Source organism: Halomonas elongata DSM 2581 (assembly GCF_000196875.2).
In the GTDB taxonomy this organism is placed as follows: Bacteria; Pseudomonadota; Gammaproteobacteria; order Pseudomonadales; family Halomonadaceae; genus Halomonas; species Halomonas elongata.
The window spans coordinates 793303-1696067 of sequence record NC_014532.2; the positions used below are offsets into that span (position 1 = coordinate 793303).

The 902765-nt window shown below is 63.6% G+C and carries 851 protein-coding genes, 22 tRNA genes, 3 rRNA genes, 2 other RNA genes, 1 pseudogene and 2 riboswitches (2 of these 881 only partly in view); of the genes and pseudogenes, 548 read left to right on the top strand and 331 right to left on the bottom strand.

Annotated elements, in window-relative coordinates:
- Nucleotides 1–147: the beginning of an ADP compounds hydrolase NudE gene (gene nudE / locus HELO_RS03640; RefSeq protein WP_013331437.1), read on the bottom strand. 438 nt of this gene lie to the left of the window's left edge; 147 of the gene's 585 nt are visible here — the first part of the coding sequence; it begins with the start codon at nt 145–147; the stop codon falls past the left edge of the window.
- A gap of 104 nt (nt 148–251) precedes the next feature.
- On the opposite strand from nudE, the gene yrfG reads away from it, so the two are divergent.
- From yrfG to rsd, 9 genes are all read left to right on the top strand, one after another.
- Nucleotides 252–932, top strand: coding sequence for a GMP/IMP nucleotidase (gene yrfG / locus HELO_RS03645; RefSeq protein ID WP_041601887.1), 681 nt, complete (start codon nt 252–254; stop codon nt 930–932).
- On the top strand, nt 925–1314 hold the full coding sequence (locus HELO_RS03650) for an RNA-binding S4 domain-containing protein (RefSeq protein WP_013331439.1): 390 nt from the start codon (nt 925–927) through the stop codon (nt 1312–1314). Before yrfG ends, HELO_RS03650 begins: the two co-directional genes overlap by 8 nt.
- A gap of 108 nt (nt 1315–1422) precedes the next feature.
- A complete protein-coding gene (hslO, locus tag HELO_RS03655) occupies nt 1423–2298 on the top strand; it encodes an Hsp33 family molecular chaperone HslO (RefSeq protein WP_013331440.1) in 876 nt (291 codons plus the stop codon).
- A 257-nt stretch (nt 2299–2555) separates the two neighbouring features.
- Nucleotides 2556–4136, top strand: coding sequence for a phosphoenolpyruvate carboxykinase (locus tag HELO_RS03660; protein WP_013331441.1), 1581 nt, complete (start codon nt 2556–2558; stop codon nt 4134–4136).
- 136 nt (nt 4137–4272) lie between these two features.
- Nucleotides 4273–4770, top strand: a complete 498-nt coding sequence (msrB, locus tag HELO_RS03665; protein ID WP_013331442.1) for a peptide-methionine (R)-S-oxide reductase MsrB — start codon at nt 4273–4275, stop codon at nt 4768–4770.
- A 100-nt stretch (nt 4771–4870) separates the two neighbouring features.
- The gene (locus HELO_RS03670; RefSeq protein ID WP_013331443.1) at nt 4871–7225 is read left to right on the top strand and encodes a Tex family protein; all 2355 of its coding nucleotides are present in this window, start codon (nt 4871–4873) and stop codon (nt 7223–7225) included.
- 184 nt (nt 7226–7409) lie between these two features.
- Complete coding sequence (gene gshA, locus HELO_RS03675; RefSeq protein WP_013331444.1) at nt 7410–9041, top strand: glutamate--cysteine ligase; 1632 nt, start codon at nt 7410–7412, stop codon at nt 9039–9041.
- The gene (locus HELO_RS03680; protein WP_013331445.1) at nt 9038–9589 is read left to right on the top strand and encodes a disulfide bond formation protein B; all 552 of its coding nucleotides are present in this window, start codon (nt 9038–9040) and stop codon (nt 9587–9589) included. The genes gshA and HELO_RS03680 overlap by 4 nt, the downstream gene beginning before the upstream one ends.
- Before the next feature lie 63 nt (nt 9590–9652).
- A complete protein-coding gene (gene rsd / locus HELO_RS03685; RefSeq protein WP_013331446.1) occupies nt 9653–10168 on the top strand; it encodes a sigma D regulator in 516 nt (171 codons plus the stop codon).
- A gap of 152 nt (nt 10169–10320) precedes the next feature.
- Here rsd and HELO_RS03690 read toward each other — a convergent pair whose 3' ends face one another.
- Both HELO_RS03690 and HELO_RS03695 read right to left on the bottom strand, forming a co-directional pair.
- Nucleotides 10321–13389 carry an efflux RND transporter permease subunit gene (locus HELO_RS03690; protein ID WP_013331447.1) on the bottom strand — a complete coding sequence of 1023 codons (3069 nt, stop codon included), beginning with the start codon at nt 13387–13389 and terminating at the stop codon, nt 10321–10323.
- Nucleotide 13390: 1 nt separating this feature from the next.
- A complete protein-coding gene (locus tag HELO_RS03695) occupies nt 13391–14497 on the bottom strand; it encodes an efflux RND transporter periplasmic adaptor subunit (RefSeq protein WP_013331448.1) in 1107 nt (368 codons plus the stop codon).
- Nucleotides 14498–14984: 487 nt separating this feature from the next.
- Here HELO_RS03695 and HELO_RS03700 point away from each other — a divergent pair, with 487 nt between their 5' ends.
- Nucleotides 14985–15959: a malate dehydrogenase gene (locus tag HELO_RS03700; RefSeq protein WP_013331449.1), complete on the top strand. Its 975-nt coding sequence runs from the start codon at nt 14985–14987 to the stop codon at nt 15957–15959.
- Nucleotides 15960–16257: 298 nt separating this feature from the next.
- Here HELO_RS03700 and HELO_RS03705 read toward each other — a convergent pair whose 3' ends face one another.
- On the bottom strand, nt 16258–16914 hold the full coding sequence (locus HELO_RS03705) for a histidinol-phosphatase (protein WP_013331450.1): 657 nt from the start codon (nt 16912–16914) through the stop codon (nt 16258–16260).
- A 160-nt stretch (nt 16915–17074) separates the two neighbouring features.
- Here HELO_RS03705 and HELO_RS03710 point away from each other — a divergent pair, with 160 nt between their 5' ends.
- The gene (locus HELO_RS03710; RefSeq protein WP_013331451.1) at nt 17075–17569 is read left to right on the top strand and encodes an RNA pyrophosphohydrolase; all 495 of its coding nucleotides are present in this window, start codon (nt 17075–17077) and stop codon (nt 17567–17569) included.
- Nucleotides 17570–17646: 77 nt separating this feature from the next.
- Nucleotides 17647–19908 carry a phosphoenolpyruvate--protein phosphotransferase gene (gene ptsP, locus HELO_RS03715; protein ID WP_013331452.1) on the top strand — a complete coding sequence of 754 codons (2262 nt, stop codon included), beginning with the start codon at nt 17647–17649 and terminating at the stop codon, nt 19906–19908.
- A 27-nt stretch (nt 19909–19935) separates the two neighbouring features.
- On the opposite strand, the gene HELO_RS03720 is transcribed toward ptsP, so the two are convergent.
- Nucleotides 19936–20700, bottom strand: coding sequence for an NRDE family protein (locus tag HELO_RS03720; RefSeq protein WP_041601889.1), 765 nt, complete (start codon nt 20698–20700; stop codon nt 19936–19938).
- 107 nt (nt 20701–20807) lie between these two features.
- Between HELO_RS03720 and HELO_RS03725 the strand changes: the two genes are divergently transcribed.
- The 9 genes from HELO_RS03725 to HELO_RS03765 all read left to right on the top strand — a co-directional run bounded on the left by HELO_RS03725 (nt 20808) and on the right by HELO_RS03765 (nt 31257).
- Entirely contained in the window at nt 20808–21896 is a 1089-nt protein-coding gene (locus HELO_RS03725; protein WP_013331454.1) for a response regulator, read from the top strand.
- A complete protein-coding gene (locus HELO_RS03730; RefSeq protein WP_013331455.1) occupies nt 21896–22690 on the top strand; it encodes a sulfite exporter TauE/SafE family protein in 795 nt (264 codons plus the stop codon). The genes HELO_RS03725 and HELO_RS03730 overlap by 1 nt, the downstream gene beginning before the upstream one ends.
- Before the next feature lie 114 nt (nt 22691–22804).
- Nucleotides 22805–23584 (top strand): prolipoprotein diacylglyceryl transferase, encoded by a 780-nt coding sequence (lgt, locus tag HELO_RS03735; protein WP_013331456.1) that lies wholly within the window; start codon nt 22805–22807, stop codon nt 23582–23584.
- Between the two features lie 277 nt (nt 23585–23861).
- Complete coding sequence (locus HELO_RS03740) at nt 23862–24716, top strand: thymidylate synthase (protein WP_013331457.1); 855 nt, start codon at nt 23862–23864, stop codon at nt 24714–24716.
- Entirely contained in the window at nt 24713–25252 is a 540-nt protein-coding gene (locus HELO_RS03745) for a dihydrofolate reductase (RefSeq protein ID WP_013331458.1), read from the top strand. The genes HELO_RS03740 and HELO_RS03745 overlap by 4 nt, the downstream gene beginning before the upstream one ends.
- Before the next feature lie 65 nt (nt 25253–25317).
- The gene (locus HELO_RS03750) at nt 25318–26400 is read left to right on the top strand and encodes a ProQ/FINO family protein (RefSeq protein ID WP_223248559.1); all 1083 of its coding nucleotides are present in this window, start codon (nt 25318–25320) and stop codon (nt 26398–26400) included.
- Nucleotides 26401–26801: 401 nt separating this feature from the next.
- Nucleotides 26802–27902 carry a porin gene (locus HELO_RS03755; RefSeq protein WP_013331460.1) on the top strand — a complete coding sequence of 367 codons (1101 nt, stop codon included), beginning with the start codon at nt 26802–26804 and terminating at the stop codon, nt 27900–27902.
- Nucleotides 27903–28002: 100 nt separating this feature from the next.
- Nucleotides 28003–29046: a hypothetical protein gene (locus HELO_RS03760; RefSeq protein ID WP_041601891.1), complete on the top strand. Its 1044-nt coding sequence runs from the start codon at nt 28003–28005 to the stop codon at nt 29044–29046.
- Between the two features lie 228 nt (nt 29047–29274).
- Nucleotides 29275–31257, top strand: a complete 1983-nt coding sequence (locus tag HELO_RS03765) for a sensor domain-containing diguanylate cyclase (RefSeq protein WP_232519615.1) — start codon at nt 29275–29277, stop codon at nt 31255–31257.
- 4 nt (nt 31258–31261) lie between these two features.
- On the opposite strand, the gene HELO_RS03770 is transcribed toward HELO_RS03765, so the two are convergent.
- Nucleotides 31262–31338: transfer RNA gene (locus tag HELO_RS03770), tRNA-Arg, on the bottom strand.
- A gap of 104 nt (nt 31339–31442) precedes the next feature.
- On the opposite strand from HELO_RS03770, the gene HELO_RS03775 reads away from it, so the two are divergent.
- Complete coding sequence (locus tag HELO_RS03775) at nt 31443–32267, top strand: methyltransferase domain-containing protein (RefSeq protein ID WP_013331463.1); 825 nt, start codon at nt 31443–31445, stop codon at nt 32265–32267.
- Nucleotides 32264–33253: a class I SAM-dependent methyltransferase gene (locus tag HELO_RS03780; protein WP_013331464.1), complete on the top strand. Its 990-nt coding sequence runs from the start codon at nt 32264–32266 to the stop codon at nt 33251–33253. The genes HELO_RS03775 and HELO_RS03780 overlap by 4 nt, the downstream gene beginning before the upstream one ends.
- Before the next feature lie 3 nt (nt 33254–33256).
- Here HELO_RS03780 and greB read toward each other — a convergent pair whose 3' ends face one another.
- The gene (greB, locus tag HELO_RS03785) at nt 33257–33796 is read right to left on the bottom strand and encodes a transcription elongation factor GreB (RefSeq protein WP_082995232.1); all 540 of its coding nucleotides are present in this window, start codon (nt 33794–33796) and stop codon (nt 33257–33259) included.
- Nucleotides 33797–33972: 176 nt separating this feature from the next.
- Between greB and HELO_RS03790 the strand changes: the two genes are divergently transcribed.
- From HELO_RS03790 to cysN (HELO_RS03820), 7 genes are all read left to right on the top strand, one after another.
- Nucleotides 33973–34608 (top strand): TRAP transporter TatT component family protein, encoded by a 636-nt coding sequence (locus tag HELO_RS03790; RefSeq protein ID WP_013331466.1) that lies wholly within the window; start codon nt 33973–33975, stop codon nt 34606–34608.
- Nucleotides 34609–34687: 79 nt separating this feature from the next.
- Nucleotides 34688–35335 (top strand): NUDIX domain-containing protein, encoded by a 648-nt coding sequence (locus HELO_RS03795; protein ID WP_041601892.1) that lies wholly within the window; start codon nt 34688–34690, stop codon nt 35333–35335.
- Nucleotide 35336: 1 nt separating this feature from the next.
- The gene (locus HELO_RS03800) at nt 35337–35783 is read left to right on the top strand and encodes a DUF1249 domain-containing protein (protein ID WP_013331468.1); all 447 of its coding nucleotides are present in this window, start codon (nt 35337–35339) and stop codon (nt 35781–35783) included.
- Nucleotides 35783–36514, top strand: a complete 732-nt coding sequence (locus HELO_RS03805) for a metallophosphoesterase (protein ID WP_041601893.1) — start codon at nt 35783–35785, stop codon at nt 36512–36514. The genes HELO_RS03800 and HELO_RS03805 overlap by 1 nt, the downstream gene beginning before the upstream one ends.
- A 168-nt stretch (nt 36515–36682) precedes the next feature.
- Nucleotides 36683–37654, top strand: coding sequence for a sulfate adenylyltransferase subunit CysD (cysD, locus tag HELO_RS03810; protein ID WP_082995185.1), 972 nt, complete (start codon nt 36683–36685; stop codon nt 37652–37654).
- 5 nt (nt 37655–37659) lie between these two features.
- Entirely contained in the window at nt 37660–37902 is a 243-nt protein-coding gene (locus tag HELO_RS03815; protein ID WP_109637604.1) for a four helix bundle protein, read from the top strand.
- Between the two features lie 48 nt (nt 37903–37950).
- On the top strand, nt 37951–39378 hold the full coding sequence (gene cysN / locus HELO_RS03820; protein WP_013331471.1) for a sulfate adenylyltransferase subunit CysN: 1428 nt from the start codon (nt 37951–37953) through the stop codon (nt 39376–39378).
- Between the two features lie 112 nt (nt 39379–39490).
- Here cysN (HELO_RS03820) and cmoB read toward each other — a convergent pair whose 3' ends face one another.
- Together cmoB and cmoA are read right to left on the bottom strand one after the other, a co-directional pair.
- Nucleotides 39491–40498 carry a tRNA 5-methoxyuridine(34)/uridine 5-oxyacetic acid(34) synthase CmoB gene (gene cmoB / locus HELO_RS03825; protein WP_013331472.1) on the bottom strand — a complete coding sequence of 336 codons (1008 nt, stop codon included), beginning with the start codon at nt 40496–40498 and terminating at the stop codon, nt 39491–39493.
- A 2-nt stretch (nt 40499–40500) separates the two neighbouring features.
- The gene (cmoA, locus tag HELO_RS03830) at nt 40501–41244 is read right to left on the bottom strand and encodes a carboxy-S-adenosyl-L-methionine synthase CmoA (protein WP_013331473.1); all 744 of its coding nucleotides are present in this window, start codon (nt 41242–41244) and stop codon (nt 40501–40503) included.
- Nucleotides 41245–41330: 86 nt separating this feature from the next.
- Between cmoA and pgi the strand changes: the two genes are divergently transcribed.
- The 9 genes from pgi to leuA all read left to right on the top strand — a co-directional run bounded on the left by pgi (nt 41331) and on the right by leuA (nt 53776).
- On the top strand, nt 41331–43016 hold the full coding sequence (pgi, locus tag HELO_RS03835; RefSeq protein ID WP_013331474.1) for a glucose-6-phosphate isomerase: 1686 nt from the start codon (nt 41331–41333) through the stop codon (nt 43014–43016).
- Nucleotides 43017–43069: 53 nt separating this feature from the next.
- Entirely contained in the window at nt 43070–43696 is a 627-nt protein-coding gene (locus HELO_RS03840) for a YqiA/YcfP family alpha/beta fold hydrolase (RefSeq protein ID WP_049786187.1), read from the top strand.
- A gap of 106 nt (nt 43697–43802) precedes the next feature.
- Nucleotides 43803–45683, top strand: a complete 1881-nt coding sequence (parE, locus tag HELO_RS03845; RefSeq protein WP_013331476.1) for a DNA topoisomerase IV subunit B — start codon at nt 43803–43805, stop codon at nt 45681–45683.
- A gap of 167 nt (nt 45684–45850) precedes the next feature.
- Nucleotides 45851–48109, top strand: coding sequence for a DNA topoisomerase IV subunit A (gene parC, locus HELO_RS03850; RefSeq protein WP_013331477.1), 2259 nt, complete (start codon nt 45851–45853; stop codon nt 48107–48109).
- Between the two features lie 93 nt (nt 48110–48202).
- Nucleotides 48203–49414, top strand: a complete 1212-nt coding sequence (serB, locus tag HELO_RS03855; protein ID WP_013331478.1) for a phosphoserine phosphatase SerB — start codon at nt 48203–48205, stop codon at nt 49412–49414.
- A 10-nt stretch (nt 49415–49424) separates the two neighbouring features.
- A complete protein-coding gene (locus HELO_RS03860) occupies nt 49425–50285 on the top strand; it encodes an ion transporter (protein WP_013331479.1) in 861 nt (286 codons plus the stop codon).
- An 80-nt stretch (nt 50286–50365) separates the two neighbouring features.
- Complete coding sequence (locus HELO_RS03865; RefSeq protein WP_013331480.1) at nt 50366–51409, top strand: M4 family metallopeptidase; 1044 nt, start codon at nt 50366–50368, stop codon at nt 51407–51409.
- Nucleotides 51406–51762 carry a protealysin inhibitor emfourin gene (locus HELO_RS03870; RefSeq protein ID WP_013331481.1) on the top strand — a complete coding sequence of 119 codons (357 nt, stop codon included), beginning with the start codon at nt 51406–51408 and terminating at the stop codon, nt 51760–51762. Before HELO_RS03865 ends, HELO_RS03870 begins: the two co-directional genes overlap by 4 nt.
- Nucleotides 51763–52069: 307 nt before the next feature.
- On the top strand, nt 52070–53776 hold the full coding sequence (gene leuA, locus HELO_RS03875; protein WP_013331482.1) for a 2-isopropylmalate synthase: 1707 nt from the start codon (nt 52070–52072) through the stop codon (nt 53774–53776).
- Between the two features lie 107 nt (nt 53777–53883).
- Here leuA and epmB read toward each other — a convergent pair whose 3' ends face one another.
- Nucleotides 53884–54900, bottom strand: a complete 1017-nt coding sequence (gene epmB, locus HELO_RS03880; protein WP_041601894.1) for an EF-P beta-lysylation protein EpmB — start codon at nt 54898–54900, stop codon at nt 53884–53886.
- A 108-nt stretch (nt 54901–55008) separates the two neighbouring features.
- Here epmB and efp point away from each other — a divergent pair, with 108 nt between their 5' ends.
- Both efp and epmA read left to right on the top strand, forming a co-directional pair.
- Nucleotides 55009–55575, top strand: a complete 567-nt coding sequence (efp, locus tag HELO_RS03885; protein WP_041601895.1) for an elongation factor P — start codon at nt 55009–55011, stop codon at nt 55573–55575.
- A gap of 198 nt (nt 55576–55773) precedes the next feature.
- Nucleotides 55774–56748: an EF-P lysine aminoacylase EpmA gene (epmA, locus tag HELO_RS03890; RefSeq protein ID WP_013331484.1), complete on the top strand. Its 975-nt coding sequence runs from the start codon at nt 55774–55776 to the stop codon at nt 56746–56748.
- On the opposite strand, the gene asd (HELO_RS03895) is transcribed toward epmA, so the two are convergent.
- The 3 genes from asd (HELO_RS03895) to rsgA form a co-directional block, all read right to left on the bottom strand.
- On the bottom strand, nt 56749–57636 hold the full coding sequence (gene asd / locus HELO_RS03895; RefSeq protein ID WP_013331485.1) for an archaetidylserine decarboxylase: 888 nt from the start codon (nt 57634–57636) through the stop codon (nt 56749–56751).
- Between the two features lie 107 nt (nt 57637–57743).
- Complete coding sequence (locus tag HELO_RS03900) at nt 57744–58574, bottom strand: sulfurtransferase (RefSeq protein WP_013331486.1); 831 nt, start codon at nt 58572–58574, stop codon at nt 57744–57746.
- A 14-nt stretch (nt 58575–58588) separates the two neighbouring features.
- Entirely contained in the window at nt 58589–59650 is a 1062-nt protein-coding gene (gene rsgA / locus HELO_RS03905) for a small ribosomal subunit biogenesis GTPase RsgA (protein ID WP_013331487.1), read from the bottom strand.
- 87 nt (nt 59651–59737) lie between these two features.
- On the opposite strand from rsgA, the gene orn reads away from it, so the two are divergent.
- The gene (gene orn, locus HELO_RS03910) at nt 59738–60331 is read left to right on the top strand and encodes an oligoribonuclease (protein WP_013331488.1); all 594 of its coding nucleotides are present in this window, start codon (nt 59738–59740) and stop codon (nt 60329–60331) included.
- A 54-nt stretch (nt 60332–60385) separates the two neighbouring features.
- Here orn and HELO_RS03915 read toward each other — a convergent pair whose 3' ends face one another.
- On the bottom strand, nt 60386–61186 hold the full coding sequence (locus HELO_RS03915) for an SIMPL domain-containing protein (RefSeq protein ID WP_041601897.1): 801 nt from the start codon (nt 61184–61186) through the stop codon (nt 60386–60388).
- Between the two features lie 192 nt (nt 61187–61378).
- Between HELO_RS03915 and HELO_RS03920 the strand changes: the two genes are divergently transcribed.
- Complete coding sequence (locus tag HELO_RS03920) at nt 61379–62494, top strand: AI-2E family transporter (RefSeq protein ID WP_013331490.1); 1116 nt, start codon at nt 61379–61381, stop codon at nt 62492–62494.
- Nucleotides 62495–62562: 68 nt separating this feature from the next.
- Here HELO_RS03920 and trxA read toward each other — a convergent pair whose 3' ends face one another.
- Nucleotides 62563–62886, bottom strand: coding sequence for a thioredoxin (gene trxA / locus HELO_RS03925; protein WP_013331491.1), 324 nt, complete (start codon nt 62884–62886; stop codon nt 62563–62565).
- A gap of 235 nt (nt 62887–63121) precedes the next feature.
- Between trxA and cysB the strand changes: the two genes are divergently transcribed.
- Nucleotides 63122–64093: an HTH-type transcriptional regulator CysB gene (cysB, locus tag HELO_RS03930; protein ID WP_013331492.1), complete on the top strand. Its 972-nt coding sequence runs from the start codon at nt 63122–63124 to the stop codon at nt 64091–64093.
- Nucleotides 64094–64174: 81 nt separating this feature from the next.
- Here the strand turns inward: cysB and HELO_RS03935 are convergent, their stop codons facing one another.
- Together HELO_RS03935 and pabB are read right to left on the bottom strand one after the other, a co-directional pair.
- Complete coding sequence (locus tag HELO_RS03935) at nt 64175–64795, bottom strand: phosphoadenosine phosphosulfate reductase domain-containing protein (RefSeq protein WP_013331493.1); 621 nt, start codon at nt 64793–64795, stop codon at nt 64175–64177.
- Between the two features lie 119 nt (nt 64796–64914).
- The gene (gene pabB / locus HELO_RS03940) at nt 64915–66267 is read right to left on the bottom strand and encodes an aminodeoxychorismate synthase component I (RefSeq protein ID WP_013331494.1); all 1353 of its coding nucleotides are present in this window, start codon (nt 66265–66267) and stop codon (nt 64915–64917) included.
- Between the two features lie 229 nt (nt 66268–66496).
- Between pabB and HELO_RS03945 the strand changes: the two genes are divergently transcribed.
- From HELO_RS03945 to rlmM, 11 genes are all read left to right on the top strand, one after another.
- Nucleotides 66497–67228, top strand: coding sequence for a GntR family transcriptional regulator (locus HELO_RS03945; protein ID WP_013331495.1), 732 nt, complete (start codon nt 66497–66499; stop codon nt 67226–67228).
- An 11-nt stretch (nt 67229–67239) separates the two neighbouring features.
- Nucleotides 67240–68130: a methylisocitrate lyase gene (gene prpB / locus HELO_RS03950; RefSeq protein WP_013331496.1), complete on the top strand. Its 891-nt coding sequence runs from the start codon at nt 67240–67242 to the stop codon at nt 68128–68130.
- A 56-nt stretch (nt 68131–68186) separates the two neighbouring features.
- Nucleotides 68187–69314 carry a bifunctional 2-methylcitrate synthase/citrate synthase gene (gene prpC, locus HELO_RS03955; RefSeq protein ID WP_013331497.1) on the top strand — a complete coding sequence of 376 codons (1128 nt, stop codon included), beginning with the start codon at nt 68187–68189 and terminating at the stop codon, nt 69312–69314.
- A gap of 98 nt (nt 69315–69412) precedes the next feature.
- Nucleotides 69413–70897 carry a 2-methylcitrate dehydratase gene (gene prpD / locus HELO_RS03960; RefSeq protein WP_041602394.1) on the top strand — a complete coding sequence of 495 codons (1485 nt, stop codon included), beginning with the start codon at nt 69413–69415 and terminating at the stop codon, nt 70895–70897.
- 589 nt (nt 70898–71486) lie between these two features.
- Nucleotides 71487–73024: ribosomal RNA gene (locus HELO_RS03965) — 16S ribosomal RNA — on the top strand.
- A 196-nt stretch (nt 73025–73220) separates the two neighbouring features.
- A tRNA-Ile gene (locus HELO_RS03970) sits at nt 73221–73297 on the top strand.
- Between the two features lie 109 nt (nt 73298–73406).
- Nucleotides 73407–73482, top strand: a tRNA-Ala gene (locus HELO_RS03975).
- Between the two features lie 205 nt (nt 73483–73687).
- Nucleotides 73688–76576, top strand: a 23S ribosomal RNA gene (locus tag HELO_RS03980).
- 83 nt (nt 76577–76659) lie between these two features.
- A 5S ribosomal RNA gene (gene rrf, locus HELO_RS03985) occupies nt 76660–76774 on the top strand.
- The 16S, 23S and 5S rRNA genes sit together here with 2 tRNA genes alongside, the layout of an rRNA operon.
- A 207-nt stretch (nt 76775–76981) precedes the next feature.
- Nucleotides 76982–78562, top strand: a complete 1581-nt coding sequence (locus HELO_RS03990; protein WP_041601898.1) for a BCCT family transporter — start codon at nt 76982–76984, stop codon at nt 78560–78562.
- Nucleotides 78563–78697: 135 nt separating this feature from the next.
- On the top strand, nt 78698–79768 hold the full coding sequence (rlmM, locus tag HELO_RS03995; RefSeq protein ID WP_174208837.1) for a 23S rRNA (cytidine(2498)-2'-O)-methyltransferase RlmM: 1071 nt from the start codon (nt 78698–78700) through the stop codon (nt 79766–79768).
- 28 nt (nt 79769–79796) lie between these two features.
- Here the strand turns inward: rlmM and HELO_RS04000 are convergent, their stop codons facing one another.
- Complete coding sequence (locus tag HELO_RS04000) at nt 79797–80084, bottom strand: antibiotic biosynthesis monooxygenase family protein (protein WP_013331501.1); 288 nt, start codon at nt 80082–80084, stop codon at nt 79797–79799.
- Nucleotides 80085–80128: 44 nt separating this feature from the next.
- Here HELO_RS04000 and tusA point away from each other — a divergent pair, with 44 nt between their 5' ends.
- Complete coding sequence (gene tusA, locus HELO_RS04005; RefSeq protein ID WP_013331502.1) at nt 80129–80386, top strand: sulfurtransferase TusA; 258 nt, start codon at nt 80129–80131, stop codon at nt 80384–80386.
- Between the two features lie 175 nt (nt 80387–80561).
- Here the strand turns inward: tusA and HELO_RS04010 are convergent, their stop codons facing one another.
- The 3 genes from HELO_RS04010 to HELO_RS04020 form a co-directional block, all read right to left on the bottom strand.
- Nucleotides 80562–81269 carry a hypothetical protein gene (locus HELO_RS04010; protein ID WP_013331503.1) on the bottom strand — a complete coding sequence of 236 codons (708 nt, stop codon included), beginning with the start codon at nt 81267–81269 and terminating at the stop codon, nt 80562–80564.
- A 137-nt stretch (nt 81270–81406) separates the two neighbouring features.
- Nucleotides 81407–82390: a DUF3080 family protein gene (locus tag HELO_RS04015; protein WP_041601899.1), complete on the bottom strand. Its 984-nt coding sequence runs from the start codon at nt 82388–82390 to the stop codon at nt 81407–81409.
- A 31-nt stretch (nt 82391–82421) separates the two neighbouring features.
- Nucleotides 82422–83873: an MATE family efflux transporter gene (locus tag HELO_RS04020; protein ID WP_013331505.1), complete on the bottom strand. Its 1452-nt coding sequence runs from the start codon at nt 83871–83873 to the stop codon at nt 82422–82424.
- Nucleotides 83874–84024: 151 nt separating this feature from the next.
- Between HELO_RS04020 and HELO_RS04025 the strand changes: the two genes are divergently transcribed.
- A complete protein-coding gene (locus HELO_RS04025) occupies nt 84025–84576 on the top strand; it encodes an elongation factor P hydroxylase (protein WP_013331506.1) in 552 nt (183 codons plus the stop codon).
- Between the two features lie 6 nt (nt 84577–84582).
- On the opposite strand, the gene HELO_RS04030 is transcribed toward HELO_RS04025, so the two are convergent.
- Nucleotides 84583–85062, bottom strand: a complete 480-nt coding sequence (locus tag HELO_RS04030) for a hypothetical protein (protein WP_013331507.1) — start codon at nt 85060–85062, stop codon at nt 84583–84585.
- Nucleotides 85063–85064: 2 nt separating this feature from the next.
- The gene (locus HELO_RS04035; protein ID WP_013331508.1) at nt 85065–85952 is read right to left on the bottom strand and encodes a TatD family hydrolase; all 888 of its coding nucleotides are present in this window, start codon (nt 85950–85952) and stop codon (nt 85065–85067) included.
- Between the two features lie 114 nt (nt 85953–86066).
- On the opposite strand from HELO_RS04035, the gene HELO_RS04040 reads away from it, so the two are divergent.
- A complete protein-coding gene (locus HELO_RS04040) occupies nt 86067–88010 on the top strand; it encodes an ATP-binding cassette domain-containing protein (RefSeq protein WP_013331509.1) in 1944 nt (647 codons plus the stop codon).
- Between the two features lie 231 nt (nt 88011–88241).
- On the opposite strand, the gene HELO_RS04045 is transcribed toward HELO_RS04040, so the two are convergent.
- Entirely contained in the window at nt 88242–88703 is a 462-nt protein-coding gene (locus HELO_RS04045) for a universal stress protein (RefSeq protein WP_013331510.1), read from the bottom strand.
- A 149-nt stretch (nt 88704–88852) separates the two neighbouring features.
- On the opposite strand from HELO_RS04045, the gene HELO_RS04050 reads away from it, so the two are divergent.
- A complete protein-coding gene (locus tag HELO_RS04050; protein ID WP_013331511.1) occupies nt 88853–89401 on the top strand; it encodes a hypothetical protein in 549 nt (182 codons plus the stop codon).
- A 4-nt stretch (nt 89402–89405) separates the two neighbouring features.
- On the opposite strand, the gene slyA is transcribed toward HELO_RS04050, so the two are convergent.
- Together slyA and HELO_RS04060 are read right to left on the bottom strand one after the other, a co-directional pair.
- Nucleotides 89406–89846 (bottom strand): transcriptional regulator SlyA, encoded by a 441-nt coding sequence (slyA, locus tag HELO_RS04055; RefSeq protein ID WP_013331512.1) that lies wholly within the window; start codon nt 89844–89846, stop codon nt 89406–89408.
- Nucleotides 89847–89921: 75 nt separating this feature from the next.
- Nucleotides 89922–91160 (bottom strand): DUF5924 family protein, encoded by a 1239-nt coding sequence (locus HELO_RS04060; RefSeq protein ID WP_013331513.1) that lies wholly within the window; start codon nt 91158–91160, stop codon nt 89922–89924.
- 139 nt (nt 91161–91299) lie between these two features.
- Here HELO_RS04060 and fadB point away from each other — a divergent pair, with 139 nt between their 5' ends.
- Nucleotides 91300–93483, top strand: a complete 2184-nt coding sequence (gene fadB, locus HELO_RS04065; RefSeq protein ID WP_013331514.1) for a fatty acid oxidation complex subunit alpha FadB — start codon at nt 91300–91302, stop codon at nt 93481–93483.
- 57 nt (nt 93484–93540) lie between these two features.
- Nucleotides 93541–94719 (top strand): acetyl-CoA C-acyltransferase FadA, encoded by a 1179-nt coding sequence (gene fadA / locus HELO_RS04070; protein WP_013331515.1) that lies wholly within the window; start codon nt 93541–93543, stop codon nt 94717–94719.
- Nucleotides 94720–94820: 101 nt separating this feature from the next.
- Here fadA and HELO_RS04075 read toward each other — a convergent pair whose 3' ends face one another.
- Complete coding sequence (locus tag HELO_RS04075) at nt 94821–95282, bottom strand: flavodoxin family protein (protein ID WP_013331516.1); 462 nt, start codon at nt 95280–95282, stop codon at nt 94821–94823.
- 151 nt (nt 95283–95433) lie between these two features.
- On the opposite strand from HELO_RS04075, the gene HELO_RS04080 reads away from it, so the two are divergent.
- The 4 genes from HELO_RS04080 to HELO_RS04095 all read left to right on the top strand — a co-directional run bounded on the left by HELO_RS04080 (nt 95434) and on the right by HELO_RS04095 (nt 98033).
- Nucleotides 95434–95910 (top strand): YbhB/YbcL family Raf kinase inhibitor-like protein, encoded by a 477-nt coding sequence (locus HELO_RS04080; RefSeq protein ID WP_013331517.1) that lies wholly within the window; start codon nt 95434–95436, stop codon nt 95908–95910.
- Nucleotides 95911–95946: 36 nt separating this feature from the next.
- The gene (gene rloA3 / locus HELO_RS04085) at nt 95947–96519 is read left to right on the top strand and encodes a retropepsin-like aspartic peptidase RloA3 (protein ID WP_013331518.1); all 573 of its coding nucleotides are present in this window, start codon (nt 95947–95949) and stop codon (nt 96517–96519) included.
- Between the two features lie 41 nt (nt 96520–96560).
- The gene (locus HELO_RS04090; RefSeq protein ID WP_013331519.1) at nt 96561–96926 is read left to right on the top strand and encodes a thiol-disulfide oxidoreductase DCC family protein; all 366 of its coding nucleotides are present in this window, start codon (nt 96561–96563) and stop codon (nt 96924–96926) included.
- A gap of 165 nt (nt 96927–97091) precedes the next feature.
- Complete coding sequence (locus HELO_RS04095) at nt 97092–98033, top strand: LysR family transcriptional regulator (RefSeq protein WP_013331520.1); 942 nt, start codon at nt 97092–97094, stop codon at nt 98031–98033.
- On the opposite strand, the gene HELO_RS04100 is transcribed toward HELO_RS04095, so the two are convergent.
- Both HELO_RS04100 and HELO_RS04105 read right to left on the bottom strand, forming a co-directional pair.
- On the bottom strand, nt 98023–99051 hold the full coding sequence (locus HELO_RS04100; protein ID WP_013331521.1) for an aldo/keto reductase: 1029 nt from the start codon (nt 99049–99051) through the stop codon (nt 98023–98025). The two genes, HELO_RS04095 and HELO_RS04100, sit on opposite strands and share 11 nt — an antisense overlap.
- A gap of 124 nt (nt 99052–99175) precedes the next feature.
- Nucleotides 99176–100447 carry an MFS transporter gene (locus HELO_RS04105; RefSeq protein ID WP_223248586.1) on the bottom strand — a complete coding sequence of 424 codons (1272 nt, stop codon included), beginning with the start codon at nt 100445–100447 and terminating at the stop codon, nt 99176–99178.
- A 42-nt stretch (nt 100448–100489) separates the two neighbouring features.
- Here HELO_RS04105 and soxR point away from each other — a divergent pair, with 42 nt between their 5' ends.
- Complete coding sequence (gene soxR, locus HELO_RS04110; RefSeq protein WP_041601900.1) at nt 100490–100975, top strand: redox-sensitive transcriptional activator SoxR; 486 nt, start codon at nt 100490–100492, stop codon at nt 100973–100975.
- A 15-nt stretch (nt 100976–100990) separates the two neighbouring features.
- On the opposite strand, the gene HELO_RS04115 is transcribed toward soxR, so the two are convergent.
- Entirely contained in the window at nt 100991–101572 is a 582-nt protein-coding gene (locus HELO_RS04115) for an NADPH-dependent FMN reductase (protein ID WP_013331524.1), read from the bottom strand.
- 178 nt (nt 101573–101750) lie between these two features.
- On the bottom strand, nt 101751–103214 hold the full coding sequence (locus tag HELO_RS04120; RefSeq protein ID WP_013331525.1) for an alanine/glycine:cation symporter family protein: 1464 nt from the start codon (nt 103212–103214) through the stop codon (nt 101751–101753).
- A 230-nt stretch (nt 103215–103444) separates the two neighbouring features.
- Between HELO_RS04120 and HELO_RS04125 the strand changes: the two genes are divergently transcribed.
- From HELO_RS04125 to HELO_RS04135, 3 genes are all read left to right on the top strand, one after another.
- Complete coding sequence (locus tag HELO_RS04125) at nt 103445–103903, top strand: nucleoside deaminase (protein WP_013331526.1); 459 nt, start codon at nt 103445–103447, stop codon at nt 103901–103903.
- Between the two features lie 57 nt (nt 103904–103960).
- Complete coding sequence (locus HELO_RS04130) at nt 103961–104278, top strand: antibiotic biosynthesis monooxygenase family protein (protein ID WP_013331527.1); 318 nt, start codon at nt 103961–103963, stop codon at nt 104276–104278.
- A 74-nt stretch (nt 104279–104352) separates the two neighbouring features.
- Nucleotides 104353–104691, top strand: coding sequence for a zinc ribbon domain-containing protein YjdM (locus tag HELO_RS04135; protein WP_013331528.1), 339 nt, complete (start codon nt 104353–104355; stop codon nt 104689–104691).
- A gap of 268 nt (nt 104692–104959) precedes the next feature.
- On the opposite strand, the gene ftrA is transcribed toward HELO_RS04135, so the two are convergent.
- Nucleotides 104960–105991, bottom strand: coding sequence for a transcriptional regulator FtrA (ftrA, locus tag HELO_RS04140; protein ID WP_109637331.1), 1032 nt, complete (start codon nt 105989–105991; stop codon nt 104960–104962).
- A gap of 59 nt (nt 105992–106050) precedes the next feature.
- On the opposite strand from ftrA, the gene HELO_RS04145 reads away from it, so the two are divergent.
- Nucleotides 106051–106467, top strand: coding sequence for a rhodanese-like domain-containing protein (locus tag HELO_RS04145; protein ID WP_109637332.1), 417 nt, complete (start codon nt 106051–106053; stop codon nt 106465–106467).
- The gene (locus tag HELO_RS04150; RefSeq protein WP_157953390.1) at nt 106464–106976 is read left to right on the top strand and encodes a GNAT family N-acetyltransferase; all 513 of its coding nucleotides are present in this window, start codon (nt 106464–106466) and stop codon (nt 106974–106976) included. The genes HELO_RS04145 and HELO_RS04150 overlap by 4 nt, the downstream gene beginning before the upstream one ends.
- A 13-nt stretch (nt 106977–106989) precedes the next feature.
- Here the strand turns inward: HELO_RS04150 and HELO_RS04155 are convergent, their stop codons facing one another.
- Both HELO_RS04155 and HELO_RS04160 read right to left on the bottom strand, forming a co-directional pair.
- Nucleotides 106990–107892, bottom strand: coding sequence for a complex I NDUFA9 subunit family protein (locus HELO_RS04155; protein ID WP_041602400.1), 903 nt, complete (start codon nt 107890–107892; stop codon nt 106990–106992).
- 21 nt (nt 107893–107913) lie between these two features.
- Nucleotides 107914–108915, bottom strand: coding sequence for an NADP-dependent oxidoreductase (locus tag HELO_RS04160; protein ID WP_013331530.1), 1002 nt, complete (start codon nt 108913–108915; stop codon nt 107914–107916).
- Nucleotides 108916–109103: 188 nt separating this feature from the next.
- Between HELO_RS04160 and HELO_RS04165 the strand changes: the two genes are divergently transcribed.
- The 7 genes from HELO_RS04165 (at nt 109104) to HELO_RS04195 (ending at nt 115729) form a co-directional block, all read left to right on the top strand.
- Nucleotides 109104–109901, top strand: a complete 798-nt coding sequence (locus HELO_RS04165; protein WP_013331531.1) for a FadR/GntR family transcriptional regulator — start codon at nt 109104–109106, stop codon at nt 109899–109901.
- Nucleotides 109898–110917 (top strand): TRAP transporter substrate-binding protein, encoded by a 1020-nt coding sequence (locus HELO_RS04170; RefSeq protein ID WP_013331532.1) that lies wholly within the window; start codon nt 109898–109900, stop codon nt 110915–110917. Before HELO_RS04165 ends, HELO_RS04170 begins: the two co-directional genes overlap by 4 nt.
- Before the next feature lie 89 nt (nt 110918–111006).
- Nucleotides 111007–111603 (top strand): TRAP transporter small permease subunit, encoded by a 597-nt coding sequence (locus HELO_RS04175; protein ID WP_013331533.1) that lies wholly within the window; start codon nt 111007–111009, stop codon nt 111601–111603.
- On the top strand, nt 111603–112907 hold the full coding sequence (locus HELO_RS04180) for a TRAP transporter large permease (RefSeq protein ID WP_013331534.1): 1305 nt from the start codon (nt 111603–111605) through the stop codon (nt 112905–112907). Before HELO_RS04175 ends, HELO_RS04180 begins: the two co-directional genes overlap by 1 nt.
- Before the next feature lie 104 nt (nt 112908–113011).
- Nucleotides 113012–114160 (top strand): galactonate dehydratase, encoded by a 1149-nt coding sequence (dgoD, locus tag HELO_RS04185; RefSeq protein ID WP_013331535.1) that lies wholly within the window; start codon nt 113012–113014, stop codon nt 114158–114160.
- 13 nt (nt 114161–114173) lie between these two features.
- Entirely contained in the window at nt 114174–114827 is a 654-nt protein-coding gene (locus tag HELO_RS04190; protein WP_013331536.1) for a 2-dehydro-3-deoxy-6-phosphogalactonate aldolase, read from the top strand.
- Nucleotides 114824–115729: a 2-dehydro-3-deoxygalactonokinase gene (locus HELO_RS04195; RefSeq protein WP_013331537.1), complete on the top strand. Its 906-nt coding sequence runs from the start codon at nt 114824–114826 to the stop codon at nt 115727–115729. The genes HELO_RS04190 and HELO_RS04195 overlap by 4 nt, the downstream gene beginning before the upstream one ends.
- Nucleotides 115730–115847: 118 nt before the next feature.
- Here HELO_RS04195 and HELO_RS04200 read toward each other — a convergent pair whose 3' ends face one another.
- Nucleotides 115848–116366 (bottom strand): gluconokinase, encoded by a 519-nt coding sequence (locus HELO_RS04200; protein WP_013331538.1) that lies wholly within the window; start codon nt 116364–116366, stop codon nt 115848–115850.
- A gap of 299 nt (nt 116367–116665) precedes the next feature.
- Here HELO_RS04200 and HELO_RS04205 point away from each other — a divergent pair, with 299 nt between their 5' ends.
- From HELO_RS04205 to HELO_RS04235, 7 genes are all read left to right on the top strand, one after another.
- A complete protein-coding gene (locus HELO_RS04205) occupies nt 116666–117127 on the top strand; it encodes an SUF system Fe-S cluster assembly regulator (protein WP_041601902.1) in 462 nt (153 codons plus the stop codon).
- A 70-nt stretch (nt 117128–117197) separates the two neighbouring features.
- On the top strand, nt 117198–118640 hold the full coding sequence (sufB, locus tag HELO_RS04210) for a Fe-S cluster assembly protein SufB (protein WP_013331540.1): 1443 nt from the start codon (nt 117198–117200) through the stop codon (nt 118638–118640).
- 160 nt (nt 118641–118800) lie between these two features.
- Nucleotides 118801–119553: a Fe-S cluster assembly ATPase SufC gene (gene sufC, locus HELO_RS04215; RefSeq protein WP_013331541.1), complete on the top strand. Its 753-nt coding sequence runs from the start codon at nt 118801–118803 to the stop codon at nt 119551–119553.
- Nucleotides 119550–120896, top strand: a complete 1347-nt coding sequence (sufD, locus tag HELO_RS04220) for a Fe-S cluster assembly protein SufD (RefSeq protein WP_013331542.1) — start codon at nt 119550–119552, stop codon at nt 120894–120896. Before sufC ends, sufD begins: the two co-directional genes overlap by 4 nt.
- A gap of 3 nt (nt 120897–120899) precedes the next feature.
- Nucleotides 120900–122141, top strand: a complete 1242-nt coding sequence (locus tag HELO_RS04225; RefSeq protein WP_013331543.1) for an aminotransferase class V-fold PLP-dependent enzyme — start codon at nt 120900–120902, stop codon at nt 122139–122141.
- Nucleotides 122142–122159: 18 nt separating this feature from the next.
- Nucleotides 122160–122732, top strand: coding sequence for a putative Fe-S cluster assembly protein SufT (gene sufT, locus HELO_RS04230; RefSeq protein WP_013331544.1), 573 nt, complete (start codon nt 122160–122162; stop codon nt 122730–122732).
- 89 nt (nt 122733–122821) lie between these two features.
- On the top strand, nt 122822–123583 hold the full coding sequence (locus HELO_RS04235; RefSeq protein WP_013331545.1) for a SanA/YdcF family protein: 762 nt from the start codon (nt 122822–122824) through the stop codon (nt 123581–123583).
- Here HELO_RS04235 and HELO_RS04240 read toward each other — a convergent pair.
- The 4 genes from HELO_RS04240 to HELO_RS04255 form a co-directional block, all read right to left on the bottom strand.
- Complete coding sequence (locus HELO_RS04240; protein WP_013331546.1) at nt 123504–123950, bottom strand: hypothetical protein; 447 nt, start codon at nt 123948–123950, stop codon at nt 123504–123506. The genes HELO_RS04235 and HELO_RS04240 overlap by 80 nt on opposite strands.
- Nucleotides 123951–124038: 88 nt before the next feature.
- Nucleotides 124039–124947, bottom strand: coding sequence for a 30S ribosomal protein S6--L-glutamate ligase (rimK, locus tag HELO_RS04245; RefSeq protein WP_041601903.1), 909 nt, complete (start codon nt 124945–124947; stop codon nt 124039–124041).
- Nucleotides 124948–124987: 40 nt separating this feature from the next.
- Nucleotides 124988–125425, bottom strand: coding sequence for an ATP-dependent zinc protease family protein (locus HELO_RS04250; protein ID WP_013331548.1), 438 nt, complete (start codon nt 125423–125425; stop codon nt 124988–124990).
- 22 nt (nt 125426–125447) lie between these two features.
- Nucleotides 125448–126473 carry a DUF3549 family protein gene (locus tag HELO_RS04255; RefSeq protein ID WP_013331549.1) on the bottom strand — a complete coding sequence of 342 codons (1026 nt, stop codon included), beginning with the start codon at nt 126471–126473 and terminating at the stop codon, nt 125448–125450.
- A 335-nt stretch (nt 126474–126808) separates the two neighbouring features.
- Here HELO_RS04255 and HELO_RS04260 point away from each other — a divergent pair, with 335 nt between their 5' ends.
- The 5 genes from HELO_RS04260 to HELO_RS04280 all read left to right on the top strand — a co-directional run bounded on the left by HELO_RS04260 (nt 126809) and on the right by HELO_RS04280 (nt 129998).
- Entirely contained in the window at nt 126809–127585 is a 777-nt protein-coding gene (locus HELO_RS04260) for an amino acid ABC transporter substrate-binding protein (protein WP_013331550.1), read from the top strand.
- Between the two features lie 18 nt (nt 127586–127603).
- The gene (locus HELO_RS04265; protein ID WP_013331551.1) at nt 127604–128278 is read left to right on the top strand and encodes an amino acid ABC transporter permease; all 675 of its coding nucleotides are present in this window, start codon (nt 127604–127606) and stop codon (nt 128276–128278) included.
- Nucleotides 128275–129033 (top strand): amino acid ABC transporter ATP-binding protein, encoded by a 759-nt coding sequence (locus HELO_RS04270; protein ID WP_013331552.1) that lies wholly within the window; start codon nt 128275–128277, stop codon nt 129031–129033. Before HELO_RS04265 ends, HELO_RS04270 begins: the two co-directional genes overlap by 4 nt.
- Nucleotides 129034–129101: 68 nt before the next feature.
- Nucleotides 129102–129434, top strand: coding sequence for a YqcC family protein (locus HELO_RS04275; protein WP_013331553.1), 333 nt, complete (start codon nt 129102–129104; stop codon nt 129432–129434).
- Nucleotides 129435–129497: 63 nt separating this feature from the next.
- On the top strand, nt 129498–129998 hold the full coding sequence (locus tag HELO_RS04280) for a gamma-glutamylcyclotransferase family protein (RefSeq protein WP_013331554.1): 501 nt from the start codon (nt 129498–129500) through the stop codon (nt 129996–129998).
- A gap of 152 nt (nt 129999–130150) precedes the next feature.
- On the opposite strand, the gene HELO_RS04285 is transcribed toward HELO_RS04280, so the two are convergent.
- Nucleotides 130151–130744, bottom strand: coding sequence for an OmpW/AlkL family protein (locus tag HELO_RS04285; RefSeq protein WP_013331555.1), 594 nt, complete (start codon nt 130742–130744; stop codon nt 130151–130153).
- Between the two features lie 279 nt (nt 130745–131023).
- On the opposite strand from HELO_RS04285, the gene HELO_RS04290 reads away from it, so the two are divergent.
- Nucleotides 131024–131317 carry a hypothetical protein gene (locus HELO_RS04290; RefSeq protein ID WP_013331556.1) on the top strand — a complete coding sequence of 98 codons (294 nt, stop codon included), beginning with the start codon at nt 131024–131026 and terminating at the stop codon, nt 131315–131317.
- Between the two features lie 102 nt (nt 131318–131419).
- On the opposite strand, the gene putP is transcribed toward HELO_RS04290, so the two are convergent.
- The gene (gene putP, locus HELO_RS04295; RefSeq protein ID WP_013331557.1) at nt 131420–132910 is read right to left on the bottom strand and encodes a sodium/proline symporter PutP; all 1491 of its coding nucleotides are present in this window, start codon (nt 132908–132910) and stop codon (nt 131420–131422) included.
- Between the two features lie 460 nt (nt 132911–133370).
- Here putP and HELO_RS19090 point away from each other — a divergent pair, with 460 nt between their 5' ends.
- The gene (locus HELO_RS19090; protein WP_146747550.1) at nt 133371–133682 is read left to right on the top strand and encodes a hypothetical protein; all 312 of its coding nucleotides are present in this window, start codon (nt 133371–133373) and stop codon (nt 133680–133682) included.
- Here the strand turns inward: HELO_RS19090 and putA are convergent.
- The 5 genes from putA to HELO_RS04325 form a co-directional block, all read right to left on the bottom strand.
- Nucleotides 133656–136847: a bifunctional proline dehydrogenase/L-glutamate gamma-semialdehyde dehydrogenase PutA gene (putA, locus tag HELO_RS04305; protein ID WP_013331558.1), complete on the bottom strand. Its 3192-nt coding sequence runs from the start codon at nt 136845–136847 to the stop codon at nt 133656–133658. The two genes, HELO_RS19090 and putA, sit on opposite strands and share 27 nt — an antisense overlap.
- A gap of 187 nt (nt 136848–137034) precedes the next feature.
- Nucleotides 137035–137835, bottom strand: coding sequence for a helix-turn-helix domain-containing protein (locus tag HELO_RS04310; protein ID WP_013331559.1), 801 nt, complete (start codon nt 137833–137835; stop codon nt 137035–137037).
- A 66-nt stretch (nt 137836–137901) separates the two neighbouring features.
- Nucleotides 137902–138273: a hypothetical protein gene (locus tag HELO_RS04315; protein WP_013331560.1), complete on the bottom strand. Its 372-nt coding sequence runs from the start codon at nt 138271–138273 to the stop codon at nt 137902–137904.
- A 41-nt stretch (nt 138274–138314) separates the two neighbouring features.
- Nucleotides 138315–138388 (bottom strand) — tRNA-Gly (locus tag HELO_RS04320).
- A gap of 277 nt (nt 138389–138665) precedes the next feature.
- Nucleotides 138666–139073 carry a CBS domain-containing protein gene (locus HELO_RS04325; protein WP_041601905.1) on the bottom strand — a complete coding sequence of 136 codons (408 nt, stop codon included), beginning with the start codon at nt 139071–139073 and terminating at the stop codon, nt 138666–138668.
- Nucleotides 139074–139310: 237 nt separating this feature from the next.
- On the opposite strand from HELO_RS04325, the gene HELO_RS04330 reads away from it, so the two are divergent.
- The 9 genes from HELO_RS04330 to HELO_RS04370 all read left to right on the top strand — a co-directional run bounded on the left by HELO_RS04330 (nt 139311) and on the right by HELO_RS04370 (nt 146665).
- Entirely contained in the window at nt 139311–139901 is a 591-nt protein-coding gene (locus tag HELO_RS04330) for a YqaE/Pmp3 family membrane protein (protein WP_041601906.1), read from the top strand.
- Nucleotides 139902–140006: 105 nt separating this feature from the next.
- A complete protein-coding gene (locus HELO_RS04335) occupies nt 140007–140873 on the top strand; it encodes a carboxylate/amino acid/amine transporter (RefSeq protein ID WP_013331562.1) in 867 nt (288 codons plus the stop codon).
- A 68-nt stretch (nt 140874–140941) separates the two neighbouring features.
- Nucleotides 140942–141823, top strand: a complete 882-nt coding sequence (locus tag HELO_RS04340) for an NAD(+) kinase (RefSeq protein ID WP_013331563.1) — start codon at nt 140942–140944, stop codon at nt 141821–141823.
- 1 nt (nt 141824) lies between these two features.
- The gene (locus HELO_RS04345) at nt 141825–142829 is read left to right on the top strand and encodes a metallophosphoesterase (RefSeq protein WP_013331564.1); all 1005 of its coding nucleotides are present in this window, start codon (nt 141825–141827) and stop codon (nt 142827–142829) included.
- Between the two features lie 177 nt (nt 142830–143006).
- Nucleotides 143007–143858 carry a rhomboid family intramembrane serine protease gene (locus HELO_RS04350; RefSeq protein WP_013331565.1) on the top strand — a complete coding sequence of 284 codons (852 nt, stop codon included), beginning with the start codon at nt 143007–143009 and terminating at the stop codon, nt 143856–143858.
- A gap of 27 nt (nt 143859–143885) precedes the next feature.
- On the top strand, nt 143886–144170 hold the full coding sequence (locus tag HELO_RS04355) for a YeaC family protein (protein ID WP_041601907.1): 285 nt from the start codon (nt 143886–143888) through the stop codon (nt 144168–144170).
- A gap of 28 nt (nt 144171–144198) precedes the next feature.
- Nucleotides 144199–144999 (top strand): DUF2797 domain-containing protein, encoded by an 801-nt coding sequence (locus tag HELO_RS04360; protein WP_049786281.1) that lies wholly within the window; start codon nt 144199–144201, stop codon nt 144997–144999.
- Nucleotides 145000–145054: 55 nt separating this feature from the next.
- Nucleotides 145055–145741, top strand: a complete 687-nt coding sequence (locus HELO_RS04365) for a glutathione S-transferase family protein (protein WP_013331567.1) — start codon at nt 145055–145057, stop codon at nt 145739–145741.
- A 30-nt stretch (nt 145742–145771) separates the two neighbouring features.
- Nucleotides 145772–146665: a hypothetical protein gene (locus HELO_RS04370; RefSeq protein ID WP_013331568.1), complete on the top strand. Its 894-nt coding sequence runs from the start codon at nt 145772–145774 to the stop codon at nt 146663–146665.
- Nucleotides 146666–146713: 48 nt separating this feature from the next.
- Here the strand turns inward: HELO_RS04370 and HELO_RS04375 are convergent, their stop codons facing one another.
- Nucleotides 146714–147790, bottom strand: coding sequence for a PA0069 family radical SAM protein (locus tag HELO_RS04375; protein WP_013331569.1), 1077 nt, complete (start codon nt 147788–147790; stop codon nt 146714–146716).
- 155 nt (nt 147791–147945) lie between these two features.
- On the opposite strand from HELO_RS04375, the gene HELO_RS04380 reads away from it, so the two are divergent.
- The 12 genes from HELO_RS04380 to HELO_RS04435 all read left to right on the top strand — a co-directional run bounded on the left by HELO_RS04380 (nt 147946) and on the right by HELO_RS04435 (nt 159870).
- Nucleotides 147946–149556: a glucan biosynthesis protein gene (locus HELO_RS04380; protein WP_041601909.1), complete on the top strand. Its 1611-nt coding sequence runs from the start codon at nt 147946–147948 to the stop codon at nt 149554–149556.
- Nucleotides 149557–149637: 81 nt separating this feature from the next.
- On the top strand, nt 149638–150696 hold the full coding sequence (gene cobT, locus HELO_RS04385) for a nicotinate-nucleotide--dimethylbenzimidazole phosphoribosyltransferase (RefSeq protein WP_049786190.1): 1059 nt from the start codon (nt 149638–149640) through the stop codon (nt 150694–150696).
- The gene (cbiB, locus tag HELO_RS04390) at nt 150683–151666 is read left to right on the top strand and encodes an adenosylcobinamide-phosphate synthase CbiB (RefSeq protein ID WP_041602402.1); all 984 of its coding nucleotides are present in this window, start codon (nt 150683–150685) and stop codon (nt 151664–151666) included. Before cobT ends, cbiB begins: the two co-directional genes overlap by 14 nt.
- Complete coding sequence (gene cobD / locus HELO_RS04395; protein WP_013331573.1) at nt 151663–152748, top strand: threonine-phosphate decarboxylase CobD; 1086 nt, start codon at nt 151663–151665, stop codon at nt 152746–152748. Before cbiB ends, cobD begins: the two co-directional genes overlap by 4 nt.
- Nucleotides 152745–153281: a bifunctional adenosylcobinamide kinase/adenosylcobinamide-phosphate guanylyltransferase gene (locus HELO_RS04400; RefSeq protein ID WP_013331574.1), complete on the top strand. Its 537-nt coding sequence runs from the start codon at nt 152745–152747 to the stop codon at nt 153279–153281. The genes cobD and HELO_RS04400 overlap by 4 nt, the downstream gene beginning before the upstream one ends.
- A complete protein-coding gene (gene cobS / locus HELO_RS04405) occupies nt 153278–154036 on the top strand; it encodes an adenosylcobinamide-GDP ribazoletransferase (RefSeq protein ID WP_013331575.1) in 759 nt (252 codons plus the stop codon). The genes HELO_RS04400 and cobS overlap by 4 nt, the downstream gene beginning before the upstream one ends.
- Nucleotides 153988–154626 carry a histidine phosphatase family protein gene (locus HELO_RS04410; protein WP_013331576.1) on the top strand — a complete coding sequence of 213 codons (639 nt, stop codon included), beginning with the start codon at nt 153988–153990 and terminating at the stop codon, nt 154624–154626. Before cobS ends, HELO_RS04410 begins: the two co-directional genes overlap by 49 nt.
- Nucleotides 154578–155021, top strand: a complete 444-nt coding sequence (locus tag HELO_RS04415) for a bifunctional adenosylcobinamide kinase/adenosylcobinamide-phosphate guanylyltransferase (protein ID WP_013331577.1) — start codon at nt 154578–154580, stop codon at nt 155019–155021. Before HELO_RS04410 ends, HELO_RS04415 begins: the two co-directional genes overlap by 49 nt.
- Nucleotides 155022–155041: 20 nt before the next feature.
- A riboswitch (cobalamin riboswitch) is annotated at nt 155042–155261 on the top strand.
- A gap of 122 nt (nt 155262–155383) precedes the next feature.
- A complete protein-coding gene (locus HELO_RS04420; RefSeq protein ID WP_013331578.1) occupies nt 155384–157207 on the top strand; it encodes a TonB-dependent receptor domain-containing protein in 1824 nt (607 codons plus the stop codon).
- A 29-nt stretch (nt 157208–157236) separates the two neighbouring features.
- Entirely contained in the window at nt 157237–158118 is an 882-nt protein-coding gene (locus tag HELO_RS04425) for a cobalamin-binding protein (protein ID WP_013331579.1), read from the top strand.
- Complete coding sequence (locus HELO_RS04430; protein ID WP_013331580.1) at nt 158105–159103, top strand: FecCD family ABC transporter permease; 999 nt, start codon at nt 158105–158107, stop codon at nt 159101–159103. The genes HELO_RS04425 and HELO_RS04430 overlap by 14 nt, the downstream gene beginning before the upstream one ends.
- Complete coding sequence (locus HELO_RS04435; RefSeq protein ID WP_013331581.1) at nt 159103–159870, top strand: ABC transporter ATP-binding protein; 768 nt, start codon at nt 159103–159105, stop codon at nt 159868–159870. Before HELO_RS04430 ends, HELO_RS04435 begins: the two co-directional genes overlap by 1 nt.
- Before the next feature lie 25 nt (nt 159871–159895).
- Here HELO_RS04435 and HELO_RS04440 read toward each other — a convergent pair whose 3' ends face one another.
- The 3 genes from HELO_RS04440 to HELO_RS04450 are packed head-to-tail and all read right to left on the bottom strand — an operon-like array spanning nt 159896 to nt 162737.
- Entirely contained in the window at nt 159896–160660 is a 765-nt protein-coding gene (locus tag HELO_RS04440) for an ABC transporter ATP-binding protein (RefSeq protein ID WP_013331582.1), read from the bottom strand.
- Nucleotides 160657–161724 (bottom strand): FecCD family ABC transporter permease, encoded by a 1068-nt coding sequence (locus HELO_RS04445; protein ID WP_013331583.1) that lies wholly within the window; start codon nt 161722–161724, stop codon nt 160657–160659. Before HELO_RS04445 ends, HELO_RS04440 begins: the two co-directional genes overlap by 4 nt.
- A complete protein-coding gene (locus HELO_RS04450) occupies nt 161721–162737 on the bottom strand; it encodes an ABC transporter substrate-binding protein (RefSeq protein ID WP_013331584.1) in 1017 nt (338 codons plus the stop codon). The genes HELO_RS04445 and HELO_RS04450 overlap by 4 nt, the downstream gene beginning before the upstream one ends.
- A gap of 345 nt (nt 162738–163082) precedes the next feature.
- Nucleotides 163083–163291, top strand: a riboswitch (cobalamin riboswitch).
- A gap of 124 nt (nt 163292–163415) precedes the next feature.
- On the opposite strand from HELO_RS04450, the gene HELO_RS04455 reads away from it, so the two are divergent.
- Genes HELO_RS04455 through cobJ form a run of 8 tightly spaced genes read left to right on the top strand, consistent with a single transcriptional unit; the run spans nt 163416 to nt 174824 of the window.
- Nucleotides 163416–165155: an AAA family ATPase gene (locus tag HELO_RS04455; protein WP_013331585.1), complete on the top strand. Its 1740-nt coding sequence runs from the start codon at nt 163416–163418 to the stop codon at nt 165153–165155.
- The gene (locus HELO_RS04460) at nt 165152–166525 is read left to right on the top strand and encodes a cobyrinate a,c-diamide synthase (RefSeq protein WP_013331586.1); all 1374 of its coding nucleotides are present in this window, start codon (nt 165152–165154) and stop codon (nt 166523–166525) included. The genes HELO_RS04455 and HELO_RS04460 overlap by 4 nt, the downstream gene beginning before the upstream one ends.
- Nucleotides 166522–167634 carry a cobalamin biosynthesis protein CobW gene (gene cobW, locus HELO_RS04465; protein ID WP_013331587.1) on the top strand — a complete coding sequence of 371 codons (1113 nt, stop codon included), beginning with the start codon at nt 166522–166524 and terminating at the stop codon, nt 167632–167634. The genes HELO_RS04460 and cobW overlap by 4 nt, the downstream gene beginning before the upstream one ends.
- Nucleotides 167634–171503 (top strand): cobaltochelatase subunit CobN, encoded by a 3870-nt coding sequence (gene cobN / locus HELO_RS04470; protein WP_041601910.1) that lies wholly within the window; start codon nt 167634–167636, stop codon nt 171501–171503. The genes cobW and cobN overlap by 1 nt, the downstream gene beginning before the upstream one ends.
- A gap of 49 nt (nt 171504–171552) precedes the next feature.
- A complete protein-coding gene (locus HELO_RS04475; RefSeq protein ID WP_232519618.1) occupies nt 171553–172677 on the top strand; it encodes a cobalamin biosynthesis protein CobG in 1125 nt (374 codons plus the stop codon).
- Nucleotides 172661–173290 (top strand): precorrin-8X methylmutase, encoded by a 630-nt coding sequence (locus tag HELO_RS04480; RefSeq protein WP_013331590.1) that lies wholly within the window; start codon nt 172661–172663, stop codon nt 173288–173290. The genes HELO_RS04475 and HELO_RS04480 overlap by 17 nt, the downstream gene beginning before the upstream one ends.
- Complete coding sequence (locus tag HELO_RS04485; protein ID WP_013331591.1) at nt 173287–174012, top strand: precorrin-2 C(20)-methyltransferase; 726 nt, start codon at nt 173287–173289, stop codon at nt 174010–174012. The genes HELO_RS04480 and HELO_RS04485 overlap by 4 nt, the downstream gene beginning before the upstream one ends.
- Nucleotides 174009–174824, top strand: coding sequence for a precorrin-3B C(17)-methyltransferase (cobJ, locus tag HELO_RS04490; RefSeq protein WP_013331592.1), 816 nt, complete (start codon nt 174009–174011; stop codon nt 174822–174824). Before HELO_RS04485 ends, cobJ begins: the two co-directional genes overlap by 4 nt.
- A 44-nt stretch (nt 174825–174868) precedes the next feature.
- Here the strand turns inward: cobJ and HELO_RS04495 are convergent, their stop codons facing one another.
- The gene (locus HELO_RS04495) at nt 174869–175612 is read right to left on the bottom strand and encodes a cobalt-precorrin-6A reductase (RefSeq protein WP_013331593.1); all 744 of its coding nucleotides are present in this window, start codon (nt 175610–175612) and stop codon (nt 174869–174871) included.
- 1 nt (nt 175613) lies between these two features.
- Here HELO_RS04495 and HELO_RS04500 point away from each other — a divergent pair, with 1 nt between their 5' ends.
- Genes HELO_RS04500 through HELO_RS04535 form a run of 8 tightly spaced genes read left to right on the top strand, consistent with a single transcriptional unit; the run spans nt 175614 to nt 182424 of the window.
- Nucleotides 175614–176837 (top strand): bifunctional cobalt-precorrin-7 (C(5))-methyltransferase/cobalt-precorrin-6B (C(15))-methyltransferase, encoded by a 1224-nt coding sequence (locus HELO_RS04500; protein ID WP_041601911.1) that lies wholly within the window; start codon nt 175614–175616, stop codon nt 176835–176837.
- Nucleotides 176834–177217, top strand: coding sequence for a cobalamin biosynthesis protein (locus HELO_RS04505; RefSeq protein WP_013331595.1), 384 nt, complete (start codon nt 176834–176836; stop codon nt 177215–177217). The genes HELO_RS04500 and HELO_RS04505 overlap by 4 nt, the downstream gene beginning before the upstream one ends.
- On the top strand, nt 177214–178014 hold the full coding sequence (cobM, locus tag HELO_RS04510; RefSeq protein ID WP_013331596.1) for a precorrin-4 C(11)-methyltransferase: 801 nt from the start codon (nt 177214–177216) through the stop codon (nt 178012–178014). The genes HELO_RS04505 and cobM overlap by 4 nt, the downstream gene beginning before the upstream one ends.
- Nucleotides 178011–178790 (top strand): precorrin-6A synthase (deacetylating), encoded by a 780-nt coding sequence (gene cobF / locus HELO_RS04515; RefSeq protein ID WP_013331597.1) that lies wholly within the window; start codon nt 178011–178013, stop codon nt 178788–178790. The genes cobM and cobF overlap by 4 nt, the downstream gene beginning before the upstream one ends.
- Before the next feature lie 29 nt (nt 178791–178819).
- A complete protein-coding gene (gene cobO, locus HELO_RS04520) occupies nt 178820–179425 on the top strand; it encodes a cob(I)yrinic acid a,c-diamide adenosyltransferase (protein WP_013331598.1) in 606 nt (201 codons plus the stop codon).
- On the top strand, nt 179422–180129 hold the full coding sequence (gene bluB, locus HELO_RS04525) for a 5,6-dimethylbenzimidazole synthase (protein WP_013331599.1): 708 nt from the start codon (nt 179422–179424) through the stop codon (nt 180127–180129). Before cobO ends, bluB begins: the two co-directional genes overlap by 4 nt.
- Nucleotides 180129–181577 (top strand): cobyric acid synthase, encoded by a 1449-nt coding sequence (locus HELO_RS04530; protein WP_013331600.1) that lies wholly within the window; start codon nt 180129–180131, stop codon nt 181575–181577. Before bluB ends, HELO_RS04530 begins: the two co-directional genes overlap by 1 nt.
- A gap of 46 nt (nt 181578–181623) precedes the next feature.
- The gene (locus HELO_RS04535) at nt 181624–182424 is read left to right on the top strand and encodes a YiiX/YebB-like N1pC/P60 family cysteine hydrolase (RefSeq protein ID WP_013331601.1); all 801 of its coding nucleotides are present in this window, start codon (nt 181624–181626) and stop codon (nt 182422–182424) included.
- Here HELO_RS04535 and HELO_RS04540 read toward each other — a convergent pair.
- The 5 genes from HELO_RS04540 to ugpB all read right to left on the bottom strand — a co-directional run bounded on the left by HELO_RS04540 (nt 182372) and on the right by ugpB (nt 187368).
- Nucleotides 182372–183133: a glycerophosphoryl diester phosphodiesterase gene (locus HELO_RS04540; RefSeq protein WP_013331602.1), complete on the bottom strand. Its 762-nt coding sequence runs from the start codon at nt 183131–183133 to the stop codon at nt 182372–182374. The two genes, HELO_RS04535 and HELO_RS04540, sit on opposite strands and share 53 nt — an antisense overlap.
- Nucleotides 183100–184215: a sn-glycerol-3-phosphate import ATP-binding protein UgpC gene (locus HELO_RS04545; protein WP_013331603.1), complete on the bottom strand. Its 1116-nt coding sequence runs from the start codon at nt 184213–184215 to the stop codon at nt 183100–183102. Before HELO_RS04545 ends, HELO_RS04540 begins: the two co-directional genes overlap by 34 nt.
- A 28-nt stretch (nt 184216–184243) precedes the next feature.
- The gene (gene ugpE, locus HELO_RS04550) at nt 184244–185089 is read right to left on the bottom strand and encodes a sn-glycerol-3-phosphate ABC transporter permease UgpE (protein ID WP_013331604.1); all 846 of its coding nucleotides are present in this window, start codon (nt 185087–185089) and stop codon (nt 184244–184246) included.
- 18 nt (nt 185090–185107) lie between these two features.
- The gene (gene ugpA, locus HELO_RS04555) at nt 185108–185983 is read right to left on the bottom strand and encodes a sn-glycerol-3-phosphate ABC transporter permease UgpA (protein WP_109637607.1); all 876 of its coding nucleotides are present in this window, start codon (nt 185981–185983) and stop codon (nt 185108–185110) included.
- 68 nt (nt 185984–186051) lie between these two features.
- The gene (gene ugpB, locus HELO_RS04560; protein WP_013331606.1) at nt 186052–187368 is read right to left on the bottom strand and encodes a sn-glycerol-3-phosphate ABC transporter substrate-binding protein UgpB; all 1317 of its coding nucleotides are present in this window, start codon (nt 187366–187368) and stop codon (nt 186052–186054) included.
- A gap of 427 nt (nt 187369–187795) precedes the next feature.
- On the opposite strand from ugpB, the gene HELO_RS04565 reads away from it, so the two are divergent.
- Complete coding sequence (locus HELO_RS04565; protein ID WP_013331607.1) at nt 187796–188368, top strand: hypothetical protein; 573 nt, start codon at nt 187796–187798, stop codon at nt 188366–188368.
- 66 nt (nt 188369–188434) lie between these two features.
- Here HELO_RS04565 and azu read toward each other — a convergent pair whose 3' ends face one another.
- A complete protein-coding gene (azu, locus tag HELO_RS04570; RefSeq protein ID WP_013331608.1) occupies nt 188435–188902 on the bottom strand; it encodes an azurin in 468 nt (155 codons plus the stop codon).
- 188 nt (nt 188903–189090) lie between these two features.
- Between azu and HELO_RS04575 the strand changes: the two genes are divergently transcribed.
- On the top strand, nt 189091–190068 hold the full coding sequence (locus HELO_RS04575) for an NADPH:quinone reductase (protein WP_013331609.1): 978 nt from the start codon (nt 189091–189093) through the stop codon (nt 190066–190068).
- 33 nt (nt 190069–190101) lie between these two features.
- On the opposite strand, the gene HELO_RS04580 is transcribed toward HELO_RS04575, so the two are convergent.
- The gene (locus HELO_RS04580) at nt 190102–191007 is read right to left on the bottom strand and encodes a MurR/RpiR family transcriptional regulator (protein ID WP_013331610.1); all 906 of its coding nucleotides are present in this window, start codon (nt 191005–191007) and stop codon (nt 190102–190104) included.
- Nucleotides 191008–191165: 158 nt separating this feature from the next.
- On the opposite strand from HELO_RS04580, the gene HELO_RS04585 reads away from it, so the two are divergent.
- The 3 genes from HELO_RS04585 (at nt 191166) to HELO_RS04595 (ending at nt 194970) form a co-directional block, all read left to right on the top strand.
- Nucleotides 191166–192494, top strand: a complete 1329-nt coding sequence (locus HELO_RS04585) for an aspartate aminotransferase family protein (protein WP_013331611.1) — start codon at nt 191166–191168, stop codon at nt 192492–192494.
- A gap of 12 nt (nt 192495–192506) precedes the next feature.
- A complete protein-coding gene (locus HELO_RS04590) occupies nt 192507–193076 on the top strand; it encodes a carboxymuconolactone decarboxylase family protein (protein WP_013331612.1) in 570 nt (189 codons plus the stop codon).
- Nucleotides 193077–193170: 94 nt separating this feature from the next.
- Nucleotides 193171–194970 carry an SLC13 family permease gene (locus tag HELO_RS04595; RefSeq protein ID WP_013331613.1) on the top strand — a complete coding sequence of 600 codons (1800 nt, stop codon included), beginning with the start codon at nt 193171–193173 and terminating at the stop codon, nt 194968–194970.
- Nucleotides 194971–195043: 73 nt separating this feature from the next.
- On the opposite strand, the gene HELO_RS04600 is transcribed toward HELO_RS04595, so the two are convergent.
- The 4 genes from HELO_RS04600 to betI all read right to left on the bottom strand — a co-directional run bounded on the left by HELO_RS04600 (nt 195044) and on the right by betI (nt 201673).
- Complete coding sequence (locus HELO_RS04600) at nt 195044–197491, bottom strand: acyl-CoA dehydrogenase (protein WP_013331614.1); 2448 nt, start codon at nt 197489–197491, stop codon at nt 195044–195046.
- A gap of 200 nt (nt 197492–197691) precedes the next feature.
- A complete protein-coding gene (gene betA / locus HELO_RS04605) occupies nt 197692–199383 on the bottom strand; it encodes a choline dehydrogenase (protein WP_013331615.1) in 1692 nt (563 codons plus the stop codon).
- Between the two features lie 176 nt (nt 199384–199559).
- Nucleotides 199560–201029, bottom strand: coding sequence for a betaine-aldehyde dehydrogenase (gene betB / locus HELO_RS04610; protein ID WP_013331616.1), 1470 nt, complete (start codon nt 201027–201029; stop codon nt 199560–199562).
- Nucleotides 201030–201040: 11 nt separating this feature from the next.
- Nucleotides 201041–201673, bottom strand: coding sequence for a transcriptional regulator BetI (gene betI, locus HELO_RS04615; protein WP_013331617.1), 633 nt, complete (start codon nt 201671–201673; stop codon nt 201041–201043).
- A 207-nt stretch (nt 201674–201880) separates the two neighbouring features.
- On the opposite strand from betI, the gene HELO_RS04620 reads away from it, so the two are divergent.
- The 5 genes from HELO_RS04620 (at nt 201881) to HELO_RS04640 (ending at nt 203438) form a co-directional block, all read left to right on the top strand.
- A complete protein-coding gene (locus HELO_RS04620; RefSeq protein WP_013331618.1) occupies nt 201881–202825 on the top strand; it encodes a choline ABC transporter substrate-binding protein in 945 nt (314 codons plus the stop codon).
- Nucleotides 202826–202897: 72 nt separating this feature from the next.
- Nucleotides 202898–202974 (top strand) — tRNA-Met (locus HELO_RS04625).
- A 133-nt stretch (nt 202975–203107) separates the two neighbouring features.
- Nucleotides 203108–203183, top strand: a tRNA-Asn gene (locus tag HELO_RS04630).
- Between the two features lie 60 nt (nt 203184–203243).
- Nucleotides 203244–203319 (top strand) — tRNA-Asn (locus tag HELO_RS04635).
- Between the two features lie 43 nt (nt 203320–203362).
- Nucleotides 203363–203438 (top strand) — tRNA-Asn (locus HELO_RS04640).
- A gap of 441 nt (nt 203439–203879) precedes the next feature.
- Here the strand turns inward: HELO_RS04640 and HELO_RS04645 are convergent.
- The 7 genes from HELO_RS04645 to HELO_RS04675 form a co-directional block, all read right to left on the bottom strand.
- Entirely contained in the window at nt 203880–204296 is a 417-nt protein-coding gene (locus HELO_RS04645; protein WP_157953391.1) for a hypothetical protein, read from the bottom strand.
- A 109-nt stretch (nt 204297–204405) separates the two neighbouring features.
- The gene (locus tag HELO_RS04650) at nt 204406–205176 is read right to left on the bottom strand and encodes a copper resistance protein B (RefSeq protein ID WP_013331619.1); all 771 of its coding nucleotides are present in this window, start codon (nt 205174–205176) and stop codon (nt 204406–204408) included.
- Between the two features lie 17 nt (nt 205177–205193).
- The gene (locus HELO_RS04655) at nt 205194–206936 is read right to left on the bottom strand and encodes a copper resistance system multicopper oxidase (RefSeq protein ID WP_013331620.1); all 1743 of its coding nucleotides are present in this window, start codon (nt 206934–206936) and stop codon (nt 205194–205196) included.
- A 74-nt stretch (nt 206937–207010) separates the two neighbouring features.
- A complete protein-coding gene (locus HELO_RS04660; RefSeq protein WP_041601915.1) occupies nt 207011–208348 on the bottom strand; it encodes an ATP-binding protein in 1338 nt (445 codons plus the stop codon).
- A complete protein-coding gene (locus tag HELO_RS04665; RefSeq protein WP_013331622.1) occupies nt 208317–208982 on the bottom strand; it encodes a response regulator in 666 nt (221 codons plus the stop codon). Before HELO_RS04665 ends, HELO_RS04660 begins: the two co-directional genes overlap by 32 nt.
- A gap of 3 nt (nt 208983–208985) precedes the next feature.
- A complete protein-coding gene (locus tag HELO_RS04670) occupies nt 208986–209480 on the bottom strand; it encodes a cupredoxin domain-containing protein (protein WP_013331623.1) in 495 nt (164 codons plus the stop codon).
- A gap of 133 nt (nt 209481–209613) precedes the next feature.
- Complete coding sequence (locus HELO_RS04675; protein ID WP_013331624.1) at nt 209614–210828, bottom strand: MFS transporter; 1215 nt, start codon at nt 210826–210828, stop codon at nt 209614–209616.
- A 122-nt stretch (nt 210829–210950) separates the two neighbouring features.
- Here HELO_RS04675 and HELO_RS04680 point away from each other — a divergent pair, with 122 nt between their 5' ends.
- Nucleotides 210951–211784, top strand: coding sequence for a helix-turn-helix transcriptional regulator (locus HELO_RS04680; RefSeq protein ID WP_013331625.1), 834 nt, complete (start codon nt 210951–210953; stop codon nt 211782–211784).
- Between the two features lie 117 nt (nt 211785–211901).
- Here HELO_RS04680 and HELO_RS04685 read toward each other — a convergent pair whose 3' ends face one another.
- Both HELO_RS04685 and HELO_RS04690 read right to left on the bottom strand, forming a co-directional pair.
- Nucleotides 211902–212345, bottom strand: coding sequence for a hypothetical protein (locus tag HELO_RS04685; protein WP_041602410.1), 444 nt, complete (start codon nt 212343–212345; stop codon nt 211902–211904).
- Nucleotides 212346–212559: 214 nt separating this feature from the next.
- Nucleotides 212560–213456 (bottom strand): DMT family transporter, encoded by an 897-nt coding sequence (locus tag HELO_RS04690; RefSeq protein ID WP_013331626.1) that lies wholly within the window; start codon nt 213454–213456, stop codon nt 212560–212562.
- 735 nt (nt 213457–214191) lie between these two features.
- On the opposite strand from HELO_RS04690, the gene HELO_RS04695 reads away from it, so the two are divergent.
- Nucleotides 214192–214569: a hypothetical protein gene (locus tag HELO_RS04695; RefSeq protein ID WP_041601916.1), complete on the top strand. Its 378-nt coding sequence runs from the start codon at nt 214192–214194 to the stop codon at nt 214567–214569.
- A 184-nt stretch (nt 214570–214753) separates the two neighbouring features.
- On the opposite strand, the gene HELO_RS04700 is transcribed toward HELO_RS04695, so the two are convergent.
- Nucleotides 214754–215503 carry a class I SAM-dependent methyltransferase gene (locus HELO_RS04700; protein WP_041601917.1) on the bottom strand — a complete coding sequence of 250 codons (750 nt, stop codon included), beginning with the start codon at nt 215501–215503 and terminating at the stop codon, nt 214754–214756.
- Between the two features lie 355 nt (nt 215504–215858).
- Here HELO_RS04700 and HELO_RS04705 point away from each other — a divergent pair, with 355 nt between their 5' ends.
- On the top strand, nt 215859–216083 hold the full coding sequence (locus HELO_RS04705; RefSeq protein ID WP_157953393.1) for a hypothetical protein: 225 nt from the start codon (nt 215859–215861) through the stop codon (nt 216081–216083).
- Nucleotides 216084–216307: 224 nt separating this feature from the next.
- Nucleotides 216308–216682 (top strand): hypothetical protein, encoded by a 375-nt coding sequence (locus HELO_RS04710; protein ID WP_041601919.1) that lies wholly within the window; start codon nt 216308–216310, stop codon nt 216680–216682.
- A gap of 618 nt (nt 216683–217300) precedes the next feature.
- Here the strand turns inward: HELO_RS04710 and HELO_RS04720 are convergent.
- Both HELO_RS04720 and HELO_RS04725 read right to left on the bottom strand, forming a co-directional pair.
- Nucleotides 217301–218575 (bottom strand): SGNH/GDSL hydrolase family protein, encoded by a 1275-nt coding sequence (locus HELO_RS04720; protein WP_013331627.1) that lies wholly within the window; start codon nt 218573–218575, stop codon nt 217301–217303.
- A 217-nt stretch (nt 218576–218792) separates the two neighbouring features.
- On the bottom strand, nt 218793–220937 hold the full coding sequence (locus HELO_RS04725; protein WP_041601921.1) for a carboxy terminal-processing peptidase: 2145 nt from the start codon (nt 220935–220937) through the stop codon (nt 218793–218795).
- 139 nt (nt 220938–221076) lie between these two features.
- Between HELO_RS04725 and HELO_RS04730 the strand changes: the two genes are divergently transcribed.
- Nucleotides 221077–222372 carry a M18 family aminopeptidase gene (locus HELO_RS04730; RefSeq protein WP_013331629.1) on the top strand — a complete coding sequence of 432 codons (1296 nt, stop codon included), beginning with the start codon at nt 221077–221079 and terminating at the stop codon, nt 222370–222372.
- Nucleotides 222373–222454: 82 nt separating this feature from the next.
- Here the strand turns inward: HELO_RS04730 and HELO_RS04735 are convergent.
- The 9 genes from HELO_RS04735 to HELO_RS04775 all read right to left on the bottom strand — a co-directional run bounded on the left by HELO_RS04735 (nt 222455) and on the right by HELO_RS04775 (nt 229718).
- Nucleotides 222455–222531 (bottom strand) — tRNA-Met (locus tag HELO_RS04735).
- A gap of 55 nt (nt 222532–222586) precedes the next feature.
- Nucleotides 222587–223678: a redox-regulated ATPase YchF gene (gene ychF, locus HELO_RS04740; protein WP_013331630.1), complete on the bottom strand. Its 1092-nt coding sequence runs from the start codon at nt 223676–223678 to the stop codon at nt 222587–222589.
- A gap of 162 nt (nt 223679–223840) precedes the next feature.
- The gene (gene pth / locus HELO_RS04745; protein WP_013331631.1) at nt 223841–224440 is read right to left on the bottom strand and encodes an aminoacyl-tRNA hydrolase; all 600 of its coding nucleotides are present in this window, start codon (nt 224438–224440) and stop codon (nt 223841–223843) included.
- Between the two features lie 164 nt (nt 224441–224604).
- Nucleotides 224605–225258 (bottom strand): 50S ribosomal protein L25/general stress protein Ctc, encoded by a 654-nt coding sequence (locus HELO_RS04750; RefSeq protein ID WP_013331632.1) that lies wholly within the window; start codon nt 225256–225258, stop codon nt 224605–224607.
- 113 nt (nt 225259–225371) lie between these two features.
- Complete coding sequence (locus HELO_RS04755; protein ID WP_013331633.1) at nt 225372–226313, bottom strand: ribose-phosphate pyrophosphokinase; 942 nt, start codon at nt 226311–226313, stop codon at nt 225372–225374.
- Nucleotides 226314–226376: 63 nt separating this feature from the next.
- A tRNA-Gln gene (locus tag HELO_RS04760) sits at nt 226377–226451 on the bottom strand.
- A 36-nt stretch (nt 226452–226487) separates the two neighbouring features.
- A complete protein-coding gene (ispE, locus tag HELO_RS04765; protein ID WP_013331634.1) occupies nt 226488–227345 on the bottom strand; it encodes a 4-(cytidine 5'-diphospho)-2-C-methyl-D-erythritol kinase in 858 nt (285 codons plus the stop codon).
- The gene (gene lolB / locus HELO_RS04770) at nt 227338–227961 is read right to left on the bottom strand and encodes a lipoprotein insertase outer membrane protein LolB (RefSeq protein ID WP_013331635.1); all 624 of its coding nucleotides are present in this window, start codon (nt 227959–227961) and stop codon (nt 227338–227340) included. The genes ispE and lolB overlap by 8 nt, the downstream gene beginning before the upstream one ends.
- 38 nt (nt 227962–227999) lie before the next feature.
- Nucleotides 228000–229718, bottom strand: a complete 1719-nt coding sequence (locus tag HELO_RS04775; RefSeq protein WP_013331636.1) for a tetratricopeptide repeat protein — start codon at nt 229716–229718, stop codon at nt 228000–228002.
- Nucleotides 229719–229935: 217 nt separating this feature from the next.
- Here HELO_RS04775 and hemA point away from each other — a divergent pair, with 217 nt between their 5' ends.
- From hemA to HELO_RS04845, 14 genes are all read left to right on the top strand, one after another.
- Nucleotides 229936–231204 carry a glutamyl-tRNA reductase gene (gene hemA, locus HELO_RS04780; RefSeq protein WP_041601923.1) on the top strand — a complete coding sequence of 423 codons (1269 nt, stop codon included), beginning with the start codon at nt 229936–229938 and terminating at the stop codon, nt 231202–231204.
- 9 nt (nt 231205–231213) lie between these two features.
- Entirely contained in the window at nt 231214–232305 is a 1092-nt protein-coding gene (prfA, locus tag HELO_RS04785; protein ID WP_013331638.1) for a peptide chain release factor 1, read from the top strand.
- Nucleotides 232305–233153: a peptide chain release factor N(5)-glutamine methyltransferase gene (gene prmC / locus HELO_RS04790; RefSeq protein WP_013331639.1), complete on the top strand. Its 849-nt coding sequence runs from the start codon at nt 232305–232307 to the stop codon at nt 233151–233153. Before prfA ends, prmC begins: the two co-directional genes overlap by 1 nt.
- Before the next feature lie 176 nt (nt 233154–233329).
- Complete coding sequence (locus HELO_RS04795; RefSeq protein ID WP_013331640.1) at nt 233330–233830, top strand: Lrp/AsnC ligand binding domain-containing protein; 501 nt, start codon at nt 233330–233332, stop codon at nt 233828–233830.
- A gap of 5 nt (nt 233831–233835) precedes the next feature.
- A complete protein-coding gene (locus HELO_RS04800) occupies nt 233836–234582 on the top strand; it encodes a HesA/MoeB/ThiF family protein (protein WP_013331641.1) in 747 nt (248 codons plus the stop codon).
- A 405-nt stretch (nt 234583–234987) separates the two neighbouring features.
- Nucleotides 234988–236280 carry an NAD(P)/FAD-dependent oxidoreductase gene (locus HELO_RS04805; protein ID WP_013331642.1) on the top strand — a complete coding sequence of 431 codons (1293 nt, stop codon included), beginning with the start codon at nt 234988–234990 and terminating at the stop codon, nt 236278–236280.
- A 33-nt stretch (nt 236281–236313) separates the two neighbouring features.
- Complete coding sequence (locus HELO_RS04810; protein WP_013331643.1) at nt 236314–237456, top strand: ABC transporter ATP-binding protein; 1143 nt, start codon at nt 236314–236316, stop codon at nt 237454–237456.
- A gap of 10 nt (nt 237457–237466) precedes the next feature.
- Complete coding sequence (locus tag HELO_RS04815; RefSeq protein ID WP_013331644.1) at nt 237467–238387, top strand: ABC transporter permease; 921 nt, start codon at nt 237467–237469, stop codon at nt 238385–238387.
- Nucleotides 238384–239181, top strand: a complete 798-nt coding sequence (locus tag HELO_RS04820; RefSeq protein WP_013331645.1) for an ABC transporter permease — start codon at nt 238384–238386, stop codon at nt 239179–239181. Before HELO_RS04815 ends, HELO_RS04820 begins: the two co-directional genes overlap by 4 nt.
- Before the next feature lie 37 nt (nt 239182–239218).
- Nucleotides 239219–240283 carry an ABC transporter substrate-binding protein gene (locus HELO_RS04825; RefSeq protein WP_013331646.1) on the top strand — a complete coding sequence of 355 codons (1065 nt, stop codon included), beginning with the start codon at nt 239219–239221 and terminating at the stop codon, nt 240281–240283.
- A 137-nt stretch (nt 240284–240420) separates the two neighbouring features.
- Entirely contained in the window at nt 240421–241788 is a 1368-nt protein-coding gene (locus HELO_RS04830) for a glutamine synthetase family protein (protein ID WP_013331647.1), read from the top strand.
- A gap of 100 nt (nt 241789–241888) precedes the next feature.
- Nucleotides 241889–242947: a polyamine ABC transporter substrate-binding protein gene (locus tag HELO_RS04835; RefSeq protein WP_013331648.1), complete on the top strand. Its 1059-nt coding sequence runs from the start codon at nt 241889–241891 to the stop codon at nt 242945–242947.
- Nucleotides 242948–243187: 240 nt separating this feature from the next.
- Nucleotides 243188–244480, top strand: coding sequence for an NAD(P)/FAD-dependent oxidoreductase (locus HELO_RS04840; RefSeq protein WP_013331649.1), 1293 nt, complete (start codon nt 243188–243190; stop codon nt 244478–244480).
- Between the two features lie 187 nt (nt 244481–244667).
- Nucleotides 244668–245231: a glycine zipper 2TM domain-containing protein gene (locus HELO_RS04845; RefSeq protein ID WP_013331650.1), complete on the top strand. Its 564-nt coding sequence runs from the start codon at nt 244668–244670 to the stop codon at nt 245229–245231.
- 55 nt (nt 245232–245286) lie between these two features.
- On the opposite strand, the gene HELO_RS04850 is transcribed toward HELO_RS04845, so the two are convergent.
- The 5 genes from HELO_RS04850 to HELO_RS04870 are packed head-to-tail and all read right to left on the bottom strand — an operon-like array spanning nt 245287 to nt 251278.
- Nucleotides 245287–245517 (bottom strand): formate dehydrogenase subunit delta, encoded by a 231-nt coding sequence (locus HELO_RS04850; protein WP_013331651.1) that lies wholly within the window; start codon nt 245515–245517, stop codon nt 245287–245289.
- Between the two features lie 10 nt (nt 245518–245527).
- Complete coding sequence (gene fdhD / locus HELO_RS04855; RefSeq protein ID WP_013331652.1) at nt 245528–246355, bottom strand: formate dehydrogenase accessory sulfurtransferase FdhD; 828 nt, start codon at nt 246353–246355, stop codon at nt 245528–245530.
- Nucleotides 246352–249234 (bottom strand): formate dehydrogenase subunit alpha, encoded by a 2883-nt coding sequence (gene fdhF / locus HELO_RS04860; protein ID WP_013331653.1) that lies wholly within the window; start codon nt 249232–249234, stop codon nt 246352–246354. The genes fdhD and fdhF overlap by 4 nt, the downstream gene beginning before the upstream one ends.
- 20 nt (nt 249235–249254) lie before the next feature.
- Nucleotides 249255–250787: a formate dehydrogenase beta subunit gene (locus HELO_RS04865; RefSeq protein WP_013331654.1), complete on the bottom strand. Its 1533-nt coding sequence runs from the start codon at nt 250785–250787 to the stop codon at nt 249255–249257.
- Complete coding sequence (locus HELO_RS04870; protein WP_013331655.1) at nt 250787–251278, bottom strand: formate dehydrogenase subunit gamma; 492 nt, start codon at nt 251276–251278, stop codon at nt 250787–250789. The genes HELO_RS04865 and HELO_RS04870 overlap by 1 nt, the downstream gene beginning before the upstream one ends.
- 127 nt (nt 251279–251405) lie before the next feature.
- Here HELO_RS04870 and HELO_RS04875 point away from each other — a divergent pair, with 127 nt between their 5' ends.
- Entirely contained in the window at nt 251406–252467 is a 1062-nt protein-coding gene (locus HELO_RS04875) for a substrate-binding domain-containing protein (RefSeq protein WP_013331656.1), read from the top strand.
- 36 nt (nt 252468–252503) lie between these two features.
- Here HELO_RS04875 and HELO_RS04880 read toward each other — a convergent pair whose 3' ends face one another.
- Both HELO_RS04880 and HELO_RS04885 read right to left on the bottom strand, forming a co-directional pair.
- On the bottom strand, nt 252504–253988 hold the full coding sequence (locus HELO_RS04880; RefSeq protein WP_013331657.1) for a Na+/H+ antiporter NhaC family protein: 1485 nt from the start codon (nt 253986–253988) through the stop codon (nt 252504–252506).
- 183 nt (nt 253989–254171) lie between these two features.
- Nucleotides 254172–255548: a glutamine synthetase family protein gene (locus tag HELO_RS04885; protein ID WP_013331658.1), complete on the bottom strand. Its 1377-nt coding sequence runs from the start codon at nt 255546–255548 to the stop codon at nt 254172–254174.
- Nucleotides 255549–255805: 257 nt separating this feature from the next.
- Between HELO_RS04885 and HELO_RS04890 the strand changes: the two genes are divergently transcribed.
- Genes HELO_RS04890 through HELO_RS04900 form a run of 3 tightly spaced genes read left to right on the top strand, consistent with a single transcriptional unit; the run spans nt 255806 to nt 259535 of the window.
- A complete protein-coding gene (locus HELO_RS04890; protein WP_013331659.1) occupies nt 255806–256573 on the top strand; it encodes a gamma-glutamyl-gamma-aminobutyrate hydrolase family protein in 768 nt (255 codons plus the stop codon).
- Nucleotides 256574–256599: 26 nt separating this feature from the next.
- On the top strand, nt 256600–257985 hold the full coding sequence (locus tag HELO_RS04895; protein ID WP_013331660.1) for an aspartate aminotransferase family protein: 1386 nt from the start codon (nt 256600–256602) through the stop codon (nt 257983–257985).
- Nucleotides 257982–259535, top strand: a complete 1554-nt coding sequence (locus HELO_RS04900) for an aldehyde dehydrogenase (RefSeq protein ID WP_109637341.1) — start codon at nt 257982–257984, stop codon at nt 259533–259535. Before HELO_RS04895 ends, HELO_RS04900 begins: the two co-directional genes overlap by 4 nt.
- Nucleotides 259536–259665: 130 nt before the next feature.
- Here the strand turns inward: HELO_RS04900 and HELO_RS04905 are convergent, their stop codons facing one another.
- From HELO_RS04905 to gatC, 4 genes are read right to left on the bottom strand one after another with little or no spacing between them, the layout of a single operon-like run.
- On the bottom strand, nt 259666–260217 hold the full coding sequence (locus tag HELO_RS04905; RefSeq protein ID WP_041602413.1) for a cupin domain-containing protein: 552 nt from the start codon (nt 260215–260217) through the stop codon (nt 259666–259668).
- 22 nt (nt 260218–260239) lie between these two features.
- The gene (gene gatB, locus HELO_RS04910) at nt 260240–261694 is read right to left on the bottom strand and encodes an Asp-tRNA(Asn)/Glu-tRNA(Gln) amidotransferase subunit GatB (RefSeq protein ID WP_013331663.1); all 1455 of its coding nucleotides are present in this window, start codon (nt 261692–261694) and stop codon (nt 260240–260242) included.
- Nucleotides 261694–263154: an Asp-tRNA(Asn)/Glu-tRNA(Gln) amidotransferase subunit GatA gene (gene gatA, locus HELO_RS04915; protein WP_013331664.1), complete on the bottom strand. Its 1461-nt coding sequence runs from the start codon at nt 263152–263154 to the stop codon at nt 261694–261696. The genes gatB and gatA overlap by 1 nt, the downstream gene beginning before the upstream one ends.
- 45 nt (nt 263155–263199) lie before the next feature.
- On the bottom strand, nt 263200–263487 hold the full coding sequence (gene gatC / locus HELO_RS04920; RefSeq protein WP_013331665.1) for an Asp-tRNA(Asn)/Glu-tRNA(Gln) amidotransferase subunit GatC: 288 nt from the start codon (nt 263485–263487) through the stop codon (nt 263200–263202).
- A 171-nt stretch (nt 263488–263658) separates the two neighbouring features.
- On the opposite strand from gatC, the gene HELO_RS04925 reads away from it, so the two are divergent.
- The 7 genes from HELO_RS04925 to tldD all read left to right on the top strand — a co-directional run bounded on the left by HELO_RS04925 (nt 263659) and on the right by tldD (nt 273615).
- Nucleotides 263659–264696 (top strand): rod shape-determining protein, encoded by a 1038-nt coding sequence (locus tag HELO_RS04925; protein ID WP_013331666.1) that lies wholly within the window; start codon nt 263659–263661, stop codon nt 264694–264696.
- A 58-nt stretch (nt 264697–264754) separates the two neighbouring features.
- Nucleotides 264755–265645 carry a rod shape-determining protein MreC gene (mreC, locus tag HELO_RS04930; RefSeq protein WP_013331667.1) on the top strand — a complete coding sequence of 297 codons (891 nt, stop codon included), beginning with the start codon at nt 264755–264757 and terminating at the stop codon, nt 265643–265645.
- Nucleotides 265646–266137, top strand: a complete 492-nt coding sequence (gene mreD, locus HELO_RS04935; protein WP_013331668.1) for a rod shape-determining protein MreD — start codon at nt 265646–265648, stop codon at nt 266135–266137.
- 11 nt (nt 266138–266148) lie between these two features.
- On the top strand, nt 266149–266745 hold the full coding sequence (locus HELO_RS04940) for a Maf family protein (protein ID WP_013331669.1): 597 nt from the start codon (nt 266149–266151) through the stop codon (nt 266743–266745).
- A 73-nt stretch (nt 266746–266818) separates the two neighbouring features.
- Nucleotides 266819–268282 (top strand): ribonuclease G, encoded by a 1464-nt coding sequence (gene rng / locus HELO_RS04945; RefSeq protein WP_013331670.1) that lies wholly within the window; start codon nt 266819–266821, stop codon nt 268280–268282.
- A gap of 3 nt (nt 268283–268285) precedes the next feature.
- Nucleotides 268286–272164 carry a YhdP family protein gene (locus HELO_RS04950; RefSeq protein WP_013331671.1) on the top strand — a complete coding sequence of 1293 codons (3879 nt, stop codon included), beginning with the start codon at nt 268286–268288 and terminating at the stop codon, nt 272162–272164.
- Nucleotides 272161–273615 (top strand): metalloprotease TldD, encoded by a 1455-nt coding sequence (gene tldD, locus HELO_RS04955; protein WP_041601926.1) that lies wholly within the window; start codon nt 272161–272163, stop codon nt 273613–273615. Before HELO_RS04950 ends, tldD begins: the two co-directional genes overlap by 4 nt.
- 129 nt (nt 273616–273744) lie before the next feature.
- Here the strand turns inward: tldD and yjgA are convergent, their stop codons facing one another.
- A complete protein-coding gene (yjgA, locus tag HELO_RS04960; RefSeq protein ID WP_013331673.1) occupies nt 273745–274251 on the bottom strand; it encodes a ribosome biogenesis factor YjgA in 507 nt (168 codons plus the stop codon).
- Nucleotides 274252–274396: 145 nt separating this feature from the next.
- Here yjgA and pmbA point away from each other — a divergent pair, with 145 nt between their 5' ends.
- Nucleotides 274397–275737, top strand: a complete 1341-nt coding sequence (pmbA, locus tag HELO_RS04965; protein ID WP_013331674.1) for a metalloprotease PmbA — start codon at nt 274397–274399, stop codon at nt 275735–275737.
- Between the two features lie 127 nt (nt 275738–275864).
- Here the strand turns inward: pmbA and HELO_RS04970 are convergent, their stop codons facing one another.
- From HELO_RS04970 to HELO_RS05020, 11 genes are all read right to left on the bottom strand, one after another.
- On the bottom strand, nt 275865–276134 hold the full coding sequence (locus tag HELO_RS04970) for an HPr family phosphocarrier protein (protein ID WP_013331675.1): 270 nt from the start codon (nt 276132–276134) through the stop codon (nt 275865–275867).
- A gap of 4 nt (nt 276135–276138) precedes the next feature.
- Nucleotides 276139–277062, bottom strand: a complete 924-nt coding sequence (gene rapZ, locus HELO_RS04975; RefSeq protein ID WP_013331676.1) for an RNase adapter RapZ — start codon at nt 277060–277062, stop codon at nt 276139–276141.
- A gap of 48 nt (nt 277063–277110) precedes the next feature.
- Nucleotides 277111–277590, bottom strand: coding sequence for a PTS sugar transporter subunit IIA (locus tag HELO_RS04980; RefSeq protein WP_013331677.1), 480 nt, complete (start codon nt 277588–277590; stop codon nt 277111–277113).
- 6 nt (nt 277591–277596) lie between these two features.
- Entirely contained in the window at nt 277597–277908 is a 312-nt protein-coding gene (hpf, locus tag HELO_RS04985; RefSeq protein ID WP_013331678.1) for a ribosome hibernation-promoting factor, HPF/YfiA family, read from the bottom strand.
- Nucleotides 277909–278008: 100 nt separating this feature from the next.
- Nucleotides 278009–279430, bottom strand: a complete 1422-nt coding sequence (locus tag HELO_RS04990) for an RNA polymerase factor sigma-54 (RefSeq protein WP_013331679.1) — start codon at nt 279428–279430, stop codon at nt 278009–278011.
- 205 nt (nt 279431–279635) lie between these two features.
- Complete coding sequence (lptB, locus tag HELO_RS04995) at nt 279636–280361, bottom strand: LPS export ABC transporter ATP-binding protein (protein WP_013331680.1); 726 nt, start codon at nt 280359–280361, stop codon at nt 279636–279638.
- Nucleotides 280358–280888 (bottom strand): lipopolysaccharide transport periplasmic protein LptA, encoded by a 531-nt coding sequence (gene lptA, locus HELO_RS05000; RefSeq protein ID WP_013331681.1) that lies wholly within the window; start codon nt 280886–280888, stop codon nt 280358–280360. Before lptA ends, lptB begins: the two co-directional genes overlap by 4 nt.
- The gene (gene lptC, locus HELO_RS05005; RefSeq protein WP_013331682.1) at nt 280885–281469 is read right to left on the bottom strand and encodes an LPS export ABC transporter periplasmic protein LptC; all 585 of its coding nucleotides are present in this window, start codon (nt 281467–281469) and stop codon (nt 280885–280887) included. The genes lptA and lptC overlap by 4 nt, the downstream gene beginning before the upstream one ends.
- Before the next feature lie 4 nt (nt 281470–281473).
- Nucleotides 281474–282031 carry a KdsC family phosphatase gene (locus HELO_RS05010; protein WP_013331683.1) on the bottom strand — a complete coding sequence of 186 codons (558 nt, stop codon included), beginning with the start codon at nt 282029–282031 and terminating at the stop codon, nt 281474–281476.
- 15 nt (nt 282032–282046) lie between these two features.
- A complete protein-coding gene (locus HELO_RS05015) occupies nt 282047–283033 on the bottom strand; it encodes a KpsF/GutQ family sugar-phosphate isomerase (RefSeq protein WP_013331684.1) in 987 nt (328 codons plus the stop codon).
- A 38-nt stretch (nt 283034–283071) separates the two neighbouring features.
- Nucleotides 283072–284025, bottom strand: a complete 954-nt coding sequence (locus HELO_RS05020) for a calcium/sodium antiporter (RefSeq protein WP_041601927.1) — start codon at nt 284023–284025, stop codon at nt 283072–283074.
- 141 nt (nt 284026–284166) lie between these two features.
- Here HELO_RS05020 and HELO_RS05025 point away from each other — a divergent pair, with 141 nt between their 5' ends.
- The 9 genes from HELO_RS05025 to hisD all read left to right on the top strand — a co-directional run bounded on the left by HELO_RS05025 (nt 284167) and on the right by hisD (nt 290932).
- Complete coding sequence (locus HELO_RS05025; RefSeq protein ID WP_041602414.1) at nt 284167–284979, top strand: ATP-binding cassette domain-containing protein; 813 nt, start codon at nt 284167–284169, stop codon at nt 284977–284979.
- Complete coding sequence (mlaE, locus tag HELO_RS05030) at nt 284976–285758, top strand: lipid asymmetry maintenance ABC transporter permease subunit MlaE (protein ID WP_013331686.1); 783 nt, start codon at nt 284976–284978, stop codon at nt 285756–285758. Before HELO_RS05025 ends, mlaE begins: the two co-directional genes overlap by 4 nt.
- 16 nt (nt 285759–285774) lie before the next feature.
- Nucleotides 285775–286239 (top strand): outer membrane lipid asymmetry maintenance protein MlaD, encoded by a 465-nt coding sequence (gene mlaD / locus HELO_RS05035; RefSeq protein ID WP_013331687.1) that lies wholly within the window; start codon nt 285775–285777, stop codon nt 286237–286239.
- 2 nt (nt 286240–286241) lie between these two features.
- Complete coding sequence (locus HELO_RS05040) at nt 286242–286898, top strand: MlaC/ttg2D family ABC transporter substrate-binding protein (protein WP_013331688.1); 657 nt, start codon at nt 286242–286244, stop codon at nt 286896–286898.
- Nucleotides 286895–287239, top strand: a complete 345-nt coding sequence (locus tag HELO_RS05045) for an STAS domain-containing protein (protein WP_013331689.1) — start codon at nt 286895–286897, stop codon at nt 287237–287239. The genes HELO_RS05040 and HELO_RS05045 overlap by 4 nt, the downstream gene beginning before the upstream one ends.
- 127 nt (nt 287240–287366) lie before the next feature.
- Nucleotides 287367–287621, top strand: a complete 255-nt coding sequence (locus HELO_RS05050; RefSeq protein ID WP_013331690.1) for a BolA family protein — start codon at nt 287367–287369, stop codon at nt 287619–287621.
- 14 nt (nt 287622–287635) lie between these two features.
- A complete protein-coding gene (murA, locus tag HELO_RS05055; protein ID WP_013331691.1) occupies nt 287636–288898 on the top strand; it encodes a UDP-N-acetylglucosamine 1-carboxyvinyltransferase in 1263 nt (420 codons plus the stop codon).
- Nucleotides 288899–288917: 19 nt separating this feature from the next.
- Complete coding sequence (hisG, locus tag HELO_RS05060) at nt 288918–289571, top strand: ATP phosphoribosyltransferase (RefSeq protein ID WP_013331692.1); 654 nt, start codon at nt 288918–288920, stop codon at nt 289569–289571.
- A 38-nt stretch (nt 289572–289609) separates the two neighbouring features.
- Nucleotides 289610–290932 (top strand): histidinol dehydrogenase, encoded by a 1323-nt coding sequence (gene hisD / locus HELO_RS05065; protein ID WP_013331693.1) that lies wholly within the window; start codon nt 289610–289612, stop codon nt 290930–290932.
- Nucleotides 290933–291015: 83 nt separating this feature from the next.
- Here hisD and HELO_RS05070 read toward each other — a convergent pair whose 3' ends face one another.
- Nucleotides 291016–292269, bottom strand: a complete 1254-nt coding sequence (locus tag HELO_RS05070) for a Do family serine endopeptidase (protein WP_013331694.1) — start codon at nt 292267–292269, stop codon at nt 291016–291018.
- Nucleotides 292270–292365: 96 nt separating this feature from the next.
- On the opposite strand from HELO_RS05070, the gene HELO_RS05075 reads away from it, so the two are divergent.
- A complete protein-coding gene (locus HELO_RS05075) occupies nt 292366–293127 on the top strand; it encodes a Nif3-like dinuclear metal center hexameric protein (protein ID WP_013331695.1) in 762 nt (253 codons plus the stop codon).
- Nucleotides 293128–293172: 45 nt separating this feature from the next.
- Here the strand turns inward: HELO_RS05075 and HELO_RS05080 are convergent, their stop codons facing one another.
- A complete protein-coding gene (locus HELO_RS05080; protein WP_041601928.1) occupies nt 293173–293604 on the bottom strand; it encodes a YhcB family protein in 432 nt (143 codons plus the stop codon).
- 179 nt (nt 293605–293783) lie between these two features.
- On the opposite strand from HELO_RS05080, the gene zapE reads away from it, so the two are divergent.
- From zapE to HELO_RS05120, 8 genes are all read left to right on the top strand, one after another.
- Entirely contained in the window at nt 293784–294968 is a 1185-nt protein-coding gene (gene zapE / locus HELO_RS05085; protein ID WP_041601929.1) for a cell division protein ZapE, read from the top strand.
- A gap of 299 nt (nt 294969–295267) precedes the next feature.
- Nucleotides 295268–295696, top strand: coding sequence for a 50S ribosomal protein L13 (gene rplM, locus HELO_RS05090; RefSeq protein WP_013331697.1), 429 nt, complete (start codon nt 295268–295270; stop codon nt 295694–295696).
- Nucleotides 295697–295709: 13 nt separating this feature from the next.
- The gene (gene rpsI / locus HELO_RS05095) at nt 295710–296099 is read left to right on the top strand and encodes a 30S ribosomal protein S9 (protein WP_013331698.1); all 390 of its coding nucleotides are present in this window, start codon (nt 295710–295712) and stop codon (nt 296097–296099) included.
- A 315-nt stretch (nt 296100–296414) separates the two neighbouring features.
- Nucleotides 296415–297020, top strand: coding sequence for a ubiquinol-cytochrome c reductase iron-sulfur subunit (gene petA, locus HELO_RS05100; RefSeq protein WP_013331699.1), 606 nt, complete (start codon nt 296415–296417; stop codon nt 297018–297020).
- Nucleotides 297020–298279, top strand: coding sequence for a cytochrome b (locus HELO_RS05105; protein ID WP_013331700.1), 1260 nt, complete (start codon nt 297020–297022; stop codon nt 298277–298279). The genes petA and HELO_RS05105 overlap by 1 nt, the downstream gene beginning before the upstream one ends.
- Nucleotides 298279–299025, top strand: coding sequence for a cytochrome c1 (locus HELO_RS05110; RefSeq protein ID WP_013331701.1), 747 nt, complete (start codon nt 298279–298281; stop codon nt 299023–299025). The genes HELO_RS05105 and HELO_RS05110 overlap by 1 nt, the downstream gene beginning before the upstream one ends.
- A gap of 95 nt (nt 299026–299120) precedes the next feature.
- Nucleotides 299121–299747: a stringent starvation protein SspA gene (gene sspA / locus HELO_RS05115; protein ID WP_013331702.1), complete on the top strand. Its 627-nt coding sequence runs from the start codon at nt 299121–299123 to the stop codon at nt 299745–299747.
- 43 nt (nt 299748–299790) lie between these two features.
- A complete protein-coding gene (locus HELO_RS05120) occupies nt 299791–300270 on the top strand; it encodes a ClpXP protease specificity-enhancing factor (protein WP_013331703.1) in 480 nt (159 codons plus the stop codon).
- 102 nt (nt 300271–300372) lie between these two features.
- Here HELO_RS05120 and HELO_RS05125 read toward each other — a convergent pair whose 3' ends face one another.
- Genes HELO_RS05125 through HELO_RS05140 form a run of 4 tightly spaced genes read right to left on the bottom strand, consistent with a single transcriptional unit; the run spans nt 300373 to nt 303663 of the window.
- Complete coding sequence (locus HELO_RS05125; protein WP_013331704.1) at nt 300373–300933, bottom strand: BON domain-containing protein; 561 nt, start codon at nt 300931–300933, stop codon at nt 300373–300375.
- Between the two features lie 5 nt (nt 300934–300938).
- The gene (locus tag HELO_RS05130) at nt 300939–301532 is read right to left on the bottom strand and encodes a phosphoheptose isomerase (RefSeq protein ID WP_013331705.1); all 594 of its coding nucleotides are present in this window, start codon (nt 301530–301532) and stop codon (nt 300939–300941) included.
- A gap of 21 nt (nt 301533–301553) precedes the next feature.
- Nucleotides 301554–301919: a YraN family protein gene (locus tag HELO_RS05135; RefSeq protein WP_013331706.1), complete on the bottom strand. Its 366-nt coding sequence runs from the start codon at nt 301917–301919 to the stop codon at nt 301554–301556.
- A complete protein-coding gene (locus HELO_RS05140) occupies nt 301906–303663 on the bottom strand; it encodes a penicillin-binding protein activator (RefSeq protein WP_013331707.1) in 1758 nt (585 codons plus the stop codon). Before HELO_RS05140 ends, HELO_RS05135 begins: the two co-directional genes overlap by 14 nt.
- A 48-nt stretch (nt 303664–303711) precedes the next feature.
- Between HELO_RS05140 and rsmI the strand changes: the two genes are divergently transcribed.
- The 17 genes from rsmI to lpxC all read left to right on the top strand — a co-directional run bounded on the left by rsmI (nt 303712) and on the right by lpxC (nt 322601).
- Entirely contained in the window at nt 303712–304569 is an 858-nt protein-coding gene (gene rsmI / locus HELO_RS05145) for a 16S rRNA (cytidine(1402)-2'-O)-methyltransferase (protein ID WP_013331708.1), read from the top strand.
- A gap of 33 nt (nt 304570–304602) precedes the next feature.
- Nucleotides 304603–304965, top strand: an RNA gene (gene rnpB / locus HELO_RS05150) — RNase P RNA component class A.
- 66 nt (nt 304966–305031) lie between these two features.
- Nucleotides 305032–305988 carry a 16S rRNA (cytosine(1402)-N(4))-methyltransferase RsmH gene (gene rsmH, locus HELO_RS05155; RefSeq protein WP_013331709.1) on the top strand — a complete coding sequence of 319 codons (957 nt, stop codon included), beginning with the start codon at nt 305032–305034 and terminating at the stop codon, nt 305986–305988.
- Nucleotides 305989–305998: 10 nt separating this feature from the next.
- Nucleotides 305999–306331, top strand: coding sequence for a cell division protein FtsL (ftsL, locus tag HELO_RS05160; protein WP_013331710.1), 333 nt, complete (start codon nt 305999–306001; stop codon nt 306329–306331).
- Nucleotides 306328–308049 (top strand): peptidoglycan D,D-transpeptidase FtsI family protein, encoded by a 1722-nt coding sequence (locus tag HELO_RS05165; protein WP_013331711.1) that lies wholly within the window; start codon nt 306328–306330, stop codon nt 308047–308049. Before ftsL ends, HELO_RS05165 begins: the two co-directional genes overlap by 4 nt.
- 30 nt (nt 308050–308079) lie before the next feature.
- Nucleotides 308080–309591: a UDP-N-acetylmuramoyl-L-alanyl-D-glutamate--2,6-diaminopimelate ligase gene (locus HELO_RS05170; RefSeq protein ID WP_013331712.1), complete on the top strand. Its 1512-nt coding sequence runs from the start codon at nt 308080–308082 to the stop codon at nt 309589–309591.
- Nucleotides 309588–310955: a UDP-N-acetylmuramoyl-tripeptide--D-alanyl-D-alanine ligase gene (locus HELO_RS05175; RefSeq protein ID WP_013331713.1), complete on the top strand. Its 1368-nt coding sequence runs from the start codon at nt 309588–309590 to the stop codon at nt 310953–310955. Before HELO_RS05170 ends, HELO_RS05175 begins: the two co-directional genes overlap by 4 nt.
- A gap of 8 nt (nt 310956–310963) precedes the next feature.
- On the top strand, nt 310964–312046 hold the full coding sequence (gene mraY, locus HELO_RS05180; RefSeq protein ID WP_013331714.1) for a phospho-N-acetylmuramoyl-pentapeptide-transferase: 1083 nt from the start codon (nt 310964–310966) through the stop codon (nt 312044–312046).
- 47 nt (nt 312047–312093) lie between these two features.
- The gene (gene murD, locus HELO_RS05185; RefSeq protein WP_109637345.1) at nt 312094–313482 is read left to right on the top strand and encodes a UDP-N-acetylmuramoyl-L-alanine--D-glutamate ligase; all 1389 of its coding nucleotides are present in this window, start codon (nt 312094–312096) and stop codon (nt 313480–313482) included.
- The gene (gene ftsW / locus HELO_RS05190; RefSeq protein ID WP_013331717.1) at nt 313479–314669 is read left to right on the top strand and encodes a putative lipid II flippase FtsW; all 1191 of its coding nucleotides are present in this window, start codon (nt 313479–313481) and stop codon (nt 314667–314669) included. Before murD ends, ftsW begins: the two co-directional genes overlap by 4 nt.
- Nucleotides 314666–315751, top strand: a complete 1086-nt coding sequence (murG, locus tag HELO_RS05195) for an undecaprenyldiphospho-muramoylpentapeptide beta-N-acetylglucosaminyltransferase (RefSeq protein WP_013331718.1) — start codon at nt 314666–314668, stop codon at nt 315749–315751. Before ftsW ends, murG begins: the two co-directional genes overlap by 4 nt.
- 61 nt (nt 315752–315812) lie before the next feature.
- The gene (gene murC, locus HELO_RS05200) at nt 315813–317225 is read left to right on the top strand and encodes a UDP-N-acetylmuramate--L-alanine ligase (protein WP_049786192.1); all 1413 of its coding nucleotides are present in this window, start codon (nt 315813–315815) and stop codon (nt 317223–317225) included.
- Complete coding sequence (locus HELO_RS05205; RefSeq protein ID WP_013331720.1) at nt 317222–318139, top strand: D-alanine--D-alanine ligase; 918 nt, start codon at nt 317222–317224, stop codon at nt 318137–318139. Before murC ends, HELO_RS05205 begins: the two co-directional genes overlap by 4 nt.
- A 1-nt stretch (nt 318140) precedes the next feature.
- Nucleotides 318141–318866, top strand: a complete 726-nt coding sequence (locus HELO_RS05210) for a cell division protein FtsQ/DivIB (protein ID WP_013331721.1) — start codon at nt 318141–318143, stop codon at nt 318864–318866.
- Between the two features lie 198 nt (nt 318867–319064).
- Nucleotides 319065–320354, top strand: a complete 1290-nt coding sequence (gene ftsA, locus HELO_RS05215; protein ID WP_013331722.1) for a cell division protein FtsA — start codon at nt 319065–319067, stop codon at nt 320352–320354.
- 34 nt (nt 320355–320388) lie between these two features.
- Nucleotides 320389–321576: a cell division protein FtsZ gene (gene ftsZ, locus HELO_RS05220; protein WP_013331723.1), complete on the top strand. Its 1188-nt coding sequence runs from the start codon at nt 320389–320391 to the stop codon at nt 321574–321576.
- Nucleotides 321577–321689: 113 nt separating this feature from the next.
- Nucleotides 321690–322601, top strand: coding sequence for a UDP-3-O-acyl-N-acetylglucosamine deacetylase (lpxC, locus tag HELO_RS05225; protein ID WP_013331724.1), 912 nt, complete (start codon nt 321690–321692; stop codon nt 322599–322601).
- An 87-nt stretch (nt 322602–322688) separates the two neighbouring features.
- Here the strand turns inward: lpxC and HELO_RS05230 are convergent, their stop codons facing one another.
- A complete protein-coding gene (locus HELO_RS05230) occupies nt 322689–323108 on the bottom strand; it encodes a DUF721 domain-containing protein (protein ID WP_232519619.1) in 420 nt (139 codons plus the stop codon).
- A 145-nt stretch (nt 323109–323253) separates the two neighbouring features.
- On the opposite strand from HELO_RS05230, the gene HELO_RS05235 reads away from it, so the two are divergent.
- The 4 genes from HELO_RS05235 (at nt 323254) to HELO_RS05250 (ending at nt 328735) form a co-directional block, all read left to right on the top strand.
- The gene (locus HELO_RS05235) at nt 323254–323619 is read left to right on the top strand and encodes a hypothetical protein (protein ID WP_013331726.1); all 366 of its coding nucleotides are present in this window, start codon (nt 323254–323256) and stop codon (nt 323617–323619) included.
- 60 nt (nt 323620–323679) lie between these two features.
- Nucleotides 323680–326403 (top strand): preprotein translocase subunit SecA, encoded by a 2724-nt coding sequence (secA, locus tag HELO_RS05240; protein WP_013331727.1) that lies wholly within the window; start codon nt 323680–323682, stop codon nt 326401–326403.
- Between the two features lie 63 nt (nt 326404–326466).
- Entirely contained in the window at nt 326467–327696 is a 1230-nt protein-coding gene (argJ, locus tag HELO_RS05245) for a bifunctional glutamate N-acetyltransferase/amino-acid acetyltransferase ArgJ (protein WP_013331728.1), read from the top strand.
- 91 nt (nt 327697–327787) lie between these two features.
- Nucleotides 327788–328735, top strand: coding sequence for a Nudix family hydrolase (locus tag HELO_RS05250; protein ID WP_013331729.1), 948 nt, complete (start codon nt 327788–327790; stop codon nt 328733–328735).
- A 160-nt stretch (nt 328736–328895) separates the two neighbouring features.
- On the opposite strand, the gene HELO_RS05255 is transcribed toward HELO_RS05250, so the two are convergent.
- Complete coding sequence (locus HELO_RS05255; protein ID WP_013331730.1) at nt 328896–329798, bottom strand: carbon-nitrogen hydrolase; 903 nt, start codon at nt 329796–329798, stop codon at nt 328896–328898.
- On the bottom strand, nt 329795–330853 hold the full coding sequence (locus HELO_RS05260) for an agmatine deiminase family protein (RefSeq protein ID WP_013331731.1): 1059 nt from the start codon (nt 330851–330853) through the stop codon (nt 329795–329797). The genes HELO_RS05255 and HELO_RS05260 overlap by 4 nt, the downstream gene beginning before the upstream one ends.
- A gap of 145 nt (nt 330854–330998) precedes the next feature.
- Here HELO_RS05260 and HELO_RS05265 point away from each other — a divergent pair, with 145 nt between their 5' ends.
- Both HELO_RS05265 and HELO_RS05270 read left to right on the top strand, forming a co-directional pair.
- Nucleotides 330999–332240 (top strand): lipoprotein-releasing ABC transporter permease subunit, encoded by a 1242-nt coding sequence (locus HELO_RS05265; protein ID WP_013331732.1) that lies wholly within the window; start codon nt 330999–331001, stop codon nt 332238–332240.
- The gene (locus HELO_RS05270) at nt 332233–332958 is read left to right on the top strand and encodes an ABC transporter ATP-binding protein (RefSeq protein ID WP_013331733.1); all 726 of its coding nucleotides are present in this window, start codon (nt 332233–332235) and stop codon (nt 332956–332958) included. The genes HELO_RS05265 and HELO_RS05270 overlap by 8 nt, the downstream gene beginning before the upstream one ends.
- On the opposite strand, the gene HELO_RS05275 is transcribed toward HELO_RS05270, so the two are convergent.
- Entirely contained in the window at nt 332864–333523 is a 660-nt protein-coding gene (locus HELO_RS05275; protein WP_013331734.1) for a DUF2062 domain-containing protein, read from the bottom strand. The genes HELO_RS05270 and HELO_RS05275 overlap by 95 nt on opposite strands.
- A 121-nt stretch (nt 333524–333644) precedes the next feature.
- Between HELO_RS05275 and HELO_RS05280 the strand changes: the two genes are divergently transcribed.
- From HELO_RS05280 to murB, 7 genes are all read left to right on the top strand, one after another.
- Complete coding sequence (locus HELO_RS05280) at nt 333645–335984, top strand: DNA internalization-related competence protein ComEC/Rec2 (RefSeq protein ID WP_013331735.1); 2340 nt, start codon at nt 333645–333647, stop codon at nt 335982–335984.
- Nucleotides 335984–337726 carry a lipid A export permease/ATP-binding protein MsbA gene (gene msbA, locus HELO_RS05285; protein ID WP_041602417.1) on the top strand — a complete coding sequence of 581 codons (1743 nt, stop codon included), beginning with the start codon at nt 335984–335986 and terminating at the stop codon, nt 337724–337726. Before HELO_RS05280 ends, msbA begins: the two co-directional genes overlap by 1 nt.
- Nucleotides 337723–338715: a tetraacyldisaccharide 4'-kinase gene (lpxK, locus tag HELO_RS05290; RefSeq protein WP_013331737.1), complete on the top strand. Its 993-nt coding sequence runs from the start codon at nt 337723–337725 to the stop codon at nt 338713–338715. Before msbA ends, lpxK begins: the two co-directional genes overlap by 4 nt.
- Before the next feature lie 194 nt (nt 338716–338909).
- Complete coding sequence (locus HELO_RS05295) at nt 338910–339119, top strand: Trm112 family protein (RefSeq protein WP_013331738.1); 210 nt, start codon at nt 338910–338912, stop codon at nt 339117–339119.
- Between the two features lie 9 nt (nt 339120–339128).
- Nucleotides 339129–339902 carry a 3-deoxy-manno-octulosonate cytidylyltransferase gene (gene kdsB, locus HELO_RS05300; RefSeq protein WP_013331739.1) on the top strand — a complete coding sequence of 258 codons (774 nt, stop codon included), beginning with the start codon at nt 339129–339131 and terminating at the stop codon, nt 339900–339902.
- Nucleotides 339899–340378, top strand: coding sequence for a low molecular weight protein-tyrosine-phosphatase (locus HELO_RS05305; protein WP_082995176.1), 480 nt, complete (start codon nt 339899–339901; stop codon nt 340376–340378). Before kdsB ends, HELO_RS05305 begins: the two co-directional genes overlap by 4 nt.
- A complete protein-coding gene (gene murB, locus HELO_RS05310) occupies nt 340369–341400 on the top strand; it encodes a UDP-N-acetylmuramate dehydrogenase (RefSeq protein ID WP_405514844.1) in 1032 nt (343 codons plus the stop codon). The genes HELO_RS05305 and murB overlap by 10 nt, the downstream gene beginning before the upstream one ends.
- Nucleotides 341401–341456: 56 nt before the next feature.
- Here the strand turns inward: murB and HELO_RS05315 are convergent, their stop codons facing one another.
- Nucleotides 341457–342419 carry a LysR substrate-binding domain-containing protein gene (locus tag HELO_RS05315; RefSeq protein ID WP_013331741.1) on the bottom strand — a complete coding sequence of 321 codons (963 nt, stop codon included), beginning with the start codon at nt 342417–342419 and terminating at the stop codon, nt 341457–341459.
- Between the two features lie 122 nt (nt 342420–342541).
- Between HELO_RS05315 and HELO_RS05320 the strand changes: the two genes are divergently transcribed.
- From HELO_RS05320 to HELO_RS05330, 3 genes are all read left to right on the top strand, one after another.
- Nucleotides 342542–343411, top strand: a complete 870-nt coding sequence (locus HELO_RS05320; RefSeq protein WP_013331742.1) for a pirin family protein — start codon at nt 342542–342544, stop codon at nt 343409–343411.
- Nucleotides 343412–343486: 75 nt separating this feature from the next.
- On the top strand, nt 343487–344110 hold the full coding sequence (ycaC, locus tag HELO_RS05325) for an isochorismate family cysteine hydrolase YcaC (protein WP_013331743.1): 624 nt from the start codon (nt 343487–343489) through the stop codon (nt 344108–344110).
- Between the two features lie 60 nt (nt 344111–344170).
- On the top strand, nt 344171–345112 hold the full coding sequence (locus HELO_RS05330) for a pirin family protein (protein WP_013331744.1): 942 nt from the start codon (nt 344171–344173) through the stop codon (nt 345110–345112).
- 87 nt (nt 345113–345199) lie between these two features.
- On the opposite strand, the gene rne is transcribed toward HELO_RS05330, so the two are convergent.
- A complete protein-coding gene (rne, locus tag HELO_RS05335) occupies nt 345200–348739 on the bottom strand; it encodes a ribonuclease E (RefSeq protein ID WP_013331745.1) in 3540 nt (1179 codons plus the stop codon).
- Nucleotides 348740–349464: 725 nt separating this feature from the next.
- On the opposite strand from rne, the gene HELO_RS05340 reads away from it, so the two are divergent.
- The 3 genes from HELO_RS05340 to sppA are packed head-to-tail and all read left to right on the top strand — an operon-like array spanning nt 349465 to nt 352197.
- A complete protein-coding gene (locus HELO_RS05340; RefSeq protein ID WP_013331746.1) occupies nt 349465–350412 on the top strand; it encodes an RluA family pseudouridine synthase in 948 nt (315 codons plus the stop codon).
- A 12-nt stretch (nt 350413–350424) separates the two neighbouring features.
- The gene (locus HELO_RS05345) at nt 350425–351075 is read left to right on the top strand and encodes an HAD family hydrolase (protein WP_013331747.1); all 651 of its coding nucleotides are present in this window, start codon (nt 350425–350427) and stop codon (nt 351073–351075) included.
- A gap of 36 nt (nt 351076–351111) precedes the next feature.
- On the top strand, nt 351112–352197 hold the full coding sequence (gene sppA, locus HELO_RS05350) for a signal peptide peptidase SppA (RefSeq protein ID WP_013331748.1): 1086 nt from the start codon (nt 351112–351114) through the stop codon (nt 352195–352197).
- A 121-nt stretch (nt 352198–352318) separates the two neighbouring features.
- Here the strand turns inward: sppA and HELO_RS05355 are convergent, their stop codons facing one another.
- A complete protein-coding gene (locus HELO_RS05355) occupies nt 352319–352900 on the bottom strand; it encodes a Maf family protein (RefSeq protein ID WP_013331749.1) in 582 nt (193 codons plus the stop codon).
- A gap of 111 nt (nt 352901–353011) precedes the next feature.
- On the opposite strand from HELO_RS05355, the gene HELO_RS05360 reads away from it, so the two are divergent.
- From HELO_RS05360 to HELO_RS05430, 15 genes are all read left to right on the top strand, one after another.
- Nucleotides 353012–353539: a YceD family protein gene (locus HELO_RS05360; protein WP_013331750.1), complete on the top strand. Its 528-nt coding sequence runs from the start codon at nt 353012–353014 to the stop codon at nt 353537–353539.
- Nucleotides 353540–353571: 32 nt separating this feature from the next.
- Nucleotides 353572–353742: a 50S ribosomal protein L32 gene (gene rpmF / locus HELO_RS05365; RefSeq protein WP_013331751.1), complete on the top strand. Its 171-nt coding sequence runs from the start codon at nt 353572–353574 to the stop codon at nt 353740–353742.
- Between the two features lie 37 nt (nt 353743–353779).
- Nucleotides 353780–354904, top strand: coding sequence for a phosphate acyltransferase PlsX (plsX, locus tag HELO_RS05370; RefSeq protein ID WP_013331752.1), 1125 nt, complete (start codon nt 353780–353782; stop codon nt 354902–354904).
- 5 nt (nt 354905–354909) lie between these two features.
- Nucleotides 354910–355881, top strand: coding sequence for an ACP S-malonyltransferase (gene fabD / locus HELO_RS05375; protein ID WP_013331753.1), 972 nt, complete (start codon nt 354910–354912; stop codon nt 355879–355881).
- Nucleotides 355882–355912: 31 nt separating this feature from the next.
- On the top strand, nt 355913–356656 hold the full coding sequence (fabG, locus tag HELO_RS05380; protein ID WP_013331754.1) for a 3-oxoacyl-ACP reductase FabG: 744 nt from the start codon (nt 355913–355915) through the stop codon (nt 356654–356656).
- Between the two features lie 124 nt (nt 356657–356780).
- The gene (acpP, locus tag HELO_RS05385) at nt 356781–357014 is read left to right on the top strand and encodes an acyl carrier protein (protein WP_013331755.1); all 234 of its coding nucleotides are present in this window, start codon (nt 356781–356783) and stop codon (nt 357012–357014) included.
- Nucleotides 357015–357252: 238 nt separating this feature from the next.
- A complete protein-coding gene (gene fabF / locus HELO_RS05390; protein WP_013331756.1) occupies nt 357253–358491 on the top strand; it encodes a beta-ketoacyl-ACP synthase II in 1239 nt (412 codons plus the stop codon).
- A 17-nt stretch (nt 358492–358508) separates the two neighbouring features.
- Complete coding sequence (gene pabC / locus HELO_RS05395; protein WP_013331757.1) at nt 358509–359351, top strand: aminodeoxychorismate lyase; 843 nt, start codon at nt 358509–358511, stop codon at nt 359349–359351.
- Nucleotides 359348–360352, top strand: a complete 1005-nt coding sequence (mltG, locus tag HELO_RS05400; RefSeq protein ID WP_013331758.1) for an endolytic transglycosylase MltG — start codon at nt 359348–359350, stop codon at nt 360350–360352. The genes pabC and mltG overlap by 4 nt, the downstream gene beginning before the upstream one ends.
- Nucleotides 360353–360370: 18 nt before the next feature.
- A complete protein-coding gene (gene tmk / locus HELO_RS05405) occupies nt 360371–361024 on the top strand; it encodes a dTMP kinase (RefSeq protein ID WP_013331759.1) in 654 nt (217 codons plus the stop codon).
- Entirely contained in the window at nt 361021–362010 is a 990-nt protein-coding gene (locus HELO_RS05410; RefSeq protein WP_013331760.1) for a DNA polymerase III subunit delta', read from the top strand. Before tmk ends, HELO_RS05410 begins: the two co-directional genes overlap by 4 nt.
- A gap of 56 nt (nt 362011–362066) precedes the next feature.
- A complete protein-coding gene (locus HELO_RS05415; protein WP_013331761.1) occupies nt 362067–362894 on the top strand; it encodes a TatD family hydrolase in 828 nt (275 codons plus the stop codon).
- Between the two features lie 44 nt (nt 362895–362938).
- Nucleotides 362939–363499 carry a DUF1285 domain-containing protein gene (locus tag HELO_RS05420; protein WP_041601933.1) on the top strand — a complete coding sequence of 187 codons (561 nt, stop codon included), beginning with the start codon at nt 362939–362941 and terminating at the stop codon, nt 363497–363499.
- Nucleotides 363490–365688 (top strand): ATP-dependent helicase, encoded by a 2199-nt coding sequence (locus HELO_RS05425; protein ID WP_013331762.1) that lies wholly within the window; start codon nt 363490–363492, stop codon nt 365686–365688. Before HELO_RS05420 ends, HELO_RS05425 begins: the two co-directional genes overlap by 10 nt.
- Nucleotides 365685–366509, top strand: a complete 825-nt coding sequence (locus HELO_RS05430) for a sulfurtransferase (RefSeq protein ID WP_013331763.1) — start codon at nt 365685–365687, stop codon at nt 366507–366509. Before HELO_RS05425 ends, HELO_RS05430 begins: the two co-directional genes overlap by 4 nt.
- A 17-nt stretch (nt 366510–366526) precedes the next feature.
- On the opposite strand, the gene HELO_RS05435 is transcribed toward HELO_RS05430, so the two are convergent.
- Entirely contained in the window at nt 366527–367297 is a 771-nt protein-coding gene (locus HELO_RS05435; protein WP_013331764.1) for a MipA/OmpV family protein, read from the bottom strand.
- A gap of 228 nt (nt 367298–367525) precedes the next feature.
- Nucleotides 367526–367807 carry a hypothetical protein gene (locus HELO_RS05440; protein WP_013331766.1) on the bottom strand — a complete coding sequence of 94 codons (282 nt, stop codon included), beginning with the start codon at nt 367805–367807 and terminating at the stop codon, nt 367526–367528.
- Between the two features lie 116 nt (nt 367808–367923).
- Between HELO_RS05440 and pdxB the strand changes: the two genes are divergently transcribed.
- Nucleotides 367924–369063 carry a 4-phosphoerythronate dehydrogenase PdxB gene (pdxB, locus tag HELO_RS05445; protein ID WP_013331767.1) on the top strand — a complete coding sequence of 380 codons (1140 nt, stop codon included), beginning with the start codon at nt 367924–367926 and terminating at the stop codon, nt 369061–369063.
- Between the two features lie 87 nt (nt 369064–369150).
- Here the strand turns inward: pdxB and htpX are convergent, their stop codons facing one another.
- From htpX to msrB (HELO_RS05465), 4 genes are all read right to left on the bottom strand, one after another.
- Complete coding sequence (gene htpX, locus HELO_RS05450; RefSeq protein ID WP_013331768.1) at nt 369151–370050, bottom strand: protease HtpX; 900 nt, start codon at nt 370048–370050, stop codon at nt 369151–369153.
- A gap of 126 nt (nt 370051–370176) precedes the next feature.
- Nucleotides 370177–371406, bottom strand: a complete 1230-nt coding sequence (locus tag HELO_RS05455; protein WP_013331769.1) for a pyridoxal phosphate-dependent aminotransferase — start codon at nt 371404–371406, stop codon at nt 370177–370179.
- 63 nt (nt 371407–371469) lie between these two features.
- The gene (ylqF, locus tag HELO_RS05460; RefSeq protein WP_013331770.1) at nt 371470–372420 is read right to left on the bottom strand and encodes a ribosome biogenesis GTPase YlqF; all 951 of its coding nucleotides are present in this window, start codon (nt 372418–372420) and stop codon (nt 371470–371472) included.
- Nucleotides 372421–372506: 86 nt separating this feature from the next.
- Nucleotides 372507–372908 carry a peptide-methionine (R)-S-oxide reductase MsrB gene (gene msrB, locus HELO_RS05465; RefSeq protein WP_041601934.1) on the bottom strand — a complete coding sequence of 134 codons (402 nt, stop codon included), beginning with the start codon at nt 372906–372908 and terminating at the stop codon, nt 372507–372509.
- A 166-nt stretch (nt 372909–373074) separates the two neighbouring features.
- Here msrB (HELO_RS05465) and HELO_RS05470 point away from each other — a divergent pair.
- The 13 genes from HELO_RS05470 (at nt 373075) to HELO_RS05530 (ending at nt 379248) form a co-directional block, all read left to right on the top strand.
- Nucleotides 373075–373150: transfer RNA gene (locus HELO_RS05470), tRNA-Glu, on the top strand.
- Between the two features lie 24 nt (nt 373151–373174).
- Nucleotides 373175–373249: transfer RNA gene (locus tag HELO_RS05475), tRNA-Gly, on the top strand.
- 4 nt (nt 373250–373253) lie between these two features.
- Nucleotides 373254–373329 (top strand) — tRNA-Glu (locus HELO_RS05480).
- A 27-nt stretch (nt 373330–373356) separates the two neighbouring features.
- Nucleotides 373357–373431, top strand: a tRNA-Gly gene (locus HELO_RS05485).
- Nucleotides 373432–373455: 24 nt separating this feature from the next.
- Nucleotides 373456–373531 (top strand) — tRNA-Glu (locus HELO_RS05490).
- Between the two features lie 27 nt (nt 373532–373558).
- Nucleotides 373559–373633, top strand: a tRNA-Gly gene (locus HELO_RS05495).
- A 417-nt stretch (nt 373634–374050) separates the two neighbouring features.
- Nucleotides 374051–375007, top strand: coding sequence for an ABC transporter ATP-binding protein (locus tag HELO_RS05500; RefSeq protein ID WP_013331772.1), 957 nt, complete (start codon nt 374051–374053; stop codon nt 375005–375007).
- Nucleotides 375004–375777 (top strand): ABC transporter permease, encoded by a 774-nt coding sequence (locus tag HELO_RS05505; RefSeq protein ID WP_013331773.1) that lies wholly within the window; start codon nt 375004–375006, stop codon nt 375775–375777. Before HELO_RS05500 ends, HELO_RS05505 begins: the two co-directional genes overlap by 4 nt.
- Nucleotides 375778–375780: 3 nt before the next feature.
- Nucleotides 375781–376617 (top strand): NADPH-dependent 7-cyano-7-deazaguanine reductase QueF, encoded by an 837-nt coding sequence (queF, locus tag HELO_RS05510; RefSeq protein ID WP_013331774.1) that lies wholly within the window; start codon nt 375781–375783, stop codon nt 376615–376617.
- 116 nt (nt 376618–376733) lie between these two features.
- Nucleotides 376734–377294 carry a nitroreductase family protein gene (locus tag HELO_RS05515; protein ID WP_013331775.1) on the top strand — a complete coding sequence of 187 codons (561 nt, stop codon included), beginning with the start codon at nt 376734–376736 and terminating at the stop codon, nt 377292–377294.
- Nucleotides 377291–377806 carry a YiiD C-terminal domain-containing protein gene (locus tag HELO_RS05520; RefSeq protein WP_041601935.1) on the top strand — a complete coding sequence of 172 codons (516 nt, stop codon included), beginning with the start codon at nt 377291–377293 and terminating at the stop codon, nt 377804–377806. Before HELO_RS05515 ends, HELO_RS05520 begins: the two co-directional genes overlap by 4 nt.
- A gap of 136 nt (nt 377807–377942) precedes the next feature.
- Nucleotides 377943–378030 (top strand) — tRNA-Ser (locus HELO_RS05525).
- A 318-nt stretch (nt 378031–378348) separates the two neighbouring features.
- A complete protein-coding gene (locus HELO_RS05530; RefSeq protein ID WP_013331776.1) occupies nt 378349–379248 on the top strand; it encodes a cation diffusion facilitator family transporter in 900 nt (299 codons plus the stop codon).
- Between the two features lie 121 nt (nt 379249–379369).
- Here HELO_RS05530 and HELO_RS05535 read toward each other — a convergent pair whose 3' ends face one another.
- The 3 genes from HELO_RS05535 to HELO_RS05545 form a co-directional block, all read right to left on the bottom strand.
- Complete coding sequence (locus HELO_RS05535; protein WP_013331777.1) at nt 379370–380959, bottom strand: ABC-F family ATPase; 1590 nt, start codon at nt 380957–380959, stop codon at nt 379370–379372.
- Between the two features lie 160 nt (nt 380960–381119).
- On the bottom strand, nt 381120–382391 hold the full coding sequence (locus HELO_RS05540) for a Y-family DNA polymerase (protein WP_013331778.1): 1272 nt from the start codon (nt 382389–382391) through the stop codon (nt 381120–381122).
- Nucleotides 382388–382816, bottom strand: coding sequence for a LexA family protein (locus HELO_RS05545; protein WP_013331779.1), 429 nt, complete (start codon nt 382814–382816; stop codon nt 382388–382390). Before HELO_RS05545 ends, HELO_RS05540 begins: the two co-directional genes overlap by 4 nt.
- A gap of 570 nt (nt 382817–383386) precedes the next feature.
- Here HELO_RS05545 and HELO_RS05550 point away from each other — a divergent pair.
- Nucleotides 383387–384634, top strand: a complete 1248-nt coding sequence (locus tag HELO_RS05550) for a M20/M25/M40 family metallo-hydrolase (protein WP_013331780.1) — start codon at nt 383387–383389, stop codon at nt 384632–384634.
- Nucleotides 384635–384746: 112 nt separating this feature from the next.
- Here HELO_RS05550 and HELO_RS05555 read toward each other — a convergent pair whose 3' ends face one another.
- Genes HELO_RS05555 through HELO_RS05565 form a run of 3 tightly spaced genes read right to left on the bottom strand, consistent with a single transcriptional unit; the run spans nt 384747 to nt 387474 of the window.
- Nucleotides 384747–385277: a chromate transporter gene (locus HELO_RS05555; protein ID WP_013331781.1), complete on the bottom strand. Its 531-nt coding sequence runs from the start codon at nt 385275–385277 to the stop codon at nt 384747–384749.
- Nucleotides 385274–385840, bottom strand: a complete 567-nt coding sequence (locus tag HELO_RS05560; protein WP_013331782.1) for a chromate transporter — start codon at nt 385838–385840, stop codon at nt 385274–385276. Before HELO_RS05560 ends, HELO_RS05555 begins: the two co-directional genes overlap by 4 nt.
- A gap of 2 nt (nt 385841–385842) precedes the next feature.
- A complete protein-coding gene (locus HELO_RS05565) occupies nt 385843–387474 on the bottom strand; it encodes a gamma-glutamyltransferase family protein (RefSeq protein ID WP_013331783.1) in 1632 nt (543 codons plus the stop codon).
- 127 nt (nt 387475–387601) lie between these two features.
- Between HELO_RS05565 and HELO_RS05570 the strand changes: the two genes are divergently transcribed.
- A complete protein-coding gene (locus HELO_RS05570; RefSeq protein ID WP_013331784.1) occupies nt 387602–388285 on the top strand; it encodes a GntR family transcriptional regulator in 684 nt (227 codons plus the stop codon).
- A gap of 18 nt (nt 388286–388303) precedes the next feature.
- Here HELO_RS05570 and HELO_RS05575 read toward each other — a convergent pair whose 3' ends face one another.
- Entirely contained in the window at nt 388304–388711 is a 408-nt protein-coding gene (locus HELO_RS05575; protein ID WP_065240827.1) for a SpoIIAA family protein, read from the bottom strand.
- A 285-nt stretch (nt 388712–388996) separates the two neighbouring features.
- Between HELO_RS05575 and zigA the strand changes: the two genes are divergently transcribed.
- The 3 genes from zigA (at nt 388997) to HELO_RS05590 (ending at nt 391791) form a co-directional block, all read left to right on the top strand.
- Entirely contained in the window at nt 388997–390235 is a 1239-nt protein-coding gene (gene zigA / locus HELO_RS05580; RefSeq protein ID WP_013331786.1) for a zinc metallochaperone GTPase ZigA, read from the top strand.
- Nucleotides 390232–391131: a GTP cyclohydrolase FolE2 gene (gene folE2 / locus HELO_RS05585; protein ID WP_013331787.1), complete on the top strand. Its 900-nt coding sequence runs from the start codon at nt 390232–390234 to the stop codon at nt 391129–391131. Before zigA ends, folE2 begins: the two co-directional genes overlap by 4 nt.
- Nucleotides 391132–391377: 246 nt before the next feature.
- Entirely contained in the window at nt 391378–391791 is a 414-nt protein-coding gene (locus HELO_RS05590; protein WP_013331788.1) for a VOC family protein, read from the top strand.
- 9 nt (nt 391792–391800) lie between these two features.
- On the opposite strand, the gene HELO_RS05595 is transcribed toward HELO_RS05590, so the two are convergent.
- The 5 genes from HELO_RS05595 to HELO_RS05615 form a co-directional block, all read right to left on the bottom strand.
- Complete coding sequence (locus HELO_RS05595) at nt 391801–393105, bottom strand: TRAP transporter large permease (protein WP_013331789.1); 1305 nt, start codon at nt 393103–393105, stop codon at nt 391801–391803.
- Entirely contained in the window at nt 393106–393657 is a 552-nt protein-coding gene (locus HELO_RS05600; RefSeq protein ID WP_013331790.1) for a TRAP transporter small permease, read from the bottom strand.
- Nucleotides 393654–394679 (bottom strand): TRAP transporter substrate-binding protein, encoded by a 1026-nt coding sequence (locus HELO_RS05605; protein WP_013331791.1) that lies wholly within the window; start codon nt 394677–394679, stop codon nt 393654–393656. The genes HELO_RS05600 and HELO_RS05605 overlap by 4 nt, the downstream gene beginning before the upstream one ends.
- Nucleotides 394680–394836: 157 nt before the next feature.
- Nucleotides 394837–397959 carry an efflux RND transporter permease subunit gene (locus HELO_RS05610; protein WP_013331792.1) on the bottom strand — a complete coding sequence of 1041 codons (3123 nt, stop codon included), beginning with the start codon at nt 397957–397959 and terminating at the stop codon, nt 394837–394839.
- On the bottom strand, nt 397959–399071 hold the full coding sequence (locus HELO_RS05615) for an efflux RND transporter periplasmic adaptor subunit (protein WP_041601936.1): 1113 nt from the start codon (nt 399069–399071) through the stop codon (nt 397959–397961). The genes HELO_RS05610 and HELO_RS05615 overlap by 1 nt, the downstream gene beginning before the upstream one ends.
- A 251-nt stretch (nt 399072–399322) precedes the next feature.
- On the opposite strand from HELO_RS05615, the gene HELO_RS05620 reads away from it, so the two are divergent.
- A complete protein-coding gene (locus HELO_RS05620; protein ID WP_013331794.1) occupies nt 399323–400498 on the top strand; it encodes a BaiN/RdsA family NAD(P)/FAD-dependent oxidoreductase in 1176 nt (391 codons plus the stop codon).
- Between the two features lie 110 nt (nt 400499–400608).
- On the top strand, nt 400609–401580 hold the full coding sequence (locus HELO_RS05625) for a CHAD domain-containing protein (protein ID WP_013331795.1): 972 nt from the start codon (nt 400609–400611) through the stop codon (nt 401578–401580).
- Here HELO_RS05625 and HELO_RS05630 read toward each other — a convergent pair.
- The 5 genes from HELO_RS05630 to HELO_RS05650 all read right to left on the bottom strand — a co-directional run bounded on the left by HELO_RS05630 (nt 401572) and on the right by HELO_RS05650 (nt 404561).
- Complete coding sequence (locus tag HELO_RS05630) at nt 401572–402306, bottom strand: ParA family protein (RefSeq protein ID WP_013331796.1); 735 nt, start codon at nt 402304–402306, stop codon at nt 401572–401574. The genes HELO_RS05625 and HELO_RS05630 overlap by 9 nt on opposite strands.
- Nucleotides 402307–402442: 136 nt before the next feature.
- Nucleotides 402443–402739, bottom strand: coding sequence for a YqjK-like family protein (locus HELO_RS05635; RefSeq protein ID WP_013331797.1), 297 nt, complete (start codon nt 402737–402739; stop codon nt 402443–402445).
- On the bottom strand, nt 402723–403121 hold the full coding sequence (locus tag HELO_RS05640) for a phage holin family protein (RefSeq protein WP_013331798.1): 399 nt from the start codon (nt 403119–403121) through the stop codon (nt 402723–402725). Before HELO_RS05640 ends, HELO_RS05635 begins: the two co-directional genes overlap by 17 nt.
- Nucleotides 403121–403453: a DUF883 family protein gene (locus HELO_RS05645; RefSeq protein WP_013331799.1), complete on the bottom strand. Its 333-nt coding sequence runs from the start codon at nt 403451–403453 to the stop codon at nt 403121–403123. Before HELO_RS05645 ends, HELO_RS05640 begins: the two co-directional genes overlap by 1 nt.
- 76 nt (nt 403454–403529) lie before the next feature.
- The gene (locus HELO_RS05650) at nt 403530–404561 is read right to left on the bottom strand and encodes a phospholipase A (RefSeq protein ID WP_013331800.1); all 1032 of its coding nucleotides are present in this window, start codon (nt 404559–404561) and stop codon (nt 403530–403532) included.
- Between the two features lie 41 nt (nt 404562–404602).
- On the opposite strand from HELO_RS05650, the gene mscK reads away from it, so the two are divergent.
- Complete coding sequence (mscK, locus tag HELO_RS05655) at nt 404603–408124, top strand: mechanosensitive channel MscK (protein WP_013331801.1); 3522 nt, start codon at nt 404603–404605, stop codon at nt 408122–408124.
- A 160-nt stretch (nt 408125–408284) separates the two neighbouring features.
- On the opposite strand, the gene HELO_RS05660 is transcribed toward mscK, so the two are convergent.
- Nucleotides 408285–408518 (bottom strand): hypothetical protein, encoded by a 234-nt coding sequence (locus tag HELO_RS05660; RefSeq protein WP_041601937.1) that lies wholly within the window; start codon nt 408516–408518, stop codon nt 408285–408287.
- 661 nt (nt 408519–409179) lie between these two features.
- Here HELO_RS05660 and HELO_RS05665 point away from each other — a divergent pair.
- A complete protein-coding gene (locus HELO_RS05665) occupies nt 409180–410469 on the top strand; it encodes an HlyD family secretion protein (protein WP_013331802.1) in 1290 nt (429 codons plus the stop codon).
- Nucleotides 410466–412586, top strand: coding sequence for a peptidase domain-containing ABC transporter (locus tag HELO_RS05670; protein ID WP_013331803.1), 2121 nt, complete (start codon nt 410466–410468; stop codon nt 412584–412586). Before HELO_RS05665 ends, HELO_RS05670 begins: the two co-directional genes overlap by 4 nt.
- A 10-nt stretch (nt 412587–412596) precedes the next feature.
- Here the strand turns inward: HELO_RS05670 and HELO_RS05675 are convergent, their stop codons facing one another.
- Nucleotides 412597–413352, bottom strand: a complete 756-nt coding sequence (locus tag HELO_RS05675; protein WP_013331804.1) for a TlyA family RNA methyltransferase — start codon at nt 413350–413352, stop codon at nt 412597–412599.
- Nucleotides 413353–413418: 66 nt separating this feature from the next.
- Here HELO_RS05675 and HELO_RS05680 point away from each other — a divergent pair, with 66 nt between their 5' ends.
- Nucleotides 413419–414471 (top strand): AbrB family transcriptional regulator, encoded by a 1053-nt coding sequence (locus tag HELO_RS05680; RefSeq protein ID WP_013331805.1) that lies wholly within the window; start codon nt 413419–413421, stop codon nt 414469–414471.
- Here the strand turns inward: HELO_RS05680 and HELO_RS05685 are convergent.
- Together HELO_RS05685 and HELO_RS05690 are read right to left on the bottom strand one after the other, a co-directional pair.
- Entirely contained in the window at nt 414462–416510 is a 2049-nt protein-coding gene (locus HELO_RS05685; RefSeq protein WP_013331806.1) for a hypothetical protein, read from the bottom strand. The genes HELO_RS05680 and HELO_RS05685 overlap by 10 nt on opposite strands.
- Nucleotides 416511–416549: 39 nt before the next feature.
- Nucleotides 416550–417773 carry an ATP-grasp domain-containing protein gene (locus HELO_RS05690; protein WP_013331807.1) on the bottom strand — a complete coding sequence of 408 codons (1224 nt, stop codon included), beginning with the start codon at nt 417771–417773 and terminating at the stop codon, nt 416550–416552.
- Nucleotides 417774–418002: 229 nt separating this feature from the next.
- Between HELO_RS05690 and ffs the strand changes: the two genes are divergently transcribed.
- The 3 genes from ffs to HELO_RS05705 all read left to right on the top strand — a co-directional run bounded on the left by ffs (nt 418003) and on the right by HELO_RS05705 (nt 420083).
- An RNA gene (gene ffs, locus HELO_RS05695) (signal recognition particle sRNA small type) lies at nt 418003–418099 on the top strand.
- A gap of 189 nt (nt 418100–418288) precedes the next feature.
- Nucleotides 418289–418999 (top strand): tellurite resistance TerB family protein, encoded by a 711-nt coding sequence (locus HELO_RS05700; RefSeq protein WP_013331808.1) that lies wholly within the window; start codon nt 418289–418291, stop codon nt 418997–418999.
- Nucleotides 419000–419042: 43 nt separating this feature from the next.
- Nucleotides 419043–420083: a histone deacetylase family protein gene (locus HELO_RS05705; protein ID WP_013331809.1), complete on the top strand. Its 1041-nt coding sequence runs from the start codon at nt 419043–419045 to the stop codon at nt 420081–420083.
- A gap of 31 nt (nt 420084–420114) precedes the next feature.
- On the opposite strand, the gene HELO_RS05710 is transcribed toward HELO_RS05705, so the two are convergent.
- Nucleotides 420115–421146 (bottom strand): sodium:calcium antiporter, encoded by a 1032-nt coding sequence (locus tag HELO_RS05710; RefSeq protein WP_013331810.1) that lies wholly within the window; start codon nt 421144–421146, stop codon nt 420115–420117.
- A 218-nt stretch (nt 421147–421364) separates the two neighbouring features.
- Between HELO_RS05710 and dnaX the strand changes: the two genes are divergently transcribed.
- The 9 genes from dnaX (at nt 421365) to modC (ending at nt 429322) form a co-directional block, all read left to right on the top strand.
- Nucleotides 421365–423419 (top strand): DNA polymerase III subunit gamma/tau, encoded by a 2055-nt coding sequence (dnaX, locus tag HELO_RS05715; RefSeq protein ID WP_013331811.1) that lies wholly within the window; start codon nt 421365–421367, stop codon nt 423417–423419.
- An 88-nt stretch (nt 423420–423507) separates the two neighbouring features.
- Entirely contained in the window at nt 423508–423834 is a 327-nt protein-coding gene (locus HELO_RS05720; protein ID WP_041601939.1) for a YbaB/EbfC family nucleoid-associated protein, read from the top strand.
- A gap of 190 nt (nt 423835–424024) precedes the next feature.
- On the top strand, nt 424025–424630 hold the full coding sequence (gene recR / locus HELO_RS05725) for a recombination mediator RecR (protein WP_013331813.1): 606 nt from the start codon (nt 424025–424027) through the stop codon (nt 424628–424630).
- A 25-nt stretch (nt 424631–424655) separates the two neighbouring features.
- Nucleotides 424656–425789 (top strand): ribonuclease D, encoded by a 1134-nt coding sequence (gene rnd, locus HELO_RS05730; RefSeq protein ID WP_041601940.1) that lies wholly within the window; start codon nt 424656–424658, stop codon nt 425787–425789.
- Complete coding sequence (locus tag HELO_RS05735) at nt 425786–426088, top strand: YcgL domain-containing protein (protein ID WP_013331815.1); 303 nt, start codon at nt 425786–425788, stop codon at nt 426086–426088. Before rnd ends, HELO_RS05735 begins: the two co-directional genes overlap by 4 nt.
- Before the next feature lie 138 nt (nt 426089–426226).
- Nucleotides 426227–426673, top strand: a complete 447-nt coding sequence (locus HELO_RS05740) for a YcgN family cysteine cluster protein (protein ID WP_013331816.1) — start codon at nt 426227–426229, stop codon at nt 426671–426673.
- Nucleotides 426674–426692: 19 nt separating this feature from the next.
- A complete protein-coding gene (gene modA / locus HELO_RS05745; protein WP_013331817.1) occupies nt 426693–427466 on the top strand; it encodes a molybdate ABC transporter substrate-binding protein in 774 nt (257 codons plus the stop codon).
- Between the two features lie 69 nt (nt 427467–427535).
- On the top strand, nt 427536–428231 hold the full coding sequence (modB, locus tag HELO_RS05750; RefSeq protein ID WP_013331818.1) for a molybdate ABC transporter permease subunit: 696 nt from the start codon (nt 427536–427538) through the stop codon (nt 428229–428231).
- Nucleotides 428228–429322, top strand: a complete 1095-nt coding sequence (gene modC / locus HELO_RS05755) for a molybdenum ABC transporter ATP-binding protein (RefSeq protein ID WP_013331819.1) — start codon at nt 428228–428230, stop codon at nt 429320–429322. The genes modB and modC overlap by 4 nt, the downstream gene beginning before the upstream one ends.
- Before the next feature lie 175 nt (nt 429323–429497).
- Here modC and HELO_RS05760 read toward each other — a convergent pair whose 3' ends face one another.
- Nucleotides 429498–431585, bottom strand: a complete 2088-nt coding sequence (locus tag HELO_RS05760) for a S9 family peptidase (protein WP_013331820.1) — start codon at nt 431583–431585, stop codon at nt 429498–429500.
- An 82-nt stretch (nt 431586–431667) separates the two neighbouring features.
- On the opposite strand from HELO_RS05760, the gene HELO_RS05765 reads away from it, so the two are divergent.
- The 4 genes from HELO_RS05765 to HELO_RS05780 all read left to right on the top strand — a co-directional run bounded on the left by HELO_RS05765 (nt 431668) and on the right by HELO_RS05780 (nt 434712).
- Nucleotides 431668–432117, top strand: coding sequence for a hypothetical protein (locus HELO_RS05765; protein ID WP_013331821.1), 450 nt, complete (start codon nt 431668–431670; stop codon nt 432115–432117).
- A 9-nt stretch (nt 432118–432126) separates the two neighbouring features.
- Nucleotides 432127–433965: a vWA domain-containing protein gene (locus HELO_RS05770; RefSeq protein ID WP_013331822.1), complete on the top strand. Its 1839-nt coding sequence runs from the start codon at nt 432127–432129 to the stop codon at nt 433963–433965.
- Between the two features lie 169 nt (nt 433966–434134).
- Nucleotides 434135–434353 carry a hypothetical protein gene (locus HELO_RS05775; RefSeq protein ID WP_013331823.1) on the top strand — a complete coding sequence of 73 codons (219 nt, stop codon included), beginning with the start codon at nt 434135–434137 and terminating at the stop codon, nt 434351–434353.
- The gene (locus HELO_RS05780; protein WP_013331824.1) at nt 434353–434712 is read left to right on the top strand and encodes a DUF2493 domain-containing protein; all 360 of its coding nucleotides are present in this window, start codon (nt 434353–434355) and stop codon (nt 434710–434712) included. The genes HELO_RS05775 and HELO_RS05780 overlap by 1 nt, the downstream gene beginning before the upstream one ends.
- Before the next feature lie 441 nt (nt 434713–435153).
- Here the strand turns inward: HELO_RS05780 and HELO_RS05790 are convergent, their stop codons facing one another.
- From HELO_RS05790 to HELO_RS05815, 6 genes are read right to left on the bottom strand one after another with little or no spacing between them, the layout of a single operon-like run.
- Nucleotides 435154–435576, bottom strand: a complete 423-nt coding sequence (locus HELO_RS05790) for a hypothetical protein (protein WP_013331825.1) — start codon at nt 435574–435576, stop codon at nt 435154–435156.
- Nucleotides 435573–437012 carry a phage head spike fiber domain-containing protein gene (locus HELO_RS05795; protein ID WP_013331826.1) on the bottom strand — a complete coding sequence of 480 codons (1440 nt, stop codon included), beginning with the start codon at nt 437010–437012 and terminating at the stop codon, nt 435573–435575. Before HELO_RS05795 ends, HELO_RS05790 begins: the two co-directional genes overlap by 4 nt.
- 3 nt (nt 437013–437015) lie before the next feature.
- Nucleotides 437016–437213: a hypothetical protein gene (locus HELO_RS05800; RefSeq protein ID WP_013331827.1), complete on the bottom strand. Its 198-nt coding sequence runs from the start codon at nt 437211–437213 to the stop codon at nt 437016–437018.
- A 48-nt stretch (nt 437214–437261) separates the two neighbouring features.
- Entirely contained in the window at nt 437262–443666 is a 6405-nt protein-coding gene (locus HELO_RS05805) for a host specificity factor TipJ family phage tail protein (protein ID WP_013331828.1), read from the bottom strand.
- Nucleotides 443626–444039 (bottom strand): C40 family peptidase, encoded by a 414-nt coding sequence (locus HELO_RS05810; RefSeq protein WP_013331829.1) that lies wholly within the window; start codon nt 444037–444039, stop codon nt 443626–443628. The genes HELO_RS05805 and HELO_RS05810 overlap by 41 nt, the downstream gene beginning before the upstream one ends.
- On the bottom strand, nt 444036–444521 hold the full coding sequence (locus HELO_RS05815; RefSeq protein WP_013331830.1) for a DUF1833 family protein: 486 nt from the start codon (nt 444519–444521) through the stop codon (nt 444036–444038). Before HELO_RS05815 ends, HELO_RS05810 begins: the two co-directional genes overlap by 4 nt.
- 150 nt (nt 444522–444671) lie before the next feature.
- Here HELO_RS05815 and aroQ point away from each other — a divergent pair, with 150 nt between their 5' ends.
- Nucleotides 444672–445265 carry a gamma subclass chorismate mutase AroQ gene (gene aroQ / locus HELO_RS05820; protein ID WP_013331831.1) on the top strand — a complete coding sequence of 198 codons (594 nt, stop codon included), beginning with the start codon at nt 444672–444674 and terminating at the stop codon, nt 445263–445265.
- Between the two features lie 8 nt (nt 445266–445273).
- Here aroQ and HELO_RS05825 read toward each other — a convergent pair whose 3' ends face one another.
- The 3 genes from HELO_RS05825 to HELO_RS05835 form a co-directional block, all read right to left on the bottom strand.
- The gene (locus HELO_RS05825; RefSeq protein WP_013331832.1) at nt 445274–445636 is read right to left on the bottom strand and encodes a hypothetical protein; all 363 of its coding nucleotides are present in this window, start codon (nt 445634–445636) and stop codon (nt 445274–445276) included.
- A gap of 9 nt (nt 445637–445645) precedes the next feature.
- Nucleotides 445646–448156: a phage tail tape measure protein gene (locus tag HELO_RS05830; RefSeq protein WP_013331833.1), complete on the bottom strand. Its 2511-nt coding sequence runs from the start codon at nt 448154–448156 to the stop codon at nt 445646–445648.
- A gap of 88 nt (nt 448157–448244) precedes the next feature.
- Complete coding sequence (locus tag HELO_RS05835) at nt 448245–448538, bottom strand: hypothetical protein (RefSeq protein ID WP_041601943.1); 294 nt, start codon at nt 448536–448538, stop codon at nt 448245–448247.
- A gap of 148 nt (nt 448539–448686) precedes the next feature.
- On the opposite strand from HELO_RS05835, the gene HELO_RS05840 reads away from it, so the two are divergent.
- On the top strand, nt 448687–448974 hold the full coding sequence (locus HELO_RS05840; protein ID WP_013331834.1) for a type II toxin-antitoxin system HigB family toxin: 288 nt from the start codon (nt 448687–448689) through the stop codon (nt 448972–448974).
- 3 nt (nt 448975–448977) lie between these two features.
- Nucleotides 448978–449406 (top strand): helix-turn-helix domain-containing protein, encoded by a 429-nt coding sequence (locus HELO_RS05845; RefSeq protein WP_013331835.1) that lies wholly within the window; start codon nt 448978–448980, stop codon nt 449404–449406.
- 73 nt (nt 449407–449479) lie between these two features.
- On the opposite strand, the gene HELO_RS05850 is transcribed toward HELO_RS05845, so the two are convergent.
- The 32 genes from HELO_RS05850 to HELO_RS06000 all read right to left on the bottom strand — a co-directional run bounded on the left by HELO_RS05850 (nt 449480) and on the right by HELO_RS06000 (nt 468323).
- Nucleotides 449480–449668, bottom strand: a complete 189-nt coding sequence (locus tag HELO_RS05850) for a hypothetical protein (protein ID WP_013331836.1) — start codon at nt 449666–449668, stop codon at nt 449480–449482.
- A gap of 107 nt (nt 449669–449775) precedes the next feature.
- Nucleotides 449776–450246 carry a hypothetical protein gene (locus HELO_RS05855; RefSeq protein ID WP_013331837.1) on the bottom strand — a complete coding sequence of 157 codons (471 nt, stop codon included), beginning with the start codon at nt 450244–450246 and terminating at the stop codon, nt 449776–449778.
- 9 nt (nt 450247–450255) lie between these two features.
- Nucleotides 450256–451191, bottom strand: coding sequence for a phage tail tube protein (locus HELO_RS05860; RefSeq protein ID WP_013331838.1), 936 nt, complete (start codon nt 451189–451191; stop codon nt 450256–450258).
- Between the two features lie 74 nt (nt 451192–451265).
- The gene (locus HELO_RS05865) at nt 451266–451643 is read right to left on the bottom strand and encodes a DUF4128 domain-containing protein (protein WP_013331839.1); all 378 of its coding nucleotides are present in this window, start codon (nt 451641–451643) and stop codon (nt 451266–451268) included.
- Nucleotides 451640–452029 carry a hypothetical protein gene (locus tag HELO_RS05870; protein ID WP_013331840.1) on the bottom strand — a complete coding sequence of 130 codons (390 nt, stop codon included), beginning with the start codon at nt 452027–452029 and terminating at the stop codon, nt 451640–451642. Before HELO_RS05870 ends, HELO_RS05865 begins: the two co-directional genes overlap by 4 nt.
- A 1-nt stretch (nt 452030) precedes the next feature.
- Nucleotides 452031–452411, bottom strand: a complete 381-nt coding sequence (locus HELO_RS05875) for a hypothetical protein (protein WP_013331841.1) — start codon at nt 452409–452411, stop codon at nt 452031–452033.
- A complete protein-coding gene (locus tag HELO_RS05880) occupies nt 452398–452802 on the bottom strand; it encodes a hypothetical protein (protein WP_013331842.1) in 405 nt (134 codons plus the stop codon). The genes HELO_RS05875 and HELO_RS05880 overlap by 14 nt, the downstream gene beginning before the upstream one ends.
- Before the next feature lie 39 nt (nt 452803–452841).
- Nucleotides 452842–453075 (bottom strand): hypothetical protein, encoded by a 234-nt coding sequence (locus HELO_RS05885; RefSeq protein WP_013331843.1) that lies wholly within the window; start codon nt 453073–453075, stop codon nt 452842–452844.
- 2 nt (nt 453076–453077) lie between these two features.
- Nucleotides 453078–454043, bottom strand: coding sequence for a DUF2184 domain-containing protein (locus HELO_RS05890; protein ID WP_013331844.1), 966 nt, complete (start codon nt 454041–454043; stop codon nt 453078–453080).
- Nucleotides 454044–454055: 12 nt separating this feature from the next.
- On the bottom strand, nt 454056–454469 hold the full coding sequence (locus tag HELO_RS05895; protein WP_198410726.1) for a structural cement protein Gp24: 414 nt from the start codon (nt 454467–454469) through the stop codon (nt 454056–454058).
- A gap of 8 nt (nt 454470–454477) precedes the next feature.
- On the bottom strand, nt 454478–455584 hold the full coding sequence (locus HELO_RS05900; RefSeq protein ID WP_013331846.1) for a DUF2213 domain-containing protein: 1107 nt from the start codon (nt 455582–455584) through the stop codon (nt 454478–454480).
- Nucleotides 455581–456417: a phage minor head protein gene (locus HELO_RS05905; RefSeq protein ID WP_013331847.1), complete on the bottom strand. Its 837-nt coding sequence runs from the start codon at nt 456415–456417 to the stop codon at nt 455581–455583. Before HELO_RS05905 ends, HELO_RS05900 begins: the two co-directional genes overlap by 4 nt.
- A complete protein-coding gene (locus HELO_RS05910; RefSeq protein WP_013331848.1) occupies nt 456410–457654 on the bottom strand; it encodes a phage portal protein in 1245 nt (414 codons plus the stop codon). Before HELO_RS05910 ends, HELO_RS05905 begins: the two co-directional genes overlap by 8 nt.
- Nucleotides 457655–457662: 8 nt before the next feature.
- Nucleotides 457663–459258 carry a hypothetical protein gene (locus tag HELO_RS05915; RefSeq protein WP_013331849.1) on the bottom strand — a complete coding sequence of 532 codons (1596 nt, stop codon included), beginning with the start codon at nt 459256–459258 and terminating at the stop codon, nt 457663–457665.
- Nucleotides 459258–459848: a terminase small subunit gene (locus tag HELO_RS05920; protein WP_013331850.1), complete on the bottom strand. Its 591-nt coding sequence runs from the start codon at nt 459846–459848 to the stop codon at nt 459258–459260. The genes HELO_RS05915 and HELO_RS05920 overlap by 1 nt, the downstream gene beginning before the upstream one ends.
- Before the next feature lie 629 nt (nt 459849–460477).
- Nucleotides 460478–460717: a hypothetical protein gene (locus HELO_RS05925; protein ID WP_041601944.1), complete on the bottom strand. Its 240-nt coding sequence runs from the start codon at nt 460715–460717 to the stop codon at nt 460478–460480.
- Nucleotides 460718–460727: 10 nt separating this feature from the next.
- Nucleotides 460728–461042, bottom strand: coding sequence for a hypothetical protein (locus tag HELO_RS05930; RefSeq protein WP_157953394.1), 315 nt, complete (start codon nt 461040–461042; stop codon nt 460728–460730).
- Nucleotides 461039–461614 (bottom strand): glycoside hydrolase family 108 protein, encoded by a 576-nt coding sequence (locus HELO_RS05935; protein ID WP_041601946.1) that lies wholly within the window; start codon nt 461612–461614, stop codon nt 461039–461041. The genes HELO_RS05930 and HELO_RS05935 overlap by 4 nt, the downstream gene beginning before the upstream one ends.
- A 309-nt stretch (nt 461615–461923) precedes the next feature.
- Nucleotides 461924–462553 carry a hypothetical protein gene (locus tag HELO_RS05940; RefSeq protein ID WP_013331852.1) on the bottom strand — a complete coding sequence of 210 codons (630 nt, stop codon included), beginning with the start codon at nt 462551–462553 and terminating at the stop codon, nt 461924–461926.
- Nucleotides 462546–462710, bottom strand: coding sequence for a hypothetical protein (locus HELO_RS05945; protein ID WP_157953395.1), 165 nt, complete (start codon nt 462708–462710; stop codon nt 462546–462548). The genes HELO_RS05940 and HELO_RS05945 overlap by 8 nt, the downstream gene beginning before the upstream one ends.
- Before the next feature lie 14 nt (nt 462711–462724).
- Nucleotides 462725–463120, bottom strand: coding sequence for a putative PDDEXK endonuclease (locus HELO_RS05950; protein WP_013331853.1), 396 nt, complete (start codon nt 463118–463120; stop codon nt 462725–462727).
- Nucleotides 463120–463554, bottom strand: coding sequence for a DUF968 domain-containing protein (locus tag HELO_RS05955; protein ID WP_013331854.1), 435 nt, complete (start codon nt 463552–463554; stop codon nt 463120–463122). The genes HELO_RS05950 and HELO_RS05955 overlap by 1 nt, the downstream gene beginning before the upstream one ends.
- Nucleotides 463551–463748, bottom strand: a complete 198-nt coding sequence (locus HELO_RS19095; protein WP_041601948.1) for a hypothetical protein — start codon at nt 463746–463748, stop codon at nt 463551–463553. The genes HELO_RS05955 and HELO_RS19095 overlap by 4 nt, the downstream gene beginning before the upstream one ends.
- Complete coding sequence (locus tag HELO_RS05960; protein ID WP_013331855.1) at nt 463745–464251, bottom strand: hypothetical protein; 507 nt, start codon at nt 464249–464251, stop codon at nt 463745–463747. The genes HELO_RS19095 and HELO_RS05960 overlap by 4 nt, the downstream gene beginning before the upstream one ends.
- Complete coding sequence (locus HELO_RS05965; protein ID WP_041601949.1) at nt 464248–464592, bottom strand: hypothetical protein; 345 nt, start codon at nt 464590–464592, stop codon at nt 464248–464250. Before HELO_RS05965 ends, HELO_RS05960 begins: the two co-directional genes overlap by 4 nt.
- Nucleotides 464589–464798, bottom strand: coding sequence for an RNA polymerase sigma factor sigma-70 region 4 domain-containing protein (locus HELO_RS05970; protein ID WP_013331856.1), 210 nt, complete (start codon nt 464796–464798; stop codon nt 464589–464591). The genes HELO_RS05965 and HELO_RS05970 overlap by 4 nt, the downstream gene beginning before the upstream one ends.
- Nucleotides 464795–465058 (bottom strand): hypothetical protein, encoded by a 264-nt coding sequence (locus HELO_RS05975; protein WP_041601950.1) that lies wholly within the window; start codon nt 465056–465058, stop codon nt 464795–464797. The genes HELO_RS05970 and HELO_RS05975 overlap by 4 nt, the downstream gene beginning before the upstream one ends.
- On the bottom strand, nt 465055–465789 hold the full coding sequence (locus HELO_RS05980; RefSeq protein WP_013331857.1) for a hypothetical protein: 735 nt from the start codon (nt 465787–465789) through the stop codon (nt 465055–465057). Before HELO_RS05980 ends, HELO_RS05975 begins: the two co-directional genes overlap by 4 nt.
- 3 nt (nt 465790–465792) lie before the next feature.
- Complete coding sequence (locus HELO_RS05985; protein ID WP_013331858.1) at nt 465793–466743, bottom strand: helix-turn-helix domain-containing protein; 951 nt, start codon at nt 466741–466743, stop codon at nt 465793–465795.
- A complete protein-coding gene (locus HELO_RS05990; protein WP_109637350.1) occupies nt 466740–467633 on the bottom strand; it encodes a BRO-N domain-containing protein in 894 nt (297 codons plus the stop codon). The genes HELO_RS05985 and HELO_RS05990 overlap by 4 nt, the downstream gene beginning before the upstream one ends.
- Nucleotides 467602–468060: a phage regulatory CII family protein gene (locus HELO_RS05995; protein ID WP_013331860.1), complete on the bottom strand. Its 459-nt coding sequence runs from the start codon at nt 468058–468060 to the stop codon at nt 467602–467604. Before HELO_RS05995 ends, HELO_RS05990 begins: the two co-directional genes overlap by 32 nt.
- A gap of 65 nt (nt 468061–468125) precedes the next feature.
- On the bottom strand, nt 468126–468323 hold the full coding sequence (locus HELO_RS06000; protein WP_041601951.1) for a helix-turn-helix domain-containing protein: 198 nt from the start codon (nt 468321–468323) through the stop codon (nt 468126–468128).
- Between the two features lie 108 nt (nt 468324–468431).
- Here HELO_RS06000 and HELO_RS06005 point away from each other — a divergent pair, with 108 nt between their 5' ends.
- From HELO_RS06005 to HELO_RS06015, 4 genes are all read left to right on the top strand, one after another.
- Complete coding sequence (locus tag HELO_RS06005; protein WP_162301210.1) at nt 468432–469124, top strand: S24 family peptidase; 693 nt, start codon at nt 468432–468434, stop codon at nt 469122–469124.
- Nucleotides 469125–469196: 72 nt separating this feature from the next.
- Nucleotides 469197–469925 (top strand): zeta toxin family protein, encoded by a 729-nt coding sequence (locus HELO_RS06010; protein WP_174208840.1) that lies wholly within the window; start codon nt 469197–469199, stop codon nt 469923–469925.
- A 5-nt stretch (nt 469926–469930) separates the two neighbouring features.
- Nucleotides 469931–470104 (top strand): hypothetical protein, encoded by a 174-nt coding sequence (locus tag HELO_RS19290; protein WP_174208841.1) that lies wholly within the window; start codon nt 469931–469933, stop codon nt 470102–470104.
- A 1049-nt stretch (nt 470105–471153) separates the two neighbouring features.
- A complete protein-coding gene (locus tag HELO_RS06015; RefSeq protein ID WP_041601952.1) occupies nt 471154–471546 on the top strand; it encodes a hypothetical protein in 393 nt (130 codons plus the stop codon).
- On the opposite strand, the gene HELO_RS06020 is transcribed toward HELO_RS06015, so the two are convergent.
- On the bottom strand, nt 471543–471824 hold the full coding sequence (locus HELO_RS06020; RefSeq protein ID WP_041601953.1) for a hypothetical protein: 282 nt from the start codon (nt 471822–471824) through the stop codon (nt 471543–471545). The two genes, HELO_RS06015 and HELO_RS06020, sit on opposite strands and share 4 nt — an antisense overlap.
- A gap of 249 nt (nt 471825–472073) precedes the next feature.
- Between HELO_RS06020 and HELO_RS06025 the strand changes: the two genes are divergently transcribed.
- From HELO_RS06025 to HELO_RS19105, 10 genes are all read left to right on the top strand, one after another.
- Complete coding sequence (locus HELO_RS06025; protein WP_049786195.1) at nt 472074–472289, top strand: hypothetical protein; 216 nt, start codon at nt 472074–472076, stop codon at nt 472287–472289.
- A gap of 11 nt (nt 472290–472300) precedes the next feature.
- Nucleotides 472301–472456, top strand: a complete 156-nt coding sequence (locus tag HELO_RS19100) for a hypothetical protein (RefSeq protein WP_157953397.1) — start codon at nt 472301–472303, stop codon at nt 472454–472456.
- Between the two features lie 286 nt (nt 472457–472742).
- Nucleotides 472743–472952: a hypothetical protein gene (locus tag HELO_RS06035; protein ID WP_041601955.1), complete on the top strand. Its 210-nt coding sequence runs from the start codon at nt 472743–472745 to the stop codon at nt 472950–472952.
- Between the two features lie 4 nt (nt 472953–472956).
- A complete protein-coding gene (locus HELO_RS06040) occupies nt 472957–473157 on the top strand; it encodes a hypothetical protein (RefSeq protein ID WP_013331862.1) in 201 nt (66 codons plus the stop codon).
- The gene (locus HELO_RS06045) at nt 473154–473483 is read left to right on the top strand and encodes a hypothetical protein (RefSeq protein WP_041601956.1); all 330 of its coding nucleotides are present in this window, start codon (nt 473154–473156) and stop codon (nt 473481–473483) included. Before HELO_RS06040 ends, HELO_RS06045 begins: the two co-directional genes overlap by 4 nt.
- Before the next feature lie 214 nt (nt 473484–473697).
- On the top strand, nt 473698–474483 hold the full coding sequence (locus HELO_RS06050) for a Rad52/Rad22 family DNA repair protein (protein ID WP_013331863.1): 786 nt from the start codon (nt 473698–473700) through the stop codon (nt 474481–474483).
- Nucleotides 474476–475360, top strand: coding sequence for a hypothetical protein (locus HELO_RS06055; protein ID WP_013331864.1), 885 nt, complete (start codon nt 474476–474478; stop codon nt 475358–475360). The genes HELO_RS06050 and HELO_RS06055 overlap by 8 nt, the downstream gene beginning before the upstream one ends.
- Nucleotides 475361–475399: 39 nt before the next feature.
- Nucleotides 475400–476335, top strand: coding sequence for a recombination-associated protein RdgC (locus tag HELO_RS06060; RefSeq protein ID WP_013331865.1), 936 nt, complete (start codon nt 475400–475402; stop codon nt 476333–476335).
- Nucleotides 476336–476343: 8 nt separating this feature from the next.
- Nucleotides 476344–476853: a single-stranded DNA-binding protein gene (ssb, locus tag HELO_RS06065; RefSeq protein WP_013331866.1), complete on the top strand. Its 510-nt coding sequence runs from the start codon at nt 476344–476346 to the stop codon at nt 476851–476853.
- Nucleotides 476854–477173: 320 nt separating this feature from the next.
- Nucleotides 477174–477764: a hypothetical protein gene (locus HELO_RS19105; protein WP_157953398.1), complete on the top strand. Its 591-nt coding sequence runs from the start codon at nt 477174–477176 to the stop codon at nt 477762–477764.
- A 107-nt stretch (nt 477765–477871) separates the two neighbouring features.
- Here HELO_RS19105 and HELO_RS06070 read toward each other — a convergent pair whose 3' ends face one another.
- Entirely contained in the window at nt 477872–478171 is a 300-nt protein-coding gene (locus HELO_RS06070) for a hypothetical protein (RefSeq protein WP_041601957.1), read from the bottom strand.
- A 112-nt stretch (nt 478172–478283) separates the two neighbouring features.
- Here HELO_RS06070 and HELO_RS06075 point away from each other — a divergent pair, with 112 nt between their 5' ends.
- The 16 genes from HELO_RS06075 to HELO_RS06150 all read left to right on the top strand — a co-directional run bounded on the left by HELO_RS06075 (nt 478284) and on the right by HELO_RS06150 (nt 494295).
- Nucleotides 478284–479855 (top strand): DNA cytosine methyltransferase, encoded by a 1572-nt coding sequence (locus HELO_RS06075; protein WP_013331867.1) that lies wholly within the window; start codon nt 478284–478286, stop codon nt 479853–479855.
- A complete protein-coding gene (locus tag HELO_RS06080; RefSeq protein WP_041601958.1) occupies nt 479852–480127 on the top strand; it encodes a hypothetical protein in 276 nt (91 codons plus the stop codon). The genes HELO_RS06075 and HELO_RS06080 overlap by 4 nt, the downstream gene beginning before the upstream one ends.
- Complete coding sequence (locus tag HELO_RS06085) at nt 480124–480588, top strand: hypothetical protein (protein WP_013331868.1); 465 nt, start codon at nt 480124–480126, stop codon at nt 480586–480588. Before HELO_RS06080 ends, HELO_RS06085 begins: the two co-directional genes overlap by 4 nt.
- Before the next feature lie 70 nt (nt 480589–480658).
- Nucleotides 480659–481054, top strand: a complete 396-nt coding sequence (locus HELO_RS06090; RefSeq protein WP_013331869.1) for a hypothetical protein — start codon at nt 480659–480661, stop codon at nt 481052–481054.
- Nucleotides 481047–481214 (top strand): hypothetical protein, encoded by a 168-nt coding sequence (locus tag HELO_RS19110; protein WP_157953399.1) that lies wholly within the window; start codon nt 481047–481049, stop codon nt 481212–481214. Before HELO_RS06090 ends, HELO_RS19110 begins: the two co-directional genes overlap by 8 nt.
- Before the next feature lie 172 nt (nt 481215–481386).
- Nucleotides 481387–481932: an HD domain-containing protein gene (locus tag HELO_RS06100; protein WP_013331870.1), complete on the top strand. Its 546-nt coding sequence runs from the start codon at nt 481387–481389 to the stop codon at nt 481930–481932.
- 63 nt (nt 481933–481995) lie between these two features.
- Nucleotides 481996–482538: an HNH endonuclease gene (locus HELO_RS06105; protein WP_013331871.1), complete on the top strand. Its 543-nt coding sequence runs from the start codon at nt 481996–481998 to the stop codon at nt 482536–482538.
- Nucleotides 482539–482554: 16 nt separating this feature from the next.
- Nucleotides 482555–482779 carry a DUF4224 domain-containing protein gene (locus HELO_RS06110; protein ID WP_041601960.1) on the top strand — a complete coding sequence of 75 codons (225 nt, stop codon included), beginning with the start codon at nt 482555–482557 and terminating at the stop codon, nt 482777–482779.
- On the top strand, nt 482776–483786 hold the full coding sequence (locus tag HELO_RS06115) for a tyrosine-type recombinase/integrase (RefSeq protein WP_013331872.1): 1011 nt from the start codon (nt 482776–482778) through the stop codon (nt 483784–483786). Before HELO_RS06110 ends, HELO_RS06115 begins: the two co-directional genes overlap by 4 nt.
- An 85-nt stretch (nt 483787–483871) precedes the next feature.
- Nucleotides 483872–484654, top strand: a complete 783-nt coding sequence (locus HELO_RS06120; RefSeq protein WP_013331873.1) for a class II glutamine amidotransferase — start codon at nt 483872–483874, stop codon at nt 484652–484654.
- Nucleotides 484655–484753: 99 nt separating this feature from the next.
- Nucleotides 484754–486424, top strand: coding sequence for an AMP-binding protein (locus HELO_RS06125; RefSeq protein ID WP_013331874.1), 1671 nt, complete (start codon nt 484754–484756; stop codon nt 486422–486424).
- 151 nt (nt 486425–486575) lie between these two features.
- Entirely contained in the window at nt 486576–490613 is a 4038-nt protein-coding gene (hrpA, locus tag HELO_RS06130; RefSeq protein WP_013331875.1) for an ATP-dependent RNA helicase HrpA, read from the top strand.
- Between the two features lie 34 nt (nt 490614–490647).
- Nucleotides 490648–491769, top strand: a complete 1122-nt coding sequence (locus HELO_RS06135; RefSeq protein WP_013331876.1) for a beta-ketoacyl-ACP synthase III — start codon at nt 490648–490650, stop codon at nt 491767–491769.
- A gap of 44 nt (nt 491770–491813) precedes the next feature.
- Nucleotides 491814–492593 carry an MlaA family lipoprotein gene (locus HELO_RS06140; RefSeq protein ID WP_041601961.1) on the top strand — a complete coding sequence of 260 codons (780 nt, stop codon included), beginning with the start codon at nt 491814–491816 and terminating at the stop codon, nt 492591–492593.
- 12 nt (nt 492594–492605) lie between these two features.
- Complete coding sequence (locus HELO_RS06145; protein WP_013331878.1) at nt 492606–493799, top strand: PP2C family protein-serine/threonine phosphatase; 1194 nt, start codon at nt 492606–492608, stop codon at nt 493797–493799.
- Nucleotides 493786–494295: an STAS domain-containing protein gene (locus tag HELO_RS06150; RefSeq protein ID WP_013331879.1), complete on the top strand. Its 510-nt coding sequence runs from the start codon at nt 493786–493788 to the stop codon at nt 494293–494295. Before HELO_RS06145 ends, HELO_RS06150 begins: the two co-directional genes overlap by 14 nt.
- A 73-nt stretch (nt 494296–494368) precedes the next feature.
- Here HELO_RS06150 and tal read toward each other — a convergent pair whose 3' ends face one another.
- Complete coding sequence (gene tal, locus HELO_RS06155; protein ID WP_013331880.1) at nt 494369–495307, bottom strand: transaldolase; 939 nt, start codon at nt 495305–495307, stop codon at nt 494369–494371.
- 162 nt (nt 495308–495469) lie between these two features.
- On the opposite strand from tal, the gene HELO_RS06160 reads away from it, so the two are divergent.
- The 9 genes from HELO_RS06160 to HELO_RS06200 all read left to right on the top strand — a co-directional run bounded on the left by HELO_RS06160 (nt 495470) and on the right by HELO_RS06200 (nt 504693).
- Nucleotides 495470–496675, top strand: a complete 1206-nt coding sequence (locus HELO_RS06160; protein WP_013331881.1) for a multidrug effflux MFS transporter — start codon at nt 495470–495472, stop codon at nt 496673–496675.
- Between the two features lie 118 nt (nt 496676–496793).
- Nucleotides 496794–497819 (top strand): PstS family phosphate ABC transporter substrate-binding protein, encoded by a 1026-nt coding sequence (locus HELO_RS06165; RefSeq protein ID WP_013331882.1) that lies wholly within the window; start codon nt 496794–496796, stop codon nt 497817–497819.
- A 100-nt stretch (nt 497820–497919) separates the two neighbouring features.
- Nucleotides 497920–499176, top strand: coding sequence for a phosphate ABC transporter permease subunit PstC (gene pstC, locus HELO_RS06170; RefSeq protein ID WP_013331883.1), 1257 nt, complete (start codon nt 497920–497922; stop codon nt 499174–499176).
- Nucleotides 499177–499194: 18 nt separating this feature from the next.
- Nucleotides 499195–500361 carry a phosphate ABC transporter permease PstA gene (gene pstA / locus HELO_RS06175; protein WP_013331884.1) on the top strand — a complete coding sequence of 389 codons (1167 nt, stop codon included), beginning with the start codon at nt 499195–499197 and terminating at the stop codon, nt 500359–500361.
- Nucleotides 500362–500426: 65 nt separating this feature from the next.
- Entirely contained in the window at nt 500427–501236 is an 810-nt protein-coding gene (gene pstB, locus HELO_RS06180; protein WP_225884393.1) for a phosphate ABC transporter ATP-binding protein PstB, read from the top strand.
- Between the two features lie 364 nt (nt 501237–501600).
- Nucleotides 501601–502023: an arsenate reductase ArsC gene (locus HELO_RS06185; protein ID WP_013331886.1), complete on the top strand. Its 423-nt coding sequence runs from the start codon at nt 501601–501603 to the stop codon at nt 502021–502023.
- Between the two features lie 38 nt (nt 502024–502061).
- A complete protein-coding gene (locus HELO_RS06190; RefSeq protein WP_013331887.1) occupies nt 502062–503093 on the top strand; it encodes an ArsJ-associated glyceraldehyde-3-phosphate dehydrogenase in 1032 nt (343 codons plus the stop codon).
- Entirely contained in the window at nt 503086–504315 is a 1230-nt protein-coding gene (gene arsJ / locus HELO_RS06195; RefSeq protein ID WP_013331888.1) for an organoarsenical effux MFS transporter ArsJ, read from the top strand. Before HELO_RS06190 ends, arsJ begins: the two co-directional genes overlap by 8 nt.
- 18 nt (nt 504316–504333) lie before the next feature.
- Complete coding sequence (locus HELO_RS06200) at nt 504334–504693, top strand: metalloregulator ArsR/SmtB family transcription factor (protein WP_013331889.1); 360 nt, start codon at nt 504334–504336, stop codon at nt 504691–504693.
- Between the two features lie 33 nt (nt 504694–504726).
- Here HELO_RS06200 and phnE (HELO_RS06205) read toward each other — a convergent pair whose 3' ends face one another.
- From phnE (HELO_RS06205) to phnD, 4 genes are all read right to left on the bottom strand, one after another.
- Nucleotides 504727–505560 carry a phosphonate ABC transporter, permease protein PhnE gene (gene phnE, locus HELO_RS06205; RefSeq protein WP_013331890.1) on the bottom strand — a complete coding sequence of 278 codons (834 nt, stop codon included), beginning with the start codon at nt 505558–505560 and terminating at the stop codon, nt 504727–504729.
- Complete coding sequence (gene phnE, locus HELO_RS06210; protein ID WP_013331891.1) at nt 505557–506366, bottom strand: phosphonate ABC transporter, permease protein PhnE; 810 nt, start codon at nt 506364–506366, stop codon at nt 505557–505559. The genes phnE (HELO_RS06205) and phnE (HELO_RS06210) overlap by 4 nt, the downstream gene beginning before the upstream one ends.
- Nucleotides 506363–507199, bottom strand: coding sequence for a phosphonate ABC transporter ATP-binding protein (gene phnC, locus HELO_RS06215; RefSeq protein ID WP_013331892.1), 837 nt, complete (start codon nt 507197–507199; stop codon nt 506363–506365). The genes phnE (HELO_RS06210) and phnC overlap by 4 nt, the downstream gene beginning before the upstream one ends.
- Before the next feature lie 76 nt (nt 507200–507275).
- Nucleotides 507276–508238 carry a phosphate/phosphite/phosphonate ABC transporter substrate-binding protein gene (gene phnD, locus HELO_RS06220; RefSeq protein WP_013331893.1) on the bottom strand — a complete coding sequence of 321 codons (963 nt, stop codon included), beginning with the start codon at nt 508236–508238 and terminating at the stop codon, nt 507276–507278.
- 255 nt (nt 508239–508493) lie between these two features.
- Between phnD and HELO_RS06225 the strand changes: the two genes are divergently transcribed.
- Together HELO_RS06225 and HELO_RS06230 are read left to right on the top strand one after the other, a co-directional pair.
- Nucleotides 508494–509114 (top strand): ABC transporter ATP-binding protein, encoded by a 621-nt coding sequence (locus tag HELO_RS06225; RefSeq protein ID WP_109637355.1) that lies wholly within the window; start codon nt 508494–508496, stop codon nt 509112–509114.
- Complete coding sequence (locus tag HELO_RS06230) at nt 509105–509908, top strand: ABC transporter permease (RefSeq protein WP_013331895.1); 804 nt, start codon at nt 509105–509107, stop codon at nt 509906–509908. Before HELO_RS06225 ends, HELO_RS06230 begins: the two co-directional genes overlap by 10 nt.
- A gap of 23 nt (nt 509909–509931) precedes the next feature.
- On the opposite strand, the gene HELO_RS06235 is transcribed toward HELO_RS06230, so the two are convergent.
- Nucleotides 509932–511119, bottom strand: coding sequence for an acetyl-CoA C-acyltransferase (locus tag HELO_RS06235; protein WP_013331896.1), 1188 nt, complete (start codon nt 511117–511119; stop codon nt 509932–509934).
- Nucleotides 511120–511248: 129 nt separating this feature from the next.
- On the opposite strand from HELO_RS06235, the gene HELO_RS06240 reads away from it, so the two are divergent.
- The 7 genes from HELO_RS06240 (at nt 511249) to HELO_RS06270 (ending at nt 520042) form a co-directional block, all read left to right on the top strand.
- Nucleotides 511249–511818, top strand: coding sequence for a TetR/AcrR family transcriptional regulator (locus tag HELO_RS06240; protein ID WP_041601962.1), 570 nt, complete (start codon nt 511249–511251; stop codon nt 511816–511818).
- Nucleotides 511819–511992: 174 nt separating this feature from the next.
- Nucleotides 511993–513657 (top strand): AMP-binding protein, encoded by a 1665-nt coding sequence (locus HELO_RS06245; RefSeq protein ID WP_013331898.1) that lies wholly within the window; start codon nt 511993–511995, stop codon nt 513655–513657.
- Nucleotides 513658–513673: 16 nt separating this feature from the next.
- The gene (locus HELO_RS06250) at nt 513674–514453 is read left to right on the top strand and encodes an SDR family NAD(P)-dependent oxidoreductase (protein WP_013331899.1); all 780 of its coding nucleotides are present in this window, start codon (nt 513674–513676) and stop codon (nt 514451–514453) included.
- Between the two features lie 218 nt (nt 514454–514671).
- Nucleotides 514672–516483, top strand: a complete 1812-nt coding sequence (locus tag HELO_RS06255) for an acyl-CoA dehydrogenase C-terminal domain-containing protein (RefSeq protein WP_013331900.1) — start codon at nt 514672–514674, stop codon at nt 516481–516483.
- Between the two features lie 297 nt (nt 516484–516780).
- Complete coding sequence (locus HELO_RS06260; RefSeq protein WP_013331901.1) at nt 516781–517209, top strand: VOC family protein; 429 nt, start codon at nt 516781–516783, stop codon at nt 517207–517209.
- Between the two features lie 98 nt (nt 517210–517307).
- Nucleotides 517308–517766, top strand: a complete 459-nt coding sequence (locus HELO_RS06265) for a (2Fe-2S)-binding protein (RefSeq protein WP_013331902.1) — start codon at nt 517308–517310, stop codon at nt 517764–517766.
- A gap of 11 nt (nt 517767–517777) precedes the next feature.
- The gene (locus tag HELO_RS06270) at nt 517778–520042 is read left to right on the top strand and encodes a xanthine dehydrogenase family protein molybdopterin-binding subunit (protein ID WP_013331903.1); all 2265 of its coding nucleotides are present in this window, start codon (nt 517778–517780) and stop codon (nt 520040–520042) included.
- A gap of 53 nt (nt 520043–520095) precedes the next feature.
- Here HELO_RS06270 and HELO_RS06275 read toward each other — a convergent pair whose 3' ends face one another.
- On the bottom strand, nt 520096–520890 hold the full coding sequence (locus tag HELO_RS06275) for an SDR family NAD(P)-dependent oxidoreductase (RefSeq protein ID WP_013331904.1): 795 nt from the start codon (nt 520888–520890) through the stop codon (nt 520096–520098).
- A 160-nt stretch (nt 520891–521050) separates the two neighbouring features.
- Between HELO_RS06275 and HELO_RS06280 the strand changes: the two genes are divergently transcribed.
- The 9 genes from HELO_RS06280 to HELO_RS06320 all read left to right on the top strand — a co-directional run bounded on the left by HELO_RS06280 (nt 521051) and on the right by HELO_RS06320 (nt 529486).
- Complete coding sequence (locus HELO_RS06280) at nt 521051–521596, top strand: GNAT family N-acetyltransferase (RefSeq protein WP_013331905.1); 546 nt, start codon at nt 521051–521053, stop codon at nt 521594–521596.
- Nucleotides 521583–522155: a GNAT family N-acetyltransferase gene (locus HELO_RS06285; RefSeq protein ID WP_065240804.1), complete on the top strand. Its 573-nt coding sequence runs from the start codon at nt 521583–521585 to the stop codon at nt 522153–522155. Before HELO_RS06280 ends, HELO_RS06285 begins: the two co-directional genes overlap by 14 nt.
- A 46-nt stretch (nt 522156–522201) precedes the next feature.
- A complete protein-coding gene (locus HELO_RS06290) occupies nt 522202–522678 on the top strand; it encodes a DUF523 domain-containing protein (RefSeq protein ID WP_013331907.1) in 477 nt (158 codons plus the stop codon).
- Nucleotides 522679–523412: 734 nt separating this feature from the next.
- Nucleotides 523413–523979 (top strand): Csu type fimbrial protein, encoded by a 567-nt coding sequence (locus HELO_RS06295; RefSeq protein WP_109637358.1) that lies wholly within the window; start codon nt 523413–523415, stop codon nt 523977–523979.
- An 84-nt stretch (nt 523980–524063) separates the two neighbouring features.
- Nucleotides 524064–524612 (top strand): Csu type fimbrial protein, encoded by a 549-nt coding sequence (locus HELO_RS06300; protein WP_109637360.1) that lies wholly within the window; start codon nt 524064–524066, stop codon nt 524610–524612.
- Nucleotides 524609–525163 carry a Csu type fimbrial protein gene (locus HELO_RS06305; RefSeq protein ID WP_082995165.1) on the top strand — a complete coding sequence of 185 codons (555 nt, stop codon included), beginning with the start codon at nt 524609–524611 and terminating at the stop codon, nt 525161–525163. Before HELO_RS06300 ends, HELO_RS06305 begins: the two co-directional genes overlap by 4 nt.
- A 3-nt stretch (nt 525164–525166) precedes the next feature.
- A complete protein-coding gene (locus HELO_RS06310; protein ID WP_198410727.1) occupies nt 525167–525919 on the top strand; it encodes a fimbrial biogenesis chaperone in 753 nt (250 codons plus the stop codon).
- Nucleotides 525920–526063: 144 nt separating this feature from the next.
- Entirely contained in the window at nt 526064–528451 is a 2388-nt protein-coding gene (locus HELO_RS06315) for a fimbria/pilus outer membrane usher protein (protein WP_157953400.1), read from the top strand.
- A gap of 15 nt (nt 528452–528466) precedes the next feature.
- On the top strand, nt 528467–529486 hold the full coding sequence (locus HELO_RS06320) for a Csu type fimbrial protein (protein WP_109637364.1): 1020 nt from the start codon (nt 528467–528469) through the stop codon (nt 529484–529486).
- 50 nt (nt 529487–529536) lie between these two features.
- Here HELO_RS06320 and HELO_RS06325 read toward each other — a convergent pair whose 3' ends face one another.
- The 5 genes from HELO_RS06325 to HELO_RS06345 form a co-directional block, all read right to left on the bottom strand.
- The gene (locus HELO_RS06325; RefSeq protein WP_013331908.1) at nt 529537–529914 is read right to left on the bottom strand and encodes a VOC family protein; all 378 of its coding nucleotides are present in this window, start codon (nt 529912–529914) and stop codon (nt 529537–529539) included.
- Between the two features lie 122 nt (nt 529915–530036).
- Nucleotides 530037–530585, bottom strand: coding sequence for a thioredoxin family protein (locus tag HELO_RS06330; RefSeq protein WP_013331909.1), 549 nt, complete (start codon nt 530583–530585; stop codon nt 530037–530039).
- Between the two features lie 169 nt (nt 530586–530754).
- Nucleotides 530755–531057 carry a winged helix-turn-helix domain-containing protein gene (locus tag HELO_RS06335; protein ID WP_013331910.1) on the bottom strand — a complete coding sequence of 101 codons (303 nt, stop codon included), beginning with the start codon at nt 531055–531057 and terminating at the stop codon, nt 530755–530757.
- Nucleotides 531058–531090: 33 nt separating this feature from the next.
- Nucleotides 531091–532392: an adenosylmethionine--8-amino-7-oxononanoate transaminase gene (bioA, locus tag HELO_RS06340; RefSeq protein ID WP_013331911.1), complete on the bottom strand. Its 1302-nt coding sequence runs from the start codon at nt 532390–532392 to the stop codon at nt 531091–531093.
- Between the two features lie 104 nt (nt 532393–532496).
- Nucleotides 532497–532961: an Lrp/AsnC family transcriptional regulator gene (locus HELO_RS06345; RefSeq protein ID WP_013331912.1), complete on the bottom strand. Its 465-nt coding sequence runs from the start codon at nt 532959–532961 to the stop codon at nt 532497–532499.
- Between the two features lie 118 nt (nt 532962–533079).
- Between HELO_RS06345 and HELO_RS06350 the strand changes: the two genes are divergently transcribed.
- The gene (locus HELO_RS06350) at nt 533080–534036 is read left to right on the top strand and encodes a nucleoside recognition domain-containing protein (RefSeq protein ID WP_013331913.1); all 957 of its coding nucleotides are present in this window, start codon (nt 533080–533082) and stop codon (nt 534034–534036) included.
- 122 nt (nt 534037–534158) lie between these two features.
- On the opposite strand, the gene HELO_RS06355 is transcribed toward HELO_RS06350, so the two are convergent.
- From HELO_RS06355 to HELO_RS06390, 7 genes are all read right to left on the bottom strand, one after another.
- The gene (locus tag HELO_RS06355; protein WP_013331914.1) at nt 534159–534461 is read right to left on the bottom strand and encodes a hypothetical protein; all 303 of its coding nucleotides are present in this window, start codon (nt 534459–534461) and stop codon (nt 534159–534161) included.
- Nucleotides 534462–534714: 253 nt separating this feature from the next.
- Nucleotides 534715–535041, bottom strand: coding sequence for a hypothetical protein (locus HELO_RS06360; protein ID WP_013331915.1), 327 nt, complete (start codon nt 535039–535041; stop codon nt 534715–534717).
- 192 nt (nt 535042–535233) lie between these two features.
- Nucleotides 535234–535902 (bottom strand): dihydrofolate reductase family protein, encoded by a 669-nt coding sequence (locus HELO_RS06365; RefSeq protein WP_041601963.1) that lies wholly within the window; start codon nt 535900–535902, stop codon nt 535234–535236.
- 819 nt (nt 535903–536721) lie between these two features.
- Nucleotides 536722–537087, bottom strand: a complete 366-nt coding sequence (locus HELO_RS06375) for a hypothetical protein (RefSeq protein ID WP_013331917.1) — start codon at nt 537085–537087, stop codon at nt 536722–536724.
- 118 nt (nt 537088–537205) lie between these two features.
- A complete protein-coding gene (locus HELO_RS06380; RefSeq protein WP_013331918.1) occupies nt 537206–537625 on the bottom strand; it encodes a DUF7282 domain-containing protein in 420 nt (139 codons plus the stop codon).
- Nucleotides 537626–537735: 110 nt separating this feature from the next.
- Nucleotides 537736–538482, bottom strand: coding sequence for an anti-sigma factor (locus HELO_RS06385; RefSeq protein WP_013331919.1), 747 nt, complete (start codon nt 538480–538482; stop codon nt 537736–537738).
- A complete protein-coding gene (locus HELO_RS06390) occupies nt 538479–539081 on the bottom strand; it encodes a sigma-70 family RNA polymerase sigma factor (protein WP_013331920.1) in 603 nt (200 codons plus the stop codon). The genes HELO_RS06385 and HELO_RS06390 overlap by 4 nt, the downstream gene beginning before the upstream one ends.
- A gap of 723 nt (nt 539082–539804) precedes the next feature.
- On the opposite strand from HELO_RS06390, the gene HELO_RS06395 reads away from it, so the two are divergent.
- Nucleotides 539805–540866, top strand: coding sequence for a helix-hairpin-helix domain-containing protein (locus tag HELO_RS06395; RefSeq protein ID WP_041601966.1), 1062 nt, complete (start codon nt 539805–539807; stop codon nt 540864–540866).
- Nucleotides 540867–541092: 226 nt separating this feature from the next.
- On the opposite strand, the gene HELO_RS06400 is transcribed toward HELO_RS06395, so the two are convergent.
- Nucleotides 541093–541539, bottom strand: a complete 447-nt coding sequence (locus HELO_RS06400) for a universal stress protein (protein ID WP_041601967.1) — start codon at nt 541537–541539, stop codon at nt 541093–541095.
- A gap of 732 nt (nt 541540–542271) precedes the next feature.
- On the opposite strand from HELO_RS06400, the gene HELO_RS19115 reads away from it, so the two are divergent.
- Nucleotides 542272–542964: a hypothetical protein gene (locus HELO_RS19115; protein WP_157953401.1), complete on the top strand. Its 693-nt coding sequence runs from the start codon at nt 542272–542274 to the stop codon at nt 542962–542964.
- Nucleotides 542965–543318: 354 nt separating this feature from the next.
- Here HELO_RS19115 and HELO_RS06405 read toward each other — a convergent pair.
- The 6 genes from HELO_RS06405 to bioB form a co-directional block, all read right to left on the bottom strand.
- Nucleotides 543319–543403 (bottom strand) — tRNA-Leu (locus HELO_RS06405).
- Nucleotides 543404–543448: 45 nt separating this feature from the next.
- A complete protein-coding gene (bioD, locus tag HELO_RS06410; protein ID WP_013331922.1) occupies nt 543449–544162 on the bottom strand; it encodes a dethiobiotin synthase in 714 nt (237 codons plus the stop codon).
- A 1-nt stretch (nt 544163) separates the two neighbouring features.
- Entirely contained in the window at nt 544164–544973 is an 810-nt protein-coding gene (locus tag HELO_RS06415; protein ID WP_013331923.1) for a methyltransferase domain-containing protein, read from the bottom strand.
- Nucleotides 544970–545704 carry an alpha/beta fold hydrolase gene (locus tag HELO_RS06420; protein WP_013331924.1) on the bottom strand — a complete coding sequence of 245 codons (735 nt, stop codon included), beginning with the start codon at nt 545702–545704 and terminating at the stop codon, nt 544970–544972. The genes HELO_RS06415 and HELO_RS06420 overlap by 4 nt, the downstream gene beginning before the upstream one ends.
- Nucleotides 545701–546861 carry an 8-amino-7-oxononanoate synthase gene (gene bioF, locus HELO_RS06425; protein WP_013331925.1) on the bottom strand — a complete coding sequence of 387 codons (1161 nt, stop codon included), beginning with the start codon at nt 546859–546861 and terminating at the stop codon, nt 545701–545703. The genes HELO_RS06420 and bioF overlap by 4 nt, the downstream gene beginning before the upstream one ends.
- Before the next feature lie 3 nt (nt 546862–546864).
- Nucleotides 546865–547977: a biotin synthase BioB gene (bioB, locus tag HELO_RS06430; RefSeq protein WP_013331926.1), complete on the bottom strand. Its 1113-nt coding sequence runs from the start codon at nt 547975–547977 to the stop codon at nt 546865–546867.
- Nucleotides 547978–548049: 72 nt separating this feature from the next.
- Between bioB and HELO_RS06435 the strand changes: the two genes are divergently transcribed.
- The 5 genes from HELO_RS06435 (at nt 548050) to HELO_RS06455 (ending at nt 552653) form a co-directional block, all read left to right on the top strand.
- On the top strand, nt 548050–548754 hold the full coding sequence (locus HELO_RS06435; protein WP_232519622.1) for a ComF family protein: 705 nt from the start codon (nt 548050–548052) through the stop codon (nt 548752–548754).
- A gap of 181 nt (nt 548755–548935) precedes the next feature.
- Nucleotides 548936–549922: a serine/threonine protein kinase gene (locus tag HELO_RS06440; protein ID WP_013331928.1), complete on the top strand. Its 987-nt coding sequence runs from the start codon at nt 548936–548938 to the stop codon at nt 549920–549922.
- A 179-nt stretch (nt 549923–550101) separates the two neighbouring features.
- Nucleotides 550102–550659 (top strand): GTP cyclohydrolase I FolE, encoded by a 558-nt coding sequence (gene folE, locus HELO_RS06445; RefSeq protein ID WP_013331929.1) that lies wholly within the window; start codon nt 550102–550104, stop codon nt 550657–550659.
- 9 nt (nt 550660–550668) lie between these two features.
- Nucleotides 550669–551079: a dihydroneopterin triphosphate 2'-epimerase gene (gene folX, locus HELO_RS06450; RefSeq protein ID WP_013331930.1), complete on the top strand. Its 411-nt coding sequence runs from the start codon at nt 550669–550671 to the stop codon at nt 551077–551079.
- Nucleotides 551080–551180: 101 nt separating this feature from the next.
- On the top strand, nt 551181–552653 hold the full coding sequence (locus HELO_RS06455; protein WP_013331931.1) for an NAD-dependent succinate-semialdehyde dehydrogenase: 1473 nt from the start codon (nt 551181–551183) through the stop codon (nt 552651–552653).
- Between the two features lie 235 nt (nt 552654–552888).
- Here the strand turns inward: HELO_RS06455 and purH are convergent, their stop codons facing one another.
- The 7 genes from purH to dsbD all read right to left on the bottom strand — a co-directional run bounded on the left by purH (nt 552889) and on the right by dsbD (nt 560899).
- Nucleotides 552889–554469 carry a bifunctional phosphoribosylaminoimidazolecarboxamide formyltransferase/IMP cyclohydrolase gene (gene purH, locus HELO_RS06460; protein ID WP_013331932.1) on the bottom strand — a complete coding sequence of 527 codons (1581 nt, stop codon included), beginning with the start codon at nt 554467–554469 and terminating at the stop codon, nt 552889–552891.
- 70 nt (nt 554470–554539) lie between these two features.
- The gene (gene fis, locus HELO_RS06465) at nt 554540–554869 is read right to left on the bottom strand and encodes a DNA-binding transcriptional regulator Fis (protein ID WP_013331933.1); all 330 of its coding nucleotides are present in this window, start codon (nt 554867–554869) and stop codon (nt 554540–554542) included.
- Nucleotides 554866–555924: a tRNA dihydrouridine synthase DusB gene (gene dusB / locus HELO_RS06470; RefSeq protein ID WP_109637366.1), complete on the bottom strand. Its 1059-nt coding sequence runs from the start codon at nt 555922–555924 to the stop codon at nt 554866–554868. Before dusB ends, fis begins: the two co-directional genes overlap by 4 nt.
- A gap of 66 nt (nt 555925–555990) precedes the next feature.
- A complete protein-coding gene (prmA, locus tag HELO_RS06475) occupies nt 555991–556905 on the bottom strand; it encodes a 50S ribosomal protein L11 methyltransferase (protein ID WP_013331935.1) in 915 nt (304 codons plus the stop codon).
- Nucleotides 556906–557003: 98 nt separating this feature from the next.
- Nucleotides 557004–558344: an acetyl-CoA carboxylase biotin carboxylase subunit gene (gene accC, locus HELO_RS06480; RefSeq protein ID WP_013331936.1), complete on the bottom strand. Its 1341-nt coding sequence runs from the start codon at nt 558342–558344 to the stop codon at nt 557004–557006.
- A gap of 28 nt (nt 558345–558372) precedes the next feature.
- On the bottom strand, nt 558373–558840 hold the full coding sequence (accB, locus tag HELO_RS06485; RefSeq protein WP_013331937.1) for an acetyl-CoA carboxylase biotin carboxyl carrier protein: 468 nt from the start codon (nt 558838–558840) through the stop codon (nt 558373–558375).
- Nucleotides 558841–559039: 199 nt separating this feature from the next.
- On the bottom strand, nt 559040–560899 hold the full coding sequence (gene dsbD, locus HELO_RS06490) for a protein-disulfide reductase DsbD (RefSeq protein WP_109637367.1): 1860 nt from the start codon (nt 560897–560899) through the stop codon (nt 559040–559042).
- A 188-nt stretch (nt 560900–561087) separates the two neighbouring features.
- On the opposite strand from dsbD, the gene HELO_RS06495 reads away from it, so the two are divergent.
- Entirely contained in the window at nt 561088–562122 is a 1035-nt protein-coding gene (locus HELO_RS06495; protein WP_013331939.1) for a DUF2333 family protein, read from the top strand.
- Nucleotides 562123–562199: 77 nt separating this feature from the next.
- Here the strand turns inward: HELO_RS06495 and ppa are convergent, their stop codons facing one another.
- Nucleotides 562200–562730: an inorganic diphosphatase gene (gene ppa, locus HELO_RS06500; RefSeq protein WP_013331940.1), complete on the bottom strand. Its 531-nt coding sequence runs from the start codon at nt 562728–562730 to the stop codon at nt 562200–562202.
- A 213-nt stretch (nt 562731–562943) separates the two neighbouring features.
- Between ppa and HELO_RS06505 the strand changes: the two genes are divergently transcribed.
- A complete protein-coding gene (locus HELO_RS06505; protein ID WP_013331941.1) occupies nt 562944–564668 on the top strand; it encodes a bifunctional protein-serine/threonine kinase/phosphatase in 1725 nt (574 codons plus the stop codon).
- Between the two features lie 145 nt (nt 564669–564813).
- Here the strand turns inward: HELO_RS06505 and HELO_RS06510 are convergent, their stop codons facing one another.
- Entirely contained in the window at nt 564814–566073 is a 1260-nt protein-coding gene (locus HELO_RS06510; RefSeq protein ID WP_013331942.1) for a 6-phosphofructokinase, read from the bottom strand.
- Between the two features lie 219 nt (nt 566074–566292).
- Between HELO_RS06510 and mpl the strand changes: the two genes are divergently transcribed.
- The 3 genes from mpl to HELO_RS06525 all read left to right on the top strand — a co-directional run bounded on the left by mpl (nt 566293) and on the right by HELO_RS06525 (nt 568962).
- On the top strand, nt 566293–567663 hold the full coding sequence (gene mpl / locus HELO_RS06515) for a UDP-N-acetylmuramate:L-alanyl-gamma-D-glutamyl-meso-diaminopimelate ligase (RefSeq protein ID WP_013331943.1): 1371 nt from the start codon (nt 566293–566295) through the stop codon (nt 567661–567663).
- Nucleotides 567653–568273 (top strand): flavin prenyltransferase UbiX, encoded by a 621-nt coding sequence (locus HELO_RS06520; RefSeq protein ID WP_013331944.1) that lies wholly within the window; start codon nt 567653–567655, stop codon nt 568271–568273. Before mpl ends, HELO_RS06520 begins: the two co-directional genes overlap by 11 nt.
- A gap of 65 nt (nt 568274–568338) precedes the next feature.
- The gene (locus HELO_RS06525; protein WP_013331945.1) at nt 568339–568962 is read left to right on the top strand and encodes a LysE family translocator; all 624 of its coding nucleotides are present in this window, start codon (nt 568339–568341) and stop codon (nt 568960–568962) included.
- A 211-nt stretch (nt 568963–569173) separates the two neighbouring features.
- Here HELO_RS06525 and HELO_RS06530 read toward each other — a convergent pair whose 3' ends face one another.
- The 3 genes from HELO_RS06530 to HELO_RS06540 are packed head-to-tail and all read right to left on the bottom strand — an operon-like array spanning nt 569174 to nt 572389.
- On the bottom strand, nt 569174–570577 hold the full coding sequence (locus HELO_RS06530; protein ID WP_013331946.1) for a bifunctional DedA family/phosphatase PAP2 family protein: 1404 nt from the start codon (nt 570575–570577) through the stop codon (nt 569174–569176).
- On the bottom strand, nt 570574–571527 hold the full coding sequence (locus HELO_RS06535; protein ID WP_013331947.1) for a diguanylate cyclase domain-containing protein: 954 nt from the start codon (nt 571525–571527) through the stop codon (nt 570574–570576). The genes HELO_RS06530 and HELO_RS06535 overlap by 4 nt, the downstream gene beginning before the upstream one ends.
- Nucleotides 571520–572389, bottom strand: coding sequence for a hypothetical protein (locus HELO_RS06540; protein ID WP_013331948.1), 870 nt, complete (start codon nt 572387–572389; stop codon nt 571520–571522). Before HELO_RS06540 ends, HELO_RS06535 begins: the two co-directional genes overlap by 8 nt.
- Before the next feature lie 88 nt (nt 572390–572477).
- Between HELO_RS06540 and HELO_RS06545 the strand changes: the two genes are divergently transcribed.
- The 11 genes from HELO_RS06545 (at nt 572478) to lipB (ending at nt 582846) form a co-directional block, all read left to right on the top strand.
- Nucleotides 572478–573779: a glutamate-5-semialdehyde dehydrogenase gene (locus HELO_RS06545; RefSeq protein ID WP_013331949.1), complete on the top strand. Its 1302-nt coding sequence runs from the start codon at nt 572478–572480 to the stop codon at nt 573777–573779.
- Complete coding sequence (gene nadD, locus HELO_RS06550) at nt 573760–574449, top strand: nicotinate-nucleotide adenylyltransferase (RefSeq protein WP_013331950.1); 690 nt, start codon at nt 573760–573762, stop codon at nt 574447–574449. Before HELO_RS06545 ends, nadD begins: the two co-directional genes overlap by 20 nt.
- A gap of 131 nt (nt 574450–574580) precedes the next feature.
- Nucleotides 574581–574952 (top strand): ribosome silencing factor, encoded by a 372-nt coding sequence (gene rsfS / locus HELO_RS06555; RefSeq protein WP_041602454.1) that lies wholly within the window; start codon nt 574581–574583, stop codon nt 574950–574952.
- A complete protein-coding gene (gene rlmH, locus HELO_RS06560; protein WP_013331952.1) occupies nt 574949–575416 on the top strand; it encodes a 23S rRNA (pseudouridine(1915)-N(3))-methyltransferase RlmH in 468 nt (155 codons plus the stop codon). Before rsfS ends, rlmH begins: the two co-directional genes overlap by 4 nt.
- 34 nt (nt 575417–575450) lie before the next feature.
- Nucleotides 575451–577343, top strand: a complete 1893-nt coding sequence (gene mrdA / locus HELO_RS06565) for a penicillin-binding protein 2 (protein WP_013331953.1) — start codon at nt 575451–575453, stop codon at nt 577341–577343.
- A gap of 1 nt (nt 577344) precedes the next feature.
- Nucleotides 577345–578505 carry a rod shape-determining protein RodA gene (rodA, locus tag HELO_RS06570; protein ID WP_013331954.1) on the top strand — a complete coding sequence of 387 codons (1161 nt, stop codon included), beginning with the start codon at nt 577345–577347 and terminating at the stop codon, nt 578503–578505.
- 43 nt (nt 578506–578548) lie between these two features.
- On the top strand, nt 578549–579604 hold the full coding sequence (gene mltB / locus HELO_RS06575) for a lytic murein transglycosylase B (RefSeq protein ID WP_013331955.1): 1056 nt from the start codon (nt 578549–578551) through the stop codon (nt 579602–579604).
- The gene (locus HELO_RS06580) at nt 579601–580509 is read left to right on the top strand and encodes a septal ring lytic transglycosylase RlpA family protein (RefSeq protein WP_013331956.1); all 909 of its coding nucleotides are present in this window, start codon (nt 579601–579603) and stop codon (nt 580507–580509) included. Before mltB ends, HELO_RS06580 begins: the two co-directional genes overlap by 4 nt.
- Nucleotides 580510–580562: 53 nt before the next feature.
- A complete protein-coding gene (locus tag HELO_RS06585) occupies nt 580563–581798 on the top strand; it encodes a D-alanyl-D-alanine carboxypeptidase family protein (protein WP_223248512.1) in 1236 nt (411 codons plus the stop codon).
- Nucleotides 581799–581896: 98 nt separating this feature from the next.
- Nucleotides 581897–582211 carry an HP0495 family protein gene (locus HELO_RS06590; protein WP_013331958.1) on the top strand — a complete coding sequence of 105 codons (315 nt, stop codon included), beginning with the start codon at nt 581897–581899 and terminating at the stop codon, nt 582209–582211.
- A 2-nt stretch (nt 582212–582213) separates the two neighbouring features.
- Nucleotides 582214–582846 carry a lipoyl(octanoyl) transferase LipB gene (gene lipB, locus HELO_RS06595; RefSeq protein WP_013331959.1) on the top strand — a complete coding sequence of 211 codons (633 nt, stop codon included), beginning with the start codon at nt 582214–582216 and terminating at the stop codon, nt 582844–582846.
- Between the two features lie 95 nt (nt 582847–582941).
- On the opposite strand, the gene lipA is transcribed toward lipB, so the two are convergent.
- Both lipA and HELO_RS06605 read right to left on the bottom strand, forming a co-directional pair.
- Nucleotides 582942–584000, bottom strand: a complete 1059-nt coding sequence (gene lipA, locus HELO_RS06600) for a lipoyl synthase (protein ID WP_013331960.1) — start codon at nt 583998–584000, stop codon at nt 582942–582944.
- A 153-nt stretch (nt 584001–584153) separates the two neighbouring features.
- On the bottom strand, nt 584154–585143 hold the full coding sequence (locus tag HELO_RS06605) for a LysR family transcriptional regulator (protein ID WP_041601970.1): 990 nt from the start codon (nt 585141–585143) through the stop codon (nt 584154–584156).
- A 94-nt stretch (nt 585144–585237) separates the two neighbouring features.
- Here HELO_RS06605 and HELO_RS06610 point away from each other — a divergent pair, with 94 nt between their 5' ends.
- From HELO_RS06610 to HELO_RS06635, 6 genes are all read left to right on the top strand, one after another.
- Nucleotides 585238–586137, top strand: a complete 900-nt coding sequence (locus HELO_RS06610; protein WP_013331962.1) for an ATP-binding protein — start codon at nt 585238–585240, stop codon at nt 586135–586137.
- A 108-nt stretch (nt 586138–586245) separates the two neighbouring features.
- Nucleotides 586246–588489 (top strand): DUF3141 domain-containing protein, encoded by a 2244-nt coding sequence (locus tag HELO_RS06615; protein ID WP_013331963.1) that lies wholly within the window; start codon nt 586246–586248, stop codon nt 588487–588489.
- 235 nt (nt 588490–588724) lie between these two features.
- Nucleotides 588725–591361, top strand: a complete 2637-nt coding sequence (topA, locus tag HELO_RS06620) for a type I DNA topoisomerase (RefSeq protein WP_013331964.1) — start codon at nt 588725–588727, stop codon at nt 591359–591361.
- Nucleotides 591358–591831 carry a DUF6586 family protein gene (locus tag HELO_RS06625; RefSeq protein ID WP_013331965.1) on the top strand — a complete coding sequence of 158 codons (474 nt, stop codon included), beginning with the start codon at nt 591358–591360 and terminating at the stop codon, nt 591829–591831. The genes topA and HELO_RS06625 overlap by 4 nt, the downstream gene beginning before the upstream one ends.
- A gap of 140 nt (nt 591832–591971) precedes the next feature.
- Nucleotides 591972–592616 carry a L,D-transpeptidase family protein gene (locus HELO_RS06630; RefSeq protein ID WP_013331966.1) on the top strand — a complete coding sequence of 215 codons (645 nt, stop codon included), beginning with the start codon at nt 591972–591974 and terminating at the stop codon, nt 592614–592616.
- Nucleotides 592617–592812: 196 nt separating this feature from the next.
- Nucleotides 592813–593076 carry an Lpp/OprI family alanine-zipper lipoprotein gene (locus HELO_RS06635; RefSeq protein ID WP_013331967.1) on the top strand — a complete coding sequence of 88 codons (264 nt, stop codon included), beginning with the start codon at nt 592813–592815 and terminating at the stop codon, nt 593074–593076.
- Between the two features lie 126 nt (nt 593077–593202).
- Here HELO_RS06635 and HELO_RS06640 read toward each other — a convergent pair whose 3' ends face one another.
- Complete coding sequence (locus HELO_RS06640; protein ID WP_232519623.1) at nt 593203–594264, bottom strand: L,D-transpeptidase family protein; 1062 nt, start codon at nt 594262–594264, stop codon at nt 593203–593205.
- 125 nt (nt 594265–594389) lie between these two features.
- Nucleotides 594390–597836, bottom strand: coding sequence for a transcription-repair coupling factor (gene mfd / locus HELO_RS06645; protein WP_013331969.1), 3447 nt, complete (start codon nt 597834–597836; stop codon nt 594390–594392).
- 181 nt (nt 597837–598017) lie between these two features.
- Between mfd and HELO_RS06650 the strand changes: the two genes are divergently transcribed.
- From HELO_RS06650 to nqrM, 8 genes are all read left to right on the top strand, one after another.
- Nucleotides 598018–599478 (top strand): glyceraldehyde-3-phosphate dehydrogenase, encoded by a 1461-nt coding sequence (locus HELO_RS06650; RefSeq protein WP_013331970.1) that lies wholly within the window; start codon nt 598018–598020, stop codon nt 599476–599478.
- A gap of 293 nt (nt 599479–599771) precedes the next feature.
- The gene (locus HELO_RS06655; protein ID WP_013331971.1) at nt 599772–601121 is read left to right on the top strand and encodes a Na(+)-translocating NADH-quinone reductase subunit A; all 1350 of its coding nucleotides are present in this window, start codon (nt 599772–599774) and stop codon (nt 601119–601121) included.
- Nucleotides 601121–602344, top strand: coding sequence for an NADH:ubiquinone reductase (Na(+)-transporting) subunit B (locus HELO_RS06660; RefSeq protein ID WP_013331972.1), 1224 nt, complete (start codon nt 601121–601123; stop codon nt 602342–602344). Before HELO_RS06655 ends, HELO_RS06660 begins: the two co-directional genes overlap by 1 nt.
- A complete protein-coding gene (locus tag HELO_RS06665) occupies nt 602344–603156 on the top strand; it encodes a Na(+)-translocating NADH-quinone reductase subunit C (protein WP_013331973.1) in 813 nt (270 codons plus the stop codon). Before HELO_RS06660 ends, HELO_RS06665 begins: the two co-directional genes overlap by 1 nt.
- Nucleotides 603157–603158: 2 nt before the next feature.
- Complete coding sequence (locus HELO_RS06670) at nt 603159–603827, top strand: NADH:ubiquinone reductase (Na(+)-transporting) subunit D (RefSeq protein ID WP_013331974.1); 669 nt, start codon at nt 603159–603161, stop codon at nt 603825–603827.
- 1 nt (nt 603828) lies between these two features.
- Nucleotides 603829–604446 (top strand): NADH:ubiquinone reductase (Na(+)-transporting) subunit E, encoded by a 618-nt coding sequence (gene nqrE, locus HELO_RS06675; protein ID WP_013331975.1) that lies wholly within the window; start codon nt 603829–603831, stop codon nt 604444–604446.
- Between the two features lie 69 nt (nt 604447–604515).
- Entirely contained in the window at nt 604516–605748 is a 1233-nt protein-coding gene (gene nqrF / locus HELO_RS06680) for an NADH:ubiquinone reductase (Na(+)-transporting) subunit F (protein WP_013331976.1), read from the top strand.
- 174 nt (nt 605749–605922) lie between these two features.
- The gene (gene nqrM / locus HELO_RS06685; RefSeq protein ID WP_013331977.1) at nt 605923–606177 is read left to right on the top strand and encodes a (Na+)-NQR maturation NqrM; all 255 of its coding nucleotides are present in this window, start codon (nt 605923–605925) and stop codon (nt 606175–606177) included.
- 91 nt (nt 606178–606268) lie between these two features.
- On the opposite strand, the gene HELO_RS06690 is transcribed toward nqrM, so the two are convergent.
- The 6 genes from HELO_RS06690 to leuS all read right to left on the bottom strand — a co-directional run bounded on the left by HELO_RS06690 (nt 606269) and on the right by leuS (nt 612379).
- Nucleotides 606269–606703, bottom strand: coding sequence for a DUF488 domain-containing protein (locus tag HELO_RS06690; RefSeq protein WP_013331978.1), 435 nt, complete (start codon nt 606701–606703; stop codon nt 606269–606271).
- Nucleotides 606700–607671, bottom strand: a complete 972-nt coding sequence (locus tag HELO_RS06695) for a PA2778 family cysteine peptidase (protein ID WP_013331979.1) — start codon at nt 607669–607671, stop codon at nt 606700–606702. Before HELO_RS06695 ends, HELO_RS06690 begins: the two co-directional genes overlap by 4 nt.
- A gap of 16 nt (nt 607672–607687) precedes the next feature.
- Entirely contained in the window at nt 607688–608077 is a 390-nt protein-coding gene (locus HELO_RS06700) for a PA2779 family protein (protein ID WP_013331980.1), read from the bottom strand.
- A 137-nt stretch (nt 608078–608214) separates the two neighbouring features.
- Nucleotides 608215–609273, bottom strand: a complete 1059-nt coding sequence (gene holA, locus HELO_RS06705) for a DNA polymerase III subunit delta (RefSeq protein ID WP_013331981.1) — start codon at nt 609271–609273, stop codon at nt 608215–608217.
- Between the two features lie 10 nt (nt 609274–609283).
- Nucleotides 609284–609775, bottom strand: coding sequence for an LPS-assembly lipoprotein LptE (locus HELO_RS06710; RefSeq protein ID WP_013331982.1), 492 nt, complete (start codon nt 609773–609775; stop codon nt 609284–609286).
- Nucleotides 609776–609796: 21 nt separating this feature from the next.
- On the bottom strand, nt 609797–612379 hold the full coding sequence (gene leuS, locus HELO_RS06715; RefSeq protein WP_013331983.1) for a leucine--tRNA ligase: 2583 nt from the start codon (nt 612377–612379) through the stop codon (nt 609797–609799).
- Between the two features lie 219 nt (nt 612380–612598).
- Here leuS and HELO_RS06720 point away from each other — a divergent pair, with 219 nt between their 5' ends.
- Nucleotides 612599–613120: a zinc ribbon-containing protein gene (locus HELO_RS06720; RefSeq protein ID WP_041601971.1), complete on the top strand. Its 522-nt coding sequence runs from the start codon at nt 612599–612601 to the stop codon at nt 613118–613120.
- Nucleotides 613121–613123: 3 nt separating this feature from the next.
- Here HELO_RS06720 and HELO_RS06725 read toward each other — a convergent pair whose 3' ends face one another.
- The gene (locus tag HELO_RS06725; RefSeq protein ID WP_013331985.1) at nt 613124–614464 is read right to left on the bottom strand and encodes a hypothetical protein; all 1341 of its coding nucleotides are present in this window, start codon (nt 614462–614464) and stop codon (nt 613124–613126) included.
- Between the two features lie 286 nt (nt 614465–614750).
- Here HELO_RS06725 and HELO_RS06730 point away from each other — a divergent pair, with 286 nt between their 5' ends.
- Nucleotides 614751–616046: a hypothetical protein gene (locus tag HELO_RS06730; protein ID WP_013331986.1), complete on the top strand. Its 1296-nt coding sequence runs from the start codon at nt 614751–614753 to the stop codon at nt 616044–616046.
- Nucleotides 616047–616169: 123 nt separating this feature from the next.
- Here HELO_RS06730 and HELO_RS06735 read toward each other — a convergent pair whose 3' ends face one another.
- On the bottom strand, nt 616170–617066 hold the full coding sequence (locus HELO_RS06735) for a LysR family transcriptional regulator (protein ID WP_013331987.1): 897 nt from the start codon (nt 617064–617066) through the stop codon (nt 616170–616172).
- Nucleotides 617067–617386: 320 nt separating this feature from the next.
- On the opposite strand from HELO_RS06735, the gene leuC reads away from it, so the two are divergent.
- From leuC to HELO_RS06815, 16 genes are all read left to right on the top strand, one after another.
- The gene (gene leuC / locus HELO_RS06740; protein ID WP_041601972.1) at nt 617387–618826 is read left to right on the top strand and encodes a 3-isopropylmalate dehydratase large subunit; all 1440 of its coding nucleotides are present in this window, start codon (nt 617387–617389) and stop codon (nt 618824–618826) included.
- Nucleotides 618827–618828: 2 nt separating this feature from the next.
- Nucleotides 618829–619473, top strand: coding sequence for a 3-isopropylmalate dehydratase small subunit (leuD, locus tag HELO_RS06745; RefSeq protein WP_013331989.1), 645 nt, complete (start codon nt 618829–618831; stop codon nt 619471–619473).
- A gap of 199 nt (nt 619474–619672) precedes the next feature.
- Nucleotides 619673–620752: a 3-isopropylmalate dehydrogenase gene (gene leuB, locus HELO_RS06750; protein WP_041601973.1), complete on the top strand. Its 1080-nt coding sequence runs from the start codon at nt 619673–619675 to the stop codon at nt 620750–620752.
- Between the two features lie 104 nt (nt 620753–620856).
- Nucleotides 620857–621969 carry an aspartate-semialdehyde dehydrogenase gene (gene asd / locus HELO_RS06755; protein ID WP_013331991.1) on the top strand — a complete coding sequence of 371 codons (1113 nt, stop codon included), beginning with the start codon at nt 620857–620859 and terminating at the stop codon, nt 621967–621969.
- 202 nt (nt 621970–622171) lie between these two features.
- Nucleotides 622172–623104, top strand: a complete 933-nt coding sequence (gene truA, locus HELO_RS06760; RefSeq protein ID WP_041601974.1) for a tRNA pseudouridine(38-40) synthase TruA — start codon at nt 622172–622174, stop codon at nt 623102–623104.
- The gene (locus HELO_RS06765; protein ID WP_013331993.1) at nt 623097–623738 is read left to right on the top strand and encodes a phosphoribosylanthranilate isomerase; all 642 of its coding nucleotides are present in this window, start codon (nt 623097–623099) and stop codon (nt 623736–623738) included. The genes truA and HELO_RS06765 overlap by 8 nt, the downstream gene beginning before the upstream one ends.
- Before the next feature lie 51 nt (nt 623739–623789).
- Nucleotides 623790–625004, top strand: coding sequence for a tryptophan synthase subunit beta (gene trpB, locus HELO_RS06770; protein WP_013331994.1), 1215 nt, complete (start codon nt 623790–623792; stop codon nt 625002–625004).
- Between the two features lie 9 nt (nt 625005–625013).
- Nucleotides 625014–625817: a tryptophan synthase subunit alpha gene (gene trpA / locus HELO_RS06775; RefSeq protein ID WP_013331995.1), complete on the top strand. Its 804-nt coding sequence runs from the start codon at nt 625014–625016 to the stop codon at nt 625815–625817.
- A gap of 161 nt (nt 625818–625978) precedes the next feature.
- Nucleotides 625979–627019 (top strand): acetyl-CoA carboxylase, carboxyltransferase subunit beta, encoded by a 1041-nt coding sequence (accD, locus tag HELO_RS06780; protein WP_013331996.1) that lies wholly within the window; start codon nt 625979–625981, stop codon nt 627017–627019.
- Between the two features lie 10 nt (nt 627020–627029).
- Nucleotides 627030–628337, top strand: coding sequence for a bifunctional tetrahydrofolate synthase/dihydrofolate synthase (folC, locus tag HELO_RS06785; protein WP_041601976.1), 1308 nt, complete (start codon nt 627030–627032; stop codon nt 628335–628337).
- Nucleotides 628334–629035, top strand: a complete 702-nt coding sequence (locus tag HELO_RS06790) for an SPOR domain-containing protein (RefSeq protein WP_013331998.1) — start codon at nt 628334–628336, stop codon at nt 629033–629035. Before folC ends, HELO_RS06790 begins: the two co-directional genes overlap by 4 nt.
- A gap of 5 nt (nt 629036–629040) precedes the next feature.
- Nucleotides 629041–629634 (top strand): CvpA family protein, encoded by a 594-nt coding sequence (locus tag HELO_RS06795; RefSeq protein WP_013331999.1) that lies wholly within the window; start codon nt 629041–629043, stop codon nt 629632–629634.
- Nucleotides 629635–629693: 59 nt separating this feature from the next.
- Entirely contained in the window at nt 629694–631211 is a 1518-nt protein-coding gene (gene purF / locus HELO_RS06800) for an amidophosphoribosyltransferase (protein ID WP_013332000.1), read from the top strand.
- A gap of 10 nt (nt 631212–631221) precedes the next feature.
- On the top strand, nt 631222–632418 hold the full coding sequence (locus HELO_RS06805) for an O-succinylhomoserine sulfhydrylase (RefSeq protein WP_013332001.1): 1197 nt from the start codon (nt 631222–631224) through the stop codon (nt 632416–632418).
- A gap of 301 nt (nt 632419–632719) precedes the next feature.
- Nucleotides 632720–633274, top strand: coding sequence for a cytochrome b (locus HELO_RS06810; RefSeq protein WP_013332002.1), 555 nt, complete (start codon nt 632720–632722; stop codon nt 633272–633274).
- 24 nt (nt 633275–633298) lie between these two features.
- Complete coding sequence (locus HELO_RS06815) at nt 633299–633883, top strand: YceI family protein (protein ID WP_013332003.1); 585 nt, start codon at nt 633299–633301, stop codon at nt 633881–633883.
- Nucleotides 633884–634026: 143 nt separating this feature from the next.
- On the opposite strand, the gene HELO_RS06820 is transcribed toward HELO_RS06815, so the two are convergent.
- The gene (locus HELO_RS06820) at nt 634027–634818 is read right to left on the bottom strand and encodes a 2OG-Fe dioxygenase family protein (RefSeq protein WP_013332004.1); all 792 of its coding nucleotides are present in this window, start codon (nt 634816–634818) and stop codon (nt 634027–634029) included.
- 350 nt (nt 634819–635168) lie between these two features.
- Here HELO_RS06820 and HELO_RS06825 point away from each other — a divergent pair, with 350 nt between their 5' ends.
- From HELO_RS06825 to HELO_RS06835, 3 genes are all read left to right on the top strand, one after another.
- On the top strand, nt 635169–636932 hold the full coding sequence (locus HELO_RS06825) for a putative bifunctional diguanylate cyclase/phosphodiesterase (protein WP_232519624.1): 1764 nt from the start codon (nt 635169–635171) through the stop codon (nt 636930–636932).
- Nucleotides 636933–637033: 101 nt separating this feature from the next.
- On the top strand, nt 637034–638350 hold the full coding sequence (locus tag HELO_RS06830; protein WP_041601977.1) for an MATE family efflux transporter: 1317 nt from the start codon (nt 637034–637036) through the stop codon (nt 638348–638350).
- 198 nt (nt 638351–638548) lie between these two features.
- Nucleotides 638549–639808, top strand: coding sequence for a D-amino acid dehydrogenase (locus HELO_RS06835; protein ID WP_013332007.1), 1260 nt, complete (start codon nt 638549–638551; stop codon nt 639806–639808).
- A 107-nt stretch (nt 639809–639915) separates the two neighbouring features.
- Here HELO_RS06835 and HELO_RS06840 read toward each other — a convergent pair whose 3' ends face one another.
- Genes HELO_RS06840 through phhA form a run of 3 tightly spaced genes read right to left on the bottom strand, consistent with a single transcriptional unit; the run spans nt 639916 to nt 642321 of the window.
- Nucleotides 639916–641103: an amino acid aminotransferase gene (locus HELO_RS06840; protein WP_013332008.1), complete on the bottom strand. Its 1188-nt coding sequence runs from the start codon at nt 641101–641103 to the stop codon at nt 639916–639918.
- Nucleotides 641104–641442 carry a 4a-hydroxytetrahydrobiopterin dehydratase gene (locus HELO_RS06845; RefSeq protein ID WP_013332009.1) on the bottom strand — a complete coding sequence of 113 codons (339 nt, stop codon included), beginning with the start codon at nt 641440–641442 and terminating at the stop codon, nt 641104–641106.
- Nucleotides 641443–641490: 48 nt separating this feature from the next.
- The gene (gene phhA, locus HELO_RS06850) at nt 641491–642321 is read right to left on the bottom strand and encodes a phenylalanine 4-monooxygenase (protein ID WP_013332010.1); all 831 of its coding nucleotides are present in this window, start codon (nt 642319–642321) and stop codon (nt 641491–641493) included.
- Nucleotides 642322–642606: 285 nt separating this feature from the next.
- Here phhA and HELO_RS06855 point away from each other — a divergent pair, with 285 nt between their 5' ends.
- Both HELO_RS06855 and HELO_RS06860 read left to right on the top strand, forming a co-directional pair.
- On the top strand, nt 642607–644172 hold the full coding sequence (locus tag HELO_RS06855; protein ID WP_041601978.1) for a sigma-54-dependent transcriptional regulator: 1566 nt from the start codon (nt 642607–642609) through the stop codon (nt 644170–644172).
- Entirely contained in the window at nt 644169–644783 is a 615-nt protein-coding gene (locus HELO_RS06860; protein ID WP_013332012.1) for a hypothetical protein, read from the top strand. Before HELO_RS06855 ends, HELO_RS06860 begins: the two co-directional genes overlap by 4 nt.
- A gap of 4 nt (nt 644784–644787) precedes the next feature.
- On the opposite strand, the gene HELO_RS06865 is transcribed toward HELO_RS06860, so the two are convergent.
- Genes HELO_RS06865 through cfa form a run of 3 tightly spaced genes read right to left on the bottom strand, consistent with a single transcriptional unit; the run spans nt 644788 to nt 646445 of the window.
- On the bottom strand, nt 644788–645015 hold the full coding sequence (locus tag HELO_RS06865; protein WP_041601979.1) for a class I SAM-dependent methyltransferase: 228 nt from the start codon (nt 645013–645015) through the stop codon (nt 644788–644790).
- Nucleotides 645016–645040: 25 nt separating this feature from the next.
- On the bottom strand, nt 645041–645319 hold the full coding sequence (locus HELO_RS06870) for a class I SAM-dependent methyltransferase (protein WP_013332014.1): 279 nt from the start codon (nt 645317–645319) through the stop codon (nt 645041–645043).
- Nucleotides 645294–646445 carry a cyclopropane fatty acyl phospholipid synthase gene (cfa, locus tag HELO_RS06875; protein ID WP_013332015.1) on the bottom strand — a complete coding sequence of 384 codons (1152 nt, stop codon included), beginning with the start codon at nt 646443–646445 and terminating at the stop codon, nt 645294–645296. Before cfa ends, HELO_RS06870 begins: the two co-directional genes overlap by 26 nt.
- Before the next feature lie 165 nt (nt 646446–646610).
- On the opposite strand from cfa, the gene HELO_RS06880 reads away from it, so the two are divergent.
- The 5 genes from HELO_RS06880 to HELO_RS06900 all read left to right on the top strand — a co-directional run bounded on the left by HELO_RS06880 (nt 646611) and on the right by HELO_RS06900 (nt 651422).
- On the top strand, nt 646611–646919 hold the full coding sequence (locus HELO_RS06880; RefSeq protein ID WP_013332016.1) for an MTH1187 family thiamine-binding protein: 309 nt from the start codon (nt 646611–646613) through the stop codon (nt 646917–646919).
- A 242-nt stretch (nt 646920–647161) separates the two neighbouring features.
- On the top strand, nt 647162–648262 hold the full coding sequence (gene hppD / locus HELO_RS06885) for a 4-hydroxyphenylpyruvate dioxygenase (RefSeq protein WP_013332017.1): 1101 nt from the start codon (nt 647162–647164) through the stop codon (nt 648260–648262).
- A 188-nt stretch (nt 648263–648450) separates the two neighbouring features.
- A complete protein-coding gene (locus tag HELO_RS06890; protein ID WP_013332018.1) occupies nt 648451–649911 on the top strand; it encodes a sodium-dependent transporter in 1461 nt (486 codons plus the stop codon).
- 166 nt (nt 649912–650077) lie between these two features.
- Nucleotides 650078–650947 carry a uroporphyrinogen-III C-methyltransferase gene (gene cobA, locus HELO_RS06895; RefSeq protein ID WP_013332019.1) on the top strand — a complete coding sequence of 290 codons (870 nt, stop codon included), beginning with the start codon at nt 650078–650080 and terminating at the stop codon, nt 650945–650947.
- A 157-nt stretch (nt 650948–651104) separates the two neighbouring features.
- Nucleotides 651105–651422: a septal ring lytic transglycosylase RlpA family protein gene (locus HELO_RS06900; RefSeq protein ID WP_405514849.1), complete on the top strand. Its 318-nt coding sequence runs from the start codon at nt 651105–651107 to the stop codon at nt 651420–651422.
- Nucleotides 651423–651649: 227 nt separating this feature from the next.
- Here HELO_RS06900 and HELO_RS06905 read toward each other — a convergent pair whose 3' ends face one another.
- The 4 genes from HELO_RS06905 to HELO_RS06920 are packed head-to-tail and all read right to left on the bottom strand — an operon-like array spanning nt 651650 to nt 655339.
- Nucleotides 651650–652714, bottom strand: a complete 1065-nt coding sequence (locus HELO_RS06905; RefSeq protein WP_041601981.1) for an ABC transporter substrate-binding protein — start codon at nt 652712–652714, stop codon at nt 651650–651652.
- Entirely contained in the window at nt 652711–654084 is a 1374-nt protein-coding gene (locus HELO_RS06910) for a sensor histidine kinase N-terminal domain-containing protein (protein WP_013332021.1), read from the bottom strand. The genes HELO_RS06905 and HELO_RS06910 overlap by 4 nt, the downstream gene beginning before the upstream one ends.
- A complete protein-coding gene (locus HELO_RS06915) occupies nt 654081–654743 on the bottom strand; it encodes a response regulator transcription factor (RefSeq protein WP_013332022.1) in 663 nt (220 codons plus the stop codon). The genes HELO_RS06910 and HELO_RS06915 overlap by 4 nt, the downstream gene beginning before the upstream one ends.
- The gene (locus tag HELO_RS06920; RefSeq protein WP_013332023.1) at nt 654740–655339 is read right to left on the bottom strand and encodes a helix-turn-helix domain-containing protein; all 600 of its coding nucleotides are present in this window, start codon (nt 655337–655339) and stop codon (nt 654740–654742) included. The genes HELO_RS06915 and HELO_RS06920 overlap by 4 nt, the downstream gene beginning before the upstream one ends.
- 185 nt (nt 655340–655524) lie before the next feature.
- Here HELO_RS06920 and HELO_RS06925 point away from each other — a divergent pair, with 185 nt between their 5' ends.
- From HELO_RS06925 to HELO_RS07005, 17 genes are all read left to right on the top strand, one after another.
- A complete protein-coding gene (locus tag HELO_RS06925) occupies nt 655525–656511 on the top strand; it encodes a Bug family tripartite tricarboxylate transporter substrate binding protein (RefSeq protein ID WP_013332024.1) in 987 nt (328 codons plus the stop codon).
- A complete protein-coding gene (locus tag HELO_RS06930) occupies nt 656511–656963 on the top strand; it encodes a tripartite tricarboxylate transporter TctB family protein (RefSeq protein WP_013332025.1) in 453 nt (150 codons plus the stop codon). The genes HELO_RS06925 and HELO_RS06930 overlap by 1 nt, the downstream gene beginning before the upstream one ends.
- The gene (locus tag HELO_RS06935) at nt 656963–658489 is read left to right on the top strand and encodes a tripartite tricarboxylate transporter permease (protein ID WP_013332026.1); all 1527 of its coding nucleotides are present in this window, start codon (nt 656963–656965) and stop codon (nt 658487–658489) included. Before HELO_RS06930 ends, HELO_RS06935 begins: the two co-directional genes overlap by 1 nt.
- A 331-nt stretch (nt 658490–658820) precedes the next feature.
- Entirely contained in the window at nt 658821–660140 is a 1320-nt protein-coding gene (urtA, locus tag HELO_RS06940; RefSeq protein ID WP_013332027.1) for an urea ABC transporter substrate-binding protein, read from the top strand.
- A 185-nt stretch (nt 660141–660325) separates the two neighbouring features.
- The gene (urtB, locus tag HELO_RS06945; RefSeq protein ID WP_013332028.1) at nt 660326–661927 is read left to right on the top strand and encodes an urea ABC transporter permease subunit UrtB; all 1602 of its coding nucleotides are present in this window, start codon (nt 660326–660328) and stop codon (nt 661925–661927) included.
- 6 nt (nt 661928–661933) lie between these two features.
- The gene (gene urtC / locus HELO_RS06950; protein ID WP_013332029.1) at nt 661934–663058 is read left to right on the top strand and encodes an urea ABC transporter permease subunit UrtC; all 1125 of its coding nucleotides are present in this window, start codon (nt 661934–661936) and stop codon (nt 663056–663058) included.
- Complete coding sequence (gene urtD, locus HELO_RS06955) at nt 663055–663894, top strand: urea ABC transporter ATP-binding protein UrtD (RefSeq protein ID WP_013332030.1); 840 nt, start codon at nt 663055–663057, stop codon at nt 663892–663894. The genes urtC and urtD overlap by 4 nt, the downstream gene beginning before the upstream one ends.
- Nucleotides 663894–664592 carry an urea ABC transporter ATP-binding subunit UrtE gene (gene urtE, locus HELO_RS06960; protein WP_013332031.1) on the top strand — a complete coding sequence of 233 codons (699 nt, stop codon included), beginning with the start codon at nt 663894–663896 and terminating at the stop codon, nt 664590–664592. Before urtD ends, urtE begins: the two co-directional genes overlap by 1 nt.
- A gap of 315 nt (nt 664593–664907) precedes the next feature.
- Nucleotides 664908–665798: an urease accessory protein UreD gene (locus tag HELO_RS06965; RefSeq protein WP_013332032.1), complete on the top strand. Its 891-nt coding sequence runs from the start codon at nt 664908–664910 to the stop codon at nt 665796–665798.
- A gap of 193 nt (nt 665799–665991) precedes the next feature.
- Nucleotides 665992–666294, top strand: coding sequence for an urease subunit gamma (locus HELO_RS06970; protein WP_013332033.1), 303 nt, complete (start codon nt 665992–665994; stop codon nt 666292–666294).
- Nucleotides 666295–666318: 24 nt separating this feature from the next.
- Complete coding sequence (locus HELO_RS06975) at nt 666319–666651, top strand: urease subunit beta (RefSeq protein ID WP_013332034.1); 333 nt, start codon at nt 666319–666321, stop codon at nt 666649–666651.
- The gene (ureC, locus tag HELO_RS06980) at nt 666648–668375 is read left to right on the top strand and encodes an urease subunit alpha (protein ID WP_013332035.1); all 1728 of its coding nucleotides are present in this window, start codon (nt 666648–666650) and stop codon (nt 668373–668375) included. The genes HELO_RS06975 and ureC overlap by 4 nt, the downstream gene beginning before the upstream one ends.
- A gap of 50 nt (nt 668376–668425) precedes the next feature.
- Nucleotides 668426–668899, top strand: coding sequence for an urease accessory protein UreE (ureE, locus tag HELO_RS06985; protein ID WP_013332036.1), 474 nt, complete (start codon nt 668426–668428; stop codon nt 668897–668899).
- Nucleotides 668889–669578 (top strand): urease accessory protein UreF, encoded by a 690-nt coding sequence (locus tag HELO_RS06990; RefSeq protein ID WP_013332037.1) that lies wholly within the window; start codon nt 668889–668891, stop codon nt 669576–669578. The genes ureE and HELO_RS06990 overlap by 11 nt, the downstream gene beginning before the upstream one ends.
- Nucleotides 669579–669831: 253 nt before the next feature.
- Nucleotides 669832–670458: an urease accessory protein UreG gene (gene ureG, locus HELO_RS06995; RefSeq protein WP_013332038.1), complete on the top strand. Its 627-nt coding sequence runs from the start codon at nt 669832–669834 to the stop codon at nt 670456–670458.
- A gap of 40 nt (nt 670459–670498) precedes the next feature.
- Nucleotides 670499–671089, top strand: coding sequence for a HupE/UreJ family protein (locus HELO_RS07000; RefSeq protein ID WP_013332039.1), 591 nt, complete (start codon nt 670499–670501; stop codon nt 671087–671089).
- 96 nt (nt 671090–671185) lie between these two features.
- Nucleotides 671186–672658, top strand: a complete 1473-nt coding sequence (locus tag HELO_RS07005; RefSeq protein ID WP_013332040.1) for a phospholipase D-like domain-containing protein — start codon at nt 671186–671188, stop codon at nt 672656–672658.
- A gap of 15 nt (nt 672659–672673) precedes the next feature.
- Here the strand turns inward: HELO_RS07005 and HELO_RS07010 are convergent, their stop codons facing one another.
- On the bottom strand, nt 672674–673603 hold the full coding sequence (locus tag HELO_RS07010) for a YihY/virulence factor BrkB family protein (protein ID WP_013332041.1): 930 nt from the start codon (nt 673601–673603) through the stop codon (nt 672674–672676).
- A 222-nt stretch (nt 673604–673825) separates the two neighbouring features.
- Between HELO_RS07010 and HELO_RS07015 the strand changes: the two genes are divergently transcribed.
- From HELO_RS07015 to dcd, 3 genes are all read left to right on the top strand, one after another.
- Nucleotides 673826–674845 (top strand): coiled-coil domain-containing protein, encoded by a 1020-nt coding sequence (locus tag HELO_RS07015; RefSeq protein WP_013332042.1) that lies wholly within the window; start codon nt 673826–673828, stop codon nt 674843–674845.
- 167 nt (nt 674846–675012) lie between these two features.
- Entirely contained in the window at nt 675013–675816 is an 804-nt protein-coding gene (gene apbC / locus HELO_RS07020; RefSeq protein WP_174208852.1) for an iron-sulfur cluster carrier protein ApbC, read from the top strand.
- Nucleotides 675817–675895: 79 nt separating this feature from the next.
- Nucleotides 675896–676462, top strand: coding sequence for a dCTP deaminase (gene dcd, locus HELO_RS07025; protein ID WP_041601982.1), 567 nt, complete (start codon nt 675896–675898; stop codon nt 676460–676462).
- 84 nt (nt 676463–676546) lie between these two features.
- On the opposite strand, the gene HELO_RS07030 is transcribed toward dcd, so the two are convergent.
- Nucleotides 676547–676906 carry an MmcQ/YjbR family DNA-binding protein gene (locus HELO_RS07030; protein WP_013332045.1) on the bottom strand — a complete coding sequence of 120 codons (360 nt, stop codon included), beginning with the start codon at nt 676904–676906 and terminating at the stop codon, nt 676547–676549.
- A 245-nt stretch (nt 676907–677151) separates the two neighbouring features.
- On the opposite strand from HELO_RS07030, the gene HELO_RS07035 reads away from it, so the two are divergent.
- Nucleotides 677152–679101 carry an autotransporter outer membrane beta-barrel domain-containing protein gene (locus HELO_RS07035; protein ID WP_013332046.1) on the top strand — a complete coding sequence of 650 codons (1950 nt, stop codon included), beginning with the start codon at nt 677152–677154 and terminating at the stop codon, nt 679099–679101.
- Between the two features lie 51 nt (nt 679102–679152).
- Here HELO_RS07035 and purN read toward each other — a convergent pair whose 3' ends face one another.
- Both purN and purM read right to left on the bottom strand, forming a co-directional pair.
- A complete protein-coding gene (purN, locus tag HELO_RS07040; protein ID WP_013332047.1) occupies nt 679153–679887 on the bottom strand; it encodes a phosphoribosylglycinamide formyltransferase in 735 nt (244 codons plus the stop codon).
- Complete coding sequence (gene purM / locus HELO_RS07045) at nt 679884–680957, bottom strand: phosphoribosylformylglycinamidine cyclo-ligase (protein ID WP_013332048.1); 1074 nt, start codon at nt 680955–680957, stop codon at nt 679884–679886. The genes purN and purM overlap by 4 nt, the downstream gene beginning before the upstream one ends.
- Before the next feature lie 157 nt (nt 680958–681114).
- On the opposite strand from purM, the gene HELO_RS07050 reads away from it, so the two are divergent.
- The gene (locus HELO_RS07050) at nt 681115–682194 is read left to right on the top strand and encodes an AI-2E family transporter (RefSeq protein ID WP_013332049.1); all 1080 of its coding nucleotides are present in this window, start codon (nt 681115–681117) and stop codon (nt 682192–682194) included.
- On the top strand, nt 682191–682892 hold the full coding sequence (hda, locus tag HELO_RS07055; RefSeq protein ID WP_013332050.1) for a DnaA regulatory inactivator Hda: 702 nt from the start codon (nt 682191–682193) through the stop codon (nt 682890–682892). The genes HELO_RS07050 and hda overlap by 4 nt, the downstream gene beginning before the upstream one ends.
- Nucleotides 682893–682938: 46 nt before the next feature.
- Here the strand turns inward: hda and ehuB are convergent, their stop codons facing one another.
- The 3 genes from ehuB to HELO_RS07070 form a co-directional block, all read right to left on the bottom strand.
- Nucleotides 682939–683838: an ectoine/hydroxyectoine ABC transporter substrate-binding protein EhuB gene (gene ehuB / locus HELO_RS07060; protein ID WP_013332051.1), complete on the bottom strand. Its 900-nt coding sequence runs from the start codon at nt 683836–683838 to the stop codon at nt 682939–682941.
- A 158-nt stretch (nt 683839–683996) separates the two neighbouring features.
- A complete protein-coding gene (locus HELO_RS07065; RefSeq protein WP_013332052.1) occupies nt 683997–684536 on the bottom strand; it encodes a hypothetical protein in 540 nt (179 codons plus the stop codon).
- Nucleotides 684537–684637: 101 nt separating this feature from the next.
- The gene (locus HELO_RS07070; protein ID WP_013332053.1) at nt 684638–685012 is read right to left on the bottom strand and encodes a phasin family protein; all 375 of its coding nucleotides are present in this window, start codon (nt 685010–685012) and stop codon (nt 684638–684640) included.
- 265 nt (nt 685013–685277) lie between these two features.
- Between HELO_RS07070 and HELO_RS07075 the strand changes: the two genes are divergently transcribed.
- Entirely contained in the window at nt 685278–686657 is a 1380-nt protein-coding gene (locus HELO_RS07075; protein WP_013332054.1) for a class II fumarate hydratase, read from the top strand.
- Between the two features lie 251 nt (nt 686658–686908).
- On the opposite strand, the gene HELO_RS07080 is transcribed toward HELO_RS07075, so the two are convergent.
- The 3 genes from HELO_RS07080 to HELO_RS07090 form a co-directional block, all read right to left on the bottom strand.
- Nucleotides 686909–687481 carry a hypothetical protein gene (locus tag HELO_RS07080; protein ID WP_013332055.1) on the bottom strand — a complete coding sequence of 191 codons (573 nt, stop codon included), beginning with the start codon at nt 687479–687481 and terminating at the stop codon, nt 686909–686911.
- 90 nt (nt 687482–687571) lie between these two features.
- Complete coding sequence (locus HELO_RS07085; RefSeq protein ID WP_013332056.1) at nt 687572–688480, bottom strand: ketopantoate reductase family protein; 909 nt, start codon at nt 688478–688480, stop codon at nt 687572–687574.
- Nucleotides 688477–690420, bottom strand: coding sequence for a DNA topoisomerase III (locus tag HELO_RS07090; protein WP_013332057.1), 1944 nt, complete (start codon nt 690418–690420; stop codon nt 688477–688479). Before HELO_RS07090 ends, HELO_RS07085 begins: the two co-directional genes overlap by 4 nt.
- Nucleotides 690421–690531: 111 nt before the next feature.
- Here HELO_RS07090 and HELO_RS07095 point away from each other — a divergent pair, with 111 nt between their 5' ends.
- On the top strand, nt 690532–691776 hold the full coding sequence (locus tag HELO_RS07095; protein ID WP_013332058.1) for an ABC1 kinase family protein: 1245 nt from the start codon (nt 690532–690534) through the stop codon (nt 691774–691776).
- 64 nt (nt 691777–691840) lie between these two features.
- Complete coding sequence (locus HELO_RS07100; protein ID WP_013332059.1) at nt 691841–693670, top strand: YecA family protein; 1830 nt, start codon at nt 691841–691843, stop codon at nt 693668–693670.
- 6 nt (nt 693671–693676) lie between these two features.
- On the opposite strand, the gene HELO_RS07105 is transcribed toward HELO_RS07100, so the two are convergent.
- Nucleotides 693677–695038 (bottom strand): AmpG family muropeptide MFS transporter, encoded by a 1362-nt coding sequence (locus tag HELO_RS07105; protein WP_013332060.1) that lies wholly within the window; start codon nt 695036–695038, stop codon nt 693677–693679.
- Between the two features lie 159 nt (nt 695039–695197).
- Between HELO_RS07105 and rfaH the strand changes: the two genes are divergently transcribed.
- The 13 genes and pseudogenes from rfaH to HELO_RS07170 all read left to right on the top strand — a co-directional run bounded on the left by rfaH (nt 695198) and on the right by HELO_RS07170 (nt 704673).
- The gene (rfaH, locus tag HELO_RS07110) at nt 695198–695740 is read left to right on the top strand and encodes a transcription/translation regulatory transformer protein RfaH (protein ID WP_013332061.1); all 543 of its coding nucleotides are present in this window, start codon (nt 695198–695200) and stop codon (nt 695738–695740) included.
- Between the two features lie 67 nt (nt 695741–695807).
- Nucleotides 695808–696314: an FKBP-type peptidyl-prolyl cis-trans isomerase gene (locus HELO_RS07115; RefSeq protein ID WP_013332062.1), complete on the top strand. Its 507-nt coding sequence runs from the start codon at nt 695808–695810 to the stop codon at nt 696312–696314.
- A 514-nt stretch (nt 696315–696828) separates the two neighbouring features.
- Complete coding sequence (locus HELO_RS07120; RefSeq protein ID WP_157953402.1) at nt 696829–697554, top strand: abortive infection system antitoxin AbiGi family protein; 726 nt, start codon at nt 696829–696831, stop codon at nt 697552–697554.
- An 89-nt stretch (nt 697555–697643) separates the two neighbouring features.
- Entirely contained in the window at nt 697644–698381 is a 738-nt protein-coding gene (locus HELO_RS19335; protein WP_109637372.1) for a DUF4145 domain-containing protein, read from the top strand.
- Nucleotides 698382–698554: 173 nt separating this feature from the next.
- Nucleotides 698555–699292, top strand: a pseudogene (locus HELO_RS07130) (trypsin-like peptidase domain-containing protein); the annotation flags it as partial.
- Between the two features lie 98 nt (nt 699293–699390).
- Nucleotides 699391–700290 (top strand): nucleotidyltransferase domain-containing protein, encoded by a 900-nt coding sequence (locus tag HELO_RS07135; protein ID WP_109637376.1) that lies wholly within the window; start codon nt 699391–699393, stop codon nt 700288–700290.
- A complete protein-coding gene (locus HELO_RS07140) occupies nt 700290–700922 on the top strand; it encodes a Cap15 family cyclic dinucleotide receptor domain-containing protein (protein WP_041601983.1) in 633 nt (210 codons plus the stop codon). Before HELO_RS07135 ends, HELO_RS07140 begins: the two co-directional genes overlap by 1 nt.
- 82 nt (nt 700923–701004) lie before the next feature.
- Nucleotides 701005–701547, top strand: a complete 543-nt coding sequence (locus HELO_RS07145; RefSeq protein ID WP_049786201.1) for a hypothetical protein — start codon at nt 701005–701007, stop codon at nt 701545–701547.
- A gap of 84 nt (nt 701548–701631) precedes the next feature.
- On the top strand, nt 701632–702165 hold the full coding sequence (locus HELO_RS07150) for a hypothetical protein (RefSeq protein WP_041601984.1): 534 nt from the start codon (nt 701632–701634) through the stop codon (nt 702163–702165).
- A gap of 162 nt (nt 702166–702327) precedes the next feature.
- Complete coding sequence (locus HELO_RS07155) at nt 702328–702660, top strand: GNAT family N-acetyltransferase (RefSeq protein ID WP_157953403.1); 333 nt, start codon at nt 702328–702330, stop codon at nt 702658–702660.
- Nucleotides 702661–702816: 156 nt separating this feature from the next.
- Nucleotides 702817–703533, top strand: a complete 717-nt coding sequence (locus HELO_RS07160; protein ID WP_041601985.1) for an aminoglycoside nucleotidyltransferase ANT9 — start codon at nt 702817–702819, stop codon at nt 703531–703533.
- 103 nt (nt 703534–703636) lie between these two features.
- The gene (locus HELO_RS07165; protein ID WP_109637379.1) at nt 703637–704203 is read left to right on the top strand and encodes a GNAT family N-acetyltransferase; all 567 of its coding nucleotides are present in this window, start codon (nt 703637–703639) and stop codon (nt 704201–704203) included.
- 62 nt (nt 704204–704265) lie between these two features.
- Nucleotides 704266–704673, top strand: a complete 408-nt coding sequence (locus tag HELO_RS07170) for a cytidine deaminase (protein ID WP_109637381.1) — start codon at nt 704266–704268, stop codon at nt 704671–704673.
- Between the two features lie 149 nt (nt 704674–704822).
- Here the strand turns inward: HELO_RS07170 and HELO_RS07175 are convergent, their stop codons facing one another.
- The 4 genes from HELO_RS07175 to HELO_RS07190 form a co-directional block, all read right to left on the bottom strand.
- Nucleotides 704823–706544, bottom strand: coding sequence for a proline--tRNA ligase (locus HELO_RS07175; RefSeq protein WP_013332063.1), 1722 nt, complete (start codon nt 706542–706544; stop codon nt 704823–704825).
- Nucleotides 706545–706656: 112 nt separating this feature from the next.
- Nucleotides 706657–707559 (bottom strand): carbon-nitrogen hydrolase family protein, encoded by a 903-nt coding sequence (locus HELO_RS07180; RefSeq protein WP_013332064.1) that lies wholly within the window; start codon nt 707557–707559, stop codon nt 706657–706659.
- Nucleotides 707556–708152: a GNAT family N-acetyltransferase gene (locus HELO_RS07185; protein ID WP_013332065.1), complete on the bottom strand. Its 597-nt coding sequence runs from the start codon at nt 708150–708152 to the stop codon at nt 707556–707558. The genes HELO_RS07180 and HELO_RS07185 overlap by 4 nt, the downstream gene beginning before the upstream one ends.
- A gap of 133 nt (nt 708153–708285) precedes the next feature.
- On the bottom strand, nt 708286–709479 hold the full coding sequence (locus HELO_RS07190) for a benzoate/H(+) symporter BenE family transporter (RefSeq protein ID WP_013332066.1): 1194 nt from the start codon (nt 709477–709479) through the stop codon (nt 708286–708288).
- Nucleotides 709480–709786: 307 nt separating this feature from the next.
- On the opposite strand from HELO_RS07190, the gene HELO_RS07195 reads away from it, so the two are divergent.
- Nucleotides 709787–710362, top strand: coding sequence for a helix-turn-helix domain-containing protein (locus HELO_RS07195; protein WP_013332067.1), 576 nt, complete (start codon nt 709787–709789; stop codon nt 710360–710362).
- Here HELO_RS07195 and HELO_RS07200 read toward each other — a convergent pair.
- The 6 genes from HELO_RS07200 to HELO_RS07225 form a co-directional block, all read right to left on the bottom strand.
- Nucleotides 710352–711236, bottom strand: a complete 885-nt coding sequence (locus HELO_RS07200; protein ID WP_013332068.1) for an N-acetylmuramoyl-L-alanine amidase — start codon at nt 711234–711236, stop codon at nt 710352–710354. The two genes, HELO_RS07195 and HELO_RS07200, sit on opposite strands and share 11 nt — an antisense overlap.
- A 7-nt stretch (nt 711237–711243) precedes the next feature.
- Nucleotides 711244–711987, bottom strand: coding sequence for a DUF3307 domain-containing protein (locus HELO_RS07205; RefSeq protein WP_013332069.1), 744 nt, complete (start codon nt 711985–711987; stop codon nt 711244–711246).
- Complete coding sequence (locus HELO_RS07210; protein ID WP_013332070.1) at nt 711984–712625, bottom strand: hypothetical protein; 642 nt, start codon at nt 712623–712625, stop codon at nt 711984–711986. The genes HELO_RS07205 and HELO_RS07210 overlap by 4 nt, the downstream gene beginning before the upstream one ends.
- Before the next feature lie 98 nt (nt 712626–712723).
- Nucleotides 712724–713902, bottom strand: a complete 1179-nt coding sequence (locus HELO_RS07215; RefSeq protein WP_013332071.1) for a vWA domain-containing protein — start codon at nt 713900–713902, stop codon at nt 712724–712726.
- 6 nt (nt 713903–713908) lie between these two features.
- Nucleotides 713909–714754, bottom strand: coding sequence for an AAA family ATPase (locus tag HELO_RS07220; RefSeq protein ID WP_013332072.1), 846 nt, complete (start codon nt 714752–714754; stop codon nt 713909–713911).
- A 68-nt stretch (nt 714755–714822) separates the two neighbouring features.
- Nucleotides 714823–715704 (bottom strand): NAD(P)-dependent oxidoreductase, encoded by an 882-nt coding sequence (locus HELO_RS07225; RefSeq protein ID WP_013332073.1) that lies wholly within the window; start codon nt 715702–715704, stop codon nt 714823–714825.
- Nucleotides 715705–716190: 486 nt separating this feature from the next.
- On the opposite strand from HELO_RS07225, the gene HELO_RS07230 reads away from it, so the two are divergent.
- Nucleotides 716191–716829 carry a LysE family translocator gene (locus tag HELO_RS07230; RefSeq protein WP_041601986.1) on the top strand — a complete coding sequence of 213 codons (639 nt, stop codon included), beginning with the start codon at nt 716191–716193 and terminating at the stop codon, nt 716827–716829.
- A gap of 193 nt (nt 716830–717022) precedes the next feature.
- Here the strand turns inward: HELO_RS07230 and yejK are convergent, their stop codons facing one another.
- The 3 genes from yejK to HELO_RS07245 form a co-directional block, all read right to left on the bottom strand.
- Nucleotides 717023–718018, bottom strand: a complete 996-nt coding sequence (gene yejK / locus HELO_RS07235; RefSeq protein ID WP_013332075.1) for a nucleoid-associated protein YejK — start codon at nt 718016–718018, stop codon at nt 717023–717025.
- A 102-nt stretch (nt 718019–718120) separates the two neighbouring features.
- A complete protein-coding gene (locus HELO_RS07240; protein WP_013332076.1) occupies nt 718121–718882 on the bottom strand; it encodes an ABC transporter permease in 762 nt (253 codons plus the stop codon).
- Nucleotides 718879–719829 (bottom strand): ABC transporter ATP-binding protein, encoded by a 951-nt coding sequence (locus HELO_RS07245; RefSeq protein ID WP_013332077.1) that lies wholly within the window; start codon nt 719827–719829, stop codon nt 718879–718881. Before HELO_RS07245 ends, HELO_RS07240 begins: the two co-directional genes overlap by 4 nt.
- Nucleotides 719830–720093: 264 nt before the next feature.
- Here HELO_RS07245 and HELO_RS07250 point away from each other — a divergent pair, with 264 nt between their 5' ends.
- On the top strand, nt 720094–720567 hold the full coding sequence (locus HELO_RS07250) for a GFA family protein (RefSeq protein WP_013332078.1): 474 nt from the start codon (nt 720094–720096) through the stop codon (nt 720565–720567).
- A gap of 45 nt (nt 720568–720612) precedes the next feature.
- On the opposite strand, the gene nhaD is transcribed toward HELO_RS07250, so the two are convergent.
- Nucleotides 720613–722100: a sodium:proton antiporter NhaD gene (nhaD, locus tag HELO_RS07255; protein WP_013332079.1), complete on the bottom strand. Its 1488-nt coding sequence runs from the start codon at nt 722098–722100 to the stop codon at nt 720613–720615.
- Nucleotides 722101–722315: 215 nt separating this feature from the next.
- On the opposite strand from nhaD, the gene HELO_RS07260 reads away from it, so the two are divergent.
- Both HELO_RS07260 and HELO_RS07265 read left to right on the top strand, forming a co-directional pair.
- Nucleotides 722316–723137 carry an AraC family transcriptional regulator gene (locus HELO_RS07260; RefSeq protein ID WP_013332080.1) on the top strand — a complete coding sequence of 274 codons (822 nt, stop codon included), beginning with the start codon at nt 722316–722318 and terminating at the stop codon, nt 723135–723137.
- A 51-nt stretch (nt 723138–723188) separates the two neighbouring features.
- Nucleotides 723189–723647, top strand: coding sequence for a carboxymuconolactone decarboxylase family protein (locus tag HELO_RS07265; RefSeq protein WP_013332081.1), 459 nt, complete (start codon nt 723189–723191; stop codon nt 723645–723647).
- Here the strand turns inward: HELO_RS07265 and HELO_RS07270 are convergent.
- Nucleotides 723644–724522, bottom strand: a complete 879-nt coding sequence (locus HELO_RS07270) for a ChaN family lipoprotein (RefSeq protein WP_041601987.1) — start codon at nt 724520–724522, stop codon at nt 723644–723646. The two genes, HELO_RS07265 and HELO_RS07270, sit on opposite strands and share 4 nt — an antisense overlap.
- Nucleotides 724523–724710: 188 nt before the next feature.
- On the opposite strand from HELO_RS07270, the gene HELO_RS07275 reads away from it, so the two are divergent.
- Nucleotides 724711–725907 carry a methyltransferase gene (locus HELO_RS07275; protein ID WP_013332083.1) on the top strand — a complete coding sequence of 399 codons (1197 nt, stop codon included), beginning with the start codon at nt 724711–724713 and terminating at the stop codon, nt 725905–725907.
- 45 nt (nt 725908–725952) lie between these two features.
- Here the strand turns inward: HELO_RS07275 and HELO_RS07280 are convergent, their stop codons facing one another.
- On the bottom strand, nt 725953–726423 hold the full coding sequence (locus tag HELO_RS07280) for an aminoacyl-tRNA deacylase (protein WP_013332084.1): 471 nt from the start codon (nt 726421–726423) through the stop codon (nt 725953–725955).
- Nucleotides 726424–726665: 242 nt separating this feature from the next.
- Here HELO_RS07280 and HELO_RS07285 point away from each other — a divergent pair, with 242 nt between their 5' ends.
- Entirely contained in the window at nt 726666–728006 is a 1341-nt protein-coding gene (locus HELO_RS07285; protein ID WP_013332085.1) for a UDP-glucose dehydrogenase family protein, read from the top strand.
- A 95-nt stretch (nt 728007–728101) separates the two neighbouring features.
- On the opposite strand, the gene HELO_RS07290 is transcribed toward HELO_RS07285, so the two are convergent.
- On the bottom strand, nt 728102–729214 hold the full coding sequence (locus HELO_RS07290) for a pyridoxal phosphate-dependent aminotransferase (protein ID WP_013332086.1): 1113 nt from the start codon (nt 729212–729214) through the stop codon (nt 728102–728104).
- A 40-nt stretch (nt 729215–729254) separates the two neighbouring features.
- Entirely contained in the window at nt 729255–730691 is a 1437-nt protein-coding gene (locus tag HELO_RS07295) for an FAD-binding oxidoreductase (RefSeq protein ID WP_013332087.1), read from the bottom strand.
- A 173-nt stretch (nt 730692–730864) separates the two neighbouring features.
- On the opposite strand from HELO_RS07295, the gene HELO_RS07300 reads away from it, so the two are divergent.
- Entirely contained in the window at nt 730865–731431 is a 567-nt protein-coding gene (locus tag HELO_RS07300; RefSeq protein WP_013332088.1) for an AAA family ATPase, read from the top strand.
- A gap of 9 nt (nt 731432–731440) precedes the next feature.
- Here HELO_RS07300 and HELO_RS07305 read toward each other — a convergent pair whose 3' ends face one another.
- Nucleotides 731441–732049 carry a TetR/AcrR family transcriptional regulator gene (locus tag HELO_RS07305; protein ID WP_013332089.1) on the bottom strand — a complete coding sequence of 203 codons (609 nt, stop codon included), beginning with the start codon at nt 732047–732049 and terminating at the stop codon, nt 731441–731443.
- Between the two features lie 137 nt (nt 732050–732186).
- On the opposite strand from HELO_RS07305, the gene HELO_RS07310 reads away from it, so the two are divergent.
- From HELO_RS07310 to HELO_RS07325, 4 genes are all read left to right on the top strand, one after another.
- Nucleotides 732187–732927 (top strand): SDR family NAD(P)-dependent oxidoreductase, encoded by a 741-nt coding sequence (locus tag HELO_RS07310; RefSeq protein WP_013332090.1) that lies wholly within the window; start codon nt 732187–732189, stop codon nt 732925–732927.
- Entirely contained in the window at nt 732924–733337 is a 414-nt protein-coding gene (locus tag HELO_RS07315) for a nuclear transport factor 2 family protein (protein ID WP_013332091.1), read from the top strand. The genes HELO_RS07310 and HELO_RS07315 overlap by 4 nt, the downstream gene beginning before the upstream one ends.
- A gap of 178 nt (nt 733338–733515) precedes the next feature.
- Nucleotides 733516–733977: a tellurite resistance TerB family protein gene (locus HELO_RS07320; RefSeq protein WP_013332092.1), complete on the top strand. Its 462-nt coding sequence runs from the start codon at nt 733516–733518 to the stop codon at nt 733975–733977.
- A 103-nt stretch (nt 733978–734080) separates the two neighbouring features.
- Complete coding sequence (locus tag HELO_RS07325) at nt 734081–735322, top strand: NAD(P)/FAD-dependent oxidoreductase (RefSeq protein ID WP_013332093.1); 1242 nt, start codon at nt 734081–734083, stop codon at nt 735320–735322.
- 24 nt (nt 735323–735346) lie between these two features.
- On the opposite strand, the gene HELO_RS07330 is transcribed toward HELO_RS07325, so the two are convergent.
- A complete protein-coding gene (locus HELO_RS07330) occupies nt 735347–735772 on the bottom strand; it encodes a hypothetical protein (protein ID WP_013332094.1) in 426 nt (141 codons plus the stop codon).
- Between the two features lie 147 nt (nt 735773–735919).
- Here HELO_RS07330 and pyrC point away from each other — a divergent pair, with 147 nt between their 5' ends.
- The gene (gene pyrC / locus HELO_RS07335) at nt 735920–736954 is read left to right on the top strand and encodes a dihydroorotase (RefSeq protein ID WP_109637382.1); all 1035 of its coding nucleotides are present in this window, start codon (nt 735920–735922) and stop codon (nt 736952–736954) included.
- 57 nt (nt 736955–737011) lie between these two features.
- Here pyrC and mtnN read toward each other — a convergent pair whose 3' ends face one another.
- From mtnN to folD, 3 genes are all read right to left on the bottom strand, one after another.
- Entirely contained in the window at nt 737012–737752 is a 741-nt protein-coding gene (mtnN, locus tag HELO_RS07340) for a 5'-methylthioadenosine/S-adenosylhomocysteine nucleosidase (RefSeq protein WP_013332097.1), read from the bottom strand.
- An 88-nt stretch (nt 737753–737840) separates the two neighbouring features.
- Complete coding sequence (locus HELO_RS07345; RefSeq protein ID WP_174208843.1) at nt 737841–738305, bottom strand: S-ribosylhomocysteine lyase; 465 nt, start codon at nt 738303–738305, stop codon at nt 737841–737843.
- Nucleotides 738306–738378: 73 nt separating this feature from the next.
- Entirely contained in the window at nt 738379–739239 is an 861-nt protein-coding gene (folD, locus tag HELO_RS07350; RefSeq protein WP_013332100.1) for a bifunctional methylenetetrahydrofolate dehydrogenase/methenyltetrahydrofolate cyclohydrolase FolD, read from the bottom strand.
- A 170-nt stretch (nt 739240–739409) separates the two neighbouring features.
- Between folD and HELO_RS07355 the strand changes: the two genes are divergently transcribed.
- From HELO_RS07355 to HELO_RS07415, 13 genes are all read left to right on the top strand, one after another.
- A tRNA-Pro gene (locus HELO_RS07355) sits at nt 739410–739486 on the top strand.
- 68 nt (nt 739487–739554) lie between these two features.
- A tRNA-Arg gene (locus HELO_RS07360) sits at nt 739555–739631 on the top strand.
- Between the two features lie 53 nt (nt 739632–739684).
- Nucleotides 739685–739759 (top strand) — tRNA-His (locus tag HELO_RS07365).
- A 23-nt stretch (nt 739760–739782) separates the two neighbouring features.
- Nucleotides 739783–739857 (top strand) — tRNA-His (locus HELO_RS07370).
- 256 nt (nt 739858–740113) lie between these two features.
- Complete coding sequence (gene tig / locus HELO_RS07375; protein ID WP_013332101.1) at nt 740114–741469, top strand: trigger factor; 1356 nt, start codon at nt 740114–740116, stop codon at nt 741467–741469.
- Nucleotides 741470–741554: 85 nt separating this feature from the next.
- On the top strand, nt 741555–742175 hold the full coding sequence (gene clpP / locus HELO_RS07380; RefSeq protein ID WP_013332102.1) for an ATP-dependent Clp endopeptidase proteolytic subunit ClpP: 621 nt from the start codon (nt 741555–741557) through the stop codon (nt 742173–742175).
- A 76-nt stretch (nt 742176–742251) separates the two neighbouring features.
- The gene (gene clpX, locus HELO_RS07385) at nt 742252–743529 is read left to right on the top strand and encodes an ATP-dependent Clp protease ATP-binding subunit ClpX (RefSeq protein WP_013332103.1); all 1278 of its coding nucleotides are present in this window, start codon (nt 742252–742254) and stop codon (nt 743527–743529) included.
- 168 nt (nt 743530–743697) lie between these two features.
- Nucleotides 743698–746106, top strand: coding sequence for an endopeptidase La (gene lon / locus HELO_RS07390; RefSeq protein ID WP_013332104.1), 2409 nt, complete (start codon nt 743698–743700; stop codon nt 746104–746106).
- A gap of 177 nt (nt 746107–746283) precedes the next feature.
- Complete coding sequence (locus tag HELO_RS07395) at nt 746284–746556, top strand: HU family DNA-binding protein (RefSeq protein WP_013332105.1); 273 nt, start codon at nt 746284–746286, stop codon at nt 746554–746556.
- A gap of 195 nt (nt 746557–746751) precedes the next feature.
- Nucleotides 746752–748575, top strand: a complete 1824-nt coding sequence (locus tag HELO_RS07400; protein ID WP_013332106.1) for a SurA N-terminal domain-containing protein — start codon at nt 746752–746754, stop codon at nt 748573–748575.
- A 216-nt stretch (nt 748576–748791) separates the two neighbouring features.
- Nucleotides 748792–749820 (top strand): CobW family GTP-binding protein, encoded by a 1029-nt coding sequence (locus tag HELO_RS07405; protein ID WP_041601988.1) that lies wholly within the window; start codon nt 748792–748794, stop codon nt 749818–749820.
- Between the two features lie 109 nt (nt 749821–749929).
- Complete coding sequence (locus HELO_RS07410; RefSeq protein WP_013332108.1) at nt 749930–750400, top strand: methylenetetrahydrofolate reductase C-terminal domain-containing protein; 471 nt, start codon at nt 749930–749932, stop codon at nt 750398–750400.
- On the top strand, nt 750387–751451 hold the full coding sequence (locus tag HELO_RS07415) for a methylenetetrahydrofolate reductase (RefSeq protein WP_013332109.1): 1065 nt from the start codon (nt 750387–750389) through the stop codon (nt 751449–751451). Before HELO_RS07410 ends, HELO_RS07415 begins: the two co-directional genes overlap by 14 nt.
- 3 nt (nt 751452–751454) lie before the next feature.
- On the opposite strand, the gene HELO_RS07420 is transcribed toward HELO_RS07415, so the two are convergent.
- The gene (locus HELO_RS07420; RefSeq protein ID WP_013332110.1) at nt 751455–752219 is read right to left on the bottom strand and encodes a UDP-2,3-diacylglucosamine diphosphatase; all 765 of its coding nucleotides are present in this window, start codon (nt 752217–752219) and stop codon (nt 751455–751457) included.
- A gap of 71 nt (nt 752220–752290) precedes the next feature.
- Nucleotides 752291–752794: a peptidylprolyl isomerase gene (locus HELO_RS07425; RefSeq protein WP_013332111.1), complete on the bottom strand. Its 504-nt coding sequence runs from the start codon at nt 752792–752794 to the stop codon at nt 752291–752293.
- Between the two features lie 143 nt (nt 752795–752937).
- Here HELO_RS07425 and HELO_RS07430 point away from each other — a divergent pair, with 143 nt between their 5' ends.
- Both HELO_RS07430 and cysS read left to right on the top strand, forming a co-directional pair.
- Nucleotides 752938–754614: a glutamine--tRNA ligase/YqeY domain fusion protein gene (locus HELO_RS07430; protein ID WP_013332112.1), complete on the top strand. Its 1677-nt coding sequence runs from the start codon at nt 752938–752940 to the stop codon at nt 754612–754614.
- A 1-nt stretch (nt 754615) separates the two neighbouring features.
- Entirely contained in the window at nt 754616–756019 is a 1404-nt protein-coding gene (gene cysS, locus HELO_RS07435; protein WP_013332113.1) for a cysteine--tRNA ligase, read from the top strand.
- Nucleotides 756020–756153: 134 nt separating this feature from the next.
- Here the strand turns inward: cysS and HELO_RS07440 are convergent, their stop codons facing one another.
- The 4 genes from HELO_RS07440 to HELO_RS07455 form a co-directional block, all read right to left on the bottom strand.
- A complete protein-coding gene (locus HELO_RS07440; RefSeq protein ID WP_041601989.1) occupies nt 756154–756372 on the bottom strand; it encodes a hypothetical protein in 219 nt (72 codons plus the stop codon).
- A 40-nt stretch (nt 756373–756412) separates the two neighbouring features.
- Nucleotides 756413–756679 (bottom strand): hypothetical protein, encoded by a 267-nt coding sequence (locus HELO_RS07445; RefSeq protein WP_013332114.1) that lies wholly within the window; start codon nt 756677–756679, stop codon nt 756413–756415.
- Between the two features lie 200 nt (nt 756680–756879).
- Nucleotides 756880–757503, bottom strand: a complete 624-nt coding sequence (locus HELO_RS07450; RefSeq protein WP_013332115.1) for a TetR/AcrR family transcriptional regulator — start codon at nt 757501–757503, stop codon at nt 756880–756882.
- Between the two features lie 3 nt (nt 757504–757506).
- Nucleotides 757507–758382, bottom strand: coding sequence for a dimethylarginine dimethylaminohydrolase family protein (locus HELO_RS07455; protein WP_013332116.1), 876 nt, complete (start codon nt 758380–758382; stop codon nt 757507–757509).
- A 100-nt stretch (nt 758383–758482) separates the two neighbouring features.
- Here HELO_RS07455 and HELO_RS07460 point away from each other — a divergent pair, with 100 nt between their 5' ends.
- From HELO_RS07460 to HELO_RS07475, 4 genes are read left to right on the top strand one after another with little or no spacing between them, the layout of a single operon-like run.
- The gene (locus HELO_RS07460; RefSeq protein ID WP_013332117.1) at nt 758483–759298 is read left to right on the top strand and encodes an ABC transporter ATP-binding protein; all 816 of its coding nucleotides are present in this window, start codon (nt 758483–758485) and stop codon (nt 759296–759298) included.
- Nucleotides 759295–760068, top strand: a complete 774-nt coding sequence (locus HELO_RS07465) for a transporter substrate-binding domain-containing protein (RefSeq protein WP_013332118.1) — start codon at nt 759295–759297, stop codon at nt 760066–760068. The genes HELO_RS07460 and HELO_RS07465 overlap by 4 nt, the downstream gene beginning before the upstream one ends.
- A 42-nt stretch (nt 760069–760110) precedes the next feature.
- Nucleotides 760111–760833, top strand: coding sequence for an ABC transporter permease (locus tag HELO_RS07470; protein ID WP_013332119.1), 723 nt, complete (start codon nt 760111–760113; stop codon nt 760831–760833).
- On the top strand, nt 760826–761605 hold the full coding sequence (locus HELO_RS07475) for an ABC transporter permease (RefSeq protein WP_013332120.1): 780 nt from the start codon (nt 760826–760828) through the stop codon (nt 761603–761605). The genes HELO_RS07470 and HELO_RS07475 overlap by 8 nt, the downstream gene beginning before the upstream one ends.
- A gap of 22 nt (nt 761606–761627) precedes the next feature.
- Here HELO_RS07475 and HELO_RS07480 read toward each other — a convergent pair whose 3' ends face one another.
- A complete protein-coding gene (locus tag HELO_RS07480; RefSeq protein WP_013332121.1) occupies nt 761628–762602 on the bottom strand; it encodes a DUF1853 family protein in 975 nt (324 codons plus the stop codon).
- A gap of 94 nt (nt 762603–762696) precedes the next feature.
- Between HELO_RS07480 and osmF the strand changes: the two genes are divergently transcribed.
- The 16 genes from osmF (at nt 762697) to HELO_RS07560 (ending at nt 782766) form a co-directional block, all read left to right on the top strand.
- Entirely contained in the window at nt 762697–763626 is a 930-nt protein-coding gene (gene osmF, locus HELO_RS07485; protein WP_013332122.1) for a glycine betaine ABC transporter substrate-binding protein OsmF, read from the top strand.
- Between the two features lie 8 nt (nt 763627–763634).
- Entirely contained in the window at nt 763635–764801 is a 1167-nt protein-coding gene (locus tag HELO_RS07490; RefSeq protein WP_013332123.1) for an ABC transporter permease, read from the top strand.
- Complete coding sequence (locus tag HELO_RS07495) at nt 764798–765754, top strand: ABC transporter ATP-binding protein (RefSeq protein ID WP_013332124.1); 957 nt, start codon at nt 764798–764800, stop codon at nt 765752–765754. Before HELO_RS07490 ends, HELO_RS07495 begins: the two co-directional genes overlap by 4 nt.
- Complete coding sequence (locus tag HELO_RS07500) at nt 765751–766494, top strand: ABC transporter permease (protein WP_013332125.1); 744 nt, start codon at nt 765751–765753, stop codon at nt 766492–766494. Before HELO_RS07495 ends, HELO_RS07500 begins: the two co-directional genes overlap by 4 nt.
- A 287-nt stretch (nt 766495–766781) precedes the next feature.
- Nucleotides 766782–768005 carry a thiamine pyrophosphate-dependent dehydrogenase E1 component subunit alpha gene (locus HELO_RS07505; protein WP_013332126.1) on the top strand — a complete coding sequence of 408 codons (1224 nt, stop codon included), beginning with the start codon at nt 766782–766784 and terminating at the stop codon, nt 768003–768005.
- A gap of 1 nt (nt 768006) precedes the next feature.
- A complete protein-coding gene (locus HELO_RS07510) occupies nt 768007–768984 on the top strand; it encodes an alpha-ketoacid dehydrogenase subunit beta (RefSeq protein ID WP_013332127.1) in 978 nt (325 codons plus the stop codon).
- 184 nt (nt 768985–769168) lie between these two features.
- Nucleotides 769169–770785: a dihydrolipoyllysine-residue acetyltransferase gene (locus HELO_RS07515; protein WP_013332128.1), complete on the top strand. Its 1617-nt coding sequence runs from the start codon at nt 769169–769171 to the stop codon at nt 770783–770785.
- A 95-nt stretch (nt 770786–770880) separates the two neighbouring features.
- Nucleotides 770881–771186, top strand: coding sequence for a HigA family addiction module antitoxin (locus tag HELO_RS07520; RefSeq protein ID WP_013332129.1), 306 nt, complete (start codon nt 770881–770883; stop codon nt 771184–771186).
- Between the two features lie 22 nt (nt 771187–771208).
- Nucleotides 771209–773065: a protein kinase domain-containing protein gene (locus tag HELO_RS07525; protein WP_041601992.1), complete on the top strand. Its 1857-nt coding sequence runs from the start codon at nt 771209–771211 to the stop codon at nt 773063–773065.
- A 94-nt stretch (nt 773066–773159) separates the two neighbouring features.
- Entirely contained in the window at nt 773160–774569 is a 1410-nt protein-coding gene (locus HELO_RS07530; protein WP_013332131.1) for an NAD(P)/FAD-dependent oxidoreductase, read from the top strand.
- A gap of 144 nt (nt 774570–774713) precedes the next feature.
- Nucleotides 774714–778394, top strand: a complete 3681-nt coding sequence (locus HELO_RS07535) for an ATP-binding protein (RefSeq protein ID WP_013332132.1) — start codon at nt 774714–774716, stop codon at nt 778392–778394.
- Nucleotides 778391–779017, top strand: a complete 627-nt coding sequence (locus HELO_RS07540; RefSeq protein ID WP_013332133.1) for a condensin complex protein MksE — start codon at nt 778391–778393, stop codon at nt 779015–779017. The genes HELO_RS07535 and HELO_RS07540 overlap by 4 nt, the downstream gene beginning before the upstream one ends.
- Nucleotides 779014–780255: a hypothetical protein gene (locus HELO_RS07545; RefSeq protein ID WP_013332134.1), complete on the top strand. Its 1242-nt coding sequence runs from the start codon at nt 779014–779016 to the stop codon at nt 780253–780255. Before HELO_RS07540 ends, HELO_RS07545 begins: the two co-directional genes overlap by 4 nt.
- Nucleotides 780256–780332: 77 nt before the next feature.
- Nucleotides 780333–781118, top strand: a complete 786-nt coding sequence (locus HELO_RS07550; RefSeq protein WP_013332135.1) for a 5-oxoprolinase subunit PxpA — start codon at nt 780333–780335, stop codon at nt 781116–781118.
- Nucleotides 781115–781831: a 5-oxoprolinase subunit B family protein gene (locus HELO_RS07555; protein WP_013332136.1), complete on the top strand. Its 717-nt coding sequence runs from the start codon at nt 781115–781117 to the stop codon at nt 781829–781831. Before HELO_RS07550 ends, HELO_RS07555 begins: the two co-directional genes overlap by 4 nt.
- On the top strand, nt 781828–782766 hold the full coding sequence (locus HELO_RS07560; protein ID WP_013332137.1) for a 5-oxoprolinase subunit C family protein: 939 nt from the start codon (nt 781828–781830) through the stop codon (nt 782764–782766). The genes HELO_RS07555 and HELO_RS07560 overlap by 4 nt, the downstream gene beginning before the upstream one ends.
- A gap of 147 nt (nt 782767–782913) precedes the next feature.
- On the opposite strand, the gene HELO_RS07565 is transcribed toward HELO_RS07560, so the two are convergent.
- From HELO_RS07565 to HELO_RS07575, 3 genes are all read right to left on the bottom strand, one after another.
- The gene (locus HELO_RS07565) at nt 782914–783129 is read right to left on the bottom strand and encodes a ribbon-helix-helix protein, CopG family (RefSeq protein ID WP_013332138.1); all 216 of its coding nucleotides are present in this window, start codon (nt 783127–783129) and stop codon (nt 782914–782916) included.
- Between the two features lie 80 nt (nt 783130–783209).
- A complete protein-coding gene (gene csiR / locus HELO_RS07570) occupies nt 783210–783896 on the bottom strand; it encodes a DNA-binding transcriptional regulator CsiR (protein ID WP_013332139.1) in 687 nt (228 codons plus the stop codon).
- A gap of 204 nt (nt 783897–784100) precedes the next feature.
- Nucleotides 784101–785639, bottom strand: coding sequence for an alkaline phosphatase D family protein (locus HELO_RS07575; RefSeq protein ID WP_013332140.1), 1539 nt, complete (start codon nt 785637–785639; stop codon nt 784101–784103).
- A gap of 470 nt (nt 785640–786109) precedes the next feature.
- On the opposite strand from HELO_RS07575, the gene HELO_RS07580 reads away from it, so the two are divergent.
- The 27 genes from HELO_RS07580 to HELO_RS07700 all read left to right on the top strand — a co-directional run bounded on the left by HELO_RS07580 (nt 786110) and on the right by HELO_RS07700 (nt 817039).
- Nucleotides 786110–787873: an SLC13 family permease gene (locus HELO_RS07580; protein WP_013332141.1), complete on the top strand. Its 1764-nt coding sequence runs from the start codon at nt 786110–786112 to the stop codon at nt 787871–787873.
- A 166-nt stretch (nt 787874–788039) separates the two neighbouring features.
- Nucleotides 788040–788843, top strand: coding sequence for a 3'(2'),5'-bisphosphate nucleotidase CysQ (gene cysQ / locus HELO_RS07585; RefSeq protein WP_013332142.1), 804 nt, complete (start codon nt 788040–788042; stop codon nt 788841–788843).
- 106 nt (nt 788844–788949) lie between these two features.
- Complete coding sequence (gene cysD / locus HELO_RS07590) at nt 788950–789873, top strand: sulfate adenylyltransferase subunit CysD (RefSeq protein WP_013332143.1); 924 nt, start codon at nt 788950–788952, stop codon at nt 789871–789873.
- Between the two features lie 110 nt (nt 789874–789983).
- The gene (locus tag HELO_RS07595; RefSeq protein ID WP_013332144.1) at nt 789984–790337 is read left to right on the top strand and encodes a four helix bundle protein; all 354 of its coding nucleotides are present in this window, start codon (nt 789984–789986) and stop codon (nt 790335–790337) included.
- Nucleotides 790338–790387: 50 nt separating this feature from the next.
- Nucleotides 790388–792301, top strand: a complete 1914-nt coding sequence (gene cysN, locus HELO_RS07600) for a sulfate adenylyltransferase subunit CysN (protein ID WP_013332145.1) — start codon at nt 790388–790390, stop codon at nt 792299–792301.
- Between the two features lie 190 nt (nt 792302–792491).
- A complete protein-coding gene (locus HELO_RS07605; protein ID WP_013332146.1) occupies nt 792492–792932 on the top strand; it encodes a DVU3141 family protein in 441 nt (146 codons plus the stop codon).
- Nucleotides 792929–794707 carry a polysaccharide biosynthesis/export family protein gene (locus HELO_RS07610; RefSeq protein ID WP_013332147.1) on the top strand — a complete coding sequence of 593 codons (1779 nt, stop codon included), beginning with the start codon at nt 792929–792931 and terminating at the stop codon, nt 794705–794707. The genes HELO_RS07605 and HELO_RS07610 overlap by 4 nt, the downstream gene beginning before the upstream one ends.
- Nucleotides 794708–794770: 63 nt before the next feature.
- Nucleotides 794771–795583 (top strand): ABC transporter permease, encoded by an 813-nt coding sequence (locus HELO_RS07615; RefSeq protein WP_013332148.1) that lies wholly within the window; start codon nt 794771–794773, stop codon nt 795581–795583.
- 66 nt (nt 795584–795649) lie between these two features.
- Entirely contained in the window at nt 795650–796705 is a 1056-nt protein-coding gene (locus HELO_RS07620) for an ABC transporter ATP-binding protein (RefSeq protein ID WP_013332149.1), read from the top strand.
- 58 nt (nt 796706–796763) lie between these two features.
- Nucleotides 796764–797846 (top strand): chain-length determining protein, encoded by a 1083-nt coding sequence (locus HELO_RS07625; protein WP_013332150.1) that lies wholly within the window; start codon nt 796764–796766, stop codon nt 797844–797846.
- Between the two features lie 156 nt (nt 797847–798002).
- A complete protein-coding gene (locus HELO_RS07630; RefSeq protein WP_013332151.1) occupies nt 798003–798947 on the top strand; it encodes a glycosyltransferase in 945 nt (314 codons plus the stop codon).
- Nucleotides 798947–799810: a beta-1,6-N-acetylglucosaminyltransferase gene (locus HELO_RS07635; RefSeq protein ID WP_109637390.1), complete on the top strand. Its 864-nt coding sequence runs from the start codon at nt 798947–798949 to the stop codon at nt 799808–799810. The genes HELO_RS07630 and HELO_RS07635 overlap by 1 nt, the downstream gene beginning before the upstream one ends.
- Entirely contained in the window at nt 799807–800868 is a 1062-nt protein-coding gene (gene rfbB / locus HELO_RS07640; RefSeq protein WP_013332152.1) for a dTDP-glucose 4,6-dehydratase, read from the top strand. The genes HELO_RS07635 and rfbB overlap by 4 nt, the downstream gene beginning before the upstream one ends.
- Before the next feature lie 47 nt (nt 800869–800915).
- The gene (rfbA, locus tag HELO_RS07645) at nt 800916–801809 is read left to right on the top strand and encodes a glucose-1-phosphate thymidylyltransferase RfbA (RefSeq protein ID WP_013332153.1); all 894 of its coding nucleotides are present in this window, start codon (nt 800916–800918) and stop codon (nt 801807–801809) included.
- Nucleotides 801810–801865: 56 nt separating this feature from the next.
- The gene (locus HELO_RS07650; RefSeq protein ID WP_041601996.1) at nt 801866–802963 is read left to right on the top strand and encodes a DegT/DnrJ/EryC1/StrS family aminotransferase; all 1098 of its coding nucleotides are present in this window, start codon (nt 801866–801868) and stop codon (nt 802961–802963) included.
- A complete protein-coding gene (locus HELO_RS07655) occupies nt 802960–803652 on the top strand; it encodes a WbqC family protein (RefSeq protein ID WP_198410728.1) in 693 nt (230 codons plus the stop codon). Before HELO_RS07650 ends, HELO_RS07655 begins: the two co-directional genes overlap by 4 nt.
- Nucleotides 803653–804642, top strand: coding sequence for a sulfotransferase (locus tag HELO_RS07660; protein WP_109637391.1), 990 nt, complete (start codon nt 803653–803655; stop codon nt 804640–804642).
- Between the two features lie 68 nt (nt 804643–804710).
- The gene (locus tag HELO_RS19120; protein WP_157953404.1) at nt 804711–806378 is read left to right on the top strand and encodes a hypothetical protein; all 1668 of its coding nucleotides are present in this window, start codon (nt 804711–804713) and stop codon (nt 806376–806378) included.
- 175 nt (nt 806379–806553) lie between these two features.
- Nucleotides 806554–807162, top strand: coding sequence for a sulfotransferase family 2 domain-containing protein (locus HELO_RS07665; protein ID WP_109637393.1), 609 nt, complete (start codon nt 806554–806556; stop codon nt 807160–807162).
- A gap of 39 nt (nt 807163–807201) precedes the next feature.
- On the top strand, nt 807202–808134 hold the full coding sequence (locus HELO_RS19125) for a hypothetical protein (RefSeq protein ID WP_157953405.1): 933 nt from the start codon (nt 807202–807204) through the stop codon (nt 808132–808134).
- 4 nt (nt 808135–808138) lie between these two features.
- Nucleotides 808139–808954, top strand: a complete 816-nt coding sequence (locus tag HELO_RS19130; protein ID WP_157953406.1) for a hypothetical protein — start codon at nt 808139–808141, stop codon at nt 808952–808954.
- A 115-nt stretch (nt 808955–809069) separates the two neighbouring features.
- Complete coding sequence (locus HELO_RS07675; protein WP_157953407.1) at nt 809070–809993, top strand: glycosyltransferase family 2 protein; 924 nt, start codon at nt 809070–809072, stop codon at nt 809991–809993.
- Nucleotides 809994–809997: 4 nt separating this feature from the next.
- Nucleotides 809998–812109 carry a beta-1,6-N-acetylglucosaminyltransferase gene (locus tag HELO_RS07680; RefSeq protein ID WP_041601998.1) on the top strand — a complete coding sequence of 704 codons (2112 nt, stop codon included), beginning with the start codon at nt 809998–810000 and terminating at the stop codon, nt 812107–812109.
- A gap of 59 nt (nt 812110–812168) precedes the next feature.
- Entirely contained in the window at nt 812169–813167 is a 999-nt protein-coding gene (gene galE, locus HELO_RS07685; RefSeq protein WP_013332154.1) for a UDP-glucose 4-epimerase GalE, read from the top strand.
- A gap of 90 nt (nt 813168–813257) precedes the next feature.
- Nucleotides 813258–815258: a capsular polysaccharide biosynthesis protein gene (locus tag HELO_RS07690; protein WP_013332155.1), complete on the top strand. Its 2001-nt coding sequence runs from the start codon at nt 813258–813260 to the stop codon at nt 815256–815258.
- 64 nt (nt 815259–815322) lie between these two features.
- Complete coding sequence (locus HELO_RS07695; RefSeq protein ID WP_013332156.1) at nt 815323–816348, top strand: phytanoyl-CoA dioxygenase family protein; 1026 nt, start codon at nt 815323–815325, stop codon at nt 816346–816348.
- A gap of 46 nt (nt 816349–816394) precedes the next feature.
- Nucleotides 816395–817039: a hypothetical protein gene (locus HELO_RS07700; RefSeq protein WP_049786203.1), complete on the top strand. Its 645-nt coding sequence runs from the start codon at nt 816395–816397 to the stop codon at nt 817037–817039.
- A gap of 130 nt (nt 817040–817169) precedes the next feature.
- On the opposite strand, the gene HELO_RS07705 is transcribed toward HELO_RS07700, so the two are convergent.
- The gene (locus HELO_RS07705) at nt 817170–819542 is read right to left on the bottom strand and encodes a glycosyltransferase (protein WP_013332158.1); all 2373 of its coding nucleotides are present in this window, start codon (nt 819540–819542) and stop codon (nt 817170–817172) included.
- Between the two features lie 230 nt (nt 819543–819772).
- Nucleotides 819773–820996: a Hint domain-containing protein gene (locus tag HELO_RS07710; protein ID WP_013332159.1), complete on the bottom strand. Its 1224-nt coding sequence runs from the start codon at nt 820994–820996 to the stop codon at nt 819773–819775.
- Nucleotides 820997–821831: 835 nt separating this feature from the next.
- Between HELO_RS07710 and HELO_RS19295 the strand changes: the two genes are divergently transcribed.
- Nucleotides 821832–822002: a hypothetical protein gene (locus HELO_RS19295; RefSeq protein ID WP_174208844.1), complete on the top strand. Its 171-nt coding sequence runs from the start codon at nt 821832–821834 to the stop codon at nt 822000–822002.
- 383 nt (nt 822003–822385) lie between these two features.
- Here HELO_RS19295 and HELO_RS07720 read toward each other — a convergent pair whose 3' ends face one another.
- The 10 genes from HELO_RS07720 to HELO_RS19340 all read right to left on the bottom strand — a co-directional run bounded on the left by HELO_RS07720 (nt 822386) and on the right by HELO_RS19340 (nt 842337).
- Nucleotides 822386–822961 carry a manganese efflux pump MntP gene (locus tag HELO_RS07720; RefSeq protein WP_013332160.1) on the bottom strand — a complete coding sequence of 192 codons (576 nt, stop codon included), beginning with the start codon at nt 822959–822961 and terminating at the stop codon, nt 822386–822388.
- Between the two features lie 227 nt (nt 822962–823188).
- Nucleotides 823189–824097 (bottom strand): LysR substrate-binding domain-containing protein, encoded by a 909-nt coding sequence (locus HELO_RS07725; protein ID WP_013332161.1) that lies wholly within the window; start codon nt 824095–824097, stop codon nt 823189–823191.
- 65 nt (nt 824098–824162) lie between these two features.
- Entirely contained in the window at nt 824163–826181 is a 2019-nt protein-coding gene (locus HELO_RS07730) for a CocE/NonD family hydrolase (RefSeq protein ID WP_041602000.1), read from the bottom strand.
- A complete protein-coding gene (locus HELO_RS07735; RefSeq protein WP_041602001.1) occupies nt 826178–827743 on the bottom strand; it encodes a BCCT family transporter in 1566 nt (521 codons plus the stop codon). The genes HELO_RS07730 and HELO_RS07735 overlap by 4 nt, the downstream gene beginning before the upstream one ends.
- A 215-nt stretch (nt 827744–827958) precedes the next feature.
- The gene (locus HELO_RS07740; protein WP_013332163.1) at nt 827959–829290 is read right to left on the bottom strand and encodes an aminotransferase class I/II-fold pyridoxal phosphate-dependent enzyme; all 1332 of its coding nucleotides are present in this window, start codon (nt 829288–829290) and stop codon (nt 827959–827961) included.
- Nucleotides 829287–836741: a type I polyketide synthase gene (locus HELO_RS07745; protein WP_041602002.1), complete on the bottom strand. Its 7455-nt coding sequence runs from the start codon at nt 836739–836741 to the stop codon at nt 829287–829289. The genes HELO_RS07740 and HELO_RS07745 overlap by 4 nt, the downstream gene beginning before the upstream one ends.
- On the bottom strand, nt 836738–838312 hold the full coding sequence (locus HELO_RS07750) for an LTA synthase family protein (protein ID WP_013332164.1): 1575 nt from the start codon (nt 838310–838312) through the stop codon (nt 836738–836740). Before HELO_RS07750 ends, HELO_RS07745 begins: the two co-directional genes overlap by 4 nt.
- A complete protein-coding gene (locus tag HELO_RS07755; RefSeq protein ID WP_013332165.1) occupies nt 838309–839073 on the bottom strand; it encodes an SDR family NAD(P)-dependent oxidoreductase in 765 nt (254 codons plus the stop codon). The genes HELO_RS07750 and HELO_RS07755 overlap by 4 nt, the downstream gene beginning before the upstream one ends.
- A complete protein-coding gene (locus tag HELO_RS07760) occupies nt 839070–840308 on the bottom strand; it encodes a capsule biosynthesis protein (RefSeq protein ID WP_041602003.1) in 1239 nt (412 codons plus the stop codon). Before HELO_RS07760 ends, HELO_RS07755 begins: the two co-directional genes overlap by 4 nt.
- Nucleotide 840309: 1 nt before the next feature.
- Nucleotides 840310–842337, bottom strand: a complete 2028-nt coding sequence (locus HELO_RS19340; RefSeq protein ID WP_041602004.1) for a capsular polysaccharide biosynthesis protein — start codon at nt 842335–842337, stop codon at nt 840310–840312.
- A 394-nt stretch (nt 842338–842731) separates the two neighbouring features.
- Here HELO_RS19340 and hemP point away from each other — a divergent pair, with 394 nt between their 5' ends.
- From hemP to HELO_RS07800, 7 genes are all read left to right on the top strand, one after another.
- Complete coding sequence (gene hemP, locus HELO_RS07770) at nt 842732–842902, top strand: hemin uptake protein HemP (RefSeq protein WP_013332168.1); 171 nt, start codon at nt 842732–842734, stop codon at nt 842900–842902.
- 113 nt (nt 842903–843015) lie between these two features.
- Nucleotides 843016–845025, top strand: a complete 2010-nt coding sequence (locus HELO_RS07775; RefSeq protein WP_013332169.1) for a TonB-dependent receptor domain-containing protein — start codon at nt 843016–843018, stop codon at nt 845023–845025.
- Between the two features lie 17 nt (nt 845026–845042).
- Nucleotides 845043–846101, top strand: coding sequence for a heme degradation protein (locus tag HELO_RS07780; protein ID WP_013332170.1), 1059 nt, complete (start codon nt 845043–845045; stop codon nt 846099–846101).
- Nucleotides 846098–846991, top strand: a complete 894-nt coding sequence (locus tag HELO_RS07785; RefSeq protein WP_013332171.1) for a heme/hemin ABC transporter substrate-binding protein — start codon at nt 846098–846100, stop codon at nt 846989–846991. Before HELO_RS07780 ends, HELO_RS07785 begins: the two co-directional genes overlap by 4 nt.
- Nucleotides 846982–848022 (top strand): FecCD family ABC transporter permease, encoded by a 1041-nt coding sequence (locus tag HELO_RS07790; protein WP_232519627.1) that lies wholly within the window; start codon nt 846982–846984, stop codon nt 848020–848022. Before HELO_RS07785 ends, HELO_RS07790 begins: the two co-directional genes overlap by 10 nt.
- Entirely contained in the window at nt 848016–848774 is a 759-nt protein-coding gene (locus HELO_RS07795) for an ATP-binding cassette domain-containing protein (RefSeq protein ID WP_013332173.1), read from the top strand. Before HELO_RS07790 ends, HELO_RS07795 begins: the two co-directional genes overlap by 7 nt.
- A 285-nt stretch (nt 848775–849059) precedes the next feature.
- Nucleotides 849060–849899 carry a glycosyltransferase family 32 protein gene (locus HELO_RS07800; protein WP_013332174.1) on the top strand — a complete coding sequence of 280 codons (840 nt, stop codon included), beginning with the start codon at nt 849060–849062 and terminating at the stop codon, nt 849897–849899.
- 71 nt (nt 849900–849970) lie between these two features.
- Here the strand turns inward: HELO_RS07800 and HELO_RS19135 are convergent, their stop codons facing one another.
- Nucleotides 849971–850474 (bottom strand): hypothetical protein, encoded by a 504-nt coding sequence (locus tag HELO_RS19135; RefSeq protein ID WP_013332175.1) that lies wholly within the window; start codon nt 850472–850474, stop codon nt 849971–849973.
- Nucleotides 850475–850628: 154 nt separating this feature from the next.
- On the opposite strand from HELO_RS19135, the gene HELO_RS07810 reads away from it, so the two are divergent.
- Entirely contained in the window at nt 850629–852218 is a 1590-nt protein-coding gene (locus HELO_RS07810) for a peptide chain release factor 3 (RefSeq protein ID WP_013332176.1), read from the top strand.
- Between the two features lie 143 nt (nt 852219–852361).
- Here HELO_RS07810 and HELO_RS07815 read toward each other — a convergent pair whose 3' ends face one another.
- Both HELO_RS07815 and HELO_RS07820 read right to left on the bottom strand, forming a co-directional pair.
- Complete coding sequence (locus HELO_RS07815) at nt 852362–854044, bottom strand: AMP-binding protein (RefSeq protein WP_013332177.1); 1683 nt, start codon at nt 854042–854044, stop codon at nt 852362–852364.
- 185 nt (nt 854045–854229) lie between these two features.
- The gene (locus tag HELO_RS07820; protein WP_013332178.1) at nt 854230–854688 is read right to left on the bottom strand and encodes a MerR family transcriptional regulator; all 459 of its coding nucleotides are present in this window, start codon (nt 854686–854688) and stop codon (nt 854230–854232) included.
- 210 nt (nt 854689–854898) lie between these two features.
- On the opposite strand from HELO_RS07820, the gene HELO_RS07825 reads away from it, so the two are divergent.
- From HELO_RS07825 to HELO_RS07845, 5 genes are all read left to right on the top strand, one after another.
- Nucleotides 854899–856065 (top strand): acyl-CoA dehydrogenase family protein, encoded by a 1167-nt coding sequence (locus HELO_RS07825; protein ID WP_013332179.1) that lies wholly within the window; start codon nt 854899–854901, stop codon nt 856063–856065.
- A gap of 21 nt (nt 856066–856086) precedes the next feature.
- Nucleotides 856087–857220, top strand: coding sequence for an enoyl-CoA hydratase/isomerase family protein (locus HELO_RS07830; RefSeq protein WP_013332180.1), 1134 nt, complete (start codon nt 856087–856089; stop codon nt 857218–857220).
- 130 nt (nt 857221–857350) lie between these two features.
- The gene (gene mmsB, locus HELO_RS07835; protein ID WP_013332181.1) at nt 857351–858253 is read left to right on the top strand and encodes a 3-hydroxyisobutyrate dehydrogenase; all 903 of its coding nucleotides are present in this window, start codon (nt 857351–857353) and stop codon (nt 858251–858253) included.
- Between the two features lie 94 nt (nt 858254–858347).
- Complete coding sequence (locus HELO_RS07840; RefSeq protein ID WP_013332182.1) at nt 858348–859529, top strand: acyl-CoA dehydrogenase; 1182 nt, start codon at nt 858348–858350, stop codon at nt 859527–859529.
- 52 nt (nt 859530–859581) lie between these two features.
- Nucleotides 859582–860787, top strand: a complete 1206-nt coding sequence (locus HELO_RS07845; protein WP_013332183.1) for a CaiB/BaiF CoA transferase family protein — start codon at nt 859582–859584, stop codon at nt 860785–860787.
- A 32-nt stretch (nt 860788–860819) separates the two neighbouring features.
- On the opposite strand, the gene HELO_RS07850 is transcribed toward HELO_RS07845, so the two are convergent.
- The 5 genes from HELO_RS07850 to ppsR all read right to left on the bottom strand — a co-directional run bounded on the left by HELO_RS07850 (nt 860820) and on the right by ppsR (nt 866874).
- Nucleotides 860820–861911, bottom strand: a complete 1092-nt coding sequence (locus HELO_RS07850; RefSeq protein WP_013332184.1) for a DUF1513 domain-containing protein — start codon at nt 861909–861911, stop codon at nt 860820–860822.
- A 4-nt stretch (nt 861912–861915) separates the two neighbouring features.
- Entirely contained in the window at nt 861916–862938 is a 1023-nt protein-coding gene (locus HELO_RS07855; protein ID WP_013332185.1) for an imelysin family protein, read from the bottom strand.
- Nucleotides 862939–862949: 11 nt separating this feature from the next.
- Nucleotides 862950–864359: a di-heme oxidoreductase family protein gene (locus tag HELO_RS07860; protein WP_013332186.1), complete on the bottom strand. Its 1410-nt coding sequence runs from the start codon at nt 864357–864359 to the stop codon at nt 862950–862952.
- 109 nt (nt 864360–864468) lie between these two features.
- A complete protein-coding gene (locus tag HELO_RS07865) occupies nt 864469–865752 on the bottom strand; it encodes an imelysin family protein (protein ID WP_013332187.1) in 1284 nt (427 codons plus the stop codon).
- A 288-nt stretch (nt 865753–866040) separates the two neighbouring features.
- On the bottom strand, nt 866041–866874 hold the full coding sequence (ppsR, locus tag HELO_RS07870; RefSeq protein ID WP_041602479.1) for a posphoenolpyruvate synthetase regulatory kinase/phosphorylase PpsR: 834 nt from the start codon (nt 866872–866874) through the stop codon (nt 866041–866043).
- A 227-nt stretch (nt 866875–867101) separates the two neighbouring features.
- On the opposite strand from ppsR, the gene ppsA reads away from it, so the two are divergent.
- Together ppsA and HELO_RS07880 are read left to right on the top strand one after the other, a co-directional pair.
- Nucleotides 867102–869474, top strand: coding sequence for a phosphoenolpyruvate synthase (ppsA, locus tag HELO_RS07875; protein WP_013332189.1), 2373 nt, complete (start codon nt 867102–867104; stop codon nt 869472–869474).
- A gap of 149 nt (nt 869475–869623) precedes the next feature.
- The gene (locus tag HELO_RS07880) at nt 869624–870088 is read left to right on the top strand and encodes a hypothetical protein (protein ID WP_013332190.1); all 465 of its coding nucleotides are present in this window, start codon (nt 869624–869626) and stop codon (nt 870086–870088) included.
- Nucleotides 870089–870215: 127 nt separating this feature from the next.
- Here the strand turns inward: HELO_RS07880 and HELO_RS07885 are convergent, their stop codons facing one another.
- The 3 genes from HELO_RS07885 to acnB form a co-directional block, all read right to left on the bottom strand.
- Nucleotides 870216–872090, bottom strand: a complete 1875-nt coding sequence (locus HELO_RS07885; protein WP_013332191.1) for a glycerophosphodiester phosphodiesterase — start codon at nt 872088–872090, stop codon at nt 870216–870218.
- A 70-nt stretch (nt 872091–872160) separates the two neighbouring features.
- A complete protein-coding gene (gene rraA, locus HELO_RS07890; protein WP_013332192.1) occupies nt 872161–872646 on the bottom strand; it encodes a ribonuclease E activity regulator RraA in 486 nt (161 codons plus the stop codon).
- Nucleotides 872647–872894: 248 nt separating this feature from the next.
- Nucleotides 872895–875498: a bifunctional aconitate hydratase 2/2-methylisocitrate dehydratase gene (gene acnB / locus HELO_RS07895; RefSeq protein ID WP_013332193.1), complete on the bottom strand. Its 2604-nt coding sequence runs from the start codon at nt 875496–875498 to the stop codon at nt 872895–872897.
- 257 nt (nt 875499–875755) lie between these two features.
- Between acnB and HELO_RS07900 the strand changes: the two genes are divergently transcribed.
- Genes HELO_RS07900 through HELO_RS07910 form a run of 3 tightly spaced genes read left to right on the top strand, consistent with a single transcriptional unit; the run spans nt 875756 to nt 880786 of the window.
- The gene (locus HELO_RS07900) at nt 875756–876202 is read left to right on the top strand and encodes a DUF1289 domain-containing protein (protein ID WP_013332194.1); all 447 of its coding nucleotides are present in this window, start codon (nt 875756–875758) and stop codon (nt 876200–876202) included.
- A gap of 17 nt (nt 876203–876219) precedes the next feature.
- Nucleotides 876220–876846: a tRNA-(ms[2]io[6]A)-hydroxylase gene (gene miaE / locus HELO_RS07905; protein WP_013332195.1), complete on the top strand. Its 627-nt coding sequence runs from the start codon at nt 876220–876222 to the stop codon at nt 876844–876846.
- Between the two features lie 34 nt (nt 876847–876880).
- Nucleotides 876881–880786 carry an AAA family ATPase gene (locus tag HELO_RS07910; RefSeq protein ID WP_013332196.1) on the top strand — a complete coding sequence of 1302 codons (3906 nt, stop codon included), beginning with the start codon at nt 876881–876883 and terminating at the stop codon, nt 880784–880786.
- A gap of 157 nt (nt 880787–880943) precedes the next feature.
- Here HELO_RS07910 and HELO_RS07915 read toward each other — a convergent pair whose 3' ends face one another.
- From HELO_RS07915 to queC, 4 genes are read right to left on the bottom strand one after another with little or no spacing between them, the layout of a single operon-like run.
- The gene (locus HELO_RS07915) at nt 880944–881213 is read right to left on the bottom strand and encodes a zinc/iron-chelating domain-containing protein (RefSeq protein WP_013332197.1); all 270 of its coding nucleotides are present in this window, start codon (nt 881211–881213) and stop codon (nt 880944–880946) included.
- Nucleotides 881210–882055 (bottom strand): 6-carboxytetrahydropterin synthase, encoded by an 846-nt coding sequence (locus HELO_RS07920; RefSeq protein WP_013332198.1) that lies wholly within the window; start codon nt 882053–882055, stop codon nt 881210–881212. Before HELO_RS07920 ends, HELO_RS07915 begins: the two co-directional genes overlap by 4 nt.
- Nucleotides 882055–882699, bottom strand: coding sequence for a 7-carboxy-7-deazaguanine synthase (gene queE / locus HELO_RS07925; RefSeq protein WP_013332199.1), 645 nt, complete (start codon nt 882697–882699; stop codon nt 882055–882057). The genes HELO_RS07920 and queE overlap by 1 nt, the downstream gene beginning before the upstream one ends.
- Complete coding sequence (gene queC / locus HELO_RS07930) at nt 882692–883408, bottom strand: 7-cyano-7-deazaguanine synthase QueC (protein WP_041602006.1); 717 nt, start codon at nt 883406–883408, stop codon at nt 882692–882694. The genes queE and queC overlap by 8 nt, the downstream gene beginning before the upstream one ends.
- Before the next feature lie 363 nt (nt 883409–883771).
- On the opposite strand from queC, the gene trhP reads away from it, so the two are divergent.
- On the top strand, nt 883772–885184 hold the full coding sequence (gene trhP, locus HELO_RS07935) for a prephenate-dependent tRNA uridine(34) hydroxylase TrhP (RefSeq protein WP_013332201.1): 1413 nt from the start codon (nt 883772–883774) through the stop codon (nt 885182–885184).
- A 402-nt stretch (nt 885185–885586) separates the two neighbouring features.
- Entirely contained in the window at nt 885587–885997 is a 411-nt protein-coding gene (locus HELO_RS07940) for an SRPBCC family protein (protein ID WP_013332202.1), read from the top strand.
- A gap of 58 nt (nt 885998–886055) precedes the next feature.
- Here HELO_RS07940 and HELO_RS07945 read toward each other — a convergent pair whose 3' ends face one another.
- The 8 genes from HELO_RS07945 to HELO_RS07980 all read right to left on the bottom strand — a co-directional run bounded on the left by HELO_RS07945 (nt 886056) and on the right by HELO_RS07980 (nt 894328).
- Entirely contained in the window at nt 886056–886289 is a 234-nt protein-coding gene (locus HELO_RS07945) for a DUF2789 domain-containing protein (RefSeq protein ID WP_013332203.1), read from the bottom strand.
- Nucleotides 886290–886354: 65 nt separating this feature from the next.
- Nucleotides 886355–887422 (bottom strand): asparaginase, encoded by a 1068-nt coding sequence (locus tag HELO_RS07950; RefSeq protein ID WP_013332204.1) that lies wholly within the window; start codon nt 887420–887422, stop codon nt 886355–886357.
- A gap of 43 nt (nt 887423–887465) precedes the next feature.
- On the bottom strand, nt 887466–888635 hold the full coding sequence (locus HELO_RS07955) for an MFS transporter (protein WP_013332205.1): 1170 nt from the start codon (nt 888633–888635) through the stop codon (nt 887466–887468).
- A 70-nt stretch (nt 888636–888705) separates the two neighbouring features.
- Nucleotides 888706–889206: a hypothetical protein gene (locus tag HELO_RS07960; protein ID WP_013332206.1), complete on the bottom strand. Its 501-nt coding sequence runs from the start codon at nt 889204–889206 to the stop codon at nt 888706–888708.
- Nucleotides 889207–889295: 89 nt separating this feature from the next.
- Nucleotides 889296–890597: a DEAD/DEAH box helicase gene (locus HELO_RS07965; protein ID WP_013332207.1), complete on the bottom strand. Its 1302-nt coding sequence runs from the start codon at nt 890595–890597 to the stop codon at nt 889296–889298.
- A gap of 143 nt (nt 890598–890740) precedes the next feature.
- Nucleotides 890741–891331: a PqiC family protein gene (locus HELO_RS07970; RefSeq protein ID WP_013332208.1), complete on the bottom strand. Its 591-nt coding sequence runs from the start codon at nt 891329–891331 to the stop codon at nt 890741–890743.
- A complete protein-coding gene (gene pqiB, locus HELO_RS07975) occupies nt 891328–893004 on the bottom strand; it encodes an intermembrane transport protein PqiB (RefSeq protein ID WP_013332209.1) in 1677 nt (558 codons plus the stop codon). Before pqiB ends, HELO_RS07970 begins: the two co-directional genes overlap by 4 nt.
- A gap of 16 nt (nt 893005–893020) precedes the next feature.
- Nucleotides 893021–894328 carry a paraquat-inducible protein A gene (locus HELO_RS07980; RefSeq protein WP_041602007.1) on the bottom strand — a complete coding sequence of 436 codons (1308 nt, stop codon included), beginning with the start codon at nt 894326–894328 and terminating at the stop codon, nt 893021–893023.
- A gap of 140 nt (nt 894329–894468) precedes the next feature.
- Here HELO_RS07980 and HELO_RS07985 point away from each other — a divergent pair, with 140 nt between their 5' ends.
- The 7 genes from HELO_RS07985 to HELO_RS08015 form a co-directional block, all read left to right on the top strand.
- Nucleotides 894469–895452 (top strand): calcium/sodium antiporter, encoded by a 984-nt coding sequence (locus tag HELO_RS07985; RefSeq protein ID WP_013332211.1) that lies wholly within the window; start codon nt 894469–894471, stop codon nt 895450–895452.
- A gap of 211 nt (nt 895453–895663) precedes the next feature.
- Nucleotides 895664–897076: a cytochrome ubiquinol oxidase subunit I gene (locus tag HELO_RS07990; RefSeq protein ID WP_013332212.1), complete on the top strand. Its 1413-nt coding sequence runs from the start codon at nt 895664–895666 to the stop codon at nt 897074–897076.
- 3 nt (nt 897077–897079) lie between these two features.
- Nucleotides 897080–898084, top strand: coding sequence for a cytochrome d ubiquinol oxidase subunit II (gene cydB / locus HELO_RS07995; RefSeq protein WP_013332213.1), 1005 nt, complete (start codon nt 897080–897082; stop codon nt 898082–898084).
- A gap of 13 nt (nt 898085–898097) precedes the next feature.
- The gene (cydD, locus tag HELO_RS08000) at nt 898098–899777 is read left to right on the top strand and encodes a thiol reductant ABC exporter subunit CydD (protein WP_041602008.1); all 1680 of its coding nucleotides are present in this window, start codon (nt 898098–898100) and stop codon (nt 899775–899777) included.
- Nucleotides 899770–901515, top strand: coding sequence for a thiol reductant ABC exporter subunit CydC (gene cydC / locus HELO_RS08005; protein ID WP_109637403.1), 1746 nt, complete (start codon nt 899770–899772; stop codon nt 901513–901515). The genes cydD and cydC overlap by 8 nt, the downstream gene beginning before the upstream one ends.
- Nucleotides 901516–901540: 25 nt before the next feature.
- Nucleotides 901541–902536 carry an adenosine deaminase gene (locus HELO_RS08010; protein WP_013332216.1) on the top strand — a complete coding sequence of 332 codons (996 nt, stop codon included), beginning with the start codon at nt 901541–901543 and terminating at the stop codon, nt 902534–902536.
- 173 nt (nt 902537–902709) lie between these two features.
- Nucleotides 902710–902765, top strand: the 5' portion of a protein-coding gene (locus tag HELO_RS08015; RefSeq protein ID WP_013332217.1) for a formate--tetrahydrofolate ligase. 1699 nt of this gene lie beyond the right edge of the window; 56 of the gene's 1755 nt are visible here — the first part of the coding sequence; its start codon is at nt 902710–902712; its stop codon lies off the right edge, out of view.

Here is a 902765-nt window from a genome sequence, read left to right on the forward strand (position 1 = left end):
GCCGCCCCTGACATTGCCACCCAGCCGCTCGAAGGTCCGCTCGGCGCCATTGGCGAAGCGCAGTTCCATCTCCTCGATATTGAACAGGCGGCTCGTGGCGATGCTGCGTCGTGACAGGACATGCGGTTTAGCGTACTGGTCGGCCATGGGGGCTCCGGTCGGTGGGGCGTCGAATGCGTCGTGGATGTCGATTGGTTACACTAGCACGTCTATCATCCGCGAGACGCCACCGCGCCACCCATGAGGAGCCCATGATCGACTGGCGTGCCATTGATACCGTCCTGCTGGACATGGACGGCACACTGCTGGACCTGCATTTCGACAGCCACTTCTGGCTCGAGCACCTGCCTCGGCGCTACGTGGAGCTGCATCGGCTCGACGAAGCCACCCAGGAGGAGATTCGCGCGCGCATCATCCGCGAGCAGGGCACCCTGGACTGGTACAGCCTGGCCTATTGGCGCCGCGAGCTGGGCGTCGACGTCCTGGCGCTCAAGCGCGAGGTCCAGCATCTGATCGGCCTGCGTGGCGATGCCCTGGATTTCCTGACCTGGCTCAAGCAGGCCCACCCCCGGGTGGTCCTGGCGACCAATGCCGACCGCGAGAGCCTGGCGTTGAAGCTGCCGCTGACCGGTCTCGAAGACTATCTGGATGCCATCGTTTCCTCCGCCGATCTGGGCGTGCCCAAGGAGGAACAGGGATTCTGGTTCGCCCTCCAGGAAACCGAGCCCTTCGACCCGGCCCGCACTCTGTTCATCGACGACAACCCTTCGGTGCTGGAGAGCGCTCGCGAGTTCGGTATCCGCCATCTGCTGGGCATCCGACAGCCCGATAGCCAGCGACCGGCTCGGGAGCTCGAGTCCTTCGTCGCCCTGGACCGGTTCGCGGCGCTGTTGCCCGAGGATCTGCCACCCCGCGGAGGTCGCCATGAGTGATGTCAGGCTCGACAAATGGTTATGGGCGGCGCGTTTCTTCAAGACGCGGGCGCTCGCCAAGAAGGCCATCGAAGGCGGCAAGGTGCACTACAACGGAGGTCGCGCCAAGACTAGCAAGAACGTCGAAATCGGTGCGCTGATCCGTGTGCCGCAGGGATGGGACTTCTGGGAGGTCGAGGTGGTGGCCTTGTCGGATCAGCGGCGCGGCGCCCCGGAAGCCCGCGAGCTTTATCGCGAGACCGCGGAAAGCGAGGTCCGGCGCGCGAAGGAGGCCGAGAATCGCCGACAGGCCAACCAGGCCATGCAACACCCCTTCAAGCGGCCCGACAAGCGACAGCGGCGCGATATCAAGCGCTTCATGCGAGAGCAGGGCGGGGAATGAAGGCAGAAAGAAGAAGGAAGAGATAAGAGGGAAGTCATCAGGAGAACCCGCATCTTCCTTCTTCCTGCTTATCTCTTGCTTCTCATCATTTATCTTCAGGCAGTATTCATGACCGATCAGATACAGCGTTTTCTCTTCGACAACACCAATGTGCGTGGCGAAGTCGTCTCTCTCGAGAAGGCTTATGCCGAGGTCCTCGAGCGGCACGATTATCCGCCTGCGGTCACCCGGCAGCTCGGCGAGCTGCTGGCCGCCGTGGCACTGCTGACCGAAACCGTCAAGCTCGACGGCACCATGAGCATCGAGGTGCGAGGCAAGGGGGCCTTGTCGTTGCTGATGGCCGAGTCGAATCCCGGTGGTGAGCTGCGTGCCATCGCCCAGCTGGATGAAGACGCGGCGATCCCCGATGATGATGCCGGTTTTACCGAGCTTTTCGGCGAAGGGCAGATCACCATCACCCTGGATCCCCGTGAAGGGCGCCGTTATCAGGGCATCGTCACCCTGGAGCGGGACAGCCTGGCCGGATGTCTGGAAGATTACTTCAGCCGCTCCGAGCAGTTGCCCACGCGACTCTGGCTGGCCGCCGACGCGCAGCGCTCCGCGGGATTGTTGCTGCAGCGCCTGCCCGACGAATCCTTGAACCAGGACGAAGACGCCTGGGACCGCATGGTGCAACTGGCTGCCACCCTGACCGCCGACGAGCTGCTGTCGCTGGAGCAGCATGACCTGCTGCATCGCTTGTTCCACGAAGAGCAGGTCCGGGTGTTCGAGCCCAAGGCCCTGCATTTCGGCTGCAGCTGTTCCCGCGAGCGCATCGCCGGCGCCCTGCTGAGCCTGGGCGAGGAAGAACTGCGTGACATCCTGGCCGAGCAGGGCGGGATCGCCACCCAGTGCCATTTCTGCCATACCCGCTACCAGTTCACCGTCGCCGAAGTCGAAGCAATGCTCGACGACCCGGACGGGCCACCGCCGACGGTTCACTGAGCTGGCCTGGAAAGAGACGGCTGGTCTGGATCTTGGGGTTATCGGTCCTGATGTAGTAGTAAAACTACAAGAACGTCGGGCAACGTCGGCGTTTCCCGGCGGCCGGGTTTTTGCCATAATGCGCGCCACTCATCCTCATTACGGATGTCGCCGAACACGAGACGGGTAACCGCATGCGGCGTTCGCGGGATGGGCAGACACGCGTCAAGGACGCCCGGCAAACGAGAGAGAATTGGCCGCAAGGCCCAGGAATCGACATGACCACGACTCAAGCCGTTTCACAGGCTGCCAGTGCGCAGTCCGCCACCGCCCACGTCAACCTCAGCAGCGCCGAGTTGATCGAGCGTGCCGTGGCCAATGGCGAAGGCCGTCTGGCAGCCAATGGCGCACTGGTGGTGAATACCGGTCAACGTACCGGCCGCTCGCCCAAGGATCGTTTCATCGTCGAAGAGCCGTCCACTAGCGGCCAGATCGACTGGGGTAGCGTCAACCAACCGTTCGACGCCGATAGCTTCGATGCCCTGTGGGGGCGTGTCGAGGCCTATCTGCACGCCGACGAACACTATGTGTCCGAACTGCACGTGGGCAGCGACCCGGTCCACTATCTGCCGGTTCGCGTGACCACCGAAACGGCCTGGCACAACTTGTTCGGCCGTACCATGTTCGTGCGCCCCGAGCCCTATAATCCGTCGGCCAAGGATGAGTGGACCATTCTCAACGCGCCTTTCTTCGAGTGCGACCCGGCGCGTGACGGCACAAATTCCGATGGCTGCGTGATCATCAACTTCGCCGCGCGCCGTGTGCTGATCGCCGGCATGCGCTATGCCGGCGAGATGAAGAAGGCCATGTTCTCGGTACAGAACTTCCTGCTGCCGGCGTCCGACGTGCTGCCCATGCACTGCAGCGCCAATGTCGGCGAGGATGGCGAGACCACCCTGTTCTTCGGCCTCTCCGGCACCGGCAAGACCACCCTGTCCGCCGATCCGTCGCGTTTCCTGATCGGTGACGACGAGCACGGCTGGGGCGTGGGTACCGTCTTCAACATCGAAGGTGGATGCTATGCCAAGTGCATCGACCTCTCCGAGAAGAACGAGCCGGTGATCTGGAACGCCATCAAGTTCGGCACCGTGCTCGAGAACGTGGTCCTCGATGACCGTCGCCAGCCGGATTACGCCGACGACAGCCTGACCCAGAATTCGCGTGCCGCCTATCCGCTCGAGCACGTCGAGAAGCGCGTGGTCGAGAACCGTGCCGGCGAGCCCAATGCCATCGTCTTTTTGACCTGCGACATGAGCGGCGTGCTGCCGCCGGTCTCGGTGCTTTCCAAGGAAGCGGCGGCCTATCACTTCCTGTCCGGTTACACCGCCAAGGTGGGCTCTACCGAGATGGGCTCCTCCGAGGGCCTGGCGGCCACCTTCTCCACCTGCTTTGGTGCCCCCTTCTTCCCGCGTCCGGCCCGTGAGTACGCCGACCTGCTGATCAAGCGCGTGGCCGAGAAGGACGCCCAGGTCTATCTGGTCAACACCGGCTGGACCGGCGGCGCCTATGGCGAGGGCGGGGCGAGGTTCTCTATTCCCACCACCCGCGCCATCATTCATGCCATCCAGTCCGGCTTGCTGCGTGATGTGGAGACCAAGCGCATCGAAGGCCTGAACCTGGATGTGCCGACCGCCGTACCGGGCGTCGAATCCCGTCTGCTCGATCCGCGCGAGACCTGGTCCGACCAGGCGGCCTATGACCGCCACCTCAAGGAGCTGGCCGCCAAGTTCGTCGAGAACTTCAAGAAGTTCGACGGTATCAGCGAGGCGATCGTCAAGGCTGGCCCCAGCCTCGACTGAGCCTGCCGAGGGCGACAACTGAACACCGCTGCTTGCGGAGAGTCGAAAGCGGAGAGGGCCGTCCCTCTCCGCTTTTTTTATCTCACCTGGGGCAGCAGGGCCCTTGCGGATCACGTCCTGAAAGAGGAGTCGTGCCATGCAACGTCGTCATTTCCTTGGTCTGTTGGGGCTCGGTGGCTTGTCCGGTCTGGCGCCGAGCCTGGCCAATGCGCGTCCCAAACCGGATCTGTCCCCGGCGCCGGGCCTCGAGACGCTCGAACTCAGCGAGGCCGAATGGCGGGAAAGGCTAACCGAGGAACGGTTCGAGATACTGCGGAAGGGGGGCACCGAACCGGCCTTTTCGAGTCCGCTGGACAAGGAGACCCGAAAGGGCGTCTATCATTGCGCCGGTTGCGATCTGCCGTTGTTCGAAAGCGCCATGAAATATGATTCCGGTACCGGCTGGCCGAGTTTCTTCACGCATATCGAGGGGCATCTGCTCACTGAACTCGACCTGGTGCTGCTGATACCGCGCACCGAGTATCATTGTGCCCGCTGTGGCGGCCATCAGGGCCATCTCTTCGATGACGGTCCCGAGCCGACCGGATTGCGCTGGTGCAACAACGGGCTGGCGTTGCGCTTCGTGCCGGCGTAGGAAGTCGGCGCCAGTCCGCCGCCGCATATCTCGTCTGCCGTCGGCGCCGGGCTTGTGATACCTTGTCGCGATCATCTGGACCTGGATTGCCAAGGATTTCATGGACGCACAAGCCAAGATCATCGATCGTCTCGCCGAGGAGCTCGGCGTTCGCGCGCCCCAGGTGGCGGCTACCGTGGAACTGCTCGACGGCGGTGCCACCGTTCCCTTCATTGCCCGTTACCGCAAGGAAGCCACCGGCGGGCTGGACGATACCCAACTGCGTTCCCTGGAAGAGCGGCTGGGTTATCTGCGCGAACTGGAAGAGCGCCGCGAGTCGGTACTGGCCAGCATCGACGAGCAAGGCAAGCTCACCGAGGCGCTGGCCGCGAGCATCCGTGCCGCCGATACCAAGCAGCGCCTGGAAGACCTCTATCTGCCGTATCGCAAGAAGCGTCGCACCAAGGCGCAGATCGCGCGCGAGGCGGGCCTGGAGCCGCTGGCCGATGCGTTGCTGGCCGACCCGACCCTGTCGCCCGAGGAGCAGGCCGCCGGCTATCTGCGCGCGGCAGACGGCGATATTCCGGCCATCGAGGATGCCAAGTCGGCGCTGGACGGCGCCAAGCAGATTCTCATGGAGCGGTTCGCCGAGGAGCCCGAGCTGGTCGGCCAACTGCGCGAGCGCCTGTGGAACGAAGGCGTGCTCAGTGCCCGGCTGATCGACGGCAAGGAACGCGAGGGTGCCAAGTTCGCCGATTACTTCGAGCATGACGAGGCCATCGCCAAGGTGCCTTCGCACCGCGCTCTGGCGATGTTCCGCGGACGCAACGAGGGCGTGCTGTCGCTGGTCATCCGCCTGCCGGGCGAGGACGAGGCCGCCGTGCATCCGGCGCAGGTGGCCATCGCCAGGCACTTCGAGATTCAGGACCAGGGGCGTGCCGCCGACCGTTGGCTCGCCGAAGTGGTGCGCTGGACCTGGCGGGTCAAGCTCTACACCCACCTCGAGACCGAGCTGATGGGCCGCCTGCGCGAACGCGCCGAAGCCGAGGCCATCGGTGTCTTCGCCGCCAATCTCAAGGATTTGCTGCTGGCGGCGCCGGCCGGTGCCAAGGCGACGCTGGCCATTGATCCCGGGCTGCGTACCGGTTGCAAGGTGGCAGTGGTCAGCGCCACCGGCCAGTTCCTGGGCCAGTCGACCATCTTCCCCCATGCGCCGCGTCATCAGTGGAACGAGTCGCTGGCCGAGCTGGCCCGACTGGTGGAGGCTCATGATGTGGCCCTGATCGCCGTGGGCAACGGTACCGCCAGCCGCGAGACCGACAAGCTGGCGGGCGAGCTGGTCAAGGCCATGGCCGGGACGCGTCGCCTCTCCAAGGTGATGGTCAGCGAGGCCGGCGCCTCGGTCTATTCGGCGTCGGAGTATGCCTCCCGCGAACTGCCGGATCTCGACGTGACCGTGCGCGGCGCGGTGTCGATCGCCCGCCGCCTGCAGGATCCGCTGGCCGAGCTGGTCAAGATCGAGCCCAAGTCCATCGGCGTCGGCCAGTACCAGCACGATGTCTCCCAGGTTCAGCTTTCGCGCAGCCTGGAGGCGGTGATCGAGGATTGCGTCAATGCCGTGGGCGTGGATCTCAATACCGCTTCCTCGGCCCTGCTGTCGCGGGTGGCCGGCCTCAATGCCGGCCTCGCCGAGAACATCGTCGCCCGCCGCGACGCCGAAGGCGCCTTCCGTTCGCGTCGCCAACTGCTGGATGTCAGCCGTCTCGGCCCCAAGACCTTCGAGCAGTGCGCCGGCTTTCTTCGCATCATGGATGGCGACAATCCGCTGGACGCCAGTGCGGTCCACCCCGAGGCCTACCCGCTGGTGGAGCGTATCGCCTCGCGCAGCGGTCGCGATCTGGCCGGGCTGATCGGTGACAGCACGACCCTCAAGTCGCTCAAGGCTGCCGAGTTCGCCGACGAGCGCTTCGGCGTGCCCACCGTCAACGATATCCTCAAGGAACTGGACAAGCCCGGCCGCGATCCGCGTCCCGAATTCCGGGCCGCCGAGTTCCGCGAAGGTGTGGAGACGCTCAAGGACCTGGAGCCCGGCATGGTGCTGGAAGGCAGCGTGACCAACGTCACCCACTTCGGTGCTTTCGTCGATATCGGCGTCCATCAGGACGGTCTGGTACATATCTCGGCGTTGTCCAACAAGTTCGTCGAGGATCCCCGTTCGGTGGTCAAGGCCGGTGACATCGTCAAGGTCAAGGTCATGAACGTGGACCTCGAACGCTCGCGTATCGGACTCTCCATGCGTCTCGACGATCAGCCCGGCGAGGCCGAGGGCGATCGGCCTGGCAAGGGGGGCGAGTCGCGTGGGCGTGGCAAGGCACCCCGCAAGGGAGGCGGCAAGACGAAGGGGCAAGGTGGCCAGGGAGAGGGCCAGCTCGGCGCCCTGGGGGCAGCATTGCTCAAGGCCAAGCGTGATGGCTAGCAGGCCGAACGGCGAGCGACGAACCCCGAGGCTCGTGGCTCGCCGCTCGAATCCCGCGGCCCATTACCTTGAATCGCCGTTTTTCGGCGCCATAATCTGGAATTCTATGGGTGCCTCGGTACCCGACCGATAACCGGGAAGCCGGTCGTTCGCCCGGCCGGCTGCCACGACATGGGGTGTCATCTTGTCCGAATCGCTCTCCACCCTCATCGAAAGACTCAGCGGGCCGGCCAGCCAGGGGCGTTTCGGACGCCTGCGCCGTGGCATCGAAAAAGAGGGGCTACGCGTCGACGCCGACGGTCGCATTGCCCAGACGCCGCATCCCGCCGAGCTTGGCTCGAAGCTGACGCACCCGCATGTCACCACGGATTATTCCGAGGCGCTGCTCGAGTACATCACGCCGGTCTACAGTCGGCCCGAGGATGCCCTGGCGTTCCTCGCCGACCTGCATCGGTTCAGCTATCGTCGTCTGGACAACGAGTTCATCTGGCCGGCCAGCATGCCGGCCCGGCTCGACGGCAACGAGAGCATTCCCATCGCCGACTACGGCCGCTCCAACGTGGGCAGGATGAAGCATGTCTACCGCAAGGGGCTGGATGTGCGTTATGGGCGCATCATGCAGGCCATTGCCGGTGTTCACTACAATGTTTCCCTGCCGGACGACTTCTGGTCGCTGCTCAAGAGCCTGGATGGCGATGAGCAGGCCTCCATGCAGGACTTCCGTTCGTCGCGCTACTTCGATCTGATCCGCAATTTCCGTCGTCACAGCTGGCTGTTGCTCTACCTGTTCGGTGCCTCGCCGGCGGTGGATCGCAGTTTTCTACCCGACGGGCGCGTGCCGGAAGGCTTGCAGCCCCACGGTGAGCAAACACTGGTGTCGCCCTACGCGACCAGCCTGCGCATGTCCGATCTGGGTTACCAGAACAAGGTGCAGGAACAGCTCAAGATCTGTTTCAACTCGCTGTCCAACTACGTCAACACTCTGCGTCACGCCATCTCGACCCCCTGGCCCGACTATGGCGCGCTCGGCGTGAAGGGTGACGGCGAAGATGACTGGCGACAGCTCAATGCCAACATCCTGCAGATCGAGAACGAATATTACAGCGACATCCGCCCCAAGCGCGTCGCGCGGCACGACGAGACGCCGAGCCAGGCGCTGGAAGCGCGGGGTGTCGAATATATCGAAGTGCGTTGTCTCGATCTCGATCCCTTCGATCCGCTGGGCTTCGATGCGACTCGCAGCCGCTTCGTCGACACCTTCCTGATGTGGTGCCTGCTTTCGGAAAGCCCCTGGATCACCGACGAGGAATGCGAGCATCTCGACGACAATCGCCGGTTGGTGGTGTCGCGGGGGCGTGACCCCGAGCTGCGCCTGGACCATCACGGTCGCAAGCGTTCCATCGCCGACTGGGGGCATGAAATCTTCGCCGAGCTGCGCGAAGTCGCCACCCTGCTCGATCGCCTGGAGGAGGGCGCGCCGCATGCCGAGGCCCTGGCCGAATTGACGCCCTGGCTCGATGATCCGTCGCTGACCCCTTCCGGCCGTCTGCTGCACCGTCTGGAGACGCAGGGCGAGGAGTTCGTCGATGCCATCATGGCAATGGCCCGGGAGCAGGCCGAGCGGTTGCGCAACGAACCCATCGGGCCGGCCCGCTCGGCGCTCTTCGACCAGTTGGTGGACACTTCCCATCAACAGCAGGGTGATATCGAGGCGGCGGAAAGCGAGAGCTTCGCCGACTTCCTGGCCGATTACTTCGAGCGGGCCCGGGAGTCCCGGGCCCTGACACCACTGCGGGCCGCGGGAGGCCAGTCATGATCATGGAGCTCGAGAACTGGAGCGTGCGCCGCTGGAGCCTGGCGGGGCTGGCCTTCTGCGTGCTGATGATGGCCGTGGCACTGGGGCTGGAGCATGGCGCGGGCCTGGAACCCTGTCCGTTGTGCATCTTCCAGCGGGTGGCGGTGATCGCCGCTGGCGTGGTGTTCGCGATTGCCGCCTTGCATGACCCGAAGGGACGTGCCGGTGCGGCGATCTACGGACTGCTGGGCGTGGTCGCGGTCGGTACCGGTATCGGTCTGGCCGGTCGCCACCTGTGGCTGCAGTCGTTGCCGGCGGATCAGGTGCCGAGCTGTGGCCCGGGGCTGGACTACATGATGGAGATCCTGCCGCTGCGCGAGGTGCTGGCCACGGTGCTGACCGGTTCCGGCGAGTGCGCCGAGATCAGTGCGAGTCTGCTGGGGCTCTCATTGCCCGGCTGGACGTTGATTGGATTCGTAGTGCTGATGCTGGCACCGCTGGGGCTTCTGGCCAGGTCGCTGCGTCGCGATCATGGCTATCGTTGGCAGGGGGTGCCTGGCCGGGATTGACAGTGCCCCCGGCAGGGGTGAGTCTGTTGCTCAGGGTCGGCGGTCCATTCAAGGGAGACACCCATGCTGGAAGACTGCAAGAATGCGCAGGAACGCTGGGGTGGCGTTCACCAACTGATCGATCGTTGGCTCGCCGAGCGGCGGGCGTTGCTGACGAATTTTCGTGAGCTGCAGGATGCCTGCGACGCCGATCTGGAAGCCCTGAACAAGGCGCGCATCGATGCCTTCAGCGAACTGTTGATGGATTACATCAGTGCCGGCCACTTCGAGGTCTATCCTCAACTGCGTGCCGAGGCCGAGGCATTCGACGACAACGCCGCCCTGGCGTTGGCGGATAGCCTGCTGCAACGTCTCGACATGTCCACCGAGCTGGTGCTGGCCTTCGATGAAGACTATGCCAGCGCCACTCGCTGCGAATACCACATGGCCCGCCTGCCCGCCTGGCTCGACCGACTGCAGAAGGGGCTCACCGAGCGTTTCTCCCTGGAAGACCGGCTGATCGGTCGTCTGCACGCCGCCCATGCCCCCGACGCTGCCAGCGCCGAACTTCACGCCGGCACCTCCTCCCCGGGAGTGTGATCTGCTGAAGAACGCCCCGGGCTTCGCCCGGAGCTATAAGCTGTAAGTTTTAAGAAAAAACCTGCTCTTTGGCCTGTCGGGTGGCAGCATCCTGGCTTACGGCTTACGGCTTACGGCTTACGGCTTACGGCTTACGGCTTACGGCTTACGGTTTACGGTTTACGGTTCGTTCTCTTGCCTGGTCCGAGCACCAGCATGCAGGGCGTCAGCAGTAGCGTCAGTCCTGTGGCGAAGGTCAGGCCGCCGGCGATGGCGCTGGAGAGCTGGCCCCACCATTGGGTCGAGGGGGCACCGAGGCCGAGCCGGGGGGCAAAGAGGTCGACGTTGATCTCGAGCACCATCGGCATCAGGCCGAGTACCGTGGTCACGGCGGTGAGCAATACCGGTCGCAGGCGCAGTCCGCCCGCCTGGAGTGCGGCCTCGCTCGGCGACAGGCCCTCGGCCCGCAATTGGTTGAAGGTGTCGATCAGCACGATGTTGTTGTTCACCACGATGCCGGCCAGGGCGATGATGCCCATCCCCACCATGACAATGCCGAAGGGCTGTCCATTGACCAGCAGGCCGAGCAGCACGCCGGCGGTGGAGAAGATGATGGCCGAGAGCACCAGCAGCGTCTGGTAGAGGCTGTTGAACTGCGTGACCAGGATCAGTGCCATCAGGCAGACGGCGACCAGAAAGGCGGTCATCAGGAACGTCATGGCTTCCTGCTGATCTTCCTGCTCTCCGGCGACCTGGACGCTGACGCCGTCGGGCAGTTCCTCCATGGCGTCGGTCAGGGCGCGAAGGCGCTCGTCGGGGCTTTCGCCCTCCGTGACGTCGGCTTCCAGGGTGATGGCGCGACGGCCATCGATGCGGTGCAGGGTACTGACCTTGGGGGCCGGCTCGATGCTGACGAAGTTCGAGATCGGTACCTGGCCGCGCGATGTGTTCAGCGTCAGTCGGTCGAGTTGATCCAGGGTGCGTGAATCCTCCGGCAGGCGGACGCGAATATCGACCTCGTCATCGACCCCGGCGGGGCGATAACTGGCCACCTGCAGGCCGTTGGTGAGCAATTGCACGGCGCTGCCGATGGTGGTCACATCGGTGCCGAAGCGCGCGGCGGCTTCGCGATCGACCCTGACACGCCACTCCACGCCGGGCAGGCTGCGGTCGTCCTCGATGTCGCGGAAGCCGCCGAGTTCGTTCATGGTCCGGCGCAGCGATGCCACGGCGCGTTCGGCCTGCTCGGTCGTGGTGGCCCCGACCTCCAGCACGATGGGCTTGCCGGCGGCCGGTCCTTGCTCCTGTTCGCGGAATTCCAGCTCGATCCCCGGGATATCGGCCGTGCGCTCGGCCATGTCGGCGAGGATGTCACTGGCAGGCCGTCGTTCGTGCCAGTCGGTCAACTGGAACTGCAGGACGCCGATGACATCGGCGCCGAGCTGCTGATTGCCGGTGGCGAAGGAGCGGGCATAGAGGGCCTGGATCTCGCTCATGTCGGTGAGACGTGCCTCGACCCGTTGGACGATGGCGTCGTTCTCCCGGGCGGAGAAGTCGCCCCGGGAATGAACGAGGATCTGGGCGCTGTCGGGCTCCACGCTGGGGAAGAATTCCACGCCGTGATTGAAGCGGGCGTAGGCGGTGTAGGTCAGTGCCATCAACAACAGGGCGACCAGCAGGGTAAGGCCTGGCCGGGTCAGTAGCCGGGCCAGCAGGGTGCGATACAGGCGACCGCCGTAAGTGATCAGCTCGGTATCGCTCAAGGCCCGGCCGCTGCGGGCGCCGAACACGCCGCCCAGGGTAGGCAGGAAGACCAGGGCCATGGCCAGGGAGGCCAGCAGGCAGAGAATGACCGTGGCCGGCAGGTATTTCATGAACTCGCCCACCACGCCGGGCCAGAACAGCAAGGGGACGAAGACCGCCAGGGTCGTGGCCGTGGAGGCGATGACCGGCCAGCTCATGCGGCTGGCGGCATTGATCCAGGCGTCATGGGGCGCCTGGCCCTGACGCAGGTGACGGTCGGCCAGCTCGCTGACGACGATGGCACCGTCGACCAGCATGCCGGCGACCAGGATCAGGGCGAACAGCACCACCATGTTGAGGGTGAAGCCGATCGCCCAGATCAACAGAATGCCGGTGAGAAAGGCGCCGGGGATGGTCAGCCCCACCATCAGGGCAGGGCGCAGCCCCATGGCGGCGAGAATGACGATCAGCACCAGCACCACTGCGGTGAGGACGTTGTTGAGCAGTTCCGACAGCAACGACTCGACCATCTCGGACTGGTCCATGATGGTGGTGACCTTGAGGCCCTCCGGCAGCAGGCCGTCGGCCTCGTCGAACAGCTCGTTCACCGATTCGATGGTGGCGATGATGTTGGCGCCGGCACGCTTGGCGACCTCCAGCACCAGGGCCGGTTGGCCGTCGATGCGGGCGAAGCCCTGAGGATCCTTGAAGGTGGGGTGAATCCAGCCGACATCGCCGAAGGTCACCACCCGGTCGCCGTCGACCTTGACCGGCATCTTCATCACGTCCTCGAGCTTTTCGATCACGCCGGGCACCTTGAGCGCCAGGCGACCGGCGCCGGTATCCAGGCTGCCCGCCGCCACGAGCCGGTTGTTGCGACTCACGCGGTTGAACAGGGTCTCGAAATCGACGCCATAGCTGTCCAGCACCAGCGGGTCGACGACGATTTCCAGCAGGTTTTCCCGGTCGCCGCCGATGTCGACCTCGAGGACCTCGGGAATGCCTTCGATCTCTTCCTTCAGTCGGCGTGCCACGGCCACGCGACGGCTTTCCTCGATGGGCCCTGACAGGCCGATGGAGAGCACCGGGAAGAGCCCGACGTTGACCTCGACGACCCGGGGTTCCTCGGCCTCGTCGGGCAGGTCGGCCTTGGCGATGTCGACTTGCTCGCGCACGTCGGTGAGGGCCTGGGCGGGATCGAAGCCGGCGTCGAATTCCAGGTTCAGGGAGGCGTGACCTTCTCCGGCCTGGGCGGTCAGCTTGCTCAGGCCCTCGATGCTGCGCAGTTCCTGCTCCATGGGGCGGACCAGCAGACGTTCGGCGTCTTCCGGGCTGACGCCTTCCAGTGTCATCGAGACGTAGATGATCGGAATGGGAATGTCCGGATTGGCTTCCTTGGGGATCGCCTGCCAGGCGCCCAGCCCCGCCAGCAACAGGGCGATCAGCAGCAGCAGGGTGGTCCGCGAGCGGTCCAGGGCGGCCGAGATCAGAGTGCGCATGTCAGGGGCGCTCCATGTCGGCCGCGGTCTCGGTTTCGTCGGCGGGCACCGGCGTGACGACATCGCCGGGATCGACGAAACCGCCGCCCAGGGTGATCAGGCGAATCTGCTCGGGCAGCCCCGTGACGCGGGCCTCCTGGTCGTTGCTGCTGACCAGCTCGACGGTGTCGCGGACCACTCGATCCTGGCGATCCAGGTGCTTGACCGCCAGTTGGCCCTGCTCGTCGAGCTCCAGCAGGGCCGACGACAGGCGATGCACGCGACGTGATGGAAGCGTCAGCTCGACGGTGGCGCTGGCACCGGCCAGGCGTCGGTGCTCGGGGTTGTCCAGCGTGACCTCGATGGCGAAGCTGCGCGTGGCCTCGTCGGCGCGACTGGCGACATGGTCGAGTTCACCCTCGAGGGTCGAGCCATCGAGCAGACGTATCCGAGCGGGCAGGCCGGGTTCCAGCGACAGGGCCTTGCGCTGGGGGACCCAGGCCTTGGCGGTGAGCCGTGAATCGTCGACCAGCCGCCCCCAGGTCTCTCCGACCTGCAGCAGCTCGCCCGGGTCGACGTCGATCCGATCCAGTACGCCGGGGAAGGGCGCCTGGGTGCGCGTGTCGTCCAACTGGCGGCGCAGGTCGGCGAGTTCGGCGGCGGCGGCGCTCACCGCGCTCTGGCGACGCAGGAACTCGGGATTGGAGATGAGCTCGCGGTCGCGCAACCCACGGGCACCGGACAGCTCGGCGCGAGCCAGGGCCAATTCCGCCTCGGCCTGTTCCAGGCGCTCGGGCAGGGCGTCTTGTTCGAGCCTCAGCAACTCGTCGCCGCGCTCGACGCGCCCGCCCTGCGGAACCGGAAGTGCTTCCACCCGGCCGGACAGTCGGGCGCGCAGCTCGAGTTCGTGATATGCCTCGAGGTGGCCCTGTACCACGAGTGTTGGTGCATAGGGCTCGGCATGATGCGTCTCGACCTCGACGCGAGGCGGGGGAGGCGCTTCGGACTCCGCTGCCGATGGCGGTTCATCGCGGAAGCTCGAAATGTCGCCGAAAGCGAGCCATAGCAACAGGGCCAGGCCGAGCGCGATGGCCAGCAGGATAGAAGTAGAGGGGCGTCGGCGTGGCATTCGGACCTTCCCTGGTGGGTCACGTAACTGTATGAGCGGAGAATGAAATCCCCACAGCATAGCGGAAGCAGGAGAAGAATTCTGTCGCGGTGGAGGTGCCTAGGCCTTGTCTGAAAAGTCGGCGAGCGAAGGTTAGGGCTAGGCCCGTTCCCGACGGGCCATCGCATTTCCCACATCCATGTGGGTCACAAGGCGAAAATTTGCGACAAATCGCTAGGATTGGCGATTTGGGCAGCCCTGCTGCTCGAAGAGCGAGTGACAGGGATGTCACGAGTCAAAATTCGGAGTTTACAAGGAGTAAATGAGCATTTGAGCGGATTTTCAACGTCGTATAATCGAGCGTAGGCACTTGTCGGACAGTGCCTAGTCTCAGGTCGAATTGAGTTTTGTGCACTGCAGGCATACCATTTCCTCGGTTCGAATCCCGGCCGAGGCGGGTCACTGGCCCGTCTGGCTCATCCTCACGGCGATAACCGAAGGAGCCACGATGAAAGACCCCGTCCGTATAGCCATTACCGGTGCCGCAGGTCAGATCAGCTATTCCCTGGCGTTCCGCATCGCGTCCGGCGACATGCTGGGCAAGGACCAGCCGGTCATCCTGCAGCTGCTCGAGATCCCGCCGGCCATGGACGCCCTCAATGGCGTGGTGATGGAGCTCAACGACTGTGCCTTCCCGCTGGTGCAGGACATCGTTGCCTCCGACGATCCCAATGTCGCCTTCAAGGATGCCGATTTTGCCCTGCTGGTCGGTGCCCGTCCGCGCGGTCCAGGCATGGAGCGCAAGGATCTGCTCGAGGCCAATGCGGCCATCTTCTCCGTGCAGGGCAAGGCGCTGAACGACCATGCCAGCCGCGATGTGCGTGTACTGGTGGTGGGCAACCCGGCCAACACCAATGCCCTGATCGCCTCCTGCAACGCGCCCGACCTGGACGCCGGCCAGTTCACGGCAATGATGCGCCTGGACCACAACCGCGCCAAGACCCAGCTGGCCCAGAAAGTCGGCAAGCATGTCACCGATGTCGAGTCGATGATCGTCTGGGGCAACCACAGTGCCACCCAGTATCCGGATCTGGCGCATTGCAAGGTGGATGGCAAGCCGGCGCTCGAACTGGTCGACCAGGCCTGGTACGAGAACGACTTCATCCCCACCGTGCAGCAGCGCGGCGCCGCCATCATCAAGGCGCGCGGTGCATCTTCCGCCGCTTCCGCAGCCTCCGCGGCGATCGATCACATGCGTGACTGGGCGCTGGGCAGCGACGGCATCGTCAGCATGGGAATCCCCGCCGATGGCAGCTACGGCATCGAGCCGGGCATCATGTATTCCTACCCGGTCGTCTGCAAGAACGGCCAGTACGAGATCGTCCAGGACCTGGAGATCGGCGACTTCAGCCGCGAGCGCATGAACGCCACCGAGCAGGAGCTGCGTGAGGAGCGGGATGCCGTCGAGCATCTGCTTGGCTAAGGGACGCCCTGATTTATTGCTGCGCTCGGTATCCTGGCCACCGGCGGTACTCAAAATCCTCATTTACGCTCGTGTAAACTGCGGTTTTTCTGTTCCGGCGGCGGCCAGCCTCTCGTCGCTCGCGATATAAATCAGCACATCCCTGGTGGTTTACAGAACGGCATTGGCAAGAAGCGAAAAACCCCGAAGGTTGCGGCCTTCGGGGTTTTTTCTTGTGACGTCTTTCTGCAAGGCGCAAAGCGCCGTTCTTGCGGCTTACAGCTTCTCGCTTGCAGCGCTGATCCGGGAGTCGCCCGGTTCAGTCTCGCAGGCTGATGATTCGCCAGCCGCGCGCTTCGGCGGTCTCGCGCAGGGTCGCGTCCGGGTCCACGGCCACGGGGTGGTCGACCTTTTCCAGCAGCGGCAGGTCGTTGTGGGAGTCGCTGTAGAACCAGGCGTCGTCCAGGGTTTCCTCGCGATCCGCCAGCCATGCGTCGAGGCGCTCGACCTTGCCTTCCCGGTAGCTCGGGATCCCGCTGACCCGACCGGTATAGCGGCCGTCGATCATCTCGGGCTCCACGGCGATCAAGTCGTCGATCCCCAGTCGCTTGGCGATCGGGCCGGTGATGAAACGATTGGTGGCGGTAATGATCAACAGGGTGTCGCCACGTGTCCGGTGGCGGGCCACCAGTTCCTCGCCGCGGGGCAGGATGCTGGGCTCGATCTTGCTGGCCATGAATTGCTGGTGCCAGGCCGCCAATTGTTCCGGCGTGTTGTCGGCCAGCGGCTTGAGGGCCACTTCCAGGAAGGCGTGCATGTCGAGGGTGCCGGCCTCGTAGTCGGCCATGAAGCGGTCGTTGGCCTGTTTGTAGGCGACCGGGTCCACGGCGCCCTGTTCGAGCAGGAACTCGCCCCAGGCATGGTCGCTGTCGATCGAGAGCAAGGTGTTGTCCAGGTCGAAGATGGCGAGGCTCACGGCATTCCTCTTGGTGGTCGGGAGATGGTCGGGGGAGAGGCGGAGCCGCCGATTATGTCAGACGTCAGAGGCGGATTCGAGCATGGCAATTCGCCGTATTGAACCCTTTCACGCGCTTGTGGAAGAATGACTTCAATACTGGATTCATAAGGTGAAGCCCGTGATCGACGCAGACGGCTTTCGCCCCAACGTTGGAATCATCATTACCAACGACCGAGGGCAGCTGCTATGGGCGCGTCGGGTTGGGCAGAATGCGTGGCAGTTTCCCCAGGGAGGCATCAAGTCGAACGAGACACCGCAACAGGCTCTGTTTCGCGAGTTGCACGAGGAAATCGGCCTCACGGCCGACGACGTCGAGGTGCTTGGCTGTACCCGGGGATGGCTTCGCTATCGCTTGCCGCGACGCATGGTGCGAACACACTGCCGGCCGGTGTGCATCGGACAGAAGCAAAAGTGGTTCCTGCTGCGGATCCGCTGTCGGGATAACCGGATCTGCATGGATAGCGGTCCGGCCAAGCCAGAGTTCGATGGCTGGCGCTGGGTCAGCTACTGGTATCCCCTGGGGCAGGTCGTGCCCTTCAAGCGCGAGGTCTATCGTCGTGCATTGCGCGAGCTGTCGCCCAGAGCGCAGCGCCTGGCTCTCGAACGCAGCTGACGATCCCAGACGAGCCGAGGGTGCCCTCGGTGCCATACTCCGCGAGGCGAGAGACAACAATGGAGAGAAGGACGCCGATGCTCGAGGTGTTGCGCCGCATCATCCTTGAGGTCAATGGGGCTCGCAACCTGGACGCGGCCCTGTCGACCATGGTGCGCCGTATCCGCAAGGCCATGCGTACCGACGTGTGTTCCTTCTACCTCTTCGACGCCGACCTCGATCGGCTGGTGCTGATGGAAACCATCGGCCTGCGCACCCAGGCAGTGGGTCAGGTGACCTTGCCGGTGGGCGAGGGCTTGGTGGGGCTCGTGGCCAAGCGCGAGGAGCCGTTGAATCTCGAGGATGCCCAATCCCACGCCCATTTCCGCTATTTCGAGGCCACCGGCGAGGAGCGCTATTCGAGCTTTCTCGGTGTCCCGATCATTCATCAACGGCGCATGCTGGGCGTGCTGGTCGTGCAGCAATCCGAGAAGCGCCGCTACGACGAGGCCGATGAAGCCTTCCTGGTCACCATGGCGGCTCAGCTTGCCGGCGTGCTGGCCCATGCCCTGGCCACCGGCAGCCTGAGTCGACCGACCCTGCCGGGCGGGCAGGCGACCTTTACCGGGGTGGCGGCCTCGCCGGGCATGGCTATCGGTGAAGCCGTGGTGATCGCGCCACCGGCGGATCTCAATAGCGTGCCGGATCTGATCCCCACCGATGTGGACTACGAGATCGAGCGCCTGAAGGAAGCCATCGGCAAGGTCCGCGACGAGATTCGCTCTGCCGGGGAGCGACTGGCCAATCGCATTTCCTCCCAGGAGCTGGCGCTGTTCGATGTCTATCAGCAGATGCTTGGCGAGGCGGCGCTTTCCCAGGAGGTGGTCAAGCGGATTCGCGAGGGGCAATGGGCCCCGGGGGCGCTGGCCGATGTGGTGCGGCGTCATGTCCAGTACCTGGAACGCGTGGATGACGATTACCTGCGCGAGCGGGCCGCCGACGTTCGTGACCTCGGGCGCCGCGTGCTGGCGCACCTGCAGGAGGGCACCAGCGCGACGCCGGATGTCTACCCCGAGAACACTGTCCTGGTCGGCGACGAGATCAGTGTCGCCATGCTCGGCGAGGTGCCGCGGGATCGGCTGGCCGGCCTGGTGTCGGTACGTGGCTCGAGCACTTCCCATGTGGCCATCGTGGCGCGCGCCATGGGAATTCCCACGGTACTGGGCATGGTCGATCTGCCGTTGCCTCGGCTCAATGGTGCCCGAGTGGTACTGGACGGGCATCGTGGTCGCTTGTTCGTGCGTCCCAGCGAGGAGCTGGAAAGCCGCTATCAGAGCATGATCGACGAGGAGCAGGCGCTGTCCGAAGTGCTCGAGCATGAGCAGGATCAGCCGAGCCGCACGCCCGATGGGCATGACATGCCGCTGATGGTCAACACCGGCCTGGCGGTGGATGCGGTGGCGTCGCTGAAGGCTCGCATCGGTGGCGTGGGGCTGTACCGTACCGAAGTGCCCTTCATGATCACCGAGCGTTTCCCGGGGGAACAGGAGCAGACGCGGCTGTACCGCGAGCAGCTCGAGGGATTCGCACCCCTGCCGGTGGTGATGAGGACGCTGGATATCGGCGGCGACAAGGACCTGCCCTATTTCCCCATCGATGAGGCCAACCCCTTCCTGGGATGGCGGGGCATCCGGGTGACCCTGGATCATCCGGAAGTCCTGATGGTGCAGTTGCGGGCGATGTTGCGTGCCTCCCAGGGGCTCGACAATCTCCAGGTCCTGTTGCCGATGGTGACCAATGTCAGCGAGGTCGACGACGCCTTGCGGTTACTGGAGCGCGCCATCAGCGAACTCGGCGAGGAGGGCGTGTCGGTGGCCAGGCCCAGGGTCGGCGTGATGATCGAGGTGCCGGCCACGCTCTATCAGCTCGAAGCACTGGCCAGACGCGTCGACTTCTTCTCGGTGGGCAGCAACGACCTGACCCAGTACCTGCTGGCGGTCGATCGCAACAACCCACGGGTGGCGGAGCTCTATGATGCTTGCCACCCTGCCGTGCTGTCCGCCCTGTCGCGGCTGGCGGTGGAGTCCCGGGAGCTAGGGGTGCCGGCGTCGGTGTGCGGTGAGCTGGCCGGTGATCCGGCGGGCGCGCTGCTGCTGATGGGCATGGGCTTCGAGGCGCTTTCGATGAACGCGCCCAGCCTGCCCAAGGTGAGAGCCGCCGTCAGGCGGGTGTCTCTGGAGGCGGCGCAGCAGCTGGTCGAGGACACCCTGCTCCTGGACTGCCCCCTGGCGGTGCGTCGTCATCTGGACGACCGCATGGGAGAGTGGCAACTGGGTCACCTGCTGCCGCCGAAAGATTGAATTGACGCGGCGCTCACGGGCCGTGATTCATGGTGTCCGAGAGAGCCGGCTTTCTCCCAGCGCGATGCCCTGTGGGCCGAAGCGCCGCTCGCCGATGTCGAAACGACCGTTGCTGTGCCATTCGAGCCAGGTGGTGGCTCGCGTGCCGTAGTCGCTGCCGATGATGAAAGGCGCCGATAGGCGTCGCTCCAGTTCGAGCTCCACACCGGTGTCGGGGAGTCGATCGTCGCTCGCCTGGCGGGTGTCGGCAAAGGCGGCCAGGGCATCCTCGGGCCATCGGGCGCGCAGGCTGGCGGCGAGCCCTTGGCGCGCGCCGAGCAGTTTGGGCCAGGGCGTGTCGAGGGTGGCGTTGGACAGCCCGTGCAACCCCGGGGCGACAGCGGCCAGGGTGAGGGTGTCCCGGCCTCGATGCAGGTGCCAGAGGCGTTGCCCGTCGCCTGCCAGCAGGTTGAAGCCGGCATAGCGGAAGGCGTCTCCCTCGGCCAGGCTGGCGAGCCAGCCCGACAGGTCGTCACACTCCAGGGCAGTGCGTACCAGGGCGCCGCGACTGGGAGCGTCTGCCGCCGCTTCGAGGCGAGGGTCGCGCACGTTGGTCACGGCGGCGAAGCGGCCATTCTCGTGCATCGCCAGCCAGCCCCCGCCGGCAGCCAGGTCGCGACCGCCGATGATCTTGGGGGCGTCTTCCCAGGCACCGAGCGCTGCTGTCGGACGGGCGTGAAATTCGTCGCGGTTGGCCACCAGGCGTAGTGGCACCGTGCTCGAGGGACGGAAGTCGAAGGCGATCAGGCACATGGCCGTGAGCGTAACCCGCCCACGGCGTGCTGGAAAGCGCAGCCATGACAGGGGCGTTTTCCCGGCGTACACTCCTTCCTCATCATCGACCCGTCACAGGGATGATCATGCGAGTCGAAGCACGCAAGGAACGCTTCTGGTCACGGCTGGTTACCCCCATTCTCTGGCCGGTACTGATCGCCCAGCTGCTGCTGCTGGCGGTGGGCCTGATCTACTGGTGGCTGATGCCATCCCAGTCCTCCTGGAGCATGGCCTTCTGGCTGCTGCTGGCACTGCTGCTGGGAGGCGGTCTCAATGTGGCCGTCTTCCTGATGCTGTTGAAACAGCGTCTGCGTCGCTGCGAGCACGACATCGAGACGCGTCTCGCCAACCTGGCCGATTGCCTGGTGCGCCATGCCGATTCCACCGTCGTGCCCCACGATACGTCGCGTTCGCCGGTGACGCGACTCGATGACATGGTGGCGGCCGTCGAGGGGCTGATCGAGCAGTGGCAGCAGGACATGACCCGGACTCGCCAGTCGGAGCGTCACCTGGCCGAAGAACTGCAGTCGCAGCGCGGCCGGGTGGAGCGCCTGGAGGCCGAACGTGAGCGAGCCAGGGAGGCCTCGCGACTCAAGTCCGATTATCTTGCCCATTTGCAACAGACGTTGATGCCATCCTTGACGGCGCTGGAGGAGACGCTGGACGACGGCGCCCGGCGCTCGGAGGCCGTCGAGACCTTGCGTGAACAATTGGCCGATGCCCTGGCGTTGCTGGAAACGCTCGATGAGTCGCCTTCCCCTCAGGGCGAGGCGAGTGCCCGGGTGCTGATCGTCGATGATGGACCGGTCAATCTGATGCTGGCGCGGCAGGTGCTGGAGCGCCAGGGGCTCGAGGTCGTCACCGCGTCGAGCGGGGCGGAGGCCCTGCAGCGGCTGGGAGAGATGTCGGTCGACCTGATCTTCATGGATATCTTCATGGCCGACATGGATGGCGTCGAGACATGCCGTCTCTGGCGTGAAAGGGAAGCCGCAATGCCGGAACGCTCGCGCAGCGTGGTGGTGGCGTTGACCGCCAATACCGGAGAGGCCGACCGTCAGCGTTTCGAACAGGCCGGGATGGACGACTATCTGGCCAAGCCCTATCGCCCGCAGGACCTGCTGGAAACCGTACGCCACTGGCTGCCCGGCGCACTGGCGGAAGATGGGGATCGGTAGTGAGCATCCTGGCATTGTGGCTTGGCTATCTGGCGCTGGGCGGTATCGCGGGCACGCTGGCGGGACTGTTCGGTATCGGCGGGGGGCTGATCATCGTGCCGGCCCTGGTGTTCGCCTTCGACCTGCAGGGCGTGGCGCCCGAGGTCAGCATGCATCTCGCGGTGGGAACCTCTCTGGCGACCATCGTGGTGACCGGGGCCTCCTCGGCCTGGGGGCATTATCGGCGGGGGAGCGTGCATTGGGCATGGTTCCTGGCCTTGTTGCCCGGTCTGATGCTGGGTGCCATTGCCGGCGTGTTCGTGGCCGGCAATCTGTCGGGCGGTCTGCTCGGCATGTTGTTCGGCATCTTCATGCTGCTGGTGGCGGCCCGGATGCTGCTGGGCCTGCGTCCCAGGCCCGGTGGCCTGGCGCCCGGGCGGAGTGCCATGATGCTGGCCGGCGGCGTGATCGGTGCGGTATCGGCGCTTTTCGGTATCGGCGGGGGAACCTTGAGCGTGCCCTGGCTGTCTCGAAGCGGGGCGACGATGACCCAGGCGGTAGGGACGTCCTCTGTCTGTGGGCTGCCGATCGCCCTGTTCGGCACGGCGACGTTCATCGTCGTGGGCTGGCAGGCCCCGGGATTGCCACCGGGGGCGCTCGGTTATGTCATGTGGCCAGCTTTTCTCGGCATCGTGCTGGCGAGTGTGCCCTGCGCGCGTCTCGGCGTCTGGCTGGCGCATCGTCTGCCCGCCCGGCTGCTGCGCCTGGCCTTTGCCGTCCTGTTGACGGGGGTCGGGTTGAAGTTTCTTTTATAGCTATAAGTCATAAGCTGTAAGTTTTAAGAAACCCCTTTCCGTTGGCCTGCTTGGTGGCAGCATTCCGGCTTACGGCTTCTGTCTCCCGTCTTTCTCTTTTTTTCCGAGGATTCCATGCTGACTTATCCCTCCATCGACCCCGTTGCTGTTTCCCTGGGGCCTTTCCAGGTGCATTGGTATGGCCTGATGTACGTGATCGGTTTCATCGCGGCCTGGTGGCTGGGGAGGCAGCGCGCCGAGCGCATCGGACTGACGCGAGACGATGTGGGGGATCTGTTGTTCTATGGCGCGCTCGGGGTGGTGCTGGGCGGTCGCCTGGGCTATGCGCTCTTCTACGGTTTGGACCAATGGCTGGCCGATCCGCTCTGGATTCTGCGTGTCTGGGATGGCGGCATGAGCTTCCATGGCGGGTTGCTCGGTGTGCTGCTGGCATCCTGGATCTTTGCTCGTCGCAAGGGGCTGGCCTTCTTCACATTGACCGATTTCGTCGCCCCTCTGGTGCCCATCGGCCTGGGAGCCGGGCGTATCGGCAACTTCATCAACCATGAACTGCCCGGTCGCCTGACCGATCTGCCCTGGGGCATGCCCTTTCCGGGAATGGGCCCCGAGCCGCGTCATCCTTCGTCGCTCTACGAGGCGCTGCTGGAAGGGCTGGTGCTGTTCGTCGTGATGTGGTGGGTATCGGCCCAACCACGCCGGCGTGGCTTTGTGTCGGGGCTCTTTCTGGTGCTCTACGGCGTGTTCCGTTTCGCGGTCGAGTTCGTGCGGCGCCCGGACCCACAGCTTGGCTTCATCGCCTTCGACTGGCTGACCATGGGCATGCTGCTGTCGCTGCCGATGATACTCGCGGGCCTGCTGCTGATGGGATGGTCGCGTCGCCAGCCGACGCCTTGAACCGGGCTTCGCCCGGAGCTGTAAGCTTTAAGCTGGAAGCAACCCCTTGACCCCATGACGCTGGAATTCATGCTCAGGTTTAAGCCTGACGAGGGGTGTCGGGGTCAAGCCGAAGAGGAGGTCCGACGCCAGGAAGGGCGTCGGTAGCGTACAGGTAGGTATTTACAGCGCCTCCTCGGAGGCTTGTCGACGATTTGGCCCGAGTGATACCCGCATCTGCGATAGCCTTGGGTTCATACTGTCTTCCGGCTTACGACGACGTTGGCCTCTGTGTAGAATGAGTGTCCCATTTCCCTGCTGCGACGATGCCGTGACAGCCGATACACTCCCTCCATTGGAACAGCCCTATCTCGACCTGATGCGCACCGTGCTCGAGCACGGTGTCGAGCGTGATGACCGTACCGGCGTGGGTACCCGCTCGCTGTTCGGCCATCAGATGCGCTTCGATCTCTCGCGAGGCTTTCCGCTGATCACCACCAAGAAGCTGCACCTGCGCTCGATCATTCATGAGTTGTTGTGGTTCCTGGCCGGTGACACCAACATCGCCTACCTCAAGGAAAACGGGGTGAGGATCTGGGACGAGTGGGCCGACGAGAACGGTGACCTGGGGCCGGTGTACGGCTATCAGTGGCGTAGCTGGCCGGATCCGCGAGGCGGCCACGTGGACCAGATCGCCGGCCTGCTCGAGCAGCTGCGGCGCAACCCTCAGTCGCGGCGGCTGATCGTGTCGGCCTGGAACCCCGCCCTGGTCGATGAAATGGCGCTGCCACCTTGTCACTGCCTGTTCCAGTTCTACGTGGCCGAAGGGCGCCTGTCCTGCCAGCTCTATCAGCGCAGCGCCGATATCTTCCTCGGGGTACCCTTCAACATCGCCAGCTATGCGCTGCTGACGCGGATGATCGCCCAGGTGGCTGGCCTGGAACCGGGGGATTTCGTGCATACCTTCGGCGATGCCCATCTGTATCTCAATCATCTCGAGCAGGCCGAGCTTCAACTGACACGGACACCCAGGCCCGCGCCGCGGCTGACGCTCGACCCGAGCGTCGATGACCTCTTCGCCTTCCGCTTCGAGCATATCGCCATCGAGGATTATGACCCGCATCCCCATATCAAGGCGGAGGTGGCCGTATGATCGATACGACCCTGGTGCCGGTGGCGATGATCGCCGCCATGTCGAGCAATCGGGTGATCGGCGTTGACAACCAGTTGCCCTGGTACCTGCCCGAGGATCTCAAGTTCTTCAAGCACATGACCCAGGCCAAGCCGCTGGTGATGGGGCGCAAGACCTTCGAATCGATCGGCCGGCCGTTACCCGGCCGGCTCAATATCGTGGTCACTCGAGATACTGGCTTTCAGCCCGAGGGCGTGAAGGTCTGCCATGATCTGGCTTCGGCACTGACACTGGCGGATCAGCAGGCGACCATCGATGGGGTCGACGAGATCATGGTGATGGGCGGTGCCCAGATCTATGCCCAGGCGCTGGCGCATGCCAGTCGGCTCTATCTCACCGAGGTGGCGGTCGAGCTGGACGGCGACGCGCATTTCCCGGCACTGGACATGGCGGAATGGGAGGAACTGCAGCGTGTGCCCGGCTCGCCCGGCGAAGGGCAGCCGGCCTATGATTTCGTGTCGTATCGACGTCGGGGTTTGCCAGAGACAGACGACTGACACAGACTGTCAGGATGACGCCGGCGCGCCGCTTGCCGTCGCCCGGCGTTTTCGGGAAGGCGCACTTGGAGGATCAGGACTTGATCGAGGAACGCTCAACGCGCCTGATGGTGGCGCTAGAGGGGCGCGCCGAGACCTTGCTGGAAGCGCTGCGGGAGGCTCGCGTTCAGCGAGAGGCGATGTCCTCAAGGCTCGACGAGCTGGAACGTCAGCGGCAGTCGCTGGAGGCGCGCAACGCCGAACTGGCGGCCGAGGCCCGGGAAGGTGGCGCCGAGCGCGAGTCGTTGGAACGGCGCGTGGCAGAACTGGAGCGACGCCTGGCCGACGCCGAGGCATCCTGCCTGGAACTGCTCGAGGAGAACCGCGAACTCGACGAACAGAATCGCGAGCTCGAGGCCCATAACCGCCATCTGAGGGAAGATCGCGAGGTGCCGGCCGAAGGGGAGACCGCTTCGGTCTTCTCGCGGCGCGGGCGGCCCGCGCAGGGGCTTTCGGCTCTGATCGGGCATCGTCATCGGGACAGCGAAACGCCGGCTGACGAGCCCGCTTCAGGGGAGTCCCCGGCGACCGGGCCCGCCGAGGCGACACCGGCCGCTGATACGGCGGAAGCGTCGGGGCGGCAGGACGAGTTGCCGAGCATTGACGAGGCGCCATCTCCCCAGGCGCTGCTCGAGCAGTGGTACCAACGTTACCCGAATGCCTTCTTCAAGGGGCACACGCGGCCGCTCCAGGTCGGGATCCACGAGGCGCTCGCCGAGCACGAGCCCTGGCCCGAAAAGCTGGTGCGGCGTGCGCTCGCCTGCTACGTGAACCTGCCACGTTATCTCAAGGCCGTGCGCGAGGGTGCCGAGCGCATCGACCTGAACGGCGCGCCCGCAGGGGAAGTCGACGCGGGTGCTGCCGAACATGCCCGCAAGAAACTCGATCGGCTGCAGTCCGGGCGTCGCAAGGGCGCGAAGCCTGCCCGTCGCAGACCACCTGCGAAAGGGCCGCGTGGCGAGGATGCAGCAAGCGACGCTCGGCAGGAGGAACGGAGTCAGCAGGTATCGGCCCCGCAAAAGGAGGCCGGCGGACGTGACGACGAGCCCGCCGATAGTCGCCTGCAGCGCAAGCTGGGGGAGCTGGTGGCGCGTCATAACCCGCGTTGAGTGCGTGCATGAGGCTTATTTCACCTTTCGATTGACTTGAAAGCGTCATATCAGCGGTGCATGATGAGCCGGACCATGCCGATGGGGCGAACCGCAAGGGCAGTCCCGGTAGCGACGGCAGGCCCGTCGAGACGGTGTCCGGCTGTCATCATGGGGCAAGGTGCGGTAACTTGGCTGCGCAATGAAGGAAAACAGTGTTTTTTCTTGTTGCGCTATCGAGATTCCCGGTATAGAGTTGCCCCTGCGAGCATTGGATTATAACAAGGCTTGGCCGTGGTCTGGCTCACGCTGCCACCTTCCGGGAGGGAGTAGAGCAGCAACGAGGACCGGCACCTGACAGGCAAGCCGGCTGCTAGAGCAGCAACGATCGAAACAGCAAGCTAGTCATAAGGAAGATTGCAATGAAAAAGACACTGTTAGCGACTGCCATCGCCGGTGCCATGGCTGCCTCCGGCGCCCAGGCTGCCACCGTCTATAACCAGGACGGCACCAAGCTCGACATCTACGGTAACGTCCAGATCGGTTTCCGTAACATCGAGGCCGAGAACGACAACGGCAATATCGAAACTCAGAACGACGTCTTCGATAATGGCTCCACCATCGGCTTCGCTGCCGAGCATGTCATCTATGATGGCCTGACCGGCTACATGAAGATCGAATTCGACGACTTCAAAGCCGACGAGATGAAGACGGCCGGTCGTGATGCCGGTGATACCGCTTATGTCGGCCTGAAGGGCAACTTCGGTGACGTCAAGCTGGGCTCCTACGATACTCTGATGGATGACTGGATCCAGGATCCCATCACCAACAACGAGTATTTCGACGTCAGCGACACCAGCGGTAGCGGTTCCTCTGTCGTTGCTGTCGGTGGCGAGGTCGAGACCGATCAGCTGACCTATGTCTCTCCGTCTTTCAATGGCCTGGAGCTGGCCATCGGCACCCAGTACAAGGGTGACATGGAAGAAGAGAACGTCACCAGCCGTGGTAACGCTTCCGTCTTCGGTGGCGCCAAGTACACCGCCGGCAACTTCTCCGTGGCCGCCACGTACGACAACCTCGATAACTACGAGGTGACGCAGACTGGCGTGGACAACAAGCAGGAGTTCGGTGATCGCTATGGCGTGACTGGTCAGTACCAGTGGAACAGCCTGCGCGTCGCGCTCAAGTACGAGCGTTTCGATTCCGATCTCGATAATGTCGATTCGGTCAACTTCTATGGCCTGGGTGCCCGCTATGGCTACGGCTATGGTGACATCTACGGCGCCTACCAGTACGTCGACGTCGGTGGTGACACCTTCGGCAATGTCGTTGACGATGCGACCAGCGGCGATTCCCCGAGCGATACCGCTTCGGATCGTGGCGATGACACCTACAACGAGTTCATCATCGGCGGTACCTACAACATCTCCGATGCCATGTACACTTGGGTCGAAGCTGCCTTCTACGATCGTGAAGACGACGAAGGCGACGGTGTTGCTGCCGGTGTGACCTACATGTTCTAAACCCCGGCTGCAGGGTAACCTGCCCGAAGGGTTGCAAAACGAAAGCCGATCCCCCGGGGTCGGCTTTTTTCATTGGCGAGAATGATGCAAGCGAGGTTCCATGAAACAGCCGATCGTAACTGCGGGTTTGCTGGCCCTGGGGTTGAGCCTTGTGGCTGTGCCGGTGGTAGCCAGCGAGACGCAGGACAGGTTCCGGGAATCGGGAAAAGGCATGGATCTGACCGGCTTTTTCCAGGCGGAGACCGATGCCTATAGCCGTAGCTTCCTGTTCGGTGGCGTCAACGAGCACGACTTTACCGTGGAACAGGCCGGCACCTATCGGTTCACCAGTGATGTGACCGGAGGGTATTCCAACGACTACCGTATCGCCGCGGTGCTGCTGGACAGCCAGGGTCGGGAGCTGGCGCGTTCCCAGGCACAGGGGCACAACGGTGGTCTGCAACTCCAGACAGAGCTGGAGCCCGGCGACTATGTGCTGCGCGTCGAGGCTCAGCGCCCTGGTACCCGAGGCAAGGCCGGTGATGCCTACTCCATCAAGGTGGCGGGGCTGGATGAGCGGGGACAGCGTATCGAGAACGCCGTCGATGATGGCGGTAATATTCAGTTCGTCGGCGAGAACCGCAAAGGGGGCAGGTCGGTATTCGTGCGTGGCGACGATGCCGTGGCCACGGTTCGTGCCGGCAATGACGGCGCGGCGAGCGGTGCCGCGGCAGCGACCGGTGCGGCAGCAGGGGCCGCTGCTGCTGGTGCGCAGGAGCATGACGAAGCGACGCCCGAGACTGCCGAGACACAACAGGAAGCATCCGAGCAGGAAGGCTTCGAGACCATCGTCACCGATGTGAAGATCCGTGCCCGGGGCGAGGTGCTGACCTTCGATGTCGCCGAGCGCGGCACGATTGCCATCACCACTTCCACCTATCCGGCTGGTTTCGAGGATACCTATCGGATCACCCTGGATGTGCTGGATGACTCCGGCCGTGTCGTGGCCGAAGGCGCCGGGGCAGGCTTCGATGGCGATGTCGACATGCAGACCGTGCTCGAGCCGGGGCGCTATAGCATTCGGGTGCAGGGTCAGAAGTTCGGCTCGGCACATTCCGGCGTCAACAACTACGAGTTGAAGGTGGAGCAGCTCGACCGGCGCTGATCGACGGCCAGGGCCCCGGACGGACGTCCACCGGAGTCGTGCATCGGTACTCCGATCCAGGAACGGGGCCAGGTTTCCCGGTACGTCTTGACTTGGCACTGCATGGGAGAAGGTGACGGCCTGCCGGCCTGATGGGTTGCCAGCCCGTTGGACGGCAGGTGGCGAACGATCTGTCATGCTATCTGCCTGGCATGCCCGAGAAGGCCCTTGTCGTTGAGAGGAGGTGAGGTGCCGACGCGATTCTCCCGTTACCTTCACGGAGCCTTGTCACTCACAGGACGGCTGCTGCTGGGCTTGTTCGTGACCTGGGGAGTGGTCGTGGCCTTGCTGCTGGGCCTTGGCTGGCGTTCCGGCGAGACGCTGGTCGGTGAGTCCAGTCGTACCCACTTGCGCTATGAAGTTCGGCTGATCGCCGATGAGCTGGCCCAGCAGGTGGATTCGCGGCTGTCGGCGCTGGAACGCCTGGCGGCCCGATTGGATGAGGCAGACTCCGAGGGTGGGGGGCGCGATACCCTGCGCCGGAGCGATGCGCTCCTCGAATGGTTCGATGGCCTGGTAGTCATCGATGCCGAGGGGCGTGTCGTCTCCGACTGGCCGAAGCTCGATCGTCGGGTTGGGCTGAATATCGGGGACCGTGAATACTTCCAGCATGTCAGGGCCTTCAAGCGACCGCATGTCAGCGAGCCTTTCCATGGACGGGCCAGTGATGTTCCTCTGGTGATGTTCATGGTGCCTCGCCTGGATGAGAGCGGCGCCTTTCGGGGATTGGTGGGCGGTATCGTCAAGGTCCACGGAGGGGGGCTCTTCAACCGCTTGAATCGCATTCGTCTGGGAGCTCAGGGCGGCGCCGTCGTCGTCACGTCATCCGGCCAGGTCCTTTATCATTCCGATGATTCGCTGGTACTCGATACCGTTCCTGACCCACAGGACAATCCATGGGTGAATCTGGCGCTGTATGGCTGGGAAGGCGAAGCGCTGGGCACCATGTTCGGCGGTGATATGGCCTATCAGGCGTATCGCCAGATATGGCCAGCGAACTGGATCGTCGGCGTCATCCTGCCCAGGTCACAGGTCATGGCGCCTCTGAGGGAGTGGGTGAGCCGGCTGGGTTGGTGGGCGTTACTGGTTGCCAGCCTGTTGATACCGGTCATGGGATGGCTGGTCTGGTTGGCATTGCGGCCGCTCTATCGGCTGGAGACGCAGATTGATGAAGTCGGGCGTGGGCTGCGCTCCCGAGTGGCCCTGACGACACGGATGCAGGAACTGCAGCGTGTGGCGCGAACCTTCAATCGGGTAGAGGTGGAGCGAGAGCACGCGATTTCCCGGCTGCAGGAGCGCCAGGCCTTTCTGGACGCCACGCTGTCCTCGTCGCCGGTCGGTATCTTCGTGACCGATCGCGACGGCGAGGTAACCTACGTCAATCCGGCTCTTGTCGAGCTGAGCGGTCATGATGCGGAGGATCATCTGCCCTTGACATGGAGAGAGCGCATCCATGTCGATGACCGGCAGTCGGTGCTGGACCTCTGGCAATACAGCCTGGATAGCGGTGACGATTTTCTCCAGCAGTATCGTTTCCATCGCCGGGATGGCGAGATGCTCTGGTTCGAAGTGCATGCCAGGCGGGTCGTTTCCGGCGATACCCACCTCGGTTTCGTGGGCACGGTGAAGGATATCACCGAGCGGCGCGAGGAAGAGGCGCTGCGCCAATGGGAGGCGGAACATGACCCGCTGACCGGCCTGCTCAATCGTCGCGGCCTGGAGCGTCGTCTGGAAGAGGCGCTAGCCGACTGGCGCAAGACTGGTACGCCTTCGGTACTGCTGATCTTCGACCTGGACCGTTTCAAGCCGATCAATGACCTCGGTGGCCATGCCCTGGGTGACGAGATGCTGTGCCAGGTCGCTCGGGCACTCTCGCGGACGGTGCGTCGCAGCGATCATACCGCTCGCCAGGGTGGTGACGAATTCGCGGTGTTGTTGCCGAGTTGTACCTTCGAGCGGGCGCAGGATATTGCCGAATCGCTTCGCGAGACGATTCGCGAACTGCAAGTCGTCCATGGGGGCCGGGTATTCAGCGTGACCCTGAGCCTGGGCGTGACCTGCTTCGAGCGTGGCGATCAGCGCATCGAAAGTGTGATGCAACGGGCAGATGCCGCCAGCTATCGCGCCAAGCGCATGGGACGCGATCGAGTGGTCATGCATGGGGAAGCGTGAAGGATGGCGCCCTCTACAGGATTCGAACCTGTGACCTGCCGCTTAGGAGGCGGCTGCTCTATCCTGCTGAGCTAAGAGGGCGGGGCTGGCTCAAAACGGGCCATAGTATAAGCGCCTGACCGGGCAAGATAAACCCGAGGTGCCCATGAGTTGTCCGGCATTTCCGGTTAAAATATCTTTCTCTCATGCAAACGACGGGAACGACCGCTATCGCGACACATCTCTCGCCGGATGGCGACCGCTATTTCGATGGCATGGCCGACAAGTTCGCCGACAGCCTCTACGGCAAGGCGCGCGGTGAGCTGCGTTTGGACCTGCTCGATCGCCTGTTGCCCGAGATGCTCGCGCTCGATGGTCAACCAGCCCTCGATGTCGGCGGTGGCCTTGGCCAGCTTTCCGGTTGGCTGGCGGAGCGCGGACATGAGGTGACGCTATGCGAGCCCGCCGATGACATGCTCCGACGAGCACGCGAGTCGCTTGCCGGTACCTCGGTGACAGCGTTGCCGTTGCCGCTCCAGGCATTGCCCGAACGACTGCCCGGTCCCTGGCCATTGATTACCTGTCATGCCGTGCTTGAGTGGATGGCCGACCCGCGCGCCGCTCTCGCCACTCTGGCGCGCCTGCTGGCACCGCAGGGGCAGCTGTCGTTGATGGTCTTCAATCATGACGCCCTGCGTTTCTCCAATGTGGTCAAGGGCAATCTCGACCGTGTGCTGGCCGACCGGCTGGCCGGCCAGGGGCGCCGCAAGCGGCTGACGCCCATCTCGCCGTTGCGTCATGACGAGATCCTCGCCTGGGCCGGGGAGAATGGCCTGGCCGTCACGCATTGCGCCGGAGTGCGGGTCTTTCATGATTACCTGCAGGATCCTCCGGCCGACGACGAGCAATACCGCAAGCTGCTCGAACTCGAGTGGCGTTACAGTCGCCGCGAGCCGTACTGGCGGCTGGGCCGTTATTTGCTCTATACCCTGCGCGCCCTTCCTGACAATGCCGAGGAAACGCTTCGATGAGTGCCGAAACGCCTGTCTGCCAACTGCTCGAACGCCAGTCGACCGATTATCGCGGCTGGCTGTGGGTGGCGCCGCCCCGGGACCGCTGGCTGGAAGAGGGGGAAGGTCATCTGCTGTCCGCCGATCAGACGCTGCTCTCGGCATGGCGCGAGGGCGGCAGGGGGGCCAGCTCTCCCTTCGCGATGGACGAACTGGCACCGGAGGGCGTGGTGCTGTTCTGGCCCAAGGCACACGCCCAGGGTGAATGGTGGCTGCTGTGGCTGTGCGCTCGGCTGGCGCCGGGAACGCCGCTTCACGTCGTCGGCGAGAACCAGGGCGGCATCAAGCGCGTGCTCAAAGTGCTGGCCGCGCTGGGGCTCGGGTGTCGCAAGGTCGACAGCGCACGGCGCTGCAGCCTGTTCGCCTCACGGCTGGATCGGGTCGATATCGATCCGGATGCCGCCTGGACGAGCTTCGAGGCCGAGGGGCTGACGCTGGTCAGTCATCCCGGCGTGTTCGGTCACGGCAAGCTGGATGACGGGACTCGATTGTTGCTGGCACAACTGGCGTCATCTCTGCCGAATCAGGGCTCAGTGCTGGACATGGGATGCGGCGACGGGATCATCGCCGCCTGGCTGGCGCGGCGCGGGCTCGCGGTGACGGCGGCGGACGTCAATGGCTTCGCGGTGGAGGCGACCCGGCGGACCCTGGCGACGAATGGCCTGGAAGGAGAAGTGTTTCACAGCGATGTCTATGCCGGCCTGCCCCAGACGCGTTTCGATGCCATCGTCAGCAACCCGCCGTTCCATCAGGAACGTGCCGTCGACTATGGTCCCGCCGGGCGGCTGATCGCCGGAGCCCCCGAGCGTCTCGAGCCGGGTGGCCAGCTCGTGATGGTCGCCAATGCCTTCCTGCCGTATCCGGATCTGCTGGAGCGCGCCTTCGGTGGCTTCGAGATACTCGCCGACGACCGTCGTTTCCGGGTTTATCGAGCGGTGAAACGCTGAGCTTCAAGCCTGAGGATCGCGATAGTCGATCTCGGTGATCAGATAGGTCGTCTCGCCGCCGGGGGCGGCTACCGTGGCTTCGTCGTCGAGCCCCTTGCCGAGCAGGGCCTTGGCAAGCGGGGCATCGACGCTGATCCAGTGCTTGCCGGTGTCGGTCTCGTCGTGTCCGACGATGCGCAGCCGTAGCTCCTCGCCGTTCTCGTCCTCCAGAGTGACGAAGGCACCGAAGAAGACCCGATCGGTATCCGCCGGCAGGCGGTCGACGATCTGCAACTCGTCCAGTCGCTTGGTCAGGTAGCGGATGCGCGCGATGACCCGGTTGAGTTCCTTCTTGTTGTAGGTGTAGTCGGCGTTTTCGCTGCGGTCGCCGAGAGCGGCGGCTTCGCCCACCTTGGTGGACAGGGCGGGGCGCTTGACCCGCGACAGGTGATCGAGGATGCCGCGCAGGCGCTCGGCCCCCTCGGCGGTGATCAGGTTGCTCTTGGGCTCCTGGCGCGGGTCCTTGGCGGGATCGCGCCAACGGGTCATGTTGCGGCCTTTCATGAATCGCGCCTCTTGCTCGTCGAAGGCCGCAACATACGCCATGGGCCCGTCGGCAGGCAATCGGTCCGATGGATGGAAAACCGCCTGTGGGACGATTCGGGTGGAGACTTAATCAAACGTTCGTTACATTTCGAGAGGAAAGGTCATTCCGATAACCACAACCCGAGGAAGCCGCCATGTCGAGACGTCATCTGCTTGCCACCGTTCTGTGCCTGGGGCTGGGCATCGCACCGGTCGTTCAGGCCTGGGAGAACGAAATCTTCTCGCTGCGCAATCGCTGGGAGAACATCACCACCGCCATGGACGAGACGCGCCGCGCCGATGCCTTGTCGTCGTTGGCCGGGGAGGCCGGGGCGCTTGCCGAGGCGAATCCCGACACCAGTGAGGTGCTGGTCTGGCAGGGCATCATCCTGGCTTCTCTGGCCCGGGAAGTCGGCGGGCTGGATGCGCTGGGGCCGGCCAAGGATGCGCGCCGGGTGCTGGAGCGCGCCATCGAGATCGACCCGCAAGGGTATCACGGTTCCGCCTATGTCACTCTCGGTGCGCTGTACGATCGGGCGCCGGGCTGGCCGGTGGCCTTCGGCGATGACGACACCGCCGAGCGGATGTTCCAGCGTGCCCTGGAGATTCGCCCCGAGGGCATCGATGTCCATTACTATTACGCTGCCTTTCTGGCGGACGAAGGGCGCGACGCCGAGGCTCTGGAGCACGCGCGCCGTGCCATGGAAGGTCAGGCTCGCGAAGGCCGGCAGGCATCCGACGAGGTGCTGCGTCGTCAGGCGAAGGACATGGTCGAGCGCCTGGAGGATTAGGCGGGCGTTGGTGATGGTCCCATTGTGAACGCGCTCCGGGACCACGATAATGGGGCTTTCGCGAACACCGGAGGTCCGCATGTCGGAGACCGATGCCGCCGATTCCTCCCATCGGCCGGCCGGCGCCGATTTCGGCGGCGGCGATGTGGAGTTGATCGAGCGACGCTGTCTGCAGGAGGGGTTCTTTCGTCTGGACGAGCTGCACCTGCGCCATCGCCTCTTCGAGGGCGGCTGGAGTGCGCCCATGACCCGCGAGGTGCATCATCGCCATGACGCCGTGGGCGTGTTGCTCTACGATGTGGAACGAGATGCCGTGGTCCTGGTGGAGCAGTTTCGCGCCGGGGCCATCGACGATCCCGTCTCGCCGTGGAAGCTCGAAATCGTCGCCGGCCTGGTGGAGCGCGGGGAGAGCGCCGCCGAGGTGGCGCGCCGCGAAGCCATGGAGGAGGCGGGCTGTCCGGTCGGCGAACTGGTCGAGCTGCATACCTACTATCCCAGCCCCGGTGCCTGCGATGAACGGGTGTCGCTGTTCTGCGGCCTGATCGACAGCCGCGGTCTGGGAGGCGTCCACGGTCTCGCCGAGGAGAACGAGGACATTCGCGTGCATGTGCTATCGTTCGCTCGTGCCTGGGAACTCCTGAGGGACGGGCGACTCGACAATGCCATGTGTCTGATCGCCTTCCATTGGCTGGCCGCGGAGCGGGCCTCACTGAGAGCAAGGAGGTAGCGTGTCGAGAAGCGCCTATGTCACCGACTTGAAAGGCCTCCAGGGCGAGTGCACCGCCAACTATGTGCGCCTGACCCGCCTGCTGGGCGATCTGGAGGCCGGCGAGTCCCGTGAGGTGGAGCTGGTCAACCATGGCCGGCGCCTCGGTGTACTGTGCCTCAAGCTCCAGGAGCGGGCGCCCTATACCAGCATCGTGCGGGTCTCCCAGCGGGGCGTTCTCGACTCGGTACTGGAGACGCCGCGCATGCGCGTCCACCTCTATCACGACGTGCGCATGGCCGAGGTGACCGACTTCCAGCGTCAGCGGCATTTCGATGGTCGCTATCGCTATCCCAATTCCCGCATGCATCAGCCCGACGAGAAGCTCCAGCTCAATCGCTTTCTCGGCGAATGGCTGGATCACGGTCTGGCGCACGGCCATTCTATCGACCTGCCCGAATTGCCTTGATGCGACTGATCCAGATTACCGACTGCCACCTGCACGCCGATCCGGCAGCCCGCTCCCGCACCGGAGTTCCTCATCGCCAGTTCGTCCGCGTGGTAGAGGAGGCCGCCTCCTGGCGTCCTGACATGGTGCTGGTCACCGGCGATGTCAGCCAGGATGAGACGGCGGCCTCCTATGCGTTGGCCGAGCGAGAGTTGGCCCGGCTCGACTGTCCCTGGTCCTGGTTGCCCGGCAACCATGACGAACCAGCCCGGATGGCCGAGTGCCGCCCCTTCGATGAGAGCGTGGACCTGGGGCAGCGGCGCCTGTTGCTGCTCGATACCCAGGTTCCCGGTCAGACCCATGGCGCCCTAGGGGCGGCGCGTCTCGAGGCACTGGCGGAGCGCCTGGCGGAGGACGAGCGGCCGACCCTGGTTGCCATGCACCATCCGCCGGTCAGCGTCGGCTCTCGTTGGGTGGATGCGTTGGGGCTGGTCGATGCCGAGGCATTCTGGGAGGTGCTGGCAACGCACGAGCGGGTCGAGGCGATCCTGTGCGGCCATATCCACCAGGCGTTCGAATGTCGCCGGGCAACGCCCCATGGCGAGGTCGCTATCTATGCCTGCCCGGCCACGTCCGACCAGTTCCTGCCCGGCGCCGAGACGTTCGCCGTGGATGCGGCGGCCTTGCCGGGGTTCCGGGTGTTCGATCTGGGCGATGCCTTGAGCACTCGGGTGGAGCGGGTGGCGCTCTGATATCTTTTTAAAGAATAAAAAGATAGATATTAATTCTTTCACGTTATTTGTGGTGGCGCGATAAGCTGGCCCGCATGATGCGTCTTCCTCCCAGGGCAACGCTGAAAATCGACGAGCGTTGTGAGGCGCAAGCCGTGTTTCCCCAATTCATGCGAGGTAGTCGGGCCCATGACCAGTCTTGATGCCCCCACACACCAGCGTACCCCTCGGACCGATGAGCATGCCTCGGGGCTGACGCCGCGCCGGATGACTCACCTGCAGCAGCTCGAGGCCGAGTCGATCCATATCATCCGCGAGGTGGCCGCCGAGTTCTCCAATCCGGTGATGCTCTACTCCATCGGCAAGGACTCCTCGGTGATGCTGCACCTGGCGCGCAAGGCCTTCTACCCCGGACCGCCGCCGTTCCCCTTGCTGCACGTCAACACCACCTGGAAATTCCGCGAGATGATCGAGTTCCGCGATCGCATGGCGGCGGAATCCGGCATGGAGCTGATCGAGCACATCAACCAGGAAGGCGTCGAAGCGGGTATCAACCCCTTCGATCATGGCTCGAGCGGTTACACCGACGTGATGAAGACCCAGTCGCTCAAGCAGGCGCTGGACAAGTACGGCTTCGATGCCGCCTTCGGCGGCGCGCGGCGCGACGAGGAGGCCACCCGGGCCAAGGAGCGGGTCTTCTCCTTCCGCGACAAGCACCATCGCTGGGATCCCAAGAACCAGCGTCCCGAGCTGTGGAACCTCTACAACGCCCGGGTCAACAAGGGCGAATCCATTCGCGCCTTTCCGCTCTCCAACTGGACCGAGCTGGACATCTGGCAGTACATCTACCTGGAGTCGATTCCCATCGTCCCGCTGTATCACGCCGCCCCGCGTCCGGTGGTGGAGCGCGATGGCATGCTGGTGATGGTCGATGACGACCGCATGCCACTGGAGCCCGGCGAGGTGCCCGAAGAGAAGTGGGTGCGCTTCCGTACCCTGGGCTGCTATCCGCTGACCGGTGCCGTGGAGTCCAAGGCGGCCACCCTGCCCGAGATCATCCAGGAAATGTTGCTGACCCGGACCTCGGAGCGCAGCGGCCGCGCCATCGACCACGACCAGGCCGGCTCCATGGAGAAGAAGAAGCGGGAAGGGTACTTCTAACGCGCCTGCGGCGCGTTAGAAAGACGGAAGAAGGAAGTTGTAAGACGAAACCTTCCGTCAACGACCGTATCAAGTTTCTTTTTATGGCCAAGGGCTCAAGTGCCGAACTCGGAACACAGATCTATATCGGCATGGAGATTGGCTACATCGAACGTGAGAAGGGGTGTCTCTGGGTAGCCGAGACCAAGGAAATTGCTGCCATGCTGGCAGGGCTGATTCGCAAGCAGCCTGACTTCAGCGCAGATTGATGGGTTTCTTCCCTCTTTCCTCTTCTCTCTTATTTCTCGGGATGCGTTATGTCACACCAATCCAGCTTGATTGCCGATAATATCGAGCAGTACCTGCACGAACACGAGAACAAGGACCTGCTGCGCTTCATCACCTGCGGCAGTGTCGATGACGGCAAGTCGACCCTGATCGGTCGCTTGCTGCACGATTCCAAGATGATCTTCGACGATCAACTGGCGGCGATCACCCAGGCGTCGAAGACCAGCGGGACCACCGGTGACGAGGTGGATCTGGCGTTGCTGGTGGATGGCCTGCAGTCGGAGCGGGAGCAGGGCATCACCATCGATGTCGCCTACCGCTTCTTCTCGACCGACAAGCGCAAGTTCATCATCGCCGATACTCCGGGGCATGAGCAGTACACGCGCAACATGGCCACCGGCGCTTCGACGGCGGGGCTGGCGGTGATCCTGATTGACGCCCGCCACGGCGTGCAGACCCAGACCCGGCGGCACAGCTTCATCGCCGATCTGCTCGGCATTCGCCATCTGGTCATCGCGGTCAACAAGATGGACCTGGTCGACTACAGCGAGGCGCGCTTCGAGGAGATCGTCGCCGAGTACCGCGAGTTTGCCGAGCAGCTCGGTGCCGAGGATATCCACTTCGTGCCGATGTCGGCCTTGAAGGGCGACAACGTGGTCAACAAGAGCGAGACGATGCCCTGGTATGACGGGCCGGCGTTGCTCGGACTGCTCGAGACCATCGAAGTGCGCCACGATCAGAACCTGCGCGATCTTCGCCTGCCGATCCAGTACGTCAATCGGCCCAACCTGGACTTCCGTGGTTATGCCGGCACCCTGGAGTCGGGCATCCTGCGCCCTGGCCAGGCCGTGCGCGTGCTGCCCTCCGGCAAGCGCTCCAGGGTCGAGCGTATCGTCACCTTCGATGGCGATCTCGAGACCGCCTGGCCGGGGCAGGCGATCACCGTGACCCTGGAGGACGAGATCGACATCTCGCGTGGTGATTGGCTCGTCGCCGAAGATGCCGAGGTCGCGCGTGCCAACGCCTTCGAGGCCGACATCGTGTGGATGCACGAGCAGCCGCTGGAGCCGGGTCGGCAGGTCGACATTCGTCTCTCCGGGCGTTCCGTGTCGGGGCGGGTCGAGGCTATCGATTACCAGGTCGACGTCAACACCCTGGCCCATCATCCGGCCGAGCGGCTCGAGCTCAATGCCATCGCACGCTGCCGGGTGGCGTTGACCGAAGATATCACCCTGGATGACTACGCCGTCAGTCCGGGTACGGGCAGCTTCATCGTCATCGACCGCCTGTCCAACGTCACCATGGGAGCCGGCATGATTCGCGGCGCGGCCGAGGCGGCGGAAGGCGGGCCGGGCGAGGTCGACTGGGCGAATTTCGAAGTCGAGCTCAATGCCCTGGTGCGCAAGTACTTTCCGCATTGGGAGGCCAAGGACATCAGTCAACTGATGAGCCGTTGAGCATCCGCGCTGCTTCCTGAGCGAGAAGCGGGAGCAGCGCCGGTCGAAAGCAAGGAGGCCCCGCCGCGTGACACGCGGCGGGGCCTCGTCGTTTTAGCGTAGCGTGGATGGCTCAGGCCGGTCGGTTGGCGATCACCACGGCGCGGCGTGGCGCCGGATAGCCCTCACGGGTGCGGGTCGTGTCCTCGGGGTCGAGGAAGTCGGCCAGGGACTGAAAGGTCATCCAGTCGGTGGCGCGCTGCTCGTCGAGGCTGGTATCGGCCTCGTCCACCACGCGGGCGTTCTCGAAGCCGCAACGCTCGAGCCAGCCGACCAGTGCCGCGGAGGACGGCAGGAAGTAGACATTGGGCATGGCGGCGTAGCGCTCGCCCGGCAGCAGCACCGTGGTGTCGTCGCCGCGTACTACCAGGGTTTCCAGCACCAGTTCTCCGCCCGGCCGCAAGGCGGCCTTGAGTTGCAGCAGATGCTCGAGCGGCGAGGGGCGGTGATAGAGCACGCCCATGGAGAAGACGGTGTCGAAGGCGGCCAGTTCGTCGGGAACGTCCTCGATGCCCACCGGCAGAAACTGGGTGCGACCGTTGTCGGCATCGCCGACGAAGTGACGCACGGCCTGGAACTGCCAGAAGAAGCGTGGCGAAGGGTCGATCACCAGCGTGAAGGCAGCACCGGCGCCGCTCATGCGCCAGGCGTGATAGCCGTTGCCGCCGCCCACGTCGAGTACCCGGCGTCCTTGCAATGGCGAAAGGTGAGGGGCGACGCGCTGCCACTTCCAGTCGGAGCGCCACTCGGTGTCGATGGTCACGCCACCCAGCCGGTAAGGCCCCTTGCGCCAGGGCGCCAACGCACGCAGCAGGTTCTCGCACTGGCGTCGCCGGGCGTCGTCCAGTTCGCATTCGACCGTCACGCTGTCGGCATCCAGCCGGACCCGGCGCGGTTCGGGCAATGGCGGCAGTTTGGCCACGGCCTTCTCCCAGGCCTTCAGGTCGCCGTATCGCTTGGGATCGAGCCCCCGGGCGAGCTGCTCGGGTAGTCGTGCCAGCCAGGCGTCGAAGCCCCGGCGGGTGAAGGCCTGGTCGAGAAAGGCCTGATAAAGAGGGCGATGAACGTCGGGGATGCTCAACGTCAGGCCTCCTTGAAGGCGATCAGTGACGCGAAGTTCAAGTACTGGAACCAGGTCAGCGAGCGACTGAAACCGGCGCGTGCGAGCCGGGCATGGTGAGCCGTCAGGGTGTCCGGCACCAGGACGTTCTCCAGGGCCGTGCGCTTCTGGCTGATCTCCAGCTCGCTGTAGCCGTTGGCGCGCTTGAAATCGTGATAGCGTTCGACCAGCCAGGCGTTGTCCTGCTCGTCGTCGGCGACGATCTTCTCGGACAGAATCAGCACACCGCCGGGCTCCAGGGCCTCGAAGAGGCGGGCCACCACGGCGTCGCGATCCGTCGGATCGAGAAACTGCAGGGTGAAGTTGAGCAGGATCATGCCCGAGGCGTCATAAGCCTGGTGGCGGATGTCGCCCTCGATCACCGTCATGTCGTGCCCGGGGCATTCCTCTTTCAGGGTCTGGCGGGCGCGTTCGACCATCGTCGGCGAGAGGTCGATGCCGGTGTAGCGAAAGGCGTCCACCGGTAACTGGCCGGCCAGCGCCAGGCCTGCGGCGCCGAGCGAACAGCCCAGGTCATAGACATGACCGCCATGGCGCAGGTGGCGGCGGGCCAGGGGGCCGAGCATGGCGAGTATCTGGCCGTACCCCGGTACCGAGCGACGGATCATGTCGGGAAAGCAGGCCACCACTCGCTCGTCGAAGGAGAAACTCGCCACCCGGTCCAGGGGTGTCGAAAAGATGGCGTCACGGTAAGATGCGTCACTCATGGGCAGGTTGAAGCGTTGGGCTGGAAGCCCGCCATTCTACGCTTCCCTGCCCCGGGCTGCACGAAAGGATCACCAGGAGGGAATCCATGAGCCAACCCCCCGTCGAACAGCGGAGTGCCTGGCGCGCCCTGGCCGAGCATGCTGATGACATGGGCCGGCGGCACCTGCGCGAGCTCTTTGCCGAGCATCAGGGGCGCTTCGCCGCTTTCAGTCGACAGGCCGCCGGCCTGACACTCGATCTTTCCAAACAGCGCTGGGACGAGAATACCCTTGCGCTGCTGCTGAATCTGGCCCGCGATGCGGGGGTGCCGGATGCCATCCGTGGATTGCTGGCCGGCGAGCGGCTCAACCTCAGCGAGAATCGGCCGGCGCTGCATACGGCCTTGCGCCTGCCGGCCGATGCCCGGCTCGAGGTGGAGGGCGAGGATCTGGTGCCCTCGGTGCACTCGACCCTGGATCGCATGGCGGCCATGGTCGAGCGTTTCCACGCGGGCCAGTGGCGTGGTGTCACCGGCAAGCCCATCCGCGATGTGGTCAACCTGGGGGTCGGTGGCTCGGATCTCGGCCCCTTGATGGTCACCCACGCCCTGGCCGACTATCGGCCGGAGGGCATCCATCGCATCGATGTGCACTTCGCCTCGACCATGGACGGCTCGCAACTCGCCGACTATCTGACGCGGCTCAACCCCGAGACGACGCTTTTCGTGCTGTCCTCGAAGTCCTTCACCACCATCGACACCCTGACCAATGCCCGCACCGCAAGGGACTGGCTGAAGGCCAGGCTGCTCGGCGGTGACCGGCAGGAGGGCGTCGACGAAGCGCTGGTGATGCGTCAGCACTTCATCGGCGTCTCGGCCAGCCCCGACAAGATGCGCGAGTGGGGCATCGCTGACGAGCACCAGCTCGAGTTCTGGGAGTGGGTCGGCGGACGCTACTCGCTGTGGGGAGCCATCGGCCTGCCGATCGCCCTGGCGGTGGGGATGGCGAATTTCCGTGAATTACTGGCCGGCGCCCACAACATGGACCGCCACTTCAGCGAGGCCGAACTGGGCGACAACCTGCCCGTGCTGCTGGCGTTGGCGGGCATCTGGAACGTCAACTTCCTGGATATTCGGGCGCATTCCATCCTGCCCTATGACGGACGCCTGGAATACTTCGCCGCCTATCTCGAGCAGCTGGAGATGGAATCCAACGGCAAGTCGGTGAATCATGACGGCGAGCCGGTGGGCTATTCCACCTGCCCGGTGCTCTGGGGGCAACTCGGCCCCAACGCCCAGCATGCCTTCTATCAGTTGCTGCATCAGGGTACGCAGTCCGTAGAGTGCGACTTCATCGCGCCCCGGGTGCGCTACGATGACGTGGCCGATCCCGCCACCCGCGATCACCTGATGAGCCAGCATCGCCTGACACTGGCCAACTGCTTCGCCCAGTCCCGGGCCTTGATGCTGGGCGATGCGGCGCTCGAGGACGAAGGGCCGCGTCCCGGCCACAAGCGCTATGCCGGCAACCAGCCTTCCAGTACCCTGCTGCTGGATCGCCTGACGCCGCGTACCCTGGGAGCTCTGGTCGCCCTGTACGAGCACAAGGTCTTCGTGCAGGCGACCATCTGGGACATCAATCCCTTCGACCAGTGGGGTGTGGAACTCGGCAAGACACTGGCCGGCGAGACGCGGCGCATCCTCGAACACCAGGCCGGGCTCGAGGGCATGGACGATTCCACGCGCGGTCTCATCGAGGCCGTCTGGGAGGCCGAGTCGCGAGAGTCGAGTTGAGGGCCGATATTGATCGGTATGATGATGCTGGCCATATATACAGGGGTTCGGGTATGCTGAGTGCCATGCGATCGCCGATGCCTGCCAGTGGCGTACTCTATCTGCATGGTTTCAACAGCGGCAGTGCCTCGCCGAAGGCGGCACTGATGCGCGCGGCCTGCGAGCGACTGTCGCTGCCCTGTGCGACGCCCCAGTTGCCGCACCGGCCGGATCAGGCGCTGGCGGTAGCCGAGGCATGCCTCGAAGAGCTGGGCACGGCCCCCATGGTGGTGGGCAGCTCGATGGGCGGTTTCCTGGCGACCCTGGTCGCCGAGCGCCACGACCTGCCGGCCGCCCTGATCAATCCGGCCGTGACGCCGGCCCGCCTGGTGACGTCCTGGATCGGCGAGACCTTCGTCAATCCGTACAGCGGCGAGCGTTTCCGGATCGAAGAGTCGCATCGCCGGGCCCTGGAGGCCCTTGCTCCCGAGCGGGTCGAGCCACGGCGCTATCTGCTGCTGCTGGGCACGGCCGACGAAACGCTGGACGCTCGGGATGCCTGGGCCTTCTACCGGGGCGCGGCAAGCATCCTGCATCCGCGAGGAGACCATGGGTTCGCCGCCCTGGCCGATTACCTGCCGGCGATTCTGGCCCACGGCGGCCATGCCCTGCCGGTCGGGGCGGTGGCGATGCAGCGTTGAGTGGTGGCGTCGCGCCATGAGGCATCATGGCGAGTCAAGCATTCACGGAAGGGACGAGCCCGCGTCCAGGAGACAATCGAATGACCGTAACCAGTCTGGGTGACGCATGACACAGTACAGCGCCAGTTCGATCGAGGTGCTTGCCGGGCTCGAGCCCGTGCGCAAGCGCCCCGGCATGTACACCGACACTTCCCGGCCCAACCATCTGATCCAGGAAGTCATCGACAACAGTGTCGACGAGGCGCTGGGCGGCCATGCCAAGGCGATCGCCGTACGCCTGTTCGAGGACGGCGGCGTCGAGGTCAGCGACGATGGTCGCGGCATGCCCATCGACATTCATCCCGAGCACGGTGTCTCCGGGATCGAACTGATCATGACCAAGCTGCACGCCGGCGGAAAGTTCTCGGCGTCCAGTTACCGCTTTTCCGGGGGGTTGCACGGCGTCGGTGTCTCGGTGGTCAATGCCCTGTCCCGTCGCCTCGAGGTGGAAGTGCTCAAGGATGGCAGTCGCCATCACATGGCCTTCGAGCATGGCGAGCGAGCCTCCGACCTGACGGTGATCGGTTCTGCCGCCAAGCGTGCCACGGGCACGCTGGTACGCTTCTGGCCCGAAGCGAGCTATTTCGACTCGCCGAAGCTGTCGCTGACCCGGCTCAAGCATTTGCTGCGGGCCAAGGCAGTGCTCTGCCCGGGGCTCCAGGTGACGCTCGTCGAGGCCGATGGCACCGAGAGTGTATGGCAGTTCGAGGATGGCCTGCGCGACTATCTCGCCCAGGCCACCGATGGTTACGAGGTACTGCCGGCCTCGCCCTTCGTGGGTCACTTCGCCGATGAAGAACAGGCGGTGGACTGGGCCATCCAGTGGCTTCCCGAAGGCGGCGAGCCGTTGCTCGAGAGCTACGTCAACCTGATCCCCACGCCACTGGGCGGAACGCACGTGAACGGTCTGCGATCCGGCATGCTGGAGGCGCTGCGTGAATTCTGCGAATACCGCAGCCTGCTGCCGCGCGGGGTGAAGCTGACCGCCGAAGACCTCTGGGAAAGGGTTTCCTATGTGTTGTCGGTGAAGATGCTGGAACCGCAGTTCGCCGGCCAGACCAAGGAACGCCTGTCGTCGCGCACCGTGGCCGGCTTCGTGTCCGGGGTGGTCAAGGATGCCTTCTCGCTGTGGCTCAACCATCACGTCGATCAGGGCGAGGCGCTCGCCGAGTTGGTGATCAGCGCCGCCCAGCGACGCCAGAAGAGCGCCAAGAAGGTGGCGCGCAAGAAGGTCACCTCCGGTCCGGCGTTGCCCGGCAAGTTGGCCGATTGCAGTGGCCAGGACCCCGCGAGCAGCGAACTCTTCCTGGTCGAGGGTGACAGCGCCGGAGGCAGCGCCAAGCAGGCGCGCCAGCGCGAGACCCAGGCGATCCTGCCGCTGCGCGGCAAGATCCTCAATACCTGGGAAGTCGAGGCCCACGACATCTACGGCTCCCAGGAAGTCCACGACATCGCCGTGGCCATCGGCATGGAGCCGGGCAGCGATGACCTCTCCAAACTGCGCTATCACAAGATCTGCATCCTCGCCGATGCCGACTCCGACGGCCTGCACATCGCGACCCTGCTGTGCGCGCTCTTCGTGCGTCATTTCCCGGCGCTGGTCGATGCCGGTCACGTCTTCGTGGCGATGCCGCCGCTGTATCGCATCGACCTCGGCAAGGAAGTCTTCTACGCCCTGGACGAGAGCGAGAAGGCCGCCATCCTGCGTCGCCTCGAGGGCAAGCGCGGCACGCCCAACGTCCAGCGCTTCAAGGGCCTCGGCGAGATGAGCCCGCTGCAACTGCGTGAAACCACCATGGCGGCCGAGACCCGGCGGCTGGTGCAACTGACCCGCGAAGTCGGCGACGGCACCCTGGAGATGATGGACATGCTGCTGGCCAAGAAGCGTGCCTCCGACCGCAAGAGCTGGCTGGAAGACTACGGCAACCTCGCGGAGATCGAAGTCTGACCCGGCTTCGCCGGGAGCTATAAGCTTTAAGCCGTAAGCTGTAGGAAAAACCGCGGCAGTCATGGGGTGACTTACAGCTTAAATCTTACGGCTTACAGCTCATCACAGAGGGTGAAGAGGGCGCAGTCCCCTGATGATTCCACAAGTGTGAACAAGGCCACCGTGCTATGAGTATGGATATCCAGGTGGCGGAGGGCGACGTCGAGCGCTTGTCCCTTCGCGAGTATACCGAGAAGGCGTATCTCGATTATTCGATGTACGTCATCCTCGACCGTGCCTTGCCGCATATCGGCGATGGCATGAAGCCGGTGCAGCGGCGCATCGTCTATGCCATGCGCGAGCTGGCGCTCAGCGCCAATGCCAAGTACAAGAAGTCGGCGCGTACCGTCGGTGACGTGCTGGGCAAGTTCCATCCGCATGGCGACAGCGCCTGCTACGAGGCCATGGTGCTGATGGCGCAGTCCTTCAGCTATCGCTACCCGCTGGTGGACGGTCAGGGCAACTGGGGCAGCCCCGATGACCCCAAGTCCTTCGCCGCCATGCGCTATACCGAGGCGCGGTTGTCGAAGTTCGCCGAGGTACTGCTCAGCGAACTCGGCCAGGGCACCGTCGACTGGGCCCCCAACTTCGACGGCACCATGAACGAACCGGTGGTGCTGCCCGCGCGCCTGCCCCATGTGCTGCTCAACGGCGGTACCGGTATCGCCGTGGGTATGGCCACCGACATCCCGCCGCACAACGTGGGCGAGGTCGTCGAAGCCACCTGTCATCTGCTGCGTCAGCCCGAGGCGACCACCGCCGAGCTGATGGCCCATCTGCCCGGGCCGGATTTCCCCTCCGCGGCCGAGATCATCACGCCGGCATCCGACCTGCGCAAGATCTACGAGAATGGCCGGGGCTCGGTGAAGGTGCGGGCCCGCTTCGTGCGCGAAGAGGGCAATGTGGTGATCACCGCCTTGCCGTACCAGGTGAGTGGCGCCAAGGTGCTGGAGCAGATCGCCGCCCAGATGCAGGCCAAGAAGCTGCCGATGGTCGCCGACCTGCGTGACGAGTCCACCCACGAGGAGCCGACGCGCCTGGTGATCGAACCGCGCTCCAACCGCGTGGATGTCGAGTCGCTGATGGCGCACCTGTTCGCCACCACCGATCTCGAGAAGAATATCCGCGTCAACATGAACGTGATCGGCCTGGACGGCCGGCCCCGTGTGCTGTCGCTGGCCGGACTGCTCAGCGAATGGCTGGATTTCCGGCGCAGCACGGTGCGGCGGCGTCTCGAGCATCGGCTCGGCAAGGTGGAAGACCGACTGCACATCCTCGAGGGGTTGCTGGCCGCCTACCTCAATATCGACGAGGTGATTCGCATCATCCGCGAGGAGGATGAACCCAAGCCCGCGCTGATGGAGGCCTTCGGGCTCAGCGAACGTCAGGCCGAGGCGATCCTCGAGTTGCGCCTGCGCCACCTGGCCAAGCTCGAAGAGATGAAGATCCGCGGCGAGCAGGACGAACTGGAGGAAGAACGCAAGCGCCTGAAGGAGTTGCTCGGCAACGAGGCGGCGCTGACCGATCTGATCGAGCGCGAACTGCGTGCCGCCGGCGAGGAATACGGCGATCCGCGTCGTGCGCCGATAGTCGAGCGCGAGGAAGCCCGCGCCCTGTCCGAGGTCGAGCTCGTCGGCGCCGATCCCGTCACCGTCGTGCTCTCCGAAAAGGGCTGGATCCGTAGCGCCAAGGGGCACGACATCGATCCCGCCGGGCTCTCCTACAAGGCCGGCGACCGCTTCGCGCTGGCCGCCAGGGGCAAGACCAACCAACCGCTGGTGCTGCTCGACGACACCGGGCGTGCCTATACCCTGACCGCCCATAACCTGCCCAGTGCGCGCAGCCAGGGGGAGCCGGTCACCGGCCGGGTCAATGTGGCGGCCGGCGCCCACATGGCCGGCGTGATGCTGGGGCCACCCACCACGCGTTACCTGCTGGCGTCGGACGGTGGCTATGGTTTCATCGCGCCGCTCGAAGCGCTGACCGGCAAGAGCAAGTCGGGCAAGGGCGTACTCTCGGTGCCCAAGGGCTGCAACGTGCTGGCGCCGTTGATGGTGCCCGAAGGGGAGGGGATCAGCGTGGCGGCGGTGTCCAACGAAGGCCGCCTGCTGGTCTTCCCGCTCGACCAGTTGCCCGAGATGGCCAAGGGCAAGGGCAACAAGATGATCGACATTCCCGGCGCCCGCGCTGCCCGTCGCGAGGAATTCCTGCGTGACCTGACGTTGCTGGGCCCCGGACAGGCCCTGGTGGTGCAGGCCGGCAAGCGCAAGCTGACGCTCAAGGCCGGCGATCTGGACTACTATCGAGGCGACCGTGGTCGTCGTGGCAGCAAGCTGCCGAGGGGACTGCAGAAAGTCGACCGGCTCGCCCCTGACGGGGAGCTGTAAGCTGCGAGCCGGAAGCTGTAAGAAAAACCGGCCGATGATTGGGTGACTTAGAGCTTATAGCTTACGGCTTACAGCTCATATTTTGAGGTTGTCATGACACGACGAGTTTTGATTCGCGCGACCGGCAGTGCCCGCCCCGGTCAACTGGCGGGCCTGGGGCGCGCCCTGGCGACCAGCGGTGCCCGACTGCTGGATATCAACCAGAGCGTGACTTTCGGGATCGTTTCCCTGGAGGCACTGGTGGGGCTGGAGCGCGAGGCCGATCTCGAAGGCGCGCTGTCGGCGGCGGGTGACGAGCTCGGGCTGGCTGTCCAGGCAATCCAGGTCAGCGCCGAGGACTATCACCGCTGGACCCTGCAGGCCGGCCAGCCGCGCCTGATCATGACACTGCTGGCACCGCACCTGCCCGCCGGGATCCTGGCCGAGGTCGGCGCCTTGACCGCCGAGCAGGGGCTGACCGTGGAACTGATCCACCGGCTTTCCGGGCGCGAGCCACTGGATGGCGAGGTGCCGGAGCATGGTGCCTGTGTCGAGTGCTGGCTGCGTGGCGACGAGGTGGATATCGAGACGCTGCGCGAGAAGGCCCTGGCGCTGGGTGCGGCGCACGGTATCGATATTGCCCTGCAGGAGGATTCGATCTGGCGCCGTCATCGCCGTCTGGTGTGCTTCGACATGGATTCGACCCTGATCCAGACTGAGGTGATCGACGAGCTGGCGCGTCGCCATGGTGTCTTCGAGGAGGTGGCAGAGGTCACCGAGCGAGCCATGCGCGGCGAGCTGGATTTCCAGCAGAGCTTTCGCGAGCGCATGGCCAAGCTCAAGGGCCTCGATGAATCGGTGCTCGCCGAGATCGCCGAGCAGTTGCCCCTGATGGATGGTGTGGAGCGCCTGATGCGTCATCTCAAGCGACTCGGCTATCGCACGGCCATCCTGTCCGGCGGTTTCACCTACTTCGCCGAATACCTGCAGCAACGCCTCGGTTTCGACGAGATACATGCCAACGAGCTGGTGATCGAGAACGGCAAGGTGACCGGCGAGGTCCGCGAGCCGATCGTCGACGCCGAGCGCAAGGCACAACTGTTGCGTGAAATCGCCGAGCGGGAAGGGCTCGCCATGGAGCAGACCATCGCCGTGGGCGATGGCGCCAATGACCTCAGGATGCTGGCTGCCGCCGGTCTGGGCATCGCCTTTCGGGCCAAGCCGCTGGTGCGGCAGCAGGCCAGTCAGAGCATCTCCACGCTCGGCCTCGATGCCGTGCTCTACCTGATCGGATATCGGCAGGTGGACCTGGAGGAAAAAGGGTGAGAGGAGCGGCGTGAATACGCAGTTATTGACCTGGCGCGACCGCTTCGAACGTATCCGCGCCAACAAGATCTTCGAGACGGTGGTCATTGCCATCATCATCGTCTCGGCCCTGCTGATCGGCGCCAAAACCTACGAGGAAACCAGCCGCTTTCACTATTGGCTGCTGGCGCTGGACATGGCGGTCACGGTGTTCTTCCTAGTGGAGATCCTGATTCGCATGGCGGCGGAGAAACGCCTGCGTGACTTCTTCAAGCAGGGCTGGAATGTCTTTGATTTTCTGATCGTCACGGCGAGCCTGATTCCGGTGGGTGAGTCGGACATGGTCCTGCTGGCGCGATTGCTGAGGATCTTCCGCGTATTGCGGCTGGTCTCGATGATTCCCGAGCTGCGCATGCTGATGGCCGCGCTGGTCAAGTCGATACCACGCATGGGCTATGTGGCGTTGTTGATGTTCATCATCTTCTATATCTACGCCGCGATAGGCAGTTTCCTGTTTGCCGATGTCGACGATTATCTCTGGGGCAATATCGCCGTTGCCATGCTGACATTGTTTCGCATCGCGACCTTCGAGGACTGGACCGATATCATGTATGCCACCCAGGAAGACTTCTCCTGGAGCTGGCTGTATTACCTGACGTTCATCTTCCTCACCGCCTTCATTTTCCTGAACATGATGATCGGCATCGTGCTGGATGTGATGCAGAAGGAAAGTATGGCGATCGAGCTGGAAAGTGGCGAGGGAGAGGCCGCCGAGATACAGGGCCTGCGGGGCGATGTGCGCGAATTGCGCGAACAGGTGACGAGACTGGAGAGCTTGCTGATCCAGCAGAATGAGGCCTCGTCATCCAGAAGGCTGACGGACGAATCCTGACGATTCAGGGAACGGATCCAGCCGGGTGACCCTCCAAGGGTCACTGATCATGCCCGGATGGACTGCCAAGGAGGACGTGCATGAAGACTGACCAGCAGCTGCCGATTCGCCCCTTCTTACCGCCTTACCTGCTCGAGCGCATCGCCGGTTCGAGCGATGCCCGACGGCGCGATCGCGCCTACCGCACGCTTCATGATGACCAGGGGTTGCGTGCCAGGGCCGGCACTGCCGAACTGCCGGAAGGCAGTTCGCGACGCGGTGAGCCCGTGCGTCATGTCCACTCCGCCGGTCATGCCCGCGAGCTGCCGGGCGAGCGGGTGCGCAGCGAGGGCCAACCGGCCAGTGGCGACCCCGCCGTCGACGAGGCCTACGAAGGCCTGGGCGCGACTTATCGGCTCTACTGGGACGTGTTCCAGCGTCATTCTCTGGACGACCGCGGCATGGCGCTGCTGGCCACCGTGCATTATGGCCAGGAATACGAGAACGCCTTCTGGGACGGCCGGCAGATGGTGTTCGGTGATGGGGATGGGGAGCTCTTCAAGCGTTTCACCATCTCGCTGGATATCATCGCCCATGAGCTGACCCATGGCGTGATCCAGCACGAGGCCGCGCTGGTCTACGCGGATCAGGCCGGGGCCCTCAATGAGTCCCTGGCGGACGTCTTCGGTAGCTTGGTCAAGCAGTATCGGCGGGGCCAGGACGTCGAGAGCGCCGACTGGCTGATCGGCGCCGATCTGTTCACCGAACGGGTCGAGGGGCGTGCGCTGCGTTCCATGGCTGCGCCGGGCACCGCCTATGACGATCCGCTCCTGGGGCGTGATCCGCAGCCAGGCCACATGCGGGATTTCGTCGACACCCGTGACGACAACGGCGGTGTGCACATCAACTCGGGTATTCCCAATCGGGCCTTCCACCTCGCTGCCATGGCGCTGGGCGGGAATGCCTGGGAAGCAGCAGGGCCTGTCTGGTACGACACTCTCGTCGACGAGCGCCTGGCCCGGGATAGCGACTTCGTCGCCTTTGCCGAACTGACCCTGGACAATGCCGAGCGGCGTTTCGGCGCCGATGGCCACGTTGTACAGGCGGTGCGTGAGGCCTGGCGCGAGGTGGGGGTACTGTCGTGAACGCCAAGGACGCCGCTCCACGCCTGACGGCCACCAGTGTGCTGCGGCTGAGTCGTGAAGGTGGCGTGGCGCATATGCCGGGCCTGGCCAGGCCGCGTCGGATTCGCTGCGACCGTTGCAGCGAGGCGCAGCGCGCCGAACTTCAGGCCCTGCTGGATGAGGCGGTGAGATACGGCGAGTGCCAGGCACCGGGGACCGATCGGCGCATCTTGCATCTGGGCGTGGAAGAGGGCGACGAGATGCCGATCTGGACCCTGAGTGTCGCCGAGGACTCCGTACCCGAGACCTTGCTGCGCTGGTGGCGTCTTGCCGTCGAGGATGCGTTTTCGTCGGATGACGGCGACCCTGCTTGACACGGGCCTCGAGTCCTGATTCTCTAGAGGCATGAACACGACATCGTACAACCTCGTTCTCGACCTACGACTACTAGCCCGCCGCTGAGCGCGCCGGGCGACGGCGCTTGCGTCGCCCATTCGTAAGTCGATAACGAGGTTGTTCCATGTCCACTGTCATCACCAATGCCGACATCGCCGTTTTTCGTGACGCCATCATTGGTCGTCGGCGCGAAGCGCGAACCGAATTTCCCGACGCCCCGTCTGCCTTCCGGCAGGCGGGGCGTCGTCGTTTGTCACCAGCCACTGCCCCAGGGAGAACGCCGTCATGATGCTCGATAACCCCTCCACCAAGTACCGCCCCTTCGTGGCCGTCGATCTGCCGGACCGGCAGTGGCCCAACCGGCGCATCGAGACGCCACCCCAGTGGTGCGCCGTCGATCTGCGCGACGGCAATCAGGCGCTCATCGATCCGATGGATCAGGAGCGCAAGCAGCGCTTCTTCGACCTGCTGGTGAAGATCGGCTTCAAGCAGATCGAGGTGGGCTTTCCCTCGGCGTCGCAGACCGACTTCGACTTCGTGCGTTCGTTGATCGAGGACGACAAAGTTCCGGACGACGTCACCATCCAGGTGCTGACCCAGGCGCGCCCGCATCTCATCGATCGCACCTTCGAGGCTCTGAAGGGCGCCAAGAACGCCATCGTCCACGTCTACAATGCCACCGACCCGGTGTTCCGCCGCGTGGTATTCAACGTCGACAAGGCCGAGTGCATCCAGATCGCCGTGGACGCCACGACACGCATCCGCGAGCACATGGCGGCGGCACCGGAGACCAACTGGACCTTCCAGTACTCTCCGGAACTGTTCTCCACCACCGAGATGGATTTCGCGGTGCAGATCGTCGACAAGGTCAGCGAGACGTTCGGCCCCACCGTCGAGGCGCCGATGATCGTCAACCTGCCGGCCACCGTGGAGTGCGCGACCCCCAACAACTATGCCGACCAGATCGAATGGTTCTGCCGCCACGTCGCTCAGCGCGATTGCCTGATCGTCAGTGTTCACCCGCACAACGACCGGGGGACCGGCGTCGCCGCGGCCGAGCTTGCCGTGATGGCCGGTGCCGACCGTGTCGAGGGCTGCCTGTTCGGTAACGGCGAGCGCACCGGCAATGTCGACCTCGTCACCCTGGCCATGAACCTCTATACCCAGGGCGTTCACCCGGGGCTCGATTTCTCCAACATCACGCCGATCATGCGTGAGGTGGAATACTGCAACCAGCTGCCGGTGCATCCGCGTCATCCCTATGTCGGCGACCTGGTGTTCACCGCCTTCTCCGGCTCCCACCAGGACGCCATCAAGAAGGGCATGGCGGCACGTCGCGAGGACCCCGATGGCGTCTGGGCGGTGCCCTATCTGCCCATCGATCCGCTGGACGTCGGGCGCAGCTATGAGGCGGTGATTCGCGTCAACAGCCAGTCCGGCAAGGGCGGTGTGTCCTATCTGCTGGAACAGGAGCACGGCATCGAGCTGCCGCGTCGGCTGTCCATCGAATTCAGCCAGGTGGTCCAGGAAGTCGCCGACCGGCTGGGCCGCGAGATCACGTCCGAGATGATCTATCAGGCCTTCCGCGACGAGTACCTGGAGAAGGACCGGCCCTTCGCCCTGGCCAGCCATCGCATGTCCTCGGAGCCCGACAGCCCGGTGGTGAATCTCGAGGCGACCATCGAGGAAGATGGAGCCCGGCGGACCATCCAGGGGCAGGGCAACGGCCCGCTGGCCGCCTTCATCAAGTCGCTGGCCGCCGAAGGGCATGACGTGGAAATCATCGATTACCACGAACATTCCCGGGGGCAGGGGGCCGACGCCGAGGCGATCGCCTATGTCGAGGTACGCATCAACGGCGAGGCCGTATTCGGGGTCGGCACCGATGAAAGCATCACCAGCGCCTCGATCAAGGGCGTGCTGAGCGCCATCAACCGGCAACTCTCCACCGAAGCGCCAGCGCCCAACGTCACCGCCGAAACCCTGGCCTGACCCGGCTGCGCCGGGCTCAGGCCAGCGGTAAGCTTTAAGCTGTAAGTCAAAACCCCCAAGGTATCGCCTGGGGGTTTTCTTATCGCTTACGGCTTACAGCTTATAGCTTAGATCGGCGTCTTGCTGGCTTCTCCGGGGATTTCCCGTACCAGCGTCGGCATCAGAAAGCCGGGCAGTTCGCGACGCATCGCGTCGACCAGCGTTCTCGCCGTGTCGTCGTCGATCTCGAAATGGGCGGCGCCGTCGACCGGATCCAGCACGTGCAGGTAGTAGGGCAGCACATCGGCCTCGAACAGCCGTTCGGAGAGGGCCGTCAGGGTGTCGACGTCGTCGTTGATGCCGGCCAGCAGCACGCTTTGGTTGAGCAGGGTCACGCCGGCGTCGCGCAGTCGACGGCAGGCGTCGATCACCGCTTCGTCGATCTCGTTGGGATGGTTGATGTGCAGAACCACAACCTTCTGCAGTCGTGTGCGGCCCAGCCAGTCGAGCAGGGCGCCGTCGATGCGGTCGGGGATCACCACCGGCAGGCGGGTGTGGATGCGCAGTCGCTTGAGGTGGGGGATTGCCTCGAGTTGTTCCACCAGCCAGCCGAGCTGGCGATCGTTGGCCGCCAACGGGTCGCCGCCGGAGAGAATGGCTTCGCGGATCGAAGCGTCGCCGCGCAGGTAGTCCAGGGTGTCGGCCCACTGGGCGCGGGATGGGGCATTCTCGTCGTAAGGGAAATGCCGGCGAAAGCAGTAGCGACAGTTGATCGCACAGGCGGGACTGGCGATCAACAGCACGCGTCCGGCGTACTTGTGGATCAGGCCGCGCCTGGGCGTATGTTCGCGCTCTTCCAGCGGGTCGGTGACGAAGCCCGGTGTCGAGTGGCTTTCCTCGTCCAGGGGCAGTACCTGTCGCAGCAGGGGGTCGTGTGGGTCGCCCGGGCGGATACGTGCCAGGTAGGCCTCCGGTACGCGCACTTCGAACAGCGCGTGGCCGGTTTCGGCGCCGGGCCACCAGCGCTTCTCCAGCCCCAGGCGACGGCACAGCTCGCGAGGGTCGCGAATGGCACCACTGAGCTGGGTCTGCCATGAGCCCGCCGTGGTGGAGCACTGCAAAGAAAGGGGGCTTCGGGTTATCATGCGCGACACCAGTCGATACGTGCGAGGGTCTGGCCCTCGAAACATGTTTCTTGCTTGCGCGCGCCCTCGACCTCGGTCGGCGGCGCGCTCGAATATGGGTAAAACATCATGGCGAACTATTCTACCAACGAATTCAAGGGCGGTCTGAAGGTCATGCTGGATGGCGATCCCTGCGCCATCCTCGAGAACGACTACGTCAAGCCGGGCAAGGGCCAGGCCTTCAATCGGGTCAAGCTGCGCAACCTGATGACCGGTCGTGTCTGGGAGCGCACTTTCAAGTCCGGCGAATCCCTGGAAGGTGCCGATGTTCTCGAGCTGGACATGGAATACCTGTATACCGACGGGGAGATGTGGTACTTCATGCTCAATGACGGCTCCTTCGAGCAGTACCCGGTGGAGAAGAAGGCCCTGGGCGACACCGAGAAGTGGCTCAAGGAGCAGGTGGTCTACACCGTCACGCTGTGGAACGACAATGTCATCAACGTCACGCCGCCGAACTTCATCGAGCTCGAGGTGACCGAGACCGATCCCGGCCTCAAGGGTGACACGGCCCAGGGGGGCTCCAAGCCGGCCACGCTTTCCTCCGGCGCCGTGGTGCGCGTGCCCCTGTTCATCAACGAGGGCGAGGTGTTGAAGGTGGATACCCGTACCGGCGAATACGTTTCCCGCGCGTGATGAAGGGCCCTTCCTGCGCTCGCTCATACGACGTTGAATCCCGGGACGGCTTGCTCATTTAGCGCTGCTAAACTCCGCCACCTTACCCGGGGTTCGCCTTGTCTGAGCTTCGCTCGGAGAGGGCGCTAGCCAGGAAAATCTTGTCCACGAGGCCACATTCTTGCGGGTGTGGCCTTTATCGTATCTGGGGGAAGTTTGATGGCAACTGACTGGCGGCCCTCGGCGGAGATCGCGACCCTGCGTGAGCGGGCTCGGTTGATCGGCGAGGTGCGTGCCTTCTTTGCCGAGCATGGCGTGCTGGAGGTGGAAACGCCGGTGCTTGGCCATGGTGGCAGCACGGACGTGCACTTGGCGTCGTTGTCCTGTGTGGCGACCACGCCGGAAGGGCGTGAACGCCTGTGGTTGCAGACCTCGCCGGAGTTCCACATGAAGCGACTCCTGGCGGCGGGCAGTGGCCCTATCTTCCAGTTGGCGAGGAGTTTTCGCGATGGCGAAGTGGGGGCACGACACAATCTCGAGTTCACCATGCTGGAGTGGTATCGCCCCGGATTCGGCCTGGATGAGCTGATCGAGGAAACGACACGCCTGATCCGGCGAGTGTTGCCCGATGATCCCGGTCCCGTGCGTCTCCGCCGCTATCGCGAGTTGTTTCGGCATCGGCTCGGGCTCGATCCCTTCACCGAATCCCTGGGCGGGCTGCGTCGCCTGGCGGAGGCTCAGGGCGGTTTGTCGATGGATGAGGCCGCTCGGGATGAGTGTCTCGACCTGCTGATGAGCCTGGTCATCGAACCCGACCTGGGTCATGAGGGGCTCGATGTGGTGATCGATTACCCGGCCGACCAGGCAGCGCTGGCGCGTCGGCACCGCGACCCGGAGGATGGCCAGTGGGTGGCCTCGCGCTTCGAAGTCTATTGTCGGGGGCTCGAACTGGCCAATGGCTATGACGAACTCACCGATGCCGAGGAGCAGCGGGCACGCTTCGAGGCCGACCAGGCCGCGCGCCGGAGCGCGGGGCTGCCCGAGGTGGACAGCGACGCGCGGCTGGTGGCGGCGTTGGCCTCGGGCATGCCCGAAGGCAGTGGTGTGGCGCTCGGCCTCGATCGATTGATCCAGCTGGCGCTGGGCAAGACGAGTGTGGCCGAGGTGATGGCGTTTGCCACACCAAAGGCTTAGCTAGACCTGACCTTCGCTCTCCGATTTTTCAGACGACAACGCCTGGGCGGGCCTGGAAAGGTCGCCCAGACGTTCTCCCATCTGCACCTTGCGTTCCAGTTCCCCGGGAACGAAATCGACCGGTTCGGCGAAGGCCATCACCACGGTGGAGCCGAGCTTGAAGCGACCCATTTCCTCGCCTTTCTCCAGATGCACCGGGGTGTCGAAGCGGATGCGCTGAACGCCGCTTCGGGGCAGGGGGGTGATCTGGCCGGCCCAGACGGTCTCGATGCCGGCGACGATCATGGCGCCGACCAGCACCAGGGCCATGGGGCCGTGTTCGGTGTCGAAATGGCAGACCAGGCGTTCGTTGCGGGCGAACAGCTGGGGGACGTGCCGCGTGGTGGCGGCGTTCACCGAGAACAGTCGGCCAGGCACATAGGTCATCTCGCGCAATGTACCGGTCAGCGGCATGTGTACGCGGTGATAGTCGCGAGGGGAAAGATAGACGGTGGCGAAGCTGCCGCCGTGGAAACGGGATGCGGCATCGTCGTCGCCGCCGAGCAATTCGCTGACGGTGAATTCATGCCCCTTGGCCTGGATCAGTCGCCCCGATTCGATAGCGCCGAATCGGGACAGGGTGCCATCGGCGGGCGAGACCAGCCCCTCGCTGAGCGGGCGGGTGCCTTCCTTCAAGGGGCGGGTGAAGAAGTCGTTGAAGCTGGCATAGGCGCTCGGATCCGGCTGACGAGCCTCGTTCATGTCGACGCCAAAGCGACGGATGAAGGCGCGGATGGCGAGATCCTTGATCCAGGGTACCCGGCAGTCGGCGAGGCGGCCCACCAGGCGCGACAGGGCATGGTGGGGCAGGGGGTACTGGATCAGGGCAAAGAGCTTGGCGGGTGTCACGAAGGGGGCATCCCTCTAAGAATATCGGTGGATCCGAGCCGTAAGCTATGGGCTTTGAGCGACAAGAAAACCCGCTGCCCCGGCCAGGCCGGTGGCAGCTTCTTGGCTTACGGCTTTTCTATCGGCGTATCGTCGCGATTGCCCCACTCCTTCCAGGAGCCGGCGTAGCCGCGCATATTGAACCCCAACGCCTTGCCGACCAGCCAGGTGAAGCCGCTGCGGTGGTGGCTCTGGCAGTGGGTGGCGATTTCCATGTCGGGGGTCAGGCCAAGGGCTTCCAGCTCGGTGATCAATTCCGCGTAGTCGCGAATGCGTAGCTGGCGCTCCTTGTCCATGGCGTCGGTCCAGTCGAGATTGACCGCGCCGGGGATATGGCCGAGGCGCTTGTTGTCACCCTTGGTGCCCAGATATTCCTCTCGGCTGCGCGCGTCCCAGACCGCAAAGCCCGGCTCGCCCAGTCGTTCGGCGATCTCGTGACGGTCGATGGCAGCCTCGGGCTGTAGGATCTCGGCCTCATAGTCGCTCGGAGTCGGTGTGCGTGACTCGGTCGATACCGGCTGGCCGGCGGCCCGCCAGGCATGAATGCCGCCATTGAGGTAGGAATAGCGGGTGTGGCCGAGCAGCTCCAGGGTCCACAGCAGGCGGCCCGCCCAGCCGCCGCCTTCGTCATCGTAGGCGACCACGTGGGTATCCCGGGTCAGGCCGAGGTCCGAGAACAGGCGCGACAGTGCTTCCTCCGAGGGCAACTCGTTGGGGACGTCGCCTTCACCGCGCAGCAGACGGCGATGATCCAGGTAAACGGCGCCGGGTACATGCCCTTGTTGATGGCTTTCGGCCTTCAGGGGCACGTCGACGATCAGCAGCTCCGGCGCGTCGAGGTGCTCGGCGAGGCGTTCGGGTTCGACGATCAACGGCAAGAGGTTGTCTTCGGAGCTCATGGCGTTCTCCTGGCTCAGTTTTCTTCGAGACTATCGACGATATGCCGATAGCTGGCAAACCGGTCGGCATGAATCTCGCCACGTTCGACGGCGCCGAGCAGGGCACAGCCTGGTTCGGCGCGGTGGCGACAATCGCGGAAGCGGCAATGCCCCAGGTAGTCGCGAAATTCGATGAAACCGTCGGCGACCTGGTCGGCATTCAGGTGTGTCAGCCCGAATTCGCGGATTCCCGGGGAATCGATCAGCTCGCCGCCGCTGTCTTCCTCGCCCGGGGGGGCATCCGGCGCATTGTCGGCAGTGGAGGACGGGAGCCGGTAGAGCCGCGCCGTGGTAGTAGTATGGGTGCCCTTGCGGCTGTCCGCCGAGAGGGCACCGATGCGCAGGTCTTCATCGGGCAGCAGGCGGTCGATGAGCGAGGACTTGCCCACGCCGCTCTGGCCGACGAACACCGAGGTGCGACCCTTCAATTGACGGTGCAGGGCATCGAGTCCGCTGCTGGTGGCCGTGGTGGTGGTCACCACCGGGTAACCAAGAGCGGCATAGCGCTCCAGCAGGGTGCGCAGCTCTCCGCCCTCGTCGGGCAGCAGGTCGACCTTGTTGAGCACCAGTACCGGCGCAATGCCGGTGGCCTCGGCGGCGACCAGGTAGCGGTCGATGAGGTTGGGATGGGGCTCGGGTTCCACGGCGAAGACGATCAGAATCTGATCGATGCCGGCCGCCACGGGCTTGAGGCGGCCGCGTGCATCGGGGCGTTCCAGCACATTGTCGCGCGGCTGACGGGCGACGACCACGCCGCTGCCATCCTGGCCGGCTCGCCAGACCACCCAGTCGCCGGTGACCAGCCCTTCGAGGTTGGCACGCAGATGACAGCGTACCGTGTCACCGCCGTCCTGCGGGGCAACCTCCAGGCTACGGCCGAAATGGGCGATCACTCGGCCGGGCTGTTCGGGGCCGTATTCGCCGGCGGCCAGTCGCTCGGTATCGCGACCGTCGCGTTGTTCGGCGCGTCTGGCGCGTTCGGCCTGAATCTTCTCGATGCGCCAGCGCTGCTGGCGGCTCAACTTGCGTTTGCTCATGGTGGCCCGAAGGTCGGTACAATAGCGGCATTGTACTCACCAACGGGCCCGGCTGTCGCCAGCCGGCCGTCCAGCGAGGAGCCCCCCATGGCTGCAACGAACGAAACGCAAGATCCCCGCGCCCAGCGCCTGGTATGGATCGATCTGGAAATGACGGGGCTCGATCCCGAACGTGAGCGCATCATCGAGGTGGCTACCCTGATCACCGATGCCGACCTGAACGTGGTGGCCGAGGGGCCGGTGCTTGCTGTCCATCAGCCCGATGCGTTGCTCGAGGCCATGGATGACTGGAACCAGAAGACCCATGGCGGCTCGGGGCTGACCGAGCGGGTGCGTGCCAGCGCCATCGATACCGCCGAGGCCGAGCGGCGCACCCTGGCATTTCTCCACGAGCACGTGGCCCCCGGAACGTCGCCCATGTGCGGCAACAGCGTGCATCAGGATCGACGCTTCCTGGAGCGGGAGATGCCCGAGCTGCTGGCCTTCTTCCACTATCGCAATCTCGATGTCTCCACGCTCAAGGAGCTGGCCAAGCGCTGGAATCCGGGGGCGCTCGTCGGCTTCAGCAAGCGCAACGTGCATCTGGCGATGGACGACATCAAGGAATCCATCGCCGAACTGGCGCATTATCGCCGTACCTTCCTGCGCCTGGATGACGAAGACAGCGACGAGGAAGAGTGACGCTCAGGCGGGATGGGCAAGCCCCTGAAGGGCTTGCCCAGCATCCTTGATTGCTTATTGCTCGGACTGGGCGGGTTCGATGGCCCAGCTGACATTGACCATGGCGTCGAGCGTGATGGTGCCGGGGCGGTATTCCGCGTTGGAGCCGGCGCTTTCAGGGGCGGCATCGGCACTCATGGCCATCATGCGCGGTTGGAACACCGGGGCGTGATTTTCGCTCACGTTGATGACCGGCCCCAGGGTCATGTCCAGGGTCCGAGCCATCAGCTCGGCCTTGTGACGTGCCTTTTCCAGTGCCTTGGTCAGCACTTCGTCGGCGGCCTGTTCGCGGTCGGAGAGGTCGTAGGTGACGCCGTCCAGGGCGTTGACGCCGGCTTCGGTGAGCGCATCGAGCATCATCGGCAGATCGTCGAGATCGCTGATCTCGATCTGGAAGGGGCGTTCCAGGCGGGTCCGTACCAGCGGAGTCGGTTCCGACTCGCCATCGCTCTTGCCTTGCAGGGATTCGGGCTGCACACGCAGTGACCCCGCGCTGATGGCGTCACGCTCCAGACCGGCGTCTTCCAGAGTCTGGATCAAGGTGGCGGCGCGCTCCTCGAGGCGTTGACGTGCCTTGGCGAGTGCCTCGGAATCGGTCCGGGTATCCTCGCGTTGGGCGACGGCGGGTGTGCGTTCCCACAGTCGTGCATTCAGGGTGGCCTCGTCAGGCACGACCTGAAGCTCGGCCTGGGCCTGGACGTCCAGCCGGTTGCGCGGCGAGTCCTGCTGCTGTGCGGCGGCCAGCATGGGGGTGGCGAGCAGCAGAGCGGACAACAGGGCGCCCGGCAGCAGCGGGCGGCGACGAACGAGAGTCATGGCGCTTTCCTTTTCGCGGTTGAAGACGGTGCTTGGAGTCATCGGGAGGTCCAGGGTTCCCGAGACCTCATCGATATCCCGGAGTTGCGCATTTGCTGCACGATCCGGCGCCGTTCATGGGCCGGGTACGTTGTGCCCCGGAATGGCAGGCGGCATCATGAGCACTCCTATCATTGGTGGAGTATGGCGGGCATGTCGCGACCCGACGACGATTTCGAGCGAAGCATACCCCTCAACCTGACGCTGGCGCTGGCTGCACTCGTGATCATCATCGCGGGCATGCGGGTCGGGGCGGGCCTGCTGGTGCCCTTGTTGTTGTCGCTGTTCATAGCGGTGGTCTGCACCGCGCCCGTGCAATGGCTGCACCGCCTGGGGCTGGGCCAGCGCCTGGCGGTCTGGCTGACCCTGATAGTGATCGGTGGTTTCATCTCGCTTTTGGGGATTCTGCTGGTCAACAGCTTCGGTACCTTCGTCGAGGCGTTGCCGGGTATCGAGGAGAAACTCTACCAGTATTATCTCGGTATCCTGGAAGGCCTGGCCAATCTGGGGCTGGCCATCGACACCGGCTGGCTTTCCGATCTGTTCGATGCCGACAAGTTTGGCGACTGGATCCCGGCGCTGCTCGGTCAGGTGGGCAACCTGATGATGCAGAGCGTGGTGGTGGCCTTGCTGGTCATGTTCCTGCTTTTCGAGACGCTTAACTTTCGCGACAAGTTATCGCGGGCCCTCGCCAATCCGGCACCGAGCCTGCGTCGCTTTCAGGAATTCAGCATGACCCTGAAGCGTTATCTGGCGGTCAAGACCCTGGTGAGCTTGGCCACCGGAGCCTTGATCTGGGTGGCCTGCCAGCTGGTGGGCGTGGAATTTCCGCTGCTCTGGGCGGTGCTGGCGTTCGCGCTCAATTACATTCCCAACATCGGTTCGGCGATCGCCGCGGTGCCACCGGTCTTGCTGCTGCTGGTGTCGCCCGATGGAGGGCTGTTCAAGGCGTTGATCCTCAGCGGCGCCTATCTGGGCGTCAACTTCGTGCTCGGTAATCTCATCGAACCCAGGGTGATGGGGCGGGCGCTGGGCTTGTCGACCTTCGTGGCCTTCCTGTCGCTGGTGGTCTGGGGCTGGGTTTTCGGTGTGGTGGGCATGCTGTTGTCGGTGGTGCTGACGATGACGCTCAAGATCGCGCTGGACAGCCATCCGCAGACGAGGTGGATCGCGCACTTGCTGGGGCCGGGCACAGGGCCCATAGAAAAGGCCGATCGACCGCCCTCCGAGCGTGATGATGACGACAAGCGGGAAGAAGAGAAAACCTGAGTGGCAGTCTCAACGAAAGCGCCCCGGGCACAGGCCCGGGGCGCGTCACCAAGTCGACTCGGTATCGATCAGGCGTTCTGATCGATGAACTGAGTCAACTGTGACTTGGACTGGGCACCGACCAGGGAGGCGACCTTGGCGCCGGACTTGAACAGCATCACGGTGGGCACACCACGCACGCCCTGCTCGGCGGCGATCTCCGGCGCGTCGTCCACATTGATGCTTACGATCTTGAGGTTGCCTTCGCGTTCCTCGGCGACCTCGTCGACCACCGGTGCCATGACCTTGCAGGGGCCGCACCAGGGAGCCCAGAACTTCAGCAGGACCGGGATCTCGGCATTGAGGACTTCCTGCTCGAAGTTGGCGTTGGTGACATCGACGTTATTGGCCATGGGATTCTCCAGTTACTACGTTGCGCGGCATCGCGCGGAAGATCAGGCATGCAAGCATGCTGGTCGGTCGATGGTAGCGGTCGACCGGGATGCTGGCAAATCCGCGTGCGACCTTGGACGCATGCCGCGTCGTTCGGGTGACGATGTTCATGATATGCTATAAAGTAATCACGAACGAATTTTTTATGTCGCAATGGACTTTTGATGATGTCGCGGCACGCAAGGGAGGAGGGCCATGAAGCTCCAGCAATTGAGATATATCTGGGAAGTCTCGCGTCATAATCTCAATGTCTCGGCAACCGCTCAGAGTCTTTATACCTCGCAGCCCGGCATTTCCAAACAGATTCGTCTGCTGGAGGATGAACTGGGTGTCGAGATATTTGCACGCAGCGGCAAGCATCTGACCCGCGTCACGCCTGCCGGCGAGTCGATCATCGAACTGGCCGGCCAGGTGCTGCGACTGACCGACAACATCAAGCATGTCTCCCAGGAGCATAGTGATGAACGGCGCGGCAGCATGGCCATTGCGACGACTCATACCCAGGCGCGTTACGCCCTGCCGCCGGTGATTCGCGAGTTCACCAACCGTTACCCGGATGTGGCACTGCACATGCAGCAGGGCACGCCTCGCCAGATTGCCCAGATGGTCAGTGACGGCCAGGCCGATTTCGCGATCTGCACCGAGTCGCTGGACCTGTTCAACGATCTGGTACTGCTGCCCTGTTATCGCTGGAATCGCTGCGTGCTGGTGCCGCGAGGCCACCCCCTGGCGGATGTCGAACCCCTGACCCTGGAAGCCCTGGCCGAGCAGCCGCTGGTGACCTATGTCTTCGGCTTTACCGGACGTTCGCAGCTCGACGACGCCTTCCGCTCCAAGGGGCTCTCGCCCAATGTGGTGTTGACCGCCGCCGACTCGGATGTGATCAAGACCTATGTGCGCCTGGGCATGGGAGTGGGCATCGTCGCCCACATGGCCGTCGATCCGGAGGAGGATGACGACCTGGTGGCGCTGGATGCCAGTCATCTGTTCGCCAGTTCGACCACCAAGATCGGCATTCGGCGCGGCACCTTCATGCGCGGCTACATGTACGATTTTCTCAAGGGCTTTGCCGGGCATCTGGAGCGGGATCTGGTGGAAGCTGCCCTGGAGGCCGGGCCGCGCCACGAGGAGGCCCTGTTTCGGGATATCGAGTTGCCGGTACGCTAATCGTCCGGCGTCCCCGGCAAAATGCACAAGCCCGTCCATCTGGACGGGCTTGTGCATTGGTGAGGGCCGGCAAGCCGAAGCTCAGTGCTGCAGGTGCAGCCCGCACTCGCGCTTTTCCTCGACCTTGGTGGGGTCGAAGTAGTCGAACTCGTTGGGCAGGTCGTGGGCCTGCAGATACTGGTACATGTCGCGTGCCGTCCAGTGCAGCAACGGGGCGATCTTGAGCAGGCCATCGGCGTTGCGCGTCACCGGTTCCATGCGGGCACGTTCCGGCGTGTCCTCGGCGCGCAGTGCGGTGAACCAGACATCCGGCGCCATTTCGCGCAGCGCACGATTGAAGGGCTCGAGCTTGACCTCCTCGGTGAAGGCCGCATGACGCGGGTCATCGATACCCGGTGTGAGGCCCTCGACGGCTTCGCGATGAGCCCGTGAGCGCTTCGGCAGATAGGTGATCAGGTTGAGGCCGAGGCGCTTGACGAGCGTGTCGGCGAAGCGATAGGTGGCCTCGGTGTTGTAGCCATGATCCATCCACACGATGGGGGTATCCGGCCGCTGGCGCGCCACCATGTGCAGTATGACGGCCTCGAAGGGGCGGAAGTTGGTGGTGCAGATGGGCCGGCTGCCCTGATCGAGGGCCCAGCGAATCAGGGCCTCGGGGTCGTTGCCAAGATCACGGTTGATGACGTCGAGTTGCGGCTCCATAGGGAAGCTCCCGGATGGTGATGTTCAATCTGGATGCCACACTAGCAGAGCCGTGACGGGCTTCCCCAATACCGATTCATTGGATGTTTATTCCTTAAGAGATTAAGGGCGCCGTTTTCTTATTCCTTGGCGTGTTGTTCATCCGATGTCGTCAGGGCTTCCATCAAGTGCCGGATCTTGTCCAGGGTCTCGGTGTATTCCTCCTCGCCTCGCGAGTCGGCCACCAGGCCGCCGCCTCCCCAGAGGTGCAATGTTCCCCTATCGGCCACGGCGGTACGAATGGCGATCGAGGTGTCCATGCGTCCACGCACGTCGACATAGCCCAGGCTGCCGCAGTAGGTGCTGCGGGCCGAGGGCTCCAGTTCGTCGATGATCTGCATGGCGCGCACCTTGGGTGCGCCGGTAATGGAACCGCCGGGGAAAGCGGCGGCCAGGAGCTCGAGTGGCGAGCGTTCCACGTCCAGCTCACCGGTGACCACACTGACCAGATGGTGAACGTTGGCATAGCTCTCCAGTGCACAGAGCTGCGGCACGCGGACGCTGCCGGGGTGGCAGACCCGCCCCAGGTCGTTGCGCAGCAGGTCGACGATCATCACGTTTTCGGCCCGATCCTTGACGCTGCCGGTGAGCGCTTCGGCGAGGGCCCGGTCTTCCGTCTCCGTGCGACCGCGCGGACGGGTGCCCTTGATCGGCCGGGTTTCCACATGGCCGTCGGCGCAATGCAGGAAGCGTTCCGGCGAGAGCGACAGGATACCTTGATCGTCCCAGGCGATGAAGCCGGCGAAGGGAGTGGGCGTGGCACGCCGCAGGCGGAGGTAGGCGTGCCAGAGGTCGCCGCTGTAGGGAGCGCTGAAACGCTGGGCGAGATTGATCTGGTAGCAGTCGCCTGCGCGAATGTAACGCTGTACGGCCTCGAAACGCGCCAGATAGTCCTCGCGGCTTTGCTCGGGCTGGAAAGGGCCGGTCAAGCGGAAGGGGGCAGTCGTGGGCGAGGAAGCATCCAGCCATGCCAGTACCTGGTCGCGTCGAGGGGCGCTGGCCACCAGCCAGGCCTCGCGGCGGTGATGATCCTGGATGATGGCCCAGTCATAGAGGCCGACACGGCTGTCCGGCAGGTCGGCCACCGTCGCGGCGCTACCGCGAATCGGCTCGAGCCGATGCCCCAGGTCGTAGTTCCAGTAGCCGATCAGCCCGCCCAGGAAGGGCAGGTCGCTGTCGGGGACTTCGTGGGGAAGGCGTTCCAGCAGGGCCTTCTGTGCCGCGAAGGGCGCCATCCGCTCATCGGCCGAGTCCCGGTGCTGTGTCTCGAAGGTTTCCAGCGGGTCGCTCGAGAGAATGTCGTAGCGTCCTCCCGGGGCCTCGGGGCGGCCACTGTCGAGCAGCACGGCTCCCGGCCGATGGCGCAGGGCTGCAAAGGTCTCCAGGGGAGAGCTCCGGTACGGCAGTGGAGTGATCTCGAGTGGTGATGTCATGGGACGCGCCTTGCCTCATCAAGGCGCCATATTCTAGGCGCCTCGATGCCGTTTGTCCCTGCCGCGCCGGAGTCTCCGATCAACGCAACCCTTCCATTGTCGACATCCATCAGGAGAAGGGGAGTGTTGTCTACAACCAAAGGGGGAGGGTGTTCCCTTCGAGCGCGTATTGACCCGATAATGGGGGCTGGCTACAGTGCTTCCATTCACTTTATTGTCGACAATCATCATGAACAACGCCCTATCCGGAACGGCCAACACTCCCGAGGTTCGCACCCTGGCGGAACGGGTCTTTCAGCAGCTGCAGGATGCCATCGTGAGGGGCGAGCTGGCGCCGGGCAGCAAGATCACCGAACCCGGCCTGTCGCAGGCCTACGGCATTTCCCGCGGTCCCCTGAGGGAGGCCATGCGGCGCCTGGAGGCCCATCGCCTGATCGAGCGGGTGCCGCACGTCGGCGCCCGGGTGGTGAAGCTGTCGATCAAGGAGTTGCTGGAGCTCTTCGACGTTCGCGAGGCCCTCGAAAGCATGGCGGCGCGCCTGGCTGCCGAGCACATGAATGCCGAGGAGATCGCCGGGCTGCGCGAGGTGCTGGCCGTGCACGAGCGGCAGTCGGACCTGCGTCGCGGGGAGGCCTACTACCAGCGCGAGGGCGACCTGGATTTTCATTATCGCATCGTCCAGGGCAGCCACAATCGCATGCTGATGGGGCTGTTGTGCGATGACCTCTACTATCTGGTGCGCATGTATCGCACCCAGTTCAGCGCCAGCGGCACGCGGCCCCAGCGAGCCTTCGTCGAACATCATCGCATCGTCGATGCCATCGAGGCCGGAGATGCCGAGCTCGCCGAGTTGCTGATGCGCCGTCACGTCAGCGCGTCCCGGGAAAATGTCGTTGACCGCTATGCCGCTGCCCTGAATCAGGCCGGGGAAGCGCCCGAACTGGAAACGCCCGAGTCATAATGGAGACCGCCATGACGCAATCAACGCCCGGCGCCCGCTTCCGCGCCGCCCTGGATGCCAACCGGCCGCTGCCCGTCGTCGGAACCATCAACGCCTACTCGGCAATGATGGCCGAGCGAGTCGGCCACCAGGCGATCTACCTGTCCGGTGGCGGTGTGGCCAACGCCTCCTTCGGTCTGCCCGATCTCGGCATGACGACCATGAACGATGTGGTCGAGGATGCCCATCGCATCTGCGGCGCCACTGACCTGCCGCTGCTGGTGGATATCGATACCGGCTGGGGAGGCGCCTTCAATATCTCGCGCACCGTCAAGGAGATGCAGCGTGCCGGCGTGGCCGCCGTGCATCTCGAGGATCAGGTGGCCCAGAAGCGCTGTGGCCACCGTCCCAACAAGGCCATCGTCTCCCAGCAGGAGATGGTCGACCGCATCAAGGCGGCGGCGGATGCACGGATCGATCCAGCGTTCTACCTGATTGCTCGCACCGATGCCTTCCAGAAGGAAGGGCTGGATGCGGCCATCGAGCGTGCCAATGCCTGCATCGAGGCGGGCGCCGATGCCATCTTCGCCGAAGCGGTGCATACCCTGGAGGATTACCGCGCCTTCTGTGAACGCGTCGATGCGCCGATCCTGGCCAACATCACCGAGTTCGGCGCGACGCCGCTGTTCTCCCAGCAGGAACTGGCCGAAGTGGGCTGTCGGATCGTGCTGTATCCGCTCTCCGCCTTCCGTGCCATGAATGCCGCGGCGCTCAATGTTTATCGGAGCATTCTCGACAACGGGCACCAGCGCGACGTGGTGGACCAGATGCAGACCCGGGAGGAACTCTACGACTTCCTCAATTATCACGATTTCGAACGCAAGCTCGATGCCCTGTTCGCCGGCCAGGACGGCAATGCGTAGACGGCAATGAGTCAGCAGGGCGTTCACCTAACGAGCCCATCACGAGGAGACATGACATGGCAGACAAACCGATTGGTGGCGCCGGCCTGCGTGGCCAGAGCGCCGGTTCCACGGCGCTATGTACCGTTGGCAAGTCCGGTTCCGGCTTGACCTATCGCGGCTTCGATATCAAGGAGCTGGCCGACAAGGCGCGTTTCGAGGAGGTGGCCTATCTGTTGTTGAAGGGCAAGTTGCCCAACCAGGCTGAACTCGATGCCTATGTCGCCAAGCTCCAGGGGTTGAGGGGGTTGCCCGCGGCGCTCAAGACCGTGCTCGAGCAGATTCCGGCCGACGCCCACCCGATGGACGTGATGCGCACCGGCGCTTCCATGCTTGGCAACCTGGAAACCGAGGAGAGCTTCGATCAGGAACAGGACATCGCCGATCGCCTGCTCGCCGTGCTGCCCTCGATCATCTGTTACTGGTATCGCTATTCCCATGACGGGGTGCGTATCGAGACCGAGACCGACGATGTGTCGGTGGGTGGCCACTTCCTGCACATGCTGCGTGACGAGCCGGCCTCTGAACTGCATGCCCGGGTCATGAACGTTTCGCTGATTCTCTATGCCGAGCATGAGTTCAACGCCTCGACCTTCACCGCTCGGGTCTGTGCCTCAACGCTTTCCGACATGCACTCCTGCGTGACCGGGGCCATCGGTTCGTTGCGCGGCCCGCTCCACGGTGGCGCCAACGAGGCGGCCATGGCGATGATCGAGAACTGGCAGTCGGCCGACGAAGCCGAACGTGAACTGCTCGGCATGCTGGAGCGCAAGGAGAAGGTCATGGGCTTCGGGCACGCCATCTATCGCGAGTCCGACCCGCGTAACGCCATCATCAAGCACTGGTCGAGTCGGCTCGCCGAGGACGTGGGCGACACCGTTCTCTATCCGGTTTCCGAGCGTGTCGAAGAAGTCATGTGGCGTGAGAAGAAGCTGTTCTGCAATGCCGACTTCTTCCATGCCAGTGCTTACCACTTCATGGATATCCCGACCAAGCTGTTCACGCCGATCTTCGTCTGCTCGCGGGTTACCGGCTGGTGCGCCCATGTCTTCGAGCAACGCGAGAACAACCGCATCATTCGTCCGAGCGCCGACTATACCGGCCCCGAGAAGAGCGAGTGGGTGCCGATCGAACAGCGCGACTGATCGTCCCGCCTTTCATCGACTACCCGGTCATCGCCACCGTGCGTCTCGACGGTGGCGATGTCAGCCCCGATCCCTTTCAAGATGAGGAAACCGTCTCAATGAGCCAGACCGTCGAAAGCAACGTCCGCCCGGACTATGACGTCGAGCTGCGCAAGATCGCCGATTATGTGCTCGACTATCGCATCGACAGCGACGAGGCGCTGGATACGGCGCGCAATTGCCTGATGGATACCCTGGGCTGCGGGTTGCTGGCGCTTCGCTTCCCGGAGTGCACCAAGCACCTGGGGCCACTGGTCGAAGGGACGATGGTGCCGCATGGCGCCCGTGTACCGGGCACATCCTTCCGACTGGATCCGGTCAAGGCCGCCTGGGATATCGGTGCCATCATCCGCTGGCTGGACTACAACGATACCTGGTTGGCCGCCGAGTGGGGGCATCCCTCCGATAACCTGGGGGGCATCCTGGCGGTGGCCGATCACCTGTCCCAGAAGCGGGTCGCCGAGGGCGAAGCGCCGCTGACCGTGCGCGATGTGCTCGAGGCCATGATCATGGCGCACGAGATTCAGGGCATCCTGGCCCTGGACAACTCCTTCAACCGCGTCGGTCTCGATCACGTGGTGCTGGTCAAGGTGGCCTCCACCGCCGTGACCGCCAAGATGATGGGCGCCGACCGCGAGCAGTTGTTGTCCGCGCTTTCTCATGCCTGGGCCGACGGCCAGAGCCTGCGGACCTATCGTCATGCGCCCAATGCCGGCTCGCGCAAGAGCTGGGCGGCGGGGGATGCGACCTCGAGGGGCGTGCGGCTGGCCGATATCGCCCTGCGCGGCGAGATGGGCATCCCCGGGGTGCTGAGTGCGCCACAATGGGGCTTCTATGATGTGTCCTTCAGTCATTCCAACAAGGACCTGTCGCTCAAGCCACTGGAAGAGCGCAAGTTCACCTTCCAGCGGGATTTCGGCACCTACACCATGGAGAATGTGCTGTTCAAGATCTCCTTCCCTGCCGAATTCCATTCCCAGACGGCCTGCGAGGCCGCCGTCACGCTGCATCCGCAGGTCAAGGATCGCCTGGACGAGATCGACCGGATCGTGCTGACGACTCATGATTCGGCGATTCGCATCATTTCCAAGTCCGGTGAACTCGCCAATCCCGCCGATCGCGATCATTGCCTGCAATACATGACGGCAGTGCCGCTCATCTTCGGCAACCTGGTGGCCGAGCATTACGAGGATGACTTCCATGCCGCCAACCCGATAATCGACGAGCTGCGCGACAAGATGGAGGTCGTCGAGGACGAGCGCTATTCCCGCGACTACTACGATCCCGAGCGTCGTTCCATTGCCAATGCCATCCAGGTGTTCTTCAAGGACGGCAGCGCCACCGACAAGGTCGAGGTCGAATACCCGATCGGCCATCGCCGCCGCCGCGCCGAAGGTATCCCGGTGCTGGAAGAGAAGTTCAAGCGCAATCTGGCGACCCGTTTCCCGGGTGGGCGTTGCGAGGCAATCATGTCGCTGTGCAAGGATCAGTCACGGCTCGAGGCAACACCGGTCCACAAGTTCGTTGACCTGTTCGTGATCTGACGTCTGCTTCACTACTCGACCGCCATGAGGGCGGTCGAGTGGGGCAACCAGGACGTGGCACGACGGCTGCGACGAGCTTTCCATGGAAGGCTTGGCGAAGCTGGACTATATTTTCTGTCGGCAGGGCTTGCATCGCCGGCCTGATATCCGTAAAGTACGCATCCGCTGCCGGCGACGGGCAACGTTGCAGGCGGTAAAGGGTGGCAGAAGCGCCTGTTTTTCTTAGGTTTTTTCGAATCGCTTCGAAATTCGCCGGTTGACAGGAACGCCGATTTCGGTAAAATGCTCGCCACTCGCTACCGAGCTCACAGAGAGCTCAGTTCGGAGTCGCCTCAACGAGGTTTGCGTCGCTCTCGGCAAGATCGAGCTTGACGCCAGACGCCGAATCGGTAGAATACGCCTTCCTCACGAGGCGCTGCGCCACGGGCCAGCAACGTGAGATGCTCTTTAACAATCGATCAGGTAATTCATGTGGGCGCTTGTCGGGATGTCGGTGACCAGTCACCGAAAATCAAGACAAGCGACTCGTCAAACGAGACGTTTGAATCTTGAACCAGGTTTGGTTCCGCCTAAGGAACTATCAGACTTTCAACTGAAGAGTTTGATCATGGCTCAGATTGAACGCTGGCGGCAGGCCTAACACATGCAAGTCGAGCGGAAACGATCCTAGCTTGCTAGGAGGCGTCGAGCGGCGGACGGGTGAGTAATGCATAGGAATCTGCCCGGTAGTGGGGGATAACTTGAGGAAACTCAAGCTAATACCGCATACGCCCTACGGGGGAAAGCAGGGGCTCTTCGGACCTTGCGCTATCGGATGAGCTTATGTCGGATTAGCTGGTTGGTGAGGTAACGGCTCACCAAGGCGACGATCCGTAGCTGGTCTGAGAGGATGATCAGCCACATCGGGACTGAGACACGGCCCGAACTCCTACGGGAGGCAGCAGTGGGGAATATTGGACAATGGGGGCAACCCTGATCCAGCCATGCCGCGTGTGTGAAGAAGGCCCTCGGGTTGTAAAGCACTTTCAGCGAGGAAGAATGCTTGTCGGTTAATACCCGGCAAGGGAGACATCACTCGCAGAAGAAGCACCGGCTAACTCCGTGCCAGCAGCCGCGGTAATACGGAGGGTGCGAGCGTTAATCGGAATTACTGGGCGTAAAGCGTGCGTAGGCGGCTTGATAAGCCGGTTGTGAAAGCCCCGGGCTCAACCTGGGAACGGCATCCGGAACTGTTAGGCTAGAGTGCAGGAGAGGAAGGTAGAATTCCCGGTGTAGCGGTGAAATGCGTAGAGATCGGGAGGAATACCAGTGGCGAAGGCGGCCTTCTGGACTGACACTGACGCTGAGGTACGAAAGCGTGGGTAGCAAACAGGATTAGATACCCTGGTAGTCCACGCCGTAAACGATGTCGACTAGCCGTTGGGGTCCTCGAGACCTTTGTGGCGCAGTTAACGCACTAAGTCGACCGCCTGGGGAGTACGGCCGCAAGGTTAAAACTCAAATGAATTGACGGGGGCCCGCACAAGCGGTGGAGCATGTGGTTTAATTCGATGCAACGCGAAGAACCTTACCTACCCTTGACATCGTGCGAACTTTCCAGAGATGGATTGGTGCCTTCGGGAGCGCACAGACAGGTGCTGCATGGCTGTCGTCAGCTCGTGTTGTGAAATGTTGGGTTAAGTCCCGTAACGAGCGCAACCCTTGTCCCTATTTGCCAGCGATTCGGTCGGGAACTCTAGGGAGACTGCCGGTGACAAACCGGAGGAAGGTGGGGACGACGTCAAGTCATCATGGCCCTTACGGGTAGGGCTACACACGTGCTACAATGGCCGGTACAATGGGTTGCAAAGCGGCGACGTGGAGCTAATCTCATAAAGCCGGTCTCAGTCCGGATCGGAGTCTGCAACTCGACTCCGTGAAGTCGGAATCGCTAGTAATCGTGCATCAGAATGGCACGGTGAATACGTTCCCGGGCCTTGTACACACCGCCCGTCACACCATGGGAGTGGACTGCACCAGAAGTGGTTAGCCTAACTTCGGAGGGCGATCACCACGGTGTGGTTCATGACTGGGGTGAAGTCGTAACAAGGTAGCCGTAGGGGAACCTGCGGCTGGATCACCTCCTTAATCGACGACGTCACCGGCACTCGGCAAGTGCTCACAATGAATTACCTGATCGGCCAGAGCAAAGACTGTTTGGGTAGAGACCCAGCGTGACCCTAGGGTATTCGCTCAGTTGGTGAGAGCGCACCCCCTGACCTTTGTGGAAAGGAGGGTGAGGTCGGCAAGCCGACCGTGTTCCGTCAATGAGAGGATAGGTGTTGGGTCTGTAGCTCAGTTGGTTAGAGCGCACCCCTGATAAGGGTGAGGTCGGCAGTTCAAGTCTGCCCAGACCCACCAATTTTATCCAGTTCTGCGTTATTTTGTGACTTGCCTAGCAGGCTAGGCGATGCCACAAAATGCCTTGACCTGAATAAAATTCTCCATGTCACGTATGACGGGCATCAGAGGGGCCTTAGCTCAGCTGGGAGAGCGCCTGCCTTGCACGCAGGAGGTCACCGGTTCGATCCCGGTAGGCTCCACCACCCCGACAGTTGATGTGACAAGACCAGTCGCAAGTTTGTAGAAGGAAAGGTTTCTACTGACTTCCGACTGTTCTTCGAACAGTCGCTCTTTAACAATGTAATCCTGCTGACAGTTCCTTTCGAAAGAAAGGACATATGAGATACGTCTCAAGCGTATCCGGCAATTGTCGTTGAGTCATCGCGACCAGACTCCTTCGGGTTATATGGTCAAGCGATGAAGCGCACACGGTGGATGCCTAGGCAGCCAGAGGCGATGAAGGACGTGGAAGCCTGCGATAAGGCTCGGCGAGGTGGCAAACAACCTGCGACCCGGGCATTTCCGAATGGGGAAACCCACCCATCGTAAGATGGGTATCGTTGACTGAATCCATAGGTCAACGAGGCGAACCGGGGGAACTGAAACATCTCAGTACCCCGAGGAACAGAAATCAACCGAGATTCCCCCAGTAGCGGCGAGCGACCGGGGACCAGCCCTTAAGCAGGTGACTGATTAGGCGAACGAGCTGGGAAGCTCGACGATACAGGGTGATAGTCCCGTAGCCGAAAATCTGATCCTGTGAAATCGAGTAGGTCGGGGCACGTGAAACCTTGACTGAAGACGGGGGGACCATCCTCCAAGGCTAAATACTCCTGGCTGACCGATAGTGAACCAGTACCGTGAGGGAAAGGCGAAAAGAACCCCGGAGAGGGGAGTGAAATAGATCCTGAAACCGTGTGCGTACAAGCAGTGGGAGCGGGCTAGTCCCGTGACCGCGTACCTTTTGTATAATGGGTCAGCGACTTATTTTCAGTGGCGAGCTTAACCGATTAGGGGAGGCGTAGAGAAATCGAGTCTTAACTGGGCGACCAGTCGCTGGAAATAGACCCGAAACCGGGCGATCTATCCATGAGCAGGTTGAAGGTTGAGTAACATCAACTGGAGGACCGAACCAGGATCTGTTGAAAAAGATTTGGATGACTTGTGGATCGGAGTGAAAGGCTAATCAAGCCCGGAGATAGCTGGTTCTCCTCGAAAGCTATTTAGGTAGCGCCTCACGTATCACCGCCGGGGGTAGAGCACTGTTTCGGCTAGGGGGCCATCCCGGCTTACCAACCCGAGGCAAACTCCGAATACCGGTGAGTGCGAGCGTGGGAGACACACAGCGGGTGCTAACGTCCGTTGTGAAAAGGGAAACAACCCAGACCGTCAGCTAAGGTCCCGAAATCCTGGTTAAGTGGGAAACGATGTGGGAAGGCTTAGACAGCTAGGAGGTTGGCTTAGAAGCAGCCATCCTTTAAAGAAAGCGTAATAGCTCACTAGTCGAGTCGGCCTGCGCGGAAGATGTAACGGGGCTCAAACCAGGTACCGAAGCTACGGGTTCATCCTCTGGATGAGCGGTAGAGGAGCGTCGTGTACGCCGATGAAGGTGAGTCGAAAGGCTTGCTGGAGGTATCACGAGTGCGAATGCTGACATGAGTAACGATAAGGGGAGTGAAAAACTCCCCCGCCGGAAGACCAAGGGTTTCTGTTCGACGCTAATCGGAGCAGAGTGAGTCGGCCCCTAAGGCGAGGCCGAAAGGCGTAGTCGATGGGAAACGGGTCAATATTCCCGTACCTCACTGTATTGCGATGGGGGGACGAAGAAGGCTAGGTGAGCCAGGCGTTGGTTGTCCTGGTGAAAGTCAGTAGGCTGGGGAATCAGGCAAATCCGGTTCCCCAAGGCCGAGAGACGAGACGAACAGACTACGGTCTGGAAATCATTGATGCCACGCTTCCAGGAAAAGCCTCTAAGCTTCAGATACAGTGGGACCGTACCCCAAACCGACACAGGTGGTCAGGGTGAGAATCCCAAGGCGCTTGAGAGAACTCGGGTGAAGGAACTAGGCAAAATGGTGCCGTAACTTCGGGAGAAGGCACGCCGCGTTAGTGTGAAGGTCCTCGCGACCGGAGCACGAGGCGGTCGAAGATACCAGGTGGCTGCAACTGTTTATTAAAAACACAGTACTCTGCAAACGCGTAAGCGGACGTATAGGGTATGACGCCTGCCCGGTGCCGGAAGGTTAATTGATGGTGTTAGCTTCGGCGAAGCTCCTGATCGAAGCCCCGGTAAACGGCGGCCGTAACTATAACGGTCCTAAGGTAGCGAAATTCCTTGTCGGGTAAGTTCCGACCTGCACGAATGGCGTAATGATGGCCACGCTGTCTCCACCCGAGACTCAGTGAAATTGAAATCGCCGTGAAGATGCGGTGTACCCGCGGCTAGACGGAAAGACCCCGTGAACCTTTACTACAGCTTCACACTGGACGCTGATGTTGCTTGTGTAGGATAGCTGGGAGGCTTTGAAACGGTAGCGCTAGCTATCGTGGAGCCGACCTTGAAATACCAGCCTGGCATCATTGGCGTTCTAACTCTGGTCCGTTATCCGGATCGAGGACCGTGTGTGGTGGGTAGTTTGACTGGGGCGGTCTCCTCCCAAAGCGTAACGGAGGAGCACGAAGGTACCCTCAGCACGGTCGGAAATCGTGCAATGAGTGCAAGAGCATAAGGGTGCTTAACTGCGAGACAGACACGTCGAGCAGATACGAAAGTAGGTTCTAGTGATCCGGTGGTTCTGTATGGAAGGGCCATCGCTCAACGGATAAAAGGTACTCCGGGGATAACAGGCTGATACCGCCCAAGAGTTCACATCGACGGCGGTGTTTGGCACCTCGATGTCGGCTCATCACATCCTGGGGCTGAAGTCGGTCCCAAGGGTATGGCTGTTCGCCATTTAAAGTGGTACGCGAGCTGGGTTTAGAACGTCGTGAGACAGTTCGGTCCCTATCTGCCGTGGGCGTTGGAGATTTGAGAAGTGCTGCTCCTAGTACGAGAGGACCGGAGTGGACGACCCTCTGGTGTACCGGTTGTCACGCCCGTGGCATTGCCGGGTAGCTAAGGTCGGACGGGATAACCGCTGAAAGCATCTAAGCGGGAAGCCCCCTTCAAGATGAGATCTCCCCGAGGCCTCGAGCCTCCTGAAGGGTCCAGCAAGACGAGCTGGTTGATAGGCCGGATGTGGAAGCGCTGCAAGGCGTTGAGCTGACCGGTACTAATGGCCCGTGAGGCTTGACCATATAACACCCAAGGAGTCTGGATGACAGACGACGCCGGGTACGCGAGAGACGTATCGTCAGCAGGATTGCATTGATGTTTTTCGCCTGACGACCATAGCGAGCGGGCACCACCTGAACCCATGCCGAACTCAGCAGTGAAACCGCTCAGCGCCGATGGTAGTGTGGGAGTTCCCATGCGAGAGTAGGTCATCGTCAGGCATCTATCCCGAGAAAACCCCGGCTTCACGCGAAGTCGGGGTTTTTTCATATAGGGCTCGTTTTTCCCTTCCGATCTTTTCTCTTTTCCCATATCCGCTGCCGGCCGGCCATAGCGTGTTCGGCAGTGGCGCCATATTCATCCGTCCCGGCTGAATGACACTCTCGCCCGTAAAAGGAGGCAGGTCCGCTGAGGCCAGGCCATCACGCATGAGCAATACGCAGACAAACGACGACATTCGCGCCAGCCGTGGGCTTGGCGATCCACTGGTATTTGCCCTGAGTGTGGGCTTCATACTGGCATTCATCGCCCTGTCCCTGTATGACCTCGACATGGTGGCGGGGGGCATCGCCTCCGGCTTCGCCTGGACCGCCAAGACCCTGGGGACATATTTCCAGCTGCTGTTGCTGCTGACCTTCCTGGTTGCCATGGGACTGGTATTCACGCCGGCAGCAAGCGCCAGGGTCGGAAATCTCGAGCGCCCCGAGCTGAGTACCTTCAAGTGGCTCTCGATCATCATGTGCACCCTGTTGGCGGGAGGTGGCGTCTTTTTCGCTGCCGGTGAGCCGGTCTATCATTTCATCGTGACGCCGCCGGCCTTCGACACCGAAGCAGGAACGACGGAGGCGATCGCCGGGGCTCTGGCGCAGTCCTTCATGCACTGGGGATTTCTGGGCTGGGCGGTGCTGGGCTCCTTGACCGCAGTGGTGCTGGCCCGGGCCCATTACGACGAAGGACATCCCTTGCAGCCGCGTACTCTGCTGATGCCGGTACTGGGCAAGCGCCTGGTGAGCGGCTGGCTGGGAAGTGTCATCGACGCCTTGTGCGTGATCGCCGTGGTGGCCGGTACGGTGGGACCGATCGGCTTTCTCGCCACCCAGGTCAGCTTCGGGCTGCATGAGCTCCTCGGCCTGCCGGGAGGCTATGGTACGCAGTTGGTCGTCCTGGCGGTATTGGGGGCTATCTATGTCACCTCGGCCGTCACCGGGATCCACCGAGGCATCCAGATTCTCAGTTGTTTCAATGTTTTCCTGGCCTTGGCCATTGCCGCAGTGATCTTCATCTTCGGGCCGACACTGTTTCTGGTCGATGCTTACACCCAGGGCTTCGGGGAATATCTCTCTTCGTTCTTCACCATGGCGACCATGACCTCGCAGACGGCGCCTGCTTGGTGGATGCAGTGGTGGACGGTGTTCTTCTTTTCCTGGTTCATCGGATACGGCCCCTTGATGGCGATCTTCGTGGCGCGCATTTCCCGCGGGCGGACCATTCGCCAGATGATCCTGGCCGTCGCGGTCATGGCGCCGATCGCCACGACCATCTGGTTTACCCTGATGGGCGGCTCAGGCATCCATTATCAGTTGACCGGCGCCGTCGAGCTCACCGAGGCGTTGAAGGACTTCCAGTTCGATGTGGCGACCCTGACCGTGGCCCAGGCCCTGCCTGGCGGTACCCTGATGGCCCTGGCCGTACTGGTGCTGACGACGATCTTCGTTGCCACCACGGGCGACTCGATGAGTTACGCCATTTCGGTGGTTGGTTCCGGGCATGATGAGCCCAGTGCGCTGATTCGTGCCTTCTGGGGCATCATCATGGCGCTGATGGCGGCGATCCTGCTGCGCATGGGAGCGGGGCAGATCGGTGCGCTCCAGCAGTTCATCGTGATTACCGCCATCCCGGTATCGCTGGTGCTGTTGCCGTCACTGTGGACGGGGCCTCAGGCGGCTCGTGCCATGGCGCTGGAGCAGGGAGTGATCGGCGATAACCGTCGACCGCATCCGGCTCGCTGACGTTCGCGGCGAACGTCGTCCCGTCAGGGCTCGGCCTGCTAAGATGACGGCCTTGCGGACACGCTGCCCGGATAGTGGCGGCGTTTCCATGCCGGTCGGGCAGGTAGGAAGGTTGTGATCAGAGGAGTTCCGTCGTTGAAGATCGTCCCCAATGAGCTGCTGCTCTATTGTCGTCCCGGTTTCGAGACCGATCTGGCGTCGGAGCTGTTGGAAAAGGCGGCTCTGTCCGGCATCAGTGGTGCTCCACGCTTCGAGCGTGGCGGTGGCCATGTACGCTTCGAGGTGACCGACGGGCGCCCCGCCAATGACTTGCACCGTGCCCTGCCGCTCGCGTCACTGGTCTTCGCGCGACAGAGTCTGGTGGCTTTTCCTCCGTTGACTCTGGATCGCTCGGATCGTCTGAATGCCATCATCGCGCAGGCCCGGGACAGCGGCTGGAGCTGCGAGGAGCTCTGGCAGGAAACGCCGGACACCAACGAGGCCAAGGCGCTGGCAGGGCTGATCAAATCGCTCAAGCGCCCCCTTGAGGCGCAGTTGCGCAAGGCGGGCGTGCTGCGTCGCAAGGCGGGAGGCCGGCGTCTGCACCTGTTGTGGAGCGAGGGTGACCGGGTACAGCTGGGCATGAGTTTTCCCGGCAATCGCAGTGAGCAGCTCGGTGGCATTCGTCGGCTGCGTTCGCCTTCCAGGGCACCAAGCCGCTCGACGCTCAAGCTCGAAGAGGCCTGGCACGAGTTCGTGCCGGCCGAGCAGTGGTCGGCCAGGTTGAGCGACGGTATGCAGGCGGCCGATCTCGGTGCCGCCCCGGGCGGCTGGACCTGGCAACTGGTCCAGCGGGGCATGCAGGTCTTCGCCATCGACAATGGACCGATGGACCGTGATCTGATGGCCACCGGGCTGGTGGAACATCTGCGCGAGGATGGTTTCGTCTGGACGCCGCCGGCCCGCCTGGACTGGCTGGTCTGCGACATCGTCGACAAGCCGTCCCGGGTGATCACCATGGTCGAGCGCTGGCTCACGCGACGCTGGTGTCGCGAGGCGGTATTCAATCTCAAGTTACCGATGAAGCGTCGTTGGGAAGCGGTTTCGCAGGGGCTGTCGCGCCTGGCGGATTCCCTGGAGCGTGCCGGGGTGAGGGCCGAAATCGCGTGCCGCCACCTCTACCATGATAGGGAAGAGGTGACGGTGCATGTGCGGCTGCTCGATTGAGAAGGAGTTGAAGGAGCCGGTTGTCGAGTCAGTAGCTGGGCTCGTAGATGCGGATGCGTTCTTCTTCGGTCAGTAGGGGCTGCAGGCGTTGCATGGCCCTGGCGCGATGTTCGCTGTTGGCCCACTCTTTCCAGGCGCGCAGGTCTCGCCATTTGGTGATCACCAGGCGTCGGTCGCTGTGCCCCTTCTCGACGAGGGTCTCGCCGCTGACGAAGCCGGATGCACCAAGCGACTGGCGAATGGCCTCGCGGGCGGCTTCCTCGTATTCTTCTTCGAGTCCGGGCATGATATGACGCTCGATAATGACCTTGATCATCCAGCTACTCCCTATGCTTGTTCTTCGACACGATGAGGTTATCGATGGTTGATTCTGCGGATTCCTTGCCGAGTTGTCATGCCGAACTGGACACTACGGGCCTCTACTGCCCGGAACCGATCATGTTGATGCACAACAAGGTGCGTGACATGCAGGCAGGGGAAGTCCTCAAGGTGATCGCCAGCGATCCGGCGACCACCCGGGACGTTCCCAAGTTCTGCGGCTTCCTCGGTCATGACCTGTTGCATCAGTGCGAACAAGAAGGGCATTACCTCTATTTCATCCGTCTCGGTCATTCATGACGGTGTGACCCCGTTCGCGTAATCCCGGCTTCCATAGGTCTTGAACGAAAAGTCGACGAGCGAAGGTGAGGCAAGGCGAAATCGGTCGAGAAAGCGCAGTTTACAAGGGTAAATGAGCATTTTTAGATCGATTTCAACACCGCATCACCGAGTGCAGGCACTTTTCATACAGACCTTAGTCGTCTTGCTGATGGTCCGGCATCACCATCAAAGCCAGAGCCTCCAGGGTCGCGGGATCCTCCCGGCGAATGCGGTTGGCGATCTGTCGCTGGAAGAAATAGACCACGCGGTGGCGGCTGTGTCCGGTATACAGGCAAGGGTCGCCGGGCAGGATCGGCGTGGAGTCGATCAACTGCTCGTCGGCGAGCAGGGCTTCCACGACGCCGTCGCTGTACAGCCGCCAGCCGAAGACCTGCTTCAACTGCCAGGGGGCGTCGCTGTCGTCCATGCACAGCGCATGGGTGCCCTGGGTCTCGGGGAGCTGCTGGATCAGTGTCGGCTCGCTGGTCACCTCATACTCGAAGTAGGCCGCGGCCTGTTCGAGCTCGAACACCTTGTGGTCCGGTGCTTCCTCGAACAGTTCCTCGGTCTCCGGGTCGCGATAACCGATGAAGTGGCCATGCTCAGGGTCATTGAGGTGATGGCAGGGAGTGAGACTTTCCATCCACGGCACCAGGCCGACGACATGGCCGTCTTCCCGGAGCCCCCAGGCGAGCAGGGGCATGCCGTAGTAGGCGTCGGGCTCGGAGGGCAGCTGGTAGACCATTTCCAGACCATCGAGCTCCGGCGAGAGGCGGATCAGGCGTCGCCTGGCCTCCTGGCGTTGGCGCATGGCGTCCAGGTCGATGACCTGGGCGGGGCGCGGTGACAGCGGGATACCCATGAAGTCCCTCCTGCTGCTGCGTGGTCTCGTCATTGGCCTTGGAGGGGACCGTGGTGCCCCCAGGCCGGTCGGCAGCGCACAACGTCACTGTTCTTCCATCAATAGCACAGAGTGATGACCCCGTTAAGTCCCGGCGTTCATCGGCAGCGTTCGCTCAGTCGTTGGCGGAGTGCTTGATGTCGCTGTCGAGCGGCGACCATCGCCGACCAGGGCGCGTCCGGATTGTCCAGGGAAAGCCAACGCTGGCGATAGGCGGCGACGGCCGGCGGAGGGTCCAGCGGGTGGGCATCGAGAAGGTCGCGAATGGCCCTCAACCAGCGGGCCGACTGCTCCTCGAGTCGTGTCAGCCAGCGATTCAAGGATGTCATGTCAGGCAGTTGGTCGGGGGCGTTGCAGTCCTCGGCACGAGCCAGTGCCGTCTCGAGCAGTGCGGAAGCCTCCGTCAGGCGTTGTTCGGCCAGCAGCAGAGCGCGCAGCAGTTCCGCCGTCAGCGGGCGCTGACGCAGCGTGTTCAGGTGACGCTCTAGGGTTGCGGAGTCCGTCGTCCAGTTCGGGTCGAGCTGGTGCAGCGCCGCCTCGCGCAGGTAGGCGAGGGCAGGCAGTTGTTCATCCACCGCGGACAGGGCATCCGGGGGCAGCGGCGAGCTGGCCCGTGAAAAACTGTCGGCCCATTCACTCGAGTCGAAGAGCGCATTCCAGCTGGCACGGGGCAGGCGCTCGGTCTTGAGTTGCGTCAGCCGAGCCAGGCGCTGGCGGTCGTCGGCATCGAGGGACTCGGGGACTTCCGTGTGCCAGCAGGCGCTGAGGCGCCGCCAGAGTTCGAGCTCGTAGAGCCAGCGTTGGCTGGGGGCCGCCACGCGGCCCAACTGGTTGTTGCGATTGGCCACCAGGTTGCCGATATGACAGCCGCGCAGTGCATAGACATCGAGCAGGCCCTGGCGCATGTCCGGGAGGGGAAAACGCCGCGCCTGGCGCTCCGGAAAGGCACCGATGTTGTCCGGGGTGGTGGGCTCCGGCGGTGACAGCGCCAGTGCGGAGGCGAGGCGTTGCTGATAAGCCTGCAAGCGCCGTTCGGCCTCGCCATCGCTGCAGCCGGCGAGCCAGCCGCTCAGCAGCAACACGAGGGCGAGTCGCCACCACCGTGGGCCGTGTTCAGTCGGTATCGGGAATCGCTTCATCGCCACGTGCCACCGCCTTGCTGCGCCGTCTCAGACGTTCTCCCAGCAGGATGGCGGCCACCGTCAGGCCGGCGATCAGGCCGGTCCAGTAGCCATGCACGCCCATGGGCGCCACGGCATCGAACAGCCCGTATACGCCCAGCCAGTGGCCGCCGCCGAGCCCTACCAGCCAATAGGCCAGCATGGTGATCAGCATGATCACGCGGGTGTCCTTGTAGCCGCGCAGGGCGCCGGCGAGGCTGACCTGCAGGGAGTCGGACACCTGATAGATCATGGCCAGGCCGATCAGCGACAGTGTCAGTTGCTGGACCGCGGTGTCGTGTGTATAGAGCTCGATCACGGGAACCGCCGTCAGCCACAGTATCAGGCTGTTGAGCAAGGCCACCACCAGGGCGATCAGGATACCGTTCCAGGCGACCAGACGAGCGAGGTCGGGCCTTGCCTGGCCGAGGGTGTTGCCGACCCTGACCGTGAGTGCCATGCCCAGCGACAAGGGGAGCATGAACAGCAGGCCGGTGTAATTGAGCGCCACCTGGTGTGCGGCCACGGTCACTTCGCCGAGGCTGGCGACGAACAGAGCGATCAGCGTGAACAGCGTAACCTCGACGAAGATCGCCACGCCGATGGGGACCCCGATATGGAGCAGCTCGCCGATCAGGCGCCAGCGTGGCGGTGATGGCTCACGCCACAGCTCGACGTCACCATAGGCCCGGCTGCGACGCGTGTAGGCGGCCATGCTCAGGCCCATGACCCACATGGAAAGCGCGGTGGCGATGCCGCAGCCCATGGCGCCCAGCGCGGGCAGTGCCTGCAGGGGGGCGGGCAGCCCATCGCCCAGCAGGGCCGTGAGGCCCTCGCCGCCGTAGATCAGGACATAGTTGCTGGGAATGTTGACGGCCAGCCCGATCAGGCTGATCCACAGCGCCGGGCGCGTATGGTTCATGCCGTCGGAGAAGGCGCGCAGGGACTGGAAGATCGCCACGCCGGGCATGCCGAAGCCGACCGCCGCCAGGTAGCCGGCCGAGCGCTGGGCGACTTCGTCGGGTACATCCATCGCCGCGAAGATCGGCATCACCGCCGTCCACAGCAGAACGGCCGAGAGGATCCCCAGGGCGAGGCCGATCCACAGGGCCTGGTGTACCTGTATACGGATGTCCGCTCGACGCTGGGCGCCAAGCAGGTGTGCGACGACCGGCGTCAGTCCCATCAGGGTACCGGTCATGAACAGCATAAGCGGCATCCACAGGCTGGAGCCCACCGAGACCGCTGCCAGGTCGGTAGCGCTGAGACGGCCCGTCATCATCACGTCCACGACGCTCATGCCGGCCTGGGCGAGCTGGGCGCCGCAGATGGGCAGGGCGAGACGGATCAGCGGGCCGGTGTCGCGGCGTGACACCTCGAACAAATCGGTGATGAATCGAGCCACGGCTCATGCTCCATGCGAATGACGAGAAGCCCCGGGCGTCATGCATGCGGGGAACGCTCTAGTCTATCAGCGAATGGCGGTTTTCGCCCCTGGCGGCGGCTCGATATACTACGTCTTCGCCATGCCGATCAGTCACTGTTCTGGAGTCCGTGTGACACACCGTCTCGACGATGTCATCGCCTTGTTCGACGGCCTGTTCATGTCGAGCCACCGTACCCGCCTGGTGCGCGGCGACGACGAACCGATCTATCTGCCGGCCGATGCCTCGACCCCCTGGCATCGGGTGGTCTTTGCCCATGGCTTCTATGCCAGCGCCCTGCACGAGATCAGCCACTGGTGCATCGCCGGCGCACGTCGACGCCAGTGGGAAGATTACGGCTACTGGTATCAGCCCGATGGCCGGGATGCCGGCCAGCAGCGCGAGTTCGAGTCGGTGGAGGTGGCGCCCCAGGCCCTGGAGTTGCTGTTTTCCCGGGCCTGCGGACTGCGGTTCAACGTCAGCGTCGACAACCTTGGCGGCGAAGCGGAGGTCGATCGTGACGCCTTCCGGTCGCGGGTCGAGGCACGAGCTGCACGTTATGAGGCGGAAGGGTTGCCGCGTCGCGCCGAGGCCTTTCGCACTGCACTGGCAGCCTTCTATGGTGAGGATGCCTCGCTCGAGGAGGCGCTGGCCGCGGGGCGCGAGGCGCCCGAGCCGGCGTGAGAGGCGTCAGGTGTCCTCGTTGATTCTCAGGTGCAGGGCGAGCATCACCTGGATTTCCTCCTCGGGCCGCATCGGCTCGAGTCCCAGTTCTCCGAACATGTCCCCTCTGGCGCGAGCCCATTCTCCCGGCGCCAGGCCGTTGTAAAGGCTGTCGGCGGGGGCCAGCTCGACGAACGGATCGAGTCCATAGGTCTCGAAGAGGCGTGACAGGGCGGCCTCGTCGTCGCCGACTCCGGCGGTGTAGAGCGTGGCGTTGAAGTGATCGGTCTCCAGCTCGCGGATCACGTCCAGGGGGCTCACGCCCATGCTGTTGAGTTCTTCCAGGCTGTAATCGCCCAGCGAGACCAGTTCGTCCTCGAGCCAGTCGTTGTCCGGCTGGATCAGAGTGTGCTTGACGCGGCCATCCGGCAGGGTCCAGGCGATGGAGAGCGGCAGGTCCCCGTCGTTGCCGGTCTCGATCGCAATGAAAGCGGGCAGCTCATCCATGGTCAGTTTCCCTCCTCGAGGGCAGGGTGGTTGTCGTCCGCCGCATCGAGCCGGAAGAAGCGACGAGCGGTTGCGGTGGTGGCCCTGGCCAGTTCGGCTTCGGTCAGGCCTCGCCAGTGAGCGATCTCGCGCACGATCCACGGCAGCAGTGCCGGCTCGTGGCGTCTGCCCTTGAGTTTGGCAGGTAAATTGCGCGGCAGCAGGTAAGGGCAGTCGGTTTCCACCATCAGGCGTTCCAGGGGAATGTCGCCGACCAGCTCGCGCAGGTGATGGCCGCGGCGCTCGTCGCACAGCCAGCCGGTCAGGCCGATGTGCAGGTCCAGATCGAGATAGCCGTGCAGCGTGCGACGCTCCCCGGTGAAGCAGTGCACCACCGCCTGGGAAATATCGTCGCGCCAAGCGTGCAGGATGTCGTGCAGGCGCGCCCCGGCATCGCGTTCATGGATGAACAACGGCAGACCGCTTTCGGCGGCGAGGCCAAGCTGAGCCTCGAAGGCGCGTTCCTGCTCGGCGGGTGTGGAGAAATTGCGGTTGAAATCCAGGCCGCATTCTCCCACCGCGACCACCTCGGGGCGGCGGTGCAGCTCGCGCATGGCGGCTTCCAGCGACGACGACCACTCGCTGGCGCCATGGGGATGCAGGCCGGCGGTGGCGTAGAGGCCGGCGCGTTCGCGGGCCAGCTCGGCGGCCTGCTCGGCGTGTTCGCGATCCGTGCCGGTCAGGATCAGTGTTTCGACACCGGCACTTCGGGCCCGGTCGAGGGTCGCGTCCAGATCATGGGCGAAGCTCGGGTGGGTCAGGTTGGCGCCGATGTCCACCAGCGGCGCCGGCGAACGGAATCTCAACGCCTCGGGCAGGCTATCATCGCGGGGATCGGCGGTATCGGCCAAGACGGTATCCTCCTGTACAGCGGTCGCACATTGTACCCGTCGAGTGCGGGATGGGGCCACGTCGGGGCGGTCATACGTTACACTAGCGCCCTCGATGAACCTGGAGGTGTGTGAGTGACCCTGCTACGTCTGGAACGGCTGCAACTGGCCTATGGTCCCCAGGTGCTGCTCGATGGCGCCGACCTGGTGCTGGAAAAGGGCGAACGCCTGGCACTGGTGGGCCGCAACGGCACCGGCAAGTCGACCCTGCTCAAGCTGGTGGCCGGCGAGATCACCCCCGATGGCGGTGACATCTGGCGGGCTCCCGGGCTCAAGATCGGCGTGCTGGCCCAGGAACTGCCCGATGCCTCCGGTGCGACCATCTTCGATGTGGTGGCCCAGGGGCTGCCCGAGGCCGGTGAACTGCTGTCCGAGTATCATCATCTGGTGCAGGCCGATGATCCCGACATGTCGCGCATGGCGCAGCTGCAGAGCCGCCTGGAGGCGATCGACGGCTGGTCCTTCCACCAGCGCATCGATGTGGTGCTGACGCGACTCGGCTTGCCGGAGGACGCCGAGATGGCCGGGCTTTCCGGTGGCTGGCGGCGGCGAGTGGCGCTGGCCCGCGCCCTGGTGGCCGAGCCCGATCTGCTGCTGCTCGACGAGCCCACCAACCACCTCGACCTGGACACCATCGCCTGGCTGGAAGAGCAACTCGCCGCCTTCAATGGGGCGGTCTTGTTCATCACCCACGACCGGGCTTTCCTTTCCCGGCTGGCCACGGCGATTCTCGAGCTCGACCGCGGTCGGCTGGGGCGTTATCCCGGCGATTACGCCAAGTACCAGGAACAGAAGACCCACGAACTGGAAGTCGAGGCTCGCGAGAATGCCGAGTTCGACAAGAAGCTGGCCCAGGAGGAAGCCTGGATCCGGCAGGGCATCAAGGCACGGCGTACCCGCAATGAAGGGCGCGTGAGGGCCCTGGAGCAGATGCGCCGCGAACGAGGCGAGCGCCGTGAACGCCAGGGACGGGCCAATCTCGCCGTGGAAAGCGGTGAGCGCAGCGGCAAGCGGGTCGTCGAGCTCAAGAACGTGACGCAACGCTTCGGCGATGAAAAGGTGATCGACGATTTCAGCATCGAGATCCAGCGGGGCGATCGGATCGGCTTCATCGGCCGCAACGGTGCCGGCAAGACGACGCTGCTCAAGATTCTGCTCGGCGAACTCGAGCCGAGCGAAGGCAGCGTGCGGGTCGGCACCAAATTGCAGGTGGCGTATTTCGATCAGCTGCGTGCCGGGCTGGAGCCGGAGAAGACGGTCTATGACAACGTCGCCCAGGGCAGCGACCGGGTGCAGGTCGGTGGCCGCGATCGCCACGTGATGAGCTATCTGCAGGATTTCCTGTTCACCCCGGAGCGGGCGCGTCAGCCGGTCAAGGCGCTCTCCGGTGGCGAGTCCAATCGTTTGCTGCTGGCGCGGCTGTTCACCCAGCCGGCCAACGTGCTGGTGCTCGACGAGCCGACCAACGACCTGGATGTCGAGACCCTGGAGCTGCTCGAGGAGTTGCTGTTGAACTTCGAGGGGACCCTGCTGCTGGTCTCCCACGACCGGGCCTTCATGGACAATGTGGTGACCAGCGTGCTGGCCTTCGAGGGCGAGGGCAAGGTGCGCGAGTACGTCGGCGGATACAGCGACTGGGTGCGCCAGGGAGGCAAGTTGCCGCCGGCGCCCTGGGAAGGCGCGGCGCGCCAGCGGGCCGAGCCGGTGGCCGAGGCTGAGTCCGGCGGTTCCCGGAAAGCTCCGGAGGGCGCGTCGACGGCTGGTACTTCGCCGGCGCCGAAGCGTGCCAAGCTTTCCTACAAGCTGCAACGCGAACTGGACGGCCTGCCGGTGGAGATCGAACGCCTCGAGGGTGAGGTGGCCGAGTTCGAGCGCCAGGTGGGCGATCCGGCGTTCTACCAACAGGATCCCGACACCGTGACCGCAACCCTGCAGGCCCTGAGCGACAAGCAGGCCGAACTGGATACGGCGATGGAGCGCTGGATGGAACTCGAGGCGATGGTCACCGGAGAAGGGTAAGCGGCGCCATGGCGGCTTCCCGGAAGCGCCTGGCCAGGGACGCTCAGGCGAGCGGTGATGAGGCGAATCCGGCAGACGGCCGATAGAAGGCGCTGGAACGGTTAACGACGCGCTCTGTTAGGGGCGGGGCAAGGTGAGGCGAGGGTCTTTTGCCATGTGAGGCGCATGCCGCCGAACGGGTTGGCCATGAAAGGCCAACCCAGGCCCTGCAAGCGGAGCGCTAAAAGGGGCCTACTCGGCGCTTTCCTCGCCATCCTCGCCGGTGCCGACGCGTACGGCCAGGACATCGCACTTGGCGCCGTGGAGCACGCCGGTGGAGGTGGAGCCCAGCAGCAGGGCGAAGCCGTGGCGGCCATGCGAACCGACCACGATCAGGTCGACCCCTTGATCATCGGCGAAGCGGTGAATCTCGGTATCGGGCATGCCGACCATGACGTGCTGGTTTTCACGCGGCACCTGAGAGTCGGCGATCTCGGCGAGGCGCTGCTTGGCGTGTTCGTCGAGCTGGTCCTGGATGCTGGTGAGGTCCATGGGAATATCACCACCATAGGCGAAGCCCAGCGGCTCCAGGGTGTGCATTATGGACAGCTTTGCATGGTTGCGGTCGGCGATGTGCATCGCGCGTTCCAGAACCTTTTGGGAGTCCTTGGTCAGATCGACGGCGACCAGGATGTGACGATACTCGTTGCTCATGTTGCATTCTCCGCGGCGGTGTCCAACGGTGTTGGTGACTGCCTTCCACTCTAGGATGCCCGGGACGACAAGACAACGACTTGCATCAATACAGGAAAACGGAATAACGGCATGTTATTCGAGCTCCCCGGATAAGGCAGGATGAACGAATGCTCTGGTTGATCATTCTTGGTGTGGTGGGGCTGGCATTCGCGCCAGCGATGTGGCTGCGCCCGAGCCAGCGACAGCAGCGCGTGATGGGGCTGCGCGATCTCGCCCGGGAAAGCGGGGTCGCCGTGCGAATCGAGACATCGCCGCTGCACGAGGACGGCGACACCCTGCCGGCCTACCGATGGCGCTATCCATCCCAGCATCCCGGGCCCGACTTCCTGCTGGTGCGCGATGCCGTGGCCAGCCAGGCGCTCAAGCCTTTCCTGCCGGGGTGGCGCTGGCGCGTGGAGCCGCTGCGGCCGCTGCCGACCGTGGCGCGTGATGGATTGGAGGCCCTGCTGGAATGCCTGCCGGAAGATGCGGTGGTCGTCGAATCGAGCACCGCCTGTCTGACGCTGTGGTGGGATGAATCCTGCTCGAACGAGGCATTCGCGGATCTCGATGAGCGTATGCGAGCGCTGCGCGACGACCTGGCCAATCGACCGGACTATCCCGAGGCCCATCGCCGTGCGCAGCTACCCAGAGTGCCGCCCTCCGCTGGCGGTTAGGAGACTAGCCTTCCTCTCGCTCCTGGATCGCCAGCCCATTGGCTTCGATGCGCGACAGCAGGTCGATGAGCTGGTCGACCTCGGCATCGTCCAGGCCCTCCAGCATTTCCTTCCTGGCCTGGGTGACGACGGTCTCGATGCGCTCGAGCAAGGGCGTGGCCTTGTCGGTCAGGAAGATGCGCTTGGCGCGCCGATCCTGGCCACAGGGGCGGCGTTCGATCAGGCCCTGTTCGGAAAGCTGATCGAGCGTGCGGACCAGGGATGGTGCCTCGACGCCGATGGCCCTGGCCAGGTCGCACTGGGCCTGGTCATCACCCATCTTCCACAGGTGATAAAGCGTGACCCAACGGGTCTGAGTCAGGCCGTCTGGGGCCAGACGCCGGTCGATGATGGCGCGCCACAAGCGCGGCACGCGAGCGAGTTGGAAGCCGATGTTCTGATGCATGGCATATCTACGTTGAAGAAACCTGTCAGGATTGTCCGAAGCCCTGGCGTGGAATGCAACCTTATGGTTTGAAGGCTACTCACTATCCTCAGGGGAAGGAGTGGCGTCGTCAACGGTATTTTGACCATTGGCGGAGGTGGTGTCCTCGGAACGAGCCACCAGCCGACGCACGTCCAGTCCGGGAAGTCCGATGGGCACGTTGATGTGCCCGTCGGCCAGGGTGGCTGCTGCGGTATCGGCCGCCACCCGGAAGCGCAACACGCCAATGCGTTGACCGCTGGCCGTCATGACGTCGATGCGCCAGCGGCCGGCGCTGTGCTCAGGGAAATTGCGCTTGTGGGTCCAGGCCCGGTAGCCCTGCTCGCGTCCTCCCTGGATCTCGAGCGGGATGCGGTCGATCAGCTCGCCGCCGTGGCGCCATTCATGGACGATCTCCTCGCGCAGTCCCCTGGGGGCGTGGATGGCGGTGTAGGCATACAGGCCATGGTCGCCCAGGGCATCGGGGGTCAGGCGCAGTTGTCCTTGTGGCGAGCGGGTCTCGACATTGAATTCCGGGGAGAGGGCGCTGCCCGAGATCCACAGGCTGGCCGGCGGGACCCAGATCCTGCCGACCCAGGCGCCCCCGGCCAGCACTGGCAGCAGGGCCAGCATGAGCAGCCAGCGGCGTGCCGTCATGGGTCGCAAAAGATGCAGCAGGCTCGGCAGGCTGAAGATCACCGTGGCCGCAAGCGCCAACAGCAGGCTCTGGCCGGTGGTCAGATGCAACAGGGTCGGCAGGGTGACCAGGACCACCAGGAAGACGCACTGGGCGTGAAAGGCGAAGTAGAGTCCCCGGCGGCGCTCAGCGAGTCTATAGTAGAGCGGGTCGAGGATCGAAAGTATCGCCAGTGCCACCATCGACAGGGTGAAGAGCGCCTGACCGCTGGTCCATACCGTGGTTGCCAGCAGGAAGGGCAGGGTAAAGAAGAGTGTCTCCTGGTGCACCATCTGGGCGATGAAGGTCGTCACGCCACGCGGCAGGGTGGGATAGCCGCGTTGGGCCAGGAAACGGCCGATCAGGCTTTCCGAAAGCAACAGGAACCAGGTCAGCAGCATGCCCAGGGTCAGCATGGCACCGAGCCATTGCTGACGCTCGACCAGGAAAAAACTGCCGACGCCGGCCAGGAAGGCCATCGGTGGCCAGAGCCAGCTCCAGGGGCGAATTCTCGCGGCGATGCGCTCGATGCGCTGTTCCCAGGCGCCAACTCGGGAGGCGCCGGCGGGGCCTGGCTCTGGGCGGTGAGGTGGTCCACTGACGGGACGATTCGGTGACATGGGCGCAGTCTAACAGCTTGTCGTATCGATCGGGGAAAACGCTGTTGGCGGGGCCTCGGGGGGCTTGACGTGACGCTGGGAGTGGACCAAGCTGTCACGAATCAAACGGCCGTATGAATTCCTGCACGGAGATTCGTGGATGATCTATCAAGGCAATGCCATCTCGGTGGCGCGCGATGACGAGGGCATCGCGACCCTGACCTTCGACTTGAAGGATGAGTCGGTCAACAAGCTGTCCAGCGCTGTGGTCCAGGAACTGGAACAGGCGCTGGAAGCGCTGCGTGGCGAATCCGACATCGCAGGCCTGGTGCTGGCCAGTGCCAAGGACGCCTTCATCGTCGGCGCCGACATCACCGAGTTCCACGGTTTGTTCGCCAAGGGCGAGGACGAGATTCAGAGCATGCTCGAGCAGGTGCACGGGATCTTCAACGGTCTCGAGGACCTGCCTTTCCCCACGGTCAGCGCCATCAACGGCCTGGCTCTGGGGGGCGGCTGCGAGGTGACGTTGGCCACCGATTTTCGCGTGATGAGCGAGACCGCCAAGATCGGCCTGCCCGAGACCAAGCTCGGCATCCTGCCCGGCTGGGGTGGCTGCGTGCGTCTGCCGCGGCTGATCGGCGCCGACAACGCCATCGAGTGGATCGCCGGTGGCACCGAGAATCGCGCCGATGCCTGCCTGTCGGTCGGCGCGGTCGACGCCGTGGTGCCGCCCGAGTCTCTCGAGGCAGCGGCGCGCGACATTCTGAATCGGGCCCGGAGCGGCGAACTCGATTACCAGGCACGTCGCACGGAAAAATGCAGCCCCCTGGGCCTCGACGCCATCGAGCAGATGATGGCCTTCGAGACGGCCAAGGGCTATGTGGCCGGCAAGGCCGGACCGCATTACCCGGCGCCGATCGAGGCGATCAAGGTCATCCAGAAGGGAGCCGGCGAGGAGCGCGCCCGGGCCCAGGCCATCGAAGCCAAGGCGTTCGGCAAGCTGGCGCTCACCGATGTCTGCTACAACCTGGTGGGCCTCTTCCTCAACGATCAGGTGGTCAAGAAAAAGGGCGGTCAGTACGCGAAGCAATCGGTGCCCGTGGAGCGGGCCGGGGTGCTCGGCGCGGGTATCATGGGCGGCGGCATCGCCTATCAGAGCGCCTCCAAGGGCACGCCGATCCTGATGAAGGACATCAAGGACGAGGCCATCGAACTGGGGCTCAAGGAGGCCCGCAAGCTGTTCGCCAAGCAGGTGGAGCGCGGCAAGCTCTCCAACGAGCAGATGGCCGAGCGGCTCAGCAACATCCGGCCGACGCTTTCCTATGGCGATTTCTCCCACGTCGACCTGGTGGTCGAGGCGGTGGTCGAGAATCCCAAGGTCAAGGGGGCGGTGCTCGCCGAGGTCGAGGAGAACGTGAGCGAGGACACCATCCTCACCTCCAATACCTCGACCATCTCGATCACCCGGCTCGCCGAGAACCTGAAGCGGCCCGAGAATTTCTGCGGCATGCACTTCTTCAACCCGGTGCATCGCATGCCGCTGGTCGAGGTCATTCGCGGTGAAAAGACCGGCGACGGTGCCGTGGCCGCGACCGTGGCCTATGCCCGCAAGATGGGTAAGACGCCCATCGTGGTCAATGACTGCCCGGGCTTTCTGGTCAACCGCGTGCTCTTCCCCTATTTCGGCGGCTTCAGCCAACTGATGGCCGCCGGGGCCGACTTCCAGCGCGTCGACAGGGTGATGGAGAAGTTCGGTTGGCCGATGGGCCCGGCCTATCTGCTCGACGTGGTGGGCATGGATACCGCCGTGCACGCCGGTGAGGTGATGGCCGAAGGCTTCCCGGAGCGCATGGGCAGCCTGGGCGGTGCCGGGAGTGAGGGCAAGAGCGCCATCCAGGTGATGTTCGACAATGAGCGTCTGGGGCAGAAGAACGCCAAGGGCTTCTATGCCTACGAAGAGGACAAGAAGGGCAAGCCCAGGAAGGTCCGCGACGAGGCGGCCATCGAGCTGGTCAAGGGCATTGCCGAGTCGGGCCGCGAGTTTTCCGACGAGGACATCATCGCGCGGATGATGACGCCTCTGTGCCTGGAGACCGTGCGTTGCCTGGAGGATGGCATCGTCGGCACGCCGGCCGAGGCCGACATGGCGCTGATCTATGGCATCGGCTTCCCGCCGTTCCGGGGTGGTGCGCTGCGCTATATCGACGCCATGGGGCTGGAGGCGTTCGTTGCCCAGGCCGACGAGCTGGCCGCCGAACTCGGGGCTCTCTACGCGCCGACCGACAGGCTGCGCGAGATGGCGCGCAACGGCGAGCGTTTCTATCAGGATGCCGCCGAGGCCTGATTTACCACGTGCCATTCACCACCTGCTATTGATCAAGTGCCGGGGAGAACGAATTCGATGAGTGTGAATCCGAGAGACATCGTGGTAGTCGATGGCGTGCGTACCGCCATGGCCAAGGCCAAGAACGGCGCCTTCCGCCACGTGCGTGCCGAGAACCTGTCAGCCGGCGTCATGCAGGCGCTGTTCGATCGCAATCCGAACCTCGATCCCGCCGAGGTCGACGACGTCATCTGGGGCTGCGTCAACCAGACCCTCGAGCAGGCCATGAACATCGCACGCAACGCGGCGATCATGACCGGCATTCCGCGCAGCGTGCCGGCCCAGACCGTCAATCGTCTGTGCGGCTCCTCGATGAGCGCCCTGCACATCGCTGCTGCCAACATCCGGGCCGGCATGGGGGACTTCTACATCATCGGCGGGGTGGAGCACATGGAACATGTGCCGATGACCCATGGCGTCGACGTCAACCCGGCGGCCAGCAAGCATGCCGCCAAGGCGGCCATGATGATGGGCCTGACCGCCGAGTTGCTGGGCAAGATGCACGGCGTTTCCCGCGAGGACCAGGACGCCTTCGGGGTACGCTCCCACCAGCGGGCTTATGCCGCTCAGCAGAACGGCGGCTTCGATAACGAGATCATCGGGATCGAGGGCCACGATGCCCAGGGTTTCCGGGTTCGGGTGGATCGCGACGAGGTCATTCGCGCCGATGCCAGCCTGGAAGCGATGGCCGAACTCAAGCCAGCGTTCGACCCGCGCAACGGCACCGTGACCGCCGGCACTTCCTCGGCGCTCTCCGTGGGCGCCAGTGGCATGGCGGTGATGAGCGCCGAGCGGGCCAGTGCCCTGGGGCTGGAGCCCATCGCCCGGGTGCTGTCGACCGGCGTGGCGGGTTGCGACGCCTCGATCATGGGCTATGGCCCGGTGCCGGCGTCGAAGAAGGCGCTCAAGACGGCGGGCCTGACCATCGACGACATCCAGACCGTCGAACTCAACGAAGCTTTCGCCGCCCAGTCGCTGCCGGTACTCAAGGACCTCGGCCTGCGCGACAGGATGGATGAGGCGGTCAACCTGCATGGTGGCGCCATTGCCCTGGGCCATCCGCTGGGCTGCTCGGGCTCGCGTATCTGCACGACACTGCTCAACGTGATGCAGGAGCAGCGCACCTCGCTGGGCCTGGCCACCATGTGCATCGGCATGGGGCAGGGCGTGGCCACGGTGTTCGAACGCCTGAGGTAACGCCCTGAGTCATCAAGGCGATATCGACGCAAGCGGCGCCCCGAGGGGCGCCGCTTGCGTTGGATGGGGCTGGTGGCTCGCAGGGGAATCCGGCAAGGGACCTAGAGTATCCCCGCCTCCAGGCCGGCAGCCAGGGTCAGCGCCAGTTCTTCCACCCGGGCCTCGAAGTCATCCTGCCATTCGCCTCTCAGCGTCAGCGGTTCCTGCACCCATCTCCAGCCCAGTCCGGTGACGATGCTCTCCACGGCGCGCCGTGTGCCGGTGCCGTCTCGGCCGGCCCGGATGTAGAGCGCGCAGGGCAGGCCTTGTTGCTTTTCCAATACCGGGTAGTAGCTTCGGTCGAAGAAATCCTTGAGGGCGCCGCTCATGTAGCCGAGGTTTTCGGTGGTGCCGAGCAGGATGGCATCGCAGGCCAGGATATCCTCGGGGCCGGCTTCCAGCGGAGGCCTGGTGATCACTTCCACATCTTCGACATCGGGATGGTGAGCCCCTCGGTCGGCGGCATCGCGCAGGCGTCGGGTGTTGTCGGAAGGCGCATGGGCCACGATCAGCAAGCGTTTCATTGGGCGCCTCCGGGTTGAAGAGTGTCGCTTGCGCCATCATGCCATGGGTGGAGGTCGTTGACAGGCTAATGGCATTTGCCGAGCCTTAAGACGGCCGGAAACACGGTGCAGTGTTTCCCATCACGATATTATCTCAGGGAGATCGACGATCATGGCCTTTGCATTGACGAACATGCGGGTGGAAAGCCCCGCCTTCACCGATCAGGGCGAGATTCCGGCACGCCACACCGGCGAAGGAGAGGATCTGTCGCCGGCGCTGTCCTGGCACGATGCGCCTGAGGGCACCAAGGGCTTTGCAGTGATCTGCCACGATCCCGACGCGCCCCTGGTGGAGCATGGCGGCTACGGCTTCGTGCACTGGGTGCTCTATAATCTGCCGGGCTCCACCACCTCGCTCGAGGAAGCCACCTCCGAGGGGACCCGCGGGGTCAACCACTTCGGGCGCAACGGCTATGGCGGTCCCATGCCGCCGGAAGGGCATGGTGTCCATCAGTACTATTTCTGGGTGCTGGCGCTGGACAAGCCCACCGCCTTGCCCGAAGGCATCACCATGGCCGAGCTGCTCAAGCAGGTCGAGCCGCACCTGCTGGGCATGAACCGCCTGGTCGGCACCTATCGTCGCGATTGAACAGCGCGGCTTGAGGAAATAGCGAAAGGAGTCGGTATGTACCAATCGATACGCCATGCGTTGATTGCCTGCCTTGCCACCGGCCTGATGAGTGGCTCGGCCATGGCCAGCGATGACGAGCCCGATGTGTTTGGCTGGGTGGAAAAGGCCACCATCGAGGAACCCTGGGGGCCCGAGGTAAAGGTCAAGCTCGATAGTGGTGCCTTGACCTCTTCCATGCAGGCGGAGGACATCGAGAAATTCGAGCGCGATGGCGAGGAATGGGTTCGCTTCGTCGTCGAAGTCGAAGATGAAGCGACCGGCGAGGTCGTCTCGAAGACCTTCGAGCGCCCCATCTTCCGCAAGCTGCTCCTGAGTGGAGCCGGAGGCGAGGATCGTCGGCCGGCGGTGCTGATGACGCTGTGCATCGGCGATACCCGCTATGAGGAGCAGTTCAGCCTCGAGGATCGCGATGACATGACCTATCCGGTCCTGCTCGGGCGGCGCACCATCCAGGATCTTGGCTTGCTGGACGTGACCCGAACCTTCGTCCACGACCTGGAGTGCGACGAGGATACGCCGCTGCGCAAGCATGAAGACAAGGATCTCGACGAGGATATCGGCATCTAGCTTGCTCGGCGCCACCGAATGAACCGGCTTGCGGAGGGCTCGTGAGCGACTCGTCCCCATTGAAGGTCTACTATGACGCGGCCTGTCCGATCTGCCGTCGAGAGCGCCGTCGCTATGAGCGTCTGGCGCGGCACTCGGAATCGGTGGAGTGGCTGGATGCCAACACCCATGAGGCCGTGTTGAGTGAGCACGGCGTCACGGTGCAGGAGGCCCTGCTTTCGCTGCATGTGGAAGATGCCGGGAGCAGGCTGTATCGCGGCATGGATGCCTATATCCTGTTGATGCAGCGAATCCCGCGGTTGCGTCCCCTGGCCGTGCTCATCGGCCTGCCCGTGATCAAGCCCGTGTTGACCTGGTGGTACGATCGCTGGGTCAGGCGGCGACTGGCCCGGCAGGGGCGATTATAGTCAGGAGCCCCTGAGAACCGCGCCCATGGAGAAGGATCGTGAACCGACCGGCGACGGCCCTGCAACGCGAGCGCTCGATGCTGATCGTCAGGCCGCTGGCCGTGCGACGGGTTGCCTTGACCATCGAGAAGGAAGAGATCTGATGCGGTTCGGAAGAGGGAAGCGATGATGCGCCCCCTGGCTGGACGCTTGCCCTCGACCCGGCAGCTGCAGTGTTTCATCGCCGTGGCCGAAGAGCTCAACTTCCGCCGGGCCGCCGAGCGTCTGCACATGTCGCAGCCGCCTTTGTCCCGGCAGATCAGCGGGCTGGAAACCCTGCTGAGGGTCAAGCTTTTCGAGCGCGATACCCAGGGCGTCAGCCTGACCTCGGCCGGCGAGCTCTTCGAGCATGATGCCCGTCGAGTCCTCGAATCGCTCAATCTCGCATTGCACAATCTGCGCGACGCGGCTGCTGTCGACACGGCCGATGTCCGCCTTGGGCTGACGAGCGTGATCGACTTCAGCCTGGTTCCCGGCATCCGTGATGTTCTGCAACAGGACTCACTTCCCTCGGGCATACGGATCGAGGAAGCCTATTCGAAGCGTCTGGTCGAACGGTTGTTGAGCGGGGAGCTGGATCTCGCCCTGGTCGGCGAGATCGTCGAGCCGGGCGAATCGGTCCAGGCCCGACGTGTCGCTCTCGACCCGCTGATGGTGGCGTTGCGTGAGGACCATCCGGCGGCCGAGCGTGAGCGGGTGTCGTTCGACGATCTGGGCGATACCCGGCTCTTCTGGTTTCCCCGCCATGACAATCCGGTCTTCCATGATCGCTGCGAGCGTGTCTTCGACGCTCATGGCTATGTGCCGCCGCGCCGCCCCGAACCCGATGAGCACGTGACGCTGCTGGCGCGGGTGGCCGCTGGCGATGGCGTGGCCTTCCTGCCTACCTCGATGCGGGCCGCCAGTCGTCTCGGCGTCACGTATCGCCCCTTCACCCCCGAGCTCGAGGCGAGCCTGACCATCGAACTCAAACTGCTCTGGCGGACCGACGAAACGCGTGCAGAAGTCCTGGACGCTGTCGATGTACTGCTCGAAGCGGCCGAGCCAAGCAGCGATCTCAGGCGTTGACGCCCTTCATGCCTTCCTCCGTATAACGTTCACCGTGGGCCGCCTTCGGCGGCAGGGCGCTGTCGAGGTCGTCCAGGTCTTGCGTGTCCAACTGCAGGGCCAGAGCACCGAGATTCTCGTGCAGGTAGGCCGAGCGCCGGGTGCCCGGTATTGGCACGATATGCTCGTCCTGGGCCAGCAGCCATGCCAGGGCGATCTGGCCCGGTGTGGCATCGTGGCGCTCGGCCACGCGGTGCACTGTCTCGAGCAGTGTCAGGTTGCGCGAGAGGTTGTCGGCCTGGAAGCGTGGGTTGCGGCGCCGGAAGTCATCCTTGGAAAGATCGTCCTGACTGGTGATACGACCGGTCAGGAAGCCGCGCCCCAAGGGAGAATAGGGCACGAGCCCCACGCCGAGCCGGCGCGCCATGGGCAGGATCTCGGCCTCGACATCACGCGTCCACAACGAGTACTCCGTCTGCAAGGCGGTGATCGGGTGGATGGCGTGGGCCTTGTCCAGGGTCGACGCCGAGACTTCGCACAGCCCTGCATGAGCGATCTTGCCTTCCTTGACGAGCTCGCTCAGACACTCCATGGCGGCGGTGATGTCGCCTTGAGGGTCCACGCGGTGCAGGTAGTAGAGATCGATGCGCTCGATGCCCAGGCGCTTGAGCGAAGCTTCGCAGCAGGCCCGGATGTACTCGGGGCGGTTGTTGATCTGGCGTGCATAGTCGGCATCGCCGCGGTCGATGCCGCACTTGGTGGCGATCTTGATATCGCTGGCACCGAGTGACCGGCGTCGTTCGGCCAGGAACTCGCCGATCAGCGTTTCGTTATGGCCGCGGCCGTACATGTCTGCTGTGTCGATCAGGTCGATGCCGGCATTGGCCACCTCGGCGAGCAGTCTCCGGGAGTCCTGGTCGTTCGATGGTCCGTAGAACTCGCTGATCCCCATGGCACCATAGCCCAGCGCCGAAACGCTCAGTCCTTGTCCCAGGGTGCGGTGGGGGAGAGTGGTGGATACGGTGTGGTCGTGTGTCATGGTGTCGCCCTTGTCGTGGGTGAGGTGCCGGCGGCAGCCGGATGCCTCACAGGATGGAAGGGCTGCGGCGTACGTGGAATGTCGTTCATGGCAATACCGTTTGGGTATCAGGGGCCGGAATCCGTCAGTCGCGAATCACCGTGGAGAAGTGCCGCGGGTCGAAACGCAGGGCGATGAGTGCCATCAGCAGGGTGGTACCCGCCAGGCCGGCCCAGGCCCATTCGAAGCCGCCGAGCTGGTCACGTATCACGCCGGCGATCAATGGCGTCAAGGCGCCCAGGCTATAACCGGCTCCCTGTGCAATGGCGGTGATGTCGCCCGCACGCTGGGCATCGGGGTGGTGGTCCATGCTGACGATCAGGCTCAGGGGGAAGAGGCCGCCGAGTCCGATGCCCAGCAAGGTGGTGATGAACCATGGGGAGGAGTCGGGCGTGTGCCACAACAATAGGAAGCCGGCCAGAGAGCAGGTCAGGGGGATGAACAGAACCGGCCGCCGGTCCGCTCGACGCTGGGCCAAGGCCGGCAAGACCAGCCCGGCGACGACTTCAAGAGCGGTGAGATAGCCCAGCAGCAGGCCGGCGGCGGATTCCGTCCAGCCGAGTTCCATGTAATAGGGGGGAAGCCATGCCAGCACGCAGGCGTAGCCCGAGGCGCATAGGCTGAAGAAGATCGCCAGCGTCCAGACGCGTGGCTGGCGATACAGGGAGGCGCGACGATCGCGTTGCTCCTTGTCTTTCCCGGTATCGGGCAGCACTGGACCGCGTCGTTGCCAGGCCAGGAATGCCACGAGGGCCACCAGTCCCCACAGTGCCAGACTGGCACGCCAACTGCCTGTCAGATCCGCCAGGGTCGCCGCCAAGGTCGCGGCGAGCGCTGCACCGCCCATGATGGCGGCGATATACCACCCCATGACCAGTGGCGTACGTTGTCTGGCCTGCTGCTTGATCAACGCCGGTAACAGGGCCTGGATGCCGGCGATACCGATACCGGCGACCAATGCCGTGATCAACAGGGTGGCCACGCCGTGTCCGGCCAGGCGAAGTCCGTCGGCCAGTGCGATCATCAGCAAGGAACCGCCAATCAAGCGGTCCGCGCCGCAGCGTCTGGCCAGAGCAACGGCAATGAAGCAGCCAGCTCCCATGGCGAGCACGGGCAAGGTAGTCAGCAGAGCGAGCTGCGCGTAGCTGATGGCGATATCGGCCTGGATGCGTTCGACCAGAGGGCCGATCGCGGCCATCGAGGGGCGCAGGTTCAGCCCTACCAGCATGGCCAGGAGAATGGCGGGCATCAGAGGTAATACGCGTTGTGTTGAACGATCGATCAGGGTGGTTTCCATGATGGTCACTCGAAAGGCAGGGGGATGGCCGGGCTTGTGCCGGGGGCTGACGTTCGGCACGATATTTCCTCAACCAAGCTTGAGGTCAAGGCGGGAGGTACGATGAGCCATCGCAAGCTGAACCCACAGAAACAGTCGCTGACGGTAGGGGATGTCGCCCGACGCAGCGGTGTGGCGGTGTCCACCGTGCATTACTACGAGGCGAAGGGACTGATCGAGAGCACGCGCAATGCCGGCAATCAGCGGCGTTTCTCCCGGGATGTGCTGCGTCGCGTGGCCGTGATCAAGATCGCCCAGCGAACCGGCATGCCGCTGGCGGAGATCAAGGCCTCGCTGGACGATCTGCCCACGTCCCGCACTCCGGACGCCGAGGACTGGCGTCACCTGTCGGAGCAGTGGCGTAGTGCGTTGGATGAGCGGATTCACTGCCTGATCGCGCTGCGCGATCAGCTCGATGGATGCATCGGCTGTGGCTGCCTGTCGTTGAAGAGCTGCCCGTTGCGCAACCCCGGGGATGTGCTGGCCGATACCGATGCGGAGGGGGAAGCCTCGCCCTCGGTCGTCGGCACTGGCGTGCCCGGCCGATGACGAGGCAATGCGGTGTCAGTCGGCGTGTTGCCGATCCAGGGTGGTGACCAGGCGCTGGCAGACGGCATCCAGCATATCGCTCTGGGCGGTGTCGACGAGGTTACCTTCGGCATCGAAGGCGTCGCCGGCCTTCGCGACGGCGAGCTGGTCGGGGAGCACCGTCACGCCGATATTGGTGAGCAACTGGCGCAGGTGATTCAGGGCACGCAGGCCGCCCAGGCCGCCGGGAGAGGCGGAGATGAGCCCGGCGTGGCGCTCCTTGAACAGGGCGAGCCCGCTTTCTCCCTGGTGGGGGCGCGTGAGCCAGTCGATGGTGTTGGTCAGCAGCGGCGTGACGAAGCCGTTGTATTCCGGCGAGGCGATCAGCAGCCCTTGGTGCTCGGCGAGCAATTTCCGCAATGCCAGGGCATTGTCGGGCAGGCCTTGTGCGTCTTCCAGATCACCGTCGTAGAGCGGCATGGGATAGTCGCGTAGATCGATGAAGGTGGGGTGGCCGCCGAGCGCCTCGATGCGTGCCGCGGCGAGTCGCGCGAGACGCTTGTTGAAGGAGGCCTCGCGGGCGCTGCCGGCGAATACCAGAATACGTGGAACGGCCATGGATACTCTCCTTATCCAGAATCACGGGGTCAGGGGATGATCATCCAGCGTAGTCGAGGTGATGACAAGCGTGGTCCGTCGACGTCGAAAATGTGGCCGCAACGCTCGTTGCCGGTTGCCCGGTCGGATCGAGGGATCATGGACGCCACGGCCCTCGCGTGGCGTCCATCGAGCGAGGTCAGGCCTTGTCGGCGCCCCGGGGCCAGGCCTTGGGGTCGATCCGGTCATTCAATCGCGGGAAGCGCCGCGGATCGAAGTTGGGCTCCAGACCATCCTTGAGCTGGCGCTCATAGTCCCGGAACAGGGCGATGGCCACCGGCGAGAGCAGCAGGATTGCCACCAGGTTGATCAGTGCCATCATGCCCATCGACAGGTCGGCGAAGCTCCAGATCGGGCCGAGATTCGCCACCGCGCCGATCATCACCATCGCCAGCACCGCCAGACGGTAGATCAGGATGGCGCCAGGCGCGTATTTGGCGCCGGCCAGGTATTCCACATTGGTCTCGCCATAGGAGTAGTTGGCGATCACCGAGGTGAAGGCGAACAGCAGGATCGCCACGGCGACGAACATGCTGGCCCAGCCACCGACCTGGTGCGACAGCGCGATCTGGGTCAGCTGGATGCCGTTGGCTTCGTCACCGGCGAGCAGTTCCGGGCCGGCCATGATGATGATGGCGGCGGTGGCGGTGCAGATCACCAGGGTGTCGAAGAAGACGCCGAGCATCTGAATGAAGCCCTGGGCGGCAGGATGGTTCGGTTGCGTGGAGGCGGTGGCGGCAGCGTTGGGGGCCGAGCCCATGCCCGCCTCATTGGAGAACAGGCCGCGCTTGATACCGTTCATGATGGCCTGGGAGATAGCGTATCCGGCGGCGCCGCCGGCGGCCTGATCGAGGCCGAAGGCACTCTTGAAGATGGTCATGATGGCCGCCGGCAACTCGGTGATGTTGAGCAGCACGACCACGACGGCCAGCAGCAGGTAGATGACGGCCATGACCGGCACCACCAGTTCGGCAACCCGGGCGATGGATTTCAGGCCGCCGAAGATGATCGGTGTCACTGCCACGACCAGGACCAGGCCGACCACCCAGGGCGGCAGGGAGAAGGCTTCCTCCATGGCCAGGGCGATGGAGTTGGACTGCACGCTGTTGAAGGCCAAGCCGAAGGCGATGATCAGGCAGATGGAAAACAGTGCCGCCAACCAGCGCAGCCCCAGCCCCTGGGAAATGTAACGGGCGGGACCGCCGCGGAAGGTGCCGTCGCCGTGGTCCGTCTTGTAGGCCTGGGCCAGGGTGGATTCGACGAAGCTGGTGGCCATGCCCACCAGGGCCGTCATCCACATCCAGAAGATGGCGCCGGGCCCGCCGAAGTAGATGGCGACCGCCACGCCGGCCAGGTTACCGGTACCGACACGGGCGGCCAGGCTGGTGGAGAGCGCCTGGAATGAAGAGATGCCGCCATTGGCACTGCGCGAATGGCGCAGCAGCTTGAACATGTGTCCGAAGTAGCGGAACTGGATGCCACGCGTCATGACGGTGAAGTACAGGCCTGCCCCGATCAGCAGGTAGATCAGCAGGGAACCCCAGATGAGGCCGTTGCCGGCGGCCATCAGGTCCTTGAACAGTTCGGGAATAGAGAATTCCATGGTGTCGATATACTCGTGATCTCAATGAATGCGGGGGCCATTCTTCATGGATGCCGCAAAATGGCAAGGATTGCTGTCGATAAGGTCTTTGATGGCGAAAATATCCAGAGTGAGACGAGCGTATCGGTTATCGGTACTACCGTGGCGTGCCGACCAGGGATTGTGAACTGGCGATCGGGGCAGCCCCGACGTAGGCTGGTGTGGACAAGCTAGCGAGGAGAATGTCGATCATGGACCATTTCATGCAGGCCGCCCTGGACGAAGCGCGTGCCGGGCTCGACGAAGGCGGTATCCCCATTGGCTCGGTGTTGGTCCATCGAGGCGTGATCCTTGGTGGTGGCCGCAACCGTCGGGTTCAGCTCGGCAGTACCGTCCTGCATGGCGAGATGGACGCGCTGGAAAATGCCGGGCGCCAGTCGGCGGATATCTACCGTGAATCGACGCTCTACACGACGCTTTCTCCCTGCGCCATGTGCACGGGGGCCATCCTGCTGTACGGCATTCCCCGGGTGGTGATCGGCGAGAACCGAACCTTCCTCGGCGAGGAGGCGCTGCTGCGTTCGCACGGTGTCGAAGTGGAGGTGCTTCAGGAGCCGGAATGCATCGCCCTGATGGAAGATTTCATCTCTGCCTCGCCGGACCTCTGGTTCGAGGATATCGGCGAATCGCCGGGGCCCCGCGCGTCTTGAAGCGCCCGGGGATGTCGATACTGAGGGGCATCGAAGCTCCCGGAACGGAGTCGCACCATGCTGGCTGAAACCCCGGATCCACCCTATTACGCGGTCATCTTCTCCTCACGACGTAGCGATATCGCGACCGGCTATGACGAGACGGCCGAGCGCATGATGCACCTGGCTTCTCAGCAGCCGGGATTCCTGGGCGTCGAGTCGGCGCGTGAGGAGGTCGGTATCACGGTGTCCTACTGGGCGGATCTCGAATCGATCAAGCGCTGGAAGGCCCAGGCCGAGCATCGCGAGGCACAGCGCATGGGGCGCGAGGCCTGGTACGCGAGCTATCGCGTGCGTATCGCCCGGGTCGAGCGGGAATATGGCCTCGGTGACTGAGGCGTCGCCAAGGTGCAGGTTCGTGTCGGATCGTGTAGGCTCGCCGGCTCTTTTGGATCTCCAGGAAACCTGCCATGAGCGTGATGCCTGCCTGCCCCGAATGCGCCTCCACCTACACTTACGATGATGGCCTGCAGTTTGTCTGCCCCGAGTGCGGCCATGAATGGTCGCAACAGGCCAATGATACGGCCGAGGACGAATCGGTGGTTCGCGATGCCCATGGCACCCCGCTGGCCGATGGCGACAGTGTCACCGTGATCAAGGATCTCAAGGTCAAGGGCGCTTCATCGGTAGTGAAGGTGGGCACCAAGGTGAAGAACATTCGCCTGGTCGAGGGGGATCACGACATCGACTGCAAGATCGACGGCATTGGTGCCATGAAGTTGAAGTCGCAGTTCGTCAAGAAGGCTTAGGTGTTTGGAACTACTTCATCACTATCTCTTGAGTGGCCTGGAGCAGATCAACAGGCAGCCAGGCACGGTCAATGTATCAAGGATGCTCGTACTTTGTCGCAAGCTGCTCTGAAGGCTCTTTCGACGACTAGTAGTGAGGGTGCCACAGACAGGGCGTGTCCTCCACGCAATGTTCGTGGCACTTCGTGTCTGAATAATATAGCTCCGCCAGCAGGTTTGACGACAGTGAGGAAATCATAAGCCTTGTCGGGGTTTTGGGTTCTTATGATCAAAGATTATGGTTCTTGGACGTAGGTTGGAATTTTTCTCGATAGGCCTTTGGAGTCGTCGAAAGATGACGGCGAAAGTGGTGGCGTAACGTTGCCGCCGAACCGAATCCCGAAGCCATTGCCACTTCCTCGATTGTCATTGCCGAGGTTTCAAGAAGATGTCGCGTCTTTTCCAGGCGTTCTGCAAGGAGCCATTTTGTAGGAGTCGTACCCGTCGCGGCTTCAAACCGTCGAAGGAAGGTCCGTGTGCTCATCCCGGAAAAATCGGCCATGATCGCTACCGAGAAGTTTTTGTCGATATTCTCTCGAAGATAATCAAGAAGCGGGCCTATTCGCGAACTTTCATGCAATGAAGGAACTGAACGTTCGACGAACTGTGCCTGTCCACCATCTCTGTGCGGAGGCACAACCAATCGGCGGGCTACCATGTTGGCAACTTCCATGCCGTGATCACGGCGAATTAAGTGTAGGCAAAGGTCAATGCCAGCAGCACTGCCAGCCGAAGTCATTACATCACCTTCGTCGACATAAAGAACGTCAGGTTCGACTATGATGTCAGGGTAGCGCTGACTTAGCATATCTGTGTACTGCCAGTGTGTTGTCGCTCGACGGCCTGCGAGTAGTCCTGCTTCGGCAAGGACAAAGACCCCCGAACATATAGAAACCACACGGGCACCGTTGGCATGTGATTCGCGTATCGCTTTAATGAGGGAAGCTGGAATGGGGGTGTCCACTCCACGCCAGCCAGGTATGATGATCGTGCCTGCCCGCTCGATGGTTTCCATACCGCCATCGACGACAACACGCATTCCCCCAATAGCCTGCATTTCACCAGCATCAATGCCGGCCACTTCGAACTGGTACCAATTCTCCCCCATCTCAGGCCTTGGCAAGCCAAATACTTCCACTGCCACACCAAGTTCGAATGTGCATAGGCCATCATAGGCGATGGCTACGACGAGAGGATTGGAGAGCTGTTGTACAGAAGCAGATTTTGTCATGATCTTGATGATATATGGCAAAACTGCCATCTACCAGCCTTACCTCGAATTTCATAGGCTATAGGTTGACCCAGCTAATGGAGAAACTTATGAGTCTCGTCACCGAAATTCCCGCTGCATCCTCGTATAAGGCTGTAGAGCATTTTATGCAGCGGCTTTCCGCTGAAACAGACTGTGCTGATGTGGCAGCGGCCCTCAGAAGCGGAGATAAGGACTTTGTGCTCTTGCATGTAATAGGAGAGGCTCGTGACTACGAGCGCCGTCATATACCTGGCTCTATCCATATCCCTCACCGATATATTTCGGCCGAAAAGTTATCTGAATGGCCTGAAGGTACGATGTTTGTCACCTACTGTGCGGGGCCGCACTGTAATGGTGCTGATCAAGCGGCTCTGAAGATAGCCCGACTAGGTCGGCCTGTGAAGGTGATGATCGGTGGTATGACAGGGTGGGAAGATGAAGGTCTTCCTTTTGCTTCGGGAAGAGAATCAGGAGATATCGGGTGAACTCCGGATGCGTTTCTCATGAAATTTTAATCCGCCCTTTTGAACGTGATGATGTACCTATGGTTTTAGGGCTGATGCATGAGCTGGCGGTGTTTGAGCGATATTCCGAAAAATTTAGAGTAAGGGAGTCTGATATCGTTGAGCATGGGCTTGGTGATTCTCCTTGTTTTGGGGTCTTCGTTGCGGAGATTGATGGTGGTGTTGCTGGTATCGCTGTCTATTATATAGTTCCCTGGACCTACGACCTCAAGCCCGTTCTGGTTCTAAAAGAGTTGTTCGTTTCAAAGGGTTTTAGAGGTTTGGGTGTTGGGGGGAGGCTTTTGGCTAAGCTGGACAGTTATGCGTTGGAAGTTGGTGCTTCGCGTATAGTATGGAAGGTTCTGAAAGATAACGTAGCTGCTAAACGGTTCTATGAGAAAGCAGGGGGAAAGAAGGACTCGGTGTGGGAGCTTTGGGGGCTGGAAATTTCAAGTACCGAACGCAATATGGATGAGGACAGTAACTGGTAGGCTTCTTTGGACTTTAGATGTCGGGCAAACAGGCCGGCAGGCTTTCCCGCAATGTGCGGGGCTGCATGCCGAGGTCGGCGAAGGTGCCGACGCCTTCGCTGACCAGGTTGTCGCTCTGCATGAGAATGACCTGGTCGCGGGTCAAGGGTGGCTCGGGCAACCAGCCGAGCCCGCGGGCAAGGGCGTGCCAGGCGGCAAAGGGCAGGGGCACGAGAGGGCGTTCCCGCCCCAGATGCTGCATCACCAGGGAGAGCACCTCGCGATAGCTGAGGATATCGGCTCCGCCCAGTTCGAAGAGGTAACGTTCTGGCCGGTCGGCGCCGGTGAGTCTGACGATGGCGCGGGCCACGTCCACGACATGTACCGGCTGCAGGCGGTTGTGGCCTTGCCCGAACAGCGGAATCGCGGGAAGGCGGGTGAGCCTCGCCAGGTTGGATAGAAAGGAATCATTGCGCCCGAACAGGACGCTGGGACGCAGGATGACGGCCTTGGGCAGGGCATCCATGACCGCTATCTCGCCATGTGCCCGGGCGCGGACATAGGCCGAGGCCGAGTCGCGGGAGGCGCCGATGCCCGAGAGTTGCACCAAGCGCTCGATACCGGCTTCCCGCACCTGGCGGGCCAGCGCGGCCGCCGCGGTGACGTGGATGTCCTCGAAGCCGACGTTGCGCGAGGCCACATACAGACTCGTCGCATTGACCACCGCGCCGGCTCCTTCCAGCGCCTCGGCGACGCGTCGCGGATCGCGGATGTCGGCCTCGAGGATTTCCAGGGGATCGCTATCTTCCGCCCACGATGGCCAGCGGGGGCGGCGTGCTACCAGCCGGGCGGGCCGGCCGCTCTCCACCAGCTCGCGCACCAGGACGGCACCGAGAAACCCGGTGCCGCCGAAGACTACGGTTGGAGGTGTCGTCATGGGCATTGGCGACATGATGCCTTAGAGGCGTACCAGCATTTTGCCCTGATTGGCTCCCTGAAAGAGGTCGAGGAAGGCGTCGGGCGTGTTTTCGAGCCCTTCGACGATGGTTTCCTCATAGTCGATCCGGCCGGCACTGACCAATGGGCCGACCTCCTCGAGGAAGTGCGGGTAGCGCTCCCAGTGCTCGAAGACGATGAAGCCCTGCATGCGCGCACGTCGAATCACCATCATGGCCAGGTTGGAGGGGCCGGGTACCGGGGTCTCGTCGTTGTAGTGGGCGATCATGCCGCACACGGCGATGCGGGCGCCTACCCGAAGGGTATTCAGTGCCGCCTCCAGACAGACACCGCCGACGTTCTCGTAGTAGACGTCGAAGCCCTCGGGGCAGGCGGCCTGCAGGTCTGCCGTCAGGGTGGCGGCGTCCTTGTCGCGATAATCCACTGCCACCACGCCGCGGGCTTCCAGCCAGTCGCGCTTGGCCTGCGTGCCGGCGATGCCGACCACGGTCCCACCCTTGGCCTTGGCGAGTTGTACGGCCAGCGAGCCGACGGCACCACCTGCGGCGCTGACCAGTACGTTATCGCCGTCGTTCATGCTGGCGATGACGTTGAGGCCGGTCCAGGCCGTCATGCCGGGCATGCCCAGCACGCCGAGGAAGGCCTGGGGCGGCACATCGATGTCCGGCAGGGGCTGAAGGGCATCGCCGGGCAACTGGGCGATGTCACGCCAGCCCCCCATGTGCACCACTCGGTCGCCTTCCTGGAACCGCTCGTCCCGGGAGGCAATCACCTCGCCCACGGCGGCCCCTTCCAGTGGCGCATCGAGAGCGAAGGGATCGATATAGGTCGCCACGCCGCTCATGCGCCCACGCATGTAAGGATCCACTGATAGCCAGGTGTTGCGCACGCGTACCTGGCCGTCATCGAGTTCCGGCAAGTCGGCTTCGTTCAATGTGAACAACCCGCGTTCCGGGGTGCCGCTCTGGGGATATTCACCGATGCTGAAGTAGCGATATTTCACTGGTTGCTCCCGGTGATTGGCTGAATCTTGAACCCTACACCCGGGCCCGAATGATGGGAAGGCACCGGAAGTGACTTTATGGGGCTAAAGTCTAAAAGCATTGTGTCTGATTTTATCCGAAGCTATGTCCGACATAGAAAGTTCACAGTCAGACACTACGCCCGCTCCTCAATCCGTACAGGCACGCCATGTCTTCTGCCGCTTCCGACTCTCGACGCGCGTCGAGCCCCGACATCGCCGACTTCCTCGCCGAGGCCATCTTCGCAGGGGAGTATGAGCCGGGTGATTTCGTGCCCAAGGAACTGGATCTCTGTGAGCGCTTCGGCGTCAGCCGCAGTACGGTGCGCAGCGCCCTGCAGACCTTGGTGGCAGCGGGCCTGCTGACGCGCATTTCCGGGCAGGGGTCGCGGGTGCGTGCCCTGCAGGAGTGGCACCTGCTGGATCCGCGTGTCAGCAGCTGGATGGCGCGCTTTGCCCAGCCGAATCCGCGCATCCAGCGCGAAATCTTTGCCTTTCGGGTGGCGGTGGAGCCCTATGTGGCGCGCCTGGCGGCAGAGCACGCCACGGCGGCGGACCTGCTGGCCATCGAATCCGCCCATGAGGGCATGATCCGCGCCCTGGAGCATGATGACCTGCATTGGCAGGGCATCTCCCATAATGACTATGACGTGGCCTTCCACGAGGCGATCTTCGCGGCCTCGCACAACCTGGTCTGGGCGCAGATCAGCCACGTCCTCAAACCGGCCATCGCGCTGCTGGTGGAGAAGTCCAACCACAGTGCCGATGAACTCAACGACAGCATGGAACGCCATCGCCGGGTGATGGAGGCGATTCGCCTGCGTCAGCCCCAGCGGGCCGCCAAGGCGGCCCTGGCGGTGCTGGAACGCACCGGTCGGGATCTGGGACTCGAGGAATTGATACCCAGCATTCCCGCTATCGAAGTCCCGTCAACCGTTGCAACAACAAGCGATAAGGAAGCCTCATGATGTCTCGCATGCCTCTCAAGACCCTGACCGTCGCCGTGCTCGGCGCCCTGGCCATCGACGCCCAGGCCGCTGAATACGAGTGGACCTTCCAGACCTCGGAGACTGCCGGGGAACCCCAGTTCGAGATGAAAAAGGCCTGGGCCAAGAACGTCGAAAAGATGTCCGATGGCCGCATCTCCATCGAGATCCTGCCGGTCGGTGCCGTGGTGCAGGCCAACCAGACGCTGCAGGCAGTGAAATCCGGCATCCTGCAGGGTCATCTGACCGATCCCAGCTATTTCACCGGCCAGAATCCGGCCTTCGGCATGATCGGCAACCTGGTGGGGGCCTGGAGCGATCCCTATGACTTCCTCGACTACATGAACAATGCCGGTGGCGAGGAGCTGTACAACGAACTGGTGGAGCCCTATGGCCTGCACCTGATCGGTGCTGCGGCCACTGGCCTGGAGTCGCTGCCTTCGAGCAAGCCGGTTCGCTCCGTCGAGGACATGAAGGGGCTCAAGCTGCGCGCGCCCGAGGGCATGGTTTACAACGTCTTCGAGGCGGCCGGTGCCACACCGGTCAACCTGCCGGGCTCCGAGGTCTATACCGGCCTGGAGAAAGGTGTGATCGACGCCGCCGACTACACGGTGTTCGCCACCAACCATGCTCAGGGGCTGCACGAATTCGCGCCCTATCCGCTCTATCCGGGCTTCCACTCGCTGCCGATGGTCTCGGTGTCGCTGAACAAGGATATCTGGGACGGCCTGCCGGAGGATCTCAAGTCGATTCTCGACACCTCTGTGGATAGCCTGGCCTACAAGATGGTCGCCGAGCTCAAGACCCGCGATCTGGAAGCTGTGCGTGAAGCGCGTGACAACCCGGATATCGAGATCATCGATCTGCCGGCCGAGGAGCGCGTCAAGTTCCGCAACATCGCCAAGGATGAGTGGGCCAAGTGGGCCGAGAAGAACGAGATTACCCAGGAGTTCTATGACTCCGTGGTCGGGTATCTGGAAAACCATAACCTGATGTAAAACGCATCGGGCCGGCGCGGAACGGCCCGATGACATGACCGGACGCGGCGCGTCCTGCGGGGCGCGCTACTTCGTTGTGAGGAGTTCCCATGACTCGAGATTCCCATCGGCCGGAGGAATCGGCATCTCCCGCCGAGACGGCGCCTCCCGACCCGGTACGCACTGCTTTCGACCGTGGCGTGGTGGCCTGTGGTCGCCTTGCCGCCTGGCTGGTGTTCGTCGCCATGGCGATCAGCGTCTATGAGGTGATCATGCGCTATGCCTTCGCCTCGCCCACCTCCTGGGTCCACGAGACGGTGGTCATGCTGGTCGCCGTGAGCTTCGCCTTCGGCGGCCCGGCGGCCCTGGCCAGCAATCGCCACATTCGCGTCAAGGTGCTCTACGACAGCGTCGGCCCGGTCGCCCGCCTGTGGCTCGACCGCTTCAACGATCTGGTGGCCTTCCTGTTCTGCGCCGGGATGACCTACGCCGCCTACACCATGTTCTGGGACGCCTCGCACAACCCGCTGGGCGAGTGGCAGCTGGAGCGTTCGGGCACCTCCTGGAACCCGCCGTTCCCGGCCTTCGTCAAGGGCGTGATCCTGCTGGCCCTGGCCATCATGTGCGTGCAGTCGCTGCTGCACCTGATTCAATCGCTGCGCGGCAAGCCCGCGCCCAAGGTCGACGACACGGAGGGCACGGCCTGATGGAAATCGCCGACGCTACCCTGTTGATGGTCGCGGCCATCTTCGCGCTGCTGGTGACCGGCCTGCCGCTGGCCTTCATCACCGGCTTGATCGCGCTCGTGTTCACCTTCGGCTGGTTCGGGGCCAGTGCCCTGCCGCTGGTTACCAGCCGCGTCTATGGCTTCGTCACCGAATATTCGCTGGTGGCGGTGCCAATGTTCGTGTTGATGGCCTCGCTGCTCGACCGATCGGGGATCGCCAAGGACCTGTTCAACGCCATGCGGGTCTTCGCCGGCCGCCTGCCCGGTGGCGTGGCGGTACAGACCATCGTGGTGGCCTTCTTCCTGGCGGCGCTGTCCGGGATCATCGGCGGCGAGATCGTGCTGCTGGGCATCCTGGCATTGCCGCAGATGCTGCGCCTGGGCTACGACAAGCACCTGTCGATCGGCGTGGTCTGCGCCGGCGGGGCGCTGGGCACCATGATGCCGCCGTCGATCGTGCTGATCATCTATGGCCTGATCGCCAGTGTCTCGATCGCCGATCTGTTCACCGCGGCCATCACCCCGGCGGTGATCCTGATGATCAGCTACATCGGCTATGTGCTGGTGCGCTGCCTGCGCAATCCCGCCATGGGGCCGCCGATGAGCGACGCCGACCGCGAGGAGGGCTTCGCCAACCGCTGGCAGGCGCTCAAGGCGATCGTCGTGCCGGGGCTGATCGCCGTGATGGTGCTGGGCTCGATCTATGGCGGCGTGGCCTCGGTGACCGAGGCGGCGGCCATGGGCGTGTTCGGCGTGCTGCTGGCGGTGGTGCTGCGCGGCGAGTTCTCGTTCAAGACCATGCACGAGAGCCTGGGCCAGACGCTGACCACCTGCGGCATGATCATCTGGATCGGCATCGGCGCCGCCGCGCTGGTCGGGGTCTACAACCTGATGGGCGGCAACCGCTTCATCTCGGGCATGATCATGGGCCTCGACGTGGCGCCGATCGTGATCCTGCTGGTGATGATGGCGATCCTGCTGGTGTTGGGCATGTTCCTCGACTGGATCGGCGTGGCCATGCTGACCCTGCCGATCTTCGTGCCGATCGTCGAGCAACTGGGCTACAGCCCGATCTGGTTCGGCATCCTATTCGCGGTGAACATGCAGGTGTCCTTCCTGTCGCCGCCGTTCGGTCCGGCCGCCTTCTATCTGAAAGGGGTGGCGCCGCCGGAAGTGAGCCTCAAGGACATCTTCGTCTCGGTGCTGCCCTTCATCGCCCTGCAGCTGTGCGTGCTGTTCGCGCTGCTGTTCTGGCCGAATCTGGCCATGTGGTTGGTCGGATGATTGGCATGGTTGTGCAAGCGAATGGCGGCGTCATTCGCTCTGCTCGCCGATGCCGAAACGATGGTATCGGTCCGCTTTTTCGACGTGATAATGGATAGTGTTCTATGAAAATTACCCGACTCAAGACCTGGCAGGTGCCGCCGCGCTGGTTGTTCCTCAAGATCGAGACCGATGAAGGCGTCTATGGCTGGGGCGAGCCGGTGGTCGAGGGGCGGGCGGCCACCGTCGAGGCGGCGGTGCACGAACTGGCCGACTACCTGGTCGGCCAGGACCCGCATCGCATCGAGCATCTGTGGAACACTATGTACCGCGCCGGTTTCTATCGCGGCGGGCCGATCCTGATGAGTGCCATTGCCGGTATCGACCAGGCGCTGTGGGACCTCAAGGGTCGTGATCTCGGCGTGCCTGTCCACCAGTTGCTGGGTGGCCGGGTTCGCGACCGGATGCGCATGTATGCCTGGACCGGCGGCGATCGCCCGCAGGACGTGGGGGCCGGGGCCAGGGCGCTGGTCGATCAGGGCTTCACGGCCTTCAAGATGAACGGCACTCCCGAAATGGCGATCGTCGATTCGCATCGCAAGGTCGACGAGGCCGTGGCGCGGGTGGCCGAGGCTCGGGACGCCGTCGGACCTGATGTGGGCATCGGCATCGATTTCCATGGTCGTGTCCATCGGCCGATGGCCAAGGCGTTGCTGCGTGAGCTGGAGCCCTATCACCCGATGTTCGTCGAGGAGCCGGTGGCGCCCGAGCACCTGCCTTGCCTGGTGAACATCGCCGGTGGGCTGGGCTATCCGCTGGCTACCGGCGAGCGTCTGCACACGCGCTTCGAGTTCCGGGACCTGCTGGCCCAGGGCATGATCGATGTGGTCCAGCCGGATCTGTCGCACTGTGGTGGCATCAGCGAAGGCATGAAGATCGCCAGCCTGGCGTCCTGCCATGATGTGGCGCTGGCGCCGCATTGTCCGCTGGGGCCGCTGACGTTGGCCGCCTCGCTGCATGTGGATGCGGTGAACCACAACGCCTTCATTCAGGAACAGAGCATGGGCATTCACTACAACCGTGACAATGACGTGCTCGATTACCTGGTCGACAAGTCGGCGTTGGCCATCGAAGACGGCTTCTGCGCGATTCCCGAGGGGCCCGGCCTGGGAGTGGAAATCGACGAAGCCTTCGTCGAGGAACGGGCGAAGGTTGGCCATCGCTGGCGCAATCCGGTATGGACCCATGAGGACGGCTCGATCGCGGAGTGGTGAAGAGGGTGTCGACATGAACGAGACGCAACGCAAGACCCTGGACGAAGCCCTGGAGACGCTGCCGCTGGTGGCGATCCTGCGCGGTATCAGGCCCGAGGAAGTGGAGGACGTCTGCGACGCCCTGGTCGGTGCCGGCTTCCGGATGATCGAGATCCCGCTCAATTCGCCGCGCCCCTGGGAGAGCATCGAGCGAGCGGTGGCGCATTGCCCGGCATCGGTGCTGATCGGCGCGGGCACCGTGCTGGAGGCCGCCGATGCCGAACGACTCGAGCGGCTCGGAGCGCCTCTGATGGTCACGCCCAACACGGATCCCGAGGTGATTCGGGCCGGTGTCGACCACGGGCTGGCGCCGATGATCGGTTGCATGACGCCCAGCGAGGCACTGGCTGCGGCGCGTAGCGGCGCCCGGGCGCTCAAGCTGTTTCCCGCCGCGCGACTCGGGACCGGCTATTTCAAGGACATCAGTGCCATCCTGCCCGAAGCCTTGCCGGTCCTGGCCGTGGGCGGCATCGAACGCAGCAACATGGCCGAGTGGCATGCTGTGGGCGTTCGTGGCTTCGGTTTCGGCAGCAATCTCTACAAGCCCGGCCGCGATGCCGCCGAGATCGCCGAGATCGCCGCCGACCTGGTCGCCGAGTGGCGTCGGCTCGAGGGAGGCGAAGGATGAGCGAGCGGCTGATTGCCATCGACTGGGGCACCAGCAATTTCCGCGCCTTCCTGGTCGATCGCACCACTGGCGAATGCCTCGACAGCCATCGCTCGGACGCCGGCCTGCGGTCGTTGTCCAGCGAGGAATTTCCGCATTACTGCCAGGCCCAGGTCGGGGCCTGGCGGGAAGAGGGCCGGGTGCCGGTGTATCTGTCCGGCATGGTCGGCTCGGCGCGTGGCTGGTGCGAGGCGCCTCAACTGGAGGTGCCGGCCTCTGCCGCGGAGCTTGCTGCCGGCGTGATGGCGGCGCCGGGGTTGCCCAATGCCTGGATCGTGCCGGGACTCAAGGTGGTACGCGACGATCACGTCGATGTGATGCGCGGCGAAGAAGTGCAGGCCTTCGGCGCGCTGACCCTGCGTGACACGGCCTCGGGCCTGTGCTGTCTGCCGGGCACGCACAGCAAGTGGGTACGCCTGGAGCAGGAGCGCCTGACCGACTTCACCACGGCCATGACCGGTGAACTCTTTCACGCCGTGCGCTTTCACACGCTGCCCGGCGAGCCTTCCCGGGAGCGGGCCGCATTCGACGAGTCGGGATTCCGCCAGGGATTGGAAGCCGCGCGGCATCCCGATGGCCCGCTGCACGCGCTATTCGAGGCCCGCAGTCGATACCTGTATGCCAGCCTGTCTGCCGAGGCGGTCGGGGGCTTCATCTCGGGTGTGCTGATCGGCAGCGAAGTGCTTTCGCAACGTCGGAAGTGGCAGGGTGCTCCGGTGACATTGGTCGGCTCGACAGACTTGAATGCCTTGTACCGAATGGCTCTGGAATGGGCTGGAGGAAGTGTCGTCGAAATATCGAGTGACGACGCGACCTTGGCAGGGCTTTGTGCGTTGGCGAAACGCCACGATGAGAGCCGCTGACTGCTCTCTAGGGCGTAAAAAACCTGCAAGAATTTCGTCGGCGAATAGAGTGAAAAAGGCGACCTTTTCGGGTCGCCTTTTCTCGGTTGAAGAACAGCTGTCTTGATTCGCAGGGCTTTCACTCCGAGGGTGTGTCGAGGTACTCCATATAGGCGCTGACGATATCGCGCGGCGTATCGCGGATATCGCTGCGGAAAGCCTCGTCCCGGCTGGGAACCTCCAGGGTCGCCAACTGGCTGTCCAGCATGTGAGAGCCGGTGAAGAAGTGCTCGCTTCGCCTCTCGAGCCGCTCCAGCAGGACATCTCGATCGCCGTGCAGGTAGAGGATGTCCAGTCGAGGCGTCGCGGCGCGCAGCTGGTCGCGATAACGATGCTTCAGTGCCGAGCAGCCGATCACCAGGGAAACACCCCGCTCCTGGTACTCGCGATAGAGATCGGCAAGGGTCGCCAGCCAGGTCTCTCGATCGCCGTCATTGAGGGGTTGGCCGCGTGACATCTTGGCGACGCTTTCCGAGCTATGATAGTCGTCACCATCGAGGAAGGTGGCATCTATAGCGGCAGCCAGCTGGCGACCGATATGTGACTTTCCCGAGCCGGAAACTCCCATTACCAGAATGCTTTTTGTCTTGGCTTTCATGCGGAAATCGCTTTGTTTCGGAGCTTTCTATTTGGCTCGATGATAGCATTTCTTGCGCTGACAATGGGAGTATTTGCCGGGCCTGGAAGGCACTTTTCACTCGTGTTGGAGACGCGGGGGGAGGTGATAGCCATCAATAATGAGAATGATTGGCGTTTTTGATGCTATCGGCTGTGAACGTGTCGAGAACCGACCGGTTTTTGCCCGGGAACGTCCGGTGAGTCTTCACATCGAATACATACAGGACTAAAATGGTCCGCAATCGATCACCTGAGGGGGTGGCCCCGGGGAGTCAGCCAGTGTTGAAGCTTTCCAGACTGACCGATTATGCGGCGGTGGTGATGGCTCAGATCGCCCGACATCCCGAGCAGCCGCATGCGGCTGCCGAGCTTGCCGAGGCGGTATCGCTGCCGCATCCGACGGTCAGCAAGACCCTGAAGATGCTGGTTCGTGCCGGGCTGCTCGAGTCCCGGCGAGGCGCTCAGGGGGGCTATTCGCTGGCGCGTCCGGCCTCGCGCATTTCCGCCAGCGACATCATCTCGGCCATTGAAGGGCCGGTGGCGATGACCGAGTGCAGCCAGGCGGAAGGGGACTGCGATCTGGTGTCGGTCTGCGGCGTATCGGACAACTGGCAGCGCGTGTCGCTGGCGGTGCGCACTCTGCTCGACAGCGTGACCCTGGCACACCTGGCCGATACCACGCCGATCAAGCTGCCCGTTCAGCTACCCATACAGAGCGTGAGCCTGGCCGCCGAGGCCTGATCACCTGCGACTTCATTACCCGAGGCGAGTCGTACTCGCCGACCCAACCAGCCCGGGAGGGGACAACATCATGGCAAGTCAGGAAATGGAAGAGCTCGTCCGTCGCGAATACAAGGAAGGGTTCGTGACCGACATCGAGAGCGAGACGGTACCACCGGGTCTGGACGAAGACACCATCGCCTTCATCTCGAAGAAGAAGGGCGAGCCGGAATGGATGCTGGAGTGGCGTCTCAAGGCCTATCACCAGTGGTTGAAGATGACGCCGCCGTCCTGGGCGCATCTGAATTATCCGCCCATCGACTACCAGGCGATCTCCTACTACAGCGCACCCAAGCGCCCCGAGGATCGCCCCCAGAGCCTCGATGAGGTCGACCCCAAGCTGCTCGAGACCTACGAGAAGCTGGGCATTCCGCTTCACGAGCGTGCCGCGCTGGCCGGCGTGGCGGTGGACGCGGTGTTCGACTCGGTCTCGGTGACCACGACCTTCAAGGAAAAGCTCCAGGAGGCCGGCGTCATCTTCTGTTCCATCTCCGAGGCGATCCGCGACTACCCGGAACTGGTCCAGCAGTATCTGGGCAGCGTGGTGCCGCAGGGCGACAACTATTTCGCCGCGCTCAACTCGGCGGTGTTCACTGACGGCTCCTTCGTCTTCGTGCCCGAGGGCGTGACCTGCCCCATGGAGTTGTCGACCTATTTCCGCATCAACGCCGCCAACACCGGCCAGTTCGAGCGGACGCTGATCGTCTGCGAGAGCCGCGCCGAGGTGTCGTATCTCGAGGGGTGCACCGCGCCGCAGCGCGACGAGAATCAGCTGCACGCCGCCGTGGTGGAACTGGTGGCGCTGGAAGACGCCAAGATCAAGTACTCCACGGTGCAGAACTGGTATCCCGGCGACGAGGACGGTAAAGGCGGTATCTACAACTTCGTCACCAAGCGTGGCGATTGCCGTGGCGACCGCTCCCACATCAGCTGGACCCAGGTCGAGACCGGCTCGGCGATCACCTGGAAGTATCCGTCCTGCGTGCTGCGCGGCAAGGACAGCGTCGGCGAGTTCTACTCGGTGGCGGTGACCAATGGCCGCCAGCAGGCCGATACCGGCACCAAGATGATCCACATCGGCGAGGGGACGCGCTCCACCATCGTCTCCAAGGGCATCGCCGCCGGTCGTTCCGACCAGTCCTATCGCGGCCTGGTCAAGGTCGGCCCGCGTGCCAAGAATGCCCGCAACTTCACCCAGTGCGACTCGCTGCTGATCGGCGATACCTGCGGCGCCCATACCTTCCCGTATCAGGAGATCGGCAACAGTTCCGCCAAGGTGGAGCACGAGGCGACCACCTCGAAGATCGGCGAGGATCAGCTGTTCTATTGCCAGAGCCGCGGCATCGGCGAGGAAGACGCGGTCAACATGATCGTCAACGGCTTCTGCAAGGATGTCTTCCAGGAGCTGCCGATGGAGTTCGCCGTGGAGGCGGAGGCTCTCTTGAATGTGACGCTCGAAGGCGCAGTGGGTTAAGGCCCTTGGCCTGACGATTGACGAGATGAGCGACGGCTCGGCGCCGGAACAGCTCATCCACGCTAAAGGGATGGCGCCATGCAAGGGCACTCCCGATAAGCGGAAACGAATTCATCTATGCGAGCCGCTGCGGCGGCTGATAGCTCAAAAGGTAGTCAACATGCTCGAAGTCAAGGATCTGCACGTCACGGTCGAAGGGTCCGAGATCCTCAAGGGCCTGAGCCTGACCATCGGTGCCGGCGAAGTCCACGCTCTCATGGGTCCCAACGGGGCCGGCAAGTCCACGCTCTCGGCCGTCATCGCCGGCAAGGACGGCTATGAGGTGACGAGCGGGTCGATCACTTTCGAGGGCCGGGACGTGCTGGAGATGGAAATCGAGGAGCGCGCCCAGGCGGGCCTGCTGCTGGGCTTCCAGTACCCGGTGGAGATCCCCGGCGTGAAGAACATCTATCTGCTCAAGGCCGCGCTCAACGCCCAGCGTGCCGCGCGGGGCGAGGACGAGATCCCGGCGCCGGAGTTCATGAAGCTGGTCAAGGAGAAGGTGGGCTTCATGAAGATGGATACCAGCTTCCTCCAGCGCGCCGTCAACGAGGGCTTCTCCGGCGGTGAGAAGAAGCGCAACGAGATCCTGCAGATGCTGGTCCTGCAGCCGAAGCTCGCCATGCTCGACGAGATCGATTCCGGCCTCGACATCGATGCCATGAAGGTGGTGGCCGATGGCGTCAACTCCCTGCGTGGCGAGGACAAGGGCATTCTGCTGGTGACGCACTATCAGCGTCTGCTGGATTACATCGTGCCCGACCATGTCCATGTGCTGGTCGACGGCCGCATCGTCAAGAGCGGCGACGCCGATCTGGCGCGTGAACTCGAATCCCGTGGCTACGACTGGGTCGTGGAGGACTCCGCCGCATGAGTGACGAACAGCGCTTTCTCGATCGTCTGGCCGAACGCAACGCCCAGCGCGGGGACGAGCCCACCTGGATCGCCGCGCGTCGCCAGGCCGGGGCCGCGCGCTTCGAGGCGCTCGGCTTTCCGCATCGTCGCGTCGAAGAGTGGAAGTACACCGACGTGCGCGACATCGCCCGGAACGATTTCGTCCTGACCGAAAACGCCGACTTCTCGCCGGCCGCGGCTGCGGCTCTGACCCTGCCGTTGGACGCCCATCGCCTGACCTTCGTCGATGGCGTGTTCGCGCCGGCGCTGTCGGATCTGGGCTCGCTGCCCGAGGGCGTGCAGGTGCTGCCGCTGTCGCGTGCCCTGGAGGAGAACCACGAGGCCGTGGGCGGACCGCTCGGTCGTCTCACCGGCGTCGACTTCTCGTCCTTCGCGGCACTCAACACGGCCTTCATGGAAGAGGGTGCGGTGGTGCGGCTGGCGCCGCGCACCGTGGTCGACAAGCCGATCGTGCTGCAATTCCTGTCCCGTGCCGGCGAGCAGGACGTGATGAGCCACCCGCGTATCCTGGTCGAGGCCGGTGGACGCAGCGAGGCCACCCTGATCGAGCATCACGTGGGCGAGGCCGAAGCCGCCAACTTCACCAACCTGGTGGAAGAGATCATCCTCGAGCGTGGCGCGATTCTGACCCACTACAAGCTTCAGGAAGCGCCGCTCAAGGATCGCCACATCGCCAGCATCCACGTCGAGCAGGCCCGCGACAGCCGCTATGTCTCCTTCAACCTCAACCTGGGAGGCGGCCTGGTGCGCAACGACCTGGTCAGCGAGCTCAACGGGGAGGGCGCCGAGGCCATCTACAACGGTCTGTTCTATGGCCAGGGACGCCAGCACGTGGACAACCACACCCTGGTCAACCACAACGCGCCCCGTACCTTCTCCCGGGAGAACTACAAGGGCATCCTCGATGATCGCGCCCATGGCGTGTTCAACGGCAAGGTGATCGTCAAGCGCGACAGCCAGCAGATCGAGGCCGATCAGAGCAACGCCAACCTGCTGCTCTCCGACCGTGCCGAGATCGACACCAAGCCGGAACTCGAGATCTACGCCGATGACGTCAAGTGCGCCCATGGCGCGACCACCGGCCAGCTCGACGAGGAAGCCGTCTACGCCCTGCGCACGCGAGGCATCGACGAGCAGACCGCGCGCGGCCTGCTGACCCTGGCCTTTGCCGGTGAGGTCATGGAACTGGTCGATCTGGACGCGGTATCCGAGCGGGTCGAGCTGGCGGTGGCCGGCAAGCTGCCGGAGCGCTTCAACCTGGCCGGACTGGTGGAAACCGCTTCGGCCTTCAACGAGGAGTGAGTCATGGCCGATTTCAGTGACCTCCAGCTGGATGTAGCCCGGGTCCGCCGTGACTTCCCGATCCTGGACCGCGAGGTGCATGGCAAGCCGCTGGTCTATCTCGACAACGCCGCGACCTGCCAGACCCCGCGCCAGGTGATCGAAGTCTTCGATGACTATTACCGGCGCTACAATGCCAACATCCATCGTGGCCTGCACACCCTGGCCGACGAGGCCACCGCGGCTTTCGAAGGCACCCGCGAGACGGTGCGCGCCTATCTGGGAGCCGCCGAGTCGCGGGAGATCGTCTTCACGCGTGGTACCACCGAGGCGATCAACCTGGTGGCCGGAAGCTGGGGCCGTGCCAATCTCGGGCCCGGTGACGAGGTGCTGATTTCGCGTCTGGAGCATCACTCCAATATCGTGCCCTGGCAACTGCTGGCCGGCGAGCTGGGCTTCACCATCAAGGTGATTCCGGTCGACGAGCGCGGCGTGCTGGACCAGACCGCCTATCGCGACCTGATCGGTGAACGCACCCGGCTGGTGGCGGTCAATCACGTCTCCAATGCCCTGGGAACGATCAATCCGGTGGGCGAGATGGCGAGCCTGGCTCACGAGCATGGCGCGCTGATCATGGTCGACGGCGCCCAGGCTGCGCCGCACCAGCCCATCGACGTTCAGGCCCTGGGGGTCGATTTCTACGCCTTCTCCGGTCACAAGGTCTACGGGCCCACCGGCGTAGGCGTCCTCTACGGTCGGGCGGAGCTGCTCGAGGCCATGCCGCCTTGGCAGGGTGGCGGCGAGATGATCAAGACCGTCTCCTTCGAGACTCCCACGACCTTCGCCGACATCCCTCACAAGTTCGAGGCGGGAACGCCGGCGATCGCTGAGGTGATCGCCCTGGGGCGTGCCCTGGAGTGGGTGAACGAGATCGGGCTGGAGCTGATCCAGGCCTGGGAGACGCGCCTGCTCGAACATGCCACCGAGGGCGTGGCATCGATCGAGGGCCTGCGCGTTCTGGGCACTTCGCCGGACAAGGCCGCGGTGCTTTCCTTCGTCGTCGACGGCGCCCACGCCCAGGACATCGGACTGCTGATCGACCAGTTGGGCGTGGCGATACGCACCGGGCATCACTGCGCCCAGCCGCTGCTGTCGCACTTCGGGGTCGAGGCCACTTGCCGTGCTTCCTTTGCCGCCTACAACACGCCCGAGGAAATCGATGTCTTCGTCGAAGGCCTTGGGCGCGTCGTCAACATGCTGCGTTGAGGGAAACCGAGGAAATCCATGAGTGATATCGACGCACTGGCAGGCGTGACCAAGGGGCAGGTGCTGCCCCTGCAGCGTGATGTGGAGGCGATCTCCATTCCCTTCGGCAAGACGGAGACCCTGGCCGAGGATAGCGAGGTCACGGTCATGCAGGCCAAGGGGAGCACGGTCAGCGTGGGCCTCGAGGGGCGCATGTACCTGATCGAGGGGAGCGAGCTGGACGCCCTGGGGCTCGAGCCCCTGCCGCGACCGACCCTGCCGGAGGACGCCTCGGAGGAGGAGATCGAGGCGTTCGTCTGGGATCAGCTGCGAACCTGCTTCGATCCGGAGATTCCGGTCAACATCGTCGAGCTGGGGTTGGTCTACGGTTGTCGCATCGAGCGCTTGATTACCGGCGAGCGACTCGTCACCATCCGTATGACGTTGACCGCTCCGGGCTGTGGCATGGGTGATGTGATCGCCGCCGATGCCCGCAACAAGATTCTGGGGGCGCCCCAGATCAGCAAGGTGCACACCGAGATCGTCTTCGATCCCCCCTGGAGTCGCGAGATGATGAGCGACGAGGCCAAGCTCGAGCTTGGCATGTTCTGAAGAGGTCGCGTCGTCCCCATGCGCTGCATCGAATGCCCTGTCGGCGAGATGAGGCGACGCCCAAGATGCCTCCATGACCGGGGAAGTCGATGCCCTCGCTACCGTGGAAAACCTTCCGGATCCTGCTGATGTGGCTTGGCGGGGGAACCTTTCTGGCGCTGTTGCTGTTCCTGGCGGCCAACCTGTGGGTGTTGACCAGTACCCGCGGACGTATCGATCGCGAGCTGGCGCAATGCCAGTCCGAGCGCGTGGGTATCGTCTTCGGCACCTCGCACTGGACCCGCAGCGGTGCCCGCAATCCCCACTTCGAAGGACGCATGAGGGCCGCGGCGAGCCTGATACACGACGGGCGGGTCATGCATCTGCTGCTGTCGGGAGATAACAGCACTCGCTACTACAATGAGCCGGTCACCATGTGGAAGGATCTGCGTGGTCGCGCGGTTCCGGATTCGGCCATGACCCTCGATTATGCCGGCTTCAGCACCTTCGATACGCTGGCCCGGGCCCGGGATGTCTTCGCGGTGAAGCGCGCCTTGCTGGTCACCCAGTCCTGGCATCTGCCAAGGGCATTGTTCATCGCCGATGCACTGGGCATCGAGGCGCGAGGCTGTGCGGCACCGGAGCGGCCGTCGGACAGCACCCTACGGCTGAGGGCCAGGGAATGGGTCGCGCGGGCGGCGACGCTCGGCGATATCTATCTGTGGGGGCGCGAGCCGCACTTCCTGGGGCCTCTGGAGCCCCTGCAGATCACCCCGCCGCAGCGGGGCCCGGTCAGCGCTTCTGACGCTGCTTCTGCAGACGATACAACTCGCGAATCAGCGCACGACAGTTCCGCCAGCACTCCTCGATGACCGGCTCGATGGCATCGGGCAGCGGATGGGTGAGCAGGGTCGAAAGGGCCTGCATCAACACCCGCTCCTGTTCGAGCAGTTCGTTGATCAGGACCTGGCTGTCGTTGCCGACGAAGCTCTTCAGCCGGCTCCATAGCCACATGTAGTCGTCGCGTTCGACGTCGGCATCGCGGGGGAGAAGGTCGAGATGGCGACGGGCCAGCGACTGCAGTTCGTGCATCAGCCGGCCACGTTCCTCGAAATGGGGCTTGAGCGCGTCGCGCAGGCTTGGCCGCAGGCGCTCGAGATTGTCCTGGAAATAGTCGATGCTGTCGGCCAGCGCTTCGAGGGCACTGTCCATCGCCACCTGGCGATTATCAAGAAACATGCGCGTTCACCTCCTCCGGTGACGCAGATTGTGGGGGTGTCGCGGTACTTTTGCCACCCCCATTCGCCATTAAATCGTCGTTTCGGTATTAGCCTTTAGGCTTGGGGGGCGTCTTGCGTTTCGGCGCCGAACTCTTTTCCAGATGCTCGATGATCTGTCCGGCGATGTCCTTGCCGGTGGCGGACTCGATACCGCGCAGCCCCGGCGATGAATTCACCTCCATGATCACCGGCCCGTGGTTGGAGCGCAGCAGGTCGACACCCGCCACTTTCAGGCCCATGGCCTTGGCGGCACGGATGGCCGTGGAGCGTTCCTCGGGGGTGATGCGGATGATGCTGGCACTGCCGCCACGATGCAGGTTGGAACGGAATTCGCCTTCGGCGGCCTGGCGTTTCATGGCGGCCACGACCTTGTCGCCGATCACCAGGCAGCGAATGTCGGCGCCCTTGGCTTCCTTGATGTATTCCTGAACCATGATATTGGCCTTCATGCCCATGAAGGCCTGGATCACCGATTCGGCGGCCTGGTTGGTTTCGGCCAGAACCACGCCGATGCCCTGGGTGCCTTCCAGCAGTTTGATGACCAGCGGGGCGCCACGCACCATGGTGATCAGGTCCGGAATGTCATCGGGCGAGTGTGCAAAGCCGGTCACCGGCAGGCCGATGCCCTTGCGCGACAGAAGCTGCAGCGAACGCAGCTTGTCCCGGGAGCGGGTGATCGAGACGCTGTCGTTGAGTACCTGGGTGCCCATCATCTCGAACTGGCGCAGCACCGCGCAGCCATAGAAGGTGATGGAGGCGCCGATACGGGGAATCACCGCGTCGAAGGGTTCGAGCTCCTGCCCCTTGTAGTGGATGGAGGGGTGATGCGAGGCGATGCTCATGTAGCACCGCAGGGTATCGACGACCCGGGCACTATGACCACGGGCCTCGGCGGCCTCCATCAGCCGGCGGGTGGAATAGAGGTTGCGGTTGCGAGAGAGCAGCGCGATGTGCATGGCGGATTCTCCGTGGATGAGGTCGGAGAGATGGTGAGCCTCAGGGCTCACCATGCAGGAAACCGGCACCGGGTGCTACCAGCAGCCGGCGCAGGGCACGGCGGCCCAGCAGCATGGGATGACGCATGTCGCGCCGATCCGTCAGGGTCAGCTCGACCGGGAATTCCAGTTCACCGAGTTGCATGAGTGTGCGGATGACGTAACGCCACTCGGCCTGGCCGTTGGAACTGGTGACACGACGTCGATCATGGAGTGGCAGGCACTGCTCATGGGCCGGGCTCGACGGGCCGCTGCCGCGGGTCGTGAATCGCACCCATGGATGGCCATCCTGTTCGAAGGTCTCGATGTTCTCGGCGTGAAGCGCGGAAGTTCGCGCGCCGGTGTCGGCCTTGGCGCACAGTGTCAGGCCCAGTGCCGGCAGTGTAACCATCTCACGGCGGCCGATGACCGCCTTGGCCTGATAGGGCAACTCCTTCATGACGCTCGGTGCCTCCTGTGAATCAACGGGAAAGGCCAGCCAGACGGCGGCCGATGGCAGATGTCGGCTCGGCGTCGCGCAGCGTCATCAGCACGGGCAGACGCAAGCGGGGAATCAACGCCAGGTCACGGGCCACGGCCGTGAAGTCGGCTCGAGGCTCGTCCGCCAGGCGTGCCAGAAAGCGCGGCAGTCGCTCCGCCTCCTCCAGATGACGCCACCCCCGACCCGCCATGGCGGCCAGCAGGTCAGGGCCGCAGGCCGTCTCATCGGCGAGCAGGGCGTCGTACCAGCTTCCCACCCGGGCGGTAGCGGCGCCACTGACGGCGCGCACGCAGGCACAGAAGCGTTCGATGTCGCCGGCCTCGGCGGCCTGTTCGCCGCGCTGGCGAAGGGCGGCGGCGAGGTCGTCACCGATGGCGACATGTTCCAGACAGTAACATAGCGATACCAGGACCTCATCGGGCAGGCTGGGGATCGTATCGGCCAGCCGCTGCTGCTGGGCCTCGTCCATGCGTACCGCGAAATCGGCCAGACCCTGCAGGCCGAGGGCTCGCCAGTCGAGTGCCTGCTGGCCTTCCAGATAGGCTTCCACCGGCTCCAGATGCTGGCTCGCCGGCCGGTCGAGATCGTGGCTCGCCCGGGCGTGCAGCATGGCCAGGAAAGGTGTCGCGGGAGTGAAGGCGAGGGGATTGTCCTTCATCAGGTTATCGATCCCGCTGCTATCTTCACGACCGAGCCCCTGGACGTTGCGGCCCAGGGTCTCCAGCAGACGCTGCAGGAAAGCGTCGCGTGGCGCCGGGTCGAGCGTGCCCTGTTCATCGAGGGGCAGGGCCAGGAACCAGATGAGCGGATCGCCGAGATCGCCCACCCGAAACACCATGGCAAGCCGGGCCTGCCCCTGCCAGGGTGCCGGCCAGGAATGCCCGTCGTGCTCCAGCTCGCGCAAGGCGTCGAGCGGACAGGGTTCGACGCGGCGGCCCATATGGTAAAGCGTCACCTCGGCGCCGGTACGGACGAAGAAGTCATGTAGGCTGTCGATCGATTGCATGCGGTCTCCCTGGCTCGAATCGTGCACTCTACATTGCGGCCCGAACCCTGTCAGCCTCCACGACGCCAAGAGGCAAGGCGGATCGATCATTCATTGACCGATGGCCCGGAAAGCCCATGGAACAATGCCTGGCGCGACCTGTTCAGTGGTTATCCACAGGGACGTTCAGGTCTTCTGTGCATGACGCCACTGCGCAGCTAGGCTATGGCAGGCATAATCAACGGTTATTGGCCGCCGTGGAGGATTTTTCTTACGGTTTGTGTGAAAATGGAATATAGGAAAAGGTTTCTTATTCCTTATCTCTCTTTGAGTCGCGTAATGACAGGAGGCCCCTCATGTTGCGTTCCCCAGGATTTTTACGAAACGTCGCCCTGACGCTGCTGTCCGCCGGTGCCATTGCCTTTGCCGGCATCGCCCAGGCGGAGGATGACCCCCTTCGGGTCGGCATGTCCGGCGGCTATTTCCCGTTCACCTTCGTCGAGCAGGATACCCTCAAGGGGTTCGAGGTCGACGTGATGGAGGCCGTGGCCGACGAAATGGGTACCGAGGTGGCGTTCGAGACCGCCAACTTCTCCGGGCTGTTCGGCATGCTCGAGTCAGGGCGTATCGATACCATCGCCAACCAGATCACCATCACCGACGAGCGTCAGGCCAAGTACGTCTTCACTGAACCTTATGTCTACGACGGCGCCCAGGTCGTGGTCAAGAAGGGCAATGACACCACCTCCGGTGTCGAGGACCTGAAAGGCAAGAGCGTGGCCGTGAACCTGGGGTCCAACTACGAGCAGTTGCTGCGCGAGCTGCCCTATGCCGACGAGATCGACATCCGGACCTACGAGAGCAACATCGAGCAGGATACTGCCCTGGGCCGCGTCGATGCCTTCGTCATGGACCGGGTGAGTGCCAGTCAGGTCATCAAGGAGAAACCCCTGCCGCTCGAGCTGGCCGGCAAGCCGTTCTCGGAGATTCGCAATGCGCTGCCGTTCCGCGACACCGAGGAAGGTCGTGAGCTGCGTGATCGGGTCGATCAGGCACTCGCCACGCTGCGCGAGGATGGCACCCTGACGGACATCTCCGAGCGTTGGTTCGGTACCGATATCACACGTCCCTGATACGGTATCGCACCCGTTATGAACGTTCTCGATTTCGACTACATGCTGGGGCTGGTGCCCATCCTGCTGAGCTATCTGCCGCTGACCCTCGAGATGGCGGCAGCCGGGATGGCCCTGGCCCTGGTGCTGGCCTGCGGCCTGGCGGTCATCCGGGTACTGAAGATTCCGGGGCTGAACGCGGCGACCATGCTGTTCATCTCCTTCTTTCGCGGTACCCCCTTGCTGGTGCAGCTCTTCCTGTTCTATTACGGCTTGCCCCAGCTACTGGACTTCCTGACCCAGATCAACGGTATCACCGCCACCATCATGGGGCTGACGCTGCACTTCTCGGCCTACATGGCGGAGTCGATTCGTGCCGCCATCGTGGGTGTCGACCGCAGTCAGACCGAGGCGGCGCTGTCCATCGGCATGACCAATGGCCAGTTGATGCGGCGCATCGTGCTGCCCCAGGCGACCCGGGTGGCCGTGCCCACCCTGATGAATTACTTCATCGACATGATCAAGGCCACCTCGCTGGCCTTTACCCTGGGCGTCACCGAACTGATGGGGGCGACCCAGAAGGAGGCGGCCGGCAGCTTCCTGTATTTCGAGGCCTTCGTCACCGTGGCGGTGGTCTACTGGGTCATCGTCGAGTTGCTGGCCTGGGGCCAGCGCCGACTGGAGACGCGACTCAACAAGGCGTATCGCAGATGATCAAGATAGCCAACCTGGTCAAGCGCTTCGGCGGCACGCCGGTGCTCGACGGCATCGATCTCACCATCGAGCGTGGCGAGATCATCGTGGTGATCGGCCCGTCGGGGACCGGCAAGTCGACCCTGCTGCGCTGCCTGAACTTTCTCGAGCGGCCGGATGCCGGCCAACTGTCTCTGGGGGATCTGGAGATCGATGTCACCCGCGCCAGTCGGGCGGACATCCTGGTGGCGCGCCGTCGCACGGCCTTCGTCTTCCAGAACTATGCGTTGTTCGCCAACAAGACGGCGCTGGAGAACATCGCCGAGGGCTTGATCGTGGTCAATCGCTGGCCCAGGGACAAGGCGCATGCGCGGGCCAGGGAAATCCTCGAGCGCATCGGGCTGGCCGACAAGGCCGATGCCTATCCGGCATCGCTGTCCGGCGGGCAGCAGCAGCGTGTGGGCATTGGTCGTGCCATGGCCGCCCAGGCCGAGATCATTCTCTTCGACGAGCCGACGTCATCGCTCGACCCGGAGTGGGTCGAGGAGGTGCTGGGACTGATGAAGCAATTGGCCTCCGAGCGGCAAACCATGCTGGTGGTGACCCATGAGATGGGCTTCGCGCAGGACGTGGCCGATCGCGTGGTGTTCATGGAAGGCGGTCGCATCGTCGAGCAGGGCCCTCCCTCACGGCTGTTCAATGCCCCCGAGGATCCGCGTACCCGCGACTTCCTGCGCAAGGTGCTGGCCGGTCAGCCGACACCGCAGGCGTTGTGAGCATGGGTTGGCCCGAGGCGGCATGACGCGGGATAATGACGCCAATTGACCGACTGGAGGGATATCCCATGACCGTTCACGAGGAACTCGACAGCGCGCTGCGCGAGCTCGAGTCCACCATGAGGGCCGCCAACCTGTGGCGCCTGGAGCGCCCCGAGCCAGCGGCCTTCGACAGCGCCCAGCCATTCTGCGTCGATACCATGAGCCTGCCGCAATGGCTGCGCTTCGTGTTCATCGCCAGGCTCGATGAGCTGGTCGCGGCGGAGGGGCCCATGCCCGCGAGTTGCGACGTGGCGCCGGCGGTGGAGGCCTATCTGACTCAGGAAGGGGCGCGCAACAGTGACCGAATCCTGATGGGCAAGGCTGTCGAACGTATCGACACCCTGGTCACCGAAAATTGAAAGGCCGATTCCGCCTTGCCGGGCCGTCGCTCGTCACACTGGTAAACAGCCTCTGAGGCGCCCATGCCCTATTACTTCGCCTATGGCAGCAACATGAATCCGGCGCGGGTCGAAGCGCGCATCGGTGATACGCGTCGTGCCGTGGCGGGCGTGCTGGTCGACCATGTGCTGAGGTTCGACAAGGCCTCGAAGGTCCCCGGTATCAGCCATGCCAACGTGGCGCCACGACCGGGAGAGCGTGTCGAAGGGGTGCTGTTCGAGCTGGCGTCTCCCGAACAGATCCGTGACATGGACCCCTTCGAGGGTCATCCCGATGAATATCGTCGACACCGCCTGCCCATCGAGACGGCCGAAGGTGCCATCGAGGCCTGGGTATACATCGCCAGGCCGGGGACCACCGCCGATGCGTTGCGGCCTGCGCGCGAGTATCTCGAGCACTTGTTGTGCGGTCAGGCCTTTCTCTCGGCCGACTATCATGCCTGGCTGGCCGACGTACCGGCAGTCGCCGGACTGGATGACCGGACCCTGGCCGCCCTGGGGTTGTCACGCCACAGTCCGCGCTGAAGCCAGTCCATCGCCAGGCACAATTCCATCGCCAGACATAACGAGGCCCTCCATGTGGAGGGCCTCGTTGGTATGGATGCCAGAAACCAGTAGTGCCGAAACAGCGACGCCGGGCCATGGGCCCGGCGTCGTGGTTGTAGCGCTGGAGACGCTTAGAAGCGGTAGGTCAGGCCACCACCGACGGTGAGGGGGTCGAGCTTGACCTTGCCTGCGCCGTGGCCGTGCATGTCCACGTCGCTGTCCACATCGGCGTAGTTGGCGAAGGCACCGACCAGGATGTTGTCGGTCAGGGCCAGATCCACGCCCACCTGGCCGGCAGCGCCGTAGGAGTCGTCGAGGTCCATGCCACTCACAGACTCATTGGAGAAGTGAGTGTAGTTGAGACCGACGCCCGCATAGGGCTGGATGCGTGAGTCAGTACCGCCCATCGGATAGTAGTTGAGCATCAGGTTGACCGGGGTGCGATCAAAGCTGCCGCCGGTGATGTCATGCTCCATGGCCTCTGTACCGTTGAGCTCGACGCCCAGCTTGTCGGTGAACAGGTAGCCAAGGCCATAGGCGATGCCATTCTCATCGGAGACGTTGACGTCCTGGTGGGCAACCTTGCCGTTGTCGCTCTTCACGTCGGACTTGGCGTAACCGCCACGCACGTAGATGTCGCCGGCCTGATACGCCATGGCGGACTGGGCGGCGAAAAGAGTGGCTGCGGCGAAGGCAGTGGCAGAAATCAGACGAGTCGCTTTCATGGAGAATCCTCCCTGTGGTGTTTCGGATGCCGGTGCTGTCAACCCGACAGCGCCGTTCGCATCTTTCAGGAAGTATTATAGGAAACAGTGTTTCTAAACGTCTTGTAAAAAAAATCTATGGTGTCGATAGCAATATATGGGGCGATTCAATGGAACTTTTTGTTAATGACAGCAATCGGCGACAGTTCTTGTACAGTATTTGCACATTGTGAATCATGACTCGCCAGCTAGCCAGGAATCGTCTTCACTGAAAGCGTGACATCGGCGGCGGAGGCGAGCATGACGGATCGGCCCCTGATCTCTCGAGTGCACCTCGACATCGGCGCGTTACTGCTGGCGGCTGTCCTGGCGGCCTGGTTGCTGTGGCGCCCGGAGTTGATACAAGGACTGCCATTCGGCCTGCGCCTTCCCCTGGTTGCCTTGGGCGTCTGGGCCCTGGGGGCGGCATTCGCGCGCCCCCTGGTCGAGGAGGCGGGCATGTATCGGTTGGAAGCACTGGTCAAGGCTCCCTGGAGTCAGGTTGCCCTGTGGGGGTTTGCCTTGTTGCTGATAGGGCGTGCTTGGTCGTTATAGACCAGCTCACAAGCATGAGCGTCAGGGTGTGTGTGCCTGGCAGACAGCAAAAAGGGCTCCCGAAGGAGCCCCTTTCACCGCGTTGAGTGCGTCGTGCGCGTTTCAGTGAGAGATGTGCTGGTATTCCCCCGCATCTTTGGTGACGCTGCTCACTACCATGATGGCAATAAAGGCAGCGATGAAGCCGGGAATGATCTCGTAGACACCGGGACCACCCATGAACTCGGCGTTCCAGCCCAGTGCAATCCAGATCATGACGGTGGCGGCACCCACGACCATGCCGGCAATGGCGCCGGCGCCATTGGTACGCGGCCACATCAGCGACAGGATGATCAGCGGACCAAAGGCGGCACCGAAACCTGCCCAGGCGTTACTGACCAGACCCAGGACCTGAGAATCCGGGTTGGATGCAATGACCGCCGCCACCAGGCCAACCAGCACGACACTGATTCGGCCGATAGTCACGCACTCCTTGCTGCTTGCTTCCTTGCGCAGGAACAGGCGATAGAAATCCTCTGTCAGCGAAGAAGAAGACACCAGCAGCTGGCTGGAAATGGTGCTCATGACCGCAGCCAGCAACGCAGCGTAGAGGAAGCCGGTGACCAGCGGATGGAACAGCAGATTGGCCAGGATGATGAAAATGGTTTCCGGGTCCTGAACGTCCAGGCCATTGCGGATGGCATAGGCACGGCCGAAGATACCCAGAGAGACCGCCCCGATCAGGGAGATGAGCATCCAGCCCATGCCGATGTTACGGGCAGTCGGAACATCCTTGAGGTTGCGGATGGCCATGAAGCGCACGATGATGTGCGGCTGCCCGAAGTAACCCAGTCCCCAGGTCACCGCCGACAACCAGCCGATGAAGGTCAGTCCCTCCGTCCACGAGAGCAGCGAGGGATCGACTTCATTCAGAGTCTGTGACGCCTGGGAGAAACCGCCGCCACCTTCGCCGAAGAGCACGACCGCCGGCATGATCACTAGTGCCAGCATCATGATGCAGCCCTGCACGAAGTCCGTCATGCTCACGGCCAGGAAACCGCCAACCACGGTATAGACGAGTACCACACCCAGCGTGATGATGACGCCGGCCGCATAGTCACTCAGGCCGCCGAAGTTGAAGATGCCGGAGAACGCGCTTTCGAACAGCTTGCCGCCCGCGACCAGGCCAGAAGCCGTGTAGACCGCGAAGAAGATGACGATCACGATGGCCGACACCGTTCTCAGCGACAGTGCCTGGGTCGGGAAGCGATTCGCCAGGAAGGATGGGATGGTAATGGCATTGCCGTAGTGAACCGTCTGTTCACGAAGACGGGGCGCCACTAGGGTCCAGTTGAAGAAGGCGCCGACAAGCAGGCCGATGCCGATCCAGGCCGACCCCAGGCCTGAAGCGAACAGCGCCCCGGGCAAGCCCAGCAGCAACCAGCCACTCATGTCCGAAGCCCCGGCCGACAGGGCCGCGACCTTGGGACTGAGTGCTCGTCCACCCAGCATGTAATCCTCGGATGAGGATGTGGCTCTGCGCATGGCATAGACGCCAATGGCGATCATGAGCGCAAAGTAAGCAAAAAGACTGATCCAAACACCGATAGCCATGAAAAGCCCTCCAGTTTATTAGGCCGGATACAGCTCCGACGGATTGTTGGTACGTAGGCAGGCCAGAACGCCGATGACGAGCATCACGATCAGGGAGCGGACGAAGGTAATGCCGATGGTGGCATCGTTTTCGATCATGAGGAGTTCCTTACGTCTTGCTTGTTGCCACTAGGGAAGGCAGGGATCGGTAAGGGAATCATTGTCTTCCTTAATGACAAGCAGGGACCGTTTGGATGGGGTGAAGCAGTCCAGGCAGACTAGCCCCGCAGGACAGTTGAAAGCAAAGTCAGTATCGATTGCGCATCGTGGCCCTCCCGATCCATATGGGTATTGTCATCGGTATCCCGACCGACGGTTTCGGCATTGTTCGTCCCGGCTGGGAAGCCGACAGGGTGGGCATGAAGCATGCCGATGCCGAGATCGGTGAGATCGTGGTGATGCAGCAGGGATTTTTCCCGACATGCATGCCAATGGTGCAGATGCCGGTGGCCAGGAAGATATGCGAAATGATGCTGCCGAAGTCAGCGAACGGAACGGCCAGAAAGCTCAGGGAGCCAAGGATTACCATGAGGGAAAGCGTGAGCCTGGCGTGCGCTGTATCTTCCATGAGGCCTCCGATTGTAGTGATTATGGCAAGACCTTGTCATTGATGATTCACCGGTGCCCGGGAATCGGCAGCCTGCACTTTGCATGGCGTGGTGCCATGCAAAGTGCGGTGCCTTGTGCCGATGATGGCAATGGCGGTTCAGTCGTCGCCCATGGCAAGAAGTGATGCGTTGCCGCCCAGCGCAGCGGTATTGATGGTCACCGTCTTTTCCGTGGCGAAGCGCGGCAGATAATTGGGGCCGCCCGCCTTGGGACCCGTGCCGGAGTAGCCCTGGCCGCCGAAGGGTTGAACCCCTACTACCGCACCGATGATGTCGCGGTTGACGTAGACGTTGCCGACGCGAATTCGACGGGCGATATCCTCGGCGAAGGATTCATTGCGGCTGTGCACGCCGAAGGTCAGGCCATAGCCACGGCCATTGATCGAGTCGATGACGGCGTCCAGTTCCCGGGCCTTGTAGCGCACGATGTGCAGGATGGGACCGAACTGTTCGCGCTCGAGTGTCTCGATGCCATCGATCTGGAAGGCTGTCGGGGCGATGAAGGTGCCATCGGCGGTATGAGCGGCGTCGAGTTTCGTTTCCGCGATCAGGCGGCCTTCGCCCTTGAGCTTGTCGATATGCGCCTGGAGATTCTCGCGGGCCTCTTCATCGATGACCGGCCCGACGTCGGTACCCAGATCGCGGGGATCGCCGACGTGGAGTTCATCCATGGCGCCCTTGAGGATCTCGATGACGCGGTCGGCCACGTCGTCCTGCAGGTACAGCACGCGCAGGGCGGAGCAGCGCTGGCCGGCACTCTGGAAGGCCGAGTGGATGACGTCGTTGACGACCTGCTCGGGCAGGGCGGTGGAGTCGACGATCATGGCGTTCATGCCGCCGGTTTCGGCTATCAGGGTGGGCAGCGGCGCGTTCTGGCGCTCGGCCAGGGAGCGGTTGATGATCTGGGCGGTGTCGGTGCCGCCGGTGAAGACCACGCCGGTGATGCGCGAGTCGCCGCTCAGCACGCTGCCCACGGTGGGGCCGTCACCGGGCAGCAGCTGGACCACGTCCCGGGGCATGCCGGCCTGGTGGAGGAGCTCGACGACCCGGTGGGCGATGATGGAGGTCTGCTCGGCGGGCTTGGCCAGCACGGTGTTGCCGGCCACGGCCGCGGCCATCATCTGGCCGCAGAAGATCGCCACCGGGAAGTTCCAGGGGCTGATCGCCGCGAAGACGCCCTTGCCGCTCATCACCAGCTCGTTGGATTCGCCCGTCGGCCCCGGCAACTGGATCGGCTCGCCGAAGATTTCCTCGGCCTGGGCCGCGTAATAGCGGCAGAAATCCACGGCTTCGCGAATCTCGGCGACGCCATCGGTCAGCAGCTTGCCGCCCTCGCGGGAGCACAGCGTCATCAACTCGGCCATGTGCTCTTCCATCAGCTCGGCGAAGCGGCGCAGGATGGCGGCGCGTTCGGCGACCGGGGTGGCGTCCCAGCGGGGGAAGGCCGCCCAGGCAGCATCCACGGCGCGCTGGGCCTGTTCCTTGCTGGTCCAGAGTACGCTGCCGACCTTCTTGCGACGGTCATAAGGGCAGGTAACGTCATGCACCAGCTCGGGGTCGGTGGCGACGTCGAAGGCCAGCAGCGGGCGTGCTTCGTAGGTGGTTTCCATGCACTCGCGCATGGCCCGCATCAGCGGGTCGTAGTGACTGCGGATATTGAGGTTGACGCCCCGCGAATTGAGTCGCTTCTCGCCGTAGATGTCCCGAGGGAGGGGGATCTGCGGGTTGGCCAGGGTGTCGTAATGGCGCAGTGTTTCCACGGGGTGCACGCACAGCGATTCCACCGGCACCTTGGGGTCGACCAACTGGTGGACGAAGGACGAGTTGGCCCCGTTCTCGAGCAGGCGACGGACCAGGTAGGGCAGCAGGTCCTTGTGGGCGCCCACCGGTGCATAGATGCGGCAGTAAGTGCCCTGGGGCGCACGCTTGAGAGCGGCGGCATAGAGGGCCTCGCCCATGCCGTGCAGGCGCTGGAACTCGAAGGAACGATCGGCCTCGTTGGCCACTTCGAGGATGGTGCTGATGGTGTGGGCGTTATGGGTGGCGAACTGCGGGAAGATTCGCCCGCGGGTGGCGTCCGACAGCAAGAAGCGCGCGCACACCAGGTAGGCGACGTCGGTGGCCGCCTTGCGCGTATAGACCGGATAGCCCTCGACGCCGAGCTGCTGGGATTCCTTGATCTCGGTGTCCCAGTAGGCGCCCTTGACCAGGCGCAGCGGAATCTCGTCGCCCTGGGTCTCGGCCAGGCGGTTGATGTAGTGCAGTACCGGCAGGGCGCGCTTGGCGTAGGCCTGGACGACCAGGCCGAAATGGCCCCAGCCGCGGCAGACATCGTGCTCGTAGACGGCACGGAACACCTCGAGGGACAACTCCAGGCGATCGACCTCCTCGGCATCGATGGTCACGGCGACATCGCGCTCGCGGGCCATGCGGACCAGCTCCAGCGTGCTGGCGACGAGCTCCTCGAGAACCTGTTCGCGACGACCGAACTCGTAGCGCGGATGCAGGGCGGAGAGCTTGATGGAAACCGACGGTGACGGCGTCTTGTCCGACAGCCGGGCGCTGGCCTTGCCGACCCGCTCGATGGCATTGGCATAGTCATCGAAGTAGCGCTTGGCGTCGTCGCGGGTGCGGGCGGCCTCGCCCAGCATGTCGTAGGAGTAGGTATAGCCCTGGTCGAACAGCGGCTTGGAGCGCTTGAGCGCCTCGTCGACGTCGCGGCCCAGCACGAACTGCTTGCCCATGACCTTCATCGCTTCGACCATGGCCCGGCGGATCACCGGCTCGCCCATGCGGTTGACCATCTTGTTGATGAAACCGGAGGGGCGGCCTTCCTGGGGCTTGTCCATGGTGATCACGCGACCGGTCATCAGCAGCCCCCAGGTGGAGGCATTGACCATCCAGGATTCGCTCTGGCCGAGATAGGACTTCCAGTCGGCAGGACCGAGCTTGTCCTCGATCAAGGCATCGGCGGTGGCCTTGTCGGGAATGCGCAGCATGGCTTCCGCCAGGCACATCAGCATCAGGCCTTCATGGGTATCCAGGCTGTACTGCTGGAGGAGCTCGTCGATGGTGTCCACCGCGGTGTCCATCTCGCGGATTTCGCGCACCAGTTCCGCCGTCTTGTCGGCGATGCGCGCGAAGTCGCGCTCGTCGGTACCGAGCGCCTTGATCAGTTCTTCGACATAGGCGTTCTCGTCGACCACATAATGGTCACTGACCTTGGTGAAAAGCGTGTCGAGTTCCTGGCGCCAGGTGGCGTTATCCAGCATATCGTTGGCATTGAGCATGAATCTTCCCCGGTCTAGAGCCCGTCGTCACAGGATGTGGTGCGTCCCGCCGGCATCGGTCCGCCAGCGCACCAAGGGCATCCTATGAGGGTAGGGGGCTTCATCGAACTCTGCTTGTCGAATCCACGGATGGATTTGACGATTTCAATGCTGTTAACGGGACATGAAGAAGATGTTAGACCTTAGTCTAGCATTGAAGTGCCGGGGCGCCGAGGGATCGGGCCGAGGTCGAGCGCACCTGGCTCGGCGGATGGCCGAAGGCGCGGCGAAATGACCGGGAGAAGGCGCTCTGGTTGGCGAAGCCGGTCAGGGCGGCGATTTCCGAGAGTGGCAGGTGACTCTCGCGCAACAGGCGCTCGGAGGTATCGAGACGGCGGCGCAATACATACTGCCAGGGGGAAAGGCCGGTCTGTTCGCGGAAGCGTGCAGTGAAGTGGGTCTCGCTCAGGCAGGCCTCGGCGGCCAGATCGGCGACCCGCAGGGGAGCCCCCAGGTGGCGGTCGATGAAACGGTCGAGGGCCGTGAGGTCGAGCTGGCGTCTCCGGATGGGCGTGTCCTGGGCCAGTCGAGCATGCAGGGAGCCGAGCAGTGTCGTGGTCAGGCGTTCCTGCTGCAAGGCGCTCAGACGTCCTTGCCGGGAGAGCAGGTCCAGCTCGTGCACCACGAAGTCGAGATAGCGTTCCAGGGGTGCGTCCAGGGAGAAGAAGCGGGGCGCATCGAACAACCGCACCAGCTCGTGCTGGTGGCCGGTCAGCGAGAGGGCGTTTTCCGGCAGGTCGAGAATCAGCTGGTGGTTGTCGCCGGTGCCGGCGTAATAGTGGACATGGTTGGCCGGGACGATGCAGCCGGACAGCGCCGAGATGGAACCTCCCAGCCCTTCGATCTCGAATTCCGCCTGGCCACGCAAGCCGATCACGATCTGATGGAAGTCATGGGCGTGGTGATGAACGGCGGTGTCTAGGGGAATCTGGCGGATCGCGCTGGTCATCGCGGGCCTCCGGCGAGACGAGTCCGTGAGATGCTCACGCCATGATACCCGATCCTGCGTCGACCCTCATTCCTGTTCCCGCTTGCGCTTGAGTTGCGTGTGGGCCGCCAGATGATCGCGCAGGGCAGAGAGTTCCTCCTGCCCTTCGGTGTCGAGCAGCGGCTTGCCCCGTGCCACGCGCCCGTGGCGGCCGTGTTCATCCATCAGATGTCGGGCGCGCCGGCGTACGCTTTCCAGATACTCATCATGACGGATCGGATAACCGATGAGGGCATTCCACTCGGTCTCGCCGACGCGATTCTCGAGTGCCTTGTCGAACAGGGTCAGCAGATGCTCGGGCTCGGTGCGATAGCGCGGGGTATGGGACAACAAGAGAATGATGACCATACCGCCGAAGATCAGCATGCAGACGGCGAAGACGGTCAGGAACAGGGCCATGGGACGCTCGGAGCCGGCAGGCGGCGCGACGGGCTGTAAAGTGGAGCGGGTGAAGGGAATCGAACCCTCGTCTTAAGCTTGGGAAGCTTCTGCTCTACCATTGAGCTACACCCGCGAGGTTTCCCAGTATATCCAGAGGGTTAATGATTACAACCCTGTTGTCTGGCCGGCTGCGCGAGAGGGGACAGAGGCGGGCTCTGAAAAAAATTGCGAACGTGACGAACTTTTTTCGTCAGCGTTGTCATATCAAGCACAGACAACATCGTCATCGCGATGGCAGTCGCTAGCAATGTTGTTCTGGCTTGCATAATCGATCCTTGCCGCCCCATCCCATGGGGCGGCTTTTTTTTGCCTTCCATCGCCCGGGGCGATGCCGATGGTATCTGGAATTCTCATCTGTGGCGCATGCGCAGGATGGCGTTCAGCACGTCGCGGCGGGTCACGATACCGACCAGCCGGGTCTGCTCGGTGACCGGGTAGATCTTGGGCTTGGCGCCCAGCATTTCCTGGGCGAGGTCGATGATGCTCTTGTTGGGCGTGACGGACAGCACTTCATGGCGCATCAGCTCCCTGACCAGGGGCGGTTCATCGTTGAGATAGGCACTTTCCAGCACCTTGCCGAGAACATCCTGCTCGGAGATGAATCCGATCAGGTGATCGTGCTCATCGACCACCGGCGCCCCGGGCAGGCGGTGCAGCGAGAGCCCCTCCGCCAGAGTGGACACCGAGGTCTTGCCGGAGACCCGATAGCAGTCGCGGGACATGATTTCGCGCACGATGGTGGGGGCCTTCTTGGGCATGGCGGTTCTCCTTGTGCCGACAATGGTGAGCCTCGTCCGGAAAGGTATCCGGCGGGACCGGGGCGACTGGCGTTCGCCGGGGCGCCGGGATGGTCCGGGGGCTGCCACGGTTTCAGCATAGTCGACTCGCACGGAATGAGGGCGGGGGGAAGGAACCCGCCTCGGGCCGGCCCACTCCAATATGGCACAATGGTTCCATGAATCGTTCGTGTCCACGATCACTGTTGGAGATGCCCCATGGATGCCCGTGAATACCTGGCCCGCAAGGGACTGGATGGAGAGCGTGACAAGGAGCGCCCCAACACCCTGGAGGAGAAGGCCTGGTACCGTGCCCGGGAGTCCGGTGACCATCGACCCAAGGCAGGTACCCCGCATGACTGGGAGGACTGGGAGCGCTATCACGAGACGCTGGCCGAAGGGGCCGAGGCCCTGGAGCAGAAGATCGACCACGAGGCGCATCAGCGGTTCCTCGAACATGAGGAGCACGAAGGCGCGCAGGCGCAGGGTGGCCAGTCGGACGACAGCGTTGGCCATTTCACGCCGCCGGCGGCTGCGCCGGCCGAACCCGACGCGTCCGCCGCTCGAACCGCCGAGCCGGAAGAAGCGCCCGCTTCCCCGCGTTCGGCCCCGGTATCCACACGCCCCGAGCCTTTCGCCGCGGTGATGATCCTGGCCGTGCTGATGCCGCCTCTGGCCTTGGCCCTGGCCGGCGCCGGTGCGCGTCGAGTCGTCCTGGCTCTGGTGCTGTGGCTGCTGGGCTGGCTGCCGGGGATCGCCTATGCGATGTTCTGGCTCCTGCGGCCTCGAAGGGGTGGCGACGCTCGGTAACGTGCGTGACATCGGCGAGACGCCACTGGCAAGCGGACGAGCTTGGCAGCGCCAAGGACACAGGTATAATCCCCGTCAACCCTCGATATGAACAGGAGTTGACCGTTGGGCTATCTCGTTGGCGTCACCGCTCTGTGGGCCTTTTCGTTCTCATTGATCGGCGTCTACCTGGCCGGCCAGGTGGACAGCTACTTCGCGGTGATGACTCGCATCACCCTGGCGACACTGGTCTTCCTGCCGGTGCTGCGTCCACGCCTGCTGCGGGGGCGGCAGCGCCTGGCATTGATGGCCCTGGGCGCCGTGCAACTCGGCGTGATGTACATCTTTTCCTACCAGGCCTTCCTGTTGCTGTCGGTGCCCGAGGTGCTGCTGTTCACCGTGCTCACCCCGCTCTATATCGCCTTGCTCGACGATGCACTGTTCAAGCGCTTCACGCCCTTCCACCTGCTCACGGCGGCGTTGGCGGTATTCGGCGCCGCGGTGATCCGCTACAAGGGGCTCACCGACGATTACTGGCTGGGATTTCTGGTGGTACAGGGCGCCAACCTGTGCTTTGCCCTGGGGCAGGTCGGTTATCGCCGCCTGTCGGCGGGCCTGCCCGACTCGCTGCCGAGGCTGTCGGTATTCGGCTGGTTCTATCTGGGCGCGCTGGCGGTGGCGGTACCGGCCTTCCTGATACTGGGCGACGCGGGAGATCTGCCGACCACGGGGGTGCAGTGGGGCGTGCTGGCCTGGCTGGGCCTGGTGGCCTCGGGGGCCGGTTACTTCCTCTGGAATCTCGGTGCCGTGCGGGTCGATGCCGGCGCCCTGGCGATCATGAACAATGCCCTGGTGCCGGCCGGCCTGCTGGTCAATCTGCTGATCTGGAACCAGGATGCCGATCTGCCGCGCCTGATGCTGGGCGGTGCCATCATCATCGGCTCGCTGGCGCTCAATGACTGGTGGCAGCGCCGCACGTTGCAAACCGCCTGAGCCGGAGCGGTTTGCCCCCTTTTGACAGTGTCGCCATAATGGTCCGTCGCGAAGCGAGGGACCCGCGCATGCAAGCCTTCAAGAACATTGGTCTGATCGGACGGCTGGGCAGCGCCAAGGTGGTCGAGACCCTGAAGCGACTGAGTCGCTTTCTCGACGCCGCCGGCTACCACGTCATCATCGAGGACCGCACCGCCACGGTACTGCTCGACCATGGCCATCCGGAGGCCAGTCGTCGTCTGCTCGGCGAGCTGTGCGATCTGGTGATCGTGGTCGGCGGCGACGGCAGCCTGCTGGGTGCAGCGCGCACCCTGTGCCACAGCGGTACCCTGGTGCTTGGCGTGAATCGCGGTCGTCTGGGGTTTCTCACCGATATTTCTCCCGATGAACTCGAGGAGCGGGTCGGCGAGGTGCTCGAGGGGCGCTACGAGGTCGAGGAGCGCTTCCTGCTCGATGCCGAGCTCTACCGTGGCGATACCCTGATGGGCAATGGCGATGCCCTCAACGAGGTGGTGCTGCATCCCGGCAAGGCGGTGCGCATGATCGAGTTCGAGCTGTTCATCGACGGCCAGTTCGTGCACAGCCAGCGCAGCGATGGCCTGATCATCGCCACGCCCACCGGGTCGACCGCCTATGCCCTGTCCGGCGGTGGTCCGATCATGCATCCCAAGCTGGATGTGATCACCCTGGTACCGATGTTCCCGCATACCCTGTCGAGCCGGCCTATCGCCATCGACGCGGCCAGCGAGATCCGCATTCACATCGGCGAGACCAATCAGACATACCCGCACATCAGTTGCGATGGCCAGACACGTGCCGTGGCCAAGCCCGACGATGTCCTGGTGGTGCGTCGCAAGCCACAGCGGGTTCAGCTAGTGCATCCGCTGGGCCATAATTTCTACGAGGTCCTGCGCAGCAAGCTGGGCTGGAGCAACCACCTAGGAGACTGAGGTGAGCGAACGAGATGCCCTCGAGGGCTATGACCTGATCGGTGACGTGCATGGTTGCGGCGCCACCCTGGCCACGCTGCTCGAGCGTCTCGGTTACCACCAGCGGGACGGGGTCTATCGTCATTCGCGCCGCAAGGTGATCTTTCTCGGCGATCTCATCGACCGGGGACCGCGCATACGTCTGGCGGTCTCCATCGCGCGTCGCATGGTAGAGGCGGGTGAAGCGCTGATCGTGCTCGGCAATCATGAGGTCAACGCGCTCGCCTATTGTCATCGGGCGCCCGCCGAATCCGACCGGGAGTGGCTTCGCGAGCATACCCCTCGTCACAATCGCATCGTCAGGGAGACCCTGGCGCAATATCGCGATCATCCCGAGGAGTGGGAGCAGACGCTGGCGTGGTTCCTGGATATTCCGCTGTGTCTGGAGCTCGACGGGTTGCGGGTGGTGCACGCCTGCTGGGATCAGGCATTGATCGACGAGTTGCGCCGGCAGCGTCCCGATACGCGCATCGATCTGGATTTCCTCTCCGAGGCGATGCGTCCCGGCACGCGAGCTTCCCTGATTCTCGACCGCCTGACCCGGGGGAGCCATCTGTCCTTGCCCGATGGCATGCGTATCCACTCCGGCGATGGCTTTACGCGGAGCAGTTTCCGCGCCCACTTCTGGGCCAGGCAGCCGCGCACCTGGGGGGATGTGGTCTTTCAGCCGGACAATCTGCCGGATGAACTGGAAGCGCGCGAATTGAGCGCTGAGGATCGTGCGCGACTGAGCTATTACGGCCCGGATCAGCCGCCCTTGTTCATCGGCCATTACTGGTGCGAGGGCATTCCCGCTCTGCCGGCACCCAATATCGCTTGCCTGGACTACAGTGCCGTCAAGTTCGGGCGCCTGGTGGCCTATCGCTGGAGCGGCGAGGAGCGGCTCGATGCCGATCGTTTCGTGTGGGTCGACGTGCCCCTCGAGGAGCGTGCCCGCGCGATGCCCCAGGAGATCGATTTCGATTGATACAATCTGTTACACGAAAATTCGGCTCATGATTGAACTCGGCTTCATATCGTCCATCAGAGTAAGTGTTCCCTTGAATGATCCCTTGCTCTTGTCCGGTGGCCCCCTCCACCGGACTTTTCTTTTTGTGCGTCTTACCCGCGCCCGCGACTTCGGGCGTAGAGTCCTGGAGGGTTCATGTATCGGGTAATCCTGTTGCCGCGCGATGCCGACCTGCGCGAGCTGCGTCAGGCGCTCTGGGCGCATCGCATTGGTCATCGCATCACCGAAGAGGATGACGGCCAGGTCCTGTGGCTGGTCGACCCGTCCCAATTGGAGGCGCTGCGCGGGCTGCTCGAGCAATGGCAGCGCGGCGAGCCCTTGATGCCCGCGGGCGGCAAGGCGAACCGTGGCAGTGGTTCCCAGTGGCTGACACCGTTTCGCCGCGCACCGGTCACCTCCCTGGCGCTGGGCCTGTGCCTGCTGGTATTCGCCGCCACCTGGCTGTTCGGTGATCTGGTGATCGCCGCCCTGACCATCGTGCCGGTGGGCATCGTCAATGGGCAGCCGGTGACGGGCAGCCTCGCCGAGGGGCTGGCCAGCGGCCAGGTCTGGCGGTTGCTGTCACCGATATTCCTGCATTTCGGCTGGATGCACCTGATCTTCAACATGCTCTGGCTGTGGTTCTTCGGTCGCCAGATCGAGGCGATCCATGGCGGCCGGCGGATGCTGACGCTACTGCTGTTGTCGGGCATCGGCGGCAACCTGGCGCAATATGCCACCGGCACCGTGTTGTTCGGCGGCATGTCCGGGGTCGATTTCGCGCTGCTGGGCTATGTCTGGCTGATGTCGCGGCGGCGGCCCGGCAGCGGCTTCTTCGTGCCCCAGATGCTGGTGGTGTTCATGCTGGCCTGGATGGTCTTCACCATGACCGATGTTGCCGCCCTGGTGGGCTTCGGCAATGTGGCCAACGAGGCGCATCTCGGCGGGCTGGTCGTGGGGCTGGTGCTGGGCTGGTATCATTCCAGGCAAAAGCGCTACCGGCGCTGAGCCTGCCGTCCCCTGGAGAGATTCCCGATGAGCGATATGACCTTCGAGCGCATGATCCAGCAGATGACGCCCGACATCTATGCCAGCCTCAAGCAGGCGGTGTCGCTGCGCAAGTGGCCGGATGGCCGTTTCCTCACCCCCGAGCAGACCGAACTCTGCCTCGAGGCGGTGATGCGCTACGAGGTGGAGAATGGCGTACCCGAGGAGCAGCGTGTCGGCTACCTCGAGCGGCGTACCTGCGGAGCCGACAGTGGCGGCGGCAATGTTTCCCCGGAAATGGCCGGCCTGGGACAGGACGTCGGCCGTGACTGACAGCCTGGCGAGGGGCTGCCTGGCCAAGATGGCCGTCGAGCCCGGCGACCCCGCTCGCTATACATTGCGCGCCGGCGACGACCGCCTGCCCCTCGGACCGCTGCTGGGCGAGCCACTGCGACTTGCCTGGAGCGGCGCCATCGCCTGCACGAACTGCGGTCGCGCGACCCGCAAGAGCTTCGGTCAGGGCCATTGCTACCCATGCTTCAAGCGACTCGCTCGCTGCGATACCTGCATCATGAAGCCGGAGCTGTGCCACTACTTTCAGGGTACCTGCCGTGAGCCGGAGTGGGGCGAGAGCCACTGCTTCCAGCCTCACATCGTCTATCTGGCCAATGCCTCCGGCCTTAAGGTCGGCATCACGCGTGCGACCCAGGTGCCGACCCGCTGGCTCGACCAGGGCGCCATCCAGGCGTTGCCGATCCTCGAGGTCGATTCCCGCCAGCAGTCCGGCTTCGTCGAGATGCTCTTCAAGGAAGAGGTCTCGGATCGCACCAACTGGCGTGCCATGCTCAAGGGCGAGACACCGGAACTCGACCTGCCCGGCGAGCGCGACCGCCTGCTCGAGCGCCTCGCCCCCGGGCTTGCCGAGCTGCGCGAGCGCTTCGGTGCCGATGCCATCCGCGAACTCGACGCCTCGCCCCGCAGCTTCACGTACCCGGTGCTCGAATATCCCACCAAGGTGGCTTCGCACAACTTCGACAAGCGGGCAGAGGTGGCGGGGCGGCTGATGGGCATCAAGGGCCAGTACCTGATGCTGGACAGCGGCGTGATCAACCTGCGCAAGTTCACCGGCTACGAGGTGGCGGTGAGTCATGGCGAATCGTGACGGCTTGTGTCAGCGTTGACGGTCCATGCCACAACGTCACAAGGAAGGTGAACCGATGTACCGCTTGCATATCGCCAACAAGAACTACTCTTCCTGGTCGCTGCGCCCCTGGGTGCTGATGCGCCATCTGGAGATTCCCTTCGAGGAGCAGCTCACCGCCTTCGATACCGGTTCGAGCTGGCGGAGTTTCCGTGCCTTCTCGCCCACCGGCAAGGTGCCCTGCCTGGAGGATGGCGAGCGTGGCATCTGGGAGTCGCTGGCGATCGTCGAGTACCTGGCCGAGCGGCACGCGGGCGTCTGGCCGCGGGACGAGGCGGCGAGGGCCTGGGCGCGCTCGGCCAGCGCCGAGATGCATGCCGGCTTCGGCGCCCTGCGTGACGAATGCCCGATGAACTGTGCCGCACGGGTGCGCCTGTCGTCGCCCTCGGCCGCCCTGGAGCAGGAACTGGAGCGACTCGACGAGCTGTGGCAGGAAGGACTGTCGCGCTTCGGTGGTCCCTTCCTCGCCGGCGCTGACTTCAGCGCGGTGGATGCCTTCTTCGCACCCGTGGCGTTTCGCGTGCGCAGCTTCGGCCTCGAACTCGGCGAGGCTTCGAGGGTCTATGTCGACACACTCCTCGATTTGCCGGCGATGCGGCAATGGGATGCCGACGCCGTGGCTGAGCCCTGGCGGGAGCCGGGACACGAGGATGACCTGCTGGCTCGCGGAACCCTGCTGGAGGACCGCCGCGAGAACGGCTGACGACGAAACGCTGGACAGGGAGGCAGTCGGATGACGCTATTGAATCTCGAGGATCGAGTCGCGGGCGGGGTCGGCTTCCGGATCGTCGATCGACTCACCGACCCGGAAGGCGACGCCAACGCCGATTGGCTCGGTGTTGCCGAGGATTGCGTGCTGTGGATGGATGGTGCCGCGCCGGTCAATGCCGGGCGCACGCGCAGCGACTATCCCAGTGACGCCGCCTGGCTGGTGCGGCGTTTCGTGGACCACTTCCTGGCCAATGTCGGCCCGGCGTGGCGCACCCGGGAACTGGTCATCGATATTCAGGGTCGCCTGGCGGTGGAGTATGAGGCCCTGGGCTCGGCCGACGATGTCGTGCGAACGGATCTGCCCTTCGCCTGCTTTGGTGCTGCACGTCTGGTCGATGACACCCTGGAAATCACCAGCGCCGGCGACTGCGTGCTGCTCTACGAAACCGACGAAGGGAAGCTGGCCCGTTTCGGCCACAGTGCGGTCAGCTCGCTCGAGCAGCAGGCGGTGGGGGCGCTGCGCGAGACCAAGGCGCGCACCGGGGCGAGCCACGGCGAGGCCCTTCAGGCGACCATTCCGCATATTCTCGACAACCAGGCACAGCGTAACCGGCGCTTCGGCTACGACGTCGTCGAACCCATCACCGATCTGGCCATCGACCTGGAGCGGGTGCTGATGCCCGCGCGTCCGGGGCGCCGAATGCTGGCCATGAGCGACGGCTTCTATCGGGCCGTCGATACCTATCATCTCTTCACTGACGAGCAGCTCTTCGAGGCCGCCTTCGACAGCGGGTTGAGCGATATTCTCGCTCGACTGCGCGACGCCGAGGCGAACGACCCCGAAGCCAGTGCCCATCCTCGGCTCAAGCTGCAGGACGATGCCACCGCTGTGGCCTTTGTGGTGGAGGCGGGCTGAGTCCGTCCTGCGTTTGGTCATCTTCGCCGGGGCGTTGCCGGGTCGCTATCAGGGCGCAAACAGGTCGCCCTGGGCGCCGGGCGCTCGGAAGGCCGAGGTGTCCAGGCTGACATCGCCCGGAAAGCCCAGGCGGCGATGGCACTTGGCGAAGCGCTGGGCGAGCAGCTCGGCGAAAACACCCTCGCCGCGCATCCGCTGGCCGAAGCGGGCGTCGTAGTCGGCGCCGCCCCGGCACTGGCGAATCAGGCTCATCACCTTGTCGGCCCGCTGGGGATAGTGGGTTCTCAGCCAGTCCTCGAACAGCGGGGCGACTTCGCGGGGCAGGCGCAGCAGCATCCAGGAGGCACTGATGGCGCCGGCCTCGCGGGCGGCTTCCAGCAGGTGCTCGATCTCATGGTCGGTGAGGCCGGGAATCACCGGCGAGATCAGGGTGCCGACCGGCACGCCGGCCTCGGCGAGTCGCCGGATGACCTTGAGCCGCGCTTCGGGAGAGGCCGTGCGGGGTTCCAGGGTCCGTTTCAGTTCGCGATCCAGGCTGGTCAGGCTGATCATCACTCTCACCAGGCGATGTTCGGCCAGTGCCTCCAGCACGTCGAGATCGCGCAGGATCAGCGCACCCTTGGTCACCAGTGTGACCGGATGGCGGTATTCGAGCAGGGTCTCCAGTACGCGGCGTGTCGTTCCCCGCTCGGCCTCCAGGGGCTGGTAGCAGTCGGTATTGCCGGACAGGTTGATCGGGCGACAGACGTAGCCCGGCTTGGCCATTTCCTCCTCGAGACGCTCCACGAGACCGCTGCGAGCGATCAGCCGGGTCTCGAAGTCGAGGCCGGGGGAGAGGTCCCAGTAGGCGTGGCTGGGACGTGCATAACAGTAGATGCAGCCATGCTCGCAGCCGCGATAGGGATTGAGGGAGCGGTCGAAGGGCAGATCCGGCGAGCGGTTCCAGGACAGGGCGCTGCGCGACGCCTCCGTCATTACCTGGGTGGCCAGGCGCTCCGGAACCGCCTCCTGCCACCAGCCGTCGTCGACGGCCTCGCTGCGGGTCGGCGCGAAGCGGTTGTGCGGGTCGAAGGTCGCGCCGCGCCCCCGGCGCGCGCCGGGGGTCGTGGGCACTCGAGGGGCCATGTCGGAATCTCTTTTATGTATTTATATACAGTATAGAACGTCATGTCGTGATGACCAACGGGAACTCGAGCGGCCATCCGAGGCTCCACAGGAACGGCGAGAGCGCCGCAGGAACCGCGCTCTCTTCAGGGATGCCATGCGAGAAGGAAGCCGACATGAAGCGACGCGATTTCTTGAAGATAACGGGAGCGCTCGGCGGCAGCGGACTGTTGCCGATCTCCACTCTGTTGGCGGCGGCGGAACATGCCGGGCCGGGGAACGGGGCCGGCGAGCCCTTCGACTATGCCTGGCTCAAGGGACTGGCCCGTAAGCTGTCCACCCAGCCACCGCGCGAGCATGCCATCGAGCTGCCCGAGCCGATCCGGAATCTCGACTGGGATGCCTACCAGGCGATCCAGTACCGGCCCGATCACGCCTTGTGGCGCGATGAACCCGGCTCGGCATTTCGCGCCCAGCTGTTCCACCTGGGGCTCCACTTCAGGACACCGGTGCGCATCTACGAGGTCGTCGATGGCCGTGCCCATGAGCTCGACTATGACCCTTCGCGATTCGACTTCGGCGAGTCGGGTGTCGATGGCGAGCGGCTCCCGAAGGATCTGGGGTACGCGGGCTTCCGGCTCCACCATCGCGATGACTGGAAGCGCGATGTCGCCGCCTTTCTGGGGGCCAGTTATTTCCGCGCGGTGAGCGACTCCATGCAGTACGGCATGTCGGCACGTGGCCTGGCGATCGATACCGCCTCGGCGTCGCGCGAGGAGGAGTTTCCGGATTTCACCCGCTTCTGGCTGGAGCGATCCCCGGATGACGAGGCGAGCGTCATCGTCCATGCACTGCTCGAGTCGCCCAGCGTCACCGGCGCCTATCGATTCGTCATCAGCGATACCGAAGGGGTCGTCATGGACGTCGATGCGGCCCTCTATCCGCGTCGGCCCATCGAGCGGCTCGGGGTGGCGCCGCTGACCAGCATGTACATGGTCGGCGAGAACGACCGGGACGCGAATTGGGATTGGCGGCCGGAGATTCACGACTCCGACGGCCTGTCGATCCACACCGACAGCGGCGAATGGATCTGGCGCCCCCTGACCAACCCGGAGCGGTTGCGCTTCAATGCCTTCGGCGAGCGTTCGCCGCACGGTTTCGGCCTGTTGCAACGCGACCGCGACTTCGATCATTACCAGGATGATGGCGTCTTCTACGAGCGCCGTCCCGGCGTCTGGGTCGAGCCCAGGGGCGACTGGGGCAAGGGGTCGATACAGCTTGTCGAACTGCCCACCCTGGACGAGACCTTCGACAACATCGTCGCCTTCTGGAATCCTGCCGAGCCTGCCAAACCCGGCGAGGAATTGCTGTTCGGCTACCGCCTCTACTGGTGCGATACCTCGCCCGCTCAGCCTTCTCTGGCGCGCTGCGTGGCGACACGCACCGGACTCGGTGGCGTGGTTGGCCAGCGACGCGAATATTTCAGCTGGCGCTTTGTGGTCGACTTCGCGGGTGGCCCCATGCCGCTGGGCGAGGATGTCGAGGTCGAGCCCGTCATCGATGCCTCGCGCGGCCGGGTCGAGATCACCTCGGCGCGGCCTCTGGACGCCATCGAAGGCTATCGCGCAATGTTCGACGTGGTGCCGCCCGATGAAGGCACCGAGCCCATCACTCTGCGGCTCTACCTGAAAAGTGGCGACCGGCCGCTGACCGAGACCTGGCTCTACGAATGGACGCCGCCGCCCGCGGAGGAGCGTGATCTGCACAATCCCGGGCACCTCGAGTAAGGCATTTGGCGCGGCTCGCTGGCGTCGTGGCGAGGTGGCTCTGGTAGCATGTCGCCTCTCGTGACCTGCCGGAGCCACGCCATGAACGATCCGATCCCCGACTTCGACGAGGCCTGCGCCGCGCGTGCCGCGCGCTATCTCGACACCCTCACCAAGCCGCCGGGCAGCCTGGGACGGCTGGAGGCCCTGGCGGTATCCCTGGCCGGCATCACCGGGGAGGATTTTCCCACGGTCACCCCGCCGGGAGTGGTGGTGTTCGCCGCCGACCACGGCGTGGCCGCCGAGGGCGTATCGGCATTTCCGCCCTCGGTGACGGCCCAGATGGTGGCCAACTTCGTGACGGGCGGCGCGGCGATCAATGTCTTCGCGCGGCGTCTCGGTGCACGCCTCGAGGTGGTCGATGTCGGGGTGGCGGGCGAGTTGCCGCCGGCGGGCATCGTGCACGACAAGGTGCGCCGGGCCACCGGCAATCTGCGACGCGAGGATGCCATGTCCCGCGACGAGGCCGAGGCGGCCATCGCCGTGGGTCGCCGGGCCACCGAGCGTGCTTTGGCGGCCGATTGCCGTTGCCTGATCGTCGGCGAAATGGGCATCGCCAACACCACCGCCAGCAGCGCTATGCTGGCGGTCTTGAGCGGTGTGCCGGTGGCGGACCTGGTGGGCGAGGGGACCGGCGTGACGCAGGCGGCGCTGGTCCACAAGCGAGACGTCATCGAGGCGGCGCTGGTGGCCCGGGCAGCGGATCCCGATGCCCCACTGGACGTGCTCGCCAAGCTGGGCGGGCTGGAAATTGCCGCCATGGTCGGTGCCTACCTCGAGGCGGCCGCGAAGCGCATGCCGGCGCTGGTGGATGGCTTCATCGCCACCGTCGCGGCCCTGGTCGCCTGTCGCCTGGAACCGAGGGTACGTTCCTGCCTGATCTTCGGCCACCGTTCCCGGGAGCCAGGGCACGCGCATGCCCTGGCAGCGCTGTCGGCCGATCCCTTGCTGGACCTTGATCTATGCCTGGGCGAGGGCTCCGGCGCCGCCCTGGCTTTTCCCCTGCTGGAGGCGGCCACGGCCATGCTGGCGGAGATGGCGACCTTCGAGGGAGCCGGCGTCAATGACGGTGGAACGGGAAGGCACCATGACCCTGTTTGAGCCCTTTTCCCCGGCACTGCTCGGCCTGGTGGCGGTGGCGGCGTTGCTCGACTTGCTGATGGGCGACCCTCGGTGTCTGCCTCATCCGGTGGTCGGGATCGGTCGGGTGATCGCCTGGCTGGAACGCGCCTGGAACCATGGCTCACCCAGGGTACGGCGCCGACGTGGCGTCTGGCTCGTGCTGCTGGTGGTGATCGGCACCTGGGGGCTGGCCTGGGGGCTGTTGCACGTGCTGGCGTCGGTGAATCCCTGGCTGGCCGGCGGGGTGGAGCTGTATCTGCTCGCCACGACCCTGGCCGCGCGAGGGCTCGATGAGGCCGCCCGCGCCGTGGCCCGGCCGCTGATGCGGGGCGAGTCGTGTCAGGCACGCCAGGCGCTGGGCATGATCGTTGGTCGCGACACTGCCTCGCTCGATGAGCCCGAGATCGCCCGGGGCGCGGTGGAAAGCGTGGCCGAGAACACCGTCGATGGCATCACCGCGCCACTGTTCTTCGCTCTGCTCGGTGGCGCGCCGCTGGCGCTGGCCTACAAGGCGGTCAACACCCTGGACTCGATGGTTGGCCATCGGAGTCCGCGCTATCAGGATTTCGGGCGCGCGGCAGCGCGTCTCGACGACATGGCCAACTGGATTCCGGCACGCCTGACCGCCTTGGCGATGTGGGGTGCGGCCTGGTGGTTACCCGGCTACCGGCGGCGTGGCGCCCTGGCTGCCACCTGGCATGAGGCACCGCGCCACCCGAGCCCCAATGGGGGCTGGCCCGAGGCCATGGCGGCCAACCTGCTGGGGGTTCGGCTCGGGGGAATCAATCACTATGCAGGCAGGGTCTCGCACCGGGCGACCCTGGGCACGCCACGGGAAGGCCTGAATGCCGGGCATATCGGGCGCGCCCTGCACTTGATGCACGGGGGATGGGCGATGTTTCTGGTCATGATGGCGGCGCTGGTGATGGCGCGAGGTCTGCTGGCATGAAGAACGCGGCAGATAACGCCTGGCCGGCGCATGGCGGCCGTATCGCGCCCTTGCTGGCACGCTTCGGATTGCCGGCCGATCATCCGGTGGTGGACTTCAGCGCCAATCTTAACCCCCTGGGGCCTCCCGCCTGGCTCAGCGACTGGCTGGCCGGGGCGGTCGACAGCCTCACGCGCTATCCGGACCCCGATGGCACGCAGGCCCGCCTGGCCATCGCCAGGCACGAGGACGTGTCGCTCGAGCGGGTCATGGTGACCCATGGCGGCATCGAGGCGATCGAACTCGCTGCCGCCGCGCATGCCGGTGGGCGTGCGCTGATCGTGGCGCCGACCTTCGGCGAGTACGCCATGGCGTGTCGGCGGCACGGGCTGGACGTACGGACGCTGATCTCGCGCGGCGCGGATTTCGAGCCGGATATCGCCGAGCTGGAGGCGGCGATGGCGGATGCCGAGCTGCTCTTCCTGTGTCGCCCGAACAATCCCACGGGGAGCCTGATCGCCCGCGAGCGGGTCGAGCGCCTGCTGGCGCGCGGTCGCGAGACTCGAACGACGCTGGTCGTGGATGAAGCCTTCGTCGACTTCGTTGATGGCGATGCCCGGCTGACGCCGCTGCTGGCCGAGTACGACAACCTGTGGTTGCTGCGCTCGATGACCAAGTGGTTCGACGTGCCTGGCCTGCGACTCGGCTATCTGCTGGCCGCGCCCGACACGCTGGATCGACTGCGCGGATGGCGAGCCCCCTGGAGCGTCAATGCGCTGGCCGAGGCCCTGGTCGAGCCGCTGCTTGACGATGTCGACTATCTCGCTGCCACCCGGCGCTGGCTGGCCGGACAGCGGCGGGTTCCGGAGGATGTGCGGGCGCTGGGTTTCACGGTGCCGCAGACACATGCCAACTTCTTCCTGCTGCATGGCGGGGCGGGCACCGAGACCATGTTCGAGTTTCTGCTGCGGCGCGGTATCCTGGCGCGCCACACGCACAACTTCCCGGGACTGGAAGGGCGCTGGTTGCGCCTGGCCCTCCGGGAGGAAGACGACAATGCCCGGCTGCTCGACGCCCTGGCCGACTGGCGGGGGCGGCGATGATCACCTTCGTCTCAGGAGGTGCCCGTTCGGGCAAGAGTGCAGTGGCCGAGCAGCGGGTTCGCGCGACGTCAGGCGCCCGTGGTGTCGCCTGCTATTACCTGGCCACGGCGCGTGCCGGGGATGCCGAGATGGCACGACGCATCGACCGCCACCGACGCGAGCGTGGCGAGGGCTGGATCACCCTCGAGGCGCCGCTGGATTTGCCCGGTGCGCTCGAACGGGTGACGCCGGGCAGCGCAGTGCTGCTCGATTGCCTGACCCTGTGGGCCAGCCAGGCCATGTTCGAGGCCGGACTGGACGCGTCGGAGGGGCGCGCGATGCTGGCGCGCACGCTGGGTGAGGCAAGACGGCGGGCCCTCGATCTGGTGGTGGTGTCCAACGATCTCAACGAGGACGTGCCGCCTCGACATGCCGTGGCCCGTCGCTACCTGGCCTTCCTGCAGGCGCTGCACCGGGACCTGGCCCGGGAAGCTGACCGGGTCATCGAGGTGGTGGCGGGGCAGGCCATTGACTGGAAGGGAGGCGACGGATGAAGGACGCAGGCTATGGAGCGTTGCTGGCGCTCCAGTTCCTGACCCGCTTGCCGGTGCCGGTTGTCTGCCCATGGACCCCGGCGACCCGGCGCTGGGCGGCGCGCAGCTATCCCCTGGTGGGGCTCGTGATCGGCGTGCTGCTCGCGCTGCTCGGCATGGCGCTGCGCGATGCCTGGCCGGCGCCGCTCGTCGCCCTGGCCCTGCTCAGCGGGTGGGTGGCGCTGAGCGGCGGCCTGCACCTGGATGGCCTGATGGATCTGGCCGATGCCCTGGGCTGCCAGTCGTCCGGCGAACGGCGCTGGGCGATCATGAAGGACCCCCACGTCGGAAGCTTTGCGGTACTGGCCCTGGTGCTTCACCTGGCCTGGAAGGGCATGCTGCTCTGGGTACTGCTCGACGAGGGCGCGAGCCTCTGGGCCCTGGTGGCGATTCCGGCCCTGGCGCGCTGGGGGGCCGTCGCCCTGCTGGTGGGCGTGCCGGCGGCGCGCGACGAAGGCCTGGCGCATGCCTGGCAAAGGAGTCTCGGACATCGCGAGGCATGGCTGGCGGCGTTGCCGGCCGTAGCGGTGCTGGCCTGGGTGCCGGGAGGCATCTGGCTGGCCTTGGCCATGGCCGTGTTCATCGTGATCTATGGCGGCGCGATGCGCCGGAGTTTCGGCGGCATCAACGGCGACATCGTCGGCGCCGCCATCGAGGGAGGGGAATTATGGTTGCTGTTGATCGCCTGGAGCTGGTGGTCGTACGTCATGGTCTGACGGCCTGGAACCGGCAGCGCCGCTACCAGGGCCGGCGCGACATTCCGTTGCTGATGCCGGATTCTGTGCCGGCCATGGATCGCCTGCGTCGCCATCTGGCGGATCAGGACTTCGACGCCGTCTACGCCAGCGACCTGACACGCTGCCGGCAGACGCTTGCCCACCTGTCCGAAGGGCGGACGTGGCCGGCGCCGCGCTTCGATGCGCGGTTGCGCGAGCTCGATTTCGGTGCCTACGAGGGGCGGACCTATGACGAGCTCAAGGACCTCGCCGGCTACCGTGCCTGGATCGACAGTCAAGGGGAGTCGGCGCCCCCGGACGGCGAGTCCGCCGCGGCGATGCGCGAGCGTCTCTCCGCCTGGCTGACAGAGGCGCTGGCAACGGCCGAGGCGGAGCGGCATCGGCGGATACTGGCGGTGGCCCATGGCGGGGTGATTCGCGAACTGCGGCGGCGCTTCGAGACCGTCGATTTCTGGGAAGGCAGCGTCGGCCAGGCCGAAGGGCGTTGCTGGTCGCTGGAGTACAGCGAAGGAGAATGGCAATGCAGTTGTTCATCGGCGGTGCCCACGCCGGCAAGCGCGACCTCGTAGCCTCGCGCTTTCCCGAGGCGGTCTGGTCGACGGCCGAGGAAGAGCCCTGGCGCGAGGAGCGCCCGGCGGGGCGGACGCGGGTGATCACCGGCTGGCACCATTGGCTGGAGACCGCCCTGGCGGCGGAGAGCGATGACGACCGGCTGCGGGCCCGGCTCGGCGAGCGGCTCGAGGCGCTCTACCAGGCCGAGGCTGCGCATGACATCGAATGGGTACTGATCCTGCCCGAAATGGGGCGGGGCATCGTGCCCCTCGAGCCGCGGGATCGGCGTCTGCGCGATCTGGCCGGCTGGCTCGCCCAGGACGCCGCGGTGCGTGCCGATGAGGTGTGGTACCTGCGTCATGGCCTGGCGAGTTGCCTGAAACGACGCAGTGCCGCCCGCTCGGCGCGTTGACGCCCCCACGTTCGGTTGCTAGCTTACGCGCACTCTCAGGTGTCCGAGGCCCGCGCAGATGGGCCAGGATGAAACGGGAAGTCGGTGCGCTCCGGATGGAGCCAGTCCGACGCTGCCCCCGCAACGGTGATCGAGTCGAGGGTTCGCCATAAGCCACTGTGCCTGGCACGGGAAGGCGGCGACCCGAAGCGTCAATGCTTGCTCGTCAGCCCGGAGACCGGCCTGGGAACGCATGCCTGGACGCGGTGGGTGGTCCATGGGCAGGGCCCGCCAACCGCTAGATGCCGTGTCCCGACCCGTCCCGCGTCCGACCATTCAAGGGTTCATGCCGCACGGGTGCGTGTGGCTCCGGGACGAACATCATGACGACTTCTCGCTATTTCCGCTGGGGCCTGGCTTCTCTCTGCCTGGGCGCCACACCGCTGGCCAACGCCGCTCCGAACGACACCGACGCCGATACCGAACAGCGGCTCGATCCGGTGGTGGTATCCGCCACCCTGGCACCGCGCACGGCCAGCCAATCGCTGTCCTCTGTCTCGGTCATCGACGAGGCGACGCTGCGCCGCCAGGATCCCACCGACATCACCGATGTGTTGCGCGCCCAGCCCGGCGTGGAGGTTTCCTCCAACGGCAGCTTCGGCAAGAACAGCAGTGTCTACCTGCGTGGAGCCGGCAGCCAGTCCACGCCGCTGATGATCGACGGCATCCGCCTGCGCTCCGCCACCGCCGGCGGCCCGTCCTGGGAGTTTCTCGACCCGCGCATGTTCGAGCGCGTCGAGGTGGTGCGCGGCCCGCGCGGCAGCCTCTATGGCGCCGATGCGGTGGGCGGCGTGGTTCAACTGTTCACGCCGGAAGGCGAGGGCGAGCCGACCCCGCGGATTACCCTGGGCGGCGGCAGCTTCGATACTCGCCGCGCCAGCGCATCGCTGTCGGGCAGCGAGGACGGCACTCGCTACTACGTGGCCGCCAGCCGGCTGGAGAGCGACGGCTACGAGATCGTCGACGGAGAGGGCGACAAGGGCTATGACAACACCACCGGCTTGATGAGCCTCTCTCACACCTTCGAGAGCGGCGCCGAGCTTGGGGTGCTGGGGCTGCGGGCGCGAGGCAACACCGAGTTCGATTCCTTCGGTACGCCCAGCGATACCGACTACGTGCAGCAGGTGGCCGGCGTTTATGGCGAGCTGCCGATCACCGACACCTGGCGCAGCCGCCTGACGCTCAGTGAGGCGCGGGACGAGCGAGAGACCCACGGCGGCACCGGTGAGTCGGTCTTCGATACCCGTACTCGCACCGCCCGCTGGGAGAACACCCTCGCCCTCGGTCGCCATGAACTGGTCGCTGGCACCGAATATGCCCGTGACGACGTCGACTCCACCGTCGATTACGACGAGGATAGCCGTGACAACACAGCCGTCTTCACCCAGGCGCTGCTGGACTTCTCGCCGCTGACTGTCCAGGCCGCGCTGCGCCACGACGACAACGAGGCCTACGGCGAGGAGACGACCGGCAGCCTGGCGCTGGGCTATGAGCTCGACGACATCCATACCCTGCGTGCCAGTTATGGCACGGCCTTCCGCGCGCCGACCTTCAATGATCTTTACTATCCCGGCTTCGCCAACCCCGACCTTGATCCGGAAGAGTCCGAAAGTGTCGAGCTCGGCCTGCGTGGCCAGCTCGGCCGCGGCTTCTGGGACCTGGCGTTCTACCAGACCGATATCGATGACCTGATCTCCAATATCGATACCGACGGCGATGGGTTCGTGGATACGCCAGAGAACGTCGAGCGTGCACGGATTCGCGGCGTGGAGCTTTCCACCGGCGCGGAAGTGCTGGACTGGAGCCTGCGTGCCGCCCTGACCTATACCGATCCCGAGGATCGCGAAACCGGCAATCAGCTGGCGCGTCGGGCCAAGAAAAGCCTGCGCTTCGACGCCGACCGCGAACTGGGCGACTGGACGCTGGGCGGCTCAGTGATCGCCCAGGGCGAACGCTACGACGATGCCGAGAACCAGCAGCGTCTCGGCGGCTTCGCCACCTTCGACCTGCGTGCCAGCTGGGACTTCGCCCCGGGCTGGTCGACCCGCCTGACGCTGGAGAACCTGCTCGACAAGCAGTACCAGACTGTTGGTGGCTACGACAGCGCCGGCCGTGCGGCCTTTCTCAGCGTGAGCTTCGGCGGTTGATGCCGGCGGGAGGCGACACGCGGTGCCCGATGGCCCTGGCCGTCTGGCTGGGGCTTGGTCTGGCGGGGGCTGGGCAAGCCCAGGCCGAGGATCAGGTTTGCGTGACCGACGATGCCGAGCGCGAGGTCTGCCTGCCGGCGCCGGCCGAGCGTATCGTGGCGCTCTCGCCCGGGGTCACCGAACTGCTCTACGCGGCGGGTGCCGGTGATCGGCTGGTGGGGGCGGTCAGCTTCAGCGACTATCCTCCCGAGGCCGCCGACCTGCCGCGGGTGGGCAGTTACGATCGCCTTGATCTCGAGGCGCTGCTGGCCTTGTCGCCGGATCTGGTGGTGGCCTGGGCCGGCGGCAATCCCGAGCAGCAGCTCGAGCGGTTGCCCGAACTCGGTGCGCCGGTGTTCTTCTCCGATGCCGCCGACTTCGACGCCATCGCGTCGAGCCTGGAGCGCTTCGCCGCGCTTGCCGGCAGCGAGGCCGAGGGGCACGAGGCTGCCGAGCGTCTGCGCGGGGAAGTGGCCGAACTGCGGGCACGCCATGCCGACAGCGTTCCGGTCGATGTCTTCTATCAGATCTGGGAATCACCGCTGATGACGATCAACGGCGAGCACTGGATCAGTCAGGCGCTGGCATTGTGCGGAGGCGTCAACCTCTTCGCCGAGCAGTCGTCGCTGGTGCCGCGCATCGGCGTCGAGGCGGTACTGGCCCGGGATCCGGAAGCGATCATCACCGGCGGGATGGGCAAGGCCGATTCCACCTGGCTCGAGGCCTGGCGCGATTTTCCGGACATGACGGCGGTACGTCGCGACAACCTCTTTTTCGTCAATCCGGACCTGGTGCAGCGCGCGACCCCCAGGCTGCTGGAGGGAACCCGCCAGATCTGCCATCACCTGGAGGTGGTACGTGAGCGACGCTGAGACCCGGCGCAGCGGGATACCGACGGGTATCTGGCCGCTGGTGCTGCTGGCGCTGGCGGCACTCCTGTCACAGGGGCTGGCCCTGGCGCTGGGTAGCGTGTCGCTGTCGCCGGATGCACTGCTCGCCGTGCTCGGGGGCGGTGGCGAATCGCTGCATCGCACCCTGGTCCTCGACCTGCGGCTTCCCCGGGCGTTGGCGGCCTTCGGTACCGGCGCGCTGCTCGCCCTGGCCGGCGCCCTGATGCAGGTGCTGCTGCGCAACCCCCTGGCCGATCCCTATGTGCTGGGGCTCTCCGGCGGTGCCTCGGTGAGCGCCCTGCTGGCCATGCTGGCCGGCCTGGGCGGTTCGCTGGTCGCCGGGGCGGCCTTCGGTGGCGCCCTGGCTTCGACGCTGATCGTCTTCGGCCTGGCGCATGGCACGGGTAGCTGGACGCCGACCCGCATGCTGCTCACCGGTGTGGTGATGGCGGCCGGCTGGAGTGCCCTGATCAGTTTCCTGCTGGCGGTGAGCCCGGTCGAGCAGTTGCCCGGCATGCTCTACTGGCTGATGGGAGACCTGAGCTATGCGGGCTCGCCCTGGCTGGTGCTGGGCGTGGCCGCGCTCAGTCTGGTGGTGATGGCGCCGCTGGGGCGCACCCTCAATGTGCTGGCGCGCGGCGGGATGCAGGCCGCCGCACTCGGCGTGGCGGTGCGTCCCCTGGAGTGGACGCTGTATCTGGTCGCCAGCCTGCTCACCGCCGTGGCGGTGACCACCGCCGGCAGCATCGGCTTCGTGGGGTTGATGGTGCCGCACATGCTGCGTCTGCGACTGGGCAACGACCAAAGGCTGATCCTGCCGGCCAGCCTGCTGGCCGGTGGCACCCTGCTGACGCTCGCCGATACCCTGGCGCGCACCCTGATCGCGCCGCAGCAATTGCCGGTGGGCGTGATCACTGCGTTGCTGGGCGTGCCGAGCTTTCTCTACCTGCTCTATCGGAGTCGCTGATGGCGAGCCTCGAAGCGCATGGCTTGATCGTCGATGTGCCGGGGCGTGCCTCGGGGCGTCCCCTCGACCTGCGTATGGCGCCGGGCGAGCGATGGGGCGTGCTGGGCCCCAATGGGGCCGGCAAGACCACCTTGCTGCATACCCTGGCGGGCCTTAGGGCGCCGCGCGACGGGGAGGTGCATCTCGAAGGGAGGGCACTGTCGCGCTGGCGTCGCCGGGAGGTGGCCAGGCGGCTGGGCGTGGTGTTCCAGGAGCGCCACGATGAGTTTCCCGCCAGCGTGCTGGAAACCGCGTTGATCGGCCGGCATCCCTATCTGTCGCCCTGGCAGCGGGAAGGGGAGACGGATATCGCGCGAGCCCGGGAAGCGCTCCGGCGTCTCGAACTCGAGCACCTGGAAGACCGGCTGGTGTCGAGCCTCTCCGGCGGCGAACGCCAGAGGGTCAGCCTGGCCACGGTCCTGACCCAGGCGCCGTGCTGGTGGCTCGTCGATGAGCCGACCAATCACCTCGATCTCCACCATCAGGTGGCGACCATGGCGTTGCTCGAGCAGCAGGCACGGCAGGGATGCGGCGTGGTGATGTGCCTGCATGACCTCAACCTGGCGGCGCGCTGGTGCAGCCATCTGCTGTTGCTGTATCCCGATGGCGAGGCCTGCTGGGGGGCGGCTCGTGACATGCTGGTGCCCGAGGCCCTGGAACGGCTCTATGATCAAGCCCTGACCACCGTGGAAGTCGACGGCGCGCCGGTCTTCGTGCCCGTGCGGTAAGGGCAGGGCCGGATCCGGGAGAGACCTACAGCGCGTGGCGAAAGCGCAGGATGGTGCGACCATCCTGCGGATCGTCGATGAGATCGGCATGCACGCTGAAGGTATGCCGCAGTCGATCCAGGGTCAGCACCTGCCGGGGCGGGCCGATATCGATCAGGCGTCCGCCTTCCATCACGCCGATGCGGTCGCAATCCATGGCCTGGCCGAGATCGTGCAGGGCGAGGACCACCGTGATCGGTAGTTGCTTGACCAGTTGCAGGATCGATAACTGGTGGCGCACGTCCAGATGGTTGGTGGGCTCATCGAGCAGCAGGGCGCGCGGTTGCTGAGCCAGGGCCCGCGCGATGTGCACGCGCTGACGTTCGCCGCCGGACAGCGTATGCCAGAGGCGATTCTCCAGATGACGCATGCCGACATCCTCGAGGGCACGGGAGACGATGGCATCATCCTGCTCGGACCAGGGCCGCAACGGGGAGAGGAAGGGCGTCCGGCCCAGGGCGACCGCCTCGCGTGCCTCGAGCCGATCGAGGGTGTCCGCCTGTTGCTCGACGAAGGCGATGGCACGGGCGATGTCGGGTCGCCGCATTGCGCTCATGGGCTGGCCGTCGACCAGCACGCGCCCGGCCTTCGGCTTGCGCAGTCCGGCGAGCATGCGCAGCAGGGTGGTCTTGCCGGAGCCATTGGGGCCGATCAGGCCGAAGGTCTCGCCGGATTCCACCGTGAGGCTGACGTCGTCCAGTAGCCTGTGCCCGTGAACTTTCCAGTCGATGTGTTCGGCGGCCAGTCTCATCGTCTCTTCGCTCCGCGAATCAGGATCAAGGCGAATGCCGGCGCCCCGATCAATGCCGTGACCACGCCGATCGGCAGCACCTGCCCCGACACCAGGGTGCGCGAGAGGATGTCCGAGGCGATCAGGAAGATCGCGCCCGCCAGTGCCGAGGCCGGCACCAGGCGGGTGTGGCGGCTGCCGACGAGGAAACGCATGGCGTGGGGAATCACCAGGCCCACGAAACCGATGGCGCCGACCATGGAAACCATCACGGCGGTTACCAGCGCCATGGCAGCGATCAGCACGCCTCGCACCCGGCGCACGGGAATGCCGAGCGAGGCGGCGCTGTCGGTGCCGAAGGTAAAGGCATCCAGTGCGCGTCGGTGCCAGAGGCAGATCACCAGGCCCGTCAAGGCGGCGGGCAAGCCCAGGAAGACGTCTTCCCAGCGCACGCCGGAAAGGTTGCCCATCAGCCAGAACATGATGCCGCGGGCCTGCTCGGCACTCGCCGACTTGGCAATGATGAAGGCCGTGAGGGCATTGAACAGCTGAGAGCCGGCAATGCCGGCGAGGATGATGGCCCCCGCCGCTTGGGTGCCACGGCCGCCGCCGGTGCTGCTGCCGGCAGCATGGGCGAGGGCCACGACCAGGCCAAAGGCCAGGCCGGCGCCGGCGAAGGCCCCGAGCGACAGCGTCAGGACGCCGGTGCCGACACCGGCAATGGTGACCGTGACGGCGCCGGTCGAGGCTCCGGCGGAGATTCCCATCAGGAAGGGATCGGCGAGCGGGTTGCGCAGCAGGGCCTGGAGAACGACGCCAGCCAGAGCCAGCCCGGCGCCGCAGCAAGCCGCGAGAATCGCGCGGCTGAGCCGGTAATCCCAGATGATGCCGGCCTCGATCCGGTCGACGGCGAATGACGTCCCCCCTAATCGGTTGGCCAGTACCTTGAGGATGGTGTCCATGGGGATCGACGTCTCGCCGATGGCAGTGCCAGCCATTATCGCGACGAACAGTACCAGCGGCGTCAGCCATATCCAGTGCCATTCCGAGCGCGCGGGGGCGGCGCTTGCCACGGTCGCTATCATCGTTCGAAGGACAGGGTCGACAGGGCATCGACCAGTGTTTCGAGACCGAAGATCGTGCGCATCGTGGCGCTCATTGCGTGGGCATCCATCTCGATGATGCGGTCGTTCTTCACCGCCGACATTTCGCGGGCCACGGGATCATGGTGAAGAAAATCCAGCTTGGCCTCGACGCTGTCGGCCGCGTAGCGGCGTCGATCCATGCGCGCCACCACGATGATGTCGGGATCGGAGCGGGCGATCGATTCCCAGCCGACGACAGGCCATTCCTCATCGGACTGGATCACGTTGCGGAGACCTAGCTTGTCCATCATGTAGCCCGGAGCGCCGAGCCGACCGGCAACGTAGGGATCGGCTGAACCGTCAGGAGACGAGAACCAGAATACTGCCGAAAGGTCATCCGGAAGATCGAGATTTTTGGCCTCGATGATGGCACTTTTTTCACGCGATTCCAGGTCGGAAACCAAGGTTTTTCCAGCTTCTTTTACATCGAAGATGCTGGCAAGTTCGGTGATACCCTTGTAGATCGAATCGATGGAAAAGGCAGCGGTTCGAGTGCCGTCTCCTCCGGTCGCATTGTCCTTGGTATCGCAGTCGGCAGGCATGATGTAGGTGGCGATGCCCAGGTCGTGGAACTGGTCGCGGGTCGCTACGCTGCCGGTGGGGCCGACATGCCATTCATACTGGGCGGCAACCAGTTCGGGGTGCTTGTTAACCACGGCCTCGAAGCTTGGATCATTGTCGGCGATACGCTCGACACCCGCATTGATTTCCTGGAATTCCGGCAGCACTGGATTGAACCATACCGATGTGCCTTCGAGTCGGTCGCCGACCCCCAGCGCATAGAGAATTTCGGTGGCCGACTGACCAATGGTGACGGTGCGACTTGGTGCGGAAGAGAAGTGTATTTCCTGGCCGCAATTGATGATCGACAGTGGATATTCTGTGGTATCACCCACGGCGAATGAGGCAGGGATGAGCGATAATGTTGCCAGTGCCTTGCGAACGGAATTCATGCGCCTATGTCCGGATGTTGGTTATGGGACTGTTGGATGACACCCGGGAGTGTCGAGAAATTCGCTGCATTCTCCACTTCCTCTGCTCCGATTTCCACCGCCTGTATCCCGAGTTTTTCGTTCGGGAATTTTATGTTATGCTATATCATAACCTTAAAGAGTGGCAAGCCCATCGATGCCGGAAATGAGCCCTCGCGGCAGGGCCATGGTCGTCCCCATATCGTTCCATGACGACCGCCACCGGCCGAGGATACGACCTTGCCATCGGAGAGAGCGAGATTCGAAGCGTCGGGCGACGCAAGACTTTTTGTCGACGTTTGCGCCGGTCACTCCAGTTACTTTACGATGCTTCGTTCGAAGATGGGTGCCCCTGACACCAGGGGATAATCGGGAAGTATGGTGAGGCCCCGGCCGATTCCATCGCTGCCCCCGCAACGGTAATGAAGAGCGACCTGCGAAGACCACTGGCATCCGCCGGGAAGGTGCAGGTCAGGCGTGAGGCTTTGGCACACGCCCCTTCGAGCCCGGAGACCGGCCCGTCGTTTCGTGTCATCCCAAGGCGGTGCGGTGGGCACCGAGAGGATTCAACATGCCTGCGATTTCCGATTTCCCCTCCCGGCGGGGTGTCCGCCGTGGTGCCTGTCTTGCGTCCGCCCGCTCCCGGCGGGTCGCGGCGACATGACCGACGAAACCGCGTACCCCTTCGTCGCCGTCGTCGGCCAACAGGCGCTCAAGACCGCGCTGTTGCTCAACGTCATCGATCCCCGCATCGGCGGCGTGCTGATCAGCGGTCCCAAGGGCAGTGCCAAGTCGACCCTGGCCCGAGCGCTGGCGGCGATCCTGCCGGACGACGCCGAAGGCCGTCGACCGCCGCTGGTCACCTTGCCGCTGGGTGCCAGCGAGGAGCGCCTGACCGGCAGCCTGGATCTGCAACGGGTGCTGGCCGAGGGCGAGACGCGCTTCCAGCCGGGATTGCTGGCCAGGGCCCACGGCGGCCTGCTGTACGTCGACGAGGTCAACCTGCTGCCGGATTCGCTGGTGGACCTGCTGCTCGACGTGGCGGCCAGCGGCGTCAATCTCGTCGAGCGTGACGGTATCAGCCATTCCCATCCGGCGGAGTTCGGCCTGATCGGCACCATGAATCCCGACGAGGGCGAGCTGCGGCCCCAGTTGCTCGATCGCTTCGGCCTCTGCGTCGAGCAGCAGGTGGCGGCCGACGTGACGGAGCGAGTGGCCATTGTGCGACAGCGCGAAGCCTTCGACCGCGACCCCCGAGCCTTCGCCGCGGCGCACGAGGCCGAGCAGGCGACGCTGACACGGCGTCTGGTCGAGGCTCGCGAGCGGCTGTCCGGGATCTCGGTCGAACCCTGGGTCTACGAGCACATCGCCACGCACAGCCAGGCCGCCGGAGTAGAGGGGCTGCGGGCCGACGTTACCTGGCACCGCGCGGCCCGGGCCCACGCTGCCTGGCGGGGCGAGGACCGGGTTGGCCGTGAGGATCTGGACGCCGTCGAGCCCTGGGTGCTGGCCCATCGCCGCACCACCGAGCCCGAAACGCCTCCCGAGCAGGGCGGTACGCCGCCGTCCGGCGATGGAGAGAGTGGAAACGCGCCGGGTGCCGGCTCCACTTCCCATGGCCAGGAGGCCGACCCGGCCCCTCAGGGGCAGTGGGGGGCCATGCCGCCGGTGACGCAGCCGAGCGTCGGCGCAGTGCTGCCGTCGTGGCCGGAAACCACCGCCACGGCGCCCAGGGCCGGCGCGTCCTCGGTACCGGCCGCGAGCCGGCAGGCCGGCGCTCAGGCGGGCCAGGGCCGCACTCGGCGCTCTCGATACGACCACCTCACGCCCCGCCCGGACTGGTTCGCCACCCTGGTCGAGAACCGCGGGCGGTGGCCCTGGCAGCGCCTGCGCTATCAGCATCCGCGCGCCGGCCAGCCGATGCTGCACCTCGTTCTGCTGGACACTTCCGCCTCCACCCTCGGCCAACGCCTGCTGGGCCGGGCCAAGGGCATGGTCGACGGCCTGGTGCGCCAGGCCTATGCCGCCCGCGAGCAGATCGCGGTGCTGGGGTTCGGCAATGACGGCATCGCCACCATTCTTCCCCGGCGTCGCTCGCCCAGGGACCTGCTCGAGCGGCTCGACGCCACGCCCGGCGGTGGCGGCACGCCGCTGCGCGAGGCCGTTCAGCGGGCGGCGCGGCTGATCCGCCAGTGGCGATGTCAGGATGCCGGTCTCAAGGTGCGCACCTACCTGATCACCGACGGCCGTACCCGCCAGTCGCTACGCGGCTTGCCGTCGCTCGGCGATTGCGTCGTCGTCGACACCGAGGCCGCCGCCGTGAAGCGGGGGCGGGGCCGGGATATCGCCCGCCGGTTGGGCGCGGCCTACCGGCCGTTGGCCGGTCCGGAGGCGACATGAGCGAGCACGCGACGCTGCGCGAGACGAGCGCGACCTGCCCGGCGGTATTCGTCGCCGCGCCAGCCTCGGGCCAGGGCAAGACCACGGTGACCGCCGCCCTGGCGCGGATGCTGCGCCGCCGGGGCAAGGTGGTGCGGGTCTTCAAGACCGGCCCGGACTACCTGGATCCCCGGGTGCTGGCCCAGGCTTCGGGCCAGCCGGTCGACTCGCTCGACCTGTGGATGGCCGGCGAGGCCTACTGCCGAAGGCGCCTGTACGAGGCGGCTCGCCAGGCCGACCTGATCCTGGTGGAGGGCGCCATGGGGCTGTTCGACGGCGAGCCCTCCAGCGCCGACCTCGCTTCGTTGTTCGGCCTGCCGATGGTCATCGTCATGGACGTCAAGGGTATGGCCCAGACTGCGGCGGCCCTGGTGGCCGGCCTGGCGGGCTTTCGCGACGACATCCGCATCGCCGGGCTGATCGCCAACGCCTGTGGCTCGGCGCGACATCGCGAACTGATCGAGGCGGCCTTGCCCGAAAGCGTGCCGCTGCTGGCGGCGGTGCCTCGCGATCCGGCCCTGGCCTTGCCCGAACGCCACCTGGGGCTGGTCCAGGCCGAAGAGATTCGCGATGACCTGGAGGCGCGCTTCGAGGCCGGCGCCGAGGCGCTCGAGGCCGAGGGGCTGGCCGAGGCCCTGCTGGGCATGGCGCCGGTGGCTTTCACCTCTGCACCCACCGAGGCCGCCGCGCCGCCGGCATGGCTGGCCGGCCGCACCATCGCCGTGGCGCGCGACGCCGCCTTCAGCTTCGTCTATCAGGCCAACCTGGATTTACTCGAGCGCATGGGCGCGACGCTGCGCATCTTCTCGCCGCTGACCGACACCCATCTGCCACCCTGCGATGCTCTCTGGCTGCCAGGCGGTTATCCCGAGCTTCACGCTGCCGGCCTGGCGGAGAACGTCCCCATGCGCGACGACATCCAGCGGGCCTTCGCCGCGGATCTGCCGATACTGGCCGAGTGCGGTGGCCTGCTCTATTGCCTGGAGAGCCTGACGGACACCGACGAGCAGACCCACGCCATGCTGGGCCTGCTGCCTGGACATGGCGCCATGCGAGGGCGGCGTGGCTGCCAGGGCATGCAGACCGCCGGCCTGCCCGAGGGGCCGGTGCGCGGTCATGCTCACCACCGCTCCCAGGCCAGCGGCACACCCGAGCCCATCGCTCACGGGCAGCGTCAACGTCACTCTGCGCCGGGCGAGGCGATCTATCGGGCACGGCGCCTGACGGCCACCTATCTGCACCTGTTCTTCCCCGACAACCCCGCCGCCGTGGCCCGCCTGTTCGGGGCGGACGCGGTCGAGGCCGATTCGATAAAGGAATGCCAAGGATGAACCTGAACAAGATTCCCTCCACGGTGGTGACCGGTTTCCTGGGTAGCGGCAAGACGACCCTGCTGGCCGGTATCCTGCGCCAGATCACCGGCAAGCGCATCGCCGTCATCGTCAACGAGTTCGGCGAGCAGGATATCGATTCCAGCCTGCTGCGCGGCTGTGCTCTTGGCTGTGAGGAAGGTGCCGAAGAGGAGGGCGCGCGTGCCCTCGATGAGGACGGCGGCATCTTCGAGCTGGCCAATGGCTGCATCTGCTGCACCGTGGAGGAGGAGTTCCTGCCGGTGATGAAGAAGCTGGTGGCCCGCCGCGACGACATCGACCACATCCTGATCGAGACCAGCGGCCTGGCGTTGCCCAAGCCGCTGGTCCAGGCCTTCAACTGGCCCGAGGTGCGCCAGCACTGCACCGTCGATGCCATCATCACCGTGGTCGATGGCCCGGCGGTGGCCGCCGGCCGTTATGCCAGCGATGTCGACCAGGTCGAGGCCCAGCGTCGCGCCGACGACAGCCTGGACCATGACCCCAGCCTGCGCGAGCTGCTGGACGATCAATTGAGCGCCGCCGACCTGGTGCTGGTCAGCAAGAGCGACCTGCTCTCGGTGGACGAGCGCAAGCGCGTCGAGGAGCTGGTGGCCGACAAGGTCCCCACCGCCGTCAAGACGCTGTTCATCGATCCGAGCCTGGCCGACGATCCGGCCCGCCTCGAGGCCCTGATGGGCATCGGCGCGGCCAGCGAGGCGGGCATCGACCGCATCGACAACCACCACGACCGCCACCACGCCGAGGGCGCCCATCACGATCACGCTCACGATCATTTCGATGGCCATGTGATTCGCCTGGGCGAGGTCGACGGCGAGGCGCTGGAGGCGCGCCTGGGCGAGCTCCTGAAGGCCCACGAGATCTATCGCGCCAAGGGCTTCGCGGCGATTCCCGGCAAGCCCATGCGGCGGGTGATCCAGGCTGTCGGCGAACGTCTCGACGGCTACTACGACCGGCTGTGGACCGCGGGCGAACCGCGCCACACCGAGCTGGTGATCATCGGCCGGGCGCTGGACCGCGAGGCCTTGCAGGCGGCCCTGGCCGGTGCCGAGACCGCGACGCCCGCCTGATGCACCTGTTCGCCGCCAAGCCAGGGGGCTTCGTCGACGACGAGGGCATCGTCGATCTGCAGCAGGACCCCGCCGAGGTCGTGATCCTGTCGGCCGCCGACAGCAGCCTGTCGGCGTTGGCCCTGGCGGCCGAACGGCTGGGAGAGGGCATTCCGACGCTGCGGCTCGCCAACTGGATGAACCTGGTCAAGCCTGCCGCCTACGATCTCTACGAGGACCGCGTGCTGGAGCACGCGCGCCTGGTGATCGTCTCGTTGCTTGGCGGCAGCGCCTACTGGCGGTACGGCTTCGAGCGCCTGCAGGCCTGGGCAGCGGCGGACAACGAGCGCCAACTGATCCTGGTGCCGGGCTGCGACGCTCCGGACGACACCCTGCTGCAGGCCTCCAGCGTGCCGTTCGACGTGGCGAGCCGGGTATGGCGCTACCTGAGGGAAGGCGGCGCCGACAACGCCGAGCAACTGCTGCGTTTCGTCGCCACGGAATGTCTGGAACAGACACCGCTCGCGTGGCGCGAGCCCAGGGCGATTCCCGCGGCGCTGATCAATCTGCTGGGACAGTCGGAGGCGAGCCTGGCGGACTGGGAGGCCCGGCGCGATCCCGCACGCCCGGTTTGCCTGGTGCTGTTCTACCGCAGCCACCTGCAGGGCGCCAATACCGCAGTGCTGGACGGCCTGGTCGAGGCGCTGAGTGCCCGCGGGCTCGAATCGCTGGCGGTGGCGGTGTCCTCGTTGAAGGACGAGGCCTGCATCACCTTCGTCAATCGACTGATCGAGCGAACCGGCGCGGCCCTGGTGGTCAATACCACCGGCTTTTCCGTCAATCGCGCACCGGACGACGCCGATGTCTCGGATGGCGCGCTCGACGCGGGCATGGAAAGTCTCTTCGTCGGCCGGCCGGTAGTGCTGCAGGCCATGCTCGCCAGCAGCACCGAGGAGGACTGGCGCGACAAGGCGGCAGGCCTGCACAGCCGCGACGTGGCCATGCAGGTGGTGCTGCCGGAAATGGACGGGCGTGTCATCACCCGCGCGGTGGGCTTCAAGGCCGAGGCCCATTACAGCGAGCGCTGCCAGCTGTCGGTGGTCCGCCACCGACTGCACCCCGAGCGTGCCGCCTTCGTCGCCGAGTTGGCCTGGCGCTACGCACGGCTGCGCCACACGCCCAACGCCGACAAACGCCTGGCGCTGGTGCTGGCTAACTATCCCACACGCGACGGCCGCATCGGTAACGGTGTCGGCCTGGACACCCCGGCCTCGACGCTCAACCTGCTGCGCTCGCTCGAGGCGGCCGGCTACCCGCTCGTCGATCTGCCCGCGGACGGTGACGCGCTGATTCGCCGCCTTCAGGGCAGCGTGACCAACGACCCGCAGTCGCTGGCCTGGCGGGGTAGCTGGCAGAGCCTCGGCGTCGACGACTACCTGGCCTGGTTCCGCACCTTGCCGGTCACGCTTCAGAAGGCGGTCTGGCGGCGCTGGGGCGCGCCCGAGCAGGATCCCAAGCATCGCCAGGGGCGGCTGCTGATCGCCGGCATCCGGTTGGGCGAGACCTTCATCGGCATCCAGCCGTCGCGGGACATCGACGACGGCCCGGCTGCCGATCCGATCCGGAGCTATCACGATACCGAGCTGGTGCCGCCCCACAGCTACCTGGCGTTCTATTACTGGCTGCGCGAGCACTACCGGGTGGATGCGGTGATCCACGTCGGCAAGCACGGCAACCTGGAATGGCTGCCCGGCAAGAGTACCGCGCTGTCTGCCGAGTGCTGGCCGGACATCGCCCTGGGGCCGCTGCCACACTTCTATCCGTTCATCGTCAACGACCCGGGCGAGGGCGCCCAGGCCAAGCGCCGCAGCCAGGCGGTGATCATCGACCACCTGATGCCGCCGCTGGCCCGGGCCGAGCTGTACGGCGCCATGGCCGAACTGGAGTCCCTGACCGACGAGTATTACCAGGCGCTGGGCATGGATCCGCGGCGCGAAGCCCTGCTGCGCGAGCGCATCCTCGAGCACCTGCGCGACACCGGCATCGACCGGGAACTGAGCCAGACGGTAGGTGACGAGGCCGCCGCGGACGACGAAAGCCTGCTCAACGAGCTCGACACCTATCTATGCGATATCAAGGAAGCCCAGATTCGCCACGGCCTGCATGTGCTGGGGACCTTGCCGCCGCCGGCCAAGCGGGCGGCGACCCTGGTCGCCATCCTGAGGTTGCCACGCGGGCAGGCACCGACCCAGCGCGGCCTGCTGCATGCCCTGGCGGATGACCTGGGGCTGTGCGAGCCGGATGACCAAGGCTCCTGCTTCGATCCCCTGGCGGCCGGGGCTGACCCCTGGCACGGCCCGAGGCCGGCGGTGCTGGCCGAGCTGAGCGATGCCGCCTGGCGCAGCGCTGCCGACACCCGCGAGCGGCTCGAGCAGCTAGCCGAGCGGCTGGTGGCCGATCATGTGCTCGAGCTGGGCGACTCGGATGATCTGGCCCGTGACTACCCGGCCACTGCCGTGCTGTGTCGCCATGCCCGCGACGGGCTCTGGGCCGACATGCAAGACGGTGCCGAGCGGGAAATCGGCGCGCTGCTCGATGGGCTCGAAGGGCGCTTCGTGCCTCCCGGACCCAGCGGTGCCCCCAGCCGCGGTCGGCTCGACGTGCTGCCCACCGGGCGCAACTTCTTCAGCGTCGACAACCGGAGCGTCCCGTCGCCCGCCGCCTGGTCGCTGGGCGAGGCCTCGGCCCAGGCGTTCATCGAGCGTTATCTGCAGGAGCACGGCGATTACCCGCGCCGCCTGGGGCTTTCGATCTGGGGCACCGCCACCATGCGTACCGGCGGCGATGACATTGCCCAGGCCATGGCCCTGATGGGCGTGCGGCCGGTCTGGTCATTCGGCTCGCAGCGAGTGGTCGACGTCGAGGTGATTCCCGGCATGCTGCTCGGGCGTCCCCGGGTGGATGTCACCCTGCGGGTGTCCGGCTTCTTCCGCGATGCCTTTCCCCATGTCATCCGGCTGTTCGATACCGCGGTGCGGGCAGTGGCGGCCTACCAGGAGCCGGGTGACGGCAACACCATCCGCACGGCGGTCGAAGCGCGTCGCGGCGAGCTCGAGGCGTCGGGCCTCCCACCCGACGAGGCAGACCGCGAGGCCGCCTACCGGATATTCGGCAGCCGGCCCGGCGAGTACGGCACTGGAGTGGAGCGGCTGGTCGACTCGCGGGCCTGGGAGAATGCCGATGAACTGGCCGAGGCCTACCTCTCGGCCGGTGCCTACGCCTACGGCCAGTTCCCGGCGTCCGGCACCGAGGCGCGCCGCGCCTTCGAACGCCAGCTCGAGGGGCTGCAAGCGGTGATGCACAACCAGGACAATCGCGAGCACGACATCCTCGACTCCAGTACCTACTACGCCTTCCAGGGAGGCATGGCCAATGCCGGTCGCGCGCTGGGCGGCCGGGCGCCGGCCATCTACCACGCCGACCACGCCAACCCGGCGCGGCCACGGATCCGCACCCTGAAGGAAGAGCTTGCCCGAGTGATCCGTTCCCGGGTGCTCAATCCCAAGTGGATCGAGGCCATGCGCGAGCACGGCTACAAGGGCGCCTTCGAGATGTCCGCCACCGTGGATACGCTGTTTGCCTACGACGCCACCACCGACCTGGTGGCCGACTACCAGTATGCCCAGGTGACCGATGCCCTGGTGCTGGACGATACCAACCAGCGCTTCCTGCGCGAGCACAACGGCGCGGCGTTGGAGGAGATGGCCGAGCGACTGCTGGAAGCGGTCCAGCGCGGCCTGTGGCAGGAGGCCGGCGAGCGTGGCGAGGCGCTGCAGGACCTGCTGCTCGAGTTCGACGAGCGCCGGGAGGGCCTGCCCCATGGTGGCTAGGCCAGCCGAGCCCCGCGTCCGAGGCTGGTGCCCCGGAGCCTGGCGGCCCATGGCCACCGGCGACGGCCTGCTGGTGCGCGTGCGCCCCGCAATGGGCCGGCTCACGCGCGACCAGTCGCTGGCATTGTGTGACGCCGCCGAGACCTTCGGCAGCGGGCTGATCGAGCTGACCCGCCGTGCCAACCTGCAGTTGCGCGGCGTCACCGAAGCTGGCTGGCCCGCGTTGATGGCGTTTCTGCTCGAGCACGACCTGGTGGCCCCGGACGCCGAGGCCGAGCGCCGCCCGTCATTGCTGCTTGCCCCGGACTGGCGCGACGGCGACGCCATTCATCGGGCGGCGAGCCTTCTTCTTGAGCGCTTCCAGGCCTGGCCGACCTTGCCCGACAAGTGGGGGCTGGCCGTCGACGCCGGTACATCGCCGGTGCTGACCGAAGCCTCCGCCGACCTGCGCCTCGAGCGCTCGGCCGATGGTGGACTGCTGGTGAGGGCCGATGGCCGCGAGCTGGGCACGCCGGTCGACGACGTCGCAACCGCCGTCGCGCTGATGAGGCGTCTGGCCTGGTGGTTCGTCGACGCTGGTGGCCTCGGAGCCGGGCGCATGCAGCGCTTCGACGCGCCGTTGCCCGCCTGGGCGCCGGCCACGACGGCCCCCGCCGAGACTGCCGAAGACGATACGGGCCTCGCGCTGGGCGAGCATTCCCTCGGCCGGGTGGTCGGGCTGCCCTTCGGCCGCGCGCCGGCCTCGGTGCTGCGCGCCGCGCTCGCCGATGGCGTTACCGGTATGCGTGTCAGCCCCTGGCGGCGCCTGCTGCTGGAAGGCGCAGGCGATGACGCCGAGCCGGCCGAGGGGCTGATCGTCGATGAGCGCGACCCACGGCTGGCCATGGATGCCTGTCCGGGGGCTCCCCACTGTGCCCAGGCCAGCGTGGCGACCCTCGGGCTGGCCCAGGCGCTGGCCGAACGCCTCGATGGCCGGAGGCCGGGGCGAGTACATATTTCCGGCTGCGCCAAGAGTTGTGCCCGTGGCCGGCCCGCCGAGGCCTGCCTGACCGGACGCGACGGCCACTTCGACCTGATCCTGAACGGGCGGGCCGACGACACGCCGGTCGCGACCGGCCTTGGTGAAACCGACGTTATCGAATACCTGGGGAAACACGATGCCTCACGTCTATGAAACCGATGGACCGGCGATCTACCGGGAGTCCTTTGCCATCATTCGGCGCGAGGCCGAACTGGCACGCTTCGCGCCGGAGGAGGAACCGGTGGCCGTGCGCATGATCCATGCCGCTGGCCTGGTGGCGCTGGCGCCGCACATCCGCTTCCGCGATGCCGTGGTGAGTCGGGCCCGGTCGGCGCTGCAAGGCGGTGCGCCGATCCTGTGCGACGCGCGCATGGTCGCCGAGGGCATCACCCGCCAGCGTCTGCCGGCGGACAACGCCATTCTCTGCACGCTGCACGACGAGCGGGTGCCCGGCCTGGCTCGGGAGATGGCCAACACCCGCTCGGCGGCGGCCCTGGAACTGTGGCGACCCCATCTGGCGGGCGCAGTGGTGGCGATCGGCAATGCGCCGACCGCGCTGTTCCACTTGCTGAACATGCTGGAAGACCCGCACTGCCCGCGCCCGGCGGCCATCATCGGCTGCCCGGTGGGATTCGTCGGCGCGGCCGAATCCAAGCAGGCATTGTGGGAGAGCGCCGCGGCGCCCTGCGCCATCGTCGACGGACGACTCGGCGGCAGTGCGGTGACGGTGGCCGCCGTCAACGCCATCGCGGATCGCCGCGAATGAGCCGGGGCACCATCCACGGGGTCGGCCTCGGCCCCGGCAGCCAGGACCTGATGAGCGTGCGCGCCGATCGGCTGATTCGCGGTGCCAGCCATGTCGCCTATTTCCGCAAGAAGGGCCGCACCGGTCACGCCCGCACCATCGTCGAGGGCATGCTGGCCGACGATGCCGTCGAGCTGCCGATGGAGTATCCGGTCACCACCGAGATTCCCTTCGACGACCCGCGCTACAACGAGTGGCTGTCGGCCTTCTACGAGCGCCAGGTCGCCCAGCTCGCCGAGATCGCCGAGGCGGGCCGGGACGTGGTGGTGCTCTGCGAGGGCGATCCCTTCTTCTACGGCTCCTTCATGCATCTCTACACCCGATTGCAGGGGCGGGTGCCGGTCGCGGTGGTGCCCGGCATCACCGGCATGTCGGCGGCCTGGACCGCCACCGGCCGACCGGTGACCTGGGGCGACGATGTGCTGACCGTGCTGATGGCGACCCTGCCGGAGGCGACGCTGGTCGAACGCATCGCCCGCACTGACGCCCTGGTGGTGATGAAGATCGGCCGCCACCTGGACAAGCTGCGCCGCGCCCTGGCGAGCGCCGGGCGCGAGGACGAGGCCTGGTTGATCGAGTATGCGGCGATGGCCGAGGAACGGATCGTGCCGCTGTGCGACGTGGGCGACCGTGTGCCGTACTTTTCGATCCTGCTGATTCACGGCAACGGGAGGCGACCATGAGCGAGGCAAAAGCCGGGTCACGGCCTGGCGAACGTGAGCGGGTTCCGCGCGGGTGGCTGAAGATCGTCGGACTGGGCCCCGGCAGCGAGGCGATGATCACCCCCGAGGCTTCGGGCGTGCTCGAACAGGCCACCGACGTGGTGGGTTATGTGCCCTATGTCGAGCGGGTGGCGCCGCGGCCGGGCCTGACCCGCCACGGCTCGGACAACCGCGAGGAGATCCGCCGGGCCGAGCAGGCGCTCGAGATGGCCGCCGAGGGTCGCCGGGTGGCGGTCGTCTCCTCGGGCGACCCTGGAGTGTTCGCCATGGGCGCGGCGGTATTCGAGGCGCTGGAGGCGGGGCGCCCCGAGTGGCGGTCGCTGGACATCCAGGTGCTGCCGGGCGTCTCGGCCATGCTGGCCGCCAGTGCACGGCTGGGCGCGCCGCTGGGCCATGATTTCTGCTGTCTCAACCTCTCCGACAACCTCAAGCCCTGGACGTTGATCGAGAAGCGCCTGCGCCTGGCCGCCGAGGCCGACTTCGCCATGGCCTTCTACAACCCGCGCTCCCGCTCGCGGCCGGAGGGCTTCGCGCGTGCCCTGACGGTGCTGCGCGAGGCCTGCGGCAATGCGCGCCCGATCATGTTCGCCCGGGCCGTCTCCACGCCGGAAGAACGCCTGCACGTCACTACCCTGGGCGAGGCGACGCCGGAGCTGGCCGACATGCGCACCCTGGTGATGGTGGGCTCGAGCCTGACGCGATGCATCCCGGGCGAAAGGCGTGAGTGGGTCTATACGCCGAGGTCAGCGCCGTCATCAGAGGCGACTCGATGATGTTCAACGCCGCATGGCCGAGCGCAGTCATTTGTGGGCACCCTCTATCCCAGCCAGGCCAGGACGTCGTCGACGGCATGTGCCTCGCGGCGCGGCGGCAGCGCCGGGCGGTCGATCATCACCACCGGCAGGCCCAGATGGCGGGCGGCGGCGAGCTTGGCCGCCGCCCCTGCGCCGCCGGCATTCTTGCACACCAGGCGTTCGACGCCGTGCTCGCGCAGCAGCGCCCGGTCGCCCTCCAGGGTGAAGGGGCCGCGGTCGACGGTAACGGTGTGGCGCGGCAGGGGCGGCGGGCTATCGGGCTGGTCGACCAGCCGCAGCAGATAATGATGCTGGGGTTGGGCCGCAAAGGCGGCCAGATGCATGCGACCGATCGCCAGCAGTACCCGTTGCGGCGGCCCCGTGAGCGCCGCCACTGCCGTCTCGATGTTGGCGACTCGCTGCCAGCGGTCGCCTGGCTGTCCGCAATCGCCAGGCTGAGGCTCCCACGGCGGCCGGGTCAGGGCGATCAGTGCGGTGCCCGTTCGCTCGGCCGCGGCCACGGCGTTGCGGCTCATCTGCTCGGCGAAGGGATGAGTGGCGTCGACCAGGTGGGTGATGCGCTCTGCCTCGAGAAAGGCGGCCAGCCCTTCCACGCCGCCGAAACCGCCAACGCGGGTGGGCAGCGGCTGCGGCCGGGGCTTGGCGACGCGACCGGCGTAGCTGAACAGCGCGGGGATCCCGCGCTCGGCGAGTGCACGGGCCAGCGCGCTGGCTTCAGTGGTACCGCCCAGGATAAGGACTTTCATGATGACGGACGTTGACGACGCTCCCTGGCTGACGGTGCTGGGCTGGGGCGAGAGTGGCACGGCGGGGCTGACGCCGGCAAGCCGCGAGGCGCTGGAGACCGCCGAGGTGGTGTTCGGCGCGCGACGTCATCTGCGTCTGCTGCCGGCGCTTTCCGCCGAGGTGCGCGAGTGGCCGGTGCCCTTCGCCGACGGCATTCCCCTGTTGCTGGCCGAGCGTGGCCGTCGGGTGGTGATGCTGGCCTCGGGCGATCCCTTCTGGTTCGGCGCCGGCGCGACCTTCTCGCGCTATCTCGAGGCCGGCGAGTGGCGCGCATTGCCGTCGCCTTCCACCTTCAGCCTGGCGGCATCAACGCTCGGCTGGTCGTTGGAGAGCGTGACTTGCCTGGGCCTGCATGCCCGGCCGCTGACGCGTATCCGGCCTTACCTGCAGCGCGGGTGTCGCCTGCTGGTGCTGCTGCGCGACGGTGCGGCGGTGGCCGAGCTGGTGGGGCTGCTGTCGCGTTTCGGCTTCGGAGCGAGCCGGCTCCATGTGCTGGAGGCGCTGGGCGGTATCGAGGAGCGCGTGCGTGCCCTGCGCGCGGATGCCGCCTTGCCGGCCGATATCACCCATCCGGTGGCGGTGGGCCTCGAGGTCGACGGTAGCGGGCCGGCGCTGCCGCTGACTCCCGGGCGGCCGGACGACTGGTTCGAACACGATGGCCAGATCACCCGGCAGGCGGTCCGCGCCATGACGCTGGCCGCCCTGGCGCCGACCCCGGGCGAGCGGCTGTGGGACATCGGCACCGGCTCGGGTTCAGTCGCCATCGAGTGGCTGCTGGCGCATCCGGACAACCGTGCCCTGGGCCTCGAGCACAATGCGGAAAGGGCGGCTCGGGCGCGCCACAACGCCCGGGAACTCGGTGTCGACTGGCTCGAGGTGGTCGAGGGCGATGCCCTGGAAATGCTGAACGGGAAGACGCCGGAGGATTTGCCGTTGCCCGATGCGGTCTTTATCGGTGGCGGGCTCTCCGAGGCGCTGCTGACCGCACTGTGGCCGCGTTTGCGGTCTGGCACGCGGCTGGTGGCCAATGCGGTGACCCTGGAGTCGGAAGCCTTGCTGAGCCACTGGCAGCGTCACGTCGGCGGCGAACTGGTGCGCCTGGAGCAGGCCACGGCAGCCGCCCTCGGCACGCGTCGCGGCTGGAAGTCCGCCTATCCCATCGTGCAGTGGCGGGTGGTGCGATGAAGGTGGCGGGGTTCGGTTTTCGCCGCTCGGCGACGCTCGCCTCGCTGGCCGAGGCGCTGGACCGACTCTGCAAACGGCATGGCCCGGTCGAGCGGCTGGCGGCGACCGAGCCCATGCACCCGCTGGTGCAGGCACTGGGCGCATCGCGGGGCATCGCGACCCTGAGCGTGGCCGACGTCGACCTGACCTCGGTCGCCACCCTCACCGATTCCCGACACAGCCGTCAGGCCCGCGGTACGGGCAGCGTTGCCGAGGCCGTGGCGCTGCTGGCGGCGGGGCCCGGGGCGAGGTTGCTCGGCCCCCGGCTGATTTCGACGGATCGACGGGCGACCGCCGCGGTGGCGGTGGTGCGTGAGGCGACGACAGGAGATACGACATGACCATTCATTTCATCGGTGCCGGCCCCGGCGCGCCGGATCTGCTGACGCTGCGCGGACGGGATCTCATCGCGGCCTGCCCGGTGTGTCTCTACGCTGGCTCGCTGGTGCCCGAGGCGATCCTCGCGCATTGCCCGGCAGGCGCCCGGGTCGTCAACACCGCACCATTGTCGCTCGACGAGATCATCGACGAGATGGCCCGCGCCGACGCTGCGGGGCAGGATGTGGCCCGGCTGCACTCCGGGGATCTCTCGGTGTGGTCGGCCATGGGCGAGCAGTTGCGCCGGCTGCGCGAGCAGGGCATTGCCTACGCCATCACGCCCGGGGTGCCCGCCTTTGCCGCGGCAGCCGCCACCCTGGGCCAGGAGCTGACGCTGCCGGGCGTGGCGCAATCCGTGGTATTGACCCGCACGCCGGGCCGCGCCAGCGCCATGCCGGACGGCGAGACGCTGGCCAACTTCGCGCGTACCGGCACGACCCTGGCGATCCACCTGTCCATCCATAATCTGGATCATGTGGTGGCGGAGCTGGCGCCTTTCTACGGTGATGACTGTCCGGTGGCCATCGTCTGGCGAGCCAGTTGGCCCGACCAGAAGGTGATCCGCGGGCGGCTGGAGAGCATCGCCGCGCGGCTCGATCCGGCCATGAACCGTACGGCGCTGATCCTGGTCGGGCCGGCGCTGGAAAGCGAAGACTTCGACGACAGTCGTCTCTACGCGATCGGCTATGACCGCCGCTTCCGGCCGCAGTCGGCGGACTCGCCTTTCGCCCATGCGGACGAGCAGCGGGAGACGCCATGATCCATCTCTCGTTGATCGGCATTGGCACCGGCAATCCCGAGCACGTCACCCTGGCCGGCGTTCGCGCGCTACAGGCGGCGGAGCTGATCCTGCTGCCGCGCAAGGGCGAGGCGCGCTCGGACCTGGTCGACCTGCGCCGGTTGCTGTGCCGCAACCTGCTGGACGAGGCCGCGCTATCTCGAGTCGTGGAGTTCGACCTGCCGCGCCGCGACAGGCGCGATGACTACCTGGGCGCGGTGGACGACTGGCATGCGGCGATCGCCGAGACGTGGCGCGAGCAGATTTCGTGCCACCTGCCGCAGGGCGGGAGGGCCGCCATGCTGATCTGGGGCGATCCTTCGCTCTACGACAGCAGCCTGCGCATCGCCGAGCGTCTGGAGCTGCCGGGGCAGGGCGTCGAAGTGGAGGTGGTGTCGGGCATCACCAGCCTGCAGGTGCTGACCGCCGAGCACCGCATCCCCTTGAATGCCCTGGCCGAGCCGGTGCAGATCACCACCGGGCGGCGCCTGCGCGAGCGCGGCTGGCCCGAGGACGCCGCCAGCGTGGCGGTGATGCTGGATGCCGGTGGTGCCTTCCAGGCGCTGGCCCCGGAGGGGTTGCATATCTGGTGGGGTGCCTATCTGGGTATGGACAAGCAATGCCTGATCGACGGCCCGCTGGCCGAGGTGGGGCCGGCCATCGTCGAGCGTCGCGCCGCGCTGCGCGAGCGGCACGGCTGGATCATGGACGTCTATCTGTTGGCACGCACGCCGCTGTTGTCACGAATGCCCGGCTGAAACCATTACACCGACTCATGGAGCCTCCAATGAAGCACGTCGACCCCGAGCGTCATGCGGCGCGCATGGCCCACAAGCAGAAGATCATGAACGAGCGGATCGCTGCCGCCGACAAGGAGCAGGGTGTGCTGCTGGTGCTGACCGGCCCTGGCAAGGGCAAGAGCAGCTCCGGCTTCGGCATGCTCGCCCGTGCCCTGGGCCACGGCATGAAGGTCGGCGTGGTGCAGTTCATCAAGGGCAAGTTCCAGACCGGCGAGGAAGCCTTCTATCGCCAGCAGCCGGGTGTGGACTATCACGTCATGGGCGAGGGCTACACCTGGGACACCCAGGACCGCGAGCGCGATATCCGCGCTGCCGAGGCCGCCTGGGCAGAGGCCCGACGCATGCTCGACGACCCTAGCTATGCACTGGTGCTGCTCGACGAACTCAACATTGCCCTGCGCCATGGCTACCTGGAACTCGACCGGGTGCTCGACGACCTCCAGGCCCGCCCGCCGATGCAGCACGCGGTGGTCACCGGCCGCCATGCCCCCGAGGCACTGATCGAGCTGGCCGACACCGTGACCGAGATGAAGGTGGTCAAGCACGCCTTCAAGGAGCAGGGCATAAAGGCTCAGAAAGGCGTCGAGTTATGATATCCGATCATGCCTTCCCCGAGGTGCAGCGCGAGGGCCTCTACCGGGCCATCTTCGAGCGCCGCGACGTGCGCGCCCAGTTCCGCCCGGAGCCGATCCCGCCCGAGGTGCTGGCACGCCTGCTCGAGGCCGCCCACCACGCGCCCTCGGTGGGTTTCATGCAGCCCTGGGACTTCCTGCTGATCGACGACCGCACGGTGCGCGAGCGCGTGCATGCCATCTTCGAACGCGAGAACGCCAAGGCCGCCGAGGCACATACCGGCGAGCGTGGCGCGCTGTATCGTCGCCTCAAGCTCGAGGGCATCCTCGAGAGCCCGCTCAACCTGTGCATCACCTGCGACCGCAGCCGCGGCGGCGAGCACGTGCTGGGGCGCCAGAGCATCATCGAAACGGACCTGTTCAGCACCTGCCTGGCGGTCCAGAACCTGTGGCTGGCGGCCCGGGCCGAGGGCATCGGCGTGGGCTGGGTCAGTATCCTCGATCAGAATGAACTGACCGAGGTTCTGGGCTTGCCGGAGAATGTCTACCCGCTCGCCTACCTGTGCCTGGGCTATGTGGACGACTTCCACGACCAGCCCGAGCTGGCCCGGGCCGGCTGGCGCCAGCGTCTGCCGCTCGCCGAGCGGGTACACGGCAACGGCTGGGGCGCAGTGGCGGAAGAGCCGGCGCTGTTCGAGGCGCTCGCGTCCCGGGAGGGCGAGTGATGAAGACACTGATGATCCAGGGCACTACCTCGGATGCCGGCAAGAGCACCATCGTCGCCGGGCTGTGTCGCGCCCTGGCCCGGCGCGGCGTCTCGGTGGCGCCTTTCAAGCCGCAGAACATGGCACTCAACAGCGCGGTGACACCCGACGGCGGCGAGATAGGGCGTTCCACGGCCCTGCAGGCGCTGGCCTGTGGCCTGGCGCCGCATTGCGACATGAACCCCGTGCTGCTCAAGCCCGAGACCGATCGCGGCGCTCAGGTGATTCTCGACGGTCGTGTCCATGGGCATATGGATGCCCTGGATTATCACGCCTTCAAGCGCCAGGCCCGGGAAACAGTGCTGGCTGCCTGGGAGCGTCTTTCGGGCCGTTTCGATGCGGTGATCGTCGAGGGGGCGGGGAGTCCCGCCGAGATCAATCTGCGCCAGAACGACATCGCCAACATGGGCTTCGCCGAGGCAGTCGATTGTCCGGTACTGCTGGCCGCCGATATCGACCGGGGCGGAGTCTTCGCCCAACTGGTGGGTACGCTCGAGCTGCTCAGCGACAGCGAGCGGGCCCGGACCCGGGGCTTTGTCATCAATCGTTTTCGCGGCGATCTCGCGCTGCTCGAGCCGGGACTGGAGTGGCTCACCGGCCACTCCGGCAAGCCGGTATTCGGCGTGTTGCCTCATCTGAACGGACTGCTGCTGGACGCCGAGGATGGTCTGGGACTCACCGAGAGCGCCGCCGAGGCTCCAGGGTTGAAGGTGGTGGTGCCGGCGTTGCCGCGGATCAGCAATCATACCGACCTGGACGCGCTGCGCCTGCATCCGCGAGTCGAGTTGACGCTGGTAGGGCCGGGGCAGGCCATTCCACCCGCCGACGTCATCCTGCTGCCCGGCAGCAAGAGCACCGTCAGCGACCTGGCCTGGTTGCGCCGTGAAGGATGGGAGATGGCGATTCAGCGCCATCTGCGCTACGGCGGCCGGGTGCTGGGCATCTGCGGCGGTTTCCAGATGCTCGGTGAGGCGATCGAAGATCCGCAGGGCGTCGAGGGCGAGGCCGGCACGACGCCGGGGCTCGGCCTGCTGCCGATGCGCACCCGCATGGTGGCCGGCAAACAGTTGCGCAACGTGCGGGGAACATTGGCCGGCGGGAAGATCGCAGTGTCCGGCTACGAGATTCACAATGGCGTCAGTGAGGGACCGGCGCTGGCGCGGCCGCTGATCGACCTCGACGACGGGCCGGATGGTGCGATCAGCGACGATGGCCAGGTGCTCGGCACCTACCTGCACGGGCTGTTCGATGAGGCATCGGCCTGTACGGCATTGCTCGAGCGGCTCGGCCTGCGAGTCGAGGGGGCGGTGGATCTTCGCGTTCACCGCGAGCAGCAGCTCGATCGTCTGGCGGATGCCATCGAGGAGCATCTGGATATGGCGGCTATCGTGAAACTCTTCGACGTGTAGGCTTGGCTATGGTGAGAAGAATGCCATGGTCAGCGGGAGGATGGGGATGCTCGGATATCTCGGCAAATGGTTGAGCCATTACCTGAGTCAGCCCTTGCCCGGTGCACGGTCGCTGACGCCCGTGAATCTCGAGCAGTTGGCGGCCTGTATCGCGCCGGGCGATGTTCTGCTGGTCGAGGGCAATACCCGGATCAGCACGGCGATCAAGTACCTGACGCAATCGACCTGGTCACATGCCGCCCTCTATGTGGGCGAGGCCTACGCCCAGGCGGGAGGTGGCGAACACGGCCTGATCGAGGTCGATATCCGCGAAGGCGTGCGCCGTATCGGCCTGGACGACTTCGCCGGGCAGCACTGCCGCATCTGTCGGCCGGTAGGACTGAACGATGAGGACAGACAGGCGGTGATCGATCACGCGGGGCAGCGCCTGGGGTATCGTTACGACATGCGCAACATCGTCGACCTGGCGCGCTATCTGCTGCCGGAGCCGCCGGTGCCGATGCGCTGGCGGCGCCGTATGCTGGCCTTCGGTAGCGGCGATCCGACCCGGGCGATCTGTTCCACCCTGATCGCCCAGGCCTTCCAGTCGATTCGCTATCCGATCCTGCCGCGAGTCGCGCCGGCCCAGTCGCTGGATCCCGGTTGCTGGGGCTGCGAGATCGAAGTGCTCTATCCCAGGCATTTCTCCCACTTCGTGCCGCGTGACTTCGATGTGTCGCCTTACTTCCAGGTCATCAAGCCGACCCTGGACGCGCACTTCGACTACCGTCGGCTGATCTGGGGGGATACGCAGGTCACGCCGGATGATGGGCTCGATGCACCGCAAAACGCGAAGGATCGTCACTGATCACGCCATGCACGCCCCACTCCCAGCGCGTGGCGAAGGCTGCCGGGTCGTTGGCCGTGTAACACAGCAGCGCATGGCCGGACTGGACGATGTCATGGGCGCGAGGCGCGCGCAGGCGGCGCCAGTCGGCGTGCACGCTGTAGGCATCGATGGCGGCACAGCGGGCGGCCCAGTCGCGGGGTACCCGTTCGAACAGCGCCCCCAGGGGAAGACGCTCGGCGGGCGCCTGGCGCCGTGCGTGGGCCAGGGCGCTGGCATTGAAGGACGAGACGATCAGCCGCTCGGCGGGCAGGGCCTCGAGCAGTGGTGGCAGGGCACGCTCGACCAGAGTCTCGGGATCGCGGCCACGGTTGACCTTGAGTTCCAGGTTGAGGCCCAGCGCCAGTTCGTCGATCAGCGTCAGCATGCGTTCCAGGGTCGCCATGGGCTCGCCGGCGAACTCAGCGGCGAACCAGCCACCGGCGTCGAGTTGCCCGGCCCGGGCGATGTCCAGGTCGACCAGTCGGCCGCGCCCGTTGCTGCAGCGGCTGACATCCCGGTCGTGCCAGATCACCGGAGTACCGTCACCGAGCAGTTGCACGTCCAGCTCGACCCAGTGGCAACCGGCCTCATGGGCCGCGCGCACGGCGGCCAGGGTGTTTTCCGGCGCCCGGGCGGAGAGGCCGCGATGAGCGATCAGGCGAGGTGGGGCGAGTGGCTGCTGGGGCATGAGTGGATGTCCTTGTCATCGAGTCGTCGACCGGTGTCGAGGTCGAAGAGGTGCAGGCGGCTGGCGTCGGGCCGCAGGTACAGCGTATCGCCTTCGGCCACCGGCTGGACACCGTCGAGGCGTGCCACCAGCGGTTCCTCCTGACCGTCGAGTCTGACGTGAGCGAGGGTATCGGCGCCCAGTGGCTCGACCAGCTCGACCCGAGTGGTCAGGGTCGTATCGTCGGCCTCGCTGACCCGTGAGAGATGCTCGGGACGAATGCCCAGGCACACGGCGTCATCGTGGACTTCATGCGATGTCGCGATGCGTGTGCCGCAGGGCAGCGCCAGGGCGCCATCGGCCCGGCGGGCGTCGAGGAAGTTCATCGCCGGCGAACCGATGAAGCCTGCCACGAAGCGACTGGCGGGACGTTCGTAGAGATGCATCGGCGTGCCCACCTGTTCGATATGCCCGCCGTTCATCACCACCAGGCGATCGGCCAGGGTCATGGCCTCGACCTGGTCGTGGGTGACGTAGACGGCCGTGACGCCCAGGCGTTTCTGGAGGCGGCGGATCTCGATGCGCATCTGCACGCGCAACTTGGCGTCGAGGTTGGAGAGCGGCTCGTCGAACAGGAACACCTTGGGTTCGCGCACGATGGCGCGGCCCATGGCCACGCGCTGGCGCTGGCCGCCGGAGAGCTGGCGGGGACGCCGGTCGAGCAATGCCTCGAGGCCGATCAGCCGTGCGGTTTCCTCGACTTTCCGTCGGCGCTCGGCCTTGGGCACGCCGCGGTTCTTCAGGGCATAGCCCATGTTGTCGGCCACGCTCATGTGCGGGTAGAGGGCGTAATTCTGGAACACCATGGCGATATCACGCTCGGCGGGCTCCAGGTCGTTGACGCGCCGGCCGTCGATGGCGAGCTCGCCACCGCTGATCGATTCCAGGCCGGCGAGCATGCGCAGCAGGGTGGATTTGCCGCATCCCGAAGGGCCGACCACCACGATCAGCTCACCGTCGTTGATCGCCAGGTCGATGCCGTGCAGGGCTTTGAAGCCATTGGGATAGGTCTTGCTCAGGGCGTCCAGACTCAGGGTTGCCATGGGAGATTCAATCCATTCAGTGAAGCGGTCATTTCTCGGCGTCGACCAGCCCTTTAACGAAGTAGCGCTGCATCAGCACGATCACCGCGACCGGCGGCAGCATGGCCAGCAGGGCGGTGGCCATGACGGCTTGCCAGGGCACCAGGTTGTCGGCCGAGGAAAGCAGGCGCTTGAGGCTGACCACGATCGTCATGTAATCCGACTCGGTGGTGATCAGTAGCGGCCAGAGATACTGGTTCCAGCCGTAGAGGAACATGATCACGAACAGCGCAGCGATGTTGGTCGTCGACAGCGGCAGCAGGATGTCCTTGAGAAAGCGCCAGGGACCGGCGCCGTCGACCCGCGCTGCCTCGAGCAGCTCCGGCGGCACGGTGAGGTAGAACTGGCGGAACAGGAAGGTCGCGGTGGCGCTGGCGATCAGCGGCAGGATCAACCCAGCATAGGAATTCAGCAGGTTGAGGTCGGCCGCTATCTTGTAGGTGGGCATGATGCGCACCTCCACCGGCAGCATCAGGGTGATGAAGATCAACCAGAAGCACAGCCGGCGCAGGGGAAAGCGGAAGAAGACGATGGCGTAGGCGGCCAGAATGGCGATGAGGATCTTGCCGCAGGCGATGCCCAGTGCCATGACCGTGGAGTTGAGCAGCAGCCGGGTCACATCGGTACCCAGCCGGGACACCGGCTCGCTGAGCACGCTGCGGAAGTTGTCGAGGCCCTGATCGCCGAACCACAGCGGCGCGGTGCCGGTGTACAGCGAGGCCTGGTCGTGGGTGGCGGCGGTGAAGGCCAGCCACACCGGCAGGCAGAAGGCGAGCAGGGCCAGGATCAGCACGGCATGGCTGGCGATGTCGAGGCCGGGACGGCGGTAGCGCATCGTCGATGTTCTCCGGAATCAGTACTGTACCTTGCGTTCGAGATAGCGGAACTGCAGCAGGGTCAGCAGGCCCACCAGCAGCATCAGCAGTACCGACTGGGCGGCGCTTGAACCCAGGTCGTAGCCGACGAAGCCATCCTCGAAAACCTTGTAGACGAGCGTTCGCGTGGCGCCGCCGGGACCGCCGGCGGTGGTGGCGTCGATGGTGCCGAAGGTCTCGAAGAAGGCGTAGACGCTGTTCATCACCAGCAAAAAGAAGCTGGTCGGCGACAGCAAGGGAAAGGTGATGGTCCAGAAGCGTCGCCAGGGGCCGGCGCCGTCGATGGCCGCCGCCTCCAGCAGGCTTCTCGGGATGGCCTGCAACCCGGCCAGGAAGAACACGAAGTTGTAGCTCATCTGCTTCCAGACCGAGGCCATCACCACCAGGGTCATGGCCTGGCCGCCGTTGAGCTGGTGATTCCAGTCGATACCGAGCGTGCCGAGCCAAGCGCTGACCAGGCCGAGCTCGGGGTCGAGCATGAACATCCACAGCACGCCGGCTACCGCCGGCGCCACGGCATAAGGCCAGATCAACAGCGTCTTGTAGGCGTGGGCACCCTTGATCACCCGGTCGGCGAGCACCGCCAGCAACAGCGCGAGCGCCATGGCGCCGAGCGCCACGCCGATGCTGAAGGCGACGGTGATGCCGAGCGCCCGGTAATACTCCGCCGAGGCGAGTACGCGAGTGAAGTTCTCGAAGGCGACGAAGGTGCGGCCGAGGCCGAAGGGATCTTCGACGTAGAAAGCCTGGAGCACGGCCTGGGCGGCCGGCCAGAAGAAAAAGACTGCAACGATGGCCAACTGTGGGGCCAGCAGTATCCAGGGTGTGAGGCGGTGACGTTGGAAAGTCGCCATGGTCATCCGTCGTGGCTATCAAGAAAGGGCCGGAACGCCCGGGGCGTTCCGGCGAGGGTGCGCTTGCTTCAGCCGTTGGCTTGCTGGAAGCGTTCCAGCAACTCGTTGCTCTGCTGCACGGCTTCGTCCATGCCTTCCTGGACGCCGACATCGCCGTTGAAGATCTTCTCCAACTGCTCCTCGACCACGTCACGGATCTGCGGCATGTTGCCCAGACGCACTCCCTTGGAGTTGGGCGTGGGGGTGACGCCGGTCATCTGCTCGATGGACACGGCGCTGCCGGGGTTGTCTGCGTAGAAGCCCTGCTCCTGGCCGAGTTCGTAGGCGGCCTCGGTGATCGGCAGGTAACCCGAGAACTGGTGCCAGTCGGCCTGGACCTCGGCGGAGGAGAGGTAGTCGAAGAATTCGGCGACGCCCTGGTAGACCTCGTCGCTATGTCCCGCCAGGGCCCACAGCGAGGCACCACCGATGATGCTGTTCTGCGGTGTGTCGATCAGTTCGCTCGAGTAGGGCAACGGTGCCACGGAGAATTCGAAATCCTCGGCGTTGGCGCGCACGCCCGCCAGCGAAGCGGAGGAGGCCATCAGCATGGCGCATCGGCCGGTGTAGAAGGCCGGTGCGGCCTCGTCGAAGCGACCGCGGTAATCGAAACGGCCGTCCTGCTGCCAGTCGGTCAGGCGCTGGATGTGGTCGACGACGGCGGTCTCGTTGATAGTCAGCCGGGCGTCCAGGCCGCCGAAGCCGTTCTCTTCGGTGGCGAAGGGCAGGTCATGGCGTGCGGAAAAGTTCTCGAGCTGGATCCAGGAGGGCCAGGTGGTGGTCATGCCGCATTCGGCGGCGCCGGAGTCGACGATCTGGCCGAGGGTTTCGCCGAGACCTTCCCAGGTGGCCGGTACCTCGTCCACGCCGGCCTCGGCGAGGATGTCGCGATTGACGTAGACCACCGGCGTCGAGGAGTTGAACGGCATGGAAAGCATCTGGCCGTCGCTGGTGGTGTAGTAGCCGGTCACGGCAGGCAGGAAGGCATCCGGATCGAAATCGAGGCCCGATTCGGCCATCAACTCGTGTACCGGCACGATGGCGCCCTCGGCATTCATCATGGTGGCGGTGCCGACCTCGTAGATCTGCACGATGGCCGGTGCCTCATTGGCACGGAAGGCGGCGATGGCGCTGGTCATGGTTTCTGAGTAGTTGCCACGGAACGAGGGCTTGACGACGTAGTCGTCCTGGGTCTCGTTGAAGTTCGCGGCGATCTCGTCGACCTTGTTGCCCAGCTCGCCGCCCATGGCGTGCCACCAGGCGATCTCGGTGGCGCCCTGGGCGGAAAGCGACAGGCCGGCGGCGGCCATTCCGAGGGTCAGTGCTCCTGCGTGGATACGCGACATCGTTGTCTCCTTGTCGGGTCGAGTCTTGCATCGAGGAAGCCCGAGCCTGCAACGGCCTGGGCAATCGGGCCTTGGCACATTAGGTCATGGCGATGACAACTCCATGAAAGCTAGATCACGCTGTCGAGGGGCGCCATGCTGCGGGGGCGAAGGAGAAAAGATAAGACGGAAAAGCCGCTCTATGCCGGGTTATCGCGGTTGAACCTGTTGCGGGGCGCCGGGGACAAGCCGAAGAGGAGGTCCGACGCCACGGAAGGCGTCGGTAGCGTACAGGGAGGTATTTACAGCGCCTCCTCGTAGGCTTGTCGACGGATCAGCCCCGGGCAGATATCACTATCGGTGTTATGCCGGGAAGAGGGAGCCCGGTGGGTGAATATGATAGGCTGCGCGGCTCATATCGAGGCGTGTGAAGGACGAGGAAGATTCGATGAGAGTGGTGCATGTCAAGAACGAGGCCCAGCGCGAGGCGTGCCTGGCACGGCTGTGCGCCGAGGTCTATGGCCATCAGGCCGGTATCGCGCCGCTGGCGACCTTTGCCGGTGTGCTGGGGATTCTGATCAAGCAGGAAGCGGCCCGGGTGCTGGCGCTGGTCGATGACGATGCGCAGCCGGTGGCGTTGGCGCTGCTGGCGCTGGACGAGAACGGGGAAGGCATGAATGTGATGCAGCTCGCCTCGCTGACCGAGGACGGAACGACCGACCCGGCAGTACGCCTGGTATCCGAACTGGCCTTGCGTGCGCCCCTGCGTGTGGATGCCGTGAGCGAGGCGCAACGGCAGCGCTTCGAGGCCGCCGGCATCAAGCGCTGGTTCGATGGCAAGAGCGGCGTGCACATCGGGCTCGGCCCCAAGCATCCCGCCTCGGGACTCGACGACCTGCCGCGCACGCTGACGGTGGACGAAAACGCGGTGGCACAATCCTTCAAGCGCGACCGGGACGCCTTCGAGGACTACAAGCGTCGCTTCATTCGTGGGCTGGAGTCGTTTCCCACTTCTCTATGATGTCAGGCCGAACAAGGCGATGCCCGGACAAGCCGGGCATCGCGGTCTACCTTCACGAAAGGGAAGTTACTCCTCGGTGACGGTGAAGGTGCCTTGCATGGCGGCGAAGTGGCCGGGGAAGGAGCAGAAGAAGGTCAGGTCGCGGCCTGCCAGCCCTTCGGTGGAAAACTCGATGCTGGTGCTTTCGCCGCCGCCGATGACCTCGGTGTTGGCGATGACGCGGTCGTCGTCGGCCGGCAGGTAGTCATTTTCCAGTCCGGCCTTCATGCCTTCCTGGGACAGGGCCTGGGCATCCTCGGTGGAGGAGAGCACCCAGTTGTGGCCCATCACGTTGGCCTTCATCGAGCCGGTGTGCTCCAGGGTCAGCGTGACCGTCTCGCAGCTGGCGGGTACGCTCAGCGAGTCGGTATCGAACTGCATCTGATCGTTGCTCTTGACGGTCAGCTCGCAGGCCTCGTCGTCGGCGGCAAAGGTCGGGGCGCTGGTCAGGGCGGCCGCGAGGCCGACGGCGGTCAACATCCAGGTGATTTTCATGATGACGCTCCTGTTGGGTGTGTCGTCAATGAGGTTGTATTTCTGTATACACAACGCTCATTCTTTTGTAGCCAATTGGATCTGTCAAGCGACTTCGGACTGCATGCCAGCAACGCTCGACTTGACCCGCTGCCAGCATAACGCTTGACTGGGTCTCCCGTTCATTAGCGGCATAAGGAATGCGTCCCATGGCCAAGCGTATCGAATTTTCCCGTACCGGTGGCCCGGAGGTGCTCGAGTTCGTCGATGCCTCTCCGGTCGAGCCGCAAGCCGGTGAAGTGCGAATCCGTCATCAGGCTGTCGGCCTGAACTTCATCGATATCTATTTTAGAACCGGTCTCTATCCTGTGCCTTCCCTGCCCTCAGGCCTGGGCACCGAGGGGGCCGGGACCGTCGAGGCCGTGGGCGATGGCGTCGACCATCTGGCGGTGGGAGACCGGGTGGCCTATGCCCAGGGGCCTCTCGGCGCCTATGCCGAGCAGCACGTCGTGCCGGCCGACAAGGTCGTGGTACTTCCCGACGGGGTCGATTGCGAGACCGCGGCGGCGTCGATGCTCAAGGGGCTGACCGTGCAGTATCTGCTGCGCCAGACCTACCGGCTCGAGGGCGTCGAGACCATTCTCTTCCATGCGGCCGCCGGCGGCGTGGGCTCGATTGCCTGTCAGTGGGCCAGGGCGCTCGGCGTGAAGCTGATCGGCACGGTCAGTTCGCCCGAGAAGGCGGCTCTGGCCAGGGACAATGGGGCCTGGGCGACTATCGACTATACCCGTGAGGATGTCGTCGAGCGGGTGCGCGAGCTGACCGGTGGCGAGATGTGCGACGTGGTCTACGACTCGGTCGGCAAGGATACCTGGGAGACCTCGCTGGATTGCCTGAAGAAGCGCGGCCTGATGGTCAGCTTCGGCAATGCTTCGGGGCCGGTCGAGGGCGTCAACATCGGTATCCTCAACCAGAAGGGGGCGCTCTACGTGACGCGGCCGAGCCTCAACGGCTATGCCGATACGCGCGAGCGCCTGGAAAGCATGTGCGCCGACCTGTTCGCCATGCTGGAGAGCGGCGAGGTGAAGATCGACATCGCCCAGCGTTTCCCGCTCGCCGAGGCGGGCAAGGCCCAGGAGGCGCTGGCCGGACGCCAGACCACCGGTTCCACCATCCTGTTGCCCTGACGCGCCGAGCGTTGGGAGCGCTTCGGGGCGGCGTCACAGCGAGGTGTCGAGCTCGCCGATCAAGCGTTCGCGTCGCTTCAGTGCGGCGAGTCCGGCATCCCCCAGCTGGCTCGCCGCCTCGCTCAACAGTCCCTCCGCCAGCAGCATGAAGGCGCACATGCTGTTGCTGAAGAACAGGCTGTGGTTGGGCACGGGAAAGGTGTAGTGAGCCACCTTGGCGAGGGGAGAGCTCGTGGAGTCCGTCAGGGCGATGAGGCGAATGCCCTGGCGGGCCGCTACCTCGGCGGTGGCCAGCACGCTTGGGGTATAGGGAAAGCAGCTTGCCACCACCAGCACGTCGCCTTCGTCGAGCTGGGCCAGGGCGTCCGCGACACCATGACGCGCGGCATCGAGCGGCGCCACGTCCGGGCGCAGCATGCCCAGACCATAGGCCATGAAGGAAGCCAGCGAAGCGAACTGACGCATGCCGTGGACTCTCACGCGGCGTGCCTCGACCAGCATTGCGGCGGCCTGCGCGAAGGCCTCTCCATCGATCCCTGCCACCATGTCGCCGATATTGGCGCATTCCTGGCGTCCCAGGCGGGACAACCGGGCCTGGCCATCATCGTTGCCATCGCCGTCCAGCAGCCGGGAAACCTGATCGCTGTAGAAGCTCTTGCCTTCGGTCACGTTGCGTCGGAAGACGGCCTGCAGGCCGGTGAACCCCTCGAATCCCAGGCGTTGGGCCAGGCGGGATAGCGTGGAGGGGCTGACGCCCAGGCGTTCGGCCAGATCGCTGATCGAGGAGACCGCTGCTTGCTGGGGAGCGGTGACCAGTGCCGTCAGCACGTGTCGCGAGCGCTTGCCCAGGCGTACCGAGCCCTCGCCATCGTCGATGTCGGCGAGCAGGCACTCGAGGTCTCCAAGCGTTTCGGGGCGACGAGAGGCGGATGGCGGCATGGTGGATTCCGAGGATGTCGTGAAGCATTCGCTGATCGGGGAGCATTGTAGCGCCCGGGGCGCTGTGACGTCAGTGATGTACGATTTCTATTTGCAAATATATTTCCGTATAAACATTATAGGAAATATTGTTGCGATAAATGGCCCGGGAGGGTCGCATGAGTCACGTCTTCCACCGTCATCTCGAACAGCACTATCCCACCGCCGTGGGCGGCGAGGGCCCTTATTTGATCGACGCCGAGGGGCGTCGTTACCTGGATGCCTGCGGGGGTGCTGCCGTGTCTTGCCTGGGCCACAGCGACGCCGAGGTGATCGAGGCCATCCGCGAGCAGGTCGGCCGGCTCGCCTATGCGCACACCTCCTTCTTCACCAGCGAACCGATGGAGGCGCTGGCCGACTTCCTGATCGAACGGGCCCCGTCCGGGCTGTCATCGGTCTATTTCGTGTCGGGGGGATCCGAGGCGGTGGAGGCGGCGCTGAAGATGGCGCGTCAGTATTTCCTCGAGCGCGGCGAACCCCAGCGCAAACACCTGATCGCGCGTCGCCAGAGTTATCACGGCAACACCCTGGGCGCGCTGGCCACCGGCGGTAATACCTGGCGACGGCGCCAGTTCGAGCCGATGCTGGTGGAGGTGAGCCATGTCAGCCCCTGCTATGCCTATCGTGACCAGGCACCGGGCGAAACACCGGAAGCCTATGGCGAGCGCCTGGCCGCGGAGCTGGAGGCCGAGATCGAGCGGCTCGGCCCCGAGACGGTGATGGCCTTCGTCGCCGAGCCGGTGGTCGGCGCGACGCTCGGCGCGGTGCCGGCTGTTCCGGGCTACTTCAAGCGGGTGCGCGAGATCTGCGATCGGCACGGGATCCTGCTGATCCTCGACGAGGTGATGTGCGGCATGGGCCGCACCGGGAGCCTGTTCGCCGCCGAGCAGGAGGGCGTGGTGCCGGATCTGACGACCATCGCCAAGGGACTGGGAGGCGGTTATCAGCCGATCGGCGCGACCCTGGTCAGCGAGCGGATCCGTTCGGCCATCGCCGAGGGCTCGGGTTTCTTTCAGCACGGTCATACCTATATCGGCCACGCCACTGCCTGCGCCGCCGCGCTGGCGGTGCAGCGGGCCATCGAGCAGCGCGATCTGTTGTCCCGGGTGCGTCAACTGGGCGAGGGGCTGCAGCAGCGTCTGGTCGACCGCTTCGCCGATCACCCCCACGTCGGTGATATCCGCGGGCGCGGTCTGTTTCGGGGCCTCGAGCTGGTGGCGGAGCGCGATGGCAAGACGCCGTTCGATCCGTCGCGCAAGCTGCATGCCGAGATCAAGCGCACGGCCATGGACGAGGGGCTGATGTGCTATCCGATGGGCGGCACCATCGACGGCCGGTCGGGCGATCATATCCTGCTGGCGCCGCCGTTCATTCTCGAGCCGTACCAACTGGACGAGATTGTCGACAAGCTCGACATTAGCCTGAAACGTGTCTTCGAACGCCGCTGAAGGAGCCCGACCATGACCATCGAATCCCGCCTCTCGCCGCTGGACGAGGAACGGATGGAGCCGCAACAGCGCCGCGTCCTCGATGCCATTCTCGGCGGCCCGCGCGGCAACCTGGACGGTCCCTTCCTGGCCTGGATTCACAGTCCGGAACTGGCCGACCACGCCCAGCGCCTGGGAGCCTTCTGCCGTTACGGCACGCGCCTGGAACGGCGGCTGACGGAACTGGCGATCCTGTTCACCGCCGCCTGGTGGCAGTCTCAGGCGGAATGGCAGATTCACGAGCCCATCGCCCGCGAGGCCGGCGTCGCCGAGTCGGTGATCGAGGCCCTGTGCGAAGGTCGCGAGCCGGCCTTCGAACGCGACGACGAAGCGCTGGTGGTGCGGCTGGGCAGGACGCTCTACACCACGCGTCGCGTCGACGAGGCGCTCTATGCCGAGGCCGTGTCGGCCTTTGGCGAGCCGGCCGTGGTCGAGCTGGTGGGGGTGTTCGGCTACTACGCCCTGGTGGCCATGACGCTCAATGTCTTCGAGGTGCGTCGCGGCAGCGGTCCACTGCCGTTTGACGAGCCGCCCGCCGTGTAATCTTTTGCGCGACACGGCTGCGGAAGGAGTGTTCTTTCAGGCTGTTATACCGCTATGCTGACGTCATTGCCTCTGTCAGGGATGACCGAACGCCATGGCCGACAGCACCTTAGTCTTCACGCTTCTGGGCCTGACCCTGGCCGCCTTCGTCTGGGGGCGGTTTCGCTATGACCTCGTCGCCCTGGCCGCGTTGCTGACGGCGGTACTGCTGGGCCTGGTGCCGGCGGAGGAGGCGTTCCTCGGCTTCGGCCATCCGGCGGTGATCACGGTGGCGGCGGTGCTGGTGCTCAGTCGCGGGTTCGAGCGTTCCGGCCTGGTCGACCTGATCGCCGAACAGGCGCTCAAGGTCGGCGATCGTCTGTTGCTGCAACTGCTGGTATTGACCGGCACGGTGCTGGTGCTCTCCGGGGTGATGAACAATGTCGGCGCCCTGGCCTTGATGCTGCCGGTGGCGATCCGCATGGCGCGCGAGCATGGCAGCCCGCCTTCGCTGCTGCTGATGCCATTGGCCTTTGGTTCGCTGCTGGGCGGGCTGACTACCCTGATCGGCACGCCGCCCAATATCATCATCTCCAGCTATCGTGGCTCCCTGGGCGGCGATAGCTTCGGCATGTTCTCGTTCTTTCCCGTCGGCTCCGTAGTGGCACTCTGCGGGTTGGCCTTCATCGTGCTGTTGGGCTGGCGGCTGGTACCCAAGCGCGCCGGTAGCGCGTCCACCGAGGCGATGTTCGATACCGCCCATTACCTGGTGGAGCTGCGCGTGCCGGAAAAAGCCAAGGCGGAAGGCTGGACCCTGCACGATCTCCGCGAAGCCATCGACGAGACCATCCCGATACTGGCGGTGGTGCGTGGCGAACGACGTCACGCCGGGCATACCTTTCATGGCGCGTTGCACGAGGGCGATATCCTGCTGGTGGAGGCCGGCCCCGACGAGATGAAGCTGCTCGAGGACAAGGCCGGTCTCGAGGTCGGCCCCGAACCCGATGACGAGTCCGCACAAGAGGACAGCAGCGAGGAAGCCGAGACCTTCGACACCGAAGGCCTGCACCTGGTGGAGGCGGTGGTACGCAACGACTCCATGATGATCAATCGTACCGTCGCCCAGTTGCGCCTGCATAACCAGTACGGTCTGCATCTGGTGGCGGTGGCCCGGGACGGTGGCCGGCTCAATCAGCGGCTGCGCGACATTCGTTTTCGTCCCGGCGATGTACTGTTGCTGCAGGGTAGCGAGAGCGAGCTCGCCGAGAGCCTGGTGACCCTGGGCTGCCTGCCGCTGGCCAAGCGCGATCTGAGCCTCGGCCAGCCACGCCTGCTGCTGGTCTCGGTGGGCATCTTCACCGTCGCCATCCTGGCCATGGTGCTGGATCTGTTGCCCTCGTCGGTGGCCTTGGCCGGGGCGGCCCTGGTCTCGTTGCTGGTGGGCGTGCTGCCGTTGCGCGAAGGCTATCAGGCCATCGACGGGCCGGTGATCGTCCTGCTGGGGGCGATGATTCCGGTGGGGCAGGCTCTGGAAACCAGCGGCGGCGCTGCCTTGATCGCCGAGGCGATGCTGGCGCTGGGCAGCGACTGGCCGGTGGTGGTGACCCTGGCGGGTCTCTTCCTGCTGAGCACCTTGCTGTCCAACGTGGTCAACAACGCCGCTGCCGCACTCCTGATGGCGCCCATCGCGGCGAGCCTGGCCAAGGGCTTCGATGCCTCCCTGGACCCGTTCCTGATGGTGGTGGCGGTAAGTGCTTCCTGCGCCTTCCTGACACCCATCGGCCATCAATCCAACACCCTGGTGATGGGGCCTGGCGGCTATCGCTTCGGCGATTACTGGTGGCTGGGGCTGCCGCTATCGCTGGTGGTGATGGCGGTGACCATACCGATGGTGCTGCTGGTGTGGCCCTTGTAGGAAACCTCGATCAGCAGCGAAAAGCCCCGGCTCAAGGCCGGGGCTTCGCGTCATGGTGGAAGAGAAGAAGGCGTCAGGCGGGGTGGTGGCGCAGCACCTTGGACTTGTCGGTGACGAAGGCGTCGTACTCGAAGTCGTCCACGGTCAGCATGTCCAGCACCTCGGCTTCGCGCTGGCGCATGAAGGTGGCGTCCTCCTCGCTGATCAGCCCGGCGGCGAAGGCGGCCTCCACCTGCTGTTCGGGATGCAGCGCCTCGGCCGGGATCTCGCCCTTGGCGTGTGCCTTGCCGACCGTGCGATACAGGGCCTCGGCACGTTCCTGGGTGGCCAGCAGTGCGTTGTAGCGAGCCAGCGGGTTGTCCTGAGGGCCGTCGTTGGTGTCCCAGGTATTGGCGGTGAGTTTGTGGCGCAGGGCGCTGTCGCAGGAGACGGATTGGGCGATGGCTCGCGACAGGTCGTCCTGAGGGCGCGACCAGCGTCGGCCGAGGGGCATGACGATCAGGCGCAGTGTGCGGCCGAGGGCGCGGTTGGGCAGGTTCTCGAAGAGTTCGACGAAGGCCTGTTCGGCACGTCCCAGCAACAGGCGGGCGGCGTAGTGCAGCAAGGCTTCCTCGCCCTCGACGCGGTCGCCCTCGTGCCATTGCTTGAGCAGCATGCTGGCCAGGTAGAGGTTGGAGAGCACATCGCCGAGCCGGGCGGAGAGCATCTCGCGCTGCTTGAGCTTCGAACCGAGGCTGGCCATGGCGGCATCGGCGGCGAGGCCGAAGCCGGAGGACAGGCGGGCGATGTCCTTGGCGTAGGGCGCGGCAACATCGTCGAAGGGCACCTCGGGCTTGCCGAGGCCGAGCCCCTGGGTCAGGGCGCGGGCGGCGTTGCCGAAGATCAGGCCGGCATGGTTGAAGAAGGCCCGGTCGAAGGCCTTGGAATCGTCGGCGTCCTTGGCGGCCAGTTCCTCGAGGACGTAAGGATGGCAGCGGATCGCGCCCTGACCGAAGATCATCAGGTTGCGCGTCATGATGTTGGCGCCCTCGACGGTGATGGCCACCGGGTTGGCGCTATAGCCGATGCCGAGATAGTTGCGTGGCCCGAGCGTCACCGCCTTGCCGCCGTGGATATCCATGGCGTCGGCGAGGATGTCGCGCTGGAACTCGGTCAACTGGCTCTTGAGGATCGCCGAGGGTACCGCCGGCTTCTCGCCGTGGTCGATGGTGTTGGCGGTCTGGTAGACGGCCGCCTGGGCGATATAGGCCAGTGCCGTCATGCGGGCCAGGGGCTCCTGGACACCTTCCATCTCGGCCACCGGCACGTTGAACTGACGGCGGATGCGGGCGAAGCCGCCGCTCCAGCCGATGGCGTAGCGGGCCGTGCCGGTGGCGCCGGAGGGCAGGGTGATGCAGCGGCCGACGGACAGGCACTCGACCAGCATGCGCCAGCCCTGGCCGATCATTTCCTCGCCGCCGATGATGGTCGAGAGCGGCACGAAGACCTTGTCGCCCTTGATCGGGCCGTTGAGGAAGGGGCTGCCGATGGGGTGGTGGCGTCGGCCGATCTGCATGCCTTCGGTGTCGCGGGGCACCAGTGCCAGGGTGATGCCGCGATCCTCGTCGTCGCCGAGCAGATGCTCGGGGTCGAACAGGCGGAAGGCCAGGCCGACCACGGTGGCGATGGGGGCCAGGGTGATCCAGCGTTTCTCGAAGGTCAGCTCCAGGCCCAGCACTTCCTCGCCGTCGATGGTGCGCTTGCAGACCACGCCGGTATCCGGCAGCGACGTGGCGTCACTGCCCGCACGTGGGCCGGTCAGTCCGAAACAGGGGATCTCGCGACCATCTGCCAGGCGCGGCAGGTAGTGGTTCTTCTGTTCCTCGGTGCCGTACTTGAGCAGCAGCTCGCCCGGGCCGAGGGAGTTGGGCACCCCGACGGTGACCATCAGGGTCTCGCTGATCGACAGCTTCTGCAGGATCGTCGACTGTGCCTTGGCGGAGAAGCCCAGGCCGCCGTATTCCTTGGGGATGATCATGCCGAAGAAACGTTCGCGCTTGAGATAATCCCAGAGCTCCTGGGGCAGGTCGGCCCGCTCGCGGGCGATGTCCCAGGCATTGCACATGCCGGCGGCGACGCCGCACTGGTGATCGACGAAGGCTCGCTCCTCGTCGCTCAGGCCATCGTCGCGGAAGGCCAGCAAACGATTCCAGTCCGGGCGCCCGGAGAACAGCTCGCCGTCCCAGGCCACGCTACCGGCTTCCAGGGCGGTGCGTTCGGTATCCGAGACCTTGGGGGCGACCTTCTTGAACATCGCGAACAGTCGCGGCGTCAGCCAGGCGCTGCGTACGCCCGGCAGGCCGCAAGCGGCGATGCCGGCGGTGGCGATCAGCAGCAGCACGCCGATCACCGGTGCGCCGGCGAAGATGCCGATCAGGCCGGTCACGCCGGTGACCGCCAGTGCGGGCAAGGCGCCGGCCTCGCGGCGCATCACGATGAGCAGGCCGATCACGGCCAGCACGAGCAGGATCAGGGTCAGCATGGGTGTCTCCGGGTCGTTATCATTGGCAAGGATTCGAACATCTGTTTGAATTCTTGCAGAGTAGCCCAGTTCCCTGCAAGCGGCCAGCGATTTGGCGGTTTCCCCACGCTGTTCTGCTCTTCGCTTCGGCGAGCAATGAAAACGCCCCGCGCTGCGTCAGCAGGCGGGGCGTGGCGGCGAGATAGCGGAGCGCGACAGGCTCAGTCGAGCCGGCGCATGGGCTCCTTCCGGGCGGGGGCGCCGTTGGCCACGTAGTAGGGCGCATCACTCTGGGGCAGCGGGTCGCGACCGCGGATCTTGTCGGCCATCTTCTCGGCCAGCATGATCGTCGGGGCGTTGAGGTTACCGGTGGGGATCACCGGGAACAGCGATGCATCGACCACCCGCAGGCCTTCCAGTCCATGGATACGGCCGGCGCCATCGACCACGGCGTCATCGCCTTCGCCCATGCGGCAGCTACCGCAGGGATGGTAGGCGGTCTCGGCGTGTTCGCGCACGAAGGCATCGAGCTCGGCGTCGGACTGCACGTTCGGGCCGGGGGAAATCTCGCGACCGCGATAGGCATCGAAGGCCGGTTGCGCGATGATCTCGCGGGTCAGCCGGATGGCGTCGCGGAATTCCTGCCAGTCCTTGTCGGTGGACATGTAGTTGAACAGGATGCTGGGCGCCGCCGCGGGATCGCGGGAGGTCAGGCGCACTCGCCCTTCGCTCTCGGAGCGCATCGAGCCGACGTGGGCCTGGAAACCATGGGCCTGGACGGCGCTCTTGCCGTTGTAGCTGATGGCGATGGGCAGGAAGTGGTACTGCAGGTTGGGCCACTCTTCCTCGTCGCGGCTGCGGATGAAACCGGCCGCCTCGAACTGGTTGCTGGCGCCCACGCCTGTACCCAGGAACATCCATTCGGCACCGATCTTCGGCTGGTTCCACCATTTCAGCGCCGGATACAGCGAGATCGGTTGGGTGCATTCGTACTGGATGTACATCTCCAGGTGATCCTGAAGATGGGCGCCGACATTCTCGTTGACCTGCACCGGTTCGATGCCGAATTCATCGAGCACGTCCTGTGGCCCCACGCCAGAGCGTTGCAGGATCTGCGGCGAGGCAATGGCGCCGGCACACAACAGCACCTCGCGGCGGGCGCGCACCTCTTGCGGCTGCCCCTTGCGTGCGTAACGCACCCCGGTGGCGCGCTTGCCCTCGAAGGTGATGACGTCGGTGGTGGCGTGGGTCTCGATGGTCAGGTTCGGGCGTGACTTGGCCTGGTCGAGATAGCCGCGCGCCGTGGAGGCGCGACGACCGTTCGGCGTGACGAAACGGTCCATGGGGCCAAAGCCTTCCTGCTGGTAGCCGTTGACGTCCTCCGTGGCTGGGTAACCGGCCTGCTGACCCGCCTCGATAAAGGCGTGGTAGAGGGGGTTGTTGCCTTCCTTGGGCGTGGTGACGCTGACCGGGCCCTCGCCGCCATGGTAGTCGTTGGGACCGATGTCACGCGTCTCGGCCTTGCGGAAGTAGGGCAGGCAGTCGGCGTAGGTCCAGTCGCCGAGGCCATCGCGCTTGGCCCAGTTATCGTAATCAAGGGCGTTGCCGCGGATGTAGCACATGCCGTTGATCAGCGAGGAACCGCCGAGTCCCTTGCCACGTCCGCATTCCATGCGACGACCGTCCATGTGCGGTTCGGGGTCGGTCTCGAAGGCCCAGTTGTAGCGCTTGCCCTGCAACGGAAAGGCCAGTGCCGCAGGCATCTGGGTGCGGAAGTCGAAGCGATAGTCGGGGCCGCCGGCCTCGAGCAGCAGGACCTTGACGTCCGGGTCTTCGGTCAGGCGAGCGGCCAGGACGTTGCCGGCGGAACCGGCGCCGATGATGACGTAATCGAATTCACGGGTCTGAGACATGGAGCCTCCCTGGGCAATGACAAAAAGAACTCGGTGGAAGATGAGCTTTGCCGGCGACAAGCCTGCGCGAGGGCGCTGTAAACCCATCCCTGGGCGCTACATCCGCCATCCATGGCGGATGACCCTCGCTTCGCCTTATCCTCGGCGCTCATCTCGCGAATAGCGCCAAGTGGCGATCAGAACACCGATTCGAAGGGCCCCATCTCGACCTGCACCGACTTGGTCTGCGTGTAGTGGGCCAGGGTCTCGACGCCGTTCTCGCGGCCAACGCCGGACTGCTTGTAGCCGCCTACCGGCATTTCGGCGGGAGACTCGCCCCAGGTGTTGACCCAGCAGATGCCGGCCTCGAGGCGATGGATCACGCGGTGGGCGCGATTGAGCCCCTCGGTGAAGACGCCGGCGGCCAGGCCGTAGAAGGTGTCATTGGCGCGGCGGATCACTTCCTCCTCGTCGTCGAAGGCCAGGATCGACATCACGGGGCCGAAGATCTCTTCGCGCACGATGCGCATGCTGTCGTCACAGTCGGTGAACACCGTGGGCGCGGCCCAGGCGCCGGAGCTGTAGCTGCCCTGATCCCAGGCATCGCCGCCGGCCAGCACGCGGGCGCCTTCCTGCTTGCCCAGGGCGATATAGGAGAGAACCTTCTCCTGATGCTCGAAGCTGACCAGCGGGCCGAAGTTGACCGTCGGGTCCATCGGGTCGCCGGCCTTGATGCGTGCCACGCGCTCGGCAATCTTGGCTTCGAAGGCATCCTTGACGCGGCGGTCGACGAAGACCCGGGTGCCGTTGGTGCAGATCTGCCCGCTGGAATAGAAGTTGGCCATCATGGCGGCGTCGGCGGCGCGGTCCAGATCGGCGTCATCGAAGACGATCAGCGGCGACTTGCCGCCCAGCTCCATGGTCACGTCCTTGAGGGTGGAGGCGGCCGAAGCGGACATCACCTTCTTGCCGGTGCCGACTTCGCCGGTGAAGGACACCTTGTCGATATCGGCGTGGCCGGTGATCAACTGACCGACCCGGGCATCGCCATGGATGACATTGAACACGCCGTCGGGCATGCCGGCTTCGGTGAAGATCTCGGCGAGCACCATGGCGGTCAGCGGGGTGACCTCGCTGGGCTTGAAGACCACGGCGTTGCCGGCGGCCAGTGCCGGAGCGGATTTCCAGCAGGCGATCTGGATGGGGTAGTTCCAGGCGCCGATGGCACCGATCACGCCCAGCGGTTCGCGACGGGTGTAGACGAAGGAGGAGTCGCGCAGCGGGATCTGGCTGCCTTCGATGGCCCCGGCCAGGCCGGCGTAATACTCGAGCACGTCGGCACCGGTGACGATATCCACCTCGGCAGTCTCGCTGATCGGCTTGCCGGTATTGCGCGTTTCCAGTTCGGCGATCTCGTCATTGCGCTCCCGCAACAGCGCCACGGCGCGATTCAGAACGCGACCGCGTTCCACACCGGTCATGGCGGCCCAGATACGCTGGCCACGTCGAGCGGCAGCGACGGCGGTATCGACATCCGCCTCGCTGGCCTGCTGGATATCGGCCAGGTGACTACCGTCGAAGGGATTCACGACCGGGAAGGTCTCGCCGGAGGTGGCGTCCACACGGCGGCCGTCGATGTAGAGGGACTGAGTATCGAGCTGTGTCATGTTGGCTCCCATCAGGACTCGGGTTGGGGTTCGTGTGAAGAATTCGGGGTCCGTGCGTCTTGGGCTCGCAGCAGTTGGTCGAGATATTCCCGTGCCAGGCGCCGCGCGCGGTCTGAATCCAGGCCCTCGGGCGTCAGGGCACCGCGCAGCCAGAGACCATCGATCATCGCGGCCAGGGCGCGAGCGGCGTCGCGGGCCTGCTCGCGCGGCATCAAGAAACGAAACTGGTGACAGAGGTTGGCATACAGGCGTCGGTCGTTGACGTTCTGCAGGCGCTGCAACTGCGGCTGGTGCATGCTGCTGGCCCAGAAGGCCAGCCAGGTCTTGGCCACCGGGCCGGTGACCTGGCTGCGATCGAAGTTGCCGTCGATGATCGCTTCCAGATGCGCCCTGGGGGAGGTCGTCGACAGGGCCTGGCGTCGTGCCGACACGGCGGCGCCCAGGTCGTGGAGGATCTGGCGCATCGTCGCCTCCATCAGACCGTCCTTGCCGCCGAAATAATGACTGATGATCCCGGCGGATACGCCGGCATGCCGCGCGATGCGCATCACCGTGGCATCGGCCAGGCCAACCTCATCAATAGCGGCCATGGTGGCCTTGATCAGCTGTTGGCGACGGATGGGTTCCATTCCGACCTTGGGCACCTTGCTGACTCCTCTCACGTATTCACCTTGCAACCATGCGGTCTAGCATGGTTAAGATAACACCAGTTTGCCATTTTTTTATTGAATGTTCAATCAATAAAAATGGCGTCGGGCGGGTCTTCAGCAATTCCGCCCGGGAGCGACGGGCTCTCGTGACACAGATGCCCGCGCCGACTATCCACTTTCCACTTCAAGGGAGAGACGTCAATGAACAAGATGACCATGGGGTTGGCGACTGCCGCTTTCGCGCTGTCCGCCTCGCCGTCAATGGCCGCCGACGACAGTTGCCAGCCGGTGCGTTTCGCCGAGGTCGGCTGGACGGACATCACCGCTACCACCGCACTGACCACCGAAGTATTGGAAGCCATGGGCTATGAGACCCGCATCGATACCGTTTCGGTGCCCATCGCCTATTCGGGCATGAAGAACGGTGATTTCGATGTCTTCCTCGGCAACTGGATGCCGTCCATGGCCTCGATCAGCGATCCGTACGTCGAGCGTGGCGAGGTGGAGCGACTGGACGCCAACCTGGAAGGGGCAAAATACACGCTGGCGGTACCGCAGTACGTCTATGACGCCGGCGTGACCTCGGTGGCCGACCTGGACGAGAATGCCGAGCGTTTCTCACATCAACTGCATGGCATCGAAGCCGGTAACGACGGCAACGAGATGATTCAGAAGATGATCGATGACGATGCCTTTGGCCTGGGGGACTGGCAACTGGTCGATTCCAGTGAGGCAGGCATGCTGGCCGAGTTGAAGGCGCGAGTCCCGGACGAGAAGTGGATGGTCTTCCTGGGGTGGGAACCGCACCCGATGAACACCAACTTCGACATGGCCTACCTCGAGGGCGCCGATGACTACTTCGGGCCGAATCTGGGCGGGGCCACGGTGTACACCAACACCCGGGCCGGTTACACCGAGGCTTGCCCCAATGTCGGGAACCTGCTGGACAACCTGAGCTTCACCCTGGAGATGGAAAACCAACTGATGGGTGCCATCATGGATGAGGGAACCGATCCCCGCCAGGCAGCGAAGGCGTATCTCCAGGAGCACCCCGAGGTGCTCGATAGCTGGCTCGAGGGTGTGACCACCAAGGCCGGCGAACCGGCGCTGCCGGCAGTCAAGCAGGCGCTGTCCATCGAGGGCTAATGTTGGCGCGGGCTTGCCATGCAGGGAGCCCGCGTGCATAATCCCCTCCCGTTGCTCGCGCGGCAACGGAAAGGCTACGTAGCTCAGCTGGTTAGAGCACATCACTCATAATGATGGGGTCCCCTGTTCGAATCAGGGCGTAGCCACCAGAGATATTCGAAGACGCCCGTTCGGCCATGCCGAGCGGGCGTCTTGCGTTGGGGCTTGTCACCGGTGGATCCAGCCGATGGCACTTGACGTTGCCGAGCCGATCCGTATACTACGCCCCGTGTTCGAGGTCGTTCCCCGATAGCTCAGTTGGTAGAGCAAATGACTGTTAATCATTGGGTCGCAGGTTCGAGTCCTGCTCGGGGAGCCAACACCTTGTTTCAGCAAGGCTCGAACGTCGCGTCGATCGAAAGGGCGCATTAAAGGTTATTCCCCGATAGCTCAGTTGGTAGAGCAAATGACTGTTAATCATTGGGTCGCAGGTTCGAGTCCTGCTCGGGGAGCCACCTTTCCTACCTATTGCCCGTTTCAGGGTGCGTACATCGTCATTCCCCGATAGCTCAGTTGGTAGAGCAAATGACTGTTAATCATTGGGTCACAGGTTCGAGTCCTGTTCGGGGAGCCATCTTTTCTACCTAGCTTTCCTCCCTTGGCTCGAATGTCGGACAGGTTCTTCGTATAAATATTATATGTTTGGGCTTGGCCACTTATTGAAGAAGTGTTCTGTTATAGGTTAGGCATTGTGATCATCGTTATCGCGATGAGTCATGATAGACAAATAATGGTTGTGGCGATTTTTCTTTGGCAGTATATCGATACGTGTCAAGATGTAGCCTTTGACAGAACGTTCCTATGAGGTGTTCAGGGTCTTGTGAAGTGGTGGGTATGCCGTTACTCGATATATGGCGGTTTTGTACGGTTAAAAGCTGGTAGGAAAGATATTGGTTTATATGCTGTTTTTTTGAACAGTTGCATTATATGTTGTTCAGATCCCATTCGGGCCAAGGCCAGACGCTGCTGCTGACCTTGGCATATTGCTGAAGAAAGATGTCAGCTCCTTTTCAGGTTAATTTACGCCCAGGTGAAGGTTGTAACGGTTGGAGACCTCATTCGGGCTGCCCATTGCGTCTCCCTTTACTTCCAGTATGTAGGTTCCGGGAGTTACCCGCTCGGTAATCATAAAGTGCCCTTGATAGCTCGAGTCCATTGATACCAAGAGACCTGCTTCGTCATAAAGCCTGCCCTGGATGGTGATGTTATCGCCGGAGTCGCTGGCGAGGTGCCCGCTACTGATCTTTAGGTCGCTTTCTTGATTCATCTGAAGCTCGTAGCGCCTGGGAGTAGAAGAGATTAGCTGAGTATCGGATACTCCTTCGTTTAGCATTAATGGTTGTGGCGACTGATTGCCTGTAATGGCGAAGCTGGTCACTGAGTAAAGTCCTAGCAGAGTGGTACCAAGAATGGTGGCATAGAGTTTCATCATGATCCTCCTTGTTCCGTGGACATGATTGAGTATGAAAGGAATAACTGAAATTGTGCTGAATAAGTGACATGTTAAGAATACAGGGATCGGTTTGGGGCCAGAGTTCGGCTCAGTACCACATGCGTATACCGGCCACTATCCCGGTATCCTCAGCAGCTTCACCATCATCTTGTGCTATATCGGCGGTGTTACCATATGATTTCTGCCAATAGCCGCCGATGTAGGGAGCGAATTTGCGGCTGATTTCATAACGCAGGCGTAGACCTGTGCGTACGGAGTTTAGGCCTTCGCCGATGCCGAATTCGGGCACGTCGTTGGCCGAGGCGGCGACTTCCAGACGCGGTTGGAGGAGCAGCCGTTGAGTCAGGCGGATATCGTATTCGGTCTCCAGGCTTCCCGATATATCCCCATCATCGCTGACTCTCAGGCTGATATCGGTATCGAAGCGGTAGGGCGCTAGCCCCTGTAGGTTGATGACCCCGAAGTAACGCTCAGGAGAAGTATCCGTAGCAATTCCACCTTGATAGCCGATACCACCCTGTAGCTCCCAAAAGGGAGCAATCAGACGACTGTACAGAAGATCGAGGTTTTCGAACTCGGCATCTTTGCCATCTCCTTGGATGTTTTCGCCTTCGCCTTTCAGATAGATACGCTTGATATCACCGCCATACCAGGCGCGAAAGTCCCATGCTAGAGCCTCTTCCCCCTTGTCGGGTGTGGTGTATTCGAGGCGATCGATGAGCAGCGAACCTCGTGAGTGTTCGACGATCGGTGTTGGCCAGTCGTGCGGCGCATTGTAGTCGTCATCGGCCTGTGTGCTGGTAGCGATCAAAAGGGTGAAACTGGCGCCGATACCCACCGCGAGAATCTTGGAATCCATGAATACTCCTTCACTCGTTAAGCGACGTTGACGACCCGGAACATGCCGGCTTTCATGTGATAGAGAAGGTGGCAATGGAAGGCCCAGCTCCCCTCGGCATCGGCAGTGATCAATGCGGAAAGGCGCTCACCGGGTTTGACGTTCAGGGTATGCTTGCGGGGAATCAGCTCGCCGGCACCGTTCTCCAGCTCCATCCACATGCCATGCAGATGGATGGGGTGCTCCATCATGGTGTTGTTGATCAGAATCAATCGAAGACGCTCATCCTTCTCGAAGTGGATGGGTCCTGTCACCTCGCTGAACTTCTTGCCGTCGAAGGACCACATATAGCGTTCCATGTTGCCGGTCAGATGAAGCTCGATCTCTCTTCCCGGCGGTCGGTGATCCGGCCAGGGACGTATTGACTTCAGATCCCGGTAGACCAGTACGCGACGTTCGTGCGGATCGATGCCGATACCAGGCTGATCAAGACGGGAGCCTGGCTGTTCCATACCTGCGGGGAGCATTCCACTGCCCTCGATTGATGCCATGCCATCCATGCCGGTCATTTGGGAATGGTGCATGCTGGAAGGGGGGCTCGGCATGTTGTTATGTTCGGACATATCCATTCCCCCATGTGCGTCCATGACTTCCATGCTGCGATCGGCGATCCGGCGGCGCACAGGTATGGCGGCAGCCATGCCGTACCTGGGAGCGAGAGTGCCACGTGCATAGCCGCTGCGATCCATGGATTCGGCGAAGAGGGTATAAGCGGTATTTGCCTGAGGTGTTACGAGTACGTCATAGGTTTCGGCGACTCCAATGCGGAATTCTTCGACGGGGACAGGTTGGATTGGCTGGCCATCGGCGGCCACGACCGTCATGATGAGTCCCGGGATTCGCACGTCGAAGTAGGTCATCGCCGAGCCGTTGATGATACGGAGTCGCTGAGTTTCGCCAGACTGGAACAATGCCGTCCAGTTCTGTTCTGGCGACTGGCCGTTCATCAAGTAGGTATAGGTGCTGCCGGTAACATCGGAGATGTCCCGAGAGCTCATGCGCATCTTGGACCACATGGCACGTTGGGCAACGGTGTCGGCTAAACCGTTTTTTTCCACATCAGTGAAAAAGTCCACGACCGTTCTTTCCTGGAAGTTGTAGTAGCCTTCACCGGTTTTCAGGTTATGAAAGATGGAAGCAGGGTCTTCGAAGCTCCAGTCGGTCAGTAACAGTACATGCTCACGGTCATAGCGAAAGGGTTCTGGCTCGGCAGCGTCAATGATCAAGGGGCCGGCATGGCCGAGTTGTTCCTGAAGCCCCGAGTGGCTGTGATACCAATAGGTACCGTTTTGGCGTACCGGGAAGCGGTAGGTGAAGGTTTCTCCGGGGGCGATACCAGCAAAGCTGACGCCGGGTACGCCGTCCATTTCTGGTGGAAGAATAAGTCCATGCCAGTGAATGGATGTGGACTCCTCTAGCAGATTGGTGACTCGCAATACTGCTTCATCGCCTTCCTTGAGACGGAGTAGTGGACCCGGGCTGGTGCCATTGATGCTGATCGGCTGAGCTTCGCGACCCGCGACAGGAGTGGTTTCCCGGCGAATGGCCAATGAAATATGAGGCCCGGTTTCGGTGCCACGTGGAGACGTTGAGGGCTGTCCCCAGGGACTGGCCCAAGCTGGGGGTAACCCTAGCGCCATGGTGCTGATTCCCAAGGCGCTTCCTCCCTTGAGTAGCTGACGCCGGGTCAAGGGTAATAAAGGCTTCTGGGGCATTGCCATGTATGACTCCTGTCCAGATCGATAAAACGGAGTCAATGATGCGATGGCAAGCTGAATCTTGACTGAACGGCGAGTTAAACTGAAGGAATGAAGATAATGACGCGAAGTCCTGAATCGGGGGGTGTTTGGAACTCGACCGTTCCTGCGTAGTGATCAAGCAACTGGATCAGGATCGAAAGGCCCAAGCCATGTCCGGGGCGGCCTTCATCGAGGCGCTGCCCTCGTTGCCCCAGCTTCGTGATTTGCTTCTCTGGAATGCCAGGACCATCATCTTCTATCACCAGTTGCAGGCCGTTGGTGAGAGTCGCATGAAGCTGGATGTTATGGCGTGCCCACTTCCCCGCGTTGTCCAGCACGATTCCCGCCATTTCCATGAAGTCTTGTCTCTCCATGGCCAGGCTTGCCGTGGCGTCAGGCATGTCAAGGGATATAAAGGTCTTGTCAGGATAGAGAGTACGGAACATATCCAGCAGTGTGGAGAGTTCTCGCTGCAGGCAGGTATGCTGACCGGAATGGGTCCCTGCGATCCGTGAACGATGAAGTTCAGTACTCAGCTGGGACTGCATGTCCTCCAGACGCGCTAGTATCTTGGCGCGTCGCTCTGGCGTGATGGGACGGTTGCCCCGCATGACTTGCATGATGGCGGCCAAAGGTGTCTTCAGAGCGTGGGAAAGATCGGATACAGCATGCCGGGATCGTTGCAGACGACTGTCCTGAGCATCCATGAATCGGTTCAACTGTGTCACGAGCGTTTCGAGCTCCGTAGGCACTGCCAATCTTAGGCGTGTTCGTTTTCCCAGGCGAAGCTCGTCAATCTGATGCTGGAGTTGGACAATGGGACGCAACCCCGCTCTCACGGCTAAAAGATTTAGTACGATGAGCAGTATCAGGACTGTGCCGGTGATGATACCAATCCACCAGTGCAACTGGTTCAGTCCGGCTTCGACTCGGTCGAAGCTCTCACCAACCAGCAGAACGCCTTCGTGGTCGGCAATGGTGAAGGTGCGTCGATACACCAGTAGGTGGCTGCCTTGGTGATGCACGTCTTGCAGGACATTATCTTCTTCGGAAGACAGTAACGGTGTCAGTGCGTCCTGCCAGGCAGGGTGTGAAGTCGAGATTATGCCGTCGAGTTCCAGCACATACAGGTGATGAAAAACTTGAGTTGCCAGGCTGGATGGGGCCGTGAGGGGAGGGCGATTTGTCGGTTCCTGGCGTAGTTTTTCAATTGTATATTCTGCTTCCTGGCGCAAGCGATCGCCGAGGAAATCTCGAGCCAAGTCGCGCAGAAGAATGCCATGCAATAGCCATGTTACGCCCATCACGATGAATGCCACGCCGCCCAGCCAGACGAGTAGCCTGCCCTTTAGACTGCGATGGTCAAGAGGACGCAAAGATATATCCTTGGCCACGTCGCGTCTTGATTACGTCCTGGCCCAGTAACCGTCGCAGGCGTCTGATATAGACCTCCACTAGATTGGGAGCCGGAGCGTCCTGTTCCAGAGTATAGAGCTGGTCAAGGAGACGTAGCTTGGAATGGACGCGGTCCGGGTTGTGCATCAAATAACGTAGCAACCGAAATTCGGTTCCTGTCAGGGGTTGCCAAGTGATTCCATCGGTACTGACATGCTGCTGATGTTCGTCGAGATGGATACCATTGACGATCAGGATTTTGCCAGTATTGCCGTGTTGACGTCTGAGTAGAGCGTGCAGCCTGGCAAGCAACTCCTCCTCATGAAAAGGTTTGGTGAGATAGTCGTCCGCCCCTCGGCGCAAGCCATTGACCTTGTCTTCCCAGGTATCTCGAGCCGTGAGGGCGAGGACGGGATGTTGATAGCCTCGACCACGCCAGCGTGTGAGCAGGTCGAGGCCGGACCCGTCGGGTAGCCCAATATCGAGAATGACGAGGCCATACTCCTCGGTCTGCATCAGAGAGTCGGCCACACGCAAGTGCGTAGCGATATCGACACGATAGCCTTCATCGCTCAGGGTTTCTGCCAAGCTCTCTCCCAGCAGGTCATCGTCTTCGAGAAGCAGTAGTTTCATGGTTTAACCTTTGATCTGAAGGTCACCATTCATGCCTGCCTTGTAATGCCCGGGAATGTTGCAGGCGAACTCCAATGCTTCGATGTCTTCGGGAGCGGTCCAGACCAGGGTTGCGGTCTCGCCTGGCAGAACGGTCACTGAGGGCATGCTGGCAGGGCTATCCTGTCCATTGTCATGATGATGGCTGGCGCTCATGTCATGCCCGTTGCTTGATGCCATCTCTCGCATCATTGCGCGGTGTTCGGCCTGGGCCTTCGGGTTACCGATTACGAACTCATGTTCGAGCTTGCCGGTGTTGGTGATGGTGAATTTCACTGTCTGGCCGGGAGCGATCTCCAGCTTGTCGGGCGTGAACCACATATCGCCCGCTTCGAGGGTGATGGTTCGGTCAATCGGCTGGCTGGTGTCGAGCGGCGAGTTGTCGCTGCCGTGTCCTGCACTGCCCAGGGCCGTAGTAGACGCCAGGCTGAGGAGAGCGACGAGAAGCGCCTTATGCATCTTGATACCTCTATTGGACGAGTTGACCTACTGATTTCTAAGCGATCAAGCTGAATTGAAACTGAATGATGGGAGGCTCCTGCCTTAGGTTCGAGTTCTGTTCGGGAAGCCATGTCGTCGTCATATCTTCCGATCATCGCCCCTGCCGTATCGCGTCACTGCCTTCTTGGGGGTTCTCGAGCTTGGCTGGCCAGCGCCGGTATGAGGCCAGCAGCAGTGCCGCGATAATGTAGACGACGGACATCCACGCCAGAGCCCTTTCCTGCCCCCATGCCATGCTGGCCTGACTTAGAGGGGCGCCGAGGCTGGCACCACAAAAGAGGATGAAAGTATAGAGCATGATCGCCCGCTGCCTGTATAGCGCCGGCTGCTCGCCGAGAAAGTGCAGGAAGGCAGGTGTGGCAAGCGCGATACCTCCAAGGGTCAGCCAATGGCCGATATGCAGACCGATGCCTTGCACGACGATGCCTGACAGCAGAGCGCCGATTGCTGCCAGCACCAGCCCCGTAGTCTGAACGAGGCTGGTCGCCACGCGGGATAACAGCGCTCCGGAAACCAGCGTCATCAGCACGGCTGGTGCGCCGAGCAACCGGAACCATTGAAGATTCGTCACTGTCTCGCCCGATGAGATCACGGCATAGTAGTAGACGACGCCCATCAGCAGTACAAACACAGCTATATAGAAGCGCCCGAGGGCTTGCCAGTGCAGCAGTCCGGCGAATGAACTTCCAGGGGCCGCGCGGGATGCCTTGGCCTTTCCGAAAGGTAGTTGCCATAGGCAAAGGGCAATCGGCACCAATAGGGCGCCGACGCCGAGGAAAACGGCCGGTACCGACCAGGCGTCTGCCATCATGCTGGCCAGGAGCTGGCCTAGCGGTGCCGACATCAATAGAGCTGCGCTGAGCAGGCCGATAGCCGTCGGTCGGTGGCGTTCGCTGGTTGCTTCGATGAGGATCGTGATGGCGAACGGCGGGAAGGCGGCGGCCGTCATGCCTTGCAAAGCGCGACCGGCCAAGAATCCCCAGCCGATTTCGAGCTTCAGAGCCAGGGCGGTCAACAGACTGGCCGATGCCAGACCTGAGATGCCGACGACGAAGAGCGTGCGGCTTCGCCAGCGATGGTTGAGATGGCCGAAGACCAGAAAGCCGATGGCTTGACAGAGCGCGAACAGGGTCGTGGCCAGCTCCACATCGGTGGTCGAGATGCCGAGTCGTTCGGCGATAGGACTCGTCAGTGGAAGGTAGGCATACAGTTGCCCAACCACCAGAATGGCCGTGCCCATCAAGAGGGCTGTCACACCGAAGCTGCGTAGTGAATCGGGTGTGAGCGTTGCTGATGATAACGTCATGTCGAGTCTCCTGTGACGGTATCGTTGTCGATGCCCGAGCGACTCTACGCTGAGGGGAAATTGGCCAACCAGTGATGAATTATCCTGGGATTGGTACTCCCACCCTGAAATATGGAGAGGACATGATCGATCATGAGGAGTTAGGCGCCTTCATGAAGGCGTGTCGTGCACGTGTCGATGCCGAAGCTATGGGCTTTCCGGTCGGCAAACGTCGTCGTGTCGCGGGGTTGCGGCGTGAGGAGGTGGCGGAACTCGCCGGCATCAGTCCCGACTGGTATACGCGCCTGGAGCAAGGACGTGATGTCGGTGTATCACGCCGTGTCCTGGAGTGCCTGAGCAAGGCCTTGCAACTCTCCGAGGCCGAAATGGGGCATCTGTTTGCGCTGGCAGGGGTGCAACGGCCCGTAGAGACGGCCGTATCGAGTTCCGAGGCTGTTGTTTCCCAGGCCGAGGTACTCGAAGCGTTATCGCCCAACCCAGCTCACTGTGTGTCGGGACCTTGGGATATCGAGGCCATGAACATGGCTGCCGAAGTGGCGTTCCCCGAATTGCATGGTAAGAAGGCCGGCGGAAATGTCATGCGCATGATCTTTCGCGACGAGGGATTTCGGGAGCGCTTGGCGGATTGGGAGTCGCATGCCAAACAGTGCCTGGCGACGTTCCGTACGCTCTATGGGCGTCAGATGCGGGATCCGCGCTTTCGTCAGCTCGTGAATGAGTTGACGCTATCGAGCGAGGAATTTGCCGCCTGGTGGCCGCGTCAGCATGTGGGAGACCTGTCGCCGGCATCCAAGCGGTTCATCGATCCGGTGTTGGGGGAGTTGCGGTTTACCGTTCGCTTCTTTCAGCCAACAGAGGATCCCGGCAGGATACTGACGGTGTTCATGGGGGATGCCTATACTCAGCAGCGGCTCGGCGAGGCTCTTGCTGATCGTTCGATCGGTTGGAAAGAGTAATCGATGATTGATCGCTAGTCGGCTTGCGGTCGTAAGGTTGGATCGATGGCCTCGGCCATCGTTTCGTTTCCGTTTTCTGACCCGTTACTCGATGAACACCTCCCTGGTGTGGACCTTTCAGATGTCCATATGCAGGTAGCCAATCGAGTAGTGTTTGAATGACGGCTTGTCCATTGCCTCATCGGTCTGACGAGGTAGCTGGCTGATGCTGTGGCGCCAATGCAGCCAATGCAGGCTCGAACGCGTCAGATGAGAGATAAAGCGCTGGAGCGCAAAGAAGCAGTCATTCAAGGCGAGCCAGGTGGTGTGCCGAAAGGTGATCGCTGCGACCTCCTCAAGGTCCGATAAGGAGGTAGAGCTTGGTTGCTTGGGCCCCATGCGCTCATCTTCCACGGAACTGCGATGCCGCCACTTGCGCACCATTTTGGGATTGAGGTTGTAACGGTGACTCAGCTCCGCGATCGAAGCTGACGATCGCTGTATATCTTTTTGGATGGCGTGGTGGCCTTGGCGCGTTGATGAAGTACTGGAGCCATGGACCTTCCTCGTACCATGGACCATTACATTCCGGGACTAAACACCTAGAGAGTACCGATCCGTTGTTAGCGATAGTGGGACTGCAGCAGCTGACGTCCTGTTGGGGGCTGAGCCAGTCCCCAGGCTCACTGTCCTGTCGCGTTTTCTTGGCTATCCGAAAACAGTGTTCATGCCCTTCTCATGCTGGTGAGGCGGCATTGGGTGTCAAGCAATTGGATTCTGAGCAGAGAGTTGACCGCTATGGATTACGGTACTTCCCAGGAGACTGAGCCAGCCGGTGGGATGAGCCGCGTAGGCCAAGCCAGGCATTAATGAACAGCGTGATCAAGATCAATGTCCCGCCGAGCAGCGTTGCCTGTGGTGGCTGCTCGTCCAGCCACCACCAAACCCACAGGGTGCCGAACACGGCTTCAATTAAATAGAACAGGGCAACTTCTGCAGACGGCAGATGGCGGGTCGCCCCATTGATCAGTGCGGTGGCCAATGGCATCTGCAACAGGCCCATCAGAGCCAAGGTGGCATAGCTTTGTGTTGTGAGGGCCAATGGTGTTGCCATTGGTATGGCAATCAATGCCGATAGGCCGCCCCCCATGGCGATGAGGGGAATGCTGTCCAGGTTGGGGTGACGGCGCAGGAGGGTGAGGTTGCCACCGACAGCGGCCGCGGCGATTACCGCATAGAGATCGCCGACCAGGCCATCACTCGATAGCGACCCAGCGAAGACGATCAGCATGCCGGCCATGGCCGAGATGATCGCCAGCCAGGTGCGCAGGGCCACTGTCTCATGCAGAAAACAGTACGTGAAAATGGCGGCAAACAAAGGAGCGGCGCTCAGGATGACCACCACATTCGCCACCTTGGTGTTCATGACGGCCAGAACAAACAGGCTGGAGATGATGCCCAACAGGAGAACGGAGAGTAGGGATGCTCCAGGGTTCCCACGCAGTGTCGCCAACCGGCGCCCGTCGAGGCACAGCAGGCCGAGCGATAGGGCCATCAGGGCACCCCGCCAGAAGATGATATTCCATCCATCTGTCGCGGCTAGCCGGACGAGTAGACTGTCGAAGCTCAGAACCGTGACACCGGCGGCCGCCATGGCCAGGCCCCGTCCGTGACCATGTAACGAGAAAGACATCCGAGGTACTCCTGCCGGGATATACGAGGTCCGGTATTCAGGGGGTGATCATTAGGGTGTTGAAAGTTTGACTGCTAGGATATGGCACCGGCGGAATCGGGCTATTCTCTTCACGCCATCCCAAAAGGCTTGTGCGACACATGCATGTCTCTCATATGCTGAGACTCAAAAAGCCCCCCATGCAAACGTATTGTGGGGCGAGTGGAGCTGACGTCGGCGGCGACGTGTCGTGTTGTGCTTTCGATACAGTCAGTGAAGCGCCCCGGGGTTCGTAGATACCTCCAGTCTTCATACTGAAGGCACCAAGTAGGTCAAATCAGGTGGTAGTTTCGTCGATCGTCGAGAATCTGGCCGCCGCGCTCGACACTGCCAGCACTAAGGCGGTGGTGATATTTGCGTGCCGGCCAACTCCAAGATGGGCTGGCGAGGTATGCTCCGAGACTCATGCCCGCAGGCAGGGTGCGGAATGCGCACGAGGGGGGATTGTGACTAGGCGGCCAGGAAGCGTATTTGGTGCGCTTTCAGAGCTGTAGCTGTTGAAGCGCCCCTCTCATGCGGGACCTCTTCAAGTAATGAGTATTCCACCCCGAGCCAGCGGTTTAAAGTGGGGAGTCCGATAATGCAAGCATGTTGGTGAGCGTGCCCTCTCCCAGCTTTTGGCTATTCCTTTGGTAGGCGTTATTCCGTAGTCTATTTGAGGAGTACGATATATCCACGACGGAAAGGAGTTCCTCGATGTTTCAGCGTTTGCATATCATCGCAGTTGGCTGTCTGGCCACTCTGAGCATGAATTCGGTGGGAGCCGATACGGGGATGGGAGAAGATAAATGCATGGAACTGACCCTGGCGAAATCGAATCTGGATCTAGCCATGGTAGGTAAAGCCCCGATGGAACCTGCTGAAGCCAGGTCACAATTCGACGCTCTACGCAGCGACCTGCCGGATGCGTTGGATCCCCACATCACGGCCATGCTGGATATTTCCAAGGCTGCGGAGGGTCTGGCCCTCAATGATCCCCAACATCCCATGTCGAGCGGTGATTTTCAGGAAGCCGACGCGGCATATCGTGGAGCCGTCGGGCCGCTTTGTCCCAGTTTCAACATGGATTACTGAGCCCCAAGTTGCTTCCTTTTGGGGCTTTTGGGGCGACGACGATCTCGTGGCGCAGTACTTGCAATATGAAAAGGTGGAATGATGAATAAAACCTGAACTCGTGAAGCAGGTCGTTGATACAGCAGAACTGTCCTAGACGATGGTCTTCTAGCGGTTCCTGAAAGCCCAGACACGTTACCGACGTTCAGCGTTGAGCCTCGATCAAATGACGGGTGGAGTGCGCGACAAAGGGGGCGCCTTGGCGCATCTGGTTATCCAGTTCGCGCAACTGGCTCTCATACTTATGTACTGAAAAGTCCGGCACCCACCACACGCACTTGCGCAAGATCCAGACGATGGCGCCCACGTCGTGGAATATCATGCGGCAACGCGCGGTGCGAAGGTTCACCACGGTCAGCCCCGCAGCCTGCGCAGCTTTCGCTTCGTCGTGAGGGTCACGTAAACGGCGTTCATGAGGTAATGGACCGAGGAAGTACTCGATTAATTCAAAGGCTGAAGCCGGGCCCACGTGTTGAGCAAAATAACTCCCACCAGGCTTGAGAACGCGATGAATCTCTGCCCAGTCAGGGTTTACCGGGTGACGAGAGGACACCAGTTCAAAGGAAGCCTCTGCAAATGGCAGAGCCGTGTCGTTGTCGACTTCAACCACTTGTACGCCACGTGTGCCTAAGCGTGCGCGTGCCTTGCGAACATTGGGTGGCCAGGCTTCGGTTGCCATCATCACTGATGGGAGACGAGGAGCCTCATCAAGGACCTCACCACCTCCGGTATCTAGGTCCAGTGCGGATTGCACGCGAGACAGGCGCTGCGCTAGCCGTTGTGCATAGCCCCAGGGAGGACGTTCTTCGCTAGCTCGCCCTTCAAGCCAGTCAAATCCCCATCCCGTCACATCAGCGGTTTCGGCTTCAGCTACCAGTTCATCAAAAGGTTGCATATGTTTTTCGTCCGTATGTAGAGGCGGAGCTCAGAATCGACGGTTGTGGTTCTGTCATACCGAGCAATATTCTGGGAAATGCTATTGCATAAAGCATATGGAATGCAGCTTATAAAGTAAGTGAATTGTTTTTATTGTACCATTCCCCTTGAGGTCGTCTTCAGGAACTGGTCGCTGCAGCCGCTCTCCAGCCTTCTTGCTAGATTTATTCCTTTCATTTGCTCTGGCGGGGGTGCAAGGGTCCGTAGAGACGGCCGTACCGAGTTCCGAGACTGGTGTTTCCCAGGTCGAGGTACTCGAAACGTTATTGCCCAATCCAGCGCACTGTGTGTCGGGCCCTTGGGATCTCGAGGCCATGCACATGGCTGCTGAAGTGGCGTTCCCCGAATTGCATGGGAAGGAGGCCGGCGGAAATGTCATGCGCATGGTCTTTCGCGACGAGGAATTTGCCACCTGGTGGTCGCGTCGGCATGTGGGAGACCTGTCGCCGGCATCCATGCGGTTCATCGATTCACTGCTGGGGGAGTTGCGGTTTACCGGTGGCTTCTTTCAGCCAACAGGGGGCCCGGCAGGATACTGACGGTGTTCATGGGGATGCCTATACTCGGAAGCGGCCCGGCGAGGCTCTTGCTGATCGTTCGATCGGTAGGCAAGAGTAATCGATGATTGATCGCGAGCTGGCTTCCGGCCGCTAGGAGGGCATCAATCCAGGATGGCGATTGCTTGTCCTTGTCAGCGGCTTGTGACTATTAACCGAGGCTGCTCCTTACTATACTCGACGGCTCATAAGCTAAGGAGGGCCTTATGAAGAAGACGCTTATGGTGATGTGGGGAGTGGTGCTCGCCATGCTTGCTTCGCCGGTGACAGCCAACGACCTGACCCAGCGGGAATGCATGAACCTCTCGCATGCAGCAAGCGTGTTGATGCTCGCCGCCCTGAGCGAAAATGGAGGTGATACCGATAACCTGGTCCGGGCCAAGGAAAACCTGGATCAACTTCACTCGAAGCTGCCGGCTGACATGCAGAAATCGCTTGATAAGATGATCATGCTGCAAGAGGAGTTGGCGGAGAATCCGCGGCCTCTCAGTGATCCATCACATCCTGTCACCTCCGGGAAGTTCGATCAGCCTAGCCTCGAGCTTTCGGCGGGTATCGAAGAGGTTTGTTCGAACGCGTAGTCCTGTCACCCGCCGTGCGTCGTTGTGATGCTTCACACGGTATCTCCTCATGAACGAGGAGTTGCAGGAGGCCGGTATGGCCCCCTGGAGCGGAGCGTCGCTATTCAGTTACTCGTTCGGCTATGCAGCAACTGAACCTCCTGTTCCATCAATTGCGTTTGATTCAGCAAGTCCCTTTGTTGGCGCTGGAGTCGAGTCTGGAAATAGGCCTGCATGAGGCGAGGGTCACCCTCTATGAGGGCCTCGAAGGCTTTGTAGTAATCCGGCTCGCATGAGTTCGACATTGTCTGGATCCCTGCCATTTTTGGCTTCCTTTTATTTTCTCATCCTTAGGAATCCTATAAGCGTTCATGGGTTTCATCAAATGAGATGGATTCAAGGAGAGTATTGAATAACTACTCAAGATTACAGTTCATTACATTTGTTGCCTTAATTGAAACATTGGCTGTTGTTTTGTTACTCGACCGATAGTGATGGCGGGGCGCATTGGCAGAGCGTGCCGAGCGATTTGCGATGCGTGACGCTTCACCTGGTGAGCATGGATATGGCATCCGCGATGCTTCCTGCCATGCCGCTTGCCTCCATCCAGCAGCGGCATGGCGAGGTAGCGAGGGTTGATCAGTTTTCGGTTCCCAACAGCATGCCCGGTTCGATGATCTCGGCCATCGCTTCGTATCCCGCATCATTCGGGTGGAGGTGATCGCCAGAGTCAAATTCCGGGTGGAGCCGCGCAGGCCGGTCAGGGTCCCTGGTCATGGCGTCGAAGTCGACGATGTCATCGAATTCACCACTGTCGCGTATCCAGGTGTTGATGCGCTGGCGCAATGCCTCTTTCTCCGCGCTGTAGTAGCCCCGCATCGGCGTATCGTCCAGGGCTCCCTTGAAGGGGAGCAGGGTCGCGCCGATGATTCGCACTCCCTGCAAGCGGGCCCGGGCGATCAGTTGACGGTAGGCCCCGATCAGGCGTTCAGCCGTCGGCAAGGCAGGGTCGGCGGCCAGTGTGCCCGGCCAGCCGATGTCATTGATGCCCATCAGCACGATCACGCTGTCGACGCCGGGGTGACCCAGCACATCGCGCTCGAAACGCGCGAGGGCATTTTCACCCATCTTGCTGCGTAACAGCCGTGCACCGGAAATGCCGGCATTGAGCACGGCGATGCTCTCGTCGGCGAAGCGTTCGGCGAGATAGTCGGGCCATCGATGATTGGCATCCGTGGTCGAGGCGTTGCCGTCGGTGATCGAATCGCCGAAGGCGACCACGGTGTGCCTGGTGTCGGGGCGTTCCACCAGGAGGGCACTGAGGAATAGCCGTGTCGTCAGGGTGTCGTCGACTGACATCTGGACGGCATCGACCTGATCGCCGGCCCCGATATAGGCGGTCTGTCGACCGTCCCAGTGAAAGGTCGCGGGAGGTGTCGGGTCGGGCAGATAGAGACTGATCGCGAGTTCGTCCAGTGCATCGACGACAAGTGAGGCTGGATCGCTGATCATGCGTGCCCCGGGGGGAATCGATACTTGCCGTTGGCCCGAGAAGGTCAGCGGCTCTCCGGTGCCTAGAGTCGATGATTCATCTCCGGCCTTGGCCACTCTTGCGGCCCCTATATTCAGCGGGCGGTTCCCGTAGGCATTGGAGACGACGATGCGCAGGCGATTACCACCGACACTGACTTTGGCTACCTGGCGAATGGTCTGTTGCCAAAGGTGGAAGGGCAGTCCGGTAGGAAGGGCAAAGTCTCCGTCCCAACGTGGCTGAGGACTGGCAATCCAGGTGGCGGTCCAGGTGTTGGGCGAGTCGGTATCGGCTTGTGCGGTAGGGATACCGAGCAGGCCCAGCAGGACGATGAGGGCGAGCCCGATCGATGAAGGGTATCTGCGTAGTGAGGTGCCTGACATGAATGTCCTCCCGAGAGTGTGACCGGTTGGATGCCCTGGCTGGGAGCGTCCGCCGCGGAGCGTGCTAAGCGTAGTTCATGCGGGGACATTCGTGGGATACGCACCGGGAGGTACCGGGTCGGCCCTCGGGGGGTATAGGTCAGTCGGAAGTGTGTGGGGGGAATGCAAGACGCCGGGCCTGGGCCCGGCGTCGTTGTGTCACGGAGTGGGTATTGGCTTACTTGGCATGCTCGGCGAACTGGATGCCACTCTCGAGCCGGGAGAAGTCGAGCAGGATTTCCGCCGCCTCCGAGAGCGGGGCTCGCTCCAGGGGCTGCGGCTCGTCTTCCTCGTCCTGGCTGCGACTGTCTATCCAGTTCTCGAGAGGCTCCAGGCCCAGGGCGTCGCGACGCTCGTTCTCCAGGGCCAGTTGCTCGTCCTCACGAGCTTGGGTCTCGCGACGGCGCTGCTCGCGGTTGAGGCTGACGCTGGTGTGCTGCTCGCGCAGGCGCTTGGCGAGCGCCGCGTGGCGTTCCAGGTAATGGAAGTTGGGATGGTCGTCAGCGCGCTGGCGATGGCGTTCACGCAGGGTTTCCAGGTAGCGGCGCGGATCGCCGTACTGGCGGTACTGAACCTTGCGCACACTGTCCCAGCCAAGGGCATTGTCGAGGCTGCTCTCACCGATGGTTTCCGGATCCACCAGGCTGGGGAACTCAATATCCGGTGCGACGCCGCGGTTCTGGGTGCTGTCGCCCGAAATACGGTAGAACTTGGCCCGGGTCAGCTTGATCTGGCCGAGATCCAGCTCATTGAGTGTCTGGACGGTACCCTTGCCGAAGGTGTTGCTGCCCACCACCAGGCCACGACCGTAATCCTGGATGGCGCCGGCGAAGATTTCCGAGGCCGAGGCCGAGAGGCGGTTGACCAGCACCACCAGGGGGCCGTCATAGAGGGTGCCGCTGTCGGTGTCGCCGTAGAGGTTGATGCGACCGCGGGCGTCGCGGACCTGAACGGTGGGGCCGCGGTCGATGAACAGGCCAAGCATCGAATTGGCTTCCTGCAGGGCGCCGCCCCCATTGTTACGCAGGTCGAGCACGATGCCTTCGACGTTCTTGTCGCGCAGTTTCTCGATTTCCTTGGCGACGTCGCGGGTGGTGCTGCGGTAGTCTTCCTCGCCGGCCTGCCAGGCATCGAAGTCGACATAGAAGGCGGGCACCTTGATCACGCCGACGCGATGCGTGCCATCATCGCGCTGGATCTCGACCACCTCGCTCTGGGCGGCTTGATCTTCCAGCTTGACGGTGTCGCGCGTGATCTCGATGACCTTGGAACGGGTCATGTCCATGGCCTGGCCCGGCACGATCTCGAGGCGTACCACCGAGCCCTTGGGGCCGCGAATCATGTCGACCACCTCGTCGAGGCGCATGCCGACCACATTGACGATCTCTTCGCCTTCCTGGCCGACGCCGATGATGCGATCGGCGGGCTTGAGAGCACCGGCCTTCTCGGCGGGGCCGCCGGCGACCAGGCTGGATACCTTGACGTATTCGCCATCCGCCTGGAGCAGGGCCCCGATGCCTTCCAGGGAGAGCTTCATCTGGATATCGAAATCCTCGCTCTCACGGGGTGAGAAGTAATCGGTATGTGGATCGATGGTATCGGTCACCGCCGTCATGAAGAGGTCGAAAACATCCTCGGCATTGGTCTGGCGCAGCCGATTGAGTTGCCCTTCGTAGCGTTGGCGCAGGGTTTCCTCGATCGTCTTTTCCTTCTCCTCGACCACATCGGCATCCGAGGAGGGGGCCTCTTCGTTGGATGCGGCGTCGTCCTTCGCGGCAGCGGCATCCTTTGCGGCGTCCTCGCGGCTGATCGACAGCTCGAGAGCCGAGTTCTTGAGGCGCTTGGTCCAGTAGGCGTCGAGTTCGGCTTCGTCGGCGGGCCAGGGCATCTCGGAACGATCGAGAATCATGCGCTGATCGTCGTCGAAGGTGAAATCGAGGCCTTTGTCGAGACGCGCCAGCAGCCACTCGAGACGCGCCTCGACGCGCTGCTGGTAACGTTCGTACAGGGCGTAGGCCGGAGCCAGTTCGCCGTCGAGAACGGCTTCGTCGAGCCGGGTGCGCAGGTCGTTGAACTCATCGATGTCGCTACGCAGCAGGTAGGCGCGCTGGCCATCGAGTACATCCAGATAATGCTTGAAGGCCTGCTGCGACCAGTCGTCGTCGAGCTTGACCTCCGAGTAGTGACCATGGATCAGGGAGTCGGCAACTTCCTGGGCCGTATGACGCTGGGCGTCACTGGGGGCGATATCGGCCAGTGCCGGGCCGGCAACCAGCAGCAGGGCCAGGGCCGCCGCGCGCCCCAGGGTAGCAAACAGGCTCATCAATGAAGCACTCCCTGATTCATGTACACTAATTCGTCCAGACTGTGATTCGGCGCTCGCGTTGCAAGACCGAGCGAGCATTGTAGCAGTTCCGGCGAGATGCCAAGACCCCTTCATGTTTCATCACCAGAGGACCCTCATGCCCCAGGATGCCCGACTTGAGCGCTTGCTCGACTTTCTGCGTCGTTCCCCGACCCCTTGGCACGCCACCGCCAACATGGCCGAGCGGCTGGAAGCTGCCGGCTTTCGCCGTCTCGAGGAGACCGAAGCCTGGCAACTGTCGCCTGGTGAGCGTGTCTATGTGACCCGCAACGATTCCTCGATCATCGCCCTGCAACTGCCGAGCGAGCCGCTCGACGCCCTGCGCATGATCGGCGCCCACACCGATAGCCCGGGGCTGCGCCTCAAGCCGCATGCGCCGCAGACGGCGGCTGGCTGGTTGCAACTGGGCGTCGAGGTCTATGGCGGCGCCTTGCTGGCACCCTGGTTCGACCGTGATCTGGGCCTGGCCGGACGCGTGCATGTGCGCCATGCCGATGGTCGCCTCGAGGGCGTGCTGCTCAATGTCGACCGGCCGCTGGCGATCGTTCCCAGCCTGGCGATCCATCTCGATCGCGAGGCCAACAATGGCCGGGCGATGAATGCCCAGACCGAGATGCCGCCGGTGTTCCTGCAGGGCGGCGAGCATGCCGACCTCGACCGGCTGCTGCGTGGCTGGCTGGCGGAACAGCATGGTCTCGAAGGCGTCGAGGTGGTCGATTTCGAACTGGCCTTGTACGACGTTCAGCCGCCCTCCCGCGTGGGCGTCGAGGGCGAGTTGATCGCCAGTGCGCGCCTCGACAACCTGTTGTCCTGCTTCATCGGGCTCGAGGCCTTGCTGGAAAGCGATGGCCGCCAGGGCGCGGTACTGGTGGCCAACGATCACGAGGAAGTCGGCAGCGCCAGTGCCTGCGGCGCCCAGGGGCCCTTCCTCGGCGATGTGCTGCGGCGGGTCAATGCCGCACTGGGTGAGGCCGGCGAGGAAGGCTTCATTCGTCTGGTGCAGGCCTCGCGGATGATCTCCTGCGACAACGCCCACGCCCTGCATCCCAACTTCCGCGACAAGCATGATGCGGCCCATGGGCCGGCGGTCAACGGTGGCCCGGTGATCAAGGTCAACGCCAACCAGCGCTATGCCACCAACAGTGCCACCTCGGCGCTGTTCCGCGATTTGTGTCGCCAGGCCGAAGTGCCGGTGCAGACTTTCGTCACCCGTGCCGACATGGGCTGCGGCAGCACCATCGGGCCGATCACCGCCACCGAGCTGGGCGTGCCGACCCTGGACGTGGGCGTGCCGCAATGGGCCATGCACTCGATCCGCGAGACGTCCGGCGCGAGGGATGTGGAGTATCTGACTCGGGTGCTGACCACCTTCATCGAGCGGGAGAGTCTGTAGGCAAGAATGCGGCGGCGCTTGAAGCAAAGAAGCCCGAAGCCAAAAAAGCCCGCCTGGCGAACCAGGCGGGCTTTTCGGTATCTGGTGGCTACGCCCTGATTCGAACAGGGGACCCCATCATTATGAGTGATGTGCTCTAACCAGCTGAGCTACGTAGCCGACAACGGGGGCGAATAATACCGATGGCCCCCTGGCACGTCAAGCCATTACGGCATCAGACGTTGAAGCGGAAGTGCACCACGTCGCCGTCCTTGAGTACATAGTCCTTGCCTTCCAGGCGCCATTTTCCGGCATCCTTGGCACCCTGTTCGCCGCCCAGGGCCACGAAATCGTCATAGGCGACGACTTCGGCGCGGATGAAGCCCTTCTGGAAGTCGGTATGGATCACGCCGGCGCCCTCCGGGGCGGTGGCGCCGATCTTGACGGTCCAGGCGCGAACTTCCTTCACCCCAGCGGTGAAGTAGGTCTGCAGGCCGAGCAATGCATAGCCGGCGCGGATCACGCGGTCCAGACCGGGTTCCTCCATGCCCATCTCGTCGAGGAACATGGCACGCTCCTCATCGTCGAGCTCGGCGATCTCGGCCTCGATCTGGTTGCACACCGGTACCACCACGGCGCCTTCCTCGGCGGCGATCTCGTTGACGGTATCGAGATAGGGATTGTTCTCGAAGCCATCCTCGTTGACGTTGGCGATATACATGGTCGGCTTGAGCGTCAGCAGTCCGAAGCTCTTGAGCTGATGCTTTTCGTCGTCATCCAGGCCGAAGCTGCGCAGTGGCTGGCCTTCGGCGAGGTGGGGCTGGATGCGATCGAGGATGGCCTTGGTGGCGATGGCCTCCTTGTCGCCGCCCTTGACCACTCGGGCCAGGCGCTGGATGGCGCGCTCGACGGTGTCCAGGTCGGCCAGGGCCAGTTCGAGGTTGATGGTCTCGATATCGGCCCGCGGGTCGACCTGGTTGGACACGTGAATGACGTTGTCGTTGTCGAAGCAGCGCACGACATGGGCGATGGCCTGGGTCTCGCGAATGTTGGCCAAGAACTGGTTGCCGAGCCCTTCACCCTTGGAGGCACCCGCCACCAGACCGGCGATGTCGACGAATTCCATGGTGGTGGGGATCACCTTCTGGGGCTTCACGATCTCCGCCAGCTTGTCGAGCCGTGGGTCCGGCATCGGCACGATGCCGACATTGGGCTCGATGGTGCAGAAGGGGAAATTCTCGGCGTCGATACCCGACTTGGTCAGGGCATTGAAGAGGGTCGACTTGCCGACGTTGGGCAGGCCGACGATACCGCAGTTGAAACCCATGGGAGCGTCCTGGAAATAAAATTCGAAGAGTGTGGCTGGCCGGTATTCTACTCGACCAAGCTGTAAGCCTTAAGCTTTAAGAACCCCCTTGATGAGGCGTCGGTTGGTTTCGAGCCTGGCTTACGGCTTACGGCTTACGGCTTACGGCTTACGGCTTACGGCTTACGGCTTACGGCTTACGGCTGAAAAGCTGTGCAGCCGTTGCATGGCTTTCGTCCAGTCACCGGCGATGGCCTGGGGCAGGGTGGCACAGCATTCGTCGATGGCGGCGTCGATGGCGGCGCGCTCGGCCTTGCCGGGGCGTCCCAGAACATAGTTGGTCACCTGGCGGGCGTCGCCGGGATGGCCGATGCCCAGCCGCAGTCGGTGAAAGCCGTTGTCGTTGCCCAGGGCACGGACGATGTCACGCAGGCCGTTGTGGCCGCCATGGCCGCCGCCGGTCTTGTAGCGGGCCGTGCCGGGCGCCAGATCCAGTTCGTCGTGGGCGACCAGCAGTTCGTCGGGTGCCAGCTTGAAGAACTGGGCCAGGGCAGCAACCGCACCGCCACTGCGGTTCATGAAGGTGGTGGGCTCGAGCAGGTGGATGTCCTGGCCGTCCAGGCGGATGCGCGCATAGCGCCCGAGGAATTTCTTTTCCGGGCGCAGGGTGTCGCCGGCATCGCGAACCAGGGCGTCGATCAGCCAAGCGCCGGCGTTGTGGCGGGTGGCTTCGTATTCGCTGCCAGGATTGGCCAGTCCGATGATGGCTTTGACCTGGGTCATCTTCTCTGCCTCCAACAAATCGTCTGGAACGATGCTTGACGTCACGCCAGCGGCGGTCCGTGGATGGCTGCCAGAAACGGCAGGCCACAAAAAAAATCAAGCGCCGGAGCGCTTGATCGTGGCGAAGGGCCGTGCCATTGCGCACGGCCCCTGGCGGCTCCGAGTTACTCGGCGCTGCCTTCGCCTTCTTCGCCCTCGTCCGCGTCGCCTTCTTCGGCTTCGCTGTCGTCGCCGCGAGTCTTGGGCTGGGTGACGCTCAGCACGGCATTGTCATGATCCTCGCCGTGGGTCAGCGCGACCAGGGTCACGCCGGCCGGCAGCTTCAGGTCGGACAGGTGCAGCGTGGTGCCCAGGGTAACTTCGGCAATGTCGATTTCCAGGTAGTCGGGCAGGTCCTTCGGCAGGCAGCTGACCTCGACTTCGTTGGAAAGGACGTGGAGCTCGCCACCTTCGTCCTTGATGCCCTTGCAGCTTTCCTCGTTCACCACGTGCAGCGGTACGCGCATGGTGATTTCGTGAGTGGCATCGATGCGCATGAAGTCGGCGTGGGTCACCAGCGGCTTGTAGGGATGGCGCTGGAGGTCACGCACGACGACCTGCTGGGGCTTGCCTTCCACTTCGATGGTGATCACTGAGGAGAAGAAGGCCTCTTCCTCGATCGACTTGTAGAAGTGGGTCTTGTCGACGGCGATTGCTTCGGGTGCCTTGTCGCCACCATAGATGATGGCCGGCACTTGTTCGTTCGCACGACGCAGGCGGCGGCTCGCACCTTTCCCCAGGTCGTTGCGAACGCTGGCGGTGAGGATGTAATCGGACATGGTTTTGCCTCTTGCTTGAAATAAGGAGGGCGCCAAGGACCGCGACCAGTCCCTTGACGCCTCCGGTTGCCCCGAAGGGCGCTTTCCGACGTCATGTTCCGCCGAGGCGAGCCTCAGTGGAACATGGCGCTGACGGATTCCTCGTTGCTGACCCGCCGGATCGCCTCGGCGATCAGGCCGGCCACGCTGAGTTGACGAATTCGGCCGCTGCGGCGTGCATGGTCGGACAGCGGGATGGTATCGGCGACGACGACTTCATCGAGCACCGAACCGGTGATGTTGTCGACGGCGGGGCCCGACAGGATCGGGTGGGTGGCATAGGCCACCACACGGCGTGCGCCGTGATCCTTGAGCGCTTCGCCCGCCTTGCACAGGGTGCCGGCGGTGTCGATCATGTCATCGACCACGACGCAGGTGCGGTCCTGGATCTCGCCGATGATGTGCATCACCTGAGCCTGGTTGGCCTGGGGACGACGCTTGTCGATGATCGCCAGGTCGGCGTTGAGCTGCTTGGCGATGGCACGAGCACGTACCACGCCGCCGACGTCGGGCGAGACCACTACCAGGTCGTCGTAGTTCTGGCGCTCGATGTCATCGAGCAGGATCGGCGAGCCGTAGACGTTGTCCACCGGCACGTCGAAGAAGCCCTGGATCTGGTCGGCGTGCAGGTCCATGGTCATGACACGGTCGACGCCCGCCTTGACCATCATGTCGGCGACGATCTTGGCGGAGATCGGCACCCGGGCGGAGCGGACGCGACGATCCTGACGGGCGTAGCCGAAATAGGGGACCACGGCGGTGACCCGGGAGGCGGAGGCCCGACGCAGGGCATCCACCATCAGGATCAGTTCCATCAGGTTGTCGTTGGTCGGCGCGCAGGTGGGCTGCAGGATGAAGACATCCTTGCCGCGCACGTTCTCATTGATCTCGACCGCGACCTCGCCGTCGCTGAACTGCCCGACCGTGGCGTGGCCCAATCGGTTGTCCAGGCTCTCGGCGACCTTCTGGGCGAGTTCGGGATTGGCGTTCCCGGCGAAAACCATCAATTTTGACACGCGCAGCCACCTTTGCAGTGTTGGGTCTTCAGTGTTCGGATCGGTGTCGCTTCGGGCGGGAAATGGCTGGGGTAGCAGGATTCGAACCTGCGCATGGCGATACCAAAAACCGCTGCCTTACCACTTGGCTATACCCCAGCGAACCACCGCATCGCGAGTCGCCGCTCAGGGCGCTCATCGATCCAAGGCATCATGGAGGGGAGAGCGATTCCGGCCGGGTGCCTTGAAGGCTTGCCAATGCTCCGGTATCTCGGTCAGCAGTGCCGTGGCATCTTCTTCCCGTTCCAGCCGGGCAAAAACGCAGGCTCCCGTGCCCGTCAGCATCGACGGAGCCCGTTCGCCCAGCCAGTCGAGCGCACGTGCGACCTCGGGATACAGCTTTCTGACCGTTGGCTCGCAGTCGTTACGCCAGCTCGCCGCTCCCCCCTGAAGTGCGCGCGCCATGGTAATCGGGGGGGTATCCCGTGTCAATTCCGGGGCCTTGAAGATGTGCGGCGTGGAGACGCCGACACCGGGGTGGACGACGACGAACCAGGGGGTATCGAGCTCGACGGGAGTCAGGTGTTCGCCGATGCCTTCGCCCCAGGCGGCATGCCCCCTGACGAAGACCGGAACGTCGGCGCCGAGCTCGAGGCCAAGGGTGGCCAGGGTATCCAGCGACAGGTCGAGCCGCCAGAGGCGGTTCAGGCCGAGCAGGGTGGTGGCGGCGTCGCTGCTGCCGCCGCCGAGTCCGCCACCCATCGGCAGGCGCTTGCGCAGGCTGATGTGGGCGCCTGACCGGGTCCCGGTGGCATGCTGGAGTCGCCGGGCGGCGCGCAGGATGAGGTTGTCGTCGCTGGTCACCCCTGCCAGTTCGGCATCGAGCCGAAGTTCGCCGTCGTCGCGAGACGCAAGGGTGAGGGTGTCGCCATGGTCGAGGAACTGGAACAGGGTCTGCAGCAAATGGTAACCGTCGTCGCGCCGGCCGGTGATGTGCAGCATCCGGTTGAGCTTGGCCGGCGCCGGCAGCGTCAGCATCCCGTGTTCAGGCATCCTCGTCGGGCTCCGGCTGCCAGCGTGTCACCACCAGGGTGACGACGAGGTCGTCATAGGTCAGCTTCATCCGGCGCGGCAGCCACAGTTCGCCGACCCGGCTCCAGTCGCGGTAGTCGATTTCCCAGCCGTCCTGTTCCAGGTGGGCCGGAAAACCCAGCTCGTCCTTCTCCAACTGGTGGGGACGGTCGGAGGCGGGCAGGCCGCGAATCCAGTCGGTCAGGGCGGAGACCGGCAACGACCAGCCCAGTTCCTGTTGCATCAGAGCCTGGGGGCTTTCCGCCTCGGCCCGGCCTTCGCCGGTGGTCAGCGAGACGCGGCCCTCGCGGCCCTCAAGCACGCTTCGGCCACTGCCGAAGGGGCCGCTGAGCAGGATGCGGAAATAGTAGGGGGTCTGCAGCCAGTCGAGGTTGGCACTGGTGGAGTCCTGCGGCGTGCGCAGGCCGGCCTTGCCCTTCAGTTCCCAGTCCTGCAGTTCGGCCAGGCGTTCCTGCTGGGCCTCCCATTGTCCGACGGCACGCTGGGTGTCCGGTGCGGGGGTGCGGCTGGCGCAGCCGGCCAGCAGGAGCAGGCCCATGGCCAGGCAGGTCAACCGGATCGAGTGACGGCGTTGCATGGTCGATTCCTTTCGCGGATGGGTCATGGGCGGATGATTCATCGGGCCAGCTCGGGCAGGCGCTCGAGCAGGTCATCGATCCGCGGGTGTGTCTCGAAGCGCTGGCGTGCCTGCTGAAGCAGTTCACGCGCCCGGTCGCGATGGTCCAGGCGCCAGAGCACTTCGATCAGGTGGGCGGCCACTTCCTGGTCGGGCATTTCGGACCAGGCGCGTTCCAGCCAGGGCAGGGCGGCCTCGGGGTCGCCCTGCCGATAGCGCACCCAGCCCATGCTGTCATGAATCGCCGGGTTATTCGGTGCCAGCTCGTGGGCGTGCTCGATCAGTTCACGGGCTTCGTCGAGCCGGTCCTCGATGTTCATGTCGGCCAGGGTATAGCCCAGCGCATTGAGGGCATCGGCGTTTTCCGGGTTCTGGTCGATCAGGGTGCGCAGGTCGCGCTCCATGGCGGCGAGGTCTCCGTGACGGAAGGCTCGCATGGCCCGCTGGTAGCGCAACTGGGCATTCTCTGGATAGGCGTCGACGGCCTGGTCCAGCAGGGCGTCGGCCTGGGCCTTGGCGCCGGTTTCGTCCAGCAGGTTCGCTTCCAGCGAGAAGAGCGCGGGTGCGTCGCCGGGATGACGCAGGCGTTCGATGCGCAGGAAGGTGCGGGCGTCACTGGCCCGGTCGTGCTCGAACAGCATGCGGGCCGCACTGGCTCTGGCCGTCAGGAAATTGCTGCCCTCGGGTACCTGACGGTAATAAAGGAGGGCGTTGTCGATCTCGCCTTCCTCCTCGGCGATCGCGCCGAGCATCAGGAATACCGTCGATGGCGTCGCGTCGTCGTCGGTCAGGGGAAGCAGAAGGCGCCGGGCCGGGCTGGTATGGCCTTCTTCGAGATACAGTTGTGCCAGCGCCTGGCGCAGGTCGGGGCTGTCGCCGTGATCCTCGAGGAGAGCGTCGGTATTGGCTTCGGCCGCCGTGATGTTGCCCTGGCGGATCTCGGCCTGGGCCAGCAAGAGGATAAGCCGCGGGTCGCCGGGCGTATGCTCGAGGCCGCGTCGTGCCATGGTCTCGGCGTGGTCCGGTGCGCCGGCGTCGAGTGACACGGCGGCGCGAATGCGCCACAGGCCCGGCTGTTCCGGGGCCTCGTCGGCGAGGCGGGCAAGACGCTGGCGGGCCGAGGTAGTGAGGCCATTGGCGGCTTCCAGCAGGGCGGTGGCGAGTTCGATGTCATGCCTTGTCTGGGGAGTGGCCGGGAAATCCCTCAGCCGAGCCAGCAGGGGCGCGGGAGGTGCGCCGGCTTCCAGTGCCGACTCGAGGAAGGGCACGAGATCCCGTGAGCCATGGAGCTCGATGATATCGAGATGCCGGGTCAGCGCTTCGTCCCAGTCACCTTTCTGGGCGGCGAGATCGGCCAGCAGGCGCGCCGGCGCGGTGTCGCCGGGTGCCAGCTGCTGCCAGCGTCGTGCGGCGCGTTCGAGCTGCTCGGAGTCTTCGTCGAAGCGTGCGGCCAGGGTCGCGCGCTCGGCCAGGTTGGCGGCGGCATAACGCTCGGCGCTTTCGAGATATCCGCGGCTGGCCCGCTGATAATCGCCACGTTGTCCGGCCAGTTCTGCCACCAGCAGAGTGGAAAGACCTCTGGCGTCGAGCCCCTGGGTGATGGGGGGAGCGCTGGCCAGCGGGTCAGCGAGTGGGGCGTCGGACGGCAGGGTCTGGCAACTGCCTAGCATCATCGCCAGACCGAGAACGGCCAGCGGGTGGCGATGGGCGCGCGTCATGAAAAATCCTCGGGACATGGGAGTCTCGATCTGAAGGCCGAGCCGCCAGCATAACGGCTTGTCTTCGTTGGGCAAAGGACATCAAGGCAGCGGGGTGGGCACCGTCGGCGGATGCGCTGTGGTAGAATATGGCGCCGTGGCGACGCAATGGGATAGGGTGCCTGGTTCACGCCATCGCCATGACGCCGCCGGCTCACTTTTGCTAAGACACCGACGCATGACGCTTCTTGCCCTGGGAATCAATCACCGCACCGCGACGCTCGAGGTTCGCGAACGGGTCGCTTTCACTCCGGCGCAGCTCGAGCAGGCGCTGGACGAACTGCGTGGCCTGCCCGAAGTGCGCGAGGCCGCGGTACTGTCGACCTGCAATCGTACCGAGCTTTACTGCGTGACCGATGAGGCGGGTCAGCAGGCCATCTATGAGTGGCTGGGGCGCTTCCACGGCATGGAGGTCGAGGCGCTGACGCGCTGTGCCTATCATTTTCTCGACAGCGATGCGGCGCGCCACCTGATGCGGGTGGCGGTGGGGCTGGATTCCATGGTGCTGGGCGAGCCGCAGATCCTCGGCCAGCTCAAGGAAGCCTACCAGGTCGCGCGGCGGGCCAAGGGCATGGGTGGGGAGCTCGAGCGGCTCTTCCAGCATACTTTCGCCGTGGCCAAGCAGGTGCGTACCGAGACCGGCATCGGGCGTAACCCCGTCTCGGTGGCCTATGCCGCGGTCAGCCTGGCGAGTCGCATCTTCGACGACCTGGCCGGCTCCCGGGCGTTGCTGATCGGTGCCGGCGAGACCATCGAACTGGTGGCCCGCCACCTGCACGAAGCCGGGGTGCGCCGCCTGACGGTGGCCAACCGGACCCGCGAGCGGGCCGACCAACTGGCCGCGCCGCTGGGTGGCGAGGCGATCACCCTGGACGGTATTCCCGATGCCTTGATCGACGCCGATATCGTGATCTCTTCCACCGCCTCGGCGCTGCCGATCCTCGGCAAGGGCATGGCGGAGCGGGCGCTGAAGAAGCGCCGGCACCGTCCGGTGTTCATGGTCGACATCGCCGTGCCGCGCGATATCGAGCCCGAGGTGGGGGAACTGAGCGACGTCTTCCTGTATACCGTCGATGATCTCCAGGAGGTCATCGAGGAGAATCGCCGTCATCGCCAGGTGGCGGCCGACCAGGCCGAGTCGCTGATCGAGAGCGGCGTGGGGCACTGGCAGCATGAGCGTCGGTTGCGCGGCAGCGGGGAGCTGATCCGCGACGTTCGCGCCAGGGGCGAGTCGCTGCGGGACGAGGCTCGAGATCAAGCCCTGGCACGCCTGGCCAAGGGCGAGGACCCCGAAGAGGTGGTACGGCGCCTGGCCCATCAGCTGACCAATCGCCTGTTGCATCGCCCCACGCTGGCGCTGCGCGAAGCCGCCTCGGACGATCGCCACGACCTCATGGAGGCCGCCGCGACCTTGTTGCTGGACGATACTTCTGACTCACCCCGATAGGACTTGTTGATGAAAGCTTCCCTGCGTCAGCGTCTCGACACCTTTGCCGAGCGCTTCGAGGAGCTCGCCGCCCTGTTGGCGGATCCCGAGGTGATTGCCGATCAGCCTCGCTTTCGCGACTATTCGCGGGAATATGCCGAGCTCGATGACCTGGTGGCGGCCTGGCGCGATTACCGTGCCGTGGAGGAGGACATCGAGGCCGCCGAGTCGCTCGCCGATGATGCCGATGCCGAAATGCGCGAACTGGCCTCGATGGAACGCGAATCGGGGCGGGAGAAGCTGGAAGCGCTGGAAACACGTCTCAAGCAGTTGCTGGTGCCCCGGGACCCGGACGACGCGGGCAACGTCTTTCTGGAGATTCGCGCCGGCACCGGTGGCGACGAGGCGGCGCTGTTCGCCGGCGACCTGTTCCGCATGTATTCCCGCTATGCCGAACTGCATGGCTGGAAGGTGGAAATCGTCAGCGCCAGTCATGGCGATCAGGGTGGCTACAAGGAACTGATTTCCCGGGTCAAGGGCGAGGGCGTCTATGCCCGGCTCAAGTTCGAGTCCGGGGCCCATCGCGTGCAGCGCGTGCCGGCCACCGAATCCCAGGGGCGTATCCATACTTCGGCCTGCACGGTGGCGGTGATGCCCGAAGCCGCCGAGGTGGGCGAGATCGATATCGACCCCAATGAACTGCGCGTCGACACCTTCCGCGCCAGTGGCGCCGGCGGGCAGCACGTCAATACTACCGACTCGGCGATCCGCATCACCCACCTGCCGAGCGGTGTGGTGGTGGAGTGCCAGGAGGAGCGCAGCCAGCACAAGAACCGCGCCAAGGCCATGTCGTTGCTCGCCGCGCGCCTCAAGCAGGCCGCCCAGGACAGCCAGCGTCAGCAGCAGGCCGACGAGCGGCGTTCACTGGTGGGCTCGGGCGATCGCAGCGAGCGGATTCGTACCTACAACTTCCCCCAGGGGCGGGTCACCGATCATCGCATCAACCTGACCCTCTACAAGCTCTCCGATGTGGTCGGCGGCGAGGGGCTCGACGAGGTCATCGAGCCCCTGATCAACGAGTACCAGGCCGAGCAACTGGCCGCCCTGCAGCAGGAGGGCTGATGCGTCTGGACATCCTGCTGGCGCGGGCCGCCTCGCGGCTCGTCGAGGCCGGCTCGCCCAGCGCGCGTCTCGACGCCGAGGTATTGCTGTGCCATGTGCTCGGTGTCGACCGCGCCTGGCTCTATACCTGGGGGGATCGGGAGGCCGGCGGCTCCGACCAGGCGCGTTTCGAGGCCTTGATCGCCGCCCGGGCGGCGGGACAGCCGGTGGCCTATCTCACCGGCGAGCGTGAATTCTGGGGGCTGTCCCTGCTCACCGGGCCGAGTACCCTGATTCCCCGGCCCGACACCGAGACACTGGTTGCGGCGGCGCTGTCGCGCATGCCCGCACGTGCCGGTCGGCTGCTGGATCTGGGCACCGGCAGCGGCGCCGTGGCACTGGCCCTGGCCAGCGAGCGTCCCGACTGGTATGCACTAGGCATCGATCTCAATCCCGGTGCCGTGGCGCTGGCGAGGCGCAATGCCGAGCGGCTGGGCATCGCCAATGTCGGCTTTCGGGTCGGCGACTGGTTCGCGGCGCTCGACGAGTCCGACTTCGATGTGATCGTCGCCAATCCCCCCTATCTGGCCGACGATGATCCGCACCTCGAGCTTGGCGACGTGCGTTTCGAACCGCGTGGTGCCCTGGTGGCGGGCGACCAGGGGCTGGCCGATCTCCATCACCTGGTCGATGCCTCGCGCCATCGGCTGGTGGCGGATGGCTGGCTGCTGCTGGAGCATGGTGCCGAGCAGGGGGCGGCGGTGCGCGAGGCCTTGTGTGCCAAGGGATATCAGGACGTGGCCAGCGAGCAGGATCTGGCGGGGCACGAGCGGGTCAGTCTCGGCCGCTGGGCGGGGAGCCGGCGTTGAGAATCCGGACTGGAGCCCGTGGGGGCGGCTATGTTAAACCTGAGGGCAGTAAAAAATTCCATCAGTGGCCCTCTTGGCATGATCGAACACTGGTAATCTCCTGCTGAAGGGTGATTTTCAGGTGAAGTTTCTGCCAGGGCGGCAAAGACCAACGCCCACCGCGTGTCAGGACGACAATGAAAACCAAGACTCGCTCGCTAGATCGTATCGACCTCAACATCCTGCGCTGCCTGCAGGAAAACGCCCGCATCTCCTATGTGGATCTTGCCTCCCAGGTGGGGCTTTCCACCACGCCCTGCCTGGAGCGCGTCAAGCGCCTGGAACGTTCGGGCGTGATCCGTGGCTACAAGGCACTGCTCGATCCCCGGGCCCTCAAGGCCAACCTGCTGGTGTTCGTCGAGATCAGCCTGGAGACCCAGTCGCCATCGGTATTCGATGAGTTTCGTCGGGCGGTGGCCAAGCTGCCGCAGATTCAGGAATGCCACCTGGTCTCGGGGCAGTTCGACTACATCCTCAAGTGTCGCATTCCCGAGATGTCGGCCTACCGCCAGTTGCTCGGCGATGTGGTCCTGACCCTGCCCGGGGTCAAGGAGTCGAAGAGCTATGTGGTGATGGAGGAGGTCAAGGAGGACGTTGTCCTCCACGTGCCCGACATCGAGGAGTTCGACGACAAGTGAGCCCCATGAACGACGAAGCGCTGCTGCGCTACAGCCGTCAGATCATGCTCGATGCGATCGACATCGAGGGGCAGGAGCGGCTGCTGGCCGGCCATGCCCTGGTGGTCGGTGCCGGCGGGCTCGGCTCGCCGGTGGCGCTGTACCTGGCGGCGGCCGGCATGGGCCGCTTGACGCTGGCCGACGATGACGAGGTCGAGCTTTCCAACCTGCAGCGCCAGATCGCCCATGGCATGGCCGATATCGGGCGTCCCAAGGCCGAGTCGGCTCGCGATGCCGGTCTGGCGCTCAATCCGGATTGCGAGATTCGCGCTCTCACCAGCCGCCTGGACGGCGAGGCACTTCGGGCGGCGGTGGCCCAGGCCGATGTGGTGCTCGACTGCACCGATCGTTTCAGCAGTCGCTATGCGGTCAACGAGGCCTGCCGGCATGCCGGGGTGCCGCTGGTGTCGGGAGCGGCGATCCGTTTCTCCGGACAGCTGGCGGTGTTCGATCCGCGCGATCCACAATCGCCATGCTACGCTTGCCTCTATCCGCCGGGCGAGGGGGGCGACGAGGAACTCCGTTGTGCCGAGAACGGCGTGGTGGCCCCCCTGGTCGGTCTCATCGGCTGCTTTCAGGCACTGGAGGCGATCAAGCTGGTCAGTGGCGCTGGCAGCGTGCATCGGGGGCTTTCCACCTTCGATGGTCTGACGGGCCAGTGGCGCCACTTCAAGGTGCCTCGAGATCCCGAGTGCCCGGTGTGCCATGGTTGACCGGCTTGGCATCGCCGCTTGTGCCGTGCCCGGTCGAGCTGTGGTCCCACATCGCCTGTCGTCTTGCCCATCCGCTTGCTCGCCGTGTCTTCCAGCCTGCCCTCTGACCGCTTTCGTTGATAGACGTTTGATGGTGTTTACTTGACGCCTGGCGGGAGCGGTCGCTGGCAAGAATTGCCGTCCAGCCTCGAAAGAAGATGCCTTGTTTAGCGGCGATAAAGCGTGAAAAACAAGGTCTTTGACACACTCCTGGTGTGTTTTTTTCTCGGGCGACGTTGTTGATTCGTTATTGAATACTTGACATTAAACGCAGTGCTGGTGTCAAACTGAAGCTGTCCCGATCGGCCGAAGCCGGCGGGGCGGTGAACAACAACGAGCGCACTGCGCACCTAACAGGCTGATTGTATGAAGACTTCCGCTCCCCAAGAGCGTCCCGCTTCCTGGTATCGCGATTCCATCGCCGTCGAACTCGATCCCTGTGGTCCTCTGGACGAGGACCGACATGTCGATGTCTGCGTGATCGGCGGCGGCGTCACCGGCTGCTCGGCGGCGCTGCATCTGGCTGAACGAGGCTATTCGGTGGTACTGCTCGAAGCCGAGGACATCGGCCACGGAGCTTCCGGCCGCAGCGGCGGCCAGATCCTGCCCGGTCTCGGTACCGAGATTGCCACGATCGAACGGGCGCTGGGGCTGGAGAGCGCCCGGCGCATCTGGGAGATGAGTCGCGAGGCGGTACGCCTCACCGCCGATCTGGTCGAACGCCATGCGATTCCCTGCGAACTGGCCTGGGGCTATCTCCACGCAGCGGTCAAGCCGCGCCATGTCCGGGAGCTGGAAGCGTTCCGTGAGGAACTGAGCGGCAAGTACGGCTACGAGGCGCTGGAATGGCTGGAAGGGCAGGCGCTGCGCGACCATGTAGTCACCAATGCCTATCCCGCCGCCCTGTACGATCGCGAGGGCGGACATCTGCATCCTCTCAACTACACGCTGGGCCTGGCCCGCGCCGCCCAGCGCGCCGGTGCACGGCTGCATCCGCATAGTGCGGTCAAGGAAATCCGCCGAGGCGAGCCGGCCGTCGTGATTACCGATGGAGGTCGGGTCACGGCTGATGTCGTAGTGCTGGGCACCAATGCCTACCAGGCTGGCCTGGTGCCTGAACTGTCGGGGCGCATCATGCGTGCCGCCAACTACATGATCGCCACCGCGCCGCTGACCGAAGAACAGGCGGCCCAGGTGCTGCCGCGTGGCGATGCCTTGTCCGACGCCAATTTCGTGCTCGACTACTATCGCCTGTCGGCGGATCGTCGCCTCATCTATGGGGGCGAAGTCAGCTACGATGGACGTGAACCCCCGAATCTTCAGGCGCGCATGGACACCAAGATCGCCAGGCTCTTCCCGGTGCTCGAGGGTGTGCCCATCGAGTATCGCTGGGGTGGCGACGTGGCCATCACCCTCAACCGGGCGCCGGATTTCGGACGCCTGGACGACAACCTCTTCTACGCCCAGGGCTACTCGGGCCACGGTATGGCCATGGCGGGGCTCGCCGGCAAGCTGATGAGCGATGCCATAGCCGGCCAGAGCGAGGGTTTCGATACCTTTGCCGCCATGCCACATCGACATTTCCCCGGGGGACGGCTACTGCGCAAGCCATTGCTGGTGCTGGCCACCCAGTTCTATAAACTTCGCGATCGCCTCTGAGCGAGGCCACCGACCAACGAAGAGGGTACCTCCATGAGCGATACCATTCCGGCGGACATCGCCGACAAGACGGATGTGACGCCGGCAGCGGAGACGCCGCGACAGGAGGCATCGACCCGCAAGGCCTCCGCCATCGAGCTGCGCGGCCTGCACAAGCGCTTCGGGCGGGACACCGTGGCACTCGACGGGGTCGATCTGCACATCCAGGCCGGCGAATTCTTCACCCTGCTGGGGCCTTCCGGTTGCGGCAAGACGACCCTGCTGCGCATCCTGGCCGGCCTCGAGGAGCCCGATCAGGGCTCGCTGATGGTCGGCGGCAAGGAACTCACCGAGGTGCCGCCGCACCGGCGCAGCGTCAACACCGTCTTCCAGTCCTATGCGCTCTTCCCGCATCTTTCGGTGCGCGACAATCTGGCCTTCGGCCTCAAGATGCGTGGCCTGCCGGCGGCAAAGCGCGATGCCAAGGTCGATGAGATCGCCGACTTCATCAAGCTGGGGGATCTGGTCGATCGACGCGTCGACCAGCTTTCCGGCGGGCAGCGTCAACGCATCGCCCTGGCCCGGGCGCTGGTCTGCGAGCCGGATGTGCTGCTGCTCGACGAGCCGCTTTCGGCGCTCGATGCCGGTCTGCGCTCCCAGCTCCAGGTCGAGCTGCAGCGCCTGCAGAAGCGGCTGGGCATGACCTTCGTGTTCGTGACCCATGACCAGGACGAAGCGATGGTCATGTCGGATCGCATCGCCGTGCTCGACAGCGGCAACATCCAGCAGGTCGGTGCACCCAACGACGTGTACGAACGTCCCGCCAATGCCTTCGTGGCTCGCTTCATGGGGCATGACAACCTGTTTGCCATTCATCGCAGCGAAGGCGACTGGGTGGAGACCGAGATCGGTCGCTTGAGACTGCTGCCCGACGAGCAGCGCGATACGGCCGATGGCTGGCTGCTGGTGCGGCCCGAGACGCTGGAGCTCGGCCCCGAGGTGCCGGAGGGCTACAACCGGCTGGAGGGCATCGTGCGCGAACGCCTGTATCGCGGCAGTCGCATCGAGTATCGGCTCGAGGTCAACGGGCAGGCGGTGATGGCCGTGGCCAGCAACCTGGGCCAGCGAATACATCGGGAGGGCGATGAGGTGACCATCAGCGTCTGTCCGGAAGACCTGGTACGGGTCGCTGCCTGAGGAGGGTGTCATGGCCGAAACAACCCAACACGCAATGCGCCGCCGGGCCGTGGTCAGCGAGATGCGCCACCTGCTGTTCAGCGTCACGCCCGGTGCGGCCTGGATCATCATCTTCCTGGTGCTGCCCAGTGCTTACCTGATGGGCGTGGCCTTCATGACCAACGGTCCTTATGGCCTGCCACAGATGCCCCTGACGCTGGATGCCTTCGAGCGCCTGGCCGGATTCGGCTTTCTCGGCTGGAGTCCGGGGAATCTCTATACCCTGTTGCGCTCGCTGTGGCAGACCCTGCTTTCCACGACCCTGGTGGTGCTGGTGGCCTATCCCATCGCCTACTACATCACCACCTGCCGCGAGCGGTGGCGGCCGCTCATGCTGCTGGCGGTAGTCGTGCCATCCTGGACCAACCAGGTGATCCGCACCTTCGGCTGGATGAATCTGCTGGCGCCTGGCACGCCCCTGTCGGAACTGGCCGAAGGGCTCGGGCTGATCGCGCCCAACATGGGGCTTTATCCTTCCAACTTCGCGGTCACCCTGGGGCTGGTCTACAACTTCCTGCCGTTCATGGTGCTGCCGCTCTATGCCGCCTTCGAGAAGCTCGACACCGCCCAGGTGGAGGCCGCCCAGGATCTCTACGCCTCGCCGGCGCGCGCCTTCTGGCATGCGGTCTTCCCGCAGACCCTGCCCGGGCTGCTGGCGGGCATCGTGCTGGTGGCCATTCCGGCATTCGGCATGTACGTGATTCCCGAACTGCTGGGTGGCGGCAAGGGCATGATGCTGGGCAACCTGGTGGCCACCCAGTTCTCGGGCGGCTCCAACTGGCCGCTGGGGGCGGCCGGCGCGATCCTGATGTTGATCGCTACCTTCATCGGGCTGTTCGCCATGCGACGCATCGGCAAGCGCCTGGGTGGCGGCGAGGAGGTGGTGATATGAACAAGCGTGCGCTGAGACGTGGCCTGACGGGCTTCTGGTGGCTGACCCTGTTCTTCCTTTACCTGCCCCTGGCGGTGGTGGTGTTGTTCTCCTTCAACTCCGCCAACAGCTCGGCCAGTTTTGCGGGCTTTTCGCTGCGCTGGTATCACCGGCTGCTGGGCAACGAGCAGATCCTTTCGGCCTTCGCCAACAGCATGGTGCTGGCCGTGGTTTCCTCGGCGGTCGCCCTGGTCATGGGCTGTCTGATCGGTTACGGCATGTATCGCCACCGTCACCGCAAGCTCGGCTGGTTGATCGTGCTGATCTATTTGCCGATCGTGCTGCCGGACATCGTCTTCGGCATCTCCGAGATGGCCTTCTTCGTCCAGGTTCACGAGGCCACCGGGTTGTTGAAGCCGGGACTGGGGACCATGATCATCGCTCACGTGACCTTCCAGATTCCCTTCGTGGCGCTGATCGTCTATTCGCGCTTCGTGGGGCTCGACCCGACGCTCTTCGAGGCGGCCAAGGATCTGTACGCCACGCCGTTCAAGCGGGTGCTGCACTTCATGCTGCCGACCATCAAGCCGGCGTTGATCTCGGCGTTCTTCCTGTCCTTTACGCTGTCCATCGATGACTTCGTCATCAGCTTCTTCACGGCGGGACCGGAAAGCGCGACGCTACCGATCTATATCTGGGGCGCGATCAAGAAGGGGGTGTCGCCGGAGATCAATGCCATTGCGTCGTTGATGATCGGTGCCGTGGCCGTCGCCGCCATTCTGAGTCTCGTCTTCAGCCGTCGCCGGCAGGCCTAGGCCGGCGTCACCATCAAGGGGAAACGAGGAGTCCATCATGAATATCAACAAGACGACACTGGCCCTGTCCCTGGCAGGCCTGGCACTGGCGGGGCAGGTACAGGCGCAGGAGAACAAGCTCTACCTGTTCAACTGGACCGAGTACATGGATCCCGCGATCATCGAGGCCTTCGAGGAGAAGTACGATGTCGAGGTGGTCCAGAACTATTTCAATTCCAACCCCGAGATGTTCGCCAAGCTCAATGCCGGCGGCACCTCCCAGTACGACGTCGTCGTGCCGTCGAACTACTATATTCCGCGCCTGATCGAGACGGGGCTGGTCAAGGAGCTCGACAAGTCGAAGCTCGACAATCTCGACAATGTCATGGAGCAGTTCGCCGATCCGTCCTACGACCCTGGCGCACGTTATTCCGCGCCCTACCAGTGGGGTGTGACCGGCCTCATCTACAATACCGAGACCTTTCCCGATGCGCCCAAGAGCTGGTCGCTGCTCTTCGACCCCGAGGTCAACGCGGAGTATCCCTTCGGACTGATGGGCGATGGCCAGGTCACCATAGGGAGTGCCTGTGCCTATCTCGGCCATGGCTATGACTGTACCTCCATGGATGCCTGGCGCGAGGCGGCACGGCTACTCATCGAGACCAAGAATCGTGGGACATTCAGCGGCTTCACTGACGGCACGCCGGCCCTGCAGCAGCTGTCTCGCGGTGTGATCCATGCGGGACTCTCATACAACGGCGATTTCCTGTTCTACAAGGAAGAGAACCCGGAGGCCTTCGAGAAGATGAAATTCATGATTCCCGACGAGGGGGCCGAGATGTGGGTGGACGCCATGATGATTCCCAAGGAGGCGCCGAATCCCGACATGGCCTACAAGTTCATCGATTTCATTCTCGATGCCAAGATCGGTGCCCAGCTCTCCAACTACAACTACTATGCCAGCCCCAACGCCGCGGCCCGTCCCTATCTCGACGAGGTGCTGACCGAACCGCCGGTCCAGCCCAGCGAAGCGGACATGGAGCGCCTGCGTTTCACGCCGACCCTGGAAGGCGAGCAACTGCAGACGTTCCAGCAATTGTGGTCGGAAGTGAAGTCGCGTTAAGGCGTCAGGGATGAGATGCGGGGTGCGCTCCACTGGCCACGAGGGCCCGGGGATTGGCATCTCGCATCCCGCCACTCGCCTGCTTTGAGCTTCGAACGACGGGATCTGCACCCGTGTTCATCAGCAAGGATATTCCCATGAGTAACCGTCAGGAGCTGCCGCTCCTCAACGATTGGTTTCAGCAGCACGGCATTACCGAAGTCGAGTGCCTGGTCGCCGACATGACCGGCATCCTCAAGGGCAAGATCATGCCCGCCGGCAAGTATCTCAATGGCGGTCGTCCCCGGCTGCCGGATTCGATCTTCATCCAGACGGTCACCGGTGGCTACCCCGATGACGAGGAAACCCAGTTCTGGAATCCCGTCGAGCGGGACATGGAACTGGTGCCCGACCCGAATGCCGTCTATCTGGTGCCCTGGACGGAGGATGCCACCGCCCAGATCATCCACGATTGCCACTATCTGACCGGCGAGGAAGTGGAGCTTTCGCCGCGCCATGTCCTCAAGCGAGTGCTGGCGCTTTACGAGGCACGAGGCTGGAAACCGGTGGTGGCTCCTGAGGTGGAGTTCTTCCTGGTCAAGACCAATACCGATTCGGATTATCCGTTGGAACCGCCGATCGGGCGCAATGGGCGACAGGAGAGCAGTCGCCAGTCGTTTTCCATCGATGCGGTCAACGAGTTCGATCCGTTGTTCGAGGAAATGTACGACTACTGTGAAGCCATGGGGCTGGATCTGGATACCCTGATCCACGAGGAAGGAGCCGGCCAGATGGAGGTCAACTTCCAGCATGGCGATCCGCTGACGCTGGCCGATCAGGTCATACTCTTCAAGCGTACCCTGCGCGAGACGGCCCTGCGCCACGGCATGTATGCCACCTTCATGGCCAAGCCCATGGCCGGGGAGCCGGGCAGTTCGATGCATATCCACCAGAGCCTGATGGACGTCGAGCGAGGCCATAATCTGTTCGCCGGTGACGATGGCCAGCCAAGCCGTCTCTTCCACCATTTCATCGGTGGCCTGCAACGTTATCTGCCGGACGCCATGCCGCTGCTGGCACCCAACGTCAATTCCTATCGGCGCTTGCTGCGCACCGAGAGCAGCGGTTCGGCGCCGATCAACGTGGAATGGGGCATGGACAATCGCACCGTGGGGTTGCGGGTGCCGGTGTCCACGCCCGAGGCCACCCGGGTCGAGAATCGGCTGGCCGGCGCCGATGCCAATCCCTACCTGGTGATGGCGAGCTCGCTGGCCTGCGGCTATCTGGGCATGCTCAGCCAGCTCGAGCCGCGCCCGCCCATGGTCGGCTCGGCCTGGTCCCATGGCAACAAGTTGCCCGACGACATCGGGCCGGCGCTGGAGCTGTTGCGTGAGTGCAAACCTCTCGCCGATATCCTGGGCGAGCGTTTCACCAACAGTTACCTGGCGGTCAAGAGCGCCGAGCATCGCGAGTATTTCCAGGTCATCAGTTCCTGGGAGCGGGAGCATCTGCTGCTGAGAGTCTGAGAGGGTGGTGGCATCGTGACGGCGTGGACTCCGCCGGGGAGCCCGCGCGGTCACGATGGGCTAGGCTGGAAGGGCTTTTCATCCATATGGAGATACGCTCATGCGACCCTTCCTGGCCGGCATCGTCGGTGCTTGTCTGCTCGGTACTGGCACGATGGCAAGCGCTGCCGACAAGCTCTACCTGTTCAACTGGACGGAGTACATGGATCCCGAGGTCGTGGCGGACTTCGAGGAAGCCCACGATGTGGAGGTGGTGCAGAACTACTTCACCTCCAACGCCGAGATGTTCTCGAAGCTTTCGGCGGGTGGCGATGCCCAGTACGACGTGGTGGTGCCCACCGATTACTTCGTGCCGCGGCTCATCGAGGCGGGGCTCGTCCAGCCGCTCGATCCGGCCCTGCTCCAGGGGCGGGAACATCTGATGGAAGCGTTCCGGCATCCCTCCTATGATCCCGAGGAACGCTACAGCGTGCCCTACCTCTGGGGCGTGACCGGCATCGTCTACAATACCGAGACCTTCCCCGATCCGCCGACTTCCTGGCGTCTGCTCTTCGATCCCGAGGTGAATCCCGACCAGCCCTTCGCGCTTCTCGGCGGCGATCCGCAGGTGGCGCTGGGCATGGCCTGCGCCTATCAGGGGGCCGGATTCGACTGCGTCGGCCAGCAGCCCTGGATCGAGGCGGCTCGCCTGGTCGGCAAGACCCTGGATCGCCCCAATTTCACGGGCTTCGTCGACAGCACGGCGGCCATCGAGCAGGTTGCCAGGGGCGTCGCCCAGGTCGCCGTGACCTATAGCGGCGATGTGGATTATCGCAAGGCGGATTCTCCCGAGACTTATGAACACCTCGACTTCTTCGTGCCCGACGAGGGCTCGCAACTGGGCGTGGATACCCTGGTGATCCCCGCCCGGGCGCCGCATCCGGAACTGGCTCACGCCTTCATCGATTTTTTGATGCGTCCCGAGAATGCCGCGCGTTCGGCCTCCTATGCCTACTATCGGACGCCCAACGAGGCGGCGCTCGAGCTGCTGCCTCCGGCACTTGCCGAAGGCTCTCGGCTGGATGGCGGGCGTCGTGAGCGCTTGGTGACCACACCGCTCATCGAGGGGGAGAGGCTGCAGATGTTGCAGCAGTTGTGGTCGGAGGTGCGCAGCCGCTAGGCACTGTCCTCAAAGTGTCCAACCTTCGCTCGTCGGCTTTTCAGACAAGCGCCCGGGTGGGCATCGCTGGAATCCGCGGGCGTGCCAAGCGTGGGGTGCGCCGCGTTCAGGCATTTGACGATCGATGTTCATCACTCGCTTGAGTGGTGAATATCATGCGCCTTTTTGTTTGCCTTGTGGCATAGGTATCCCTATCATCGGCAATATTGTGTTGAATAAAATAACCACCTGGAGGTCTTCATGACTGCCACCTCGCCCACGGAGCACATCGCATCCTGGTATGCGGCATCCGCGAATCCCGCGCCCTCGCGTCCGCCCCTGGAAGGGGAGATCAACTGCGACATCTGCGTGGTCGGCGCCGGTTTTACCGGTATTTCGTCGGCCTTGCACCTGGCCGAACAGGGGTTCGACGTGGTGGTGCTGGAAGCCTCTCGAGTGGGGTTCGGCGCATCCGGGCGCAATGGCGGACAGATCGTCAACAGCTACAGCCGCGACATGGACATGATCGAATCCCGCTACGGCACCGAGACGGCCCGCGCCCTGGGCGACATGGCCTTCGAGGGCAATCGTATCATTCGTGAGCGCGTGGCCGAGTACGACATTGCCTGCGACCTGCGTGACGGTAACCTCTTCGCGGCCTGCAACGCCAAGCAGCTCAAGGGGCTGCGCGAGCACAAGGCGCTCTGGGAGCGTTATGGCCACCAGCAGCTTGAGCTGCTGGAAGGCTCGGCGGTCAAGCGTGAAGTGAATACGGAGCGTTATACCGGTGCGCTGGTCGATCACTCGGGCGGTCACATGCATCCGCTCAACCTGGTACAGGGCGAGGCCGCTGCCTTCGAGTCGCGGGGCGGCGTGATCTACGAGCAGACGCCGGTGACTCACCTCAAGCACGGTGACCCGGTCCAATTGACCACACCCGGCGGTGTGGTGCGTGCCACTCGTGTGGTGATGGCCGGCAATGCCTACCTGCAGGGCGTGGTGCCCGAGCTGGAAGGCAAGTCCATGCCCTGCGGCACCCAGATCATCGCCACCGAGCCGCTGGAGGCGGAGCGCGCCCAGGCCCTGTTGCCGAATGGCCTGGCGGTGGAGGACTGCAACTACCTGCTGGACTATTTCCGCCTCACTGCCGATAACCGGCTGCTCTATGGTGGCGGCGTCAACTACGGTGGCCAGGATCCGAACGACATCGAGGCGGTGATCCGACCCAAGATGGAGAAGACTTTCCCCGGCCTGAAGGATGTCGGCATCGAGTATGCCTGGAGCGGTAACTTCCTGATGACCCTCAACCGGCTGCCACAGTTCGGCGTGCTCAACGACAACGTCTACTATGCTCAGGGCTATTCGGGCCACGGCGTGACCTGTACCCATCTCGCCGGACGCCTGATCGCTGAAGTCATGACCGGTCGCGACGAGCGCTTCGACGCCTTCGCCGGCCTGCCGCACCTGCCGTTCCCCGGCGGTCGCATGCTGCGCGTGCCGCTTTCGGCCATCGGTGCCTGGTACTACGAGACGCGGGACAAGCTGGGCGTCTGATCCGAAGCCTGTCGCTGCTCGGCGACGGCGGGTCAATCAATATGGAACTCCTTGTGGGGCGCCCAAATGGGCGCCCCGTGCGATTAAGCTAGGCAAGAAACAGGTCGCGCGAGAAGCCCTGCCTCTCGCTGTGGGCCGCTGGGCATCGCTCGCCCGGCGCCGATGCTGATCAAAGGAGGAAGCGATAATGAGCAAGTCGATCGTCGTGGGTACCACCCTGGCCGTGCTGGGTCTGGGCGGCATGGCATTCGGTGCCTGGCAGATGCAGGAGGCGCAGGAGGCCCGTCAGCCGCAATATGCCGAGATCACCGGGGTCGAGCCCTTGACGCGCAGCGTCGAGACGCCGCGCGAGGTCTGCGAGAACGTGACGGTCCAGCGCCAGGCGCCGACCCGGGATCCGCATCGCGTCGTTGGATCGGCCGCCGGTGCCATCGTCGGCGGGCTTCTCGGCAACCAGATCGGTGGCGGCAGTGGCAAGAAGATTGCCACCGTGGCCGGTGCGGTCGGCGGTGGCCTGGCGGGACGCGAGGTGCAGGAGCGCATCGAGTCCGGACAGACGGTCACCACCACCGAGCAACGCTGCCATACGGTGACCGATACCCATCAGGAAACGACAGGCTATGAGGTGAGCTGGCGGCATGATGGCGAGGTGCACACCAGCCGTCTGGACAGCCGGCCCGAGGGCGAACGTGTTCGCCTGGTGGATGGCAAGCCTCAGTGGCAGGCATCGGCGTCACCCGCCGAGGGGTAAACGGCCCTCCCCCGAGACGCCAGGCGCGTGAAGCTTTCGGGGAGGGGAAGGCCGGTCAGGAAGTCTGGCGGCGTTGTTCGGCCATCTGTTCGACGGCCTGGCGGGCAATCGGATTCAGATCGCAATCGGCATCGTCCAGGCAACCGATCAGTCGTTCCTTCATGCTGCGCGCCCAGAACTTTTCCAGGTGATTGCGCACGCCCGTTGCGGCGTCGTTCGAACTCTGGAGGTTGGTGGCGATCTGGTTGGCCATGTGAATCAGAGTTTCGCGTTGATCGTGCTGCATATCGATGTCCTCAACCGGCCGCCGAGGCTGGTGATGGCTCGGCGGTGGGGCGATGGTAGACGAGATGACGTCCCGGACGGGCGAAGCCGACCAGCAAAAGATCCGCGGCCCTGGCCTGCGTCACCGCCAGGCTGGTGGCCGCCGAGACGGCCACCAGGGCGCCGATGCCGGCACTGGCACACTTGTGCACCATCTCGTAGCTGGCACGGCTGGAGACCAGCGCGAAGCCGGCTTCGCGGTCGGTGGCCTCGAGGGCCAGGGCGCCGATCAGCTTGTCCAGGGCGTTGTGGCGTCCGACATCCTCTCGGGCGATGAGGATGTCGCCGGCCAGGTTGCACCAGGCGGCGCCATGGCTGGCGCCGGTGGCGGCCTGCACCGGCTGGTATTCGCGCAGCCGTGACAAGGCTTGCTGGATGGCGGTGTCGCCCAGGTCGGGAGCGGTGACCGAGGGAATCGGTCGGATGGCCTGTTCCAGCGACTCGGTGCCGCACAGGCCACACCCGGTCTTGCCCGACAGGCTGCGACGGTGCTGACGCAGTTCCGCCATGCGCTGGCTGGCGATATCCAGATGCAGGGCAATGCCGTTTTCCTCGTGGCGCACCTCGATGTCGTAGAGCTCGTGCGGATGCTCGAGGATGCCTTCGGTCAGGCTGAAACCGAGCGCGAAGTCCTCGAGATTGCCGGGACTGGCCATCATCACGGCATGGGAGATGCCGTTGTAGACCAGGGCCACCGGCACCTCGAGAGTCAGGTCATCATCGCGCCTGACGGCACCCCAGCCCGGCTCCCGGTGCTCTTCCACCGGGAGCCGTTCCGTGCGTCCAGCAACGTCGGTCACTGTGGCACTCCCTGTGCGGCGGGATCTTTGGCCGCTTTCAGGAAGTGGCGCTGTTCGCGATCGAAATCGTCGAAGCGCTGCTGCCAGGCCGAGGGGCGGCTGACCTTTTCCACCTGGACTGCCGTGACCTTGTACTCGGGGCAGTTGGTGGCCCAGTCGGAGCTGTTGGTGGTGATCACATTGGCGCCACTGCCCGGGTGGTGGAATGTCGTGTAGACCACGCCCGGCTGCATGCGCTCGCTGAGCCGGGCTCGCAGCACCGTCTGGCCGGAGCGACTGGTGATGCCCAGCCAGTCTCCGTCATTGATGCCGCGCACTTCGGCATCGGAGGGGTGGATCTCCAGGATGTCCTCGTCATGCCAGACCTGGTTGTCGGTGCGCCGGGTCTGGGCGCCGACATTGTACTGGGAGAGGATGCGCCCGGTGGTCAGCAGCAGCGGGAAGCGTCGGTTGGCGCGTTCCTCGGTGGCCACGTACTCGGTGATCGCGAAGCGCCCCGGACCGATCGGGAAGTCGATCTCGTGCATGGTCGGGGTGCCCTCGGGATGCTCGGCATTGCAGGGCCACTGCAGGCTGCCGAGACGCTCGAGCTTGTCGTAGCTGACGCCGGTGAAGGTCGGTGTCAGCTGGGCGATCTCGTCCATGATCTCGGAAGGATGGCGATAGTCCATCGGATAACCCAGGGCGCGGGACAGCTCGACGGTGACTTCCCAGTCTTCCTTGCCGGCGCGCGGCGGCATGACCTTGCGGACCCGGTTGATGCGCCGCTCGGCATTGGTGAAGGTGCCGTTCTTCTCCAGGAAGCTGGAGCCGGGCAGCAGCACGTGGGCGTACTTGGCGGTCTCGTTGAGGAAGATGTCCTGCACGATCAGGCAGTCCAGCGAGGTCAGCGCCGCCTCGACGTGCTGGGTGTTGGGGTCCGACTGGGCGATGTCCTCGCCCTGGACGTAGAGTGCCTTGAAGCTGCCCTCGATGGCCGCATCGAACATGTTGGGAATGCGCAGGCCCGGCTCGTCGTCGATGGGCACGCCCCAGAGTTCCTCGAAACGGCTGCGGGCCGTGGCATCGGCGACGTGCTGATAGCCGGGCAGCTCATGGGGGAAGGAGCCCATGTCGCAGGAGCCCTGGACATTGTTCTGGCCGCGCAGTGGGTTGACCCCGACGCCTTCGCGCCCGATGTTGCCGGTGGCCATGGCCAGGTTGGCGATGCCCATGACCATGGTCGAGCCCTGGCTGTGCTCGGTGACGCCCAGGCCATAGTAGATGGCGCCGTTGGGGGCCTTCGCATAGGTGCGAGCGGCATGGCGCACGGCCTCGGCGGATACGCCGGTGATCGATTCGACGGCCTCCGGGGCGTGACGCTCCTCGCTGATGAAGTCGCGCCAGGCCTGGTAGGCCTCGGTGTCGCAGCGCTTGGCGATGAAGTCGTGATCCTCGAGTCCTTCGCTGACCACCACGTGTGCCAGGGCATTGACCAGTGCCACGTTGGTGCCCGGACGCAGCGGCAGGTGCTGGGCATCGCCGCGGTGCGGGGTGTCGAGCAGGTCGATGTGGCGCGGGTCGGCGACGATCAGGCTGGCGCCTTCGCGCATCCGGCGACGCATCTGCGAGGCGAACACCGGATGGGCATCGGTCGGGTTGGCACCGATGACGATGATGGCATCGGATTTCATCACCGAGTCGAAGGTCTGGGTGCCGGCGGATTCACCGAGGGTGGTCTTGAGGCCATAGCCGGTCGGCGAGTGGCAGACCCGGGCGCAGGTATCGGTGTTGTTGTTGCCGAAGGCGGCACGGATCAGCTTCTGCACCAGGTAGGTTTCCTCGTTGGTGCAGCGCGACGAGGTGATGCCGCCGATGCTTTCGCGGCCGTACTTCGCCTGGGTGGCCTTGAGGCGTTCGGCGGCGAAGTTGATGGCTTCCTCCCAGCCGACCTCGCGCCAGGGCTGGTCGATGGAGTCGCGGATCATCGGAGTGGTCAGGCGGTCCCCGTGGGTGGCGTAGCCGAAGGCGAACCGTCCCTTGACGCAGGAATGGCCGTGATTGGCGTCGCCGCCCTTGTAGGGCACCATGCGCACCAGTTGATCGCCCTTCATCTCGGCCTTGAACGAGCAGCCCACGCCGCAGTAGGCGCAGGTGGTGATCACGCTGTGCTCCGGCACGCCCTGGTCGATCACGCTCTTCTCCATCAGCGTTGCCGTCGGGCAGGCCTGGACGCAGGCGCCGCAGGAGACGCACTCGGAGTCCATGAAGTCTTCCATCTGCCCCGGCGAGACCTTGGAGTCGAAGCCCCGGCCGTCGATGGTCAGCGCGAAGGTACCCTGGACTTCCTCGCAGGCGCGCACGCAGCGCGAGCAGACGATGCACTTGCTGGGGTCGAAGCTGAAGTAGGGGTTGGTGTTGTCCTTCTCGGCGGAGAGGTGATTCTCGCCCTCGAAGCCGTAGCGGACCTCGCGCAGCCCCACGGCGCCGGCCACGTCCTGAAGCTCGCAATCGCCGTTGGCCGGACAGGTCAGGCAGTCCAGCGGGTGGTCGGAGATGTAGAGCTCCATGATGTTGCGGCGCAGCCTGGCCAGCTTGGTGTTCTGGGTGGTGACCTGCATGCCGGCTTCCACCGGCGTGGTGCAGGCGGCCGGGTAACCGCGCTTGCCTTCGACCTGCACCGCGCACATACGGCAGGAGCCGAAGGCCTCGAGATTGTCGCTGGCGCACAGCTTGGGAATGTTGATGTCGGCGAGCGCTGCCGCCCGCAGCACCGAGGTGCCTTCGGGCACGGTGATTTCCTGGCCGTCGATGGTCAGCGCGATGTGTTTCTCGGAGAGCCGGGCGGGGGTGCCCAGATCTTTCGAAGCGTGCTTGTTGGGGTCGTAATAGCCGATCATGGCGTTCTCTCCCTCAGCGCTCAACGCTGCAGGTCATCGGGGAAGTGGGTCATCACGCTCTTTACCGGGAAGGGGGTCATGCCGCCCATGGCGCACAGAGAGCCGTCTTCCATGGTTTCGCAGAGTTCGTCGAGAAGCTCGAGATTGGCGTCGCGATCCTGGTTGGCAAGGATGCGGTCGATGACCTCCACCCCGCGTGTCGAGCCGATGCGGCAGGGGGTGCACTTGCCGCAGGATTCCACGGCGCAGAATTCCATCGAGAAGCGGGCCTGCTCGGCCATGTCGACGCTGTCGTCGAACATCACCACGCCACCGTGGCCGACTCCCGCGCCGACACTGGCGAAGGTCTCGTAGTCCAGCGGCAGGTCCCATTGGCTCTCGGGCAGATAGGCGCACAGCGGCCCGCCGACCTGCACCGCGCGCAGCGGGCGCTCGGTGAAGGTGCCGCCGCCGAAGTCTTCCATCAACTCGCGCAGGGTGGTGCCGAAGGCCAGTTCGACCAGGCCGCCGCGCTTGACGTTACCGGCCAGCTGCAGCGCCAGGGTGCCGCGCGAGCGACCCATGCCGTAGTTGGCGTAGGCTTCGCCGCCCCGGTCGAGGATGTAGGGCACGGCGGCCAGCGAGAGCACGTTGTTGACCACGGTGGGGCGTCCGAACAAGCCCTCGATGGCCGGCAGGGGCGGCTTGTAGCGCACCATGCCTCGCTTGCCCTCGAGGCTCTCCAGCAACGAGGTCTCTTCGCCGCAGATGTAGGCGCCGGCGCCGAGACGCACTTCGAGATCGAAGCGTCGACCGCTGCCGCGAATGTCGGCACCCAGGTAGCCGGCCTGTTCGGCGCGTGCGATGGCTTCATCGAGTATGCGGTGGGCCAGGGGATATTCGGAGCGCAGATAGATGTAGCCCTGGGTGGCGCCGACGGCAAGACCGGCGATGGCCATGCCCTCGATCAGCATGTAGGGGTCGCACTCCATCGCCAGGCGGTCGGCGAAGGTTCCCGAGTCGCCCTCGTCGGCGTTGCAGACGATGTATTTCTGATCGCTCGGGGCATCGTGCACGGTCTGCCACTTGATGCCGGTGGGAAAGGCGGCGCCGCCCCGGCCGCGCAATCCGGATGTCTTGACCTCGTCGACGATGGCCTGCGGCTCGAGGGTCAGTGCGGTTTCGAGGCCACGAAATCCATCCAGCGCCAGATAGTCGGCGATCGAGAGCGGATCGGTGACGCCGATCCGGGAGAAGGTCAGCCGCTGCTGGCGGGCCAGATAGGGAATCGCCTCGGTGGGGCCATGCGCCAGCGGGTGTTCGGTGCTTCCCTCCAGCAGGCCGGCATCGAGCAGCCCTGCGACATCGTCCACGCTGACCGGGCCATAGGCCATTCGGCCGGCATCGGTCTCGATCTCGACCAGAGGTTCCAGCCAGGCGAGCCCCCGCGAGCCGTTGCGGGTCAGGGCGATCTCGATGCCACGGGCGTCGGCTTCGGCCACCAGCCGGTCGGCCACCTCGTCGGCGCCCATCGCCAGCGCCGTGGTGTCGCGGGGAACGAAGACACGGACCATTATTTCACCTCCAGGGGCGTGGTGCGCAGGTCATCGACCAGGCGATCGAAGGTTTCCGTGGTGACGCGACCGTGCACCCGGTCGTCCACGCATATCGAGGGGCCGCAGGCGCAGTTACCCAGGCAATAGACGGCTTCCAGGGTGATCTCCTGGTCACGGGTGGTCTGATGGTAGTCGACTTCGAGGCTGGACTTGGCGTGGGCCTCGAGGGCGCGCGCGCCCATCGCCTGGCAAGCCTCGGCGCGGCAGATGCGGACCACATGACTCCCCGGACGGGAGGTGCGGAAATGGTGGTAGAAACTGATTACGCCATGGACCTCGGCGCGGGTCAGGTTCAGGGATTCGGCGATGATCGGCACGGCGGCGTCGGGAACGAAGCCGACACGGTCCTGAATCGCATGGAGAATCGGCAGCAGGGCGCCGGGCTTGTTCTTCAGGGCGTCGACCTCGTCCTGAATCAGCCTCGGCGTCCACTCGGCGGGAGCGCTCATCGGACATCACCTGGTTGTTGTCGTCCATATAGGCACACCAGTTCATATTATAAGAGATCGGTGTGCGTCACGGTTGTTTTAAAGCTAGCATTGGTCTGTCAATTGCAAAATATGAAACTTGCTTCATATGAAACGTATACGCATCACACCGGCCTGGTATTTCAGCGACGAGGCAGGCAATCAACTCGATCCGCAGCTGTTCGTGTTGCTCGAGGGCGTGCATCGCCACGGCAAGCTGACCGAGGCGGCGAAGATGGCGGGGGTGTCCTACCGGCACGCCTGGAACCTGCTCGGCAAATGGCAGGAGTTCTTCGGCATCAGCCTGGTCGAGCTGCAACGCGGGCGGGGTGCCCATCTGTCGCCACTCGGCGAGAAGCTGCTGTGGGCCGAGCAGCGGGTGATCGCGCGCCTGGGCCCGCAGTTGGAGAGCCTCGGCTCGGAACTCAATCTGGCCATCCAGCAGACCCTGGAAGGCGTGAAGCCCGTGCTGCGGCTGCATGCCAGCCACGGCTATGCGGTGGAGCTGCTGCCGGAATTTCTCGATGAGCTGCGCCTCGATCTGCAGTATTGCAGCCCCCGGGAGGCGCTGGTCGCCCTGAATCGCGGCGCCTGTGACCTGGCCGGCTTCCATCTGCCCCAGGGGCCGGTCGGCGAACGCCTGGCGCGGGACTATCGTGCCTTGCTGAAACCGCGCAGTCATCGCGTGCTGCGCTTCATCACCCGTCGTCAGGGCCTGATGATCACCCCGGAGAATCCCTGTGGCATCCGCGGGCTGGCGGACCTGGTGCATGGCGAGGCACGTTTCATCAATCGTCAGTCCGCCTCCGGCACACGGGCCTTGCTCGATGGGCTGCTGCGGGCGGAAGGGCTGCCGGCGCGGCGTATTCGCGGCTATGAACTCGAGGAGTACACCCATTCGGCGGTGGCCGCTTACATCGCCGCCGGCATGGCCGACGTGGGCTTCGGGGTGGAGACGGCGGCGCGGCGTTTCGGGCTCGATTTCATACCGCTGGCAAGCGAGGACTATCTGTTGCTGTGCCACCATCGCAGCCTGGCCGAGCCGAGGCTGGAAAGTTTCCGGGAGGTGCTGGCCGGGCAGGCGTTTCAGGAGGCCGTCCTGGCGTTGCCGGGTTATTCGCTGAATCGGTGTGGCGAGGTCGAGGGGATCGAGGCGTTGATCGCGGGATGAGGTCGACCACGCCCGGCCGGGCGTGGTCGGAGGGGATCAGCTCAGGGCGAAGCCGAGTGCCAGGAAGCCGGCAGCGGTCACCAGGGCGCCGAGCAGGGCGTAGGGCAACTGCGTCAAGCCATGCTGCATGGGCAGGCAGCCGCTTCCCTGGGCGGAGAGCACCGAGGAATCGGAGAAGAAGCAGGCATGGCTGCCGAAGCTCGAGGCCGAGAGCAGGGCGCCGACTACCAGAGGCATCGAGGCATCCATGTGCTGGGCCATGGGGACCACGATGGGAATCGAGATCACGAACACGCCCCAGGACGAGCCGGTGGCGAAGACCACGACCGCCATGGTCAGGAATACCAGCGCCGGCAGCAGGGCCTTGGTCAGGTAGGGCGAGAGGGCGTCGATCATGAACTGGGTCATGCCCAACTGGTCGTTGACCTCGCGCAGCACGAAGCCCACGGCGACGATAGCCAGCGGCAGCATCATGGTGCGGAAGCCGTCCATGATGGCGTCCATCAGCGTATTGAAGGTCGCCAGCCGCTGGACGAGATAGAGCGCCAGGGTGAACAGGGTGGCGACGATCACGCCCTTGAGCAGGTCGATCTCGAAATAGGCGCTGGCACCGATCAGCACCGCCATGGGTGCCAGGAAGTTGAACACGCCGACCCAGGGGCGCCCGCGCGGGGCCGCGTCGTCGGAGAGCGACTTGTCCGGGGCGCCGTCGGGGATCGGCTGTCCGTTTTTGGCGCGTGCCTCGGCGGCTTTCATCGGTCCCAGGTCGGGCAGCAGGCCGAGCGCCACCAGCACCACCAGTCCCATGGCCACCCAGCCGTAGAGCATGAAGGGAATCGACTGGATGTACAGCCACATGCCGGGGCCGTCGGTGGCCGAATTGGTTTCCAGCAGTTCGGCGAAGTACACCGCCCAGGTCGACAGGGGCACCAGGATGCAGATCGGCGCGGCGGTGGAGTCGACGATGTAGGCCAGTTTCTCGCGAGAGACGCCGAAGCGGTCGGTCAGGCGCTTCATGGCCGCCGAGGTTGCCAGGGCGTTGAGGTAGTCGTCGATGAAGATCAACACGCCCAGCGCCGCGGTGCTGAGCATCGATTGCCGCCGGGTCTTGACCAGTCGCGTCAGGCAATGGCTGAAGCTCAGGGTGCAACCGGATATCTCCAGCATGGCGATGAAACCGCCCATCAGGCCGCAGACCAGAATCAGCCAGGCGATGGTCTCGTTCATCATCACCGACAGCGAGATATCGGCCAGCTCACCGATGAAATCATCGGGTTGCAGCAGGATCAGGCCACAGATGGCACCGATGGCCAGGGCCTCGAGGGTACGATGGGTGGCGATGGCCACCACCAGCACGATCAGCGAGGGCACCATGCTGACCCAGCCGTAGTCGCTGGCGCCGCTATGCGTCAGTGTCAGGGTTACAACGGTGGCCAGGATGCCGACGACCAGCAGGAGGGTGCGCCCCGTGCCGCGCTGCATCGGCAGACTGGGAGCGAAGGGATGAGGTGTCTGGCTCATGCTCGATCTCCTTCGGCACGGAAAGCGGGCCGCTTGTCGATTATCGGGGCGATACAGGTTGTCGTTGTCATCTTGCCTGTCCCTTTTGTTGGATGAATGAAGCGGGATGTCCGGGCACACGGGGCCCTTGCCCGGCCGCGCGGGGCAGCCGGGGGAAGCGAATCGGGTACGTCGGTTGGCGGATCAGACGTGGCGCAGGTACCAGTCGTATTCCAGCTTGCTGATGGACTGCATGGTCTGGTCTCGTTCGACGCGACGGTTGGCGACGAAGACGCGCAGGAAGTCGGGACCCAGCGCCTCGGCGAGAATCTCGTCGCGTTCCAATAGGTCCAGGGCCTGACGCCAGCTGTTGGTCAGGCTGGGAGTGACCTGGTCATAGGCATTGCCGGTGATCGCCGGCGGTGGTGTCAGGTGCCGGTGCAGGCCGTGGTCGATGGCGGCGAGCAGGGTCGCCATCAACAGGTACGGATTCACATCGGCGCCGGCGACGCGGTGCTCGATGCGCCGTGCCCGGTTGTCGCCGGAGGGGATGCGTACTGCCACTGAGCGGTTGTCGTAGCCCCAGGTCGGCGCCATGGGTACGTAGAGGCCGGGCTGGAAACGCTTGAAGGAGTTGAGGTTGGGGGCGAGCAGTCCCATCGAGGCCGGCATGGTCTCGAGCAGGCCGGCCACCGCGCGCTGGAGTTCGGGAGTGCCCAGGTGATCCCCGTCCTCGTCGGAAAAGACGTTGCGACCGTCCTCGTCGAGCAGGCTGATGTGCACATGAGTGCCGCTGCCGGCTTCGCTACCGTAGGGCTTGGCCATGAAGGTGGCCTCGAAGCCATGCTTGAGGGCCACGCCCTTGATCAGGCGCTTGAGCAGCACGGCACTGTCACAGGCCGCGAGAGCATCGTCGCTGTGGATCAGGTTGATCTCGAACTGCCCCGGCGCGCACTCCTTCAGGGCGGTGTCCAGCGGCAGCTCCTGGGTGGCGGCGGCGCTATGGATCTCCTCGAGGAAGTCCGCGTATTCGTCGAGCTCGTTGATCGAGTAGAGCTGGCTCTGGGTGGCGCGTTCCCCGCTGCTCGGCGAGAGCGGCGGCTGGATCATGCCCAGATCGTCACGCTGGCGGTCGACGAGGTAGAATTCCAGCTCCACCGCCACGACCGGCGTCAGCCCGGCGCGCCGGAAGCGCTCCAGCACGCGGTCGAGCACCTGGCGGGGGTCGGCGAAGAAGGGCGTGCCGTCGGGCTCCGCCATGGTCATCAGCAACTGGGCCTGCTGTCCGTCGCGCAACCAGGGGCTAGGCATCAGGGTGCCCGGTACCGGATGACAGACCCGGTCGCCGTCGCCGCTGTCGAGGCCCAGTCCGGTTTCCTCCACGGTGTTGCCGTGAATGTCCAGGGCGAATACCGAGGCGGGCAGGTTGACGCCGTCGCGATAGACCTTCTCGAGGTTGTCCCGGGGAATGCGCTTGCCGCGCAGTACGCCATTGAGGTCGCTGATCAGCAGATCGATGCTGACGATGTCGGGGTGGCGCTCAAGGAAGGCCTGGGCCTCATCGACGGGATTGGGTGACATGCTGCACCTGTTGGAGTCTGGTTGTTGATGATGCTGTCATCTTTGAATCAACTCTTCGTGTTGTCAAATTTTTTACGCCAAGGCGCTTGCGTCTGACAACTCGACTTTCGTTTGTTTTCGGCGTTTTTTAGCGAGATCATGTAGATAAGGCAGCGGGCGCGGTGCGTGGCCTGTTGTGGAGTTGGCAAGATTATCCAACCGGTGTATGTTGATTAAAACATAACAAGCATGATCCCGATTCGATCAAGGAGGCTGTCATGCCGACTCGACCCCTGGTGGGTGTCATCGCCTGCCGCCGTGAGGTGGAGGGCCATCCGTCACACATGGTCACCGACAAGTATCTGAGCGCCCTGCGCGACTACGGCCTGACGCCGGTGGTGTTGCCGGTCTGGGAGGACATTGCGCCGGCCGAGATCGAGGCCCTGACCTCGCGACTCGATGGCCTGGTGTTGACCGGCAGTCATACCAATGTCGAGCCGCAGCGCTATGGTGCCGAGCGGGCGCCGGAGAATACCCGGGCGGATCTCGACCGCGACGCGCTCGCCCTGGCCCTGGTCTCGGTAGCGCTGGAGCGCAGGTTGCCCTTGCTGGGCATCTGTCGCGGGTTCCAGGAGATCAACGTGGCTCTCGGCGGCAGCCTGTATCAGGCTGTACAGAACCAGCCCGGCAAGCTCGACCACCGTGAACCCGAAGGCGACAAGGCGACACGCTATGCGCCGGTGCATGACCTGGACATTCAGCCGGGTGGCGTCCTGTCGCGGTTGTTCGAGGCCTCTCGTTCACGCGTCAATTCGCTGCACCAGCAGGGGATCGACAGACTCGCCGATGGCCTCACGGCCGAGGCCGTGGCCCCCGACGGGCTGGTCGAGGCGGTGTCGGTGACCGAGGCCGAGGGGTTCACCCTGGCGGTACAGTGGCATCCCGAGTGGCAGCCCCGGGAGCACCCGCTCTACGACGCCATCTTTCGAGGCTTCGCCAAGGCCTGCGAGGCGTACCATGGGCAGGTGGCGGCGGTATCGGCCTGAGCCCCTTGTGAATGGAGAACAACATCATGCAAACCCAAGACTATCAGGCCCTGGACCGCGCCCATCACCTGCATCCCTTCACCGATTTCAAGGCGTTGGGTGAAGAGGGCAGTCGCGTCGTGACCCACGCCGAAGGCGTCTACATCCACGACAGCGAGGGCAACCGCATTCTCGACGGCATGGCCGGGCTTTGGTGCGTGAATCTCGGCTATGGTCGCCGCGAACTGGTCGAGGCGGCAACGGCGCAGCTCGAGCAACTGCCGTACTACAACACCTTCTTCAAGACCACGCATCCGCCCGCGGTGCGCCTGGCCGAGAAGCTGTGCGATCTAGCGCCGGCGCACATCAATCGTGTGTTCTTCACCGGCTCCGGTTCCGAGGCCAACGACACCGTGCTGCGCATGGTACGGCGTTACTGGGCCTTGAAGGGCCAACCCGACAAGCAATGGATCATCGGTCGCGAGAACGCCTATCACGGCTCCACCCTGGCCGGCATGAGCCTGGGCGGCATGGCGCCGATGCATGCCCAGGGCGGCCCCTGCGTGCCCGGCATCGCCCACATCCGCCAGCCCTACTGGTTCGGCGAGGGGCGGGACATGTCGCCGGAGGCCTTCGGCCAGACGTGCGCTGAGGCGCTGGAGGAGAAAATCCTCGAGCTCGGCGAGGAGAAGGTGGCCGCTTTCATCGCCGAACCGGTGCAGGGCGCCGGGGGGGCCATCATGCCGCCGGAGAGCTACTGGCCGGCCGTCAAGAAAGTGCTGGCGAAATACGACATCCTGCTGGTCGCCGACGAGGTGATCTGCGGCTTCGGGCGACTCGGCGAGTGGTTCGGCAGCCAGCACTACGGTCTCGAGCCCGACCTGATGCCGATCGCCAAGGGCCTGTCCTCCGGCTATCTACCGATCGGCGGCGTGCTGGTCGGGGATCGTGTCGCCGAGACGCTGATCGAAGAAGGCGGCGAGTTCTTCCACGGTTTCACCTACTCGGGGCATCCGACCTGTGCCGCCGTGGCGCTCAAAAACCTCGAGCTACTCGAGGCCGAGGGCGTGGTGGATCGGGTGCGCGACGATCTTGGTCCCTATCTGGCCGAGCGCTGGGCCAGCCTGGTCGACCATCCTATCGTCGGCGAGGCACGATCCCTGGGCCTGATGGGTGCCCTGGAACTGGTCGCCGACAAGACCACCGGGCAGCGTTTCGACAAGTCGCTGGGCGCCGGCAACCTGTGCCGTGACCTGTGCTTCGCCAATGGCCTGGTGATGCGCTCCGTGGGCGATACCATGATCATTTCGCCACCGCTGGTGATTCGTCGCGAGGAAATCGACGAACTGGTGGAACTGGCCCGACGGGCCCTGGACGAGACGGCTCGCCAACTGACGCAAGTGCCGCACACGCAAGAGGAGCCAACCGCATGACCGCTCAATCCGCGATTCTCGCCACCGAGACGCCCGAAACCCATGCCGACTGGCGGGCGCTGGCCGAGCGCCTGCGAACCGAGCGGGGGCTCGAGACCCGTGCCTACGTCGATGATGCCTTCGTCGCGGCCATTGGCGGCGAGACCTTCACCACCGCCAATCCGGCCACCGGCGAGCCGCTTGCCGAGGTGGCCAGTTGTGACGCCACCGATGCCGAAGCGGCGGTGGCCGTGGCCCGCCGCGCCTTCGACGGCGGCGAGTGGTCGCGGCGCGCGCCGGGCGAACGCAAGGCCGTGCTGCTGCGCCTGGCCGAGCTGATGGAGGCGCATCGCCATGAGCTGGCGCTGCTCGACAGCCTGGACATGGGCAAGCCGGTATCGAGCGCCATGGGCGACATGGCCGGCGCCATCGGCTGCATTCGCCATCATGCCGAGTCCATCGACAAGCTCTACGGCGAAATCGCCCCCACCGGCGAGGACAGCCTGGGCCTGGTGATGCGCGAGCCGCTGGGCGTGGTGGCCTCCATCGTGCCCTGGAACTTCCCGATGATGATGACCGCCTGGAAGATCGGCCCGGCACTCGCCGCCGGCAACAGCGTCATCCTCAAGCCCTCGGAGAAGTCGCCGCTCTCGGCGCTGCGCCTGGCGCAGCTGACCCGCGAGGCCGGGCTGCCGCGCGGCGTCTTCCAGGTGCTGCCGGGCTTCGGTCATACCGTGGGCAAGGCGCTGGCGCTGTCCATGGAGGTCGACTGCCTGGCCTTCACCGGTTCCACCGGGGTCGGCAAGCAGCTGATGCAGTACGCCGGCCAGTCGAACCTCAAGAAGGTCTTCCTGGAGTGCGGCGGCAAGAGCCCGAACCTGATCTTCGCCGACTGCAAGGACCTGGATCGGGTGGCCGAGCATGCCGCCGCGGCGATCTTCCACAACCAGGGCGAGGTGTGCATCGCCGGCTCGCGGTTGCTGGTCGAGAATTCGATCCGCGAGGCCTTCGTCGACAAGGTGCTGGCCGCCGCCGAGGGCATGCAGCCCGGCGACCCGCTGGACCCGGCCAGCTTCATGGGCGCTATCGTCGATGAAACGCAGCATGCCCGCATCCTGGAATATATCCACCGGGGCGTCGAAGAAGGTGCGACCCTGCGTACTGGCGGCCAGGCGCTGGACGGCGAAGCGCAGAATGGCAAGGGGCTGTTCATCGCCCCGACGGTGTTCGACGGCGTCACCGATCGCATGGCCATCGGCCGCGAGGAGATCTTCGGCCCGGTACTGGCGGTGTTCGGCTTCGACACCGAGGAAGAGGCCGTGCGCCTGGCCAACGACAGCGACTACGGCCTGGCGGCGGGGCTGTGGAGCCAGGACATCGACCGCATCATGCGGGTGACGCGGCGGCTGCGTTCGGGCCAGGTGTTTGTCAACAACTGGGCGGACATGGACCAGACGGTGCCCTTCGGCGGCGTCAAGCAGTCGGGCAACGGCCGCGACAAGTCGCACCACTCGCTGGAGGAATACTCCGACCTCAAGGCCGTCTGGATGTCGCTGACTCCCGCGCCCTGAGGCGCGACCAGCTCAAGAGCACTGATGGGGGAGGTATCAGGCTTCCCTCGAGTTGCCGGCCGTGGTTCGCCACGGCCGGCTTTTTTCGTTGCGAAGGCGGACAGGAATCAGCGATTCCCGGGGCGCGGTCTCAGAAGCTGCGCGCCGGCGTGGCGCAACTGACCAGGCGGCAGGGCGCCTTGCCGATGTTGCGGAAGCGGTGGGGCACATTGGTGTCGAAGTAGTAGGCCTCGCCGGCACCGAGCACGCGGGTCTCGGCGCCGATGGTGATCTCGATCTCGCCTTCCAGCACCACGCCGGCTTCCTCGCCCTGGTGGGCGATCATCTCACGGCCGGTATCGGCGCCCGGCGGATAGGTCTCGATCATGAAGCCCAGGGCGCGACTGGCGCGGGTGGCGCCCACCAGCTTGTAGACGACGTCGCCGGCGCCCACGTCGGCCAGTTCGTCGGCCGAGTAGAACACCTGATCGCGACTCTCCAGGTCCATGGTGAAGAAGTCGCCGACGCTCATCGGAATGGCGTCGAGGATCTTCTTCAGCGAGCTCACCGAAGGGCTGACCTTGCCCTGCTCGATCAGCGACAGGCTGGAGTGGGTCACGCCGCAGCGTTTCGCCAGCTCGCGCTGGGAAATGCCACGAAGGTTGCGCAGGGCGCGCAGTCGCGCGCCGACGTCATCTGCCATGGGGTCTTCCTCGGTCATCGCCTCAACAGAGGGCATCGAGCTTTTCCTTCAGCATGGTGTTGACCTGCTGTGGGTTGGCGGTGCCCCGGGAGGCCTTCATCACCTGTCCCACGAAATAACCGATCATCTTGCCGCGCTTGTCCGGTTCGGCGTCGCGATACTGGGCGACCTGGGCCGGGCTGTCCGCGATCACCTGGTCGATCATCGCTTCGATGGCGCCGGTATCGGTGACCTGCTTCAGGCCCTTGGCTTCGATGACAGCGTCGGCGGAGTCGCCCTCGCCATGCCACAGTGCCTGGAAGACCTGCTTGGCGGCCTTGCCGTTGATGGTGTCGTCCAATACCCGGACGATCAGTTCGCCGAGCCGGTCGGCGGAGACCGGGCTGTCGGTAATGGCCAGTCCCTCGCGGTTCAAGGCGCCGGAGAGCTCGCCCTGCACCCAGTTGGCGGCTTGCTTGGCATCGCCGCAGACGTCCTTGACGCGTTCGAAGTACTCGGCCATGGCGCGGCTCGCCGAGAGCACGCCGGCGTCGTAGGCCGACAGCCCGAACTCGTTCTCGAAGCGGGTGCGCTTGTCGGCCGGCAGTTCCGGCAGATTGTCGCGCAGGTGGTCGACGTAGGCCTGGTCGAGCACCACCGGCAGCAGGTCGGGGCAGGGGAAGTAACGATAGTCGTTGGCTTCCTCCTTGGTGCGCATGCTGCGGGTCTCGTCGGCCTCGGGATCGTACAGGCGTGTCTCCTGGACCACTTCGCCGCCGTCCTCGATCAGTTCGATCTGGCGCTCGACCTCGAACTCGATGGCGCGCTCGACGAAGCGGAAGGAGTTGACGTTCTTGATCTCGGCGCGGGTGCCGAAGGTCTCCTGCCCCTTGGGGCGTACCGAGACGTTGACGTCGCAGCGCATCGAGCCTTCGGCCATGTTGCCGTCCGAGATGCCCAGATAGGTCACGATCGAATGGATGGCCTTGAGGTAGGCGGCGGCTTCCTTGGCCGAGCGCATGTCGGGCTCGGAGACGATCTCCAGCAGCGGCGTGCCGGCGCGGTTGAGGTCGATGCCGGTCATGCCGTGGAAGTCCTCGTGGAGCGACTTGCCGGCATCCTCCTCGAGGTGGGCATGGTGGACCCGGATGCGCTTGGTGGCGCCGTCATCCAGGGTGATCTCCACTTCGCCGGGGCCGACGATGGGTTGATACATCTGGCTGGTCTGGTAGCCCTTGGGCAGGTCCGGATAGAAGTAGTTCTTGCGGTCGAAGACCGAGACCTCAGGGATCTCGGCATGGATGCCCAGGCCGAACTGCACGGCCATGGCCACCGCCTGCTCGTTGAGCACCGGCAGTACGCCGGGCAGGCCCAGGTCCACGGCGCAGGCCTGGCTGTTGGGCTCGGCGCCGAAGGCGGTGGAGGCGCCGGAGAAGATCTTCGAACGGGTGGCGAGCTGGACGTGAACCTCCAGGCCGATCACGGTTTCCCATTGCATCAGGCGGACTCCTCGGCGAAGGCGGGGCGGCGCAGGTGCCAGTCGGTGGCTTGCTGGAACTGATGAGCGACGTTGAGCAGCCGGGCCTCGGCAAAGTGGGTGCCGAGCACCTGCAGGCCGACGGGCCGATTGCCGGCGAAGCCTGCGGGCACGCTGATGCCGGGGATGCCGGCCAGGTTCACGGCGATGGTGTAGATGTCCTGCAGGTACATCGACACGGGATCCTTGTTGGCGCCCAGGTCGAAGGCGGGGGTCGGCGAGGCCGGTCCCATCAGCACGTCGACTTCATCGAAGGCGTCGAGGAAGTCCTGGCGAATCAGGCGCCGGACCTGCTGGGCCTTCTTGTAGTAGGCGTCGAAGAAGCCTTCGGAAAGCGTGTGGGTGCCGATCAGGATGCGTCGCTTGACCTCTTCGCCGAAACCTTCGGCGCGGCTGCGCTTGTAGAGATCGATCAGGTCGGCCGGATCCTCGCAGCGGTGGCCGAAGCGCACGCCGTCATAGCGCGAAAGGTTGGAGGAAGCCTCCGCCGGCGCGATGACGTAGTAGGCCGGGATGGCGTAGTGGGTGTGCGGCAGGCTGACGTCGCGCACCGTGGCGCCCAGCGTCTCGAAGACCTTGATCGCCTCGCGCACCGCGCTCTCGACCTCGGGGGACAGGCCGTCGCCGAAGTACTCGCGGGGCAGGCCGATCTTGAGGCCGGACAGCGGGGCGTCGAGGTCGGCGGTGTAGTCCGGCACTCCGCGCGCCACGCAGGTGGAGTCGCGGACGTCATGCCCGGCGACGGCGCCGAGCAGCTGGGCGCAATCGGCGGCGCTGCGGGCCAGGGGGCCGGCCTGATCGAGGCTGGAGGCATAGGCGATCATGCCGTAGCGCGATACCCGGCCGTAGGTGGGCTTGAGGCCGGTGATGCCGCAGAAGGCGGCGGGCTGGCGGATCGAGCCACCGGTGTCGGTGCCCATGGCGGCCGGTACCAGACCGGCAGCCACGGCGGCGGCGCTGCCGCCCGACGAACCGCCGGGCACGGCCTCGAGATCCCAGGGATTCTTCACTGGGCCATAGAAGCTGTTCTCGTTGGACGAGCCCATGGCGAACTCGTCCATGTTGGTCTTGCCGAGGCTAACGGTGCCGGCGGCGGTAAGCTTTTCCACGACGCCGGCATCGTAGGGCGCGGCGAAGTTGTCGAGCATGCGTGAGCCGCAGCTGGTCTTGACGCCCCGGGTACAGAAGATGTCCTTCAGTGCCAGCGGCAGGCCGTTCAGCGGGCCGGCCTCGCCCGCGGCACGGGCGGCATCGGCCCGGTCGGCGGCGGCCAGGGCCTGCTCGGCGGTCACGGTGATGAAGCTGTTGAGACGACCGTCCAGACGGTCGATGCGCCCGAGCAGATCCTGGGTCAGCTCGCGGCTGGAGAACTCGCCGGCACGCAAGCCGGCAGCGAGTTCGGTCAATGTCTTATCGTGCATGGGCCCTGGGCTCCGTGATGACATGGCGTTGACGGCGGTTCGGGGTCATTCGACGACCCGTGGCACCAGGTAGAGACCGTTTTCCACTGCCGGCGCGCAACGCTGGAAGTCGTCGCGCTGGTCGGTTTCGGTCACCTCGTCGGCGCGCAGGCGCTGGGTGGCATCCAGCGGGTGGGCCATGGGCGCGACGCCGTCGGTGTCCAGTGCCTGCAACTGATCGACCATTTCCAGGATGCGGCCGAGGTCGTCGAGGTAATGGGCGGCTTCGCCCTCGTCAAGGCCGAGACGGGCCAGATGGGCGGCCCTGAGAACGTCTGCGTGTTCGATCGCCATGATCGGGTGTCCTCGCGGGGGTGGAGAAAAGACTGCAAAGTTACCACATCCATGCCGGTGCTGGCAGGGGCGTGGCGTGTCGTCGACGCTCGGAGAGCTTGCCGCTTTCGGGGTGCAGTGATACCGTTTGCTCCCGCACAGGGCTTCCGGACTGCACTAGGTAACGAGTTCATGTTCAAACGTTTGAGGGGGTTGTTTTCCAGCGATCTGTCGATCGACCTGGGAACGGCCAATACACTGATTTATGTCCGCGGCCGCGGGATCGTGCTCGACGAACCCTCGGTCGTGGCGATTCGCCAGTCCGGCAGCATGCGCAGCGTCGCTGCGGTCGGTGCCGACGCCAAGCGCATGCTGGGGCGCACGCCAGGCAACATCACCGCCATTCGTCCGATGAAGGACGGCGTCATCGCCGACTTCACCGTCACCGAGCAGATGTTGCAGTATTTCATTCGCAAGGTGCACCAGAGCACTTTCCTGACGCCGAGTCCCCGGGTACTGGTCTGCGTTCCCTGCATGTCGACCCAGGTGGAGCGCCGTGCGATCAAGGAATCTGCCGAGGGGGCGGGTGCCCGCGAGGTGTTCCTGATCGAGGAGCCGATGGCCGCGGCCATCGGTGCCGGCCTGCCGGTCGAGGAAGCGCAGGGCTCGATGGTCGTCGATGTCGGCGGCGGGACCAGCGAAATCGCCATCATCTCGCTCAATGGCGTGGTCTACTCGGAATCCATTCGCATGGGTGGCGATCGCTTCGACGAGGCCATCACCGCCTATGTGCGTCGACACTACGGTAGCCTGATCGGCGAATCCACGGCCGAGCGCATCAAGGAAGAGATCGGTTGCGCCTATCCCGGTGGCGAGCTGCGCGAGATCGATGTGCGTGGCCGCAACCTGGCCGAGGGCATCCCGCGCAGTTTCACGCTCAATTCCCACGAGATCCTCGATGCCCTGCAGGAGACCTTGGGCTCCATCGTCGCGGCCGTGAAGAGCGCCCTGGAACAGTCGCCGCCCGAGCTGGCCTCGGACATTGCCGAACGCGGTCTGGTATTGACCGGCGGTGGTGCCTTGCTGCGTGATCTGGACAAGCTGATCGCCGAGGAAACCGGCCTGCCCGTCGTGGTTGCCGAGGATCCGCTGACCTGCGTCGCGCGCGGGGGCGGCAAGGCTCTGGAAATGATCGATCAGCGTACCTTCGAGCTGCTTTCCAGCGACTGACCGGGGGAGGTTCCCTATCAAGCCGCTGTTCTCGCACGGGTCGGTGCCGGGGTATCGCATGCTGGTATGTGCGATCCTCGCCATCGCCTTGATGTTCGTCGACTTGCGTTTCACACGCATGGAAACCGTGCGGGCTCAGTTGTCCACGCTGGTCGCGCCGGTACAGTGGGTGGTGAGCCTGCCCAGTGATGTCCTCAACTGGGGGGCGCTGGTGCTTTCCGAGCAGAGCACCCTGGTGGAAGAGAACCGCCGCCTGCGCGAGCAGATCCTGACGCTGTCACATCGCGTGCAGCGCATGGCCAGCCTGACCGCCGAGAACGTGCGCCTGCGCGAGTTGCTGTCGGCGAGCCAGGAACACGACATTCCCTTCATCACCGCCGAACTGCTTTCCCTGGATCCGGATCCCTTCACGCATCGCATGGTGATCGACCGCGGGCGTCGCGATGGTGTCTTCGTGGGCCAGCCGGTCATGGACGCCGCGGGCCTGGTGGGCCAGGTCACGGCGGTGTCGGCCTATTCGAGTCGCGTCCTGCTGGTGACGGATGCCAGTCATGCCTTGCCGATCCAGGTCAATCGCAATGGCCTGCGTTTCGTGCTTCAGGGCGCGGGGCGCGACCAGGGCCTCAATGTCCTGCACGTGCCCGATACCGCCGATATCCGCGAGGGTGATCTGTTGGTGACCTCGGGGCTGGCGGGGCGCTTCCCGCCGGGGTATCCGGTGGCCCGGGTGAACGAGGTGGTGCATGATCCCGGCGAGCCCTTTGCCCGGGTCGAGGCCGACCCGGTGGCGAAGCTGCAGCGCTCCCGGCACTTCCTGCTGCTGTTTCCGCCCGAGCCGCGTTCTCCCGAGGGTCGCGGCGGTTGGGTGGCATCGCTCGATCCGGCGGCCGTCGAGATGGCACGTCGAGTCGCCGGCGATGCGGTCGCAAGCGCCGAGGGGGAAGAGTAAATGGCACGCACTACGACATCCGCCAGCCTGCCGTGGATCTGGTTGACGATGCTGCTGGCACTCTGCCTGCAGGTGATGCCCCTGGCCGATGGCTGGCAGATCTGGCGCCCTGACTGGCTGGGTCTGATGCTGATCTACTGGTGCATGAAGGCCCCGGAGCGGGTCGGTGTCTTTCACGGCTTCGTGCTGGGCATCCTGCTCGACCTCATCGAGGGCGTGCCACTCGGCCAGAATGCCTTGCTGCTGTCGCTGCTGGCATTCCTCTGCGCGCTGGTCTATCCCCGTTTCCGCGCCTATTCGCTGTTGCAGCAGGCGGTATTGATCCTGGTCCTGCTGGGCACGATACAACTGGTCGAGCAATGGTTGCGCACCCTGCTGGGGCCGTTCTCCATCCATCTTTCGTTCCTGCTGCCCTCGGTGATCGGCGCGATCTTGTGGCCCTGGCTGACCACGCTTTTCCGGGCCTTTCGCCGACGCACCGCCAAGGGCTGATCGGAGGCGCCATGTCCACTTCCTCGCGTCCCTGCATCCGTCTTGCCTCGGCCTCGCCGCGCCGCCGTGAGCTGCTGGCCGGCATCGAGGTCAGTGTCGAGGTGCGGCCGATGGATATCGACGAGACGCCGCTCGAAGGCGAGTCGCCCGAAGCGTATGTCACGCGACTCGCCCGGGAGAAGGCTGCGGCGGGGCACCGCTCGGGCGGGTTGCCGACCCTGGGAGCGGATACGGCGGTGGTACGGGATGGCGAGATTCTCGGCAAGCCGGCGGATGCCGAGCAGGCCGCCGCCATGCTGGGTTCCCTGGCGGGGCGTACCCATGAGGTGATGACGGCCGTGGCGGTGTGTGGGCCGGCGGGCATGCTGACGCGCTGTGTGTGCAGCCGGGTGACCCTGCGCGAGATCGATGCAGCGGAGATCGAGGCCTACTGGCGCACCGGCGAGCCCGCCGACAAGGCGGGCGGATACGCCATCCAGGGGCGCGGCGCGGTGTTCGTGACGCATCTCGAGGGAAGCCACTCGGCAGTGGTGGGGCTGCCGCTTTGCGAGACCGCCGATCTGTTGTCCCGCCAGGGCGTGCCGCTCTGGAATCGCCCTGTGTCATAATGGCCTGAGCTTTTCTCGGGGTCTTTCGCCAGGGCGTTTCCCCCAGGACTTTTTTCCAGGACAAGGATTCCGCATGAGCGGTGAAGTACTCATCAACCTGACGCCGATGGAGACCCGCGTTGCCGTAGTGGAAAACGGTGTACTGCAGGAAGCCTTCATCGAGCGTGCCCGACGTCGCGGTATCGTCGGCAACATCTACAAGGGGCGGGTGGTACGGGTATTGCCCGGCATGCAGGCCGCCTTTGTCGATATCGGTCTCGATCGCGCTGCCTTCATTCATGCCCACGAGGTAATGCCGCCTGGCACGCCGGCCGACGAGCAGGTCTCGATTTCCCAGTTGCTCCAGGAAGGACAGTCGCTGGTGGTGCAGGTGACCAAGGATCCCATCGGCACCAAGGGTGCGCGCCTCACCACGCATCTCTCCGTGCCTTCCCGTTACCTGGTCTACATGCCGGACTCCCCGCACAACGGCGTTTCCCAGCGCATCGAGGACGATGGCGAGCGCGAGCGCCTGCGGGCCCAGGTCGGGGCGGCCTTGTCGGAGCAGACCCTCGAGGTTGGTGGAGGCTTCATCGTACGCACCGCCGCCGAGGGAGTGACCGACGAGGAACTCGCCGGCGACATGCATTTCCTGCTGCGCCTGTGGCGCAAGGTCAGCGAGCGACGCGTCACGGCCTCCGCGCCAAGTGTCATCTACGATGATCTGCCGCTGTTCATGCGGACCCTGCGCGATGTCATGCGCGATGACATCGAGAAGGTACGCATCGACTCCCGGGAAAATCATGTCAAGCTGCTCGAGTTCGCCGAGGAGTTCATGCCCGACGCCGTCGAGCGCATCGAACACTATGCCGGCGAACGGCCGATCTTCGACCTGTACAGCGTCGAGGACGAGATCCAGAAGGCGCTGGCCCGCAAGGTGCAGCTCAAGTCGGGGGGCTATCTGGTCATCGATCCCACCGAGGCGATGACCACCATCGACGTCAACACCGGCGGGTATGTCGGCCACCGCAACCTCGAAGAGACCATCTTCAAGACCAACCTCGAGGCGGCCACCGCCATCGCCCGCCAGCTGCGGCTGCGCAACCTGGGCGGCATCATCATCATCGACTTCATCGACATGGAAGACACCGAGCACCAGCGCCAGGTGCTCCGTGTGCTGGAGAAGGCCCTGGAGAGGGATCACGCCAAGACCAAGTGCACCGGCGTCACCGAGCTCGGCCTGGTGCAGCTGACTCGCAAGCGGACTCGCGAGAGCCTGGAGCAGACGTTGTGCGAACCCTGTCCCGCCTGCGAAGGGCGGGGCACCCTCAAGACGCCCGAGTCGGTGTGCTACGAGATCTTCCGCGAGATCCTGCGCGAGGAGCGGGCCTACAGCGCCGAGACCTATACCGTGCTGGCCGCTCAGTCGGTGGTGGACCGGCTGCTCGACGAGGAGTCGGCCGCGGTGGCGGATCTCGAAGAGTTCATCGGCAAGACCATTCGCTTCCAGGTGGAATCCCATTACTCCCAGGAGCAGTACGATATCGTACTGATGTAAGCCATGTCGTCGAGCCGCCTGGTCATTCGTTGGTCGTTGACGCTACTGGCCCTGGCCCTGACGCTGGTGGCGGTGTTGTTGATCGCCCTGCGGCTGCTGCTGGGGCAGGTCGATCGCCTGTCGCCCCAGCTTGAGTCGATGCTCGCCTCACGCTTTTCCGCCGAGGTGTCGCTGAACGAAGCGCGGGGCGGTGTGGACGGTCTCGATCCCTGGTTCGAGATCGCTGACCTGGACTTTCACTCCCGGAAAGGGCTGGGCAACGTGCCGTTGCTGGAGGTCGAGCAGGCGAAGCTGCGCCTGGATACCGCGGCCAGCCTGCGTCGTGGCATGCCGGTGCTCGAACGGTCGCGGCTCGAAGGCGTCACCCTGCATCTCTATCAGGACGAGGACCTGAGCTGGCAATGGCCGGCTCCGGCCGATGTGCCGCCGGAGTTGATGCCCCCCGGTGGGTTCGATCTGTCGCGCCTGGACTTCTGGATCGGCGTGCTGCTGCGTCAGCGGGCCTGGGCCGATGACATGCGCGTGGTGTTGCATGGTCGCAAGCGAGTGGCCGTGCTGCATGCGCCGCGCCTGTTGATGACCAGCGACAATGGGCGAGCCCACCTGGAAGGCGAGGTGCGCTTGCAGGGACAGCCGGGTAGTGCTTTCCAGGCGGTGATGGAATTGCGGCGCGATACCGGCAACGGCTTCGATGCCGACCTGCAGGCGGACATGCAGCTCGAAAGCCTGATCGGACTCTCGGCGTTGCTTGGCTTCGACGACATTCTGCGTTTCGACGATGCGAGCGGCGAGGCACGCTTGTGGGGCAACTGGCAGGATGGGCGGCTGGCCGACGTGCGCCTCGACGTGACATCACCGCGGCTGGCGTTGAATCGGGAGGTACCCGCGGGGGACGAGCGAGCCGGCATCATGCTCGACGACGTGAGCCTGCGAGGCCAGTGGCTGCGCGATGCCGAGGACGATGGCTGGGAAGCCTGGTTCGCCGGCGATGCGCGTAGCGTCGACTCCCCCTATGAAAATGCCTCCGGACCGCCGTTGCCACGCTTCTGGCATGCGCGAGGCGAGGGGGAAGACTGGTGGGCCACCGGCAGCGGTTTCGAACTCGGCGCCTTGTCTGCCTGGCGCGATCGGCTGCCGTTGCCCGAAGGCCTGGTGCGTACCGTGCGGGCGCTGTCGCCCCGTGGCCAGGTCGATGCCCTGGGCCTGGGGCATCGTGATGGCCAGTGGCAGGCGCGCGTCAGCGCCACGGATGTTTCGGTGTCGCCCTGGCAGGATGCGCCGGGAGGCGGGCCACTGGATATCTGGCTGGAAGCCGATGGCACCGAGGGCAAGGTGCGTTTCGTGGACAGCGGCGGAGCCGAGCTTTCCTTCCCCGACATCTTTGCCGCCCCCATGGCACTCGACAGTGCCAGCGGCGAGGTGGTGTGGTCCTATGCAGGCGCGCGCAGTTTCGTCAGCGGGCGCGACCTGGCGGTCGAATGGAACGGTGCCAGCGTCGAAGGTGCCTTCGGTTTGACCACCGGCGGGAACCAGCCCGGCGGTTTCGGTCTGCAACTGGATTTCCGCGATGTCGACGCCCTGAACCGACCCCTGACCGACTGGCTGCCCATGCCGGTGCTGCGCGAGGAGGTCGATGCCGAACTCGCCGACTGGCTGGCTGGTGGGTTGGCCGGCAAGGTGCCGAAAGGGGCGCTGAGTCTGCACGTGCCGATCACCGAGACACCCGAGGGAGCGGCCGGGACGGCGAACGACGAGAGCGACGCGTCGCTGCAGCTCGAGCTCGATATCGAGCAGGGACATCTGCCCTTCGATCCGCAATGGCCGGCGCTCGAGGACGTGCGCGGGCATCTGAGCGTGACCGAGGAAGCGGTCAGCGCCGAGGTCGAGCATGCCGAGAGCCTGGGCGTCCAGACGCAGGGGGCCAGCGTGGCGATGAAGGATGACAAGGTGCTGCGGGTGCGAGGGCCGCTTTCCGCCTCGGCGGCGGCGCTGTCACGTTATCTCGCCGCCGTGCCCGCCGACGGCATGGACATGGTCGCCGACTGGCGTGGCGAGGGCGAGGTGACAGGAAAGCTGGATCTCGCGGTGCCGCTGTCCGGCGCCGGGGCCCTGTCGCTCGACATCGAAGGGCAGGCATCGTTTGCGACCCTGACCCACGAGCCGACCTCGTTGACCTTCGAATCGCTCTCCGGGCCCCTTGCCTGGCGGCAGCGCGGTGAGGATGGCGGGCTGGAAGGCCAGTTGTCGGGGCGCCTGCTGGGCGGCCCCTTCGAGGCCGATATCGACACTGCTGGTGAGGGCATCGCCATGTCGGGCACTGCCTCCGCCAAGTCGCTGCTCGGCCTCGGCGCGCCCTCGGGAGCGGCGTCGTTGATCAGCGGCGAGACCCCCTGGAGAGGCCGGCTAGGGGTCGATGGGCCGCATCCGACCCTGACCCTGGACAGCGAGCTGCGCGGCCTGGGCATCGACTTGCCCGACCCGCTCGGCAAGGCGCCGGCCACGTCTCGCCCCCTGCATCTGGATATCGCGCTGGCCGACCGGACACGGCTGTCGGGCCGACTGGGCTCGAACCTCGGCCTGCGTTGGCAACAGGGGGCTCCCGGTCGAGGGCAGGTCTGGATCGGCCGCGATGCGCCGTCCGACTGGCCGGCCGAGCCCGGCTGGTCGGTGCAGGCCTATTTGCCCCGCCTGGCGCCGGCGGCCTGGGGGAGTGCCTTGTCGCCGCTGATTGACGGTGGCGGGAATGGCACCGCCGCCGATGTCGGCGTGTCGCGGGTGACCCTGGATACCGATTGTCTGAGCGTCGGCGAGCGCTGCCTGGGCTCGCTGATCGTCGATGGCGGCCCTCAGGCCGACGGCTGGCGGCTGGCCCTGGATGGCAGCCTGCTGTCGGGACGTCTCGAGTACCGGCCTCGCCGCCATGTGCCCCTGGACATCCGCCTCGATCGCCTGCGCCTGGATGACCTGGTGCCCGACGACAGTGTCGCCGCGACGTCGCAGGATTCCGGGCAGCTGTTCCAGGAGCTCGATGTGCCGCCGACCCCGATACCGATGCCGGACGGCATCGGCAAGGTGCCGGCCGGGCAGCTCAGCGTCGAGTCGTTGCACTGGCAGTCGAGCACTTTCGGGCCGTTCAGTGCCAACTGGCGGACATCCCCCGATCAGTTGGTCCTTGATCCCGTGTCGCTCAGCCTCGGCGAGATCAATGCCCGAGGCAATCTGACCTGGGAGGCCTCCGGCCCCGAGGCCAGCCTGACACGCTCGCGGCTCTCCCTGGAGGGGGGCGATGTCGGCACGGCACTGCGGGCCCTGGAGCAGCCGGTGGCAGTGACCAGCGCCGAGACGCAGGTTTCCAGCCAACTGGCCTGGCCCGGGGCTCCCTGGCAATTCGCCCTGTCGCGGTCCCGTGGCAATCTGGGTATCGAGCTGCGCGATGGGCGCTTCGTCAATCTCGATTCGCCCTCGGCCCGGCTGGTTGGACTGCTGAACGTGGACAACCTCCTGCGCCGCCTGCGGCTGGACTTCTCCGATGTCACCGGCCGTGGTACTGCCTTCGACCGTGTCAGAGGCAACGCAACCCTGTATGGTGGGGTACTGGAAACGCGCGGCCCGGTGACGATCGATGGCGCCGCCACCCATTTCACGCTGGAGGGCAGTGTCGACCTGGTGCGCCGGGAACTCGATCAGCGGCTCGGCGTCACAGTGCCCGTGAGCAACAACCTGCCCCTGGCGGCGGTGATCGCCGGCGCCCCGGTGGTAGGTGGTGCGCTATTCGTCGCCGACAAGATCTTCGGCGATGTCATCGACCGCGTGACCCGAATTCACTATCGCGTGCGGGGCCCATGGACCTCGCCGCACATCTCTCTGGAAAGTGCCGAATGACATCACAGACGTCTTCCATGCTCGATCAGGCCGGCGAGATACTGCTCGCGCCCGGTGGTCTCGATCTCGACACCCTGGATGCCGGGCTCGGCCAGGCCATGGGGCCTGGCATCGATTATGCCGATCTCTATTTCCAGCGCAGCTGGCATGAGGGCTGGTCGCTCGAGGACGGAGAAGTCAAGGAGGCCAGCTATAACATCGACGGTGGCGTCGGCGTGCGTGCCATGGCCGGCGAGAAGACGGGGTTTGCCTACTCCAACCAGATCACCGCCGATGCCCTGGCCGAGACCGGTCGTACGGCGTCGGGCATCGTCAGAAGCGGCAAGCGTCTGGCGACGGCGCCACGCATCCAGGTGGATGCCGAGGCGCGTTATGCCGGCGTCGATCCGTTGACCGGCCTGTCCGCCGAGGACAAGATCGCCATGCTCAAGCTGGCCGATCGCGTGGCCCGTGCGGCCGATCCGGCCGTGGAACAGGTCAGCGCCTCGCTGACCGGCGTTCACGAAGTGGTACTGGTGCGGGCCAGCGATGGCACCCAGGCGGTGGATATCCGTCCCCTGGTGCGCTTCAACGTCAGCGTCATCGTGGTGCGCAATGGACGCCGCGAGCGCGGTAGCGCCGGCGGCGGCGGGCGTTATCCCATGTCCCGGCTGCGCGACGACAATGTCGCCGAACGATTCGCCAAGGAGGCCGTGCGCCAGGCGCTGGTCAACCTGGAGGCGGTCGATGCGCCGGCCGGACAGATGCCGGTGGTCCTGGGAGCCGGTTGGCCGGGGATCCTGCTCCACGAGGCGGTGGGTCATGGTCTCGAGGGCGATTTCAATCGCAAGGGCAGCTCCGCCTTTGCCGGCCGCCTGGGCGAGCGCGTGGCCGCCCCCGGCGTTACCGTGGTCGACGACGCGACCCTGGCCGATCGTCGCGGCTCGATGAGCGTCGACGACGAAGGCACGCCGGGGCAGTGCACGACGCTGATCGAGGATGGCATCCTCACCGGCTACATGCAGGACAAGCTCAATGCGCGCCTGATGGGCATGGCGCCGACCGGCAACGCGCGTCGCGAGTCCTTCGCCCACCTGCCGATGCCGCGCATGACCAATACCTACATGCAGGCCGGCCAGGACGATCCCGCCGATATCATCGGCAGCGTCGATCGCGGGATCTACGCGGTGAGCTTCGGCGGCGGCCAGGTGGACATCACCTCCGGCAAGTTCGTGTTCTCGGCCAGCGAGGCCTACCTGATCGAGGGCGGTCGCATCACCGCGCCGGTGAAGGGCGCGACCCTGATCGGCAACGGTCCGGAAGCCATGGGCCGGGTGTCGATGATCGGCCACGACATGGAACTGGATACCGGTATCGGGGTCTGCGGCAAGGAAGGCCAGGGCGTACCGGTCGGGGTGGGCCAGCCCACTCTCAAGCTGGATGAGCTGACCGTCGGCGGGACGCAATCCTGACCTTCCGGGCTTCGCCCGGAGCTGTAAGCTATAAGCTTTAAGCTGTAACAAAAAACCTTGTTCCCGGAAGCTTCGGGGGGATTCTCTGGCCGGCTTACGGCTTACGGCTTACGGCTTACGGCTTACGGCTTATACTCCCGCGGTTTCGCGGATCAGCTTGAACAGCCGGCGGGCGTTGGTGGGGGGCTTGCCCTGGTCGCGTTCGCGACGGGCGTTGCGAATCAACTGGCGCAGGGCCTGGCGGTCGGTATCGGGGTAGGCCTCGATGAAGTCTGCAACGGCGTCGTCGCCTTCGTCGATCAGCCGGTCCCGCCATTTCTCGAGGCGGTGGAAGGCGTGGTCGCGTTGCAGTTGTTCGCGGTCGATTTCGTCGAACACCGCCTGGATGCCGTCGAGATCTTCGCGACGCATCAGCTTGCCGACGTATTGCATGTGACGCCGGCGAGCCTCCCGGGCGCGAATGCGGCCGGTTTCCTCGATGGCGGCCAAGAGCTCGTCGGAGAGGGGAAAGCGAGCCCGCTCGCTCTCGTTCATGGCGATGAGCCGCTCGCCGAGTGCCTGGAGGGCGTGCATCTCGCGCTTGAGCTGGGACTTGCTGGGCCGCTCGTCGGCCGGGAAGGAATCGTCCTGGGTCATGCCGTGTCCTGGGGTTATGAAACTTGGGTTGTCAACGTCGGGGCGTGCGCATCGGCCCAGTATACCAGCCCGTCGCCGTGGGCTGGACAACCACGCTATTGTGAAGTGCCGGCCCCGAGGGTCGGCCGAGTGAGGAGACAGATCGATGACACAGGCTTTCGATGCCGCCGATCAGCAGGCCCTGCTGGAAACCCGCGCCGAAGCGGCCCTGGCGTTGGCACGCCGATTGGGGGCCGATGCCTGCGAGGTGGGCGCCAGCGTCGATCAGGGCATCGGCGTCAGCGTGCGCGAGGGCGATGTGGAAACCGTGGAGCTGTCGCGGGACCAGGGCATCGCGGTGACCGTCTACGTGGGCCAGCGCAAGGGGAGTGCCTCGTCCTCCGACGCCAGCGAGGCCTCGGTGCGCGATGTGGTCGAGAAGGCGTTGGCCATTGCGCGCTATACCGGCGAGGATCCGGCCGCCGGCCTGGCGGATGCCGAGCTGATGGCCACTCGTTTCCCGGATCTCGACGTGCACCACCCCTGGCCGCTGTCCACCGAGGAGGCCATCGAGCTGGCCCTGACCTGCGAGAATGCCGGTCGGGGCGTCGAGGGAATCCGCAGTTCCGAGGGCGCCAGCCTGTCCAGCGGCGAGGGCGTTCATGTCTACGCCAACAGTCACGGTTTCCTGGGCGGGCAGCGCGGCAGCCGACACTCGCTGTCATGCCTGCTGATTGCCGAGGATGACGCGGGCATGCAGCGCGACTACGACTACACCACGGCGCGCGATCCGCGGGCTCTGCGCGATCCCGCCGCCGTGGGGGAAAGCGCGGCTCAGCGTACCCTGCAGCGTCTGGGAGCCGGGCGTCCGGCCACCGGCCGCATGCCGGTGTTGTTCGATCCTTCGCTGGCCTCAGGGCTGGTCGGACATCTGATGGGCGCCATTGCCGGCGGTGCCTTGTATCGCCAGTCTTCCTTCCTGTGCGAACGCCTGAACACCATGCTGTTCCCGGAGTGGTTCTCGTTGAGCGAGCGCCCGATGGAAGTCGGTGCCATGGCCAGTAGCCCTTTCGATGCCGACGGCGTCCAGACGCGTGACAATGTCTTCGTCGACCAGGGGCGCCTGGCCAGCTACCTGCTTTCCGCCTATAGCGCGCGTCGCCTGGGCATGTCGACCACCGGCAATGCCGGCGGTGCCCGCAACCTGCGCATCGCAGCACCCCTGGAGTCGCTCGAGACACTGCTGGCGCGGATGGATCGCGGTGTGCTGGTGACCGAGCTGATGGGGCAGGGCGTCAATGGCGTGACCGGGGATTATTCCCGCGGCGCCGCCGGTTTCTGGGTCGAGGACGGCCGGATCCAGCATCCCGTGGAAGAGTTCACCATCGCCGGCAATCTCGAGACGATGTTCCAGGGACTGATCGGCGTCGGCGACGACATCGATACCCGAGGCAGCATTCATACCGGCAGCTGGCTGATCGACGAAATGACCGTCGCGGGGGGATGAAGCCCGGCCCGGCTGCGCCGGGAGCTGTAAGCTATAACCGGGCTTCGCCCGGAGCTGTAAGCTTTAAGCTGTAAGAAAAAACAAAAAACCTTGTTTTCGGGAGTATTTTCTGGACGGCTTACGGCTGTCAGGCTTCTTCGTCGAACCGGGCGTTGAACAGTGCCTCGAGGGCGTCCAGAACCGCTTCGCTGTCGTCGCCTTCGGCTTCCAGCGTCAGTTCGGTGCCGCAGGGGGCGGCGAGCATCAGCAGTGACATGATGTTGGTGGCATCGGCCCGCTGGCCGCCGTGGCAGACGGTGACACTGGCGTTGTAGGGCTGGCAGCACTGTACCAGGCGGGTGGCGGCGCGGGCGTGCAGGCCGCGCTTGTTGATCAGGGTGAGCTTGCGACTCGGCACGGACTCAGGATTCCTTTTCGTGGTCGTGGTCGTCTTGTTCGAGGGCCGCTTCCGGGGGGAGGCGGCTGAGGTGGATGCCGAGTTCTCGGTGGCGCAGCCGAACGCCGGATTGCTGGCTGGCGAGATCGTGGGCAAGACGCTCGGCCAGGTAGACCGAACGATGTTGGCCGCCGGTACAGCCGACGGCCACGGTCAGATAGCTGCGCTGGCTGGCCTGGTAGCGGGGCAGCCAGCGTTCCACCCAGGCAAGGATGTCCTGACGCATCTCCTCGACCATCGGGTAGCTTTCGAGAAAGGCGATGACATTCTCGTCGCGTCCAGTGGCGTCGCGCAGCGAGGGATCCCAGTAGGGATTCGGCAGGCAGCGCGCGTCGAAGACGATATCGGCGTCGAGGGGCACGCCTCGCTTGAAGCCGAAGGATTCGATGGTCAGGGTCAGGGTTTCCTGGCCACGGTCGGCCAGTTGGTCGGCGATGCGGCCACGCAGTTCATGTACCGAGAGTCGCGAGGTGTCGATCACCAGGTCGGCGAGGTCGCGAATGTCCGCCAGGGAGGCTTCTTCCTGCTCGATGGCTTCGGCCAGCGTCATCCGGTTGTTGCGGGTCAGTGGATGACGTCGCCGGGTGGTCGAGTAGCGCTCGATCAGGATACGCGCGTCGGTGGTCAGGTAGACCACCTGACATTCGATGCCACGGTCGCGCAGCTCATGCAGCAGGGTCGGGAAGCGCTGCAGGGCATGCGGCAGGTTGCGGGCATCGATGCTGACGGCGATGCACTTGCGTGCCTGGCCATCACGCAACTCTTCGGCCAGCGAGCCGAGCAGCATGGCCGGAAGGTTGTCGATGGCGTAGAAGCCGAGATCCTCCAGGGCCTGCAGGGCGATCGACTTGCCCGAGCCTGAACGGCCACTGATGATCACGATCTGCATGGCGGTCTCCTGGTCGAAGGCTGGCCGGGCGAGGCCGCTGGGGTTGCGTCAGTTGGGCTCGGCCGATGCCTGTCGGCGAATCGCCTCGATGAGCCGTTCGTGCAGGGCCTGTTGGCTGTCTGCGCGACGCAGGGCGTTGCGCGTGTCGGCGTCGTTCATCACGGCGGCGACCTGGCCGAGCAGCGCCAGGTGGGCGTCGTCGGCCTGTTCGGGAACCAGCAGGACGAACACCAGGTCGACGGGGTCGCCGTCGACGGCATCGAAGTCGATCGGTTCGGCGAGCTTCAAGAAGCCGGCGATGGGGGCCTTGCAGTGAGGGTTGCGGGAATGGGGAATGGCGACCCCGTGCCCGATGCCCGTGCTGCCCAGGCGCTCCCGACCGATCAGACGGCTGAAGACCTCCTGGCTATCCAGGCTGGGTGTGTTCTGGGCGATGAAGGTGCTGAAGAATTCCAGCACGCGCTTCTTGCTCCCCCCGGGCACATCGAACAGGGTGCGCTCGGGGGGCAGTATGGTTTCCAGAGACATGACGGGTCAGCGTGCGCCGGCGGCGCCCTGGGCGCGCGCCTGGGATTTTTCCTTGTGTTTCACCAACTGGCGATCGAGCTTGTCGGCGAGGGCGTCGATGGCGGCGTACATGTCGCCGTCCATTGCTTCGGCATGCAGGTCGGCACCGGCAGCATGCAGGGTACAGGCAGCTTGTTGGCGTTCCTTCTCCACGGAGAGCGTGACTTGCACGGTGGTGATGTTGTCGTAATGACGTTCGAGGCGCGCGAGTTTCTCTTGGACATAGTCACGCAGGGCGTCGGTCAATTCCACATGATGGCCGGTGAGGTTGACTTGCATGACACGCTCCTTGCTCCTGGGATTGTGCCTCGATTGTAACCCTTTTTGGAGTCGAGCAAACCCCCTGTGTAAAGCGCCTTTCGCGCCCCGGTTCGGGAGGTCAGCGAAGGCGCTTGCGTTGGCTCGAGGACGGGATGTTCATCGCTTCGCGATACTTGGCCACGGTGCGTCGCGCCACTTCGATGCCTTCCTCGGCGAGCAGGGTGACGAGCTTGTTGTCGGAGAGCGGTTTGCGGGCCGGTTCCTCCTGGATGAGCTTGCGGATCCGGGCGCGGATGGCGGTGCTGGAATGGGCGTCGTCGCCACCGCCGACATGACTGGAGAAGAAGTACTTGAGCTCGAACACGCCGCGCGGCGTGTGGATGTATTTCTGGGTGGTCACCCGCGAGATGGTCGATTCGTGCATTTCCACGGCCTGGGCGATATCGGCCAGGATCAGCGGCTTCATGGCCTCCTCGCCGTGTTCCAGGAAATCCAGCTGGCGGACCATGATCTCGTGGCCGACCCGCAGCAGGGTGTCGTTGCGGCTGGACAGGCTCTTGAGCAACCAGCGCGCTTCCTGCAGGTGATCCTTGAGAAACTGGTTGTCCTGGCTCTTGTCGGCGCGCCGGATCAGGGCGGCGTAGTCGGGCTGAATGCGCAGTCTCGGCATGGCCTCGGGGTTGAGCTCGACCTGCCAGCCCTGTTCGTCGCGCCGGGCGATGAGATCGGGGATGACATAGTCGTCGCTGCCGCTGGCGAAGGTGCTGCCCGGGCGTGGATCGAGTCCTCTGATCAGGGAGATCACTTCGTCGAGGGCTTCGTCGTCCAGGCCGAGGCGCCGTTTCAGCAGGCGTCGGTCATCACCGGCCAGGGCCTCGAGAAACTGGCGGGCCAGGCGCCGGGCCTGTGGAAGCCAGGGGGTGTCCTGGGGCAGGGCGGCGAGTTGCAGCATCAGGCATTCCCGCAGGTCGCGAGCGAAGACGCCGGTGGGTTCGAATTGCTGTACGCGCAGCAGTACGGCTTCGACCTCGCGGCTGGACGGTCCCTCCAGCCCTTGGTCGCGCAGGCCCTCGCGGATGTCGTCCAGGGGCTGGTCCAGGTAGCCGTCGTCGTTCACCGCATCGATCAGGCTTTCGGCGATACGCGAGGCACGTTCCTCGAGGCCGCTCATGGCCAACTGCCAGGCCAGGTGACCCTGCAGGCTCTGGCCGGCTGCCTGGCGTTCGAAATCGGGGGCCTCGCCGCTGCCCGAGCCGCTCAGGCTTCCCAGGCCGGCGTCCTGATAGGTGTCGGACCAGTCGCTGTCGACGGTCAGTTCATCGGGAATCTCGCTGGCCCAGTCGTCCTCGGCCGTCTCGCCGACCGCCAGCTCGCCGAAGTCCTCGTCGAGCTCCAGCATGGGGTTGGATTCCAGGGCCTGCTGGACTTCCTGGCGCAGGTCGAGGGTGGAAAGCTGCAGCAGGGCAATGGCCTGCTGCAGCTGAGGTGTCATAGTGAGCTGGGTGCCGAGCCGCAGTTGCAGGGAAGCCTTCATGGCCATAGGAAAAGAGATCCGCTCAACGTGCGAGAAAACCCCACCCTAGTCCGCTGTCGCGGCGCATGCAAGCCCTTGTTCAAGCAATTATCATGCCATTGGCAATTTTCGTGCCTTGGCGATAAAGCATTCCTTATATCAGCTTGTTGTGATCAGACAGACTGGGGAAAGATGGGTGAGGGGCGCCATGCCGGACAGTGACCGGCATGGATCAGAGTCGGAAGTCCTGTCCCAGATAGACATCGCGCACCTGCTGGTTGGCGAGGATCGCCTCGGCGTTGCCCTCGGCGATGATCTGGCCGTCGCCGACGATGTAGGCGCCGTCGCAGATATCGAGGGTCTCGCGGACGTTGTGGTCGGTGATCAGCACGCCGATGCCGCGGGCCTTGAGCTGGCGGATGATACCCTTGATTTCGCCGACGGAAATGGGATCCACGCCCGCGAAGGGTTCGTCCAGGAGAATGAAGTCGGGTTCGGTGGCCAGGGCGCGGGCGATTTCCACTCGACGACGTTCGCCACCGGACAGGCTCATGCCGGCGTTGTTGCGGATGTGAGTGATGTGGAAGTCTTCCAGCAGCGATTCCAGTTGGGCGCGACGGCCGGCTCGATCGAGATCCTTGCGGGTCTCGAGGATGGCCATGATGTTGTCGGCCACGCTGAGCTTGCGAAAGATCGAGGCTTCCTGAGGCAGGTAGCCGATGCCGGCGCGGGCGCGCTCGTGCATGGCGGCGCCGGACAGGTCCCGGTCACCGATGGCGACTTGCCCGGCATCGGCACGAACCAGCCCCACGATCATGTAGAAGGACGTGGTCTTGCCGGCCCCGTTGGGGCCGAGCAGGCCGATGATGCGGCCCTGATCGATCTCCAGGCTGATGTCGTGGACCACGCGGCGGCCCTTGTAGCTCTTTGCCAGGTGGCGTGCATGGAGTGTCTTCATTGAGAATCCTGCTTCTCGGGCTCCAGGGTCATGCGTACTCGCTGGTTGCCTTCGACGCCCTCGGCGGCAGAGCGTGCCTGGACGACGCGGCGGTCGAGGAAGTATTCCAGATAGCCACCGTTGAAGGTGTCGCCGCCCCGGTGCAGTTCGGCCTGGTCGATGAGCTCCATGCGGCGCTCGGCGACGTGGTAGACGATGCGCTGCCCCCAGCCGCGTACCACGGATTCGTCGGGAGCGGGTTGCTGTTCGATGTAGGCGCGCTGGCCGGTGGCAATGGCCTGGGACAGCTGGCCGGCGTCGTTGCGGCGGATTTCCACCCGTGCGCCGGTCAGCAGCATGCTGCCCTGCTGAATGCGCACGTTGCCCTGGTAGACGGCGGTGCCGGCCCGGTCGTCGAGGTCCAGGCGATCGGCCTCGACCTGGATCGGCGCGCTGGCGTCGCCCTCGAGTGCCTGTGCCTGGGAGGTGACGAGCGTCAGCATGGCCAGTGTCAGGCCCAGTAGGGCGGCGAGAGTCGGTCGCGTCATGGCTCGGGGTCCTCGTCGGTTGCCGGCGGATGGTGGCCGCGGACATTGTCGGTCAGTCGGGCGCGATTGTCATGAAGCCAGGCGTCGAAACGCTCGCCCTGCATCGACTGGGGCGGCTGACTCAGCGTGGCCGGCGTTTCGCTCCAGGCGTGGCCGGTGTCGGCATCGTAGTGCAGCTCCTGGGTGGTCAGTTGCCAGTGTTCTTCGGGCGCTTCGAGCCGCACGTCGCCGCTGAGTATCAGGGGATTGCCGCCCGTTTCCAGGCGCCCCCGCTCGGCGCGGGCGGTCCAGTGCCGGCCTCCGTCGTCGCGCAGCTTCACGTTCGGGCTTTCCAGGCGCGTGACGTCGTCGATGGGGGTGTGCACCAGGCGTGGGGTGATGAGCCGTTGGTGCGGATAGCCTTCGGCATCGAAGCGCGTCGCCTCGACGTCTTCCAGGTAATAGTCCGGCTCGCCAGCGGCATCCTGGGGCACCGGGCCCGGGGTGCCGTCGTTGCGCGAGTCGAGCAGGGCCAGGCCGCCGCCGAGAACCAGCAGCAGCAAAAAGAGCCAGGTACGAAAACCGGGGCGCGGCAGTTGCATGGGGTCAGGCCCGATCGTTCAAGTAGCTATCGAGTATGGCATCCCATTGCCCCTGGGCCTGCAGCAGGGCATCGCAGATCTCGCGCACGGCGCCGTGCCCGCCGGGGCGTTCGGTGACCCAGTCGGCGTGTTGGCGGATATAACTCGGCGCACCGGGCACGCTGATGCCGACGCCGGACTGATGGATGGCGGCGAGGTCGGGCATGTCGTCGCCGCAATAGGCGACCTGGTCGAGCTCGATGCCGAGCCGTTCGCAGAGCTGGCGCAGTACGGGAAGCTTGTGCGAGATGCCCTGGTGCAGATGGGCAATGCCGAGTGCACTGGCGCGCCGGCTGACCATCGGCGAGTCGCGTCCCGTGATCAATGCCACTTCGATGCCGGCAGCCTGCACCAGCTTGATGCCGTGACCGTCCAGGGTATGGAAGGCCTTGATTTCGTCGCCGTCGGTCTGGAAATAGAGCCGTCCGTCGCTGAGCACGCCGTCCACATCCAGTGCCAGCAGGCGCACCTGCCGCAAGCGATCGATCAGGTGAGGGGCGGGTGAGGGGGCATCGTGACGCATGGCAACTCCTTGGATTCAGATCACGCCGCTGGCCAGCAGGTCGTGCATGTGCAGGGCGCCGACCGGGTGGCCTTCATCGTCCACCACGGCCAGTGCGGTGATGCGGTTGTCTTCCATGATGCGCACGGCTTCGGCGGCCAGGGTGTCGGGCGAGATGCGCTTGCCCGGTGCGGTCATGACGTCATCGACCTTGAGCCCGCTCAGGTCGGCATGCTGATCGAGGGTGCGCCGCAGGTCGCCATCGGTGTAGACGCCGACCAGGCGGTCATCGGGATCGACGACACAGGTGAAACCGAGTCCCTGGCGGGTGATCTCCAGCAGGGCATCGCGCAGTGGGCTGCCGGATGCCACCCTGGGCAGGCGATCGCCCTGATGCATGAGATCCGAGACGCGCAGCAGCAACCGCTTGCCCAGGCTGCCGCCGGGGTGGGAGAGGGCGAAGTCCTCGGCGGTGAAGCCCCGTGACTCGAGCAGGGCCACGGCCAGGGCGTCGCCGAGCGCCAGGGCGGCGGTGGTCGATGACGTGGGCGCCAGGTCGAGCGGGCAGGCCTCGCGCTCGACACCGGCGTAGAGATGGGCGTCGGCGTGGCGCCCCAGGGTGGAGGCGGGGCGTCCGGTCATGCTGATCAACGGCGTGCCCAGGCGCTTGAGCAGCGGCAACAGGGCAGTGACCTCGGCGGTTTCGCCCGAGTGCGACAGCGCCAGGACCACATCGCCCGGCGTGATCATGCCGAGATCGCCGTGGCTGGCCTCGCCGGGATGCACGAAGAAGGCCGGCGTGCCGGTGCTGGCCAGGGTGGCGGCGATCTTGCCGCCGATGTGGCCGGACTTGCCCATGCCGGTGACCACGACCCGGCCCGAGCAGGCCAGGATGAGTTCGCAGGCGCGCTCGAAGCCTTCGTCGATATGCTCGATCAAGGCGCCGATGGCCTGCTGTTCCAGCGTCAGGGTGCGGATGGCACTGGCACGCAGCTGGCTGGAAGAAGAGGTAGCGTCAGTCATAGGGGGATTGTTGCCCGTCGTGGGGTTTCACTCAAGGATCAGGTGCCGGCGGTGGCCTGGCCGCTGCCGAGCCAGACCAGGTAGGCGAGGTAGGAAAGCGTCAGCAAGGCACCCGGCAGGCGTTTGATCTTTCCGTGGCGTTGCCATAGCAGCAGCATGCCCAGTGCCAGGGTCATCAGCAGCATCACCGGGTAGTCGCGTTCGGCCGCGGCCGGGTCGGTGGCGGCCGGGCGTATCAGCGCCGGTATGGGAAGCACGGCGAGCATGTTGAACAGGTTCGAGCCAATGACGTTGCCGATGGCCAGGTCATGGTGGCGCTTCAGGGCGCTGGCCACACAGGCGGCGAGCTCGGGCAGGCTGGTGCCGATGGCGACGATGGTCAGGCCGATCACCAGCTCGCTGATGCCGAAGGCGCGGGCCAGTTCGCTGGCCCCCCAGACCAGGGCTCGGGAGCTGGCCACCATCACGATCAGGGTCAGCGTGAGCCAGGCCAGGGCGCGCAGCAGGGACATGTCGGGAATCTCGGCGTCGGCATCCGCCACCCCGGGCGTATCGGCGCGAAACAGCCACCAGAGGCTGAAGATCAGCAGAAGAATCAGCAGCAGGCCGTCGGGGCGATCGAGCTGGCTGTTGGCCAGGGCGTAACCGGCCAGCCCCGTGGCGCCGAGCAGCAGCGGCAGTTCCTTGCGCACGATGGAAAAGCGCACGGGGATCGGCACGACCATGGCGGTCACGCCCAGTACCAAACCGATGTTGGCGATGTTCGAGCCCAGGGCATTGCCGGTGGCGAGATTGGGAGCGCCATCCAGTGAAGCCATGAGCGAGACGACGATTTCGGGAGCCGAGGTGCCGATGGAGACGATGGTCATGCCGACCAGCATGGTACTCATGCCGGCGCGACAGGCCGTGGCAGCGGCGGCACCGACGAAGCGGTCGGCGCTCCATAGCAGGCCGACGAGACCGAGCAGCACGAGAAGAATGGGAATCAGCATGGCAAGCGAGCAATCCGTGGCACAAAAGGGGCCTATTGAACATGCTGGACCATAGCGGTGCAAGCCGAGGGTCACTGTGCTGGCGTGGCGCGACCTGGTTAGGATACGATGTTCGATAATTATTCTTGGGAAAGCGAACGGATGAGCGACTCCCCCTTTGTTGAAGTGGAGGGCCTGCATTACTCCCGCGGCGAGACGTCGATTTTCCGTGGCGTCGACATGGCGATACCGCGCGGGAAGATCACCGCCATCATGGGCCCTAGCGGTACCGGCAAGACGACCCTGCTCAAGTTGATCGGGGGACAGCTCGTGCCGGATGCCGGGCATGTGCGTATCGCCGGAGAGGACGTGCATGCGCTGTCGCGCAAGGCGCTGTTCAGGCTGCGTCGGCGCATGGGCATGCTGTTCCAGAGCGGCGCGCTGTTCTCGGATCTCGATGTGTACGAGAACGTGGCTTTCCCGCTGCGCGTGCATACCGATCTCCCCGAGTCGATGATCCGCGACCTGGTGCTGCTGAAGCTGCAGGCGGTCGGACTGCGCGGCGCCCGCAAGCTGACGCCTGCCGAGCTGTCCGGTGGTATGGCACGTCGGGTTGCCCTGGCGCGCGCCATTGCCCTGGACCCGGAGCTGATCCTCTATGATGAGCCCTTCGTCGGCCAGGACCCGATTTCCATGGGGGTGCTGGTGCAGTTGATCCGCCGGCTCAACGATGCCCTCGGGCTGACCGCCGTGGTGGTCTCCCATGACATCAAGGAGACACTGTCCATCGCCGACTATGTCTATGTGATCTCCGATGGCCAGGTCATGGCCCGCGGGGCGCCGTCCGAACTCGATGTGGACCGTGACCCTCGGGTGCGGCAGTTTATCCACGGCGAAGCCGATGGGCCGGTGCCGTTCCATTACCCGGCCCGCGACTTCCATGCCGACCTGCTGGGTGAGGGAGGACCACGATGATCGAGCGCATTGCGCGACTGGGGCGCTGGGGATGCAACACTCTGGAGAGCCTCGGGGACGCCGGCATCTTCCTGGTCCAGTCGATGTTCGGCAAACCCTCGGCGGAGGGCATGCGGCTGTGGCTGCGCCAGATGCACTTCGTCGGTGTGATGTCGCTGGCCATCGTGCTGGTGTCGGGACTGTTCATCGGCATGGTGCTGGCGCTGCAGGGCTATACCATCCTGGTCGATTTCGGTGCCGAGGATGCCCTGGGGCAGATGGTGGCCCTGTCGTTGCTGCGCGAGCTGGCGCCGGTGGTCGCGGCCCTGCTGTTCGCCGGTCGCGCGGGCTCGGCGTTGACCGCCGAGATCGGCCTGATGAAGGCCACCGAGCAGCTCACCAGCATGGAGATGATCGGCGTCGACCCCTTGCGTCGCGTGGTGGCGCCGCGCCTCTGGGCCGGGTTCGTGGCATTGCCGCTGTTGACCATCGGCTTTGGCGTGGTCGGCGTCTGGGGTGGCCAGCTGGTGGGTGTACAGTGGCTCGGCGTCTTCGAGGGATCCTATTGGGGCAACATGCAGGCAAGCGTCGACTTCATCGCCGATGTCGGCAACGGCCTGATCAAGAGTCTGGTATTCGCCCTGGTGGTGACCTGGATCGCGGTGTATCAGGGGTATGCCCTGGTGCCGACCTCGGAAGGAATCTCCCGGGCCACGACACGTACGGTGGTCTATGCGTCCCTGGCGGTGCTGGGGCTGGATTTCATTCTGACCGCGGTAATGTTCGGAGGCCTATCCTGATGTTCGGAGACACGCAATGAAGCGTAGCAAGATGATGGAGCTGGGGGTCGGGCTGTTCATGCTGGCCGGCATCCTCGGGCTGGTATTTCTCGGCCTGAGGGTCAGCGGTCTCAGCCTCGAGCGCCCCACAAGCAGTTTCGAGCTGGAAGCCAACTTCGCCAACATCGGTGGCCTGAAGCCGCGGGCTCGAGTCACCATGGCCGGTGTCACCGTGGGTCGCGTGCGGAGCATCGAACTGGATACCGACTGGTACGATGCGCATGTGGTCATGGAACTCGATGGCAGTCTCGAGGGTACTCTTCCCGAGGACAGCACTGCCGCGATCCTGACTTCCGGGCTTCTGGGAGAGCAATACATCGGGCTCTCGGTGGGAGGTGCCCCCGAGACCCTGGGCGACGGTGACCGCATTCGCGACACCCAGTCCGCCCTGGTGCTGGAGGAGCTCATCCAGCAGTTCGTGTCCAACATGGCCAAGGAGTGACGATGATGAAATCGATTTCCCCGTTGGTTCGGCTGAATGCCGGCCTGCTGCTCCTCATTCTGCTGACGGCGGCCCTGCCGGCCCAGGCGCAGGATGTCGAGCATCCCGAGGCGTTGATACGCGATAGCGTCGAGGCGCTGATGTCGCAGATCGAAGGGCGCAGGGACTATTTCGCCCAGAATCCCGACGAGCTCGAGGCGGTCGTCGAGGACAATCTGGCCGACGTAGCCGATTTTCGCTATATCGGTGCCAGCGTGATGGGGCGCTATTTCGGCAATGCGACGCCCCAGCAGCGTTCGCGCTTCGTCAAGGTCTTCCGTCAGTCCTTGATCGACACCTATGCCAAGGGGCTGGTCACCTTCGACTATCGCGAGATCCGTGTGCCGGAGACGCAAAAGGCATCGCGCTACGATGACCAGGCCAGTGTGGCCATGGAGGTCGTCGGGGTCGATGGCACCATCTATCCGGTCAGCTACACGATGCGACTCGACGATGGTCAGTGGAAGGTCGTCAACGTGATCGTCAATGGCATCAATCTCGGCCTGACGTTCCGCAATCAGTTCGACGAGGCCATGCGCCAGCACAATCGCGACTATGACGCAGTGATCGATGGCTGGTCGCCACAGCTCGACGTGGAAGAGCTGGAGGAAGGCGAGTGAGCGTCCTGCTCGAGGATGGCGCCAATCGCCTGGAGGCTGCCGACGACACCCTGACGGTGGTCGGCAGCGCCGATTTCGAAGGGGCCTCCGCCCTGGCCGAGGCCGGTCGTCGCTGGCTCGAGGGGCGTGGCCGGGGCGAGCGGGTGACCTTCGACATGAGCGGCGTCGATCGCGTCAGCAGCGCCGCCGTCAGCGTGCTGCTCGAGTGGTTGCGTCAGGCTCGCCGCACGGGGCTGGAGGTCGCCGAGGTGCGCCTCTCGGCCCCTCTGGCACGCCTGACCGATGTCGCCGATCTGGACAGCCTGCTGCCTGTCGTCGCGCCGGCCGAGGCCGGTGCCTGACGCTTTCCCCGCCTGCCATCGCCAAGCGCCGCGCTTTTCTTTACCATGTCGAATCTGCCTTTTGCTGATCATCAAGGTGTTCAGTGCGAACCCCATGATGCCGAACTAACAGACAAGCGAGGATTCGATGCATCCCAGTGAGGTCAAGGCGCTGCTCGAGAGCCGACTCGACGATTGCGAATTTCATATCCAGGGCGAGGGCTGTGACTTCCAGGTGGTCGCCGTGGGCGAGGTCTTCGAGGGGCTGTCGCGGGTCAAGCGCCAGCAACTGATCTATGGCGCCCTGTCGGAGGAAATCGCTTCCGGCGCATTGCACGCGGTGACTATCCGTACCTATACCCCGCAACAGTGGCAAGATGCCGCCGAGAACAAGGGGGCCTGAGGGTCGACCCAATCATGGACAAGCTGATCATTACCGGTAACGGACCCGTCGATGGCGAGGTCTGGGCAAGCGGTGCCAAGAACGCCGCCTTGCCGATACTCTGTGCGACCCTGCTGGCCGAGGAGCCGGTAACCATCGGGAACCTGCCGCATCTGCAGGATATCACCACGACCCTGGAACTGCTCGGCCACATGGGCGTGCAGCCGGTAATGGGCGAGCGCATGAGCATCCAGCTCGACGGCTCTCAGGTGCACGACTGTCACGCACCCTATGAGCTGGTCAAGAAGATGCGCGCCTCCATCCTGGTGCTCGGTCCCCTGCTGGCGCATTTCGGCCAGGCCGATGTGTCGCTGCCCGGTGGCTGCGCCATCGGCTCGCGACCGGTCGACCTGCACCTCAGGGGGCTCGAGGCCATGGGCGCCGACATCCGGGTCGAGGGTGGCTATATCCGGGCCCGGGTCGACGGACGCCTGAAGGGGGCGACCATCTTCTTCGATACCGTGACGGTGACCGGTACCGAGAATCTGCTGATGGCCGCCACTCTGGCCGAGGGCACCACGGTGCTCGAGAACGCTGCCCGTGAGCCCGAGGTGGTCGATCTGGCCGAGTGCCTGATCAAGATGGGCGCCAATATCCGTGGCCATGGCTCCGACACCATCGTCATCGAGGGTGTCGAGCGTCTGCACGGAGCGGCTCACGATGTCATGCCCGACCGTATCGAGACGGGCACCTTCCTGGTCGCGGCAGCGCTGTCGAGAGGACGGGTCAGGGTGCGCAACACCCGCGCCGACCTGCTCGAGGCGGTCCTGGCCAAACTGGAAGAAGCCGGTGCCGAGATTACCTCCGGCGACGGCTGGATCGCGCTGGACATGCATGGCCGGCGCCCCAGGGCGGTCAGCGTGCGCACCGCGCCCTATCCGGCCTTTCCCACCGACATGCAGGCCCAGTTCGTGGCGCTGAATGCGGTGGCCGAGGGGACGGCGAGGGTCGTCGAGACGATCTTCGAGAATCGCTTCATGCATGTCCAGGAGCTCAACCGGATGGGCGCCGACATTGCCCTGGAAGGCAATACCGCCGTGATCACCGGCGTCGAAAGCCTGTCCGGTGCACCGGTGATGGCCACCGACCTGCGCGCCTCGGCCTCGCTGGTGATAGTGGCGATGATGGCGGCCGGCGAGACCCTGGTGGATCGTATCTATCATATCGATCGCGGCTACGAGTGCATCGAGGAAAAGCTGCAACTGCTGGGTGCGAAGATTCGACGCGTGCCGGGCTAAGCCGACAACGGGCAATACCATGAGCAAGCAATTGATTCTGGCCCTCTCCAAGGGCCGCATTCTCGACGAGACCCTGCCGCTGCTGGCCGATGCCGGCATCACGCCGGCCGAGGATCTGTCGGCCAGCCGCAAGCTGCTGTTCGACACCAATCTTCCGGACGTCAAGATTGTGGTGATACGCGCCACCGACGTGCCGACCTATGTGCAGCTCGGCGCCGCCGATGTCGGCGTGGCCGGCAAGGACGTGCTGCTGGAGCATGGTGCCGAGGGGCTCTATGAGCCGCTGGACCTGGAAATTGCCCGCTGCAAGTTGATGACGGCCGGCGTCACCGGCGCCGAGCCGGCGCGTGCCCGGCGTCGGGTGGCGACCAAGTTCGTCGAGGTGGCGCGCCGCTATTACGCGGAACAGGGCATCCAGGCTGAAGTGATCAAGCTGTACGGTGCCATGGAGCTGGCTCCACTGATGGATCTGGCCGACGAGATCGTCGATATCGTCGATACCGGCAACACCCTGCGCGCCAATGGCATGGAGCCGCGTGAATTGATCGCGCCGATCAGCACGCGCCTGGTGGTCAACAAGGCGGCCATGACCATGAAGCATGACAGGCTCAAGCCGCTGATACAGCGTTTGCACGAGGCGGTCGCGGTTCGTCGCGAACAGACATCCGCCTGAGCCCCATCTTTCAACCGTTGCGAGAGGACGGAACCGTCATGAGCGAATCACCTGCCGATGGCCTGGACATTGCCCGCCTGGCCACCACGGATGCCGATTTCGAGGCGCGCCTCGACGACCTGCTGGCCTGGGAGGGTGTCTCCGATGCCGAGGTTCAGCAGCGCGTCGACGAGATCCTGGCGGCGGTGAAGCAGCATGGCGACGCCGCCCTGGTGGATTACAGCAATCGCCTCGATCGCCTGTCCGTCGAGAGCATGGCGGAATTGACCCTGGGCCCTGATCGGCTGCGCCAGGCCTACGACAGCCTGCCGGCAATACAGCGCCAGGCGCTGGCCGATGCCGCTGAGCGAATTCGGCGCTACCATGAGCATCAGAAGCCGCAGTCCTGGCAGTACACCGAGGAGGACGGTACCGTGCTGGGGCAGCAGGTGACCCCGCTGGACCGGGCCGGCATCTACGTGCCCGGCGGCAAGGCGGCTTACCCTTCATCGGTGCTGATGAACGCCCTGCCGGCGCATGTCGCCGGCGTCGGCGAGATCGTCATGGTAGTGCCGACGCCGGACGGCGTGCTCAACGACCTGGTGCTGGCCGCCGCCCACCTGGCCGGCGTCGATCATGTGTTCACCATCGGCGGCGCCCAGGCGGTGGCGGCCCTGGCCTACGGCACCGAGAGCGTGCCGCGGGTGGACAAGATCGTCGGGCCCGGCAACATCTATGTGGCTACCGCCAAGCGGGCGGTGTTCGGCCGGGTCGGCATCGACATGATCGCCGGTCCGTCGGAGATCCTGGTCGTCTCCGACGGTCAGACCGATCCTGACTGGCTGGCCATGGATCTCTTCTCCCAGGCCGAGCACGACGAGGATGCCCAGGCCATCCTGGTGAGCTGGGACGCGTCGCATCTGGACGCGGTGGCCGAGTCCATGGCTCGTCAGTTGCCGACCCTGGAGCGTGAGGAGATCGTGCGGGCCTCGCTGGCGGCTCGTGGCGCCTTGATCCAGTGCCGCGACCGGGACGAGGCGCTGGCCCTGATCAATCGCATTGCCCCGGAGCACCTGGAGCTTTCGGTGGCGGAGCCCGAGTCCTGGGTGTCCGGGGTTCGGCATGCCGGCGCCATCTTCATGGGCCGGTATACGGCCGAGGCGCTGGGGGATTATTGCGCCGGGCCGAACCATGTCCTGCCCACCTCCGGTACGGCACGCTTCTCGTCGCCACTGGGGGTCTACGACTTCCAGAAGCGCTCGTCCCTGATTCAGTGCTCGGCAAAGGGCGCGTCCAGCCTGGGGCCGACCGCCTCGGTGCTGGCGCGGGGCGAGTCGTTGACCGCCCATGCGCGCAGTGCCGAGTACCGGATTCGCGACTGAGAGGAAGTGGGGTAGCTGGCTCCGGCAGCATTTTCTCTACCCGATTTTCTCTACCCTTGACGCCCCGCACTGCGGGGCGTTTTTCATTCTTCGTTTTCAGCCTGGGTGGAATCCTGGGGCTCGGAGGGGAAGGGGCGGTTCGGCGTGGGCCGTTCGGCGACTTCGAGAGTGACTTTCATGGTCTTGCCACCGCGCACGATCGTTACCGGCAGCTCGGTACCGGGTGCCACGGCGGCGATGTCGCTCATGGTCTGTCGTGGATCGAGGATCGCCTCGTTATCGACCTTGAGCATGATGTCGCCGGGTTGCAGTCCCGCTTGGGCCGCCGGGCCATTCGGCACGACATTGGCAATGACCACGCCGCTGGGGGCTTCGAGGCCGAAGGACGCGGCCAGTTCGGTATCGAGTTTCTGTGCTTCGATACCCAGCCAGCCCCTTATGACCCGTCCCTTGGTGACGATCTCTTCGAGAATGTTGCTGGCCAGGTTGGCGGGGATGGCGAAACCGATGCCCTGGGATCCCCCCGAACGTGAGAAAATGGCGGTGTTGATACCGATCAGGGAGCCTTCTGGATTGATCAGGGCGCCGCCTGAGTTGCCGGGGTTGATGGCTGCGTCGGTCTGGATGAAGTCCTCGTAGGCGCTGAGGCCCAGATGGCTGCGGCCGGTGGCGCTGATGATGCCCATGGTGACGGTCTGGCCGACCCCGAACGGATTGCCGATGGCCAGCGACACATCGCCGACGGCGACTTCCTGGGAATCGGTGACCTCGATCACCGGCAGATCCTCGAGGTCGATGCGCAGCACTGCCAGGTCGCTTTCCGGGTCGGTGCCCACGACCTCGGCCAGGGTCTCGCGCCCGTCGCGCAGCGCCACCTGGATCTGGTCGGCGCCGCTGATCACGTGGTGATTGGTGAGTACATATCCCTCGTCGCTGACGATGACGCCGGAACCCAGGCTCGAGAGCATGCGTTGGCGACTGGGGGCGTCGTCGCTGAAGAACTGGCGGAAGAAGGGGTCGGACATCAGGGGGTGAGAGTCGCGCTCGACCACCCGCGACGAGTAGATGTTGACCACGGCGGGGGCGGCACGCTCGACCGCCTCGGCATAGCTCACCGGCCCTGCATTGCGGGACATCGGCGCTGCCTGCCGGATATCCGGGGCCGGGCGATCGGTGCTGGGCGTGGTGTTGTCACTCTGGTCGCTGACCTGGACGGTCGAACCGGCCCCGCTGTCGCTATCCTGGCGTCCCAGGAGCTGCGGAAAGGCATTGAGCAGCACGATGGCCGCCAGCACACCGATCAGGACAGGCCAGAGGTAGGGGAGGGCGCGTCGCATGCGGCGAGTTTCCTTCTGCGTGGTCGCGGGGGGAATGAGTGCTGGTTACAATGCGGCGATTGTAACATTTCATCCCGCACCACGCCCGGAGGGTTCATGACGACATGCGATGATCTGGTGGCAGCCTGCGAGCAGGAGCTGGCCTCTGCACGTTTCAAGGATTACACCGTCAACGGCCTTCAGGTGAGCGGGCGCGAGCGCATCGGCCGGGTGATGAGCGGTGTCACTGCCTGCCAGGCACTGCTCGACGAGGCCGTCGCCTGGCAGGCCGATCTGGTGCTGGTGCATCACGGCTATTTCTGGAAGAACGAGCCGGTCAATATCATCGGCATGAAGCGGCGGCGACTGGCGACCCTGATGAGCCACGATATCAATCTGCTCGCCTATCATCTGCCTCTGGATGCCCATGCCACCCTGGGCAACAACGCGACCCTGGCCGGGCGCCTGGGATTTCGTGTCGAGGGCTGCGTCGATGGTGAGCTCGGTGAAGGGCTGATCTGGCATGGCACGCCGGCCGAGCCCATGACGCCGCAGCGTCTGGCCGAGCATGTCGGCGAACGCCTGTCGCGGACACCGCTGCTGGTCGAGTCGCCGGAAGCGGGGGAGGTGCGGCGCGTCGCCTGGTGTACCGGCGGGGCTCAGGACATGATCATCCAGGCTGCCGAGGCCGGTGCCGATGCCTTCATCTCCGGCGAAATCTCCGAGCGCACGACGCATCTGGCCCGGGAGATGGGCATCCACTACCTGGCGGCGGGGCATCATGCCACCGAGCGTTACGGCGTCCAGGCGCTCGGCGAATGGCTGGTCGAGCGTTTCGGCGTCGAGCACCGCTTCGTGGATATCGACAATCCGGCCTGATGCGACGCCCGGACCCGCCCCGGCCGGGGCGGGTCCATCGACACCTCAGTAACGTGGCGGCTGGGCGGGAGCCTCGTCGCCCTTGGACTTCAGGCCGAAGTCCTCGGAGAGCGTGCCGCGGTTGCCATCGGCATAATCGCGGGGCGCGTTGACGTCGTCACTCGTCTCGTCGGCCTGCTGGAAGTCGGGCTTGCGCGGCTTCGATGAGCCGAACCGGACGGCACTGTCATGCATTTCCTGCTGCAGGCTCTGCCCGTTGGCGAGGAGAGCGTCGAGCAGCCCTTCGGCACGTTCGAAGTGCTCGCCGAGTCCGGTACGCAGCTCGCTGAGCTCGCGGTCGCGTTCGGCGAGCCGTTGGCGCAGCTTCTGCGCGGTCCTGGCACCGCCGTTGAGCAGGTGATAGCCCAGGGCGCCGATGCCCACGCCGGCCAGCAAGCAAGCGATGGCCAGCACCCAATTGATATTGCCTTGTTCCACGTCCGTCTCCCTGAGCTGTCCTGCGATGACGGCGACCTCTTCAGACGAAGCCGCACGGCGTCCCATTATAGAGCCTGGGCCAGAGCCGGGGTCAACGGCCCTCGGCGACGGTGCCAAAGCACGTCCGCGACGCGTATAATGCTCGTCTTTCGATGTCATGCCAGGATGGATCGCAAGGAATGTCCACGAGCGATAGCGACAGGACTCTCGACGCGCCGCGAGCGGGCTCACCGCTGGCGCGCTACCGTGCCGACCTCGAACGGGATGGCTTCCAGTACGACCCGGCCCAGGAGCGGGCCGTCGAACACCTGCAGCGCCTCTTCGATGAGCTGCTGGCGACGCCGCGAACGCGCCCCAGCGCGCCGGCATCCGCCGCCAAGGGACTGAAGGCGCGCGTGTCGAACTGGTTCGGCAAGCGCGAGACGCCGGAAGAGCCTGTAATGCCGCCGATTTCCGGCCTCTATTTTTGGGGCGGCGTGGGCCGTGGCAAGACCTATCTGGTGGACGCCTTCTTCGAGGCCCTGCCCTTTCCCGAGAAGATCCGCACCCATTTCCATCGCTTCATGCAGCGGGTGCACAACGAGCTCGAGCACTACAAGGGGCAGAGCAACCCGCTGACGCTGGTCGCCGAAAAGTTCGCCGACGAGGCAAGGGTGATCTGCTTCGATGAGTTCTTCGTCAAGGACATCACCGATGCCATGATCCTGGCCAACCTGCTCGAGGCGTTGTTCGCCCGGGGCGTGGTGCTGGTGGCGACCTCCAACATCGAGCCCGCCGATCTCTACAAGGATGGCCTGCAGCGCGCCCGCTTCCTGCCGGCCATCGATCTGCTCGAGCGTCACTGTGTGGTCGTCAACGTGGACTCGGGCATCGACTATCGGCTGCGTGCCCTGGAGCAGGCCGAGATCTTCCATTCGCCGCTGGACGAGGATGCCGAGGCCGAACTGGAGCGCAGCTTCCGCTCATTGGCCGGTGGCGAGGGCGAGCGGGATGTCGCGGTCGAGGTCAACCATCGCATGCTGCAGGCGCGTCGGCTGCACGAGGACGTGGTGTGGTTCGAGTTCGCCGAGCTGTGCGACGGCCCGCGGAGCCAGAACGATTACATCGAACTGGCGCGCGAGTACCACAGCGTGCTGGTCTCCAACGTTACCTGCATGGACGGCGCCACCGATGACCTGGCGCGGCGTTTCATCAACATGGTCGACGAATTCTACGACCGTGGCGTCAAGCTGCTGATGTCCGCCGAAGCGCCGGCGGAACGGCTGTATCACAACGGCAAGCTGGAATTCGAGTTCCAGCGGACCCTGTCGCGGCTCCAGGAAATGCAGTCCCACGACTACCTCGCGCTGCCGCACAAGCCCTGACCCGGCTGCATACGGCGGGAGCGCGGCGTAGCCGCTAGAAGGGAGAAGAACGGCGCTGCACGCCTGGAAGAGGAAAGAGGCCCCTTGGAGCCCTGGTCCCGGGGACTGGCCTGTCTTTCCTCTTCCTCCTTCCCTCTTTTTCTTGTGATTGCCATGCCTGTTGCGTGTCGTGTAGAATGCGCGCTCGCTCGAAAGTTGTCGTTCGGCTCGGTGAGTCGGGGCGGCAACCAAGAAAAATAGGGATGGTCCTTTACCGGCATGCCGGTCTGGGCCCAACGCATCAACTTGGTGATTCACCCATGAAGACGTTCACTGCCAAACCGCAGTCCGTCCAGCGCGACTGGTACGTCGTCGACGCTGCGGACAAGACGCTTGGTCGCCTGGCCACTGAAATCGCTCGTCGCCTGCGCGGCAAGCACAAGCCGGAATACACCCCGCATGTCGATACCGGCGATTACATCGTCGTGATCAATGCCGAGAAGGTGAAGATCACCGGCAACAAGGCCACCGCCAAGAACTATTATCGCCACACCGGCTATCCGGGTGGTCTGCGTTCCATGAATTTCGAGCAGATGATCGATTACGCTCCGGAGCGGGTCATCGAGTTCGCGGTCAAGGGCATGCTCCCGAAGGGCCCGCTGGGTCGTGCCATGCATTCCAAGCTCAAGGTCTATGCCGGCACCGAGCACCCCCACGCCGCCCAGCAGCCGCAAGAATTGAACATCTGAGGGAGTCTTCGCCATGACACAGCAGTATTACGGTACCGGTCGCCGCAAGACCTCCACCGCCCGCGTGTTCCTGAAAGCGGGCACCGGCAAGATCACCGTCAACAATCGTGAGCTGAACGATTATTTCGGCCGCGTCACCGGTCATATGGTGGTTCGTCAGCCCCTCGAACTGACCGAGACCCTCGACCAGTTCGACGTCTACGTTACCGTCAAGGGCGGCGGTGGTTCGGCCCAGGCCGGCGCCATCCGCCACGGCATCACCCGTGCCCTGATGGAGTACAACGAGGACTTCCGCAAGCCGCTGCGCGACGCTGGCTACGTGACGCGTGACGCCCGCGAGGTCGAGCGTAAGAAGATCGGTCTGCGCAAGGCGCGTCGTCGCCCGCAGTTCTCCAAGCGTTAAACTTCGACGCTTGCCGATATCAACGCCCGGGTCATGCGACCCGGGCGTTTTTTTATGGGCATGATTTGTCGCCGCGTGGAAAGCATTATCGTGCGAGGTGGTCGTTTTTCTTGCTATGTTAGCTTTAGCTATCTGCGAGATCCGTGATTGCGTGGCGCCCAGGCGCGACGAATGACAACAACAAGGAGACGCTGAGCATTTCGGCGTGCGGCATCGTTCAAGGCGCATGAAAGCGTAGTGCGCAGGCTCGGGAGCCAGTCATGTCGTTGTTCGCCAGCGTTCTCCGAACGGACAGGCCGACGGAGAGACCAGCACATGGCAGACGATGGCGTGAACAAGGGACGACGCCGTTTCCTCGTGGCAGCGACGACCGTCATCGGGGCAGTGGGGGCGGTCGGCGTGGCGGTTCCCTTCCTGTCTTCCTGGCAACCCAGCGCCAGGGCAAGGGCGGCGGGAGCGCCCGTCAAGGCGGATATTTCCAAGCTCGAACCCGGCCAGCGCATGGTCGTCGAATGGCGTGGCCGACCGGTCTGGATTCTCGATCGTTCCGCGGAAATGATCCAGCGTACCGAAGAGCTGGGCGGCGACCGCCTGGCCGATCCCGATTCCAGCGAGCCGCAGCAACCGGACTACGTTCAGGGGCCGCTGCGATCCATCAGGCCCGAGATCGGTGTCTTCATCGGCATCTGTACCCATCTGGGCTGCTCGCCGCTTTTCAAGCCGGAACCCAATGCCGAAGGTGTCGGCGTCGATGACTGGCCGGGCGGTTTCTTCTGCCCGTGCCATGGTTCGCGTTTCGATCTGGCGGGGCGGGTGTTCCGTAACGTGCCCGCACCGCTCAACCTCGAGGTTCCCCCTTATCATTTCGAGAGTGACGCGGTGATCGTCGTCGGTCTCGGTGAAGACGAGGAGGCTGCCTGATGGGAAATCCCAACAAGCCCAAGGCGCAGCGCGGCCTGATGCGCTGGGTCGATGAGCGCTTCCCGGCCACGCAGTTGTGGCAGGATCACCTGTCCCGTTATTACGCGCCGAGAAACTTCAACTTCTGGTACTTCTTCGGCTCGCTGGCCCTGTTGGTGCTGGTCAATCAGATCATTACCGGCATCTGGTTGACCATGAGCTTCACGCCGACGGCAGAGGGGGCCTTCGACTCCGTCGAGTACATCATGCGCGATGTGGAGTGGGGCTGGTTGATCCGCTATCTCCACACCACCGGGGCGTCGGCGTTCTTCGTGGTGATCTATCTGCACATGTTCCGCGGCCTGCTGTACGGCTCCTACAAGGCGCCCCGGGAGCTGGTCTGGGTCTTCGGCATGGCCATCTACCTGGCGCTCATGGCCGAGGCCTTCATGGGCTATCTGCTGCCCTGGGGGCAGATGTCCTACTGGGGAGCCCAGGTGATCACCTCGCTGTTCTCGGCCATTCCGGCCATCGGGCCGGGGCTGGCCGAGTGGATTCGTGGCGACTATCTGGTCACGGGGATCACCCTGAACCGCTTCTTTGCCCTGCATGTGGTGGCCCTGCCGATCGTCATCCTGGCGCTGGTGGTGCTGCATATCGTGGCGCTGCACGAGGTCGGTTCCAACAATCCCGATGGCATCGAGATCAAGGACAAGACCGACGGCAATGGCAAGCCACTGGATGGCATTCCCTTCCATCCCTATTACACGGTCAAGGATCTGGTCGGCGTGGCCGTGTTCCTGTTCGTGTTCTGCGTGGTGGTCTTCTATTTCCCCGAAGGGGGCGGCTATTTCATCGAGAAGCCCAATTTCGAGCCGGCCGATCCCCTGCAGACGCCGGATCATATCGCGCCGGTATGGTACTTCACGCCCTTCTACGCGATTCTGCGTGGCGTCACCTTCTCGGTGTTCGGCCTGGAGGCCAAGTTCCTCGGCGTCGTCTGCATGGGGCTGGCGATCGGCCTGTTGTTCGTGTTGCCCTGGCTGGATCGCAGTCCGGTACGCTCGATGCGCTACAAGGGGTGGATCTCCCGAGTGATGCTGGGGCTGTTCGTGGTCTGTTTCAGCGTGCTTGGTGTGCTCGGCGTGCTGCCGTCCACGGAAACGCGCACGACGATCGCTCAGGTATGCACGCTGGGTTATTTCGCCTACTTCCTGCTGATGCCGTTCTACACCCGTCTGGAAAAGACCAGGCCCGTGCCGGAAAGGGTGACCGACTGATGAGAAAATCACTGTTTGCACTGTGCATCGTCTTGCTGCCGGTAACCGGTCTCGCCGCCAGTGGCGGTGGCGCCGATCTACGGGACATGACGCCGGATCTGCACGACAAGGCCTCGCTGCAGAATGGCATGAAGCTCTTCGTCAACTACTGCATGGGCTGTCATTCTCTGAAACATCAGCGCTTCTCGCGGGCCGCCGAGGATCTTGAGATTCCCCGGGAACTGGTCGAGGACAACCTGATATTCGCCGATGCCCATGCCTTCAATGACCAGATGAGCAATGCCATGGAAGGTGAGCAGGGCGAAGCCTGGTTCGGTGCCGCACCGCCTGACCTGACCCTGGTGACCCGGCTGCGCGGCGTCGACTGGGTCTATTCCTATCTGCTCGGGTTCTATCGTGACCCGGAGCGACCCACGGGCGTGAACAATACGGTTTTCCCGCTGGTGGCCATGCCCAATGTGCTGGAGCCGCTCCAGGGCGTGCAGCAGCAGGTGTGTGGCGATGCGCAAGAGGCGGGGCATGAGGAAGACGGCTCGGCCTGCCATCTCGAGCTCGTTCGCGAGGGCTCGATGTCGCCCGATGAGTTCGAGCGCGCGATGTTCGATCTGACCAATTTCCTGGCTTATGCCAGTGAGCCATCCAGGCTGAAGGCCGAGGCCCTGGCACCCAAGGTTCTGATCTTTCTCTTCGTCTTCGCCGTCGTGGCCTACCTGCTCAAGCGCGAGTACTGGCGCGACGTTCACTGAATCGTTCCGATTCGTCGATGCGACATTTCACGACGCCCCCCGTCCGGGGTGCGTCGTGTTATCATTCCGGCACGAACTGATGCGAGGATTGTTTCATGGGTGTAGTGGCCAAGCGGTCATCGATGATCTTCTATTCCGGGGGCGATGATCATTACAGTCATCGTGTACGTATTGTGCTCGCCGAGAAGGGCGTGGCCGTGGACATCGTCGAGGTCACCGAGGATAACCATCCCGAGGAGCTCGCCGATCTCAATCCGTACAACAGTGTCCCCACGCTGCTCGACCGCGATCTGGTGCTCTACGAGTCCAAGGTGATGATGGAGTATCTGGACGAGCGTTTCCCGCATCCGCCGCTGTTGCCGGTCTATCCGGTGGCCCGTGCCCAGAGTCGGCTGTGGATGCACCGCATCGAACGCGAGTGGTGCCCGCTGGTCGAACAGGTCCGCAATGGGTCGAAGAAGGAAGCCGACAAGGCGCGCAAGGAGCTGCGCGAGAGTCTGGTCGGGATTTCACCGATCTTCGAGGACATGCCGTTCTTCATGAGCGATGAATTTACCCTGGTGGATTGCTGCCTGGCACCGATCCTGTGGCGCTTGCCGTCACTGGGCATCGAGTTGCCCGAAAAGCAGGTCCAGCCGTTGATGGGCTATATGGAGCGGGTCTTCGAGCGCGAGGGCTTCAAGGCTGCGCTGAGCGAGGCCGAGCGCGAGATGCGTCCCTGAATTTTCACCCCGTTCGAGGTACAGACCCCAGGAGGGCCGAACGATGCATTCAAGCCGTCCCTATATTGCCCGGGCCCTTTATCAGTGGTTGCTGGACAACGAGTTGACGCCTTATATCGTGGTCGATGCCGAGCAGGAAGGCGTCGAGGTTCCCAGGCAATTTGTCCAGAATGGCCAGATCGTGCTCAACATGGGCGTATCGGCCATTCGCGATCTGTCCATGGAGAATGAGGCGATCTCTTTCTCGGCGCGTTTCGGCGGCAAGCCGACGCAGCTCATGGTGCCCATGGAGGCGCTGATTGCCATCTACGCACGCGAGAATGGCGTCGGCATGGTCTTCGGTCATGAGCCGGTGATGCCCGATGTCGGCCACGACGAAAGCGAGGCCGAAACAGGACAGGATGAGGCGAAAGGACCGACGCTGGCCAGTGTCGACGAGACCGAAGAGAGCGAGGCGTCGTCCTCCGAGCGGGAAGGCGAGACGCCCAGGAAAGGGCGCCCCTCTCTGCGGGTCGTCAAGTGAGTCGGTGAATCGCGCCGGCCGGTGCTTCGGTGCCGGCAGGCGAAGAAACGCAAACGGCAGGCCTTTGGCCTGCCGTTTGTGTATGCAATGGCGATCGGTCGATCAGTCGAGGTAGTCGAAGACCTTGATGATGCGCTGCATGCCACCGGCATTCGAGACCACCGAGACGATGCGATCGGCCTCGGCCCGGCTGACGATGCCCATCAGGTAGACAGTGGCATTCTCGGTGACGACCAGCAGTCGGCTTGAGTCGATGGACTCGTTGGCGGCCAGGGCGGTGCGCACCTTGGTGGTGATCCAGGTGTCGGTGAGTCGCTGGCTGCTGGGCAGGTTGGCGGCAATGGTGAGCTCGTCGTGCACCTTGCGTACATTGCGGACCTGCTCGGCCACCTGTACGGCCATGTCCTTGAGCTCCTGGCTGGGGACCTGGCCGGTGAGCAGGACCACGCCATTGAAGGCGTTGACGTTGATGCGGGCGTCGCCGAGTCGGGCATCGTTGGCCTTGAGGTTATGGGAGATCTTGTCCTCGATGTTCGAGTCCTCGACCTTGGTGCCTTCGGTGCGCTGGCCGTAATGTTCGCTGATGGGGGCCGAAGAGGCGCAGCCGGTCAGGACGAGCAGGCAGATGAGGGTCAGGGCGGTACACAGGGATTTATAGGACATGGGGGTCACTCGCTTGCGCCGAAAAGCTGTTCATCGATCAGGTCGCACAGACAGTGGATCACCAGCAGGTGAACTTCCTGGATGCGTGCGGTGGACGTGGCCGGGACGCGTATCTCGCAGTCGTCCTGGCCCAGCAAGGAGGCCATGTTGCCACCATCGCGGCCGGTCAGGGCGACTACCGTCATTTCGCGATCGTGGGCGGCCTGGATGGCCTGGATGACATTGCCGGAGTTGCCGCTGGTGGAAATGGCCAGCAGCACGTCGCCGGGTTGTCCCAGTGCGCGAACCTGCTTGGAATAGACGTCGTTGTAGCTGTAGTCGTTGGCGATGGAGGTCAGGGTCGAGGTATCGGTGGTCAGGGCCAGAGCGGGCAGGCTGGGGCGCTCCCGCTCGAAGCGATTGAGCAGTTCCGAGGAGAAGTGCTGGCTGTCGCCGGCGCTGCCGCCGTTGCCGCAGGCCAGTATCTTTCCTTCGTTGACCAGGGCCTGCACCATCATCTGGCTGGCCACCTCGATGAAGGGTGGCAGCACCTCGCTGGCATAGGTCTTGGTGTCGATGCTGGCGTTGAAGTGTCCGAGAATGCGGGTCTGGAAATCCATCTTGGCTTCCTGGTCCTTGGGTCAGAACGCTTCGAAGGCCCCCGCCACCCATTCGAACTCGAGCTCGGGGGGTGTACCGGTCGCAGCCAGTACATCGAAGCGGCAAGCACATGATAGCCGGTTGCGCTGGAGATAAAAACGCGCCGCCTTGATCAGGCGACGACGTTTGGTGGCAGTGACGGTCTCCAGTGGGTGGCCATGGCGGATGTCGGCGCGATGCCGGACCTCCACGAACACCAGGGTGTCGCCGTCACGCATGATCAGGTCGATCTCGCCACCCTTGGCGTGCTGGTTGGTGGCGACGAGGACGAGGCCCCGTGCCACCAGCCAGTCGGCGGCGAGCCGTTCGACCCTGGCGCCCCGGGCGCGGGCGTCAGGGCAGGGCATCGCCGATGCTTCCCGGTGACAGCACCGGCTGGGGAACGCCGTTGCTGAAAAGGGCCCAGGGCAGCTGACGCTGGATGCGGCCGTCCTCGGCCACGCTCAGGGTGCCGGTGGCGCCGAACAGTTCGCTGCCGGGAATGGCCTGGAACTGCGGCAGGCGCCGTGTCAGCTCATAGGCATCCACGCCCATGGCCATCAGCCGGAACATCGAGGGATCGGACTCCTGACGGAGCTGGTGATAGCTGTCGAGGAAGGGCAGGGCGTCCTCGCCTCCCACGGCGGCATCCGGAATCTGCCAGGGAATGTCGATGAAGCGGACGCCATCGAGATCCTTGTCCAGCCGTGGCTGGGGTTGCCCCTCATAGAGATGGGAGGTGGCGTAGACCGGCAGATCAGAGGCGGAATAATAATCGAGGGTGGGCGGTACCTGGCGAGCGTACTCCGGCAACGCCAGCAAAAAGAGCATGTCGGGCCTGGGGGAGCTGACGGCCTGCCGGGTGCTCTCGGTGGCCGGTTGCCCGGGGTTGTAGCGTTCGGTGCGGGTGATCTCGCCGCCGTTGGCGAGCCAGGTGTCCCGGAAGGCTTCGCTGACCCGGCGTCCCCAGTCGTTGCCGGGAACCATCACGGCGGCGCGGCGCAGGCCGTCCATCCGCCCCCGGCGGGCCACTTGCCGTGCCTCGTTCTCGGCGGACAGTCCGTACTGGAAGAGGTTTTCGGCCTGATTGCGCTCGGCCGTCCCGTAGTTGAGCGCCAGGGTCGGCAGGGGAACCTGATCGCGCTGTTCGAGGCGGCTGACCAGATCCTTGTCCAGCGGGCCGATCACGGCCTGGGCACCACGGTTGCGGGCTTCGCGGTAGAGCGCATCGAGATCGCCTCCGGAAGAGTCGATGAAGCTCAGCCGGGCACCGCTGGCGCCGTCGTTGACCTCGTTGAGGTGGTGAGTGCGCATGCCTTGCTCGATGGCCTCGGCCACATTGGCGAGCGGTCCGCTCTCGGGCAGGAAGACGGCGATGTGGCGGATCTCGCGGCCACGCAGGTCGCGCAGTGCCAGGATCTTGGACGGCAGCCGGCGCGCGGCGGGATGGTCCGGGTGCTGGGCGCGCCAGTCGTCGATCTGCTGGAAGAGGCGCTCGATGTCGCCGCTGCCGTCGCGAACCAGGTCGGTCAGGGCCAGCCAGGCCCGGGTGTCGGCTTCCTGACTGCCACGCAACTTGCTCAGGGAGCCGGCGGGAAGACGGGACAGCTGCGCCCAGATCGGATCGTTGAGGTCTTCGCTGTCGTTGGCGGCCTGGAGGCGCAGCAAGGCCGCAGCGGCGGGCAAGGGCTTGTCGAGCTCGCCGAGGGCGCGGCCGAGCCGCTCCAGCAGCAGATTGGCCTGCTCGCGGGGCGGGGTGTCGCTCTTGAGCAGCTGACCGGCCTGGACCACGGCATGCGGGTCGTTCTGGGACTCGCCCAGTTCGGAGAGCAGCAGGGCCCAGCGGCGGCGCTGTTCGGCCGACAGTTGCCCATCGTCGATATTCTTGGCGATCTCCAGTGCCTGGGGAGCGCGTCCCTGGCGTGCTAGGATGTCGGCGGCTTCCAGCCGGGAGCGTGCGGCCGCTGCCGGTGCTTGCTGGTTGGCTTCTTGCAGCAGTTGATCCGGGTCATCCGCCGGTTGGCGTTGGGTCATGCTCGGTTGCATGCCGCAGCCGGCCAGGAGTAGCGCCAGAAGCGCGGCGGCCAGGGGGCCGCGAGACGAAATCTTCATCGATCCTTCCTTGTCCCATTGTTCCGGAATGCATCCCAGGGGGCCGAAATGTCAGACGCGAGTACAGGTTCATTGTACGTGGTTGCCACGCCGATTGGGAATCTGGAGGACCTGAGCCCGCGAGCCGCCCGGGTGCTGGGCGAGGTGGCGCTGGTGGCCGCCGAGGATACCCGGCATACGTCACGCTTGTTGCGGCATCTGGGCATTGCGCCGGCCGTTGTGTCCTTGCACGAGCATAACGAAGCCGGGCGGGTCGAGCAGATCGACGCGCGCCTGGCGGCCGGCGAGGACGTGGCCCTGGTCAGCGATGCTGGCACGCCACTGATCAGTGATCCGGGGTTCGTGCTGGTGCGCGAGTTGCGGGCCCGGGGGCGTCGCGTGACACCGGTGCCGGGGGCGTGCGCCCTGGTGGCGGCGCTCTCGGCGGCCGGCCTGGCCACCGACCGTTTCCTGTTCAACGGTTTTCTGCCGGCCAAGGGAGGCGCCCGGCGTGCCCGACTGGAGGCGCTGGTCGAGCGTGAGGAGAGCCTGGTGTTCTACGAGTCGCCGCATCGCATCGAAGCCACGCTCGCCGATCTATCGACGGTTTTCGGCGAACGGAGACTGGTCCTGGCGAGGGAACTGACCAAGACCTTCGAGACGTTCCTCGACGGCAGTGCCGATGAGCTGATCGCCCGCCTGGAAGCGGATCCCGACCAGGCGCGTGGCGAATTCGTGGTGATGGTGGAGGGCGCCGCGCCACGGGAGGTCGGCGAGACCGCCACGCTCGAGGCCGATGCCCTGCTGGCGTCGCTGCTGGCCGAAGGGGTCGGCGTCAAGCAGGCGGCCGGTGCCGCGGCGCGCTTGCTGGGTGGTGCCAAGAAAACCTGGTATGCCCGGGCACAGCAGCTCAAGGACGGGGATTGAGGGGGTGTCGCGGCACTGGTATGCTTGCCTCCGGGAGTTGGCCAGACAGTCGCCGCCGGTCGCCGTTTTGCGGGATCGGGGGAGGAAAGTCCGGGCTCCATAGGGCAGAGTGCCAGGTAACGCCTGGGCGGTGCGAGCCGACGGAAAGTGCAGCAGAGAGTAGACCGCCTACGCCTCCTGCGGGAGGCCGGTAAGGGTGAAAGGGTGCGGTAAGAGCGCACCGCGCGCCTGGTAACAGTGCGTGGCACGGTAAACCCCACTCGGAGCAAGACCAAATAGGAACCCAATGGCGTGGCCCGCGCTGGGTTCGGGTAGGTCGCTTGAGAACGCCGGTGACGACGTTCCTAGACGAATGACTGTCCGAGACAGAACCCGGCTTATCGGCCGACTCCCTCCGAATTCCGCTATCGTTCATGATGATGCCGTCACGCACGGTCCCTCCCTGTCCGCCACGAGAACCGCATGTCGTCACCCGCTTCCGAACAACCCTCCCGCGGATTTCGCCATGCCAGCGTATTGCTCGATGGCGCGGTCGAGACCCTGGTTCATGATCCGTCGGGCCGTTATCTGGACGGCACCTTCGGGCGTGGCGGGCACTCCCGCGCCATTCTGGAGCGTCTTTCGCCCCAGGGGCGTCTGCTGGCCATCGATCGCGATCCGCAGGCCATCCAGGAAGCGGCCGCCATCGAGGACGCGCGGTTTGCCTTCGAGCGCGGGGATTTCGCGCGCCTCGGCGACTTCGCCCGGGCGCATGATCTGCATGGCAAGCTCGACGGTATCCTGCTCGATGTCGGGGTCTCCTCGCCGCAGCTCGATGATCCCGAACGGGGCTTCAGCTTCCTGCGCGATGGCCCGCTGGACATGCGCATGGATCCGGAGCACGGCGAGAGCGCGGCGGCCTGGATCGCCCGTGCTGACGAAGGCGAGATTGCCCGCGTCTTCAAGACCTACGGCGAGGAGCGTTTCGCACGGCGCCTGGCGCGTGCCATCGTGGCGCGGCGCGGTGAGCGAGCCTTCACTCGCACCGCGGATCTCGCCGAGGTGATCAAGGCCGCGCATCCCGCCTGGGAAAAGGGAAAGCATCCGGCGACCCGGGCCTTCCAGGCGTTGCGCATCCAGGTCAACGGCGAACTCGAGCAACTCGATCTCGCTCTCGAGGCAGCTCTCGAGGCGTTGGCGCCGGGCGGCCATCTGGTGGTGATCAGCTTCCATTCGCTGGAGGACCGTCGCGTCAAGCGCTTCATTCGCGATCACGTCCGGGGAGATACTCATCTACCACGCGGGATACCGCTGCGTGATGACCAGATCCAGCGTCGTCTCGAGGCGCTGGGCAAGGCGCGCCGCCCCACCAGCGAAGAAGTCGAGGACAATCCCCGTGCCCGCAGTGCCGTGATGCGTGCGGCGCGTAAACGCTATTGAAGGGAGTGACATGGCTCAGGGACGCAATGCCTCCACGACATCGGGCTTCGGCTGGCCGGTCGAGCGGCCACGGCCGACCCTCATGCTGCTGCTCAACGGCGTGTTGCTGGCGCTGTGCCTGGTCTCGTCGCTGGCGGTGATCGCCACCAGCCATGAGATCCGCGAGCGCTATGCGCGCCTCCAGCAGCTCGAGAACGAGCAGCAGCAGTTGCAGACCGAATGGGGGCAGCTGTTGCTGGAAGAGAGTGCCTGGTCGTCGCCGTCGCGAATCGAGCGACTGGCCTCGCAGCGCCTGGAAATGCGCCTGCCCGATGTCGACGAGGTGGAGGTGATCCAGCCATGAGCCGAGATGCACCGAACGGCGTCACGCCGCGCCGTCCTCCGCCCATGGCCCCGATGGGGCGTGCACGCTATATCGTGATCATGACGCTGGTGCTCGTCGGCCTGGGACTGCTGGTGGGACGCATCGTCGATCTGCATGTCTTCGATCATTCCTTCCTGCAGGGCCAGGGCGATGCCCGCACCCTGCGCGTCGACGAGATCCCCGCCCACCGTGGCATGATCACCGACCGTCATGGCGATCCGCTGGCCATCTCGACGCCCGTGGTGACCCTGTGGGCCAATCCCCAGGATCTGCCCGACGATGGTATTCAGCGCCTGCGACTGGCCCAGGCGCTCGGCCAGGACCTCGATGCGCTCGATGCACGCATCGAACGTTACGCCGATCGCGAATTCATGTACCTGCAGCGTCGCATGACGCCGGCCGAGGCCCAGGAGGTTCTCGATCTCCACGTGCCCGGCGTGCATGCGCGCCGGGAATACAAGCGCTATTACCCGGCCGGGGAAGTGACCGCCCAACTGCTTGGCGTGACCAACATCGACGATCAGGGCCAGGAGGGGCTCGAACTGGCCTACCAGCCCTACCTCGCCGGGGTGCCGGGCAAGCGTCGGGTGCTCAAGGATCGTCGTGGGCGCCTGGTGCGCGACCTCGAGGTGCTCGAGGATGCCCAGCCCGGCGGCGATTTGACGCTGTCCATCGACCAGAGCCTGCAATACATGGCCTATCGCGAGCTCAAGAAGGCGGTCGATGAGAACGAGGCCGATGGCGGCACCCTGGTGATGCTCGACGCCGATACCGGCGAAGTCCTGGCGATGGCCAACCAGCCATCCTACAACCCCAACAATCGTGCCGGCCTCGACCCGGAGGGGTTGCGCAATCAGGCCATCGTCGATGTCTTCGAGCCGGGGTCGGTGATGAAGCCACTGGCCATGTCGGCGTTGCTGGAAACCGGCAAGTTTCCGCCCGATACCGTCGTCGATACCTCGCCGGGCTGGATGGTGATCGACGGTTATACCATTCGGGATGTCTCCAACAACGGCAAGCTGTCCCTGGCCGGTATCCTGCGCAAGTCATCCAACATCGGCATGTCCAAGCTGACGCTTCAGCTCGACGAGCCCAGGGTGCCCCAGCGTTATCGGGCGCTTGGCTTCGACCGTGCTCCGGGCACCGGTTTTCCCGGTGAGGCCACGGGCAGCGTTCCTTCGCCGCAGGTCTGGTCCAGCAGCCAATGGGCGGCACTTTCCTATGGATATGGTCTGTCGGTGTCGGCGTTGCAATTGGCCAGCGCCTATACGGCCATCGCCAATCATGGGCGACGCTTGCCCCCGTCGTTGCTGCGCTTGTCCAAGACGCCCAAGGGCGAACCGGTCATCGAGCCCGCGGTTGCCGATCGCGTGCTCGGCATGATGGACGAAGTCGTGGCGCCCGGTACCGGAGCGCGCCGTGGCATGGTGCCGGGCTATAGTGTGGCGGGCAAGACGGGCACGGTGCGCAAGACCGGCAGCGGCGGCTACCAGGAACGTACCTATCGCGCCCTGTTCGTCGGCATCGCGCCCGTCTCCGATCCGCGTATCATCGCCGTGGTGATGATCGACCATCCCCGTGGTGACGCCTATTATGGCGGGGCCATCGCCGCGCCGGTCTTTTCCCGCGTGGCCGGTAATGCCCTGCGTCTGCTGGATGTTCCACCCGACCGACCGAGCCAGGACGACGATGCTTGATTCTTCCACTCCGACCGATGCGAGGCCGGCATGCACGTGAACTCATCGCGACTGATGGCGGCACTGGCGAGCCAGTGGCCGGAGCACTCCGCCGCGCTGGAAGCGCTCGGGCTCACCGGCGACGTCGCCCTCCATCTGGATAGCCGGGAACTGGCCGAGGGCGATGTCTTCCTGGCGGTGCCCGGCGTGAGCGTCGATGGGCGCGACTTCATCGACCAGGCCCTGGAGGCCGGTGTCGCCGCGGTGCTGGCGCATGCCGAGCCGGGCGGGTCCGCCTCTGCCGATGCCAGGGTGATCCATCTCGAGGGATTGGCCGGGCAACTCGGCGAGCTCGGGCGGTCGTTGTTCGAGGTACCGGCATCGCTGGAGCTGATCGGCGTCACCGGGACCAATGGCAAGAGTTCGGTGACGCACTATATCGCCGCGCTGAGTCGTCTCCTGGGGCGCGATGCCGGCATGGTCGGCACCCTGGGACATGGGCGTCCCGGCGCGCTGCGCGAGGGCCGCTTGACCACGCCGGGGCCGCTGGCGCTGCAGTCGGCCCTGGGCGAGCTGGCCGCCGAAGGCGTCGAACGCGTGGCTCTGGAGGCCTCGTCCCATGCCCTGGAGCAGGAGCGGCTCGCGGGATGCCGGCTGACGACCGCCGTCTTCACCAACCTGAGCCGCGATCACCTCGACTACCACGGCAGCATGGCCGCCTATGCGGCCGCCAAGGCCAGGCTGTTCCGGCGCCCCGAGCTGCGCCTGGCGGTGGTCAATGGCGACGATCCCCTGGCGCGCCTGATGCTGGCCGGTCTGCCTGCCGGCGTGCGCGTGCTGGCGGTCGGCGATGACGAGGCGGTCACGCTGCGTGTAGTGGGCGTCGAACCCCTGCCGCAGGGGCAGCGCGCTGTCATCGCCACGCCGGAAGGGGAGCGGGTGCTGGAAATCGCTCTCATGGGCGGATTCAACCTGACCAATGTACTGCTGGCCATCGCGACCCTCCATGGCCTGGGCGAGGACCTCGAAGCGCTGTTCGCCGCCGCTGCCGAATTGGCGCCGGTGCCGGGCCGCATGCAGGTGCTGGGCGATGCCAGGGGACCGACGGTGGTGATCGACTATGCCCATACGCCGGATGCCCTGGAGAATGCCCTGCAGGCACTGAGGGCGCACCTGCCGGATCAGGGCCGCCTGTGGTGCCTGTTCGGCTGTGGCGGTGATCGGGATGCGGGCAAGCGTCCCCTGATGGCCGCTGCCGCCGAAAGATACTCGGACGTGCCGGTGATCACCGACGACAATCCGCGCAGCGAGGCGGCGGCGGCGATCCGCGAGCAGATTCTGGCCGGCCTGAGCGAGAGCGCGCGTCGCTCGGCCCGGGTCCTGGGCGGTCGGGCCGCAGCCATCCGCGAGACCATCGCCGAGGTCGATGCCGAGGATGTGATCCTGATCGCCGGCAAGGGCCACGAGACCTATCAGGAGATCGAGGGCGTGCGCCATCCGTTTTCCGATCTCGATGAGGCGCAGGCCGCACTGGCCGAGCGACACGGGGAGGCGCCGCGATGAGCGCTGTTGGTCTAGATTCCCTCGGGGCGGTGGCCCGGGCGCTGGGTGAGTCGCCGCCGGATACCGAAGTGGCCTTGACATCGATCACCACCGATACGCGCCGTCTGGGTCCGGGGGCGCTGTTCGTGGCGCTCGTCGGCGAGCGCTTTGATGCCCACGACTTCATTGCCCAGGCGCGGGAGGCCGGGGCGGCGGCAGCGCTGGTCGAGCGACGCCAGGACGATCCCTTGCCGCAACTGGAAGTCGCCGATACCCGGCTGGCGCTCGGGTTGCTGGGGCGGGCTCGGCGCCTGGCCTGGGGCGGTCCGCTGGTGGCCGTGACCGGCAACAGCGGCAAGACGACCGTCAAGCAGATGCTGGCGACCATTCTGTCGCGATCCGGCGCGACCCTGGCCACCCGGGGCAATCTCAACAACGATTTCGGCGCGCCCATGACGCTGCTCGAACTGGACGGCGAGCACCGCCGGGCGGTGGTGGAGCTGGGTGCCAATCATCTGGGCGAGATCGCCTGGACGGCCTCGCTGGCCATGCCCGACGTGGCGGTGATCACCAATGTGACCGGTGCCCATGTCGGCGAGTTCGGCGGCATGGGGCGGATTGCCCAGGCCAAGGGCGAGATCCTGGGCGGGCTGTCCCGCGATGGCGTGGCGGTTCTCAACCGCGACGACCGCTACTTCAGGTTCTGGGCGAGCCAGGCGGGATCCCGGGAAGTGCTCGACTTCGGTCTGGAGGACGAGGGGCGTCTGCGCGCCGAGACACTGGTCTGCGATGAGTTCGGGCGCTATGCTTTCACGCTGTCTTTCGATGGTCGCGAGCTGGGGCGTGTGCAATTGGCGCTGATGGGGCGGCACAATGTCGCCAATGCCCTGGCCGCGGCGGCGGCGGCCCTGGCCCTGCGAGCCGACCCGGCGGACGTGCTGGCCGGGCTGGAAGAGGTCGAACCGGTGGCCGGCCGGCTTGGCGTGTTTGCCGGACGCAATGGCGCGCGCCTGCTGGACGACACCTACAATGCCAATCCCGGTGCCGTGAAGGCGGCGCTGGAGACCCTGGCAACGTTGCCGGCGCCCCGCTGGTGCCTGTTGGGGGCCATGGGGGAGCTTGGCGAGGCGTCCGCGCACTGGCATGCCGAAGTCGGGCATCACGCGCGGACGCTGGGAATCGATTTTCTCGGTACTCTCGGCGAGGCGGCGCGGCCGGCCAGCCGTGCCTTCGGTGAAGGAGGGTACCATTTCGACGATAGAGAGGCGCTGACGCGCCATGTTCTCCACCATCTGCCGCCGGGGGCCAGCGTGCTGGTCAAGGGGTCGCGCAGTGCCGGAATGGAACACGTGGTGACCGCGCTGCGCTCGGATGCATCAAGGTAACGCATTACATGCTGCTTTTTCTGGCTGACTTCCTGGCGCAATTCCAGAGCGCCTTCAACGTATTCAATTATCTGACCCTGCGGATGATCCTGGGGACCCTGACGGCCCTGATCCTGTGCCTCTGGCTGGGACCGGTGGTGATCCGGCGCCTGGTGGAGCGCCAGATCGGCCAGGCCGTGCGCGACGATGGTCCGCAGTCGCACCTGTCCAAGGCCGGCACGCCGACCATGGGCGGCGCGATGATCCTCATGGCCATCGCCGTCAGTACCCTGCTGTGGGGGGATCTCGCCAATCACTATGTGTGGATCGTGCTGGCGGTGACACTGGGCTTCGGCGCCATCGGCTGGGTCGACGACTACCGCAAGGTGGTGGAGAAGAATCCGCGCGGCCTGCCGGCCCGCTGGAAGTACTTCTGGCAGTCGGCGATCGGCCTGGCGGCAGCGGTCATTCTCTACGTCACCGCCGCCTCGCCGGTGGAAACGAGCCTGATCGTGCCGCTGTTCAAGGACTTCGTGCTGCCCCTGGGCGTCTTCTACGTCCTGCTCAGCTATCTGGTGATCGTCGGCAGCTCCAACGCGGTGAACCTCACCGACGGCCTCGACGGTCTGGCCATCATGCCCACCGTGCTGGTGGCCATGGGGCTTGCCGTGTTCGCCTACGCCAGCGGCAATGCGGTGTTCGCCGAATACCTCCAGATTCCGATGATTCCCGGCGCCGGCGAACTGGCGGTGTTCTGCGCCACCATCGCCGGGGCGGGGCTGGGCTTTCTGTGGTTCAACACCTATCCGGCCCAGGTCTTCATGGGCGATGTGGGCGCCCTGGCCCTGGGGGCGGCGCTCGGCGTCGTGGCGGTCATCGTGCGCCAGGAGATCGTGCTGTTCATCATGGGCGGCATCTTCGTCATGGAAACCGTGTCGGTGATCCTGCAGGTGGGCTCCTACAAGCTGACCGGCCGGCGGATCTTCCGCATGGCACCGTTGCATCACCACTTCGAGCTCAAGGGGTGGCCGGAGCCGAGGGTCATCGTGCGGTTCTGGATCATCACGGTCGTACTGGTGCTGCTGGGGCTGGCCACGCTGAAGATTCGTTGAGGTTCCCGCGCGGAGCCGGAAGTCGTCGTTCACGCGAGGAGCCGTTCATGGTCAAGGTGCCCAAGGGAGTCACGCTGGTGGTCGGGCTCGGCGTCTCGGGACGAGCCATCTGCCGCCACCTGGAACGCCTGGGCCGGCGTTTCATGGTGGCCGATACCCGAGAGGCACCGCCGGGGCTCGATGCCTTCCGGGATGCCCATCCGGGGGTCGAGGTCCACTGCGGCTCGCTGGCCGGTATCGACATGCAGGAGGCGTACGAGGTGGTGCTCAGCCCGGGTGTGGATCCGCACCTGCCCGAGCTGGCCGCGCTGGAAGGGCGTGTCGGCGAGTCCGGCGATCCGCTGGTGGTGGGCGAGATGGCCCTGTTCAGGCGGGCCTGTCGAGCGCCCATCGCCGCCATCACCGGCGCCAATGCCAAGTCCACGGTGACCACCCTGCTGGGCGAGATGGCAGCCGAGGCGGGCTGGCGCGTGGCGGTGGGCGGCAATCTGGGAACCGCCGCCCTGGACCTGCTGGCCGACGCGCCCGACGCCGAACTCTATGTGCTGGAGGTCTCGAGCTTCCAGCTCGAGACCACGCCGCGGCTCGGTGCCACCACGGCGGCCTTTCTCAACCTCTCCGAGGATCATCTGGATCGTCACGGCGACATGGCCGGCTATCGTGCCGCCAAGCTTGGTATCTTCCGTGGCGCCGAGCATGGCGTGGTCAATGCCGAGGATCCCCAGACCTGGCCGGCATCGCCGTTGCCGGCACTCGAGCGTTTTTCCACCCGGCCGCCCGAGCCGGGCGAATGGGGGATCGCCCCCCACGACGATGGCAACGGGCAGCGCGCCTGGCTGATGCACGGCAACAGCCCCTTGATGCCTGCCGAGTCCCTGCGCCTGCAGGGCTTGCATCATCAGGCCAATGCGCTGGCCGCTCTGGCCATGGGCCACCGACTGGGCTTGCCGTTGTCCGCCATGACGCGGGTACTGGAGCGTTTCGGTGGGTTGCCGCATCGCTGCGAATGGATCGCCGATCTCGACGGCGTGCGCTGGATCAACGACTCCAAGGGCACCAATGTGGGGGCGACCCTGGCGGCCATCGCCGGTATCGGGCCGACCCTGGAAGGACGCGTGATCCTGCTGGCGGGGGGCGTCGGCAAGGGGGCGGATTTCACGCCGCTGGCCGCGCCGCTGCAGCGGTATGGCCGAGCGGCGATTCTGTTCGGGCGCGACGCGGACAAGCTCGAGAGCGCGCTCGAGGATGCCTTGCCCCGGCATCGGGTCGAGGATCTGTCGGCGGCCATGGAACGGGCCGCCGAGATCGCGGTGCCCGGTGACTGCGTGCTGCTGTCGCCGGCCTGTGCCAGCCTCGATCAATTTCCGAATTATCAAGCGCGTGGCGAGGCCTTTCGGCGGGCCGTCGAACGACGTGCGAGTCAGGAGGCTCCATGAGCCGCTTAGCCCGTTTGCGTGAACAACTGTCGACCCGGGATCACTTCTGCGATGGCTGGCTGCTGGTGGCCACGCTATCCCTGATGCTGATCGGCTGGGTCATGGTCACCTCCGCCTCCACGGAAGTCGCCACCAGTCTTACCGGCAACCCTTGGTACTTCAGCGTGCGTCATGGCGTCTTCGTGCTGTGTTCCATGGTGGTCGCCCTGCTGGTCTTGCGCATACCGATGGCCTGGTGGAAGGCCAACGGCCCCTTGCTGCTGCTCGTCGGCCTGGCCCTGCTGGCCCTGGTGCTGGTGGCGGGGCGCGAGGTCAATGGAAGCCGGCGTTGGCTGTCGGTCCCCGGCATTCCCTTGAATCTGCAGGCGTCGGAGATCGCCAAGCTGTGCCTGATCGTCTATCTGGCGGGCTATCTGGAGCGTTTCCTCCCCCAGGTGCGTCGTCACTGGGGCGCCTTTCTCCGCCCGCTGATGGTCATGGCGGTCATGGGCGTCCTGCTGATCTTCGAGCCGGATTATGGCGCGGTGGTGGTCATGACGGGATGCGTCATGGGCATGCTGCTGATGGCGGGGGCGCCCTGGGGACGCTTCTTGCTGTTGATGGGACTGGTGGCAGCGCTGGGTGCCGCGCTGGCCATCGCCGAACCCTATCGGATGGCGCGTCTGACCAGCTTCGTCGACCCCTGGGCCGATCAGTTCGCCAGCGGCTATCAGTTGACCCAGGCGTTGATCGCCTTCGGGCGCGGGGAATGGTTCGGTACCGGGCTCGGCAACAGCGTTCAGAAGCTGTTCTACCTGCCCGAGGCCCATACCGACTTCGTGTTCGCCGTGCTGGCCGAGGAACTGGGCATGATCGGCGCCGTCGCCGTGATCGGACTGTTTGCCTTGCTGGTCTGGCGCGCCATGGCGGTGGGCCGGCGCGCTGAACTGGCCAAGCGGCCCTTTGCGGCCTATCTCTGTTATGGCATCGCCCTGGTGATCGGAGCCCAGGCGTTCATCAACATCGCGGTGAGTACCGGGATGTTGCCGACCAAGGGGTTGACGTTGCCGCTGCTCAGTTACGGCGGCTCGAGCCTGGTGATAAGTGCCGTGATGGTCGGCATGCTGCTGAGGGTCGACATCGAGACGAGGCAGGCCAGGCGACGCGAACAACCCGCTGCGCCAAGGACAGGAGAGGCCCGATCATGAAGGATGACGAGACACGCCGGGTGTTGATCATGGCCGGAGGCACCGGTGGGCATGTGATTCCCGCCCTGTCGCTGGCCGCCGCGCTCGCCGAACGCGGCGTCGAGGTGCAGTGGCTGGGCAGTCCGCGAGGTATCGAGAATCGTCTGGTGCCGGAGGCCGGCATCCCGTTGCATCGCATCGCGGTGAGCGGACTGCGCGGCAAGGGCGTGACCGGTTGGCTGGCGGCGCCCTGGCGACTGGTGCGGGCGATTCTCCAGGCGCGCCGGGTGGTGCGCGATTTCGATCCGCAGCTGGTGGTGGGACTCGGGGGCTTCGCCAGTGGTCCCGGCGGGCTGGCCGCCTGGCTTGCTCGCCGCCCCCTGGTGATCCATGAGCAGAATGCCGTGGCCGGCCTGACGAACCGCGTATTGTCGCGACTGGCCAAGCGTACCTTTGCGGCCTTCCCCCAGGCATTTCCGGGGCGCGGCGAGGTGGTCGGCAACCCGGTGCGTGCCGAGATCGCCGCGCTCGGCGATCATCCCCGCGAGGCGGCGACGATGCGCGAGCGACCCCTGCGCCTGCTGGTGGTCGGCGGATCGCTGGGCGCCCAGGCCCTGAACGAACGACTTCCCGAGGCGCTGGCGACGCTTTCGGTCGAGCGCCGCCCCGAGGTATGTCACCAGGCAGGCCGTGACAAGGACGAAGCGACCCGGGCACGCTATGACGAACACGCCGTACAGGCACGGGTCCCGGCCTTCATCGACGATATGGCCGAGGCCTATGACTGGGCCGACCTGGTGGTGTGCCGTGCCGGTGCCCTGACGGTGGCGGAACTGGCGGCGGCCGCCAAGCCGGCGCTGTTCGTGCCGTTTCCGCACGCGGTGGACGACCACCAGACCGCCAATGCCGCGGCGCTGGTCGAGGAGGGCGCCGCTTCGCTGATGCCCCAGGATGAGATGAGCGTGGCGGCGCTGGCCGAACGCCTGGCGACGCTGCTGGATCCCGATACATTGGCCGCCATGGCCTCGCAGGCCCGGCGCTGCGCGCGCCTCGATGCCATGGAACGCCTGGCGGCCGGCTGCATGGAGACAGGTTTTGAGTGATGACAGACTAGGACCGGTCCCCGGTCAGGCGAATCCGCCGCGCCATGGGCGTGGTCTGGGAATGCGTCGTATCCGGCGCATTCATTTCGTCGGCATCGGCGGTGCCGGCATGTGCGGCATCGCCGAGGTGCTGGCCAATCAGGGGTATGCGGTCAGCGGCAGTGACCTCAAGCCTTCGCCGGTGGTGACGCGTCTGCGCGAGTGCGGTATCACGGTCGCCATCGGGCATGCCGAGGAGAACGCCCGGGATGCCGATGTCGTGGTGGTTTCGACCGCCGTCGACGAGACCAATCCCGAGATCCGCTGGGCCCAGCAGCATCGCATACCGGTAGTGCGCCGGGCCGAGATGCTCGCCGAACTGATGCGTTTCCGTCACGGCATTGCCGTGGCCGGCACCCATGGCAAGACGACCACGACCAGCCTGACGGCGACGCTGCTCGGCGAAGGAGGGCTCGACCCGACCTTCGTGATCGGCGGTCGGCTGACCAGTGCCGGTGTCAACGCGCGTCTGGGGGAGGGCGACTATCTGGTGGCAGAGGCCGACGAGTCCGATGCCTCCTTCCTGCACCTGCAGCCCATGGTGGCCATCGTCACCAACATCGATGCCGATCACATGGCGACCTATGGCGGCGACTTCGAACGGCTCAAGGGCACCTTCATCGAGTTCCTGCACAACCTGCCGTTCTACGGTCTGGCGGTGCTGTGCATCGATGACGCCAATGTGCGCGGGCTGATCGAGAGGGTCAATCGCCAGTTCGTTACCTACGGGTTCAGCGAGGATGCCGATTATCGTCTCGAGAACTTCGTGCAGCATGGCGGCGAGGTAAGCTTCATCGCGCGTCGCCCCGATGGGCTGGCCCCGCTCGAAGTGCGGTTGGCCATGCCGGGCGAGCACAATGCCTTGAATGCCATGGCCGCCATCGCGGTGGCCAGCGACGCGGGGGTCGAGGATGCGGCCATCCTGCGTGGCCTGGCGAGCTTTGCCGGGGTCGGCCGTCGCTTCCAGGTGCACGGCCACTTCGCCTCACCGCAAGGCGAGGGCGAGGTCATGCTGGTGGATGATTACGGCCATCATCCCCGGGAAGTGGAAATGGTCATCAAGGCGGTCCGGGAAGGGTGGCCCGAGCGGCGTCTGGTGATGCTCTACCAACCGCATCGCTATTCGCGCACTCGCGATCTGTTCGAGGATTTCGTGCGGGTGCTGGCGGGTGTCGATACGCTGCTGCTGCTGGATGTCTACAGTGCCGGCGAGTCGCCGCTGCCAGGTGCCGACGGCCGTACCCTGGCGGGCTCCATTCGTCAGCGTGGCGAAGTCGACCCCATCTTCGTGCAGGACAAGAGCGAGCTGCCGGAGTTGCTGGCCAAGGTGCTGCGCCCCGGTGATATCCTGATCACGCAAGGGGCGGGTGATGTGGGCGGTATTTCCCAGAAGTTGTCCGATGCCCGGCTGGTGCTTGACGAGGTGACGCTATGACGATCGACCATGGACGGGTAGTGGTGCTTTACGGCGGGGATTCCGCCGAACGTGAAGTGTCGCTGAAAAGCGGCGAGGCAATATTGGCGGCGCTCCAGCGTGGCGGTGTGGCGCCGATCGCCTTCGATCCGGCAGAAGGCGGGTTGGCAGGGCTCGAGGCCCTGGCGCCGGATCGGGTGTTCATCGCCTTGCATGGCCGGGGCGGAGAGGACGGGACCCTGCAGGGTGCCCTGGACTTGCTGGGCATTCCCTACACCGGCAGTGGCGTGCTGGCCTCGGCGCTGGGCATGGACAAGCAGCGCACCAAGCTGGTCTGGCAGGCCCTTGGGCTGCCGACGCCCGAGTGCGTGATGCTGAATGCCGAATCCGACTGGAACGCGGTGGTCGAGCGGCTCGGCTTGCCGCTGATCGTCAAGCCGGTCCACGAGGGCTCGACCCTGGGAATCACCATCGTCGATAGTGCCGAAACCCTGGCGGCGGCCTACCGGGATGCGGCGCGCTATGATGCGCGGGTCATGGCCGAGCGTTTCATTCAAGGCGAGGAATATACGGTGTCGCTGCTCGGCGACGAGGCGCTGCCGGCGATCCGCGTGGAAGTGCCGAGCGGTTTCTATGATTACGAAGCCAAGTACCTGTCCGACGAGACGCTTTACCACCTGCCATGCGGTCTGTCGGAAACGGATGAGAAGGCCTTGGCCGAGTTGTGTCGCGAGGCTTTCGAGGCCGTCGGTTGCCGTGGCTGGGGCCGCGTGGATGTCATGCGCGATGACCAGGGCCGTTTCTGGCTGCTCGAGGTCAATACCGTGCCGGGCATGACCGATCACAGTCTGGTGCCCCAGGCCGCGGCGCATGCCGGTATCGATTTCGATACCCTGGTGCTGCGCATTCTCGACACCGCCGGGCGGTGCGACTGACATGGCGCGTCGTTCCTCCCTCATCGGTCTGCTGCTGCTGGCGCTCTTGCTCGGCGCCGGTGGCCGCGCCCTGTGGTTGTGGCTGGATCGTCCCATCGAACGGGTGTCGATCAGGGGCGAACTGCACCATGTCAGCGCCGATTATCTGCGCAACAAGCTGGCACCGCTCGTCCAGGGTCAGACCTGGTTGTCGGTGGATATCGATGCCATGCGCGAGCAGGCTCGGGAGATCGGCTGGTTGCGCGAGGTGAGGTTGCATCGTGAGTGGCCCAATGCCCTGCGCTTCGAACTGGAGGAGCAGGTGCCGGTGGCGCGCTGGAACGATGACCGGCTGCTCAATGCCGAGGGTGAACCCTTTGACTTCACTCCCGTGACCCCGCCGGAGGGGCTTCCGGACTTGTCCGGCCCCGAAGGCAGTGGTGCCGAGGTGCTGGCTTATCACGATCAATTGGTGTCGCGTTTTGCCGACCAGCATCTCGATGTACGCCAGTTGCGGCTCGAACCCAGGGGGGCCTGGCGTTTCCAACTGGACGATGGTGTCTGGGTGATGCTGGGCCGGAATCACCGGGCAGGGCGCCTGGAACGATTCGAGGCCGCCTGGCGTCGAGAGCTTGGTGAATGGGCGTCGCACATTCGCTACATCGATCTTCGTTATCCCAATGGTGTTGCCGTTGCCTGGCATGGTGAAACCGAACCCGTCGAAGGCGATTCCGAAGTCGAAGGTTGAAGGCTCGGGGGTACGAATCGTCCGCCCGACGTGGCCTGGGGGTATTCCTTTAATGCGAAAATAGCCGTATCGTTGAGGGCCGTTTTTCGGTTATGGGCTGGTGGAACGGCGCGAATTGTTCCTATAATTAGTCCAGCTTTTTTCGTGACAAACATGCATTTCCCCTAGCGGGTCTGGCTCGAGGAGAATTCCCGGCTCATGGCAGGTCCATCCAATGTGTCCAATATGGTAGTCGGGCTGGATATCGGAACATCCAAGGTCGTGGCGATCGTGGGGCAACCCACTGACGATGGCGGAATCGAAATTGCCGGTATCGGCTCCCATCCCTCTCGAGGAATGAAGAAGGGGGTGGTGATCAATATCGAGTCCACGGTGCAGTCGATCCAGCGCGCCGTGGAAGAAGCCGAACTCATGGCCGGTTGCGATATTCATTCCGTGTACGTGGGAATCGCCGGGAGCCATATCAGCTCGATGAATTCCGACGGTGTGGTGGCGATCAAGGAACGCGAGGTCGCCCCCTCCGATATCGATCGCGTCATCGATTCGGCCCGTGCGCGGGCCATTTCCGAGGGCCAGCGCGTCCTGCATGTGCTGCCCCAGGAGTTCGCCATCGACACCCAGGGCGGTATCCGCGAGCCCCTGGGCATGTCCGGCGTGCGCCTCGAGGCACGGGTGCATCTGGTCACCGCGGCGCTGAATGCCGTGCAGAACATCGAGAAGTGCGTGCGTCGCTGCGGACTCGATGTCGACGCCATCATCCTCGAGCAACTGGCGTCGAGCCATGCCGTGCTCACTGAGGACGAGCGGGAGCTCGGCGTGTGCGTGGTGGACATCGGCGGCGGCACGACGGATATCGCGGTGTTTACCGAAGGGGCCATCCGCCATACGGCGGTGATCCCCATCGCCGGGGATCAGGTCACCAACGACATCGCCATGGCGTTGCGCACGCCGACCCAGCACGCCGAGGAAATCAAGGTCAAGTATGCCTGTGCCCTGACGCAGCTGGCATCCGGCGATGAAATGATCAAGGTGCCCAGTGTCGGCGACCGGGCGGCTCGCGATCTGTCGCGGCAGTCGCTGGCCGAGGTCGTCGAGCCGCGATACGAGGAACTTTTCACTCTCGTGCGCGACGAACTGCGGCGCAGCGGCTATGAGGATCTCGTGGCTGCCGGCGTGGTACTGACCGGTGGCACATCACGCATGGAAGGCGTGGTCGAACTGGCTGAAGAGATCTTCCACATGCCGGTACGTATCGCCTGCCCGCAGAATGTCCGCGGGCTCGCCGATGTGGTGCGCAATCCGATTTATTCGACGGGGGTCGGTTTGCTACATTACGCTCTGAATGAGACCCGTCAGGGGCTCGGCCACCAGGAGCGCGATGGCGGTCTCTCGGCGCAACCGAGACGTGGTGACGTCTCCCGGCGTGGACCAGAGGAAGGGACTCCGGCGCTGGTAAGGCTCAAGAGCTGGTTCAAAGGAAATTTCTGACAGGGCCGCCCGAGCGGTCCAGGAGACGGGGCTAATGTTCGAATTAGTGGATAGCGCACCTTCTAGCAGTGCGGTTATCAAGGTGATCGGTGTCGGTGGCGGCGGTGGCAATGCCGTCAACCACATGGTCGAGAGCAGCATCGAAGGCGTGGAGTTCATCTGTGCCAATACCGATGCCCAGGCGCTGAAGAGCGTGTCGGCCAAGACCGTTCTCCAGCTCGGCAGCGAGATCACCAAGGGCCTGGGAGCTGGTGCCAGCCCCGAGGTCGGTCGCCAGGCGGCCATGGAGGATCGCGAGCGCATCGCCGAGTTGCTGGGTGGCGCCGACATGGTCTTCATCACTGCCGGCATGGGCGGTGGCACCGGAACCGGCGGCGCGCCGGTGGTGGCGCAGGTCGCCAAGGAACTCGGCATCCTCACCGTCGCGGTGGTGACTCGTCCCTTCCCCTTCGAGGGGCCCAAGCGGATGCGTTCCGCCGAGGAGGGCATGAAGGAGCTCTCCGAGCATGTCGACTCGCTGATCACCATCCCCAACGAGAAGCTGCTGTCGGTGCTGGGCAAGAGCGCGAGCCTGTTGTCGGCCTTCAGCGCCGCCAATGATGTCCTGCTCGGTGCCGTTCAGGGTATCGCCGAGCTGATCACCAGCCCCGGCATCATCAACGTCGACTTTGCCGACGTGCGTACCGTGATGTCCGAAATGGGCATGGCGATGATGGGCACGGGGGGAGCAACCGGCGAGAATCGTGCCCGCGAGGCGGCCGAGAAGGCCATTCGCAGCCCCTTGCTCGAGGACATCGATCTGCACGGTGCCCGGGGTATCCTGGTCAACATCACGGCCGGCCCGGACCTCTCCATCGGGGAGTTCAACGATGTGGGTGCCACGGTCCAGGAGTTCGCTTCCCAGGATGCGACCATCGTCGTCGGTACTTCCATCGACATGGAGATGAGCGACGAGCTGCGTGTCACCGTGGTGGCTGCCGGTCTGGATGGTCAGCGTCAGGCGCCTTCAGCCAGCCGCGAGACGGCAACCCGTCGCAGCGATGCGGCCGCGGTGCGTCAGCAGGCAGCCGCCAGTCGCGCCCAGCAGAATCGCTCTGCCGCCGCGTCCAAGCCCGAGCCGCAGGACTCGCCGCGTTCGCAGCCGCAGCCGGAAGCGCGCAAGTCCCAGGAGCTGGATGACTATCTGGATATTCCGGCCTTCCTGCGCCGTCAGGCCGATTGACGCGGGCTATCGTTCGCATAGGCAGTGGTCGATGATGTTATTTTTTGTTGAAACGTGCGTTCGGTGTTATAGTGAACGGTGTTTGATAATCAACGACTGCCTGGCGAACGCCCATGATTAGACAACGCACGCTCAAGAACGTCATTCGCGCCACTGGCGTCGGCCTGCATTCGGGCAAGAAGGTCTACCTGACCCTGCGCCCTGCACCCGTCGACACTGGCATTGTCTTCGTGCGCACCGACCTGGAGCCCGAAGTTCAAATTCCGGCCCGTGCCGAGAACGTCACCGACACGACCCTGTGTACGGCCCTGTCCCAGGACGGTGTCAAGGTGGCGACCGTCGAGCACCTGATGTCCGCCCTGGCCGGACTCGGCATCGACAATGCCTATGTCGATGTCAGCGCGCCCGAGGTGCCGATCATGGACGGCAGCGCCGGGCCCTTCGTGTTTCTCATCCAGTCGGCGGGCATCGCCGAGCAGGATGCGCCGAAGCAATTCATCCGCATCAAGCGCGAAGTGGTGGTGCGCGACGGCGACAAGGAAGCGATGTTCCTGCCTTATCAGGGCTTCAAGGTTTCCTTCGCCATCGACTTCGATCATCCGGTGTTCGAAGAGCAGAAGCAGACCGCCACGGTCGATTTCTCCACGACGTCTTTCGTCAAGGAAGTGTCGCGAGCCCGTACGTTCGGCTTCATGCGCGATCTCGAGCACCTTCGCTCGAACAATCTGGCGCTTGGCGGCAGCCTCGACAACGCCATCGTGGTCGACGACTACCGCATCGTGAACGAAGGTGGGCTGCGCTACGACGACGAGTTCGTCAAGCACAAGGTGCTGGATGCCATCGGTGATCTCTACCAGCTGGGCCACAGCCTGATCGGCGAGTTCCGCGGCGTGAAGTCCGGCCATGCGCTCAACAACCAGTTGTGTCGCGCCCTGATCGCCAATCCCCAGGCCTGGGAAATCGTCACTTTCGAGGATGAAACCCAGAAGGCTCCGATCTCCTACGCGGCGCCCGCCATGGCCTGATGCCACGCCAGGTGTTTCGTTGCAGTGCAGTCCTTGACCGCCGCCCTTGATGGGCGGCGGTTTCGCATGGGCGCGTGGTGGGGCGGTTCAGGATTCGGCGTGCGAGGCGAGACGTTCCAGGGCGCGTTTCAGGCGTGGGTTATCGACGTCGGCGGCACAGCTGGACAGTTCGTCGGCAGCGCGGGAGGGGAGATGGCGCGTCTGGCGCATCGGTGTCTTGGGCGGGCGGACGGGTCTGACCTTGAGGTCGAAGCCGCTGACCGCCTCGAAGCCGGCGAGTTCGTGCAGTCGCTTGAGCAGGCGCGGCTGTTCGTAACGGAGCCTCGTCAGCCAGGTGGCACGGTCGGTGATCAGGGTCAGCCGCCCCTCCCGGAAGCCACCGACGTAAAGGTGCTCGCCGAGTTCGGCGGGAAGCTGGGCCCGCAGATGAGCCTGGGCACGCTCGATCAGGCGTGCCATTCGCATCAATGATCCCAGTTCGCCCTGGCCCTCCAGGAGCCTCGACATGGGCTGGGCTCGGAACCGCTTAACCTTTATACTCATCAGCTTGATTCTCGGGGGCATCCCCCTGACACGATGCATGGTCGTCGCGCCGGACGTCGGCGGCCGTTGAACAGCCAGAGCCTAGCACGCACGGGAGTTTCTCGACAGCATGGCCACCACGCTCACCGCGGACACATGCGCCTCCGGGGCGCCGACGCGACGCCCTCGAGGCGCGCCGGCACGTTGGTGGCTGGCGGGGTTGCTGGTGGGTTGCCTGTTGCCGGCCGGACTCTCCCAGGCCGAGTGGCGCCCCATCGAGCGCGTCGTGCAGATGTGCATCCTGGCACCGGCGCTGATTCGCGCCAGTTCACAGCTCCAGGCACGGCGCCGGTCGCGCCGCCGCTGGCCCTCCCGGGTGGCGCCATGTCGCCCGACCGGACAGGCTCGCCCGGTGATTCGTCGCGAGCCGCTGCGGGCCGTTGCTGCCCATGATGTCCTGACTCGCCGTGGCCCGCCATCCTGCATCCCGGGATGAGTGACGAAGCGGCCGTGCCCGAGTGCCGGCCGGATGCCATATGCAGTGACAGGACCCTTCATGATCAACAACCTGCTACGCAAGGTCGTCGGTTCCAAGAACGACCGTGAAGTCAAGCGCATGAACCGCATGGTGGCGCGTGTCAATGCGCTGGAATCGGAATACGAGGGCCTCGATGACGAGACTCTCCAGGCGCGGACCGACGTCTTCCGCGAGCGCCTGAACAAGGGCGAGACGCTGGATGCCCTGCTGCCCGAGGCCTTCGCCACGGTTCGCGAGGCCAGCAAGCGCGTCATGGGCATGCGCCATTTCGATGTGCAGGTGATCGGCGGTATCACCCTGCACAATGGACGCATCGCCGAGATGAAGACCGGCGAGGGCAAGACCCTGGTGGCGACCCTGGCGGTCTATCTCAATGCGCTGCCCGCCAAGGGCGTGCACGTGGTGACGGTGAACGATTACCTGGCGTGCCGTGACGCCGACTGGATGCGTCCCCTGTACGAGAGCCTCGGGCTGACGGTGGGAACCATCTATGCCGGCCAGAGCCCGGAAGAGAAGCGTCGCGCCTATGGCTGCGACATCACCTACGGGACCAACAACGAGTTCGGTTTCGACTATCTGCGCGACAATATGGCCTTCTCCCTCGAGGACAAGGTCCAGCGCGACCTGCACTTCGCCATCGTCGACGAGGTGGACTCGATCCTGATCGACGAGGCGCGCACGCCCCTGATCATCTCCGGGGCCGTGGACGAGAACACCGAGCTCTATCGCGTCGTCGATCGTCTGGCCACTGGCCTGACGCCGTGCAGCGATGAGGAAGACCCCGAGAGCGGCGATTTCACGCTGGACGAGAAGCAGAAGCAGGTGGAGCTCACCGAAGGGGGCCATAACAGGGTCGAGGAACTGATGCGTGCCGAGGGCCTGCTCGGTGCCGAGGACTCGCTCTATGCGGCCCAGAACCTCAACCTGCTCCAGCACATGCACTCGGCGCTGCGTGCCCGTCACCTGTATCACCGCGATGTCGACTACATCGTCAACGACGGCCAGGTGGTGATCGTCGACGAACACACCGGGCGCAGCATGCCCGGGCGTCGCTGGTCGGAAGGGCTGCACCAGGCCGTGGAGGCCAAGGAAGGCGTGACCGTGCAGCGCGAGAGCCAGACCCTGGCCTCGACCACCTTCCAGAACTACTTCCGCCTCTATGACAAGCTGTCCGGCATGACCGGTACCGCCGACACCGAGGCCTTCGAATTCCGCCAGATCTATGGGCTCGACGTGGTGGTGATCCCGACCAACCGTCCACTGGTCCGCAAGGACCAGAACGATCTGGTCTATCTGAGCGCCGAGGAAAAGTTCGACGCCATCATCGAAGACGTCAAGGCGCAGACCGAGAACGGTCGCCCGGTTCTGGTGGGTACGGCGTCCATCGAGACATCCGAGTATCTGGCCGGGCTGATGCGCAAGGCCGGGCTCGAGTTCAACGTGCTCAACGCCAAGCAGCACCAGAGCGAGGCCGAGATCATTGCCCAGGCCGGCCGGCCAGGTGCGATCACCATCGCCACCAACATGGCCGGGCGCGGTACCGACATCGTGCTGGGCGGCAACTGGGAAGCCGAGGTCGCCAAGCTGGAGTCTCCCGACGAGGCGCAGATCGAGCGTCTCAAGCGCGAGTGGCAGGAGCGTCACGAGGCGGTGCTGGCCGCCGGCGGACTGCATGTGATCGGTTCCGAGCGCCACGAATCGCGGCGCATCGACAACCAGCTGCGCGGGCGCTCGGGCCGTCAGGGCGATCCTGGCTCGACCCGTTTCTTCCTGTCCCTGGAAGACAACCTGATGCGCCTGTTCGGCTCTGACCGCGTGCAGCGGCTGATGCAGGCCATGGGACTGGAAAAGGGCGAGGCCATCGAGCACAAGATGGTATCCAACGCCGTGGAGCGGGCCCAGAAGAAGGTCGAGGGGCGCAACTTCGATATCCGCAAGCAGCTGCTCGAATATGACGACGTGGCCAATGACCAGCGTCGGGTGATCTATGACCAGCGCAACGACATTCTCGGGGCCGAGGACGTCTCCGAGAATGTCATGGGCATCCGCGAAGAGGTGATGGACGAGGCCATCAGCAGTTTCGTGCCACCCCAGAGCTTGCCGGAGCAGTGGGACCTGGCGGGCCTCGAGGCGCACCTCAAGAGCGAGCTCAACCTCGAGGCACCGGTGGTGGAATGGGCCGAGAACGACCAGCGCTTCAACGAGGAGCAACTGCGGGAGCGTCTCCAGACCATGCATCGCGAGGCCTACGAAGAGAAGGTCGAGGTGGCCGGTCCCGAGTTGATGCGGCGTTTCGAGAAGCAGGTCATGCTGCAGGTGCTGGACACCCGCTGGAAGGAACATCTGCAGTCCATGGACCACCTGCGCCGGGGTATCCACCTGCGCGGCTATGCGCAGAAGAACCCCAAGCAGGAATACAAGCGCGAGTCCTTCGAGCTGTTCCAGCTGCTGCTCACCAACATCAAGGCCGATGTCACGCGCATTCTCAGCCACGTCAAGGTGCGTCGCCCCGAGGAAGTGGAAGAACTGGAACGCCAGCGTCGCGAATCCCTGGAGCGCGAGCAGGCGGCATCCGCCAATCGGCGTGATGAGGTCGAAGACGAGCCGCAGGAAGCGTCGGAACCCGCGCCGGGCAGCGATGGGCGCCCGGCTCGTCGCGAGGGACCCAAGGTCGGGCGCAACGATCCTTGCCCTTGTGGTTCCGGGAAGAAGTTCAAGCAGTGCTGCGGCAAGCTGAGCTGAAAATGCCTGCGCTTTATCTCGCTCGGCAATTTTACTGTCCTGACCTATTGAGGAGTATTCGCCATGGCGGTGGGTGAATCACGTTTCCCGGCAATGCCTCGAATCGAAGGGTTGCGGCTGGGTGCGGCGATGTCCGGCATCAAGACGGCGAACCGTCGTGACCTGGTGGTGATCGAGGTGCCGGAAGGTGCCGCCGTCTCCGGCACCTTCACGCGCAACGCCTTCTGTGCGGCCCCGGTGACGGTGGCCCGTGAACACCTGGCGGCCTGTGCCACCCGTGGTACGGCACCGCGCTATCTGGTGATCAATACCGGCAACGCCAATGCCGGGACGGGCGAGACAGGGCTGCGCGATGCCCGAGCCACCTGTACCGAGCTGGCCGGACTCGTCGATGTGGAAGCGACCTCGGTATTGCCGTTTTCCACCGGCGTGATCGGCGAAACACTGCCCATGGAACGGCTGCTGGCAGGATTGCCCGAGGCGTTGCGTGCCCTGGATGACGGTCCCGAAGGCTGGGCGGCGGCGGGAGAGGGCATCCTCACCACCGATACCCGCCCCAAGGGGGCCAGTGTCACGCTCCCCCTGGGTGACGAGACCATCACCATCAACGGCATCAGCAAGGGCTCGGGCATGATCAAGCCCAACATGGCGACCATGCTGGGCTTCGTGGCCACCGACGCGGCCATCGCGCCGGCCGTGCTGGACGAAGTGCTGCGCGAGGCCGTGGATCAGTCCTTCAACTGCATCACCGTGGATGGCGATACGTCCACCAATGATGCCTGCATGCTGATCGCCACGGGCCGCGGTGCGGCGGTGAACGATGAGCACCGCCTGGCCGTGTTCCGCGAAGGCCTGCAGCGGGTGATGAACGAACTGGCCCAGGCCATCGTGCGCGACGGCGAGGGGGCGACCAAGTTCGTCACCCTTCAGGTGGATGGCGCGGTGACCCGTGACGAGGCGCTGGATGTGGCCTTCACGGTGGCGCATTCTCCGTTGGTCAAGACGGCGCTGGCGGCCAGCGACGCCAACTGGGGGCGGATTCTCGCCGCCGTGGGGCGGGCCCCGGTGGCGGATTTCGATGTGTCCCGGGTGACCATCGATCTCGGTGGCGTGCGCCTGGTCGAGCAGGGTGGGTGCGCGCCGGGTTACACCGAGGAGGCCGGCAGTGAGGTCATGGCCCAGGAAGAGATCGGCATTCGCATCGACCTGGGACGTGGCGACCGCGGTGCCACCGTATGGACCACGGATCTGACGCGGGAATACGTCGCCATCAACGCCGACTACCGTAGCTGAAAGGCGGGCGACAGCGTCCGCGAGTCGACGACAGCCCCATAGCAATCCCCCGCCACGAGCGGCAGGAACGTTGGAAAGGTAAATGAACGCAATGGTGAAAAGAAGGGTGCATGTGGCGGCTGCCGCCATCATCAGCGCCGACAGCCGTGAGGTATTGCTCGCCCGGCGTCCGTCCAATGTGGATCAGGGCGGCCTCTGGGAGTTTCCCGGTGGCAAGCTGGCGCCCTACGAGACCGGCCTGGAAGCGCTGAAGCGCGAGTTGCACGAAGAGTTGGGCGTGGAGATTCGTCGGGCCCAGCCGTTGATCCGTATCCATCATGAATACGCCGACAAGCATGTGTTGCTCGACGTCTGGCAGGTGCATGATTTCGCTGGCGAGCCTTTCGGACGCGAGGGGCAGGCGGTGCGCTGGGTGCCCATGGAAGAGTTGCATAGCTATCCATTCCCCGCCGCCAATCTGCCGATCCTGCGTGCGGTGATGCTGCCCACCGAGTACCTGATCAGCGCCGAGGAAGACGACGAGGACGTTTTCCTGGAGCGTCTGGAGCGCGCCATGCGCGAGGATGGCGTGCGCCTGGTACAGCTGCGCGCCAAGACGCTGGATGAAGACGCCTACGTGGCTCGGGCCGAGAAGGCGTTGGCCATGTGCCGGCGTTTCGGGGCGCGCCTGATGCTCAACGGCGAGCCGTCCCTGCTGGAGCGGGTGGAGGCCGACGGCATTCATCTGACCAGCGAACGGCTGATGAGCCTGGAGCGTCGTCCGATCAGCGAGGAGAAGTGGCTCGCGGCGTCGACGCATGATCAAGCGCAACTGACCCAGGCCCATCGGATCGGCTGCGATTTCGTCACGCTCTCGCCGTTGCGTACCACGCCCTCGCATCCCGAGGTGGCGCCGATCGGCTGGCACGATTTCCAGCAGCTCGTCGAGCATGCCGGCATGCCAGTCTTCGCGCTGGGCGGCATGACGCGCCATGACGCCAACCATGCGCGGGCCGTCGGGGCTCAGGGCATCGCCTCGATCCGCGATTTCTGGAAGTGACTGGCTTCGCCGGAGCCGTAAGCTTCAAGCGATGAGCTGTAAGAAAAACCCTCCCGGCGATGCCGCGGAGGGTTTGATGTTTCTGGGGAAGGAGTCAATGAGCATTTTGAGGCCGATTTCAACGCCGTAGCCTCGAGTGCAGGCACTTTTCGTACCGGTCCTAGTCCCGGTAGCGTCGAGTCAGATCACCATAGGCATCGATGCGCCGGTCGCGAAGGAAGGGCCAGATGCGTCGGGTTTCTTCTCCGCGCTCCAGATCCAGGGTGACCAGCAGGCGTTCGGCCTGTTCGCCGCCGTGGGCCAGCAGTTCACCCTGGGGGCCGCAGATGAAGCTACCGCCCCAGAAGTCGATGCCCGGGCCGATGCCGGATAGGTCCGCTTCGTGGCCGACCCGGTTGGCCACGATCACCGGCAGGCCGTTGGCCACGGCGTGACTGCGCTGGATCAGCGTCCAGGCGTCCTTCTGGCGGGCCTTTTCGTCATCGTCATCCGGCGGGTGCCAGCCGATGGCGGTGGGGTAGAGCAGCACTTCGGCGCCGGCCATGGCCATCAGGCGGGCGGCTTCCGGATACCACTGATCCCAGCATACCAGCACGCCGAGCCGTCCCACCGAGGTGTCGATGGGCGCAAAGCCCTGGCCGCGCGCTGCGTCGTGATCCCCGGGCGTGAAATAGAATTTCTCGTAGAAGCCCGGGTCGTCGGGGATGTGCATCTTGCGGTAGTGGCCCACCCGACCGCGCTCGCGGTCATAGACCACGGCGGTGTTGTGGTAGATGCCCGGAGCGCGGCGCTCGAACAGGGACCCCATCAGCACGATGCCGAGTTCCGCCGCCAAGGCCGCCAGGCGTTGCCCGGTGGGACCGTCCAGCGGCTCGGCCAGATCGAACAGCTCGGGATCCTCGTACTGGCAGAAGTAATGGGTGGCGTGCAGCTCCTGGAGTACCACCAGCTCGGCACCGGCCGTGGCGAGTTCGCGGATGCCGGCTTCGCTTTCGGCGAGGCTGCGTGACTTGTCGGGCCAGGCGGCCTGCTGGACGAGGCCGACCTTGAGGGTGCGTGTCATGAGCCTTCTCCTTCGCGGTGGCGACCGAGTGTGCCGCGTGGCAGTTGCATGGTCAGGCAGTGCAGGCTGCCATGTTGGCGGATCATCGTGGAGGCGTCGATGGGCACGATGTCGCGCTCCGGGAACGTCTCGGCGAGTGCCGCCAGGGCGTGCGTATCGGCGGCATCGCCGTAGACCGGTACCAGGACTGCGCCGTTGATGATCAGGAAGTTGGCGTAGGTGGCGGGCAGCCGGTGGCCGTCCTCGGGATCGAAGCAGGGCGCCGGCCAGGGGAGTGCGACCAGTCGGTAGGGCGAGCCGTCCGCCCGACGCAAGGCGCGCAGCTCGGTTTCCATGGCCGTCAGTTCGGGGTAATGGGGGTCGCTGGGATCGTCGCAGCGCACGTAGGCGATGGTAGCGGGGTCGCAGAAGCGCGCCAGGGTGTCCACGTGGCTGTCGGTGTCGTCGCCTTCCAGATGGCCATGGCGCAGCCAGAGCACCCGTTCGATGCCGAGATCCGCGGCCAGGCGTGCCTCGATGTCCCGTCGGCCGAGGCCGGGGTTGCGGTTGTCGTTGAGCAGGCAGGCCTCGGTGGTCAGCAGGGTGCCTTCGCCGTCGGTGTCGATGGCGCCACCTTCCAGGACCAGGTCGTGCGATTGCAGCGGGCAGGCATAGACACCGGCGGCGTGGAGGCGCCGCGTCAGGCTGTCGTCGCGGGCGGCCTCGAACTTGCCACCCCAGCCGGTGAACACGTAGTCCAGCAGCAGCGGCGTGCCATTCTGCTCGACGGCCAGGGGGCCATGGTCACGGGCCCAGGTGTCGTCGGCCTCGGCGATCACCAGGTGCAGACGATCGAGCGAAATGCCGAGCCGGGCGAAGCGCTCGGCAAGCCGGCTACAGGCGTGGGTATCGGGCACGGCGATCACGACCGACTGGTAGCGGGCTATGGCGGCCACCAGGCGTTCGAGGCTCGCTTCGATGCGCTCCAGCAGAGGGGCCCAGTCGCTGTCGGGAGCGGGCCAGGTCAGTTGCACGGCGTCCTGGGGCGCCCATTCGGGCAACAGGCGATTGGCCATGGGGGCAGGCCTCATGAGATGTCGGAATGCGCGAATGTAGGCTGGCGCAACCGATGATGCAAGGATCGCGCAAATGCAGGGGCAGGGCGATGCACCCTGGACCAAAAACCCTTACCATGAGCGCCCGCCGACAAGGAACGCTGATATGCTGGATCGTCTGCCACTACTGATCGGGTTGCGCTATGTCCGCGCCAAGCGGCGCAACCACTTCATCTCCTTCATTTCCCTGACCTCCATGCTGGGCCTGACGCTCGGCGTGGCGGTATTGATCCTCGTGCTTTCCGTGATGAACGGATTCGACCGCGAACTGCGGACCCGGATACTGGGTATGGTGCCCCACACCCAGATCGAGAAGCCCTCGGGCATGACCGACTGGCAGTCGCTCGCCGAACGACTGACGCAGCGCGAGCATGTCATCGGTGCCGCGCCCTACATCGAGCAGCAAGGCATGTTCTCGGTGGGCGGGCGCAATCATGGCGCCATGGTCAACGGCATCGAGCCTGACTGGGAGCGTCGCGTCTCGATCATCGACGAGCACATGTCGCGGGGCAGTCTCGACGATCTGGTGCCAGGGGAGTGGAACGTCGTGCTGGGCTCGATCCTGGCGCGTCAGCTCGGGGTCGGCGTGGGCGACAGCGTGACCCTGCTGGTGCCCGAGGCCTCGATCACGCCGGCCGGCGTCTTCCCTCGGCTCAAGCGCTTCACGGTCAGTGGCATCTTCAGTGTCGGTGCCGATCTGGACGCCAACCTGGCCTATGCCAACATCGAGGACATGCAGACCCTGGCGCGGATGGGCGACGACGTGGGCGGCCTGCGCCTGGAGCTCGACGACCTGTTCAAGGCCGGCAGCGTGACCCAGTCGATCATCGACGATCTCGGCGCGGGGTATCGGGGCCTCGACTGGACCTACACGCGGGGCAATCTGTTCCAGGCGATCCAGATGGAGAAGCGCATGATCGCGCTGCTGCTCACCGTGATCATCGCGGTGGCGGCCTTCAACATCGTCTCCACTTTGGTGATGGTGGTCACCGACAAGCACGCCGATATCGCCATCCTGCGCACCATCGGCGCCACGCCACGCTCGATCATGGGCATCTTCATGGTCCAGGGGCTGGCGATCGGCGTGATCGGCATCCTGATCGGGGTGGGGCTGGGCATCCTGCTGGCCCTGACGGTGTCCGACATCATCGCCTTCGTCGAATCGACCTTCGGCATTCACTTCCTCGACGCCGGAGTCTATTTCATCAGCGAGCTGCCCTCGCAACTGCTGTGGTCCGATGTCGGCAAGATCGTCGTGTCGGCCTTCGTCCTGACTTTCCTGTCGACGCTTTATCCGGCCTGGCGCGCCGCCAGGGTCCAACCCGCGGAGGTGCTGCGCTATGAGTGACACGGCCATGACTCGAGACACGGTGGCAGGCGAGGTGATGCTGGAGTGCCGCGAACTGACACGGGTCTATCGGGAAGGCCCGCGGGATCTCACCGTGCTGGATGCGCTGGAGCTCAGTGTGCGGGCCGGCGAGCGGGTCGCTGTGGTGGGCAGTTCAGGGTCGGGCAAGACGACCCTGCTCAACCTGCTGGGCGGGCTGGATCGGCCCAGCCATGGCGAAGTGCGGGTCGCCGGCGAGGTGCTGCACAGCATGGGCGATGCGGCCCTGGGCCGCTTCCGCAATCGCCATATCGGCTTCGTCTATCAGTTCCACCATCTGCTCGCCGAGTTCACCGCCCTGGAGAACGCCGCCTTGCCGTTGATTGTGCGCGGTCAGCGCAAGAGCGAGGCCGAGGCACGGGCCATGGAGATCCTGGCGCGGGTCGGCATGCGCGAGCGGGCTGCCCACAAGCCCGGCGAACTGTCCGGCGGGGAACGCCAGCGGGTGGCCATCGCCAGGGCCCTGGTGACCGACCCGAGCCTGGTGCTGATGGACGAGCCGACCGGCAATCTCGATCAGTCGACGGCGGCCAGCATTCTGGCGTTGATGGATGAGCTGTCGGAGACGGCGGCGTGCGCCTTCGTCATCGTGACCCATGATCCGGGCCTGGCGGCGCATCAGGATCGTGTCCTGCGTCTGGACGGCGGCCGCCTGACCGACGAAGCCTCCCGCGACTGACCCCGCCCTTCGGGACCGGCCCGTCCGCCGGCCGGTCCTCCCTGCGAAGCTGCCGTCGCCGAGCCGCTCGGCGCTTCCAGCTACGCACCACCTGCCAGCGCCATAGCAGCCGAATGATCAGGCTACCGGCGATGCCGCAGACCACCGCTGCCACCAGAGAACCCAGCGCCAGTGCCGGCAGGATGTCGAGCATCTGTTCGGCGACCCAGCGGGTCGACAGCGACTCGGGTGCCGCCCGCGCGGGACTGTCCAGCAACCAGGCGCCGAGGCGATAGTTGCCATAGAAGATCACGGGAATGGTCAGTGGGTTGGTGATCCACACCAGGCCCACGGAGAGCGGCAGGTTGGCGCGCAGGAGCCAGGCGCCCAGGGCCGCCAGGGCCATCTGGCCGGGAATCGGCAGCAGGGCACAGAAGAGCCCCACGAAGAAGGCATTGGCCACGCTGCGCCGGGACAGCATCCACAAGGTGGGATTGCCGATCAGTTGGCCCAAGAAGCGCAGCGAGCGTTGACGCCTGAGCGTATCGGGATGTGGCAGGTAGCGCTGAAGGAGTCGGCGCGGCATGACGATAGGCTCGCGGCTTCGAAACTGGGGCTATTATCCATATAAGCCGTGTATCTCGCTATGCCGCCCTGTCGGGTGGCGCGATCCGCGCAGGTGTCGTGGGCCGAGCAGGGACGATGAGATGAGACAGGGATGGGCCATGCCCCTGGCACTCGCCACCCTGGCGGGCGTGGCGACGGGGGCGCTGGCCACGACGGCGCTGCTGCAGGGGCTGGGTGTCGCTGCCCTCTGGTGCCTGGTGTGGCGTCGTGGGCGCGAGAGTCTGTTGCTTGCCGTGGTGATGCTCGTCGCCGTGCGGATCCTGCTGATGGCGGGTGGTGAACTGGCTCCCGGCCTGAGCCGGCAGGACGTGCGTCTCGACGCACGAGTGCTCGATGTCTCGCCCCAGGCGGGGATGGCTCGCCTCGATCTGTCGGTCGATGCCTGCCGGCCACTGAGGTCGGGCCTGCCGGGCTGCGATGGCCTTGATCGGGTGCGCCTGAGCGTCTACCAGGGACCCGACATCCAGGTGGGAGAGCGCTGGCGACTGACGGCCCGCCTGCGCCCGCCCGCCGGAGCCGCCAACCCCGGGACCTTCGACTATCGTGGCTGGCTCTGGCGAGAAGGCATCCAGGCCACCGGCTATCTGCGTCAGACGCCGGCTCCGCACCGATTGGCCGAGGCCGGTGTATCGGTGCGCCGACTGGCGCTGGCGCATCTCGACGAGCAAGGTCTGGCGCCACGCCCCTCGCGCTGGCTGGCGGCCCTGACCCTCGGCGCGGAGCGGCGGCTCGAGGCGCAGGACTGGGAGCTGCTCAATGCCAGCGGCACTACCCATCTGGTGGTGATCTCCGGTCTGCATATTGGTCTGGTGGCCGCCTTTGCGTTGGGCGTGGCGCGTCTGCTGGCCCGTTGCCTGATGCCGGGCCGCTGGCGCATGGCGATCTGGCCCTGGTGGTTCGCCGGCATGGTCGCCGCCGGCTATGCGCTCCTGGCGGGGCTGGAAGCGCCGGCCATGCGCGCCCTGGTCATGGCCCTGGTCGGCCTCTGGGTCGCCAGCGGTCGTCACGCACCGGGGGCCTGGCAGGCCTGGTGGCTGGCGTTGGCCCTGATCCTGCTGCTCGATCCCCTGTCCGCCTGGCGCCCGGGATTGTGGCTCTCCTTTCTCGCCGTGGCACTGTTGATCCTGATCTGGCAGGGCAGGTCGAGACCGCGCGGCGTGCGCGGTTGGTGCCTGGCGCTGGTACGTACCCAATGGCTGCTGGCGCCGCTCATGGCGACGGCCGTGTTACTGGCGTTCGGACGGCTCGCGCCGGCCGCCCCGTTGGTCAACCTGGTCGCTGTGCCACTGGTCAGCGCCCTGATGGTACCCCTGGGGCTGGCAGGCTGGTTGCTGGCCTGGGTGCCGCCGCTCTCGATGGCGTGCTGGACCCTGTTCGCCGGCCTGACCCAGGGGCTGGCCACTGTTCTGGAAGCTGCCGTGGCACTGCTGCCGCTCTGGCAACCGCTGCCGGAGCAGCGCTGGCCACTGGTTATCGGCCTGGGCCTGGTCAGTGCGCTCTGGGCCCTGCCGGGGCTGGATCGACGCTGGCGCGTCGCCGGTACGCTGCTGCTGGCGGCCGGCTCCGTGTGGTTGCCGGTGATGGAGCCGATGCGAGGCAGTCTCTGGGCTCGGGTGTATGATGTCGGCCAGGGGCAATTGGTCGAGTTGCGCACCACCCGCTATCGAGCCCTGGTGGATACCGGGCCGCGCTTCGGTTCCGGTTTCATGCCGCTCGAGACCCTGTGGGCACCGGGGCAGGCATTCGACGACGTCATCGTCAGCCATGGCGATCAGGATCATGCCGGAGGCCTGGCGGCCCTGGAGGCCGAGCACGCCGTTGGCCGTTACCTGGCACCGCCGGGCGAGACCCTGACGGTCGCGGCCGATGCCTGTCGAGCGGGGCGCGCCTGGCAACGCGACGGCGTCGAGTTCCGCTTCCTGTGGCCGCCGGCGCGGGTCGGAGGATTGTCCAGCAATGATCGTTCCTGCGTCCTGCTGGTCACCGCCGGTCCTCATCGCCTGTTGATTCCCGGCGATGTCGGCCGCCGGGTGGAGCGCAGCTTCCTGCGGAGCATGGCGGAACCGGTGACGGTGCTGGTGGCGGGGCATCATGGCAGTCATACCAGCTCCGGGCCGTCCCTGGTGCGTCGGCTGACGCCCGGCTCGGTCGTCTTCAGCGCGGCGCGCGATAGCCGCTTCGGTCATCCGGCAGCCGAGGTGGTACGGCGTTTCCGACTGGCCGGTAGCTGCCTGTGGAGTACCGCCCAGGACGGTGCCCTGACGTTGAGGCTGGGTGGGCGCGACGATCCGGGCATCAGCGCCGCGCGGCCGCTGTCCTGGCGGTCCAGCGGTGTCGGCCGGGACTGCCTTGCGTTAGAATCGCCTGCATCGATACCGGGCTTGCCCGTGCCGACATCCACTGAAGCGGAGACACCGTGATCGAACATTCCGGCTGGACCCTCTACAAGCGTCTGCTGGGTTACGTCAGGCCGCACTGGCGGGCCTTCTCCCTGGCCATCGTGGGCTATGTGCTCTATGCCGCATCGAGCACGGCGCTGGCCGAGATGATGAAGCGGCTGATCGACGGCATCCAGGATCCTGACGCCGCCTTTCGGCTCTGGCTGCCCCTGTTCGTGGTAGGCATGTTCGCCTTCCGGGGGCTGGGCACCTTCCTCGGCACCTATTTCATGAGCAATGTGGCGCGCAACCTGGTGCATGCCCTGCGCTGTGATGTCTTCAATCACATGCTGCACCTGCCCGGGCGCTTCTTCGACTCGCATTCCTCGGGGCATCTGATCTCGCGGGTCACCTACCATGTGGAGCAGGTGACCGGTGCGGCCACCAAGGCGATCACCATCCTGCTGCGCGAAGGCCTCTTCGTGATCGGGCTGATCATCTACCTGTTGTGGACAAACTGGATGCTGACGCTGCTGTTTCTCGCCGTGACGCCGATGATCGGCGGCGTGGTCAGTTACGCCAGCAAGCGCTTTCGTAGCATCTCGCGGCGCATCCAGCGCTCCATGGGCGATGTGACCCATGTGGCATCCGAAGCGCTGTCCGGTTACCGGGTGGTACGCACCCACGGCGCCGAGGCCTACGAGAAGGCACGCTTCGCCGAGGCCAGCGAGGTCAACCGTCGCCAGAGCATGAAGGAAGCCCTCACCAAGGCCACCAGCACGCCGGTGATCCAGTTGATGGTGGCTCTGGCTCTGGCATTGCTGGTGTGGCTGGCCATGTCGCCGGCGTTGATGGCGAACATGACGCCCGGCGAGTTTGTGGCCTTCATCACCGCCGCTTCGCTGATGGCCAAGCCGGTACGCCAGCTCACCGAGATCAACGCCACCGTGCAGAAGGGAATCGCCGCGGCCGCCGAGCTGTTCGGCCTGCTCGAGGAGGAACCCGAAGAGGATCTGGGCGATCGAGAACCGGGGCGTCTCGAGGGCCGGGTGCGCTTCGAGGATGTGCATTTCGCCTATGGCGAGGATCAACCCGAGGTGCTCAAGGGCATCGATCTGGAAGTGGCGCCGGGCGAGATGATTGCCATCGTCGGCCGCTCGGGCAGCGGCAAGTCGACCCTGATGAGCCTGCTGCCGCGCTTCTACCATCCCACGGCGGGACGTATCCTGATCGACGATGTGCCCATCGAGACATACCGCCTGGCGCCGTTGCGGCGTTGCATCGCCCTGGTCTCCCAGCAGGTCATGCTGTTCAACGCGAGCATCGCCGACAACATCGCCTATGGAGTGGATCACGCCGATCCGGCCGCCATCGAGGCCGCTGCCCGTGCCGCCCATGCCCACGAGTTCATCGAGAACCTGTCGGAGGGCTATGACACCGTGGTGGGAGAGAATGGCGTCATGCTTTCGGGTGGCCAGCGCCAACGCCTGGCCATCGCCCGGGCCATCTTCAAGGATGCGCCGTTGCTGGTGCTGGACGAGGCCACCTCGGCGCTGGATACCGAATCGGAACGCTACATCCAGGCGGCCCTGGAAGAGGTGTGTCGTGATCGCACCACCTTCGTGATTGCTCATCGCCTGTCGACCATCGAGCGTGCCGATCGCATCCTGGTGATGGAGGCCGGCGAGATCGTCGAGCAGGGCAATCACGCCGAGCTGCTGGCCCGGGACGGCGCCTATGCGGCCCTGCATCGCCTGCAGTTCCGGGAGAGCGAGCCGGCATGACGTCGCTCGCCGAGCGCTGGCTGGAAGCCGCTTACAGTGGCAAGCGCTGGCTCATGGCGCTGCGCCCCCTGGAGGCACTCTATCGCTGTGCGATGCGTCGCCGGGCGGCCGCCTACGCCGACGGAAGAAAAGCCGTCTGGCGCGCGCCGGTGCCGGTGGTCGTGGTGGGTAACATCACCCTCGGCGGGACCGGCAAGTCGCCGCTGGTGGCCTGGCTGGCACGCTATCTCGTCGAGGCGGGGTGGACGCCGGGTATCCTGTCGAGGGGCTATGGCGGCCGCTCCGAACGCTATCCGCTGTATCTCGAGGCGGATACGCCGGTTGCCGAGAGCGGCGACGAGCCGCGCATGCTGGCCGACCAGACTGGCTGCCCCGTGGTGGTTGACCCGGATCGACCGCGAGGCGGTCGCCGCCTGCTGGAGGCGGGTTGCGACATCCTGATCAGCGACGACGGCCTGCAGCATCTGGCATTGGGTCGTGACCTGGAAATCGTCGTGGTCGATGGCCAGCGTGGCCTGGGCAATGAACGTTGCCTGCCGGCCGGGCCATTGCGCGAGCCCACCAAGCGTCTTGCCACGGTGGATGCGGTGATGATCAACGGTCGGCTGCGACGACCGCTACCGGCTGCCGGCCATGCCATGCAGCTGACGCCCGTTGCCTGGCGAGCCCTGGACGACGGCCGTCGAGAGGCGCTTGCGCCACCGCCCTTCGCCGGGCCGGTGCACGCCCTGGCCGGCATCGGGCGGCCGGCGCGCTTTTTCGAGACGCTGGGTGAACTGGGTGTCGAGTTCGAGGCCCACGCCTTCGCCGATCACCATCGGTTCACCGCCGCCGACCTGGCCTTCGACGACGAGCGGCCAGTGGTGATGACCGCCAAGGACGCGGTCAAGTGCCGGGGGTTGGTGAGCGGGGCCTGGAGCCTGGATGTGGAAGCGGTCCCCGAACCGGCGTTCGTCGACTGGCTGACCAGGCGCCTGGCGATGTTATGAAATCCAGTGCCATCCTCTTGATGGCGACACAAAGACGTGCCGCCGCCGGACGACAGGCCGGCGCGAGCCCATCCCACGCAGCCGATTGACCTATCGGCGCCCGCGTGGGAGGGCGACAATCGAAGCGATCGGGATGATCGTCTTGATTGCCAGGTGAATCAACGGCCGACGAAATCGCTCATGGAGGCGACGACATGGACAAGGAACTGCTGGCGATGCTGGTGTGCCCGCTCTGCAAGGGCAAACTGAAGTACGACCGCGAGGCCGACGAACTGCTGTGCCGTTACGACGGCCTGGCGTATCCCGTGCGTGACGGGATACCGGTCATGCTTCCCGATGAGGCCAGGCAGATGGACGTCGACGAGAAACTGCCGGCGTCTCCCGGACACGACGGCGAGACCTGAGGGGGAAGCATGCAGGATTTCATCGTCGTGATCCCGTCGCGTTTCGCCTCCACGCGTCTGCCGGGCAAGCCGCTGCTGGATATTGCCGGAGAGCCGATGGTCGCCCACGTCTGGCGTCGTGCTTGCGCCAGTGCCGCCACCCGGGTGGTGGTGGCCACCGACGACGAGCGTATCCGCACCGCCTTCGATGGCCTGGATGCCGAGGTGGTGATGACCAGGAGCGATCATCCCTCGGGAACCGACCGCCTGGCCGAGGTGGCCGAGCGGCTGGCGTTGCCCGACGACGCCGTGCTGGTCAATGTCCAGGGCGACGAGCCGCTGATTCCGCCGGCCCTGATCGATCAGGTGGCCATGCGGCTGTTCGACGATCCCGGCGCTTCCATCTCCACCCTCGCCGAGTCGATCACCGAGGTCGAAACACTCTTCGATCCCAATGTCGTGAAAGTGGTGCGCGCGGCGTCGGGCAGGGCGCTCTACTTCTCGCGGGCGCCAGTCCCTTGGGATCGAGAGGCCTTCGCCGAGCGGCCCGAGTTGCTGTCGACCGATGCCTGGCTGAGACATATCGGTATCTATGCCTATCGCGCGAGTTTTCTCGCCGAATATCGTGATTGGGCGCCGTCACCCCTGGAACAGCTCGAACAGCTCGAACAGTTGCGCGCCCTGCACCATGGCCATGCCATCCAGGTCGGCCTGGCGCGGGAACCCAATCCGCCCGGCGTGGATACCGCCGCGGATCTCGAGCGGGTTCGCGAGTGGCTGAGCGCCGAGGGAGGAACGTCATGATCCGCGTACTCTTCGTCTGTCTCGGCAATATCTGCCGCTCGCCCACCGCTGAAGGCATGTTTCGCCGTCTGCTCGACGAGTCCGGTCTGGCCGATCGCGTCGAGATCGATTCCTGCGGGGTCGGCCCCTGGCATGTCGGGGAAGCGCCCGATCCGCGGGCGCGCCGGGCGGCAGCGCGGCGTGGCCTGGATATCGACGGGCTGCGTGGACGGCAACTCGAGGCGGCCGATTTCGAACGCTTCGATTATCTGCTGGCCATGGACGAGGACAACCTCGCCGCCCTGCAGGCCCAATGCCCACCGGAGTGCCAGGCGCATATCGGCCTCTTCCTGGCATTCGCCGGCCTGCCCGACACCTCGGTACCCGATCCCTACTTCGGGGGCGAGCAGGGCTTCGAAGACATGATGGATCTGCTGGAGGCCGCGTCCCGGGGCCTGCTGGACAGCGTGCGCGAGCGTCTGGAGGCATCCTCTTGAGCCTCGAGTTGTACCGCGACCATGATCTTTCCCGTCTCAATACGCTCGGCCTGCCGTGTCGTGCCGAGCGCTTCGTTGCGCCATCGTCTGCGGCGCAATTGACCGAGGCCCTGGCGCTGGCCGGGCAGGAACGCCGAGCGCCCTTGTTGCTCGGTGGCGGCAGCAACGTGATCCTGCCGGCTTCCTTGCCGGGTCTGGTCATCCAGCCGGCGATGACGGACTGGCGACTGGAAGAAGCAGACCGGCAGGTGCGGGTTCATGTCGATGCCGGTGTGGTGTGGCACGACCTGGTGATGTCGCTGGCCCGACGCGGCCTGTGGGGCATCGAGAACCTGGCATTGATCCCCGGCCATTGCGGTGCGGCACCGATCCAGAACATCGGTGCCTATGGCGTGGAGCTCCACGAGGTGCTGGAGGCGGTGCGCGTGATATCGCTGGAGGATGGGCGCGAGACGACCATGACGCCCGATGAGTGCGATTTCGGCTATCGCGACAGCATCTTCAAGCGCGAACTGGCCGGGCGGGTGGCGATCACTGGGCTCGTCCTGCGGCTTTCTCGCCATGCAGCGCCGCGCCTGGCATATGGCGACCTGGCGCAGCGTGTCTCGGCGAATCCTTCACCGCAAGAGGTGGCCGAGGCCGTCAGTGCCGTGCGACGCGAGAAGCTGCCGGACCCGGCCCGGCTGGGCAATGCCGGAAGCTTCTTCAAGAATCCCGTCGTATCGCCCGAGCGCGCCGAGGCGTTGCGCGCTGCGTATCCCGGCATGCCGCAGTTCCCCCAGGCTGGCGGCGTCAAGCTGGCGGCGGGTTGGCTGATCGACCGCTGCGGCCTGAAAGGGTGGCGTTGCGGGCACTTCGGCGTCCATGACCGCCAGGCCCTGGTGTTGGTGCATCATGGCGGCGGCAGTGCCGAGGAATTGCTGGAGGTGGCCGCCGAGGTCGCCGAACGGGTCCGGGAAGCCTTCGGTGTCACGCTCGAGCGGGAGCCGCGCCTGGCGGCAGAAATGGGCGAGATGGGGTAATCCATTCACTGACTGGATTGCCTGCCTCAGGCGAGTTTTCCCTTGATCCTGCGAGCCTATTGTTCTTCCTGCTGCACCTGTCCTTCCTGTCGTTTCCCTTCCTCATTCTGAAAGGTCAGAAAATCCTCCTCCTCGATATGTTCATCCAGGAAATCGAGAAAGGCGCGCACGGCGGGCAACAGCCCGCGGCGTGATGGAAAAACGGCGTGCAGGATGCCGCCACGAGGTTCCCAGCCGGGCAGTACATCGACCAGGTCGCGGCGCTTCAGGTCGTCATGGCCGACCAGCATGGCCAGCTTGACGACGCCGTGGCCTGCCAGGGTGGCCTGGTGAAGCGTCTCGGCACTATCGGTGACCAGGCGCGGATGATGCAGGATCCGGGCCGTCGCGCCTTCGGGACCGCTCAGGTCCCAGACATGCTGCTTGTCGTATTGCTCGAAATCCAGGCTGGGCAACTCTCGAAGATCGGCGGGGGTTCTCGGGGCAGGGTAACGCTCGAAGAGACCGGGAGCCGCCATCAGGCGCTGGGGGCTGCTGGCCAATACCTTCATGGTCAGGTCACTGTCTTCCAGAGGCGGGAAGCGTATCCGGATCGCTAGGTCGAAACCTTCCTTGATCACATCGACGCGTCGGCTGGTGGCTTCCACCTGTACGTTGACGTGCGGGCAATGGCTCATGAAGCGGACCAGCAGCGGTGTGATCAGGTAGTGCAACACGCTGGGCGAGCAACTGAGCCGAACCGTGCCCCGTGGCTGTGCATGATTGCGCTCGATCAGTTCTTCGGCGGCCTCTGCTTCCACCAGCATCGCGACACAGTGCCGGTAATAGGCCTGGCCGAGCTCGGTGACGGAAAAGTGTCGTGTCGAGCGGTGGATCAACCGGGTTGCCAGACGCTCCTCGAGCTGGATGATGCGTCGGCTGAGTTTCGACTTGGGAATGCCGAGCGCCCGGCCGGCGGGAGCGAAGCCGCCGTGGTCCACGACCTGAACAAAATAATAGAGATCGTTGAGGTCTTGCATAATGTCGTCCTGAAAATGGGACGGTCAGTCTCGAAAGAGCCGTCTACCTGGATCATCGTTCATATATTAGCCTTCTGAGCATCGAGGTTCCGTACCTCCTTACGACACAGGAGCTGACGACGATGAAGAAGATCCAGGCAATATACGGTGCGCCACGCGGGCACTGGGTTGGAGACGGCTTCCCCGTGCGTTCCTTGTTCCCCTACGACCGCATGGGGGCGCAGCATCTCAGTCCCTTCCTGCTGCTCGATCATGCTGGGCCTCATGAGTTTCGTCCAGCCACCAAGCCTCGGGGAGTGGGAGCGCATCCCCATCGCGGCTTCGAGACGGTCACGCTCGTCTATGCGGGAGAGCTCGAACACCGGGATTCCTCGGGTGGCGGCGGCCGCATTGGCCAGGGCGATGTCCAGTGGATGACGGCCGGTGCCGGCATCGTCCACGAGGAATTCCACTCTCGGGCCTTCACCGACAGCGGCGGTCCGCTCGAGATGGTGCAGCTATGGGTCAACTTGCCCGCCCGGCACAAGGATGCGCCGCCAGCCTATCAGACCCTTGGCGAGGCGAGTATTCCGCGCGTATCGCTGGGGCAGGGGAAGGGGGACGTCCGCGTTGTGGCCGGTGACTTCTCGGGTCAGCGGGGACCGGCCAGGACGTTCACACCCATCAATATGTGGGATATCCGGCTTGCGGCCGATGGAGACGCGACTTTGCCCGTGCCCGAGGGCCATACGACCCTGCTGGTGGTGCTGGAAGGTAGCGTGCTGGTCAATGGTGACACGGTCGTGCGTGACGAGGCCGTGGCGGTCTTTGACCGCCGGGGCGATGAAGTGCATCTCGAAGCCAACAACGATGCCAAGCTGTTGCTGCTGAGCGGTGAGCCCATCGACGAGCCCGTCGTGGGTCATGGTCCTTTCGTCATGAACTCCGCGGAGGAAATTCACCAGGCCTTCAGAGAGTTCCAGGACGGCCTGTACGGCGTCCTGAGCGACTAGCGGTCGTGTCCGCTAGTGTCTTCCCCGGTAGCCTGCCGGGCTATCGGGATCTCCAACCGGAAGAGGAGTGTGAACATGTCCTTTACCTATCAGCGATTGAACAAGGACGATGTGGCACTGTTGATGGTGGATCACCAGGCGGGTCTGTTGTCTCTGGTGCGTGATTCCAACCCGGATGAATTCAAGAACAATGTGCTGGCACTTGCCGATATCGCCAGGTTCTTCGACATCCCGACCATCCTGACCACGAGCTTCGAGGATGGTCCCAACGGGCCCTTGGTGCCGGAGCTCAAGGAGGCATTTCCGGATGCTCCCTACATTGCGCGTCCGGGGCAGATCAATGCCTGGGATAATCAGGATTTCGTCGATGCCGTCAAGGCGACCGGCAAGAAGCAGTTGCTCGTTGCCGGGGTCGTGACCGAAGTCTGCGTATCCTTCCCGGTACTCTCTGCGCTGGAGGAGGGCTATGAGGTCTTCGTGGTCACGGATGCTTCCGGCACCTTCAACCTGACGACGCGGGATGCAGCCTGGAACCGCATGTCTCAGGCCGGAGCCCAGTTGATGACCTGGTTCGCGGTCGGTGGCGAGCTGCATCGTGACTGGCGCAACGATATCGAAGGGTTCGGGGGGCTCCTGGCTGGCCATCTGCCCGCTTACTCCAATCTCATGCAGAGCTATGCTCAACAGACGGCATCCTGAGATGTCGGGCCCGGCCCTTCAGGGTCGGGCCTTTGTTTGATTGCCTAGGAGGAGGGGATCATGAGCACACTGGTGGAAGATCGAGAAGTGGCATCCTCGATGGATTGTCCCGTCATCGATGGCAAGCGTCAGGTGCAGCACGTTTCTCCCCGTACTGCCGATGTCGGTGGTATCGAGGTGAATCGGGTGCTGCCTTCTCGCCAGCGCCGTCTGGTCGGAGCCTGGTGCTTTCTGGACCATGCCGGCCCGGCCGTTTTCAAGGGAGAGACCGACGGCTTGCGTGTCGGTCCGCATCCGCACATTGGCCTTCAGACATTTACCTGGATGATCGAGGGCGAGGTACTGCATCGTGACAGCCTGGGCAACAAGCAGGTGATTCGTCCCGGTCAGGTCAACCTGATGACGGCAGGGCGGGGCATCAGCCATACCGAGGAGTCGATACCGGGCGAGACGCACCTGCATGCCGCTCAGCTGTGGATCGCCTTGCCCGACGCGGATCGACAGACGATGCCGCGTTTCGATCATTATCCCGATCTGCCCGAGTGGACGTCGCAGGGCGTCGACCATACCTTGCTCATCGGCGAGTTCGAGGGCCATCGAGCGCCGACCCTGGCCTTTTCGGAACTCGTCAGTGTCGATCTGGCCAGCCGGCAAGGCGCCACGCTGTCGTTGTCGCTGCGTGAAGATTTCGAATATGGTGTGCTGCCTCTGGAAGGGACTCTGGAGATCGAAGGTGATACCTTCGCGACGAACGAAATGGCCTATCTGGGACGTGGACGTTCATCCGTCACGCTGTCTCTGCCTGCCGGAGGGCATGCCATTCTGGTCGGGGGAGAGCCGCTGGGCGAGGAGATACTGATCTGGTGGAATTTCGTTGGCCACAGCAAGGCGGAGATCATCCAGGCCCAGCGTGACTGGGAAGGCGGTAGCGAGCGTTTCGGAACCATCGAGGGTCATGACGGCGAGCGGCTGATGCCGCCACCGTTGCCCTGGAAGCAGTGAACCCGGGCAGCCAGCCTTGTCGCCCGTTGAATGAAAAGCGCCCGTGGCCGGCTGGCCACGGGCGCTTTGCGTCATGACGACCGGGACTCAGCCCTGGCCGCCTTCCTGGCGCTTGGCTTCCTGCTCGCGCCGACGGATCTCCCGGGGGTCGTTATGCGCCCGGCGACGGCGGCGCCTGGATTCGGACGCACTTTCCGTTGCCGTTTGCTCCTTGGCCTCGGTCGGCTCCTGGGCCTTCTCCGTCTGCTTGGCCGACTCATCCTGCGGTGCCTGAGCCTGAGGTGCTTCGGCCTCGGGCTTGGCAGTCTCTTTGGCCTTGGCCTGGCTTTCAGCCTCGGACTTGGCGGCTTCGGCCGGCTGGTCAGTGGCAGCCTTGGTTTCGGTCGGCTCCTGAGCCTTCTTCGGCTGCTGGATCGACTCGGCCTGAGACTCCTTGGCCTGAGATGCTTCGGCCTCGGCCTTGGCGCTCTCTTTGGCGTTGGCCTGGGTTTCAGCCTCGGCCTTGGGCGCGGTCGCCTCGGACTTGGCGGCTTCGGCCGGCTGGTCAGCGGCAGCCTTGGTCTCGGTCGGTTCCTGAGCCTTCTTCGGCTGCTGGGTCGACTCGGCCTGAGACTCCTTGGCCTGAGATGCTTCGGCCTCGGCCTTGGGCGCACTCGCCTCGGGCTTGGCAGCTTCGACCGGCTGGTCAGCGGCAGCCTTGGTCTCGACCGATTCTTGAGCCTTCTTCGGCTGCTGGGCCGACTCGGCCTGAGACTCCTTGGCCTGAGATGCTTCGGCCTCGGGCTTGGCAGTCTCTTTGGCCTTGGCCTGGGTTTCAGCCTCGGCCTTGGGCGCGGTCGCCTCGGACTTGGCGGCTTCGGCCGGCTGGTCAGTGGCAGCCTTGGTCTCGGTCGACTCGGCCTGCGACTCCTTGACCTGAGATGCTTCGGCCTCGGGCTTGGCAGTCTCTTTGGTCTCAGCCTTGGCGGCTTCGACCGGCTGGTCAGTGGCAGCCTTGGTCTCGGTCGGCTCTTGAGCCTTCTTTGGCTGCTGGGTCGACTCGGCCTTCGACTCCTTGGCCTGAGATGCTTCGGCCTCGGGCTTGGCAGTCTCTTTGGTCTTGGTCTCAGCCTTGGAGGCTTCGGCCGGCTGGTCAGTGGCCGCCTTGGCCTCGGTCGGCTCCTGAGTCTTCACCGACTGCTTGGCCTGAGGCGCTTCAGCTTCGGGCTTGGTCGCCTTGTCGTCAGCCTCGGCCTGGGGCGCTTGCTGGGCGGCTTCTTCCTGCAGGCGTTTCTGCTCGGCTTCGGCCTTGGGGTTCAGGGCATGCTGACGACTGCGCTGACGCGGATTGTTGCGTGTGCGCTTGGGCTTCTCGGATGTCGTCGCCTTGGCGTCGTCGTTCTTGCGCTCGGTCTTGGCGACCTCGGCGTTTTCCTTCTGACGCTCGCTGTCGCTGGACTTGCGGGACTCCTGCGACTTGCCGCGGCTGTCCTGGCCCTTGCCCTGGTTGTCCTGACTCTTGCGCGTGTCCTTGGAGGAGGAACCGCGCGTCTCCTGGGCATTGCTTCGTCCATCGTCCTGCCGACGGTCGCGGCCACCACGACCGCCGCGGCTCTGATTGTCGGAAGACGTCGACTTGTCGGCTCCCTGGGACTGCCCCTTGGTGCTGCCGCTGCCACGGTTGTCGTTGCGCGAGCTGTCGGAGCGCTGACGACGGTTGCGCTGGCGACCGCTGCTGCTACCGGAGGAGGAAGAGCCACCCTGGTCGCTCTTGTCCTGCTGCTTGCCGGAGGTGTCGCGCGTCTGGGTTTCGCTGCGCGGCTGGGCCGACTGGGCAGTGGACTGGCCACTTTGGGTATCTTCTTCGCCACTCAGCAGACGGGTGAAGCCCTTGACCAGCCGGCCCAGCACGCCTTCGCGCTGGCTCGGCACCGGGGCAGCGGCCGGCTTGCCGGGAGCAGGCTTGCTGGTGGCTGGCTTGTTGGCGGCTGGCTTGTTGGCGGCTGGCTGGCTCGGCGTATCCTGCTGCAGGGATGCCGGGGCCGGCTCGTGGTGCACGACGGTCTTCACCGCGGCCTCGTCGCGCTTGACGGGCCTGCCGAAGGCCGCTTCGGGCTCGCGGCCGACTTCGGTGTCGGTGGAGAGCTCGAAGCTGGACTGGATGCCGCCTTCCTCGTCGACGTGATCGTCGCGCAGGCGCTGCACGTCATAGTGCGGCGTGTCCATGTCGGGATGAGGCAGCAGCACCACGCGTACGCCCTGGCGTTGCTCGATGTCGGCCAGCACGCTGCGCTTCTCGTTGAGCAGGTAGGTGGCCACGGGAACGGGCAGGATGGCGCGGATCTGGGCGCTGCGCTCCTTCATGGCCTCTTCCTCGATCAGGCGCATGATCGACAGAGAGATGGAGCGCACGTCGCGGATGGTGCCCTGGCCGTCACAGCGCGGGCAGACCACGCCGCTGGTTTCGCCGAGCGACGGGCGCAGGCGCTGACGGGACATCTCCATCAGGCCGAAGCGCGAGATGCGGCCGATCTGTACCCGGGCGCGATCGATCTTGAGTGCGTCGCGCACGCGGTTCTCGACTTCGCGCTGGTTGCGGGCCGGCGACATGTCGATGAAGTCGATGACCACCAGGCCGCCGATGTCGCGCAGGCGCAACTGGCGGGCGATCTCGTCGGCGGCCTCGAGGTTGGTCTGCAGCGCGGTTTCCTCGATGTCGCTGCCACGGGTGGCGCGCGCCGAGTTGATGTCGATCGAGACCAGTGCTTCGGTATGGTCGATGACGATGGAACCGCCGGAGGGCAGCTTGACCTCGCGCTCGTAGGCGGTCTCGATCTGCGATTCGATCTGGAAGCGCGAGAACAGCGGCACTTCGTCGGCGTAGCGCTTGATCTTCTGCTGATAGGAAGGCATCACCTGGCGAATGAAGGTGAGCGCTTCCTGGTGGACCTCCTCGCTGTCGATCAGTACCTCGCCGATATCCTGGCGCAGGTAGTCGCGCATGGCGCGGATGATGACGTTGGATTCGCGATAGATGAGGAAGGGGGCGGGGCGCTTGCCGGCTTCACCGGTGATCGACTCCCACACCTGCACCAGATAGTCCAGGTCCCACTGCAGTTCCTCGGGAGAGCGGCCGATGCCGGCGGTGCGCACGATCAGGCCCATCTTGTCGGGCACAGTCAACTGGCCCATGGCTTCCTTGAGCTGGGCTCGCTCCTCGCCCTCGATGCGCCGCGAGATGCCGCCGGCGCGAGGGTTGTTGGGCATCAGTACCAGGAAGCGACCGGCCAGGCTGATGAAGGTGGTCAGGGCCGCGCCCTTGTTGCCACGTTCTTCCTTGTCGACCTGGACGATGACTTCCTGGCCCTCCTTGAGGACTTCCTTGATGCTGGGACGTCCGGAGGGTTCCTTGATGAAGTAGTCGCGGGAGACTTCCTTGAGGGGGAGGAAACCGTGACGTTCGGCGCCGAAGTCGACGAAGGCGGCTTCCAGCGACGGTTCGACGCGGGTGATCTTGCCGCGATAGATGTTGGCTTTTTTCTGTTCCCGGGCACCGGATTCGATGTCCAGGTCGTAGAGGCGTTGTCCATCGACCAGAGCGACGCGCAGCTCTTCGGGCTGGGTCGCATTGATGAGCATCCGTTTCATGGCGTCTCGCAAAATGGACGCGCCGGCGGGCGTTCGGATAGCCCCATGAACCTGATGTCGGGCGGTATTGGGCTCGGTATTCCGGCCAGGTGCAGGCGTTTGCGTCTCGGCGTCGTCAGGGACGACGCGCTGGACCGCCCACCATAGTCTCGAAACCCGTGCCTTTCGCGACGATCATCAAGCCCTGGGGCTTCCATGCATCGACGAAGGCGAACCGCTGGGTGCTGCGTGCTTGTGCTCAGCGCATGTCGCGGATGCGGAACTGCGCCCGGCCGTGTCGGTGGCGAGTGCTTGGCCTGGCCGGCACGGCATGATCATGTTGAGTACGGGGCGGAGGCAGGACATGTCTCGGCGGGACTTCGCCCATCCGGCCCTGCGGTCACCGCCAACACCTGGCATTCATCGATTCGCCAACGCCGGCCTCCGGCACGATGTTGTACGTATCCCGTGATCTCCTATCGCGTCATTGCGGGCGCGATCGGGCGGGCGTGGCGTTGTATCGCTTTCACTTCGGCGGCGGGACCTCGGATTGGCGAGCGTCGTCGCGGCCTGATCTTTTCGCTCCGGCCTGCGTGTGAGTCGTGCAGGCGCGTTTCACGGGTATTTCAACCCACTGGAACGAATCGGCAATATAACAGTAAAGGGGGTGCCCAGCAATTGGCGCAGAATGGCGCTTACTGCGGTAGAATGCGCCCTTTGCGCAGTATCCAGTGGAGTGAGCCGGCATGGCCGATGGCCGCGACGTACAATGGGTGGAAGTGACCGAGGGCCAGGCAGGTCAGCGGGTCGACAATTTTCTGATGACGCGTCTCAAGGGCGCGCCGCGCTCGCTGATCTACCGCATCGTGCGCAAGGGCGAGGTGCGGGTGAACAAGAAGCGCGTCAAGGCCGACTCGCGTCTGGCGACCGGCGATGTGGTGCGTATTCCGCCGCTCAAGCTGGCGCCCCGCGAGGCGGTCCGCGAGGTCAGCGACAACCTGCGCAACCTGCTGGCCGGCAGCGTGCTGCTCGAAGGGCGCGACTGGCTGGTGCTCAACAAGCCGTCCGGTCTCGCCGTGCACGGCGGCAGCGGGGTCAAGATCGGCTTGATCGAGGCGTTGCGTCAGGTGCGCGAGGATCTGGACTTCCTCGAGCTGGTTCATCGCCTGGACCGCGATACGTCGGGATGCCTGCTGCTGGCCAAGTCGCGCACGGCGCTGCTGACGCTCAATACCGCGCTCAAGCGTCACGAGATGACCAAGCGCTATCTGGCGCTGGTCGCCGGTCGCTGGCCGGCGCGTCGCGACTTCGTCAGCGCCCGCCTGGACCGCTTCGATGCCGGCAATGGCGAGCGACGCGTGCGGGTCGATGCCAATGGCAAGGTCGCCCGCACGCGCTTTGCCGTGCGCGAGACCTTCGCCGGGGCGACCCTGATGGAGGCGGAGCCGGTGACCGGGCGTACCCACCAGATTCGCGTGCATGCGGCGCATGCCGGTCATCCGCTGCTGGGCGACGACAAGTACGGTTCCCGCGAGGGGCAGCGTCTGGCCGCCCGCTGGGATCTGTCACGGCTCTTCCTGCATGCGTCCGAGCTGACCTTCCCCGAACCGACCAGCGGCAAGCCGGTCAAGATTCGCGCGCCGCTCGGCGAGTCGCTCGATGCCGTGCTGGCACGTGCCCGCCAGGCGCAATGACGTGGAGACACCATGCGTTATCGACTGATGATCTTCGACTGGGATGGCACCCTGATGGACTCCGTGGGCCGGATCGTCGCCAGCATGCAGGCCGCCGGCCGCGACATCGGCTGGGGTGAGCTGCCGGACGACCGGGTGCGCGACATCATCGGGCTGGGCCTGCCCGAGGCCATCGCCAAGCTGTGCCCGGGCATCGATGCCGAGCGTGCCGAGGCGCTCAAGCAACGCTATGCTCATTACTTCGTCGAGGGCGACACGACGCCGATGCCGTTCTATCCCGGCGTGAGCGAGGGGGTGGCGCGCCTGCGGGCCGATGATCGCGCACGCCTGGCGGTGGCCACCGGCAAGAGCCGGCGGGGCCTGGATCGCGTCTTTCGCGAAAGCGGAAGCGGCGCCTGGTTCCATGCCAGCCGCACGGCCGACGAGACCCGCTCCAAGCCGCATCCGCAGATGCTCGAGGAATTGCTCGACGAGCTCGGCGTGGCGGCCGAGGAGGCGGTGATGGTCGGCGATACCGAATATGACATGGAAATGGCCCGTGCCCTGGGCATGGACCGCATTGCGGTCACCTATGGGGTTCACGAGCCAGAGCGCCTCGCCGCCAGTCGGCCGACCTTCACGGCCGGGAATTTTCCCGAGCTGATCGACTGGCTGCATGGCTGAGCAAGTTCGCGCAAGCGTCTGGAAGACGAGGTCACGATGAGCGAAAACAGCGACGACTGGACCGAAGGCCCGGAGCTTTCGGCGGAGGAGGCGCGGCGGCGTCGGCAAGCCCGCACTCAAGGCGAGTCCGCGGCCGAAGACGCCGAGGGCGAGGAAGCCGAAACGCTGCGTGAGCGCCGTCGCCTTGCCGAACAGGCCATGCTCGACCGCTGGATCGACGGGGTACTCGTCGAACAGCGTCGTTCACGACGCTGGAAGCTGTTCTTTCGCTTCGTCTTCGCGCTGTTGTTCCTGGCCTTTCTGGCGTTGTCATTCTATGGCCTCTTTGCCGCCCAGGGGCCAGTGGAGGCCAAGGGGCCGCATCTCGGCGTGGTCGAGGTGGAGGGTGTGATCGATCGCGAGTCGCCGGCGAGCGCCTCGCGCGTCATCGAAGGCATAGAACGTGCCTGGAAGGCGCCGGGCGCGAAGGCGGTGGTGCTGCATATCGATAGTCCGGGCGGCAGCCCGGTACAGTCGCAGCGCATCTATGATGAAGTGATGCGGCTGCGCGAGAGTGGCGACAAACCGATCATCGCGGTCGTCGAGGACATCGGCGCCAGTGGCGCCTACTATATCGCCTCGGCAGCGGACGAGATCGTCGCCGCGCCGGCCAGCCTGGTGGGCTCCATCGGGGTGATCCACGCCGGCTTCGGCTTCGAGCAGGCCATCCAGCGGCTGGGTATCGAGCGTCGGGTGTTCACGGCCGGCGAGAACAAGGACTTCCTCGATCCCTTCACGGATATCGAGCCGTCCCAGCAGCGCTTCTGGCAGGAGGTGCTGGCCACCACGCACAAGCAGTTCATCGATGACGTCAAGGCTGGCCGCGGCGATCGCCTGGCCGATGACGAGCGCCTGTTCAGCGGGCTGATCTGGACCGGCGAGCAGGCGCTCGATCTCGGTCTGGTGGACCGGCTGGGCAACCTGGATGGCGAGGAGCGACGCCTGCTGGAAGAGCCGCGCCGGCACGATTATACCCCGCAGCTTGACCCCTTCGAACGGCTATCGCGGCGCTTCGGTAGCGTCATGGCCTCGGTGCTCGGCTTATCGAGCACCGAGGCGCCGGTGCGTTATCAACTGCGTTGAAGTAGGAAGGGAGAAGAGGGAAGAGGTCAGATAACCCTGAAGTCGGGCAGTTTATCTTCCAGTGGCGTAGCCACGTTCTTGCTCCTTCGAGCGGCTATAGCCGCGCTCTTCCCTCTTTGGGTTACTTCAGCGGATCGAGCCCGGCGTCGCGGAGCATGGCGCAGAGGCGGATGAGCGGCAGGCCGATCAGGGTATTGGGGTCGTCGCCTTCCAGGCGTTCGAACAGCGTGATGCCAAGGCCTTCCATGCGGAAGCTGCCGGCGCTGTCCAGGGGGCGCTCCCGTTCGACGTAGCGGGCAATCTCGTCCGACGTCAGGCGGCGGAAGACGACGTCGTAGCTTTCGTGGCATACCCGGTGACTGCCGTGGCGGGTGTCGATCAGGGCCAGGCCGGTCAGGAAGCGTACGCGATGTCCGGAGAAAGCCGCCAGTTGCTGGCGTGCCGCGGCTTCGTCGGCGGGCTTGCCGAGCGGGCGGTCGTCGAACACCGCGACCTGGTCGGAGCCGATGATCAGGTGATCCGGCCAGTCTGCCGCCAGCCGCTCCGCCTTGGATAGCGACAGGCGGTGCACCAGGGATTGTGGCGACTCGCCGTCGCGCGGTGTCTCGTCGATGTCCGGGCTCGCCCAGGCATAGGGAATATCCAGGCGATCGAGCAGTTGGCGGCGGAAGCGTGAGCCGGAGGCGAGGACCAGTCGTGACATGAGGTCTCCAGGCAAAATGAGGCGGGATGACGATGGCATTCGCCGGGCATTGTAACCCGAGACGATGGCGGCTTTGACAGGCGCTGGGGGAGTGCCTATCATTGCGCGCCTATGTTGACCTCACGACTTCCGAGCCGGGTCGAGCCCTACAAGCTCGCCGCCCATGGCGAACGCCTAGAAGGCCTTGTCGCGCTGGCCGATATGCCCCGGCTTGCCGAGGCGATCGGCGAGCAGCACGGGGACGCCCAGGTATGGCTGCACTTCACCATCGATGCCCAGGGGCGTCGGGGGATCGAAGGCCATCTCGAGGCCGGGCTGCAGTTGCCGTGCCGACGTTGCCTGTCGCCCATGGCGAGCGAGGTCGAGAGCGACTTCCTGCTGGGGCTGGTGACCAGCGATGCTCTGGCGTCGGATCTGCCGAGCACCCATGAACCGGTGCTGGTGGAAAACGAACAGCTGAACCTGCTGGCGGTGGTGGAGGATGAGTTGATCCTCAGCCTGCCCCAGGTGGTTTACCACGACGAGGCCGATTGCCAGGTCTCGCGCGACCAGCTGAGCAGCGGGGCGGGTACCGTCGGTTCGGACACGCCCTCCAAGAGCCCCTTCGACGTGCTCAAGCACCTCAAGGGCAAACACTGATATTTCATCGATTCACTCTGGAGTGATATCTCATGGCAGTTCAACAGAACCGCAAGACCCGTTCCAAGCGCGGCATGCGTCGTAGCCACGACGCCCTGACCGGCAAGGCGCTGTCCCAGGACAAGGAAACCGGTACCACCCATCTGCGCCACCACGTGGCCCCGGATGGCTTCTATCGTGGTCGCAAGGTCGTCGACGTCTGAAGACGGCGACCTGACGCCATGACGCCTGCTCGTTGAGATGCGGATTGCCGTTGACGCCATGGGAGGGGATCTGGGTCCCCGTGCTGCCGTGGCGGGTGCCGCTAGTGCCGTCATGGCCGACCCCGGTCTCGATATCCGGCTTTTCGGTCCCGCCCGACGACTGGACGACGAGATCTCCCGGCTGCCGCGGTCCTTCGCCGCGGCGTCGTCGCGTTTATGCGTGGTGGATGCGCCGGATGTCGTCAGCCAGGACCAGCGGCCCGCCGAGGTGCTGCGCGGCAATGCCGATACCAGCATGTCGGGCATGCTGGCGTGCCTGGCCAAAGGCGAGGCCGATGCCGGGGTCAGTGCCGGCAACACCGGGGCGCTGATGGCATTGGCGCGGCGTGCGCTCGGCATGGTGGCCGGCCTGTCGCGTCCGGCCATCAGCACCGCGATACCGACGCGTCGCGAGGGGCGCTGCTATCTGCTCGATCTCGGCGCCAATGTCGATGTCGAGGCCGAGCGGCTCAGGGATTTCGCCCTGATGGGTGACGTCATGGCGCGGCGCATCGACGATCTCGCGCATCCTCGGATCGGCCTGCTCAACGTCGGCGTCGAAGGCACCAAGGGCACGGCCAGTGTTCAGCGTGCCGATGAGCTGCTGCGGGGCGAGACGGGGTTGCGGTATCTGGGCTTCGTCGAGGGCGATGCGATCTTTTCCGGCGAGGTCGACGTGGTAGTGTGCGACGGTTTCGTCGGCAACGCCGTGCTCAAGGCCAGCGAGGGGCTGGCGCGCATGCTGGTACGCCGGGTTCAGGCGACCTTCGAGGCTCACTGGTCCAGTCGACTGGTGGGGTGGCTGGCGCGGCCGGCCCTTGCGAGGTTGCGCGGCGAACTCGATCCGGTGCGTTACAACGGCGCCAGCCTGCTGGGGCTCGATGGCATCGTCATCAAGAGTCACGGCGGGGCCGATGCCGCCGGCTTCCATTACGCCGTGGCACGCGCGGCCCGGGAAGTGGCCCATGACCTGCCGGGTTGCCTGGCCGCCGAGCTCGGCCAGCGCCGGTCTGCTGGCGCCTCGGCCGTCGACGACGGTCGAGACGCCAGTGGATCCAGGGCACTCGCCGCCGCTGTCACGGATGTGGCGGATGGCGAGGCAAGTCAACAAAAGCAAAGGTGATCGACATGACCCAATCCCTTGCCCTCATCTTTCCCGGGCAGGGCTCCCAGCAGATCGGCATGCTGCGCGAGCTGGCGGAACGCTACAGCGTGGTGGGGACCACCTTCGAAGAGGCGTCCGATGCGCTGGGCTACGATCTCTGGCAGGTGGTTCAGGAAGGGCCTGCCGAGTCGCTCAACGCCACTGCCTGCACCCAGCCGGCGCTGCTGACCGCCAGCGTGTCGATTTGGCGCGTCTGGCAGGAGCTGGAAGGGCCGCGTCCCGTGGCCATGGCCGGGCATAGCCTGGGCGAGTACAGCGCCATGGTGTGCGCCGGTGCGTTGCCCTTTGCCGAAGGCGTACGCCTGGTCAAGCTGCGTGGCGAGGCGATGCAGGACGCCGTGCCCATGGGTGAGGGCGCCATGGCCGCCGTGCTCGGTCTCGATGACGATACGGTCGAGGCGGCCTGTGCCAAGGCGGCCGAGGGCGACGTCGTGGCAGCAGTCAACTACAATGCGCCGGGACAGGTGGTCATCGCCGGCAGCAAGGCGGCCGTCGACCGGGCCATCGCGGCCTGTCAGGAGGCCGGTGCCAAGCGCGCCATGCCGCTGCCGGTGTCGGTGCCTTCGCACTGCGACCTGATGCGTCCGGCGGCCGATCGGCTGGCCGAGGCCATGGCGTCGATCGACCTGCGTGCGCCGCGCTACACGGTGATCCAGAATGTCGATGCCGAGGCGCATGCCGATGTCGAGACGCTGCGCACTCGCCTGATCGAGCAGCTCTATCAGCCGGTGCGCTGGACCTCCTGCGTCGAGGCCCTGTCGGGGCTGGGTGCCGAGGTGTTCATCGAGTGTGGCCCGGGCAAGGTTCTGACCGGCCTCAACAAGCGAATTGCCCGGGGTAGCCGGGGACTGTCCGTCAATGATCCGGACAGCCTCACCGCTGCCCTGGAACTGGCCCGCGAAGCGGCTGGCCAGTCGCCGTCGGCCAATGGCTGACACCCTCTCCCGGACGAGAATGGAAGAGAGCATGACAACCGAGCGTAGAGTCGCCCTGATCACCGGGGCCAGTCGCGGCATCGGCCGCGCTATCGCCCACGAGCTGGGGCGTCAGGGGCGCATCGTGATCGGCACCGCCACCAGCGATGCCGGTGCCGAGCGCATCGACGCCGACCTCAAGGAGCATGGCATCGAGGGGGCCGGGCGTCGTCTGGACGTGACCGACCAGCAGAGCGTGGATGCCCTGATCAAGTCCATCGGCGAGGAATTCGGCGCGCCGACCATCCTGGTCAACAATGCCGGGATCACGCGCGACAATCTGCTGATGCGCATGAAGGAAGAAGACTGGGACGCGGTCATGGACGCCAACCTGAAGTCGGTGTATCGCGTCAGCAAGGCTTGCCTGCGCGGCATGACCCGGGCGCGTTTCGGGCGTATCGTTTCCATCAGTTCGGTGGTTGCCACCATGGGTAACCTGGGGCAGGCCAACTATGCGGCGGCCAAGGCCGGCATGGAAGGTTTCACCCGAGCGCTGGCGCGTGAAGTGGCCGCGCGTGACATCACGGTCAATGCCGTCGCGCCGGGCTTCATCGCCACCGACATGACCGAGTCGCTGCCCGAGGCGCAGCAGGAAGCGCTGCTCGGCCAGATTCCTCTTTCGCGGCTCGGTCGCCCCGAGGAAATCGCCGCCGCCGTGGGCTTTCTGACCGGCGAGACGGCAAGCTACATCACTGGCGAAACCCTGCACGTCAATGGCGGCATGAACATGCGTTGATACCGCGGCATGCGGCGGTTGCGTCGACCCAGAGCGGTCTATAAACTACCCCGCAGCTTATGCTTGCGGATTTGAACCGGCTGGTCATCAGAACGGCTAACGTGAACGACTGGAGTACGTCATAATGAGCACCATCGAAGAGCGCGTGAAGAAGGTTGTGGCCGAGCGCCTGAACGTCAAGGAAGAGGACATCCAGAGCTCATCTTCCTTCACCGAGGATCTCGGTGCCGATTCCCTGGATACCGTCGAGCTGGTGATGGCGCTCGAAGAGGAATTCGATACCGAAATTCCCGACGAGGAAGCCGAGAAGATCACCACCGTTCAGGAAGCCATCGACTACGTCAACGCCCACCAGTAAGGGCGCGGTCGACCCCGCTTGCTGAAAGGTCCGGGTAATGCCCGGAGAGAGCCGTCCTGCGATGCAGGGCGGCTCTTATGCTATGGGGGCATGTGATGGGGACTGCGTCGTTCGGCATTGCCATGCTTCATTGCACGAGGCCCTGGATGGCGTACAGCGTGCGATGAGTCGGGTATAATACCTGGCAATGAATGCCCCTCGGGGGCTGCACTATCTTGAAATGTCTGGAGGAAAGCTGATGGCTCGCAGAAGGGTTGTGGTGACCGGGCTTGGCTTGGTCACGCCTGTGGGGAACACCGTCGAAGAGAGCTGGCGGAACATCGTGGCCGGCAAGAGCGGTATCGCCCCGATCGAGCACTTCGATGCCAGCGGCTTCAATACCCGTTTCGGGGGCTCGGTGAAGGATTTCGACATCAGCCCCTACCTCAATCCCAAGGATGCCAGGAAGATGGACCTGTTCATCCAGTACGGGGTGGCGGCCGGCGGCCAGGCGATCGAGGATGCCGGGCTGAAATGCGACGAGAGCAACGCTCACCGGATCGGGGTGGCCATCGGTTCCGGCATCGGCGGTCTGCCGATGATCGAGCATAACCACAATGCTCTGCAGAAGGGCGGGGCACGTCGCATTTCTCCGTTCTTCGTGCCGGGTTCGATCATCAACATGATCTCCGGCAACCTGGCGATCCAGCATGGCTTCCGCGGTCCCAATATCGCCATCACCACCGCCTGCACGACCGGTACCCACAACATCGGTTACAGCGCCCGGACCATCGCCTATGGCGATGCCGACGTGATGATCTGCGGTGGCGCCGAGATGGCGACCACCCCGCTGGGACTGGGCGGTTTCTCCGCGGCGCGGGCGCTTTCCACCCGCAATGACGATCCCGAAGCGGCGAGCCGCCCCTGGGATCGTGACCGGGATGGTTTCGTGCTTTCCGATGGCGCCGGCGTCATGGTGCTGGAGGAATACGAGCATGCCGTCGCCCGGGGCGCGCCCATCTATGCCGAGCTCACCGGTTTCGGCATGAGCGACGATGCCCATCACATGACCGCTCCGCCCGAAGACGGCAGCGGCGCGGCGATGTCGATGAGCAATGCCATTCGCGATGCCGGCATCGATCCGTCGGCCGTCGACTACATCAACGCCCATGGCACCTCGACACAGGCCGGCGACCTCGCCGAGAGCCGTGCCGTTGAGCGGGTACTGGGCGAGGCGTCCCGCGAGGTGGCCGTCAGCTCGACCAAATCGATGATCGGTCATCTGCTCGGTGCCGCCGGTGCCGTCGAGGCGGTGTTCAGCGTGCTGGCGATCCGTGACCAGGTAGCGCCGCCGACCATCAACCTGGACAACCTCCAGGACGGGTGCGAACTGGATTATGTGCCCCATACCGCCCGTGAGATGAAGATCGACGTGAGCCTGTCGAACTCCTTCGGCTTCGGCGGTACCAACGGCACCTTGATCTTCTCGAAGGTGTGAGCCTGCCGCCGGATGACATGGCGGTCGGAGAGGGCGTGCCCTTCGATGACCGTGGCCTGGCTTACGGCGACGGCCTGTTCGAGACTGTCCTGGTCCGGGATGGTGTGGCGACGCTCTGGGAGGCGCACATGGCGCGTCTCGCACGGGGCTGCGAGCGATTGGGAATCGCCATGCCGTCGCGTTCGGCCCTGGATGCCCTGCCGGGCCGGGCGGGCGCTGGACTCCGGGTGCTCAAGCTGACCCTGACCCGCGGCAGCGGTGGGCGTGGCTACCGGCTTCCCGACTCGCCCGCACCGCGCCTGCGCTGGCGTGCCACTCCCTTCGCCCCGTCTCCCGAGCGCTGGTGGCAAGGGGTGCGCGTACGTCACTGCCGATTGGCGTTGGGAATTCAGCCGCGTCTTGCCGGTCTCAAGCATCTCAACCGCCTGGAAAATGTCATGGCCCGTGCCGAATGGCAGGATCCGGATGTCGCCGAAGGCCTGCTGTGCGACAGCGAGGGGCGCCTGGTCGAGGCGACCAGCATGAACCTCTTCTGGCGACGCGACGGGCGCCTGGAAACGCCCGGACTGGCGCGCTGCGGTGTGGCCGGTACCCTGCGGGACGGCTTGTGCCGGCGTCTCGGCATTCAGGAAGTGGATGCCGCCCCCGAGGTACTCGAGGACGCCGAGGCGGTCTGGCTCGGCAATGCCGTTCAGGGCCTCTGGCCGGTGCACCGCCTGGATGACGCGCGAGGACGAATGTTGGCGTGCTGGCGGCTTGGCAGCGTCCACCGCGAGCTGCAGGCCGAAGCCCATGCGCTGCTGGGTTATCCGCGCCATGCGGGAGAGGCGGGCCAGCGAGACGAGGAAGACGAGGCATGAAGCGTGCGTTGAAGTTTCTGCCGCCGCTGATGATCCTGGTGGCACTGATCGTCGGCGGAGGATACCGTTACTGGGAAACGCGTTTCGATGTGCCGCTGGCGATCGATGCGCCGGTCATCTATGAGGTGTCGGAAGGCGCGGGCTACCACCGGGTCATCGCCGAGCTCGATGAGCGCGGTATCATCGAGGATGGCTGGGCCTTCCGCCTGTTGACGCGCCTCGAACCCGATGCCGTGCCGGCGCTTCGCCCCGGGGAATATCGGCTCGAACCGGGCATGGACGGGCAGGCGCTGCTCGAGCGGCTGCGTCGTCACGAAGTGGTCAGGTACGGCCTGACCATCCCCGAGGGCTGGACCTTCGACCAGATGCGCGATGCCCTGGATGGGGCCGAAAAGCTCGAGCACGATACCCGCGAGTTGAGCGACGCCGAGATCATGGCGCAGTTGGGTCGTGAGGGCGAACATCCGGAAGGTCGTTTCTTCCCCGATACTTATCGGTATCGCAAGGGCGTCAGCGATCTCGAGATCCTGCGCCAGGCTCTGGAGCGGATGGACGAGCGTCTCGCGGCGGCCTGGTCCGAGCGTGCCGAGGACCTTCCCCTGGAAACTCCCTACGAGGCGTTGATCCTGGCCTCGCTGGTGGAGCGCGAAACCGGTGCACCGGGGGAGCGGGGGCGCATCGCCGGGGTATTCGTGCGTCGGCTCGAGCGAGGCATGCGCCTGCAGACCGACCCCACCGTGATCTATGGCATGGGCGAGAATTACGATGGCAACATCACCCGTGCCGATCTGCGCGAGGCCACGCCCTACAACACCTATGTGATCGAGGGCCTGCCGCCGACGCCGATCGCTCTGCCGGGACGCGCCTCCCTGGAGGCGGCCGTGAATCCCGCCGAGGGCGATGCGCTCTATTTCGTCTCGCGCGGCGATGGTACGCATCATTTCTCGCGCACGCTGCGCGAGCACAACAACGCCGTCAATCGCTACATTCGCAACCGTTGAGTGCCAGGAGGCGCCACCATGCAACGCCGAGGACGCTTCATCACCCTGGAAGGCGGCGAAGGCGTGGGCAAGTCCACCAACCTCGCGCTGGTGGCCGACCATCTCGAGGCGCGAGGCCTCGAGGTGGTACGCACCCGGGAGCCGGGGGGCACCCCCCGGGCCGAGGCCATTCGCAAGCTGTTGCTCGACCCCGCCGCTGACGAACCGCTTGACGATGACGCCGAACTGCTGCTGGTGTTCGCCGCCCGGGCCCAGCATCTGGCCCGGGTCGTGCGCCCGGCGCTCGAGCGGGGAGCCTGGGTGGTCTGTGACCGCTTCACCGATGCCACCTTTGCCTATCAGGGAGGCGGACGTGGTATCGACACCGCGCGTATTGCCGAACTGGAGGCGTTCGTCCAGCGCGGCCTGACGCCCGACCTGACGTTGCTGCTGGACATGCCCATGGCAGCGGCCCAGCGCCGGCTCGAGGGGCGTCTCGACCGTGACGGTGGCCAGCGTGACCGCTTCGAGCGCGAGCGCGCCGAGTTCTTCGATGCCGTACGCCGTGCCTATCTGGAACGCGCCGACGAAGCGCCGGAGCGCGTCTACGTGGTGAACGCCGACCAGCCGCTGGACGCCGTGCAGGATGAATTGAAATCGCTGCTCGATGGTTGCCTGGAGGCCTGGGCATGACGGACATCGTGCGCCCCTATCCCTGGCTGGCGACGCGCTGGCAGGAGATCACGCGCCTCGCCGATGCCGGTCGCCTGCCGCACGCCTTGCTGTTTGCCGGGCCGAAGGGCATCGGCAAGCAGTCGCTGGCCGAGGCGTTGATCGCCCGGACCCTGTGCGCCGCGCCCGGCGAATTCGCGTGTGGCCAGTGCCACGCCTGCCAGATGCTGGCATCCGGCTATCATCCGGATTTGATGCGCGTCTCGCCCGAGGAGGGCAAGCGTCAGATCCGCATCGGTCCGGTGCGCGACGTCAATGCCTTCGTCTCCCAGACCGCCCAGCAGGGCGGCTACCGGGTGATCGTCATCGCGCCGGCCGAAGCCATGAACGTGGCGGCCTCCAACGCCCTGCTCAAGAGCCTGGAGGAGCCCGGCGGCAAGACCCTGTTCGTGCTGTTGTCCGACATTCCCTCGCACCTGCTGCCGACCATTCGCTCGCGTTGTCAACAATGGAGCCTGGCGACGGCGGATGAGGCGCAAAGCCTGGCCTGGCTGGGCGAGCGGCTCGGCGGCGAGGAGGATGCGCGCTTCTGGTGGCGCGCGTCGGGGGGCCTGCCGCTACGGGCCCTCGAACTGGCCGATCCGGAGTCCCGGGCCTTGCGTCAGCAGCTTCACGAAACCTTCGATGCCCTGGTGCGCGGCGCGGAGCCGGTCGCCGAGGCCGCGCGACTGGATCGGCAGTCGATCGACGCCATCCTGTGGTACGGTATCGCCTGGCTCGAGGACCTGATTCGCCTCGGGTTGTCGGGCGTCTCCGCCGAGTTGCGCAATCCCGATCTGTTGCCGTTGTACCGCCAGGCGGTCAAGAATGCCCGGGTCCGCGACTGGTTCCGGCTGCTGGACTATGCTCGCGAACAACGGCGCCTGCTGGCCGAGGGGAACAACCCCAATCCGCAACTGGTGCTTGAAGCCTGGCTGGTGCGCTGGGCGGCCCTGTTGAGATCCTGAACCGGCCGAGTACGTCGCATACCACTCCATCCATTCACAACCGGTGAAGCTAGCGCATGTTTGTCGATTCCCACTGTCATCTCGACCGCCTCGATCCGCGCACCCATGACGGTGATGTCGGGGCAGCCCTGGAGGCGGCCCGCGCCCGTGACGTGCGCCAGTTCCTGGCCATCGCGACGACGCTCGAGGGCGTGCCCGGCCTCGCCGCCCTCGCTCGCGAACACGATGACGTGGTGATTTCCGCCGGCGTCCATCCCCTGCACGAGGTGCCCGAGGAGCCGAGCGTCGAGGCCATCATGGAAACGGCCGACGGCCATGGCGCTGTGGCCATCGGCGAGACCGGGCTCGACTATCACTATGATGGCGTGCCGCGTGAAGTGCAGTACGAGCGCTTTCGCCGCCACCTGATCGCGGCCACCCAGCTCGGCCTGCCGGTGATCATCCATACTCGCGAGGCTCGGGAAGATACCCTGGCGCTGATACGCGAACACGTCGATCCCGAGGTGGGCGGCGTGCTGCACTGCTTCACCGAGGACCTGGACATGGCCCGCGAAGCGGTCGGCATGGGGTTCCATATCTCGCTGTCGGGCATCGTCACCTTCCGCAATGCCACCTCGGTGCGTGAGCTGGCGAGCCGCTTGCCGCTGGATCGCATGTTGATCGAGACCGACAGCCCTTATCTGGCGCCGGTTCCTCATCGTGGCAAGCCCAACGAGCCGGCCTGGGTGGTGGAAGTGGCCGAATGCATTGCCTCCGAGCGCGGCATCAGCGTCGAGGAGGTGGCCATGCAGACCGCCGCCAACTTCTATCGACTGTTCAAGGCCGCCGCGCCCGAAGCCTCGAGCGAGGTGCGTCAGTCATTGGCCAGGGCTGGCTTGGTCTAGTCCCCGGGCAAAGACGAGAAAGCCCGGTGCCGGAAGGAGGGCGCATGCATCTGGATTCACTGCTGGTCGATATCGACGCCTCGGGTGGAATTCCGCCGGTGGATCGCTGGGCGCCCGAGCGCGCCGGCGAGATGGACCTGCTGATCGCCGCCGACGGTCGCTGGATTCACGAAGGTGGTGTCATCGGTCGGCCGCGCCTGGTGCGACTGCTCTCCACCATTCTGCGCCGCGAAGACGATGGCTCCCACTGGCTGGTGACGCCCGTCGAGAAGCAGCGTATCCAGGTCGAGGATCTGGCCTTCATCGCCGTCGATGCCGAACGCGATGACCAGGGCGACTGGCATGTCGTCACCAACCTGGGCGATCGGGTGATGCTCGACGACACTCACCGCCTGAGTGTCACCGCCACGCCGCGTGGTGAATGGGTTCCCGAAGTGCCGGTGCGCTTCGGGCTCGCCGCGCGGCTGGGGCGCAATCTCTTCTATCGACTGATCGAGCAGGCCGAGGAGCGGGTCGACGAGCGAGGCGACGCCTGGCTGGGGCTGACCAGTGGCGGTGCCTGGCATCCGCTGGGGCGGCTGGACGGCGAGGCGCCATGCGTTTGACGCCGGAACAGCGCGCCGTCGTGGCGCATGATGGAGGCCATGCCCGGGTCGCAGCGGTAGCCGGTGCCGGCAAGACCACCACCCTGGTCGCCCGGGTGCTGAGACTGCTCGAGCGAGGCGTCGACCCGACACGCCTGCTGGTGTTGATGTTCAACCGCTCCGCCCGCGAAGACTTCCAGACGCGGCTCACGGCCATGGCGCCGGCGGGGCAGCGGTTGCCCGACGTGCGAACCTTTCACTCTCTGGGACATCGCCTCAGCCAGAGCCTGACCCGCTGGGGCGTGCTGGCGCCACGCCAGTTGCTGACAGCCGACTGGCAGCTCGAACGCCTGTTGCGCCAGGCGTCGCTGAATGCCCTGGAAGGGGCGCCCGAGGCGCGCGAGACCGCCCTCGACGCCGACAAGCTGGAAGCCCTGGCGCACTTCTGCGGGCTGGTCAAGGCGGAAATGGCCGAGCCCGCCGAGCTCTATGCACGGCTCGATTTCGGCGATGGCACCGAGCACTTCGTGGGCGCCTTCGAGCAGGCCGAGACCCTGCTCGCCGAGCATGGCCTGATGACCTACGCCGACCTGATCTACCGCCCGCTGCGGGCCCTGGAGGCCGACGCCGGTCTGCGCGATCGGGTGCAGGGCTTTCTCGATCACGTCATCATCGACGAATATCAGGACATCAATGTCGCCCAGCAGCGCCTGCTGGCCGTACTGGCGGGTCGCCAGGCGGCAGTGATGGCGGTGGGGGATGCCAACCAGTGCATCTATGAATGGCGCGGTGCCCATCCCGACACCATGCTCGAGAACTTCACCGCGACCTTCGGCGCCGCCCACGATTACCCGCTCTCGACGACCTTCCGGCATGGCCATGCCCTGGCGCTGGTGGCCAATCATGCCATCGACGCCAACCGGCGCCGCCCCGACCAGATCTGCCTGGCCGCGCCCGACAATCCGGCCACGCAACTGGCGGTGAATCAGGGCAGTCAGGCACTGCTCGACGAACTCGCCGCCTGGCAACGCCAGGGCCGAAACCTCTCGGAGGCCTGTCTGCTGGTGCGTAGCTGGGCGCTGTCGGTGCCGCTGCAACTGGCGCTGCTGCGCGCCGGAATTCCCTTCCGGCTGGCTCGGGAGGATCGCTTCGTGTTCCGCCTGCCGTTGGTCGAGGCGTTGGCGGGCTATCTGATGCTGGCCCGGGACGCTTCCCTGCTGCAGGACCCCGGCCATCTGCTGACGTTGTTGTCCCAGCCGACGCCCTTCGTGCCCCGCGAGCGTCTATCGGCACTGGCGGCGCGCCTGGCCGAGACCCAACGCTGGCCCGAGCGTCACGATCCGTTGCTGGAAGGCATCAAGCCCCATCAGCGGCGTACCCTCAAGCGTCGCTGGGCTCTGCTGTGCGAACTGCCCAAACGCTCGAGCTGGTCGCCGGCCCGCCTGCTCGGCCATGTGATCGAAGAGGTGGAGGCGGAGAAGGTGCTCAAGCGGGCCGCCGCGCGTCGCGACAAGGGCGAGGAAGACGTGCGCCTGCTGGATGTGCTCATCGAGCAGGCCGGCGAGGTGAGCGACCTGGCAGCCTTCACCGACCTGTTGCGTCGGCCGGTGGAGAACCGCGACGATGGTGTGCTGATCAACACGGTGCACGGTGCCAAGGGGCTTGAGTGGCCGCTGGTGATGCTGGCTGGCACCAACGAGGAAGATTTTCCCCACTATACTCGGGACAACCCGCTGACGCCCCAGCGGCTCGAGGAAGAACGTCGGCTTTTCTATGTCGCCATTACCCGTGCCCGGGAGCGTCTGGTGATGCTGCACGATGGCGGCGAGCACCGGCCCAGCCGTTTTCTCGGCGAAACCGCCTGGCAGGATGGCCAGCGCGTGGCGCAACGCCTTGCGGGGTCACAAGAGACTACCCCCGTCGCGGTAGCGCGCCCCGACCTGGTGCGCCGTTATCTGTCGGCCCTGTCGCCCGAGACGCCGATTGAACTGCCTGTCGAGGCAGCCGAAACGCCGGGGGTTGCCGAGCGCGCTGCCGACTATCGGGTCGGCCAGCGGTTGAATCACGCTGTATTCGGCGAAGGCGAGATCAGCGTGGTGGAGGGCGATCCGGCCAATCCGGTGATCGAAGTCCGTTTCCTGCAGGCTGGCCGGCGACGCCTGATCGCCAGCCGAGCGCCCATCGAATTGCTGGAAGGAGAGCACGCATGAGCGATGTCCTGATCGGTGCCGAAGAGTTGCATCACTGGCTTCAGGAGCAGCCGACACCCGTGGTGCTGGATTGTCGGGCTCGGCTCGGCGATCCCGAGGCCGGGATTCGTCTGTGGCGCGAAGGGCATGTGCCCACCAGCCGTCATCTGGATCTCGACCGCGACCTGGCCTCGTCGCCCGGCGTGCGGGGCCGGCATCCGCTTCCCGAGCCCGGCGACTTTGCCGCGACGCTGCGCCGGCTCGGCGTCGAGCCCGGCCGCCCGGTGGTGGTGTATGACGATATGGGCGGACAGCTCGCAGCGGCCCGCGCCTGGTGGATGCTGGCCCAGTGGGCGGGGCACCCGGACGTGAGAGTGCTCGATGGCGGGTTGCCGGCCTGGCGCGAGGCGGGCGGTACGCTGGTCGAGGGCGAGCAGGCGGAGACCTCGGCAAGTGACTGGGCGCCGGTCTTCGATGACGACACCTGGGTCGAGGCCGACGAGGTCTTTTCCAGCCGGGCGCTGAAGCTCGATGCACGTTCACGGGAGCGTTTTCGTGGCGAGAACGAGCCGGTGGATGCGCTGGCAGGGCATATCCCCGGTGCGCGCTGCCGGCCCAGTGCAGACAACCTGGACGAGAGCGGGCGTTTCAAGTCACCGGAGGCGCTGCGCGAGGCCTTTCCGGGGGCGAGCGATGTCATCAGCTACTGCGGCTCCGGCGTCACCGCCTGCCACAATATCCTGGCCCACGCCGTGGCCGGCCTGCCGTTGCCCAAGCTCTACGTCGGTTCGTGGAGCGAGTGGATTCGCGATCCGGCGAGGCCCGTCGCCACGGGTGACTAGGCAGCCCATCCGAGCACCTAGAAGTTGTAGTTGATGAATCCGCCCACGTAGGACTGGGTCGCATCACCGATCGCGTCGACGATGGGGCTATCCTTGGCGTCGCCGGTCAGGCGTGACACGCCGACGATGCCCGTGATGGACCATGTCCGCGTGAGATAATAACTGGCGCTGGCATTGGCGCCGATGCGGAAATAGCCCTCGTTCGGTGAGTACGCATCCAGCCCCGAGCGCCGGCTTTCCCGAGCGGAAATGCCGAACATGTCCTCGGTCCAGGCATTGCTCCCATAGGCAATGTTCGGGCCCAGCGAAACGGCGAGCCGCTGGGTCAAGCGCGAGCGCCAATGCGCCTTGGCGGTGGCATGGTAGCCATCCACGTCTCCGCTCAGAGGCGTTTCCACGGCCGCGCTGTACTGCCAATGTCCCGCGGTGTATTCGGTTCGCAACCCCGCCGTGACGCCTCCGTCGACCTTATCCAGGTGGTGCAGATCGTCGTCGTTGTCGCGCCCGAAGGTGTAACCGAGGAACGGCGATACCCGCCAGCCATTCCGATGAATGACATTCCAGCCCACGCCATCGCGCATGTTGATATACATGCTGTCGCCATAGGTCAGGTTGACCGCTGGCCATGCGGACGTCTCGTAATCGTCGCTTCCCAGATAATCGGGAGCGTAAATCGCTCCCGCGCCCAGACTTCCTTGCCAGCCGCTGTCCTGTGCCTGGCTGGGCATTGCCACCGCCAGCATCGGTAGCGTCACGGCCAGCACTGCGTATCGATATCCTGCCTGCATGCCGCCCGACTCCCTGGATTCATTTCATGACCACCGGTTGGCCGCCCGCCACGTTGCGGGCACACGCTCCGGTCCTTTACATACGATATCGTAGGTATCCTTGCCGCACCAGCCGGTATACTGGTCGTCCACCATGACCACCTGGGTGGCGTTGAAGACGTGCGTGGCCCCCAATATCGGAACAAGCTGATTGATGACACTGTGGTACTAGTTTATGACACTGTAGTACTAGGCGGAGTCGAGCAAGGAGAGTTGCCTCACGGCATCCTGCCCCTCGGGGCTGTGATCGTCGGCTTCCAGAACCTTGTGAAAGCCTCGCGAGGTCTGGATGGTTGCCTCGTCGTCTAGCCACATCATCGCCTGGGCGTGGTCGTCGGCGAGCTGGTGTTTCAGGCCGCCGAACTGGGTACCGATCTGCCCCCAGGCGCGGCTGAATATCCAGTCACCGAACATGTCCTGGTGGACATGTATCAGCACATAATCATGGTCAGTTTCCCAGCGGACGATCACGGTGGCTCCGGTGTTGGTTGCGTGGCAGCGTGGTGCCGCTCATGTAACATGATCGCTATTGTAAGGCCTTGTGCCCGGTGCTCAAAGCCGGCGGGCCGGTGCGGGAGGATGCCATCATGAGAATTGTCGTCGATGCCAATGTGCCCGAGGCCCAGCGCTGTTTCGGCGCCCTGGGCCAGGTGGTCAGTGTGCCTGGGCGCGAGATAGACGCCGCGACGGTACGCGATGCCGATGCCCTGGTGGTGCGTTCGGTCACCCGGGTCGACGAGGCCCTGGTGGCCGATTCCCGTTTGCGCTTCGTCGGCACCTGCACCATCGGCACCGACCATGTCGATGACCGGGCGTTGTCCGAGCGCGGGATCGGGTTCGCCAGTGCGCCGGGGTGCAATGCCGAGGCGGTGGTCGATTACGTGCTGGCGAGTCTGGCGACCCTGGCCGAGCGCGGTGGCTTTCGGCTTACCGAGCGCCGCGTGGGTATCGTCGGTGTCGGCAATGTGGGCGGGCGACTGCTGGCACGGCTGAAGGCGCTGGGCATCGACTGCCTGGCCTGTGATCCGCCGCGTGCCGAAGAGGAGGGCGGCACGGGATTCGTCGATCTGGATACCCTGATCGACGACTGTGATGTGCTCTGCCTGCACACGCCCCTGGTGGAGGATGGTCCGCATGCCACGCGTCACTTGCTCGATGCCCGTCGAATCGCCGAATTGACGCCGGGTACGCTGGTGCTCAATGCCGGTCGGGGAGATTGCGTGGACGGTCGGGCTCTGCGGAGCCGCTTGTCGGGGCAGGGCGATATCCCGGCGGTGCTGGATGTCTGGGAGAACGAGCCTGCGATCGACGCGGCCTTGCGTGACCAGTCGGCACTCGCCACACCGCATGTCGCCGGTTACAGCCTGGATGGCAAGTTGCGTGGCACACACCAGGTGTATCGAGCCCTGGCTCGCCATGTCGGGCTCCCTGCCCGGCTGGGCGAGGCCGACCTGATGCCGGCACCGCCGGTGCCGCGCCTCGTGCTGGATGGTGGACTCGAGATGGAAGAAGCGCTGAGGCTTTGCATGCGCGCCGTCTACGACCCGCGCCGCGACCACGATGCCCTGGAACATCTGGCACGGACCCGGGGAATGGCGAAGGGCTTCGATGCTTGTCGGGCCGGCTATCCGCTGCGTCGCGAATTCTCGACCCTCGAGGTGGTTCTCGAAGACGCCGCCGCCGATTTGGCCGAACCGCTATCGGCGGCGGGGTTTCGGGTCGGTTGAGGGAAGGACAAGCCGGGTTGTGTCGGTTTTACTTCCCTCTCAAGGCGCAGAGCGCCGTTCTTGCTTCCAGCGGCTCAGCCGCGTTCTTTACTGCCGATACGCCGCTTCCTTGAGGGCGCGGATGCGCTCGTCCAGCGGCGGGTGGCTGGCGAAGAGCTTCTCCATCAGGCGACGTGACTGGCCGGTGGTGATGGCGAAGGCCGTCAGGGTGTCCGGCATCTGATCGGGCATCTGGGTTTCGGCCTTGAGCCGCGCCAGGGCATTGATCATGGCGCCGCTGCCGGCCAGGCTGGCGCCGGCGGCGTCGGCGCGATATTCGCGGAAGCGCGAGAACCAGGCGACGATGGCCGAGGCGATCAGGCCGAAGACGATCTCGGCGACGATGACCACCGCGAAGTAGCCGAAGAAGCCCAGCCCTCCGTTGTCATCCTTGCGCAGGAAGCTGTCGACCACCTGGGCGACAACGCGCGCGAAGAACATCACGAAGGTGTTGAGCACGCCCTGGATCAGCGCCAGGGTCACCATGTCGCCATTGGCCACGTGGCCGATCTCGTGGGCCAGCACGGCACGGATCTCTTCGGGCTTCATGCGGTTGAGCAGGCCGGCAGAGACCGCCACCAGGGCATCGTCCTTCTTCCAGCCGGTCGCGAAGGCATTGGATTGCTGGGCCGGAAAGATGCCGACTTCCGGTGTCTTGATGCCGGCATCGCGGGCCAGCTCGGCCACGGTGTCGAGCAGCCACTTCTCGGTGGCGTTGGAGGGCGTTTCGATGACCACGGTGCCGGTGGAGCGCTTGGCCATCCACTTGGAGATGAACAGCGACACCACTGACCCTGCCATGCCGAAGATGAAGCAGAAGATCAGCAGCCCGGTCATGTTCATGCCGTTCTGGGAGAGGTAGGCATCCACTCCAAGCAGGCGCAGAGTGATGCTGGCGACCAGGATGACAGCCAGGTTGGTGCCCAGAAAGAGCAGAATTCTCATCATTGCCGGTTCTCTCCTGTCGAGACTGTCGCGCCCGGCCGGGAATCGGCGGGCGCGGCAAGTAAAAGCCATTGCTTAGATACGGTCTTTTGCCAAGGGTTTCAAGCTCGGCATCCAGAATGTGCCCATCTATTGGCGATAACGTGACAGGAAGCGTGCGAAGCGCTCCAGGGCATCGTCGAGCTGGTCGACCCAGGGCAGGGTGACGATGCGCACGTGATCCGGCTCCGGCCAGTTGAAGGCGCTGCCCTGGACCAGCAGGATCTTCTCCTGGAGCAGCAGGTCGAGGACCATTTGCTGGTCGTCCTGGATGTTGAAGACCTTGGGGTCCAGGCGCGGGAAGGCGTAGAGCGCCCCCTTGGGCTTGGTGCAGCTCACGCCGGGAATGGCGTTGAGCTTTTCATAGGTGATGTCACGCTGGGCGAGCAGCCGGCCGCCGGGCAGGATCAGGTCGTTGATCGATTGATAGCCGCCGAGTGCGGTCTGGATGGCGTGCTGGGCCGGCACGTTGGCGCACAGGCGCATCGAGGCGAGCATGGTCAGCCCCTGGATGAAGTCGCTGGCACGTTTCTTGGCCAGGGTGCCCGAGAGTGTCATCCAGCCGCTGCGAAAGCCGGCGCAACGATAGCTCTTGGAGAGCCCGTTCATGGTCACCACCAGCTGGTCCTCGGAGGCCAGGGAGCCGGTGGCGACATGCTCGACGCCGTCATAGAGAATCTTGTCGTAGATCTCGTCGGAGAACACCACCAGGTTGTGCTCGCGGGCGATGTCGAGCAATTCGCTGATCACTTCCGGGGGATAGACGGCGCCGGTGGGATTGTTGGGGTTGATGATGACGATGGCACGGGTATGGCTGGTCACCTTGGCGCGGATATCGTCCATGTCCGGCGCCCAGTCGGACTGCTCATCGCACAGGTAATGCACGGCGCGGCCGCCGGAGAGGTTGGCCGCCGCCGTCCACAGCGGATAGTCGGGGGCCGGAATCAGCAGTTCGTCGCCATCGTTGAGCAGCGCCTGCAGGGCCATCACGATCAGCTCGGAGACGCCGTTGCCGATGTAGATGTCCTCGATGCCGACGCCGGGGATCTCCTTGCGTTGGCACTCCTGCATGATCGCCTTGCGCGCCGAGTACAGCCCCTTTGAGTCGCAGTACCCCTGGGCGGTGGGCAGGTTGCGCATCACGTCCTGAAGGATCTCTTCGGGGGCCTCGAAGCCGAAAGGGGCGGGGTTGCCGATATTCAGCTTGAGGATGCGCTGGCCTTCGTCCTCCAGTCGCTTGGCGTGTTCGAGCACCGGGCCGCGGATGTCGTAGCAGACGCTGTCGAGCTTGTGCGATTTCTTGAGTGGGGCTGTGTCCATGTCGCGCTTCCAGGGGTGTCCAGATATGGCCGGGATGATGGGCTTGTCGGTGTTGCTTGTCGCCTAGTCGCCGCTCGCGTCCGTGGCGGCGTCTTCTTCTTCGGGAACCGGAATATCGGCGGGCGTCTCCAGGGTCAGGCGACCCAGCTTGCCATCGCGAAGTTCGTGCAACAGCACTTCGGCACCGCGATGCAGGTCGACCTCGCCGCCGGCACGCAGGCCGCCGCGCTTGCCGGCGATGGTGGTCAGGATGGCGTGGCCATCGAAGCCGGCCTGTGCCAGCAGGTCGGGGCCGGGATCGCCGTCGGCCTCGATGCGTTCGGCCTCGGGATTCGGCCGGTAGGGCGGCAGTTCCTTGAGCTTGTAGCGGGCCGAGAGAGCGTCGGGATAGCGCTTGGCAAGCTCGGCGGCGGTCACGATGGCCACGTCCACATAGTCGATGGCGGTGTCGCGAATGGCGCCGCTGGCGGCCAGTCGATAGGCGCTGGCCTGGTCCTCGATTTTCGGCCACAGCACCCCGGGGGTGTCGATGAGTGCCACCTGCCCGGCGATGCGAACCTTCTGCTGGCGCTTGGTCACGGCCGGCTCGTTGCCGGTCTTGGCGATGGTGCGTCCGGCCAGGCCGTTGATCAGCGTCGACTTGCCGACGTTGGGAATGCCCATGACCATGACTCGCACGTCGCGGTCTGCGCGGACCTGACCGGCCAGTTCATGGCACAGCTTGGGAATGCGCTTGAGTTCCCGGGCCTGGGTGGTGGTCACGGCCAGGGCGCGGGTATTCGGTTGGGCGTCGAAGTGGTTCGTCCATTCGCGCGTGCGCTCGGGATCGGCGAGATCGGCCCGGGAGAGCACCTTGAGCACCGGCTTGTGGCGGGTCAGGCTCGCCAGCATGGGGTTGGCGCTGGAGTAGGGCAGGCGGGCGTCGAGCACTTCGATCACGACGTCGATTTCCGGCAGCGCCTCGAGAATCTGGCGGCGTGCCTTGTTCATGTGTCCCGGGTACCAGCCGAGCATCGACCCCTCCTGCTTGCCTTGTAGGGCGGTTGGATAATGAAACGGCCGACCATCATAGCAGATGGCCGGCCGTCGCAGGGGCCGCCTTATTCGCCGGAATGGAAGTCCAGGGCCACTGAATTGATGCAGAAGCGTTGCCCGGTGGTTTCCGGCGGACCATCGGGAAAGACGTGGCCGAGATGGGCATTGCAGCGAGCGCAGGTTACCTCGATGCGTTGCATGCCGTGACTGTTGTCGGCTCGTTCCTCCACGCACTCGGAAGTGAGCGGCCGGTCGAAGCTTGGCCAGCCACAGCCGGCCTCGAACTTGTGCTCGTTCTCGAACAGGGGCGCGTGACAGCACACGCAATGGTAGATGCCATGTTCCTCGGTGACCTGGTAGTCACCCGTGAAGGGGCGTTCGGTGCCCTTCTCGCGGGTGACGTGATACTGCTCCGGCGTGAGCTGTTCGCGCCACTCGGCGTCGCTCTTCTCTATCTTCTTGCGCATGGCGGTCTCCTTGTCTTGCCTGCACTTCATTGTGACATTCAAGTCGGCCTTTTTTTCCAGTCAGCATCGCCAACGTTGGGTTGATAATCAACGGGATGGGCCTCGGGGTTGACTCTTTTCAAGGCCCTGAGTAATATACGCGCCACCTCGACGAGGCGAGACATGCGTCCCATTCGTCTAGTGGTCCAGGACACCGCCCTTTCACGGCGGTAACAGGGGTTCGAACCCCCTATGGGACGCCACTCGACTCATCAAGGTACCGGAGTGCGGGAATAGCTCAGTGGTAGAGCATCGCCTTGCCAAGGCGAGGGTCGCGAGTTCGAATCTCGTTTCCCGCTCCAATGCGTCCCATTCGTCTAGTGGTCTAGGACACCGCCCTTTCACGGCGGTAACAGGGGTTCGAACCCCCTATGGGACGCCACCTTCCGGTGGCTCGACAATGCGAAGTGCGGGAATAGCTCAGTGGTAGAGCATCGCCTTGCCAAGGCGAGGGTCGCGAGTTCGAATCTCGTTTCCCGCTCCAGGTTTTCAACATGAAAGCCAATGCGTCCCATTCGTCTAGTGGTCCAGGACACCGCCCTTTCACGGCGGTAACAGGGGTTCGAACCCCCTATGGGACGCCACATCGCAACGTTGATACACCACAATGTGCGGGAATAGCTCAGTGGTAGAGCATCGCCTTGCCAAGGCGAGGGTCGCGAGTTCGAATCTCGTTTCCCGCTCCATTTTCATTACCTCAGTAGTTCGTTGAATCAGGCGGTGCCAAGACTCGAGCCGCGATCCGGTGCGCCGGTCCGATCGAATCACGCTCCCGTTCCATTTTCTTGGTTTCAGTAGTTCGTTGAGTCAGGCGGTGCCAAGACTCGAGCCGCGATCCGGTGCGCCGGTCCGATCGAAGCACGCTCCCGCTCCAGTTTTCACGTATTCAAGCGGTGCCTGAGTTCGATCCACTGTCCGGTCGACTTGTGCTTCCCGCTTCGAGACATCATCGTCACGTCAGTCAGTTCGTCGATATCTTCTGCATTTGGTCGCGCGTCGTCTCCATCATGTGGCCAATCGTTCGCGAGCTACTTGAATCGATGACGGTATGCCCTCATGTCATCAAGCTTTGGTGACACCCACCCAGCTTCGAAGGATCGCTCATGGCCGAACCGGCGCTGTCCATCCGTGGCCTGACCAAGGTCTACGGCAATGGATTCCAGGCCCTCAAGGGCATCGACCTCGACGTTGCCCAGGGGGATTTCTATGCCCTGCTGGGCCCCAATGGCGCGGGCAAGTCGACCACCCTGGGGGTGGTCTGCTCGCTGGTGCAGAAGACCGACGGCAAGGTGTCGGTCTTCGGCATCGACATCGATACCGACTTTGCGCGCGCCAAGTACCACCTCGGCGTGGTGCCCCAGGAATTCAACTTCAACCAGTTCGAGAAGGTCATCGACATCGTGCTCGCCCAGGCGGGGTACTACGGCATGTCGAGGCGCGAGGCACTGCCCCGGGCCGAGCAATTGCTGAGTGACCTGGGCCTGTGGGACAAGCGCAACGGCAGCGCGCGCATGCTGTCCGGCGGCATGAAGCGACGCCTGATGATCGCCCGTGCCCTGATGCACCGCCCCAGGCTGCTGATTCTCGACGAGCCCACGGCTGGGGTGGATATCGAGCTGAGGCGCAGCATGTGGGAGTACATGCGGCATATCAACGAGGTGGAGGGTACGACCATCATCCTGACCACCCACTATCTGGAAGAGGCCGAGAGCCTGTGCCGCCATGTCGGCATCATCAACCACGGGCGCATCGTCCGCGATACCAGTGTGCGCGACCTGCTCGCCGAGCTGAATACCGAGACCTTCCTGCTCGACCTGGCCCATCCGATCGAAGAGGCACCGAGCATCGACGGCTTCGAGGTTCGCCAGGTTGATGGCGCCCAGCTTTCGGTGATGGTGCATCGCGGTCAGCGACTCAACGACGTCTTCGAGGCATTGGGGGAGCAGGGCATCGAGGTGATGTCGATGCGCAATCGGGCCAACCGGCTGGAGGAGATGTTCGTTTCCATGGTGGAAGAAGGTCAGAGCCCCATCGATCGGGACACGGAGGTACGCGGATGAATGCCACACAGACCGCCATCGCGTTATGGACCCTGGTGATCAAGGAGATCAAGCGATTCACGCGGATCTGGCCGCAGACGCTGCTGCCGCCGTCGATCACCATGGCGATGTATTTCATCATCTTCGGCAACCTGATCGGCTCGCGCATCGGTGAGATGGATGGCTATTCCTACATGGACTTCATCGTCCCGGGCCTGATCATGATGTCGGTGATCACCAACAGCTACTCCAACGTGGCCTCGAGCTTCTTCTCCAACAAGTTCCAGCGCAGCGTGGAGGAGATGATGGTTTCGCCGATGCCCAACTGGGTGATTCTCTCGGGCTTCATCCTGGGTGGCATGGCTCGCGGGCTCGGTGTCGGCATCATCGTCACTGTTGTATCGCTGTTCTTCACGCGCCTCGAAGTGGCGCATCCGCTGCTGACCGTCGGCGTGGTGGTGCTCACCGCGGCACTGTTCGCCACGGGCGGCTTCATCAACGCGCTGCTCGGCAAGAAGTTCGATGATATCTCCATCGTGCCGACCTTCGTGCTGACACCGCTGACCTATCTCGGCGGGGTGTTCTACTCGATCTCGCTGCTGCCGGCATTCTGGCAGGGCGCCTCGATGCTCAACCCCATCCTCTACATGGTCAACGTCTTCCGCTACGGCTTTCTCGGTGTTTCCGACATCCCGGTAGGCTGGGCGCTGGCGGCTATCCTCGGCTTCATCGTGGCGTTGTTCGCGGTTGCGTTGTGGATGCTTGAAAACGGCAAGGGCATCAGGAGTTAAGCGATGGCACACCACCGACCCGAGACGCTCACCGGGGCTCCGCTGGGGCGTGAGTCCGCTTATCCCGAGCACTACGATGCTGGCTTGCTCTATCCCATCGAGCGCGCCGCCAATCGTGCGCCGCTGGGTATCGAAGAGGGTGCCTTGCCGTTCGATGGCGAGGATGAATGGCATGCTTTCGAGCTTTCCTGGCTCAATGCCAGGGGCAAGCCGATCGTCGCCGTGGCGCGCTTCCGGCTGCCGGCGAGTTCGCCGCGGCTGATCGAGTCCAAATCCTGGAAGCTCTATCTCAACAGCTTCAACCAGAGCCGTTTCGCCTCGACCGACGAAGTGACCCAGCTCCTGGAGCGCGATCTTGCCGAAGCGGCCGGCGCTGCGGTCGGGGTCGAGGTGTTCGGCGTGGATGACCCGGCCCTGACTCCTCGATCTTTGCCCGGAGAGTGCATCGACGATCTGGATATCGAGATTGCCGATTACACGCCCAGCGCCGCACACCTGACGGTGGGGGAGGAGATCGTCGAGGAGACCCTGCATTCGCACCTGCTCAAGTCGAATTGCCCGGTGACCGGCCAGCCTGACTGGGGCAGCGTGATGATTCGCTACCGAGGCCCGAAGCTGGATCGCGAGGGGCTGCTGCGCTACCTGGTCGGCTATCGTCAGCATCAGGACTTCCACGAGCACTGCGTCGAGCACATCTTCACTGACCTGATGGCGCGCGCCCGGCCCGAGCGGTTGCTGGTCCTGGCGCGCTATGTACGGCGCGGTGGGCTCGATATCAGCCCCTGGCGCGCCACACCGGGCGAGCGGCCGCCAGAACCGTTGCGTCTGGCCCGTCAGTGATCCATGGGCACTTTTCGGTTAATGTCGAGCGGCGTACAAGGCCCGAGACGAACTGATAAAGTGTCGAGAACTCTTCTCGTTACCGGCCTCGTTTTCGAATAAGTAAGGAAGGCACGATGGACGCAATGACGCTACTGCATGAACGTGGCTCCATGGGCAAGCTGACGGGGCCGGCACCCTCGGCCGAGCAGCTCGATGCCTTGTACCGGGCTGCCTTGCGCGCCCCGGATCACAAGGAGCTGCGGCCCTGGCGCTTCGTGGAGTTCTCCGGCGCCGGGCTCGAACGGCTCGGTGAGCTGTTCGCCGAGGCCGAGTTCCGCGAAGACCCGCATATCGATGACGCGGCCTTGAACGCCGCACGCAAGAAACCGCTGCGCGCGCCGATGATCATCGCCGTGATTGCTCGCGTCACGCCGGACGAGCCCAAGGTGCCGCGTGTGGAGCAGGTGCTCTCGGCCGGCTGTGCCGCCCACGGCTTGCTGCTGGCCGCTCACGCCCAGGGGCTCGGTGCCATGTGGCGTACCGGTCGATATGCCTTCGACCCCACCGTTCGCAAGGGCCTCGGCCTCGACGAGCAGGACGAATTGGTCGGCTTCATCTACCTGGGCCAACCGGGTGGCCGACATCGTCGCCTGCCCGAACACGACCCCGCCGACTTCGTGGAGCGCTGGTCGTGATCAAACGCAGCATCGGCGTCGCCCATCCGCGCCTGCCGCTGCCCGAGCGGGGAGGGGAGGACGCTCCGGCGGTCTTCCTCGACTGGCTCTTCCAGGCGATACCGCTGGCGGGCCGGCTGGGTATCCAGAACATGGCGCGTGATGGCGACGCCCTGACCTGGGAGCTGGCGCTGACGCCCAGCCTGAATGACAAGGGCACCGGCTTCGGTGGTGCCCTGGCGGCCCAGACCACTTTGCTGGGCTGGTGCTGGGCCACGCTCTGGCTGCGCCGTCACGGTTACGACCGTGACGTGGTAGTGGCCGAGTCGCAACAGCGTTTTCTCGCCCCGGTGACCGGCGACTACCGGCTGACCTGCACACCGCAGGCCGAAGAGGGTGGTGCACGGCTCGCCGAGAGCATGGAGCGGCGGGGCAAGGGGCGCATCGCTCTCGTTCAGCGACTGTGGTGCGGCGACACCCTCTGCCTCGAGGCGCAGGGCGACTACGCCGTGCTGCCCGAGCGCCACGCCTGACGTCGGGATAGCCCGAAAATCCGAAAACCGGCTTGCATTCGCGGACTTAAGTCGCTAGTATACGCGCCGTCCTTGAGAGAAAGAGGGCGCAGTTCTCGGGCGTCGCGCCACAGGCCGGATTCGAGAATGACAATGCGGAGGGGTGTCCGAGTGGTCGAAGGAGCACGCCTGGAAAGTGTGTAAGTCGAAAGGCTTCGAGGGTTCGAATCCCTCCCCCTCCGCCACAGAATAGCAAAAAAGCCGCTGATTTCAGCGGCTTTTTTTATGCCTGTCTACCCGATTCACACCACGTCCAGGGTTGGATTCGATCAGATCCTTCCGGGTGTTGCGCCTCTGTCCCCAGAGCCACGGCTCGACCTCAAGCCTCTGCCTTGATATTCCCATATGAGCAATGGCATCTCGCAGGAGGGCTCGTATCCCATGAGGATGCAACTGTTGCCGCGTCACGCGAGAATGGTGGTACTGCGGTTTGTTCGGCGATGACGTCAACGACAATGCGGGAGCGGTGGAGCGAGCCGAGATGTCCGAGGGGAGGGAAGCCTATGTCACATCATCATGATCATGGCGCCCACGGGAGCCACGACAGCCAGCGGCGCCTGGGCTGGGCCATTCTGCTCACGGGTAGTTTCATGGTGGCCGAGCTGGTCGGCGGTGTGCTGTCGGGGTCGCTGGCGCTGCTCGCCGATGCGGGGCACATGCTCACCGATGCTGCGGCGCTGGCGTTGGCCCTGTTCGCTGCCTGGATCAGTCGACGTCCGGCCGATACGCGTCGCAGTTATGGTTATCACCGCGTTCAGGTGCTGGCGGCCTTCGTCAATGGCTTGACGCTGATCGCCATCGTCGTCTGGATTGCCATCGAGGCGGTCCGTCGGCTGTTCGCGCCGGTTTCCGTGGCCGGTAGTACCATGCTGGTGATCGCTGGGCTCGGGCTGGTCGTCAATCTGGTGGTCTTCGCCATTCTGCATATGGGAGATCGCGAGAACCTCAATATTCGCGGTGCAGCCTTGCACGTGCTGGGCGACTTGCTGGGCTCGGTGGCGGCGATCGTTGCTGCCGTGGTGATCCTGCTGACCGGTTGGACGCCGATCGACCCCTTGTTGTCGCTGCTGGTGGCGGCGCTCATTCTGCGCAGTGCCTGGAAGCTGACGCGCGAGTCGGGCCATATCCTGCTGGAGGGTACGCCGGAAGGGCTGGATGTGGATCGGGTCAAGCGTGAGCTCGCCGAGCAGTTGCCGGCGGTCCGCGACGTTCACCATGTGCATGCCTGGTCACTGACACCCGGACGTCATCTGATGTCGCTGCATGCGATTCTGGAGGAAGGAGCGGACCAGGAGCGTGTGCTGGTCGACATCAAGACGATGTTGAGCGACTCCTTTGCCGTCGAACACGCGACGATCCAGGTCGAATCGTGGCGGGGCTGTGTCGATGAATCGGGCCGCTGAGAGCTCCTTTCAGAGCTAGGGGAGGGATGGGCTTCCCGGCGCCCATTGCCATTGAAAGTATGGCAATAAGATTCAGCGATGGGCGGCGGGTGCTGCCCATCGCGAAGGAGCGAGTGGAGACTTAGCCGAGAACGCCCTGGCTGCGCAGGTAGTCGTCATAACTGCCGCTGAAATCGACGATGCCGTCGTCTTTCATCTCGATGATACGGGTGGCCAGCGAGCCGACGAACTCTCGGTCGTGGCTGACAAATATCAGTGTGCCGGCATAGTGTTCCAGCGCCAGGTTGAGCGATTCGATGGATTCCATGTCCAGGTGGTTCGTCGGCTCATCCATGACCAGTACATTGGGCTTTTGCAGGATGAGCTTGCCGAACAGCATGCGCCCTTGCTCGCCGCCCGAAATCACCTTCACGGACTTGCCGATGTCGTCATGGGAGAACAGCATCCGCCCCAGGGCGCCGCGTACGGTCTGCTCGCCGCCGGTCGTCCACTGCTGCATCCATTCGAACAGTGTCTCGCCGCCTTCGAAATCCGCCGCGTGATCCTGCGCGAAATAACCGACTTCGGCGGCATCGGTCCATTTCACTTCACCGGCGTCAGGCGGCATCGTGCCCATCAAGCAATTGAGCAAGGTGGTCTTGCCGACTCCGTTGGGCCCAATGATGGCCACGCGTTCCCCCGCTTCGATGCGCAGGCCGAAACGTTCGAACAGAACATTGTCGCCCCACGCCTTGGAGAGTTCTTCCACGTTCAGGGCGTGACGGTGAATCTTCTTGTTCTGCTCGAAGCGAATGTAGGGGCTGACGCGCGAGGAGGGCTTGATCTCCTCGAGCTGAATCTTGTCGATCTTGCGCTGGCGCGATGTCGCCTGCTTGGCCTTGGAGGCGTTGGCCGAAAAGCGGCTGACGAATTGCTGCAGCTCGGCGATTTCCGCCTTTTTCTTGGCATTCTCGGCATGCAGGCGCTCGCGTGCCTGGGTGGCGGCGGTCATGTACTCATCGTAATTACCGGGAAACAGCTGCAGCTCGCCGTAGTCCAGGTCCGCCATGTGGGTACAGACACTATTCAGGAAGTGGCGGTCGTGAGAGATGATGATCATGGTCGATGAGCGTGCCTTGAGGATGTCCTCGAGCCAGCGGATCGTATTGATATCGAGGTGGTTGGTCGGCTCATCGAGCAGCAGTACGTCGGGGTCGCTGAACAGCGCCTGGGCCAGCAGCACACGGAGTTTCCAGCCCGGCGCGACAACGCTCATCGGCTGGTCGTGCTGCTCGAGGGGAATGCCCAGGCCCAGCAACAATTCTCCGGCACGGGCCTCGGCGGTATAGCCATCGAGTTCGGCAAAGCGCACTTCGAGGTCGGCGACCGCCATGCCATCTTCTTCGCTCATTTCGGCCTGCGCGTAGATGCGTTCACGTTCCGCGGCGACGCTCCAGAGTTCTTCGTTGCCCATGATCACCGTATCGATGACACGTTCGTTCTCGAAGGCAAACTGATCCTGGCGCAACTTGCCCAGTCGCGTGGTGGCGTCTTTCATCACCTGGCCGCTGGTAGGCTCCAGGTCTCCCCCGAGAATCTTGATCAGGGTCGACTTGCCGCAGCCATTGGCCCCGATCAGGCCGTAGCGATGGCCCTGGCCGAATTTGACGGAAACGTTTTCGAACAGCGGCTTGGGGCCAAACTGCATGGTGATGTTGGCGGTAGAGAGCACGGCGGAGAATCTCGCGGGAGGAGCATGAATGAAAGACTTGGGCCGAGCGGGTCCGACCAAAGTGGAGGGCGCATTGTACGCGCCGGACCGCGGGGCTATCTACATGTCCCGTCGACTGGTCAGGGCCATCGTAGAGAGCGGTATCGTCTCTGTGGCAGATTCATGCCTTGGCCTTGAGCAATTCATCCCAGCGCGTGGTGTAGCGCGATGACAGGTTGCCGCAGCGCAGTCGCCAGGGAGCCTCGGGATCGGGGAGGCCGAAGCCGATGGTGTGACGCCCCATGCGACGGTTCAGGGTGTCCAGTGTGGCCATGAGGCGTTCGCCGCGTTGGCGTTCGGTGTCGTCGGATGCATCCAGTAACGAGAGCTGGTGGTGCTCGATGTCCAGCAGGTCGAGCAGCATCACGCCGGCCTTCATGTAGCGATAGCCGGGACGATGCAGGCGGGTCAGCGCCTGGCGGGCGGCGGCGATGATCGGCCGGCTGTCGTTGGTGGGACGAGGCAGCTCGACGATGAGTTCTGGCGTGTGCTGGGGCAGGTCGCGGCGGTGTCGGTTGGTCCGGAGGAAGACGTACACCGCGCGAGCCAGGCTACGTTGGTGGCGCAGTTTCTCGGCGGCGTGCTGGGCATGCTGGCTGATGGCCTCGCGCAGGTCCCGCCATTCGCCGGTGGCGCGGCCGAAGGAGCGCGAAACCATGATGCGCCGGCGGATGTCGTCGTCCTGCATGGTGATGCAACTGATACCGCGCAACTCGAGGATGGTGCGTTCCAGTACCACGGAATGGTGGCGGCGCAGGGCCTTAGCGTCGGCGACTCTCAGGTCCCAGGCGGTGCGCAGCCCCAGTAGCGCCAGGCGTTCGGCCATGCGGCGTCCGAGTCCCCAGATGTTGCCGAGCGGGGTGTGCTGCAACACGCGGCGTGTCTCGTCGCCGTCGGCGGAGAGGATACAGACACCCCGATACGCGGTAGATGACTTGGCGACATGATTGGCCAGCTTGGCAAGGGTGTGGGTGGGCGCTACGCCGACACACACGGGCAAGCCGGTGTCGCGTCGCACGTTGTCGTACAACGAGCGTGCCAGGCGGGACAGGGCGGCATCGTCGAAGCCTTCCAGGCGCACGAACATCTCGTCGATGGAGTAGGGTTCCACCTCGTCGACGCCTTCCTCGAGCACCATTCTGACGCGGGCGGACATGTCGCCGTAGAGCTCGTAGTTGGAAGACTGCAGATGGATCTCGCCGCGCTGCAGGCAGGATTGCAGCCGGAAGGCCGGCGTGCCCATCTCCACGCCCATGGCCTTGAGCTCGCTGGAGCGGGCGATGACACAGCCGTCGTTGTTGGACAGCACTCCCACGGGGCGACCCTCCAGGCTCGGCTTGAAGACGCGCTCGCAGCTCACGTAGAAGTTGTTGCAGTCGACCAGTCCGATCATATCGGGAACTCATGGATGACCGAACGCACCACGCCCCATATCTGAAGACTGCGTTCATTGACCGGAATGGGGGCATGGTCGGGGTGCCCGGAACAGAGGAAGGTGCGGCCGTGGCGTTGCTCGAGACGCTTCACGACGACTTCTCCGTCAACCAGGGCGATGACGATGTGCCCGAAACAGGCCGTCACCGAGCGGTCCACGACCAGGATATCGTCGTGATGGATGGAGTGGGCCTGCATGCTGTGCCCCTCCACGCGCATGAAGAAGGTCGCGGCAGGGTGTTTCACCAGTCGCTCGTTGAGGTCCAGCGTGCGTTCGGCATAGTTCTCCGCCGGAGAGGGGAAGCCGGTAAGGCCCGCTCGTGCGGTGGTCGACGGAAACGCGCCGGGTTGCAGCGGTGGTGTACGTGGGGTGGTGTCAGGCATGGTGTGGCACCTGATATGTATTTATATACAGTATCGGGTGGAAAAGACGGCAAGGCAAGCCCGCTTGGGCTCGCCGACCCGTAGGGAAAGGCTGATGGCGGGGCTCCGAATGCCGTCATTGACTATCGGGGATGTCTTACAGGTCATGCATGAAATCGCGCGTAGAGAAAGGGAGGGGGAAGCGTCATGCTCAAAGCGTGACGCCGATTCAGCCATGCGCGCTGCCCTCCTTCTCGGCTCGCTGTCAATCTGCTGCGTCATGTTCACGGCATCCCGACTGTCCCGGTCGGGATGCCGTTTTTTGCGTTCTGATCTGGGTATACGAACTTAATGCTTGGTGGAGGACCATCACTCCACCAACCTGGTTATCTCCAGAGTCATGGGGAGAGCGCTCCCATCGGTTCTTCCCATTACGCAGTCCAGTCCGCCCAGAGTTTACTTGCAGAACGAAACAGTCCTTGCAACTGGATACATTGATCATGTGCCTCGTGCTGGTTGTGGCCCTGGTTGCGTTTCTTTCAACCTCTGCTTAACTTCGATATTGCTGATACAACAAAACAGGAGACACTAATGAAGCTCTCGATGCTAGCCATGGGATTGGCATACGGCATGCTCACCACTGCTGCGCATGCCGCTCCACACCAGGATGTGCGCGACGCTGTCGAGCAGCAGCAACAGCCGTTACTGAAAACCCTGGAAACTCTCGTCAACATTGACTCTGGAACAGGCTTTGTCGCCGGCCTGGACAAGGTGGAAGCGTTGCTCACCGAACGTCTCGAAGCCCTCGGTGCCAAGGTGGAGACTCACCCTGCCGAGGCCTTCGGTGGTAACACTCTGGTCGGTCGCCTGCAGGGGAATGGCAACAGCAACATCATGTTGATGATCCACTACGATACCGTCTTTGGTAAGGGAACTGCCGAAGAGCGTCCTTTTCGCATCGAGGAGAAGCGTGCCTATGGCCCGGGGGTGGGCGATGCCAAGGGTGGCGTAGCCGTGATCCTGCATAGTCTGGAGGCGCTGAAGACACTGGGATTCGATGACTATGGCCAGGTGACCGTGGTTTTCAATCCTGATGAAGAGAAAGGTTCCCCCGGCTCTCGTGACCTGATCCAGCGACTGTCTGCCGATCAGGATGCGGTGCTGGTGTTTGAACCGACCTTTAGTGAGGGAGGCTCCGATGCCGTGACCGTCGTCACCAAAGGCATCAACTATGCTTTCCTCGAGGTAAGCGGCCGGTCCTCCCATGCCGGAGGTGCACCGGAAGAGGGGCGTAACGCTGTCATGGAACTCTCCCACCAGTTGCTTCAATTGAAGGATCTCGGCGACCCGGACAAGGAGACGACCCTGAACTGGACGATCGTCGAAGGTGGCAGCAAACGTAATATCATTCCCGAGCATGCTCAGGCGGAAGGTGATATGCGCTACTTCGATAGCAGTGAATACGAGCGTGTTCTGAATGAGGCGCGCGATATCACCGAGAACCAACTGATCGATGATACTGAAGTAGAGTTCCGCCTCGAAAAGGGCCGTCCACCGCTGCCATCCAATCCTCAGACTCAGGCGCTTGCGGAACAGGCCCAACAGATCTATCAGGAACTCGATCGGGAATTACAGGCTGTCGAGATCGGCGGTGGCACTGATGCGGCCTATGCCTATCACGCCGACTCCCCCACACCGGCCGTGCTGGAGTCCTTGGGCCTGGCTGGGGGGCGTTATCACAGCGATGAGGAATTCGTTCTGGTCGACAGTGTGGTGCCCCGTCTCTACCTGACCACGCGGATGATCATGGAGTTATCCGGTGGCGAATCCGACAGCTGAGCGGGGAAGTCTATCCCCGCTCTCGGGTGAGCGGCTCTTTCCTGCGGTGAGGCGAGCATTCTTGGTCAATTATTAGCCCCGTGCTGTTGGGCAATTGGGGCTTGACCCCATCTCACCCCAGCAGCAGGGCGCCGTAGCCGATGCCGAAACACACGACCAGGGCGGGATGTACCCGGGTCATCATGAGCAGGAGGGCGGAGATTCCCCCGATGATGGCGGTATGCAGCCAGCCGAGGGTGTCGAGTCCCTCGTCCAGGAAGGCCCAGGTCAGGTAGGCCATCAGCACCATCACCACCGGACGGACCCACTGGCTCATGGCCTTGACCCGGGGCGAGTTCCGGTAGCGGTAGAGGGTGCCGAGGGCAGCCAGCATCAGCAGCAGCGAGGGGGCGACAGTGGCCAGCACGGCGATCATCGCGCCGGGCACGCCGGCCACGTCGAAGCCGATGTAGCCGGCCATCTTGGTGGCGATGGGGCTGGGCAGGGCATTGCCCAGTGCCAGGGTCTCGGCGAAGCCTTGCGAGCTCATCCAGCCGTACTTGCCGACCACCTCGTTCTCGATCAGCGGGATGATGGCGGGGCCGCCGCCGTAGCCGACGATGTTGGGCATGAAGAAAGCCAGGAACAGTTGCCAGTAGATCATCGGGTGGACTCCTTGGCCGAGGGGCGGCGCATGGGGCGCAACAGGGCAGCGATCAGGAGGGCGCCGATCACCAGGCCCGGATGCAGGCCCAGGCCATAGATCAGGCCGCCGGCGGCGATCCCGAGTATTGTAGTGGCCAGCCACCCCAGGCCGGCCCGGGACTTGGCGAAGAAGTCGAGTGTCAGCTGGGCCATCATGACCATCACCACGGGAATCACGCCCTGACCCATGCCCTGGACCCAGCGCTGGTCGCCGTGGCGGGCGTACAGGCCCAGCATGGCGATCATTGCCAGGATCAAGGGCACGGTGACGGCGACCACCGCGTTGATGGAGCCCAGCGGGCCGCCCACGCGATAGCCGATGTAGCCGGCCATCTTGGTGACAATGGGGCCGGGCAGGGTATTGCCGATGGCCAGCACGTCGGCGAAGTCGTTATCGTCCAGCCAGGCGTGGCGCTGGACCGCTTCGCGACGGACCAGCGGAATCATCGAAGGGCCGCCGCCGAAGCCGAACAGGCCGACGCGCAGGAAGGCCATGAAGAGTCGAGTCTGTCGTTTCCACATGGTTACAGCACCGCGATGCTGGCGTCGGTACGCGGCTCGGTACCCCCGCTGTAGATGCCGCTGTCGGGATCGCGCAGGATCACCTGGCCGCGACCGAAACTGCGCTCGTCGTGGGCGATTCGCATGTCGTGGCCGCGCTCGGCCATCGCCCGGACCAGATGTGCCGGATAACCGCGTTCTATGCCGATGCGCCGGTCGCCAAGCCATTGCCAGCGGGGTGCATCGAGCGCGGCCTGGGCGTTGAGGCCGAAGTCGACCAGGTTCATCACCACCTGCACATGCCCCTGAGGTTGCATGTAGCCGCCCATCACACCGAACGGACCGAGTGCCTTGCCGCCCCGGGTCAGAAAGCCGGGGATGATGGTGTGATAGGTCTTCTTGCCGGGGGCCAGGAAATTGTCGTGATTCGGGTCGAGGCTGAAGTCGTGGCCGCGATTCTGCAGGGCGATGCCGGTGCCGGGCACCACCACGCCCGAGCCGAAGCCGTGATAGTTGCTCTGGATATAAGACACCATGTTGCCGTCGGCATCGGCAGTGGCCAGATAGACCGTGCCGCCGGCGGGCGGTGTGCCGGGCTCGGGCGTCAGGGCACGGTCACCGATCAACCGGCGTCGCGACTCGGTGTAGGCATCGCTCAACAGGGCGTCGACGGACTGGCTCATGTGCTCGGGTTGGGTGATATAGGCCTGGCCATCGGCAAAGGCCAGCTTCATGGCCTCGAGCTGACGGTGCAGTACCTCGGGATCGTCGCGGTGGCCGGGCTCGAATCCCTCGAGAATGCGCAGTGCCATCAGGGCCACCAGGCCCTGCCCGTTGGGGGGAATCTCCCAGACATCGACGTCGCGGTAGCGTGCCGAGATGGGCGAGACCCATTCCGGCCGGTAATTGGCCAGATCCTCGGCGCGCAGGTATCCCCCGGTGCGGCGCGAGAATTCGTCAATGCGCTCGGCGAGCTCACCGCGGTAGAAGCTCTCGGCGGCGGTCTCGGCGATGCGTTCGAGCGTGGCGGCCTGATCGGCGCAGCGGTGCCATTCACCGGCTCGGGGCGCCCGACCGGCCGGGGTGAAGATCTCGAACCAGGCCTGGGTCGCCTCGCCCTCCAGGTGACGACGGAAGGTCGCCTCGTCGCGTTGCCACAGGCTGGCGATCACCGGAGAGACCGGAAAACCTTCGCGGGCCAGACGGATGGCGGGTGCCAGCAGGCTGGCAAAGTCGAGCTTGCCGAAGCGTCGCGACAGCTCGGCCCAGGCGGAGGGTGTGCCGGGCACGGTGACCGGCGTCCAGCCATGCAGGGGCATCTCGGTGTGTCCGGCGGCTGCCACTGCCTCCGGTGTCAGCGCGGCCGGCGCGGTGCCGCTGGCGTTGAGGCCATGGAGGTGACCGTTGCCGACATCATCGCTGGCGATCCACACCAGGGCGAAGGCGTCGCCGCCGATGCCGCAGCCGGTGGGCTCGACGACGGTCAGTGCCGCCGCCGTGGCGATGGCGGCATCCACGGCGTTACCGCCCTGGGCCAGGATATCGCGACCGACCTGGCTGGCCTGCGGCTGGGATGCTGCCACCATGCCGTGACGTGCGTAAGTGAGGCTGCGCTGCGAGGCATAGGGTGTCGTGGCGGAAAAGGATGTCGGCATGCCATCTCCCATTGGCTTAAATCGTTTATAATAAAAAAATCGATTTTTCGGAAATCACTATGGCGTGGGAGTTGGCTAGGGTCAACCGAAGACGTACCCTGCGGAGGCGATCAGCCAGAGCGATATCATGAGTACACCGAACGTCAGTGGGGCCGCTTCGCCCCCAACGGGCGCTACCGCCGCCAGCCGGGTCTTCGACGCCCTCAAGCAGGATCTGATTCGCGGGCGTTTCGCGGCAGGCGAGAAGCTCGCCATCGGCAGCCTGAAAACACGCTATCAGGTGGGACTCAGCCCCTTGCGCGAGGCGCTCAATCGCCTGGCCGCCTACGGGCTGCTGGAACAGGTCAATCAGCGTGGCTTTCGAGTGCCGCCCCTGAGACTCGATGAGCTGGATGACATCGCCGACCTGCGTAGCCAGCTCGAATGCATGGCCTTGACCCAGGCTTTCCAGAACGGCGATGCCGAATGGGAGTCGCTGCTGCTGGCAGCGCACCACCGGTTGCGGCGTGCCGATGAGCGACCGCAGGAGGTGGAGGAGTGGGAGCAGGCGCACCTGCGCTTTCACCGGACCTTGCTGGCGCCCTGTGGCTCGCCATGGCTACTGCGCTTCATCGAGCAATTGCACGATCAGTTCGATCGCTACCGCCGCCTGGCGCCGCCCAATCCCGAGGTTCGCGAGGTGCTCGATCGGCAGCATGGCGAACTGGTGCAACTGGCGATGGAACGACGCATCCAGCAGGCCCGGGCGCTGCTCGATGAGCACATCGGCCTGTCGCATGGCGTGGCGCGGGGCGCCTGCTCGGCGTCCTGAGGTGCTGCCGGGCAGGGCCTAGGCCATCGCCCCTTCACGCCCGTCGTGATCGGGCGGCGGCTGGCAGACCCAATCCAGGGCGGCCCGCTTGTCGCGCACGCGGAAGGTGCGCATCTCCATGGAGCGGAATACATGGTTCTCGATCCGCACCAGGTGGCGGATCCAGTGCTTGTCGCTGACCGTGGCGGCCCGGTAGTAGCGATCCATGTCGCCGATCTGTGTCAGGCCATAGCCGAGATCGCGGAGAAAGGCCGTGAAGGTCATCCAGCGGATATCGTCGATTTCGGCATAGAGGCTGATGCGCGGGTGGGCCTTCTTGGCCGACTCGATGGCGTCGATGGCCCGCTGCAGATCATTGGCATCGACTCGCCCGCCGACGCGCATTGCCACCACGTGATCGGCGCCCGAGGGCAATAGTTCCAGCATGGTTCGATCCTCCTTGGAGAGGCTTGAACGCGCCGGTGACCGGGAAACGCCCGGTGAACAGGCCGGTGCGACAATCGCCATGTATTCGGTGTTTCCCCACAGTATGGCACTGATCGGTTGACAGGCACGTCGACATCGGGTTCCGGCTGCGGCGTTTCGCCATGCATTCCGCTTGAGTGAGGTCATCCGTATCGACACGGGCATTGCCGGGGAGGGTGGTGTTTTTGTTATGTTATAACGTATATTATTTGCCGCGTTGCCATGTCGAATGAAGGAGGGACGACGATGACCCATGTTCAAGACCCGCTGCCGGTTACCGTGCTGTCGGGATTCCTGGGAGCCGGCAAGACCACTTTGCTCAACCGCATCCTGGCCAATCGTGAAGGGCGGCGTATCGCCGTGATCGTCAATGACATGAGCGAGGTGAATATCGATGCCGACCTGGTGCGCGGCGACGGGCGTGGCGATGTTGCGCTGAACCGTGCCGAGGAGCGCCTGGTCGAGATGAGCAATGGTTGCATCTGCTGCACCTTGCGCGAGGACCTGCTGGAAGAAGTCGGGCGCCTGGCCCGGGAGGGGCGCTTCGATCAACTGGTGATCGAATCCACCGGCATATCCGAGCCGTTGCCGGTGGCCGAGACCTTCACCTTCGAGGACGAACAGGGACGCAGCCTTTCGGATGTGGCAAGGCTGGATACACTGGTCACGGTGGTCGATGGCGTGAATTTTCTCGAGCAGTATCGCCGGGCCGACTCGCTCGAGGAGGCCGGGCAGAGCCTCGGCGAGGACGACGAGCGCAACCTGGCCGATCTGCTGGTCGACCAGGTGGAGTTCTGCGATGTCCTGCTGATCAGCAAGGTCGACCTGCTCGAGGCCGAGCAACTGGTGGAACTCAAGGGCGTGCTGCGAGCCCTCAACCCGCAGGCCGAACTGATCGCCATGCGCCATGGCGAGGTGCCGCTGGACAAGGTGCTCGATACCGGCCTGTTCAGTTTCGAGCGCGCCAGTCAGGCACCTGGCTGGCTCAAGGAAATGCGTGGCGAGCACCAGCCGGAGACGGAAGAATACGGTGTATCGAGCTTCGTCTACCGGGCGAGACGACCTTTCCACCCCCAGCGGTTCTTCGATCAGTTGCACGAGCGAGGTTTCGGCGACCGCTTGCTGCGTTCCAAGGGCTTCTTCTGGCTGGCCAGTCGGCCGCGTCATGCCGGCCAGTGGAGCCAGGCCGGCGGCATTGCGCATTACGGCCTGGCGGGCATGTTCTGGAAGGCCATTCCGGAGGAGCACTGGCCCGATGAGCCGGCCTTTCGTCAACGCATCCTCGAGAAATGGCAAGAGCCGTTCGGCGACATGCGCCAGGAACTGGTCTTCATCGGCCAGAACATGGACGAGGCCGAAATCCGGCGTGCCCTGGACGATTGCCTGCTCGACGACGATCAGTTGCAGGCAGGGCTGGATGCCTGGCTTGCTCTGCCCGATCCGTTTCCGAGCTGGAACATCGTCGATGAGCGGGAGGCATCATGATGTCTGAGGCGCTCGAGGATGTCGCAGCAGGTCGTACGGCGACGCATGGTGCGTTGAACTGGGTGGGCATGGACGGTATCTCCCTGCCGGTGCGCGTGGCCGAGCACCCCGTCGACGCACGGGTGGCGGCATCGGTCAGTCTCGATGATCCCGCTGCCAGGGGCATTCATATGTCCCGGCTCTATCTGCTGCTGGAGGAACTGGCGGAACGCGAGCTCGAGGTGTCGCGAATCGCCGGGCTACTGGAGAACTTCCTGGCCAGTCACACCGGGCTTTCCCGTCGAGCGCGACTTTTCCTGACGGGCGAGCTGACATTGCGGCGGCCGGCGCTGGTCAGCCCGCTGGCAGGTTGGAAGGGCTATCCCGTCGCGCTGCGAAGCTGGCGCGAAGGCAACAGCGTCGAGACGCAGCTTGAGCTGAAGGTCGGTTATTCCTCGACTTGCCCATGTTCGGCGGCGTTGGCGCGCCAACTGATTCAGCAGCAGTTCGACCGGGACTTCGGCGACGAGTCCCTCGACCATGCCGCGATACGCGACTGGCTGGGCGAATCACATGGCATTCTGGCCACGCCCCACAGTCAGCGCAGCGAGGCGCGGATCACGGTGCGGCTGGCCGATGGAGTCGATGCGCCGCCCTGGCTGGACTTGATCGACAGTGTCGAGGCAGCGCTGGGGACAGCGTTGCAGACGGCGGTCAAGCGTGTCGACGAGCAGGCTTTTGCCCTGGCCAATGGCCAGAACACCATGTTCTGCGAGGACGCCGCCCGTCGGTTGCACCAGGCGCTGAGCGAGGCATCGGGGATTGCTGGTTTCCATGTGCGGGTCGTGCACGCCGAGAGCCTGCATGCGCACGATGCGGTGGCTGAGACGCAAGCTGATTGGTGGTGGCGAGACTAACGAAGCAATGATTTATTGTTGCGCTCACGACATGAATCAGTGCTTCTCCGACAGTGACGGAACTCAGCAAACTGTCTATGTTGATGTTCTACACAACAGGAGCTGAGGGGACGCTGAACAAATCGACGAGCGAAGCGCACGGAGCACAGGAACCGGAGCCTATGGGGTATAGGTGAGGATGCCGAGCACCGCGCAACGCAGTGATTTGCCCGCGCAGGCATTTGTGCAGTGTTTCCCTGAACCGATATGCAGCCCAGAATCAGCATGATCACGCTCGGTGTCGAGGACATCGAGCGGGCGGTACGTTTCTATGAGCAGGGACTCGGCTGGCCGCGGCTCGAGTCGCCGCCGGAAGTGGCTTTCTTCACCCTGAACGGCACCTGGCTGGGGCTCTATGGACGCGAGGCCCTGGCCGAGGATGCCGGCATGACTGCGGGAGACAAGCCGGCATTCGGTGGCGTGGCGCTGGCCCACAACGTGACGAGCGAGGCCGAGGTGGACGCAGTGCTGGCGCAAGCGGTCGAGGCCGGGGGCAGTCTGGTCAAGCCGGGGCAAAAGGTCTTCTGGGGCGGTTATTCCGGTTACTTCGCCGACCCCGACGGCCACCTCTGGGAAGTCGCCCATAATCCCTTGGTGTGGATCGGCCCCGAAGACCCATGAGCCTACCCCTTATCCCGACAGTACCCGGGGCAGCCACAGGGCGATCTCGGGCCAGACACTGATGATCAGCGCCGCCAGGCACATCAGCGCAAAGAACGGCGCCGCCGCCAGGGCCACGCGGCTGATACTCTCGCCGGTCAATCCCTGGAGCACGAAGAGATTGAAACCCACCGGTGGGGTGATCTGCCCGAGCTCGACCATGATCACCAGGAAGATGCCGAACCACAGCGGGTCGTAACCGGCCTGGATGATGATGGGCAGGGTGATGGGCAGGCTCATCACGGTGATCGAGATGCCGTCCAGGAAGAGTCCGAGCAGGATGTAGAAGAGCGCCATGGCCAGCAGCAGGGCGATCGGCGAGAAACCCTGCCGGGCAATCCAGCTTGCCAGCTCGCTGGGCAGGTGCAGGTAGCCCATGGCCGTCGACAGCATGGCGGCGGCCACCAGCAGGCTGCAGACCATGACGGCGGTGACCAGGGCGCCGCGCAATGCGGAGAGGAACAGGCCGATGCTCAGCTGGCGCTCCGCGGCGAGCAGGATCAGGGTGGCGCCGCAGCCGATGGCGGCGGCCTCCGATGGGGTGGCGATACCCGTGTAGATCGCGCCGAGCACCACCACGACCAGGCCGAGTACCGGGGCCAGCAGGCACAGGGCCTGCCAGGGCGTGGTCGAGTCGGCCACTTGCCGGGGCGCGAGGGAGGGGCGCGCCAGGCAGCGCAGCATGACATAGCCGATGTAGAGCATTGCCACGACCAATCCCGGCAGCACGCCGGCCATGAACAGCTTGCTGATCGAGACTTCGGCCTGAACGCCATAGACGATCATGACGATCGACGGTGGGATCAGCAGCCCCAGGCTGCCGGCGCCGGCCAGCGAGCCGATCGACAGGCGGCGGTCATAGCCCCGGTTGGCGAGTTCGCGGGTGGTGATCTTGCCGATGGTCGCCGTGGTGGCAGCACTGGAGCCGCTGACGGCGGCGAACAGCGTGCAGCCCAGTACGTTGGTGTGCAGAATGCCGCCGGGCAAGTACCGGGTGAGCGGCGTCAACCCTCTGAACAAGCGCTCGGCGATATCCGAACGGAAGATCAACTCTCCCATCAGGATGAACAGCGGAATCGCCGAGAGCTCCCAACTGTTGGCGGCACGAAAGAGGATCTTCGACAGGATCAGTCCGATGCGCTCGAAGCCGAAGTCGCCCAGCCCCCAGAGCGATAGCATCGCGACGATCACCAGGCCGGCGAAGATCCAGCTACCCAGCGCCAGCACGCCCAGCAGCAGGGCAAGCACGCCAAGTCCTATCAGTAGCGTATCCATTCATGACTCTCCGCTGTCGAAGGTGGCGCGTTCGACCAGAATCCTGAGCGTCCGGACGACGAGGATCAGGCACAGCAGATACAGCCCGAGCAGCACGGCACCCTGGGGGATCCAGAGAGGCGTTTCCGCCAGGGTCTCGCTGACGATGCCGCGGGCATGGCTGCGCTGGACGGCGATGGTCCAGAAATGTGCCAGCCAACCGAAGACGAGCAGGGTGGAGACGCTGGCGAAAAGCTCGAACGGCCAGCGCCAGCGTTTCGGAAATCGCTCGAGCACCAGCGAGACGCGGATCAGCCCGCCCTGTTCGAGGGCGTAGGGCAGACTGAGAAAGGTCATGGCGGCGACGCTGTAGCCGATGAACTCGTCGAGAACGAAGGTCGAGTGGCCGAACAGTCGCAGGGCGATCTCGAGCAGGATGTGGCCGAGCATGTAGACGATCAACAGCATGCCGAGCCAGGCACCGAGCCTGGCCAGCCCTGAGGCGAGCTGGCCGAGTCGGCTGGTGAGTGTTTCGAGCGGGCCCCGGGGATGTGCGGGCGTCGTGGACATCATTCAGACGCCTGGGTCTGGTTGAACTCGTCGAGAATCTTCTGGCCACGCTCGCCGATGTTGTCGAGCCAGTTGTCGACGACCGGGGTGGCGGCTTTTTCCAGTTCGGCGCGGAACGTATCGCTAATCGGGTCGTGAATGGTGACGTCGTGCGACTCGAGCGTTTCGTAATTCTGGGCGACGCGCTGCTTGACGACCTCCCAGTTGTGCTCGTCGGTCTCCTTGGCGGCCTGTCTGATGGCTTCTTGCTGAGACTCGTCGAGCGATTCGAAGGCGTCGCGATTCATGTGCACCATGTTGAGCGGGATGGCGTACTGGATCGCGCTGAAGTCGCTCAGGTGTTCCCAGAAACTGCTGTTGGCGCCGGATTCCGCCGAGGTCAGCACGGCTTCGATGCCGCCGGTGGCCAGTTGGGGCACGACGTCGGCCCAGGAGAGCTTGACCGGGGCGGCCCCGGCATTGCGCAGGATCTCGGTGCCGTTGCGGTCGTAGGTGCGGATCTTGAGATCCTGCAAGGCCTGCATGTCGGTGACGGGCTCTTTCGACCAGATGCCGCTGGCCGGCCAGGGAGAGGCGTAGAGCAGCACCTGGTCATTGTCGTTGAAGACCTTCTTGTATTCCGGACGCGCGATCTCGTAAAGGCGCCTGGCCGATTCGACGTCATCGGCGAGGAAGGGCAACGACGACAGCAGGAAGATGGGGTCGATGCCGCCGAGGGTGCCGGACAGGCTGTCGGCGATCTGCACGGCGTTGTCGGCGACCGCGTAGAAATGATCGCCGGATCGGAACCCGAGCGAGGCTCCTGTGTGCAGGGTGATGTCGACCTCGCCGTCGGTCAGTTCCTCGACGCGCTTGATGAACCAGGCGTCACCCTCGGCGTGGATCGAGCTGGCATTGTATTCGTTGGAAAAATCCATCCGGGTGGCGGCCTGGGCGTTCAGCGTCAGACCGCCGACGCTCATGCCGGCGATGAGGGCGCAAAGGGCAGCGCGACGGGACAGGGCGCTCTGCAGGGAATCGATCATGGAGGCAGTCCTTGTAGATTGTTATCAAATGCTTGTCGTTTCAGCTTCCGGGATTTGGGCCCGGCAAGGAAGGCGCCGATACGACAGGTGATGTCTTCATCACGACAAGCCTAGTCGGACGGCGCGCCTCACTGTTGGGCATGCCTTCGTCGTTACTTCAACGTTGTTCGGAAGGATGCTCGGCCATCTCGCGATCCAGTTGCCGGGCCACGGCGCCGGGGGAGCCGGTGCGTCGTGCCAGGAGATCGTAGGCCACGGGGACCACGAACAGCGTGAACAGCGTCGCGCTGGCCAACCCGCAGAGGATCACCGTGCCGAGCACCAGGCGCGTCTCGGCACCGGCGCCGCTGGAGATGATCAGGGGGATTGCGCCGGCCATGGTGGTCACGGCGGTCATCACGATCGGGCGCAGCCGGGTCACGGCGGCCTCGACCAGCGCTTCATGGAAGGCGTGGCCGGCGTCGCGGAGCTGGTTGGCGAACTCGACGATCAGGATGCCGTTCTTGGCCGCCAGGCCCACCAGCATCACCAGTCCCACCTGGCTGTAGGTGTTCAGCGACTGGCCGCTGAGCCCCAGGCCGAGCAGGGCGCCGATCATCGCCAGGGGGACCGTGAACATGATCACCAGCGGATGAACGAAACTCTCGAACTGGCCGGCCAGGACCAGGAAGACCACCACGACCCCGAGGACGAGCAGGAAGGTGGTGGCACTGCTGGCTTCCTTGTAGTCCCGGGCATCGCCCTTGACGTCGGTCTGCACTTCGGCAGGCAGGATGTCGTCGGCCGTGGTTTCCAGATAGTCGAGCGCCTCGCCCATGGAATAGCCGTCGGCGAGGTTGGCCTGGATGGTCACCGCACGCAGCCGGTTGTAGCGATTCAGGGTGCTGGGGCCGGCGAAGTCGGTGAGGGTGACCATGCTGGAGAGTGGCACCAGTTCTCCCGAGCGCGACGAGCGCACCATGATGCTGTCCAGCGAGCGGGGGCTGGGCCGGGAGCCGCGCTCGGCCTCGAGGATGACGTCGTACTCCTGACCGTCGTCGACGTAGCGCGTCACGGTGCGTCCGCCGAGCAGGGTTTCCAGAGTGCTGCCGATTTCGCTGACGGTGACGCCGAGATCGGCCGCCCGGGTGTAGTCGATGTCGACCCTGAGCTGCGGCTGGTTCTCCTCGTAGTCGCTATCCAGGTTGAGCAGCCGGGGATTGTCCTGGCGGATGTGCTCGATCAGGGTATCGCGCCACTCGGCGAGTTGATCATAGGTGCCGCCGCCGAGCACGAACTGCATCGACTGGTCCATGCTGCCGCCGCCGCCGAAGCCCTGGGGCATCACCGGGAAGGCCTGGACCCCGGGCAGGTCGGCGAGGCGTGCGCGGATCTCGTTCATGATCGGCCAGGCGGCGCGCCGACTGCCCCAGTCGCTGAGGTTGACGATCACGAAGCCGCCATTGAAGTTCTCGATGGCGCCCCAGCCGCGAGGCGCACGCACCAGGATCCGCTCGATCTCGCCACGCTCGCGCAGCGGCAGCAGGCGTGCCTCGATCTCGTCCATGTAGTCGAGCATGTAATCGTAGGTAGCGCCGGGAGGGCCGTTGATCAGCACGAAGAAGGTGCCGCGATCCTCCTGGGGGGTGTATTCCCGGGGCAGTTGGGCGTTGAGCCAGACCATGGCGCCGATCAAGGCGAAAAACAGCGCCATGACCGGCCAACGCCAGCGCAGCACGCGCTCGAGCATGCGCCGATAGGCGGCGCGGCTGGCGTCCAGGGCACGGTGCACGCCGTGGGCGATGCGTCCTTCGTGCATGTCGCGCTTGAGGATCTTGGACGCCATCATCGGCGTCAGGGTCAGCGCCAGCAGGGTGGAGATGGAGACGGCAGCGGCCAGGGTCAGGGCGAATTCCGAGAACAGCCGACCGATGTCGCCCTGCATGAAACTCAGCGGCACGAACACCGCGATCAGGACCAGGGTGGTGGCGATCACCGCGAAGGCGATCTGACGGCTGCCCCGGTAGGCGGCCACCAGGGCCGTTTCGCCGTATTCCTGCATGCGACGGTGAATGTTCTCCAGCACCACGATGGCGTCGTCGACGATCAGGCCGATGGCCAGCACCAGGGCGAGCAGGGTCAGCAGATTGATGGTGAAGCCCAGAGCCGCCAGGGCGGCGAAGGTACCGATCAGGGCGATGGGCACGGTGACCGCCGGGATCAGGGTGGTGCGCAGGTTGCCGAGGAAGATGAAGATGGCCACCACGACCAGCCCCATGGCGATGAACAGGGTCTGGACGACCTCGAAAATGGCGTTGGAGACGAAGGTGGAAGCGTCATGGTGCAGCTTGAGTTCCATGCCGTCGGGCAGTGTCGGCGCGACACGGGCCAGTTCCTCCTTGACCGACCTGGAAAGGGCCAGAACGTTGGCGGTGGACTGTTTCCTGATGCCCAGGCCGACCATTGGTACGCCATTGCCGCGGAACAGCGAGCGTTCTTCCACGGCGCCGATTTCCACCCGGGCCACGTCGTCCAGGCGCACCAGGTAGCCGTTGTCGTCGCGCGACAGGGCCAGGGCCCGGAAGTCCTCGGGAGTGGCGAAGTCGCGGGGCAAGCGCACCATGAACTGGCGGTCGCGGGATTCCACGGAACCACCGGGCAGTTCGACGTTTTCCTCGCGCAGGCTGTTTGTGACATCGCCTACGGTCAATCCCCGGGCGGCCAGGGCGTCGGCATCGAGCCAGACCCGCATGGCGTATTCGTAGCCGCCGCCGACGATGACCTGAGAAGCGCCTTCCTGCACCGAGAAGCGGTCGGTGAGGTAGCGCTCGGCGTAGTCGGTGAGCTCACCGATGTCATAGTCGCTGCCCGACAGGGCGAGCCAGATCACGATATCGGATCCCGAGTCGGCCTTGCGCACCTCGGGGGAATCGGCCTCGTCGGGCAGATTGTTCCGGGCGCCGGCGATGCGGTCGCGAATGTCATTGGCCGCGGCGTCGATGTCCTTGTCCAGGCTGAATTCCACGTTGATGCTGGAGTTGCCGTCCGAACTGGACGACGAGATCACCTCGATGCCGCTCACGCCGCTGATGCGGTCTTCCAGCACCTGGGTGATCCGGGTCTCCACCACGCTGGCCGAGGCACCGGGATAGTCGGTCCTGATGCTGACCACCGGCGGGTCGATGGAGGGATATTCCTGCAGCGGCAGACGGTCGAGGGCGAGCAGGCCGAAGGCCACGATCAGCGCGGCCAGTACCGTGGCCAGTACCGGTCGCTGGACGGAAACGTCGGACAGGCGCATCAGGCATCTCCCGCGTCGCGGTTGGCCTCGAGCAGCTCGCGTACCGAGGTGTCGTCATCGGCGATACCCAGCAGACGGACCCGGTCGCCGTCATGGGCGCGTTCCACGCCGTGGCTGACGATCAGGTCGCCGGGAGAGAGACCGTCGAGAATCTCCGCCTCGCCGGGGCGACGCTCGCCGACTTTCACCTGGCGGCGCGTCACGCGGTCGTCGTCGCTCGCGTCGATGACCAGCACGTAGTGGCGCTTGCCCTCGGGAATCAGTGCCGCCTCGGGAATCACCAGGGCCTGGCGCTGGCGGCGGGCGATGGTGACTTCCATCAACATGCCGGGGCGCAGCTTGCGTTGCGGGTTGTCGATCAGGGCACGTATCGACACGCTGCGGCTGACCGGGTCGACTCGGGTGCCGAGGGTGGCGATCTCGCCCTGAAAATCGGCTTCAGGGAAGGCGGCACTGGTGGCGGTGAGCGACATGCCCGGTGTCAGGGAGCCGAGTGCGACTTCCGGTACCTGGAAGTCGAGCTTCATGCGATCGATCTTGTCCAGCGTGGCCAGTTCGTCGCCCGGCGAGACCAGGGTGCCGATACTGATGTTGCGGAAACCGACCTCGCCCGAGAAGGGCGCCTTGATCTGGTAGTTGTCGAGCTGGGCCTGCAGCGATTCGACCTCCGCCTGTGCCTGGCGAAGCTGGGCGCGGCTGTCCTCGGCGTCGGCTCGGGTTCCCAGGTTGCGCTGCTGCAACTGGGCGAGGCGGTTCACGGCCGCTTGGCGTTCGTCACGCAGGGCTTCGGCCGCGCGGAGGTTGGCCCGGGCCTCGTCGTCGTCGAGGCGCACCAGCACATCACCGGCGTCGACCCGCTCGCCGCCTTCGAACTCGAGGCTCGCGATGGTCTCGGTCACCTTGGCCGACAGCGTCACGCTTTCATCGGCCTTGAGAGTGCCCAGAGCATCCAGCGGATCGCTCCACTGGGCGAGCTCGGCACGGGCGGCGATCACCGCCGTCGGTTGTTGGGCGGGCGCCGTCTGGGCGAACGAGGGAAAGGCCAGAGTCAGGCCGAGCAACAATAGTGGAAGGCGCCTCTGCCAGGCGGCGGCATGGGAGCTTGCGATCATGGGCGGCTCGTGTGATCCAGCGGGTGATGAGAGCGGGCATCCAGCCCTGCAGCGTCGGACCGTCCTTTGCGTTCGTCGACTGTCCCGACAGTGCCTGTTGTTGCACAGCGTACCCTGAGCGGAAAACGAGAGTGTGGCAAGAATGCACAAGTTCTGATCCGTCATCGGCTGCCTGCTCTGCTAGAATGCGCGGTTTTGCGTTTCCATGGTCAGGATGGGGAGACAGCGTGCATTCTGCGGGAGAGAGTGGCATGACATACGACGTGGTCGTGATCGGTGCGGGCGCCGCGGGCCTGATGTGCGCTCTGACGGCAGGCTACGCGGGGCGCCGGGTGCTGGTGGTGGATCATGCCAACAAGGCCGGCAAGAAGATCCTGATGTCCGGTGGCGGGCGCTGCAACTTCACCAACATGGCGACCACACCGGCGAACTTCTTCTCGCGCAACCCGCACTTCTGCATTTCGGCGCTCAAGCGTTATCGCCCCGAACATTTCGTGGAGCTGGTCGAGCGGCACGGCGTCGAGCACGTGGAAAAGGCACCGGGACAGCTGTTCTGCGCCGGCTCGGCGAAGGAGCTGCTCGATGTGCTGCTCACCGAGTGCGAATGGGCCGGTGTCGAACTGCGTCTCAAGACCTCGGTGCATGCCGTGGAGCGTCTGGGTGACGGCATGCGGCTGTCGACCAGCCTGGGACGCATCGACGCCGGGGCGGTGGTGGTGGCGACCGGCGGCCTGTCGATTCCGACCATGGGCGCCACCGGGTTCGGCTATGACATCGCGCGCCAGTTCGGTCTGGAGGTCACCGAGACGCGGGCCGCCCTGGTGCCCTTCACGCTGACGTCGCACTGGAAGGAGCGCGCCGCCGCGCTGGCCGGCCTCAGTCATGAGGTGGTGGTGCGGTGCAATGGCGGCGAATACCGCGAGCCCATGCTGTTTACCCATCGTGGCGTGTCGGGGCCCGCCATGCTGCAGATTTCCAGCTACTGGCAGGCCGGCGACGCCTTGACCATCGACCTGCTGCCCGACACCGACGCCTTCGATGCTCTGGTGGCCGCGCGCCGGGAAACGCCCAAGCGTCGACTCTCCACCTGGCTGGCTGAGCGCCTGCCACGGCGTCTCGCCCAGGCGCTGGTGGAATGGCATGGCGGGGATGCGCCCCTGGCCGAATGCTCCAATGCCGCCTTGACGGCCTGGGCCGGCCACCTCAACGACTGGCATCTGAAGCCCGCCGGTACCGAGGGATGGCGGACCGCCGAGGTGACCCTGGGCGGCATCGATACCCGAGACCTGTCGTCCAAGACCTTCGAGGTCCAGGGGCTGCCGCAGTTGCGCTTCATCGGCGAGGTGCTCGATGTCACCGGCGAACTCGGTGGCTACAACTTCCAGTGGGCCTGGGCCTCCGGCGTGGCCTGCGGGCAGGCGGTATGACGCGGTGATGGCCGCCGTGCCATTCGCCCGCCGTTTCCCCTTGTGACTGATCTCCTTTCGGCGATTCGTCGACTTCTATACTGGGAGCGTGATGACGAAAGGAGGCGGTCATGGCAAAGCCTTTGCAACAACGACGTCTGGGGCGCGTGGTCGGCGAGGTCGGCCTGGACCTGTTGGAGGACGCGCGCCGTGCCAGGCCGCGCATCATGGACCCGGCGGATGCCGAAGGACTGCATGATTTCCGGGTGGCGCTGCGTCGCCTGCGAGCCTGGTTGCAGGCCTATCGGGGTCAGCCCGGCATCGATTTCCCCAAGCCCTTGAGGAGCGACCTGCGCGACCTGGCGCGGGCAACCAACCGGGCACGGGATGGCGAGGTAATGCTCGCCTGGCTGGTTCAGGCACTGCCCGGCCTGCCTGCCGCCGAGCGCGGTGCGGGCGAGTGGTGGCGGCAGCGGCTCGAACATGAGGTCGCGGAGGCCTATACGGCGGCTGACCAGGCGATCGAGACGCATTTTTCCGAGCTGGAGGCTCGCCTGAGGACGCGGCTTGGCAACCTGCGTACCCGCAAGAAGGCGCGAGCGCCGAATTTCGGTGAAGCGAGTGCGCAGGCATTGTCGAGGCTGAGCGAGTGTCTGGTGGCGGAAGTCGAGGCGGTGGGGAGCGTGGATGAAGCCGAGTCCCTGCACCGGCCGCGCATCACCGGCAAGCGGATTCGCTATCTATTGCGCCCCTGGTGCGATACGTCGCCGGACTGCCGGCGTGCGGAAAAGGCCATGAAGGATTTCCAGGATGCCTTCGGGGTACTGCACGACGACCTGGTGCGGGAAGCGGCGATTCGCGCCATGGCGCTCGAGCAGGCGACCGGGGAACTCGAGGAGAGGCTTGCCGATGCCGCCCGCGGGGAGAAGCCACGGGCCTCGGCACCGCGGCACCTGCGCGGTTTCATGGGCTTGCTTGGCGAGAACCGGCAACGCCTGCTGACGCATTACGAAGTGGCCACGGGCACCGGGGTGGCAGGTGGCATCGCGGAGCTGTCGGCGCATCTGGAGGCGGCCTGCGCGGTCATGCGCGATTCACCCTAGGCGCTGATCCAATTCATGCCACAGGGCCTGGTAGTTCCGGGCGGCAACGCTGCGCGGCGCGAAGGCGTGAACCGGCGCGCGCTCGAGGCCCATGCGTTCGACCACGCTGGCCGAAGGAATCACCGTAGAGAGCATCAGCGGCCATTGTGCCTGCATGGTGTCGATCACTTCGCAGTGAAGCTTGCGTCGTCGATCGGCCAGGGTGATGAAGGGCCAGAAGGTGCAGTCCTGATCCCGGTCGTCGAGAAAGTCACGCAGCTGTTCCAGGGTGCGCAGCGAGAGGGTGGTCGGCACCACCGGCACCAGCAGGGCGTCGACGCTCGAGAAGATGTTCTCCGAGAGATGCGAGAGGCTCGGCGGGCAGTCGAGGATCACCAGGTCGTAGTCGTCGCGTACCGGCTTGAGGATCTGGCGCAGGTGGCTGTTGCCGCGCTTGGCCAGCAGACGGTCCATTTCCCGCGAGGCCAGGGCTGCCGGCAGCAGGTCGATGTTTTCCATCTGGGTGGCACGGATCACCTTGTCGAACGACGCCTTGCCCTTGACCAGCTTCTCGACACCGCCGCGAACCTTGGGCTTGGTGCGCAGGTAGAAGCTGGTGGCGGCCTGGGGATCGAGGTCCCAGAGCAGCACGCGGTAGCCGGCTCGGGCGGCCTGGGCCGCCAGGTTCACGGCCGAGGCAGTCTTGCCGACGCCTCCCTTGATGCTGTAGAGCGCCAGCATGCGCATGTGTGATCGGCTCCCTGTTTGTCGTTTGTTGACACAGGATCATAACAGGACTGACACATGGGTATGTTACGAGGCGATGATAGGTGCCGTCGTCTTTGTCCGGCGCCGCTGGTATGAGTCAGCCGGACGGGGGCGGTCAGCGGCGACCGGGCAGCAGTTTCCTGGCGCGTTTCAGGGCCAGCGCGCCGAACACCAGGTGCCGCCCGAATTTCAGCGCCTTGCCGGGGCGTCGCAGCAACGGCCACAACATGAAGCCTCCCAGTGTCAGCGCTGGTGTGCGATAGTGTCGTATCAGCCGCCAACCGTGTTCCAGCGGCGCGCTGGCGTCCTGCCAGCGTTCCGCCGCCAGCAGGATGTCCACGCGCTGCTGTTCGATGGTGGACTCGAGCGATGTCTTGCGCTCACGGCGAGTCGGCTCATTGTTGCGCGTCACGTTGCGACTCCACCAGTTCGCGGTCCAGGGCCAGGTGTTTCAGGGTACTGGCCAGCAGAGTGGGGCGCCGTGCCAGATGCATGACCCAGGCCGCCAGTCCCGCGCCACCGAACAGCAGGACACCGGCGCTGATGGCGATTGCGGTCAGGCGGTGGCTGTCCCAGAAGGCGACGATGACCAGGGCGGTCAAGGTGCCCAGGCCGAGCAGCAGCAGTACCAGGCTGAGTCCGGCCAGCATCAGCAGCGTGACCAGCCGGGCGCGTTCCTCCTCGAGCTCGAGAACGGCGAGACGCAGGCGCGTCTCGCCGGTGGCCAGCAGGCTGCCCAGCAGGCGCTTTCCAGCGTCGAACAGACGCTGTGCCGGTCCTTGGCTATCCGCCATCAGCGCCGCCCGAGCAACATTCCGACGACAACGCCGACCGCGGCACCGATACCGATGCTGGTCCAGGGGTTGTCATGGACGTAACGGTCGCAGGCATCGGCCTGGCGCGTCACGCTGTCGCGGGCTTCGTGATAGGCACGTTCGCCTCGGGCCTCGAGACGGGCCCGGGTGTCCTTGAGGCGCTTCTCGGCCCGTTCGCGCAGTTCCTTGACGTTGTTGCGCGAGTCGTCGGCGGTGGCATTCACCAGTTCCTCGACGGTCTGTGACAGGTTATGCAGGTCTTCCTTGAGCTGCTGGGAAGCGTCGCGGCTGTGTGGAGTATGGTCGGTCATCGAGTCTTCCTCTGACGGTACATGACAAGGCCAGCATAGCAGTCGCCGTTAGCGGCGCAAGCATTATGCGCCGTCTTCAGCGCTCGAACTCGCCCGAGGAAAACAGGGGGTTCAGGCTGAAGCCGACGCCGAGTCGGTGCACGCTGCGGTCATAGTCGATCAGGCTGTCCCCGTAGCCGTGGTAGTACAGCACATGGCCGCGAATCTTGCCGAACAATGGCCAGGAATAATCGAACTGGGCGCCCATGTGGCCGCTGTCCGGATTGCCACGCCACATCAGGCTGGCTTCGTGGTCGTCGAACAGCCGCCGGGCCACTGTGACATCGCCATAGCCTACGAAGCGTTCGATGTCGGGATTGTCGTCATCGCCTTCGGACTCCGGGATGCGCCAGAAGGGGGCCAGCGAGACGGCCCAGGTGTCGTTGACGAAGGTGCTGGTCAGGATGAGGCGATTCCAGCTGCGTGACATGTCGCCGGAGCGTCCGTTGGACTGGTGGTTGAGCGAGATCCGGTTGTGGATGTTGGTCCAGCCGGCGATCGTCCAGTCATTGTCGAAGTCGGCGAAGATCTCGGGCTCATAGTTGGTCTCGCGGAATGGCGAGGAGGCATCCGTGTTGTAGGCTTGCCACCAGCTACGCTGGGTATAGCCGAAGTAGAGATCGCCATTGGCGGGCAACTGGTCATCGATGAGCTCGAACTTGGCGCTGAACTGAAATTGCATCTCCATGCGATCGGCGCTGGCTTCGTCCTGGCCACTGCTGAGGGTACGATCGCTGGGTCGGGCGGTATAGCTCAGCGGCAGCAGGTAGTTGCGTCGATGGGTGGTGATGGCGAAGGGGTTCCGTTCGGACTCCCGCTCGAGCATGCGCCGCTCGGCCACCGACTCTTCCAGTTCCGGTTCCTGGTGATCTCCGGCAGGCATGTCGGTGCCATGGGCAGAAGGGCTGTCGTCGCGCAGGCGACCGCGCAACTGCCGCAGTTCCGTCTGTAACGACTGAATGCGTGATTCGATGGATTCCCGTTCGGCGTCGCTCAATGACTCGGCCGCCGCCGTCTGGTGAACCAGGCCAATCATCAACACGGGGAGAAAGAGTCGTGAGGGCTTCATGCGCCGCCTGCATTGCCGAGGTATAGGACGCCGTTTCTACCATGCCGGTCAGGCAAGTCAACTGTGGCGGCGTGGCGACGCCGGCAATTGCCTTGTCGGCGATATGCATCGAGAATCACAAGAATTTCCGTGGTGTCACCGACGATGAGGTGTTCGTGAACGTAGTGTCGCGCCGTGTCGGCATGAAAGTATTGCACATTGTTTGCCTATTGGTAGCCCTGCTTGGCTCGACGGCCTGGGCGGTCGAGCCGCCGACGCGAGAGGCGATCGAGCAACGGCTGGAAGAACTGCGCCCCGCCGATGGGAAAGAGCCCGATGCGGCCGCCCAGGAGAAGATCGATACCTTGCAGGCGGCACTCGAGGATCTGGCGGCCAAGGAAGCCGCCAAGGCCCGGCTCGAGGATCTGGAGTCGCGTGTCGAGAAGGCGCCGGCCGAACTCAGGGAATTGCAGCAGGCCTTGTCGGAGAATCAGGACGACACGCCGGCGGCCTCCCTGGAAGCGTTGGAGTCGCTGGATCTGGAAACGCTGGAGATTCGGCTGAAGGAGGCGTCCGCGGCGTTGCGCCGGGATCAGGACCGTCTGTCTCAGATAGAGACACGCTTGCTGGGCACCCAGACCTTGCCGGAGCGTGCCCAGCAGGGCATTTCCGACGCGACCCAGGCGGTGGAGGAGAGCCGTCGCACGCTGGAGGACCTGGCGGCGCGCGATGTCGACGAGAGCGATCCCCGCCATATGCGTGCTCGCACCCAGCGGGCCCTGGCCGAGCAACGTCTGGCCTTGTATCAGCGTGAGCTGGCGACCAACTCGCGGTTGCGGGAACTGGCGCAGCAGCGGCGGGATCTGCTCGAGCGTCGTGTCACCACCCAGGAAGCCAAGGTATTGACCCTGCAGCGATTGGTCGATCAGCGACGTCGGGAGCGCTCTGAACAGGCCATCGCCGAGGCCGTGCAGGATGAGCCTGATGACGTGGCGAGCCATCCCCTGGTGAACGAAGCCCAGAAAGCCAATCGGGAAATGAGCCTGGAGTTGCTGCGCGTCACCAGTCGGGCCAACGAGCTGGTACGCCAGGGGCTCGAAGTACGTCGTCAGCTCGACCAGGTACGTCAACTGCAGAGAGGCATGGATGAGCATGTGGAAGCCATCCGTGGCAGTACCTTGCTGTCCCGGATCCTGCGTGAGCTGCGTCAGGCCTTGCCCAAGGTCGAGGTTCGGGGAGGACTGAAGGACGAGATCGCCGATTGGCGCTTGCGTCAGTTCGAACTGGATCGGCAGCGCGAGACGCTCAAGGATGCCGAAGCACTGGCACGCAAACGCATGGAGAGCGCGGCGGGCGAAGAGGTGTCGTCGGCCCTGGTCGATCCGTTGGCGCAGCTGTTTCGTGCGCGTCGAGACCTGCTGGATCAGCTCGAGCCAACCTATGGCGAGATGCTCAGCACGGCCATCGAACTGCAACTGCACCAGCAGCAACTGCTGACGACCAGCCGGTCGCTGCGCGACACCATCGACAAGCAGTTGTTCTGGGTGGCCAATGCGCGTCCTCTGGATCTCGCCTGGTTGCTCAAGCTGCCGGATCACCTGCGGACCGAGTGGCGGGAGGGCGAGTGGCGCCACGCCTTGCCGAATCATTGGACGATGCCGGATAGCGGGGCGCTGCTGGGCGTGCCTCTGCTGCTGGCGGCGGCGGGGCTGTTGCTGCTCAGGCGGACCCTCGAGCGTCGTCTGCTGAAACTGCATGATGAGATCGGTCATCTGCGCCGCGACAGCCAGGCCCACACGCCCAAGGCGATCTTGTTCAATGCCCTGCTGGCGATGCCCATGCCGTTGATCCTGGCGGGTATCGGCCTGGCGCTGTTGTTCGGCGGGCAGGGGGTGGCTCGGGATATCGGCTGGTCGCTGGCGCAGATTGCCCTGGCCTGGGCAGTCGTGGCATGGGCGCGTCGCCTGCTGACTGCCGATGGCGTCGCCGTACGCCAGTTCTACTGGCCACCGGCCTATGTCGCGGTACTGAAACGCTGGCTGTTCTGGCTGCTTGCGTCGATGATTCCGGTATTGCTGGTCGCTCCCCCGGCGCGTGATGCCGGCATCAACCTCAATTATCGGCCTCTGGCCATGACCGTGCTGCTGGCGGGATTTCTCGGGATGAGTCTTGCGCTGACCAAGCTGATCATGGCGCATACGCCCTTTTTCGGCGTGAAGTTCTTTCGTCTGGTGCTGGGCCTGGCGATGGCGGCGGTACCGCTGTTGCTGGGCGGGCTGGTGGTTTCCGGCTATGCCTACACGGCCCTGAGCCTGGTCAGTCGGTTCATGATCACCCTTTATGTGCTGGGCGTGTGGATACTCGTCGAGGCGGCCGTGGTGCGGGGGCTGGCCGTGGCCGCGCGTCGCTTGGCCTATCGTCGTGCCCTGGCGCGCCGGCGTGCACTGCAGGAGCATGAAGGCGAGAGTGGGCTCGATGTCGTCGAAGAGCCTCCGCTGGACATGCAGCAGGTCAATCAGCAGTCGTTGCGCCTGGCCAAGCTGGCCTTGTTGATCGGCTTTCTGGTGGTGCTCTACCTGGTATGGGCCGATCTCCTCACGGTCCTGGGCTACCTGGAACAGGTCATGCTGCTGGGCGGCGATGGCGAGCAAGGGGCCGACCTGGTGGGTGGCGCGGTTTCCGTGGCCGATGCCATCGTGGCCCTGCTGGTCGTCGCGATGACCCTGATGCTGGCGCGCAACCTGCCCGGACTGCTCGAGGTGATGGTGCTGTCGCGCCTGGAGCTCAAGCAGGGCAGTGCCTACGCCATCAGTTCCCTGTTGTCCTACACCATCGTCGGTACCGGCGTGGTGATGGCGCTGGGTACGCTCGGCGTCTCCTGGAGCAAGCTGCAGTGGCTGGTGGCGGCCCTGGGTGTCGGGCTGGGCTTCGGCTTGCAGGAGATATTCGCCAACTTCATTTCCGGTCTGATCATTCTCTTCGAGCGCCCAGTGCGTATCGGCGACACCATCACCCTTGGCAACCTCACCGGCACGGTCAGTCGGATTCGCATTCGCGCCACCACAGTCACCGACTTCGACCGCAAGGAGATCATCATCCCCAACAAGACCTTCGTCACCGATCAGCTCATCAACTGGTCGCTGTCGGACAACATCACAAGGGTGATTCTGACCTACGGAGTGGAGCTTGGCTCCGATCATCGCCTGGTGCAGCGACTATTGCAGCAGGCCGCCGACGAGAATGGTCGGGTGCTGCGCGACCCGGCGCCGGAAACCTTCTTCATGCGATACAGCGCCAATGCCATGGAGTTCGAACTGCGCATCTTCGTCAACAGCCTCGGTGACCGCCTGTATGCCACCGATGAGCTCAACGGCCGTGTCGGTGAGCTGTTGGCCGAACATGACCTGGATATCGCGTTCAACCAGATGGATGTCTGGTTGCACCGTAGCGATGGGGCGCGCACCAAGCTGCAATCCCGGTCGTTCACGTCGCCATCAGGCAGCGATGAGCCACGCCATCCGCCCCCCGGTGCGGCGGGAGACCCTGGTGACGTCGACGGTGGCGGTGATGGCGGGGGACGCTAGGCGTTTGACGGCGGAGCCCTGTGGCTTGCCAGACCTGCGTATCGACCTCTCCGGGAGGGGTCGATAATCGTCAGGTAGAACGGTGGGAATGCAATAAGTGCAATAAAAAGACAGTGCCCATGAAACATGGGCACTGTCTTATGACTGTCCTGCTCCAGTATCAGGGCAGCTCGGGGAGGCCGCCGGGCAGCGATGTACCCAGGCCCAGTGAGTCTGCAATCAGCGCCGGAGTCAGGGCAATGCCCGTCCAGGCACTGGCCACGAGCTTGCCAGCACCTGCACCGAGTAGCTCTCCACCCTCTTGAAAGTCGTTATAGGCTTGATCATAGCTAACACCGCCAGAGACGATATCGATCTCATCGAGACTCATGGTGCGAATGGTCGAATCAGACATGTGACCTCCTTGTGTACTGCTGTAAAAATTGTGCTGTTGCAGCAGTCATCCCGCCGAACAGCACCAACATATCTAGGTTATTCAAATGAAAAGCGTCAAGCCCCGGTCTGATGGGAAGGCCAAGGGCCGGTGCGGGTGCCACGTTTTTGTAGCGCAAATGTTAAGGCGTAAAGCTTGGTATGATCCATTCATGACGCTCGATATCGCCATGATTCAGAGTGAGGGAAGGCGATAACTTGAATAGTGTTACGAAGTGTTGGTTTTTTGTTATATGTGATGTCCGATCATTCGGTGATCAATGATTGATGGAAAATCATGATAGTGAAATAACGAGAGTGAATAATGCAGGCCAGGTGCAGGAAGTGATAATGTCTGATCTCCAGAAAATTCAGGATGGTCCTTGCTTCCAGGGAAGCAGCATGGCAAGGCGAAAGGATGGTGAGGAAGTAAGTAATGAGGTTGCGATATAAAGTCGCTGGCAGGGACATGGTGGTGCCATGAATGGACGGATGTGTCTGTGCTGGCTAACCCCTTGTTAAGTGAGCATCGTTTCTGCAAGAGTGGGGGAGGTAACCTTTCGTCTCTGGACAGGAAGCCTCCTGTCCGAGCATGCAGAAAGCAACGATGGAGCAGCATGAATGGGTAAGGGAGTACCTGCTGCATGAGTGATAATTCGTCCTTGTTTCGGAAGGAGTCATTCGAGGCACGTCGGATGACGTGGCTGGGACGTCCCACCGTATTACAGAATATTCCAACAAAAATCCTGGCCGTGACATCCCTCATTATCGTTGTCGCGATCATTGTTTTTCTGGTGTTCGGAAATTATACCCGGCGCGTAGCCGTATCCGGGGTCATGTTACCGACCGAAGGGCTGACCCGGGTTTCTGCGCCGAGCTATGGTTGGGTAACACGTCAGCATGTGAAGAAGGGAGAGGATGTCGAAAGAGGGGATGTTCTTTATGAGATAAACCTCGATAGCACAACGGCTCTGGGTGATACACAGGAAGTTGTCAATCAGTTGCTGAGAGATCAAAAGAAAGAAATAAAGTCCGAGATACAGCGACACGAAGAGCTGGCTGCCAGGGAAAAGGAAGCCTTGAAACATCAGCGAGATAATCTTGTTGGAGAAATCGAGCAGATTGAAGAGCAGATACAGGTGTCAGAGAAGTTCTCGGATACCTTGCATGGCTACGCCATGGAACAGAAGAAATACATGGATAAGGGGCTGACTCCTTCTCAGGCCTTCGAGAGTCGCTTACAGGCTTATATGGAGCGACGTGAGACGCTAGAACGGCTTAAGGGGCAGCGCGTCAGGCTGAAGTCCGAACTGGAAAATGTTCGTGATGAGTTATCCTCCTTCGACTTGAGTTCCGCCTCCGAAGTCGGAAAGCTGCGTCGCCAGCTCATTGATATTGAAAAGCAGATTGCGGAAGGTGAATCGCGACAGTCCATTCGTGTGACTGCACCACGAGACGGTGTCGTCGAATCGATTTCCACTCAGGCAGGGCAGACGGTTTCCACAGGAACTCCGCTTCTAACGATCTTGCCGGATGACGCTCAGCTCAAGGCGCAAATGCTAGTTCCGAATAGCGATATCGGCTTCTTGCACGAGGGCGATGAGGTGTTGCTGCGCTATTCTGCTTTTCCTTATCAGAAGTTTGGTCAGTATCCCGGGACGGTATCCCGAATATCGCGGGCTCCCCTGAAACAAGATGAAATCAAAATGCTTGTGGATAATGGTGCTTCTGCTCCTTCCTCGACAGCCGTATATCGTATCACCGTGAAGCCAGACTCTCCCTTTGCCATCACTTATGGCGATCGGGTCCCCTTGCAAGCCGGCATGCAGGCGGAAGCCCACATCATGGTGGAGACGCGTCCCATCTATCAGTGGATATTTGAGCCACTTTATGGACTTGCAGAAGTTTTAGATGCTGAGGGAGAGGCACAATGAACCTTTCAGAACTGCCAAAACGTCTGTTGGGTGGTATAAGGCGAGGGACGCCTGTCATCATTCAATCCGAGGCAGCGGAGTGTGGTCTTGCCTGTATGGCGATGATTGCCAGTCACCATGGGCATGCTCTCGATCTTCCCGCGATGCGTCATCGCTTCTCCACCTCATTGAAGGGAATGGCATTAAGGGACCTTCTTAAAGTAGGGGGAGATCTCAAGTTATCGACGAGAGCCGTTCGCTTGGAGCTTTCCGATCTCGGGAAGTTGCAATTGCCATGTGTGCTTCACTGGAATCACAATCACTTCGTCGTTCTCACGCGCGTTGGCACGAACAGCGTCACCATTCATGATCCGGCTACCGGAAGTCGAAAGCTTCCATTTTCGGAAGTTTCTAAGCGCTTTACCGGCGTCGCTCTTGAGGCATGGCCAAACGAGCTCTTCACGAAGAAGAATGAGCGTGAACGTATTCATGTCACGGAAATGATCAAGCGGACGTCCGGTATCGGTCGGGCCGCGCTGCAGATCATTGCAATATCCGTTCTCCTGGAAATCGTGACCATTGCCATGCCGATCGGCTTTCAAATGGTGATCGACCAGGTGATTGTGGCACAGGACTATGACCTGCTTACGTTGATAACGATTGCCTTTGTGCTGTTGTTGATACTCCAGGTGTTGGCCAGTTTTGTTCGATCATGGTCTTCGATGCTGATTGGTTCGAGTCTGGTCCTGCAATGGAAGGCTGGGCTTTTCGATCACCTGATGCGCTTGTCGCTCAGCTACTTCGAGAAGCGCCATGTGGGTGATATCGTATCACGTTTCGGTTCGCTTGATTCCATTCAAAAGACGCTAACCACCAGTGCCATAATGGCTCTTCTGGATGGTGTCATGTCCATCGCCCTGATTGTCATGCTATGGCTGTATGGAGGCTGGTTGGCCAGCGTCCCCCTCATAGCCGTCCTGCTTTATACCATTATCAGGCTTTGTCTTTATCATCCGTACAGGAACTTGTCGGAAGAAGCCATTGTATATGCTGCGCAGGAGAATACTCATTTCATGGAAAGTCTGCGTGGGATGGCGAGTCTAAAGGTTCTCAATCTTGAGGAGCGGCGCCGTTCCGTCTGGATCAACTATCTGGTTGATCGGGTCAATGCCAATCTTCAGGTCGAGAAGTTTGATATTGTCTTTCAGAATGCCAGTCGTTTTCTGTTTGGTGTCGATCGGATCATTATTATATATTTTGGCGCACGTGCCATTATGGGGGACGCGCTCTCGGTGGGTATGCTGATCGCCTTTCTGTCATACAAGGATCAGTTTACCAATCGCATGGATAATTTCGTCTCCACCATGATAAAGCTGCGGATGCTGTCTCTACATGGAGAGCGTGTTGCCGATATTGCCTTGATAGAACCCGAGAAGAGTGACTTGTCTTCTGGCTCCACGGAGAGCGAGAGGGAGGAAGAAGGGGCTGGAAGCATCGATGTGAAGAATGTCAGCTTTCGGTATGCCGATAGTGAAGAGAATGTTCTGAAAGATGTCAGCTTTTCCATTGATGCTCAGGAATGTGTCGGTATCTCTGGACCTTCGGGCTCCGGTAAGACCACATTGCTGAAAATCCTTTCCGGCTTGATGCTGCCCAGTGAAGGTCATGTCTGCATTGACGGCAAGGAGCTTTCCTCCATCGGGGCGGCGGCTTATCGGGACCGGGTTGGCTGCGTATTGCAGGATGATCGCCTTTTTGCCGGCTCGGTTGCTGAAAATATCAGTGGTTTCGACCCGGATCCTGACACCCGTCGCATTCATCAGTGTGCGATGTTGGCTGCCATTCACGATGAGATCGCGAAGATGCCGATGGGATACGAGACCTTTGTGGGAGACATGGGGAGTACCTTGTCAGGCGGGCAGATGCAGCGAATCATCCTGGCCAGGGCATTGTATCGGCGGCCCAAGGTTCTGTTGCTGGACGAGGCAACCAGTCATCTGGATCCCGAGAATGAAGCCGCGATCAATGCGGCGATACAGAAGTTGTCCATCACCCGGGTCGTGATCGCGCATCGTCCATCGACACTGGCCATGACCGACCGGGTGATAGACATGCAGGCGTTGCAGGGAGGAGCGTGACCGGTGGCACTCATCGTCGCCGGGCGTAGAGCAGAAACTCATGGTTGCCGTCGCCGCCGCGGATCGGGCTTTCGCACCAGTGGTGAATCTCGAAGCCGGTAGTCGCACAGGCGGCGCGCAGTTTCGCTTCCACATCGGCGTAGCGGTGTGCCTCGGTAACCAGCCCCTGGGCATTGACTCCCTCGGGTCCGACCTCGAACTGTGGCTTGACCAGCGACAGCAGCTCGCTTCCCGTGGTCAGGATGGCCGCCAGCTCCGGCAGGATCAGGGTCTGGGAGATGAAGGCCACGTCCATGACGGCGATATTCACCGGATGCGAGCGCAGCGCTGCCCGCAGTCGGGGATCCTCGCGCATGGCGCGGGCATTCAGGCCTTCCAGGCAGAGGACGCGTGGATCCTCGCGCAGGCGGTCATCCAACTGGTCGCGTCCCACCTCCACGCCGATCACATGATGAGCGCCGTGGCGCAGCGCGCAGTCGGTGAAGCCGCCTGTGGATTGCCCCACGTCGAGAACGCCCCTGCCGTGCAGATCGAGCGACAGCGTTTCCAGCAGGGCTTCGAGCTTGAGACCGGCCCGGGAGGCATATCGCTCTTCGGGGTCGTCGTCGACTATCAGCTCCACCGTCTCGGCGAGTTTCTCGCCAGGGCGCGTCAGTACCTTGCCGTCGTCGGCACGACGTACCCGGCCATGGCGAATCAGCCGCTGGGCGCGAGTCCGTGAGCGGGCCAGACCCTGGCCGAGCAGGAGTTGATCGAGACGTGGCATGGTGCATCGGTTCCGGCAGCGGTCGAGCCGGCATTATGACACAATGGACTGGTTAGTCGGATAACGATGAGGCCGAATGTGAATCGAGCCACCGTGCTGGCGCTCGCTCGGGCCCTGGCCGTGGGCGCCGTGGGTGGTGCGCTGCTGCAACTGACCGGCTTGCCGCTGGCCTGGATGCTGGGGCCGCTGCTGGCGAATCTGCTGGTATCGATGCGCGGCGTCGATGTGCGTGTGCCCGAGGGATTCCGGGCCTGGATGCTCGGCGTGATGGGGCTGGTACTGGGCAGTCGGGTGACGCCGCAGCTGGCCGCGCGGATTCTGGACTGGCCCTTGTCGGTGGCGCTGCTGCTCGCCGGGGTCATGGCGTCCACCGCCGTGGCGGCCGCCTGGTATCGCCGGCGTGGCTTCGATGCGGTCAGCGCCTGGTTCTCCGCTGCCCCCGGCGCGATGTCAGCGATGATCCTGACCGGCGAAAGGTGCGGTGGTGACCCGCGCCGTATCGCCGTGACTCAGTCACTGCGCGTGGTGTTGGTGATATTGCTGTTGCCGCCTTTGTTCTGGGCGCTGGAAGATGTCGATCCGGTTGCCGATGCGGCAACCCCCTCGCTCGAGGATCCCTGGTTGTTGCTGTTGTTACCGGTGCTGCTTCCGTTGGGCAGGTGGTTGCGGCTGCCGACACCGGCATTGCTGGCCCCCTTGCTCGTCGCTGCGCTGATGTCGGGGTTGGACTGGGCCAGACTGTCGTTACCGCCCCTGGGCATGAACCTGATGCTGCTGGTGATGGGCAGCGCCTTCGGCGCGCGTTTTCGTGGATTGTCCGGCGCTAGGCTCAAGCGCTATTTCGTCGATGGGCTGGTGGCGGCATTGCTGGCGCTGCTGGTGCTGTCGCTGTTTGCCGAGGCAATCCATCAACTGGTTGGCGTGCCTCGGGATGTGGCCCTGTTGGCGCTGGCGCCGGGAGGAATCGGCGAACTGGCGATCCTGGCCGTAGCGCTGGATCTCGATCCGATCTACGTGGCCTTTCATCACCTGGTGCGCATGGTGGCCTTGATGTTCCTGGCTCCCTTCTGGGCGCGTCGCCTGCAGCGACGCGCCGACATGCCCGAACGTCATGAATGAGGCGTGTTGCCCTCGGTGGCCTGCAGGCCGGCCGGAGGCAGGCGGTCGGCCCCCCAGCTGCGCTCGATGTAGCCGATGACACGGTCGAGCTCCGACTGGGGCACCTGGGCCAGTTCGCCACGCTCCAGCGGGTCGTGGTGGAAGATGTAGAGGCGGGAGGCGAACTGATCGAAGGGCAGCGAGGCCTCGCCGAAGCGTTCGCCGCGACCGGCGGTGCTGACCTTGACGTCATCGCCCCAGTCCTGGCCGCTGTCGTTGTTGGGGTTGTAGAAATAGACGCGGGTGGTGCCTTCGGGATCGAGCCCGGCGCGCAGGATGGTGATGGCATGCCAGCCGATGAAGCGGGCGGCGCTGTCGGTCACGGCGATACCCGCCGGCTGGGGGTGTATCAACGGCTGGTTGCCGTTGTAGTCGGGGTGGTAGCTGGCATAGAAGTGGCGCAGGAAGGTGTCCAGCTCGTTCAACTGGCCGCTGGCCACATCGACGTTGATGCGAAAGCCGCGTCCCGACCACCAGCCATGGAATTCGGGATTGACCCAGCGATGCGGGTCGCCTTCCCGGCCGATGCAGCGTCGGCCCATTTCGGCGTAGATGCGGTCCAGGTGGGGCACCACGATCAGCGAGACCGGATCGAGGTCCATGGGCAATTCGCTGGCCACGCCGGAGAGGCTCGCCATGGACGAGATGGGCTGGCCCTCGAAGTGCATGATGATCTCGTCGTCCCGGGCCGCCCAGGCCACCATCTGCAGTAGATAGTCAGGATCGTTGTAGGCCCACATCGACAGGGCTCGGGCCGACTGGCAGGTCGGGTTGTTGCCCTGGCCGACCCCGAGCGGCTGCCCCAGCATGCAGAGTACGCCTTCCAGCAGTCTGGCGCTCGGCGAGACGGCCTCGCCGTAGGCCAGGTTGAGGCGCGCCCTGGACCATTCCGAAAGCGGCAGGCCGAGCTGGCGCCACATGGCCGGTGCCACCGGCGGTTGATAGAGAATGCCGCGCTCGAGCATCAGTGCCAGGCCATAGGCCGCCTGGGCCGTTTCCGGCAGGATGGCATCGCGAATCAGGGTGCGCACCAGTTCCTGATAGCACAGCAGGCAGTCGCGCCCCGTGGCGGAGAGCCCCAAGGCTTCGGCGAGCAGGTGGTCGCCGTGATCGGTGAGGTGCTGAAGCAGCACGGCATGATAGGGCGACACCAGCCCCGTATCGTGCATGGCCCGTGCAAAGCCGGTGGCCTCCGCCTGAAGGGCGGTGGTATCCATGCTTGCCAGGCGCTCGCGATAGATATCGACGCCGGGATCCTCGCGACAGGCCTGGGTGGGGCCGAACAGCGAGCTGACGAGGCGGTCGGCGCCCTGGCCACTGGCGCCCAGGTCGATGGAGGGATCGGCCTGGCAGATGGCGATCTGGGTGATCATGCGCTTGACCGGCTCGACCTGGATCGGTCGCTGGTTGAGGATGCGCCAGATCTCTTCGATCAGCCTGTCGATGATGTGCTCGTAGCCGATGCGCGTCGCCAGGTGCTGGAACAGCTGGCGAGGCAGGTTGGCCAGTCGTCCCTGGGTGGCGCGTTCCGCCTCGGTGGGGGCACCGAACAGCAGCGAGAGGTTCAAGGCCATGACCTGGGTCAGGTAATGGTGCGCCTGCTCCGCGGAGATCAGCGCATGGCGTGTTTCACCTCTGGCCACGGGCAGCAGGCGCAACTCGCTCAGGGCCTCGACAACGACGGTATTCGGGTCGGGGCTCTGCAATGCCTGAACGGTCAGCGAGGGCAGCAGAAACTGGGGCGTGGCCCAGTCGGAACCCTGAAAGAGGCCCGCTTGTTCCATCTCCATCGCGCGCGACTCGACCGCCGCGCACCCGCCTTCCTGAAGCATCGCCCGGCGAGCCGTGTCCAGTACCTGGGGGAGCTTGCCGGGTTTGGCGAAGTCCGGGGCCTCGGCCAACTGACCGATGGCGGCATCCAGCTTGGTCAGCAGGGCGGCGAGCTTGCCATCGTCATTGGGCGGCTCGCCGTTGTGAGGGTGGTTCGATTGCGTCGTCACGCGGACTCCCGATCATCGCTTTTCGTCATGACGCCCCGTTCAGACATAGAAATCAAGTTCTTCCAGTGACTTGAGCAGATCTCGCAGGCGATGGGGATCGTCGCCCTTGAAGTAGACCAGCCCCCAGTGCGTGCCGAAGGCCGTGCGCTTGGTGACGGTTTCCTGCTGGGGAGGCGCGAGTTCGTGGGACTCGAAATAGGGATGATCCTCCACTTCCTCGGGGATTTCCAGACGGTTGACGACCCTCAGGCGCGGATAGACGCCGAAGCAGCCGGCGTAACCGTCGGCGTCGACGACCTCCTTCGGGAAGAAGGCGGCCACATCCTCGGGCGTCGATTTGGGATCGAAGACCAGCATGCTGGCCTGGTAGGCATTGAAGCCATAGACGCGCTCGAGCAGTTCGAAGACCTTGAAGCCGGGTGGCCGGTAGGCGACCTCGCCGAAATACATCTCGCCGTCGCTGGTGACGAAGTATTCCGGGTGGATCAGGCCGAACTCGATATCGAAGGTCTTGATCAGCTTCTCGATCTGGGCGGTGATCTGCGGACGGTAGCGCTCGAGCTCGGGCGAGGCGGGCACGAACACCGAGTAGCCCAGGGTCACGTATTCGGAGATATTGAGAAAGGCGATCTTGCCGTTGTGGACCCAGGCCTCGACGGCAAACTCCCAGCCGTCCAGGTGGGACTCCATGAGTACCGGAAATTCTTCTTCCGGGATGGTGTCGACTTCATCCGGCGTGCGAATGACCCGGTGACCCAGGCAGCCGGCCTTGTCGAAAGCCTTGAGATGGATGGGATCGTTGGGGTCGCCATCGAGCTTGAGCAGCGTCTGGTTGACCCGCTTGAGAAAGCGGATGACGTCGTCCTTGTCGTGGGCCTCCTCGAAGATGCCGACACGGATGCCGCCAAGCTGTGCGCGTCGTTTCATCAGCGCCTTGTCGCGCAGCAGCAGCGACTGGCCGTAGAGGCGCGGATTGTCGAGCAGCACCGAGTTGATGGCACCGGCCCATTCCACGGTTTCCTCATACAGCGGGATCGCGACGTCGACGCCCATGTCCTTGAGCGTTTCGGCGATCTCCATGGAGCGGTCGTTGAGGCGCTCGAAGTTCCAGGAAACGTAGGGCAGGTCATGCTGCTGGCAATATTCCTCTGCCCAGTCGGGGGCCACGATCACGTAGCGGCGGTCGAAATTCTCGGCAGCCTCGATGGCGTTCAGGCTCCAGCCCAGCAGGGCGATGTAGCCCTTGTCGGGATCCTTTTTCATAGCTACCTCCATGGTGCGATGGACGAGGCATCGGCGCTCGCCCTTCGAATGATGCTACCTCTCAGCATAGTCGAGACACGCGCCATCTTGTGACGATCCGTACCAACGCAAGGCACGACAGCTTTCATGACTTGTCCGGAGGGCGTGTGCTTGTTATAGTGCGCGCCGCTCGATAAGCAATTGATCGCCCGTCGAGTTCGACAGCAAAATGTGTCGTCTGTGGTGGCCCCGTCGGTCCTCCCGCAACGCTAAATCGCAAACCCCGCCAGGCCCGGAAGGGAGCAACGGTAGTGATGGATGCGTGTGCCGGGATGTGGCTGTCGGGGCCGCCTCCATTCTGGCCCGAGCCATTTCCCCCATACCTGTCTTTCCCGTTACTACTGCCTTTTTTGCGCCATTCTTCCGTGTTCATCCCGCTTGTGCATGGTCAATCCTGCCTGCGTATTAACAGCTTGATGAAACGAAGTGGCGGGCCGATCATCCAAGGCAGTGGCGAACTCGAAAAGGAGGCCAGGATGAACGCCAAGCGCATTCTCGATCAGTTGATGAAGCAGGCCGGTGGCAGCTCCGGGGCGGGCGGCACGGATCTCAAGGGCATGGTCGATAACCTGTCGTCCCAGTTCTCAAGCGGCAGTGGCCAGGGCGGAGACCAGAAGGGCGGCGGTTTTGACCCCAAGCAATTGCTGGGCGGTGGTGCCCTGGGCATGCTGATCGGCTCCAAGCGGGGGCGCAAGATGGGCGGCAAGGCGCTCAAGTATGGTGCCATCGCCGGTGTCGGCATGCTGGCCTGGAAGGCCTGGCAGAATTCTCGGGGCGGTGCCGATGGCGATGAGGCACGTGAAGGTCGGCCCATGGATCATCTCGAGGGCAACCAGCAGGAACAACGCAGCCTGGAGTTGCTTCAGGCGATGATCATGGCGGCCCGGGCCGATGGCCACGTCGACGAGCGGGAGCGTGCCATGCTCGCCGAGCAGATCGACGAAATGGGTGCCGATGACGAGCTGCACGATTGGGTGGAACGTCAGCTCAAGGCGCCGCTCGACGCGCTGGCCCTGGCGCGCCAGGCAGACTCGCCCCAGGCGGCCCGGGAGATGTATCTGGTCAGTGTCGCGGTGATCGACGACGACAATCCCATGGAGCGCGCCTGGCTCGACCAGCTGGCCTCCGCGCTGGGGCTCGATGATCAGCTCAAGCGCGAGCTGGAGCAGCAGGCGGTATCTTCCTGATATCCTGTCAGCCCTCTGAGATGCTCAAGGAACAGATACGCCGATGTTGACCTTCCACAGTGCCGCCACCCAGCAGCGGCGAGCGCGTACCGAGCTGGATGGCGGCGTCCTGGTGACGCCCTATGAGTGCCCCGAGCGTGTTGATCTGGTGCTCGAGCGAGTGCGCAGGACAGCGCTTGGAGAAGTACGCGAGCCCGATGACTTCGGACTCGAGCCGGTCCTGGCGATCCATGATCGTGACTACGTGGACTTTCTGGCCGGGTGCTGGGACGAATGGCAATCCCTGGGGCGCCAGGGCGAGGCGATCGCCTGGATCTGGCCGACACGCACCATGCCGGGCGATGTCATTCCCGAGCATCTCGATGGGCGGCTCGGCCACTATGCGCTCTCGGCGGACACCTCGATCTGCGAGGGCACCATCGAGTCGGCCCAGGCGAGCAAGGACATCGCCCTGTCCGCCGTTCGTCATAGCCTGACCACCGGCGAGCCAGCATTCGGCCTGTGCCGGCCGCCGGGCCATCATGCCGCTACCGACCAGTTCGGTGGTTACTGCTTCTTCAACAATGCCGCCATTGCCGCCCAGTACGCGCTGGATCACGGCCTCGGCCGGGTGGCGGTGCTGGATATCGATTTCCACCACGGCAACGGCACCCAACAGATCTTCTACGAGCGCGATGATGTGCTCTTCCTGTCGCTGCATGGCGATCCACGCCAATGCTTCCCGTATTTTCTTGGTCATGCCGAGGAGACCGGCCGGGGCAAGGGCGAGGGCTTCAATGCCAACTATCCGTTGCCGCCGGGCACCGATTTCGCGACCTGGGCCAGCGCCCTGGACGATGCCCTGGCGCGCATTCGCGCCGCCGGCTGCGAGCTTCTGGTCGTCTCGCTCGGCGTGGACGCCTTCGAGAACGACCCGATCAGCGAGTTCAAGCTGACCAGCGACGACTTCAGCGAGGTCGGCCGCCGCCTGGCCGGTCTGGGATTGCCGACGACCTTCCTGCTCGAAGGCGGCTACGCGGTGGAGGAGATCGGCATTAACGTCGTCAACGTGCTGAGCGGCTTCGAGGCCGGTACGGCTGCCTGACCGGCCTCGAAGGTATCGGGCTTTGCTGGCGTCATGCGGGTGGCAGGTGCGGTACCCAGTCCAGGGCGCCGAAACTCTCGGCGCCGATCCAGACGATGAAGCCCAGGTAGAGTGCCAACAGCACGACGCATTCCGGCTTCGACAGCACCATCCGGGTGCGCATCATCAGAAACAGTGCCACGGTGGCGGCGGTCAACGCCGCCATCATCGGCGCGGCGATGGAGAAATTGACCATGGCCCCGCCGGCGATCAGCACCCCGGCGGGGATGCACACCAGTAGATCGAAGGTGTTGCTGCCGAGCACATTGGCGATACTGGTGATGCCACGCCCTTGGCGGGCGGCGCGAACCGAGACGAAGGCGTCGGGAATGGAGGTGCCGGCGGCGACCACGGTGATCCCCCACAGGAAGCTCGGGGTATCGAAGATCTCGCCGAAGTTCAGGGCGGCCTGTACCAGCGCCTCGACACCGATGACGATCACCAGCAGCGACAGCCCCAGTCGCAGCCATTCGCGCCCCGGCCGAATGTCGCTGGCGTCGACGTCCGATTCGTGTTCCAGGGTGTCCTGATACTGCACGAACAGGTAGAGCCCGTAGAGGGCGATCGGGATCAGCGCCAGCAGCGGGGTCAGTTCACCCTGGATGACGCCCGACGAGCCTTCGCTCGGATGATAGATGGCGGCGAAGGAGAAAGTCAGGGTCAGCACCGCCACCGCGATCATGTAGAACTGCGCCTCCTTGTAGACCAGATCGCGATTGGCGGTCAACGGGTGCCGGCTGGTCAGTCCCGACAGCGCCGGGATCACCAGGATATTGAACAGCGCCGAGCCGACGATGGCGGCCACGCCGAGCTCGAACTCGCCGTGGAGCAGGGTGGAGATCACCGTGGTGGAGAGCTCCGGGAAGCTCGATCCCACTGCCACCACGATGGCGCCCTGGACGATGTCGGGGAGCTGGTAATAGGCCGAGAGCCGCTCGCTGGCGCGTTCCAGCAGGCCGCTGCCCCACCAGATGATGGCCGTGCCGACCACGGCGACCAGCGTCCAGAGAAGAATCGGTGCCATGATGCGCGTTCCTTGCGTCGTTGAAAGAAGAGTCGGTGGAATGCTGGCACGAAGATAGCAAAGGCCCGCGGCCGACGCAGGGAGTATGGAACAACGCCGCGACTTTGCGCCCCGGGCGCCACCCGGTAGAATGAGCCGACTTCCAGAGGATTCGCCGTGATCGGCGAATCAGACGTTTCCGGCTGCCAGCCGGCCCAGCTGCAAGGATTCCGAGCCGCATGAGCTATCAGGTACTGGCCCGCAAGTGGCGGCCGCGCACCTTCCATGAACTGGTCGGGCAAGAGCATGTCCAGCGCGCGCTGGTCAATGCCCTGGACCAGGGGCGGCTGCATCATGCCTACCTGTTCACCGGAACTCGGGGCGTGGGCAAGACCACCCTGGCGCGCATACTGGCCAAGTGCCTGAACTGCACGGCGGGCGGTCCGGGCGACGAGGCCGTGACCTCGCAGCCGTGCGGGCAGTGCTCGAACTGCCAGGCCATCGATCAGGGGCGCTTCGTCGATCTGCTCGAGGTCGACGCCGCCTCGCGCACCAAGGTGGAGGACACCCGCGAACTGCTCGACAACGTGCAGTACGCGCCGACCCAGGGGCGCTACAAGGTGTATCTCATCGACGAGGTACACATGTTGTCGACCAGCAGTTTCAACGCCCTGCTGAAGACGCTGGAGGAACCGCCGCCCCACGTGAAGTTCCTGCTGGCGACCACCGATCCGCAAAAGCTGCCGCCCACGGTGCTGTCGCGCTGCCTGCAGTTCACGCTCAAGCACATGCCGCCGGAACGCATCGTCGGTCATCTCTCGATGGTGCTCGAGGCCGAGTCCGTGCCCTTCGAGGAAAGTGCGCTGTGGCTGCTCGGCAAGGCGGCCGAGGGCTCGATGCGCGACGCCATGAGTCTCACCGACCAGGCCATCGCCTTTGGCCAGGGCGAGGTTCGTCATGGCGATGTGGCAGCCATGCTGGGCACTCTCGATCATCGGCACGTGCTGGCGTTGATCGAGGCCCTGGCCGAGGCGGATGCCGCCCGGTTGTTGGCCGAGGTCGCCGCGCTGGCCGAGCAGGGGCCGGATTTCGCCGCCGTGCTCGATGATGTCACCGCCATCCTGCACCGGCTGGCAATCGCCCAGATGGTGCCGGATGCGCTGGACAACGGACACGGTGACCGGGATGACCTGCTGGCGCTGGCAGCGCGTTTCACCGCCGAGGATATCCAGCTCTATTACCAGATCGGTGTGCAGGGGCGGGGCGACATGGGCCACGCGCCGGATCTGCGCACCGCACTGGAAATGACGCTGCTGCGCATGCTGGCCTTCCGTCCCCAGGGCGTGCCGAGGCCCGCCAAGACGCCGCTGCCGATGCGTGGCGAAAGCAGTGGCGGAACAGGTAGTCCGAGTGGCGGGTCTTCCGCCTCGCCTGCCGGGGAGGAGAAGGCGCCTGCCGGCACCGAGGCAGCGGCGCCCGAGCCGCCTCCTGCGGAGGAATCGGCCAGGCCACCTGAGCCCACGGCAACACCTGAGCCCACTGCAACGCCTGAGCCCGCCCCGGGAGCGGTGCCCGAACCGGCTGTCGAGCCCCCAGAATCACCTGAGGCACCGCGCGAAGCGCCGCCCCAGCAGGCTTCGACGCCGCCCTGGGAAGACATGCCAGCGAATCCGGAAACCTCCGCCGAGCCGGCTCCACCCGAGCCGGAAGAGAGCGTTGAAGCGCAGGCCCTCGAACCTGACGAGGTGGCATCATCCGTCGCGTCGGCTCCCGATATCGATAGTGCACCGCCGGTCGAGGTGGCGCCCGAGGCGGCGCAACCGGCGCCTGCCGAGGCGATCGAGGAAGAGCCACCGATACCCGCCGCCGAGCCTGTCGCGGCCGATGGCACCCTGACCCACGATGCCTGGCTGGCGAGCTTCGATACCCTGAGATTATCCGGACTCACGCGCAACCTGGCGGCCCACTGCATGGTCGAACATGATGACGGCGAGGTCCTGCAATTGCGCCTGGATCCCTCCCAGGCAGCGATGCAGGCCGAGGTGCACGTGGAGCGCATCCGGGAAGCCCTGGCCGGGGCGGGGGTCGAGCGGCGCCTGGTGATCAGCGATGGCGAATTGCCCGAGTCGGTGGAAACGCCCAAACAGCGTGCCGACCGGCTCGCCGCCGAGCGTCATGCCCAGGCGGTTGACGCCCTGAAGGCCGACCCCCATGTTAAGCAGTTGCAGCAGGCATTCGGTGCGCGCCTGGTCGAGGCATCGGTCAAGCCGTCCGGCGAGCACGCTCGGGGCTGAGCGGGCCCAATGTATTGACGAGACAACGCGCGTCGGTGGTGAAATGCCGCCACCGCGCCGACATATTTCACGAGACGAGGATACCGCCATGATGAAGGGTGGAATGGGCAACCTGATGAAGCAGGCCCAGGAAATGCAGGACAAGATGCAGAAGGCCCAGGAAGAGGTCGCCAAGGCCGAAGTCCAGGGCGAGGCCGGGGCCGGTATGATCAAGGTGACCATGAACGGTCGCCACGACGTGATCTCGGTCGATATCGACCCGAGTGTCATGGAAGAAGACAAGGAACTGCTCGAGGACCTGCTCGCCGCCGCGGTCAATGATGCCGTGCGCAAGGTCGAGGCCAGCTCCAAGGAGCTGATGGAAGAGGCGACGGCTGGGATGAATCTGCCGCCGGGTTTCAAGATGCCCTTCTGAGGATGCACTGATTCATTGCTGCGCTCGACATCCCGGCCGCCGGCGGTACTCAGCGTCCTCATTTACTGTCGTGTAAACTCCGGGGCTTGCGTGCCGGCGGCGGCCGGCCTGTCTTCGCTCGCGACATGAATCAGCGCGCCATCTGGAGTCGTTGGTCGCCTTCCCTGGACAGCAGGATGCTAGACATCATATGAGCTTTTCCCCTCTGGTTGATCGGTTGATGGAGTCTTTTCGGGTGTTGCCCGGGGTAGGGCCCAAGACTGCCCAGCGCATGGCCATGCATCTGCTCGAGCGTGATCGCGAGGGCGGTCAGCGTCTGGCCGAGGTGCTGGGTGTGGCGCTCGAGCAGGTCGGCTATTGCCAGCGCTGTCGTACCCTGACCGAGGAGACGATCTGCGCGTTGTGCAAAAGCGACCGACGTGACGACAGCGTGCTGTGCGTGGTGGAATCGCCCGCCGATCTGCTGGCCATCGAGGAAGCCAGGGGGTATCGGGGGCGCTATTTCGTGCTGCATGGCCATCTCTCGCCGCTGGATGGCATCGGTCCCGAGGACATCGGGCTCGACCAGCTCGATGCCCGGGTGGCCGAGGACGGTGTCGAGGAGGTGATTCTCGCCACCAATCCCACCGTGGAGGGCGAGGCGACCGCCCACTACATCGCCTCTCAACTGGAGCCGCGCGGCGTGAAGCTGTCGCGGCTCGCCTATGGCGTGCCCATGGGAGGCGAGCTGGAGTACGTCGACGGCGGCACCCTGAGCCGAGCCTTCAATGGTCGCTTGCCTTTCGAGAGCGAGTGATCTCATTTTCCCACCGGAATCCCGCATGCCCCTGACTCCCGAGATTCGCTGGATCGACACACCGGAGGCCCTGGACGAGGCCTGCGCCGAGGTGGCCGAGGCCGATGTCATCGCCCTGGACACCGAGTTCTTCCGCGAGAAGACCTTTCACCCCGTACCCGCCCTGGTCCAGTTCTGTGTCGGCGGTGCGGCCTACCTGGTCGATCCGACGGTGGTGGCCTGCACCGACGCCTTTCGCCGGCTGCTCGGCGAAGGGCCGGTAAAGCTGCTGCATGCATCCAGCGAGGATCTGGAGGTCTTCCTCCACTGGGCCGGCGTGACGGTATCGCCGCTGGTGGATACCCAGATCGCCCAGGCGTTGCTCGGCGAGGTGCCGGCGATGGGCTATCAGAAACTGGTCGAATTCTGGGTCGGCGAAACCCTGCCCAAGGACGAAACGCGCTCGAACTGGCTGGAGCGGCCGTTGAGCGAAACGCAGACGACCTATGCCGCCCTCGACGTGATCTATCTGCTGGAGGTATGGCAGGTCCAGCGCGATGCCCTGGAGCGCTACGGCAGGTTGGGCTGGCTGGAGGAAGAATGCCGGAAACTGGTCGATCAGGCGGCGCGCGACGAGCAAAGCGATGGCCAGTGGTACCTGCGACAGCGTCAGCTATGGCGGCTCTCGCCTCGCCAGATCGAGGCATATCGGCGGCTCACCACCTGGCGCGAGGGCGAAGTTCGCCGGCGTGACCTGCCGCGTGGCTGGCTGGCCAGCGACAAGCTGCTCTATGGCATCGCCGAGCGCATGCCCGAGAACCGCTACGAACTGGCCAGTGTGGAAGGCATGAAGCCGCCCCTGGTCAAGCGCGAGGGGGATACCATGCTGGCGCTGGTGCGCGAGGCGCGCCACGTCGAGGAAGAACAGCTGCCGACGCCGCCCTGGTCGCCCATGGAGTCTGCCTTCAAGAAGCGCTACAAGGCACTCAGGCAAGTGGTCGGTCGTGAGGCCGAAGCCCTGGGAGTGGCGCCGGAAGTGTTATTGCGCCGCCGCGATCTCGAGGCCCTGGTGAGTGCCTCGCTGCGGAATGAACCGCTGCCCATGCCCGAAGGCTGGCGAGGCGAAAGGCTTGCCGAGGCGCTCGAGACCGTCCTTCACGAAACATCGGAAACGTCATGACCTACTTCAAGGGCAAGCTGCTGTGCGAAGTCTTCAAGAGCCCGCGCAAGGATGAGATGTATCTCTTCGTGGACAAGACCCAAGGGCTCGCCGAGGTCCCCGAAGCCCTGCTCGAGCGCTTCGGGGAGCCCGTCTCGACCATGAGCCTGCTGCTCACCCCCGAGAAGCGGCTGGCCCGTACCACGGGGGCCGACATCATGGCGGCCATCGAGGAAAAGGGCTATTACTTGCAGTTGCCGCCGGCCAAGGATGAGTACCTGCTGGATCTCTATCGTGCGCCGACGGAAGCGAAGTACTGAAGCGGGAAGAGGCAAGAGATAAGAGGGAAGAGGGAAGAGGGAAGGACATAAGCGGCGAGCAGCGAGACTCGAAAACCTAGACTCGCAGCTCGTCACCTCGAACCTTGCTGCTCGCATCGCTCGTAGCTCGGGAGAATCATGAGAGAACGTTTCTGGGAACGCTTTCCCCTCGAGGAATTGACCGACGAGGAGTGGGAGGCGTTGTGCGATGGCTGTGGCCAGTGCTGCCTGATGAAGCTCCAGGATGATGACGGGGACCTGGCGGTGCTCAATGTGGCCTGTGAGCTGCTGGATATCGGCAGTTGCCGGTGCAGTGACTATGAGAACCGCTTCGAGCGTGTGCCGGACTGCCAGCAACTGACGCCGGAGCGCGTCGAGCAGTTCAACTGGCTGCCGGGCTCCTGTGCCTATCGCCGCCTGGCCGAGGGGCGCAAGCTTGCCGGCTGGCACCCGTTGATTTCCGGCGACCCCGAGCGTGTCCATCGCAAGGGGATCAGTGTGCGCAGCTTCGCCGTTTCGCAGCAAGGTATTCCGGAGGAAGCACTTGAAGACCATATCATCGCCATTATTCCCGTCGATAACTGAGGCATTCCGGGAGCTTGCCGTGAAGCGGCGACGCAGGCGCATGGCCGCCGTCCTGCTCGGAACGGTACTGCTGACGCTGGCGTCATCGGCGTCGGCAGGTGAGCGGGTCGAACTGTTCGCGGCGGCATCGATGACCGATGCCATCGACCGTGCGGTGGCGCGCTTCGAGGCGACGCATGACGTGGACGTGGTGCCGGTCTATGCGGCTTCTTCCACGCTCGCGCGGCAGATCGCCAACGGCGCACCGGCCGAGCTCTACATCTCCGCCAATGTCGAGTGGATGGACTGGCTGGGCGAGCAGGGGGTAACGCTGAGCGAACGCGCCGACCTGGTCCACAATCGTCTGGCCCTGGTGGCGCCTGCCGACACGACGCGCGAGCCGTTCACTCCGGGAGAAGGGGAGACGCTCGCCGCGCGGCTAGGTGGTAGCGAACGTCTGGCCGTCGGCGACCCGGCGCATGTGCCGGCCGGTATCTACGCCCGGCAGGCGCTGCAGTCGCTGGGGGAATGGGAGGCGCTGGCGCCGCGGCTGGCGCGTGCCGACAACGTGCGGGCGGCGCTGGCCCTGGTAGAACGCGGCGAGGCGCCTTTGGGTGTGGTCTATCGCACCGATGCCGAGGCCAGTGACGGCGTCAGGCTGTTGGGCTTGTTCCCGTCCGACTCTCACGAGCCGATCATCTATCCCATCGCCGCGATCGGTGCGCATCCTTCTGAAGGGGCCCTGACGCTCCGCCGCTGGCTGGAGAGTGACGACGCCAAGGCGATATTTCAGCGGGCGGGATTTGGAACCTAAATTCGAGTCACGCGATTCGAGCGGCTAGTGCCTCGCGTCTGATAAACGGAGGTCCAAGGGACCAATACCATGCTGAGCGATGCCGAAATCGAAGCTATCCTGATCAGTCTGCGGGTCGCGGGTGTTGCCGTGGCTTGGATCCTGCTTCCCGGCATCGCCGTGGCCTGGCTGATGGCGCGTCATGAGTTTCGCGGCAAGGCACTGCTCGATGGCCTGCTGCATCTGCCGCTGGTCCTGCCGCCGGTGGTGGTGGGCTACTTGCTGTTGGTGTCGCTGGGCAGTCGAGGCCTTCTGGGAACATGGCTCAACGAGTGGTGGGGCGTGCGCCTGCCGTTCACCTGGCAGGGGGCCGCCGTGGCCGGTGGCGTCATGGCCTTTCCGCTGCTGGTGCGCGCCCTGAGGCTCTCCCTCGAAGCGGTCGATCCGCGCCTGGAGGCCGCCGCCAGCACGCTGGGCGCCGGGCGCTGGCGGGTCTTTGCCACCATCACGCTGCCACTGACGCTGCCGGGCTTGTTGACCGGCAGCGTGCTGGCCTTTGCGCGGGCTCTCTCGGAGTTCGGTGCCACCATCACCTTCGCCTCGAACATTCCCGGCGAGACGCGCACCTTGCCGCTGGCGCTTTATTCGTTAATCCAGACGCCCGGCGGCGAGGCGGCGGCGGCCCGGCTCTGCGCCTTGTCGGTCGTGATCGCGATGATTTCCCTGGTGGCGTCCGAGTGGCTGGCCAGGCGCGCACGCGCCCGGCTCCAGGGGCGGGACGCATGAACCACGACAGCGGCCTGATTCTGGAGGTGAGCCAGCGGCTCGGGGAGTTCTCCCTGGAGGCCGACTTGACCCTGCCCGGGCGCGGCGTGACGGCGCTGTTCGGCGCTTCCGGCAGCGGCAAGACGAGTCTGCTGCGCCTGATTGCTGGCCTCGACAGGCCGGATCGCGGCCGCATCTCGCTGGATGGCGAACTCCTGGTGGATACTGCCACGCGTCGCTTCGTGCCGGCCCATCGTCGTCGCCTCGGCGTGGTCTTCCAGGAAGCCAGGTTGTTCCCGCACTACCGGGTGCGCGGCAACCTGGCCTACGGCATGCCGGCGCACATGGCGTCGCGCTTCGAGGCCGTCGTCGGCTTGCTGGGCATCGATCATCTGCTGGCGCGCTACCCGGCCACGCTGTCCGGTGGCGAGGCGCGTCGCGTGGCCATCGGGCGAGCCCTGCTCAGCGACCCGCGTCTGTTGCTGATGGACGAGCCGTTGACCGGCCTGGATGGGGCGCGCAAGCGGGAACTGCTGCGCTATATCCAGCGTCTGGCCGACGAGGTCGATATTCCCATCGTCTATGTCAGCCATGAACCTGCCGAACTGGTCGAGATCGCCGATACGCTGATCCTGATGGAGCAGGGGCGCGTGCGTGCCCAGGGCAAGCTGGATGCCTTGATGGAACGCTGCGACCTCGCCGATGCCCTGGGGGGCTTCGATGCCGCCATGCCCCTCGAGGCCAGCGTCCAGGCGCACGATGGGGCCTACGGGCTGACCCGCCTGGGTCTCGATGATGGTCAGGTTCTTATCGTGCCCGGCATGACGGCCCCGCTGGGGCAGCGCGTACGGCTACGCGTGCCGGTGCGCGAGGTGGCGCTGGCGTGTGCACCGAGTGCCGAGCTCAGTTATCGCAACCAACTGGTCACGGTCATCGAGCAGGCCTGGGTGCCGCCCGGCGATGCGACCACCATGGAGCTTCGCCTGCGCCTGGGTAGCCAGATGCTGGGCGCCCGCTTGACCCGCAAATCCTACGACGAGCTTGGTCTGGCCGTGGGTCAGGAAGTGACGGCGCTGGTCCGCGCCGTCGCCTTCGCACCAAGAGACGCCTGATGATGTGGCTCTTATGAGCCACGAGTTGCGAGCTGATGAGGTGCCAGCTCCGGGGTTTGGGGTTCGAAGCTCGCATCTCGCTGCCCGCTGCGATCCGGCTGACCCTTTAGCCTCTTCTCCCTGCTTCTTCCCTCTTATCTCTTCCTTCTTATTGTCTTCTCTTATCTTCCCCCTTTCATGCTTTCCCCAGCGCCCAGAGAATGAAGGCATCCTCCCGCGCGTGGTCATGCCAGGCCTTGAAGCGCCCGGATGCACCGCCGTGGCCGGCATCCATGTCGGTGCGCAGCAGCGGCGGAGGCGTGTCGTCGGGACCGGCCAGCTCGCTGAGGCGGGCGTAGAGCTTGGCCGGCTCCCAGTAGGCGACTCGGGTGTCGTGCCAGCTTCCCTGCAGGAAGACGGGAGGCCAGGGGCGCTCGGGCAGGTTGTCCAGGGGCGAGTAGGCCTGGAGGCGTTGACGTACGGCCGGATCGCGCGGATCGCCCCATTCGCTGTATTCGGCGGTGGTCAACGGCAGGTCAGGATTCTGCATGGTGCGCAGAACATCGACGAAGGGTACGTCGAGCACCGCCGCACGAAAACGCTCGGGAGACAGGTTGAGGCTGGCGCCGACCAGCAGTCCGCCGGCACTGGCGCCATGGGCCACGATGCGTTCGCCGTCGCTGATGCCTTGCTCGACCAGGGCATCCCGGGCGGCCAGGAAATCATGGAAGCTGTTGGCCTTGTGCTCGAGCTTGCCGGCCAGGTACCAGGGCTCGCCGCGTTCGCCACCGCCACGCACATGGGCGACGGCGAAGGCGACTCCGCGGGCCAGCAGTTCCAGGCGAGCCACCGAAAACCAGGCATCGAGCACCTCGCCGTAGGCGCCGTAGCCGTGGAGCAGGGTCGGCAGCGGGTGTCCCGTCAGGTCTGCACGCATCACCACCGAGACCGGTACCCTTTCGCCGTCGTGGGAATGGGCCCAGAGACGCTGGCAGGTCAGGTTTTCGGGCTGCAGGTCGCCATGTATGGCCTGGCGCTTGAGCAGGCGACGCTGGCCGCTGTCCAGGTCGACTTCCGTCCAGCTCGGCGGTTGGGTGAATGACTCCTCGCGCAACCTGAGGCGGCGCGCGTCGAAATGGGGCGTGGCACCCAGCGCCTGGCTGCAGGGTGTCTCGTTCAACGCAAGCCAGTGGTCGCGTTGTCGGGCGTGGGCCGCGTCGAGCTCGATGACGCGTAGCCGGACCTGGGCTTCGTGATGGTCGCGCTCGGTGAGCACCAGCCCCCAGGAGAAGGAGTCGACGCCCTCCAGGGTGGTGTCGTCGCGGTGTTCGACCAGTGTCTCGCCGTCCGAGTCCGGGTTGGTCTCGTCGCAGCGATCGAGCCGGAAGTGGGGGGCGTGGCGGTTGTGCAGCACATAGAAGTGGCCGGGGCGATGATCGATGGCATATTCGACGCCGGCTTCCCGGGGCTGGAATCGCCAGGGGGCACTATCCGGGGACCGGGCGGGAACCAGGTGGGTCTCGCTGGTGTCCTTGGAGGCGGACTCCAGCACCAGCCACTCCCGGGAGCGTGTCTTGCCAAGCCCGAGCCAGAACTCCGGATCTTTCTCGTGCAGTATCAGCGCCTCGTGGTCGATACTCGGAGAGGGCGCCGTGAGCCGCAACGACAGGCGCCAGATGCTCTCCGGGCGTTGGGTGGCATCGAAGCGCGTGAACAGCAGTGTCGTGCCGTCCTCCGCCCAGCAGAGCTCGGGGCCGATGTCGTCGAGCAGCTTGACCGGCGGGTCGTCGGGCAGATGTTGCAGCCAGAGGGCGAAGATCTCGTCGCCCTGGGTGTCCTCCGTCCAGGCCAGCCAGGTCTCGTCGGGGGAGAGCGCCATGTCGCCGATCTCGAAGAAGGCGCTGTCGCGGGCCCTGGCTTGAGTGTCGAAGAAGGGCTCGGCGGTTTCCGGCGCGTCGTTGGCGTGGCGCCACCATACCGGGTGATCGGCATCCGCCGCCGTCTCGCTCCATACGGTGAAATGGTCCAGCGCTGTCGGCAGGCCATGAACGGCCAGTTCGCGACGCGCGAGGTGGCCGTGATAGAGCCGCTCGGTGAGATCCTCCAACGGGGCGAACCAGCGGCGGGCCTCATCGTTGGCGGCTTCGAGGAAGGCTGTCACCTCGGGAGCGTCACGCTGCTCCAGCCAGTGCCAGTGGGGGTCGTCGGGGCGTCGAAAGCGTTGAACGGGGCGGGCGCTAGCGTCGGTATTGGCGTTTCGGTCACGTGGCGGCTGTGCTTTCATGCTGCTGGATGTACCATACTCGGAATGAATTCAATAAGGTGCGTCACTGGGGAAGCTTTACCATACGCCGATGGGGTTATCGATGCTGATTTCGGATTCTATATCTCTACTATGGCTGAGCTACGGCGTATTGTCGCTGGTGGTGCTCGGCACGGGCTACCTGGGGCTGGCTTTTTTGCCGCGCCTGCCACGGCTGGTGATCACCTGGGCGGTGGCCGGGATGATGTGGGTGCCCTCCAGCTTCAGCACGCCGCTGAACGATGCCGGCGACGCCTATACCGGCGTGGCGCCGGCCGTGGTGGTGGGCGGTCTGGCCTTCCTGGAAAAGGATGGCGGCACCATGGCCTCGGCGTTGCTGCTGGTGGCGGTGGCGGCTGCCATGGGCGGTCTGCTGGGCCTGCTGCTGTGGCGGCGCGGCCGCACGTCCGCCCGCCGGGCGAGCCGCGAGTCGAACGACGAGCGGAACGGAAAGGCATCGCGTACCGAGCGTCGTCGGGATGACCAGGAGCGCCGGGAGCCGGTCGTCGGTTAAGGAGCCGCTATGGCCAGAGTCGATTGCCGCGTCTCGTCCGTCTGCTTCGCGCTGGCGTTGCTGGTGAGCTGCCTGGGGTGGGGCAGCGGAACGGCTCTGGCCCAGAAGCCGGAGCAGCGCCCGGATGTGCGGGTGGTGGTCGATGTATCCGGCAGCATGAAGCGCAACGATCCCGACCAGCTGGCGGCCAGTGCCATGGAGCTTCTGGTGTCGCTGCTGCCGGGAGGCGTGAGTGCCGGCGTCTGGACCTTCGGTGAGCGGGTCGACAATCCGCTGCCCCTGGGGGAAGTGTCCGAGCAGTGGCGTGAGCGGGCTCTGGCGTTGCCGCCCGCGCTGCGTGACTATCAGCAGTACACCGATATCGAGACGGCACTCGAGCAGGCCGCCTCGGCCGAGGCCAATGGCTGGCGACACCTGATCCTGATGACCGACGGGGTCATCGACCTGCCGCCGTCGCGGGGCAACAAGCCCGGCATCGACGAGGCCTCCCGGCAGAGGCTGGTGGAGAGCATGGCGCCGCGCTTCGCCGACCGGGGTGTGGTGGTGCATGCCATCGCCTTCTCCGACGAGGCCGACCTGGCCCTGGTCGAGCAACTGGCGCAGCGTACCGGTGGGCTGGCCAGCGTGGCCAAGTCGCCGGAGAGCCTGCTGGGCGCCTTCCTGGACATCATCGAGCGAATCTTTCCGGCCGACCAGTTGCCGCTGGAAGAGGACGATCGCTTCGTCGTCGATCCGAGTGTGGAGAACCTCTCGGCGCTGGTCTTCCACGGCCCCGACGAAGGGCCGGTGACCCTGGTGGCGCCGGATGGCACCCGCTATACCGCCGAGACCGCCCCCGACGACATCCGCTGGCAGGTGGAGCCTCACTTCGACCTGATTCGCGTGCCCGACCCCGAGGCCGGCGAATGGCGCATCGAGGGACCGGTGGGACCGAAGAGCCGGGTCAGCGTGTCCTCCCCCTGGCGGCTGAGCACGTCGGGGCTGCCGACGACGCTGTATCGCGGCTTTCCGGTGCCGGTGGAGGCCTGGCTCGAGCATGAGGACGCCGAGGCGCCGTTGCTCGACAACCTGCGTTTTTCCGTGACGCTGGTGGGAGATGGCGACGAGATGCTGGCCTCGGAACAGCTCGCTGCCACGACCGATGGTCGCTTCCGGGGCCGGCTGTCGGCGCCGATGCAGACCGGCAATGCCCGCTTGCTGATTCGGGCCCGGGGCGAAGGTTTCGAGCGGCAGCGTGGCCAGGCCGTCAATATTCTGCCGGCGATCGGCGTTGCCCATGATCCGGCCAGCAACGACCTGGTGCTGGCCGCCGAGCATCCCCGGCTCAACCGCGACAACACCAAGATTCATGGCGACTTCCAGGGGCAGCGTCTCGAGGCCGCCGCGGTGGACGAGACCCGGTGGCGGTTACCCTTGCCCGAGCTGGAGGACGATACGAGCCAGCCGCTGCTTCTGGTGGCGACAGTGACCCTGGACGGCGAGACCCGTGAACTGACGCTGCCGACCGTGACCCTCAACGCCGATAGCGAGGTGGGCATCGGCCGGCCCGACATGGCTGGACCGACGCTGTCCGCCGAACGCTTCGCCGAAGCGGACGAAGCGACGGTCAGCGAGCCTGAGGTCACTATCGCCGATCGCTTCGTCGAGTGGGTCAATGCCGTGCCAGCGCTTGTGGGTGATGCCTGGCAGGCAGGCTGGCCCGGCGTGGAGCGCGCCGTCGCGAAGCACGGCAGGGACCCGCGGCTATGGATCGTCATCGGGGCGTTGCTGCTGCTGTGGCTGGTGTCCATTGGATGGCGCCGTCACCGTCGGTCACGGGGCAAAACGAGGGAAGAACCGCATGTGTGAGCCCACGATAATTCTGAATGATCCTTAATAATCAGATTGATAGGCTTAGAAACGTGTCTCACAAGCACGTCGGAAGGTGGTGAGTAAGGCGTTGTTTTTGCTCATTCGGCGTCACTGGCGTGAGACGCACAATTTTACCCATAGTGGGCGATATTCACTGGAGGGAACCATGACCATCGACACCACGATTGACCAGTACCGCGAGACCAAGGAGCGCATGCAGTCGATCATCGATCAGCACATGTCCGCCGCGTTCGACGAGCTCAAGGAAGAATTCGGCGCTACTCCGACTTCCGTCATGCTGAACATCGTGGAGAGTCATCCGCTGGGCGACAAATACCCGAATGGCGTCTATGCGGGTAGCCGGATCGGTCTTGGCGGTGAGTAATGATCCGCTGCATCGTAGCCGGCGGCCGCGACTTCGATGACTGGCCGCTGATGAAACGCAAGCTCGACGCGATATTCGCCAACCAGGAGATGGTCGAGATCGTGAGCGGTGGGGCGGCCGGTGCTGACTCTCTGGGTGAACGATATGCCGAGGAGCGGAGCTGGCCGATACGGCGTTTCCCTGCCGATTGGCAGAACCTGGGTCAGCGGGCCGGGCCGCTCCGCAACGCGCAGATGGCCGCCTATGCCACGCACCTGGTCGCGTTCCCGGGAGGGAAGGGCACTGCTGACATGCTGAGGCAGGCCCGGGAACGCGGGTTAACGATTCGGCAGATCCGACGCAGCTCCTCGACCACCTAGGACGACCTTGGGTGTAAGCAAGTTGTACAAAGCTACACATTCTCTGCTAGCGTTGTAACAACTAGATAATTAAACCCTATAACCAGAAAAGTCGCACAATAATGCGAAGCAGGGAGGGGGTATGAAAAACTCATGCGAGCCAGACTATTACCGCGCTTTTGAGGCGCTCCTCGCCGGAAACTCCCAGCCTATGAACGCCTACTTCCAAAACAGGCGGAAGTTTCACGAAATAGAAGGTTGCTTAGACCAAAAGCAGCTAATGGAATTGGAGCCGCAGGTTCTGGCGCAAGACCAGCACCATTAGCGTGACGCGACATGCCGTCCCTGGCGACGACGCCCGTCCTTGGGCGACGTATGCTGTGGGCATCACGCCTTCCAACATAGCCCGCCCTCAGCGGGCCGCTATCAGTGATCAACGCTTGAACGTATAGGAGATCGCCGTCACGCCCCCGCGATGATCCCGAACCGATCCGGGGGCGTGTACGTGATCGTGCCGCCCTGGCTATCATCGACCTCTCGCGGTGCCCGGTCGTAAACGCTGTCGTACTTGGCCAGGCGATCAGGGTCGTCGAACACCTGGGCGTAGACGGCATTCGCCGTTCCTTCACCGACGTACTCAGCCTCGGCCAGCATCTCGACGCTGGACAGGCCACGCCACGCTTCGACCTGGTGCTCGCGCAGCCGCACATAGGTCATAGCCGCGTCACCCTGTCGGATCAGCGGCGTGTGGGCCAGATTGACGATCTCCGGCGGCTCGATGGCCTCACCAGTGTCAGTCCGCTGCTTGAGGTACTCGGGGTGGTACATCTGGAGATCCTGCAGCAGAGCTGGGAAGTCCGGGATATAGAGAATCGCGTCGATCATTGCAGGGCCTCCAGATCAGCTTGGTCCATCATGAACGGGTAGTAATGCACCCGTCGGATATAGCCATTAATCACACCGGTGGCGCTCGTGTGCTGCGTTCCGAGCGTCATGCGCGTCACTTCCAGGTACTTATTGCTAATCGCACCGGGAGAACGTGAATTGGCCCCGTTGTCGATGGTCACGTGCATCGGTCCGGCTTCTTCGTAGCTCAAGGCGTACCGGGTCATACCAGGATGGAGGTCCAGGTTGTAGGAGTTCCCATTGAATGAATTGCCCTCTGGTGTCGTCACATAAATTTGCCCCTCCTTTGACAACACCATGCGCTCATTGCCTCGACCCGCCCCCAGGGTAAGGACGTTATCGCTTGAATCTCCTCCTGCCTTAACTGACATCTCCACGAAGACTGACGCTTGGCGACGATTCTGCCAGCCGTCAGCGAGGACCCGAATATTGTCGGACTGCCGTGTTTCGGTAGAGCCGTTCGTCCAAATCGGCGAGGTGGGAGCGTTTCGTACCTCTAGCTGCCCCCAATAAACATCGATACCGCTCGTGCCGTCGCCGGTGAAGGTCTTATTGCCGTTATCATCCATAACAAAGACATGGACCCACGATCCGTTGTCTGTAGCCGTACCCGCCACCTCGCACCGATACCACCCATCGGGCAACGGAATAATTCTGGCATAGGTGGTATCCGGCCCCGTCCAGGTGACCGACTCAGACCCGGCGTCAAATGTAGCCCCGACCGATCCACCGAAGCCATTCACCCTGATCTCGATCCGTTCATACCCCTGTGGCTTGAAGTGCAGGTAATACGAAATGTCAGCATTGGTGTTGTCAGGATTGTTGGGTTGGCGGACGTAGTGGTCAGCAGACACTGCGGTGGGGACGATCCTATCCGGGGCTGTGCCACTTTTACCTCCAGGGAAGACGTCTGCCCCACCTGGCCGGTCAACCTCGTTGTTGTTGACGCTCCAGTTGTTGCACTCAGGGATTTCGTTCGTGGACGTCGGCTCGTTGAGATGCCCAAGCGGCGCCCCGGTGTTCGGATCATACTCATACGCAAGTGTATCCGCCGGCACCTCAGTCAGGTTCCCTTGTGCGCCCCATACCCACTTCGACGAGCCTCGGTTGACCGACAGAATGCTGTATGGGTCGATGCCGTGCTCGAGGCGGCGGGCTCCCCGCATGTAGATCCGCTCTAGGAAATCGAGCATCAGCGACGGCACCGGCTTGTCGGTCTGCTGCTGGATCAGCCCGAGCAGCGCCGTCTCGCGGGCATCGATGGTGTTGGCGGTTTCTGCCTGGGCGGCTAGCAGATCGTTCGTGGCCTGGGCGATGTTGCCGCCGGAGTAGTTGCGAATCGCGTCAATGAGGGCAGTGGTTCGGGTACTCAGGTTGCTGATTTCATCCTGCAGGGCGGGATCGAGTTCTGCCATGGATTACACTCCGAAAAAGTCGATGGCATAGCGGACGTGACGACGCATATCGGCGAGCTGGCCGGATACATCCATCATTGCGTTGTTGAGCGCCAGCTTGGCGGCTTCGAAATCGCTGCGTGCATTGGTGAGCGCGTCCTGCTCGGCCTGCGCTTCGGCGGCGAGGTTTTGTAGCAGCGTGATGGCCTCGGCATCCGTCATAGGGCCTCCTACAAAAAAAGCCGCCTCGAGGGCGGCTTGGTGAGTCGTTTAGATGCGGGATATCAGGGCGTCCATTTCACAACGCCGCGATTCGAAAATGAACGTGGCATTGTGCCCATCGGCATATCGCTGCGTGTAGCAATACGCGCGCAGCCGAAAGACAATGCGAAGGTTTCCGTCAGCTTCTTTCAATTTTATCGCTGCTGTAGTTGAAGTGTTTACACCTTCGGTTACAGAGGACACAGCATTGAACTCTCGGCTGCTATCTTCTTGGTGAACAATAACTGATCTTCTTACAAGATCACCACCATCATATATCAAAAGCTCCCCATCAAACTCAGCCCTTGCCACTGACCTATCAGAATCACTCAAGAACGTCCTGACGAAATATTGAAGATCAACATCAAGGTTTATGAATGCAGACGAAGAAGGACCTCTTCCATTCACTGTTTGATTTACATCAATCAAATTGATATATGTTTCAGCCGTATCACCATTATATGGAGCGCTGCTTGCATAGAAGCTGATACCGTCAGGCTGACTTCTCCACGGTATATTAGGTGCACTCCCGTCAGTTGTTGGCTGGCCCCATACATAATTGATGGAGTTGTTATCTCCATAGGATCCAGAGGTAACAAAGGAAGGGTTATAGTTATTAACCGTCAACCCTTCAACATTCACGTTACCGCTAAAATCCGACCCAGCGGGAGAAATGTTCACCGCCCTGTCACCGTTGGGTTTGAATATCTGAACCCCCGATGAGCTGACGCGAGTTACCCCGTTATCTGCCCTGCGGATCGAGGCATAGGCAAATCTAGCTTGTCCTGTTTCACCCCAAGGGGCACTGATATAGAGCCATGGAGTTGCATCAGCGGCATTAGCCGGCGCGGTCACCGTTTTGGATAACTCTTTCCAGTTGGCGTTGTTATCGATGACGCTTTCCCAGCCTACGACATTACCGTCTACATCTCTGAATCGCAGACCAATACCGGCAGGGCCATTCGCCCAATAGGCGTTACTGATGGTGTACAGGTTGAACTTATCACCGGGAGAACATGGGGTGACACTTCCTTCTTCAAACACCTGCCTATCAGTTAGCTCCAGGGCCCTCGTATATGGAACCGGGAACGATATTCCAGCAGGAGCAATACCAACAATTTGGGACTGTGCTTCTCGCCAGGTCCCGCGGTCTCCGTCCTCCCAGTTTCTCTTGGTAATCAATTCATCCGAACCACCGCCGACTTCCAGAGCATCACTGAGCTGGAGGTAGTCGGCTTTGATCCGGCCATCACTATCGACAACGAAGTTCCCACTGCCATCGGTGAGTTTGCCGAACGTCAACTGATCGATCAGGGCCTCTTTCAGCAGCAGGCGGCCGTTGTCGAAGATGAACGGCACATCCGCGGTGGCCGGGTCGTCGGGATCGACGATATACATCCGGTCCGCGATGACCCCGAACTCGGATTGCTGGCCGTCATTGTGCAGCCCGATCCCGGTCACGCGGCCGTTCACGTCGACACGCAACGTCCAGAGGGCATCGATCCGTTCCGCCTGGGCATCGATGTTCGCCTGGGCCGTCTGCTCGACCGAGGCGATGTCCTCGCCAAGCTGGGTCTGGACAGTTTCGATGTTGCTGGCGAGCGCATTGTCGCCATCGACCCGCGCCTGCTGTTCCTGAGCGACGGCTGCATCCAGGTCGTCGACACTCGCCTTGAGCTGGTCAGCACGGATAGCGAGCGCACTGTCCTCGTCGGTGCGCACTCGTTCTTCCGTGCGGATGCTCGCTCGACGATTGGCTGTCTCAGCGTTCAGCGCCTCGTAGATGATGGCATCGAGCTGATCGCCTTCCTGCTGCACACGCTGGAGAGCGGAAATCGCGGCTGACTGTTGCTGATTGTTGAGCGACACCTGTTCCAGGGTGCGGGCCTGCGCCTCGTCCTCGGTGGCGCGGACCTCCGCCTCCTCGATGATCGAGGACTCGGTATCGCCGACACGGGCATCCATGCTGGAAAGGTCCGACGCCAGGGCCTCGTCAGCGCTAGCGCGTGTCTGACGCTCGCTAGCGAGTCCAGCCTCGACATCATCGGCGCGAGCCTCCAACGAGCTGGCCCGACTGGCCAGGGCTTCGTCCTTATCGGCCCGTACTTGCTGCTCGGTGGTGAGGCCGGATTCGACGCCCCCTACGCGAGCATCTATGTCCTGGATGTCACTGGCCATGGCCGAATCGGCACTGGCGCGGGTCTGTTGCTCCTCTGTCAGTCCTGACTCGACGTCCCCGACCCGGGCATCCATGTTCTGGAGGTCGGAAGCCAGCGCGTCGTCGCCATCGATGCGGGCCTGCTGCTCCTGCTGGAGAGCCGCCGTAATTTCCTGAATCTCGCCGGCGACGCGCTTGACGCGTACCGCGTCGATAATAACGCCGAGCCCGGCACCGGAGGTGTCGCCCCAGATTCGCAGGATGTCACGCGAGCCACTGGCGCCTTCCGGCACGGTGTAGGTGAACTCGAACACGTTCCACGTCGAGTCCGGCGTGAAATGCTGCCAGCCGGAATTGCCAGCCCCATCGGTCGAGTAGGCGACAGCGAACTCGGCAGCCGCATTGGTATCGGGCTGTCGTGCTGCGATGCTGATCGCAATCTCGAAGCCCTCGAATGCCTCGGTTGCTCCGGCCGGGATGCGTACATAGACGGCATTGTCTGTGCCCCACGGGTTAGGGGAGGAATCCGCCGAGGTCACCAAGCCGGATTGCAGGCCGACGTAGACATTATCGGTCTCGGCGTTCAGCGTGGAGCCACCCGCGACCGTCCACTGATCGAAATCGCTGCCGCTCTCGAAGCCCGAAGCGAACTGCGGCAGGGCATCGACCTTGGCGCTCAGCTCGCCGATCTGCGACGCGAGCGCACTGTCCTCGTCGGCCCGAGCCTGCTGTTCCGTCGTCAGTGCTGCATCCAGATCGCCAACGCTCGCCTCGAGGCTGTCGGCACGCATGGCCAGGGCGGAGTCGCCGTCAATGCGAACACGCTCCTCGGTCCGAATCGATGCGCGACGGTTGGCGGTCTCGGCGTTCAGCGCCTCATACATGATGGCGTCGAGGGCATCGCCTTCCTGCTGCACACGCTGCAACTCACCAATGCGCAGATCATGCTTGTCGCTGGTGTCCTGCAGGCCCTCGAGGCGCGTGGCCACGAACTCATCCTCGGTCCGACGTGCCTCGACCTCCTCAACGATGGCGGTCTCCGCCTCGTCAAGCCGTTGGTCGAGGTCCGCATCGGCCGCCTCGAGATTGTTGCGGGTCGATTCCAGTGAGTTCTGGACACTGCTCACGCGACCATCGAGCCGGGCCGCCTCGTCGTCGAGATTGCCCTGGATGGTATCAGCCCGGTCATCCAGTCGCTCAGCCTCATCGGCCAGATCCTTCTGGGTCTGGGCAATCGAATCCTCGTTGATGCCGACCTGCTCGACCCGCTCGCGCAGCGCTGGATCGAGAACCCCCTCATGGATCTCGCCCGAGATATTGCTGATGATGGCTGACGGGTCGTTTTTCGTCGTCGCCTCGACGGTCGCAAACTCGGACACGCGGGCAACGGTCCATTGTCGGACGTAGTAGTAATAGGTGGTGTCCGGCATCAGGTCGGTATCGACCAGCACGGCGCCCACGCTCAGGCGTTGGGCGCTGGTCTCGACGTCGCCCAGGGCGAGCGGCGCCGACGAGCGCCAGAACTCATACTGGGCACCGGCATACAGACCATGCGGAATCAGTGTGATCGAGAAATTCCCGCGCTGGACCTCGATGGACTGCGGCACCTGCACGGCCTGGCCGGTGACTGTCAGCGTGGCGGTCTGCGACCACACGGACGCCATGGAGCCGTTGAGCGCCCGGAGTTGGATCTCGTAGTCCAGCTCCTCATCGACATCGCGGATCGTCAGGTTGCCGGAGGTGGTGAACGGCCCGGCATGCTCCCACTCATCGCTACCCACGACGCGATAGCGCGCCTCAACCTGGAGGTTCGGCAGCCCGACCTGAGTATTGAACGCATACGCCACGCGAATCAGCGTGGTGAATGAGCCGTCCTGGTTCTGCTGGGCCGCTGTCTCATCGCCGCGCACGCTGGTGATATGCGGCACCGGCGGACGCACGCGGTCCGGCGGGATCGGGTTGGTGATGCCCGGATCAAAGACCGGTGCCGTGGTGTAGTCGTAGATGTCCGGCGCGGCGTTGACCAGCGTCAGGTCAGCACCGAAGTCCTCGTTCGGCTCGATCCGGGTCACCTTGGCGTCGATGGACTCTTTGCCCATGACGCCATAGATCACCAAGTCGCCCGGCTCGACATCGATGCTGTCGACGGAGGTGAATGTATCGGTCTCGCCGATCTCGGCACCGGTGACCTGCGTCGCGATCAGCTTGGCCTTGCCAGCCGCATCATCGACACCACGAACGGAGATGCCATAGGCCCGCTGCTCGGTGTACTCCAGGCGCTCGTCGAGCACGATGGTCGTGCCGCTGACCGATTTCACCCGCGCAGAACCCAGGCCGACGAGGATGGCGTCGTACTGGTAAAGCACGCGGTTGCCGCGCACGATGGCCAGGTTCTCCCAGTCCATCGAGGCCTTGAATGTCTCGGGGCGCAGGATGGCTTGGCGCAGGTGGTAGTTACCGTGATTCCACGCTTCTTCGCTGGAGGCCACGCCCTGGAGCTGGAAGTCCTCGAAGCGAGTCGCGTTGCTCTCGTCGTAGCCGTCGCGATAAACAATGCGCTCGGCGTCGGACCAGGTGTCCGGGTCCACGTATTTGACGCGAATGCCGTGCGGCAGGTCTTTGTACTGGATGCTCGAGCTGAACCCGGACGCATTGCGCGGCGTGATCGCCTGCACGGTAGGCGTGTTGGAATCATCGAACACGATGCCGAACTTACCGTCACGGAACGCGAACGAGCCCTGGCCGGCGGCGGCAATCGAGCGAGCGCGATCCAGTACCGTTTCATCGCCGTCGTGGACGTGGTGGTACTCGAGGGGGGAAGCATGGGCGTCACAGAACGCCGCCCAGTTGACGATGTCCTCGAGGTGCAGCCGGTCGTCACCGATGGGGTTGCCGACCTGCTGCCCGGTCATCGCGTCGATGTAGGCCCAACCGGGGTTATTGGTCGCCTGCATCACCCAAGCAGACCCGTCCCACACGCGCAGCACAGCCTGGGTGCGGATACGGAGCTGATCGATCACACCATTGAGCTGGTCGGTGGCGCGGATGCGCAGCGCCATCAGCACATGGTTGCCGGTATAGGCCGGGCCGTCTTGAACCGAGCGCAGCACGGACCACTGGCAGTCGGTGTAGATCGCCTGGACGCCACCGTGGTACGACCGCACGCGGGTCACGCGCACGTCATACTGCCCCTTGGGCACGGCCCAGCGCTTATTGAGGCGCAGCGTATCCTTGGTGGGCCCTTTGATCAGCCAGGCATCATCCTGGACTGTCCACGCGCTTGTGCCAGCCTCGCGGTACTCGACCTTGAACTCGACCTGGGTGAGGCTATCGGTGCCGTTGTCGTTGACTGAGAAAAGCCCCTGTGTGCCCACCAAATCAATGCTGATCTCTTTCGTGCCCGGGGCCGTGGTGCGAGTTGCGCTGTTGCCATCCGGCACCCAGGTATCGGCCTGCGGGTCTCCCTGGGCATTCAGCGCGACACCGACCTGCTCCTCGGCGATGTCCGGCGTCATCAACGTGAGCTGATCGGACATGCCGATCTCCCACTCGACGTCCTCGTAATCGCCCAGGTTGGTCTCGCCGATGGTGATGGCATCGCCGACATTAGCGTCCTTGAGCACGCTGTAGCCGTCGCCCACGCGGTGGCCCGCCACCTCCAGCGGCCCATAGCCGAGCACCAGTAGCATGCGCAGGAACTGGTCATTGCCGGCGATCTCGGTAACCGGGTTCGCCGCCAATTTCGGATACCAGCGCGGGTTGCCGTAAACACGCGGCACGACGCCGTACTTGTCGATCTGGTTGCGCGTGCCGGTGATGGAGTTGCGGACGTTGGGGGACGTCGGGGATTTCTCGCTCGGCATCTCCGGCGGGATCAACGCGTTGACAGCCAGAGTGCCAGCCACAGTAACTGCTGCAGAGGTTGCCGCCGATGCCGCGGCAAAGGCTGCTGTTCCTTCGGTGAACCCCATTGCGGCCGCCGCTGCACCACCGGTATATGCAGACGCCACGGCAACCGCGATCATTGCGATAGCCCGACCGATACCGTCGTCCTCGGGCGTGCCGGTGATCAGCACCTGCGTATCGGCGGGCAGCGGCATGGCCCAGCGCTCACGCGGAATCACCTCACCGTCGATCTGCGCCCGCACGCTCTCCGGCATATCGCCCAGGACAGCAGATAGACTCGTGCCATCGGGAATCTCGGCGGTGTAGAGGTCAGTCCGTACCGGGCTCGGGCGGGCGACAATCGTGGTCATAGCGGTAGAATCCCTCGATGCGGGAGCGCCACTGGGCGGCGCGGTAACTCTCGATACAGGCGTCTTTATGCCGCGTGGTGTGCAGCATCAGGCCGGGGGCGATAACGAGGCCGATGTGATTGGGCTTGCCGTCGACGTTGAACATCACGACGTCGTAGGGCTCGGGGTCGGTAACCTCGCGCCACTCGGAGCGGGCGGCGACCATCAGTTGCGATGTCTCGTCGGTCAGTGTGTCGGCGTAGCCGGTGTGCAGGGGCAGCTCGATGCCAAGGCGGTCGGCGTAGACCAATCTCACCAGCGACCAACAGTCATGGCGCGGCCCTCGGCCTCCCGACTCGAACGGCAGGCCGATGTACTCGGTGACGTTGATCATCGGAATAGCCCAGGCGCGGTACCGGGATTGAGGATGTCCTGCGTCGCCGGCTCATTGAGGATGTCGAACGCGTGGCTGATCTGGAGCGATGCCGTCTCGGTGTCGATGTCAGCGCTCATCAGGTACATGCTCGGGATATGCATCTCGCGAGTGACGGTGCCGGCCTTCCATCGCACGACCTGAATATCGACGCCTGCCAGGCCCTGAATCCGGCGCAGCACCTCGGCCAGCCGGCGGTCCACGTTGCTCACCTTCACCGTGGCCACGGCCTCGCGCTCCTCGTCCTCGGCAGGTGGCGTGAACTTGAACGGGAACGCCTCGTAGAGCTGTCCGTCGCAAGTGATCGCCTCGGTGTTGTTCACCAAGCGCAGGGGCTCGGACAGACTCGGGTGGGTGAACGTCAGCAAAGCGAACACAGCGGCATCGGTGTTCTGCGCGAACATGTCACGCAGCCCCTCGGCGCTGATCTGGCGGATGGACATAGGGGCTCCAGAAACAAGAAGCCCCGCTCGAGGCGGGGCATGGATGGGTATTCAGATCGGGGCATCTGGTTGCAGGGAGAACAGTGATGGCAGATGATCGGTTCAGACTAGGCACTTGAAACATCCCGAAGACCACAAGGAAGACAAGCCATGAATCGAGCTTTACTGGGAGCCGGGCGCCTGGGGCTTCGTCACCTGGGCTGGATTACAGCAGGCCTGCTTATCAGCGGCTTCGTCGTGGCGGCGGATCAGCAAGCCTCCGATGAGGCCCGGGAGACGGTAGATGGACTGATTGCACAGGTAGAGCAACGTCTGTCCATTGCTCCTGATGTGGCCATGGCCAAATGGAACTCCGAGGCACCGATCAACGTGCCAGAGCGTGAGGCACAGATTCTGAAACGAGTGGTGGAAGAGGCGCAGCATCAGGGAGTTGACCACCAATTGGCTCGCGCCTTCTTCCAGGACCAGTTCGATGCTAGCAAGGCGGTCCAGAAGCAGTTGCATCAGCAGTGGCAGAAGGAATCGCAACCACCTTTCGACAATCCACCGAACCTGGCCAATGACATCCGTCCCCAACTAGATACTTTGACCCCTCAATTGATCCAGTCCCTATCCGAATTCCAGACGTTTGAGAGCGAATCAGCAGCACAACAGTATCTCGAGGAAAGTGCAGCCAGAGCTGTGGCGAATAATGAGTATGCCGAGGCACTGGAGATAGCACTGTCGTCACTGCGCGATGAGTGATGCGCGCCTTACGGCTGGATCTCGAGGGTCATGGAGAGGCGCCAATAGCTCGAACCGCTCCCGATAGGGGAGAGCTGATAGGGCTCGTCGCCGGTGATCATCACCGACTGGATGGTGTCCGTCCGCGGGTTCGGCCAGTCGAAGGGCAGGGCGCCGGCGCCGATGTCGGCATCGAACCAGGCTTCGAATGTGTCCGCTTGGACCTTGGTCAGGTTGTATGCCACCGGGATGGTGCGTGTGCTGGCTGTGGAGCGTCGCCGCGTCTTGGGCGGGCCGACGGCCATCTGAGAGCGAAGCACTTGGCTGGCCGGCGTCTCGGTATAGTCCGACGCCAGCGGTCGCTGAGGCAGCGATGCGGGCCATGTGGGCATGGTTCCTCCTTATCCGGTGGATTGGCGACGAGCGCCGAAGCGGCGCATAGGGCGGTCCATCTCGCCACTGGAAAACATGCCGTGGACGGTGCCCCTCACTTTCCGCTCGATGTAGAGATCGAGCTGGCGAGTGCCGTCGGATCGGCGAGATTCCTGCTGGGATACCTGGGCATCGCCATCGGTGTGGACGTTGACGACAACGCCGGGGTTGGCGGTCGCTCCAGATGACGGTCCGACATACCCGCCATTGGCATAGCCCTTGTTCAGCCGCTCGAGCATGGGGCGGACACCGGGGTTATCGACCACGGATTTCTTCACCACGAACTCACCGCCGTGAACGATACCCTTTGGCTCGTACTTGCCGCCGTCGCCGGTGTAGCCGCCTTCGGACATGCCGGGGTAGAGGCTTCCAACTGTCCCGCCGGTATAGGTTCCGCCGCCTCCGCCGCCACCCAGGAGGCCGTTAAACAAGCCGCCCCAACTGAATCCATCGAGGGCACCGGAAATGGCCGTCTCGGCAGGCTCAGTGATCGTTCGGCGAATAAGGATGCGCTGGATGTCTTCGAAGATGCCCTGGAGGACGCCGCGAAAGTTCTCGCCCTCTATAACGGCATCCTCGAAGGCTGAGGTGAACGTCAGGCCGAGTTCTCGGGCTGAATCGCTCACCTTGTCTATATCGGACGTGTTGCCATCGAAGCCGTAGGCCTCCTGCCAGGTCTTGTCACTGCGCATCGACTCGTTGAGACGTTCGTTGGCCTCGATGTAGCGCTCGATGGTGATCTTGCCCTGCATGAGGGCTGTCTGGAGCAGGATTTGATCCTGGCGGAAGTCGCGCTGGGCTTGCTGAACGGGGAACAGCCGATCCTGAAGGGAGCGAAGGCTGGCGTTGTACTTCTCAATGGCTCGCTGACGCTCACGGGCGGCTTTCTCGGCCTCGCGGGCGGCTTCTCGGGCGGCCTTTTCGTTGGCCTTGTAAGCCTCGGTGGATTCCACGACGCTCTGCCGCTCGTCCTGCCAGGCCTGAATGGCACCCTGAATCTCCTCGCGACGGTCCGCCGACTCGGTGCTGGCCAGCTCCTTACGGAGAGTGGCTATGTTCTCGTCGATCTCGGCGATGCGCTGCCTTTTGGTCTGCTGGGCCTCGAGCAGCTCGTCGATTTTCTTTTGATGCTCGTGCTGCTCACGAACAGCCTCGCTTTGGTGCTCCATTGCCAAAGCTCCAGCCTCAGCTGAAGCTTTCAGCCCCTGAAAGAATTCGAGTCGAGACTTGAGCCGATTTGTTTCGGCTGACGAATTCGCGTTCCCGGCGCCCACAGCTCCATAAGAAGCCGTCATGCTTTCGGCGTCAGCAATATCCCTCTGCAACTGAGCAATCTTTTGGTCGATAGTATCCTCACGACCGATGCCGAGCATGGCATCCCAGCCCTCCTTGGCCGCCGTCTTAATACTCTTCCATACGGACTCTAGAGTGCCCAGGTTTTCGGCGACGTCGGATGCTCGATCTCGCATTGTGTCGGCGAAAGCATTCATCGCGACACGCTGGGCTTCCATCTCGCGCCCACTCTCGGCCAGGGCGCGAATGTTTTCGTAGGTCTCGACGGTCAGGAAGTTGTACTGCTCGTTGAGCTCGGCAATGGCATCGACCGGATCATCGGCGATCTTGCCGAACTGCTCGATAGTCTTGTCGATGGCCTGGCCAGTGGCGTTCTCCATCAGGATGGCGGTGCGCGTCACCGTCTCGAACTGGCCAGCGGTGAACTTGCCGGACTTGACCACCTGGTTGAGCGCGGCGGCCGCACGGTTCTGTGTTGTGCTGGCCAGGTTGTCCATCTGAGCGGCCAACGTCATCAGTTCGTCGGTTGTGGCGCCGGATTGCTGCCCGGTCATGGTCAGCGTCTTGTTGAACTGCTGCGCTTCATCACGGCCTGACTCGAATGCCACGACAAAAGCGCCTACAGAGCCAGCCGCAATCGTCAGCGGGTTGATCAGGCCGGCAATGTATCCTGCCATACCGCGAAGGGCGGGTCCGACACCCCCAAAAACGTCTTTGATCTGACCGCCTTGCTGCAGGAAGACCTGCATCACCGGCTGCCCGGAGGCGAGCGACGTGAAGATGTCGGTGAATTGCATGGGCAATTGGCGCTGTGCCTGCTGCAGTTGCTTGGCAGACAGCCCGGCCCGGTTGTAGCTCCCGCGCACGCCATCCATCTGACGCCTGACGCGCTCCACGCTCTGCTCGTACCGCTCAGCCTGAACGGGCTGGAACAGACCTTTTTGCCCGCTGCGCACCTGATTCTGCACCTGCTGCATGCGCTGGAGAGCACCGCGAGTGCTGTTGACGTTGCGGGTCAACACGCTGGCCTGGCTGGCTTGCTGGTTCATAGCAGCCGACACGCCGCCGGTCGTCGCCGTGACCCGGACGCCGGCATCTTCCAGCGCCTGGAGGGCGCGGCGCACATCCTGAGCTTTCTGCTCGGCAGTGCGCGAGTCGATGACGATGCTGAGGCGGGATTCGGCCATGCTCAAACTCCAGGCACAAAAAAGGCCCGCCGAAGCGAGCCTGAAAACAAGAGACCCCGCTCAGTGGCGGGGCTGTAGTAGCAACAACTTATCTATCAATGCAATGCTTGTAGAAGGCATTGCCAAATTCTGTTTTCTGTTTTGCCTTGTATTCTTCGGACTGAGCGGCGGGCCTGTCATAGGCCATCTTCACCATGACCTGCGTAGTAGCGTCGTAGAAGCCCTGTTCCTTGGACAGATCAACCAGATCGCGCATCGGCATCCCTTCTTGGCGAAGTCCCATAATCACCTCTGCCGTCTCGGACTCAATGCTGCAGACCTCATGATCTGCAGCCATAACCGGCATACTCGCTAGCGCCATCACTGCCGCCCACTTCTTCATTTTGCCTCCTGGCCCTGCGTTTCCTGCCAGTTTGCCGCTTGGGAGGGCAGGGTGGAAGGGGAATGCGGTGCCAAGATTGGCCTGTATAGCATATTGCTATGCATAGCAGATTGATATACACTGCCCATATCAGGACAAGGAAGGGCTCATGCACATCATCACGCAGAAGCGCATTTGGGAAGCCAAAGAAGAATGGCCACAGACCGCTACCGCCCTGGACGCATGGTACCGGCTCATGAAGGCCAGCGAGCCCAAGGACTTCGCCGCGATGAAGAACATCTTCCCGGCAACCGACAAGGTCGGACGCCATCATGTCTTCGACATCGGCGGCAACAAGATCAGGTTGATCGCGGTCGTGCACTACCGCGCCAAGCGGGTCTACATCCGAGACATCCTCGATCACAGCGAGTACGACAAAGGCAAATGGAAGGAATGACCCATGAACGCCATTCTTGATCAAGCGGCAATGCACTGGGCGCACATCGCGCCCCTGCTCACCGAGCCCGAGAACGAAGCGGATTACGACGCCAAGGTCGAGGCTCTGGACGAGCTGCTCGACATGGTGGGTGACGATGAGGACCATCCGCTGGCAGGCCTGGCGGCTCGCCTGGGCGACATCATCGAAGCCTATGACGAAGAGCATCGCCCTATGCCGGGCGTCTCCAGTGTCGACGTGCTCCGCTACCTCATGGAGGAGCATGGCGTCACACAGAGCAACTTGCCCGAAGTCGGGGCCCAGCCCGTCGTGTCCGCCATCCTGGCTGGAAAGCGCTCCCTGAACTGGCGTCAGATCTGCGGGCTATCCGAACGGTTCGGCGTGCCAACCGACGCTTTCAAGGAGCCGCATCATGCTGACCATCATCATTGAGGCCATCCGAGCTGCAGTGGATGCCGTGGGCGACGCCATCGAAAGCTTGCTGGACGCTTTGCTCGATTGAGGCCTACTGCTCAAGCACAACGCTATCCATCCGCATGATGGCATAGATGAACTCGCGCTCCGGGATGGGCGGCGCGAATCGGTCCAGGTAAGGGCCGATCTCGTGCAGGGACAAGGGCAGCCGGCCCACCCCTCCCATCCCAGCGACCACTCGTCGCCCTCGCTCGATCAGGGTGAAAGCGTCCACCAGCATGGCGCTGAGACCGTCCAGTTCGGGCCGAGGGTTGTCGACCTTGATGAACTTGGAGATGGCCTCGAACTTCTCTTCCGACCCCCACTCGTTCTGCCACCGCAGCTCGGCTATGGCTTTTTTTCGGCGTCCTTGGCGAGCGAGTAGGCGTCATGCTGCATTTTCTGAGCCTTGCCGGACACCCACATAAAGAGCTCGATGTCCTTGCGGAGAAGCTCCTCGCCGATCTCGTGGTCGTAGGCTACTGCCTCGTCATCGAGCAGGAACTTGCCGTCTTCCCGCCCCTTGGTGCGGATGTCGAGCAGGATGTAGCGAGCCATCAGGCTGCATTGCGCCTCGAATTCGGTTTGCTCCTCACCCGACACCTCGGCCAGGTCTTCGGTAAAGCGAAGGTCGCCATCGTGTTCAGCCTTATCCAGCAGCCGGCGCATCTTCTCCTGGAAGACAGCTCGGAATCGGTTCATGCCGACGGTATAGCGGTCATTGTCCCAACGAGCGATGAGCATCTGGGTGTCATCGTCGTAATCGAACCACTTCGTCTCGTTGGCGTCGCCGCCGCGACCCTTACGTGAAAGCGCCATACCCCCTCCTTAGGCGGCCAGGGTTCGTGAAACCTGAATGGAAGATCCGATGTTCGGGTCTTTCAGGGCGGTGAAGCTGACGGCAGGCCGAAGCACGGTGTCACGACCCCCTGACGGCATCTCGACACCCAGCTTGGTGCGGAACGTCTCGATCAAGTAGCTGTTGCCAGCAGTGCCATCGTTCATATCAAGCCGGACGCCGAATTCTTTCTCGTTGATGGAATCCTTCAGCAGGCCGAACGTGCTCTCGGTGAGCGCCAAAGAGATATTGCCCGTCACCTGGGCGGTGCCCTTGAACTGGTGGGGCACCTCATGACCGATGCAGGGATCTTCCTGGTAGTTGCGGTTGATCGTGATGTCCATGGTGTTCACACAGACGTCCATCACCGTATCGCCCTCGATGACCAGCTCGTTGACGTCCTGAGCCGCATTGATCGGCTTGGTGGTGGTCTCATCCTCGAAGGTGTCGGCGCTGAAGTCGTAGTCTGCGTTGTAGGACTCGCCCACGATGGAGAACGAACCCGAGACGACTTCGCCGGCGGAGAGGGAGAGCTGGAGCTGCGAGACGTTGGCTTCGCCAATCATATAGGCCTTGCCGGCGGCACCGACGTCCATGTACTGGACCAGGAACTCGAGCTTGGGCGTGTCCTTGCCGATGATGATGGTGCTCAGCGTCGAGTCCGTACCATCGACCACCCAATCCGAGCCCATCACGTTGCGGATGATCATGTCGTAGGTCTTCGCTGAAAAAGCGATCGACACATCACCACCAACGGTGATCGATGTCAGCAGCATGGACGAGTCCTGTCCGCTGGAATCGACCTCGTTCGGGTTGGTCATGTTGGTGGTGATGCCGGGGCCGCCATCGGTGCGGCGTAGCACCTGCCATGGATTACCAGAGCCGGCCAGGCGCATCGACAGCTTGTACTGGTTGGATTCCGCCATGTTTCGTTACCTCACGGTCGGGCATAAAAAAAGCCCCGGCGGATGCCAGGGCTTGGGATGCGTTCTGCTGCCGTTCAGCAGCGATATGGGATACTGACGTTCACTTGATACCAGCCATTCATCTCGCCGAAGTCTTGCGGCGTGTAGGCCAAGGTGTCGATGTCGCCGATGGACTGGTAGGCCATGTGCTCGCCGATCCGCGTGGCGATGTCATAGGCTGCACCCCATCCCTCCTCGAGCTTGGTGAAGATCTGGATCATCACCAACCCAGTCATTCGAGGGCAGGGCTTCCCGCCAACCTCGGCGGTTATGGTGTCACCGGGCACGACATTGACGCGCAGCCAATTGTCGGTGTGCTGCTGAGCCGGCACGTTGGGGATCTCCATCGGCTCGGGGCCACCCCAGGCCAGGGCGTGTTTGATCAGCGCCGCCACCAGGGCTTGGTAGGTCATGAGCCGCTGTACTCCTTGATCGAGTTGAATGTCACGCCGTAGATGCCGGTGGGCGCTTGGCCTGACGTACCTGCTTCCAGATACTTTCCATAGGGCGTCGTATTGACGATATGGAAGGAATCGCCCGGTTTCAATGCGGCCATGGCCCGCCGAGCATCGGCAAGCGTGATGCTCCGCGATGGATCGCGCTTGTTCTCGTCGAACGTCTCGTCTGGAGTGTTGACGGAGAAATTGTTGTTCGCGAGGAAGCGGCTCGTATCGATTGGCGCCCGGTAGATAACGCCCCGTGACGCCTGCTCGCAGAGCTCGCGGAACAACACCATGGTGTCGTCCTCGACTTCTAGCGCGAAATCAGTCGGTTTGCCGCTCCATCCGCCCTTGGCCATGTCAGTTCACCTTGAGATGCACGGAATAGGTGGCACCTAGCGGATCGCCGGATACCTCGACCACTCGAGCTGTCCGGCCGTCGGCCAGCGTGATGACATCATCGACCTGGGGAACCTGCTCGGTGGCGTTGGCCAGCATGCCGATCTTGATGTCGGCACTGGTCAGGTCCAGCGACTGGATCTCGGCGAATGTGAACTTGGACCGCCAGTAGCTCCCGGAGTAGGGCAGCTTGGCCGGCTCGTAGGTGCCAGTGTCCGGGTTATAGACCCCGTCGCCCGGCAGCGTCCGCTTGGCTGTGAACGCGAAGTAGGCCTGGCCCAGCTCCTCGTCATCGGCGAACGCTTCGGCCAGCTCGGTCTGGATCTCATCACGGGCAGTCACGGCGATACCCCACTGTGATGCTGCCGCGAGCGGCCTTGTAGGGGCCGATCAGCGCCAGGGCGAATTGGACGCGGGAGGGCAGGGCAGCATTGCCCACGTTCGACGTGGAGATCTCGGCATAGCGCTTCTCGACCTCGGCACCGTCTGCCTTGACCCGCTTTTGCGTCATCGTGCCCTGCGATTGCTGGGCATATAGGCTGCCATCTGCCGCGGCGGCCGCCAGCTCGACGCCGGCCATGATCACGTCGGCCGGCACGGGATCGGGCACCTGAATGCCCTGGGCGGACAGGTAGGCGTTGGCCATGGCCACAAAGCGCTCCTTGTCAGCCTCAGGTGCCCAATCCGCACCGAGCTTCTCATCGACATTGGCGACGGTCACATATTGCGTCATGACAGCCTCGGAATCAGGGAGGCCCCGCAGGGCCTCGGGTTACTCGGCCGCTTTCTGTTGCGGCTGCTCAGCCTTCTGGGCATCGCCGCCTTTCTCGGCGGGCTTTTCGGTCTTGGCGCCGGCGGTGCGGCCGTCCACCTTGGAGAGCACGCCACGCTTGACCATGCGGGCAAGCCCCGGCGCCTTGTCGTCGACATCAAGGGTCCGCTTCGGGGCGGCAAACTTGCCGTCCACATTCACGACACCCAGGCTTTCGTTGCGGTACTTACCCATGATCAAACCCCCACGGCTTTAGTGAGTGACAGCGGACGGTAGACCGCCACGCCGGAGCACTTGGCGATGCAGTCGATCACCATCTCGAGATTGCGCTTCTCCGCCGGCAGTTGCTCGAACGGGCGCGGGATCTCGATGGACAGGTTGTCGACGTCACGCTCGTACATGACGGCAGAAGACTGCTGCCCGTTGGCATCGCTCGGCTCGAGCTCGGTCGAAGCGATCAGGCTGACGTTCGGATAGAGCGCCTTAAACCGAGACCACACGCTTTCCCAGTTGCCGCCCTCGTTGACGTTCTTGCGCATCAGCGCAGAGCGACGAGTCGGGGCCAGCGCCAGGGTGTTGGGTGTGTGGTAGTCATAGGACTGGATCTGCACGGCGTCATACATGGCGAGCAGATCGTCGAGGATCTGCTGGCCGGTAGTGGCCGAATTGGTCCAGTCGCCGTTGACGGCGGTTTCGCCCAGGTTCGGGTGGTTGGTGAAGCCGTAGAAGCCGTGTTTTGCATCACCGACCATGGCGACCTTGTTGATCAACTGGTCGATGGCACGGCGGGCGGTGCGGCCCTTGCGTTCCGGCAGATTGGTGCCCATGGCGTTGGCCAGGCGCATTTCATCCAGGCTATAGCCGTAGGCATCGCCTAGGCTCTTGAGCTTGAGCGTCTCTTCCTTGCCGGTCACATCCACGCGCGGCAGGTCATCGGCGTAGTTCGAGATGAACTTCGCCATGCCGACTTCATCGTAGGTGCGATAGGTGAACGACTCGGCCCACTCGGGCACCTCGGTGGAGACCGGCACCAGGTCCAAACCAGTCAGACTCGGGGTGATGGTCTCGTAGATGCGAGACTTCACATAGTCGAGCTGACGCGCCAGGAACAGGCCCTCGTCCTCTCGCACGATGCCCAGTCGGTCGCCGGCATCCATCACCGCCGCCAGATCGGCGGCGTCATAGTTCATGTGCTGTTTCATCGTCGTCGATCCTTATGCGGTCGGAGAGTGGAGCTCGACGCAGGCAATCACCCGGCCATCGTTGAGGGTCACGGCGTCGGAGCGGAACACGGCGTTCGGGTAAGCAGTACCCACGTCGGCATCCTGTACTTCGCCGGCGGCGTTGAACTCGATGGCACCGCCATCGGTAACGGTCCCGCCATCGATCACGGAGCACCAGGCCAGGCCTCGGGTCAGAACCGACACATCGTCGTACTGGACGTAGTTGTCGATCTTGGTGTGGGTGTGCAGGGCGATGCCGGCGATGCGAGTACCGCCGCCTTCCACCACTGCGCCGCTGGCGTTCACGCCACAGACACGGCCGAAGCGCACGTTACCGCCGGCCGGGAACGACTCGACACGGTCAAAGCCGGCGTCGGCCTTCATGCCCGGGATGGCTTTTTGCATCTCGAAGATCATTGGTCATCCTCCACTTTCTCGCCGCGCATGCGGGCGGCCATTTTCTCGCGGGCTTCGGCAGCACTGCCGCCTTTGGCAGGCACGCCATCCTGGTTGATTCCGGTGGACACCTTGCGCTGATTGGCGGCATCGTCCCGACGCTTGTCGGCGTCGGCCACCGCGTAGTCGTAGGCAGCGTCGATATAGGCATCTTCCTTGTCGGTCAGGTCGACGCTATCGCCGCGAATGGCCTTGATCACGCTCACCTTGAGGTCGCGGTCGGCGGCATCCTCCTTCACCTCGACCTTGTGCTCTTTGGCCTTGGCCTCGAGCTCCAGTCGGGCACGGGCCTGCTTCACAGCGTCCTGCTTGATCTGCTCAGCCTGGTTTTCGGCTTCTTCTTTGGCTTGCTCGGCAGCGTCGGCCCGGGCCTTCTCCTGCTCGAGCATGGTTTTGGCATCGTCAAGATCAGCGCGAGCCTGCTTGTAGGCATGGCCTACCTCGGGCGCGGCGTCGTACTCGATGCCGTTGTCGAGACGCACTTTGTCCATAATCGGATCACCTTCATCGTCGTCGGTTGGTGTTGCGGCATCGGCCGCGTCGCTCATTTGCTCGGCGTCTGCCGAATCGAGATTGAGCCGGGCATTGCCTGCGCGGCCCTCGGGCACGACAGCCAGGTGATTCACCCGGATGTTCGTCTGAATGGCGTCGTAGCGTTCGCCGTTGTACTCGCCGGGTTCTTCTATCGTGTCCACCAGGTAGCCCACAGAGAGCTCTTTCCAGCCGTCCTGCTTCACCACGCGTGGGTCGTGGATCACGATGTCGCCAGTCACATCGTTGCCATCCTGCCGACCTTCGCTTGTCACCGTGCCGATCTGGTACTTCTTCACGGTGGACGCCGCGACCTTGCCGTGGTGGCCCTTGGTGATCGGCTTATTGCGATAGGTGGCCAGCGAGTCCTGGGAGAACACGTCCTCGGGCCGGCGCAGTTCGCGGCGAATGCCGCCTTTTCCATCCCTGTACGTAAAAACGCCCGTGCGGGTCAGCACAGGCGAGTCTTCGAGGTATCCGTCCTCGGTGAACCGGGCTTTGATCGGCGCCCGGTCGTAGCGATAAACACTCATTGCAATGTCACCTCGTCTCGGGGCGGCCATTTCGGGGAGGCCCAACAGCGACAGTGGATCGGCTGACCGGGATGGCCATCCCAGGGCGGCTTCGACCACTTGAAGGACTTGCGCTCCCGGCGCCGGTGGTGAGCACGCTCACGCCAGTCCAGAACACCGCGCCAGTAGTATTCGTCGATGCCAATGGCTTGCTGCCGATACTGGGTCAGGCGGCCGTTGAGCTTGCCGATCTGGTCGTTGGCGATCAGTTGTGCCCGGTTGACCGGCTTGTCGTAGGTCGCCCGGATGGTGTCGCGCAGGTCGGTGGCCGATTGGCCCTCGTTGATCGCGCGGATGATCACGCCCTGCAGATCATCGACGTATCGCTCGGGGATGGACCGGATCAGCTTGAGGTTTTCCAGCTCCCAAGCCCGCATCAGCTTGTCGAGGTCAGGCTCGGCCTTGGCGTAGGGCTCGCCGTAGACACGGCGGACCAGCTTCACGAACTGGCGCAGGTTGAAGCGGCTGACGCGCTCGCCGAACTCGGCCACGCCGACATCAGAGGCTGACGCCGGTCCTGCCATGCCCTCGAAGACCTGTTGGGCGCGGCGACCGAGGAGGGCGGCCAGAACAGTGCCGAGGATCTCGTTCAGGCGGTCGGCCCAGGTGCCTTCGTCGGACTCCTCGCTCTCGCCCAGGGCGTCGCTGCGCATGCCTGCCATCTCGACGAGACGCGGCACCTCCGGCATCAACAGCTCGTTGCATGCTCGCTGGCATCGGCGGGCGTATTGCTTGAGAGTCTTCGTGTACTCGCGCTCGATAGCCTCGGGATGCGCCCATTTCGGCTCAGGCATCGTCTAACGCCTCCAGGCCGTAGAGCCCTTCACGCTCCATGTGGCTGCGCAGGTCGCGCTCGCTCACGGCGCCAGTCTCAAAGTCCAAGGTGCGGGCTTGCGCCTCGTCTCGGGCCGCCTGTGCGTTCTTCTGGCGGATCTCGGCCTGCTCCTTCTCAGTCGGCGTCCACAGGCTGGGCCAATGAATCGACCAATCCGATGGCGCACTGACGCCTGACTGCCGGGTGATGGCGTCGACAAGCCGCTCAAGCGCCGGCTGCGCTCGGGTTTTCTGGATGCCTTCGACCAGGTTGTAGAGGTTGTCGGTGTCGTTCTCGCCGGTGTTATTGAGGCCGCCGGCAGACTGCATGAACAGCGACGTGACCGGAATGCCTGAGTCGGCGGACACGGCAACCTGAAACTCGGCGATCAGGTCTTTGATGCCGGAGACGTTGAGGTCATAGACCTGGTAGTCGTCATCCGCGTCCACGGTCACACCGTTCATGAGGCTGCGCACCTCATCCACCATGTCGACCCGCTTTCTGACTTCCGCTTCATCTCCGTCTTGTATCGCCTGCGCCAAGCCGCTCATCTTGTGCACGGCCTGCTGCTTGCGCTTGAGAACCTCGAGAGCAAGGCGCAGCGCACGTTCGTAACGCTCGATGGTGTGGAACGCGGCATCGGCGGATGGACGCCCCGCCCAGGGCACCGACTTTCCGACCTTGAGTCGGGCCGGCAGGGGTTCGCCCGGGACCGGCAGCAGGCGTGACTCATGGACCTCGAAATAGCCGGTGCCGGCGTAGTTGCCGGTGATCAGTGGGCGGACGTGGTAGACCTCGGGCTGGCCGTATGTCGGATCTCGAGGATCGTCGTAGTAGCCGCCCGGGGCCACCGAGAGCTGGCTGTATTCGATGACGCGGATCTCGGTGATGCGCCCCACATTCTCCGGTAGCGGGTCGGCCAGCTCGCCGGTATCGGTCAGCAGCAACAGCGCCGCTGCGCCGTCCAGGCTCGACCAGCGAATGGCATCGGCCAGGGCGCCCATGACATCGAGCCGATCCAGCTCGCCCATAATGGCCCGCTTGTCATCACCATTGATCTCCACGCCTCGAGACACGGCCATGTCGGCTGGTATATCGATCACGCGAGCCGCGATACCGCCCCGGGCATACATAGTCGCCGGATCGGTAGGCGCAACCTGGCGGCGGCGGTCACCCAGCACTGCCGAGCGATAGCCGTCCTCGTAATAACTCGGCATGGTGTCTCCTAACTTGCGAGCGCTTTGAATCGATCGGTTACCGACTTGTTCGGCGCGTAGAGGATCATCACGGCGTCAGCCAGGTTGGGCGACTTGGTGCCTTCCGGCGCCTTGTCCACCACCACCTTACCGGTGCCATTGACGTGATAAGTCGGCTGCGAGAGCTCGAGCATCAGCTTCGACAGGATCGGAAGCCGGCTGTCGATGGAGATGATGTCGTCGGGGTCGAATTCCATGCCCTCGACAACGGCTCGGTAGGTACGCTGGAAGCGAAGTCGAAGCGCCCACCAAGCCTGGGCCTTGAGGTTGGCGAAGAAATCCTTGTTCTTGCGCTTGGGCACCATCTCCTTGTCGGGCTCGATAACGCCGCCCGATCCACGGAATGGGTTTACCTTCAGCTTCGGGCGCTTCTGCTCGGCACGCTGCTCGTTGATCACCCGGGCATCGCCACGCACCCCTGAGCCTAGGCCGTCAGCGTCGTAATCGAACCGACTGCCGCCGTGCTCATCGGTGTGATCGAACGCCTTTTGGACAGTGCCGAAGATATCGGAGCCTTTCCCGGTCCACTCATCAACCAGGTCCAGCAGGATGCCGTGTCGGCCGGCGTAAGCGTTCTGGTCCTTGCCCTCGTCGGCCACGTCCAGGGCGCCAAGCCGCTCGCCTGTGATCTCGATGCCGAGCTTCTTGTGCGCGTCTACTGCCGCCTGCACCCAGGCCGATGGGATCAGCACACCCTCGACCGAGGCGCTGTAGTTGATGTCGATCTCCTGGGCCACGGTGACCGGGTCCAGCTCATCGACCTGTTTGGCGTACCAGGCATCATCCTTCCGGGGATCGTCCCGCCAGTGGAAGGTGAATACCGAAATCTTGCCGCTATGGCGACGCTGGGCGAACGGATTACCCATGCCGTTGGGCGTCGACACGTCCTGCCGGCAGTTGGTGGTTGCCGACAGTGAGGCGTCCACCAGGTGCGGCCGCTCGAGGAACGCCGACTCGTCGACGATGTAGAAGCCAGTCCGGTCACCGCGCCCGATGCCATCACCCGACTCGCCGGTCATCACCGACTCTGTCTCGGGGAACATGATGCGCATATGCGGCGCGTGTCGCTTGCGCTCCCATCCGCCCCGGAACTCACGGGGCAGCATGCTCATGAAGCTCCGCGCCTTCTCGAACAGCGACTTCGGCGAGCCGATCTTATCGACGTATTCCTCTTTCCGAGAGCCGAAACCGACCGCCATGCCTGGGTGATGCAGGCAGACAGTGCACCCTAGGCCGATGGTCAGCCAGGACATGCCCATGTCGCGGGTCTTCTCGGTGATGCCCGGCTCCTGCCGGCGCCACCGCTCCATGAACCACTCGATCCATTCCTCCTGGCGTGGGAACAGCAGGAAGGGAATGCTGGCCGGCAGCCCTCGCTCGACGTTCCTGGGGTCATAGGTCATGCCCCAATCGATGATGAACTGGGCCGGGTGGTCGCGGTAATACTGCCGCATGGCCGGCAGGCAGCTCGGCTCCTCGCGAATCCGTCGCAGCCGCTCGGCCCGCCACTCGAACACCTCGACATAATCCGGGTTTCGGAAATCGAAGGGGAACGGTATTGGCATCAGTCCCCCATCATGTCGCGGTAGATTCTGGCCGCCTCCTCGGGATCGTCGGTGCTGATACCCACCGTTTCGATGGGGCCGCCATTCTTGCCGGTGTGCTCATGCCGCTCTCGCCAGGCCTGGACATCGACGTGCTTGCCGAGCAGCTCCAGGTTCTTCACCTTGTCCGGCCACTTGATCTTCTTCAGCAGGCCGATCTGTTCGCGTTCGTCGCCCTGGCCATCCCATAGCTCGGCCACATCCAGACCTGATAGCGTGCGGCGCCATGACTGTGGCCACTCCCTGACAGGCAAGATGCTGCCGTCGTCGGCCAGGATGTCGGCCACATCCATCTGATCGATCTCGACCAGGCGGTGGAGCACATAGTCAGCGTCGATCTTGGTGCGCTCTGAGCGCAGAGCTTTGCGCTGCGCGATGGCCTCCGCGACCTTCGCATTGCTTAGCAGGCGAGAGGCGGTGCCTTCAGCGGATCGCTCGGCATAACCGGCACGGATGGCAGCCTGCTTGCCGTTCAAATCCTTCAAGTACTCATCAACGAATCGAGACTGCCGAGCCGTCAGCGCGACAGCCTCCTGGGCAGCCTTGGTCATACTGATTCCTTGTCCGTGATAACCTCGGAAGGGCGCCCCAACCGAGAGGTGAAGTTCTATGAGGGTTCAATATCAACTGGAATCAGACCAGTCCGTTCTGGAGGTCCGCGAAGAGGCTGAATGGCCTCGTCACAGCAAACCCATTCGACTAACAAGCGGCACCTTTAAGCTGGTGGATACTGACGTATCAAATGAAGAAGGCGTCGACCTCATTGCGACTGTCCGGCCAGGCAAGCCTGGTAAAGTCACTTCAGTGGTGGTTTAGCTGTTATCGGACTGATGCCGCCGACGGTTTGCCAGTCAGGCGCACTATCGGCCTCACCTGCTTTCGCATTGATGAGCGCCCCGACCAGGGCTGTGTTGAGACTGCGTGGGCAGAATGGGGCGCTCAGCGATGCGTTATCGGTATTTCGATATCGCCTTACAGGCCGCGGAAGAAGGCCCATCCAACAGCGGCACAGCACACCACGAAGATGGTGGCCGGGATGCCGATCGTGATGCCGAGTGTCCACAGCAGCCAGGTAGGGATTTCGATAGTCATCACTCCCTCCGATTCAGCAGCAGGCCCGCAACGAACACCGCCACCAGCACCCACGCATAGGGCCGGGCGATGGCGTTGCGGGCGAGCCTTACAGCGCGGCTTGGATCTTGGCGCCCATTAGCCCCAGCAGCGCAGAGGCTGCGCTCGCCACTTCGAGGGGAATCTCCACCCCGACGAAGGTGCTCAGCGCCCAGGACAGGACGACCGGCAGGCCTACACCCAGGCCGTCGGCGTTGCTGCGAGCGCCTTGCGCGAAGCGGTTCGGCTTTTTTTCCAGCGTAACGCCCTGAACTGGCGCGCCTTGATCGATGTTTGCTTGGTCGGACATGGTGGGTACCTCAAGGAAAGATGATGCGGGACAGGAAAGCGCCAGCGATGGAGGCGGCAGCGATGGCGGTGGTGCCGATAATCTTCCAGCGCCCTGATAGGTGCTGGTATTGCTGCGTGCCAGTCGCTTGGGCTACAGCGTGATTCAGCTCGACATGTCTGATTCGCTGAGAGTGATCGGCCAGCATCCCGTCGTGCGCCTCGATCTTCGCGCCTTGGTTGTGCTGCCGCTCTTCCGTGCGGGCCGTGCGCTCGTTGAGCTCTTTGACGCCAGCTTCAATGCGGTCGAGTTGGGATTGTGTGCTTGGCACCTGCTCCATACTCACGAGCCCCCCTTGCCGCAGGGCGACAATTCGATAACACGACTCAGCCAGCCGTAGGTGAACGCCTCTTGGCTCTCTCGAGCCTCGGCAATCGACACCATGAACTCGATGCGCAGTGCGTTGACGGCCTCGGCCAGTACATCCAGCCCGGGGCGGCCACGGGTGTCGTGGTAGTCCTCCAGGGCGCCGATGGTGGCCGGGCCGACCGCACCGTCTACGGCGATGTCGTCGTAGTCACGCTCGACGCGATTGAGCACGTTGAGCAGCCGCTGCAGTGTCTCAGCAGGGCGACCTGGGCCTGAGTTGACCCCGTAGTCGAACAGATACGCCGCCAGCCCCTCGTGGATCATCGCCACCTTGTCGAGCCGCAGGCTGTGCCAGTACCGGTCGGCGTAGATGTCGTGGGCCAGCACAAGGGGCAGGGCGCGCATGTCGCCGGTATAGCCGTAGTCCCGCGCCACAGCCTCGGTGATGCCGTAGCGGGTCGGGCCCCCACGATCCGCCGAATGATCGACATAGCCACCCTCACGGTCGATCACCTCGCCGATCAGGCGATTTTTCAGCGACTGATGCATAGCGGGCTCCGAGCGAGGGCAAGCGTCTACTGAGTCGATCCAGGGCATAGACGCTCCGACACGAAAACGCCCAGCGAGCCGTAGCTGCTGGGCGCAGGGTGGGGCAGACAAAGAAAAGCCCCGCCTAAAGAGACGGGGCAACTAGAGATGTGTCATGGAAGCTTGCATACATCCGACGAGGAAGGGCGATGAAAGTTCCTGACGAAAAAGCCCCGCCGGTGAGGCGAGGCTTTGAGATTAGGAGCTGTCAGGGCATAGCTACGACAGCTTACAAATGAGCGTATCAGGATGGGCTAAGAAATGCAACAGCTACGCCGCTGCTCGCGCCTCGCGGACCATGCGGCCGATCACCTCGCTGACAGGCTCCATGGCATCACCCTCAAGCGTCGCCATGGCTGCCTGAATGACGCCCCACACAGGCCGCCAATCCTGGTGCCACTTGCGAGTCGTGATCGGCACGCCGTACCAGCCCGACATCACTTCGCCAATGCGCTCCGGCGACCACTCAGGCTGCGCCCCCGACAGGTTGCGCTGCCGCTCCATCAGGGCGACGTGGATCAGATAGTGCACGCGCTCTTTCTTGGCTGGCTTCCATGCCCGGCCATCCTTCCAGTTGGGGATGTGGGCGATCACCTTGGACTCGACGGCTGCCACGGCATCGTTAAGCCAGGCATTGGCGCTCTCGAGCATCGGATCGCACAGCACATGGCCGATAGCTGCCAGGGCAGGGGAGTCGCTCTCCATGCGGCGAATGCAGGCGTAGATCGGCGCGTACTCCGAGCAGTGGCCGGCCCCGGCGCCGCCCTTGGTCGTGTACTGCACGCCGCCTCCGTTCATCAGGTCCTCGAGGATCGGCCCCATCTGTGAGCGGACGCCGCTATCCATCGCCATTGCCCAGGCCACCTTCGGATCGGTGTTGATCATCAGTCGCTCACCCATTCGCCAGTTCCTCCGCCTTGTCCTTCGCCTTGCTGGCATCCCGATACCAGCCCACCGTCGTGTCGCCGTCGCTCAGCAGGTACATGGCCTTGCCCTGGCTGACCCACTTCGCGATCCTGAAGCGCCCACAGTCAGAGCGAATGCAGTAGCTGCTCACCTTTCGCCACTCCATCAGGTCGAGACCTCCAGCTTGAGTTGCTGGCCATGCCTGACCCACGCACATAGGCCGTCGATGTCTACCTCGGCGGGCTCGGCCACGGCGCCGCCCCAGTCGATGGGACGGATGACGAATCGCCACTGCTGCAAATCCGCCCGATAGGCCAAGACAGGAGTCTCGCTGCCGGCACACTGTTCCAGTGTCTGCTGCCACCAGGTGGCCACATCTCCCTGAGTGGCTCGTTTATGCCGTTTCACCTCGACGCAAACGCCGTCCCAGCCGTCCAGGTCATGACCACCAGCCTGGTACTGGCCAAGCCGCCGCTTGAGCGTCAGCCCCAAGTGCTCGCCCAGCAGGCGAGCCACTTCGCCTTCAGCCTTGCGGCCCTTCTCCCGGCTTGCCTTGGCCATCACTCCTTGCCCTCCTTGCTCAACACGAAGTCCCTCGCCTCAATCAGCGCGTCATGGATCGACCCCTCTGGGAATGCGTCGAGGCCGGTATTGATCGTGTCGATCAAAAAGATCGGCTGCTGCCAGCGCAGGTGAGCCTCGCTATGAATGCGTCTGTGACAGGTATCCCCGGGGCCATCGCAGACCGGCATGGCCAGACTGTCGGCCGCCTTGAGCCCCATCCCGCTGGCCTGATACATGCCAATCAGGTGGTGGGCGGCGTTGGCCGGGGCCCCGCATACACAGCAAGGCAGCGAGCGCACAAAGCGCAGATAGGCCTCGCTGCGAAACCGTACATCGCTCACTCCTTTTTGCCGGGTGCGCTTCACCGGTTTACGCTTCGCCGGAGAAGCGGAGCGAAGAGGCGTTTTACGTTGAATCGGTGAACGCTTCATTGCTTCCGCCCCTTGAAAAACTCGCGAATGAAGAACACGACAAACCCGGCTTGTAGTGGGGCGAGAAACAGCCACAAAGCCCAAACCACCGGCATTAATCCTGTCGTGAAACTCTGCCATGCCGCCCAAGCGAGGAATCCCAAGCCCACTGCCGAGAAATATGCCTCCACCAAGTTGATTGGCTCACCCTTCATGCTGCCACCTCGCGATATTGGTCCGGGCCGATGCCCTTGAGCTCTGGATCTGTCAGCCGTATGCCTCGTCCCGTCAGATCGGTGTAGACCTTGTTCAGGTATTCGGTCTTCTGCGCTTTGGTCATCAACCTTGTGATCGGGAAGTCGAACGGCTCCTGCATGAACTCCAGCTTCTCCTCATAGGCGCGCCACTTGACGAGGCGGTCGTACTTCTCGGCGAATTCCGAGCAGTCACGCCGGAGGATGGGGACGCCATGGTGAAGCTTCATCTGGCCGCGATACTCCTCGGCGGCCATATCCCCTTGCTGGCCTGCCTCTTTGCACCACAGCCGCTGCAATCTGTTCTGGTCGAGGCTGCGTCGCTCCGGTTCCTCCTCGATCACCATCCGCACACGCTTCCAGCGTCGGAATGCCTGGTTGAGCATCCCTGGGAACTTAGCGATGGCGGCCAGGGCTTCCTCGACAGTGCCGGCGGTGGCCACGTAGCGTTTCGGATCGCTCATGTCACCACCTCGCTCGGCTGCTCGACGGTGCGCGGCGTCCAGCCCGTGGCCTCGGTGACGTTGGCCCAGTTGGCGTCGTCGTTGTCGTCGAGGCGGCGAAGGTTCCAGCATTCGGTTTGCCACCAATCTTCACCTTCCCACGGGTATGGCACATCAATGTCCACTTGCCCTTCTTTCGATCCTTTTCGGACCACCGTCACCAGGGTTCTGCGACACTGGCGCGGGACATGATCACCGATCTGCAGCACCTCGGCCCGATCACCCGCGCGCAGCGGCTTCCCTTCGCAGTCCCGGCCCAGCACGCCTGTCAGGCGGTCATGGATTCGCTGGATGATGCTCATGCAACCTCCTCGGGACAGACCCGGCAGTAGAATGGCGTCACCTCGGGCAGCCGTTCGCCTTGCTCGGCAGCCACCATGGCCCGGCGCACGCCGCTCGGTGATGCGCCGACGAACTTGGCGATCTGGCGATAGGACCAGCCCAGGCCGTCGCGCATCTCGAACATCTTGGCGATGTGGTAGCGGGAGAATCGGATGTATCCAGTCATGCCGCTGAACCTCCCGTAACCACCTCATACCGCACGCCGTCCGGGTCGTCGTGCTCATGAATCGTGTGGCCCAAACGGCGCAGGTGCTGGAGCGCCGCGATAAATGCCGGACCGTCCATGCGGTATCCGTGGTGCATCTCGATGTCATGGGCAATCTCATGCACCGTCGGCTCGGCCTGGCGGTACAGGACGCCCAGGACCTCCATGGGGAGGTCGAGTTCGTGGCGGACGACGGGGTGAATTCGGGTGACGTTGGTCATACGGCACCTCCTGCCATGCGCTGTTCAGCCTGCGCGATCAGCTCTGCACGCCGGCGCTCCGTCTCGGCCTCTTCCTGACGGCGCTGCTCGACGGCCTGCTCGTTGCTCGCATTCAGCGTGTCGCGGAGCTGTTGGAGCATCGCCTGGACGTTCTCCGGGTTGCTGCCAGCCTCGTCCTCGGGCTTCTCAGGAGCCGGCAGCAAGTGCTCGACCTTGGGAGCTGGCAGGCGACCGTCCTTCACGCCTTGCTCGATGGCCTCACGGCGCAGCTCTTTGCTGTCACCCAGGGATGGCCACCAGCGAACCTCGCGGCCCTCGGCCTTGGATGCAGCAACCTCGCGCTCGTAGGCCGCGATGAACGCCATGCGGGCACCCACCTTGTCGCCAGCCTCCAGGATCGGGTTGGCGACGCCGGCAGCTTTGGCGATCTCGTCGGTCCAGATGATCGTCGCGTTCTCGTCCTGCGACTCCAGGACGATGGACCACGCCTCATTGGCGGTCAGGTGAGCATTGGCGGTCGGCATGCGCTCAAGGATCGCGGCGAGCGTCAGGCGGCCAGTGATCTCGGAGCGGCAGCGAGCCAAGGCCTGCTCGATCTCGGGCCGGTCGTAGTCGCGCAGGTCGCGGATCATCAGCGACGCGGCAGCGGGCTTGATTTCGTTGCCCAGCACCTCGGCAGTGGCGTAGAGCTGGTCGAGCAGGCCTTCTGCATCTTGGCGTGTCAGCGGCATGAATCAGTCCTCCCATCCAGACGCCGCCAGCAGGCTCTTGGCCTCGTCGGCAGCGCTCGCGTTGGCCTGCGTGCCGTCCATCTGGCGAGCACGGGTGGCGGTCATCTGCTGGCCGGTCTGCATCTGCACCGCGATGGTTTCGCAGTCCTGGAGCATCAAGCCGACCGGATGGCCCTTGGCGACGTAGAACTGGTTGTTCATCCGCAGGTAGTACGCAGCCACGCCGGGGGCGTAGTTGGCCCCCACGCGGTCCACGAGCTGTCCCAGCTGGCCAGCAGTGCGCTGGTTCCAGATCGGGTACACGCCGTAGCGCTGGCGGTAGGCCACTGCGTAGTTGGCCCAGGGCTTGAAGGTTTTGGCGGTAGGGTCTTTCGGTCCCGGCATGTCGGGCGGGATGGCAGCGCGAGGCTCGTCGCTACGCTGCGCCGGCTCGTCACCCAGGTCCAGCTCACCCTCAATCGGCGCGTCGGTGGGCTCAGCCCCCGGCGCAACTGGTTCATTGGACGGTTTAGGGGACGGTTCAAAGGACGGTTCGGGTGACACTGTGTCACCCCGTTCTTGCATAGATGTCACCCCGTCCTCGTCAGAATGACACCCCGTTGCTGCATCAGTGTCACCCCGTTTCTTACGGGATGACTTCCTGTCACCCCGTTTTTCGGGAAGGTCGGACATCACAATGTCGTAGACGACAGGGCGCTGATCGGCGCGCTCAATATGGGCCGCAGCGATGGCCTGATTGCCCATCTTGATGATGCCCGCCGACAGCAGGTCATTGATCTTGCGCGTGACGGTGCGGCCCGTCAGGCCGGTGTACTCGGCCAGCGTGGCGTTCGACGGGAAAGCGTGGCGGCCATGCTTGTCGGCATGATTGGCCAGTCCTACGAGCACGAATCGCGCGCCAGAATCGGTGACAGTTTGCTGGTTCATCGCCCAGCTCATTGCTTCTACGCTCATGCTGCGGGCTCCATACCGGCCACAGCCAGTAGATCGATAAAGCGGTCACGGTAGTAATGCGGTTGCGTCTCGCGCGGAGATTGCGGGCTCACGACGTTCTTGCCGTAGTGCTGGCCGGCGTCAGTGAGGCACCAGAAATGCTTGAGAGCGCCCTTGGTGCTCTTGCGGGTGCGGCTCTCGAGGATGCCGGCGTCGTGAAGCATCTGATTCACGGCTGCCGCCGAATGGCTGAGGCCATGCTCGCGCAGTAGGTGGGTCAGGCTAGCGGTATCCATGGCACCAACGTGGCCCGGGGCGCTGTCCTCGGTGTAGTCGGGCAGAAATGAGGTATCAGCACCCACGGCCTGACCAGCCTTGCGGAGCATGACGACCTTGCCGGAGTCGGAGGCGCGCAGCAGATTGGCCGCGCACTCGACCAAGGCCATGGTGGCCGGGACGTTGGCAGCCTCGATGCCGGGCGCTTGGTACTGGCCAGTCTTGCGGATCGACGGCAGCACCTCGCCAGCCAGCCACTTCTGGAACGGCAGCGCCTTGGGCTTGTCGCTACGAGCGACGAAGAAATACAGGCCCTGCTCGGTCAAGACAGTGAGGCGCTGGACGCCAGAAGGGGTGTTACTCTGAGTAACCCCCCGCCATTCTTCCGGCACATGCTTAACCAGCGCGACCTGCCAGTTATACCCGAGCGCGGCGGCGACATCCTTTGCGACGAACATCGGTTCGCCATCGTCACCCTGGATGACGCGAACCTGCTGACTGTCGAAGTTGAATGGTTGGATCGATTGCATTACGCTTACCTCATAGCTTCGGTTATACGAAACGCCCGGGGATTGGTTGGTAGCCTCCCGGGCGTTTTTGCGTTTACGCCTTCGCCAGTCGAAGACCTGTTTCATGCATCCGCTCGACGCGGGTCATGATCGTGTTGCCGTTCTCGGCCAGAGAGCGGCGCTCATTGCGGATCAGCTCCAGTTCAGCGGCGTCTATGCGGCCATCGGCTCGCGCCTTGCGCACGGCGTGCATGAACCGCGATGCCTGCTCCTGCTGGTCCAGCAACAGCTCCTGAATCTCCGCCTCGATCTCGTCCTCGGCATCGATGCGTGGCGTGGCCACAATGCCCAGGTCATCCAGTGCGGCCTGCACACAACGCACGTCGCCCAGAATCCGGTTAATGCGAAAGAAATCGGCCACAGTCAGGTTTACGCCGGAGTCAGGATCGAGCTTTTTGTAGAGCCGCGATTCGCCCATATCGAGGTCGAACGCTAGGCGCTTGATGCCGTACTCGAATGCCGCTTCTCGGAGTCCTTCTGTATATCTGTCCACTATCTAAACTCCGTTCGTTGCTGGCCTCTCACTGTTTAAGCAGGAGGCGATACGCTGGTGGTGTGTTAGGCGGCATGGGAGCGGAGCTTGGCGTACATCTCATCCAGCGACCGGCCCACCGAGTAACTCGGGTTCACAATTGCGCCTGACCGAATGCGGTAAACGGTCGAGATATCGCAGCCAGCCTCCTTGGCTACCGCCTTAGGGGTGGCCCCGGATGCCAGGATGGCCTCCAGCTTCTTGGCCAGTTCTTCGCCATACATGGCGGAGCCCTCTTCGTGTGGATTATATGCACAGGATATGCATTCATGCATTTAAGTCAAGGGCAAATGCATTTGCCGTATGCACGGGGCGCCGGAATAATTGCACTCATGCAAAAGGAAAAGCCTCGCGACGTGATACGCCGCCTCATAAACGAGTCAGGGAAGCGCGCCATAGACGTGGCGCGGGAAGCTGGCGTGCCTCAATCGACGCTTTCGCGCATCCTGACCGGGAAGATCGAGGAACCTTCCGATAGGCCGGTTGCCAAGCTGGCTGAATATTTCGGTGTGTCCGGGGATCAGATACGTGGTCGTGAGCCGATAGAGACCGAGGGGAGTGCCGACAAGATCGCCCAGCACCCCGCGCTGCACGAATCGAACGTGGCGCCGCCGCCCAAGCTGGAAGGCTACGTGCCGGTTATCTCGTGGGTTCAGGCAGGCTCATGGACCGAGGTCTGCAACGTCGATGCCGTCAGCGAGGAGATGGTGCCGCGCCCGCCAGCGTGCTCGGACAGGACGTTTGCGCTCCGGGTGAAAGGGCAGTCCATGGCGCCCAAGTACGAGCCCGACCTGATCATCTACGTCGACCCCGAGGTGCTGCCGTTCGACGGTGACGACGTGGTAGCCGTACTCACGGACAGCAATGAGGCCACGTTCAAGCAGTTCGTCGAGGAGCCTGGCGATGACAAGATGCTCAAGGCCCGCAACCCGTCATGGCCCGATCCCTACATCCCAATCAACGGCAACTGCGAGATCGTTGGCGTGGTGATCGCCACCATGTGGATGCGGAAGCCCAGGGCCTGATCGGCTCGCTGTGGCTGAGGGGCCGAGGGGGTAGAGCAAACATCAGCCAAATCGAGCGCTTATGGGAATGCCATGAACCAGCCTGAGCCGCTGACGTCAGAAGAGGAGAGGCTTCGAGATGAGGCCGTGAAATTTGCGCGAGAGAATAAAAAGAGAATTGCTAAATGCCTGACAGATAAAAAGAAATACCCAAAGGAATCAGACCCTGTCTCTGTATTCATGGCTGGGGCTCCTGGCGCTGGGAAGACTGAGTCATCCATAGAGCTGCTCAAAGAATTTGGAGGTGGCGTCATTCGCATAGACCCCGACGAGCTACGCGATGAGCTTCCTGGCTATACAGGCGGCAACTCCTGGCTTTTCCAGTTTGCGGTATCGATCTTGGTCGATAAGGCGCACGACCTAGCCCTTGAGCAGAAGCAGAGCTTTCTTCTTGACGGAACGCTTGCCAAGTACGATCTTGCAGAGAGGAACGTTGCTCGGTCTATCAAACGCGGGCGACTCGTCCAGATCCTCTATGTTTATCAGGAGCCACACCTTGCATGGGGTTTTGTCCAGGCGCGCGAGAAAGACGAGGGCCGCAGAATCCCGCTTGTGGGCTTCATTGACCAGTACTTTGAGTCGCGACGAGTGGTGAACAGCATCAAGACTCGATTCGGCGGAGATGTTAAAGTTGACTTGCTAGTCAAGAATAGGGACAACAGCGTGCGGTCATACAAGGCGAACGTTGACCAGATTGACAGCCATCTTCCAGAAAGATATGATCGCGAGTCCCTGTTAAGGGAGCTTAACCCAGAAAGGTGATCCCCATGCTCGGACTAACCAAGAAGCGCCAAGCAGAAACCACCGCCTTCTCAACCTTCATTCGCAATGCATCATCTGCAGAGAAGAAGCGTGTGTATGAGCGCGTGCTAACGAAGGCCTCTGAGCGCCAGAACGAAACCGTTCGCCGAGCAGGAGTTGAGCGCCACGCGACCTGCTGAAATGCGCTCCTCCCGAAAGACCCGCCCTCGAGGCGGGTTTTTCATGCCTGCTCATATCGCTATACTGCACCTCGGCGCCAAGGCGGCTCGAGCCAAAGGATGGCGATCCCTTCACCGAGACTGCCTTGGCGCCCCTTATTCCTTCCTGAGCGGGTTTTCAGCGCCCACCTGCATGTCTACACTGAGAGAAGCGCCCAGGGGGGGGGTCCTACCTCCCTACCTTCTCCGCGTAGACTCCATCGACCCTCTGCGGCGCTTCATCTCCAGATTGCGTTCTGATTACGCCTTGCCCGCCCAGCTGCTACACTGGCGGGTGTTCGGGTAGCCGCAGCGGCCGGAAGGCACTTCCCCGCGGCTCCCTGAACGTCTTGCTCCAACAGCACTTTGCCCGCCCTTCGAGGCGGGCTTTTTCTACCAATTCGCTGCTCTCAATGTTAGTCTGCTAATTGGCGCCATGGGCTGAACCAATCCTGGGTTCACCTCCTTGCGATGTCCATGGCGCCATCTTCCCTTATAGGACTCCTTGCTTATTACCGCTCTCCGAGGCGGGTTTTCTGTATCTGCCCACCTGACCCCGCCCTGAGCGGGATTTTTTGTGTCTGAAAATCCTTTGGTGCATACGCACTTACCCTTCCCGTGCATAAAAATATGCATCCATGCATTGACAGCAAATGCATCCATGCATATTCTGGAAACCGTCACAGGGCAAAACGCCCACCCGAGCTGCAGGGAGCAAGACGCAGTCAGCGTTCTTTAACAATTTGAGATCCCTTCCCCGCTGAGGAAAAAGCGGGCACCTGCCTTCACCGACGGCTGCCAGTAGCAGGTCGGTGACCTACGGGGCCAGATGCAGGCAGGTGGACACGTCGATCCCGAGCGGGTCGCCAAGGAAAGTGCGGTGGGAGCCGTAACTCTTTGGTGGAGCGCTGGCAGCGCTGGGTGGAAACGAGCCCACGGCGTGTCATGAGGACAGCCCATTGCTGAGGCAGTGGGCATCCGCCTAGCGATTCTGTGAGTCGTTAGGCGGATGGCCAACAGGAGGAATCGCCATGAGCGAAGCACAGCAAGAATCACGACTGAGCATCAGCGTGGACCCGAGCACGATCATTCCGGAGTACCGGGAGCGGGTGGCGCTACTGATAGATACCTGGGCCATTCAGAGCAGCAACCCAGTTGAGCCGGCGCATTTATTCGAGCTGGCCCATGAGGTACGAAACCTGCGAAGCGAGGCTGAGGGCGAGCCCTCTGAGTCGAGCGACCCACAACCCGGAGGGTTCACGCCCGACGATGTAGTGGCCCGCCGCTGCGTTGCCAAACTGCTGAAGGAGTGGAGCGACAAGCTGATTCGAGCCAAGAGGCTTGAGGCGGAAGCAAAACGCCTCCGCCATGAAGCTGATCAAGAGGAGGGTGAAGTCTTTTCTCTTATGGATCGCTATTACTAGGAAGCAGGCGCCAGGAACCAGCTTACTTGCTCCACCTGAGAGACCAGCACAAAGCTTCCAGGGACAATGCTATCGGCCATCGCCCGAGTCTCGTCCCTAACGTCATCGGCGGAGAAAGATTTGGTTGCCATGTACTCCGCATCAGGCAGGCGGTACATACGGCCATCCGTGCCCTGCGCCTCGCGCTTATACCCTCTTGCCTTCATCTTCTCGTGAAGCATTTCGTAGTGCTCAGCGCTCGCTGAGTGCATTTCGACTCGGACAACAAAGTTCGGCATATCAACCTCTTTCGCTACGCGATGTGTGGAAACTTCAGCGTAGCGCGAAGCGCGCCACCTGTGCAGTGGTGGGACAGCCGGGAGAGACCGGCATCGCAATGTATCCGAGAGCGTCCTGGTTCTGCCTGCTGATCACAGGATGGCCGCGTGGATGTTCGGCGTTTAGCGGCGTCGGAGGAAGCGAGGTTGAGCCGACTGACGGACACCGCCAGGGCGCTCTACGGATGCACAACGACAGGAGAGCACGACATGGAGCATATCGAGACAGGAATGCTGGAGAGCACTCAGGCAGCGCCCAGTCAGTTCGAGCGTTGGGCGGTCAATGCCGAGCGCATCCTGGGTCACGACCTTGATGGCACTGAATGGATCGACGGCTATTCGATTGATGGTGCGCGAGACGCTTGGCGTGCAGGCGCTACGCCTGCCGAGTACGCCGCTCAAGTTCACGCCGCGCCCCGGGCGTAGAGGAGGAGAGCATGGGTGATCGCTATCAGGACATGACGTGCGATGCATGCGGGAAAACCTACAACACCGCATGGGAAGGCGTGACAACAAATCTCGACCGAGAGCTATGCGGGGAATGTAGCTGGTCAGGCGAACGCCTGCTGGAAAACGAATTCATCCCCGACTGAGCACCACGCGATCCGCTGCGCAGTGCGGCCCATAGCGCCGGCAGACGCTGAGAATATCTGCCCATCGGAGAGGGTTCTGTTGCCTTTCGGGGCTGTAGTGCGGGCCAACCGGAGTCCCGCATCCATGACAAGCCGGATGCTAGCCGACAGGTCGCGCAACTGATCGGTGAAGCCACAAAGCCGGAAGCAGAATCCTCCCCGATGCACCCGCATCCCGGCGAGAGCCGGTCATCGATCCCTGCTTGCCGCCTCCGGGCGGCTTTTTTGACCCCGAGAGGAGGGCGACATGGAACCGAATCTTCGAGAGCGGCGAGCCCGGGTCATCGAAGCCCGCCGCCAAGCCCGAGCGAAGGGCAAGATCATCAAGGCGCCCGAGCGGCCCATCATCGGCTGCCGCTGGACCGAGCCGAAAGACCCGGCCAACGCGGCCCGGGCTGCTGATTTCTCCCGGCGCTGGCATGGCCAGGCCGAGCCGCTGATCCAGCTCTATAGGTGACGACATGAACATGGACATCAATCTCCATGGCATCGAGCGAATAACTCTTGTGGGCGTTCGCGAGGGGCGCACGCCGGGCGGCGTGTATTACACGGCCACCCTCACCATCGAAGGTCGAGACGGGGAGACGAGCACGCTGACGCTGTTCGCTGACGACCCCGAGAGCCTGGCAATCGACTACCGGGAACGGCAGGAGGCGGCATGAACATCGCGCACATCGGCACTGACACCATCGCTCCGCGATTCTCTCATCTTCACCCGGAGGCACTTGACGAGCGCGACCGTCGCGAATCAGCGATGCGGGAGTGGGTCGAGTCGTATGTTGACGACTGGGCAGACGGCGACCTCTACGACAGCGGCACGACGTACAGCGGCCCGCAAGAGGCGTTCATCGAGCGTTATCCATCCGCTCTGGCTGAGCTGATGCAGGCATTCCGCTCCGGCGATAACGAGCAGATACGGCACGCAGGCGAGAGGGTAGGGCGGGCGATGGAGCAGATCGTCAGAGAGCAGGCCGAGAAGGCCGCATAAAGAAGCCCGCTCCTGCGGGTAACAGGAGCGGGCCGGAAAGATTCGCACCCAACGAATCATAAGAAGTATAGCTCATGGACCAAATCGCGCACAGCAGCAGGAGGCGCAATAGACGAATAGATCAACGCCGCATAAAGAAGGCCCACTCCTGCGGGTACAGGCACAGGAGCGGGCCGGGCGATCCATGGAAGTAGATCACTGAGGAGTATAGACCATGACTCAGGACACTGACCATCTGGCGCTATGGCATCAGGTGGAGAAAACACCGACGAACGTGGTGAAGCAGGCCAACGTCAACGGCCAGCAGATCACCGCGATCGACACCATGCACATGATCCGGCTGGCCACTCAGGTCTTCGGCCCGATGGGCCTGGGCTGGGGGTATCAGATCGAGGAGGAGCGCTACGACCAGGGCGCCCCGATCCTCGACCCACAGACCGGAGAGGTGAAGGCCTATGAGCTGACGCACACCGTCCGCCTCCTGCTCTGGTACCGCTGGCAAGGCGAGAAAGGTGAAGTGACCCAGTTCGGCCACACCCGGGCGGTCTATCGCACGAACAAGGGCTCCTGGATGACTGACGGCGAGGCGCCCAAGAAGTCGGTATCGGACGCCATGAAGAAGTGCCTGTCGCTGCTCGGCTTCGCTGCCGACATCTTCACCGGCATGTTCGACGACCAGGATTACCGGGCCGCCCGCGAGGCCGAGACTCGGATTGCCCAAGCCGAAGACGCCGACGCCGAGATCGAGCGCTATCGCCAGGAGTATCAGGACTGGCTGAGCCGTGAGTGCGACACCCTGCGCAACAAGATTCCTCACCCTCGCAGCATCCAGCTTGCCGCCGAACGCATCCTCCAGCGCGTGCCGGATAAGGCCAGCATGGCCCGAGTCGATGGCAGCAAAGGCGCCGCCATGATCCAGAAGGCTGCCGAGGAAGGCATCGAGCGCGCCAAAGCAGAACGTCAACAGCAGAACGAACAGGAGGCCGAGAGCCATGGGTAATGCCGCCGAACAACTGCAAAACGCTCCGCAGCCCTACGCCGCTGAGCTGGTCGAACTCGACAACGCCGAGCAGCAACTGGCCGATCTGAAATCGAAATACGGCACCGTGCCGGATTACTCCACCAAGGATGGCTACAAAACCGGTAAGCAGGCCATCCAGGCGTTGACCAAGATGCGTACCGCCACCGACAAAGCCCGCCTCGCGATCACCAAGCCCCACCGCGATTTCATCGAGAAAGTGAATCAGCGTGCCAAGGGCTTGATCGGCGAAGTCGAGCAATTGGAGGCCCCGCACCGGGAAGCCAAACGCGAAGTGGATGAGGCCGAGCAGCGCGCCAAGGAGGAGCGCATCGCCCGGCTTCGCGAGCGGTTGTCCAAGGAAGTCACCAGTTACCTCGACACCGCTGAGGGGCTCGACTCCACCAGCCTGGCTGGCCTGATCGACGAGGCCGAAGCCATCGACACTGAGGGCTATTTCGACGTCACCAAGGAAGCCGAGGACGAGAAGGCCCGGGTGCTGGCCACTCTGCGTGAACGACACGCCGCTGCCCTCGAGCGTGAGCGTCTGGCCGCCGAGCGCGAGGAGATCGAGCGGGAACGTGCGGAGCTGGAACGCCTGCGCGCCGCGCAAGCGCAGGCCGAGATGCCCGCTCCTGCCCCCGGCGATGTTGCCTCTGCCGGCGGCACCGTGTTCAGCCAGGAAGACTCCGCCGACTGGGATGGTCTCGACAATGCGCTGCAGGACGTGCCGGCCGCCGACCCGTTCGGTGAAGCCCTGGAGGATCTGCAGTCCGCAGGGCTCGACGCCAGCCAGGCCGTCGATGTGCTGTCGGCCATTCAGCGTGGCGACATCCGTCACGTCAGCCTGCAGCAGTAACCCGCCCGGGGCCGGCAAGGCCCCGCCAGGAGATAGATCATGTGGTTCCGCAACCTACACTTGTACCGCCTACACGACGCGCCCGGGTTGGACGACGCCTACCTCGAGGGGTTGCTGGCCGCCCAGGCCTATCGTCCCCTCGGCGGCAACGAGGCTCGACGCATTGGCTGGTGCCCACCCGCTGGCCGGGCTGGCACCCAGCTCTGCCACGAGGCCAACGCCCAGCGGCTGCTGACGGCTGTGCGACAGGAACGCCTGCTGCCCTCCGGCGTGGTGCGCGAAGAAGTCGAGGAACGCGCCGAAGCCCTTGAGGCCGACGAAGGCCGCAAACTGCGCCGCCAGGAAAGGCTCACCCTCAAGGAGCAAGTCTACGAGGAGCTGCTACCCCAGGCCTTCGTGCGTAGCACGAGGATCGATCTGTGGTGGGACACCCGACGCGGACTGATCGGCATCAACACCAGCAGCCGCAAGCGTGCCGAGGAAGTGCTCGATCTGCTGCGCGAGACGCTGGGCAGTCTGCGTGTCACCCCGCTGGCCACCAACATCCTGCCCATGCGGGCCATGACCAGTTGGCTCAGCGACCCGGGCACACGGCCCGCCGAGATGGAGATCGGCGACACAGTGGAGCTCAAGGCCAAGGGCGATGATGGCGTGATCCGAGGCCGGCAACTCGACCTGGATAGCGACGAGATCCATAGCCACCTGGAATGCGGTCGTCAGGCCAGCAAGCTCGCCTTGGGCATCGAGAGCATGATCCGGTTCGTTCTCCACGACGACCTGACCATCAAATCAATCAGGTTCGACGACGCGGTGATTGACGAGGCTGCCCAGCAGGACGATGGCGACGACCCCGTTGCTCGCCTCGAGGCTGACTTCACGATCATGACCCATGTTCTCGGCGTCACCGTCGACACCTTGCTCCAGTGGTTGGGTGGCGAAGCCCAGGCTGGTGCCGACTTCCCCTCAGCAGCATAGGAGGCCCCATGGCCCGAGGCATCAACAAGGTCATCCTGATCGGCAACGTCGGCCAGGATCCCGAGATCCGCTTTACCCAGTCCGGTACGCCAGTCGGCAACATCAACCTCGCCACCAGTGACACCTGGACCGACAAGCAGAGCGGGCAGCGCCAGGAGCGCACGGAATGGCATCGCCTGATCGTCTTCCGCCGCCTTGCCGAGGTCGCGCAGCAGTACGTCCGCAAGGGATCGAAACTCTACGTCGAGGGGCGACTGCAGACACGGAAGTGGCAAGACCAGAGCGGTCAGGATCGTTACGTCACGGAGATCATCGTCAACGATCTGCAGATGCTCGACTCCCGGCAAGGGCAGCCACAGGGCAATGCCCAGGCTCAGCAGCAGCCCTCACAGAACGGCTACTTCGACCAGCAACGGCAGTACCAGCAACAACAGACCGCGCCGCCGAATCCTCCTGGCGGGGGCGACTTCGACGACGAGATCCCATTCGCTCCCATGCACCCGCTGATGGGCGGCTGACACCACCGACACCCACCGCCCGGCCTCGTCGGGCTTTCTTTTGAATGGCCGCGCTGCCCGACGCGGTATCAGTATCGGGCTTACCGCAGGCGGTCTTCGGGCAGCAATAAAGGCCGTCAGCCCGCTGGCCTCCGCCTCCTTTGTCTCTATCCGCGCACTGCAATGGGCGGACGAGTCTACTGCACAGCAGCAGGAGGCAGGGCGGGCCGTGCGCCGCGACGAGATAGCGGCATTAAACTTTGTAGCCGCGCCTTGGTCACGGTGATTTTGGAAGATAAGCTTTGGGGAACTAACATCAACCAAAGCGCATGAGGGCAACAATGCCAGTAAGGATCCCCGGAGTCAGAGGTAAAGGCGGGGCTAGTCCTGCCGACTTAATACTGGAGCACATAGAGCTTTGCAGGGAAAATGTAAAGACAATAGAAAGGATAGCAACACACCAAAAGAAAAGGGAGATGAGAAATGAGATCAACAAAAGAATACGAGCATGCAACAATTTGCTTGGCATGACATCCGGGTCTCGCCGGTTTGGGCACATCTACCGAGAAACTGATCTACAAAAAGGGGAAAAGCTGGTGTCAGAGCATGTTATACCAGTTTCTGAACTAACATCCTTGTATGAAAATGGTGTTCCTTTGGAAGAGCTTATATTCTACCCAATAGCATTGATCTCCAATGCATCAAATACTTTGCTAAATAAAAGAGGGTTGAATAGGTCGCGAAAGGATCGCTCAAAGCCATTCAGCAGATATTTAGAGGCTGGAATAAAAGTAGAGTCGCATCTTGGTCGTGAAGTGGAAACAAAAACATGGGGGATGGCCGATCATTGGGATTTGATAAATAAAACCCCAGAGTTAGCAAATATCATGGATGCAGTATATTCTCGTTCCTTATCTCACAAAAGTCACTAAAAAGTTTTCACCATAATGGGCCTCCTATCCGGTGTTCTTTTCATGCCAGGAAGAAAGCCATGATCCGCCGCCAAGCGCAGAGCCCGGCGGCGGGCGAAGTGGCTGGGTCAGGGCTGATCCAGCTTGTCAGACACTTTCTGCTTCAGGTGCTTGATCGCTTCCTCATCGGATATGTCAGGAACAGCGATATGCAGAATGCTTAGATTCTCACCTTCAGTAGAATCGGCGCCCATCCGCATCATGTACATCTCGTCCCGATCAGCCCATAGCCGAATGGAGCGATCGACATTATCGCCTTCAGCAACAGGCCCGTCCTCTGGGGTCGCATAGATGATATTGAAGCCCTCCAAATTCATCTCATCGAACTCTTCCGGTGAGACTGTTTTAGCGCCCGTGAACACGTTCATGGCATAGCCCTCGCGCTGGCAGGAACCCTAACACTAGCCGGGCGGGCAACTCCCGTCCAATAGCCACCCAAGACCACCACCCGGTGGCCTTTTTCATGCCAAGGAGAGACGCATGACCAGCCTGAACCTGTTCGGCCACGAATTGGTGGTCGATAACTTCGCCGGCGGTGGCGGTGCCAGCGAGGGCATCGAGCAGGCCCTGGGGCGGCCGGTGGATCTCGCCATCAACCATGACCCGACAGCCATCGCCGTGCATACCGCGAATCACCCGGACGCCGAGCACAGCGTCGCCGATGTGTGGGATGTCGACCCAGCGGAGGCCGTCCATGGCATGCCGGTGGGGCTTGCCTGGTTCTCTCCTGACTGCCGGCATCACTCCAAGGCCAAGGGCGGGCGCCCGGTCAGCAAGAGTGTGCGGGGCCTGGCCTGGGTAGCTGCTCGATGGGCGGCAAAGGTGAAGCCGCGGGTGATTGCACTGGAGAACGTCGAGGAATTCCTCGACTGGGGCCCGCTGATGAAGGACGCCAAGGGCCGCATCGTCCCGGACCCCGCACGCAAAGGGCAGACATTCCGGGCGTTCGTCCGCGCCCTGGGCCGCCACGGCTACCAGGTGGACTGGAAAATCCTGCGCGCCTGTGACTACGGCGCTCCGACCATCCGGCGTCGGCTTTTCCTGGTTGCTCGGCGCGACGGCCTGCCCATCGTCTGGCCCAAGCCGACGCATGCCGATCCGGCCACCCCGGCCGTTCGACGGGGCAAGCTCAAGCCCTGGACCACCGCTGCCGAGTGCATCGACTGGAGCATCCCTTGCCCCTCGATATTCGACCGGCCGCGCCCGTTGGCCGACGCCACCTTGCGGCGGATCGCCAAGGGCGTGATGCGTTTCGTAGTGGAGGCCGGAGAGCCGTTCATCGTACCCATCGCCAACTACGGCAACGGATCGGAACTGGTGAACGCAACCAGCGAGCCATTGCGCACGGTCACCGCCTGGCCGAAGGGCGGCAGCTTTGCTCTGGTGGCGCCAAGCCTGGTGCAGACCGGCTACGGGGAGCGCGCCGGACAGGCGCCGCGCACCCTCGACATACAGCGTCCGCTCGGCACCGTGGTCGCGGGTGGTCAGAAGCACGCTCTGGTCTCAGCCTTCCTAGCCAAGCACTACGGCGGCGTGGTTGGCGCCGACCTCCGCAAGCCACTGCCGACGATCACCGCGACCGACCACAATGCCCCGGTAGCCGTGAGCCTGCTGAACCTCAAGGGCAGCGAGCGCGGTGGTCGAGATCCGCGGCATCCCATACCCACTGTCTGCGCCGGCGGCACTCACGCCGCGGCGGTGGCCGCCTTCCTGGTGAAGTACTACGGGAGAGGCATCGGTCAGGAGTGCAGTGATCCGCTGCACACCATGCCCACCCGCGACCGCTTTGGCTTGGTCACCGTCACGATCGAGGGCGAGCAATACGCCATCGTCGACATCGGCATGCGCATGCTCCAGCCCCATGAACTCGCCGCCGCCCAGGGCTTCCCCGATGGCTACCAATTCGCCGAGGCAGGCGGTCGCGCTGTGCCCAAGTACCAGCAGGTGCGCCTGATCGGCAACAGCGTCTGCCCACCGCTGGCCCGCGCCATCGTCGAGGCCAACTTCACGCACGAGCGTCAATACATGCCGGCACCCAAGGAGGCTGCATGACCACATCATTCAGACCATCCCTAGCCCCGGTCCACCCACCGGGCTGCCGCGCCCGGCTCAATACGCGCTATCAGCTCGAGATGCTGCGCTGGCGACTGCCGATGCCGTTCACGATGCCGGACCTCAGCCGCTGCATTGCCAGCCGAGGCGGTCAAGCCGAGCGTCACTCGGCTGTGTTGGCCGAGGCGACGATCCGAGACTGGATCAGGAAAGGCTATATCGCGACCGCCGGCCAGATCGGCGGGCTTCCGAGCTACAGGAGGACATCATGAGCATCGATCCCGAACAACTGCTGAAGCTGGCCAAAGATCGCCACGGCCCCGCCGGCGTCACCCTGGGCTGGCCGATGGTCATCAATATCGTCGACGAGCTGCGGAGGTTGCAGTGGGAGCGCGAGGCGCTGGCGTCTCTGGCAACAGAGCGAGCCCAATTCATTCTGAACGCCGTTGAGCTTGGCTATTGCCAACTGCCGGACAGCGACACGCCGGACAGCGCGCACGACACATACGAAAGGTGCAAGCTGGCGGATAGCGAGTCCGTCGCCTGTCAGGATGCTGCTATCAGAGCAGAGGGGGCGCGATTGGCAGCAAATGCCGTCCGCGGCCTAACAGAAGTCAACCGGCATCGCGTCGCTGATTACCTGGAGAAATTCGCTGATGAGTTGCGCTGCCAATCCGAGGAGGCCCCATGCTCATCTACATCGCCATCGGCATCCCCATCGGTGTCGTGCTGACGCTGGGAGCGGAGTGGGCGCTGTTCGCAGCAGGCGCCCGGAAGATGAATAGCAGAGGGGAGGAGGAGTGATGGACGCCAAGCAGGACCATGAGCGAATGTGCGCCGCCTTCGATGAGTGGGTTAAGGACGAGAACACGCACTGGCTCAGCGAACACGATGCCGCCTACCAGGGATTCATGGCGGCATGGGAGATGCGTTCGGATGAGATGGCGGGCCTACGCGAAACCGCCCGCCTGGCAGAGCGCTTCGCCCGGGCCAAGGGTCGATACCATAGCGAGCATTCCTCGTGCGATCTCATGGAGCGCTTTGGTGTTCCGTGCGTGAGGCCGGGTGATGAGCCGGAGATGGTCAAGTGCGCTTGCGGCGATACGTACCCGCCGGACAGCTACGGCGCCGGCTTCATGGCCGCCAATGGCGGGGTCTGCGAGAACTGCGACATGATGAATGGAGGTGGCAATGGCTAGCGTGAAGCTGATCGCGAACTACGTGGCCGTGGCGCTATCTTGTGTCGCGGCCTTTTTGTTCATGGGCGGTTACGGGGTATGGGATTGGACGCTACTGATCGGTACATTTGCCGTGATGAAGTTGGCCGGATGGAGTGACTGGCCCTGGGGGCAAGGATGAGGGTGATTCAACAAGCAGCACTGAGCATAGCCGCCGCGGTCTTGGCGTGGGCGATCTTCGGGTTCATTGCTTGGCAATGGGATGCCTCTGAGTGGGCAGGATTTACAAGAGCGCTGGCGGCTGGATTCTGGATAGTCAGTACGATTCTGATTGTGAATGGGTCGAGGTGGCCATGACTGATCTGATAACTCGCGCAGCGATCTACAGCCGAGCCGCGCACCAAGCTGTGGGGCAGCGCCGCAAGTACACCGACGAGCCTTATCACCTACATCCGGCCGCGGTAGCCACGACGGTGGAAAGTGTTGGTGGAACCACGGCCATGATCGCAGCAGCTTATCTCCACGATGTCGTGGAAGACACGCATGTCACGTTCAGAGCTCTTGCGCACGAATTTGGCCCGGCGGTGGCCGACTACGTCTACGAACTGACGGATCAGTTCACCGATCCTGCCCAAGGCAACCGGGCACACCGCAAAGCAATGGAGCGCGATCGGTTGGTCCGGATCAGCCCTGAAGCTCAGACCATCAAGTTGGCCGACTTGATCGACAACACGATGAGCATTGTGGAGCGCGATCCTGACTTTGCCAGGGTCTACATGGCGGAGAAACGGGAGTTGCTGAGAGTGATGCGGGCTGGTAACGAACACTTGCTCCGGATAGCTGACGCATCCGTCGCTACCTACTACGGGAGGCGTGATGCAGAAGCCTCGGATGCGTGAGCAGCGCAGCGATACCCGATAACAGCCGCCACCAGGGCGGCATTTTTGTATCTGGAGGTAGGGATGGAGATTCCAGACGAAGCCGTGGAGCGCTTCCATACCAAGTACCGGCTGAATCCCGCGACGGGCTGTTGGGAATGGACCGATGCGCTCAGTTCGCGCGGCGGCTACGGGCGGCTCAAGGTCGGCAGGGTGGCAGTCCGGGCTCATCGGGCATCGTATCTGATCCATAAAGGCCCGATCCCCGAGGGCCTGGTGGTCTGTCACACCTGCGACAACCCGGCCTGCGTCAATCCTGACCACCTCTGGCTGGGCACCCATATGGACAACACGCAGGACATGATGACCAAGGGTCGCGGCAAGTTCCCGGGGCACAAGGGCGAGATCAACCCGCGTGCCATCCTGACGCGCCGCAAGGTCGAGAAGATCATCCAGCGAATCACGGAAGGGCAGACCAACAAGCGGATTGCCATCGAGTTTGGCGTCTCGCACGCCACGGTCAGCCTGATCCGACGCGGGAGGATATGGACCGACGTGCCACGACCCGACGATCCAGCGTTTGCCCACTACGCAGCACTCAAGGCCGCCAACAAGGCGGCCTCTTAGTTTCCGGGAGGTCGATATGGAGCTGGTACTATCACGCAAGGAGGTGAGGGAGCTGACAGGCTGCGCCCAGCGTGCCAGGCAGCGACAGCACCTCGACGCCATGGGAATCCCTTACGTGGTGAGGGCGGACGGCTGGCCGGTCATTGACCGGCAGGCCTACCATCAAGCAATGGGATGCGAGGCGGCGAACGACGCCGGACACCCGAAAGCAGTGTTGAACCTGGAGGCCTTGGACGGATGAGCAAGCTCCCCTCGCGCTGGGCGTGGAAGCATGGCGCGTACTATTACCGCCCGCGTCAGCACGAGCGGGCCGCCTTCGACAACAAAAGCTGGTTCCGCCTGGGCGAGAGTTATACTGAGGCCCTGCGCGCCTTTGCGGATCGCATGGACATTCAGACGGGCGACAAGCTGGAGGAGCTGATCGATCGCTACACGGTCGAGGTACTGCCGACGCTGAGTTATAGCGCCCAGAACAACTACCGGCAGAGCCTGAGAAGGCTGCGCCCGACCATGGGTTCGAACCCCGTGGCAGTGATCGTGCCGCGACTGGTCTACCAGTACATGGACGAGGTGCAGCGCCGTAAGTCGATGCATCTGGCGAACCAGGACTTGAAGGTGCTGAATCGCGTGCTCGATTTCGCCGTCCGGTGGGGCGTCATCGATCGCCATCCCATCAAGGGGCTGGTGAAAGCCTATGGGAAGCGAGACGGACTTCGGAAAGGGCGGGACAGATACGTTGAGGACTGGGAGCTGGCAGCGTGGCAGACTGTAGCGACGCGGCAACAGCGGGCGTTCGCGGCCATCATCCTGCTGACCGGCATCCGCAAGTCGGATTGCCTGCGGCTGATGGAGAACCATGTGGGCGAGAATACGCTGACGGTGCAGGTGGCCAAGACAGGCAATAGTATCGACTTCGTTCTGACCGACGCACTGCGTGCCGCCATCGCCGAGGCGAGATCCTGCAAACCCAAGCTGTCGCTTTACCTGCTTCCGAACCGTCGAGGCCGCTGCTATGTCAATGAAGACGGTCTGACCCAGACCTGGGACGGCAGGTGGCGGGCCACCATGGACAAGGCGCTGGAAGCGACGGATCTTGAGCATGCCTTTACGCAGCATGACCTGCGGGCGAAAGTGGGATCGGATGCCGAGAATGACGCCAGGGCGCAAGAATTGCTCGACCATACGAGCGTGGCTGTTACCCGTCAGCATTACCGGCGGAAGCGCCAAGCGATCAAGCCAGTGAAGTAGAGATTGTGAGACACCTTGCATATCGTGAGACACAGGATGACGCAAATGTCGGAATTCAAAGGATTATTCGAAGGCGAGGTGTTCCATGTGTGAACTGCTCGGCATGAGCGCCAATGTGCCCACCGACATCTGTTTCAGTTTCTCCGGATTCCTGCATCGCGGCGGCGGCACCGGGCCGCATCGCGATGGCTGGGGCATCGCCTTCTACGAAGCCGGTGGTTATCGCGATTTCCGCGATCCCCATCCGTCGGTCGACTCGCCGATCGCGCGCTTGATCTGTGACTATCCGATCAAGTCCCATGTCGTCATCAGCCACATCCGTCAGGCCAACGTCGGGCAGGTGCGGCTGGCCAACACCCATCCCTTCACCCGCGAGATGTGGGGGCGCCCATGGTGCTATGCCCACAATGGCCAGCTCAGTCACGAGTGGAAGCAGTTGCCGCTGTCGTTCTATCAGCCCGTGGGCGACACCGACAGCGAACATGCCTTCTGCTGGCTGATGGGCGAGCTGCGTCGCGCCTTCCCCGAGCCGCCGACGGATCGGGACGCCCTGTGGCGTTACCTGCATGAGCTGTGCGAGCACCTGCGGACGTTCGGTGTCTTCAATCTGCTGCTGGCCGATGGCGAGTCTCTCTACACCTACTGCTCGACCAAGCTGGCGCACATCACCCGGCGGGCGCCCTTCGGCCGGGCGAGCCTTTCCGATGCCGAACTGGCAGTGAACTTCGCCGAGCACACCACGCCCAACGATGTAGTGTCGATCATCGCCACCGAACCGCTCACCGACAATGAGGACTGGGTACGCATGGAACCCGGCGAGTTGCTGGTCTGGCGCGATGGCGAGATTCAGGGTCGCTATCAAACGTAAGTTTCAATCGTCTGTTTTACTGCCGGTTCATGCTGGTATAGGGTAGTCCCAGAATAACAAAGGCCGACCCCAGGGTCGGCGCGAATCGTGGAGAACGCCATGAACGAGCACGCCAACCCGGCCATTCTCAATGGCCCCGAGATGGAAGGCACCGGTGACTACACTTCGGTGCTGGATGTCTTTCACGCCAGCGTCGAGCGCTTCGCCGACAACATCGCCTTTAGCTGCATGGGACAGACGCTCAGCTATGCCGAGCTGGATCGCCTTTCCGGCGACTTCGCCGCCTGGCTGCAGCACGAGACGAGCCTCGAGCCCGGCGACCGTATCGCCATCCAGCTTCCCAATACGCTGCAGTTCCCCGTGGCGGTCTTCGGCGCCCTGCGGGCCGGCCTGGTGGTGGTCAATACCAATCCCCTGTACACCGAGCGGGAAATGGCCCACCAGTTCAAGGACTCGGGGGCACGGGGCATCGTCATCCTGGCCAATATGGCCGACAAGCTGGAGCGGGTGCTGGAGCGTACCGACATCGAGCACCTGGTGGTGACCGAGCTCGGCGATCTGCACAGTTTCCCCAAGCGTCAGTTGATCAATGCCGTGGTCAAGTACGTCAAGAAGATGGTGCCGGCCTATGGCCTGCCCCAGGCCGTGCCCTTGCGGCGTGCCCTGCGCCTCGGTGCCGGCCTGGAGCATCGCGAGGCGAGTCGGGGCGCCGACGATATCGTGGCCCTGCAGTATACCGGCGGTACCACGGGGCTGGCCAAGGGCACCATGCTGACCCATGGCAACCTGGTGGCCAACATGCTTCAGGCGCGTCAGGCCATCGGCAAGGGCCTGCGCGAGGGCGGCGAGACCATCATCGCGCCCTTGCCCGTCTACCATATCTACACCTTCACGGTGAATTGCCTGTTCATGCTGGAGACGGGCAACCACTCGGTGCTGATCACCAACCCCCGCGACCTGGATGCCTTCGTCAAGGAGCTGAAGTCGCTCGATTTCTCCGGATTCGTCGGTCTCAACACCCTGTTCAATGCCCTGTGCAATCGTGAGGATTTTCGTGCCCTGGACTTCTCGTCGCTGAAGCTGACCATTTCCGGCGGCATGGCCTTGACCAAGGCGGCGGCCCAGCGCTGGGAGGAGGTGACCGGCTGTGCAGTGGCGGAGGGCTATGGCCTGACCGAAACCTCGCCCATCGTCAGCTTCAATCCGATCGACGCCATTCAACTCGGCACCATCGGCAAGCCGGTAGCCGGCACTGAGGTGAAGGTGGTGGATCTCGAGGGCAACGACCTGCCCTTCGGTGAGGCCGGCGAACTCTGCGTGCGTGGCCCCCAGGTGATGAAGGGCTACTGGAATCGCGACGATGAAACCGCCAAGGCGATCGATGCCGACGGCTGGTTCCATACCGGCGATATCGCCAAACTGCAGGACGACGGCTATATCCGCATCGTCGATCGCAAGAAGGACATGATCCTGGTGTCCGGCTTCAACGTGTATCCCAACGAGATCGAGGATGTGGTGGCCATGCATCCCGGTGTGGTGGAATCCGCCGCGGTGGGCGTGCCGGACGAGGAGAGCGGCGAGGCGATCAAGCTGTTCGTGGTGGCCAAGGACCCCGAACTCGATGCCGAGACCCTGCGCCGCTGGTGCAAGAAGGAACTCGCCGCCTACAAGGTGCCGCGCCAGGTCGTGTTCCGCGACGAACTGCCGAAGACCAACGTCGGCAAGGTGCTGCGCCGCCAGTTGCGTGACGAGGATGGCGAAAGTTCGTGAGCGTTGTGGTAGTGGCTCCGGGGCTTGTCCCCGGGGCCGCTCGGCAGAGCCGACGGCGATAGCTCCGGGGTCGGTCCGGCTCGATTAGGCGACGCACCCGGCGGGGCGTTACAATTCTCCCGCCAACGATCACCGGAGTCATCGAGCCATCGTGAGTAGTAGCCCCCAGACCGACCAAGCCGCCGACGCTTCCCGAACCGATCTCGATGCCCTGAAGGCTCTGCAGGGCGAGCTCGATGGCGTTCAGTCGCGGGATGCCCCGCGTTTGCACAAGCGCCTCGCCGGCTTGACCCGACGCATCCGCCAAGGCAAACCCGTGGATCGCGGACTTGCCGAGATACGCCGCGAGATCGAGCGGTCGCGCGGCAAGGTCGAGGCTCGCGCCGCGCGTCCGGTGCACCTGGACTATCCCGCCGAGCTGCCGGTTTCCGAACGGCGCGAGGACATCCTCGCGGCCCTGCGTGACCACCAGGTCGTGGTGGTGGCCGGCGAGACCGGTTCGGGCAAGACCACCCAGTTGCCCAAACTGTGCCTGGAGCTCGGGCTCGGTCAGCGTGGCCTCGTCGGTCATACCCAGCCGCGGCGGCTGGCGGCGCGCTCCGTGGCGACCCGCCTGGCCGAGGAGATGCAGGTGCCGCTCGGCGAGCAGGTCGGCTATCAGGTGCGCTTCACCGACCAGACGGCGGAGGCCACCCGGGTCAAGCTGATGACCGATGGCATCCTGCTGGCCGAGACGCGCAACGACCCGGACCTGTCCCGCTACGAGGCGATCATCATCGATGAGGCGCACGAGCGCAGCCTCAACATCGATTTCCTGCTCGGCTATCTCAAGCGCTTGCTGTCGCGCCGCCCCGATCTCAAGGTGATCATCACCTCGGCGACCATCGATGTGGAGCGTTTCGCCGCGCATTTCGCCACCGAGGATGCCGAGGGCAAGACGCGACCGGCGCCGGTGGTGGAAGTCTCCGGGCGAGCTCATCCGGTGGAGGTGCGTTATCGCCCGCTGATCCGCGACGAGGAAGACGAGGAGGACCGCACCCTTCAGGAGGGCATCCTGCACGCGGTGGAAGAGATCGAGACCATCGAGCGCGAGAAGCGCTGGTTCCATGGGCCTCGCGACATTCTGGTGTTCCTGCCCGGCGAGCGCGAGATTCGCGAGACCGCCGATACCCTGCGCCGCGCCGATCTGCGCGACACCGAGATCCTGCCGCTCTATGCGCGGCTTTCCAATGCCGAGCAGAACCGCGTCTTCGCGCCCCACAAGGGGCGACGCATCGTGCTGTCGACCAATGTCGCCGAGACCTCGCTCACCGTGCCGGGCATCCGCTACGTGATCGATCCGGGGCTGGTGCGCATCAGCCGTTACAGCTACCGGGCCAAGATCCAGCGCCTGCCCGTGGAGCCGATCAGCCAGGCCAGTGCCAATCAGCGCAAGGGCCGCTGCGGGCGTATCGCGGAGGGCGTGTGCATCCGTCTCTACGATGAGGAGGATTTCCTGGGGCGTCCGGAATTCACCGATCCGGAGATCCGGCGTACCAACCTGGCCTCGGTGATCCTCTCGATGCTGTCGCTCAAGCTCGGTGACATCTCGGCCTTTCCCTTCGTCGATCCACCGGACTCGCGGTTCGTCACCGACGGCTTCCGCCTGCTGTTCGAACTCGGCGCGGTGGATGGCGGGCAGCGCCTCACGCCCATGGGCAAGCGTCTGGCGCGCCTGCCCATCGATCCCCGCCTGGCGCGCATGCTGCTGGCCGGTGCCGAGCAGGGCGGCTTGCGCGAGGTGCTGATCGTGGTTTCGGCACTGGCCACCCAGGATCCTCGGGAACGGCCGGCCGACAAGCGCGAGGCCGCCGATCAGGCGCATCGGCGCTGGCAGGATGCGGATTCCGACTTCGTGGCACTGCTCAACCTCTGGAACGGCTTCGAGGCCGCCAGGGACGAGCTGTCCGGCAATCGCCTGCGCCGCTGGTGCCGCGATCACTACCTGAACTATCTGCGACTGCGGGAGTGGCACGACACCTTCCGTCAGCTTCGCCAGTTGCTGCGCGACATGGATATCGAGGTGCCGGCCAAGCCCTCGGAACCGGCCGCCATTGCCGATGACAAGGCGGATGACGAAGCCACCCGGCAGGCACGCCGCGAGAATGCCGCACGCTTACACAAGGCGCTGCTGCCGGGGCTGCTGTCGCATCTGGGCCAGTTTCTCGAGAATCGCGAATATCTGGGCGCGCGCAACCGCAAGTTCATGATTCACCCCGGCTCGGGGCTGGCGAAGAAGACGCCCAAGTGGCTGATGGCCTTCGAGCTGGTCGAGACCTCGCGACTGTTTGCCCGCACCGTGGCACGCATCGATCCGCAATGGATCGAGCCCGCGGCCGAGCATCTGGTCAAGCGCAGCTACAGCGAGCCGCACTGGGAGATGAAGCGCGCCCAGGTGGTGGCTTTCGAGCAGGTGACCCTGTTCGGCCTGCCGATCGTTGCGCGTCGGCGAGTCCATTACGGCCCCATTGCGCCGCAGGAATCCCGGGAGCTGTTCATTCGCCGGGCGCTGGTCGAGGGCGAGTTCAAGACGCGCGGCGAGTTCTTTGAGCATAACCGGGCGCTGATCGAAGAGGTCGAGGACCTCGAGGACCGGGCCCGCAAGCGTGACATCCTGGTCGACGAAGAGGCGCTGTTCGACTTCTACGATGCGCGGATTCCCGAGGATGTCGTCAACGGCAAGGGGTTCGAGGCCTGGCGCAAGAAGGCCGAGCGCGACGATCCCGATATCCTCAAGTTCGATCGCCAGGCGCTGTTCGCCCGTCAGGCCGAGGAAGTCACCGAGGCGGACTACCCCGACGAACTCTCGCTGGGTGGGGTGCGTTATCCGCTGAGCTATCATTTCGCGCCCGGCGCCGAGGACGACGGCGTGACGCTGACCGTGCCGGCGGCCATGCTGCCGCAGTTGCCCGCGGGGCGTCTGGAGTGGCTGGTACCGGGACTGCTGCGCGAGAAGTGCATCAGCCTGCTCAAGTCTCTGCCCAAGGCCATGCGCCGCCAGGTGGTGCCGATTCCGGACTGGGTGGACGCCGCCCTGCAGACCATGACCCCGGACGATATGCCGCTCACCGAGGCGCTGGGGGAATTCCTGCGCCGCAAGACCGGCGCGCGTCCGCATCCCGACGACTGGCGGCTCGATCAGCTCGAGCCCCATCTGGTCATGAACCTGCGGGTGGTCGATCATGAAGGGCGGGAGCTCGGACAGGGGCGCGATGTCCGCGAGCTCGAGCGACGCTTCGAAGAAGCGGCGGGGCAGGGCGCCCAGGCACTGGCAGAACAGACCAGCGAAGGACGCGCGCTCGATAGCCTGCCGGAGACGGCGCTTCCCGAATCCCGGGTGACCACCCAGGCGGGCATCCGCGTCGAGGCCTTCCCGGCGGTGGTGCCGCGCGGCGATGCTCTGGACGTCGAACTCTTCGATCATCCCGACAAGGCACGGGAAGCGCATCGTCGGGGCGTGGTGTGGGCCGCCATGGCACGCCTGCCCGATCAGGCCAGGGCCATCGAGCGTCTTGGCGGCATGAAAACCTGCGCCTTGCTGTTCACCAAGGTCGGCAGCAAGCGCCAGCTCAGCGACGATGTCGTGGCGGCGGCCTTCCGCCAGGTCGTGGCGGTGGACCCGCTGCCACGCTCGGCGGATGAGCTCGAGCAGCGGCTGTCGGCTTGCCGTGCAGATCTGGTGCCGAAGGCGGAGGCGTTGCTGGCCACCCTGGAACGAGCCCTCGAGGGGCACCTGGCGGTGACCAAGGCGTTGAAGGGTAATCTCAACCTGTCTCTGGCGCTGGTTTACAGTGATTTAAAAGCACAAATGCAGCGTCTGGTGCATCCTGGCTTTGTCAGCGAGGCGGGCGAGTGGCTAGAGGAGTATCCTCGTTACATGGAAGCCGCGCGGATTCGCCTGGAGAAGGCACCGCGGGAACGCATGCGCGATCAGATGCACATGCAGGAGATACAGGATTTCGAGGCGCGCCTGGCCGCGCGACGCGAGAGCGAGCGACGCGGCGAGGTGGAAGACCCGGCACTGGTCGAGTTCGGCTGGTGGATCGAGGAATTGCGGGTCTCGCTGTTTGCCCAGCAACTGGGCACCAGAATGCCGGTGTCGGCCAAGCGCCTTGAAAAGCGCTGGGCGGAGATCACCGGACGCGGCTGAGGCGCGGCCATGAGCCGCAGAAAGGGAGAATTGCATGACCCGAGTGGTGATCACCGGCACGGGGCTCTTCACACCGGCACAGGCGATCGACAACGCCGCCCTGGTGAAGACCTTCAACACCTGGGTGGAAGCCGAAAATGCCCGTTGGGCCGAGGCCATCGCCGCGGGCGAGCGGGAGCCGCTGCAGCCGTCCAGCGAGGACTTCATCGTCAAGGCCTCGGGCATTCACAGTCGCTATGTGCTGGATGCCGAGGGTATCCTCGACCCCGAACGGATGCGGCCGAACCTGCCGGCGCGTGACGACGATGCGCTTTCCATCCAGGCCGAGATGGGCGTTGCCGCGGCCAACGAGGCCCTGCAGGCCGCCAAGGTGGCGGCTGCCGATATCGACCTGGTGATCGTCGGCTGCTCCAACCTGGAGCGTGCCTATCCGGCCGTGGCGGTGGAGCTACAGGCTGCACTGGGTGCCGGTGGCCATGCCTACGACATGAACGTGGCCTGTTCGTCGGCCACCTTCGCCATCGATGCCGCAACCAATGCCATTCGCGCCGGCTCGGCCAGCCGCGTGCTGGTGGTCAGCCCCGAGATCTGCTCGGCGCACCTCAACTTTCGCGACCGTGACAGTCACTTCATCTTTGGCGACGCCTGTACGGCCATCGTGCTGGAAGACGAGGCCCTGGCCACCGCCGAATCCCGCTTCGAGGTGCTCGGCACGCGACTGGTGACGCGTTTTTCCAATGCCATTCGCAATAACGCGGGCTTTCTCAATCGGGTCACCGACAGCGATCCGCTGGGCGCCGACAAGCTGTTCGTCCAGGAAGGGCGGCGAGTGTTCAAGGAAGTCTGCCCGCTGGTCGCGGCCTTGATCGGCGAGCACCTGGCGAGCCTTTCGCTGGGCGGTGACGATCTGTCGCGCCTGTGGCTGCACCAGGCCAACCGCCACATGAACGACCTGATCGCGCGTCGCGTGCTGGGGCGGGATCCTACGCCGGAAGAGGCACCGATCATTCTCGACCGCTATGCCAACACCAGCTCGGCCGGTTCCATCATCGCCTTTCACCTGCATCGCGGTGACCTGGCGGCGGGAGCCCTGGGGGTGGTGTGTTCCTTCGGCGCGGGCTACAGTGCCGGCAATGTCGTGGTGCGTCGCTGCTGACTGCAAGGGATATAGACATGATGTGTAGGGAGACCGCAGAGTCAATGAATCGACCATCCACGCAATCCGTTCCGGGTCTTGGGCGAGTCCTGCTGGCGGGGCTGGCGCTCGCCGCGCTGTCCGGTTGTGCCACGACATCGGGCGGTACCGAGGCGAATCCCGAAGACCCCTGGGAGGGCTTTAACCGTGGTGTCTTCGCCTTCAACGACACGCTCGACCGCTATGCCCTGAAACCGGTAGCGCAGGGTTATCACTTCGTGACACCGGACCCGGTGGAGACCGGCGTGGGCAATTTCTTCTCGAACCTCGGCGAGATTCGCACCACGCTCAACAGCCTGTTGCAGGGCAAGGGCGCCAATGCCGGCGCCTCCACGGGACGTTTCCTGATCAACTCCACCGTGGGCGTGCTCGGGATCTTCGATGTGGCGTCACACATGGACCTGACGGCCCGGGAGGAGGATTTCGGGCAGACCCTGGCTGTCTGGGGGGTGGATTCCGGGCCTTACCTGGTGCTGCCCTTCCTGGGGCCGAGCACCGTGCGTGACACCGGTGGCCTGCCGGTGGATTTCTACACCTATCCGGTGACCTATGTCGAGGACGATACGGTGCGCTACTCGCTGACCGGGTTGCGGCTCGTCGATACCCGGGCGGGACTGCTCGACCAGGAAGACCTGATCCGCGGCGATCGCTACAGCTTCATCCGCGACACCTGGCTGCAGCGCCGACGCTTCGAGGTCAGCGATGGAGAACTGGGGGAGGACCCCTTCGCCAGCGATGGTTTCGATCTGGAAGGCACCGACTTCGACGATGCCTTCGCCGAATGAGGCGATGACGGAATGCCGAGCGACAATCAGTTGATCGGAGTGGTCGATGTGCCGGGCGAGCAGCGCGATGCCCTGGCCGAAACCATCGCCAGGGACGGCCTGGCGGTGTTTGCGGTGGAGAGTGTCGAGCAATTGCCCGATGAGACCGCACTGGTGGTGGCGCACTCGCGTGCGGTGCCGCCGGAGGAATGGCCCGAGTTGTGCCGGCGATTGCCGACGCTGGTGGTCAGCGATGATCGACAGAACGACGAATTGATTTCGGCAGTGGATGCCGGCCTGGTGGATTATGTCGTCGATCCGCTGCGGCATGGCCATCTGTTGCGGCGGATGATTCGCCGGGTCATCGAGATCAATCGGCTGGCCGAGGAGCGAGAGCAGGATCGACAGCGGCTGGCCGAGCTCAACGAGCATCTCGAGACCCACCTGGCCATGCTGCGGCTCGATCAGCAGGCCGGCGGGCAGATCCAGCGCAAGCTGCTGCCGCCGCGCCCGCAGCGCTCGGGCAGTGTCCGCTGCGACTACTGGCTTGCGCCTTCCTTGTATCTCTCCGGGGATTTCCTGGATTTCCAGCACTACGACGACCGCTACACGCTGTTCTACTTCGCCGATGTCTCGGGGCATGGCGCCTCGTCGGCTTTCGTGACCGTGTTGCTCAAGTACCTGTTCAACCGCTGGCAGAATGAATGGGATGGTCGCGACCCCGAGGCTCTCGGACCGCGCTGGCTGGCGGCGCTCAACCGGGAGTTGCTCGATACCGGCATCGGCAAGCATGCGACGCTGTTCGTCGGGGTGATTGACCGTGAGCGTCGCTATCTGCACTATTCGCTCGGCGCGCAGCTTCCCATGCCCGTGCTGGTTGCCGGTGGCGATGTCTCGCTGCTGGCCGGCGAGGGCATGCCGGTAGGGCTTTTCCCGGATGTCGAATATCCTCGCCTGGGATGTCCACTGCCCGAACATTTCAGGCTATGGTTATGCTCCGATGGCATCCTGGAGTGCCTGCCGGGCGAGACGCTCAACGACAGGTTGGGAGAACTCGAGCGTCGCGCACTGGCCAACGAGACCCTGAACGGACTCAAGGAAGGGCTTGCGTTGGGCAAGGTGGCGGAGGACGATGGAGATATCGCCGCGGATGCGTCCGAACACGACGAGCTGCCCGACGACCTGACGATCATGATGTTGAGCGGATTTGGCGATGATGATTCATGAAGGCCGCATTCAGGCGGCGTTCGATTCTGGTGTCTTCGTGCTCAAGCTGTGTGGCGATGTGCGCCTGACGCTGTGTGCGACCCTTGATCAACAGGCTCAGCAATTGGCCGATACGCCGGGACTCGAGGCGGTCATGGTCGATCTGCGCGAGGCTTCCAATGTCGATTCCACCGCCCTTGGCTTTCTGGCCAAGGTCGCCATGGCGCTGCGTGGGCGACTCGAGCAGGCGCCCACCATCGTCGTCGACAACCCCGATGTGCGGCGCATGCTCGATGTCATGGGCTTTGCCAGCTACTACACGCTGGTCGAGTCGCCGATCACCGAGCCCCACGAGTTGCATGACCTGACCGAGGTGCCCGCCGATGAGGCGGATACGCGTCAGCGCGTGCTCGAGGCCCACCGTATCCTGATGCGCATGAGCGAGCACAATCGCGAGCAGTTCCAGCCCCTGGTGGAGATGCTCGAGACGCAGGGCGTTCCCTCCGAACACCGCTGAAGCTGCCCTGCAGTCGGCCCAGGGAATGGCCGATGCGCCCCGCTGCCTCCATGGGACGCATCGACGCTCTATCTCATGACTGGCGGAGTTCCCCGAGCAGGGTTTCCAGCTTGCGCTGGTCGGCCATGAACTTGCGGATGCCTTCGGCCAGCTTTTCGGTGGCCATGGCGTCCTCGTTCAATGCCCAGCGGAATTCGGCTTCGTCCTGGGGCTCGGGCGCCTGGGTCTCGGCGTCCAGCGGCGTCAACTGACGCTGTAGTGGCGCCTGGGTCTCGGCCAGTTCGCCGAGCAGGGCGGGGGAGATGGTCAGGCGGTCGCAGCCGGCCAGTGCCAGGATCTCACCGCTGTTGCGGAAGCTGGCCCCCATCACCACGGTTTCGTAGCCGTGTCCCTTGAAGTGCTCGAAGATGCGCCGCACGGACTGCACGCCGGGATCGCGCTCGCCGCTGAAGTCGGCGTCGGGCTCACGGGTCTTGTGCCAGTCGAGGATCCGGCCGACGAAGGGCGAGATCAGGGTGACGCCGGCGTCGGCGCAGGCCCTGGCCTGGGCGAAACTGAACAGCAGCGTCAGGTTGGTATGGATACCCTCGCGTTCGAGGACCCTGGCGGCCTCGATGCCTTCCCAGGTGGCGGCGACCTTGATCAGGATGCGCTCGGGGCCGATGCCCTGGCGGCCGTAGCGCTCGATCAGCGAGCGGGCCCGTGCCAGGGTGGCGTCGGTGTCGAAGGACAGGCGGGCGCTGACCTCGGTGGACACGTAGCCGGGTACCAGTTCGCTGATTTCGCTACCGATCTCGACGGCCACGGCATCCAGGGCGTCGTTGATGTCGGTGGCGCCACGGGCGATTTCCGCCAGCCGGGCGCGGCGATCCGGTTGCTGGGCGGCCTGCAGGATCAGCGAAGGGTTGGTGGTGGCGTCGGTGGGCTGAAAGCGGCGAATCGCCTCGAGATCGCCGGTGTCGGCCACCACGGTGGTCATGGTCTTGAGTTGTGAAAGCAGGTCATCTGCCATGGGGCATCCCTTGTGTGGATCGTTCGAACCGATCCTTCACTCTAACAAGGCCGAATGAACGAATATACAGGCCGAGGTCGCGGGGCAAGATGTGGTGACCGGCAAGAAAGCTGAATTGGCGTTATCATTGATGGTTTGTCACGGACGATTGACGGAGGCTTCTTGATCCTCGATGCGAGACGTGCCGCCCTGCTGGTCGCGGCCAATACCGCTCTGGCTCCCTTCGCCATCGATGCCTACCTGCCGGCAATGCCGGCGCTGGCCGAGGCGGTGGGAGAGAGCATCCATCATACCGAGCTGTCGATCAGCCTCTTCCTGCTGGGGTTTGCCCTCGGGCAACTGACCGGCGGGCCCACGTCCGATCGCTTCGGGCGACGGCCGGTGCTGCTGACGGGGCTGGTGGTGTTCCTGCTGGCCAGCCTGATGATCACCCAGGTCGATTCGCTCATCGAACTGCTCGCCCTGCGTTTCGTGCAGGCGTTGGGTGGCGGAGCCTGCGTGGTCAATTCGGCGGCCATCGTGCGTGATTGCTTCAGCGGTCGCGAAGCCGCCAAGGTCATGTCGACCATGGCGATGATCATGATGCTGGCCCCCCTGGCGGCACCAGCGGTGGGCAGCGGCTTGCTTTATCTGGCCGACTGGTGGCTGATCTTCGTCTTCCTGGCCGCCTATGCCGCCTTTCTGCTGTGGTTGATGGGCACCCGCCTGCCGGAGACCCGCTCGCCTGATGCCCCCAGCGCCTCGCCGCGCCAGGTGCTGCGCAACTATGCCAGTGTGCTGCGCCATCGTGAGGCCATGGGCTACGTGCTGTCGGTGGCTGCGACCTTCGCGGGCATGTTCGCCTTCATCACCGCCTCGCCGTTTCTCTACATGACGCACTATGGTCTTTCGCCGGCGATCTATCCGGTGGTCTTCGGCGCCAATGTGGTGGTCATGGCGGGCTCCAATCGCCTCAATATCCGCTTGCTGCGCCGACGCACGCCACAACAGAACATGCGGCTGGGCATGGGTGTGCAACTGGTCGTGGCGCTGAGCCTGATCCTGCTGGTGGCCACCGGGCTCGATTCGCTCTTCAACGTGGTGCCCCTGATCATGGTGTTCATGGGCATGGTGGGCTTGATCACGCCCAATGCCATTTCCTCGATGCTCGAGCACTTCAGTCACATGAGTGCCACAGCCACGGCACTGCTGGGGAGCATCCAGTTCACCTGCGGGGCCCTGGCCGGAGTGATCGTGAGTGCCTTCGAGATCGACAGTGCCTGGCCAATGGTGCTGACCATGCTGTGTGTCTCGCTGGGAGGCAATCTTGCGCTGCGGGTGCTGGCCGGTCATGCCGGTCGATCGACGCCTGCGCGTCAGGAGGGCTGAGAGGAGAATCCCGAGGTTTTTGCATCGGACGAGCGACTGTCATGAAGTTGTCATTTTAGTGGGGCATCTTGTGTCTCGCGCAGGATGAACACTTCCATGAGAACAGGAGCGCTACTCCATGAACCGCATCCTCAAGAGCCGCACTTTCAAGACCACGGTCATCGCCGCCGCCGCGGTGGGCGTGGTCGGTGTTGCCCAGGCCCGTGACCAAGTTCGCATCGTGGGTTCCAGCACCGTCTATCCGTTCGCGAGCTATGTGGCCGAAGAGTTCGGTGCTACCACCGAGTATCCGACGCCGGTCATCGAGTCCACCGGTTCCGGTGGTGGTCTGCGCCTGTTCTGCAACGGCGTGGGCGATGACACCCCGGACATCACCAACGCCTCGCGTCGCATGAAACCCTCCGAGTTCGAGCGCTGTGAAGAGAACGGCGTGACCGATATCACCGAGGCCTTCATCGGCTACGACGGCATCGCCTTCGCCCAGTCCGGCGAAAACGACGCCATGCCGGTGACCCGCGAGCAGATCTTCCTGGCTCTGGCCGCCCAGGTGCCGGTCGATGGCGAGCTGGTCGACAATCCCTATACCCAGTGGAGCGACATCGACGAGTCTCTGCCGGATCGCAAGATCGCCGTCTATGGGCCGCCCACCACCTCCGGTACCCGCGATGCCTTCGAGGAGCTGGTCATGGAAGCCGCTTCCGAGGACATGGAGGCCTATGGTGAGGCCTATACCGACATCCGCTCCGACGGCGCCTATATCGATGCCGGCGAAAACGACAATCTGATCGTTCAGCGTCTGGCCGAGAACAAGGATGCCTTTGGTATCTTCGGTTACTCCTTCCTCGAGGAAAACTCCGACTCCCTGATCGGCTCCAGTATCGATGGCGTCAAGCCCACTCCGGAAGCGATCGGTAGCGGTGAATACCCGGTTTCTCGCTCGCTGTTCTTCTACGTCAAGAACCAGCATGCCGAGAACGTTCCGCCCATGTATGAATACGCCAACATGTTCATGAGCGAGCAGATGATCGGTGACATGGGGTACCTGAAAGGCATCGGCCTGATCCCGGCCCCGCAGGATATGCGCGAGGAAGCGCGCAACGCCGTCGAGAGCAAGGAACAGCTCGAACTGGCTGACCTGAAGTAAGTGGATAGGGTCCAGCCCTGAACCGGCCGGCAGCCAGGGCTGTCGGCCGGCTCACGTTACGGCGGGATGCGCCGCCGATGAATTCCTTCGAGAGAATCCTATGCAGACCAACCAAATCCTCGCCACTTTCTGCGGCACCTTGCTGGTGCTGGGTCTGATAGCCTTCTTCCTGGGGCGTGCCAAGGCGGCCAGGGTACGTGCTGGCGGTACGTCCATGCATGCCCAGCCCGATCAATATGCCTGGTTCACCGTGCTTTCCACGGCGGGGCCGGCGATCACGGTGGGGGCGGTAGGGGCCTTCGTGATGTTGCTGCTGGGCGCCGAGATTCCCACCCTGTACCTGCTGGCAGGCTGCCTGGTCGTGGCCTGCCTCGGCCTGCTGGCCGGCATCAGTCTGGTGCGCCCCGATTTTCATGCCCGCCAGGCCATCGAGCGGGTCATCCGCTTCTTCCTGGCCGGCGCGGCCCTGATTTCCATCTTCACCACCTTCGGGATCCTGATCTCGATCGTCGGTGAGGCGATCCGTTTCTTCCAGATGCAAAGCTTCTGGGATTTCATCACGGGGACCACCTGGAACCCCGGTGCCAGCTTCCTGGAAGCGGCGGGACGTTCCGAGGAGGGCGCCAGCGCTGCCCAGTTTGGTTCGGTGCCGCTGTTTGCCGGTACCTTCATGATCACCCTGGTGGCGATGCTGGTGGCGATTCCCGTCGGGCTGCTGGCGGCCATCTACATGGCTGAGTTCGCCCCCCAGAAGGTGCGAACGTTAGCCAAGCCCGTGCTCGAGGTACTGGCCGGCATTCCCACCGTGGTCTACGGCTTCTTCGCTGCCATCACGGTAGCGCCGATCATCGTCAGCGTGGCGGGCTTCTTCGGTCTCAATGCTTCCTTCAACAATGCCCTGGCGCCGGGCATCGTCATGGGCATCATGATCATCCCCTTCATTTCCTCGCTGTCCGACGATGTGATCAACTCGGTGCCCGACAGCATGCGCCAGGGCTCGCTGGCACTGGGCATGACCAAGAGCGAGACGATTCGCGATGTGGTGGTGCCGGCGGCCTTGCCGGGCATCATCTCCGCTTCCTTGCTGGCGATGTCCCGGGCGCTGGGCGAGACCATGATCGTGGTGATGGCGGCGGGCATGCGTCCCAACCTGACCGCCAATCCGCTGGAGGACATGACCACGGTGACGGTGCGCATCGTCGCTGCCTTGACCGGTGACCAGGAGTTCGCGAGTGCCGAGACGTTGTCCGCCTTCGCCTTGGGCTTGGTGCTGTTCGTGGTGACGCTGACGCTGAACCTGGTGTCGGTGATCATGATTCGCCGATTCCGCGAGAAGTACCGGATCAACAACCTTTAACGCTGGGAGCCTTACCCGATGAGCCAATCCTTCGATGAGATCAGCGCCCAGCTTCGGCGTCGTCACCGCAAGTCCGCCCGTTTGAAGTGGATCTCCATGGGGGCCCTGGGGCTGGCTGGCCTGTTCCTGGTACTGTTCTTCGCCGACATGCTGGTCAAGGGGCTGCCGGCCTTTCAGCAGGCGCGTATCCAGGTCGAGGTCGAGTACAGCGAGCAGGCAAGCCAGATTCCCCTGGCGGCCGTCCAGGAAGAGGTGCGTCCGATCGTCAGTCGGGGCTATCTGCGCTTGATCCCGGGCCGCATGGATGAAAATCCCGACCTCCAGGGCACCACGCGCATGGAATGGGTGCTGGCCGATGGTCAGGTCGACCAGTACCTCAAGGGGCATCACAACAAGCTCGACGCGGACGAGAAGGCGACGATCGATCGCCTCCAGTCCGAAGGGCGCGCCGAGCTCGTCTTCAACACCACCTTTTTCACCAATGGCGACTCCAAGATGCCGGAGTTGGCCGGTATCGCCTCCGCCGCCATGGGGACGGTGCTGACCCTGCTGGTAACCCTGGCGGTGTCCTTCCCGATCGGAGTGATGACAGCGGTCTATCTGGAGGAGTTCGCGCCGGATAACCGCGTTACCCAGTTGATCGAGATCAATATCAACAATCTGGCGGCGATTCCCTCGATCCTGTTCGGTCTGCTGGGCCTGGCGATCTTCATCAACTTCTTCGGTGTGCCGCGCTCGTCACCTGTCGTGGGGGGCCTGACCCTGGCGCTGATGACGTTGCCGGTGATCATCATCGCCACCCGCACGGCACTACGCAGCGTGCCGGACTCCATTCGCCATGCCGCCTTCGGCGTCGGCTGCTCGCGCTGGCAGATGGTGCGTGATCATGTGCTGCCGGTCGCCCTGCCGGGCATCATGACCGGTTCGATCATCGGCCTGGCTCAGGCCATGGGAGAAACGGCACCGCTGATCATCGTCGGTATGGTGGCTTTCATTCCCGATGTGACCAGTTCCTTCACCGAGGCAGCCACGGTGCTGCCGGCACAGATCTTTACCTGGGCAGGGGAGCCGGATCGGGCCTTCATCGAGAAAACCTCGGGCGGAATCCTCGTACTGCTGGCGGTGCTGATCACCCTGAATGCCACCGCCGTGGTCCTGCGCAAGAAATTCGAACGTCGCTGGTAAGCCCGCGGCACGACACAGGAACTATCATGATGAACATTAAAGTTGCCGAGCGGAGTATCACGCCCATGACCGGTCATACCGCCGGGGAGCCTGTGACGCGCAATGAAGACGCCAATCATGAGTTGAGTATTCGTGTGCGCGGTCTCAATCTCTGGTACGGCGTTACCCAGGCGCTCAAGGATATCGATATCGATGTCTACCAGAAGAATGTCACGGCACTGATCGGGCCTTCCGGTTGCGGCAAGTCGACCTTTCTGCGTTGCCTCAATCGCATGAACGACCTGATTCCCAGCGTGCGCATCAAGGGGCTGGTGGAAATGGACGGTCGTGACGTCAATGAGGCCAAGATGGACGAGGTCGCACTGCGGCGCCGGGTGGGGATGGTCTTCCAGAAGCCCAATCCCTTTCCCAAGTCGATCTATGAAAACGTCGCCTATGCGCCGCGCATGCACGATCTGGTCAGCCGCAAGGCCGATTCCGATGAGCTGGTCGAGCGCGCCCTGCGCGATGCCGGTCTCTGGGAAGAGGTCAAGGACAAGCTGCAGGAGCCCGGCACCTCGCTGTCCGGCGGTCAGCAGCAGCGCCTGTGCATTGCCCGCGCCATCGCCGTGCGTCCCGATGTCATCCTGATGGATGAGCCGACGTCGGCCCTGGACCCGATCTCCACGGCGACCATCGAGGATCTGATGGACAAGCTGAAGCAGCAGTTCACCATCATCACCGTGACCCACAACATGCAGCAGGCCGCCCGGGTGGCCGACTACACGGCGTTTTTCCATCTGGGCGAAATCGTCGAGTACAACGACACCAAGACGATGTTCTCCAACCCGGCCACCAAGAAGGCCGAGGATTACATCACCGGGCGTTATGGCTGAGAAGAAGAACTCTCGATGGTAATGGGCGCCGGGGATAAGGCGCAGCGAGGGTCTTTTGCCATGTGAGGTGCATGCCGTCGAACGGATTGGCCATGCAGGGCCACTCCAGGCCCCGCAAGCGGAGCATGCCGCGGCGCGCAGATAGGGTAAGTTAAGTAGCTCCCAGGGAAGGGCGTACAGCGCCCTCGCGAAGGCTTGTCGCCGACAAAGCCCGATTCCGCCTTTGGGCTCTGGAAGGGAAACAACCCAATCTACCGGCAACGGGGAGGCGAGAAATCGCTTCCCCGTTATCGTTCTGGCTGTCATGCGATTGACATCCCTGCGCGTTATATATGAAATTCCATATATCATTTGGAGCCCCGAGATGGCCAAACCGCGCGTCCTTTTCCTGTGCAACGCCAATTCCGCCCGCTCGCTGATGGGCGAAGCCCTGCTGAGGCACTTGGCCGGCGATCGTTTCGAGGCCTTCAGTGCCGGTACCGAGCCGGACCGGCCCCACGAAATGACCCTCGAGGCATTGCGCAAGCAGAATATCGAAACTTCGGGCCTGGCCAGCAAGTCGCTGGATGACTTCGCCGGTCAGCACTTCGATACGGTGATCGTGCTCTGCGACAAGGCGCAGCAAGCGTGCCGCGACTGGCAGGGCAGCCGCGATGAGCATCTCTATTGGGATATCCGCGACCCTCGCCACATCGAGCGCGATAACGCCTATGAGCAGGCGCTGCAGGAGATCCGCCAGCGGCTCTCGCTGTGGCTGCAACTCAAGGCTCATGACGACAGGCGTTGATCGGAGACGACCGCCACGACATTAGAGGACCAACCTCCATGACGCTACGCATCGGTATCAATGGCTTCGGGCGCATCGGTCGATTGACCCTGCGCAGCCTCTGGCCCCGCATTGAGGCCGGTGAGGCCGAGATCGTCCGTATCAACGATCCGGGGGGCGACGCCGCGACCTTTGCCCATCTGCTGGAATTCGACTCGGTGCATGGCCACTGGGCGCCGGGTGGTGGGATCCAGGCCGAGGGTGATGCCCTGGTCGTGGATGGTCGACGCGTCGCCTTCAGTGGCGGGCGAGACTATGGCGCAAGCGATTGGTCGACCTGTGACGTGGTGATCGAGGCCTCCGGCACCGCCAAGAAAAGCGCGCAATTGGCGCCGTATTTCGAGCAGGGTGTGGCGCGCGTCGTCGTGAGCGCGCCGCTCAAGGATGATGATGTGCTCAATGTGGTGATGGGGGTCAACGAAGACCGTTATGACCCTGAGGTGCATCGCATCGTCACCGCCGCGAGCTGCACCACCAATTGCCTGGCGCCGGTGGTCAAGGTCATCCAGGAGGGCTTCGGCATCCGTCACGGCTCGATGACCACGGTGCACGACATCACCAATACGCAGACCATTCTCGATGCTCCCCACAAGGACCTGCGTCGGGCGCGGGCCTGCGGCATGAGCCTGATCCCCACCACGACCGGTTCGGCCAAGGCGATCACCGCGATCTTCCCGGAGCTCGAGGGCAAGCTGAACGGCCACGCCGTACGTGTACCGCTGGCCAATGCCTCGCTGACTGACATGGTCTTCGAGCTCGAGCGCGAGGTCACGGTGGAGGAGGTCAACGCCGCCCTGAAGGCCGCCGCCGAGGGCGAGCTGACCGGTATCCTGGGCTACGAGGAACGCCCGCTGGTGTCCATCGATTATCGCACCGATCCGCGCAGCTCGATCATCGATGCGCTCTCGACCATGGTGGTGAACGGCACCCAGCTCAAGCTCTATGCCTGGTACGACAACGAGTGGGGCTATGCCAACCGTACCGCCGAGCTGGCGCTGAAGGTCGGCGGTGAGCAGGTGGCAAGTGACTGAATCGCTCGGCGCACGTTTGAGGGCATTGCCCTTCGAGATTCGGCAATACCTGCTGATCACCGGCAATTACTGGGCCTTCACCCTGACCGACGGCGCCCTGCGCATGCTGGTGGTGCTGCACTTTCACCAGTTGGGATATTCGCCGCTGGAAGTGGCCCTGCTGTTTCTCTTCTACGAGGCCTTCGGGGTAGTCACCAACCTGGTCGGGGGCTGGCTGGGTGCGCGCCTGGGGCTCAATCGCACCATGAATGTCGGGCTCGGCCTGCAGATCGTGGCGCTGGGCATGCTGATGGTGCCGTCCGCTGCCTTGAGCGTGCCCTGGGTGATGGCCGCCCAGGCGCTCTCGGGGATCGCCAAGGATCTCAACAAGATGAGCGCCAAGAGCGCGGTCAAGGTGCTGGTGCCCAAGGACAGTGCCAATGCCGGCAGTGCTCTCTATCGTTGGGTGGCGATCCTCACCGGTTCCAAGAACGCGCTCAAGGGCGCCGGTTTCTTCCTGGGCGGGGCACTGTTGACGTGGATCGGCTTCCGCGGTGCCGTCATCGCCATGGCGGTGATGCTGGCCGTCGTGCTGGGGTTGTCGCTGGTCAGACTCAAGGCCGATCTGGGCCGCGGCAAGCACAAGCCGAAATTCACCGAGGTGTTCTCCAAGTCGCGGGCCATCAATGTACTCTCGGCGGCGCGATTCTGTCTTTTCGCGGCCCGGGACGTGTGGTTCGTGGTGGCGTTGCCGGTGTTCCTGTATGACCAGCATGGCTGGAGCCACTGGACGGTAGGCGGCCTGTTGGCCATCTGGGTGATCGGCTATGGCGGCGTGCAGACCCAGGCTCCGCGACTCACCGGTCTGATCAAGGGCGGCCCGCGTTTCGTCACGGCGTTCTGGGCCCTTGCGCTGGCCGGGCTGCCGGCATTGCTGGCCCTGTTGCCGCTGGCCGAGGTGGGCTGGCTGGTGACGGGCCTGTTGGCCTTCGGCGTGCTGTTCGCCATCAACTCCAGCTGGCACAGCTATCTCATCGTGCATTTCGCCCGTTCCGACGGCGTCTCCATGGACGTGGGCTTCTACTACATGGCCAACGCCATGGGGCGGCTCGCGGGAACGGTGCTGTCCGGCTGGCTGTATCAGGTGCATGGCCTTTCCGTCTGCCTGTGGGTATCGGCGGCTCTGGTGGCGGCCAGCGCCTTGATGGCCCTGGCCTTGCCGCGCCAGCAGCAGGCCGGTTGAAAGCCATCGAGGAGGGCGATGCTCTTGAAAACACTGGAACCTCTGCACGTCTTCAAGTGCCTGGCCGACGAGACCCGGCTGATGCTGATGTTACTCATCCAGGGCGAGGGAGAATTGTGTGTCTGCGAGTTGACTCATGCCCTGGAGCTGTCGCAGCCCAAGGTATCGCGTCATCTGGCCCAGTTGCGCCAGTGCGGGTTGCTGGCGGATCGACGCGAGGGGCAATGGGTCTATTACGGCATCTCGCCTGACCTGCCCGGCTGGGCAGCGGACATACTGGCGGCCGGGGCGAGAGGAACGGAGGAACGCCTTGCGGCGCTCCAGGCGCGGCTCGCTCACATGGGCAAGCGTCCTGAGCGCCGCGCCGCCTTGTGCTGAAGCTTGTCGGATTCGCCGGCCCGATGCGTTGCGTCAGATCAGGGCCTGGCGCATCCGTGCCGAGATCGTCTCGCTGACCACCACCGTCGCCAGTATGACGATCAGGATGGTCGCCACCTGGGACCAGGCCAGGGTATCGATGGAGGACTGCAGCTTCATGCCGATACCGCCTGCGCCCACCAGGCCGAGGATGGTGCTTTCGCGGATGTTGATGTCCCAACGGAACACCGAAATGCCCCAGAAGGCGGGTAGTACCTGGGGAACGATGCCGTAATGGATCACCTGGGAGGAGCGGGCGCCGGTAGCGGTCACGGCCTCGATCTGGTGTGCGTCGGTTTCTTCGATGGCTTCGTACAACAGCTTGCCGACGAAGCCGATGGAACGCAGGGCGATGGCGACGATGCCGGCCAGCAGTCCCGGACCGATGATCGCCACCAGCAGCAGGGCCCAGATCAGCGAGTTGATCGAGCGCGAGGCCACGATCACCAGCAGAGCCACGGGCCGCACCAGCGTGGCCGAGGGTGTGGTGTTGCGCGCCGCCAGAAAGGCCACCGGCACTGCCATGATGACGCCGCCCAGGGTGCCCAGGGTCGCGATGTTGAGCGTATCCCATAACGGGGCCAGCAATTCGGGCAAGTAGCCCAGTTTCGGCGGGAACAGCCGGCTGCCGATGTCGGCGGCCTGGCGTGGAGCGTCGGCGACGAACATCCACATCGTGCCTTCGTTCATCAACTGCCAGCACCACACGAACAGGGCGACCAGGGCCAGCCACCCGAACCATAGCGCCAGCCTGGCGCGGGGCGTGCGGAAGGTCCAGACCTGCGAGTAGTGGGCCGGCTCGCCGGCCCCGGGGTCGAGCTTGCTCATTGCAGGGTTTTCCTCAGATAGCTGGATGCGTATTCCGCCAGCATGACGATGGCGATGACGATCAGCAGGATGGCCCCGGCGCTGTCGTACTCGTAGCGGTCGATGGCGGTGTTGAGCGTGGCACCGATGCCGCCGGCGCCGACGATCCCGATCACCGCGCTCTCGCGGAAATTGATGTCCAGCCGATACAGCGACAGGCCGAGCAGGCGCGGCATCACCTGGGGCTGTACGGCATAGTGGATCACTTGCCACCAACTGGCGCCGGTGGCGCGTATGGCCTCGGCCTGGCTGGCATCGATTTCCTCGATGTCATCGGCGAGCAGCTTGGCGAGAAAGCCGATGGAGGCGAAGGCCAGGGTGACGAAGCCGGCGAAGGGGCCGAAACCGAACATGGCCACCAGGAAGATGGCGATGATGATCTCCTGCAGCGAACGACTCACCGCGATGATCGAACGGCACACCAGATAGATGGGGCGCGGCACCAGGTTGCGCGCCGCGCCGATGCCGATGGGCACCGAGACCAGAATGCCTACCACGGTGGCGGTGAGTGTCATGGTCAGGCTTTCGATCAGGCCCTGGCGGATGTCGCCCCAGCGACTGGTGAAGTCAGGTTGCAGAAAGCCATGAGCGAAGCGTGCCCCGCGTTCCAGGCCCTCGATCAGGCGAGCGCCGTCGATCTCCAGCGAACCCATTGCCAGTATCAGATAGGCAAGAATCGCGAGCGGCAGGATGCGTCGCCAACGGTGGTCGGTGATGATCTGCGGCGGGCGTCGCCAGTGGCGCGGGTACTGCCGGGCGTGATTCATCCGGCGCCTCCCGCCAGTTGCAGCCGGGCGGCCTGTCCGGCGGCTGTGTCGTCCTCGTGTTCCTGGCGCATGGCGGTCCAGTCTTCGGCGCCATAGATTTCGGTGAGCATGGCGTCGTCGAGATCGTCGGGCGAGCCATCGAAGACCATCTCGCCGCTACGCAATCCGACGATGCGGTGCATGAACTGCTGTGCCAGGGGAACGTCGTGGATATTGACGATGGCCGGCAATTCGCGCTCCCGGCAAATCTCGCTGATCAGGCGCATGATCTGTCGGCTGGTCCGGGGATCGAGGCTGGCCGTGGGTTCATCCACCAGCAGCAGTTCCGGCTCCTGGGCCAGGGCGCGGGCAATGCCCACGCGTTGTCGCTGACCGCCGGAAAGGGCATCGGCGCGCTTGTCGGCGTGGTCGAGCAGGCCGACCCGGTCCAGCAGGCGGTAGGCGTTCTCGATGTCGTGGCCCGGAAATCGCCGGGTAAAGCTGCGCCAGAAGGGCACATAGCCCAGCCGGCCGGAGAGCACGTTCTCCATCACGGTGAGACGCTCCACCAGGGCATATTCCTGGAAGATCATGCCGATCCGCCGCCGCGCCCGGCGCAAGTCGCGGCCGCGCATGGCGGCCAGGTCGCTCTCGCCCAACCTGATCGTCCCGGATGAGGGTTCCACCAGGCGGTTGATGCAGCGGATCAGGGTGGACTTGCCGGCCCCGGAAGGGCCGATCAGCCCCATCACCTGGCCTTGCGGCACCTGGAAGGTCACGTTGCGCAGGGCGGTGTCGCCTGAGGCGCCGCTCTGGGCGCCATAAGTCTTGGAAAGACGGTCGATGCTCAGCACACGGCATCCTCTTCAATACGCAAATGCGGACGGCAGGCCGTCCGCATCCATGGTCCGGCCGAATGGCCGGAAAGGCTCAGCTGCAGTTGTATTCGACGCCGTTGGCGTCGTCGATCTGGCGGATCACCGACCAGTGTTCCTTGAAGCTGATGGGGATGAACTGTTCATCTCCGCTGCGGCCGAATTCCTCGGCCAGCTCACTGCCCTCCCAGTCGAAGCTGAAGAAGGCTTCCTTGATCGCTTCCTGCAGCTCGGGGGCCAGGTTGTAGACGGCGCCATAGCCGGTGGTGGGGAAGGTGTCGGACTGGTAGAGCACTTCGAGTTGATCGGCGTCGACGACGCCCCGGTCGATCATGCGGTTCTTCACCGAATTGGCGACGGTGGCCACCGCGTAGTCCTGGTTGGCCACGCCGAGCACCGAGTTGTCGTGCTTGCCGGAGAAATCGACCTCGTAGTCCTCGCCGGAAGTCATGCCGAACTCGGAGGCCATCAGGGCAGTGGGGGCCTTGAAGCCGGAGTTGGAGGTTTCGGAGGTGTGCGTCAGGGTCTTGCCGCGAATGTCTTCCACCTCGTCGATGCCGGATTCCGGATGGGTGATGATCTCCATCTCGTAACCGAAGGAGCCATCCTCGGCGGCCATCATGGCGAAGGGGCGAAAGCCGGCACAGGCCACGGCCAGCGGATTGGAGCCGGTGTTGAAACCGGCCACGTGGAGACGTCCGGCACGCATCGCCTCGATCTGGGCGGCGTTGGACTGCACCGGGAAGAATTGCACCTTCTTGCCGGTGACCTCTTCCATGTGCTTCAGGAAACCGGCCCACACCTCGGCATAGACGGCGGGATCCTCGACCGGTGTATAGGCGAATATCAGGGTATCCGGGTCGAGCCACTGGGACTCGTCTTCGGGGATGTCGGCCACCAGATCACCGTCGGCGTCGGTGAATCGCTCGCTGAGCTGGAATTCGGCCTGGGCCTGGCCGGCGGTCAAGGCGGCGAGGGCGATGGCACCGGTCATCATGGAGCGGGTCAGTGGCTGCATGGAAATCACCTGTGTCGGGAAAAGGAAGCACGGGCAATAGGCTGTTCAGTCACCGTGACAACGGCGGGTCGAGAAGATGTCGTGTCGATGAAGGTTCGATGACCGCGAAGAGAGAGCCACAGAGAGAGTCGAGGGATTACCGTCATCGAGACCCGAATGGGTGTTCGGCTTTCCGGCGGTGCTGTCCAGAGAGCCGGATAGTGAGGCATTATCGTGTTTTCTTGATATGTTGACCCCGCTCAGGAGCCATCACTTGTGTGCCCTCATTCGCTGAGTCTCGAGCGCTTCGCCGTAGGTGAACTAAGCGACGTCGATCTGAACCTCTCGCCCGGCGAGATTCTTTGCCTCTCGGGGGCCAGCGGTTCGGGAAAGAGCCGGCTGTTGCGTGCCCTGGCGGACCTCGATCCTCACGCAGGGGAAGCGTGGCTGGACGAACGGGCGCAGTCGATGACCCCGGCTCATGAATGGCGGGCCCGGGTGATGCTGGTGCCGGCGGAGAGTCATTGGTGGGCCGATCGTGTCGGCGATCATCTGCCGAGGGTCGCCCCGGCCGATCTGGAGACGCTGGGCTTTACCCCGGACGTGCTCGACTGGCAGGTGTCGCGGCTTTCTTCCGGGGAGAAGCAGCGTCTGGCGCTATTGCGCGCGGTCGCCCGTGAGCCTGAGGCCTTGCTGCTCGACGAACCCACCGCCAATCTCGACGAGGCCACGATCCGGCGCGTGGAAGCCTGGCTGGTCGAGCGTATTCGTGCTCGAGGCTGGCCGACGCTCTGGGTGGCCCACGACACGGGCCAGATCGCTCGGGTGGCGGATCGTCACTGGTGCATCCGCGATGGGCAACTGGTGGCAGAGGAGGAGGCGAGCGCATGGACGTGATCGTGCTCACCTGGTGGCAATTGGCCCTGGCGGCACTGCTGGTAGTGGCGCTGGCGGGGTGCACGGTCGTCGCGCGGCTCGGCATGGCCAGAAGCCTGCTGATCGCCGCTGTGCGCACCGTGATTCAGTTATCTCTGGTAGGGCTGGTGCTGGAGGCGCTTTTCGCGGCATCGGCATTGCATTGGGTGACGCTGATGGCGTTCGGCATGCTGCTGATTGCCGGGCGCGAGGTGATGGCACGCCAGAAGCGTCGCCTGGTAGGCGGCTGGGCGTTCGGCATCGGCACGCTGGCGATGTTCGTGTCCTCGTTCAGCGTGGCCGTGCTGACCCTGACCGTGATCATCGGGCCGGATCCCTGGTACCGGCCGCAGTACGCCATTCCGCTGCTGGGCATGATGCTCGGCAATACCATGACCGGTGTGGCCCTGGCGCTGGATCGCTTGACCGACACGGCCTGGCGCCAGCGGGCGGTGATCGAGAATCGCCTGATGCTCGGGCAGCGCTGGCAGGAGGCGGTCGGCGATATCCGCCGCGAAGCGATGCGCAGCGGCCTGATGCCCACCATCAACGCCATGGCCGCCGCCGGCGTGGTCAGCCTGCCGGGCATGATGACCGGCCAGATTCTGGCCGGCAGCCCGCCGGCACTGGCGGTCAAGTATCAGATCCTGGTGATGTTCACCCTGACCCTGGGCACCGGCTTCGGCACCCTGGTGGCGGTGGCAGCGGGGAGCCGGCGATTGTTCGACGATCGCCAGCGGTTGCGGCTGGAGCGCCTGGCCGCCCCTCGCCATTAGCAAGGGGCGGCGGACGAAGCGCCTCAGTCGATCAGTTCCACGGCCACGGCGGTGGCTTCACCGCCGCCGATGCACAGGCTGGCGATGCCGCGCTTGCCGCCCTTGGTGCGCAGGGCGTGGATCAGGGTGGCGATGATCCGCGAGCCGGTGGAGCCGATGGGGTGGCCCTGGGCGCAGGCACCGCCGAAGACGTTGACCTTGTCATGGGGCAGGCTCAGGTCGTCCATGGCCATCAGGGTGACCACGGCGAAGGCTTCGTTGATCTCGAACAGGTCCACGTCGTCGACGCCCCAATCGAGTTTTTTCATCAGCTTGTCGATGGCGCCCACCGGGGCGATGGTGAACTCGCTCGGATGGCGCGAATGGGTGCTGTGGCCCAGCATGCGGGCGATGGGCTTGACGCCGACCCGGTCCGCCGCCGCCTGGCTGGCCAGGATCAGCGCCGAGGCGCCGTCGGAGATCGAGCTCGAGTTGGCCGCCGTGATGGTGCCGTCCTTGGCGAACGCCGGGCGCAGTTCGCGAATCTTGTCGAGCCGGGCCTGAAAGGGCTGCTCGTCGTGCTCGACCCGGGTCTCGCCCTTGCGATCCTTGACCGTGACCGGCGCCATCTCGGCATCCAGGTGGCCGGCCTCGGTGGCCTGCATGGCGCGTTCCAGCGAGGCAATGGCGAAGTCATCGAGCCGCTCGCGGGAATAGCCGCGCTCGCTGGCGATCTGCTGGGCGAAGCCGCCCATCAACTGACCGGTCTCGGCGTCTTCCAGGCCATCGAGGAACATGTGGTCCTTCAACTCGCCGTGCCCCAGGCGGTAGCCGGTGCGCGCCCGGGTCAGCACATGCGGGGCGTTGGACATGGATTCCATGCCGCCGGCGAGCAGGATCTCGCCACTGCCGGCGCGGATCAGGTCATGGGCCAGCATGGTGGCCTTCATGCCCGAGCCGCACAGCTTGTTGATGGTGGTGGCGCCGATGGTGTCGGGAATGTCGGCCTGACGCATGGCCTGCCGGGCCGGCCCTTGCTTGACGCCGGCGGGCAGCACACAGCCCAGGATGCCCTCGTCGATGGCGGAGGCCTCGATGCCGGCGCGTTCGATGGCGGCACGAATGGCGGTGGCGGCGAGCTGCGGTGCGCTGAGCGACGCGAGGCTGCCGAGCATCCCGCCCATGGGCGTGCGGGTCGCGGAGAGGAATACGATATCGTCGGCGTGGCTCATGAGGTATCTCCCGATCAGTGATGGTTGTGATTGTGAGGGCGCCTTGGTCAACGGCGTTGACCCGTCGGCGGGGCTATGATCTTCTCAGGGTCAACCAAGCAAGCGCTAGTGTAAATCTCGATGAATGTAATGAATGACTCTCCGCGCCGCAAGGAACTGACGCGCCAGGCCGCCCAGCTCTTCGTTCAGGAAGGCTTCGACCGTACCACGGTGCGCATGCTGGCCCAGGAGATGGGCATCAAGTCCGGCAGCCTGTTCCACCATTTCCGCGACAAGCAGGAGATCCTGGCCGCGGTGATCGAGGAAGGCACGGAAAACGCCCTCGGTATCGCACGGGCAGCCCTCGATGACTGCGACAGCGACCCCGCTTCGAGGTTGCACGCCATGGCCCGGGCTCACCTGGAGACGCTGCTCACCGACCGCAACGCCCATGTGGTGGCGCTGTACGAATGGCGACGCCTGGACGCGCCGGCGAGAGCCCATCTCAGCCACCTTCGCGATGCCTACGAGGCACTCTGGGAAGAGGTGATCGACGACGCCCTGGCCGCCGGCCTGATCCGGGGCGATCGTTTCCTGGTCTCACGTTTCGTGATGGGCGCGCTCAACTGGACCGTGCGCTGGTATGACCCCGATGGTGAACGCACGCCGGATGAACTCGCCGGGGAACTCGTCGCCATGTTGACCCATCCCGCCGGCTGACGGGCGCTTGTCGTTTGCCATGGCGTCGACCATGGTCTAGCCCCATTTGCGTCTTCGGTGCTTGCCCTGCCGAGCCCGAGCCTCTAGCTTGACCCTAGCGCTTGATAGGTTGACGCTTACGTCAACGAAAACATGGCGAGCGGTTTCCGACAACAATCACAAGGGGGCAAGCCCATGACCACGACCCTTCCCGACTATCATGCCTATCTCGAGACCTTTGCCATCGACGATGTCGTCGCCCGGCTCGACGACCATCGCGATGGCCGGTTGAATGCCTTCGAGGCGTGTTGTGGTCGCCACTTGCGCGAAGGGCGCGCCGAGGTGACGGCCCTGGTCCACGAGGACACTCGAGGACGGATCACGACGTTGAGCTATGGCGAACTGGCTGCCGAAAGCGAGAAGCTCGCCGGCTGGCTCTCCGAGCGTGGCCTGGGCGAGGGCGACCGTATCGCCTGCATGCTGCCTCGCTCGCCACAGCTGTTGATCGCGATACTGGCCAGCTGGCGCATCGGCGCGGTCTACCAGCCGCTGTTCACCGCCTTCGGATCCGATTCGGTGGCGTATCGGCTGGAGCGTGCCGATACCCGCCTGGTGATCACCGATGGCGACAATCGCGCCAAGTTCGATGGTCTGGCTCAGTGTCCGCCGGTACTCGCCGTGGGTGGGCCCGATGCCGAACATGACGATGACCTGGATTGGGCCTCGGCCCTGGCGCATTCGTCCATCGAGACAGCGGCACCGCGGCAGTCGCCGGATGCCCCCTTCCTGCAGATGTTCACCTCCGGCACCGTGGGCAAGCCCAAGGGAGTTGCCGTGCCGCTCGCCGCCATGCCGGCCTTCGCGCTCTACATGGAACTGGCCATCGGTCTCGATGACAGCGACCGTTTCTGGAACATGGCCGATCCCGGCTGGGCCTATGGCCTTTACTACGCCATCGCCGGCCCGCTGTTGCTGGGTGTGACCACGCACTTCTGCGAGTCCGGCTTCAGTGCCGAGGGTGCGCTGAGCTTCATGGAGCGTCATGGCATCACCAATTTCGCCGCCGCGCCCACTGCCTACCGCTTGATGAAGGCATCGGGACTGTTCGACGACGCCCGGGAGCGGCTCTCCTTGCGGCGTGCCAGTTCCGCCGGCGAGCCGCTCAATACCGAGGTGGTCACCTGGGTGGAAACGGCGCTGGGCTGTTCGGTGATGGACCACTATGGCCAGACCGAGACCGGCATGACCTGCTGCAACCATCACGCCCTGGCGCATCCCAAGCATGTCGGTGGCATGGGCGTGCCGATGCCCGGCTATCGTCTGGCGATCCTCGATGCCGAGTACAACGAGCTGCCGCCCGGGGAACCCGGCGTGCTGGCGGTCGACATCGCCCGTTCTCCGGCACATTTCTTCCCCGGCTATACCTGGCAGGAGAAGGAACCCTTCGTCGGGGGCTATTATCTGACCGGTGACGTGGTGCAGCGCAATGAGGATGGCAGCTTCCAGTTCGCCGGTCGCGACGACGACATCATCACCACCGCCGGTTATCGGGTCGGGCCCACCGATGTGGAGAACTCGGTGCTCATGCATCCGGCCGTGGCGGAGTCGGCCGCAGTGGGCCAGCCCGACGAGATTCGCGGCGAGATCATCAAGTCCTATGTGGTGCTGCGAGACGGTGTCGAGGCCAGCGATACACTCGCCGACGAAATCCGCCAGCAAGTGCGCGAGCGCCTCTCGACCCATGCCTTTCCCAGGGTGATCGAATTCGTCGACACCCTGCCCAAGACACCCAGCGGCAAGATCCAACGCTTCAAGCTGCGCGCGGATGCCGCCGACAAGGCGGAGACGGCCGCTCAATGACCATGGAGATGTAGCGATGCAATTGAAGGACAACGCCTTTCTGATCACCGGTGCCGCATCCGGGCTGGGCGCCGCCACGGCGGAGCGTATCGTGGCCGCCGGCGGCCGCGTGGTGCTGTGCGATCTCAGCGAGGCTGTCGAGTCGCATGCCGCCCGGCTCGGCGAAGCGGCCCGTGCGGTGCGCGGGGATGTCACTCGCGAGGATGATATGCAAGCCGCCGTGGAGGCGGCCGTCGCCCTGGGGGAGAAAGGAGAGGGCGAGCGTGGCCTGGCCGGGGTGATCCATTGCGCCGGTGTGGTCAGTGTGGCCAAGCTGCTCGACCGCGAAGGCAACCCCGCCGATCTCGATGCCTATGCGCGTACCGTGCAGATCAACCTGGTGGGCACCTTCAACGTGATGCGCCTGGCCGCGGCAGCAATGTCCAAGAATGCGCCGGGCGAGGATGGCGAACGGGGCGTGATCATCAACACCGCTTCGGTCGCTGCCTTCGATGGTCAGGTGGGGCAGTGCGCCTACAGTGCCTCCAAGGCGGGCGTGGTCGGCATGAGCCTGCCGGCGGCCCGCGAGCTCTCGCGGCACGGGATCCGTGTCATGGCGATTGCCCCCGGAGTATTCGAGACACCGATGATGAGCGACATTCCGGAGGACGCCGTGGCGGCGTTGTCCGCTTCCATTCCTTTCCCCAAGCGGCTCGGCAAGCCCGATGAATACGCCCGCCTGGCCGAACAGATCGTCACCAACCCGATGCTCAACGGCGAAGTGATCCGCCTGGACGGCGGGATTCGGATGAGCTGAAGCAGGAAGAACGCGGCTATATCGCTGGAAGAGGGAAGAAACGCTTGATGCTCCCTGCTTTGGGGCTAGTCTATCTTCCTTCTTCCTTACCGTACGTCATGTCGATAAAACGAACGCTTGACTGTCCTGTCTCGCGGGCGTAATTTCAAACAATTGTTTGAAAGGCTGTTTGCAAGCGGTTCGGCCGCTGCATGCGTCCACGTTCGAGGAGAGAGACAATGCCCGACTACCAGGCCCCCTTGCGTGATCTGCGCTTCGTCATGGACGAGATGCTCGACTATCCGACCCATTATGCGGGATTGCCCGGTGGCGAGGAGGCGACGCCCGATGTGGTCGGGGCGATCCTCGAGGAAGGGGCGCGCTTCGCACGCGAAGAGCTGCTGCCGTTGAACCAGAGCGGCGACCTGGAAGGTTGTTTGCTGGAGGGCGGTGAGGTCAAGACGCCGAAGGGCTTCAAGGAGGCTTACAGCCGCTACGTGGAAGGTGGCTGGCCGGGCCTGGCCGCCGATCCGGAGCAGGGCGGGCAGGGGCTGCCGCCTTCGCTGGCCATGGTGCTCTCGGAGATGATCTGCGCCACCAACCTGGCCTGGGGCATGTATCCGGGGCTGTCCCATGGGGCCGCCGATGCCTTGCGTCATCATGGCACCGAAGCACAGCAAGCCACCTACCTGAGCAAGCTGGTCGAGGGCGTGTGGACCGGCACCATGTGCCTGACCGAGCCGCACTGCGGCACCGACCTGGGACTGATCAAGACCCGGGCGGTACCCAACGATGACGACAGCTACACGCTCAGCGGCACCAAAATCTTCATCTCCGCCGGCGACCATGACCTGGCCGAGAATATCGTGCACCTGGTGCTGGCCAAGCTGCCGGACGCTCCGGCCGGTTCCAAGGGCATCTCCTTGTTCGTGGTGCCGAAGTTCCTGCCGGATGCCGACGGCAACCCGGGAGAGCGCAACGGCGTGAGTTGCGGCTCGCTCGAGCACAAGATGGGCATCCATGGCAACGCCACCTGCGTGATGAACTTCGATGGCGCCCGTGGTTTTCTGGTCGGCAAGCCCCATAAGGGGCTGGCCTGCATGTTCACCATGATGAATGCCGCGCGCATCGGGGTGGGCATCCAGGGTCTCGGGCTCACCGAGGCCAGCTTCCAGAACGCCCTGGCCTATGCACGGGATCGCCTGCAGATGCGTGCACTGTCCGGCGCCAAGGCCGAGGACAAGCCTGCCGATCCGATCATCGTGCACCCGGATGTCCGCCGCATGCTGCTGACCCAGAAGGCCTTCGCCGAGGGTGGCCGCATGCTGGTGCTCTATGCGGCGCAGATGGTCGATGTGGTGGAGCGCAGTGACGACACCGAGCAGACCGAGCGTGCCGAGACCCTGCTCGGCCTGCTGACGCCCATCGTCAAGGCGTTTCTCACCGAGGTCGGGTTCGAGGCGACCAATGAGGGCGTACAGGTGTTCGGCGGCCACGGCTTCATCCAGGAATGGGGCATGGAACAACTGGTGCGCGATGCCCGTATCACCCGTCTCTATGAAGGCACCACCGGTATCCAGGCGCTCGACCTGCTGGGCCGCAAGGTGTTGATGAGCCAGGGCGAGACGCTCAAGATCTTCACCAAGGAGATCCACAAGTTCTGCCAGGCCGAAGAAGGCAATCCCGACATGGCCGAGTTCGTTCGCCCGCTGGCCAAGCTCAATGCCGAGTGGGGCGAGCTGACCATGGGCGTGGGCATGAAAGCCATGAACGACCGTGAGGAAGTGGGTGCGGCCAGCGTCGACTACCTGATGTACTCCGGTTACGTGACGCTCGCCTACCTGTTCGCCCGCGCCGTGAAGCAGGCCAAGAGTGCCCTGGCCGCCGGCACTGATGATGCCGCCTTCTACCGCGCCAAGGTCAATACCGCGCGCTTCTACTATGAACGGCTGCTGCCGCGCACCCGGGCCCACGTCCAGATGATCCAGGCCGGTGGCGAGTCGCTGATGGCGCTGTCTCCCGACGACTTCGGTCGCGGGTTCGAAATCTGATTCCTGTGGCTTTCTCTTTCTTGTGACTCTCTCTGATCAGGCGCTCTGATCGGTGTTGCGGCGGGCCTTGCCCGCCGCTTTTTTATGGCCTGACGTGGGGCGGTGTCGATTTCGGCAGTTTGCGGGCGACCAGCGGGATGGGGGGTTATCTTGTGTCTGATGCCGGCGATGCTGGTTGCACGATCCGCTTCGCCTGCGCGCTGGAAGAGGCTTGGCCCTGTCGTGAGCCGTCTCCCACGGGATGGCGGATCGGGATCGATGGGGCCGGATGAAACGCATCGACCGATGGAGGGCGACATGACGAATCTCAACCGGGCCACCATGATACCGACCTTGCGCTACCACGATGCCGCCCAGGCGATCGACTGGCTGTGCGAGGCATTCGGTTTCGAACGGCATCTGGTGGTGGAAGACGACGACGGCGGCATCGCCCATGCCCAACTGACCTTCGGCAACGGCATGGTCATGCTGGGTTCGGCGCGAGAAGGAGAATTCGATCGCTGGCAGGTTCCCATGGCCACGCCGGATGCCGCTGTGACACAGAGCCCTTATGTCATCGTCGACGACGTCGATGCCCATCATCGTCAGGCCGTGGCAGCGGGTGCACGAGTGCTGATGCCGCCCGAGGATCAGCCTTATGGCGGGCGCCTGTATAGCTGTCGCGATCTCGAGGGGCATCTGTGGAACTTCGGCAGCTACGATCCCTGGCAGGATGCCGGAAGTTGACTGCGTGAATGGCGCGAGCTGCTATCTTGGCTAGTCGCCTGACAGTTTTCGGTGCGGCGAGCGCCGAGGATAACAAGACGCGATGAGGAGACGCGCAAATGGCGACCTTGACGATCAATGGGCAGACCCATGAGCTGGATGTGCCTGATGAAATGCCCTTGCTGTGGGCATTGCGCGACGTGGTGGGCCTGACCGGTACCAAGTATGGCTGCGGCATGTCGTTGTGTGGCGCCTGTACCGTGCATCTGGACGGTGAGGCGACGCGTTCCTGTGTTACGCCCGTCTCGGCGGTGGGGGAGCGCGAGATCACCACGATCGAGGCGGTGGGTGACGAGCGCATCGGCGAGGCGGTGCAGGCGGCCTGGCGCAAGCTCGATGTCGTGCAGTGCGGTTACTGCCAGTCCGGGCAGATCATGGCGGCCGTGGCACTGCTCAGTGAAAACGCCGATCCCAGCGACGACGACATCGATTCGGTGATGAGCGGCAACATCTGCCGCTGCGCAACCTATGTACGCATTCGCGCCGCCATTCATGAAGCCGCCACTTCCCTGGCATGAGGAGATCGACGATGGGCATTTTCGACCCCAAACCGACGTCCCGGCCCCGCACCGAGGTCGTCAACATCAGTCGTCGTCACTTCCTGCAGGGTTCTGCCGGCCTGGCACTGGGCGTCTACCTGTCGCCCTTGCTGATGCGCGGCGGGCAGGTGCAGGCGGAGGAGGTCGCAGCCAGTGAAGGCGATGACTTTTCCCCCAATGCCTTCGTGCGCATCGGCACCGATGGCGCGGTGGTCGTGGTCGCCAAGCATCTGGAAATGGGACAAGGCACCTACACCGGCCTCGCCACCCTGGTGGCCGAAGAACTCGACGCCGACTGGCGCGATGTATCCGTGGAGGGGGCTCCAGCGGATGCCGAGCGCTACAAGAACCTGGCGTTCGGCATGCAGGGCACCGGTGGCAGTACCGCCATTGCCAATTCCTACGAGCAGATGCGGCATGCCGGCGCGACGGCCCGGGCCATGCTGGTGGCGGCCGCCGCCGAACGCTGGCAGGTGCCTGCCGAGGAGATCCATGTGCGCGAGGGGCGCTTGCGCCATGAGTCGTCCGGTAACGAGAGCGGTTTCGGCGAGCTGGTGGAAGCGGCCGCCGAGTTGCCGGTGCCGGAGGACGTGACGCTCAAGGATCCCGACGACTTTCGCCTGATCGGCAAGCTCGATACACCACGCCAGGACAGCCCGGCGAAGACCGATGGCAGTGCCATCTTCACCCAGGACATGACCCGTCCCGGCATGTTGATCGCGGTGCCGGCGCATCCGCCGACGTTCGGCGCTACCTTGGCCTCGGTCGATGACAGCAAGGCACGCGAGGTTCCCGGCGTGGTCGGGGTGGTACGTTTCGCCGGTGGACCACATCGCTTCGAAGGCGTGGCGGTGTTGGCGGACAACACCTGGGCGGCGAGCCAGGGGCGTGATGCATTGTCGCTGGAGTGGGACGAGAGCGAGGCCTTCACCCAGGGCACGGACGAGATCGTGGCCCACTTTCAGGAACTGGCCGGCCAGGAGGGCAAGGTCGCCGCCCGGCATGGCGATGCCGCCGCAGCGCTGGAGGAGCCCGCGACTCTGGTCGAGGCGGAATATGTCTTCCCCTATCTGGCCCACGCCGCCATGGAACCGATGAACTGCCTGGTGGAACTCGGCGACGACCGCTGTGATATCTGGAACGGCGAACAGTGGCAGACCATGGATCGCCAGGCCGTGGCCGAGCTGCTTGGCATCGCGCCGGAGAATGTCTCGCTGACCCAGCTATACGCGGGCGGCAGTTTCGGTCGGCGCGCCAACCCGCAGTCCGATTTCGTGCTCGAGGCCGTGTCCATCGCCAAGGCGGCTCGCGAGGATGGCATCGAGGCGCCGGTGAAGATGGTCTGGATGCGCGAGGACGATACCCGTGGCGGCTATTACCGGCCGCTCAACGTGCATCGCGGGCGGCTGGCGCTGGACGAGCAGGGCAAGCTCGTGGCCTGGCATCAGCACCTGGTGGGACAGTCGATCATGACGGGGACGCCCATGGAGTCCGTCATGGTCAAGGACGGTGTGGACGCGACCTCGGTGGAAGGCGCGGCCAACCTGGCCTATGGCGTGCCCAATCTGCAGGTCGAGCTCACCACCCCCAGCGATATCGGCGTACCGGTGCAGTGGTGGCGTTCGGTGGGACATACGCATACTGCCTTTTCCACCGAGTGTCTGATCGATGAGGCTGCGGTCGCGGCCGAGCAGGACCCGGTGGCCTATCGCCTGGCATTGCTGAACGACAAGCCGCGCCATCGTGGCGTGTTGAAGCTGGCAGCCGAGCAGGCCGGCTGGGAGAAGCCACTGGACGCGGGTGCCGAGGGTGAGCAACGGGGGCGCGGCGTGGCCGTGCACGAATCCTTCTCGTCCTTCGTGGCCCAGGTGGCGGAGGTAACCGTCAAGTCGGATGGCAGCTATTCGGTCGACCGGGTGGTGTGCGCGGTGGACTGCGGCGTGGCCGTGAATCCGGACGTGATCAAGGCGCAGATGGAAGGCGGCATCGGTTTTGGTCTTGCCGCGGCCATCTCCGGCGAGATCAGTCTCGACCAGGGGGTGGTGCAGCAGACCAACTTCCACAACTATCAGGTCCTGCGGATGAATCAGATGCCCGAGGTCGAGGTACACATCGTGTCGTCCAGTGAACCGCCCACCGGGGTGGGCGAGCCAGGGGTGCCACCTATCGCGCCGGCGGTGGCCAATGCCCTGTACGCGGCGATCGGGCAACGCCTGCGTCGCCTGCCCCTGGGGACTTCCTTGACGTTGAGTTGACGGTCCCGGCCTCGCCCGGGGGATACCGAGCGAGGCCGGACGCGACGAGTCACTCAGGCAATGCTGTCTACCACGCCGCCATCCACTCGCAGGGCGGCGCCGCTGGTGGCCGATGCCTGGGGCGAGGCGGCGTAGACTACCATGTTGGCGACTTCCTCGACGCTGGCGGCGCGCTGGATGATCGAACTGGGGCGTTGGGCCATCACGAAGTCCCGCGCGGTATCCTCCATCGACTTGCCGCTCTGTCTCTGTTGCTCGGCGAGCATTTCCTGGACGCCCTCGGAGAGGGTCGGCCCCGGCAGTACCGCGTTGACCGTGACGCCGGTGCCGGCCAGACGCTTGGCCAGTCCCCGCGACAGCGACAGATAGGCGGTCTTGGTCATACCATAGTGAATCATGTCGTCGGGGATGTTCAGCGCCGACTCCGACGACAGGAACAGGATGCGTCCCCAGCCGCGCTCGACCATGCCTCCGGCATAGGCCCGCGACAGGCGCACCCCGGACATCACGTTGACGTCGAAGAAGCGTTGCCATTCGTCGTCCGGCGTGTCGAAGAAGTCCTGAGGGCCGAAGATGCCGACGTTGTTGACCAGGATGTCGGTGTCGGGCTCGGCGGTGAGCATGGCATCACAACCCTCGGCGCTGCCGAGGTCGGCGGACACGCCGCGGGCATCGGCGTTCGGCACTTGCTGGCGCAGGCGTTCGAGGGCGTCGTCCACGGCAGCCTGCTTGCGCCCGTTCAACACCACGCTGGCCCCGCTGTCGGCCAGGCCCTTGGCAATGGCGAAGCCGATACCTCCGGTGGAGCCGGTGACGATAGCGGTCTTGCCGGTCAGATCGATCTGCATCGAAATCTCCTTGTATCCAGTCGAGTGAGATAAATAGCACTCTAACAACTTGGTTGCCCTGTCGCGACCGGGCTAGAGAACGCCAGGGCGAGGTGGCTCGTGGGATGCCTGCGAAGCTGTCATGCTTGGATCTTCACGTGATTCAAGGAGGAAACACGTCATGCCGCCACGACGCCGTGATGTTACCCGAGAGATCGCCATTGAGCCGCTGGCTCATCACCATGCCGAGTCGTTATTCGATGCCGTCGATACCAGCCGGTCCACGCTGCGCGCATGGCTGCCCTGGGTGGATGCTACTCGGGCGGTCGACGATAGCCGTGCGTTCATCGACTCTGCCATGCAGGAGTGGCAGGCCGGTACCGCCATGCATTTCGCCATTCTGTGGCGCGGCGAGCTGGCTGGCGCCTGCGGATTCAACCGAATCGTGGCGAGCCGGCGCATGGCCGCCTTGGGGTATTGGTTGAGTCATGACGTTACCGGCCACGGCATCATCACGGCCTGCGTGCGCGAGCTGCTGACTCTGGGATTCGATGAACTGGGCCTGCACCGTGTCGAGTTGCACTGCGGCGAGCACAACCTGCGCAGCCGTGCCGTGGCCGAGCGCCTGGGCTTCACCGAGGAAGGGCGTCTGCGGGAGTGTGAATGGATCAACGAAGAACCCGTGACGCACGTGGTGTACGGCATATTGGCGCATGAAGCGAGGTGATGCTGTGATCGAGAGAGTTCCCGTCACCGTGCGGTGGGCGAGTCTGGATGATGCTGCCGGAATCGCTCGCGTGCATGTCCGGGCATGGCGGGTAGCCTATCGCGATATTCTGTTGTGGGATTATCTGGAAAGTCTTTCCGTCACGCAGCAAAAGCGCCTGTGGCAGGACAGGTTGATGCATGGCGAGACTCGAGTGGTGGTGGCCGAGGGCGACGGGCGAGTGGTCGGCTTCTGCGCCTGGGGGCCTTGTCGCGATACCGATACCGTCCCGCATCAGATCGAGATATATACCCTCTACCTGGATCCGGCCTATTGGTCCTGCGGGGTCGGTCGGCATCTGTGGCAACATGCCTTGACGGAGATACGTCAGGATTCGCCTTCTCATATCAGCCTCTGGGTGCTGACTGCCAATGAACGGGCGTTGCGTTTTTATCGGGCGGCTGGCTTCGCGTGTGACCCAGGTTCGCAGACCTCCTTCGAGCTGGGAGGCGTGACGTTGGGGGAGGTGCGCCTGGTTGGTACTCCCGAAGAGTTGTGGCGCGGGTCATTTCCGGCATGATCGAAAGAACGAAGATGTCGACACGAAGGAAAGGCATGAGGAAGCCATGGAAAAACTGCTGATCAGTGCGTGTCTGCTGGGTCAGCCGGTTCGTTACGACGGTCGGGCCAAGACGCAGCAGAGCGACATCCTGGCACGCTGGCGCAAGGAGGGGCGACTGGTCACGGTATGCCCCGAGGTGCAGGCCGGGCTTGCCACGCCCCGCGCGCCGGCGGAGATCGAAGGAGGCGGAGGCGCCGAGGTACTGGCCAGGGAAGCGCGCGTCATGACACGTGACGGCGAGGATGTCTCCGTGGCCTTCCGGTATGGCGCCGATCTGGCGCTGGCACTGTGTCGCCGCCATCGAATCCGCTTTGCCATTCTCACCGAGGGTAGCCCTTCCTGCGGTAGCCAGCGCATTTACGATGGTTGCTTCGATGGTCATACGGTGGCAGGGATGGGAGTGACCACGGCCTTGCTGACGCAACATGGTATCCGGGTCTTCAATCAGGAGGAAATTGCACGGGTGGCGGCGTTGTTGTAGTTGAGATGGGGGCGGCTTCAAGCGCTTCTCGTTTTCCATACCCATACGTTAAGCAACTTCATTCACTGGATGTCGAAAATCCCGGTACTACCTGTCGAATGAACGTTTCTGGATTCGTCGTTACTTTCCCTTCTGCGGTCAACCTGGCAGCCTAGCCCTATACTCATCATCGTTGACTATTCAGCCCTGGCGGTATAATTGTTCGGCCATTCCATGGCTTATGGCGAGTGATGGCGTAAGATAGAATGAGTGACGGTTACAAGAATCACGCAGCTAAAGTAGTTAACAAAAGTTCATAAATTTTCTTCGAAAAGCAGAAGACTCCCCTCTAAGCGTTCGGATATAATCTACAACAGATGGTGCACTATGATAGTGCGTTATCATGCCTCGCTAGGATTATCATCCAACAATTACAGTGTCTCCTCGATGCATGGCGACATAGAGCTTCGCTGAGCACTCGCGTCTGAACAATTAAAGCATTCAGCATGACTCGGTGATTGCCCCGCTATCATTGCGGCGGCCGTGATTTGTCTTATCGACTTTTCCGACTGCCAAACTGGGTTCAAGGGACATTGGGCTCGTGGACGTTGTCTTGACACCGTTCAGCCGCACCTGATTGCCGAGAGAAATAGTGAAAATCGAGCAGTGGACAATAGACAGGTAGCCTGGAGCGGCAAGGTTGTCGAACCAGGGTGCTCGAACGTGATACGAATGATTATGTTGGGAGAATATAAATGAAAATGAATCAGTATGTCTTGTGTGGCATCGTGAGTGCTGTGGCAGGTTTCTCTACCCTGGCAAACGCCCAAACAGCCCCGACCGTTCCGACCGGTGAATCCACCGGCGAAATCCAGGTCAAGGCGACTGTGCTGGAAGGCTGTGCCATCAATGCAACCAGCAATGCAGGCGATGCCTGGGGTGTTCTGGACTTTGGCCAGACCAGCGGGCTGTGGAATAACCCGATCAATGCCAAGGTTTCCAATAACCAGAATGGTGGGGACCTTGCTGTCACCTGCTCTGGAGGGGTTGAATCCTTCACCTTTTCCATTGACGGCGGCCTGAATGCTTCGGGAACGGCCCGCCAAATTGCAAATTCGGATGCCAGTAAGACATTGCCTTATAATGTCTATCAGGATGCCGCACATAGCCAGGAATATGGAATTGGTGATCCTGTAACATTTGCAGTCTCCGATGGACAGTCTGTCGACGTTCCCATCTTTGGAGTCCTCGAAGCCAATACGGGGACTGCGGCAACGGCAGGTGCCTACACTGATACACTGCGTGCGACACTGGAATTCTGAGTGTAATGCATGAGGTATAAATCATTCGGATGCTTTTCTGGGTGAAGTAACCTTCTCAGGGGCATCCCTGAGAAGGTTTGCTATATGAAGAGGCTTTCTACCCTGTGCCTTTCTGGTGCGTTATGTTTGCAGTCCACCCTAGGGCTGGCACAGAACGCAAATGAAGCTATTCTCAATGTCCTGGTGACCATGGAGTTAACTCCTGCTTGTGAGTTTTCATCAGGGAGTACCTCGACTGCAGGCAATATCCAGCTTGGAACCATGGATTTTGGGGCCATTATTGCTCAGGACGGTGAGGTTACAGCCCAACTTTCTGGAAGTAGTGGCTATGGTATCAGGGCAATATGTGCCCCTGGCGTCAGTGCGAAAGTCAACCTTCAGAGCTCCCGGAATGCTGTGCCATCCAATCTGGGTACAACTAGGGCCATGGTCGATGGCGCGGGTCATAGTATAGGGTATAATGTTTATAGTGATGTGGCCATGTCAAATCCACTGCAAGATGGTGACGTTATCGCCAGCATGGTGGGTGATGGAACGGAAAAAACTGTTCCTCTATATGGTAAAGCTTTCATGAGTCGCAATGAAGTGGCTGGTGAGTATACAGATATCCTATATATAACGATCGAGATGTGATCAATCAGGATCTCAATATGGCTCCTAGTGTCAAGGTTGGATACAAGCTGTTTATGATGGGGGTTGGTCTTCTGCTGAATTCTTCCTCCTATGGGGCCACCATGCCGACTCAAACCTTTCAGGTCACAGCAGCCATCATCGCAGGGTGTGAGGTTAGCGTGGGGAGTGAGAGTGGCAACTATGGCACTATAGATTTTGGTTCGGCTTCTACCTTGGCAACTGGAGACTATACAGCCCAGTTGGTAAGGAATCAGAGCGTTTTCTTTTATTGTACTAATGGGGTGACACTAAGCGCTAGTTTTGATGGAGGAGGTAACTACTCTAATGGAACACGCAATATGCTTTCCCAGGATGGAAGCAATAGTCTCATTCCATATACTTTGTATAGTGATGCCAGTATGACCACTCCAATCACTGTTAATGGGCAGGTGATGGTTGAGTCAGATGGGCAGAATCAAATCACAATTCCCGTTTATGGGAAGGCTCACTTGTCAGGGAACCATCCAGCAGGACGCTACAGTGACACATTAACATTAACCGTAACGTGGTGAATAATGATGAGAAACAGAATCGCTGGGCTAAAAAACTGTTTGTTGGCTGCTGCAATGATGCTGATGACAGCCAGTGCATGGGGTGCCGCTTCTGTGCAAATATGGCCAATAAACCCGGTGCTGAAAGCTGATGAGAATGCAACGGCTCTATGGTTGGAAAACAGAGGGGCACAAGAGGTGACCCTGCAAGTCAGGGTGTTCGCTTGGGGACAAGAGTCTGGAGATATCTACTCCACCCAGAATGAAATCATGGCTAGCCCTCCTGTCTTTACGGTTCCCGTGGGAGAGAAGCAACTTATCCGTTTGACAAAAACTGGAAATGTACAAGCGGGTATGGAGAATGCTTACCGTGTCATCGTGGACGAGGTGCCGGTAAAAGATAAGGTTTCCAGTGATCAAGGGTCCGCCTTGAAGTTTCAGATGCGTTATTCTGTGCCGCTTTTTGTATATGGCACAGGGAAAGAACCCTTGGAGAAAAAGGGCAGTGATGCTCAAAGCCTGCAGGAAGGGCAAAGTCTTAGCTGGCGCATCGTCGATAATATGCTGGAGATCAGCAATGCTTCGGATCATCACGTAAGGTTGACGGGAGCAAGTGTTGTAAACAACGGGAAAGAGTTTTCTCTCGAAAACGGCCTTCTGGGCTACGTTTTGGGGAATTCCTCCAATCGTTGGCCTTTACCTGCTGGTCTCAATGGCCAGTCGATATTGAAGGGGCAGGTGAATGGTGGTGAAGCGATAGTTATCAAAAAATATTGATGGATGTAAGACATGCCTTGTAGCCGTATCTCTGGATGATTTATGTGGTGAAGCTAGGGTGCTGCATAGGGTGTGGTTGTATCCATCATTAAAAAACGATAAGCAGGTTGTTTACGTAGTGAATTTCTAAGGGGGAGGGCACGAGTGCCTAAGACTATCGAAAAGCCTTTGCCGTATGACTCAGGAGAATCTCTCTGGGGAGTGAAGGCTTTTTTACTAGCATGCAGTGCTGCCCTTTTTTTTACCTCCTCCAGTTTGGTGTTGGGGGAAAGTTTTCGTTCTATTCCTGAGATTCCCGGAAGCGATGTCGATCGAGTCGCGACAGGAGGTGCCGCTGCTCAGGATCAGGAACTGTACCTGGAAATATTGATCAATGGGAAAAGCACTGGAAAAGTATATCGAACTGTAAAGAAAGGCGATGACTTTGTTATTGATAAGTCATTTCTCTTGAAACAGGGTGTTCGGGTTTCGAGCGCCGCTTCTGAAAATGTTGCTATATCGAGCCTTGAGGGGACCGAGGTCGAATACCTTGCTGGAGAAGGTAAGCTCAATATTATCGTTCCCGCTGACTGGTTGCCTGATCAAAACCTGGATCTATCGAAGCAGCGCGACTATGTCAAGGCCGAGATTGGGACAGGACTTCTCTTTAATTATGATTCATATTCAACTCATACCGACCAAGGGACCTCGACATCTCTTTGGAATGAGATCCGTTTTTTTAGTCCTATAGGGATCTTTTCTACAACATCGGTTTATCAGGACTATCTTTCCGGCGGGAACGATGTCTCGGGTCAGAATGAGTTTATACGTTATGATACTTCCTGGGAGCACTCAAGCCAGGATTCAATGGTAAAGTATCAAGCGGGTGATTTTATTACTCACTCTATGTCCTGGAGCAATAGCATACGTGCGGGAGGTTTTCAGGTATCAAAAGACTTTTCTCTCCGTCCGGACCTGGTGACATATCCTCTGCCTGAATTTAGCGGGTCGGCTGCGGTTCCATCCACTGTCGATCTCTTTATCAATGGAAATCGGTCGGGAAGAACTGATGTCAATCCTGGGCCATTTACCTTGACCGATATTCCCTATATCAATGGGGCAGGACAGGCAGTTATCGTCACTCGAGACGCATTAGGTCGAGAGGTGTCAACGTCGGTTCCCTTCTATGTGACCAGTGATCTATTGCGTGATGGATATACTGACTACTCTTTTGGCATTGGAAAAATTCGTGAAGATTATGGGATCAAGGATTTTTCGTATGGTTCGACGGTGGGCAATGCGAATTTCAGGTATGGCGTGACACGCCAATTTACATTTGAGAGCCATTTGGAGGCTGCTAGTGACTTGCAGCTTTATGGTGTTGGGGGTGTCTACCGGCTGGGCACACTGGGTGTTTTGAATACCTCTTATAGCCATAGTCACGACGGGGATGCCGGTAAAGATGGTGGCCAATATAATGCTGGGTATAAATATTCTGCAGGCCGCTATCATATGGGAGTGCAGTATACGGGGCGGGACTCGAGTTTCAGCGACCTTACGTCATATAAATCCGATCGCACATTGAGTGAGCAGTCCTTGCAAGCGAACGCCAGTGTTGCCGTTGACAAGGTTGGAACGCTTGGTGTCGGCTATTTTGATATAACCTCTTTCGAAGGGGACAGAACAAAGTTGCTGAATTTCACCTGGAGCAAGCCTCTTTGGGGTAATATCAATGCCTTTGTCTCGGCAAATAAAGACTTATCTGATGAGGGCGGTTGGAGCACAATGGCGCAGATAAGCATGCCTGTTGGAACTGCTGGCAGTGCCAGTGTGACTGCCAATATGCCTGAAAGCGGCAATGCTTCACAGATTGTTCGCTATTCGCATAGCGTTCCTAGTGACGGTGGGTTTGGCTACCAGCTCGCATACACGAATAATGAAGGCGGCCATGGCTACTATCAGGCCGATGCAACTCATCGCTCTCGTTATGTACAGCTTCGGGGAGGTGTATACGGTTACGAGAACGGTGATGATACCAAGTGGCTGGATGCTTCTGGCTCGGTGGTGTTCATGGATGGGAATGCTTATCTGGCCAATACGATTTCGGATGCCTTTGCTGTTGTCGATACGTCGGGTTATTCAGATATCCCCGTTCTCTATGAGAACAGGTCCATAGGGAAAACGGATGATTCCGGAACGGTGCTCGTGCCCTGGGCGACAGGATATTATGACGCCAAGTATTCCATCGATCCCATGAATTTGCCTTCAAGCACCGAGGTATCCACGGTAGAACAGCGTGTTGCTATCAAGAGCCGTGCCGGATACAAGGTCGATTTCGGCATAGGGGCACCCATCGCCTTGGGCTCTGTTGCCACTATCAATGATGCGACGACGGCCCCTATCGGGTGGGATGGCGTGCTATACGCCAAGGAGCTTCAGGAACATAACTCTCTATATGTGGAAAAGGCCGACGGTGGAGTGTGTCGTGCTTCGTTTGACATGGAGGTTGTCTCTGAAGAGATCGAAAACATTGGCCCGCTTGTGTGTCATTAATGTTCTGGAGGTTTTATGTATCGTATTATTTTTATATTGATGGCGCTTGTGGGTATTTTTCCCGTTACTGCCTGGGCTGATTGCAATTTGCAACAAACCAATTCCAGTTTTGGGTTTAATGGATCCTTTGATGTGGCAACGGATTCCTTGAGAAGCACCGGGTCGGGGGGGCTCGTATGCGATTTCAATCTCGCCCTCCTTTCATCGAATTATATCTATGCACGGGCGGAGAGTGCAGGGCCCTATTACCTGGAAAACGTGAAGGACCCCAATCAGAAAATTCCCTTGGAGATCTTCATGGATAGTGCTTATAGCCAGATGTTGACAACTGAAATGCAGTATTTCAGCAACTTCCAGCTCATAGGGATCGGCGGACAGAACTCTGGAGTCTCACTGTTCATGAGAACCAGTCCTGCTAACGTCAGTGCGGGGCAATATGTGGCAACCATCCCGATTCGCTGGTGGTGGGCCGTATGCCGGGGAATCGGGATTGGTAATGCATGCTCTGGGTGGGACAGAAGCGAAGGGCTGACTCAAACCTGCATTATCATCTGTTTTGAACCAGGCGAGGACCAGCGAGGCCCGGGAGAGGCGACAACTATTATTGTTGTCCTCAAAGTGGAAAATGATTGTGTTATTAATGCACCGGACGTTGAGTTTGGAGCGGCCCCCTTGGTCTCATCATTTGATTCCATTCAGCAACGTATCGAAATAACATGTACAAAAAACCTTGTTTACTCGGTTGGGCTGAGTGATGGTTTGTATCCGGCTGATGGTGTTCGGCGGATGCAAGGTACAGCCAATACAGATGAATATATTAAATATGATATCTATAAGGGGAACGGCGTATCCGGAGAGCGCTGGGGAAATAGTGGAAACGAAAGAGTGGAAAGTGCTGAAGCGGATCTCAACCCCGGTCCGGCGGACGGGACCAATGCACAGCAGTATGCTTATACTGCAAAAGTGATTGAAAGCCAGGAGACGCCATCGACGGGGATATACCAGGATAGTGTGATTGTAGATGTTACTTTTTGATACCTGTCGTGTTGAGCCCCGAAATAGGCGACGTGGGAAGGGACTCCCTGTCAACCGGCTCGTTCATCGACTTGAATGAGCCCGAAGGTATTGCCCTCGGTGTCAATAAAGTACCCCTGCCAGCAGGTGTCGGGAACGGCGAAGATTGGCAGGGCGATCCGACCATCGAGCTCGACGATATGCTCGGCGCTGGCATGGATATCGTCGACTTCGAAAGAGCAGGTAAAGGCATTGGTGCCACATCCATCTGGAGGCATGGCGGCGGGACGTTGCAGCAGACCGCCTTGCATGCCGCCGGTGTCGATGCGCCAGTACGATACCGGGAGTCCTTCCACGCGGAAAAAATCCCAGCCGAATAGTTCTGTATAGAAGTGTCGAGCGCGTTGAGGATCGTCGGCCTGGATCTCGAAATAGAGTGGGGAGTTCATCGTTGTTCTCTCCTGGCGACTCGAGCCTTGGGTCCGTGGTGCGGGGGAGGCCCGGCATTGGAAGCTGTTTGGTGTGGCCGGACACTGGGCATGTTGGGCTTGCCGGTAGCCATGGTGTCAGCTCATTTCCACTTGATATTGCAGCCCATCGAAGGTTTCTGCGTCTCGTCGGGGCTCTGGCCGGCCAGCACGGCATCGGCGGCTGCCCGCAGATCGCGACCGGTTACCGGAATATCCTGGCTCGGGCGGCTGTCGTCGAACTGCCCTCGGTAGGCGAGCTTGTGGTGACGGTCGAACAGGAAGAAATCCGGGGTACAGGCTGCATCGAAGGCACGAGCCACGTCCTGTGTCTCGTCGACGAGATAGGGGAAGGTATAACCGCGCTCTCGGGCTTCCTCCAGCATGCGTTCGGGGCGATCCTCGGGATTGGCCAGAAAATCGTTGCTGTTGATGCCGACCACTGCGAGCCCGCGGTCCTGATATTGCCTGGCGAAATCGGCCAGGGCGCCGGCCAGATGCTTCACGAAGGGACAGTGGTTGCACATGAAGACGACCAGTAGCGGCTGCTCGGCGTAGTCATCACTGCTCACCATCCGGCCCTGCGCATCGGGCAGGTGAAAGGAGGGGAGAGGACTATTCAGCGCGAGCATGTTGGATGGTGTCAGGGACATGACGGATGACGCCTCCTCTCGAGATGTCGGTTCACTTCAAGGCCCGAAATAGCCGTTTTCCACGTCGCTCGTATCAACCAGCATAGTTCCTTGCGGCATTATCCGGTGGGTCGCGATGCCTGGGCCTGCTGTGGATCTCCATGGGCTGCAAGGGGCCAGGCGATGAGCTTCAGGCCGGGGGATAACCGAGCGCCTGACGTAGCCGCTCGGCGTGACTGGCCACCCAGCTCGGGTCGATGGGGCCCCAGTCGCGAATCACGTAGTGGCCGATGTTATGGCGCTCTCCGGGAGTCGGTTCGAACTCGCAATGAATGTCCAGTTCGCTCAGTGCCGCCAGGGTATCCTGGGCGGTGCGCCTCGGCATGCCCGTGGCGGCGGTGATTGCCGGTACGCTGTCGGTACCGGCGGACACCAGGTGGGCCACGTAGAGGCGACGATAGAAGCTCGACTGAGTCTTGCTGAGTGACGTCATGGTCGGGGCACGTTCGGTGAATGTGCTGCCATGCTACCGAAACCAGCCCTTCATTGCGTCGGTGATCTGACGCATCTCTTCCGGAGAGGTGATGTAGGCGGGCATGGTGTACAACCAGCGGCCGAAGGCACGCAGCCAGACCCCCTGGCGTCTGGCGAACTCCGCCGCCCCCTCGAGCGAGTCGGCATCGTGGACCTCGATTGCAGCGGTGGCACCCAGCACGCGCACATCGGCCACGGCGGGATGGGCGCGCAGCGCCGTGTCTTCCAGCAGTTCCGCGCGCAATATGGCATTGAGGGTCGAGATGCGTCCCAGGTAATCGTCCTCCTCGAAGACCGCCAGACTCTCCAGGGCGACACGGCAGGCCAGGGGATTGCCCATGAAGGTGGGGCCGTGCATGAAGGCGTGAAGCTCGCTGTCGCCGATGAAGGTATCGTGCACGCGATCGGTGGCCAGGGTAGCGGCATGGCCGAGATAACCGCCGGTCAGTCCCTTGGAGAGCACCATGATGTCCGGTGTCACCTCGGCATGTTCGGCGGCGAACATGCGTCCCGTGCGGCCGAAGCCGGTGGCCACTTCGTCGAGGACCAACAGGACATCGAATTCGTCGCACAGCCGGCGGGCCCCGCGCAGGTAGGCGGGCGAGGTCATGTTGAGACCGCCGGCAGCCTGCAGCAAGGGCTCCATGAGCAGGGCAGCGATCTCGTGATGATGCTCCTCCAGTACCTTGCGCAGTGCATCGAGATCGGCCTGAACGGCGTCATCGTCGGCGTCGAACGGGGCGGTGGGGGCCGGTGCGAAGTGATGCTGCGGCAGGAAGCCGGCGAACAGCGAATGCATGCCTTCCTCGGGATCGCAGACCGCCATGCAACCGGCGGTATCGCCGTGATAGGCCTTCATCAGCGATAGCATGCGATGCTTGTTTGGCTGGCCACGCAGGTACTGGTACTGCACGGCCATCTTCATGGCGACCTCCATGCCCACCGAGCCACTGTCCGAATAGAAGACATGGTTGAGCCCTTCCGGGGTGATGCGCACCAGTTCCCGCGCCAGACGGTCGGCGGGCTCATGGGTCAGCCCGCCGAGCATGACGTGGCACAGTTCATCGGCCTGCTGCTGAATGGCGCGCACCAGGCGGGGATGACGATAGCCATGGATCATGCACCACCAGGAGCAGGTGGCATCCAGCAACGACTCGCCACTTTCCAGGGTGAAGCGAGGGCCTTCGCCGCCGACCACCTTGGGGGCGGGAGACTGGGTCTTGAGATGGGCATAGGGATGCCAGACGGGGGATGGGGTCCTGGCAGAAAGGGAATTCCTGGTGGAATCGCTCATCGGGTCTCCGGGCAGGCCATGCAAATGTGCCTCTTACCTTACATGTAAACTTGTATTTTTTTAAGAGTTTACATGGTGGTGGCTCGGCTACGGTCGAGCATCGCTCAGTCGGGGATCGGAGACGATGTGTCGAACTTGCTGCGCTTGCGCGAGAGTAGGGTACGGAACTTGCGCATGTTGTCGTCGGCATAGAGGACGTTGTCGCAGAAGCGGTCATAGGCATCCATGTCGGGGACAACGACGATCAGCACGAAGTCGCATTCGCCCGTCACTTGATAGCACTGCTTGACTTCGGATGCGGCGATGGCGCGCTCCTGGAAGCGCTGATAAAGCCTCTTGTGGTCCCGCTCCATCGTGACCTCGACCACCATGTGCAGGCAGGGCTTCATGGCCTCGGGGCTCAACAGCGCTACCTGGCGCTCGATGATACCGGCTTCCCGCAGTCGCTTGACGCGCTTCAGGCAGGCCGAGGGGGAGAGGCCCACTTCGTCGGCCAGGGCCTGGTTGGTGATGTCGGCGTCACGTTGCAGGCGATCGAGAATGCGGCGGTCGAGATTATCCAAAGACATGATATGTGGTCATAAAGGAGAAGTTCGACAGAATGTAGGTCGTTTATCGGGCATTTAACAGAAGATTCTGCACCATGCGGGCTAGGATGGTCTCTGTTTTCCTGACATGGAGTCCGCTATGTATGTCCGTCGCTGTGCCAGTGCCGGCTGGAAATTGCTGCGCGATGCGCTGTTCGTCTATATGAGTCTGCTCAAGGTGATGGTGCCGGCGCTACTGGTCGTCAAGGGACTGGAATGGCTCGGGGCCATCGACTGGCTCGGCGAGATGCTGTCCCCGCTGATGAACTGGCTGGGGTTGCCCGATGCCATGGGCCTGGTCTGGGCGGCGGCCCTCTTGACCAATATCTTCACGGGGCTCGTGGTGTTCTTCGAGGTCGCCGGGGACATGTCGTTGAGCGTGGCACAGGTCACGGTGCTCGGCGTTCTGATGCTGGTGGGCCATTCTCTGCCTGTGGAAGGGGCCGTCGCCAAACGCGCCGGCGTGCCCTGGTGGGTCACGGTGGCGCTGCGCCTGGGAGGTGCATTGGTGCTGGGCGGCATCTTGCACTGGGTCTACTCAACGGGCGGATTGTTACAGGAAACTGCGGAGATCGCCTGGCGCCCGACAGCGGCCCCGGAGGGAGTTCTGGCGTGGGGCGTGGCGCAATTGCGGACCTTGTCGCTGATCTATCTGATCATCCTCGGCCTGATGGTGCTGCTGGCAGTGTTACGTCACCTGGGGCTCGAGCGGTTGATTCATTTCGCCCTGACGCCCCTGTTGCGCGTGCTGGGCATCGGTCGGTCGGCGGCCAATACCACCGTGATCGGCTTCACGCTGGGGTTGAGTTACGGGGCAGGCCTGCTGATTCGCGATGTCGACACTGGTGTCATGAGCCGGCGTGACAGTTTCCTGGCGATCTGTTTTCTCGGGCTCTGCCACAGCGTGATCGAAGATACCTTGCTGATTCTGCTGCTGGGAGCGGATTTGACCGGAGTGCTCTGGGCCCGGCTGCTCTTTGCCTGCCTGGTCATCGCCGTGTTGTCTCGATGGCCCGATGGCTGGCGGCCCGCTCGTTGGGGGAGGGCGCGTGTCTGAACAGGGGCGATCAGACCGGGTAAGGCATCCTGGTATGGAAGGCTGAAGGCGTCGCCCTGAACGGGGGCGACGCCTGGCGTCTCGGGGGCGGTATTTCCCGGGCAGGTGTCCTGTCAGCTTTTTTAGCTGGTGGCCTCCTGGGCCAGCCCCAGAGGATTGCCGGTCACGGCAATATCGGTTTCGTGCTGCTGTTGTGCGCGCAGCTTGAGGCGAGCTTCCGCCATGGCAGCACTGCCGCCATCAGCCACGATGTCGGATGAGGCATCCGCTACCGGCGCATGGCCCTGAATCTCCTGGTCTTCGGTCTGGCTGGCCGTGGACAGCGGCTCATTCAATTGCATGGTGAGCGCTGATGCCTGGCCGGCCTGGGCAGCAATCGGGAGAGCGGCGATGAGCAGTGCAGAGAGCATCGGCTTGATTTGCATGGTGAGTCTCCTTTGATTCGGCGTGTCTCGAGAGGTCCCCTCTCAATAGTTAGTATGCTAATATGTTTAGCAGTCCGAACAAAAGAGACTTAAAATCCATATATGGTTCGATTTTTTCGAAAAATCCTGCATGCCGCAAGCCTCGCGAACCTGGTGAAGGTCAGGGGCTGGCTGGCGGGGTGAAGGTCGGTCGAGGGAAGAGGCCGTTCATTCGGTCCGCGTGGGTACCTGGTGCTATTGGCGGGCCATTTCCTCAGTCATCCCACCGGTCCTCCCAGTCATCGCGCCTGTCTTCCCAGTCATCATGCATGTCTTCCCTGCGTTCAAGGCGGCGCTCCCAACGCTCTTCCGCACGTTCGCGCGCCTCTTCGCGACGCTCGCGTTCACGTTCCCAGCGCTCTTCCTCTCTTTCCCGCCGGCGTTCCCAGCGATCCTCATCATCCTCCCTGTCGTATGCGCGATCATACCGATCATCGTCGATGACGATGGCGGGAACCGAGGCGATGCGCGCTGGCTGGTAGGTACAACCCGTCAGGATGGACAGGGCGATGACGGTCGACAGCAGGAATATTGGACGCATGATCACTCCAACAGGGATAGGGCCGATGGATACTAGCAAGACATCGGGGCTATGCCCTGTGGCGTGATGGCGACACTTGGTGGCAACAAGATGAAAATGTGAGACATCTTGCCGAAGGCCACAGGGACGTCTGCCGACACTTTCCCCATCATGGAAACTGGCTGCTGTCGTACAGCGCTTCGCCGTGGATGGCTAACCTTCCCGTTGCATCTTCTCGCGCCGTGCGACTTCCGCCGGCGTGGGAGGATCCATGGCATAGTCCTCGGTTTTCACCGCACCGTCGCGCACGTACTGGGCCATCACGATCCCGTTGGGGGACACGCGGTGGGAGGCCAGCTTGAACGCTGCGGCCCTTGCGCCATCGTCAAACAGCTTCTTGCCTCCCCCGAGCACTACCGGAAAGATGAACATTCTGATCTCGTCGACGAGATCGCTGGCAAGCAGTGTTCGGATCAGGTCGGTACTGCCTTGGGTGACCAGCGCTGGCCCGTCTTCCCGCTTCAACCTGGCGACATCGAGTGCCGCGTCACGCAGGGCCACCGAGCCTGTCCACGTCAGTTCCAGGCCCTTGCGAGTCGCAACGTACTTGGTGGTCGAGTTGAAAGCCTTGGCCACGCCATCGTCGGGCCCACCCTCGGCATATGGCCAATGTGCCGCGAAAATCTCGTAGGTCTTTCTCCCAAGCAGAAGATCGAACGGCTGATTGAACAGCCTGTCGACCTCTTCCCCGAACACCTCGTCTATCAGCGGCATGACCCAGCCGCCGTAGTGGAATCCGCCGGTCGGGTCTTCCTGAGGCCCGCCGGGCGCCTGCATGACGCCGTCCAGTGACACGAAGGCGCCGACAATGACGTTGCGCATGAATTTGCCTCCCGAATTGTCTTTTCGCTCCCAGTAGTCGAACGAGACACCGCCAGATCGACAGATCGAGTCGCCGAACCTGGATTCGGTGCGTGCAGAAGGCGTGAGATCATCGGTGGTTCGTGGAGTGGCTGTGATCCGACTCCCCGAATGGTGCCCTGATGGTGCGGGGCTTGGTTGGATGTCTGAAGAGGCGGAGGGCGGCATATGGCCCTGAGCACCGATGGCACTAATGTATATCGCTGTTTTACCACAGGGCGCGGACAGCTTGGCTTGCTACCATAGGTGCACTATTCCTCTATCGGAGAGCCATATGCGTGTACTGAAAACTGGTTTATTGGTTGGTCTTATGGCCATAGGACTTTCTGCCTGTGGCACGACGACAGGCGAACGCGCGCTAAGTGGCGCAGGCGTGGGCGCTGCCGTGGGTGGTGCAGCGGCTGCCGTAACGGGGGGCGATATCTCTCGAGGTGCCGTTATAGGTGCTGGTGCAGGGGCTGCTACAGGAGCTGCAACAGACGAGGATGATATCAACCTGGGCGATTGAAGCCGTGGGAGGCTTCTTTGTGCTTGCCGCACACTCTTAAGTAGCTGGTTGAATGCTCCGTTGTTTCTTTTTAGCATTCCTGGGGTTACATCATGATGTGTGGTTGGTTTTTTAAGTCTTCCTGTTGTTGTCTGCCGCGTTGTGAATGCGGAGGTTTTTTCTTTTGCTGGATGGTTTGCGTTTAATAATGGCCGCCCCTGCGAAGGGCAAGGGCGGTAAGCACTTTTAGAGTTGGTCTCCTTGTTTTGCTTTTAGCAGCATTGGCTCTTCTTTTATAAGGGGGCTACGGCATTGTAGTCGGACTGTACACCACCATCTTCGACAATGGGGCCATCATCTAGGATGCCGCCAGTACCCGCCTTTTCGGCGTTGTAATTGGACTGTACGCCGCCATCATTGACGATGGCCTCGTCATTGAGGATACCGCCAGAGCTTTTCCTTTCGGGGTTGTAGCCGGATTGCACGCCGCCGTCCTTGACGAGGGCTTCGCCGTCGTTGCCCTCCATCTTGGACATGTCGTGGGGTTGGCCAGCATGCCCTTCGTCTGACATTCCGCCTTCATGGTGGTCTGCCATGACCATGCTGGAGAGTAGGGCCATTGCGCCCATTAGTGCTGCTGCTTTAATGACATGCATCATGGTGAACCTCGCATATATGAGTTTCTCCATCCATGTTGGGGGGTGTCCGAAACGGTGATACTCAACCTATATAAAAGACACTAGCCTCCTAATAGCTGCTTTGGCATAGTCGGCTGAGTTATTGTGCAGTGATGGTGGTCATCACGAGGTTGCCGTCCATCTTGATCGGGCCGTCTTCCGAGGCCCCGAGAGTGTACTCGAACACGCCGGTCTCCATGCCACCTTCTTCGCTGTGAACCATCAACATCAGCTGGTCGCCGGAACTGACATCCTCGGTCAGCAATGCGGTGACGTCCATGTTCTTGCCTTTCTTGAGCGGGGCATGGCCGACCACGGGGCCTGGTTTCATGCTGTCGTCAGTTCGATGTACTACCAGCCAGCCGTTGCTGTTTGCCATGACCTTCTCGGCGGACACCGTGCCATTTGCGGTGGACTGGTCATCAGCCCAGACCTGGGGATGCATGTCTGCTTGAGCCAGAGAAGCGCCGGCGAGCAGAGTAGCGGATACGAATGCACTTGCCATGAACTTGGTCATCATCATTCTCTCCTTGTGTTCCGAAGCACGCCCTGCCGATCAAGAGGATCATGGTGGGCGTGTTCGTAGTTACGAGTGGAGAGCACGCAAAGTTTCACGTCAGAGAGAAAAAATCATAGGTGCTGTGACCTCTCTCCCTGGTCGGTGGGATAGAGGTAGCCGTGGATCGCAGGACCCGTCGGTTGGCCGGTAGGAGAGCCCCCCGGAGGTTCAACGCTGATGCCGAAGGTGGCCTGTTTTAGTAGGTCGGGATCATAGTCGCGCAAGGCATTGGCATCCAGACTGAGGTTGTCGTTCAGCACGCCCACTGAGCGGGGGGTAGGTCCGAGCTCAGCCGATTTGATCCACAGCTGATAGGAGCGATCTGGAAGTGGTTCCGCCGCCACTGGCTGTACGTTGAGCCGGCGGTTGTCGAGGTTGACGGTGAGTATGAAGGCTGGCTGCTGGTCATTCTGCGAGAATACGGCCACGAAAGGGGACTGGTTCGGCGCCGAGTCGAACGGCACGACCAGCACCATGGCTAATATCAGCGCTGCAGCGGAAGCGAGCGCAGTGCTCCAGCGCCAGAACCCAAGGCGACGACGAAGTGCGACCAACTGCGTCGTACTGCTTTCACCGGTGTTTGCTTCGGTCTCGAGCACCGCGATGCGGCGCTCGATCCGCTCTAGAAGATCCGTTCCCGGGGCTACCGCCTGAATCTCGTTGCTGAGCGGGGCAAGACGTGCCTCCCAGGCGAGAATTCGTGCGTCCAGGTTGGAGTCATGCTCCCGTCGCTGGGCCACCTCGGTACGTTCGTCGGCCTCGAGGGTGCCCAGTACATATTCGGCGGCCAGCATGTCGATGTCGTCGTGTGCTGTCATGACCCCAGGCACCCCTTGAGTTGCTTCAAGGCTCGATGGAGCCAAGTCTTGACGGTATTCACCGGTTGTTCGAAATACGCCGCCAAGTCGGCGCGTGACCAGCCATCCAGGTACGCTAAGCGCACCATGTGATGGTGGTTGGTTTCGAGCTCTTCCAGGCAGGCGCGCAGTTGCCGGGCATCCTGTTCGTGCTCAATGTGTTCGTGGGCGCCGATCTCGTCGGTGGAAATCTGTGATAGTGCGTCTTCCGATTCATGAGGGGCTCTGGGCTGGCGGCGCAATTCGTCGATGGCAGAATGGCGAGCGATGGTCACCATCCAGGTAATGGGTGAAGCCCGACTGGCTTCAAATTGTGCCGCCTTCTGCCAGATCGTGACGTAGACCTCCTGGATGACATCATCCGTTCGACTCCGCTCTTTCAAGATACGCAGCACCGTGCCATAGAGTTTCGCCGAGGTGGCCTCATACAACTGGGCGAAGGCGCGGCGATCACTTTGGGCAACGAGTTGGAGCAGGTCGCGCAGGTGGTTATTGGAAGATGGCGTTGCGGGTGGGGTTTCACCGCAATGCGTAGAAGAGGGCCGTGAGTGATCGGACATACCACCTTCCTTGTTAATGTCATTGCGCAAGCGCCATGGCTAGAACAGGCTACCGCGCCGGCGCCGGGCTGGCCAATGCTGGCCCTTCCATAGAACGCCCATGCGAGAGAATGGGTGGAAACTACCTTGAGGCACCGATGAACTCAAGTGGGTGTCGCTGTCTTGCCACAGGGCACGGGCGGTTCGACTTGCTACTATGGGGACATCATTAACTGGCATCGCCTCCCTATACAACCGCCTCCGGCTGATCACGAGATACTTGATCAACTCACCGCGGGGCGGGCGCTTCAAGCCGATCCATCCGCGACGCTCAAGCCTCTTGTGCCACCGTGTGATCTGGTACCGCGACCACGTCAGCCTGACGATCCCGGTGGATTCCGGTGCAGCCGCACGCTGCCGTGGATCATTGTCAGTTCCTCGGCGATTACCAGCGAGAAGATCTGTCCGACCCAGCTTCGGGCTTTCCCGGCAATGTTGTGGGTTCCACGCTTTTCGAGGTTGCGCTGTAGCTCGGTGCAGTGCTGGCGCGAGACCTTATCGGGAGGCTTGTGGCCGAGCTAGTTGTAGATATCTTCTTCCTCCCTCTCGGTTGGGTAATACCCGCAACCCCCCTCCCATCAGCATAGAAGCGGCTTCTGCGCCTGGCGATTTTCATACCTCTCGATAACTGGCCGGTGACCCGATACCATAGTGGTATCACGTAATTTACTAATAGAGTGAGTAATGATAAAGCAATTTACCTCAGCGCTGGTTGTGGCACTGGGGCTGCCGGCGACGGCCGGCGCGGACATCACTATTGGAACGTGGAACCTCAAACACTTGGGCTGGGATAATGGTAAGAGGGTCGATCTGGTCGCGCACATCGCTCAGGGGGCGGATCTATGGGCACTCACGGAAGTCATGGACGAGTCTGCTGTAACCCAGCTTGAAGGCGAGCTCGAGTCGCTGACGGGGGAGCGGTGGAGCTCGATGACGTCGCACGAGGTTGGCCGCAGCTCATACCAAGAGAGCTATAGCTATCTGTGGCGCGACTCCGCTGTCGAGTATACCCAGGGCGCAGTGGTCTACCTGGACCCAGGTGACGAGTTCGCAAGGGAGCCATATCTCGCAGAGTTTGCGGACAAGGAGACCGGACAGGAGGTGGCCCTAGCCGCGGTGCACATCGTCTATGGCGACAGCAGGGCGGACCGCACGCCGGAGATCCGCCAGTTGGCAGAGATCTGGGGCTGGATGAGCGAGGTCTACCCGGACACACCGCGTCTGATTGCCGGCGACTACAACCTGGCACCTGATCACGAGGCCTGGCAGATGCTGCGCGACCAGGGCGCGGTACCGGCGATCACCTCAGGGGCGACGACCTTGAGCACGACAGATGGGCAGTACTCGAACCTCTACGACAACCTCTGGCATGACGCCGCCGTGCTCAATGTTACCGGCGACGGAATTGTCCGATTCCCTGAACTGCTGGGCCTGACCCATGAGGAGGCCCGCGACATTGTCTCGGACCACGCTCCGATCTTCGTCACCGTTGGGAATGCCGAGCCTGGATTCATCGCGATGGAAGGGGCTAGCGGCGGCAGAGAGAGCGTCGGCAGTGAGTGCATCAACATCAACGACGCGACGGTCAGTCGTTTGGATGAGCTGCCGCACATTGGGCCGTCGAGGGCTGAGAGTGTCATCGATGCGCGCCCTTACGAGAGCGTCGACGGGCTGACCCGGGTGAGCGGCATTGGACCGTCGAGGGTTGAGGATATTGAAGCCAGTGGCCTGGTGTGCAGCCTGTAAGCTTCTGAGTCTGCGATCTCTTATATGACAGGCAGACCGTGTCTCACAGCAGCCCGCATTGAGTGGGTTATGCTTTGGATGTGACGCCAACAGCATGCGGTGCCCTGGAACGGGCGCCGCCGCCAGGGATGGCGGCGCGTCACAATCCTCTCTTGGGACCCGTATCGGATGATGCCCGGCGGCACGTATTGTCACCCCTGCTAACCTGTAGGCCACATCTCCTGAATTAATGGACGGTGAGCACTCGGCACTCCGCTGAATGACTGACCCTGTGTGCGATGCTGCCAATCATCAACCCCTTGAGGTCGCTTAGACCTCGACTCCCCATGACGATGGCATCAACGTTCTCTTCCTTGGCGGTGGCTAAAATCAGCTGGCGAGGATCACCATGAGTCAGAATGGAAGAGATGGAGTCACTGTTCAGGCCCTGAGACTCGGCATCCTCTATTGCTTTGTCGAGAAGCGTTCGCCCGATCTTCTCGCGCTCCTCAAGTGTTGAGCCCATGGGGACAACGCCAACCCCCCAAACCAATAGCGTTTCGTGCTCCAGAGGTTCTGGTACGTGCAAGAGAATCAAGCGCCCACCTGATGAGTCGAGCAGCTTGCTCGCCACCCGTAGTGCTAGTTGAGAATGCTCTGAACCATCGAGGGGAACAAGAATAGATTGGAACATGGCGGCCTCCTGTTAGAATTGGTTCCGCCCTTTAAGTTTAGTCGCTTAAACGTTGGCATGGGGTGGCGTAATGCCGCATGAGGCATGAAGTCTCTTGAGACGGCGTGATGGTTAGGGTGTTGGCTGTAGGGCTTATCACATCAAGTACGCAACGCCTACGGCAGGTCGCGTAGAGGGCGGCGAAAACGAGCTGAAGCTTTAAACTGAGCTACTCACGTAATCCACGTTCACATTGCCGCAACGGCATTGGATCGCTACAGAATCGCTTCGGTCGACAATTTCGACACGGAAGTGCTTCCAGGTGCATCGGTCATGGGGCCGGATCTCCCGACAGCCGCATATGTGGCAATGAGCCTCCACGCCTTGTCCCGCCTCACTCTCCCGCCCTTGGGGCTGACACAGGGCGATGCGCGGTCCCACACTCAGTCAACTGTGCCGTCAGCGCTTGAACAAGCAGGTGTGTGAGCGGGCATCTCTATCATCATACTTAGACCTATGCTCATAAATCGCTTTCGGTGCCTTAATATATACTTTCCAGATGATCTGGAAGGTACTGGGTAACATAATGTTGGAAATGGTTCTTATTTGTGATTTTGAATTTAAAGTATTTAGGTTAGCTGTTAGAAATATCGATGCTGATCCTCCAGGGTTAGCGGAAATCCGTGTTGTGGAGGCGAAGTCTCCACCCATGACGGTTTCCATATGATGCAATTGATCAAGGAGGAATGTTTCATGAAAAATATAGCTGGAATTACGTTCTTTTTGTCCTCATTTCTGATAGGTGAGTTAGCGCTTGCCGATAGTATTGCAATTGAGAATAAAGACAAATTAAATGTGAAAGTGATGTATGGCGATACCGTTTATATGAAGAATAATGATGAAAGATCCTATGACGCCAGAAATCCTAAAGAGGGGGAGGAATGGATTAGGGTTGTTTTTTCAAGCTCTAAAGGGTCAGAAGATTTTCTTGATTTGAAGTTAAGAAGCTCATATGGAATTGATGATGCTGGTCGCGGATGCAACTATTCGTTGTTAATGACTGAAAAGTCAGGGTGGAAGTTGGTTGGTAGCGATTCGGGAGAGTGCACTCGCTCACAAGATAACTACGAGCCCGAGGCTCCTCATGCCCATGCTTATACAGTAAAAAATGAATCCGAAATTCCTGTGTATCCAGCTTTTTCTGTCGAAAAGGATAATGATTTCTCATCTGATTCAGTACTTGGCTATTTGAAGCCAGAAGAATCTAGGGTCTATTCGACAACTACAGGGTATTGGAAAAATATTAACGTGAAAGATCATGTGCAAGTGGGTTTTTATAATCCATATACTACCTCGTATGTGAAGTGCTCGAATGAATTAGGTCTTATAGACAAAGAGAGTGATTTTGTTTTTACAAAAGATCATCAATGCGAGAAGGCTAAATAAGGGGTAGCATCGGTTTGGCCGCTGTTGGGGCTCCAGACACAGTTGGTTTGTGATCCATTGGGGCCCCGCTCCTCAGACAACTAATCGAATGTGGCACTGAAGAGCTCACCCTATATGCTCGGTTTAGAGCTGGATGTGCGCTTTTACTACCTCTAGTCGTCACAGACGCCGGATGCTACGAGGGCGTCGATAGACCGACCATGGTGAGTCTCACTGTTGGGTTCTGGTCAAATATACAGTATCAACAGGAAGGGCAGGGTTGGCAAAAGCTGACCACACCATACCCAAAACAGGCATATCCAAGCCTATTTGGCGTCTAGTCGATCAGGTAATTTGCTGAAAAATAAGGAAAAATGGTGCGGATGGGGAGACTTGAACTCCCACGCCCGAAGGCACCAGAACCTAAATCTGGCGTGTCTACCAATTCCACCACATCCGCACGGGTCAGGCAGGCGTCCATATTTTACGGACGGGCTCCTACAAGTCAATCGCTCCCGGGAAGGCGCAGGTGATCGGCGGCGGCCTCGGCTCGGGCGGCGGGGCTCTCGCCGGCCAGGTGCGGGAGGATACCGAGGTTCGGTGCCGACAAACGGCGTGTCAGGGTCTCGAGGTTGTCGCGATACAGGGCCGCGTCGCCGGCTTCGTCGAAGGACAGGCCCGGTTCGATCAGATTGCCCACCCAGCCGGCCAGCTGCAGGCCGTCGGCGCGAATCGCCTCGGCACTGAGTATGGCGTGGTTGAGACAACCGAGCTTGAGCCCTACCACCAGGATCACCGGAAGCTCGAGCCGCCTGGCCAGGCCGGCGAGATCCTCGTGATCGTTGAGTGGTACCCGCCAGCCGCCGGCGCCTTCCACCAGGGTCAGGTCGCGCTGCCAGGCCAGTGGGTCGGCAGTGGCCGCGACCAGGTCATCCAGCGTCGGGACATCACCGGCACGCCATGCGGCCAGATGCGGGGCGATGGCTGGTGCATAGGCGTAGGGGTTGAGGACTTCGTATGGCACCTCGGGCGTGCTCTGCTCGCCGAGCGTCAGGGCATCGATGTTGCGCAGTCCGCGAGTCGTGGCGTCACAGCCCGAGGCCACCGGCTTGAGCCCGAGGGTGGTGTGGCCGCGACGTCGTGCCAGGGCCAGCAGGCCACTGGCCACCAGGGTCTTGCCGGCATCGGTGTCGGTGCCGGTAACGAAATAGGCTGGCATGTCAGCGCTCCAGGATCAGGGTGACAAGGTGATAGGTGACAGGAAGGCCGGGTGATTCGCGTAGCGTCTCGTATCGATGCCTGGCCCGTGCCAGATCGGCTCGGGTCAGTCGCTTCCCAGGCCGGGCCACCTGGGCGCCGACCCCTTTGATGGAGGCCATCACGGCATCCAGGTCGGGATAGTGGAAGCGTTCCTCGCGTTGCTCCACGGCGACTCGCCGAAAGCCGGCACGCCGCGCGGAACGTTGATACCGGGGAGCGTCGTGGAAGTCGAGCAAGGCGGCGGGACGCTCGGGATGCGACCAGGCCTGGCTCACTTCGTGCAGGGTGCCGGGGCCCAGGGTATTGAGCAGGGCGCGCCCTCCCGGTCTCAGCACCCGGCGGATCTCGTCGAGCACGGGGTCGAGGTCCGGGCACCACTGGATCGCCAGGTTGGAGATGACCAGGTCGAAGGCTTCGGCGGCATGAGGAAGCATGCCGGCATCGGCACATACCCAGCGGATCGGTTCCGGGTGGCGTCGACGCGCCTCGTCGAGCATGCCGGGTGCCAGGTCGAGGCCCTCGATCCGGCGATGGTCGGGATAATGCCGGGCCAGGCGGGCGGTCAGTTCGCCCGGACCGCAGCCCAGGTCCAGGATGCTGTCGGCCCTGGCGGGCAGGTGCGCCATCAGGCGTTCGCCCATGGCATGCTGGGCGGTCGCGCGCTGCGCATAATGCGGTGCGGCCCGGGAAAAGGCATGGGCGACACGGGCGCGCCAGTCGGCGGCAGCGGTATGGTCGGTCGGCTCGGTGGCGATTGAGGCAGTGTTCATGATGTCGGCTCCGCTCGCTCGGCATCGGACGAGTGCTGCGCGGCGATGTTCGCCAGCCGTGTCGCCAGGTGCTGCGGTTGGCTGAGCATCGGACAGTGTCCTGCGTCGTCGAGACGTTGGTCGGCTTGGGCGAGAACCTCGGGAGCGAGCAAGGGGTCGCGGGTGCCCGCGAGGCGATACACCGGGCACGGCGCGGCATTCAGGCGCGAATGATTGTCCAGGCATGCCAGATGCTCGAGGCCGGCTTCCAGGGTGGCAGTGGATGCCGGGAGGCTCGTGTCGAGCAACTGGCGCAGGGTTCGGTGCGCGTTGCGCGGGTCGGGCTCCCCCCCGAGTTGCCAGCGCAGGAAGTGTTCCCGCGCGGCGGTGGGGGAACGCTCGAGAGCGCGACGGAAGTCGGCCAGGGCAGTGTCGCTCACCCCCTGCGGGTGGACGAAGCGCGCGCCGATGCCAAGCAGTACCAGGGCGCGCGGAGTCGGCAGATGCTCGAGCAGGGCGCCGGCCAGCAGCCCGCCGAGCGACCAGCCGACCCAGACGGTGTCGGCCGGCAGGTCGTCGGCCATGGCGTCGGCCAATTCGTTCAACGACGTGGGATCGGCGAGCGGCAAGCGACCGGCATAGCCGGGCCAGTCCGGTGCCTTGATGTCGAGATCATCAGGCCAATAGGGGGCGAGGGGGCGCCAGATTCGGGCGTCGCAGCCCCAACCGCTGAGCAATATCAACTGCGTCATGAGGCGTCCTCGCGTCGACAGGCATCCAGAGCGCCGAGCAAGGCGTCGAGAGCCGTTGCGTCATGAGCGGCGCTCAAGGTGATCCGCAGGCGTGCCTGGCCGCGCGGCACGGTGGGCGGGCGGATGGCACCAACGCGAAACCCGGCCCGGGCCAGGCGCTCGGCCCAGCGCATGACCCGCGCGCTGTCGCCCAGTACGACAGGCTGGATGGGCGTGGTGGAGTCGGTCAGCGGCAGACCGAGCCTCGCGGCTTCGCGCCGGAAGTCGGCGATATGCCGATGGAGGCGGTCGCGACGTTCGGGCTCCTGCTCGAGGATGTCCAGGGCCGTCAGGGTGGCCGCTGCCACGCCGGGTGGTTGGGCCGTGGTGTAGATGTAGGGACGGGCGAACTGGACCAGGTGGTCGATCAGGGCGGCATCGCCTGCTACGAAGGCCCCGGCGCTGCCCAGCGCCTTGCCGAGCGTGCCGACGAGTATCGTCACCTGGCGTTGATCGTGGGCGCGTCCCACGCAACCGTCGCCATGTTCGCCGAGCACGCCGAGGCCATGGGCGTCATCGATCATCAGCCAGGCGCCTTGTCGCTGGCAGGTGTCGGCGAGGCCGGCGATGTCGGCCGTGTCGCCATCCATGCTGAAGACGCCATCGCTGACGACCAGCGCCGGCGCATCCTGGGGCGTGCGCTCCAGCAGGCGCTCGAGATCGGCGAGATCGCGATGGTGGAAGCGCCGCGAGGGTGCCTGGGCCAGGCGGGCACCATCGAGCAGCGAGGCGTGATTGAGACGATCCTGAAACACCCTGGTGTGACGGTCGCACAGTGTCTGCAACACGCCGAGGTTGGCCATGTAGCCGGTGGAGAACAGCAGGGCGCGGGGACGCCCGGTCAACTCGGCAAGACGTTGTTCGAGTCGTTCGTGGACCGCGTGATGCCCGGTGACCAAATGCGAGGCCCTGGCGCCGGCACCGAAGCGTTTCGCACCCTCGGCCTGAGCCTCGGCCAGGCGCGGGTCACCGGCCAGGCCGAGATAATCGTTGCCGGCGAAGTCGATGAGAGGGTCGGCTTCGTCCAGAGTGGGGCGTTGGCGCCAGCCGCCTTCCGCACGGCGTTGCGTGGCGGCGCTAGCCAGTCGCTTCGACCAGAGGTCCGCGCGTGACATCATGGCTCAGGCTTGGGCAGCGTCGTAGAATAGGGCGTCGTCGCGCTGGCGCTGGATGGCATGGGCCAGTGCGGTTTCGGCCTGTTCATCGTCGCTGCGGATGTCGCATGCGCTCTTTTCAACCTGCTCGGGGTGTAGGCCGAGCTTGTCGAACAGCGCCCGGTCGCGTTCGACCTGGGGATTGCCCGTCGTCAGCAGGGTGTCGCCATAGAAGATGGAATTGGCGCCGGCGAGAAACGCCATGGCCTGGGTCGATTCATCCATCTGCTCGCGTCCGGCGGACAGGCGGACGTGGCTGGCCGGCATGAGGATGCGGGCCACGGCGATGGCACGGATGAACTCGAGCGGGTCCAGGTCCTCGACGTTTTCCATCGGCGTGCCCGGTACCTTGACCAGCATGTTGATGGGCACCGACTCCGGGTGCGGATTCAGGCGTGCCAGTTGCTGCAGCAGGCCGGCGCGATCCCGGGTCGCCTCGCCCATGCCGAGAATGCCGCCCGAACAGATTTTCATGCCGGCATCGCGAACATTGGACAGAGTGTCCAGGCGGTCGGCGTAGGAGCGGGTGGTGATGATCTCGCCGTAGTATTCCGGCGAGGTGTCCAGATTGTGGTTGTAGTAGTCCAGGCCCGCCTCGGCCAATCGGCTCGCCTGATGGGCGTCGACCATGCCCAGAGTCATGCAGGTTTCCAGGCCCAGCTCCTTGACCCGGCCGACCATCTCCAGCACCACGTCCAGGTCGCGTTCCCGAGGGCTGCGCCAGGCAGCGCCCATGCAGAAGCGGCTGGCACCGGCCTGTTTGGCGGCACGGGCCTGCTCCACCACCTTTTCGACCTCGAGCAGCTTTTCCTTGCCGAGCCCGGTGTTGTAGTGGCCGGACTGGGGGCAGTACTTGCAGTCTTCCGGGCAGGCGCCGGTCTTGATCGACAACAGCGTCGAGACCTGCACGGCGTTGGGATCGAAGTGTGCCCGATGAACCTGCTGGGCGCGGAACAGCAGATCGTTGAAGGGCAGCGAGAACAGCGCCTCGATCTCTTCCAGGCGCCAGTCGTGGCGCGGTTCGTGAGAGGCGTCTAGGTTCAAGTCAACCGCATGGGCGTCGTGGTGTTGGGCTGGCATGGGAGGGCTCGCTTTTGGTCGAACTTTTCGAGTTTGTCACGGTTGACCGATAGGGTAAGGCGTCGCCGGTTTATGTCAACCATTCATGATTTCAAGGTTGACGACTGGCTGCGGCGCCTGTTGCCTGGTCGCTGCGCCTTCTGTCTCGCCGCCTGCGAGTCGACGGCACCCTGGTGTCAGGCCTGCCACCTGGCATTGCCGTGGAATCTGCCGGCCTGTCCGGCGTGTGCCGAGCCGCAGCCCGCTGGGTCGCGGGCGCGACGTTGTGGACGTTGTCTGCAACGTGCACCGGCCTTCGATACGGCTCGCGTGCCGCTGCGTTACGAGGGCGAGTTGAGGGGATTGATGCAAGGCTTCAAGTTCCAGGCCTCACCGCGCGCCGGCAGCTTGATGCTGGCGCTGCTGGAGGACGCGCTGAGGGATAAGCCGTGTCCCCAGGCGTTGCTGGCGGTACCGCTGCACCCTCGACGCGCCCGGCAACGTGGCTTCGACCAGGCGCGTTGGCTTGCCGAACGCTTGTCGGCACGCCTGGACATTCCGCTGGTGGTGGCGCAGCGTCGGCGCGATACCCCGAGCCAGCGGGGGCTGGACCGCAAGCGACGACGCGGCAATCTGCGTGCTGCCTTTCGGGTGGAGACGGCACTGCCGCCCGAGGTCGCGTTGCTCGATGATGTGATGACCACCGGCGCGACCCTCGATGCCCTGGCCCGTGCCTGTCATCAAGCCGGGGCGGAGCGGGTCGAGGCCTGGGCTGTGGCGCGCACGCCATTGCCTTGAACCCGCCCGAGCATTCGCTGCAAGGCAATCGTAGCGACCCTTTCGCTATTTAACGCCATTGATCGAGAGTTTCCTTCAAGACACCTTGGATTGAGGTGGGCTTTTCCGGCGACAAGCCTAGCGCTCTAAGTCCGACAGGCTGTTAGCATGCCTGATTAGTCGATTGAATCAGGAGCGCCGAATGGAAACCTCGATCCATCCCTTTGCCCGCCTCGAGCCTGCCCGGGTGGTGGCGGCGGTGGAGTCCCTGGGGTTCTGGCTGCCCGGCGAGCCTTTCGCCCTGAACAGCTACGAGAACCGGGTCTATCTGGTGCATGACGACGAGCGCCGGCGCTGGGTGGTGAAATTCTATCGACCGGGACGTTGGAGCGATGCCCAGATCCAGGAGGAGCATGATTTCCTGGCCGAGCTGGAAGCGGCGGATGTCGCGGTCGCCGCCCCCTGGCGCGACGAGCAGGGCGTAAGTCTGCATCGTGCCGAGGGATTTCGTTTCGCGCTCTATCCGCAATTGCCGGGGCAGGCGCCCGAGCTGGAAAACCCGGCCCATCTGTTCGCCCTGGGCGAGGTCATCGGTGCGATGCACGCCGTGGGGGAGAGCGGCCGCTTCGCTCATCGCCGCACCTTGAACCTGGACGACATGCTGGCCGAGGCATGCGATGGCGTACTCTCCAGCCCCTGGCTCGATCAGCGTCAACGGCGTGCTTATACCCGGGTGACCGACAGCCTGCGTTCGGCGCTGGTGGATCGTGGCTGGGCGCCCGAACGCAGCATCCGCGTGCATGGCGATTGCCATCTCGGCAATATGCTGGGGCGCGACGAGGTCTTCGGCCTGGTGGACTTCGACGATTGTCTGATGGCCCCGGCGGTGCAGGATATCTGGATGCTTTTGACCGGGCAGGAAGAAGGCGAATGGCAGATGCAGCTCTCCGAGGTGATCGAGGGTTACGAACAGCACCGTGACTTCGACCGGAGCGAGCTGGCCCTGATCGAGCCGCTGCGCGCCTTCCGCCTGATACGCCACAGTGCCTGGCTGGTGGCGCGCTGGGAGGATCCTGCCTTCCCCGTGGCCTTTCCCTGGCTGGCCGATGCCGGTTACTGGGATGACCACATCCGCCAGCTCGAGCAGCAACGACGGGTACTGGATGCCGCGGTCTCCGGGCAGGCGTGAAGTACGGCAAGACGCATCCGTGTTGCCGGGAGCCGGGGCGGGACTGCGTTGGCGCATGGCATGCGCTAGAATCGTGTCCTTTCGACCCGGGGAAGATGAACACGGGGTAACAATTCGATGGCAGAGGCGTGATGGCCGCGCTGATGCATCGCCATAACGATTCTGCATGGGGCCTGAGAATGACCGAACAACTCGCCGACCATTACCGCCAGATCATCCAAGAGATCGGGGAGGATCCTGACCGGGAAGGCCTGCGCGATACGCCCAAGCGTGCCGCCAAGGCCATGCAATTCCTGAATCGTGGTTATTTCCAGTCCTTGGAGGAGATCGTCAACGGTGCCGTCTTCGAGTCGGACACCGATGAGATGGTGCTGATCAAGGACATCGAGCTGTATTCAATCTGCGAACATCACCTGCTGCCGTTCACCGGCAAGTGTCATATCGCCTACATGCCGAGCGGCAAGGTGCTGGGCCTTTCCAAGTTCGCGCGCATCGTCGACATGTACGCGCGGCGCATGCAGATCCAGGAGAACCTGACTCGCCAGATTGCCGAGGCGGTCCAGCAGGTCACCAACGCGCGCGGCGTGGCGGTGGTGATCGAGGCGCGTCACCTGTGCATGATGATGCGCGGCGTCGAGAAGCAGAATTCGAGCATGACCTCCTCGGTGATGCTGGGTGCCTTCCGGGAGTCGCAGAGTACGCGGCAGGAATTCCTGACGCTGGTTCAAGGTAGGTAGGAGACAACAATGGCAATGCTCGCCCTGGATGATCAGCACCTCGATCACGACCTGGCCACGATACGCATCAAGAACCTGCGCTTGCGGACCTACATCGGCATCAAGGATGACGAGATCCGCAATCGCCAGGATGTGGTGATCAATGCGGTGATTCGCTATCGCGCCGACAAGGCGCTGGCGTTCAATCACATCGAGCAGGCGCTGAATTATCGCACCATCACCAAGCAGGTCATCGCCCATGTGGAGGATAACCGCTTCCAGTTGCTGGAGCGCATGACCCGGGAAGTGCTCGACCTGATCATGAGTTTCGAGCAGGTCCTCACCGCCCAGGTGGAAATCGACAAGCCCCATGCCCTGCGTTTCGCCGACTCCGTGTCGATTACCCTGTCGGATTCCCGGGAGCCGAGGCGAAGCAACTGAATCCGGCAGCGTCATGGTGACGCCTGGCGGTTGGCGTGCGACCTCCATACGCTTAGCATGGAGATCAATCCTCACCAAGCGCCTTGAGCCAGGAGTCGACCATGGAAGCCCTGAAGGAGAATCTGAAGGAAACCCAACTGTATTGCCCCTTCGCCTACATCGACGGGAGTTGGGTCGCCGCCGACAGTGGCGAGCAGATCGAGGTGGTCAACCCGGCCACGGGCGATGTCGTCGGGAGTGTACCGCGCCTGGGGCGGGCGGAAACCGAGCGGGCCATCGCCGCTGCCGACGCCGCCCTGCCTGCCTGGAAGGCCTTGACTGCTCTGGAGCGCGCCGATGCGCTGATGAAGTGGCATGACCTGATGCTCGAGCATCAGCAGGACCTGGCCACCATCATGACCCACGAGCAGGGCAAGCCCTTGAAGGAAGCCGCAGGCGAGATCGCCTATGCGGCAAGCTTCTTGCGCTGGTTCGCGGAGCAGGCCCGTCGTATCAACGGCGAAACGGTACCGGCCGCTTCCAGCAACCAGCGTATCGTGGTCACCAAGCAGCCGGTGGGCGTGGTGGGGGCCATCACGCCCTGGAACTTCCCGGCCGCGATGATCACCCGCAAGGCCGGTGCGGCCCTGGCCGCGGGCTGTACCTTCGTGGTCAAGCCGGCCAGCCAGACGCCGTTCTCGGCCACCGCTCTGGCCATGCTCGCCGAACGTGCCGGCATTCCGCGCGGTGTGTTCAACGTGGTGCCCGGTCGCGCCTCGCAGATCGCCGCCGCCCTGACCGAATCACCGATCGTGCGCAAGATCACCTTCACCGGCTCCACCGAAGTGGGGCGTGAGTTGATGGCTCAGGCCTCGCGCCACGTGCAGAAGATCTCGCTGGAGCTGGGCGGCAATGCGCCCTTCATCGTCTTCGAGGACGCCGATCTGGATGCCGCCGTGGAAGGCGCCATGGCGGCCAAGTTCCGCAATGCTGGCCAGACCTGCGTGTGCACCAACCGTTTCCTGGTGCAGTCGAGCGTGGTCAATGCCTTCTGCGAAAAGCTGGCGGTGGCCATGAACAGCGAGCTCAAGGTTGGCGACGGCACGAAGGAGGGCGTCAACATCGGCCCGCTGATCGACGAGAAGGCCGTGGAGAAAGTCTCCGAACACGTTCAGGACGCCGTCGAGCACGGCGCCGAATTGCTGCTGGGCGGCCATCCGCATCCGCTGGGCGGCAACTTCTTCACCCCGACGCTGATCACCGAAGCCAACGATGGTATGAAGGTGGCCGGCGAGGAGACCTTCGGCCCGTTGGCCGCCGTCTTCCCCTTCGAGGACGAAGAGGACGCCGTGCGCATGGCCAACGACACCGAATATGGCCTGGCCTCCTACTTCTACTCCCGCGACCTGGGGCGCGTGTGGCGCGTGGCCGATGCGCTGGAATACGGCATGGTGGGCATCAACACCGGGTTGATTTCCAACGCCGCCGCCCCCTTCGGTGGCGTCAAGGCCTCGGGGCTCGGCCGCGAAGGCGGCCACCAGGGCATCGAGGAATTCCTCGAGACCAAGTACCTGTGTATCGATCTCGGAGCCTAACCCTCAGCCTTAAGCGGTAAGAAAAGACAACCCCGTCGGTATTGAACTGCACCCCGAAGGTTGGACGTCCAATCCAATCTTCGGGGTGTTTCTATTTTGGCGAGGTCGAGAAAACAGCTGGATGATGGTCAGGCTAGGCGAAAATCGGCGCGAAAGCGGAGTTTGCTGTTGCAAATGAGCATTTCAAGCCGATTTTCAACGACGCATGGCCGAGTTCCAGCGTTTTCCCCCCGGCTCAGTGCCTGAAGTGCCGCATTCCGGTAAACACCATGGCAATCCCCGCCTCGTTGGCGGCGTCGATCACTTCCTGATCGCGCATGGAGCCACCTGGCTGGATGACGGCGGTGATGCCGGCGGCGGCTGCCGCGTCGATACCGTCGCGGAAGGGGAAGAATGCGTCGCTGGCCATGACCGAGCCGGGCACGGAAAGGCCTTCGTCGGCGGCCTTGATGCCGGCGATCTTGGCCGAGTAGACGCGACTCATCTGGCCGGCACCGACACCGATGGTCTGGCCGCCCTTGGCATAGACGATGGCGTTGGACTTGACGAACTTGCCGACTTTCCAGGCGAAGGCCAGATCACGCATTTCCTGCTCGCTCGGCACTCGATCCGAGACCACGCTCAGCTCGTTGCGCTCGACCATGCCCAGGTCGCGGTCCTGGACCAGCAGGCCACCGGTGACGCGCTTGAGGTCGTGGTTTTGCTCGCGCTCGCCCGGCCAGTGCTCGGCAACGTCGAGCAGGCGCACGTTCTTCTTCTCGGCAACGATCTCGCGGGCGGCCTCGTCCACGCCGGGGGCGATGATCACTTCGACGAACTGGCGGTCGATGATCGCCCGGGCGGTTTCGGCGTCGAGGGGAACGTTGAAGGCGATGATGCCGCCGAAGGCGCTGGTCGGGTCGGTGGCGAACGCCTTGTCATAGGCGGAGAGTGCGCTCTCGCCGACGGCCACGCCGCAGGGGTTGGCGTGCTTGACGATCACGCAGGCGGTCTCGTCGAACCCCTTGACGCATTCGAAGGCGGCATCGGTATCGGCGACATTGTTGAAGGACAACGGCTTGCCCTGCAGGGTGCGTGCCGTGGCCACGCCGGGTTCGCGACTGGCAGGGTCCACATAGAAGGCAGCGGCCTGGTGCGGATTCTCGCCGTAGCGCATGGACTGCTTCTTGTGGAACTGCAGGTTGTAGGTGCGCGGGAAGCCTTCCTCGCCGCCCTCGACGCGAGCGCCCAGGTAGTTGGCGATGGCCGCGTCGTAGCCGGCGGTGTGCTCGAAGGCCTTCACCGCCAGGTCGAAACGGCTCGCCTGGTTGATGCCGCCCTGGTCCAGTTCATCCAAGACTCGGGTGTAGTCGTCGGCGTTGACCACGATGGTGGTGTGGGCATGGTTCTTGGCGCAGGCTCGCACCATGGTCGGCCCGCCGATGTCGATGTTCTCGATGGCGTCCTCGAGGGTGCAGTCCGGGCGCGCCACGGTGTCGGCGAACGGGTAGAGGTTGACCACCACCATGTCGATCGCCGCGATGTCGTGCTCGGCCATGACGGCATCGTCCTGGCCGCGCCGGCCGAGAATGCCGCCGTGGATCTTGGGATGCAGCGTCTTGACGCGACCGTCCATGATCTCCGGGAAGCCGGTGTGCTCGGAGACCTCGGTGACGGGCACGCCGTTTTCGCGCAGCAGACGATAGGTGCCGCCTGTGGAGAGCAGCTCGACGTCTCGATCGCGCAGGCCGCGTGCGAAATCGACGATGCCGGTCTTGTCGGAGACGCTGATCAGGGCGCGGCGTACCGGGGCGACGGAGGAAGTGGATTGGGCCATGAAGATCACTCTGTTGCGGGCATGGGAGCGTGACGGGAAAAGAAGCAAGGGCGCCGGGGCGCCCTCGTGTTCAGATCAATCCATAATGCTTGAGCTTCTTGCGCAGGGTGCCCCGATTGAGCCCCAGCATCTCGGCGGCTCGGGTCTGGTTGCCCTGGGCGTGATCGAGTACCGAGGCGAGCAGGGGAGCCTCCACCTCGGCCATCACCATGGCGTGCAGGTCGGTCACCTCGCAGCCATCCAGGTGGGCGAAGTAGCGGCGCATGGCGGCGTCCACGGCATCACGCAGGAGCATATCGTCGCCGGGCGCGGAAGCGCTGTCATCGGCGGCGTCGCGAGAGGCCCGGGGTTCGATCTCGGGCAGCGCGGAAGACTGGGTAAAGGCTTGGCTGCTGGTCATGCGGCACAGGTTCCATCCGATGTCATACCCCTGACGACCTCTGACGTCGTGTCGGCGGGAGCATGACGAAACAGTTCGTCGATGAAGCGGCACTGGGCGTTGGCGGCGTCCAGGCCGTTGAAGGTGGCGCGCAGGCGTTTGCGTTCGGCGTCGTCGAAGCGGGCATCACCGGCGAGATACCAGCCGATGTGCTTGCGCGCGATACGCACGCCCATGTGCTCACCGTAAAAATCATGCAGGGCCGACAGGTGGTCACGCAGCACCGCGGCACGTTCGGTGTCGTCGGGAGGTGCCATGCGTCGGCCGTGGCGCAGGTAATGATCGATCTCGCGGAAGATCCAGGGATTGCCCTGGGCGCCGCGACCGATCATCACCGCATCCGCTCCAGTATAGTCGAGGACTCGGCGAGCCTTCTCGGGAGAGTCGATATCGCCGTTGGCGAATACCGGGATACCCACGGCTGCCTTGATGGCGGCGATGGTATCGTATTCTGCTTCGCCACCGTAGCGTTGCTGGCGATGGCGGCCGTGCACGGCGAGCGCCTGGATGCCCGCCGACTCGGCCAGGCGGGCCACGCGCACGCCATTGTTGCTTTCGGCACACCAGCCGGTGCGAATCTTCAGCGTCACCGGAATGTCCACGGCGGCGACCACGGCATCGAGGATCTCGGCGACCAGGGCCTCGTCGCGCAGCAGGGCCGAGCCGGCCGCCTTGTTGCAGACCTTCTTGGCCGGGCAGCCCATGTTGATGTCGATGACCTCGGCGCCCATCTCGGCGTTGAGGCGGGCGGCCTCGGCGAGCATGGCGGCGTCACCGCCGGCGATCTGTACGGCCCGGGGGCCGGGTTCTCCTCGGTGATCCATGCGTAGCCGCGATTTCCGGGTATGCCACAGGTTCGGGTCAGAGGTGACCATCTCGCCGACCACCAGTCCCGCGCCCAGGCGACGGGCGAGCGCCCTGAAGGGGCGGTCGGTCACGCCGGCCATGGGCGCCAGGATGACCCGATTGGACAAGGTATGACGACCAATGCGTGGCAGTGGGCTGGAATCGGACATGCTTGCAATCGGCTGCTGAGAAAGGGGACACATCATACGCCCCCCGCTATCCAGGGTGAAGGCCACTCAAGTCGAACGTCGTCCGGTCAGGCGTACCCAGCCTTCACGAACCTCCGGTTCATCCATCGTCAGGCCGCGTGCGGCATAGGCGGCGAGGACTTCATCGGCCTGGGTTTCCAGAATGCCGGACAGGGCCAGGCGGCCACCGGGGGCGACACGTTCGGCGATCTCGTCGGCGAGCTCCACCAGGGGGCCGGCCAGAATGTTGGCCACCACCAGCGGGAAACGTGCCTCGGCCTCGAGCGATTCCGGGTATTCGAGGCGCAGTGCCGTCTCGTCGACGCCGTTGCGCTCGGCATTGTCGCGGCTGGCGGTGAGCGCCTGGGGGTCGATGTCGGTTCCCGTGGCGTGGCGGGCGCCGAGCCGCAGGGCGGCGATGGCCAGGATGCCGGAGCCGCAGCCCACGTCGAGTACCTCGCGATCGTCCAGCTCGCCGTCCACCGCCAGGCCATCCAGCCAGGCAAGGCACAAGGCGGTGGTGGGGTGGGTGCCGGTACCGAAGGCCAGGCCCGGATCGAGCAGCAGATTGACCGCCTGAGGGTCCGGTGCCTCATGCCAGCTCGGCACGATCCACAGTCGCTGCCCCATGCGCAGCGGCTCGAAGTCGCTCATCCATTCCCGCTCCCAGTCGCGGTCGGCGAGCAGCTCGTGCTCGATCTCGGGCAAGGGCTCGCCGGGCATGGCCTCGGCCCAGGCGGCGGCCAGGCGTTCGAGCATGGCCGGTAGCCCTTCGAGGTCGTCGTAGAGGCCGGTGAGCACCGTCTCGTTCCAGAGCGGCGTGGTACCGCGCTCGGGCTCGAAGAGCGGTTCGTCCTGGGCGTCCTGCAGGGTGATGGCGGTGGCGCCTTCATCCAGCAGCAGTTCCTCGAGCACTTCGGCGTGTTCCGGCGCGATGCGGGCCTTGAGTTGCAACCAGGGCATGAAGACTCCGGGGGCTTGGGGCGATGGATTGGAGGATAGTCGAGACGACAACGGGGCGGCGTTCGCCGCCCCGTCGGGGAGGGCACGTCGGCCGGGGCTTACAGGCCGAGTTTCTTCTCCAGGTAGTGGATATTCACGCCGCCCTGCTGGAAATAGCCGTCGCGGACCAGATCCTTGTGCAGGTCGGTGTTGGTCTTGATCCCCTCGACCAGCAGCTCGTCCAGGGCATTGCGCATGCGGATCAGTGCCGTTTCGCGGTCATCGCCCCAGGTGATCAGCTTGCCGATCAGCGAGTCGTAGTGGGGCGGAACCGTGTAACCGGTGTAGACGTGGGAGTCCATGCGCACCCCGAGGCCGCCGGGCGGGTGATAGAGCGTGACCCGGCCGGGGGACGGCATGAAGGTCCTGGAATCCTCGGCGTTGATGCGGCATTCGAAGGCATGCCCGGACAGCTCGACGTCTTCCTGGCGAATCGACAGGGGCAGTCCGGAAGCGATGCGCAGTTGCTCGCGAACGATGTCGACGCCGGTCACCATCTCGGTCACCGGGTGCTCGACCTGTACCCGGGTGTTCATCTCGATGAAGAAGAATTCGCCGTTCTCGTAGAGGAACTCGAAGGTACCGGCGCCACGATAGCCGATCTTGACGCAGGCGTCCCGGCAGGCCTTGAAGACCTGTTCGCGTGCCTGCTGGTCCAGGCCGGGTGCGGGAGCTTCCTCGAGCACCTTCTGGTGGCGGCGTTGCAGGGAGCAGTCCCGGTCGTAGAGGTGAATGGCATTGCCCTGGCCGTCGGCCAGCACCTGCACCTCGACGTGGCGAGGGTTCTCGAGGAACTTCTCCATGTAGACGGTGCCGTCGCCGAAGGACGAGTGGGCCTCGGTACGGGTCACGTTGACCGCGGAGAGCAGGTGACCTTCGGCATGCACCACGCGCATGCCGCGCCCGCCGCCGCCGGCGGCGGCCTTGATGATCACCGGGTAGCCGATGCGCCGCGCGGTGGCCAGTATCTCGCCCTCGTCGTCGCCGAGCGGGCCGTTGGAGCCGGGCACCGTGGGCACGCCGGCTTCCTTCATGGCGTTGATGGCGCTGACCTTGTCGCCCATCAGGCGAATGGTCTCGGCGCTGGGGCCGATGAAGGTGAAGCCGGAGCGCTCGACCTGTTCGGCGAAGTCGGCATTCTCGGAGAGAAAGCCGTAGCCGGGATGGATGGCGCTGGTGTCGGTGACTTCGGCGGCGCTGATCAGCGCCGGAATGTTGAGATAGGACTGGGCCGAGGAAGCGGGACCGATGCAGACGGCCTCGTCGGCCAGGCGTACGTGCATCAGTTCGCGGTCGGCCTTGGAGTGTACCGCGACTGTCCGAATGCCCAGTTCCTTGCAGGCGCGCAGGATGCGCAGGGCGATCTCGCCGCGATTGGCGATGAGAACCTTGTCCAGCATGATGGAGTCCGCCAGTGTTGTGGGAAGATCAGGAAATGACGACCATCGGTTGCTCGAACTCGACCGGCTCGCCGTCCTCGACCAGGATCGCCTCGACCACGCCGTCGCGGTCGGCCTCGATCTGGTTCATCATCTTCATGGCCTCGACGATGCACACGGTCTCGCCTTTCTTGACGCTCTGGCCGAGTTCGACGAAGGCCTTGGCGCCCGGTGCCGGTGCGCGATAGAAGGTGCCTACCATGGGCGAGACGATTGGCTGGCCCTGATAAGCGGGGCCTTCATCGACCTCGGCGGGGGATTCGACGGGCGCGGCGGCCGGTTGCGGTGCCGGTGCAGCGGCCGTTGCCGGCCAGGCGGGCGCGGCGGGCTGCGGATGTTCTGTGCCATTGGGATGGCGGCTGATGCGAACCGACTCTTCGCCTTCCTGGATCTCGATCTCGCTGATGTTCGACTCTTCCAGTAGCTCGATCAGCTTCTTGACCTTGCGGATATCCATGACGTTGTCTCGATCAGTGGGTTCTGGGGGCTGCCCGGCGCTGTCAACCCGGGCGATTTCTTAATAGATCGCGGCAAGTTGGCGTGCTTTGCCGTCTCTAGGCGCCGTAATGGCTGATGTCAGCGGAGTTTGCCGAAAATCGACGTGGATGTCCAGCCAGTGACGAACGCTGTTCGTTTAACAGTCCGATGCTGGCCGATCAGGCCTTGTTCCGTTGCATCCAGGCGGCGATTTCGCGCAGGTGCGTGGCCAGGTCGGGGGCGTCGATTTCGCCCTGTACACGCGCCTCGCGCAGCTCGCGGTTCCCGTCGAAGAATAGCAGGCCCGGCGGGCCGAACAGGCCGAAGTGATCGAGCACTTCGCGACTGGTCTCGCCGCTTTCGGTGACATCGACGTCGATGCGCCGGAAGCCCTCGAGGGCGGCCACGACCCGAGGGGCGGGGAAGACATCCCGCTCCATGATCGTGCAGGAGATGCACCACTCGGCGGTGACATTGACCATGGCGGGCTGGTCGGAGGCGGCCAGCGCCGCCTGCAGTTCGTCGAGACTCTCGACCACCGTGACCTCCTGTGGGGCGGTCTCGGTCGATGCGGCGGAAAGGGTGGCTCCGGCTGGCGCGAGGGGGCGAAGCGGGTCCTGGGCGCCGCGCGAGGCACCGATCACCAGGGTGATGCCCCAGGTCAGCAGCAACAGCCCCGCGGCCTGGCGAACCCGTGGCCAGCCCTGGGCCTGGCCGGGGTTCAGGGCGCCCAGCGCCAGTGCCGTACCGATGGCCAGGGCGGCCCACAACAAGAGCACGACAGCGCCCGGCAGCAACCGCGCGACCAGCCAGATCGCCACGCCCAGCAAAAGAATGCCGAAGGCGCTCTTGACGCCATTCATCCAGGGGCCGGTGCGTGGCAGCAGGGTGGTGCCGAAGGTGCCGACCAGCAGCAGGGGAATCCCCATGCCCAGGGCGAGGGCGAGCAGGGCGGCGCCGCCCACCAGGGCATCGCCGGTCGACGAGATGAAGACCAGGGCGCCGGCCAGGGGGGCGGAGACGCAGGGCGAGACCACCAGCACCGAGAGCGCGCCGGCCAGCGCCAGGCCGATGGGCCCGCTGTGCTGGGCCTTGTCCTGCCAGGCATCGAGACGACTCGCCAGGCGGGGAGAGAGGCGCAGGTTGAAGACGCCGAACATGGCCAGCGCGAAGAGCCCGAACAGGATGGCGAAGACGATCAGCACCGGTGCGGATTGCAACCTGGCCTGCAGGTTCAGGCCGGCGCCGAACAGGCCCATGAGCATGCCCACCACGGCATAGGTGATCGCCATACCGGCCACGTAGCTGGCCGAGAGGGCGAAGGCGCGAGGGCGGCTGGGATTCTGGCCGACGATGATCGACGACAGGATCGGCACCATGGGCAGCACGCAGGGCGTGAAGGTCAGTCCCAGGCCGGCGAGCAGGAACAGGCCCAGCACCAGGGGCAGGCTGGCATCGCGGATCAGGGCGTTGAAGTGGCCGTCCTCGCTGCGAGGAGCGTCGCCGGCCGTCAGTCCGGTGGTCTGGGAGGCCGTCGAGCGGGTGGCTGTTCCGCTGCCTGCGGAGGGCGCTTGCCAATCGGCGAAGGCGGCCGGTGCCTGACCTTCCGGTGCCTGAAGCTCGATGGTCTCGGGCGGATAGCACAGGCCGGCGTCGGCGCATCCCTGGAAGGTCAGCGTCAGATCCAGGGGGCCCTGGTGAGGCGTGTCGAGAGGGGCTTCTAGAACCACGCGGTCGTAGTAGACGTTGACATCGCCGAGGAACTCATCGGTCTTGGCCTCGCCGGGCGGGAGCTCGAGTTCGCCCAGGGTGACGTTCGGATCCCGGGAAGCGACGTCGAACTGGTGGCGATATAGATAGTAGCCGTCGGCATTCTCGAAACCGATCTTCAGGGTATCGCCGTCATGCCAGACGCTGGGCTGGAACGCTTCCATGACCGGCAGGAAGTCCGAGCCGTCGTTTGAGGAAAACCATTCGGCCTGGGCCGCCATGGGCAATAGCAACAGAACAAGGCAGGCAAGACGACGAAGCTGTGACACGGGGTTTCCTTTCTCCGAGGGCATGGATGGCGCGATTGAGACTGCCGAGATGGCTTGGGGTTCCGGGCCTGTGCCGCTATGCTCAACTGCTGAGGCATTCATGAAGGTGTCAGGATAACGTATTCGAGCGGCATGGCGTCATGTCATGGACGTTCGGCCCTTCATCTACACGGCAGGGAAATGCGCAAATGGGATTGACGAACAAGACCACGAATCGCCGCCGCAGCAAGGACGAGGTGCTGGAGCGTCCGCAGTATGGCTGGATCTGGAAACCGTTGCTGGTGCTGCTGATCCTGTATCTGGTGGTGACGGTGGCGCTGGGCGTGTGGTGGAGTCGGACCCCGGCGGGCTTCGATGTTGAGCAGGCGGTGGCCGAGCAGCGTGATGGCGGAACGGCTGCGAGGGGTGCGGTGACCGTCGCCGGCCTGCGGACCACCCTGGCGACCCTGATCGACAAGCCCGGCGGCTATCTGCGCAACGACATCGCACCGCCGGGCCTGTGGCTCGACAACATGCCGGCCTGGGAGTACGGCGTGCTGCGTCAGGCGCGCACCCTGGTGGCCGCCATGCCGGCACTGGCGGATGGGTCGGCCGAGACATTCGAGGCGACGGCGACCCGGCTGCGTGGCGATGGTCGCGACTGGCTCTATCCGTCCACGGAACACCGTATTCGCCAGGCGCTCGACGATCTCGACGCCTATCTGGTCCAGCTCGGCGAGCCCGGACATGCCGGCTTCGGTGACGATGGGAAGGGGCTGGCACCCTGGTTGTCGCAGGTGGCCAAGGAGCTCGACGAGATGGGAGGGCGGCTCTCCGCCAGTGTCGGCGACAAGGAGCGGCTTGCCGAACTGGGCGTGCCGGTGGCATCGCTGCCGGAGTCGACGCCCTGGTACCGCGTCGACAATGTCTTCTTCGAGGCTCGAGGACAGGCCTGGGCGCTGCGCCACCTGCTGGCGGCGATGCGTCGCGACCAGGCGGACGTGCTGGAAGCCGCCGGGCTTGCCGAGCGTTGGGACGCCCTGGCGGCGGAGCTGGAGCGTAGCCAGCGTCGCCTGTGGAGCCCGGTGGTGCTCAACGGCTCGGGCTTCGGCATCTTCGCCAATCACTCCCTGGTGATGGCCAATCATGTGCTCCGGGCTCGCGATCTGGTGCGCGAGCTGGCCGAGGGGGTGGCGGCGCCGGTGGAGGGATCTGGCGCCGAAGCGCCGTCGAACGAAGGATAGAAGAGGCGTTGACGACAAGGGGCCGCCCACTGGGCGGCCCCTTTCATGATGGCGCGAGTGATGGCCGATCCGCTGGATCAGGCCTTGCCGTAGGCGGCCACGGACTTTTCGATGGCCTTGCGGGCGGCTTCGGCGCCTTCCCAGGATTCCACCTTAACCCACTTGCCCTTCTCGAGATCCTTGTAGTTCTCGAAGAAGTGGGCGATCTGCTGGCGCAGCAGTTCCGGCAGGTCGGTGACTTCCTGGATGTCGTCGTAGAGGCTGGACAGCTTGGCATGCGGCACGCACACCAGCTTGGCGTCCTCGCCGGCCTCGTCGGTCATGTTGAGGATGCCGACCGGGCGGGCGCGGATCACGCTGCCGGGCGTGACCGGATAGGGCGTCACCACGAGAGCGTCGAGGGGGTCGCCGTCATCGGCCAGGGTGTGGGGGATGAAGCCGTAGTTGGCCGGATAGAACATCGGGGTGGCCATGAAGCGATCGACCAGCAGCGCGCCCATGTCCTTGTCGATCTCGTACTTGACCGGCGCATGGTTGGCGGGGATTTCGATCGCCACGTAGACGTCGTTGGGCAGGTCCTTGCCGGCGGGGATGTTGTCGAAGTTCATGAGGGCGTCCTTTTCTGGCGAGTGTCCGGGTCGAGTGGCAGTAAATGCGGCGAATTATACGAAGCCGCCGGGGGGATTACCAATCCCCCCGGGAAATGGTTTTTTAGGAGATTACGGCTTTGGTGGACGAGCCAGCATCGCGGACGACGTGTATGATGGCCCCCTGTTGAGCCGGCCCGGCCGGCGATTTGCCGCGAGCCCGAGGAGAATGTCTTGGCATCCGCGCAATTGTCTCTGAGTTACGGTCAGGCCTTCGTGGCGCCGGACCGGCGTCGGCATCGCAGCTCGATGTCGGTCCTCACGCCCGAGGTGCTGCAATTGTCGACCAAGGGCGCCTGTGCCCTGATCAGCGACTCCACTTCCCGCAACGCCCTGGCCAAGCAGGCCGGCGACATCAGTGTGCGTGGCTTTCTGGCCGATTACTTCTCGACGCCCGACCATTGGGACGTGAAGACCTCGGTCAACCGTGTGTTGCGTTCGCTCAATGGCTGGTGCTTCGGTCAGAGCCGTCAGGTGAGCGATGGCAGCTATGTGAGCTCGTTGTCCGTCATGATCTATCGCGGACGCGAGGCGCACCTCTTCCATATGGGCGACACCCTGGTATTCCGCCTGCGCGGTGCCGAGTTCGAGCAGCTTTCGCGCGATCACGTCACCGACCTCGGAGGATATCGCTATCCCTCCCGGGCGTTGGGCATGGATGCCAGCATCGACATCGACTATGCGCGTCTGCCGCTCAAGCAGGGCGATATCTTCCTGTTCACCACCCAGGCGGTGCAGGGCACCCTGATGCCATCCGACTATGTCGGCCTGATTCGCCAGGATGCCAGCGACCTCGACGCGGCCTGCGAACGCCTGGCGCAGACCGCCCGGGAGCGCGCCCAGGAGCGGGGCTACGGTGGCGATCAGTTCTGCTTTCAGCTGGTGCGCATCGATGAGTTGCCCGAGGAGGAAGAGGATCGGCCCGGCAAGGTCTACGGTGACCTGCCGATCCCGCCGGAGCTGTCGGTGGGCGAGCGCCTGGATGGTCTCGAGGTCCTGTCGGTGCTGTCGCGCACGGCGCAGTCCCGCGTCTATCGCGTGCGCGATGTACGCAGCGGCCGGGAGATGGTGATGAAGGCGCCGAGCCCCGAGCTGTCCACCCGCAATGCCTACCTGGAGCATTTCCTGTTGCAGCAGTGGGTGGTCGAACGGGTGCATTCGCCCTTCGTGGTCAAGGTCATGGAGCCTTCGCGGCCGCGCCGTTTCCTCTATTACCTGATGACCTATGTCGAAGGCGAAACGCTCACCGCCTGGGCGCGCCGGCATCCTCAGGCGAGCCTGGCGCAGCGGCTGGATATCGCCATCCAGATGGGCAAGGCCCTGCAGGCGTTGCACCATCGCGATCTGCTGCACCAGCAGGTGCATCCCGACAACATCTTGATCGACAAGCACGGTCAGGTGGTGCTGGCCGACTTCAGCGCCTGCCATATGCGCGATGTCGATGGTCATCGACGCTCCCGTAACCTGGTGCGCCAGGTGGGGCTGACCGAGCACAGCGCTCCGGAATATGCCCTGGACGACGAAGTGGGGCGGCGCAGCGACCAGTATTCGCTGGCCTCCACGGTCTACTGGTTGTTCACCGGTGAGTTGCCTTATTCGCTGCCGACCAAGGACCTGCTGCGGCACACCGATCTGGAGCAGATGACCTATCGCAGTGCCCGGACCCTCAATCCCGAGGTATCGCCGGCACTGGATGACACTCTGCGCCGTGCCCTGGCACCCCAGCGTGCGCTGCGCTTCCGGCGGCTGTCGGAATTTCTTCATGCCCTGCGGGGGCCGAGCGGCGAGGCGCGGGAGTTGTCGGAGGCGGTCGAGTCGTCCCGCGAGCCGACTCGCTTCTGGCAGGGTGTGGCGGGGATTTTGCTGTTGCTGTTGGTGTTGTCCTGGTTGTTGCGTTAGGACAACACTGATTTATTGCTGTGCTTCCTCTAAGCGGGATGGAAGAGGGCGGCAATCGGTAGGGAATCCGTGAGTGGTGAGCCACGATACGAGAATCTCGTATCGTGGCTCGTGGCTCGTGGCTCGTGGCTCGTGGCTCGCAAGCTTAAAGCTTGAACTCGGGCAGTTTGCGTTCGACGCGATGCTTGGCGAGCTTGGCGACTTTCGGCAGGCCGTTCTCGAAGGGCGGGAAGTCCTCGCCCTGAATCAGCGGGGCGAGGTAGCGCCGGCACTGTTCGGTGATGCCGAAGCCGTCCTCGCGGATGAAGTCCCGGGGCATGAACTTCTCGCGGTTGGCCACGTCGGCCAGCGGTGCGGCCTCGACGGTCCAGGCATAGGGCTCGTCGCTGATGCGCTTGATGGCGGGCATCTTGGCGTTCTGTCCGTCAAGAGCCAGTTCCACGGCCTTTTCGCCGACGGCGTAGGCCTGGTCGACGTCGGTCTTGGAGGCCAGGTGGCGCGCGGCGCGTTGCAGGTAGTCGGCCACCGCCCAGTGGTACTTGTAACCGAGATCCTGCTTGATCATGCCGGCCAGTGTCGGTGCCACGCCGCCGAGCTGGCGGTGACCGAAGGCGTCGGTATTGCCGGAATCCGCCAGGAAGGTGCCGTCCTCGTAGCGGGCTCCTTCGGACACCACGATCACGCAGTAACCGCACTTCTTGACCGACTCCTCGACGCGGGCCATGACCGCGGCGCGGTCGAAGTCGATCTCGGGGAAGATCACCAGGTGCGGGGGATCGCCCTCGCCCTGGCCGGCCAGGGCGCCGGCGGCGGCGATCCAGCCGGCGTGGCGGCCCATCACTTCGAGCACGAAGACCTTGGTGGAGGTGGCGCACATGGAGGCGATGTCCAGGGAGGCCTCCAGGGTCGAGGTGGCGATGTACTTGGCCACGCTGCCGAAGCCCGGCGAGTTATCGGTGATCGGCAGGTCGTTGTCCACCGTCTTGGGAACGTGGATGGCGGTGAGCGGATAGCCCATCTTCTCGGAAAGCTGCGAGACCTTCAGGCAGGTGTCGGCGCTGTCGCCGCCGCCGTTGTAGAAGAAGTAGCGGATGTCGTGGGCGCGGAAGACCTCGATCAAGCGCTCGTACTGGGTGCGGTGGGTCTCGATGTCCTTGAGCTTGTAGCGGCAGGAGCCGAAGGCGCCGGCCGGCGTGTGACGCAACGCCGCGATGGCTTCGTCGCTCTCCTGGCTGACGTCGATCAGGTCCTCGGTCAGGGCACCGATGATGCCGTTGTGTCCGGCATAGACCTTGCCGATGCGGTCGTCGTGGCGCCGGCAGGCTTCGATGACGCCGCAGGCGCTGGCATTGATCACGGCGGTGACGCCGCCGGACTGGGCATAAAAGGCGTTGTGCTGAGCCATGGGGCTTTCCTGTTGCTGGTCGCATCAAAGGGCGCGCGGCGACTCTCCTGTCGCGTATCAGCGCCGCCGAAGGGTCGGAGCAGGCGAGGATTCTAGCTTATCGGCCCGGGGGCTGCATCCCATGGCCTCGCACCGCGATGGCTGGAGGGGGCGCGGGTGCCATGCTAGTCTGCCGCTTTCCGCCAGGCCGCCTGGCACGACTATTCCTGCGGAGACGGCATGCATCTTCACATCCTCGGCATCTGTGGCACCTTCATGGGCAGCCTGGCCCTGCTGGCTCGCGAGCAGGGGCTGCGGGTCAGCGGCTCCGACGCGGGCGTCTATCCGCCCATGAGCACTCAGCTGCAGGAAGCGGGCATCACGCTGATGGAGGGCTACAGCGCCGACAATCTCGAGCCACGCCCCGACCTGGTGGTGGTCGGCAATGCCCTGTCGCGCGGCAACCCTGAAGTTGAAGCGCTGCTCGATCTGGGGTTGCCCTATGTATCGGGCCCCCAGTGGCTGGCGGAGCATGTGCTGCCGGGACGCCGGGTGATCGCCGTGGCGGGCACCCACGGCAAGACGACGACGGCCAGCCTGGTGGCCTGGCTGCTGGAGGCGGCGGGACTGGCGCCAGGGTTCTTGATCGGCGGCGTGCCGCGCAATTTCGGTATCTCGGCGCGTCTGGGAGCGTCGGACGCGCCCTTCGTGGTCGAGGCCGACGAGTATGACACTGCCTTCTTCGACAAGCGCTCCAAGTTCGTCCACTACCGTCCCGAGATCGCTGTGCTGGGCAATCTCGAGTTCGACCATGCCGATATCTTCCCTGATCTGGCAGCCATCGAGCGCCAGTTTCATCACCTGATCCGTACCGTGCCCGGCAAGGGAAAGCTGCTGGTGGCCGACGGTGAGCCGGCGCTGGATCGTGTGCTCGAACAGGGCTGCTGGACGCCGGTCGAGCGTTTCGGCCAGTCCCCGGACAGCGACTGGCACTTGACGCTCGAGCGGGACGATGCCGGGCGCTTCCGGGTCAGCCATGGCGACGAACAGGTCGTGGTCGACTGGGCCCTGAGCGGCACCTACAACGCCTACAACGCCCTGGCCGCGCTGGCCGCCGCCCATGCGTGTGGCGTTTCCCTGTCTCGGGGAGGCGAGGCCCTGGCGCGCTTCGAGACCCCTCGGCGGCGCCAGGAACTGCGAGGCGAGGTGGCGGGCATTCGTGTGATCGATGACTTTGCCCATCATCCCACGGCGATCGCCGCCACTCTCGATGGGCTGCGTGCAACCGATGGCCAGGGGCGGCTGCTGGCGGTGATCGAGCCCAGGTCCAACACGATGCGACTGGGCGCGCTGCGGGAACGTCTCGCCGCCAGCGTGGCGAGCGCCGATCTGGCGTACTGGTATCAGCCGGCGGAACTGGACTGGGCATTGGCGCCGGTGATCGAGGCCGCCACGACGCCGAGCCGAGCCTATGACGATCTGGACACCCTGGTGGCTGCGCTGGTTGCCGAGGCCCGGGCCGGGGATCGTATCGTGGTGATGTCCAACGGGGGATTCGGCGGAATCCATGAGCGACTGCTGGCCGCACTGGAGGAAACCCATGGCCGATGAGCTGCAACCACCCGTCACCGTGGCCATCACCGGTGCTTCCGGGGCACAGTACGGGCTGCGTCTGATCGAGGTGCTGGTGGCCGCCGAGCACGAGGTCTGGGTCATGATCTCCAAAGCCGCTCATATGGTCATTGCCACGGAGACCGAGAGTGACCTGCCGGCGCGTCCCGAGCGTTTGATGGAGGCGCTTACCGAGCGCTACGGCGCGCGGCCCGGCCAGATTCGCTGCTTCGGCCGCGAGGACTGGATGGCGCCGGTGGCCTCTGGCTCGGGTGCCAGCTCGGCGATGGTGATCTGTCCCTGTTCCACCGGCACGCTCTCGGCCGTCGCCTGTGGTGCCAGCAATAACCTGATCGAACGTGCCGCGGATGTGGCCCTGAAGGAACGCCGTACCCTGGTGCTGGTGCCGCGCGAGACGCCCCTGTCGGCGATCCATCTGGAGCACATGCTGGCCCTGACTCGCCAGGGGGCCGTGGTGATGCCGGCGGCACCGGGCTTCTATCATCACCCGCGCGGGGTGGAGGACATGATCGACTTCATCGTGGCGCGCATCCTCAATCAACTGGGTATCTCGCATCGCCTGATGCCACGCTGGGGCGAATCGTCGTAACGGCAGCGACATGCATTCCTGTCACCATTTGACGGGCTGTCGTTCGGGCCCATAAGGATATGGAAATGCTCAACCTTTCCCTGCTTTCGGTCTTCGTGCCGACCTTTCTGCTCGTTTCCCTGACGCCGGGCATGTGCATGACGCTGGCCATGGTGCTGGGCATGACCCAGGGGGTGCGGCGAACCCTGTGGATGATGCTCGGCGAGTTGGCCGGAGTGGGGCTGGTGGCCGTCGCCTCCGGAGCCGGCGTGGCAACGTTGATGCTGCGTCAACCCGAGCTGTTCGCCGTGTTCAAGTGGCTGGGGGGTGCCTACCTGATCTATCTGGGCGTGATGATGTGGCGTTCCCGGGGGCGCATGGCGGTGCCCGATGAACTGGGCTCCCAGGCCAGGGCGGGGCGGCGCGAACTGGCGGTGCAAGGCTTCGTCACGGCGGTGGCCAATCCCAAGGGCTGGGCCTTCTTCGTGGCCCTGCTGCCGCCGTTTCTCGATGCCTCCCGGCCCCTGGCGGGGCAACTGGTGGTGCTGGTCGCGCTCATCCTGACCATCGAGTTCCTGGCTCTGGTCACCTACGCCACCGGCGGCCAGACCCTGCGCCACCTGCTGGGCCAGAGCCGCAACGTGCGCCTGCTCAACCGCATCGCCGGCACGCTGATGGTGGGCGTCGGCATCTGGCTGGCGCTGGGGTAACCCGGCTCGGCTTCGCCGGGAGCTGTAACCGGGCTTCGCCCGGAGCTATAAGCCGTAAGCTATAAGCTGTAAGTCCCTGCACTTCGTTCGGGAGCTGTAAGTTAGAAGCTGTAAGCTTTAAGAAAACCCTTCCCGCGGGCCCGTTTGGTGGCAGCATTCTGGCCTACGACTTACGACTTACGACTTACGACTTACGGCTTACGGCTTGCGACTATACCGGCGCCAAGCCGATGACTCTGGCGATGACGAGCACCAGGGAAGCGCTGCCCAGTACGAGCCAGGGGCAGGGCGACAACGGCGTGCGTTGCTTGCGCTGCCAGGCAAGCTGGACCAGGGCGCAGACCACCAGTCCCAGCAGGGCGCCGCCGATCAGGTCGCTCAGCCAATGCACGCCGATTACCAGCCTGGATAGTGCCATTGGCACGGCAAGGGCGATCGCTCCCCAATAGGCCCAGAAGCGTCGCGTCGGTGGTAGCTCGCGGGCGGTGAAGGCGGCGGCCATGCCAAGCAGGACGATGCTCGTGGAGGTGTGGGCGCTGGGGTAGGAGAGCGAGTCGGTCAGGTGTTCCGGTGTCAGGGGGCGCGCCCGGCCGATCAGCGCCTTGCCGAGGGTATTGAGCAGGGCGATGCCGATCAGGCCGGCGCTGAAGTGGCCGAGGATGTCCCAGCGTCGCTTCCATAGCCACCAGAGCACCCAGGGCAGGACCAGAGCGATGATGCCGAGGATGTCGCCGACCTCTGCCAGGATGTGGCTGGCCTGGTTCAGCCGGGGCATCGATATGGCGCCGAGCAGGGCGTTGAGGCGTTGGTCCATGGGCAGCGGCCCATCATGCTGCAGGACGATAAGGGTCCAGGCCGACAGCGCGGCGAGCGATGACAGCAACAGCAGCCAGGAGGCCAGTGGAGGCTCCCGGTCGCGCTGGATGGCCAGCAGTCGCCAGGTCATGCGGCCCAGGGCATGATGCCGGGACAGCCAGGCCAGGCTGCGATAGACATGGCCGTCACGGTAGGTCTGGTGGCGCAGCCAGGAGAAGATCAGGGCCAGCGCCACGACCAGGCCACCGAGACCGGCCAGCCATGGCCTGAGCCCCTCGGGCAGGCCGGGCAGCCGCTGCCAGGCGTGGCCGAGCAGGTAGCCGGGCAGCACGTAGGCCGGTGCCCATAGCGCCGCCGAGATCAGGTTGGCCCAGGTGAAGGTGCGGGGCGGCATGCGCAACATGCCGGCGATCATGGGGATGATGGGGCGCACGGGGCCGACGAAACGGCCCAGGAAGACCGACAGGGAGCCATGCGACTGGAAGAAGCGCGCGCCGCGCGCAAGCCATTCCGGGTGACGCGAGAGCGGCCAGAGCGCAGTGACCCTTTCGCGCTGGGTGTAGCCGAGCCAGAAACTCAGGCTGTCACCGGCCACGGCGCCGAGAAAGGCCGCGAGAATGACCAGCGCCACGGAAAGCTCCTGGTGACCGGCCATGGAAGCGGCAGCGGTGATCAGTACCACACCGGGTACCAGCAGGCCGACCAGGGCCAGCGATTCCGCCAGGGCGATGGCGGCGACAATCAGCAGCAGCAGGGGCGGTGAGGGCGAGAGCTGGTAGAGGGCGTCGGTGAAGTTCAATGCGGTCTCCGTGAGTCAGGTGCCCGAGCGGTCGCCAGGCTGCGTGTCGCGGCGTGCAGGCGCCGTTCGAAAGCCGAGCCATCTTCTCCGGCGTGGCGGATGACGAGGCCGGAGCGGATTTCCAGTGGACCGGTTTCCACCAGTATCACCGGCTCGAGGGCCCGGGACAGTCGCTGACGGACCAGTTGGGCGCCGCTCTCGGTCGTGTTCGGCATGACCAGCCAGAAGACGTTGTCCTCGGCTCGCCCCAGGATGTCGTGGGCGCGGTAGCGGCCGGCGATGGCCTGACACAAACCGTCGAGCAGTGCCTGGCGGGCCTTGGGGCCGAACTGTTCCTCGGCGATCTCCAGTTGGGGCAGGTGGATCAGCAGAACGGCCAAGGGCTGACCGAGCAGTGCGGTCCGGTCGATCTCGCCGGCCAGTCGCTCCTGGAGATGAGCGCGGCTGACAGCCCGACATTCCGGGTCCTGTGGGTCGGTGTCATGCAGCAGGGCTCGTTGGCGCAGTTGTCCCCAGGGTACCAGGGGGGTGACGGCCACCAGGCTCAGGTAGGTCAGCAGGACATCGATGTCGGGCCAGGGGTCGCCCAGCAGAATCATCCAGATCGGCGTCAAGCCGAGATTGAGCAGCAGGGCCGGCGCCAGGGGAAGCAGCAGCAGGGCGAGAACCGGGGGCAGGCCGATCCACAGTGATGCCAGGTCCGTCGAGCGCGGAAGCTCCACGGCAATCAGCAGGAAGCCGCAGATCAGCACCAGGCCCGCGGCGGTGCGGGTATGGTCGCCGCCCACCGGGGCGAGCAGGGTGGCCACCAGCATGATCGGGGCCAGCAGAGCCGGCGGTGGGATGCGGTGGTATTCGCCTGTCAGGTAGAACCACAGGGCCTGTCCCAACAGCAGCAGGGTGCCGATGGCCAGCATCAGGGTGAGTGGCCGGTAGCGGATGTCACGCATGCGTCGGGCTCTCCTTGATCCATAGCGAAGGTGACTGCCGGGCCAGGGCATGCCGCTCGTCGGCCAGCGATACCAGGCAGGGTAGCGGGATGGCGCGGGCCGTCGTCGAGGATTCCAGCGCATCGAGCAGGCGTTGTCGACGCTGCTCCCCTTGTTCGGCATCGCGACTGATCAACAGAACGCCCAGGGTGCTTCGATCGAGACGATAGCAGCTCTCGAAACGCTGGAGATGATGACGCAGCCGCCCGACCGCGGGTAGCTGTTTGCGTGGCGGCAGGCGCAACAGCAGCAGCTCGACATGTGCTGACTCCCGGGTCGAGCGTCGGCGCTCGCGGTCCAGGTCGCGCTCGAGCCGGGCGCGCGGCCAGAGTGGCCAGCCGGCCACCAGCCTGGCGCGATGGCGTGTGGCGAAGCGTTGTGCCTGAAGCGCCCGGGAACGCGATAGGCCGAAGACCATCAGGCCGGCCAGCAAGAGGCCGGCCAGCCACCACTGCTCGCTGCCGAGAAGTTCGCGTTGGGCATACCAGGTGATGGCTGCCAGCAAGCCGTGAAGCAGCAGCGTCCAGGGGGGCTGTGGCCACATCAGCAGGATCGCCCAGACCCAGATCCAGGCGATGTGGCGCTCCGGTGCCGCCCACAGCAGGGCCGCCAGCAACAGCCCCGGCAGCAACTGCCAGAGCGTGACGGTGAGGCGTCGATGGCCGAGTGGCAGTCGCACACTGGTCACTATCAGCCAGGCCGTCATCGTGCCCAGCAGGATCGCATCGATCCATGCGTCGGCAGTGATGGCGCGCAGAGCGACGAGTGCCGCCGCGACCAGCAGGTTGGCGCGCAACAGACCGGTTTTGTACTTGCTCCGCATGGTGACTTAGTATGGGCTCCTTCCCGATTCGACTTGACCAGGGGCGGCCGCCGCGGTGGCGGTCCACCATCAGGAGATACTCTACGGCATGACAGCGCACGCCACACACTCCGTCATTGGCGCCGCCGACATCGATGATGTCGACGCCTACATGCAGCGCCTCGGGCAGGGCGCCCGGGACGCCGCCACTGCCATGCGGCGCGTCGATACCGCCGCCAAGAACGCGGCCCTGACCGCCATGGCCCGCCACCTGGAAGCGGCACGGGCCGAGGTGCTGGCCGCCAACGCCAGGGACCTGGAGCGGGGGCGGGCCAACGGCCTGGATGACGCCCTGCTCGACCGGCTGGCCCTCGACGAGGCTCGCCTGAATGGCATGGTCGAAGGCCTCGCTCAGGTCGCGGCACTGCCGGACCCGGTCGGCGAGATCGACGGCCTGCGTGCGCGGCCCAGTGGCATTCAGGTCGGCCAGATGCGCGTGCCGCTCGGCGTGATCGGTATCATCTACGAATCGCGCCCCAACGTCACCCTGGAAGCGGCCAGTTTGTGTCTCAAGTCCGGCAATGCCTGCATTCTGCGCGGGGGCTCCGAGGCCAGCGAATCCAATGCGGCGATTGCCGAGTGCATTCGCCGTGGGCTCGAGGAGGCAGGACTGCCGGCGGCTGCAGTGCAGGTCGTGGCGACCACGGATCGCGCCGCCGTGGGGCGCTTGATCAGCATGCCCGAGTATGTCGACGTGATCATCCCGCGCGGTGGCAAGTCATTGATCGAGCGCATCTCGCGAGAGGCCAGCGTGCCGGTGATCAAGCATCTGGACGGCGTCTGTCACGTCTATCTCGAGGCCGGCGCCGATCCCGAGAAGGCCCTGGCCATCGCCGTCAACGCCAAGACCCAGCGTTATGGGACCTGCAATACCATGGAGACCCTGCTGGTCGATGCGACGCTCGCTGCCTCGCTGCTGCCCCGGCTGGCGTCGGCCTATGCCGAGCATGGGGTCGAACTGAGGGGATGCGAGCGGACCCGCGAGATCCTGAGCGATGTCGCGCCGGCCAGCGAGGCCGACTGGGAAGCCGAGTACCTGGCTCCGGTGCTGGCCATTCGCGTGGTCGATGGTATCGAAGAGGCCATGGCGCATATCGAGCGCTACGGCTCGCGCCACACCGATGCCATCGTCACCGAGAACTATGGCATGGCACGGCGCTTCATGGCCGAGGTCGATTCCAGCTCGGTGATCGTCAATGCCTCCACGCGCTTCGCCGACGGTTTCGAGTATGGGCTGGGTGCCGAAATTGGCATCTCCACCGATCGCCTGCATGCCCGTGGGCCCGTGGGGCTCGAGGGCCTGACCACACGCAAGTACGTGGTATTCGGCGATGGCCAGATCCGTAGCTGAGGCGCAGCGGCCGCCGCGTATCGCCATGCTGGGCGGCACCTTCGATCCGGTGCACCTAGGCCATCTGCGCAGTGCGGTCGAGTTGCGCGAGGCGCTGGCGCTGGATCGCGTGCACATGGTGCCCGCGGCCCGCTCGCCGTTGCGTGATGCTCCCCAGGTGGCGCCCGAGGATCGCCTGGCGCTGCTGCGCCTGGGGATCGGTGATACGCCGGGACTGATTGCCGATGCGCGGGAATTCTCCCGCCGCGGTCCTTCCTACAGCGCCGATACCCTGGCGGAACTGCGCGACGCCTACGGCTCCGAGGCGCGGCTGGTCATGGCATTGGGGCATGATGCCTTCATGCGCCTGGCCGAATGGCGCGAGCCGCATCGGCTCTTCGAGCTGGCGCATGTGGTGGTGATCGACCGACCCGACCATGAGGCACCGCTTCCCGAAGCGCTCGGGGAACTGCTGGCCGGTCGCGAGGTCGAGAAGGTCGCCGACCTGATGGCCGAGCCGCATGGCCGCTTGTTGCGGTTGGCACTGCCGTCGCGCATGGCCATTTCCGCCACCGAGGTGAGGCGGCGGCTGGCGCGTGGCGACAGTGTCCGCTATCTGTTGCCCGAAGCGGTGGAGTCACATGTACTGGCGCAGGGTCTGTATCGCGAAACGGGCCGTGAAGGCCGTTGAGACAGTCGAGCGAGTGGCGATATAGGCGAATTTCATGCGTTTCGCTTGCCGAGGCACTGCCATGCCGGCCGTGAGCCGGTACAATGAAGGAAGATATGATTTCCCCGCTGACGAGGGCTGATACGAAGGGTATGCACATCGACGCACTCAAGACTCTGGTGATGGACGCACTGGAGGAACTCAAGGCCCGGGACATCGTGCAACTCGATGTATCCCGATTGACCAGCGTGACGGAACTGATGGTCGTGGCAAGCGGCACCTCCAATCGCCATCTGGCGGCACTCGCCGAGAACCTGATCCGCACCGCCAAGGAAAATGGCATGCCGCCGTTGGGCGTCGAGGGAGAGAGCGGCGCCGAATGGGTGCTGGTGGATCTGGGCGATGTGGTGGTGCACCTGATGATGCCCGGTACCCGGGAGCTCTACGACCTGGAGCGACTGTGGGCGGATTTGCCCAGTGAGGGTCTCGAACCGCTGGAGGAAGAGGCGAACGGCACCTCATGAGGGTGCGTCTGTTGGCGGTGGGAACCCGCATGCCGGACTGGGTGACGCGAGGCGTCGAGGAATACCGCAAGCGCCTGCCGCGGGATTTCGCCCTCGAGATCGAGGAGATATCGCCCGGTGCCCGGGGCAAGAATGCCGACACCCGACGTGCCATGGCCCTCGAGGCCGAGCGTATTCGTGCCCGTCTCAAGGGTGACGAATATCGGGTGGCCCTGGAGGTCGGGGGCAAGGCATGGAGCACCGAGCAGCTCGCCGAACAGACCGAGCGATGGCGGCTCGAGGGACGTGACGTGGCTCTGCTGGTCGGCGGCCCGGACGGCCTGGAACCTTCCCTGTCGGCGCAGGCCGACCAGCGCTGGTCGCTTTCGCCCTTGACCCTGCCGCATCCCCTGGTGCGAATCCTGCTCGCCGAGCAGCTTTATCGTGCCTGGACCCTGATGGTCGGCCACCCCTACCACCGTTGAGCGACCCCCAAACGTTCCGAGGGCATCACCGAGCATGCGTCAGCAACGCGACACCCTGAAGAATCCCGAACAGGAGCTGCGCGTCTTCCGCATGCGGGCGTTGCTGGCCACTGTCGTGGTCATTCTCCTGAGCGGGGGGCTGGTGGGGCGCCTGTTCTACCTGCAGGTGGTGCAGCACGAGGTCTTCAGTACCCGTTCCGAGAAGAACCGGGTGCGTGTCGAGCCCCTGCCGCCTACCCGCGGTCTCATCTACGATCGCAACGGTCAACTGCTGGCCGAGAATCGCCCCACCTACAACCTGACCCTGGTGCGTGAGCGGGTCGATGACCTGGACGAGACATTGTCGTTGCTGGTCGACCTGCTCGATCTGCCCGAGGAAGACGTCGAGGCCTTTCGCGAGCGTTCGCGACAGCGTCAGCGGCCTTTCCAGCCGGCACTGCTGATGAGCGATCTCAACGAGGAGCAGATCGCCCGTCTGGCGGTGAATCGCTATCGGCTGCCGGGAGTCGAAGTGGAGGCGCAATTGCTGCGCTATTACCCGGATGCCGAATTGATGTCCCATGCCCTGGGTTATGTCGGCCGGATCAACGCCGAGGAACTCAAGACACTGGACAGCGGCAATTACGCCGGAACCCACTTCATCGGCAAGACCGGCGTCGAGCGCTTCTACGAGAAGCAGCTCCATGGCCAGGCCGGCCTGCGCAAGGTGGAGACCAATGCCCGTGGGCGTGTCCTGCGGGAGCTGGATCATACCGATCCGGTGCCCGGCAAGGATCTGACGCTGACCCTGGACAAGCCGCTGCAGAAGCGGGCAGTCGAGCTGCTCGATGGTCGGCGCGGTGCCATCGTCGCCATCAATCCGCAAACCGGCGGGATTCTGGCCATGGCATCGGTCCCCGGATTCGACAGCAACCAGTTCGTCACGGGTATCGATGTGGCCTCCTATCGGGCCTTGCAGCAGGATATCGACTTGCCGCTGTTCAACCGTGCCAGTCGCGGCAGTTACCCGGCCGGCTCGACCATCAAGCCGTTCATGGCCATGGCTGGATTGCGGGAAGGGGTGATCACTCCGGAAGAGACCATCTACGACCCCGGCTACTATGAGCTGCCCAATGACGATCGGCGCTATCGCAACTGGTTGCGCTGGGGACATGGCCGAGTGGATCTCGAGCGTGCGCTGGAGGTCTCCAACAACACCTATTTCTATTCCCTGGCCCATGACCTGGGGATCGATCGCATTCACGACAATCTGGCGCGTTTCGGTTTCGGCCAGCGCACCGCCTACGACGTCCATGGGCAGGGAGCGGCATTGCTGCCGTCTCGTGAGTGGAAAAGACAGCGCTTCGATCAGTCCTGGTATCCGGGAGAAACTCTCTCGGTGGGCATCGGCCAGGGGTATCTGCAGATCACGCCCCTGCAGCTGGCGACCGCCACGGCGGTGCTGGCCAATCGGGGAGACTGGGTGCGACCGCGCCTGGCTCTCGAGGTCGGTGACGAGCCGGTGCCGACCGATTTGCCGGATACGCCGCCGGACATCGAGATTGCCAACGACAAGTGGTGGGACGATGTGATTTCCGGCATGGAAGAGGTGTTGTCCGGCAACGAGGGGACAGCGCGCCGTGCCGGGGCCGGGCTCGAGTACCGCATGGCGGGCAAGTCGGGAACCGCCCAGGTGTTCTCGCTGGGCCAGGACGAGAAGTACGACGCCGACGAACTCAAGGAACGGTTGCGCGACCATGCCCTGTTCATGGCGTTTGCGCCGGTGGAAGATCCGCAGATCGCGGTGTCGGTGATTGTCGAGAATGCCGGGGGTGGCAGTAGTCACGCCGCCGGGCTGGCGCGCGCCATGACCGATTTCTGGCTGCTCGAACGCCATGGCGGTGAGACGCAGGATTCGGCCGAGGGTGACGAGGCGCAAGGAGACTGAGATGGCAAGGTTCGATCTGCCCATGGGCATGCGTGGTCATCCCGTGCGTCCGCCACGCAGCGGCATGTCGCGCCGTCGCAGCCTGTGGGAGCGTATCCACCTGGACCCCTGGCTGCTGGGATTGCTGCTGTTGTTGATGTTCTCCGGGCTGGTGGTGCTCTATAGCGCCAGTGGGCAGAATCTCGACATGGTGATCGCCCAGGGGCTGCGTTTCGGCGTGGCCCTGGGGGTGATGGCGGTGATAGCCCAGTTCTCGCCGGCCACCTTGTATCGCTGGGCATTGCCGGTCTATCTGGTGGGCGTGCTGATGCTGGTGGCCGTGGAAATCATGGGCGACATGGGCATGGGGGCGCAGCGCTGGCTGGTGATTCCCGGTGTGATTCGTTTCCAGCCTTCGGAGATGATGAAACTGGCCATGCCGTTGATGGTGACGGCCTGGCTGAGTCGAAGGCCCTTGCCGCCGGGGTGGCGGGAGCTGGTGGGATGCGCCGTGCTGATCGGGGTACCGGTTCTGCTGATCGCGCGCCAACCCGATCTCGGCACTGCCTTGCTGGTGGCGGCGGCGGCGGTCTTCGCGATCCTGCTGGCGGGGCTTTCCTGGCGCATCATTCTTGGCCTGGTCGTGCTGGTCGCCGCGGCACTGCCGTTGCTGTGGATCAACATGCACGATTATCAGCGCCAGCGGGTGTTGACCTTCCTGTCTCCCGAGACCGATCCGCTTGGCGCCGGCTGGAACATCATCCAGTCGACCACCGCTCTCGGCAGCGGTGGGCTCTGGGGCAAGGGCTGGCTGCACGGCACCCAATCGCAGCTGGAATTCCTGCCCGAGCGCCATACCGACTTCATCGTGGCGGTACTGGGTGAAGAATTCGGCCTGGTGGGTATGCTGGCCTTTCTCGTCATCTATCTGATGATCGTCTGCCGGGGGCTGTGGCTGGCGGGCACGGCGCAGGAGACTTTCGGGCGTCTGCTGGCCGGCAGCATCATTCTGACGTTCTTCATCTATGTCTTCGTCAATATCGGCATGGTCAGCGGTATCCTGCCGGTGGTCGGCGTGCCGCTGCCACTGGTCAGTTATGGTGGAACCTCCAGCGTGACCTTGCTGGCCGGTTTCGGTATTCTCATGGCGATTCATTCGCATCGCCGCCTGCTGTCGCGCTAGGAGCATGCGTGATTCAGGGTTCAGGATTCAGGGAGAAGAGACGATGACGAAGGTGTCACGGAATGCGAGACGGATCCTGATGGCGAGTGGTTGTCTGGTGCTGGCCAGTACCACGGCCTTGGCCGGGGACTTCGATCCGCGTCAAGGTGACGTCAAGACGCTGGTCGACGAAGTCAGCGCCCAGGGGGTCGACCGGGCCTGGCTGGAGCGGGCCATGAATGAGGCGAGTTTCAGTCAGGGGGTGCTGGACGCCATGTCCGGCGCGGTGGAGCGCCATCTGACATGGCATGAGTACCGCGATATTTTCCTCGGTGAAGAACGTGTCGCCAAGGGTGTGCGTTTCATCGATCAGCATCGGGAAGCCTTCGAGCGCGCTCAGCGCGAGTATCAGGTGCCGCCCGAGATCATCGCCGCCATTCTCGGCGTCGAGACGCGCTACGGCGAGGTGACGGGAGACCATCGCGTGCTGGATTCCCTGTCGACCCTGGCATTCCACCATGGCACCCGGGGCGGCTTCTTCCGCGGCGAGCTGGCTGCCTTTCTGGAAATCGCCTATGAGCAGGACGTCGACCCGGGCGATCTCGAGGGATCCTATGCCGGTGCCATGGGCTACCCGCAGTTCATTCCCACCAGCTATCGCGCCTACGCCGTGGACTTCGACGGTGATGGCACGCGTAACCTGTGGACTGACCCGGTGGATGCCATCGGCAGTGTCGGCAACTATTTCTCCGAGCATCGCTGGCAGGGCGATGCGCCGATCTACCTGGATGCCGAGGGGCCGACGGAGCCACCCTCCGGTATCGAGTTCAACCAGGCCCAGAAACCGTACGTTTCCGTGAGCGAGCTGCAGGATGCCGGCATCACGCCGGAGCGGGCGTTGACTCCGGACACCCGGGTGATTCCCCTGGCCCTGGAGCTCGCCGACGGCGACTATCGTTATCGTCTCGGTCTCGACAATTTCTACGTCATCACGCGCTATAACCACAGTTACCTGTATGCCATGGCCGTCACCGAACTCGCCGAGGCGATCGCCAAGGCGCGCGGCGAGTCGAAGAGCTGGTTCGAATCGACGGCGATCGAGTCAGAGGAGCACCCATGAAGCCCTGGTGGAGTATCTTGTGTGCCGGCCTGCTGCTGGCCGGGTGTGCCGGTGACGGCGGCAAGCGTCCGACGCAGGAAGCGGCCGATGGCGCCGCGTCGAGTGGTGGTGCCGGGGAGCGTTATGCGATGTCCAGTGACGCCTATCCCCAGGAACCGCCGGACGTCAGCCAGGTGCCCGATGCCGTGCCGCGCCCGGAGCCACGCTCGCGTGCCGGCAACAAGGACAATTACGAGGTGTGGGGGAAGACTTACCATGTCCTGTCCGATGCCAGCGACTATGAACGTCGGGGGACGGCCTCCTGGTATGGCAAGAAGTTCCATGGCTATGCCACGTCCAACGGCGAGATCTACGACATGTACAAGATGAGTGCTGCGCATCGTACCTTGCCGCTGCCGACCTATGCCCGCGTCACCAATCTCGACAATGGACGTTCGGTGATCGTCAGGGTCAATGATCGCGGCCCCTTTCACAGCGAGCGGGAGATCGACCTTTCCTATGCGGCGGCTGCCCGCCTGGACATCCTCGACCGAGGGACGGGGCGTGTCAGGGTAGAGGCCATCGACCCCGTGGCCTGGCAGGCACGCCAGGGCGGTGCATCCGCACCGTCAAGCGCCGTCGAGTCGCGTCCGGCCGATCAACGTCCGGCCGCGCAAGATGAGGGCCGGGACAGCGACGACCCGATCTACCTGCAGGTGGCGGCGCTCGGGTCGCCGGACAATGCCCAAGCGCTCAAGGATCGCCTGGAAGGTACCTTGTCCCAGCCGGTCCGGATCGCCAGCGCCGCCGGACTCTATCGCGTTCAGGTCGGTCCCCTGAAACATGCCGGCCAGGTCGACCCGGTGCGTGGCCAGTTGAGCCGCGCCGGCTTCGACAAGGCCTTTGTCGTCAACGGCGCTGACTGACCGGCGCCATAGCCAATGATCATCCTGTGATGCACCCGAAGAGATTGCCATCCATGAAAGTGTCGTGCTCGTTTTCCTTTCGCCGGCTGATGCCGGCCCTGCTGGTATGCTGGTCCCTGGTCGCCGCGCCGACACAGGCTCAGGAGGCTTCGCCGTCTCCTCAGCCGCAGCCGCAGGCACAGCCCCAGCCCCAGACCATGATTCCGGCGCCGCCGCGCCTGGCCGCCACCTCCTGGATTCTGATGGATGCCGGCAGCGGGCGCGTGATCGCCCAGCACAACCCCGACGAGCGATTGCCGCCGGCGAGCCTGACCAAGCTGATGACCGCCTACCTGGTGGAGCGTGAGCTCAACAAGGGCAATATCTCCCCTGACGATCTGGTTCCGGTCAGTGAAAAGGCCTGGCGTACCGGCGGCTCGAAGATGTTCATCGAGGTCGGTGACCGGGTGCCGGTCAGCGAGCTGTTGCACGGTATCATCATCGTCTCCGGCAACGACGCCAGCGTGGCCATGGCCGAGTACCTGGCGGGCGGCACCGAGCCTTTCGCCGATATCATGAACCAGCATGCGGCACGGCTGGGCATGGAAAACACCCACTTCGTCAACCCGACCGGCCTGCCGCACGACAACCATTATTCCTCCGCCCGGGATCTGGCGTTGCTGTCGCGTCATATCATCAACGACTATCCCAAGCACTACAGCATGTATCGCCAGAAGCACTTTACCTATGGCGGTATCGACCAGCCCAACCGCAACAGCCTGCTGTGGCGCGACAGCAGCGTGGACGGCCTGAAGACCGGCTGGACCGAGGCGGCAGGATATTGCCTGGTGTCGTCGGCCAAGCGCGAGGATATGCGCCTGATCTCGGTGGTCATGGGTACCGACTCGGCAGAGGCGCGGGTCCAGGAAAGCCAGAAGCTGCTGAGCTATGGCTTCCGCTACTTCGAGACCCTGAGGCTCTATGACAAGGGCGCAGTGCTCAATACCTCCCGGGTGTGGGGCGGTGACAAGAACGAGCTGAAGATCGGTGTCGACGAGAATGTCTTCATGACGGTTCCCCGGGACCGCAACGAGGAACTCACCGCCAAGCTCGATATCCGCCAGGACCTGACCGCGCCGATCGCCGCCGGCGATACCGTGGGTACCATGGAGGTGCGCCTGGGCGACGAGGTCGTCGGCAAGCGCGATCTGCTGGCACTGGAAGATGTCGAGGAGGGCGGTTTCTTCAAGCGTCTCATCGACAAGATCCATCGCTTCTTCTCCAACCTGGTGGGCGGCCTCTTCGACTGAGGAAGGCTGGGAACCCGAATGGTCATGCCGCGCCCCACTCTTGGTGGTGGGGCGCGGGTTGCGTAGAATGTCGGTAGATACTTTCACCAAGGTGTGGGATGAACGACAAGAGCGTGCGCGATTTGCGCCAACCGAGTGCTGCCAGCCCGAGAGGCGAGCCGCCGAAGATCACTTTCCCCTGCGATTATCCGGTCAAGGTGGTGGGCGATGCCGACGAGGAATTCGTCGCCGTGGTCTGCCAGACGGTCACACGCCACGACCCGACGTTCGACCCGAAGAACATCCAGGTGGTGGATAGCCGTAACGGACGTTTCCAGTCGGTGCGGCTGACGATGCGGGCCACCAGTGAGGCGCAGCTCCAGGCGCTGTTCAGCGAGCTCAAGTCCAGCGGGCTCGTGCACATGGTGGTCTGAGCGTGGAGGCCATTCAGGTGCATCGCCTGGGGCGTCGGCCCTACGAGCCGGTCTGGCGGGCGATGCGAGACCTCACCGACCAGCGTGATGCCTCGACGTCGGATCAGCTCTGGCTGGTCGAGCACGACCCGGTGTTCACCCAGGGTCGGGCCGGCAAGCCGGAGCATGTGTTGATGCCCGGCGATATTCCGGTGGTCGAGACCGACCGTGGCGGCCAGGTGACCTATCATGGCCCTGGTCAGGTCGTGGCCTATCCGCTGCTGGATGTGCGCCGTGCCGGCCTCGGTGTGCGTGAACTGGTCAATCGCCTGGAGCGAGCGGTCATCGCGTTGCTCGCTGAGCTGGGCGTGGAGGCGCATGCCAGGCCCGATGCGCCCGGTGTCTACGTGGGCGAGGCCAAGATCGCCTCATTGGGGCTGCGCATTCGCCGCGGCGCCAGTTTCCATGGCGTGGCGCTCAATGTCGACGGCGACCTCTCGCCCTTCGAGCGCATCAATCCCTGCGGCTATGCCGGCATGGCGATGACGCGCGTGTCGGACCTGGTGGCGGAAGCGCCGGACGTGCCGACGGTGGCGACACGGCTGGCCCATTGCCTGGCCCGGGAGCTCGACCGCGAATTGCTGTTCGTCGACTGAGCCGGAAAGGTGGTGCAGCGAGAAGCTGGAATAGCTAGGCCAGATACGACGCCGGCCCCGATGAGGGGCCGGCGTCTTTCGTCATGCGGCGTGATTCAGCCGACGTTCAGGGCGGGAATCAGGTTCGGGTCCGTCTCCTGCTCCGCCTGGCCCGGTACCTTGCCCGGCGAGGCCAGTTCCAGTCCCAGGTTGTTGTTCTCGAAGACCCGGTCGGCGCGATAGCTCGAGCGTACCAGCGGGCCGGAGGGAACCTCCATGAAGCCCTTCTCGAGTCCCAGCTGGCGATAGCGCTCGAACTCCTCGGGCGTCACCCAGCGTTCCACCGGCAGGTGGTTGCGGGTGGGGCGCAGATACTGTCCCAGGGTGACGATGTCGACGCCGATGGCGCGGAGATCGTCGAAGGTCTGGAGGATTTCTTCCTCGGTCTCGCCGAGACCGAGCATCAGGCTGGTCTTGGTGATCACCTCGGGACGATGGCGCTTGGCGTGGGCCAGTACGTCCAGGGTCTTGCGATAGCCGGCCCGGGGATCGCGGACCCGTTGCGTCAGGCGTTCCACGGTCTCGACATTCTGGGCGAAGACTTCGAGGCCGGAGTCGACGACCCGTTCGATGGCGCTGGGCTCGGCGTCGAAGTCGGGCGTCAGTGCCTCGACGGCGACCTCGGGAGTGCGGGCCTTGATGGCGCGGATGCAGTCAGCGTAATGGGTCGCGCCGCCATCCGGCAGGTCGTCACGGTCCACCGAGGTCAGCACGACGTAACGCAGGCCCATCAGCTCGACGGACTCGGCGGTGTTCGCGGGTTCCTCGGTATCCAGCCAACCCTTGGGGTTGCCGGTATCCACGGCGCAGAAGCGGCAGGCGCGGGTGCATACCGAGCCCATCAGCATGATGGTGGCCGTGCCGTTGCTCCAGCACTCGCCCATGTTGGGGCAATGGGATTCGGCGCAGACGGTGCTGAGCCGGTGTTCGTTGACGTTGCGCTTCACGGCGTCGAAGCGTTCGCCACCGGGAATCTGAGCGCGGAGCCATTTCGGCTTGCGGCCGAGGGAGGGGTTGTCCTCCTGCTGGCTGCGCTGTTTCATGCCGTCCTTGATCGCGGTCGCACCGTGTTCGTTGCGGTACTTCTCTCCGCTGGACACCTGCTTGTTACTCATGATCTGCAAGCCTCTCCATTCGGCGGCTGTGCGTCACGCCCATGCGGTCGTGGGGTGTCCGCGCAAGCGAAGCGGGACGGCCGGCGTCGGGCATGGCGTGTCTGGATGCTGGTCGCTAACTTACCATATTCGCCACTCATCTGGACAGGTGGGTCACGGTCGTGCGGTGTCGGGCAGGCAGGCCACGCCGTGACTGGGCAGGGGCGAGGGCTCGGCGGCGAAGTGTTCATGCAGTTCGTCGAGGTGATCGCGCACGAAACGCAGGAAAAGTTCGGTGACCGGCGTGGGAAAACGCTCGCGATGATAGACGGTGCACCATGAGTGGCGCAGCGGGAAGCCTGGCAGGGGCAGGTGTTCGAGCAGGCCGGCCTCGAGCTCCAGGCGTACCGCCAGGCGCGGCAGCACGGCGACGCCGAGTTGCGCCATGACGCCTTGCTTGACGGCTTCGTTGGTGCCCATCTCGATGATATGGGCCAGTTCGACGTCCTCGGCCTCGGCATGCTCCTCCAGCGCGCCGCGCACGCCGGAACCGGGTTCACGCATCAGTAGATAGTGGCGCGCCAGATCCTCGAGACTCGGCCGTTCCATCTCCAGCAATGGATGGCCGGGCCAGACCACGGGAATCATTTCGTTGTCGAGGATCGGCATGAATACCAGATCGTCGTCCTCGGGCACCCGGGCCATGATGACCAGGTCGTCGCGTTGCTCGGCCAGTCGCGTCAGGGCCTGGGCACGATTGCAGACCCGCAGGCGGATCTGGACATTGGGATAGTGGGCCCGAAAGCGCGCCAGCAGGTGAGGCACCACGTACTGCGCCGTCGAGACGGCGGCCAGGTTGAGCTCTCCGCTGATGGTGCCGGCCAGGTCGGAGAGGCTCATCTGCAGCCGCGAGACCTGCTCGAAGATGCTGTGTGCCGAGCTGGCCAGGGCATCGGCGGCCGGCAGGACGTGGAGGGTGCGGCCGGCGTACTTGAACAACGGTTGGCCAAGCGCCTGTTCGAGCTGGCGAATCTGGGCGCTGACCGCTGGCTGGGTCAGTCCCAGGGCTTCCGCTGCCCGGGAGTAGGATTGTCGCTCGTAGACGGTACGGAACACCTGGAGCTGGCGAAAGGTGAGGCGGTTGAGCAGCTTGGGGGTGGTCATGGGGCCGTCCATCGAGCCGGGACGCGGTGGCGTCCAGTCTGTCTGGCCATCATGCTAGCATCGAGGCCCGATATACGGCTATCCAGGAGCGTCCATGCCCATGCGCCTCTCTCCGTTTTCCCGCCCTCTGGTGGCGGGGCACGGCGTCGCTGCGTCGCGAATACGCCAAGCCTGCATCGAGCTGGGCCTGCAGCCCGTGGCGGCACTCGGCGGTGAAGCCTCGCTGATCGATGAAGCGCGAGCGGCGGGATGCGATGCCCTGCATCCCGGTGAGGGCGATGCCGTCCGGCAGGCGGCGCTCGCCGAACGATGCCGGCACCTGGGATTGCGTTTTCTGGGCGCAGAAACCGCGTTGCTGGAAGCCATGGCGAATGATCGGACCATGCGTCAGTCGATGCGCGAGGCCGGTCTGCCCCTGGCGACGCCGGACTCGGATGGCGAGATCGTCGCGATGTCCCTGTTGGCCGATCGCTTCGGGCGGGTCCTCTACCTGTCGCCTCGTCAGTGCCGGGGCGACGCCGCCGGGGCCCCACTGAACGGACTGACGGTGGAGCGTTACCGCTATCTCGGCGAACTGGCGGCGCGTGGCGTGGCCCGCCTCGGGGTGGTCGGGCTGGTCGAGATGCGCTTTTGCGTGGCGGGGAATCGACTCGGTTTCGTGGACATGCGCCCCGGCCCGACCGGCGACGAAGCCCTGGATGAGGCCCTGGTGGGGCTGGATCCGCTGGTCAAGCAGCTTCGCGTGCTGGCCGGGGAGCCGCTGCGCGAGCGGCAGTCGCGGGTGTCGCTCAATGGGCAGGCGCGTCTGTGGCGACTCGAGCCGCCGTCGGATGGCGTGTTCACCGGTGGCCCCGGGGTGCGACTCGACCGTTGCGAGCAGGGTGGCCAAGCGCGGTTGCTGGTCTGGGGGCGACGCCCGGAAGAGGTTGAGCGGCGTGCCTGGCGAGTCTTTGCCGAATGGTGGGGGGACGAGGAGGCCAGCCGACGCTTGTGAGCCGGTATGGCATCGCCATTTCCCTTGTGGCGCGGGATTCGCTATATTGCATTGCAGCAATCGGGTTGCCTGCCGGTCCCGATCCGGCCCATGCCATGGAGCGCCGCGATGTATGCCATGATGCCTCCCTTGCCCTCGGCGGCAATGTCCCTGTTGGATCCCTTCGGCTTCGGGCGTGCCGCCTGCGATTACTGGGGCGATGCCCTGGAGCGCGGGACACTTTATCTGGATGTCATGCGCCAGCGTGGCAATCAATATCTCGAGCATATCGAGAAGACCAAGCCCAATGTGCTCGGCTTCGAGGCCGAGGTGCTGCTCGATGGGCGTGATCTGCCGCGTCCCGTCAACTATGAGCTGCTGCGCATCCTGCCGCCGGAGGGCGTCGAGACCGACCCGAACAGTCGGCCCTTCGTGGTGATCGATCCGCGTGCCGGGCATGGCCCCGGGATCGGCGGTTTCAAATCGGACAGCGAGGTGGGTGTGGCGCTGCGGGCCGGGCACCCATGCTACTTCATCGGGTTTCTGCCGTACCCCGTGCCGGGCCAGAAGGTCGAGGACGTGGTCGAGGCGGAGATCGCCTTTCTACGCCATGTCATCGCATGTCACCCCGAGGCATCCGAGAAACCCATGGTGGTGGGCAACTGCCAGGCCGGCTGGCAGATCATGATGGCGGCGGCCCTGGAGCCTGACATCTTCGGACCCATCCTGATCGCCGGCGCACCCCTGTCGTACTGGGCCGGCGAGCGGGGACGAGCGCCGATGCGCTATACCGGTGGGCTGGTCGGCGGCAGCTGGATCACCGCGCTGCTCGGCGATCTGGGCGCCGGGCTCTTCGACGGCGCCTGGCTGGTGCAGAATTTCGAGAGTCTCAATCCGGCCAATACCTGGTGGGACAAGCAGTACCGGCTCTATGCCAATATCGACAGCGAAGCCGGGCGCTATCTGGAGTTCGAGCGCTGGTGGGGCGGACACGTGGCGCTGGGGGCCGACGAGATCCAATACATCGTCGACAACCTCTTCATCGGCAACCGGCTGTCCACCGCCCAGCTGGTGACCTCGGACGGGCGACGCATCGACCTGCGCAACCTGCGCTCGCCGGTGGTGGTGTTCTGCTCCCGGGGTGACGACATCACGCCGCCGCCCCAGGCACTGGGGTGGGTGCAGGATCTCTACGAGGACACCGAGGCCATCGTCGCCAACGAACAGACCATCGTCTATTGCGTGCACGACAGTACCGGCCATCTCGGTATCTTCGTCTCGGGCAGCGTGTCGCGTCGCGAGCATACTGAATTCACCGCCAACATGGACTATATCGATGTGTTGCCGCCGGGACTCTACGAAACCACGGTGACGCCGGCCGAGACGCATTCGGATGCCGAGCTGATCGAGCGGGACTACCTGCTCGAGTTCCAGCGCCGTGAGGTCGAGGATCTCGATCGAGAGGTCCAGCACCGGCCGGACGATGAACGGCGCTTCGCCACGGTGGCGCGCTTGTCCGAGATCAACCTGGGACTCTATCGACTCTGCTGGCAGCCCTGGGTGCAGGCCCTGGCAACCCCGGAATCGGCGCGCTGGATGCGGCGCATGCATCCGAACCGCCTGGGCTATCGCCTGCTGTCGGATCGCAATCCGCTGATGGGGGCGGTACCGGTGCTGGCCGACCGGGTGAGACGCGGCCGTCAGCCGGTCGACGACGACAATGTCTTTCGCGCCCTGGAAGGCGTGATGTCCACCAGCATTTCCCAGAGCCTGGAAGCCTGGCGGATCTATCGTAATGGCCTCATCGAGCAGGGATTCCTGACGTTCTACGGACAGCCCGTTCTGCAGGCGCTGGTGGGTCTGGGCGGTGACACCCAGGCGCTGCGTCGTCGGCCTGGCGACGAGCCCGAGCACCGGCGCTTCGTCGAGCAGCGGCGGCGGACCGCCCGCGACAGGATCGCCGAGGGAGGGGAGCATGAAGCGGTGATGCGTTCGGTGATCTATGTGCTTGGCGGTGCGCCGGCCAGCGACGAACGCAATTTCAAGCGGCTGCGTGCGTCACGGGCCGAGCTGGAGCCGGGTATCCAGCTCGCCGATTTCAAGCATCTGGTGCGCGAGCAGTTCTTCATCCTCAAGCAGGATCGCGAGGCTGCCCTGGAGGCCATCCCGACGCTGCTGGCGGGGCAGAGCGCCAAGCAAATCGATGCCCACCTGGAGCATATCGACCATGTGCTGGCGGCCAGCGGAGAACTCTCCGAACGTGCCTCGGCACGCCTTGAGCGGGTGCGAGGCCTGTTCAATGCGGCCAAGCCGAAACGCGCCGCCGGTTCGCGGTCCCGGCGTTCCGGCCCGTCCACGGAGCGCGATGGCTGACGATGCCGGAGTTTCTCCGACCGCCCCCGCCGGCTTGCCGACGGGGGCGTTTCGTTGGTGACGAGGTCAGGCTTCGCTTGTGGTCTTCATCGTCCTCGGGCTAGGTTCATAGGTCGCGACTGGCGTGAAGGCGAGCGCTGGGGTAGGGTAAGCGCATTTTTCACCGTCGAAGATGTGGCGGGTCGAAACCGTTCGGCGTCAGCCCCGGCTGGCGCCAAAAGCATTGTGGAGCACTATGGGCAAGTCACTGGTCATCGTCGAGTCGCCTGCCAAGGCCAAGACGATCAACAAGTATCTCGGCAACGAGTACATCGTGAAGTCGAGCGTGGGACACATTCGTGACCTGCCGACCAGCGGCTCGGGCAAGGCGGCCTCCGATCCCAAGGAACGCGCCCGTCAGGCGGCAGCAACACGCAAGATGTCCGCCGAGGAAAAGGCCGAGTATCGCAAGCGCAAGGCTCACGACCAGCTCATCCGGCGCATGGGCATCGATCCCGACCATGGTTGGGAGGCCGAGTATGTGGTCCTGCCCGGCAAGGAAAAGGTGGTCGCCGAGCTGAAGAAGCTGGCCGACAAGGCCGATAACGTCTATCTCGCCACCGATCTGGACCGCGAGGGGGAAGCCATTGCCTGGCACCTTCGCGAGACCATCGGCGGCGACGAGTCGCGCTATCGCCGGGTAGTGTTCAACGAGATCACCAAGAACGCCATCCAGGAAGCCTTCGAGGACCCCGGCCAGTTGAACATGCCGCGGGTGGAGGCTCAGCAGGCGCGGCGTTTTCTCGATCGGGTGGTCGGCTTCATGCTCTCGCCGTTGCTGTGGGCCAAGATCGCCCGTGGACTCTCCGCCGGTCGCGTACAGTCGGTGGCGATGCGCCTGATCGTCGAGCGCGAGCGCGAGATCCGGGCCTTCGTGCCCGAGGAGTTCTGGGACGTTCACGCCGACCTGTCGCCGCGTGATGGCAACGGGGAAACGGTGCGTTTCGAGCTGGCGCGCCAGGATGGCAAGACCTTCCGGCCGACCAGCGAGACCGAAACCCTGGAGCGCATCGCCGCCCTGCGCGAGGCGAACCTGGTCATCACCAGTCGTGAGGACAAGCCGACCCGCTCCCGGCCGAACGCGCCCTTCATCACCTCGACCCTGCAACAGGCCGCCAGCGGCCGGCTGGGCTTCTCGGTGAAGAAGACCATGACGCTGGCCCAGCGTCTCTACGAGGCCGGTTACATCACCTACATGCGTACCGATTCCACCAACCTCTCGCAGGAGGCGGTGGCCGGCGCGCGTGACTATATCGGTGAGGCATACGGCAAGCCTTATCTGCCCGAAACGCCCAATCGTTACACCAGCAAGGAAGGTGCCCAGGAGGCCCACGAAGCCATCCGGCCTTCCGATGTGACACGTCGGGCCGGCGACCTCGCCGGCATGGAACGCGACGCCGAGCGTCTCTACGAGTTGATCTGGCGCCAGTTCGTGGCCTGCCAGATGACGCCGGCCGAGTATCTGTCCACCACCCTGACGGTGGAGGCCTCTGGCTATGAGCTCAGGGCCAAGGGGCGCGTGCTGAAGTTCGACGGTTACACCCGGGTCATGGCGCCCATGGGGCGCAAGGACGAGGACCAGTCGCTGCCGGACCTTGCCGAGGGCACCGCCCTGACGCTCGAGGCGCTGGATCCGCAGCAGCACTTCACCAAGCCGCCGGCGCGCTACACCGAAGCCAGCCTGGTCAAGGAGCTCGAGAAGAAGGGCATCGGCCGGCCTTCCACCTATGCGTCCATCATCTCGACCATCCAGGATCGGGGTTATGTGCGTCTCGAGAATCGGCGCTTCTATGCCGAGAAGCTGGGTGACATCGTCACCGAGCGGCTCAAGGAGTCCTTCCCCGACCTGATGGACTACTCCTTCACCGCGCGCATGGAGGACAGCCTCGACGAGGTGGCCGAGGGTCAGCGTCGCTGGCGCGAGCTGCTCGATGCCTTCTACGCCGAGTTCCGCGAGGAGCTCAAGGTGGCCGAGAGCGAGGAGGGCATGCGGCCCAACCAGCCGGTGCCCACCGATATCGAGTGCCCCACCTGTGGGCGCGAGATGCAGATTCGCACCGCCTCGACGGGAGTCTTCCTCGGCTGCAGCGGCTACAACCTGCCGCCCAAGGAGCGTTGCAAGACCACCATGGACCTGCTGCCCGGCGATGAGGCCGTGGCCGCCGACGCCGGCGAAGAGGCCGAGACCGACGCACTGCGTGCCAAGCACCGCTGCCCGAAGTGCGGCACTGCCATGGACAGCTACCTGATCGACGAGCAGCGCAAGTTGCACATCTGCGGCAACAGTCCTGACTGCGATGGCCACGAGGTCGAAGAAGGCCGGTTCCGCATCAAGGGCTATGACGGACCGACCATCGAGTGCGACAAGTGCGGCAGCGAAATGCAGCTCAAGTCCGGGCGTTTCGGCAAGTACTTCGGTTGTACCAACGACACCTGCAAGAACACCCGCAAGCTGCTCCGCAACGGGGAGGTGGCGCCACCCAAGATGGATCCCATCCCCATGCCGGAACTGGCCTGTCAGAAGGTCGAGGACCATTACGTGCTGCGCGATGGCGCCAGCGGGCTCTTCCTGGCGGCCAGCAAGTTTCCCAAGAATCGCGAGACGCGTCCGCCCCTGGTCGTCGAGCTCCAGGCCCATGCCGATGAGCTGCCCGAGAAATATCGTTACCTGCTCGATGCGCCGAGTGCGGACCCTGACGGACGTCCGGCCCAGATCCGTTTCTCGCGCAAGACCAAGGAACAGTTCGTGATGACCGATGACAACGGCAAGGCAACCGGCTGGAAGGCCACTTTCGCCGATGGCCGTTGGCAGGTGGAGGACAAGCGCAAGTGACACCCCGCGCACGAACCAATCAGTTGCTCTATCAGGCCGAGCTGTTGCTCGCCGTCGCGCCGGGGGATGACGAGCACGCCGAGGCGCGGCGCATGGCGGCCGAGGAAGGCGCCCTGGCGCTGCTCGAGCTGGCCCTGGCATCGCTGGTGCAGGAGCTCACCGAGTTGACCGAACACGCCTTGCCGGCGGACGGCGACTGGCGCCGGCTGCTGTTGTCCGATGAGGTGCGACTGGCCGAGCTCGAACGGCTGCGCGGTCTGGCCGAGCGCCCCGATAGCTGGCTGGCCCGCCTGCTGGTGAGGATCGAGGCGTTGCGCTCCAGCGACGGCGTGGCCCGCCGCTCGGGCGGGGCGGCCCAGGGGCTGATCGCCGTTGGCGGTGCCGACGACCTGGGTGCGGAACTGTTCGACTGCCTGCGTGAAGCCAAGCGCGAGATCGGCGCCCTGCGGCAGACCAATGAAGAATGGTAGCGTGCCGGTGACATGATCCGGGTGTCGCTACATGGCGACACTGCTGCTTCATCGGCGGCGTTGAACTGACACCCGAGACCAGGTGCGGTATAAACGTCGTCGATTTCATCGCCTCTTCCATCGTCGACGAGTTCCCCTACATGACATTGCTTTCTCGCCGCCGCTTCGGTTCGTTGTTCGCGGGCCTTTGCCTGGCTCTGCTGATGCCTTCCCTGTCCCACGCCGGCCTGATGGAGGCCATCCAGACGCGTGACGAGTCGATGGACGAACTCCTCACGCATGCCGGTCAGCCGCGTTACAGCAATGAAGTCTGGATACTCATCGACAATGAGGCGGCCAGCCTGAGTCTCTATCGCGGCAATACGCTGCTGAAGTATTTCTCGCCGATCTCGCTGGGCCGGGGCGGGGCCGAGCCTCAGCGCCAGCGCGGTGGCCGGGTGACGCCGTTGGGCGAGTTTCGTGTCACGCGCTTCAATTTCGACAGCAAGTTCCACACCTTCGTCGGCCTGAATTATCCGACGCCCACCCATGCGCGCATGGCGTTGCAGTCCGGTATCTACAGCCAGCGAGACTATGACGACTATTTCGCTTATTATCGGCGGCACGGCAATCCGCCCCAGGATACGGTGCTGGGAGGATACATCGGTATCCACGGCGTCGGGGTGGCGGATCCGGAGATCCATCGTCGCTTTCATTGGACGGATGGTTGTGTCGCCGTGACGGATGGGCAAATCGATACCCTGTCGTCGATGATCGACATTGGCACGCGGGTCGTCATCCGCTAGGCTTTACATGCGCTAGGGACGTTCTCGTCGAGAAGCGGACGCCAGGGATTTTGAACAGCGTTTGACTTCTGCGATGTGCAACGTAATGTTGCTAAGAGAGTACTGAAAACAGTACTTTCATAAAGTCCCGCTTTGCGGGGGCCTGTTTCGGCAGGCATTGCCAATGCAGTTCCAAGGAAGATCCAAGGAGAACATTATGACCCTCAAGACGACTCTGAAGCTGACCGCCGCTGCCGCTTCCCTGGCCGTTCTGGCTGGCTGTGCTTCTTCCAGCGCTCTGGAAGACGTGCGTACCACTGCCGAGTCCGCCCAGGCCGATGCCGCTGAGGCTCGCAGCATCGCGACCCAGGCTCAGAACACCGCCAACCAGGCGCAGCGTGACGCTCAGAAGGCTCTGCAGATGTCTCAGCAGAACCGTGAAGAGATGAACCGCATGTTCGAGCGTTCCATGCGCAAGTGATCGTGCTCCGCCGCCCTGGGCGGCGGTTGTTACGATAGACAAGGGCCCCGCCATTCGGCGGGGCCCTTGTCGTATGTGACATCGTCTGCGCCACCGCCGGCACCCTGCCGGCGGTGGCGGTCGGCATCAGCCGTCGAGAGCGAGGCGATCCATGAGCCCTGGTTGGGCGGTGGCCAGTTCCAGGTGGTCGTAGAGCGACTTGGGCTCGGGGGCAGGCTCCTCGGGCTCTTCGGAGGCTTTCAGGGCCACCGGCATGCCGCTGGGGACTTCCACGACCTCACGCAGCCGCCCGTAATCGATCGGGTAGTCATGGGAGTCGATACTGGCCTCGACCTGCGAGAGCGCTTCAGTGACGCGCTGGATGGTCGTGCCCTGTTTCTCGTCCAGATAGGGGTAGGCCTGGACGTAGAGAGTGCCGTCGGACCAGCCGAGCTTGAAGCTGTCGTTGATGATGCGCACCTGGGTACCTACCGAGATCTGGTCGAACAGGGCTTCTGCATCGTCTGGCAGCATCCTCACGCAGCCGTGAGACACGCGCATGCCCACACCCTCCGGCTTGTTGGTGCCATGGATCAGGTAGCCGGGAATGCCGAGGCGCATCTTGCGGGTGCCCAACGGATTGTTGGGGCCGGCGGGGACCACGCTTGGCAGGGGGTCGCCGGCGGCGGCGTGTTCCTGGCGAATGGACTCGGGTGGGTACCAGGCCGGGTTCTTGACCATTTGGGTAATGGTTGTGTTACCCAGCGGCGTTTCCCAATCCTGACGGCCGACACCGAGTGGATATGTCTGGACGGTGCGCGGCTCACCGTCCTTGGCCGGGGGATAGTAGTAGAGACGCATTTCGGCGACGTTGATCACGATGCCCTTACGTGGCACGTCGGGGAGAATGAACTCACCGGGAATCTTGACCTCCGTTCCTTCGCCGGGATACCAGACGCTGACGCCGGGGTTGGCGCGTACCATGGCCCGGTAGCCGATGCGGTGCTCGTGGCCGATGTCGATCAGGGTGTCTTTCTCGTCGGCCTTGACGGTGGTGACCTCGCCGATCAGGTCGCCCTTCTCGGGAAGTCGGTAATGCCCCGGAGGCAGGTCGCCGTCGGCGGCCTGGAGAGGCGCGGCGAGCGCGCCGGCCAGGCCCAGGGCCATGGCGAGGCGGGTGCTGTACCCGAAAAGGGAAGTGCGTGTCATCTCTGTCATCGTCTCTGATTGCCGTTCATTCGGGGCTATGGCCTCGTCCCTGGGCCAAGGGCCTGAGTATTGGAGTGATCTGCCGGGGGAGAGTTCGCTGTCCGGCGTCGGGTGACCGGCGGGATTCATGCCGCCTCGGCCTTGCGATTGAGTGAATCCAGGAGTCGCTCGACGAAGTCGAAGCGCGATGTCTCGTCCTCCAGGTTCGCCGTGAAGCGCAGTGTGTCGGCGCCTTCGAGCCTATAGGTCTGTGGATCGTGCTGGATCAGTTCTACCAGGATCAAGGGGTCGACCCGGGTATGGCCGGAGAATATCACTCGGCCCCGCTCGGCGCCGGCCTCGAGCCGGGTGATACCCAGCCGTTCGGCCCGCTGGCGTAGTCGGGTCTGGCGCAGCAGGGTCTTGACCGGTGCCGGGAGCAGACCGAAGCGGTCGATCATCTCGACCTGAAGCTCCTTGAGCTCGGCCTCGGTCTCGGCGTTGCTGATGCGCTTGTACATGACCAGGCGTTGCTGGATGTCCCGGAGATAGTCGTCGGGGATCAGCGCCGGCAGATTGAGGCTGACCTCGACACCCTCGTCCAGGGGAGCCTCGATATTGGGCGTCTTGCCGTCGCGTATCGCCTTCACCGCACGATCCAGCATCTGCATGTAGAGACTGTAGCCCAGAGCCTCCATCTGGCCGCTCTGCTCGTCGCCGAGCAGTTCGCCGGCGCCGCGGATTTCCATGTCGTGGCTGGCCAGGGTGAAGCCGGCGCCCAGGTCTTCGGACTGGGCGATCGCCTCGAGGCGCTTGGTGGCATCGCGGGTCATTGCCCGAGGTGGCGGGGTGAGCAGGTAGGCATAGGCCTGGTGGTGGCTGCGGCCCACGCGGCCGCGCAACTGGTGGAGCTGGGCCAGGCCGAACTTGTCGGCGCGCTGAATGACGATGGTGTTGGCACTGGGCACGTCGATACCGGTCTCGATGATGGTCGAGCAGACCAGCACGTTGAAGCGCTTGTGGTAGAAGTCGGACATCACCCGCTCCAGCGAGCGCTCCGGCAACTGGCCGTGGGCCACGCCGACCCGGGCGTCGGGCACCAGTTCGCGCACGGTCTCGGCGGCCGTCTCGATGGTCTTGACCTCATTGTGCAGGAAGTAGACCTGCCCGCCGCGCAGAATCTCGCGCAGGATCGCCTCCTTGATCACCGATTCGTCGCGCTGCTGGACGAAGGTCTTCACCGAAAGGCGGCGCGCCGGCGGGGTGGCGATGATGGAGAGGTCGCGGATGCCGCTCATGGCCATGTTGAGCGTGCGCGGAATGGGCGTGGCGGTCAGCGTCAGGATGTCCACCTCGGCGCGCAGCTGCTTGAGGCGCTCCTTCTGGGCGACGCCGAAGCGGTGTTCCTCGTCGATGATCAGAAGGCCCATGTTGGCGAAGCGCATCGACTTGGAGAGCAGCTTGTGGGTGCCGATGACGATGTCGGCACGGCCGTCCTCGATGCGCTGCATGGCGGCGCTCTGTCCCTGGCCGCTGGTGAACCGCGAGACGAGCTCGATATTGACCGCGGTATCGGCGAAGCGGTCGCGGAAGTTCTCGTAGTGCTGGCGGGCCAGCAGGGTGGTGGGTACCAGCACCACGACCTGGCGTCCGGAGTGCACGGCCAGGAAGGCGGCGCGCATGGCTACCTCGGTCTTGCCGAAGCCCACATCGCCGCATACCACGCGGTCCATGGGGCGCGGTGCCGTCATGTCGGCCAGCACCGACTGAATGGCGACGCGCTGGTCGGGGGTTTCCTCGAACGGGAAGCTGGCGGCGAAACGGGCGTATTCGGCGTCCGGCATCTGACAGGCGAAGCCCTCGCGGGCCTCGCGCCGCGCATAGATGTCGAGCAGCTCGGCAGCGGTGTCGCGGATCTTCTCGGCCGCCTTCTTCTTGGCCTTGTCCCACTGTTCGGAACCCAGGCGATGCAGCGGGGCCAGCTCGTCGTCGGCACCGGCATAGCGGGAGATCAGGTGCAGGCTGTCCACCGGCACATAGAGCTTGGCGCCGTCGGCGTATTCCAGGGCGACGAATTCGGCGGCCTGGCCACCCGTTTCCAGGGTTTCCAGTCCCAGATAACGGCCCACGCCGTGGGCCTGGTGGACCACGGGGGCGCCCGGGCGCAGTTCGGAAAGATGGCGGATGGCCAGTTCGTCGTCGTCGGTGGCCTTTTCCCGGCGGCGGCTCTGGCGGACGACCTCGCCGAACAGCTCGGTTTCGCTGATCACCGCCAGGTTCGGTGACTCGAGCCACAGGCCGGCGTCGATGGTGCCCTCGGTGATGGCCAGGCGCGGCTTGCCGTCGAGAAAGGCGGAGAAGTCATCGACGTGGGGCAGGTCGAGGTGGAGGGGCGCCAGGATCTCTTCCAGGGCTTCGCGGCGTCCTCGCGATTCGGCGACGAACAGTACCCGGGTGGCGTGATCCTCGAGAAAGTGGGAGAGGGCGGCGAGCGGCTCCTTGCTGCGGGCGTTGATCGTTACTTCCGGAACACTGCGCACTGCCGGCGTGAGGGCGTGAGGATGCGCCGTGTCGTCGGTGAGCTCGACCCGTGGGTAGCGCTTGATGGCGGAGAAGACTTCGGGAACCGGCACGAAGGCGCGATGGGGCGGCAGCAGGGGGCGCGTGGGGTCGACGCCGAGGTTCTCATAGCGGCTCTCGATGGCCGCCCAGTGATGCTCGGCCGCCTCGAAGACGCCCGGTGTGAGGGCCACCCGGGTGGTGTCGGCAAGGTGATCGAACAGCGTCGCCGTCTCCTCGAAGAACAGCGGCAGGTATTGTTCCAGGCCGGGTGAAGGAATGCCCTTCAACGCATCCATGTACAGGGGGCACTGACGGGGATCGACGTCGAACAGGGTCTCGAAGCCTTCGCGGAAGCAGGCAATGGCGTCACGCGACAGGGAATACTCGTGGGCCGGCAGCAGGTCGAGACGTTCCACCTTGTCCTGGCTGCGTTGGGTGTCCGGGTCGAAACGGCGCAGGGTGTCGATTTCGTCGTCGAACAGGTCGATGCGCACGGGCATCTCGCTGCCCATGGGGTAGAGATCGATGAGCGCGCCACGCAAGGCGTACTCGCCGGGTTCGTAGACGGTCTCGACGGCCCGGTAACCGGCGCGCGACAGACGTTCGCGAAAGCCCTCGCGGTCCAGCGTCGTACCGACCTCCAGCGTCATCACGCGTCCGGCGATGTAGTCGACGGGGGACAGGCGCTGCATCAGGGTGTTGACCGGCACCAGCACGATGCCGTGCTCGCCGTCCTGGAGGCGACGCAAGGTGCGCAGGCGGGACGAGACGATGTCCTGGTGGGGCGAGAAGCTATCGTAGGGCAGCGTTTCCCAGTCGGGGAAGGGCAGCACCGGAAGGCGCGAGTAGAAGGCCAGATCGCCTTCCAGGCGCTGGGCGGCGGCCGTGTCGGCGGTGATGACCAGCAGCGGGGCATCCTCGGCCAGATGCGCCAGCGCCAGTGCCGTGGCACTGCCGGGCGGAGTCTGCCAGTAGAGGGTGTCACGCAGCCCCTGCGGACGCTGGGGGTCGAGTGGCGAGAAAGTCGGCATGGCGTCTTCGCGTCGTGTCGAATGGGATGACTGTGGGCATCATACCAGCCCCGCGTGTCATGTAGTGAGAAGCCGGTTGTTGTAATCCGTCTACACCGGTTGCGACCATCCCGTGATTGCCCTTCGGTGATCGGCTTCGGATAATACCGGCGAATCTCAACCCCCCACAGAGAGGCCTCACGTGAGTCAGGAATCCCTCGATACCGTCTTCCAGGAATGGCACGACAACCAGGCGCTCGCCGAGCAGATGATCCCGCTGATCGGCAGCCTCTATCGCGGCAACAACGTCGTGGCTACCATGTTCGGGCGTTCGCTGTTCAATCGCAGTGCCATCCGGATCCTCAAGGACCATCGTTTTGTCCGCAAGATCGAGGGGACCGAACTCTCCGTCCAGGATACCTTTCCGCTGATCCAGGCCATGCAGTCGCTTAACCTGGGACCGGCCCATGTCGACGTCGGCAAGCTGGGCGTGGCTTTCAAGAGGCGTGGCGGCGGCGATGCCGAGGCGTTTCTGCGCGAGGAGCTGGCCGAGATCGTCGATGCGCATGACCCGGATGCGGGCACCGGTGAGCCCAAGGACGTGGTGCTGTACGGTTTCGGCCGCATCGGTCGCATCCTGGCCCGCGTGCTGATCGAGAAGGCGGGTGGCGGCAATCTGCTGCGGCTCCGGGCGATCGTGGTGCGCGGCCGCGGGGATATTGCCAAGGACCTGGAGAAACGGGCGAGCCTGCTGCGTCGCGACAGCGTGCATGGCCCCTTCGACGGCACCATCAGCGTCGATGTCGAGTCCCGCACCCTGATCGCCAACGGTAATGTCATCAAGGTGATCTACGCCGATTCGCCCGCCGAGATCGATTACACGGCCCATGGCATCGACCATGCCGTGGTGGTCGACAATACCGGTATCTGGCGCGACGAGCAGGGGTTGAGTCAGCACCTGGAGTGCAAGGGCGTTTCCAAGGCGCTGCTCACGGCGCCGGGCAAGGGCGACGTCAAGAACATCGTCTATGGCATCAACCACCAGGACATCACCAGTGACGACCGCATCATCTCGGCGGCATCCTGTACCACCAATGCCATCGTGCCGGTGCTCAAGGTGATGAACGACGAGTTCGGCGTCGAGCATGGTCACGTCGAGACCGTTCACTCCTATACCAACGATCAGAACCTGATCGACAACTACCACAAGGGCGACCGGCGTGGGCGTAGCGCACCGCTCAACATGGTGTTGACCGAAACCGGTGCCGCCAAGGCCGTGGCCAAGGCGCTGCCCGAATTCGACGGCAAGCTCACCGGCAACGCCATCCGGGTGCCGACGCCCAACGTCTCCATGGCGATCCTCAACCTGCGCCTGGAGAAGGAGACCGACGCCGAGGCGCTCAACGATTACCTGCGTCGCATGGCCATCGGCTCCGATTACCAGAAGCAGATCGATTTCGTCGATTCGCCCGAGGTGGTGTCCACCGATTTCGTCGGCAACCGCCATGCCGGGATCGTCGATGCCCAGGCGACCATCGCCAACGGCAAGAACGCTGTGCTCTACGTCTGGTACGACAACGAGTTCGGTTACAGCTGCCAGGTCATCCGTATCCTGCAGCAGGTTTCCAACGTGAGCTTCCTCAAGCTGCCTCGCGCTCAGTGACGAGTCCCCACGCCCCCGTCGATCGACGGGGGCGGTAGATCCTTCCCCAGCCCGCACCTCTCGCCGGCCAACGTTTTTTCCACTCACCGCAAGGCCCCGAGAGAGGCGTCAGTACCCGTCTTGCGACCTTCGGTCGGTAGTCATCGCATCGGCTTCTCTTTATAATATCCGGGATTTTCGGGGTGGTTCGAGTTCGTCTCGGGCCCGACTGGTAACATTCTGACAACCAAAAGAATCTGAACCCATTCGTACCCCTTTCCTTCGTATATCCGATCCATCAACTGGGCGAGACTATGATCGAAGTCAAGAAAGGCCTGGATCTCCCCATCACGGGTGCCCCAGAGCAGCGCATCGAGGATGCGCGGCCGGTGCGTCACGTGGCCGTCCTAGGAACCGACTACATCGGCATGAAGCCGACCATGGAGGTCCGGGAGGGGGACAAGGTCAAACTGGGCCAACTGCTCTTTACCGACAAGAAGATCGAAGGTGTTCGCTTCACCGCGCCGGCGGCCGGCGAGGTCGTGGCCATCAATCGTGGCGAGAAACGCAAGCTGTTGTCGGTGGTGATCAAGGTCGACGACACCGAGGAGGCGGTCTCCTTCACTGCCCACGGTCGTGACAAGCTGGCATCCCTCGAGCGCCAGACAGTGGTCGACCAACTGGTCGAGTCGGGCCTGTGGACGGCGCTGCGCACGCGCCCGTATTCGCGCACGCCGGCACTGGACGCCAAGCCCGAGAACATCTTCGTCACCGCCATCGACACTCACCCGCTCAGCCCCGATCCCGCCGGCATCATCAACGAGCAGGCCGAGGCCTTCGAGGATGGTCTCAAGGTGCTGACGCGACTGACCGAGGGCAAGGTGTTCCTGTGCACCGCCCCGCAGGCCAGCGTGCCCGGCGGCGAGGTCGACGGTGTGGTCACGGAGACCTTCAGCGGCCCCCATCCGGCTGGCCTGGTCGGTACCCATATCCATCATCTCTCGCCCGTGGCGCTTCACAAGTCGGTCTGGCACCTCGGCTATCAGGATGTCATCGCCTTCGGCAAGCTGTTCGCCGAGGGCAAACTCGACGTCAATCGGGTCATCGCCGTGGGCGGGCCGCGTGCCAAACAGCCGCGCCTGCTGCGCACCCGACTGGGCGCCAGCACCGAAGAGCTGCTGAATGGCGAAGTCGTGGAGCCCGAGGATACCCGGGTGATCTCCGGTTCGGTGTTCTCCGGCATGACCTGCGAAGGCAGCCTGCGCTATCTCGGTCGCTTTTATAACCAGCTCAGCCTGCTCGAGGAAGGCAACAAGCGAAGCTTCCTGGGCTGGCTCTCGCCGGGTGGCAACCGCCATTCCGTGATGGGGATCTATCTTTCCAAGTTGAAGGGCCTGCGCAACTACGCGCCGACCACGTCCACCAATGGGTCGGAGCGAGCCATGGTGCCCGTGGGAGTCTACGAGGAAGTGATGCCGCTGGACATCCTGCCCACCCAGCTGCTGCGCTCGCTGATTGTCGGCGACATCGAAACGGCGATGCAGCTTGGCTGCCTGGAGCTGGATGAGGAGGACCTGGCGCTGTGCACCTACGTGTGTCCCGGCAAGTACGAATACGGTCCCATCCTGCGCGATAACCTCACCATGATTGAGAAAGAGGCCTGATGATGGGTATCCGACAGACACTCGACAATCTCGAGCCGCACTTCCACAAGGGCGGGAAGTACGAGCAGTTCTACCCGCTCTATGAGGCGGTGGACACCATCTTCTATACGCCCCCGAGCGTGGCCAAGACAACCGCCCATGTGCGCGACGGCGTCGATCTCAAGCGCATCATGATCACGGTCTGGCTGTGCACCTTCCCGGCCATGTTCTTCGGCATGTGGAATGCCGGCTGGCAGGCCAACCTGGCCATCGCCGATGGCTTCGGCGCGGCGACCGGCTGGCGCGAAGCGATCGTCATGACCCTGGGCGGCGGCCACGATCCGGGCAGCCTGTGGGGCAACTTCGTGCTCGGCGCCACTTACTTCCTGCCCATCTACCTGGTGACCTTCGTGGTCGGGGGCTTCTGGGAAGTTCTGTTCGCCATCAAGCGTGGCCACGAGGTCAACGAAGGCTTCTTCGTCACCTCGGTACTGTATGCCCTGGTCCTGCCGGCGACCATTCCGCTGTGGCAGGTGGCACTCGGCATCACCTTCGGTGTGGTGATCGGCAAGGAAATCTTCGGCGGCACCGGCAAGAACTTCCTCAACCCGGCGCTGACGGGGCGTGCCTTCCTCTACTTCGCCTATCCGGCACAGATCTCCGGTGATTCCGTGTGGGTCGCGGCCGATGGATTTACCGGCGCCACTGCGCTGTCCACTGCCTATCAGAACGGCATGAGCGCCCTGAGCGACCAGTTCAGCTGGTGGGATGCCTTCCTTGGCTTCATGCCGGGCTCGATAGGCGAGACGTCCACGCTGGCGATCCTGATCGGTGCGGCGGTACTGTTGTGGACCAAGATCGCCTCCTGGCGAATCATGCTTGGCGTCTTCCTCGGCATGGTCGTGACCAGCGCCCTGTTCAACCTGATCGGCTCCGATACCAATCCGATGTTCGCCATGCCCTGGTACTGGCACCTGGTCATCGGTGGTTTCGCCTTCGGCATGGTGTTCATGGCCACCGATCCGGTGTCCGCCTCCATGACCAATCCGGGGCGTCTCATCTTCGGGGCCCTGATCGGCGTCATGACCGTGCTGATCCGCGTGGTGAACCCGGCCTTCCCGGAAGGCATCATGCTGGCGATCCTGTTCGCCAACCTGTTCGCCCCGCTGATCGACCACTTCTTTGTTCAGGCCAACATCAAGCGCCGTGAGCGGCGCACCGGTTCGGCCGAGGAGAATGCCTGATGGCACAGAGCAACAACTCCATCAAGAAGATCCTGACGGTGGCGTTCGCACTCTGCATCGTGTGCTCGATCATCGTCTCCACCGCTGCGGTGGCGCTGCGCTCGAAGCAGCAGCTCAACCAGGAACTCGATCGCAAGACCAATATCCTCAACGTGGCCGACCTCTACGAGCCGGGCGACGATGTGGCGGAAGAGTTCCAGAAGATCACGCCCAGAGTGATCGACCTGCGCAACGGCGAGTACACCGACGAGTACGATCCGGACAGCTTCAATAACTTCGAGGCGGCCAAGGATCCGGCGCAGTCCCGGACCCTGTCCGGCGAGAAGGACATTGCGGGCCTGTCGCGCCAGGAAAATTATACTACCGTCTACCTGGTGGGCGATCCGGACGACCCCGAGCAGGTGATCCTGCCGATTCGCGGGCAGGGCCTGTGGGGGCTGATGCGCGGCTACCTGGCCGTGGAAGGCGACGGCAATACCATCGTCGGCATCACCTACTACTCGCATTCCGAAACCCCCGGGCTCGGCGGCGAGGTCGACAATCCCAAGTGGAAGGCCCAGTGGGAAGGCAAGGAGATCTATGGCGAGGACGGCGACATGAATCCGGCCATCGCCCTGGTCAAGGGAGGCGCCAGCTCCGACACCGAGGTCGATGCACTCTCCGGGGCCTCGTTGACCAGCAAGGGGGTGACCAACATGCTGCAGTTCTGGCTCGGGCCCGAGGGCTTTGGTCCCTATCTGGCCAAGTTCCGCAGTGGCACCGATCAGGAAGCCGCCAACACGGCTTCCGCCGACGAGACTGAAGGAGCCTGAAGATGTCTGCACCGACTGCCAAGGGCGTCCTGACGACGCCGATCTTCAAGAACAACCCCATCGCCTTGCAGATCCTGGGGATCTGTAGTGCGCTGGCGGTAACCAGCAGCATGAGCGTGTCGCTGGTCATGTCGCTGGCGGTGATCTTCGTGACGGCGTTCTCCAACCTGTTCGTCTCGTTGATCCGCCACCACATTCCGTCCTCCATCCGCATCATCGTCCAGATGACGATCATCGCCTCGCTGGTGATCGTGGTGGACCAGATTCTCAAGGCCTATGCCTACGAGATGTCCAAGCAGCTGTCGGTCTTCGTTGGCCTGATCATCACCAACTGCATCGTGATGGGGCGTGCCGAGGGCTTCGCCATGACCAACACGCCGGGGCTGTCCTTCCTGGACGGTGTCGGCAACGGTCTCGGCTACGGCTTCATCCTGATGACCGTCGGCTTCTTCCGCGAACTGCTGGGTTCCGGCAGCGTGTTCGGCTTCACTGTGCTGCAGACCGTGCAGGACGGCGGCTGGTACGTGCCCAACGGGCTGCTGCTGCTGCCGCCGTCGGCGTTCTTCATTATCGGCCTGATCATCTGGGTGCTGCGTGCCATCAACCCCGAGCAGGTCGAGGAGAACGAGTTCGAGATGAAGGCCAACACCCAGCCGAAGGAGGCCGTGTAACATGGAACATTATCTGAGCCTGTTCGTCGCCTCGGTCTTCGTCGAGAACATGGCCCTGGCGTTCTTCCTGGGCATGTGTACCTTCCTGGCCGTGTCCAAGAAGGTGTCCTCGGCGTTCGGCCTGGGCATCGCCGTCATCGTGGTGCTGACCATCACCGTGCCGGTGAACAACCTGATCCTGACCTATCTGCTCGGTGAGGGCGCGCTGACCTGGACCGGTATCCCCGGTGCCGAGAACATCGATCTGACGTTCCTCGGCTATCTGAGCTACATCGGCGTCATCGCCGCCATCGTGCAGATCCTGGAGATGTTCCTGGACAAGTACGTGCCGGCGCTCTACAACGCCCTGGGCGTATTCCTGCCGTTGATCACCGTGAACTGCGCGATCCTCGGCGCGACCCTGTTCATGTCCGAGCGCAATTACAACCTCGGCGAATCCGTGGTCTACGGTCTGGGTGCCGGCGTCGGCTGGGCACTGGCGATCACCGCCCTGGCCGGTATTCGCGAAAAGCTCAAGTACAGCGACGTGCCCGCCTCCCTGCAGGGCCTGGGCATCACTTTCATCACCGTCGGCCTGATGTCGTTGGGCTTCATGTCCTTCTCCGGCATTCAGCTTTGAGGTGGGTCGTGTTCTGCCGGTGGCCATGCGCCACCGGTAACCAGGCAACGCAAGCAATAGGAAACCGACATGGTTGATACAACAGTCATCTTGCTCGGTGTGGTCATGTTCACCGTGGTCATCATCGGTCTGACGGCGGTGATCCTGGCCGCCCGGAGCAAGCTCGTCAGTTCCGGGGACGTCTCCATCGAGATCAACGGCGACCCCGAGCACACCCTTACCACCCAGGCGGGCGGCAAGCTGCTCAACACCCTGGCCGCCAATGGCATCTTCCTGTCATCGGCCTGCGGTGGCGGTGGTTCCTGCGCCCAGTGCCGGTGCCGCGTGGAAGAGGGGGGCGGCTCGATCCTGCCCACCGAGGAGTCGCACTTCACCCTGCGCGAGAAGAAGGAAGGCTGGCGCCTGTCCTGTCAGGTGCCGGTCAAGCAGGACATGAAGATCGAGGTCCCTGAAGAGGTCTTCGGCGTCAAGAAGTGGGAATGCGAGGTCATCGAGAACCCCAACGTCGCGACCTTCATCAAGGAGCTCAACCTGCGCCTGCCCGAAGGCGAAGATGTGGCCTTCCGCGCCGGCGGTTACGTGCAGCTGGTGGCGCCGCCCTACGACATCAAGTTCTCCGACTTCGATATCGAGGAAGAGTACAGGGGCGACTGGGAGAAGTTCGGCCTCTTCGACATCTCCCACAAGAACAACGAGGAAATCATCCGGGCCTACTCGATGGCCAACTACCCGGAAGAGAAGGGTATCCTCAAGTTCAACGTGCGTATCGCCACGCCGCCGCCCAACACCAGCCATCCGCCGGGCTTGATGTCGACCTACGTCTTCAGCCTGAAGCCGGGCGACAAGGTGACCGTGATGGGGCCCTTCGGCGAGTTCTTCGCCAAGGACACCGATGCGGAGATGGTGTTCGTCGGTGGTGGTGCCGGCATGGCGCCGATGCGCAGTCATATCTTCGACCAGCTCAAGCGCCTGGATACCAAGCGCAAGATTACCTTCTGGTATGGGGCACGCTCCTGGCGGGAGACCTTCTACAATGAAGAGTACGACCAGCTGGCCGAGGAGCACGACAACTTCGAGTGGCACCTGGCGTTGTCCGATCCCCTGCCCGAAGACAACTGGGACGGGCCGACCGGCTTCATCCACAATGTCCTCTACGAGATGTATCTCAAGGATCATCCGGCGCCCGAGGATTGCGAGTACTACATGTGCGGGCCGCCCATGATGAACGCTTCGGTGATCAAGATGCTGGTGGATCTTGGCGTCGAACCGGAAAACATCATGCTGGACGACTTCGGTGGCTGACACCGATGCCAACACAGGGCCGGCCTTCGGGCCGGCCCTGTTCGGTCTTTTCGTCGGGTATGCCGATAGCGCGGCTGTCGGCATACCCGACAAGGAGTCCGTTGGGGATCTCATGACCGGATGTCGTGGTCATAATGAATGCAGGCCCCATTCCTTTTATTCTGGAGAGTTCATATGAGTACCTTTCTGGTCGTTCTGGCCCTGATGCTGGTCATCGTGGCGGCCATGGCCGTGGGCGTCATTCTGGGGCGTCGTCCCATCCAGGGGTCCTGTGGCGGGCTCAACAACCTGGGCCTCAAGGAAGGCTGCGAGGTTTGCGGCGGCAAGGACGAGGTCTGCGAGGAAGAGAACCGCAAGCGTGGCCGCGCCCGTCGCAGCAGCGACGAGAACAGTGGCGCCGATCTGGGCTACGACGCCACGCGGCGCTGATCGCGTTTCATCGGGGACCAGCGCCGCCTGCAGTGTTCGAGGTCGGATACTCGAGGCGAACCCCGATACCCTTGCGAAGGCCTTCCCGGCGTCAGGTATCGTCGGAGGGTCGTTCATGGCCGCCAAAACATGGCGACGAGGCGGGTTCGCTGTCTGCTGCATCCTCTTCGCGCAAGGCCGCCAGCACGGCTTCCTTGAGCACCGGCAGATGCGAGGCCTCCAGATCGCGGGCCGCCGAGAGCAGTGTCAGTCGCCCGGCCCGGGCGTGGCGCATCAGCGGCAGGAGATTCTCGGGCGCACTGCGTAGTTCGCCGCGGTAGCGGGCGGCGAAGACGCCGTTGCTGATCTCGCCTTCGTGGTACTGGCGGCGCAGCGTCAGGGACGGTGAGGCGTCCCGGTACCAGTCGGTCAGTGCCAGCGATTCGCGCCGCTTGCCGCGTGGCCAGAGTCGATCCACCAGCAGGCGAGCGCCATCATCGGGCTCGATCGGCTGGTAGACGCGCTTGAGCACGATCTCATAGCTCACCTTGGGCTCTCCTCTCCTTGTTCGAGTGATACCAGTTCCTCCCGGGCACGCGACTGCCAGGGACCGGGTAGTGTCGCCGCCTGCTCGAGGGCATGGCGAGCCCGTTCGATGTTACCTCGTGCCTTGAGCAGCAGGCCGAGATTGAGCCAAGCGGGGGCCAGCTCGGAATCCGATCGGGTTGCGGCACGAAAGGCGGCGATGGCGCCGTCTTCGTCGCCGCTCGCATGCCGGGCGTTGCCCTGGGCAAAGCGTGCCATGGCGGAGCCGGGGTGACGCTCGGCCAGGGCATTCCAGGCCGGCAGGGCGGCTTCGGCACCCTGTACGGATTCGAAGTCGGTGATGGCGCGGATGGCGCTGTCGACATCGTCGCTGGCCGGGAGGTCGCCAGGGGGCAGGGCGACGAAGGCCCAGCGGTCGCTGCGCGCCCAGGTGGCATCGAAACGGTTGAAGGCCACCCGATGCTCGGGCGTCGTTCCGCTGTGCAGGATCATCTGCTCGGCCGGCCGATCGTAGCCGATGGCGACGGCGTAGTGCCAGACCGGCCACAGGGGCAGCGAGAGGTTCTGCATCACCACCACCGGATGGCCGGCATCGAGCTCGGTGAGCAAGGCCTCGAAGCCTCCTTCGAGCGGAAAGGGTATGCGTCCATGGCGACGCACCGCGGCCAGCATCTCGGGCTGTACGCTGCCTTCCCGGTCGGGCAGGAAGACCTGGGGAATCAGGGTGTCCACGTCCACCGAGACACCGCTGGCGCCAAGCGCCATGGCCAGGGAGGCGGGACCGCACTGGTAGTCGCGTTGCCCGTGGAAAGGCACGTCGTCGAGCAGGGCGCGCTGGGGAAGTTCGCGGGCGGTCTCGGGCGACAGGGTCGGTGTCGAGGCGCAGCCCACGAGGCTCAACATGCAGATCGCCAACATGAAAACGCCCGCAAGGCGGGCGTTTCCTGGCTGCCGAAGCAGGCGAATCATTCTAGATGTCTCCCGATCAGCGAGTGAAGGGGTAGACGTTGGTGAGACCGAGGATATCGGTCACCAGCAGGATCACGAAGACGGCGAACAGGGCGCCGACGACGCTGGCCCCGGCGGGCATCTGGTCGAGGCGGTCGGCCATCTCGCTCACCTCGGCATCGGACAGCGCTGCCACGCGCGCCTGTACCTCATCGGCGTCGACGCCCTGCAGCTGCAGTTGACGCTGCACGTCGTCACGGGCCAGGACATCGCGAATGCGCTCGCGGTCCTGCTGGATGGTGCTGGCGTCGAGCACCGCGGCGGTGCCGACCAGCTCGCTGTTCGGTGCGGCGGCGACGGCAGGCAGGCTACCGATGACCAGGGCAATGATCAGGAGGGGACTGAGGAGACGGCTGAGTCGCTTCATGGGGATGCATCCTTTTATGGGTAGTGAGTATGACGGCTCGTGTCGGCTCCGCGTGTGGCGTCCTTGCGTCGCGACGATGGCGATGATGACTCATTATAGCGAATAAGTGTCTGAGATTTCACGGATCGCCGCTATCCTCATCCGCCGACTCTGTAGGAGGAAGGCAGCTCCGCCAGCAGCCCGCGACCGCCTGCCAGCGTCAGTGCCAGGTCGTGCAGGCCGTCCCATAGCGGGATGGTGCCGGCACCCTTGATCGTCAGGTCGAGACGCTGGGCAAACAACAGCAGCTTGTGCAGCCGTTTCATGGGCAGGCGCTGGATGGCCTGCTGGTAGGCGGGGCGGCGCTTGTCGAAGATAGGCGGCTTCTGGGCCTTGCAGGCATGTTCGAGGCTCTGGCCCTGATCCAGGTGCTGGTGGATCGACAGCAGCAGCCGCAGCTCCCGGGTCAGGGCCCACAGGACGATGGGCGGCTCGACACCCTCGCCACGCAGGCCGCCCAGGATACGCGACACCCGGGCGCGCTCGCCCTTGAGGCAGGCGTCCAGCAGGGTGAAGACATCGTAACGGGCGCTGTCCTCCACGCCACCGGCTACCTGTTGAGGGGAGATGCGTGCTCCGGGCGGCAGCAGCAGGGCCAGCTTCTGCAGTTCCTGATCAGCGGCCAGCAGGTTGCCCTCGGTGCGTTCGCCGAGCAGGCGAGCGGCATCGAGATCCAGGGTCAGGCCGTGTCGGGAGGCGCGGTCGCGCAGCCAGAAGTGCAGTCGGGAGGCATCCACCGGCCATACCGGGACGAAGAGCCCGGCCTTGTCCAGTGCCTTGAACCAGGCGCTTTTCTGTTCGCGATAGTCCAGCTTGGCGGAGGCGATCAGCAGGATGTTGTCACTGCCGCTCATGCCCTCGGCATATTCCTTGAGCGCCTTGGCGCCTTCCTGGCCGGGCTTGCCGTTCAGGCGCAGCTCGATGAGCTTGCGGGAAGCGAACAGAGACAGGCTGGCGGCGCTTTCGAGCAGGCGCCCCCAGGGGAAGTTGGCTTCCACATGCAGCACTTCGCGTTCTTCGATTCCGGCTTCGCGCGCCGTGCGACGCACGGCATCGCACGCCTCCATGTGCTGCAGCGGCTCATCGCCGGCGACGATCACTACCGGAGGCAGGGACTTGGCCAGGGCGTCCTCGAGCTTGTCGGCGAAGACCTTCACGCTTGTCTCCTCATTGGCCGTCGAGGGCCCGCAGCCGTTCCAGCAACTGGTCGACCGCCTTGCGACGCAGGCGACGCTGCACCTCGCTACGTCGATCGTCGACGGAGAGCAGGTTGTTGCTGCTCAAGGTGAGGCGCTCCTGGACCTCGAGGCGCTGCTGATCGAGCAGATAGGCGCCATCGTCGCGCCGCTGGACCGAAAAGGGCACTTCGAGCGTCATGTCGTATGCCTGGTGACCGGATTTCAGCACGCTCAAGCGCTGTTCACCGAAGGACTCCGGTCCCAGGTTCAAGACCTGCGGGGCCGCCTCTTCGACACTGACGTTCGCTGCCCGCAGGCGCTTGACCGCGAGCCGGGAAAGGTCGTCATCCGTGCCATCCACGGCCAGCGCGGCGAAGGGCAGGGAAGCGGTGCCCATGCCTCGCAGGCGGAAACCGCATCCCGCCAGCGCCAGGGAAGCGCCGGTGGCCAGGGTCAGGCGGAGCAGGGTTCGACGCTGCATGGAAACTCCTTGGGCAGTGGATCAGCCGACGACGATGTTGACCAGCTTGCCGGGCACCACGATGACCTTGCGAATCGTCTTGCCCTCGATATGGCGCTGGACGTTCTCGGTGGCCATGGCCTGGGCCTCGATGGCGGCCTTGTTGGCGTCGGCCGGGACCTCGAGACGAGCGCGCAGCTTGCCGTTGACCTGGGCCACCAGTTCAATGGTGTCCCGGGCGAGTGCCGACTCATCCAGTGCCGGCCAGCGGGCGTCGATGGCCGGCTCGTCATGGCCGAGCTCGGCCCAGAGCGTGTGGCAGACATGCGGCGTGATGGGCGCCAGCAGCAGCACGCAGGCTTCGACCGCTTCCCGGGCCACGGCCAGGCCGAGCGGGCTTGTGTCATCGAACTTGCCGAGCGCGTTGGTCAGCTCCATCACCGCGGCGATGGCGGTATTGAAGGTGGTGCGCCGGCCGATGTCGTCGCTGGCCTTCTGGATGGTCTCGTGGGTCTTGCGACGCAGTTCGCGCTGGGCATCGTCGAGCGACTCGGTATCGAGTGTCGCGGGCGTGCCGGCTTCGAGGTGCTCGGCGACCAGACGCCACAGGCGCTTGAGGAAGCGATGGGCGCCCTCGACGCCGGAGTCCGACCACTCCAGGGATTGTTCGGGCGGTGCGGCGAACATCATGAACAGCCGCACGGTATCGGCGCCGAAACGATCGATCATCGCCTGAGGGTCGACGCCGTTGTTCTTCGACTTGGACATCTTCTCGATGCCGCCCATCTCCACCGGCTGGCCATCTGCCACCAGCGTTGCGCTGACCGGGCGACCCTTGTCGTCGCGGCTGACCTCGACATCGGCGGGGTTGAACCACTGCTTGCCGCCGTTGGCGGTGGGGCGGTAATAAGTCTCGGCGATCACCATGCCCTGGGTCAGCAGGCGCTGGAAGGGCTCGTCGGCCTTTACCAGGCCGAAGTCGCGCATCAGCTTGGTGAAGAAACGCGCGTAGAGAAGGTGCAGGATGGCGTGCTCGATGCCGCCGATGTACAGATCCACCGGCAGCCAGTAGTCGGCGCGGTCGTCGAGCATGGCCGTGTGGTTGTCGGCACAGCAGAAGCGCGCGAAGTACCAGGAGGACTCCATGAAGGTGTCGAAGGTATCGGTTTCGCGCGTCCAGCCATCACCCAGGTCGCTGAATTCGGGCATCTTCTTCAGCGGCGAGCCGGAGGCGTCGACGGTGACCTCGAGCGGCAGCGACACCGGCAGCTCGTCGTCGGAGAGCGGAACGGTCTGGCCTTCGGGGCCGTACTTGACCGGGATGGGAGCGCCCCAGTAGCGCTGACGCGCCACGCCCCAGTCGCGCAGCCGGTAGTTGGTCTTGACCTCGCCGCGCCCTTGTTCGGCGAGCCTGGCGGCGATGGCATCGAAGGCCGCCTCGAAGCCGAGACCGTCGAATTCGCCGGAGTTGATCAGGGTGCCGTACTCGGTATGAGCGCCGGCGGAAAGGTCCGGCGTGTCGCCGTTGGCATCGGCGATCACCGGCTCGATGGGAATGCCGTACTTGGTGGCGAACTCCCAGTCGCGCTGGTCGTGGGCCGGCACCGCCATCACCGCCCCGGTGCCGAACTCCATCAGCACGAAGTTGGCGACATAGACGGGCAGCTCGCGACCGCTGAGCGGGTGAATGGCCGAATGCCCGGTGGGCATGCCTTTCTTTTCCTTGGTGGCCAGTTCTGCCTCGGAGGTGCCGCCGCGGGCACACTCCTCGAGGAAATCGGCCAGGGCGGCGTCGTTCCGGGCGGCGGACTTGGCCAGCGGATGGTCGGCGGCCACGGCCAGGTAGGTCACGCCCATCAGGGTGTCGGGGCGGGTGGTGTAGACCGAGAGCGGCTCCAGCGGCGAGCCGTCGGCGGCATGCGTATCGAAGGTCAACTCCACGCCGCGCGACTTGCCGATCCAGTTGCGCTGCATGGTCTTGACCTGCTCGGGCCAGTCGATCCGGTCGAGATCGGCCAGCAGCTCCTCGGCGTAGTCGGTGATCTTGAGGAACCACAGGGGGATTTCCTTGCGTTCCACCAGCGCGCCGCTGCGCCAGCCGCGTCCCTCGATGACCTGCTCGTTGGCCAGCACGGTCTGGTCGACCGGGTCCCAGTTGACCATGGACATCTTCTTGTAGACCAGGCCCTTTTCCACCAGCTTGGTGAAGAACCACTGCTCCCAGCGGTAGTAGTCGCTGTCGCAGGTGGCGAACTCGCGGCTCCAGTCATAGGCGAAGCCCAGCGACTTGAGCTGGGCGCGCATGGTCTCGATGTTCTGCTGGGTCCAGCGGGCCGGGGGAACCTGGTTCTGGATGGCCGCGTTCTCCGCCGGCATGCCGAAGGCGTCCCAGCCCATGGGCTGCATCACGTTCTTGCCCTGCATGCGCTGGTAGCGGGATACCACATCACCGATGGTGTAGTTGCGCACATGCCCCATGTGTAGCTTGCCGCTGGGATAGGGGAACATCGACAGGCAGTAGAACTTCTCGCGATCGGTATCCTCGATCGCCTTGAAGCACTGGTTTTCGTCCCAGAACCGCTGGGCGTCGCGTTCGATATCAAAGGGCTTGTATTGTGCGTCCATCGCTGTATTCGGATACCTTGCTGGTCGAGGGCAACGCGGGCGGTGCTGCGCATGTCAGCGGGTCGGCGCAAGGTGTCGCCCCGCGAGAGGCGAAAGGTGCTTGATTCGCCGACGGCGTGCCGTCTAAATGGAAAAAGCGTAGGCTCGCAAGGATACCCCAGCACGACGGGTTCCGGCTACGGGCCGGCCAATGTCAGGCGCCAGAACGAGGAGAAGCAGATGAGCGAGCAACAGGATCCGCAATCCCGGGATCATCGATTGAAGGCAGCCTATGAGCGCATGCTCGACCGTCTCAAGGAAGGTGCCGGTGAACTGAATCGCGATGCCCTGCAGCATGAGCTCGACGAGGCCGTCGAATTCGAGGCCGAGGTCGAAGAGTTCACGCGCGATGAGCTGGCGTTGCTGCGTGCCTGGGTCGAACGTGACCTCAAGGAGATGCGTCGCTACCTGAGTGCCGGTGGCGAAGGCGTGGCCAGCTGGTTGGGCATCGATCTGTCGGTGTTGTCGCGCAAGGTGACCGAGTCGCTGTTTTCCATCGCCGATCGCAGCCTCATCGAACGCGAGCGCCTGGAAGACGACCTGGAAGCCTCGCGGGCCGATTACACCGCCGGTGAGATGGCCGCGCCCGGGCGCATGGCCTGTGCGCACTGCGATGCCATCGTCGAACTGGCCGGCGTGGCGCGCATCGAACCTTGCCATCAATGCGGTCATCGCTATTTCGTGCGGGCGCCGGTGGCCTGAGTCTCAGCTATCGAGCAGCCACAGGGTTCCCACCACCAGGATGGCCATGACCAGGGCATAGCCCAGGTTGTGGCGCATCATGTGGGTGCCGGAGACACCGTAGCGCCCCTGCAGCGAGAGGTTGATGCCCGACAAGGGGCCGACGCTGGTGCCCACTGCCCAGGCGCTCAGGGCGACGAAGGCGAACAGTGTCTGGTCCCCGGCGGCCAGGTCGAGCACCGAGGCCAGCACCGAGACGCCGATGATCGGGTGCAGGCCGGCCAGGGCGCTGGCGACGATGATCAAAAAGCTCAGTGTCGCCTGGGGAACGCCGAAGTGCGCGAACAGCGTCCAGTCGTTGCCGGTGGCGGCATCGACCAGCGTCGACAGTCCCTGGGTCAGCAGGCCGGCGCACAGGAACAGCGAGATCTCGCCGCGCATGGCCGGCAGCCGGGTCACGGTATGCTGCCGCACTCGGCTCAGGGTCCAGCGAGGCCCTCGGGAAAGGTTGGTGGCCAGGGCCACGCTCGGCATCAGGAAGGTGATGATGCTGACGATGGACAGTTCTGGCGTCAGCACGTAATGGAAGACCATCACCAGGCCGGCCATGGCCACCGGCATCAGCAGGCTGCGCGGCGACATCGAGAAGCCGGCGGTCTCGGTCATGTCGAAACGGCGCGGCAGTTCGAGCAGGGTCAGCAATCCCGAGCACAAGGCCAGGGGCAGGCCATGGGCGACGATGGTAGCGTAATCCATCGCCGGCGCCAGGGTCATCACCACCCCCATGGAGGCGAAGAACGGCGACCAGAGTGCCGCGCTGGAAAGCCCTCGGTTGAGGCCCAGCAGTTGCGGCGTGGTGAGCGGGCCGCGTCGCTCGAGCCGGTCGCCGACCATGAACACCGTCGACAGGTTGAGAATCGTGCCGAGCAGGTGCACGCCGAGCCAGGTGCCGGCAAGCCCGCGGCGGCCGGTCACGGCATGGCCGGTGGGCGGCTGTGACTGGCCGCGGAGATTGCCGATCAGACCGATGAAGCTGACCCCCACCAGCATGGCCACCACATAGGTGTTGCCGTCGAGCATCGCCCACCAATCGATCTGCGCACCGAAGCCGAAGCGTGCCGTCAGCAACAGCCCGAGCCCGATGGCGGCCAGCCAGCCCGCCTGGCGACGATTCCTGGACGGGATATCGCGCCACAGCAGGGCGGTACCCAGCCAGAGGGCATAACCGACCAGATGCGGGCTGAATGGTGAGGCGCCGGTGAACTGGGTGATCTGGATGACCAGGCCGGCCAGTATCGTCAGTCCGGCCAGGGCTCGCCGGCGCCGTGTGGCCTCGTCGGGCCCTTCGTCTCGCGTAGGCTGCATGCGTCATGTTCTAGAGAAATTCATAGCATCCTAAGCAAGCTTGCCGGCGGTCACAAGCCGCAGGGCCTTGTTCACATGGACGGCCATTCCGGCTGTCGTCTCTCCAGCCACTTGTTTCTTCAGGCCTTTCGGGGCGCGCGATTCGCATACCTGCGCCTCGGGATCAACGGTTGTTTGCTAGTCACAGTTTGTTACAGTCCTGTCGCAAAATAACGACAATATCGCTTCAAAAGGGGCAAAGTCCCTGCATTCCGATGCCATTTCGTCCCAATTACGAGGAGAAACTGTGATTCAGCGATCATTCAAGGCCGCTGGCCTTGCCGTGGGAACTCTTGTCTTCGCCACGCCGGCAGTGGCGCAAGGCACTCAGGACTCCGAGGCCATGCAGCGTCAGATCGACGCCCTGCGTGCCGAGGTACAGCGTCTGCAGGAGCAGGTCGATGAGCGGCCGGCGAAGCGTCAGGACGATGACGTGTCCACGCGCGAACTGGCCGAGGAGAACAGTGCCGTCCTCGATACGATCCGGAGCACGCAGTTCAACGGCCAGCTCGAGTTCGGCTCGGTCTTCAACGACTGGAGCGAGCGAGACAAGGAAACCGCGGGGGATCTGGACTTCGGCAAGTTCAACCTCGGCGTCACTGGCGGTACCGGCAAGTTCAATTACTCTTTCCAGTACCGCTTCTACGACGGTTACAACTTCCTGCAGCATGGCTGGCTGGGGTACGACGTCACCGAGAACGACAGCGTCAAGCTGGGTCTGGTGCAGGCACCGTTCGGCAACATGGATTACGGCTATCTCGGTTGGTACGGCACCCTGCCGTATATCGCCGGCTTCAACGACAACCAGAACGCCGGTATCAAGTGGGATCACAGCCAGGGCGCCTGGGATACTTCCCTGGCCTTCTTCAAGAGCGACCAGTTGGGCGATGGCAACGAGCATTACGGCGCCAACCCCATCGGCAGCAGCGCGCAGGGCAATTCGAAGGAGAATCAGCTCGCCGGGCGCGTTGCCTACACCTTCGGCCAGGGCACGGATGCCACCACCGAGATCAACTTCTCGGCCAAGGGCGGCCAGCTCTATAACACCCATACGGGCGAGAGCGGCGACAACTGGCAGGCGGCCCTGGGCCTCAGTGGCCATTACGGCAACTGGATGACTCGCTTCCAGGCCACTACCTACGAGTACAATGCCGAAAACCCGGACGAGAGCGTCTCGGGCATCTCCGACAATGTGATGCAGATCGGGGCCTTCGGCTTCAACTATCTGATCCCCGCCGAGGGCGAAATGTACTCCGCCAGCCTGGCGTACAGCATGGACGTCGACTGGGGGCCGGTGGAGAATCTCTACTTCTACAATGACTTCAGTGTCATCGATCCGTCCCAGGATTATGCGGCCACCAATGGCGGCTTCGGCGATCAGGCCGATCCCATGCTCAACGATCTGGGCATGAAGGTGACGGCCGGGCCTTACTACGCCTGGTTCGATATCGTCACCAACAAGAATGGGCTGAATTACTTCGGCTCGCCGGTCGATGGCGATTGGCATACCAGTTTCCAGACCCACTTCGGTCTGACCTTCTGAACCGGATGCTTGCCTGAGTACCGTACGACACGCCCCGCTCGAGCCGAGCGGGGCGTTCTCGTTGCGGCCCCGGCATGGCGTACAAAGCCACGGTGGTGGGTCACGACATGGGGGAGGGCGACATCACTCCTGCCAGGCGAGCGCCTCGGGAGTGCGTGCGGCATCGAACATGTCGAGCATCGCCCGGGCGGCGTTGGAAAGCGTGCGGCTGCGGTGGACCAGATATCCCAGGGGGCGGTGGATGGGCGGATGATCCACGTCGAGTTCGTGCAGTTCGCCGGCCACCATGCTTTCGGGCAGCAGGCTCCAGCCCAGGCCGATGCTGGCCATCATCTTGAGGGTCTCCAGATAATTGGTGGAGATCGCCACCGGCAGGTCCAGACCGGCGGCGGCGAAGCGGGACTCGATCAGGGTACGGGTGAAGGTCAGCGGCCCGGGCAGCACGGCGTCGTGATCGCACAGTTCATGCAGGGCCAGATGGCGACGCCGGGCCAGTGGGTGGTCCTCGGCACAGACGAAACAGAGTCGGTCGACCCAGACCGGTACCGTCTCCAGTTGCGGGTCCGGGTGCGGTGCCAGGGTCGCTGCGGCGATTTCCAGTTCGCCGTCGAGCACGCCCTGGTAGGCCTGCTCGGAATCCAGGAAATGCAGATCCAGTCGCACCTCGGGGTGGCGGCGGGTATAGCGTTCGAGCAGTGGCGGCAGCCGATGCAGCCCGAGATGATGGCTGGTGGCCAGGGTCAGGCGGCCGGCGACATCACCGCTGAGGTTGCCGAGCGCCCGCCGGCTGTCATCGACCATCACCAGGATGCGTCGCGCCCGGGGCAGCAGCAGGCGGCCGGCCTCGGTCAGGGCGACGCGACGGCCGATACGATCGAACAGCCGGGCATCGATCTGTCCCTCGAGCACGGCGATGCGCTTGCTGACCGCCGGCTGCGTCAGGTGCAACTGCTCGGCGGCCCTGGAGAAGCTGCCGCTGTCGGCCACGGCCAGGAAGGCCTGCAGGCTCTGGGTATCCATGATGTTTCTCCCGGATATTCGTATTCCAAAAGGGAATCCATTAAATAAATAACATGAATTGCTTTTATGTGCGCGCCGCGGGAGACTACAGAAAAAGGGGCAAAAGGACCGGACTAGACCCCAAAGGTGCGCTGCATGGCTGAGCAGCACCGGAGACAGGCCTAAGAGGAAGTCCGATTCCAGGGCAGGAATCGGTAGCGTACAAGGAATGTATGCACAGCACCTCCTCAAAGGCCTGTCACCGGAAAAGCTGCGATGCGGGCGCCGTACTTTGTGAGACCGACCGGACACGCACAGGGCCGCAGGCCCGGGAGAACGAGATGGCAGGCCAGACACTTTACGACAAGCTGTGGTCGCAGCACCTGGTGAAGGAGCGCGGCGATGGTACCGCACTGATCTACATCGACCGTCACCTGCTGCACGAGGTGACCTCGCCCCAGGCCTTCGAGGGGCTGCGGCTGGCCGGGCGTCGCCCGTGGCGGCTGGATGCCAACCTGGCGACGCCGGACCACAACGTGCCGACCACACTGCTGGAGCGTGCCGAAGGCAATGCCGGGATCAAGGATCCGGTCTCGCTGATCCAGGTACAGACACTGGACGACAACTGCGAAGCCTTCGGCATCGAGGAGTTTCGCATCAACGATCCGCGCCAGGGCATCGTCCACGTGGTGGGCCCCGAGCAGGGCGCGACCCTGCCCGGCATGACCGTCGTCTGCGGGGATTCCCACACGGCGACCCATGGGGCCTTCGCCGCGCTTTCCCACGGTATCGGTACCTCCGAGGTGGAGCATGTGCTGGCCACCCAGTGCCTGCTGGCGCAGAAGATGAAGAACATGCAGGTCCGGGTGGAAGGCGAGCTCGGCGAAGGCGTCACCGCCAAGGATGTGGTGCTGGCCATCATCGGTCGCATCGGCACCGCCGGCGGCACGGGCTATGCCATCGAGTTCGCCGGCAGCGCCATTCGCGGGCTCTCCATGGAAGGCCGGATGACGGTCTGCAACATGGCCATCGAGGCCGGAGCCCGGGTCGGGCTCATCGCCGTGGATGACACCACCATCGACTATCTCCGCGATCGCCACTACGCCCCCCGGGGCGAGCAGTGGGAGGCCGCGGTGGCCGACTGGCGGAACCTGGTTTCCGACGATGACGCAGTGTTCGACAAGGTGGTGACCCTGGACGCCGCCGAGATCGAGCCGCAGGTGTCCTGGGGCACCAGCCCGGAGATGGTCGCCGGTATCGGCGGCGAGGTGCCCGACCCGGCCGAGGCCGACGACGAAACAGCGCGTACCGGCATCACGCGGGCCCTGGAATACATGGGGCTGGTGCCGAAGCAGAAGATCACCGATATCCGCCTCGACAAGGTCTTCATCGGCTCGTGCACCAATTCGCGGATCGAAGATCTGCGCGCGGCCGCCAAGGTCGCCAAGGGGCGCAAGGTCGCCGACTCGATCGCCCTGGCCATGGTGGTGCCCGGCTCCGGACTGGTGAAGCGCCAGGCCGAGGAAGAAGGGCTCGATCGGATCTTCATCGATGCCGGCTTTGAATGGCGCGAGCCCGGCTGCTCCATGTGCCTGGCCATGAATGCCGACAAGCTGGGTGCCGGCGAGCATTGCGCCTCGACCTCGAACCGCAACTTCGAGGGTCGCCAGGGCTATGGCGGCCGAACGCACCTGGTGAGCCCGGCAATGGCCGCCGCCGCCGCCATCGCCGGTCACTTCGTCGATGTCCGCCATTTCGACGCCACTGCGCAGGAGGCTTGAGCATGCAGAAATTCGAACGTCTCGACGGCCTGGTCGCGCCGCTGGATCGCGCCAATGTCGACACCGACCTGATCATTCCCAAGCAGTTTCTGAAGTCGATCAAGCGCAGCGGCTTCGGCGTCAACCTGTTCGACGAGCTGCGCTACCTCGACGAGGGCCAGCCCGGCCAGGACGTCTCGACGCGCCCGCTCAATCCGGATTTCGTGCTCAACCAGCCGCGTTACCAGGGAGCGAGCATCCTGCTGGCGCGCCAGAATTTCGGCTGTGGCAGCTCCCGCGAGCATGCGCCCTGGGCGCTGGCCGACTATGGCTTTCGCGTCGTGATCGCTCCCAGCTTCGCCGATATCTTCTACAACAACGCCTTCAAGAACGGCATCCTGCTGATCAAGCTTGCCGAGGCCGAAGTCGACCGGTTGTTCGAGGAAGTGGCGGCGAACGAGGGCTATCGGCTCGACGTGGACCTCGAGACGCAGCGTGTGATCACGCCGTCGGGCGAATTGCTCGAGTTCGAGGTGGATGAGTTCCGCAAGCATTGCCTGCTCGAAGGACTCGACGACATCGGCATCACCCTGCAGAACGAAGATGCCATCCATGCGTTCGAAAAGCGGCACAGGGCGGAGCGCCCCTGGTTATTCCGGGAAGCCTGAATTGGCAAGTAGAGGCGCTTAACGGCCGGTGCCGATCAGGGTCGGCTTCTCAACGCATATGGCAGCGGAGCGTCGGGAGCAGGCCGGAGAGGAGGTCCGACGCCAGGGATGGCGTCGGTAGCGCCCACGGATGGGTTTACAGCGCCTCCTCGACGGCCTGCCGCCGAATCAGCTCCGCCCACTCAACAAGGAAAACACGATGACACGCAAGATTCTGGTTCTCCCGGGCGATGGCATCGGCCCGGAGATCACCGCCCAGGCCAGCCGGGTGCTGGCCGCCTGCCAGGCGCAGGGATTGGATGTCGAAGTGGAAGAGGCGCCGGTCGGCGGTGCCGCCTATGATGCCGAGGGCTCGCCGCTGCCGGAGAGTACCCTGGCCAGGGCGAGGGCCGCCGATGCCGTGCTGCTCGGGGCCGTCGGCGGCCCCAAGTGGGACAAGCTGGAAGACATCAGCAAACGTCCCGAGAAGGGCCTGCTGGGACTGCGCAAGGAGCTCGGCCTGTTCGGCAACCTGCGACCGGCGCTGCTCTATCCGCAACTGGCCGAGGCCTCGAGCCTCAAGCCAGAGCTGGTCGCCGGCCTCGACATCATGATCGTGCGCGAGCTGACCGGTGGCATCTACTTCGGCCAGCCGCGTGGCATCGAGGAGCGCGACGGCCAGCGAGTGGGCTACAACACCTATGTCTATTCCGAGGCCGAGATCGAGCGCATCGGTCGCATGGCCTTCGAAATGGCTCAGAAGCGCGGCAAGAAGCTCTGCTCGGTGGACAAGGCCAACGTGCTCGAAGTGACCATGCTGTGGCGCGAGGTCATGGAGCGCCTGGCACCGGAATACCCGGACGTCGAGCTGTCGCACATGTACGTCGACAATGCCGCCATGCAGCTGGTTCGCGCACCCAAACAGTTCGACGTGGTGGTCACCGGCAACATGTTCGGCGACATCCTCTCCGACGCCGCGGCCATGCTGACGGGCTCCATCGGCATGCTGCCTTCGGCGTCGCTCAACGAGAGCGGGCAGGGCATGTATGAACCCTGCCACGGCAGTGCGCCGGACATCGCCGGCCAGGGGCTGGCCAATCCGCTGGCGACCATTCTTTCGGTGGCCATGATGCTGCGCTACTCGCTGGGCGAGCCGGCCCTGGCCGAGCGTATCGAGGCCGCCGTCGGCAAGGTGCTGGACGAAGGGCTGAGGACCGCCGACATCGCCGCCGAAGGCGAGCGAGCGGTGTCGACCACCGAGATGGGCGATGCCGTGCTGGCGGCCTTCGAGGCGCTGTAGAGACATCAACCGGACATGAGGCCCCGTGGCCGTTCGGGCGCCGCGTCGATGCTCGACGCGGCATGCTGTATACTAACAAGTTCACTTTTTCTGGAGGACTTCACATGTTGAAAGTCGGTTTCGTCGGATGGCGTGGCATGGTGGGCTCCGTGCTCATGCAACGCATGGTGGAAGATGGAGACTTCAATGGCATCGAGCCGATCTTCTTCACCACCTCCCAGGTCGGTCAACCCGGCCCCGACGTCGGCGTGGACGTGCCTCCGCTGAAGGATGCCTTCGACCTGGAGGCGCTGAAGGCCCTGGATGTGATCGTCACCTGCCAGGGCGGCGACTACACCAAGAAGGTCTACGAGGACCTGCGCGGCGGTGGCTGGAAGGGCTACTGGATCGACGCCGCCAGCACCCTGCGCATGGCCGACGAGGCCACCATCGTGCTGGATCCGGTCAACCGCAAGGTGATCGACGACCAACTGGCGCGTGGTGCCAAGACCTTCGTCGGCGGCAACTGCACCGTTAGCCTGATGATGATGGGCCTGGGCGGCCTGTTCGAGGCCGACATGGTCGAGTGGATGACCTCCATGACCTATCAGGCGGCTTCCGGTTCCGGCGCCAAGCACATGCGCGAGCTGCTCAACCAGATGGGGGCGCTGCGTGACAGCGTGTCCGCTGAGCTGGCCGATCCCGGCAGCGCCATCCTCGACATCGACCGCAAGGTCACCGCGGCCATGCGCGGTGGCGACTTCCCGGTCGACAACTTCGGTGCTCCGCTGGCCGGCAGCCTGCTGCCCTGGATCGATTCCAAGCTCGACAACGGCCAGAGCCGCGAAGAGTGGAAGGGCTCAGTGGAGACCAACAAGATCCTCGGTCGGCAGGAAAATCCGGTGCCCATCGACGGGCTTTGCGTGCGCATCGGCGCCATGCGCTCCCATAGCCAGGCCTTCACCATCAAGCTCAAGCAGGATGTGCCGCTCGACGAGATCGAGGAGCGCATCGCGACCCATAACGACTGGGTCAAGCTGATCCCCAACGACAAGGATGCCACCAACGACGGCCTGACTCCGGCCGCCGCTACCGGCACCCTGACCGTGCCGGTGGGTCGCCTGCGCAAGCTGGCCATGGGCGGCGAGTACCTGTCCGCCTTCAGTGTCGGCGACCAGCTGCTGTGGGGCGCCGCCGAGCCGCTCAAGCGGATGCTCAAGATCCTGCGCGAGCAGTGAGCCACCAGGCGGTGACGTCCGAGGACGTACATCGTCATGCAAGCACAGGGGCGCCTCGAAAGGGGCGCCCCTGTGCTTTGTGCGATCCCTTCCCCGGAGCGGGTGGCGTTCCAGCCGTTCGACGGGGATAATGCTTCGGCATTATTCATGCCACTGCCGGCCCTTGCCGGCACGCTTCGCCAGCCACCGACCCGACAGCGCCATGAGTCTCTTTCAACGCCTCGACGAACACCATCCATTGAACGGCCGCCTGGCCATGGCCGTGGAATATGACGGTAGCCAGTATTGTGGCTGGCAGCGGCTCAAGCATGCAGCCTCGGTGCAGGCGTCGCTGGAGCAGGCGTTGTCGCGGGTGGCCGGTGCACCGGTCCGGGTGCACGCCAGTGGGCGCACCGATTCCGGGGTCCACGCGACGCGCCAGATCGTGCACTTCGACCCGCCCGCGCCACGCTCCGAGAAGGCCTGGGTCTTCGGTGCCAATGCCAACCTGCCGCGCGATATCGCCGTGCGCTGGGTCATGCCGGTCGGCGAGGACTTTCATGCTCGCTTCAAGGCGTTGGCACGGCGCTATCGCTATGTGCTGCTCAACCAGCCCAGCCGCCCCGTGCTGGAGCGGGCCAACGTTACCTGGTGTCGCGATCCGCTGGACGCCGAGGCGATGCACGAGGCGGCGCAGGTGCTGGTCGGCGAGCACGACTTCTCGAGCTTTCGCGCCGCCGGCTGCCAATCGAAGACACCCTGGCGACACCTGCATTTCATCGAGGTGCATCGGCATGGGCCGCTGGTGGTGGTGGACGTGCAGGGCAATGCCTTTCTCCATCACATGATCCGCAACATCGCCGGCGCCCTGGTGACAGTGGGCCGGGGCGAGCAGGGCGCCGACTACCTGGCCCGGTTGCTGGCGCTCAGGGATCGCACCCAGGGGGATGTGACGGCACCGGCCTGCGGCCTGCACTTCGTCGACTCGCTCTACGATCCCGCCTGGGGACTGCCCAGCGAACCGCTGGGGCCGAACCTGCTGGCGTTCCTGGGCGAGTGGACCGGCGAGCGGCCCTTGCCGGACTGCCCCTGGGCCGAGTTCCGGCGAGGGCAGCCCGTGGCGGACGGCCGTGTCGAGGAGAATGACCATGCTTGATCATGCCACGCCCACCGGGCGAACCCGCGTCAAGTTCTGTGGGCTGACCCGGCCCGAGGATGTAGACGCCGCCGTGGCCCTGGGCGCCGATGCCCTGGGGTTCGTGCTCTGGCCCGGCAGCAAGCGGGCCATCGAGCTGGATCGCCTGGCCGAACTGGCGGCCCGGGTACCGGCCTTCGTGACGCGCGTGGGGCTGTTCGTCGATCCCGAACCGCAGTGGGTGGCAAGGGCGGCCGAGCATCTCGACCTGCTGCAGTTCCATGGCGATGAGTCGCCGAGCCGCTGCGCGGCCTCCGGCCGGCCCTGGATCAAGGCGCTGCGCATGCGCGACGATCTGGATCTGGAGGTCGCCGCCCGGGACTACGAGGGGGCTCGGGCCCTGTTGCTGGACGCCTATCGCCCCGGCATGCCCGGCGGTACCGGCGAGACGTTCGACTGGTCGCGAATCCCCGCAACCCTGGCAAAACCTGTTATCCTCGCCGGAGGCCTCACGCCGGCCAACGTGGCCGAGGCCATCGCGACGGTGGCGCCCTTCGCGGTGGATGTTTCCGGCGGCATCGAGGCCGCGCCCGGACGCAAGGACGTCGCTGCCATGACGGCCTTTCTGGACGCGGTGCGACTCGCCGACGCCTGATCGCTTTTCGCGCTTTCTACAATTCCACACCGATCCTGTGAGGTGTCTTTCGTGAGCAAGTTCAGTGACCTGACCCGACTGCCGGACGAGCGCGGCCACTTCGGCCCCTATGGTGGCCGGTTCGTTTCGGAGACCCTGAGCTTCGCCCTGGAGGATCTGGAGAAGACATACCTGCGTCTTCGCGATGACCCGGATTTCCAGGCGGAATTCGACCATGACCTGTCCCACTACGTGGGGCGTCCGTCACCGCTCTATCATGCCGAGCGATGGTCGAAACAGCTCGGTGGTGCGCAGATCTGGCTCAAGCGTGAAGACCTCAACCATACCGGCGCCCACAAGGTGAACAACACCATCGGTCAGGCACTGCTCGCCAAGAAGGGCGGCAAGCCAAGGGTCATCGCCGAGACCGGGGCAGGGCAGCATGGCGTGGCCACGGCCACCGTGGCCGCCCGGCTGGGATTGTCGTGCGATATCTACATGGGTGCCGAGGATGTCGAGCGCCAGAAGCTCAACGTCTATCGCATGCATCTGCTGGGGGCCAAGGTCGTTCCGGTGGAGTCCGGCACCCGGACCCTCAAGGATGCCATGAACGAAGCGCTGCGCGACTGGGTCACCAATGTCGACGACACCTTCTACATCATCGGCACCGTGGCGGGGCCGCATCCCTACCCGATGCTGGTGCGCGACTTCAACGCCGTGGTCGGCCGCGAGGCGCGGCGGCAGTCCCTGGAAGAATTCGGTCGCCTGCCCGATGCGCTGATCGCCTGCGTGGGCGGAGGCTCCAACGCCATGGGCCTGTTCTATCCCTTCGCCGAGGATGACGACGTCGCCATGATCGGCGTGGAAGCCGGGGGCGACGGCCTGGCGACCGGTCGCCACGCGGCGCCTCTGGCCTCCGGTGCGCCGCGTGGCGTGCTGCACGGCAACCGCACTTACCTGATGTCCGATGAGGGCGGGCAGGTATCCGACACCCATTCGGTCTCGGCGGGGCTCGATTATCCCGGCGTCGGACCGGAGCATGCCTTCTGGAAGGACGTGGGGCGGGTCGAGTATGTCGCGGCCGATGATACGGCGGTGCTCGAGGCCTTCCGCGAACTGACCCATGTGGAGGGCATCATGCCGGCTCTGGAGTCGGCCCATGCCCTGGCCCATGCCAAGCGGCTGGCGCCGACCATGCGGCCCGACCAGAACATCGTGGTCAACCTCTCCGGACGTGGCGACAAGGACATCATGACTGTCGCCAAGCTCGACGGCATCGAATTCTGAGGAAGCCTGATGAACCGTATCGATCAACGTTTCGCCGATCTCAAGGCACAGGGCCGCCGTGCGCTGATTCCCTATATTACCGCCGGCGATCCGGCACCGGCGTACACGGTGGGCTTCATGCACGCCCTGGTGCGCGCCGGGGCCGATGTCATCGAGCTGGGGGTACCGTTTTCCGACCCGATGGCCGATGGCCCGGTGATCCAGAAGGCCTGCGAGCGCGCCCTGCGCCATGACGTGCGCCTGGAGCACCTGTTCGAGATGGTCAGCGAATTTCGCCGTGACGACCCCGAAACGCCAGTGGTGCTGATGGGCTATCTCAATCCCGTGGAGCGGCTCGGTTTCGAGACATTCGCCGATCGGGCCAGCGAATCCGGGGTCGACGGCGTGCTGCTCGTCGACATGCCGCCGGAAGAGGCAGACCTGCTGGGTCCCGTGCTCGAGTCGCGAGGGCTGGCCTCGATCTTCCTGGTGGCCCCTACCACTTCCCGCGCCCGGGCCGCTACAATATGCGCCCACGGCGAGGGATATCTCTACTATGTTTCGCTCAAGGGCGTGACCGGTGGTGCTGCCGCCGATGCCGACGACATCGCGGCCCATCTGGCGCCGCTTCGCGAGATGACCGACCTGCCCCTGTGCGTGGGCTTCGGCATTCGCGACGGGGCCTCGGCGGCAGCGGTCGGGCGCGTGGCCGATGGAGTGATCGTCGGCAGTGCTCTGGTCAGCCGTATCGCCGAGAACGCTGATCGGCCCGAGGCGATTCCTGCCGCCCTCGAGGCGGTGCTGGGCGAAATGCGCCAGGCTCTGGATGCCTGACGGCTCTCGTCCGGCATTCGGGGTGGCGTTTTTTTGCTCGATCCCGCCTTGTCCGGCCCTGATTTGCAAGAGTTCGAACAGGTGCCAATGGGCTTGAGCCGACTGATTTGATTTGGCCCCCGCCAGATGGGGGCGACAGCACAAAGGGAAGCGATTCTGACATGAGCTGGCTAGACAAGATCGTGCCCTCGGTGGGGCGCATTCAGCGCAAGGAGCGGCGTACGAGCGTCCCCGACGGCCTGTGGCGAAAGTGCCCGAAGTGCGAGTCGGTGCTCTACCTGCCGGAACTCGAGAAGCACCACAACGTCTGCCCCAAGTGCGATCATCACCTGCGCCTGACGGCACGCAAGCGACTGGACTGGTTCCTCGACAAGGAAGGGCGCGAAGAGATCGCCGCTGACCTCGAACCTGTCGATCGTCTCAAGTTCCGCGACTCCAAGAAGTACAAGGACCGCCTCAGTGCGGCCCAGAAGGCCACCGGCGAGAAGGATGGCCTGGTCGCCATGCGGGGCACCCTGGAGGGGCTGCCGGTGGTGGCGGTGGCCTTCGAGTTCACCTTCATGGGCGGCTCGATGGGCGCCGTGGTAGGCGAGAAGTTCGTGCGTGCCGCGACCCAGGCGCTGGATGAGGGCGTTCCGCTGGTCTGTTTCTCCGCCTCGGGCGGGGCGCGCATGCAGGAGGCGCTGTTCTCGCTGATGCAGATGGCCAAGACCTCCGCTGCCCTGGAGAAGCTCAAGCAGGCCGGCGTGCCCTATATTTCGGTGCTGACCGACCCGGTGTTCGGCGGTGTCTCGGCGTCGCTGGCCATGCTGGGCGATCTCAATATCGCCGAGCCCAATGCCCTGATCGGGTTCGCCGGCCCCCGGGTCATCGAGCAGACGGTTCGCGAACAGTTGCCCGAGGGCTTCCAGCGCAGCGAGTTTCTGCTCGAGCACGGTGCGGTGGACATGATTGTCCATCGTCAGCAGATCCGCGAGCGGCTGGGTGGCGTGTTGCGCAAGCTGACCCACCAGCCGGCCAGCGGCCCTGCAGTGGTCGAAAACGACGAGCCGGATCTCGTCGATGCAGCAGAGCAGGCCGAACCGCAGCCCGAAGCCCCCGAGGCAGTGGAGACGTCGGAGTCCGAGGCGCCCACCGAGAAGGGCGTCGAGGCGGACAGCGAGGAAACCGACGAGTCGCCACGTTCCGGCGACAATCGCTGAGTTCGGAAACATGCACGATGCTTCCCCCACCCCGCTCGATGCCTGGTTGAGGCGACTGGAGGCGGCTCATCCGGTGGGCATCGACCTCGGCCTCGAGCGGGTGGCCGAGGTCGCCCGTCGCATGGGGCTGCTCGATGGTCCGGTGGCGGGGCGCTTGATCACCGTGGCCGGCACCAATGGCAAGGGCTCCAGCGTGGCCATGCTGGATGCCCTGGCCCGGCAGCACGGCCTGTCCACGGCCACCTATACCTCTCCCCATCTAGTGCGCTACAACGAGCGGCTGTGCCTGGACGGGCGCCAGGCCGATGACGCCACCCTGATCGCCGGTTTCGAGGCGGTGGAGGCCGCGCGGCTCGATGGTGAGCCGATCAGCCTGACCTACTTCGAGGTCGGCACCCTGGGGGCGCTGCATGCCATTCGCGCCTTTGCTCCCGAAGTGGCGATTCTCGAGGTCGGCCTCGGCGGCCGTCTCGATGCGGTCAACATCCTCGACGCCGACGTGGCAGTGGTGACGACCATCGCTCGGGACCACGCGGCCTTTCTGGGCGATGATCTCGAGGATATCGGTCGCGAGAAGGCCGGCATCATGCGTGCCGGCCGGCCCGCCGTACTGGGCTCGCGTGACTTGCCGACCAGCGTGCGAGCCACTGCCGAGTCGCTGTCGGCGCCGGTGCATGCCCTGGGCGAGGCCTATGGGGTCGAGCGCGATGGGGCGTCGTGGCGTTGGTGGGACGCAGCCGGCCAGGTATTCGCCGGACTGCCCGATCCAGGCCTGCCGCTGGACAATGCGGCGACGGCCCTGACGGCGTTGCAACTGGCCGGTGTCGAGCTCGATGAAGCGGCCTGTCGGCGAGCCCTGGCGAGCGTCGTTCTGCCCGGTCGCATGCAGTGGCACGCCAACTGGTGCCTGGATGTCGGGCACAACCCTCAGGCGGCAGCCTATGTTGCCGGTCGGCTCGCCGAACGCCCCGTCGAGGGGCGCACCTTTGCGTTGCTCGGCATGCTGGGCGACAAGGATGCCGATGGGGTGATCGAGGCGCTGGCGCCGTCCATCGATGCCTGGCTGCCGGTGACGCTGGAGGGCGAGCGGGCGCGCAGTGCCGATGAGCTGGCGGGACGCCTCGAAGCGCTCGGTCAGGAGGTCGTGCATCGAGAAGCCTCGCCGGCGCATGGTGCAGCCTGGCTCGAGGCGCACCTTGCCCCCGAAGATCGTGTGCTGGTCTGTGGCTCTTTCTTCACCGTCGGTGAAGTGCTGGCGTCCTGGGCGTCACGGGCACAGACTGATTCGGATGACTGGCCCATCGAGGGAACGACATGAAATACGGTATGCGCGAGCGGATCAGCGGAGCCTTGATTCTCATTGCCCTGGCGGTGATCTTCGTGCCCTTGCTGTTCGACGACCCGGCGCCACGCGAGGAGCGCCCCGAGCCGACGCTGACCATCGAGCAGCCGATCGAGGTCGAACGGCGTGACCTCGAGGAGCCGACACCGCCGGAAAGTCTCGATGAGCGTTCCGCCGAACAGGCGTCTGCGGATGCCGAAACCGAGACCGAAGTGAGCCGCGAATCGGTGGCAGGCGTGACGACTGGCGGCGACGCCGAGAATCAACAGGCAACGGCGGACGAAGAGAGCCGGGCGCCGAGCGAGGATGATGCCGCATCGAGTTCTCAGGCCACGGCCGATGACCAGGACTCGGCGACGGAGCAGGACTCGGCGACGGAGCAGAAGGAAGATCCGATTGCCGAGCTGGCCCGGGCCGCCGACGAGCGTCAGGCCGCGGCCACGCAGGGCGGCGACTGGGCGATCCAGGTCGGCAGTTTCGGGCAGTCCGGCAATGCCGAACGCTTGCAGGCGCGCCTGGAGGAGCAGGGCTATCCCGCCTATCGACGCTCGCGCGAGAATGACCTGACCACGGTCTATGTCGGTCCTTATGCCAGTTCGGAAGTGGCGGAAGGTGTCATGGGCAAGCTCAAGGCGGGGCTCAACCTGCAAGGCCTGCTGGTGAGGACCAAGTGAACGAGATGGCGCTGACCTGGGTCGACTGGCTGTGCATCGCCGTGCTGGCCATGACCACCCTGACGGGCCTGTTCAGGGGGCTGATTCGCGAGGCCCTGGGGCTGGCCTCCTGGATCGTCGCGCTGCTGGCGGCGCGCTGGTTCTCCGAACCGGTGGCCGATCTGTTCAGCGGTCTGATCGAGAGCCCCGATGGGCGTCTGGTGCTGGCGTTCGTGCTGGTGGTGTTCGTCGTCATCCTTGCCTGCGGGCTGATCATTCGCCTGATGCATGCAGCGGTGGAATGGGTCGGCATGGGCCTTTTCAATCGGTTCGCCGGCGCGGCCTTCGGGCTGGTCAAGGGAGCGGCGATACTGGTGCTGGTGACCATCCTGATCGGGCTGACGCCACTGGCGCAGTTGCAGGCCTGGCAACAGGCCGAGTTGCGCCCCGAGCTGGAACGGCTGCGGGACTGGTCGGTGGGCCAGCTGCTGGCCTGGGAAGACCGGCTGCCGGCGTCGACATCGTCATTGGAGTCGTTGTCCGCGCCGGATGAGCCGAGTGCCGAAACGGCACCGGAAACGCTGCGCGACAGCGCGAATCCGGACACGAATCCAGAATAGTGTGAATACTGGGATGGCGTTGCGTCATCCCTCCCTTACGGCAAGCGAGGTAAGCAGTAATGTGCGGGATCGTGGGCCTGATGGCCAAGCAGGCGGTGAACCAGGGGATCTATGATGCCCTGACGGTACTGCAGCACCGCGGCCAGGATGCCGCCGGCATGATGACCTGGAACGACGGACGCTTCCTGCTGCGCAAGAGCAACGGTCTGGTCCGGGATGTCTTCCATACTCGCCACATGGCACGCCTCAAGGGCAATCTGGGCATCGGCCATGTTCGTTATCCCACCGCCGGTTCCTCCAGCGAGGCGGAATCCCAGCCCTTCTATGTCAATTCGCCCTTTGGCATCACCCTGGCCCACAACGGCAATCTGACCAATTCCGACCAGCTCAAGAAGGAGCTGTTCTCCTCCGACCTGCGTCACATCAATACCAGTTCCGACTCCGAGGTGCTGCTCAATGTCTTCGCCCATGAACTGGGCAAGCAGGGGCTGCATCTGGCTCCGGGCGATATCTTCGATGCCGTACGGCGGGTGCATCGCCGCTGTCGGGGCGGCTACGCTGCCGTGGCGATCATCAATGGCGTCGGCATGGTGGCCTTCCGCGATCCCAACGGTATTCGTCCGGTGGTCTTCGGGACCCGCGACGAGGGCGAAGGCCAGGAAGTGATGATCGCTTCCGAGTCGGTGGCACTGGATGTCGGCGGATTCGAGCTGCATCGCGACCTGGCCCCCGGCGAGGCCTTGTTCGTCGATATGGAGGGCAACATCCATACCCAGAGTTGCGCGGATCAGCCGCGACTTGCGCCGTGCATCTTCGAGCATGTCTATCTGGCGCGTCCCGATACCCTGCTCGACGGCGCCTATGTCTATGGCACGCGCATGCAGATGGGACGCAAGCTGGGGGATCGCATCCAGAGTGAATGGCCGGATCACGACATTGATGTGGTGATCCCCATTCCCGATACCTCGCGGACCTCGGCGCTGGAGCTGGCCCAGCACCTTGGCGTGACCTTCCGCGAAGGCTTCATGAAGAATCGCTACATCGGCCGGACCTTTATCATGCCCGGCCAGACCCAGCGCAAGAAGTCGGTACGCCAGAAGCTCAACGCCATCGATATCGAATTCAAGGGCAAGAACGTGCTGCTGGTGGATGACTCCATCGTGCGGGGCACGACATGCCGCCAGATCATTCAGATGGCCCGGGAAGCCGGTGCCCGCAAGGTCTATTTCGCCTCGGCGGCACCGCCGGTCCGTTACCCCAATGTCTATGGCATCGACATGCCGGCGGCCAGCGAACTGATCGCCCACGGTCGCAGCGAGGCCGAGGTCGGCGAACTGATCGGCGCGGACCGCATGGTCTATCAGAATCTGGAGGACCTGAAGGCGGCGTGTCGTGAAGTGAACCCTGCTCTGGATGAGTTCGACTGCTCGGTCTTCGACGGTCGCTACATCACCGGCGATATCGACGAGGCTTACCTGGCCGAACTCGAGGCGATGCGCAACGACGAGGCCAAGCTGGCGAGTGCGGGTGATCATGCGCTGGTCGGCATGCATAATCAGGAAGACGACATCGACTGAGGGAAGCGCCATGCACAATGACGACCAGTTCGGCGACGACTGGGGACTGTCCACTCTGGCGATCCGCGCCGGCCACCGCCGCACCGCCGAGCAGGAACACAGCGAGCCGATCTTTCCAACGTCCAGCTTCGTCTACGGCAGTGCCGCCGAGGCGGCACGCAAGTTCGGCGGCGAGGAACCGGGCAATATCTATTCCCGCTTCACCAATCCCACGGTGCATACCTTCGAGCGGCGCCTGGCCGCGCTGGAAGGGGGCGAGCGCTGCGTGGCCACGGCCTCGGGCATGTCGGCGATTCTGGCCACGGCCCTGGCGCTGCTTTCCGCCGGCGACGAGATCGTGGCGTCCCGTTCGCTGTTCGGTTCCACGGTCAGCCTGTTCGACAAGTATCTGGGCAAGCTGGGCATCACCACCCGCTATGTCGAGCTCTCGAATCTCGAGGAGTGGGAAGCGGCGCTGACGCCGGCCACCAAGCTGTTGTTCGCCGAGACGCCTTCCAATCCCTTGTCCGAGGTGGTCGATATTGCGGCCTTGTCCGGGATCGCCAAGCGTCACGGTGCCTGGCTGGCCATCGACAACTGCTTTTTGACACCGGCGCTGCAGAAGCCGCTGGCGCTGGGTGCGGACCTGGTGATCCACTCCGCCACCAAGTATCTGGACGGGCAGGGCAGGGCCGTCGGTGGTGCCGTGGTCGGTCCCGACAAGGCGCTCGAGGAGGTCTTCGGCGTGGTGCGCACCTGTGGCCCGTGTCTGAGTCCCTTCAATGCCTGGATCTTCACCAAGGGACTCGAGACGCTCGATCTGCGCATGCGGGCACACTGTGCCAGCGCCCAGGCGCTGGCCGAGTGGCTGGATGCGCATCCGGCGGTCGAGCGGGTCCATTACAGCGGCCTGAAGCACCACGCGCAGCACGAACTGGCCAGCCGCCAGCAGTCGGCGTTCGGCGCCGTGCTGGGCTTCGAGGTCAAGGGTGGGCGCGAGGGCGCCTGGTCGGTGATCGACGCCACTCGACTGTTGTCGATCACCGGCAATCTGGGTGATGCCAAGAGCACCATCACGCACCCCGGTACCACCACGCATGGACGCCTCTCGGAAGAGCAGAAGGCCTCGGCCGGCATCAGTGAAGGCCTGATTCGTGTGTCGGTCGGCCTCGAGGATCTGAACGATATTCGGGCGGATCTGGCCCGAGGGCTGGATGCCTTGGCCTGAGAGGGCGTTTACAAATTACTGCGCTCGCCCATACGGCGTTGAAATTCGGCTCAAAGTGCTCATTTAGTTCGGCTAAACTCCGCATTTTTGCCGAATTTCGCCTTATGACTCACATGGATGTGGGAAATGCGTTGGCCCGTCGGGAACGGGCCTAGCCCTGGCCATCGCTCGTGACTTTTGTAAGCACCCTCTGGAGTGTCGAACGGTTTTTCCGAATGAAGCGTTCGGCAATTTTCAGCGGACCGGGTGGATGGCGCACCGTATAGTGGCGGCCATGTCATGACGTTCGGGAAGGTTGCGCATGTGGGGTAACTCGCGTTTCGGATGGGGGCTTGTCAGCATCCTGCTGCACTGGCTCAGCGCGCTGGCCATCGTCGGCCTTTTCGTGCTGGGCTGGTGGATGACGGGACTGGACTATTACGACAGCTGGTACAACCTGGCCCCCTGGTGGCATCGCAGCGTGGGCATGCTGTTGCTGTTCGCGACTCTGGGCCGGCTGGTATGGCGTTTCGTGCAACCCACGCCGGTCGCCCGGGGGCATCGGCTGGAGCGCCTGGCCGCGCATGCCGGCCACATCCTGTTGTATTGCCTCATGCTGCTGGTACTGGTGAGCGGCTACCTGATTTCCACTGCCGAGGGCTCGGGCGTCGATGTCTTCGGCTGGTTCAAGGTGCCGGCGCTGGTCAGCGGGTTGCCCGATCAGGCGACCCTGGCGGGAACGATCCACTGGTATGCCGCCTGGGCGTTGATCGTGCTGGCGGCGGGCCATGCCCTGGCCGCTTTCAAGCACCATCTGATCGATCGTCACGATGTTCTCGTGCGCATGCTGTTGCCGCGCTACACTCGCCGTCACTGAAGATTGAAAATGGAGAGCGACACGATGTACAAGAAGACCGCACTGACTGCCGCCCTGGCTGCTGCCGCACTGGTGCCCCTGTCCCAGGCTCAGGCCGCCAATTACGTCATCGACACCGAGGGCCAGCATGCCTTCGTCCAGTTCAAGATCAGCCACCTTGGCTTTTCCTACATCCTCGGTTCCTTCGAGGAGTTCACCGGGGGCTTCAGCTATGACCCGGAGAACCCCGATGCGTCCTCGGCGAGCGTCGAGGTGGATGTCAGCAGCCTGACCACCAACCACGCCGAACGCGACAAGCACATCAAGAGCGATGACTTCCTCGATGCGAGCGAGTATCCCACGGCCACCTTCACATCCACCGGTTTCGAGTCCACCGGCGAGAACGAGGGCGTGCTGACCGGGGACTTGACCCTGCACGGCGAAACCAACGAGATCGAGATGCCGGTTACCCTGCTCGGCGAGGGTGAGGACCCCTGGGGCAACTATCGTGCCGGCTTCGAGGGCAGCACTACCCTGACGCTTGCCGATTATGGCATCGACATGTCGAGCTTCCCCGAGCCGATGCACGAACTCGAGCTCTACGTGACCTTCGAGGGCATTCGCCAGTGACGTGATTGCCATCGATGCCGAGGCGAAGAAGGGACGCCTGGGGATCGATAAGGCGTTGCAGTGAACGACACCCCCGGCATTCGCCGGGGGTGTCGCGTTTCAGGGGATGGCGGCGCGGGCCGCCATCCGGGTAGCGAGGTTCATCACGCCTCGTTGAGTACGGCGTCGGGGAAATGGCGCCGCAGGATACGGTTCTGGAAGGGGTCCACGAACCGGCTGTTGATGATGATGATGAACCGTTCGAAGGGCCGGCCAGCATCCTGTTGCGTGATAGCGTCCACGCTGTGATAAAGCTGATCGTCGCGTAGATGCAGAATGTCGCCCGGATCGAGCGTCACCTCGGCCACCGGTCGGGTACCGGCCTTGTCGACATAGAGATGGTTGCCGGCTCCGGTCACATTGCGGCGACTGACCACCATGATGCTCAATGCCTTGCAGCCGTCGGCGTGGATGCCCTGTCCCTGGAGTGGATCGATCCGGCCTTCGCCCCTGACGCCGGTAATCTGCATCAGGATCGGTTCGTTGGCCTGAATGTTCCAGAGCCTGGCCCAGGCGCGCACGAAGGCCTTGACGTCGGGACGCTGCTGGAATGCGTTGGTCAAGGGCGCATAGTAGCGCAGACGGTCGGCCATGCTCTCGGCGTCGTTGAAGGCGCCGCCTTGTGCCATGGGGCAATGTCCCATGTCCCGGACATCGCCGGTCTGGTCGAGAGCCAGCCATGACATGCGCTTCCAGCGTCGATCGACGTAGGGATCCCTCGGCAGATCCATAGTGAAGGCCTGCCAGGCGGCCAGGTCGAGACGATTCCGCAGATGGGTCATTGCCCAATCCTGTTGCGCCAACTGGGTAGTCACGCCGGGGGGCCAGTAGTCGTCGAGGGGATTCGACGGCATGGTGGTAGTATCGAAACCGTACTTGAGCGTATCGAGTTTCATGGAATAACTCCTTTTCCTTAGGGCGGGAATTGCCCGAGTCGTTGCCGGAGGATTCCGGGCAACAGTAAAGAAAGGAGAAGAAATGTAAGTAATTGTCAAAAAATGAACGGTTTGGATATTGGTGTTTTAAGTAAATTATTGATTTTTAATGCTAAAATCATTCATTGGGGGAAAAGTTGAACTTGCGTGACATTGATAACAGTTTGCATCATGCTCTGCCGTGGGCGCTGTATGAGAGTTTCCTGACTTAGATTTGGCGTCGTCTCATGGCAATGAGGGTGAGCATGGTCGGTCGCGTTTCGCGTCTACGACGGTGGTTGGGTCGTATAGGGGTGAGAGCTCGAGGACGTGTGCCGCGGGATCGGTTGCGCTCGACGTCACCGAACGACGTGGAGCGCGTCAGGCGTCAGTACCAGGAAAGCGAGCAGCGCTTCCGGGCATTGCTCGAGAGTCTCCCCAAGGTTGCGGTACAAGGCTATGATCGTGATCGCCGCGTCATCTACTGGAATGAAGCCAGTACGACGCTTTATGGCTATACCGCCGATGAGGCGAGCGGCCGGCTGCTCGAGGATCTGATCATCCCCGATGAGATGCGTGAGGGGATGATCGAGGCGCATCGCGCCTGGGTTGAAGAAGGCAAGGAGATTCCGGCCGAGGAAATCGAGCTCGAGCATCACAGCGGTGAAAGGGTGCCGGTGTTTTCCCACCATGTGATGCTCGGCGAACATACCGATTCTCCCTTGATGTTTTGCGTCGATGTCGACTTGTCCGACCAGAAGCGCGCGCATCGCGACCTGGCCTTCGTCACGCATTTCGATACCCTGACCCATCTGCCCAACCGGAATGCTTTCGAAACCGAGCTGGAAGGAGCGCTGGAAAGCTGCCTGCGTCGGCATGCCGGCCTGGCATTGATCTATCTCGATGTCGATCGTTTTTCCGAAATCAATGACGCCCTGGGCTATGAGCAGGGGGATCGCTTGCTGGTCGAGCTGGCCCGGCGGCTGGGACAGGAACAGCGTCTGACCGATCTGATATCCCGTGTCTCGACCGATGAGTTCGTGCTGGCCTTTCCGGGGGTGAACCAGCGTGAAGATGTCCATCGTCTCATCGGCAAGGTGCAGCAGGCCCTGCGGCGCCCATTCGCGGTGGCGAACGGTGAACGTCGGATCTCCGCGGCGCTTGGTGTCAGCCTGTTTCCCGAGAACGGTCTGAGCGCCCGGGAACTGATTCGCAACGCCGATGTGGCCAAGAACCGGGCCAAGCTGGATGGTCCGGGGGGATTGCAGTTCTTTCAGCAGCACCATCACGATGAGTTGATCCGGGAACAGCGCATGGTCGAGCAGCTCGAGCGAGCCATCGAGCATCGGGAACTGAGCCTGCATTACCAGCCGCAGGTCTCCGTGGCCAGCGGTCGTATCGAGAACCTCGAGGCCCTGCTGCGCTGGCAACCGCGCGATTCGTCTGCTTTCGTCTCTCCAGGGGAGTTCATCCCGCTGGCGGAGAGATCGGGGTTGATCCATCGGCTGGGAGATTGGGTCATGGAAGAAGCCTGCCGGCAGCAGGCGGCATGGCGCCGGGCCGGTTTCACGGAGTCGCGTGTCGATATCAATCTTTCGGGACGACAGATGTTGCGGTCGGACACCCTGGCTCGCTTCGAGGCGTGCCTGGCGCGGCATGGCCTGACGCCTCGGGATGTCGGTATCGAGCTGACCGAGAATGTGCTCATCGAGGCCGAGCCCCAGGTGCTGGAGGATCTGCGACGTCTTTACCATCGTGGCGTACGTATTGCCATCGACGACTTCGGTACCGGCTACTCGTCGCTGAGTTATCTCAAGCACTTTCCCGTCACGGCCCTCAAGGTCGATCGGACCTTCATGCGCGATGCCGCCAGGCAGCCCGAGGACCGCGCCATCATGGAAGGGGCCATCTTCATCGGTCATCGTCTGGGACTCGAGGTCGTGGCCGAAGGCGTCGAGAGCGCGGAGCAGCTCGACCTGATCCGTGAGATGCATTGCGATCTGGCCCAGGGCTATTTCTTCTACCATCCCATGCCGGCGCCCGATATCCAGGTGCTTCTCAGCGATACGGCGGGGTGGTCGGCATCGCCGTCATGAGCTCGACCCACGGTTGCCTTGCAAGATGACGTAGAATGGGCCGTTTCCATGCATTGCCCGGAGTCACTGTGAGTCATACTGATACTGCCTCCCGGCCGTCGATGGGCCTGACGCTGTGGCGCCAGACCTGGCCGATGGCCATTGGCGTGCTGTCGCTTCTCGGTTTCCAACTGGTCGACAGTGCCTTCATTGCGCGACTGGGTACGGCCCCGCTGGCCGCGCAGTCCTTCACCTTTCCTCTGAGCTTCTTGATCATCGGTGTCCAGGTGGGAATGGGGATCGCCATTGCTGCCTTGATTTCGCGTGCCCTGGGGGCGGGCGAGCAGGACAGGGCAAGACGCCTGGGTAGCCTGGTGCTGCTCAGTGGCGCTGGCGTCATTGCGCTGTTGGCACTGCTCTTGTGGTGGATCCAGGCCCCCGTTTTCCTGAGCCTGGGTGCGAAGCCCGAATCTTTGGTACTGATTCGTTCCTATTGGAATCCCCAACTGATCTCTGCCTGGTTGGGAGCCTGCCTGTATTTCGGTTACAGCCTGTTTCGGGCACATGGCAACACGCGTTTGCCGGGCGTACTGATGGTCACCACGAGCTTCGCCAATCTGGCGCTCGACCCCTTGCTGATCTTCGGTGTCGGTTCCTGGCCCGGCCTGGGGTTGCCCGGTGCCGCCATCGCCACGGCGCTGGCGTTTGCCCTGGGGCTGGTGATACTGGGCTGGCAACTGATGGGTAAGGAATGGCTCTCGAGCCGGGGACTCATGGACGAGATGCGTCTTTCGTCACGCCCCTTCGCGGGTATCGCGGGGCCGGCCATGGTCAGCCAGTTGATGCCACCCCTGGCGGCAATGCTGGCCATTTCGGTGGTGGCGAGCCTGGGCGAGGCCCAGGTAGCGGCCTGGGGGCTGGCCAATCGCCTGGAGACGGTGTCGCTGATGGTGGTACTGGCCATGACGATGTCGCTCCCGCCCTGGCTGGGGCGCTGTTACGGTGCCGGTGACTGGGCTCAGGTGCATCAGTTGTTGAGGCTGGCACTGCGCGTCGTGGTGATCTGGCAACTGGCCCTGGGCCTGGTTCTGGCAGCGGCTTCGCCCTGGGTGGCTCAGGCCTTGTCGGGTAACCCTGAGGTGCATGGCGATCTGGCCGTGCTGGTGCGTTTCATGCTGCCGAGCTATGCCGCCCTGGGGGTCTGCATGCTGGTGGTATCTGCCGGCAATGCGCTCGGCTGGCCGCTGCGGGCCATGCTGATGTCTGCGGCACGGCTGTTCGTGTTCTATCTGCCTTGTCTGTGGATAGGCAGCGTGTTGGGCGGTTTGACGGGGCTGGCGATCGGCGCGGCCGTGGGTAACCTGCTGGCAGGGCTGGCTGCCTGGGGACTGTTGCGTCGGGTGCTCTCCAGTCCACGGCGCCGCATGGCGAGCTTTTGATAGTCGTTTCAACCAAAAATGGCTATTTGTATAGAATATAGTATTATTTTTTAAGTATAATTTGATTTTATAGTCCAGTTTTTGTATTGAAAACAGAATAATAGACTGCTTTTCGTCTTTATACTGCTCCCTCGAGACACCGGATCGCCGCGGTCGTTTCTCGTCCATGGCAACAAGCACAAGAGGAAGGGGGAGAGCATGAAGATATTGATTCTGGGCAGTGGCGTCGTGGGAGTGACCAGCGCCTACTACCTCGCGCGCCAGGGCCATGAAGTGACGGTGGTGGACCGTCAGCCATCGCCGGCCATGGAGACCAGTTATGGCAACGCCGGCCAGGTGTCCTTCGGCTTTTCCTCGCCCTGGGCAGCGCCGGGCATTCCGCAAAAGGCCGTGAAGTGGATGTTCCAGGAACATGCGCCGCTCAAGATCCAGCCCAGAATGGACCCGACCATGGCGCGCTTCATGCTGCGCATGTTCGGCAATTGCAATGCCGAGCGGTATGCGGTGAACAAGGAGCGCATGGTGCGCATCGCCGAACATAGTCGAGCCTGCATCGATGCTCTGCGCGCCGATACAGGGATCCGCTATGAGGATCGTCAGAAGGGCTTGCTGCAGCTCTTTCGTCACGAGAGCCAGGTCGAGGCGGTGGCCAAGGACATGCAGGTACTCGAGCAGTGCGGTGTGCGCCACGATCTGCTCGACGCCGAAGCGATCAAGTCCGTGGAACCGGCACTGGCCCGGGTTCCCGGCAAGTTCGTCGGCGGCCTGCATCTGCCCGATGACCAGACCGGCGACTGCCATCTCTTCACCAATCGGCTGGCCGATTACTGCCGTGAGCAACTGGGCGTGTCGTTCCGCTTCAATGTCGAGATCCAGCGTCTCAAGCGCGGCGGAAGCGGCATCGAGAGCGTGGTCACCAGTGCCGGCGAGTTGACCGCCGATGCCTATGTCGTCTGTCTGGGCAGCTATTCGCCTTTCCTGGTCAAGGATCTCGATATCCGCCTGCCGATCTATCCCGTCAAGGGCTACAGCCTGACCGTGCCGGTCGTCGACGATGGCGGCGCGCCGCAGTCCACGGTGATGGACGAGACCTTCAAGGTGGCGATTTCGCGCTTCGATGACCGCATTCGCGTCGGCGGCACCGCAGAGCTGGCCTCCTATGACCTGAGCCTGCTGGAGAAACGCCGTGCGACCATCGGCATGGTGGTGCGCGATGTCTTCCCCGAAGGCGGGGATGTGGCCAAGGCGGAATTCTGGGCGGGGTTGCGGCCGATGACGCCGGATTCCACGCCGATCATCGGGGCGACCCGGCATGACAACCTGTGGCTGAACACCGGTCACGGTACCCTGGGGTGGACCATGAGCTGTGGTAGTGCCCAGTTGCTGGCCGACCTGATCGACGGGCGTGATACCGCCATCGATCCCGCCGGGCTGGATGTGTCGCGTTACGCGGCTTGAGACGCCTTGCCGGAGCATGAAAAAGGCCTCGTCGGTTCGTGCCGACGAGGCCTTTCGCGTCGCGCCCGGCAGTGTCGCCGGGCGGACCGGGGAATGCCCCGGTGGACTCAGTTGACGGCGGCGATCGCCTTGGCCAGGTAGGGCAGGTTCTCCTGGGAGAAACCGGCGACGTTGGCGCGGCCGGAGCGGACCATGTAGATACCGAACTCGTCGCGCAGGCGATCCACCTGTTCCGGCGTCAGGCCGGTGTAGGAGAACATGCCGCGCTGCTCGGCGACGCAGGCATACTTCTGGTCCAGGCCGTAGGGCTTCAAGGCCTCGACGAAGTCGCGGCGCAGGGTGTTGATGCGGTCGCGCATTTCGGTGAGCTCCTCGCGCCAGATGGCGGAAAGCTCGGCCGAATGGAGGATCTCGGCGACGATGGCACCGCCGTGGGCCGGCGGGTTGGAGTAGTTCTCGCGGGCCACGATGGCGACCTGAGAGCGCACGTTCTCCATCTGCTCGCTGTTCTTGGCGACCATGATCAGGCAGCCGGTACGCTCGCAGTAGATGCCGAAGTTCTTCGAGCAGGAGCTGGTGATGATCACCTCGTCGAGGTTCTCGGCCAGCAGGCGCGGGCCATAGGCGTCTTCGTCGAGCCCTTCGCCGAAGCCCTGATAGGCGAAGTCGACCAGCGGCAGCAGCTTGCGCTGCTTGACCACCTCGAGGACCTGGCCCCACTGCTCGCGGGAGAGGTCGAAGCCGGTGGGGTTGTGGCAGCAGGCGTGCAGCAGCACCACGTCACCCTCGGGAATCTCCTTGAGTGCGGCCAGCATGCCGTCGAAGTCGAGACGGTTCTCGGCATCCACGTAGGGATACTTCTTCAGGGTGAGGCCTGCGGCCGGGAAGATACCCAGGTGGTTCGGCCAGGTCGGGTCGCTGACCCAGACGTCCTTGCCCGGCAGCTGGGTGGCAATGAAGTCCGCCGCCAGGCGCAGGGCGCCGGTACCGCCGGGTGACTGGGTGGCGCTGGCGCGGCCGGCCTCGAGTACCGGCGAGCCTTCGCCGAGCACCAGGGGCAACACCGCCTGGCCGTAGCGCGGATCGCCGTGAGAACCGATGTAGGTCTTGGTGGTCTCGTTCTTGAGCAGCAGGTCCTCGGCGGCCTTGACCGCGCGCATTACCGGCGTGTTGCCCTGGGCGTCACGATAGACGCCGACGCCGAGATCGACCTTCTGGGGGTTGATGTCCTTCTTGAAGGCCTCGATGAGCCCGAGGATGGCATCCCCGGGGACCCGCTCAATTTGCTCGAACATTTACTTCGCTACCTCGTCGGTTCTGGCGGCAAGAATGAAATCGTTCTTGTGCAGGCCCTTCATCTCGTGGGACCACCAGGTCACGGTGACCTTGCCCCACTCGGTCAGCAGCGCCGGGTGGTGCCCTGCCTGCTCGGCGATTTCACCAACCTTGTTGGTGAACGCCAGGGCCTGTCGGAAGTTGCGGAACTTATAGCTCCGCTCCAGTTGCATGATGCCATCGCGCTCGACGATCTGCCACTCGGGAACCTCACGGCGGTAGGTCTCGATCTCGTCGTCGGTGACGTGGGGCGCATCCCAGCTGCAGGCTTCGCACTGTTGTTCGGAAAGCTCGCTCATTTCGGCTCCTCGTGGGTTCGTTGCAGGAAAATGTCGCCGCGCTCGCGGTCAGGCACTGGCGGCTTCGGTCGGCTTCGGCTTGGGCGGAAAGCGCGGCTCGAAGAGTCCCAGTTCCATGGCCTCGTGGACCATGCCCATGATGTCGCGTTCCGACAGTTCATGCAGTGTCTCCAGGCTGTCCAATACATAGTAGAGCGGCTGGAGAATGTCGATGCGATAGGGGGTGCGCAGGGCGTCCATGGGATCGAAGGGCGCGTGGACCGGCGTGTCGGACAGGGCGTGCAACGTCTCCTTGGGCGAGGAGATGATCCCGCCGCCATAGATGCGCCGGCCCTCGGCGGTGTCGACCAGCCCGAACTCCACGGTCATCCAGTACAGGCGTGCCAGGTAGACGCGCTCCTTCGGCGTGGCATTCAGCCCCAGTCGGCCATAGGTGGCGGTGAACTCGGCGAAGGACGGGTTGGTGAGCATCGGACAGTGGCCGAAGATCTCGTGGAAGATGTCGGGTTCCTTGAGGTAGTCCATTTCCTCGGGGGAACGGATGAAGGTAGCCACCGGAAAGCGCCGGGCGGCGAGCAGCTCGAAGAAGGTGTCGAAGGGGATCAGTGCCGGTACCTGGGCGGTTTCCCAGCCGGTGGCATCCTTGAGGACACGGTCGATGTCGGCGAGCTGGGGGACCCGGTCCCGTGGTAAGGCCAGGCGTTCGAGGCCATCCAGGTATTCCCGGCATACGCGCCCCTCCACCAGTGCGAGCTGCCGCTCCATGAGGGTCTGCCAGGTGGCGTTCTCGCGCGTCGACCAGGCGATGTAACCATCGTCGTCCGGCATGTGGACCCGGTAGCCGGTCTTGCTGGTGATCTGGTCGTCATGTGCCTTCATGGGATCTCCCGTAGCGGATTGAGATTGTTGTGATCCTGGGGAATGTCTTCGAGTCTAGGAGCCCCGACACGGAGAAGGCAGTGCCGCGCGCCGCGGATGAAGGGGCCGGAAGGGCGGAAAGTGTAAGGAAAACGTTACGAAGATCGGTCGGTTGGGCCATGATGGCCGGTCTGCGGGTGATACCGTGCGTTGTGGCGCCTGTTCTGTCACGTTATCTTGACAGTCGAGTCACGTCGCCCTGACGGCGAATGTCGTATCCCCCGCCTTTCCATCGAAGAGACCTCCATGCGCTTGAGATTTCATTGCCAGAACCGGATCGGTATCCTGCGCGATATCGTTGCCCACTTCGCCGACTATGGGCTCAACGTGGCCCATGGTGAGGTCGGCGGGGAGCATGGCAATGCTATCTATCTGCATGTCCCCAACCTGCTCAATGCCCAGCTCACCACCCTGAGGCCCGAACTGGAACGGGTGCCGGGGGTGTTCGGGGTGCGTCGCGTCAGCCTGATGCCCAGCGAGCGGCGCCATCTCGAACTCGATGCGTTGCTGTCATCGCTCTCCGATCCCGTGATGTCCATCGACATGGAGGGACACCTGGTGGCCGCCAATCGTGCCGCGGGCCAATTGCTCGGTGTGCGTGTCGATGAAGTGCCGGGGCTGTCGTTGGATCGCTATTTGCCCGACCTGGACCTGCCGGCGCTGATCCGGCGCAACAATGCCCGGGTCAACGGGCTACGCATTCGCCTGCATGATGCCACCTACCTCGCCGATATAGCGCCGCTGCATCGCGAGAACCTCGAGGATGTGGCATCGCTGGCCGGTGCCGTGGTGACCCTGCACCGTGCCGACCGCATCGGCGAGCGCATCTATCATGTGCAGCGTCAGGAGTCGCGGGGCTTCGAGTCGTTGTTTCAGTCGAGCCCCCGGCTCGAGGCCTTGATCCGCGAGGCACGGCGCATGGCGCCACTGGATGCGCCATTGTTGATCCAGGGCGAAACCGGTACCGGCAAGGAGCTGCTGGCGCGGGCCTGTCACCTGGCCAGCGCACGAGGGCAGTCGCCGTTCATGGCGCTGAACTGCGCCGGCCTGCCGGAATCCATGGCCGAGACCGAACTGTTCGGTTATGCCCCGGGGGCCTTCGAGGGCGCACGCCCGGAGGGCAAGCTCGGTCTGCTGGAACTGACCGCCGGCGGCACCATCTTCCTTGATGAGGTGGGCGAGACCAGTCCGCGCATGCAGGTCAAACTGCTACGCTTTTTGCAGGACGGCGGTTTCCGGCGGGTCGGCAGCGACGAGGAGACCTATCTGGACGTGCGGGTGATCTGTGCCACCCAGCAGGACTTGCCCAGCCTGTGTGGCGAGGGACGGTTTCGTCAGGATCTGTACCACCGCCTCAATGTGCTGACGCTGACGGTTCCTCCCTTGCGCGATTGCCTGGATGGCATCGAGGCCCTGGCCGGACATTTCATCGACCGCGCCGCCCGGCAGATCGGCTGCCCCTTGCCGGGCCTGTCGCCGGCTGCGGTGGCCAGGCTCTGCGCCTATCACTGGCCGGGCAATGTGCGCCAACTGGAGAACGTGCTCTTCCAGGCCGTCTCGCTGTGCGAGGGCGGGACCATCGAGCCCGGTCACTTGCGTCTTCCCGATGTCGGGCAGGCGCCGGGCCTGGCCGGCATCGACCTGGATGGCTCGCTGGCCGATATCCTCGGCGAGGTCGAGCGCCGGGTGTTGACCACGCTTTATCCTCAGAATCCGTCGAGTCGGCAACTGGCGAAGCGCCTGGGAGTCTCGCACACCACCATCGCCAACAAGCTCAAGCGTCACGGCATCGGCGGGGGAGACGAGGCATGAATGTCGTTCAGCGGGGGCGGCTGCCCCTGTGGCTGAAGGTGGCCTTCACGCTGTGGATTTTATTCTGGGCCCCGGCGGTGGCCACCCAGGTCGGCATCCAGAATTATCTCTGGTTGTGCAATCTGGCCAACTTCCTGCTGCTGGCGGGCCTTTGGGCCGAGAGCCGGCTGATCATCTCCATGCAATGGCTGGCCACTGCCCTGGTGGGCAGTCTCTGGGCGCTGGATGCAGGCGTCGCCTGGGTATCCGGATGGCATCCCATCGGCGGCACCGAGTACATGTTCGACGTGAACTCGCCTCTGGGCGTGCGGCTATTGTCGCTCTACCATCTGATTCTGCCGCTGGTCGCCGGCGTCGGTGTGGCGCGTCTGGGCTATGCGCCCCGGGCGCTGGTCTGGCAGACCTTACTGACCTGGCTGGCTGTGCCGGCCGCTTTCCTGCTGACCGAACCCTGGCGCAACGTCAACTGGGTGCATGGGCCCTTCGGGGCGCCGCAGAACCTGCTCGATCCCGTCGTCTACCTGATCGGCCTGATGCTGGCCTGGCCCCTGCTGCTGTATCTGCCCGTTCATCTGGTCACGCGATGGCTGAGTCGCCGCACGCGTCGATGAAGGCTCAGCGCGGCGCGTCGTAGCGGCCATCGCGGCGGTGTGAATAGACGACCTGCCAGAGTTGCAGATCCCGGGCCCGGAAGGCGCCGGCGCAGACCGAGAGGTAATAGCGGAACATTCGGCGCGTCCGCTCGTTGTAGCGGTCGGCGATCTCGTGCCAATGAGCGTCGAAATTCGCCAGCCAGGCCATCAGGGTACGGTCATAGTCGGCCCGGGGTTGTGAGAGGGCCAATCTCCATCTCGCGTTTCCATCTTGCTCAGCGCGGCGCGTCGTAGCGGCCATCGCGGCGGTGTGAATAGACGACCTGCCAGAGTTGCAGATCCCGGGCTCGGAAGGCGCCGGCGCAGACCGAGAGGTAATAGCGGAACATCCGGCGAGTCCGCTCGTTGTAGCGGTCGGCGATCTCGTGCCAATGAGCGTCGAAATTCGCCAGCCAGGCCATCAGGGTACGGTCATAGTCGGCCCGGGGTTGTGAGAGGGCCAGTCTCCATCTCGCGTTTCCATTTCGCTCAGCGCGGCGCGTCGTAACGGCCATCGCGGCGGTGCGAATAGACGACCTGCCAGAGCTGCAGATCCCGGGCCCGGAAGGCGCCGGCGCAGACCGAGAGGTAATAGCGGAACATTCGGCGAGTCCGCTCGTTGTAGCGGTCGGCGATCTCGTGCCAATGGGCGTCGAAATTCGCCAGCCAGGCCATCAGGGTGCGATCGTAGTCGGCGCCGAAGTTCTGCCAATCTTCCATCAGCAACTTGCCTTCGCTGGCATCGGCGATGTGCCTGATCGACGGCAGGATGCCATTGGGAAAGATGTAGCGGTGAATCCAGGGATCGGCGCCGATGTCCGAGGTGTTGGAGCCGATGGTATGGAGCACGAAGAGGCCATCTTTCGCCAGCAGGCGTTGCACGGTGTCGAAATAGGTGGCGTAGTTGCGGTGCCCGACGTGTTCGAACATGCCGATGGAAACGATGCGATCGAAGCTTCCTTCCAGGTCACGGTAGTCCTCGAGCAGGATCTCGACGGGCAGTCCTTCGCAGCGCTGCCGGGCCAATTCGGCCTGTTCGCGGGAGATGGTGATGCCGGTGACTTCGACGCCGTAATGGCGCGCGGCGTGTTCGGCGAAGCTGCCCCAACCACAGCCGATATCCAGCACGCGCATCCCGGGGCGCAGGTCCAGCTTGCGGCAGGCCAGGTCGAGTTTGGCCACCTGGGCCTCGTGCAGATTGTTCGCGTTCTTCCAGTAACCGCAGGAATAACACATGGTCTCGTCGAGCATGCGCTGGAAGAGGTCGTTGCCGAGGTCGTAGTGGGCCTCGCCGACGATGTAGGCCCTGGCGCGACTCTGCAGGTTCACCAGTCCCGATTGCAGGCGGTACTTCAAGCGTTCCGAGCGCGACTTGGCATGCTCGCCCAGCCCGTGGCGCAGCATCAGGTGGGCCATTTCATCGATGCGTTTGCACTCCCACCAGCCATCCATGTAGGACTCTCCCAGTCCCAGGGTGCCCTGGCGCAGAACTCGCGAGAAGAAATCAGGGTGGTAGACCTGGATATCCTGAGGCGAGCTACCATTCAGGGTGACGCCGGAGCCGTCCAGCAGTTTCTCTACGGTATGGCGGGCCCGTGTATCGGGCAGGGCTACGGGGCCGAGATGCGGTTCACTGGTCATGGAGTCCTCCTGGTCCTTCAGACGCGCATGGGAAGAAAGTGTGACGAGCTGGCGTGCTGGATGGGGTACTGGTCCAATGAAGCCCTGTTATAAGTACTGAGCGTAGACCAAGCCCAATTGTTCTTGGTAATCAACCCTTTTGACATTCTATATGAGGGAGTTCCGATGAATGTGATCATCGATATCTGTGTGGTGCCCATCGGGGTCGGCGTTTCGGTATCCGCTCATGTCGCGGCTTGCCAGGAGGTCATCCGTGAGGCAGGTCTCGAGCATCGCATGCATGCGTACGGTACCAATGTCGAAGGCCCCTGGGACGATGTCATGGCGGCGGTCAAGCGCTGTCACGAGGTCGTCCATGAAATGGGGGCGCCGCGTATCACCACGACGATAAAGATTAGCACGCGAACGGATCGTGTGCAGCATATGGACGAGAAAGTCGCGAGCGTGACCGATCGGCTCGATGGCAAGCCGTGAGGATGGCATGGGTGTCAGCTTGACGTGACGCGCTGTCAATATTTCGTTACGCCTGGGATGAGCGCAGTGGGGCACAGAGGGCCCCGTCACGCAGGCTTTACACCAAGGGGAGGGGAAGGGCGTGTGGGACCGGTCGATGCCGGTGGTTCAGGCGTTCCGGCACTGTCGCGGGAGCACTAGGCTGGATGCATCTCAGGGCCGAGCGCCCGGTATCACAACCACAACCGAGATCGGAGGATGCAATGAACGCTCCCGCCAAGACGCCCCGCACCATCAGCGAGACCAATCCCATCGGGACCGATGGCTTCGAATTCGTCGAATACACCGCACCCACCGCGGAGGGCATCGAGGCCCTGCGTTCCCTGTTCCTGACCCTGGGGTTCACCGAAACGCGCCGCCACCGTTCCAAGGCGGTGAGTCTCTTTCAGCAGGAGAACATCAATTTCGTGCTGAATGCCGAACCCGATAGCCACGCCGCCGAATTCGCGGCCAAGCATGGACCCTCGGCCTGTGCCATGGCCTGGCGGGTTGCCGATGCCAAACTGGCCTTCGAGCATGCCGTCGAGGCCGGTGCCAAGGCCGTTGAGTCCCAGGTGGGTCCCGGCGAGGTAGGGATTCCGGCCGTCGAGGGCATCGGTGGCTCCTTGCTGTATTTCGTCGATCACCAGGTGGATGGCGAAGGGCGCACCATCTATGACATCGATTTCGAGCCGATTCCGGGGACGAGTGCCAGTGACAACAGCGCCGGCCTGCAGGTGCTGGACCACCTGACGCACAATGTCGACCGGGGACAGATGAATGTCTGGGCGGATTTCTACACGCGCCTGGCCAACTTCCGCGAGATCCGTTACTTCGATATCGAAGGCAAGAAGACCGGCCTGCATTCCCGGGCGATGACGGCGCCCTGCGGCAAGATGCACATTCCGATCAACGAATCCGCCGACGACACTTCCCAGATCGCCGAATTCCTGCGCGAGTACAATGGCGAGGGCATTCAGCACCTGGCCATGGCCACCGACGACATCTATGCCACGGTGCGAGCGCTCAAGGCCAATGGCATCACTTTCATGACCACGCCGGACACCTATTACGAGAAGGTCAACGCCAGGGTGCCCAATCATGAGGAGAATCTCGAGGAGCTGCGTGAACTGAATCTGCTGGTGGATGGCGGTCCCGAGCAGGGCGTGTTGCTGCAGATCTTCACCGAGACCGTGATCGGCCCGATCTTCTTCGAGATCATCCAGCGCAAGGGCAACGACGGTTTCGGCGAAGGCAACTTCAAGGCGTTGTTCGAATCCATCGAGGAAGACCAGATTCGCCGTGGCGTGCTCAACGACGACTGACCCGTGAGCCGCGATGCCCCCGCCACCCTCTGGCGGGGGTGGGCTAGAGGCACATGCAACAACAATACGTCGCCTCTCTGCCCAATCACGACAAAATCCGTCACAATATCGCCGCTGCAATCTGCCATGTCGCGTAATGGGCGACAACAGTGACGGGTAAAACAAGAGTTCCGTGATCCTGGTGTAACATGACAAAGACTGAACGACCCCGTACCCAGTGGCTCGGCCGCTGGGGCTTCGTCCTGGCGGCTACCGGCTCAGCGGTCGGCCTGGGCAATGTCTGGAAATTCCCCTACATGACCGGTGAGTACGGAGGTGCTGCCTTTGTGCTCGTCTACCTGGTCTGCATCCTGTCGGTGGGCGTGCCGGTGATGATGACCGAAATCGCTCTCGGGCGCCGCGGTCGTGGTAGTCCTATCGACGCCATTCGTCGCATGGCCAACGAATCGGGCCGCTCGTCGGCCTGGTCGCTGCTCGGCTGGATGGCGATGCTGTGTGGTTTCATGATCCTGTGCTTCTACGTGGTGGTGGCCGGCTGGTCCTTCGCCTATCTGTGGAAGATGATCAGTGGTGGCCTGGCTGGATCCAGTGTCGACGACATGGCTGCCATCTTCTCTGCCAACAACGCCAACCCCTGGAGTCTCGGTGCCTGGAGCACGCTGGTGGCGGTGACCACCATGGTGATCGTCGGCAAGGGGGTCCAGTCCGGTATCGAGAAGAGCGTCAGCTGGATGATGCCGGGCATGGTCATCATGCTGGTCATCATGATCGGCTATGGCGCCTTCTCGGGAGGCTTCGTCGAGGCGCTGGACTTCCTGTTCGCCTTCAATGCCGCGAGCTTTACCAGCGAGGGCATGCTGGCGGCCATGGGGCACGCCTTCTTCACCCTGTCGCTCGCATCGGGCGCTATCCTGACCTATGGCAGCTACCTGCCGCGGGGCGCCTCCATCGGTCGCACCACCCTGACCGTGGCGGTGGCCGACACCCTGGTGGCGTTGATGGCGGGGCTGGCGATCTTCCCGGTGATATTTGCCAACGGCATGGAGCCGGGCAGCGGCCCCGGGCTGATCTTCATGAGCCTGCCGCTGGCGTTCCAGGCGATGCCGCTGGGCACCCTGTTCGGTATCCTGTTCTTCGTGATGCTGTCCATGGCGGCGCTGACCTCGTCGATCTCCATGGTCGAGGCCACCGTCTCCTGGCTCACCGACAACAAGGGACTCAGCCGTCGTGCGGCGTCCTGGGGTGCCGGCATCGTGCTCTGGGTGATCAGCACGCTGGCGATGCTGTCGTTCAACGTCGGTGCCGACTGGACGCTGCTCGGTAAGCATTTCTTCGACTGGCTGGACTTCCTGACGTCGCGCTTGATGATGCCGCTGGGTGGCCTGGGCATGGCGCTGCTCGCCGGCTTTGTGCTCAAGAGCGAGTCGCTTCGCGAGGAACTCGGCCTGTCACCGCTGGCCCATGGGCTGTGGCTGTTCATGGTGCGCTATGTGAGTCCACTGGCTATCCTGCTGATCTTCGTCGATGCCCTGGGTTGGCTCGAGATCGACTTCGCCGCGCAATGGCCCTGGCTGGTGCTGGTGCTGGCTGTCGTCACCCTGGCCGGCGAGCTGGCCCGTCCGGGACTCAAGCGTGCCTTCTGCCCCTGACGATCGAGCATTGCCAACCTCTGTACATCGCCCCCGCAAAGCGGGGGCGATGTCATTTCGGCCCCATCATTTGGTTATATGCTTGCGTTGCCTCGTTCGTGGTAATTGTCGCACTTTTTAATTACTTTATTGCATATAGAATTTTTCAATCCAGGAATTGTGGAATATGAGTGCCAGCTCCCGAACCCCGTCGCACGATGCCCTGCCGCCATCGGCCACCGAGTTGATACCGGGTCGGGTCAGTCTGGTGGGCGCCGGACCGGGGGATCCGGAATTGTTGACCATCAAGGCGCTGCGGCGCCTGCAGGCGGCGGAGGTGATCCTGCACGATCGCCTGGTGAGCGAGGAGATTCTGGCACTGGCCAACCCGAATGCTCAGCGGCTGTACGTCGGCAAGCAGCGCTCGAGGCACAGCGTGCCTCAGGCGGAGATCAATCAGGCGCTGGTGGACTGGGCGCGGACCGGCAAGCGGGTGGTGCGGCTGAAGGGCGGGGATCCCTTCATCTTCGGCCGTGGTGGCGAAGAGCTCGAGGCCCTGGTCGCTGCCGGCGTCATGGTCGAGGTGGTGCCCGGCATCACGGCCGCTTCGGGATGTGCCGCCTACGCCGGCATTCCCCTGACGCATCGCGATCATGCCCAGTCGGTGCGTTTCGTTACCGGCCACCTGCGCGACGATAGCTGTGAACTGGACTGGCCGACCCTGGCTCAGCCGGGCCAGACCCTGGTGTTCTACATGGGGCTTGGCAGTCTCGAGATCATCGGAGAGCGCCTGCAGGCCCATGGGCTGGCGCCCGATACCCCGCTGGCGCTGATCGAGCAGGGCACTACACGCCGACAAAGGGTGCATGTGGGGACCCTGGCCGATTTGCCTTCGGCGGACGATGCGGATAAGATTCGACCGCCGACACTGATCATCGTCGGCGATGTGGTGACGTTGCACGGCGCGCTGGATTGGTTCGATAACGCACGAGCCGGGGCCGCTGGCTGGTTGCAGGGAAAGCACCCGACGCCGTCTGACACGTCTCGAGGCACCTGATTACCGTGGGGAGGCCGGTATCGGTATGGGTGCACAAGCTGTCGTGAGGTGATACATGGGGTTTTCCGACAAGACGAATGGCGCGTGGCGCCGTTTACTGCGACATGGCGTGCTGGCCATGGCGCTTGTGCTACTGAGCGGCTGTGCGAGTGATGGCATGGCCAGCGAATCGGCGGGTCTGACACCGATTCAGAAAGGGGTAGCGTCCTACTACAGCGACCGTTTTCAGGGACGCACCACCGCCAGTGGCGTGCCCTTCGACCAGAAGGCGTTGACCGCAGCCCACAAATCCCTGCCTTTCGGCACCAAGGTGCTGGTGACTCGACGCGACAACGGCCGCCAGGTCGAGGTCATGATCAATGACCGTGGCCCCTATGTCGATGGACGCGTCATCGACCTGTCCAAGAGTGCCGCCCGGGAACTCGGCATGCTGGGACGTGGCGTGGCGCCGGTGGAGCTAAGTTACGTGCGCTGATCCTATGCTTTGTCTGAAACTGCCAGCGTGCGCCGACCTTTCAGACAAAGCTTAGGCACTATCCGAAAAGTGTCCATGCTCGGTCATGCGGTGTTGAAGATCCGCTCGAATGCCATTGATTCCTTGTAAACTCCCGGCAGCAGCCTGACGCTTCGCGTGATCCGGCGAACCCTGCTTCTTCCTACTTCCTACTTCCTACTTCCTATCTTCTTTTTTCGTAGCGGCCCTCAGGGGGCACTTTCCTCGCGCTCGAATTCGCGGCGCCAGCGTGTCAGCAGGGCCTGGCGCTTGAGGTTGTCGAGGGTCGCCAGCAGCCCGGGGCCCAGCGACAGCGGACGCAAGGCAGTGCTGTGCTCGGCGTGCCAGGCATCCGCCGTGCCGGGGCCGCTCAATTCGGGGTGAATGGCGCCAAGGGCCGTTTGATTGGCGATCACGCCTTGCCCGGCTTCGCTGATCAGGTAGTCGAGAAAGCGTCGTGCGCTGCGTGGGTGTGGTGCCTGGCGCGGCATGAAGGCCAGCCGCTGGATCACCAGGGTATAGTCGTCCGGCACCACCATTTCGAGATCCGGATTGGCGTCGACGACACGACGCGCATAACTGCCCAGCAGGTTGTAACCGATCCAGTAACGCCCGCTGGCGAGTCCTTCCAGCATCTCGCCGGTGGTATCCACCAGGGCGGTGTCGACATCACCCAGCGCCGTGACCAGATCCCAGTAGCGGGGCGAAAGCCGTGACTCCTCGATCGCGTAGGTGTAGCCGGCGCCGCTGCGCTCCGGGTCATAGGTCACGACGCGGCCGCGTAGGTCGTCCCGGTGGTCGCGCAGGGTGGCCAGCAGGTCGGCATGGCTTTCCGGTCGGCCGTAGCGTTCCACCAGCTCGCGACGCACCACCATGACGATGGGTTCGAAGGTGAAGGCGAAGAGTTCGCGACGCCAGCGTGCCCAGGCCGGCCAATCGTGTGCCGCGGGGGTGTCCAGCGAACGGGCATGGCCATCGTTGACGAGCCGGTACTGCCAGGGCATGGCCGAGGAGATGAGCACATCGGCCTCGTCGGGCGAGGCCAGAAACCGCCGGTACAGCGGCAGGGTATCCAGATTGCGATAGGTCAGTTCGACATGCGGGTGACGACGATGGAAGTCGTCCAGCAGTGGCCGGACATTGGCCACATCCAGGGCGCCCTGGACGATCAATGGCTCCGGCCGTTCGGTGCCGGAGGCCGCCGGGTAGTGCACCACCTGGGCGGTGGCGGGGAGCGGCAGCAGCAAGGCGAACAGCAGGAGCAGGGCTTTCATGGCGAATCTCCGGGGAAGCTCAGGGTGACCTTCAGCCCCTGGCCGTCGTGGCCGTCGGCCAGGCCAAGGCGTGCGCCGTGGGTGCGGGCGATACCGTCGACGATGGCCAGGCCCAGGCCGGAACCGTCCGGATCGTCGCTGCCGCGATGGAAGGGACGCAGCATCAACAGGCGCTTGGCCTCGGGGATGCCGGGGCCGTCGTCCTCGACCTCGAGCACCGGGGGCGCCTCGGTTATCCGGACGGTGATGCGGCGGGCCCCGTAGCGACGCGCGTTGTCGATCAGATTGCCCAGTGCCTCCTCGAGCTGCCAGTCCAGCCCCTGAACCTCGACCGTGTTCTGCGGGGCTTCCACGCCGAGGTCGATGCCGTCGCGATGACAGGCGCTCCAGTGCTGTTTGACGGCTCGTCGGGCAATTTCGTCGAGAGCCACGGGCGCGAGTTCCGGCCGGTACTCGGGGTTGTCGAGCCGGGTCAGCGACAGCAGTTGCATGGCCAGGCGCGAAGTGCGGGTGCTGGTCTCCTGCATGGCGATCAGCGCCTGGCGCCATTGCGCCGGGTCATCCTGACGAAGGGCCAGTTCGGCGCGGGCCGACAATCCGGCCAGGGGCGTGCGTAGCTGATGTGAGGCATCGCCGATGAAACGTTCCTGGTTGGCGCGCACACGGCGCATGCGTGCCAACAGTTCGTTGAGCGTCTCGCGCAGCTCGGCCAGTTCGCGGGGCAGGGGCAGTTCCAGGGGCGCCAGGGTGCGTGGGTCCCGGGCGCGGATGGCGCGTCGCAGGCGGGTGAGCGGAGCGAGGGCGGTGCGGATGGCAATCACCAGAGTGGCGGCCGCCAGCAGGGCCATGCCGAGGATATAGGCCAGGTTGCCGCGCAGCAGTTGGCTGGCCAGGCGCTCGCGACCTTCCCGGGTATGCGCGACGCGGACGTCGAAGCGCTCGCGCTGGCGCCAGTCTTCCAGGCGGGTGCGTCGGATGCCTTCGCGCAGGGCCATGCCGTGCCATTGGATGTCGCGGTAGTGGAGTCCGCCGTCGGCCGCGATCGCCTCGTCGCTGGCGCCCGGCAATTCGGCATTGCCGGTGACGAAGCGGCCCCGATTGTCGTAGATCGCGTAGAAGACGCGCTCCTCGGCGTCGGTGGCCAGCATCTCGAGCGCGGCGGGTGGCAGGTCGAGCCACAATCGATCGTCCTGCCACTGGACCTGCTCGGCGATCGCCAGGGTCGCGGCCTCGAGCAGTCGATCGAAGGCGCGATCGGCGGTCTGGCGGGCGTCGATCCAGGCCTGGAACAGCATCAGACCGCCGAGTGCCACCATGGGCAGCAGCAACCACGTCAGCAGCCGGCGATAAAGGCTGTCGCGGGTGATCAAGATGCCTCCAGCAGATAACCGATACCGCGCACGGTACGCAGGGCGATACCGTCATCGCTCAGGCGCTTGCGCAGGCGGTGCACGTAGACCTCGATGGCGTTGTCGCCCATGGATTCGCCCTGGAAGGCTTCCTCGGCCAGGCGTGCCTTGTCCACCGGCTCGCCGGCATGACGCATCAGGCAGGCCAGCAGGCGCTGTTCACGTGGTGGCAGCGAGAGGGCTTCATCGGCGAGGCTGAAGCGCTGCGCGAGGACGTCGAAGCGTAGCGGGCCGACCTGGAGCATTTGATGGCGCTCGCGACGGCGCAGCAGGGCGCGAATCCGGGCCTCGAGTTCGTCCAGGGCGAAGGGCTTGGCGAGGTAGTCGTCGGCGCCGAGGTCCAGCCCGCGCACCCGATCTTCCACGGCGCCGCGCGCGGTGAGAATCAGCACGGGCGTATCGCGGTCGTGGCGACGCAGGGTTTCCAGCACGTCCAGCCCGCTGCAGCCGGGCAGGTTGAGATCGAGCAGGATCAGGTCATTGCCGTGATCCGCCGTGTCGAGCGAGGCGTGGGCCTCGAGACCGTCGGCCAGGTAGCGGACACGATGTCCCCCGAGTTGCAGGGCGTCCACCAGGGTCTCGGCCAGCAGGCGATCATCTTCGACCAGCAGTACCGTCATGGTGTCGTCTCCTCGGTCTCGTGGAGTCGTGCCAGGGCACTCTCGAGGGCGCGACATGCGCGTTGCGGGCTGAGCCGGCTCGCCGGTCCCGAGAGCGTCAGCCACAGTGAAGGAAAGTCGGGGTCACCGCCCAGTGCGCGGCATTCCATGGTACCGCCCGGCAGCGGGGGACGGGGATCCTCCTCGGTACCGATTTCCCAACGTTGTCCTGGCCTGAGGTCGTGCCGCAGGTCGGCATCGGGCAAGGCGACCAGTCGGCATTCGGCGATCCCCGGTTGCATTTCCAGCAAGGCCGCGGTCTCGCCGGTTTCGGCGGTCAGCCGGTCGAGCAGGGGCTGGATGCGTGTGGCCAGTTGGCGTGAAGGGGCATGACGACGCGCCAGGCGTGACGGAGTGCCGCCCAGGCGCCAGCGGCCGTCGCCGCCACGCTGCACATAGTCGTGACGCTCCAGCGAGCCGAGCAGGCGCAGCAGGGTGCTCTTGTAGAAGCCGGTGGCCTGGGCGAGGTCGGCGAGAGTGAAGTGCTCCTGGGGCGAGTCGAAGGCTTCGAGCACCGTCAGGGCACGTTCGACGGCTTCCACACGGTCCTGGGCCATGTCATGCCTCTCCATGTCACGAGATTAAACTTTGGTCGCAATTTGCTGCGAAGGGCGTTGACCCGTTCGAGCGTCACGCCTAGCTTTCCATCCTAGGGAACGTTGTTCTGCCTTACAGAATTGTAAGCTAGCCGTCAGCGTCCTTCAAGCAACCTTCGTTTCACTGACCTCAGGGGACAACAACAATGTCCATCAAGACGCCGCTCACCTTCGTTGCCGTCGCCGCCTTCACGGTCGGCGCGAGTTCCGCCATGGCCTTCGAGCCGAAGGGCAAGATGGAATGCCTGGCCCCCGCCGATCCGGGTGGCGGTTGGGATTTCACCTGCCGCAGCGTCGGTAACGTCCTCGAGGAACTGGACCTGGTGCCGGCCAGCGTGCAGACCATCAACATGGCCGGTGCCGGCGGCGGTGTGGCCTATGCCCATACCGTCAGCAAGCGCGCCGGCGACGACCAGTTGCTGGTGGCGGCTTCCACCGCGACCACGACGCGCCTGGCCCAGGGGCAATTCCCCGGCATGAATGCCGACATGGTCAACTGGATCGGTGCACTGGGGGCCGATTACGGCGTCATCGCCGTATCCGACGGCTCCGAGTACGACGATCTGCCGGAACTGATGGATGCGCTCAAGGAGGATCCGCGCAGCGTCAAGTTCGCCGGCGGCAGTGCCAAGGGTGGCTGGGATCACCTCAAGGTGCTGATTGCCGCCCAGGCGGCGGGCGTGGAGAACCTGCCGCGCATTCCCTATCTCTCCTACAACAATGGCGGCGAGGCCATGACCCAGGTGGTCGGCGGCCATGTCGATGCCTTCACCGGCGACATCTCCGAGGCCCAGGGCTTCATGGAGTCGGGCGACCTGCGGGTGCTGGCGGTGCTGTCCGATGAGCGCCTGCCCGGCGAATACAGCGATATTCCCACCGCCAAGGAGCAGGGCATCGACGCTGTCGGCCCCAACTGGCGCGGTTTCTACATGCCGGCCGACATCTCCGACGAGGCCAAGCAGTACTGGACCGACGCCATGGACACCATCTACCAGAGCGAGGAGTGGAAGAGCGTCATGAAGCAGAACGGCCTGATGCCGTTCCACATGAGCGCCGGTGAATTCGAGGAGTTCGTCAAGAACCAGATCGATGACATCGAGACCCTCTCCAAGGACATCGGGTTGATCAAGTAATGACCTTCAATGACCGTATCTTCGGTGTTCTGCTGATCGTCCTGGCCGTCGCGTACGGCTGGGGCGCCAGTCAGTTCCCCGAGTCGTTCGGCGGGTCCGAGGCCGTCGGGCCCGCGACCTTTCCCTATCTGCTGGCCGTGGTGCTCGGATTGAGCAGCCTGTATCTCATCGTGCGGCCCGATCCGGACAATGCCTGGCCCTGGAGCCGTACCGGCATCGAACTGGTCATTGCCGTGGTGGTCCTGCTGCTCTATACCGCGCTGCTGCAGCCGCTGGGCTTCATCATCAGCACCACCCTGGCGGTGGGCACCCTGTGCTGGCGCATGGGCGCTAGCCTGCCCAGGGCCTATGCGACCGGCGCCGTGGCCGGCGTGGTGGTGTTTCTGATCTTCAACTATGCCCTGGGCCTCGCGCTGCCGCTGGGTCTGCTGTCGTTCCTGGAGGTTGGCTGATGGAAACCCTGGGTTATCTGATGGACGGGTTTGCGGTCGCGCTGGCGCCGCATAACCTGATGTTCGCCTTGCTGGGGGCCTTTCTCGGCACCCTGATCGGCGCCCTGCCGGGCCTCGGGCCGGCCAATGGCGTGGCGATCCTGATCCCGCTGGCCTTCACCCTGGGGCTGCAGCCTGAGACCGCGCTGATCATGCTCACCGCGGTCTACGCCGGTGCCATGTACGGCGGGCGTATTTCCTCGATTCTGCTCAATATTCCCGGTGACGAGCCGGCGATGATGACCTGCCTGGATGGCTATCCGATGGCCAAGAAGGGCAAGGCCGCCGAGGCACTGGCGATCTCCGCCGTGGCTTCGTTCATGGGCAGCCTGATCGCCACCATCGGCTTGATCCTGCTGGCGCCCTTGCTGGCCGACTTCGCCCTGACCTTTGGTCCGGCGGAATATTTCGCTCTCTTCCTGCTGGCCTTCGCCACCCTGGGCGGTATCACCGGCAAGAATCCGATGAAGACCGTGGTGGCCGCCTGCATCGGCCTGATGATCGCCACCGTGGGCATCGACAACACCGGGGTGCAGCGCTACACCTTCGGTGTGCTCGAGCTTTACGAGGGCGTGGACTTCATCATCGCCATCGTCGGCCTGTTTGCCATCTCCGAGCTGCTGTTCTTCATCGAGGACAAGGCTGGTGGCGGCAAGGCGAAGATGACCGTCAACAAGCTGACGCTTTCCTGGAAGGACATTCGCGAGATCATGCCGTCGAGCATCCGCGGTGGCATCCTGGGCTTCATTGCGGGCGTTCTGCCGGGTGCCGGGGCGTCGTTGGGCAGCTTCATCGGCTATACGCTCGAGAAGAAGGTCGTCGGCAAGAAAGGCTATTTCGGCGAGGGTGACCCGCGCGGTGTGGCCGGCCCCGAAGCCGGCAATAACGGTGCCTCCAGTGGTGCCCTGGTGCCCATGCTGACGCTCGGCGTGCCGGGCAGCGGCACCACCGCCGTGCTGCTGGCGCTGCTGATCTCGTTGAACATCACGCCGGGACCGCTGATGTTCACCCAGAACGCCGACATCGTCTGGGGCGTGATTGCCGCGCTGCTGATCGGCAACTTCCTGTTGCTGGTACTGAACATTCCGCTGGTGGGCATCTTCGTCAAGCTGCTTTCGGTGCCGCCGATGTACCTGCTGCCGATCGTCACCATGATCGCCTTCGTCGGCATCTACTCGATCAGCAACACGACCTTCGATCTCTACTTCATGGTGGCCTTCGGCGTGGCGGGCTACGTGCTGCGCAAGCTCGAGATTCCCCTGGTGCCGGTGATTCTCGGCCTGCTGCTGGGGCCGGAGATGGAGAAGAACCTGCGCCATGCCATGGATATCTCCGACGGCGACTGGACCATTCTGTGGGACAGCGGCCTGGCCATCGGCCTGTGGGTGTTCGCCGGTCTGGGGCTGATCCTGCCTTATATCGTCGGGCCCATCCTGCGTCGTCGCATGAAGGTAGCCACCGGGACTGGAGGTCCCGAAGGCGACTGAGCCTTTCGGTACTGGCAATTCCCTGACGGGGGCACTGGCATGGCCAGTGCCCCCGTCTTGTTTCTGATCGCACGATAGAGGTGCAGGGCGGACGAGGTGGGCACTGATTCGAGGCAATGGCCGCTCGTTGACTGCACCAAGGCAGAACATCGAGGGCGTGAGGCAGGTGGCGAGGCGCGCTATTTGTCTGACATCAAAGCAATAATCAGGTGAAAGGTGATTCTGGCGTGGCCCTTGCTTGGGATTGTGGGCAGGGAGTGCACCCGGTGCATGCCCTGACTTTCGATCACTGACTTCCGATAACAACGATCCGGATCGCAAGGAGATCACCATGACCTCACCTCGTCCCGCCATGCGTCCTCGCTGGCTGGCCGCTCCATTATTGAGCCTGGCCGTCGCCACACCCGCTCTGGCGCAGGAAGATCCCATCAAGGTGGGCATCCTGCATTCGCTGTCCGGCACCATGGCGATCAGCGAAACGGTGCTCAAGGACACCGTGGAGATGCTGATCGAGCAGCAGAATGCCGAGGGTGGCCTGCTGGGCCGTGACCTGGAGGCGGTGGTGGTCGATCCCGCCTCCGATTGGCCGCTGTTTGCCGAGAAGGCCCGCGAGCTGCTTGCCCAGGAGAAGGTCGACGTCATCTTCGGCAACTGGACGTCGGTGTCGCGCAAGTCGGTGCTGCCGGTGGTCGAGGAGCTCAACGGCCTGCTCTTCTATCCGGTGCAGTACGAGGGCGAGGAGTCCTCCGAGAATGTCTTCTACACGGGGGCGGCGCCCAACCAGCAGGCGATTCCTGCCGTCAATTACCTGCATGATCAGGTCGGCGTCGAGCGCTGGGTGCTGGCCGGCACCGACTACGTCTATCCGCGTACCACCAACAAGATCCTCGAGGCCTACCTGAAGAACGAGTTCGGCGTGGCCGACGAAGACATCATGGTCAACTACACGCCTTTTGGTCACTCGGACTGGCAGAACATCGTCTCCGAGATCAAGGCCTTCGGCAGCGAGGGCAGGAAGACTGCGGTGGTTTCCACCATCAACGGCGATGCCAACGTGCCTTTCTACCGCGAGCTTGGCAATCAGGGTATCGATGCCGCCGACATCCCGGTCGTCGCCTTCTCGGTGGGCGAGCAGGAGCTTACCGGCATCGACACCGGCCCGCTGGTCGGCCATCTGGCCGCCTGGAACTATTTCATGAGCGTCGATACCGATGCCAACTATGACTTCATCGACGCCTGGATCGAGCACACCGGCGACGAGATGGCGGTGACCAACGATCCCATGGAAGCGCACTACATCGGCTTCAACATGTGGACCGAGGCGGTGCGCAAGGCCGGTACCACCGAGGTGGACGCGGTCAAGGACGCCATCATCGGCGTCTCGGTGCCCAACCTCTCGGGCGGCTACGCAACGATGATGCCCAACCACCACATCACCAAGCCGGTGCTGATCGGCGAGATCCAGGACAACGGTCAGTTCTCCATCGTCTGGGAGACACCTTCCACCGTGGCCGGCGACGCCTGGTCCGACTATCTGGAAGGTTCCAGGGACCTGATCAGCGACTGGCGCAAGCCCATGGAATGCGGCAACTACAACGTGGTGCGCGGTAGCTGCGGTGGCAGCCAGGCCGAGGAAGAGGCGTCCGAATAACACCCCGATCTGGATGCCCGATGCTGGGCGTCGGGGACAGGGCGTAGTGAGGGTCATCTGCCATGGATGGCAGATGTAGCGCCCAGGGATGGGTTCACAGCGCCCTCACGTAGGCCTGTCGACGGCTAAGCCCAGCCTTTCCTAAGCCCAGCCTTTCGCAAGATGTCGAATAACAGGACACGCCAATGAGGATGCTCCCACGCTTCCTGTCAGGCCTGCTGTGCCTGTGCCTGCTGTGCGGCCTGCCGCTGGCTGCACAGGCGCAGGACGATCCCGGTCAGGCCCTGCTGGATCCCCTCGCTACCGCCTCCTACGCCGAGAAGGGCGAGGCGATCGAGGCCATCATCGAAAGCGGCGACGCGCGCAGTCGCCGCTGGCTCGAGGCGCTGCTCGGCGGCAAGCTGCAGCGCCACAAGGACACCCGCCGCTTTGTCGTGGTCGTCGAGAACCGCGGCCGCAACTGGCCGGTGGTCGATGCGCTGAGCTTCGAGGATGCCGGCGAGATGTCGCGCCGCGAACTCGACCGCATCGGCATCAACAATGCCCTGCGCGGCCAGTTGCAGGGCGCGCTGGCGGTGCTCGACCTGCATGCCGATGAAGTCGCCGAACGTCGCGAGGCGGCCAGAGCGCTGCTTGGCGATGTCGATGCCGGCCTGGTCGAGCCGATCCGGGCGGTCATCGAAGGTGAGGAGGACGCCGAAGTGCGTCGCCTGCTCGAGCAGGCCCTGGCCATCCAGCGCCTGGAAGCGGGCGAGGTCGCAGCGGTGGAAACCCTGAGCGGCAGCCTGAATTCGCGGGTACGCGCGGCGCTGAATGTCGCCAGTCGCAGCGAGGACCCGGAACTCGCCGCCGCCGCGACCTCGGCCCTGGCCGCTATCGAGCAGAAGATGACGCTCAACCGGGGCCTGGAGACGCTCTACTTCGGTCTCTCGCTGGGCTCGGTGCTGGTGCTCGCGGCCATCGGCCTGGCGATCACCTTCGGCGTCATGGGAGTGATCAACATGGCCCACGGCGAACTGATAATGCTCGGCGCCTACACCACCTGGGCCATGCAGCAACTGCTGCCCGGCCAGCCCGGCCTGGCGCTGCTGCTGGCGATCCCCGCCGGCTTTCTGGTGGCGGCGCTGGCTGGTGTGGCCATCGAGCGCGGCGTCATCCAGTTCCTCAAGGGACGACCGCTGGAGACCCTGCTGGCCACCTTCGGCGTCAGCCTGATCCTGCAACAACTGGTGCGCACGGTGATCTCGCCGCAGAACCGTACCGTGGTCACGCCGGAGTGGATGAGCGGCTCGCTGATGCTCAACGAGGGCCTCTCGCTGACGCTCAATCGCCTCTACGTGCTGGGCTTCGCCCTGGTGGTGTTCGCCGCGCTGATGCTGGTGATGCGACGTACCCGCCTGGGCCTGGAGGTGCGGGCGGTGACCCAGAATCGCGGCATGGCGCGTGCCATGGGCATTCGCGCCACCCGGGTGGACATCCTGACCTTCGCCCTGGGCTCCGGGGTGGCGGGGCTGGCCGGGGTGGCGCTCTCGCAGCTCACCAACGTCGGTCCCAATCTCGGCCAGAACTACATCATCGACTCCTTCATGGTGGTGGTGTTCGGCGGTGTGGGCAATCTCTGGGGAACCCTGGTGGCCGGTTTGTCGCTGGGTGTCATCAACCAGGTGCTCGAGCCCTGGGCCGGTGCGGTGCTGGCCACGATCGTGGTGCTCGTGTTCATCATCCTGTTCATCCAGAAGCGCCCCCGCGGACTCTTTCCGCAGAAGGGCCGGGCAGCGGAGGGCTGATTCGCCATGTGGTTGACGAGACCTTTTCGTGAGCGCGCCACCCGGCTGTTCCTCGGCATCCTGCTGGCTGCCCTGGCGTTGGTGACGTTGCTCAACCTGGCCGTGCCGGCGGACCATCCGCTGCATGTCTCCACCTATACGGTGACGCTGCTCGGCAAGTACCTCAGCTATGCACTGCTGGCGGTGGCCGTCGATCTGGTGTGGGGCTATCTGGGCATTCTCAGTCTCGGCCATGGCGCCTTCTTCGCCCTGGGCGGCTATGCCATGGGCATGTACCTGATGCGCCAGATCGGTGATCGGGGCACCTACGGTGACCCGGTGCTGCCGGATTTCATGGTGTTCCTGGACTGGGACAGCCTGCCCTGGTACTGGCTGGGCTTCGACATGCCGTGGTTCGCCTTTCTGATGGTGTTTCTGGCGCCGGGCCTTTTGGCGCTGGTGTTCGGCTTTCTGGCATTTCGCTCGCGGGTCACCGGGGTGTATCTGTCGATCATCACCCAGGCCATGACCTTCGCCCTGATGCTGGCCTTCTTTCGCAACGAGATGGGCTTCGGCGGCAACAACGGCCTCACCGATTTCCGCGAGTTGCTGGGCTTCGATCTGAGAAGCGACGCCACCCGGCTGGGACTGTTCCTCGCCACCGGCGTTGCCCTGGCGTTGGGCTATGTGCTGTGCCGGGCGATCGTCGCCAGCAAGCTGGGCCGGGTCAGCGTGGCCTGCCGCGATGCCGAGGCGCGAGCCCGCTTTCTGGGCTATCGGGTCGAGCGTTTCCAGCTGTTCGTCTTCGTGGTCTCGGCGATGCTCGCCGGGCTGGCCGGCGCCCTCTACGTGCCCCAGGTGGGCATCATCAATCCCAGCGAGTTCTCGCCGATCTTCTCCATCGAGGTGGTGCTGTGGGTGGCGCTGGGCGGCCGCGCGACCCTCTACGGGGCGGTGATCGGCGCGCTGCTGGTCAACTATGCCAAGACGGTATTCACCGGGGTGATGCCCGATGCCTGGCTGTTCGCCCTGGGCGGCATGTTCGTGCTGGTCACCGTCTTCCTGCCCAGGGGAATTGCCGGCTTGCTGCGCCTGCGCCCCCGGCGTCGTGCCGCAACATCACAACCGACCGCAGGGGAGGCTGCCACATGAGTTTCCTGCAATCCCTGGCCGATCGCGATCGCGTCTTCGACTTTCTGGCGCCGGCGGCGTCTCCGGTGGACGTGCGCCACGGGCCCATCCTCTATCTGGAAGACGTCAGCGTCAGCTTCGACGGCTTCAAGGCCATCGATGCCCTCAACCTGACCATCGACGACGGTGAACTGCGCTGCATCATCGGTCCCAATGGGGCCGGCAAGACCACCATGATGGACATCATCACCGGCAAGACCCGACCCGATACCGGCTCGGCGTGGTTCGGCAGCCGTCACGACCTGCTGACCATGAACGAACCGGAGATCGCCAGTCTCGGTATCGGCCGCAAGTTCCAGAAACCCACGGTGTTCGAGGCATTGACGGTGTTCGAGAACCTGGAACTGGCCATGGCCGCCGACAAGCGCATCCTGCCCACGCTGACCGCGCGTTTGACCGGCGAGGTATGCGAGCGCATCGAGGAGGTGCTGGCGACCATCGGCCTCATCGAGCTGCGTCATGCTCCGGCGGGCATCCTGTCCCACGGCCAGAAGCAGTGGCTGGAGATCGGCATGCTGCTGATGCAGCGGCCACGCCTGCTGCTGGTGGACGAGCCGGTGGCCGGCATGACCGAGCAGGAGATGGAACGCACCGCCGAGTTGCTCACCGGCCTGGCCGGCAAGGGCAAGCAGTCGGTGGTGGTCGTCGAGCATGACATGGGCTTCGTGCGTTCCATCGCGCGCACCGTGACGGTGCTGCACCAGGGCAGCGTGCTGGCCGAGGGCAGCATGGACCGGGTCGCCAGCGATCCCAAGGTGGTCGAGGTGTACCTGGGAACCGAGGAGGAGGTCGCCTGATGCTGAGCATCGACACGCTCAACCAGTACTACGGCGAGAGCCACACCCTCTGGGATCTCGACCTCGAGGTGCCGGCAGGGCAGTGCACCTGCGTGATGGGACGCAATGGGGTCGGCAAGACCACGCTGATGAAGGCGGTCATGGGCGAAGTGGCCACGGCCTCCGGCAGTATCCGCTACGCCGACGACGTGGAATTGACCCGCAAGCGCGTGGAGGAGCGCTCGCGACTGGGCATCGGCTATGTGCCCCAGGGCCGACAGATCTTTCCGCTGCTCACGGTCGAGGAAAATCTGCGTACCGGCCTGGCCGCGCGCGGCGACGGCCGCAAGTCGATTCCCGAGCGCATTCATGAACTCTTCCCGGTGCTGGCCGAAATGCGCCATCGCCGCGGTGGCGATCTCTCCGGCGGCCAGCAGCAGCAACTGGCCATCGGGCGCGCCCTGGTGCTGGAGCCGCGCCTGCTGATTCTCGACGAGCCGGGAGAGGGCATCCAGCCCAATATCGTCACCCAGATCGGCGAGGTGATCCGCCGGCTGATTGCCGAGGACGGCCTGACCGTGCTGCTGGTGGAACAGAAACTGCCTTTTGCGCGTAAGTACGCCGATCGTTTCGCCATCCTGGATCGCGGACGGTCGGTGGCCGGGGGAGAAATCGGCGAGCTTTCCGATACGCTGATCAAGGAGCATCTGACCGTCTAGGCTCGGGAGCTACGAGCTACGAGCTACGAGCTACGAGCTACGAGCTACGAGCCACGAGCCACGAGCGCCCGCCACGGTTTCGACCGCGGCGGGCGTTTTGCCCTGTGCCGGTGCAGATGGTGTCGATGCGCACTCGAGTGGTGCGAACGGCTGTCTTTTCACTGGCCGCTGTGGTGCATGCAGGTATCTGGATACCTGTCTGTGTACAAAATAACTCTATGATTAAAAATGGTTTTTTTGTGTCTTCACCAGATTGGTACGCGACTTGCTCGGTATGAGGCAATGATCGCCACCGGATACACAGGACTCTAGTCAATGACGGCCATTCCGCACGCCATTCCTTCGCCTGGCGAGTCCGGTCACCGTTTCGATGCCGAACGCCGCTGGGCCGCCTCGCTGGAACTGGGGTTCGATGCTCGTGCGGATGGTCATACCCGCCTGGCGCGGGCGCGTCACCAGGGGCCATTGCGCGTACAGCGACCCTTCTATCCGGAGGGTGGTGCAGAGGCTTGCCACGTCTACCTGTTGCATCCGCCCGGAGGGGTGGTCAGTGGCGACTCGCTGAACATCGATGTCGAGGTGTCGGCCGGTGCCCGGGCGTTGCTGACGACCCCGGCCGCCAACAAGCTCTACCGGGCCGATAGCCACGCCGTTACCTGGGAGCAGAACACCCGGCTGCGGGTGGAAGACGACGCCATCCTCGAGTGGCTGCCCCAGGAAACGATCGCCTTCGACGGTTCCCGGGGCCGGCAGACGACGACCATAGAGCTCAGCGACCAGGCCCGCTGCCTGGGCTGGGAGGTACTGGCACTGGGGCGTCCGGCCAGCGATTTGCCCTTCGCCAGTGGGTGCCTGGAACAGCGCTTTCACCTGACCCGGGCAGGACGGCCGTTATGGCTGGAGCGCCAGCCTTTGGAGCCCGAGCATCCTCGCTTTGGCGGTTACTGGGGGCAGGGTGGCGCCACGGTTCAGGCCTCGCTCTGGACGGTAGGCCTCGACGATGCGGACGACGCCATCACGGCCCTGCGAGATGGGTTGACGGCCTCATCGCGCTGGGCGGTCACGCTGCGCAATGACGTCCTGCTGCTGCGTTACCTGGGGAATTCGCGCAACGAGGCCTGGGAGCTGTGTCGGCGCGCCTGGGAAATACTGCGCCCCCGGTTGGCGGGGCGTGAGGCCCGCGAGCCGCGGATCTGGAGGACTTGAATGGAAGAGGGAAGAAGTAAGAAGAAAGAGGTAAGAGGACAGGAGCAAGAGGAAAGTCGGCATGTTGCTGCTTCCTCCTCGGTCGAGGGGTTTTCCCTCTTGGAGGCGCTTGGCGCCGTTCTTCACTCTTCCAGCGGCGTTAGCCGCGCTTCCCGGGCGCGAAGCGCCGTCTTTACATCTTGAGGAGATCGCTATGGAACTGACCCCACGCGACAAGGACAAGCTGCTGTTGTTCTCGGCGGCGCAGTTGGCCGAGCGCCGCCGGGCGCGCGGGCTCAAGCTCAACTATCCCGAGGCGGTGGCACTGATCAGCTTCGAGATCCTGGAGGGTGCCCGCGACGGACGCACGGTGGCCGAACTGATGGGCTACGGTCGCGAGATCCTGGGCCGCGACGATGTCATGGAGGGGGTGGCCGAGATGGTCGATGAGGTGCAGGTGGAGGCGACCTTCCCCGACGGCACCAAGCTCGTGACCGTACATAACCCCATCGTCTAAAACTGGCTGCAAAGGATGAGTTCCATGATTCCCGGTGAATACCAGCTTCAGGACGGCGAGATCGCGCTCTGCGAGGGGCGCGAGCGCGTTACCGTCGAAGTCGCCAATACCGGCGACCGGCCGGTTCAGGTCGGTTCCCATTATCACTTTGCCGAGGTCAATCCGGCGCTGGTCTTCGAGCGCGAGAAGGCGCGCGGTTATCGACTCGACGTGGCCGCCGGTACGGCGATCCGCTTCGAGCCGGGCCAGAGTCGCGAGGTGACGCTCATTCCGTTTACCGGTCGCCGCCATATCTACGGTTTTCGCGGCGAAGTGATGGGCGCGCTGGACGCCGATGATCAGGGAGGCCAGTCATGACATCTTCCAACCGCTCTCCGAATCGCATCAGCCGCCAGGCCTATGCCGACATGTACGGCCCCACGGTGGGCGACCGGGTACGCCTGGGTGACACCGAGCTGTGGATCGAGGTGGAGCGCGACGCCACCCATTACGGCGACGAGGTCAAGTTCGGCGGCGGCAAGGTGATCCGCGATGGCATGGGCCAGAGTCAGCGTCACGACGCCGCCGTGATGGATACCGTGATCACCAATGCCCTGATCCTCGACTGGTGGGGCATCGTCAAGGCGGACGTGGGGCTCCAGGACGGTCGCATCGCCGCCATCGGCAAGGCCGGCAATCCCGATACCCAGCCCGATGTCGAGATCGTCATCGGCCCCGGCACCGAGGTGATCGCCGGCGAGGGCAAGATTCTCACCGCCGGTCACATCGACTCGCATATTCATTTCATCTGCCCGCAGCAGGTGGAGGAGGCGCTGGCCAGCGGTGTCACCACCATGCTGGGTGGCGGCACGGGGCCGGCCACGGGGTCCAACGCCACTACCTGCACGCCGGGCGCTTGGCACATCGGCAAGATGCTCCAGGCCGTGGATGACCTGCCCATGAACATCGGCCTGCTCGGCAAGGGCAACGCCAGCCTGCCGGGGGCCCTGGAGGCTCAGCTCGAGGCCGGCGCCATGGGGCTCAAGCTGCACGAGGACTGGGGCACCACGCCGGCGTCCATCGACAACTGCCTGGCGGTGGCCGAGCGCTACGACGTCCAGGTGGCGATCCACACCGATACCCTGAACGAATCGGGTTTCGTGGAGGACACGCTCGCTGCCTTCAAGGAACGCTGCATCCACACCTACCATACCGAAGGGGCGGGCGGCGGCCATGCGCCGGATATCCTCACTGCCTGCGCCAAGCCCTATGTGCTGCCGTCCTCCACCAACCCCACGCGGCCCTATACGATCAACACCATCGACGAGCACCTGGACATGTTGATGGTGTGCCATCACCTCGATCCCAACATTCCCGAGGACGTGGCCTTCGCCGACTCGCGGATCCGCCGCGAAACCATTGCCGCCGAGGACATCCTTCACGATATGGGCGTGATTTCGATGATCGCCTCCGATGCCCAGGCCATGGGGCGGGTCGGCGAGGTGATCTGCCGGACCTGGCAGACCGCGCACAAGATGAAGGTGCAGCGTGGCCTGCTGCCGGAAGACGTCGAACGTGGCGCCGACAATCTGCGGGCGCGTCGCTATATCGCCAAGACCACCATCAATCCGGCATTGACGCATGGCATCGCGCACGAGGTGGGCTCGGTGGAGGTCGGCAAGCTGGCAGACCTGGTGCTGTGGGACCCGGCCTTCTTCGGCGTCAAGCCGGCGCTGGTTCTCAAGGGTGGCATGATCGCCCTGGCGCCCATGGGCGATCCCAACGGCTCGATCCCCACACCCCAACCTGTGCATTACCGGCCGATGTTCGGCGCCCTGGGTCGGGCGGCCAGCCAGACCCGACGGACCTTCGTCAGCCAGGCGGCTCTGGACGCCGGCATCAGGGAAAAACTGGGCCTGGCCAGCGAACTCGCCGCCTGTCGCGACGTACGCAGCGTGCGCAAGTCCGACATGAAGCTCAACGAGGCCTGTCCCGATCTGCAGGTCGACCCCCAGACCTATGAGGTGCGGGCCGACGGCGAACTGCTGACCTGCGAGCCGGCCACCGAGCTGCCGCTGGCCCAGCGTTACCACTTGTTCTGAGCAACGAGCTACGGGCTCAAAGCTCGAGGCCCGAAATCGAGGGTGAATTGATGTTGAAACTGACCGAACGCCTGGGGCCCATCGAGACGGCGCGGGCGAGTGACACCCTGACCTTGCCGTTCGAGTCGCGTACCCGGGGGCGGCTCAAGGCGACCAGCGATGGCGGCCGTGAGCTGGGGTTGTTCCTGGATCGCGGCTCGGTGCTGCGCGATGGCGATGGCCTGCGTGCCGAGAGCGGAGAGATCGTGATGGTCCAGGCGGCTGACGAGCCGGTGGTCACGGCCTGGGTCGGTGCCGGCCTGCCGCTGGCCAGGCTCGCCTATCACCTGGGCAACCGCCATGTGCAACTGGCGCTGGGCGAGAACGAGCGCGGTGGCTTCGTGCGCTTCCCGCCGGATCATGTGCTGGAAGAACTGGCCGAGCGGCTCGGCGCGCGGCTCGAGCGCCACGTGGCGCCGTTCGATCCCGAGCCTGGCGCCTATGGCGCAGCCGGTCATCATCACGGTCACGATCATGTCCATTGAAGCCGGCCATCGCGATCCGCTGGCCCTGGCGGGGTTGCTGCAACTGGTCAGCCCGGCGTTGCCGATCGGTGCCTTCGCCTGGTCGCAGGGTTTGGAGAGCGCCTTCGAACTCGGCTGGGTGAATGATGAGGAAAGTCTCGAGGCCTGGGTGCAGGGCGTGCTCGACGATGGGCTGACGCACTGTGACCTGCCGGTGCTGGCGCGTGTCATGCGGGCCTGGGAGGGCGGCGACGCGGCGGCGTTGACGTACTGGAACGACTGGTTGCAGGCCAATCGCGAGACCCGGGAACTGCTCGAGGAAGAGCGCCGCCTGGGGGCGGCGCTGGTGCGGCTGCTGGGCAACCTGGAGCTCTTGCCGGCAGCGCCTGGGCCCCCGGAGACGCCGGGCTATGTGGTGATGTTCGGCCTGGCAGCCTGGCGACGCGGGATTACCGAGCGGGAGGCGCTGCTGGGCTTCGCCTGGGCCTGGCTCGAGAACCAGCTGGCGGTGGCCTGCAAGGCCTTGCCTCTGGGGCAGACGGCGGCCCAGCGCATCATCGAGCGCATGCGGCCCGCCCTGGCCCGGGCGGTCGAGGCGGCGTCGAGGTTGCCTGACGATGAGCTGGGGCCGGCTCTGCCCGGCCTGGCGCTCGCCAGTGCCCTGCACGAGACCCAGTATTCGCGGTTGTTTCGAAGTTGACAGATGGAAGCCGCCAGGCCAGCGCACTGCGCTCACCACGCCCCGCGTCCGAAACCCTGGCGCCTCGCTCGGTCTCCTGCGGTCGGAAAGACGGCACCGCCCTGTGCCGGCTTTCCTCGATCTTCCTCCCTGAAGATCGACCGCGTCGCCTCGACCGAGTCACCAGCGGCCACGCGAGGTGGATTCGGCAGCGGCCGGCCTGGCTGCACCGCAAACCTGACAGAGCCGCCCTGACGGCCAAGGAGAAAACGAGATGAAACATTGCCTTCGTGTAGGCGTTGGTGGTCCGGTGGGCTCCGGCAAGACGGCACTGCTCAAGCAGCTCTGCCTGGCATTGCGCGATCACTACGACCTCGCCGTGGTGACCAACGATATCTACACCCGCGAGGATGCCGACTTCCTGACGCACCACCAGGCGCTGCCCGCCGAACGGATTCTCGGGGTCGAGACCGGCGGTTGTCCGCATACCGCGATCCGCGAGGATGCCTCGATGAACCTCGCCGCCATCGACGATCTCCAGGCCCGCCATCCGGGGCTCGAGCTGGTGCTGGTCGAATCCGGCGGCGACAATCTGTCGGCGACCTTCAGCCCGGAGCTTTCCGATCTGACGCTCTACGTGATCGACGTGTCGGCCGGCGACAAGATTCCGCGCAAGGGCGGGCCGGGCATCACCAAGTCGGACCTGTTGATCATCAACAAGATCGACATTGCTGAACAGGTGCACGCCTCGCTCGAGGTGATGGAGCGCGATGCCGCCATGATGCGCGGCGAGCGGCCCTTCGTGTTCACCAACCTGCACGACGGCGTGGGCCTGGACACCATCGTCGACTTTCTCGTCGAGCGCGGCATGTTGCCCGACCGGCTCGACAAGCGTTCCTGAACTGCAACCGATGAACCTCGATCACGACAAGGAGATCACCATGCCTTCTGTGCCTTATTTCCGTTTCTGGCTCGCGGCCCCGATTCTGCTGCTGGTGTCCGGCATGGCCATGGCCCACCCCGGCCATGGGGCCGAGCAGGGCGGCTTCATGGCCGGTCTGGCGCATCCATTGTTCGGCCTCGACCATCTGCTGGCGATGGCGGCCATCGGCCTGTGGAGCCTCGGTCAGTCGCGTCGCCTGCGCATGGCCGTGCCGCTGCTTGCGGTGGGCGGCATGATCATCGGGGCGGGGCTGGCCGTCGCCGGAATCGGACTGCCGGGCGTGGAGAGTGCCATTGCGCTGTCGGTCCTGCTGGCGGGCGTTCTGGTCGCGACCCTGGCGAAGTTGCCGAGTCTGGTCGGCGGTCTCCTGGTGGTGGGCTTCATGCTCTTCCACGGCCATGCCCACGGTACCGAGATGCCGCATGGTGCCTCGCTGGTCACCTATCTGGCGGGTTTCAGCCTGGCGACCCTGGCCATCACCCTGGGCGCGCGTCTGGCCGGCGGCTGGCTGCAGGCTCGGCAGAGCCGCTCGCTGCGCGTCGTCGGTGGCGTGATTGCGGCGATTGGCGCCTTCTTCGCCCTGTCCTGAGCGGGTGAACGTCGAAACCTGCACACTGGACGACAAGCCGGTATGCTGCTCGGCATGGGGCCAGAGGACTGGCCAACAGCAGCAGGGAGCGCCGGCATGCCGAGACTCGCAAGTACCCGCCGGGGAGGCGGCAGGATCATGTGGTTGTGGGGAGCCTTGGCCATCGTGCTGGTGCTGTGGGGCGCCATGGCCGTCTGGCAGCGATACAAGCCGTTGCCCGAGGGGATCGGGCAAGCGCATCCCGAGCGGCGTGCCGTCGAGGCGCGCCTGCTCGTCGACGAGACCTGGTATGATGACTCCGGGCAGCGGCATCTCGACCAGGCGATCTTCGACGAAGTGCTGGCGATGATCGGCCAGGCTCGTCGCCTGATCGTGATGGACATGTTCCTGTTCAACGACTTCGCGGGCGACGCGGCGGAAGACGCCGATTTCGTGCCGCTCTCGTCTCGCCTCACCGATGCGCTGGTCGAGCAGCGCTCCCGTTATCCCGACCTCGAAGCGGTGGTGATCACCGACCCGCTGAACACGGTGTACGGCGGTCTGGCGCTGGAGCATCTCGAGCGGTTGCGCGAGGCGGGCATCAAGGTCGTGATGACCGATCTGGACCGGCTGCGTGCGTCCAATCCGCTGTGGTCCGGGCTCTGGCACCTGGGGATCGACCGGCTGGGCAATGATCCCGAAGGCGGCTGGCTGCCCAACGCGATGGGCTATGGGCGGGTGACCCTGCGCAGCTATCTGGCGCTGCTCAACTTCCGTGCCAACCACCGCAAGACGCTGGTGGTGGATCAGGGCGATGGCTGGGCGGGGCTGGTGACTTCCGCCAACCCTCATGACGCCAGCAGCCTGCACGATAACCTGGCGCTGCGCTTCGAGGGGCCGGCGGCGCTCGATCTACTGGCCTCGGAATGCCCGGTCGCGGCCTGGGCCGGGGTGACGCTGCCAGGTCCACCGCCGCCCGCGCCGTCCAGCGAGCCCGAGGGCGCGACCTTGAGGGTGCTGACCGAAGGGGCGATTCGCGATGCCTTGCTGCAGGTGATACGTGACGCGGCGCCTGGCGACCGGCTGGATGTCGCGGTCTTCTATCTGTCGCACCGGCCCGTGATCGACGCGCTGATCGAGGCGCGCCAGCGTGGCGTGACGGTGCGCGTGCTGCTCGATGCCAATCGCGAGGCCTTTGGCATCAAGAAGGGCGGCATTCCCAATCGTCCGGTGGCCGAGGAGCTGGCAGCGGCCGATGTCGAAGTGCGCTGGTGCGTTACCCGGGGCGAGCAGTGCCACACCAAGCTGCTGCTCCACCGGCCGGCGGCAGGCCACGATGTCTCGATGATACTGGGATCGGCCAACTACACGCGCCGGAACCTGGACGATCTCAATCTGGAAACCAACGTAGGCATGACGGGGCCAGCGACGCAGCCGGCCCTGGCCGACGCCATCGACTATGTCGAGCGACAGTGGCGCTCGACGCCGGCGCGCACCACCAGTCGTGAATACACCGAGGCCGATGATGTGGGCCCCATGGCCTGGTGGCGGTATCGACTGATGGAAGCCAGCGGGCTTTCCACCTTCTGAGTCCTGCGCCGGCGGTCAGTCCACGTGGGTGACCGCCTGATGGCGGGAGTCGACGTGCCAGGGCAGGCCGAGGCGGGTATTGCGCTCCAGCTCGGCGATGACCTGGGCGCCGAGCAGCAGGATGATGGCTCCGACCTCGAGGATCAGCAGGATCACGATCAGCGTTGCCAGGGAACCATAGACGGCGTTGACGAAGGAAAGGTTGGTGAAATAGAAGATCAGCAGCAGGCGCGCGCCTTCCCAGAGCAGGGCGGCGACGAAACCGCCGACCAGGGCGCGATGCAAGGCGATGCGCACCACCGGCATGACCTTGTAGATGGCGCTGAACAGCAGGAAGACACCGACGAAGCTGGTCAGGTTGAGCATCGGCCCCGAGAGGCCCGAAAGCGGCAGTTCACGGCCGAGCAGGGCCATCCAGACGGCATTGACGGCGTTGACCAGGCTGACCATGAGGGTCAGGCTCAACAGCCCGGCGCCGAGCACCAGCATGAAGGCGTAGGGCATCAGCACCGAGACCCAGACCGAGCGGTCGGTGTGGGTGTCCGGAGCGTGGAAGATGATCGCCAGGGCATCCTCGAGCATGCGAAAGGCGAAGGAACTGAAGACCAGCAGCACCGGAATGCCGAGGATGCCGATGGCGTCACGCGAATCGAGCAGCGAGCGCACGGCATCGAGCACCACCTCGGCATAGGCGGGGGTGAGATGCCGCACCTGGATCGACAGAACGCCCATCAGCTGCCGTTCGTCCACCACGCCGGCCAGCAGGACGACCAGCAGAGCGAACAACGGCACGATCGACAGCAGGACGTTGTAGCCGACGCCACCTGCCAGCAGGATGCCGCGATTGCGCAGGAAGGAGGTCAGTACCCGCCAGCCGAAGCAGGCCACCCGGCTGACGAAAAGCGGCAGGCGGCGTCTTGATGGTGAAGCCGGAGAATCGGACATGGGCAAACCGGTCGAGAGTCTTTCGGCATGATACGCTGTCCGACGCGATTCGCGTCAATCGCCGTACCGGGGGGGAACGTTCGCTTGTGAACGATTGTGCCCGGGTATCGGCAGGGGGACGCCAGGCAACGCCTCAGGGTGTATGCTGAAGCGACCTCATTGCGTATGGCCCGGGAAGGGGCCAGCACCATACACATCGACCCATCTCGGGGGAGAAAGCCGATGTCAGACAGTTCCATGCGAGAGCTCTTTCAGGACAATCGAGTCAGGGTACTGGCCATCGTGGCCGTGGTGGCCGTGATCTGGGCGCTGTTCGCTCAATCCAGCGCCAGTTCCAGCAACGAAGCGCGTGATTCCCTGCAATCACGGCTGGAAGCGGTGCAGACCGAGAACGAATCACTCAAGGCCCGGGTGGCCGAGCACGAAGCGGCACAATCCGAGGTCGAGGAGCTTCGGGCGCGTGCCGACGAGCTCGAGAAGCAGCGCCAGGCCGCCGAGGCCGAGCTGGAGAGCGTCACCGCTGAAGTCGAGCAGGCCAAGGCCCAGCTCGAGGAAGCCAATACGGCCCTCGAGCCCTTGCAATCCAAGGTGTCCGAGGCCGAGCAGAAGCTAGAGAAACGTCAGTCCTCCCTGGAGGATGTCCGCCAGCAGGCGGAGAAAGCCTCCCAGGCACGTGACGAGGCCGAGGCGGCCCGCGATGAGGCCGTGAAGGCTCGCAAGCAGGCCGAGCAGCAACGCGAGACGCTGGCGGAAAAGGTCGCCAAGCTCGAGGAGCAGCGCGACGAGCTCAAGTCTTCCCTGGAGCCGCTGCGCGAGGAGCATCAGCAGCTGCAAGCCCAGCGCGACGAGGCCAGCAGCAAGCTGGAAGCGCTGAAGACCAAGCTCCAGGAAGGCCGCAAGGAACTGGCCGGGCTCGATTCCAGGGTCGAGGCGCGCAGCCAGCAGCTGGCGCAGTTGAAGAGCGACCTGGCCGGCTGGCGCGAGGCCCTGGCCGACCTGGATGCCGAGGTGGCGTCCAACGACCAGGCTGATGGCAAGCAGGCCCAGGCCGGGGACAGCAGCGAGTCTGCGTCGTCCTCCGAGTCGGCCAAGGATGACAAGGCTCAGCCGCAGGATGGCGAGGCGAAAGCGTCGTCCTCCGAATCGGCCGAAGACGAGAAGGCTCAATCCCAGGGTGGAGAGGAAGCCTCGTCTGACGACGCGAAGCAGGAAAAGCAGGACGTGAAGGCCGAGGAAGCCTGACACCTGTCATATCGTTGATGAGGGTCATTGACGAAAGAAGGGCACGCCACGGCGTGCCCTTTGTCGTTCATGGGCATCCCTGACGTTGCATCACGCGGTGAGGGGGCGGGTATACTGGCGTTATCCGACCGTCCGGTCGGCCCCAAATGTAAAAGGAGCGAGTCGTGATCGAAGGGGTCAAGCATATCGTCGCCGTGGCATCCGGCAAGGGGGGCGTCGGCAAGTCCACCGTCACTGCCAACCTGGCCCTGGCCATGGCTGCCGAAGGGTATCGCGTCGGTATCCTCGATGCCGATATTCATGGACCCAGCCAGGCTCGCATGCTCGGCGTCGCCGAGGGCACGAGACCGGAATCGGCTGGGGAGAAGCGCCTCAAGCCCCTGGAGGCCCACGGGCTGCAGGCAATGTCGATGGCGTTCATGATCGATGTCCGCGAACCGACGGTATGGCGTGGCCCGATGGTGGCCGGCGCTTTCCAGCAGTTGCTGACCCAGACGGTGTGGGACGATCTGGACGTGCTGTTCATCGACATGCCGCCCGGCACGGGGGACATTCAGTTGACGCTGGCGCAGAAGGTGCCGGTGGACGGTGCCGTGATCGTCACCACACCCCAGGACATCGCACTGCTGGACGCCCGCAAGGGCATCGAGATGTTCCGCAAGGTCAATGTGCCCACCTTCGGGGTGGTGGAGAACATGAGCTTGCATGTCTGCTCGAATTGCGGTCACAGCGAGCCGATCTTCGGCGAAGGTGGCGGTGAGCGCATCGCCGCGGAATACGACACCCAGCTGCTGGGTCGCCTGCCGTTGACCCTGGCCATTCGTGAACAGGCCGATGGCGGCAAGCCGACCGTGGTGGCCGAGCCCGATGGCGAAGTGACCGCCACCTTCCGCGACATGGCGCGCCAGGTAGCCGAACAGCTGGGCAATGCGGTGGAGGATGAAGGGCCGGATATCTCGTTCAGCGAATGAGCTGCCGGCGAGCCGTGACGGCACGCGTCTTGCCCGCTATCATGGCGGGCTTGTTTCGACCCATCAGGACGACCTCTTCATGAGCATCAAATCCGACCACTGGATCCGTCGCATGGCCGAGAACGAGGGCATGATCGAGCCCTTCGAGGCCGATCAGGTACGTTATGTGAACGACCGTCGGGTGATCTCCTACGGGACGTCCAGCTATGGTTACGATGTCCGCTGTTCCGATGAATTCAAGGTGTTCACCAACATCCACTCGGCGGTGGTGGACCCCAAGGGATTCGATGAAAAGAGCTTCGTCGACATCAAGGGCGATGTCTGCGTGATCCCGCCGAACTCCTTCGCCCTGGCGCGGACCATCGAATACTTCCGCATTCCCCGCAGCGTGCTGACGATCTGTCTCGGCAAGTCCACCTATGCGCGTTGCGGCATCATCGTCAACGTGACGCCGCTCGAGCCGGAGTGGGAAGGGCATGTGACCCTGGAATTCTCCAATACCACCAACCTGCCGGCCAAGATCTACGCCAACGAAGGCGTGGCCCAGATGCTGTTCCTGGAATCCGACGAGGTCTGCGCCACCTCCTACAAGGATCGCGGGGGCAAGTACATGGGGCAGCGAGGGGTGACGCTGCCGCGGACCTGAACGCGCGCTGTGCCGAAGCGGAGGGGCGATGCCAGGTTGCTTGTCAGTCCCTTCGGCCTTTGGCGTGGCAGGCTCGCGACGTGATTATTCGAGGCCGAGTTCCCGTCGGCGCTTTTTGCTCAGCCCCATCGTCACTAGATGATGCGATTTTCCGAGATAGTGGCTCAACTCGTCGTTGGGGCATTGGCGGCCGTCGTATAGCTGTATCCATTTCAGGCCGCGCGAGGCCAGGTAGGGAGCGGGTCTGAAGCCTGGTTGATCGCGCAGCACCTCGAAGTCGAGCTCCGACACCTTGAAGGTGAATGCCGGCGTATCGAGCTTCTCCCAGCCGCCGATGGCGAATACCTTGCCTCCGACCTTCCAGACATGGGAACCGCCCCATTGCATGACGTAGGTGGTCGCCGGCAGGCAACGGCAAACGTCATTGTACTCGTCGTACGTCACTCCGATCTCCTTGGCGGCGACATTCCTCGAGCGGTGCTTGGCCACCAGAATGCTGCGTGATCACGGGGCGCCCAACGTTCATTCGTGTGTCTGTCATCCGGGCTTCCCGGAGGTCGCCATGAGTTCCTGGCAGGAAATATTGCAAACACCTGATTGAATCGTTCGTTTTATTGCCTATCTTTTCAGGTATCGGTGTCGCTGGATCGCACCGATTTCCAGGGCAATAAGACAATAAGGACACGATAATGATCAAGGGACTTTCCTCTGCAACCACGGTTGAAATAACCCAATACTTCGAGCTTCGCCGCCTGACGGCCACCATCCTCTGTGCCGGAATGGGGGTGGCCGGGCTCATGGCCTCGGCTCCGGTCCTGGCCTACTCCAGTATCTATGTGTTCGGCGACAGTCTGAGCGATGCGGGGCAATTTCCGGATAGCGAGTTGGGTGGACTGAACACGCTACGTTTTACCAACCGGCTAGGCCCAGACCACGACACCACTCCCTATGGGCAGATTGCGACACAGTTGCTGGCAAAGGAGCTGGGCCTATCGGTGGTGCCCTCGACGTCCATCGTCCGGGATCAGGCCGGCCTGCCGGATGGAACCAATTACGCGGTGGGAGGATATACCACCGACCAGATATTGGCCTCGATCACCCAGGAGGGAGGGTCGGTCGTGCAGGCGGGTACGCCGTTTGACCGGAGCAAGGATGGCTACCTGGTTGCCTCTGGCGGCGTGGCCGACTCGGAGGCGCTCTATTACGTCAACGGCGGGGGCAATGACTTTCTGAATGGCCTGGTGACGGGGCCAGAGGGCGCCGTTGGCGCTGCTCATACCCTGGCTGACGCGGTGAACGCTCTGGCAGAGGCGGGGGCGAGCACCATCATGGTCGCCAATCTGCCGGATGTCGGGAAGACACCCGCTGGTCAGGCGGCTGGCCCGGCCCAGGCGGCAGGGACCTCGGCGCTGGTCGAGATATTCAATGATGCCTTGGGGCAGCGCCTGGCCGCGCTGGACGGCAGTGTCGACATCATTCGCTTGAATACCGATGGCCTGATGGCCGAGATCCTGGCATCGCCGGGCGAGTTCGGCTTTGCCGACGATGTACCGCTAGATCGGGTTTGCTTCGACGGTGCCTGCAATATCACGCCTTATGGGCAGGGCGGTGCCCAGGAAGACCCTGATAAGCTGCTGTTCAATGACGGTGTGCACCCGACGACGGCGGGGCAACATGTCCTGGGCGATTACGCCTATGCGATGCTGGCTGCGCCCGGGGTGCTCGGTCTGGCACCGAGGCTGGCGGTTGGTGCGCTGGACGCCACTCAGCACGGCTTGAGCAATGAGTTACGTCCAGGGGCCCAAGTGGAGGGCGTGCGGGTCTTTGCCACTGGTTCTGCTACCGAGGGCAGTGAGCACGGCAGGCGCTCCGATAGTCGGGAGTCCCTCGACAGCACCCAGCGGGGCGCCGGCGTGGGGGTGATGCTGCCGTTCGGTCACGGTTATGGCGGTGTGGCAGTCAGCCAACGCTATGGCGAGTTCGACCTCGATAATGGCAGCGACCTCGATGTTGAAGGCCAGGTCTTCAGCTTGTTCGCACGGCAGCACCTGGGGCCTGTCGGTGTGCAGGCGGTGGCCAGTTATGGTGATTTCGCGCTGGATCTCGACCGTCATGTGCGGTTGGGGAAGTCCTCGCGCACGCTATCGGGAGATCCGGATGGTGATGGTTTCGGTGCTGAGGTGAGAGTCGATTATCGTCTCACGGACAGCGACTCGCTCTGGTACACCGCGCCTTTCATGGCTTATCGCCATGTCGAGGCTGATATCGATGGTTATCGTGAGGCGGGATCGGCCGCCAATGCCTTGATCGTGTCCTCCCAGGACTTGAAGGAACGGCGCGTCGAGCTAGGGTTCATGGCCGATCGAGGCTTGATGGACGGATATGGCCTATATGCTGAGGCAGCCCTGGGTGAGCATTTGGGGGACGATCCGAAAGCCGCCGAGGTGCGCCTGGCCAGCCTGCCTAGCAATGCATGGCGTGCCGATGACATGGAGCGGGATAGTGATCACTATCTGCGCGTGGATGCCGGTTGGCGCATGCAGCTCGGTGAGAATGGCATGCTGCACCTGGGAGCCGGTGCCGAAACATGGGACGAAGTCGCCGCACATTTCGAGGTGGGTGCCAGCCTGGCTTTCTAGGCAATGACGGCTCCAGCCCCTGCCGTGATCGGCAGGGGCTGGGATGAGGCTTCAGACGTCCTCGTCCAGCTCCTCGGCGGCATCGTCGTGGGAGAGACGCATGCCGGTGGCCGGAAGCGGGGTGCCGTCCATGGTGACGGTGTCGCCCGACAGCTTGAGGCGCCCTTCGAGAAACCAGTTCACGGCAATGGGCAGGATCAGGTGTTCGCGGGCCTGCACCTTGTCCTTCAGGCTGTCTTCGGAGTCCGTGCTGTCGACCTTGACCACGGCCTGGAGTGCCACAGGGCCGCCATCCAGTTCCTCGGTGACGAAGTGCACGCTGCAGCCGTGCTCGGTCACGCCGTCGGCGAGTGCCCGGGCATGGGTGTGCAGGCCCTGGTAGGCCGGCAGCAGCGAGGGATGGATGTTGAGCATCCGCCCCAGGAAGCGCTGGACGAAGCGCGGGGTGAGGATGCGCATGAAGCCGGCCAGGATCACGAGGTCGGGCTCGTGGCGTTCGATGACCTTGATCAGCGCACCATCGAAGGCCTCGCGGCTCTCGTACTCGCGGTGGGGCAGTGCCACGGCATCGATGCCGGCATCGCGGGCGCGCTTGAGGCCGTAGGCGTCGGGCTGGTTGGACACCACCGCGGCGATCTCACCGCCGAGACGGTCGTGTTCCTGGGCCTCGATCAGCGCCTGGAGGTTGCTGCCGTTGCCGGAAATCAGCACCACGACCCGCCGCGGCTCGGCGGGTTCGGGGGTGAAATCCTGCAGGGTATCGCTTGGGTAGTCGGTCTCGCTCATTCTTTCAGGTTCTCCAGTCGGACCGCGTCATCGTTCTCGCCACGTGCGACGATGTCGCCGATGCGGTATACCGTCTCGCCCAGGGCCTGGAGGTGGGCTCGCGCCTGGTCGGCCCGATCCGCCGGTACCACCAGTACCATGCCGATGCCGCAGTTGAGCACGCGATGCATCTCGTGTTCGTCGACGTTGCCCTGGGCCTGCAGCCAGTCGAAGACCGCCGGGCGTTTCCAGCTGGCCACATCGATGCGGGCGGCGGTACCTTCGGGCAGGACCCTTGGCAGGTTCTCGAGCAGGCCACCCCCGGTGATGTGGGAAAGCGCATGAACCGGGATGTCGGTTTCCTTGAGCAGGGACAGCAGCGGCTTGACGTAGATGCGGGTCGGCGCCATCAGAGCATCGCCCAGGGGGCGGCCGTCGATGGCGGTGTCCAATGACGCCTCGCTGAGCTCGAGGATCTTGCGGATCAGCGAGTAGCCGTTGGAGTGCGGCCCGGACGAAGCCATGCCCAGCAGGACATCGCCTTCGCCGACCCGCTGGCCATCGAGAATCTCGTCTTTCTCGACCACGCCGACGCAGAAGCCGGCCAGATCGTAGTCGTTGCCCTCGTACATGCCGGGCATCTCGGCGGTTTCGCCACCGACCAGGGCACAACCGGCCTGTTCGCAGCCCTGGCCGATGCCGGTCACCACGTCCGCGGCGATGTCGACATCCAGCTTGCCCGTGGCATAGTAGTCGAGAAACAGCAGGGGCTCGGCGCCGGCGACCACCAGATCATTGACGCACATGGCCACCAGGTCGATGCCGATGGTGTCGTGGCGCCCGAGGTCCATGGCCAGGCGAAGCTTGGTACCCACGCCGTCGGTGCCGGAAACCAGCACGGGCTCGCGGTAGCCGCTGGGAAGCTGGCACAGGGCGCCGAAGCCGCCCAGACTGCCCATGACCTCGGGGCGAGTCGTGCGACGGGCAACGCCCTTGATGCGATCGACCAGGGCATTGCCGGCATCGATGTCGACGCCGGCATCCTTGTAGCTGAGCGAGGCGCCGCTCGGGCGCTTGGTGGAGTCGGTCATGGCCTGTCCTGTATGAACATTGCTGTCGAAGACGCGTCCCGGTGCCTTGGCCGTACAGTGGGGCAAGGGCGTCACGGTGGGCAAGATTGGGCGGAGATTGTAGCATCACGAGGCGTGGCACGCACCGCCACACCGGGCATCGCACAGGGAGAGCAGGATGCGTAGACAAGGCTGGATCGCGGCCGTACTGGCGGCGTTGGGGTTGTGGTTCCTGATCAGCATAGAACCGGTGCTGATGCCGTTTTTCGTCAGCATGGTACTGGCCTATCTGGGCGATCCGCTGGCGGATCGACTGGAAGACAAGGGACTTTCGCGACGGCTGTCGGTATCGCTGGTGTTCCTGCTGCTGACGCTGGTCATCGTGCTGAGCCTGCTGCTCGTCATCCCGATTCTGGGCAGACAGATCGGCCAGCTTATCGAGTCGCTGCCCGCCATTCTGGGCTGGGTGCAGAGCACGGTGGTGCCGCGAATCCAGTCGATGACCGGCATGGATCTGAGCACGGATTTCGACCAGATGCGCGAGACGCTGGTCGATAACTGGAAGGAAACCGGCACCTTCGCGGCGACCTTGCTGGCTCAGGTGTCGAAGTCGGGTCTGGCGCTGGTCGCGTTGGTCGGCAACCTGGCGCTGATTCCGGTGGTGACCTTCTATCTGCTGCTGGACTGGGATGACCTGGTGGCCAAGGTGCGCGGATCGCTGCCACGCCGTTGGGAGCCGACGGTGGTGCGCCTGGCCGGGGAGTGCGACGAGGTCCTCTCGGCCTTCCTGCGCGGGCAACTGATCGTCATGCTGTGCCTGGGTATCATCTATGCCATCGGCCTGACCTTGCTGGGCGTGAAGTTCGGCCTGCTGATCGGCCTGTTGTCGGGGCTTGCCAGCATCGTGCCCTACCTCGGGGTGATCGTCGGTATCTCGGTGTCCGGACTGGTCGCCTTCTTTCAGTCCGGCGGCGAGATCTGGATGCTGCTGGGCGTGGCGGCGGTCTTCGGTTTCGGCCAGTTCATCGAAAGCATTGTGCTGCAGCCCAAGCTGCTGGGCGACAAGATCGGCCTGCACCCGGTAGCGGTGATCTTCGCCGTGCTGGCCGGCGGTCAGCTTTTCGGCTTCACCGGGGTGCTGGTGGCGCTGCCGGTGGCGGCGATGGTCATGGTGGTCTTGCGTTACCTGCATGAGCGCTATAAAAACAGTTCGCTCTACGATGCGGATCGTCGAGCTTCGAACGAGGAATCGCCATGAGTCGAGCACCCGCGCAGCTGCCATTGGGAGTCGGACTGCGTGACGATGCCACCTTCGCCAACTTTTATCCGGGGCCCAGTGCGACCCTGGTGGCTTGCCTGAAGCATCAACTGGAGGAGAGCGGCGAGCCGTTTCTCTATCTGTGGGGTGCCGATGGCGTGGGGCGCAGTCATCTCCTGCAGGCGGCCTGCCATGCCGCCTCCGATCAGGACCGGCGAGCGCTCTATCTACCGCTCGAGGAACTCGGCCACTTTCCGCCGCTGATGCTCGAGGAGGTGGAGCGGCTCGACCTGCTGGCCATCGATGACCTGGATCGGGTCGTCGGTCGCAAGCGCTGGGAGGAAGCGTTGTTCCATGCCTTCAACCGCTTGAGGGACGACGGGCGACGACTGATCGTTGCCGCTTCGGCGCCGCCTCGACAGCTGGCGGTCACCTTGCCCGACCTGGCATCCCGGTTGACCTGGGGGATGACGTTCCAGGTGCCCGGGCTTGATGATCAGGGGCGACTCGAGGCCCTGCGACTGCGAGCCGGAGGGCGAGGCATGGAACTGCCCGACGAGGTCGCACGCTATATCCTGCACCGTGGGCCGAGGCGTCTCGAAGCGTTGTTCGAGGTCCTGGAAACGCTCGATCGGGCCTCATTGTCGGCCCAGCGCAAGCTCACGATTCCCTTCGTCAAGCAGGCGCTGGGCTGGTAGGCCGTTCAGGAAATGCTGAACAGATAGCCGATATGCAGTGTTTCCTTCATTCCTGCGGGCTGCATAGCTTCTCGGTCTCGAAGCGGAAGGCATTGAGAATGTCATCCTGGGTGAAACCATGGTGGGTCAGGGTTTCTTCCCACTCTGGAGTGTGGCGGTAAGCCGTGAGCACTTCATTGAAGGCATCGCGCAATGTCTCGGCGTCGTCGGGGAAGGTGAACCCACCCCAGCTACGCACGATCTCGCCATCCACCTTGGGATCCTCGAAGCCCGCCACCACTTCGACATCCGGGCTCTGCTCGCCGAGCCGGCTGACCGTGAGGCCGGTGCCGGCGTAGGCATCGGCGTGATCCGCCAGTAGCGTCTCGATGGCCGCGTCGTTGGATTCGATCTCGATCATTCGCGTGTCGGGGACGTCGAGCGAGCGGAGGATATCGACCTGGCTCGCGCCCTGGAGCACGGCGACGTCGATGTCGTCACGCCTGGCGAAGTCCTCGTAGCCGCGAATGTCGAGAGGGTTGGTGGCCCTGACCAGCAAGCCTTCGCCATAGGACGTGTTGGGCGTCGAGAAGAGCACGCGCTCGCAGCGCCCGGGGCGAATCGCCATCTCGGCGGCGGCCATGTCGAAACGTCCTTCCTCGAGGCCCGGAATCAGGTCGCCGAAGGAAGTGGCGACCCATTCGATGTCGTCGATGCCGAGTTCATCGAGCACATGGCGCGCCACCTCGGGACCGGCGCCCTGGCCCTGGTCCTCATCGTCGAGGTAGCCGTAAGGCACTTCGTTGGCCACGGCGACGCGAATGCTGCCCTGTTGGCGCAGTTCTTCCAGAGATGCGGCCAGGGCAGTCGGTGCCGTCAGGGTCAGCGCCAGGGGTACGGCCAGCCAGGCGAGGCGCGTGCCGGTGAGGGCACCTCGGGGCGTGGCGCCGATTTCCATTTCGTCCATTGCCTACCTCCTCCGTTGGCACCACCGGATGGAGAGACACTGAGTGAATGCCCGTTTGCGCATCATCCCGCCCGGACAATGCATCCAGCGTCTCTGCCGTGGCGTGAGACTCCTTTCTCAGCGTAGATTGCTACCCCGGTCGGCGCCATCGGAGGGCGTCAGCGGTTCAGTTGTATCTCGCGATGCTGGCCGTCGCGCAGACCCACCTCATGAATGATCACCCGGCGCTGGCCGCTCGTGGGATCGACCAGGCTGCCCGATACATAGAAATTGCCGGAGGGCAGGCCGCGCAGCATGAAGTAGCCATTGCCGTCGGTGCGGGTGGTGTGGGTGTAGGCGCGGGCACGAGGATCGGCGCGTTCCACCGCGCGACCGGCCAGGGCCTGCTCGGCCGCTTCGGCGGAGTAGGTGGTGACCGGGGCCACCGAGATGGTTTCGCCGCCCCCGACCACCGTGCCGGAGGCGGTGTCGAGCGTCAGGCGACCGCTGAGCGCGGCGTTGCCGGTTTTCTCCAGGGCTGCGTACTCGTCCTCGGGAAAGTCGACCTGGCGCGGCACGCGTCCGCGGTCGGTATCGTGCTCGTCGCCGATATCGGTGATGTCGACCGAGTCGTCGCGCTGCGTGCCGACCGATGGGGGGAGGGCCTGGCAGCCCGCAAGAACGGCGCCCAGCAGAAGGGGCAGTAGAATCTGGCGCATAGCATCTTCCTTTAGCGTTGGCCCTGTGCGCCGGGAGAGCTTAACGCAAAAGGGCCACCGCCAATAGCGGTGGCCCCAAAGATGACTCGTGGAGCGAGGGATCAGGCCTTGCGGGTGGCCTTTTCGACGCTCTCGGAAGCCTGCTTGACGTTGGCGTCGGCGAGTTTCTGGCTCTGCTGGACGAAGTCCTGCTGCAGGGAGACGACCTTTTCGGCATCACCCTTGAAGCGCTCGGTCAGCTCCTTGGCGACCTTCTGCTGGCCTTCCATGTAGGAGCGCAGGCCCTCGGCATCCTTGACGTCGAGCAGGGAGCGAAGCTGGGCGATACCGGTTTCGGTATAGGCCTGGCCGGCATCCAGCTGGGCGCGCAGCAGCTTTTCGGTGTAATCCACGGACAGCGACGCATAGGCGCGTGCCGGGCCAAAGAACAGTGACTCGAATTGCTCGGTGAACTGCTGGGTATTGAAATCGCGCATCGTCTGAACCCTCCTGGGTCGGTCTTCGGTGAAGGCCTGGGCGATCCGCCGATGCCTTCGTGGTCATGTTGCAATGCACAATAGCAGGCGTTTTTGTGCATCGCAACATGGGAGGCGTAAAAAAATATTTCGCACGAGACGCTGCGAGGGTCGACCGTCAAGCAGCGAGTGCGAGCGATGCGACCAAGAATCGTTCGGAAGCGCCTTGCAAGCATCTCCGGGCATCGCCATGGTGGGAGGAGGTCCTGCCGACGAGGAAACGAAGATGAGTGACAAGCGTATCGAACGTGACAGCATGGGCGAGCTGGAAGTCCCCGCCGATGCCCTTTATGGCGCCCAGACCCAACGGGCGGTGAACAATTTTCCCGTCTCCGGCCAGCCCATGCCGGCAGCCTTCATTCATGCCATCGCCCACGTCAAGCGTGCCGCGGCGCGGGTCAATCATGACCTGGGCCTGCTCGACGACGAGCGCGCCGAGGCCATCGTCAAGGCCGCCGAGGCGGTGATCGACGGCCGGCATGACGACCAGTTCCCGGTGGATGTCTTTCAGACCGGCTCCGGCACCTCGAGCAACATGAACGTCAATGAGGTGATTGCCCATCTGGCGGCCGCGGAGGGAGCCGAGGTCGGTCCCAACGATCACGTCAACATGGGACAGTCGAGCAATGACGTGATCCCCACGGCTCTGCATCTGTCGGCGGCGCTGGAGGTCACGCGCGAGCTGCGACCGGCCCTGGTGCACCTGCGCGAGACGATCGACAGCCGGGCCGCCGAGCTCGATGGAGTAGTCAAGACCGGCCGCACCCACTTGATGGATGCCATGCCGCTGCGCATGAGTCAGGAACTCGGCGGCTGGTCGAGCCAGGTGGGCCAGGCCATCGAGCGGATCGACAGCGCCATGACGCGACTCTGCCGGCTGGCCCAGGGCGGCACGGCCGTGGGCACCGGCATCAATGCCCACCCCGAGTTCGCCGAGCGCATGGCCCGGGAGCTCGGAGAGCGCACCGGGTTGACGCTGACGCCCAATGACAGCTTCTTCGCCAGTCTCGGCTCCCAGGATGCCGCCGTGGAGCTGTCGGGGCAGTTGCGTGGCCTGGCCTGTGTGGTGATGAAGATCGCCAACGACCTGCGCTGGATGAATTCCGGGCCCTTGGCCGGCCTCGGCGAGATCGAGCTCGAGGCGCTGCAGCCGGGCAGCTCGATCATGCCGGGCAAGGTCAATCCGGTGATTCCCGAGTCGGCCGCTCAGGCCGCCGCCCAGGTCATCGGTCTGGACTCGGCGGTGACCGTGGCCGGCCAGAGCGGCAACTTCCAGCTCAATGTCATGCTGCCGCTGGTGGCCAACAACCTGCTCACCTCGATCCGCCTGATGAGCAACACCTCGCGGCTGCTGGCCGACCGCGCCATCGCCACCTTCAAGGTGCGCGAGGATCAGCTCAGTGAGCCGCTCTCGCGCAATCCGATCCTGGTGACGGCATTGAACTCGGTGATTGGCTACAACGCCGCGGCGGCCATCGCCAAGCAGGCCTATCAGGCCGGCCGGCCGATCATCGAAGTGGCCGAGGAGCAGACCGATCTGTCGCGCAAGGAGCTGGAACGGCTACTCGACCCGGCGGCCCTGACGCGGGGCGGGATACCGGAGTAAGGCTGAAGAGCCGGGCTGCGCCCGGAGAGGTAAGGGATAAGCTATAAGCTGTAAGCTGTAAGAAAACCCTCCGAGGATGCCTCGGAGGGTTTGATGTTTCGGAGGATGGTAGAGGAGGCGTACAGGGAAGGGTTCACAGCGCCCTCGCGATGGCCTGTCGCCGGAAAGCTCACCTTCACAGCTTCTAAATGAGCATTTCAAGCCGAGTTTCAACGCCCTATGGGTGAGCAAAGTGATCGGTTGATGCCTTTTTAGAAGGGAATATGCACCGAGGCGGTCACCAGGTTGAGGTGGGCGAGCGTCGGGTCGTCGAAGCGTTCGTATTCGAGTTGGCTGATCAGGCGCGAGAACTTCCAGCGAGCGCCGAAGCCTTCGACGCGTGTGGTGCCGCCGTCCGGTGCGGCGGCGTTGCCGGTGACCGCTTCGCTTTCCCAGCCCGCCAGGCCGGATTTGGCGTACAGGCCGACATCACCCAGGCGCACGCCGGCGATCAGGCTGCCGCCCAGGCTGGTGGTGTCGACGAGCATCTGCTGGTGGCCGGAGAGAGGAACATCGTCGCTTTCGCGATAGCTGAACTCGGCACCGAGATCCAGTGCGGGCAGGCCCGGAGGAGTGAAGCCGGCGGTTAGGCGGAAGCCCGAGGTGTATCGATCGGGGCTGTGAAGATCGTCGCCCTGGATCAGCAGGCCGTTGTCGAGTTGCGTGAGTTCGGTGGACAGGCCCGCGTAGGAGGGGGCGCCGGCGGCCATCGACAGCGACGCATAGGCGCTGGCGAACATCAGCACCAAGGTTGTCGCCACTCCTTTTTCAACGCGAAATGTCATGTCCCCTGTTCCTGGCATGGCCGCGTTGCGGCCCCGTTCTTGTCGGATTCTTCTCGATCATGCTGGTCCGTTAGAAGGTAGCACCTGGTATCAGGCTCTGCCAGGACGTTGTCGCGCCTCGAGCTGCTGGTGGAGCGCTGCCAGGTGTGGCGTCTCCAGTGAATTGTCGCGTGCCACGCGCAGCAGGGGCATCAGGATGGCGTCGTGCTCGGTGGGCCGGTCGGCCAGGATGTCCTGCAGCATCGAGGCACGGTTGTCGGCGGTGGCGGCTACCACATCCCAGACCAGCGCCGCGAATCCCCGTGGCGGCGGCGGGATGGCAGCGGCGACCATGATGGCTTCCACTTCCTCGATGACGGCGTCGACCATGGGGTGCAAGGCCGGGTCGCGCAGTTGGCCATTGGGGACGCGAAAGCGTGCCACCAGGGGATTGATGGCCGCATTCACGGCCAGCTTGTGCCACAGGCGAACGCGAATGTCGTCGACCGCCTGAGCGGGGAGGCCGGCACCCGTCAGCGTTTCGGCCAGGGTGGCGGCGAGCTCGGCGTGGTGGCCATCGAGATGGCCGATCCAGGTGCTGCCATGCCCGGCATGCACGACACTGTCGTCGCCATTGGAATAGGCGCCTTCGGTCGTGGTGGCGCAGAGGGTGGGGCCTTGGCGTTGCCGGGTCAGGCGTGGTTGCACGTCGAAGCCGTTCTGCCACAGGACCAGCGGAGTATCGCGCGGCAGGCGTGGGGCGACCGTCGCCAGGGCCGCTTCGGCGGAGTAGGCCTTGGTGACGAGGTGCACGGCGGTCAGGCGGGAGGCATCGAGTTCATCCAGCGAATCCGGCGTCAGGCATTCGAGCGAGCGGTGATGGTGTTCGCCCTCGGGTGTCGTCAGCGTCTGTCGGTGGGGCAGGGAACGGCGGCCGAACAATGTCACCGGGAGACGCTCGGCCAGGCGCAGGGCCAGCAGGCGGCCCATGGCGCCCGGCCCGATGATCAGGTGGCTCATTGGCGCTTGCCTCCCGCTGCACGTCGTGTGCCCTTGCCTTGGCGGCGCTGACCACTGCCGCGCTTGGTGCTTCGCCCCCGGCCGCGGGCGGGCTTGCTCGCTTTAGGCTCGGGCCCTCGGGCCTCGCTCAGGGCGCTGCGCACACGTCCGGCGTCGGCGTGACCGAGCAGGCCGCGCAAATCGTCGATCAGTCCTTCGAGGAAGGGCGCTGGCGCATCGTCTTGCTCGGCGATGTTCGCCAGGCGTTGTTCCCATTGGGCGGTACGCTCGGGGCGGCCCACGGCTTCCGGCAACGAGGCGATCAGGGCGCTGCCGAGCCGGCTGGCCTTGAGGCTCTTGCCCTCGCGTACTAGATAGCCGCGCTCCAGGAGCGTCTCGATGATGCCGGCGCGGGTCGCCTCGGTGCCGAGACCGTCGGAGTCGCGCAGGGTGCGGCGGATCGCCGGGTCGTCCACGTAGCGGGCGATGTTCATCATCGCCTTGATCAGGCTGGCGTCGGTGAAGTGTTCGGGCGGCCGGGTCTCGCGGTCCTCCACGCCGGCCTGCTCGACACGGCAGGCTTCGCCTTCGCTGAGTGGCGGCAGGGGCGGTGCCTCGTCACGGGTGGTGAACAAGGGCTTCCAGCCGGGTTCGAGCACTTCCTGGCCGCGTGCGCGGAAGCGTTCCCCGGCGATCAGGAATTCGGCCTTGACCTCACGGGTCTGCAGGGCCGGGTAGAACTGGGCCAGCACGTTGCGGGCAATCAGGCGGAAGACGTCGGCTTCCTGGCGCGACAGCCGATCGAGGTCGGCGGGCTTGCCGGTGGGGGCCAGGGCGTGGTGAGCGCCGACCTTCTTGTCGTCCCAGGCCTTGGAGCGACGGGAAAAGTCGGCTCCGGCCAGCCAGCGGCTCAGGGTCTCGTCGTTACGGCATGCGCCGCTCAGGGTGCGCTGCGCCTGGGCGAAGTGCTCCTCGGGCAGATAGCGGCAGTCCGAGCGTGGATAGGTTATCAACTGGTGGCGCTCATAGAGGCGCTGGCAGACGTCCAGCACCGCCTTGGCCGAGAGCCCGTGGCGGCGTGCGGCGTCGACCTGAAGGGCCGACAGCGAGTAGGGCAGCGGGGCCGCCTGGCGCTTGTCGCGACTGGCCAGGCTGTCCAGGCGGCCCTCGGCGCCGGGCAGTCGGTCGGCCAGGGCGGCGGCCGGGGCTCGGTCGAGCAGGCGCCCCTGGTCGTCCAGCCGGTGAGTGTCGCCTGGCACCCACCAGGCGCGCAACTGGCCTCGGGAGACCACCAGATCGACCCACAGCACGAAGAAGGGGCGCGGCTCGAAGTCGCGGATCTCGGCGTCGCGCCGGACCACCAGGCCGAGCACCGGCGTCTGCACACGACCCACCGAGAGCACGCCGTCGTGTCCGGCCTGGCGCCCGACCAGCGTCCAGGCTCGGGTCAGGTTGATGCCGTACAGCCAATCCGCCCTGGCACGCGCCTGGGCGGCGCGGTAGAGCGAGGCATAGCGCCGATTGTCCTCGAGACGCTCGAGAGCACGCTTGACCGCCGGCGGGTTGAGATCGCTGACCAGCAGGCGTGCCACGTCGCGCTTCCAGCCGAGGTGCTCGATCACTTCCTGGACCAGCAACTGGCCTTCGCGATCCGGGTCACCGGCGTGGACCACCTGGTCGGCGCTCTTCAGCAATCGACGGATCACCGCCAACTGGCCGCGTGCCTTGGGGCGCGGCATGAGCTTCCAGTGATCCGGGAGGATCGGCAGGCTGTCGAGCCGCCAGGTCTTGAGGGCCGGGTCGTAGGCATCCGGTGGCGCCTGTTCCAGCAGGTGGCCGAGGCACCAGGTGACGACGGTATCTCCGGCCACCAGGGCGCCTTCCTCCCGGCGCGGCGAGGCAGGCAGGGCATTGGCGATGGCGCGGGCCAGGCTGGGCTTCTCGGCGATGATCAGGCGCATGGCATCTCGTGCGGCAATGAGCGAACATGGGAATTCTTACAGTATTTCATGGCATCCGCCAGGGGGCGGGCTGGCGGGTTGAGCGCCAGGCATCGAAATGAGGGGAAGTCCATGCGGGAACGGGGTCGCCGTCGGCGCTTGCTGGGGCTGGGTTCGCGTACCGGCGGTGCGCTGCTCAAGCATCGACTCGGTGGGCAGGCCGACTGGCGTGCGCTCGGCGAGGCGTTGTTCGAGGGGCTGTCGGAGCTCAAGGGGCCGGCCATGAAGCTGGCCCAGATCATGGCCCAGTGGGATGACCTGTTGCCCGCGGACCTGGCCGATGAACTGGCGCGCCTGCAGCGTCAGGCCGAGCCCATGCCCTGGGGCGACATCCGACGCACCCTGGAAAACTGCTATGGCGATCCCGCGACGTATTTTGCCTCCATCGAGCAACGGCCGTTCGCCAGCGCGTCCATGGGGCAGGTGCACCGGGCATCGACCCATGACGGCGAGACGGTGGTGCTCAAGGTGCAGTATCCAGGGCTCGCCGAGGTGCTCGAGGACGATCTTCGCCAGGTACATCGCCTGATGCGGCTGGGCCGCTGGCTGCGCATGCCTCAGGTCCGCCTGGATGCGCTGTTCGAGGAACTGGCGGCGAGCCTGCGGGGGGAGCTGGATTATCGCGCCGAAGCCGAGGCGCTGGCCCGCTATCGAGCCCGTTACGCTCAGCGCGACGATCTGGTGATTCCCGAGCCCTTGCCGGCGCTGTGCGGCCCCGGCGTGCTGGCCATGCGGCATGTGTCCGGCACACCGCTGCGCGAGCTGGAAGGCGCCGATGACGCCACGCGACAACGTCTCGGCACGGCCCTGGCCGACTGGCTCACCGAGGAGCTGTTCACCCACGGGGAACTGCATGCCGATCCCCACGCCGGCAATTTCGCCGCCGATGCCGAGGGGCGCCTGGTGATCTATGACCTGGGCGCGGTGATCGAGGTGCCGGCGGAGCGGCTGAAGGCCATGATGCGCCTGCTCGAGGCAACGCTCGCCGGAGATCCCATGGCCATGGATGAGGCCGTGATGACACTCGGCGGTCGGCAGGGGCAGGGGGCTCCCCTGGCGCTCTATCGCGAGTCCGCCGACGCGGTGGCGCCGCTGTTCCAGCCCGGCCCGCAGGATTTCGGCGATGTCCGGGTCCACCGTCGCCTGCGCGAGCTGAGCCCCAAGGTGTGGGCGGCCATGGACCGCCTCCAGCCGCCGGCGGACACCCTCTTGCTTTCGCGTACCCTCAACGGCCATTACTGGAATCTGGTGCGTCTCGGCGCCCGGCTCGACATGGCGGCACGGGTACGCCCATTGCTGGCGTGGGCGTCTTCCTGAACGGCTGCCAGCATGGCGCTCGACTGATAGACTATGCGGTTTTCCGAGAGTGGTGGAGACGTCGATGCTGGCGGTATGGGTTGAGCAGTTGCTGGGGTTTGCGTCCGGGGCATTGGCGGCGATTCGCGAGGATGAGCGTTACCCGACGCTGATGGCCTGGGCGCGTCGCGAGGGGCCGGAGCTGGTCGATGGCGATCTGGCGCTGGCCCAGGCGCTGGCCCCTGAGTTGTGGTCGCAGACGCCCCTGGAACGGCTGGACTTCGCCTGCGAACCCCTGGCCCGCCCTGGCCGCAACGAGCCCTGCTGGTGCGATTCGGGACGCAAGACCAAGCAGTGCTGCGGTGCCGTCTCCCTGCCTGGCCATGTGCCCACGCATCTGATGTGGATGCTCTCCCTGCGCGAATGGAAGGGCGATACTCTCAAGGCGGCCCTGGCCAGTGGCCGTGCGCCGGCCCAGGCGCTGCTCGAAGCAGGCCTGATTGCCGCCGAATCCGGCCAGCGCGGGCGCGCCCAGCAGATCCTCGAGTCATTGTTCGAGAATGCCGATTGGGCGCGATTGCCCGAGCAGGCCGAGCCGGCTTTCGAGATCCTCGTCGATCTCTATCAGGAGCGCGGTTTCCACCGCAAGCGCGAAGCCCTGCTCGACGCGGTGCTCGATCGTGGCCCGCTGTTCCTGCGCGGGGTGGCTCTCGAGCGCCTGTGCTTGCTGCATCTCGACAACGACGATCTGGACAGCGCCCGGGCGGCCTTCGTGCGTGCCCAGCAGACCCTGCCCGACTCGCCGACCCTGGCCTATATCGAGGCCATGCTGTTGTTGCACGAGGGCCACGAAGAGGAAGCCGCCGAGCGCTCGCGGTTCTGGTATCGCCGCCTGGCCCGCCAGGGAGACCTCGAACCCGAGCAACTGCAGTTCCTCGCCGACCTGGCGGAGAGCCCTGGCGCTACCCTGGCCGAGCAACTGCTCAACGCCGAGGCGGATCTGGCCGAGCCACTGATGTCGCTGCAGGCACTGTTCGATGCCTTGTCCGAGGCGCCACGCCTGGATATTCGCCAAGAGAACGGAGTGCTGAGCTATCACAGCAGCGCCCGTGAGGACACCCTGTTCGCCGCTTTCCAGGCGGTCTTCCAGTCCCAGGTCGAAGGCGAGACATTGTTGGGCTTCGACACGGATCCCTGGCCCCAGGCCGGCGACTGGCTGCCAGCCTTGTGTGCCCATCCCGAATGGCTGGATTCGCCGGCCGTGGTGCAGTCCCTGGCGTTGGCGCTGACCAGTCGTTTCGGCAGCCTGCCGTGGATGGCACCGAGCCTGTTCGAGCCCCTGGCGCGGCGGTTGGAAGGCTGGCTGGCGCAGGTCGACGAGGCTGGCGATGCGCCCATGCTCTGGGAGGTCGCCGACAACGCCGTGCTGTTGCGCGCCGGCCTGGCGCTGGTGGTGGGCATGGAGCGCGGTGCTCGCCAGCACTCCCGCGAACTCGCCGAGACGCTGCTCACGCTGGATGACCAGGACAGCCTGGGGCTGCGCGAACTGGTGCTCGACCAGTTGCTGCGCGAAGGCCGTGACGACGAGGCCCTGGCCTTGAGCGAACGGGCGGTGGCGGATGAGCAGGCCGATCCCAGCTCGCTGCTGGGCATGCTGATGGGCCGGGTGCTGGCGCTCTATCGTCTCGATCGCCCCGACGAGGCCGGGCGCGTGCTGGTCATGGCGCACCGCCACAACCCCTATGCATTGAAGCTGTTGTGCGCCGAATCGCCGCGTCCGGCCCCATCCGCCAACGGCGGGTCGGCCGAGCCGGGCTCGCGTGCCGAGGCCTGGCAATATCGCACTCTGATGCGCGACCAGTGGCGGGTCACGCCGGGGGCGCTGGAGTGGTTGTGTGAGCAGCGCCCCGGCTGAGTGATCTCAGGTCTCGCTCTCGGCGGGGCTCAGCAGTGTTCCGCGGTTGACCCATAGCGCCAGGAGAATCGCCGGCAGGCCCAGCAGCGAGGCCAGCAGGAAGAAGCCCGCATAGCCCTGGACGTCCACCACCAGTCCGCCAAAGCCGCTGAGGAACTTGCCCGGCAGGGTCATCAGCGACGAGAAGAGCGCGTATTGGGTCGCCGTGTAGGCCCTTGATGTCAGGGTCGACAGGAAGGCGATGAAGACCGCACTGGCCAGTCCGTTGGACAGGTTGTCGCCGATGATGGTGATGACCAGCATCGCCAGGTTGTCGCCGGTCGAGGCAAGTACCACGAATAGCAGGTTGGTCAGTGCCGTGGCCGTTGCGCCGAACACCAGCAACGGCCCGATGCCGTAGCGGGCCACCAGCAGGCCGCCGAGGATGCCGCCAAGAATGCTCATGGCGATGCCGAAGACATTGGTCACGTTGGCGATGGTGGCAAGCGAGAAGCCCAGGTCGATATACAGCGGATGAGCCATGGACGCCATGGCCAGGTCGCTGATCCGAAAGACCGCCACGAACACCAGCAGCCAGAGCGCCTGCCGCCGGTAGCGGCTGAAGAAGTCGGTGAACGGGCAGACGATGGCGCCGATGACCCAGGCTCCCAGGCGTCGCAGCCAGTCGGGGCGCCCGCGGCTGACACGCAGGAAGGCGCGCACTCGCGGCTCGTGAATCAATTGCGTGGAAAGCGACAGCCGCTCCGGTTCCGGGCGCAGCAGAACCGTCACGACACCGACCAGTACCAGCGCCGCCATGCACAGGTAGGCAGCCTTCCATGACACCAGCGATGCCACATAGAGTGCCCCGGCGCCGGCAGCGATCAGGCCGCCGCGATAGCCGACGATATAGGTCGACGCCATGGCGGCCTGCATGTCATCGGGCGCCGACTCGATGCGAAAGGCGTCGATGGCGATGTCCTGGGTCGCCGAGCCGAAGGCCACCAGCAACGAGCATATCGCCACCATGGGCAGGTGTCCGACGGGGTCGAGATGCGCCAGGCTCGCCAGCCCGGCAGCGATCATCATCTGGGCCAGCAGCATCCAGCCGCGTCGCTGGCCGAACCAGCGGGTCAGGCCGGGTAGCGCCAGGCGGTCGACCACCGGCGCCCAGAAGAACTTGATCGAGTAGAGAATGCCGATCCAGGCGAAGAAGCCGATGGCCGCAACCTCGACGCCATCGCTGCGCAGCCAGGCAGTGAGGGTGGAGAACACCAGCAGGAAGGGCAGGCCCGCCGAAAAGCCGAGAAACAGCATGGTCAGCACCGGTGCCTTGAGGTATATCGCCAGGGCATCCCCCCAGCTACGGTGCGCGGTTGGTGTCGGCATTACACGAGCTCTCCTTGCGGCGGGCCTGGCCGGTCCCTCGCGGGGGCGGCCAACGATGTTAGAATGGTGTTCACGCTCGGGACGCATTGCCTGACCGTGACGCGGCCCGATTGTTGCAGAGCACCGAGAGTGATACCAGCCAGAGCGACCAGGAGTGACATGAGCGACGACAGCCTGTGCCCGACGGGGATCGACGATGCCGTGCCTCGCTGGTACGTCATCCAGTGCAAGAGCGGGGAATCCTTCCGCGCCGTCGAACACCTCGGCAACCAGGGGTACGAGATATTCCATCCGGTGCTGCGAGTCCAGAAGAAGCGCCGTGGCAAGCTCGTATGGGCCGTCGAGCCTCTGTTCCCGTATTACCTGTTCATCCGCCTCGACCGGCTGGACAGCAACTGGCGCCCGATCCGCTCTACCCGGGGCGTGTTGAAGATCGTCACCTTCGGCCTCGACACGCCGGTTCCCGTGGACGACGAACTGGTCGCGTCGTTGCGCGAGCATGGCAGCCAGGAGGCGGGCGAAACCGCCACCGTCTATTTCCGTGCCGGTGAACAGGTGGAAATCACCGAAGGTCCCTTCAAGGACCTCCAGGCGGTCTTCGCGACTCACAAGGGCGAGGAGCGAGCCATCGTGCTGCTCAACATGCTGCACAAGCGGCAGCGCCTGGAGATGTCCGTCAGTCAACTGAAGCGCTGCGAATAGGCTGCCTCATTCCGGCCCTTCTGCCGACACTGTTCCCGATGATTTTTCCGATAGCCAGGAGACAGCGATGACCATCGCGCCGCAGCGGGTCGTGACCCTGCATTATGTACTCAGCGACGCCGAAGGCCGGGTACTCGACGATTCCCGTGCTCGCCAAAAGCCTCTGGAATACCTGCATGGGCACGGTAATATCCTGCCCGGCCTGGAAGACGCCCTGGTGGAGCGGGCTGAGGGCGACGAGCTGAGCGTGACCCTGTCGCCGGCCCAGGCCTACGGCGAGCGTGACGAAGCCCTGGTGCGCGAGGTCGGCCGCGATGCTTTCTCGGTGAGCGACCTGGAGCCCGGCATGCGCTTCCAGACCCCCGGCGACGACGGCCCCGAGATCGTCACCGTACTGGAAATGCGCGATGACGGCGTACTGATCGACACCAATCACCCGCTGGCAGGGCAATCGCTCACCTACCGAGTAGAAGTGCTCGATATCCGCGACGCCACCCGTGCCGAACTGGCCAAGGGGCATCCACTACCGCCCGGCACCACTCCGGACGAGGTCGAAGACAAGAAGATGGTCTGAGGCAGCCGCTGCCCTGCAAAATCGCGCTTTTCGATACCGCAACGACAGAAATCGAGCCCTTATACAAACAAGGCGGGATGCGAGCAGCATCCCGCCTTGTTTGTTTTGCACTCTCACAAAGGGGCAATTAGTCTTGAATTCAAGGACGAAAGGCAACTCAGATTGCCCGCATGACGACAAGACAATACGCCGGGACTACCGCAAGGAGAGGGCAGAGCGCCATCGCACCATGCAGGGTAGGTGGCGGTAGCGTGCCAAAAGCTTTGTCACTCGTGGATACCTACCAGCGGCCACTGCTCATGTCTGTTCGTGCCGATCTTTTGGCATGATTTTTATACAGTGCTATTGATGCCAGAAAACACGCATGCACGCGAATCTTGGATAGACTGCACGGTTATGATGTTTTTCTTTGAAATCATGGAGTTATCTTTGAGGTATAAGAATATTGAACGTGCCCGCTCGTTCAAGTGAATAAACGAGCGTGCTAGCTAATACATGTTAGATGAGGTTGAAGTTGCGTGCATATGTGAATAACACACTTGTCCATTGGACAGGACGTGGGCAGACAGACTCAGCCGCCCTCGCAGCATTGACCTCAATCTGTGATGAAAAGGTTCTGAGGCTGACCTATTGCCCAAATTACGTATCTGAAGAGTACAAGAAAGAAGCAGCGATGGTTTGTTTTACGGACATTCCGTTGTGGCATGCAAAAGAACACTGCCGTATTTTCGGAAGGTTTGGCATTGGCTTCAAGAAAGAAAAAATGATTGCCTACGGTGCTAATCCAGCTCTATACACAACTGCTGAACACTTTTCACGTATCAAGAAGATTTCGGGATTACTCGAAAGAATGGAGGATCTGGAGAAAGATAGAGAATGGAAAGAGGGAGTTGAGCCGTATAATTTCACGGAAGATGAAACGGTAGCATTTCAAGAGGTCGCTGATTTTCTCCAGGAATACTCATACAAAAACCAAGATCATTCCGGGTACGTGACCTACTACCAAAGGGAGTGGCGATTAACGTTTAGGTCTCTCCCATTTGCAGGTGGAAGCAAACCCCAAGATCCTGGCATGAGCTGTTTTTACATTAGAGATGGAAAGAGCTACAGTACCGTTAAATTCAGCAGTGATGATGTCGATTACATAGTTGTGCCAGTGAGATATTGTCGCCCGGGAAAACGGCTTGCAAAAAGCATGGGTTGCAATCTGAAAATCTATGAACTGTCGGTATTCATCTAACAAGGTGGTCAACGGGACGCCAACTACGCTTCGCTCCGTTGCCGCCCGTTACCACTGGCGTTATGTGCTATCAATTATCGGAGTGATTCATGTTGCCTGAATATGAAAGCAAGAAATTCCAGTGCCCAAATTGTGATACCGTTGCCACTCAAGAGTGGTTCACAGCTGGCAATGCCAGTGATGTGGCTATGGACGTTCTTAATCATCTATATCTGAACTATCGGGCTAGCATTGATGATTTCTCTCAAGATAAAATAGTCAGATTTTTAAAGCGAGTAGAAAATGATTTCAGAATAAATTTTCATCAATTTGTCCCTGATGATTTAGCTGTGGCAACCTGCTCCGCCTGTGACGGATTTACTTTGTGGGTTGATAAAGATGTCGTTTATCCTAAAAAAACAATGTTGCCTCCACCAAACCCTGATTTAAATGAAGAAATAAAAGCCCTTTACCTTGAAGCATCTTCTATTCTGGTGGATTCCCCAAGAGGGTCGGCAGCTCTGCTGCGTCTCGCCTTGCAAAAATTGTTAGAACAGGTTGGTAAGAGTGGAAAAAATATAAATAGTGACATTAAGGTCTTGGTTTCTGAAGGGTTGAGCCCCAAGCTTCAACAAGCTCTAGATTTACTCAGGGTTGTAGGGAATAATGCTGTTCATCCTGGGCAAATAGACCTCGACGATAATGCTGACGTTGCGAAAAAGTTGTTCGGCATTCTGAACTTCATTGCCGAGGAATTAATCACCAAGCCAAAAGAATTGGAGCAGCTTTACGGTGACTTAATACCACCCGAAACACAGGGGCATATTAATCAGAGAGATGGCATATAACAAGTTAAATAACTACGCGCCTTCGGCGCCGGACACAGCAAGTTGTGCCGGTTATGGAGGCGTTCTTTGGAGGGAGTATGGAGGTTAAGTCCTTAACAGAGAGTCTGTTTTTTACAACAGTAAGAATCGATACGAAATCTTAAGCAGGGACAACTGGTTCTGGTACTGGTTTTTTATTCACCCACACTTTTAAAGGTGAAGATTATCCATTCATCGTCACCAATAAGCATATTGTAAAGGAAGCGAGTGAAGGCGGGATCACTTTCGTAAAGCGGGATGGAGAAAATCCAAAATTAGGTGATGCTCACAGGCTGAATTTTGAAAACTTCGAGTCGCATTGGGTTGGCCATCCTGACGAAAATATTGATATTTGCGCGACGCCTTTAGCGCCACTTGTTGAGTTTATGAGGGAAAGTGGCGTTGAGGTTTTCTTTCGCCAAGTTTCCACAAACAATATTCCCATCGAAGATCAGCTTCAGGAGATTGATGCGTTTGAGGAAATTGTTTTTGTAGGCTATCCAAATGGCATCTGGGATCGTAGAAATTTTATTCCGATTATGCGTAAAGGAACGACAGCAACGCCTTATTCAATAGATTATGAGGGCGAGCAAAAGTTTCTTATCGATGCATCCGTTTTCGGTGGTTCGAGTGGGAGCCCCGTTTTTATATACCAATCAGGAACGTATGGAGTTAAAGCTGCTCCAGCAAGAGTTGGGACCAAATTCTACTTTGTCGGTGTTGTCGCATCCGTTTATTTTAAGACGGCCGCTCATGAAGTTCTCAGTCTCCCAATACCCACGAATATGCGTAATTTTGCGCTTGATAAAGAAATGATTGATTTGGGTATTGTTTTTAAGGCCCAAACTGTTTGCGAGACGATTGAACATGCCGTTGAGCATCTCACCATATAACCAGGGGCTGCAGCGGGCCGCTCTTCCGGCGCGGTCGCCTCCGAATCGGCTGCTGAGCCCCGGCTTTAGTTGCCACGAGTCATATACAGGAGGAGAAATTGGCCAGAGATTGGGAATCCGTTTTTAGTACATGGTCTCAAGGGCCGAGTAAAACTGAGCAAGAAAAGGTCGAAAATGCCGAACGACAAATTCGGCAAGCGATTCAAACTAGCCCAAAACTGCAGAATCGTGATATCAAAGTATTTTCTCAGGGATCTTACCGAAACCGAGTAAATGTTCGTCGTGATAGCGATGTTGATATCGGCGTTCTCTGTTTCGATACGTTTTTTCCTGCATATCCAGACGACAATGTGAAAGCAATTCTAAAAGAGCGCTTTAGTGACGGTGAATACACCTATTCGCAATTTAAGCATGAGCTCGAAGAGGCCCTTGTAAATCGTTTTGGGCGCGGGGCTGTATCACGAGGAAGTAAGTCATTCGATGTTAAAGAGAATACCTACCGAGTCGAATCAGATGTAGCTGCCTTCTTTGAACATCGACGGTATACGTCGACTGCTACTTATCTATCAGGGGTTGAAATGATCCCTGACGATTTAACACCTCCGAGAGTGAGAAATTGGCCTGAACAGCATTACTCGAACGGGGTCGCTAAGAATGACGCGACGAATCGTAGGTACAAAAGAGTAGTACGAATACTGAAAAATTTATCGAACGAAATGGCATCACAGGGAATAGCTTCGGCGAAAGAGGCCCCTAGCTTCCTCATTGAATGCCTAGTATTCAATGCATCAAATGTTCGCTTTAATCATTCGTCCTTCAAGGCAATGATACGAGAAGTTTTGGCTGAACTTTTTAATAACACATTAAGTGATGAAACGTGCTCTGAATGGGGCGAGGTTAGCGAGCTCAAATACCTCTTTCGAGCCTCTCAGCCGTGGACAAGAGAAAGTGCGCACGTTTTCTTGAGTGATGCTTGGGATTACATAGGTTATAGCTGATGTTGACTCGACTACATATTTCATCATTTGTTGGCCTCACCATAGGTGTCTGGTTATTGGCGCTATGGATTCAGGGTATGCCAGTTTTGAGTGCTGATTTTGTCAAGCCCTTTGGGGTGGTCGTCGGCCTAATAAGTTTGTTTATTACCATCTTCAATAAGTACATGTGGTCGTGGAGGATGTTTAGAGGATGGTATGTTAAGCGACCAGATTTGAGGGGAACGTGGAAAGTCGAATTACAAAGCAGCTGGGTTGATCCTGAAACCGGAGAGCAGGTAGGCCCAATTGTTGGTTACGCATTAATTAGACAGTCTTTGACATTTTTAAGCTTGCGACTAATGACTAAGGAGTCTCGTTCTGTATTGGTGGCGCATAGCATAGAACAACAAGAAGACGATGATCTATTTGAACTAGTCGGGGTATATCGGAACGAGCCGCAAATTGAATTGCAGGGAGTGAGGAGTGAGATACATCATGGCTCCTTTGCTCTTGAGGTTCATGGCACTCCTCCTTACGAGCTGCAGGGGCATTACTGGACGGACCGTGCAACCAGAGGGAGCATGAAGCTGAAAGAAAGGGTTAAAAAGCTTTATGACACATATGAGCACGCGCATCGGGAGATGAGCAACTAACCAGGAATTGCAGTGGACCGCTTTTCCGGCGCGGCGCGCCTCCAAATCGGCCGCTGAGCCCAGGCGTTAAAGGTCAGTACCGATGAGAGAGATTGAAGGTCTTGAGCTCGCATTCGAGGTGCTGAAGCCAAAATGGGGAGATTTCAACCGACATTTCGAAGAAGAGAATGCAAAATTTTTGGCTCTTCTTGACGCTGATCATGACTCAATGGGGAGTGTCCTAAAGGCTTACTTGATACTGGAATACTACCTAACGAGATACTTGGAAAGCTATTTTAACATTGAGAGTATTGGTGCAATTCGGTTGAGCTTTGCACAAAAAGCTGAACTGTTACCATCAACCGGTAGTGCTGCCTCTGTCATCAAACTCGGTGTCAAAAGGTTGAACGCGATAAGAAACCGATTCGCCCATCGACTAGATGTGAATCTCGATGGTCTGGACGTGAACGCCATGGAAGAGGTGATAAGGATATTTCGGCCCGAGGCCAAGTTTGAGGGTAATCTTGAGCGCATCGAGGCCTTTATGACTATCGCCGTAACCTTCCTAATTGTTCCACCACCCGATTTACAGCAGACTTTCGCCGATGTATTTTCTCAGGTGCGTGCCATTGATCATGAACTTTAATAAGTTGCGCCACGTGGATGGCCTTTTCTCCGCGTTGCTCAAAAAAGGCCGCCGGTGCACTATGTGTTAAAAGGAAATTTATTCGTGTTTACGGAAATTGAAAAGCAATTGCGAAACAGCCTGAACTACCATCGGCGTAAGGTAAGGCTACATTTCACCTCCATGTTTTTCATTGCCATCCTGATCTTGGTAGGAGGGTTACTTTTCGGTGGCTATCTTGTTCAGCTTTTGAACCAGGCAGCGTCAGCAGCTATATCGGCAAAACATGCAGGCATCGAGTTTTCTGCCTCATCAGGTGAGAAAGGTCCTGACATAATGAAGATTGCAACCGAAAACAACCTTGGTTATTTCATGCTCAGCGGGCTCATTGTCTTCCTCTTCGCGTTAATCGGTCTCCTCAAACATCACATAACAAGAGCATCCGTCATGGAAGATCGCCTTTTCACGATCCAAAAATATCAGGCGCTGTCGGTGGATTCTATTCCTGAAGAGGTGATTAGGGCCCTAATGAATCAAGAAGAAGCACCGCAAGCAGTAGCCATTAACCCCACAACGGAACTCATTGAAAAGGTTACTGATGGGGTTGTTTCGAGAGTCCAGGGACTCACCAGAAACTGACTTTTAACCAAGGGATGCAGCCGACCGGTTTTCCGCTGTCGCTCCAAACCGGCAGTTGAGCTTCGGCGTTAAGGGGAAAAGACTGTGGAAATCGTTCCTCTAGCAGATAAAAGGGAGTTTATTGCTGAGTTGGCGTAGCTTCACCATGCAGAGTGGATGCACTTGAACCCGCCGCTGACTTTGGAAGGGCGAGCCGAAGCAATAGCTGATGCTGCTGGGCGAGAGGGCATTCCTTCAATCTTTATTGCAATGTCAGGAAGTCAGCTTGTTGGTTCGGCTGCGCTAGTACAGAACGATATGGATACAAAATCGGATTTATCCTCTTGGTTGGCAGCAGTTTATGTAAAAGAGGGCTCCCGACATCAGGGGATAGCAACGGAATTGATTGTTCGGTGCGAAGATGAGGCAGCTCGCCAAAATACTAATATCTGGTATCTCTACACCGGGTTCGCCTCGAAACTTTATAAGAAACTCTGCTGCAATCATATGGAGTGATGCGAATACAAAAGCGTGATGGTCGATATCATGTACAAGCAGATCGCCTCTTAACAAGGTGGTCCACGGGGCGCCAACCACGATGCACTCCGTTGATGCCCATTACTGCTGGCGTTAGGGCGAGAGTCCAAGGCGGAGGAGAAGAGTTTGAATTCAATGATTCCTGATGAAGCGAAAAAATCGCAGTCCGTCGTTGAGGAGCTGCTTGGTGATTCGGTCATCGGCATTTATCTTTTTGGGTCTGCAGTTGATGATTCGCTTACCATCTGGAAAAAGAAAGCACTTGTCGCACAGTTGATGAACGTATCCGGAACAATCGGAAATCAACAGTCTATCAGGCCGATAGAGCTGACAGTCGTAGCCGTTTCTGATGTTGTCCCTTGGCAGTTTCCCCCTCGGGCTGAATTTGTATACGGTGAGTGGTTACGAGAGGAGTTTGAGGCCGGAAGCGTCCCGGAAGCAGTCCGTGACCCTGATCTTGCGATTGTTCTGAAAAAGGTTATTGATAACAGCCTGCCGCTGTATGGAGCCGATGCTGCAAACGTTTTCGAGCCTGTGCCACTGATTGATATCCGAATGGCAATCAGTGACTCATTACCCAATCTCCTTGCGGAGACAGCTGGTGATGAACGTAACGTGGTTCTAACCTTGTCTCGGATGTGGCTGACCGCCGCTACGGGCGATATCGCTCCAAAGGATACAGCGGCTCACTGGGTGGAAAAGCAAGCGCTTCCTGAGCACTCGGTGTTGTTGCAGTACGCTCGGGAGGGCTATCTCGGAAAGGTCGAAGACCGATGGGAAGAGAATCGGGAGGAATTCGAAGCGCTTGTCTCCTATATGAGAAAGTCCATTGAGGCGTGCCTCAATGTTTAGTAGCGGGAGAAGCCCTAACAATCACAGACATAGAGAAAAATGCTTTGCTGCGCTACAAATTTTCCCGTGCTGTGGGCGTTGGGCATAATAAATGGAGGAGTGAATGTCAGAAGAGTTATTTTTTCCGGTTATCGAAACTGAGCGATTGACACTGAGGCCTTTGGTGGTTGATGACTCGGAGAGCCTGATGGGAATATTTTCTGATCCAGAGGTCATGCGATATTGGAACACTGCGCCTTGGGCCAAAATTCAGGACTCTCTTGATTTTATCAATGAGAGCAAGGAGTCAAGGAAGCGTCAAGAGTCACTTGTGCTCGGTGTATACTTGAAATCTACAGGCGAGCTGGTGGGAAAATGTCTCCTGTTCAGTTACGATAAAGAATCCAAGCGTGCGGAGATTGGTTTTGGTATAGGGCGTTCCTTTTGGGGGAAAGGTTATATCGGTGAGGCAGGAGAGGCATTGATTCAGTATGGGTTCGGTTCATTGAGGTTACGGCGTATTGAGGCTGAAATCGATCCAGAAAATCAGTCCTCAGCAAAAGTATTAGAGAAACTTGGCTTTTCTCAAGAAGGATTGTTGAGGCAACGATGGGAAGTCAATGGAATTGTATCCGATTCGGCGTTATACGGCAGGCTGGTAAGTGACTGTTCACCCAAACAAACATCATAACTAGGCAATGCGCGTGACAAGCTCATGACCACACCGTTGTTATAGCTCTTTAGGGATCCTGTATGGGCGTCGAAGTGGACTTATACAATGCTGCGGTTAACCTTGTTCTGGACCGATATCCTAAAGGGTGGGGTGGCGCAGCGGCTGTGATGACTTCAACTGGGCGATTGCTGACTAGCGTAGCCCCAGATACTAAAAATGACGCCTTGTCGCTTTGTATGGAGGTTGGGGCATATCTTGAAGCACATAAGTTCAACGAAGCCGTTACCCATTCGTTATGTGTTTATCGTGATGATGAGCACTCTACATTCAAGATTCTGACCCCTTGTGGTATCTGCCAGGAACGCTTGGTTCATTGGGGTGGGGACGTACTTGTTGCCATTACAAATATTGGTAATAAGCTAATATTCAAGCCTGTTAGGGAGTTACAGCCTTTTCACTGGTCAGGGGTCAATGGTGATGAGCTGTAACGGGCACCGGAAACTTGGGCACTGCCGTAGGCGTTCTCACAAACACCGATAAAGCACTGCTTTCCTTACCTAACAATCCAACCCCACCAGGCTTGAGAGTTTCTCGAAGCCTGGTGGGGTTTTTTATGGTTTATCGCAGGTGATATGCCTCAGCCGCCGATTTTCTCGCGCAGGAAGGCGATGACGTCGTCGATGGGGATCATGGTGGCTTCGCTGTCGCGGCGGCCCTTGTATTCCAGTTCGCCCTTGTCGAGGCTGCGGTCGCCGATCACGATGCGGTGGGGAATGCCCATCAGTTCCTGGTCGGCGAAGCGCACGCCGGGGCGCAGGTCGCGGTCGTCGAGCAGGACGTCGAGCCCGGCGTCGGAGAGCGCCTGGTAGAGGCGTTCGCTCTCGTCGCGCACGCGCTGCGATTTGTGGGCGTTCATCGGCACCAGGGCGACGTTGAAGGGGGCGATGGCGTCGGGCCAGATGATGCCGGCGTCGTCGTGGTTCTGCTCGATGGCGGCGGCGACGACCCGGGTCACGCCGATGCCGTAGCAGCCCATCAGCAGGGGCACGGCCTGGCCGTTGTCGTCGAGCACGGTGGCGTTCATCGCCGTGGAATACTTGGTGCCGAGCTGGAAGACGTGGCCGACCTCGATGCCGCGGGCGATGGAGAGTGTGCCCTGGCCGTCCGGCGAGGGGTCGCCCTCGACCACGTTGCGCAGGTCGGCGACCTTGGGCAGGGCGACGTCGCGTTCCCAGTTGATGCCGAAGTAGTGCTTGCCGTCGACGTTGGCGCCGGCGCCGAAGTCGCTCATCAGCGCCACGCTGCGGTCGATGATCAGCGGCATCTCGAGGTTCACCGGGCCGAGCGAGCCGGGGCCGGCACCCACTACCGCGCGAATCTCTTCCTCGCTGGCCATGGTCAGGGGAGCGGCGATCTCGGGGAGATTCTCGGCCTTGACCTCGTTGAGCTCGTGGTCGCCACGCACCAGCAGGGCGACCAGCCCGCCTTCGGCGCCGTGCACCATCAGCGTCTTGATGGTCTTCTCGATGGGCAGGCCATGCTGCTCGACGAGGGTGGCGATGGTGCGCGCGTTCGGCGTGTCGACCAGGCGCAGTTCTTCCTGGGGCGCCGGGCGCTCGGGTGTCTCGCCGAGCGGTGCGGGCAGTGCCTCCGCCTTCTCGATATTGGCGGCGTAGTCGGATGAGGTGGAAAAGACCACCGCGTCCTCGCCGGAGTCGGCCAGTACCTGGAATTCATGGGAACCGGAGCCGCCGATATCGCCGTTGTCGGCCTCGACGGCGCGGAAGTCCAGCCCGAGGCGCGTGAAGATGCGCACATAGGCGTCGTACATGGCGTCGTAGGAACGCTGCAGGCCGGCCTGGTCGACATCGAAGGAGTAGGCGTCCTTCATGATGAACTCGCGGGCGCGCATCACCCCGAAGCGCGGGCGGGTCTCGTCGCGGAACTTGGTCTGGATCTGGTAGAAGTTGGACGGCACCTGCTTGTAGGAGCGCAGCTCGTTGCGCACCAGATCGGTGATGACTTCTTCGTGGGTCGGGCCATAGCAGAAGTCGCGATCATGACGGTCGCGGATACGCAGCAGCAGGTTGCCGTACTGGTCCCAGCGGCCGGATTCCTGCCAGAGCTCCGCCGGCTGGATCGCGGGCATCAGCACTTCCTGGGCGCCGGCGCGGTTCATCTCCTCGCGGACGATGTTTTCGACCTTGCGGAGCGTGCGCAGCCCCAGTGGCAGCCAGGTATAGAGTCCCGCATTGAGGCGGCGAATCATGCCGGCGCGCAGCATCAGTTGATGACTGACGATGTCGGCGTCGGCGGGGGTTTCCTTCAGGGTGGCTATCAGAAGTTGACTGGCGCGCATGAGTCCTGGGTCACCTCGGGTCTGGGGCTTGTCTTGAGCATGAATGAAGCCGCGCTGGGCGGGATATCAGGGCATTGTACGGTGTGGCGGGATCGGCGGCAAAAGCTCGGACTTAGATCAACCGGCGCGGCTCGACGCCAGACCCGAGCCGTTCGAGCTGTCGCTCCCAGTCGGCGTGGTTGTCGACCTGGCCTCGCTCGCGCAGGGCGGCGATCGCCTCGAGATCGAGGGTGGCGAATTGCCAGCCCGGGGTGGCGTCGTGGCTCTTCACCAGGATGCCGTCCGGCGGAAAGCCGCGGTCGCAGGGCGTGTAGACGGCGGCATGGCCGATGTTGATATCCACGGCCGGTGACCACAGTGCCTCGCCGACGGTGGGCGAGTGGATCACCGCCACCTGTTGCTCAATGGCCCGTGCCTGGGCGCTGAGCCTGACGCGCTGGTAGCCGGCCTGGGTGTCGGTGCAACTCGGCACCAGCAGCAGTTCGGCCCCGGCCTCGATCAATGCCCGTGCCAGCAGCGGGAATTCACTGTCGTAGCAGATCAGGACGCCGAGGCGTCCCGCCGGGGTATCGAACACGCGCAGGCCATCTCCCGGGGAAATGCCCCATTCGTTGGTCTCGAAACGCGTCATGAGCTGCTTGTCCTGGAAGTCGGCATCGCCGCCTGGAGTGAACAGCCAGGCACGATTGACGAAACGGCCGTCCTCGCGCTGCCAGGGCAGGGAGGGGGCGAGCAGTGTCACGCCATGGGTGATGGCGAGCTCACGCCAGGTGTCGTGGAAGGCCTCGCGCCAGGGCTGCAGGCCATGCAACTGCGCCTGGAGGTCGTCGCGTTCGGCCTCGGGCAGCAAGGAGGTCAACTCCATGCCGCCGTATTCCGGGAACACCAGCAGCTCGGCGCCCCGGCTGGCGGCATCGTGCACCCAGCGGGCCGCCTTGGTGCGGAATGCCGCCATATCCTCGAGAGCCTCGATGGGATACTGGGCGGTGGCCACGCTGAGAATGGCGTTGCTCATGCCGGGGTCTCCCGCAGCCAGAACACCATGGGCTTGGCGGTTTCCTCGGTGTCGTCGAGGTCCTTCCAACTGAAGCTCGTGGCGAGTTCCGGGATACGCCGGTAGCCCCGGCCCTGCCAGAAATCGTGCAGGGGACGATAATCGGCTGGGCGACGCGGGTGGTCGTCCGGCCGCTCCACGGCGCAGAAGGCCACCCAGGCGAAGCCGGCCTCGGCGGCGTGGCGCTCCCGGGCATCCATGAAGGCGTGGCCGAGGCCGGCGCCGCGATAACCGGGGAGCAGGACCGATTCGCCGTAATAGAAAACGTCTTCGACCCGGTAGCCGGCCTTCTCGAAGGGGGCGCGGAACTCTTCCAGCTCGTCGGCCAGGGGCTGGGCAGTGGCGGCGCCGATCAGGCGTTCGCCGTCCAGGGCCAGCACGAAGAGGCTGCGCGGGTTGTCGGCGTAACGCTTGAGATAGTCGGCTTCATAGGCCGGGTCGCCGTCGTACAGATAGGGGTAGTCGCGGAAGACGCGGATACGCAGATCCGCCAGCGCTTCAAGATACGGGACGATTTCCGCCCCTTGGCAAGTCGTCAGTTGCGGTGTCGGCATGGCGTTTCTCGTCGACGATGTCGGGGATCGGTCAGACGGCGCGTCAGCGCTTCGTTCATGTCATGACCCTATCAGGCCAGTGTCGGGCTGCCCATCGCCACGGCGACGTTTTCTGCCGAGTCGGCGACGCCTCTCAGGCTCGACGGCGCAGCACCCAGAGGGTGACGAGGCCACCCACCAGTCCCCAGAAGGCGGCGCCGATGCCGGCCAGGCTGATGCCCGAGGCGGTGATGAGGAACGTGACCAGGGCGGCGTCGCGATGCTCGGTGTTACCCAGGGCGTCGGCCAGGCCCCCGCCGAGGGTCGGCAGCAGGGCGAGGCCGGCCACGGCCATCACCAGTTCGGCCGGGAAGGCGGCGAACAGCGAAGTGACGGTGGCGCCGAACAGGCCGAGCAGCAGATAGAAGCCGCCGGCGGCGAGGCCGGCGGTGTAGCGGCGCTCGGGATCGGCGTGGGCCTCGGGCCCTTGGCAGACCGCCGCGCTGATCGCCGCCAGGTTGAGCGCGAAACCGCCGAACGGGGCCAGGGCCAGGGTCGTGATACCGGTGCCGCCGATCAATGGCGAGATCGGTGGGGCATAGCCGGCGGCGCGGATGGCAGCGATGCCGGGCAAATTCTGGGAGGCCATGGTGACCACGAACAGAGGCACGCCCACGCCGATTATCGCGGAGAGCGAAAAGCTGGGCATGATGAAATCCGGGCTGGCCAGGGCCGGCGTGACTTCGCCCAGATGCAGCGAGCCCTCGAACAGGGCCATGGCGATGCCGACGGCCAGCACCATCGGGATGGCGTAGCGCGGCCAGAAGCGCTTGCCGGCGAGATAGGCGACACACATGGCCAGCGGCAGGCTCAGGTTGCGTTCCATGGCCATGAACAGGTCGAGCCCGAAGCGCAGCAGCACGCCGGCCAGCAGTGCCGAGGCCAGGGCGCGGGGCAGGCGGTGCATCAGGCGTTCGAACAGGCCGGTCACGCCGCACAGGGTGATCAACAGCGCCGAGAAGAGAAAGGCGCCGACGGCATCGCTCATGGCCACGCCGGGCAGGCTGGTGGCCAGCAGGGCGGCGCCGGGCGTCGACCAGGCGGTGAGCAGCGGCATGCGGTAGCGCCACGAGAAGACGATGGTGGTCAGTCCCGAGCCGATGCCCAGCGCCCACATCCAGGAGCCGATCTGTGCCTGACTGGCGCCGGCCGCCTCGGCGGCCTGGAAGATGATCACCGCCGAACTGGTGTAGCCGATCAGCACGGCGATGAACCCCGCCGTGAGGGTGGAGAGCGTGATATCACCGAGCGGCGCAGCAAGGCGGCTTGCCGAGGGTTTGCTGGACATGGTGTGGTCTCCCGTGGAGGAGGCTCTGAATAAATGCCTGCGCATGCAAATCGCTGTGTCGCGCGGTACTCGAAAGCTCGCCTAACTATCAGTTATGTCTCGCTTTCTGTGCTCCGTGCTCCTTGAGCTTCACTATGCTCGGCGACTTATTCAGCATCTCCTGAATGGTTGTGCGTTATAGCGCACATTCTTGGCAAGTTCGGCAAGATAGCATCGTGCGTTATCGCGTACAATCCGCGGCAGGGCTCGTGGAGATCGCCGCGGGCGAGTCGAAGTTGCGAATGTCTCGGAGGAGGATCGGCGTCGCATGGAGGATATTTCGCGACACATCGCCGCCACGCTCAGGGCGCTGCGCGAGCAGCGCGGCTGGAGCCTGGATCGCACGGCGCGGGAAACCGGCGTCAGCAAGGCCATGCTGGGGCAGATCGAGCGCGGCGAGTCGAGCCCCACGGTGGCCACCCTTTGGAAGCTCGCCAGCGGGTTTCGGGTATCATTTTCCGGCCTGCTGGGTGGCGGTTCGGCGCCGTCGGAGAGGGTGCGCCACGGCGCCGAGACCGTGTGGGGCGAGGATGCCGCCGGCATGCAGGTGGAGCCGTTGTTTCCCTTCGATCCGCTGCTGGGCTTCGAGCTGTTCGTGATCACCCTGGCACCGGGCGCGATCAGCGAGTCGGCGCCTCATGCGCCGGGCGTGGTGGAGCATCTGGTGGTGATCGAAGGGGCCCTCGAGATGCGCCTGGACGACGACTGGCAGCGCCTGGAAACGGGAGAGGGGCTGCGCTTCGCCGCCGATCGTCCCCACGCCTATCGCAATGCCGCCACGACGCCGACCCGCTTTCACAATGTGATCCACTATCCGCGCGATATCGAGTCGCTCAACGACTGAGCTCCGCTGCTTGCTCCTGCGATTCCAACCGGGCCAGGGCCTCGGGACGGTACTTCGCCAGCAGGGCCCACAAGCGGGCGGCGCTTTCGATATCGGGACGTCCGCGGTAATCGGCCGGACGGAAATGCATCTGGAAGGCGCGCAGCACGGCCCGGGTGCGCTCGTCGAGCCTGCCACTCGCGGGTAGCGTATAGCCCCATTCGGCCAGCGCCTGCTGGAAGGTGGTCAGGTCGGGCGGTCGCGTGGCGAAGCGTCGACGGTAATGGGCTACCTCGTCGGTATCGGGCCAGGCACCGATGCCTGCCTCGTGCAGCCGCTTCCAGGGAAAGGCCGGCCCCGGGTCGACCTTGCGTTCGGGGGCAACATCGGCATGGCCCAGGATGTCGTCGGGCGCGATGTCGTGGCGTGCCGCGATATCGCGGAGCAGGGCGATCAGGGTGTCGATCTGGGCGTCGGGATAGGGTGCCCAGCGCGGCTGGTCGGCACCGCGTTCGGGACCGGCATTGACGATCTCGATGCCGATGGAGGTGGCATTGAGACCGCTCTGGCCGCGCCAGTGACTGGCCCCGGCATGCCAGGCCCGCCGTGATTCGTCGACGAGCTGATAGACGCGCTGCTCGCCTTGCCGCGCCGGCACCGGCAGCAGGTAATGGCTGCTCACCCGAGGGCCGGTCAGGATCGACAGCGACGTCGCCTCGTCCTCGTGGGTGTAATGGAGAATCAACTGGCTAACCCGGCTGTCATGGGCGGATGACGGGTGCCCGTGGTCGACGCGGTAGCCGTCGCGGGACTCCAGAGAGGTGCAGCCCGCCAGCAGCGCGCTCAACACAAGAGCGCTCAACGGCAGGGCTCCCAATCGCCAGTGTTTGGTCATCGTGACCTCATCCACCCCAGAACAGCGAACGCGCCAGCAGGCCGAGCACCAGGGTCAGGGAGATGCTCAGCAGCGTGCCCAGCAGGACGTATTCGGTGAGCTTGCGGTCCTTGCGCTCGCGCAGGTCGCCATAGCGCAGCACCGACTTGGCGGTCAGCAGAAAGCCGACGGCGGCCAGTTCGTCCTGAAGCACCAGGGTCAGCACCAGCAGGCGTTCGAGAATGCCGATGCGGGCGCCGGCGGCGACCAGAGTGCCGGGGTCGACGACGTCCTGGCTCCAGGGGCGCAGGGCGAGCGCGATGGCCAGCGACATGGGGCGCGTGACCAGCAGGTAGGTGAGCAACAGGCCCAGGGTGTCGGGATGGGTGAACCACGCCAGGGCGGCCGTCAGCGGAGCCGTGCCATCGACCCAGACCAGCCACAGGCCGAGCAGTATCAGCAGGTGCAGGGCCTGGTCGAGCAGGAACCAGTGCAGCTTGCCGGGGTCGAGGTGCGACTTGCCCAGATCGATCAGCCAGTGGCTCGCCGCCACCACCAGGGCGCCGGTCGCGGCGAAGACGGTGCTGGCCCCGGCCAGCAGCAGGACCAGCAGAATCAGTACGCCATGCAGGCCGGCATGCAGATAGAGCGATGCCGAGCGTGCCTTGTGCTGCTGGCGCGAGTCCACCCAGCGGCGAGGCTGCAGCAGGAAATCGCCGGCCAGATGCACCAGCAGCATGCCGAGCAGGGTGGCGGTGGTCGCGGCGCTCATGATGACGGGCCCTCCATGGCCAAGCGTGAACGAAAGAAGGCCAGAGTGTCGGCCAGCAGCGTCCAGCGTGCGGTACGCAGACGCTTGTGGACGCTGGGTTGGCGGATGCCCAGGCGTTCGGCCAGTGCCTGCTGCGATTCGTCGTGCCAGAGCCGCAGGTGAATGATTTCGGCGGCGTGCCGGGACCAGCCCTCGATCAATTCGTCGACGTAGCGGATCAGCAGGTCGAGACCGGCATCCTCGGGCGCATCGACCAGCGAGAGGGCGAGGTGGGCATCGTCGTCCAGGGCATCGAGGCACTGGCCCGAGGTCACGAAGACCGGGCCGTCGGCGGCCGCCAGGGCCGTGTCGGGCTGCCAGGTGTCCTGACCGACCGCGACGGCGACGCGAGCGTCCCAGCGGCGCGTCTCGCCGTGCATGATGAGATAGGCGCGCAGTGCCACGGCGATCTCCAGGGCGGCTTCGGCGTGCGGCACGGCAAGCTGGAAACCGTCGCCGCGAAAGCGCTCATAGCGGCCGCCGTGGTGCGAGGCCAGGTGGTCGAGGGCGTCGTCGAGCACGCCATGCAGGTGCTGACTGTCGGCGATGCGGCGTGAATCGATGATATCGCCCGTGAGGACGGCTATGGGTTGCGTCATGGGTGGAGTATAGCCAATAAACGCTATTTTTCCACTTTATAGCTCAAAAAGGCTATATTCTTATTTTATAGCCATAAAGGGCTATTAACGGTCGTCAGTCAACGAGCCAGTTCCGTCATGGCGTCTTCCAGCCCGCTCAGCGTCATGGGGTACATGCGATCCTCGATCAATTCGCGGATCAATTGGGTGGAGTGGGTGAACTCCCAGAAACGATGCGGCATGGGATTGAGCCAGACGAGCTTGGGAAAGGCCTGGACCAGTCGCGACAGCCATACCGCGCCGGCTTCCTCGTTGAAATGCTCGACACTGCCTCCCGGATGGGTGATCTCGTAGGGCGACATGGCGGCGTCGCCGACGATCACCACCTGATAGTCGGCGCCGTAGGTGTTGAGGATGTCCCGGGTGGGCATGCGTTCGCGAACACGCCTGGCGTTGTCCCGCCACAGCCCTTCGTAAGGGCAGTTGTGGAAATAGAAGTGCTCGAGGTGCTTGAACTCGGCGCGGGCGGCGGAGAACAGTGTCTCGCAGGTACGGATGTGATCGTCCATGGAACCGCCGACATCGAGCAGCAGCAGGACCTTCACGGCATTGCGGCGCTCGGGGCGCATTTGGACATTGAGCAGGCCACCATCCCGGGCGGTGGCGCGGATGGTGGCGTCGACATCGAATTCCGCCGCCGCACCCTGGCGGGCGAAGCGACGCAGGCGGCGCAATGCCATCTTGATATTGCGGGTACCGAGCTCGCGGTCGGCATCGTAGTCGCGAAAGCGCCGTTCGTCCCAGACCTTCGCCGCCCGGCGATGCCGCGAACCATCCTGGCCGATGCGAATGCCCTCGGGGTTGTAGCCGTAAGCGCCGAAGGGACTGGTGCCGCCGGTGCCGATCCACTTGTTGCCGCCGGCATGGCGTTCCTGCTGCTCTTCGAGTCGGCGCTTGAAGGTCTCGATCAATGACTCGAGTCCGCCCAGCGATTCGATCCGCGCCTTCTCCTCCTCGCTGAGCTGCTTTTCGAATTCGCGACGCAGCCAGTCATCGGGAATCAGCGCCTCGATGCCTGCGTCCAGGTCCTCCAGACCCTCGAACCAGGCGGAAAACGCCCGGTCGAAGCGATCGAAATGGCGCTCGTCCTTGATTAGCACGGTGCGGGCCAGGTGGTAGAACTCCTGGAGGTCGGCAAAAACCACGCCTTGCTCGACCGCCGCGTGCAGGTCGAGCAACTCGCGCAGCGACACCGGGACCTCGAAGCGCCGCAGGGTCTCGAACAAACCGATGAACATGGCGGATCAGCGCCTTTGCCGACGCATCATGAAGGCCAGCCGCTCGAGCAGCTGGGTATCCTGCTCGTTCTTGACCAGGGCGCCGGCCAGCGGGGGAAGGGCGCGCGCAGGGTCGCGTTGGTAGAGCGCTTCCTGGGCCAGTTCGTCGGCCATCAGCAGCTTAAGCCAGTCGACCAGCTCGGAGGTGGAGGGCTTCTTCTTGAGCCCCGGGGCCTCGCGCAGCTCGAAGAACACCTCCAGGGCCTGGCCGACGAGGCGTGGCGCGATCTCGGGGAAGTGCACGTCGACGATGTCCTGCATCGTCTGCTTGTCGGGAAAGTCGATGTAATGGAAGAAGCAGCGACGCAGGAAGGCGTCGGGCAGTTCCTTCTCGTTGTTGGACGTGATCACCACCACCGGGCGATGACGGGCACGAATGGTCTCGCCGGTTTCATAGACGTGGAACTCCATGCGGTCGAGTTCCTGGAGCAGGTCGTTGGGGAACTCGATGTCGGCCTTGTCGATCTCGTCGATCAGCAGAACCACCCGCTCGTCGCTGGTGAAGGCTTCCCACAGCTTGCCGGGATGCAGGTAGTTGGCCACGTTCTCCACGCCTTCGATGCCCAGTTGCGAATCCCGCAGCCGGCTGACGGCGTCGTATTCGTAGAGCCCCTGGGCGGCCTTGGTGGTCGACTTGATGTGCCAGGTGATCAGTCGCGTATCCAGTGATGCTGCCAGTTCCTCGGCCAGCAGCGTCTTGCCGGTGCCCGGTTCGCCCTTGATCAGCAGGGGGCGCTGCAGGGTGACGGCGGCGTTGACCGCCTGCTTCAAGGCCTCGGTGGCCACATAGGTCGAGCTGCTGTCGAATGCCATGAATCGCCTCGTGTATGTATTCAAACGAGTGTACGTAAGGCTGCCTGCGCCGACAATCACCCGCGGTGTCAGGCTTGGCGATAGGTCTCGACCAGCGTGGCCGGATCGCTCTCGCCGTGGCCATGGGCGGCATGGGCCCGCATCAACTGGGCGGCCAGGCCGCTCATTGGCGTGGCGCTGAGGGTGCGGCCGCCCTGGGTCACGGCCATGTCCAGGTCCTTGAGCAGGGTACGCAGGTGCCAGGGCGGCGACGCGAAGTCGCTGGCGGCCATGCGCGGGGCGAGGATGCGCAGCGGCGTGGAGTCGGCGAAGCCGCCGGCCAGGGCTTCGGTGAGCCGCGAGGCATCGACGCCGCTGGTCTCAGCCAGGGCCACGGCTTCGGCAATCACCGCCGCCTGACAGCCGACGATCATCTGGTTGCAGAGCTTGGTCACCTGGCCGCTGCCCACCGGGCCCATGTGCGTGATGCGCGCGGCGAGCGGTTCGAGCAGGGGGCGGGCGGCGTCAATGTCGTGGTTCTCCCCGCCGCACATGATGGCGAGCGTGCCGGCCTCGGCACCGACCACACCGCCGGAGACGGGAGCATCCACCCAGCGCATTCCTCGGCGTTTGGCGAGTGTCGCGGCCATGTGCCGGGTGGCGTCGGGGTCGCTGCTGGACAGGTCGATCACCAGCTGACCCTGCCGCCCATGCTCGGCCAGGCCATCGGGACCGAACACGAGCTCCTGCACGACCTCGGTGTTGGCCAGGCACAACATGATCACATCGACGCTCTGGATCAGCGAGGCGACGTCGTCGGCAAGCCGTGCGCTGCTGTCGGCAGCCACGGCGGCGGCTTTCTCGGGCGAGCGGTTCCAGAGGGTGACATCGAAGCCGGCGTCGCTCAGGCGCCGTGACATGGGATCGCCCATCAGGCCGATACCGATGAAACCGAGGCGGGAGTGGGGCATGGGAAAAGACTCCGTTGTGGCGTTTCCGATGCCTAGAATGCTTCATGGAATCCATTTCCATCAAATCGTATGAGCATCGCGAATCGAGTACGTGCAACCAAGGTCGGATTGTCGCGGCGTGTCGAATGACGTTTCATGAGCGCAAACAACGAGATCACGACAGGCATGTCGGTGGACCTCGGGGGCCCAACAAAAAAAATGTCCCCCGAAGGGGACAAGTGGAGCACGCCAGCTCACGTCCTTTGCTATCCGAAAATCATGCCTGTATAAAAAAAGTAGAACAAAAACAAAAAGTTGAGGATTTCGTCATGCGGCGGCCCATTTCTTGGGCCGCCGCTTTCATGTCGGGCTGCACCAGTTGGTTACCGTCGAGCGTCTGCATGCCTCATGGCAGGGCAGTTGAACCGGCGTCGCCTTTCCGGCTTAACGGCGATAGTCTTGATATGTTCTCCCCATCGTCGTCACAGTGACAAGGAGCCCGTCATCATGCTGACCTATTCGCTGGCCCATTGGATGACCTTCCTCTCCGCCGCGGTTCTGCTGAATCTGTCGCCGGGCCCTGATATGGCGTTCATTCTCGGACAGACTGCCAGGCACGGTCGGCGTGGCGGTGTCGCCGCCATGTTCGGGGTCTGGAGCGGTGCCGCGCTGCATGTGGGCATGGCGGCGTTGGGACTCTCGGCAGTGCTTGCCACCTCGGCACTGGCGTTCTCGCTGGTGAAATGGATCGGCGCGGCCTACCTGGTGTGGCTGGGGCTGCAGATCCTGTTGCGTCGCGGGGCCGAAGCGGCATCCAGCGTCAGCGTGCCGAGCACGCCTCGTTCAGGGGCCATCTTCCGTCAGGGCATCCTGGTGTCGGCACTCAACCCCAAGGTGGCGATATTCTTCCTGGCTTTTCTGCCCCAGTTCGTGGTGCCCGGGGCCGGTCCCGCCGCCCTGCAACTGGCCCTGCACGGCGCCCTGATCATCCTGGTGGCGGCAGTGATCGAGCCGCCGCTGGTGTTCCTCGGCGCTCGGCTGGCGCGTGCCATGAGCGGCCATCGGCGACTCGGCGCCTGGCTGGAGAAGGGGCTGGGTGGCCTGTTCGTGCTGTTGGGGGTGAAGTTGGCGCTGAGCGAGCGCTAGGGGGAAACGCTGATTTATTGCTGCGCTCGATATCTTGGCTGCTGGCGGTACTCAATATCCTCATTTACTGGCGTGTAAACTCCGGTATCTCCGTTCCGGCAGCAGCCAACCTATCTTCGCTCGCAACATAAATCAGCGCTTCCCAAGAGAGTGGCCGCTTGGCGTCGCAATGAATAACGCCATTGGCCCGTTGTTACTCTTCTTTCCGCAATTGCTTGCGCAGTCCGGTGGGCACCTGCTTGATGATCAGCCGGTCGTTTTCCTCGTCGTATTCCACGGCGGCGCCGAGCAGGTGGGAGTCGAAGCTGATCGAAACGCCGGCCGCGCGTCCCGTGAAGCGCTTGAAGGCCTTGAGGGTTCGCTTGTCCGGGGGAATCTCGGGTGCCAGGCCGTAATCGCTGTTGCGGATGTGCTCGTAGAAGGCCTTCGGCTGCTGCTCGTCGACCAGCTCGGAGAGTTCCTCCAGCGTCATCGGCTCGCCACGGCTGGCCTGGTCGCTGGCGTAGTCGATCAGGGCGTCGGTCTTCTCGCGGCTGGTTTCCTCCGGCAGGTCCTCGTTTTCCACGTAGTCGCTGAAGGCCTTGAGCAGGGTGCGCGTTTCCTGGGAGGCATCGAGCGATTCGCTGGCGCCCAGCACCTCGGCGAAAGCGTCGGCGAGCTTGCGGCCACCGCGATCGCGCGTGTAGGACAGATAGGGGTGAGAGGCGCTGCCGGAGTGCCACTGGCCGATATCGAGGCGCGCGCCGAGTGTCATCTGGGAGAGGTTGAGTTGCCGGCTGGGCACGATCTCCAGTTGCTCGCCGATACCGAAGCCCTCGCGGTGGTGAAGCAGCGCCATGATCAGGTAGCGCGCTTCGCCCTGGCGATGATCGACGACCAGCAGGTGGCCGCCCAGCGGCAGGTGATCGTCGACCAGGGGGGCGATGGCATGGGCCAGTTCGTGGGTCAGTTCGGTGAAATCGAGTTCGTCGTCCAGGTAGCGCTTCAGATGGCCGGGCAGGCTGGCCTGGGTGTCGTCGTTGAAGCGTCCCCAGCTCTTGGCCTTGGCATGATAGGCGTCGTTGAGCCCGGCCAGCAGCTCGTCGAGGGCAGCCGAGGCCTCGAGTTCCCCCGAGGCGGGCACGACCCGGGCGGGGCTCTCGCCGTCTCGTTTGTCGATGCGGTGGATGATGCTGTGCAGGATCGGCATGGGGACCTCGCGGCTCGCGGATGACGGGCGGCGATGATACCGCAAGAGCCCCGGGTTCGGCTGCCCCGATGGAGCAGCGGTAGACGGCGGCGAAAACGAGCGTCAGGGCTTGAGCCGATAGCCGGTACGGAAGATCCAGTTCACCACGGCCAGCGAGACCGCCAGGAAGAGCGCGATCATGCCGAGGCTGGCCCAGATGCTGACATCGCCCATGCCATAGAAGCTCCAGCGGAAGCCACTGACCAGATACACCACGGGATTGGCCAGCGTCACGACCTGCCAGGCAGGGGGCAGCATGTCGATGGAATAGAAGGTGCCGCCGAGAAACGTCAGGGGCGTGATCACCAACAGCGGCACCAGCTGGAGCTTTTCGAAGCCGTCGGCCCAGATGCCGATGATGAAGCCCAGCAGGCTGAAGGTCAGGGAGGTGAGCACCAGAAACAGCAGCATCATCAATGGATGGGCGATGGTGAAGGGCACGAACAGGCTGGCCGTGGCCAGTACGATCAGGCCCAGGATCACCGACTTGGTGGCCGCGGCGCCGACGAAGCCGAGCACTACCTCGAAATACGAGATGGGCGCCGAGAGAATCTCGTAGATGGTGCCGGTGAAGCGTGGGAAGAAGATCCCGAAAGAGGCGTTGGAAACGCTCTGGGTGAGCAGCATCAGCATGATCAGGCCGGGTACGATGAAGGCACCGTAGCTGACGCCGTCCACTTCGCTGATGCGGGTGCCGATGGCGGCGCCGAACACCACGAAGTAAAGCGATGTCGAGATCACCGGCGAGACGATGCTCTGCAGCACGGTGCGCAGGCTGCGCGCCATCTCGGCGACGTAGATAGTCTTCACGGATCTCAGGTTCATGCGTCCTCCCGGACCAGGCTGACGAAGATCTCCTCGAGGGAACTCTGCCGAGTGTGGAGATCCTTGAAGTGAATGCCGGCGGCTTCCAGGTCGGCCAGCAACTCGGCGATGCCTGCGGGCTCGTCCTCTCCCTCTGCCTGGCGCGCGGCATCGTAGGTGTAGACCAGGGCGTGGCCGTCTTCCTCGAGGGTCAGGTCATGGCCGGCGAGGGTGTCGGGGATGCGTGTCAGCGGCTCGCTGAGGTGCAGCGTCAACGCCTTGCTGCCGAGCTTGCGCATCAGTTCGCGCTTTTCCTCCACCAGTACCAGTTCGCCGGCACGGATCACGCCGATGCGGTCGGCCATCTCTTCGGCTTCTTCGATGTAGTGGGTGGTGAGGATGATGGTCACGCCGTTCTCGCGCAGGCCCCTCACCACCTCCCACATGTCGCGGCGCAGTTCGACGTCGACACCGGCGGTGGGCTCGTCGAGAAAGAGAATCTGCGGTTCGTGGGCCAGTGCCTTGGCAATCAGTACGCGTCGCTTCATGCCGCCGGAAAGCGTGATCAACTTGTTGCGGCGTTTTTCCCAGAGGCTCAGCGAGCGCAGGGTCTTCTCGACATGGCCGGGCGAGGCCGGCTTGCCGAACAGGCCGCGGCTGAAGCTCACCGTGTCCCAGACCGTGGAGAAGGCCTCGCCGGTCAACTCCTGCGGCACCAAGCCGATGCGCGAACGGGCCTCGCGGTAGTCATGGACATTGTCGTGGCCATCCACCAGCACCTTGCCGCCGCTGGCGTTGACCAGCCCGCAGATCACGCTGATTAGGGTGGTCTTGCCGGCGCCGTTGGGACCGAGCAGGGCGAAGATCTCGCCGCGCCGGATCTCGAGATCGATGCCCTTGAGGGCCTGGAAACCGCTGTCATAGACCTTCGACAAGTCTTCGACATGAATCACCGTGGCATCACTCACCGGCCACCTCCTGTGTCGCTGGTGTCACGCCCAGTGTTGCGGGACTTGCTTGGAGTGCGCTGGCTGTCCTGTGCATCGGTACTCCCTCATGGAGTGAATGGCGACCCGTCTCATCCTAGCGCGGGAAGCGTCGCTGCACACCCGCGTCCACCAACATCGGCGGTTCGAAGGCGTGGGAGGTTGGAGTGGCGAAAGCGCCTGGTTCTGTCGCCCCCGGTTTTCTACGCTTAGGCCAGTCAACGCAAGGCGTCAGGGAGAATCATCATGCTACTCGAAGGTTCCTGTCATTGCGGCGCGGTGCGGTTTCGTGTCGTGTCGCCGCATCCCTATCCCTTCAACCGCTGCTACTGTTCGATCTGTCGCAAGACGGCCGGCGGGGGTGGTTATGCCATCAACCTGAGCGGCGATGCGGACACCCTGGTGGTTCACGGTGCCGAGCACACGTCGATCTATCAGGCCGAGATCGATGGTCTAACGAGCCCCGGGGAGCGGCATTTCTGTTCGCGGTGTGCCAGTGCGCTCTGGGTGTTCGATCCGCGCTGGCCGGAACTCGTGCATCCCTTCGCCTCGGCCATCGACAGTGACTTGCCAAGGCCTCCCGAACGGGTGCACCTCATGCTGGAGAACAAGCCGGACTGGGTGGAGATCGAGTCGAGGGAACAGGATCGCTGCTTTGCCGGCTATCCGGACGAGAGCATCGCCGAATGGCACGCACGACTGGGGCTGGAAGAGGGGTGAAGGCCCGTCCGGCGGGCCGCCGGACGGGAGCAGGTCATTCGGACCCTAGTGGAAGATGGCGAAGCTGTCAGCGTTGATCATCAGGTGGACGACCACACTGGCTACATAGCCCAGGGCGATGACCGGGGCCCAGCGCATGTGACTGGCGAAGGTGTAGATACCGCGCGCCTGGCCCATCAGTGCCACACCGGCGGCGGAGCCCACCGAGAGCAGACTGCCGCCCACGCCGGCGGTGAGGGTGATCAGCAGCCAGTTGCCCATGGACATGTCGGGCTCCATGGAGATGACGGCGAACATGACCGGGATGTTGTCGACCACCGACGAGACCAGGCCCAGCACGATGTTCGCCCAGACGGGATCCCAACCCGTGTAGAGGGTCTCGGAGAGCAGGGCCAGGTAACCCATGAAGCCCAGTCCCCCAACGGACATCACCACACCGTAGAAGAACAGCAGGGTATCCCATTCGGAGCGGGCGATTCGGGTGAAGACATCAAAAGGCACCACGCTGCCCAGTGACTCCAGCTTGCGCCAGTCGCCGCGCTGGCTGTAGCGGGTACGCTTGCGTTCCAGCGAGCGGGGCAGGCTCTGACGCAGGTAGTAGCCGAAGAACTGCAGGAAACCGAGGCCCGTCATCATGCCGAGTGCCGGCGGCAGGTTCAGCATGGTGTGGCAGAGTACCGAGATGACGATCGTCACCAGGAACAGCAGAACGATGCGCCGGGCGCCGCGCTTGAGCCAGATATGTTCCTCGAGGGCGGCGGGCTTGCGGTTCTTGATGAACAGGCTCATCACGATCGCCGGTACCAGGTAGTTCACCAGCGCCGGGCCGAGCAGCTCGAAGAATTCCTGGAACTCGACCAGCTTGGCCTGCCAGACCATCAGGGTCGTGATATCGCCGAAGGGGCTGAAGGCACCGCCGGCATTGGAGGCCACCACGACATTGATGCAACAGAGGTTGATGAAGCGCTTGTCGCCCTCGGCGACCTTGAGCACCACGGCGCACATCAGCATGGCGGTGGTGAGGTTGTTGGCGATGGTCGAGATCCAGAAGGCGAGGATGCCGGTGATCCAGAACAGCGACCGGTAACTGAAGCCCTTCTCGACCAGCCAGGCGCGCAGCTTGTCGAAGACGCGGCGCTCTTCCATGGCATTGATGTAGGTCATGGCTACCAGCAGGAAGAGCAGCAACTCGCTGTATTCCAGCAGTGTTTCGCTGAAGGCCTCTTCGGAGGCATCGGGCAGGCCCGCGTGAACATAGACCCAGCCAATCATCGCCCAGATCAGACCGGCGGCGACCAGCACCGGCTTGGACTTGCGCATGTGCAGTTTCTCTTCGGCCATCACCAGGACATAGGCGGCCAGGAAGAGGGTAACGGCGATGAAACCGGGGAGGCTGGAAGTCAGGTCGAGCTCGCCGGCGGAAGCAGCCTGGGCGAGGGGGCTGAACAGCAGGATCGGCAGCGCGAGCACGAGAAAGCCTGGCCACCGGGCGCTGTGCCGGAGCCAGTGTGGAGAACGATGGTTTGTCAGCATGACGAAAGCATCCTGAGACGGGAGGGCGGAAGGGTCGATAAAACGAGGCGAATTCTACATGAAAGAAACAGTGTTCGTCATCTCTTGAGCCGGCTAATTACTCTCTTCGAGGAACTTTTTTTGCTGCATTGCGGTCCTGCTGCGTCTGGCAGCAAGGGAGGGGAGCTGAACTATACTGTCCTGCGTCGCCGAGTCACCGATATTGCGGGGTCTGAATGACGTTTCGACAGTCCGTTGAGCCACTCCGGCCGCGATCCGGTCTGACGCCACTGGTCTTGCCGCGCCTGGTCATTCATCGGCTGCTGCCGGTGCCGGCCTTGCGGCCCTGGGTGGATCATTACTGGTTCGTGCAAGGCCCGCCGCCGGAGGCTCCGACCCATGACAAGCTCTATCCGGATGGCGGGGTCACCCTGACGTTCAGGGGGCTCGATACCACGAGACCATCCGCCGGCTGGGACATCACTCGGCGCCCGGTGGCGGCCTATACCACGACCGTGGGAGCCAGCCTGGGTATCCGGTTTCGTCCCGGAGGTGCCTTTCAGTTGTTCGGCATGTCGCTGGAGTCGCTGAGCGATGCCGATCAGTGGCACAAGCAGGCCCCCGATGACTGGCCGGCGCTGCGTGACATGCTACCTTCCCTGCCGCTGGAGGAACGTCTGGCGCGGCTCGATGCCTGGCTGCTGGCCAGGGCGGAGGCGAGTGGTCCCCGAATCGGTCATGTGCAGCGTCTTCTGCCGCTGATCGACAATGGACGCTTCACGATAGAACAGGCCGTGGCGAATCATGGCTTGAGCCGCCGCACCCTCGAGCGAACGTTTCGCCATCAGGTCGGATTGGCGCCCGCGCAGATGGATCTGCTGCAACGCCTCAAGCATGCCAGGGCTCTGTTGTCGCGCTCCGAGCCGTCGATCAGTCAGGTCGCCCTGGCATGCGGCTTTCACGATCAGGCGCATTTTACCCATCGTTTTCGCCGCCACGGCGGAGAAACGCCGGCCGAATATCGTCGACGCAAGTTGGCGCAAATCTACAAGGCGTGACGGCGGCGCCCGCGCATGCTGGGCACTCCATGTCCCGAACAGGAGTGCATCATGCAAGAGTATGTTTCTCGTGCCGACTTCTATCGTTTGCAGCCCGCTCTGGTGAAGGGGCTCCAGTCGACCCAGGAGGCTGTAGCGGCATCAGGCATCGAGCCCGGCCTGATTCATCTGGTCTTCCTGCGTGCTTCCCAGCTCAATGGCTGCGCCTTCTGCCAGCGGATGCATTCCGAAGAGGCGCGTGGCGATGGTGAACGGCAGGCACGTCTCGACGTGCTGCCGGCCTGGCGAGAGTCCCCGGGTTTCAGTGAGCGCGAACGCGCGGCGCTGGCCTGGACGGAAGCGCTGACCCTGCTGGCCGAAAGCGAGGTCGACGAGTCGCTTCGCGACCGGGTGAAAGCGAGCTTCAGCCTGGAGGAACAGTTGAGCCTCACCTCTCTGGTGGTGGTCATCAACGGCTGGAACCGGATCGTGCTGTCCTGCGGATTCCGGCCCGAGATCGACGAGCGTTAGTCCTCCTGCCACCGCCCGTCGAGGATGAAAAAGCCATCCGCCCGACCGGCGGGTGGTGGCTGGCAGGCATCGTCGAGTCGTCGCGGCAGCAGGCTGCGGTGCTCGACCACTCCCAGATCGTCGAGCTGATGGGGCACGCCTTGTCCATCGCTCAAGTGGCGAAGTCCCATCAGTCCCACCACCAGCTTGCCTTCCGCCGACGCCTCGGCCAGGCCACTGGCCATGGCGCGGTCCCAGACCAGTTGCGCGTCGATGAAACGCTCCAAGTCCGCATCGTCGGTCTCGGCGGCGTGATCGTGCGCGGCGAAGACGTCCGCGAGCTCGGCGCGATAGGCCGGCGAGGCCGGGGCGGGCGCGGTCATGTCGAACCTGTCTGCCGCTGGCACGGCTTGCCAGCCTTCTTCCACCAGCCGTTGTCGCAGCTCGGCGCTGACATTCAGGGCCTTCAACGGCACGCCCTGCATGCGGGCGAAGTGCAGGATCGGCCAGTACAGGGCCGGATCGTAGCCCCAGGTACTGGACCAGTCACTCGCCTCGAGGAACGCCGCCTCGCTCAGATCGCCCGCGACCCAATCGTCCAGCACCGGTTGGGCCTTGCGCGGCAGCATCTCCAGGCCGATCACCATATCGGGGTGAAGGGCATGAAGCCCCGCCAGTGTCTGTAGTTGCCAGCGGTGATGGGCAAGCCGGTCGTGCCGCTCACCCAGCATCACCACCTGCTGGTCGGCCAGATCGCGCATCCAGACATCGGTGGCGACGGGCGAGCCCTTGCCATCCAGCCACTGGCCCGGTGCGGGGCAAGATGACGTCTGAGCTTCGGCGATTACGCTGAAGCCGATCAGCAGCGGGGCGAGATAGGGAGCCAGACGAGTCATATGGTGGCATCGTGGCATGCGGGATCCTGTGGCGACATGGATCATGCCAGCCTATCCGGCAAGAGGGACGAGGCAAAGCGGGGCTACCGAGATCGCGGCATAAGAAAGGGCCGTCGCGAGATGAAGAGTGGCGAGTTATCCTCCCCCGTTGCGATTTTCCATTCACCGCCGGTTACCGCGAGGCCGCGATGGCTCCGAGTCATGAATACCGCTTTCGGCGATTGGGTGCCGTGCTGGCCGAGTGGCAACCGGTGTGGCAGCCCTTGCCTTTCCAGCATCGCCGCTTGTCGTGGGAGTGTCGCTATCCGGCGATGGCCGAGGCGCTGAGGGCGTTGCCCGAGGACGAGACGGAGCGGTTGCAGGCCGATCCGTTCACGGCGTCTCCCTTGTCGTCATGGTTGCCGATGGACGAACTGGCCGAGCTGGTGGAACTGCCTGATCTGGCCCCGCGGGGGCCGACACTGCCCGATGCCTGGGGGACCTTTGTCGGCGGTCGCAAGTGGCGCCAGATCCAGGCCTTCGCTCCCTTGGTGACGCCGGATGCCGATCTGGTGGAGTGGTGTGCCGGCAAGGGGCATCTGGCGCGCGGTGTGGCACGTTGGTATGGCGTGGGTATCCAGGCTCTGGAGTGGCAGGCCGAGCTGTGCCGGTCCGGCCACGAACTGGCGCAACGTCAGGGAGCGGCGGTGCAGCTGCATCAGCAGGATGTGCTGGCCGAGGGTGCCAGCCGCTGGCTGACGCCGAGCACCCGGGTGATGGCGCTGCATGCCTGTGGCGATCTGCACGGTCGCCTGCTCGAGCTGGCTGCCCGGCGCGGCGCATCGGTGACCCTGGCGCCGTGCTGTTACCAGCGGACCGAGGCGGAGCGCTATCGTCCCTTGTCCGAGCAGGGACGACAGGACATGGCCGAGCAAGGCTGGCGACTGTACCGCGACGATCTGTCGATGGCGGTGCAGGAAACAGTGACCGCGTCGAGCGGAGTACGTCGTCAGCGCCGGCGCGCCAATGCCTGGCGATTGGGCTTCGATGCCCTGCAACGCGATGTCTCGGGCCGAGATGCCTATCTCCCGGTGCCGAGTCTGGCCTATGGTCGCATGCCCGATGATTTCGCCGCCTTCTGCCATTGGGCGGCCGAGCGCAAGGCTGTGGCATTGCCCGCCCATGTCGACTGGGCAGGTTACGAAGCCGAAGGTTTCCGGCGCCTGGATGAGGTCACCCGGCTCGAACTCGTGCGCCATGTATTCCGGCGACCGCTGGAAGTCTGGCTGGCGCTGGATCGCGTCAGGCTGATGGAGGAAGCCGGCTTTCGGGTTGGTTTCGGGACCTTCTGCGAGCGTGACTTGACCCCGCGGAACCTGGTGATCGAGGCCGCACCGGCCGGTTGAAGGAAGGCCGGGGCGTTATGCCCCGGCCGTCGTTTCGCTCCGGCTTCAGCGGGGACGACTGAAATCACCGTGCTGGCTGCCGGCCATCAGCCGGCCGAACTCGCCGCCGCTCATGTGCACCAGGGTTTCGTGGTCGCCGGCCTCGAAGTAGACATCCGGCTGTTGGCGCAGGTGGTCGTCGAGATAGACCTGCAGGCCATAGGCCTGACCCACCGGAATGGCCGCCCCGGGATCGCAGTCATCGAACTCGTGGCGGACTTCGTCCTCCGTGGCCAGTTCCAGTTCTTCATGGAAGAGTTGCGTGAGCCGTTCCAGATCGGCGTCACGGTCGCTGGGCAACACGGCGACACGATAACCGGCATCGCCGTGCAGCATGACGGCCTTGGCCAACTGGTCGCCTTCGACGTGCGAGACGCGGGCGATGCGGCTGGTCGAGACCGCTCGTGGATGGGGGACCTCCTCGTAATCGATATCGCAGGCGCGGAGGTACTCCCGGATCGTCATCGGCATAGCCATGACGTCAACTCCTTCGGCCGCCGGGGCCGAACGATCATGCCGGGCGTCCCTGTGTGGCGTGGGTGATGTCCGTACCCATCAGCATAGCGTGCCTGTGCACAGGTCGCGCAATTCTGGGCCTTCGCCGCAGCCCTGTTACAATGCCTGCACGTCGCACCGCCTGGCGCGGCGACCGGTGTCTCTGGCGGTCGCGATGAGTCATGGCAGTGTGTTTCCCAAGGATTCTGGCGGGGTAATAGGGGATGAGGATCACCATTTTCGGTACCGGTTATGTGGGGCTCGTCACGGGCGCTTGTCTGGCTGATGTCGGGCACGATGTGTTGTGCGTGGACGTGGATGCCGACAAGATCGCCCGGCTCGAGGCCGGTGAAATCCCGATCTTCGAGCCCGGCCTGGAAGAGCTGGTGACCACCAATGCTGCCGCAGGGCGGCTTAGGTTCACGACCGATGCTGTCTCGGCGGTCGAATTCGGCACCCTGCAGTTCATCGCCGTCGGCACGCCACCCGACGAGGACGGCAGCGCTGATCTGCAGTACGTGCTGGCGGTCGCCGAGACCATCGGGCGGCACATGAACGGGTTCAAGGCCGTCGTCGACAAGTCCACGGTGCCGGTGGGAACGGCCGACCGAGTTCGAGAGACCATCGCCAATGTGCTCGAGGAACGCGGCGAAGCACTCGACTTCGAGGTCTGCTCGAATCCGGAATTCCTCAAGGAAGGCGCGGCGATCGAGGACTTCACGCATGGTGCGCGCTTCGTGGTCGGCACCGATTCCGAGCGTGTACGCGAATTGATGCGCGAATGTTATGCCCCCTACATTCGCCTTCAGGAAAAGCTGATGTTCATGGACGTGCGTGCCGCCGAACTCACCAAGTATGCGGCCAACGCCATGCTTGCCACCAAGATCAGCTTCATCAACGAGATCGCCAACCTGGCGGAACGCCTGGGGGCCGACGTGGAACAGGTTCGGCGTGGCATCGGCTCGGATCCGCGTATCGGTTACCACTTCATCTACCCAGGGTGCGGTTATGGCGGTTCCTGTTTCCCCAAGGACGTGCGTGCCCTGACGCGTACCGCGGGAGAGGTGCAGTATCAGGCACAACTGCTGGAGGCGGTGGAAGGCGTCAATCACCGCCAGAAGCAGACCCTGTTCGAGAAGCTGGAGCGTGCCTTCGATGGCGATCTTGCCGGTCGTACCATCGGGCTCTGGGGGCTGGCCTTCAAGCCGAACACCGATGACATGCGCGATGCACCGAGCCGTACCCTGATGGAAGCGTTATGGCGAGCCGGTGCCAGGGTTCAGGCCTATGATCCCGAGGCGATGGATGAGTGCCGCCGCCTCTATGGTGAGCGGGACGATCTGGCGCTGGTGGACTCACGGGAAGCGGCGGTCCAGAACGCCGATGCACTGGTGATCTGTACCGAATGGAAAGTCTTCCGCATGGTGGATTTCGACTGGCTGAAGCAGCAGCTTGGCCTGCCGGTGATCGTCGACGGCCGCAATCTCTATAATCCCGAGACGGTGCGCAAGGCTGGGTTGCTGTACTTTGCCGTGGGGCGCGGTGACTCCTTGCGGCGCCCCTGACGGCCGGGCGGTCGCGGCGACGCCGCGACTCGTTTGCCGGGCGCCCGTGAGGCGTCGGGCCAGGGGGGAGCCGCCGGAGAAGGTGGCCATGGCGTTCAAGCCGTGTCTTGCCGAATGGCCCGTTCCAGCGTGTCCAGGCGCCCGGGGACCATGGCATCCTCCACTGCGGTGATGCGTAGCACATGACCCAGATCCGGATGCGCGGGGCGGGCGATGAGCTTGCCCTCCTCGAGTAGCTCGGCATGCACGCCTTTGGCCAGTTCGGGACTGCCCAGGCGGATGCCGATGAAGTTGGTGGCGCTCGGCAGGACATCGGCGCCCAGTTGCCGGAAATGAGCGCTGAGGCGCCGTCGACGATCGATGACGTCGGCGATGTGCTGCCGGGTCTCGTCAGGGTGATCGAGCACCACCTCGGCGGCGGCCTGGGTCAGGGTCGAGACGGCATAGTGGATGCGCACCTTCATCAGCATCGCCAGGGTATCGGGTTCGGCGATGGCGTAGCCGATACGCAGCCCGGCCATGCCGTGGGCCTTGGAGAGCGTCCGGCAGCGAATCACGCCCGGCAGTACTTCCGAGGCGAAGGGTGTGTCGGCATCGTCGCGGAAATCGTGGTAGGCCTCGTCGAGCAGCAGCCAGCAGTCATCGGGCAGGGCGTCGCGCAAGCGGCGGACGGCGTCGTCGTCGTGCAGGTGCCCGGTGGGATTGTCGGGATTGGCCAGATACACCAGGCGCGCCTTCTCTTCATGTGCGGCGCGGGCCAGAGCGTCCAGGTCGGGCGCGAGTCGATCGCTGCCCTCGTCATAGGCGACCTCGATGAGACGACAGCCCTGCCCGCGGGCGAAATAGCCGAAGGTCGGGTAGGTGCCCGCCGAGGCGATCACGCTGGTCTCGGGGGTGGCCACGGCGCGCAACGCCAGGGCCAGCAGGCTGTCGGCGCCGGCATCCACCAGCAAGGCCTCGACGGGAATACCTTGCTGACGGGACAGGCGCTCACGAATACCCAGCGCCTCGGCGTCGCCATAGCAGTAGGCATGCTCGGCCATGGCATCGCCGAAATGTCGGCGCAGTGCCGAGTGCGGCATGTCCAGGCCCTCGTTGGATCCCAGGCGGTGGGGGATTTCGCGGCCGATGCGTCGCTGGAGGACCCAGATGCCGGGGAAGGGGTTGTCCGGGCCTGGGTGGTAGAGGTGGTCGGCGAAGCGGGGCATGACATCTCCCTTGGTGAAAGTGAAGGGCAAGGCTGGATGATCAGTGCTCGTCCTGAGTGTCGTAGGTGACGACCTTGTGGCGATTGAGCAGACCATGCGGGTCCAGAGCCTGCTTGAGAGTCGCCATCAGGGCGAGTTCGTCCGGGGAACGTGAGATCGGCAGCCAGTTGCGCTTTTCCAGGCCGATGCCGTGCTCCGCCGAGATCGAGCCGCCGAGTTCGGCTAGAGGCTCGTAAACGCAGCTTTCTACCCGGTGTCGCGTGTCGGCGTCGTTGCTGCCGACGCTGGCCATGAGATGCAGGTTGCCGTCGCCCAGGTGGCCGAATACCGAGAGACGTCCCTCCGGCCATTGTTCTTGCAGCGTCGTTTCCACCCGCTCGACATAGCCTTCCATGTCACCGATCGGCAGGCTGACATCGAAGGTCATCAAGGGGGAGAGGAGATGGACCAGCCCCTCGATATCCTCGCGGATGGCCCACAGGCCGTCGCGCTGGGCATCGGACTGGGCAATCGCGGCATCCGCCAGAAGTCCTGCCTCGAAGGCCGACTCGAGGGCCTGGTCGAAACGTGCCCCATGGCGGTCGGCATCGATGGCCTGGGATTCGATGATGACATAGAAGGGCGACTCGGTGCCCACGGGTGGCGCATGGCGGCCACTGACGTCGGTAAGCAGCCGGTAGTGGTTGCGCCACATGGCCTCGAAGGCGCTGAGTTCGCCGCCGAGGGTCTGGCGCATGTGGGCGAGCAGTCCGGTCATGGCATCGAAGGAGGGGCAGGCGACCAGGGCGGTGCGGGTGTCGGGCATGGCGGGCTGCAGGCGAAGCACCGCCCGCGTGACGATCCCCAGGGTACCTTCGCTGCCGATGAACAGTTGCTTGAGGTCATAGCCGGCGTTGTTCTTGAGCATCGGGCTCATGGAGCTGATGACCCGACCGTCGGCCAGTACCGCCTCCAGCCCCAGTACCTGCTGACGCATCATGCCGTAGCGGATCACCCGGTTGCCGCCGGCATTGGTGGCGATATTGCCGCCGATGGTGCAGCTCCCGCGCGCTCCCAGATCGAGGGTGAACTGCAGCCCGGCCGCTTCGGCCGCCTCCTGAACCTTCTGCAATGGCGCGCCGGCCTGAACGGTGATGGTGGCGCCGACCGGGTCGACGGCCTCGATGGCATCGAGACGTTCCAGCGAGATCGCCAGTTCCTCGGGCGAGGCCTCGGCGCCGTGTACCAGACCGGTCAATCCGCCGTGCGTCACCACCGGCTGGCGGGCTGCGTGGCACAGGCGCAGTGTCTCGGCCAGCTCATCGGGCGTGCCAGGGCGCACGATGGCTCCCGCGTGGCAGGGCGTACCGGTCAGCCAGTCGATGGACCGGGCGGTGACGTCATCGCCGGTGAGTACCGCGCCGGCACCGAGTCGCTCGCGCAGCTGGTCGAGTAGCGTGGAGAGGGATGCCGAGGGCTGGGATTGCATTGTGTCCATGTCGATTCCGTGTTGTCCGTCGGGCCGTCAGAGTTGCGCAGGTTGCCTGTACAGGACTCGCGAGGCCGGAGAAAGAGAATGTCGGCGCGTCCCTGTTCAACAATGCGTCCGTGTTGCATGACGATCAAGTGATTGATGGACGGTGATGACAGGAAAGGAGTTGAAGGATACCCATGATGCAGAGCAAGAATGCGACGACACCACCCGAACAGCGCTTCGTCATCACCGGTGGTCCCGGCTCGGGAAAGAGTTCTTTGCTTGAAGCCCTGGCTACCGAGGGGCTTATGCATATGCCCGAGGCTGGAAGGGACATCATCCAGAGCCAGGTGGCCATCAGTGGGGACGCGCTGCCCTGGGGGAATAGAGAAGCCTTCGCCGAGTTGATGCTGAGCTGGGAGCTGCGTTCATGGCATGAAGCGGCTGAAATCGGTGGGCCGGTGTTGTTCGACCGGGGAGTGCCCGATGTGATCGGCTACAGGCGAGTCTCGGGCCTTTCGGTGCCGGGCCATGCACGGCGCGCTGCGGAGCGGTTCCGTTATGCCGAGACGGTGTTCGTGGCTCCGCCGTGGGAGGCGATCTTCGCCGGAGATGCCGAGCGCAAGCAGAGCTTCGTCGAGGCGTTTGCCACCTGGGAAATAATGGTCGCCACCTATACCGAGCTGGGTTATACCCTTGTCGAGTTGCCTCGTGCCAGTATCGCGGAGCGTGTTGCCTTCGTGCGCGACAGGCTGGAACGCTGAATGCTTCTGTCAGGAAGCACGCGTCAGGTTGTCCCAGGCGCTCATGGCGCAGTCAGCGACACCGAGCAGCTCTTCCCGCGAAGCGCCGTCCCGGGCCTGGATCGACATGCCGTGCTGCACGGTCGAGTAGAAAGTGGCGATGGCATGGCAGTCCGTGTCGCCGGGCAGCTCGCCCTCGTCGACGGCACGGCGCAGGCGCTGCTCCAGGCAGTCTCGGTTGCCGCGTCGGTGCTGTTCCAGTTCGTCGCTGATCGATGGGTTGGAGCCCTGAGCCTGGGGAGAAGCGAGTACGATCATGCAGCCCCGTGACCGCTCTTGGCAGGTAAAGGCCCTGGCCGTGGCATACAGAACATGGGCGATGGCGTCTCGCGCAGTCGCCAGGCTGTCGACGGGATCCCAGATGCCTCCGCCGGCAGTCTTCACGTAGAGCGCCATGGCCTCCTGGAACAGGGCTTCCTTGCTGCCGAAGGCGGCATACAGACTGGGGGAGTTGATGCCCATGGCGCGGGTCAATTCACCCAGAGAGGCGTTGTCGAAGCCTCGTTCCCAGAACACTTCCATGGCCCTTGCCAGGGCCGCTTCCCTGTCGAAGCCGCGTGGCCTGCCGCGTGTTGCCATATCGGCCTCCTTTTGTGTGTCGTTCGATACAAAAATATCTTGACAGGGTCGAGATTGTCCAGCCATGGTTATTTATGTATTGATCAATACATAAATATCTTGATCCATCGAATGCAAGCAACGACGGGAGCCGCAACATGACTCAACTGACAGGCAAGGTAGCGTTGGTGACGGGAGGCAGCCGGGGCATCGGTGCCGCGGTGGCGAAGCGACTGGCCAAGGATGGCGCCGCGGTGGCCTTGACCTATGCCGGGAGCGAGGACAAGGCACAAGCCGTGGTGTCGGACATCGAGCAGGCGGGTGGTCGCGCCATGGCCATCCAGGCCGACAGCCGTGACGACCAGGCCATCGAGGACGCGGTGGAGCGCGTGGTGTCGAGCCTCGGAGGACTCGATATTCTCGTCAACAACGCCGGGGTATTCCTGATCGGAGATATCGCCGAGCTGGGACGTGACGATCTCGATCGCACCCTGAACATCAATCTGCGCGCGCCCTTCGTGGCCATCCAGGCGGCGGCGCGTCGCATGCGCGACGAGGGACGTATCGTGTCGATCGGCAGCAACCTCGGGCCACGCGTCCCCTGGCCGGGGCTCAGTCTTTACTCGATGAGCAAGACCGGCCTGATCGGACTCACCAAGGGGGCAGCACGAGACTTGGGGCCACGCGGAATCACCGTCAATGTCGTGCATCCGGGGTCCACGAATACCGACATGAATCCCGCCGATGGTGAAATGTCGGATCCGCAGCGCGACCTCATGGCGATTCCCCGTTACAACGAGGCCGACGATGTGGCGAACCTGGTGCGCTGGCTGGTCGGTCCGGAGGGGCGCTCGGTAACCGGGGCAGAATTCACCATCGATGGAGGGGCCAATGCATGAGTTCTCGACTTGATATCGTGCAGGATTACTTCCGGCGGGTGGATGCCGGCGATCCTTCGGTGACGGCGCTGTTCACCGAGAACGTCAGCTTCTATTTTCCCAAGTTCGGGCCGGCGTCGGGGAAGGCCGCGCTGGTCGAGTTCGGGGAACGCATCCGCCGCGAGGTGCCCGAATTGGTCCATGACATCGATGCCTTTCGCTATATCGTCGATGACGACCACGTCGTGGTGGAAGGAACCGAGTCCGGACGTCTTCGGGACGGCACGACATGGCCCGACGGCGAGATCTCCCAGGGGCGCTTCTGCAGTGTCTTCGCCTTCGAGGACGACTTGATCCGTCGCATGCATATCTACGTCGATCCCGATTTCGGCAACGCCGATCAGGCTCGGTTGGAGGCCTTGCGAGACTAGACAAGGCCTGATCGATGTCGCTTCCGGCCGGAGGTCGGGCGCCAGGAGGCGTCCGGCTCTCCGGTCGTCGTCATCACGCTGCCCGGATGGGGAACATCCGCTCGATGCTGCGGTCGACCCCAGCATGAACTCCCGGCCGGCATGCCGGGGCAACAGCAAGATATCAGAGGAGATTGCCATGCTGGCGTCGCTACAGCGCTGGATCAACGACATGACGGCGACGTCGGAGACGCAGGAGCCGCCGACATTGGCCCTGGCCTCGGCGGTGCTGTTGTGCGAGGTGATACGTGCGGATTATCGCCTGGAGCCAGCCGAGCTCGATGCCTTGCGTGAAGAACTCGATCAACGTTTCGGCCTCGATGACGAGGCGCTTGCCGAGTTGATGGACCTCGCCCAGCACGAGGCCGAGACGGCGGTGGACCATCACCGGTTCGTGCGTCTGGTGCGTGACGAATGTGATTATGAGGCGCGTGTCGAGCTGGTGCGGGCAATGTGGGCGCTGGCTTTCTCCGATGGGAAGAAGGATGCACTGGAGGAGCATCGCATCCGTCGTCTGGCCGAACTCCTGCACGTCAGCCATTCGGATTTCGTGCGTACCCGCCTGCTGGAACAGCAGCGGGCCGAGGGTGCGGCCGACTGAGACAGCCTGATCGGTACCGTCCTGATAGAATTGTTGCGCGGCCCTGTCGAGCCGCGGTCGCCTGCGTTGGGCGGCCCGATCCATGGCGGAAAAGGAGAGTCGGATGGCGCGCGAAATCATTGTACTGGGGGCCGGCATGGTCGGGGTGTCGGTGGCCTGGCATCTGGCTCGGCGAGGCCATGATGTCACGCTGGTGGATCGGCGCGAGCCCGGGCGCGAGACGTCCTTCGGCAATGCCGGGCTGATTCAGCGCGAAGCGGTGCGCCCTTATCCCTTTCCCCGCGACCTGGCCACCCTGGTGCGAGTGCTGCCCAATCGCGAAGTCGACATTCGGTATCGTCCGGGGGGCATGCTGCGCGCCGCAGGGCCCTTGCTGCAGTACTGGCGCAATTCCGCCCCGAGTCGTTATCGGCGCCTCGTCCCCGAGTATGCTGCCCTGATTCGTCTCTGCCTCGATGCCCACGGCCCCATGATCGAGGCCGCCGGGGCCGAGTCGCTGGTCCGTCGGGATGGCTGGCTGGAGGTCTATCGCGACACCGGCAAGCTGGCGGCGCGGCTCGAGGATGCCGAGGAGAACGATGCCCGTTTCGGAGTTCGGTACCGGCGCCTGGAGCCCGAGGATCTGGCGGCCATGGAGCCCAGCCTGTCCGATGATCTGGTGGGGGCCGTGCACTGGCAGGATTCCTGGTCGGTAGCCGACCCGGGCGCCCTGGTGCAGGCCTACGCGAGTGCCTTCGAGGCCGAGGGAGGTCGTGTGCTGCGCGGTGAGGTGAATGATGTGGCACAGGACGGTGAAGGATGGCGTGTCGAGATCGACGGCCAGGCATGGCAGGCGGCGGATGTCGTGCTGGCCATGGGGCCCTGGTCGCGCACCTGGCTCGAGCGCCTGGGTCTGTCGGTGCCGATGTTCGTCAAGCGCGGCTATCACATGCACTACGGCAGCGCCGACGAGGCTCGCCTGAATCACTGGGTGATGGATGCCGAGGTGGGCTATCTACTGGCGCCGATGCGGGCCGGCATTCGTCTGACCACGGGCGCCGAGCTGGAGCGCCTCGAGGCGCCGGCCCACCACCAGCAGCTGGCGGCCGCCGAGGCGCGGGCCAGGGAGCTCTTTCCTCTGGGCGAGCGGCTCGAGTCGACTCCCTGGAAGGGCGCTCGGCCGTGCATGCCCGACATGAAACCGGTCATCGGGCCGGCGCCGGGGCGTCGAGGGCTGTGGTGCGCCTTCGGTCATGGCCATCAAGGCTTCACCCTGGGTCCCGCCACTGGACGACTGCTGACGCAGATGATGGAAGGGGAGGCGCCGGAGATCGACATGGCGCCATACCGTTTCGAGCGCTTCTGAGAACCAGCGAGAACGGGCCCCAGTTCAGCGCCTGTTCTTGCGCCGTTCGGTAAAGGTGTGGATCAGCCACTTGATGGCGAGCGTGAAGATGAAGACCAGCCAGCCGGCGGTGGCCATGACGTTGAACAGCAGCATCTTCTGTTCGCCGTTCAGGGGCGTGATCAGGTAATCGATACCAATGGCCAGAAGAAAGGCCAGGGTCAGCGGCAGGGCGAGGATGTGCATCCACATCTCGGTGCGGCGCTTGCGGACATGATAGCGTCTCAGCATCACCCGGGTGGGGCGGTGCACGAAGCTGGTCAGGATCAGGCTGCCGGTCAGCAGCATGGCGGCGAGCGAGGGCTCGATATTGCCGATATGCACCGAGTAGCTGACCGACCAGTAGACCATCAACCACATGAGGCCGGCCAGGATGGCGACGAGATCGGCGTAATGGCGTACCTTCGGCATGGTGTCCTCGTGGCTGTTCTCCGCGGGGGGATGATACGTCAAATTCGCGTGGCGTGAAGGACTTTCTGTGGGTCGGGCGGGGCGCTGAGGCATGGACATTGCGGTATACTGTTGGGCTGCCAACCCATGCCAAGAACAGGATACGCCGTGAACTCGATGACCCTGACCCGCCCGGATGACTGGCACCTTCACCTGCGCGACGGAGCTGTGCTGCCGGCGGTGGTGCCCGCCAGTGCCCGCCAGATGGGCCGCGCCATCATCATGCCCAACCTGAAGCCGCCGGTGACGACCACGGAGCAGGCTCTCGACTATCGGCAGCGCATCCTGGCGGCAGTGCCGGAAGGGGAAAGCTTCGAGCCCCTGATGACGCTCTATCTCACCGACCGCACCACCGCCGAGGAGATCGAGCGTGCCCATGCCAGTGGCCAGGTGCATGCCGTCAAGCTCTATCCCGCCGGCGCCACCACCAATTCCGCCGCCGGGGTGACCGACCTGGCCCATTGCGACGCGGCCATCGCCGCCATGGCGCGCCTTGGCATGCCGTTGCTGGTGCATGGCGAGGTGACCGATGCCGATATCGACATCTTCGACCGCGAGGCGGTGTTCATCGAGCGAGTCATGAAGCCCCTGCTGGATCGGCACCCGACGCTACGCGTAGTGTTCGAGCATATCACCACCGCCGACGCCGCGGCCTTCGTCACCGCCGCGCCGGACAACGTGGCCGCCACCATCACCGCCCATCACCTGCTGTTCAATCGCAACAACATGTTGGTCGGCGGCATTCGTCCCCACTATTACTGCCTGCCGATCCTCAAGCGTGAACGGCACCGTCAGGCGCTGGTGGAAGCAGCCACCTCGGGCAGCGGCAAGTTTTTCCTGGGTACCGACAGCGCTCCCCACGCCAAGGGCGACAAGGAGAGCGACTGCGGCTGTGCCGGTGCCTACACGGCGCCAGTGGCCCTCGAGCTGTATGCCACCGCCTTTGAACAGGCCGGAGCCCTGGATCGACTGGAAACCTTTACCAGCCATGCCGGGCCGGACTTCTATGGTCTGGCGCGCAACACCGATACCGTCACCCTGGTACGTGAGCCCTGGACGGTGCCGGAGACGCTGCCGTACATGGACGGGCAGGATATCGTGCCGTTGCGGGGAGGGGAGGTGCTGGAGTGGCGAATGAACTAAAACGACACCGCCCGGCGCAGGCCGGGCGGTATTGGCGGCGAGATGTGATGTTCGGGATCACGACTCGGCGGTGGCGTCTTCCGCGATGACGGCTTCGCTCGCCAGACGCCCGACCATGGCACTGACCATGCGCGTCGAGTGATCGGCGGCCTGGACCAGGAATTCCTCGAAGGAGAGGTGGTTGTCGCCGCCGCCGGCGATATCGGAAAGGGCGCGAATCACCACGAAGGGGCAGCCATAGAGGTGGCAGGTCTGGGCAATGGCGGCCGCTTCCATCTCGGCAGCGAGCATGGTGGGGAAGCGGGAGCGAGTCTGCTCCACCAGTTCCGGGCAGGCCATGAAGACATCGCCGGTGGCAATCAGCCCCTCGACCACATTGACCTCGTTCATGGCCTCGACGCTCTGGCGCGCGACCCGTACCAGACGCTCGTCGGGCAGGTAGGCAGCCGGCATCTGCGGCACCTGGCCGTGCTCGTAGCCGAAGACCACGGCATCCACGTCGTGGTGGCGTACCTCACTGGAAACCACCACGTCGCCGATCTCGAGCCCTTCACCGAAACCACCGGCCGACCCCGTGTTGATGATCGCCTCGGGCTGATACATGTCGAGCAGCAGGGTGGTGCCGACGGCGGCATTCACCTTGCCGATGCCCGACTGCAGGATCACGACCTCGACACCATGCAGCCGGCCGCAATGGAAGGTGCTGCCGACATGGTGGCGTGTCTCGCGATCCTCCAGCATGGCCGCCAGTTGGGCGACTTCCTGGGACATGGCACCAATGATACCGATGCGTTTCATGAAACGAGATTCTCCCGAGCTGTAAGTGAGGGCTTCGAGGTGATTTTTAACGCCGTATTGCCGAGCTGAGCCACTTTTCAACCAGGCTTCAGGCGAACACCTGGGTCCACTCGTCGCGCTTGGCCAGCAGGTCGCGGGCGAGTTCCTTGGCACCTTCCAGGCTGTGACTGGCGGCCCAGCCGCATTGCATCTCGTTGCAGGCCGGCACTTCTTCGGCCTCGAGCACGTCCTTCAGGGTGCCTTCGAGCAGCGCGAGCACGCCGTCGTAGTCGTCATGGTTGATCATCGCGACATAGAAGCCCGTCTGGCAGCCCATCGGGCTGATATCGACGACCTGTTCGGAGTGATTGCGGGACAGTTCCGCCATCAGGTGCTCGAGCGAGTGCAACGCAGGCATCTCCATGTGTGCCTTGTTCGGCTGGCAGATGCGCAGGTCGTACTTGTGGATGGTGTCGCCATGCCGGCCGGTCTTGACGTCGGCCAGGCGGACATAGGGCGCCTTCACCTTGGTGTGGTCGAGGTTGAAGCTTTCGACGTTCATCTTGTCGCTCATCACGGCACCTCGCGATTCGGAAAGAAAATTAGGCGGCGTATTTTAACCGAGTCACGACGCTATTGCACGGCGGTCATGCCATGGCGTCGTGCATCTCGGCGGCCAGCAGGGTGTTCTCGAGCAGCGAGGCGACAGTCATGGGACCGACGCCACCGGGCACCGGCGTGATGTGGCTGGCCCTGGCCGCGGCCGGCTCGAATTCCACATCACCGATCAGGCTGCCATCCTCCTGGCGGTTGATGCCCACGTCGATGACGATGGCGTCGTCGCGGACCCATTCGCCCTTGACCAGGCCAGGCGTTCCCACGGCGACGACCAGCAGCTCGGCGCGCCGCACGTGGGCCTCGAGGTCGCGAGTGAAACGATGGCAGACGGTGGTGGTGCAGCCGGCCAGCATCAGTTCGAGCGACATGGGGCGGCCGACGATATTGGAGGCGCCGACCACGGTGGCGTCCAGACCGCGAACCTTGAGATCGCTTTCCTGCAGCAGGGTGATCACGCCCTTGGGCGTGCAGGGACGCAACAGCGGCAGGCGCTGGGCGAGCCGTCCCAGGTTGTAGGGGTGAAAGCCGTCGACGTCCTTGTGCGGATGAATGCGCTCGAGAATGGGGCGGGGGTCGAGATGCTCGGGCAGGGGAAGCTGGACGAGGATGCCATCGATGGTGGTGTCGGCATTCAGCTTGTCGACCAGCGCCTCGAGGTCCTGCTGGGAGGTGTCGGCGGGCAGTCGATGCTTGACCGAGGCGATGCCAGCCTCTTCGCAGGCACGCTGCTTGTTGCGCACATAGACATGGGAGGCGGGATCCTCGCCCACGAGGACGACGGCGAGTCCGGGAGTGCGCGCGCCGGCCTCGTGGCGTGCCTGCACCTGGCGAGCAACCTGCTGGCGAACGCGGGCGGCAATGGACTTGCCATCGATCAGTTGGGCGGTCATCGAGCTTCCCTCTGGTGGTCGGATGGTGAAAGGAGGGATTTTCGCATGAGGGGGCGTCCAGGCAAAGTGGCAGCAGTGGGGCTTTCGACTTGACGGTGAAGGAAAGTTCCGTAGAATACGCAGCGCTTGACGAGGCCTCTGCGGCGACGTCAGGGCCGTGCAAGAGCCGGCGGGGTGTAGCGCAGTTTGGTAGCGCGCCTGCTTTGGGAGCAGGATGTCGGGGGTTCGAATCCCTCCACCCCGACCACAAGCTGTTGATTGATCAGTAAGATTTGTCTTCGGTAGCTTGCGGGAAGGCGCTTGGGAACGTAGAATGCGCCCATAGCTCAACCGGATAGAGCAACGGCCTTCTAAGCCGTAGGTTGCAGGTTCGAGTCCTGCTGGGCGCGCCATGTTCTGTGGTTCCCGTCTGGCGGAGCGAAGCGGTCGAGCAGTGTCGTCCATGGTGGATGTAGCTCAGTGGTAGAGCCCCGGATTGTGGCTCCGGTGGTCGTGGGTTCGATCCCCATCATCCACCCCAGTCGACACACCTACCAGGCAGTGGTGGATGTAGCTCAGTGGTAGAGCCCCGGATTGTGGCTCCGGTGGTCGTGGGTTCGATCCCCATCATCCACCCCATTGCCTCCCTCTTGATATATTTCACGATTTTTTCCCGCAGGCTTGATATGGTGGCAATGGTCGCCCGATCAGGCAGGCGATTTCGTGGTTCCAATGACAATTCTTTACCCGAATTCCCCTTGAAGTATGCTGGTTAACCCCCATTTGTCAGGGCATGGCGCTTGCCAGTGCGTAGCGGGATTCATAGAATTCCCTCCTTTGAACGTTGCAACGCTATCCACAGAACCAACGCCCCCGTCGGTGTAGAGGACAATTCATGCAAGTTTCCGTCGATACGACCTCCCAGATTGAACGCCGCGTCAAGGTGCAGGTGCCGGCCGCCGAAATCGATGAGGCCGTCGCTGCCCGTCTCAAGGACGCCGCCAAGACCGTGCGCATGGATGGCTTCCGCAAGGGCAAGGTCCCGATGTCGGTGATCCGCCAGCGTTACGGCAGCGAAGTGCGTAACGAGGTGGTCGGCGAAGTGATGCGTGAGCGTTACGTCCGCGCGATCACTGACGAGAACCTCAATCCGGCCGGTTATCCGCAGATCGAGGCCGACGTCAACGAGGCGGGCAAGGACCTGGAGTTCACCGCGACCCTCGAGGTCTATCCGGAAGTCGAGCTGTCCTCCATCGAGGGCACCGAGGTCGAGCGCCCGGTCGTAGAGGTGAGCGACGACGACGTCGCCGAGATGATCGAGACCCTGCGCAAGCAGAACGCCAACTGGGAAGAGGTCGAGCGTGCCGCCGAGGATGGCGACCAGCTGACCATCGACTTCCAGGGTTACCTGGGCGATGAGCCCTTCGAGGGCGGCAGTGCTGAAGGCCACGAGCTGGTGATCGGCTCCGGCAGCTTCATTCCCGGCTTCGAAGAGCAGCTGATCGGCGCCAAGGCCGGTGACGACAAGGAACTCAAGGTCACCTTCCCCGAGGACTACCAGGCCGAGCAACTGGCTGGCCAGGAAGCGACCTTCAAGGTCAAGGTCCACACGGTCAAGACGCAGGCTCTGCCCGAGGTGGATGCCGAGTTCGTCAAGCAGTTCGGCGTCGATGACGGCGATCTGGACAAGTTCCGCGAGGAAATCTCGAAGAACATGGCCCGTGAGGCCGAGCAGGCCGTCGACAATCGCGTCAAGCAGCAGGTGCTCGAGGCGCTGAAGAAGGCCAACGACATCCCGGTGCCCCAGGCGCTGATCCAGCAGGAAACCGACGGTCTCAAGCGTCAGGCAGCCCAGCAGTTCGGTCTCGGCGAGGACTTCGACGTCAGCCAGCTGCCCGACGAGCTGTTCGCCGAGCAGGCCAAGAGCCGGGTCCAGATCGGTCTGTTGCTGGCCGAGGTCATCAAGGTGAACGAGCTCGACGCCAGCGATGACGAAATCAAGGCCAAGGTCGAGGAGCTGGCGCAGCAGTACCAGGAGCCTGAGCAGGTCGTCGAGTACTACATGGGCAACGACCAGATGAAGGATCAGGTCAAATCCGCCATTCTGGAAGAGAAGGCCGTCGACGTGCTGCTCGAACAGGCCAGCGTCAAGGACGTGGAAATGAGCTACCAGGAGGCGCTCGCCGCGGCCCAGCAACAAGGTGGTGGTGACGAGGAAGCCGAGGAAGAGGCCGACGAAAACCAGGCCTGATCCTTCCCGACGGCTCCGCCCGGCTTCGGTCGGGCGGGGTGGTCAGCCGCCGCTTCCATACATCGGATGCAAGGACATCACCCAGATGAATAACGAGTTCGATATCCAATCCGCCGGCGGCCTGGTGCCGATGGTGGTCGAGCAAAGCGCACGGGGCGAGCGGTCCTACGACATCTATTCCCGTCTGCTCAAGGAGCGCGTGATCTTCCTGGTTGGCCCGGTCGAAGACTACACGGCCAACCTGCTGGTGGCGCAGCTGCTGTTCCTGGAGTCCGAGAACCCCGACAAGGACATCCACCTGTACATCAATTCACCGGGTGGTTCCGTCACGGCGGGGATGTCGATCTACGACACCATGCAGTTCATCAAGCCGGATGTTTCCACGGTGTGCATCGGTCAGGCCGCCAGCATGGGCGCGCTGTTGCTGGCCGGTGGCGCTCACGGCAAGCGTTACTGCCTGCCCAATTCGCGGATGATGATTCACCAGCCCCTCGGGGGCTACCAGGGGCAGGCCTCCGATATCGAAATCCACACCCGTGAGATTCTCGGTATCCGCGAACGCCTCAACCAGATCCTGGCGCATCACACCGGACAGAAGTTCGAGACGATTGCCAAGGATACCGACCGCGACAACTTCATGAACGGCGCGCAGGCGGCGGAATACGGCCTGATCGACGCCGTGCTGGATAAGCGGCCGACATCCTGATAGCGTGATAATCACCACGCTCTGATTACGTGATTCCCGGCGGCCTCGAGGCCGCCGCTGTGAGAGAGGTACGCGAATGGCCGACGGCAAAGGCAAGGACGAAGACGGCAAGCTGCTGTACTGCTCGTTCTGCGGCAAGAACCAGAACGAGGTGCGCAAGCTGATTGCCGGTCCGTCCGTGTATATCTGCGATGAGTGTGTCGACCTGTGCAACGACATCATTCGCGAGGAAGTTCTCGATGCCGATGCCGAGAGCGATGAGGAGCGTCTGCCCGCCCCGCGCGAGATTCGTCACACTCTCGATGACTACGTGATCGGCCAGGACCGCGCCAAGATGGTGCTGTCGGTGGCGGTCTACAATCATTACAAGCGTCTGCGCTACGGCGCCAAGGACGAGGTCGAGCTCGGCAAGTCGAACATCCTGCTGATCGGCCCAACCGGCAGCGGCAAGACCCTGCTGGCCGAGACCCTGGCGCGGCTGCTGAATGTTCCCTTCACCATCGCCGACGCGACCACGCTGACCGAGGCCGGTTACGTGGGCGAGGATGTCGAGAACATCATCCAGAAGCTGCTGCAGAAGTGCGACTACGATGTGGACAAGGCCCAGCGTGGCATCGTCTACATCGATGAGATCGACAAGATCTCGCGCAAGTCTGACAACCCCTCCATTACCCGTGATGTCTCGGGGGAAGGGGTCCAGCAGGCGCTGCTCAAGCTGATCGAGGGCACGACGGCCCAGGTGCCGCCCCAGGGAGGCCGCAAGCATCCCCAGCAGGAGTTCCTGCAGGTCGACACCACCAATATGCTCTTCATCGTCGGCGGAGCCTTCGCCGGTCTCGACAAGGTCATTCGCGACCGTGCCGAAAAGGGTGGTATCGGCTTCAACGCCGAGGTCAAGACCAAGGACGAGACCAAGGGCGTCGGCGATCTGCTGCTCGATGTCGAGCCGGAGGATCTGGTCAAGTTCGGCCTGATTCCCGAGTTCGTCGGTCGACTCCCGGTGATCGCGACCCTGACCGAGCTCACCGAGGATGCCCTGATCCAGATCCTCACCGAGCCGAAGAACTCCTTGATCAAGCAGTACGCCCGCTTGTTCGACATGGAGGGCGTGGAGCTCGATTTCCGCGAGGACGCCCTGCGGGCGGTGGCGGCCAAGGCCATGGCGCGCAATACCGGTGCCCGTGGCCTGCGCTCGATCCTCGAGTCGGTGCTGCTCGACACCATGTACGAGATTCCTTCCATTGAGGGGGTTTCCAAGGTGGTGATCGATGCCTCGGTGATCGCCAACGAGAGCGAGCCGCTGCTGATCTATTCCCAGCAGGACGAGTCGCGGGTCGACGGAACCGACGGCTAGCCTGTCGTATCCGCCGGTCTCGTATCCGGGGCCTCGGACAGGAAGACGTCACGAAAAGGGCCGCTTGGCGGCCCTTTTCTGTGCCGTGCTGTCGCCCCGACCTTGCAATGTCGGGGTATCGTCCCCATTCCCTTGGTATTCACCCGAATCGTTTGAGGAACGTCTGCGATGCAGCAGAACGCTGAACAGACCTTGAGTCTGCCCCTTTTGCCGCTGCGGGACGTGGTCGTCTACCCGCAGATGGTCATTCCGCTGTTCGTCGGCCGGGAAAAGTCGATCCAGGCGCTGGAAACGGCGATGGAGGCCGACAAGCGCGTGCTGCTGGTGGCGCAGCGCGAGGCCAGCAAGGACGATCCGGACAACGAGGACCTCTTTTCCATCGGCACCGTGGCCGAGATCATGCAGCTGCTCAAGCTGCCCGACGGCACCGTCAAGGTGCTGATCGAGGGGGAATCCCGGGCCGACATCCGCGACATTCAGGCCGTCGACGGGGGCTACAGCCGGGCCGAAGTGGTGCTGCGCGAGAGCGAGCCCCTGACCGAGCGCGAGCAGGATTCCCTCGTCCGCGTGCTGCTGAATCAGTTCGAGCAGTACGTCAAGATGTCGAAGAAGGTGCCCAACGAGGTACTGAATTCGCTGTCCGGTATCGAGGATCCGAGTCGGCTGGTCGATACCATCTGTGCCCATCTGTCGCTGAAGATCGACGACAAGCAGCAATTGCTGGAGATGGATCGGGTGCGCGACCGAGTCGAGCACCTGATGGCGCTGATCGAATCCGAGATCGATCTGCTCCAGGTTGAGAAGCGCATCCGCTCGCGGGTCAAGGACCAGATGGAGAAGTCCCAGCGCGAGTACTATCTCAACGAGCAGATGAAGGCCATCCAGAAGGAGATGGGCGAGCTCGAGAACGTGCCCAACGAGGCCGACAAGTACGAGCAGGCCATCGAGGAATCCGGCATGCCCAAGGAGGCAGCGGAGAAGGCCCGGCAGGAGCTCGGCAAGTTGCGCATGATGTCGCCATCCTCCGCCGAGGCTTCGGTGGTGCGCTCCTACCTTGACTGGCTGACCTCGGTGCCCTGGAAGAAGCGGACCCGGGTGCGCCACGATATCCAGCACGCCCAGAAAGTTCTGGACGAGGATCACCACGGGCTGGAAGAGGTCAAGGAACGCATCCTCGAATACCTGGCCGTGCAGAAGCGGGTCAAGAAGCTCAAGGGGCCCGTGCTGTGCCTGGTCGGCCCGCCCGGGGTGGGCAAGACCTCGCTGGGTCAGTCGATCGCCCGTGCGACCAACCGCAAGTACGTGCGTCTGGCACTCGGTGGCGTACGTGACGAGTCCGAGATTCGTGGCCACCGCCGGACCTACATCGGCTCGCTGCCGGGCAAGATGGTGCAGCGCATGAGCAAGGCGGGGGTCAAGAACCCGCTGTTCCTGCTCGACGAGGTCGATAAGGTCGGCATGGATCATCGCGGTGACCCCGCCTCGGCGCTGCTCGAGGTGCTCGATCCCGAGCAGAACGACAAGTTCAGCGATCATTACCTCGAGCTGGATTACGATCTCTCGGAGACGTTGTTCATCTGTACCGCCAACTCGATGAACATCCCCGGCCCGCTGCTCGATCGGATGGAAGTGATCCGCCTGCCGGGTTACACCGAGGACGAGAAACAGGCCATCGCGCGGCGCTACCTGGTGCCCAAGCAGCTCAAGGCCAATGGCTTCAAGGAGGGCGAGCTGGCCTTTTCCGACGAGGCCCTGCTGGAGCTGATCCGCTACTATAGTCGGGAAGCCGGTGTGCGCGAGCTCGAGCGCCAGATCGCCAAGGTCTGCCGCAAGGTGCTTCGTCAGCGTCTCGAGCAGGAAGGCAAGGAGGGCGCCCAGGCCCCCGACCATTTGTCGGCGGCGGATATTGAGGCCTATGCCGGCGTGCGTCGCTATAGTTATGGTCTGGCCGACCAGGAAGATCAGGTTGGCCGGGTGACGGGCCTGGCCTGGACTTCCGTGGGCGGCGAGCTGCTCAATATCGAATCGGTGGTCACGCCGGGCAAGGGGCGGCTCGACAAGACCGGGTCGCTGGGCGATGTGATGAAGGAGTCGGTCAGTGCTGCCCAGACGGTGGTGCGGGCTCGGGCAATATCGCTTGGTGTCGACCCGGAACGCTTCGAGAAGGAAGACCTGCACATCCACGTTCCCGAGGGAGCCACGCCCAAGGATGGACCGAGTGCCGGGATCGCCATGGTAACCGCCATGATTTCGGCCTACACTGGTCGACCCGTGCGTTGTGACGTCGCGATGACTGGCGAGGTCAATCTGCGCGGTGAAGTGTTGCCAATCGGCGGTCTCAAGGAGAAATTGCTGGCGGCCAGACGGGGTGGTATAAAGACGGTGCTTATCCCGGAGGAGAACCGCCGCGATCTGAAAGAGGTTCCTGATAACATCAAGGATGCTCTGGATATCCGCCCTGTTCGCTGGATTGATGAGGTTCTCGATGTCGCTTTAACCGAAAAAGTGAGTTCGGATAAAGAGGAAACGAGAGCGGAGGAAACGGCCTCTTCTCACTCGATGATCAGTACGCACTGACGTTTTTTTCGCCATCATGCCGAGGCGAAAACCCCGGCATGATGGGGATTATCAGGGATGGTCGCTTGACATGCCTTTCATCGCATTGCTATAAATTAACGCTATGCTGTGATCGCGTCATTCAGCCGTAAGTCTCGCCGATTAGAGCCAATTTACGAAATAGTCAAGGGGTGAAGTGTGAATAAATCCGAGCTGATCGAAGCCATTGCCGCGTCTGCCGATATTCCCAAAGCCGCTGCCTCGCGCGCGCTGGATGCCATGGTGGACGCCGTGGCCGATAGCCTGAAGAAGGGTGATAGCGTGTCCCTGGTGGGTTTCGGTACCTTCACCGTTAAGGAGCGTGCGGCGCGCACCGGTCGTAACCCGCAGACAGGTGAGCCGATCCAGATCAGCGCTGCCAAGGTGCCGAGCTTCAAGGCCGGCAAGGCGCTGAAGGATTCCGTCAACTAAGTTGCCGCGTATCGTCGACCAGCGTTGACATCGGGTCCCATAAAGGCGCATCGCTTCGCGGTGCGCCTGTTTTGTTTCTGATCCCCGGCCCGGGCCATGGGGAAGCCGGCCACCTCGCTTACCGAGGGTCGCCAGACCCTCGAGGATGCGTATAATGTGGCGCGTTCCGACACTCTTCATTCAGCAGAGGCCTGCATGCTGCAAAGTATTCGTGATCGCTCCGCGAGCTGGGGCGCCAAGATCATCATCGGTGCCGTGGTGGTGGCCATGGCACTGTTCGGCGCGGAGTCGCTGGTCGGATTGCTGGGGGGCAATGACGGGGACAGTGTCGCCAAGGTCAATGGCGAGTCGATCCCGCGCCAGCAACTGGAGCTCGAGGTTCAGCGTGCCATTCGCAGCGGCCAGGTGCCTCCCGAGCAGGAGCGCGAGCTGCGCAGCCAGATGCTCGACAGCCTGATCTCCGAGCGCCTGCTGACCCAATATGCCGAAGAGGGCGGGCTGCATCTCTCGGAGAGCCAGATCGATCAGTTGATCGTCAATCTGCCCGAGTTCCAGGACCAGGACGGCAAGTTCTCCCGGGAGCTGTTCCGCAACCGTCTCTCCAGCGCCGGTTTCACGCCGCTGGCGTTCCGCGATCAGTTGCGCGCGGACATGAAGCGACGGCAGCTCCAACAGGGCCTGGCGGTCAGCGAATTCAGCCTGGAGAGCGAAGAGCGGCGGCTGGCCGCCCTGCAGCGCCAGACTCGCAGCTTCCGTCATCATGCCCTGACCGTCGATGACCTGGAGAGCCGTCCCGAGGCCAGCGAGCAGGAACTCCAGGCGTATTACGAGGCACATGCCGACGACTACCAGCGCCCGGAACAGGTCAAGCTGGCCTATGTCGTGCTCGATCGCGAGCAGATGGCCGAGCAGGCGGATGTCAGCGAACAAGACTTGCGCGATGCCTGGAATGCCGAAGCCGCCGAAGCCGATCGCCGTGTATCGCACATCATGGTCAGGTTCGGAGACCAGCGGACCCGGCAAGAGGCCGAGGCGCGACTCGAGGAAGTGCGTCAGCGTCTCGCCGACGGAGCGTCATTCGCCGACCTGGCCGCCGAGTACTCCGACGATACGTCGACCAGTGACGAAGGGGGCGACCTGGGCGTCATCAGTCGTGGCTTCTTCGGTGAGGCCTTCGACGAGGCGGCGTTCTCCCTGGGAGAGGGGCAGGTATCGGACATCGTCGAGACCGACAACGGCCTGCACCTGATCAAGGTGACCGAGCTGGATCGGCCTTCCTTCGAGGAATCGCGCGATCGCCTGGCGCGTCAGGTCGCCCGGAAGCAGGTGTCGACCGCCTTCGATGACCGCGCCCAGCGTTTGATCGATGAGAGCTTCGCGGCCGAGGATCTGCAGAGCGTGGCCGAGGAGCTGAATCTCGAGCGGAAGACCACCGATTGGGTCAGTCGCCAGAACGTCTCGGGTGTTCTGGCCGAGCCGGGCGTGATGCGTCAGGCCTTCACCCCGGATGTGCTCGAGGAGGGCTTCAACAGCGAGGTCATCGAGCTCGACGAGGATCGCCGCATGGTGCTGCGCGTGCTCGACCACCGTGAAGCCACGACCCTGCCGCTCGAGGAAGTGCGCTCGCAGGTGGTCGAGGCCGTTCAGGCGCAGAAGACTCGCGAAGCGCTGGAGAACGAGGCGGACAGGCTGATCGAGGCCCTGCGGTCCGGTGAGACGCCGGCGATCGACTGGCAGCGCACCGAAGGCCTGAGTCGCCAGGACGACACCGATCTCGCCCAACCGGTGGTAGATGCTGCCTTCCGCTTGCCACACCCCGAGGCCGACGAGACCGTCTACGGCCGTGCGATCGATGGGCAGCGTGTGGTGCTGATCGCCCTGGACGAAGTGGCAGAAGGCCAGGTCGACGAGCAGAGCGAGGCCTTCGTGGCACGCATGGCGCAGCAGCTGCGCTCCCAGGCGGCCGTCAATGGCCTGCTTGGATTCCTGCGCGAGCAGGCGGAAATCAAGCGGTTCTGATCGACTGAGTCGATCGTGAAGAAAGGGGCTGCGGCCCCTTTTTTCATGGGCGCTTGCTGGGGCGGGCCTTGTTCGATCGATCTTTTTTATACCGTTATCTATTTTCAGGGCCCCATTTACTCGCGCCATTATCCGGATGTCGTCATGCAGAGATGTCATCATGCAGGGGAGAATGGAGAGAAGACGAATGGCGAGACGCTGGAAAGGAGTTGTGTGGTGAGCCAGGCGACACTGTCATCGGTGCCCGTCCATGTGATCACCGGCTTTCTCGGGGCCGGCAAGAGTTCGCTGATCCAACACCTGCTGGCTCACAAGCCGGCGGGTGAACGCTGGGCCGTGGTCATCAACGAGTTCGGGCGTGTCGGGATCGACCAGACGATGTTCGAGGCGCATGACGACCTGATCATCGAGTCGTTGCCCGGTGGCTGCCTGTGTTGTCAGCAAGCCGTGGTGCTGCGTGCGTCGCTTGTCAGGTTGTTGCGTCGCCATCGTCCGGATCGTCTGATCATCGAGCCTTCGGGGCTGGGGCATCCAGCGGGCCTGCTGGATCTGTTGCGAGGCGAGGGCTTCGCCGACGCGCTCGATATCCGTGGCGTGGTGGCCGTGCTGGATCCGCGACGACTGGACGATACGCGGGCCATGGCCCATGAAACCTTCCTCGATCAACTGCGCATGGCCGATGCGGTGGCGTTGACCATGACCGATTTTGCCACCACCCGGCAGGTGGAGGCGGCGCGACGCTGGCTCGAAGGGTTCTGGCCGTCGCGCCGCTGGATACGTGAAGCGCCATATGGACGACTGCCGAGCGAACTGCTGCTCTCGGCCGAGCCCGGTGTCGGCGAGACGGTGGCGATGCCGGCCTCGCATCATCGACACCACGCCGAAACGACGCACCAGGGGGCCCCAACCGAACCGAGGCCGGGGATCCCGGTGCCCGAGCGGGGCGAAGCCCTGGGGTGTGCCAGCCTGGGCTGGCGTTGGCATCCCCGGGACCGTTTCGAACTTCACGCCCTGGAAACACGGTTGGCATCCCTGCCGGCGGCACTAAGGGTCAAGGGCGTGTTTCATACCGACCGGGGCTGGCTGTTCTACAACCGGGTGGCGGGAAGTGGGGACAGCGCCGAGATTCGCCCGAGCGTCTGGCGGCATGACTCGCGCCTGGAATTGCTTGGCGAGCCGGGCATCATGCCCGATGCCGAGAGCCTGGAAGCATCCCTGGCTGACTGTCTCGAGGCGCGACGGTGACGCACACGTCGTTGTCGTCGTGATGGATGTGTTTCTACCGGCTCGTTCCTAGGCTACGAGTCAAGAGGCGGCTCGGTGGAAAAATTCCGCGACTGGGCAGGATGTCACTATGTATCGAGTGCGACGTTGGGCGGTACGTCACGCCCGCGCCTTCGAGCTTCTCTATGCGGGGCTCGAGGTCATGCTTCAGCGCTCGGCGCCACTGCTGGAGCGGATCGGCTATGCGCGGCTCGAGGCGCCGGTGGCGCGGCTCGAGCGGGCCATCAAGGGGCTGCTGTTCGATTGTCAGATGTGCGGCCACTGCGTGCTCAGCTCGACCGGCATGTCGTGCCCCATGAACTGTCCCAAGCGGCTGCGTAACGGACCCTGCGGCGGGGTGCGCGAAGACGGCGGCTGCGAGGTCAAGCCGGAGATGCGCTGCGTATGGCTGGATGCCTGGGAGGGCAGTCAGCGCATGAAGCATGGCGATCGTATTCATGTCGTGCAGCTTCCCGTGGATGCGTCCCTGGAAGGTACGTCTTCCTGGTTGCGGGTGGCACGTGGCGAGCATGACGCAGGAGGCGGCAATGAAGTTCGATGACGAGCCGGTTCCCGGCTATTCACTCCCCGTGCTGCCGGGGCATGTGTCGCCCGGCCGGCTCGAGCGGGTTCTGAGGGCCGGACGTTTCGCCGTGACCACCGAGATCGACCCTCCGGATTCCGCGGATCCGGCGGAAGTCCTGCGGCGTGCCGCAATCTTCGATGGCTATGTCGATGCCATCAATGCCACCGACGGCTCCGGGGCCAACTGCCATATGTCGAGCGTCGGCGTCTGTTCGCTGCTGACGCGGGTCGGCTATGCGACCATCCTGCAGATGTCCTGCCGCGATCGGAATCGGATTGCCATGCAGGGCGAGATTCTCGGGGCGGCGGCCATGGGTGCCTGCAACCTGCTGTGCCTGACCGGCGATGGTGTTCAGGCCGGCGATCATCCCCATGCCCGACCGGTCTTCGATCTCGATTCACTGTCGTTGCTCGAGATGGCGCGCCGCATGCGCGACGAGTCCTGCTTCGAGAGTGGTCGCCCGATCGATTCGCCACCCCGAATGTTCCTGGGAGCGGCGGCCAATCCCTTCGTGCCGCCCCGGGCCTGGCGAGCCCAGCGTCTGGCCAAGAAGGTGGCGGCCGGCGCGCGTTTCATCCAGACCCAGTATTGCTTCGATACCGCTGTCCTACGGGATTTCATGGCCGAAATCGCCGACCTCGGCCTGCTGGAAGGGCCGGATCGTATCCATGTGCTGGTCGGTATGGGGCCTCTGCCTTCGGCGCGCAGTGCGCGCTGGGTACGCGACAATGTTCCCGGAATCCATATTCCGGATAGCGTGATCAAGCGCCTCGAAGGCGCCCAGAATCAACGTGAGGAGGGCGCGCGCCTGTGTCGGGACATCCTGCAGGAGGTGCGCGAGATCGAAGGGGTCAGCGGCGCCCATATCATGGCTTACCGGCAGGAGGCCACGGTGGCGCGGATCATCGAGGAGACCGGTGTACTCGAAGGGCGGGTGCCCTGGTACCCCGGGCGTGACGATCCAACTGAACTCAATCCGGAAGCGCCGGACGCGGCCGGGGATCTGCCGGCCGCGGCATCGAGCTGAGCGTCAGCTCGACAGGTCGAGGCGCCGCAGTTCCAGGTCGTGCCCCGGCGCGGCCTCGATTTCCCAGCCGATGCCCGGTTGCCAGTCGCCCAGCACGAAGCGGCGGGCGGCGTGTCCGTCGACTTCGAGGTCGTGCACGGCCGGGCGGTGGGTGTGGCCATGGATCATCGTGGTCACGCCATGCTCGTGCATGGCTTTGACGACTTCGTCCGGCGTCACATCCATGATGTCCTCGGCCTTGTTGGAGTTGGCCTCACCGGAACGCTCGCGTAGCTGACGGGCCAGTTCGAGGCGCTCGGGAATCGGCATGGCGAGAATCTGTTCCTGCCACACCGGGTCGCGTGACTGGGCGCGGAAGGCCATGTAGGCCTCGTCGCGGGTGCACAGGCTGTCGCCATGCATCAGCAGGACCCGCTCGTCGCCCAGGGTCACCAGGCTCGGGTCGGGCAGCAGGGTGGCGCCGGCTTGTCGGGCGAAGCGTTCGCCGAGCAGGAAGTCGCGATTGCCATGCATCAGGTAGAGACGAGTGCCGGCATCGGCGAGCGACCTGAGTGCCGCGGCCACGCGGCCAGCCAGGGCGGCCGTGCCGGTCGGGTCGGCGTCGCCGAGATCCAGCAGGTCATCGCCGATCCAGGCCTCGAAGAAGTCGCCCAGGATGTAGAGGGCATCGGCACCGCGGGCGCGCTCGTCGAGCCAGCGCAGAAAGCCTTCGGTGACCGCCGGAGCGCCGGGATGCAGGTGCAGGTCGGAAATCAGCAGGGTGGCCATGTCGTGTTCCGTGGACGGGTGCGAAGACACCGCGCCCGCCGAAGCGGGCGCGGGACAGCCTGAGCAGTGGTTCAGTCAGCGGCTTCCTGCAGGCGTGCGCTCTGGATGATGACATCCTCGGCGGGCACATCGGCATGCATGCCGCGGCGCGTGGTCTTGACCGACTTGATGCGCTCGACCACGTCCATGCCTTCGACCACTTCGCCAAAGACGCAATAGCCCCAGCCTTGCAGGTTCTTGCCACGGTGGTTGAGGAAGTCGTTGTCGGCGATGTTGATGAAGAACTGGGCGGTGGCCGAATGCGGATCCTGGGTGCGTGCCATGGCCAGGGTGCCGACGCGATTTTCCAGGCCGTTGTCGGCCTCGTTCTCGATCGGCTCATGGGTCGGCTTCTGGTTGAAGTCCAGGTCGAAACCGCCGCCCTGGACCATGAAACCGTCGATCACCCGATGGAAAAGGGTGTTGTCGTAGAAGCCTTCGCGCACGTAGCGTTCGAAGTTGGCCGCCGTCTTCGGGGCCTTGTCGTGATTCAGGGCGATGACGATATCGCCGAAGTTGGTTTGCAGCGTGATCATGACGATTTCCTGTCTTCTGGGCAGACGCCTTGGCGCCGTGCATGGGCGTGGCGCTATAATAGCGGTTTTGCGTCGATGCGCGAAGCCGGCAGGCCCGGCAACGCCCGACAGGCCCGCGTTCAACCAGAGGTTGCCCAATCAACATGACCGAGACCACCAGCGCGCCGAACTTCATTCGCAACCAGATCCGCGAGGAACTCGAGGCCGGCCGGCACGACAAGATCGTCACCCGGTTCCCGCCGCATCCCAACGGTTTCCTGCATATCGGCCACGCCAAGTCGATCTGTCTGAACTTCGGGCTCGCCGAGCAGTTCGGTGGCGACTGTAACCTGCGCTTCGACGACACCAACCCGGAGAAGGAAGAGCAGGCCTACATCGATGCCATCAAGGAGGACGTGAACTGGCTGGGCTTCGAGTGGGCCGGCGAGGTGCGTTTCGCATCCGACTACTTCGATCAGCTGTATGCCTGGGCCCAGCACCTGGTGCGTGACGGCAAGGCCTATGTCGACGACCTGTCGCCCGACGAGATCCGCGAATACCGCGGTACCCTCACCGAGCCGGGCCGACCCAGCCCGTACCGGGAGCGTGGCGTCGAGGAGAACCTCGATCTGCTCGAGCGCATGCGCGTCGGTGAGTTCGCCGAGGGCGAAAAGGTGTTGCGAGCCAAGATCGACATGGCCTCGCCCAATATCAACCTGCGCGATCCGATCCTCTATCGCATCCGGCACGCCAGTCATCATCAGACCGGCGACAAGTGGAAGATCTACCCGTCCTACGACTTCACGCACGGCCAGTCGGATGCCCTGGAAGGGGTGACGCATTCCCTCTGCTCGCTGGAATTCGAGGATCATCGGCCGCTGTACGACTGGTTCCTCGAAAACCTGCCGGTGCCATCCCGACCGAGGCAGATCGAGTTCGCCCGTCTCAATCTCAATTACACCCTGACCTCCAAGCGCAAGCTCAAGCTGCTGGTCGATCAGGGCTATGTCGATGGCTGGGACGATCCGCGCCTGCCGACCATCTCGGGCATGCGCCGCCGCGGCTACACGCCGGCCTCGATTCGCAAGTTCTGCGAAATGATCGGTGTGACGCGTGCCGACGGCGGGCTGGTGGACATCGCCATGCTCTATCACGCGATCCGTTCGGACCTCGAGGACAACGCGCCGCGTGCCATGTGCGTGCTCAAGCCGCTCAAGGTGGTGTTGGCCAATGTGCCCGAGGATCACGAGGAAGTGTACGAGGTGGCCGGTCATCCCGCCCGGGACGACATGCCGGTGCGTCGTGTGCCCTTCACCCGCGAGATCTACATCGACCGCGACGACTTCATGGAAGATCCGCCCAAGAAGTTCTTCCGTCTGGCGCCGGGCAAGGAGGTTCGCCTGCGCAACAGCTACGTGATTCGTTGCGACGAGGTCATCAAGGACGACGAGGGCGAAGTGACGGAGCTGCGCTGCTCGGTGGACTTCGACACGCTCGGCAAGAACCCCGAGGACCGCAAGGTCAAGGGCGTGCTGCACTGGGTCAGTGCCACGCACGGCGTGCCTCTGGAGGTTCGGCTCTACGACAACCTGTTCCAGGTCGAGCAGCCGGACAAGGATCGGGATGCCGATTTCCTCGAGCATCTGAATCCCGAGTCGCTGGTCACCGTGCAAGGCTTCGGCGAACCGAGCCTGGCGGCGGCCGAGCCGGAGAGTCGCTACCAGTTCGAGCGGGTGGGGTATTTCTGCGCCGACCGCTACGCCAGTCGCCCCGACCACCTGGTGTTCAACCGCACCGTGGGCCTCAAGGACTCCTGGGCGAAGATCAAGAAGAAGGGCTGACATGCAGATCTACAACACCCTGACGCGGCGCAAGGAAACCTTCACGCCCATCGATCCCGGGCGGGTTCGCATGTACGTCTGCGGCATGACCGTCTACGACTACTGCCACCTGGGCCATGCCCGGGTGATGGTGGCCTTCGACGTCATCACCCGTTACCTGCGGGCGCGGGGCTATGACGTCACCTATGTGCGCAACATCACCGACATCGACGACAAGATCCTCAAGCGGGCTGAGGAAAACGGCGAAACCATTGCCTCGCTCACCGACCGCATGATCGATGCCATGCACGAGGATGAAGGGCGACTCGGCGTGCTTCGGCCCGATGCCGAACCTCGTGCCACCCAGCATGTCGACGAGATCGTCACCATGATCCAGACGCTCATCGACAAGGGATATGCCTACGCGGCGAGCAATGGTGACGTCTATTATCGGGTGCGCAAGTTCGCCGATTACGGCAAGCTCAACAACCGCGATCCCGACGACATGCGTGCCGGGGCCCGGGTCGACGTGGAAGAGCTCAAGGAGGATCCCCTCGACTTCGTGCTCTGGAAGGCCGCCAAGCCCGGCGAGGCGGACTGGCTCTCGCCCTGGGGGCCAGGGCGGCCGGGTTGGCACATCGAGTGCTCGGCGATGTCCACCTGCTGCCTGGGCGAGACCTTCGACATTCATGGCGGTGGTCCCGACCTGACCTTCCCGCATCACGAGAACGAGATCGCCCAGAGCGAGGCGGCCACCGGCAAGCAGTACGTGAATACCTGGATGCACGCCGGCGCGGTGCGGGTACAGCACGAGAAGATGTCCAAGTCGCTGGGCAACTTCTTCACCATCCGCGAGGTGCTCGAGCATCACGACCCCGAAGTGGTGCGCTACCTGCTGGTGGCCAGCCACTATCGCAGCCCGATCAATTACGCTCCGGACTCCCTGGCCGACGCACGCAAGTCACTGGAGCGCTTCTACAATGCCCTCGATGGGGTGGCATTGGAGGGCGTGGAAACGCCGGGTGAGGTGGATCCGAGTTTCGACCGGCGCTTCATCGAGGCCATGGACGACGACTTCAATACCGCCGGGGCGATCTCGGTGCTCTTCGACCTGGCTCGAGAGCTCAACCGGGCGCGCAAGGAAGCGCCGGAACAGGCCCCGGCACTGGCTGCCGAGCTCAAGCGGCTGGGGGGCGTGCTCGGCCTGCTGCAGCAGGAACCGGCCGTCTTCCTCAAGGGGGGAGCCGGCGAGCTGCCGTTGTCCGAGGCCGAAATCGAGGCACGTATCAGCGAACGCGCCGAGGCCAAGCAGGCACGCGATTTCGCCCGTGCCGATGCCATCCGTGACGAGCTGGCCGCGCTCGGCATCGTGCTCAAGGATAGCCGCGAAGGCACCAGTTGGGTGTTCGAAGCGCCCGGCGACTGATCCCGGTGGCATTTCCTGCCCGCGTCCGGCGGGCTGAAACGGCGGAGGGCCATGTTCCTCCGCCGTCTTTCGTCAGGGGATCGCCGAAGGCAGCGAGCCTACTCCTGGCATCGACGCATGCCGTGACCGATGAATCACTCCTCTCGATCCTTCGCCCCTGCGTCGACGGCGGACATGGCTTCGTCCAGGCTCTTGGCCACGACACTCCATGGCAGTGGCGATCCGGCGAGATGGCAGTGGTAGAGCGCATCGTCATCGATTTCGGTGCGATGGATGGCGTTGCCCCGATCGTCCTGCCACCAGTCGGCGTGAACATGCTGCCAGCGAGGGGCGAGCGGCGTTCCGATGTTCATGGGGACCTCTCTTCTTCGGCTACCCGTGCTGGACGAGCGCTCAGGGGGCTTTCCAGATCTGCAGGAGGGGCTCTTCCAGCCCATGCCAGCGCGAGTAGAAATCGATCCTGCGCTTGGCATTGGCCAGATCCACCGGCCCCAGGTCTTCGTGGGGGGCGTGGGAGAGGCAGCCGACTTTCACCTTGTCCTGGGTCCGAGGGCGTATCCGGGAGAGCGGTTCGATGCGTGCGGCACGACGCATCGGGCGTGCCCTGGGGAACGAGCGTTTCTCAAAGGGGGTATGGGTCAACAGCAATACCGGGTTCATATTGCATCCCTCCGAACGGCTTGGCGGTCAGCGACTCTCTGTCGCCGGTCAACAGGCCGAAAAGTGGGCATGCATCCGATGTTGCCTCGCCCGAATTCTCGGCCCTCGACTTCCAGCGTAGTATAAAAACGCTGTTTGCAAACGCTGTTCTTTAACTTTGCTGCGTGTAGCCGGCCAATGGCATGCCGCGATGGCGCTTATCATGCCGACGAGCGGGAGAGCGGGATATCCAGCAGCCGCGCGGCGGCGTCGAGACCGATGGCCTGGAGTTCGTGGATGTCGAAGCTCTCGGTGGACAGGGCGCCCTCGATCCACAGGCCGTCGATGAGGCCGTTGACGGCGATGGAGAGGCGCTGCAGTTCGGTATCGCTCGGTGAGTGGCCGTGTTCTTTCAGTGCCTCATGAATGAGGTCGCGGAAGGCGCGGGTCGTGCGGTCGTACCAGTGCCGGCGGATGTCGGCCATGGCGTTGTCGTGATGGGTGAGGGGCAGGAAGTTGGCCCACAGCAGCAGGCTGTCCGGGGTGACGATGGGCGGCGAGAGATTGGCCAGCAGGTAGCGTTCGAGACGTTCGCAAGCCGTCATGTCGTCGCCGTCGATGGTGCCGTGGGCCGCTTCGAAGAGGCGTTCCAGGAAGCGCCGATAGGCGGCCTGGAGGATGCCATCCTTGCTCTTGAAGTAGAAGCGGATCAGGCCGTTGGTGACGCCGGCATAGTCGGCGATATTGCGCACCGTGGCCGCGGAGATGCCCTCCCGCGCAATGCAGGTGAGGGTGGCGTCGATCAGGACGCTTTCGCGGTCGTTGCCGGCACGCCGGGTCGCCATGGCTCAGGCCTCGCGCAGGATCGGGTTGGTCAGGCAGGTGGGGCCGCCCTCGCAGGCCATGCACAGGGCATCACCGGCGAAGGTGCGCACACGAATGCCGTGTTGCTCCATCACCGCCCGGGTGCCGGGGAAGCCGTCGATCATCAGGCAGTCGCCGGGCGAGAGCGGCATGACGTTCAGGTTGAGGCCCAGGGAGTCGTGGAATTCGGCTTCGGGGGCCGCCACCAGGGTGATACCACGGGCCTTCATCAGGGTCCACAGGGCAGCCGGAATCAGTTTTGGGTGAACCAGGTAGAGGTCGTCGGTGAGCGGCGAGATGACCGACATCAGGTGCAGGCAGGCGGCCTCGCCGTCCCATACCGGCAGGTCGAAGCCCAGCACCTCGATGCCGTGCGGGCCGAGCAGTGCATTCAGTTGGCGTACGCCCTCGCGGTTGGAGCGGAAGCCCATGCCCACGACCAGGGTGCTGTCGTCGAGCCATAAGGTGTCTCCGCCCTCGATACAGGCGTCGCCGGTCAGGCGTCCGAGTACCGGAATGCCCGCTGCCTCGTAATGCCGCCCGTGCAGTTCGGGTTCCGCGGCGCGCAGTGGCTTGCCCATCTTGAACAGCACGGCGCCGGCACGCGTGATCATCGAGGCATCGCGAGTGAACATGGCATCCGAAAGGCCGTCGCCGTCGTCCTCGATCCAGACGATCTCCGCCCCGGAGCCCTGTACCAGTTCGGCGAAGGCATCGTACTGGGCGATCGCCTTGTCGGCATCGAAATGGTCGTTGTAATGCCATTCGGCAGGGTCGGCTTGCTTCAGGCTCGACCCGGGGCGGCGCATCAGTACGCGGGTCATGGGGGCGGCCATCGATTGGCATCCGTAGCGGGACATGGGCGAGCTCCATGGCTGATTGGGATCGTTGACTCGCATCTTATACAGATGCATAGTTTATGCAACCGCATAACAACAGACACCATCGGGGAGCCCTGACGTGAGCGATGCTTCGACCACTACCGCTTCTCGTGGCGATGCCGTCATCGAGGTCGAGAATCTGCACAAGGCCTATGGCGACGCCCGGGTTCTCAAGGGCATCGATCTCTCCGCCGGGCGGGGAGACGTCGTCGCGCTGATCGGCAGCAGCGGCTCGGGCAAGTCCACCTTGCTGCGCTGTCTCAACCTGCTCGAGACACCCACCTCCGGTTCGCTGCGCCTGCTGGGGGAGACGATTCCCTTCCGCGGTCAGGGGGCACGGCGCGAGCCCGCCGATCGACGGCAGTTGCGTTGCCTGAGGGCGCGCCTGGGCATGGTCTTTCAGGGCTTCAACCTGTGGCCGCACATGACCCTGGAGGCCAACGTCATGGAGGCGCCGATCCAGGTGCTGAAGCGCTCGCGAGCCGAAGCGCGCGACGAGGCCCGGACGCTGCTGGAGCGCGTCGGCCTCTATCATCTTCGAGAGGCCTATCCGACGACGCTCTCCGGCGGCCAGCAGCAGCGTGGCGCCATCGCCCGAGCCCTGGCGATGGGCCCGGAGGCGTTGCTGTTCGACGAGCCCACCTCGGCGCTGGACCCCGAGTTGGTGGGGGAGGTGCTGGCGGTGATACGCGACCTCGCCAAGGAGGGGCGCACCATGATCATCGTGACCCATGAAATGGCGTTCGCCGCGGATGTGGCGGACCGGGTCGTCTTCCTCGATCAGGGGGAAATCGCCGAACAAGGGCCGCCCGACCGGTTGTTCGATGCCCCGACAGCCCAGCGACTGCAACGCTTCCTGGGCTCGGTCAGTCCATCCCAAGGAGAACGACAATGAAACGACTGCTGACGGCTACCCTGACTTCCCTTTGCCTGGTGCCGCTGGCGCAGGCCGAGGTGACCCGTGTTGGCTTTGCGACCGAACCCTATCCGCCCTTTGCCACGACGGATGCGAGTGGCGAACTGCATGGCTGGGAAGTGGATATCACCCGAGCGATCTGTGAAGCCGCCGAACTGGAGTGCAAGCTCGTCACGACCTCCTGGGATGGCCTGATCCCCGCCCTGACCGGCGGCAAGATCGACTTCATCGCCGCCTCGTTGAGCATCACCGACAAGCGCCGCGAGACCATCGCCTTTTCGGACAAGTACTATCAGACACCTGCGGCGCTGGCCGGTGCCAAGGGCGTCGAACTGGAGCCAACGTCTGAGGGGCTCGCCGGCAAGGCGCTCGGCGTGCAGTCCGCCTCCATCCACCAGGCCTATGCCCAGGCGCATTTCCCCGAGGCGACCCTGCGCGAGTATCAGACCCAGGACGAGGCCAACCAGGATCTGTTCGCCGGACGCCTGGACGCCACCCTGGCCGATCGGCTGATCATCGAGCAGTTCCTGGAGAGCAAAGAAGGCCAGTTGTGCTGTGAGATGACAGGTGATGTGGCTCACGATCCCCAGACCCTGGGAGACGGCATCGGCTTCGGGGTTCGCCAGGACGACGATGCCCTGCGTGAGCGGCTCAACGAGGCAATCGCCGAGGTTCGGGCCAACGGCACCTATGACGAGATTACCGCCCGGTATTTCGACTTCGATATCTACGGTGAGCCCGACACCTGAGGTGGAGGGCAATGATGGACCTGGCAGGGGGCGTCCTGGGTCATGAATTATCGCGACATGAGCATGGGGGAGTTGCTCGCGCTGGCGCCGCCCGGTTGGGGCGGCGCTCTGCTCGACGGGCTCTGGCTGTCGCTGCAGGTGGCCGGCGGTGGTTATCTGCTGGGCCTGCTGATCGGCATGGCCGGGGCCGCCGGCAAGCTCTCCGGTGGCCCCGTCATCCGTGATCTGCTGGCGTGCTATACCACGATCATCCGTGCGGTGCCGGAGCTGGTACTGATCCTGCTGCTCTACTTTGCCATGCCCGAGGCGCTCAACCAGTTGCTGGCCGTGGCCGGGTTGGGGGAGGTGGAAGTCAGCCCCTTCGCCGCCGGTATCGCGGTGATCGCCCTGGTCCAGGGAGCCTATGCCACCGAGGTGATGCGTGGCGCAATTCGTGCCATTCCCTATGGCCAGATCGAGGCGGCCTATTCGCTGGGCATGTCAACCGCCAAGACGTTCCGGCGCATCACCTTGCCGGCCATGCTGCCCGGCGCACTGCCGGGGCTCTCCAATCTGTGGCTGATCGCCACCAAGGACACGGCACTGCTGGCCGTGGTCGGTTTCACCGAACTGACCTTGGCCGCACGCCAGGCGGCCGGCGCCACCAAGCACCACCTGTTGTTCCTGTGCGCGGCCGGTGTGCTCTACCTGCTGGTTTCGCTGATCTCGAACCTTGTGTTCAAGGCACTGGAGCGTCGGGCCACCAGGGGGATGTCGCATGCTTGAATCTCGCCTGCCACCACATCGCCTCGGGCTGATCGCCGTCGCTGTGCTGGTCGTCACGCTGATGGCCCTGCAGATGCGCTGGGACTGGCTGCTCGACTACCGTGACGCCATCCTGGGCGGGCTCTGGCTGACGCTGGTGCTGCTGGTGACCACCAGTGTGGCGGGGTTCCTGCTGGCGATTCCACTTGGGCTGGTGCAGGTGACGGGGCCTCGACCGCTGGCCTGGCTGGCCCGGGGCTTCTGTACCCTGATTCGCGGCACGCCGTTGCTGTTGCAGATCTGGCTGCTGTACTACGGGCTCGGCTCGCTGTTTCCCTACCTGCCGGGCGTGCGCGGGAGCTGGCTGTGGCCCTACCTCACCGAGGCCTGGCCCTATGCCTTCGTGGCCCTGACGCTGTCGTTCGCCGGCTATGAGGGCGAGGTGATGCGTGGTGGTTTCGCCGGTGTGCCGAAAGGCGAGCTGGAGGCGGCCCGCTCGCTTGGCATGCACCCGCTGACCATCCTGCGGCGCATCTGGCTGCCCCGGGCCGTGCAGCGCGTGCTGCCCACCCTCAATGGCGAGTTGATCATCCAGCTCAAGGCCACGCCGCTGGTTGCCACCATTGCCGCCGTGGATACCTATGCCGTGTTCGGGCGCATTCGCCAGGAAACCTACATGGTCTATGAACCCCTGCTGCTGATGGCCCTGATCTACCTGATCCTGGCCGGCCTGATCACTCTGGCTTTCGGTGCCCTGGAGTGTGCATGGTCGCGCCACTCTACCGGCGATTGAGGTCCGATCTACGCTTCGAGCATCACCTCGGCGGCAAGGCTCGGGGCTCCGGGGGCAACGGAATCTGACGAGGCCAGGCGTCATCGACCACGAAGACGCGTCGCCAGCCGTGGGTGGGGTCGTGCAGGACGAGCTGGCGCGGTGCGCCGCCGCTGTTGAAATGTGTCTCGAGCCATGCCGACAGTGCCGCAAGCGGTATCAGGTCGTCCCGGCGGGGTGGCGCCAGCCAGTGAGGCTTGCCCAGGCAGGCGCCTCGGGTTTGCCGCGGTAGCGTCGTCTCCATGGTCGGCCAGTCCCGCCAATGTAGCCATTGTCCGTGGCGATGAGCGGGATGCGCCTGGCGAGGCGCCGGCATGCGGTGCCGGTAGGGGTAGAAGAGCACGCCGGGCATCGCCAGGCGCTGATGCAGCCGACCGCCGAAAGCCTCGCCGAGCCGTTGCGACATGGCGCGCTGAGCTTCCGGCATATCTGCCATGGGCAACTGGTGGCGCTCGAGATGGGCACGCTTGATGGCCAGGCTGTCGAGGCCGCCGGGGCCGACCCAGCGGGCCTGGTCGCGAGCCTCGCCGGGCCCCTCCGGCAGGCCCAGATAGAACTTGATGGCCACTTCGAGATGTATGGGCGTGCGTTCGCCGTTATTGCGATAGAGCAGGTCGAGTTCGCCCAGGGTACGGCGTTCGCGCACGACCGGCAGGTTGTGTGCCAGCAGTCGCGTGTTCGGTGCGGTCTCCAGCAGGTGCTGCCACAGGCGTTCATGGTAGTGGCCCAGGCGTGTCGCGCCGGGCGTGCCCGTCTTGGCCTCGAGATCGCCGGGGTAGGCCTCGAGGGTATCCAGGTAGCCGCGTAGCGTCGCGAGCTCGCCGAGCCCCAGAGCGCTGCGCGTCGGTCGCCCCGGCCAGGCCAGGGCCAGCAGGTCCGGGGCCAGCAGCAACCAGGCGAGATCCCTGACCTGCGGATGCTGCCAGCGTTCCAGGAAGTCGGTATCGTGGGGTGGCATGCGCCCTCGCTGCGGCGTTGAGGTGCCGTTCTGACAGTCCATTGAGTCGGGCCTTATACTCTCAGGATACATACCCAGCAAGCAGGTGCTAATGATGAACCCTGTACTGACGCGTCTCGCCGCCGCCGCAGCCGGCACCTTGATGGCCTTCTCAGCGGCTCAGGCCGATGATTCGCCGGTGGTGGTGGCTTCCAAGATCGATACCGAGGGCTCGGTGCTCGGGCAACTGATCCTGCAGCGCCTGGAGAGCGGCGGCATCGACGTGGAGAACCGCCTGCAACTCGGCACCACCAGCATCGTGCGCGAGGCGCTCACGGCGGGGGAAATCGATCTCTATCCGGAATACACCGGCAATGGCGCCTTCTTCTTCGACATGGCGGACCGCCCGGTGTGGAAGGATGCCGAACAGGCCTACCAGACGGTCAAGGCCGAGGATCGCGAACGCAATGGCCTGGTCTGGCTGACGCCGGCGGAGGCCAACAACACCTGGGCAATCAGCGTGCGGGGCGACGTGGCCCGCGAGCATGATCTGGCCAGTCTCGAGGACCTGGCGGACTATCTCGACGAAGGCGGTGACTTCAAGCTGGCGGCCAGCGCCGAGTTCGTCGAATCGCCCCAGGCGTTGCCGGCATTCCAGGAGGCCTATGGCTTCGACCTCTCCGAGGACCAGTTGCTGGTGCTTTCCGGCGGCAACACCGCCGCGACCATGCGGGCCGCCGCCCAGCAGACCAGTGGCGTCAATGCCGCCATGACCTATGGCACCGACGGCGGCCTCAAGGCCCTGGACCTGGTGGTGATGGACGACACGCTCGGCGTGCAGCCGGTCTATCAACCCACGCCGGTGGTGCGCGAGAGCGTGCTGGACGCGCACCCCGAGATCGAGACGCTGTTGGCCCCGGTCTTCGAGGCCCTGGATCGCGATACCCTGCAGCGACTCAATGGCGACGTGGCGGTCAAGGGGCTCGATCCGGCTCAGGTGGCATCCGACTTTCTCGACAGCCTCCACGACGACCCGGATAACTGAGGCTAGATGTGCGCAGGGAAGCCATACGCCCGAATAGCGTTCTCGTCAGTCTGCTGCTCGCGACCCTGATCGCCTGGTTGGGGCTCGATTCGGTGAGCGTGTCGCCCAATCGCATCGTGCCCGGCCGCGGGATCGATGTACTGGGCGTCGCCGGGTGGGGTGGCGTGGTGGCGAGTGTCGCCCCCATGTTCGTCGTCCTGGGGCTGGCCTGGCGTCCGACTCCGGGCCGCCTGCGTTGGGCGACGGGGCTGGTGGTGCTGATGCTCTCGGCACTGCCGGTGTGGCTGGTCGTCGCGGCGGCACTCAGGGTCGATCCGGACATGCCGCAGGCGCGCATGGGGATCGGCGGGGGCGTCTGGGTGGCGCTGTTCCTGTTGCTGCTGGCACTCATCGAGCTGCGCACCCGGTTGGCACTGTCCCGCGTGCTGGGCTGGGCATTGCTGCTCGTTCCCCTGGCGAGCCTCACTGCCTGCCTCGCGCTAGGGCTCGAGCCCCTGGCACTGCGCCAGGAGTATCAAGGTCGCAGCGGGGCCTTTGTGTCGGCCATCGGGGAGCACCTGCTGCTGGTCGGCGTGGCCGTCTCCCTCAGCCTGCTGCTGGGCATCGGTCTGGCCATGGCGATGCGGCACTGGCCACGGGCGCAGCGGATGGGTTTTGCGGTCCTCAATTTCCTGCAGACGATTCCCAGTCTGGCCCTGTTCGGCCTGCTGCTGGCGCCACTGGCCTGGCTGTCCGGCCGCTTCGAGTGGCTTGCCGCACTCGGGGTCAGCGGCATCGGCTGGGCGCCGGCGCTGCTGGCGCTGGTCGGCTACAGCCTGTTGCCCATGGTGCGCAATACCTATGTGGCGCTGGATGAGGTCGACCCCGATGTCATCGACGCCGCGCGGGGCATGGGCATGAGCCGTGGCCAGGTGTTCCGCCAGGTTCGCCTGCCGCTGGCGCTGCCGGTCATCCTGGAGGGCATTCGCATCACCACCGTGCAGGCCATCGGCCTGACGGCGGTGGCGGCCCTGATCGGTGCCGGTGGTCTCGGCACCTTCATCTTCCAGGGGCTCGGGCAGGCCGCCATGGATATGGTGCTGCTCGGTGCCTTGCCGATTCTCGTCATGGCGCTGGTGGCGGATGCGCTGCTGGGTGCCTTGACCGACCTGCTGCGCTCGGGAGGGGCGACATGATCGAGTTGATCCATGTGACCAAGCGCTTCGGCGACGCCGTGGCGGTGGATGACGTCTCGTTGAGCGTGGGCAAGGGCGAGTTATGCGTGCTGGTGGGTACCTCCGGCTGTGGCAAGTCCACGACCCTGCGCATGATCAATCGGCTCATCGAGCACAGCGACGGCGAAATCCACCTGGATGGACAGCCGGTACGGGAGTTCCGGGAGGAAGTGCTGCGCCGCCGCATCGGCTATGTCATCCAGAGCACCGGACTGTTTCCGCACTGGACCGTCGAACGCAATATCGGCCTGGTGCCGCGGCTGTTGAAGTGGCCGGCCAGCCGGATCCGCGAGCGCGTCGAGGAACTGATGGCACTGCTCGATCTTTCCATGGAGGAATTCGCCGGCAAGTATCCGAGCCAGCTCTCCGGCGGGCAGGCCCAGCGCGTCGGTGTGGCGCGGGCGCTGGCCGCCGATCCCGAGATCCTGCTGATGGACGAGCCTTTCGGCGCTCTGGATCCGATCACCCGCGAGTCACTGCAGGACGAGCTGGCCCGCCTGCAGGCGCGGTTGCACAAGACGCTCGTCTTCGTCACCCATGACATGGACGAGGCGCTGCGGCTGGCGGATCGACTGGTGGTCATGCGCCAGGGGCGTATCGTCCAGCAGGGCCATCCCATCGAGCTGCTGCGTGAGCCTGCCGACGAATTCGTCGAATCCTTGCTCGGCGGCGAGGATCGTGGCCTCAAGGAAGCCGCGCTGTTGCCCGTCAGCGAGCGGATGGCACCGCTCGGCCCGCGCCTGGTGGCCAAGGAGCGTGTCGCGCAGCACGCCACCCTGCGCGAGGCGCTGTCGATCATGCTGTGGCGTCATGTCGAGCGCCTTGCCGTGGTCGACGACGATGATATCCCCATCGGCGAGCTTTCCCTGCGTCGGCTGGTCGGGGCCCGTGGCCATGAGAGTTCGGATTCATGAGTCGTTCGCTGTCTTCGCGTCGCTACGGCTGGCTTGCCCCACTGGTGTGGTTGGCGCTGTTGCTGCTGGCCTGTTTGGGCATGGAAAGGCTCGAGGGGTTATTCCGCCTCGTCGAGCCCGACAGCCAGGCGGTGATCTATGAGCGGGCCGACTTTCTCGTCCTGCTGGGGCGCCATCTGCTGGTGGTGGGGGTGGCCGCCTTGCTGGCGATCCTGCTGGGGGTGGGGGCGGCGGTCGCCGTGACGCGTCCCGGCGGGCGCGACTTCCTGCCGCTGGTCGGCCAGTTGGCCTCCATCGGCCAGACCTTCCCGCCAGTTGCCGTGCTGGCGCTCGCCGTGCCGGTGCTGGGCTTCGGTACGCTACCGATCATCGTGGCGCTGTTGCTCTACGGGCTGTTGCCCATCGTGCGCAATACCCTGGCAGGGCTCGAGGGCATCGATCCCGGTGTGACCGAGGCGGCCCGCGGCATGGGCATGACCGGCGGGCAGCGGCTTCGTCAGGTGGAGCTGCCGCTGGCGGCGCCGGTGATCCTGGCCGGTATTCGTACCTCGGTGACCATCAACATCGCCACGGCCGCCATCGGTGCCACGGTGGGCGCGAGCAACCTGGGTGACCCGATCATCTCCGGCATCGTCAATGGCAATACCGCCTATGTCCTGCAGGGCGCGCTGCTGATCGGCCTGCTGGCACTGTGCGTCGACAGCTTGTTTGCTCGCTTTCAGCCGGCCTCGTCATCCTGAACGGACACGCATGCGCTATGCTGTCGGTATGAAGGACTATCCTTGAATCGCAGTTTACGTTAACGTCAATTCGTTGCGTTGATCGGCGCCGGGGCAATCCCCTGGTGCTGCAGAAGTAGGGAAGCACTGATTGATGTCGCAAGCGATGGGAGGCCGGTCGTCGCCGGAACGCAGCATCCGGCGTTTACATGGCAGTAGATGAGCACCGCCGGTGGCCGGTATACCGCGCTTAGCAATGAATCAGTGCTTCCGGAGAGACAACACTGCCCCCAAAAGGGGTAAGGATCATGACGATGACAACAACGCGAGAGACGTCCGAACTGGCCTTCCTGGCCGGGGACGAGTACAGCATTCCCACCTATCGTGTCCTGTCCCAGGACGGTCGGCTCGTCGAGGGTGCCGAGGCACCGGAGCTCGAGCGGGACAAGGCGCGCCGCATCTACCAGGCAATGCTCGCCACCCGAGTGATGGACGAGCGCATGATGGCGGCACAGCGCCAGGGGCGACTCAGCTTCTACATGCAGTGTACCGGCGAGGAAGCGGCTGTGGTTGGCGCCACGGCGGCGCTCGACGACGCCGACATGATCATGGCCCAGTATCGCGAGCAGGGGGCGCTGGTCTATCGGGGCTTCAGCTTCGACGAGTTCATGAACCAGTTGTTCGGCAATGAGCTCGATTATGGCAAGGGCCGACAGATGCCGGTCCACTACGGGTCCCGAAAGCTGCATTACATGACCATCTCGTCGCCGCTTGGTACCCAGATTCCCCAGGCCACCGGTTATGCCTATGGCCAGAAGCTGGCCGGGGAGGGCCTGTGCACCCTGGTGTTCTTCGGCGAGGGTGCCGCCTCCGAGGGCGATTTCCACGCGGCCCTGAACATGGCGGCGGTGCACGAGGCACCGGTGATCTTCTTCTGCCGCAACAACGGCTACGCGATCTCCACGCCGACCGTCGAGCAGTTCGCCGCCGACGGCGTGGCGCCTCGGGCACTGGGCTATCGCATGCACGTGATCCGCATCGATGGCAACGACATCCTGGCGGTCTACCGGGCCACCGAGGAGGCGCGTCGCATCGCGGTGGAACACAACAAGCCGGTGCTGATCGAGGCCATGACCTATCGTCTGGCGGCGCATTCGTCGTCCGACGATCCGTCCGGCTATCGCTCCAAGAAGGAGGAAGAGGCCTGGCGCGAGAAGGATCCGATCCTGCGCATGAAGCGCTGGCTGGCCGAGCGCGACTGGTGGACCGACGACGAGGAACAGGCGCTCCAGGAAGAACTGCGCCGCGAGGTGCTGGAGACCATGAAGCGTGCCGAGAAGCGCCCGCCGCCCGCCCTGGGCACCCTGGTGACCGATGTCTACGCCGATGTTACCCCGGCATTACAACGCCAGCTCGATGCCCTGGAGGCGCACATCCGTCGTTATCCCGATGCCTACCCCAAGGGGGCGAGTTCGCTCGACCCGGCCGTGAAGGACGGCGCCGATGCATCGACCGACCAGGGAGGGGTCTGAAATGCCGAACATGAACATGCTGCAGGCCATCAACAACGCCCTGGACATCGCCATGGCCGAGGACGAGCGCGTGCTGTGCTTCGGTGAGGACGTAGGCAGCTTCGGCGGCGTCTTTCGTGCCACCAGCCATCTCCAGGAGAAATACGGACACGCCCGCTGCTTCAATACCCCGATCGTCGAGCAGGGCATCGTCGGCTTCGCCAATGGCCTGGCCTCCCAGGGCTCGGTGCCGGTGGCGGAGATCCAGTTCGCCGACTACATCTTTCCGGCCTTCGACCAGATCGTCAACGAGACCGCCAAGTTCCGCTATCGCTCGGGCGATCTGTTCAACGTCGGTGGCCTGACCCTGCGTGCGCCCTATGGTGGCGGCATCTCGGGCGGTCATTATCACTCCCAGTCGCCGGAAGCCTATTTCGCGCATACGCCGGGGCTGAAGATCGTCATTCCGCGCAATCCCTACGAGGCCAAGGGGCTGCTGCTGGCGTCGATCCGCGATCCGGACCCCGTGCTGTTCTTCGAACCCAAGCGACTCTACCGCGCTTCGACCGGCGAGGTGCCCGAGGAGGACTATCAGCTGCCGCTCGGCGAGGCCGAGGTCACCAAGGAGGGCAGCGATGTCACCCTGGTGGGCTGGGGCGCCCAGATGGAAGTCATCGAGCGCGCCGTGGAGCTTGCCGAGAAGGACGGCATTTCCTGCGAGGTGATCGACCTGCGTACCATCCTGCCCTGGGACGAGGACACCGTGGCCGACTCGGTGCTCAAGACCGGTCGCCTGGTGGTGACCCATGAGGCGCCGCGCACCGGTGGCTTTGCCGGCGAGATCGCCGCGGCCATCCAGGAGCGTTGCTTCCTGTACCTGGAATCGCCCGTGATGCGCGTGACCGGCCTGGATACTCCCTTCCCGCTGACGCTGGAGAAGGAATATCTGCCCGATCACCTCAAGATCCACGAGGCCATACGCGCCAGCGTGAATTATTAAGCCGATATAGAGCGCTGAGGAAACGCTGAATCAATCACCGAGCCTAGTGAAGCGCAAGGCGCCCGGAGCACAGAAAGCGAGACATAACGAGAGGTTGGGCGAGCTTTCAAGCACCGCGTAACGAAGCGGTTTGCAGGCGAAGGGATTGATGCAGTGTTTCCCTAACAGGGTTAGGAGAAACGATATGTCCGAGTTCAAGCTGCCCGATATCGGCGAAGGTATCGTGGAGTGTGAAGTCGTCGAGTGGCGTGTCCAGGAGGGCGATGAGATTGCCGAGGACCAGCCGGTGGTCGAGGTGATGACCGACAAGGCGCTGGTCGAGATCACCGCGCCGGCATCGGGACGCGTGACCCGGCTGCATGTGGCCAAGGGCGAGACCGCCCGGGTGCATGAGCCCCTGTTCGCCTATCAGCCCGAGGGCGAGGCCGTCAGCGAGGCAAGCGATCCTGGCGTGGCCGAAGCCCCTGCGAGCCGTGAGGAACCCGCCAGCGAGCCGCCATCCGAAGGCCAGGCCCGGGAGTTCATCCTGCCGGACATCGGCGAGGGCATCGTCGAATGTGAAGTCGTCGAGTGGCGTATCAAGGAAGGCGATACCATCGCTGAGGACCAGCCGGTGGTCGACGTGATGACCGACAAGGCCATGGTCGAGATCACCGCGCCGGAATCGGGGCGGGTGAGTCGCCTGCATGTGGCCAAGGGCGAGACGGCTCGGGTGCACGCGCCGTTGTTTGCCTATATTCCAGATGCCGACGCCTCGGAGGCTTCAACGGCACCCGAACGCAAGACGGCGGCAACCCAGGCATCGTCTTCCGCCGAGTCGCCTCGCGCCGAAGCGCCGTCCCCGAGCGAGCGTCGAGGCGACGGCGGTCGCGGTCAGGGGCAGGGCGCCTATGGTCGGATACCGGCCAGTCCTGCCGTGCGGCGCCTGCTGCGCGAGAACGACCTGCGCCTGGAGCAGGTGCCCGGTTCCGGCAAGGATGGCCGAGTGCTCAAGGGCGATGTGCTGGCCTACCTGGAGGCGGGAGGCGCTGCCGGCGACGAGGCGGCGGCCACTTCTGCCAGTGCACCGCTGGAAACCGCTGAACCCCAGGCGGCCGAGGCGCGGGTCGAGCCGTTGCGCGGCGTGCGTGCCGCGATGGCCAAGCGCATGGTCGAATCCGCCTCGACCATCCCGCACTTCCAGTATGGCGAGGAGATCGACGTCACCGAGCTGCTGGCCCTGCGCGAGCGACTCAAGCCGCGTGCCGAGGCCAGCGAGATGCGCCTGACGCTGATGCCCTTCTTCATGAAGGCCCTGGCGCTGGCGGTCGAGGCCTTCCCGATTCTCAACAGTCGGCTCGACGCCGAGGCCGAGGAGATTCACTACCTGCCACATTGCAATGTCGGCATGGCGGTGGATGGCAAGGCGGGCCTGATGGTGCCCAACGTCAAGAACGTCGGGCGGCTTTCGTTGCTGGAGATCGCCGGCGAGGTCCAGCGACTGACCGCCGATGCCAGAGACGGCCGCGTGTCCCAGGCGGACCTGCGCGATGGCACCATCAGCATCTCCAACATCGGTGCCCTGGGCGGTACCTATGCCGCACCGATCATCAATGCCCCTGAGGTGGCCATCGTCGCCATCGGCAAGACTCAGTGGCTGCCACGCTTCGACGACCAGGGCGAGGTGGTGTCGCGGGCCATCATGACCGCCACCTGGGCCGGCGATCACCGGCTGATCGATGGTGGCACCATCGCGCGGTTCTGCAATGTCTGGAAGGGCTTTCTGGAGGAGCCGGAAACGATGTTGCTCGAGCTGCGCTAGCCGGGATGCTGCTATGACTTGGGAAGCTTTGTCCATGGAGCGGTCGTTAAGGCCCACGACCTCTATCTAGATCCCCATACTTACAGGTGAACGTCATGATCCTGACCAACCGCAAGCCGACAACGGTCGGGGAGGTGCTGACTCAGGAGTTTCTCGAGCCACTGGGTTTGAGTCAGACCAAGCTGGCTGAACGGATGGGAGTGTCGCCTCGTCTGGTGAATGAGCTATGTCGTAACAAGCGGGCCGTGACCGCCGATACTGCGTTGATGCTGGGTCGTGTCTTCGGCAACTCTGCACAATTCTGGTTGAACCTGCAGCAGAAGTCGGACCTCTGGGAAGCGACCCATGATGCGAAGCGGCGCGAACGCATCGAAAAGGCAAAGCCATTGGAGGTGGCCTGAAAGGGCCTGCCTTGAAACGCCGATGACCCAGGCGCCCCTGCAGCAGTTCTATATTCCGGAGGACCAGTCGGTCTATCTGCTCAGCCACCACGACGCGCGCAAGCTGCGCGAATGGGTGGCGCTGTGCCAGGCGCAGCTCGAGCAGCTCGGCTACCGGGATATCGAGCTGATCGGCAAGGGTGCCTATGGCTTCGTGTTCGCCGGCGTCACCGCGCTCGGCGAGGAGTACGTCTTCAAGTTCACCCGGGTCAACCTGCCCCAGCGTATCCAGGATCGCCTCGAGGAAGAGGCCTTCATGCTGGAGCAGGTTGCTCATCCGCGCATTCCCAAGCTGATCGTCTTCCAGCGGGTGCGCAACCAGTCGATCCTGGTGATGCAGCGCGCACCGGGCATCAACCTGGAAGAGTTCTCGCTGCGCGAAGGGCGCCTGTCGCCCCGGCTGATCGTGCGCATCGCCGATCAGCTCGCCGGCATCCTGCGGGCGCTGCGCCGCGAGTCCGGGCCGGCGGGGCGCCCGGTGGTGCACGGCGACATCAAGCCGTCCAACCTGGTCTTCGACGAGCAGGCCGAAACGATCGCGCTGATCGACTGGGGCTCCTCGGTGTTCGCCCAGCTCGACGCCAATCAGCAGTTCGTCGCCGCCAACGTCATGGAGCTGATGTCGGATAACCTGCAACAGACCAACGCCCGGCTGGGCGATGTCTATTTCATCGGCGACGAGCAGTTGAACGGCGCCCTGTCGTCGCCGCGCTTCGACGAGCAGGGGGCGGCCGGCACGCTCTACGCGCTGGCCTCGGCGCAGTCCTGCCGGTTCGGTCACCGTGCCATCCCCGCCACTTCGCTCGGCCTGCCGCGGGAATTCGCCCGCATGCTCGACGGCATGCTGGATCCGGACCCCGAGGTGCGACGCCGCGCGGGAGACCACTTCACCCGCGAGATGCCGCGCCTGGCACGACTCGTCATGATCGATCTGCCGGAGCCTGCCGAGACGCCTCTGGTGCCGGTGTGGAGTCGCGCTTCCGGGCGTGAGATCGACACCGTGGTCTACAGCTCGCGCAAGTCCTTCCTGCGCGAGGAGGGCGGCCGTGAGACGCTCAGTGCGGTCAACGACGTCCAGCTCGACCGCTATTACAAGAACTTCATGCAGGGCATGGGCGAGACCGAGAAGGCCTTTCTGGCGGCGGTGAGCCGGCTGGGCAACTATCCGGTGGTGGGCGGGTTGGCGGTCCGCTGGGAAGCCGAAGGCGTCTACATCGACACTTCGCTCAACCTGCACGACCCATCGCTCAAGCCGGCCTTCGTCGCCGCCGTCAACAACATGGTCAGCCTGGCCCGGGCCATTCACCGCCAAGGCATCTTCAAGAGCTGCCTGTTCAATGCCCGCGACACCCTGCACCTGGAGCGCGAGGGGCCGGACCGACCCTTCGTGATCACGCCGAACATGCGGCTCGAGTACGAGGTCAGCGCCGTGCCCGAGCTGGAGGATCGTTCCCGGCTGCACAGCTACTTCGAAGACGGGCCGGACCCGGACGAATTCCTGGTGCTGCCGGAGGCGATCATCACCTCGCTCGAGGCACTGAACGAGATCCACCACACCGGGATGATCATCTTCGAGGCGCTGCCCGAGCACCTCAAGATCCATAGCCACTATCGCCTGCTCGATCCGTCCCGGGAGGCGGAATTCCGGCGGCGGCTCGACGACATCCTCGATGCGGTCGGGCTGATCGAAGGACTCGGAGTTTCGGGCTTCATGAAGATGCCCTACAAGGACACGCGCTTCTTTCCCCATGTGGCGCGCCAGCCCGAGCGCTTCTATCCCCGCGATCCGCGTGCCGCCCTGGCAGAGATGCAGGCCGCCGGCGCTACAAGACACTCGTGAACTCGCCAGGGCGGCGTTCTTCAATCAGTTTCCAGCGGAGCGTATTCGTGATTATCTTGCCGTTTGCCGGCCTTGACGGAATGACGGGTACGCCATGCACAACGACGCGCTCTGCAACTTCTGGACTTCCACACTGGGCGAGCGGCCGCCAGCGCGTCCGCGCCTGACCGCGCATCTGCAGGCCGATGTCGCCATCGTCGGTGCCGGCTTCACCGGGCTCTGGACCGCCTATTACCTGAAGCGACTGTCTCCCGCCCTGAACATCGTCGTGCTGGAAGCCGAGCGTGTCGGCCATGGCGCCTCCGGTCGCAATGGCGGCTGGGTGGTGGGCAATCTGGCCGGGCTGGAACGGCATATCGGTGGCTTGTCGCTGGACGAGCGGCGCCTCTGTTGTGGCGTGGTCGCCGACAATGTCGACGAGCTCGGCGGAGTCTTGGCACGCGAGGGTATCGACGCCGACTTCCACAAGGGCGGCGCGATCTACGCGGCGGCCCGCTATCGCGATCAGGTCGCCATCCAGCGCGGTTATCTGCAGCATTTGCACGATCTCGGCCACCGCGAGACGGATTGCTGCTGGCTGGATGCCGGGCAACTGGCGGAGAAGGCGCGCTTCCGCGACGGTTATGGCGGCATCTATCATCGTCAGGTCGCCACCGTGAACCCGGCGCGGCTGGTCACCGGCCTGGCCGAGTGCGCTGAGCGCCTGGGCGTGACGATCCACGAGCATAGTCGCGCCGAGATACTGGAACGCCGCAAGGTGAGCACTGGCGAGGGCAGCGTCGAGGCGCCGACGATCGTCTGTGCCACCGAAGGCTACGCCGACGGTTTCCACGACTTCAAACGCCATGTGCTGCCGGTACAGAGCCTGGTGGTCGCCACTGAGCCGCTTTCGGAATCGGTGTGGCAGGAGATCGGCATGGCCGAGCGTCCTGCCTTCTCTGATGCCAGCCGGCTGATCAATTACGGCCATCGCACGGCCGACGGGCGCATCGTGTTCGGCGCGCGTGGCAGTTATCGCCTGGGCGCCAGGTCCAAGGCCGACCAGGCGATCGGCGAGGCCGCCATGCGGATGCGGCGTGACCTGCTGGTGGATCTCCTGCCGGCGCTGGAAGGTGTGCGGATCACGCATGGCTGGGGCGGTTCGCTGGGGCTGTCGCGCAATTTCCGCCCGCATGCGATTCTCGACCGTCGTCACGGCCTGGCCACCGCCGGGGGCTATGCCGGCGAAGGTGTGGCTGCCTCGCATCTGTTCGGCCGCACCCTGGCGGACATGATCCTGGAGCGCGATACCGAGCTGGCGCGCATGCCGTGGGCCTTTGCCGACGCTTCCCACCGGCAACTGATCAAGCGCTGGGAGATCGAGCCGTTGCGCTGGCTCGCCGCGCAAGCGATCACGTTCAGCTATGCCGGGGAAGAAGCCCTGATGCGCCGTGGCAAGCCGCTGCCGCTGATCAAGCCGGCACTGCAGCGGATGAACGATTACTTCGCCTCGGTCATCGAGTGAGGGGGGGCGGGTCGTGGATCCATCGACTCTCGGACATGTGGTTGCGCGCGTAGTCTGGCAAGATATTGGGCCAAAATAGGTTCCCGGCATTGATGAAGAAGTGCTCCGGGACGCTCGGTTATCAGCAAGGATCAAGGACGCGGCATGGCCCACCTGTTACGTATCGTGATGATCCACGGTCATCTGGAAGGCGTGGTCGAACTGGATGTCGATGGCCACACCAATATCTGCGGCACCAATGCTTCGGGCAAGACCACCCTGCAGCGCCTGGTGCCGGTCTTCTACGGCGAGTTGCCCAACAAGGTCGTGCCGAAGACGCGGATGAAGTTCGATGCCTTCTATCTGCCGCATCGCAACAGCTATCTGATCTACGAATATCGCCGTGAGGCCGGCAACGTCTGCCAGGCCGTGCTCACGCGCAAGAAGGATGGCGGCCTGGAGTATCGCTTCGTCGGCGCGCCGTATCGGCCCGAAGATTATCTGGTGGAAAGCGACGATGGCGCGGTGGCACTGGACTATGCCGACTGGGTGAGTGGCTTGCGACGCGCCGGCATCAGCGTCTCGTCCAAGCTCGGGGCGACCTCCGAATATCGTGCGGTGATCCAGAACGACTTCACCCAGCAGCAGGGCAACCGCCGCGAAGCCCTGAAGCTTCGCCAGATCGCCGCCCAGTTCAGCCTGGTCAAGCCCGAACGGCGCATCCGCCACATGGAAAAGCTGATCTCGGCGGTGCATGCCAAGGAGGGCAAGATGGATACCCTCAAGACCATGCTGGCGGCGATCTTCGAGGAGGACGGCGTCGAACTGCCGGTGACCCGAATCCGCAATACCAAGGCTCGCGAATGGATCGCGCAGATGCGCCAGTCGATGCGGCTCGAGCCGCTCCAGCAGTCACTGACTCGGCTGGAAGAAGTGGATCGCGATATCGCCGACCTGGAGTCGACGCTGTGGCAGCTTGGGCCCCAACTGGACGCCGACCGCCATCGTGCCGAACGGGTCCTGGCCGACACCGAGGCCGAGCTCAATGTTCAGCAGGAGGCCTTCCAGGCCCGCGAGCGCGACTACGAGCAGGCCCGCGACACTCTCAACGACCGCATCAGCGAACTTGCCAGCGAGCTGGATCGTACCCAGCGCAGCTTGAATGACCTCCAGCAGCAATACGAGCAGTACGCCGAGGCGGACATGCCCGCCCTGGAGCGCGACCTGGCCGAGCTGCCCCAATGGCGCGGGCAGGTGCAGGAGTTGCAGCAGCACCTGGCCTTGATGCAGGACGCCGCCCAGGAGAACCAGTCCCGGCTGGATGGGCGGCTGCGCGAACTCGCCGACAATCTGTCGCGCCGGAGCGATGAGATCCAGGCACTCATCGATGAGCTGGGCGACGAGAAAGCGGCCTGCCAGGAACGGCAGTGGGCCGCCGAGCGCGACCTGGAAGCGCAGTATCACGCCCGGCGCGCCGAGCTGGACGCCTCGTATCAGCAACGGCTCGAACAGGGTATCGAACGCCTGGCCGATCTCAAGGCGCAGCTCGACTCGACCGGCCAGTCGCCCGAGGAAGCCCGCGAGGCTGAACTGGCCCAGGCGCGGGTCGATCAGGCGCAGAGCGATCGCAACGCCGCCGCCGGGCGGCTCGAAGGCCTGCGCCGCGAACACGAGACCCTGCGCCGCGAGCGCGACACCGCCGAGCAGGAGCGCGAGCAGGCCCGACAGCAGCTCACCCGGACCGAGCAGCGTTGTCATGAACTCCAGCGACAGCGCGATCCCGCCGAGGGCAGTCTGCGTCACTTCATGCGCTATCACCGCCCCGGCTGGGAACACCAACTGGGCAAGGTCATCGCGCCCGAGTTGCTCGAGCGCCGCGATCTTTCCCCGCAGTTGGCGGATGCCGACCATGACGACCTGTTCGGTGTGGCGCTCGATCTCGCTGCCATCGAGCTGCCCGATCACGCCCGCGACGAGGCAAGCCTGCTGGCCGCCATCGAGGCTGCCGAGGTCGAGCATGCCCGTGCCGAAGCCGACCTGCAGGCCGCCGAGAAGCAGTTGAAGGCATGCCATGAGCGGGTGCAGGGCGTCGAGGAAACGCTCGGGCAGGCGCGCATCGCCCTGAAGCGCGCCGACGATGAGGTCGAGTATGCCCTGGATGCTCGACACCAGCTCCAGGAGCGTCATGCGCGGCAGCAGAAGGAGCGCCGGCGTGCCGCCGAAGAGGCGCTGGAGAGCCAGCGGGCCGCCGACAAGGCCCTGCGCGACGAGAAGCGCGAGGCGTTGAGCACACTCGATGACACTCACCAGGCGCAACTGCTGGAGCTGAAGGCCGACGGGCAGAGCCAACTGGCAAGCTTCGACGCGCGAATCGACCAGCACAAGCAACAGCTCGAGGATCTCAAGGCCGAACACCGGCGCCAGCGCAAGGAGCTGGAAACCGCCTTCGACCAGGAGTTGCAGGAAGAGGGCGTCGACCCGGAGACGCTCAGGGACACCCGCTCACGCCTTGCCAGTCTGGAAGAGCGCATTCGGGCCACGGAGAGTCGACGCGAAGAGCTCGATGCCTATACCCGCTTCATGCGCGTCGAATGGGGCGAGCGCAAGCCGCAACTGGTCGACCGGGAGGCGACGCTGACCCGCGACAAGCAGGCCGCCCAGCACGAGCGTGAACAGTGCCGCAGCGACTTCCAGGCGACCAAGGCCGCGCACCAGGAAACCGTCAAGACACTGAAGGCCCGGCGCGACGGCGAACGCGAAGTCATCGATGCCCTCAAGCCATTGCTGAGCCAGGTCGAGGGGCTGGGCCTGACCGTCGCCAACCAGCCGCTCGACGAGGCGCCCGGTGATGTGCACGAACGCATCGAGCGAACCCGTCAGGCGCTGGGCAGCCGCGCTCGTGAACTGGAGACGCTGCGCAAGGGGTGCGAGCAGGTCGAAGGGGACTTGATCAAGGGCGCCAGCCAGGGCTTCGTCGAGACCCTGGACGCCGAGCGGGCCAAGCTCGCCGATGCGCAGTTGGGCGTCAACCCGCGCCACCAGTTGCCGCTGCTGCGCGGCATGCTCCAGTTGCTCGAGGATCAACAGCAGCAATTGATCCAGCAGGGGCGCAACCTGGGGGCGGATCTCGACAAGTTCTTCACCGTCTTTCGCGACCTCAATCGTCGCATCAGTGCCCAGAGTCGTCGACTCTCCGAGGAAGTCGCCGACGATCTGCGCCTCGACGGCATCGGCAAGGCCGAGGTACGCATCCAGTCGACCATCGACGAACTGGGCTTCTGGGAGCCTCTCAAGCTGTTCGCCCAGCGCTATCGCGAGTGGGAAGACTCGTCACGGGAGCTGCCCAGCGACGATTACCTGGACGCCCTGGCCGATGTGGTGGACCTGCTGCGCCACGACCAGCAGTACAGTTTCGAGAGCCTGCTGCGTCTCGAGCTGCACCTGAACGAGGGCGGCACCGACCTGGTGATCAAGAACGACCGTCAGTTGCTCGAGTCATCGAGCCATGGCATGGCGTATCTGATCCTGTGCAAGTTCCTGCTCGCCTTCACGCGCTTGCTGCGCGGGCCATCCGAGATCGCCATCCACTGGCCCATCGACGAGATCGGCACGCTGGCCTACCACAACGTCGAGACCCTGTTCGAGGCCTGCGACAGCAATCGCATTCATATCGTGGGCGCTTTCCCCAACCCGGAATCCGACGTCTTGCTGCTGTTCCATAACCGTTATCTGATCGACCGCGACGCCGAGCAACCCAATCGGCGTCGGCTGAAGCGCATCGAGCCACGCCTGAGCCGCCTGGCCGAGCGCCTGCAAGAACGCACGACCGAGGAGGCCCCGGCATGATCGAGCATGGACCACTGCTGGAACGCCTGCTGGCCGGCGAGTTCATCTGCGCGGTCAGCGACGACCGGGCCTTTCGTCGCCTCGAAGATGAGGAAGTGCGCGAGCAGATCGATACCTACCTGCGTCCGCTCAATCGCCGGCTGGCCACCAATGATGTCGGCAGCGTCTACTTCCTGGCCTGGCGGCAGCTCAACGACGAGGCCCGCGAGCAACTGTCCCGACAACTGGGCGAGACCCTGCACAGCCTGATGCCGATGCTGGAATGGCTGCAGTTGATGCAGGAAGCGCTGGGCCACGATGCCGTGGTGGCGCCCGGCGATGTGCTCAAGCCGGCCGAGTTGAGCGCTCGCTGCGAGGACAACCAGAGCCTGCGCGAACATCTCGAGCGCCTCGCCGGCGACAGCTTCTTCGGCTCCCAGAGCGAGCAGCTCGACGCCCAGATGAAGCAGGTCTTCAAGCGGCTCAAGGAACACGGCTACCTGCTCCAGCCCCACGCCGACCGGCAGGTCTATCTGGTCACCGGCAAGATCGACTACCTCGTCGACCTGGTGCGTTTCATCCGCGACGAGGAAAACCTCCCCGTCGACGACGAGACGCCGACGGCCCAGGAGACCCTGCTGTGAGTGACGAGCATCAACTGGAAAGCCGCTTGCTCGGCACGGGCGTCGAGCGGTTGGCGCTGCTCGGCAAGCACGCCGAGGCCCTGATGCAGGGCTACAGTCGCGACGAGATACCGCTGGAGGCCTTGAGCGACACCGCACTGCGTCGCCTGCTGGCGGCTCGCATCGTCTGGCGCCCTGACGAGCAGGGTGGCGTGAAGCTGGCACCGAAGGTGCGCGAGCTGATCGCCGAGATGCTGGCCGACGAAACCCGCCGGCAGGTCAACGCCGACGTGGGCGAAACACTCGAGCTGCTGCGCAGCCTGGTGCAGAGCTATCGCGAAGCGATGAGCCAGGGCGAGCACTGGCGGCAGGAACAGTTGCTGCTGCGTCTGCGTCAGGTGGTGGATGATCTCAACGGCCGCTTCGCCGATGCCATCGACAGCCTCTGGCAACGCCTCAACAGCGATTTCGGCTTCGTCAGCCGCCTGAACGACAAGATTCGCGAGAACGACCGGGCGCAGAAGCAGATCGTCCGCCTGCTGGATGGCCTGGCGCTGATCGACTTCGACGAACTGATCGAACTGGTCGGTAGCGATGGCGCACTGCGCAAGCTGCTGATCAGCCAGTTGCAGCGTCAGCTCAGCCAGCACTACACCAGCCTGCGCGAAGTGCAGAGCCGTCTCACCGAACTGATGGCGCGTTTCCGTCAGCAGCAATCGCGCAGCCGGCTGGTGAGCGGCATGGCCGCCTTCCTGCGCGAGCATCCCAATTTCGTGCCGGGCAACTATGCGCGACGCAGCGAGGTGCCGGAACTGGTCAACCGGGCCACACCCCTGAGCGCCGCCGCCGCGCCGGCCCTGGATCACGAGCCGGACACCCGGGTGCTGACCGAGCTCGTGCACCAGTTGCCGACGCCGGTGCACAAGCCGCAGGAAGTCGCTGCCGCACGGCCTGCCGAGGTAGCGGAGCAGAGCCTGGTGGCGGCTCGCCAGCAGGCGCTCAAGCAGGACGTGGAAAGCTTCTATCTAAAAGTGATCGATCACCCCGACGCGGCGGGCATCAGTGCCCTGGCGTATCTGGAAGAAAGCGACCTGGAATGGGGCGAGGAGATCTGGCTCTTCCAGGTGATCGCCGAATACCAGGGCCTGCCGCGCAGCGAACAACGGGCCTTTCGGCTGCATCAAACGGAGAGCCGCGCCAGCCGTTTCAACGACCTGCGGCTGATCCACGACGTCACCCTGCAACTGGCCACGGCATGATGCACTGCCGGCTTGTCCAGGCAGGGAGGGACGACCGATGATGGTAGCGAGACCAATGTGAAATGAGGGAGTCGAGGATGCACAGCCTGCTGCTGAACGCCGACATGGGCGAAAGTTTCGGCGCCTGGACCATGGGCATGGATGCCGAGGTCATGCCCCATGTGGACCTGGCCAATGTGGCCTGTGGATTCCATGCCTCCGATCCGGACGTGATGCGCGAGACGGTGCGCCTGGCCGGGCGTCACGGCGTGATGGTGGGCGCGCATCCCGCCTATCCGGACCTGATGGGCTTCGGGCGGCGTTCCATGGCCTGTTCGCCCGCGGAGGTCGAGAACCTCGTGCTTTACCAGATCGGCGCCCTGGCCGGCATGTGCCATGCCGAGGGGCAACGACTCGGCTACGTGAAGCCCCATGGCGCCCTCTACAACGACATGATGCGCGACCATGCCATCCTGGCCGCCGTGATGCGCGCCGTGACGGCCTTCGATGCCCGTCTGCCCTTGATGGTGATGGCCACCCGCGATAACGGTGCCGAGCTGGCACTGGCCGGCGAGCATGGCGTCACGCTTTGGCGCGAGGCTTTCGCGGACCGTGCCTACGATGCCCAGGGGCGTCTGGTCTCGCGACGCGAACCAGGCGCGGTGCATCACGAGCGTGACATCATCGTCGACCAGGCCCGGCGTATCGCCCGTGGCGAACCGCTTGTCGCCGCGGATGGCAGCGACCTGGTGCTCGAAGCCGATACCCTTTGCGTGCATGGCGACAATGCCGAGTCCATTGCCGCCATCGCCGCCATTCGCGAGGCCCTGGTGGCCGAGGGGCGGGCAAGGAAGCGTGGGGCGAAAGAAGGCGGACAACCATGACGAGCACACTGCCGAGGATCGAGTCCGCCGGCCTGGATGGCTGGATGGTCCGGCTTTTCGATGCCATCGACGAGGCCAACATGCCCTGGCTGACCGCCCTGGTGCGGCGCTGTGAGGCGAGCTTCGGCGATGCGCTGGTGGATCTGGTGCCGTCCTATACCACGCTGCTGGTGGTGTTCGACCCGCTGGCAATGGCGCCCGATGAGGCCCGGCGTCGACTCATGTCTCTGCTGGCCGATCTGAGGCCGGATGAGGAGGGCGAGAAGACCGAGCCTCGCGAGTTACCGACCTGGTACGACCCCTCGGTGGGGCCGGAGCTCGAGCGTCTGGCCGAACGAGGCGACATGACGGTCGAAGAAGTCATCAAGCGGCACAGCCAGATCGAGTATCGCGTCTTCGCACTGGGTTTTGCGCCGGGGTTCGCCTTCATGGGACGCGTCGATGAGCAGATTGCCGGCCCGCGGCTGGAGACGCCGCGCCGCCGGGTGCCCAGAGGCAGCGTGGCCATCGCCGAGCGCCAGACCTCGGCCTACCCGCTGGTGACGCCGGGTGGCTGGAACCTGATCGGCCGTACCGCGGCGGTCTTGTTCGATCGCCACCGTGAGGGCTTCAGCTTGCTTGCCGTGGGCGATCGAGTACGTTTCGTGCCCGTCTCGCGCGCCGAGTTCGAGCGGCTGGGCGGTGACACCCAGGGCGTGGAGGCGAGCCAATGAGTGACGTGAAGAGTCTGTTCGAGGTTCGTCGTGCCGGCCCCCTGGCACTGCTGCAGGATGCCGGGCGTTTCGGCGTTCGGCGCCTGGGTGTCACCCAGGGTGGTCCCGCCGATCCCCATGCCTGGGCCTGGGCCAACAGGCTGGCCGGCAATGCCTGGGGCACTACGGCGCTCGAGGTGACGATGGGCGGGCTGGAGCTGGAAAGCACGGAAGAGACCCTTGTCGCGGTGTGCGGGGCCGACCTTGGAGCGACGCTGGATGGCGATGCTCTGCCGCTCTGGCGGAGCCTGCGAGTTCGCCCTGGGCAACGGCTGGCGTTCACCCAGCCAGTGAACGGGCTGCGCGCTTATCTGGCCGTGGCCGGAGGATTCGCTGCTGAGCCGGTCCTCGGCAGTACCGCCTGCGTGCCGCGCGAAGGTTTCGGTGGCCTGGATGGCCTGGGTCGCAAGCTGGAAGAGGGCGACGTGTTGAGCGGCAGTCGCTTGGCAGAGACTCCGCCGCCAGAGCAGCAGGCTCCCGAGGATGCCCGCCCCGACTACGCTGCGGTGCCGAGACTGGCGCTGTTGCCGGGTGCCCAGATCGCTGAATTCGAAGGACGCAGCCTGTACCAGGCCTTCAATACGACCTGGCGGGTCGATGATCGAGCCGATCGCATGGGCGTTCGCTTGCGCGGGCCGCAACTGCGCTGCCGGCTTGGCGGTATGATCTCCGAAGGTATCGGACTCGGCGCGGTACAGGTGCCGCCGGATGGACAGCCCATTGCGCTGCTCAACGACCGACAGACCATCGGTGGTTACCCCCGCCTGGGCGCCCTGACGCCGCTCGCCTGCGCACGGTTGGCACAATGCCTGCCGGGACAGGAAGTGTCGCTGGTCGCGACCTCACAGGCGCGTGCCCATGACGAGTACCGGCGGTTTCTTGCCAGCTTTCGGTAGTCTTTCAAGAAACGCTGAATAAATTGACGAGTGGTATCAAGCACAAGGCGCACGGAGCGCAGGAGCCGGAGCCAAGGGATAGGTGAGGATTCCGAGCACCGCGTAACGCCGTGATTGAGCCTCGCAGGCATTTATACAGTGTTTCCGTTATATGCCCAGTCCGCTCTCGCGTAGCAACTGATCAATGGACAGCTCCGCGCGCGGATGGCGAGGAGCGTCCTCGAACATCAGCTCGGTCTCGAGCGCATCGACGCCGTCGCTCACCAGGCGCTCGATCAATTCGGCCTTGGAGAGGCCGGTACGCTCGGCGAGGCGTTCCAGGCGGGTTTCGAGTCCTTGGGAAAAACGCAGAAAGTGCGGCATGGTGCAGTCTCCTGGCGCGATGATGCCCAGTATGCGCCGACTTTGTGACAAGTCGTTGACGGCTATCCGCACCCACATCTCTAAGCCAGCCCGCGGCGCTCCATCACCTCCAGAATGATCGGCACCGGGGTCATCAGGTGATCGCGCATCATCCGACAGGCCGTGTCGGTATCGCGTGCCAGGATGACCTCGACCAGGGCGGCATGCTCCTGGCGCTTGCGCTCCAGAGCCTCATCGGAGAAGACCGTCTCGCACAGCCACAGATGACGATAGCGCTCGACCTGATTGAAGAGACTCTCGCGAACCTGCAACAGGTGCGGCGAGTTGCAGCCAGCGGCGATGGCCGTGTGGAAGGCCTTGTGCCGGGTATCCCAGACATCGAGCATTTCGTCGGGGCTGTTCACCTCCATGACCTTGGCCAGGGTGTGCGCCTTGGCGAGGATATCGGCTTCCCAGGCATCGTCGCCGCGCTGGATGGCGAGTTCGAGCACCAGCCCCTCGAGCTGTGCCCGTGCGTCGTAGAGATCGGCGAGCTCCTCCCGCGACATGGGAGCGACTCGATAGCCGCGCTGGCTGATGGCCACCACCAGACGTTCGGCGACCAGTTGCGACAATGCCTCGCGCAAGGGGCCGACACCCAGTTCGTAACGTTCCTTGAGTCGACTCATCAGCAGCTTCTCCCCGGGCTGGAAGACGCCGCGAATGATGTCGTGCTTGAGGCCGCGATAGGCGCCGATACCGAGGTTCTGTTTCGGAGTGCTGTCCATCGTCCTGCCGTTTCATGAAGATAGATGGACATGATACGCGAACAAGCTCAGGCGGGAAGGTGGGAGGGAGGAGAGCGTCGCTTGGTGGCTAGAAGAGAGAAGAAGGAAGAGGGAAGAAAAACCCTCTATATCCCAAAGCTTCGTGGAGCAGGGCGGGTTTCCTTCCCTCTTAAAGGCGCGATGCGCCGTTCTTCCTTCTTGTCCCTAGGCGCTTTCCGGCGCCAGTTCCTGCTTATGCAAGGCGTTGCCGGCAGCGTCCTTCAGGGTGACGGTGAGCATCTCGCTTTCGCCATCGAGGTCCACCTGGCCGAAGAACTGGTAGCCGGCGGAGGGTGGCAGGTTGGCCTGGCCGTCGGGCGGGGCCTTCTGAAAGACGACTTCCGGTCCGAAGGTGGCGTCGAGATCGTTGGGGCCGAAGGTCCCGGCATGCAGGGGGCCACTGACGAATTCCCAGAAGGGCCGGAAATTCTTGAAGGCAGCGCGTTCCGGTGCGTAATGGTGGGCGGCGGTGTAGTGCACGTCGGCAGTGAGCCAGACCACGTTGCGAATATCGTTGTCGCGGATGGCCTCGAGCAAGCGCGCGATTTCCTGCTCGCGGCCCAGCGGCCGGCCCGGATCTCCATTGGCCACCGCCTCGGCATTGTCGCCGTCGGCGACCATCAGCCCCACTGGCATGTCCGAGGCGATGACCTTCCAGGTTGCAGTGGAGCGCTTCAGGCTGTCGATCAACCAGTCGACCTGCTGGCGGCCGAGCAGGGCCGCGCCATCTTCCTGTCGATTGGCGTCGTTAGGGCCACGGAAGCTGCGCATGTCGAGCATGAACACCTCGAGGCCCGGACCGTAGGGGAAGCGGCGATGAATCCGTTGTGGCGCCTCGGGCTTCTGACGCAGCGGCATGTACTCGAGGAAGGCGCGGCGGGCCCGGGCCGAGAGCAGGGACACATTGGTTTCGGTATAGCGTGGATCGTCCAGCACTTCACCGGGATACCAGTTGTTCACCGTCTCGTGATCGTCCCACTGGGCCAGCATCGGTACTTCGGCATTCAGGCGTTGCACATTGGCATCCAGCAGGTTGTAAGCGTGCTGGCCCCGGTATTCGTCGAGGGTCTCGGCGACCTTGCTCTTGGCAGGGGTGAGCCGATTGCGCCAGATACTGCCATCCGCCAGCTCGACGCTTTCCTTCAAGGGGCCATCGGCATATACGGTGTCGCCGGAGTGAATGAAGAAATCCGGGCGTTGCTGACGCATGGTCTCGTAGGTCGTCATGCCGCCACGAGACTCGTCGATGCCCCAGCCCTGGCCAGCGGTATCGCCGGACCACACGAAGCGTACGTCGCGCTTTTGTTCCGAAGGCAGGCGTAGCTGTCCCACGACGGGCTCGCTGATCGCACGGTGATCGCCCAGGGCGGCGAAGCGGACGCGATAGTGCAGGGTATCCATGCCGTCGAGCCCCGCGACGTCCAGCTTGGCGGTGAGATCCTGCACCGGCAGGGCTTCGGGGCCGCGCAGGCTGCGCGCCCCCTTGAATTCCGGGTTGTCGGCGATTTCCAACAGCATCCGGGATGGGCGGTCGGCGCGGGACCAGATCATGGCGCGATTGGTCAGCATATCGCCACTCATCACGCCGGACGTGATCATCGGTCGACGCGTCTCGGCCAGCACGATGGCGGGCGCGGCCATCGCGGTGCCAAGCGCAACACCGCCTTGCATGCCCAGCCCCAACACCTGGCGTCGTGTCAGCATGTCATCGGTCTCCTCGGAACATTATTGGCATCCGGGAGCCTAGGTGACAGTGATGACAGTTATATCGCTATATGATGAAGCTTGGGTTATCGGCGTATTGTCATCATTTGGCGACAATACAAAGTTCTTCTTTCTTGTGTTGGAATAAAAATCCTGTAGGAAAAGGAAGCGAGACTAGCGGTTGAAATAGCGCCCCGGCAGTAGGGGGCGAAAAGGGCAGCCAAGGCCGGAATAGCTGGAAGGTTACGTAAAGTTACGTTCCAGTCGGGCGTTTCCGGATGGAAATCGCACCCATTCGGCTAGCCGCCAACGTTGTAAATCCATAGAATGGCCACCGATCTACGTTTCCTAGCGTAGGCATCGGAACCGCAGGAGCGGCCATACAACTCAACTCGCCAGGGCAAGGGAATCGCCCGGAGCAATCCCGGGGCGGTAGCGTGCCTCGGCGACTTTTGGAGTCTTATACCACCATGGCAATGGATGCCTGGCTCAGTACATTCAGCGTAATCGCCGTTCTGGTGGCCCTGGCAGCTACGCGGATCGCGGCGGATGCCATCCTGATAGCGGCAATGGCGTTTCTCGTGGTCAGCGGCGTGCTCGAGCCCGCCGAGGCTCTGGTCGGTTTTTCCAATACCGGCGTCATGACCATCGCGGCCCTGTATGTCGTCGCTGCTGCGCTCAAGGAAACCGGTGCGGTGCAGTGGGTGGCGAATGGGCTGCTGGGTCATCCAGATTCGCTCAAGAAGGCGCAACTACGGGTCATGCTGCCCGCTTCCAGCCTCAGCGCCTTCATGAATAACACCACCGTGGTCGCCATGTTCATTCCGGCACTGCAAGAGTGGTCCCGCAAGCTTCGGCTTCCTCCTTCCAAACTGCTTCTGCCGTTGAGTTATACCGCCATCCTCGGCGGTACCTGTACGCTGATCGGCACCAGCACCAACCTGGTCGTCGACGGCCTTCTGCAGAGCGAGAAGGGCGTGGCGCTCGGCATGTTCGAGCTCGCCCAGGTCGGTCTTCCCTTGCTGCTGATTGGCAGTACCTTCTTGATATTGTTCTCCGATCGCTTGCTGCCGCGTCGCGAAGGGGTGATCGAGCAGCTCGACATGGCCCGCGAATACAGTGTCGAATTCGTGGTTGCTCAGAATGGTCCTCTGGCTGGCAAGACCATTTCCGAGGCCGGGCTGCGTAACTTGCAATATGGCTACCTGACCGACATCGAGCGCGATGGTCGCCTGATGACCGCAGTCCCTCCCGAAACCCAACTCGAGCCCGGCGATGTACTGGTCTTCATCGGTGCTCCTGAGTGTGCCCGCGAGTTACGCCAGGTCCGGGGTGTGACTCCGGCTAATGGCGACATCCACAAGCTGGACGTGGCCAATCATCAACGCTGCCTGGTCGAGGCGGTGATCGGGCCGGATTTCACCGGCGTCGGGCACACGGTTCGCGAAGCCAGGGTGCGTTCGCGCTTCCAGGCCGTGATCCTGTCTATTTCCCGCCAGGGACGTCGCCTGCCCGGCAAGGTGGGGGATATCCGCCTGCAAGTGGGCGACACCCTGTTGATGGAAACCGGTCACGACTTCGTCGAGCAATATCGCTATCGGCGTGACTTTCTGTTGGTCAGTGCACTCAACGACTCCACACCACCCAACTTCCACAAGGCGCCTCTTGCCTTGACGGTGCTGGGGCTGATGGTCGGCGTGGCAGGGGTCGGTCTTCTGTCGATCTTCGAAGCCGCGCTGCTTGCCGGTGGCGGCATGCTGGTAACCGGTTGCATCACCGTCAGCAAGGCGCGACGTTATATCGATCTTTCCGTGCTGACGGTGATCGCTGCCTCCTTCTCGCTGGGCGCGGCCATGACCACCTCCGGCGCCGCCCAGACCATTGCCGGCGCGGTGGTGAGCGACAGCATGTCGCCCTGGTTGGCGCTGGCCGTGATTTATCTGCTGACGACGCTGTTCACCGAGATCATCACCAACAATGCGGCGGCGGTGCTGATGTTCCCGATTGCCATGTCAGTGGCCGATCAACTCGGCGTCAGTTACATGCCGTTCGCCATTGCCATCATGTTTGCCGCCTCGGCCAGCTTCATGACGCCACTGGGCTACCAGACCAACCTCATGGTATATGGACCCGGTGGCTACAGACTGCTCGATTATCTACGCCTGGGCGCACCGCTCAGCCTGCTCATCGGGAGCACGGCCGTGGCGCTGATACCGTTGGTGTGGGGTTTTTGAGAAGTAAGAAATAAGAAGGTAAGAAGGAAGAGGGAACATAGGCTAATCCGACACTTTGAGCATCAAGGATTTATCCCCCTCTTAAAGGCGCATAGTGCCGTTCTTCCTTCTTCCGTCTAATGTTTCGAGTAAGGAGACTCTTTTGACCGATTTTGTGACGGACGATATGCGCGATCGCTTGCTTGCCGGTGTCGAGGCGGCGGGGCGCGAGGTGCTGGAGATCTACAACCGTACCTTTCATGTGGAAACCAAGGAGGATGACAGTCCTCTGACCGAAGCGGACATGGCGTCCCACCATGCGCTGGTGGCCTTGCTTGAATCGGTGACGCCCGATGTGCCGGTGTTGTCCGAGGAGTCCGGCGAGATCCCCTATGAAACGCGCCGCACCTGGGAACGTTACTGGTTGATCGATCCGCTGGATGGTACCAAGGAGTTCATCAAGAAGAACGGTGAATTCACGCTCAACGTGGCTCTGGTCGAGAATGGCGACCCGGTATTCGGCATCGTTCACGCGCCGGTACTCGAAACCACCTGGTATGGACAGGTTGGTCAGGGCGCCTGGAAAGTGGAGCAGGGAACGTCGAGCCGCATCGGGGTGCGTGCCTTGCCACGCGAGGGTGGTGACACCTGGAAGGTAGTGGGCAGTCGCTCCCATGGTGCAGAGATGTTCGAAGCCTTTTGTGCTCGGCTACCGCAGCACGAGCGGGTCTCCATGGGCAGCTCGCTCAAGCTGTGCCTGGTGGCTGAAGGTCAGGCGGATCTCTATCCCCGGTTGGCACCCACCAGCGAGTGGGATACTGCTGCCGCTCAGGCGGTCGTCGTGGCCGCTGGCGGCGAGGTGCTCGATGCCGAGACCCTTGAGCCCCTGCGTTGCAACCAGCAAGATTCCGTACTCAACCCATTCTTCATCGTTTGCGGTGAGCGCGATCAACGCTGGACCAATGCACTGAAAGCGAGCCTGAAGGCATAAGGAGGAAGGGTATAGAGGTAAGAAGGGAGCGCCGCTCTTTCTTCTCTACAGCGGCGACGCCGCGTTCTTCGGCTCTTGATTCAATACCAATTTCCAACCCAATGGAATGATCGATATGGAAATAACCCCCGAACGTCAGACTCACCTCAAGCAGCTAGAGGCCGAGTCGATTCACATCATTCGCGAGGTGGCCGCCGAGTTTCGCAACCCGGTGATGCTCTACTCCATCGGCAAGGATTCCTCGGTGATGCTGCACCTGGCGCGCAAGGCCTTCTATCCCGGGCCGCCGCCGTTTCCGCTGATGCACGTCAACACCACCTGGAAGTTCAAGGAAATGATCGAGTTCCGTGATCGCATGGCTGAAGAGGCCGGCATGGAACTGATCGAGCACATCAATCAGGAAGGTGTCGAGGCGGGTATCAACCCCTTCGATCACGGTAGCTCCAAGTACACCGACGTGATGAAGACCCAGTCGCTCAAGATGGCGCTGGACAAGTATCAGTTCGATGCCGCTTTCGGCGGTGCGCGTCGCGACGAGGAAGCCAGCCGCGCCAAGGAGCGTGTCTTCTCCTTCCGTGACAAGCATCACCGCTGGGATCCCAAGAACCAGCGCCCCGAGCTCTGGAACGTCTACAACTCCAAGGTCGACAAGGGCGAATCCATTCGGGTCTTTCCGCTCTCCAACTGGACCGAACTGGATATCTGGCAGTACATCTACCTGGAATCCATCCCCATCGTTCCGCTTTACTACTCCGCCCCGCGCCCGGTAGTGCATCGCGACGGCATCGACATCATGGTCGACGACGACCGCATGCCCCTCGAAGAGGGCGAAGTACCCGAGGAGAAGTGGGTACGCTTCCGCACTCTTGGCTGCTACCCGCTGACCGGCGCGGTGGAATCCAAAGCCACCACCCTGCCCGAAATCATCCAGGAAATGCTGCTGACGAAGACATCGGAACGCAGCGGCCGCGCCATTGACCACGACCAGGCCGGCTCCATGGAGAAGAAGAAGCGGGAAGGGTACTTCTAACGCGCCTTCGGCGCGTTAGAAAGTCGGAAGAAGGAAGTCGGAAGAAAGGAAGTCACCCCATCTGTCTTTAGCCTAGTCTACAGAGACCATGATGGAGATGGGGAAACGAAATGGATTTCGAGCGTCTGAATGTCTGGAAACGGTCGGCACGTTTATCTGCTGACCTGTACCGTCAATTTGCTGACTCTCGTGATTTCGGCTTCAAGGATCAGATCACACGATCCGGCCTGTCTGTGCCCAGCAATATTGCTGAGGGGATGACGAGGCCTTCCGCCAATGACCGTATCAAGTTTCTTTATATTGCCAAGGGCTCATGTGCCGAACTCAGAACACAGATCTATATCGGCATGGAAATTGGCTACATCGAACGTGAGAAGGGGTATCTCTGGGTAGCTGAGACCAAGGAAATCGCTGCCATGCTGACTGGACTGATTCGCAAACAGTCTGACTTCAGCGCAGATTAATGAGGTTTTCTTCCCTCTTCCCTCTTCTCCCTTATTTCTCGGGATGCGTTATGTCACACCAATCCAGTTTGATCGCGGACGACATCGAAGCTTATCTCAAGGAGCATGAGAACAAGGATCTGCTCCGTTTCATCACCTGCGGTAGCGTCGATGACGGTAAGTCGACGCTGATCGGGCGGTTGTTGCACGATTCCAAGATGATCTACGAGGATCAGTTGGCGGCGATCACCCAGGCGTCGAAGACCAGCGGGACCACCGGTGACGAGGTGGATTTGGCGCTGCTGGTGGATGGCCTGCAGTCCGAGCGGGAGCAGGGCATCACCATCGATGTTGCCTACCGTTTCTTCTCGACCGAAAAACGCAAGTTCATCATCGCCGATACTCCGGGGCACGAGCAGTACACGCGCAACATGGCCACCGGGGCTTCCACGGCGAGCCTGGCGGTAATCCTGGTCGATGCCCGTCATGGCGTGCAGACCCAGACTCGTCGCCACAGCTTCATCGCCGACTTGCTGGGCATCCAGCACCTGGTGGTGGCAATCAACAAGATGGACCTGGTCGACTACTCGGAGGAGCGTTACAACGAGATCGTCGAGCAGTATCAGGACATCGCCCAGAAGCTGAACGCCCCGGACATCCACTTCGTGCCGATGTCGGCGCTGAAGGGCGACAACGTGGTCAACAAGAGCGAGGCGATGTCCTGGTATGACGGGCCGGCGATGCTCGAGCTGCTCGAGAACGTCGAGATTCGTCACGACCAGAACCTGCGCGACCTGCGTCTGCCGGTGCAGTACGTCAACCGTCCCAACCTGGATTTCCGGGGCTACTGCGGCACCCTGGCCGCCGGGGTGCTGCAACCCGGTCAGGCCATCCGGGCCTTGCCTTCCGGCAAGACCTCCAAGGTCGAGCGTATCGTCACCTGGGACGGCGATCTCGATGTCGCCTACCCGGGGCAGGCGATCACCGTGACCCTGGAAGACGAGATCGACATCTCGCGTGGCGACTGGATCGTCGCCGAGGACGCCCAGGTGCCGCTGGCGACCAGCTTCGAGGCGGATATCGTCTGGATGCACGAAAAGGCGCTCGAGCCCGGCAAGCTGTACGATCTCAAGCTGGCGACTCGCGACATGGCCGGCAAGGTAACGGCCATCGACTATCAGGTCGATGTCAATACCCTGGAACAGCGCCACGCCGATCATCTCGACCTCAACGCCATCGCGCGCTGTCAGGTGGAGCTGACCGCGCCGGTACCGGTGGACGACTATCGTACCAGCCCGGGTACCGGTAACTTCATCATCATCGACCGACTCACCAACATCACCGTGGGTGTCGGCATGATTCACCAGCCGCTGGATAGCGAGCTGCCCTACGAGTTCCGCGAGCACGACAGCAAGGCCAACGTGGTGTGGAACCGTACCAGCGTCACCCAGGCCATGCGTGAGCAGATCAATGGCCATGCTGGCAAGTGCATCTGGTTCACCGGCTACTCTGGTTCCGGCAAGTCGACCCTGGCCAATGCGCTGGAAGTCGAGCTCAACCGCCGCGGCTATCACACCATGCTGCTCGATGGCGACAATATCCGTCATGGTCTGTGCAAGGACCTGGGAATGGACGAGGCCGACCGCGCCGAGAACATCCGTCGGGTGGGTGAGGTCGCGCGCCTGTTCGCCGAAGCCGGCGTGATCGTGATCACCGCCTTCATTTCGCCGTTCCGCTCCAATCGCGATGCGGCCCGCGAGCTGTTCGACGAGGGCGATTTCATCGAAGTTCATGTCGACACTCCGCTGGACATTTGCGAGCAGCGCGATCCCAAGGGGCTTTACCAGAAGGCACGTGAAGGCAGGATCCATGACTTCACGGGTATCAACAGCCCCTATGAGACGCCGAGCAACGCTGAGGTGACGGTCAACACGGAAACCATGAGTCAGCAGGATATCCTGACCCGTCTCCTCAAGGAGCTTTGACGCATTACCTGTCGGGCAGATGTGCACGGCGTTCACCCTGGGGTGCAGCGCCGTGCACCGCATGCGGGTATGCGGTTGCCTGGTAGTCGCCGACCCTACATCATGAGACGCCGCCGCACGTGCCGAGCTCGTACGATTTCGGCTCATTCAGGGCGGCGACTGCCAGGCCGATATTGCAAGGGAAACCTATATGGAAAAACGACAATTCAGTGGCATGTTTCGCCAGGGGGCTAGATCGCGTCCCTGGGGCTGCCGCCAGGCATCTGTGGTGCTGGTGGCGTTCGCCGTGACGTTGTCGGGCTGTGCCATGCAGCAGAGCCAGAATCCCTCCGGCTCGGTCATTGACGGCCCAACGCAGGGCACCCAACTGGGCGCCAACCTGAACGGCTTTCTCAGCCAGGCCGGCCCCGGTGCCACGACCGTGTTGCAGGACAGTCCCTGGGGCGGCAACGTCGAGGTAATGGCGGATGCGAAGTATTACGCGGCGAGTGGGCGTGACTGCAGGCAACTGCAGATCATGCAGCTGCAAGGCGGCAATGTCCGCTCGGCAGTGGCCTGCAAGACGCTGGATGGCAGTTGGGTCTCGCAACGGCTGGTAACGCAAACCCAGGCAGGGAGAATGAGCCGGTGATCAATCGCGATACTTCGACGTTGAGTGCCCTGCTGGTAACGGGCTTGCTGCTGCTGCCCGGCTCGGCCAATGCCCAGAGCTTCCTGCAGTCGAGCATGGGGCTTTCGGAGCAGGAACAGAGCCAGTCCCGGCAGTCTCAGTCTGCGTCGGCACAAGCACAGAGTGGCGGTCAGAGCAGCAATGTCGACGCTTCTCCTCGCGCCAATTGGCAGAGCGCCAACTATGGCCCGGTGGTGAAGCCCAACAACTATGGAATGGAGGCCAAGCCACCCAAGGCCGAAATGGACAAGCTGGAGCCATTCGGGGCCAATCTCTTCGAAGGGGGCTTCCGTGGCACCATGGCAGATGGCCTCAATGCCAGTTACAAGATCAAGCCCGGTGACCAGGTGACGCTACGCGCCTGGGGCGCCGTGGAACTCGACCAGACCATACCGGTGGATGCCCAGGGCAATGTTTACATTCCCTCTATCGGGCCGGTGCAGGTACAGGGGATGAACAGTCAGCAACTGGATGCCACTGTTCGCTCCGCGATCCAGAACGTCTATCCCCAGGACGTGCAGGTATACACCAACCTGCAAGGGGTCCAGCCGGTCGGCGTATTCGTGACCGGTTATGTCGAAAGTCCGGGGCGTTACGCTGGAACACCCTCCGACTCGGTACTCTACTTCCTCGATCAGGCGGGGGGCATCGACAAGGATCTCGGCAGCTACCGCCAGATTCGGGTGGAGCGTGACGGCCGTACCGTCGCTAGCGTCGACCTGTACGATTTCCTGCTCGACGGTGACATCCAGCGCCCGCAATTCAAGGACGGCGATACCATCGTGGTCGAGGAACGCGGTCCGGCGATCGCCGTGACGGGGGATGTGAAACGCGAATATCGCTATGAGCTGCAAGGCTCGCAGCTCAGTGGCGCCGATGTGCAGCGACTCGCCCGTCTGAACAGCGGCGTTTCGCACGTGCTGCTGCGTGGTGACCGCAGTGATGGTCCGATGGCCGAATACTTCCCGCTCGACGAGTTTGCCAGCCAGACCGTGCAGAGCGGCGACGAAGTCCTGTTCAGCTCCGATCAGCGTGCCGAGACCATCGTGGTCGAAGTCGAGGGCAGCTTCTATGGCCCGTCCCGCTACGCTCTGCCGCGTAACGCACGGCTTGGCGAGTTCCTTGACGCCATCGGCGTACCCAAGGAGATGACCAGCGTTCAGGATATCTCGATCCTGCGCGAGAGCGTCGCCAAGCAGCAGGAAGAGGCACTCGACAAGAGCCTGCAGCGTTTGCAGACGACCTACCTCGGTTATCCGGCCCGTACCGCGGAAGAAGGCAAGATTCAGGTGCAACAGGCCGAGCTGATCGAGCGTTTCGTGCAGAAGGCCTCGAAGGTCGAGCCCACCGGCCAGCTGGTCGTGGCTCGCGGGAACAGCGGAATCGCTGATGTGCGCCTGCAGGATGGCGACGTGGTCAAGATTCCCGAGACCAACGATGCTGTCCTGCTCAGTGGCGAGGTCACCATGCCGCAGGCAGTGGTCTACACACCGGGCATGTCCGTCGAGGATTACATCGAACAGGCCGGTGGCTTCACGCCACGCGCCAACGACGATGGAATCCTGGTGGCGCATCGCAATGGTGCCGTTATCCCGGCCGACGATGCGAAGCTGCGTGCCGGCGACGAAATCATCGTGTTGCCGAGGGCGCCGACCAGCAATCTCGAGCTGGCCAAGTCGATCACGCAGATCCTCTATCAGGTTGCCGTGGCCACCAAGGTCGCGCTCGATCTCTGACCTGAGCATGGAGTGGTGGGGTAAAGGAACATTGCTCCACCGCTCGCTCGCAAGGAAGGTTTTATGCTGAGCATATTTACTCGCGGGCCTAATGAAGGGCGCTCTCCATGGAACGTGACGCGCAGTGTCTGGTATGCCATGTTCATGCGCGAGGCTATTTCGCGAACTATGGCGGATCGACTCGGCTGGTTCTGGATGATCGCCGAGCCGGCGGCGATGACACTAATCATGGTGGCAATTCGTAGTCAGATAAAGGGAGGGAGCCTGATTCCTGGTGCGGAATTTGTTCCTTGGTTGATCACTGGTTTGATGGGTTTTTATCTGGTGCGGGAAGGACTGATGCGTGGCTTGGGGGCAGTGGATTCCAACCAGGCATTGTTTGCTTACCGCCAGGTACAACCGGTTGATCCGGTACTGACGCGCAATTTTCTTGAGGGCATGCTACGTACCTTCATCTTCCTGCTGTTTATCGTAGGTTGCTTGATGCTGGGCCTCGATATGATGCCGGACGATGCTCTGCTTGCCATGTTTGGCTGGTTCTCGCTTTGGTGTCTGGGGCTGGGGGCTGGCCTGGTCGTTTCGGTATTGGGGTCTCTAGTGGAAGAGATCGGCAAGATTGTGAAGATGCTCAGTTTGCCTCTCTTGATTCTTTCGGGGGTGATCTTTCCCATCAATCATCTGCCACACAATATTCTCAAGTATCTGATGTATAACCCCATCATTCATGGTCTCGAGACACTGCGCTACGGTTTCTTTAATAGCTACCATGTTGTGCATGGCACTAGTATATTATATCTCTGGTTTTTTACTTTTAGCTTGCTTGCCTTGGGGCTCTTGCTTCATGTTGCTTTTAAGGAAAAGCTCAAAGCAAAATAAGCTTTATTTGATGGGGTGTTATGGGGAAACTGAGAAAAATTCTTCCTATTGCGTGTCGAGTAAATCGTGATTGAAATTCGAAATCTATACAAGCGCTACCATAATCACCATGGTAGCGACTGGGTGCTCAGGAATATTAATCTTACCATTCCTATGGGCGTCAGTGTCGGGCTGGTAGGGAGAAATGGTGCTGGAAAGTCTACTTTGTTGCGCCTGATCGCTGGTATGGATGTACCTGAACGAGGTAGTATCCATCGTGGCTGCCGGGTTTCCTGGCCCATCGGGCTTTCCGGTGGTTTCCAGGGCTCGATGACTGGTCGTCAGAATGTCAAATTCGTGGCTCGAGTACACGGTGGCAGGCAGAACGTGGAAGATATTATCGAGCGCGTTCGGGACTTTGCCGAGATTGGTGAAGCCTTTGATGAACCCATCAAGACCTACTCCTCAGGCATGCGTGCCCGTCTGAACTTTGGCCTCTCCCTGGCTTTCGATTTCGATGTTTACCTTTCTGACGAGGCGACCTCAGTGGGGGACCGCGCCTTCAAGGCCAAGGCCTCCAAGGCCTTCAAAGACAAGGTAGGGAAGGCCAGCTTGATCATGGTTTCCCATGGTGAGGGTATGCTGAAGGAGCTCTGTCAGGCGGGAGTTTATCTGCAGAATGGGCGAGCTACCTGGTATGACGATATCAAGGATGCCATTGCCGCTTATCATGCCGAGGCGGATGAGGTTCGCAAGCAACGAGGTGAGAAGGTCGGCCAAGCAACATCGGGGAAGCCCCAACAACGCCCTGGAGCGTCTCAAGAAGAGCAGCACTCACAACAGAGCAAGACCAAGAAACAATTGGAAGCTCAGCAGGCACAGGCTGATTCATCAATGCAAGAAGGTGAAACACAAGAGGAGCTCGAGAGTCTCGTTGCCAGGCGTCGTGCCGATTTGGAAGTTGCCAAGGCGGCTTTTGAGCATGCTAAAGCTATGCAGTTAGTAGAAGTGGATCTCAAGCCTTACCAGCGTCGTTTTCGTAAAGCAAACAAGCAACTCCAACAGGCCGAGGAACGTCTGAGTAGCCATTCCGGGCCCAGGGATGCTGGAGCTGACTCACAACCTGGAGTGAATCAAGACTGACTCGTTGAAAGAGACAGTCTTGTAGTCATTCAAGCCACACAATGGATGTACCTTTTTCATGACCCGGTTTATAAAATCACAGCCCCATTGGGCGCTTACCCTGTTCGCCATCCTTCTGGTGGCTTTCTACTGGTTCGCATGGGCGGAGGATCGTTACGTTTCGCGCGCCACGGTTGTGCTGGAAAGTCCTCAGATTGCTCCTCCTGATATCAGCTTCTCGTCCATCTTGAGTGGAGGGGGGGGGGATAGCGATCTCTTGTTGTTGCGTGAATATCTATTGTCGGTAGATATGCTCAAGCAAGTGGATGAACAGCTCGCCTTTCGCCAACATTATAGTCAGAATGGTGACTTCTTTGCTCGGCTCAGGGATCGCGATGCGCCGATAGAAACATTGCATGAATATTACCTGAAACGCGTCAACATCGAGATGGATGAATACTCAGGTGTGCTCGACATAGAGGTGCAAGCCTATACACCGGAATTTGCGCATGACATGACACAATTGCTGCTAGCCGCCGGTGAAAAGCACATGAACGAGATGGGTAACCGTTTGGCCGAAGAACAAGTTGGCTTTCTTGAGCAGCAGGTGGACCGGCTCAGCGAGCGAATGGAGGATGCCCGTTCCGACTTGCTCGCCTATCAGAACGAAAAGGGGCTGATCTCGCCGACCCATACCGTGGAGAGCTTGAATCAGGTGGTGGCAAGCCTGGAAGGTGATCTGGCCCGTCTGCAGGCCAAGCAGCAAGCACTCGCGAGCTATCAGAGCGCCCGATCCTCCGAGATGCAGCGTATAAAGAGTGAAATCAATGCATTGCGTGAGCAGATCGGCAAGGAGAGGGACCGCCTGGCACAGGCGACCGGGGATTCGCTCAATCGGGTGTCCTCGGAATATCAAACATTGGAGTTGCAGGCAAAGTTTGCCCAGGAGACCTACTCCAGTGCCCTTTCCGCATTGGAAAATACAAGGATCGAGGCCGCGCGTAAGCTCAAGCAGGTGAGTGTGCTGCAAAGCCCGCTCATGCCGGAATATTCCACCAAACCTGACCGGTTGTACAACAGTACTGTCTTTGCCCTTATTGCTATCTTTCTGGCCTTTATCTTCAGTATGCTGATCCTGATCATCAAGGAGCACAGGGATTGATGGCTTGACATAGCCATACCAACCATGAGCAGTGCTCTGGATGGAGGCATATAAGGAACTGGATAGCGCCTGTTGCGTAGGCTATACCTATTCGATGTGCGCTAACGTTCGCTATGGACCGACATGGACGGGAATATAGTGAAGGATGCCGTATCAATGGAACATGAGCAGTGCATAGCCGCATCTGTCATTGTTCCTCTTCGGGCCAAGGAGATCGAGCAGCGGGAAATACTGCGCTTGACCCGGCTGCTGGAGACAATTCCCAGTGGATTTGAAGTCATCATCGTGGATGATGGCTCGGAGCCGGTGGTGCGGCGGCATATTCGCCACATCGTGGAGCAGAGAACGCTGCGAGGGCAGGTCGTCAGGGGCGTCTATCTGCGTACTCGGCATCGACGTTTTTCCTTGGCTAGAGCCCGAAATCGGGGGGCTCTAGCTGCCAGGTCCCCTGTAGTCATCTTTCATGATGTCGACTTTCTGGCCTTGACTGAAGTATATCGGCGACTACTGGAACATATACATAGAGTGGAATTGGCCACTCGTCCAGAACACTTTTTTTGCGTGCCTGTTGCCTTTCTGACGCAGGATGGGACGGAGCATTTTCTTGAGCACTTTGAAGACAGCAAGGAGGCCTGGTGCTTTCGAAATCGCGACAACCATCCTCATGAGCGAATGAATTTCCTGGTTCAAGGCAGTTCTTGCATTGTAACCAACCGTGCCGATCTGCTTGCCATGGGGGGGCATGATGAAGGCTTCAAGGGGCATGGTGCGGAGGACTTCGAACTATTACATCGGCTCTCCAGCCTGTACCCGATAGCACCGCGCCCGCCGGAGTATACACGTAATATGGGGAGTGGCCCGATTACCGAATATCGTGGCTTTCGTGCCTACTTCGCACTTTATGGTGAGGAGTGCCGCCAGCAAGGCTGTACTCTGGTGCATCTCTGGCATCCGAAGCGTACCGAGAAGGGATACTATCGACATAAGCAGAATTTCAAACGCTTGCAGGCATTGATGGACAAGGATGTGGGAAGAGTATGTTCGTTGACATATAGCGATAGACCGCAAATTGATCCCAGAAGGTTGCTGGAAGTCAACTGATGGCCGGTAATTCCCTTGTCACGATAACCTTTATCGTCCTTTGTCACGATAGCGCTGAACGTGTCATTGATCTGGTCAGACAATTACTGACAGAAGATCCTGAATGCCAGGTGATTATTCATCTGGACAAGAAGTCGCCGAAAACGATTTTCCAGAAGCTCGCCCTTGCATTGGACGGCGAGCCGCGCTGTCATCTGATGCGAAATCGAGTGCGTTGCGGGTGGGGACAATGGGGGCTGGTGGAAGCTCCCTTGCGTGCCTTACGGTATGCCCTCGAACAAACAGATGTATCAGATTATTTTTACCTCATAAGCGAATATTGTCGCCCTGTACGTCCGTTAAGTGAACTCAGAGAGTTTTTGACAGCCTATCAGGGAACAGATTTCATCGAGTGTGAGACCAGTGATTGGATTAAAGGTGGTATTCGAGAAGATCGTTATCTGTATCGACATTACCTTGATAAAAGAAAGTATCCAAAACTACATCGTTGGATGTACCGAGCTCAAAAATATTTGAAACTTAAAAGGCCGATGCCCAAAGATTTTGAAGTTCGTTTTGGTAGTCAGTGGTGGTGTTTGTCCAAGGATACAGTTTTTAAGCTTTTCGATGATTGTAAGAGAGAGAGAAGATATAAAAGATTAAGAACGGCCTGGGTTCCCGATGAGTGTTATTTTCAGACTATAGTTTATCATGAGTTCTCGGAGACTGTATCAGATAGAAGCTTGACGTACGTAAGGTTTGATCGGGAAGGTAGAGCTTCAAACCTGAATTATCAAGATTTCGTCCCTGACGGGTGTTTTTTTGCAAGAAAATACTATCTGACGCCAGGAGGCCTCAGGGATACGCACAAGGAGATGATATGAAGTTTTTAGTAACAGGTGGGGCAGGGTTCATTGGTTCTGCTGTGGTGCGTGAGCTTATCAATGAAACTGATCATGAAGTGGTTAATGTTGATAAACTGACTTACGCAGGGAATTTGGAATCTCTGGATAGTGTGTCGAACAATATTCGTTATAACTTTGTGCAGGCAGATATATGTGATGCTCCCGCGATAAATAAGTTATTTGAAAAGCATCAGCCGGATGTGGTGATGCACTTGGCTGCCGAAAGTCATGTGGATCGCTCTATTGATGGACCTGCAGAGTTTGTTCAGACTAATGTAGTGGGCACTACTGTGCTATTGGAGGCAGCGCGAAATTACTGGAAAGAGCTTAAAAAAAGCGATCCCGAAAAGGCCCGGGGCTTTCGTTTCCATCATGTATCAACTGATGAAGTCTATGGTGACTTGGACGAAACGAAGGCTTTGTTTACAGAAGATACTCCATACGCCCCCAGCTCACCTTATTCGGCCAGTAAGGCAGGTTCTGATCACCTAGTGAGATCATGGTACAGGACGTTTGGCATGCCGACCCTAGTTACTAATTGCTCCAATAATTACGGGCCTTATCATTTCCCCGAAAAATTGATTCCTTTGATGATCTTGAATGCTCTGGCAGGTAAACCTCTACCTGTATATGGTGATGGTAAGCAAGTACGTGATTGGCTATATGTGGAGGATCATGCTAGAGCCTTAGTCAAGGTGGCGGTGGAGGGTGAAGTCGGGGAAACTTATAATATTGGCGGTCATAATGAAAAAACCAACCTTGAGGTAGTGGAAACACTCTGTAGTTTACTTCAAGAGCTGGTGCCAAATGATAACTTATATCGAGATTTGATTACTTTTGTCACTGATCGACCCGGCCATGATCTGCGGTATGCCATCGATGCTGGAAAGATCGAAAGAGAGCTGGGCTGGACTCCTCGAGAAACTTTCGAGACTGGGCTGCGCAAGACTGTATACTGGTATCTCGAAAATACGGATTGGTGGAAACGGGTACAGAATGGAAGCTATAAGGGGGAACGTTTGGGAATTGAAGCTTAGGGATTGAGCTAGACTTTCACATAGATGATATCAAAAGGGGAAAAGTGATGGCAGCAAGAAAGCGAAAGGGAATTGTGCTTGCTGGAGGGAGCGGAACTCGACTCTATCCGATAACAAAGGGTGTTTCTAAACAGCTTCTGCCCATCTATGATAAACCCATGGTGTATTATCCCTTGTCAGTACTGATGCTGGCTGGGATCCATGAAATTTTGATTATCACAACACCTGATGATCTGACTGGATTTCAGAGATTGCTGGGAGATGGTAGCCAGTTTGGAGTGAAGCTTAGTTATGCAACCCAGCCTAGTCCTGATGGACTAGCTCAGGCTTTCATTATCGGTGAAGAGTTTATAGGGGATGATGATGTTTGCCTGGTGCTAGGTGATAATATTTATTATGGTCAAGGTTTTACACCTAAGCTTGCACAAGCGATGGCTCGCTCTCAGGGGGCTACGGTATTCGGTTATCAAGTCAAGGACCCCGAGCGCTTTGGAGTCGTTGAGTTTGATGAAAGTAAGCGGGCAATTTCTATCGAAGAAAAACCTGAGACCCCGAAGTCTAAGTACGCTGTTACCGGCCTCTATTTCTATGACAATGATGTGGTGAATATCGCGCGTGACGTAAAGCCGTCAGACCGTGGTGAACTAGAGATTACTAGCATCAACCAGGTCTATCTCGAACGGGATGAACTCAATGTAGAGCTTTTGGGGCGTGGCTTCGCATGGTTGGATACCGGTACTCATGATAGTTTGCTTGAAGCAGCTCAGTTTGTTGAAACGATTGAAAGGCGCCAGGGATATAAAATTGCTTGTTTAGAAGAAATTGCATGGCGAAATGGTTGGATGACAACAGAAGAATTGATTACCGTAGGTGATAAGTTGTCAAAAAACGGCTATGGGAAATACTTGCTAGAGCTTTCCGATGAAGATAAATCTTCTTGAAGACGCTATCTAGTTAGGTAGTATATTAACTTTCCAGCCTATTGAGCGAATGGCATATGATTCCCGTAACCAAACCTTATCTGCCGGATCGAAATAAATTAGATAAATATATTGATGGGATATATCAGAGAGAATGGCTGACCAACAACGGTCCGTTGGTGCAAGAATTAACCCATAGATTGGAAGGTTATCTAGGCGTAAAAAATCTTCTTTTAGTAGGAAATGGAACATTAGCCTTGCAAGTTGCTTACCGAGCACTGGGCATCAGCGGTGTTTGTGATAGAGAAATTACGGAAGCAATCACAACACCATTCAGTTTTGTAGCGACGACAAGCTCTCTTAAATGGGAAGGAATTGAACCTCGATTTGTAGATATTGATCGGAAAAGCTGGTGTCTTGATCCTCTAGCTATTGAACAAGCTATTACTGATCGAACAAAGGGGATCGTTCCTGTGCATGTGTTTGGTAATGCTTGCGATGTAGATAGTATTGATGAAATAGCAAATAAGCACAATCTACCTGTAATTTATGATGCTGCCCATGCCTTTGGTGTTATATATCAAGGGAAAAGTTTGCTAACGTATGGCGATGCAGCGACGCTGAGTTTTCATGCTACCAAGTTGTTTCACTCTATCGAGGGGGGGGGTGTTATCTTCCGCCGTAAGGAAGATTTCGATAAGGCTAAGGAAATCATAAACTTTGGTATTTCTAGTTCTGGAAACATCGAAAGAACTGGGATTAATGCTAAGATGAGTGAGTTCCAAGCTGCTATGGGGTTAAGTGTTCTAGATGATATCGATCTTATCCTAGAGAAGCGTAGAGAGATTTGGGAAGCTTATCATTTTGTACTACGTGACTGCTATGTGACACAGGTTCCAAGCCTTGGAGAAGTTCAGAATTATTCTTACTTTCCAGTGGTTTTAAATTCAGAAAAAGAAGTTGAAATAGTAGTCAAAAGACTTCATGAAAAGGGGGTTATGGCACGTAGGTACTTCTTCCCACCGCTTAATTCGCTTCCCTACGTTGATGATACATCTAATGTCAGTAATGCAGCTGATATATCAAGAAGAATAATTTGTCTTCCGGTATATCATGGTCTCTCAAAGGATATGGTGGCCGATATTGCGAAAATAGTTAGGAGAGATATGGTATGACAAAGCTAGCTGTGATGCAGCCCTATTTGTTTCCATATGTTGGCTATTTTCAGTTGATGTATGCTTCTGATAAGTTTGTTATATATGATGATGTTAATTATATAAAACAAGGGTATATAAATAGAAATACTGTTTTGTCACAAGGACAGCCTCAGCGATTCACAGTACCTGTGCCTGGAGCGTCTTCTAACAAGAAAATAAAAGATCTATACTACTCTTCTGATGTCAAGAAGACACTTTCCCTTCTAGAACAATCGTATAGCAAGTCACCTTATTTTAACGAAATATACCCTATCGTGCATGAAGTGCTTGTCTCACCAAATCGCTCTATAGCTTCTCTTTGTGAAAAATCGTACCAATTGATATTTGAATATTTAGGCCTTGAGCTTCAGACGTATAAATCCAGTGACCTTGATTATGAAAGACTGGGTGGCAGGGTTGAACGCTTAGTAAGTCTATGCAAGTGTTTGGAAAGTGAGGTTTATATTAATTCTCCTGGTGGCAGACAGTTGTATGCTAAGGGTGAGTTTCTGGAGAAAAATATTGAGCTTAAGTTTATTAAAAACAATCAAGCTCCATATTATCAAGGTCAAGAAACGTTTTTCCCATACATGTCAATAATAGATGTTATGATGTGGTGCTCACCAGAGCAGGTTGTAGAGAAGTTTGAAATGTACGAGGTGGATTGAATGAGTTCAAAGGATAGAAAAAAAGAATTTAGTCGCAACACTTCACTCGAAACATTTCTTCCCAATCTTAATGATTTGCTCTCCGGAGCTAACAATGACTTGGTGAGTGATGTTCAGGAAAAGCTTCCAAAAATTTTTATAGTAGGCCCCCTGCGTTCTGGTACCACTCTCTTTACTCAATGGTTGGCTTCGACAGGGCTCGTTGGTTACCCAACGAACCTTCTTTCAAGATTCTACGCTGCTCCACTAGTCGGTTTGCAGATTCAGAAACTACTCACCGACCCTGTGTATAATTTCCGGGATGAAATTCTAGACTTTAAATCCGATATCAACTTTAGTTCTGATAATGGTAAAACTAAAGGTGCGCTAGCTCCCAATGAGTTCTGGTACTTCTGGAGACGTTTTTTACCATACAGAGAGTTCGACTATGCTCCTCCTGAAGTTATGAGAAGAGAAGGAAGTCTCGATGGTCTTAGAGATGAGTTGAATGGTTTGGCAAATAATTTAGAAAAACCGTTCATGCTTAAAGCAATGATTATGAATCAAAATTTGCTTGAGTTAAATGATCTTTTCGATAAATGTATATTCGTTTGGTTGAAGAGGGATCCATTGGCCAATATTGAGTCGGCATTAAAGGCTCGTGAGCGGCAGTATGGCGATATTGAAAAATGGTACTCATTTAAAATAAAAGAATATCTGGATCTTATTGAACTTGATCCTATAAAGCAGGTGGCAGGGCAGATCCACCATACTAACCAATCTTTGGAGGAGGGGTTTAATAAGCTAGAAGATCATAAGAAGTTAATCGTAAAGTATGAAGATTTTTGTAGTGATCCAAAATATTTTTATGACACTTTATCGAAAATGATAGAGTACCATGGTGGTGCCTCTTTTCCAGAGTATAGCTTTGAGAATAGATTTGAGGTTACTCGACCTCACGTAACAGATCCTGCTCTTGTTGATGCGCTGCGTTACTTCCAAGGCATATAGGAGATAATGCTCTCTTTTTCAGCCAGCTTTATTTCAGTTTAAATTTATTTTAACTTGGTCTGACTGTTATGGACAATAAAGATTCGTTAAGCCTCTATTTGTTGATGCTACATGCCCTCGTACATGCTCTTGGGGAGAAAGTCTCTGTGCCTCCCTTGAAATTCCCAGGGAAATATATTGTTAGTGCACTTTCAATTATTACTTTGAAGTCAGACCTTCCAACACAAAGGAGAGTGATTAGTTCTTTTCGATTTTTAAGTCGGGAACATGAAAAACTTCCTTTGTGGGTAAATAAAAATATATCGGTTATTGACGATTTTGAAGATATAGCTGATATAAAAAAATTGAGTCTTAAGGTTGAGCTTGAGTCATTTGAAAAGACTCCTAAATGGTTTGATGAATACTATGAGAAAATTTCTCTATCGAATGATATACACTTTCTAAGTAATGTGTATAGCTTTGCGACACGCTATGTTAAGTCAAAGAGGTACTTTGCTATCTTGAGCGATAATTTTACCGCTCGGGTTAGGTTTTTAAGGAAGCTTTCCTTGCATGCTAAAAGCCAATTAAATAAATGCCTAGAAGCAGAGACTTTTGTGCTTAATAATGTAAAAAAAAGTGGAGTAACGAAAGTTGTTTTTATAATTGGGGCGATGCCTGCTAGTGTTGAGGCTACACATCTTAACTTAATTACATCTGTAGCCAAAACAATAAAGCAGGCATGTCGAGAGTGCAAGGTATATTTGGCTATTACTGGAGAAGGATTTTTAGATGCTCCACACGGGGATATACGCTATACTGATCAAGTCAAGGATGGCTTTAGGAAGCATTGGGAGAGCTTAAACCCTGAAGAAGAATCGGTATATACCAGCAGTTGCTTGGATTTAGAAACATTTAAAAGTTGGATCACTTGTATCTCCCCCGACCTTGTAATATCTGTAGGTGGGTCATATCAATCTGAAGTTTGTTCTACTTTAGCTTCGAAAAAGTTTCCTGTTATATTTTTACCAGCAAGTAATTCTAAATCAAACTCTATAGCTTTTCCTGTCAATGCAGTTATTGCAAGGAACAAAGAGATACAATCAGCATTTCAGGAAGAGTTGGGGGAGGAGAATTGTTTTTATCTTGAGCCAATAACTAATGTGATTCTCAATGATGATCCATATTTAGGGCCTGAGCTTAAGAAAGGTAATGATTTTTTGGCAGCTGTTGTTCTTAATGCAAATAGGGTTTCTGAATGGTTTGAAGGTCTAAGTACGAAAGAAATAAATAGTTTTGTTGAGATCTTTCATAAAGCTAGTTGTCTTAGGGTTCTCATTGTGGGTGAAACAAAGCCAGAAAAAATTGTGGGGGTTGATAAAAAGATAAAAAAATTAGTAGAAGAGGAAAGGTTGGTTATTATGGGAGGTTCTAATACACTCCGCGGAATTTATAAGCATATTGATTTAATCTTCACTCTTCCAGGAGTATATGGTGGAGGAGGAGCTGTTACAGCGGCCATTCACGATCGTGTTCCTGCCATCTGTTGGAAGATGGCTGATGTTTCATGGAATATTCCAGAGAGTTATCATTATTCGGATTCAATAGGGCTTTTCGAAAACTTGTGTTTTTTTGCAAAAAATGAAATGGCTTGTAAAAAAAATATAGAGGACTGCCAAGAACACCTTTCGTCTAGAGAGGAAGGCGGGAATCTTGAACAGTGGCGAAAGGCAATTGATTGTTGGTTGTGTTATTAGTTATGTATCAAGAATAAGATGTTCTTTATGCACGTGTGAAGTATTTTTCGAGGTGCTCGAATTACTAGCGTTTAGATACAAATAGCATTAGAACCATAATGGTTATGGCGCAGTCAGCGTTCAACTTAAATTAGCCCACTGACCCTTATCCAAAAAGGTTTCGATAGGTCGTTCTATGATGGTAAGTCTGCAGAAAAAAATAGCTTTTCTTTCTATGCCTAAGTGTGCTTCTACATCTATAGAAAAAGCTTTGATGCCTTATAGTCAAATAATATTTACAGGAAACCCCAAGATAAAGCATATGAATTATAGGGGGTATGTTAAGAAGGTGGAGCCTATTATTATCTCTGCAGGCGTTAATGATGTCACTACATTTTGTCTGTTCAGAGAGCCATTGGAATGGCTGCAGAGCTGGTATCGGTATAGGGCAAGAAAAGCGTTGGCGGATCCAAAGGCACCGCGTCATAGAAACTATACTGGAGATGTTAGCTTCCAAGAATTTGTTTTGGCTTATATAAATAATCATGATGTTTCTTGGAACAAGGTGGGCAGGCAAAGCCGTTTTGTTTCAGATAAAGAAGGACGTGTGGCTGTTGATAAAGTTTTCCGGCTAGATAAGCAAAAGCCGTTATATGATTTTCTACAAGAACGCATTGGTATGAATCTGGAAATTCCACAGAAAAACATCTCTCCGCATGAGCTGGATTATACATTGGATGATTCTGTTAAGAGAGAAGCCATGGATTTTTTATCAGAAGAGTATGAGATTTACGAAACTCTCTGAGCATTAATCCCAATAGTTAGAGATTTTTGAGGAGACCTCGTGAAACGCCTCCATATCCACTTTGGCATCCATCGTACAGGTACAACATCGATACACTATAATTTATTAGGTAATGCTCAAGAGCTTGAGCGCCAAGGGTATATCTATCCCGATCTAGGAGTAGGTCATCGTCATGTTAAGACCGCTTGGGGGATTATTAGTGGGAAGCTAAAGCCTAATGAATTAGTAAATAAAATTCATGCTGAAAGTTCTGATCCAGATAAGTTAATTGTTTTGTCGTCGGAGGATTTTTGTCAGCTTCGCGATGCGAAATGGTTGAAGATATTAAGTGAAGAATTTGATTTATCAGCCTCGTTATATGTAAAGCGCCAAGACCTTTGGTTAGAGTCATGGTATAACCAGCATATAAAATGGCCTTGGTCAAAAAAGTTTTCTTCCTCTTCTCCTGAGTTTTTTATAAAAAATATAAAAGATTTTTACTGGATTAATTATGACTGGCTAGTGCCGCGTATATGTGAATTTGTTGATAAGGATAGGTTACATATCGGCGTGATGGAGAAGGCTTCTGTAAGTAATACTACACAAGATTTCTTCCGGTTTTTGGGGGTTGATGAGTCTTCTTTAGTTAATGAGGAGCCAAAGAATGAGTCTTTGACTAAAGGACAGCTAGATATAGCGAGAAGAGTAGGGCTGTTGGCCTTGAAGCCAAAGGGCCGTCAAAAGGTTTTGTCTTCTATCAAAAAAATAAATATTGACGAAGATGATGGAAGTAAAATTGTGTTTACTCCAGAGCAGAGGGAAGGAATACTGGAATCTTTTCAAGATGGAAACAAAAAGTTGGCTAACGATTTTCTGGGTAAGAGAAAGCTGTTTGAGGAGGAGGTGGTTTTTTCAGACCCCGTTCTTGTTCCAGAGAAGAAGATTTATGAAGTCTATATGCCTGAATTGTTGAAGCTTGTTGTAGAGAGTTGAGTCTATGAAAAAATTGATACTCCATCTTGGCGTCCATAAGACGGCTACGACTTATGTACAGTCTAGAATTTATAATTCGAAAGATTCGCTTTCTGAAGCTGGAGTTGGTTGCTTTAGCTTAGACGAAACTCGTAGTTCCTTTACGTCGCAGATAAAGAAGAATATGAGCTTGTCTAGGGAAACAAAAAAATTCTTGGACGCTCACGATACAATATTGTTGTCCGATGAAAATATATTGGGCGGAACTGATAAGCCAACAAGTCAGCTAGTGTATCCCAAGGGACCCACTAGATTGCAGTTCCTTTTGGATGCTTTGTCACCAGAGTCTCTGGAGGCACATATTACGATCCGGGATCCTGAAAGCTACTTAGTTTCTCGTTACTGTGAGTACTTGCGTCATTATCCTTTTTTAGATGTTTGCCAGTACTTTGATGAGTTTTTTGTTAAGGAGTTTTCTTGGCTACCTCTTGTTGAAGCTTTGGAAGATGTTGCTGGTAAAAAGATAACAGTAACTGCATTTGAGAATATTTTTAATGACGAAGATGCATACTTTTATCAGCTTGTCGGAGACAAAGTGGATCTAATGCCAGCAGCAGACAACCCCTCCATAAGAAGATCTAAGATATCTTATGAGGCTTATGATATGTTGCTGATGATGTCCAAGCATTTTCCCGGCCATATGGTTAGACGTGCAATGGGGATGATAGAGAGTAACAAGCAGTTGACTAAAAAAACTCCTTTGAAGCCTTTTAGCAAAGGTTTGACAAAAAAGCTTAAAGAAAATTACGAAGCAGATAAAAGTGAATTGGGATTGATTTAACTTGACTTAGGGAGTTACCATGTTACAGGGAGTTTCTAGCTGGATAAGGCACAAGTATAGGTGGGGCGCAGAGCTTTATCCGTTCTTTCGATCTGCTTTCCATTACGGAAGGCGTATGTCGCTGGAACAGGATAATACTTCGTCAATCCAAAAAGGAGAAATCCTTCTTTTCTCGACCATGAAAAATGAAGGCCATCGGCTGGAGTTTTTTTTGGATTATTATAGAAAAATGGGGGTTTCGCATTTCTTTCTGGTAGACAATAATTCGGATGATGATACTGCTGAGATATTATCTCGGCACAGCGACGTTACCAGGTTTCTGGCAAAAGATGGTTACAAGGAAACCAATTTCGGGATGCACTGGCTTAACTACTTGCTATTCAAGTATGGCCGTGGCCATTGGTGCATGACATGTGATCCCGATGAGTTTCTCGTATATCCTCATTGTAATACTCGTGACCTCAAGGATCTTACGTCCTATCTGGAGTCAATTCGGCAAGATTCCTTCTTCACGGTCATGATTGATATGTACGGAGAAGGTCCGGTATCCGAGACTTGGTATGAGCCTGGATCAGATCCCCTGGGGGCATGCCCTTACTTTGATCAGTCCGGCTATAGCAAGCAGTACAACCATGATATGAGGAATTTATTCGTTCAGGGTGGGGTTCGTCGCCGCGTTTTTGCCAAGGAAGCGCCTGCAAGCGCACCTGCCTTGAACAAGGTTCCTTTGGTCAAGTGGAAGTGGAACTACGCATATGTTTCCTCAATGCATATGGCATTGCCTCGGCGTCTCAATCAATGCATTGATGAGCGAAAGGTGACTGGTGGAATTCTTCACTTTAAGTTTATTAGTCAGCTTAATGATAAAGTGAAGCAGGAAATGGTCGCCAAGCAGCATTATAATGATTCGGCCGAGTATAAGCAGTATGGTCGAGTTATTGATAACCGCGACCTTCTCTTCCATCCTCAGGTTTCCACTCGTTATGAAAGCTGGGAAACCCTGGAGCATTTGGGACTCATCAATAAAGGGGAGTGGTAAACCAATGAAGATTGGATTCGTTATCCTGGCGCATGAATCGCCTGATAAGCTAAAGCCTCTGCTGGAGGGGTTGTTGGCCTCGGGGCGTAATGTGTTCCTGCATCATGATGCTGGGACAGGTATGGACACCACCGAAATTCTATCTTCTTTGGACCTACCTTCCGGGGCCGGGAATCTATATCTGGCGGACCGCGTCAAGGTTGAGTGGGGTGAGTGGTCGATTGTCAAGGCAACACTGAATTGCCTGAGAAAAGCCGCCGAGAATCAGGATGACAGTGATTATTACTTTCTCCTTTCTGGTTCCTGCATGCCAGTCAAACCTGTTCGGTTTCTGGAAGAGAGTCTCGGTGGAGAAGATGTAGATTATATCGAAGCCGTCAATGCCGAAGAGAATCAGTGGATTACCCAAGGAATACAAGAAGAGCGTTGGGAAAAGTTTCATTTCTTCAATTGGCGCTCCCAACAGTGGCGATTTGATAATTCACTGAAGCTTCAGGAGAAGCTAGGAATTAAGCGCAAGTTGCCCCTTTCTCATATTGCACACATGGGATCACAATGGTGGTGTCTCCGTCGCTCCACGGTCGAAAAGATACTTGGCTTGCTTGATAAACACCCAAAGATGGAGAATTTCTATAAGCGAACTTGGGTTCCTGACGAGCTTTTCTTCCAGACTATGGTTGGCAATTTGATTTCTAAAAGGGAAATTGTTGCCAAGCCGTTGACTCGCTATTCTTTCAATTCCTGGGGTATTCCAAGGGTTTATTATAACGACGACTATCCGGAGTTATTGTCCGAGAATCGCTTTTTTGTTCGAAAGGTCAGCCATAGAGCGGTAGATCTCAAGAATAAGTTGAGTCGACTGGCTCCCATGACGGTTGATCAGTACAGGGAGCTTCTCAAGAATAGCGATACGGAACTGGATGAGCTAAGGAATAATATAAAGAAAGCTAAAGAGTTGGAGGAGTCCAGCTGGCATCACCTATGCACGAGTATGGAAAATCATTATGACTTTGTTAAGTCGATTCCTGCTCGAATGATTGTTGTATGTGGGCTCGAATCGACGCGCAAATCTCAAGTCCTGGCTGAGTTTGATAAGCTCAATGATACGGCCGTGTACGGTGACCTTTTCGATTCCGAGGAGGTCGGGAAGGGGTATGCAGGAAAATCCTGGATGCCCATCAACCGTGAGGATGTCACTCTTGCCCAGCATACTTGGCATAAATTGCTTGGCGATATTGCATTCCATGAGCCGGGTAAGACTATCGTTTTCTCTCTGGGAAAAAATGCGCTGCATTATCTTGAGGTCTTGCGTTGGAAGCATGATGTCAATATCGTGCTGGTCGATGATGACAAGAGGGATGGTCTGGATAAGCCGATTCTCAAGGAGTTTTATTTCAAGAGTAAAGTCTTGCATTTGATCCAGAATCGATTGTGCGAATTTTCTAGGGTCGAACTTGAGAATCTGAGGTATTGGGTCGAAGAAGCAATTAATAAGCGGCTTGATGTAACCTATATTGTCGAAAATCTTCATAGAACCCAGGAGTTGGTCCAGTGGCCGAGCCTTCTGTCGGATACTCATGACCATTGGGAACTCCTGAAAGCCATTGATAGCAAGTTGGTTATCTTTGTTGCAGAAAATAATAATGGTCTGGACAAAGCTAAAGAGGCAATGAAGTCATGGCTTAGTTCAGGCGTTCATTCAGGGATTTTTGATGTCATCCCGAAAAGAGATAATACGCTGGATTGGCATTATTGTCTCGCCGATGTCGCCCATGTTAATCGTGGCCAGTCACGCCACAATGCCTTGTTTGCGCATATGTCGGGTGGCCAGGTCGAACTGCTTGATACCTTGAGGTGGAAGCATGATCTCATGGTGGTGTACTTGGGTAGCGACGACGAGCAGGGACGGCTTGATGAGCTTTCCTTTGAGTTGGAAGGAAGCCTGGATAAGGCGAAGGAAATCATTTCTGGTGAGGATCCGATCAAGGATCGACTGGATGAGTTGATGCAAGAACGCCATTGTTCATACCTTACCGTGAGTGGGCAGAGTCTCGGATCCATCAAGCATGATGTACTTGAGTTCGTCGATGTTCTTCCGGAGATGGAATCCACTTGACTGGTGGCCCTCGGTGAGCGTTGTTATTGGCATTCTTGTTTTACAGTGAGGTTGGATAAATGAGTAACACGATTCTCGTGGTTGGCGGTTGCGGCTATATTGGCTCGCACATGGTGAAACAACTGGCCAGGGCGGGTAACAAGGTCGTGGTCCTGGACAATCTTTCCACGGGATTCCGTGAGCTGGCCAAGTATGGCCAGTTGGTCGTGGGAGATCTCGGTGATGTTGATCTGTTGGAGCGGCTGTTCCGAGAGCACTCTTTCGATGGTGTGATGCACTTTGCTGCCAATAGTTTGGTTGGGGAATCGGTGACCGAGCCCTCGAAATACTATCGCAACAATGTGGGCAACACTTTGGGATTGCTCGATGTCATGGTGCGCCACGATGTTCGCCATTTCATCTTTTCATCCACTGCGGCCACCTTTGGTGAGCCCGAGCGTAGCCCGATCGATGAGCGGCATCCACAAGCGCCGATCAATCCTTATGGTGCCAGCAAGCTGATGGTGGAGCAGGTTCTATCCGACTACGCTCATGCGTATGGGTTGAATTCCGTCAGCCTGCGTTACTTCAATGCTTGTGGTGCCGATCCCGAGGGAGAACTGGGGGAGTGCCATGATCCGGAAACCCATCTCATTCCCTTGATTCTCCAGGCAGCTTCAGGGCGCCGAGAGTCGATTACCGTGTTCGGACGGGATTACGCCACCGAGGATGGTACCTGTGTGCGCGACTACATCCATATCGAGGATTTGTGCAGTGCCCACGCGCTGGCATTGTCGATGATCCTCGAAAATCGCCGGAGTGGAGCCCTGGCATATAACCTGGGCAATGGTCAGGGCTTCTCCGTGCAACAAGTGATTGATGTGGTCAAGAGCGTAGTGGCTCGGGATGGCTGTTCGCTCAAGGTGGAAGAAGGTGACAGGAGGCCTGGCGATCCTGCTGTACTCGTCGCGGATGCCGCTCGGGCCAAGGAGGAACTTGGCTGGCGACCTGCTTTTGCCGATCTGGAGAAGATCGTGACCCATGCCTGGCAGTGGGAAAAGCAGTTGGCCTCGATGTAAATGCCGGTAATCGGAACGACCTCCCGAGACCTGCTTCGTCATCCCACATTGCCCCGCTTGCTGGGCGGGGCATTGACCCGGGTTTCGACGATGGCTCAATGCCAGAATCTGGATGCCCTGGCGTATTGGGGAACACCAGCCTGCAGAAGGCGTGCTATGGATTTGGCCGAGCGAACGGGAGTTCCGCTGTTTTCGCTTGAGGAAGGCTTTCTTAGAGCCTATGCCGAGCATGAGGGGTTGCCGTCGCTTTCCTTGATCGTGGATGACTTGGGTACGTATGGCGATGCCTTGTCTCCTCCTCGCCTGGAGGCATTGTTGAATGAGGAGGCGTCACCGCTCAAGGGCATCGAATCGAAGGCCGATAAGGCCATGCATCTTCTGATGTCCGAGCGCTTGAGTCGCTACAATGATGCCCCCGATCTGGATGCATCGCTTCTGTCATGTGATGCTCGGGAACGGGTATTGGTAGTCGATCAGGCATGGGATGAGCTCGGGGGGAAGGCAGGCCAGCATGCTCCCAGTTTTCAAGATATGTTGGCGGCAGCCCTGGCGGAGAATCCTGACGCCACGATTTGTGCGTATACGCCTCATGCTGGTCGGTCCTCTCGGGACCATGAGTCTGGGGCTCTGACGGAACATGATGGCGGGGAGCGAGTTGTCGTGCTCCACAAGCAGGTTAACCCCTGGAGCCTGCTCGAGAGCATGAGCCGTGTCTATACGGTGGGTGCGCATATCGGCTTCGAAGCGCTGATGGCCGGCTTGCCGGTAAGTGTTTTCGGAATGCCCTGGTATGCAGGCTGGGGAGCGACGGACGATCGTTTGGCGTGTGCTCATCGTGTGCGCTCGCGAAGCGTTGGAGAGCTTTTCGCGGCAGCCTATATTCGGTGCAGTCGTTACCTGAATCCCGTGACACTGGAGCCGGGTGATATCTTCGATGTCATACGTTGGCTGGCTCGCCAGCGTCGGGTCGAGGGGCGCATCGAGGGTCGCCGGATCATGGTGGGATTTCGTTGCTGGAAAGCTGCCAACCTGGGAGCGAGGTTGTCGCTGTTGCCGACTCGACTGGCCCGTGTAGCAGACGCAAGAAAAGCGGAGCGCCTCGGTTTGGGGCCTCGGGACGCTCTTGTGCTATGGGGCCGCGATACGCCGCCGGAAATCTCGTCTCTGGCAGTTCGTACTGGAGCCCGATTGCTGCATATGGAAGATGGCTTTGTCCGCTCGGTAGGACTGGGGTCCGAGATGGTGCCTCCTCGCTCCATTGTGCTGGATGAGCGGGGGATCTATTTCGATCCTGGCCAGGCTTCAGATCTCGAATATCTGTTGAATACACACCGGTTCACCGATGACGAGCTGGAGCGTGCCGAGCGTGTTCGGAGCTGGATCGTGCAGCACCGGATCACCAAGTATAATGTCGAGCCTCATTGTGTTCCGGATTGGGACACACAAGGGCGAGAGGTCGTACTGGTTCCTGGGCAGGTCGAAGATGATGCCTCGATTCGTTACGGAACCAATGCGGTGCGTACCAATCTCGGACTGCTCGAAGCTGCCCGGACTGCCCATCCTGAAGCGTTTCTGGTTTACAAGCCTCACCCCGACGTGATCCGGGGAGGGCGCCAGGGCCATGTCGTGTTCTCCGAGACTTTCGATCTAGTCGATCACGTCGAGACCGAATTGTCGGTGATCAGTTGCATCGAAGCTTGTGATACGGTGCATACCATGACCTCCCTGACTGGCTTCGATGCCTTGCTGCGCGGCAAGCGTGTCGTCACCTATGGGGAACCCTTCTACGCCGGGTGGGGGTTGACCGATGACAGAGCGGCGGATGCGAAAGCCCTGGCTCGTCGTTCTCGGCGTCTCAACCTGGCGGAACTGGTGGCGGGTACTCTTCTGCTTTATCCGCTGTATTGGGATCCCGTGCTCCATGGTTATACCAGCTGCGAAGCCGTATTGCGCCGAATCATCCAGGAGCGCGATGCCTTGATGGCACGAACCGGCCTGGTTCATAAGCGTCTGGGCTATTGCCGGCGTCAGTGGCGAAAGCTGAAAATCATTCATCGGTCTTTCGTTTGGGGAAAACGCTTTTCCCGATGATCGTTGCCTGCATTGCGTGAGGCCCGGAAGCTTTGTGGTGCAGGATACTCAGGAGTGGCGGATCATGATGCTGAAGCGGGTCGCGCGGTTACCCTTGTGGCTGGCGGAGCTGTTTAGCGGCACCAAGTCGTTCGTGGCCAATCCGCTGATTGGCAGCCGGCGGTTGAATCGGTGGGGGCTGCATGTCGGACGAGTCGCGTTGGCGCATGGGGTGATGCGACTGCGCATGGCGATGCTGAGTTGGCGGGTGCCATCTGAGGATCGCCGACAGTTCATCGAGCAGGGCTTCGTGCTCAAGCGGAATTACTTGCCGGAAGACGAGTATCGTGCCCTGGTCGAGGAAGTGCGTCAGGGGCAGGGGGAGGTGCGCCAGTGTATTCAAGGGGATGCCCGGACTCGTCGGATGCTGCTTGCCCCTGAGGTACTCGAGAAGATGCCGAGAACGCGGGCGTTGCTGCGGGATCCGGTGTTTCGCCGCTTGATGCGCTTCTGTGCCGGTCATCTGCGCATGCCGATCTGTCATGCAGAGCGGGTGATGAATGGTGTCAACGAGGCGCCTCCGGATCCGCAAACCAATCTGCACGTCGACACCTTCCAGCCGACCATGAAATTCTGGCTCTATCTGGAGGATGTGTCGGACCTTAATGGTCCCTTCGTCTTTGTGCCGGGGTCGACTCGATTGAGCCGTGAACGGCTGTCCTGGGAATATCGGATGAGCCTGCAGGCCCGGGAGCATGCTGATCGCTACACGGCACGCGGTTCTTTTCGTGTTGAGCCGGAAGCGGCGGCCCGGCTTGGCAATGCACCGCCGCAAAGTTTCAAGGTTCCGGGCAATACCTTGTTGATTGCCAATACTTTCGGTGTGCACGCCCGGGGACACGCCCAGCCGGGGACATCGCGCCTGGCTCTGTGGGGCATGAGCCGTACCAACCCATTCATTCCCTTGCCGGGGCTGGGTTTCGAGAGCCTGAACCGTCTGCAGTATCGTGTATTGCAACGGATGCGTCGTCGAGAGGATGAGCGGGCTGCTGCACGGGGCGCGCAGGCGTCCTGGCATCGTGTCGAGGGCAGGGATGCCTGGCAACAATAACCATCATCGCAAGACGTCTCTTATTATTCGACAAGGATTCGCGATTATGTACAAGATCGAACAAGTATCTGGTGCCGGAATATCGTCGTCTTTTCGTGCTCTCGGCACGGGGCTGATTTTAGCACTGGGCACCAGTCTCTCGAGCGGGGCGCTGGCTGATGGGGTGAGTGTCACGCCTTGGGAACAGGGGTGGGCGCTGGGCGGCCATGCTGGCCAGGCGGTGCATGAAACGGTCAAGAGTGGCGAGGCCTTCAACCCCTTCGTCTGGGACTTTCAGAACTACTATATCGTCAGCTCCGGCCTGCAAAAGGAGCTAGTGGATTTCTGGGGTTACTCCAAGCTGTATACCGAAGCCAATGTGTCTTACATCTTCGGTGATGAGCACTATTTCGAAACCTTTCTGACGCCATCGATCAGTTGGGAACCCTTCCCCTGGGACCATGTGCTCGATACCACGGCCTATCTTGGTGTCGGAATTTCCTATACGTCGGAAACGTCGAGGCTGGATCATTCCGGCGAGCATTTGATGGCATCGATGATCTTCGAACTGGAAGTGCAGCCCGAGAGCTGGGGGGCATGGTCGCTCTATGGGCGTATCCACCATCGCTCGAGTGCTTATGGCACCTTTGGCGATGATGGTGGTGGCAGCAACATTCCCTCACTGGGCGTGCGTTACCATTTTGGCCAGTGACTCTGAACGCTGAAGAGTGTCCATGAGGATATATGGAAAGGTGTAGAGGGTAGATAAGGAATAGGTAGTGGTCACTAAAACGGCCACCGGCTCAAGCAGTCGGTGGCCGTTTTGATTTTGAGGCACATGCCTATTCGCTGGGAGCCGACGAGCTTGCCATGAAGAACGGCGCCATATCCACTCCAGTGGTGGTGGTGGCATTCCAGTGCCGCTTGGTTTTCTTGTGCGGGAGCTGGATATGCACTTGCACCTGTCTGCGCAGCATATAGCTGGGCAGGATGGTGACGCGCTCGGCGGGAGAGGCCGGTGTAGCGTGGACCAGATAGCTGGCCACCGCTCGGGTCAGCAGACCCGGTCCCGTCTTGCCCCAGGTATTATCGTTATCACGCGACAGCAGGGCTTCTGCAGCCATTTCGGAGGCGAGCACTATGGCCGGATGCTCCGGCACTGCAGCGATGACATTGTTGGCCAGGATATCGAAGGGCTCCCGGAAACATACCATGCCCGCTCCGGCAGGAAGGAGTGCATCCAGTTGGCCATATAACCGATCATCCGCATCGGCATAGACTCCCCCGTAGTGACGCAGATAGCAGAGACGGAAAAAGTCAGCGCCTTCCGCGATGTTGTTTGCCTGCCTGAATGCCCGCTCATAGTCAGCCCCGAAGGTACGTCTCAGGAAGGAGCGCGCCGACTGGGTGTTGAAACGCTGATATTCGATGCCCGGCAAGCTGGACCAGGAATGCATGATATCCGTTACGCTCTGGGGAGGCTTGGGGTCGTTCCAGTATTGCACTACCCGACGTGGGATAAGCCGTTGGGTATCTTGAGCGGGCGCCACTGGTTGTTCGAAGTGACGTCTGACCACAGCACTGGCGGCATGAACATAGTGGGCGGCCAGGTAGCCCTCATGGTCTCCGTGAGGCAAAGTGGACTGTTCGCGGTGAAACAGCGCCAAGTCGTTCATCAGGTTGCCAATAAGGGATATCGAGAAGTGGCCCGATGCGATGCGGTTGTTCATTCCGCGTCGTTGTGCTTCCTGGATGAGCTCGGTTGCCTCGCTTTCGAGCCCAAGCATGATCAAGACCCGCAGGCGCAAGTCGAGAATGCCATTGGCGGCGTTATAGGTACTGGCCTTGTCCAGTTCCTCCTTGGCGGCATCTACCTGGCCCATCTCCAGCAAGTTATGAGCCCGAATGCGTGCACAGGGAATGCGTTTGGTGGTGGGGATGGGGGCATCCAGCGTCTCGAGAGCCGTTTCCGGATACCCGGCATCCATCATTAACCTGGCATGTTGCAGCCGCAGTTCTGCCTCGTCCGGCCAGCGCCGGCGGCAGAAGCGTAGATAGCGAAGCCCCAGGGCATAGTCGTTGCCGGCCCGCAGGAAGCGAACGAGGTTATACACCTCGGGCAGGGAACGGCGTTGACGACGATCCTGGCGTAACCGTTCAAGAGCGCTTTGCGGCCCCTCGATTCGCAAGGCGAATTCCGCTGCCAGGGGGGCTTGTTTGGCCTTAGGAATGTGTCGCAGCAGATGCGAAATGACGGCATCGGCTTGGTGGGGCTCGACTGTGGCCATGGCCTTCTGAAAGAGAGTTCGAGCGACAGGAGGTGTGCGTGGCCCGCTGTCGAGTATTCTGGTTAGGGCTCGGTGGGCGGCTTTAGCCTGGCCAAATCGTTCAGCCTGGTTGAACAGTGCCAGCTTGTCCTGTTCCGTTAACTGGTCGACCATGCCGTCCAGGAACTCGATCGCCTCATGGCAGGTGTTGACGAGTTCCGTCGTTGTGGCCAGTTTCACTGCCTGAAGTATCTCTGCGGCATCGGCGGAGGAGACCTCGGGATTGCGTTGGGCTTCGGCCAGCAAGTCGGGAAGCGATGATGGTGTGTCGTGATCATGGGAGCCGGGACTGGCCAGGTTCTGCCGCATGACACGGGCCTGACGATGTTTGGGGTGGTGCTCCAGCAGGTGGTCCAACACCGTTCTGGTCGCACGGAAACGGCCATGGGCACGGTAGAACTGGGCGACAGCTATCAAGACTTCGGGATTTCGGGGCCAACGGCGGCGCAACTGACGCAGAACATGCAGGGCGGGGCGCGTACGTCCGAGGTCCCGTAAAAGCTGAAGCTTCACCAGTCGCAGTCGGGGGCTGTTGGGCCAGCGCGGGATGGCCTGGTTGACGCGGTGCAGTGCACGGCGCGGCTTGCCGGCGGCGGCCTGTATACGTACGTCGAGGGCTCGGAGTTGAGGATCGTTGGGTTGTGCCTCAAGTGCCTTTTTCGAGCGCTCCAGGGCACTATCGATATGCCCTTGGCGGAAAGCTATGCGTACCCAGAGGCGCCGTTCGCCGGGATGAGGATCACCCGACTGCACGGCATGCTCGACCAGCGCTTCCACGCGTTCCAGATCGCCCTCGGCCATGGCGCGCTGCGCCTGCTGAAGGGCACTCTTCGGTTCGCCGACTTCGTTCGTATCATTGCCGAGTCGGTTTTGCACGATGTCATCCATGAAGGGAAGTTTACACTCTCTTTATCTTCAGCCATGAAGGGAGATTTCCACTCTAGATGTCTTCAGTCATGAAGGGAAGCCTATATTTCATGCATCTTTGGATGTTCCTGTTTGAAGAAGAAGCCTTACTTTCGATGTGGGGTTTTGGGAGAGGCCTGACATCGTGAGCAAAAAAACGGCCGGACAGAAGTCCGGCCGATATCTTGAGACATATGGTGTCTTCAGGTGGCTCAGGCTGTCCTGGAAACCGGGGTCATGTCCTGAATGCCCAGGCGCTCGCGCAGGGCCAGGGGCAGCAAGCGACGAGACGAGATACGGTGGCGGGGCATCTCGACGACGCGTGTCTCGATACCGTATAGCGCCACGTATTCGGCGTAGTTGTCGAAAGCCTGACGATCGACATAGTCGATGTAGGTTTCGGCTTCGGTGCCATTGGCGATGACTACCTCATGAGTGTCCGTCTCGATGTGGTAATAGGTGATCGCTTCGGGCATTTCAGTCCACGGCAGGTAATCGATGGTGTCGTGGTTGATCAGCGCGCCGGCGTTGATCACCAGGCCATCGACGAGGACGCCGTGGTTGGCAGTGAGGACGAGGTCCTGGTTGGGTACGCCAGGCTCCAAAGCGCCTTCACTGATCCGCACGGGGGCATGACCGGCGGAGAAGAGGCGATGGACAGACTGGCGACCGATCCACTTCACCGGAACCTGCTCACCGCTGGCGGTCAGCACCAGATCACCGATCGACAGTGACTCCACGGGAACCTCGCCATCGGGAGTGGCGATCATCGTGCCCGCGGCGAAGCAGTTATGAGTATAGGTACCTCCGGAAAGGTAAGTATCCTGGTTGGCGGCGAACTCGTCATACTCCGCCTGAGTCATCTCGATGCTGGCATTCACCTGAGTGCCTATAGCAGCGTTACCCTGGGTCAGGTGCAAGGCGCCATCCCGATAGGCGTCTTGAGGGTTCAGGATGGAGCCCTCATCCAAACTCCAGTTTTCACCGCCGAGGTTGAGTTCATCGCCGGCTTCCATGCCAGTGACGTTGAAGTTGTAAGTGTCGAGCAGGCCCACATCGGGCTTGTTGAAGGTGAAAGAACCGGTTTCCGCGCCCGAGAAGTTGACGTTGTACCCATTCAAGCCACTCAGCGTGCTGACGCTTGAGGCGTCGAGCGTGATGTCACTGTTGCCATCAATGCCAAAGGACAGGTCGTTAAGGGCACTCAGATCCAGAAGCCCTTGATCCATCGTCAGGCTGCCGCCATTGGTGGCTGTGAAGGTAGGCGTAGAACCAGCTTCAATGTTGGCGATATCCTGTATGCTGACACTAACGCCATCAACGATCAGTTCCGATGACCCCAGTGCAGTGATGTTAAGAGTATCACCGTCCGACGCATCCTGATCCGAAATGGTGCGTGTCTCGGATCCCCCAAGATTTACATCGAGAATAGCCATCCTTTCATTCCCCCTGACTTGGTGCTTAGTAGAGTTTTAAGCGCTCCTCCGACACAGTCACACGAAGTTTTAAGTCCGCATGGCGGTGCGAAAGAGAGTATGGGCGGCTTTGCCAATCTTTATGCAGTAGTTGAATGGGTTTGTTTTGCACAAAGAATTGATTTTGTTGCTCCACCTAGGTGCTTGGAGCATTCCTGCTACAAGTCGACCTTTCCCTCACCAAGAAAGCTATAGCCAAGGGTATACTGCGTCAAACTAGAGTTGTTTGTTTATGTATCTTGATTGTTAAAATATTTTATATTTGATTCTTTTTGTTTCAGGGGATAATCGTGAGGCCGGTGTTTGCCGGGCTTTTATATGTGAGTATTTGTTTTCTTTTTGTAAATATTGTTTCTTTTGGTTGCTTTGTGAGGTGGAAGGAGACGGTGAGTGAGTGTTTTTCTTGGGATATGAAGGAAGGGAGGGGAAGGATGGACGTGAGGTAACTTTATGAATATGAAAAATAATTAACTAAAAAAGTTAGAATGCAGCCGTCGGTCAGATGAGAGCTGGCCTGAACAGAGTATTACTGTCTTGATCAATGCATCGTTACCGTAACGGCGGGAAGATTGGCTCAAAACCTCTGTCTGCATTGACGTTCTGTTACATTTTTCTCCTGGGAAGGGAGAAGACCCGGCGTCAGAGGGGGGGGGGTTGGGATAGCAACGGTCCCTGAGCGAGCGACTCGGTCACCAGGGGCAAGGGGGGCCGAGTGCTGTGTTGAGTGCCGTTTGGTAAGGTGGGAGACGGAAGCGGAAGACGTCGTGGCAACCGGAACCTGAGGGGGAACGACCTTATGCGTATGATCCTGTGTGCAATGGTGGCGATGCTGGGGGGGGCTATCGCCGGCTGCAGCTACGAGCCGGCCCGAATCTCCACGGAGCCTGCAGTCATCATCGACGATGGTGGACATGGTGGTGGAGGCGATTTCTGCCCGCCGGGGCAGGCCAAGAAAGGGCGCTGCTGACCGAGCAACCCCGGGCTTTACACCGCATTGCCACGGGGTGTCGCGATTCTGCCACAGGGCAGGCGGCATATGGCTTGCTAGCATGGGATCAACTGTTCAAGCGGGAGATTCCCCATGCGTGTATTTTCGCTGTTACTAGGCGCTCTGGTTATGGCGGGGCTGGCAGGCTGTAGTTATCACCCAGCCCGCATCGATCCCGCTCCTGCCATCGTTATCGATGATGACGGGCGCTACCATGACCGCGCCTGGGATCGCGACCGGTATCATCGTGATCATCGCCACCGGGATTACCGGCATCGTGACTACCGCCACCGTGATCGCGATTACCGGCACCATGATCGGGGTCGATTCTGTCCGCCTGGGCAGGCCAAGAAAGGACATTGCTAGGCCAGCAATCCCAGGTGATCGACCAGGATCGCGACGCCGATGCCGCAGAGGGCGAGGCCGCCGAGGATCTCCGCCCGCTTGCCGATCATCGTGTTGATCACACGTCCGAGCATGACGCCGAGAGTGGTCATCAGCAGGGTGGCGGTTCCTATCGCGAGCGACGTCCAGAGGATGTTGGCGTCCATGAAGGCCAGAGTGATGCCGATCACCAGGGCGTCGATGCTGGTTGCCAGGGCCGTCATCACCAGACGAAGGAACGAGGGGGCCGAACGTCGTGGGGTGGCGTCGGCCTCCTCGTTTTGCAGCCCCTCGTGAATCATGTGCGCGCCCAGCAACGAAAGCAGCCCAAAGGCGATCCAGTGATCCCAGGCGGCGACGTACTGCGCCATCGACAGGCCCAGTGTCCAGCCGAGAAGGGGCGTCAGGGTTTCGATGATGCCGAAGACGAGGCCGGTGCGCAGGGCCTGGCGCAGGCTGGGGCGTGCCGGCAGGGCCGCTCCCTTGCTCAACGAAGCCACGAAGGCATCGCTGGACATGGAGAAGGCGAGAAAAATCGTCGAGAAGAGGGACATGCTGTGATCGGCTCCCGGGGTGAAAGGCCATGACGACGTGCGCTGTCGGTACAGCGCGGTGACATCATTGGTCTCGCCAACCTTTCGGCCTCCCGTGCCACGGCTTGATCGCCGAGTGTGTTGACACGGGGACTTCCCACGCTGACAGCGCTGGAAGCAGGCTACTCCCCAAGAACGAGCATGAGCTTACATGAGCGAATGGAGAATGTCATGCGCGCATGCCTTCTTTAAAGGCGAGCCAGCCAGCGCTGGAAGGTGCGACTGGCCTGGGTGAGATGGCGATGCTGGGGGATGAGCAACGAGAGCTTGCCGAGGCTGGGCAAGGCCTGGGGCAAGGCTCGCAGCAGGTGACCCTGGCGCAACTCGTCGGCGAGGAGTTGTTCCCAGCCCAGGATGATGCCCTGGCCGGCGAGGGTGGCGTTCAGCAGGACCTGATAACTGTTCGCGCGCAGGCAGTGGGTCGGCTCATGCCAGGTCAGTTCCAGGGCCTTGAACCAGTCCTGCCAGGTCAACCAGTCGTTGAAGTGGTCCTCGAGCACCAGCAGGGTGTGCTGCCGCAGCAGCGCCTCGGGCGTTCCGACCTCGCCGTGGTGCCGGGTGTAGTGAGGGCTGCAGACGGCGATGACATTTTCCTCGTCAAACACCGTCTCGGCCATCAGGCCGGGCGGATCGACCTGCCCCTCGAGGTGATAGTAGAGCCCCAGGTCGAACTCGGTGAGATCGAGCCGGTAGGGATCCTCCATGGTCAGCAGCCGGATTTCGATGTGTGGATGCTGCCGCTGGAATTCGGGCAAGTGCCGGGATAGCCAGATGGAGGCGATGGTAGGGCTGGTGGCCAGGGTCAGTTGGTGGTCGTCGCCATGGCGACGCAGGCGGGCCGTCTCGTCGGCCAGGTCGCGCAGCAGGCGACGCACGACCCGGTAATAGTGATCCGCGGCCGGCGTCGGGCGCAGACCGTCGGGAACACGCTCGAAAAGCGGACGGCCCAGGTCTTCCTCCAGGCGCTTGATCTGGCGACTGACGGCGCTCTGGGTCAGGTTGAGCTCGCGGCCGGCCTGGGTGAAGCTGCAATGCCTGGCGGTGGCCTCGAAGGCCTTAAGGCACTGCAGCGGGGGCAAGGCGTCGCGTCCGCTCATGGAAATCCTCGGCGATGGGAAACTCGTCGTGGCGCCGAGGATATCATGTCCGCCTGGGGGCATCGTCAGATCGCCCGGCGCGGCACTTCCGTCCGCCAGTGCTTGCGGTGTACTTCCTCGCCGTCATCGTGGGCGATCTGTTCGGCCTCGATGAAGAAGGTCGTCTCGTCGCAGGTCAGCCGGTAGCGGCTTTCCACGCTGACATCGAAGCGACCGGGACCTTCGTCGCGGCCGGCCCGGTAGTGCCAGACGATGTCCGCACGGGCCTGGCTCGGATCCTCCGGATGGGCGGTATAGCGCTCCTGGCATGACTGCGCCACCCGATAGCCGTGGTCGTTCAGCGTCATGGCCCCCAGGTCGTCCTCGACGATCACCGTGACTTCGCCGCTGGCCACGTCCTCCTGGATGGTACGTCGTGGCGCCGGGCTGCGCTGGGTATCGACATCGGCGGGACGGGCGCTCTCCGGGGCCTCGAAGGGGTCGTCGGTGGTCTCGCCCTGATAGGTGGGCAGCTCGAGACGTTGCAGGCCGGGCTGCAGGGTGAGCGCGGCGCGCCTGGGAGTCGGCCACAGCAGCGGGAAGTTGGCCGAAGCGATCGCCACGCGCAGGCGGTGCCCGGCGGGCAGGCGATAGCCGATCATGTCGAGTTCGAGATCCACGTCCATGGGCTCGCCCGGAACCGGCGGTTCCAGGTGGTCATGATCGCGCAGCGACAGGTTGAGCACACCATAGGTGATGCGGGCCACCTGGCCGTCGGGGCGTACGTCGCTCAAGCGCACGGTGAGTTGGCCACAGGGCTGATCGCTGGCCAGTCGCAGGCGCAGTCGTGGCTTGCCGAGGATGTCGAGCGGTGCCTCGAGCGGTTGGCTGTCGAAGCACAGAGCCAGGGCGTCGTCCTGGCGCTGGTCGCCCGGCAAGTCGGGACCGAACCAGATGGCGCAGTATTCGCCCTGGTGACTGCCGGCGGTGAGCGGCGAGTCGACGGTGCGGGCCTCCGACAGGGGCTCGTCGCCGGCGACCAGGCCGGTTTCGGTCAGCGCGTAGGGGCGGTGCTCGACATTCTCCGAGGGCCAGCCCTCGGTACGCACCCAGGCGCCCGGGCGCTCGGCGTACATGGGCTTGGGCGGCAGGGCATCCTGGAGATAGAAGGTGCCGGCCGGCTCGTCCATGATTCCGGTATCGATGTCCTTCAGCCAGTGGTCCCACCAGCGCAGCGCTTCCTGGAGGAAGCCGATCGCCGGGTCGGGTACGGCGAAGTGCGGATATTTGTGAATCCAGGGGCCGATCAGTCCCTTCTTCGGCCCCTGGAGGTGTTCCAGCAGGCGCGGCACGCTGTTCTTGTAGCCGTCTCCCCAGCCGCCGACGGCATAGACGGCGGCCTCGATGTCGGTGTAGTTCTGGTTGACCGAGCCATGCTTCCAGTAGGCGTCTCGGGTCTGGTGGCTCATCCAGGTCTCGGCCAGCAGCGGCATGTTGTCGAGACGCTGCTTCCAGCGTTCGCGCCACACCTCGCCGACCAGGGCCGGGTCGGGCGGCGCCGCCGAGAAACTGAGCATGGTGGCCGACCAGCCCAGGTTTTCGTGCAGCAGGTTGCCACCCTTGTAGTGGATGTCGTCGGTGTAGCGGTCGTCGGTGGAGCACAGGGTGATGATGGCCTTGAGCGGTTCGGGCTTCAGCGCTGCCAACTGCAGCGAATTGAAGCCGCCCCAGGAGATGCCCATCATGCCGAGCTTGCCGTTGCACCAGGGCTGGCGGGTCAGCCAGTCGATCACTTCGAGGCCGTCGGCCTGTTCCTGAGGCAGGTACTCATCGGCCATCAACCCCTCGGATTCGCCGTTGCCCCGCATGTCGACCCGCACCGCAGCATAGCCGTGACCGGCGAAGTAGGGATGCGTCAGCTCATCGCGCACCGCCGTGCCGTCGCGTTTTCGGTAGGGCAGGTATTCGAGGATGGCGGGTACCGGATGTTCCTCGGCCCCTTCCGGCAGCCAGATGCGGGCAGCGAGTCGGGTGCCGTCCGAGAGCGGAATCTCCAGGTGCTCGATCTCGCGGATACGATGCGGGAAGTCGGTCTTCACGTTCATTGCGGCTGGCCTTGTGCGTCGAGCTGTTCGTGATTGGTTGAGGTGTCGGGGCATTCGAGGGCGCTGGGGTCGCGTAACCAGTGCCAGAGGGAACCGCTGGCAAGCAGGATGATCACCAGGGCGGGCAGGCCGCCGAGATTGGAAAGCATCTTGACGCCATCGATGCCGACGAAACTGGTCATGACCCAGGCGATGATGCCGACCACCACGCCCCAGATGATCTTCATGGGAATACCGGCGCTGAAATCGGAGTCGGCGGTCAGGCCACGGGTGCAGAGGTTGCCGATGGCGTCGGTGTTGGAGTCCGCCGCGGTGACATAGGAAATGAAGGCAATGAACAGCAGCAGCGGCACCCAAAGGCCGGACAGCGGCAGCTCGCCGAAGAGTCGATAGAGAACGTGTTCCACGCCCTGGTCGTCGAGCACGCTGTGCAGGTCGATTCCGGTGCGCATCTGGAAATAGAGGGTGGCGCCGGAGAAGATGACGATCCACACGGCGGCGAACAACGACGGGTAGAGCAGGTTGATGCGCAGGAAGTCGCGTACGCTGTAGCCGCGCGAGATGCGCCCCAGGAAGAGCGATGCCACGGGCGCCCAGGCAAACCAGATGGCCCAGTAGAAGATCGACCACCAGTGCGGCCATTGGTCGTTGCCGGCGGCGCCGGTGAACAGGCTGCGGGTGAAGAAATTGTCGAGGTAGACGCCGAACGACTCCACGCCGATCTGCAGCATGAACGCCGTGGGGCCGAACACGAAGACGAACAGGCCGAGCACCAGCAGCAGCCAGGCGTTGAGTGCCGAGAGCCGGGCGATGCCCTTCTTCAAGCCGCTGGCGGCCGAGAGCACGAAGGTGACCACGATCACCGCGATGATCAGGCCCAGGCGCAGTGGGTTGGTATCACCCTCGATGTACTGACCGAGGCCGCCGGCCAGGGTGATGGCGCCGGTGCCGAGAGTCGCGGCCATGCCGGCTACCAGGGAATACAGTGCCAGGGCATCGATCAATCCCGAGTAGCGGGTGATGCGAGGGCCGAAGACCGGCTCAAGCATGCTGCTGATGGAGAACTTCTGCCGGCGGTTGTAGAACGCCAGGGCGAAGATCAACGCCGGGACCGCGTAGATGGCGTAGGGCGTGAAGGTCCAGTGCAGGAACATGGTCGACATGGCGAACAGCGCCGCCTCGGTGGAGCCGGCTTCCATGCCCAGCGATGCGGGAGGCCCCATCAGGTGGTAGAGCGGCTCGGCGGTGGTCCAGAACAGCACGCCGACCGCCAGGGTGGTGCACAGCGTGATGGAGAACCAGCGGGTCTTCGACAGCAGCGGTTCGGCATTCTCGCCGCCGATGCGGATGCGTCCGAGCGGCGAGACATACACCGCAATGGCGAGCACCAGCAGGTAAAGGCTGCCCAGGCTGAACAGCCAGGAGAAGCGTTCCAGGATGGCGTCGTTGAGCTGGCTGGTGAAGCCGAGAAAGGCCTCCAGATCGACCAGGCTGCCGATCACGGCGGTGAGCAGGATGAGAAAGGTCGGCCAGAAAACCAGGGGCCGCATGTGATGGATCATGGGCATCTCTCCACTTATTGTGTTGTCACCGGAATGTCCCCGGCGCATGGCTGGATACCTTAACGGCCCGCACCATGGGGATGACAGCGAAGGGTCTGCATGGGGGTATGACATCCGCGCATGCCCTGGCAAGCGATGAACGGACTTTCTGCATGCAACGACAAGGCCCGGCGTGAGCCGGGCCTGCGGGAATCGACGGTCTGGCTGTCAGCGGGTCACTGCAACCGGGCGAGTTCCTCGTTCAGGGCATCCAGGGTTCGGTCGACCTGCTGTTCGGTGTGTTCGCAGGAGAGGAAGAAGCGCAGGCGGGCGCTCTTTTCGGGCACGGCGGGGTGCAGGATCGGCTGGACGTTGATGCCGCGCTCGAACAAGGTATGGGAAAGCGCGGCGGCGTGTGCCGAACTGCCGATGATGACCGGCACCACGGCGGCGCCGATGCTGTCGCCGGTATCCAGTCCCAGGCCGCGGGCCTGCTCCAGGAAATAGCGTGAAATGGCCTGGAGCCGATGGGTGCGCTGCGGTTCCTCGCGCATCAGTTCCAGCACCTTGAGCGAAGGGGCCGCGACCTGGGCGGGCATGCCGACGCTGTAGAGAAAGCCCGGCGCCAGGTGGCGCAGGGTGTCCACCAGGGGCTGGCAGCCGGCGATGTAACCGCCGCAACCGGCCAGCGTCTTGCTCATGGTGCCCATCCAGATGTCCACCGCTTCGGGCGGTACCTCGAAGTGCTCGCGCAGCCCGAGCCCGTGCTCGCCCAGCACGCCGAAGGAGTGCGCCTCGTCGACCATCAGCCAGGCCTGGTGGCGACGCTTGATCTCGACGAAGCGCGGCAGGTCGGGCAGGTCGCCGTCCATGCTGTAGAGCCCCTCGATGACGATCACGACACGCTCGAACTGGGCGCGGTGGCGGCGCAACAGGTCTTCCAGGGCATCGGCGTCGTTGTGCGCGAAGCCCATGCGCCGGGCGCCCGAGAGCTGGGCGCCGACCAGCGCGCTGTTGTGGATGTACTCGTCGTGGAGGATCAGGTCGCCGGGCCCCAGCAGATAGCCCAGAGTGGAGACATTGGTGGCATGGCCGCTGACGAAGACCACGGCATCGTCGACCTGGTAGGTGTCGGCGATGGCGCGCTCGAGTTCGCCATGAATGGGGCGCTCACCGGAGACGATGCGACTGGCCGACACCGAACTGCCGTAGTGCTGCACGGCATCGATGGCGGCCTGATTGACCCGCGGGTCGCCGGAGAAACCCAGGTAGTTGTAGCTGGCGAAATTGATGACGTCCCGGTCGTCGATACGACTGGTGGCGCCGGCGTTGCCCTGGTGGCAGCGGAAGAAGGGGTCCGTCAGGCCGAGGCGCCGGGCCGCCTCGCGCATCATGGTCAGTTGCTGATAGCCGGGATGGGCGTCGAAGCGGGTCAGCCGCTCCGACACCTGGCCGGCGGAGGCCCCGGGGGCACTGTCGCGATCCGGCGCAGGACGCGAACGCTTGCGCTTACGCGCCCCGTCGAGGAGTTGACGCTTGAGATCGTGGCGAGACGTGTCCTGACTCATCGGGCGGATGCCTCCTGTGCGACCTCAGGCACGGCCTCGGTGCCGTGGCGGGCGGCCAGCGAAGCCAGTTCGGCATCGTCGTCGGCTTCCTCATCGTCGCCGCGCGTCAGGCGCTCGATCAACACGCCGCTGAGCTTGTCGAGGGTCGAGGCCTCGCTGAGCACCATGACCGGCACGCGAACGCCGAGGCGGGATTCGATGGCGGTCATCAGTTCCACGCCCATCAGCGAGTCGAAGCCCATGTCATAGACCGAGCGGTGTACGTCGATCTTGTCTTCCTCCACCAGCAGGATGCTGGCGAGTTCCGACTTGAGCAGCTCGGTGACGGTGGCGTGGAGCTCCTCGGGCGACAGCTCGTCGAGCAGGCGGGCCAGGTCCTGGTCGGCATCGTCCTGCTGGCCTTCGTCGCCGGCGGTACGGGCGATCTCGGAGAAGCGCGGCGTCTCGGCGGTGGGCAGCGAGCGAGCCAACGCCGACCAGTCCAGCTCCAGCACGCCGAGGCTCGGGCTGGGGGCGGCGAGCATGCGACCCAGCACCTCGAGGGCGTCGTCGGCACGCAGTGCCGAGCCGCCGAGGCGCTCCTGCAGGGCGTCGCGGGTGCGGGTGTTGCGGGCCAGGAAGCCGGCGTCCTCGATGGCGCCCCAGCGTACGCAGGTAGCCGGCAGTCCCGCGGCGCGGCGGCTGGCCGCCAGGGCTTCGAGCCAGTGGTTGGCGGCCACGTAGCTGGCCTGGCCGGGGTTGCCGAACAGGGTGGTCGCCGAGGAGTAGAGCACGAAGAAATCCAGCTCGTCGTTCCGGGTCAGCGCATCCAGGTGGCGGGCGCCTTCGATTTTCGGCGTCAGTACCCGGGCGATGCGCTCGTCGTCGAGATTGCGGATCAGACCATCCTCGATCACCGCTGCGGCATGGATGATGCCCTTGAGCGGTGGATGTTCGGCGCGGCAGCGTTCGAGCAGTGCGGCCAGGGCGTCGCGATCGGCAACGTCACAGGCGGCGGCCTCGACCGTCACGCCCATGGCTTCGAGCCTGGCGATGCCTTCGTCGGCCTCCGGTGAGGCGGCGCCGCGTCGACCGACCAGCACCAGGTGGCGGGCACCGCGTTCGGCCAGCCATTGGGCGCTGCGCAGGCCGAAGCCGCCGAGGCCGCCGGTGACCAGATAGGTGGCATCGGCCGGCAGCTCCGGCGCGGCAAGCATCTCGGTTTCCGTGGCCTCGGCGCGCAGGGGCTGGTCCTGGGTGACCACCACCTTGCCGATCTGGCGGGCCTGTTGCATGTAGCGGAAGGCCTCGACCACCTGGCGATTGCCGAAGGCGGTGTAGGGCAGCGGTGTGAAGGTGCCGTCCTCGAACAGCGCCATCATCTCGCTGAACAGCGACTGGGTGAGTTCCGGGCACGCCTTCATCAACTGGTCGGAGTCGATGCCGAAATAGCTGAGGTTGTTGCGGAAGGGCCGCAGGCCGATGTGGGTGTTCTCGTAGAAGTCGCGCTTGCCGAGTTCCAGGAAGCGGCCGAAGGGACGCAGCACGCGCAGGTTCTGGTTGATCGCTTCGCCGGCCAGGGAGTTGAGCACCACATCGACGCCGCGCCCATTGGTGTCGGCGAGGATCTCCTCGGCGAAGGTCAGCGAACGCGAGTCATAGAGGCGCTCGATGCCGCTGAGGCGCAGGAAGTCGCCTTTTTCCTCGGCACCCACGGTGGCGTGGATCTCGGCACCCAGCCAGCGCGCCACCTGGATGGCGGCGAGCCCGACGCCGCCGGCGGCACCGTGGATCAGCACGTGCTCGCCGGGTGACAGGCGGGCCAGATGCTTCAGCGCGTAGTAGACGGTGAAGAAGGTCGTCGGGATCGTCGCCGCGGCGGCGAAGTCGATGTTGTCGGGCAGCGGGGCGATGGCGTGCTGGCTGGCGATCAGCCGGTCGCTGAAGCTGGCCGGGCCGAAGCCGAGCACTGCGTCGCCCGGCGCGACGCCTTCGACGCCGGGGCCGAGCCGTTTGACCACGCCGGCGAATTCCAGACCGAGGGTCGGGCCGGCGAAGCCGTTCTCGATGGCCTCGTCGGAGAGCAGTCCCAGGGTGTACATGACATCGCGGAAGTTGAGGCCGGTGGCCTCGACGCGAATCTCCACCTCGCCCTCGCCGGGTTCCGGCAGGGCGGTCGGCTGCCAGGCCAGGTGGCGCAATTGGCCGGGCAGCGGGAAGCCGAGTGTCATGGCGTTGCGCGGCGCTTCCGGCGCAGCCGTCGAGGTGCCTGGCGCGGGCAGGATGCGCAGTCGGGTGGCGAAACGGGTGCCGTGGGCGTCGATGGCCACTTCGGTCTCGTCGTCGGGCGCGGCGAGTTCTGCGCCCAGCGCCTCGAAGGCGCTCTCCTCAAGATCGCCGCCGGGCAAGTCGAGCAGACGGACCCGGAAACCCTGGGCTTCGTTGGCCAGGGAACGGCCGAAGCCCCAAAGGGCGGCGTCGTCGCTGGCGCCCGGGCGGCTCGCCGGCTCTGAGGCATCGCCCCAGATGGCGGCCACGTCGCGGGTGACCAGCCACAGGTTCGGTGCCGCGTCGTGGCCTTCGGCGCTGGCTTCGACGAGGCTCGCCCAGCGTGCCGCCTGCTGGCAGCGCTCGAGGCCGGTGTCGCGCAGGTCGACGATGTGCGTGGCCCGCGCCGCGGCGCTTTCGTCACCGAGTGCGGCGCGATGGCCGCGGCGTTCCAGGTCGGCGGCGAGGCGTTCGGCGAGCGCCTGGTTCGCGCCATCGGCGACCAGCAGGTAGTCGGCCGGGGAGGCGGTGACGTCTTCGCTGGCGTCGAGAGTGTCGGGAAGACGGGCATGGACGAGATAAGCGCCAGCGTCGTCTTCCAGGGGCAATGGTTGAACCTGCTCGGCACCGAGGCGGGTGAGCAGCTCGGTGACATCATCGAGCTCGCAGGCAGCGGGAGCAGCGTGCTCGTCATCGAGGCCGGGCGTGACCAGCAGGGTGTCGAGCCAGGCGGAGGGCGCGACGCCAAGTAGCAGGACTCGGGCACCGGGCGCCAGCCGTTGCGGCAGCGCCTCGATCAGGCGGCGGCTGAGGTCGCGGTTGGTGACATCCAGCGAGACCAGGGCCAGTTGGGCCTGTCCCGTTGCGCCCTGCGGCGGTTGTTCGGCCGGCGCTTCCAGTGACTCCACCTCGATCAGCGGCTGGCGTTCGCGCAGTTGCTCGGCGTGTTGCCAGGCAAGCTCGCCGGCGGTCAGGATGCGGTAGTCGCAGCGATCGGGATCGACCAGGTCGGCGAGCCGCTCGCCCAGTGCCGGGGCGCTGACACCGGCCTCGAGCAGGGTCAGGCGCTGCCCCTCGGCCAGGTGCGCCAGGGTGTCGGCCAATGCCTCGCCGAGGGGCGTGGCGATGGCCCGCCAGCCGTCGTGACCGATCAACTGGCGATTGAGGCGCGTCAGGCGGTCGCGGTCGAGGCCGATGTCGCCGGCATCGCGATGGCCGGCCAGCAGGTCGCGCAGGTTGAGGCCGAAGCGACCGAGCCGGTGGATGGGACCGATATGGCCCGGATAATCCTGGGCCAGCAGTCGCCAGATGGTGGTGGCGTCGATCTCGTCGTCGCCCGCGACTCGCGTCCAGCCATTCTCGCCGCGCTCGAGACGACCGGCGTCCTCGAGCAGGCGCAGCAACTGGTCCAGCAGGGGGCGGGCCTGAGGATGGGCGTCGGCGAGTGCCTGATAGCGGGAGTGGCCGAGTACGCCGTCATGCAGTTCGTCGTCCAGCGCCTCGGCGGCGAAGGCCTCGGCCAGCCGGTCGAGCAAGGGCGCGACCTCGCTGGCATAGCGCTGCCCGGTGGCCTCGACGTAGCCGTCGACCAGTCGGGGCATGGCGGCCTCGAGCGCGGTGAGATCCGCCGGTTGCCGATTCCATGGGCGCGGCGCCGGCGTCAGGCGCACATCGAGATGGCTCAGTGACTGCTTGGCGGACTGGGTCAGGCGTACTGCCTTGAAGCGGGTCTCGCTGACCACCGCCACGGCCCGGCCCTGTTCGTCGAAGAGCTCGAAGTCGGCAGTGAAGGAGTAGGGCGCACGCTTGAGCAGGCGGGCCCGGGCCAGGGTCGGGCGTCCGGCTTCCGGCGTCCACTGGATGCGCCCGACGCGAACCGGTACGAAGGCCATGCCGCGCGCTTCCAGGCCGTCGCGGGCCAGCAGCGGCAGGAACAGCTGGAAGGCGCTGTCGAGGATGCCGGGGTGCAGGTGCTGCAGTGCCAGTTGTTCCTCGATGGCTGGCGTGGGGCGTACACGGCCGATGACGCTGTCGCCCTCGACCCAGGCACGGTCGATGGCCTGGAAGGCCGGGCCGTAGTCCAGCCCCAGACGACTGGCCATGGCCAGGTGCTCGTCCAGTTCCAGGTCCGGCGCTCGCTCGGGCAGGGCCGGCGCAGCGTGCTCCAGCAACAGGCCACGGCTCTGGGCCATGATGCGGGCGGTGGCGTGCAGTTGCCATTCCACGCCGACGGCCGGTTCCCGCGAGTGGATGGTGACGCGGCCGTCCTCGGGGGCGATGGCCAGCCGGGTGAGCCGGCCGTGCTGCCCATCGAGCATCATCGGGGCCTGGATCTCGAGTTCTTCGACGTCGAGCGGCGTGGCTTCGCGCCAGCGCGCGGCGGCGGCCAGGGCCAGTTCGATGAAGCCGGCGCCGGGGAAGATGGCGGCGTCGCCCACCACATGGTCGGCCAGCCAGGGCTGGCGGCCGGTGTCGAGCTGGCTTTCCCAGGTCAGGGTGTGCTGCGCCAGGCGGTAGCCCAGCAGGGGATGCTCGTAGTGGCGCGACAGCAGTCCCAGGGCTTCCGAGGTGGTCGGCATCCAGTGGGGCTCGCGCTGCCAGGGATAGCGGGGCAGTTCGGCGAGGCACCCGGTCACCGGGAACCAGTGGTCGATGTCGGTCTCGAGCCCGGAGAGCAGCGTCTGGCCGATGGCACGGTCGAGACAGACCGGCCCCGGCACGTCGCGTTCCAGGGTGCCGATGACCAGGCCGTCGAGCTCCGCCTCGCGCAGCGCTTCGCTCAGGTAGCGCTTGAGGATCGGGTGGGCGCCGATCTCGACCAGCACGTTAGTGCCGTCGGCGGTGATCGTTCGGGCGGCGTCGTCGAAGCGCACGGGCTGGCGGATGTTGTGCCACCAGTAGTCGGCGTCGAGCCGTTCGCCGTCGAGCTCCTCGCCGGTCACCGTCGAGATGTAGGGAATGCGTGCCTGCCGGGGATGCAGCCCAGCCAGCGCGGCGATCAGGTCATCGCGGATGGGGTCCATGGCCGGGCTGTGGAAGGCGTAGTCCAGCGGTAGGCGCTTGGCGAAGTGGCGTTGGCCGCTCAGCTCGGCTTCCAGCCGGCTCAGCGCCTCGGCGGGGCCGGCCAGGGTCACACCCTGGGCGCTGTTGGTGCCGGCCAGATGGATGTCGCAGTACTCGGGGCGTTCCAGATAGGCGGCGATGGCCTCGGCGCCGAGGCCCACGGCGGTCATCTCGCCCTGCCCACGGGTCAGCCCCTGGAAGTGGCTGCGCAGGTGGATCACGCGTACAGCGTCTTCCAGCGACAGGGCGCCGCAGGCCCAGGCGGCGGCCACTTCACCGACGCTGTGGCCGGTGACGGCGATGGGCTCGATACCCTGGGCGGCGAGCATCCGGGTGATGCCGACCTGCAAGGCGAACAGCGCCGGTTGGGCGATCTCGGTGTGCACGAAGCGCTCGCTGCCGTTGTCGCCTGCGAGTTCGGCGCGCAGCGAGAAGTCGGCGTGACGCTGGAAGAGGGCGTCGACCTCGTCGATGGCGGCGGCGAAGACCTTGGAGTCGGCGAGCAGGTCGCGGCCCATGGTTTCCCACTGGCAGCCGTTGCCGGCGTAGACGAAGGCGGGGCCCTGGGCGGCGTCGAGACGTCGACCCTGGATCACCGGGCGTTTGCCTGGGTTCCGCTCGGGGTCGGCGAAGGCGGCCAGGCGCTCGGCGGCGTCCTGCTTGTCGGCGGCGAACAGCAGGGCGCCATCGGTATGGTGATCGCGGCGCTGGTAGAGCGTGTCGGCGACATCGTAGAGGGCGGTGTCGGTATCGCGCAGCCAATCGGCCAGTCGGCCGGCCATGGCCCGCAGGGCAGGCTCGCTGCGTGCGGAGAGCTTCAGCGGCAATGGCTCGTCGGAGACCGGGGGAGAGGCCGGCGAAGGCGTCTCGGGCGGGCTCTCGAGGATGACATGGGCATTGGCGCCGCCGAAGCCGAAGGAGTTGACGCCGATGATCAGGCGGCCTTCCTGCTTCAGCGGGCGAGCCTGGGTGACGACCTCAAGATTCCAGTCGTCGAATTGAATCTTCGGGTTGAGGCGACGGATGCCGATGGTCGCCGGCACTTCGCGGTGACGCAGGCTGTAGAGCGCCTTGGCCAGACCGGCGATACCCGAGGCGGTTTCCAGGTGACCGAGGTTGCTCTTCACCGAGCCGATGGGCAACGGCGACTGCCGGCGCTTGGCCAGTGCCTCGCCGATGGCTCGGGTCTCGATGGGGTCGCCGACGGCGGTGCCGGTGCCATGGGCCTCGAGATAGTCGATCTCGTTCGGGTCGATGCCGGCCCGCTCGTAGACCTGGCGCATCAGGGCGACCTGGGCCTCGGTATTGGGGACGGTGAGCCCTTGCTTGTGACCGTCGGTATTGACGGTCGAGCCGGCGACCACGGCGAGGATGGTGTCTCCGTCGGCCACGGCCTGGTCATAGTCCTTGAGCAGGAACATGCCGGCGCCTTCCGAGCGCACATAGCCGTCGCCGTCGGCATCGAACACCCGGCAGCGCCCCGAGGGCGAGAGCATGCTGGCCTTGGAGAAGATGACGAAGCCATAAGGGTGCAGGTGCAGGCTGATACCGCCGGCCAGCGCCATGCTCGTCTCGCCGGCACGGATCGCCTGGCACGCCTGGTGGAAGGCGACCATCGACGATGAGCAGGCGGTGTCCACCGACATGCTGGGGCCGTGCAGGTCGAACAGGTAGGAGAGCCGGTTCGAGGCGATGCTCGAGGTGTTGCCGGTGGCGGTGGAGGCGTCGATGGCCGCCATGTCCCCGGTGTAGCGGTACGAATAGTCCAGCGCCGCGACGCCCAGGAAGACGCCGCACTGGCTGCCGCGTAGCTGCGAGGGCGGTATGCCGGCGCTTTCCATGCTCTCCCAGGTCAATTCCAGGAGCATGCGCTGCTGGGGGTCCATGTTCGCCGCTTCGCGGGGCGAGATGCCGAAGAAGTCGGCGTCGAAGCCACTGATGTCGCCCAGGCTGCCGGCGGCGAAGGTCACGCTGGTGCCGGGGTTGCGCTTGTCGGGGTGCTGGAAGACCTCATGGCTCCAACGGTCGGCCGCGACCTGGGTCACCAGGTCCTTTTCGGCTCGCAGGTCCTGCCAGAAGTCTTCCGGGGTGGTTCCCGGCATCCGGTGGGCGACACCGATGATGGCCACGCGTCTTGTCATGCTTGCTCCCGATGATCCTGGTTGCTGCCGTCATGGGCGTGCTGCGCCTGATCGATGACGGCTTGCCATATCCGTTGACTCAATTGTTCTGCCGCAAGCGGCGTAAACGCCTGGGGCCGGCTTCCCCGACCGTGGCTCGACCACAACAGATAGGGCGTGTCACCGTCCGGTTCGCCATAATGCCGATAGACCTCGGGCATGATCGGCACATGGTCGCCATACCAGCACAGTAGCCCGCCCCGGGGCGTCGCCTCCAGTTGCCGACGCAGGCAGGCGGCCATGCGATCGGCATTGCGCAGGTGGGCCAGATAGCTGGCCAGCTCCCCGCAGTCGTCCGGCAAGGGTGGCGCGTCCGCGCTCAGCAGGTCGCGGGCCGCGTCCTCCGCCCGGTCGTCGAATTGCAGCGGGCCGTGATTCTCCATGGTGATCACGAACACGAACAGCGGCTCATTATCCGGTTCATTGAGCAGACTGCCAACCTTGTCGGCCAGTGCCAGGTCACCGACGTACTGGCCACAGTAGTCGGCGGCCGTGAAGGCGCGTATGTCGATGAAGTCGTCGAAACCGAGCTGCGGCATGACCTGGTCGCGCTGATAGAAGCTCGCGGCATAGGGATGCAGGCAGACGGTTCGATAGCCGAGTCGTTTCAGTTCGCCGGCCAGGCTCGGCACGCGGTGGCGCGCCAACTGGTGATAAGGGTTGAAGCGATGAACGCCCAGAGTGTCTCGGTCGAGGCCGGTCAGTACGGCCGTTTCGGTGCGTACCGTGTTGGCGCCCCAGGCCGGCACCCTGAGGCTGCCGTGCATCAACGATGTTTCGGTCAGGGCATCCAGGTTCGCCAGCAGGTCGTCACGCAGGCCGCCGTGCCAGGGGCGAGGGTCGAAGAAGGATTCGCTCTGCACGACGACCAGATGGGGCAGGCGCTCCCTGGAAGGGGCCGGCTCGGGAGCGGGCGTGTAGGGCGAGTCGCTTGCCTCGAGGGGGTGTCGTGCCAGCAGGCCGTAGGCCCAGAGTGCGCTGATCAGCCCGAGTCGATGGGTGTCGTCGACGGGATCGAGTCGGCAGGCCGGCAGGCAGCGGAGTCCGACGACCAGAGGCAGGGCCGACAGCGCGATGACGAGGAGCGTTCCGATGAGGAAGTCGAAGGTGCCATGACGGGACAGCAGTGACGGCTCGAGGACCATGAAGCCGACGATGGTCGCCAGGCCGGCGAGGCTGGCGCCGATGGCCAGCCCGATGCCGAAGAAGGGAATGTACAGGCGCGGGTGACGGATGGCGTCGAGAAAGTACTCGAAGTCCTGGCACAGGAAGGGTTCGCGCAGGGTCTTCGACTTGGCGTTGCTGGATTGCACCACGACGAGCTGCAGGGCGAGGAAGAGCACCATCGCGAACCAGGGGCGCTGCAGCACCAGCGTGAAGCATCCATAGAGCACGCCCCAGCTGCCCAGGTGGACGGCCAGGGTCGCCACCGGGCGACGCCAGGGTGGCGCGGTGGTCGGTCGCAAGGCGGCCTCGGCGATGAAGCTGCCGAGCAGGCCCAGGCACCAGGGCAACAGTAGCGCCCGCGTCATGAAGGCCTCCCGTAACCCATCAGGCCGAGCAGGCGCTGGGAAAGCGCGGCCGGCAGTACCGCCAGGCTCCAGCACCCCAGGTTGAGCGGAAAGGGGAAGCTGACGCGCGCCCGGTTGCGCTCGATGCCCCTGGCGATATGGCGGGCGGCACGCGTGGGGTCGATTTCCCAGGGCTTGGGGCCGGGCATGGACTCGCACATCGGCGAGCTGACATAACCGGGCATGACCACGGTCACGCCCACGCCGCGCGGTGCCAGCCAGCCGCGCAGGGCTTCGCCGTAGGCTTTGATGCCGGCCTTGCTGGCGCTGTAGCTGGGCGTCAGCGGCAGGCCGTGCCAGGCGGCCAGGGAACTGAGAAAGACGATCCGGCCATGGCCGCGCTCGGCCATGCGCGGCGCCAGTCGCTCGGCCATGGCCATGGGCGTGCGTAGATTGATGGCCAGCAGTTGGCTGGTGGCCGACCAGTCTTCCATCTCCCGCCCCGGTTCGGCATGGGTATTCTGGCCGGCGTTGGCGATGACCACGTCGGGCAGCGTCAGTTGTTCCAGCCAGTCGCTCAGGGCAACGTCATCGGTCAGGTCCACCCGGCTTGTCTCGACCTCGGCACCAGCCTGTCGGCACTCGTCGGCCAGGGCGTCGAGTGGTTCCCGGCGGCGACCGTGGAGGATCAGGCGCACGCCGGGCGAGGCGTAATGCCTGGCCAGGGCGCTGCCGATGGCGCCGGTGGCACCAGTGATCAACAAGCTGCGGGGTGCGGTCATAGCAGGGCCTCGAGCGGAGAAATGGTGGCTTCGAGCCTGGCCGCGACGTTGTCGATGGCGAGCTCGATGCCGGTGTCGCAGTAATAGCCTCCGTTGAGTTGCACGGTGTGCATGACCGTACGATGAAAACAGCGGAACAGTTCCTCGTCGGGCGGTTGCCCATGGTGCCAGAAGTCGTTCAGCCCGCCGTCGAACGTCAGGCCGTCGAGCCGGTAGATCGGCTGGCTCAGGGCGATGGTCGGACAACGATGTTCCAACGCCACGATACCCGAGGTGCTGTTGACCGTCACGGTACCGGTGGCGGCCTTGAACAATGCGTTGAGATCGCCGGACTCGAGATAGACGACGCGTCCGGCGATGTCATAGCGCTTCTCGAGGCGTGCAATGAGGCCGGCGTAGTCGATGAGGCCCATGTCCAGCGGGTGGTTCTTGATGCACAGCAGGCTGTCCGACGGCGCATGGCGGGCGAAGGAGGCCATGGTGTACTCGATCACTTCCGGCATGTCGGCGAAAGCCGAGTGATTGCGGATCTGGGCATCGCCATTGAGCTGCAGGGGCAGCACGAAATAGGGCTGCTTGCCTTCGGCCAGGGCGCGAATGCGTTCGGCATCGTGCGGCTTCCACCAGTGCAACTGGGTGAAGCGCTTGATATAGCCGGCGTATTCGACGGGCGCAGTGACCGGCGCATGGTTGCGATAGCGGGGAAACAGCGCGGGATTGGCGAGCCCGGCCAGATGGTAGAGCACATCGTGGGTGGCGCGGCGCTTGAACGATGTCTGGAAACGCTTGGCCGGCGGAGGATCGGGCAGTTGGCGGCCGACCTCCAGATACCAGTCGGCCTCCTGGGGCAGCAGCGAATAACCGTTGACGCCTTCGCGCTCCAGGGTGATCCAGTGGGGGCGGAAGTAGCCCTCTTCGAGTACCTGGTTGCGAATGCCCACCTTCCTGGCGGCCTTGGCGGCGGCCAGGTGAATGGGGCGCTGGTCGCCGAACAGCAACTGGTCGGTGGTGCCATGCCGCTCCCAGAGATCGGCCAGGAAATCCGGGAGTTCCTCCAGCTTGCCGCGAAAGGCATGACTCGGGCCGGCGTGGCGCGACCAGTAGGCGATGTCGCCACCGGCGAAATGGACCTTGGCGACATGATGGCCATCGGCCCTCAGTCGCTTCGCCAGGCGGGGGAAGAATGGCGAGCAGACACCCTGGAGGAACAAGAATGAGCGTTTCGGCGAATTCACGTTAATGCTTTCCGATGAAGATATTGCGATACCAGCGATACAGGTGCGTTCGCCACGCGGGTTGATGATGGTCGGCTCGGCGCTGTTCCAGCAGGGCCACGACGGTTTCGGCGTTGCAGAGTCGTCGACTGCCCGGATCGACATACAACGGGTAGAGGATCAGGGTGGCCGCGACCAGGGCGTCCAGTTCGAGAGACCGGCGACGTCTCGGGCAGGCATGACGATCCTCGGTCAGCCCCCAGCCCGCATAGAACGGCATGCCGTAGGTGACGACACGACGTCCCCGGAGCAATGCCTCGAATCCCGCCAAGGAGCACATGGTATGGACCTCGTCGACCATGTCCAGCAAATCGACGATATCGACGTCGCCGACCTCGAGGTCGTAGAGCCGTTCGTCGCCCGGGCTCAGGGCGCCGACCCGGGCACCAGTCGTCACGTCGGGATGCGGCTTGTAGAGGATGCGGGCCTCGGGATTGGCCTGGCGCACGGCGGCAAGCAGATCGCCGTTGGTGCGAATGTCGAAGGTGCCGTGGGCTATGGAGGCGTCGGTTTCCACCTGGCCGGGTACCAGTAGCAGGCGACCACCCTCGGGGCGCTGGAGGCGGCGTGCACCGGGGACGTTGTACTTGGAGAGTCGCAGCGCGACCAGCCGCTCGCGCAGTCGGGCGGCACGCTGCAATAGAGCGGGCGGGAAGCTGGCCTCGTTGAGGGTGCGTTCCAGTTCGCTTTCGCGGTTGGCGTCGTAATGGATGCCGAGTGAATCGACGACCAGGGAGAGCGGGCGGGCCAGGTCGACGCCCAGGCCGATGGAGCGCAGAAAGCCATCCTCCATGCGCCATAGGACATGGTCCCGCTCGCGACACCGCTGCTCGGCGGCGCTGTCCAGTTGCGATGCCCAGCACAGCAGGCGCTCGCCGCGTTCGGCGCCTTCCGGGGGCTTGTTATGGCGCAGGTGACGAATGGCGGTGCCATCGCCCAGAAAGTCGCCGACGAAACCGCGCTTCCATGACGACAGCCCGTAGGTGACCCAGCGCCCCGCCAGACGGCGCTGCTGGCGAGTCTGGTCGCCGATCAGCTCCAGGGTCTGCTCGAAGTCGCCGGCCTGGCCGGTGTAGGGGTTGGCGTAGCGGGCATAGCCGAAATAGGCCGCCGCAAAGACCTGTGCCAGCGAGCGGGGGACGCCGCGCCGCGGGCAGTGCCGGCGGTCGTCGGTAAGCCCCCAGCCGGCATAGAAGGGCACGCCGTGGCAGACGACGCGCTTGTCGGCCAGCAGGGCTTCGAAGCCCAACTGGCTGCTGACCACATGCACGCAATGCACCGCATCGAGCAGCGACCAGGGGCTCAGGGTCTCGCCGATCAGGCGGCAGCCGGGGAGCTGGCCGGCCGCCAGGAGATGCCCCTCTTTCTTGCCGGCGATGACGTCGGGATGGACCTTGACCAGGATCTCCGACTCGGGGTGCTCGGCTCGGGCGCTCTCCAGCATCCGCTGGAAGTCGTCGGCTTCGGCCAGGCCGCCGGGGATCGAGGCATCGCCGGCAGTCTGGTCGACGACCAGCACGCGCGGCCGGTCGTCGTCGAACAGCGGGCGATCCGGAGCATGGTTGTACTTGGAGAGCCGCAGTTCGCGCAGCTGTTGCATGCCGCTTCTGGCACGCGCGAGCTCCGCCTCGGACGTGTGCTCGGCGGCCAGGATCAGGTTTTCCAGTGCCGAGGGCCGGCTGGCGTCGTAATAGATGCCCAGCGGGTCGACGACGAGGCTATGGGGCGGGTGCCCCTCCACGCCAAGCCCCCATGAGCGCAAAAAGCCATCTTCGATGGCGATATAGGGCAGCCGATGGCGATCGGCATGCTCGCGGGCCTTGCGTGTGCTGGGCTTGAGGCCCCATCCGGCCACGGCGCCGGCATGACGCGCGCGTGGAGAACCGAGATGACAGAGCCGTTGGAACTCGGGCAGACAGGCGCGCAGCGTGGGCAGGGCGAGCATGCGCCGGGTCGCGACGGCGAGGGTTCCTGAGGCTGTCGTGGCCAAAAAGACAATCCTTTGTAGCTTGGGCGTTATTCGATGCTTGACCTTTTCGCGTTGTGCATCCGCTGCACCGTGATCGATCTCGCTGCCTGGAGTGGGCAATCTCCCTATCGCTTGTGGCTCCCGGCCGGCAATCTTCGTCGCGGTCCGGCTGACCGGGGCCGAGAATGCCATTTGCCATGAATATTGCATGCCAGCACGGCAGATCCTGCCTGCCCGGCAGCATGTGAACGTGTATGAACACGGCCAAAATGGCCAGTGTATCAGGCCGATAGCGATTTGGCTCGACGTCCTAGGTGAACAAGAGTGGATTTACCGGAGTTCTTGAAGGGGTGTCGGGGGAGTGGTATAAATCTGTTTTGATAATCGTTATCATTAGCAAAAGGGATCTTGTCTCATGAATGCTCGGGGGAAGTCCCCATCCACGCCTGAACGCCGCGAAGAGGATGCCAAGGCCATCGATAGCGAGACCCTGCTGGGGCGGGATGGCCGCTTGATCATCCATCACGAAGGGCGGCGTTATGTCCTGAGGCGGACGCGGTTGGGCAAGCTGATCCTGACGGCTTGAGTGAACGAGACCCGAAGCTCGCGCCCTTCATTCTCAACAATGCCAGCCAGGTGCGGTGCCACCGCTCCCAGCCAGCCATCCGAACCACGGAAACTGTCCGGGAGCCCTGGCATATGAAATCCAGCCATTCCCTCGCCACTGCCATGGTGTGGAGCCTGCCTCTTCTTGCCACCCAGCTTGTGACTCAGGCCGCCATGGCCGAGTCGAGCGAAAACGCCTCGGCGGAGGAACTGAGCTCGATGACCGTCACCGGCACGCGTCTGCCCGGTGACCCATTCCGCGCACCCCTTATCCTGGATGTCATCGAGCGGGACGATCCGGCGCTTTCCACGGCATCGAGCGTTGAAGATGTGCTCTCTCGGCAGCCCGGATTGCATATTGCAGGGAGCGGACGCCGCAATGGCCAGACCCTGAGCCTGCGCGGCTTCGACTCCAACGGGGTGCAGGTTCGTCTCGACGGTGTCCGTCAGGACATCGGCACCGGCCATCTCGGCACCTTCTATATCGATCCCTGGCTGATACGCGAGGTCCAGATCGCCCGAGGGGCCCTGTCGAGCCTGTATGGAAGCAATGCCATGGGTGGGGTGGTGAGCTTCGAGACGGTGGAGGCGACGGATCTGCTGCAGCCGGGCGAACGGGGTGGCATGCGGCTGTCGCTGGGTGGGAGCACGGCCCGCGACGAGCTGGGCGGTGCCTTCAGTGCCTTCGGCAGGCAGGACACGGCCAAGGGTCGTGTCGACGGCCTGCTGTCCGTGGGACGTCGCGAATCGGGCGACATTCGGCGTGCCGGCGGACAGCAAGCGCCGGAGGATGCCGAACTCGATAGTCTGCTGTTCAAGGGCGGTTGGGAGCCCGATGAGCGGAACCGGCTCTTCGCCCAGTGGCAGCGCTATGACGAGACGGCCACGCAACCGGCCAATCCGCAGCAGCTCGGTGACGAGGGCGAGCATCGGCGACGCCAGGTGACCAGCGACAACGTGCAGCTGGGCCACCGCTGGCGTCCCGCCAACGCCAGCGAGGTGACCTCGCGGCTGAGTCTCAGCCGGCAGGAGATCGACGAGAGCGAGGCCAATCGCACCCTGGAGCGCTGGGGGCTGCAGAGCGATGGTTATCACCGTATCGAGCATGGCTGGCTGACCCAGACCCTGGTGTTCGGCGCTGAGGTGGATCGTGCCAGCCAGCGTCCCGGCGGTGGGGCGTCGGGCTTCCCCGATGCCGATATCGATACCCAGGCCCTGTATCTCGAGGACACCCTGACGGCGGGTCGTCATCTTGCCGAGGGCGGCCTCGGTGTCTTCGATCTGGGACTGGGCGCGCGTTATGACCGCTACGATGCCGAGGGCGCCGACGGGCGCAGCACCGAGGAGACGCAATGGTCGCCGAGGCTACGCCTGTCCTGGCGCCCCGCTCAGGGGCTGATGGTCTACAGCGGCTATGCCGAAGCCTTCCGCGCGCCGAGTCTTTCCGAACTTTACGCCGATGAACGTCATTTTGCCGGCTTCTGCCCCGCGCCGGGATTCTGCTTTCCCGACAACTATTGGGTGCCCAACCCCGACCTGAAGCCGGAAACCAGTCGCACCTGGGAGAGTGGCTTCGCCTGGGAGCGGGGGGACTGGAAACTGCGTGCCAGCTATTTCGATACCCGTGCCGATGACTTCATCGACAGTGAAGTGGATATCGCTGCCGGCACGACACAAGCCGTTAACGTCCAGCGTGCCAGACTCTGGGGCTTCGATGCCCGGCTGGCCTGGGAGCCCGAGGCGTGGCCCGAATTCCGGGCCATCGCCGGACTCTCCGAGGTGTCGGGCAAGGATCGCGACAGCGGTGAGTCGCTGGGCAGCGAGACGCCTCTGGAAGCCACGCTGGGCGCCGACCTGGACCTGCTCGACCAGGCGCTCACGCTGGGTTGGAGAGGGCGCTTCGCCGACTCATACGAGCGGCCGGACGACGAGGGCAGCCTGCCCGGTTACGGCCTGCACGATCTGCAACTGGCCTGGCGGGTCACGCCGGCCTTCAGCACGTCGCTGCGCCTGAGCAATCTCGGCGACAAGGTTTGGTACCGGCCCAGTGGCGCACTCGGTGACGGGCGCAGCCTGTTTGCTTCCTTCAATTTGCAGTGGTGAAAGCGGAGGTCACGATCATGAACATTTCTCGAATCTCCAGCACGGCGCGCCGCCGCGCCATCCTCGATGCCTTCGATGCGGTGCGTGAAACGTCGCCGACCCAACCCGTCGAGCGCATCGCGCGGCGCCTGGACATCAGCGAGGGCGAGCTTCAGGCGGCGCGCCTCGGTCGCGACACCTGGACGCTGTCGCTGGCGCCTCGCGAACTGGCCAGGCGTTTCGAGGCGCTCGGCCAGGTCGAGGCCCGGACCCGTTCGACGGCGGCGACCCTGATCCAGCGCGGGCGTTATCCGCGCCTGGCCGGCGGCGATGCGGCCGGCTTGCTGCTGGCACCGGGCGGGCTGGACCTGCGATTGCTGTTCTCCCATTGGCACTGGGCATGCCTGGTGCGGGAGCGGCCGCGTTGCGGCTCGGTGGACTGGCGTGTGCAGGTCTTCGATCAGCACGGGCGCGCATTGCATAGTTGCCGGGCCTTGGACACGGCACTCAGCGAAGGCTGGACGGCCCTGTTCGAGGTGGCCACCGAGGATGAACCGGCCTTTACCCAGGAAATGCCGCGGCCGACCAGGGCCCTGTCCGATATCGAGGGGCTGGCCGAGGAATGGCAGGCCATGCGCGATGTGCACCAGTTCTTCACCTTGCTGCGTCGCCATGGCCTGGAACGTCACGAGGCCAATGCCCTGATGGAGGGTCGCTTCACCGAGGCGCTGGCACCGACGGCGGTGGAGAACGTGCTGCGGCGGGCCAGTGAGCAACGCCTGCCGCTGATGTGCTTCGTCGCGAGCCCGGGCTGCGTGCAGATTCGCACCGGTGACGTGCCGCTGCCCAGATGGTGCGACGGCCGCCTGACGCTGTCCGATCCGAGTTTTGCGTTGCGTCTCGATGACGACGCCATCGCGCGCGTATGGCGGGTGCACAAGCCCAATGCCGATGGTGGGGTGACCAGCCTCGAGGCCTTCGACGATCAGGGTCGGCTGATTCTGCAGCTCTATGCCGAGCGCCGCGAAGGGCAGGCGGAGCGTGCCGAATGGCGGCGCCTGCTGGAGGCCTTTCCGCGCTGGGAGGCGGTGGCATGACAACGCTACTTGGCTGGCGGGCCTGCCTCATGGGGCTGTTGTTGTGCATGACGCTGCCGGCACTGGCCGACGATGAGCGCTGGGTGGTGCTGGGTGGCGACATTGCCGAGACAGTGGCGGCGCTCGGCGCGGTCGATCGCCTGGTCGGTCGGGACGACACCAGCCTGTACCCCGAGGCGGTGGCAAGCTTGCCCACCGTGGGCTATCTGCGGCGCCTCTCGGCGGAGAGCGTGTTGTCGCTGAAGCCGGACCGCATCCTGGCCAGCGACGACGCCGGGCCGGCGGAGACCCTCGAGCAGCTCGAGGCCGCCGGGGTAACGGTCGAAGTGATCGATAGCCCCGACAGGCTGGCATCGATTCCCGACAAGGTCCGCTCCGTCGCCGAGACGCTGGGCCTCGAAGCGCAGGGGCGTGAACTGGTCGAGTCGCTGCGTGATGAACTCGATGCCCTGGCGACATTGCCCGAACGTCCGAGCCTGCGGGCCATGTTCATTCTCAGCCATGGCGGCATGACGCCGATGGTGGCCGGCCGGCACACCGCGGCTCAGGAGATGCTGGAAACGCTGGGGCTCGACAACGCCTTTGCGGCGATGGAGGGCTACAAGCCGGTCGGTGCCGAAGCGCTGGCCCGCCAGTCGCCCGAGGTGGTGTTGATATCGCGCCGCGGGCTGGAGGCCCTGGGCGGCGAAGAGGCGCTGTGGGCGATGCCGGGGCTCGACATGACGCCGGCCGGACGCGACGAGAGACTGCTGGTGGTCGACGATCAGGGGCTGCTCGGATTCGGGCCGCGTACGCCTGCGCTGCTGCTGGACCTGCGTGAGCGTCTCGACGCCTTGCTGATGGAGGATGACAGCGCCCTGGTCGAACAGGAGGTGCCGCCATGGACATGAGCCTGCCGCGTATCGGGGCAGGCGAAGGGTCGCGGCGTCGCCTCTCGCGTCGGTTCGGCGTGCTGGGTGGCTTGTCGCTGGCCTTGCTGCTGGCCCTGGCCTGGGCCGCTGCCTCCGGTTCGCTCGGTGTCTCGCCGGTCGAGTTCGTGGCGGGCGAGATGACAGCGATGGATTGGCAGGTCTGGTGGCAGTTGCGCCTGCCACGCTTGCTGCTGGGTGTGTTGGTCGGCGCGATGCTGGCAGGCAGCGGTGCCGCCATGCAGGGGCTGTTCCGCAATCCACTGGCCGACCCGACCCTGCTGGGCCTGGCCAGCGGCGCCGGACTGTGTGTGGCGGTCTGGGTAGTGTTGTTCCCCGGCAGTGACGCCTTCGGGCTCTATGGCCAGTTCGTGGCCGGTTTCCTGGGGGCGCTCGGCGTCTGCCTGCTGGTCTTCGGGCTGGCGCGCCGGCGTTCGGGCAACGGTGCCGTGCTCACCTTGCTGCTGGCGGGCTTGGCGATCAATACCCTGGCCGGTGCCGGTGGTGGCCTGCTGGCCTTCCTGGCCAGTGACGAACAGCTCCGGCAGCTCAGCCTGTGGGGCATGGGCAGCCTGGCGCATTCGCTGTGGGGCGCGACCCTGGTGGCACTGGTGCTGGTGCCGCCGGCGCTGATCGCGCTGCTGTACCGGGCTCGGGATCTCGATCTGCTGCAGCTCGGCGAGGCGACGGCCCATGCCGCGGGGCTGGATGGCCAGAGGCTGCGGCGCCGTGTGGTGATGGCGACGTCATTGGGTGTCGGTGTCTGTGTGGCGGTGAGCGGCATCATCGGCTTTCTCGGCCTGCTGGTACCGCATTGCCTGCGCTTGTGGCTGGGACCGGGGCATCGCCTGTTGCTGCCGGCCTCCATGTTGGGTGGTGCCTTGCTGCTGGTGGTGGCCGATGGCCTGGCCCGCATGCTGGCGATGCCGGCGGAAATGCCCGTGGGACTGCTGACAAGCCTGCTGGGCGGTCCTTATTTCCTGTACCTGCTGCTGCGGAGGCAGGGATGCTGAGCCTTCATCACGCAGGCCTGATCGATGCGCCCAGCCTTTCGCCGTTGCACGGCGAGGTGACGCCGGGCGAGGTGCTGGCCATCGTCGGTCCCAACGGAGCCGGCAAGACGACACTGCTGACGATGCTGTCCGGGTTTCGCCAGTCGCAACTGGGGTCGATCACCCTGGATGGCTGGTCCCTGGACGCCTGGACACCGGCGGCATTGGCTGGGCGTCGGGCGCTGGTCGCCCAGTTCGAACCGGCGGGATTCGACTGGCGGGTACGCGACCTGGTGGTGCTGAGCGGCGATCCGGGGGAGGCGGCGGTCGCGGAGATAATGGGGCAACTGGAGATCGCCTGCCTGGCCGAGCGGGGCGTGTCGAGCCTTTCCGGTGGGGAGCGTCAGCGCGTCATGGTGGCCAGGGCGCTGTGTCAGTTGGCCGCGGCACGTCGCGACCATGATCGGGATGGTGGCCTGTTGTTGCTGGACGAACCGACCAGCGCCCTGGATCTCGGTCAGCAGCAACGCATGATGCGCCTGTTGCGGCGGCTGGCGGTGGAACGCCGCATGGCAGTGGTCTGTGTACTGCATGATCTCAACCTGGCCGCGACCTATGCCGATCGGGTCTGGCTGATGGCGGCGGGCAAGCGAGTGGCGCATGGCACGCCGCGTCAGGTGCTCGAGACCGAGCGCCTGGCCCTGACCTATCGCGCCGATCTGATGGCGCTGGACCGGGAGGGTGAGTCTCCCTGGTTGGCCTTGAGGCCTTAAAGCCTTCAACGGATATGTCACAGAAGTGGTGAGGCTGGCATACTGAGCCTTCATGGAAGGGGCGTGGCCGACGTTACAATTGGTTTCTCTCAAGGCTGGCCAGGGGAGGTCGTTGACGTGTCCATCTCGCGTATACTGTGGTGCCTTTTGCTTGTTGCCATCGTGGTGCAGGCATTGAGTGGCTGCTCGCCCATTCCGGATGCGCCAGGGCCGATCGGCATTCCAGGCTTGTGATCTGCGGGGAAACAGGAAGCAGTTAACCGTCACCATCATGGAGTCGATGACATGACAAGGCAGGCGTCCAGCACCGGCGCGTCGTTATCGAGACTTTTCGTTGGCCGTCTGATCAAGCTGACGGGCAATGTCTTCAAGTTGCTGAGCTATCCATTCCATTGGGTGCTGCCCGACAAGCGCTTCACCCTGCCGTCGCATGCCGCGCCCCTGATCCGGCCGCGTCGGCCGTCGGCCATACCGAGAACCCTGTGGCAGACGAACTTCACCGATCGAGTGACGCTGCCCGTCTATCTGAACTATCTCTGCAATCGCCTGATGGCGCCGACCTTCGAATATCGTTTCGTCTCGACCCAGGGGCGCGCCGATTTCATCGAGGCGAACTATCCGGCCGAGGTGTCGCGGAGCTATTCGCGATTGCAGATCGGTGCCGCCCAGGCGGATTTCTGGCGGGTGCTGGTGCTGCATGCCCATGGTGGTGTCTACATGGACATCGATGCCCATCTGATCTGGCCGCTGGAGCGGATCCTGGGGACCGAGCGGGAAGCCCTGTTCGTTCGCTCCCGAAAGGGCGGGCTGACCAATTACTTCATTGCCAGTCGGCCTGGTCTGGCCGAAATACAGGCAGTGTGCGAGGCCATCGGTAACAATATCGCCGAGAACCGCCAGTGTGGCGTCTTCGACATGACCGGGCCCGGTGTGTTCGATGAGGTGATCGACGTCGACTCGGTGGAGAGCGAGTCCTATCGTTTCCTCTGCCTGCAGGGCAGCTTCACCAATGAACGCTTCCAGTACGTCGACAAGCCCCAGGGCAAGTGGACGCAGGAGCAGAAGTCCATCGGGGTGCTGCGCCGGGAGGACGACGAGACGCCAGAGGCCGCCGAGAGGCGCTGAGATCGTACAGTGAGCGGCGCGCCGGTCGCTCCTGCCAGGGGAACGGGCGCGTCGAGTGGATCATCGCCTCATTAGCGTTCCAGATCGATCGTCTGGATGCGCCAGTGCCGTGCCTGCTCGCTGCATCCCGGCACATCGTTGCAGCGCTTCAGCGTCATCGTTCCTTCATGCGAGAACGGTTCGCCGCGGCGCGTGCCCGACACCCGGATTGGAACCTCGGCGTACAGCGTGCCTGCGGCGCCTTCCGTCCGGGCATCTCCTGTCGCCTCTCCATCGAAGGCCTGATAGGCGAGCATGGATTTCTCGAAGAGATCGGGCCCGCCCTCGTGGGTCGAACTCGCCGGCGCCCACATGGCGTAGGCCTGGTCGAAGTCTCCGGCCTCGAGCCGTTGAAAGTAACGCCGGGCGACCGACACCGGGTCATATGCCGAAGTGTCGGCACGGGTATCGGTCGCGGCGGTTGGCGCTGGCTGCCGCTCCGGCGTTGTCGTCTCCGGGGCGCAGGCGACGAGCGATCCGCATAGCGGGAGCAGGACAAAGGTCAGCAGCCTCGTTTTCCGGGAGGGGCGGTGCATCGGCGTCTCCTGTCGCGGGAATGGCGTTGGCAATCTGAGGCAGCGTAGCACCAGACCGGGCTTGCCGGTACAATCGGCGCATTCCCCATCCATACTCGCCCGGTTGCGTTCGGACTTGAGTGCAAGGGCAAGTGCAAAGTAGAGCCATGCTGTAATGACAGACGCCAAGCAAGCCCATGAAACCGGGCTTCGACGCACTTTTGCTATCATATCCCACCCCGACGCGGGCAAGACCACCATCACCGAGAAGATGCTGCTGTTCGGCAACGCCATCCAGCTGGCGGGGTCGGTGAAGAGCAAGCGGGATGATCGTCACGCCACCTCCGACTGGATGAAGATGGAGCAGGAGCGTGGTATCTCCGTGACCACCTCGGTGATGCAGTTCCCCTATGGCGGACGCATCGTCAACCTGCTCGACACGCCGGGGCACGAGGACTTCTCGGAGGACACCTACCGCACCCTGACGGCGGTGGATTCGGCACTGATGGTGATCGATGGTGCCAAGGGCGTCGAGGACCGCACCATCAAGCTGATGGACGTCTGCCGGCTGCGCACCACGCCGATCCTGACCTTCGTCAACAAGATGGACCGCGACATCCGCGATCCCATCGAGGTGATGGACGAGGTCGAGGACGTACTGAAGATCCAGTGCGCGCCCATGACCTGGCCGATCGGCATGGGGCGTCACTTCAAGGGCGTCTATCACCTCTACAATGATGTGATCCATCTCTATACCCAAGGGCAGGGCAACCGCATCTCCGAGGACAAGCGGATCGAGGGGCTCGACAACCCCGAGGTCGACGAAGTGCTCGGCGAGGATGCCGCCGAGGAACTGCGCATGGAGGTCGAACTGGTGCGCGGGGCGTCTCACGCCTTCGACCACGATGCCTATCTACGCGGCGAGCTGACGCCGGTCTACTTCGGTACCGCCATGGGCAACTTCGGCGTGCGCGAGATGCTCGACGGCTTCGTCGAGTATGCACCCTCCCCGCAGCCCCGCGAGACCGACCAGCGGATCGTCGAGGCCGAGGACGGCAGCTTCAGCGGCTTCGTCTTCAAGATCCAGGCCAACATGGATCCCAACCATCGCGACCGCGTCGCCTTCCTGCGGGTCTGTTCCGGCAAGTACGAAAGGAACATGAAGATGCGGCACGTGCGCATCGGCAAGGACGTGAAGATCGCCGATGCCCTGACCTTCATGGCCTCGGATCGTGCCCATGTGGAAGAGGCCTGGCCAGGGGACATCATCGGCCTGCACAACCACGGCACCATCCAGATCGGCGACACCTTCACCCAGGGCGAGAACATGCGCTTCACCGGCATTCCCCACTTCGCCCCGGAGCTGTTCAAGCGCGTGCGCCTCACCGATCCGCTGCGAATGAAGGCTCTGCAGAAAGGGCTCCAGCAGCTCTCCGAGGAGGGCGCGACCCAGGTGTTCATGCCGCTGGACAACAACGACCTGATCCTCGGCGCGGTGGGTACCCTGCAGTTCGACGTGGTCGCCCACCGGCTCAAGCAGGAGTACAAGGTCGACTGCATCTACGAAGGCGTCAACGTGCAGACCGCACGCTGGATCGAATGCGACGACCCCAAGATGCTGGAAGACTTCAAGCGCAAGGCCAGTGCCAACCTGGCCATCGACGGCGGCGGCCACCTCACCTACATCGCCCCGACCCGGGTCAACCTGCAGATGACCCAGGAACGCTGGCCGGACATCCGCTTCAATCATACGAGGGAGCACTGACCAGGCTGTGCCCGGGCCACGCCCGGGCACAGCCTGGAGCCGTAAGCTCTAAGCTGTAAGCGTTAAGAAAAGCTTTCCGTCGGCCTGCTGGATGGCAATGTTCTAGCTTACGGCTTACGGCTTACGGCTTACGGCTTACGGCTTCAGAGCCCCAACTCATGCACGGCTTCTTCGCGCATCTTGAATTTCTGGATCTTGCCGGTGACGGTCATCGGGAATTCGTCGACGAATTTCACGTAGCGAGGCACCTTGAAGTGGGCGATGCGCCCCTCGCAGAATGCCTTTAGACCTTCCTCGTCGAGGTCTTCTCCTTCGCTCAGCTTGACCCAGGCCATGATCTCCTCGCCGTATTTTTCATCGGGCACGCCGATGATCTGGACATCGGAGATGGCGGGGTGGGTGTAGAGGAAGTCCTCGATTTCGCGGGGATAGATGTTCTCGCCGCCGCGGATGATCATGTCCTTGATGCGACCCACGATGGCCACGTAGCCCTCGTCGTCCATGGTGGCGAGATCGCCGGTATGCATCCAGCCGGCCGCGTCGATGGCGTCCGCGGTGGCCTCGTCGTTGTTCCAGTAGCCGAGCATCACGCTGTAGCCCCGGGTGCAGAGTTCGCCGGGTTCGCCGCGCGGCACTGCGGCGCCATCGTCTGGACTGACCAGCTTCACCTCGAGATGGGGATGAATGGTGCCCACCGTGGTCACGCGCTTGTCGAGCGGCGCATCGGTCTGGGTCTGGAAGCTCACCGGGCTGGTCTCGGTCATGCCGTAGCAGATGGTGACCTCCTGCATGTTCATCCGCTCGATGACGCGTCGCATCACCTCGATGGGGCAGATGGAGCCGGCCATGATGCCGGTGCGCAGGGAAGAGAGATCGAAGCGCTCGAATTCGGGATGCTCCAGTTCGGCGATGAACATGGTCGGCACGCCGTACAGCGCGGTGGCCCTTTCCTCGCTGACGGCCTCGAGCGTGGCCAGGGGATCGAAACCGTCGCCCGGATAGATCATGGCGGTGCCGTGGGTCACGCAGCCGAGATTGCCCATGACCATGCCGAAGCAGTGATAGAGCGGCACCGGGATCACCATGCGGTCGGTCTCGTCGAGCTTCATGGTGCGGGCCACGAAGAAACCGTTGTTGAGGATGTTGTGGTGGGAAAGGGTGGCGCCCTTGGGCGCGCCGGTGGTGCCGGAGGTGTACTGGATGTTGATCGGTTCGTCGAAGTCCAGGCCGGCCTGGACTTCGGCCAGGCGTTCGACGGATACCTCGTCGGCGCGCTGGAGCATGGCCGACCAGCGCCACATGCCGGGCAGGGCGCGGGCATCGTCCAGGCAGATGACCCGTTTCAGGTCGGGAATCCGCTCCGAACGCAGCGTTGCGGCACTCTCGGCGTCCCGTAGTTCCGGCACCAGTTCGGCCAGGGTCGCGACATAGTCCGAGCTCTTGAAGGCGCCCTGCAGGACCAGCGTCGAGGTGCCGGACTGGCGAAGGGCATATTCCAGCTCATGGGTGCGATAGCTCGGGTTGATGTTGACCAGGATGGCGCCGAGCTTGGCGGTGGCGAACTGGGTGATCGCCCATTCGGCGCAATTGGGCGACCAGATGCCGACCCTATCGCCTTTCGTCACCCCCAGGGCCATCAGTGCCCGGGCGGCACGATCGACGGCCTCGCGCAGACTCCGCCAACTGTAGCGCAGATCCTGATGACGGCAGATCAGGGCATCCCGCTCGGGAAAGCGGGCCACGGTCTCGTCGAAGCAATCCCCGATGGTCTGCCCCTTCAAGGGAGTGTCGCTGATACCGCTGACGTAACTGATAGGGCGTGACATGGCGGCTCCTTTTTGTTGTTCACCCGGGCTTCGCCCGGAGCCGTAAGCTCTAAGCTGTAAGCTTTAAGAAAAAACCTTCTCGTTGGCCTGTTTGATTTAGTGGCAGCATGCTGGCTTACGGCTTACGGCTTACGGCTTACGGCTTACGGCTTACGGCTTACGGCTTACGGCTTACGGCTTACGGCTTACGGCTTACGGCTTTCTTCTTCCTTTCCCAACTGTCGCAGAACGTCCCGGGCGCGCTGGTCCACGTCGTCGATCTCCAGGCGCATCAGTCGTATGTCTTCCATCTGGCGATCGAGGTTGGCGCGCTTCTCATCGAGTATCTCGATCAGTCGCTTGAGCTGGCGGGCGTTACCGTCGGGCATGGCGTCGTACATCATCACCACCTCGCGGATCTCGGCCAGCGAGAAGCCCAGGCGCTTGCCCCTCAGAGTCAGCTTGAGCCGGACCCGGTCCTTTTCGCGGTAGATGCGTTTCTGGCCTTGTCGTGAAGGGGCCAGCAGGCCTTCCTGCTCGTAGAAGCGAATGGTTCGAGGGGTCACCTCGAACATTCTGGCCAATTCACCGATGCTGTAAGTACGCTGCTGCCGGGGCAGGGCCTCGGCACTTTCATCGGGGGCCTGGGATGGTGATCGACTCATGACGTTGTTTCCTGTGGCCGGGTGGTTCACCGGCGGTTTCCACCTCGTCAGGCAACCCTAGACGAGGTTTACGTTAACGTAAAGTGCTTGTTCGACCATGGGGTGATATGGGATAAACCCTAGCAAGTGCTAGGTTGATGCCTCGCCAGGCCGGAAACCCGGTGCCTCGGCACGGCGGGTCATCCATCACCGTTCGACGAGAGGTTTTCCATGGATTTTGCGCTGACCGAAGACCAGAAGGCGTTGGCCGACGCCGCCGCCGATTTCGCCCGGGCCGAGCTGGCCGAGCATGCCGCGCAGTGGGATGCAGACTCGCACTTCCCGGTGGAGGTGATCCGCCGGGCCGGCGAGGCGGGCTTCCTCGGCATCTATACCCCTGAGGAACATGGCGGGCTCGGCCTGTCGCGGCTCGAGGCGTCCCTGATCTTCGAGCAACTCGCCCAGGGCTGCGTATCCACCACGGCTTATCTGACCATTCACAACATGGTGACCTGGATGGTCGCCAGCTGGGGCGACCAGGCCCTGCGAGAGCGCTATGTGCCGGCCATGATAGCCGGTGAGGCGCTGGGCTCATACTGCCTGACCGAGCCCGGTGCCGGTTCGGATGCCGCCAGCCTGAGGACACGGGCGGTCAGGGATGGCGATGATTATGTCATCAACGGCTCGAAGATGTTCATCTCCGGTGCCGGAGCCACTGAGGTGCTGGTGGTGATGGCCCGCACCGGCGAGCCGGACAGCGGGGCGGGTGGTGTCTCGGCCCTGCTGGTGCCGGCGGATGCCGAGGGCATCGAATACGGCAAGAACGAGCAGAAGATGGGCTGGAAGAGCCAGCCCACGCGGCTGGTCAGCTTCGACGACGTGCGAGTACCGGTCGGCAACCGGCTGGGCAACGAGGGCGAGGGATTCAAGTTCGCCATGAAGGGGCTGGATGGCGGTCGGCTCAATATCGCCAGTTGCTCGTTGGGTGCTGCCCAGCATGCCCTGACGTTGTCGCGGGACTACCTGGCCGAGCGCAAGCAGTTCGGACGCGAGCTGTCCTCCTTCCAGGCGCTGCAGTTCAAGATCGCCGACATGGCAAGCGAGCTCACCGCGGCTCGGCTGATGGTCCGTCATGCCGCCTGGCGACTCGATCAACAGGACCCGGAGGCCACCGCGCATTGCGCCATGGCCAAGCGCTTCGCCACCGATGTTGGCTTCAATGTCTGCAACGAGGCCCTGCAGCTGCATGGCGGCTATGGTTACATCCGGGAGTATCCCCTGGAACGCCTGGTGCGCGACACCCGCGTGCACCAGATCCTCGAGGGAACCAACGAGATCATGCGCTTGATCGCCGCCCGTCGGCTGCTGGCCGATGGCGTCATCGAGTCGCTTCAATAACCGGACACCAGGAGAACAGCGATGACGGACCTCGCGGTTTGCTTCGATGAACTGCCCACGCGCGGCGGCGGACGTATCGGTGTGGCCAGGCTCAACGCCCCCAAGGCCCTGAACGCCTTGTCGCTGGAGATGATCCAGCTAGTGGCCGACAAGCTCGATGCCTGGGCGGTGGATCCCGGGGTGGTGGCCGTCTGGCTCGAGGGCAGTGGCGACAAGGCCTTCTGCGCCGGGGGCGATGTGGTGGCCCTGTATCGCGCCCTTCAGGAAACGAGCCAGTCGGATTTCCCCGCGACCTATTTCACTGCCGAGTACCGCCTCGACCACCGTATCCATACTTATCCCAAGCCCCTGCTGGTGTGGGGTGACGGCATCGTCATGGGCGGCGGCCTCGGCCTGATGGCCGGCGGCTTCCAGCGGCTGGTCACCGAGACCACGCTGATCGCCATGCCCGAGATCACCATCGGCCTGTACCCCGATATCGGCGCCAGCTGGTTCCTGGGGCGCATGCCGAAGGGCATCGGTGCCTATCTTGGCCTGACCGGCGCCCAGCTCAATGCCCGCGACGCCCTGGATCTGGGGCTGGGGGACCGCTTCGTGCCACGCGAGCGTCGCGACGACCTGCTCGGAGCCCTGGCCGAGGCCGATTACGGCGAGCGTGCGGTGTCGACCTGCCGTAGCGTCGTGATGCGGGTAATCGATCGCTTCGAGGACCGCCAGCAGGCGCCCGAGGGGCGGGTGTGGCGGCATCGCGACCATCTGCAGGCCATGGTCGATCGCAGCGAAGTGACCGAGGCGGTGGCCCGACTGCTGGCCGATGACAGCGACGACCCCTGGCTGGCCGCCAACCGGGCCAGGCTGGAAACCGGCTGTCCGCTGACCGCGCATCTGGTATGGCGCATGCTGGAACGCCATCGTCACGGCAGCCTGGCCGATGCCTTCCGCGACGAACTGGCGCTGTCGGTGCAATGTTGCCATCGCGGCGATCTCGCCGAGGGGGTGAGGGCGCTGTTGATCGACAAGGACAAGCAGCCCCGCTGGTCCCATCATGATGTGGCCAGTGTGCCGGAGGCGGATGTGCAGGCACTCATGAGGTCGCCCTGGGATGACGAGAATCATCCCCTGAGGGATCTGGGAGTCGGGCAGAGAATCCAATAAGAGAGCATTTCAAACGCTCAACGGTAGTCGCTGACTTTTAAGGCAGCGCTTCCGTCGCCTTTTAAGACAGTGCTTTGGAACTGGCGAGCGAATCCAATAAAAGACTCACCAACGATCGAGGAGCAGTGCCATGAAAATCGCCTTCATCGGACTCGGTAACATGGGCACGCCCATGGCCACCAACCTGGTCGGGGTCGGCCACGAGGTCGTGGTCTTCGATCTCGTCGAGAGCGCCATGGCGGCGCTGGAGAAAGAGGGCGCACGGCGCGCCGAGAGTGCCGAGGCGGCCTGCGCGGAAGCCGAGGTGGTCATCTCCATGCTGCCCGCCGGCGTGCACGTTCGAGGGCTCTATCTGGGCGCCGACGGCCAGGGCCTGCTCGATTCTCTCGACCACAAGCCGTTGATCATCGATGCCTCGACCATCTCGCCCGACGATGCCCGGATCGTCGGCGAAGCCGCCGCCGAACGCGGCCTGACCTACCTGGATGCGCCGGTGTCCGGCGGTATCGGCGGCGCCAAGGCCGGCACGTTGACCTTCATCGTCGGCGGTGACGAGGCGGGCTTCGAACAGGCCAAACCCGTGCTCGAGTGCATGGGGCGCAACATCTTTCATGCCGGTCGCATCGGTGACGGCCAGGTGGCCAAGATCTGCAACAACATGCTGCTCGGCATCCTGATGAGCGGTACCGCCGAGGCGCTCGCGCTCGGCGTGAAGAACGGCCTGGATCCGGCGGTGCTCTCCGAGATCATGAAGCAGAGCAGCGGCGGCAACTGGGCGCTCAACGTCTACAACCCCTGGCCGGGGGTGATGGAGGGCTCGGCTGCTTCCCGGGATTACCAGGGCGGCTTTCTCACCGACCTCATGGCCAAGGACCTGGGACTGGCCTGGGAACTGGCGCTCAAGACCCGTGCCGGCGTGCCCATGGGCTCCCAGGCGCGCAACCTCTTTGCCCTGCACAGTGCCCAGGGCAATGGCGGGCTGGATTTCTCCAGCATCCAGAAACTCTACCGGGCCGGTGAGGACGACGCCTGATCGCGTCGCCACGCGGAAAGGGGCGTTCCGGGGTTGGCAGCGGCGACATTTGAGTCTACATTATATAAAAATGTAGATATTTTTGGAGCGCCCTATGAGCCAGATCACCCCCGTCACCTGGGACGACCCCTTCCGCCTGATCGACCAGCTCGACGGGGAGGAGCGACTGGTCCAGCAGACGGCCCGCGATTATTGCCAGGACAAGTTGCTGCCTCGGGTGCTGGAGGCCAACCGGCACGAGCGCTTCGACCGCGAGATCATGACCGAGATGGGCGAGCTGGGCCTGCTGGGCGCCACCATCGACGGCTATGGCTGCGCGGGCATGAACTACGTCAGCTATGGCCTGATCGCCCGCGAAGTTGAGCGGGTCGATTCCGGCTATCGCAGCGCCATGAGCGTGCAGTCCAGCCTGGTGATGTACCCCATCCATGCCTTCGGCAGCGAGGCCCAGAAGGACCGCTACCTGCCTCGACTGGCAAGCGGCGAGTGGGTGGGTGCCTTCGGCCTCACCGAGCCGGATCATGGTTCGGATCCCGGCAGCATGTCCACGCGGGCCACACGCACCGAGAACGGCTGGCGGCTCAATGGCACCAAGACATGGATCACCAACTCGCCGATCGCCGATGTCTTCGTGATCTGGGCGCGGGACGACGAGGGCCTGGTGCGCGGTTTCATCCTCGAACGAGGCATGGACGGTCTGTCAGCGCCCAAGATCGAGGGCAAGTTCAGCCTGCGTGCCTCGGTGACTGGCCAGATCGCCATGCAGGACGTCGAGGTCGATGACGCTCAGCGACTGCCGGATGTGACCGGCCTCAAGGGGCCGTTCTCCTGCCTCAACCGTGCCCGCTACGGTATCGCCTGGGGCAGCATGGGTGCGGCCGAGGCCTGCTGGCACGCAGCGCGCGACTACACCCTGGAGCGCAAGCAGTTCGGTCGCCCGCTGGCCGCCAACCAGCTGATCCAGAAGAAACTCGCCGACATGCAGACCGAGATCGCCCTGGGGCTTCAGGCCGCCTTGAGGGCCGGGCGCATGATCGACGAAGGCCAACTGGTGCCCGAGGTCATCTCGCTGATCAAGCGCAACAACTGCGGCAAGGCGCTGGACATCGCCCGCCAGGCCCGGGACATGCACGGCGGCAACGGCATCAGCGACGAATATCACGTGATCCGCCATGTGATGAACCTCGAGGCGGTGAATACCTACGAAGGCACCCACGATGTGCATGCGTTGATTCTGGGCAGGGCCCAGACCGGCCTGCAGGCTTTCACCGGTTAGGAAGTCGCAGCGCCGAGACCTCAGGACTCTGCACATTCTGCAAGGAACCAACATGAGCGGACCGCTGGAAGGCGTTGTGGTGCTGGACATGTCACGGGTGCTGGCCGGCCCCTGGGCAGGCCAGTTGCTCGCCGACATGGGCGCCCGGGTCATCAAGATCGAGCATCCCGAACGCGGCGATGATACCCGTGGCTGGGGGCCGCCCTGGTGGGAAGGCGAAGCGGATGCCGAGCGGCTGGCTGCCTATTACCTGTGTGCCAATCGCGGCAAGCGCTCGCTGGCCGTGGATATCGCCACCGAGGGTGGCCAGGCGCTGGTTCGCGAACTGGCCGCCGGTGCCGATGTGCTGCTCGAGAACTTCAAGGTCGGCGGTCTCGCCAAGTACGGGCTGGACCCGGCAAGCCTGCGCGAGCGCAATCCACGCCTGATCGCCTGCTCGATCACCGGGTTCGGGCAGGACGGCCCCTACGCCGGACGGGCCGGCTACGATTTCATGATCCAGGCCATGGGCGGGCTGATGAGCCTGACTGGCGAGCCCGACGGCATGCCGATGAAGACGGGCGTGGCCATCACCGATGTGATGACCGGCCTCTATGCCACTATCGGGGTGCTGGCGGCACTCCACGAGCGTCGCTCGACGGGTGTCGGGCGACACATCGACGTGGCGCTGCTCGACGTCCAGTTGGCGACTCTGGCCAATCAGGCCTTGAACGCCCTGGTGACGGGAGAAGACCCCGATCGCCACGGCAATGCCCATCCCAATATCGTGCCCTACCAGGCCTTTGCCTGTGCCGATGGTTATCTGGTCCTGACCGTGGGCAACGACGCCCAGTTCGCCCGGCTGGCGAGCCTGCTGGGCCATCCGGAATGGGCCGAGGATGCGGCCTTTGCCACCAACGCCGCCCGGGTGGCGCATCGCGATGCTCTGGTGCCGAAGATCGCCTCGGTCTTCCTGACGCGAGGGCGCGATGCCTGGCTCGCCGAACTGGAGGCACTGGGCATCCCGGCCGGTCCCATCAATACGCTTAGCGAGGTCTTTGCCGATCCGCAGGTGCGCCACCGTGGCCTGTATCGGGAGCTCTCGCGACAGGGCCAGAGCCTGCCCCAGGTGGCCAACCCGTTGCGCTTCGATGGCAGAAGCGCCACCAGCGACACGCCGCCGCCGGCACTCGGCCAGGATAGCGATGCCGTACTGGCCGAGATGGGGCTTTCCGTCGAGGAGATCGACGAGCTGAGGCGGCGCGGTATCGTGCGGTGACACCTGCCTGGCGCGAGGGCGTCGGGCGTCGATCAGGTCAGGTGGTTGTCCCAGCGGAGGGCCGGCGACTCGAGTTGCTGCGGTGCGCTGCCGTCGCCGCCGACCCGGTAGAGGCCGCCGCGACCGGAGGAGACCAGAAAGCCGCCCCGGCCGTCGCAGCGGGCGCCGGCCGCATCGGGAAGAGGATGGCTGGCCAGCAGCCGGCCATCCCGACTGTCGATCAATAGCACACGGTGGCCGCGCGGGGCGGTGATCAGCGCACGGGGTCTGCCCCGGGCGATGGCGACGCTGGCCGTGTACTGGCGCAGTTCGTCGGTGAGCGGGCCAGGCAGGGCGATCTCGGAAAACTCGCCCTGCGGGGAGAGTCGGGCGATCAGGGGGCGTCGTTCCCACTCCGGCCCCTGATACTGGTAGCCGGCGAGCACGGTGCCGTCGGCGCCCACATCGAGATGCCGGCAACTGAGCTGGTGATGGCTGGGGGCGTGGCGGGCCGATATCTCGCCGCTCTCGCGGTCCATCAGCACGAGTGCCGGGGCCATGTCGTCGAGGTTGAGCTTGGCGCGTCCGTAGTCGGGATGCGTACGGATGCCGCCGAGGCCGATCGCCAGGGTTCGGCCATCCGGCATCAGGCGCAGTTCGTGGGGGCCGATGCCATCCAGGGGCAGGTCATGGCGATGCGCATAGTCCCGCTCGGCGTCGTAGACGCGTACCAGGCCGGCGGCGTCCTCGATGCGGTTGGCGGTGACGTAGAGGTAGCGTCCGCTCGGCTCGAAGACGCCATGGCCATAGAAGTGATGCCCGGGGCCGGCATCGACCCGGGTGATCTCGGCCCGGGCATCGCCGTCGATGACATGCAACGAACGACCGGGGCGCCGGGCGAAGAGCACCGCCTGGGCGCTGTCGGGACGCAGACAGCCGCCATGGCAGCGCTCTGAGACCGCGATGCGAAAGGAGCGGCCATCCTCGGGCGAGATGGCCTGAATGCAGTGACGCCCCTCGGCATCGTCCACGGCACTGAACAACCAGTGCGCCTGCTGGCGGCCCGGCAGGGCCCAGCCAAGGCTGGGCAGTCCCAGCGCCCCGAGTCCGACGAGTCCCGTCTTGAGTAGATCCCGCCTGTGCATGGCTTCAGTCTCCGTCGCTGGAGTTGAAGCCTCGTACCAGTCCCAGGGTTCCGCCGATCTCTTCGAGCTGGCGGCGCAACTGGCCGACCTGGACGTAGAGACCCTGCAGGTCGCTGAAGGCGACGGAATCATCGAGGGCCGGGGCGAGGCCGGGTGACATCTCGGCGGCGCGATGGCGCGTGCGGTCCAGCAATTCCCGGAAGTCGTCGGCCAGCTCGGCCTGGCCGCGGCTGGCGAGCAGCGTCTTGAGCCCCGGCAGGAAGGTGTCTTCGAGCCCGTGCAGGGTGCCCTCGATCAGGCGAATCGAGCGGCCGCTACGCCAGGCCTCGGCCAGGTAGCCATTGGCAGCGCCGCCGGTCAGCCCCATGGGATCACCCAGGCGCTTGTCTTCCAGAGTTTCCAGGGCACGCAGGGCGCCATGCAGGGTGGCATCGGTGTAACTCCGGGTGGTGCGATAGTGTTCCGCGAAGCGTTGCCAGTCGCTGCGCAGGGCGCTGGTGCCATCCGCCAGGTGATTGGCGATGGCCTTCATCAGGCCGCAGGCGACGGGCTGCGACAGGGTCTTGGTTTCCATGTGCTCATCGAAGAGCAGGTATTCGAGGGCCGGAAACCCCTGGGTGGCGACACTGTCGCCGGCGATCTGTTCGGCGGTGGGGGGCTGATCGGCCGCGAGCCAGGCCTGCATCTTGCGCCCGACCAGGTTCTTGCGGTCGGGCCAGAACTGGAGCTGCCAGGCTCGGCTCTGCTGCTCGATGGGCCCGAAGTCGACGAAGCGCACGGCTTGCCAGGCCTGGTAGGCATCCATCCAGTCCTGGCTCAGGCGTTTGCGATGCGGTGTGTCGGGCTGCTGGCAGAAGCGGATCGCGCTGGCTTCCAGGCGTTCGCTGGCATCGCTCAGCACGCCGTAGCGTTGATCAATGGCCTGGTGCCAGCGCTCCCGGGCCTGAGGAGTGTCCTCATTGGCCATCAGCGGGGCGGTGGCCAGGGTGAGGGCGGCAAGGCCGATTCGACCCAGTCGTTTGAACACGTCAGTCACCTCTACAAGGATTCGAGAAAGCGGATCAGTTCGTGGCGACGCTCGGCCGGCAGGGCGCGGTAGGCGGCGGTGCTGGTGTCGGACTCGCCGCCATGCCAGAGGATGGCCTCTTCCAGGGTGCGAGCGCGGCCGTCATGGAGAAAGCCCGCACGCGGGTTCACTGCCTGGGCCAGGCCGATGCCCCAAAGTGGGGAGGTGCGCCATTCACGGCCGCTGGCCTCGAACTCGGGACGGCCATCGGCCAATGCCTCGCCCATGTCGTGCAGCAGCAGGTCGCTGTAGGGCCAGATCGTCTGGCCGGCCAGGGCGGCGCGTTCGGTATCTTGCGGCGTCTGCTGGCGTGGTGTGTGACAGGCGGCGCAGCCGATCTCGTTGAAGGTCTCGGCGCCGGCCCGGACTTGAGGGTCGTCCATGTCGCGGCGGGCCGGAACGGCCAGGCTGCCGGCGTAGAAGGTCACGAAGCGCGCGATCTTGTCGCTGACCTCGGGCGTGCCGCCGTCGGGATAGCGGTCGCATGCCTGGCTCGGTGTGCAGTCGGTGCCGGGGACCAGGTTCGAAGTCAGCCCCATGTCGCCGGCGAAGGCTTCCAGGCTCTGTTGCTCGATGCTCGGTTCGCCCGCCTTCCAGCCGAAACGCCCGATGACGGTTTCGCCGCGTCGCATGTCCCAGACCCGGTTGACCCGCCCCGAGATACCATCGCCATCGGCATCGTCGGGATCGGCGGCGGCTTCGAGGGCTTCGGCGGGCAGGGTCTCGAGCAGCCCCAGGCCGATCATCGGCGGCGCCACGCGAGGCGATGTCTGCAGGTCTTCCGGCAGCGGGCCGTAGGCGGGAGCGCCAATGGCGTAATGCGGCTCGCGCAGGGTGACGACCTCGCCATCATCGAGGTGAACGTCGCGCTCGGTGTAGCGCAACTGCATCTCGCCCTCGGGCTCGGCGCCGGAAATGGCGGCGGTCTGCAATTGGCGGCCGTAGCCGGGGACGGGGTGTACACCCAGGCGTGTCAGGGTATCGTCATCGGCTCCTTCGTCGGGCAACGAGAGACGCAGGAAGAGCGACACGGCGCGCTCGTCGCCGCTCGGCGGATGGCCACGGCCATCCTTGATGTGGCATCCCTGGCAGCTATTGGTGTTGATCAGGGGGCCCAGTCCGTCCCGTGCCTCGGTGCTGGACGGTGCCTCCACCCAGGGGTTGCGGAAGAAGCTGTTGCCGACGCTGAAATCGAGACGCTGGGTCATGGCCATGTTGTCGAGCGGCAGCGAATAGGCGTTGTGATCGAATTGCTGAACCGTGCCGTCGCCGCCTGTCATGGGCGTTTCCTGAATGGGCGGTGGAGCGGCGTTGGCCGGGCCGGAGCCGGCCAGGATCAGCAAGGCGAGCAGTGGGCGTGCGGAGGAGGGCAAAGGTGTCATCTTCGGGCCTTGCAGTCACGACACCGGCCGCCACCAGTGGGACTGGCGGCGGCCGGGCGAGACACACGATGTTGGGGGTCTTCGGGCACGATTCTACTCGGAAGGCGTGTCAGAAAGTGTGTCCGGCATCGTCTGACTGCAGCGAGTTCACGCCGAGTTCGCCTGCTGCCTTCTCGATGGAACCGGTCTGGGTGACCAGCGCCAGGATAGCGTTGTTGACCAGCTCGGCGCCCTGTTCGTTCCCGGGGGCGATCATCATGTCGAAGGCCATGGGATCCTGCTCGGCTTCGGCGGCCTGTTTGAGGGCTTCGAGCGCGTCCATGCTGCTGGTGAGCTGGGCCTTCAGGGTGTCGTCGAGGGTGTTGTCCCGGGTGGCGACCAGGTCGGACAGCGAAGGACCTTCCAGGGTAGAGCCGTCGAGGCGCTGGTAGCTGCCGGTGTAGACGTTCTGGATGCCCTGGCCGTTGTAGTAGTGGGAGTTGTGGGTGTTGTCGCTGAAGCAGTCGTGCTCGTCCTCGACGGAGTTGGCTTCCAGGGCGACCTTCATGCGTTCGCCGGCCAGCTCGCCCAGCGATAGCGAACCCATGCCGAACAGCATGCGTCGCAGGCCTTCCTTAGGGGATTCGGCCAGCAGGGCCCGGCGGTAATTGTCGTCCTCGTCGGGTGCCCATTGGGCGACCATCCATTCGAGATCGCTGACCAGCAGGTCGGAGGTGGCGTCGAGGTAGGCGCTGCGGCGGTCGCAATGGCCGTGCGTGCAGGCTTCGCCGCTCATGTAATCGCTGGCGGGGCGCTCGCCGTTGCCGGCCTCGAAGCCGTGGAGATCCTGGCCCCAGAGCAGAAATTCGATGGCGTGATAGCCGGTGGCGACATTGGCTTCGGAGCCGCCGATCTCGTTGAGTTCGGCCAGCAGCTCGGGCGTCAGTTCGCTGACGTCGACGATCTCGCCACCGACCTGGATGCTCTGGTTGGCGATGATGTTGGCGGTGGCGCCGGCATTGCCCAGCTCATGTTGATAGTCGTCGCTGGCGACGTAATCGATCATCCCCTCGTCCAGCGGCCAGGCATTGAGCTGCCCTTCCCAGTCGTCGACCACCGCATTGCCGAAGCGAAAGACCTCGCTCTGCTGATAGGGAACGCGCGCCTCGAGCCAGGCCTGGCGGGCCGCCGCCAGGGTCTCGTCGTTCGGGTCGGCGAGCAGGGCGTCGATGCGTTCGTCGAGGGTGCGGGCGGCAACCAGGGCATCCTGGTAGTTGGCGTGTGCCAGGTCGGCGTAGTGGTCGACGACCTGTTCGGCGGTGACCTCGCTGTCGGCGGCCATGGCGGTGACCGGCAAGAGGGCCGCCAGAGCGACGGCGTGGCGCAACGGGCGTGGGGTGAAGAGGGTCGGCATTAGGGCATCCTTGTTCGTATTCGGGGTATAAACGAGCGGGGTATGAACGAGATAGGCAAGTGCAATGACGTCAATATAGAGGAACGATAACCAATCTCGCCAATGGATGCGAATGCGATTTCCTATTATTTATGTGAGCTACGAGCTACGAGCTACGAGCTACGAGCTACGAGCTACGAGCTACGAGCTACGAGCTACGAGATGCGGCCCCCTTGCCTGGGAGTAGTGAGGCTAAGGGGCTTGGGCCTGCCATCTTGCTGCCAGCCGCTCGCGGCTCGCTTCTCGAGCCTAACGGGGCGAGAAGCGTCGATTGATGCCCGTCTCGGCGATCATGCGGGTGGAGATCTCTTCCACCGAGAAGCGCGTGGTGTCGATGAAGGGAATGTGCATGCGGCGGTAGAGCGCCTCGGCCTGGGTCACTTCCTGCACGCACTGATCCATCGAGCTGTAGCGACTGTTGGGGCGGCGTTCGTGGCGGATCGCCGCCAGACGGCGCGGGTCGATGGTCAGGCCGAACAGCTTGTGGCGATGCGGCTCGAGCACCGGAGGAAGCTTGAGCTTGCCGGTCTCGTCGAGGTCATCTTCGGTGAGCGGGTAGTTGGCGGCGCGAATGCCGAACTGCAGGGCCAGGTAGAGCGAAGAGGGCGTCTTGCCGCAGCGCGAGACGCCGACCAGGATGATGTCGGCCTGGTCGTACTGGTGGGTACGGGCGCCGTCGTCATTATCCAGTGCGAAGTGCACCGACTGGATGCGGTCCATGTAGACGTCGTCGCTGCCGATGGCATGGGTGCGGCCCACGCTGTAGGACGAGTGGGTCGCCAGTTCCTGCTCCAGCGGCTCCAGGAAGGTGGAAAATATGTCGACCTTGAAGCCGGGGGCTTCGCGGATCACGTCGCGGATCTCGCTGTCGACGATGGTGTCGATGATGATCGGTTGCTCGCCGTCCTTGACGGCCGTGGACTCGATGATCGAGGCCAGCTGGTGCGCCTTCTCCACACTGTCGATATAGGGCTTGGTGATCATGCGGATTTCGACGTTCTCGAATTGCGCGAGCAGGCTGCGGCCAAGGCTCTCGGCGGTGATGCCGGTGCCGTCGGAAATGAAGAAGGCGGTGCGTGTCATGGTCGGCTCGGTTGGTTGGTCGATGCGGTCCATTGTCGGGGTACCCGGGATGGCGCACAAGCCACCCGACTACAGGAATGCCGTCGGAAGGGGATATGTTGTAAAAAACCTCCAATGACTTCGATGTTAGACCAATGGCGAATATGGAAGGCCGCTGGTAGAGTCGCCAGCATCCATTCATGACGGCGTGTCATGGGCTATCAGGCGTCGACATCCAAGGGGGTTGCGTGGACGATTACATTCTGTGGTTCGATCATTTGGGTATGGACGATGTCGAGCGGGTGGGGGGCAAGAATGCCTCGCTGGGCGAGATGATCTCCAATCTGGCCGGGGCCGGTGTCACCGTGCCCGGCGGTTTTGCCACCACGGCCCACGCCTATCGCGAATTCCTTTCCCATGAAGGGCTCAACGAGCGCATCAATCAGCGTCTGTCCACACTGGATGTCGATGACGTCACGGCGCTGGCCGAGGCCGGGGCGGAGATCCGCCAGTGGGTCATCGACACGCCGCTGCCTCCGGCCTTCGAACAGGCGCTGCGCGACAGCTACGAGCAGTTGCTGGCCCGACATCCCAACCTGAAGGTGGCGGTGCGCAGCTCGGCCACCGCCGAGGACCTGCCCGATGCCTCCTTCGCCGGTCAGCAGGAAACCTTCCTCAACATCGAAGGCTTCGACAACATCAAGCGGGCGGTCCACGAAGTGTTCGCCTCGCTGTTCAATGACCGGGCCATCTCCTACCGGGTGCACCGCGGCTATCCCCACGAGAACGTGGCGCTGTCCGCCGGCATCCAGAAGATGGTGCGTTCCGAGACCGGCGCCTCGGGAGTGATGTTCACCCTGGACACTGAATCCGGCTATCGCGATGCGGTCTTCGTCACCGCCTCCTGGGGGCTCGGCGAGACGGTGGTGCAGGGGGCGGTCAATCCCGACGAGTTCTACGTCCACAAGCCGACGCTGGCCTCCGGCCGGCCCGCCGTACTGCGTCGCAACCTCGGCTCCAAGCTGATCAAGATGATCTACACCGGCGATGCCAGTGCCGGCAAGTCGGTAGAGACCGTCGATGTGCCTCTGGCCGACCGGGGACGTTTCTGCATCGATGACGATGAGGTCATGGCGCTGGCCCGCCAGGCGATGATCATCGAGCGCCACTACGGCCGCCCGATGGACATCGAGTGGGCGCTGGACGGTGACGACGGTGCGCTCTATATCGTCCAGGCGCGCCCGGAGACCGTGGTGTCCCAGCAGGAGGGCGGCAAGCTCGAGCGCTTCCAGCTCAAGGAGAAGGGCCGCACCCTGGTGACCGGTCGAGCCATCGGTCAGCGCATCGGGCGTGGCGCGGTCAAGGTCGTCGCCACACCGGACGACATGGACAAGGTGCACGCCGGCGATGTCCTGGTCACCGACATGACCGATCCCGACTGGGAGCCGATCATGAAACGGGCCTCGGCCATCGTCACCAATCGGGGCGGGCGCACCTGCCACGCGGCGATCATCGCCCGCGAACTGGGCATTCCTGCCGTGGTGGGCTGCGGCGACGCCACCGAGGCGCTGGCCGACGGGCGTGAAGTCACCGTTTCCTGTGCCGAGGGCGATGCCGGGCATGTCTACGATGGCCTGCTGGAGTTCGACCGCAACGTGACCAGCGTCGATGCCATGCCCGAGATTCCATTCAAGATCATGATGAACGTGGGCAATCCCGATCGCGCCTTCAGTTTCGCCAGCCTGCCCAATGCCGGGGTCGGCCTGGCTCGCCTGGAGTTCATCATCAATCGCATGATCGGGGTGCATCCCAAGGCGCTGCTCGAATACGACACCCTGCCCACCGACCTGCAGCAGACCATCGACCTGCGCACCGCCGGCTATGACGATCCGGTGAGCTTCTATGTCGACAAGCTCGTCGAGGGGATCTCCACCCTGGCGGCGTCCTTCTACCCGGAGCGGGTCATCGTGCGGCTGTCGGACTTCAAGTCCAACGAGTACGAGAACCTGATCGGCGGCAAGCATTATGAGCCCGGCGAGGAAAACCCGATGCTCGGCTTCCGGGGTGCGTCCCGCTATCTCTCGGAGGCCTTCCGTCCCTGCTTCGAGCTGGAATGCCGGGCGCTGAAGCGGGTGCGCGACGAGATGGGCCTCGACAACATCGAGATCATGGTGCCCTTCGTGCGGACCACCGAGGAGGCCCGCGGCGTGGTGGACCTGCTGGCCGCCAATGGGCTGAAGCGGGGTCAAGACGGGCTCAAGGTCATCATGATGTGCGAGCTGCCGGCCAATGCGCTGCAGGCCGAGGAGTTTCTCGAGTACTTCGATGGCTTCTCCATCGGCTCCAACGACCTGACCCAGCTGACCCTGGGGCTGGATCGCGATTCCGGTATCGTGGCGCATCTCTTCGAGGAGCGTAATCCGGCGGTGAAGAAGCTGCTGGCCATGGCCATCGCGGCCTGCAAGGCCCAGGGCAAGTACGTGGGCATCTGCGGGCAGGGGCCATCGGATCACCCGGATCTCGCCAAGTGGCTGATGGAGCAGGGCATCGATTCCGTCTCGCTGAACCCCGATGCGGTGCTGGAGACCTGGTTCATGCTGGCCGGCGAGACGCTCGGTTAAGCAGGCACTGTCGTCAACAGCATCTCTGCACCCCCATGACACCCGGCCTGGTCCGGGTGTCATGCATTTCGGCATTCACCATGTCGATATCCACATCGGCGCGGCTTTTTGGCACCATTGCCCGTCAATCGTAACGAAGGATCCGCCCGATGGCGTATTTTCTGGTGATGGGGGGACTGGCCCTGTCACTCTGTCTGTTGGTCGGCTGGTCCCTGTGGCGGGTATTGCGCTGGCTGGTCAGGCGACTCGGCGCCTCCGGCAAGGGCCGCAAGACCGCACGCGCCAAGCGTCCCGCCAAGTCTCGAGCCGAGACCCGCTCAATGAAGAAGGACGAGACGTCAGCGCGTACGACGACGTCGAAAGCCCGCCAGGCAACGCCGCGAGGCCCATGGCGGTTGACCCGGGCCCTGGCGCCGCTCGCCTCGGCGTGGCCGCTGGCGCTGGTGGCGGGACTGCTGTATGGCGGCACTCGACTGGCCGAGTACGGCATGGGAGCGCGTCCCCACACGGCGCCTGCTGCCTATCATCGACTCGTCGAGGCCCTGGGCTGGGGGGCGATCGGCCTGATCGTCGTGGCGGTCGTTGGGCTGGTGGCGAGCTGGCGCTGCCGGTAGGGAACTCCTGAGAGGCCAGGGGTGCGGGCGCCTTCCCCGGCGCCCATCCATTGGGTTCTGAACATCCATTGGGTTCTGAACATCCATTGGGTTCTGAACATCCATTGGGTTCTGAAAGGGAGTCCTGTCAGTCGCGCAGCCAATTGCGCAGCTTGACCAGCATCAGGGCGCCGTCGCTCATCTTGTTGCGTTCATCGAGCAGGCTGGCCAGGATATCCGGCCGGTCGGTGATGATGCCGTCCACTCCCAGATCGATCAGGCGCGACATGCGGGCCGGGTCGTTGACGGTCCAGGCCAGCAGTCGATAGCCATGGTGACGTGCACGCTGCACTTCTTCGAAGGTGATGCGGTTGTGGCGCAGGGCCAGCGTATCGAAGCCATCGCGAGGCAGGGTACCGTGCATCACCAGCTGTGCCAGCAGCGTCGTGTGGGCTTCGGGCAGGCGATGCTCGACCTCGCTCAGCAGGGCGTAGGACAGGGCGGCGATGCTGACCGCTTGCCAGGGATCGGCAGGGCCGCAGAGCGAGGGCTCCTCCGCCTGGCGGCGGCATGACAGTCTCTCTTGCCGTTCGTTCTCCAGCACCTGTTCCACGGCGCCGACCAGCTCCGATCCCCGGCGGGCGGTGGGTTTGAGCTCGATCATCAGGCGCGCGCGACCGCGTACGCGCTCCAGGACTTCGTCGAGCCCGGCGATGCGCGTGTCCACGAAGGGGTCGCCGAACCAGCTTCCCACATCGACCGTCTCGAGCTCGCTGCTGTCGAGTTCGTCGATCAGGCGGTCGTCGCCGGCAAGCCGCGACAGGCTCGAGTCATGGTGCAATACCACCTTGCCGTCCCGCGTCAGCCGCACGTCGATCTCGATCGTATCGGCGCCGTCGGCCATGGCCTGGTCGATGGCCGGGATGGTGTTTTCCGGTGCCTTGGCCGAGCTTCCGCGGTGGGCGACGATCTCGACATCCTCGTGGATCTCGAAGCGATTGAGGATCAGCCAGGCCTGGCTCAGGGCGAAGGCCACCACGGCGATCTCGACCGCCCAGGCCAGGCGCCCCGGATGGCCGGTATCGGCGCGGGATGCCGGGCGCGACTCCTGGTGGGCCAGGCGCAGATAGAGACAAGTGGCCAGCAGCGCATTGAGCGCGATGCCGAGAAAGGTGATGGCCAGGGTGATCAGCATATAGGCGCCGACATAGCCCAGCATGGCCGGCAGCAGGACGGCCTGGCGTTCCGGCAGATGCCCGAGCAGCGGGGTGAAGAGGGCATCGAAGAGTGCCGTGGCGATGAAGGGCGACACCAGGATTGCCAGCAACAGCAGCAGGATGGCGCCGACGATGTGTCGACTCTGGCCCCGGGTCAGTCGGGCGCTGCGGCCCAGGGCGCGATGCGGGGCGATGTCCTCGAGCACCAGGATCGGCAGCGCCAGGTGCCAGCGAGCATAGAGCGTGGCGGCGATGACCATCCAGACCAGCACGATGGGCAGGGCGCTGGCCAACAGCCACCAGAAAGCGGGTGGCCTGGCCTGCAGCACATAGTAGGGATCCAGGCCGCCGATGAAGTGCCCATACAGGCCCGTCAATGCCAGGACGACCGGCAGGACGAGCAGCAAGTGGGCGCCGACCTGTAGTACCACGAGACCGGCCAGGCCGGGCAGGCGTTTGAGGCAGGCCAGCAGGGTCTCGAAGGCCTGCCGGTAATGGTTGGTCCGGGGACGAACGGCCACCAGGGTCATGCCGGCCTGCTGCAGGTAGAGCACCAGGAAGGTCAGGCCGATGGCGGCCAGCAGCCAGGCCAGGCCTTCGGGTGCGAACAGCGCTGCCAGCAGGCCGGTGTTGGAGATCAGCGGGCGGCCGAGATGGCCGATCATCCAGGCCAGCGTCCAACCGGCCGCCGGCAGCAGCAGGCTGGACGCGAGCAGGGTGAAGAAGAGGTGATAGGCGATGAGCGGACGCAGATGATCGCGCAGCGTACGCAGCACATCGCCGCTGAGCGGCATCAAGGAGCGCATGGCGAATATCGAAGAAGGCTCATGTTCTTTAGCCTGGCAGCTCGCGAATCAGTATGGCAACTCGGGACATTCAACCGAGCGGCAACTGGCGTTCGGCGATCAACACGCCATTGTTGTCGGCGTAGAGCCATTGTCCGGGCGAGATGGTGACGCCGGCGAAGGTGACTGGAATGTCCCGTTGCCCCTCGCCGCGCTTCTCGCTCCTGCGGGGATGGGCGGCCAGGGCCTGGATGCCCAGTTCGGTCTCGGCCAGCTCGTCGACGTCGCGCACGCAACCGTACATGATCACCCCGGCCCAACCGTTGCCCGCGGCCTTTTCGGCCAGCATGTCACCGAGCATCGCGCAGCGTGTCGAGCCGCCGGCATCGACCACCAGCACGGCGCCGTCGCCGGGTTCATCCACGGCCTGCTTGACCAGGGAATTGTCCTCGAAGCACTTCACGGTGCGTACCGGGCCATGGAAGGCTTCCAGGCCGCCGAAATTGACCAGCAACGGCTCGAGGATCTCGACATCCGGGTAGTCGTCGCAAATGTCGGGCGTGGGGATGTTCGTCATGGTGGGCAGCCTCCTCTGGGTGAGTGAAGCCTCGATGATGCCATAGTCGGTGCTGAGGAAAATGCCTCCTTGGTGGTGTGGCCTGTTGCGAGGTGCCGGGAGAAAGGCATGACCGTTGCCGGATGCCGGCCTTTTCGACTGGGCACAAAAAAGCGCCCCGTGGGGCGCTTCGGTCATCGGCTCCGGCCGCGCCGCCTGGGCGGCGGGCCTTCGATGGTGCGAGCATCGGAGTCGAAAAGGTGATCCGGTCAGGCTTCCTGGGCGACCGGAATCACGTTCGAGGCGGCGTTCTGGAATTCCTCGATCTCATGGAAGTTCATGTAACGATAGATCTCGCCGGCCATGGCGTCGAATTCGCTCATGTAGCGACGGTACTCGTTGACGCTGGGCAGGCGACCTTCCACTGCCGCCACCGCCGCCAGTTCGGCGGAGGCCAGGAAGACGTCGGCGCCGTCGCCCAGGCGGTTGGGGAAGTTGCGCGTGGAGGTGGACACCACGGTGCTCTTGGCCGCCACGCGGGCCTGGTTGCCCATGCACAGCGAGCAGCCGGGCATTTCCATGCGCGCCCCGGCACGACCGTAGATGCCGTAGTAGCCTTCCTCGGTCAACTGGTGCTGGTCCATCTTGGTCGGCGGCGCCAGCCACAGCTTGGTCTTCAGGCTGCCGGCGGGCTGCTTCTCGAGCAGCTTGCCGGCGGCGCGGAAGTGGCCGATGTTGGTCATGCACGAGCCGATGAACACCTCGTCGATCTTCTGGCCGGCCACGTCGGAGAGCAGGCGGGCATCGTCGGGGTCGTTGGGCGCGCACAGCACCGGCTGATCGAGCTGGTCGAGATCGATCTCGATGACCTCGGCGTACTCGGCGTCCTTGTCGGCGCGCATCAGGCTCGGGTTCTCCAGCCACTCTTCCATGGCCAGGATGCGGCGCTCGATGGTGCGCCTGTCGCCGTAGCCGTTGGCGATCATCCACTTGAGCAGGGTGATGTTGGACTTCAGGTACTCGCTGACGCTGTCCTCGGAGAGCGTGATGGTGCAGCCTGCGGCACTACGCTCGGCGGAGGCGTCGGAGAGCTCGAAGGCCTGCTCGACGGTGAGATCCTCGAGGCCCTCGATTTCCAGGATGCGGCCGGAGAAGGCGTTCTTCTTGCCGGACTTCTCGACGGTCAGCAGCCCCTTCTGGATGGCGTAGTAGGGAATGGCGTGGACCAGGTCACGCAGGGTGACGCCCGGCTGACGCTCGCCCTTGAAGCGCACCAGTACCGATTCCGGCATGTCCAGCGGCATCACGCCGGTGGCGGCGGCAAAGGCCACCAGGCCGGAGCCGGCCGGGAAGGAGATGCCCATCGGGAAGCGGGTGTGGGAGTCGCCGCCGGTGCCCACGGTGTCGGGCAGCAGCATGCGGTTCAGCCAGCTGTGGATGATACCGTCGCCCGGGCGCAGCGAAACGCCGCCGCGGTTCATGATGAAGTCGGGCAGGGTGTGGTGCGTTTCCACGTCGACCGGCTTGGGATAGGCGCTGGTGTGGCAGAACGACTGCATCACCAGGTCGGCCTGGAAGCCCAGGCAGGCCAGGTCCTTGAGCTCGTCACGGGTCATCGGACCGGTGGTGTCCTGGGAGCCCACGGTGGTCATCTTCGGCTCGCAGTACATGCCCGGGCGCACGCCGTCCATGCCGCAGGCCTTGCCGACCATCTTCTGGGCCAGGGTGTAGCCGCTGTTGCTGGCGGCCGGCTGCTCCGGCTTGCGGAACACATCGGAAGGCTCGAGCCCCAGGGATTCGCGGGCCTTGGCGGTCAGGCCACGACCGATGATCAGCGGGATACGGCCACCGGCGCGCACTTCGTCGAGCAGCAGCTGGGTCTTGAGCTCGAAGGTGGTCAGCACCTCGTCGGTGCCGTGCCGGCAGACCTTGCCTTCATAGGGATAGACGTCGATGACGTCGCCCATCTCGAGCTTCTCGACATCCATTTCGACGGGCAGGGCGCCGGAGTCTTCCATGGTGTTGAAGAAGATCGGGGCGATCTTGCCGCCGAAGCAGAAGCCGCCGGCGCGCTTGTTCGGCACATTGGGGATGTCGTCGCCGAAGAACCACAGCACGGAGTTGGTGGCAGACTTGCGCGAGGAGCCGGTGCCGACCACGTCGCCCACGTAAGCGACCGGGTGGCCCTTGGCGCGGACTTCCTCGATCTGCTTGAGCGGACCGATGCTGCCGGGCTCGACCGGCTCGATGCCGTCACGCTCGTTCTTGAGCATGGCGTTGGCATGCAGCGGGATGTCGGGGCGCGACCAGGCGTCCGGCGCCGGCGAGAGGTCGTCGGTGTTGGTTTCGCCGGGGACCTTGAACACGCTGAGGGTGATCTTGTCTTCCAGGGCCGGCTTGGACAGGAACCACTCGGCCTCGGCCCAGGAGCGGATGATGTCCTTGGCCACCTCGTTGCCCGCCTTGGCACGCTCTTCCACGTCGTGGAAGGCATCGAACATCAGCAGGGTGTGCTTGAGCTGTTCACCGACCTCGGCGGCCAGGGTCTCGTCGTCGAGCAGCTCGACCAGCGAGACGATGTTGTAGCCGCCCTGCATGGTGCCCAGCAGCTTGACCGCATGGATCTTGTCGACCAGCGGAGACTCGGCCTCGCCCTTGGCGATGGCGGTGAGGAAGGCGGCCTTGACGTAAGCGGCTTCGTCGACGCCGGGCGGAATGCGGTTGGTCAGCAGATCGAGGATGAATTCCTCTTCGCCGGCCGGCGGTGTCTTCAGCAGCTCGACCAGGGCAGCCGTTTGCTCGGCATTCAGCGGCTTCGGCGGGATGCCGTCCTGGGCTCGCTCCTCGACATGTTGGCGATAGGCTTCAAGCACGTGGTGGCCCTCATTGGTTGTGGTGTCCGAGGTCTCGACCCCGTCGGCAGCATGGCCAGGCAGGGGGACATCGGCACGTGAAACAACGCTGTCAGCGGTGGCGCAATTCTAAAAGAAACTGTCGACAATGTTAAGAAGCCCCGTGGTGGCGGGCTTTGAACTTTGGTCGTCGGTGCTTTTTCTGCGGCTCGTCCGGGGTGCCAGGATGGCGACGCCGCGTTACCATGTCGCCGAATCGAAAGGAGAGGGAGCGTTCGATGGCGGGACGCGTGGTATCCCCCTGTGTGGGATTGTGCTCGACGACGGTGGGCGACCGGGTCTGCCGGGGCTGCCAGCGCATCGATGACGAAATTCGCGACTGGCCCGGCTTCGACGCCGACGAGCGCCAGCGCCGGATGGACGAACTGGATGCGCTGCGGGTGAGCGTGGCCGGTCGTCACCTGAGTGTGGTGGATGGCGAAGCGCTGCAGGCGCAGCTCGAGCGCCACCGCATACGCTTTCGCGAGGATCAGCCGGCGCTGTCCCGGGCGGTGGAACTGCTGCGGGTCGGGCGCGGGCGTATCCGCGACCTGTCGCGCTATGGCCTCGAGCCCCGCGTAGCGCTGGATGCGGCGACGCTCCACGAGCGGATCGCCAGTGAACTGATGAGCGCCGCCGAAGCACGCCGGCTGTCCGACGCCGACCTCGACCCCTCTCGTCCCTAGCAATCACCGGAATTCTCATGTCTGCCACCGTCACACACGACCCCCGACTGCCCGATGCCATCCTCGACTTCCTCGCCTGCCCGACGCCCGCCAGTTGGGTCGACTGGGCGCTGGACAATCCCGAGACACTGCTCATCGATCATGCCCAGTGCGAGAAGAAGGCGGCTTCCACGGCGATGAGCCTGCTGTATCGCTATGTCGATGACGCCGAACTGCTGACCAAGATGGCCCGTCTGGCGCGGGAAGAACTGTTGCATTTCGAGCAGGTGGTCAAGCTGATGGAAGGGCGGGGCATCGCCTATCGTCCCATCGGTGCTGCCCGCTATGCCGAAGGGCTGCGTCGCCATGTGCGTGGCGGCGAGCCGCACCGATTGATCGATGTGCTGATCGTCGGGGCCATCATCGAGGCGCGTAGCTGCGAGCGGTTCGCCCGATTGATTCCTTTCCTGGACGAGGAGCTTGCCAAGTTCTATCGCGGTCTGGTTAAGTCGGAAGGGCGCCACTACGAGGATTACCTGATGCTGGCGCGGCGGCTCTCTCCAGAGTCGCTCGACGAGCGTATCGCCTTTTTCCTCGAGCGCGAGGCCGAACTGATCACCATGCCGGATACGGCATTTCGTTTTCACAGCGGTGTGCCGGCCTGAAACCGTTATCGCCGCCTAGCAGGACAGACCCAACATGCGGGATGTTTCCGACGCCGTGACTCATGACGAGCAGGATCGCCTGGCCCTTTTCGGTCACTTCTCGCTGACCCTGGGCGATGATGTCTTGACCCAGTTCAGCTATGACAAGGTCAAGGCGCTGCTGGTCTATCTGTTGCTGCATGACCAGCCGGTCAACAGGGCGACCCTGGCCGAGTTGCTCTGGCCCGATCAGGGGCTGTCGTCGGGTCGCACCAACCTGCGTCACGCCTTGCACTGCCTGCGTCAGTCGCTAGGCGAGGATGCCGAGCGCGTCCTGATCGTCTCGCGCCAGACCATCGCCTTTCGCCTGCCGGAAAGCTGGTGTTTCGACCTTCACGAGCTGCAGGCCCTGCTCGATGGGCCGGCCAGTATCGAGACCCTGGAAGAGGCGCTGTCGTACTATCAGGGCGATCTGGTCGAGGAGCTGCAACTGGCCGCCTGCTCCGAGTTCCAGCGTTGGCTGGTGCAGGTGCGCAACGAATGGCGCCAGCGGGTGATCCGTTTTGCCGAGGCCGTGCTGGAACAGCACGACCCCTTGCCGGACGAGGTGCTGCAGTCCCTGGTCAGTCGCTTCTCCGGCTATGGTCCCTTCCACGAGCGGCTGGTTCGCCAGTTGGCCGAGCACGGCCAGTTGGCCGCCGCCCACGAGCAATACAATGCCTATCTGCAACTGCTGGCCCTGACCGGTCAGCAGCCCGACCCCGGCTTCCTGCAGTTGGCCCGCTACTGGTCCGATGGGACACCGGATCCGAACAGCGGGCCGAGCGGCGCCTTTTCCCGCACTCTGTCCGCGGACAGCATGCCGCTGCGCGAAGACGAGATCGAGCAGCGCCAGTTGTCGGTGATGGCCATTCGCCTGCGACTCGATGCGGATCTGTCTTCCCGGGCCGAGGCATGTGCCTGCCTGGGGCTGCAGATCGAGCTGATGCGCTGGCTCGAGCAGCAATGTCATCATCTCGGCGGCTTCTGGCTGCCCGGGGCCACCGGCGGCCTGGGGCTGGCGTGCTTCGGCACCCATGGGCCGGCCCACCAGCTCGCCGAACTGGTGGCGCTCTACGAACACTGCCGTCGCGTGCTCCCCGAGGAGTGCCGTCGCCACTGGAGCGGCGAAGGCGAGCCGCCGCGCTTCGAATTCGCCGCCGGGCTGAACAGCGGTCGGGTCGTCTACCTGCCCGAGCGTCACCTGGTGGACCCGCTGGGACAGGTCACCCAGGATTCGCTGGCCTTGATGAATGCCGCCGAAGGCAGCGAGCTGGTCATCTCCCAGGAGGCCAGCCAGCACATGCCGCCGGCGCTCGACCTGCAGCCGCGCCTGTCGTCGCGTCTGGTGGCCAGCGATGGCCGGGTGCGCTTGCGGGCGCTGGTACTGGGCACCAACGAGGGCGGTCGCGAAGCACTGCCGCCCAGCCTGGTGGGCCGGGAAGCGGCGCTTCGTACCCTGCGCGACGCCCTGGCCAGGGCCGGCATTGGGCTGCGTCAGAGCGTGCTGGTACGCGGGCCCTCCGGGCTCGGCAAGTCGGCTCTGCTGGTTGGCTTTCGCCAGCTCGAACAGAGTCGCGAGGCGGCGATCTGCTGGCAGCCGACCACGCGCTTGTCGGTTCAGGAGCCGTATGGCGTGGCGCGCCAGTTGCTGCGCTGGCACCTGGATGGCGACATCGACGAGGAGGCGTTCGATGGCCGTCTCGGCGGGCTGATGGCCGAGGAACTGAACGACGACCAGCGGCTCCTGCTCAAGGAGGCGCTGGGTGTGTGCGAGCCGCGCGAGCTGGCGGCGCTGGCACAGAGCGGCGAGGCCGTCGAGCTGGTGGTGACGCTGCTGCATCGCCTGATCGGTGAACTGACCGCGTCCCGTACCCTGGTGCTGATGATCGACGACCTGCAATGGCTCGACGAGCCGTCCTTCAAGGTGCTGGCCGCGCTTCAGGCCCGTCTGCCGATCAACTGCCCCTTCCTGCTGGTGGCCAGTCACCACGGTCGCGAGGCGCTGCCGGCGCGACTCGACTGGGATCAGCAGATCACCCTCGGGCGCCTCGACGCGCGGCAGTCATCGCGCCTGCTGTCGCAACTGGCGCGCCGTTATCGCCTGCATCTCAGCCCGCGCCTGCGGGGGCAGATCATCGAGCGTTGCGATGGCGTGCCGCTCTACCTGCAAGAGCTCTGTCGCCGGGTCGACATGGACCGCCGCGAAGGCCGCAGCATCCAGCTCGACGAATTGCCCCGCGGGCTGCTCGGCCTGCTGGCCAGTCGTATCGACCAGCTTGATGCCGATCGCGAAGTGGCGCACGTGGCGGCGGTGCTGGGGCGGCGTTTTCGTCTCGACTTCCTGGCCGAATGCAGTGGCTGGGAGATGCCGCGTCTGATGTCGGCGCTGGAGCAGATGAATCGGCTGGAGATCATCGAGCCCGTCGAGGACGAGACAGAGGGCCGCGAATACCAGTTCACCCACCAGTTGTTGCAGGAGGCGGCCTACCTGTCGTGTCCCCGCGATATCCGGGTCGACCTGCATCGCCAGGTCGTGAGCCTGATCGAGGAGCACTTTCCGATCTGGATCAGCCGCCATCCCGGGGATTTCGCCACGCACCTGCGTCGCAGCGGGCAATATGCCCGCGGTGCCCGCTACTTCGAGCTGGCGGCCAGGGAGGCGCTCAAGGTCAGCGCCAATCGCACGGCACTGAAAATGGCCGATTTCGGGCTGGCCAGCCTGCGTCATGTGGAAGGCCAGGTGGAGCGTGAAATCAGTCTGCACACGGTGCGCGGCCAGGCCGCCTTTGCCCTGGAAGGCCAGGGCTCGCCCACCGCCCACGACAGTTTCGTCCGCGCGCGGGAACTCCTGTCCAGCGCCGAGCATCCGCCCGAGGATAGCGAGGATCTCGAGCAGGCCTTCCTGGTCAAGTGGGGGCTCTGGGTGGGGTGCAGCCAGCGCAACGCTCATGCCGATGCCTTCATGCTCGCCTCGCGGCTGGCCGACCTGGCGGGCCAACTGGAGGATCCGCGTTATCGTCGCCTGGCCGATTTCGCCCGGGCCTGCTGTGAATACTGGGCAGGGCGCATCGAGCAGGCTTACGAACATCTCGAGGAGATCGATCCGCTCAACTCCCCCATGATGATCGAGTGGCTACCGTTCTCCGATCATCCTCAGGTGGCCGCGGCCTGCTTCCAGGGCTGGGCATTGTGCCTGCGAGGGGATTATCAGCGCGCCGAGCGACAGGTCGAATCGGCCATTCGACTGGCCGAGCAGTTCAATCATCCGGGCAGTCTGGCCATGGCGCTGATGTATGCCGCGGCGCTGTATCGCCAGGTAGGCCATGTGCATCTGGCCGCCAGTCGCGCCGAGCGCGCCTACGAGATCACCGGTTCCCCGGACCTGCATCTCTGGCAGGTTGCCGCACGCAGCGTGCTGGGCTGGCAGCGGGCCCTGGCCGGCGATCGCGAGGGACTGACGATTCTCGAGGGCACCCTGGAGGAACTGGCCGAGATCACTGGCCGCGACCCCTATCAGCGTCCGGCGCTGTGGTTCGTGGATGCCTGCATGTCGATGAACGAACTGGCCCAGGCCGAGGACTATCTCGACCAGTCACTGCTGATCGCCCGGGAACGCACGACCCTGTTCGTGCCGGAACTGGCGATCCAGCTGGCGCGGGTGCGCCAGCGGCTCGGTCATCCCGCCGAGGAGGTTCGCTCGCTGGCCGAACAGGCGCTCACCCAGGCCAGGGAAGACGGCAATCTGCACCAGGAGCTGTGCGCCCTGGAGCTCTGGTTGACCCTGGTCGATCCCGAGGATGCGAACGCGCGGGAGGACTTCCGCCGCCTGCTCGGCGAGGTCAGCCACAGCGACGCCCCGGTGCTGGTGCGCTGGCGGACGTTGCTGGATAGGCGGTTGGCGCACACGGTTGATGCCTGAGAGGGTGTTTATAAATTACTGCGCTCGCCCATACGGCGTTGAAACTTCGGCGCGAAGTGCTCATTTAGTGTGCCTAAACTCCGCATTCTTGCCGAATTTCGCCTTGTCTGGCCGTCGCTCGTGACTTTTATAAACACCCTCTGCGTAGAGTGTTGCCTCAGGTGCCGCTGGCGGTCTCCAGTGCGGCGATCAAGGTCAGTGCCTGTTCACGGTGATCGCCGCACAACTCCCGGTCGAAGTCGAAACGCTCGCACACGGCGGGGCGTCTAGGATCGCCGAACAGCCGGCAGAGGTTATCCTCGGTGAGTTGCGCGCAACGCACACCCGCCGGCTTGCCATCGGGCATGCCGGGAATGGGGGAGCTGATCGAGGGCGCGATGCAGCAGGCACCGCACCCCGGACGGCAGCCCTGTTCCGTGCCGGTCATGGCCGGGCCTCCGCGATGGCCCCCTTGTCGATGCCTTCGAACGCCTGGACACGAGTGGCCCGGCCGGTTTCCCGGCTGATCTCTTTCGCCAGCCAGGCGGCGATGTGCTCCACGGTGGTGGAGGTGGGCATGACGACACAGCGCTCGCGAGGCAGGCTCAACACGAAATGGCCCTGCTCGGCCCGATAGCTGGTGACCAGGCGGCCGAGGAAGGAGGCTTCCAGGCCGTCGTCGACGTCGGCCTCGTCCACCAGGTAGCGATCGTCGAGGCGTGACGCCCAGTCGGCTTCCAGCGAAGGGCAGCGTTGCCCGTTCTGCCAGATGTGCAGGCGCGAGCGATGGCCATGGGCGATGCGCTGGCAGTTGCCGGCGTGCCGCTTGAGACCGTGGCTGTAGCTATAGCCGGCGCCTTCGATGGGTTCGTCGCCGAGCGTGAGGCGGATGGCCTCGACGCGCTCGGGCGGCTGACGCATCAGCCCCTGGCCAAGATATTCGCCCAGTCGCTGTGCGGTGATTTCCGGCCAGGGCAGCAGGCTGAATGCCTGGCGCGGGCCGCGCACCTCCAGGGCATAGGGCGTTTCGGTGCGCACGCGAAGCCCTTCATAACATTCCTGAACGCTGACCCCCGGCGCTTCGGTGGGCACCAGCAGGGTGTGGTCGACACCCCGGTCGAGGCGCGACTTGATCCAGGGCTTTACCTCGCCGAAGTCGAACAGCATGCCGTCGTCGCCGAGTTCGCCGTCCAGCTCGGCGTCGACGCGCCAGCTGGCACCGATCAAGCCGCGCTCCGGGCACCACAGCGACGCATCCAGGTGAGTCAGTCGGTTGACGAAGAGCGTCATCAGTCGATCCCCGCGATCTTGTGAGTCTGTAGCGACAGGCGCCAGCGTGGGTTGGCCAGGCAGTAGGCCACGGTGGCGGCCATGGTGTCGCGCGTCTCGCCGAGCGGCGAGGTGTCCATGGGCTGCAGGAAGAAGTGCCGAAAGTCGAGCCCGGTGAAACGCTCCGGCGGTGCCTCCGGCTGGGGATGCACCAGCTTGAGCTCGTCGCCTCGGGTCTGGACCAGCGGCACATCACCCTTGGGACTGACGCATAGCCAGTCGATGCCGGCCGGCGCCGCCAGGGTGCCGTTGGTCTCCACGGCGACGTCGAATTCCCGGTCATGCATCGCCGCGATCAGGGCGTCGTCGAGCTGCAGCAGGGGCTCGCCCCCGGTGAAGATGACCTGGGGACGTGAGCCGTCCGGCGCGCCCTCCCACAGGCCAACGAGATGCTCGGCGAGCGTCTCGGCGTCGGCGAAGCGTCCGCCGTTCTGGCCATCGGTGCCCCGGAAATCGGTGTCGCAGAAACGGCAGGCGGCCGAGACGCGGTCGGCCTCGCGCCCGGACCACAGATTGCAGCCGGCAAAGCGACAGAAGACGCTGGCGCGGCCGGCCTGCCCACCTTCGCCCTGCAAGGAGTAGAAGGCTTCCTTGACGCTATACATCGTCCGACTCCCCGTCGGTTGCGGCGTCGGGCCGCTGAGCATAGCCGAGGGGATCGCTGACGCCATTGGCGGCGAAGGCCGCCAGGCGTTCCCGGCAACTGCCGCAGCGACCACAGGCGAGGGATTCGCCCAGATAGCAGGTCCAGGTGTCGGCGTAATCCAGGCCCATGGAAAGGCCATCGGCGAGGATGTCGGCCTTGGTATGACGCAGATAGGGCGTGTGGATCTCGACCGGCTCGAAATTGGCGATACCGGCAACGGCGTTCATCGCCTCCACGAACTCGGGGCGACAGTCCGGATACAGCACGTGGTCGCCGCCGTGGGCGCCGTAGTCGACGCGGCCGGCGCCGATGTTCACGGCCTTGGCGATGGCCATCGACAGCAGCATCATGTTGCGGTTGGGCACCACGGTGTCGGCGAGATTGTCGGCGTCATAGTCGCCATCGGGCATGACGCGCTCGGCGTCGGTGAGCGCTGAATTGTCGATCAGGCCATGGATGGCGCGGATATCGACCACCTGATGAGGCACTTCCAGATCGCGGCAGACGCGTCTGGCGACATCGAGCTCGCGGGAATGGCGCTGGCCATAGTCGAAGGAGAGGGCGTGGACGTCGCGACCTTCGCCCAGCGCCCGGTGCAATACCGTAAAGGAATCCATGCCACCGGAGTAGATCACCACGGTAGCGGAAGAAGCGGGGGCTTGAGACATGGTTGGCCTGTATGTCGGAGAATTTGATGGCCGGGATCCGGTCCGGCAGAGGCGCATAGTGTACGTTGCCGAAGGGACCGCCGCCAAGCCGGCCGCTCTTCGTGGTCAGGGTAATCGTCCTGGCTATATGGTTCTGCGTACGGCGCAGGTGCTGGTATAATCCGCGCCTCTTCACATTATGTGTCTTGGGGAAACGCTGAATAAATCGTCGAGTGGTATCAAGCACAAGGCGCACGGAGCACAAGAATCCGAGCCTATGAGCGATAGGTGAGGATTCCGAGCACCGCGCAACGCCGTGATTGAGCCACGCAGGCATTTATGCAGGGTTTCCTTCGAGCGCCATCGTCCTGACAACGGTGAACTATGAAAGCCCCAGAACTGCTGTCGCCCGCCGGCACCTTCAAGAACATGCGCTATGCCTTCGCCTATGGGGCGGATGCCGTCTACGCCGGCCAGCCGCGCTATTCGCTGCGCGTGCGCAACAACGACTTCAAGATCGATAACCTGCACAAGGGCATCGCCTACGCCCACGAGCGCGGCAAGCAGTTCTATGTGGCCTCGAACATCGCGCCGCACAACAGCAAGTTGAAGACCTATCTGCGCGACATGGAACCGGTGATCGAGGCCGGGCCAGACGCCCTGATCATGTCCGATCCCGGGCTGATCATGATGATTCGCGAGCGTTGGCCCGAGCAGGAGATCCATCTCTCGGTGCAGTCCAACGTGGTCAACCACGCGGCGGCCAAGTTCTGGCAGCGGCAGGGCATCAGCCGGATCATCCTGTCCCGGGAGCTGTCGCTGGAGGAGATCGCCGAGATACGTGCCGAGTGCCCGGATCTCGAGATCGAGACCTTCGTGCACGGTGCGCTGTGCATCGCCTATTCCGGTCGTTGCCTGCTGTCCGGCTATTTCAACCACCGCGATCCCAACCAGGGCACCTGCACCAATGCCTGCCGCTGGAAGTACAACACCGTGGCGGCCTCCGAGGACGAGACCGGCGACCTGGTGCCGGCCAACTCGGCCCGGGCCCACGATGCCAGCGGCATCTGGACCCCGGATCAGGGCAGCGGTCTGATCGCCAGCGGCGGCGGCAGCGCCGAGAGCACCGCCACCGCCGGCGGCGTGGAAGGCCAGGACGAGCTTTCGGCGCTGATCGAGGATCGCAGCCGCCCGGGCGAGCTGATGCCGGTGCACGAGGACGAGCACGGCACCTACATCATGAACTCCAAGGACCTGCGGGCGGTGCAGCACGTGCCGCGCCTGGCCGAGATGGGCGTGAGCTCATTGAAGATCGAGGGGCGCACCAAGTCGCACTACTATGTGGCGCGTACCGCTCAGGTCTATCGCCGGGCCATCGACGATGCCGTGGCCGGCCGTCCCTTCGACATGCGCCTGATGGACGAACTCGACAACCTGGCCAACCGCGGCTACACGGAAGGCTTCTATCGTCGCCATGTCCATGACGAGTACCAGAACTACGAGCGTGGCCACTCGATCGGCGTCCACCAGCAGTTCGTCGGCGAAGTACGGGATTACGACCCGGAGCGCGGCGTGCTGGAAATCGACGTCAAGAATCGCTTCGAGGTCGGTGACGGTGTGGAGCTCATGCTGCCCGGCGGCAACCGACGCTTCACGCTGGAACATATCGAGAACCGTCGCGGCGAATCGGTGAGCGCCGCCCCCGGTTCGGGCCATGTGGTGCGCATCCCGGTGCCGGGCGAGGCGATCCCCGAAGAGCGCATTGCGTATGCGTTGTTGATGCGGGACCTGCCCTGAGAGGGTGTCTACAAATTACTGCGCTCGCCCATACAGTGTTGGAATTCGGCTCGAAGTGCTCATTTAGTGCGGCTAAACTCCGCGTTCTCGCCGAATTCCGCCTTGTGACCCACATGGATGTGGGAAATGCGTTGGCCCGTCGGGAACGGGCCTAGCCCTGGCCATCGCTCGTGACTTTTGTAAACACCCTCTGAGAGAGTTTGGGGCAAATGGTGGCACGTCGCTTGTGAGCTTGTCGGTATTCTCTGAAGCGAGCCCGGCTTGTCCGCCTCGGGACTGGACAGTGCCGGGTTCGTCGGGGAAGCTGTGGCAGCATGAAGAGATTGGCAAGGGAGCGCCATTGCCCGGCGCGGTTCAGGGGCGGCCTCCATCATCTGCGTCATCCGCACACGGGAAAACGTCATGTCCACCATCGAGCACAGCGCCATTCTCGAAGCGCCGCCCGAGCGGGTCTTTGCCCTGCTCGAGCGGGTCGAGGATTTCGTCGATTATTCCGACCTGATCAAGGCCATCGATCGGTTGGGCGAAGACCGCTATCGGTGGCACGTCAAGGCGGTGGGCATGGACTGGACTTTTGATGTGGTGATTACCGAGTCGGTGGCCCCGGAGGTGCTGGCCTGGGAATCGGTGGATGGCGTGAGCAACCGCGGCCGCTATCATCTGACGCCCGTTCCCGAGGGCACCGAGGTCTCGCTCAGTCTCGAATACGAGATCAAGAACCGCCTGGTCGAAAAGGCCGTTCGCCGTGCGGCTTCGCCGCTGGTGAGTCGGGTGAGTCAACAGATACTTGATCGGGTCGCTGCTCGTCTCTGAGAAGGCGACGGCGAATGACTGCGAGGCCTTGCAGCTTGGTTGCTCTTATTGAATCCACTCATTTGCGCAGTGATGCATCCAAGTGGTCGACCACTTCGGCCCAGTCGGCATCCGCTTCGAGTGCTTCGCGAAGCAGTTCGGCCTGGCCCTCGTTCCAGCAGGGCGCATCGGGCAGGGCGATATCCTCGGGCAAGGGGGAGTGGCGTTCGATGAACCGCTTGATGGAAGCCGGGTCGGAGGCGAGACCGAGCTGCTCGAACAGCTCGGTGAAGGGGTGATCGGGATGCTCCATGGAAGCTTCCTCCTGGCGCTGGATGGATACCCCTCACTCTAGCCGGTGGTCGCGAAACTTGCTTGTCAATCCTGACGGATGGGCGGGGCTGTGCGCTCGCCGACCAGAGGCGTGAGAAAGCGGCGGCGCCGTTCGGCGTCATCCAGCGGTTGGGCCAGCAGGTGGACCAGCTTGGTGACGGCGGCTTCCGGGGTCATGTCGTCGCCGGACAGCACGCCGGCGTCGAGCAGGCCCTGGCCGGCGGCGTAGGCACCGATGCTGATGCTGCCATGGGGGCACTGGCTGATGGCGGCCAGCAGCTTGCCTTCTCCGCTGGCCCGCGCGAGCACGCCCATGATGGCCGGGTCCTCCGGCAGATTGCCGCCACCCCAGACTTCCAGCAGGGCGCCGCGAACGCGATCATCCAGCAACCAGGCCTCGAGCTGCCAGGCGGCGATGCCGGGCCAGAGGACCAGGCGTGGCACGCTGCCTTCGGCCAGGCCGCTGACGTCGGGCAGCTCGAAGCGAGGTGCGCCACGCTGGTGGCGTTCCAGGCCGCGGCCGGGGAAGAGCACGGCGTCGTCGTCGACGAACTCGCCGAGCGGGGGATGATTGGGGCTGGTGAAGGCATCGGCATGTCGGGCCTGCCATTTGCGGCTGCGTACGCCACGCAGCAGGCGACCGGCGAAGCACAGGGCGACTTCCTGCAGGCGAGCATCGGTGGCGAAGCGCATGGCTGCCTCGATATTGCCCAGAGCGTCGCTGCCCGTGCGCTCGAGCGGCTCCATGGCGCCGGTCAGGATCACCGGTCGGTCGATGCCCTGCAGTTGATAGGCGAGGCTCGAAGCCGTCCAGGCCAGGGTGTCGGTACCGTGCAGGATCACCACGCCGTCGTGGGCCGGGTAATGTTCGGCGACGAGCCCCGCCAGGTCGCGCCAGTCGCTGGGGGTGGCGGCGCTGGAATCGATGGGACGAGCGGTTGCCAGGAAGTGGAAGTCCGGCAGCGCGGCTCGCCGCGCCGGAGGCAGGGCGGCCAGAGCGTGGCGCAGCCGGGCCTCGAAATCGTGCCTCGGGATCAGCCCCTGGGGGCTGTCCACCATGCCAAGGGTGCCGCCGGTATAGATGACCAGCAGGGAAGCGCGAGTGGATGACATGCGGGCTCCTTCCTGATTGAACGCTGCTCGCGATTCACCGCGGTCAACGGTAGTCGCGGATGAGCAGCCGGCCTTCGGTGTCGGTTTCCAGGCGGCGATTGCGGCCGGCCAGCAGGGCGAAGATGGCGGCCACCATGACGATACCCAGCAGCAGCAGATTGATGGTGAGCAGTCCCAGCTCGAACTCCAGCATCATGCCCACGGCCAGGGGGCCCAGGGCCGCCAGGGTATAGCCGCCGCCCTGGGCGAGCCCCGATAGCTTGCCGGCAAGGCGCGAGTCGGCGGTGCGCAGCACGATCAGCGTCAACGCCAGGCTGAAGCTGCCGCCCTGACCGAGCCCCAGCAGGGTGACGCCGACCCAGCGCCAGTCTTCGGGGCCGAGCAGCAGCAGGGTGAGGCCCGAGGCCACCATCAGCAGCAACAGCAGCAGGGCCGGCCGTTGATCGCGGCCCAGACGGGCCAGCCAGGGGGCGGCCAGGGCCGAGATCAGTTGAACCATCACCGAGGCGGCCATCATCCAGCCGGCTTCGGCTTCGTCATACCCACGATCGATCAGCAGGGTGGGCAACCAGCCGAAGACGATATAGGCCAGCGAGGATTGCGAACCCATCAGTATCATGACCTGCCAAGCCAGCGGTTGGCGCAGCAGGTCCCGGGTGTTCCCGGTACGTGGCGGGCGAACCGCCGGACTGCCCGGCTGCGGCATCAGTACCAGCCAGGCGACCAGCGCCGCCAGGGCGAGCCCGGCCCAGGCCACCAGGGCCAAGGGCCAGCCGCCGAAGGTGTTGGCCAGCGGAATGCTCAGGCCGGCTCCCAGGGCGCCGCCGAGGCACAACGCCATGGTGTAGACGCCGGTCATCAGGTCGGCGCCTTTGGGCAGTTCACGCTTGACCAGGGCCGGCAACAGGCTGCCGGCCACGCCGATGCCGGCGCCGACCAGCAGGGTGCCGGCGAACAGCCAGCTCGGGGTCGCCAGGCCGCGCAGACCCAGCCCCAGCGCCAGGACCAGCAAGGCAAGCGACAGGGTGCGCTCCGGGCCGAGGCGGCGCGACAGCCAGGGCGCGAGAGGCGCGAACAGGCCGAGGCAGAGCACGGGCAGGGTGGTCAGAGCGCCGATGCCCGCCGCGGTCAGGTCGGTCTCGGCCTGGACGCGTGGCAGCAAGGGTGCCAATGACGAGAGAGCCGGCCTCAGGTTGAGGCCGACCAGGATCATCAGGAAGAAGAAGGCCGCTGGATGCAGGGTTCTTTCGGATGCGGCGCTGGCATGTGAGTTCGACATGGGCTTACTTGAGATGTGGACGCAGATCGCCTCGGGCGCTGTCGAGCAGGGTGATGAACTGGATGTCACCGCTGCTGTCGATGCGGTCGACCCTGGCCATGCTGGCCATTCCCTGATTCATCTTCAATTGCTCGAAGATTTCCAGGGTCAGTTTCTCGGCGGGGAGATCGCCGGGATTCAACAGGCCGTCTTCCAGGGTGAAGGTCGGCAGCAGGGTGGCGCGCACTCGTGTCATGCCGCCTTCCGCCAGTACCCGACGCACGAACAGCCAGCCTTCGCAGGTCAGGGCCTGCTCGTCGTGTTCGCGCAGAAAGAGCGTGCGGTAGCAGGCGCCTTCGCTGGCCGCCTTCTCGGCCATGCTGCGATAGGCCTCGGTCATGCGCGTCGCCGAGACCCGGGCCTTTTCGAGTTCGCGCAGGGCGGCGCTGTGTTCACGCTCGAGCTGGGCCTGACGCTGAAAGGTGAGCCAGCGGCGGTAGTCGCGGATCAGGTGTTGGGTGTCCATGGCGTTCCTTGCAAATCCAGGTATAGAGATGAGGGCTATGGCGGATCACCGTCGCACAAGTCGCAGTGTTCCGCCACACCGGCAGGTTGTCAGGCCTGCTCTCGCTTCTGGCCGCCGCGCCGCCGGCGCTTTCGACCGGTGGGGGCATCGCGATTGGCGGTGTTGTTACCGCCAGCGTTGCGGTTGCCACCGCCGTTACCGCCTCGACCGCGGCCGCGCCCGCCACGGCCGTTCTCGATCGGCTCCGGCTTGGCGTTGGGGTCCGGTTCGAAGCCCGGCTCGATGTGCTTGACCAGGTCGCGCTTGATCAGTTTCTCGATGTTCTTGAGCAGGCCGTGCTCGTCGACGCAGACCAGCGACACGGCCTGACCTTCGTTGCCGGCGCGTCCGGTGCGGCCGATGCGGTGGACGTAGTCCTCGGCGACGTTGGGCAGCTCGAAGTTGACCACGTGCGGCAGTTCGTCGATGTCGAGTCCGCGGGCGGCGATGTCGGTGGCCACCAGGACCTGCAGGTCGCCGGACTTGAAGGCCGACAATGCCTTGGTGCGGGCCGACTGGCTCTTGTTGCCGTGGATCGCCATGGCAGGGATGTCACGCTTGCCGAGATGCTCGGCCAGGCGGTTGGCCCCGTGCTTGGTGCGGGTGAAGACCAGCACCTGGAACCAGCGCTGCGATTGGATCAGGTGCGCCAGCAGGTCGCGCTTCTTCTCGCGGTCGACCCGGTAGACGGCCTGCTCGACGGTTTCGGCGGTGGTGTTGCGCCGTGCCACCTCGATCAGGGTCGGCCGGTCGAGCAACTGGTTGGCCAGCGTCTGGATCTCGTTGGAGAAGGTCGCCGAGAACAGCAGGTTCTGGCGCTTGGCGGGCAGCAGCTTGAGGACCTTGCGGATGTCGTGGATGAAGCCCATGTCGAGCATGCGGTCGGCTTCGTCCAGCACCAGGGTCTCGACGCCGGAGAGATCGACGTGGCCTTGTTGTTGCAGGTCGAGCAGGCGCCCCGGCGTGGCCACCAGGATGTCCAGTCCAGGGCGGATGGCATCCACCTGGGGCTGCTGGCCGACACCGCCGAAGATGACGTGCGATGTCAGCGACAGGTGCCGGCCGTAGTCGCGCACGCTTTCACCGACCTGGGCGGCGAGTTCGCGCGTGGGGGTCAGCACCAGGGCACGCACGCCGCGCTTGGCGGGGCGCTTGCCGTCGGCCAGGCGCTGGAGCATCGGCAGGGTGAAGCCGGCGGTCTTGCCGGTACCGGTCTGGGCGCTGGCCAGCAGGTCGCCGCCCTCGAGAACGGCGGGAATGGCCTGGCGCTGGATCGGGGTCGGCTCGGTATAGCCCTGGGCCTCGATAGCGCTCAGGAGTTCGGCCCGCAGGCCTAGGTCGGAAAAGCTCATGCAGTCTCCGCAGCAACGTCTCGATCCGTGCCAGCCGCCTCGGGCGACCGGCCAGTCCCGGATCAGGACGTGGGAATAGGGTCAGACGCGGCAGGAGGGACCAGCGATGCCGCGAGTGGCGGTATTATGCCATAGTCGTACGCTCAGCGCAGCCGTTCGATCGCCGTGGCCAGCCGGTCGGCGAGGCGGTCCAGATCCTGCCCGAGCGCCTGGACCAGAGCCGGATAGCCATCGGCCTCGAGTGGCGTGGTCAAGCTGAAGGGCGTCAATGCCAGCAGTTCACCACTGGCGTCGCGGAGCTGCCAGCGCCCCTCGGCCACGGCCATGCCGTCGTGGCGACCCTGGAAGCGGTCCATCTCGAGTCGCAGGCTCAGGGGAGCGTCGCCCCGGGCGGTGTCGCCGTCGAGCATGATCCGCGTGTCGGGCAGGCGGGTGGCCAGACGATCGCGCAGCCCGCGCTCGAGCTGGCGGCCCAGCGGCTCGGCCCATTGGTGCCCCTTGGCCTGCTGGACGGTGATGTCGTCGAGCTGGAAGACGATGCCTTCCACGTCGAGATAGCGTGCCAGCCGGATGGGGCGTATCACCAGCAGCCGCTCGGTCGAGGCATCGATGGCATCGTCGGCCAGCGGTGCGTCGGGCAGGGTGTAGTGGGTCGGCGGCGTGCCGCCGGTGGCGCAACCGCTCAGCCAGAGGGCCGCCAGGGAGGCGGCGAACAGGTTGGCAAGACGCATCATGGCTGGCTCCTTGTGTCGGGGGCGCGGGGCGTCGGGTCCTCGGCGTCGATGCTGTCGAACAGCAGGGCCCGGGGATCCTCGCTGATCTTGCGCGCCGCCGGTTGCAGGTCGCGCATCAGGCGCTCGACCTGATCCAGGGTGTCGGTCAGCTCGCGATAGGCCGGTGAGTCGGCAGACAGCCCTTCCAGGGTGCCCTGGAGTTCTTTCAGGGTAGCGTTGAGGCTTCCCGGCAGCTCCCGGGTGCCAGGGTCGTCGAGCAGGGATTGCATGCTGGCGGTCAGCTTGCGGACTTCCTCGAGCATGGCCTTCGATGTCGTCAGGTTGTCTTCCAGGCCGGTGAGGATCGGCGCGACCTCGAGGGCATTGAGCTTGTCGAGCAGGGCCGTGACCTGCGACTGAATCTGTGCCAGTCCCGTGGAGGTGGTGGGGAAGACCGTGCGTCCGGCGAAGGTTTCCGCCTTGTGTTCGCCGGCGCGTTGATCGTCGAAGGTCAGGTCGACGAACAGCGCGCCGGTCAGCAGGCTGCCGCTTTTCAGCGAAGCGCGCAGGCCCAGCCCGAACAGGCGGTCGAAGCGTTCCCGCCAGTCGTCGAGATCCAGTTTGTCGACGCCCAGTCGCTGTGGCTCGATGCGGATCAGTACCGGGATGGCCAGGCGGTCGCGGTCATCGGGCTGCGGGGCGGTGAAGTTCCAGGGCACGCTGGCGACCGTGCCGAGGCGCACGCCGCGGAACTCGACCGGGGCGCCCTTGGAGAGTCCCCTGACGGTATTCTCGACCAGCAGTACATATTCGAGATATTCGTCGAAAGTGCCTTCGCGGGCGCTCTGCTCGTCGGGATGCAGGGTGAAGGTGGTATCCGGCGACACCGGCTGACCCGGTGGCAGGTCTTCCGGCACGCCGAAGGTGACCCCGCCGCCGAGCAGGGCTTCGACCGACTCGACCTGCAGGTTGATGCCCTGGGAGTTCAGGCTGAAATCGATGCCGCTGGTGGACCAGAAGCGGGTGTTGTGGGTGATCAACTGGTTATAGGGGCTTTCGATGAAGATCCGATGGTGCATCTGCTGGGTGTCGACATCGAAATCGGCCTTTTCCACGCGACCGACCGGAAAGCCCTGGAAGGTGATGGGGTCGCCCACGCTGAGGGCGTTGCCGACCTGGCTGGTCAGATTGATGCGGATGCCTTCGGCGCCGGGTGGTGCCACGGGAGGCTGGTCACTGACCTCGAAGGTTCGTGCTTCCTTGTCGCTCTGGCCGGGTTCGAGCTGCAGGTAGGCACCGGACAATACGGTGTTGAGGCCGCTGATGCCCTCGCGTCCGATGCGTGGCTTGACGACCCAGAAGCTGCTGTCCTCGACCAGCATGGGTTCGGCCTGCGATTTCATGCGGGCCTTGATGATGACGCGCGACTGGTCGTCGGAGAGCGATACCGACTCGACCTGGCCGATTTCGACGTTGCGCGTCTTGATCAGGGTGCTGCCGGCCTCGATGCCATCGGCACTGTCCATGGTCAGGGTGATCAGCGGCCCGCGGCTGGCGTAGTTGTCGTACACCAGCCAGGCGCCGATCAGCAGTGCCACGATGGGGACGATCCAGATCGGCGACAGCCGGGCCTGGCGCGAGGTATGGGCGCGGTGTTCGTCATCCCGATCAGTGTCGCGGGCAGTATCGTTCATGAAGCGCTTCCTTGTTTCATGTGAGGCGTTTCCTGTGAGGCACGACCGGATCGTCCCAGATCAGCCTGGGATCGAAGCTCATGGCAGCCAGCATGGTGATCACCACCACGCCGCCGAAGGCCAGGGCGGCGGGGCCGGGGGTGATCGACATCAGGTTGCCGGCGCGAATCAGGGCCACCAGGATCGCCACCACGAAGATATCGACCATCGACCAGCGACCGATGAACTCGGTGAGGCGATACAGTCGGGTGCGGGCCAGGGCATTCATGCGGTGGGCGCGCGGCGCCACCAGGCACAACCAGGAAAGGGCGATCAACTTGCCGAGGGGCACGATCACGCTGGCCACCAGGATCACCATGGCCACCGGCCAGGACCCCATCTCCAGCAACTGGACCACGCCGCCGATGATGGTGGAAGGATTGGGCCGACCGAGACTGGTAGTGGTCATGATCGGGTAGACGTTGGCCGGGATGTAGAGCACGGCGGCGGCGGCCAGCAGGGCCCAGGTGCGTTGCAGGCTATGGGGCTGGCGTGCATGCAGGGGTTCACCGCAGCGCTGGCAGCGTCCCTTGCCCCGGGCGTCCAGGCGATTGACGAGCCCGCAGGTGGCGCAGCCGGTGAGCCCCTGGCCGGCGGCGGTTTCCCCGGTACGACTGCCTTCGGGAGCGCTGGGCTCGCCGGCCAGGGCGAACCATAGCCAGTCCCGGTCCACGGACTGGGTGGTGGCGACCAGCAGGACCACGAAAACGCCGAAGGCCCAGAATCCGGGGCCGAGCTCGATCTGGGCGAGTCCGGCGATCTTGATCAGGCTGACCAGGGTGCCGATGAGGAAGACATCGGCCATCATCCAAGGTTGCAAGTGTGCCAGCGAGCGGGCTATACCTCGGCTGGCCAGCAGGGGAGCGCCGCGTAGCAGTCCTGCCTGCAACCAGACCACGCCGATGAGGTAGAGGGTGGGCAGCACCAGGATGGTCAGCAGCACGGCGATGGCCACCAGTGGCTCGTGGTAGCCGATCAGTTGGGTGGCCGACTGGGTCAGTTCGATACGGTTGCCTACGCCGCGGACGCTGAAGCCGAGGAAAGGATAGGTCACCGCCAGGGCGAGCGTTATCAGCGAGGCCAGGGCCAGCGCCATGCTGCGCTGGGCGGGATAGCGATGGCGACGTACCTCGGCATGGCCGCAGCGCGGACAGGTCGCCTGTTCGCCAGAGCGCAGAGGGGGCAGGGCCATCAGCCAGTCGCACTGGTGACAGGCACGCAGGCGCCGCCGCGAATGCCGCGTCTCGGGCGGGGCCTGATCGACGAGAGGGGCCTCTCTGAGCATGGTGATGGGTCGCGAAGCCGGCCTTGGCACTAGGCGGTCATCCTCCTGGCACCGGATTGAGTCCAATCCCAAGTGTGTCACGTTGACGCCGGAGGGGCCATAGTCAAACATACAAACCCGAATGTTCCGATGGAGATACCATGATACTTCCCGTTCTGGCGGTGGTGGCGGGACTGGTCCTGCTGATGTGGAGTGCCGAGCGCTTCGTCGATGGCGCGGCGTCGACCTCATCGCACCTCGGGCTTTCGCCCCTGTTGATCGGGATGCTGGTAATCGGCTTTGGCACCTCGGCGCCCGAGCTGGTGGTCTCGGTCATCGCAGCGGCCCAGGACAATCCCGGTCTGGCGCTGGGCAATGCCTACGGCTCGAACATCGTCAACATCGGCCTGATTCTCGGCCTGGTGGCGTTGATTTCCCCATTGGCCGTGCACTCGAGCATGATCCGTCGCGAACTGCCGATCCTGGGGGGCGTGACCCTGCTCTCGGCATTGCTGCTGATGGGCGGTGTTCTGGGGCGCTTCGAGGGAGCCTTGCTGTTGCTGATTCTCGTGGGGTTCATGGGATTCAGCATATGGCAGGCCTTGAAAATGCCCGACGATGCGATGTCCGCGGATACTGAACAGGATATTGCCTCCCATCCGATGTCGCTGCGTGCCGGGCTGGTCTGGACGCTGGTCGGTCTGTTGCTGCTGGTGGTCAGCTCGCGCCTGCTGGTTTGGGGGGCCGTGTCCATTGCCCAGAGCTTCGGGGTCAGTGACCTGATCATCGGGCTGACGGTGGTGGCCGTGGGGACTTCTCTGCCCGAGCTGGCCTCCTCGATCAGCGCTCTGCGCCGTGGAGAACACGACCTGGTGCTGGGCAATGTGGTGGGTTCCAACCTGTTCAATACCCTGGGTGTGGTGGGCCTTGCGTCGCTGATCACGCCGATCGAGGTGGCGAGCGAGGTGCTGTGGCGAGACTGGACGCTGATGACGGCCATGACGGCCCTGATGATGGTCTTCGCTCTGGGCTGGCGGGGGCGTGCGGGGCGTATCAACCGTCTCGAAGGCGGAGTGCTGCTGCTCATGTACCTGACCTATACCGGTTTCATGATCAGCCTGGTGGTGCAGGGTGGGGCTGCCTAGCCACCTGCGACAATAAGTTGATCAACTGCGACAACGCGACGCTCCGGAATTCCCGACTTTAGGGATAGCATGAACCTAGGCGAGCGAGGCCATGTAATGGGGGCTCGGGACAGGCCGTAACCCCAGGGTCGTTTCTATCGTCTAGGCTGTTGCATGAACGGAGGCTTAAACGCTTCTGTTTTGTCCTGAGTGAGGGAACCTGGAGTCTGCCATGGAACTTGATCCACTATTGCTGTCGCGATTGCAGTTCGCATTCGTGGTGTCCTTTCACGCCATCTTTCCCGTCTTCTCCATCGGGCTCGCGTCCTATCTCGCGGTGCTCAATGGGCTGTTCTACCGCACTGGCAACCCGGCCTGGGAGCGCCTGGCCATGTTCTGGGCCAAGGTCTTTGCGGTGGTCTTCGCGATGGGTGTGGTGTCGGGCATCGTCATGTCCTTCCAGTTCGGCACCAACTGGAGCAACTTCTCCTTTGCTGCCTCGAACTTCCTTGGACCCTTGCTCAGCTACGAGGTGGTCACGGCCTTCTTCCTCGAGGCGACCTTCCTCGGCGTGCTGTTGTTCGGACGCCACAAGGTGCCACAGGGGGTTCACCTGTTCGCTTCCATCATGGTGGCGGTGGGGACCTTCATTTCGGCATTCTGGATCCTTGCGGCCAATAGCTGGATGCAGACGCCGGTGGGTACGGAACTCATCGACGGTCGTTTCCATGTGACTTCCTGGTCGGAGGCGATCTTCAATCCCTCCTTCGGGTACCGCTTTGCTCACATGGTACTGGCGTCCTTCCTCACCGGCGGTTTCGTGGTAGCCGGGGTCAGTGCCTGGTACCTGCTGATCGGGCGCGATGCCGAGGCCAATCGCAAGGCCTTCTCGATGTGCCTGTGGCTGTTGCTGGTGCTGGCGCCGACCCAGGCGGTGGTGGGGGATTTCCATGGCCTCAATACCCTGGAGCATCAGCCGACCAAGGTGGCGGCCATGGAAGGCAACTGGGAGACACAGTCGCACACGCCGCTGCTGCTGTTCGCCTGGCCGGATCAGGATGCCCAGGGGAACCTCGTCGAGTTCGGCATCCCGGGCCTTGCGAGTCTGATCCTGACGCACCATGTCGGTGGTGAAGTGCCGGGCATCAGTGAGGTGCCGCCGTCGGAGCAGCCGCCCGTGTGGATGGTCTTCTGGTCCTTCCGCCTCATGGTCGCCCTGGGAGTGGCGATGATCGGTGTGGCATTGGCCGGGCTCTGGCTGCGCGTCAAGGGTCGCCTGTACGACCAGCGAGGCTTCCTGCAACTGATGCGGGTGATGAGTGTGTCGCCGTTCCTGGCGGTGCTGGCCGGTTGGTTCGTGACGGAAATCGGTCGCGCTCCCTGGCTGGTCTACGGAGTGATGGACCAGGCCGAGGCGCTCACGCCCTCGCTGAGTGGCTGGATGGCGTTGACGACCCTGGTGGGATACATCGCCGTCTATGCCATCGTGTTCTGGGCCGGTTTCTACTACCTCACCCGGGTGGTGCGCCAGGGCATGCTGCCGGACCTCGAACCCCACGACGACGAAGTTGAGCGGCCCGCGCGTCCGTTGTCTGCCGCCCACGTGCCCTTCGAGGACGCCTCCAATCAACCGGGCAGGAGCTGAGCCATGGAAATGTTCGATCTGTCATTGATCTGGGCCCTGATCATCGGCTTCGGGGTGATCATGTACGTGCTCATGGATGGTTTCGACCTGGGCGTGGGGATTCTCTTTCCCTTCGCGCCGGACGAGGCCGGGCGCGATGTGATGATGAACTCGGTGGCGCCGATCTGGGACGGCAACGAAACCTGGCTGGTCCTGGGAGGCGCCGGGTTGCTGGCGGCCTTCCCGCTGGTCTATTCGGTGTTCCTGCCGGCGCTGTACCTCGGGGTATTCCTGCTGCTGGCCGGGTTGATCTTCCGGGGCATCGCCTTCGAGTTCCGCTTCAAGTCGCATCGTAATCGCCACTGGTGGAATCGTGCCTTCTGCTGGGGCTCGGCGGTGGCGGCCTTCGCCCAGGGCGTGGTGGTCGGCGCCTATATCCAGGGCTTCGCCGTCGAGGACTTCGTCTATGTGGGCGGTCCGCTCGACTGGCTGACGCCCTTCACAGTGCTGACCGGCCTGGGCCTGATGGCGGGCTATGCGCTGCTCGGTGCCACCTGGTTGATCATGAAGACCGAAGGGCGGCTTCAGGATTGGGCCTACGGCCTGGCGCCCAAGCTGCTGATTGCGGTACTGGCGGTCTTCGCGATCATCAGTTTCTGGACGCCCTTCGTCGACGAGTCGGTGCGCGAGCGCTGGTTCGGCCACCTGGATCTGATCTGGATCTTCCCGGTGCTGGCGCTGGCCTGTGCGGCGCTGCTCTGGCGTGCCGTGCGTCAGCGTCGCGAGGGGCAGCCCTTCATCGCGACACTCGGCCTGTTCGTCTTCACCTACCTGGGCCTGGTGGTCAGCAAGTGGCCGGTGATCGTGCCGCCGGACTACACCATCTGGGATGCGGCCTCGGCGCCCGAGTCACAGCTCTTCCTGCTGATCGGCGTGCTGTTCGTGATTCCCCTCGTGCTGACTTACACCGCCTGGACCTACTGGGTGTTCCGCGGCAAGGTTCGGGAGGGTGACGGTTATCACCACTGAGTCCGGGCACGACATGAAAGGGGAATTGACACCCCGCGCCTGGCTGGCCGGACTGGCAAGGACCGAGCGTCGTCATCTGACACTGGCAGTGATCGCCGGCACCGTGGCGGGACTGCTGACCATCGCCCAGATGGCGACGCTGGCCTGGCTGGTGACGTCGATGCTGATCGAAGGAGCCGCACCGTCGTCGCTGGCCGCAGGATTTGCGGTGCTGGTGGCGATGATCGTGCTGCGAGCCCTGGCCCAATGGGGGCAGGAAAGCGCCGGCCTGACCGCCAGCCTGCGCGTGCGGGCACGGGCCCGTCGCGAGCTGCTCGATCATCTCGAACGCCTCGGTCCGGTCGGGCTGGCCGGCCACCACAGCGCCAGCCTCGCCAACCGGGTGGTCGATCAGGTCGAGGCGCTGGATGGTTACGTGGCACGCTTTCTGCCGCAATTGCGCCTGGCGGTGGCGATCCCTCTGCTCATCCTCGGCGTCGTGGTCTGGCTGGACTGGCTGGCGGCCCTGTTCCTGTTGCTGGCTGCGCCATTGATTCCCCTGTTCATGGCATTGGTGGGAATGGGCGCCGAACAACTCAACCGCGAGCAGTTCGATACCGTATCGCGGCTCTCCCGCCATTTCATCGACAGGGTGCGGGGCATCACCACACTGCAGCTCTTCGGGGCCGGTGAGCGAGCCACCCACGAAGTGCATGCCGCCGCCGACGACTATCGCCGGCGCAGCATGCGCACCCTGCGTCTGGCGTTTCTTTCCTCGGCGGTGCTGGAGTTCTTTGCCGCCGTGGCCATCGCCGTGGTGGCCATCTATGTCGGCTTCGGGCTGCTTGGCTATATCAGTTTCGGGCCGGCCGACCAACTGACCCTGTTCAGTGGCCTGCTGGTGTTGCTGCTGGCACCGGAGTTCTTTCAGCCGCTGCGCAACCTGTCGCAGCATTATCATGACCGCGCCGCTGCCCTGGGGGCCGCGGAGGGCATGGTGGCCCTGCTCGGTGAAACCCCGCCGCGCGGCGCCGAGGCGCTGCCTGAGTGCCGGACCGAGGCGCTGGTCGAGCTGGAAGCCGTGACGGTGTCGTATCCGGAACGGGGCCGGGTGCTAGGTCCCCTGGATCTGGCGCTGCAACCCGGCGAGATACTGGGTGTGAGCGGCCCGTCCGGCGTCGGCAAGTCGACCCTGTTGCAGCTTTTGGCCGGCTTTATCGCCCCGACGTCGGGGCGACAGCGCGCCGCCACTGGCCTGAAGGTGGCCTGGATGGATCAGCGGCCACTGCTGATCCATGGCAGCCTGGCCGACAATCTACGCCTGGCGGCCCCCGAGGCGGATGATCGGTCGCTGCATCTCGCCCTGGAGAAGGCCGGGCTCGGCGAGCTCATCGCGGCTTTGCCCGAGGGGCTGGAAACGCCGTTGGGCGAACGCGGTGTCGGGCTTTCAGGCGGCCAGGCCCAGCGCCTCGCCCTGGCGCGTATCTTTCTTTCTTCGGCGCCCCTGGTGCTGCTGGACGAACCCACGGCGAGCCTGGACGACGACAGCGAAGCCCGGGTGCTCGAGGCGTTTTCGGCGCTGGCGGAGCAGGGCCGGACCCTGGTGATCGCCAGCCATCGGATGGCGCCCCTGGCCCTGGCGACGCGCAGGCTTTCGCTGGTCCGGGAAGGGGCGCATGAGCAAGACATGCGCGAGGAGGCGATGCATGGCTGAGGCCACCCCGGGACTGTTCACCACGCTGCGCCCCTGGCTCGTGCATCTCGGCCGGCGTCGCCGGCGCCTGCTGGCGGGAGCGGCCTTGATGCTGCTGGCCCTGGCGGCAGCACTGGGTTTGCTGGCGCTGTCGGGCTGGTTCATTACCGCCACCGCGCTGGCCGGCCTGGTGCTGGCGGCAGGGGGCACGATAATGCTGGATGTCTACGTGCCTGGTGGCGGCATTCGCGCCTTCGCGGTGACGCGAACCGTAGCGCGCTATCTGGAGCGTCTGTACAACCACGACACCGTGCTGCGGCTGTTGGCCGACCTGCGTGGCCACATGTTCGCGGTTCTGGTCGATCTCGATGGCGCCAGCCTGAGCCGGCGGCGTGCCAGCGACTGGCTGAATCGGCTGACCGCCGACATCGATACCCTGGACAGCCTCTTCCTGCGTCTGCTGGCGCCGGCCCTGGTGGCTCTGCTGGCGATTCTCGGGCTGAGTGTCCTGCTGGCGGTATGGGCGCCGTCGGCGGGCCTGGCGGCGGGGCTCATCCTGGGGCTCGCCTGGTGCTGGCTGACGATCGGCCAGGCCCGCTGGGGGCTGGCCGCCAGCCGGCGGCGCGTGGCGGAGTTGGAAAGATTGCGCGGGCGCGTGATCGAGCACCTCTCGGGCATGGCGGAGCTGGAAACGCATGGGGCGCTGGCCGAGCAGCGTCGGCGCCTGGATGCCATCGAAACGCGGTTGCGCGACGATCAGTACCGGCTGGGAAGACTCTCGGCTCTGGGCTCGGCATTGGCCGGCCTGGCGGTCGGCCTGGCCTGGTTGCTGGCCTTGTGGCTCGGGGCGCGGTTATGGGCGGCCGAGGCCTTGTCCGGCCCCGTGATGGTGATGATGCCGCTGGCTGTCCTGGCGATGAACGAGGCTCTCATGGCGTTGCCCATGGCTTTTACCCAGTTCGGTGCCACCCAGGCCGCCGCCGAACGCCTCAATGCTCTGGAGGCCGCCCGTCGTCCGTCGGGAAGGCCCCACGAAGGGCCACTGCCGCCGCCAGGACCGCTGTCGGTGAGCCTGGAACGGGTCAGTCTGCGTTATCCCGGCGCCTTGACGGCCGTTCTCGATGACTTCTCGCTTCAAATCGCACCGGAAGAACGGCTGCTCCTGTGTGGTGCCTCGGGGATCGGCAAGTCGAGCGTGGCAGCCTTGATTGCCGGTCAGATCGTACCCGATAGCGGTCGAGTGTGCCTGGGTGGTGTCGATATCGAACATTTCCAGGCACGCGCCCTGCGTCGTCGCCTGGCCTTGTTGACCCAGGGTAGCGAGCTGTTCGACGACAGCCTGGCGGCGAACCTGCGCCTGGGCGATCCCGAGGCTTCCGACGAGCGCTTGTGGCATCTGCTCGATGCGGTCGAACTGGGCGAGTGGGCCAGGGAACTGCCGCATGGCCTCGCGACGCGAGTGGGCGAAGGCGGTCGCCGTCTCTCCGGCGGGCAAGCGCGACGGCTGGTACTGGCACGCCTGCTGCTGCGCGACCCGGAGCTGGTCATCCTCGATGAGCCCTTCACCGGTCTCGACGCGACGACCGCGCATCGGCTGGCCGAGCGTCTCGATGCCTGGCTGTCGGGGCGAACCGTCATCTATCTCGCGCATCGACACGATGACGCGGCCATGCCTCTGCCCGGAGTGACACGCACGATCGATCTGACAGCCCGCACCGGATCACCGCTTTGCGCAACCGGTCAGAATCTTTCAGGATAGGGCAAAGTATCGAACGAGGTGATTCATGCGGGACTTTCTCAAGCGCCTGCCCAAGGCCGAGCTTCATCTGCACATCGAGGGCACTCTGGAGCCCGAACTGATGATGGCGCTCGCCGAGCGAAACGGCGTGAGCCTGCCCTATGCCTCGGAGGACGAGGTGCGCGCCGCCTACGACTTCGAGGATCTGCAGTCCTTCCTGGACCTGTACTACCAGGGCATGAGCGTTCTACGCACCGAGCGCGACTTCCACGACCTGGCCATGGATTACTTCCAGCGCGCACATGCCGAGGGTGTGGTGCATGTCGAGTTGCATGTCGATCCCCAGGCTCACCTGGCGCGGGGCGTATGCCTGGAAACGGTGATGGAAGGACTCGGCCAGGCCCGTCGACGCGCCGAGCGCGAGCTCGACATGTCCACGGCGCTGATCATGGCCTTCCTGCGCGACCGGCCTGCCGAGGAGGCGATGCGATTGCTGGAACGTGCCGAACCCTACTGGGAGATCCTGGATGCCGTGGGGCTCGACAGCGCGGAACTCGGCCATCCGCCGGCCAAGTTCGCCGAGGTCTTCCAGCGAGCCCGGGCCCTCGGGCTGCCGCGGGTGGCTCATGCCGGCGAGGAAGGGCCGCCCGAGTACATTCGCGAGGCGCTGGATGTGCTGGATGTCTGCCGGGTGGATCACGGCGTGCGTTGTCTGGAAGACCCCGAGCTGGTCGCGCGCCTGCGCGAGCAGGGCACGGTGCTTACCGTCTGCCCGCTTTCCAATCTGCGCCTGAAGGTCGTCGAACGCCTCGACGACCATCCCTTGCCCGAACTCCTGAAATCGGGCCTGAACCTGACCCTGAATTCCGACGACCCGGCCTATTTCGGTGGCGGCATGCTGGAGAACTTCGAAGCCTGCCAGCGTGCCTTCGACTGGTCACGCGGCACCTTCATCGACCTGGCCCGCAATGCCATCGACGCCGCCTTCATGAGCGAGACGCGCCGCACTGAGCTGCTCGAACGCCTGAAGACCTGCGGCTAGACGTTGTGGGGAAGGGGCGTGCCATCAGGGCACTCTGCGCCGGGTGATGTCCGTTTCGGCTACGCCGGCGTCGCAATCGGAATGCTGTTCCCGCCCGAGGCGTTCCACGCTGCTTGAGAATACTCGGGTTCAGGACGGTGGCGCCACCGGGTGGCGCCTCGCAAGGGGGCGAGATGACCGACTATATGCCGTGGCACGACGACGAACCCCTGGCTGAAGAATCCCTGCC

Excerpts from the sequence above, each read along its gene's own strand:
- sufT (WP_013331544.1), top strand. The coding sequence starts at position 122,160 with ATGAGTGATATCGACGCACTGGCAGGCGTGACCAAGGGGCAGGTGCTG.
- HELO_RS03775 (WP_013331463.1), top strand. The coding sequence starts at position 31,443 with ATGCAAACGACGGGAACGACCGCTATCGCGACACATCTCTCGCCGGAT.
- HELO_RS06520 (WP_013331944.1), top strand. The coding sequence starts at position 567,653 with ATGGCCGATGAGCTGCAACCACCCGTCACCGTGGCCATCACCGGTGCT.
- putA (WP_013331558.1), bottom strand. The coding sequence starts at position 136,847 with ATGCTCAATGCCAACGATATGCTGGATAACGCCACCTGGCGCCAGGAA.
- lon (WP_013332104.1), top strand. The coding sequence starts at position 743,698 with ATGCAGCAGAACGCTGAACAGACCTTGAGTCTGCCCCTTTTGCCGCTG.
- ssb (WP_013331866.1), top strand. The coding sequence starts at position 476,344 with ATGGCCCGAGGCATCAACAAGGTCATCCTGATCGGCAACGTCGGCCAG.
- pstB (WP_225884393.1), top strand. The coding sequence starts at position 500,427 with ATGACCGGTCATACCGCCGGGGAGCCTGTGACGCGCAATGAAGACGCC.
- bioD (WP_013331922.1), bottom strand. The coding sequence starts at position 544,162 with ATGCCAGCCTATTTCGTTACCGGCACCGACACCGATGCCGGCAAGACC.
- HELO_RS04485 (WP_013331591.1), top strand. The coding sequence starts at position 173,287 with ATGAGCCGGGGCACCATCCACGGGGTCGGCCTCGGCCCCGGCAGCCAG.
- trxA (WP_013331491.1), bottom strand. The coding sequence starts at position 62,886 with ATGGCCAATAACGTCGATGTCACCAACGCCAACTTCGAGCAGGAAGTC.
- mreD (WP_013331668.1), top strand. The coding sequence starts at position 265,646 with ATGGCACGCACTACGACATCCGCCAGCCTGCCGTGGATCTGGTTGACG.
- HELO_RS06230 (WP_013331895.1), top strand. The coding sequence starts at position 509,105 with ATGGACGTGATCGTGCTCACCTGGTGGCAATTGGCCCTGGCGGCACTG.
- HELO_RS07230 (WP_041601986.1), top strand. The coding sequence starts at position 716,191 with ATGCTGACCTATTCGCTGGCCCATTGGATGACCTTCCTCTCCGCCGCG.
- folD (WP_013332100.1), bottom strand. The coding sequence starts at position 739,239 with ATGACCGCCCAACTGATCGATGGCAAGTCCATTGCCGCCCGCGTTCGC.
- HELO_RS06245 (WP_013331898.1), top strand. The coding sequence starts at position 511,993 with ATGACCACGACCCTTCCCGACTATCATGCCTATCTCGAGACCTTTGCC.
- HELO_RS04200 (WP_013331538.1), bottom strand. The coding sequence starts at position 116,366 with ATGAAAGCCAAGACAAAAAGCATTCTGGTAATGGGAGTTTCCGGCTCG.
- HELO_RS06190 (WP_013331887.1), top strand. The coding sequence starts at position 502,062 with ATGACGCTACGCATCGGTATCAATGGCTTCGGGCGCATCGGTCGATTG.
- prfA (WP_013331638.1), top strand. The coding sequence starts at position 231,214 with ATGAAAGCTTCCCTGCGTCAGCGTCTCGACACCTTTGCCGAGCGCTTC.
- HELO_RS04775 (WP_013331636.1), bottom strand. The coding sequence starts at position 229,718 with ATGACGCGCGCCCATCGCCACCCGCTGGCCGTTCTCGGTCTGGCGATG.
- HELO_RS05615 (WP_041601936.1), bottom strand. The coding sequence starts at position 399,071 with ATGATCGCAAGCTCCCATGCCGCCGCCTGGCAGAGGCGCCTTCCACTA.
- pqiB (WP_013332209.1), bottom strand. The coding sequence starts at position 893,004 with ATGAACGATACTGCCCGCGACACTGATCGGGATGACGAACACCGCGCC.
- HELO_RS06280 (WP_013331905.1), top strand. The coding sequence starts at position 521,051 with ATGCCGCCACGACGCCGTGATGTTACCCGAGAGATCGCCATTGAGCCG.
- cobS (WP_013331575.1), top strand. The coding sequence starts at position 153,278 with ATGAAGGACGCAGGCTATGGAGCGTTGCTGGCGCTCCAGTTCCTGACC.
- purH (WP_013331932.1), bottom strand. The coding sequence starts at position 554,469 with ATGGCCCAATCCACTTCCTCCGTCGCCCCGGTACGCCGCGCCCTGATC.
- HELO_RS05070 (WP_013331694.1), bottom strand. The coding sequence starts at position 292,269 with ATGCGACGCGCCCTCCCCTACCTCTGGCCTGTCCTGATCGGTGTGCTG.
- HELO_RS06135 (WP_013331876.1), top strand. The coding sequence starts at position 490,648 with ATGACCCGAGTGGTGATCACCGGCACGGGGCTCTTCACACCGGCACAG.
- HELO_RS06110 (WP_041601960.1), top strand. The coding sequence starts at position 482,555 with ATGGAGCTGGTACTATCACGCAAGGAGGTGAGGGAGCTGACAGGCTGC.
- azu (WP_013331608.1), bottom strand. The coding sequence starts at position 188,902 with ATGAAAATCACCTGGATGTTGACCGCCGTCGGCCTCGCGGCCGCCCTG.
- HELO_RS07850 (WP_013332184.1), bottom strand. The coding sequence starts at position 861,911 with ATGCACAGGCGGGATCTACTCAAGACGGGACTCGTCGGACTCGGGGCG.
- parC (WP_013331477.1), top strand. The coding sequence starts at position 45,851 with ATGAGTATGGATATCCAGGTGGCGGAGGGCGACGTCGAGCGCTTGTCC.
- HELO_RS05665 (WP_013331802.1), top strand. The coding sequence starts at position 409,180 with ATGAGTGATAATTCGTCCTTGTTTCGGAAGGAGTCATTCGAGGCACGT.
- HELO_RS05675 (WP_013331804.1), bottom strand. The coding sequence starts at position 413,352 with ATGCCACGTCTCGATCAACTCCTGCTCGGCCAGGGTCTGGCCCGCTCA.
- HELO_RS07985 (WP_013332211.1), top strand. The coding sequence starts at position 894,469 with ATGATACTTCCCGTTCTGGCGGTGGTGGCGGGACTGGTCCTGCTGATG.
- HELO_RS06630 (WP_013331966.1), top strand. The coding sequence starts at position 591,972 with ATGACATTGCTTTCTCGCCGCCGCTTCGGTTCGTTGTTCGCGGGCCTT.
- mltG (WP_013331758.1), top strand. The coding sequence starts at position 359,348 with ATGAAGCGTGCGTTGAAGTTTCTGCCGCCGCTGATGATCCTGGTGGCA.
- HELO_RS06010 (WP_174208840.1), top strand. The coding sequence starts at position 469,197 with ATGAACCAGCCTGAGCCGCTGACGTCAGAAGAGGAGAGGCTTCGAGAT.
- HELO_RS06930 (WP_013332025.1), top strand. The coding sequence starts at position 656,511 with ATGACCTTCAATGACCGTATCTTCGGTGTTCTGCTGATCGTCCTGGCC.
- ycaC (WP_013331743.1), top strand. The coding sequence starts at position 343,487 with ATGTCCTTTACCTATCAGCGATTGAACAAGGACGATGTGGCACTGTTG.
- HELO_RS06075 (WP_013331867.1), top strand. The coding sequence starts at position 478,284 with ATGACCAGCCTGAACCTGTTCGGCCACGAATTGGTGGTCGATAACTTC.
- HELO_RS05360 (WP_013331750.1), top strand. The coding sequence starts at position 353,012 with ATGTTGACCTCACGACTTCCGAGCCGGGTCGAGCCCTACAAGCTCGCC.
- HELO_RS04895 (WP_013331660.1), top strand. The coding sequence starts at position 256,600 with ATGCAAACCCAAGACTATCAGGCCCTGGACCGCGCCCATCACCTGCAT.
- rloA3 (WP_013331518.1), top strand. The coding sequence starts at position 95,947 with ATGTACCAATCGATACGCCATGCGTTGATTGCCTGCCTTGCCACCGGC.
- HELO_RS05430 (WP_013331763.1), top strand. The coding sequence starts at position 365,685 with ATGAGCGATGTCCTGATCGGTGCCGAAGAGTTGCATCACTGGCTTCAG.
- HELO_RS19105 (WP_157953398.1), top strand. The coding sequence starts at position 477,174 with ATGCCAGTAAGGATCCCCGGAGTCAGAGGTAAAGGCGGGGCTAGTCCT.
- orn (WP_013331488.1), top strand. The coding sequence starts at position 59,738 with ATGGCTGCAACGAACGAAACGCAAGATCCCCGCGCCCAGCGCCTGGTA.
- HELO_RS07220 (WP_013332072.1), bottom strand. The coding sequence starts at position 714,754 with ATGGCATTCGACAGCAGCTCGACCTATGTGGCCACCGAGGCCTTGAAG.
- HELO_RS04165 (WP_013331531.1), top strand. The coding sequence starts at position 109,104 with ATGTCTTCTGCCGCTTCCGACTCTCGACGCGCGTCGAGCCCCGACATC.
- HELO_RS03740 (WP_013331457.1), top strand. The coding sequence starts at position 23,862 with ATGAGTGTCCCATTTCCCTGCTGCGACGATGCCGTGACAGCCGATACA.
- hisD (WP_013331693.1), top strand. The coding sequence starts at position 289,610 with ATGAGCGAATCACCTGCCGATGGCCTGGACATTGCCCGCCTGGCCACC.
- HELO_RS04270 (WP_013331552.1), top strand. The coding sequence starts at position 128,275 with ATGATCAAGATAGCCAACCTGGTCAAGCGCTTCGGCGGCACGCCGGTG.
- queF (WP_013331774.1), top strand. The coding sequence starts at position 375,781 with ATGGCACACCACCGACCCGAGACGCTCACCGGGGCTCCGCTGGGGCGT.
- HELO_RS04620 (WP_013331618.1), top strand. The coding sequence starts at position 201,881 with ATGAACAAGATGACCATGGGGTTGGCGACTGCCGCTTTCGCGCTGTCC.
- HELO_RS04115 (WP_013331524.1), bottom strand. The coding sequence starts at position 101,572 with ATGGCCGTTCCACGTATTCTGGTATTCGCCGGCAGCGCCCGCGAGGCC.
- HELO_RS06050 (WP_013331863.1), top strand. The coding sequence starts at position 473,698 with ATGACTCAGGACACTGACCATCTGGCGCTATGGCATCAGGTGGAGAAA.
- cydB (WP_013332213.1), top strand. The coding sequence starts at position 897,080 with ATGGAAATGTTCGATCTGTCATTGATCTGGGCCCTGATCATCGGCTTC.
- HELO_RS06860 (WP_013332012.1), top strand. The coding sequence starts at position 644,169 with ATGAATGTCGTTCAGCGGGGGCGGCTGCCCCTGTGGCTGAAGGTGGCC.
- tal (WP_013331880.1), bottom strand. The coding sequence starts at position 495,307 with ATGGCAGATGACCTGCTTTCACAACTCAAGACCATGACCACCGTGGTG.
- HELO_RS07980 (WP_041602007.1), bottom strand. The coding sequence starts at position 894,328 with ATGCTCAGAGAGGCCCCTCTCGTCGATCAGGCCCCGCCCGAGACGCGG.
- HELO_RS05500 (WP_013331772.1), top strand. The coding sequence starts at position 374,051 with ATGGCCGAACCGGCGCTGTCCATCCGTGGCCTGACCAAGGTCTACGGC.
- HELO_RS06540 (WP_013331948.1), bottom strand. The coding sequence starts at position 572,389 with ATGCGGAGCAAGTACAAAACCGGTCTGTTGCGCGCCAACCTGCTGGTC.
- trhP (WP_013332201.1), top strand. The coding sequence starts at position 883,772 with ATGAAAGCCCCAGAACTGCTGTCGCCCGCCGGCACCTTCAAGAACATG.
- HELO_RS07710 (WP_013332159.1), bottom strand. The coding sequence starts at position 820,996 with ATGGCTATTCTCGATGTAAATCTTGGGGGATCCGAGACACGCACCATT.
- HELO_RS06360 (WP_013331915.1), bottom strand. The coding sequence starts at position 535,041 with ATGCGTCCAATATTCCTGCTGTCGACCGTCATCGCCCTGTCCATCCTG.
- HELO_RS05330 (WP_013331744.1), top strand. The coding sequence starts at position 344,171 with ATGAGCACACTGGTGGAAGATCGAGAAGTGGCATCCTCGATGGATTGT.
- HELO_RS05345 (WP_013331747.1), top strand. The coding sequence starts at position 350,425 with ATGCGTTATCGACTGATGATCTTCGACTGGGATGGCACCCTGATGGAC.
- accC (WP_013331936.1), bottom strand. The coding sequence starts at position 558,344 with ATGCTGGACAAGGTTCTCATCGCCAATCGCGGCGAGATCGCCCTGCGC.
- HELO_RS07865 (WP_013332187.1), bottom strand. The coding sequence starts at position 865,752 with ATGCCGACCCTCTTCACCCCACGCCCGTTGCGCCACGCCGTCGCTCTG.
- HELO_RS07050 (WP_013332049.1), top strand. The coding sequence starts at position 681,115 with ATGCGTAGACAAGGCTGGATCGCGGCCGTACTGGCGGCGTTGGGGTTG.
- HELO_RS05505 (WP_013331773.1), top strand. The coding sequence starts at position 375,004 with ATGAATGCCACACAGACCGCCATCGCGTTATGGACCCTGGTGATCAAG.
- rodA (WP_013331954.1), top strand. The coding sequence starts at position 577,345 with ATGGCAAGGTTCGATCTGCCCATGGGCATGCGTGGTCATCCCGTGCGT.
- HELO_RS06845 (WP_013332009.1), bottom strand. The coding sequence starts at position 641,442 with ATGAGCGAGCTTTCCGAACAACAGTGCGAAGCCTGCAGCTGGGATGCG.
- hisG (WP_013331692.1), top strand. The coding sequence starts at position 288,918 with ATGAGCAAGCAATTGATTCTGGCCCTCTCCAAGGGCCGCATTCTCGAC.
- HELO_RS07015 (WP_013332042.1), top strand. The coding sequence starts at position 673,826 with ATGTCAGACAGTTCCATGCGAGAGCTCTTTCAGGACAATCGAGTCAGG.
- HELO_RS05790 (WP_013331825.1), bottom strand. The coding sequence starts at position 435,576 with ATGATCGACGCGATTCTCTATATCCCGGACTTCCCAGCTCTGCTGCAG.
- HELO_RS05305 (WP_082995176.1), top strand. The coding sequence starts at position 339,899 with ATGATCCGCGTACTCTTCGTCTGTCTCGGCAATATCTGCCGCTCGCCC.
- HELO_RS04420 (WP_013331578.1), top strand. The coding sequence starts at position 155,384 with ATGACGACTTCTCGCTATTTCCGCTGGGGCCTGGCTTCTCTCTGCCTG.
- HELO_RS07910 (WP_013332196.1), top strand. The coding sequence starts at position 876,881 with ATGCGGGATGTTTCCGACGCCGTGACTCATGACGAGCAGGATCGCCTG.
- HELO_RS07085 (WP_013332056.1), bottom strand. The coding sequence starts at position 688,480 with ATGAGCCACCTGATCATCGGGCCGGGCGCCATGGGCCGCCTGCTGGCC.
- HELO_RS06070 (WP_041601957.1), bottom strand. The coding sequence starts at position 478,171 with ATGAACGTGTTCACGGGCGCTAAAACAGTCTCACCGGAAGAGTTCGAT.
- hemP (WP_013332168.1), top strand. The coding sequence starts at position 842,732 with ATGAATGCTCGGGGGAAGTCCCCATCCACGCCTGAACGCCGCGAAGAG.
- HELO_RS05130 (WP_013331705.1), bottom strand. The coding sequence starts at position 301,532 with ATGGATTTCCAGACCCGCATTCTCGGACACTTCAACGCCAGCATCGAC.
- pdxB (WP_013331767.1), top strand. The coding sequence starts at position 367,924 with ATGAGAATTGTCGTCGATGCCAATGTGCCCGAGGCCCAGCGCTGTTTC.
- HELO_RS04840 (WP_013331649.1), top strand. The coding sequence starts at position 243,188 with ATGACTGCCACCTCGCCCACGGAGCACATCGCATCCTGGTATGCGGCA.
- HELO_RS07705 (WP_013332158.1), bottom strand. The coding sequence starts at position 819,542 with ATGGATGACATCGTGCAAAACCGACTCGGCAATGATACGAACGAAGTC.
- rlmH (WP_013331952.1), top strand. The coding sequence starts at position 574,949 with ATGAGGGTGCGTCTGTTGGCGGTGGGAACCCGCATGCCGGACTGGGTG.
- HELO_RS07780 (WP_013332170.1), top strand. The coding sequence starts at position 845,043 with ATGAACATTTCTCGAATCTCCAGCACGGCGCGCCGCCGCGCCATCCTC.
- HELO_RS07415 (WP_013332109.1), top strand. The coding sequence starts at position 750,387 with ATGAAGTTCGATGACGAGCCGGTTCCCGGCTATTCACTCCCCGTGCTG.
- HELO_RS07635 (WP_109637390.1), top strand. The coding sequence starts at position 798,947 with ATGGCCGGTAATTCCCTTGTCACGATAACCTTTATCGTCCTTTGTCAC.
- purN (WP_013332047.1), bottom strand. The coding sequence starts at position 679,887 with ATGAGCGAGACCGACTACCCAAGCGATACCCTGCAGGATTTCACCCCC.
- HELO_RS19100 (WP_157953397.1), top strand. The coding sequence starts at position 472,301 with ATGGGTGATCGCTATCAGGACATGACGTGCGATGCATGCGGGAAAACC.
- rpsI (WP_013331698.1), top strand. The coding sequence starts at position 295,710 with ATGACACAGCAGTATTACGGTACCGGTCGCCGCAAGACCTCCACCGCC.
- HELO_RS04050 (WP_013331511.1), top strand. The coding sequence starts at position 88,853 with ATGCTCTGGTTGATCATTCTTGGTGTGGTGGGGCTGGCATTCGCGCCA.
- HELO_RS03945 (WP_013331495.1), top strand. The coding sequence starts at position 66,497 with ATGAACAACGCCCTATCCGGAACGGCCAACACTCCCGAGGTTCGCACC.
- HELO_RS07430 (WP_013332112.1), top strand. The coding sequence starts at position 752,938 with ATGACCGAGACCACCAGCGCGCCGAACTTCATTCGCAACCAGATCCGC.
- HELO_RS06720 (WP_041601971.1), top strand. The coding sequence starts at position 612,599 with ATGAGCGAGCAACAGGATCCGCAATCCCGGGATCATCGATTGAAGGCA.
- HELO_RS07065 (WP_013332052.1), bottom strand. The coding sequence starts at position 684,536 with ATGCGCCAGATTCTACTGCCCCTTCTGCTGGGCGCCGTTCTTGCGGGC.
- HELO_RS05885 (WP_013331843.1), bottom strand. The coding sequence starts at position 453,075 with ATGGGTAAGTACCGCAACGAAAGCCTGGGTGTCGTGAATGTGGACGGC.
- phnD (WP_013331893.1), bottom strand. The coding sequence starts at position 508,238 with ATGCAGCCACTGACCCGCTCCATGATGACCGGTGCCATCGCCCTCGCC.
- HELO_RS05555 (WP_013331781.1), bottom strand. The coding sequence starts at position 385,277 with ATGATCTACTGGCAACTGTTCCTGGCTTTCTTCATGCCCAACATCGTC.
- HELO_RS05950 (WP_013331853.1), bottom strand. The coding sequence starts at position 463,120 with ATGGCCAAGGCAAGCCGGGAGAAGGGCCGCAAGGCTGAAGGCGAAGTG.
- HELO_RS05550 (WP_013331780.1), top strand. The coding sequence starts at position 383,387 with ATGAAGCTCTCGATGCTAGCCATGGGATTGGCATACGGCATGCTCACC.
- HELO_RS04655 (WP_013331620.1), bottom strand. The coding sequence starts at position 206,936 with ATGGCAATGCCCCAGAAGCCTTTATTACCCTTGACCCGGCGTCAGCTA.
- HELO_RS07530 (WP_013332131.1), top strand. The coding sequence starts at position 773,160 with ATGCACAACGACGCGCTCTGCAACTTCTGGACTTCCACACTGGGCGAG.
- HELO_RS07735 (WP_041602001.1), bottom strand. The coding sequence starts at position 827,743 with ATGATCCATCACATGCGGCCCCTGGTTTTCTGGCCGACCTTTCTCATC.
- bioF (WP_013331925.1), bottom strand. The coding sequence starts at position 546,861 with ATGATGTCACGCGCGGACCTCTGGTCGAAGCGACTGGCTAGCGCCGCC.
- epmA (WP_013331484.1), top strand. The coding sequence starts at position 55,774 with ATGGCAACTGACTGGCGGCCCTCGGCGGAGATCGCGACCCTGCGTGAG.
- folC (WP_041601976.1), top strand. The coding sequence starts at position 627,030 with ATGCACGATGCTTCCCCCACCCCGCTCGATGCCTGGTTGAGGCGACTG.
- betB (WP_013331616.1), bottom strand. The coding sequence starts at position 201,029 with ATGACACAGCTCGATACTCAGTCCCTCTACATCGACGGCCGCCGTGTG.
- mltB (WP_013331955.1), top strand. The coding sequence starts at position 578,549 with ATGACGAAGGTGTCACGGAATGCGAGACGGATCCTGATGGCGAGTGGT.
- HELO_RS06915 (WP_013332022.1), bottom strand. The coding sequence starts at position 654,743 with ATGACGGTACTGCTGGTCGAAGATGATCGCCTGCTGGCCGAGACCCTG.
- HELO_RS06905 (WP_041601981.1), bottom strand. The coding sequence starts at position 652,714 with ATGAAAGCCCTGCTCCTGCTGTTCGCCTTGCTGCTGCCGCTCCCCGCC.
- HELO_RS06260 (WP_013331901.1), top strand. The coding sequence starts at position 516,781 with ATGACGAATCTCAACCGGGCCACCATGATACCGACCTTGCGCTACCAC.
- HELO_RS04360 (WP_049786281.1), top strand. The coding sequence starts at position 144,199 with ATGGCCGTCGAGCCCGGCGACCCCGCTCGCTATACATTGCGCGCCGGC.
- HELO_RS05320 (WP_013331742.1), top strand. The coding sequence starts at position 342,542 with ATGAAGAAGATCCAGGCAATATACGGTGCGCCACGCGGGCACTGGGTT.
- HELO_RS06325 (WP_013331908.1), bottom strand. The coding sequence starts at position 529,914 with ATGAACTCCCCACTCTATTTCGAGATCCAGGCCGACGATCCTCAACGC.
- HELO_RS05010 (WP_013331683.1), bottom strand. The coding sequence starts at position 282,031 with ATGCGTCACGATGCCCCCTCACCCGCCCCTCACCTGATCGATCGCTTG.
- HELO_RS07215 (WP_013332071.1), bottom strand. The coding sequence starts at position 713,902 with ATGTTCATCGGTTTGTTCGAGACCCTGCGGCGCTTCGAGGTCCCGGTG.
- HELO_RS05210 (WP_013331721.1), top strand. The coding sequence starts at position 318,141 with ATGGCGCGTCGTTCCTCCCTCATCGGTCTGCTGCTGCTGGCGCTCTTG.
- HELO_RS07325 (WP_013332093.1), top strand. The coding sequence starts at position 734,081 with ATGGCGCGCGAAATCATTGTACTGGGGGCCGGCATGGTCGGGGTGTCG.
- HELO_RS07495 (WP_013332124.1), top strand. The coding sequence starts at position 764,798 with ATGATCGAGTTGATCCATGTGACCAAGCGCTTCGGCGACGCCGTGGCG.
- HELO_RS06805 (WP_013332001.1), top strand. The coding sequence starts at position 631,222 with ATGCACAATGACGACCAGTTCGGCGACGACTGGGGACTGTCCACTCTG.
- HELO_RS07240 (WP_013332076.1), bottom strand. The coding sequence starts at position 718,882 with ATGAACCTGAGATCCGTGAAGACTATCTACGTCGCCGAGATGGCGCGC.
- HELO_RS05135 (WP_013331706.1), bottom strand. The coding sequence starts at position 301,919 with ATGCCCTGCCCTGACGCCCGCGCCCGGGGCGCCAGGGTCGAACGGCTC.
- HELO_RS06605 (WP_041601970.1), bottom strand. The coding sequence starts at position 585,143 with ATGACCACCCCCAAGCTGCTCAACCGCCTCACCTTTCGCCAGCTCCAG.
- folX (WP_013331930.1), top strand. The coding sequence starts at position 550,669 with ATGGCAATGCTCGCCCTGGATGATCAGCACCTCGATCACGACCTGGCC.
- HELO_RS04980 (WP_013331677.1), bottom strand. The coding sequence starts at position 277,590 with ATGTCTCTGGAAACCATACTGCCCCCCGAGCGCACCCTGTTCGATGTG.
- HELO_RS07605 (WP_013332146.1), top strand. The coding sequence starts at position 792,492 with ATGGAAAAACGACAATTCAGTGGCATGTTTCGCCAGGGGGCTAGATCG.
- HELO_RS05940 (WP_013331852.1), bottom strand. The coding sequence starts at position 462,553 with ATGGGTGAGCGACTGATGATCAACACCGATCCGAAGGTGGCCTGGGCA.
- HELO_RS07320 (WP_013332092.1), top strand. The coding sequence starts at position 733,516 with ATGCTGGCGTCGCTACAGCGCTGGATCAACGACATGACGGCGACGTCG.
- phnE (WP_013331891.1), bottom strand. The coding sequence starts at position 506,366 with ATGAATCACGCCCGGCAGTACCCGCGCCACTGGCGACGCCCGCCGCAG.
- HELO_RS04095 (WP_013331520.1), top strand. The coding sequence starts at position 97,092 with ATGATGCGCCCCCTGGCTGGACGCTTGCCCTCGACCCGGCAGCTGCAG.
- HELO_RS05420 (WP_041601933.1), top strand. The coding sequence starts at position 362,939 with ATGCATCTGGATTCACTGCTGGTCGATATCGACGCCTCGGGTGGAATT.
- HELO_RS07950 (WP_013332204.1), bottom strand. The coding sequence starts at position 887,422 with ATGTCATCCACTCGCGCTTCCCTGCTGGTCATCTATACCGGCGGCACC.
- HELO_RS07830 (WP_013332180.1), top strand. The coding sequence starts at position 856,087 with ATGACGGACCTCGCGGTTTGCTTCGATGAACTGCCCACGCGCGGCGGC.
- HELO_RS05170 (WP_013331712.1), top strand. The coding sequence starts at position 308,080 with ATGCACGTGAACTCATCGCGACTGATGGCGGCACTGGCGAGCCAGTGG.
- HELO_RS06150 (WP_013331879.1), top strand. The coding sequence starts at position 493,786 with ATGATGATTCATGAAGGCCGCATTCAGGCGGCGTTCGATTCTGGTGTC.
- HELO_RS05850 (WP_013331836.1), bottom strand. The coding sequence starts at position 449,668 with ATGCTGGTGGACGCTTTCACCCTGATCGAGCGAGGGCGACGAGTGGTC.
- prpC (WP_013331497.1), top strand. The coding sequence starts at position 68,187 with ATGGCAGACAAACCGATTGGTGGCGCCGGCCTGCGTGGCCAGAGCGCC.
- HELO_RS04645 (WP_157953391.1), bottom strand. The coding sequence starts at position 204,296 with ATGATGAAACTCTATGCCACCATTCTTGGTACCACTCTGCTAGGACTT.
- HELO_RS04260 (WP_013331550.1), top strand. The coding sequence starts at position 126,809 with ATGTTGCGTTCCCCAGGATTTTTACGAAACGTCGCCCTGACGCTGCTG.
- HELO_RS05120 (WP_013331703.1), top strand. The coding sequence starts at position 299,791 with ATGCATTCAAGCCGTCCCTATATTGCCCGGGCCCTTTATCAGTGGTTG.
- HELO_RS06535 (WP_013331947.1), bottom strand. The coding sequence starts at position 571,527 with ATGCGTGACATCCGCTACCGGCCACTCACCCTGATGCTGGCCATCGGC.
- HELO_RS07190 (WP_013332066.1), bottom strand. The coding sequence starts at position 709,479 with ATGTCCAGCAAACCCTCGGCAAGCCGCCTTGCTGCGCCGCTCGGTGAT.
- HELO_RS07525 (WP_041601992.1), top strand. The coding sequence starts at position 771,209 with ATGACCCAGGCGCCCCTGCAGCAGTTCTATATTCCGGAGGACCAGTCG.
- rapZ (WP_013331676.1), bottom strand. The coding sequence starts at position 277,062 with ATGCAGATCGTGATCATCAGTGGCCGTTCAGGCTCGGGCAAGTCGATC.
- cfa (WP_013332015.1), bottom strand. The coding sequence starts at position 646,445 with ATGACCAGTGAACCGCATCTCGGCCCCGTAGCCCTGCCCGATACACGG.
- leuD (WP_013331989.1), top strand. The coding sequence starts at position 618,829 with ATGCAGAAATTCGAACGTCTCGACGGCCTGGTCGCGCCGCTGGATCGC.
- cobW (WP_013331587.1), top strand. The coding sequence starts at position 166,522 with ATGAACCTGAACAAGATTCCCTCCACGGTGGTGACCGGTTTCCTGGGT.
- HELO_RS05025 (WP_041602414.1), top strand. The coding sequence starts at position 284,167 with ATGAGCGACTCCCCCTTTGTTGAAGTGGAGGGCCTGCATTACTCCCGC.
- HELO_RS05795 (WP_013331826.1), bottom strand. The coding sequence starts at position 437,012 with ATGGCAGAACTCGATCCCGCCCTGCAGGATGAAATCAGCAACCTGAGT.
- HELO_RS07700 (WP_049786203.1), top strand. The coding sequence starts at position 816,395 with ATGTACAAGATCGAACAAGTATCTGGTGCCGGAATATCGTCGTCTTTT.
- HELO_RS04600 (WP_013331614.1), bottom strand. The coding sequence starts at position 197,491 with ATGCTGACCCTGATCCTGCTCGTGCTGGCCGTGATCGGCCTGCTCATC.
- HELO_RS06355 (WP_013331914.1), bottom strand. The coding sequence starts at position 534,461 with ATGCAAATCAAGCCGATGCTCTCTGCACTGCTCATCGCCGCTCTCCCG.
- serB (WP_013331478.1), top strand. The coding sequence starts at position 48,203 with ATGACACGACGAGTTTTGATTCGCGCGACCGGCAGTGCCCGCCCCGGT.
- HELO_RS04480 (WP_013331590.1), top strand. The coding sequence starts at position 172,661 with ATGCCTCACGTCTATGAAACCGATGGACCGGCGATCTACCGGGAGTCC.
- HELO_RS05880 (WP_013331842.1), bottom strand. The coding sequence starts at position 452,802 with ATGACGCAATATGTGACCGTCGCCAATGTCGATGAGAAGCTCGGTGCG.
- HELO_RS07500 (WP_013332125.1), top strand. The coding sequence starts at position 765,751 with ATGAGTCGTTCGCTGTCTTCGCGTCGCTACGGCTGGCTTGCCCCACTG.
- mreC (WP_013331667.1), top strand. The coding sequence starts at position 264,755 with ATGCTGGTATGTGCGATCCTCGCCATCGCCTTGATGTTCGTCGACTTG.
- queE (WP_013332199.1), bottom strand. The coding sequence starts at position 882,699 with ATGTATAGCGTCAAGGAAGCCTTCTACTCCTTGCAGGGCGAAGGTGGG.
- sufB (WP_013331540.1), top strand. The coding sequence starts at position 117,198 with ATGGCAAGTCAGGAAATGGAAGAGCTCGTCCGTCGCGAATACAAGGAA.
- HELO_RS03700 (WP_013331449.1), top strand. The coding sequence starts at position 14,985 with ATGAAAGACCCCGTCCGTATAGCCATTACCGGTGCCGCAGGTCAGATC.
- HELO_RS07250 (WP_013332078.1), top strand. The coding sequence starts at position 720,094 with ATGCTACTCGAAGGTTCCTGTCATTGCGGCGCGGTGCGGTTTCGTGTC.
- HELO_RS07675 (WP_157953407.1), top strand. The coding sequence starts at position 809,070 with ATGTCGCTGGAACAGGATAATACTTCGTCAATCCAAAAAGGAGAAATC.
- HELO_RS07305 (WP_013332089.1), bottom strand. The coding sequence starts at position 732,049 with ATGGCAACACGCGGCAGGCCACGCGGCTTCGACAGGGAAGCGGCCCTG.
- recR (WP_013331813.1), top strand. The coding sequence starts at position 424,025 with ATGAGCTTTTCCCCTCTGGTTGATCGGTTGATGGAGTCTTTTCGGGTG.
- HELO_RS05140 (WP_013331707.1), bottom strand. The coding sequence starts at position 303,663 with ATGAAGATTTCGTCTCGCGGCCCCCTGGCCGCCGCGCTTCTGGCGCTA.
- HELO_RS06120 (WP_013331873.1), top strand. The coding sequence starts at position 483,872 with ATGTGTGAACTGCTCGGCATGAGCGCCAATGTGCCCACCGACATCTGT.
- HELO_RS06270 (WP_013331903.1), top strand. The coding sequence starts at position 517,778 with ATGGGCATTTTCGACCCCAAACCGACGTCCCGGCCCCGCACCGAGGTC.
- HELO_RS04940 (WP_013331669.1), top strand. The coding sequence starts at position 266,149 with ATGTCCACTTCCTCGCGTCCCTGCATCCGTCTTGCCTCGGCCTCGCCG.
- putP (WP_013331557.1), bottom strand. The coding sequence starts at position 132,910 with ATGGCTATCGGTGTTTGGATCAGTCTTTTTGCTTACTTTGCGCTCATG.
- HELO_RS06320 (WP_109637364.1), top strand. The coding sequence starts at position 528,467 with ATGTATCGTATTATTTTTATATTGATGGCGCTTGTGGGTATTTTTCCC.
- HELO_RS06345 (WP_013331912.1), bottom strand. The coding sequence starts at position 532,961 with ATGTCTTTGGATAATCTCGACCGCCGCATTCTCGATCGCCTGCAACGT.
- HELO_RS04190 (WP_013331536.1), top strand. The coding sequence starts at position 114,174 with ATGAACGAGACGCAACGCAAGACCCTGGACGAAGCCCTGGAGACGCTG.
- HELO_RS03755 (WP_013331460.1), top strand. The coding sequence starts at position 26,802 with ATGAAAAAGACACTGTTAGCGACTGCCATCGCCGGTGCCATGGCTGCC.
- rnd (WP_041601940.1), top strand. The coding sequence starts at position 424,656 with ATGCCCCTGACTCCCGAGATTCGCTGGATCGACACACCGGAGGCCCTG.
- ftsA (WP_013331722.1), top strand. The coding sequence starts at position 319,065 with ATGGCAGGTCCATCCAATGTGTCCAATATGGTAGTCGGGCTGGATATC.
- slyA (WP_013331512.1), bottom strand. The coding sequence starts at position 89,846 with ATGCATCAGAACATCGGCTTCCAACTCGCTCGCGTGCCGCGCTTGTGG.
- tig (WP_013332101.1), top strand. The coding sequence starts at position 740,114 with ATGCAAGTTTCCGTCGATACGACCTCCCAGATTGAACGCCGCGTCAAG.
- HELO_RS04415 (WP_013331577.1), top strand. The coding sequence starts at position 154,578 with ATGCAGTTGTTCATCGGCGGTGCCCACGCCGGCAAGCGCGACCTCGTA.
- HELO_RS04145 (WP_109637332.1), top strand. The coding sequence starts at position 106,051 with ATGAGTCTCGTCACCGAAATTCCCGCTGCATCCTCGTATAAGGCTGTA.
- HELO_RS04350 (WP_013331565.1), top strand. The coding sequence starts at position 143,007 with ATGTATCGGGTAATCCTGTTGCCGCGCGATGCCGACCTGCGCGAGCTG.
- HELO_RS05020 (WP_041601927.1), bottom strand. The coding sequence starts at position 284,025 with ATGCTGATTCCCATTCTTCTCGTGCTGCTCGGTCTCGTCGGCCTGCTA.
- HELO_RS07300 (WP_013332088.1), top strand. The coding sequence starts at position 730,865 with ATGATGCAGAGCAAGAATGCGACGACACCACCCGAACAGCGCTTCGTC.
- HELO_RS05970 (WP_013331856.1), bottom strand. The coding sequence starts at position 464,798 with ATGACTGGATACATCCGATTCTCCCGCTACCACATCGCCAAGATGTTC.
- HELO_RS03760 (WP_041601891.1), top strand. The coding sequence starts at position 28,003 with ATGAAACAGCCGATCGTAACTGCGGGTTTGCTGGCCCTGGGGTTGAGC.
- HELO_RS04410 (WP_013331576.1), top strand. The coding sequence starts at position 153,988 with ATGGTTGCTGTTGATCGCCTGGAGCTGGTGGTCGTACGTCATGGTCTG.
- HELO_RS06140 (WP_041601961.1), top strand. The coding sequence starts at position 491,814 with ATGAATCGACCATCCACGCAATCCGTTCCGGGTCTTGGGCGAGTCCTG.
- HELO_RS06330 (WP_013331909.1), bottom strand. The coding sequence starts at position 530,585 with ATGTCCCTGACACCATCCAACATGCTCGCGCTGAATAGTCCTCTCCCC.
- HELO_RS05050 (WP_013331690.1), top strand. The coding sequence starts at position 287,367 with ATGCATCCCAGTGAGGTCAAGGCGCTGCTCGAGAGCCGACTCGACGAT.
- HELO_RS07275 (WP_013332083.1), top strand. The coding sequence starts at position 724,711 with ATGGCTCCGAGTCATGAATACCGCTTTCGGCGATTGGGTGCCGTGCTG.
- HELO_RS07815 (WP_013332177.1), bottom strand. The coding sequence starts at position 854,044 with ATGTCACGCCCTATCAGTTACGTCAGCGGTATCAGCGACACTCCCTTG.
- HELO_RS04285 (WP_013331555.1), bottom strand. The coding sequence starts at position 130,744 with ATGAAAGCGACTCGTCTGATTTCTGCCACTGCCTTCGCCGCAGCCACT.
- HELO_RS06590 (WP_013331958.1), top strand. The coding sequence starts at position 581,897 with ATGAACGACAAGAGCGTGCGCGATTTGCGCCAACCGAGTGCTGCCAGC.
- HELO_RS04500 (WP_041601911.1), top strand. The coding sequence starts at position 175,614 with ATGACGGACGTTGACGACGCTCCCTGGCTGACGGTGCTGGGCTGGGGC.
- HELO_RS19295 (WP_174208844.1), top strand. The coding sequence starts at position 821,832 with ATGCGTATGATCCTGTGTGCAATGGTGGCGATGCTGGGGGGGGCTATC.
- HELO_RS07665 (WP_109637393.1), top strand. The coding sequence starts at position 806,554 with ATGATGGTAAGTCTGCAGAAAAAAATAGCTTTTCTTTCTATGCCTAAG.
- HELO_RS04075 (WP_013331516.1), bottom strand. The coding sequence starts at position 95,282 with ATGAAACGCTTGCTGATCGTGGCCCATGCGCCTTCCGACAACACCCGA.
- HELO_RS04950 (WP_013331671.1), top strand. The coding sequence starts at position 268,286 with ATGTCGTCGAGCCGCCTGGTCATTCGTTGGTCGTTGACGCTACTGGCC.
- HELO_RS05915 (WP_013331849.1), bottom strand. The coding sequence starts at position 459,258 with ATGCCAATACCGTTCCCCTTCGATTTCCGAAACCCGGATTATGTCGAG.
- HELO_RS06255 (WP_013331900.1), top strand. The coding sequence starts at position 514,672 with ATGCCCGACTACCAGGCCCCCTTGCGTGATCTGCGCTTCGTCATGGAC.
- HELO_RS04340 (WP_013331563.1), top strand. The coding sequence starts at position 140,942 with ATGCAAGCCTTCAAGAACATTGGTCTGATCGGACGGCTGGGCAGCGCC.
- HELO_RS06890 (WP_013332018.1), top strand. The coding sequence starts at position 648,451 with ATGACAAAGACTGAACGACCCCGTACCCAGTGGCTCGGCCGCTGGGGC.
- HELO_RS05275 (WP_013331734.1), bottom strand. The coding sequence starts at position 333,523 with ATGCCGCGCCGACTCCTTCAGCGCTACCTGCCACATCCCGATACGCTC.
- HELO_RS19115 (WP_157953401.1), top strand. The coding sequence starts at position 542,272 with ATGAAAAATATAGCTGGAATTACGTTCTTTTTGTCCTCATTTCTGATA.
- HELO_RS04010 (WP_013331503.1), bottom strand. The coding sequence starts at position 81,269 with ATGGGTATCCCGCTGTCACCGCGCCCCGCCCAGGTCATCGACCTGGAC.
- folE2 (WP_013331787.1), top strand. The coding sequence starts at position 390,232 with ATGATGTCTGAGGCGCTCGAGGATGTCGCAGCAGGTCGTACGGCGACG.
- HELO_RS07970 (WP_013332208.1), bottom strand. The coding sequence starts at position 891,331 with ATGATGCGTCTTGCCAACCTGTTCGCCGCCTCCCTGGCGGCCCTCTGG.
- HELO_RS07540 (WP_013332133.1), top strand. The coding sequence starts at position 778,391 with ATGATCGAGCATGGACCACTGCTGGAACGCCTGCTGGCCGGCGAGTTC.
- phhA (WP_013332010.1), bottom strand. The coding sequence starts at position 642,321 with ATGAAGGCACATGACGACCAGATCACCAGCAAGACCGGCTACCGGGTC.
- HELO_RS03865 (WP_013331480.1), top strand. The coding sequence starts at position 50,366 with ATGAAGACTGACCAGCAGCTGCCGATTCGCCCCTTCTTACCGCCTTAC.
- HELO_RS07425 (WP_013332111.1), bottom strand. The coding sequence starts at position 752,794 with ATGATCACGCTGCAAACCAACTTCGGCGATATCGTCATCGCCCTGAAT.
- cmoA (WP_013331473.1), bottom strand. The coding sequence starts at position 41,244 with ATGAGTGACGCATCTTACCGTGACGCCATCTTTTCGACACCCCTGGAC.
- HELO_RS07330 (WP_013332094.1), bottom strand. The coding sequence starts at position 735,772 with ATGCCGAAGGTACGCCATTACGCCGATCTCGTCGCCATCCTGGCCGGC.
- HELO_RS07470 (WP_013332119.1), top strand. The coding sequence starts at position 760,111 with ATGAATTATCGCGACATGAGCATGGGGGAGTTGCTCGCGCTGGCGCCG.
- HELO_RS06710 (WP_013331982.1), bottom strand. The coding sequence starts at position 609,775 with ATGCAGCGTCGAACCCTGCTCCGCCTGACCCTGGCCACCGGCGCTTCC.
- HELO_RS06380 (WP_013331918.1), bottom strand. The coding sequence starts at position 537,625 with ATGATGACCAAGTTCATGGCAAGTGCATTCGTATCCGCTACTCTGCTC.
- HELO_RS06015 (WP_041601952.1), top strand. The coding sequence starts at position 471,154 with ATGAGCGAAGCACAGCAAGAATCACGACTGAGCATCAGCGTGGACCCG.
- fabG (WP_013331754.1), top strand. The coding sequence starts at position 355,913 with ATGACAACCGAGCGTAGAGTCGCCCTGATCACCGGGGCCAGTCGCGGC.
- HELO_RS06265 (WP_013331902.1), top strand. The coding sequence starts at position 517,308 with ATGGCGACCTTGACGATCAATGGGCAGACCCATGAGCTGGATGTGCCT.
- HELO_RS03670 (WP_013331443.1), top strand. The coding sequence starts at position 4,871 with ATGGACGCACAAGCCAAGATCATCGATCGTCTCGCCGAGGAGCTCGGC.
- HELO_RS04825 (WP_013331646.1), top strand. The coding sequence starts at position 239,219 with ATGAATATCAACAAGACGACACTGGCCCTGTCCCTGGCAGGCCTGGCA.
- HELO_RS05780 (WP_013331824.1), top strand. The coding sequence starts at position 434,353 with ATGATCCGCTGCATCGTAGCCGGCGGCCGCGACTTCGATGACTGGCCG.
- mlaE (WP_013331686.1), top strand. The coding sequence starts at position 284,976 with ATGATCGAGCGCATTGCGCGACTGGGGCGCTGGGGATGCAACACTCTG.
- HELO_RS05620 (WP_013331794.1), top strand. The coding sequence starts at position 399,323 with ATGACATACGACGTGGTCGTGATCGGTGCGGGCGCCGCGGGCCTGATG.
- csiR (WP_013332139.1), bottom strand. The coding sequence starts at position 783,896 with ATGGACAGCACTCCGAAACAGAACCTCGGTATCGGCGCCTATCGCGGC.
- HELO_RS07555 (WP_013332136.1), top strand. The coding sequence starts at position 781,115 with ATGACGAGCACACTGCCGAGGATCGAGTCCGCCGGCCTGGATGGCTGG.
- HELO_RS07580 (WP_013332141.1), top strand. The coding sequence starts at position 786,110 with ATGGCAATGGATGCCTGGCTCAGTACATTCAGCGTAATCGCCGTTCTG.
- HELO_RS06045 (WP_041601956.1), top strand. The coding sequence starts at position 473,154 with ATGAACATCGCGCACATCGGCACTGACACCATCGCTCCGCGATTCTCT.
- HELO_RS05690 (WP_013331807.1), bottom strand. The coding sequence starts at position 417,773 with ATGAAAAAGGATCCCGACAAGGGCTACATCGCCCTGCTGGGCTGGAGC.
- HELO_RS06105 (WP_013331871.1), top strand. The coding sequence starts at position 481,996 with ATGGAGATTCCAGACGAAGCCGTGGAGCGCTTCCATACCAAGTACCGG.
- osmF (WP_013332122.1), top strand. The coding sequence starts at position 762,697 with ATGAACCCTGTACTGACGCGTCTCGCCGCCGCCGCAGCCGGCACCTTG.
- HELO_RS04380 (WP_041601909.1), top strand. The coding sequence starts at position 147,946 with ATGAAGCGACGCGATTTCTTGAAGATAACGGGAGCGCTCGGCGGCAGC.
- HELO_RS07800 (WP_013332174.1), top strand. The coding sequence starts at position 849,060 with ATGACAAGGCAGGCGTCCAGCACCGGCGCGTCGTTATCGAGACTTTTC.
- urtA (WP_013332027.1), top strand. The coding sequence starts at position 658,821 with ATGACCTCACCTCGTCCCGCCATGCGTCCTCGCTGGCTGGCCGCTCCA.
- HELO_RS06040 (WP_013331862.1), top strand. The coding sequence starts at position 472,957 with ATGAACATGGACATCAATCTCCATGGCATCGAGCGAATAACTCTTGTG.
- mtnN (WP_013332097.1), bottom strand. The coding sequence starts at position 737,752 with ATGAAACGCATCGGTATCATTGGTGCCATGTCCCAGGAAGTCGCCCAA.
- HELO_RS07165 (WP_109637379.1), top strand. The coding sequence starts at position 703,637 with ATGTCAGAAGAGTTATTTTTTCCGGTTATCGAAACTGAGCGATTGACA.
- nhaD (WP_013332079.1), bottom strand. The coding sequence starts at position 722,100 with ATGCTGACAAACCATCGTTCTCCACACTGGCTCCGGCACAGCGCCCGG.
- HELO_RS04100 (WP_013331521.1), bottom strand. The coding sequence starts at position 99,051 with ATGACACACGACCACACCGTATCCACCACTCTCCCCCACCGCACCCTG.
- HELO_RS07515 (WP_013332128.1), top strand. The coding sequence starts at position 769,169 with ATGTCCGAGTTCAAGCTGCCCGATATCGGCGAAGGTATCGTGGAGTGT.
- HELO_RS07420 (WP_013332110.1), bottom strand. The coding sequence starts at position 752,219 with ATGGCCACCCTGCTGATTTCCGACCTGCACCTGCATCCCGGCGCTCCG.
- mpl (WP_013331943.1), top strand. The coding sequence starts at position 566,293 with ATGCATCTTCACATCCTCGGCATCTGTGGCACCTTCATGGGCAGCCTG.
- folE (WP_013331929.1), top strand. The coding sequence starts at position 550,102 with ATGACCGAACAACTCGCCGACCATTACCGCCAGATCATCCAAGAGATC.
- HELO_RS07310 (WP_013332090.1), top strand. The coding sequence starts at position 732,187 with ATGACTCAACTGACAGGCAAGGTAGCGTTGGTGACGGGAGGCAGCCGG.
- HELO_RS05280 (WP_013331735.1), top strand. The coding sequence starts at position 333,645 with ATGAGACAGGGATGGGCCATGCCCCTGGCACTCGCCACCCTGGCGGGC.
- rplM (WP_013331697.1), top strand. The coding sequence starts at position 295,268 with ATGAAGACGTTCACTGCCAAACCGCAGTCCGTCCAGCGCGACTGGTAC.
- HELO_RS06880 (WP_013332016.1), top strand. The coding sequence starts at position 646,611 with ATGAATGTGATCATCGATATCTGTGTGGTGCCCATCGGGGTCGGCGTT.
- parE (WP_013331476.1), top strand. The coding sequence starts at position 43,803 with ATGACACAGTACAGCGCCAGTTCGATCGAGGTGCTTGCCGGGCTCGAG.
- HELO_RS06510 (WP_013331942.1), bottom strand. The coding sequence starts at position 566,073 with ATGGCTCAGCACAACGCCTTTTATGCCCAGTCCGGCGGCGTCACCGCC.
- HELO_RS06375 (WP_013331917.1), bottom strand. The coding sequence starts at position 537,087 with ATGATGCATGTCATTAAAGCAGCAGCACTAATGGGCGCAATGGCCCTA.
- HELO_RS19335 (WP_109637372.1), top strand. The coding sequence starts at position 697,644 with ATGTTGCCTGAATATGAAAGCAAGAAATTCCAGTGCCCAAATTGTGAT.
- HELO_RS04460 (WP_013331586.1), top strand. The coding sequence starts at position 165,152 with ATGAGCGAGCACGCGACGCTGCGCGAGACGAGCGCGACCTGCCCGGCG.
- HELO_RS07845 (WP_013332183.1), top strand. The coding sequence starts at position 859,582 with ATGAGCGGACCGCTGGAAGGCGTTGTGGTGCTGGACATGTCACGGGTG.
- ftrA (WP_109637331.1), bottom strand. The coding sequence starts at position 105,991 with ATGGCAGTTTTGCCATATATCATCAAGATCATGACAAAATCTGCTTCT.
- tmk (WP_013331759.1), top strand. The coding sequence starts at position 360,371 with ATGCAACGCCGAGGACGCTTCATCACCCTGGAAGGCGGCGAAGGCGTG.
- HELO_RS06250 (WP_013331899.1), top strand. The coding sequence starts at position 513,674 with ATGCAATTGAAGGACAACGCCTTTCTGATCACCGGTGCCGCATCCGGG.
- HELO_RS04595 (WP_013331613.1), top strand. The coding sequence starts at position 193,171 with ATGGCCGACAGCACCTTAGTCTTCACGCTTCTGGGCCTGACCCTGGCC.
- HELO_RS07795 (WP_013332173.1), top strand. The coding sequence starts at position 848,016 with ATGCTGAGCCTTCATCACGCAGGCCTGATCGATGCGCCCAGCCTTTCG.
- HELO_RS05575 (WP_065240827.1), bottom strand. The coding sequence starts at position 388,711 with ATGCTGGAACTATTGCCCTCGGGCGCCGATCACGTGGTGGCAATGCGC.
- HELO_RS06495 (WP_013331939.1), top strand. The coding sequence starts at position 561,088 with ATGGGATTGACGAACAAGACCACGAATCGCCGCCGCAGCAAGGACGAG.
- HELO_RS06545 (WP_013331949.1), top strand. The coding sequence starts at position 572,478 with ATGACAGCGCACGCCACACACTCCGTCATTGGCGCCGCCGACATCGAT.
- ehuB (WP_013332051.1), bottom strand. The coding sequence starts at position 683,838 with ATGGACGAAATGGAAATCGGCGCCACGCCCCGAGGTGCCCTCACCGGC.
- HELO_RS05315 (WP_013331741.1), bottom strand. The coding sequence starts at position 342,419 with ATGCAAGACCTCAACGATCTCTATTATTTTGTTCAGGTCGTGGACCAC.
- HELO_RS05975 (WP_041601950.1), bottom strand. The coding sequence starts at position 465,058 with ATGACCAACGTCACCCGAATTCACCCCGTCGTCCGCCACGAACTCGAC.
- HELO_RS05895 (WP_198410726.1), bottom strand. The coding sequence starts at position 454,469 with ATGCAAAAAGCCATCCCGGGCATGAAGGCCGACGCCGGCTTTGACCGT.
- HELO_RS04835 (WP_013331648.1), top strand. The coding sequence starts at position 241,889 with ATGCGACCCTTCCTGGCCGGCATCGTCGGTGCTTGTCTGCTCGGTACT.
- aroQ (WP_013331831.1), top strand. The coding sequence starts at position 444,672 with ATGAATCGAGCTTTACTGGGAGCCGGGCGCCTGGGGCTTCGTCACCTG.
- HELO_RS19290 (WP_174208841.1), top strand. The coding sequence starts at position 469,931 with ATGCTCGGACTAACCAAGAAGCGCCAAGCAGAAACCACCGCCTTCTCA.
- leuA (WP_013331482.1), top strand. The coding sequence starts at position 52,070 with ATGATGCTCGATAACCCCTCCACCAAGTACCGCCCCTTCGTGGCCGTC.
- HELO_RS06670 (WP_013331974.1), top strand. The coding sequence starts at position 603,159 with ATGTCTGCACCGACTGCCAAGGGCGTCCTGACGACGCCGATCTTCAAG.
- HELO_RS07810 (WP_013332176.1), top strand. The coding sequence starts at position 850,629 with ATGACAGACGCCAAGCAAGCCCATGAAACCGGGCTTCGACGCACTTTT.
- HELO_RS04650 (WP_013331619.1), bottom strand. The coding sequence starts at position 205,176 with ATGGATTCCAAGATTCTCGCGGTGGGTATCGGCGCCAGTTTCACCCTT.
- HELO_RS19110 (WP_157953399.1), top strand. The coding sequence starts at position 481,047 with ATGGCTAGCGTGAAGCTGATCGCGAACTACGTGGCCGTGGCGCTATCT.
- rne (WP_013331745.1), bottom strand. The coding sequence starts at position 348,739 with ATGAAACGGATGCTCATCAATGCGACCCAGCCCGAAGAGCTGCGCGTC.
- HELO_RS07630 (WP_013332151.1), top strand. The coding sequence starts at position 798,003 with ATGGAACATGAGCAGTGCATAGCCGCATCTGTCATTGTTCCTCTTCGG.
- HELO_RS07860 (WP_013332186.1), bottom strand. The coding sequence starts at position 864,359 with ATGACACCTTTGCCCTCCTCCGCACGCCCACTGCTCGCCTTGCTGATC.
- HELO_RS07680 (WP_041601998.1), top strand. The coding sequence starts at position 809,998 with ATGAAGATTGGATTCGTTATCCTGGCGCATGAATCGCCTGATAAGCTA.
- HELO_RS05855 (WP_013331837.1), bottom strand. The coding sequence starts at position 450,246 with ATGGCGCTTTCACGTAAGGGTCGCGGCGGCGACGCCAACGAGACGAAG.
- HELO_RS06660 (WP_013331972.1), top strand. The coding sequence starts at position 601,121 with ATGATGGGTATCCGACAGACACTCGACAATCTCGAGCCGCACTTCCAC.
- HELO_RS07885 (WP_013332191.1), bottom strand. The coding sequence starts at position 872,090 with ATGCGCTCCTTGATGCCGCTCAGCGGCGATGTGCTGCGTACGCTGCGC.
- HELO_RS06145 (WP_013331878.1), top strand. The coding sequence starts at position 492,606 with ATGCCGAGCGACAATCAGTTGATCGGAGTGGTCGATGTGCCGGGCGAG.
- HELO_RS06100 (WP_013331870.1), top strand. The coding sequence starts at position 481,387 with ATGACTGATCTGATAACTCGCGCAGCGATCTACAGCCGAGCCGCGCAC.
- ureG (WP_013332038.1), top strand. The coding sequence starts at position 669,832 with ATGAAACATTGCCTTCGTGTAGGCGTTGGTGGTCCGGTGGGCTCCGGC.
- HELO_RS07075 (WP_013332054.1), top strand. The coding sequence starts at position 685,278 with ATGAGTGACAAGCGTATCGAACGTGACAGCATGGGCGAGCTGGAAGTC.
- leuS (WP_013331983.1), bottom strand. The coding sequence starts at position 612,379 with ATGGACGCACAATACAAGCCCTTTGATATCGAACGCGACGCCCAGCGG.
- HELO_RS04120 (WP_013331525.1), bottom strand. The coding sequence starts at position 103,214 with ATGGAATTCTCTATTCCCGAACTGTTCAAGGACCTGATGGCCGCCGGC.
- HELO_RS03990 (WP_041601898.1), top strand. The coding sequence starts at position 76,982 with ATGAGCAATACGCAGACAAACGACGACATTCGCGCCAGCCGTGGGCTT.
- HELO_RS06080 (WP_041601958.1), top strand. The coding sequence starts at position 479,852 with ATGACCACATCATTCAGACCATCCCTAGCCCCGGTCCACCCACCGGGC.
- HELO_RS04425 (WP_013331579.1), top strand. The coding sequence starts at position 157,237 with ATGGCCCTGGCCGTCTGGCTGGGGCTTGGTCTGGCGGGGGCTGGGCAA.
- HELO_RS04170 (WP_013331532.1), top strand. The coding sequence starts at position 109,898 with ATGATGTCTCGCATGCCTCTCAAGACCCTGACCGTCGCCGTGCTCGGC.
- HELO_RS07720 (WP_013332160.1), bottom strand. The coding sequence starts at position 822,961 with ATGTCCCTCTTCTCGACGATTTTTCTCGCCTTCTCCATGTCCAGCGAT.
- HELO_RS07290 (WP_013332086.1), bottom strand. The coding sequence starts at position 729,214 with ATGCCCCGCTTCGCCGACCACCTCTACCACCCAGGCCCGGACAACCCC.
- HELO_RS06085 (WP_013331868.1), top strand. The coding sequence starts at position 480,124 with ATGAGCATCGATCCCGAACAACTGCTGAAGCTGGCCAAAGATCGCCAC.
- HELO_RS07480 (WP_013332121.1), bottom strand. The coding sequence starts at position 762,602 with ATGCCACCCCACGATACCGACTTCCTGGAACGCTGGCAGCATCCGCAG.
- rfbB (WP_013332152.1), top strand. The coding sequence starts at position 799,807 with ATGAAGTTTTTAGTAACAGGTGGGGCAGGGTTCATTGGTTCTGCTGTG.
- zapE (WP_041601929.1), top strand. The coding sequence starts at position 293,784 with ATGTCCACGAGCGATAGCGACAGGACTCTCGACGCGCCGCGAGCGGGC.
- hemA (WP_041601923.1), top strand. The coding sequence starts at position 229,936 with ATGACGCTTCTTGCCCTGGGAATCAATCACCGCACCGCGACGCTCGAG.
- galE (WP_013332154.1), top strand. The coding sequence starts at position 812,169 with ATGAGTAACACGATTCTCGTGGTTGGCGGTTGCGGCTATATTGGCTCG.
- cysD (WP_013332143.1), top strand. The coding sequence starts at position 788,950 with ATGATCGATATGGAAATAACCCCCGAACGTCAGACTCACCTCAAGCAG.
- lptA (WP_013331681.1), bottom strand. The coding sequence starts at position 280,888 with ATGACGCGACCGACTCTCGCCGCCCTACTGGGCCTGACACTGGCCATG.
- HELO_RS04250 (WP_013331548.1), bottom strand. The coding sequence starts at position 125,425 with ATGAAGGAGTTGCCCTATCAGGCCAAGGCGGTCATCGGCCGCCGTGAG.
- HELO_RS06165 (WP_013331882.1), top strand. The coding sequence starts at position 496,794 with ATGAACCGCATCCTCAAGAGCCGCACTTTCAAGACCACGGTCATCGCC.
- tldD (WP_041601926.1), top strand. The coding sequence starts at position 272,161 with ATGACATCACAGACGTCTTCCATGCTCGATCAGGCCGGCGAGATACTG.
- HELO_RS06295 (WP_109637358.1), top strand. The coding sequence starts at position 523,413 with ATGAAAATGAATCAGTATGTCTTGTGTGGCATCGTGAGTGCTGTGGCA.
- HELO_RS04505 (WP_013331595.1), top strand. The coding sequence starts at position 176,834 with ATGAAGGTGGCGGGGTTCGGTTTTCGCCGCTCGGCGACGCTCGCCTCG.
- HELO_RS04495 (WP_013331593.1), bottom strand. The coding sequence starts at position 175,612 with ATGAAAGTCCTTATCCTGGGCGGTACCACTGAAGCCAGCGCGCTGGCC.
- ptsP (WP_013331452.1), top strand. The coding sequence starts at position 17,647 with ATGCTCGAGGTGTTGCGCCGCATCATCCTTGAGGTCAATGGGGCTCGC.
- HELO_RS06385 (WP_013331919.1), bottom strand. The coding sequence starts at position 538,482 with ATGACAGCACACGACGACATCGACATGCTGGCCGCCGAATATGTACTG.
- HELO_RS04325 (WP_041601905.1), bottom strand. The coding sequence starts at position 139,073 with ATGCCCAAGAAGGCCCCCACCATCGTGCGCGAAATCATGTCCCGCGAC.
- purF (WP_013332000.1), top strand. The coding sequence starts at position 629,694 with ATGTGCGGGATCGTGGGCCTGATGGCCAAGCAGGCGGTGAACCAGGGG.
- HELO_RS03745 (WP_013331458.1), top strand. The coding sequence starts at position 24,713 with ATGATCGATACGACCCTGGTGCCGGTGGCGATGATCGCCGCCATGTCG.
- HELO_RS04690 (WP_013331626.1), bottom strand. The coding sequence starts at position 213,456 with ATGTCTTTCTCGTTACATGGTCACGGACGGGGCCTGGCCATGGCGGCC.
- HELO_RS06310 (WP_198410727.1), top strand. The coding sequence starts at position 525,167 with ATGATGAGAAACAGAATCGCTGGGCTAAAAAACTGTTTGTTGGCTGCT.
- HELO_RS06580 (WP_013331956.1), top strand. The coding sequence starts at position 579,601 with ATGAAGCCCTGGTGGAGTATCTTGTGTGCCGGCCTGCTGCTGGCCGGG.
- prpD (WP_041602394.1), top strand. The coding sequence starts at position 69,413 with ATGAGCCAGACCGTCGAAAGCAACGTCCGCCCGGACTATGACGTCGAG.
- epmB (WP_041601894.1), bottom strand. The coding sequence starts at position 54,900 with ATGATAACCCGAAGCCCCCTTTCTTTGCAGTGCTCCACCACGGCGGGC.
- HELO_RS04585 (WP_013331611.1), top strand. The coding sequence starts at position 191,166 with ATGAGTCACGTCTTCCACCGTCATCTCGAACAGCACTATCCCACCGCC.
- HELO_RS06415 (WP_013331923.1), bottom strand. The coding sequence starts at position 544,973 with ATGAACACTGCCTCAATCGCCACCGAGCCGACCGACCATACCGCTGCC.
- HELO_RS03720 (WP_041601889.1), bottom strand. The coding sequence starts at position 20,700 with ATGTGCCTGATCGCCTTCGACTTCCGTCCCTCGAGCACGGTGCCACTA.
- HELO_RS05660 (WP_041601937.1), bottom strand. The coding sequence starts at position 408,518 with ATGTCTGATTCGACCATTCGCACCATGAGTCTCGATGAGATCGATATC.
- HELO_RS07820 (WP_013332178.1), bottom strand. The coding sequence starts at position 854,688 with ATGAGTCGATCACCATCCCAGGCCCCCGATGAAAGTGCCGAGGCCCTG.
- msrB (WP_041601934.1), bottom strand. The coding sequence starts at position 372,908 with ATGCGCAAGAAGATAGAGAAGAGCGACGCCGAGTGGCGCGAACAGCTC.
- HELO_RS05075 (WP_013331695.1), top strand. The coding sequence starts at position 292,366 with ATGACGACATGCGATGATCTGGTGGCAGCCTGCGAGCAGGAGCTGGCC.
- HELO_RS05425 (WP_013331762.1), top strand. The coding sequence starts at position 363,490 with ATGCGTTTGACGCCGGAACAGCGCGCCGTCGTGGCGCATGATGGAGGC.
- nqrM (WP_013331977.1), top strand. The coding sequence starts at position 605,923 with ATGAGTACCTTTCTGGTCGTTCTGGCCCTGATGCTGGTCATCGTGGCG.
- HELO_RS19120 (WP_157953404.1), top strand. The coding sequence starts at position 804,711 with ATGGACAATAAAGATTCGTTAAGCCTCTATTTGTTGATGCTACATGCC.
- HELO_RS07185 (WP_013332065.1), bottom strand. The coding sequence starts at position 708,152 with ATGCCGACACCGCAACTGACGACTTGCCAAGGGGCGGAAATCGTCCCG.
- clpX (WP_013332103.1), top strand. The coding sequence starts at position 742,252 with ATGGCCGACGGCAAAGGCAAGGACGAAGACGGCAAGCTGCTGTACTGC.
- HELO_RS05800 (WP_013331827.1), bottom strand. The coding sequence starts at position 437,213 with ATGACGGATGCCGAGGCCATCACGCTGCTACAAAACCTCGCCGCCGAA.
- ftsL (WP_013331710.1), top strand. The coding sequence starts at position 305,999 with ATGGCTCAGGGACGCAATGCCTCCACGACATCGGGCTTCGGCTGGCCG.
- HELO_RS06025 (WP_049786195.1), top strand. The coding sequence starts at position 472,074 with ATGGAGCATATCGAGACAGGAATGCTGGAGAGCACTCAGGCAGCGCCC.
- HELO_RS04845 (WP_013331650.1), top strand. The coding sequence starts at position 244,668 with ATGAGCAAGTCGATCGTCGTGGGTACCACCCTGGCCGTGCTGGGTCTG.
- urtC (WP_013332029.1), top strand. The coding sequence starts at position 661,934 with ATGTGGTTGACGAGACCTTTTCGTGAGCGCGCCACCCGGCTGTTCCTC.
- HELO_RS04870 (WP_013331655.1), bottom strand. The coding sequence starts at position 251,278 with ATGAGCGCTCCCGCCGAGTGGACGCCGAGGCTGATTCAGGACGAGGTC.
- HELO_RS05925 (WP_041601944.1), bottom strand. The coding sequence starts at position 460,717 with ATGTCCGACCAAGCAAACATCGATCAAGGCGCGCCAGTTCAGGGCGTT.
- HELO_RS06185 (WP_013331886.1), top strand. The coding sequence starts at position 501,601 with ATGGCCAAACCGCGCGTCCTTTTCCTGTGCAACGCCAATTCCGCCCGC.
- lpxC (WP_013331724.1), top strand. The coding sequence starts at position 321,690 with ATGATTAGACAACGCACGCTCAAGAACGTCATTCGCGCCACTGGCGTC.
- HELO_RS05650 (WP_013331800.1), bottom strand. The coding sequence starts at position 404,561 with ATGAAGCCCTCACGACTCTTTCTCCCCGTGTTGATGATTGGCCTGGTT.
- HELO_RS06455 (WP_013331931.1), top strand. The coding sequence starts at position 551,181 with ATGGAAGCCCTGAAGGAGAATCTGAAGGAAACCCAACTGTATTGCCCC.
- pabC (WP_013331757.1), top strand. The coding sequence starts at position 358,509 with ATGGCGGTCGGAGAGGGCGTGCCCTTCGATGACCGTGGCCTGGCTTAC.
- HELO_RS07550 (WP_013332135.1), top strand. The coding sequence starts at position 780,333 with ATGCACAGCCTGCTGCTGAACGCCGACATGGGCGAAAGTTTCGGCGCC.
- HELO_RS04730 (WP_013331629.1), top strand. The coding sequence starts at position 221,077 with ATGCCCCAGGATGCCCGACTTGAGCGCTTGCTCGACTTTCTGCGTCGT.
- HELO_RS19090 (WP_146747550.1), top strand. The coding sequence starts at position 133,371 with ATGCATGCCAATGGTGCAGATGCCGGTGGCCAGGAAGATATGCGAAAT.
- HELO_RS06790 (WP_013331998.1), top strand. The coding sequence starts at position 628,334 with ATGAAATACGGTATGCGCGAGCGGATCAGCGGAGCCTTGATTCTCATT.
- ugpA (WP_109637607.1), bottom strand. The coding sequence starts at position 185,983 with ATGGCGACTTTCCAACGTCACCGCCTCACACCCTGGATACTGCTGGCC.
- HELO_RS07140 (WP_041601983.1), top strand. The coding sequence starts at position 700,290 with ATGTTGACTCGACTACATATTTCATCATTTGTTGGCCTCACCATAGGT.
- HELO_RS03690 (WP_013331447.1), bottom strand. The coding sequence starts at position 13,389 with ATGCGCACTCTGATCTCGGCCGCCCTGGACCGCTCGCGGACCACCCTG.
- cbiB (WP_041602402.1), top strand. The coding sequence starts at position 150,683 with ATGACCCTGTTTGAGCCCTTTTCCCCGGCACTGCTCGGCCTGGTGGCG.
- HELO_RS04240 (WP_013331546.1), bottom strand. The coding sequence starts at position 123,950 with ATGTTTCTTGATAATCGCCAGGTGGCGATGGACAGTGCCCTCGAAGCG.
- HELO_RS07730 (WP_041602000.1), bottom strand. The coding sequence starts at position 826,181 with ATGAACGTGAAGACCGACTTCCCGCATCGTATCCGCGAGATCGAGCAC.
- ureE (WP_013332036.1), top strand. The coding sequence starts at position 668,426 with ATGTTGAAACTGACCGAACGCCTGGGGCCCATCGAGACGGCGCGGGCG.
- fdhF (WP_013331653.1), bottom strand. The coding sequence starts at position 249,234 with ATGATCGGCTATTACGACCCCAACAAGCACGCTTCGAAAGATCTGGGC.
- HELO_RS07785 (WP_013332171.1), top strand. The coding sequence starts at position 846,098 with ATGACAACGCTACTTGGCTGGCGGGCCTGCCTCATGGGGCTGTTGTTG.
- HELO_RS04310 (WP_013331559.1), bottom strand. The coding sequence starts at position 137,835 with ATGACCAGCGCGATCCGCCAGATTCCCCTAGACACCGCCGTTCATCAC.
- HELO_RS05230 (WP_232519619.1), bottom strand. The coding sequence starts at position 323,108 with ATGTCGAGGCTCCTGGAGGGCCAGGGCGAACTGGGATCATTGATGCGA.
- HELO_RS05340 (WP_013331746.1), top strand. The coding sequence starts at position 349,465 with ATGGCCGATGGCCGCGACGTACAATGGGTGGAAGTGACCGAGGGCCAG.
- rpmF (WP_013331751.1), top strand. The coding sequence starts at position 353,572 with ATGGCAGTTCAACAGAACCGCAAGACCCGTTCCAAGCGCGGCATGCGT.
- leuC (WP_041601972.1), top strand. The coding sequence starts at position 617,387 with ATGGCAGGCCAGACACTTTACGACAAGCTGTGGTCGCAGCACCTGGTG.
- HELO_RS04440 (WP_013331582.1), bottom strand. The coding sequence starts at position 160,660 with ATGAGACTGGCCGCCGAACACATCGACTGGAAAGTTCACGGGCACAGG.
- HELO_RS19095 (WP_041601948.1), bottom strand. The coding sequence starts at position 463,748 with ATGAAGGGTGAGCCAATCAACTTGGTGGAGGCATATTTCTCGGCAGTG.
- HELO_RS06300 (WP_109637360.1), top strand. The coding sequence starts at position 524,064 with ATGAAGAGGCTTTCTACCCTGTGCCTTTCTGGTGCGTTATGTTTGCAG.
- HELO_RS05295 (WP_013331738.1), top strand. The coding sequence starts at position 338,910 with ATGGACAAGGAACTGCTGGCGATGCTGGTGTGCCCGCTCTGCAAGGGC.
- HELO_RS05905 (WP_013331847.1), bottom strand. The coding sequence starts at position 456,417 with ATGCCTGAGCCGAAATGGGCGCATCCCGAGGCTATCGAGCGCGAGTAC.
- HELO_RS04815 (WP_013331644.1), top strand. The coding sequence starts at position 237,467 with ATGGCCGAAACAACCCAACACGCAATGCGCCGCCGGGCCGTGGTCAGC.
- phnE (WP_013331890.1), bottom strand. The coding sequence starts at position 505,560 with ATGAGCAAGCTCGACCCCGGGGCCGGCGAGCCGGCCCACTACTCGCAG.
- HELO_RS04290 (WP_013331556.1), top strand. The coding sequence starts at position 131,024 with ATGACGGATCGGCCCCTGATCTCTCGAGTGCACCTCGACATCGGCGCG.
- ispE (WP_013331634.1), bottom strand. The coding sequence starts at position 227,345 with ATGCCTGAACACGGGATGCTGACGCTGCCGGCGCCGGCCAAGCTCAAC.
- ugpE (WP_013331604.1), bottom strand. The coding sequence starts at position 185,089 with ATGCGCTACCGCCGTCCCGGCCTCGACATCGCCAGCCATGCCGTGCTG.
- HELO_RS06935 (WP_013332026.1), top strand. The coding sequence starts at position 656,963 with ATGGAAACCCTGGGTTATCTGATGGACGGGTTTGCGGTCGCGCTGGCG.
- HELO_RS05760 (WP_013331820.1), bottom strand. The coding sequence starts at position 431,585 with ATGAAAGCACAGCCGCCACGTGACCGAAACGCCAATACCGACGCTAGC.
- HELO_RS03695 (WP_013331448.1), bottom strand. The coding sequence starts at position 14,497 with ATGCCACGCCGACGCCCCTCTACTTCTATCCTGCTGGCCATCGCGCTC.
- HELO_RS04990 (WP_013331679.1), bottom strand. The coding sequence starts at position 279,430 with ATGGCCATGAAGGCTTCCCTGCAACTGCGGCTCGGCACCCAGCTCACT.
- HELO_RS05990 (WP_109637350.1), bottom strand. The coding sequence starts at position 467,633 with ATGAAACAGGTCTTCGACTGGCGAAGGCGTAAACGCAAAAACGCCCGG.
- murG (WP_013331718.1), top strand. The coding sequence starts at position 314,666 with ATGAAGGATGACGAGACACGCCGGGTGTTGATCATGGCCGGAGGCACC.
- HELO_RS07205 (WP_013332069.1), bottom strand. The coding sequence starts at position 711,987 with ATGAGCGCCGCGACCACCGCCACCCTGCTCGGCATGCTGCTGGTGCAT.
- HELO_RS06235 (WP_013331896.1), bottom strand. The coding sequence starts at position 511,119 with ATGAGCCACGCCGACGATATCGTATTCCTCTCCGCGACCCGCACGCCC.
- HELO_RS05040 (WP_013331688.1), top strand. The coding sequence starts at position 286,242 with ATGATGAAATCGATTTCCCCGTTGGTTCGGCTGAATGCCGGCCTGCTG.
- HELO_RS04665 (WP_013331622.1), bottom strand. The coding sequence starts at position 208,982 with ATGAAACTACTGCTTCTCGAAGACGATGACCTGCTGGGAGAGAGCTTG.
- sufD (WP_013331542.1), top strand. The coding sequence starts at position 119,550 with ATGAGTGACGAACAGCGCTTTCTCGATCGTCTGGCCGAACGCAACGCC.
- HELO_RS07955 (WP_013332205.1), bottom strand. The coding sequence starts at position 888,635 with ATGATCCTGGTCGGCCTCAACCTGAGGCCGGCTCTCTCGTCATTGGCA.
- HELO_RS04475 (WP_232519618.1), top strand. The coding sequence starts at position 171,553 with ATGGCCACCGGCGACGGCCTGCTGGTGCGCGTGCGCCCCGCAATGGGC.
- HELO_RS05980 (WP_013331857.1), bottom strand. The coding sequence starts at position 465,789 with ATGCCGCTGACACGCCAAGATGCAGAAGGCCTGCTCGACCAGCTCTAC.
- rfaH (WP_013332061.1), top strand. The coding sequence starts at position 695,198 with ATGAGCGACGACAGCCTGTGCCCGACGGGGATCGACGATGCCGTGCCT.
- HELO_RS06840 (WP_013332008.1), bottom strand. The coding sequence starts at position 641,103 with ATGTTCGAGCAAATTGAGCGGGTCCCCGGGGATGCCATCCTCGGGCTC.
- HELO_RS07210 (WP_013332070.1), bottom strand. The coding sequence starts at position 712,625 with ATGACGCAACCCATAGCCGTCCTCACGGGCGATATCATCGATTCACGC.
- cobA (WP_013332019.1), top strand. The coding sequence starts at position 650,078 with ATGAGTGCCAGCTCCCGAACCCCGTCGCACGATGCCCTGCCGCCATCG.
- HELO_RS07080 (WP_013332055.1), bottom strand. The coding sequence starts at position 687,481 with ATGACATTTCGCGTTGAAAAAGGAGTGGCGACAACCTTGGTGCTGATG.
- HELO_RS06365 (WP_041601963.1), bottom strand. The coding sequence starts at position 535,902 with ATGCGCAACGTCATTGTCGGCGCCTTCGTGTCACTGGACGGCGTCATG.
- HELO_RS06810 (WP_013332002.1), top strand. The coding sequence starts at position 632,720 with ATGTGGGGTAACTCGCGTTTCGGATGGGGGCTTGTCAGCATCCTGCTG.
- HELO_RS06020 (WP_041601953.1), bottom strand. The coding sequence starts at position 471,824 with ATGCCGAACTTTGTTGTCCGAGTCGAAATGCACTCAGCGAGCGCTGAG.
- HELO_RS06390 (WP_013331920.1), bottom strand. The coding sequence starts at position 539,081 with ATGTCCGATCACTCACGGCCCTCTTCTACGCATTGCGGTGAAACCCCA.
- HELO_RS04575 (WP_013331609.1), top strand. The coding sequence starts at position 189,091 with ATGGCCAAGCGTATCGAATTTTCCCGTACCGGTGGCCCGGAGGTGCTC.
- HELO_RS06725 (WP_013331985.1), bottom strand. The coding sequence starts at position 614,464 with ATGCAGCCTACGCGAGACGAAGGGCCCGACGAGGCCACACGGCGCCGG.
- cydD (WP_041602008.1), top strand. The coding sequence starts at position 898,098 with ATGAAAGGGGAATTGACACCCCGCGCCTGGCTGGCCGGACTGGCAAGG.
- HELO_RS07650 (WP_041601996.1), top strand. The coding sequence starts at position 801,866 with ATGATTCCCGTAACCAAACCTTATCTGCCGGATCGAAATAAATTAGAT.
- HELO_RS06665 (WP_013331973.1), top strand. The coding sequence starts at position 602,344 with ATGGCACAGAGCAACAACTCCATCAAGAAGATCCTGACGGTGGCGTTC.
- acpP (WP_013331755.1), top strand. The coding sequence starts at position 356,781 with ATGAGCACCATCGAAGAGCGCGTGAAGAAGGTTGTGGCCGAGCGCCTG.
- HELO_RS07035 (WP_013332046.1), top strand. The coding sequence starts at position 677,152 with ATGATCAAGGGACTTTCCTCTGCAACCACGGTTGAAATAACCCAATAC.
- HELO_RS05700 (WP_013331808.1), top strand. The coding sequence starts at position 418,289 with ATGAACGCCAAGCGCATTCTCGATCAGTTGATGAAGCAGGCCGGTGGC.
- HELO_RS06420 (WP_013331924.1), bottom strand. The coding sequence starts at position 545,704 with ATGACGCAGTTGATATTGCTCAGCGGTTGGGGCTGCGACGCCCGAATC.
- HELO_RS05640 (WP_013331798.1), bottom strand. The coding sequence starts at position 403,121 with ATGGCGGATAGCCAAGGACCGGCACAGCGTCTGTTCGACGCTGGAAAG.
- HELO_RS07465 (WP_013332118.1), top strand. The coding sequence starts at position 759,295 with ATGAAACGACTGCTGACGGCTACCCTGACTTCCCTTTGCCTGGTGCCG.
- HELO_RS04795 (WP_013331640.1), top strand. The coding sequence starts at position 233,330 with ATGAAAACCAAGACTCGCTCGCTAGATCGTATCGACCTCAACATCCTG.
- HELO_RS06830 (WP_041601977.1), top strand. The coding sequence starts at position 637,034 with ATGGGCCTGACGCTGTGGCGCCAGACCTGGCCGATGGCCATTGGCGTG.
- HELO_RS07455 (WP_013332116.1), bottom strand. The coding sequence starts at position 758,382 with ATGTCCCGCTACGGATGCCAATCGATGGCCGCCCCCATGACCCGCGTA.
- cobJ (WP_013331592.1), top strand. The coding sequence starts at position 174,009 with ATGAGCGAGGCAAAAGCCGGGTCACGGCCTGGCGAACGTGAGCGGGTT.
- HELO_RS05960 (WP_013331855.1), bottom strand. The coding sequence starts at position 464,251 with ATGAGCGATCCGAAACGCTACGTGGCCACCGCCGGCACTGTCGAGGAA.
- purM (WP_013332048.1), bottom strand. The coding sequence starts at position 680,957 with ATGACCGACTCCACCAAGCGCCCGAGCGGCGCCTCGCTCAGCTACAAG.
- lpxK (WP_013331737.1), top strand. The coding sequence starts at position 337,723 with ATGACGTCGCTCGCCGAGCGCTGGCTGGAAGCCGCTTACAGTGGCAAG.
- HELO_RS05845 (WP_013331835.1), top strand. The coding sequence starts at position 448,978 with ATGAACGCCATTCTTGATCAAGCGGCAATGCACTGGGCGCACATCGCG.
- HELO_RS03900 (WP_013331486.1), bottom strand. The coding sequence starts at position 58,574 with ATGAGCTCCGAAGACAACCTCTTGCCGTTGATCGTCGAACCCGAACGC.
- HELO_RS06060 (WP_013331865.1), top strand. The coding sequence starts at position 475,400 with ATGTGGTTCCGCAACCTACACTTGTACCGCCTACACGACGCGCCCGGG.
- rraA (WP_013332192.1), bottom strand. The coding sequence starts at position 872,646 with ATGACGAACATCCCCACGCCCGACATTTGCGACGACTACCCGGATGTC.
- HELO_RS04925 (WP_013331666.1), top strand. The coding sequence starts at position 263,659 with ATGTTCAAACGTTTGAGGGGGTTGTTTTCCAGCGATCTGTCGATCGAC.
- HELO_RS04880 (WP_013331657.1), bottom strand. The coding sequence starts at position 253,988 with ATGAGCCAGACACCTCATCCCTTCGCTCCCAGTCTGCCGATGCAGCGC.
- HELO_RS05435 (WP_013331764.1), bottom strand. The coding sequence starts at position 367,297 with ATGCAGGCAGGATATCGATACGCAGTGCTGGCCGTGACGCTACCGATG.
- urtD (WP_013332030.1), top strand. The coding sequence starts at position 663,055 with ATGAGTTTCCTGCAATCCCTGGCCGATCGCGATCGCGTCTTCGACTTT.
- HELO_RS05590 (WP_013331788.1), top strand. The coding sequence starts at position 391,378 with ATGCAGCCCAGAATCAGCATGATCACGCTCGGTGTCGAGGACATCGAG.
- HELO_RS07175 (WP_013332063.1), bottom strand. The coding sequence starts at position 706,544 with ATGCGCGCCAGTCAACTTCTGATAGCCACCCTGAAGGAAACCCCCGCC.
- HELO_RS05815 (WP_013331830.1), bottom strand. The coding sequence starts at position 444,521 with ATGTCCATCCGCCAGATCAGCGCCGAGGGGCTGCGTGACATGTTCGCG.
- HELO_RS07195 (WP_013332067.1), top strand. The coding sequence starts at position 709,787 with ATGGAGGATATTTCGCGACACATCGCCGCCACGCTCAGGGCGCTGCGC.
- HELO_RS07920 (WP_013332198.1), bottom strand. The coding sequence starts at position 882,055 with ATGACGCTCTTCGTCAACCGACTGACTCACCTGGATGCGTCGCTGTGG.
- ftsW (WP_013331717.1), top strand. The coding sequence starts at position 313,479 with ATGAGCCGCTTAGCCCGTTTGCGTGAACAACTGTCGACCCGGGATCAC.
- HELO_RS07095 (WP_013332058.1), top strand. The coding sequence starts at position 690,532 with ATGCGGGAACGGGGTCGCCGTCGGCGCTTGCTGGGGCTGGGTTCGCGT.
- murC (WP_049786192.1), top strand. The coding sequence starts at position 315,813 with ATGCGTCGTATCCGGCGCATTCATTTCGTCGGCATCGGCGGTGCCGGC.
- HELO_RS04255 (WP_013331549.1), bottom strand. The coding sequence starts at position 126,473 with ATGCAATCGATCGACAGCCTACATGACTTCTTCGTCCGTACCGGCGCC.
- HELO_RS05720 (WP_041601939.1), top strand. The coding sequence starts at position 423,508 with ATGATGAAGGGTGGAATGGGCAACCTGATGAAGCAGGCCCAGGAAATG.
- mlaD (WP_013331687.1), top strand. The coding sequence starts at position 285,775 with ATGAAGCGTAGCAAGATGATGGAGCTGGGGGTCGGGCTGTTCATGCTG.
- msrB (WP_013331442.1), top strand. The coding sequence starts at position 4,273 with ATGCAACGTCGTCATTTCCTTGGTCTGTTGGGGCTCGGTGGCTTGTCC.
- HELO_RS04695 (WP_041601916.1), top strand. The coding sequence starts at position 214,192 with ATGTTTCAGCGTTTGCATATCATCGCAGTTGGCTGTCTGGCCACTCTG.
- cobT (WP_049786190.1), top strand. The coding sequence starts at position 149,638 with ATGAACGATCCGATCCCCGACTTCGACGAGGCCTGCGCCGCGCGTGCC.
- HELO_RS06635 (WP_013331967.1), top strand. The coding sequence starts at position 592,813 with ATGACCCTCAAGACGACTCTGAAGCTGACCGCCGCTGCCGCTTCCCTG.
- cysB (WP_013331492.1), top strand. The coding sequence starts at position 63,122 with ATGAAGCTCCAGCAATTGAGATATATCTGGGAAGTCTCGCGTCATAAT.
- HELO_RS06925 (WP_013332024.1), top strand. The coding sequence starts at position 655,525 with ATGTCCATCAAGACGCCGCTCACCTTCGTTGCCGTCGCCGCCTTCACG.
- HELO_RS06125 (WP_013331874.1), top strand. The coding sequence starts at position 484,754 with ATGAACGAGCACGCCAACCCGGCCATTCTCAATGGCCCCGAGATGGAA.
- HELO_RS05260 (WP_013331731.1), bottom strand. The coding sequence starts at position 330,853 with ATGGCCAATCGCCTGTTGCCCGAATGGGCGCCCCAGGACGCCGTGCAA.
- HELO_RS06395 (WP_041601966.1), top strand. The coding sequence starts at position 539,805 with ATGATAAAGCAATTTACCTCAGCGCTGGTTGTGGCACTGGGGCTGCCG.
- HELO_RS04890 (WP_013331659.1), top strand. The coding sequence starts at position 255,806 with ATGCCGACTCGACCCCTGGTGGGTGTCATCGCCTGCCGCCGTGAGGTG.
- HELO_RS06005 (WP_162301210.1), top strand. The coding sequence starts at position 468,432 with ATGCAAAAGGAAAAGCCTCGCGACGTGATACGCCGCCTCATAAACGAG.
- HELO_RS03920 (WP_013331490.1), top strand. The coding sequence starts at position 61,379 with ATGTCGCGACCCGACGACGATTTCGAGCGAAGCATACCCCTCAACCTG.
- sspA (WP_013331702.1), top strand. The coding sequence starts at position 299,121 with ATGGGTGTAGTGGCCAAGCGGTCATCGATGATCTTCTATTCCGGGGGC.
- HELO_RS04580 (WP_013331610.1), bottom strand. The coding sequence starts at position 191,007 with ATGCCGCCATCCGCCTCTCGTCGCCCCGAAACGCTTGGAGACCTCGAG.
- HELO_RS04225 (WP_013331543.1), top strand. The coding sequence starts at position 120,900 with ATGGCCGATTTCAGTGACCTCCAGCTGGATGTAGCCCGGGTCCGCCGT.
- cysS (WP_013332113.1), top strand. The coding sequence starts at position 754,616 with ATGCAGATCTACAACACCCTGACGCGGCGCAAGGAAACCTTCACGCCC.
- pstC (WP_013331883.1), top strand. The coding sequence starts at position 497,920 with ATGCAGACCAACCAAATCCTCGCCACTTTCTGCGGCACCTTGCTGGTG.
- HELO_RS04130 (WP_013331527.1), top strand. The coding sequence starts at position 103,961 with ATGCTGGCTGAAACCCCGGATCCACCCTATTACGCGGTCATCTTCTCC.
- nadD (WP_013331950.1), top strand. The coding sequence starts at position 573,760 with ATGGCCAGATCCGTAGCTGAGGCGCAGCGGCCGCCGCGTATCGCCATG.
- HELO_RS04705 (WP_157953393.1), top strand. The coding sequence starts at position 215,859 with ATGCACATGGCTGCTGAAGTGGCGTTCCCCGAATTGCATGGGAAGGAG.
- HELO_RS05455 (WP_013331769.1), bottom strand. The coding sequence starts at position 371,406 with ATGGACACAGCCCCACTCAAGAAATCGCACAAGCTCGACAGCGTCTGC.
- HELO_RS04060 (WP_013331513.1), bottom strand. The coding sequence starts at position 91,160 with ATGTCACCGAATCGTCCCGTCAGTGGACCACCTCACCGCCCAGAGCCA.
- HELO_RS06240 (WP_041601962.1), top strand. The coding sequence starts at position 511,249 with ATGAATGACTCTCCGCGCCGCAAGGAACTGACGCGCCAGGCCGCCCAG.
- HELO_RS05540 (WP_013331778.1), bottom strand. The coding sequence starts at position 382,391 with ATGATCGGACTGGTCGACTGCAACAACTTCTACGTGAGCTGCGAGCGC.
- accD (WP_013331996.1), top strand. The coding sequence starts at position 625,979 with ATGAGCTGGCTAGACAAGATCGTGCCCTCGGTGGGGCGCATTCAGCGC.
- HELO_RS06735 (WP_013331987.1), bottom strand. The coding sequence starts at position 617,066 with ATGGATACCCAGAGCCTGCAGGCCTTCCTGGCCGTGGCCGACAGCGGC.
- HELO_RS04820 (WP_013331645.1), top strand. The coding sequence starts at position 238,384 with ATGAACAAGCGTGCGCTGAGACGTGGCCTGACGGGCTTCTGGTGGCTG.
- HELO_RS07755 (WP_013332165.1), bottom strand. The coding sequence starts at position 839,073 with ATGACCGCACCCCGCAGCTTGTTGATCACTGGTGCCACCGGCGCCATC.
- HELO_RS06975 (WP_013332034.1), top strand. The coding sequence starts at position 666,319 with ATGATTCCCGGTGAATACCAGCTTCAGGACGGCGAGATCGCGCTCTGC.
- soxR (WP_041601900.1), top strand. The coding sequence starts at position 100,490 with ATGAGCCATCGCAAGCTGAACCCACAGAAACAGTCGCTGACGGTAGGG.
- prpB (WP_013331496.1), top strand. The coding sequence starts at position 67,240 with ATGACGCAATCAACGCCCGGCGCCCGCTTCCGCGCCGCCCTGGATGCC.
- ftsZ (WP_013331723.1), top strand. The coding sequence starts at position 320,389 with ATGTTCGAATTAGTGGATAGCGCACCTTCTAGCAGTGCGGTTATCAAG.
- HELO_RS04125 (WP_013331526.1), top strand. The coding sequence starts at position 103,445 with ATGGACCATTTCATGCAGGCCGCCCTGGACGAAGCGCGTGCCGGGCTC.
- HELO_RS04045 (WP_013331510.1), bottom strand. The coding sequence starts at position 88,703 with ATGAGCAACGAGTATCGTCACATCCTGGTCGCCGTCGATCTGACCAAG.
- htpX (WP_013331768.1), bottom strand. The coding sequence starts at position 370,050 with ATGATGAGAATTCTGCTCTTTCTGGGCACCAACCTGGCTGTCATCCTG.
- HELO_RS04680 (WP_013331625.1), top strand. The coding sequence starts at position 210,951 with ATGATCGATCATGAGGAGTTAGGCGCCTTCATGAAGGCGTGTCGTGCA.
- HELO_RS05735 (WP_013331815.1), top strand. The coding sequence starts at position 425,786 with ATGACCTACTTCAAGGGCAAGCTGCTGTGCGAAGTCTTCAAGAGCCCG.
- argJ (WP_013331728.1), top strand. The coding sequence starts at position 326,467 with ATGGCGGTGGGTGAATCACGTTTCCCGGCAATGCCTCGAATCGAAGGG.
- HELO_RS05545 (WP_013331779.1), bottom strand. The coding sequence starts at position 382,816 with ATGCCTGACACCACCCCACGTACACCACCGCTGCAACCCGGCGCGTTT.
- HELO_RS04865 (WP_013331654.1), bottom strand. The coding sequence starts at position 250,787 with ATGGTCCGTGTCTTCGTTCCCCGCGACACCACGGCGCTGGCGATGGGC.
- HELO_RS06820 (WP_013332004.1), bottom strand. The coding sequence starts at position 634,818 with ATGAAACTCGATACGCTCAAGTACGGTTTCGATACTACCACCATGCCG.
- HELO_RS07440 (WP_041601989.1), bottom strand. The coding sequence starts at position 756,372 with ATGAACATCGGAACGCCGCTCGCCCCTCGCTGGCAGCATGTTCACGCC.
- nqrF (WP_013331976.1), top strand. The coding sequence starts at position 604,516 with ATGGTTGATACAACAGTCATCTTGCTCGGTGTGGTCATGTTCACCGTG.
- cysQ (WP_013332142.1), top strand. The coding sequence starts at position 788,040 with ATGCGCGATCGCTTGCTTGCCGGTGTCGAGGCGGCGGGGCGCGAGGTG.
- gatA (WP_013331664.1), bottom strand. The coding sequence starts at position 263,154 with ATGCACGATAAGACATTGACCGAACTCGCTGCCGGCTTGCGTGCCGGC.
- HELO_RS03790 (WP_013331466.1), top strand. The coding sequence starts at position 33,973 with ATGTCGAGACGTCATCTGCTTGCCACCGTTCTGTGCCTGGGGCTGGGC.
- HELO_RS07010 (WP_013332041.1), bottom strand. The coding sequence starts at position 673,603 with ATGTCCGATTCTCCGGCTTCACCATCAAGACGCCGCCTGCCGCTTTTC.
- HELO_RS06965 (WP_013332032.1), top strand. The coding sequence starts at position 664,908 with ATGACGGCCATTCCGCACGCCATTCCTTCGCCTGGCGAGTCCGGTCAC.
- cobO (WP_013331598.1), top strand. The coding sequence starts at position 178,820 with ATGAAGCACGTCGACCCCGAGCGTCATGCGGCGCGCATGGCCCACAAG.
- HELO_RS05835 (WP_041601943.1), bottom strand. The coding sequence starts at position 448,538 with ATGAAGAAGTGGGCGGCAGTGATGGCGCTAGCGAGTATGCCGGTTATG.
- gatB (WP_013331663.1), bottom strand. The coding sequence starts at position 261,694 with ATGCAATGGGAAACCGTGATCGGCCTGGAGGTTCACGTCCAGCTCGCC.
- HELO_RS07445 (WP_013332114.1), bottom strand. The coding sequence starts at position 756,679 with ATGAACCCGGTATTGCTGTTGACCCATACCCCCTTTGAGAAACGCTCG.
- rsd (WP_013331446.1), top strand. The coding sequence starts at position 9,653 with ATGCTGGAAGACTGCAAGAATGCGCAGGAACGCTGGGGTGGCGTTCAC.
- HELO_RS04875 (WP_013331656.1), top strand. The coding sequence starts at position 251,406 with ATGAAACGTATACGCATCACACCGGCCTGGTATTTCAGCGACGAGGCA.
- HELO_RS07520 (WP_013332129.1), top strand. The coding sequence starts at position 770,881 with ATGATCCTGACCAACCGCAAGCCGACAACGGTCGGGGAGGTGCTGACT.
- HELO_RS07900 (WP_013332194.1), top strand. The coding sequence starts at position 875,756 with ATGGCGGGACGCGTGGTATCCCCCTGTGTGGGATTGTGCTCGACGACG.
- HELO_RS07475 (WP_013332120.1), top strand. The coding sequence starts at position 760,826 with ATGCTTGAATCTCGCCTGCCACCACATCGCCTCGGGCTGATCGCCGTC.
- HELO_RS07940 (WP_013332202.1), top strand. The coding sequence starts at position 885,587 with ATGTCCACCATCGAGCACAGCGCCATTCTCGAAGCGCCGCCCGAGCGG.
- cobN (WP_041601910.1), top strand. The coding sequence starts at position 167,634 with ATGCACCTGTTCGCCGCCAAGCCAGGGGGCTTCGTCGACGACGAGGGC.
- HELO_RS04365 (WP_013331567.1), top strand. The coding sequence starts at position 145,055 with ATGTACCGCTTGCATATCGCCAACAAGAACTACTCTTCCTGGTCGCTG.
- HELO_RS06000 (WP_041601951.1), bottom strand. The coding sequence starts at position 468,323 with ATGTATGGCGAAGAACTGGCCAAGAAGCTGGAGGCCATCCTGGCATCC.
- HELO_RS04900 (WP_109637341.1), top strand. The coding sequence starts at position 257,982 with ATGACCGCTCAATCCGCGATTCTCGCCACCGAGACGCCCGAAACCCAT.
- urtE (WP_013332031.1), top strand. The coding sequence starts at position 663,894 with ATGCTGAGCATCGACACGCTCAACCAGTACTACGGCGAGAGCCACACC.
- cysN (WP_013332145.1), top strand. The coding sequence starts at position 790,388 with ATGTCACACCAATCCAGTTTGATCGCGGACGACATCGAAGCTTATCTC.
- HELO_RS04850 (WP_013331651.1), bottom strand. The coding sequence starts at position 245,517 with ATGCAGCACGATCAACGCGAAACTCTGATTCACATGGCCAACCAGATC.
- accB (WP_013331937.1), bottom strand. The coding sequence starts at position 558,840 with ATGGATATCCGCAAGGTCAAGAAGCTGATCGAGCTACTGGAAGAGTCG.
- nqrE (WP_013331975.1), top strand. The coding sequence starts at position 603,829 with ATGGAACATTATCTGAGCCTGTTCGTCGCCTCGGTCTTCGTCGAGAAC.
- cobF (WP_013331597.1), top strand. The coding sequence starts at position 178,011 with ATGATCCATCTCTCGTTGATCGGCATTGGCACCGGCAATCCCGAGCAC.
- rsmI (WP_013331708.1), top strand. The coding sequence starts at position 303,712 with ATGTCAGACGCGAGTACAGGTTCATTGTACGTGGTTGCCACGCCGATT.
- HELO_RS05680 (WP_013331805.1), top strand. The coding sequence starts at position 413,419 with ATGAGGCCGAATGTGAATCGAGCCACCGTGCTGGCGCTCGCTCGGGCC.
- fadA (WP_013331515.1), top strand. The coding sequence starts at position 93,541 with ATGAGTGTGAATCCGAGAGACATCGTGGTAGTCGATGGCGTGCGTACC.
- pmbA (WP_013331674.1), top strand. The coding sequence starts at position 274,397 with ATGACACAGGCTTTCGATGCCGCCGATCAGCAGGCCCTGCTGGAAACC.
- HELO_RS05710 (WP_013331810.1), bottom strand. The coding sequence starts at position 421,146 with ATGGCACCGATTCTTCTCTGGACGCTGGTCGCCGTGGTCGGCACGGCC.
- betA (WP_013331615.1), bottom strand. The coding sequence starts at position 199,383 with ATGTCTCAGACCCGTGAATTCGATTACGTCATCATCGGCGCCGGTTCC.
- HELO_RS07450 (WP_013332115.1), bottom strand. The coding sequence starts at position 757,503 with ATGGCGACCCGGCGTGCCGGCAACGACCGCGAAAGCGTCCTGATCGAC.
- HELO_RS04565 (WP_013331607.1), top strand. The coding sequence starts at position 187,796 with ATGAGAGTGGTGCATGTCAAGAACGAGGCCCAGCGCGAGGCGTGCCTG.
- HELO_RS07295 (WP_013332087.1), bottom strand. The coding sequence starts at position 730,691 with ATGGACACAATGCAATCCCAGCCCTCGGCATCCCTCTCCACGCTACTC.
- HELO_RS06035 (WP_041601955.1), top strand. The coding sequence starts at position 472,743 with ATGGAACCGAATCTTCGAGAGCGGCGAGCCCGGGTCATCGAAGCCCGC.
- HELO_RS05165 (WP_013331711.1), top strand. The coding sequence starts at position 306,328 with ATGAGCCGAGATGCACCGAACGGCGTCACGCCGCGCCGTCCTCCGCCC.
- urtB (WP_013332028.1), top strand. The coding sequence starts at position 660,326 with ATGAGGATGCTCCCACGCTTCCTGTCAGGCCTGCTGTGCCTGTGCCTG.
- HELO_RS06870 (WP_013332014.1), bottom strand. The coding sequence starts at position 645,319 with ATGGCCGTTACGACGCGCCGCGCTGAGCGAAATGGAAACGCGAGATGG.
- HELO_RS07660 (WP_109637391.1), top strand. The coding sequence starts at position 803,653 with ATGAGTTCAAAGGATAGAAAAAAAGAATTTAGTCGCAACACTTCACTC.
- HELO_RS07915 (WP_013332197.1), bottom strand. The coding sequence starts at position 881,213 with ATGACCGGCACGGAACAGGGCTGCCGTCCGGGGTGCGGTGCCTGCTGC.
- HELO_RS05175 (WP_013331713.1), top strand. The coding sequence starts at position 309,588 with ATGAGCGCTGTTGGTCTAGATTCCCTCGGGGCGGTGGCCCGGGCGCTG.
- prmC (WP_013331639.1), top strand. The coding sequence starts at position 232,305 with ATGCGTCTGGACATCCTGCTGGCGCGGGCCGCCTCGCGGCTCGTCGAG.
- HELO_RS07695 (WP_013332156.1), top strand. The coding sequence starts at position 815,323 with ATGATGCTGAAGCGGGTCGCGCGGTTACCCTTGTGGCTGGCGGAGCTG.
- HELO_RS03780 (WP_013331464.1), top strand. The coding sequence starts at position 32,264 with ATGAGTGCCGAAACGCCTGTCTGCCAACTGCTCGAACGCCAGTCGACC.
- dgoD (WP_013331535.1), top strand. The coding sequence starts at position 113,012 with ATGAAAATTACCCGACTCAAGACCTGGCAGGTGCCGCCGCGCTGGTTG.
- HELO_RS06855 (WP_041601978.1), top strand. The coding sequence starts at position 642,607 with ATGCGCTTGAGATTTCATTGCCAGAACCGGATCGGTATCCTGCGCGAT.
- HELO_RS06585 (WP_223248512.1), top strand. The coding sequence starts at position 580,563 with ATGAAAGTGTCGTGCTCGTTTTCCTTTCGCCGGCTGATGCCGGCCCTG.
- HELO_RS07180 (WP_013332064.1), bottom strand. The coding sequence starts at position 707,559 with ATGAGCAACGCCATTCTCAGCGTGGCCACCGCCCAGTATCCCATCGAG.
- HELO_RS03660 (WP_013331441.1), top strand. The coding sequence starts at position 2,556 with ATGACCACGACTCAAGCCGTTTCACAGGCTGCCAGTGCGCAGTCCGCC.
- HELO_RS04445 (WP_013331583.1), bottom strand. The coding sequence starts at position 161,724 with ATGATAGCGACCGTGGCAAGCGCCGCCCCCGCGCGCTCGGAATGGCAC.
- HELO_RS05355 (WP_013331749.1), bottom strand. The coding sequence starts at position 352,900 with ATGTCACGACTGGTCCTCGCCTCCGGCTCACGCTTCCGCCGCCAACTG.
- HELO_RS07265 (WP_013332081.1), top strand. The coding sequence starts at position 723,189 with ATGCAAGAGTATGTTTCTCGTGCCGACTTCTATCGTTTGCAGCCCGCT.
- prmA (WP_013331935.1), bottom strand. The coding sequence starts at position 556,905 with ATGCCCTGGTTGCAACTCAAGGCCCGCATCGCGCCGGAACACGCCGAA.
- HELO_RS06290 (WP_013331907.1), top strand. The coding sequence starts at position 522,202 with ATGGAAAAACTGCTGATCAGTGCGTGTCTGCTGGGTCAGCCGGTTCGT.
- hppD (WP_013332017.1), top strand. The coding sequence starts at position 647,162 with ATGAACGCTCCCGCCAAGACGCCCCGCACCATCAGCGAGACCAATCCC.
- cobM (WP_013331596.1), top strand. The coding sequence starts at position 177,214 with ATGACCATTCATTTCATCGGTGCCGGCCCCGGCGCGCCGGATCTGCTG.
- HELO_RS05920 (WP_013331850.1), bottom strand. The coding sequence starts at position 459,848 with ATGACCAAGGCTGCCCAGGAGGCTGTCGCGCTGACGGCTCGGCAGTCT.
- HELO_RS08010 (WP_013332216.1), top strand. The coding sequence starts at position 901,541 with ATGCGGGACTTTCTCAAGCGCCTGCCCAAGGCCGAGCTTCATCTGCAC.
- HELO_RS05765 (WP_013331821.1), top strand. The coding sequence starts at position 431,668 with ATGCTGATTTCGGATTCTATATCTCTACTATGGCTGAGCTACGGCGTA.
- HELO_RS05235 (WP_013331726.1), top strand. The coding sequence starts at position 323,254 with ATGGCCACCACGCTCACCGCGGACACATGCGCCTCCGGGGCGCCGACG.
- HELO_RS07535 (WP_013332132.1), top strand. The coding sequence starts at position 774,714 with ATGGCCCACCTGTTACGTATCGTGATGATCCACGGTCATCTGGAAGGC.
- HELO_RS07750 (WP_013332164.1), bottom strand. The coding sequence starts at position 838,312 with ATGACGCGGGCGCTACTGTTGCCCTGGTGCCTGGGCCTGCTCGGCAGC.
- HELO_RS06275 (WP_013331904.1), bottom strand. The coding sequence starts at position 520,890 with ATGCAGATCGATCTGACCGGCAAGACCGCTATCGTCACCGGCTCCACC.
- HELO_RS05825 (WP_013331832.1), bottom strand. The coding sequence starts at position 445,636 with ATGCCCACATGGCCCGCATCGCTGCCTCAGCGACCGCTGGCGTCGGAC.
- yrfG (WP_041601887.1), top strand. The coding sequence starts at position 252 with ATGATCGACTGGCGTGCCATTGATACCGTCCTGCTGGACATGGACGGC.
- HELO_RS04180 (WP_013331534.1), top strand. The coding sequence starts at position 111,603 with ATGGAAATCGCCGACGCTACCCTGTTGATGGTCGCGGCCATCTTCGCG.
- HELO_RS05840 (WP_013331834.1), top strand. The coding sequence starts at position 448,687 with ATGCACATCATCACGCAGAAGCGCATTTGGGAAGCCAAAGAAGAATGG.
- fis (WP_013331933.1), bottom strand. The coding sequence starts at position 554,869 with ATGACCAGCAGCCAAGCCTTTACCCAGTCTTCCGCGCTGCCCGAGATC.
- HELO_RS04235 (WP_013331545.1), top strand. The coding sequence starts at position 122,822 with ATGCCCTCGCTACCGTGGAAAACCTTCCGGATCCTGCTGATGTGGCTT.
- HELO_RS06400 (WP_041601967.1), bottom strand. The coding sequence starts at position 541,539 with ATGTTCCAATCTATTCTTGTTCCCCTCGATGGTTCAGAGCATTCTCAA.
- HELO_RS07100 (WP_013332059.1), top strand. The coding sequence starts at position 691,841 with ATGCTGGCGGTATGGGTTGAGCAGTTGCTGGGGTTTGCGTCCGGGGCA.
- HELO_RS07070 (WP_013332053.1), bottom strand. The coding sequence starts at position 685,012 with ATGCGCGATTTCAATACCCAGCAGTTCACCGAGCAATTCGAGTCACTG.
- ylqF (WP_013331770.1), bottom strand. The coding sequence starts at position 372,420 with ATGCTCGGCTGGTACCCGGGACACATGAACAAGGCACGCCGCCAGATT.
- topA (WP_013331964.1), top strand. The coding sequence starts at position 588,725 with ATGGGCAAGTCACTGGTCATCGTCGAGTCGCCTGCCAAGGCCAAGACG.
- HELO_RS03725 (WP_013331454.1), top strand. The coding sequence starts at position 20,808 with ATGCGAGTCGAAGCACGCAAGGAACGCTTCTGGTCACGGCTGGTTACC.
- HELO_RS06640 (WP_232519623.1), bottom strand. The coding sequence starts at position 594,264 with ATGACACGCACTTCCCTTTTCGGGTACAGCACCCGCCTCGCCATGGCC.
- HELO_RS05910 (WP_013331848.1), bottom strand. The coding sequence starts at position 457,654 with ATGCCGAGTTATTACGAGGACGGCTATCGCTCGGCAGTGCTGGGTGAC.
- HELO_RS04315 (WP_013331560.1), bottom strand. The coding sequence starts at position 138,273 with ATGGCCCTGTTCCTGACCGTCTTCGCCGTCTGCATGCTGATCTTCGGC.
- mfd (WP_013331969.1), bottom strand. The coding sequence starts at position 597,836 with ATGCCGACTTTCTCGCCACTCGACCCCCAGCGTCCGCAGGGGCTGCGT.
- HELO_RS03915 (WP_041601897.1), bottom strand. The coding sequence starts at position 61,186 with ATGACTCTCGTTCGTCGCCGCCCGCTGCTGCCGGGCGCCCTGTTGTCC.
- HELO_RS05965 (WP_041601949.1), bottom strand. The coding sequence starts at position 464,592 with ATGAGCATCATCCAGCGAATCCATGACCGCCTGACAGGCGTGCTGGGC.
- HELO_RS07615 (WP_013332148.1), top strand. The coding sequence starts at position 794,771 with ATGCTGAGCATATTTACTCGCGGGCCTAATGAAGGGCGCTCTCCATGG.
- lolB (WP_013331635.1), bottom strand. The coding sequence starts at position 227,961 with ATGCAACGCCGTCACTCGATCCGGTTGACCTGCCTGGCCATGGGCCTG.
- sppA (WP_013331748.1), top strand. The coding sequence starts at position 351,112 with ATGAGCGAAAACAGCGACGACTGGACCGAAGGCCCGGAGCTTTCGGCG.
- kdsB (WP_013331739.1), top strand. The coding sequence starts at position 339,129 with ATGCAGGATTTCATCGTCGTGATCCCGTCGCGTTTCGCCTCCACGCGT.
- HELO_RS06815 (WP_013332003.1), top strand. The coding sequence starts at position 633,299 with ATGTACAAGAAGACCGCACTGACTGCCGCCCTGGCTGCTGCCGCACTG.
- HELO_RS04280 (WP_013331554.1), top strand. The coding sequence starts at position 129,498 with ATGCCCTATTACTTCGCCTATGGCAGCAACATGAATCCGGCGCGGGTC.
- HELO_RS07200 (WP_013332068.1), bottom strand. The coding sequence starts at position 711,236 with ATGACCAAACACTGGCGATTGGGAGCCCTGCCGTTGAGCGCTCTTGTG.
- HELO_RS05270 (WP_013331733.1), top strand. The coding sequence starts at position 332,233 with ATGAGTGACACGGCCATGACTCGAGACACGGTGGCAGGCGAGGTGATG.
- secA (WP_013331727.1), top strand. The coding sequence starts at position 323,680 with ATGATCAACAACCTGCTACGCAAGGTCGTCGGTTCCAAGAACGACCGT.
- HELO_RS05625 (WP_013331795.1), top strand. The coding sequence starts at position 400,609 with ATGGCAAAGCCTTTGCAACAACGACGTCTGGGGCGCGTGGTCGGCGAG.
- HELO_RS06350 (WP_013331913.1), top strand. The coding sequence starts at position 533,080 with ATGTATGTCCGTCGCTGTGCCAGTGCCGGCTGGAAATTGCTGCGCGAT.
- HELO_RS05890 (WP_013331844.1), bottom strand. The coding sequence starts at position 454,043 with ATGAAACAGCACATGAACTATGACGCCGCCGATCTGGCGGCGGTGATG.
- hpf (WP_013331678.1), bottom strand. The coding sequence starts at position 277,908 with ATGCAAGTCAACCTCACCGGCCATCATGTGGAATTGACCGACGCCCTG.
- HELO_RS07575 (WP_013332140.1), bottom strand. The coding sequence starts at position 785,639 with ATGCTGACACGACGCCAGGTGTTGGGGCTGGGCATGCAAGGCGGTGTT.
- zigA (WP_013331786.1), top strand. The coding sequence starts at position 388,997 with ATGACCCATGTTCAAGACCCGCTGCCGGTTACCGTGCTGTCGGGATTC.
- rfbA (WP_013332153.1), top strand. The coding sequence starts at position 800,916 with ATGGCAGCAAGAAAGCGAAAGGGAATTGTGCTTGCTGGAGGGAGCGGA.
- HELO_RS06115 (WP_013331872.1), top strand. The coding sequence starts at position 482,776 with ATGAGCAAGCTCCCCTCGCGCTGGGCGTGGAAGCATGGCGCGTACTAT.
- HELO_RS07990 (WP_013332212.1), top strand. The coding sequence starts at position 895,664 with ATGGAACTTGATCCACTATTGCTGTCGCGATTGCAGTTCGCATTCGTG.
- HELO_RS05870 (WP_013331840.1), bottom strand. The coding sequence starts at position 452,029 with ATGGCCAAGGGCGGATGGAGCGGCAAACCGACTGATTTCGCGCTAGAA.
- HELO_RS06700 (WP_013331980.1), bottom strand. The coding sequence starts at position 608,077 with ATGAAGCGACTCAGCCGTCTCCTCAGTCCCCTCCTGATCATTGCCCTG.
- HELO_RS05255 (WP_013331730.1), bottom strand. The coding sequence starts at position 329,798 with ATGACACGCACCCTCAAGGTCGGCCTCGTCCAGCAGGCCGCCTGGCCC.
- HELO_RS07160 (WP_041601985.1), top strand. The coding sequence starts at position 702,817 with ATGATTCCTGATGAAGCGAAAAAATCGCAGTCCGTCGTTGAGGAGCTG.
- rsmH (WP_013331709.1), top strand. The coding sequence starts at position 305,032 with ATGTCGTCACCCGCTTCCGAACAACCCTCCCGCGGATTTCGCCATGCC.
- HELO_RS04135 (WP_013331528.1), top strand. The coding sequence starts at position 104,353 with ATGAGCGTGATGCCTGCCTGCCCCGAATGCGCCTCCACCTACACTTAC.
- HELO_RS04195 (WP_013331537.1), top strand. The coding sequence starts at position 114,824 with ATGAGCGAGCGGCTGATTGCCATCGACTGGGGCACCAGCAATTTCCGC.
- cydC (WP_109637403.1), top strand. The coding sequence starts at position 899,770 with ATGGCTGAGGCCACCCCGGGACTGTTCACCACGCTGCGCCCCTGGCTC.
- HELO_RS04330 (WP_041601906.1), top strand. The coding sequence starts at position 139,311 with ATGGATGCCCGTGAATACCTGGCCCGCAAGGGACTGGATGGAGAGCGT.
- HELO_RS07510 (WP_013332127.1), top strand. The coding sequence starts at position 768,007 with ATGCCGAACATGAACATGCTGCAGGCCATCAACAACGCCCTGGACATC.
- HELO_RS06610 (WP_013331962.1), top strand. The coding sequence starts at position 585,238 with ATGCCCATGCGCCTCTCTCCGTTTTCCCGCCCTCTGGTGGCGGGGCAC.
- HELO_RS07825 (WP_013332179.1), top strand. The coding sequence starts at position 854,899 with ATGGATTTTGCGCTGACCGAAGACCAGAAGGCGTTGGCCGACGCCGCC.
- miaE (WP_013332195.1), top strand. The coding sequence starts at position 876,220 with ATGTCTGCCACCGTCACACACGACCCCCGACTGCCCGATGCCATCCTC.
- sufC (WP_013331541.1), top strand. The coding sequence starts at position 118,801 with ATGCTCGAAGTCAAGGATCTGCACGTCACGGTCGAAGGGTCCGAGATC.
- rimK (WP_041601903.1), bottom strand. The coding sequence starts at position 124,947 with ATGCACATCGCGCTGCTCTCTCGCAACCGCAACCTCTATTCCACCCGC.
- HELO_RS04805 (WP_013331642.1), top strand. The coding sequence starts at position 234,988 with ATGAAGACTTCCGCTCCCCAAGAGCGTCCCGCTTCCTGGTATCGCGAT.
- HELO_RS04885 (WP_013331658.1), bottom strand. The coding sequence starts at position 255,548 with ATGTCACCCAATCCCGTCGATGAGGCCCAGGCCTTCCTTGAGCGCCAC.
- HELO_RS04905 (WP_041602413.1), bottom strand. The coding sequence starts at position 260,217 with ATGGCAGATGACGTCGGCGCGCGACTGCGCGCCCTGCGCAACCTTCGT.
- trpA (WP_013331995.1), top strand. The coding sequence starts at position 625,014 with ATGAACCGTATCGATCAACGTTTCGCCGATCTCAAGGCACAGGGCCGC.
- HELO_RS05015 (WP_013331684.1), bottom strand. The coding sequence starts at position 283,033 with ATGACTGACGCTACCTCTTCTTCCAGCCAGCTGCGTGCCAGTGCCATC.
- HELO_RS06285 (WP_065240804.1), top strand. The coding sequence starts at position 521,583 with ATGAAGCGAGGTGATGCTGTGATCGAGAGAGTTCCCGTCACCGTGCGG.
- HELO_RS19130 (WP_157953406.1), top strand. The coding sequence starts at position 808,139 with ATGAAAAAATTGATACTCCATCTTGGCGTCCATAAGACGGCTACGACT.
- truA (WP_041601974.1), top strand. The coding sequence starts at position 622,172 with ATGAGTCTCTTTCAACGCCTCGACGAACACCATCCATTGAACGGCCGC.
- HELO_RS05565 (WP_013331783.1), bottom strand. The coding sequence starts at position 387,474 with ATGCCGACATCCTTTTCCGCCACGACACCCTATGCCTCGCAGCGCAGC.
- HELO_RS05605 (WP_013331791.1), bottom strand. The coding sequence starts at position 394,679 with ATGATCGATTCCCTGCAGAGCGCCCTGTCCCGTCGCGCTGCCCTTTGC.
- HELO_RS19135 (WP_013332175.1), bottom strand. The coding sequence starts at position 850,474 with ATGCACCGCCCCTCCCGGAAAACGAGGCTGCTGACCTTTGTCCTGCTC.
- HELO_RS04265 (WP_013331551.1), top strand. The coding sequence starts at position 127,604 with ATGAACGTTCTCGATTTCGACTACATGCTGGGGCTGGTGCCCATCCTG.
- HELO_RS07410 (WP_013332108.1), top strand. The coding sequence starts at position 749,930 with ATGTATCGAGTGCGACGTTGGGCGGTACGTCACGCCCGCGCCTTCGAG.
- HELO_RS04275 (WP_013331553.1), top strand. The coding sequence starts at position 129,102 with ATGACCGTTCACGAGGAACTCGACAGCGCGCTGCGCGAGCTCGAGTCC.
- modB (WP_013331818.1), top strand. The coding sequence starts at position 427,536 with ATGCTGAGCGATGCCGAAATCGAAGCTATCCTGATCAGTCTGCGGGTC.
- efp (WP_041601895.1), top strand. The coding sequence starts at position 55,009 with ATGGCGAACTATTCTACCAACGAATTCAAGGGCGGTCTGAAGGTCATG.
- HELO_RS05955 (WP_013331854.1), bottom strand. The coding sequence starts at position 463,554 with ATGAAGCGTTCACCGATTCAACGTAAAACGCCTCTTCGCTCCGCTTCT.
- tusA (WP_013331502.1), top strand. The coding sequence starts at position 80,129 with ATGGTTGATTCTGCGGATTCCTTGCCGAGTTGTCATGCCGAACTGGAC.
- HELO_RS06090 (WP_013331869.1), top strand. The coding sequence starts at position 480,659 with ATGGACGCCAAGCAGGACCATGAGCGAATGTGCGCCGCCTTCGATGAG.
- HELO_RS07595 (WP_013332144.1), top strand. The coding sequence starts at position 789,984 with ATGGATTTCGAGCGTCTGAATGTCTGGAAACGGTCGGCACGTTTATCT.
- HELO_RS05630 (WP_013331796.1), bottom strand. The coding sequence starts at position 402,306 with ATGCGCATGCTGGCGCTCTACAGCATCAAGGGAGGCGTCGGCAAGACT.
- hda (WP_013332050.1), top strand. The coding sequence starts at position 682,191 with ATGAGTCGAGCACCCGCGCAGCTGCCATTGGGAGTCGGACTGCGTGAC.
- HELO_RS05985 (WP_013331858.1), bottom strand. The coding sequence starts at position 466,743 with ATGAGCGTAGAAGCAATGAGCTGGGCGATGAACCAGCAAACTGTCACC.
- HELO_RS07565 (WP_013332138.1), bottom strand. The coding sequence starts at position 783,129 with ATGCCGCACTTTCTGCGTTTTTCCCAAGGACTCGAAACCCGCCTGGAA.
- ugpB (WP_013331606.1), bottom strand. The coding sequence starts at position 187,368 with ATGTCGCGTATCCACGCAGGAGCACTGACCCTCGGAATGGCCGCCGCC.
- HELO_RS03840 (WP_049786187.1), top strand. The coding sequence starts at position 43,070 with ATGCTGAGTGCCATGCGATCGCCGATGCCTGCCAGTGGCGTACTCTAT.
- HELO_RS05770 (WP_013331822.1), top strand. The coding sequence starts at position 432,127 with ATGGCCAGAGTCGATTGCCGCGTCTCGTCCGTCTGCTTCGCGCTGGCG.
- ppsR (WP_041602479.1), bottom strand. The coding sequence starts at position 866,874 with ATGACACGCACCGCCTTCTTCATTTCCGACGGCACCGGCATCACCGCC.
- HELO_RS07655 (WP_198410728.1), top strand. The coding sequence starts at position 802,960 with ATGACAAAGCTAGCTGTGATGCAGCCCTATTTGTTTCCATATGTTGGC.
- bioB (WP_013331926.1), bottom strand. The coding sequence starts at position 547,977 with ATGCCAGCCCAACACCACGACGCCCATGCGGTTGACTTGAACCTAGAC.
- HELO_RS04375 (WP_013331569.1), bottom strand. The coding sequence starts at position 147,790 with ATGGCCCCTCGAGTGCCCACGACCCCCGGCGCGCGCCGGGGGCGCGGC.
- mrdA (WP_013331953.1), top strand. The coding sequence starts at position 575,451 with ATGCGTCAGCAACGCGACACCCTGAAGAATCCCGAACAGGAGCTGCGC.
- HELO_RS05515 (WP_013331775.1), top strand. The coding sequence starts at position 376,734 with ATGGACGCAATGACGCTACTGCATGAACGTGGCTCCATGGGCAAGCTG.
- HELO_RS06615 (WP_013331963.1), top strand. The coding sequence starts at position 586,246 with ATGTATGCCATGATGCCTCCCTTGCCCTCGGCGGCAATGTCCCTGTTG.
- HELO_RS06920 (WP_013332023.1), bottom strand. The coding sequence starts at position 655,339 with ATGGCCCAGGACCGTGTGGAAGCCGTCGAACGTGCCCTGACGGTGCTC.
- HELO_RS07345 (WP_174208843.1), bottom strand. The coding sequence starts at position 738,305 with ATGAGCGACAAGATGAACGTCGAAAGCTTCAACCTCGACCACACCAAG.
- HELO_RS05860 (WP_013331838.1), bottom strand. The coding sequence starts at position 451,191 with ATGGCGGAATCCAACCAGTACAAGCTGTCGATGCGCCTGGCCGGCTCT.
- pstA (WP_013331884.1), top strand. The coding sequence starts at position 499,195 with ATGAGCCAATCCTTCGATGAGATCAGCGCCCAGCTTCGGCGTCGTCAC.
- HELO_RS05865 (WP_013331839.1), bottom strand. The coding sequence starts at position 451,643 with ATGACCTACCAAGCCCTGGTGGCGGCGCTGATCAAACACGCCCTGGCC.
- pabB (WP_013331494.1), bottom strand. The coding sequence starts at position 66,267 with ATGACATCACCACTCGAGATCACTCCACTGCCGTACCGGAGCTCTCCC.
- HELO_RS05900 (WP_013331846.1), bottom strand. The coding sequence starts at position 455,584 with ATGAGTGTTTATCGCTACGACCGGGCGCCGATCAAAGCCCGGTTCACC.
- HELO_RS04540 (WP_013331602.1), bottom strand. The coding sequence starts at position 183,133 with ATGCCCCAGCAGCCACTCGCCCCACCTCGCCTGATCGCTCATCGCGGC.
- HELO_RS07505 (WP_013332126.1), top strand. The coding sequence starts at position 766,782 with ATGACGATGACAACAACGCGAGAGACGTCCGAACTGGCCTTCCTGGCC.
- HELO_RS06795 (WP_013331999.1), top strand. The coding sequence starts at position 629,041 with ATGGCGCTGACCTGGGTCGACTGGCTGTGCATCGCCGTGCTGGCCATG.
- HELO_RS07625 (WP_013332150.1), top strand. The coding sequence starts at position 796,764 with ATGACCCGGTTTATAAAATCACAGCCCCATTGGGCGCTTACCCTGTTC.
- HELO_RS05410 (WP_013331760.1), top strand. The coding sequence starts at position 361,021 with ATGACGGACATCGTGCGCCCCTATCCCTGGCTGGCGACGCGCTGGCAG.
- HELO_RS07225 (WP_013332073.1), bottom strand. The coding sequence starts at position 715,704 with ATGCCCCACTCCCGCCTCGGTTTCATCGGTATCGGCCTGATGGGCGAT.
- HELO_RS04590 (WP_013331612.1), top strand. The coding sequence starts at position 192,507 with ATGACCATCGAATCCCGCCTCTCGCCGCTGGACGAGGAACGGATGGAG.
- HELO_RS04000 (WP_013331501.1), bottom strand. The coding sequence starts at position 80,084 with ATGATCAAGGTCATTATCGAGCGTCATATCATGCCCGGACTCGAAGAA.
- HELO_RS04710 (WP_041601919.1), top strand. The coding sequence starts at position 216,308 with ATGAAGAAGACGCTTATGGTGATGTGGGGAGTGGTGCTCGCCATGCTT.
- HELO_RS07560 (WP_013332137.1), top strand. The coding sequence starts at position 781,828 with ATGAGTGACGTGAAGAGTCTGTTCGAGGTTCGTCGTGCCGGCCCCCTG.
- HELO_RS06835 (WP_013332007.1), top strand. The coding sequence starts at position 638,549 with ATGAAGATATTGATTCTGGGCAGTGGCGTCGTGGGAGTGACCAGCGCC.
- cysN (WP_013331471.1), top strand. The coding sequence starts at position 37,951 with ATGTCACACCAATCCAGCTTGATTGCCGATAATATCGAGCAGTACCTG.
- HELO_RS04080 (WP_013331517.1), top strand. The coding sequence starts at position 95,434 with ATGGCCTTTGCATTGACGAACATGCGGGTGGAAAGCCCCGCCTTCACC.
- HELO_RS04720 (WP_013331627.1), bottom strand. The coding sequence starts at position 218,575 with ATGTCAGGCACCTCACTACGCAGATACCCTTCATCGATCGGGCTCGCC.
- HELO_RS04355 (WP_041601907.1), top strand. The coding sequence starts at position 143,886 with ATGAGCGATATGACCTTCGAGCGCATGATCCAGCAGATGACGCCCGAC.
- HELO_RS05740 (WP_013331816.1), top strand. The coding sequence starts at position 426,227 with ATGAGAGAACGTTTCTGGGAACGCTTTCCCCTCGAGGAATTGACCGAC.
- dnaX (WP_013331811.1), top strand. The coding sequence starts at position 421,365 with ATGAGCTATCAGGTACTGGCCCGCAAGTGGCGGCCGCGCACCTTCCAT.
- mraY (WP_013331714.1), top strand. The coding sequence starts at position 310,964 with ATGCTGCTTTTTCTGGCTGACTTCCTGGCGCAATTCCAGAGCGCCTTC.
- HELO_RS04530 (WP_013331600.1), top strand. The coding sequence starts at position 180,129 with ATGAAGACACTGATGATCCAGGGCACTACCTCGGATGCCGGCAAGAGC.
- HELO_RS04810 (WP_013331643.1), top strand. The coding sequence starts at position 236,314 with ATGAGCGATACCATTCCGGCGGACATCGCCGACAAGACGGATGTGACG.
- HELO_RS04535 (WP_013331601.1), top strand. The coding sequence starts at position 181,624 with ATGCTCGGATATCTCGGCAAATGGTTGAGCCATTACCTGAGTCAGCCC.
- HELO_RS04175 (WP_013331533.1), top strand. The coding sequence starts at position 111,007 with ATGACTCGAGATTCCCATCGGCCGGAGGAATCGGCATCTCCCGCCGAG.
- HELO_RS07260 (WP_013332080.1), top strand. The coding sequence starts at position 722,316 with ATGACGTTTCGACAGTCCGTTGAGCCACTCCGGCCGCGATCCGGTCTG.
- HELO_RS07945 (WP_013332203.1), bottom strand. The coding sequence starts at position 886,289 with ATGGAGCATCCCGATCACCCCTTCACCGAGCTGTTCGAGCAGCTCGGT.
- fabF (WP_013331756.1), top strand. The coding sequence starts at position 357,253 with ATGGCTCGCAGAAGGGTTGTGGTGACCGGGCTTGGCTTGGTCACGCCT.
- yejK (WP_013332075.1), bottom strand. The coding sequence starts at position 718,018 with ATGCCGATCCTGCACAGCATCATCCACCGCATCGACAAACGAGACGGC.
- HELO_RS03795 (WP_041601892.1), top strand. The coding sequence starts at position 34,688 with ATGTCGGAGACCGATGCCGCCGATTCCTCCCATCGGCCGGCCGGCGCC.
- gatC (WP_013331665.1), bottom strand. The coding sequence starts at position 263,487 with ATGGCGATCGAACACGCAGACGTTCTCAGGGCCGCCCATCTGGCCCGT.
- HELO_RS05595 (WP_013331789.1), bottom strand. The coding sequence starts at position 393,105 with ATGGATACGCTACTGATAGGACTTGGCGTGCTTGCCCTGCTGCTGGGC.
- hslO (WP_013331440.1), top strand. The coding sequence starts at position 1,423 with ATGACCGATCAGATACAGCGTTTTCTCTTCGACAACACCAATGTGCGT.
- HELO_RS05610 (WP_013331792.1), bottom strand. The coding sequence starts at position 397,959 with ATGCGCCTGTCCGACGTTTCCGTCCAGCGACCGGTACTGGCCACGGTA.
- HELO_RS07775 (WP_013332169.1), top strand. The coding sequence starts at position 843,016 with ATGAAATCCAGCCATTCCCTCGCCACTGCCATGGTGTGGAGCCTGCCT.
- HELO_RS06200 (WP_013331889.1), top strand. The coding sequence starts at position 504,334 with ATGCTCTTGAAAACACTGGAACCTCTGCACGTCTTCAAGTGCCTGGCC.
- HELO_RS04685 (WP_041602410.1), bottom strand. The coding sequence starts at position 212,345 with ATGGTCCATGGTACGAGGAAGGTCCATGGCTCCAGTACTTCATCAACG.
- HELO_RS04400 (WP_013331574.1), top strand. The coding sequence starts at position 152,745 with ATGATCACCTTCGTCTCAGGAGGTGCCCGTTCGGGCAAGAGTGCAGTG.
- HELO_RS07090 (WP_013332057.1), bottom strand. The coding sequence starts at position 690,420 with ATGCGCCTGATCATCGCCGAGAAGCCCAGCCTGGCCCGCGCCATCGCC.
- HELO_RS06525 (WP_013331945.1), top strand. The coding sequence starts at position 568,339 with ATGCTCAACCTTTCCCTGCTTTCGGTCTTCGTGCCGACCTTTCTGCTC.
- fadB (WP_013331514.1), top strand. The coding sequence starts at position 91,300 with ATGATCTATCAAGGCAATGCCATCTCGGTGGCGCGCGATGACGAGGGC.
- HELO_RS05810 (WP_013331829.1), bottom strand. The coding sequence starts at position 444,039 with ATGATCAACGTCACCGAGTACATCGGCCTGCCGTTCGAGTCGGGAGGC.
- pgi (WP_013331474.1), top strand. The coding sequence starts at position 41,331 with ATGAGCCAACCCCCCGTCGAACAGCGGAGTGCCTGGCGCGCCCTGGCC.
- HELO_RS05415 (WP_013331761.1), top strand. The coding sequence starts at position 362,067 with ATGTTTGTCGATTCCCACTGTCATCTCGACCGCCTCGATCCGCGCACC.
- queC (WP_041602006.1), bottom strand. The coding sequence starts at position 883,408 with ATGTCTCAAGCCCCCGCTTCTTCCGCTACCGTGGTGATCTACTCCGGT.
- HELO_RS07790 (WP_232519627.1), top strand. The coding sequence starts at position 846,982 with ATGGACATGAGCCTGCCGCGTATCGGGGCAGGCGAAGGGTCGCGGCGT.
- HELO_RS07965 (WP_013332207.1), bottom strand. The coding sequence starts at position 890,597 with ATGAGCTTTTCCGACCTAGGCCTGCGGGCCGAACTCCTGAGCGCTATC.
- mmsB (WP_013332181.1), top strand. The coding sequence starts at position 857,351 with ATGAAAATCGCCTTCATCGGACTCGGTAACATGGGCACGCCCATGGCC.
- HELO_RS04800 (WP_013331641.1), top strand. The coding sequence starts at position 233,836 with ATGAACGACGAAGCGCTGCTGCGCTACAGCCGTCAGATCATGCTCGAT.
- HELO_RS03650 (WP_013331439.1), top strand. The coding sequence starts at position 925 with ATGAGTGATGTCAGGCTCGACAAATGGTTATGGGCGGCGCGTTTCTTC.
- fabD (WP_013331753.1), top strand. The coding sequence starts at position 354,910 with ATGACCCAATCCCTTGCCCTCATCTTTCCCGGGCAGGGCTCCCAGCAG.
- ppa (WP_013331940.1), bottom strand. The coding sequence starts at position 562,730 with ATGAACTTCGACAACATCCCCGCCGGCAAGGACCTGCCCAACGACGTC.
- HELO_RS05205 (WP_013331720.1), top strand. The coding sequence starts at position 317,222 with ATGACGATCGACCATGGACGGGTAGTGGTGCTTTACGGCGGGGATTCC.
- HELO_RS04455 (WP_013331585.1), top strand. The coding sequence starts at position 163,416 with ATGACCGACGAAACCGCGTACCCCTTCGTCGCCGTCGTCGGCCAACAG.
- HELO_RS07315 (WP_013332091.1), top strand. The coding sequence starts at position 732,924 with ATGAGTTCTCGACTTGATATCGTGCAGGATTACTTCCGGCGGGTGGAT.
- plsX (WP_013331752.1), top strand. The coding sequence starts at position 353,780 with ATGCGGATTGCCGTTGACGCCATGGGAGGGGATCTGGGTCCCCGTGCT.
- bioA (WP_013331911.1), bottom strand. The coding sequence starts at position 532,392 with ATGAGCGATTCCACCAGGAATTCCCTTTCTGCCAGGACCCCATCCCCC.
- rsgA (WP_013331487.1), bottom strand. The coding sequence starts at position 59,650 with ATGAGCAAACGCAAGTTGAGCCGCCAGCAGCGCTGGCGCATCGAGAAG.
- HELO_RS03935 (WP_013331493.1), bottom strand. The coding sequence starts at position 64,795 with ATGGAGCCGCAACTCGACGTCATCAACCGTGATCTTGGCAACGACCCC.
- HELO_RS07745 (WP_041602002.1), bottom strand. The coding sequence starts at position 836,741 with ATGACAAGACGCGTGGCCATCATCGGTGTCGCCCACCGGATGCCGGGA.
- HELO_RS06900 (WP_405514849.1), top strand. The coding sequence starts at position 651,105 with ATGGCCAGCGAATCGGCGGGTCTGACACCGATTCAGAAAGGGGTAGCG.
- rsfS (WP_041602454.1), top strand. The coding sequence starts at position 574,581 with ATGCACATCGACGCACTCAAGACTCTGGTGATGGACGCACTGGAGGAA.
- murA (WP_013331691.1), top strand. The coding sequence starts at position 287,636 with ATGGACAAGCTGATCATTACCGGTAACGGACCCGTCGATGGCGAGGTC.
- HELO_RS04675 (WP_013331624.1), bottom strand. The coding sequence starts at position 210,828 with ATGACGTTATCATCAGCAACGCTCACACCCGATTCACTACGCAGCTTC.
- HELO_RS07145 (WP_049786201.1), top strand. The coding sequence starts at position 701,005 with ATGAGAGAGATTGAAGGTCTTGAGCTCGCATTCGAGGTGCTGAAGCCA.
- HELO_RS07880 (WP_013332190.1), top strand. The coding sequence starts at position 869,624 with ATGGCGTATTTTCTGGTGATGGGGGGACTGGCCCTGTCACTCTGTCTG.
- cysD (WP_082995185.1), top strand. The coding sequence starts at position 36,683 with ATGACCAGTCTTGATGCCCCCACACACCAGCGTACCCCTCGGACCGAT.
- lptC (WP_013331682.1), bottom strand. The coding sequence starts at position 281,469 with ATGCAACTGCCGCGCCCCGGTTTTCGTACCTGGCTCTTTTTGCTGCTG.
- HELO_RS07725 (WP_013332161.1), bottom strand. The coding sequence starts at position 824,097 with ATGAGCGGACGCGACGCCTTGCCCCCGCTGCAGTGCCTTAAGGCCTTC.
- HELO_RS05250 (WP_013331729.1), top strand. The coding sequence starts at position 327,788 with ATGGTGAAAAGAAGGGTGCATGTGGCGGCTGCCGCCATCATCAGCGCC.
- lipA (WP_013331960.1), bottom strand. The coding sequence starts at position 584,000 with ATGAGTAACAAGCAGGTGTCCAGCGGAGAGAAGTACCGCAACGAACAC.
- greB (WP_082995232.1), bottom strand. The coding sequence starts at position 33,796 with ATGAAAGGCCGCAACATGACCCGTTGGCGCGATCCCGCCAAGGACCCG.
- HELO_RS04725 (WP_041601921.1), bottom strand. The coding sequence starts at position 220,937 with ATGAGCCTGTTTGCTACCCTGGGGCGCGCGGCGGCCCTGGCCCTGCTG.
- HELO_RS03805 (WP_041601893.1), top strand. The coding sequence starts at position 35,783 with ATGCGACTGATCCAGATTACCGACTGCCACCTGCACGCCGATCCGGCA.
- HELO_RS05805 (WP_013331828.1), bottom strand. The coding sequence starts at position 443,666 with ATGACCACGATTGTCGCCCGCCCGAGCCCGGTACGGACTGACCTCTAC.
- HELO_RS07170 (WP_109637381.1), top strand. The coding sequence starts at position 704,266 with ATGGGCGTCGAAGTGGACTTATACAATGCTGCGGTTAACCTTGTTCTG.
- HELO_RS07960 (WP_013332206.1), bottom strand. The coding sequence starts at position 889,206 with ATGGACACCCAACACCTGATCCGCGACTACCGCCGCTGGCTCACCTTT.
- HELO_RS04700 (WP_041601917.1), bottom strand. The coding sequence starts at position 215,503 with ATGCAACCTTTTGATGAACTGGTAGCTGAAGCCGAAACCGCTGATGTG.
- clpP (WP_013332102.1), top strand. The coding sequence starts at position 741,555 with ATGAATAACGAGTTCGATATCCAATCCGCCGGCGGCCTGGTGCCGATG.
- HELO_RS07005 (WP_013332040.1), top strand. The coding sequence starts at position 671,186 with ATGCCGAGACTCGCAAGTACCCGCCGGGGAGGCGGCAGGATCATGTGG.
- petA (WP_013331699.1), top strand. The coding sequence starts at position 296,415 with ATGGCAGACGATGGCGTGAACAAGGGACGACGCCGTTTCCTCGTGGCA.
- HELO_RS04435 (WP_013331581.1), top strand. The coding sequence starts at position 159,103 with ATGGCGAGCCTCGAAGCGCATGGCTTGATCGTCGATGTGCCGGGGCGT.
- HELO_RS04370 (WP_013331568.1), top strand. The coding sequence starts at position 145,772 with ATGACGCTATTGAATCTCGAGGATCGAGTCGCGGGCGGGGTCGGCTTC.
- HELO_RS07270 (WP_041601987.1), bottom strand. The coding sequence starts at position 724,522 with ATGACTCGTCTGGCTCCCTATCTCGCCCCGCTGCTGATCGGCTTCAGC.
- mscK (WP_013331801.1), top strand. The coding sequence starts at position 404,603 with ATGCCGGTCAGGCAAGTCAACTGTGGCGGCGTGGCGACGCCGGCAATT.
- HELO_RS03680 (WP_013331445.1), top strand. The coding sequence starts at position 9,038 with ATGATCATGGAGCTCGAGAACTGGAGCGTGCGCCGCTGGAGCCTGGCG.
- bluB (WP_013331599.1), top strand. The coding sequence starts at position 179,422 with ATGATATCCGATCATGCCTTCCCCGAGGTGCAGCGCGAGGGCCTCTAC.
- HELO_RS04030 (WP_013331507.1), bottom strand. The coding sequence starts at position 85,062 with ATGGATGAGCTGCCCGCTTTCATTGCGATCGAGACCGGCAACGACGGG.
- dusB (WP_109637366.1), bottom strand. The coding sequence starts at position 555,924 with ATGTCCGATTCCAGCCCACTGCCACGCATTGGTCGTCATACCTTGTCC.
- HELO_RS06765 (WP_013331993.1), top strand. The coding sequence starts at position 623,097 with ATGCTTGATCATGCCACGCCCACCGGGCGAACCCGCGTCAAGTTCTGT.
- HELO_RS05935 (WP_041601946.1), bottom strand. The coding sequence starts at position 461,614 with ATGCATCAGTCGCTGAAAAATCGCCTGATCGGCGAGGTGATCGACCGT.
- HELO_RS07690 (WP_013332155.1), top strand. The coding sequence starts at position 813,258 with ATGGCTCAATGCCAGAATCTGGATGCCCTGGCGTATTGGGGAACACCA.
- rng (WP_013331670.1), top strand. The coding sequence starts at position 266,819 with ATGAGCGGTGAAGTACTCATCAACCTGACGCCGATGGAGACCCGCGTT.
- HELO_RS05530 (WP_013331776.1), top strand. The coding sequence starts at position 378,349 with ATGTCACATCATCATGATCATGGCGCCCACGGGAGCCACGACAGCCAG.
- HELO_RS07840 (WP_013332182.1), top strand. The coding sequence starts at position 858,348 with ATGAGCCAGATCACCCCCGTCACCTGGGACGACCCCTTCCGCCTGATC.
- HELO_RS07400 (WP_013332106.1), top strand. The coding sequence starts at position 746,752 with ATGCTGCAAAGTATTCGTGATCGCTCCGCGAGCTGGGGCGCCAAGATC.
- HELO_RS05265 (WP_013331732.1), top strand. The coding sequence starts at position 330,999 with ATGCTGGATCGTCTGCCACTACTGATCGGGTTGCGCTATGTCCGCGCC.
- HELO_RS05645 (WP_013331799.1), bottom strand. The coding sequence starts at position 403,453 with ATGACCGACCATACTCCACACAGCCGCGACGCTTCCCAGCAGCTCAAG.
- HELO_RS07285 (WP_013332085.1), top strand. The coding sequence starts at position 726,666 with ATGAGGATCACCATTTTCGGTACCGGTTATGTGGGGCTCGTCACGGGC.
- HELO_RS05775 (WP_013331823.1), top strand. The coding sequence starts at position 434,135 with ATGACCATCGACACCACGATTGACCAGTACCGCGAGACCAAGGAGCGC.
- HELO_RS06970 (WP_013332033.1), top strand. The coding sequence starts at position 665,992 with ATGGAACTGACCCCACGCGACAAGGACAAGCTGCTGTTGTTCTCGGCG.
- HELO_RS06655 (WP_013331971.1), top strand. The coding sequence starts at position 599,772 with ATGATCGAAGTCAAGAAAGGCCTGGATCTCCCCATCACGGGTGCCCCA.
- ureC (WP_013332035.1), top strand. The coding sequence starts at position 666,648 with ATGACATCTTCCAACCGCTCTCCGAATCGCATCAGCCGCCAGGCCTAT.
- ychF (WP_013331630.1), bottom strand. The coding sequence starts at position 223,678 with ATGGGTTTCAACTGCGGTATCGTCGGCCTGCCCAACGTCGGCAAGTCG.
- HELO_RS07000 (WP_013332039.1), top strand. The coding sequence starts at position 670,499 with ATGCCTTCTGTGCCTTATTTCCGTTTCTGGCTCGCGGCCCCGATTCTG.
- HELO_RS05570 (WP_013331784.1), top strand. The coding sequence starts at position 387,602 with ATGAGTACACCGAACGTCAGTGGGGCCGCTTCGCCCCCAACGGGCGCT.
- cobD (WP_013331573.1), top strand. The coding sequence starts at position 151,663 with ATGAAGAACGCGGCAGATAACGCCTGGCCGGCGCATGGCGGCCGTATC.
- HELO_RS06695 (WP_013331979.1), bottom strand. The coding sequence starts at position 607,671 with ATGATTCGCCTGCTTCGGCAGCCAGGAAACGCCCGCCTTGCGGGCGTT.
- HELO_RS05560 (WP_013331782.1), bottom strand. The coding sequence starts at position 385,840 with ATGTGGAAACGACAGACTCGACTCTTCATGGCCTTCCTGCGCGTCGGC.
- HELO_RS05670 (WP_013331803.1), top strand. The coding sequence starts at position 410,466 with ATGAACCTTTCAGAACTGCCAAAACGTCTGTTGGGTGGTATAAGGCGA.
- lgt (WP_013331456.1), top strand. The coding sequence starts at position 22,805 with ATGCTGACTTATCCCTCCATCGACCCCGTTGCTGTTTCCCTGGGGCCT.
- HELO_RS04545 (WP_013331603.1), bottom strand. The coding sequence starts at position 184,215 with ATGGCAACCCTGAGTCTGGACGCCCTGAGCAAGACCTATCCCAATGGC.
- lptB (WP_013331680.1), bottom strand. The coding sequence starts at position 280,361 with ATGAAGACACTCCATGCACGCCACCTGGCAAAGAGCTACAAGGGCCGC.
- HELO_RS06435 (WP_232519622.1), top strand. The coding sequence starts at position 548,050 with ATGTCAACCATTCATGATTTCAAGGTTGACGACTGGCTGCGGCGCCTG.
- HELO_RS05830 (WP_013331833.1), bottom strand. The coding sequence starts at position 448,156 with ATGGCCGAATCCCGCCTCAGCATCGTCATCGACTCGCGCACTGCCGAG.
- HELO_RS06990 (WP_013332037.1), top strand. The coding sequence starts at position 668,889 with ATGTCCATTGAAGCCGGCCATCGCGATCCGCTGGCCCTGGCGGGGTTG.
- modC (WP_013331819.1), top strand. The coding sequence starts at position 428,228 with ATGAACCACGACAGCGGCCTGATTCTGGAGGTGAGCCAGCGGCTCGGG.
- HELO_RS04670 (WP_013331623.1), bottom strand. The coding sequence starts at position 209,480 with ATGCATAAGGCGCTTCTCGTCGCTCTCCTCAGCCTGGCGTCTACTACG.
- HELO_RS05105 (WP_013331700.1), top strand. The coding sequence starts at position 297,020 with ATGGGAAATCCCAACAAGCCCAAGGCGCAGCGCGGCCTGATGCGCTGG.
- HELO_RS07280 (WP_013332084.1), bottom strand. The coding sequence starts at position 726,423 with ATGGCTATGCCGATGACGATCCGGGAGTACCTCCGCGCCTGCGATATC.
- asd (WP_013331991.1), top strand. The coding sequence starts at position 620,857 with ATGTTGAAAGTCGGTTTCGTCGGATGGCGTGGCATGGTGGGCTCCGTG.
- HELO_RS04155 (WP_041602400.1), bottom strand. The coding sequence starts at position 107,892 with ATGACGACACCTCCAACCGTAGTCTTCGGCGGCACCGGGTTTCTCGGT.
- HELO_RS07740 (WP_013332163.1), bottom strand. The coding sequence starts at position 829,290 with ATGAGTCAGGACACGTCTCGCCACGATCTCAAGCGTCAACTCCTCGAC.
- yjgA (WP_013331673.1), bottom strand. The coding sequence starts at position 274,251 with ATGACCCAGGACGATTCCTTCCCGGCCGACGAGCGGCCCAGCAAGTCC.
- HELO_RS06055 (WP_013331864.1), top strand. The coding sequence starts at position 474,476 with ATGGGTAATGCCGCCGAACAACTGCAAAACGCTCCGCAGCCCTACGCC.
- HELO_RS04450 (WP_013331584.1), bottom strand. The coding sequence starts at position 162,737 with ATGAATTCCGTTCGCAAGGCACTGGCAACATTATCGCTCATCCCTGCC.
- HELO_RS05125 (WP_013331704.1), bottom strand. The coding sequence starts at position 300,933 with ATGTCCTATAAATCCCTGTGTACCGCCCTGACCCTCATCTGCCTGCTC.
- HELO_RS05110 (WP_013331701.1), top strand. The coding sequence starts at position 298,279 with ATGAGAAAATCACTGTTTGCACTGTGCATCGTCTTGCTGCCGGTAACC.
- murD (WP_109637345.1), top strand. The coding sequence starts at position 312,094 with ATGGTCAAGGTGCCCAAGGGAGTCACGCTGGTGGTCGGGCTCGGCGTC.
- dcd (WP_041601982.1), top strand. The coding sequence starts at position 675,896 with ATGAGCATCAAATCCGACCACTGGATCCGTCGCATGGCCGAGAACGAG.
- HELO_RS06440 (WP_013331928.1), top strand. The coding sequence starts at position 548,936 with ATGGAAACCTCGATCCATCCCTTTGCCCGCCTCGAGCCTGCCCGGGTG.
- HELO_RS05600 (WP_013331790.1), bottom strand. The coding sequence starts at position 393,657 with ATGATGTCCACGACGCCCGCACATCCCCGGGGCCCGCTCGAAACACTC.
- HELO_RS07105 (WP_013332060.1), bottom strand. The coding sequence starts at position 695,038 with ATGCCGACACCAACCGCGCACCGTAGCTGGGGGGATGCCCTGGCGATA.
- HELO_RS06335 (WP_013331910.1), bottom strand. The coding sequence starts at position 531,057 with ATGACGTCACTCAGCAAGACTCAGTCGAGCTTCTATCGTCGCCTCTAC.
- HELO_RS05705 (WP_013331809.1), top strand. The coding sequence starts at position 419,043 with ATGTTGACCTTCCACAGTGCCGCCACCCAGCAGCGGCGAGCGCGTACC.
- HELO_RS07115 (WP_013332062.1), top strand. The coding sequence starts at position 695,808 with ATGACCATCGCGCCGCAGCGGGTCGTGACCCTGCATTATGTACTCAGC.
- HELO_RS04830 (WP_013331647.1), top strand. The coding sequence starts at position 240,421 with ATGAGTAACCGTCAGGAGCTGCCGCTCCTCAACGATTGGTTTCAGCAG.
- leuB (WP_041601973.1), top strand. The coding sequence starts at position 619,673 with ATGACACGCAAGATTCTGGTTCTCCCGGGCGATGGCATCGGCCCGGAG.
- pth (WP_013331631.1), bottom strand. The coding sequence starts at position 224,440 with ATGACCCAGGTCAAAGCCATCATCGGACTGGCCAATCCTGGCAGCGAA.
- HELO_RS04750 (WP_013331632.1), bottom strand. The coding sequence starts at position 225,258 with ATGTCCGATTACATCCTCACCGCCAGCGTTCGCAACGACCTGGGGAAA.